857 protein-coding genes, 21 tRNA genes, 23 pseudogenes and 2 riboswitches (2 of these 903 only partly in view) are annotated in these 904,163 nt (G+C 62.1%); of the genes and pseudogenes, 396 read left to right on the top strand and 505 right to left on the bottom strand.

Going from position 1 to position 904,163, the window contains the following annotated elements:
- The 6 genes and pseudogenes from SS05631_RS09245 to SS05631_RS31365 form a co-directional block, all read left to right on the top strand.
- Positions 1–268 carry the 3' end of a beta-ketoacyl-ACP synthase gene (locus SS05631_RS09245; RefSeq protein ID WP_037423697.1) on the top strand. 932 nt of this gene lie to the left of the window's left edge, so the window shows 268 of its 1,200 coding nt (coding positions 933–1,200); the start codon falls outside the window, past its left edge; it ends in the stop codon at positions 266–268.
- Positions 269–279: 11 nt separating this feature from the next.
- Positions 280–1,563, top strand: coding sequence for a beta-ketoacyl-ACP synthase (locus SS05631_RS09240; protein WP_037423700.1), 1,284 nt, complete (start codon positions 280–282; stop codon positions 1,561–1,563).
- Positions 1,564–1,606: 43 nt separating this feature from the next.
- Positions 1,607–2,635, top strand: a complete 1,029-nt coding sequence (locus tag SS05631_RS09235) for a zinc-binding dehydrogenase (protein WP_037423703.1) — start codon at positions 1,607–1,609, stop codon at positions 2,633–2,635.
- An 11-nt stretch (positions 2,636–2,646) separates the two neighbouring features.
- A complete protein-coding gene (locus tag SS05631_RS09230; RefSeq protein WP_037423706.1) occupies positions 2,647–3,570 on the top strand; it encodes a lipid A biosynthesis lauroyl acyltransferase in 924 nt (307 codons plus the stop codon).
- Between the two features lie 61 nt (positions 3,571–3,631).
- A pseudogene (locus tag SS05631_RS09225) lies at positions 3,632–3,826 on the top strand (cytochrome C oxidase Cbb3); the annotation flags it as partial.
- 108 nt (positions 3,827–3,934) lie between these two features.
- Positions 3,935–4,114 (top strand): hypothetical protein, encoded by a 180-nt coding sequence (locus tag SS05631_RS31365; protein ID WP_162109160.1) that lies wholly within the window; start codon positions 3,935–3,937, stop codon positions 4,112–4,114.
- 43 nt (positions 4,115–4,157) lie between these two features.
- On the opposite strand, the gene SS05631_RS09215 is transcribed toward SS05631_RS31365, so the two are convergent.
- The 3 genes from SS05631_RS09215 to SS05631_RS09205 form a co-directional block, all read right to left on the bottom strand.
- Complete coding sequence (locus SS05631_RS09215; RefSeq protein ID WP_172900185.1) at positions 4,158–4,511, bottom strand: VOC family protein; 354 nt, start codon at positions 4,509–4,511, stop codon at positions 4,158–4,160.
- Complete coding sequence (locus tag SS05631_RS09210; protein ID WP_037423732.1) at positions 4,495–4,926, bottom strand: polyketide cyclase; 432 nt, start codon at positions 4,924–4,926, stop codon at positions 4,495–4,497. Before SS05631_RS09210 ends, SS05631_RS09215 begins: the two co-directional genes overlap by 17 nt.
- 78 nt (positions 4,927–5,004) lie before the next feature.
- Entirely contained in the window at positions 5,005–5,811 is an 807-nt protein-coding gene (locus SS05631_RS09205) for a helix-turn-helix domain-containing protein (protein ID WP_037423712.1), read from the bottom strand.
- A gap of 407 nt (positions 5,812–6,218) precedes the next feature.
- On the opposite strand from SS05631_RS09205, the gene gndA reads away from it, so the two are divergent.
- On the top strand, positions 6,219–7,649 hold the full coding sequence (gene gndA, locus SS05631_RS09195) for an NADP-dependent phosphogluconate dehydrogenase (RefSeq protein WP_037423715.1): 1,431 nt from the start codon (positions 6,219–6,221) through the stop codon (positions 7,647–7,649).
- 105 nt (positions 7,650–7,754) lie between these two features.
- The gene (locus SS05631_RS09190; RefSeq protein ID WP_037423718.1) at positions 7,755–8,024 is read left to right on the top strand and encodes a hypothetical protein; all 270 of its coding nucleotides are present in this window, start codon (positions 7,755–7,757) and stop codon (positions 8,022–8,024) included.
- A 24-nt stretch (positions 8,025–8,048) separates the two neighbouring features.
- On the opposite strand, the gene SS05631_RS09185 is transcribed toward SS05631_RS09190, so the two are convergent.
- Complete coding sequence (locus tag SS05631_RS09185) at positions 8,049–8,648, bottom strand: YdeI/OmpD-associated family protein (RefSeq protein ID WP_037423720.1); 600 nt, start codon at positions 8,646–8,648, stop codon at positions 8,049–8,051.
- Positions 8,649–8,876: 228 nt separating this feature from the next.
- Between SS05631_RS09185 and SS05631_RS09180 the strand changes: the two genes are divergently transcribed.
- The 4 genes from SS05631_RS09180 (at position 8,877) to SS05631_RS09165 (ending at position 12,840) form a co-directional block, all read left to right on the top strand.
- On the top strand, positions 8,877–9,551 hold the full coding sequence (locus SS05631_RS09180; protein WP_037423723.1) for a hypothetical protein: 675 nt from the start codon (positions 8,877–8,879) through the stop codon (positions 9,549–9,551).
- Between the two features lie 116 nt (positions 9,552–9,667).
- Positions 9,668–11,056: an adenylate/guanylate cyclase domain-containing protein gene (locus SS05631_RS09175; protein ID WP_050988338.1), complete on the top strand. Its 1,389-nt coding sequence runs from the start codon at positions 9,668–9,670 to the stop codon at positions 11,054–11,056.
- 81 nt (positions 11,057–11,137) lie between these two features.
- The gene (locus SS05631_RS09170; RefSeq protein WP_095677963.1) at positions 11,138–12,172 is read left to right on the top strand and encodes an IS110 family transposase; all 1,035 of its coding nucleotides are present in this window, start codon (positions 11,138–11,140) and stop codon (positions 12,170–12,172) included.
- Positions 12,173–12,381: 209 nt separating this feature from the next.
- A complete protein-coding gene (locus tag SS05631_RS09165) occupies positions 12,382–12,840 on the top strand; it encodes a hypothetical protein (RefSeq protein WP_095677962.1) in 459 nt (152 codons plus the stop codon).
- A gap of 22 nt (positions 12,841–12,862) precedes the next feature.
- Here SS05631_RS09165 and SS05631_RS09160 read toward each other — a convergent pair whose 3' ends face one another.
- The gene (locus SS05631_RS09160) at positions 12,863–13,924 is read right to left on the bottom strand and encodes a LacI family transcriptional regulator (protein ID WP_037426813.1); all 1,062 of its coding nucleotides are present in this window, start codon (positions 13,922–13,924) and stop codon (positions 12,863–12,865) included.
- A 514-nt stretch (positions 13,925–14,438) separates the two neighbouring features.
- On the opposite strand from SS05631_RS09160, the gene SS05631_RS09155 reads away from it, so the two are divergent.
- The 10 genes from SS05631_RS09155 to SS05631_RS09110 all read left to right on the top strand — a co-directional run bounded on the left by SS05631_RS09155 (position 14,439) and on the right by SS05631_RS09110 (position 26,571).
- A complete protein-coding gene (locus tag SS05631_RS09155; protein ID WP_037426803.1) occupies positions 14,439–15,674 on the top strand; it encodes an ABC transporter substrate-binding protein in 1,236 nt (411 codons plus the stop codon).
- 199 nt (positions 15,675–15,873) lie between these two features.
- Positions 15,874–16,782 carry a sugar ABC transporter permease gene (locus SS05631_RS09150; protein ID WP_037426801.1) on the top strand — a complete coding sequence of 303 codons (909 nt, stop codon included), beginning with the start codon at positions 15,874–15,876 and terminating at the stop codon, positions 16,780–16,782.
- Positions 16,775–17,716, top strand: a complete 942-nt coding sequence (locus SS05631_RS09145) for a carbohydrate ABC transporter permease (protein WP_037426799.1) — start codon at positions 16,775–16,777, stop codon at positions 17,714–17,716. The genes SS05631_RS09150 and SS05631_RS09145 overlap by 8 nt, the downstream gene beginning before the upstream one ends.
- A gap of 6 nt (positions 17,717–17,722) precedes the next feature.
- Entirely contained in the window at positions 17,723–18,808 is a 1,086-nt protein-coding gene (locus SS05631_RS09140) for an ABC transporter ATP-binding protein (RefSeq protein ID WP_037426797.1), read from the top strand.
- A 79-nt stretch (positions 18,809–18,887) separates the two neighbouring features.
- Positions 18,888–21,362 (top strand): glycoside hydrolase family 2 protein, encoded by a 2,475-nt coding sequence (locus tag SS05631_RS09135; RefSeq protein WP_037426793.1) that lies wholly within the window; start codon positions 18,888–18,890, stop codon positions 21,360–21,362.
- A gap of 112 nt (positions 21,363–21,474) precedes the next feature.
- Positions 21,475–22,236, top strand: a complete 762-nt coding sequence (locus tag SS05631_RS09130; protein ID WP_095677961.1) for a sugar phosphate isomerase/epimerase — start codon at positions 21,475–21,477, stop codon at positions 22,234–22,236.
- Positions 22,237–22,251: 15 nt separating this feature from the next.
- On the top strand, positions 22,252–23,385 hold the full coding sequence (locus tag SS05631_RS09125; RefSeq protein WP_037426765.1) for a Gfo/Idh/MocA family oxidoreductase: 1,134 nt from the start codon (positions 22,252–22,254) through the stop codon (positions 23,383–23,385).
- A 205-nt stretch (positions 23,386–23,590) separates the two neighbouring features.
- Positions 23,591–24,619: an L-glyceraldehyde 3-phosphate reductase gene (gene mgrA, locus SS05631_RS09120; RefSeq protein WP_037426762.1), complete on the top strand. Its 1,029-nt coding sequence runs from the start codon at positions 23,591–23,593 to the stop codon at positions 24,617–24,619.
- A gap of 292 nt (positions 24,620–24,911) precedes the next feature.
- On the top strand, positions 24,912–26,018 hold the full coding sequence (locus tag SS05631_RS09115) for a TRAP transporter substrate-binding protein (protein WP_037426759.1): 1,107 nt from the start codon (positions 24,912–24,914) through the stop codon (positions 26,016–26,018).
- A 139-nt stretch (positions 26,019–26,157) separates the two neighbouring features.
- Positions 26,158–26,571 (top strand): cupin domain-containing protein, encoded by a 414-nt coding sequence (locus tag SS05631_RS09110; protein WP_037426758.1) that lies wholly within the window; start codon positions 26,158–26,160, stop codon positions 26,569–26,571.
- Positions 26,572–26,662: 91 nt separating this feature from the next.
- Here the strand turns inward: SS05631_RS09110 and SS05631_RS09105 are convergent, their stop codons facing one another.
- On the bottom strand, positions 26,663–28,456 hold the full coding sequence (locus SS05631_RS09105; protein WP_037426756.1) for a TRAP transporter large permease subunit: 1,794 nt from the start codon (positions 28,454–28,456) through the stop codon (positions 26,663–26,665).
- The gene (locus SS05631_RS09100; protein ID WP_037426753.1) at positions 28,453–29,028 is read right to left on the bottom strand and encodes a TRAP transporter small permease subunit; all 576 of its coding nucleotides are present in this window, start codon (positions 29,026–29,028) and stop codon (positions 28,453–28,455) included. The genes SS05631_RS09105 and SS05631_RS09100 overlap by 4 nt, the downstream gene beginning before the upstream one ends.
- Before the next feature lie 315 nt (positions 29,029–29,343).
- Between SS05631_RS09100 and SS05631_RS09095 the strand changes: the two genes are divergently transcribed.
- Positions 29,344–30,975 (top strand): glycoside hydrolase family 43 protein, encoded by a 1,632-nt coding sequence (locus SS05631_RS09095; RefSeq protein ID WP_037426783.1) that lies wholly within the window; start codon positions 29,344–29,346, stop codon positions 30,973–30,975.
- A 122-nt stretch (positions 30,976–31,097) separates the two neighbouring features.
- A complete protein-coding gene (locus SS05631_RS09090; RefSeq protein WP_037426751.1) occupies positions 31,098–31,469 on the top strand; it encodes an RcnB family protein in 372 nt (123 codons plus the stop codon).
- A gap of 98 nt (positions 31,470–31,567) precedes the next feature.
- Here SS05631_RS09090 and SS05631_RS09085 read toward each other — a convergent pair whose 3' ends face one another.
- Positions 31,568–32,590, bottom strand: a complete 1,023-nt coding sequence (locus tag SS05631_RS09085; RefSeq protein ID WP_037426749.1) for a zinc ABC transporter substrate-binding protein — start codon at positions 32,588–32,590, stop codon at positions 31,568–31,570.
- A 157-nt stretch (positions 32,591–32,747) separates the two neighbouring features.
- On the opposite strand from SS05631_RS09085, the gene SS05631_RS09080 reads away from it, so the two are divergent.
- From SS05631_RS09080 to SS05631_RS09070, 3 genes are read left to right on the top strand one after another with little or no spacing between them, the layout of a single operon-like run.
- Positions 32,748–33,656 (top strand): metal ABC transporter ATP-binding protein, encoded by a 909-nt coding sequence (locus tag SS05631_RS09080; RefSeq protein WP_037426745.1) that lies wholly within the window; start codon positions 32,748–32,750, stop codon positions 33,654–33,656.
- Positions 33,649–34,470, top strand: a complete 822-nt coding sequence (gene znuB / locus SS05631_RS09075; protein WP_037426734.1) for a zinc ABC transporter permease subunit ZnuB — start codon at positions 33,649–33,651, stop codon at positions 34,468–34,470. Before SS05631_RS09080 ends, znuB begins: the two co-directional genes overlap by 8 nt.
- Positions 34,470–34,865, top strand: a complete 396-nt coding sequence (locus SS05631_RS09070; protein ID WP_037426730.1) for a Fur family transcriptional regulator — start codon at positions 34,470–34,472, stop codon at positions 34,863–34,865. Before znuB ends, SS05631_RS09070 begins: the two co-directional genes overlap by 1 nt.
- A gap of 10 nt (positions 34,866–34,875) precedes the next feature.
- On the opposite strand, the gene SS05631_RS09065 is transcribed toward SS05631_RS09070, so the two are convergent.
- The 5 genes from SS05631_RS09065 to SS05631_RS09045 all read right to left on the bottom strand — a co-directional run bounded on the left by SS05631_RS09065 (position 34,876) and on the right by SS05631_RS09045 (position 37,952).
- Entirely contained in the window at positions 34,876–35,529 is a 654-nt protein-coding gene (locus SS05631_RS09065; RefSeq protein ID WP_037426728.1) for a phytochelatin synthase family protein, read from the bottom strand.
- Positions 35,530–35,602: 73 nt separating this feature from the next.
- The gene (locus SS05631_RS09060; protein ID WP_037426726.1) at positions 35,603–36,133 is read right to left on the bottom strand and encodes a gamma carbonic anhydrase family protein; all 531 of its coding nucleotides are present in this window, start codon (positions 36,131–36,133) and stop codon (positions 35,603–35,605) included.
- Positions 36,134–36,186: 53 nt separating this feature from the next.
- Positions 36,187–36,873, bottom strand: coding sequence for a fumarylacetoacetate hydrolase family protein (locus SS05631_RS09055; RefSeq protein ID WP_037426723.1), 687 nt, complete (start codon positions 36,871–36,873; stop codon positions 36,187–36,189).
- Positions 36,874–37,084: 211 nt separating this feature from the next.
- Positions 37,085–37,297, bottom strand: coding sequence for a hypothetical protein (locus SS05631_RS09050; RefSeq protein WP_050988417.1), 213 nt, complete (start codon positions 37,295–37,297; stop codon positions 37,085–37,087).
- A gap of 415 nt (positions 37,298–37,712) precedes the next feature.
- On the bottom strand, positions 37,713–37,952 hold the full coding sequence (locus SS05631_RS09045; RefSeq protein WP_037426721.1) for a DUF982 domain-containing protein: 240 nt from the start codon (positions 37,950–37,952) through the stop codon (positions 37,713–37,715).
- A 412-nt stretch (positions 37,953–38,364) separates the two neighbouring features.
- Here SS05631_RS09045 and SS05631_RS09040 point away from each other — a divergent pair, with 412 nt between their 5' ends.
- The gene (locus tag SS05631_RS09040; RefSeq protein ID WP_037426719.1) at positions 38,365–38,613 is read left to right on the top strand and encodes a hypothetical protein; all 249 of its coding nucleotides are present in this window, start codon (positions 38,365–38,367) and stop codon (positions 38,611–38,613) included.
- Positions 38,614–38,937: 324 nt separating this feature from the next.
- Here SS05631_RS09040 and SS05631_RS09035 read toward each other — a convergent pair whose 3' ends face one another.
- Positions 38,938–39,159, bottom strand: coding sequence for a hypothetical protein (locus tag SS05631_RS09035; protein WP_244412415.1), 222 nt, complete (start codon positions 39,157–39,159; stop codon positions 38,938–38,940).
- 543 nt (positions 39,160–39,702) lie between these two features.
- On the opposite strand from SS05631_RS09035, the gene SS05631_RS09025 reads away from it, so the two are divergent.
- Positions 39,703–39,957, top strand: a complete 255-nt coding sequence (locus SS05631_RS09025) for a hypothetical protein (protein WP_050988416.1) — start codon at positions 39,703–39,705, stop codon at positions 39,955–39,957.
- Between the two features lie 94 nt (positions 39,958–40,051).
- On the opposite strand, the gene SS05631_RS31835 is transcribed toward SS05631_RS09025, so the two are convergent.
- Positions 40,052–40,345: a hypothetical protein gene (locus tag SS05631_RS31835; protein WP_050988415.1), complete on the bottom strand. Its 294-nt coding sequence runs from the start codon at positions 40,343–40,345 to the stop codon at positions 40,052–40,054.
- Positions 40,346–40,621: 276 nt separating this feature from the next.
- Between SS05631_RS31835 and dusA the strand changes: the two genes are divergently transcribed.
- Positions 40,622–41,779, top strand: a complete 1,158-nt coding sequence (gene dusA / locus SS05631_RS09015) for a tRNA dihydrouridine(20/20a) synthase DusA (protein WP_095677960.1) — start codon at positions 40,622–40,624, stop codon at positions 41,777–41,779.
- Positions 41,780–42,010: 231 nt separating this feature from the next.
- On the opposite strand, the gene SS05631_RS09010 is transcribed toward dusA, so the two are convergent.
- Positions 42,011–42,223, bottom strand: coding sequence for a cold-shock protein (locus SS05631_RS09010; protein ID WP_012708287.1), 213 nt, complete (start codon positions 42,221–42,223; stop codon positions 42,011–42,013).
- 504 nt (positions 42,224–42,727) lie between these two features.
- Here SS05631_RS09010 and SS05631_RS09005 point away from each other — a divergent pair.
- Positions 42,728–43,345 (top strand): J domain-containing protein, encoded by a 618-nt coding sequence (locus SS05631_RS09005; RefSeq protein ID WP_086022816.1) that lies wholly within the window; start codon positions 42,728–42,730, stop codon positions 43,343–43,345.
- 222 nt (positions 43,346–43,567) lie between these two features.
- Here the strand turns inward: SS05631_RS09005 and SS05631_RS31830 are convergent, their stop codons facing one another.
- Positions 43,568–44,293, bottom strand: a complete 726-nt coding sequence (locus tag SS05631_RS31830) for a hypothetical protein (RefSeq protein WP_245369164.1) — start codon at positions 44,291–44,293, stop codon at positions 43,568–43,570.
- A gap of 244 nt (positions 44,294–44,537) precedes the next feature.
- Positions 44,538–47,585 (bottom strand): excinuclease ABC subunit UvrB, encoded by a 3,048-nt coding sequence (uvrB, locus tag SS05631_RS08990; RefSeq protein WP_095677957.1) that lies wholly within the window; start codon positions 47,583–47,585, stop codon positions 44,538–44,540.
- A 247-nt stretch (positions 47,586–47,832) separates the two neighbouring features.
- Here uvrB and SS05631_RS08985 point away from each other — a divergent pair, with 247 nt between their 5' ends.
- On the top strand, positions 47,833–48,186 hold the full coding sequence (locus SS05631_RS08985) for a DMT family protein (protein WP_037424128.1): 354 nt from the start codon (positions 47,833–47,835) through the stop codon (positions 48,184–48,186).
- Positions 48,187–48,194: 8 nt separating this feature from the next.
- On the opposite strand, the pseudogene SS05631_RS08980 reads toward SS05631_RS08985, so the two are convergent.
- Positions 48,195–48,787, bottom strand: a pseudogene (locus SS05631_RS08980) (hypothetical protein).
- A gap of 10 nt (positions 48,788–48,797) precedes the next feature.
- Positions 48,798–49,184, bottom strand: a complete 387-nt coding sequence (locus SS05631_RS08975; RefSeq protein WP_037424131.1) for an acyl-CoA thioesterase — start codon at positions 49,182–49,184, stop codon at positions 48,798–48,800.
- Positions 49,185–49,384: 200 nt separating this feature from the next.
- On the opposite strand from SS05631_RS08975, the gene SS05631_RS08970 reads away from it, so the two are divergent.
- The 8 genes from SS05631_RS08970 (at position 49,385) to SS05631_RS08935 (ending at position 57,708) form a co-directional block, all read left to right on the top strand.
- Entirely contained in the window at positions 49,385–51,193 is a 1,809-nt protein-coding gene (locus SS05631_RS08970; RefSeq protein WP_037424134.1) for a methyl-accepting chemotaxis protein, read from the top strand.
- A 261-nt stretch (positions 51,194–51,454) separates the two neighbouring features.
- Positions 51,455–51,943: a Kazal-type serine protease inhibitor domain-containing protein gene (locus SS05631_RS08965; RefSeq protein ID WP_050988343.1), complete on the top strand. Its 489-nt coding sequence runs from the start codon at positions 51,455–51,457 to the stop codon at positions 51,941–51,943.
- Between the two features lie 205 nt (positions 51,944–52,148).
- The gene (locus tag SS05631_RS08960; RefSeq protein ID WP_095677956.1) at positions 52,149–53,375 is read left to right on the top strand and encodes an extensin family protein; all 1,227 of its coding nucleotides are present in this window, start codon (positions 52,149–52,151) and stop codon (positions 53,373–53,375) included.
- A 283-nt stretch (positions 53,376–53,658) separates the two neighbouring features.
- A complete protein-coding gene (locus SS05631_RS08955; RefSeq protein ID WP_037424148.1) occupies positions 53,659–54,480 on the top strand; it encodes a sulfite exporter TauE/SafE family protein in 822 nt (273 codons plus the stop codon).
- 184 nt (positions 54,481–54,664) lie between these two features.
- Positions 54,665–55,555 (top strand): MBL fold metallo-hydrolase, encoded by an 891-nt coding sequence (locus SS05631_RS08950; RefSeq protein ID WP_037424151.1) that lies wholly within the window; start codon positions 54,665–54,667, stop codon positions 55,553–55,555.
- Positions 55,556–55,894: a metalloregulator ArsR/SmtB family transcription factor gene (locus SS05631_RS08945; RefSeq protein ID WP_037424155.1), complete on the top strand. Its 339-nt coding sequence runs from the start codon at positions 55,556–55,558 to the stop codon at positions 55,892–55,894.
- A 129-nt stretch (positions 55,895–56,023) separates the two neighbouring features.
- A complete protein-coding gene (locus tag SS05631_RS08940) occupies positions 56,024–56,950 on the top strand; it encodes an ABC transporter ATP-binding protein (RefSeq protein ID WP_037424205.1) in 927 nt (308 codons plus the stop codon).
- The gene (locus SS05631_RS08935) at positions 56,947–57,708 is read left to right on the top strand and encodes an ABC transporter permease (RefSeq protein ID WP_037424158.1); all 762 of its coding nucleotides are present in this window, start codon (positions 56,947–56,949) and stop codon (positions 57,706–57,708) included. Before SS05631_RS08940 ends, SS05631_RS08935 begins: the two co-directional genes overlap by 4 nt.
- 17 nt (positions 57,709–57,725) lie before the next feature.
- On the opposite strand, the gene SS05631_RS08930 is transcribed toward SS05631_RS08935, so the two are convergent.
- Genes SS05631_RS08930 through SS05631_RS08920 form a run of 3 tightly spaced genes read right to left on the bottom strand, consistent with a single transcriptional unit; the run spans position 57,726 to position 59,478 of the window.
- Positions 57,726–58,427, bottom strand: coding sequence for a TIGR02281 family clan AA aspartic protease (locus tag SS05631_RS08930; RefSeq protein ID WP_037424161.1), 702 nt, complete (start codon positions 58,425–58,427; stop codon positions 57,726–57,728).
- Positions 58,424–58,645 (bottom strand): DUF1289 domain-containing protein, encoded by a 222-nt coding sequence (locus SS05631_RS08925; protein ID WP_037424164.1) that lies wholly within the window; start codon positions 58,643–58,645, stop codon positions 58,424–58,426. The genes SS05631_RS08930 and SS05631_RS08925 overlap by 4 nt, the downstream gene beginning before the upstream one ends.
- Before the next feature lie 44 nt (positions 58,646–58,689).
- The gene (locus SS05631_RS08920) at positions 58,690–59,478 is read right to left on the bottom strand and encodes an adenosylcobinamide-GDP ribazoletransferase (RefSeq protein WP_037424168.1); all 789 of its coding nucleotides are present in this window, start codon (positions 59,476–59,478) and stop codon (positions 58,690–58,692) included.
- 148 nt (positions 59,479–59,626) lie between these two features.
- On the opposite strand from SS05631_RS08920, the gene cobT reads away from it, so the two are divergent.
- Together cobT and SS05631_RS08910 are read left to right on the top strand one after the other, a co-directional pair.
- Positions 59,627–60,643, top strand: coding sequence for a nicotinate-nucleotide--dimethylbenzimidazole phosphoribosyltransferase (gene cobT / locus SS05631_RS08915; RefSeq protein ID WP_037424171.1), 1,017 nt, complete (start codon positions 59,627–59,629; stop codon positions 60,641–60,643).
- Between the two features lie 187 nt (positions 60,644–60,830).
- Positions 60,831–61,241 (top strand): diacylglycerol kinase, encoded by a 411-nt coding sequence (locus SS05631_RS08910; protein WP_037424173.1) that lies wholly within the window; start codon positions 60,831–60,833, stop codon positions 61,239–61,241.
- Between the two features lie 23 nt (positions 61,242–61,264).
- On the opposite strand, the gene SS05631_RS08905 is transcribed toward SS05631_RS08910, so the two are convergent.
- On the bottom strand, positions 61,265–62,800 hold the full coding sequence (locus tag SS05631_RS08905; protein WP_037424175.1) for a HAMP domain-containing sensor histidine kinase: 1,536 nt from the start codon (positions 62,798–62,800) through the stop codon (positions 61,265–61,267).
- A 137-nt stretch (positions 62,801–62,937) separates the two neighbouring features.
- Between SS05631_RS08905 and SS05631_RS08900 the strand changes: the two genes are divergently transcribed.
- The 3 genes from SS05631_RS08900 to SS05631_RS08890 all read left to right on the top strand — a co-directional run bounded on the left by SS05631_RS08900 (position 62,938) and on the right by SS05631_RS08890 (position 64,835).
- Entirely contained in the window at positions 62,938–63,654 is a 717-nt protein-coding gene (locus SS05631_RS08900) for a thermonuclease family protein (RefSeq protein WP_037424177.1), read from the top strand.
- Positions 63,647–64,282: a uracil-DNA glycosylase family protein gene (locus tag SS05631_RS08895; RefSeq protein WP_037424179.1), complete on the top strand. Its 636-nt coding sequence runs from the start codon at positions 63,647–63,649 to the stop codon at positions 64,280–64,282. The genes SS05631_RS08900 and SS05631_RS08895 overlap by 8 nt, the downstream gene beginning before the upstream one ends.
- A 64-nt stretch (positions 64,283–64,346) precedes the next feature.
- Positions 64,347–64,835 carry an Lrp/AsnC family transcriptional regulator gene (locus SS05631_RS08890; protein ID WP_037424182.1) on the top strand — a complete coding sequence of 163 codons (489 nt, stop codon included), beginning with the start codon at positions 64,347–64,349 and terminating at the stop codon, positions 64,833–64,835.
- A gap of 38 nt (positions 64,836–64,873) precedes the next feature.
- Here the strand turns inward: SS05631_RS08890 and SS05631_RS08885 are convergent, their stop codons facing one another.
- The 3 genes from SS05631_RS08885 to SS05631_RS08875 form a co-directional block, all read right to left on the bottom strand.
- Positions 64,874–65,605 carry a DNA alkylation repair protein gene (locus tag SS05631_RS08885; protein ID WP_037424185.1) on the bottom strand — a complete coding sequence of 244 codons (732 nt, stop codon included), beginning with the start codon at positions 65,603–65,605 and terminating at the stop codon, positions 64,874–64,876.
- Positions 65,602–66,471, bottom strand: a complete 870-nt coding sequence (locus tag SS05631_RS08880; protein ID WP_037424188.1) for an NAD(P)-dependent oxidoreductase — start codon at positions 66,469–66,471, stop codon at positions 65,602–65,604. Before SS05631_RS08880 ends, SS05631_RS08885 begins: the two co-directional genes overlap by 4 nt.
- Before the next feature lie 91 nt (positions 66,472–66,562).
- A complete protein-coding gene (locus SS05631_RS08875; RefSeq protein WP_037424191.1) occupies positions 66,563–67,387 on the bottom strand; it encodes a class I SAM-dependent methyltransferase in 825 nt (274 codons plus the stop codon).
- A 190-nt stretch (positions 67,388–67,577) separates the two neighbouring features.
- On the opposite strand from SS05631_RS08875, the gene SS05631_RS08870 reads away from it, so the two are divergent.
- Positions 67,578–68,303, top strand: a complete 726-nt coding sequence (locus SS05631_RS08870; protein ID WP_037424208.1) for a DUF2270 domain-containing protein — start codon at positions 67,578–67,580, stop codon at positions 68,301–68,303.
- A gap of 24 nt (positions 68,304–68,327) precedes the next feature.
- Here SS05631_RS08870 and SS05631_RS08865 read toward each other — a convergent pair whose 3' ends face one another.
- The 4 genes from SS05631_RS08865 to SS05631_RS08850 form a co-directional block, all read right to left on the bottom strand.
- Positions 68,328–68,594: an usg protein gene (locus tag SS05631_RS08865; RefSeq protein ID WP_037424194.1), complete on the bottom strand. Its 267-nt coding sequence runs from the start codon at positions 68,592–68,594 to the stop codon at positions 68,328–68,330.
- A gap of 165 nt (positions 68,595–68,759) precedes the next feature.
- Positions 68,760–69,590, bottom strand: a complete 831-nt coding sequence (locus tag SS05631_RS08860; protein WP_037424196.1) for an ABC transporter permease — start codon at positions 69,588–69,590, stop codon at positions 68,760–68,762.
- Positions 69,587–70,390, bottom strand: coding sequence for an ABC transporter permease (locus tag SS05631_RS08855; protein ID WP_037424199.1), 804 nt, complete (start codon positions 70,388–70,390; stop codon positions 69,587–69,589). The genes SS05631_RS08860 and SS05631_RS08855 overlap by 4 nt, the downstream gene beginning before the upstream one ends.
- A 164-nt stretch (positions 70,391–70,554) precedes the next feature.
- Positions 70,555–71,337 (bottom strand): ABC transporter substrate-binding protein, encoded by a 783-nt coding sequence (locus SS05631_RS08850; RefSeq protein ID WP_095677955.1) that lies wholly within the window; start codon positions 71,335–71,337, stop codon positions 70,555–70,557.
- A 393-nt stretch (positions 71,338–71,730) separates the two neighbouring features.
- Here SS05631_RS08850 and SS05631_RS08845 point away from each other — a divergent pair, with 393 nt between their 5' ends.
- On the top strand, positions 71,731–74,028 hold the full coding sequence (locus SS05631_RS08845) for an OmpA family protein (RefSeq protein ID WP_037424216.1): 2,298 nt from the start codon (positions 71,731–71,733) through the stop codon (positions 74,026–74,028).
- Positions 74,029–74,276: 248 nt separating this feature from the next.
- On the opposite strand, the gene SS05631_RS08840 is transcribed toward SS05631_RS08845, so the two are convergent.
- From SS05631_RS08840 to SS05631_RS08830, 3 genes are all read right to left on the bottom strand, one after another.
- Positions 74,277–74,912 carry a TetR family transcriptional regulator gene (locus tag SS05631_RS08840; RefSeq protein WP_348628872.1) on the bottom strand — a complete coding sequence of 212 codons (636 nt, stop codon included), beginning with the start codon at positions 74,910–74,912 and terminating at the stop codon, positions 74,277–74,279.
- A 248-nt stretch (positions 74,913–75,160) separates the two neighbouring features.
- Entirely contained in the window at positions 75,161–78,271 is a 3,111-nt protein-coding gene (locus SS05631_RS08835; RefSeq protein WP_037424219.1) for an efflux RND transporter permease subunit, read from the bottom strand.
- Complete coding sequence (locus SS05631_RS08830) at positions 78,271–79,386, bottom strand: efflux RND transporter periplasmic adaptor subunit (protein ID WP_037424221.1); 1,116 nt, start codon at positions 79,384–79,386, stop codon at positions 78,271–78,273. Before SS05631_RS08830 ends, SS05631_RS08835 begins: the two co-directional genes overlap by 1 nt.
- Positions 79,387–79,485: 99 nt before the next feature.
- Here SS05631_RS08830 and SS05631_RS08825 point away from each other — a divergent pair, with 99 nt between their 5' ends.
- The 3 genes from SS05631_RS08825 to SS05631_RS08815 all read left to right on the top strand — a co-directional run bounded on the left by SS05631_RS08825 (position 79,486) and on the right by SS05631_RS08815 (position 82,425).
- A complete protein-coding gene (locus SS05631_RS08825) occupies positions 79,486–80,073 on the top strand; it encodes a TetR/AcrR family transcriptional regulator (RefSeq protein ID WP_037424223.1) in 588 nt (195 codons plus the stop codon).
- Positions 80,074–80,250: 177 nt separating this feature from the next.
- Positions 80,251–81,549 (top strand): beta-ketoacyl-ACP synthase II, encoded by a 1,299-nt coding sequence (gene fabF, locus SS05631_RS08820; RefSeq protein ID WP_037424225.1) that lies wholly within the window; start codon positions 80,251–80,253, stop codon positions 81,547–81,549.
- A gap of 60 nt (positions 81,550–81,609) precedes the next feature.
- Entirely contained in the window at positions 81,610–82,425 is an 816-nt protein-coding gene (locus tag SS05631_RS08815) for an oxidoreductase (RefSeq protein ID WP_037424227.1), read from the top strand.
- A gap of 481 nt (positions 82,426–82,906) precedes the next feature.
- On the opposite strand, the gene SS05631_RS08810 is transcribed toward SS05631_RS08815, so the two are convergent.
- Entirely contained in the window at positions 82,907–83,611 is a 705-nt protein-coding gene (locus tag SS05631_RS08810) for an aspartate/glutamate racemase family protein (protein ID WP_037424228.1), read from the bottom strand.
- A gap of 334 nt (positions 83,612–83,945) precedes the next feature.
- Between SS05631_RS08810 and SS05631_RS08805 the strand changes: the two genes are divergently transcribed.
- From SS05631_RS08805 to SS05631_RS08785, 5 genes are read left to right on the top strand one after another with little or no spacing between them, the layout of a single operon-like run.
- Positions 83,946–85,268 carry an FAD-binding oxidoreductase gene (locus tag SS05631_RS08805; RefSeq protein WP_037424230.1) on the top strand — a complete coding sequence of 441 codons (1,323 nt, stop codon included), beginning with the start codon at positions 83,946–83,948 and terminating at the stop codon, positions 85,266–85,268.
- Between the two features lie 53 nt (positions 85,269–85,321).
- Positions 85,322–86,449 carry an FAD-dependent oxidoreductase gene (locus tag SS05631_RS08800; protein WP_037424232.1) on the top strand — a complete coding sequence of 376 codons (1,128 nt, stop codon included), beginning with the start codon at positions 85,322–85,324 and terminating at the stop codon, positions 86,447–86,449.
- Entirely contained in the window at positions 86,430–86,732 is a 303-nt protein-coding gene (locus tag SS05631_RS08795; protein ID WP_037424233.1) for a (2Fe-2S)-binding protein, read from the top strand. Before SS05631_RS08800 ends, SS05631_RS08795 begins: the two co-directional genes overlap by 20 nt.
- Entirely contained in the window at positions 86,729–88,249 is a 1,521-nt protein-coding gene (locus tag SS05631_RS08790) for an NAD(P)/FAD-dependent oxidoreductase (RefSeq protein ID WP_037424235.1), read from the top strand. The genes SS05631_RS08795 and SS05631_RS08790 overlap by 4 nt, the downstream gene beginning before the upstream one ends.
- Positions 88,246–89,673, top strand: a complete 1,428-nt coding sequence (locus SS05631_RS08785) for an aldehyde dehydrogenase family protein (RefSeq protein WP_037424237.1) — start codon at positions 88,246–88,248, stop codon at positions 89,671–89,673. The genes SS05631_RS08790 and SS05631_RS08785 overlap by 4 nt, the downstream gene beginning before the upstream one ends.
- Before the next feature lie 223 nt (positions 89,674–89,896).
- Here SS05631_RS08785 and SS05631_RS08780 read toward each other — a convergent pair whose 3' ends face one another.
- The 4 genes from SS05631_RS08780 to SS05631_RS08765 form a co-directional block, all read right to left on the bottom strand.
- Positions 89,897–90,253 (bottom strand): cupin domain-containing protein, encoded by a 357-nt coding sequence (locus SS05631_RS08780; RefSeq protein WP_037424240.1) that lies wholly within the window; start codon positions 90,251–90,253, stop codon positions 89,897–89,899.
- A gap of 461 nt (positions 90,254–90,714) precedes the next feature.
- Complete coding sequence (mobB, locus tag SS05631_RS08775) at positions 90,715–91,242, bottom strand: molybdopterin-guanine dinucleotide biosynthesis protein B (RefSeq protein WP_083854253.1); 528 nt, start codon at positions 91,240–91,242, stop codon at positions 90,715–90,717.
- Positions 91,239–91,898, bottom strand: coding sequence for a molybdenum cofactor guanylyltransferase MobA (mobA, locus tag SS05631_RS08770; RefSeq protein ID WP_037424244.1), 660 nt, complete (start codon positions 91,896–91,898; stop codon positions 91,239–91,241). Before mobA ends, mobB begins: the two co-directional genes overlap by 4 nt.
- 13 nt (positions 91,899–91,911) lie before the next feature.
- Positions 91,912–92,820, bottom strand: coding sequence for a DMT family transporter (locus SS05631_RS08765; RefSeq protein ID WP_037424247.1), 909 nt, complete (start codon positions 92,818–92,820; stop codon positions 91,912–91,914).
- Between the two features lie 420 nt (positions 92,821–93,240).
- Between SS05631_RS08765 and SS05631_RS08755 the strand changes: the two genes are divergently transcribed.
- The gene (locus tag SS05631_RS08755) at positions 93,241–95,784 is read left to right on the top strand and encodes a methyl-accepting chemotaxis protein (protein WP_037424252.1); all 2,544 of its coding nucleotides are present in this window, start codon (positions 93,241–93,243) and stop codon (positions 95,782–95,784) included.
- 146 nt (positions 95,785–95,930) lie between these two features.
- Here SS05631_RS08755 and moaA read toward each other — a convergent pair whose 3' ends face one another.
- The gene (gene moaA / locus SS05631_RS08750) at positions 95,931–96,980 is read right to left on the bottom strand and encodes a GTP 3',8-cyclase MoaA (protein ID WP_037424253.1); all 1,050 of its coding nucleotides are present in this window, start codon (positions 96,978–96,980) and stop codon (positions 95,931–95,933) included.
- A 161-nt stretch (positions 96,981–97,141) separates the two neighbouring features.
- Between moaA and SS05631_RS08745 the strand changes: the two genes are divergently transcribed.
- Positions 97,142–97,516, top strand: coding sequence for a DUF971 domain-containing protein (locus tag SS05631_RS08745; RefSeq protein ID WP_037424307.1), 375 nt, complete (start codon positions 97,142–97,144; stop codon positions 97,514–97,516).
- A 100-nt stretch (positions 97,517–97,616) separates the two neighbouring features.
- On the opposite strand, the gene SS05631_RS08740 is transcribed toward SS05631_RS08745, so the two are convergent.
- Positions 97,617–98,114: a MarR family winged helix-turn-helix transcriptional regulator gene (locus tag SS05631_RS08740; protein ID WP_037424255.1), complete on the bottom strand. Its 498-nt coding sequence runs from the start codon at positions 98,112–98,114 to the stop codon at positions 97,617–97,619.
- A 47-nt stretch (positions 98,115–98,161) separates the two neighbouring features.
- On the opposite strand from SS05631_RS08740, the gene SS05631_RS08735 reads away from it, so the two are divergent.
- Both SS05631_RS08735 and SS05631_RS08730 read left to right on the top strand, forming a co-directional pair.
- Positions 98,162–99,076 carry an alpha/beta hydrolase gene (locus SS05631_RS08735; protein ID WP_037424256.1) on the top strand — a complete coding sequence of 305 codons (915 nt, stop codon included), beginning with the start codon at positions 98,162–98,164 and terminating at the stop codon, positions 99,074–99,076.
- A gap of 82 nt (positions 99,077–99,158) precedes the next feature.
- Positions 99,159–99,767 carry a pyridoxamine 5'-phosphate oxidase family protein gene (locus tag SS05631_RS08730; RefSeq protein ID WP_037424259.1) on the top strand — a complete coding sequence of 203 codons (609 nt, stop codon included), beginning with the start codon at positions 99,159–99,161 and terminating at the stop codon, positions 99,765–99,767.
- A gap of 29 nt (positions 99,768–99,796) precedes the next feature.
- On the opposite strand, the gene SS05631_RS08725 is transcribed toward SS05631_RS08730, so the two are convergent.
- Both SS05631_RS08725 and fumC read right to left on the bottom strand, forming a co-directional pair.
- Positions 99,797–100,867 (bottom strand): GGDEF domain-containing protein, encoded by a 1,071-nt coding sequence (locus tag SS05631_RS08725; protein WP_037424262.1) that lies wholly within the window; start codon positions 100,865–100,867, stop codon positions 99,797–99,799.
- A 154-nt stretch (positions 100,868–101,021) separates the two neighbouring features.
- The gene (gene fumC, locus SS05631_RS08720; RefSeq protein ID WP_037424310.1) at positions 101,022–102,413 is read right to left on the bottom strand and encodes a class II fumarate hydratase; all 1,392 of its coding nucleotides are present in this window, start codon (positions 102,411–102,413) and stop codon (positions 101,022–101,024) included.
- Positions 102,414–102,922: 509 nt separating this feature from the next.
- On the opposite strand from fumC, the gene SS05631_RS08715 reads away from it, so the two are divergent.
- Entirely contained in the window at positions 102,923–104,815 is a 1,893-nt protein-coding gene (locus tag SS05631_RS08715; protein ID WP_037424264.1) for a murein L,D-transpeptidase, read from the top strand.
- 173 nt (positions 104,816–104,988) lie between these two features.
- Here the strand turns inward: SS05631_RS08715 and SS05631_RS08710 are convergent, their stop codons facing one another.
- On the bottom strand, positions 104,989–105,675 hold the full coding sequence (locus tag SS05631_RS08710) for an HAD family hydrolase (RefSeq protein WP_037424267.1): 687 nt from the start codon (positions 105,673–105,675) through the stop codon (positions 104,989–104,991).
- 216 nt (positions 105,676–105,891) lie between these two features.
- Here SS05631_RS08710 and rpiA point away from each other — a divergent pair, with 216 nt between their 5' ends.
- The 5 genes from rpiA (at position 105,892) to SS05631_RS08685 (ending at position 110,945) form a co-directional block, all read left to right on the top strand.
- Positions 105,892–106,587, top strand: coding sequence for a ribose-5-phosphate isomerase RpiA (gene rpiA, locus SS05631_RS08705; protein WP_037424270.1), 696 nt, complete (start codon positions 105,892–105,894; stop codon positions 106,585–106,587).
- Positions 106,588–106,705: 118 nt separating this feature from the next.
- A complete protein-coding gene (locus SS05631_RS08700) occupies positions 106,706–107,251 on the top strand; it encodes a DUF2059 domain-containing protein (RefSeq protein ID WP_037424273.1) in 546 nt (181 codons plus the stop codon).
- 171 nt (positions 107,252–107,422) lie between these two features.
- Positions 107,423–108,814: a glutathione-disulfide reductase gene (gene gor, locus SS05631_RS08695; protein WP_037424276.1), complete on the top strand. Its 1,392-nt coding sequence runs from the start codon at positions 107,423–107,425 to the stop codon at positions 108,812–108,814.
- Positions 108,815–109,053: 239 nt separating this feature from the next.
- On the top strand, positions 109,054–110,427 hold the full coding sequence (locus tag SS05631_RS08690) for a 3-deoxy-7-phosphoheptulonate synthase class II (protein WP_037424313.1): 1,374 nt from the start codon (positions 109,054–109,056) through the stop codon (positions 110,425–110,427).
- A gap of 119 nt (positions 110,428–110,546) precedes the next feature.
- Positions 110,547–110,945, top strand: a complete 399-nt coding sequence (locus tag SS05631_RS08685; RefSeq protein WP_037424278.1) for a GFA family protein — start codon at positions 110,547–110,549, stop codon at positions 110,943–110,945.
- Positions 110,946–110,956: 11 nt separating this feature from the next.
- Here the strand turns inward: SS05631_RS08685 and SS05631_RS08680 are convergent, their stop codons facing one another.
- Positions 110,957–111,856, bottom strand: coding sequence for a hypothetical protein (locus SS05631_RS08680; RefSeq protein ID WP_050988344.1), 900 nt, complete (start codon positions 111,854–111,856; stop codon positions 110,957–110,959).
- A 482-nt stretch (positions 111,857–112,338) separates the two neighbouring features.
- Positions 112,339–114,258: an LTA synthase family protein gene (locus SS05631_RS08675; RefSeq protein ID WP_037424281.1), complete on the bottom strand. Its 1,920-nt coding sequence runs from the start codon at positions 114,256–114,258 to the stop codon at positions 112,339–112,341.
- Positions 114,259–114,522: 264 nt separating this feature from the next.
- Here SS05631_RS08675 and SS05631_RS08670 point away from each other — a divergent pair, with 264 nt between their 5' ends.
- The 3 genes from SS05631_RS08670 to bluB all read left to right on the top strand — a co-directional run bounded on the left by SS05631_RS08670 (position 114,523) and on the right by bluB (position 118,093).
- Positions 114,523–116,205, top strand: a complete 1,683-nt coding sequence (locus tag SS05631_RS08670) for an NAD+ synthase (RefSeq protein WP_037424283.1) — start codon at positions 114,523–114,525, stop codon at positions 116,203–116,205.
- 3 nt (positions 116,206–116,208) lie between these two features.
- A complete protein-coding gene (locus SS05631_RS08665; protein WP_037424285.1) occupies positions 116,209–117,033 on the top strand; it encodes a TolB family protein in 825 nt (274 codons plus the stop codon).
- 42 nt (positions 117,034–117,075) lie between these two features.
- Positions 117,076–117,288, top strand: a riboswitch (cobalamin riboswitch).
- 43 nt (positions 117,289–117,331) lie between these two features.
- On the top strand, positions 117,332–118,093 hold the full coding sequence (gene bluB, locus SS05631_RS08660; protein WP_037424288.1) for a 5,6-dimethylbenzimidazole synthase: 762 nt from the start codon (positions 117,332–117,334) through the stop codon (positions 118,091–118,093).
- On the opposite strand, the gene SS05631_RS08655 is transcribed toward bluB, so the two are convergent.
- The 4 genes from SS05631_RS08655 to SS05631_RS08640 all read right to left on the bottom strand — a co-directional run bounded on the left by SS05631_RS08655 (position 118,047) and on the right by SS05631_RS08640 (position 123,357).
- Positions 118,047–119,195 carry a DUF2865 domain-containing protein gene (locus SS05631_RS08655; RefSeq protein WP_245369163.1) on the bottom strand — a complete coding sequence of 383 codons (1,149 nt, stop codon included), beginning with the start codon at positions 119,193–119,195 and terminating at the stop codon, positions 118,047–118,049. The two genes, bluB and SS05631_RS08655, sit on opposite strands and share 47 nt — an antisense overlap.
- Positions 119,196–119,337: 142 nt before the next feature.
- Entirely contained in the window at positions 119,338–119,982 is a 645-nt protein-coding gene (locus SS05631_RS08650) for an acyl-homoserine-lactone synthase (RefSeq protein WP_037424317.1), read from the bottom strand.
- A 154-nt stretch (positions 119,983–120,136) separates the two neighbouring features.
- Entirely contained in the window at positions 120,137–120,871 is a 735-nt protein-coding gene (locus SS05631_RS08645) for a LuxR family transcriptional regulator (protein WP_037424319.1), read from the bottom strand.
- A 173-nt stretch (positions 120,872–121,044) separates the two neighbouring features.
- Positions 121,045–123,357, bottom strand: coding sequence for an NADP-dependent malic enzyme (locus tag SS05631_RS08640; RefSeq protein WP_037424322.1), 2,313 nt, complete (start codon positions 123,355–123,357; stop codon positions 121,045–121,047).
- A 177-nt stretch (positions 123,358–123,534) separates the two neighbouring features.
- Between SS05631_RS08640 and SS05631_RS08635 the strand changes: the two genes are divergently transcribed.
- On the top strand, positions 123,535–124,371 hold the full coding sequence (locus SS05631_RS08635; RefSeq protein WP_037424295.1) for a UDP-2,3-diacylglucosamine diphosphatase: 837 nt from the start codon (positions 123,535–123,537) through the stop codon (positions 124,369–124,371).
- Between the two features lie 105 nt (positions 124,372–124,476).
- Positions 124,477–125,697: an MFS transporter gene (locus SS05631_RS08630; RefSeq protein WP_037424298.1), complete on the top strand. Its 1,221-nt coding sequence runs from the start codon at positions 124,477–124,479 to the stop codon at positions 125,695–125,697.
- Here the strand turns inward: SS05631_RS08630 and dgcA are convergent.
- Positions 125,649–126,632 carry an N-acetyl-D-Glu racemase DgcA gene (gene dgcA, locus SS05631_RS08625; protein WP_037424301.1) on the bottom strand — a complete coding sequence of 328 codons (984 nt, stop codon included), beginning with the start codon at positions 126,630–126,632 and terminating at the stop codon, positions 125,649–125,651. The two genes, SS05631_RS08630 and dgcA, sit on opposite strands and share 49 nt — an antisense overlap.
- A gap of 187 nt (positions 126,633–126,819) precedes the next feature.
- Between dgcA and SS05631_RS08620 the strand changes: the two genes are divergently transcribed.
- The 4 genes from SS05631_RS08620 to SS05631_RS08605 all read left to right on the top strand — a co-directional run bounded on the left by SS05631_RS08620 (position 126,820) and on the right by SS05631_RS08605 (position 130,949).
- Positions 126,820–127,974: an ABC transporter permease gene (locus tag SS05631_RS08620; RefSeq protein WP_095677953.1), complete on the top strand. Its 1,155-nt coding sequence runs from the start codon at positions 126,820–126,822 to the stop codon at positions 127,972–127,974.
- 12 nt (positions 127,975–127,986) lie between these two features.
- Positions 127,987–128,796 carry an ABC transporter ATP-binding protein gene (locus SS05631_RS08615; RefSeq protein ID WP_037424331.1) on the top strand — a complete coding sequence of 270 codons (810 nt, stop codon included), beginning with the start codon at positions 127,987–127,989 and terminating at the stop codon, positions 128,794–128,796.
- 84 nt (positions 128,797–128,880) lie between these two features.
- Positions 128,881–130,251: an MlaD family protein gene (locus SS05631_RS08610; protein WP_037424333.1), complete on the top strand. Its 1,371-nt coding sequence runs from the start codon at positions 128,881–128,883 to the stop codon at positions 130,249–130,251.
- 80 nt (positions 130,252–130,331) lie between these two features.
- Positions 130,332–130,949: an ABC-type transport auxiliary lipoprotein family protein gene (locus SS05631_RS08605; protein WP_037424335.1), complete on the top strand. Its 618-nt coding sequence runs from the start codon at positions 130,332–130,334 to the stop codon at positions 130,947–130,949.
- Positions 130,950–131,023: 74 nt separating this feature from the next.
- On the opposite strand, the gene SS05631_RS08600 is transcribed toward SS05631_RS08605, so the two are convergent.
- Both SS05631_RS08600 and hemF read right to left on the bottom strand, forming a co-directional pair.
- Positions 131,024–131,302: a BON domain-containing protein gene (locus tag SS05631_RS08600; RefSeq protein WP_037424337.1), complete on the bottom strand. Its 279-nt coding sequence runs from the start codon at positions 131,300–131,302 to the stop codon at positions 131,024–131,026.
- A gap of 69 nt (positions 131,303–131,371) precedes the next feature.
- Positions 131,372–132,283, bottom strand: a complete 912-nt coding sequence (gene hemF, locus SS05631_RS08595; RefSeq protein WP_037424340.1) for an oxygen-dependent coproporphyrinogen oxidase — start codon at positions 132,281–132,283, stop codon at positions 131,372–131,374.
- A 223-nt stretch (positions 132,284–132,506) separates the two neighbouring features.
- Between hemF and SS05631_RS08590 the strand changes: the two genes are divergently transcribed.
- On the top strand, positions 132,507–132,767 hold the full coding sequence (locus SS05631_RS08590; RefSeq protein WP_037424341.1) for a hypothetical protein: 261 nt from the start codon (positions 132,507–132,509) through the stop codon (positions 132,765–132,767).
- A 116-nt stretch (positions 132,768–132,883) separates the two neighbouring features.
- Positions 132,884–134,149, top strand: a complete 1,266-nt coding sequence (locus tag SS05631_RS08585; protein ID WP_037424344.1) for an MFS transporter — start codon at positions 132,884–132,886, stop codon at positions 134,147–134,149.
- Here SS05631_RS08585 and soxR read toward each other — a convergent pair.
- Positions 134,062–134,556, bottom strand: a complete 495-nt coding sequence (soxR, locus tag SS05631_RS08580; protein WP_083854258.1) for a redox-sensitive transcriptional activator SoxR — start codon at positions 134,554–134,556, stop codon at positions 134,062–134,064. The two genes, SS05631_RS08585 and soxR, sit on opposite strands and share 88 nt — an antisense overlap.
- Positions 134,557–134,634: 78 nt before the next feature.
- Between soxR and SS05631_RS08575 the strand changes: the two genes are divergently transcribed.
- Positions 134,635–135,207: an NADPH-dependent FMN reductase gene (locus SS05631_RS08575; protein ID WP_095677952.1), complete on the top strand. Its 573-nt coding sequence runs from the start codon at positions 134,635–134,637 to the stop codon at positions 135,205–135,207.
- 53 nt (positions 135,208–135,260) lie between these two features.
- Here the strand turns inward: SS05631_RS08575 and SS05631_RS08570 are convergent, their stop codons facing one another.
- Entirely contained in the window at positions 135,261–135,722 is a 462-nt protein-coding gene (locus tag SS05631_RS08570; RefSeq protein ID WP_037424361.1) for a tRNA (cytidine(34)-2'-O)-methyltransferase, read from the bottom strand.
- 474 nt (positions 135,723–136,196) lie between these two features.
- Between SS05631_RS08570 and SS05631_RS08565 the strand changes: the two genes are divergently transcribed.
- The 5 genes from SS05631_RS08565 to SS05631_RS08545 all read left to right on the top strand — a co-directional run bounded on the left by SS05631_RS08565 (position 136,197) and on the right by SS05631_RS08545 (position 143,116).
- On the top strand, positions 136,197–138,050 hold the full coding sequence (locus tag SS05631_RS08565; RefSeq protein WP_037424363.1) for an ABC transporter ATP-binding protein: 1,854 nt from the start codon (positions 136,197–136,199) through the stop codon (positions 138,048–138,050).
- A gap of 108 nt (positions 138,051–138,158) precedes the next feature.
- On the top strand, positions 138,159–140,024 hold the full coding sequence (locus SS05631_RS08560) for an ABC transporter ATP-binding protein (RefSeq protein WP_037424365.1): 1,866 nt from the start codon (positions 138,159–138,161) through the stop codon (positions 140,022–140,024).
- 313 nt (positions 140,025–140,337) lie between these two features.
- The gene (gene petA / locus SS05631_RS08555; protein ID WP_037424367.1) at positions 140,338–140,916 is read left to right on the top strand and encodes a ubiquinol-cytochrome c reductase iron-sulfur subunit; all 579 of its coding nucleotides are present in this window, start codon (positions 140,338–140,340) and stop codon (positions 140,914–140,916) included.
- Between the two features lie 14 nt (positions 140,917–140,930).
- A complete protein-coding gene (locus SS05631_RS08550) occupies positions 140,931–142,211 on the top strand; it encodes a cytochrome b N-terminal domain-containing protein (RefSeq protein WP_037386053.1) in 1,281 nt (426 codons plus the stop codon).
- Positions 142,212–142,243: 32 nt separating this feature from the next.
- Entirely contained in the window at positions 142,244–143,116 is an 873-nt protein-coding gene (locus SS05631_RS08545) for a cytochrome c1 (RefSeq protein WP_037424369.1), read from the top strand.
- Positions 143,117–143,279: 163 nt separating this feature from the next.
- Here the strand turns inward: SS05631_RS08545 and SS05631_RS08540 are convergent, their stop codons facing one another.
- The gene (locus SS05631_RS08540; RefSeq protein ID WP_037424372.1) at positions 143,280–143,702 is read right to left on the bottom strand and encodes a VOC family protein; all 423 of its coding nucleotides are present in this window, start codon (positions 143,700–143,702) and stop codon (positions 143,280–143,282) included.
- 236 nt (positions 143,703–143,938) lie between these two features.
- Positions 143,939–150,376 (bottom strand): kinesin, encoded by a 6,438-nt coding sequence (locus tag SS05631_RS08535; RefSeq protein WP_037424375.1) that lies wholly within the window; start codon positions 150,374–150,376, stop codon positions 143,939–143,941.
- Between the two features lie 525 nt (positions 150,377–150,901).
- Between SS05631_RS08535 and SS05631_RS08530 the strand changes: the two genes are divergently transcribed.
- A complete protein-coding gene (locus SS05631_RS08530) occupies positions 150,902–151,270 on the top strand; it encodes an Hpt domain-containing protein (RefSeq protein WP_037424378.1) in 369 nt (122 codons plus the stop codon).
- A 195-nt stretch (positions 151,271–151,465) separates the two neighbouring features.
- The gene (locus SS05631_RS08525; RefSeq protein WP_037424381.1) at positions 151,466–151,786 is read left to right on the top strand and encodes a 2Fe-2S iron-sulfur cluster-binding protein; all 321 of its coding nucleotides are present in this window, start codon (positions 151,466–151,468) and stop codon (positions 151,784–151,786) included.
- Positions 151,787–152,255: 469 nt separating this feature from the next.
- On the opposite strand, the gene SS05631_RS08520 is transcribed toward SS05631_RS08525, so the two are convergent.
- Complete coding sequence (locus tag SS05631_RS08520) at positions 152,256–152,885, bottom strand: DUF922 domain-containing Zn-dependent protease (RefSeq protein WP_037424383.1); 630 nt, start codon at positions 152,883–152,885, stop codon at positions 152,256–152,258.
- Between the two features lie 201 nt (positions 152,886–153,086).
- Between SS05631_RS08520 and folP the strand changes: the two genes are divergently transcribed.
- From folP to folK, 3 genes are read left to right on the top strand one after another with little or no spacing between them, the layout of a single operon-like run.
- Entirely contained in the window at positions 153,087–153,956 is an 870-nt protein-coding gene (gene folP / locus SS05631_RS08515; RefSeq protein ID WP_037424386.1) for a dihydropteroate synthase, read from the top strand.
- Entirely contained in the window at positions 153,953–154,324 is a 372-nt protein-coding gene (folB, locus tag SS05631_RS08510; RefSeq protein ID WP_037424388.1) for a dihydroneopterin aldolase, read from the top strand. Before folP ends, folB begins: the two co-directional genes overlap by 4 nt.
- Positions 154,311–154,835, top strand: coding sequence for a 2-amino-4-hydroxy-6-hydroxymethyldihydropteridine diphosphokinase (gene folK / locus SS05631_RS08505; RefSeq protein ID WP_037424391.1), 525 nt, complete (start codon positions 154,311–154,313; stop codon positions 154,833–154,835). The genes folB and folK overlap by 14 nt, the downstream gene beginning before the upstream one ends.
- Positions 154,836–154,909: 74 nt before the next feature.
- On the opposite strand, the gene SS05631_RS08500 is transcribed toward folK, so the two are convergent.
- The 4 genes from SS05631_RS08500 to SS05631_RS08485 all read right to left on the bottom strand — a co-directional run bounded on the left by SS05631_RS08500 (position 154,910) and on the right by SS05631_RS08485 (position 158,792).
- Positions 154,910–155,461 carry a hypothetical protein gene (locus tag SS05631_RS08500; protein WP_037424393.1) on the bottom strand — a complete coding sequence of 184 codons (552 nt, stop codon included), beginning with the start codon at positions 155,459–155,461 and terminating at the stop codon, positions 154,910–154,912.
- 95 nt (positions 155,462–155,556) lie between these two features.
- Positions 155,557–156,636 carry a TIGR01620 family protein gene (locus SS05631_RS08495; protein WP_037424396.1) on the bottom strand — a complete coding sequence of 360 codons (1,080 nt, stop codon included), beginning with the start codon at positions 156,634–156,636 and terminating at the stop codon, positions 155,557–155,559.
- Positions 156,633–158,120 carry a YcjX family protein gene (locus tag SS05631_RS08490; protein WP_037424401.1) on the bottom strand — a complete coding sequence of 496 codons (1,488 nt, stop codon included), beginning with the start codon at positions 158,118–158,120 and terminating at the stop codon, positions 156,633–156,635. Before SS05631_RS08490 ends, SS05631_RS08495 begins: the two co-directional genes overlap by 4 nt.
- A 138-nt stretch (positions 158,121–158,258) precedes the next feature.
- Positions 158,259–158,792: a histidine phosphatase family protein gene (locus SS05631_RS08485; protein ID WP_037424403.1), complete on the bottom strand. Its 534-nt coding sequence runs from the start codon at positions 158,790–158,792 to the stop codon at positions 158,259–158,261.
- A gap of 414 nt (positions 158,793–159,206) precedes the next feature.
- Between SS05631_RS08485 and dksA the strand changes: the two genes are divergently transcribed.
- Complete coding sequence (gene dksA, locus SS05631_RS08480; RefSeq protein WP_012708186.1) at positions 159,207–159,626, top strand: RNA polymerase-binding protein DksA; 420 nt, start codon at positions 159,207–159,209, stop codon at positions 159,624–159,626.
- 90 nt (positions 159,627–159,716) lie between these two features.
- Here dksA and SS05631_RS08475 read toward each other — a convergent pair whose 3' ends face one another.
- Positions 159,717–160,745 carry a flagellar biosynthetic protein FliO gene (locus SS05631_RS08475; RefSeq protein ID WP_095677951.1) on the bottom strand — a complete coding sequence of 343 codons (1,029 nt, stop codon included), beginning with the start codon at positions 160,743–160,745 and terminating at the stop codon, positions 159,717–159,719.
- Between the two features lie 362 nt (positions 160,746–161,107).
- Here SS05631_RS08475 and SS05631_RS08470 point away from each other — a divergent pair, with 362 nt between their 5' ends.
- Entirely contained in the window at positions 161,108–163,720 is a 2,613-nt protein-coding gene (locus tag SS05631_RS08470) for a PAS domain-containing sensor histidine kinase (protein ID WP_037424411.1), read from the top strand.
- Positions 163,721–163,767: 47 nt separating this feature from the next.
- On the opposite strand, the gene SS05631_RS08465 is transcribed toward SS05631_RS08470, so the two are convergent.
- Entirely contained in the window at positions 163,768–164,706 is a 939-nt protein-coding gene (locus SS05631_RS08465; RefSeq protein WP_037424413.1) for a pseudouridine-5'-phosphate glycosidase, read from the bottom strand.
- A gap of 86 nt (positions 164,707–164,792) precedes the next feature.
- Positions 164,793–165,740: a carbohydrate kinase family protein gene (locus SS05631_RS08460; RefSeq protein WP_037424415.1), complete on the bottom strand. Its 948-nt coding sequence runs from the start codon at positions 165,738–165,740 to the stop codon at positions 164,793–164,795.
- A 231-nt stretch (positions 165,741–165,971) separates the two neighbouring features.
- Between SS05631_RS08460 and recA the strand changes: the two genes are divergently transcribed.
- Together recA and alaS are read left to right on the top strand one after the other, a co-directional pair.
- On the top strand, positions 165,972–167,057 hold the full coding sequence (recA, locus tag SS05631_RS08455; RefSeq protein WP_037424417.1) for a recombinase RecA: 1,086 nt from the start codon (positions 165,972–165,974) through the stop codon (positions 167,055–167,057).
- Positions 167,058–167,282: 225 nt separating this feature from the next.
- On the top strand, positions 167,283–169,946 hold the full coding sequence (gene alaS / locus SS05631_RS08450) for an alanine--tRNA ligase (RefSeq protein WP_037424469.1): 2,664 nt from the start codon (positions 167,283–167,285) through the stop codon (positions 169,944–169,946).
- A 48-nt stretch (positions 169,947–169,994) separates the two neighbouring features.
- Here alaS and SS05631_RS08445 read toward each other — a convergent pair whose 3' ends face one another.
- The gene (locus SS05631_RS08445; RefSeq protein ID WP_037424422.1) at positions 169,995–171,653 is read right to left on the bottom strand and encodes a SulP family inorganic anion transporter; all 1,659 of its coding nucleotides are present in this window, start codon (positions 171,651–171,653) and stop codon (positions 169,995–169,997) included.
- Positions 171,654–171,824: 171 nt separating this feature from the next.
- On the opposite strand from SS05631_RS08445, the gene SS05631_RS08440 reads away from it, so the two are divergent.
- Positions 171,825–172,655, top strand: coding sequence for an AraC family transcriptional regulator (locus SS05631_RS08440; protein ID WP_037424424.1), 831 nt, complete (start codon positions 171,825–171,827; stop codon positions 172,653–172,655).
- Between the two features lie 84 nt (positions 172,656–172,739).
- Here SS05631_RS08440 and SS05631_RS08435 read toward each other — a convergent pair whose 3' ends face one another.
- Complete coding sequence (locus SS05631_RS08435) at positions 172,740–173,954, bottom strand: NADP-dependent isocitrate dehydrogenase (protein ID WP_037424426.1); 1,215 nt, start codon at positions 173,952–173,954, stop codon at positions 172,740–172,742.
- A 205-nt stretch (positions 173,955–174,159) separates the two neighbouring features.
- On the opposite strand from SS05631_RS08435, the gene SS05631_RS08430 reads away from it, so the two are divergent.
- Both SS05631_RS08430 and murI read left to right on the top strand, forming a co-directional pair.
- The gene (locus tag SS05631_RS08430) at positions 174,160–174,987 is read left to right on the top strand and encodes an RNA methyltransferase (RefSeq protein ID WP_037424428.1); all 828 of its coding nucleotides are present in this window, start codon (positions 174,160–174,162) and stop codon (positions 174,985–174,987) included.
- On the top strand, positions 174,974–175,777 hold the full coding sequence (gene murI / locus SS05631_RS08425) for a glutamate racemase (RefSeq protein ID WP_037424430.1): 804 nt from the start codon (positions 174,974–174,976) through the stop codon (positions 175,775–175,777). Before SS05631_RS08430 ends, murI begins: the two co-directional genes overlap by 14 nt.
- A 3-nt stretch (positions 175,778–175,780) precedes the next feature.
- Here the strand turns inward: murI and SS05631_RS30940 are convergent, their stop codons facing one another.
- On the bottom strand, positions 175,781–175,945 hold the full coding sequence (locus tag SS05631_RS30940) for a hypothetical protein (protein WP_157213202.1): 165 nt from the start codon (positions 175,943–175,945) through the stop codon (positions 175,781–175,783).
- A 195-nt stretch (positions 175,946–176,140) separates the two neighbouring features.
- On the opposite strand from SS05631_RS30940, the gene SS05631_RS08420 reads away from it, so the two are divergent.
- From SS05631_RS08420 to SS05631_RS08400, 5 genes are all read left to right on the top strand, one after another.
- The gene (locus SS05631_RS08420; RefSeq protein WP_037424432.1) at positions 176,141–177,655 is read left to right on the top strand and encodes an ATP-binding protein; all 1,515 of its coding nucleotides are present in this window, start codon (positions 176,141–176,143) and stop codon (positions 177,653–177,655) included.
- A 255-nt stretch (positions 177,656–177,910) separates the two neighbouring features.
- On the top strand, positions 177,911–178,528 hold the full coding sequence (gene rpsD / locus SS05631_RS08415) for a 30S ribosomal protein S4 (protein ID WP_037424434.1): 618 nt from the start codon (positions 177,911–177,913) through the stop codon (positions 178,526–178,528).
- A gap of 94 nt (positions 178,529–178,622) precedes the next feature.
- Complete coding sequence (locus SS05631_RS08410) at positions 178,623–179,570, top strand: glutaminase (protein ID WP_037424436.1); 948 nt, start codon at positions 178,623–178,625, stop codon at positions 179,568–179,570.
- Positions 179,571–179,816: 246 nt separating this feature from the next.
- Positions 179,817–180,677, top strand: coding sequence for a tRNA 2-thiocytidine(32) synthetase TtcA (gene ttcA / locus SS05631_RS08405; protein WP_244412295.1), 861 nt, complete (start codon positions 179,817–179,819; stop codon positions 180,675–180,677).
- On the top strand, positions 180,674–181,498 hold the full coding sequence (locus SS05631_RS08400) for an inositol monophosphatase (protein ID WP_037424440.1): 825 nt from the start codon (positions 180,674–180,676) through the stop codon (positions 181,496–181,498). The genes ttcA and SS05631_RS08400 overlap by 4 nt, the downstream gene beginning before the upstream one ends.
- A gap of 64 nt (positions 181,499–181,562) precedes the next feature.
- Here the strand turns inward: SS05631_RS08400 and SS05631_RS08395 are convergent, their stop codons facing one another.
- The 8 genes from SS05631_RS08395 to SS05631_RS08360 all read right to left on the bottom strand — a co-directional run bounded on the left by SS05631_RS08395 (position 181,563) and on the right by SS05631_RS08360 (position 190,144).
- Positions 181,563–182,876, bottom strand: a complete 1,314-nt coding sequence (locus SS05631_RS08395; protein WP_037424442.1) for a multidrug effflux MFS transporter — start codon at positions 182,874–182,876, stop codon at positions 181,563–181,565.
- Positions 182,877–182,939: 63 nt separating this feature from the next.
- Positions 182,940–184,178, bottom strand: coding sequence for a multidrug effflux MFS transporter (locus SS05631_RS08390; protein ID WP_037424472.1), 1,239 nt, complete (start codon positions 184,176–184,178; stop codon positions 182,940–182,942).
- A gap of 369 nt (positions 184,179–184,547) precedes the next feature.
- Positions 184,548–184,883, bottom strand: coding sequence for a Grx4 family monothiol glutaredoxin (gene grxD, locus SS05631_RS08385; RefSeq protein ID WP_037385944.1), 336 nt, complete (start codon positions 184,881–184,883; stop codon positions 184,548–184,550).
- 133 nt (positions 184,884–185,016) lie between these two features.
- Positions 185,017–185,262: a hypothetical protein gene (locus tag SS05631_RS08380; RefSeq protein WP_037424444.1), complete on the bottom strand. Its 246-nt coding sequence runs from the start codon at positions 185,260–185,262 to the stop codon at positions 185,017–185,019.
- Positions 185,263–185,268: 6 nt separating this feature from the next.
- Entirely contained in the window at positions 185,269–185,502 is a 234-nt protein-coding gene (locus SS05631_RS08375; protein WP_014328481.1) for a BolA family transcriptional regulator, read from the bottom strand.
- A gap of 128 nt (positions 185,503–185,630) precedes the next feature.
- A complete protein-coding gene (purL, locus tag SS05631_RS08370) occupies positions 185,631–187,859 on the bottom strand; it encodes a phosphoribosylformylglycinamidine synthase subunit PurL (RefSeq protein ID WP_037424447.1) in 2,229 nt (742 codons plus the stop codon).
- A gap of 191 nt (positions 187,860–188,050) precedes the next feature.
- Positions 188,051–188,602 carry an acyloxyacyl hydrolase gene (locus SS05631_RS08365; protein WP_050988347.1) on the bottom strand — a complete coding sequence of 184 codons (552 nt, stop codon included), beginning with the start codon at positions 188,600–188,602 and terminating at the stop codon, positions 188,051–188,053.
- A gap of 123 nt (positions 188,603–188,725) precedes the next feature.
- The gene (locus SS05631_RS08360; protein ID WP_037424449.1) at positions 188,726–190,144 is read right to left on the bottom strand and encodes a PLP-dependent aminotransferase family protein; all 1,419 of its coding nucleotides are present in this window, start codon (positions 190,142–190,144) and stop codon (positions 188,726–188,728) included.
- A gap of 48 nt (positions 190,145–190,192) precedes the next feature.
- Here SS05631_RS08360 and SS05631_RS32630 point away from each other — a divergent pair, with 48 nt between their 5' ends.
- Complete coding sequence (locus SS05631_RS32630) at positions 190,193–190,459, top strand: DUF1127 domain-containing protein (protein WP_037424450.1); 267 nt, start codon at positions 190,193–190,195, stop codon at positions 190,457–190,459.
- A gap of 135 nt (positions 190,460–190,594) precedes the next feature.
- Here the strand turns inward: SS05631_RS32630 and SS05631_RS08350 are convergent, their stop codons facing one another.
- The 4 genes from SS05631_RS08350 to purC form a co-directional block, all read right to left on the bottom strand.
- Positions 190,595–191,002, bottom strand: a complete 408-nt coding sequence (locus SS05631_RS08350) for a hypothetical protein (protein WP_037424451.1) — start codon at positions 191,000–191,002, stop codon at positions 190,595–190,597.
- Between the two features lie 51 nt (positions 191,003–191,053).
- The gene (gene purQ / locus SS05631_RS08345; protein ID WP_037424453.1) at positions 191,054–191,725 is read right to left on the bottom strand and encodes a phosphoribosylformylglycinamidine synthase subunit PurQ; all 672 of its coding nucleotides are present in this window, start codon (positions 191,723–191,725) and stop codon (positions 191,054–191,056) included.
- Between the two features lie 130 nt (positions 191,726–191,855).
- On the bottom strand, positions 191,856–192,098 hold the full coding sequence (gene purS, locus SS05631_RS08340) for a phosphoribosylformylglycinamidine synthase subunit PurS (protein WP_012708154.1): 243 nt from the start codon (positions 192,096–192,098) through the stop codon (positions 191,856–191,858).
- 34 nt (positions 192,099–192,132) lie between these two features.
- On the bottom strand, positions 192,133–192,897 hold the full coding sequence (gene purC / locus SS05631_RS08335) for a phosphoribosylaminoimidazolesuccinocarboxamide synthase (RefSeq protein ID WP_018239850.1): 765 nt from the start codon (positions 192,895–192,897) through the stop codon (positions 192,133–192,135).
- Between the two features lie 224 nt (positions 192,898–193,121).
- Here purC and SS05631_RS08330 point away from each other — a divergent pair, with 224 nt between their 5' ends.
- Complete coding sequence (locus tag SS05631_RS08330) at positions 193,122–193,436, top strand: DUF1476 domain-containing protein (protein ID WP_037424455.1); 315 nt, start codon at positions 193,122–193,124, stop codon at positions 193,434–193,436.
- Between the two features lie 116 nt (positions 193,437–193,552).
- On the opposite strand, the pseudogene SS05631_RS08325 reads toward SS05631_RS08330, so the two are convergent.
- A pseudogene (locus SS05631_RS08325) lies at positions 193,553–194,221 on the bottom strand (DUF3604 domain-containing protein); the annotation flags it as partial.
- Between SS05631_RS08325 and SS05631_RS08320 the strand changes: the two are divergent.
- A pseudogene (locus tag SS05631_RS08320) lies at positions 194,211–194,426 on the top strand (hypothetical protein); the annotation flags it as partial. The pseudogenes SS05631_RS08325 and SS05631_RS08320 overlap by 11 nt on opposite strands.
- Positions 194,427–194,607: 181 nt before the next feature.
- Here SS05631_RS08320 and SS05631_RS08315 read toward each other — a convergent pair.
- Complete coding sequence (locus tag SS05631_RS08315) at positions 194,608–195,165, bottom strand: DUF1003 domain-containing protein (RefSeq protein ID WP_050988348.1); 558 nt, start codon at positions 195,163–195,165, stop codon at positions 194,608–194,610.
- A 164-nt stretch (positions 195,166–195,329) separates the two neighbouring features.
- A tRNA-Ser gene (locus SS05631_RS08310) sits at positions 195,330–195,419 on the bottom strand.
- 299 nt (positions 195,420–195,718) lie between these two features.
- Here SS05631_RS08310 and SS05631_RS08305 point away from each other — a divergent pair.
- From SS05631_RS08305 to SS05631_RS08290, 4 genes are all read left to right on the top strand, one after another.
- Complete coding sequence (locus SS05631_RS08305) at positions 195,719–196,753, top strand: septal ring lytic transglycosylase RlpA family protein (RefSeq protein WP_037424457.1); 1,035 nt, start codon at positions 195,719–195,721, stop codon at positions 196,751–196,753.
- A 67-nt stretch (positions 196,754–196,820) separates the two neighbouring features.
- Complete coding sequence (locus SS05631_RS08300) at positions 196,821–197,975, top strand: D-alanyl-D-alanine carboxypeptidase family protein (protein ID WP_037424459.1); 1,155 nt, start codon at positions 196,821–196,823, stop codon at positions 197,973–197,975.
- Between the two features lie 56 nt (positions 197,976–198,031).
- Positions 198,032–198,733 (top strand): dTMP kinase, encoded by a 702-nt coding sequence (tmk, locus tag SS05631_RS08295; RefSeq protein ID WP_037424478.1) that lies wholly within the window; start codon positions 198,032–198,034, stop codon positions 198,731–198,733.
- On the top strand, positions 198,730–199,761 hold the full coding sequence (locus SS05631_RS08290) for a DNA polymerase III subunit delta' (RefSeq protein ID WP_037424461.1): 1,032 nt from the start codon (positions 198,730–198,732) through the stop codon (positions 199,759–199,761). Before tmk ends, SS05631_RS08290 begins: the two co-directional genes overlap by 4 nt.
- Before the next feature lie 108 nt (positions 199,762–199,869).
- On the opposite strand, the pseudogene SS05631_RS08285 reads toward SS05631_RS08290, so the two are convergent.
- A pseudogene (locus SS05631_RS08285) lies at positions 199,870–200,154 on the bottom strand (pyrophosphatase).
- Positions 200,155–200,328: 174 nt separating this feature from the next.
- Here SS05631_RS08285 and metG point away from each other — a divergent pair.
- The 5 genes and pseudogenes from metG to SS05631_RS08260 form a co-directional block, all read left to right on the top strand.
- A complete protein-coding gene (gene metG, locus SS05631_RS08280; protein ID WP_037424463.1) occupies positions 200,329–201,879 on the top strand; it encodes a methionine--tRNA ligase in 1,551 nt (516 codons plus the stop codon).
- 14 nt (positions 201,880–201,893) lie between these two features.
- Positions 201,894–202,673: a TatD family hydrolase gene (locus SS05631_RS08275; protein WP_037424465.1), complete on the top strand. Its 780-nt coding sequence runs from the start codon at positions 201,894–201,896 to the stop codon at positions 202,671–202,673.
- A gap of 2 nt (positions 202,674–202,675) precedes the next feature.
- Positions 202,676–203,512 carry an MBL fold metallo-hydrolase gene (locus SS05631_RS08270; protein WP_037424467.1) on the top strand — a complete coding sequence of 279 codons (837 nt, stop codon included), beginning with the start codon at positions 202,676–202,678 and terminating at the stop codon, positions 203,510–203,512.
- A 186-nt stretch (positions 203,513–203,698) separates the two neighbouring features.
- Complete coding sequence (locus SS05631_RS08265) at positions 203,699–205,072, top strand: ISNCY family transposase (protein ID WP_095677950.1); 1,374 nt, start codon at positions 203,699–203,701, stop codon at positions 205,070–205,072.
- Between the two features lie 255 nt (positions 205,073–205,327).
- A pseudogene (locus SS05631_RS08260) lies at positions 205,328–205,831 on the top strand (helix-turn-helix domain-containing protein); the annotation flags it as partial.
- Between the two features lie 13 nt (positions 205,832–205,844).
- Here the strand turns inward: SS05631_RS08260 and SS05631_RS08255 are convergent.
- Both SS05631_RS08255 and SS05631_RS08250 read right to left on the bottom strand, forming a co-directional pair.
- Positions 205,845–206,492: a TetR/AcrR family transcriptional regulator gene (locus SS05631_RS08255; RefSeq protein ID WP_037425199.1), complete on the bottom strand. Its 648-nt coding sequence runs from the start codon at positions 206,490–206,492 to the stop codon at positions 205,845–205,847.
- 86 nt (positions 206,493–206,578) lie between these two features.
- Entirely contained in the window at positions 206,579–206,764 is a 186-nt protein-coding gene (locus tag SS05631_RS08250; protein ID WP_037425197.1) for a hypothetical protein, read from the bottom strand.
- Between SS05631_RS08250 and SS05631_RS08245 the strand changes: the two genes are divergently transcribed.
- Complete coding sequence (locus SS05631_RS08245; RefSeq protein WP_037425195.1) at positions 206,763–207,656, top strand: NAD(P)/FAD-dependent oxidoreductase; 894 nt, start codon at positions 206,763–206,765, stop codon at positions 207,654–207,656. The genes SS05631_RS08250 and SS05631_RS08245 overlap by 2 nt on opposite strands.
- 21 nt (positions 207,657–207,677) lie before the next feature.
- Positions 207,678–208,151 (top strand): isoprenylcysteine carboxylmethyltransferase family protein, encoded by a 474-nt coding sequence (locus tag SS05631_RS08240; RefSeq protein ID WP_037425193.1) that lies wholly within the window; start codon positions 207,678–207,680, stop codon positions 208,149–208,151.
- Here the strand turns inward: SS05631_RS08240 and SS05631_RS32625 are convergent.
- The 3 genes and pseudogenes from SS05631_RS32625 to SS05631_RS08225 all read right to left on the bottom strand — a co-directional run.
- Positions 208,152–208,499: pseudogene (locus SS05631_RS32625) on the bottom strand (hypothetical protein); the annotation flags it as partial.
- A gap of 291 nt (positions 208,500–208,790) precedes the next feature.
- Positions 208,791–208,982 (bottom strand): DUF6494 family protein, encoded by a 192-nt coding sequence (locus SS05631_RS08230; RefSeq protein WP_037425191.1) that lies wholly within the window; start codon positions 208,980–208,982, stop codon positions 208,791–208,793.
- Between the two features lie 81 nt (positions 208,983–209,063).
- Positions 209,064–209,819, bottom strand: a complete 756-nt coding sequence (locus SS05631_RS08225; RefSeq protein WP_037425189.1) for an SDR family NAD(P)-dependent oxidoreductase — start codon at positions 209,817–209,819, stop codon at positions 209,064–209,066.
- 349 nt (positions 209,820–210,168) lie between these two features.
- Here SS05631_RS08225 and SS05631_RS08220 point away from each other — a divergent pair, with 349 nt between their 5' ends.
- The 7 genes and pseudogenes from SS05631_RS08220 (at position 210,169) to SS05631_RS08190 (ending at position 214,793) form a co-directional block, all read left to right on the top strand.
- Positions 210,169–210,753: a L,D-transpeptidase gene (locus SS05631_RS08220; protein ID WP_037425187.1), complete on the top strand. Its 585-nt coding sequence runs from the start codon at positions 210,169–210,171 to the stop codon at positions 210,751–210,753.
- A 190-nt stretch (positions 210,754–210,943) separates the two neighbouring features.
- Positions 210,944–211,087 (top strand): hypothetical protein, encoded by a 144-nt coding sequence (locus tag SS05631_RS31625; RefSeq protein ID WP_037383394.1) that lies wholly within the window; start codon positions 210,944–210,946, stop codon positions 211,085–211,087.
- Positions 211,088–211,242: 155 nt separating this feature from the next.
- A complete protein-coding gene (locus tag SS05631_RS08210; RefSeq protein WP_037425183.1) occupies positions 211,243–211,830 on the top strand; it encodes a hypothetical protein in 588 nt (195 codons plus the stop codon).
- A gap of 76 nt (positions 211,831–211,906) precedes the next feature.
- Complete coding sequence (locus tag SS05631_RS08205; RefSeq protein WP_037425181.1) at positions 211,907–212,494, top strand: protein-S-isoprenylcysteine O-methyltransferase; 588 nt, start codon at positions 211,907–211,909, stop codon at positions 212,492–212,494.
- A 10-nt stretch (positions 212,495–212,504) separates the two neighbouring features.
- Positions 212,505–213,287 carry a 2-oxo acid dehydrogenase subunit E2 gene (locus SS05631_RS08200; RefSeq protein WP_037425178.1) on the top strand — a complete coding sequence of 261 codons (783 nt, stop codon included), beginning with the start codon at positions 212,505–212,507 and terminating at the stop codon, positions 213,285–213,287.
- Positions 213,284–214,129, top strand: a pseudogene (locus SS05631_RS08195) (SDR family NAD(P)-dependent oxidoreductase); the annotation flags it as partial. The gene SS05631_RS08200 and the pseudogene SS05631_RS08195, both read left to right, overlap by 4 nt.
- Before the next feature lie 247 nt (positions 214,130–214,376).
- On the top strand, positions 214,377–214,793 hold the full coding sequence (locus tag SS05631_RS08190) for a DUF4864 domain-containing protein (protein ID WP_162109172.1): 417 nt from the start codon (positions 214,377–214,379) through the stop codon (positions 214,791–214,793).
- 18 nt (positions 214,794–214,811) lie between these two features.
- On the opposite strand, the gene tgt is transcribed toward SS05631_RS08190, so the two are convergent.
- From tgt to coaD, 5 genes are all read right to left on the bottom strand, one after another.
- The gene (gene tgt, locus SS05631_RS08185) at positions 214,812–215,942 is read right to left on the bottom strand and encodes a tRNA guanosine(34) transglycosylase Tgt (protein ID WP_037425147.1); all 1,131 of its coding nucleotides are present in this window, start codon (positions 215,940–215,942) and stop codon (positions 214,812–214,814) included.
- A complete protein-coding gene (queA, locus tag SS05631_RS08180; RefSeq protein ID WP_037425163.1) occupies positions 215,939–217,024 on the bottom strand; it encodes a tRNA preQ1(34) S-adenosylmethionine ribosyltransferase-isomerase QueA in 1,086 nt (361 codons plus the stop codon). The genes tgt and queA overlap by 4 nt, the downstream gene beginning before the upstream one ends.
- A gap of 76 nt (positions 217,025–217,100) precedes the next feature.
- The gene (locus SS05631_RS08175; RefSeq protein WP_037425144.1) at positions 217,101–217,610 is read right to left on the bottom strand and encodes a peptidylprolyl isomerase; all 510 of its coding nucleotides are present in this window, start codon (positions 217,608–217,610) and stop codon (positions 217,101–217,103) included.
- A gap of 23 nt (positions 217,611–217,633) precedes the next feature.
- The gene (locus SS05631_RS08170) at positions 217,634–218,206 is read right to left on the bottom strand and encodes a peptidylprolyl isomerase (RefSeq protein WP_037425141.1); all 573 of its coding nucleotides are present in this window, start codon (positions 218,204–218,206) and stop codon (positions 217,634–217,636) included.
- 24 nt (positions 218,207–218,230) lie between these two features.
- Entirely contained in the window at positions 218,231–218,725 is a 495-nt protein-coding gene (gene coaD, locus SS05631_RS08165) for a pantetheine-phosphate adenylyltransferase (RefSeq protein ID WP_037425138.1), read from the bottom strand.
- 226 nt (positions 218,726–218,951) lie between these two features.
- Here coaD and SS05631_RS32505 point away from each other — a divergent pair, with 226 nt between their 5' ends.
- Positions 218,952–219,083, top strand: a complete 132-nt coding sequence (locus SS05631_RS32505) for a hypothetical protein (protein ID WP_037425134.1) — start codon at positions 218,952–218,954, stop codon at positions 219,081–219,083.
- 186 nt (positions 219,084–219,269) lie between these two features.
- On the opposite strand, the gene SS05631_RS08160 is transcribed toward SS05631_RS32505, so the two are convergent.
- From SS05631_RS08160 to SS05631_RS08150, 3 genes are all read right to left on the bottom strand, one after another.
- The gene (locus SS05631_RS08160) at positions 219,270–220,670 is read right to left on the bottom strand and encodes an MATE family efflux transporter (protein ID WP_037425131.1); all 1,401 of its coding nucleotides are present in this window, start codon (positions 220,668–220,670) and stop codon (positions 219,270–219,272) included.
- Between the two features lie 135 nt (positions 220,671–220,805).
- A complete protein-coding gene (locus tag SS05631_RS08155) occupies positions 220,806–222,107 on the bottom strand; it encodes a tetracycline resistance MFS efflux pump (protein ID WP_037425128.1) in 1,302 nt (433 codons plus the stop codon).
- Between the two features lie 160 nt (positions 222,108–222,267).
- Complete coding sequence (locus SS05631_RS08150) at positions 222,268–223,176, bottom strand: LysR family transcriptional regulator (RefSeq protein ID WP_037425125.1); 909 nt, start codon at positions 223,174–223,176, stop codon at positions 222,268–222,270.
- 115 nt (positions 223,177–223,291) lie between these two features.
- Here SS05631_RS08150 and SS05631_RS08145 point away from each other — a divergent pair, with 115 nt between their 5' ends.
- A complete protein-coding gene (locus SS05631_RS08145; protein ID WP_037425123.1) occupies positions 223,292–224,284 on the top strand; it encodes an aldo/keto reductase in 993 nt (330 codons plus the stop codon).
- Positions 224,285–224,323: 39 nt separating this feature from the next.
- On the opposite strand, the gene SS05631_RS08140 is transcribed toward SS05631_RS08145, so the two are convergent.
- Positions 224,324–225,259, bottom strand: coding sequence for a neutral zinc metallopeptidase (locus SS05631_RS08140; RefSeq protein WP_037425120.1), 936 nt, complete (start codon positions 225,257–225,259; stop codon positions 224,324–224,326).
- A 197-nt stretch (positions 225,260–225,456) separates the two neighbouring features.
- Between SS05631_RS08140 and SS05631_RS08135 the strand changes: the two genes are divergently transcribed.
- A complete protein-coding gene (locus SS05631_RS08135) occupies positions 225,457–226,485 on the top strand; it encodes a zinc-dependent alcohol dehydrogenase family protein (RefSeq protein WP_037425117.1) in 1,029 nt (342 codons plus the stop codon).
- Between the two features lie 218 nt (positions 226,486–226,703).
- The gene (gene carB / locus SS05631_RS08130) at positions 226,704–230,195 is read left to right on the top strand and encodes a carbamoyl-phosphate synthase large subunit (RefSeq protein ID WP_037425114.1); all 3,492 of its coding nucleotides are present in this window, start codon (positions 226,704–226,706) and stop codon (positions 230,193–230,195) included.
- Between the two features lie 73 nt (positions 230,196–230,268).
- Here the strand turns inward: carB and SS05631_RS08125 are convergent, their stop codons facing one another.
- On the bottom strand, positions 230,269–231,720 hold the full coding sequence (locus tag SS05631_RS08125; RefSeq protein WP_050988365.1) for an MFS transporter: 1,452 nt from the start codon (positions 231,718–231,720) through the stop codon (positions 230,269–230,271).
- A 289-nt stretch (positions 231,721–232,009) separates the two neighbouring features.
- Between SS05631_RS08125 and greA the strand changes: the two genes are divergently transcribed.
- Complete coding sequence (gene greA, locus SS05631_RS08120) at positions 232,010–232,486, top strand: transcription elongation factor GreA (RefSeq protein WP_014764680.1); 477 nt, start codon at positions 232,010–232,012, stop codon at positions 232,484–232,486.
- 138 nt (positions 232,487–232,624) lie between these two features.
- Positions 232,625–233,680 carry a glycosyltransferase family 4 protein gene (locus tag SS05631_RS08115; protein WP_037425111.1) on the top strand — a complete coding sequence of 352 codons (1,056 nt, stop codon included), beginning with the start codon at positions 232,625–232,627 and terminating at the stop codon, positions 233,678–233,680.
- A 3-nt stretch (positions 233,681–233,683) separates the two neighbouring features.
- On the opposite strand, the gene SS05631_RS08110 is transcribed toward SS05631_RS08115, so the two are convergent.
- The 4 genes from SS05631_RS08110 to SS05631_RS08095 form a co-directional block, all read right to left on the bottom strand.
- Positions 233,684–234,706, bottom strand: a complete 1,023-nt coding sequence (locus tag SS05631_RS08110; protein WP_037425108.1) for a glycosyltransferase — start codon at positions 234,704–234,706, stop codon at positions 233,684–233,686.
- Positions 234,703–235,734 carry a glycosyltransferase gene (locus SS05631_RS08105; RefSeq protein WP_037425105.1) on the bottom strand — a complete coding sequence of 344 codons (1,032 nt, stop codon included), beginning with the start codon at positions 235,732–235,734 and terminating at the stop codon, positions 234,703–234,705. The genes SS05631_RS08110 and SS05631_RS08105 overlap by 4 nt, the downstream gene beginning before the upstream one ends.
- Positions 235,735–235,754: 20 nt before the next feature.
- On the bottom strand, positions 235,755–236,567 hold the full coding sequence (locus tag SS05631_RS08100) for a glycosyltransferase family 2 protein (RefSeq protein ID WP_037425102.1): 813 nt from the start codon (positions 236,565–236,567) through the stop codon (positions 235,755–235,757).
- A gap of 99 nt (positions 236,568–236,666) precedes the next feature.
- Positions 236,667–237,137, bottom strand: a complete 471-nt coding sequence (locus SS05631_RS08095) for an Lrp/AsnC family transcriptional regulator (protein WP_012708105.1) — start codon at positions 237,135–237,137, stop codon at positions 236,667–236,669.
- A gap of 406 nt (positions 237,138–237,543) precedes the next feature.
- Between SS05631_RS08095 and trxB the strand changes: the two genes are divergently transcribed.
- From trxB to SS05631_RS08080, 3 genes are all read left to right on the top strand, one after another.
- On the top strand, positions 237,544–238,518 hold the full coding sequence (gene trxB / locus SS05631_RS08090) for a thioredoxin-disulfide reductase (RefSeq protein WP_037425099.1): 975 nt from the start codon (positions 237,544–237,546) through the stop codon (positions 238,516–238,518).
- 113 nt (positions 238,519–238,631) lie between these two features.
- Complete coding sequence (locus SS05631_RS08085) at positions 238,632–239,528, top strand: LysR family transcriptional regulator VtlR (RefSeq protein WP_037425154.1); 897 nt, start codon at positions 238,632–238,634, stop codon at positions 239,526–239,528.
- A gap of 685 nt (positions 239,529–240,213) precedes the next feature.
- On the top strand, positions 240,214–241,149 hold the full coding sequence (locus SS05631_RS08080; RefSeq protein WP_095677948.1) for a lytic transglycosylase domain-containing protein: 936 nt from the start codon (positions 240,214–240,216) through the stop codon (positions 241,147–241,149).
- Positions 241,150–241,231: 82 nt separating this feature from the next.
- On the opposite strand, the gene gyrA is transcribed toward SS05631_RS08080, so the two are convergent.
- Positions 241,232–244,015 (bottom strand): DNA gyrase subunit A, encoded by a 2,784-nt coding sequence (gene gyrA / locus SS05631_RS08075; protein WP_037425081.1) that lies wholly within the window; start codon positions 244,013–244,015, stop codon positions 241,232–241,234.
- A 303-nt stretch (positions 244,016–244,318) separates the two neighbouring features.
- Between gyrA and SS05631_RS08065 the strand changes: the two genes are divergently transcribed.
- Positions 244,319–244,966 (top strand): MarC family protein, encoded by a 648-nt coding sequence (locus tag SS05631_RS08065; protein WP_037425076.1) that lies wholly within the window; start codon positions 244,319–244,321, stop codon positions 244,964–244,966.
- A gap of 162 nt (positions 244,967–245,128) precedes the next feature.
- Here the strand turns inward: SS05631_RS08065 and SS05631_RS08060 are convergent, their stop codons facing one another.
- Complete coding sequence (locus tag SS05631_RS08060) at positions 245,129–245,644, bottom strand: single-stranded DNA-binding protein (RefSeq protein WP_037425073.1); 516 nt, start codon at positions 245,642–245,644, stop codon at positions 245,129–245,131.
- A gap of 283 nt (positions 245,645–245,927) precedes the next feature.
- Between SS05631_RS08060 and uvrA the strand changes: the two genes are divergently transcribed.
- From uvrA to SS05631_RS08025, 6 genes are all read left to right on the top strand, one after another.
- Positions 245,928–248,849 carry an excinuclease ABC subunit UvrA gene (gene uvrA, locus SS05631_RS08055; protein ID WP_037425091.1) on the top strand — a complete coding sequence of 974 codons (2,922 nt, stop codon included), beginning with the start codon at positions 245,928–245,930 and terminating at the stop codon, positions 248,847–248,849.
- A gap of 137 nt (positions 248,850–248,986) precedes the next feature.
- The gene (locus SS05631_RS08050) at positions 248,987–249,790 is read left to right on the top strand and encodes a DUF72 domain-containing protein (RefSeq protein ID WP_037425089.1); all 804 of its coding nucleotides are present in this window, start codon (positions 248,987–248,989) and stop codon (positions 249,788–249,790) included.
- A gap of 697 nt (positions 249,791–250,487) precedes the next feature.
- Complete coding sequence (locus tag SS05631_RS08045) at positions 250,488–254,279, top strand: vitamin B12-dependent ribonucleotide reductase (protein ID WP_095677947.1); 3,792 nt, start codon at positions 250,488–250,490, stop codon at positions 254,277–254,279.
- A 456-nt stretch (positions 254,280–254,735) separates the two neighbouring features.
- Positions 254,736–256,310 carry an adenylate/guanylate cyclase domain-containing protein gene (locus tag SS05631_RS08040; protein WP_244412348.1) on the top strand — a complete coding sequence of 525 codons (1,575 nt, stop codon included), beginning with the start codon at positions 254,736–254,738 and terminating at the stop codon, positions 256,308–256,310.
- Between the two features lie 2 nt (positions 256,311–256,312).
- On the top strand, positions 256,313–257,110 hold the full coding sequence (locus SS05631_RS08035) for an E2 domain-containing protein (RefSeq protein ID WP_050984091.1): 798 nt from the start codon (positions 256,313–256,315) through the stop codon (positions 257,108–257,110).
- Positions 257,111–257,307: 197 nt separating this feature from the next.
- Positions 257,308–258,348, top strand: coding sequence for a TIR domain-containing protein (locus SS05631_RS08025; protein ID WP_244412346.1), 1,041 nt, complete (start codon positions 257,308–257,310; stop codon positions 258,346–258,348).
- A 145-nt stretch (positions 258,349–258,493) separates the two neighbouring features.
- Here SS05631_RS08025 and SS05631_RS31355 read toward each other — a convergent pair whose 3' ends face one another.
- Positions 258,494–258,997: a hypothetical protein gene (locus tag SS05631_RS31355; RefSeq protein WP_037397618.1), complete on the bottom strand. Its 504-nt coding sequence runs from the start codon at positions 258,995–258,997 to the stop codon at positions 258,494–258,496.
- A gap of 172 nt (positions 258,998–259,169) precedes the next feature.
- Here SS05631_RS31355 and SS05631_RS08015 point away from each other — a divergent pair, with 172 nt between their 5' ends.
- Positions 259,170–260,501: an FAD-dependent monooxygenase gene (locus SS05631_RS08015; protein WP_244412344.1), complete on the top strand. Its 1,332-nt coding sequence runs from the start codon at positions 259,170–259,172 to the stop codon at positions 260,499–260,501.
- Positions 260,502–260,785: 284 nt separating this feature from the next.
- Here SS05631_RS08015 and SS05631_RS08010 read toward each other — a convergent pair whose 3' ends face one another.
- The 3 genes from SS05631_RS08010 to SS05631_RS08000 all read right to left on the bottom strand — a co-directional run bounded on the left by SS05631_RS08010 (position 260,786) and on the right by SS05631_RS08000 (position 265,091).
- Positions 260,786–261,418 (bottom strand): Spy/CpxP family protein refolding chaperone, encoded by a 633-nt coding sequence (locus SS05631_RS08010; protein WP_037397610.1) that lies wholly within the window; start codon positions 261,416–261,418, stop codon positions 260,786–260,788.
- 107 nt (positions 261,419–261,525) lie between these two features.
- On the bottom strand, positions 261,526–263,898 hold the full coding sequence (locus tag SS05631_RS08005; RefSeq protein ID WP_095677946.1) for a phosphoketolase family protein: 2,373 nt from the start codon (positions 263,896–263,898) through the stop codon (positions 261,526–261,528).
- Complete coding sequence (locus tag SS05631_RS08000; protein ID WP_037397580.1) at positions 263,895–265,091, bottom strand: acetate/propionate family kinase; 1,197 nt, start codon at positions 265,089–265,091, stop codon at positions 263,895–263,897. The genes SS05631_RS08005 and SS05631_RS08000 overlap by 4 nt, the downstream gene beginning before the upstream one ends.
- Here SS05631_RS08000 and SS05631_RS30935 point away from each other — a divergent pair.
- Positions 265,074–265,211 (top strand): hypothetical protein, encoded by a 138-nt coding sequence (locus SS05631_RS30935; protein WP_157213214.1) that lies wholly within the window; start codon positions 265,074–265,076, stop codon positions 265,209–265,211. The genes SS05631_RS08000 and SS05631_RS30935 overlap by 18 nt on opposite strands.
- Positions 265,212–265,289: 78 nt before the next feature.
- Here the strand turns inward: SS05631_RS30935 and SS05631_RS07995 are convergent, their stop codons facing one another.
- The gene (locus SS05631_RS07995; RefSeq protein WP_037397575.1) at positions 265,290–265,946 is read right to left on the bottom strand and encodes a CBS domain-containing protein; all 657 of its coding nucleotides are present in this window, start codon (positions 265,944–265,946) and stop codon (positions 265,290–265,292) included.
- Positions 265,947–266,047: 101 nt separating this feature from the next.
- Between SS05631_RS07995 and SS05631_RS07990 the strand changes: the two genes are divergently transcribed.
- The 7 genes and pseudogenes from SS05631_RS07990 to SS05631_RS07960 all read left to right on the top strand — a co-directional run bounded on the left by SS05631_RS07990 (position 266,048) and on the right by SS05631_RS07960 (position 274,483).
- A complete protein-coding gene (locus SS05631_RS07990; protein ID WP_037397572.1) occupies positions 266,048–268,249 on the top strand; it encodes a copper-translocating P-type ATPase in 2,202 nt (733 codons plus the stop codon).
- Positions 268,246–268,502, top strand: a pseudogene (locus SS05631_RS32620) (DUF2933 domain-containing protein). The gene SS05631_RS07990 and the pseudogene SS05631_RS32620 overlap by 4 nt, the downstream one beginning before the upstream one ends.
- Positions 268,503–268,604: 102 nt before the next feature.
- Complete coding sequence (locus tag SS05631_RS07980) at positions 268,605–268,991, top strand: polyketide cyclase (RefSeq protein WP_244412340.1); 387 nt, start codon at positions 268,605–268,607, stop codon at positions 268,989–268,991.
- A 422-nt stretch (positions 268,992–269,413) separates the two neighbouring features.
- Entirely contained in the window at positions 269,414–269,941 is a 528-nt protein-coding gene (locus SS05631_RS07975) for an Hsp20/alpha crystallin family protein (RefSeq protein ID WP_037397594.1), read from the top strand.
- A 249-nt stretch (positions 269,942–270,190) separates the two neighbouring features.
- Positions 270,191–270,910, top strand: coding sequence for an ABC transporter ATP-binding protein (locus SS05631_RS07970; RefSeq protein WP_037397569.1), 720 nt, complete (start codon positions 270,191–270,193; stop codon positions 270,908–270,910).
- A gap of 6 nt (positions 270,911–270,916) precedes the next feature.
- Positions 270,917–273,280: an FtsX-like permease family protein gene (locus tag SS05631_RS07965; RefSeq protein WP_037397567.1), complete on the top strand. Its 2,364-nt coding sequence runs from the start codon at positions 270,917–270,919 to the stop codon at positions 273,278–273,280.
- Between the two features lie 3 nt (positions 273,281–273,283).
- The gene (locus SS05631_RS07960; RefSeq protein WP_037397564.1) at positions 273,284–274,483 is read left to right on the top strand and encodes an HlyD family efflux transporter periplasmic adaptor subunit; all 1,200 of its coding nucleotides are present in this window, start codon (positions 273,284–273,286) and stop codon (positions 274,481–274,483) included.
- Positions 274,484–274,741: 258 nt separating this feature from the next.
- Here the strand turns inward: SS05631_RS07960 and SS05631_RS07955 are convergent, their stop codons facing one another.
- Both SS05631_RS07955 and SS05631_RS07950 read right to left on the bottom strand, forming a co-directional pair.
- On the bottom strand, positions 274,742–276,070 hold the full coding sequence (locus SS05631_RS07955; protein WP_037397561.1) for a trypsin-like peptidase domain-containing protein: 1,329 nt from the start codon (positions 276,068–276,070) through the stop codon (positions 274,742–274,744).
- A gap of 191 nt (positions 276,071–276,261) precedes the next feature.
- The gene (locus SS05631_RS07950) at positions 276,262–277,857 is read right to left on the bottom strand and encodes an MBL fold metallo-hydrolase (protein WP_037397558.1); all 1,596 of its coding nucleotides are present in this window, start codon (positions 277,855–277,857) and stop codon (positions 276,262–276,264) included.
- Positions 277,858–278,408: 551 nt separating this feature from the next.
- Between SS05631_RS07950 and SS05631_RS07940 the strand changes: the two genes are divergently transcribed.
- Positions 278,409–278,918: a DUF6064 family protein gene (locus SS05631_RS07940; RefSeq protein ID WP_050988364.1), complete on the top strand. Its 510-nt coding sequence runs from the start codon at positions 278,409–278,411 to the stop codon at positions 278,916–278,918.
- Positions 278,919–278,949: 31 nt separating this feature from the next.
- Here the strand turns inward: SS05631_RS07940 and SS05631_RS07935 are convergent, their stop codons facing one another.
- A complete protein-coding gene (locus SS05631_RS07935) occupies positions 278,950–279,972 on the bottom strand; it encodes an ornithine carbamoyltransferase (RefSeq protein WP_095677945.1) in 1,023 nt (340 codons plus the stop codon).
- 236 nt (positions 279,973–280,208) lie between these two features.
- Between SS05631_RS07935 and SS05631_RS07930 the strand changes: the two genes are divergently transcribed.
- Positions 280,209–280,655 carry a hypothetical protein gene (locus SS05631_RS07930; protein WP_037397552.1) on the top strand — a complete coding sequence of 149 codons (447 nt, stop codon included), beginning with the start codon at positions 280,209–280,211 and terminating at the stop codon, positions 280,653–280,655.
- Between the two features lie 56 nt (positions 280,656–280,711).
- Here the strand turns inward: SS05631_RS07930 and SS05631_RS07925 are convergent, their stop codons facing one another.
- Complete coding sequence (locus tag SS05631_RS07925; protein ID WP_037397550.1) at positions 280,712–281,458, bottom strand: response regulator; 747 nt, start codon at positions 281,456–281,458, stop codon at positions 280,712–280,714.
- A 144-nt stretch (positions 281,459–281,602) separates the two neighbouring features.
- Between SS05631_RS07925 and SS05631_RS07920 the strand changes: the two genes are divergently transcribed.
- From SS05631_RS07920 to SS05631_RS07900, 5 genes are all read left to right on the top strand, one after another.
- Positions 281,603–282,352 carry a helix-turn-helix domain-containing protein gene (locus SS05631_RS07920; RefSeq protein WP_037397547.1) on the top strand — a complete coding sequence of 250 codons (750 nt, stop codon included), beginning with the start codon at positions 281,603–281,605 and terminating at the stop codon, positions 282,350–282,352.
- A 35-nt stretch (positions 282,353–282,387) separates the two neighbouring features.
- On the top strand, positions 282,388–283,956 hold the full coding sequence (locus SS05631_RS07915) for a PAS domain S-box protein (RefSeq protein ID WP_037397544.1): 1,569 nt from the start codon (positions 282,388–282,390) through the stop codon (positions 283,954–283,956).
- A 132-nt stretch (positions 283,957–284,088) separates the two neighbouring features.
- Positions 284,089–286,788 carry a bifunctional acetate--CoA ligase family protein/GNAT family N-acetyltransferase gene (locus SS05631_RS07910; RefSeq protein WP_037425041.1) on the top strand — a complete coding sequence of 900 codons (2,700 nt, stop codon included), beginning with the start codon at positions 284,089–284,091 and terminating at the stop codon, positions 286,786–286,788.
- A 75-nt stretch (positions 286,789–286,863) separates the two neighbouring features.
- Positions 286,864–287,685, top strand: a complete 822-nt coding sequence (locus SS05631_RS07905; RefSeq protein WP_037397542.1) for a universal stress protein — start codon at positions 286,864–286,866, stop codon at positions 287,683–287,685.
- A 206-nt stretch (positions 287,686–287,891) separates the two neighbouring features.
- The gene (locus SS05631_RS07900; protein WP_037397539.1) at positions 287,892–288,725 is read left to right on the top strand and encodes a universal stress protein; all 834 of its coding nucleotides are present in this window, start codon (positions 287,892–287,894) and stop codon (positions 288,723–288,725) included.
- 60 nt (positions 288,726–288,785) lie between these two features.
- Here SS05631_RS07900 and SS05631_RS07895 read toward each other — a convergent pair whose 3' ends face one another.
- Complete coding sequence (locus SS05631_RS07895; RefSeq protein WP_037397536.1) at positions 288,786–289,241, bottom strand: pyridoxamine 5'-phosphate oxidase family protein; 456 nt, start codon at positions 289,239–289,241, stop codon at positions 288,786–288,788.
- A 145-nt stretch (positions 289,242–289,386) separates the two neighbouring features.
- On the opposite strand from SS05631_RS07895, the gene SS05631_RS07890 reads away from it, so the two are divergent.
- Positions 289,387–290,061 (top strand): BON domain-containing protein, encoded by a 675-nt coding sequence (locus SS05631_RS07890; protein WP_037397534.1) that lies wholly within the window; start codon positions 289,387–289,389, stop codon positions 290,059–290,061.
- Positions 290,062–290,075: 14 nt separating this feature from the next.
- Entirely contained in the window at positions 290,076–292,763 is a 2,688-nt protein-coding gene (locus tag SS05631_RS07885) for an HAD-IC family P-type ATPase (RefSeq protein ID WP_037397532.1), read from the top strand.
- Between the two features lie 2 nt (positions 292,764–292,765).
- Here the strand turns inward: SS05631_RS07885 and SS05631_RS07880 are convergent, their stop codons facing one another.
- The 3 genes from SS05631_RS07880 to SS05631_RS07870 form a co-directional block, all read right to left on the bottom strand.
- Entirely contained in the window at positions 292,766–294,298 is a 1,533-nt protein-coding gene (locus tag SS05631_RS07880) for a bifunctional aminoglycoside phosphotransferase/ATP-binding protein (protein ID WP_037397529.1), read from the bottom strand.
- A gap of 295 nt (positions 294,299–294,593) precedes the next feature.
- Positions 294,594–295,844, bottom strand: a complete 1,251-nt coding sequence (locus SS05631_RS07875; protein ID WP_037397527.1) for an MgtC/SapB family protein — start codon at positions 295,842–295,844, stop codon at positions 294,594–294,596.
- 156 nt (positions 295,845–296,000) lie between these two features.
- Complete coding sequence (locus SS05631_RS07870; protein WP_037397524.1) at positions 296,001–296,678, bottom strand: YoaK family protein; 678 nt, start codon at positions 296,676–296,678, stop codon at positions 296,001–296,003.
- Between the two features lie 189 nt (positions 296,679–296,867).
- On the opposite strand from SS05631_RS07870, the gene SS05631_RS07865 reads away from it, so the two are divergent.
- The 7 genes and pseudogenes from SS05631_RS07865 (at position 296,868) to SS05631_RS07835 (ending at position 302,712) form a co-directional block, all read left to right on the top strand.
- Complete coding sequence (locus tag SS05631_RS07865) at positions 296,868–299,192, top strand: heavy metal translocating P-type ATPase (RefSeq protein ID WP_172900174.1); 2,325 nt, start codon at positions 296,868–296,870, stop codon at positions 299,190–299,192.
- 117 nt (positions 299,193–299,309) lie between these two features.
- Positions 299,310–300,353, top strand: coding sequence for an alpha/beta hydrolase (locus SS05631_RS07860; RefSeq protein ID WP_037393054.1), 1,044 nt, complete (start codon positions 299,310–299,312; stop codon positions 300,351–300,353).
- A 58-nt stretch (positions 300,354–300,411) separates the two neighbouring features.
- Positions 300,412–300,993: an NAD(P)H-dependent oxidoreductase gene (locus tag SS05631_RS07855; RefSeq protein ID WP_037393052.1), complete on the top strand. Its 582-nt coding sequence runs from the start codon at positions 300,412–300,414 to the stop codon at positions 300,991–300,993.
- A 123-nt stretch (positions 300,994–301,116) separates the two neighbouring features.
- Entirely contained in the window at positions 301,117–301,407 is a 291-nt protein-coding gene (locus SS05631_RS07850) for a hypothetical protein (protein ID WP_037393050.1), read from the top strand.
- 72 nt (positions 301,408–301,479) lie between these two features.
- Complete coding sequence (locus SS05631_RS07845; RefSeq protein WP_037393048.1) at positions 301,480–301,803, top strand: cytochrome c; 324 nt, start codon at positions 301,480–301,482, stop codon at positions 301,801–301,803.
- Between the two features lie 44 nt (positions 301,804–301,847).
- The gene (locus SS05631_RS07840) at positions 301,848–302,279 is read left to right on the top strand and encodes a YeeE/YedE thiosulfate transporter family protein (protein WP_037393046.1); all 432 of its coding nucleotides are present in this window, start codon (positions 301,848–301,850) and stop codon (positions 302,277–302,279) included.
- Positions 302,276–302,712: pseudogene (locus SS05631_RS07835) on the top strand (YeeE/YedE family protein). The gene SS05631_RS07840 and the pseudogene SS05631_RS07835 overlap by 4 nt, the downstream one beginning before the upstream one ends.
- A 507-nt stretch (positions 302,713–303,219) precedes the next feature.
- Here SS05631_RS07835 and SS05631_RS07830 read toward each other — a convergent pair.
- The 4 genes and pseudogenes from SS05631_RS07830 to SS05631_RS07815 all read right to left on the bottom strand — a co-directional run bounded on the left by SS05631_RS07830 (position 303,220) and on the right by SS05631_RS07815 (position 307,468).
- Positions 303,220–304,252 (bottom strand): annotated as a pseudogene (locus SS05631_RS07830) (IS110 family transposase).
- A 238-nt stretch (positions 304,253–304,490) separates the two neighbouring features.
- Positions 304,491–306,008 (bottom strand): AAA family ATPase, encoded by a 1,518-nt coding sequence (locus tag SS05631_RS07825; protein ID WP_245369162.1) that lies wholly within the window; start codon positions 306,006–306,008, stop codon positions 304,491–304,493.
- Between the two features lie 354 nt (positions 306,009–306,362).
- Entirely contained in the window at positions 306,363–306,980 is a 618-nt protein-coding gene (locus SS05631_RS07820) for a hypothetical protein (RefSeq protein ID WP_037393043.1), read from the bottom strand.
- A 290-nt stretch (positions 306,981–307,270) separates the two neighbouring features.
- Complete coding sequence (locus tag SS05631_RS07815) at positions 307,271–307,468, bottom strand: hypothetical protein (protein ID WP_037393041.1); 198 nt, start codon at positions 307,466–307,468, stop codon at positions 307,271–307,273.
- 106 nt (positions 307,469–307,574) lie between these two features.
- On the opposite strand from SS05631_RS07815, the gene SS05631_RS07810 reads away from it, so the two are divergent.
- The 8 genes from SS05631_RS07810 to SS05631_RS07775 all read left to right on the top strand — a co-directional run bounded on the left by SS05631_RS07810 (position 307,575) and on the right by SS05631_RS07775 (position 317,798).
- Positions 307,575–308,135 (top strand): type II toxin-antitoxin system VapC family toxin, encoded by a 561-nt coding sequence (locus SS05631_RS07810; protein WP_037393039.1) that lies wholly within the window; start codon positions 307,575–307,577, stop codon positions 308,133–308,135.
- Between the two features lie 2,417 nt (positions 308,136–310,552).
- A complete protein-coding gene (locus tag SS05631_RS07800; protein ID WP_244412241.1) occupies positions 310,553–310,903 on the top strand; it encodes a hypothetical protein in 351 nt (116 codons plus the stop codon).
- Positions 310,904–310,954: 51 nt separating this feature from the next.
- On the top strand, positions 310,955–311,518 hold the full coding sequence (locus tag SS05631_RS07795) for a type II toxin-antitoxin system VapC family toxin (protein WP_037393067.1): 564 nt from the start codon (positions 310,955–310,957) through the stop codon (positions 311,516–311,518).
- A gap of 249 nt (positions 311,519–311,767) precedes the next feature.
- The gene (locus SS05631_RS30930; RefSeq protein ID WP_157213187.1) at positions 311,768–311,932 is read left to right on the top strand and encodes a hypothetical protein; all 165 of its coding nucleotides are present in this window, start codon (positions 311,768–311,770) and stop codon (positions 311,930–311,932) included.
- Positions 311,910–312,614 carry a hypothetical protein gene (locus SS05631_RS07790; RefSeq protein ID WP_157213186.1) on the top strand — a complete coding sequence of 235 codons (705 nt, stop codon included), beginning with the start codon at positions 311,910–311,912 and terminating at the stop codon, positions 312,612–312,614. Before SS05631_RS30930 ends, SS05631_RS07790 begins: the two co-directional genes overlap by 23 nt.
- The gene (locus SS05631_RS07785) at positions 312,611–314,872 is read left to right on the top strand and encodes a Mu transposase C-terminal domain-containing protein (RefSeq protein ID WP_050988307.1); all 2,262 of its coding nucleotides are present in this window, start codon (positions 312,611–312,613) and stop codon (positions 314,870–314,872) included. Before SS05631_RS07790 ends, SS05631_RS07785 begins: the two co-directional genes overlap by 4 nt.
- Before the next feature lie 452 nt (positions 314,873–315,324).
- Positions 315,325–315,933, top strand: a complete 609-nt coding sequence (locus SS05631_RS07780) for a hypothetical protein (RefSeq protein ID WP_037422172.1) — start codon at positions 315,325–315,327, stop codon at positions 315,931–315,933.
- Positions 315,933–317,798 carry a TniQ family protein gene (locus tag SS05631_RS07775; protein ID WP_037393032.1) on the top strand — a complete coding sequence of 622 codons (1,866 nt, stop codon included), beginning with the start codon at positions 315,933–315,935 and terminating at the stop codon, positions 317,796–317,798. The genes SS05631_RS07780 and SS05631_RS07775 overlap by 1 nt, the downstream gene beginning before the upstream one ends.
- Positions 317,799–317,872: 74 nt before the next feature.
- Here the strand turns inward: SS05631_RS07775 and SS05631_RS07770 are convergent, their stop codons facing one another.
- From SS05631_RS07770 to SS05631_RS07740, 6 genes are all read right to left on the bottom strand, one after another.
- Positions 317,873–318,058 carry a hypothetical protein gene (locus SS05631_RS07770; protein WP_037393030.1) on the bottom strand — a complete coding sequence of 62 codons (186 nt, stop codon included), beginning with the start codon at positions 318,056–318,058 and terminating at the stop codon, positions 317,873–317,875.
- Positions 318,059–318,586: 528 nt separating this feature from the next.
- Positions 318,587–319,660: a glycine betaine/L-proline ABC transporter ATP-binding protein gene (locus tag SS05631_RS07760; RefSeq protein ID WP_037393026.1), complete on the bottom strand. Its 1,074-nt coding sequence runs from the start codon at positions 319,658–319,660 to the stop codon at positions 318,587–318,589.
- Positions 319,653–320,540: a proline/glycine betaine ABC transporter permease gene (locus SS05631_RS07755; protein ID WP_037422169.1), complete on the bottom strand. Its 888-nt coding sequence runs from the start codon at positions 320,538–320,540 to the stop codon at positions 319,653–319,655. The genes SS05631_RS07760 and SS05631_RS07755 overlap by 8 nt, the downstream gene beginning before the upstream one ends.
- A 101-nt stretch (positions 320,541–320,641) precedes the next feature.
- Complete coding sequence (locus SS05631_RS07750; RefSeq protein ID WP_037422165.1) at positions 320,642–321,640, bottom strand: ABC transporter substrate-binding protein; 999 nt, start codon at positions 321,638–321,640, stop codon at positions 320,642–320,644.
- Between the two features lie 111 nt (positions 321,641–321,751).
- On the bottom strand, positions 321,752–324,265 hold the full coding sequence (locus tag SS05631_RS07745; protein ID WP_037393063.1) for a CoA transferase: 2,514 nt from the start codon (positions 324,263–324,265) through the stop codon (positions 321,752–321,754).
- Between the two features lie 22 nt (positions 324,266–324,287).
- Entirely contained in the window at positions 324,288–325,985 is a 1,698-nt protein-coding gene (locus SS05631_RS07740) for a GMC family oxidoreductase N-terminal domain-containing protein (protein ID WP_037393021.1), read from the bottom strand.
- A gap of 154 nt (positions 325,986–326,139) precedes the next feature.
- Between SS05631_RS07740 and SS05631_RS07735 the strand changes: the two genes are divergently transcribed.
- On the top strand, positions 326,140–327,066 hold the full coding sequence (locus tag SS05631_RS07735) for a LysR family transcriptional regulator (protein ID WP_037393019.1): 927 nt from the start codon (positions 326,140–326,142) through the stop codon (positions 327,064–327,066).
- Positions 327,067–327,917: 851 nt separating this feature from the next.
- On the opposite strand, the gene SS05631_RS07725 is transcribed toward SS05631_RS07735, so the two are convergent.
- On the bottom strand, positions 327,918–329,420 hold the full coding sequence (locus SS05631_RS07725; RefSeq protein WP_244412239.1) for an amidase: 1,503 nt from the start codon (positions 329,418–329,420) through the stop codon (positions 327,918–327,920).
- Positions 329,421–329,549: 129 nt separating this feature from the next.
- On the opposite strand from SS05631_RS07725, the gene SS05631_RS07720 reads away from it, so the two are divergent.
- From SS05631_RS07720 to SS05631_RS07710, 3 genes are all read left to right on the top strand, one after another.
- The gene (locus tag SS05631_RS07720) at positions 329,550–329,714 is read left to right on the top strand and encodes a hypothetical protein (RefSeq protein WP_086022771.1); all 165 of its coding nucleotides are present in this window, start codon (positions 329,550–329,552) and stop codon (positions 329,712–329,714) included.
- A gap of 37 nt (positions 329,715–329,751) precedes the next feature.
- The gene (locus SS05631_RS07715; RefSeq protein WP_244412237.1) at positions 329,752–330,228 is read left to right on the top strand and encodes a GNAT family N-acetyltransferase; all 477 of its coding nucleotides are present in this window, start codon (positions 329,752–329,754) and stop codon (positions 330,226–330,228) included.
- Positions 330,229–331,128: 900 nt separating this feature from the next.
- Positions 331,129–331,506 carry a hypothetical protein gene (locus SS05631_RS07710; RefSeq protein WP_037422158.1) on the top strand — a complete coding sequence of 126 codons (378 nt, stop codon included), beginning with the start codon at positions 331,129–331,131 and terminating at the stop codon, positions 331,504–331,506.
- A 48-nt stretch (positions 331,507–331,554) separates the two neighbouring features.
- Here the strand turns inward: SS05631_RS07710 and SS05631_RS07705 are convergent, their stop codons facing one another.
- Positions 331,555–332,532, bottom strand: coding sequence for a DUF1775 domain-containing protein (locus tag SS05631_RS07705; RefSeq protein ID WP_037422155.1), 978 nt, complete (start codon positions 332,530–332,532; stop codon positions 331,555–331,557).
- Positions 332,533–332,623: 91 nt separating this feature from the next.
- Positions 332,624–333,013 (bottom strand): hypothetical protein, encoded by a 390-nt coding sequence (locus SS05631_RS07700; protein ID WP_037422152.1) that lies wholly within the window; start codon positions 333,011–333,013, stop codon positions 332,624–332,626.
- A gap of 163 nt (positions 333,014–333,176) precedes the next feature.
- A riboswitch (glycine riboswitch) is annotated at positions 333,177–333,264 on the top strand.
- A gap of 141 nt (positions 333,265–333,405) precedes the next feature.
- On the opposite strand from SS05631_RS07700, the gene gcvT reads away from it, so the two are divergent.
- From gcvT to gcvP, 3 genes are read left to right on the top strand one after another with little or no spacing between them, the layout of a single operon-like run.
- Complete coding sequence (gene gcvT, locus SS05631_RS07695) at positions 333,406–334,545, top strand: glycine cleavage system aminomethyltransferase GcvT (RefSeq protein ID WP_037422149.1); 1,140 nt, start codon at positions 333,406–333,408, stop codon at positions 334,543–334,545.
- Between the two features lie 16 nt (positions 334,546–334,561).
- Positions 334,562–334,924: a glycine cleavage system protein GcvH gene (gcvH, locus tag SS05631_RS07690; protein ID WP_037383475.1), complete on the top strand. Its 363-nt coding sequence runs from the start codon at positions 334,562–334,564 to the stop codon at positions 334,922–334,924.
- Positions 334,924–337,788 carry an aminomethyl-transferring glycine dehydrogenase gene (gcvP, locus tag SS05631_RS07685; protein WP_037422144.1) on the top strand — a complete coding sequence of 955 codons (2,865 nt, stop codon included), beginning with the start codon at positions 334,924–334,926 and terminating at the stop codon, positions 337,786–337,788. The genes gcvH and gcvP overlap by 1 nt, the downstream gene beginning before the upstream one ends.
- Positions 337,789–337,904: 116 nt before the next feature.
- Here the strand turns inward: gcvP and SS05631_RS31825 are convergent.
- Positions 337,905–338,108: pseudogene (locus tag SS05631_RS31825) on the bottom strand (hypothetical protein); the annotation flags it as partial.
- Between the two features lie 496 nt (positions 338,109–338,604).
- On the bottom strand, positions 338,605–339,669 hold the full coding sequence (locus SS05631_RS07675) for a PAS domain-containing sensor histidine kinase (protein WP_037422142.1): 1,065 nt from the start codon (positions 339,667–339,669) through the stop codon (positions 338,605–338,607).
- A 496-nt stretch (positions 339,670–340,165) separates the two neighbouring features.
- Here SS05631_RS07675 and SS05631_RS31820 point away from each other — a divergent pair, with 496 nt between their 5' ends.
- Positions 340,166–340,396, top strand: coding sequence for a hypothetical protein (locus SS05631_RS31820; RefSeq protein WP_244412235.1), 231 nt, complete (start codon positions 340,166–340,168; stop codon positions 340,394–340,396).
- 451 nt (positions 340,397–340,847) lie between these two features.
- Positions 340,848–341,607, top strand: a pseudogene (locus SS05631_RS07665) (AI-2E family transporter); the annotation flags it as partial.
- 1,151 nt (positions 341,608–342,758) lie between these two features.
- Here the strand turns inward: SS05631_RS07665 and SS05631_RS31350 are convergent.
- The 11 genes from SS05631_RS31350 to SS05631_RS07595 all read right to left on the bottom strand — a co-directional run bounded on the left by SS05631_RS31350 (position 342,759) and on the right by SS05631_RS07595 (position 351,967).
- Positions 342,759–342,908 (bottom strand): hypothetical protein, encoded by a 150-nt coding sequence (locus SS05631_RS31350; RefSeq protein ID WP_037422139.1) that lies wholly within the window; start codon positions 342,906–342,908, stop codon positions 342,759–342,761.
- Between the two features lie 73 nt (positions 342,909–342,981).
- On the bottom strand, positions 342,982–343,338 hold the full coding sequence (locus tag SS05631_RS07645) for a hypothetical protein (RefSeq protein ID WP_050988306.1): 357 nt from the start codon (positions 343,336–343,338) through the stop codon (positions 342,982–342,984).
- A gap of 57 nt (positions 343,339–343,395) precedes the next feature.
- Positions 343,396–343,791, bottom strand: coding sequence for a PRC-barrel domain-containing protein (locus SS05631_RS07640; protein WP_037422136.1), 396 nt, complete (start codon positions 343,789–343,791; stop codon positions 343,396–343,398).
- Between the two features lie 176 nt (positions 343,792–343,967).
- The gene (locus tag SS05631_RS07635) at positions 343,968–344,174 is read right to left on the bottom strand and encodes a CsbD family protein (protein ID WP_037422133.1); all 207 of its coding nucleotides are present in this window, start codon (positions 344,172–344,174) and stop codon (positions 343,968–343,970) included.
- A gap of 676 nt (positions 344,175–344,850) precedes the next feature.
- Complete coding sequence (gene sufA / locus SS05631_RS07625) at positions 344,851–345,243, bottom strand: Fe-S cluster assembly scaffold SufA (RefSeq protein ID WP_037422130.1); 393 nt, start codon at positions 345,241–345,243, stop codon at positions 344,851–344,853.
- A 155-nt stretch (positions 345,244–345,398) separates the two neighbouring features.
- Positions 345,399–345,779 carry an SUF system Fe-S cluster assembly protein gene (locus SS05631_RS07620; RefSeq protein ID WP_018239791.1) on the bottom strand — a complete coding sequence of 127 codons (381 nt, stop codon included), beginning with the start codon at positions 345,777–345,779 and terminating at the stop codon, positions 345,399–345,401.
- Between the two features lie 10 nt (positions 345,780–345,789).
- Positions 345,790–347,031 carry a cysteine desulfurase gene (locus SS05631_RS07615; RefSeq protein WP_037422126.1) on the bottom strand — a complete coding sequence of 414 codons (1,242 nt, stop codon included), beginning with the start codon at positions 347,029–347,031 and terminating at the stop codon, positions 345,790–345,792.
- Positions 347,032–347,043: 12 nt separating this feature from the next.
- On the bottom strand, positions 347,044–348,321 hold the full coding sequence (sufD, locus tag SS05631_RS07610; protein WP_037422123.1) for a Fe-S cluster assembly protein SufD: 1,278 nt from the start codon (positions 348,319–348,321) through the stop codon (positions 347,044–347,046).
- Positions 348,322–348,343: 22 nt separating this feature from the next.
- On the bottom strand, positions 348,344–349,099 hold the full coding sequence (gene sufC, locus SS05631_RS07605; protein WP_037383491.1) for a Fe-S cluster assembly ATPase SufC: 756 nt from the start codon (positions 349,097–349,099) through the stop codon (positions 348,344–348,346).
- A 77-nt stretch (positions 349,100–349,176) separates the two neighbouring features.
- Positions 349,177–350,646: a Fe-S cluster assembly protein SufB gene (sufB, locus tag SS05631_RS07600; RefSeq protein ID WP_037422120.1), complete on the bottom strand. Its 1,470-nt coding sequence runs from the start codon at positions 350,644–350,646 to the stop codon at positions 349,177–349,179.
- A gap of 154 nt (positions 350,647–350,800) precedes the next feature.
- Positions 350,801–351,967 (bottom strand): cysteine desulfurase family protein, encoded by a 1,167-nt coding sequence (locus tag SS05631_RS07595; RefSeq protein WP_037422117.1) that lies wholly within the window; start codon positions 351,965–351,967, stop codon positions 350,801–350,803.
- A 225-nt stretch (positions 351,968–352,192) separates the two neighbouring features.
- Here SS05631_RS07595 and SS05631_RS07590 point away from each other — a divergent pair, with 225 nt between their 5' ends.
- Positions 352,193–352,870 carry an alpha/beta hydrolase gene (locus SS05631_RS07590; protein ID WP_037422116.1) on the top strand — a complete coding sequence of 226 codons (678 nt, stop codon included), beginning with the start codon at positions 352,193–352,195 and terminating at the stop codon, positions 352,868–352,870.
- A gap of 69 nt (positions 352,871–352,939) precedes the next feature.
- On the opposite strand, the pseudogene SS05631_RS32615 reads toward SS05631_RS07590, so the two are convergent.
- A pseudogene (locus SS05631_RS32615) lies at positions 352,940–354,128 on the bottom strand (GGDEF domain-containing protein).
- A gap of 96 nt (positions 354,129–354,224) precedes the next feature.
- Positions 354,225–355,388, bottom strand: a complete 1,164-nt coding sequence (locus tag SS05631_RS07580; protein ID WP_037422114.1) for an anhydro-N-acetylmuramic acid kinase — start codon at positions 355,386–355,388, stop codon at positions 354,225–354,227.
- 128 nt (positions 355,389–355,516) lie between these two features.
- Between SS05631_RS07580 and tyrS the strand changes: the two genes are divergently transcribed.
- Positions 355,517–356,770, top strand: coding sequence for a tyrosine--tRNA ligase (tyrS, locus tag SS05631_RS07575; protein ID WP_037422111.1), 1,254 nt, complete (start codon positions 355,517–355,519; stop codon positions 356,768–356,770).
- A 51-nt stretch (positions 356,771–356,821) separates the two neighbouring features.
- Here tyrS and SS05631_RS07570 read toward each other — a convergent pair whose 3' ends face one another.
- Complete coding sequence (locus SS05631_RS07570; RefSeq protein WP_037422107.1) at positions 356,822–360,208, bottom strand: AsmA-like C-terminal region-containing protein; 3,387 nt, start codon at positions 360,206–360,208, stop codon at positions 356,822–356,824.
- A gap of 350 nt (positions 360,209–360,558) precedes the next feature.
- Between SS05631_RS07570 and SS05631_RS07565 the strand changes: the two genes are divergently transcribed.
- The 5 genes from SS05631_RS07565 (at position 360,559) to SS05631_RS07545 (ending at position 365,413) form a co-directional block, all read left to right on the top strand.
- Positions 360,559–361,035, top strand: a complete 477-nt coding sequence (locus tag SS05631_RS07565) for a peroxiredoxin (RefSeq protein WP_037422104.1) — start codon at positions 360,559–360,561, stop codon at positions 361,033–361,035.
- Between the two features lie 4 nt (positions 361,036–361,039).
- Positions 361,040–361,867 (top strand): ferritin-like domain-containing protein, encoded by an 828-nt coding sequence (locus tag SS05631_RS07560; RefSeq protein ID WP_037422101.1) that lies wholly within the window; start codon positions 361,040–361,042, stop codon positions 361,865–361,867.
- 179 nt (positions 361,868–362,046) lie between these two features.
- Positions 362,047–363,294, top strand: a complete 1,248-nt coding sequence (locus SS05631_RS07555) for a M23 family metallopeptidase (protein WP_244412231.1) — start codon at positions 362,047–362,049, stop codon at positions 363,292–363,294.
- A 195-nt stretch (positions 363,295–363,489) separates the two neighbouring features.
- Positions 363,490–364,995 (top strand): DEAD/DEAH box helicase, encoded by a 1,506-nt coding sequence (locus SS05631_RS07550; protein ID WP_037422097.1) that lies wholly within the window; start codon positions 363,490–363,492, stop codon positions 364,993–364,995.
- A 10-nt stretch (positions 364,996–365,005) separates the two neighbouring features.
- Positions 365,006–365,413, top strand: coding sequence for an NUDIX domain-containing protein (locus SS05631_RS07545; RefSeq protein WP_037422094.1), 408 nt, complete (start codon positions 365,006–365,008; stop codon positions 365,411–365,413).
- 16 nt (positions 365,414–365,429) lie between these two features.
- Here SS05631_RS07545 and SS05631_RS07540 read toward each other — a convergent pair whose 3' ends face one another.
- The 7 genes from SS05631_RS07540 to SS05631_RS07510 form a co-directional block, all read right to left on the bottom strand.
- The gene (locus SS05631_RS07540) at positions 365,430–365,747 is read right to left on the bottom strand and encodes a TfoX/Sxy family protein (protein WP_037422091.1); all 318 of its coding nucleotides are present in this window, start codon (positions 365,745–365,747) and stop codon (positions 365,430–365,432) included.
- Between the two features lie 3 nt (positions 365,748–365,750).
- The gene (locus tag SS05631_RS07535; protein ID WP_037422088.1) at positions 365,751–367,367 is read right to left on the bottom strand and encodes a molybdopterin-binding/glycosyltransferase family 2 protein; all 1,617 of its coding nucleotides are present in this window, start codon (positions 367,365–367,367) and stop codon (positions 365,751–365,753) included.
- On the bottom strand, positions 367,364–368,068 hold the full coding sequence (locus SS05631_RS07530) for an XdhC family protein (protein ID WP_037422083.1): 705 nt from the start codon (positions 368,066–368,068) through the stop codon (positions 367,364–367,366). Before SS05631_RS07530 ends, SS05631_RS07535 begins: the two co-directional genes overlap by 4 nt.
- Positions 368,069–368,072: 4 nt before the next feature.
- Positions 368,073–368,405: an XdhC family protein gene (locus tag SS05631_RS07525; protein ID WP_037422080.1), complete on the bottom strand. Its 333-nt coding sequence runs from the start codon at positions 368,403–368,405 to the stop codon at positions 368,073–368,075.
- Positions 368,406–368,476: 71 nt separating this feature from the next.
- Complete coding sequence (locus tag SS05631_RS07520; RefSeq protein WP_037422077.1) at positions 368,477–369,745, bottom strand: VWA domain-containing protein; 1,269 nt, start codon at positions 369,743–369,745, stop codon at positions 368,477–368,479.
- A gap of 4 nt (positions 369,746–369,749) precedes the next feature.
- Positions 369,750–370,679, bottom strand: coding sequence for a MoxR family ATPase (locus tag SS05631_RS07515; protein WP_037422075.1), 930 nt, complete (start codon positions 370,677–370,679; stop codon positions 369,750–369,752).
- A 23-nt stretch (positions 370,680–370,702) separates the two neighbouring features.
- Positions 370,703–371,230: a flavin reductase family protein gene (locus tag SS05631_RS07510; RefSeq protein WP_037422072.1), complete on the bottom strand. Its 528-nt coding sequence runs from the start codon at positions 371,228–371,230 to the stop codon at positions 370,703–370,705.
- Between the two features lie 160 nt (positions 371,231–371,390).
- Between SS05631_RS07510 and SS05631_RS07505 the strand changes: the two genes are divergently transcribed.
- From SS05631_RS07505 to SS05631_RS07475, 7 genes are all read left to right on the top strand, one after another.
- Positions 371,391–372,479, top strand: coding sequence for a branched-chain amino acid ABC transporter substrate-binding protein (locus SS05631_RS07505; protein WP_037422069.1), 1,089 nt, complete (start codon positions 371,391–371,393; stop codon positions 372,477–372,479).
- Entirely contained in the window at positions 372,476–373,486 is a 1,011-nt protein-coding gene (locus SS05631_RS07500; RefSeq protein ID WP_037422065.1) for a P1 family peptidase, read from the top strand. Before SS05631_RS07505 ends, SS05631_RS07500 begins: the two co-directional genes overlap by 4 nt.
- Positions 373,487–373,559: 73 nt before the next feature.
- Positions 373,560–374,237: a ribulose-phosphate 3-epimerase gene (rpe, locus tag SS05631_RS07495; protein WP_037422062.1), complete on the top strand. Its 678-nt coding sequence runs from the start codon at positions 373,560–373,562 to the stop codon at positions 374,235–374,237.
- Positions 374,234–374,977: a DUF2259 domain-containing protein gene (locus SS05631_RS07490; RefSeq protein ID WP_037422059.1), complete on the top strand. Its 744-nt coding sequence runs from the start codon at positions 374,234–374,236 to the stop codon at positions 374,975–374,977. Before rpe ends, SS05631_RS07490 begins: the two co-directional genes overlap by 4 nt.
- Positions 374,974–375,513 carry a hypothetical protein gene (locus SS05631_RS07485; protein WP_050988305.1) on the top strand — a complete coding sequence of 180 codons (540 nt, stop codon included), beginning with the start codon at positions 374,974–374,976 and terminating at the stop codon, positions 375,511–375,513. Before SS05631_RS07490 ends, SS05631_RS07485 begins: the two co-directional genes overlap by 4 nt.
- A 69-nt stretch (positions 375,514–375,582) precedes the next feature.
- On the top strand, positions 375,583–376,890 hold the full coding sequence (gene purB / locus SS05631_RS07480; RefSeq protein WP_037422058.1) for an adenylosuccinate lyase: 1,308 nt from the start codon (positions 375,583–375,585) through the stop codon (positions 376,888–376,890).
- A gap of 133 nt (positions 376,891–377,023) precedes the next feature.
- Positions 377,024–377,329, top strand: a complete 306-nt coding sequence (locus tag SS05631_RS07475; RefSeq protein ID WP_037422275.1) for a PilZ domain-containing protein — start codon at positions 377,024–377,026, stop codon at positions 377,327–377,329.
- 39 nt (positions 377,330–377,368) lie between these two features.
- Here SS05631_RS07475 and SS05631_RS07470 read toward each other — a convergent pair whose 3' ends face one another.
- Complete coding sequence (locus SS05631_RS07470) at positions 377,369–378,178, bottom strand: DUF2189 domain-containing protein (RefSeq protein ID WP_037422056.1); 810 nt, start codon at positions 378,176–378,178, stop codon at positions 377,369–377,371.
- 160 nt (positions 378,179–378,338) lie between these two features.
- Between SS05631_RS07470 and SS05631_RS07465 the strand changes: the two genes are divergently transcribed.
- The gene (locus SS05631_RS07465; RefSeq protein WP_037422273.1) at positions 378,339–378,893 is read left to right on the top strand and encodes an alpha/beta hydrolase; all 555 of its coding nucleotides are present in this window, start codon (positions 378,339–378,341) and stop codon (positions 378,891–378,893) included.
- A 22-nt stretch (positions 378,894–378,915) separates the two neighbouring features.
- Here the strand turns inward: SS05631_RS07465 and SS05631_RS07460 are convergent, their stop codons facing one another.
- The 5 genes from SS05631_RS07460 to SS05631_RS07440 are packed head-to-tail and all read right to left on the bottom strand — an operon-like array spanning position 378,916 to position 384,170.
- Positions 378,916–379,722 carry an ABC transporter ATP-binding protein gene (locus tag SS05631_RS07460; RefSeq protein WP_037422054.1) on the bottom strand — a complete coding sequence of 269 codons (807 nt, stop codon included), beginning with the start codon at positions 379,720–379,722 and terminating at the stop codon, positions 378,916–378,918.
- A gap of 8 nt (positions 379,723–379,730) precedes the next feature.
- The gene (locus SS05631_RS07455) at positions 379,731–380,768 is read right to left on the bottom strand and encodes an iron ABC transporter permease (protein ID WP_037422052.1); all 1,038 of its coding nucleotides are present in this window, start codon (positions 380,766–380,768) and stop codon (positions 379,731–379,733) included.
- Positions 380,765–381,775, bottom strand: a complete 1,011-nt coding sequence (locus SS05631_RS07450) for an iron ABC transporter permease (protein ID WP_037422048.1) — start codon at positions 381,773–381,775, stop codon at positions 380,765–380,767. Before SS05631_RS07450 ends, SS05631_RS07455 begins: the two co-directional genes overlap by 4 nt.
- Entirely contained in the window at positions 381,772–383,133 is a 1,362-nt protein-coding gene (locus SS05631_RS07445; protein WP_037422045.1) for an MATE family efflux transporter, read from the bottom strand. Before SS05631_RS07445 ends, SS05631_RS07450 begins: the two co-directional genes overlap by 4 nt.
- 38 nt (positions 383,134–383,171) lie before the next feature.
- Positions 383,172–384,170 (bottom strand): ABC transporter substrate-binding protein, encoded by a 999-nt coding sequence (locus SS05631_RS07440; RefSeq protein ID WP_050988304.1) that lies wholly within the window; start codon positions 384,168–384,170, stop codon positions 383,172–383,174.
- Positions 384,171–384,399: 229 nt separating this feature from the next.
- Here SS05631_RS07440 and SS05631_RS07435 point away from each other — a divergent pair, with 229 nt between their 5' ends.
- Positions 384,400–385,293, top strand: coding sequence for a LysR substrate-binding domain-containing protein (locus SS05631_RS07435; RefSeq protein WP_037422042.1), 894 nt, complete (start codon positions 384,400–384,402; stop codon positions 385,291–385,293).
- A 68-nt stretch (positions 385,294–385,361) separates the two neighbouring features.
- On the opposite strand, the pseudogene SS05631_RS07430 reads toward SS05631_RS07435, so the two are convergent.
- Positions 385,362–386,649 (bottom strand): annotated as a pseudogene (locus SS05631_RS07430) (ABC transporter substrate-binding protein).
- A gap of 143 nt (positions 386,650–386,792) precedes the next feature.
- Here SS05631_RS07430 and SS05631_RS07425 point away from each other — a divergent pair.
- From SS05631_RS07425 to SS05631_RS07390, 8 genes are all read left to right on the top strand, one after another.
- Positions 386,793–387,821 carry a LacI family DNA-binding transcriptional regulator gene (locus SS05631_RS07425; protein ID WP_037422036.1) on the top strand — a complete coding sequence of 343 codons (1,029 nt, stop codon included), beginning with the start codon at positions 386,793–386,795 and terminating at the stop codon, positions 387,819–387,821.
- Positions 387,818–389,671, top strand: coding sequence for a DUF2264 domain-containing protein (locus tag SS05631_RS07420; RefSeq protein ID WP_037422032.1), 1,854 nt, complete (start codon positions 387,818–387,820; stop codon positions 389,669–389,671). The genes SS05631_RS07425 and SS05631_RS07420 overlap by 4 nt, the downstream gene beginning before the upstream one ends.
- The gene (locus tag SS05631_RS07415; RefSeq protein WP_037422029.1) at positions 389,668–390,678 is read left to right on the top strand and encodes a hydroxyacid dehydrogenase; all 1,011 of its coding nucleotides are present in this window, start codon (positions 389,668–389,670) and stop codon (positions 390,676–390,678) included. The genes SS05631_RS07420 and SS05631_RS07415 overlap by 4 nt, the downstream gene beginning before the upstream one ends.
- Positions 390,675–391,445 (top strand): sugar phosphate isomerase/epimerase, encoded by a 771-nt coding sequence (locus SS05631_RS07410; protein WP_037422027.1) that lies wholly within the window; start codon positions 390,675–390,677, stop codon positions 391,443–391,445. The genes SS05631_RS07415 and SS05631_RS07410 overlap by 4 nt, the downstream gene beginning before the upstream one ends.
- Positions 391,446–391,532: 87 nt before the next feature.
- Positions 391,533–391,608 (top strand) — tRNA-Ala (locus tag SS05631_RS07405).
- A gap of 312 nt (positions 391,609–391,920) precedes the next feature.
- Positions 391,921–392,088, top strand: a complete 168-nt coding sequence (locus tag SS05631_RS31345; RefSeq protein WP_086022770.1) for a hypothetical protein — start codon at positions 391,921–391,923, stop codon at positions 392,086–392,088.
- Positions 392,089–392,322: 234 nt separating this feature from the next.
- A complete protein-coding gene (lexA, locus tag SS05631_RS07395) occupies positions 392,323–393,033 on the top strand; it encodes a transcriptional repressor LexA (RefSeq protein WP_037422267.1) in 711 nt (236 codons plus the stop codon).
- A gap of 265 nt (positions 393,034–393,298) precedes the next feature.
- Positions 393,299–393,372: transfer RNA gene (locus tag SS05631_RS07390), tRNA-Cys, on the top strand.
- A 218-nt stretch (positions 393,373–393,590) separates the two neighbouring features.
- Here SS05631_RS07390 and SS05631_RS07385 read toward each other — a convergent pair.
- A complete protein-coding gene (locus SS05631_RS07385) occupies positions 393,591–394,379 on the bottom strand; it encodes a YrbL family protein (protein WP_037422025.1) in 789 nt (262 codons plus the stop codon).
- 200 nt (positions 394,380–394,579) lie between these two features.
- Entirely contained in the window at positions 394,580–394,867 is a 288-nt protein-coding gene (locus SS05631_RS07380) for a hypothetical protein (RefSeq protein ID WP_037422022.1), read from the bottom strand.
- Positions 394,868–395,008: 141 nt separating this feature from the next.
- On the opposite strand from SS05631_RS07380, the gene SS05631_RS07375 reads away from it, so the two are divergent.
- Together SS05631_RS07375 and SS05631_RS07370 are read left to right on the top strand one after the other, a co-directional pair.
- Positions 395,009–395,083, top strand: a tRNA-Asn gene (locus SS05631_RS07375).
- Positions 395,084–395,252: 169 nt separating this feature from the next.
- On the top strand, positions 395,253–396,587 hold the full coding sequence (locus SS05631_RS07370) for a DUF6538 domain-containing protein (protein WP_037422020.1): 1,335 nt from the start codon (positions 395,253–395,255) through the stop codon (positions 396,585–396,587).
- Positions 396,588–396,688: 101 nt separating this feature from the next.
- Here the strand turns inward: SS05631_RS07370 and SS05631_RS07365 are convergent, their stop codons facing one another.
- From SS05631_RS07365 to SS05631_RS07340, 6 genes are all read right to left on the bottom strand, one after another.
- Positions 396,689–397,021: a DUF1515 family protein gene (locus SS05631_RS07365; RefSeq protein ID WP_037422017.1), complete on the bottom strand. Its 333-nt coding sequence runs from the start codon at positions 397,019–397,021 to the stop codon at positions 396,689–396,691.
- Positions 397,018–397,227 carry a hypothetical protein gene (locus SS05631_RS31800; protein WP_086022769.1) on the bottom strand — a complete coding sequence of 70 codons (210 nt, stop codon included), beginning with the start codon at positions 397,225–397,227 and terminating at the stop codon, positions 397,018–397,020. Before SS05631_RS31800 ends, SS05631_RS07365 begins: the two co-directional genes overlap by 4 nt.
- Positions 397,145–397,390, bottom strand: coding sequence for a hypothetical protein (locus SS05631_RS07355; protein WP_086022768.1), 246 nt, complete (start codon positions 397,388–397,390; stop codon positions 397,145–397,147). The genes SS05631_RS31800 and SS05631_RS07355 overlap by 83 nt, the downstream gene beginning before the upstream one ends.
- Positions 397,384–397,716 (bottom strand): DUF6527 family protein, encoded by a 333-nt coding sequence (locus tag SS05631_RS07350; RefSeq protein ID WP_037422010.1) that lies wholly within the window; start codon positions 397,714–397,716, stop codon positions 397,384–397,386. Before SS05631_RS07350 ends, SS05631_RS07355 begins: the two co-directional genes overlap by 7 nt.
- Positions 397,716–398,534: a membrane protein gene (locus SS05631_RS07345; RefSeq protein ID WP_037422008.1), complete on the bottom strand. Its 819-nt coding sequence runs from the start codon at positions 398,532–398,534 to the stop codon at positions 397,716–397,718. Before SS05631_RS07345 ends, SS05631_RS07350 begins: the two co-directional genes overlap by 1 nt.
- 96 nt (positions 398,535–398,630) lie before the next feature.
- The gene (locus SS05631_RS07340) at positions 398,631–402,161 is read right to left on the bottom strand and encodes a beta-3-deoxy-D-manno-oct-2-ulosonic acid transferase (RefSeq protein WP_050988303.1); all 3,531 of its coding nucleotides are present in this window, start codon (positions 402,159–402,161) and stop codon (positions 398,631–398,633) included.
- Positions 402,162–402,219: 58 nt separating this feature from the next.
- Here SS05631_RS07340 and SS05631_RS07335 point away from each other — a divergent pair, with 58 nt between their 5' ends.
- Positions 402,220–402,588, top strand: a complete 369-nt coding sequence (locus SS05631_RS07335; RefSeq protein ID WP_157213185.1) for a hypothetical protein — start codon at positions 402,220–402,222, stop codon at positions 402,586–402,588.
- Between the two features lie 6 nt (positions 402,589–402,594).
- On the opposite strand, the gene SS05631_RS31340 is transcribed toward SS05631_RS07335, so the two are convergent.
- The 36 genes from SS05631_RS31340 to SS05631_RS07160 form a co-directional block, all read right to left on the bottom strand.
- Positions 402,595–405,522: a hypothetical protein gene (locus tag SS05631_RS31340; protein ID WP_162109139.1), complete on the bottom strand. Its 2,928-nt coding sequence runs from the start codon at positions 405,520–405,522 to the stop codon at positions 402,595–402,597.
- Positions 405,523–405,593: 71 nt separating this feature from the next.
- Positions 405,594–407,630: a hypothetical protein gene (locus tag SS05631_RS07325; protein ID WP_037422002.1), complete on the bottom strand. Its 2,037-nt coding sequence runs from the start codon at positions 407,628–407,630 to the stop codon at positions 405,594–405,596.
- Positions 407,631–407,637: 7 nt separating this feature from the next.
- Positions 407,638–408,033, bottom strand: coding sequence for a hypothetical protein (locus SS05631_RS07320; RefSeq protein WP_162109137.1), 396 nt, complete (start codon positions 408,031–408,033; stop codon positions 407,638–407,640).
- A 5-nt stretch (positions 408,034–408,038) separates the two neighbouring features.
- Positions 408,039–408,611, bottom strand: a complete 573-nt coding sequence (locus tag SS05631_RS07315) for a hypothetical protein (protein WP_037421999.1) — start codon at positions 408,609–408,611, stop codon at positions 408,039–408,041.
- Positions 408,611–409,324 (bottom strand): hypothetical protein, encoded by a 714-nt coding sequence (locus SS05631_RS07310; RefSeq protein WP_037421996.1) that lies wholly within the window; start codon positions 409,322–409,324, stop codon positions 408,611–408,613. Before SS05631_RS07310 ends, SS05631_RS07315 begins: the two co-directional genes overlap by 1 nt.
- Complete coding sequence (locus tag SS05631_RS07305; protein ID WP_037421994.1) at positions 409,317–411,566, bottom strand: tape measure protein; 2,250 nt, start codon at positions 411,564–411,566, stop codon at positions 409,317–409,319. Before SS05631_RS07305 ends, SS05631_RS07310 begins: the two co-directional genes overlap by 8 nt.
- Entirely contained in the window at positions 411,566–411,688 is a 123-nt protein-coding gene (locus tag SS05631_RS32500) for a hypothetical protein (RefSeq protein ID WP_086022766.1), read from the bottom strand. Before SS05631_RS32500 ends, SS05631_RS07305 begins: the two co-directional genes overlap by 1 nt.
- A complete protein-coding gene (locus SS05631_RS07295; protein WP_037421991.1) occupies positions 411,685–412,113 on the bottom strand; it encodes a gene transfer agent family protein in 429 nt (142 codons plus the stop codon). Before SS05631_RS07295 ends, SS05631_RS32500 begins: the two co-directional genes overlap by 4 nt.
- On the bottom strand, positions 412,113–412,568 hold the full coding sequence (locus SS05631_RS07290; RefSeq protein ID WP_037421990.1) for a phage tail tube protein: 456 nt from the start codon (positions 412,566–412,568) through the stop codon (positions 412,113–412,115). Before SS05631_RS07290 ends, SS05631_RS07295 begins: the two co-directional genes overlap by 1 nt.
- Before the next feature lie 68 nt (positions 412,569–412,636).
- Complete coding sequence (locus SS05631_RS07285; protein ID WP_037421987.1) at positions 412,637–412,837, bottom strand: hypothetical protein; 201 nt, start codon at positions 412,835–412,837, stop codon at positions 412,637–412,639.
- A complete protein-coding gene (locus SS05631_RS07280; RefSeq protein WP_037421984.1) occupies positions 412,837–413,247 on the bottom strand; it encodes a DUF3168 domain-containing protein in 411 nt (136 codons plus the stop codon). The genes SS05631_RS07285 and SS05631_RS07280 overlap by 1 nt, the downstream gene beginning before the upstream one ends.
- The gene (locus SS05631_RS07275; protein ID WP_037421981.1) at positions 413,244–413,675 is read right to left on the bottom strand and encodes an HK97-gp10 family putative phage morphogenesis protein; all 432 of its coding nucleotides are present in this window, start codon (positions 413,673–413,675) and stop codon (positions 413,244–413,246) included. Before SS05631_RS07275 ends, SS05631_RS07280 begins: the two co-directional genes overlap by 4 nt.
- A complete protein-coding gene (locus SS05631_RS07270) occupies positions 413,675–414,019 on the bottom strand; it encodes a head-tail adaptor protein (protein ID WP_037421978.1) in 345 nt (114 codons plus the stop codon). Before SS05631_RS07270 ends, SS05631_RS07275 begins: the two co-directional genes overlap by 1 nt.
- Positions 414,020–414,022: 3 nt before the next feature.
- Positions 414,023–414,520: a hypothetical protein gene (locus SS05631_RS07265; RefSeq protein WP_037421975.1), complete on the bottom strand. Its 498-nt coding sequence runs from the start codon at positions 414,518–414,520 to the stop codon at positions 414,023–414,025.
- A 24-nt stretch (positions 414,521–414,544) separates the two neighbouring features.
- Positions 414,545–415,132, bottom strand: a complete 588-nt coding sequence (locus tag SS05631_RS07260) for a head-tail connector protein (protein WP_050988301.1) — start codon at positions 415,130–415,132, stop codon at positions 414,545–414,547.
- A gap of 15 nt (positions 415,133–415,147) precedes the next feature.
- Entirely contained in the window at positions 415,148–415,573 is a 426-nt protein-coding gene (locus tag SS05631_RS07255) for a hypothetical protein (RefSeq protein ID WP_050988300.1), read from the bottom strand.
- A gap of 60 nt (positions 415,574–415,633) precedes the next feature.
- Positions 415,634–416,125, bottom strand: coding sequence for a hypothetical protein (locus SS05631_RS07250; protein ID WP_037421972.1), 492 nt, complete (start codon positions 416,123–416,125; stop codon positions 415,634–415,636).
- A gap of 67 nt (positions 416,126–416,192) precedes the next feature.
- Positions 416,193–416,633 (bottom strand): hypothetical protein, encoded by a 441-nt coding sequence (locus SS05631_RS07245; RefSeq protein WP_037421969.1) that lies wholly within the window; start codon positions 416,631–416,633, stop codon positions 416,193–416,195.
- Between the two features lie 79 nt (positions 416,634–416,712).
- Positions 416,713–418,128: a phage major capsid protein gene (locus SS05631_RS07240; RefSeq protein ID WP_202947950.1), complete on the bottom strand. Its 1,416-nt coding sequence runs from the start codon at positions 418,126–418,128 to the stop codon at positions 416,713–416,715.
- 10 nt (positions 418,129–418,138) lie between these two features.
- A complete protein-coding gene (locus SS05631_RS07235; protein ID WP_037421966.1) occupies positions 418,139–418,996 on the bottom strand; it encodes a head maturation protease, ClpP-related in 858 nt (285 codons plus the stop codon).
- A gap of 72 nt (positions 418,997–419,068) precedes the next feature.
- Complete coding sequence (locus SS05631_RS07230) at positions 419,069–420,346, bottom strand: phage portal protein (RefSeq protein WP_037421963.1); 1,278 nt, start codon at positions 420,344–420,346, stop codon at positions 419,069–419,071.
- Positions 420,347–420,359: 13 nt separating this feature from the next.
- Positions 420,360–422,066: a terminase large subunit gene (locus SS05631_RS07225; protein ID WP_037421960.1), complete on the bottom strand. Its 1,707-nt coding sequence runs from the start codon at positions 422,064–422,066 to the stop codon at positions 420,360–420,362.
- Positions 422,050–422,541 (bottom strand): hypothetical protein, encoded by a 492-nt coding sequence (locus tag SS05631_RS07220; protein WP_037421958.1) that lies wholly within the window; start codon positions 422,539–422,541, stop codon positions 422,050–422,052. Before SS05631_RS07220 ends, SS05631_RS07225 begins: the two co-directional genes overlap by 17 nt.
- A gap of 83 nt (positions 422,542–422,624) precedes the next feature.
- A complete protein-coding gene (locus SS05631_RS07215) occupies positions 422,625–422,822 on the bottom strand; it encodes a hypothetical protein (protein WP_037421955.1) in 198 nt (65 codons plus the stop codon).
- Between the two features lies 1 nt (position 422,823).
- Positions 422,824–423,033, bottom strand: a complete 210-nt coding sequence (locus SS05631_RS31795; RefSeq protein ID WP_244412227.1) for an HNH endonuclease — start codon at positions 423,031–423,033, stop codon at positions 422,824–422,826.
- 509 nt (positions 423,034–423,542) lie between these two features.
- Positions 423,543–424,187: a transcription termination/antitermination NusG family protein gene (locus SS05631_RS07205; RefSeq protein ID WP_244412225.1), complete on the bottom strand. Its 645-nt coding sequence runs from the start codon at positions 424,185–424,187 to the stop codon at positions 423,543–423,545.
- Positions 424,174–425,532, bottom strand: a complete 1,359-nt coding sequence (locus SS05631_RS07200) for a hypothetical protein (RefSeq protein WP_244412223.1) — start codon at positions 425,530–425,532, stop codon at positions 424,174–424,176. The genes SS05631_RS07205 and SS05631_RS07200 overlap by 14 nt, the downstream gene beginning before the upstream one ends.
- Entirely contained in the window at positions 425,529–425,801 is a 273-nt protein-coding gene (locus SS05631_RS07195; RefSeq protein ID WP_037421949.1) for a hypothetical protein, read from the bottom strand. Before SS05631_RS07195 ends, SS05631_RS07200 begins: the two co-directional genes overlap by 4 nt.
- Entirely contained in the window at positions 425,801–426,103 is a 303-nt protein-coding gene (locus SS05631_RS07190; protein ID WP_037421946.1) for a hypothetical protein, read from the bottom strand. Before SS05631_RS07190 ends, SS05631_RS07195 begins: the two co-directional genes overlap by 1 nt.
- The gene (locus SS05631_RS07185) at positions 426,100–427,227 is read right to left on the bottom strand and encodes a DNA polymerase III subunit beta (RefSeq protein WP_037421944.1); all 1,128 of its coding nucleotides are present in this window, start codon (positions 427,225–427,227) and stop codon (positions 426,100–426,102) included. The genes SS05631_RS07190 and SS05631_RS07185 overlap by 4 nt, the downstream gene beginning before the upstream one ends.
- Positions 427,224–429,869: an MT-A70 family methyltransferase gene (locus tag SS05631_RS07180; RefSeq protein WP_083854154.1), complete on the bottom strand. Its 2,646-nt coding sequence runs from the start codon at positions 429,867–429,869 to the stop codon at positions 427,224–427,226. The genes SS05631_RS07185 and SS05631_RS07180 overlap by 4 nt, the downstream gene beginning before the upstream one ends.
- Positions 429,862–430,092 (bottom strand): DUF2312 domain-containing protein, encoded by a 231-nt coding sequence (locus SS05631_RS07175; RefSeq protein ID WP_037422237.1) that lies wholly within the window; start codon positions 430,090–430,092, stop codon positions 429,862–429,864. Before SS05631_RS07175 ends, SS05631_RS07180 begins: the two co-directional genes overlap by 8 nt.
- Before the next feature lie 128 nt (positions 430,093–430,220).
- Positions 430,221–431,072: a winged helix-turn-helix domain-containing protein gene (locus SS05631_RS07170; protein WP_157213184.1), complete on the bottom strand. Its 852-nt coding sequence runs from the start codon at positions 431,070–431,072 to the stop codon at positions 430,221–430,223.
- 42 nt (positions 431,073–431,114) lie between these two features.
- Positions 431,115–431,267, bottom strand: a complete 153-nt coding sequence (locus SS05631_RS31335; protein WP_172900172.1) for a hypothetical protein — start codon at positions 431,265–431,267, stop codon at positions 431,115–431,117.
- Positions 431,267–431,509, bottom strand: a complete 243-nt coding sequence (locus tag SS05631_RS07165) for a hypothetical protein (RefSeq protein ID WP_050988298.1) — start codon at positions 431,507–431,509, stop codon at positions 431,267–431,269. Before SS05631_RS07165 ends, SS05631_RS31335 begins: the two co-directional genes overlap by 1 nt.
- Positions 431,509–432,006: a phage regulatory CII family protein gene (locus SS05631_RS07160; protein ID WP_037421941.1), complete on the bottom strand. Its 498-nt coding sequence runs from the start codon at positions 432,004–432,006 to the stop codon at positions 431,509–431,511. The genes SS05631_RS07165 and SS05631_RS07160 overlap by 1 nt, the downstream gene beginning before the upstream one ends.
- 117 nt (positions 432,007–432,123) lie before the next feature.
- Between SS05631_RS07160 and SS05631_RS30925 the strand changes: the two genes are divergently transcribed.
- The gene (locus SS05631_RS30925; RefSeq protein WP_162109134.1) at positions 432,124–432,579 is read left to right on the top strand and encodes a hypothetical protein; all 456 of its coding nucleotides are present in this window, start codon (positions 432,124–432,126) and stop codon (positions 432,577–432,579) included.
- Positions 432,573–432,959 carry a hypothetical protein gene (locus SS05631_RS07150; protein WP_050988296.1) on the top strand — a complete coding sequence of 129 codons (387 nt, stop codon included), beginning with the start codon at positions 432,573–432,575 and terminating at the stop codon, positions 432,957–432,959. Before SS05631_RS30925 ends, SS05631_RS07150 begins: the two co-directional genes overlap by 7 nt.
- Here the strand turns inward: SS05631_RS07150 and SS05631_RS30920 are convergent.
- Positions 432,917–433,165 (bottom strand): hypothetical protein, encoded by a 249-nt coding sequence (locus tag SS05631_RS30920; protein ID WP_157213183.1) that lies wholly within the window; start codon positions 433,163–433,165, stop codon positions 432,917–432,919. The two genes, SS05631_RS07150 and SS05631_RS30920, sit on opposite strands and share 43 nt — an antisense overlap.
- Before the next feature lie 102 nt (positions 433,166–433,267).
- On the opposite strand from SS05631_RS30920, the gene SS05631_RS07145 reads away from it, so the two are divergent.
- From SS05631_RS07145 to SS05631_RS07050, 20 genes are all read left to right on the top strand, one after another.
- Positions 433,268–433,585, top strand: coding sequence for an Arc family DNA-binding protein (locus SS05631_RS07145; protein WP_202947949.1), 318 nt, complete (start codon positions 433,268–433,270; stop codon positions 433,583–433,585).
- Between the two features lie 333 nt (positions 433,586–433,918).
- A complete protein-coding gene (locus tag SS05631_RS31330; protein ID WP_086022765.1) occupies positions 433,919–434,092 on the top strand; it encodes a hypothetical protein in 174 nt (57 codons plus the stop codon).
- Positions 434,089–434,340, top strand: coding sequence for a hypothetical protein (locus tag SS05631_RS07135; protein WP_037422219.1), 252 nt, complete (start codon positions 434,089–434,091; stop codon positions 434,338–434,340). The genes SS05631_RS31330 and SS05631_RS07135 overlap by 4 nt, the downstream gene beginning before the upstream one ends.
- Positions 434,341–434,351: 11 nt before the next feature.
- Positions 434,352–434,561 carry a hypothetical protein gene (locus SS05631_RS07130; RefSeq protein WP_037421939.1) on the top strand — a complete coding sequence of 70 codons (210 nt, stop codon included), beginning with the start codon at positions 434,352–434,354 and terminating at the stop codon, positions 434,559–434,561.
- Positions 434,561–434,866, top strand: a complete 306-nt coding sequence (locus SS05631_RS07125) for a hypothetical protein (RefSeq protein WP_037421936.1) — start codon at positions 434,561–434,563, stop codon at positions 434,864–434,866. Before SS05631_RS07130 ends, SS05631_RS07125 begins: the two co-directional genes overlap by 1 nt.
- Positions 434,863–435,642, top strand: a complete 780-nt coding sequence (locus SS05631_RS07120) for a hypothetical protein (protein ID WP_157213182.1) — start codon at positions 434,863–434,865, stop codon at positions 435,640–435,642. Before SS05631_RS07125 ends, SS05631_RS07120 begins: the two co-directional genes overlap by 4 nt.
- Positions 435,632–435,994: a hypothetical protein gene (locus tag SS05631_RS07115; protein ID WP_037421930.1), complete on the top strand. Its 363-nt coding sequence runs from the start codon at positions 435,632–435,634 to the stop codon at positions 435,992–435,994. Before SS05631_RS07120 ends, SS05631_RS07115 begins: the two co-directional genes overlap by 11 nt.
- Positions 435,988–436,179, top strand: a complete 192-nt coding sequence (locus SS05631_RS07110; RefSeq protein WP_037421927.1) for a hypothetical protein — start codon at positions 435,988–435,990, stop codon at positions 436,177–436,179. The genes SS05631_RS07115 and SS05631_RS07110 overlap by 7 nt, the downstream gene beginning before the upstream one ends.
- Positions 436,172–436,786 carry a hypothetical protein gene (locus SS05631_RS07105; protein WP_037421924.1) on the top strand — a complete coding sequence of 205 codons (615 nt, stop codon included), beginning with the start codon at positions 436,172–436,174 and terminating at the stop codon, positions 436,784–436,786. The genes SS05631_RS07110 and SS05631_RS07105 overlap by 8 nt, the downstream gene beginning before the upstream one ends.
- Complete coding sequence (locus SS05631_RS07100) at positions 436,783–437,049, top strand: hypothetical protein (RefSeq protein WP_037421921.1); 267 nt, start codon at positions 436,783–436,785, stop codon at positions 437,047–437,049. The genes SS05631_RS07105 and SS05631_RS07100 overlap by 4 nt, the downstream gene beginning before the upstream one ends.
- Entirely contained in the window at positions 437,042–437,332 is a 291-nt protein-coding gene (locus SS05631_RS07095) for a hypothetical protein (protein WP_037421918.1), read from the top strand. Before SS05631_RS07100 ends, SS05631_RS07095 begins: the two co-directional genes overlap by 8 nt.
- Before the next feature lie 26 nt (positions 437,333–437,358).
- Complete coding sequence (locus tag SS05631_RS07090; RefSeq protein ID WP_050988310.1) at positions 437,359–437,556, top strand: hypothetical protein; 198 nt, start codon at positions 437,359–437,361, stop codon at positions 437,554–437,556.
- The gene (locus SS05631_RS07085; protein WP_050988293.1) at positions 437,549–438,154 is read left to right on the top strand and encodes a hypothetical protein; all 606 of its coding nucleotides are present in this window, start codon (positions 437,549–437,551) and stop codon (positions 438,152–438,154) included. Before SS05631_RS07090 ends, SS05631_RS07085 begins: the two co-directional genes overlap by 8 nt.
- On the top strand, positions 438,147–438,392 hold the full coding sequence (locus tag SS05631_RS07080) for a hypothetical protein (protein ID WP_037421913.1): 246 nt from the start codon (positions 438,147–438,149) through the stop codon (positions 438,390–438,392). The genes SS05631_RS07085 and SS05631_RS07080 overlap by 8 nt, the downstream gene beginning before the upstream one ends.
- The gene (locus tag SS05631_RS07075) at positions 438,385–439,383 is read left to right on the top strand and encodes a phage Gp37/Gp68 family protein (protein WP_037421911.1); all 999 of its coding nucleotides are present in this window, start codon (positions 438,385–438,387) and stop codon (positions 439,381–439,383) included. Before SS05631_RS07080 ends, SS05631_RS07075 begins: the two co-directional genes overlap by 8 nt.
- Entirely contained in the window at positions 439,380–439,688 is a 309-nt protein-coding gene (locus tag SS05631_RS07070; protein WP_037421908.1) for a hypothetical protein, read from the top strand. The genes SS05631_RS07075 and SS05631_RS07070 overlap by 4 nt, the downstream gene beginning before the upstream one ends.
- Complete coding sequence (locus SS05631_RS07065; protein ID WP_037421905.1) at positions 439,685–440,116, top strand: DUF4326 domain-containing protein; 432 nt, start codon at positions 439,685–439,687, stop codon at positions 440,114–440,116. Before SS05631_RS07070 ends, SS05631_RS07065 begins: the two co-directional genes overlap by 4 nt.
- A complete protein-coding gene (locus SS05631_RS07060) occupies positions 440,113–440,631 on the top strand; it encodes a hypothetical protein (RefSeq protein WP_037421902.1) in 519 nt (172 codons plus the stop codon). Before SS05631_RS07065 ends, SS05631_RS07060 begins: the two co-directional genes overlap by 4 nt.
- A complete protein-coding gene (locus tag SS05631_RS07055; protein WP_037421899.1) occupies positions 440,628–440,999 on the top strand; it encodes an HNH endonuclease signature motif containing protein in 372 nt (123 codons plus the stop codon). Before SS05631_RS07060 ends, SS05631_RS07055 begins: the two co-directional genes overlap by 4 nt.
- Positions 441,000–441,002: 3 nt before the next feature.
- Positions 441,003–441,200: a hypothetical protein gene (locus tag SS05631_RS07050; RefSeq protein WP_037421896.1), complete on the top strand. Its 198-nt coding sequence runs from the start codon at positions 441,003–441,005 to the stop codon at positions 441,198–441,200.
- Here SS05631_RS07050 and SS05631_RS07045 read toward each other — a convergent pair.
- On the bottom strand, positions 441,197–441,442 hold the full coding sequence (locus SS05631_RS07045; protein ID WP_157213181.1) for a DUF982 domain-containing protein: 246 nt from the start codon (positions 441,440–441,442) through the stop codon (positions 441,197–441,199). The genes SS05631_RS07050 and SS05631_RS07045 overlap by 4 nt on opposite strands.
- Positions 441,443–441,727: 285 nt before the next feature.
- Here SS05631_RS07045 and SS05631_RS07040 point away from each other — a divergent pair, with 285 nt between their 5' ends.
- Positions 441,728–442,084 (top strand): SMR family transporter, encoded by a 357-nt coding sequence (locus SS05631_RS07040; protein ID WP_037421890.1) that lies wholly within the window; start codon positions 441,728–441,730, stop codon positions 442,082–442,084.
- The gene (locus SS05631_RS07035) at positions 442,081–442,407 is read left to right on the top strand and encodes an SMR family transporter (RefSeq protein ID WP_037421887.1); all 327 of its coding nucleotides are present in this window, start codon (positions 442,081–442,083) and stop codon (positions 442,405–442,407) included. The genes SS05631_RS07040 and SS05631_RS07035 overlap by 4 nt, the downstream gene beginning before the upstream one ends.
- On the opposite strand, the gene SS05631_RS07030 is transcribed toward SS05631_RS07035, so the two are convergent.
- The gene (locus SS05631_RS07030) at positions 442,395–443,240 is read right to left on the bottom strand and encodes an SDR family NAD(P)-dependent oxidoreductase (protein ID WP_234820140.1); all 846 of its coding nucleotides are present in this window, start codon (positions 443,238–443,240) and stop codon (positions 442,395–442,397) included. The two genes, SS05631_RS07035 and SS05631_RS07030, sit on opposite strands and share 13 nt — an antisense overlap.
- A gap of 311 nt (positions 443,241–443,551) precedes the next feature.
- On the opposite strand from SS05631_RS07030, the gene SS05631_RS07020 reads away from it, so the two are divergent.
- From SS05631_RS07020 to SS05631_RS07000, 5 genes are all read left to right on the top strand, one after another.
- A complete protein-coding gene (locus SS05631_RS07020; RefSeq protein ID WP_037421881.1) occupies positions 443,552–444,592 on the top strand; it encodes a cysteine synthase A in 1,041 nt (346 codons plus the stop codon).
- Between the two features lie 7 nt (positions 444,593–444,599).
- A complete protein-coding gene (locus tag SS05631_RS07015; protein WP_037421879.1) occupies positions 444,600–445,349 on the top strand; it encodes an alanyl-tRNA editing protein in 750 nt (249 codons plus the stop codon).
- A gap of 20 nt (positions 445,350–445,369) precedes the next feature.
- Positions 445,370–446,233: a 3-mercaptopyruvate sulfurtransferase gene (sseA, locus tag SS05631_RS07010; RefSeq protein ID WP_037421877.1), complete on the top strand. Its 864-nt coding sequence runs from the start codon at positions 445,370–445,372 to the stop codon at positions 446,231–446,233.
- Between the two features lie 5 nt (positions 446,234–446,238).
- Entirely contained in the window at positions 446,239–446,802 is a 564-nt protein-coding gene (locus SS05631_RS07005) for a GNAT family N-acetyltransferase (RefSeq protein WP_037421875.1), read from the top strand.
- Positions 446,803–446,883: 81 nt separating this feature from the next.
- Positions 446,884–447,351, top strand: coding sequence for a DUF1203 domain-containing protein (locus SS05631_RS07000; RefSeq protein ID WP_037421872.1), 468 nt, complete (start codon positions 446,884–446,886; stop codon positions 447,349–447,351).
- A 46-nt stretch (positions 447,352–447,397) separates the two neighbouring features.
- Here SS05631_RS07000 and ald read toward each other — a convergent pair whose 3' ends face one another.
- Entirely contained in the window at positions 447,398–448,516 is a 1,119-nt protein-coding gene (gene ald, locus SS05631_RS06995) for an alanine dehydrogenase (RefSeq protein WP_037421870.1), read from the bottom strand.
- A 156-nt stretch (positions 448,517–448,672) separates the two neighbouring features.
- On the opposite strand from ald, the gene SS05631_RS06990 reads away from it, so the two are divergent.
- The gene (locus SS05631_RS06990) at positions 448,673–449,134 is read left to right on the top strand and encodes an Lrp/AsnC family transcriptional regulator (RefSeq protein WP_037421867.1); all 462 of its coding nucleotides are present in this window, start codon (positions 448,673–448,675) and stop codon (positions 449,132–449,134) included.
- Between the two features lie 12 nt (positions 449,135–449,146).
- Here the strand turns inward: SS05631_RS06990 and SS05631_RS06985 are convergent, their stop codons facing one another.
- Positions 449,147–450,394, bottom strand: coding sequence for a GGDEF domain-containing protein (locus SS05631_RS06985; protein WP_037421865.1), 1,248 nt, complete (start codon positions 450,392–450,394; stop codon positions 449,147–449,149).
- A gap of 264 nt (positions 450,395–450,658) precedes the next feature.
- On the opposite strand from SS05631_RS06985, the gene SS05631_RS06975 reads away from it, so the two are divergent.
- Complete coding sequence (locus SS05631_RS06975; protein ID WP_037421861.1) at positions 450,659–452,599, top strand: bifunctional 2',3'-cyclic-nucleotide 2'-phosphodiesterase/3'-nucleotidase; 1,941 nt, start codon at positions 450,659–450,661, stop codon at positions 452,597–452,599.
- A 125-nt stretch (positions 452,600–452,724) separates the two neighbouring features.
- Here the strand turns inward: SS05631_RS06975 and SS05631_RS06970 are convergent, their stop codons facing one another.
- Both SS05631_RS06970 and ilvA read right to left on the bottom strand, forming a co-directional pair.
- Positions 452,725–453,045, bottom strand: coding sequence for an HlyU family transcriptional regulator (locus tag SS05631_RS06970; protein WP_037421859.1), 321 nt, complete (start codon positions 453,043–453,045; stop codon positions 452,725–452,727).
- Between the two features lie 77 nt (positions 453,046–453,122).
- The gene (ilvA, locus tag SS05631_RS06965; RefSeq protein WP_037421858.1) at positions 453,123–454,370 is read right to left on the bottom strand and encodes a threonine ammonia-lyase; all 1,248 of its coding nucleotides are present in this window, start codon (positions 454,368–454,370) and stop codon (positions 453,123–453,125) included.
- A gap of 214 nt (positions 454,371–454,584) precedes the next feature.
- On the opposite strand from ilvA, the gene SS05631_RS06960 reads away from it, so the two are divergent.
- Complete coding sequence (locus SS05631_RS06960; protein ID WP_037421856.1) at positions 454,585–455,175, top strand: hypothetical protein; 591 nt, start codon at positions 454,585–454,587, stop codon at positions 455,173–455,175.
- Between the two features lie 25 nt (positions 455,176–455,200).
- On the opposite strand, the gene SS05631_RS06955 is transcribed toward SS05631_RS06960, so the two are convergent.
- A tRNA-Leu gene (locus SS05631_RS06955) sits at positions 455,201–455,286 on the bottom strand.
- A 200-nt stretch (positions 455,287–455,486) separates the two neighbouring features.
- Here SS05631_RS06955 and SS05631_RS06950 point away from each other — a divergent pair.
- Both SS05631_RS06950 and SS05631_RS31325 read left to right on the top strand, forming a co-directional pair.
- Positions 455,487–455,744, top strand: coding sequence for a hypothetical protein (locus tag SS05631_RS06950; protein WP_162109143.1), 258 nt, complete (start codon positions 455,487–455,489; stop codon positions 455,742–455,744).
- Entirely contained in the window at positions 455,741–455,917 is a 177-nt protein-coding gene (locus SS05631_RS31325; protein ID WP_172900171.1) for a hypothetical protein, read from the top strand. The genes SS05631_RS06950 and SS05631_RS31325 overlap by 4 nt, the downstream gene beginning before the upstream one ends.
- 175 nt (positions 455,918–456,092) lie before the next feature.
- On the opposite strand, the gene SS05631_RS06945 is transcribed toward SS05631_RS31325, so the two are convergent.
- The 3 genes from SS05631_RS06945 to SS05631_RS30915 form a co-directional block, all read right to left on the bottom strand.
- Entirely contained in the window at positions 456,093–456,311 is a 219-nt protein-coding gene (locus tag SS05631_RS06945; protein ID WP_037383614.1) for a hypothetical protein, read from the bottom strand.
- A gap of 75 nt (positions 456,312–456,386) precedes the next feature.
- Positions 456,387–456,629 carry a DUF2188 domain-containing protein gene (locus SS05631_RS06940; RefSeq protein WP_037421853.1) on the bottom strand — a complete coding sequence of 81 codons (243 nt, stop codon included), beginning with the start codon at positions 456,627–456,629 and terminating at the stop codon, positions 456,387–456,389.
- A gap of 254 nt (positions 456,630–456,883) precedes the next feature.
- The gene (locus SS05631_RS30915; protein WP_157213180.1) at positions 456,884–457,027 is read right to left on the bottom strand and encodes a hypothetical protein; all 144 of its coding nucleotides are present in this window, start codon (positions 457,025–457,027) and stop codon (positions 456,884–456,886) included.
- A 71-nt stretch (positions 457,028–457,098) separates the two neighbouring features.
- Between SS05631_RS30915 and SS05631_RS06935 the strand changes: the two genes are divergently transcribed.
- Complete coding sequence (locus tag SS05631_RS06935) at positions 457,099–457,854, top strand: competence/damage-inducible protein A (RefSeq protein ID WP_037421850.1); 756 nt, start codon at positions 457,099–457,101, stop codon at positions 457,852–457,854.
- A gap of 138 nt (positions 457,855–457,992) precedes the next feature.
- Positions 457,993–458,490 carry a xanthine phosphoribosyltransferase gene (gene gpt, locus SS05631_RS06930; RefSeq protein ID WP_037421847.1) on the top strand — a complete coding sequence of 166 codons (498 nt, stop codon included), beginning with the start codon at positions 457,993–457,995 and terminating at the stop codon, positions 458,488–458,490.
- Positions 458,491–458,503: 13 nt separating this feature from the next.
- Here gpt and SS05631_RS06925 read toward each other — a convergent pair whose 3' ends face one another.
- Positions 458,504–459,979: a bifunctional ADP-dependent NAD(P)H-hydrate dehydratase/NAD(P)H-hydrate epimerase gene (locus SS05631_RS06925; RefSeq protein ID WP_037421844.1), complete on the bottom strand. Its 1,476-nt coding sequence runs from the start codon at positions 459,977–459,979 to the stop codon at positions 458,504–458,506.
- Positions 459,980–460,322: 343 nt separating this feature from the next.
- Between SS05631_RS06925 and SS05631_RS06920 the strand changes: the two genes are divergently transcribed.
- The 3 genes from SS05631_RS06920 (at position 460,323) to hspQ (ending at position 462,677) form a co-directional block, all read left to right on the top strand.
- Positions 460,323–460,661, top strand: coding sequence for a P-II family nitrogen regulator (locus tag SS05631_RS06920; protein WP_003528058.1), 339 nt, complete (start codon positions 460,323–460,325; stop codon positions 460,659–460,661).
- Positions 460,662–460,753: 92 nt separating this feature from the next.
- The gene (gene glnA, locus SS05631_RS06915) at positions 460,754–462,163 is read left to right on the top strand and encodes a type I glutamate--ammonia ligase (protein WP_037421841.1); all 1,410 of its coding nucleotides are present in this window, start codon (positions 460,754–460,756) and stop codon (positions 462,161–462,163) included.
- A gap of 184 nt (positions 462,164–462,347) precedes the next feature.
- Complete coding sequence (hspQ, locus tag SS05631_RS06910; protein ID WP_037421838.1) at positions 462,348–462,677, top strand: heat shock protein HspQ; 330 nt, start codon at positions 462,348–462,350, stop codon at positions 462,675–462,677.
- Between the two features lie 154 nt (positions 462,678–462,831).
- Here the strand turns inward: hspQ and SS05631_RS06905 are convergent, their stop codons facing one another.
- Positions 462,832–463,455: an invasion associated locus B family protein gene (locus SS05631_RS06905; protein ID WP_037421835.1), complete on the bottom strand. Its 624-nt coding sequence runs from the start codon at positions 463,453–463,455 to the stop codon at positions 462,832–462,834.
- Positions 463,456–463,777: 322 nt separating this feature from the next.
- On the opposite strand from SS05631_RS06905, the gene SS05631_RS06900 reads away from it, so the two are divergent.
- A complete protein-coding gene (locus SS05631_RS06900) occupies positions 463,778–465,592 on the top strand; it encodes an extracellular solute-binding protein (protein ID WP_083854152.1) in 1,815 nt (604 codons plus the stop codon).
- Between the two features lie 179 nt (positions 465,593–465,771).
- Positions 465,772–466,437, top strand: coding sequence for a DsbA family protein (locus SS05631_RS06895; RefSeq protein ID WP_037421829.1), 666 nt, complete (start codon positions 465,772–465,774; stop codon positions 466,435–466,437).
- A 39-nt stretch (positions 466,438–466,476) separates the two neighbouring features.
- On the opposite strand, the gene mfd is transcribed toward SS05631_RS06895, so the two are convergent.
- Entirely contained in the window at positions 466,477–470,001 is a 3,525-nt protein-coding gene (mfd, locus tag SS05631_RS06890) for a transcription-repair coupling factor (protein ID WP_245369161.1), read from the bottom strand.
- Positions 469,998–470,303 carry a succinate dehydrogenase assembly factor 2 gene (locus SS05631_RS06885; RefSeq protein WP_037421826.1) on the bottom strand — a complete coding sequence of 102 codons (306 nt, stop codon included), beginning with the start codon at positions 470,301–470,303 and terminating at the stop codon, positions 469,998–470,000. Before SS05631_RS06885 ends, mfd begins: the two co-directional genes overlap by 4 nt.
- 117 nt (positions 470,304–470,420) lie before the next feature.
- Here SS05631_RS06885 and recG point away from each other — a divergent pair, with 117 nt between their 5' ends.
- Positions 470,421–472,526: an ATP-dependent DNA helicase RecG gene (recG, locus tag SS05631_RS06880; protein WP_037422204.1), complete on the top strand. Its 2,106-nt coding sequence runs from the start codon at positions 470,421–470,423 to the stop codon at positions 472,524–472,526.
- Positions 472,527–472,561: 35 nt separating this feature from the next.
- On the opposite strand, the gene SS05631_RS06875 is transcribed toward recG, so the two are convergent.
- The 5 genes from SS05631_RS06875 to SS05631_RS06855 form a co-directional block, all read right to left on the bottom strand.
- Complete coding sequence (locus tag SS05631_RS06875; protein WP_037421823.1) at positions 472,562–473,254, bottom strand: DUF502 domain-containing protein; 693 nt, start codon at positions 473,252–473,254, stop codon at positions 472,562–472,564.
- Positions 473,255–473,273: 19 nt separating this feature from the next.
- On the bottom strand, positions 473,274–473,771 hold the full coding sequence (locus SS05631_RS06870; RefSeq protein ID WP_037421820.1) for an N-acetyltransferase: 498 nt from the start codon (positions 473,769–473,771) through the stop codon (positions 473,274–473,276).
- Entirely contained in the window at positions 473,768–475,594 is a 1,827-nt protein-coding gene (glmS, locus tag SS05631_RS06865; RefSeq protein ID WP_037421817.1) for a glutamine--fructose-6-phosphate transaminase (isomerizing), read from the bottom strand. Before glmS ends, SS05631_RS06870 begins: the two co-directional genes overlap by 4 nt.
- Positions 475,595–475,740: 146 nt before the next feature.
- On the bottom strand, positions 475,741–477,111 hold the full coding sequence (glmU, locus tag SS05631_RS06860) for a bifunctional UDP-N-acetylglucosamine diphosphorylase/glucosamine-1-phosphate N-acetyltransferase GlmU (RefSeq protein ID WP_037421815.1): 1,371 nt from the start codon (positions 477,109–477,111) through the stop codon (positions 475,741–475,743).
- A 183-nt stretch (positions 477,112–477,294) separates the two neighbouring features.
- Positions 477,295–478,941 (bottom strand): Na/Pi cotransporter family protein, encoded by a 1,647-nt coding sequence (locus SS05631_RS06855; RefSeq protein ID WP_037422201.1) that lies wholly within the window; start codon positions 478,939–478,941, stop codon positions 477,295–477,297.
- A 366-nt stretch (positions 478,942–479,307) separates the two neighbouring features.
- Between SS05631_RS06855 and SS05631_RS06845 the strand changes: the two genes are divergently transcribed.
- The 5 genes from SS05631_RS06845 to glp are packed head-to-tail and all read left to right on the top strand — an operon-like array spanning position 479,308 to position 484,771.
- Complete coding sequence (locus SS05631_RS06845; RefSeq protein ID WP_037421812.1) at positions 479,308–481,200, top strand: peptidylprolyl isomerase; 1,893 nt, start codon at positions 479,308–479,310, stop codon at positions 481,198–481,200.
- A gap of 18 nt (positions 481,201–481,218) precedes the next feature.
- Entirely contained in the window at positions 481,219–482,232 is a 1,014-nt protein-coding gene (gene trpD / locus SS05631_RS06840) for an anthranilate phosphoribosyltransferase (protein ID WP_037421810.1), read from the top strand.
- Positions 482,233–482,241: 9 nt separating this feature from the next.
- Positions 482,242–483,057: an indole-3-glycerol phosphate synthase TrpC gene (gene trpC, locus SS05631_RS06835; protein WP_037421808.1), complete on the top strand. Its 816-nt coding sequence runs from the start codon at positions 482,242–482,244 to the stop codon at positions 483,055–483,057.
- Positions 483,057–483,551: a cyclic pyranopterin monophosphate synthase MoaC gene (gene moaC, locus SS05631_RS06830; protein WP_037421805.1), complete on the top strand. Its 495-nt coding sequence runs from the start codon at positions 483,057–483,059 to the stop codon at positions 483,549–483,551. Before trpC ends, moaC begins: the two co-directional genes overlap by 1 nt.
- On the top strand, positions 483,551–484,771 hold the full coding sequence (glp, locus tag SS05631_RS06825) for a gephyrin-like molybdotransferase Glp (RefSeq protein ID WP_037421802.1): 1,221 nt from the start codon (positions 483,551–483,553) through the stop codon (positions 484,769–484,771). The genes moaC and glp overlap by 1 nt, the downstream gene beginning before the upstream one ends.
- Positions 484,772–484,800: 29 nt before the next feature.
- On the opposite strand, the gene SS05631_RS06820 is transcribed toward glp, so the two are convergent.
- The 8 genes from SS05631_RS06820 to pcsA all read right to left on the bottom strand — a co-directional run bounded on the left by SS05631_RS06820 (position 484,801) and on the right by pcsA (position 493,799).
- On the bottom strand, positions 484,801–486,096 hold the full coding sequence (locus SS05631_RS06820; protein WP_037421799.1) for a hemolysin family protein: 1,296 nt from the start codon (positions 486,094–486,096) through the stop codon (positions 484,801–484,803).
- Positions 486,097–486,338: 242 nt separating this feature from the next.
- On the bottom strand, positions 486,339–487,091 hold the full coding sequence (locus tag SS05631_RS06815) for a FadR/GntR family transcriptional regulator (RefSeq protein ID WP_037421797.1): 753 nt from the start codon (positions 487,089–487,091) through the stop codon (positions 486,339–486,341).
- 255 nt (positions 487,092–487,346) lie between these two features.
- Positions 487,347–488,417 (bottom strand): BMP family ABC transporter substrate-binding protein, encoded by a 1,071-nt coding sequence (locus SS05631_RS06810; RefSeq protein ID WP_037422198.1) that lies wholly within the window; start codon positions 488,415–488,417, stop codon positions 487,347–487,349.
- 44 nt (positions 488,418–488,461) lie between these two features.
- Positions 488,462–489,382: an ABC transporter permease gene (locus tag SS05631_RS06805; protein ID WP_037421794.1), complete on the bottom strand. Its 921-nt coding sequence runs from the start codon at positions 489,380–489,382 to the stop codon at positions 488,462–488,464.
- On the bottom strand, positions 489,382–490,476 hold the full coding sequence (locus SS05631_RS06800) for an ABC transporter permease (protein WP_037421791.1): 1,095 nt from the start codon (positions 490,474–490,476) through the stop codon (positions 489,382–489,384). The genes SS05631_RS06805 and SS05631_RS06800 overlap by 1 nt, the downstream gene beginning before the upstream one ends.
- Entirely contained in the window at positions 490,466–492,040 is a 1,575-nt protein-coding gene (locus SS05631_RS06795; protein WP_037421789.1) for an ABC transporter ATP-binding protein, read from the bottom strand. The genes SS05631_RS06800 and SS05631_RS06795 overlap by 11 nt, the downstream gene beginning before the upstream one ends.
- 46 nt (positions 492,041–492,086) lie before the next feature.
- On the bottom strand, positions 492,087–493,064 hold the full coding sequence (locus SS05631_RS06790; RefSeq protein WP_037422196.1) for a quinone oxidoreductase: 978 nt from the start codon (positions 493,062–493,064) through the stop codon (positions 492,087–492,089).
- Positions 493,065–493,073: 9 nt separating this feature from the next.
- On the bottom strand, positions 493,074–493,799 hold the full coding sequence (pcsA, locus tag SS05631_RS06785) for a phosphatidylcholine synthase (protein ID WP_037421787.1): 726 nt from the start codon (positions 493,797–493,799) through the stop codon (positions 493,074–493,076).
- Positions 493,800–494,073: 274 nt separating this feature from the next.
- Between pcsA and SS05631_RS06780 the strand changes: the two genes are divergently transcribed.
- Positions 494,074–495,285 (top strand): UbiH/UbiF family hydroxylase, encoded by a 1,212-nt coding sequence (locus tag SS05631_RS06780; RefSeq protein WP_037421784.1) that lies wholly within the window; start codon positions 494,074–494,076, stop codon positions 495,283–495,285.
- Here the strand turns inward: SS05631_RS06780 and SS05631_RS06775 are convergent.
- Positions 495,253–496,215, bottom strand: a complete 963-nt coding sequence (locus tag SS05631_RS06775) for an AEC family transporter (protein WP_037421781.1) — start codon at positions 496,213–496,215, stop codon at positions 495,253–495,255. The two genes, SS05631_RS06780 and SS05631_RS06775, sit on opposite strands and share 33 nt — an antisense overlap.
- A gap of 29 nt (positions 496,216–496,244) precedes the next feature.
- Complete coding sequence (locus SS05631_RS06770; RefSeq protein ID WP_037421778.1) at positions 496,245–496,991, bottom strand: cytochrome c biogenesis CcdA family protein; 747 nt, start codon at positions 496,989–496,991, stop codon at positions 496,245–496,247.
- Positions 496,992–497,209: 218 nt separating this feature from the next.
- On the opposite strand from SS05631_RS06770, the gene SS05631_RS06765 reads away from it, so the two are divergent.
- Positions 497,210–497,285, top strand: a tRNA-Lys gene (locus tag SS05631_RS06765).
- 300 nt (positions 497,286–497,585) lie between these two features.
- Positions 497,586–497,939 (top strand): hypothetical protein, encoded by a 354-nt coding sequence (locus SS05631_RS06760; RefSeq protein WP_037421775.1) that lies wholly within the window; start codon positions 497,586–497,588, stop codon positions 497,937–497,939.
- A gap of 21 nt (positions 497,940–497,960) precedes the next feature.
- Here the strand turns inward: SS05631_RS06760 and SS05631_RS06755 are convergent, their stop codons facing one another.
- From SS05631_RS06755 to SS05631_RS06745, 3 genes are all read right to left on the bottom strand, one after another.
- A complete protein-coding gene (locus SS05631_RS06755) occupies positions 497,961–498,275 on the bottom strand; it encodes a hypothetical protein (protein ID WP_037421773.1) in 315 nt (104 codons plus the stop codon).
- 143 nt (positions 498,276–498,418) lie between these two features.
- Positions 498,419–498,709, bottom strand: coding sequence for a hypothetical protein (locus SS05631_RS06750; RefSeq protein WP_083854149.1), 291 nt, complete (start codon positions 498,707–498,709; stop codon positions 498,419–498,421).
- A gap of 198 nt (positions 498,710–498,907) precedes the next feature.
- Positions 498,908–499,177 (bottom strand): HNH endonuclease signature motif containing protein, encoded by a 270-nt coding sequence (locus tag SS05631_RS06745; protein WP_037421770.1) that lies wholly within the window; start codon positions 499,175–499,177, stop codon positions 498,908–498,910.
- Positions 499,178–499,189: 12 nt separating this feature from the next.
- Here SS05631_RS06745 and SS05631_RS30910 point away from each other — a divergent pair, with 12 nt between their 5' ends.
- The 10 genes from SS05631_RS30910 (at position 499,190) to SS05631_RS06690 (ending at position 503,542) form a co-directional block, all read left to right on the top strand.
- Positions 499,190–499,567: a hypothetical protein gene (locus tag SS05631_RS30910; RefSeq protein WP_157213179.1), complete on the top strand. Its 378-nt coding sequence runs from the start codon at positions 499,190–499,192 to the stop codon at positions 499,565–499,567.
- A gap of 65 nt (positions 499,568–499,632) precedes the next feature.
- Positions 499,633–499,857, top strand: a complete 225-nt coding sequence (locus SS05631_RS06735) for a helix-turn-helix transcriptional regulator (protein WP_172900170.1) — start codon at positions 499,633–499,635, stop codon at positions 499,855–499,857.
- Positions 499,854–500,339: a hypothetical protein gene (locus SS05631_RS30905; protein ID WP_050988292.1), complete on the top strand. Its 486-nt coding sequence runs from the start codon at positions 499,854–499,856 to the stop codon at positions 500,337–500,339. The genes SS05631_RS06735 and SS05631_RS30905 overlap by 4 nt, the downstream gene beginning before the upstream one ends.
- 57 nt (positions 500,340–500,396) lie before the next feature.
- Positions 500,397–500,708, top strand: a complete 312-nt coding sequence (locus tag SS05631_RS06720) for a hypothetical protein (RefSeq protein WP_037421763.1) — start codon at positions 500,397–500,399, stop codon at positions 500,706–500,708.
- 53 nt (positions 500,709–500,761) lie between these two features.
- Positions 500,762–501,151, top strand: a complete 390-nt coding sequence (locus SS05631_RS06715) for a hypothetical protein (protein WP_157213178.1) — start codon at positions 500,762–500,764, stop codon at positions 501,149–501,151.
- A gap of 28 nt (positions 501,152–501,179) precedes the next feature.
- On the top strand, positions 501,180–501,440 hold the full coding sequence (locus tag SS05631_RS06710; RefSeq protein WP_037421758.1) for a hypothetical protein: 261 nt from the start codon (positions 501,180–501,182) through the stop codon (positions 501,438–501,440).
- A gap of 107 nt (positions 501,441–501,547) precedes the next feature.
- Complete coding sequence (locus tag SS05631_RS06705; protein ID WP_037421756.1) at positions 501,548–501,730, top strand: hypothetical protein; 183 nt, start codon at positions 501,548–501,550, stop codon at positions 501,728–501,730.
- A 49-nt stretch (positions 501,731–501,779) separates the two neighbouring features.
- Positions 501,780–502,082, top strand: a complete 303-nt coding sequence (locus tag SS05631_RS06700; protein WP_037421753.1) for a hypothetical protein — start codon at positions 501,780–501,782, stop codon at positions 502,080–502,082.
- Between the two features lie 89 nt (positions 502,083–502,171).
- Positions 502,172–503,164 carry a sensor histidine kinase gene (locus tag SS05631_RS06695; protein ID WP_037422183.1) on the top strand — a complete coding sequence of 331 codons (993 nt, stop codon included), beginning with the start codon at positions 502,172–502,174 and terminating at the stop codon, positions 503,162–503,164.
- Positions 503,165–503,179: 15 nt separating this feature from the next.
- The gene (locus SS05631_RS06690; protein ID WP_037421750.1) at positions 503,180–503,542 is read left to right on the top strand and encodes a response regulator; all 363 of its coding nucleotides are present in this window, start codon (positions 503,180–503,182) and stop codon (positions 503,540–503,542) included.
- Positions 503,543–503,765: 223 nt separating this feature from the next.
- On the opposite strand, the gene ligD is transcribed toward SS05631_RS06690, so the two are convergent.
- On the bottom strand, positions 503,766–504,737 hold the full coding sequence (gene ligD / locus SS05631_RS06685) for a non-homologous end-joining DNA ligase (protein WP_037421747.1): 972 nt from the start codon (positions 504,735–504,737) through the stop codon (positions 503,766–503,768).
- A 141-nt stretch (positions 504,738–504,878) separates the two neighbouring features.
- Between ligD and SS05631_RS06680 the strand changes: the two genes are divergently transcribed.
- Complete coding sequence (locus tag SS05631_RS06680; protein ID WP_037421745.1) at positions 504,879–505,295, top strand: hypothetical protein; 417 nt, start codon at positions 504,879–504,881, stop codon at positions 505,293–505,295.
- A 236-nt stretch (positions 505,296–505,531) separates the two neighbouring features.
- A complete protein-coding gene (locus SS05631_RS06675; protein WP_244412221.1) occupies positions 505,532–505,738 on the top strand; it encodes a DUF3606 domain-containing protein in 207 nt (68 codons plus the stop codon).
- 748 nt (positions 505,739–506,486) lie between these two features.
- Here SS05631_RS06675 and SS05631_RS31790 read toward each other — a convergent pair.
- Positions 506,487–506,624 carry a DUF3606 domain-containing protein gene (locus tag SS05631_RS31790; protein WP_244412243.1) on the bottom strand — a complete coding sequence of 46 codons (138 nt, stop codon included), beginning with the start codon at positions 506,622–506,624 and terminating at the stop codon, positions 506,487–506,489.
- A gap of 397 nt (positions 506,625–507,021) precedes the next feature.
- On the opposite strand from SS05631_RS31790, the gene SS05631_RS06660 reads away from it, so the two are divergent.
- A complete protein-coding gene (locus SS05631_RS06660) occupies positions 507,022–507,201 on the top strand; it encodes a hypothetical protein (RefSeq protein WP_037421742.1) in 180 nt (59 codons plus the stop codon).
- A 197-nt stretch (positions 507,202–507,398) separates the two neighbouring features.
- On the opposite strand, the gene SS05631_RS06655 is transcribed toward SS05631_RS06660, so the two are convergent.
- On the bottom strand, positions 507,399–508,475 hold the full coding sequence (locus tag SS05631_RS06655) for a hypothetical protein (RefSeq protein WP_037421739.1): 1,077 nt from the start codon (positions 508,473–508,475) through the stop codon (positions 507,399–507,401).
- A gap of 1,087 nt (positions 508,476–509,562) precedes the next feature.
- Between SS05631_RS06655 and SS05631_RS31785 the strand changes: the two genes are divergently transcribed.
- Positions 509,563–509,754 (top strand): hypothetical protein, encoded by a 192-nt coding sequence (locus tag SS05631_RS31785; protein WP_037421732.1) that lies wholly within the window; start codon positions 509,563–509,565, stop codon positions 509,752–509,754.
- A gap of 494 nt (positions 509,755–510,248) precedes the next feature.
- On the opposite strand, the gene SS05631_RS06635 is transcribed toward SS05631_RS31785, so the two are convergent.
- Entirely contained in the window at positions 510,249–511,190 is a 942-nt protein-coding gene (locus tag SS05631_RS06635; protein WP_095677944.1) for a hypothetical protein, read from the bottom strand.
- Between the two features lie 405 nt (positions 511,191–511,595).
- On the opposite strand from SS05631_RS06635, the gene SS05631_RS06625 reads away from it, so the two are divergent.
- The gene (locus SS05631_RS06625; protein WP_037421726.1) at positions 511,596–511,997 is read left to right on the top strand and encodes a DUF1236 domain-containing protein; all 402 of its coding nucleotides are present in this window, start codon (positions 511,596–511,598) and stop codon (positions 511,995–511,997) included.
- Between the two features lie 248 nt (positions 511,998–512,245).
- Here SS05631_RS06625 and SS05631_RS06620 read toward each other — a convergent pair whose 3' ends face one another.
- Positions 512,246–513,763: an AAA family ATPase gene (locus SS05631_RS06620; RefSeq protein ID WP_083854146.1), complete on the bottom strand. Its 1,518-nt coding sequence runs from the start codon at positions 513,761–513,763 to the stop codon at positions 512,246–512,248.
- Between the two features lie 647 nt (positions 513,764–514,410).
- Complete coding sequence (locus tag SS05631_RS06610; protein ID WP_037421720.1) at positions 514,411–514,833, bottom strand: hypothetical protein; 423 nt, start codon at positions 514,831–514,833, stop codon at positions 514,411–514,413.
- Positions 514,834–515,040: 207 nt separating this feature from the next.
- Here SS05631_RS06610 and SS05631_RS32610 point away from each other — a divergent pair, with 207 nt between their 5' ends.
- Positions 515,041–516,141, top strand: a complete 1,101-nt coding sequence (locus SS05631_RS32610; protein ID WP_348225560.1) for a site-specific integrase — start codon at positions 515,041–515,043, stop codon at positions 516,139–516,141.
- Positions 516,142–516,804: 663 nt separating this feature from the next.
- Here the strand turns inward: SS05631_RS32610 and SS05631_RS06600 are convergent.
- Positions 516,805–517,023 carry a hypothetical protein gene (locus SS05631_RS06600; RefSeq protein ID WP_037421717.1) on the bottom strand — a complete coding sequence of 73 codons (219 nt, stop codon included), beginning with the start codon at positions 517,021–517,023 and terminating at the stop codon, positions 516,805–516,807.
- 268 nt (positions 517,024–517,291) lie between these two features.
- On the opposite strand from SS05631_RS06600, the gene SS05631_RS06595 reads away from it, so the two are divergent.
- The 3 genes from SS05631_RS06595 to SS05631_RS06580 all read left to right on the top strand — a co-directional run bounded on the left by SS05631_RS06595 (position 517,292) and on the right by SS05631_RS06580 (position 520,644).
- Positions 517,292–519,175 (top strand): adenylate/guanylate cyclase domain-containing protein, encoded by a 1,884-nt coding sequence (locus SS05631_RS06595; RefSeq protein WP_244412219.1) that lies wholly within the window; start codon positions 517,292–517,294, stop codon positions 519,173–519,175.
- 529 nt (positions 519,176–519,704) lie between these two features.
- A complete protein-coding gene (locus tag SS05631_RS06585; RefSeq protein ID WP_037421708.1) occupies positions 519,705–520,112 on the top strand; it encodes a DUF1236 domain-containing protein in 408 nt (135 codons plus the stop codon).
- Between the two features lie 226 nt (positions 520,113–520,338).
- The gene (locus tag SS05631_RS06580) at positions 520,339–520,644 is read left to right on the top strand and encodes a hypothetical protein (protein ID WP_037421705.1); all 306 of its coding nucleotides are present in this window, start codon (positions 520,339–520,341) and stop codon (positions 520,642–520,644) included.
- A gap of 117 nt (positions 520,645–520,761) precedes the next feature.
- Here the strand turns inward: SS05631_RS06580 and SS05631_RS06575 are convergent, their stop codons facing one another.
- Positions 520,762–521,778 carry a GlxA family transcriptional regulator gene (locus tag SS05631_RS06575; protein WP_050988290.1) on the bottom strand — a complete coding sequence of 339 codons (1,017 nt, stop codon included), beginning with the start codon at positions 521,776–521,778 and terminating at the stop codon, positions 520,762–520,764.
- Positions 521,779–522,031: 253 nt separating this feature from the next.
- On the opposite strand from SS05631_RS06575, the gene SS05631_RS06570 reads away from it, so the two are divergent.
- The 4 genes from SS05631_RS06570 (at position 522,032) to SS05631_RS31775 (ending at position 524,337) form a co-directional block, all read left to right on the top strand.
- Positions 522,032–522,682 carry an outer membrane protein gene (locus tag SS05631_RS06570; RefSeq protein WP_037421699.1) on the top strand — a complete coding sequence of 217 codons (651 nt, stop codon included), beginning with the start codon at positions 522,032–522,034 and terminating at the stop codon, positions 522,680–522,682.
- A gap of 325 nt (positions 522,683–523,007) precedes the next feature.
- Positions 523,008–523,280, top strand: coding sequence for a hypothetical protein (locus SS05631_RS06565; protein ID WP_037421696.1), 273 nt, complete (start codon positions 523,008–523,010; stop codon positions 523,278–523,280).
- A 472-nt stretch (positions 523,281–523,752) separates the two neighbouring features.
- The gene (locus SS05631_RS32485; RefSeq protein ID WP_280106876.1) at positions 523,753–523,878 is read left to right on the top strand and encodes a hypothetical protein; all 126 of its coding nucleotides are present in this window, start codon (positions 523,753–523,755) and stop codon (positions 523,876–523,878) included.
- A gap of 204 nt (positions 523,879–524,082) precedes the next feature.
- Positions 524,083–524,337, top strand: a complete 255-nt coding sequence (locus SS05631_RS31775) for an FCD domain-containing protein (protein ID WP_244412217.1) — start codon at positions 524,083–524,085, stop codon at positions 524,335–524,337.
- Between the two features lie 235 nt (positions 524,338–524,572).
- Here the strand turns inward: SS05631_RS31775 and SS05631_RS06550 are convergent.
- Both SS05631_RS06550 and SS05631_RS06545 read right to left on the bottom strand, forming a co-directional pair.
- Positions 524,573–525,183: pseudogene (locus SS05631_RS06550) on the bottom strand (ATP-dependent DNA ligase); the annotation flags it as partial.
- Between the two features lie 173 nt (positions 525,184–525,356).
- Positions 525,357–525,593 carry a hypothetical protein gene (locus SS05631_RS06545; RefSeq protein WP_095677943.1) on the bottom strand — a complete coding sequence of 79 codons (237 nt, stop codon included), beginning with the start codon at positions 525,591–525,593 and terminating at the stop codon, positions 525,357–525,359.
- Between the two features lie 989 nt (positions 525,594–526,582).
- Here SS05631_RS06545 and SS05631_RS06530 point away from each other — a divergent pair.
- Positions 526,583–526,886: pseudogene (locus tag SS05631_RS06530) on the top strand (low affinity iron permease family protein); the annotation flags it as partial.
- 309 nt (positions 526,887–527,195) lie between these two features.
- Here SS05631_RS06530 and SS05631_RS31615 read toward each other — a convergent pair.
- The 3 pseudogenes from SS05631_RS31615 to SS05631_RS06520 all read right to left on the bottom strand — a co-directional run.
- Positions 527,196–527,942 (bottom strand): annotated as a pseudogene (locus SS05631_RS31615) (IS66 family transposase); the annotation flags it as partial.
- Positions 527,943–528,002: 60 nt separating this feature from the next.
- A pseudogene (locus SS05631_RS06525) lies at positions 528,003–529,790 on the bottom strand (AGE family epimerase/isomerase); the annotation flags it as partial.
- A gap of 80 nt (positions 529,791–529,870) precedes the next feature.
- Positions 529,871–531,334 (bottom strand): annotated as a pseudogene (locus SS05631_RS06520) (phosphomannomutase/phosphoglucomutase).
- 1,092 nt (positions 531,335–532,426) lie between these two features.
- Between SS05631_RS06520 and galE the strand changes: the two are divergent.
- Positions 532,427–533,440: a UDP-glucose 4-epimerase GalE gene (gene galE, locus SS05631_RS06515; RefSeq protein WP_050988420.1), complete on the top strand. Its 1,014-nt coding sequence runs from the start codon at positions 532,427–532,429 to the stop codon at positions 533,438–533,440.
- Positions 533,441–533,491: 51 nt separating this feature from the next.
- On the opposite strand, the gene SS05631_RS06510 is transcribed toward galE, so the two are convergent.
- The 8 genes from SS05631_RS06510 to SS05631_RS06475 form a co-directional block, all read right to left on the bottom strand.
- The gene (locus tag SS05631_RS06510) at positions 533,492–535,303 is read right to left on the bottom strand and encodes a tetratricopeptide repeat protein (protein WP_037426849.1); all 1,812 of its coding nucleotides are present in this window, start codon (positions 535,301–535,303) and stop codon (positions 533,492–533,494) included.
- The gene (locus tag SS05631_RS06505; protein WP_037426846.1) at positions 535,303–536,133 is read right to left on the bottom strand and encodes a polysaccharide deacetylase family protein; all 831 of its coding nucleotides are present in this window, start codon (positions 536,131–536,133) and stop codon (positions 535,303–535,305) included. Before SS05631_RS06505 ends, SS05631_RS06510 begins: the two co-directional genes overlap by 1 nt.
- Positions 536,134–536,135: 2 nt before the next feature.
- Positions 536,136–538,316 carry a glycosyltransferase gene (locus SS05631_RS06500; protein WP_050988419.1) on the bottom strand — a complete coding sequence of 727 codons (2,181 nt, stop codon included), beginning with the start codon at positions 538,314–538,316 and terminating at the stop codon, positions 536,136–536,138.
- Between the two features lie 19 nt (positions 538,317–538,335).
- On the bottom strand, positions 538,336–539,142 hold the full coding sequence (locus SS05631_RS06495; protein WP_244412417.1) for a glycosyltransferase family 2 protein: 807 nt from the start codon (positions 539,140–539,142) through the stop codon (positions 538,336–538,338).
- A gap of 226 nt (positions 539,143–539,368) precedes the next feature.
- Positions 539,369–541,342: a hypothetical protein gene (locus SS05631_RS06490; RefSeq protein WP_157213222.1), complete on the bottom strand. Its 1,974-nt coding sequence runs from the start codon at positions 541,340–541,342 to the stop codon at positions 539,369–539,371.
- A 525-nt stretch (positions 541,343–541,867) separates the two neighbouring features.
- Complete coding sequence (locus tag SS05631_RS06485; RefSeq protein WP_144353224.1) at positions 541,868–544,369, bottom strand: phosphotransferase; 2,502 nt, start codon at positions 544,367–544,369, stop codon at positions 541,868–541,870.
- Positions 544,369–545,208, bottom strand: coding sequence for a glycoside hydrolase family 16 protein (locus SS05631_RS06480; RefSeq protein ID WP_037426837.1), 840 nt, complete (start codon positions 545,206–545,208; stop codon positions 544,369–544,371). Before SS05631_RS06480 ends, SS05631_RS06485 begins: the two co-directional genes overlap by 1 nt.
- A complete protein-coding gene (locus tag SS05631_RS06475) occupies positions 545,198–546,286 on the bottom strand; it encodes a GNAT family N-acetyltransferase (protein WP_157747990.1) in 1,089 nt (362 codons plus the stop codon). Before SS05631_RS06475 ends, SS05631_RS06480 begins: the two co-directional genes overlap by 11 nt.
- Before the next feature lie 68 nt (positions 546,287–546,354).
- Between SS05631_RS06475 and SS05631_RS06470 the strand changes: the two genes are divergently transcribed.
- Positions 546,355–547,455, top strand: a complete 1,101-nt coding sequence (locus SS05631_RS06470; RefSeq protein WP_157213220.1) for a POTRA domain-containing protein — start codon at positions 546,355–546,357, stop codon at positions 547,453–547,455.
- Between the two features lie 458 nt (positions 547,456–547,913).
- Here SS05631_RS06470 and SS05631_RS31770 read toward each other — a convergent pair whose 3' ends face one another.
- A complete protein-coding gene (locus SS05631_RS31770) occupies positions 547,914–548,207 on the bottom strand; it encodes a hypothetical protein (RefSeq protein WP_083854333.1) in 294 nt (97 codons plus the stop codon).
- A gap of 217 nt (positions 548,208–548,424) precedes the next feature.
- Here SS05631_RS31770 and SS05631_RS06460 point away from each other — a divergent pair, with 217 nt between their 5' ends.
- The 3 genes from SS05631_RS06460 to SS05631_RS31320 all read left to right on the top strand — a co-directional run bounded on the left by SS05631_RS06460 (position 548,425) and on the right by SS05631_RS31320 (position 549,475).
- The gene (locus SS05631_RS06460) at positions 548,425–548,670 is read left to right on the top strand and encodes a hypothetical protein (RefSeq protein ID WP_037426829.1); all 246 of its coding nucleotides are present in this window, start codon (positions 548,425–548,427) and stop codon (positions 548,668–548,670) included.
- A gap of 207 nt (positions 548,671–548,877) precedes the next feature.
- Positions 548,878–549,141, top strand: coding sequence for a hypothetical protein (locus SS05631_RS06450; RefSeq protein ID WP_083854336.1), 264 nt, complete (start codon positions 548,878–548,880; stop codon positions 549,139–549,141).
- Positions 549,095–549,475, top strand: coding sequence for a hypothetical protein (locus SS05631_RS31320; protein ID WP_162109188.1), 381 nt, complete (start codon positions 549,095–549,097; stop codon positions 549,473–549,475). Before SS05631_RS06450 ends, SS05631_RS31320 begins: the two co-directional genes overlap by 47 nt.
- A 339-nt stretch (positions 549,476–549,814) precedes the next feature.
- On the opposite strand, the gene SS05631_RS06440 is transcribed toward SS05631_RS31320, so the two are convergent.
- From SS05631_RS06440 to SS05631_RS06430, 3 genes are all read right to left on the bottom strand, one after another.
- Positions 549,815–550,180, bottom strand: coding sequence for a DUF2188 domain-containing protein (locus tag SS05631_RS06440; protein WP_037426821.1), 366 nt, complete (start codon positions 550,178–550,180; stop codon positions 549,815–549,817).
- A gap of 533 nt (positions 550,181–550,713) precedes the next feature.
- A complete protein-coding gene (locus SS05631_RS06435) occupies positions 550,714–552,243 on the bottom strand; it encodes a SulP family inorganic anion transporter (RefSeq protein WP_037426818.1) in 1,530 nt (509 codons plus the stop codon).
- 4 nt (positions 552,244–552,247) lie between these two features.
- Entirely contained in the window at positions 552,248–552,952 is a 705-nt protein-coding gene (locus tag SS05631_RS06430; protein WP_037426817.1) for a carbonic anhydrase, read from the bottom strand.
- A gap of 572 nt (positions 552,953–553,524) precedes the next feature.
- On the opposite strand from SS05631_RS06430, the gene SS05631_RS06420 reads away from it, so the two are divergent.
- Together SS05631_RS06420 and SS05631_RS06410 are read left to right on the top strand one after the other, a co-directional pair.
- Positions 553,525–554,331 carry an SH3 domain-containing protein gene (locus tag SS05631_RS06420; RefSeq protein WP_095677940.1) on the top strand — a complete coding sequence of 269 codons (807 nt, stop codon included), beginning with the start codon at positions 553,525–553,527 and terminating at the stop codon, positions 554,329–554,331.
- A gap of 752 nt (positions 554,332–555,083) precedes the next feature.
- Positions 555,084–556,273 (top strand): IS3 family transposase gene (locus SS05631_RS06410; protein ID WP_086022828.1). Its coding sequence is split into 2 segments (ribosomal slippage): positions 555,084–555,336 and positions 555,336–556,273, totalling 1,191 coding nucleotides; the frame shifts between segments, so codons are not numbered across the junction.
- 764 nt (positions 556,274–557,037) lie between these two features.
- Here the strand turns inward: SS05631_RS06410 and SS05631_RS06400 are convergent.
- From SS05631_RS06400 to SS05631_RS32475, 4 genes and pseudogenes are all read right to left on the bottom strand, one after another.
- Positions 557,038–557,394: an RloB family protein gene (locus SS05631_RS06400; RefSeq protein ID WP_050988320.1), complete on the bottom strand. Its 357-nt coding sequence runs from the start codon at positions 557,392–557,394 to the stop codon at positions 557,038–557,040.
- A 280-nt stretch (positions 557,395–557,674) separates the two neighbouring features.
- Positions 557,675–558,907, bottom strand: a complete 1,233-nt coding sequence (locus SS05631_RS06390) for an ATP-binding protein (RefSeq protein ID WP_037422802.1) — start codon at positions 558,905–558,907, stop codon at positions 557,675–557,677.
- Positions 558,908–559,144: 237 nt separating this feature from the next.
- A complete protein-coding gene (locus SS05631_RS32480; RefSeq protein ID WP_348628875.1) occupies positions 559,145–559,756 on the bottom strand; it encodes a hypothetical protein in 612 nt (203 codons plus the stop codon).
- Between the two features lie 92 nt (positions 559,757–559,848).
- Positions 559,849–560,043: pseudogene (locus tag SS05631_RS32475) on the bottom strand (ATP-dependent DNA ligase); the annotation flags it as partial.
- Between the two features lie 221 nt (positions 560,044–560,264).
- Here SS05631_RS32475 and SS05631_RS06370 point away from each other — a divergent pair.
- From SS05631_RS06370 to SS05631_RS06360, 3 genes are all read left to right on the top strand, one after another.
- Entirely contained in the window at positions 560,265–560,681 is a 417-nt protein-coding gene (locus SS05631_RS06370) for a hypothetical protein (protein WP_037422804.1), read from the top strand.
- A 244-nt stretch (positions 560,682–560,925) separates the two neighbouring features.
- Positions 560,926–561,156 (top strand): hypothetical protein, encoded by a 231-nt coding sequence (locus tag SS05631_RS06365; protein ID WP_037422902.1) that lies wholly within the window; start codon positions 560,926–560,928, stop codon positions 561,154–561,156.
- 505 nt (positions 561,157–561,661) lie between these two features.
- Positions 561,662–561,976: a hypothetical protein gene (locus tag SS05631_RS06360; RefSeq protein ID WP_037422807.1), complete on the top strand. Its 315-nt coding sequence runs from the start codon at positions 561,662–561,664 to the stop codon at positions 561,974–561,976.
- Between the two features lie 176 nt (positions 561,977–562,152).
- Here the strand turns inward: SS05631_RS06360 and SS05631_RS06355 are convergent.
- From SS05631_RS06355 to SS05631_RS06335, 5 genes are all read right to left on the bottom strand, one after another.
- Positions 562,153–562,229, bottom strand: a tRNA-Arg gene (locus SS05631_RS06355).
- 23 nt (positions 562,230–562,252) lie between these two features.
- Positions 562,253–562,558 (bottom strand): ETC complex I subunit, encoded by a 306-nt coding sequence (locus tag SS05631_RS06350; RefSeq protein ID WP_037422809.1) that lies wholly within the window; start codon positions 562,556–562,558, stop codon positions 562,253–562,255.
- A 328-nt stretch (positions 562,559–562,886) separates the two neighbouring features.
- Positions 562,887–562,963: transfer RNA gene (locus SS05631_RS06345), tRNA-Pro, on the bottom strand.
- A 144-nt stretch (positions 562,964–563,107) separates the two neighbouring features.
- The gene (locus SS05631_RS06340) at positions 563,108–563,593 is read right to left on the bottom strand and encodes a DUF192 domain-containing protein (RefSeq protein ID WP_037422812.1); all 486 of its coding nucleotides are present in this window, start codon (positions 563,591–563,593) and stop codon (positions 563,108–563,110) included.
- Entirely contained in the window at positions 563,593–564,171 is a 579-nt protein-coding gene (locus SS05631_RS06335; protein WP_037422815.1) for a cold-shock protein, read from the bottom strand. Before SS05631_RS06335 ends, SS05631_RS06340 begins: the two co-directional genes overlap by 1 nt.
- 193 nt (positions 564,172–564,364) lie before the next feature.
- Here SS05631_RS06335 and SS05631_RS06330 point away from each other — a divergent pair, with 193 nt between their 5' ends.
- The 4 genes from SS05631_RS06330 (at position 564,365) to SS05631_RS06315 (ending at position 566,901) form a co-directional block, all read left to right on the top strand.
- Entirely contained in the window at positions 564,365–564,805 is a 441-nt protein-coding gene (locus tag SS05631_RS06330) for a VOC family protein (protein WP_037422817.1), read from the top strand.
- 350 nt (positions 564,806–565,155) lie between these two features.
- Positions 565,156–566,481 carry a YcbK family protein gene (locus SS05631_RS06325; protein ID WP_037422820.1) on the top strand — a complete coding sequence of 442 codons (1,326 nt, stop codon included), beginning with the start codon at positions 565,156–565,158 and terminating at the stop codon, positions 566,479–566,481.
- A 96-nt stretch (positions 566,482–566,577) separates the two neighbouring features.
- Positions 566,578–566,653 (top strand) — tRNA-Glu (locus tag SS05631_RS06320).
- Between the two features lie 172 nt (positions 566,654–566,825).
- Positions 566,826–566,901: transfer RNA gene (locus SS05631_RS06315), tRNA-Glu, on the top strand.
- 143 nt (positions 566,902–567,044) lie between these two features.
- Here SS05631_RS06315 and SS05631_RS06310 read toward each other — a convergent pair.
- Positions 567,045–567,404 carry a hypothetical protein gene (locus tag SS05631_RS06310; RefSeq protein ID WP_037422823.1) on the bottom strand — a complete coding sequence of 120 codons (360 nt, stop codon included), beginning with the start codon at positions 567,402–567,404 and terminating at the stop codon, positions 567,045–567,047.
- A 1,115-nt stretch (positions 567,405–568,519) separates the two neighbouring features.
- Positions 568,520–570,586: a hypothetical protein gene (locus SS05631_RS06300; protein ID WP_245369160.1), complete on the bottom strand. Its 2,067-nt coding sequence runs from the start codon at positions 570,584–570,586 to the stop codon at positions 568,520–568,522.
- 322 nt (positions 570,587–570,908) lie between these two features.
- Here SS05631_RS06300 and SS05631_RS06295 point away from each other — a divergent pair.
- Together SS05631_RS06295 and SS05631_RS06290 are read left to right on the top strand one after the other, a co-directional pair.
- Positions 570,909–570,983, top strand: a tRNA-Glu gene (locus tag SS05631_RS06295).
- Between the two features lie 216 nt (positions 570,984–571,199).
- Positions 571,200–571,275: transfer RNA gene (locus SS05631_RS06290), tRNA-Glu, on the top strand.
- 80 nt (positions 571,276–571,355) lie between these two features.
- Here SS05631_RS06290 and recJ read toward each other — a convergent pair.
- The 4 genes from recJ to SS05631_RS06270 all read right to left on the bottom strand — a co-directional run bounded on the left by recJ (position 571,356) and on the right by SS05631_RS06270 (position 576,330).
- The gene (gene recJ, locus SS05631_RS06285) at positions 571,356–573,158 is read right to left on the bottom strand and encodes a single-stranded-DNA-specific exonuclease RecJ (protein WP_037422907.1); all 1,803 of its coding nucleotides are present in this window, start codon (positions 573,156–573,158) and stop codon (positions 571,356–571,358) included.
- 130 nt (positions 573,159–573,288) lie between these two features.
- The gene (locus tag SS05631_RS06280; protein WP_037422828.1) at positions 573,289–574,611 is read right to left on the bottom strand and encodes a homoserine dehydrogenase; all 1,323 of its coding nucleotides are present in this window, start codon (positions 574,609–574,611) and stop codon (positions 573,289–573,291) included.
- Between the two features lie 73 nt (positions 574,612–574,684).
- Positions 574,685–575,902, bottom strand: a complete 1,218-nt coding sequence (locus tag SS05631_RS06275; RefSeq protein WP_012707954.1) for an LL-diaminopimelate aminotransferase — start codon at positions 575,900–575,902, stop codon at positions 574,685–574,687.
- Positions 575,903–576,024: 122 nt separating this feature from the next.
- Complete coding sequence (locus tag SS05631_RS06270; RefSeq protein ID WP_037422834.1) at positions 576,025–576,330, bottom strand: SHOCT domain-containing protein; 306 nt, start codon at positions 576,328–576,330, stop codon at positions 576,025–576,027.
- A 110-nt stretch (positions 576,331–576,440) separates the two neighbouring features.
- Between SS05631_RS06270 and phaC the strand changes: the two genes are divergently transcribed.
- From phaC to radC, 4 genes are read left to right on the top strand one after another with little or no spacing between them, the layout of a single operon-like run.
- On the top strand, positions 576,441–578,285 hold the full coding sequence (phaC, locus tag SS05631_RS06265) for a poly(3-hydroxyalkanoate) polymerase subunit PhaC (protein ID WP_037422837.1): 1,845 nt from the start codon (positions 576,441–576,443) through the stop codon (positions 578,283–578,285).
- Between the two features lie 15 nt (positions 578,286–578,300).
- Positions 578,301–579,056, top strand: a complete 756-nt coding sequence (sfsA, locus tag SS05631_RS06260) for a DNA/RNA nuclease SfsA (protein ID WP_037422841.1) — start codon at positions 578,301–578,303, stop codon at positions 579,054–579,056.
- Complete coding sequence (gene map / locus SS05631_RS06255) at positions 579,050–579,889, top strand: type I methionyl aminopeptidase (protein WP_037422843.1); 840 nt, start codon at positions 579,050–579,052, stop codon at positions 579,887–579,889. The genes sfsA and map overlap by 7 nt, the downstream gene beginning before the upstream one ends.
- On the top strand, positions 579,886–580,677 hold the full coding sequence (gene radC / locus SS05631_RS06250) for a DNA repair protein RadC (RefSeq protein WP_037422846.1): 792 nt from the start codon (positions 579,886–579,888) through the stop codon (positions 580,675–580,677). Before map ends, radC begins: the two co-directional genes overlap by 4 nt.
- A gap of 13 nt (positions 580,678–580,690) precedes the next feature.
- Here radC and SS05631_RS06245 read toward each other — a convergent pair whose 3' ends face one another.
- Complete coding sequence (locus SS05631_RS06245; protein WP_050988323.1) at positions 580,691–581,734, bottom strand: magnesium and cobalt transport protein CorA; 1,044 nt, start codon at positions 581,732–581,734, stop codon at positions 580,691–580,693.
- Positions 581,735–581,932: 198 nt separating this feature from the next.
- Between SS05631_RS06245 and sthA the strand changes: the two genes are divergently transcribed.
- Positions 581,933–583,336: a Si-specific NAD(P)(+) transhydrogenase gene (gene sthA, locus SS05631_RS06240; protein ID WP_037422849.1), complete on the top strand. Its 1,404-nt coding sequence runs from the start codon at positions 581,933–581,935 to the stop codon at positions 583,334–583,336.
- A 103-nt stretch (positions 583,337–583,439) separates the two neighbouring features.
- Here the strand turns inward: sthA and tig are convergent, their stop codons facing one another.
- A complete protein-coding gene (gene tig, locus SS05631_RS06235) occupies positions 583,440–584,915 on the bottom strand; it encodes a trigger factor (protein WP_037422852.1) in 1,476 nt (491 codons plus the stop codon).
- A 507-nt stretch (positions 584,916–585,422) separates the two neighbouring features.
- Here tig and SS05631_RS06230 point away from each other — a divergent pair.
- From SS05631_RS06230 to trmFO, 4 genes are all read left to right on the top strand, one after another.
- Positions 585,423–585,505, top strand: a tRNA-Leu gene (locus tag SS05631_RS06230).
- Positions 585,506–586,399: 894 nt separating this feature from the next.
- Positions 586,400–586,543 carry a DUF1127 domain-containing protein gene (locus SS05631_RS06220; protein ID WP_064506658.1) on the top strand — a complete coding sequence of 48 codons (144 nt, stop codon included), beginning with the start codon at positions 586,400–586,402 and terminating at the stop codon, positions 586,541–586,543.
- Positions 586,544–586,957: 414 nt separating this feature from the next.
- Positions 586,958–587,101: a DUF1127 domain-containing protein gene (locus tag SS05631_RS32605; protein ID WP_014328242.1), complete on the top strand. Its 144-nt coding sequence runs from the start codon at positions 586,958–586,960 to the stop codon at positions 587,099–587,101.
- Between the two features lie 87 nt (positions 587,102–587,188).
- Positions 587,189–588,610 carry a methylenetetrahydrofolate--tRNA-(uracil(54)-C(5))-methyltransferase (FADH(2)-oxidizing) TrmFO gene (gene trmFO, locus SS05631_RS06210; protein WP_037422858.1) on the top strand — a complete coding sequence of 474 codons (1,422 nt, stop codon included), beginning with the start codon at positions 587,189–587,191 and terminating at the stop codon, positions 588,608–588,610.
- Positions 588,611–588,614: 4 nt separating this feature from the next.
- Here trmFO and SS05631_RS06205 read toward each other — a convergent pair whose 3' ends face one another.
- From SS05631_RS06205 to yajC, 5 genes are all read right to left on the bottom strand, one after another.
- On the bottom strand, positions 588,615–589,082 hold the full coding sequence (locus SS05631_RS06205; RefSeq protein ID WP_037422913.1) for a hypothetical protein: 468 nt from the start codon (positions 589,080–589,082) through the stop codon (positions 588,615–588,617).
- Between the two features lie 83 nt (positions 589,083–589,165).
- Positions 589,166–590,005 carry a phytoene/squalene synthase family protein gene (locus SS05631_RS06200; protein WP_037422860.1) on the bottom strand — a complete coding sequence of 280 codons (840 nt, stop codon included), beginning with the start codon at positions 590,003–590,005 and terminating at the stop codon, positions 589,166–589,168.
- Between the two features lie 21 nt (positions 590,006–590,026).
- Positions 590,027–590,413: an Mth938-like domain-containing protein gene (locus SS05631_RS06195; RefSeq protein WP_037422862.1), complete on the bottom strand. Its 387-nt coding sequence runs from the start codon at positions 590,411–590,413 to the stop codon at positions 590,027–590,029.
- Entirely contained in the window at positions 590,413–592,980 is a 2,568-nt protein-coding gene (gene secDF, locus SS05631_RS06190) for a protein translocase subunit SecDF (RefSeq protein WP_037422864.1), read from the bottom strand. Before secDF ends, SS05631_RS06195 begins: the two co-directional genes overlap by 1 nt.
- A 48-nt stretch (positions 592,981–593,028) precedes the next feature.
- Positions 593,029–593,361: a preprotein translocase subunit YajC gene (gene yajC, locus SS05631_RS06185; protein ID WP_037422867.1), complete on the bottom strand. Its 333-nt coding sequence runs from the start codon at positions 593,359–593,361 to the stop codon at positions 593,029–593,031.
- Between the two features lie 313 nt (positions 593,362–593,674).
- On the opposite strand from yajC, the gene SS05631_RS06180 reads away from it, so the two are divergent.
- Positions 593,675–594,550 (top strand): ATP-binding protein, encoded by an 876-nt coding sequence (locus tag SS05631_RS06180; RefSeq protein WP_037422916.1) that lies wholly within the window; start codon positions 593,675–593,677, stop codon positions 594,548–594,550.
- A 27-nt stretch (positions 594,551–594,577) separates the two neighbouring features.
- Here SS05631_RS06180 and SS05631_RS06175 read toward each other — a convergent pair whose 3' ends face one another.
- Entirely contained in the window at positions 594,578–595,840 is a 1,263-nt protein-coding gene (locus SS05631_RS06175; RefSeq protein WP_244412259.1) for a LysM peptidoglycan-binding domain-containing protein, read from the bottom strand.
- 118 nt (positions 595,841–595,958) lie between these two features.
- Between SS05631_RS06175 and SS05631_RS31750 the strand changes: the two genes are divergently transcribed.
- Positions 595,959–596,105 (top strand): hypothetical protein, encoded by a 147-nt coding sequence (locus tag SS05631_RS31750; protein ID WP_234819527.1) that lies wholly within the window; start codon positions 595,959–595,961, stop codon positions 596,103–596,105.
- Positions 596,106–596,274: 169 nt separating this feature from the next.
- Here SS05631_RS31750 and SS05631_RS06170 read toward each other — a convergent pair whose 3' ends face one another.
- From SS05631_RS06170 to SS05631_RS06100, 14 genes are all read right to left on the bottom strand, one after another.
- Positions 596,275–596,925: a hypothetical protein gene (locus SS05631_RS06170; RefSeq protein WP_037422873.1), complete on the bottom strand. Its 651-nt coding sequence runs from the start codon at positions 596,923–596,925 to the stop codon at positions 596,275–596,277.
- 219 nt (positions 596,926–597,144) lie between these two features.
- Positions 597,145–597,798 carry a protein-L-isoaspartate(D-aspartate) O-methyltransferase gene (locus SS05631_RS06165; protein WP_037422875.1) on the bottom strand — a complete coding sequence of 218 codons (654 nt, stop codon included), beginning with the start codon at positions 597,796–597,798 and terminating at the stop codon, positions 597,145–597,147.
- Positions 597,795–598,565, bottom strand: a complete 771-nt coding sequence (gene surE, locus SS05631_RS06160) for a 5'/3'-nucleotidase SurE (RefSeq protein ID WP_037422878.1) — start codon at positions 598,563–598,565, stop codon at positions 597,795–597,797. Before surE ends, SS05631_RS06165 begins: the two co-directional genes overlap by 4 nt.
- A 26-nt stretch (positions 598,566–598,591) precedes the next feature.
- Positions 598,592–599,875: a serine--tRNA ligase gene (serS, locus tag SS05631_RS06155; RefSeq protein ID WP_037422881.1), complete on the bottom strand. Its 1,284-nt coding sequence runs from the start codon at positions 599,873–599,875 to the stop codon at positions 598,592–598,594.
- A gap of 139 nt (positions 599,876–600,014) precedes the next feature.
- On the bottom strand, positions 600,015–600,857 hold the full coding sequence (gene tatC, locus SS05631_RS06145; protein ID WP_037422884.1) for a twin-arginine translocase subunit TatC: 843 nt from the start codon (positions 600,855–600,857) through the stop codon (positions 600,015–600,017).
- Positions 600,854–601,567, bottom strand: coding sequence for a Sec-independent protein translocase protein TatB (tatB, locus tag SS05631_RS06140; RefSeq protein ID WP_037422887.1), 714 nt, complete (start codon positions 601,565–601,567; stop codon positions 600,854–600,856). Before tatB ends, tatC begins: the two co-directional genes overlap by 4 nt.
- A gap of 70 nt (positions 601,568–601,637) precedes the next feature.
- Positions 601,638–601,844 carry a twin-arginine translocase TatA/TatE family subunit gene (locus SS05631_RS06135; RefSeq protein ID WP_018239649.1) on the bottom strand — a complete coding sequence of 69 codons (207 nt, stop codon included), beginning with the start codon at positions 601,842–601,844 and terminating at the stop codon, positions 601,638–601,640.
- Positions 601,845–601,935: 91 nt separating this feature from the next.
- Positions 601,936–603,045 carry an ABC transporter ATP-binding protein gene (locus SS05631_RS06130; RefSeq protein ID WP_037422892.1) on the bottom strand — a complete coding sequence of 370 codons (1,110 nt, stop codon included), beginning with the start codon at positions 603,043–603,045 and terminating at the stop codon, positions 601,936–601,938.
- Positions 603,046–603,116: 71 nt separating this feature from the next.
- Entirely contained in the window at positions 603,117–603,842 is a 726-nt protein-coding gene (gene scpB, locus SS05631_RS06125) for an SMC-Scp complex subunit ScpB (RefSeq protein WP_037422895.1), read from the bottom strand.
- The gene (locus tag SS05631_RS06120) at positions 603,835–604,698 is read right to left on the bottom strand and encodes a ScpA family protein (protein WP_037422898.1); all 864 of its coding nucleotides are present in this window, start codon (positions 604,696–604,698) and stop codon (positions 603,835–603,837) included. The genes scpB and SS05631_RS06120 overlap by 8 nt, the downstream gene beginning before the upstream one ends.
- A gap of 147 nt (positions 604,699–604,845) precedes the next feature.
- Complete coding sequence (gene nagZ / locus SS05631_RS06115; protein ID WP_037422918.1) at positions 604,846–605,862, bottom strand: beta-N-acetylhexosaminidase; 1,017 nt, start codon at positions 605,860–605,862, stop codon at positions 604,846–604,848.
- Between the two features lie 144 nt (positions 605,863–606,006).
- Positions 606,007–609,015 (bottom strand): SPOR domain-containing protein, encoded by a 3,009-nt coding sequence (locus SS05631_RS06110; RefSeq protein WP_095677938.1) that lies wholly within the window; start codon positions 609,013–609,015, stop codon positions 606,007–606,009.
- A 63-nt stretch (positions 609,016–609,078) separates the two neighbouring features.
- Entirely contained in the window at positions 609,079–610,839 is a 1,761-nt protein-coding gene (gene argS, locus SS05631_RS06105) for an arginine--tRNA ligase (RefSeq protein WP_037423034.1), read from the bottom strand.
- A gap of 99 nt (positions 610,840–610,938) precedes the next feature.
- Positions 610,939–612,156 carry a deoxyguanosinetriphosphate triphosphohydrolase gene (locus tag SS05631_RS06100; protein WP_037422943.1) on the bottom strand — a complete coding sequence of 406 codons (1,218 nt, stop codon included), beginning with the start codon at positions 612,154–612,156 and terminating at the stop codon, positions 610,939–610,941.
- 193 nt (positions 612,157–612,349) lie between these two features.
- Here SS05631_RS06100 and erpA point away from each other — a divergent pair, with 193 nt between their 5' ends.
- Positions 612,350–612,682, top strand: coding sequence for an iron-sulfur cluster insertion protein ErpA (erpA, locus tag SS05631_RS06095; RefSeq protein WP_037422946.1), 333 nt, complete (start codon positions 612,350–612,352; stop codon positions 612,680–612,682).
- A gap of 16 nt (positions 612,683–612,698) precedes the next feature.
- Here erpA and SS05631_RS06090 read toward each other — a convergent pair whose 3' ends face one another.
- Entirely contained in the window at positions 612,699–614,162 is a 1,464-nt protein-coding gene (locus tag SS05631_RS06090; RefSeq protein WP_037422949.1) for a phosphatidylserine/phosphatidylglycerophosphate/cardiolipin synthase family protein, read from the bottom strand.
- A 178-nt stretch (positions 614,163–614,340) separates the two neighbouring features.
- On the opposite strand from SS05631_RS06090, the gene xth reads away from it, so the two are divergent.
- On the top strand, positions 614,341–615,123 hold the full coding sequence (xth, locus tag SS05631_RS06085; RefSeq protein WP_037422952.1) for an exodeoxyribonuclease III: 783 nt from the start codon (positions 614,341–614,343) through the stop codon (positions 615,121–615,123).
- Positions 615,124–615,299: 176 nt separating this feature from the next.
- Here the strand turns inward: xth and exoR are convergent, their stop codons facing one another.
- From exoR to SS05631_RS06040, 9 genes are all read right to left on the bottom strand, one after another.
- Positions 615,300–616,103, bottom strand: coding sequence for an exopolysaccharide production regulator ExoR (gene exoR, locus SS05631_RS06080; RefSeq protein WP_037422955.1), 804 nt, complete (start codon positions 616,101–616,103; stop codon positions 615,300–615,302).
- 447 nt (positions 616,104–616,550) lie between these two features.
- Positions 616,551–617,810: an OmpP1/FadL family transporter gene (locus SS05631_RS06075; RefSeq protein ID WP_037422958.1), complete on the bottom strand. Its 1,260-nt coding sequence runs from the start codon at positions 617,808–617,810 to the stop codon at positions 616,551–616,553.
- A 439-nt stretch (positions 617,811–618,249) separates the two neighbouring features.
- Positions 618,250–621,090 (bottom strand): valine--tRNA ligase, encoded by a 2,841-nt coding sequence (locus SS05631_RS06070; RefSeq protein WP_037422961.1) that lies wholly within the window; start codon positions 621,088–621,090, stop codon positions 618,250–618,252.
- A 204-nt stretch (positions 621,091–621,294) separates the two neighbouring features.
- On the bottom strand, positions 621,295–622,119 hold the full coding sequence (locus SS05631_RS06065; protein WP_037422964.1) for a PopZ family protein: 825 nt from the start codon (positions 622,117–622,119) through the stop codon (positions 621,295–621,297).
- Positions 622,120–622,385: 266 nt separating this feature from the next.
- Entirely contained in the window at positions 622,386–623,759 is a 1,374-nt protein-coding gene (gene tolC, locus SS05631_RS06060; protein WP_037422967.1) for an outer membrane channel protein TolC, read from the bottom strand.
- 281 nt (positions 623,760–624,040) lie between these two features.
- The gene (locus SS05631_RS06055; RefSeq protein ID WP_037422970.1) at positions 624,041–624,700 is read right to left on the bottom strand and encodes a protein-L-isoaspartate O-methyltransferase; all 660 of its coding nucleotides are present in this window, start codon (positions 624,698–624,700) and stop codon (positions 624,041–624,043) included.
- 215 nt (positions 624,701–624,915) lie between these two features.
- A complete protein-coding gene (gene exbD, locus SS05631_RS06050) occupies positions 624,916–625,341 on the bottom strand; it encodes a TonB system transport protein ExbD (protein WP_037422973.1) in 426 nt (141 codons plus the stop codon).
- 6 nt (positions 625,342–625,347) lie between these two features.
- Positions 625,348–626,316, bottom strand: coding sequence for a tonB-system energizer ExbB (gene exbB / locus SS05631_RS06045; protein WP_037422976.1), 969 nt, complete (start codon positions 626,314–626,316; stop codon positions 625,348–625,350).
- A 208-nt stretch (positions 626,317–626,524) separates the two neighbouring features.
- Entirely contained in the window at positions 626,525–628,975 is a 2,451-nt protein-coding gene (locus SS05631_RS06040; protein WP_037422978.1) for a ComEC/Rec2 family competence protein, read from the bottom strand.
- A gap of 316 nt (positions 628,976–629,291) precedes the next feature.
- On the opposite strand from SS05631_RS06040, the gene gltA reads away from it, so the two are divergent.
- Positions 629,292–630,581 carry a citrate synthase gene (gene gltA / locus SS05631_RS06035; RefSeq protein ID WP_037422981.1) on the top strand — a complete coding sequence of 430 codons (1,290 nt, stop codon included), beginning with the start codon at positions 629,292–629,294 and terminating at the stop codon, positions 630,579–630,581.
- Between the two features lie 28 nt (positions 630,582–630,609).
- Here the strand turns inward: gltA and lpxB are convergent, their stop codons facing one another.
- The 14 genes from lpxB to SS05631_RS05965 form a co-directional block, all read right to left on the bottom strand.
- Entirely contained in the window at positions 630,610–631,794 is a 1,185-nt protein-coding gene (gene lpxB, locus SS05631_RS06030; protein WP_037422984.1) for a lipid-A-disaccharide synthase, read from the bottom strand.
- Complete coding sequence (locus tag SS05631_RS06025; protein WP_037422989.1) at positions 631,791–632,672, bottom strand: LpxI family protein; 882 nt, start codon at positions 632,670–632,672, stop codon at positions 631,791–631,793. The genes lpxB and SS05631_RS06025 overlap by 4 nt, the downstream gene beginning before the upstream one ends.
- 5 nt (positions 632,673–632,677) lie before the next feature.
- Complete coding sequence (lpxA, locus tag SS05631_RS06020; RefSeq protein WP_037422992.1) at positions 632,678–633,496, bottom strand: acyl-ACP--UDP-N-acetylglucosamine O-acyltransferase; 819 nt, start codon at positions 633,494–633,496, stop codon at positions 632,678–632,680.
- On the bottom strand, positions 633,493–633,957 hold the full coding sequence (gene fabZ / locus SS05631_RS06015; RefSeq protein WP_012707899.1) for a 3-hydroxyacyl-ACP dehydratase FabZ: 465 nt from the start codon (positions 633,955–633,957) through the stop codon (positions 633,493–633,495). The genes lpxA and fabZ overlap by 4 nt, the downstream gene beginning before the upstream one ends.
- Positions 633,950–635,014, bottom strand: a complete 1,065-nt coding sequence (lpxD, locus tag SS05631_RS06010) for a UDP-3-O-(3-hydroxymyristoyl)glucosamine N-acyltransferase (RefSeq protein ID WP_037422995.1) — start codon at positions 635,012–635,014, stop codon at positions 633,950–633,952. Before lpxD ends, fabZ begins: the two co-directional genes overlap by 8 nt.
- Before the next feature lie 43 nt (positions 635,015–635,057).
- Positions 635,058–637,391 carry an outer membrane protein assembly factor BamA gene (gene bamA / locus SS05631_RS06005; RefSeq protein WP_037422998.1) on the bottom strand — a complete coding sequence of 778 codons (2,334 nt, stop codon included), beginning with the start codon at positions 637,389–637,391 and terminating at the stop codon, positions 635,058–635,060.
- Positions 637,392–637,641: 250 nt separating this feature from the next.
- Positions 637,642–638,766 carry an RIP metalloprotease RseP gene (gene rseP / locus SS05631_RS06000; protein WP_037423001.1) on the bottom strand — a complete coding sequence of 375 codons (1,125 nt, stop codon included), beginning with the start codon at positions 638,764–638,766 and terminating at the stop codon, positions 637,642–637,644.
- 138 nt (positions 638,767–638,904) lie between these two features.
- Positions 638,905–639,738, bottom strand: a complete 834-nt coding sequence (locus tag SS05631_RS05995) for a phosphatidate cytidylyltransferase (protein WP_037423003.1) — start codon at positions 639,736–639,738, stop codon at positions 638,905–638,907.
- Positions 639,738–640,481, bottom strand: a complete 744-nt coding sequence (locus SS05631_RS05990) for an isoprenyl transferase (protein WP_037423005.1) — start codon at positions 640,479–640,481, stop codon at positions 639,738–639,740. The genes SS05631_RS05995 and SS05631_RS05990 overlap by 1 nt, the downstream gene beginning before the upstream one ends.
- Before the next feature lie 36 nt (positions 640,482–640,517).
- Entirely contained in the window at positions 640,518–641,078 is a 561-nt protein-coding gene (gene frr, locus SS05631_RS05985; protein WP_037423008.1) for a ribosome recycling factor, read from the bottom strand.
- A gap of 53 nt (positions 641,079–641,131) precedes the next feature.
- Entirely contained in the window at positions 641,132–641,854 is a 723-nt protein-coding gene (pyrH, locus tag SS05631_RS05980; RefSeq protein WP_037423036.1) for a UMP kinase, read from the bottom strand.
- 192 nt (positions 641,855–642,046) lie between these two features.
- The gene (gene tsf / locus SS05631_RS05975; RefSeq protein ID WP_037423011.1) at positions 642,047–642,970 is read right to left on the bottom strand and encodes a translation elongation factor Ts; all 924 of its coding nucleotides are present in this window, start codon (positions 642,968–642,970) and stop codon (positions 642,047–642,049) included.
- 255 nt (positions 642,971–643,225) lie between these two features.
- Positions 643,226–643,993, bottom strand: coding sequence for a 30S ribosomal protein S2 (gene rpsB / locus SS05631_RS05970; RefSeq protein ID WP_014328193.1), 768 nt, complete (start codon positions 643,991–643,993; stop codon positions 643,226–643,228).
- Between the two features lie 205 nt (positions 643,994–644,198).
- The gene (locus SS05631_RS05965; RefSeq protein WP_037423014.1) at positions 644,199–645,020 is read right to left on the bottom strand and encodes a cell envelope integrity EipB family protein; all 822 of its coding nucleotides are present in this window, start codon (positions 645,018–645,020) and stop codon (positions 644,199–644,201) included.
- 137 nt (positions 645,021–645,157) lie between these two features.
- Between SS05631_RS05965 and SS05631_RS05960 the strand changes: the two genes are divergently transcribed.
- Genes SS05631_RS05960 through SS05631_RS05945 form a run of 4 tightly spaced genes read left to right on the top strand, consistent with a single transcriptional unit; the run spans position 645,158 to position 648,015 of the window.
- Entirely contained in the window at positions 645,158–645,625 is a 468-nt protein-coding gene (locus tag SS05631_RS05960) for a RidA family protein (RefSeq protein WP_037423017.1), read from the top strand.
- Positions 645,626–645,637: 12 nt separating this feature from the next.
- Positions 645,638–646,363, top strand: coding sequence for a glycerophosphodiester phosphodiesterase (locus SS05631_RS05955; protein WP_037423022.1), 726 nt, complete (start codon positions 645,638–645,640; stop codon positions 646,361–646,363).
- A gap of 4 nt (positions 646,364–646,367) precedes the next feature.
- A complete protein-coding gene (locus SS05631_RS05950; protein ID WP_037423024.1) occupies positions 646,368–647,555 on the top strand; it encodes a GNAT family N-acetyltransferase in 1,188 nt (395 codons plus the stop codon).
- A gap of 40 nt (positions 647,556–647,595) precedes the next feature.
- Positions 647,596–648,015 (top strand): HIT family protein, encoded by a 420-nt coding sequence (locus tag SS05631_RS05945; protein WP_037423026.1) that lies wholly within the window; start codon positions 647,596–647,598, stop codon positions 648,013–648,015.
- Positions 648,016–648,024: 9 nt separating this feature from the next.
- Here SS05631_RS05945 and SS05631_RS05940 read toward each other — a convergent pair whose 3' ends face one another.
- From SS05631_RS05940 to SS05631_RS05905, 8 genes are all read right to left on the bottom strand, one after another.
- Positions 648,025–648,369, bottom strand: a complete 345-nt coding sequence (locus tag SS05631_RS05940) for an AzlD domain-containing protein (RefSeq protein ID WP_037423028.1) — start codon at positions 648,367–648,369, stop codon at positions 648,025–648,027.
- Entirely contained in the window at positions 648,366–649,103 is a 738-nt protein-coding gene (locus SS05631_RS05935; RefSeq protein ID WP_037423030.1) for an AzlC family ABC transporter permease, read from the bottom strand. The genes SS05631_RS05940 and SS05631_RS05935 overlap by 4 nt, the downstream gene beginning before the upstream one ends.
- Positions 649,104–649,187: 84 nt before the next feature.
- Positions 649,188–651,677 carry an ATP-dependent Clp protease ATP-binding subunit ClpA gene (clpA, locus tag SS05631_RS05930; protein WP_095677937.1) on the bottom strand — a complete coding sequence of 830 codons (2,490 nt, stop codon included), beginning with the start codon at positions 651,675–651,677 and terminating at the stop codon, positions 649,188–649,190.
- Positions 651,678–651,686: 9 nt separating this feature from the next.
- Positions 651,687–652,040 (bottom strand): ATP-dependent Clp protease adapter ClpS, encoded by a 354-nt coding sequence (gene clpS, locus SS05631_RS05925; protein ID WP_037423043.1) that lies wholly within the window; start codon positions 652,038–652,040, stop codon positions 651,687–651,689.
- Between the two features lie 279 nt (positions 652,041–652,319).
- Positions 652,320–652,676: a phasin family protein gene (locus tag SS05631_RS05920; RefSeq protein ID WP_037423046.1), complete on the bottom strand. Its 357-nt coding sequence runs from the start codon at positions 652,674–652,676 to the stop codon at positions 652,320–652,322.
- A gap of 230 nt (positions 652,677–652,906) precedes the next feature.
- Complete coding sequence (locus tag SS05631_RS05915) at positions 652,907–653,110, bottom strand: DUF3126 family protein (protein WP_014764223.1); 204 nt, start codon at positions 653,108–653,110, stop codon at positions 652,907–652,909.
- Between the two features lie 178 nt (positions 653,111–653,288).
- Positions 653,289–654,116, bottom strand: coding sequence for a serine O-acetyltransferase (gene cysE, locus SS05631_RS05910; protein ID WP_037423049.1), 828 nt, complete (start codon positions 654,114–654,116; stop codon positions 653,289–653,291).
- A gap of 110 nt (positions 654,117–654,226) precedes the next feature.
- Positions 654,227–655,012, bottom strand: coding sequence for an alpha/beta hydrolase (locus SS05631_RS05905; protein WP_037423052.1), 786 nt, complete (start codon positions 655,010–655,012; stop codon positions 654,227–654,229).
- Between the two features lie 170 nt (positions 655,013–655,182).
- Here SS05631_RS05905 and SS05631_RS05900 point away from each other — a divergent pair, with 170 nt between their 5' ends.
- Both SS05631_RS05900 and SS05631_RS05895 read left to right on the top strand, forming a co-directional pair.
- Complete coding sequence (locus SS05631_RS05900) at positions 655,183–655,428, top strand: zinc-finger domain-containing protein (protein WP_037423054.1); 246 nt, start codon at positions 655,183–655,185, stop codon at positions 655,426–655,428.
- A 28-nt stretch (positions 655,429–655,456) separates the two neighbouring features.
- On the top strand, positions 655,457–656,638 hold the full coding sequence (locus tag SS05631_RS05895) for an FAD-dependent monooxygenase (protein WP_037423057.1): 1,182 nt from the start codon (positions 655,457–655,459) through the stop codon (positions 656,636–656,638).
- Between the two features lie 51 nt (positions 656,639–656,689).
- Here SS05631_RS05895 and SS05631_RS05890 read toward each other — a convergent pair whose 3' ends face one another.
- Complete coding sequence (locus tag SS05631_RS05890; protein ID WP_037423060.1) at positions 656,690–657,877, bottom strand: cystathionine beta-lyase; 1,188 nt, start codon at positions 657,875–657,877, stop codon at positions 656,690–656,692.
- 340 nt (positions 657,878–658,217) lie between these two features.
- Between SS05631_RS05890 and SS05631_RS05885 the strand changes: the two genes are divergently transcribed.
- The 4 genes from SS05631_RS05885 (at position 658,218) to SS05631_RS05870 (ending at position 662,487) form a co-directional block, all read left to right on the top strand.
- Positions 658,218–659,243, top strand: coding sequence for an amino acid ABC transporter substrate-binding protein (locus SS05631_RS05885; protein WP_037423063.1), 1,026 nt, complete (start codon positions 658,218–658,220; stop codon positions 659,241–659,243).
- Positions 659,244–659,343: 100 nt separating this feature from the next.
- Positions 659,344–660,537 (top strand): amino acid ABC transporter permease, encoded by a 1,194-nt coding sequence (locus SS05631_RS05880; protein WP_037423066.1) that lies wholly within the window; start codon positions 659,344–659,346, stop codon positions 660,535–660,537.
- Between the two features lie 4 nt (positions 660,538–660,541).
- Complete coding sequence (locus tag SS05631_RS05875; protein WP_037423069.1) at positions 660,542–661,696, top strand: amino acid ABC transporter permease; 1,155 nt, start codon at positions 660,542–660,544, stop codon at positions 661,694–661,696.
- Between the two features lie 14 nt (positions 661,697–661,710).
- A complete protein-coding gene (locus SS05631_RS05870; RefSeq protein ID WP_014764213.1) occupies positions 661,711–662,487 on the top strand; it encodes an amino acid ABC transporter ATP-binding protein in 777 nt (258 codons plus the stop codon).
- 117 nt (positions 662,488–662,604) lie between these two features.
- Here SS05631_RS05870 and SS05631_RS05865 read toward each other — a convergent pair whose 3' ends face one another.
- Positions 662,605–663,498 (bottom strand): dihydrodipicolinate synthase family protein, encoded by an 894-nt coding sequence (locus SS05631_RS05865; RefSeq protein ID WP_037423074.1) that lies wholly within the window; start codon positions 663,496–663,498, stop codon positions 662,605–662,607.
- Positions 663,499–663,589: 91 nt separating this feature from the next.
- On the opposite strand from SS05631_RS05865, the gene SS05631_RS05860 reads away from it, so the two are divergent.
- Positions 663,590–664,207 (top strand): GntR family transcriptional regulator, encoded by a 618-nt coding sequence (locus SS05631_RS05860; RefSeq protein ID WP_037423077.1) that lies wholly within the window; start codon positions 663,590–663,592, stop codon positions 664,205–664,207.
- 88 nt (positions 664,208–664,295) lie between these two features.
- Here the strand turns inward: SS05631_RS05860 and SS05631_RS05855 are convergent, their stop codons facing one another.
- The 5 genes from SS05631_RS05855 to cysG form a co-directional block, all read right to left on the bottom strand.
- On the bottom strand, positions 664,296–665,108 hold the full coding sequence (locus SS05631_RS05855; RefSeq protein WP_037423080.1) for a ferredoxin--NADP reductase: 813 nt from the start codon (positions 665,106–665,108) through the stop codon (positions 664,296–664,298).
- A 144-nt stretch (positions 665,109–665,252) separates the two neighbouring features.
- Positions 665,253–665,750, bottom strand: coding sequence for a DUF934 domain-containing protein (locus tag SS05631_RS05850; protein WP_037423258.1), 498 nt, complete (start codon positions 665,748–665,750; stop codon positions 665,253–665,255).
- 26 nt (positions 665,751–665,776) lie between these two features.
- Entirely contained in the window at positions 665,777–667,450 is a 1,674-nt protein-coding gene (locus SS05631_RS05845; RefSeq protein ID WP_037423083.1) for a nitrite/sulfite reductase, read from the bottom strand.
- A gap of 14 nt (positions 667,451–667,464) precedes the next feature.
- The gene (locus tag SS05631_RS05840) at positions 667,465–667,782 is read right to left on the bottom strand and encodes a DUF2849 domain-containing protein (RefSeq protein ID WP_037423085.1); all 318 of its coding nucleotides are present in this window, start codon (positions 667,780–667,782) and stop codon (positions 667,465–667,467) included.
- Between the two features lie 10 nt (positions 667,783–667,792).
- Positions 667,793–669,250 carry a siroheme synthase CysG gene (cysG, locus tag SS05631_RS05835; RefSeq protein ID WP_037423087.1) on the bottom strand — a complete coding sequence of 486 codons (1,458 nt, stop codon included), beginning with the start codon at positions 669,248–669,250 and terminating at the stop codon, positions 667,793–667,795.
- A 230-nt stretch (positions 669,251–669,480) separates the two neighbouring features.
- Between cysG and SS05631_RS05830 the strand changes: the two genes are divergently transcribed.
- Positions 669,481–670,068, top strand: coding sequence for a nucleoside deaminase (locus tag SS05631_RS05830; RefSeq protein ID WP_037423089.1), 588 nt, complete (start codon positions 669,481–669,483; stop codon positions 670,066–670,068).
- Between the two features lie 5 nt (positions 670,069–670,073).
- Entirely contained in the window at positions 670,074–670,907 is an 834-nt protein-coding gene (gene mazG, locus SS05631_RS05825; RefSeq protein WP_037423091.1) for a nucleoside triphosphate pyrophosphohydrolase, read from the top strand.
- Positions 670,908–670,922: 15 nt separating this feature from the next.
- Here the strand turns inward: mazG and hflX are convergent, their stop codons facing one another.
- From hflX to dusB, 8 genes are all read right to left on the bottom strand, one after another.
- Positions 670,923–672,251, bottom strand: coding sequence for a GTPase HflX (gene hflX, locus SS05631_RS05820; RefSeq protein ID WP_037423093.1), 1,329 nt, complete (start codon positions 672,249–672,251; stop codon positions 670,923–670,925).
- 81 nt (positions 672,252–672,332) lie between these two features.
- Positions 672,333–672,575, bottom strand: a complete 243-nt coding sequence (hfq, locus tag SS05631_RS05815) for an RNA chaperone Hfq (protein ID WP_037423095.1) — start codon at positions 672,573–672,575, stop codon at positions 672,333–672,335.
- 107 nt (positions 672,576–672,682) lie between these two features.
- On the bottom strand, positions 672,683–673,546 hold the full coding sequence (locus tag SS05631_RS05810) for a D-amino-acid transaminase (RefSeq protein ID WP_037423097.1): 864 nt from the start codon (positions 673,544–673,546) through the stop codon (positions 672,683–672,685).
- A gap of 14 nt (positions 673,547–673,560) precedes the next feature.
- Positions 673,561–674,925 (bottom strand): two-component system response regulator NtrX, encoded by a 1,365-nt coding sequence (ntrX, locus tag SS05631_RS05805; protein WP_037383220.1) that lies wholly within the window; start codon positions 674,923–674,925, stop codon positions 673,561–673,563.
- The gene (locus SS05631_RS05800) at positions 674,915–677,188 is read right to left on the bottom strand and encodes a PAS domain-containing sensor histidine kinase (RefSeq protein ID WP_037423099.1); all 2,274 of its coding nucleotides are present in this window, start codon (positions 677,186–677,188) and stop codon (positions 674,915–674,917) included. The genes ntrX and SS05631_RS05800 overlap by 11 nt, the downstream gene beginning before the upstream one ends.
- 204 nt (positions 677,189–677,392) lie before the next feature.
- On the bottom strand, positions 677,393–678,847 hold the full coding sequence (ntrC, locus tag SS05631_RS05795) for a nitrogen regulation protein NR(I) (RefSeq protein WP_012707855.1): 1,455 nt from the start codon (positions 678,845–678,847) through the stop codon (positions 677,393–677,395).
- Complete coding sequence (locus SS05631_RS05790) at positions 678,844–679,998, bottom strand: nitrogen regulation protein NR(II) (protein ID WP_037423104.1); 1,155 nt, start codon at positions 679,996–679,998, stop codon at positions 678,844–678,846. Before SS05631_RS05790 ends, ntrC begins: the two co-directional genes overlap by 4 nt.
- Positions 679,995–681,023, bottom strand: coding sequence for a tRNA dihydrouridine synthase DusB (gene dusB, locus SS05631_RS05785; protein ID WP_037423107.1), 1,029 nt, complete (start codon positions 681,021–681,023; stop codon positions 679,995–679,997). Before dusB ends, SS05631_RS05790 begins: the two co-directional genes overlap by 4 nt.
- Positions 681,024–681,254: 231 nt before the next feature.
- Between dusB and SS05631_RS05780 the strand changes: the two genes are divergently transcribed.
- Positions 681,255–682,466: a bifunctional 2-C-methyl-D-erythritol 4-phosphate cytidylyltransferase/2-C-methyl-D-erythritol 2,4-cyclodiphosphate synthase gene (locus tag SS05631_RS05780; protein ID WP_037423110.1), complete on the top strand. Its 1,212-nt coding sequence runs from the start codon at positions 681,255–681,257 to the stop codon at positions 682,464–682,466.
- Positions 682,466–682,963 (top strand): CinA family protein, encoded by a 498-nt coding sequence (locus SS05631_RS05775; RefSeq protein WP_037423113.1) that lies wholly within the window; start codon positions 682,466–682,468, stop codon positions 682,961–682,963. The genes SS05631_RS05780 and SS05631_RS05775 overlap by 1 nt, the downstream gene beginning before the upstream one ends.
- Here SS05631_RS05775 and SS05631_RS05770 read toward each other — a convergent pair.
- From SS05631_RS05770 to SS05631_RS05700, 15 genes are all read right to left on the bottom strand, one after another.
- Positions 682,951–683,400, bottom strand: a complete 450-nt coding sequence (locus SS05631_RS05770; RefSeq protein ID WP_037423117.1) for a type II toxin-antitoxin system RatA family toxin — start codon at positions 683,398–683,400, stop codon at positions 682,951–682,953. The two genes, SS05631_RS05775 and SS05631_RS05770, sit on opposite strands and share 13 nt — an antisense overlap.
- 9 nt (positions 683,401–683,409) lie before the next feature.
- Entirely contained in the window at positions 683,410–683,973 is a 564-nt protein-coding gene (locus tag SS05631_RS05765; RefSeq protein ID WP_037423120.1) for an ATPase AAA, read from the bottom strand.
- Between the two features lie 74 nt (positions 683,974–684,047).
- Positions 684,048–685,016 carry a lipoyl synthase gene (gene lipA / locus SS05631_RS05760; RefSeq protein ID WP_037423123.1) on the bottom strand — a complete coding sequence of 323 codons (969 nt, stop codon included), beginning with the start codon at positions 685,014–685,016 and terminating at the stop codon, positions 684,048–684,050.
- Between the two features lie 133 nt (positions 685,017–685,149).
- A complete protein-coding gene (locus SS05631_RS05755) occupies positions 685,150–685,401 on the bottom strand; it encodes a GlsB/YeaQ/YmgE family stress response membrane protein (protein WP_037423126.1) in 252 nt (83 codons plus the stop codon).
- A 75-nt stretch (positions 685,402–685,476) separates the two neighbouring features.
- Complete coding sequence (gene lpdA / locus SS05631_RS05750; protein WP_037423130.1) at positions 685,477–686,922, bottom strand: dihydrolipoyl dehydrogenase; 1,446 nt, start codon at positions 686,920–686,922, stop codon at positions 685,477–685,479.
- An 18-nt stretch (positions 686,923–686,940) separates the two neighbouring features.
- Positions 686,941–687,522, bottom strand: coding sequence for a GNAT family N-acetyltransferase (locus tag SS05631_RS05745; protein ID WP_037423132.1), 582 nt, complete (start codon positions 687,520–687,522; stop codon positions 686,941–686,943).
- A 2-nt stretch (positions 687,523–687,524) separates the two neighbouring features.
- Complete coding sequence (locus SS05631_RS05740) at positions 687,525–688,166, bottom strand: SGNH/GDSL hydrolase family protein (RefSeq protein ID WP_037423135.1); 642 nt, start codon at positions 688,164–688,166, stop codon at positions 687,525–687,527.
- Between the two features lie 112 nt (positions 688,167–688,278).
- Complete coding sequence (locus tag SS05631_RS05735) at positions 688,279–689,625, bottom strand: pyruvate dehydrogenase complex dihydrolipoamide acetyltransferase (protein WP_037423137.1); 1,347 nt, start codon at positions 689,623–689,625, stop codon at positions 688,279–688,281.
- A 14-nt stretch (positions 689,626–689,639) separates the two neighbouring features.
- Positions 689,640–691,007 carry a pyruvate dehydrogenase complex E1 component subunit beta gene (locus SS05631_RS05730; RefSeq protein WP_037423141.1) on the bottom strand — a complete coding sequence of 456 codons (1,368 nt, stop codon included), beginning with the start codon at positions 691,005–691,007 and terminating at the stop codon, positions 689,640–689,642.
- Between the two features lie 17 nt (positions 691,008–691,024).
- Complete coding sequence (gene pdhA / locus SS05631_RS05725; RefSeq protein ID WP_037423144.1) at positions 691,025–692,071, bottom strand: pyruvate dehydrogenase (acetyl-transferring) E1 component subunit alpha; 1,047 nt, start codon at positions 692,069–692,071, stop codon at positions 691,025–691,027.
- A gap of 137 nt (positions 692,072–692,208) precedes the next feature.
- Positions 692,209–692,529, bottom strand: coding sequence for a septum formation initiator family protein (locus SS05631_RS05720; protein WP_026187443.1), 321 nt, complete (start codon positions 692,527–692,529; stop codon positions 692,209–692,211).
- A gap of 289 nt (positions 692,530–692,818) precedes the next feature.
- Positions 692,819–694,093 carry a phosphopyruvate hydratase gene (gene eno / locus SS05631_RS05715; RefSeq protein WP_037423149.1) on the bottom strand — a complete coding sequence of 425 codons (1,275 nt, stop codon included), beginning with the start codon at positions 694,091–694,093 and terminating at the stop codon, positions 692,819–692,821.
- A 143-nt stretch (positions 694,094–694,236) separates the two neighbouring features.
- The gene (kdsA, locus tag SS05631_RS05710; RefSeq protein ID WP_037423260.1) at positions 694,237–695,079 is read right to left on the bottom strand and encodes a 3-deoxy-8-phosphooctulonate synthase; all 843 of its coding nucleotides are present in this window, start codon (positions 695,077–695,079) and stop codon (positions 694,237–694,239) included.
- On the bottom strand, positions 695,079–695,966 hold the full coding sequence (locus tag SS05631_RS05705) for a VOC family protein (protein ID WP_037423152.1): 888 nt from the start codon (positions 695,964–695,966) through the stop codon (positions 695,079–695,081). Before SS05631_RS05705 ends, kdsA begins: the two co-directional genes overlap by 1 nt.
- A gap of 172 nt (positions 695,967–696,138) precedes the next feature.
- On the bottom strand, positions 696,139–697,776 hold the full coding sequence (locus SS05631_RS05700; protein ID WP_162109154.1) for a CTP synthase: 1,638 nt from the start codon (positions 697,774–697,776) through the stop codon (positions 696,139–696,141).
- Between SS05631_RS05700 and SS05631_RS31310 the strand changes: the two genes are divergently transcribed.
- Positions 697,748–697,906 (top strand): hypothetical protein, encoded by a 159-nt coding sequence (locus SS05631_RS31310; RefSeq protein ID WP_162109152.1) that lies wholly within the window; start codon positions 697,748–697,750, stop codon positions 697,904–697,906. The genes SS05631_RS05700 and SS05631_RS31310 overlap by 29 nt on opposite strands.
- 9 nt (positions 697,907–697,915) lie before the next feature.
- Here the strand turns inward: SS05631_RS31310 and secG are convergent, their stop codons facing one another.
- Both secG and tpiA read right to left on the bottom strand, forming a co-directional pair.
- A complete protein-coding gene (gene secG / locus SS05631_RS05695; RefSeq protein WP_037423158.1) occupies positions 697,916–698,389 on the bottom strand; it encodes a preprotein translocase subunit SecG in 474 nt (157 codons plus the stop codon).
- Positions 698,390–698,522: 133 nt separating this feature from the next.
- Positions 698,523–699,293 (bottom strand): triose-phosphate isomerase, encoded by a 771-nt coding sequence (gene tpiA, locus SS05631_RS05690; protein WP_037423160.1) that lies wholly within the window; start codon positions 699,291–699,293, stop codon positions 698,523–698,525.
- A gap of 214 nt (positions 699,294–699,507) precedes the next feature.
- Here tpiA and SS05631_RS05685 point away from each other — a divergent pair, with 214 nt between their 5' ends.
- A complete protein-coding gene (locus SS05631_RS05685) occupies positions 699,508–700,134 on the top strand; it encodes a cytochrome b (RefSeq protein ID WP_037423162.1) in 627 nt (208 codons plus the stop codon).
- A complete protein-coding gene (locus SS05631_RS05680) occupies positions 700,131–700,715 on the top strand; it encodes a YceI family protein (RefSeq protein WP_037423164.1) in 585 nt (194 codons plus the stop codon). Before SS05631_RS05685 ends, SS05631_RS05680 begins: the two co-directional genes overlap by 4 nt.
- 6 nt (positions 700,716–700,721) lie before the next feature.
- Here the strand turns inward: SS05631_RS05680 and SS05631_RS05675 are convergent, their stop codons facing one another.
- A complete protein-coding gene (locus SS05631_RS05675; RefSeq protein WP_050988326.1) occupies positions 700,722–702,038 on the bottom strand; it encodes an FAD-binding oxidoreductase in 1,317 nt (438 codons plus the stop codon).
- Between the two features lie 33 nt (positions 702,039–702,071).
- A complete protein-coding gene (locus tag SS05631_RS05670; protein ID WP_083854203.1) occupies positions 702,072–702,992 on the bottom strand; it encodes an alpha/beta fold hydrolase in 921 nt (306 codons plus the stop codon).
- A 198-nt stretch (positions 702,993–703,190) separates the two neighbouring features.
- Between SS05631_RS05670 and parE the strand changes: the two genes are divergently transcribed.
- A complete protein-coding gene (gene parE / locus SS05631_RS05665) occupies positions 703,191–705,254 on the top strand; it encodes a DNA topoisomerase IV subunit B (RefSeq protein WP_037423167.1) in 2,064 nt (687 codons plus the stop codon).
- Positions 705,255–705,399: 145 nt separating this feature from the next.
- Here the strand turns inward: parE and SS05631_RS05660 are convergent, their stop codons facing one another.
- A complete protein-coding gene (locus SS05631_RS05660; protein ID WP_037423170.1) occupies positions 705,400–705,873 on the bottom strand; it encodes a GNAT family N-acetyltransferase in 474 nt (157 codons plus the stop codon).
- A 223-nt stretch (positions 705,874–706,096) separates the two neighbouring features.
- Between SS05631_RS05660 and SS05631_RS05655 the strand changes: the two genes are divergently transcribed.
- Positions 706,097–706,525, top strand: a complete 429-nt coding sequence (locus tag SS05631_RS05655; RefSeq protein ID WP_037423173.1) for a hypothetical protein — start codon at positions 706,097–706,099, stop codon at positions 706,523–706,525.
- Positions 706,526–706,533: 8 nt separating this feature from the next.
- On the opposite strand, the gene SS05631_RS05650 is transcribed toward SS05631_RS05655, so the two are convergent.
- Positions 706,534–707,655 (bottom strand): DUF2336 domain-containing protein, encoded by a 1,122-nt coding sequence (locus tag SS05631_RS05650; RefSeq protein ID WP_037423176.1) that lies wholly within the window; start codon positions 707,653–707,655, stop codon positions 706,534–706,536.
- 72 nt (positions 707,656–707,727) lie between these two features.
- On the opposite strand from SS05631_RS05650, the gene SS05631_RS05645 reads away from it, so the two are divergent.
- Positions 707,728–708,441 (top strand): aldolase, encoded by a 714-nt coding sequence (locus tag SS05631_RS05645; protein WP_037423177.1) that lies wholly within the window; start codon positions 707,728–707,730, stop codon positions 708,439–708,441.
- Here SS05631_RS05645 and SS05631_RS05640 read toward each other — a convergent pair.
- Positions 708,438–709,040, bottom strand: coding sequence for a flavin reductase family protein (locus tag SS05631_RS05640; RefSeq protein WP_037423180.1), 603 nt, complete (start codon positions 709,038–709,040; stop codon positions 708,438–708,440). The two genes, SS05631_RS05645 and SS05631_RS05640, sit on opposite strands and share 4 nt — an antisense overlap.
- Positions 709,040–709,624, bottom strand: a complete 585-nt coding sequence (locus SS05631_RS05635; RefSeq protein ID WP_037423183.1) for a nitroreductase — start codon at positions 709,622–709,624, stop codon at positions 709,040–709,042. Before SS05631_RS05635 ends, SS05631_RS05640 begins: the two co-directional genes overlap by 1 nt.
- A gap of 100 nt (positions 709,625–709,724) precedes the next feature.
- On the opposite strand from SS05631_RS05635, the gene SS05631_RS05630 reads away from it, so the two are divergent.
- The gene (locus SS05631_RS05630; RefSeq protein WP_037423185.1) at positions 709,725–710,726 is read left to right on the top strand and encodes a hypothetical protein; all 1,002 of its coding nucleotides are present in this window, start codon (positions 709,725–709,727) and stop codon (positions 710,724–710,726) included.
- Between the two features lie 50 nt (positions 710,727–710,776).
- On the opposite strand, the pseudogene SS05631_RS05625 reads toward SS05631_RS05630, so the two are convergent.
- The 6 genes and pseudogenes from SS05631_RS05625 to SS05631_RS05600 form a co-directional block, all read right to left on the bottom strand.
- Positions 710,777–712,904, bottom strand: a pseudogene (locus SS05631_RS05625) (bifunctional diguanylate cyclase/phosphodiesterase).
- A gap of 211 nt (positions 712,905–713,115) precedes the next feature.
- Positions 713,116–715,101: a threonine--tRNA ligase gene (gene thrS, locus SS05631_RS05620; protein ID WP_037423188.1), complete on the bottom strand. Its 1,986-nt coding sequence runs from the start codon at positions 715,099–715,101 to the stop codon at positions 713,116–713,118.
- A 118-nt stretch (positions 715,102–715,219) separates the two neighbouring features.
- Positions 715,220–715,759 (bottom strand): DUF1697 domain-containing protein, encoded by a 540-nt coding sequence (locus SS05631_RS05615; protein WP_037423191.1) that lies wholly within the window; start codon positions 715,757–715,759, stop codon positions 715,220–715,222.
- Positions 715,756–716,184, bottom strand: a complete 429-nt coding sequence (locus tag SS05631_RS05610; RefSeq protein ID WP_037423266.1) for a DUF2267 domain-containing protein — start codon at positions 716,182–716,184, stop codon at positions 715,756–715,758. Before SS05631_RS05610 ends, SS05631_RS05615 begins: the two co-directional genes overlap by 4 nt.
- Before the next feature lie 5 nt (positions 716,185–716,189).
- Positions 716,190–716,561, bottom strand: a complete 372-nt coding sequence (yidD, locus tag SS05631_RS05605; protein WP_037423193.1) for a membrane protein insertion efficiency factor YidD — start codon at positions 716,559–716,561, stop codon at positions 716,190–716,192.
- A gap of 3 nt (positions 716,562–716,564) precedes the next feature.
- Positions 716,565–717,011: an iron-sulfur cluster assembly scaffold protein gene (locus SS05631_RS05600; RefSeq protein WP_083854205.1), complete on the bottom strand. Its 447-nt coding sequence runs from the start codon at positions 717,009–717,011 to the stop codon at positions 716,565–716,567.
- Positions 717,012–717,350: 339 nt separating this feature from the next.
- Between SS05631_RS05600 and folE the strand changes: the two genes are divergently transcribed.
- The 3 genes from folE (at position 717,351) to SS05631_RS05585 (ending at position 719,721) form a co-directional block, all read left to right on the top strand.
- Positions 717,351–717,968 carry a GTP cyclohydrolase I FolE gene (gene folE / locus SS05631_RS05595; RefSeq protein ID WP_037423197.1) on the top strand — a complete coding sequence of 206 codons (618 nt, stop codon included), beginning with the start codon at positions 717,351–717,353 and terminating at the stop codon, positions 717,966–717,968.
- A 22-nt stretch (positions 717,969–717,990) separates the two neighbouring features.
- On the top strand, positions 717,991–718,443 hold the full coding sequence (hisI, locus tag SS05631_RS05590) for a phosphoribosyl-AMP cyclohydrolase (RefSeq protein WP_037383125.1): 453 nt from the start codon (positions 717,991–717,993) through the stop codon (positions 718,441–718,443).
- A gap of 315 nt (positions 718,444–718,758) precedes the next feature.
- Positions 718,759–719,721, top strand: a complete 963-nt coding sequence (locus SS05631_RS05585; protein WP_037423199.1) for a patatin-like phospholipase family protein — start codon at positions 718,759–718,761, stop codon at positions 719,719–719,721.
- A 103-nt stretch (positions 719,722–719,824) separates the two neighbouring features.
- Here SS05631_RS05585 and SS05631_RS05580 read toward each other — a convergent pair whose 3' ends face one another.
- Positions 719,825–720,253 carry a CBS domain-containing protein gene (locus SS05631_RS05580; RefSeq protein ID WP_037423202.1) on the bottom strand — a complete coding sequence of 143 codons (429 nt, stop codon included), beginning with the start codon at positions 720,251–720,253 and terminating at the stop codon, positions 719,825–719,827.
- A 348-nt stretch (positions 720,254–720,601) separates the two neighbouring features.
- The gene (locus SS05631_RS05575; RefSeq protein ID WP_037423205.1) at positions 720,602–721,327 is read right to left on the bottom strand and encodes a rhomboid family intramembrane serine protease; all 726 of its coding nucleotides are present in this window, start codon (positions 721,325–721,327) and stop codon (positions 720,602–720,604) included.
- A gap of 375 nt (positions 721,328–721,702) precedes the next feature.
- On the opposite strand from SS05631_RS05575, the gene SS05631_RS05565 reads away from it, so the two are divergent.
- The 6 genes from SS05631_RS05565 to SS05631_RS05540 all read left to right on the top strand — a co-directional run bounded on the left by SS05631_RS05565 (position 721,703) and on the right by SS05631_RS05540 (position 727,262).
- Positions 721,703–722,305 (top strand): PAS domain-containing protein, encoded by a 603-nt coding sequence (locus SS05631_RS05565; RefSeq protein WP_050988327.1) that lies wholly within the window; start codon positions 721,703–721,705, stop codon positions 722,303–722,305.
- 91 nt (positions 722,306–722,396) lie between these two features.
- Positions 722,397–723,008: a PilZ domain-containing protein gene (locus SS05631_RS05560; protein ID WP_037423208.1), complete on the top strand. Its 612-nt coding sequence runs from the start codon at positions 722,397–722,399 to the stop codon at positions 723,006–723,008.
- Between the two features lie 627 nt (positions 723,009–723,635).
- A complete protein-coding gene (locus SS05631_RS05555; RefSeq protein ID WP_037423211.1) occupies positions 723,636–724,244 on the top strand; it encodes a transglutaminase-like cysteine peptidase in 609 nt (202 codons plus the stop codon).
- A 259-nt stretch (positions 724,245–724,503) separates the two neighbouring features.
- The gene (locus SS05631_RS05550) at positions 724,504–725,232 is read left to right on the top strand and encodes a hypothetical protein (protein WP_037423274.1); all 729 of its coding nucleotides are present in this window, start codon (positions 724,504–724,506) and stop codon (positions 725,230–725,232) included.
- A gap of 180 nt (positions 725,233–725,412) precedes the next feature.
- Entirely contained in the window at positions 725,413–726,927 is a 1,515-nt protein-coding gene (locus SS05631_RS05545) for a D-alanyl-D-alanine carboxypeptidase (protein WP_037423277.1), read from the top strand.
- 65 nt (positions 726,928–726,992) lie between these two features.
- Positions 726,993–727,262 carry a hypothetical protein gene (locus tag SS05631_RS05540; protein ID WP_037423214.1) on the top strand — a complete coding sequence of 90 codons (270 nt, stop codon included), beginning with the start codon at positions 726,993–726,995 and terminating at the stop codon, positions 727,260–727,262.
- A gap of 35 nt (positions 727,263–727,297) precedes the next feature.
- On the opposite strand, the gene SS05631_RS05535 is transcribed toward SS05631_RS05540, so the two are convergent.
- The gene (locus tag SS05631_RS05535) at positions 727,298–727,735 is read right to left on the bottom strand and encodes a DUF1489 family protein (RefSeq protein ID WP_037423217.1); all 438 of its coding nucleotides are present in this window, start codon (positions 727,733–727,735) and stop codon (positions 727,298–727,300) included.
- 76 nt (positions 727,736–727,811) lie between these two features.
- Positions 727,812–729,212, bottom strand: coding sequence for an L-serine ammonia-lyase (locus tag SS05631_RS05530; RefSeq protein ID WP_037423220.1), 1,401 nt, complete (start codon positions 729,210–729,212; stop codon positions 727,812–727,814).
- Between the two features lie 257 nt (positions 729,213–729,469).
- Here SS05631_RS05530 and SS05631_RS05525 point away from each other — a divergent pair, with 257 nt between their 5' ends.
- From SS05631_RS05525 to SS05631_RS05515, 3 genes are all read left to right on the top strand, one after another.
- Entirely contained in the window at positions 729,470–730,159 is a 690-nt protein-coding gene (locus tag SS05631_RS05525; protein ID WP_037423223.1) for a DUF599 domain-containing protein, read from the top strand.
- A gap of 188 nt (positions 730,160–730,347) precedes the next feature.
- A complete protein-coding gene (locus tag SS05631_RS05520) occupies positions 730,348–731,307 on the top strand; it encodes a DUF1624 domain-containing protein (protein WP_244412264.1) in 960 nt (319 codons plus the stop codon).
- Between the two features lie 3 nt (positions 731,308–731,310).
- Positions 731,311–731,784, top strand: a complete 474-nt coding sequence (locus SS05631_RS05515) for an isoprenylcysteine carboxylmethyltransferase family protein (protein ID WP_037423229.1) — start codon at positions 731,311–731,313, stop codon at positions 731,782–731,784.
- A gap of 67 nt (positions 731,785–731,851) precedes the next feature.
- On the opposite strand, the gene SS05631_RS05510 is transcribed toward SS05631_RS05515, so the two are convergent.
- Together SS05631_RS05510 and mgtE are read right to left on the bottom strand one after the other, a co-directional pair.
- Positions 731,852–732,247 (bottom strand): MerR family DNA-binding transcriptional regulator, encoded by a 396-nt coding sequence (locus tag SS05631_RS05510; protein WP_037423231.1) that lies wholly within the window; start codon positions 732,245–732,247, stop codon positions 731,852–731,854.
- 54 nt (positions 732,248–732,301) lie between these two features.
- On the bottom strand, positions 732,302–733,723 hold the full coding sequence (gene mgtE / locus SS05631_RS05505; RefSeq protein ID WP_037423233.1) for a magnesium transporter: 1,422 nt from the start codon (positions 733,721–733,723) through the stop codon (positions 732,302–732,304).
- A 212-nt stretch (positions 733,724–733,935) separates the two neighbouring features.
- On the opposite strand from mgtE, the gene SS05631_RS05500 reads away from it, so the two are divergent.
- From SS05631_RS05500 to SS05631_RS05490, 3 genes are all read left to right on the top strand, one after another.
- Positions 733,936–734,427: a peptide deformylase gene (locus tag SS05631_RS05500; protein ID WP_037423236.1), complete on the top strand. Its 492-nt coding sequence runs from the start codon at positions 733,936–733,938 to the stop codon at positions 734,425–734,427.
- Between the two features lie 132 nt (positions 734,428–734,559).
- Complete coding sequence (locus SS05631_RS05495; protein ID WP_037423239.1) at positions 734,560–734,817, top strand: hypothetical protein; 258 nt, start codon at positions 734,560–734,562, stop codon at positions 734,815–734,817.
- Positions 734,818–734,878: 61 nt separating this feature from the next.
- On the top strand, positions 734,879–735,247 hold the full coding sequence (locus tag SS05631_RS05490) for a hypothetical protein (RefSeq protein ID WP_037423242.1): 369 nt from the start codon (positions 734,879–734,881) through the stop codon (positions 735,245–735,247).
- Between the two features lie 73 nt (positions 735,248–735,320).
- Here SS05631_RS05490 and SS05631_RS05485 read toward each other — a convergent pair whose 3' ends face one another.
- From SS05631_RS05485 to SS05631_RS05470, 4 genes are all read right to left on the bottom strand, one after another.
- On the bottom strand, positions 735,321–736,874 hold the full coding sequence (locus SS05631_RS05485; protein WP_037423245.1) for a SpoVR family protein: 1,554 nt from the start codon (positions 736,872–736,874) through the stop codon (positions 735,321–735,323).
- A 15-nt stretch (positions 736,875–736,889) separates the two neighbouring features.
- Positions 736,890–738,203, bottom strand: a complete 1,314-nt coding sequence (locus SS05631_RS05480; RefSeq protein ID WP_037423248.1) for a YeaH/YhbH family protein — start codon at positions 738,201–738,203, stop codon at positions 736,890–736,892.
- A 24-nt stretch (positions 738,204–738,227) separates the two neighbouring features.
- Positions 738,228–740,177 (bottom strand): PrkA family serine protein kinase, encoded by a 1,950-nt coding sequence (locus tag SS05631_RS05475; protein ID WP_037383083.1) that lies wholly within the window; start codon positions 740,175–740,177, stop codon positions 738,228–738,230.
- Between the two features lie 535 nt (positions 740,178–740,712).
- Positions 740,713–740,797 (bottom strand) — tRNA-Leu (locus SS05631_RS05470).
- A gap of 196 nt (positions 740,798–740,993) precedes the next feature.
- Here SS05631_RS05470 and lipB point away from each other — a divergent pair.
- Positions 740,994–741,713: a lipoyl(octanoyl) transferase LipB gene (gene lipB / locus SS05631_RS05465; RefSeq protein ID WP_037423252.1), complete on the top strand. Its 720-nt coding sequence runs from the start codon at positions 740,994–740,996 to the stop codon at positions 741,711–741,713.
- Between the two features lie 11 nt (positions 741,714–741,724).
- On the opposite strand, the gene SS05631_RS05460 is transcribed toward lipB, so the two are convergent.
- Entirely contained in the window at positions 741,725–742,594 is an 870-nt protein-coding gene (locus SS05631_RS05460) for a DMT family transporter (RefSeq protein ID WP_037423280.1), read from the bottom strand.
- A gap of 300 nt (positions 742,595–742,894) precedes the next feature.
- On the opposite strand from SS05631_RS05460, the gene SS05631_RS05450 reads away from it, so the two are divergent.
- The 5 genes from SS05631_RS05450 (at position 742,895) to fghA (ending at position 746,564) form a co-directional block, all read left to right on the top strand.
- Positions 742,895–743,290, top strand: coding sequence for a helix-turn-helix domain-containing protein (locus SS05631_RS05450; RefSeq protein ID WP_037423255.1), 396 nt, complete (start codon positions 742,895–742,897; stop codon positions 743,288–743,290).
- 95 nt (positions 743,291–743,385) lie between these two features.
- Positions 743,386–744,513 (top strand): S-(hydroxymethyl)glutathione dehydrogenase/class III alcohol dehydrogenase, encoded by a 1,128-nt coding sequence (locus SS05631_RS05445; RefSeq protein ID WP_095677936.1) that lies wholly within the window; start codon positions 743,386–743,388, stop codon positions 744,511–744,513.
- A 76-nt stretch (positions 744,514–744,589) separates the two neighbouring features.
- Positions 744,590–745,030 (top strand): YaiI/YqxD family protein, encoded by a 441-nt coding sequence (locus SS05631_RS05440; RefSeq protein ID WP_037426946.1) that lies wholly within the window; start codon positions 744,590–744,592, stop codon positions 745,028–745,030.
- A 27-nt stretch (positions 745,031–745,057) separates the two neighbouring features.
- Positions 745,058–745,714: a DUF1345 domain-containing protein gene (locus tag SS05631_RS05435; RefSeq protein WP_037426945.1), complete on the top strand. Its 657-nt coding sequence runs from the start codon at positions 745,058–745,060 to the stop codon at positions 745,712–745,714.
- A 16-nt stretch (positions 745,715–745,730) separates the two neighbouring features.
- The gene (gene fghA, locus SS05631_RS05430) at positions 745,731–746,564 is read left to right on the top strand and encodes an S-formylglutathione hydrolase (RefSeq protein WP_037426943.1); all 834 of its coding nucleotides are present in this window, start codon (positions 745,731–745,733) and stop codon (positions 746,562–746,564) included.
- Positions 746,565–746,570: 6 nt separating this feature from the next.
- Here fghA and SS05631_RS05425 read toward each other — a convergent pair whose 3' ends face one another.
- Positions 746,571–746,882 carry a DUF1883 domain-containing protein gene (locus SS05631_RS05425; RefSeq protein ID WP_037426940.1) on the bottom strand — a complete coding sequence of 104 codons (312 nt, stop codon included), beginning with the start codon at positions 746,880–746,882 and terminating at the stop codon, positions 746,571–746,573.
- 147 nt (positions 746,883–747,029) lie between these two features.
- On the opposite strand from SS05631_RS05425, the gene SS05631_RS05420 reads away from it, so the two are divergent.
- From SS05631_RS05420 to SS05631_RS05410, 3 genes are read left to right on the top strand one after another with little or no spacing between them, the layout of a single operon-like run.
- Complete coding sequence (locus SS05631_RS05420) at positions 747,030–748,022, top strand: RluA family pseudouridine synthase (RefSeq protein ID WP_037426937.1); 993 nt, start codon at positions 747,030–747,032, stop codon at positions 748,020–748,022.
- Entirely contained in the window at positions 748,022–748,687 is a 666-nt protein-coding gene (locus SS05631_RS05415; RefSeq protein ID WP_037426935.1) for an HAD-IA family hydrolase, read from the top strand. Before SS05631_RS05420 ends, SS05631_RS05415 begins: the two co-directional genes overlap by 1 nt.
- A complete protein-coding gene (locus SS05631_RS05410) occupies positions 748,680–749,465 on the top strand; it encodes an ATP12 family chaperone protein (RefSeq protein ID WP_037426932.1) in 786 nt (261 codons plus the stop codon). The genes SS05631_RS05415 and SS05631_RS05410 overlap by 8 nt, the downstream gene beginning before the upstream one ends.
- 42 nt (positions 749,466–749,507) lie before the next feature.
- On the opposite strand, the gene sugE is transcribed toward SS05631_RS05410, so the two are convergent.
- The 3 genes from sugE to SS05631_RS05395 all read right to left on the bottom strand — a co-directional run bounded on the left by sugE (position 749,508) and on the right by SS05631_RS05395 (position 752,679).
- Complete coding sequence (gene sugE, locus SS05631_RS05405) at positions 749,508–749,822, bottom strand: quaternary ammonium compound efflux SMR transporter SugE (RefSeq protein ID WP_037426929.1); 315 nt, start codon at positions 749,820–749,822, stop codon at positions 749,508–749,510.
- Positions 749,823–749,983: 161 nt separating this feature from the next.
- The gene (locus tag SS05631_RS05400; RefSeq protein WP_037426926.1) at positions 749,984–751,294 is read right to left on the bottom strand and encodes a replication-associated recombination protein A; all 1,311 of its coding nucleotides are present in this window, start codon (positions 751,292–751,294) and stop codon (positions 749,984–749,986) included.
- Positions 751,291–752,679: a DegQ family serine endoprotease gene (locus SS05631_RS05395; protein WP_037426924.1), complete on the bottom strand. Its 1,389-nt coding sequence runs from the start codon at positions 752,677–752,679 to the stop codon at positions 751,291–751,293. Before SS05631_RS05395 ends, SS05631_RS05400 begins: the two co-directional genes overlap by 4 nt.
- Positions 752,680–752,945: 266 nt before the next feature.
- Here SS05631_RS05395 and msrP point away from each other — a divergent pair, with 266 nt between their 5' ends.
- Complete coding sequence (gene msrP, locus SS05631_RS05390; RefSeq protein ID WP_037426920.1) at positions 752,946–753,884, top strand: protein-methionine-sulfoxide reductase catalytic subunit MsrP; 939 nt, start codon at positions 752,946–752,948, stop codon at positions 753,882–753,884.
- A 2-nt stretch (positions 753,885–753,886) separates the two neighbouring features.
- Complete coding sequence (gene msrQ, locus SS05631_RS05385) at positions 753,887–754,549, top strand: protein-methionine-sulfoxide reductase heme-binding subunit MsrQ (RefSeq protein WP_037426918.1); 663 nt, start codon at positions 753,887–753,889, stop codon at positions 754,547–754,549.
- Between the two features lie 43 nt (positions 754,550–754,592).
- Here the strand turns inward: msrQ and rplQ are convergent, their stop codons facing one another.
- The 31 genes from rplQ to rpsL form a co-directional block, all read right to left on the bottom strand.
- Positions 754,593–755,018 carry a 50S ribosomal protein L17 gene (gene rplQ, locus SS05631_RS05380; protein ID WP_037426916.1) on the bottom strand — a complete coding sequence of 142 codons (426 nt, stop codon included), beginning with the start codon at positions 755,016–755,018 and terminating at the stop codon, positions 754,593–754,595.
- Between the two features lie 44 nt (positions 755,019–755,062).
- Positions 755,063–756,073, bottom strand: a complete 1,011-nt coding sequence (locus SS05631_RS05375) for a DNA-directed RNA polymerase subunit alpha (protein ID WP_012707773.1) — start codon at positions 756,071–756,073, stop codon at positions 755,063–755,065.
- A 103-nt stretch (positions 756,074–756,176) separates the two neighbouring features.
- Positions 756,177–756,566: a 30S ribosomal protein S11 gene (rpsK, locus tag SS05631_RS05370; protein ID WP_003536496.1), complete on the bottom strand. Its 390-nt coding sequence runs from the start codon at positions 756,564–756,566 to the stop codon at positions 756,177–756,179.
- A 228-nt stretch (positions 756,567–756,794) separates the two neighbouring features.
- Positions 756,795–757,163 (bottom strand): 30S ribosomal protein S13, encoded by a 369-nt coding sequence (gene rpsM / locus SS05631_RS05365; RefSeq protein WP_026617375.1) that lies wholly within the window; start codon positions 757,161–757,163, stop codon positions 756,795–756,797.
- A gap of 231 nt (positions 757,164–757,394) precedes the next feature.
- Entirely contained in the window at positions 757,395–757,973 is a 579-nt protein-coding gene (locus SS05631_RS05360) for an adenylate kinase (RefSeq protein ID WP_037426911.1), read from the bottom strand.
- Positions 757,970–759,310 carry a preprotein translocase subunit SecY gene (gene secY, locus SS05631_RS05355; RefSeq protein ID WP_037426908.1) on the bottom strand — a complete coding sequence of 447 codons (1,341 nt, stop codon included), beginning with the start codon at positions 759,308–759,310 and terminating at the stop codon, positions 757,970–757,972. Before secY ends, SS05631_RS05360 begins: the two co-directional genes overlap by 4 nt.
- A 238-nt stretch (positions 759,311–759,548) precedes the next feature.
- The gene (rplO, locus tag SS05631_RS05350; protein ID WP_037426907.1) at positions 759,549–760,022 is read right to left on the bottom strand and encodes a 50S ribosomal protein L15; all 474 of its coding nucleotides are present in this window, start codon (positions 760,020–760,022) and stop codon (positions 759,549–759,551) included.
- A 13-nt stretch (positions 760,023–760,035) separates the two neighbouring features.
- Positions 760,036–760,239 (bottom strand): 50S ribosomal protein L30, encoded by a 204-nt coding sequence (rpmD, locus tag SS05631_RS05345; protein ID WP_026617379.1) that lies wholly within the window; start codon positions 760,237–760,239, stop codon positions 760,036–760,038.
- Positions 760,240–760,251: 12 nt separating this feature from the next.
- A complete protein-coding gene (gene rpsE, locus SS05631_RS05340; protein WP_037426905.1) occupies positions 760,252–760,821 on the bottom strand; it encodes a 30S ribosomal protein S5 in 570 nt (189 codons plus the stop codon).
- Positions 760,822–760,946: 125 nt separating this feature from the next.
- Positions 760,947–761,309: a 50S ribosomal protein L18 gene (rplR, locus tag SS05631_RS05335; protein WP_018239495.1), complete on the bottom strand. Its 363-nt coding sequence runs from the start codon at positions 761,307–761,309 to the stop codon at positions 760,947–760,949.
- Between the two features lie 12 nt (positions 761,310–761,321).
- Entirely contained in the window at positions 761,322–761,855 is a 534-nt protein-coding gene (gene rplF, locus SS05631_RS05330; protein WP_037426902.1) for a 50S ribosomal protein L6, read from the bottom strand.
- A 40-nt stretch (positions 761,856–761,895) separates the two neighbouring features.
- Positions 761,896–762,294 (bottom strand): 30S ribosomal protein S8, encoded by a 399-nt coding sequence (gene rpsH, locus SS05631_RS05325; RefSeq protein ID WP_037426899.1) that lies wholly within the window; start codon positions 762,292–762,294, stop codon positions 761,896–761,898.
- A gap of 12 nt (positions 762,295–762,306) precedes the next feature.
- Positions 762,307–762,612: a 30S ribosomal protein S14 gene (gene rpsN / locus SS05631_RS05320; RefSeq protein ID WP_012707764.1), complete on the bottom strand. Its 306-nt coding sequence runs from the start codon at positions 762,610–762,612 to the stop codon at positions 762,307–762,309.
- A 34-nt stretch (positions 762,613–762,646) separates the two neighbouring features.
- A complete protein-coding gene (gene rplE, locus SS05631_RS05315) occupies positions 762,647–763,204 on the bottom strand; it encodes a 50S ribosomal protein L5 (protein ID WP_018239492.1) in 558 nt (185 codons plus the stop codon).
- On the bottom strand, positions 763,197–763,508 hold the full coding sequence (gene rplX, locus SS05631_RS05310) for a 50S ribosomal protein L24 (RefSeq protein ID WP_018239491.1): 312 nt from the start codon (positions 763,506–763,508) through the stop codon (positions 763,197–763,199). Before rplX ends, rplE begins: the two co-directional genes overlap by 8 nt.
- A 14-nt stretch (positions 763,509–763,522) precedes the next feature.
- The gene (gene rplN, locus SS05631_RS05305; protein ID WP_037426895.1) at positions 763,523–763,891 is read right to left on the bottom strand and encodes a 50S ribosomal protein L14; all 369 of its coding nucleotides are present in this window, start codon (positions 763,889–763,891) and stop codon (positions 763,523–763,525) included.
- 178 nt (positions 763,892–764,069) lie between these two features.
- Positions 764,070–764,306 carry a 30S ribosomal protein S17 gene (gene rpsQ / locus SS05631_RS05300; RefSeq protein ID WP_018239490.1) on the bottom strand — a complete coding sequence of 79 codons (237 nt, stop codon included), beginning with the start codon at positions 764,304–764,306 and terminating at the stop codon, positions 764,070–764,072.
- A 12-nt stretch (positions 764,307–764,318) separates the two neighbouring features.
- Positions 764,319–764,519, bottom strand: a complete 201-nt coding sequence (gene rpmC, locus SS05631_RS05295; protein WP_011975176.1) for a 50S ribosomal protein L29 — start codon at positions 764,517–764,519, stop codon at positions 764,319–764,321.
- A 12-nt stretch (positions 764,520–764,531) separates the two neighbouring features.
- Positions 764,532–764,945 carry a 50S ribosomal protein L16 gene (gene rplP / locus SS05631_RS05290; RefSeq protein ID WP_003536531.1) on the bottom strand — a complete coding sequence of 138 codons (414 nt, stop codon included), beginning with the start codon at positions 764,943–764,945 and terminating at the stop codon, positions 764,532–764,534.
- A gap of 38 nt (positions 764,946–764,983) precedes the next feature.
- Positions 764,984–765,697 (bottom strand): 30S ribosomal protein S3, encoded by a 714-nt coding sequence (gene rpsC, locus SS05631_RS05285; protein ID WP_037426884.1) that lies wholly within the window; start codon positions 765,695–765,697, stop codon positions 764,984–764,986.
- Positions 765,697–766,086: a 50S ribosomal protein L22 gene (rplV, locus tag SS05631_RS05280; protein ID WP_012707758.1), complete on the bottom strand. Its 390-nt coding sequence runs from the start codon at positions 766,084–766,086 to the stop codon at positions 765,697–765,699. Before rplV ends, rpsC begins: the two co-directional genes overlap by 1 nt.
- 2 nt (positions 766,087–766,088) lie before the next feature.
- A complete protein-coding gene (gene rpsS / locus SS05631_RS05275; RefSeq protein ID WP_018239488.1) occupies positions 766,089–766,367 on the bottom strand; it encodes a 30S ribosomal protein S19 in 279 nt (92 codons plus the stop codon).
- Between the two features lie 15 nt (positions 766,368–766,382).
- Entirely contained in the window at positions 766,383–767,219 is an 837-nt protein-coding gene (gene rplB / locus SS05631_RS05270; protein WP_018239487.1) for a 50S ribosomal protein L2, read from the bottom strand.
- A 43-nt stretch (positions 767,220–767,262) separates the two neighbouring features.
- Positions 767,263–767,556: a 50S ribosomal protein L23 gene (locus SS05631_RS05265; RefSeq protein WP_012707756.1), complete on the bottom strand. Its 294-nt coding sequence runs from the start codon at positions 767,554–767,556 to the stop codon at positions 767,263–767,265.
- Positions 767,553–768,173: a 50S ribosomal protein L4 gene (gene rplD / locus SS05631_RS05260; RefSeq protein WP_037383029.1), complete on the bottom strand. Its 621-nt coding sequence runs from the start codon at positions 768,171–768,173 to the stop codon at positions 767,553–767,555. The genes SS05631_RS05265 and rplD overlap by 4 nt, the downstream gene beginning before the upstream one ends.
- Positions 768,174–768,185: 12 nt before the next feature.
- Positions 768,186–768,872, bottom strand: a complete 687-nt coding sequence (gene rplC / locus SS05631_RS05255; RefSeq protein WP_037383028.1) for a 50S ribosomal protein L3 — start codon at positions 768,870–768,872, stop codon at positions 768,186–768,188.
- A 123-nt stretch (positions 768,873–768,995) separates the two neighbouring features.
- Positions 768,996–769,304: a 30S ribosomal protein S10 gene (gene rpsJ, locus SS05631_RS05250; protein ID WP_003507767.1), complete on the bottom strand. Its 309-nt coding sequence runs from the start codon at positions 769,302–769,304 to the stop codon at positions 768,996–768,998.
- Positions 769,305–769,450: 146 nt separating this feature from the next.
- Positions 769,451–770,626: an elongation factor Tu gene (gene tuf / locus SS05631_RS05245; protein WP_095677935.1), complete on the bottom strand. Its 1,176-nt coding sequence runs from the start codon at positions 770,624–770,626 to the stop codon at positions 769,451–769,453.
- A gap of 71 nt (positions 770,627–770,697) precedes the next feature.
- Complete coding sequence (fusA, locus tag SS05631_RS05240; RefSeq protein ID WP_037427200.1) at positions 770,698–772,797, bottom strand: elongation factor G; 2,100 nt, start codon at positions 772,795–772,797, stop codon at positions 770,698–770,700.
- 29 nt (positions 772,798–772,826) lie between these two features.
- The gene (gene rpsG / locus SS05631_RS05235) at positions 772,827–773,297 is read right to left on the bottom strand and encodes a 30S ribosomal protein S7 (RefSeq protein WP_026612436.1); all 471 of its coding nucleotides are present in this window, start codon (positions 773,295–773,297) and stop codon (positions 772,827–772,829) included.
- Between the two features lie 57 nt (positions 773,298–773,354).
- Positions 773,355–773,726, bottom strand: a complete 372-nt coding sequence (rpsL, locus tag SS05631_RS05230) for a 30S ribosomal protein S12 (protein ID WP_003507760.1) — start codon at positions 773,724–773,726, stop codon at positions 773,355–773,357.
- Between the two features lie 577 nt (positions 773,727–774,303).
- On the opposite strand from rpsL, the gene SS05631_RS05225 reads away from it, so the two are divergent.
- Entirely contained in the window at positions 774,304–774,600 is a 297-nt protein-coding gene (locus SS05631_RS05225) for a hypothetical protein (RefSeq protein ID WP_037427197.1), read from the top strand.
- A 102-nt stretch (positions 774,601–774,702) separates the two neighbouring features.
- Here the strand turns inward: SS05631_RS05225 and rpoC are convergent, their stop codons facing one another.
- The 18 genes from rpoC to SS05631_RS05135 form a co-directional block, all read right to left on the bottom strand.
- Positions 774,703–778,908 carry a DNA-directed RNA polymerase subunit beta' gene (gene rpoC / locus SS05631_RS05220; RefSeq protein ID WP_037427195.1) on the bottom strand — a complete coding sequence of 1,402 codons (4,206 nt, stop codon included), beginning with the start codon at positions 778,906–778,908 and terminating at the stop codon, positions 774,703–774,705.
- Positions 778,909–779,093: 185 nt separating this feature from the next.
- A complete protein-coding gene (gene rpoB, locus SS05631_RS05215) occupies positions 779,094–783,236 on the bottom strand; it encodes a DNA-directed RNA polymerase subunit beta (RefSeq protein WP_037427193.1) in 4,143 nt (1,380 codons plus the stop codon).
- Between the two features lie 265 nt (positions 783,237–783,501).
- Positions 783,502–783,885 carry a 50S ribosomal protein L7/L12 gene (rplL, locus tag SS05631_RS05210; protein ID WP_037382910.1) on the bottom strand — a complete coding sequence of 128 codons (384 nt, stop codon included), beginning with the start codon at positions 783,883–783,885 and terminating at the stop codon, positions 783,502–783,504.
- 58 nt (positions 783,886–783,943) lie between these two features.
- Positions 783,944–784,462, bottom strand: a complete 519-nt coding sequence (rplJ, locus tag SS05631_RS05205) for a 50S ribosomal protein L10 (protein WP_037427189.1) — start codon at positions 784,460–784,462, stop codon at positions 783,944–783,946.
- 329 nt (positions 784,463–784,791) lie between these two features.
- Positions 784,792–785,490, bottom strand: a complete 699-nt coding sequence (gene rplA, locus SS05631_RS05200; protein WP_037427187.1) for a 50S ribosomal protein L1 — start codon at positions 785,488–785,490, stop codon at positions 784,792–784,794.
- Between the two features lie 4 nt (positions 785,491–785,494).
- Entirely contained in the window at positions 785,495–785,923 is a 429-nt protein-coding gene (rplK, locus tag SS05631_RS05195) for a 50S ribosomal protein L11 (RefSeq protein WP_034858872.1), read from the bottom strand.
- Positions 785,924–786,139: 216 nt separating this feature from the next.
- Positions 786,140–786,670 (bottom strand): transcription termination/antitermination protein NusG, encoded by a 531-nt coding sequence (nusG, locus tag SS05631_RS05190; protein ID WP_018239477.1) that lies wholly within the window; start codon positions 786,668–786,670, stop codon positions 786,140–786,142.
- 17 nt (positions 786,671–786,687) lie between these two features.
- Complete coding sequence (gene secE / locus SS05631_RS05185) at positions 786,688–786,888, bottom strand: preprotein translocase subunit SecE (protein WP_012707741.1); 201 nt, start codon at positions 786,886–786,888, stop codon at positions 786,688–786,690.
- 198 nt (positions 786,889–787,086) lie between these two features.
- Positions 787,087–787,162, bottom strand: a tRNA-Trp gene (locus SS05631_RS05180).
- A gap of 150 nt (positions 787,163–787,312) precedes the next feature.
- Complete coding sequence (locus SS05631_RS05175; protein ID WP_037427184.1) at positions 787,313–788,242, bottom strand: NAD(P)-dependent oxidoreductase; 930 nt, start codon at positions 788,240–788,242, stop codon at positions 787,313–787,315.
- Between the two features lie 345 nt (positions 788,243–788,587).
- Positions 788,588–789,763, bottom strand: coding sequence for an elongation factor Tu (gene tuf, locus SS05631_RS05170; protein ID WP_095677935.1), 1,176 nt, complete (start codon positions 789,761–789,763; stop codon positions 788,588–788,590).
- A gap of 424 nt (positions 789,764–790,187) precedes the next feature.
- Positions 790,188–790,976, bottom strand: coding sequence for an SDR family oxidoreductase (locus SS05631_RS05165; protein ID WP_037414244.1), 789 nt, complete (start codon positions 790,974–790,976; stop codon positions 790,188–790,190).
- Positions 790,976–792,250, bottom strand: a complete 1,275-nt coding sequence (locus SS05631_RS05160) for an L-fuconate dehydratase (protein ID WP_037414242.1) — start codon at positions 792,248–792,250, stop codon at positions 790,976–790,978. Before SS05631_RS05160 ends, SS05631_RS05165 begins: the two co-directional genes overlap by 1 nt.
- On the bottom strand, positions 792,247–793,089 hold the full coding sequence (locus tag SS05631_RS05155) for an ureidoglycolate lyase (protein ID WP_037414240.1): 843 nt from the start codon (positions 793,087–793,089) through the stop codon (positions 792,247–792,249). Before SS05631_RS05155 ends, SS05631_RS05160 begins: the two co-directional genes overlap by 4 nt.
- Positions 793,090–793,144: 55 nt before the next feature.
- Positions 793,145–794,089 (bottom strand): ABC transporter substrate-binding protein, encoded by a 945-nt coding sequence (locus SS05631_RS05150; RefSeq protein ID WP_037414239.1) that lies wholly within the window; start codon positions 794,087–794,089, stop codon positions 793,145–793,147.
- 67 nt (positions 794,090–794,156) lie between these two features.
- Entirely contained in the window at positions 794,157–795,134 is a 978-nt protein-coding gene (locus tag SS05631_RS05145) for an ABC transporter permease (protein WP_095677934.1), read from the bottom strand.
- Positions 795,127–796,650 (bottom strand): sugar ABC transporter ATP-binding protein, encoded by a 1,524-nt coding sequence (locus tag SS05631_RS05140; protein WP_037414235.1) that lies wholly within the window; start codon positions 796,648–796,650, stop codon positions 795,127–795,129. The genes SS05631_RS05145 and SS05631_RS05140 overlap by 8 nt, the downstream gene beginning before the upstream one ends.
- 21 nt (positions 796,651–796,671) lie before the next feature.
- Positions 796,672–797,409 (bottom strand): SDR family oxidoreductase, encoded by a 738-nt coding sequence (locus tag SS05631_RS05135; protein WP_037414233.1) that lies wholly within the window; start codon positions 797,407–797,409, stop codon positions 796,672–796,674.
- 124 nt (positions 797,410–797,533) lie between these two features.
- On the opposite strand from SS05631_RS05135, the gene SS05631_RS05130 reads away from it, so the two are divergent.
- Positions 797,534–798,325: an IclR family transcriptional regulator gene (locus tag SS05631_RS05130; protein ID WP_050988170.1), complete on the top strand. Its 792-nt coding sequence runs from the start codon at positions 797,534–797,536 to the stop codon at positions 798,323–798,325.
- Positions 798,326–798,439: 114 nt separating this feature from the next.
- Here SS05631_RS05130 and SS05631_RS05125 read toward each other — a convergent pair.
- Together SS05631_RS05125 and SS05631_RS05120 are read right to left on the bottom strand one after the other, a co-directional pair.
- Positions 798,440–798,513: transfer RNA gene (locus tag SS05631_RS05125), tRNA-Gly, on the bottom strand.
- Between the two features lie 23 nt (positions 798,514–798,536).
- A tRNA-Tyr gene (locus SS05631_RS05120) sits at positions 798,537–798,621 on the bottom strand.
- A gap of 215 nt (positions 798,622–798,836) precedes the next feature.
- Between SS05631_RS05120 and SS05631_RS05115 the strand changes: the two genes are divergently transcribed.
- Positions 798,837–799,712: an RNA methyltransferase gene (locus tag SS05631_RS05115; protein WP_037414231.1), complete on the top strand. Its 876-nt coding sequence runs from the start codon at positions 798,837–798,839 to the stop codon at positions 799,710–799,712.
- Positions 799,713–799,727: 15 nt separating this feature from the next.
- Here SS05631_RS05115 and SS05631_RS05110 read toward each other — a convergent pair whose 3' ends face one another.
- Positions 799,728–800,003 carry a hypothetical protein gene (locus SS05631_RS05110; RefSeq protein ID WP_037414259.1) on the bottom strand — a complete coding sequence of 92 codons (276 nt, stop codon included), beginning with the start codon at positions 800,001–800,003 and terminating at the stop codon, positions 799,728–799,730.
- A 165-nt stretch (positions 800,004–800,168) separates the two neighbouring features.
- Positions 800,169–800,789 carry an FMN-dependent NADH-azoreductase gene (locus tag SS05631_RS05105; protein WP_037414229.1) on the bottom strand — a complete coding sequence of 207 codons (621 nt, stop codon included), beginning with the start codon at positions 800,787–800,789 and terminating at the stop codon, positions 800,169–800,171.
- 203 nt (positions 800,790–800,992) lie between these two features.
- On the opposite strand from SS05631_RS05105, the gene SS05631_RS05100 reads away from it, so the two are divergent.
- Positions 800,993–801,934 (top strand): LysR family transcriptional regulator, encoded by a 942-nt coding sequence (locus SS05631_RS05100; RefSeq protein WP_037414227.1) that lies wholly within the window; start codon positions 800,993–800,995, stop codon positions 801,932–801,934.
- Between the two features lie 60 nt (positions 801,935–801,994).
- On the opposite strand, the gene SS05631_RS05095 is transcribed toward SS05631_RS05100, so the two are convergent.
- Positions 801,995–802,070: transfer RNA gene (locus tag SS05631_RS05095), tRNA-Thr, on the bottom strand.
- A 156-nt stretch (positions 802,071–802,226) separates the two neighbouring features.
- Here SS05631_RS05095 and SS05631_RS05090 point away from each other — a divergent pair.
- Positions 802,227–802,997: an NAD kinase gene (locus SS05631_RS05090; RefSeq protein WP_037414225.1), complete on the top strand. Its 771-nt coding sequence runs from the start codon at positions 802,227–802,229 to the stop codon at positions 802,995–802,997.
- Positions 802,998–803,071: 74 nt separating this feature from the next.
- Entirely contained in the window at positions 803,072–803,554 is a 483-nt protein-coding gene (locus SS05631_RS05085) for a hypothetical protein (RefSeq protein ID WP_037414223.1), read from the top strand.
- A 63-nt stretch (positions 803,555–803,617) separates the two neighbouring features.
- On the opposite strand, the gene prfB is transcribed toward SS05631_RS05085, so the two are convergent.
- From prfB to SS05631_RS05070, 3 genes are all read right to left on the bottom strand, one after another.
- Positions 803,618–804,749 (bottom strand): peptide chain release factor 2 gene (prfB, locus tag SS05631_RS05080; protein ID WP_157213148.1). Its coding sequence is split into 2 segments (ribosomal slippage): positions 803,618–804,679 and positions 804,681–804,749, totalling 1,131 coding nucleotides; the frame shifts between segments, so codons are not numbered across the junction.
- Between the two features lie 98 nt (positions 804,750–804,847).
- A complete protein-coding gene (locus tag SS05631_RS05075; RefSeq protein WP_037414219.1) occupies positions 804,848–807,301 on the bottom strand; it encodes a penicillin-binding protein 1A in 2,454 nt (817 codons plus the stop codon).
- Positions 807,302–807,627: 326 nt separating this feature from the next.
- Positions 807,628–808,800 carry an N-acetylmuramoyl-L-alanine amidase gene (locus SS05631_RS05070; protein WP_050988172.1) on the bottom strand — a complete coding sequence of 391 codons (1,173 nt, stop codon included), beginning with the start codon at positions 808,798–808,800 and terminating at the stop codon, positions 807,628–807,630.
- Between the two features lie 823 nt (positions 808,801–809,623).
- On the opposite strand from SS05631_RS05070, the gene SS05631_RS05060 reads away from it, so the two are divergent.
- Positions 809,624–812,413 (top strand): ribonuclease E/G, encoded by a 2,790-nt coding sequence (locus SS05631_RS05060; protein ID WP_172900169.1) that lies wholly within the window; start codon positions 809,624–809,626, stop codon positions 812,411–812,413.
- 185 nt (positions 812,414–812,598) lie between these two features.
- Here the strand turns inward: SS05631_RS05060 and SS05631_RS05055 are convergent, their stop codons facing one another.
- Entirely contained in the window at positions 812,599–813,756 is a 1,158-nt protein-coding gene (locus SS05631_RS05055) for an aminotransferase class I/II-fold pyridoxal phosphate-dependent enzyme (RefSeq protein WP_083853864.1), read from the bottom strand.
- 228 nt (positions 813,757–813,984) lie between these two features.
- Between SS05631_RS05055 and SS05631_RS05050 the strand changes: the two genes are divergently transcribed.
- The 5 genes from SS05631_RS05050 to aat all read left to right on the top strand — a co-directional run bounded on the left by SS05631_RS05050 (position 813,985) and on the right by aat (position 817,823).
- A complete protein-coding gene (locus tag SS05631_RS05050) occupies positions 813,985–814,752 on the top strand; it encodes a DsbA family protein (protein ID WP_050988171.1) in 768 nt (255 codons plus the stop codon).
- 144 nt (positions 814,753–814,896) lie between these two features.
- Positions 814,897–815,343, top strand: coding sequence for a type II 3-dehydroquinate dehydratase (aroQ, locus tag SS05631_RS05045; RefSeq protein ID WP_037414211.1), 447 nt, complete (start codon positions 814,897–814,899; stop codon positions 815,341–815,343).
- A gap of 22 nt (positions 815,344–815,365) precedes the next feature.
- Complete coding sequence (gene accB, locus SS05631_RS05040; protein WP_037414209.1) at positions 815,366–815,842, top strand: acetyl-CoA carboxylase biotin carboxyl carrier protein; 477 nt, start codon at positions 815,366–815,368, stop codon at positions 815,840–815,842.
- A 13-nt stretch (positions 815,843–815,855) separates the two neighbouring features.
- Entirely contained in the window at positions 815,856–817,199 is a 1,344-nt protein-coding gene (gene accC / locus SS05631_RS05035; RefSeq protein WP_037414208.1) for an acetyl-CoA carboxylase biotin carboxylase subunit, read from the top strand.
- 9 nt (positions 817,200–817,208) lie between these two features.
- Positions 817,209–817,823 carry a leucyl/phenylalanyl-tRNA--protein transferase gene (gene aat / locus SS05631_RS05030; RefSeq protein ID WP_037414207.1) on the top strand — a complete coding sequence of 205 codons (615 nt, stop codon included), beginning with the start codon at positions 817,209–817,211 and terminating at the stop codon, positions 817,821–817,823.
- 70 nt (positions 817,824–817,893) lie between these two features.
- Here aat and SS05631_RS05025 read toward each other — a convergent pair whose 3' ends face one another.
- The 5 genes from SS05631_RS05025 to gatB form a co-directional block, all read right to left on the bottom strand.
- Positions 817,894–818,346: a DUF2155 domain-containing protein gene (locus tag SS05631_RS05025; RefSeq protein WP_037414205.1), complete on the bottom strand. Its 453-nt coding sequence runs from the start codon at positions 818,344–818,346 to the stop codon at positions 817,894–817,896.
- Positions 818,347–818,465: 119 nt separating this feature from the next.
- Positions 818,466–818,861: an NADH:ubiquinone oxidoreductase subunit NDUFA12 gene (locus SS05631_RS05020; RefSeq protein ID WP_037414202.1), complete on the bottom strand. Its 396-nt coding sequence runs from the start codon at positions 818,859–818,861 to the stop codon at positions 818,466–818,468.
- Between the two features lie 122 nt (positions 818,862–818,983).
- Complete coding sequence (locus tag SS05631_RS05015; protein WP_050988169.1) at positions 818,984–819,481, bottom strand: GNAT family N-acetyltransferase; 498 nt, start codon at positions 819,479–819,481, stop codon at positions 818,984–818,986.
- Positions 819,482–819,541: 60 nt separating this feature from the next.
- Positions 819,542–820,039, bottom strand: a complete 498-nt coding sequence (locus tag SS05631_RS05010) for a GNAT family N-acetyltransferase (RefSeq protein ID WP_037414197.1) — start codon at positions 820,037–820,039, stop codon at positions 819,542–819,544.
- Between the two features lie 2 nt (positions 820,040–820,041).
- The gene (gene gatB, locus SS05631_RS05005) at positions 820,042–821,544 is read right to left on the bottom strand and encodes an Asp-tRNA(Asn)/Glu-tRNA(Gln) amidotransferase subunit GatB (RefSeq protein ID WP_037414195.1); all 1,503 of its coding nucleotides are present in this window, start codon (positions 821,542–821,544) and stop codon (positions 820,042–820,044) included.
- Between the two features lie 329 nt (positions 821,545–821,873).
- Between gatB and SS05631_RS05000 the strand changes: the two genes are divergently transcribed.
- The gene (locus SS05631_RS05000) at positions 821,874–822,128 is read left to right on the top strand and encodes a YjhX family toxin (protein ID WP_037414193.1); all 255 of its coding nucleotides are present in this window, start codon (positions 821,874–821,876) and stop codon (positions 822,126–822,128) included.
- A gap of 173 nt (positions 822,129–822,301) precedes the next feature.
- Here the strand turns inward: SS05631_RS05000 and SS05631_RS04990 are convergent, their stop codons facing one another.
- From SS05631_RS04990 to SS05631_RS04975, 4 genes are all read right to left on the bottom strand, one after another.
- A complete protein-coding gene (locus SS05631_RS04990; protein ID WP_037414191.1) occupies positions 822,302–822,775 on the bottom strand; it encodes a GNAT family N-acetyltransferase in 474 nt (157 codons plus the stop codon).
- A 72-nt stretch (positions 822,776–822,847) separates the two neighbouring features.
- Positions 822,848–824,329 carry an Asp-tRNA(Asn)/Glu-tRNA(Gln) amidotransferase subunit GatA gene (gene gatA, locus SS05631_RS04985; protein ID WP_037414189.1) on the bottom strand — a complete coding sequence of 494 codons (1,482 nt, stop codon included), beginning with the start codon at positions 824,327–824,329 and terminating at the stop codon, positions 822,848–822,850.
- Positions 824,330–824,377: 48 nt separating this feature from the next.
- Positions 824,378–824,665: an Asp-tRNA(Asn)/Glu-tRNA(Gln) amidotransferase subunit GatC gene (gene gatC, locus SS05631_RS04980; RefSeq protein WP_037414187.1), complete on the bottom strand. Its 288-nt coding sequence runs from the start codon at positions 824,663–824,665 to the stop codon at positions 824,378–824,380.
- Between the two features lie 108 nt (positions 824,666–824,773).
- Positions 824,774–825,478: a metal-dependent hydrolase gene (locus SS05631_RS04975; RefSeq protein WP_037414185.1), complete on the bottom strand. Its 705-nt coding sequence runs from the start codon at positions 825,476–825,478 to the stop codon at positions 824,774–824,776.
- A gap of 117 nt (positions 825,479–825,595) precedes the next feature.
- On the opposite strand from SS05631_RS04975, the gene ruvX reads away from it, so the two are divergent.
- Positions 825,596–826,084, top strand: a complete 489-nt coding sequence (gene ruvX / locus SS05631_RS04970; RefSeq protein WP_037414255.1) for a Holliday junction resolvase RuvX — start codon at positions 825,596–825,598, stop codon at positions 826,082–826,084.
- Here ruvX and SS05631_RS31305 read toward each other — a convergent pair.
- Together SS05631_RS31305 and SS05631_RS31300 are read right to left on the bottom strand one after the other, a co-directional pair.
- Positions 826,027–826,371, bottom strand: a complete 345-nt coding sequence (locus tag SS05631_RS31305) for a DUF6105 family protein (RefSeq protein ID WP_037414183.1) — start codon at positions 826,369–826,371, stop codon at positions 826,027–826,029. The genes ruvX and SS05631_RS31305 overlap by 58 nt on opposite strands.
- Positions 826,368–826,505 (bottom strand): hypothetical protein, encoded by a 138-nt coding sequence (locus tag SS05631_RS31300; RefSeq protein WP_172900168.1) that lies wholly within the window; start codon positions 826,503–826,505, stop codon positions 826,368–826,370. Before SS05631_RS31300 ends, SS05631_RS31305 begins: the two co-directional genes overlap by 4 nt.
- A gap of 221 nt (positions 826,506–826,726) precedes the next feature.
- Here SS05631_RS31300 and SS05631_RS04960 point away from each other — a divergent pair, with 221 nt between their 5' ends.
- Positions 826,727–827,662, top strand: a complete 936-nt coding sequence (locus tag SS05631_RS04960) for an AEC family transporter (RefSeq protein WP_037414181.1) — start codon at positions 826,727–826,729, stop codon at positions 827,660–827,662.
- On the opposite strand, the gene SS05631_RS04955 is transcribed toward SS05631_RS04960, so the two are convergent.
- The gene (locus SS05631_RS04955; RefSeq protein WP_037414179.1) at positions 827,644–829,296 is read right to left on the bottom strand and encodes an acyl-CoA dehydrogenase family protein; all 1,653 of its coding nucleotides are present in this window, start codon (positions 829,294–829,296) and stop codon (positions 827,644–827,646) included. The two genes, SS05631_RS04960 and SS05631_RS04955, sit on opposite strands and share 19 nt — an antisense overlap.
- A gap of 170 nt (positions 829,297–829,466) precedes the next feature.
- On the opposite strand from SS05631_RS04955, the gene SS05631_RS04950 reads away from it, so the two are divergent.
- From SS05631_RS04950 to rpmG, 10 genes are all read left to right on the top strand, one after another.
- On the top strand, positions 829,467–830,408 hold the full coding sequence (locus SS05631_RS04950) for an aspartate carbamoyltransferase catalytic subunit (protein ID WP_037414178.1): 942 nt from the start codon (positions 829,467–829,469) through the stop codon (positions 830,406–830,408).
- Positions 830,405–831,697, top strand: coding sequence for a dihydroorotase (locus tag SS05631_RS04945; RefSeq protein WP_037414176.1), 1,293 nt, complete (start codon positions 830,405–830,407; stop codon positions 831,695–831,697). Before SS05631_RS04950 ends, SS05631_RS04945 begins: the two co-directional genes overlap by 4 nt.
- Positions 831,698–831,724: 27 nt before the next feature.
- Complete coding sequence (gene plsY / locus SS05631_RS04940; protein WP_050988168.1) at positions 831,725–832,336, top strand: glycerol-3-phosphate 1-O-acyltransferase PlsY; 612 nt, start codon at positions 831,725–831,727, stop codon at positions 832,334–832,336.
- Complete coding sequence (dprA, locus tag SS05631_RS04935) at positions 832,336–833,496, top strand: DNA-processing protein DprA (RefSeq protein WP_037414174.1); 1,161 nt, start codon at positions 832,336–832,338, stop codon at positions 833,494–833,496. Before plsY ends, dprA begins: the two co-directional genes overlap by 1 nt.
- Positions 833,497–833,696: 200 nt before the next feature.
- Positions 833,697–836,357, top strand: a complete 2,661-nt coding sequence (gene topA, locus SS05631_RS04930) for a type I DNA topoisomerase (RefSeq protein ID WP_037414251.1) — start codon at positions 833,697–833,699, stop codon at positions 836,355–836,357.
- Between the two features lie 2 nt (positions 836,358–836,359).
- A complete protein-coding gene (rnr, locus tag SS05631_RS04925) occupies positions 836,360–838,726 on the top strand; it encodes a ribonuclease R (protein ID WP_037414172.1) in 2,367 nt (788 codons plus the stop codon).
- A gap of 42 nt (positions 838,727–838,768) precedes the next feature.
- Positions 838,769–839,224, top strand: a complete 456-nt coding sequence (locus tag SS05631_RS04920; RefSeq protein ID WP_037414170.1) for a DUF983 domain-containing protein — start codon at positions 838,769–838,771, stop codon at positions 839,222–839,224.
- A gap of 86 nt (positions 839,225–839,310) precedes the next feature.
- Positions 839,311–839,934, top strand: a complete 624-nt coding sequence (locus SS05631_RS04915) for an NUDIX domain-containing protein (protein WP_234819785.1) — start codon at positions 839,311–839,313, stop codon at positions 839,932–839,934.
- A gap of 12 nt (positions 839,935–839,946) precedes the next feature.
- Complete coding sequence (locus tag SS05631_RS04910) at positions 839,947–841,131, top strand: MFS transporter (RefSeq protein WP_037414168.1); 1,185 nt, start codon at positions 839,947–839,949, stop codon at positions 841,129–841,131.
- A gap of 95 nt (positions 841,132–841,226) precedes the next feature.
- Positions 841,227–841,394 (top strand): 50S ribosomal protein L33, encoded by a 168-nt coding sequence (rpmG, locus tag SS05631_RS04905; protein WP_034795357.1) that lies wholly within the window; start codon positions 841,227–841,229, stop codon positions 841,392–841,394.
- A gap of 570 nt (positions 841,395–841,964) precedes the next feature.
- Here the strand turns inward: rpmG and SS05631_RS04900 are convergent.
- Positions 841,965–843,332 (bottom strand): PleD family two-component system response regulator, encoded by a 1,368-nt coding sequence (locus SS05631_RS04900; RefSeq protein ID WP_037414165.1) that lies wholly within the window; start codon positions 843,330–843,332, stop codon positions 841,965–841,967.
- A gap of 17 nt (positions 843,333–843,349) precedes the next feature.
- On the bottom strand, positions 843,350–843,721 hold the full coding sequence (locus tag SS05631_RS04895; RefSeq protein WP_037414162.1) for a response regulator: 372 nt from the start codon (positions 843,719–843,721) through the stop codon (positions 843,350–843,352).
- 156 nt (positions 843,722–843,877) lie between these two features.
- Here SS05631_RS04895 and SS05631_RS04890 point away from each other — a divergent pair, with 156 nt between their 5' ends.
- Together SS05631_RS04890 and SS05631_RS04885 are read left to right on the top strand one after the other, a co-directional pair.
- Complete coding sequence (locus tag SS05631_RS04890) at positions 843,878–844,147, top strand: DUF3572 domain-containing protein (RefSeq protein WP_037414160.1); 270 nt, start codon at positions 843,878–843,880, stop codon at positions 844,145–844,147.
- 2 nt (positions 844,148–844,149) lie between these two features.
- Positions 844,150–844,803: a hypothetical protein gene (locus SS05631_RS04885; protein ID WP_037414158.1), complete on the top strand. Its 654-nt coding sequence runs from the start codon at positions 844,150–844,152 to the stop codon at positions 844,801–844,803.
- A gap of 50 nt (positions 844,804–844,853) precedes the next feature.
- Here the strand turns inward: SS05631_RS04885 and SS05631_RS04880 are convergent, their stop codons facing one another.
- Positions 844,854–845,441, bottom strand: coding sequence for a GNAT family N-acetyltransferase (locus SS05631_RS04880; RefSeq protein ID WP_037414247.1), 588 nt, complete (start codon positions 845,439–845,441; stop codon positions 844,854–844,856).
- A 74-nt stretch (positions 845,442–845,515) separates the two neighbouring features.
- On the opposite strand from SS05631_RS04880, the gene SS05631_RS04875 reads away from it, so the two are divergent.
- On the top strand, positions 845,516–846,805 hold the full coding sequence (locus SS05631_RS04875) for a DNA polymerase IV (RefSeq protein WP_037414156.1): 1,290 nt from the start codon (positions 845,516–845,518) through the stop codon (positions 846,803–846,805).
- Positions 846,806–846,982: 177 nt separating this feature from the next.
- Positions 846,983–848,201, top strand: a pseudogene (locus SS05631_RS04870) (L,D-transpeptidase family protein).
- Between the two features lie 27 nt (positions 848,202–848,228).
- On the opposite strand, the gene dnaE reads toward SS05631_RS04870, so the two are convergent.
- Together dnaE and SS05631_RS30885 are read right to left on the bottom strand one after the other, a co-directional pair.
- Positions 848,229–851,723 carry a DNA polymerase III subunit alpha gene (gene dnaE / locus SS05631_RS04865; protein WP_037414155.1) on the bottom strand — a complete coding sequence of 1,165 codons (3,495 nt, stop codon included), beginning with the start codon at positions 851,721–851,723 and terminating at the stop codon, positions 848,229–848,231.
- Positions 851,724–852,019: 296 nt separating this feature from the next.
- On the bottom strand, positions 852,020–852,178 hold the full coding sequence (locus SS05631_RS30885; protein ID WP_157213147.1) for a hypothetical protein: 159 nt from the start codon (positions 852,176–852,178) through the stop codon (positions 852,020–852,022).
- Positions 852,179–852,240: 62 nt separating this feature from the next.
- Here SS05631_RS30885 and SS05631_RS04860 point away from each other — a divergent pair, with 62 nt between their 5' ends.
- A complete protein-coding gene (locus SS05631_RS04860) occupies positions 852,241–852,708 on the top strand; it encodes a DUF5680 domain-containing protein (RefSeq protein ID WP_037414245.1) in 468 nt (155 codons plus the stop codon).
- 13 nt (positions 852,709–852,721) lie between these two features.
- Here SS05631_RS04860 and SS05631_RS04855 read toward each other — a convergent pair whose 3' ends face one another.
- From SS05631_RS04855 to proS, 3 genes are read right to left on the bottom strand one after another with little or no spacing between them, the layout of a single operon-like run.
- Positions 852,722–853,408 (bottom strand): ABC transporter ATP-binding protein, encoded by a 687-nt coding sequence (locus tag SS05631_RS04855; protein WP_037414153.1) that lies wholly within the window; start codon positions 853,406–853,408, stop codon positions 852,722–852,724.
- A gap of 14 nt (positions 853,409–853,422) precedes the next feature.
- On the bottom strand, positions 853,423–854,733 hold the full coding sequence (locus SS05631_RS04850) for a lipoprotein-releasing ABC transporter permease subunit (RefSeq protein WP_037414151.1): 1,311 nt from the start codon (positions 854,731–854,733) through the stop codon (positions 853,423–853,425).
- A 14-nt stretch (positions 854,734–854,747) separates the two neighbouring features.
- On the bottom strand, positions 854,748–856,076 hold the full coding sequence (gene proS, locus SS05631_RS04845) for a proline--tRNA ligase (RefSeq protein ID WP_037414149.1): 1,329 nt from the start codon (positions 856,074–856,076) through the stop codon (positions 854,748–854,750).
- Positions 856,077–856,443: 367 nt separating this feature from the next.
- On the opposite strand from proS, the gene SS05631_RS04840 reads away from it, so the two are divergent.
- A complete protein-coding gene (locus SS05631_RS04840; RefSeq protein WP_037414148.1) occupies positions 856,444–856,665 on the top strand; it encodes a hypothetical protein in 222 nt (73 codons plus the stop codon).
- A 104-nt stretch (positions 856,666–856,769) separates the two neighbouring features.
- Here SS05631_RS04840 and SS05631_RS04835 read toward each other — a convergent pair whose 3' ends face one another.
- The 22 genes from SS05631_RS04835 to SS05631_RS04730 form a co-directional block, all read right to left on the bottom strand.
- A complete protein-coding gene (locus SS05631_RS04835; protein ID WP_037414146.1) occupies positions 856,770–857,039 on the bottom strand; it encodes a DUF1467 family protein in 270 nt (89 codons plus the stop codon).
- 270 nt (positions 857,040–857,309) lie between these two features.
- On the bottom strand, positions 857,310–857,714 hold the full coding sequence (mce, locus tag SS05631_RS04830) for a methylmalonyl-CoA epimerase (protein WP_037414144.1): 405 nt from the start codon (positions 857,712–857,714) through the stop codon (positions 857,310–857,312).
- A gap of 67 nt (positions 857,715–857,781) precedes the next feature.
- Positions 857,782–859,449 (bottom strand): ribonuclease J, encoded by a 1,668-nt coding sequence (locus SS05631_RS04825; protein ID WP_037414142.1) that lies wholly within the window; start codon positions 859,447–859,449, stop codon positions 857,782–857,784.
- A gap of 24 nt (positions 859,450–859,473) precedes the next feature.
- Positions 859,474–860,244 carry a biotin--[acetyl-CoA-carboxylase] ligase gene (locus SS05631_RS04820; protein WP_037414140.1) on the bottom strand — a complete coding sequence of 257 codons (771 nt, stop codon included), beginning with the start codon at positions 860,242–860,244 and terminating at the stop codon, positions 859,474–859,476.
- Positions 860,241–861,683, bottom strand: a complete 1,443-nt coding sequence (nuoN, locus tag SS05631_RS04815; RefSeq protein ID WP_037414137.1) for an NADH-quinone oxidoreductase subunit NuoN — start codon at positions 861,681–861,683, stop codon at positions 860,241–860,243. The genes SS05631_RS04820 and nuoN overlap by 4 nt, the downstream gene beginning before the upstream one ends.
- A gap of 19 nt (positions 861,684–861,702) precedes the next feature.
- On the bottom strand, positions 861,703–863,214 hold the full coding sequence (locus tag SS05631_RS04810) for an NADH-quinone oxidoreductase subunit M (RefSeq protein ID WP_037414135.1): 1,512 nt from the start codon (positions 863,212–863,214) through the stop codon (positions 861,703–861,705).
- Positions 863,214–865,208, bottom strand: coding sequence for an NADH-quinone oxidoreductase subunit L (gene nuoL / locus SS05631_RS04805; protein ID WP_037414134.1), 1,995 nt, complete (start codon positions 865,206–865,208; stop codon positions 863,214–863,216). The genes SS05631_RS04810 and nuoL overlap by 1 nt, the downstream gene beginning before the upstream one ends.
- A gap of 7 nt (positions 865,209–865,215) precedes the next feature.
- Complete coding sequence (gene nuoK, locus SS05631_RS04800; protein WP_037414132.1) at positions 865,216–865,524, bottom strand: NADH-quinone oxidoreductase subunit NuoK; 309 nt, start codon at positions 865,522–865,524, stop codon at positions 865,216–865,218.
- Positions 865,525–865,552: 28 nt separating this feature from the next.
- Positions 865,553–866,167: an NADH-quinone oxidoreductase subunit J gene (locus SS05631_RS04795; RefSeq protein ID WP_037414129.1), complete on the bottom strand. Its 615-nt coding sequence runs from the start codon at positions 866,165–866,167 to the stop codon at positions 865,553–865,555.
- Between the two features lie 146 nt (positions 866,168–866,313).
- Complete coding sequence (gene nuoI, locus SS05631_RS04790) at positions 866,314–866,805, bottom strand: NADH-quinone oxidoreductase subunit NuoI (RefSeq protein ID WP_037414127.1); 492 nt, start codon at positions 866,803–866,805, stop codon at positions 866,314–866,316.
- A gap of 64 nt (positions 866,806–866,869) precedes the next feature.
- On the bottom strand, positions 866,870–867,913 hold the full coding sequence (gene nuoH / locus SS05631_RS04785) for an NADH-quinone oxidoreductase subunit NuoH (protein ID WP_037414126.1): 1,044 nt from the start codon (positions 867,911–867,913) through the stop codon (positions 866,870–866,872).
- 20 nt (positions 867,914–867,933) lie between these two features.
- Entirely contained in the window at positions 867,934–870,012 is a 2,079-nt protein-coding gene (nuoG, locus tag SS05631_RS04780; RefSeq protein ID WP_037414125.1) for an NADH-quinone oxidoreductase subunit NuoG, read from the bottom strand.
- 99 nt (positions 870,013–870,111) lie between these two features.
- Entirely contained in the window at positions 870,112–870,804 is a 693-nt protein-coding gene (locus tag SS05631_RS04775) for an NADH:ubiquinone oxidoreductase (protein ID WP_172900167.1), read from the bottom strand.
- Positions 870,805–870,810: 6 nt separating this feature from the next.
- Entirely contained in the window at positions 870,811–872,115 is a 1,305-nt protein-coding gene (gene nuoF, locus SS05631_RS04770) for an NADH-quinone oxidoreductase subunit NuoF (RefSeq protein ID WP_037414114.1), read from the bottom strand.
- An 11-nt stretch (positions 872,116–872,126) separates the two neighbouring features.
- Positions 872,127–872,957 carry an NADH-quinone oxidoreductase subunit NuoE gene (nuoE, locus tag SS05631_RS04765; RefSeq protein WP_037414111.1) on the bottom strand — a complete coding sequence of 277 codons (831 nt, stop codon included), beginning with the start codon at positions 872,955–872,957 and terminating at the stop codon, positions 872,127–872,129.
- A 16-nt stretch (positions 872,958–872,973) separates the two neighbouring features.
- Positions 872,974–873,228 carry a hypothetical protein gene (locus SS05631_RS04760; RefSeq protein WP_037389051.1) on the bottom strand — a complete coding sequence of 85 codons (255 nt, stop codon included), beginning with the start codon at positions 873,226–873,228 and terminating at the stop codon, positions 872,974–872,976.
- A complete protein-coding gene (locus SS05631_RS04755; RefSeq protein WP_037414108.1) occupies positions 873,228–874,418 on the bottom strand; it encodes an NADH-quinone oxidoreductase subunit D in 1,191 nt (396 codons plus the stop codon). The genes SS05631_RS04760 and SS05631_RS04755 overlap by 1 nt, the downstream gene beginning before the upstream one ends.
- 56 nt (positions 874,419–874,474) lie before the next feature.
- The gene (locus SS05631_RS04750) at positions 874,475–875,080 is read right to left on the bottom strand and encodes an NADH-quinone oxidoreductase subunit C (protein ID WP_037414107.1); all 606 of its coding nucleotides are present in this window, start codon (positions 875,078–875,080) and stop codon (positions 874,475–874,477) included.
- An 18-nt stretch (positions 875,081–875,098) separates the two neighbouring features.
- A complete protein-coding gene (locus tag SS05631_RS04745) occupies positions 875,099–875,677 on the bottom strand; it encodes an NADH-quinone oxidoreductase subunit B (protein WP_037414105.1) in 579 nt (192 codons plus the stop codon).
- Complete coding sequence (locus SS05631_RS04740; RefSeq protein WP_037389059.1) at positions 875,668–876,033, bottom strand: NADH-quinone oxidoreductase subunit A; 366 nt, start codon at positions 876,031–876,033, stop codon at positions 875,668–875,670. The genes SS05631_RS04745 and SS05631_RS04740 overlap by 10 nt, the downstream gene beginning before the upstream one ends.
- Positions 876,034–876,331: 298 nt before the next feature.
- Positions 876,332–876,408, bottom strand: a tRNA-Asp gene (locus SS05631_RS04735).
- A gap of 72 nt (positions 876,409–876,480) precedes the next feature.
- A tRNA-Asp gene (locus SS05631_RS04730) sits at positions 876,481–876,557 on the bottom strand.
- A 394-nt stretch (positions 876,558–876,951) separates the two neighbouring features.
- On the opposite strand from SS05631_RS04730, the gene SS05631_RS04725 reads away from it, so the two are divergent.
- Positions 876,952–877,027: transfer RNA gene (locus SS05631_RS04725), tRNA-Val, on the top strand.
- A 57-nt stretch (positions 877,028–877,084) separates the two neighbouring features.
- Here the strand turns inward: SS05631_RS04725 and SS05631_RS04720 are convergent.
- The 3 genes from SS05631_RS04720 to SS05631_RS04710 form a co-directional block, all read right to left on the bottom strand.
- On the bottom strand, positions 877,085–877,483 hold the full coding sequence (locus SS05631_RS04720; protein ID WP_037414104.1) for a cupin domain-containing protein: 399 nt from the start codon (positions 877,481–877,483) through the stop codon (positions 877,085–877,087).
- An 88-nt stretch (positions 877,484–877,571) separates the two neighbouring features.
- A complete protein-coding gene (locus SS05631_RS04715; RefSeq protein ID WP_095677931.1) occupies positions 877,572–881,027 on the bottom strand; it encodes an AAA family ATPase in 3,456 nt (1,151 codons plus the stop codon).
- Complete coding sequence (locus SS05631_RS04710) at positions 881,027–882,307, bottom strand: exonuclease SbcCD subunit D (RefSeq protein ID WP_037414100.1); 1,281 nt, start codon at positions 882,305–882,307, stop codon at positions 881,027–881,029. The genes SS05631_RS04715 and SS05631_RS04710 overlap by 1 nt, the downstream gene beginning before the upstream one ends.
- 284 nt (positions 882,308–882,591) lie before the next feature.
- Here SS05631_RS04710 and SS05631_RS04705 point away from each other — a divergent pair, with 284 nt between their 5' ends.
- Entirely contained in the window at positions 882,592–884,424 is a 1,833-nt protein-coding gene (locus SS05631_RS04705; RefSeq protein WP_037414096.1) for a methyl-accepting chemotaxis protein, read from the top strand.
- 182 nt (positions 884,425–884,606) lie between these two features.
- Positions 884,607–885,080: a MarR family transcriptional regulator gene (locus tag SS05631_RS04700; RefSeq protein ID WP_037414095.1), complete on the top strand. Its 474-nt coding sequence runs from the start codon at positions 884,607–884,609 to the stop codon at positions 885,078–885,080.
- 85 nt (positions 885,081–885,165) lie between these two features.
- Here the strand turns inward: SS05631_RS04700 and SS05631_RS04695 are convergent, their stop codons facing one another.
- The 7 genes from SS05631_RS04695 to SS05631_RS04665 all read right to left on the bottom strand — a co-directional run bounded on the left by SS05631_RS04695 (position 885,166) and on the right by SS05631_RS04665 (position 896,127).
- Positions 885,166–887,361, bottom strand: coding sequence for an esterase-like activity of phytase family protein (locus tag SS05631_RS04695; RefSeq protein WP_037414093.1), 2,196 nt, complete (start codon positions 887,359–887,361; stop codon positions 885,166–885,168).
- A gap of 299 nt (positions 887,362–887,660) precedes the next feature.
- Positions 887,661–887,933 (bottom strand): DNA-binding protein HupB, encoded by a 273-nt coding sequence (gene hupB, locus SS05631_RS04690; protein WP_037389073.1) that lies wholly within the window; start codon positions 887,931–887,933, stop codon positions 887,661–887,663.
- A 220-nt stretch (positions 887,934–888,153) separates the two neighbouring features.
- Positions 888,154–890,571, bottom strand: coding sequence for an endopeptidase La (lon, locus tag SS05631_RS04685; RefSeq protein WP_037414091.1), 2,418 nt, complete (start codon positions 890,569–890,571; stop codon positions 888,154–888,156).
- A gap of 542 nt (positions 890,572–891,113) precedes the next feature.
- Positions 891,114–892,391, bottom strand: a complete 1,278-nt coding sequence (clpX, locus tag SS05631_RS04680; protein ID WP_037414089.1) for an ATP-dependent Clp protease ATP-binding subunit ClpX — start codon at positions 892,389–892,391, stop codon at positions 891,114–891,116.
- A gap of 286 nt (positions 892,392–892,677) precedes the next feature.
- Entirely contained in the window at positions 892,678–893,310 is a 633-nt protein-coding gene (clpP, locus tag SS05631_RS04675) for an ATP-dependent Clp endopeptidase proteolytic subunit ClpP (protein ID WP_037389081.1), read from the bottom strand.
- Between the two features lie 281 nt (positions 893,311–893,591).
- Complete coding sequence (locus SS05631_RS04670; RefSeq protein ID WP_037414121.1) at positions 893,592–895,151, bottom strand: phospholipase D family protein; 1,560 nt, start codon at positions 895,149–895,151, stop codon at positions 893,592–893,594.
- Between the two features lie 118 nt (positions 895,152–895,269).
- Positions 895,270–896,127, bottom strand: coding sequence for an endonuclease/exonuclease/phosphatase family protein (locus SS05631_RS04665; protein WP_037414118.1), 858 nt, complete (start codon positions 896,125–896,127; stop codon positions 895,270–895,272).
- 183 nt (positions 896,128–896,310) lie between these two features.
- Here SS05631_RS04665 and SS05631_RS04660 point away from each other — a divergent pair, with 183 nt between their 5' ends.
- Both SS05631_RS04660 and SS05631_RS04655 read left to right on the top strand, forming a co-directional pair.
- Entirely contained in the window at positions 896,311–897,558 is a 1,248-nt protein-coding gene (locus SS05631_RS04660) for a cytochrome P450 (protein WP_095677930.1), read from the top strand.
- An 83-nt stretch (positions 897,559–897,641) separates the two neighbouring features.
- A complete protein-coding gene (locus SS05631_RS04655) occupies positions 897,642–898,832 on the top strand; it encodes a NosD domain-containing protein (protein ID WP_037414085.1) in 1,191 nt (396 codons plus the stop codon).
- Positions 898,833–898,853: 21 nt separating this feature from the next.
- On the opposite strand, the gene SS05631_RS04650 is transcribed toward SS05631_RS04655, so the two are convergent.
- The 3 genes from SS05631_RS04650 to SS05631_RS04635 form a co-directional block, all read right to left on the bottom strand.
- Positions 898,854–899,198 (bottom strand): cupin domain-containing protein, encoded by a 345-nt coding sequence (locus SS05631_RS04650; RefSeq protein ID WP_037414083.1) that lies wholly within the window; start codon positions 899,196–899,198, stop codon positions 898,854–898,856.
- Between the two features lie 315 nt (positions 899,199–899,513).
- The gene (locus SS05631_RS04640; RefSeq protein ID WP_086022724.1) at positions 899,514–900,794 is read right to left on the bottom strand and encodes an O-acetylhomoserine aminocarboxypropyltransferase; all 1,281 of its coding nucleotides are present in this window, start codon (positions 900,792–900,794) and stop codon (positions 899,514–899,516) included.
- Between the two features lie 25 nt (positions 900,795–900,819).
- Positions 900,820–901,248: a CoA-binding protein gene (locus tag SS05631_RS04635; protein WP_037414077.1), complete on the bottom strand. Its 429-nt coding sequence runs from the start codon at positions 901,246–901,248 to the stop codon at positions 900,820–900,822.
- 211 nt (positions 901,249–901,459) lie between these two features.
- On the opposite strand from SS05631_RS04635, the gene SS05631_RS04630 reads away from it, so the two are divergent.
- Positions 901,460–902,296, top strand: a complete 837-nt coding sequence (locus SS05631_RS04630) for a DMT family transporter (RefSeq protein WP_037414075.1) — start codon at positions 901,460–901,462, stop codon at positions 902,294–902,296.
- On the opposite strand, the gene SS05631_RS04625 is transcribed toward SS05631_RS04630, so the two are convergent.
- The gene (locus SS05631_RS04625) at positions 902,293–903,114 is read right to left on the bottom strand and encodes an enoyl-CoA hydratase (RefSeq protein ID WP_037414072.1); all 822 of its coding nucleotides are present in this window, start codon (positions 903,112–903,114) and stop codon (positions 902,293–902,295) included. The genes SS05631_RS04630 and SS05631_RS04625 overlap by 4 nt on opposite strands.
- Before the next feature lie 151 nt (positions 903,115–903,265).
- Here SS05631_RS04625 and SS05631_RS04620 point away from each other — a divergent pair, with 151 nt between their 5' ends.
- Together SS05631_RS04620 and rplM are read left to right on the top strand one after the other, a co-directional pair.
- Entirely contained in the window at positions 903,266–903,697 is a 432-nt protein-coding gene (locus SS05631_RS04620; RefSeq protein WP_037414071.1) for a PaaI family thioesterase, read from the top strand.
- Between the two features lie 220 nt (positions 903,698–903,917).
- Positions 903,918–904,163 carry the 5' portion of a 50S ribosomal protein L13 gene (rplM, locus tag SS05631_RS04615; RefSeq protein WP_014327963.1) on the top strand. It continues 219 nt past the right edge of the window, so only the first 246 of its 465 coding nucleotides appear in the window; it begins with the start codon at positions 903,918–903,920; its stop codon lies off the right edge, out of view.

Raw genomic sequence — 904,163 nt, 5'->3', positions numbered from 1 at the left:
CCACGACCTGGCGCGCCGCGAGAAGGCATTCCTCGACACGGAGTTCGCCGGACGGCCGGTCCGCGCCTATGGCGGTCTCGTCGGTCACGGTATCGAGGCGCAGTTCCCGGTCGGCATGGCTTTTGCCGCGCTCTCGCTCGGGCATGCGGCGAAGGTGCCGCCCTTCGATCCTGCCGAGGCGCCGATGACGGCGTCCGCCAAGGCGGCGATCGTCACGACCATCGGCCATTCCCGCGGCGAAGGCGTCGCCGTGCTTTCCGCGGAATAAGGAGCTCAAGCATGAGCAAGGCTTACACCGATCACCTCGGCCGCCCGATCGTCGCCATTACCGGCATGGGCGTCATCACCTCGCTCGGCCAGGGGCTGGAGGACAACTGGGCGGCGCTCAGCGGCGGCGTTTCCGGCATTCACAAGATTACCCGATTCCCGACGGAGGGCCTTTCGACCCGCATCAGCGGCACGGTCGATTTCATCGAAATTCCGGCCGACAACGCCGTCGAACGCTCCTATGCGATGGCGCGCGAGACGACCTTGGAAGCGCTCGCGCAGGCCGGTCTTTCCGGCGATTTCAACGGCCCGCTCTTCCTCGCAGCGCCGCCGATCGAACCGGAGTGGAACGCGCGCTTCGAGCTCGCGGACCGGGCGCCGGCCTCGGAACGGCCGGGCGACGCCTATAACCGCTTCCTCGCCGCGATGCGCCAGAAGGCCGATCCGGTCTTCCACGAGGCCGTGCTCTTCGGGTCGATTTCCGAGCGGCTTGCCGATCGTTTCGGCACGCGCGGCCTGCCGGTCACGCTGTCGACGGCTTGTGCCTCGGGCGCCACGGCGATCCAGCTTGGCGTCGAGGCGATCCGCCAGGGCCGTACCGATCGGGCGCTGACGGTCGCGACCGACGGTTCGGTCAGCGCCGAGGCTCTGATCCGCTTCTCGCTGCTTTCGGCGCTCTCGACCCAGAACGATCCGCCGGAAAAGGCGTCGAAACCCTTCACCAAGGATCGCGACGGCTTCGTCATTGCCGAAGGCGCGGCCACCCTGGTGCTGGAATCGCTCGAAGCGGCACTCGCCCGCGGCGCCCGCATCTACGGCATTCTCAAGGGCTGCGGCGAAAAGGCGGATCTCTTCCACCGCACGCGCTCCTCGCCCGATGGTGGGCCGGCGATTGCGACGATCCGCGCGGCGCTTGCGGATGCCGGCATCGATGAAACCGGCATCGGCTACATCAATGCCCACGGCACCTCGACGCCGGAGAACGACAAGATGGAATATCTGTCGATGTCGGCCGTCTTCGGTGAGCGCCTGCCGTCGATACCGGTTTCGTCCAACAAGTCGATGATCGGCCACACGCTGACCGCCGCCGGTGCGGTCGAGGCGGTTTTCTCGATCCAGACGATGCTCACCGGCACGCTGCCGCCGACCATCAACTACCAGAACCCGGACCCGGCGATCGTTCTCGACGTCGTGCCGAACGCGAAGCGCAGCCAGCAGGTCACCGCGGTCCTGTCGAATTCCTTCGGTTTCGGCGGCCAGAATGCCAGTCTTGTCATGACCGCCGAGCCGGCCTAAGCCGCTCGACGATCGAATACCTGCCTTCCGCAAAGGAAAGACCATGCGCGCCCTGCAACTGCTCGATGACCGCAAGCTCGAAATTACCGACCTGCCGGAACCGGAGACGCCCGGTCCGGGCGAGGTGACGCTGCGGGTCAAGGCCGTCGCGCTCAACCATATCGACGTCTGGGGCTGGCGCGGCATGGCCTTTGCCAAGCGCAAGATGCCGCTGGTCATCGGCGCGGAAGCGTCCGGCGCTGTCGAGAGCATCGGACCGGGTGTGGCAAATGTCCTGCCGGGCCAGCTCGTTTCGATCTACGGTGCGCGCACCTGCGGCCTCTGCCGTCCCTGCAAGGAAGGGCGCGACAATCTGTGCGAGCATGTCGGCGGCGTGCACGGTTTCCATCTCGACGGCTTCGCCCAGGAGAAGATCAATCTGCCGGCTCGCCTGCTGGTCCCGGCGCCGCCCGGTGTCGACGCGGTCGGTGCGGCACTGGCGCCGGTCACCTTCGGTACGGTCGAGCACATGCTGTTCGATAATGCCAAGCTCGAGCCGGGCGAAACGATCCTTGTCCATGCCGGCGGCTCCGGCATCGGCTCGGCGGCGATCCAGCTCGCCAAGAAGATCGGTTGCACGGTCATTACCACGGTCGGTTCCGACGACAAGATCGAGAAGGCGAGGGCGCTCGGCGCCGACCACGTCATCAACTATCGCACCGACCGTTTCGAGGGCGTGGTACGCAAGCTCACCAAGAAGAAGGGCGTCGATGTCGTCTTTGAGCATGTCGGCAAGGACACCTGGGCGGGCTCGATGCTGTCGATGAAGCGCGGCGGCCGGCTCGTCACCTGCGGCTCGACCTCGGGCGTCTCGACCGACATGAATCTGATGATGCTCTTCCAGCAGCAGTTGAAGCTGCTCGGCTCCTTTGGCTGCCGCATGGAAAACATGGCGAACGCCATGCAGAAGATGGCGCGCGGCCTCGTTCATCCGGTGATCGATACCGAAGTCGGCCTCGCCGACATCGATCGTGCGCTCGAGCGGATGGAGTCTCGGCAGATCTTCGGCAAGATTATTCTGCGGATGGATTGATCCCGGTGCGGATGCTGATCACACGGCTGGTGCTCGCTGCCGATCGCTTCCGGCAATGGCTGATCGCACAGCTCGTCTTCCTGCTTCTCAATGTTTTGAAGCTCTTTCCGGCGGATGCGGCGATCAATTTCATGGATCGCGTCGCGCGCTGGATCGGTCCGAAGACCCGCCGCCATAAGCTGACGCTTACCAATCTGCGCAATGCCTATCCTGAGAAGAGCGACGCCTGGATAAAGGAGACCGCGCTCGAAAGCTGGGGCAATATGGGCCGGCTCGCGGCCGAATATGTCTTCCTCGACCGGCTCTTCGACTTCGATCCGCACCGCGCCGAGCCGGGCAGGGTGGAGGTCTCGGGCATTCCGCTCTTCCTGGAGCTGCGAGACAATCCGCGGCCCTTCATCGTCTTCACGGCGCATAGCGGCAATTTCGAGATGCTGCCTGTGGCGGGCTCCGCCTTCGGGCTGGACGTCACCGTTCTCTTCCGGCCGCCGAACAATCCTTACATGGCCGACAAGGTCTTCCAGTTCCGCCAGGAGCGGATGGGCAATCTCGTGCCCTCCCATGCGGGCTCCTCCTTTGCGCTCGCCCGCCAGCTCGAACGCGGCGGCGGCGTCGGCGTGCTGGTCGACCAGAAATTCCGCAAGGGCCTGAAGACGAAGTTCTTCGGCCAGGACGTCCAGACCAATCCGCTGCTCGCGAAACTTGTTCGCCAGTTCAATTGCGAGGTCTATCCGGCCCGTTGCATCCGCCTCCCCGGCGGCCGATTCCGGCTGGAACTCGAGCCGGCCGTCGAAATTCCGCGCAGGGCCGATGGCAGCGTCGATGTCACGGCGACGGCGCAGATGCTGAACGACAAGGTCGAGAGCTGGGTTCGCGAATATCCGGGCCAGTGGCTCTGGTATCACGACCGGTGGCGTATCAAGCGCAGTCTCTGAAGCAATCTCATTCGATTTGCGGGGCGTTCTCCGCGGTTCCGAGCCGCCAGGCTGCGCGCCGGCGAAGGGCAATCGCGAGATGGGGGCACCCAATCTGGCGGACGCGATCTGGTTGAACGGGGAGGGCGAGCGGGCGATCGTCAACCGGATGAAGGCACCGAAGCATGGCGTCATGCCGGCCTGGCTGCCTCGCATGGGCGATACGACAGTCAAGCAACTCGCGGTCTTCGTCCACTCCCTCGGCGGCGGCGAGTAGCAAAGCAACCCGAGAAAGCGCGCTGCGAGCCGCGCATCCTTCTGGGCGCGCGGCTTTTCGTGCGCAGTTCAACAGGAGATGCTAAACTTTGCCGGCGGCGGGATGCCAATGGAAATTGGCAGTTGCCGCGAGGGGCCTGTGCCGCGGCGCCGCTCCTTACAGCTATCCATTGTGGCGGTGGTCACGCGGGAGGAGAAGCGGATGTCACAGGAATGGCCCATGTTCATCCTCCAGTGCATCGTCGTCTTCGGCCTCGTCAGCGCGCTTTTCATCCGCTTCGGCGAATAGCCCTTCGCCGTCCACTCCGCCCGTCGAACATTTCGAACTGCCGCTATTGCTTGGACCAGACCGCCAGCTCGTAACCGTCCGGATCGGCAAAGTGAAAGCGCCTGCCGCCGGGGAAGATGAAGATCGGTTTGACGATCCTGCCGCCGGCGCCCTCGACGCGGGCGAGCGCGCCTTCCAGTTCATCGGCATAGATGATGACGAGCGGCCCTCCGCTGCGGACCGGACCGAGCGTCGTGAAGCCGCCGGTCAGCCGGCCGTCGGCGAACTCGCAATATTCCGGACCGTAATCGGTAAAGGTCCAGCCGAACGCGCTGCCGTAGAAGGCCTTGCTCGCCGCGATGTCCGCCACGTTGAATTCGATATAGTCGATCCGTCGGTCGCTACCGGTCATGGCGATGTCCTTTGCCATTTTTTGATTCTTCCAGAATGGTCTTCAAGGTGTCGAGATCCTTTTGAACGCAGGCGGCATCCGCCGCTAATTGTTCGTCACTCATGTCGAACTGTCTCAGCAGGGTGAACATCACTTCCGCGCCGTCCCCATTCGGCACCACCCGGAGCGCGTTGTGGATCTTCGCGCCGTTCTCGAGCTTCACCAAATGGTCCACGACGCCGAACTCATTGGCGGGAGCGAAACGAACACGGGCATTGCCGAGCGGGCCCGGCGCGATCCATTCGTCGCCGTCACGCGCAAGCCCCGTCGAGAGCCCGGAGGCCCAAAGCGGCATCTTTTGGTGATCGGCCATGAAGGCGTAGACATCGCGCCAGTCTCGCTCGATCGAAACGTGGATAATTCTGGCGGCCATCGTGGTCATGCGCGTCTCCGTTTTGAGTTCGGATAGCACCTCGTTGTGCAATGGTCTTGAACGAAACGGCCAATCGTGCTGCTGAAATCACCCCTTCGATTTCTCTGATGGGTCTGGAGCGAACTGCCGCAGGATTTCGCCGGGCGTCAGCGAGGTGAGCTCCCTCGTTTCCCGGGTAAGGTGTGCCTGGTCGGCATAGCCGGCATCGGCGGCCAGGGCCGCCAATTTGTCCTGCGGCCGGCCGCGGCCGGCAGCCAGGAAGCGCTGCAGCCGCAGCACGCGATCTAGGGTCTTGGCGCCATAGCCGAAATGCTCGAGGCAGAGACGGCGGAGACTTCGCTCGCTAGAGCCGGTTGTTCGCGCCAGGTTTCGGATGGGATCGGCCGCGGCTGGGCGGGCCTCGTGGAGATGCTTCACCAACGAAGCGATGTTCGGTGGCGGGGGGTGCGCGGTCGAGAGGCGGCCTTTAAATGCGCCTGCCAATATCGCGAGCCGCTCGGTGGCGTCCCGTGCCAGCGCCATCCGCTCGTCCATTTCGTTGGCCGCTCGCCCCCAAAGGAGATCGAGTGGGACCGTCCGGCCGGTCAACCCGCTCAACGGCGTGCGCAGCCAGGCGGCCGCTGCACCAATTCTGAACCGGGCACCGAAGATGGTATCGCCTGCGGCGAGCTTGGGGAAGGCGGCGACACGGTCGGGTCCAACGATTGCCGGGCCGCCGGACGTCCAGATGACGTCGGCGCAGCCGTCCGGTACGACGGCCATGCTTGGCGCTTCGCCGTCGGGGAGTCGATGCAGCCACAGGCATTTGAAATAGGCAGCAAGCGCGCCGGCGGCGGGCCGCTCCCGGTAAATGCCCGTGCTTTGCGCAAGTCGGGGCGGTGTGATGTTCGGCATGCCCGGCTCTCCTCGATGTCGGCGCTACTACGGCGACACGGCAGCCATCTTACAGCCGGAAGTGGGCCGAAAGGAGCTGATTGTTGCCGGGGGCGACGCACCGCGCGCATTCGACTCCAGAACTTGACGCAGATCAAGGATCTGGGTCGGTCTCAGCCTCGCTGCATTCCGCTGCGGCGCGTCATGGCGCGTGCTCGACGACGGCGACGGCAAGCCGGAGAAGCAGTGATTTTCTCAGGAATGGCTTGTCGTAAATCGATTTGAGTGCCAAAACAGCCTCCTCTGCCGCATGTTGCCGGCACCCCCTTCGCGGGCCACCGGGACGTGCGCAGTTCAATTCGAAGGAGCCGGCACCGACGCGACTTCGCGGCCCGTGCATGGCTCTCCTGCCCAATGGAGGGAAGCACGTGTCACAGGCGGAAATCGGCCTCATCGGTCTCGGCGTCATGGGATCGAACCTGGCACTCAATATCGCGGAGAAAGGCAACAAGATCGCCGTTTTCAACCGTTCGGTTGACGCGACGCGGAAATTCTACGCGGAGGCGGGCGCGCTCAAGGAACAGATCGTTCCCTGCGAAACGATCCAGGAATTCGTCGCCGCTATCCGTCCGCCGCGCCCGATCATTATCATGATCAAGGCCGGCGACCCCGTCGACCAGCAGATGCAGGCGCTGAAGCCCCATCTCGACAACGGCGACATCATGATCGACGCGGGTAACGCCAATTTCCGCGACACGATGCGCCGCTTCGATGCGTTGAAGGATAGCGGCCTCACCTTCATCGGCATGGGAGTTTCCGGCGGCGAGGAGGGGGCGCGCCATGGACCGTCGATCATGGTCGGCGGTACGGAGGAATCCTATCGCCGCGTCGAAAAGGTGCTGACCTCGGTCGCCGCGAAATACGACAATGATCCCTGCGTCGCTTGGCTCGGCGAAAACGGCGCCGGCCACTTCGTCAAGACGATCCATAACGGCATCGAATATGCCGACATGCAGATGATCGCCGAGATCTACGGCATCCTGCGCGACGGACTGAAGATGACGGCGCAGGAGATCGGCGAGGTCTTCGGTGCCTGGAACAAGGGCCGGCTCAATTCCTACCTGATCGAAATCACCGAAAAGGTTTTGAAGGCCGCCGATCCTTTAACCGGCAAGCCCATGGTCGACCTGATCCTCGACAAGGCCGGACAGAAGGGCACCGGCAAATGGTCGGTGATCGAGGCGCAGAACATGGGCGTGCCGGCGACCGCCATCGAGGCGGCCGTCGCCGCCCGCAGCATCTCCTCCGCGAAGGAGGAGCGTGAGGCAGCCGAAAAGATCCTCGGGCTGCCGCCGGTCGGCGAGTTCAAGTTGACGGACAAGCAAGCCTTCATCAAGGACCTCGAAAGCGCGCTGCTCGCCGGCAAGATCGGCGCCTATGCGCAGGGCTTCGCGGTGATGTCGGCCGCCTCGAAGGAGTTCGACTGGAACCTCCCGATGCCGACGATCGCCCGGATCTGGCGGGCCGGCTGCATCATCCGCTCGCAATTCCTCGACGAGATCACCACCGCCTTCACCAAGGCGCCGGATGCGGCCAACCTGATCGTCACGCCCGCCTTCGCGGCGATGGTCGAGGAAACCGACGGGGCGCTCCGCCGGGTCGTTTCCGCGGCGGTGCTCGGCGGCCTGCCGGTGCCGGCGCTCGCCTCGGCGCTCGGCTATTTCGACAGCTACCGCCGCGGCCGCGGCACGGCGAACGTCATCCAGGCGCAGCGCGACTTCTTCGGCGCTCACGGTTTCGACCGCGTCGACGGCGCCGACAGCCACCACGGACCGTGGGGCAGCGGATTGACCGCTTAGTTTAGAATCAGTTCAGATCGCTTCTACCAAAGGAAGGGTGGCGCCGGTCGCCCTTCCGCGGCAAGCTCACGACATCTCAAGCAAGGGAGCAATCGGGAAGGCAGCATGAAATTCAGGGTGATCGAAGGGGGCAAGGCGATCGACACTGGGTCCGGAACCGGGCCGGGAGGCATCCGCGGCGAGGCGGAGCGGCGCATAAGGGCGTCGGGCTACGAGCAATGGCGGGTACGCAGCCTAGCCACGGGTGCGCCGATGCCGCATTCCATCCGCTATCTGAAGATGCAGATCGATTTCGTCGCCGAGAAACTCGAACAGCTCAATCCGATCCCGGCGGATTTTACCGACGACAAGTACTGGCCAGCCGTGAGCATATGAAGCATAAGCACGGGCTCGATCGGTTCAATTCTTCCCCTGCGGATAGATCGTCTCGCCGCGCTTCAGCATCTCGACAAAGGTCTCGATCTTCTTCTTTCGACCGGCTTCGGTTTTCATGTTGTGGGTGCGGAAGGCCAGCGCGAAGCGGTTCTGTTCGCTAAGCTTGCTAAGCATCTCCCTGGCCTTGGGTTCGGCTTCGATTGCGGCCTGGAGGTCGTCGGGGATCTTCATGTCCTTGCCGCTCTTATAGGCGCGGTCCCAGCGGCCGTCGGCCTTGGCCATCTCCACCTGCCGAAGCCCGTGCTCCGTCATCCGGCCGTCCTCGATCAGTCGCGCGACATTATCGACATTGATCTTGCTCCAGGTGCTCTTCCTGCCACGTGGCGTGTAGCGTTGGAGAAAGCTTTTCTCGTCGAGCCCCTTGCGCACCCCGTCGATCCAGCCCCAGCAGAGCACCACGTCTATGGCCTGCTTGGGCGTGATCGACTTGAGCCCCGACCCAACTTTGTGGACCTTGATCCAGACTTCGTCCTGCCTGTCGTGGTGCTTGCCGAGCCAGGCATAAAAGGCTGCGGGGTCCTCGAACTCATGCACTTTGTCGGGATCGACCTTGACGGGCGGCATCAGTCAGTTTCCTCCTGGCGGTGACATCATCGCTCCTGAATCGGCGAGCCTACAAGGCGCCGCTGTCGCCTTCCAGCCCTCACCCTACGACGCGAACCGACAAGTGGGGCGCGGTAAACGCAACTGGCGTGCGCAACGGGCTCGTGAGATGGTTAAGTTACGTGGATGATTGGCCCCGGCATGCCTGCGCGTTCCGGATAACGTGACCTCCAACGGAAAGAGGCTCGCATGCCCGCGGTTTCGAACCTGAGCTACGATGCCTGGCTCGAGCACGCCTTTGGCCACTCGATCAGGCCGCACGGCTATCCCTGGTTCTTCGACGAAGATCCGCCTTGGTGGAATCCAGAGCCGCCCGTCGCCATCGAGTACTTCACGAGGCTCTTTTCGACAACAGAGCACTCGCTCGCCAGCTTCTCCGATGCGCAGATTGCCCAGGGACTCACCTATCTCCTGAGCACCAGCGCCTCGGGTGACAACGGGTGGTTCTACAGCACCTCAACGCCGACGGGGGCGCGGCTCTCCTGCATTGAGGCCATAGAGAACGTCTTCACCGATCTATTCGCACCTCGCTGTGCTGCTGTGTTGGGCCACATAGACGAGCCCGGCGCGGCTCCCCTGAACACTGTCTGTTACATGTGGTGGGACGAGTTCCCGTCTTTGGCGCTCCCGGACGATCCTTCTTGCGACCGCATGCAGAAGGCAGCGATCGATGTCATGCGCCGCACGCTAGGCCTCAGCTCGATCGCGTGCCAGGAAGCAGCCCTCCATGGCCTCGGCCATTGGGCACGGTACCGGCCGAGCGACGTCGCCGCGGCCGTCGACGAATTCCTCGGCGACGGGCGCAGCAAACGGGTCGAGATCATCTCCTATGCCCGATCCGCGAGGTGCGGCTGCGTCCTTTGAAACATTGTGAAATCTGAAATGTTCGTCCGCGGCGGTGCATCTCATCGGTGTCGCCTCTGGATGAAGGCGTCCGGCAAGGTGTAGACTTGCTCCATTGAGGGGCGAGGGAGGGGCTAGTGCCGACGAATGAAGCAAAGGGACGCCATCTGGCCGTTGTCCTGGCTGCCGACGTCGCTGGGTACAGCCGTCTCATGTCGGAAGACGAAGAGGCGACGCTCAGCCTACTTACTAAGTATCAGGAGATCATTGCGGGTCTTGTCGCCGAACACCGCGGTCGGGTGTTCAACATGGCTGGCGATGGCGTCATGGTCGAGTTCGCAAGTGCCGTGCAGGCGGTGCGTTGCGCCGTCGCTATTCAGCGCGCCCTCGGCCGCCGCAATATCGATCTCCCCGAACGCCGCCGCATGATGTTCCGCATCGGCATCAATCTTGGCGACGTAATCGCCCGCGGCGGTGATCTCTTCGGAGACGGGGTCAATATAGCGGCGCGGCTGCAGACGCTCGACGAACCGGGCGACATCTGTATCTCTGCTTCCGTGCATGATCAAATCGTCGGAAAGCTAAGCTTTGCGTGTGAGTGCCTCGGCGAAAAAACCTTAAAAAATATCGCGCGACCGGTGCGCGCCTATCGCGTCCGCTCCAGCATGGAGCCGCCTGTGCCGATAACCGAGCTCCAGAGCGGCTCTTTGGCCTTGCCGGACAAACCGTCGATCGCGGTGATGCCATTCGTCAATATGAGCGGAGATGCCGAGCAGGATTACTTTGCTGACGGCCTGACGGAGGATCTTATTACGGCCCTCGCAAAGTTCCGGTGGTTTTTCGTCATCGCCCGCAATTCGAGCTTCACCTACAAGAACCGCGCCGCCACGGTGCAGCAGATCGGCAGTGAACTCGGCGTGCGTTATGTGTTGGAGGGGAGCACGCGCAAATCGAGCGACAGGGTTCGCGTCACGGCGCAGTTGGTGGAAGCGGAAACCGGCCATCATGTCTGGGCCGAACGGTACGACCGTGACCTGGCGGAGCTCTTCGCGCTGCAGGACGAGATCGTCGACCGCGTTGCCGGCGCGATCGAGCCGGAAATGCTGAGAATGGAGACCCTACGGGTGCGGCGCAAAGCGCCGGACAACCTGACCGCCTGGGAACTGATCTTTCGCGGCATGTGGCACTTCTATCAGTTCACGCCGGCCGAGCATCGCTGTGCGCGTGAGCTGTTTCGCAAGGCGATCGTGGCGGCGCCCGATATCGCCGAAGGATACACGTGGCTTGGCAGGTGCAACGCGGGGACGCTGTTCTTCCGGTGGAGCGAGAACCCCGCGGGGGACATGGCGGAGGGATGGCAGGCGGCGCTGCGTGCCGCGCAACTTGCCGAAACCGACCCCTATGCGCATTATGCGGTGGGAATTATGAGCGTCGTCATGGGCAGGCTCCATCGGGCAATGGAGGCCGCCCAAAGATCGATTGACCTCAGTCCCAGCTTTGCGCTCGGCTATATGCTCCTCGGTTGATGAGGTGGAACGACCCGCTACCACAGCATCAACGTGCTAACGTGGTCGTTGTTTTGAACGCCACAAAGTAGGAGCCGTTCCGTGAAGCAAGTTATCACTATCGGGTTGGATTTGGCCAAGCAGATTTTTCAGGCTCATGGCGCCGACGCTGAGGGCTCTCCACTCTTCACCCGAAGGCTGCGCCGCGCCGAGGTGCTGCGTTTCTTTGAGAAGCAGCCCCCATGTTTGGTTGGTATCGAAGCCTGCAGCGGTTCGCACTACTGGGCGCGGGAGATCGGCGCACTCGGCCACGAGGTACGTTTGATTCCGCCGGCCTATGTCAAACCGTTCGTCAAACGGGGGAAGACGGATGCAGCCGACGCTGAGGCGATTAGTGAGGCAGTGACGCGCAAGACGATGCGCTTCGTTCCGGTGAAATCCCCCGAACAGCAGGCGGCGGCGATGGTCTTGAAGACACGCGCCCTTCTGGTTCGTCAGCAAACTCAGACGATCAACGCGCTACGTGCTCACCTGTCCGAACTGGGAATCATTGCCGGCATCGGCACGGCGAAAATTGCAAGCCTGATCGCGATCGTGCGTGATGAAACCGATGCGCGTCTCCCGAACGCGGCCCGCTTCGCTTTGACGGCAATTGCGGATCAAATCGACGCGCTGGCGCTGCAGATCAACAAACTCGAGCGAGAGCTTGTCGCCGAAGTGAAGCATGACGAAGACATGCGGCGGCTGGCCACAATCCCTGGCGTCGGAGCCATTACGTCGGCCTCCATCAAGGCGCTTGTCCCAGACCCGGGTGGGTTCAAATCCGGGCGCCATTTCGCCGCATGGCTGGGATTAACGCCGAGATCCCATTCGAGCGGAGGCAAGGAGCGATTGGGCAAAATATCGAAGATGGGCAATCCCGAGCTTCGCACTCTGCTCGTCGCCGGTGCAACCTCGGTCCTGCGACATGCAAGAGGCAACCACAAAGCCCCACGGTGGCTAGTCGCACTGTTAGCGCGACGGCCTTTCAAGGTCGTTGCGATCGCGCTCGCCAACAAAATGGCGCGGATCATCTGGGCGCTCCTGACCAAGGGCGGAACATATCGCGGTCTCGAGAGCAGTGCGGCCAGCTCATAAGCTGACAACGAACATCACGAACTGCGCGGCACGGTAGCCGCCAGTGGCAAGGTGCACAAACAAGCGATGATTCCACAACGGGACGAAATCCCGAGGCGAGAGAGGCCAGCGCGACATTGCGCTTCGAGCGCGTTTGGTTGATCAGTCACTCGTTTCGCGGACTTCATCGAGGCCAGCGGTCCACAGAACCGCGCTGATAGGCCGGACATATGACCGCACCGTTCCCGCGGGATGAATCGCTGAAAAATGCCCTTGCCAAGCGGGTCGTTCCACATATGTCGCGCCTCTTCCTCGGCCGGGCCGGCCAGGCGATTGAGCCATTTCAGAGAGGCCTGCGCCTCAGTCCGCACGATCCGCTTGCATTCCTATGGCTGCATTTCCTGGCCTTCGCGCATTTCCTCACAGGGGAGTACGAAGAATCGCTTCAACCGGCGCTCAATGCCGCGGCCAAGCGGCCGGATCTACCCTCCACGCACTGCGCACTCGTCTGTTGTCTCGTGGAACTGGGGCGCCAGCGTGAGGCCGAACAGGCAGCCGCCGAAATGCAACGGAACTCGTCTGAAGGACAGGAGGAACTCGGCGAGTTCGTATCGCGCTTCGTCAATCCCGAGCAACGCGAACAAATACGCACTAGTCTCCGCAAAGCGGGCTGGCAGGGCAACTGGTAGCCCGCGGATCGACCGACCTAGTCTAAACTTCCGGCGATCTCTGCATCGGCGGCTGGAATTCGGGCTGGCTGAGGCTTTGAAGCGTTTCGGGAGGGCTTCCCTCGATGCGGCCGATGACCGCCTTGGCGAGTTCGCGTCCGGCGACCCGGATATCCTCGTACATGGTCATCACTTCCGGGCGCAGCCAGCGCAGGAAGTCGCTCGGGACCTTGGAGACCATGTCTGCGTCCTCGCCGAGCTTCTTGCGCGCCGCCTCGATGCCGGCAATCAGCGCAATGGCACCCGAGCCGCTGCCGGAGACGATCCCGTCGGGGGCGTCCGAAGAGCCCATCAGCTTCTCGAAAGCGTCGCGGATGGCGACGAGGCTGTAGTCGATGTTGACCTGATGGAAGCTCACCGACTCCGCGCCGAAATCCTTGAGACCGTGCTCGAAGCCGGTGCGCATGTGGGAATGGAAGGTGAGGTGGGGCGGCGGTTCCAGGAGCACCAGCCGGCGCCTGCCGCGCTCGACAAGCCTGCGCACCGCCTCATACGCGAAGCGTCCGTTGTCGAAGTCGTGATAGGGATGGGCGATCCCCATTTCGGTCCGGCCATGTGTCGCGAAGGGAAATTGACGCTCGGTGAGCAGCGTCACGCGTGGATCGTTCGGCTCCATTCGAGAGATGATCACGCCGTCGGCAGCGCCGGTATCGAGAATGTAGCGGATCGGCCCGAGCGGATCCTTGGAGGAACTATAGGGCGTGACGACGAGATGATACGGCGTGCCGGCGAGGATCTCGGTGATGCCGATGACCATCGGGCTGGTGATGCCCATGATCTCTTCCTCGAGCGTCAGCACAAGGCTGATGACATTCGTCTTGCCGGTCCTGAGGCGGACGCCTGCGCGGTTCGGCTGATAGCCGATCTGCTTGGCGACCAGGCGCACCCGCTCCTTGGTCTCGGCGCCGATGTCGGGCGCGTCCTTCAGCGCGCGGGAAACGGTTGTGATGCCGAGCCCGGTCATGAAGGCGATCGTCTTCAATGTCGGCCTGCCGCCCTCCGTTGGCGGCGCTGCCGCTGGCCTGTTTCTCGTCCTGTCTTCCATGCCCATCACGCAAAGCCCGCTCGTTCGGACCTTCAAGGTCGCCGTTCCCAGCCGCACCCCGTGGTGGCCGCTCGCGATAGCCCGTCTCCTTAGCCCGTAGGGGCGTTATATACGATTTGCCCGAACGCACCATATCGGGGCGAGGCGAAATCGTATCTTGAAATCTGTAACGATACAGTAGCGATGTCGAGCCTTTTTGTTGTTGCGCTGCGAAGGGCGTAAACGGTGAGTTGAATTAGGAGTGCGTGCAGCGTCATGCTGCGTTCGCGGACACTCCATTGGTGATGCGCATCGCAACACGTCGAATTAATTTATGCATCGCAGGCACTTAAAGGATGATTTCTGAAGCGCTGCGGCAGCTTGGTATGGCCGAATGAAGCCATTTGCCGGGCCGCGGAATACAACCAAAGGAAGTATTAAAATAATAAATTTGAATTATCCGTTGTGGGTGTTGCGTCGGCAATTGGATTGAACTAAGTTTTTTACGGTAACGTTACAGTGAGGGAGGAGACTCATGAAATTACGTTCTTTGGCCGGCGCTTTGGCCGCAACCGTGGTCCTACCGTTCGGCCTGGCTCAGGCCACCGATCTGGAGGTCACGCATTGGTGGACGTCCGGCGGCGAAGCTGCCGCGGTCGCCGAACTGGCGAAGGCATTCGACGCGACCGGCAACAAATGGGTTGACGGTGCGATCGCCGGCTCCGGCGGCACGGCGCGGCCGATCATGATCAGCCGCATCACCGGCGGCGACCCGATGGGCGCGACTCAGTTCAACCATGGCCGTCAGGCCGAGGAACTGGTCGAGGCCGGGTTGATGCGCGACCTGACCGATGTCGCTACGCGCGAAAACTGGAAGGAAATCGTCAAGCCGGCCAGCCTGCTCGACTCCTGCACGATCGAAGGCAAGATCTATTGCGCGCCCGTCAACATCCATTCCTGGCAATGGCTGTGGCTTTCGAATGCTGCCTTCAAGCAGGCCGGTGTGCCGGTGCCGAAGAACTGGGACGAATTCGTTGCGGCCGGGCCGGCGCTTGAAAAGGCCGGCATCATACCGCTTGCCGTCGGCGGTCAGCCGTGGCAGGCGGCCGGTGCGTTCGACGTGCTGATGGTGGCGATTGCCGGCAAGGACGTGTTCGAGCAAGTCTTTGCCAAGAAGGATGAGGAAGTCGCAGCCGGACCGGAGATCGCCAAGGTCTTCAAGGCGGCCGACGATGCACGCCGCCTGTCGAAGGGCACCAATGTTCAGGACTGGAACCAGGCGACGAACCTGGTGATCACCGGCAAGGCCGGCGGCCAGATCATGGGCGACTGGGCCCAGGGCGAGTTCCAGGTGGCGGGCCAGAAGGCCGGTGTCGACTATACCTGCCTTCCTGGTCTCGGCGTGAACGAAGTGATCTCGACCGGCGGCGATGCCTTCTACTTCCCGCTGCTCGAGGACGAGGAAAAGTCGAAAGCGCAGGAAGTGCTGGCATCGACGCTCCTCAATCCGAAAACACAGGTCGCCTTCAATCTGAAGAAGGGCTCGCTGCCCGTGCGCGGCGACGTGGACCTCGCAACCGCCAACGACTGCATGAAGAAGGGACTGGAAATCCTCGCCAAGGGCAATGTTATCCAGGGCACCGACCAGCTGCTGTCGGCCGACAGTCAGAAGCAGAAGGAAGATCTCTTCTCCGAGTTCTTCGCAAACCCGTCGATGACGCCGGAAGACGCGCAGAAGCGCTTCGCGGAAATCATCGCCGCAGCGGACTGATCGCGGCTTCCAGACGGCCTCGCTGCTGCGCGAGGCCGTCGCTCGGCCCGCCGCCGTGCCCGAATGCCGCTGAGGCGGAGCGCGCATGGCAGACAAGGACAGTGGGGGCACGTCCCGTGGCCGGCGTTGAAGTTCGGCGGCTTGCTGGTCGCCGGTGCCGCCCGCCGCCAGACATTGTCGCAGTTCCGGAGGAGGAAACATGACGGCTCTAACACGTGGTTCGGGCAGACCGAACCAGTGGCTGCGCAACCTGAATGCGAAGATCGCCTCGATTCCGATGATCCTGACAGCCGTGGTCATCTTCCTCGGCGGCACGATCTGGACTGTCGTCTACTCGTTCACCAACTCGAAATTGCTGCCGCGTCTCTCCTTCGTCGGCCTCGACCAATACGAGCGGCTGTGGGCGGCGCCGCGCTGGATCATCTCCATCCAGAACCTTGCGGTCTACGGCTTCTTCTCGCTGGTCTTCAGCCTGGTGATCGGCTTCGTGCTCGCGGCGCTGATGGACCAGAAAATCCGCTTCGAGAATACCTTCCGAACTATCATGCTCTATCCCTTCGCCCTGTCCTTCATCGTGACCGGGCTGGTCTGGCAGTGGCTTCTCAATCCACAATTCGGCATCCAGTCGATCGTTCGGTCGCTCGGCTGGACAAGCTTCTCCTTCGACCCGCTCTACGATGCCGATATCGTCATCTACGGCATCCTGATCGCCGCGCTCTGGCAGGGCACGGGTCTCGTCATGTGTCTGATGCTCGCGGGCTTACGCGGCATCGACGAGGACATCTGGAAGGCCGCGCGGGTCGACGGCATCCCGATGTGGAAGACCTATGTGCTGATCATCATCCCGATGATGCGCGGCGTTTTCATCACCACCCTGGTGATCATCGCGAGCGGCATCGTCAAGGTCTACGACCTCGTCGTGGCGCAAACGAGCGGCGGCCCCGGCATCGCGTCGGAGGTGCCGGCCAAATACGTCTACGACTACATGTTCCAGGCCCAGAACCTCGGCCAGGGCTTCGCCGCCTCCACCATGATGCTGATCACCGTCGCCATCATCATCGTGCCGTGGGCGTATCTGGAATTCGGAGGAGGCCGCAAGCGTGGATAACATTGCCAGCAACAGCACGCTCACTGCCCATGAAACGGCAACCGGGCGGATCGAAAAGGGCCCGAGCGGCCGCAAGCCGCGCCGCCGGCTTTCGCGGCGCAACATCATCGTCTACGGCACCTTGATCGTCGTGGCCCTCTACTACTTGCTGCCGCTCTACGTGATGATCGTGACGTCGCTCAAAGGCATGCCGGAAATCCGCGTCGGCAACATCTTCGCGCCGCCGCTCGAAATCACCTTCGAACCCTGGGTAAAGGCTTGGGCGGAGGCCTGCACGGGGCTCAATTGCGACGGGCTCTCCCGCGGCTTCTGGAATTCGGTCCGCATCACCCTGCCTTCGGTGATCATCTCGATCGCGGTTGCCTCGGTGAACGGCTATGCGCTGGCGAACTGGCGCTTCAAGGGGGCGGAGCTCTTCTTCACCATCCTGGTCATCGGCGCCTTCATCCCATACCAGGTGATGATCTATCCGATCGTGATCGTGCTTCGTGAAATGGGCGTCTATGGCACGCTGACCGGACTTGTCATAGTGCATACGATCTTCGGCATGCCGATCCTGACCCTCCTGTTCCGCAACTACTTCGCGGGACTGCCGGAAGAGCTCTTCAAGGCGGCGCGGGTCGATGGTGCCGGGTTCTGGACGATCTACTTCAAGATCATGCTGCCGATGTCGCTCCCGATCTTCGTGGTGGCGATGATCCTGCAGGTCACCGGCATCTGGAACGACTTCCTGTTCGGCGTCGTGTTCACGCGGCCTGAGTACTACCCGATGACCGTCCAGCTCAACAACATCGTCAATTCGGTCCAGGGCGTGAAGGAATACAACGTCAACATGGCAGCGACGATTTTGACGGGAGCCGTTCCGCTCGTCGTCTATTTCGTCTCCGGTCGGCTCTTTGTCCGCGGCATCGCGGCCGGTGCAGTGAAAGGATAAGCAAGGATGACAAGTGTTTCCGTCAGGGATCTGTCACTGAATTTCGGCGCCGTCACGGTTCTCGACAGGCTCAATCTCGACATCGACCATGGCGAGTTCCTCGTCCTGCTCGGTTCGTCAGGCTGCGGAAAGTCGACGCTGCTGAACTGCATCGCCGGCCTGCTCGACGTGTCCGATGGACAGATCTTCATCAAGGACCGCAATGTGACCTGGGAGGAGCCCAAGGATCGGGGCATCGGCATGGTGTTCCAGTCCTATGCGCTCTATCCGCAGATGTCCGTCGAGAAGAACCTTTCCTTCGGCTTGCAGGTCGCCAAAATTCCGCAGGCGGAAATCGACAAGCGCGTGAAGCGCGCCGCGGAAATCCTGCAGATCCAGCCGCTGCTGAAGCGGAAACCCTCGGAGCTCTCCGGCGGCCAGCGCCAGCGCGTGGCGATCGGCCGGGCGCTGGTGCGCGACGTCGACGTCTTCCTCTTCGACGAGCCGCTGTCGAACCTGGACGCCAAGCTGCGCTCCGAATTGCGGGTCGAGATCAAGCGGCTGCACCAGTCGCTGAAGAACACGATGATCTACGTCACGCACGATCAGATCGAAGCGCTGACGCTCGCCGACCGCATCGCCGTGATGAAGAGCGGGGTCATCCAGCAGCTCGCCGATCCGATGACCATCTACAACGCCCCAGAGAACCTCTTCGTTGCCGGCTTCATCGGCTCGCCGTCGATGAACTTCTTCCGCGGCGAGCTGGAGGCGAAGGACGGCCGCAGTTTCGTTCGGGTCGACGGCGTTGCCTTCGACGTCACCGCCTATCCGGCACGCACGAGGCTTCACCCTGGCCAGAAGGTGGTCCTCGGCCTGAGGCCCGAACACGTCAAGGTCGACGAGGCGACGGAAGGGCACGAGGTGCACCCCGCGACGGTCGACATCGAGGAGCCGATGGGCGCCGACAACCTCCTGTGGCTGAGGCTTGCCGGCCAACCCATGTCGGTGCGGATCGCCGGCCAGCGGCGCTACCCACCGGGCAGCACGGTGCGCCTCTCCTTCGACATGGCCGTCGCCTCGATTTTCGACGCAGCCAGCGAAAACCGACTTTGACCGAACATCCGATAGGCCGGTGACGTTTCATCGGATGAAAGCCGGCGCGAAATCACCGGCCAATGAATGGACTGTGGGAATGCCTTCCGAGATCAACAACTGTGACCCGATCCGCATCGATCTTTCCGGCGACTGGCTGCTCGCTTCGGCCGACAACAGCCATGCCCTGACGATCGCCCTGCCGGGCGACGTGCACAGCGCGCTGCAGCGCGCCGGCATCATTGCCGACCCCTATCACGGCCGGAACGAGGCGGACGTCCAATGGGTGGCGTACAAGGACTGGGTGCTCGAGCGCACGGTCGCCATCGACGCGAGCGATCTCGAGGGACACTGGTATCTCGATTTCGAGAGCATCGACACGGTCGCCTCGGTCTTCGTCAACGATCGCCTCGTCTTGCAGGCGGACAATTGCTTCCGCCGCCATCGCCCCGATGTGTCGCAGGCACTTGTCGCCGGAGAGAACCGGATCCGCCTCGTGCTGCATTCCTCGATCGCCGAAGGTGCCCGGCGCCAGGCGGAGCAGCCGTTTTACGTGCCCTATCACGACGGCAACTCGCCGATCGCCAACGGCAACATGCTGCGCAAGCCGCAATGCCATTTCGGCTGGGATTGGAACATCGCCATCGCGCCGCTCGGCGTCTACGGCTCGGCGGCGCTCTGCCGGCTTGAGACGGCGCGCATCGAACATGTGACGACACGCCAGGTCTGGCTCGATGATGGGTCTGTCGACCTGCAGGTGACCGTGGAGCTCTATGCCGGCGATCCGGGCATCCTGCCGATCCATTTCGAACTCGACGGCCTGCGCGAGCGCCTGGACTGCAGCGTTGCCGCAGGCGAAACCCGCATCACCCATGTGTTCAACGTGGCGGAACCCAGGCGCTGGTGGCCGGCCGGCAGCGGCGAGCAGGTGCTCTCCATCCTCAAGGTGGAAACGCCCGAGGAGAGCGTCACGCGGCAGATCGGCTTTCGGACGCTCGAACTTGTCACCGACCAGGACGAAGCCGGCAGCCGCTTTGCGTTCCGCGTCAACGGCCGCGAGATTTTCTGCCGCGGCGCCAACTGGATACCGGCGGATGCGCTGACGTCCCGCGTGACGCCGCAGGGTGTCGAGGACCTGTTGCGCTCTGCAGTCGAAGCCAACATGAACATGATCCGCGTCTGGGGCGGCGGCTTCTACGAGCCGGATTGGTTCTACGATCGCTGCGACCGCCTCGGCCTGCTCGTCTGGCAGGACTTCATGTTCGCCTGCAATCTCTATCCCTCGACGGCTGACTATCTCGAAAACGTTGCCGCGGAAGTCGAGTATCAGGTCAAAAGGCTTCAGTCCCATCCGTCGATCGCGCTCTGGTGCGGAGACAACGAACTGGTCGGAGCGCTGACCTGGTTCGAGGAAAGCCGCAGGGATCGCGACCGCTACCTGGTTTCCTATGACCGGCTGAACCGCACGGTGGAGACTGCGCTCAAGGCCGCCTCGCCGGAGGCGATCTGGTGGCCGTCGAGTCCGTCGGTCGGATATCTCAATTTCGGCGATGCCTGGCATGCGGATGGCGCCGGCGACATGCACTACTGGTCCGTCTGGCACGAGAACAAGTCCTTCGCCAATTATCGCACCGTGCGGCCGCGCTTCTGCTCGGAATTTGGCTTCCAGTCCTATACGTCGATGCCGGTGATCCGGCAGTTCGCCGAGGCGGGCGACCTCAACATCGCCTCGCCGGTCATGGAGGCACATCAGAAGAATGCCGGCGGCAACGAGCGGATCGCCGGGACCATGTTCCGCTATTTCCGCTTTCCCAAGGATTTTCCAAGCTTCGTCTATCTGAGCCAGATCCAGCAGGGCCTGGCGATCCGCACGGCCGTCGACTACTGGCGCTCGCTGAAGCCCCATTGCATGGGAACGCTTTACTGGCAGCTCAACGACACCTGGCCGGTCGCCTCCTGGTCGAGCCTCGACTATGGCGGCCATTGGAAGGCCATGCATTACATGGCGCGCCGCTTCTTCCAGCCGGTCGCCGTCGCAGCCATTCCTTCGGTGGATGGCCGGGAGATCGCCTTCTCAGTGGTGAACGATACATTCGAGCCGGTAACGATCGAGCTCGAGGCTTTCCTCGTTGCGCTCGACGGCAGCCGCCGTCCATTGATGGCCGCCATGGGATCCTGCTCGTCGGACCGCGCGGCGACGCTCGTGAGCATCGCCGCAACCGACATTCCCCGGGATACGCTGCTCTTCTGGTCCTTCGAGGCCTCCAACGGCATGCGCGGGGAGGGGCACTACGTCCACGGCACCTACAAGGCGCTCGAACTCGCGCCGTCCGGGCTGTCGCTCGAAGCGGCATCGCGGCCGGACAGCAGTTTCGACGTCACTGCGACCGCGACCGGTCTCGCGCTGCATGTCATGCTCGAGGCCGATGTCGAGGGCCGCTATTCCGATAATGCCTTCGACCTAACGGCGGGCCAATCCAAGACCATTCGCTTTACACCAAGAACCCGGCTCGCCGAGGGCGCTCTGCCGCGCTTCGCCGCCTGCGATCTCGAATCCTGCCAGGGAAAAGGGTGAGTGAGTGAGGCGTATTCCGGCAAATGGCCCGCGGCTCCGCGTCCGACGTATGGGCGGTCGTTATCTCTTTTTTCCAGCAATCCTTCCCGCAAGTCCCACGAGGAGATTCTCAATGAAAGACGTCAGCTTCCAGCTCTATAGCGCCCGCAACTTCCCGCCGCTTGCCGAGGTGCTCTCCGCTCTCGGTGATGCCGGCTACACGCAGGTCGAGGGCTACGGTGCGCTCTACGCGTCGCTTAGCGACGGCGAGATTGCCGGCTTCAAGAGCGGTCTCGATCGCCACGGCCTCTCCATGCCGACCGCCCATTTCGGGCTCGACATGCTCGAGTCGGATCCGGAGCGGGTCCTGAAGATCGCCAAGGCGCTCGGCATCCGCGCCGTCTATTGCCCCTATCTGATGCCCGACCAGCGCCCGACCGATGCGGCCGGCTGGCGCGCCTTCGGAGCGCGGCTGCAAACTGCGGGCAAGCCGTTCCGCGAGGCGGGGCTCGACTTCGGCTGGCACAATCACGACTTCGAGTTCCATCCGCTTGCGGACGGTTCGGTGCCGCTCGACCTGATTTTTGCCGGCGGACCGGAACTCTCCTGGGAGGCCGACATCGCCTGGATCGTGCGCGGCGATGCCGATCCCTTTGCCTGGATCTCGAAATACGGCAGCCGCATCACCGCCGCCCACGTCAAGGACATCGCGCCGAAGGGCGAGAATACAAGCGAAGACGGCTGGGCGGATGTCGGGCAGGGCACGCTCGACTGGAAGGCGCTCATCCAGGCGCTCTCCAGGACCTCGGCCAAATACTTCATCGCCGAACACGACAATCCCAGCGACTTCCGGCGCTTCGCCAAGCGCTCGCTGGCTTCCATTCAATCCTACTGACAAGCGGATATTTCCATGGCAAAAGAACTGGGCGTCGGCATCATCGGATGCGGCAATATTTCAACCACCTATTTCAAGCTCGCGCCGCTCTTCAAGGGCATCAGGGTCATCTCCTGCGCCGATATCAATCCGGCCGCCGCCGAGGCGCGTGCCGCTGAATTCGACGTGACGGCGCAAAGCATCGAGGCGATGCTTGTCAATCCGGAGATAGACATCGTCGTCAACCTGACGATCCCGGACGCGCATTTCCCGGTTTCGAAGGCAATCCTCGAATCCGGCAAGCACGTCTATTCGGAGAAGCCGCTGGTGCTCACGCTCGAGCAGGGCGAGGAACTGCGGGCAATCGCAAAAGCGAAGGGGCTGATGGTCGGCTCGGCGCCGGACACCTTCCTCGGCGGCGCGCACCAGCTCGCCCGTGCCCATATCGACGCGGGCAAGATCGGTCGGGTCACATCGGGGACCTGCCATGTGATGAGCCCGGGCATGGAGATGTGGCATCCGAATCCGGACTTCTTCTTCCTGCCGGGCGGCGGGCCGGTGCTCGACCTCGGGCCCTATTACATCGCCAATCTCGTCAATCTCATCGGACCGGTGAAGCGCGTCGCAGCACTTTCCTCGATGGCGAGCCAGACCCGCACGATCACCAGCGAGCCTCGGAAGGGCGAGGTGATCCCGGTCAAGACGCCGACCAACATCCACGCGCTGCTCGAATTCCACCACGGCGCGACAATCACTCTTTCAGCAAGCTGGGACGTCTGGTCGCACCGCCACGCCAATATGGAGCTCTACGGCACCGAAGGCTCGTTGTTCGTACCGGATCCGAATTTCTTCGGCGGCACTGTCGAGGCCAGCGGCCAGGACAAGGAGATCCAGCCGCTCACGATGTGGGAGCACCCGTTCGCCGTCGACAACTGGGAGCATCCGCTCGGCCCGATCGCCAACTATCGCACGGCCGGCCTCGCCGACCTGGCAGACGCCATTCTGACCGGCCGTGATGCCCGTTGCTCGCTCGATCGTGCCCTTCACGCCGTCGACGTCATGGTGTCAATTTTGAAATCGGGCGAGGAGGGCCGCTTCGTGACTCTGTCCACGACCTGCACCCAGCCCGCAGCGCTCGGCATCGGGGAGGCGCAGGCGTTGCTGCGGTGAGGCCGAACAAACCCCTCCCCAACCCCTCCCCACAAGGGGGAGGGGCTTCTCGGCCGGACCGTTTCCACCGCCCTCTCGACCTCTACGCAAGTCACGCAATTGGAAATCGCACGTGATCGCAGCGGGCACGACTTGCCCCTCCCCCTTGTGGGGAGGGGTTGGGGAGGGGTATTCAAAGCACCCGACGCAATTGAGGAGCATAGCCATGGCCTGGCAACCGGCGGAAAACCGATACGAGAAGATGAAGTACAGCCGCTGCGGCCGGAGCGGGCTGAAGCTGCCGGCGATTTCACTGGGGCTGTGGCACAATTTCGGCGGCGACACGCCGCATGAGCGCAAGATCGACATGTGCCGGACGGCTTTCGACCTTGGCATCACCCATTTCGATCTCGCCAATAATTACGGTCCGCCGGCCGGTTCGGCCGAGACGGCCTTCGGCGAAATCCTCAGGACCGATTTCGCCGGTCTGCGCGACGAGCTGATCATCTCCTCCAAGGCAGGATACGACATGTGGCCGGGTCCCTATGGCGAATGGGGCAGCCGCAAATATCTGATCGCCTCCTGCGACCAGAGCCTGAAGCGCTTGGGGCTCGACTATGTCGACATCTTCTATTCCCACCGCTTCGATCCGGACACGCCGCTCGAGGAGACCTGCGGCGCGCTCGACCACATCGTCCGCTCGGGCAGGGCGCTTTATGTCGGCATATCCTCCTACAATTCGCAGCGCACCCGCGAGGCGGCAGCGATCCTCAAGGAACTCGGCACGCCCTGCCTCATCCACCAGCCGAGCTATTCGATGCTCAACCGCTGGATCGAGGATGACGGCCTCGTCGGCACCCTTGAAGAACTCGGCATCGGCTCGATCGTCTTCTCACCGCTCGCCCAAGGGATGCTTACGACGAAATATCTGAGCGGCATCCCGCAGGACAGCCGCGCCGCCCAGAACCACTTCCTCAAGAAGGACTTCATTCGTCCGGCGATCACCGACAACATTCGCAAGTTGAACGCGATCGCCGAAGGGCGCGGCCAGACGCTGGCGCAGATGGCGCTTGCCTGGGTGCTGCGCGGCGGCCGCATCACCTCAGCACTGATCGGCGCGAGCCGTTCCGAGCAGATCGTCGATTGCGTCAGGGCGCTCGATAACGACGCCTTCACGGCCGAGGAACTGGCGGAGATCGATCTCTACGCCCGTGAAGCCGACATCAATCTCTGGGCTTCGTCAGCCGAACGCTGATTGCACCGGAATGCCTTGATTTGCCTTGAATTTACGGCCATCGGACATAGTTTCCCAAGCCTGTACAAAAGTAGGGGGCGGCGGCTCGATGCCGCCGCTGGACATGGGATTGCGTTTATGTAAGGTGCGTTGCTGTTGTCCGGTTTGCGCAGTGTTTTTGCAACGCGTGCCGGGCGGCAAACGAGGAGAAACAAGGCGCTTCGATCACCCGGAATGGATCGAGGAAGCCTCGGTAGGCGGGGGCGTTGACAGTCAACAGCGTCGATCGCCAGGCGGGAACCAGGGAGGAACTATGGATCGCCGTTCATTCATTAAAAACGCGAGTTTGGGCGGCCTCGGTGCGGCTGCCGCGACCGCGCTCGCATCGCCGGCCATCGCGCAAAGCAATCCGAAAGTGACCTGGCGTTTGACGTCGTCGTTCCCGAAATCGCTGGATACGATCTACGGCGGCGGGGAAGTCCTGTCGAAATACGTGTCTGAGGCGACCGACGGCAACTTCCAGATCCAGGTCTTCGCAGCGGGCGAAATCGTCCCGGGGCTGCAGGCCGCCGATGCGGCCGCGGCCGGTACCGTCGAAGCGTGCCACACCGTCGCATACTATTACTGGGGCAAGGACCCGACCTGGGCGCTCGGCGCTGCCGTGCCCTTCGCGCTCAACGCGCGCGGCATGAACGCCTGGCACTATCATGGCGGCGGCATCGACCTGTTCAACGAATTCCTCGGGGCGCAAGGCCTGGTCGGCTTCCCGAACGGCAATACCGGCGTCCAGATGGGCGGCTGGTTCCGCAAGGAAATCAAGACCGTCGCCGACATGAAGGGGCTAAAGATGCGCGTCGGCGGCTTCGCCGGCAAGGTCATGGAGCGCCTTGGCGTGGTGCCGCAGCAGCTCGCCGGCGGCGACATCTACCCGGCCCTCGAGAAGGGCACGATCGATGCCGCCGAGTGGGTCGGCCCCTATGACGACGAGAAGCTCGGTTTCTACAAGGTGGCGCCGTATTACTACTATCCCGGCTGGTGGGAAGGTGGTCCGACGGTCCATGCCATGTTCAACAAGGCGGCCTACGACGGTCTGCCGAAGGCCTATCAGTCGCTTCTGCGCACCGCCTGCCAGGCGACAGACGCGAACATGCTGCAGAAGTACGATTTCCTGAACCCGTCGGCGATCAAGCGTCTGGTTGCGGCCGGCGCCAAGCTGAGCCCGTTCAGCCCGGAAATCCTGTCGGCCTGCTTCGACGAGGCGAACAAGGTCTATGCGGAGATGGAAGCGTCGAACCCGACCTTCAAGAAGATCTGGAATTCGATCAAGGCGTTCCGCGCCGAATACTACCTGAACGCCCAGATCGCCGAATACAACTACGACACCTTTATGATGATCCAGCAGCGCAACGGCAAGGTCTGAGCTTAACCTCTGTTCCTGACTGCAACCAGCCGCTCGCAACCTTGGTCGCGGGCGGCTTTCTTATTGCCGGACGTCGACCGGCGATTGTCCAGTGGTTTCGTGGTAGGGTTGCCGCCTCAACGCGCAAGGAGGATGCGTAATGCCGAGCGAAAGCCAATCGATCGCGCTCGGCCCCGGAGAGGGGCGGCGCTACGACATGGGTGCGATACAGGCCGTCTTCAAAGCCGATGGACCGGAGACCCAGGACCGCTTTTCGGTCTCGGAGTGGTGGCTGGACGCACGGCATGAAGGGCCGGGTGCCCACAAGCACGATGACAACGACGAGATCTTCTATGTGATCGAGGGCACGGCCAGCATCCTAGTGGGCGACACCTGGCACCAGATGGCGAAGGGGTCGCTTTGCGTCATCCCGCGTGGAACGATGCATGATTTCAAGAACGAGAGCGCGGCCCGCATGGGCCTGCTCAACGTTTTCGTGGGTGGCCCCTTCGAAGAGATGATGCCCATGATCGTCGACTGGTATCGCGACAATCCGGCAAAGCGGCTGGATTAGAAACCAGGTTTTCTTGTCGGGAGCGTAAGCCACAAAGAAAACGGGCGGCCGTGGTCGGGGCCGCCCGATGCATTTCGAGCCGATTCTTGCTCTATTTGAACGACGGCGGCTGACTGAGATCGTTCGAAGGCGCGGTCTGCGGCTGCGGCTGTGCGCCGCCGTTCTGATCAGCGGGCTTCTGGTCGAGCGGGCTGCCACCGGGGAGTTGCAGGCCGCCCGGAAGGCCGAGGCCGCCGCCGTTGTCGGGCAGGGTCAGTCCGCCGCCTCCCGTCCCGAAACCGGGCACCTCGATCTTGATGGTCGACGGATCGACCGTGGTGCCGCTTCCCTTGTAATGCATGACCATCTGCGGGAAGAGGATCGTCAACGCCACCATCACGATCTGGATGCCGACGAAGGGCACCGCACCCCAATAGATTTGGCCGGTTGTCACCGGCTGCGTCATCTTGCCGGTCACCTTGTCGAGATAGGGCACCCTCGCGGCGACCGAACGCAGGTAAAAGAGCGCGAAGCCGAAGGGCGGATGCATGAAGCTCGTCTGCATGTTGATGCCGAGCAGCACACCAAACCAGATCAGATCGATGCCGAGCTTGTCCGCCGCGGGTGCGAGCAGCGGCACGATGATGAAGGCGAGCTCGAAGAAGTCGAGGAAGAAGGCCAGGAAGAAGACGAGCAGGTTGACGGCGATCAGGAAGCCGATCTCGCCGCCCGGCAGCCCGACCAACAGGTGCTCGACCCAAAGGTGCCCGTTGACGCCGTAGAAGGTTAGCGAGAAGACGCGAGCGCCGATCAGGATGAACAGCACGAAAGCCGAAAGGCGGGTGGTCGACGCGAGCGCAGCCCGGATAACCTCCATGTTGAGGCGGCCTTTCGCCGCAGCCATGATCAGCGCGCCGACTGCACCCATCGCCCCGCCTTCCGTCGGCGTCGCGATTCCGAGGAAGATCGTGCCGAGCACGAGAAAGATCAGCGCCAGCGGCGGGATCAGCACGATGATGACCTGTTGGGCGAGGCGCGACAGGGCATTGAGCTTCATGGCCCGATCGACGAGCGCAACGACATAGATGATCGCGACGCCGACGGTCGCGCCGAGAATGTCGGCGTTTTCGCCCTGGGTTGGCGACAGGTAGACATGCGCCGCATAGGCGATGCCGGCTGCTACGAGCAGCGCGACGATGAGCGACGCCACGCCCGATCCGAGCGTACGCGCTTCCAGCGGCAGCGCCGGCATGGAATCGCGCTTCAGGAAGGTCATAAGCAGGATGTAGCCCATGTAGAGGCCTGTCAGCACGAGACCCGGGATCAGGGCGCCGGCATACATGTCGCCGACGGAGCGGCCGAGCTGGTCGGCAAGAACGATCAGCACAAGCGACGGCGGGATGATCTGGGCAAGCGTGCCGGAGGCGGCGATGACGCCCGACGCGATGCGCCGGTCATAGCCGTAGCGCAGCATGATCGGCAGCGAGATCAGGCCCATGGCGATGACCGAGGCCGCCACCACACCGGTGGTTGCCGCAAGCAGCGCGCCGACGAAGATCACCGCATAGGCGAGGCCGCCGCGGACGGGGCCGAAGAGCTGGCCGATCGTGTCGAGAAGGTCCTCGGCCATGCCGGAGCGTTCGAGCACGATCCCCATGAAGGTGAAGAAGGGGATGGCAAGCAATGTGTCGTTCGACATCACCCCCCAGAAGCGCTCCGGCAGGGCGTTGAGCAGCGGCCAGGAGAGATTGATCGAATCCGAAAGCGGCGCCAGTTCCACGCCGATGATGAAGAACAGCAGGCCGTTGGCGGCAAGCGAGAAGGCGACCGGGTACCCCAGCAGCAGGAACACGATCAATGAGGCGAACATGATCGGCGCCAGGTTTTCAGCGATGAGCTCGATCACGGGCGTACCTCCGGAGCGACGGGGTCTTCAAGCGGCGCGTGGGTCGGTACGTAGGGGGTCGGATCGTCCATGTTGCCGGTCATGATGGCAATCTTCTTGATGATTTCCGAGACGCCCTGCAAGGCGAGGAGAATGAAGCCGAACAACAGGATGGCCTTGGCCGGCCAGATGATCAGCCCGCCGGCGCTCGACGATACCTCGCCCGAGACATAGGACATTTGGACGTAAGGCACGAGGTAGTAGAGCATCAGGACCACGAAGGGCATCAGGAAGAAGACGTGCCCGAAGAGATCGATCCAATGCTGGACGCGCCGCGAGAACATTCCGTAGACGACATCGATCCGGATGTGCTCGTTCTGGCTGAGCGTATAGGCGGCGGCGAACATGAAGGCGGCGCCGAAGAGGTACCATTGCGCCTCGAGCCAGGCGTTGGACGACACGTTGAAAGCTTTTCTGATGACCGCGTTGCCGGCGCTGACGAGAACGGCGACGAGTATGAGCCAGGAAACTGCCTTGCCGATTCTCTCGGTAATGGCATCGATCAATCGGCTGAAGCCGAGTAACGGATTCATTGAATACCTCCCCGCATTGGCTGGTTTTTGGTGTTCTGCCAAGCACAGTCACAGTGCCGATTTCAAGCTTCCTTTCAAGTCTGGGCGGCCATTTTTCCGTTTCGCGGCCGGCGTATGTACGAAAGTATCATGGGGAGGCCCTCGGAGTGCCTCAAGCTCCGGCGCTAGGCTCGATATACCGCCTTGTATTGGCGTGCGGTTCCCCTCGTGGAGGCGATTCGGTCGCCCTCCGCGCCTGCGCTGGATGGACAGGAAAGGCCTTGAAACGGCGCCGAGTTTGGGGCTGGATGCTGCGCAAAGATGGAGGAGCAAGACATGACCGCGATGATCCGCAATCCGATCCTGCCGGGCTTCAATCCCGACCCGTCGATCTGCCGGGTCGGTGACGACTATTACATCGCGACGTCCACCTTCGAGTGGTTTCCGGGCGTGCAGATCCACCACTCGCGCGACCTCGTGAACTGGCGCCTCGTTCGCCGGCCGCTGGAGCGTGCGAGCCAGCTCGACATGCGCGGCAATCCCGACAGTTGCGGCATATGGGCCCCGTGCCTTTCCTATTGCGACGGGCTGTTCTGGCTGGTCTATACGGACGTGAAGCGCTTCGACGGCAACTTCAAGGATGCGCACAACTACATCGTCACCGCGGAAGCGGTGGAGGCGACCTGGTCGGATCCCGTCTATGTCAATTCCTCGGGATTCGATCCGTCGCTCTTCCATGATGACGACGGCCGCAAGTGGTTCCTGAACATGCAGTGGAACCATCGCACGGAGAGTTTTGGCGGTGCGCCGAAGCATCCGGCTTTCGACGGAATCTTGCTGCAGGAATGGGACGAGCGGACGCGCAAGCTCGTCGGTCCCGTCAAAAACATCTTCGCCGGCAGTCCGCTCGGTCTCGTCGAGGGGCCGCATCTCTTCAAGCGCGACGGATGGTATTACCTGACCACGGCGGAAGGGGGGACGGGCTACGACCATGCGGTGACCATGGCGCGCTCGCGGACGATCGACGGGCCGTACGAGGTGCACCCGCAGGTCCATCTCATCACCTCGAAGGATCATCCGGAAGCGCCGCTGCAGCGGGCCGGCCACGGTCAGTATGTCGAGACGCCGGATGGGCAGGCCTATCACACCCACCTTTGCGGCCGGCCGCTGCCGCCGCAGCGCCGCTGCACGCTCGGTCGCGAGACGGCCCTGCAGAAGTGCGTCTGGCGGGAAGACGGTTGGCTCTATCTGGAAAGCGGCGGCATCGTGCCGGAGCTGAGCGTCCTGGCTCCGGCCGAGACGAGCGTTCTTTCGCAGCCCGCCGTCATCGAGACGGATTTCGACGAGACGATCCTTGCGCCGGAGTTTCAATGGCTGCGCACGCCGCTGCCGGAGCGAATCTTCTCGCTGGAGAGGCGCGAGGGACATTTGCGCCTGTTCGGCCGCGAAAGCATTGGCAGTTGGTTCGAGCAGGCGCTCGTGGCGAGGCGCCAGGAGCATCATTCGTTCCGAGCCGAGACTGTCGTCGACTTTGCACCCCATACCTACCAGCAGGTCGCCGGCCTGACGCACTATTATAACCGCCACAAGTTCCACGCGCTCGGCGTCACCTGGCACGAGACGCTCGGCCGTGTGGTCAGCATCCTCTCATGCCCCGGCGATTTTCCGCATGGGCGTCTGCAGTATCCGGCCGGTAGCGGCGTGGCGGTGCCGGACGGCGCGGTTCACCTGGCAATGGAGGTGAGGGAAAACGAACTCCAATTCTTCTGGCGGACCACCGCTGAGGAGGATTGGGCTTCCATCGGCCCTGTGCTGGATGCGAGCGTCGTCTCGGACGAGGGCGGCCGCGGCGAGCACGGCTCTTTCACCGGCGCCTTTGCCGGCATGTTCGCCTTCGACACGTCCGGCAGCGGCATGCCGGCGGATTTCGACCGGTTCCGCTATCAGGCGCTTGGTTCTATGATCTGATATTTGTTTGTAAGAAAGTACTTATAAGTATCGATTATCATTACATAAATGTAATCTCGACTTCATATTCGGTTCAGGAGGCGGGGACTAGTTTCCAGGGGCAGACAAAGAAAGGAAACCCTATGAAACGCCTCTTGATCGCGCTTGTCGCCAGTTCATTCCTCGCCACGCCGATGGCGTTCGCTCAGTCGGCCGGCGCCTCGTTCGAGCTTGCACAGGCGCATGATCGCTATCGCTACCGGCCGGTCGATCGCCATGTCGATAAGCGCGTCGAAAAGACCATCGAAAAACGCGTTATCATCAAGAAATACCGTTGGGCGCGCGGCCATAGGCTGAGCCCGTCCGAGCGGCGGCATATGGACTATGTCCGGGATTACCGGCGCTATCGGCTGCGGACTCCACCGCGCGGCCAGCAATGGGTGCGCGTCGACAACGACTTCCTGCTGATCAGCCTTGCTACCGGTGTCATCGTCGGCTTGGCCTCGGCCCATTAGTATGTGAATGCGAGGGGCGAGAGGAATTCGGCGCTCGACGGCGCCATGAAGAAGGCGGGCTCCTGCGAACCCGCCCTCGCTACCGCGGGAGGGCGACGTCAGCTGGCCGAAGAAAGGCAGGCTTTGAGCGACGTTCCGACATTCTCCATCAGCTGGAAGTAAAGATCCGGGCCTGCCTCCAGAGTGGCCGCCTCCGGGTCGAGCGTGCCGGACTTGGCCGGCGTGCCCTCTAGGACGACATTGACCAGCTTCGGCTCGAATTGCGGTTCGGCAAAGACACAGGTGGCTCCGAGATCCTCGATCTTGGCGTGGATCTCGGAAAGCCGCTCCGCGCCCGGTAATACCTCCGGGCTGACGGTGATCGAGCCTGCGACGCGCACTTTGTAGCGGTGCTCAAAATATTGATAGGCATCATGGAAAACGATGAAGGGCTTGTCCTTGATCGGCGCAACCGTCTCGGCGAGGCTCTTATCCAGGCCATCGAGCCTCTGGTTCAGTTTTTCCAGATTGGCCTTATAGGCCGCGGCATTGGCGGGATCGGTGTCGGCGATCGTCTTCTCGATCTCGGCGGCCATGGCCTTGGCATTCATCGGGTCGAGCCACAGATGCATGTCGAATTCGCCTTCGCCGTGACCGTGATGGTGCTCGGCTTCCTGCGCTGCGGCGCCATGAGCGTCGGCATCGTGCCCCTCATGGCTGGCTTCCTCGGCGCCGTGCCCGTGCCCTTCCTCGCCATGCTCGTCGCCATCGTCGTGCGGTTCGAAGGCGCCGCCCTCGCGAAACTTGAGCTTCTCGATGCCGGGCGCCTCGCTGAGTTCGACCACTTTTGCGCCGCCACCGAAGGTTTCGAGCGGCTTTTCAAGGAAGATTTCGAGCCCGGGGCCGACCCAGAACACCAGATTTGCCGCCTGCAGTGCTGCGGCGTTCGAAGGCTTCATATTGTAGGTATGGGGCGAGGCTGCGCCTTCGACGATCAACGACGGCTCGCCTACGCCCTGCATGATCGAGGCGACGAGAGAGTGGATCGGCTTGATCGAGACCACCACGTTGGGAGCTTCCGCCCAGGCGGGCGACGACAGAAGGAGGGTGGAGAGCAGGAGGAGGGCAGGCGTCGATTTCATCGGATTCTCCGAGCTTGCAGTTCAAAGTTAAAATCGCACCGGCGAATCCGCGCTTCCAAAACTGCGCGGCATCGCCATGTAATGTTATTACATCCATTGCGTTATGCTATAACGTGTGCGATAGCCAGAGGCAACCGTGAAAAGACGGAATTTTTCGATGCTGAATTTCCGATCGCCAGACATTGCGCCGCTTGTCAGCCTTACCAATGCGGGCGTACGCCGCAATGGGCGCTGGCTGGTGCGCGGCGTCGAATTCTCGATCAGCCGCGGCGAGATCGTCACGCTCATCGGTCCGAACGGATCGGGGAAATCGACGACCGCGAAGACCGCCATCGGCGTGCTGAGGCCCGACGAAGGGAATGTCGCGCGGCTTGCCGGTCTCAAGGTCGGCTACGTACCGCAAAAGCTAGCCGTCGATTGGACTCTGCCGCTGACGGTCGAGCGGTTGATGACACTGACCGGTCCATTGAAGGGCAGGGAGATCGAGGAGGCGCTGGCCGCAACGGGCATGCTGCATATGGCCAAGGCCGAGGTGCAGCATCTTTCGGGGGGCGAATTCCAGCGGGCGCTGCTGGCGCGCGCCATCGCCCGCAAGCCGGATCTTCTCGTTCTCGACGAGCCGGTGCAGGGCGTCGACTTTTCCGGCGAGATCGCGCTTTACGAATTGATCAAGCAGATCCGCAACCGCACCGGCTGCGGCATCCTGCTGATCTCGCATGATCTGCACATCGTCATGGCGGAGACCGATACTGTCGTTTGCCTGAACGGCCATGTCTGCTGCCGCGGAACGCCGCAGGCCGTCAGCCAAAGCCCGGAATATCTGAAGCTCTTCGGGCGCAGGGCCGCCGGGGCACTGGCCGTCTACAGCCATCATCACGACCACACGCATCTGCCGGACGGGCGGGTGCTGCACGCCGACGGCAGCATCACCGAGAGCTGCTTCCCCGGCGATGGCCATCATCACCATGACGAGGCCGAAAACGTCCACGACCACGAGCCGGACTGCGGCTGCGGCCATCACACACGGCTGCACGGCTTTGACGCCGCGGAGAAGCGCGATGCTTGACGATTTCTTCATCCGGGCGCTGCTCGCCGGCATCGGCATCGCCATGGTCGCGGGACCGCTCGGCTGCTTTGTCATCTGGCGGCGCATGGCCTATTTCGGCGACACGATGGCCCATTCGGCGCTGCTTGGCGTGGCGCTATCGCTGCTTCTCGACCTCAATCTGATGATCAGCGTCTTCATCGTCGCCTCGGCCGTTTCCCTGCTGCTTCTCTTTCTGCAGAGGCGCGGCGCCCTGTCGACGGATGCGCTGCTCGGCATCCTGTCGCATTCGGCGCTGTCGATCGGCTTGGTCATCGTCGCCTTCATGACCTGGGTCCGCATAGACCTCGTCGGCTTCCTCTTCGGCGATATCCTCGCCGTTTCGGAGGCCGATATCGACATTATCTGGGGCGGCGGCATCCTGGTGATCCTGGCGCTCGTCTATCTCTGGCGGCCCTTGCTCGCCTCGACGGTCAATCCGGAGCTTGCAGAGGCCGAGGGACTGAAGCCGGGACGGGCGCGGCTCGTCTTCATGCTGCTGATGGCGCTGGTGATCGCCATTGCCATGAAGATCGTCGGCATTCTCCTCATCACCTCGCTGCTGATCATCCCGGCGGCGACCGCGCGCCGCTTCGCCACCTCGCCGGAGGTGATGGCGGTCCTCGCCTCGCTGATCGGCGCTCTTGCCGTCGCCGGCGGGCTTTTTGGCTCGCTGCACTGGGATACACCCTCCGGACCATCGATCGTGGTTGCCGCGCTGGCGCTTTTCGTGCTCAGTCTGCTGCCGGTCGGCCGACCAGGGCGCGCGTCGCATTCTTCGCAGGGAGGACATTGATGGGTACGCCCCAATTGACCAAAAACCAGTCGCTGGTGATGGGCGCGCTCTCTCATTCGGACGGACCGATGAGCGCCTACACGATCCTCGACAAGCTCAGGGACCACGGCTTCCGGGCGCCGCTCCAGGTCTATCGCGCCCTCGACAAGCTGCTGGAATACGGCCTCGTCCACCGGCTGGAAAGCCTCAACGCCTTCGTGGCCTGCACGTGCCCGCATGAGCACGAGCATGACCACGGCGTGACTGCCTTCACGATCTGCGAGGGCTGCGGGCAGGTGACCGAGTTCCACGACGAGGCGATCGAACAGCGGCTGTCGACGCTCGTTCGCGCCCAGAGCTTCAAGACCGAGAAGACCACGATCGAAATCCGCGGGCACTGCAAGAGCTGCGCCTGAAGCCGTCCATCTATTCGAGCAGCAACAAGCCGCGCTTGCGGTCGCCGTCCAAGGTGTTCACCGCCGAATAGAGCTTTTCGCGCGAAACGAGCCAGGGCTTGAAGCGCTCGTTTACGTCCAGGACGAAAACCAAATCTTCCGCCTCGAGATAGCCGCCGATCGGCGAGTGATGGCCGACGCCGGCGCCGAAGATCGCCTCTCGTGAAAAGTTGACGATATAGCGCTTGGCCGGATCGTTGCTCGCCCGCAAATGCCGCCGAAACTCCTCCGGCGTCAGGTCCCGCAACACGCTGACATTGCGATCCGTCTGGGCGCCCGCCACCTCGGCAAGCTCGTCGAGCGTCAGCCCCATCCAGCAGAAGCCGAGCCGGCACCAGCCGGTGCCCTCGAGCACCCCGGTTTCGGTGGTCTCCTCTTCGCCTATGGAGCGGAAGAGGTTGGCGACGCTGGCCGGGCCGCAGAAGGAGCCGTTCGCCTGCCACGTCAGTGTCCGCCCATAGCTCAGGGCGACCGGGAGACTCCAGGCGCGGTCCAGCAGGTCAGGCGATTGCTCGACCGAGGCGCGGATCGCAGCCGGCGAAACCTCGGCTGGGCGCAAGACATAGGCGCCGCCGAGGAGGACGGAGAGACCAATTGCGGCACCGACGAGAATTCCACGCCTCATCGCCCTGACTTCTGAAAATGCTGGCAGAGCATAGCGCAAGGCGATAGCCGCGCCTACCGATGCTGTCGAAGGCTCAGTCCAGCCGGCTAAGCTGCGCGGCGTAACGCTGCCAATTCTTTACATAATGCTCGGCCGAGCGCTTCAGACCTTCGACGGCCGCGTCGTCGAGCGTCCGGATCACCTTGGCCGGGGCGCCGACGATCAATGAGTTGTCTGGAAATTCTTTGCCTTCGGTGACCAGCGCATTGGCGCCGACCAGGCAGTTGCGGCCGATCCTGGCGCCGTTCAGGACGGTGGCGCCCATGCCGATCAGCGAGTTGTCACCGATGCTGCAGCCGTGAACGATGGCTCTGTGGCCGATGGTGCAGCCTTCGCCGATCGTCACCGGGAAGCCCGGATCGACATGGACGATCACCGCCTCCTGGATGTTGGTGCGTGCACCGATGCGGATCGGCTCGTTGTCGCCGCGCAAGGTCGCGCCGAACCAGATGCCGACGTCTTCGCCGATCTCCACCTGGCCGATGACATGGGCGTCCGGCGCCATCCAGTAGCTGCCTTGCGGCGGCGTGTTCGGCTGCAGCGGTCCCAATGCATAAAGTGGCATGGTGCGTTCCTTCTGCTGAGCGGCAAGGCGCGTGCAGCCTTCCACGCGGCGCGTCAGACGACCTTGACGGAGAGCGCCGCGATACCGTCGATGCCGCAGGTGATGACGTCGCCGCGCTCGACGGCACCCACGCCGGCGGGCGTTCCGGTCATGATGATGTCGCCGGGTGCCAATGTGAAGAGGCGTGAGAGTTCGGCGATGATCTCCGGCACCGTCCAGATCATCTGGGCGAGGTCGCCCTGCTGGCGCGTCTCGCCATTGACCTTCAGCCAGATATTGCCGTTTGCCGGATGGCCGACGGCCGTCGCCGGCGCGATTGCCGAAATCGGCGCGGAATGCTCGAAGGCCTTGGCCGCGGTCCAGGGCCGGCCGGACTCTTTCGCCTGGGCCTGCAGGTCGCGGCGGGTGAAATCGATGCCGACGCCATAGCCGTAGACATGCGCGGTCGCTTCTTCGACCGGGATATCCGCACCGCCGTGGCGAAGGGCAACGACCAGTTCCACCTCGTGGTGCACGTCCGAGGAGAGCGGCGGATAGGGGAAATCCTGGCCGGTCGGCAGCAGGTTGTCGGCATTCTTCTGGAAAAAGAACGGCGGCTCGCGCTCGGGGTCATGTCCCATCTCGCGCGCATGGGCCGCATAGTTGCGGCCGACGCAATAGACGCGGCGCACCGGAAAGCCGACGGCACTCCCGGAAATCGGCAAAAGCACAGGAGGTGAGGGCGGTATGACGGTTTCCAAAATGGCGGTTTCCTGTCGTCCGGTTCTCGCATCAGCCAGGCTTGGCGCCGAGCAAATGAATATGCGGGAGGCGAAACGCTACAGCGACCTACCGTGCCGGCTGGACGGTGGTGCTGTAGCGATTCTTTGGTGGGACGTTAGCAGCCGGAAGGGCTGCGGCAATAGGCAAACTTATGCCGAGAGTGATTTATAGGGCTCGCAGGGCCTGCGGTCAGGCGCAGCAGCGGGCATAGGCTTCAAGCTGGTCGCGGGTCAGAAAGCGACCGTCCGAGCGCGAGTTGAGTTCCGGGTGGCTGTATTCGAGGCTCGGCACTTCGGGAAGCTCAAGGGCCTGGCGAACGGTCATGATGCCGATGTCCTTGCGGCCGGTTTCACGCTTCATGCTGACTTCGACGATACGTCGGAGATTGCTCTCTCTCATCATGATGTCTCTCCCGTAGTATTTTCTTTTCCCTTTTTGTCCGGAGTTAAACACTCCGAACTTGTTCTTTATGAGGCACCTCAGAATATAAGGGCTTTAGATGAACGCTTCACGACAGAAATCCGGCGGTTTCGCGGAAATTTCCGTGTCATTTCAAGATTGGCCGCAAATTCGGCCTCGCCCGAAGGCATGCTGATGACTTAAAGTTTGCGCCCTTGCTTATATTGGAAACGACCTTGATCTTCAAGCAAAGCCGTTGGCTGACGATATTAATACTATTTATGCGCCCCGCGATCTACCTATAAATATTATGATTTCGGCCTCCCGACGTGGTTTTGGCGCGCAAATAGCAGACAATACAGGTACGGGCGTACACAGACGCTGAACACTGGATCGGTCGAAATAGCGTCTCTCCGGCTCAATGAGCTCTCAGATGCGCTTCCTCGACGGCAAAAATGAACAGCCTGCGCGCCTCGTCGGGAGTCCGACGGCCGGCAATCGCCGCACGGCAGGCGCTGCGCGCTGCGACGTAATAGGGACCGCGGTGCGGCCATTGACCTGCCAGGCATGCGAGCGCATCGGACGGCCCCTTGACCATGCGGATATCGCCGGCGGTCAGTCCAAGCTCGATAGGACGGTTCCACAACACCTGATGCATGCTTCTCCTCCTGAGGTGCGACGTCCCGGACAAGTCCGGGACCGGCGAATTTCGGTTCCGACAGTCGGGTGGAGGGCCCTCGAGCGCGGCTCCTCCCGCCTATTCGAGTTTCGAATGCAAACGTCGTCGGCCATGGCCCGGTTCCGCGCAGGCTCTGGGCGCGTCCGCAGTCAGCCTCTTCAATCTAGCGCAGGTTTTTTCGTTTGTCCGCATTTTCGAGAGGCTGGCCTTTTTGCGTCCGTGCAAGCGGCCGACAGTGCCCGGCCGCGCATTTCGGCCGGCCCGCCGCTTCCCTCCAAGGTTGTTCCGTCCGCGATAACCGTTCTTCCCCGCCTCTGGCCGCAAGCCCCTCAATTGCTGGGGTTTCAAGCACTTGATTGCCAGCCTACTATATTTTCGGCTGGAGGCTGAAATGATAGAGGTTGCAGAGATCCGCTTGACATGGTTGCCGCTGCGCAACGGAACCTATTGTGCCATGCTGGGCCGGCACGAAGTCGCCTTCGTCATGAAGCGCGAGACGATGAGCGACTGGGCCTGGCGCATTTCGCATTGCAACGGCACCAACAATACCGGCTTTCATTATGAGCCGACGCTTGAGGGCGCCAAGTCGGCGGTGCTGGCCGGCGTCCAGGAGTGGTTCCGGCAGGCTGGATTTCGGTAGCCGACCAGCCATGGCCGCCGCGTCGCCGCTGCACATCAAGTCGGCCGGCGGGGCGCGCGGCGCAACGATGTCGTGGCTCTGCGATGCACACCGAGCGGTCGTGCCATCTCGCCTTCTTTGCGTCGGCGCAGTACAAGGCCCCGATCCGCATCGCTCACGCCGCAGATGATCACGAATCCGCATGTTCATCTGTGCAGTTGGCGGAACTCTTTCAACGCGGCGTCGCGCCGCTGGTCCAGATAGTCGGCCAAATCCTGCAGAGGGTTTTTAATTGCGAGTTAGCGCTTCGAAAGCTTCGGCCCAAAAGCAAAGAATCCGAAATCTTCAGGCATTTCCGGCGGCGCCGCTTCCCGCCAGCAACCGCAAGACTTCAGTTTGAATGCTTGCGCAAATGTCCCTGTATTCTGCCACGAGCTCCGGCTGTATCGGCGTTTGTGTACTCAGTCTTTCCAGTGCTGCCGCCGAGAGGGCGTAGGCTTCGAAAAGGTCGTCGAGTTCAGCGCTCTTTATGGAGAGCAGTTGCTTTCGATATTGCGGCAGAGCCATCGCCAAGCGCGCTCTGCCGACTCGAACCACGGACATGTTTTTGCCTGCTTGCTGCTGATTGCGTTGTCGGCGAACAACTAGCGCGCAAAGAAATTCAGCGCGTCGTTGGGACGTCTGTGATTTGCGGCGCGTACACGACTGTCTCAGTGCTGTTCTCCGACCACGCTCCACCGATTGTAAGATAGGCTAGGAGAGCGCCAACAGAGAGCAAGAGAAGGCCGATGGGAAGGCCCGGCGAGGCGCTCCGTTCCGGCTTGTTGTTATCCTGGACAAACATAATCGCACTCCCACGGAAGACTGAGGGAAGAACGGAAAAGGCTTTCACCAGTTCCCGCCGGACGGCCGTAAGGGACTTTAGTCCGAGCAGATCTGGACAAAGGTCTTACCCCCATTGCCGAGGGTTTTTTCTGATCCATATGCGACCATGCGCACCCGCTAAACAAATGCTGAAGTCTGATGGTGCGAGTCCCAGAGCGGCGCTTCCGCCCCCTTCCGCAATGCTGCTCTGGGATTTTCCCCTTCGGCAACCTGGGAGGAGGCTCGATGGCTCATTCAACAAAGAAGATCCAGATCGCACCGACGCTGGAGAGCGAAGCCGAGCTTGTGGAGCAGGTCGTCACCGATTGGTGCGACGTGCACCGGGTCGATCCGAAGAGCCACACGGCGGTAATGGAAGGTCTGAGAGTTCTGTATTTTATGCGAGAGTTCGATATAAAGAATAGAAGGCAGCTTCTGAAAGCACTACTCGACAGCGACGAAGGGATTATTCCCGAAGCGCCACATGGATCCAAGGCTTAATCGACAAGCCGGCCCCGCCTGTTAAAATGAGCCCATAGGAAAAAATACCCGTCTCGACTGAATGAGCTCGTTGGTCCGCCGCAAACAATCGGGCTCATCTTTCCTCCACGAAATTCGAGGCTCGATCGCTGTAGTGCTCCATGAGCTTGTGGGAGCTCCTCGAGCGTCGGCCGGCGATCGCGTGCGACGACTTCGCAACCAGGCCGAGGCGCTTCAATACGACCTGGGCGTCCTCCATGGCCGGGTAGTCGAGATCGATCTTCCAGGCGGGGCGGGCGATCGCGAAAATACTCGACAGGTGTGAGATGTATTTGCCGCCGGCCGACGACCCTGCGAAAGCTTTTCGCGAATTCGGCAATCTCGGCGCTGCAATGTCGTTGCAGGACATCTTGGCGATCTCGCTCTTTCAGCTTCTCGAGCGCCTGGTTCCGCCAATGCGGTTTCCCGCTTCTTCAGCCAAGCCGCGGCGGCCAGCCGACGTTCGAACGTCTGCGCCTGGACTGTGGCGCCATCTCGCATTATTCGGATCTGCGCAGTATGATTTCTGCCCATTGCGAGGCTTTTGCTCGCCAATGGTGCCCATGATTTTTCTACACGCCCCTCAGTTGTAGCAATAGCACAGCGAAACGGGTCTAAAAAGGGATCAAACAAGAGCGAACCGGATATGAAAGAAACGGCGCAACCGACTGAAAAACCGGGAAAGGGCCGGTACTTCAATGCCCCGGTTTTTGCCGTGGCGCCTATGATCGACTGGACGGACCGTCACTACCGTTTCTTCGCGCGGCAGCTCTCGCGTCATGCGCTGCTTTATACGGAGATGATCGTCGCCGACGCGATCCTGCGCGGCGACAGGGATAGGCTGCTTGGCCATCACGCCACGGAGCACCCGGTCGCGCTGCAGCTCGGCGGCAACGATCCGGTCAAGATGGCGGAGGCGGCGCGGATCGCCGAAGCCTCCGGCTATGACGAGATCAACATGAATGTCGGCTGCCCCTCCGACCGGGTGCAGTCCGGCACCTTCGGCGCCTGCCTGATGCAGGAGCCGGAGCTGGTCGCCAAATGCGTGGCGGCGATGAAGGCGGCCGTGAAGGTTCCGGTCACGGTCAAGTGCCGCATCGGCGTCGACGACCAGGATCCGGAGGTGGCGCTTCGCACGCTCGTCGAGCGCGTCAAGGATGCCGGCACGGATGCCGTCTGGGTGCATGCCCGCAAGGCCTGGCTTAAGGGCCTGTCGCCGCGGGAGAACCGCGAAATCCCGCCGCTCGACTATGGTCTTGTGCATCGGCTGAAGGCCGAGAACCAAAATCTTTTCATCGGCCTCAATGGCGGTCTTCAGACTCTGGATCAGGCGCTGGCGCATCTCGACGCGCGGCCGTTTCCGGCTCCATCGCCGAGGCTTGCCGGGGGCGAGGCGGGAAATGGAGCGCCGCTGGACGGCGTCATGCTCGGCCGCGCCGCCTACCACGACAGCGGCCTGCTGACAGCCGCGGACGGCTATTTCAACCACCCGCTGACCGGCGTCCCACCGGCGCCGATCGAGCCGGAGGCCTTCTCCGGCCGCCATCATCGCCTGTCGCTCGCTTTCTGGGTAAATGTGCGCGATGCCATGGCAGCCTATGCGGCCGCCCATATCGAAAATGGCGGCCGGCTGATCCATATCACGCGCCACATGGTGGGATTGTTCCAGGGTTGGCCCGGGGCGCGGCGCTTCCGCCAGATGCTTTCCGCCGACGCCACCCGCAAGGGCGCCGGTCCGGACGTCATCCATGCCGCCTTCGAGGCTGTGTTCGAGGCGGTCACCGCGCGTGAGGCGGCGGAGTAGGGGGCCGCGCTCATTCCTGTCCTTGTCACAGGAATTCAGCCACAGCGCGTCTGCGGTGCGAATGACTAAAGCTGTACCGAGAGCTTCAAAGCACCCTACGGCGCCAGGGACTTGGCGCACTGGATTCCTGTGACAAGCACAGGATTGAGGGAGTTCCAGTGGGGCAACCCCAACGAAAAACGGCGCCTCTTGCGAGGCGCCGCCCTTCACGATCTGATCGCAACGTCCGGCTTAGAGCGCCTGGAGGTTGACGGCCTTCGGGCCCTTGCCCATGCGGTCCGGCTCGGTGTCGAAGCTGACCTGCTGGCCATCCTTGAGCGTCGCGAGACCGGCGGCCTGAACGGCGGAGATGTGGACGAAAACGTCCTTCGCGCCGCCGTCCGGCGTGATGAAACCAAAACCCTTGTCCTGGTTGAAGAATTTTACGATGCCCTTGGTGGCCATGGAAGAAGTCCTTTTCCTTCAGTCTGTCATTTGCCGCAACCCAGCGCTTCAATAGCACGGCTTGGCTGCTTGAGGTAGTGTGTTCGTGCCCCCTCAGGAGGAAACGAACCGGTCGTCTTCAGCGATATGCTGAAAGCGTCGAGTGGTCACGATATCGGGGAAAAGACGTCTACGATGCCGCTTGCGGCAGTCCCGGCAGTGGCCGGGCTCAAACGAAAGTCCAGTCTCCGGGATTGAAATCGCCCGAACGGCGCTAGGAGTGGCAGTATTCGGGGGAAAAGGCAAGTAGAGAGTTCTAGCCGTGGCGGTATCCGGTCAATGCCTTGTGAGGTCGACCTTTCCCTGAGTTTAATGCAGCCCGAGGCGAGGATAAATGTCGTGGATTGCCTCGTTTCGACCACAATTTCGTCCCGACGCTGCGTTGAGCGTGGCGCGCCTCGGGCATTCGTCACTGGCCTTGCTGCTGGCGCGGCGAACCGGTAGGTCTGGACCGGACAGGAAACATTGCAAGTCGACGAAAAGCAGGTGGCCCGCGTGATCGATCCCTATGCCCTCCTTGGACTTGAGCGCGACGCCGACGAGCGGGCGATCCGCGCGGCTTACCGGCGGGCGGTGAAAACCGCGCATCCGGACCGCGGCGGCGATGCCGAAGAGTTCGGCAAGCTGCAGGCGGCCTATGATCTTTTGAAAGATCCGGTGCGCCGCAAGGTCTATGACGACACCGGCTACGATCCGCAGCTCGTCGATCCCAAGCAGCTCAAGGGCCTGATGATGCTGGAGACGCTCGTCAACGACTTCATTCTCGACCTTCGCGAGCCCGGCAGTTTCGATCCGGTCGCGGCCATGCGGCGCAAACTCTCCGACGACATCGTCAAGACCCGCTTCCATATCCTCGAACTGGAGCGCCACCGCTCACGGGTCCGCAAGCACATGGACCGCCTCGGCCGGCGGCCGGACACGGACGTGCTCGGCTCGATGCTGCGCGCCCGCAGCCAGTCGATCGGCGAGGCCATTAAGAACGCCGAAGCGCAGATCGAGGTGATCGAGGAGGCGTACCAGATGCTGGAAGGCTATTCCTATGAGATGGAGCCGCTGGAGATCGAGGCGCGGGCGGCGGAGTAAGCTTCAGTGTGGAGCGTGCCGTCGCAACGCGATTCATTTCAGGAAATGCGTGCAACGAATCGTGAAATGATCCAGATCACGGTCTGCCGTGGACTGCACCACAAGCAGCCCGTATTTCTGCGGAAGTACAAAAATCTATAGGCGGCGCCAAACGCTGGCGCCGCCTATAGAGCATTGATTGTCCATCGATGGGCGGATTGGGACGATCATCGACGCTGCGTGTTATCTGGCCCCGCCCGTCTTCGAGCCGCTTTGCGAATGTCCGGCGCCCGGGCCACCTTTCGAAACGCCCTTACCATGAGCGCTGCCGGGATTTGTTGAATCCCGTCCGTTGCCCCAACCGTTGTTGCCGCGATCCTTATCACCATTGTCATGACCGCCGCCATTGCCGTTGTCGTGGCCGCCGCCGTTGCCGTCGTCATGACCGCCGCCATTGCCATTGTCATGACCGCCACCATTGCCGTCGTCGTGGCCACCGCCGCCACCGTCGTGGCCACCGCCGCCACCGTCGTGGCCACCGCCGCCACCGTCGTTGCCACCGCCACCGCCGTCATTGCCGCCGCCACCGCCGTCGTTGCCGCCGCCGCCGCCACCGCCGCCGTTGCCGCCTCCGCCACCGGGACCACCGCCGCCCCCGGAACCACCGCCGTTACCCCCGCCTCCGCCGAGGCCGCCGCCGCCGGCATTAGTCGTTGAGAAGGGATTGGTGGGCGCAATCACTGCCGTAGACAAAGGCGGGCATTGCGCGATTTGCGCGGACGTGAGGATGTCGGCTCGGTTTTCCGCCGCACAGCAAGCCGCGAAGTTCGTGTCTGTCAGCGGGCTGCACTGCTGAGCCATAAGGATGGGCCGATCCTGGCTTTGTGCCGGAACCGGGGCCGATGCAATAAATCCGGCCGAAATCAGCGCCAGACCGGTGCTCGTCAAAAATGTTTCCAGGATGCGCATCTTCGTTCTCCCTAAATTAGTTTGAACTGAAATTCGCAATCTGCGGGAATGTTCCCTATAAAGTTAGGGTTTTTGGTTGCGTGAGGATGGGGAAAACGGGGATGGGCGCGTGAACTGGCCCGTAAAAAAGATAGGGTGCGGCGCGTGAATACACGTCTTCTCACGTCACCCTTACGGGCCGATCGAGCGGTCGGCCGGCGGAGTAGCGAAAAATGGGTTCTCTAAAATCGAGTCCCTCGATCCATTACCGCCCCGGCCGCCCCGTTTTTCCTTTCGTTCGGCCCTTCTGCCGCTTCTCGTCCGCTTGGTCCTCATAGGAGCCAATGCCCGGTTTGGCGCGGGTGAGGGTAGGCTTTTCCGGAACGTGGCCAGCAACCGGCTTTTCGGTGCGGCCGACGGTCATCTCGTCGAGGGTATTCTTGCGGAACAGCGACTGACCCTTGCCCGCGGGGATAGCCACATCACGGCCCATTTCGTCGAGGTCCGGTTTGCGGAAGAGGGGGCGCTCGGTATCGGTACCCGGGCCCATGTCGTCGAGCGAGGGTTTGGCGAAATAGCTCGTGGAAGCCCCCCCCTCTGTCCTGCCGGACATTTCCCCCGCAGGGGGGGAGATCGGGCTGGGCGCGGCCTTGCTGCCCCGCTTGCCGCCGCCCTCGGCGCTCCTCGCCTCTTCCCTTGCCATCGGGTCGTCCAGCACGGCCAACTCGGCCGCCTTGAGGCGCTTGATCTCGTCGCGCAGCCGCGCGGCGGTTTCGAAGTCGAGGTCGGCGGCGGCGTCGCGCATCTGTTTTTCCAGCGCATTGAGATGCGCCTGCAGATTGTTGCCGACGAGGTGGCCGGCCTCGGCAAAGCCCTTGCCGGCTACGCCGGAGATGTCGGCGCGGACGTGGTCGCGCTCGTAGACCGAGTCGAGAATGTCGGAGATCTTCGCCTTCACCGATTCCGGCGTGATGCCGTTTTCGAGGTTATAGGCCATCTGCTTCTCGCGGCGGCGGGCTGTCTCCTCCATCGCCCGACTCATCGAGCCGGTGATGGTGTCGGCGTAGAGGATGACCTTGCCGTCGACGTTGCGGGCGGCGCGGCCGATCGTCTGGATCAGCGAGGTTTCCGAACGCAGGAAACCTTCCTTGTCGGCGTCGAGAATGGCGACGAAGCCGCACTCGGGAATATCCAGGCCCTCGCGCAGCAGGTTGATGCCGACCAGCACGTCGAAAGCACCTAAACGAAGATCGCGGATAATCTCGATGCGCTCCAGCGTGTCGATGTCGGAATGCATGTAGCGCACCCGCACGCCCTGCTCGTGCAGGTACTCGGTGAGGTCCTCGGCCATGCGTTTGGTCAGCACCGTGACGAGCGTGCGGTAGCCGGCGGCAGCGGTCTCGCGGATTTCTCCGAGCACGTCGTCGACCTGGGTCTTGGCGGAGCGTACTTCGACCGGCGGGTCGATCAGGCCGGTCGGGCGGATCACCTGCTCCGCGAAGACGCCGCCGGACTGCTCCAGTTCCCAGCTGCCGGGCGTCGCCGAGACGGCGATCGTGTCCGGGCGCATCGCGTCCCATTCCTCGAAGCGCAGCGGTCGGTTGTCCATGCAGGAGGGCAGGCGGAAGCCGTATTCGGCGAGCGTCGCCTTGCGGCGGAAGTCGCCGCGATACATGCCGCCGATCTGCGGAATGGTGACATGACTCTCGTCGATGAAGATTAGCGCGTTGTCGGGAATATATTCGAACAGCGTCGGCGGCGGCTCGCCCGGCCTGCGGCCGGTCAGGTAGCGCGAATAGTTCTCGATACCCTGGCAGGAGCCGGTGGCTTCCAGCATTTCGAGGTCGTAGCGGGTGCGCTGCTCCAGCCGCTGCGCCTCGAGCAGGCGGCCGGCCCGTTCAAGCTCGGCAAGGCGATGCGTCAGCTCCTCTTTGATCGCCTTGATGGCGGCGTTCAGGGTCGGGCGCGGCGTCACATAGTGTGAGTTGGCGTAGATCTTCACCGATTTCAGGTCGCCGGTCTTCTGGCCGGTAAGCGGATCGAACTCGGTGATGGAGTCGATCTCGTCGCCGAACATGGAGATGCGCCAGGCGGCATCCTCCAGGTGGGCCGGGAAGATCTCGATCGTGTCGCCGCGCACCCGGAAGGAGCCGCGCTGGAAATCCATGTCGCGGCGCTTGTACTGCTGCGCCACCAGGTCGGCGAGGAGCTGCCGCTGGTCGAGTCGGTCGCCGACATTCATCTGGAAGGTCATCGCCGTATAGGTTTCGACCGAGCCGATACCGTAGATACAGGAGACCGAGGCGACGATGACGACGTCGTCGCGCTCGAGCAGCGAGCGCGTCGCCGAGTGGCGCATGCGGTCGATCTGCTCGTTGATCGAGGATTCCTTCTCGATATAGGTGTCGGAACGCGGAACGTAGGCCTCCGGCTGGTAGTAGTCGTAGTAGGAGACGAAATACTCGACCGCGTTTTCCGGAAAGAAGTTCTTGAATTCGGAATAGAGCTGGGCGGCGAGCGTCTTGTTCGGCGCCAGGATGACGGCCGGGCGCTGCGTCGCCTCAATCACCTTGGCCATAGTGAAGGTCTTACCGGAGCCGGTGACGCCGAGCAGCACCTGGTTGCGCTCGCCCGAAGAGAGGCCGTCGACCAGATCGGCAATCGCCGTCGGCTGGTCGCCGGAGGGCTGGTAGTCGGTCACCATCTTCAGCGATATGCCGCCTTCCGACTTGTCCGGCCGGGCAGGGCGGTGCGGGGTCCAGAGCTTGCCGTCCTTGAACAGCGGGTTGCCGCTCTCGATCAGCTTGGCGAGCGCCTCGACCGTGGCGGTGACGCCGGAGCCCGTCGTCAGCTTGTCGGCATCCTCGAGTGCAACGTCGAGACCGGCGACCGGGTTGAGCCCGGCGGCGGCGCGCGTCTTCGGGTCGTGGCTGCCGCCCATGGAAGTGCCGCGTGCGGTCTTGCCGCTGAAAGTTTTTCCGCTCGTACTGTCGGCGCGCAGCGCCTTCGCTCCGCGGGGGCCTTGCGTCAGCTCGGACGCCCGTTCGGGCTTGCGGCCTTCGGCCGATTTCTCTTCCGCATCCGCGGCCGCTTTCGAGGCGGCAATCTCGACCTTCTTGCGGTGCTTGCCGGCCTTGGAGGCGATCTCCCGCTGGCTTTCGAAAGCGGAGGTTTCCGCTTCCGCCTCGAGCTGCTTCACCCAGTCGGAGACGTTGCCGGAGAGCGGCGCACCGGAAAGCGGCGCCTGCGGGGCTTCTTCGAAACCGCCGGGCGCTGCCGATTTCTTCGGGGGATTCTTCGGATTTTGAGCCATGGCCGGGAATATGGAGAGAGTCAGCGCGAAAGAAAAGGGGGAATGAGTACAAAAGGGAAACGGCCGGCGCGGAATTTCCTGCCTTGGCGAACCGGTCGAGGGCTCCGGTAAGACCGGACGTTGCTTTCCGATGACAGGGACAGGTTCACGTTGGACGGTACTGGTTCAGCGCGGATCAGAAGAACTTGAACCGACGGCTGCGTCCAGATCATCCTCGTGCACCGATTCGCGTCCTCCCGAGGTCTTCATGTCCTTTGCCATCAATCCCGCCTATGTCTGGCCGGTGCTGCTGCTCATCGCCTCGAATGTTTTCATGACCTTCGCCTGGTACGGCCACCTGAAGTTTACGTCCTCGCCGCTCTATATCGTCATCGTCGCCAGCTGGGGCATCGCCTTCTTCGAATACTGGCTGGCAGTACCGGCCAACCGCATCGGCCATTCCGTCTATTCGGCGGCGCAGCTGAAGACGATGCAGGAGGTGATCACACTCAGCATCTTCGTCCTCTTCTCGGTCTTCTGGCTAAAGGAGTCGATCGGTTGGCATCAACTCGTCGGCTTCGCGTTCATCGCGCTGGGAGCGTCGTTTATCTTCAAGGGGTGAGCCCTGAATCATTCGAAGAGATCGAAGGCTCCATACATCCAGGTCAGTTGATAGAGCACGCCAGCCACCAAAAAAGACGGCGTGGAACCGGCGGTTCGGTGTCATCGCAGCGATGATGCAGAGCGCAATGTAAGCCGCGTTGCGCAGCGGATATTCCATGCCGAAGGATTCGAAGTAGGCTTTTCCCTTCACCGCGGTGCCGACCAAATCGACGAGGAAGGCGAGGGCCAGAAAGCCGAAGAACCAGGCGCGGCGCGACATGAAATAATGTTCGTATCCGCTGTAGTCCTCCAGCGACGCGGGAAACAGCAGCACGCTCAGGAAGAAAGAAGACGCAGGCATAGAGGATGACGAACAGATAGACGGTGACGTCGATCGCCGGTAGCGCATGCAGGTGATATTCCCACCACCAGAAATGCACGAGGAAGATGAACAGGAACAACACCCAGCCGAGGTGGATCCAGAACACCCTGGTCTTGCCGGGGTGCTGTATGAAGAGCGCCACGCCGCTCAGCGGCCGCGCCAGGCTGAGGCTGATGATCATGCCCATCACCACCCGGATATGGGAGAAAATCGCCGAATCCGGCGCGGGTGCGTCCATGGCGCTACCGCTATTCCGCCGGTACGGGCGTCGGCTTCCCGCTGCTGTCGAGCGCCACCATCACGAAAATCGCGTCGGTAACCTTTTCCATAACATGCGACAGGTAGCGCTGCGCCCAGGCCTCGACCTTGAGCGTCATCGAAGTACGGCCAACGCTGACGATGTCCGTATAGATGCAAAGCGTGTCACCGATCTTAACCGGCAGGGCGAAGGCCATTTCCTTGACGGCGGCGGTGACGACGCGGCCCCGGGCGCGTTCGGCGGCGCGGATGCCGCAGGAAAGGTCCATCTGCGCCATCACCCAGCCGCCGAAGATGTCGCCGGCCGCGTTGGCGTCGCCGGGCATCGCCAGCGTGCGCAAGGTTAGCTCGCCGTTCGGCTTGATCACGACATTCATGCGGCCCGTCTCCCTCATTCAGGCAAGCTTTAGCGCATGGCGCCAATCCGAAAAAGGGGCTCTGCGACGATCGGGGAGGGGGCCGGTGCTCGTGTTGGTTGTCGAAAGGTTAATTGTCCATCCTAAAATCTAGCAAAACCTTTGTTAGGAGCTTCGCAAATTCCTGCCTGTATCCTGCACCCACTTTGAGGGAGGCTGGGATGAGACGATTTCGGATTTCGGCGCGGCTTTACGCGCTCGTGGCATTTGCGTTGCTCGCCATGGCAGCGGCGCTGACCTTTGGCCTGATCCAGGCGCAGGACAAACTCGTCGCCGAACGCAAGGCGATGCTTTCGGCAATGAACGAGAACGCCGTGACGGTGTTCGAGGCCTATCACAAGCAGGAAGAGGCCGGGACGCTTTCGCGCGAGGAGGCGCAGAAGCGCGCCCTGGAAGCCATCAAGGCGATGCGCTACCAGGACAGCGGCTATTTCTGGGTCAATGACATGCATCCGACCATGGTGATGCACCCGATCAAGCCGGAACTGGACGGCAAGGATCTCTCCCAGAACAAGGATCCGAACGGCAAGTTCCTGTTCGTCGAATTCGTCAAGACGGTGCAGGCGGAGGGCCGGGGCTTCGTCGACTATTACTGGCCGAAGCCCGGCGCCGAGGAGCCGGTGCTGAAATATTCGCATGTGGCCGGCTTCAAGCCCTGGGGCTGGGTTGTCGGCACCGGCGTCTATGCCGACGACCTGGCGGCGATGTTCCGCGAGCGTGCCTGGCAGGTTGGCGGCATTCTGGCGGCGGCGGCGCTGGCGATCCTGCTGGCGGCGCTGGCGATCGTCCGCAGCGTCGTGAGGCCGGTCGAAAAGCTGAAAGTCGCCATGCAGGCGATCGCCGACGAAGATATTTCATCGGACGTGCCCGAAACGGACCGTGGCGACGAGATCGGCCAGATGGCCAAGGTGCTGCTGGTGCTGCGGGATTCCGTCAAGGAGCGCCTGGAGCTGCGCTCGCGCGAAGTCGAGCAGCAGGACCGTCTGAACGCCGAACGGCGCGGCAACGAGGAACTGCAGCGCTCGACCGCCGCGGCCCAGGCCGAGGCGATGGAAGCGCTCGGCGCAGCTCTTGAGCGGCTGGCAAGTGGCGATCTGACGGCCGAGGTCGGGCGGATCGCGCCGGAATACGGCAAGCTCAAGCACGACTTCAACACCGCCGTTGCCGCGCTTCGCGATGTCATCGGGGCAATCTCGCATTCGACCGAGATCGTGCACGGCAGCGCCGGCGACATTTCCGAAGCGGCGAACAACCTGGCGCGGCGGACTGAACAGCAGGCGGCCGCCTTGGAGGAAACGGCAGCCGCGCTCGACGAGATCACCTCGACCGTACGCCATGCCTCGGACCGCGCCGTCGAGGCCCGTGACATGGTCAACGAGACCAAGGCAAGCGCGGCGAAATCTGGCGGCATCGTCCGCAACGCGATCGATGCCATGGGCCGGATCGAGGATTCCTCGAGCCGCATCAGCCAGATCATCGGCGTCATCGACGAGATCGCCTTCCAGACCAACCTGTTGGCGTTGAATGCCGGCGTCGAAGCGGCGCGGGCGGGCGAGGCGGGACGCGGCTTCGCGGTCGTCGCCCAGGAAGTTCGCGAGCTCGCCCAACGTTCGGCCGGCGCCGCAAAGGAGATCAAGGATCTGATCGGCACGTCGGTCAAGGAAGTCGGTGCGGGTGTCGAGCTCGTCCGCTCCACGGGCGACGCGCTGATGGAGATCGAGGCTCTCGTCAATCAGGTGAACGAGCAGGTCGCCTCGATCGCCACCGCGGCGCGGGAACAGGCGACCGGCCTGCAGGAGGTCAATACCGCCGTCAACAGCATGGATCAGATGACCCAGCAGAATGCGGCGATGGTCGAGGAAACGACCGCCGCCAGCCAGGTCCTGGCGCAGGAAAGCCGCGAATTGAAAACCTTGCTAGACAGGTTCCGCCTGCGGGACGGGCAAGCGGCCTACGGCCGGGCCGCCTGACACATAAGGAAAGACGGATTTTGCTGGCCCGCGTTCGAAAGAGCGCGGGTTCTTCTTTTCGGCGCTTTTGCCATTCCTATCCTCAGTTGCATGCAGCCGGAGCGGTTCGCGGATATTGACGGCGTTCTCCGTTCGGGGTGAGATCGGGCCGGGAACGAGCGGCTGTTGCAATTCGCTCGAGGCACAGCACCCTCGCGGAGGACTTCATGGCGCTTCTCAGGCTTCTCATTTTCGCGGCCAACCGCGGCAATCTTGACGGTCATGGGCCTGCTCTCCGCCTGCACGGTTGTCGTCGACGAACCGCGTCACGGGCCGCCGATCCGGCCGCCGCAGATGTGCACCATGGAATTCGCGCCGGTCTGCGGCGAACGCGGCAACCGCCTCAGAACCTTCCCCAATGCCTGCAACGCGCGTGCCGACGGATTTCGCGTCCTGCACCGCGGCGAATGCCGCCCCGATTTCCGTCCACCGGTTGAGCAGGCCTGCACCCGGGAATACGCACCGGTCTGCGGCGAGCGCGGTAGGCTGAGGCGGACATTTGCAAATGCCTGCGTGGCACGGGCCGACGGATTCCGGGTGATCGGGGCGGGCGAATGCCGTCGCAGCGATGAGCCGGCGCCACAGCAGTTCTGCACGCGGGAATATGCCCCGGTTTGCGGCCAGCGCGGCGGGCGGCTCAGAACCTTCCCGAATGCCTGCGAGGCCGGCGCCGCCGGTTTCCGCATCGTCCATGGCGGCGAGTGCGGCTGAGGAACTAGCCGCGCTAAGCGAGCCCTCGTCCCATTTGCGGTGCCGGGCAAACGCTTCGTTTACCACGTTTGCATAGACTGCGGCCTCAGCCCGTTTTTTTGGCCGCTTGCCCGCGTGGCGACATAGCGGACCTTCAGTTTCGATCGCGGGCGGGGCGGTGGACCGGCAAAGTCAAGGCTTTGCCACGGACGAAGGCGGCGAGTGTATGGCGTATGTTTCTCTTCTCCATCGGCCGTTGACGGCGCTGCTGCTGTCTCTTCCGCTTGTGGCCTGCAGCACGGACGTGCTGTCGCCGCCCGCCCGGATCGACGAGGCGTCGCGCGTCGGCGCCATCCGGCCGAGCCGCGTCATTGCCCATCCGGAACGGCAGGCGGCTGCCTATCCCTCTCCGGAGCCGGTATCGACCTTCAGCGACAGGAGCGCCGGCGTGGCCAAGCCGCAGGGCCGCCTGCCGATGATCGACAGCGAGCCGGAAATGGCTGACACGCGAGTCGCGAGCGCCGGCCCGATGACGGTTCCTCCCGAAGGCGTCAACATGGATGCGATGCTCGGCGTCGAGCCGGTTGTCGGCCTGGCGCAGGAGCAAGCCGGTGATATTGCCGAAGGCAACACCGCTCAGCCGGTCGTCGGCGGCATCGGCGAGGAGAACGTGCGTCAGCTCGGCGGCCTCGCCGAGCCGCCGCCAGCCATCGACCCTGCGCCGGGTTACGACCCCGATCTGCCGCCGCTTACGCCGGAGCAGATCTCCGCAGAAGAGGCGAAGAGGGCGCGCTCCGTCATGCCGCAACGAACCGCGCGGCGCACCGAGGAGCCGCAGCAGGTCGCTTTCCTGCCGCGCGTCCGCAGTCCTCTGTCGGCGCCCGAATATACCGGTGAGATGCCGCGGTCGGAGATCGCCTGCCGCCAGCGCCTGAAGAAGCTCGGCGTCGTTTTCCGCGACGTGCCGCGCATCCATGACGGTCCGTCCTGCGGCATCGACTATCCGGTCGAGATCAGCGGCCTTTCCGGCAATATTGCCGTCAGGCCGGCGGTCAAGCTCAATTGCCAGGTGACCGAAGCCTTCGCCAAATGGGTGAAATACGAGCTCGCGCCGTCCTCGCGCTACCGCTACTGGTCGGGTGTCAAGACGATCAAGCCGCTCGGCGGCTATTCCTGCCGGACGATGAACTCGCGGCGCGGCAATCCGATGTCGGAACATGCGCGCGGCAATGCGATCGACGTCGGCAAGTTCGTGCTGAAGAACGGCAAGGAGATCGATGTGCGCCGGAAGGGCTTCTTCGCCTTCCGCGAACGTGGGCTGCTGAAGGCGGTGCGCGCCGACAGCTGCAAGTATTTCAACACCGTGCTCGGTCCCGGCAGCGACCCCTTCCACAAGGATCATTTCCACTTCGACCTCAGAACCCGGAAGTCCGGCTACCGGCATTGCGATTAGCGCATGTCGTCCAAAAGTGTGCAGCGGTTTTGGGACAAAGACAGGCGCAAAACAAAGACCCTAAAGCGCGTCGCATGATGCGCTCTGGCACAAGAGAAAAAGAGGCCGGCGGGGGCCGGCCAAAAACGCCCGGAGGATAGGGGAGGCTCCGGCGTGCAAGTCACGAGAGCGGAGTTGCTCGTCGCGCACTGAAGGTGATTGAAAAGCATCACCGATTCATGACAGGGAAGGCCCTTTCCCATCGGCGGCATCGGCCGCCGCCCTTCGAAAAGATCGGGTTCTCATGCCGCCGCTGTCGGAACTGATGATGTTTGCCCTGGCGCTGGCCGCGGCCGGTGTCGTGTCGGGCGTGCTTGCCGGCCTTTTCGGCGTGGGCGGCGGTGCGATCCTGGTGCCGGTCTTCTTCCAGGTCTTCGGGCTTCTCGGTGTCGACGACGCCGTGCGGATGCACTTGTCTGTCGGCACCTCTACCGCGATCATCGTACCGACATCGGTGCGCTCCTTCCTGGCGCACTATAGGCGGGGCATGGTCGACGTGGCCGTGTTGCGCAATTGGATCCTCGCCATTCCGCTCGGCGCCCTCCTTGCCACGGTGATCGCTGCCTATGTCAGCAGCGAGACCTTGCGGCTGATCTTCGCCGTCGTCGCGCTCCTGGTGGCGTCGAGGATGATCCTCAACCGTGCCTCCTGGCGTCTTGGCACGGAGCTTCCGAAAAATCCGGCCAAGTGGCTCGTCGGAGTGGTGATCGGCGTTCTATCCGCCCTTATGGGTGTCGGCGGCGGCGTTCTCAACAACACATTCATGACGCTGTACAACCGGCCGATTCACCAGGCGATCGCGACGTCCTCCGGCGTTGGCGTGTTGATCTCCATCCCCGGATCGTTCGGCTATATCTGGGCGGGCTGGGGCGACCCCGGCCTGCCGCCGCTTTCGACCGGCTTCATCAACTGGATCGCCGTCGCCTTGATCATCCCGGTCTCGCTGCTGGTGGCGCCGCTTGGCGTGCGGCTTGCCCATGCGATGGACAGGCGGCAGCTGGAGGTCGGTTTCGGCATCTTCATGACCTTGATTGCCTTGCGCTTTCTCTACAGCCTTTACGGCTAGGCGAAGCCCGAGCCGGACAGTCGTCTCGCCAGCCACCCAAAATGGCTGAGTCTTGCCCCTGCGGCTGTGCGATAATCGCTATCCAAGTTCTTGAACACGCACCGCAGGACTCGCACGGGTCACTTGGCGTGATCTTTCGATATATATTATATTTAAATATATAGTGATGATATGGAGGGGACCCATGCCGGCAGCTGCAACTGCAAAACCGGAAGTCAAAGGCTTTTACGAGTGTCGCACATGCAGCATCCAATACGTCGTCTCCGATCCGGCCACGAAGCGTTGCGCCATCATCGACCCGGTTCTCGATTTCGATGAAAAGTCGGGTGCGACGGCGACCGTGCAGGCGGATCTGATCCTCGACTATGTCGCGGAGAACGGCCTGACGGTCGAATGGATCCTCGACACCCATCCGCATGCGGACCATTTTTCGGCCGCGGCCTATCTGAAGGAACGGACCTGTGCGCCGACCGGCATCGGATCCGGGATCGTGCGGGTGCAGAAGCTCTGGAAGGATATTTACAATTGGCCGGAGCTCGAGGCGGACGGGTCGCAGTGGGACCATCTCTTCGACGAGGGCGAGCGCTTCTCCCTTGGATCGATCGAAGCCCGGGTGCTCTATTCGCCGGGCCACACCCTTGCCTCCATCACCTATGTCGTCGGCGACGCAGCCTTCGTCCACGACACGATGTTCATGCCCGACAGCGGTACGGCAAGGGCGGATTTCCCCGGGGGTGACGCGCGTCAGCTGTGGCATTCGATCGGCGAGATCCTGGCGCTGCCGGACGAAACCCGGGTTTTCACCGGGCACGATTACCGCCCGGAAGGTCGCGAGCCGCGCTGGGAAAGCACGGTCGGCGAGGAGAAGCGCTGCAATCACCATATCGCCGGCGTGAGCGAGGATCAGTTCGTTCAATTGCGCGAGGCACGCGACAAGACGCTGCCGATGCCGAAGCTGATCCTGCACGCATTGCAGGTCAATATTCGTGGCGGCCGCTTGCCGGACCCGGAGGCCAACGGCGCGCGCTATTTGAAGTTTCCGCTCAATGCGCTGAAGGGAGCGGCATGGGGCTGAATGGAGATGCGAACGGTCACCAAATGTCAAAACCTCGGTCGGGACATGGGCGGGCAGGCGGGCGAAGCGGCGGCGCTTCTCAAGACGCTTGCAAACCAGAACCGGCTGATGATCGTCGCTACGCTCGCCGACGGCGAGCGTTCGGTGGGCCAGTTGGAAGAGATGCTCGGCATTCACCAGCCGACCTTGTCGCAACAGCTGACCGTGCTGCGGGAGACGGGCATCGTTGCGACGCGGCGCGACGCCAAGCAGATCTTCTATCGCCTTGCCGAAGAAAGGGCTGTGCGATTGATCACCGCCCTCCAAGACATCTTCTGCCGGGAGGGGACGAAGCGATGACCATCTATCGGCGTCCGTGAACGGTGCGTCACCGGAAATTTGTCTGGGACGGGCTGCAAAACAGCGCGAATTGGCCCATATAGAGCGGCAACCCGCCGATATTTGCCCCGCTTTCCGGATTCGTTTTTCATGGCTCCTATTGTTTCCGTTTCGAACCTGTCGAAAACTTATGCCTCAGGCTTCGAGGCGCTGAAGGGCGTCAGCCTCGAGATCGAGGAGGGGGAGATTCTCGCCCTGCTCGGGCCGAATGGCGCCGGCAAGACCACGCTGATCTCGATCATCTGCGGCATCGTCAATCCGAGCGACGGCGAGGTCACGGTCAATGGCCATGACGTCGTGCGCGACTTTCGGCAGACGCGGGCGATGATCGGGCTGGTGCCGCAGGAACTGACGACCGATGCCTTCGAGACGGTGTGGAACACCGTTTCCTTCTCACGCGGCCTGCACGGCAAGAAGCCGGACCCCGCCCACATCGAGAAGGTGCTGAAGGACCTGTCGCTCTGGAACAAGAAGGACAACATGCTCCGCGAGCTTTCCGGCGGCATGAAGCGGCGCGTGTTGATCGCCAAGGCGCTGTCGCACGAGCCGCGCGTACTCTTTCTTGACGAGCCGACCGCCGGCGTCGACGTCAGCCTGCGCAAGAGCATGTGGGAGGTCGTCGAGCGGCTGCGCGCCTCGGGCGTGACGATCATCCTGACGACGCATTACATCGAGGAAGCGGAAGAGATCGCCGACCGGATCGCCGTCATCAACGGCGGTGAAATTCTTCTGGTCGAGGACAAGAATGCGCTGATGACCAAGCTCGGCCGTAAGCAGTTGCGCGTCGATCTCGCCCAGCCGTTGGAGCGTATCCCGGATTCCTTGTCGTCCTACAATCTGACACTCGAGGACAATGGCCAGAGCTTGATCTACGACTACGACACGAGCGCCGAACGCACCGGCATCACCGCGCTGCTCGCAGCGCTCGCCGAGACCGGCGTCAGGCTTCGGGACCTCTCGACCCAGCAGAGTTCGCTCGAGGACATTTTCGTGGAGATTGTGGAGGCGGGGCGATGAACATCGAGGCAATCAAGTCCATCTATTTCTTCGAGATGGCGCGTACGCGACGCACCCTGTTGCAAAGCGTAGTGTCGCCGGTCATTTCGACATCGCTCTATTTCATCGTCTTCGGTGCGGCGATCGGCGAGCGCATCCAGCAGATCGACGGCGTCTCCTATGGCGCCTTCATCACGCCCGGGCTGATGATGCTGACGCTGCTGACGCAATGCATCGGCAACGGCTCCTTCGGCATCTATTTCCCGAAGTTCACGGGGACGATCTACGAAGTGCTGTCGTCGCCGATCTCGATACTGGAAATCGTTCTCGGCTATGTCGGCGCGGCGGCGACTAAGGGGCTGATGATCGGCACGATCATCCTGATCACCGCCTCGCTCTTCGTCGATCTCAGCATCGCCCATCCCTTCGCGATGATCTTCTTCTTCGTGCTGACGGCGGTGACCTTCAGCCTGTTCGGCTTCATCATCGGCATCTGGGCGAAAGACTTCGAGCAACTGAACCTGATCCCGATGCTGGTCGTTCCGCCGCTCGTCTTCCTGGGCGGAAGCTTCTACTCGGTCGACATGCTGCCGCCCTTCTGGCGGGCCGTCAGCCACTTCAATCCGGTGCTCTATCTGATCAGCGGTTTCCGCTGGAGTTTCTTCGAGATCTCCGACGTCAACCCGCTCGCGAGCGCCGTGATCATTGTCGCTTTCCTGGCGATCTGCATGGCCGTCCTGACCTGGATTTTCCGCACCGGGTACAGGCTGCGGAACTGACGACCCGACGATAAGCGTCAGTCCCTCAGACGCAGCTCATCGGTGCGCATCTGCAGGGTGTCGAGGGTCGAGAGGAAGCTCATGCCGAGCAGGCTGCGGTCGAGCTTGCCTTCGGCGGCGACGGTCGCGCGGATATTGCGGCGCTCGATCGGGCCGATCGCAAACTCCTCCAGCGTCACCGGCGCAGCGAGCGCCGGGCCGTTCGCCGTCATCACTGTCAGGGTATAGCCGAGGCCGGACGGATCGAGGCCGACCCGCTCGGCGTCCTCGTAGGTCAGGGCGATGCTGCTCGCTCCGGTGTCGACGAGCATGCTGACCTCCTGGCCATTGATCGTCGCGTCGGCCTGGAAGTGGCCGTCGAGGCGCTTGCGCAGCACGACTTCCGGCTGCCCCTCGCTGTCGGTGACGACCATCGTCCGGCCGGGCACGAGTTCCGAGAGCACCCGGTCGCCGAAGGCCCGAAGCTCGACGCGATAGGCATAGCCGGAGACAAGCCCGACGGCGATCAGCAGCCATACGGCGATCTGGCGCAGACTCTCGCCGAAATGGCGTCGGCTGCGCAGAATGCCGGCCGCAAGCAGCGTCGCAATGGCCGCGAGCGAGACAAGCTGGCCGAAGTCGTCATTGTTCATGCCGAGAGTCTGACCGCTGTCGTGATTGAAAAGGAGGAGCGCGAGGCCGATGGCGAGGATTGCCAGCAGAAGGATCAGACGGTTCATGCGCCGCTTCGTTCCCGCGCCAAGCGTGCCCGGCGGGTTTCCCGCCGCGGCTTGCGCTCGACGGTCTCGAGCCGGGCCGGCAGTGCCTGCATGATGCTATGCCGCTCTTGGTCGGTGTAGAGCGTCCAGGAGCCGATTTCATTCCGCGTACGCCCGCAGCCGAAACAGTAGCCTGTCCGGTCGTCGATCGCGCAGACAAGAATGCAGGGAGATTCCATCGGCTTGGCGTGCTCTGTTGGCTTCGTCGATCTATATCGGCCTTTCAGATGGCCAGCGCAAGAGCGCCGAGGACGGCGATCTCCGTCAGCTGCTGCGCGGCGCCGATCGTGTCGCCCGTATGGCCACCGAGCTTGCGGGAGACGGTCCGCCCAAAACCCAACACGGTGAAGGCCAGGGCAACGAAAGCGAGCAGGGCTGCAATCAGAGAAACGCCGGCAGCGTAAAACAGCAGAAGCGAGAGGATCGCCCCTGAACCAAGCGCTTGCGATGTGGCGCGTGGCTCTGGAACGCCGGCCGCGGCTGCAACTCCGTCGCGGCGGGCCGGCGGCAGGCGCGACCAGTGCCAGACCATGGCCGTGCGGCTGAGGGCGGCGGTCCCGAGAAGCGCAAAGGCGGCCCCGATGGGGGAGAGTAGCGGCAGGAAGGCCGCGAGTGCCGAAACGCGAAGTCCGAAGGAGAGGATGAGGGCCACCGCTGCATAGGTGCCGATGCGGCTATCCTTCATGATCGCCAGCGCTCTCTCGCGATCACGGCCGCCGCCGAGGCCATCGGCAGTGTCGCCGAGGCCGTCCTCGTGCAACGCGCCGGTGACGAGCGCCTGCACGCCGACGATCAGGAAGGCGGTGAACAGCGAACTCGCCTGAAGCACGTCCAAGAGCGCGGCGAGCAGCGCGGCAGGGAAGGCAATCAGGATGCCTGCGAGAGGGAAAGCGCGCACGGCGCGGCTCAATCGGCCGTCATGACCCGTGAAGTGCCGCTCAGGCATGGGGATGCGGCTCAGGAACGCAATCGACCGCATCAGATCATCACAGAAATCGCCGACAAAGCGCATTGTTTCTCCCGGGCCGGATCCACTCGAATCGCCGGCCCTTTGCCGGATCATGCTCCGTGGACAGCATTTGACGCAAATGCCGTTGCCGGAAGCGGTGGCAGCCTCTATGAGGGCATCGAACGCCCCTTCGGACATGCAAGGATTCCCAATGAGTGCCAGCGGCCTGCCGTTTGATGATTTCCGCGAGTTGTTGCGTAACCTGCCGGGTCCCGATGCGGCGGCGCTCGTTGCGGCGCGCGAGCGCGATGGGCAACTGACGAAGCCGCCGGGCGCGCTCGGCCGTCTTGAGGAAATCGCCTTCTGGCTCGCCGCCTGGACGGGCCGTCCGCCTGCCGTCAACCGGCCGCTGGTCGCGATTTTTGCCGGCAATCACGGCGTGACCCGGCAGGGCGTTACGCCCTTCCCATCGTCGGTCACGGCGCAGATGGTGGAGAATTTCGCCGCCGGCGGGGCGGCCATCAATCAGATCTGCCTCACCCACGACCTCGGGCTCAAGGTCTTCGACCTCGCCCTCGATTATCCGACCGGCGACATCACTGAGGAAGCGGCGCTTTCCGAACGCGACTGCGCGGCGACGATGGCCTTCGGCATGGAGGCGATCGCCGGCGGCACGGACCTGCTCTGCATCGGCGAGATGGGCATCGGCAACACCACGATTGCCGCCGCAATCAACCTCGGCCTCTATGGCGGGACGGCCGAGGAATGGGTAGGGCCGGGGACCGGCTCCGAGGGCGAGGTGCTGAAGCGCAAGATCGCCGCCGTCGAGAAGGCGGTCGCCTTGCATCGCGATCACCTGTCCGATCCGCTTGAACTGATGCGCCGGCTCGGCGGCCGCGAGATCGCGGCCATGGCGGGCGCCATTCTCGCGGCACGCATGCAGAAGGTGCCGGTGATCATCGACGGCTACGTGGCAACGGCGGCCGCGTCGATCCTCAAGGCCGCCAATCCGGCGGCACTCGACCATTGCCTGATCGGTCATGTCTCGGGAGAGCCAGGGCATATCCGCGCCATCGAAAAGCTCGGCAAGACGCCGCTCCTGGCGCTCGGCATGCGGCTCGGCGAGGGCACCGGCGCCGCACTTGCCGCCGGCATCGTCAAGGCGGCCGCCGCCTGCCATGGCGGAATGGCGACCTTCGCCCAGGCCGGCGTCAGCAACAAGGACTGAAGCCGCGGCTTCGCCGCTTCCTGTCGGCCGACTGTCTGCCATGGTATGCTTGGCGGCTGCGGTCTTGATGCCGGGCGTCTTCTCGCTTATCCGCAGACACGGGGCGCGCGCTCTTCAATTGAAGTCGGCCTCGCATTCGCCGCAATCGCAATGTCGAAGCTCGCAGTTTGAAGCATGTCGAGACGAAATGGACGCCAAGAACACCACCCCAAACGGTCGAACCGCCCCGTTCACCAAGCATAAGGGCATCCGCCATCTCTTTGCGGCCGCGAGCTATTCGCTTGGCGGCGCGAAGCGGCTTGTCGGCGAGGCGGCCTTTCGCCACGAACTGATCGCCTTCGCGGTGGCAATGGTCGCCTTCGTGATCGCCGGCGCCAGCTTCTTTCAATATGTGGCGATGGCCATCCTGTTCCTGCTGATGATGGCGTTCGAAGCGATCAACACGGCGATCGAAGAGATCGTCGACCGTGTCTCGCCGGAAATCTCGGAAATGGGCAAGCACGCCAAGGATCTTGGATCCTTCGCGTGCTTGTGCCTCATCCTGGCGAACGCCACCTACGCCTTTTACGTGGTATTTCTAGCCCGCTATCTTGGCTGAGCGCAGCCGCCGGCGGCGCTCGATTAGGCGAAGCTCTTGCGGCGGCGCGCCGGCGAGGGGGCGTCCTCGACCGGAGGAAGGCTCTGAAGGACGCGGCGGGGCGGCAGGATGGCGATCGCCTCGGTGCCTTCGCGAAGCTTCGAGCGCAGGATGAATTGGCCATTGTGCTTGGCGAGGATCGCCTGGACGATCGGCAGGCCAAGGCCGGTGCCCTGTTCGGCGCTCTTGATGGCGATCGAGCCCTGGCCGAAGGCGGACAGCACGATCGGAATTTCCTCCTCGGGAATGCCTGGGCCATTGTCCTTGATGGAGATGTATTGCCCGCCGCCGGCGGTCCAGCCGACCTTGACAGTGATTTCTCCGCCGGACGGCGTGAACTTCACTGCATTCGACAGGAGATTGAGAGCGACCTGGCGCAACGCCTTCTCGTCGACCCAGACGGAGGGCATCGCCTGTTCGAACTGCGGCTCGATGGTTATGTTCTTGCTGCGGGCGCGCAGCTGCACCATGCCGATGCAATCCTCGGCGATCTCAACGAGATTGACGGCCTCTTCGTTGAGTTCGTAGCGACCGGCTTCAATGCGGGAAAGGTCGAGGATCTCGTTGATGAGGTTCAGGAGATGCTCGCCGGAGCGGTGAATGTCGACCGTGTATTCCTTGTAGGTCGGGTTGTTCAGCGGACCCAGCACTTCCGTCGACATCACTTCCGAGAAGCCGAGAATGGCATTGAGTGGCGTGCGCAGCTCGTGCGACATCGATGCAAGGAAGCGGGACTTGGCAAGGTTCGCCTCTTCGGCGCGCCGGCGCGCCTCGTCCGACATGGACTTCGCCACTTCGAGTTCGGCGATCAGGTCGTCCTTTTCCGATTGCATGGAGAGGATATGCACATTGGCCTTGTTCATCCTCTCGGTCATGAAGGCGAGGAAAACGAGCGAAAGCGACAGGATGCCGGTCATGCCGACATGTATAGGGTCACCGCCCGCCAATGACGTGAAGCCGAGCGCGGCGACCACGGGGAGAAAAGTGTAGACCAGGGCGTTGCGCAGCAGAAACGTGCCCATGGCGGTGGCGGCAAGCGCAATGAACAGCCCGGTTCCTTCGAAGAGCGCGAACTGGATGTCGCCACAGGCACTGCAGTCCTGCAGGGCAAAGATGGCCCAGCAAAGCCCCATCAGCAATTGACCGGCGAGAAAGCGGCGGCGCCAGATGGCCACTTTCTCCGTGCCGATGTTCTGGCGCTTCGCCTTGCGGGCAAGGTAAACGGTGGCCGCGTGGGCCGAGAGCGTCATCAGGCCCCAAAAGAGGATGCTCGGCTGCTCGGAAAGGTAGAGCCCGATAGCCGAAATCAGGCCGACGAGCAGGGGGACGGCGATAGCGCCGTGCAATACGGCATCGACGTGGAGGAGGAGCATTTCGCGGTCGAAGCCGGAAGGGGCGGAGGAGCCGGTCTGCAGGCGCTGGCGAGTCGCGCGCACCGCCCTCGAAACGGCTTTGTTTCGATGGTTTCGCGACTTGTCGACGATGATCTTATCAGTCGATGTGCTGACGGCGATGCTCATGCTTCGTGGGTCGGGGATTGCGTTTGGCTTTGAAGTCTAGGATGCAATCCTTAAGAAGTTGCTGCCCGCTGGAAGGATTCGACAACCATTGTGGCGCGATTGCGTTTTTGCCTGATGCCAGACAGAGAGGTCGCCGTTTGAAACCAGGGCACCGCAAATTCCGTATCGTCGGTGGCGGAAAGCCGGCGGCTCCCGGACGGCGCTTCGTTTTTGGGCGTCCGGGAAGCGTTGCGCAGAGGAGCAATCGCTCGGAGGGACGCGGCAGCCTGATCGGCGGCTGGGTGTTCCTGCTTCTGTTGAGTTTTGGCGCCTATGTTGCCTCTAGTCTGCCGCCGCCGGAAAAGGCCCTTACCGGGGAACTGCTCGGCGCCGCCGTCGCGAGCGATGGAGACAGCCTGCGGCTCGCCGGCCGTCGCGTCAGGATCGAGGGCATCGATGCTGCCGAGATCGACCAGACGTGCCGGCGTGGCACGACGAGCTGGGACTGCGGTGCGGAAGCAAGGCGGCGCCTGGCCGAACTCGTCGAAGGGAGGACGACGCGCTGTCGCCTGCATGGCCGCGACCGGTACGGCCGCGAGCTCGGCCTCTGCGAAGCCGGCGGGCGCGACATCGGCCGCGAGATGGTTCTCTCCGGTCTTGCGGTCAGCTATGGGCTCTATCGTGACGAGGAGGAACAGGCGCGAAATCGCCGTGCCGGCCTGTGGGCGGGGGCGTTCGCCCGGCCGCAGGAATGGCGCCGATCCCAAGGCGAGGCCGAGGAGGCGCCGCACCAGGCCGGCGACTGGCTCGAACTTATCCTGCAGTGGCTCGAAGACCAGGTTTGGAGGTTCGCGAGGGAGATCGTCGGTGCCTAATGCCGAGGAACGGCTGGTGGATCTGCGTGCCGCGATCGCGGCCTGCCGCCTCTGTCGCGACGATCCGGCGCGCGGCGAGGGCCATCGGCTGCCGCATGAGCCGCGGCCCGTGGCAGTCCTCTCCGCCAATGCCCGGATCCTGATCGCCGGCCAGGCACCGGGCTTGCGGGTGCATGAGAGCGGGCTTCCCTTCAACGATGCTTCGGGTGACCGGCTGCGGCAGTGGCTGGCGGTCGATCGGGAAACCTTTTACGACCCGTCCAACTTTGCAATTGTGCCGATGGGATTCTGCTTCCCCGGCTACGACAGACATGGCAGCGACCTGCCGCCGAGGGCCGAATGCGCGCCGCGTTGGCGGCACAGGGTGATGAATGCCATGCCGCAGATCGAGCTGGTTTTGGCGGTCGGCCACTATGCGCAGCGCTGGCATCTCGGCGCGGATTGTCCGGAATCCATGACCGAGACCGTGCGCGACTGGCGCCGCTATGCGGCGCGCAATTCCGGCACCGCCGTATTGCCCATGCCCCATCCCAGCTGGCGCAACACCGGCTGGTTGCGGAAGAACCCGTGGTTCGAGGCGGAACTGCTTCCGTTCCTGCGCGGCCGCGTCGAGGCTTTGATCTGCTGAAACAATTTTCTTTATCTTCATGGATTCCGCGCTATAGAGGGAAAAATATTCGAGAGGATTTGCCATGGACCGTCTGGACCGCAAGATCCTGCGCCTCTTGCAGGAAGACTCGACTTTGGCCGTTGCCGACCTCGCCAAGAAGGTCGGGCTTTCGACGACCCCTTGCTGGCGGCGCATCCAGAAGATGGAAGAGGACGGCGTCATCCGTCGCCGCGTCGCGCTTCTCGATCCCGTCAAGGTCAATACCAAGGTGACGGTGTTCGTCTCGGTTCGCACCAACGCCCACTCGATGGAATGGCTGCGCCGCTTCTCCGAAGTGGTCGCCGATTTTCCGGAGGTGGTCGAGTTCTACCGCATGAGCGGCGACGTGGATTATCTGCTGCGCGTCGTCGTGCCGGATATTGCCGCCTATGACGCCTTCTACAAACGGCTGATCGCCAAGATCGAAATCCGCGACGTTTCCTCGGCCTTCGCCATGGAGCAGATCAAATATACGACGCAATTGCCGCTCGATTACATGGTCATCGATCAGGCGAAATCGAACGACGACTAGGTCCGTTCGCAGTTGAGGCAAAAGTGAAACTTTTGCTTCTATCCGTCTGACTTTCCTGCCGACAACCGTTCTCCGCTCGTGAGGCCGAGCCTGCCTCGCACGTTTGCGCCGGTCAATTCTCGAACGGCGTCCTTGCCCGTCCATCGCGCCGCGCGATTGCCGCTGGCGGCAAGCTTTTCCGCAAGCGCCAGGGAAGGTCCGTGGCAGGCGGCGTTGCGCTTGCCTATCTGTCTCAGGGCCCAGTTTACCGCCTTCTTCACAAAGTTGCGTTCGTCTTCGGCGTGGACCTCGATCAGAGGCAGCCAGGCGAGCAGCGCCGCATCAGGCTCCCGCTTCAGATGCACGGCGCAGGTGGCGATCATTGCGAAGGCGAGGCGGCGGACGAATTCGCGGTTGTCGCGGGCGAATTCCGGGATCAGCACCTGCTCGAAGCGCGCGGCGACGAACAGGTCGGCTACCGTGTCGACAATTTCCCAGGAGTTGCAGTCGGCCGCCCAAAGCCGTGCCTCGTCAAGCGTCAATACCTTGGGATCGGCGGTATAGGCCGCCAGGATGCGCGCCTCACGGATGCCGGAGCGCCACAGCGCCAGCGCGCGGAATTGATTGGTCTTCGCCAGCCGGGCGACACGGCGAAGCTCGACATTGGAAATGCCGAGCGCCGTTTCGGTTGCAATGCCGAAGCGCGCCATGCCTGCACGGTTCTCCGCCGAAGCATGGCCACGCAGATGATCGATGAGCTCTTCCGCCGATGAGGCCGGCGCAGGCGTCATTTCTCCAGCCGGGCGAGCAGGGAGGACGTGTCCCAGCGGCTACCGCCAAGGGCCTGGACCTCGGCATAGAACTGGTCGACCAACGCGGTGACGGGCAGCTTGGCGCCGTTCCGCCGTGCTTCGGCGAGGACGATGTCGAGGTCCTTGCGCATCCAGTCGACGGCAAAGCCGAAGTCGTATTTTCCGGCATTCATCGTCTTGTGGCGGTGTTCCATCTGCCAGGAGCCAGCCGCGCCCTTGGAGATGACCTCGATCACCTTCTCGATGTCGAGTCCCGCCTTCTTGCCGAAATGGATGCCTTCGGCGAGGCCCTGAACGAGGCCGGCAATGCAGATCTGGTTGATCATCTTGGTAAGCTGGCCGGCTCCCGCCGGCCCCATTAGCCCGACCATGCGCGCATAGGCGTCGATGACCGGCTTGGCCCGATCGAAGACCTCGGCATCGCCGCCGCACATCACCGTCAGGACACCGTTTTCGGCACCCGCCTGGCCGCCGGAGACCGGAGCGTCGATGAAATGCGCGCCCTTTTCGCGGGCGGCGGCATATAGCTCCCGGGCCACCGCGGCGGAGGCGGTCGTGTTGTCGATGAAGACTGCGCCGGAGCCGATGGCCTCGAAAGCTCCGTCCTCTCCGGTGGTGACGGAACGCAGGTCGTCGTCATTGCCGACGCAGGCAAAAACGAAATCCTGGCCCCTTGCCGCCTCTGCCGGCGTTGCCGCCGCGCGCCCGCCAAACTCGGCTGCCCAACGCTCCGCCTTGGCGGCGGTGCGGTTGTAGACGGTCACCTCATGCCCACCGCGAACCTTGAGGTGGCCGGCCATAGGATAACCCATGACGCCGAGACCGATGAATGCGACTTTGGCCATTGCGAATGCTCCCGTTTCGATTTGGCCGAAGATTTAGCGGAATTGAGCGGAAGGCGGAAGGCCGAGTGTCGTCTCTTGCCGACCGACCGGGTCAGAGAAAGCGGGCGATCACCAATTGCCCGGCAATGGGCTGACCTTCTTCCATGCGTACGGTGATGTCGGTCACCTCGACGATCTCGAATCCGGTCGCGGTGAGCCGGTCGCGCAGATAGGCTTCGGAATGGGCGAAGCGCTGATGCGGGCCGACCATGAAGGGACTGCCGGCGAATGTCTGATCGGGAAGGGTTTCGCTGGAGAAGATCAGCAGGCCGCCCGGTACGAGATTGTCGACGGCGCCGAAGAAGAGGGCCTCCAGTGCGCCCATATAGGGCAGCACATCCGTGGCGACGATCAGGTCGAACGGCGCCTCTTCGTTGTCGTCGAGGAAATCGACCGCTTCGGCGACATAGAGCGTCTCGTAGAGGTCCTTCTCATGGGCGATCTCGACCATGTTCTCGGCGAGATCGATGCCGGTGATGTCCTCCGCCAGGTCGCGCAACGCGCCGCCGGTCAGCCCCGTGCCGCAGCCGAGATCGAGCACCCGCTTGAACGGCCCGAGTTCCAGGGCCTGGACGCGCTGGCGGACGAGGAGCGGCACGCAATAGCCGAGTTGCTCGACAAGCACGTTGTCAAAGACGTCCGCATGCTGGTCGAATAGGGTCGCGACATAGGCATCCGGAGCCTTGAGCGGCGTCTCGCCCCGTCCCATAGACGCAAGCCTGACCGAAGCTCCGCCGTGATCTTCGGGATCGAGCTCCAGCACTTCGCGGTAGGCGGCCGCGGCGGCGTCGAAATTGCTGGACTTTTCAAGGGCAAGCGCGCGGTTATAGGCCTCCGCCAGCGCTTCCTCGTCGATCTTTTTGCTCTTCTGGGTCATGGCCGCTTCTTACGACTGCCGGAGAGCTTTGGCAATCGCCCGCCATCGCCCCTTGCTCGACATCCCGTTCATCCATGCCGGCCCCGTTTAGCATCTGCTCAAGAATTCGCCGGCGCGCCGCCTGGCGGGTTTATCCCGAAAGCGATTGGAGTCATGATCATGAAAAGCATGAGAAATCGGGAGGATGCTGATGTCCGCCGAACTGAGCCCGCTGACATTGGAAACGGAGATGCCGGAGAGGCAGGGTCCACCTCTGCCGCAGTCATCGCAGGAGACGATCAACACGATCGTGCATTATTATCGCGGGGAAATGGGGCGCATGGCCGGCTGGCGGGATCGCATCGACCGGACATCGAACTGGGCAATCACCGTCGTGGCGGCGATGCTTTCCGTGTCGCTGTCGACGCCGTCGTCGCATCATGGCGTGCTGCTCTTTGCGATGCTGCTGATTACCTTGCTGTTGCTGATCGAAGCGAGGCGCTACCGATTCTTCGATGTGTATCGCGCGCGTGTGCGGCAGCTCGAACGCGGCTATTTCGCGCAGATCCTTGCCCCGGAAGGCACGCAGAGTTTCAAATGGTCGGCGGCAATTGCCAAGAGCCTGCGCAGGCCGGCCTTCCTAATGACCTACAAGGAAGCGGTTTGCCGCCGGTTGCAACGCAATTACTGCTGGATGTACCTGATCCTGCTGCTTGCCTGGGCGCTGAAGATATCCTCGCCGAAGATCTCCTCGACCGGCGAACCCTTCGGCCATGTGCGGTCATGGACCGACTTTACGGACAATGCTGCGCTCGGTCTCTTGCCGGGCTGGAGCGTCATGGTCGGCGTTTCGCTCTTCTACGCCGTGGTGGCCTACGGCTCGCTCCGCAAGGAGGAACACGAGGGCGAACTTGCCCATGGCGAGGTGCACGTCTGACCGCCGCGACGGCGGGCAAGATTATCAGTGCAGGATGAGCTCGCCCTTGAGTGCCCGCCATTCCGTCGCCGATATCAGCTTGCGATGAACATAGCGGACCGAATGCAGCGGCCCATCCAGCTTCTCCTGCCAGAACTTGAGAAAGCCGCGCATTTCCGGAAAGTCCGGGGCGATATCGTAATGCTGCCAGATATAGGCCTGCAACAGGGCGGGGTGGTCGGGCATCCGGTAGAGGATCTGGGCCGTCGTCAGGCCATAACCCTTCAGCTGCAGTTCCATGTCGTTTGTCATCAAGGACCTCGCTTCTGACAAAGGTTGGTCACTATGATGAAGCGCTTAGTTTGTTAATCAATACCTAATATCGGCGTAGTGGCGCAATTAACATCGAAAAAACAAAGGCTTGGCAGCAAAGATAAACGAGTGCTGCCAAGCCGGTTTGCTACGCACCGCTGGGACTCAGCGCTTCAGATGGCGCGTCAAGCGAGCTTCGAGCCAGCCCCAGATATTGCGCAGAACCTCCACGATCACGAGATACAGCGCTGCCGCCCACACATACATCTGGTAGTCGAATGTACGGGAAAAGGCGCGCCGGGTCTCTCCCATCAGGTCGAAGACCGTGACGATCGCGACGATCGCCGAACCCTTGATCATCAGGATGATCTCATTGCCGTAGGGGCGCAGCGCCACGATCATCGCCTGCGGCAGGATGACCTTGAAGAAGGCGACGCGCTGCGGCAGGCCAAGGGCGGCGGCACCTTCATGCTGGCCGCGCGGGACGCTTTCGATGGCACCGCGAAGGATCTCGGCCTGGTAGGCGGCGGTATTCAGGGTGAAGGTGAAGAGTGCGCAATTCCAGGCGTCGCGGAAGAACCACCACAGGCCGATCGCGTCGAGTTGCGGGCGGAAGCTGCCGAGCCCGTAATAGACGAGGAAGAGCTGCGTGATCAGCGGCGTGCCGCGGAAGAAATAGACATAGGCATAGGCGAGCCAGGACCAGAGCCTGTGCTTCGACATCCGCCCGAGCGCCACCGGCAGCGACAGGAGGGCGCCCATCAGGATCGACGAGGTGACGAGCATCAGCGTCACCCCGAGGCCGGACAGGAAGCTAGATCCGTAGCGCGAGAATTTGTCCGGGTCCCAACCCTCGACGACGGAGAAGAAGATGCCGACAGCGAGGGCCAGCCAGATACCAAGCGTCACGCTGCCGACGAAGCGCGACAGGGTGTAGGCTTTCGGCGGAGCCGGGGGCGGGGCCTGAGGTGGAATCAGGGGTTCGGCAATGCTCATCGTTGCATCTCCGCGCGTTTGGTCCGCCGCTCGAGCGCCGCGAAGGCGATGGAAGAGACCATTGCCAAAATGAGGAACAGGATGCAGGCGATGCCGTAGAACTGGAATGCTTCCTTGGTGACGCGCGCGGCAATGCCGGTTTGGCGGAGAATATCGGGGAGGCCGACGACCGAAACGAGCGCAGTGTCCTTGAGCAGTACCATCCAGAGATTGCCGAGACCCGGAAGGGCGATACGCACGAGTTGCGGCAGAATGATCAACAGCATCGTCTTGCCACGGTGAAAACCGAGCGCATCGCCCGCTTCGTACTGACCCTGCGGAATGGCCTTGAAGGCGGAAAGCAACACCTCCGAGCAGTAGGCGGAGAAAACGACGCCAAGCGCGACCATGCCGGCGGCAAAAGCGTTGATTTGAACGGGCTCGTCATAACCCAGCGTCGCCAGGAATTGCTGGACGAGAATCTGGAGGCCGTAATAGATAATGAAGAGCGTCAGGAGTTCCGGAAGGCCCCGGAAGATCGTGGTGTAGATATTGGCCGAAAGCCGCAGGGTCCGTTCATTCGATTGCTTTGCGAGGGCGATGAAGAAGCCCATCACCAGCCCGAGGGGCAGGGTGGCCATTGCGAGGCTCACGGTCACGAGGAATCCATAGGCGATCTCGTCGCCCCAGCCGGTATCGCCGCACGCCAGGAGTGTGCCGGAACCGAACCAACGAAAGACCCCGGCCGGCCCGCAGAATGGGTCGATCATCGACACGACCCAGGCAAGGCCGGAGAACAAGGCGGCAAACAATCCGCTCATGCCTCTATATTCCCCTTATCCGTTCTTATTGGCGCTGAGGCGCATATTTTTCGATTTGTTGTCAAACAAAAACGGTGGAAGGGCAAGCCCATCCACCGGTGCATTTTTTCATCAACCGAGACTTAGCCGACATCACTGCCGGATCTTCTCAGAATGCGCGGCGATTAGCTGCCGTAAACGTCGAACGGGAAGTACTTTTCGTTGATTTCCTTGTACTTGCCGTTGGCCCGGATGGCTTCGATAGCCTTGTTGAACTTCTCGCGGAGCGCGTCGTCGCCCTTGCGGACCGCAATGCCGGCGCCTTCGCCGTTGATGGCCGGGTCGACCGGCAGCGTGCCGAGCAGCTTGCAGCAGGCGCCGTCTTCGGTCTTCAGCCATTCGGAGATCACGACGACATCATCGATGGCGGCATCGATGCGGCCGTTGATCAGGTCAAGCTTGTATTCGTCCGCAGTCGGGTAGAGCTTGATATCCGCACCCTTCATATGCGCTTCGGCATAGTTTGAATGGGTGGTCGAGCCCTGCGCTCCGAGCGCCTTGCCTTCGAGCGCTGCCCCGGTGGCCTCGGTAATCGGCGAATCCTTCGGCACGACGATGGCCGGCGGCGTGTTGTAGTATTTGTGGGTGAAGTCGACCTTTTGCTTGCGTTCCTCGGTAATCGACATGGAGGCGATGATCGCGTCGAACTTCTTGGCGATCAGCGCCGGGATGATCCCCTCCCAATCCTGGGTCACAAAGGTGCATTCGGCCTTCATTTCTTCGCAAAGGGCCTTGGCGATGTCGATATCGAAGCCCGTCAGCGAGCCGTCCGCCTCGAGATTGTTGAAGGGCGGGTAAGCGCCTTCGGTGCCGATCACGACCTTTTCGCCTTCCGCCATGGCGGAGCTCGCCATGAGCACGAAAACGGCAGCCGATGCGGCAGCTACCATCCGTCTGGAAATACGCATGATTATCCTCTCTGTTGGCCGGCATCCGGTCTGTTCTTGTGCGCGGATGCCAAATAGCGCCGGCAGGAGCTGCCCGCCGGTTGCGGCGATATTCGTACGCTTTTCCTGTAAAAATCAACAGGAAAGCGGCGTCGCCCACCGCGAAACGCGAGATGTCCCCTTCTTGCGGTCGCTGAGGTTGAGGAGGCGGAAGATCGAACCGTTCATGAACGGTTAATGTCGGCTTCGATAGGCCTGGGGGCGGAACCGATCCGTGGCTGAGGAGTTCGACTACGGATTTTTCGACCGACACAAAAATGTCGGAACCGCGGGTCATGGCCCTATGCCGATGCGATGCGGCTTGAACTGTGGCGCGGCGGGCGAGGCCGCCGAGCCACAAGAGGAAGGAAGACAATGTCCATTCGATCCAAACTTTTCGCAACGGTCGCCTTGCCCGTATTTGCGGCTTCTCTTGCGGTCCAGCCCGCGCTTGCCGACAGCCTGATGGCACCGTTCGAAGTTGCGCAGGAAGGTGCCGAACAGCCGTCACCGGAGGATTTGCTGCTGCTGAAGAAGCGCAAGCAGCGCGCCGCTGAGGAGGAGTCCCAGGGGCAGGCGGAAGAACAGCAGCCGCAGGCGGAAGAACAGGAAACGCCAAGGCGCAAGAAGCGGCAGCAACAGGCCGAAGAGCAGCAGCCCGCGGCCGAGGAGGCTGCCCCTCAGCAGGCCGAGGAGCAGGAAACGCCAAGGCGCAAGAAGCGCCAGCAGCAGGCCGAAGAGCAGCAGCCCGCCGCTGAGGAGGCCGCTCCGCAGCAGGCCGAGGAGCAGGAAACGCCAAGGCGCAAGAAGCGCCAGCAACAGGCCGAAGAGCAGCAGCCCGCGGCCGGTGAGGCCGCTCCGCAGCAGGCCGAGGAGCAGGAAACGCCAAGGCGCAAGAAGCGCCAGCAGCAGGCCGAAGAGCAGCAGCCCGCGGCCGAGGAGGCCGCTCCGCAGCAGGCCGAGGAGCAGGAAACGCCAAGGCGCAAGAAGCGCCAGCAGCAGGCCGAAGAGCAGCAGCCCGCCGCTGAGGAGGCCGCTCCGCAGCAGGCCGAGGAGCAGGAAACGCCAAGGCGCAAGAAGCGCCAGCAGCAGGCTGAAGAGCAGCAGCCAGCCGCCGAGGAGGGTGCTCCGCAACAGGCCGAAGAACAGGCGCCCACCCGCAAGAAGCGCCAGCAGCAGGCTGAAGAGCAGCGTCAAACGGACGAGCAAAAAGCCGCCGAGCAGCCGATTGTCGTGCCTGACGGTGGAACGACCGCCGAGCAGCCGGTGACCGAGGCTCCGGCCCAACAGACGGGCGAAGGCGAGCAGCAGCCCGTCCCCGGTACGGAACAACCCGCAACGGCAGAGCAGCTTCAGGGCGAGCAGCCCCAGGGTCAGCCTGCTCCCGAGGTGGTCGATGAGCGCACCGTGGAGGAGAAGCAGAAGATCGCCGAGGATCCGGCGGCTTCCGACGATACGGTCGTGCTTCCAGTGGAAAAGGGCGCTGCCGTTCTCGATAGCGATAAGGACGCTGACACTTCCGGCGGCAACCAGTCGCGCGAAGCCCGGCGCAAGCAGCGCGAGGAACTGCGCGCGAAGCAGGAAAGCATAGCTCCTCCAACCGACGATGCTTCCGCGCAGGCGCAGGCGGCGATCCCAGTGGAGTCTAAGGAGGAACTTTCGCAACGGATCGAGGCTGTGCTGAAGGAGGAAGGCGAGCGGGTCGAAGAAGCCCCGGCCTTTGCCGTTCCGGAGACGACAAACATCGTCAACAATACCGTCGTCAATAACACGGTCATCAACAATACCACCGTCAACAACACGACCGAAAACAACGTGACGGAAGTGCAGGTGGTCGAACAGGTGGACGACCGGGTGATCCTCGGCGTCGGAGATCGCATCTTCGTGCGCGGCGACGACCGGCCGCGTCTGCGGCAGAACTCGGAGGAGTCCTACTACGACAATCTGTCGGGTGGCCGTGTCCGCGAAACGATCGTTCGTCCCGGCGGCTACCAGATCGTCACCGTCTATAATCGCTACGGCGATATCCTGACGCGCACACGCGTCGATCGGGACGGCAATGAATATGTGATGATGTATACGCCGGAGTATGAAGAGGATCGGCCGGCGATCGTCGATGTCGGCTACGAACTGCCGCCGATGCGGCTCAGTATTCCGGTCGACGAGTACATCGTCGATGTGGCCGAGGATCCGGACCGGGATTACTACGAGTTCCTGTCCGAGCCGCCGGTCGAGCAGGTCGAGCGCGTCTACACCATCGATGAGGTCCGCAACTCCGCCCGCCTGCGCGACAAGGTGCGTCGTATCGATCTCGACACGATCCATTTCGCAACTGGAAGTGCCGAAGTGTCGATGACGCAGGCAAAGACGCTGCGAGGTGTCGCGGATGCAATGAACAAGGTCCTCGAGAAGGATCCGGGTGAAACCTTCTTCATCGAGGGTCACACGGATGCCGTCGGATCCGACCGGTCGAACCTGGTGCTCTCCGACGAGCGTGCCGAGTCGGTCGCGGTGCTGTTGACCGAGGTCTACGGCGTCCCGGCGGAAAACCTGGTGACACAGGGCTATGGCGAGCGGTTCCTCAAGATCCGTACCCCGGAGGCCGAGCAGGAGAACCGCCGCGTCACGATCCGCCGCGTCACTCCGCTGGTGCGGCCGGTCGCGCAGCGTTAACAGCGCGGACGAATGCCATGTTTTTGATCGGGGCCGGTTTGCCGGCCCCGTTTTGTTGGTGGCGCATCAGAGAATCAATTTTCATCTCCCCGGGGATTGCCGCAAGACATCTGAGCCGCAGCAATTTGAGGTGCGCCGTGAAGTTTCAACGAGCCTCGGGGTGGCAGAACTCGGCTGTCGACCCGTTGCTGTCGTCGAGGGTGCGTACGTTTGAAGCCGCTGCGTACACGCCCCAGAGCGAACCTTGGTCAGCCGCTCGATGCGGCGGTGAAAACCGCCAACTGGGCGTCGAAAGCACGCTTGTATGCGGGCCACGCTTCGCCGCGGGCGACATAAACGGAGAGGTTCGTGCATTCCTCAAATAGTCCCGATCCCTTCAACCTCTGGCCGAGAGCTTTCTGGATAAAGCGGAACTGCTCGCGCAGGGCCGCTTCGGTGTCTTCGCCGCGTCGAACAGAGTGCTCGATCAGAATCGGGTGGAAGAACGGCGTGAACGCGGTGTTGACCGCACACGCCGTTTCAGCGGGATCTTCGACCTCGAACTCGTCCGCCTCTTTGCCTTCGCGGACGATCGCCTCCAGGATCGTCATCATCCGCTCCTCATGCGCCTTGATGACCGGCCAGTCTTCCCGCGCGGCCGTCGCAACAAGGGCATGCATGCGCTTTTCCCCGGTCAACTGCATCTTATTGTGGTGGTGAACCGCGCTCAGGATCTGCTCGAGCTTCTCCAAGGCCGGCACGTTCCTGCTCGCGATCGCAACGGCCACGTCGGAGGCCCGGCTCAAAATCCGGCCGCAGACGGACTCGCTGATCGCATCTTTGGAAGGGAAGAAGCGGTAGATATTGGCTCGACTCATGCCGAGTTCGGTGGCGATGTCGGCCATCGATGTCTTCTGATGACCGATGCGGTGGAAGTGCTCTTCCGCCACGTCCAGGATGCGCGCCCGCAAACTGTCGGTATAAGTTCCCGGTCGGTCCGGATAATTCATGAATGTCTCCAGAGCGGATGAACGGATCTGCCGGACCCAGCCGGACGATCATCCTGTAAGCGCTATGATCGCGGGCCGGCCGTGTGTCGTGTTCAGTCAAGGCCGGCGCGCGGCGGCTGACCGGTCTCAGCGGCGGCCGGGCACTACTCGGCCGCCAGCGCTAGGCGTACTTTCGGCTCCTCCGTCGACACCTCATGGATCTCATCTGCAGTCGGCTTGATCCGGAACCACGTCGCGTAGAGCGCCGGCAGGAACAGCAGGATCAGCACCGTGCCGACCGCCGTGCCGCCGATCAGGGTATAGGCCATGGATCCCCAGAACACCGAGTGGGTCAGCGGGATGAAGGCGAGGACTGCAGCGAGGGCTGTCAGGATGACGGGCCTCGTCCTCTGCACAGTCGCTTCGATAACCGCATGATAGTTATCGAGACCGGCCGCCTGGTTCTCCTTGATCTGCTCCGTCAATATCAGGGTGTTCCGCATCAGGATGCCGGCCAGTCCTATCAACCCGAGAATGGCATTGAAGCCAAACGGCTGATTGAAGAGGAGCAGCACCGGAACCACCCCGGCAAGACCGAGCGGCCCCGTCAGCATCACCATCGTCATCGTCGACAGGCTCCGAACCTGGAGGATGATGACGATCAGCATGGCGGCAATCATGGCAGGGAAAATCTGGACGAGTGCGACATTTGCCTTGAGGGACTCTTCGATATTTCCGCCCATTTCGATCCGATACCCGACAGGAAGCGTGGCGATCAATGGCTGAAGAGCTTTGAGAATTTCCTGCGATACTTCCGGTGGCTGGGTCGCTTCGTTGATGTCAGAGCGGATGGTGACGACCGGAGTGCGGTCACGGCGCTTCATGATCGGCTCCTCGAAGCGGACCTCGGAGTGGCCAATCTGGTCGAGCGGAATTGGTCGGCCATCCCTGCTCATCAGCGAGAAATCTGCCAATCTCGACGGATCAAGGCGGTTTTCGCCAGCACTGCGTGCGATGACAGGCACGTTGCGGATATTCTCGCGGACCTGCGTGATGGCTACCCCGCTCAGCAGCAATTGCATCTGCTGAGCAGCCTCTGCAGGAGAAAGGCCGATCAGGTTTAATCGCTCTTGATCAGGAATGAAGCGCAGAACGGGCGTGCGATTGCCCCAGTCGCGGTTCGCCTGGCGAACATCCGGCACACTCTTCATGATGGCGAGGGCCTGCTCGGAAATCCTGTGCAACTGATCTGGATCCGGGCCCATGATTCGGAACTCAACCGGGAACGGTGTGTAGGGACCGAACACCAACTGTGTGACACGCACGGAGGCTTCGGGAGCGAGGCCACTGGAGACGGCTGCCCGCAGGCGATGCTTCAAAGCCTCGCGTGCATGGGCATCGGGCGTCAGCACCACGATCTTGGCGAATGCGGGATCCGGCAATTCCGGTGCCATGGCGAAGAAGAAACGCGGCGCACCCTGACCGATGTAGCTGGTCGCGATCTTCGCCTCGGGCTGGTCCTGCAGCCAGCGTTCGAGTTTCTTGACGGTGGCCGTGGTCGTCTCGATGCTTGTGCCTTCAGGCAGCCGAACTTCCACAAGAACCTCGGGACGGTCCGAGGTCGGGAAGAACTGCTGCTTTACGGACCCCATGCCGAGGACGGAGACGGCCATGACAACGCCGACGAGACCGCAGGTCAAGAATTTGTGACGGACTGCGAACTCGATGAGACTGCGAAGGCGCCGGTAATTAGGAGTGTTGTAGATGGCGTGATGGCCGCCTTCCACTGGCTTGATTGCGGGCAGCATCTTGACGCCGAGGTAGGGCGTGAAAATGACCGCGACGAACCATGAGACGATCAAAGCGAATCCGACGATCCAGAAGATGTTGCCTGCATATTCGCCGGCGGTGGATCGGGCGAATCCCACCGGCATCAGCCCAATGATCGTCACGAGTGTGCCGGATAGCATGGGCGCTGCCGTATGGCTCCAGGCATAGGCGGCCGCCTTGATGCGGTCCATGCCTTCTTCCATCTTTACCACCATGACCTCAATGGCGATGATGGCATCGTCAACGAGCAGACCGAGCGCCAGGATCAACGCGCCGAGTGTAATGCGGTCGAAAAAGCGCCCGGTTTCCAGCATGATGAGGAAGACGACACCGAGCGTCAGCGGAACTGCGAGAGCGACGACGATGCCGACGCGCCAACCGAGGCTGACGAGGCTGACAAACAGCACGACGCCGAGTGCCATTGCGAATTTCAGCATGAACTCGCCGACGGCTTCCTGGATGTTGACTGCCTGATCACTGACCTTCGCAAGCGTCATGCCGAGCGGCAGGGTTTGAGCGATCGCGGAAGATCGTTCTTCCAACGCTTTTCCGAGTTCGAGGCCGTTCCAGCCTTGCTGCATCACAACCCCAAGCATGATGGCGGGCTCGCCGTCATGCCGAATGAGATAGGTGGCCGGATCCTCATAGCCGCGGCGCACTTCTGCAAAATCTGAGAGCTTCAGCGTGCGTCCGGCTGCAACGATCGGCGTGTCGGCTATCGACTGGATGCTGTCATAGGCACCGTCGAACCGAATGAAAACCTGCGGCCCGCGCGTGTCGATCGATCCTGCCGGGGTCACGGTATTGCGTCGCTGCAATGCGGCTGCGATGTCCTGTGCCGAGATCCCGAGAGTCGCGAGCTTGGCATAGGAGAACTCGACAAAAATCTGCTCCGGCCGTTCGCCCAGTATGTTGATCTTTTTGACGCCGGGTACATGAAGGAGATCCTGGCGAATGGTTTCGGCCTGCCGCACAAGGTCACGCATCGGCATACCCTTGGCCTTGAGCGCGTAAAGCGCGAAGCTGACGTCCGAATATTCGTCATTCACAAACGGGCCGAACACGCCTTGGGGAAGGTTGCGGGCTTCGTCTCCGAGCTTCTTTCGTGCCTGGTAGAACTCTTCCTCAACTGCACTGGGCGGCGTGCTGTCCTTCAACGTGACGGTCAAGAACGCGTATCCCGGCCGGGTTGTTGTCTCGACCCGGTCGTACCAGGTGAGTTCCTGAATGCGTTTCTCGAGCTTCTCAGCGACAAGATCCTGCATCTCACGCGCGGTCGCGCCCGGCCAGACGGACGTGACGGTAAGTGTCTTGATGGTGAACGAAGGATCTTCAGCTCGTCCCAGCTTGACGAAGGCATAGGCGCCGGCGGCAGCCAAAAGGACGATGAAGAACAGGGTGACGGCTCGCTCGCGGACGGCGAGTGCGGAAAGATTGAAGGTCATCAGTTTGCCGCCTCTGCCTTTTGCACGCCTGTACGCACACCCGCGCCGTCCTGCAGCAGATGCGCTCCCAGGGCGACGACGGGCTCGCCTGCCTTCAGACTGGAAACCACTGCGATCTCTTCGCCGATGTGTTCGATTTCCACCTGTCGGAAGTGGACGGTCGAAGATTTTTCATCGAAGATCCAGACGCCGGTTCGGCTGCCGTCATCCAAAACGGCGCCTACGGGCACCGCTGCATGCGTTTGCCCACTGCCATTGGAGATTTTGATCGTAACTGTCGCGCCAAGCGGGGCTGACGCTGCGGCGCCGTCCAACACCCAGCGCGCCTCATAGGTCCGGGTTCGAGGGTCAGCCGCATCAGAGATCTGACGAAGCCGTGCCTTGTCTTGCCGGCTTTCATTTCCGTAGATACTGGCCCCGGCTATCTCGCCGATCTGCGGGCGGAGAGATTCCGGGAGCCAAACAAGCGCCTCACGAGGTCCAGCTTGGGCAAGCCTGATCACGGTCTGTCCGGCTGCGACGACCTGCCCCGGCTCCCCAAGCGTCTCCACAACGGTTCCATCGCTGTCGGCAACCAGCAGGGAGTAGGTTGCCTCGTTTTCTGCGACTTTCGCTTCCGCTTCCGCCGCAGCAAGTTGGGCGGTAGCAGTGTCGAGTGCAGACTTTGCTTGCTCATAGCGCTGGGGCGTCGCCGCCAATCCGCCTTTCACCAGCGCGGCGTAACGCCTTTCGTCCGCTTCCGCCTGGACCACGACAGCCCGGGCTGCGACGACTGCATTGCGTTTTGCCGTAAGCGCAAGACGGAGATCGGTCTCATCGATGCGCATCAGGGGTTGACCGGCCCTGATCTGCTCGCCGACGTCCACATAGCGTTGGATGATCTTGCCGGGTACACGAAAGCCGAGGTTGCTCTCGACCCGGGCCGCGATCGTGCCTGTAAAACTGCGCTGGGCCGTCTCCGGCCTTTTCGCTTCCACCAGGCTCACGAGCGGCGGCGCGACGCGAGGATCTGCGGCTGCCGCCTCGACTCCCGATGGTTCGACGATGAAAGCATATGCCGCGCCCCCGACTGCAGCCACAAGGCCGATCGATGTGAGAAGAAATTTGCGCTTCATGTCAGATGACCCTTGTTGACGGGCGCCGCTTTAAATTAGATTGCGATCTAAATCTAAAAGTGATATAGATGTCAAGTGAAATCTAATTGGAGGCCGATCATGAGAGTTAGTCGAGCCCAGGCGGAGGCAAATCGCGAAGCGGTCATCAACGTGGCGAGCCGGCTTTTTCGAGAGCACGGCTTTGATGGCATCGGACTTAAGGATCTGATGAAGGGGGCCGGCCTCACGCAGGGCGGATTCTACAAGCAGTTCGAATCCAAGGACGATCTTGCGGCACAGGCCTCAAGGCGGGCGATGGAGCATGCGACCCGCAGATGGTCGGCTATTGCTGCGGCAAGCCCTGATCCCCTTGAGGCCGTTATCGAACTCTACCTGTCAACTGGCCACCGCGAAGAGAAGAGCGACGGTTGTCCCTTGGTGGCACTTGGCGCCGATGCTGCGCGTCAAACCGAGGAAGTGAGAGCCCCGTTCCAGGATGGCATTCAAGCGCATCTGCAGATCCTCAACGAACTGATGCCGAAGGCGGAAAGTCCAAAAGGCTATGGCAGGGCCATGGCGATGCTGTCGCTGATGGTGGGTGCCGTGACGATCTCTCGTATCTTGAATGACGAAGAGATGTCGCAGCGCTTTCTCGAGGCAGCCGCGGACGAAGTTCGGCGGATCGCCGCCTCCGCAAGAGACATGTGAGATGTCCACTTCCCGCCAATGGCGTCATGCGTTCGCACGTTGGGTTCGCGGATTCTTGCCCGCTCTCCCTGAAGCACGGCCCGAGAACACCCGGACGAGACGATTGCCAAAATGAATGCCGATCGAGCGTCTGCTCGGCATGCAGACGGATGAAACACAATGACAGTTGGAGATCACATGCGTCGTATCGTTATCACAGGGATGGGAGCCGTCAGCCCCCTCGGAGCCAACGTGACGACTTCCTGGTCTCGGCTCTTGTCTGGCCGTTCGGGCATCCGGCGGCTTGCGGATGATATCGTGAGAGACCTGCCGGCGAAGGTCGGTGGAACGGTGCCCTCCCTGGAAGAAGACCCCGATGCAGGCTTCGATCCGAATACCGTCTTTGCTCCAAAGGATCAGCGCAAGGTAGACCGGTTCATTCTCTTCGCATTGGCGGCGGCAGAAGAGGCGCTTGCGCAGGCGGGATGGAAGCCGGGCTCGGAAGATGACCGGACCCGGACCGCGACGATCATCGCGTCGGGCATCGGCGGGTTTCCGGCCATAACTGAGGCGGTGCGAACGGTCGATCAGCGCGGTGTCCGGCGTCTTTCACCGTTCACCGTGCCGTCATTCCTGGTGAACCTGGCAGCTGGACAGATTTCCATCCGTTACGGTTTCAAAGGGCCGATCGGCGCGCCGGTGACCGCGTGCGCGGCCGGCATTCAGGCGATCGGCGATGCGGCTCGTCTTATCCGCGCCAATGAGGCCGACATCGCCGTGTGCGGCGGAACGGAAGCGTGCATGAATATCGTCAGCCTCGGTGGTTTTGCCGCGGCACGCTCTCTTTCGACCGGCTTCAATGAAACGCCTGATCGGGCCTCACGCCCCTTCGACATGTTGCGTGACGGCTTCGTCATGGGCGAAGGCGCCGGCATCCTGATCATCGAGGCACTGAGTCACGCGCTTGCGCGCGGCGCGAAACCGCTCGCCGAGCTCGTCGGCTACGGCACGACAGCGGATGCCCACCACGTCACGTCCGGTCCCGAGGACGGCGACGGCGCGCGCCGCGCCATGGAGATCGCGATTGCCCAGGCCGGAATTTCACCGCGCGAGATTCGCCACCTCAATGCGCACGCGACCTCGACGCCAATTGGCGACCTGGGAGAAATCGCCGCGATCAAGAAGGTCTTCGGCACCGATTTCAGCGTCGCTGTCAGCGGAACGAAGTCGGCGACCGGGCACCTGCTCGGAGCTGCCGGCGGGCTTGAGGCCATCTTCACAATCCTGGCGCTTAAGGACCAGGTGGCCCCGCCGACTCTCAACCTGAACGCTCCCGATCCGGCCGGCGACGGGATCGACATCGTTGCGAACCAGGCTCGGCCAATAGAGATGGACTACGCGATCTCCAACGGCTTCGGCTTCGGCGGAGTTAACGCCAGCGCCTTGTTCCGACGCTGGACGGACACGCTGGCGGGCGTCGGATCCCGCCGCAATTGAAGTCTCGTCTCCTCAACGACAACGAAACGAAATTCAGCACAAAGAAGGAAATAGATCTCCATGAACAAAGCCAATCTTGGTGTCGCCCTGGTCACTGGGGCATCGACCGGCATCGGGCACGCTACCGCCAAAGCCCTTCAGCGGGCGGGTTTTCGAGTCTTCGGGACCAGCCGTCGTGCGGCCGCCGGAGGGACTGACGGCATCACCATGCTCACCTGTGACGTAACGGACGATGAGGCTGTGGCGAAGCTGATCGATGAGGTGCTCGCCGAGGCCGGACGCATAGACCTGCTTGTCAACAATGCCGGCATCGGCTTGCTCGGCGGCGCAGAGGAGTCCTCAATCGCGCAGGCACAAGCGCTGTTCGACGTGAACGTCTTCGGAGTTCTCCGGGTGACCAACGCGGTGTTGCCAATCATGCGGAGCCAAGGAAAGGGCAGGATCATCAACATAAGCTCCATTCTGGGGCTGATCCCGTCGCCCTACAATGCTCTCTATGCATCGACCAAGCATGCCGTCGAGGGCTATTCCGAATCGCTCGATCACGAACTGCGCACGTTCGGAATTCGAGTGGCGCTGGTCGAGCCAGGCTTTACCCGCACGGCGTTCGAGGAAAACCTGACCAAGCCTGATCGCTCGCTTGCTGTCTACGACGCGGTGCGCGCTGACATGGAAGTGCAGATGCGGAAGAGCGTGGAAAGGGGCGACGACCCTGAGGTCGTGGCAGAGACCGTTGTCAAAGCGGCAACGGCCAAGGCGCCTAGAAGACGTTACACCGCGGGAAAGCTGGCCGGCCAAGTTGGCTTGCTGCGCCGTTTGGTCCCCGAATCGGCGTTCGACAAGAGCTTGCGCAAACAGGCCGGGCTGCCGGTCTGATGTCGACAATAGGCGCTACGCGCGAGGTAACTTGATTGGATTGCTAGAAACTACCGCGTGATAGCGAGTTTTGAAGGCCGCTGAAAGTTAAGCGAGCACCCAGGCATTGAGGTTCGAGGGAGCGGAAGTCGAATGCGCAAGATGCCGGATGGCGGCTTCGCGCCCCTGTATCGCCTTGCTGAGGGCCAAAGTCGACCCTAAGCTGGCATTCACCAATACCGATGGGAATGTGCAGTGCGGTTGCGGACAATGAGGCGGCTGCTGGATGGACGCTTCCCGGAGAGTTCCCACGTCGGTGAAGCTGCGCTGCTCGCGTTGTTGATCAGGAGGTCAATTGGCCGAGATCACCTTCCATCTCGTTAAACGCGGTTCTGACTCGAAAGATGACACGACACCACTATAACCGTCGCCTGCTTTGCGATCAGATCGCGCAGTTTCAAGGCGGGCTGTTCGGGACTGCTGAAATCCGGCCAACGCCTGCCTAACTTTGCGCACTTTCCTGGACGCGGGAGCGCGCATTTAGTGCGGAGGACATGTGCAGCACACCGAGTTCAGGGCTCGTAAGTACTGGCACCGATGTCTCGCTCATCTCAGTTAGGGCATTTGCCATTGATGCTTGAGCAAGAACAACCACGTCGACACTACCCACGAGCGAACCGAGGCCTTCACGTATCATCGCATCATGCGCCGCCCTGTCACCGCTACGCAATTTGTCAAAGGCTCCTTCACAAAGACGACTGGTGACGGAAACGTTACGATCCATCCTATGAGCATGGCGTTCAATCAACTGGGTTGTGGGGATCATTGTTGTAGCCAGAGTTGCAAGGACGCCAATTCGATTGCCGCGCTGGATCGCCTCAATCGCCATCCCATCGTCTATACGGAAGAGGGGTACGGGGCAGAGCGGCATTGCCGCATCCACTGCAGGGCCGAGCGAGGAACAGGTGACGAGGACAGCCGAAGCCCCCGCATCCACCGCCGACCAAATGTGAGTCGCAAGCCTTCGCATGGTCTGAAGTGAAAGCGTGCCTTCGCGGATCGTGTTCCCCAGCAGGCTCTCATCCAACATGTTGAACGGCCGCCAACCGGGCAGATGGAGGCCAACGAGTTCATTAAACGCGGGGATGATCCCGGGGACAGTATGGATCATCGCGAGCGCAGGGGACTCATGAGTGTCTGCAGTCATGGCTTCATCTCTGTTTTTGATTGCGCACGCTCTTCAATTTGGGCCTGTAACAGCAGGGGCGACATGAAGCCGATCGCGGCAGCTGTCGTACTCGACCGGAAGTCGATTCAAAACCACTGTCGTCAGACGATGCTCTGTAACTTAGCCATTCGGCCGTCGAATACGTGACTGTCGCTTGCCCGAAAACGAAATTTTCTGCCGTGCCTGCATTTCTATTCGATGCATGCTGATCGCCTTCCTTCGGTAGCTTCGTCGTTGCCTCAGATGCTCCTGCCGGAGGGGCAGGAAACAGTGCCGTATAGATCGGCCGTCAAAATCAGTTCAGGTCAGCCCCATGTCTCCAATTGTCAAACGCATACAGAACGATCAAGAGCTTCCGGCCAAGGCCGACGTTGTCGTCATCGGCGGCGGCATCATTGGTGCAACGGCAGCTTTCTTTCTGGCGGAGCGGGGGCTCTCCGTCGCTCTGGTCGAAAAGGGCCATGTCGGCTGCGAGCAGTCGAGCCGCAACTGGGGTTGGTGCCGCCAACAGAACCGGGATGAGCGCGAGCTGCCGCTTTCGGGTGTCGCGCTGCGGCTATGGGGTGAGTTTGAATCCAAAATCGGAGAGGACGTCGGCTTCCGTCGCTGCGGTCTGCTTTACGCTACCGATAATCCCCGACAGCTTGCGGAGTGGGAAGCATGGCGCGAGACGGCCCGGCAATTCAACGTCAATACGAAGATGCTGAGCGCCGGAGAAGCGGCTGCCGCAATTCCGGCGAACGGCCGCCGATGGCTGGGCGGAGTGCATTCGATCGATGACGGCAAGGGCGAGCCTGCTATCGCCGCGCCGACGATCGCGAACGGCGCGCGCAGGTTCGGCGCGACGATCCACCAGGAATGCGCTGCCCGCGGCCTCGATCTGGTAAATGGAGCGGTCACGGGGGTGATCACCGAAAAGGGGCTCATCCGGACACAAGCCGTTCTCTGCGCCGGCGGCGCCTGGACGTCGATGTTTTGTCGCCAGCACGGAGTTCTGTTTCCGCAGGCGAGCGTGCGCCAGACGGCGCTTCGTACGCGGCCCACAGCGAATCTGGGCGAGGCGATCTATACGCCGGAGTGTGCGTTGACACGCCGGTTGGATGGCAGCTACACGCTTGCGATCAGCGGCAGGGCGATGCTCGATATCACCCCGCAAGGCATTCGCTACGCCCGCTGGTTCATGCCGATGTTCATGAAGCGACTGAAAGCGGTGCAGTTCGGCATCGGCAAATCCTTCCTCCAGGGTCCGGAGGCATTGGGAAGCTTGAACAAGAGCAAACCGACGGCCTTCGAGCGGATGCGCGTTCTCGACCCGCCGCCGAGCCGCCGCACCATCGCGGCTATCTTGAAACATGTCACGGAGCAGTTTCCTGCGTTGGCGGGGGTCGAAGTCGCCGACAGTTGGGGGGCCTACGTGGATTTCACGCCGGACGCGGTGCCGGTCATCTCGCCGGCCGACGGTGTGAGAGGTCTCTACCTGGCAGCGGGCGCCTCCGGCCATGGCTTCGGCCTGGGCCCCGGTATCGGCCGCCTGGCGGCCGACCTGGTTGCCAATGATACACCCTGTGTCGACCCCACCCCTTTCCGCCTGTCGCGCCTCCTTGATGGTTCGAAAGTCAAAGTCGGCGCGATCTGAGGGGCAGAACAGGAGAAAGCCGTTGGGGTGACGCGCCGAGGGAAGCAAGCGGAATGGATTACGACGTAATCGTCATCGGCGGCGGGCTGGTAGGGGTATCGATAGCCTGGGGTCTGTCGAGATGCGGACAAAGGGTTGCAATCCTCGACGAGGGCGATGTGGCAAACAGGGCCGCCCGGGCGAATTTCGGTCTCGTATGGAGCTCAAGCAAGGGCCTCGGCAACGCCGCCTATTCGCGGTGGTCGCGAACCTCGACGGCGAACTGGCACCGGCTGGCAGCCGAACTCAAAGCCGAAACCGGTATCGATACCAGCTTTGTCCAGTCGGGCGGCTTCTCAATTCGGCTCACGCCAACGGAACTGGAACGCGGGATCGCATCGATGGCGAGGCTCGCCGACCAACAAGGAATGGACGCGGAAGGAACGCCGCCGCTCGAATATGAGATACTCGACCAAGCGGAGACGCGCCGCCGCTTGCCCCTCGTCGGCGAGACAGTGGCAGGCGCGATTTTCAGCCCGCTCGATGGACACGCAAACCCGCTGCGGCTGTTCGCTGGCTTTCACAAGGCGCTGCAGCAGCGTGGCGTTCACTATTTTCCGCATCGCAAGACGACTGCGATCCGACATCGCGCCGGCGGCTTCGAAGTGGCTGGGGAAGGCTGGAGGCTCGGTGCCGGCAAGATCGTGCTTGCGGCCGGCATCGGCAATACCGCGCTGGCCCCGATGGTTGGGCTAAGCGTTCCGCTCTCGCCCAGCCGCGGCCAGATCATCGTCACGGAGCGGCTGAAGCCCTTCCTCAGCCATGCCACCGGCTATCTGCGGCAGACAGACGAGGGCTCTGTGCTGATCGGTGAGAGCAAGGAGGCGACGATCGATCACCAGCGACCGCGAGGACCAATCACCGCAGTTCTGGGCGAACGCGCGCTACGCACCTTCCCACTGCTCAGGGACGCCAGGGCGGTGCGGATCTGGGCCGCATTCCGTGTGGTGACGCCCGACGGCTACCCCATTTACGAGCAATCGGAGCGGTTCCCAGGTGCGTTTGCAGTCGCCTGCCATTCCGGCGTGACGCTGGCGGCGAACCATGCGCTGGTCCTGCCGCGGCAAATTTCGGCCGGGGCGCTTTCTGAGGATCTTTCCGTATTTCATTCCCGGAGGTTCCATGTTCCGGCGGCTGTCTGACAGAAAAGAGAGCTCGGTCTCATTCACATTCAACGGCGTGTCGACCATGGCCAGCCAGGGCGATAGCGTCGCCGCTGCCCTCTTGGCCGCAGGACATTGCAGCACTCGGCGGACCCCGGTGTCCGGCGCCGCCCGTGGTCCTTACTGCATGATGGGTGTGTGCTTCGAATGCCTGGTCAAGATCGATGGCCGGCCGAACCGGCAGGCCTGCCTGACCACCGTGGTGGAGGGCATGAGGGTTGAAACACAGAATGGCGCGGCCATGCCGGGGCAGGAAGAATGATTCAGAACATTCAGTCTGCCGCCGATCTCGCGCCTGCCTATGACCTCGTCGTCGTTGGCGCAGGGCCCGCCGGCCTCTCGGCAGCGATCGAAGCGTCGACCCATGGCCTCGCCGTATTGCTGGTCGACGAAAATGAATCGCCTGGCGGCCAGATCTATCGGTCGGTCGACCGGGCTTCGGACGGCGATCTCGCGCGCATGGGGCCGGACTACGCTGCCGGTCGGATGCTCATCGAGCGGTTCCGGGGCGCAGACTTGAACTATGCCCGCCGGGCGACGGTGTGGAGCGTCGGGCCGGCTGACGAGGAAACTGGCGACGGCGCGCATGCGCTCGAGGTCGGGATCTCGCTCGGCGGCATCGCTCGGCCGATCGCCGCCCATCGGGCGATTCTCGCAACCGGCGCGCTCGAGCGTCCGTTCCCTTTCCCGGGGTGGACCATGCCCGGCGTCATGGCGGCGGGAGCGGCGCAAATCTTGATGAAATCGTCAGGCCTGGTGCCCTCCGGGCGGACCATCCTCGCCGGGACCGGGCCGTTGCTGTACTTACTGGCAAGCCAACTTCTGCGGGCAGGCGTGTCCGTGATAGCGGTCGTCGATACCACGCCGGCCGGGAACTGGCGCTCGGCCCTGCCTCATCTGCTTGGTTTTGCCGCATCGCCCTATGCCCTCAAGGGCCTGAAGCTCCTCTTGGACGTTCACCGACGAACCCGCGTCATTCGCGGGGTGACCGCGCTCGAGGCGGTCGGTTCCGGACAATTCAGCGCCCTGCGGGTCCATCGCGGCGATAAGTCCCTGCACATTGAAGGCGACCTGCTCCTTCTGCACCAGGGGATCGCGCCGAACCTCAATCTCGCGCTCGCAGCCGGGTGCGACTACGTCTGGGACGAGCGCCTGGCAGCCTTCCGCCCAGCCGTCGACATTCGCGGCGCGAGTTCGGTTCCGGGGGTTTCGATCGCCGGTGATGCGGCGGGAATTGTCGGAGCGGTTGCCTCGGCTCACCAAGGAGAGCTCGCGGGCTTGACCGCAGCGCTCGACCTGGATCGCATTGGCCAGGGTGCCTACGAACAGCGCCGGAACGAACTCACGCGGAGGCTCGCGCGAGCCTTCAGGGGCAGGACTTTCATCGAGCATCGGTTCCGGCCCGGCAAAACGTTTCGCGTGCCCGAGGACGACGGCACCATCGTCTGCCGCTGCGAAGAAATCACAGCCGGCAAGCTGCGTAAAGTTGCGGCGCTCGGCGTGCCGGGCCCTAACCAAATGAAGGCGTTCACACGATGCGGAATGGGACCATGCCAGGGTCGGCTATGCGGACTGACCGCGGTTGAGCTGCTGGCGCAATGCCGTGGCGTTGCGCCCGGAGAGGTCGGTTACTATCGGCTACGCCCACCCATTAAGCCGGTAACATTGGGCGAGCTGGCCGCTTTGCCGCACACCGAGGCAGCCATCGTCGCTGCCGCCGGATTCGTGGAACGCACCGCCGATGACACGCAGCACGCCATACATGGGAGCCGCCAATGAAACATTCCCACAAGTTCTATATCGACGGTGAATGGGTCGAACCCACGGTGTCGAGGTCCCGCGAGGTCATCGACCCGTCCACCGAGCAGCCAATCGGAACGATCGCGATCGGCAGTGCCGCCGACGCCCAGAAAGCGGTCGCGGCCGCGCGGCGGGCCTTTGCCTCGTTCTCGCAGACGTCCAAGGAAGAGCGCGCCGAACTGCTGAAGCGCATTGTAACGATCCTGAAGCGCCGCAATGACGAGCTCGGCGACATCATCTCGCGGGAAATGGGCGCGCCGCTCGCCATGGCCCGGGCCGAGCAGGCCGGCATCGGCGCTGCCCATTTCGAGCAAACGATCAAGGCCTTCGAGACCTTCGCCTTCGAATACATGCAGGGCTCGACCCGCATCGTGCACGAGCCCGTCGGGGTCGTAGGCATGATCACGCCGTGGAACTGGCCGATCAATCAGATCGCCTGCAAGGTCGCTCCGGCACTCGCGACCGGCTGCACTATGGTGCTCAAACCCTCGGAGATCGCTCCGTTCAACGCCGTGATCTTTGCCGAGATCATGGATGAGGCCGGCGTGCCCAAGGGGGTCTTCAACCTCGTCCAGGGCGACGGTCCGACGGTTGGCGCGATGCTCGCCAGCCATCCGGACGTCGACATGGTGTCCTTCACCGGCTCGACCCGCGCCGGCATTGCCGTGGCGCAGGCCGCGGCACCGACGGTCAAGCGCGTGCATCAGGAGCTCGGCGGCAAGTCGCCGAACATCATCCTGCGCAGTGCCGACTTCGCAGCCGCGGTCGCCGCCGGCATTCGCCGGTGCTTCGGCAATTCCGGCCAGACCTGTACTGCGCCAACACGGATGCTGGTGCCGGCGGAGCGGATGGATGAAGCAAGCTCGATCGCCGCGAGGGAAGCGGCTGCGCTCGTTGTCGGTCCGCCTTCGGATCCGCGCACCGACCTTGGACCGGTGGCAAGCGCCGCCCAGTTCGACAAGATCCAGGCGTTGATCGAACGCGGCATCGCGGAAGGAGCGGAGCTCGTCGCGGGTGGCCCTGGCCGCCCTGCGCATCTCAATGCGGGTTATTACGTGCGCCCGACGGTGTTTGCCCGCGTCACCAATCAGATGACGATTGCACGGGAGGAAATCTTCGGCCCTGTGCTGTCGATCATCGGTTATGACACCGAAGAGGAAGCGATCGCGATCGCCAACGATACGCCCTACGGCCTCGCAGCCTATATTCAGGGCGATCCGAAGGAAGCGCGGACGCTCGCAGGCAGGCTGCGGAGCGGCACCGTTCGCCTCAACAGCTCCGCCTGGGACAGCGCCGCGCCGTTTGGTGGCTACAAGCAATCCGGCAACGGTCGGGAATACGGCAAGTTCGGACTGCACGAGTTTACCGAAATCAAGGGCATCGTCGGCTTCCTGAACGAGTGAATGGTGTGCCCGGTCCGGATGCCTGGCGCACATCGCGCCTGATATTGGCCCCGCATAAGCAGGAGATGCTCGCGAGCCACGGCGGCTACACGGCCGGCATGACAGCACCGCGAATGCCGTCTTTCGAGCACTCACTGCGCGCCGAACCGCGTCGAGGTTTCTGAAGTCGCCTCATCTGGAAGTCTCAGGTGCGCCCACAGTCGGGCGCACCTGAGCTTTGCTGTCACTCGTAAACACAAACGTAGATCTTCCGTACAGTCTCGATCGTACGCCAAACACCGACGAAACCCGGCTTCATGACGAAGCTGTCACCAGCGCGATAGGTCTTCGTCTCGCCGCCCTTCTCCTCGATTTCCACGAGACCCGATATGATATGGCAGAATTCATAGGTGGTCCCCTTGATCGAATGATGCTCGCCAGGCGTCGCCTCCCAGACGCCAGTCAGCACCTTCTCGCCTTTCGAGGCATCCTGTGCCCAGGTCTTGAAGAATGGATTCCCCGAAATGAGCCGTTCCGGTGCGGGGACCGCGTCCTTTGGTGTGAAGTCCGGATCGGTATCGATAGTAATCAACAGTGACATGTCATGTTCCTTATTTGGTTCGCGGGTGGCCGGATCGACGAGGGCGATTGCATTCTTTCCCGGCGCGGGGCGCCAGATGTTTTGAATGACGATGCTGCCCTGGCGGTTGAGCCAGCGATGTGCCTCTGAGCTGGCTCGGGCGTCACCCAGAATAGGTCGATGCAGGAGTTTGCTTTGCCAAATAGAGCGGCGGTCTAGCAGATAATCTCAAAAATTCGCCGCGAACCAGCGGACCTGCCCGCCCCTGCGCCACCTGTCGCCGCGCCTGCGACACAGCGGCAGTTTCTTTTATTGTGAAACACTGAGCGTCTAATACCGCTCTCCACCCATTTAGGGCCGTTGGTAAGCTCACGCCAAATCCGTCCGGGCAAAATAGTGGCGGCAAAGCAAGTTAGCTGAACGCCCGGAAATCTGCAGCCAGACTTTTCAAGGCTCAGGAACGAGGGGCAAAATGGCGGTGGCTATCTAGACCAAGACGAGCGCCGCAGCCCGATCGTCCTCTCGACGAAGTCGGCAATCGCTGCCGTGTCGTCAAGGTCGAAGACGGGAAGCTCGGTCTCGGCGACCGGGTGGTCGGCGGCGATCGCGACGATATGCGGGTCGGTTGGCGCGAGCGGCTCGCGGTTCGCCGATTCCAGCCGGCGCGCCTCGATCTTCGGGATCGGTTCGCGCTTGTAACCCTCGATCAGCACCAGATCGCAGGGCGCCAGCCGCGCCAGGATTTCCTCGAAGCTGGGCTCCGGCGCGCCGCGCAATTCATGCATGATCGCAAAGCGGGTCGATGAGACGATCGTCACTTCGTGAGCGCCGGCCTCGCGATGGCGATAGCTGTCGGCTCCGACCTTGTCGATGTCGAAGTCGTGGTGGGCATGCTTGACGGTCGACACCACATGGCCGCGCCGGGTCATTTCGCTGACAAGCCGGACCATGAGGCCGGTCTTGCCGGAGTTCTTCCAGCCGGCGATGCCGAAAATCTTGGATGCGGTCATGGTTCTGAATCCTCGAGGCGGTTCAGCCATTGTTCAGCTTCTTCAAGCTGCTGCGGGGTGTTGACGTTGAAGAACGGGTCGAGCGGCCCCGCTTTCGTCGCGGCGAGCGGGAAGTCTACCGCGACCGATGGATGACGGGCGATGAACGCTCGGACCCGGCGTTTCTCATCGGTGCGGATCCAGGCATCGAGATCGTCGGCGATCGCGATGGGCCAAAGGGCGAAGAGCGGATGCATCTCTCCGAGAGACCAGGCGACGGCAATTTCGTTTCCGGTGACCAGCGACCCCTGAAGCCGAGCAGCAAGCGTGGCCGGGAAGAAGGGTGCATCGATCGGCACCGTCAGAACATGGCTTGCCGCGGGCGCGATCTCGCCGGCGTGTCGTAGGGCGGTTAGCACGCCGGCGAGCGCGCCGGGCAAACCGGGCATCGTGTCCGCAAGGACGGGATAATCGCCGGGCAAGGCGATGCCCGGATCGGCATTGAGGTTGATTGCAATGCTGGCCGCTTGCGGCGACAGTCGCTCGACGACGCGGGCGAGCATGGATTGCCCGCCGAGCATGACCGCCGCCTTCTGTTTGCCCATGCGCGACGACCGTCCGCCGGCGAGAATGACTGCGGGCGGGCGGGGGCTCGTCATCGCGGTGTTTCCGGCCATCCTTCAGCGTCCTCTATTCGAGCGGCCCGCCGGGAGAGCGCTGCGCCACCGGTCGGCGTCCGCGCAGGCTCTCGCGATAGAAAGTGTAGAGGCCCGAGCCGACGATAACGGCAACGCCGGCCAGCATCCAGCGGTCCGGCGTCTCCGAGAAGAAGACGATGCCGATGGTGATCGCCCAGAGAAGGCTCGTATAGCGGAAAGGGGCAACCACCGAGATATCGCCGTCGCGCATGGCGAGCACGATGGTCTGATAGCCGAGCATGAGGAGCACGCTGGCGCCGGCGAGATGGGTCAGAGAACTTGCGGATACCGGCTGCCAGCCGCCGAAAGGGACGATCAGCGCGGCACCCATCAGCGTCGTCACGAGTGAAGTCGTGACGGAGATGAAGAGCGACGGCACGTCGGCGCCGATGCGGCGGGTGCAGAGATCGCGTGTCGCGGTGAAGAAGACGCAGGCGACGACCGTCAGTGCGGCCGGCGTAAAACCTTCAGGCCCGGGCCGGAGCACGATCAGCACGCCGACGAAGCCGATCACGATTGCGCTCCAGCGCCGCCATCCTACCGGCTCGCTGAGAAACAGCGCGGCGCCGAGCGTGACCGCCAGCGGCAGGGCCTGCATGATCGCCGAGGCATTGGCGAGCGGGATGTGACCGAGAGCGGAGATGTAGGTCAGCGAGGCCAATGCCTCCATGGCGATGCGGAGCATGATCACCGGCCTGAAGACTGTGCGAACCGGGCGTAGCGCGCCGAAGCGGTGGGCGATTAGCAGTATCATCAGCGTCGTCATCAAGCCGCGCACGAATATGATCTGACCCGTGTTCATGACGCCCGTGACGGATTTGACGAGGGCGTCGTTGCAGGAGAAACCGGCCATGGCAAGCGTCATGAAGGCGATGCCGCGGATATTGGCTGAGGAATGCATTCCCGATGACCTTGGCTGAGGGCGTTCTGGGCGGGACCGGGCGAATCCGTCGAGGCGCCCTGTGGTAGAGCTTTGACGTCCAAAGCGCGCAAACTCAAGGACGTGTTTGCGTCGGAAGCGTTTTGACGCGCGGCAAACTCGCTGCGCGGCTCTCAAGGACGCACGCGGTGCGGGCGCAGGTGCTGTCCATTCGCGGAATCTTAAGTTTCGCTGCCTATCGTCCCGATGATTCCGCAGTCCAATCGCATGATGCGATCGGTGGCGACGGCCCGGAAACGCAGCAGCCGTCGATCCCAGGACTGCCAGCCGAAGCCAGGGAGGTGCTTCCGCCGGCAGTCGTCGATGCCTGTGCTGCCGCCAGCGGCCGCCAAGCACTCCAACCGCGCGGACATGTTCCTCATAACAAAATCGGGGTTCGCAATGTCTGTCATCGATCGTCTTCTGCAGCGCCTGCGCATCGTCACGAAAGTCCTCCTTTTCGTCGTTCCGCTGGTGGCCTTGATCGCCGGTATCGGGCTTGTCGGCTTCTTTACGGCCCGTACGCTCAACGGCCACATGACAGTGACCCGTGAAACCATCAACAATCTGTCGGATTTCCAGGCCCTGCGCACTGCGCTGCAGGACTTCCTGGACGATCCGGGCGAGGAAAGCCGCGGTCGGCTCGCGATGATGATCGACGAGCAGGAGGAGGGGGTCAGGTCGCTCGAATCCTTGCTGACACGGGAAGAGGACCGGGCGCAGATCGCCTCTGTCGTCGCTCTCGGCGAAGCGATGCGCAGCCAGACCGACAAGCTCTGGGCCGTTCAGGTCGAACGCGAGACGGTGACGAAATCGCTGGAAGCGGCGCTCGCCGAAATGACCAAGAACGGCAACGGCGCCTATAAGCAGATCGACATCCTTCAGGAGGAATCAGGCGAGAAGGAAGCCTTCGCCAAGGCGCTGCTCTTCGATGCGGCCGCCTATCAGGGGCTCGCTGAGCGAATCAAGAAGTTCCGCCTGCCGGTGACGATGGCCGTCAATCCCGACGCGAAGATCGAACAGGCCACCAAGCTGCTGCCGCACCTGATGAAGCAGATTGGCGAATCCGAGCGGATCGCCTCCGACCAGGTCAAGAAGCCGATCGCCGAGATCAAGGAGCAGGCGCAGAAGATCCAGGCGATTCTGGCCGGAGCACAGGATAACGAAGCGAAGAAAAACGCCTTCGTGCCGATCCTCAGCAAGTTCTCCAAATATGAAGCCGATTTCGCCAAGGAGGCTGCGAAGAATTCCGATACGGCCGCCAAGCGCTTCGTCAGCATGGACGGTGAAATTTCCACGTTGAAGACGCTGATCGCGCAGATGGACGACACGTTCAAGGGCCTCGCCAGCACCCGGCTGCACATCAGCGAACTGCACCGCAAGCTCGACGCGGCGAGTCGCACGCCGATCGTCGCCGACATCAACGCCGTTCGCGAGACGGCCGGCAAGCTGTCAGACCTCGGTGGCAAGAACGCCGCATTGCGCGACCTGCCGGCCAAGCTCGGGCCGTCGCTGGACGATATCGACAAGGGCAGCGCCGCCTTGATCGATGTGGGCGCCCGGTGGCAGGCCGCCAAGGCGGAAGCTTCGAGCCTTGTTGCGAAGGCGAGCGGCACGCTCGAGAGTTTCGTCAGCAGCGCTCAGGAAGCGGGCAAACAGGATAGCCAGCGTTCGGCGACAGTCTCGATCGTCGCCATGGTTGCCGGCACGCTGCTTGCGATCATAGGTGGGCTGATGCTCGTCGAGACGCTGCGTGGTCCGCTGAAACGGGTCACCGAAACCATGACCCGGCTTGCCAAGGGCGACCTTGAAGTGGCGATCGAAGGCCGCAATCGCGGCGACGAGATTGGCGACATGGTGCGTTCCGTCGCCGTCTTCCGCGACAATGCCTTGGAAAATATCCGGCTTGAGCGCGAAGCCCAGGCGGCCCGTACCCTGTCGGCCGAGGAGGAGGCGCGGCGATCCGCCGAACGCGCCCGCATCGAGGCCGAGCAGATGCAAGCGCTCAATGCGCTGTCGGACGTCCTTGCGCAGCTCGCCGCCGGCAACCTGGAAGAGGGTATGGCGGAGGATCTGCCGGCCGACTACGTGATGATGGCGCGGACCTACAACAATGCCGTCGACGCGCTCCGCGCGACGCTGACCGATGTCCGCCTCGTCACCGAGGAGATCACCGGCGGCACCGGCAATCTCTCGGCCTCGGCCGACGATCTGGCGCGCCGCACCGAGCAGCAGGCGGCAGCACTCGAGGAAAGCTCACGCGCCCTGCGGCAGCTCACCGAAATCGTCCGCACCACCGCCGAGAGCGCTCGCAAGACCACCGTTTCGGTCGACGAGACGAACTCCTACGCCCAGCATTCCGGTCAGGTCGTCGCCAAGGCGATCGACGCCATGGCGGAAATCAACCGCTCGTCGGAAAAGATCGGCACGATCATCGGCGTCATCGACGAGATCGCCTTCCAGACCAACCTCCTGGCGCTCAATGCCGGCGTCGAGGCTGCGCGCGCCGGCGAGGCGGGCCGCGGCTTTGCCGTGGTGGCGCAGGAAGTCCGCGAACTGGCCCAGCGCTGCGCCGGCGCAGCACGGGAGATCAAGGGACTGATCTCGGCAAGCTCCGCCCAGGTGCGCAGCGGCGTGGCACTGGTCCAGGAGACTGGCGATGCCCTGTCGGTGATCAACGACCATATCGGAACCATCCACCAACTGGTCGCCAATATCGAAGCCGCCGCCGCCGAACAGTATACCGGCCTCAACGAGGTCAACGCGGCCGTTCACGAGGTCGAACTGATCACCCAGCAGAACGCCGCCATGGTCGAGGAGAACACCGCGGAGATTCACGGCCTGCGCCGGCAGGTGGAGGTGCTGAACGAAAAGATCGAGCGGTTCAAGACCGGAACGGGCGGCCAGGATGTGCAGGGCCAATATCGGTCGACCTACGCCGCGTAGTTGGGAATTTGCCCCTCACCCTAGCCCTCTCCCCGCAGGCGGGGAGAGGGGACAAGGCGGCGGCATACCCCTTCGCCCCGCTCGCGGGGAGAAGGTGCCGGCAGGCGGATGAGGGGCAATATTCTCGCGCCGACGTCGCTTTAATGTCAGCCGCCGGTTACGCTCATGTGGCGGGCGACCGCCGGGCGGTTGTGCTCGCGGTCGATGATGAAATCATGGCCCTTCGGCTTGCGGCCGATCGCTTCGTCGATCACCTGGGAGAGATAGGCGTCGTCATCGGTGGCGCGCAGGGCGGCGCGCAGATCTGCGGCGTCGTTCTGGCCGAGGCACATATAGAGCGTACCGGTACAGGTGAGACGGACGCGGTTGCAGCTTTCGCAGAAATTATGGGTCATCGGCGTGATGAGGCCGAGGCGGCCGCCGGTTTCCGCCACCTCCACGTAACGGGCGGGGCCGCCGGTACGGTAGGGGATGTCCTTGAGCGTGAACTCCCTCTCGAGCCGCTCGCGCATCTCCGAGAGCGGCAGGTAGTGATCGGTGCGATCCTCGTCGATCTCGCCCATCGGCATGGTCTCGATCAGCGTCAGGTCCATGCCGCGGCCATGCGTCCAGCGGATCAGCTCGGGGATCTCGGCATCGTTGAAGCCCTTGAGCGCCACCGCGTTGATCTTGACCTTCAGCCCGGCCGCCTGTGCTGCATCGACGCCTTCGAGGACCTTCGCAAGCTCGCCCCAGCGGGTGATCTCGCGGAACTTGTCCGGATCGCGCGTGTCGAGCGAGACGTTGATCCGCCGCACGCCGCAATCAGCCAGTTCGGCGGCGAATTTCGAGAGCTGTGAGCCATTGGTGGTCAGCGTCAGTTCGTCGAGCCGACCTGCTTCGATTTCCTTGCCGAGTTCGCGCACGAGGAACATGATGTTCTTGCGCACCAGCGGCTCGCCGCCGGTGAGCCTCAGCTTGCGTACGCCCTTGGCGATGAAGGCGGAACAGAGCCGGTGCAGCTCTTCCAGCGTCAGAAGATCCTTCTTCGGCAGGAAGGTCATGTGCTCCGCCATGCAATAGGTGCAGCGGAAATCGCAGCGGTCGGTGACCGAGACGCGCAAATAGGTGACCATGCGGCCGAAGGGGTCGATCATCGGCGCGGTCATTCTGTCGAGCGGTCGTGCGTTGGTCTGGTCTATGGGGGCCGTGTTCAAGTCTGTTCTCCCTGCGCCCCCAATGTCGTGACCGAAAGAGGTCGCGTCAAGGCGCATAACGTCGCAAAGTGTTTTTCAAATATCGGGAAAGTCGCCTTCGGGAGATTTTCGCCGGTTCAATTCTGCTTTACTCAACGAGGGCCGAGAAACGGAGCATGACGATGAGTGAATTCTGGCCGACCGAACTGCGTGTATCGAAGGATCGCCACCGGCTGACGGTGAGCTTCGACGACGGCGCCACCTTCGATCTTGCGGCGGAACTGTTGCGCGTGCTTTCCCCATCGGCGGAAGTGCAGGGCCACGGACCGGGCCAGCGCGTGACAGTTCCGGGCAAGCGCAACGTCCAGATCATCTCGGTCCAGCCGACCGGCAACTATGCGGTAAGGATCGGTTTCGACGATTTCCACGACACGGGTATCTACACCTGGACCTATCTGCGCGAACTCGGCGAGACGGGCGAGGAGCTCTTCAGGGCCTATGAGCAGGAGCTTGCCAACAAAGGCATGTCGCGCGACAAATCCGAGAAGCCGCGCTGATCAGCCTTGTGCATGTCGCTCAAAAGTGTGCAGCGGTTTTGGGATGACGACATGCACAAATCAAAAGCTTAAAGCGCGCCTCGTGAATACGTTTGAACGCTTAGCTTTCGCGATCTGGAAGTTCGCTATCTTCCTTGAGCAGGGTCGAGATGATCCGCTCCATTGATTCCGCGACCTTCATGCAATCCTCGATCGGAGAGCCGGCGTGAGAGCTTTCGATCAGCGCCGTCTGGATTTCCATCGCCTCTTCGGTGAGTGCCCGGCCAGCTGCGGTCAGTGACAGCCGCAGCACCCGTTTGTCCTTGGCATCGCCACGGCGCTCGATCAGGCCGCGCCTTTCGAGCTGCGGCAGCAGCATGCTCATGTTGGAACGGCCGACGAGCAGCTTGCGCGCGAGTTCCTGCTGCGAAATGCCATCGAAGCGGTAAAGATTGATCAGGATGTCGAGATGCGGCGGCTTGATTTCCAGATGGACCAGCCGGCGGGTCAATGTCTGCTGCATCAGCTGGCAGGCACGTCCGACTGCGATCCAGCTGCGAAAGCGGGGATGCTCCCAGGGAAAATGGTGATCTTCGGTCGTCACTTGATTTTTGTTCATCCTTGGACAATTATGTTCATGCTTGAACATTAAGGGCTCGATTCACTATGGCATCCTTTGCAACCAAGGTCATCCGCCTCTCGCTCAAGGCCGTGTCGGCGGTCTCTCCCGCGGCCGCCGGCGAAATGGCATTTCGGATATTCTGCCTTACCCCAAACCGCAAGCCGAAGAATGGCAAGGAACGGGCGTTGCTGAGCGCTGCGGCGCCGTTGATGGAGCAATCGCGAAAAATCACGCTGTCTTTTGCCGGCGGCTGGGTGTTCGTCCGACACTTCCCGCGCCACGGAAGCGGCAGGGGACCACGCGTGCTGCTCACACATGGCTGGGGATCGCGCAGCGACTACCTGGCCGCGCTGATCGATGGCCTGCTGGCGGCGGGCGCCGAAGTTGTCGCGCTCGACTGGCCGGGGCACGGCGGTTCGCCGGGCCGCTCCCTGACAATGCCGCAGGCGGTGCGGGCGATCGATGCCGCATGGCGGCACTTCGAGGGTTTCGATGTCTGCATCGGCCATTCCTTCGGCGGCGCCAGCCTGGCCTGTGCGGCGGGGGGCGTGGTTTGCGATCTTCCTGCGCGTGTGCCGGGGAAGCTGGTGCTCATCGGCGCGCCCAGCGAGATGGCTTGGCTCTTCCAGGGCTTCGGCAAGATGATGGCGCTTGTACCGGCGGCGCAGGCGGCGTTCGAAGGCATGGTCGAGCGCCTGTCCGGCCGCGTCGAGAATTTTGACGCCGCAGGCGTCACGGCTGCGCTCAACAAGCCGGTTCTTGTCGTCCACGCCGAAGACGACAAGGAGGTCTCCGCCGACCATGCCCGCCGATACGGCGCGAGCGGCCCGCATGTCGAACTGCATTGGGCGAACGGCCTTGGCCACCGCCGCATCGTTTCCGCATCGCCCGTCATCGAGAAGATCATCGCTTTCCTTGGCGAAGGTCAGCAAACGGGGCATCTCAGGAAGATCGCATGATGCCGTCATCGGGACGTCATGCTATTCCGGCAAGGGACGGCGCTTCTGCGCAGGAGTGCATCGCCGGATCGGAGGACGAAGAATGACGATCATCAGGACGGTTGAGGAACTGAAGGCGCTTTACGGCGAAGCGGGCGAGGCATCGATCGTCAAGGTTACGCAGACGCTCACTGCAGAATACCGTCAGATGATCGAGGTCTCGCCGTTTGCGGCAATGGCGACCGTTGGACCTGAGGGTCTCGATTGCTCGCCCCGAGGCGACGATCTGTCGGTCGTCCGGATTGCCGACGACCATACCCTGTTGATGCCGGATTGGCGGGGCAATAATCGCATCGACTCGCTTGTGAATATCGTCCGCGACCCGCGCGTCGCGCTCCTCTTCCTCGTTCCCGGCTCGAACACCACTATGCGGATCAACGGGACGGCGGTCGTCAGTATCGATCCGGCCTTGATCGGTTCCTTCGAAGTCAACGGCAAACATCCGCGCACCGTCGTCGTCATCACGATCGCTGAAGTTTACTTCCAGTGCGCGAGGGCATTGCTGCGTTCGCAGCTGTGGAACCCGGAACGCTTCGTCGATCCGGCCTCGCTGCCGACGCCCGGCGCTTTGTTGAAGGCGGCAAAAGCCGATTTCGACAAGGATAGCTATGACCGGGAATGGCCCGGCCGCGCCGCAATGACGATGTGGTAGCCCCGGGTTAGCCCCGAAGCTTCGGGCTGTCAGCGACGATAGATCAGCCAGTTGCGACCGGAATCCTTGCGCATGCCTTCCTCGAAGAGAACCGTCCTGTTGCGCCCTGAACTCTTGGCTGCGTAGAGCGCGATATCGGCCTTGTGGTAGAGGTCGAGCGGATCGTCCGCCGCCGTTGCCATGCACACGCCGACGGAGAGCGTGATCGGGCCGTAGTTGACGCCGGTCTTGGAGTTCTTGAACGGCGTGCTTGCCAGAATGGCGCGGATGCGGTCGGCGGCCTGCAGGCATTCCTCCTGCGTGCTGTCGTTCAGGATGGCGGCGAATTCCTCGCCCCCGGTCCTGGCAACGAAGGCGTCCCGGCGGAGATTGGCGCGAATGACGGTGCCGACGGTGGAGAGGATCTTGTCGCCGACCGGGTGGCCGAAACTGTCATTGACCTTCTTGAAATGGTCGATGTCGACGACGAGCAAGCCCGTATAGTTGCGCATTTGCTCGTTGTTGTAGACCGCCGCGAGAGTCTCGTCGAAGGCACGCCGGTTGCCGAGCCGCGTCAGCGAATCGGTGTTGGCGATGCGCTTGTACTCATCGAGATCCTGGCGGATCGCTTCCATCTCGAAGGATTTCTGAACGACGGTCTGAACGCGCTCCTTGCCCTGATTCATCGTATCCGCGGTCGCTTCGCTCAGAATGTCGATCGCGTGGCGGAGGAGGTCGGCGCTCGCCGCACTCTTGCAGGTGATGTTCAGATAGGCCTCGTCGAGGACCTTGTTGTAGCTCTCGAGCGCGTATTGTTCGTCGCGCAGGAGCGTGACCAGTTCGCCAAGCTTTGCCGCCAGCGTGCTATGGGCGCGCTCGATCCCGCGCGAATGGTGGATGTTGCTGAAATAGCGCGCACCGATCGCATCGAGCTCTTCCTGCGTGGCGCGGCTGCCGAGCGCTGCAAGATCCTTCGACAATTGCGGGTTCGAGCCGAGATAGGCCTCGTAGTAGAGCTCATAATTGCGCGGAATCGGCGCAACGCCCATCATGCGCATTGCGTGGGTAATTTGCGCAGCGATATCCGGCGTCGGCGTCCTGTTCGAAGTTGCCGTCTGCATCTGCCAACCTTTAAAATAAAATTCAAATAGTCAGCTATTTTCTAGGGGTAAAAGCTTTGTGAAATCTTAATGTTTGCTTGGGTGCGTCGATGCAGTTCGAATGATTTGCATGAGGAGGCCGCGGCGCCGGCGGGCGACCGCGGCCTTTGATCTGTCAAGCGGGGCTGATCATCGTCTCGGGGCGAACGATCGCGTCGAATTCCTCGTTCGTCACATAGCCGCCTCCGACAGCCTCTTCGCGCAGGGTCGTGCCGTTCTTGTGGGCCGTCTTGGCGATCTTGGCGGCATTGTCGTAGCCGATCTTCGGCGCCAGCGCCGTGACGAGCATCAGCGACCGGTCGAGCGCAGCCTTGATGTTGTCTTCGCGGGCCTGGATGCCGACGACGCAATTGTCGGTGAAGGAAACCGCCGCGTCGGCGAGAAGCTGGACCGACTGCAGGAAGTTGTAGGCCATCAGCGGGTTGAAGACGTTGAGCTCGAAGTGGCCCTGGCTGCCGGCGAAGGTGAGGGAGGCGTGGTTGCCGAACACCTGGGCGCAGACCTGCGTCAGCGCTTCGCACTGGGTCGGGTTGACCTTGCCGGGCATGATCGAGGAGCCCGGTTCGTTTTCCGGCAATGACAGTTCGCCGAGGCCGGAACGGGGGCCCGAGCCGAGGAAACGGATGTCGTTGGCGATCTTGAAGAGGGCGGCGGCCGTCGCGTTGATCGCGCCGTGGCTGAACACCATCGAATCATGCGCGGCGAGCGCCTCGAACTTGTTCGGCGCCGAGGTGAAGGCGATGCCGGTGATTGCGGCGATTTCCTCCGCCACCTTCTCGGCGAAGCCGATCGGGGCGTTGAGGCCGGTGCCGACGGCGGTGCCGCCCTGGGCGAGCTCGCAGAGTCCGGGGAGCGTCATCTCGATGCGCCTGATCGAAGAGGCGACCTGTGCCGCATAGCCGGAGAATTCCTGGCCGAGGGTCAGCGGCGTCGCATCCTGCGTATGGGTGCGGCCGATCTTGATGATGTGGTCGAAAGCCTTGACCTTTTCTTCTAGCGCCTTGTGCAGGTGCTTGAGCGCGGGCAGCAGATCATGGATCACCCGCTCGGCGCAGGCGATGTGCATCGCCGTCGGGTAGGTGTCGTTCGACGACTGGCTCATATTGACGTGGTCGTTCGGGTGCACGGGCTTCTTCGATCCCATGATGCCGCCGAGCAGCTCGATCGCACGGTTGGAAATGACCTCGTTAGCATTCATGTTCGACTGCGTGCCGGAGCCGGTCTGCCAGACGACGAGCGGGAAATGATCGTTGAGCTTGCCGTCGATCACCTCCTGGGCGGCCTTTACGATGGCGTCGCCGATATTCGGATCGAGGCGGTCAAGCGCCATGTTGGCGCGTGCTGCCGCCTGCTTGACGATGCCGAGCCCCCGGACGATCGCCAGCGGCTGCTTTTCCCAGCCGATCTTGAAGTTGCCGAGCGAGCGTTGGGCCTGGGCACCCCAGTAGCGGTCGTTCGCCACTTCGATGGGGCCGAACGTATCTGTTTCCGTGCGCGTCGATGTCATCGTGATACCTGCCTTCGTGATGCGCTTCATCAAGCCGAGGCGAATATGCCGGTGTCGGCCGGTATCCTCCCCGGAGCCGGGCATCTCTCTGCCCCGGCGATGCCGGCTTGTAAAGGGCCGCAGGGACCGGCGGCGAGCTACAATCGGTTGAAAATTGTTGCAATGCGGTCGTTTTCTCAGGCGCGTGGGAGGCGTTGCACAATACGTGCGCGTCGCCTGCATTCCTTGTGGCCTTTCCGTCACAGAAGGGCGTCTTCATTTTCGACGCTGCCGGTGCCGCCGGGAACACCCAAGCGCAATCGCTTGGTGCAAAATAGATGCAAATCAGAGGCTTGCCGGCCTTCGCGCGCGAGACGGGGCCAACAGTTCAGGGCAGCTGATCGAAATCGAAGGCGGTCGTTTCCTTTTCATTCACCATCCTTTTCTATAAGTCTTCAGGCACGAGGGCGTGGCGAGAATCTGGCAGCGGCCGAATTCGGCGGCAACGCGATACGGGGACGTTTATTCTTATGAAAATGATCAAGTCGGTAGCGATTGTGGCGCTTATGGGCGGCTGTGCGATTGCAACCATGGATGTGCGGCCAGCCTCAGCTCTCACGCTGATGGATTTTATCCGCGGCGGCAGGAAGCGCACGCCGGAGCAGGCCTACCCGGTTCAGCCCGGGTACGACATGATGGCGCCGCAGCGCCTTGAAGATAGAACCGCGGTAAAGCCGCCCCGTGTTTCCAGCCCGCGCTATTACACCTACAAGCCTGAGCAGATGCGCAGGATTGCGACTGATCGCCTGGTCGATCCGGTTGTGACCGGTTCGGTGCAGAGCTATGGCTTTCCGCCCATGCTGCGGATTCCGCTTGCCGATGCCCGCAAGTTTCTGCCGCAGGTCGAGGTGCGCGCCCCGGCCGAGGTGGCAAAGGCGGTCGAAGCCTTTTATGCGGGCCGTACCGATTTCGTCTGGATCGGAGGCGACGGCATCAACGGGCGGGCCCGTGCTGCCCTCGCTGTTCTTGGCGATGCCTCCAAGGTTGGACTCGACCCCAAGGACTACGCCGTCACGGTTCCGGCCGATGACTTCGACCGCGCCGATATGGTCGTGCGGGAAAAGGACCTGGTGCAATTCGAGATTGCCATGTCGGCGGCGGTGCTCACCTATGTCCAGGATACGGTTCGGGGCCGCATCGACCCGAACAAGATTTCCGGCTACCACGACTTCAAGCGTAAGAGCGTCGATCTCGTCGCCTTCCTCGACGAGGCCGCCACGAGCGCCGACGTTGCAGCCCTGATGGAAGAACGCAACCCGAAGAACCCGCAGTTCCTGGCGTTGAAACAGGAGCTCGAAAGGTTGCGAGCCGAAACGGATGCTGCTCCGCGCGTCGAGATCGCGCCGGGGACGCTGCTGAAGCCGGGCGACAACAATCCGGAGCTGGCCAATATCGTCGCCGGGATCAAGCTGAAAGCTTCCGAGGGGCTGAAGGCCGAGCATGCCGTCGTGCTCGCCGGCTATCAGGGTACGCCCGAATACACCCCCGAACTGGTTTCGCTGGTCCAAGCCTTTCAGAAGGAGCAGGGGCTGAAGGCGGACGGCGTCGTCGGCCAGGCCTCGATCCGGGTATTGACTGGTGGCGATACGACCGCCAGCAAGATCAACAAGCTCGAGATCGCGATGGAGCAGGCACGCTGGCTGCCGAACGATCTCGGTAATCGTTACGTCTTCATCAACCAGCCGGCTTTCATGGCTTACTATACCGACCACCGCGCGGAACAATTTTCGATGCGCGTCGTGGTCGGCTCGAAGGCGAACCAGACCTATTTCTTCCATGACGAGATCCAGACCGTCGAGGTCAATCCCTATTGGGGCGTGCCCCAGTCGATCATCGTCAACGAGATGCTGCCGAAGCTGCGCAGCGATCCGAGCTATCTCGACCGCATGGGCTATCAGGTCGAGGTCGGCGGCCGGGTCGTTCCGTCCTATGCGGTCGACTGGTACGGATCGACGAACTCGATTGCCGTGCGCCAACCGCCGAGCAGCGACAACGCGCTTGGCGAATTGAAGATCCTCTTCCCGAACTCCCATGCGATCTACATGCACGACACGCCGTCGAAGAGCTTCTTCAAGCGCGACCAGCGGGCGTTGAGCCACGGTTGCGTCCGCCTCGCCGAGCCGCGCCGCATGGCAGCGGCCGTCCTCGGAATCAGCATGGAAGACGTCGGCAAGGAAATCGCCGCGGGGCACAACCGGGCACTGCCGGTGCCGCAGAAGGTGCCGGTCTATGTTTCCTACTTCACTGCCTGGCCGAACAGGGACGGCAAGGTGGAGTATTTCAACGACGTCTATGAGCGCGACATGTACATGAACCGTGCCTTCGACGCGACCCGGAAGGCGCGGCAGCAAGGCGAGGGCTGACTAAGCGGTCGAGGGGTAGTCTTATTGACATGGAAGGCCCCGCTACTGGCGGGGCTTTTGCGTTTTGCGTCGCACGGAGAGCACGCGCGGGCCGAGAACCTCCCCGGAGAGCCAGCCACTATGACGCCGTCCGCCTCAAAGCCGGTCGGCACCTCGAGCGCAGAGGTGGTGCTTTACTTCTTCTTTTCCCGCCTGAGAACCGTCCTGACGAGCTCCGGCGTCAGTTCGTCGAAATGCTCGATGATCCGGTCGGGCGCGAGGCTCGCGATCGGCACATCGGAGTAACCAAACGGTACGGCGATCGATGGAACGGAGGCATTGCGGGCGACGAGAATGTCGTTGAGGCTGTCGCCGACCATGACCGTGTGTTCCGCGGCAGAGCCGGCATGGGCGACCGTCGAGAGGAGGTGCTCGGCATGCGGCTTGCGGACGGAGAACGTGTCGCCGCCGGAAATGGCGGCAAAGCGGTCAAGGAGGCCGAGACCTTCGAGCAGGCGCCTCGCCAGCATTTCCGGCTTGTTGGTGCAGACGGCCAGTCGCAGGCCGGCGTCCTGCAGGCGATCGAGCGCCGAGACCAGCCCGGGATAGGGCAGCGATCCGCCCGGCATCGAGCCATGATAGAAGTCCACGAACTCCTTCATCTGCCAGGTCAGTTCCTCCTCGCTCAGCGCTTTGCCGCGCAGCGCGAAGGTCCGCTCGATCATCGCACGGGCGCCGTGGCCGACAAGATGCGTTAGATCTGCGTAAGTAACCGGTTCGATACCTGCTTTGGTCACCGCGTGGTTGAGGCTGGCGACGAGGTCGGGGGCGGTGTCGACGAGAGTACCGTCGAGATCGAAGACGACAAGGGGCTGAGACAAGGGGAACCTCGCAAGGAAAACGTCCTGTTCGCCTAGGCGAAGTGCGCGCAGAATGCAACGGCAGCCGGGGCCGTGGGCGTTGCCGGAATCCGCCGCGTCGCTCGCATTTTGGCTTTTGTTTGCTGCGACCGCCGTGTAAGTGTCTCAGCGGAAATTGGGCGGGAGCCGGTGATTGGCCGCTCGCCGGCCGGATAGTGACAAGGGAGCGAGTGGCGCATGGACGCCCGCCAGATGAAGATCAAGGCCGCCCAGGCGGCGCTTGACTATGTCGAAAGTGGAATGCGGCTTGGCATCGGCACCGGGTCGACGGCCGAGGAATTCGTCCGGCTGCTGGCCGAGAAGGTGGCGTCCGGCTTTCAAATCCTAGGGGTGCCGACCTCCGAGCGGACGGCGCGGCTTTGCCTCGAACTCGGCGTTCCGCTGAAGTCGCTCGATGAGTTGCCTGAGCTTGACCTGACCATCGACGGTGCCGACGAGGTCGACGGGAACCTTCGGCTGATCAAAGGTGGAGGCGGAGCGCTGCTGCGTGAAAAGATCGTTGCGAGCGCCTCGGAACGGATGATCGTCATTGCCGACGAATCGAAAGTCGTCGAGGTGCTCGGTGCCTTCAAACTGCCGATCGAAGTGAACCCGTTCGGCCAGGTGACGACCCGGCTGGCGATCGACAAGGTTGCCGCACGGCTCGGTTTGACCGGCGAGATCGCCCGGCGGGCCTCCGGCGACGGACCCTTCATGACCGATGGCGGCCACCTCATACTGGATGCATCTTTTGGCCGTATTCCTGATGCAGAGGCGCTTGCGGCCGAATTGAACGCGATTCCGGGAGTCGTCGAACACGGGCTCTTTATCGGGATGGCGTCGCTGGCGATTATCGCCGGTCCGGAGGGGGCGCGCACGCTCACGGCAGGCTGAGGGCCCAGCCGGGTCCGATTTCGCGCCGCGGCCGTGGCGCAAACAGAATTCCGCACATGAATGCCTGGCGGCGGCAATTGGCCGGGCGATATGTGCCAACACAGGAGCATTGATAAAAATGAACAAAATCACGAGTTTCGCCCGGGCATTCGCAACCGCGGCCGTTCTCCTTTCGGTGTCGGTTCCCGCCGTCAAGGCGCAGGAAGTGACGGAGGACCAGATCAAGGCGGCCCGCGCGACCATCGCAGCGCTCGGCGTCACCAACAGCTTCGACAACATTCTGCCGAACCTTGCCGAACGGCTGAAGAACTCGCTGATCCAGGCGTCGCCGAACCATCAGGAACTGATTTCGGCAACCGTCGACGAGAAGGCGCTTGGTCTCGCCGCGCGCCGCTCGGACCTGGAACGCGAGGCGGCGACGATCTATGCCAAGACCTTCTCGGTCGAGGAACTCAATGCGATCACCGCATTCTACAGCTCGGCGGCCGGCAAGAAGCTCCTGAACGACGGCCCGATCGCCTCCCGCGAACTCTTGAAGGCGGCCGATATCTGGGCAGCCGGCGTTTCGCGCGACCTCGCCCAGGACGCAACCAAGTCGCTCGATGAAAAGATCGGCAGCGCTCCGGCAGCGGATGCCGGCACGCAGGCACCGGCGCAGCAGTAATCCTATGGAGCCTTTGGGCTCATCTGCGGAGCCCGGAGCGATCCGGGCTTTTCTTTTTTGGGGTCGCAACTCTATATCAGGCGCAAGCGATTAGGGTCCGTCGTTTAAACGCGGAGCTGAAGCTGCGACCGACCGCGTCAATTCCATCATGTTTCTTTTCAGGAGTTCTCCATGAGCGCTTTCGACTATGACCTTTTCGTGATCGGCGGCGGCTCGGGAGGCGTGAGAAGCGGAAGGCTGGCGGCGGCGCTCGGCAAGAAGGTGGCGATCGCCGAGGAGTTTCGCTACGGCGGCACCTGCGTGATCCGCGGCTGCGTGCCGAAGAAGCTTTATGTCTATGCCTCGCAATATTCGGAGCATTTCGAGGATGCAGCGGGCTTCGGCTGGAATGTCGGCGAAAGCCGCTTCGACTGGAAGAGGCTCGTGGCGGCCAAGGAACAGGAGATCACCCGGCTCGAGGGGCTTTATCAAAAGGGGCTCGCAAATGCCGGTGCGGAGATCTTGAACACGCGGGCCGAACTTGCCGGACCCAATGAGGTGCGGCTGCTCGCGAGCGGCAAGACGGTGACCGCGGAACGCATCCTGATCGCGGTCGGCGGCCATCCGAGCCCGCATGACGCGCTGCCGGGACATGAGCTCTGCATCACGTCAAACGAGGCCTTCGACCTTACTGAGCTTCCGAAATCGATCCTGATCGCCGGTGGCGGGTATATCGCCGTCGAGTTCGCCAATATCTTCCACGGCCTCGGCGTCGAAACGACGCTGATCTATCGCGGCAAGGAGATTCTCTCGCGCTTCGACCAGGACCTGAGGCGCGGCCTGCATGCGGCGATGGAGGAGAAAGGCATTCGTATCCTCTGCGAGGATATCATCCAGTCGGTCTCGGCCGGCGCCGATTGCCAGCGGGTCGCCAAGACCATGAAGCATGGCGAAATCGCCGTCGATCAGGTGATGCTCGCCCTCGGCCGCGTGCCGAACACCAAGGGGCTCGGCCTCGAGAATGCCGGCGTCAAGGTCAATGAGCGCGGCGCCATCATTGTCGACGCCTTTTCGCGCACGAGCGCGCCCGGGGTCTACGCCCTCGGCGACGTCACGGACCGCGTGCAGCTGACGCCGGTGGCGATCCACGAGGCGATGTGCTTCATCGAGACGGAGTACAAGAACAATCCCACCTCGCCGGATCACGACCTGATCGCGACGGCCGTCTTCTCGCAGCCGGAAATCGGCACGGTAGGCTTGAGCGAGGAGGAGGCGGCGCGGAAATATGACGAGCTCGAAATCTACCGTGCGGAATTCCGGCCGATGAAGGCGACGCTGTCGGGACGCAAGGACAAGATGATCATGAAGCTCATCGTCAATGCCGCGGATCGCAGGGTCCTGGGCGCCCATATCCTCGGGCACGACGCCGGTGAAATGGCGCAACTGCTCGGTATTTCGCTGAAGGCTGGATGCACCAAGGACGATTTCGACCGTACCATGGCGGTGCACCCGACGGCGGCCGAGGAACTGGTGACGATGTATTCGCCAAGCTATCGGGTGTGGGAAGGCGAAAGGGTCGCTTGAGCCGCGGTTCCGCCGGGCGCGAAAGCCAAGCGCGGTAGCCGATGTTTTCTGGTAGAGTGGCTTTCCAAGCCTCCTGTTAACGTTTATAAGCCCGCATCCGCGGCGTGACCGGCCCGTGCGGATGTGGCGGCTCGGGCCGGCCAGCTTGCCGGTTCGAACGAACTCTCCGAATGCCGGGCGGCCTGGTGGCCGCAGGGGGCGCGACGCGGTCCGGCCGCGTCAGACAACAGGTGATGGAAATGGCACAGACTTGGACTCCGAACAGCTGGCGGCAGAAACCCATTCAGCAGGTGCCGGATTATCCGGACCTTGCAGCGCTTGACGCGGTCGAAGGGCGTCTCGCGAAGTTTCCGCCACTCGTCTTTGCCGGCGAGGCTCGGCGTCTGAAGAGTGCACTCGCAAACGTGGCCGAGGGCCGCGGCTTCCTGCTGCAGGGCGGCGACTGCGCCGAGAGCTTTGCCGAGCATGGCGCCGACACGATCCGCGACTTCTTCCGCGCTTTCCTGCAGATGGCGGTTGTGCTGACCTTCGGCGCCCAGCAGCCGGTCGTCAAGGTCGGCCGCATCGCCGGTCAGTTCGCCAAGCCGCGCTCCTCGGGCGTCGAAAAGCAGGGTGATGTCACGCTGCCGAGCTACCGCGGCGATATCATCAACGGCATCGAATTCACGGACCAGGCGCGCATCCCCAATCCGGAGCGGCAGATCATGGCCTATCGCCAGTCGGCCGCAACGCTCAACCTGTTGCGCGCCTTCGCCATGGGCGGCTACGCCAATCTCGAGAACGTGCATCAGTGGATGCTCGGCTTCGTCAAGGACAGCCCGCAGGCCGAGCGCTACCGCAAGCTCGCCGACCGGATTTCCGAGACCATGGATTTCATGAAGGCGATTGGCATCACCTCGGAAAACCATCCGAGCCTGCGCGAGACCGACTTCTTCACTAGCCACGAGGCGCTGCTGCTCGGCTACGAGCAGGCGCTGACGCGCGTCGATTCGACCTCCGGCGACTGGTACGCCACCTCCGGCCACATGATCTGGATCGGCGACCGCACCCGCCAGCCGGACCATGCGCATGTCGAATATTGCCGCGGCATCAAGAACCCGCTCGGCCTCAAATGCGGTCCGTCGCTGACCGCGGATGGTCTCCTGGAGCTGATCGACCTGTTGAACCCGGCCAACGAGGCCGGCCGCCTGACGCTGATCTGCCGCTTCGGCCATGACAAGGTCGCCGAGCACCTGCCGCGTCTGATCCGCGCCGTCGAGCGTGAAGGCAAGAAGGTCGTCTGGTCCTGCGATCCGATGCATGGGAACACGATCACGCTCAACAATTACAAGACCCGGCCCTTCGAGCGGATCCTCTCGGAAGTCGAGAGCTTCTTCCAGATCCACCGCGCCGAGGGCAGCCATCCGGGCGGCATCCACATCGAGATGACCGGGAACGACGTGACCGAATGCACCGGCGGCGCACGCGCCCTTTCCGGTGACGATCTCGCGGACCGCTACCATACCCATTGCGATCCGCGTCTCAACGCCGATCAGGCGCTGGAGCTTGCCTTCCTTCTTGCCGAACGCATGAAGGGCGGCCGTGACGAAAAGAAGATGGTGGTCAACGGCTGAGTGATCGCAGACGCGCCGAAGGTTCAATTCTACTGAACAATCGCCGCATCTTCTGAATTTGACAGCGCCGGGCCAGCTTGTGAAGCTGGCCCGGCTTTTTTGTTGCAGTGGAGAGGGGAATGACGGAAATCCATGAAGGCGGATGCCTCTGCGGCGCCGTGCGGTTCAAGACGAAGGGGAAACTGAGGGAGCTGATTTTCTGCCATTGTTCGCAATGCCGGAAGCAGACGGGGCTCTACTACGCCGCTACGAATGTCCTCGACAGCCACATGGAGGTCCAAGGCGCGGACCAGATCACCTGGTACCGCTCCAGCACGAGCGCGAAGCGCGGCTTTTGCCATCACTGCGGCTCGGCGCTGTTCTGGAAGGCGGACGGGCTCGACTATACCTCTATTCTCGCAGGGACGTTCGACGGGCCGACCGGTCTCGAGCCCGGCTATCATATTTTTTGCGCCGACAAGGGTGATTTCTACGACATCCACGACGACCTGCCGCGCTTTGCGGAAGCGTCACAGTAACGCGCTCGCCCTCAGGGATATGCGACCACGGACTGATCGAAGGCATCCGCCAGCGCTTCGAACTTGACTGCTTCCCAGGAGGCGTATTCCTCGATGAGCCGGCTGCTCAACCAGAACCGGCCGCGTGCGCCATCGTCTCCCTTGCCGATGAAATCGGCCGCTTCTGCGCGCGCGAACAGCCGGCGAATATGGGTGTTCGAGATCAGATAACGTTCGGCAAGTCTCGCAAGGCTGACGTCTACCCAGACCTTGCCGTGGACGGCGAGAGTGGGCGGGCGCGCCATCAGGTCGTCGAGGATCACCCCGCCGGATTCCGACCATACAAAGATCGCCACGCTTTCCGGGGGCTGCGTCCATCTCGGGTCCGAGAGCAGCCGCCTGGCGACACGGGGCTGCGCGCGCTCGAAGATGCCGGGATCCGTCTCGAGGCGTCTGACGCGCGATCCGCCGTCCAATAAATCGAGTGTGCTCATCTGCGTCTTGAACCAGAGCCGCATGGCGTTTTCGCTGATTTCCGTCGGCTCGAGGGGACGCGTTCTTTTCGTGCGACCGCCATTTGCCGGGCGGAGCAGTTTGTAGGCTACGAGTTCGGCGAGGAAGGCCGTCGCCGTGTTCCGGCTGGCAGCGCCCGTTTCGCGCATGACTTTCAGCAATCGCGCTGCGGTGATGCCGGAATCGGCGTCGTTCGGGTCGCGCTCCAGGTGTAAGGCATAGGCGGCTTGCGTCAGCATCCATCTCTGGTGGGCTGCCACGAGGCGCGCGATGCGCGGAAACAGGTCGTTCATGGAAATCAGGGTACGCGCGCCCGCTTGCAAGACCTCAAGAAATTGAGGGTTTTGCACGAGAGCGTCCACCGTTAAGGTGGGCGGAGTCTTCCGTCCGGCTTCTTCCGTCCCAGCAAGCCGCTGCATCTGTTGCGTATGCTCCAGATCTCTCCACGCACCGAATGCTCGCTTACCCCGTGCCCCGGCGCAATCAACATAAAATCTCACCTTGGCCTAAACGCGCAAGTACGCCGTTTGGGTTCACGTAAATTTTAGGGGAATTTGCGGCGCCGATGCCACCGGCGGGTGAAGAGCCGTGGCTGCTATAGTTTGGTATGACTAACGGCTTGGCCGGTAAGCTCAGGATTCGTGCGGACATAGCAGCGTCTCCGCAGAATTTTGAAGTTGATTTCTGGCATCCGTACAGCTGTACGACGCGCGAAAATCGTTAAAGCATCGTATCTGTTGTCATTTTAGCGGAGTCTGACTTGCGCAAAAGTTGATTCTGTCTTGTTTCGGATCGGCCTGCATCCAATCGGAACCCGGCGAGAATTGGGGCGCGGATAGTCAAATACGCAATTGGCCCGGCGGGGACACCGGGCCAATGAGTGCGTTCGCAGACGATCCGCTTATAAGCCGGCGCTGAAAAGTTCGGCGTGCGACTTGAAGAAGCGCTCGGTGCTATAGCGCTTGCCGAACATCATGTCGTGCTGGAGGAAGCGGTAGTCGCGCAGCGTCACCGGAATCTTCGGCTGGCGCAGCCAGTTCTCCAAGCCCTTGCCGTTCTTGCGGATCAGCAAATAGCGATCGAGAACGCGGAAGTGGTCGTGAACCTTACCGAGGAAGCCCGTGTAGTAGGGGTGCTCATAGCCCGCCTGCTTCAGGATCTGGTAGGAAAGAAAAGCCGGGCTGATGCTGCCGATATCCTTTTGCGCACCGGTCTTGTTCGACCAGACGACAAGCGGCGTTTCGTGCTGCGCCTTCATCTGGTCCTTCGAGCCCTTGCGTTCCGCCGTCACGTCTTTCATGTAGCCGGTGCTGGTGTAGACGGTGTTGAGCGGCGGCAGGTGGTCGCCGAAGAGAACGATGATCGTCTCGCGATCCCGCTGCTTCGCCCACTCCATGAGCATTTTCAGGCTGTCGTCGGCCTCCTTGATCCCTTGAGCGTAGGTGGCAAGCACCTGCCGGTCGCTTTCCGGGAGGTCGCCCTCGACCTTGATGGTGTTCTTCGCGTAGCGGTTCGGCTCGTAGGGCCCATGGCCCTGCAGCGTCACGGCAAAGAAGAAGAAGGGTTCGTCCATCGCGTCGGCCTGGCGGATGATCTCCTTTGTCAGCGATTCATCCGAAGCGAAAATTCCGCGCTTCTGCATCGCCGGCAGGTTCTCTTCGGAGCGGAAGGTATCGAAGCCGAAGGCCTTGTAGACGGCGGTGCGGTTCCAGAACCAGCCCTGGAACGGGTGGATGGCGCGCGACACATAGCCTTCGCCGCGGAAGAAGGTTGCGAGCGACGGGATCGGATTGCGGATATATTGCTGGTATGGAATGCTGCCATAGGGCAAGAAGGCATTCGAAAAGCCGGTCAGCGCTTCGAACTCGACATTGGCCGTCATGCCGCCGAATTCGGGCGAGAAGACGTTGCCGCCCTGGAGTTCGCGGATCGTCGGCATCGGATCGGGCGTCAGCTTGACCTTGGGCAGACGCGTCGGATCCCAGAAGGATTCGCTCATCAGCACGATGACGTCCGGCTTGCCCCGATGCGTCGTTCCGGCGGGCAGCGGCTTTACGGGAATTCGACCGATCGCATCGGCCATGTAGCCGGGCGGAGCGCTCACATTGGCCATCGGCAGGTTGATCGCGAAGGCGAGCACGAAGCCGTTGTGGCGGTAGTTCTCGGTCTGGTCCCACATGATCGGAATGACGCGCAACCGGTCACGGACCCACGAGAACTGGTTGTAGTCCATGATGTTCCAGAAGGCGACGAGCAGCGGCAGGGCGAAGACGACCCGTGCGAGACGCTCCCGGCTGGTCAGCTTCGGAAAATTCCGCCAGGCGTAGCGCAGCAGCAGGGCGATGGCGATGACGGTTGCCAGAATTCCGAGAACGACGCCGACTGCGGTCCATGGCCGATCCTTCACCAGCACCGGCATCAGCTCCATGATCTGACGGCCGAACAGAAAATCGGTGGGATAGAGCGGGTCGGACAGGAAGACTTGCTTCTGCTGGCAGATAAATGCCGGGATGATGGCGAGCGGCGCCACCACGAGCGCGCCCTTGTGCTCACGGCCAAACAGCGCGTCGAGGGCCAGCATGACGAGGAAGAAGACTGCGACCGTCGTCCAGGCCGGCCGCATCGGATCGATGAAATAGGCGATCGTTTCGGAGCCTGACTGGCGCACGATGAACTCGACCGCAAAGACGATCGTCGCGGCAAGCGAAAGCGAAAACAGCGCGCTGCGGGTGCCCGCCAGGGTCTTTGCGTGTCTGACGGAAAAGCCCGGCCTTTCGACATAGACCTGAGGACCTCTCGCGGCGGAATCGATACTGGCCACAACTTCTCCAATTTCACAAAACTTTCGTTCAACTGTCATACGACCGTCATCTTGAACGGGGGATGAATGGCGAAGCGGCTTTGATGATCCTCAGGTTCCCGCTGTGGCGACGGGTCCCTGTCGCGTCACTAACGGCCGGGAACAACAGGATTTTTCAGATTTTTTCTACGCATTGCGATTGGGAGGGGGTTTTTTGCCACCTGATGCGTTAAGTACAAGCCTTAAGCTGGATGCATTCGCCGAGGAAACACCGACAGGCCTGCCATGACCCCACAGAAAGCCGCACCTTCGACGCTACGGATCGCCGTAGCCCAGCTCAATCCGACCGTCGGCGATATCGCCGGCAACCTGGCCAAGGCGCGCGAAGCGCGGGCCGACGCCGCGCGCCAGGGCGCCGACCTGGTGCTGTTCACCGAGCTTTTCATTTCCGGCTATCCGCCTGAAGACCTGGTGCTGAAACCGGCCTTCCTGAAGGCGTGCCTGCGCGCCGTCGAGAACCTCGCCGCAGAGACGGCGGATGGAGGGCCGGGAGTGATCATCGGCTTCCCCCGTCAAGCCTCCGCGCAGCGGCACAATTCGGTGGCCGTCCTGGACGGGGGCAAGATCATCGCCGTCCGTGACAAGGTGGATCTGCCGAATTACGGCGAGTTCGACGAAAAGCGGGTGTTCGATCAAGGCGAGATGCCCGGTCCGGTGAATTTCCGCGGCATTCGCATCGGGGTTCCGATCTGCGAAGACATTTGGGGAGAGCTCGGCGTCTGCGAGACGCTCGAGGAAAGCGGCGCCGAAATCCTGCTTTCTCCGAACGGATCGCCCTACTACCGCGGTAAAGTTGATGTCCGTCACCAGATCGTGCTGAAGCAGGTGATAGAGACCGGCTTGCCGATGATCTATGCCAATCAGCTCGGCGGGCAGGACGAACTGGTCTTCGACGGCGCGAGCTTCGGCTTCAATGCCGATCGCTCGCTCGCCTTCCAGATGAGCCAGTTCGAGGAGGCGCTCGCGATCTCCGAATGGACGAGGGGTGACGACGGCTGGGTCTCACACAACGGACTCCGGTCTCGCCTGCCGGAATGCGAGGAGGCAGACTATCGCGCCTGCATGTTGGGGCTGCGCGACTACGTCAACAAGAACGGCTTCAAGAACGTCGTCCTCGGCCTGTCGGGCGGCATCGACTCGGCGATCTGCGCGGCGCTCGCCGTGGACGCGCTCGGCGAGGAGCGGGTTCGCACGATCATGCTGCCCTATCGCTATACGTCGCGGGAATCGCTGAAGGACGCCGAGGCCTGTGCCAAGGCGCTCGGCTGCCATTATGACGTCGTTGCGATCGAGGAGCCCGTCGAAGGCTTTCTCAATGCTCTCGCCGACACGTTCGAGGGGACCGAATCCGGGATCACCGAGGAGAACCTGCAGAGCCGCACGCGCGGCACGATCCTGATGGCGATCTCCAACAAGTTCGGCTCGATGGTGGTGACCACCGGCAACAAATCGGAAATGTCGGTCGGCTACGCGACGCTCTACGGCGACATGAACGGCGGCTTTAACCCGATCAAGGACCTTTACAAGATGCAGGTCTATGCACTGTCGCGCTGGCGCAATGGCGCTGTGCCGCCCGGAGCACTCGGCCCCTCCGGCGAGGTCATCCCGCTGAACATCATCGACAAGGCGCCCTCGGCCGAACTGCGGCCCAACCAGACCGACCAGGACTCGCTGCCGCCCTATCCGGTCCTCGACGACATTCTCGAGTGCCTGGTGGAGAAGGAACTGAGTACCGAGGAAATCGTCGCCCGCGGGCATGACGAGGCCACGGTGCATCGGATCGAACACCTGCTCTACATCGCCGAATACAAGCGGCGGCAGTCGGCTCCCGGGGTCAAGATCACCAAGAAGAATTTCGGCCGGGACCGGCGCTATCCGATCACCAACCGTTTCCGCGACCGAGGGTAGATCATGCGCAGTTCGGTGGAGATTTTCGATATTGCCACCGGCGAGACGCAAGTCGTCTGGCAGACGGAGCGGCTGGTCGAGGCGCCGAACTGGTCGCCGGACGGCAAATCCCTGATCATCAACGGCGACGGCAGGCTCTATCGGCTTGCCTTTGACGGTTCCGAGCCCGTGGAAATCGACACGGGCGTTGCCGGGCAATGCAACAACGATCACGGCATTTCGCCGGACGGGAAAACGCTGGCGATCAGCGACAAGACCGAATTCGGCAAGTCGGCGATCTATCTGCTGCCGGCCGAGGGCGGCACGCCGCTTCTGGTGACGCGCAACCTGCCGTCCTATTGGCACGGCTGGTCCCCGGATGGGAAAACCTTGACCTATTGCGGGATCCGCGACCAGATCTTCGACATCTACACGATTTCGGTCGATGGCGGAGAGGAGCGGCGCCTGACGCATGGCGAGGGCCGCAACGACGGCCCGGACTGGTCGCCGGACGGTGCGTGGATCTATTTCAATTCGAGCCGCACCGGCCGCATGCAGATCTGGCGGGTGAGGCCGGACGGCAGCGATGTCCAGCGCATCACCGACAGCCCTTATGGTGACTGGTTCCCGCACCCGTCGCCGGACGGCAGGCATCTGCTGGTGCTGTCCTATGACGGCGAGGTCTTCGACCATCCGCGCGATCTCGATGTGCGGCTTCGGCTGATGGATCCGGAAGGCAGCAATGCGCGTGTCCTCTTCGAACTCTTCGGCGGGCAGGGGACGATGAACGTTCCGAACTGGTCGCCCAACGGCGATGCCTTCGCCTTCGTGCGTTATCGGCCGGCTTGAGCAGGGCGCGGCGCCCCCGCCTTGCGTTTCGCCGGCGGCTGTGCCCATATGCGGCCGTCAGGTGCCCGCTTGCTGCGGGAGAATCGGGAAGCCGGTAGAATTCCGGCACGTGCCCAACGCTGTAACGGTGACGTCTGCGCCAAAAGAGTTCTGAGCATTTTCAGAGCTTTGCCACTGGTTCCTGATGCGATCTGGGAAGGTGGCGCAGCCGAGTGACCCGAAGTCAGAAGACCGGCCTGGCGAGATAGACCGGCCCCGCGCGGACGGCGGGAGGTTGCGCATTGTTGGGGATCGAACGATGCTGCCTGACCCGAACGGCTGCCTTGCGGCGGCCGGTGCCTTTTCGCCGGACGAGCGCGCCGCCGTCTATCGTGCCATCGAGACGCGCCGCGACGTGCGCGACGAGTTCCTGCCCGAACCGCTGCCCGAACCGCTGATCGCCCGCCTGCTCGAAGCGGCGCATCGTGCCCCGTCCGTCGGCTTCATGCAGCCGTGGAACTTCGTGCTCGTACGGCGAATCGAGACGCGGGAGAGGGTCTGGCAGGCATTCCAGCGCGCCAATGAGGAGGCAGCCGGAATGTTTTCGGGCGAGGCGCAGGCGAAATACCGGTCACTCAAGCTCGAGGGCATACGCAAGGCGCCGCTCGGCATTTGCGTGACCTGCGACCGGACCCGCGGCGGCGCCGTCGTGCTCGGCCGCACGCACAATTCGCAAATGGACGTGTATTCGACGGTTTGCGCGGTGCAGAATCTTTGGCTCGCGGCGCGGTCCGAAGGCGTCGGCGTCGGTTGGGTCAGCATTTTCCACGAGAACGAGGTCAAAGATATCCTCGGAATTCCGGAGCACATCGAAATCGTCGCCTGGCTGTGCCTTGGCTATGTCGATCGCCTCTACCAGCAGCCGGAATTGGCGGTGAAGGGCTGGCGGCAACGCTTGCCGCTCGAGGACCTCGTTTTCGACGAAGGATGGGGCGTCCGCGACAGCCTCGTAACGACCGCCCAAAGGGAAGGTGTCACTCGTTCTGCAGCGGCTGGTAACGCGATCCCCGAGGGTTCTTGAGATCGATCGCGCTCTCTTCCTGTGGCAGGAAGGCAGGACCGACAACGCGGACCTTGCTGCTCTTCGGATCATAGGGGCGCTCTTCCACGGGCTTTGCCCCCGCTGGTCCGAAGGCTGGTGCAGACGGCCCCTCGATCGTCACGACGGAAGGGCTGACCACCGAAAGCTTGGTTCCCGAGGGGGTGCTTTTGTTCTGATCCGTCGTGATCTTCGGAATCTGGCAGCCGCAGATGCCGGGAGAACCGACGTCGCGCACACGATAGGCGAAGGCGTTGGGGAGTTCCCTGTACGGCCTTCCCGTGGACGCCGAAACCATCTGCTCGCTCTCCTCGGTGGCGAGGACGTGATAATAGAGTTCCGTATCGGCGCCGGGGCATCGTGCCCGGCAAAGCTCGGCGTCGCGTCCGAAGTCGGCCGGCGTGGCGTTCGACGAAATCGGGAAAAATGCTCCGTCGCAGGTCCGCACGCACATGGTCCTGAAGCCGCCTGCCGCGCCGTTCTCCATGAATGTGAAATCGTCGGTCGGACCATCGAACAGCAACGGATAGTCCTCGCCGTCCGGCGGGAAGCTTTCGAGGATGTTGCGATGAGCGCGCGCCTCTTCGGTGCCGTATTCATCCGGAACCGTCTCGTCCCAGTTCGGAGCGGCGTCCCCCGAGCAGTCGTTCAATTCCATGGCGGCGAGGATCCGCCGGCGCATGTCCTCATTGCCCTTCGAAATCAGGTGCCGGCGTTGGGCCTTGAGCGTGTGGAGATTGTCCTCCATGCGCGCAATCGCATCGTCAAGCTCGGCACAGGCAGCCGCATTTTCGCTTTCGATGTAGACGACGGACTCGTCGCTGCATTCCATGCGCCGCCTTTCGTTCCTGGCGCGGCGAAGTTCGATGTTCTGTCGCGAAACCGCGCCGGTGAAATCGCGCAGATTGGCGTTTGTCGTGAACGCCGCCGGCAGCTCTGCGAGGCGGGCGCTGAGGCGCGCGCAGACGTCGGTGGCCGATGCCTGCCCAGGCATAGCCAAGGCGAGGGGCAGCAGAGCGGCCGCAAGGCGCATCATCCTCAAGGACGCAGTGGATCGGGACACTGACACTCGTCTTTCCTGCATTTCGCTCCGCTGATCGCGGGACAGGGGCGCCTGTAGTCACATCATACGACGTTAGGGTGAGGGCGCAACGACAAGACGGCGTTTGTGTTAATACGTGTTCCGAGACAGGAAGGGCCGGGCCGCCTGAACGGCCCGGCCATGATCAGGCCGCCCTTGCAGTTTCGAGCGACATGGGCCGTTCGAGCACCGTGCCTTCGATGAGGGCAACGGCCTTCATCTGTCGAAGCAGGCTTCTCGACACTTCCCAGGCGACCGCGACCGCGTAGACATTGCCGATCCTGTGCGGCTCGGCAATCCGTTCTCCGGGGCACCCCATGCGGCGGAACATCCGCTCAAGGAAGACGTCTGTGACGGTGACGATGTGGCTGATGCCGGAGGCAAGGCCAAGTTCGCCGACGCCGCACATCAGTTCGGCGGCGGCGACCGTCACCTGGTTCGAAGACCGGTCCTGGGAAATATCCGGGTCGATGCAGAAGCGGCTCGATTCCCAGACCGAAGCGCTCCGGATTTCCGGGTTGCCGCCGAGCAGCACCGGGAATGTATCATCCAGCATGTTCGGCCCCAGCGTCGGCAGGAGCCTGAGCGAGCCACGCAGCTTCCCGGTTTCCGGCGAATAGGACATCACATAGAGCGGATTGGCCTTGTCGTAGTGGTCGATTTCCCAATCGCCCTCGGTCCTGACGTCCCATTTCAAGAAGTCGTGGAAGACGCGCTTGCGCAGCCGGAACATCTCGTCGATGGCCTGCGGATGTTTTCCGCGAGCGTTTCCGTTCACTATCCTGATCATCTTTCGCTCCATCGTGTTTGCGCGATGGAGCGATGCTGTCAGGCTCGGGCGACACATGTAACTGTCGGTAGTGACAGTTTAATCCAACGATTTTTCCCACAAAATTTGTGGGGCATCCGGCGCCCGGAGCGAGCTCCGATGGTAAATTCCCCCGTCAGATGGTGGGGATCAACGCATGGCGGACTGCCTGCGCAACCGCTTGCGTGTTCGACACGACATTGAGCTTGCGGCGTGCATTGCTCATGAAGAAGCGGACCGTGCGTTCGGAAATGCCGAGGATCGTCGCGATTTCCCAATAGCTCTTGCCGGCTGCCGACCAGGTCAGGACCTCGGTTTCGCGGCTGGTCAAGCGCGGATCGCGCTCGTCGATCGTATCTGCCATCGTCCGCTCGAGCATCGAGGCATGAAAGAGATTGGCTGCCAGCTGGAAGTCACGCAGATGGCAGCGGCGATATTCGGACCATTCCGTCGGCGACATGTTGGCGCTGATCGCCAGCAGCGCCATGCGGCCGGCCGGCGAAGGCAGCGGCAGGGCGACCCCTTCCGTGGACAGGCCGAGGTCCTCTGCAGCCTCGAAGAGCGGCTCGCATTCGGGAAAGCGGCGGCGTGCGGGTGCCCATTCCACAGGCCTTACGCCTCCGAGAGCAAGCCGAAGGATAGGGTCGATCCGGTGAAGACCGCGCGACAGATAGAGCTCCTCGGCATAGGCGCCGAAGGTGTGATGCAGGCGGCAGACCTTGAGACCCTCGGCCGTCGGTTCCGCTTCCAGATAGAGAAGATGCGCAATATCGAAGGTACGACGCATCAAGGCGAAGAATTGCTGCGGTTCCGCACACCCGCCATATTCCACGATATCCAGCAGATCGAGGACAGCCTGTTGATTAGTCATGCCGTAACACCGATTCATGCCCCTAGAATAAACATGGTTTAGCCTGCCGGTTTTTGTCTAGTGCTATATTTCGTAATCGGTGCAAGTCTTTTCACTAGATCAATGCATGGTTGTATTTCCGCGGCAAGCTGCCGCGGAAATACCTAAAGCGCGATAGACCGGAGAGCCATTCCTCAGGCGGGATGGCTTGCCTCGACCACTGCAAGAGCCGCCATGTTGACGACGCCGCGGGAGGTGACGGAGGGGGAAAGGATGTGGGCCGGCAGCGCCGAGCCGAGCAGGATCGGCCCGACATGAAGGCTGTCCGTCATCGTCTTGACGACGCCGAGCGTGATGTTGGCGGCGTCGAGATTGGGGAAGACGAGCAGATTGGCTTCGCCCTTCAGCGTGCTGTTCGGCATCACCCGCTCGCGCAGCGTTTCGGAGATGGCTGCGTCCCCGTGCATCTCGCCGTCGACCTCGAGATCGGGCGCCAGCTCGCGGACGAGCTTGAGCGCGGCGCGCATCTTGGCGGCGCTCTCGGATTCGCGCGATCCGAAATTCGAATGGGAAACAAGGGCAGCGCGCGGCGTGATGCCAAAGCGGCGTATTTCGCCGGCGGCCATCACGGTCGTCTGGGCGATTTCCTCGGCGCTGGGGCTGAAGCTCACATAGGTGTCGGTGAAGAAGGTCGCACCGCGCTGGGAAATCAACAGGCTTAGCGCCGAGAAGTCGAGTACGCCCGGCTTCTTGCCGATGATCTGTGAAACGTCGCGCAGGTGTCGGCTGTAGCGCCCTTCGACCCCGCAGATCAATGCGTCCGCTTCACCGCGCTTGACCGCCAGCGCACCGATCACCGTCGTATTCGTGCGGACGATCGTGCGGGCGGCTTCCGGGATGACGCCGAGACGGCCGACAAGGGTGAAGTATTCTTCGACGTAGTCGCGATAGCGCGGATCTCCTTCCGGATTGACGACCTCGAAGTCGACATCGGGACGGATTCTGAGGCCATAGCGGCGGAGGCGGGTGTCGATGATCTGCGGACGGCCGATCAGGATCGGCTTGGCCGTGCCTTCTTCCAAGAGCACCTGGGCGGCGCGCAACACCCGTTCGTCTTCTCCTTCGGCGAAGATGACGCGGTTCTTGGGGGCGTTCTTGGCGGCTGCGAAGACCGGCTTCATGATGAAGCCGGAGCGGAAGACGAAGCGGTTGAGCTTGTCGAGATAGGCGTCGAAATCCTGGATCGGCCGGGTAGCGACGCCGCTCTCGGCTGCAGCCTTGGCCACCGCCGGAGCGATGCGCAGGATCAACCGCTGGTCGAAGGGCGAGGGGATGAGATAGTCGGGTCCGAAGACCGGCGTTTCCCCTGAATAGGCACGGGCCGCAACATCCGACGGCTCCTCGCGCGCCAGGCCGGCGATTGCCCGCACCGCCGCCATCTTCATCTCTTCATTGATGGTGCGCGCGCCGCAATCGAGCGCGCCGCGGAAGATATGCGGGAAGCAAAGGACGTTGTTGACCTGGTTCGGGAAGTCGGAGCGTCCGGTGCAGATCATCGCGTCCGGCCGCGCGGCGCGCGCCACTTCCGGCATGATTTCCGGTGTCGGGTTGGCGAGCGCCATGATCAGCGGCTTCTCGGCCATCTGGGCGAGCAGTTCGGGCTTGAGGACGCCTGCTGCAGAAAGTCCCAGGAAAACGTCGGCGCCGCCGATGCTGTCGGCAAGCACGCGATTGGCGCTGTCCTGCGCGTAGATGGCCTTCCATTCGTCCATCAGAACCTCGCGGCCCTTATAGACGAGACCCTCCAGGTCATGGACCCAGATGTTTTCGGGCTTGGCGCCAAGGGTGACGAGAAGGTTCAGGCAGGCAAGGGCGGCAGCGCCGGCGCCCGAGGCGACGATCTTCGCCTTGGCGATGTCCTTGCCGGCGAGTTCCAGGCCGTTCAGGACGGCGGCGGCGACAATGATCGCCGTTCCGTGCTGGTCATCATGGAAGACGGGAATGTCCATCTTCTCCCGCAAGCGGCGCTCGACCTCGAAACATTCCGGAGCCTTGATGTCTTCGAGATTGATGCCGCCGAAGGTCGGCTCGAGCGCGGAAACCACGTCGACCATGCGTTCGACGGTCGGCGCGTCGATCTCGATATCGAAGACATCGATGCCGGCGAATTTCTTGAAGAGGACGGCCTTGCCTTCCATCACCGGTTTTGAGGCCAGGGGACCGATATTGCCGAGGCCGAGCACGGCGGTGCCGTTGGAGACCACGGCGACGAGGTTAGAGCGGGCGGTGAAATCGGCGGCGCTCGCCGGGTCATCCCTGATGGCAAGGCAGGGGGCTGCGACGCCGGGCGAATAGGCGAGCGCCAGATCGCGCTGATTGCCGAGCGGTTTGGTGGGCTGGATCTCTAGCTTGCCCGGACGGGGGTAGCGGTGGAAGAAGAGTGCCTGCTGGTCGATGTCTCCGCTCGCCGGAGCCGATTGAGGTTTCGCTATTTCGCCCGTGGTCATGCCGTCACATCCCCGTTTCTGGATCGGGGCCTTTTGGCACGAATTCCCGCCCGCGTACAGTTTCACGGCAGCGCTTTTCATCAGCCCGATCCGGCCCGCCGAATTCCGGTGTCATCTTCCTGAAACACGAGTCTGGTTTTGACGAGGCGAGACAAAGCTCGAGAAGGCGAGGATCTCATGGTTGCGATATCGGGATCTCAACAGAATCCGGTGCGGAAATTGCGGACGCTGTTCATCTCCGACGTCCATCTGGGCTCGAAGGCGGCGAAGACGGACTACCTGATCGATTTCCTGCGCCACCATGAGGCCGAGACTATCATTCTCGTCGGCGACATCGTCGACGGCTGGCGGTTGAAGCGGAGCTGGTACTGGCCGCAGTCCTGCAACGACGTCGTTCAGAAGCTCCTGCGCAAGGCGCGCAAGGGTTCGCGCATTATTTACATTCCCGGCAACCACGATGAGTTCATGAGGGATTTTCCGGGCGTCCACTTCGGCGGTATCGAGGTCGCGGCGCGCCACATGCACCAGGGCGCGGACGGGCGCAACTACCTCGTGCTGCATGGCGACGAATTCGACGTCGTCGTGCGCAACGCGCGTGTGCTCGCCTATCTCGGCGACTGGGCCTACGACACGGCAATCGCTATTAATATCGGCCTTGCCGCCATTCGCCGCCGCCTCGGCATGCCGTATTGGTCGTTTTCGTCCTGGGCGAAGCTGCAGGTCAAGCACGCGGTGAATTTCATCGGCGAGTTTCAGAGGGTCGTTGCGGAGGAAGCCCGCCGGCATAACGCCCAGGGCGTGATCTGCGGGCATATCCATCACGCGGTGATCGAGGACATCGACGAGATCCGCTACATCAACACCGGTGACTGGGTCGAAAGCTGCACGGCGATCGCCGAGCATTTCGACGGCACGATGGAACTGCTCACCTGGCATAGCCTGCGCGGCGGAGTGGCGGTGGAAACCTCGGCCGATGGCTTGCCCGTGACTTTGGCCGCGCCGCGGGCAGCCTGAGGTCCTCGGTACCAGGCCTGAGCCCCACCAAAGTGGCTAAAACTAGCGGCTGGCGAGCTGGCGGATATTCGTGCTAGGGGTTGCGCACAGCCATCAGGTCCTCCCATGATTCCCGCATCCGCGCCCCCCGTCCTGGGGCCTCCGCCGCGTTATTTCGCGCTCCGCATCGCGTTGCTCTTCTGCGCGCCGCTGATCGTCAACGGCTTCGCCATGCCGTATTTCCCGGTCTGGCTCAACGGCTTGTCGATGAGCGATTTCGAGATCGGCGTGGTCCTCGCCGTGCCGATGTTCATCCGGGTCATCACGGCGCCATTGGCGGGTGTGCTGGCGGACAGGCTCGGTGAGCGCACGATCGTGCTGATCTGGTCGGCCTGCCTCTCGCTTGCACTCGCCTTCGTCCTCTTCTTCGCCAAGGACTTCTGGCCGGTGCTGGTGATCTATGCGCTGCAGTCGGCCGCCTATTCGCCTTACCTCCCGATCGTCGAGGCGATCGCGCTTTCGGGCGTGCGCCGCTGGGGTTTTGACTATGCGCAGATGCGCGTCTGGGGATCGATCGCCTTTATTGGTGCGACGATGCTCGGCGGCTGGATGACCGGCCTCATCGGCGGTGCAATGGTGCTGCCGGCGATGGCCGCCGGTTTCGGCCTGACCGTTGCGATGGCCTGCGCAGCTCCGCGCATCGGCCGCCCACGCAGGCCTTCGCCGATCACGGCAATCACCGAAGCGCCGCCGCAATCGCTGCGGCAGCCCGATTTGCAGCTGCTTTTGATCGGCGTCACGCTGGTCAACAGCAGCCATGCGATGCTGTTCGCGTTTTCTGCCATTTATTGGCAGCAGATCGGCTATAGCGGCACGCAGATCGGGGCGCTGTGGAGTGCCGGGGTGGCGGCGGAAGTGCTGATGTTCTTCTTTGCCAAGGCCATTACCAGGCGCTTCAGCGTCTGGACGATGATCTTCTCCGGCTGCCTGCTGGCGGTCGCGCGCTGGCTGATCTTTCCGATGGACCTCGGTTTTACCGGTTACTTCGTCCTCCAGTGCCTGCACGCCTTTACCTATGCGATCATGCACACCGGCATGCAGCACAAGCTGGTCGAGCGCGTCGCCGAGGAGCAGGAGGCCTCCGCCCAGGGCCTCTATTTTTTCTACACCGGCATCTTCACGGCGATCTTCACCTTCCTGTCGGGCTACTTTTACGCCTGGTTCGGTGTCGCCGGCTTCTATTCGATGTCGGTCGTGGCGCTATGCGGATGCTGCTTCGCCTATGCCGGCTGGTATCTTCAGCCCCACAGGCTCGGCTCGGGCGGGAAGACGAGCGAGGCCTCGTAGCGAAGCCCCGGGCTGCGGTCCTGTGCAAGCAGCAGCGGGCCGTCGAGGTCGACGAAGTCGGCTCCCTGCGCGACGAGGACGGCCGGAGCCATGGCGAGCGAACTGCCGACCATGCAGCCGACCATGACCTTCAGGCCGAGCGCCCGGGCCTCTTCGCGCATGCGCAGCGCCTCGGTAAGTCCACCGGTCTTGTCGAGCTTGATGTTCACCGCGTCGTAGCGTCCGACGAGCGCCTTCAGGTCTGCGGTCGCATGCACGCTTTCATCGGCACAGACGGGGACGGAGCGAGCTACGGAGCCCAGCGCCTCGTCACGTCCCGCCGGCAGGGGTTGCTCGATGAGGGCGATGCCGGCCTCGGCGCAGACAGCAAAATGCAAGGCGAGGTTTTCCGGCGTCCAGCCCTCGTTGGCGTCGAGGATGATGCTGCTTTTCGGTGCGCCTTTCCGCACCGCGCGGATTCGCCAGGTGTCGTCAGCGGTTCCGACCTTGACCTTCAGCAGCGCGCGATGGGCATATCTTGCGGCCTGCGCCATCATCTCTTCGGGCTCGGCGAGCGAGATCGTGTAGGCGGTCGTCAGGGCGACCGGAGCGGCGAGCCCGGCGAGCGCAGCGGCCGATCTGTTCGCCCGCTTGGCCTCGAGATCCCAGAACGCGCAATCGACGGCATTGCGGGCGGCACCGGGTTTCATCGATTGCTGCAAGTCGAGCCGCGTGATGCCAGATTCGATCGGCGCTCGAACGGTTTCGATTTGGCTCAGGACCGATTCGATCGATTCGCCATAGCGGCCGTAGGGGACGCATTCGCCCCGCCCGGTGACGGCGCCGTCGCTGAGCGTGCAGGTCACGACGCTCGCCGTCGTCTTCGAGCTTCGGGAGATGGTGAAGGTGCCGGCGATCGGAAAATGGTCGACGGTAGCTGAAAGCGAGATCGGCATCGTTATTCTCTCATGGGGTGGGGATTCGCCGTGTCCGCCATGTCCCGGGCGCTCTGTCGGGCCGGCGCGCTGTGTCTTTTCGGCCGCACAAGGCCTGCCGTACGGCTTTGAAACGACGGGTGATTTTGTCCTGGGATCGAATCTGGTTTAAGAGATTACTGAATAGCAAGTGAAAGACCAAGATCACGTGACGCGAAAGCCATCCCAGAAGGCTGCCGATGTCGTCCTCACCGAGGCCGACGGGGAGACGGGCCGACGCTATGTGTTCAGCGGCGACTGGCGGCATCAGACGGCGGAAGCCATGGCCGACAAGCTGAAGCGGCTCGGAAAGCCGGCCGGCGGCCGGAACGAGTTCGATTTTTCCGGGATCACCGGCATGGACACGGCCGGCGCCTGGATAATCCGGCGCTTCATGAACGGGCTCGGCAGCGAGGACGGGGGCGAGGTTCGCTTCGCCGGCGGCGGGGAGCGCTATGTCGAATTGGTGCGCGCTCTGCCCAAGGAATTGCGGCAGCCGGAGCGTTCGAAACGAAGGGACCCGCTTTTCCAGCGGTTGTTTGCACCGATCGGTGAGGTGACCGTATCGATTTGGACCGACACGGTCGCCGCCATGTATATCCTGGGATCCGCGGTGCGCGGGGCACAGATGAAGCTCGGGCGTCACGCCGGCGTATCGCCTGCCGCGATCGTCCACCAGATCGACCGCATGGGCGTGATGGCGACACCCATCATCACCCTGATGTCGTTCCTGATCGGCGCCATCATCGCCCAGCAGGGCGCCTTTCAGCTCCGATCTTTCGGGGCGGAAATCTTCGTCGTCGACCTCGTCGGCATTCTGCAGCTGCGCGAAATCGGCGTGCTGCTGACGGCGATCATGATCGCCGGCCGCTCGGGCAGCGCGATCACGGCCGAAATCGGCTCGATGAAAATGCGCGAGGAGGTCGACGCGCTGAAGGTCATGGGGTTGAGCCCGGTCGGCGTGCTCGTCTTTCCGCGCCTCGTGGCGCTGACGATCGTGCTGCCGCTCTTGACCATCATCGCGAATTTCGCCGCTCTGGCCGGGGCGGCGCTGGTTGCCTGGAGCTATTCGGGCATCACCATACCGACGTTCCTCGCGAGACTGCAGGAGGCCGTCGACTTCTCGTCGGTGGCGGCCGGCATGATCAAGGCGCCGTTCATGGCGCTGATCATCGGCGTCGTTGCCGCTGTCGAGGGGCTGAAGGTCGGCGGCAGCGCGGAATCGCTCGGGCGGCGTGTGACGTCGTCGGTCGTCAAGTCGATCTTCGTCGTCATCCTCATCGACGGCCTGTTCGCCATGTTCTACGCGGCGATCGATTTCTGAGGCGGGCGGAAAATGGTTCAGGCGGTCATGGAGAAGCAGTTGGAGCAGGCGGCGGAGCGCGAAAGCATCCTCTCCGTTCGCGACCTGACCGTGGGCTTCGGCGACAATATCGTCCTCGACAAGCTCAATCTCGACGTGCTGCGCGGGGAGATCCTCGGCTTCGTCGGAGCTTCCGGCACCGGCAAGTCGGTCCTGATGCGCACGGTCCTGAGGCTGCTGCCGAAGCGCTCAGGCATGATCAAGATCCTTGGCGCGGAATACGACAAGGTGAGTGAGGAGGAACGCATCGCGCTCGACATGCGGCTCGGCGTTCTCTTCCAGCATGGGGCGCTCTTTTCCGCACTCACCGTGCGGGAGAACATCCAGGTGCCGATGCGGGAATATCTCGATCTGCCGCAGGGGCTGATGGATGAACTGGCGCGCCTGAAGATCGAACTGGTCGGCCTGGCGCCGGAAGCGGCGGAAAAATATCCTTCGGAGCTTTCCGGCGGTATGATCAAGCGCGCCGCCCTCGCGCGGGCGCTGGCCCTCGATCCGGATCTCGTCTTTCTCGACGAGCCGACGTCGGGCCTCGATCCGATCGGCGCGGCGGAGTTCGACGAGTTGATCGCCAAGCTGCGGGACACGCTTGGATTGACCGTGTATATGGTGACTCACGATCTGGACAGCCTGTTCTCGGTTTGCGACCGGATCGCCGTCCTCGGCCAGAAGCGCGTCCTGGTCGAGGGAACCATCGAGGACATGCTTGCCTGCGACGAGCCGTGGGTGAAATCCTATTTCCGCGGCAAGCGGGCGAGGGCGATCGTGCTCGAGCACGACTGAGCGGTAAAAGTGATAAAATAGGCGACGCGAGGTGTGTCGCAGCAGGGTGAAGTGGCGGCGGGGCCGCAGAGGTAGTCTGAGCCGATGGAAACTAAAGCGAATTATGCCATTGTCGGCTTTTTCACGGTGTTCGTGATCGCCGCTGCCTTCGGCTTCGTCTACTGGATGTCGCAATACGGCCGAAGCGGCGAAATGGTCGAACTCGTCGTCAACATTCCGGGTTCTGCCAACGGTCTCTCGGTCGGCTCGCCGGTGCGTTTCAACGGGATCAATGTCGGCAGCGTGCGCAGTCTTGCGATCGACGCCAACGATCCGCGCTACTCGATCGCTATTACCGAGGTTTCGGCTGATGCGCCGGTGTTGAAGTCGACAAGGGCGACGCTGGAAATCCAGGGCCTGACTGGGGCGGCCTATATCGAGCTCAGCGGCGGCCGAAAGGGCGACGAAAACATCCTGAAGACGGCACTCGAGAACGGGACGCAGGCGCGTATTCTTGCCGACCAGTCGAGCGTCACCAGCCTGCTCGCGACCGCCGACCAGATCCTCGATCGGGCGAACAGCGCCATCGGCGACATTCAGGGCTTCGTCACGGAAGTTCGTGGCCCGTTGACCTCGACAATCGGCAATGCGCAGCGGTTCTCCAAGGCGCTGGCGGACAATTCCGACGCGATCGATCAGTTCCTGAAGAGCGTGGAGGAGTTATCGGGGTCGGTCAGTGCGGCCTCGAAGAAGCTCGATACCACGCTTGCGAGCGCCGACAGGCTGATCAAGTCGGTCGATCCGAAGAAGATCGACACGATCGTCAGCAATGTCGAAGAGGTGAGCAACGACCTCAAGGCCGCTTCCGGCGGCGTTTCGGAGGCGATCGCCGGTTTCAAGCGGACCGTCGACACCTATGACCAGTTCGGCAAGAACGCGCAGCAGACCTTGAAGCGTGTCGACGCGTTGGTGGCTGCGGTCGACAGCCAGAAGGTGGGGCTCGTCGTCAACGACATCTCCGCGGCGAGCGCCGATGCCCGCAAGGTTGCCGCTCAGGTATCCGAGTTTGCCAACAAGATTTCCGCCCGTCAGGAAGACATCGACCAGACGATCACCGATTTTACGGAGATGTCGAACAAGCTGAATGCGGCATCAAACCGTGTCGACGGCATTCTCGCGAAGGTCGACGGCTTCCTGGGAGACGCGAATGCGCCGTCGCTTTCGGCCGAGGCGCGCGCGACGCTTGAATCGTTCCGCCGCATGGCCGACAACCTCAACGCCCAGATCGGTCCGATCACCGACAACCTGAAGCGCTTCTCGAATTCCGGCTTGCGGGACGTGGAGACGCTCGTCACGGAAACGCGGCGGACGGTGCAGAGCCTGCAGAGTACAATTTCCAATTTCGATCGAAATCCACAGCGCCTGCTATTCGGCGGCGAGACTGTTAAGCAATATGATGGCCGCACGCGGCGGTGATTCGCTGATCATCGGTCGCGGGCAGGTTGCGTGGGGGCGGGGAGCCGGACGGCGCCGCGTTGTTTGGGGATGATGTGCGTATGGGTTTTCCGGGTCTGGTAGCGTGGTGTGGTGCGGGAGCGGCCCGGTTTGCTGCGGTTCTTTCATTGGCGACGATCATGGCCGGCTGCGGTACGCGCCAGGCGGTCAACGATACGTTCAGCCTGGCATCGGTGCCTGTCGTCGAACGCCCGGCCGGAACGAACCGTCAGATCCTCGTGCCGGAACCGACGGCCCTGAAGACACTCGGCAGCGACCAGATCGTCGTCCGGCTGTCGAGATCGGAACTGCAATATCTCGCCGGGGCCCAATGGGGTGACAGCCTGCCGCGCCTGGTGCAGGATCGGCTTGTCCAGACTTTCGACGATACCGGCAGGGTTCGTGGCGTCGGCAAGCCGGGCCAGGGCCTTGCCATCGACTATCAGCTGGTCACCGAACTCCGCGCCTTCGAGATTTCCACCGACGGCCCGGATACGGCGGTCGTCGAGATCTTCGCCAAGATTTTGGACGATCGCACCGGCACCGTGCGCAGGCAGCAGGAATTCCGTGCCGTCGCACCGGTGCAGGGTGCCCGCAATCCGGCCTTTGTCGCAGCCCTCGACGCGGCCTTCGCCAAGGTGGCAGCCGATATCGTCGGCTGGACGCTTCGGTCTATCTAAGCTCGGCGCTAAACCGGACGTTCGCCCCTCATCTGCCTGCCGGCAGATGAGGGGCATTGTCGCAGAGGTTGAGTTTACCCGCTGCTGCTTTTCGAGAGCGCTATACGGTTGAGCACTTCGCCGACCCCTGCGACCGACATTGCCGCTTCCTCTGCGCGGAGGATTTCGTCCTTTGTGGCAACGGTGCCGCCGAGCAGGACGGTGGTGCCACTGCAGGTCACCGTGACGTCGGCCGCGTCAAGGCCCGGCGCGACGGCAAGGCAGTGGGCAACCCTTCGCTCCAGCTCCGCCGGGTGGTCGGGGGTTATTCTTTCGGGCTCCTGGCCGAAGAATGTGCGCTTCTTGAATATCATGCGGCGATCACTCCGTCGTTGCGGAGAAAACGCCGGAGGCTGTGATTTGTTCGCGTCTTCGTTGAGCAATCAGGGCCAGCGAACGACCGGGGGCAGGGACGAGAGGATCGACTCGACGTTCCCACCCGTCTTGAGGCCGAAGATGGTGCCGCGGTCGTAGAGCAGGTTGAACTCCACGTAGCGGCCGCGACGCACGAGCTGCTCGTCGCGATCGGCCTCCGTCCAAGGCGTGTTGAAATTCGCCCTGACGATCTTCGGAAAGACGATGGCGAAGGCCTTGCCGACATCGCGGGTGAAGGCGAAATCGGCCTGCCAGCCGCCAAGATCCTCGGGCGAGTGCAGCCAATCGTAGAAGATGCCTCCGGTGCCGCGCGGCTCGTTTCTGTGCTTGAGGAAGAAGTATTCGTCGCACCATTCTTTGAATTTCGCATGATCGGCGACCGGATGCCGGTTGCAGGTGATCTCCATCGCCCGGTGAAAGACGACGGTGTCCGGATCGGTCATGAGGCGCCGGCGGTCGAGGACGGGGGTCAGGTCCGCGCCGCCGCCGAACCAGTTGCTGGTGGTCACGACCATGCGCGTATTCATGTGCACGGCGGGCACGTTCGGATTGACCGGATGGGCGATCAGCGAAATGCCGGAGGCCCAGAAACGTGGATCTTCGCTGGCGCCGGGCATCTGGCTGCGGAATTCGGGGGAAAATTCGCCGAAAACGGTCGATGTGTGGACGCCGACCTTCTCGAAGACGCGGCCCTCCATCATCGACATGCGGCCGCCGCCGCCGGCGCCTTCCTCGCGCAGCCAGTCCTTGCCGACGAAACGGCCGGGCGGACGATCCGACAAGGGTCCTGTCAGATCATCCTCGATCGCCTCGAATGCCGCGCAGATCGAGTCGCGCAGGCTTTCGAACCAGGCCTTCGCCTCGGCTTTCTTGTCTTCGATGTCTGCAGGCAGACCCTGCGGCAATTGCGGTCTTTCCATGGGAATTCCGGTTCCAATAGGCGGGCTTTCGCAGAGAGGGAGCCCCGATTCTGTCGCCGTTCACAGTCCATATTTTGGGCCGGATGGCAACGGCGCCGCGAGCCCGCGTGACAGTCTATCGCATCGACGCGCCTCCGGCGATTTTGCTCGGGGCGATGGGTCGGAGCCGACGGGCTGGCCAAGCGGCGGTGCCGTTCCTATCTTTATCGTCAGAGGTACAGCCATGGCGAAGATACCCCCAGGACCGCCGCTCGATGGCTTGCGGCGCCAGATCGCCCGGCATCGCCGGGAGCACCCCGCGCGAGCAGACAGGCTGTTCGTGCGCGAGACCTTCCGCCTCGAACGCAGTGCCGCCCGCGCCAAGGCGCGCGAATGGTTCGAGACCTGGCCGAAGGCCGCCTACTGGACGGAAGTCGAGAGCTGGCGCCAACTCGAGGGCGACGAGATCGAGTTCACGATGCGCCGGCTGCCGAGCGCCGATTGAACGACCGCATTTTCGAAGCGCGCACTCAATTCATCTCGCCAAGGCGGCGGGAGCGCGCTAAGCGTTGCTCCACTCTTCCCGACACCCTCCCGATTGCTCATACCGGCCATCACCCCATGCCCATCGTCCGCTCGGTAATCGTCCTGTCCGTCACGCAGATCGTCGCCTGGGGCGCGATGTTCATGTTCGTATCGGTCACGGCGGCGGGAATGGCCGGCGACCTCGGTCTCGAGCCGTCGATGATCTATCTCGGTCCCACCATGATGCTGGTGGCAATGGCCCTGTGCTCACCGCCGCTGGGCGCGCTTTATGAGCGCTTCGGAGCGCGGCCGGTGCTCGCGTCCGGTTCGGCGCTAGCTGCGCCCGGCTTGTGGGTGCTCGCGAGCGCGCATGGGCCGGTCACCTATTTGGCCGCCTGGGCTCTTCTCGGTATCGCCGGTGCCGCGACGCTGACGACGTCCGCCCATGTCTTTCTGAGTGAAATTGCCGGCGAGGGCGCGCGCCGAGCGATCGGGGCGCAGATGCTCGCCACGGCTCTCGCCCCGAGTGTTTCCTGGCCTGTCACTGTGTTCGTCGAGGCAGCGCTCGGCTGGCGTGGTGCGCTCATCGTCTACGGCGCGGTGATGCTGCTCGTCTGCGCGCCGCTGCATTGCTTCGGTCTCCCGCAGACCAAAAGGGCAGGCCGGGCGTCCCGTGCCGCCTCAGATGGCAAGCGGGAGCAGCCCGACACGCGTCACTATTGGGCGCTTGTCGCCCTTATCGTTGCGGCAGTTGCGCTCAACGGCTTCGTTACCTGGGGTTTCCAGCTCGTTGTCATCGATATTCTCCGGAGCTACAGCGTGCCCGACTATCTGGCGGTGGGTTTCGGATCCGTGATCGGTTTCGTCCAGCTCTCGGCGCGGCTTTTCGATTTTCTCGGCGGCAACCGCTGGGACGGGCTGGCGACCGGCTTCGTCGCGGCGGCGATCATGCCGCTGGCATTGCTGACCTTGATTTTCGGCGCGGGGAGCGAGTGGTCGATCGTCCTTTTCCTCGTGCTCTACGGCCTTTCGAGCGGCGCCATGTCGGTCAGCCGGGCGACGATGCCGCTCGTGTTCTTCTCGCCGGCGCAATATGCGCTGGTCACGGCGCGCCTCGGATTGCCGCTCAACCTCGCCTTCGCCGCCGCCCCTCCGTTCTTCTCCTTCGTCCTCGGAGCAGCCGGGAACGGCTGGGCGCTTTCGATTGCACTGCTCTGCTCGGTCGGCACTTTGACGAGCATGATCATGCTCGACCGGATGCGGCCGGCTGCGGCTCACGCCCCGGCGGTTTCCGCGTCGCCCGAGCCGTCGGACGGATCCATCAGGCGCGGCCCAGCACCCTCGGAGCCAAGCACGTCATGAGGGTTGCGCAACGGGCAATCGCGCATCGACAGGCAGCCGCAGCCGATGCAGCCGGTCAACTGGTCGCGCAGCGAGGTCAACTTGGCGATCCGATCGTCGAGTTGCTGCCGCCAGCTGTTCGATAGCCGGGCCCAATCTTCGACGGTCAGCGGCCGGTCGTCTGGAAGCACCGACAGGGCGGATTGAATCTCCGCAAGCGGAATCCCAGTGCGCTGGGCGACCTTGATGACGGCGACGCGTCGCAACACCGAGCGCGGATAGCGCCGCTGGTTGCCGCGGCTGCGGTTGCTGCGGATCAGCCCCTTCGTCTCATAGAAATGCAGCGTCGAGACGGCGATGCCGCTCCGTTCGGCGACCTCGCCGACGGTCAGCTCCCGCCTGAAATCGCTGCCCTCTTCTTTTTGCATCGGTGCTATTGACCTCAACTAAGCTTGAGGTTCTATAGCATGAGCTCCCTGTAAACGACAACTAGGAGCTGATTCCGCATGACAGAGAAAATGACCCTTGCGCTGATCTATGGCAGCGCACGGCAGGGCCGGTTCTGCGATACCGTCGCCAGCTGGCTTATCCGCGAGCTTTCGACGTCCGACGTCTTCAGCCTGACGATCATCGATCCATTGCGGTTGAAGAACTCTCGCAGCGAGAAATCGGCCGATCCGGCCGAGTGGATGGAACGAAAGGTTGCCGAGGCGGACGCCTTCATCGTCATCACGCCGGAATATAATCACGGCTATCCCGCGGCGCTGAAGGAAATGATCGACGCCGTTTATGAGCCCTGGCATGCCAAGCCGGTGGCCTTTGTCTCCTATGGCGGCGCCTCCGGCGGTATCCGCGCCGTCGAGCAATTGCGCCAGGTCTTCGGAGAACTGCATGCGGTGACGCTCCGCGACGGGGTGGCGCTTCCGAAGGCGTGGTCGAAATTCGATGCAGCCGGCAATCTCTACAAGCCGGAAGAGCTTCGGGCGCCACTGTTCCTGATGATGGACCGGCTCACGTGGTGGGCGCGCACATTGAAATATGCGCGCAAGGCCACGCCCTATAGCGAGATTGCCGCGTGAGGGGCGGGGTATCTCCCGACGAGATAGGACGCCTCAAGGCACTCATTGACGTCTCAGAACGCGCCGGTCTGCCGCATCGCCTCGCCGACTACCATCGCGGTGGCGATGGCGATGTTGAGCGAACGCTGGCCCGGCGCCATCGGAATGAGGATGCGGGCGTCGGCACGGTCATGCACATGATCGGGCACGCCGGCGCTTTCCCGGCCGAAGAGCAGAATGTCGTCGGGCTGGAAGTCGAAACGCGTATAGGGCTCGGCGGCCTTTGTGGAAGCGAGCACCAGCCGCCGGCCGCTTTCCGCCCGCCATGTTTCAAAGCGCTCCCAGTTGACATGGCGGGTGAGCGTGACCGCCGCGATATAGTCCATGCCGGCGCGCTTGAGATTGCGGTCGGAGAGATCGAAGCCCGCCGGCTCGATGATGTCGACGGCCAGTCCGAGGCAGGCAGCGAGACGCAGGATTGTGCCGGTGTTGCCCGGAATATCCGGCTGATAGAGGGCGATGCGGAGTTCGTTCATGGGCTTTCGTCGACGGCGTATGATCAAAGGGGCAGGCGCGAGACGTCGTATGGCATCGATTTGGTCCTTGATCCACAGCCCGGTCGCCTGCGGTGGCGTACATTCGGCGCGGATGAATTTCACCTCTCTAATTTGTGCCAAAATGGCAACAGGCCGAGCGTCGACGGAGAGACAGGCAAGAAAGTGACTGCGACAATCTGGCGCGGCAGCGCGATTGAGGGTAAAGGTCAAGTCTCTTCAACGCGAACCGACGGAGGCATGCATGACGGTATTGATGTTGACACGCCTCCATCCTGTAGCCTGGCCTTCGCAGGCCTAGCCGGTTCCGCGCCTTTTCCTTCTATCGATCGAATGACGCGCTCCGGTCCCGGAGTGGAGCTCGGCTCGAGGCGTCATCTCTGGACCGTGATTTCTCAAAAATAAAGAATGCGGGGCGACCCGCCTTCCTTCAAACTATCTGAAGGAGCTTGGATAATGTTCGGCTGGTTTGAATCCCGCCTCAATCCTTACCCGACGGAAGAGCCCAGGCTTCCGCCGAAGGGTCTCTTTGCCTTCTGCTGGCACTACACCAAGCCGGCGGCGCCGTGGCTGCTGATCATGGCGGTCTGCACCATGCTGATCGCGATCGGCGAGGTGGCGCTGTTTCAATTCCTCGGCAATGTGGTGGATTGGCTGTCCAATGCCGAGCGCGAAACCTTTCTCGCCACCGAGGGAGGCAAGCTCGCCTGGATGGGAGCCCTGATCCTCATCGGCCTCCCGGGCCTTGTGGCGCTCGATTCATTCATCATGCACCAGGTGCTGCTCGGCAATTATCCGATGATCGCCCGCTGGCAGATGCACCGCTACCTGCTTCGGCAGAGCATGACCTTCTTCGCCAACGAGTTCGCCGGGCGCGTGGCAACGAAGGTGATGCAGACGTCGCTTGCGGTTCGCGAGACGGTGATGAAGATCCTCGACGTCTTCGTCTATGTCGTGAGCTACTTCACGACGATGCTGGTCGTCGTCGCCGCAGCCGACTTACGCCTCGTCGCGCCGCTCGCCATCTGGCTCGCCGTCTATGTCGTGATCGTCAGCACCTTCGTGCCGCGCCTGCAGAAGATTTCCAAGGAGCAGGCGGATGCCCGGTCCATGATGACGGGTCGGATCGTCGACAGCTACACGAATATCAGCACGGTAAAACTCTTCTCGCATGCGGGGCGGGAGGAGACCTATGCGCGCGCCGGCATGGAGGAGTTCCTCGACACCGTCTACCGCCAGATGCGCAAGGTGACGCTGTTCCACATCTGCGTCTACGCGAACAACTGCGTGGCGCTCTTCGCCGTCGGTGCGCTGGGCATCTATCTGTGGCTGACCAGCGCGATCTCGGTCGGCGCGATCGCCGTCGCGATTGGGCTCGCGATGCGCATCAACGGCATGTCGCAATGGATCATGTGGGAAGTCTCGGCATTGTTCGAGAATATCGGCACTGTCTATGACGGCATGGGCATGATGACCAAGGCACACGACATCGTCGATGAGCCGAATGCGGCGCCGTTGAAGGCTGAGAAGGGCGCGATCCGTTTCGAGGACGTGCGCTTCCACTACGGCAAGGCAAAGGGCGTCATCGATCGGCTGTCGCTCGAGATTCGCCCCGGCGAGAAGATCGGCCTCGTCGGCCGCTCGGGCGCCGGCAAGACGACGCTGATGAACCTGCTGCTGCGCTTCTACGACCTGGAGGACGGCGTGATCCGGATCGACGGCAAGAATATTTCCGCCGTCACCCAGGACAGCCTGCGTTCTCAGATCGGCGTCGTCACGCAGGATACGTCGCTGCTGCACCGCTCCATTCGCGACAACATCGCCTATGGACACCCGGAGGCGACGGATGCGCAGGTCATCGCCGCCGCCAAGAAGGCGAATGCCTGGGAGTTCATCCAGATGCTCGAGGACAACCTCGGCAGGCGAGGGCTGGACGCGCAGGTCGGCGAACGGGGAGTGAAGCTCTCGGGAGGCCAACGGCAGAGGATTGCCATTGCCCGGGTCTTCCTCAAGGATGCGCCGATCCTCATTCTCGATGAGGCGACATCGGCGCTCGATTCCGAGGTGGAGGCGGCGATCCAGGAGAACCTCTTCGCCCTGATGGCCGGCAAGACGGTGATCGCCATCGCCCACCGCCTGTCGACACTGACGGAAATGGACCGTCTGGTGGTTCTCGAAGCGGGACGGATCGTGGAGACCGGCTCGCATGCCGAGCTTGTCGCCAAAGGCGGCCTCTACGCCGACCTCTGGTCGCGTCAGTCCGGCGGCTTCATCGCCGACGACGCCGAAAAGGAGGAGGCGGCGGAGTAATCTGCCGCCACGTTGCGCTTTTCGCTCGGATCAAAGCTTACGCATTTGTAATCGATGGGCCGGCGGAAACCGATTGCCGTCCGTCCTCAGCCCCCTATTATCTGAACAATGCTGCGCGCCATCGTCACTATCTTCGAGAATTGGATCAAGCCCTTCGCGCCGCGCGACCGGCTGCAGCCGCCAAGGTCGCTCTGGGGCTTCGCATGGTTCTATGCAAGCCAGGCAAAGGGTCCGTTCCTTGCCATGGCAGCGCTCGGTGGGCTGGTTGCCATGCTCGAGGCGGGGCTCTTCTATTTCGTCGGCCGGCTTGTGGACGTGCTCGATACCATCCGGCCACAGGACGGATGGAGCGGACTGATCGCCTCCAACGGTCCGGAACTGCTCTTCATGCTGTTGACGGTGCTGGTGTTCCGCTTCCTGGCCGTAGCGCTCGCGGCTCTGGTCGAGGAGCAGGCGATCATCACCGGCTTCCTCAACCTTGTCCGCTGGCAGTCCTATGTCCACGTCGCCCGGCAATCGCTCACCTTCTTTCAGAACGATTTTTCCGGCCGCATCGTCACCAAGGTCTGGTCGGGCGCGCAGGCGACGAGCGACCTGATCGTCTCGCTGCTGCAGGTCATCTGGTTCATCGTCATCTACACGGCGTCGACCATGGCACTGGTCGCCCAGCTCGATTGGCGGCTGGCGGCGATGGTGGCCTTCTGGATCGCCATCTTCCTTTCGCTCGCCCGCTATTTCGTTCCGCGCGTCCGCAAGCACGCCCGCGACACCGCGGAAATGGCGTCGATGCTCAACGGCCGCATGGTCGATGCCTATTCGAATATCCAGACGCTGAAGCTCTTCGGCAGCGACGAGGAGAATGACCGCTATATCCGCGCCGGCTTTGACCGCTTTCAGGGTGCGGTAATCCCCTTTACCCGCCTGCTGACGGGTGTGCGGGCCTCCCAGGCGCTGCTTTCCGGGCTGATGATCGCGGCGATCGCCGTCTACTCGGTTCATCTATGGCTTGCGGGAATGGTGAGTTCGGGGGCGGTTGCCTTCACGCTGGCGCTCGTGCTGCGCCTCAACATGCTGCTCGGGCGGATGATGTCGCAGTTCAACGCCATCATGCGCAATATCGGCACGATCCAGAATTCGGCCGAGCTCGTCTCGCAGCCGATCGGCCTCGTCGACAGGCCCGGGGCGCTCGATCTCGAAGTCAAACGGCCGGAGATCCGGTTCGAGCGGGTGTCGTTTCACTACGGCAAGGGCGGCGGGGTGATCGATGAGTTCTCCCTGTCCGTCCGCCCCGGCGAGAAAGTCGGCATCGTCGGCCGCTCGGGCGCCGGCAAGTCGACCCTCGTCAACCTGCTGCTGCGCTTCTACGACCTCGAGGGAGGTCGGATCCTGATCGACGGGCAGGATATCGCCACGGTCCGCCAGGAATCGCTGCGCGCCCAGATCGGCATGGTCAGCCAGGACACCTCGCTTCTGCATCGGTCGATCCGCGACAATATTCTTTTCGGAAGGCCGGGCGCGACGGACGAGCAGCTGATCGAAGCGGCGCGCAAGGCGGAAGCCTATGACTTCATCGTCAATCTGCAGGACCAGCGCGGCCGCAAGGGATTCGATGCCCATGTCGGCGAGCGTGGCGTCAAGCTTTCCGGCGGCCAGCGGCAGCGGATTGCGATCGCCCGCGTGATGCTCAAGGACGCGCCGATCCTTGTTCTCGACGAAGCGACCTCGGCGCTCGATTCGGAAGTGGAGGCAGCCATCCAGTCCAATCTGGAGCGTCTGATGCAGGGCAAGACGGTGCTCGCCATCGCTCACAGATTGTCGACGATCGCAGCGCTTGACCGTCTGGTGGTGGTGGACCGCGGACGTATCGTCGAGGACGGCAGCCACGCCGAGCTGATCGCCCGCGGCGGCCTCTATGCGGAACTTTGGGCGCGCCAATCCGGCGGCTTCATCGCCCAGGAGGAAGCGGCCGAATAGGGGGCTCCGACGTGCCCTTCGACCGTGCCAAGCCCTTGTGCTCATTGGCTGCCTCTTTCCCCCGCGACAATCTGCCCACCTCCTCCTGTGAAGGCTGGACATAATTCGCGATCGAGCATAGAACGCGCCGGATTGGTGGGGATTCTGCGTGCAGGATTCTCCGGATTCTGGCATCCGTACCGAGACTTGCCGTGGCAAGCCGTGCAGGGGGCCAGCAAGAGGATAGGGTGCGCTCCGAGACCTGGGAAAAGGGACCGAAACGCGCCGGGGGCGGATGCGGTTTCCGCACATTGCGTGAGAGGATGGTTTAGCCGTGAGCGAACACGACACTTCAAGCGAGACCTTGGGCGAGCCCACTCGCCGCGATTTCCTGTATCTGGCAACGGGCATGGCCGGCGTTGTCGGCGCCGGCGCGGCGGCCTGGCCGTTCATCGATCAGATGCGCCCGGATGCATCGACGCTTGCGCTGGCTTCGATCGAGGTCGACGTTTCGAGCCTTCAGCCGGGGATGTCACTGACGGCGAAGTGGCGCGGCAAGCCGGTCTTCATCCGCAACCGCACTGACAAGGAAGTCGAGGATGCGAAGGCCGTGCCGCTCGAAGAGCTCAAGGACCCGGTCGCCCGCAACGCCAACCTCGCCACCGATGCGCAGGCGACCGATCTCGATCGCTCCGCCGGCGAGGGCAAGGAAAACTGGATCGTGATGATCGGCTCCTGCACCCATCTCGGCTGCGTGCCGCTCGGCCAGGCCGGTGATTTCGGCGGCTGGTTCTGTCCCTGCCACGGGTCGCACTACGATACGGCCGGCCGCATCCGCAAGGGCCCGGCACCGGAGAACCTCGCCGTGCCGACCTTCTCGTTCGTTTCCGACACAGTTATCAAGATCGGTTGAGGGGACTACTGATAATGAGTGCTGAACATTCAACCTACACGCCAACGACAGGCATAGAGAAGTGGGTTGATTCCCGTCTTCCGCTGCCGCGCCTCGTTCACGACTCGTTCGTCTCCTATCCGGTGCCGCGCAACCTGAACTACGCCTATACCTTCGGCGCGATGCTGTCGGTGATGCTGATCGTACAGATCCTGACGGGTATCGTGCTGGCGATGCACTATGCAGCCGAAACGAGCGTCGCGTTCAACTCGGTCGAAAAGATCATGCGCGACGTCAACCATGGCTGGCTGCTGCGCTATCTGCACGCCAACGGCGCATCCTTCTTCTTCATCGCGGTCTACCTGCACATCGCCCGTGGCCTTTATTACGGCTCTTACAAGGCGCCGCGCGAGATCCTTTGGATCCTCGGCGTCGTCATCTATCTCCTGATGATGGCGACCGGCTTCATGGGCTATGTTCTGCCCTGGGGTCAGATGTCCTTCTGGGGTGCAACGGTTATCACCGGCTTCTTCTCGGCCTTCCCGCTGGTGGGTGAGTGGATTCAGCAGTTCCTGCTTGGCGGCTTTGCCGTCGACCAGCCGACGCTGAACCGCTTCTTCTCGCTGCACTACCTGCTGCCCTTCATGATCGCCGGCGTCGTCGTCCTGCACATCTGGGCCCTGCACGTCACCGGCCAGACGAACCCGACCGGCGTCGAAGTGAAGTCGAAGACCGATACCGTGGCCTTCACGCCCTATGCGACGCTCAAGGATGCACTCGGCGTTTCGATCTTCCTCATCGTCTATGCCTGGTTCGTCTTCTACATGCCGAACTATCTCGGCCATCCGGACAACTACATCCCGGCCGACGCGCTGAAGACCCCGGCTCACATCGTTCCGGAATGGTACTACCTGCCGTTCTACGCGATGCTGCGCGCCATCACCTTCAATATCGGCCCGATCGACTCCAAGCTCGGCGGCGTTCTGGTGATGTTCGGTTCGATCATCGTTCTGTTCTTCCTGCCCTGGCTCGACACGTCCAAGGTCCGTTCCGCCGTCTACCGTCCCTGGTACAAGCTGTTCTTCTGGATCTTCGTCGCCAACGCCATCATGCTCGGCTGGCTCGGTTCCCGCCCGGCAGAAGGCCTCTACGTCGTCCTGTCGCAGCTCGGCACGCTGTACTACTTCGGTTTCTTCCTCGTCATCATGCCGCTCCTCGGCCTGATCGAAACGCCGAAGCGCATTCCGAACTCCATCACCGAGGCGGTGCTGGAGAAGCAGAATGCCAAGGCGCAGCCGAAAACCGCGCACGCCTGACCGGAACAGCGATTGATAAGGAACTCACAACAATGAAAAAGCTTGTTACAGGCATTCTGTCACTCGCTGTCGTCGCCGGTCTCGGTCTGGGTGCGGCTCTGGCCCAGGGCGAGGAAGCTGGCGGCGAGCATGCGGCAGGCGCGACGCCGCACTATCCGATCCACAAGCCGGTCCAGCAGGACTGGACCTTCGGCGGCCTCTTCGGCCATTACGACAAAGGGCAGCTGCAGCGCGGTCTCAAGGTCTATGCCGAAGTCTGTTCTGCCTGCCACTCGATGAGCCTCGTGCCCTTCCGCACCCTTGAAGACCTCGGCTATTCAGAAGCTCAGGTGAAGGCCTTCGCGGCGAACTACGAGGTGCAGGACGGCCCGAACGCCGACGGCGAGATGTTCACGCGCAAGGCCGTTCCCTCCGACTACTTCCCGTCGCCGTTCCCGAACAAGGAAGCCGCAGCGGCCGCCAATAACGGTGCCGCCCCGCCGGACTTCTCGCTGATCGCCAAGGCGCGCGGCGTCGAGCGCGGGTTCCCGCAATTCGTCTTCGACATCTTCTGGCCCTACCAGGAAGGCGGTCCGGACTATATCCACGCGCTGCTGACGGGTTACCAGGATCCGCCGGAAGGCGTCCAGGTGGCCGAAGGGACGCACTACAATCCGTACTTCGTGAGCGCCTCGGCGCTGGCGATGGCGAAGCCGCTCTCCGACGATCAGGTCACCTATGACGACGGTGCGCCGCAGACGGTGGACCAATATGCCAGGGACGTCTCGGCTTTCCTAATGTGGGCCGCAGAGCCGCATCTCGAAGACCGCAAGCGTACCGGCTTCATGGTCATGGTGTTCCTGCTGATCTTCACCGGCCTGATCTATCTGACGAAGAAGTCGGTCTACGCCAACAAGGAACATTGATCGGAGCTGGCATTGCCAGAGCGCGTCATTGAAAGGTCCCGGTGCAAACCGGGACCTTTTTGTATGGAGCCTTTCCCGCGGGGTGTCAGAGCCAGCAGCGCTGTCGGATTCGGCGGCTGCTCGTCGCCCTCATCCATGTGCTTACCATACTGATCGGGACGCTTCAGTCCTTGACCGTCCATTGCGGATTCCAGGCGATCTCCCACAAATGTCCGTCCGGATCATGGAAATAACCCGAGTAGCCGCCCCAGAAACGATCGGACGCTGGATCGGTGATGATGGCGCCGGCCTCCGCAGCCTGCTTCATGATGCTGTCGACCTCTTCTTTGGAATTGACGATATGGCCGATCGACACGGCGCCGAGACGCGCCTGCGTCACGCTGATCTTCGCATCCTTTGAAAGCGAAGACGCCGGATAGAGCGCCAGGATCAGGTCGTCACCCATATGGAAGAAGACGACAGCTCCGTCTTCGAACTCCTCACCGATGATCCCCTCGGTGGGCAGGCCCAGGCCGTCACGATAGAAGGCGAGGGACCGTTCGAGATCGTTCACGGCAAGTGTCAGGACTTTGATTCGCGGCTTCATATCCGCCTCCTGTCTGCAGGCGCCGGAATTCCAACTGTCTCTTTACACGCTACGAGCTGGCGCCAGGATGCGATGCTGACAGATTACAGAAAATGGCCGGACTGTTCACGCTCACTGTAGAGAGCATCAGACCGGTCTGCCATGCTGCTCAGCGACCGGTCTGTGGTTTTCGCAAGAAAAAGGCCCCGCCTTGCGGCGGGGCCGTGATGATCTTCGGCATTAATTTCAGTTGAGCTTCAGCTGAAGCGGCCGGCGGCATGGGCGAGCATCGTATAGACCTTGCCGGTATCGGACGTCAGGTAGGTCTGGGTGATGCGCTTGTCCGGATCGTTGCGCGCCACATCGGCAAGCAGCTTTTCGAAGTCGGCGATGTAGCGGTCCACGGCGGTGCGGAACTCCGGCTCGCGATCATACTTGCGCTTGATCTCGTCGAAGGTCTGCTGCCCCTTCAGCGTATAGAGCCTGCGGGTGAAGACATCCCGCTCGCCGCGCTGGTAGCGGCGCCACAGCTCGACCGAGGCGTCGTGGTCGATCGCCCGGGCAATATCGACCGAGAGCGAGTTCAGCGATTCCACCACGTGACGCGGATTGCGGCTGTCTCCGGTGCGGGCCACGGGCTGGCTTTCGGCCGGCCGAGGACGCGCGGGCTGCGGCTCTTCATCGCGGGAGGCGGCGCGCAGCAGATCCCGCATCCAGCCGCCACCTTCCTCGACGCGCTCTTCGGCGGCCGACGGACGGGCGGGCTGCAAGGGACGCGTGGCCTGCTCGAGACCCAGGCTGCCACGCAGCGCAGGGCTCGGCGCGGCAGGTTGCTGGACCGCCGGCTGTTGCTGGATTGCCGGTTGTTGCTGCAACACGGGCTGCGGCGGTGCGACGGGCGCCTGAGCAACGGGGGCGGGCGCAGCCAGCGCCGGCTGCTGGCGCACCGGCTGGGCGACCTCGAGATGCGTCGAAGACTTGCCGATGATTTCGGAGAGCTCCTGCAGCGCCTTGATCTGCTCGGCGACGGCACGCCGCATCACCGCGGCATTCTCCTTGGCCTCTTCCGGCAGGTCGAAAGCGCCGCGCTTCAACTCCTCGCGGGTCATGTCGAGTTCCTTGCGGATCTCGCCGGCGGAGCGGCGGATGTCGTCGGTCGCGCCGCTGAAGCGGCTGATCGCTTCGTCGATCGCCTGGCGGACGGCCTCGCGCAACTGCGTGGCAACGCCATCCGACTTCTTGCCGCTTTCCGCCAGCATCCGCTCAACATCGGAGACCGAAGCCCCGATGCTGCCGCGCAGGCGGGCAGCCGCCTCCTTGGCGCGCTGCTCGGCACTGGAAAAGGCACCTTCGAGCGCCTGGCTCGCTTCGTCGCCGGCCTTGGCGACGGCCTGGCGCAACGCCTCGGAGGCGCTGTGAGCACGGCCTTCGACCCCGGACAGCGCCTCGTTCGCGCCGGCGATTGAGGTTTCGACGCCGGTGCGCAGCGTCTGGGCGATCTGGCGCGACCGCTCTTCGGCGCGGGCGAACACGCCCTCCACGGAGGCGGCAGCCTCGCCGCCCGCCTCGGCGAGAGTGTTGCGCATGGCCTCGGCCGCTTCCGCGGCCCGTTGCTCGGTGCTCGACAGAAGCCGGCCGACATCGGCAAAGGACGACTGGACGCCGTTGCGAAGGTTGCCGGCGACCTGACCGGAGCGCTCCTCGGCGCGCTGGAAGGCACCGTCGACGAAGCCCTCGAGCGCGCGCATGGTGCGCTCGATCTCCTCCGAACGCTGGACAAGACCGACGGAGAGCGTGCGCAGGGCGTCCTGGCGCTCCTCGAGCGTGCTGACCAGGTTCGACTGGGCTGCGGCCAGCAGATTGGACGCCTGGCCGAGCACCTTGGAGTGATCCTCGAAGCGGCCGACGATGCCGCCGATCTGCGAGAGCGTCGATGAGGCGATATCCGAGAGCTTGTCGACGCGACCTTCGATGAGGCGGGTGGAACTGGACAACATGTCGGATGCATGCCGTGTGGATTCCGAAACCTTCGCTGCGGCTGCCTCCAGGCGCTGGTCCATGTCCCCGAGGCTGCCGTTAGCCTGCTCGATGACCGATGCGATGGCGGAATTGTTGGTCGCGAGCTGGTCGATCAGCCCCATGGCCGTCGATTGGAGGCGGTTCTCGACCATCTTCATCGCCTTGGCGGTTTCTTCCGCCCGCAGCGAGATCGCCTCGAGCGTTTCGCTTGTCCGCTCCGTAATGGCGTCGACGAGGGCGGCGTTCTCCGCTCGCAGCCGGTCGGCGCTCTCCTGGGTGAGGGCGGCGATGCGCGCGGCGGCTTCCTTGCCCGTTGCCGCGTATTGCTCGATGACCGGACGCGCTTGCTCGTCGAGGAGACGGGTGAGTTCGAGCGAGCGGCCGGCGAGCATGGAATTCAGTTCGCGGGTGCTGTCGTCGAGTGTGCTGCGGATCGACTGGCCGCGTGCATCAAGCGCCTTTTCCGCGTCCGTCAGGCTCTGCTGGATGTTCGCCGTATGGCTGGCGATCTGATCCCTGGTCGAGGCGAGCCGTGCCGAGGCGGATTCGGCGGCCTCCGTGACCGACCGGGCAAGTTCGGCATGGCGTGTCGCCGTCGCCGAGGCGGTCGTTTCGATCGAGTTGGCGAATTCGGCGTTGCGGGCAGCCAAGGCGCTGGCGAAATCAGCACCGGCCTTGGAGAGCAGCTCTGCCGAGCGTGCAGCTTCCGCGTCGATCTCCTGGGCGGCATCGCTGACGGCGCCACGCAGGCTCGTGACGAGCGCTGCCGCCTTGCCTTCGATCGTGCGGTTGACGTTTTCGAGACCTATGGTGAGGGCACGGTCCATCGTCCCGAGGCGCTCCTCGATGCGGCCCGCACCAGCCTCCATCGCGGAGGCGATCCGGCCGGTCCCATCGTCCATGGCGGAGGTGATCCGGGCTGCCGCGGTCTCGCTGATCCGGTCGATTTCGCCGGCGCGCTCCGCAAGGCTTTCCGTGATCCGCTGTCCGGCAGCGTCGACGATGGCGTTCACGCTGCCGACGCTGTCGCGGATGCGATTTTCGAGGGAACCAAGCGTCGTTTCGATGCGGCCGCCCGTATCGCCGACAATGCTGCTGACGGTGTCGACGCTGTCGCGAATGCGATTTTCGAGGGAGCCGAGCGTCGATTCAATGCGGCCGCCCGTGTCGTCGACGACGGCGCTGACGGTGCTGACGCTGTCGCGGACACGATCTTCGAGAGAGCCGAGCGTCATATCGATGCGGCCGCCGGTGTCGTCGACAATCGCGCTGACATTGCTGACGCCGCCGCGAATGCGGTCTTCGAGCGACGCGAAGCGCGATTCGATCCTTGTGCCGGTTTCGTCGAGACGGCTGTTGATGCCGTTGAGCGAAATGTCGACGCGGTTTGTCAGAGTGTCGGCCGCGAGGCTGATCTGGTCTGCTGTCTCGGCGAGGCGCTCGGCAATGTTGCCGGTCGTCGAGCGCATGCGCGCATCGAGCGCTTCGGTGCCGCGATCGATCGCGCCGGCGATCGAGTTCTGCCGCTCTTCCAGCGACATTTCGAGCATGCTGGCGCTCGTCGCCAGCGTCGTCGCGATGCCCATCGACTGGTCGGTCAGCAGCTCTTCCAACCGTTCGCGGCCCTGGCCGACGGCGAGGTTGATCCTGTCGACCTGCTCGTCGAGGGTGGAGCGCAGCTGTGCGGTCTTGCCGGAGAGCGCCTGGTCGATCTCGGCCGCCTTGCCGGCAAGCGACGCGGTCACTTCCGACGTCCGGGCGGAGAGCGCTTCGGCGCCGCGCTCAAGCGCGGCGGCGATCGCGGCTTGCCGCTCCTCGAGCGACATTTCGAGCATGCTGGCGCTCGTCGCCAGCGTCGTCGCCATCGCCATTGACTGGTCGGACAGCAACTCTTCCAACTGTTCGCGGCCCTGGCCGACGGCGAGGTCGATCGCCTTGATGCGATCGTCGAGCGTCGAGCGGATCTGCTCGTGCGTCGTCGTCAGCGTCTCGCGCAGATGGTCGGCCCTGCCGGAGAGCGTCTGCTCTATCTCCGCCGCCCTGCCGGCAAGCGAGGCCGTTGCTTCCGTGGTGCGGGCAGTAAGCGCCTCGGCGATCTCGGCGCTGGTTCCCGCCAGCGAGTCGGAAATCTTGCCGACGCGGCTGCTGAGATCCTCGGCGATCCGTGCACTCGTATCGGTGAGCGTATCGGCGATCTGGCTTACGCGGCCGCCAAGATTTTCCGCGACTTCGGAGACGCTCTGCGAAAGCTTGGTCTCGATCTCGCCGACCCGGTCGGTCATCGTTTCGGCGACAGCCATCGCGCGGAAGGTCAGGTTGTCGGCGACGTCTTCGGCATGGCGGCTGAGCGTGTCGGCCATCTCGGTCGCGCGTGTCGACATGGTCGTGTTGATTTGCGCGGCGCGCTCGGAGAGTACCCCGTCGAGGGCGGCCGTTTGGCTGGCGAGCGTGTCGGCGATCGCCTGGCTGCGCTCCGACAGCACCCCTTCCAGCGTTGTCGTCTGACTGGTGAGGGCTGCGGAGATCGTCTGGCCACGTTCAGAGAGAACGCGCTCCAGCCGGTCAGCGGTGCCGCCGACCGCGTCCTCGAGCGCGCTAGCGCCGGAGGTGAGCGCGGCTGAAAGCGCGGCAGTGCGCTCCGAAAGCGTGTTGTCCAGGCGATGCTGGCTCGCGGCAATCGCGCTGGTGATCTCGTCGGTGGAGCCCATGAGAGTCTTCTCGATGCGCGTATGGGCAGATTGCAGGCCGTCGATGAAGGCCGACGTCCGGGAATCAAGACCTTCCGTCAGGCGCTGCTCGCTTGTCGTCAGCGCGTTGGCGAGGGCATCGGCACGCTGGCCGAAGCCGCCTTCGATCCGCTCCTGTGCCTGCGTCAGAGCGCCCATCAGCGAACTGGTCTTATCGGAGAGCACGCCCTCGATGCGGCTGTGCGCATCGCCGATGAGGTTGCTGAGCTCCGATGTGCGGCTGCCGATCGTCTCTTCGATGAAGTCCTGCGTTGCGCCAAGTGCGGTGGCGAGCGTCAGCGACTGATCGGAAAGCGCCGAACTGATCTTCTCGACGCTGCTGTCCAGGGCAATGCCGATCGCATCCGAGCCGCCGGAAACGGTTTCGTTGATTCTGTGCAGGCTCTCCATCAACTTGCTATCGAGCAGGCCCGCCCGCTTGTCGAAGGCGCTGGCGAATTCGTGGAAGCGTTCGTCGAAGGCGGTGGCGAGGTGCCCGACGGTCGTCTGCAGCTTCTCTTCGAAGAAGCCGCCGCGGAGGTCCAGATCCATGATCGCGTCGTCGGCGCTCGTCTTGAGGCTCTGGCGGAAACTCGCGCCCTTCTCGTCGAGGGCCGCATTGAGCGACGAAAGCATGTCCTCTAGGCCGCCGGCAATCGCCTGCTGGCCGACATTCAAGCTTTCGTTGAGGTCGCGGGTCCGCGCGATCAGAGTCTCGTTGAGCTGGCGGGCGCGCTCGTTGAGGGCGTTGTTCAGCTTTTCGGTATTCGCATCCAGCGTCGACGCACGGGTTTCGAACTGGCTCAGCAATTGTTCGCCGCGCTCTGTCAGATTCTCGCTAAGCGCATCGAGGCGAACATCGAACTCCTTGCTGAGCGTCACTCCGGCATTCGTCAGGCCGGAAAGCAGCGCCTCCGTGCGGGTATCCAGCATGCTGCCGAGGCTTTGCAGTGCATGGTCAGATTTTTCGCTGAGGGCTGCGGCCCGCGTATCGATCAGCGATGCAAAGGCTTCGCCGGACAGGGCGATACGAGAGGCAATATCTTCGCTCGCGAGTTCCAGGTCGTCTTTCAGCTTGCCGTGCGCGCCGGCTATCGCGGAGCGGATCCGCTCGGAATGGCCGACAATGGCTTCGCGCTCCAGCCCCAGTTCCTGGACGAGGGTGCGAACGCGCAGTTCGTTTTCGCTGTAGCTGCGCTCGAGCGCGCTCACTTCCGAATGGACGAGCGCCTCCAGTTCGGTGGCCCGCGCAATGGTGCGCTCGATGCCCTCGTTCATCGCCGACACTTCGCGGCGGACCGCCTGGCCGACGGCCATGACGCGGTCGGCCGCCGCGGTTTCCGGTTCGGCCAGCCGCAGGGCGACCTCGGCCATCGAGCGGGCCGCATTGCGCAGCTCCTGAGCACGCGCAATCATGATCGCGAAGGAGAAGAAGAGCATGACCGGCAAGGCAATGCCGATCAGGATGCCGATCGCACCGGGCGTGGCTGCGAGATCGCCGAGAGAGCGTATCTGCCAGATCTGCGGCGCATAGAGGAGGTGGCCGATCGCTACCCCGGCAAGCGCCCACACCAGCGAGATCAGCGCCGCGACACGGATCGCCGCACGGCTGGATCGGACTTCGAGGGAGCGGAGCATTGCCGCGGGCGATCTGCGGGTATCGTCATTGGCCGGGGAAAGCGCCGGCTGTTTCGGAGCGGGCTCCGGCGCAAGATTGCGAGGCGCCTCGCTCGTCCGGGCCCTCTGTGCTTCCGGTTGGTCCTTCCCGGTGCGCTTATGTTCGGACGCGGCAGCCTTCCTGCTGGGCTCGGACACCTTTTCCTCCGGATCATCCAAGGAATTCTTGTCGTTCAAGGCCGACTTCAGGTCGTCAAAATCGATCTTCAGGGCAGCTTCCAGAGCCTGGAAGGCCTTTTCGTCGATCGACTCGTTGCTCTTCTTCGTCGCCATAGGGATACGCCTCACTACTATTGCCCGCTCATGGCCGCCTAATTTGGACCGGTTCGGTCCAATAGACTCCCTCAACCAGGGCGGTGACCCGCAAGCTACGCGCAAGACATCTGCGCCATACGCCCACTGGTCACCATTGCATCGCCTCGATGGAATAACCGCAGCTCGCGTCTCAGGACACGGGGCGCGCAGCTTATCCACCAGAACAGTTGCCACTTTCGTATGCAGACCTGTTCCTAATCGTATCGTAGTGACACATTAGCCCGGTTCTTACAATTAAGCGCAATCCGCATTCGCTAGAATCCTAATGAATTGTTAACGGGCCGCCGGTGCCGCGGTGCGAAAAGTCAAGAGAATCAGCCCGTTTAGCAATCGTTAACCATGCCGACGGATTTCCGCGCCCAGCGCCATGACATTAAGCCGATGGCAGCGCGGCTGCCGGATGATCAATGTCTGAAAACGGTGCGGTCGCCCCATGCATTGTCAAATAGGACGTGATGCATCGTCAATTAAGGAAATCGGCTCATGTCGGCGCTCAAGATCGCTTTCGAAACCCCCGAGAATCCGGCAAACGCGTCGCCTTGCGGAAAGCCGCCGATCGATTTTGTCCACCTGTCCGGCCAGACGATGGGGGACAAGAGCCTCGAAATCGAGGTGCTTCAGCTTTTTGCCCGCCAGGCCCGGCAGGCGATGGCCGAGATCAACGACGCGGATGCCGATGCATGCGGCCAGTCGGCGCATCGACTGAAGGGGGCGGCACTCGCGGTCGGAGCAACGCGCGTGGCTCGTGCCGCCGCCGCCATAGAGCAGCGGCCCGCCGACTGGACCCTACGCGCCCCACTCGGGGCAGCCGTGCTCGAAGCCGAGCTTTTCATCCTCAAGCTGTGCCGCTGATCCGCGCCGGCCCGACAACCTTTTTCAAGGCGCGATCATTGCCGGATTTGCGGGGACGTCCGCGACCAGGCATCGGCTCATGTTGACTGGCCGGTCGATTTGTTGGAAGAAACTGCCCTGAATTCAGGCCGGCCGCGCCTGCCGCGGCGGCTGGCGCTCGCGGGCGGATCCCATCTATTCATTCCGGAAAGAGAAATGACAAAACTTACGATCGTAGCCTTTGACGGCACGCGCCACGACCTCGATGTCGAAAACGGCTCCACGGTCATGGAGAATGCGGTGCGCAATTCCGTGCCCGGCATCGAGGCCGAGTGCGGGGGCGCCTGTGCCTGCGCAACCTGTCATGTCTATGTTGACGACGCCTGGGCGGCGGCCGTCGGCGCTCCGGAAGCGATGGAAGAAGACATGCTGGATTTCGCCTATGACGTGAGGCCGACCTCTCGGCTCTCCTGTCAGATCAAGATGAGCGAGGCGCTTGACGGACTGGTCGTGCACGTGCCCGAGCGCCAGGCCTAATCCCTTCCTTCCTTCAAGAAGGCACTAAAAAAATGCCTCGCTGGTCATGGCGACGAGCGAGGCAAGGGGGGCGTATCGCATACAGATGAGGGAGGGAGCACCTGCTGCACCGAGACACGCCAGGAGAACCTGTTTTGCCTCATCGCGCAGGTCTGTCTCAGTCACCCGGCAGCAATGAAGCGAACCCTATTCAGCACTTAATCAACGATCCAAATGCGACTTTTTACTGTCGATTGGAAAATAACCCGCCATACCGACGAACGGTTGAACTTCGGTTCCGCCACTCGTTTCATGGTATTAATATAGCTGAGTCGGTTATCGTCGGCTATCGTTAGAATCCACCAATAAAATACTGTGGGTTTTCGCCCTCGCCTGCATGAGGGAGTGCGGGCAAAATCACGCTGTTCTTTGGGGGTGACTTCGTCTGGTGAACGGCGCGAAGGTGGCGGTTTGACAGAGCCGAGATCGGCTAGCGCTCTGTCTTCTTCAGCGAATCCAGCCGGTATTGCAGCAGTCGGATCATCCGGCGATCGAAGTTCGCGGCTTCCGTGCGGTCAAAGCGCGCTTGGTCCTTGTCATGGCTTGCGATTTCTTCGGCACTCACCTCGGCCACCCGAGCCTGCATACGATCGCAGTCTGCCTCCGGCTTCAGTCCGAGAAAAGTCCGTTCCATGCGACGGGCATGATTGCGGGCGATCTCGGCATGGCGCTCTTCATGGCGCTTGATGTCGGCCGCGAGCGTATCCCAGACAAGGGCGAGATCGCGGCTCGCTTGGGGGCGGTACTTCCAGCGCGGCAAGATGATGCTCGTGTTGAGCGTCACGCGCGCCGTGCCGACTGCACAGCGCCCGCCGCGGCTGACATAGGTTATCGTGCCGCCGAATTTGATTCGCGTGGCGCCGGGGTGGCGCGTGCCGGTGTTCTTCATCAGCGGGCCGCTGGCGGCGAGGGCCTTGTCGAGTTCTGCCGCCGTACGCCCGCCGATCGAGAAATAGGTGACGGTTTTGCTGATCAAGGTCTCACCCGAGGCGTGGCCAATCGGAAGGCCAACGAGAAATGCGATCAGGGCGGCTCTCAGCGGATTGCGAACTCGGAACATTGGTCGGCACTCGTGGATTGAAGTTGGCGCAAGCTTGGGGCATAGCCGGGGCCAGCGCAACATAAAATCGGCGCATTCCGAAGTCGACAAAGAGCCAACCACGTGAAAGAATCGTGCTAACCCTTTGCTTTCAAAGGCGCGCGCTCTTCCGCATTGCCGACCCGGGATGGCGCTCCTCAAGCCGCGGACCGGGCAAAGACAATGACCTACGATCCATTCCAAAAATCTCGCTGGCCGTTGGCGCACGGGCGCAGCCTCGAACTGGGGCCGCGCGGTGTTCTGATGGCGATCATCAATGTGACGCCGGATTCCTTCTCCGATGGCGGCCGCTTTGCAGACGCCACCGTTGCTGTCGCCGCGGCGATGCGCGCCCTCGAGGACGGCGCGGCGATCCTCGACATCGGTGGCGAGTCGACCCGCCCCGATGCGGATCCGGTCGATGCGGGCGAGGAGCAGGCACGTATTTTGCCGGTCATCGAGGCACTGGCGGGCCGGACCGATGCAATCATCTCGGTCGACACCTATCGCGCCGAAACGGCGCGCCTGGCCATCGAAGCCGGCGCTCATATTGTCAACGACGTGCACGGTCTGCAGCGGGAACCGGCGATCGCGCAAGTGGCTGCCGAGACGGGCGCAGGGCTTTGCGTCATGCATACAGGGCGCGATCGGCAGAAGCTCGGCGACGTCATCGAGGATCAATTCCAATTTCTAAACCGTTCGCTGGAGATTGCCGCCGAGGCGGGCGTCGCACGCGACCGGATCGTCCTCGACCCCGGTTATGGCTTCGCGAAGGGAGCGGATGAAAATTTGGAGCTGATGGCGCGATTTGCGGAATTGCATCGGTTCGGCCTGCCATTCCTGGTCGGCACATCGCGCAAGCGCTTCATCGGCGCCGTTACCGGTCGCGATGCGAAAGACCGCGACGTCGGTACAGCGGCGACGACCGCGCTCCTCAGAATTGCCGGGGCGGCGATCTTTCGGGTGCATGATGTCGCAATCAACAGGGATGCACTGGCGATGGCGGATGCTATGCTCGACGCAAAGAACAGCCGACGGGACATGAAGCCATGACTGCGACCTACATCATTACCCTGAAAAACTGCGCCTTCTTTGCGCGCCATGGCGTGCTTGACGAGGAGGAGTTTCTCGGCCAGCGCTTCTTCGTGGATGCTGAACTCGAGGTTGAGCAGGGCACGGCGCTGGCCGAAGACTGCATCGACGACACCGTGCATTACGGAATCGCCTTTGCCGAGATCGAAAGGATTGTGACGGGGCGCAGGCGCTACCTGATCGAGGCTCTCGCTCTCGAAGTCGCCAAGACATTGTGTGCGCGGTTCCAGCAGATACGGCGGGCCAAAGTTTCCATTCGCAAGCCCAATGCGCCGGTCCCGGGCGTCCTGGACTACGTCGAGGTCACGGTCGAGCATGTCGCCGAATAGCAGGTGGCGGTACGCTACGCTGGGGCTGGGTGGCAATATCGGCGATCCGTGCCGCGCGATGGCCGATGCGTTGCGGGCGCTCGATGAGCGACCGGACTGCCAGGTCACGGCAGTGTCGCGGCTCTACCGGACCCCGCCCTGGGGCAAGACGGACCAGGACTGGTTCTTCAATGCTTGCGCGGCGGTAGAAACGACTCTCGATCCGGAGGCCCTGCTTGAAATTTGTCTCGAGATCGAGCGTGTGATGAAGCGGGTCCGCAAGGAGCGCTGGGGCCCGCGGACCATCGATATCGATCTCCTGACCTTCGAAGGAGCGAATTTGGCCGGTGACCGGCTGCAATTGCCGCATCCGCGCATGACGGAGCGTGGTTTCGTGTTGATGCCTCTCGCCGACTTCGCGGCCGATCTGAACGTCGCCGGCAGAACGGTCGGCGAGTGGCTGACGGATGCAGATGTGACTGGAATAGAGGTGGCCGACGAAATGGCCGACTGGTGGCGGGTCCGCGATTGACGGCGAACCGATCCGCATCCCGGGGGGGGGGGCGGGCGCTCTCGGCCCGCCAGTGCTCGATCCGAACGATACAGCTATTTGATCGAGCCGACGGCGATATTGTCCATCTGCCTGTTGAGGCTGACGCCGATGACCGGCACCATCGTCTCCTCGACCTTGACGGAGATGGTGATGTTCATCGTTTCTGCGTCCTGCAGGCGGGCGATCATCGCACCATTCAATTTCTTGCGGTTGATTCCAACGACGACCTTGTCGCTGGCGACGTTGCCGGAAACGACGTCCAGGCCCTTACCGTCCGCGCCGTCGAGGAACTTTCCGGTGTAGCTGCCGCCCTTTTGGGTAATCATCGCCGACATTGGCTGCTTGAAAACGCCGACGCGGCAGAAGCCGTCGAGCTTGATGCCGGCCTCTCTGCCTGCGGTCGGCTCGCCTGTCAGATCGCAGGTGAACTTGGTGCCTTTGTATTTGCCGGCGACGATCTCGCCGGGGCCTTTCCATTGGCCGGCGACCTTTTCAAAGAAGGCCTTGTCCCGGGCGCCGGAAGACGCAGGCGTCGCAATGCCGGCAGTGGCTGCAAGCGCGATGGCGGCAACGCCGCGAACAATCAAAGAAGGGCGCGAGAACATGATCGATCCTTGATGGGTCAACGTCGAAATCTGGCAACCACATTTGCGCTAAAATGGTTAATGGAGGGTTTCTGCGCTGCCTCCGCAAGCATGCATCAGGCGCCGTTCGCGCCTTCGGACTTCGAAGCGCCGGGCGTCAAATCCGCCAGAAAATCGCCAATGCCGGGGCGTTTCAAAGCGCGGAACGGCATCGGCCGACACAGGTCCATGGCAGCAATGCCGATACGCGCCGTCATCAGGCCGTTGATCACGCCTTCGCCGAGCCGCGCGGAGAGTTTGGAGGCCAGACCGTGGCCCAGGATCTGCTGGATCAAACTGTCGCCGGCGGCGATGGAGCCGGTGACCGCCAGATGGGCGATCACGTCGCGCATCAGCCGGATGAGCCCGAGCGTGCCGGGCCTGCCGCCGTAGAGCTCGGCCATCGCCCGAATCATCCGCGCCGACTCGTAGAGGACGTAACCGAGATCGACGAGGGCGCGGGGGCTGACGGCGGTGACGATCGAGACGCGTTTCGAGGCGGCCAGAATGATTCGGCGGGCGTCGCGGTCGAGCGGGGCGAGGAGTTCGCGCTCGGTCAGTTCGACAAGCTGCGGCGCGTCGATGATCTCGTCCTCGGATTCCGCAAGCCGCGCTCGGCCCTTGGCGGTTCGGGGATTGGCGGCAAGCAGATGGACCAGTCGCCCGAGCGTGGCTCGTGCGGCCTTGCTGTTGCCGAGCGCCGTTGCTTCGGCGACCTCGGATTTGAGTTTCTGGATCGCCGTCAGTTGCATCAAGCCGCCAAGTTCGCGGCCGACCACGACGAGGAAGGCGAGGGTACCGACGGCCACGGCAGCGATCGCCGTATAGCCGAGCCAATCGGCGCGCGAGAACAGATCGCGCACCAGGTGGTCGATCCACAGTCCCGCGGCGAGCGACAGGACAAGGGCAAATGCCGAGGCGGCGACCTTGCCGAAGGAGAACCGATGCCGGCGCGGCCGCGCCTCGGGCGGATCGAGCGCCTCGACTGCAGCGGTCGTCGCAATGAACGGGTCCTCTGCGTCGGGCGTCAACATGACCTTGTCGCTGAAACTTGCGGGTGTGCGCGCTGGCGTCTGCGTGCGCTGCGCCGTAGGCGTTTCGGATTCGATCGGGAAAACCGCAGGTTTACGGGGGCGATGCTTGGATTCGTCGCTCATGCCAGTCGATCTCCAAGCAGGAACTGCATGGCCCGGTCGAGCCGGATATGCGGCACGGAGAGTTTCAAGCCGCCGCGCGTCTCTTCGAGGTGGGGGGGACGGAAACGCACGAAATTCAGCTCCGGCATCGCATGGTCGGATCGGGGAGAGACGGGACTGCCGCCAATTTCCTGAAAAAGAACTTCAGGATTTTCCGGTAAATCACCAGGAAATATGGCTGTTTTTCTCTCTCCATCAAAGACGTCTCCATTGACCCGCTCACCAGCAATCGGCGTGCCGACAATGACGGGCAGGGCGTGTCCGTCATGATTGACCGTCGCCTCGCGCGTCGCCCGGACGGAGGCGAGCGCCATGACCTCCAGGCCGGCGCCGCTCATGCCGATGCGGTCCGCGGCACGGCCGACGAGCCGCGCGGCGATTCGCTCGAGCCGATCATGGCTCTCATGGTGAAGGTGATCGGCCTTCGTCGCGGCGATCAGCACCCGATCTATCCGGCGCGTGAGGAAGGCGGAGAGCCAGGAATTGGTGCCCGGCCGGAAGCAGGCAAGCACGTCGGCGAGCGCCTGTTCCAAGTCCCTCAAAGCCTCCGGGCCGCGATTGATCGCCTGCAGCGCGTCGACGAGCACGATCTGGCGGTCGAGCCGGGCAAAATGCTCGCGGAAGAACGGGCTCACCACATGCGTCTTATAGGCCTCGTACCGCCGCTCCATCATCGCCCAGAGCGAACCCTTGGGCGCCCGGCCTTCAGGCAGGTTCGGGAGCGGAGAGAAGGTGAGCGCGGGAGACCCTTCGAGGTCGCCGGGCATCAGGAAACGGCCGGGCGGCAGGGTGGAGAGCGAGTGGTCGTCCTCCTTGCACGCCTTCAGATACGCAGTGAAGCTTTCGGCGAGGCGGCGGGCGCTGCCTTCGTCGGCCGCGGTTTCAGCGCCGCTCGCTGAGGCGAGTGCCAGCCATTCGCGAGACAGTGCGGCGCGCGCGCCGATTCGCGCCCGCTTGACGGTCGTCGCGCTGAACTGCCGGAAATCGAGCGCGAGCAGGGGCAGATCCAGGAGCCACTCGCCCGGATAGTCGACAATATCAATCGACAAGCGCCCGGCGGAAAACATCCGGTTCCAGCCGCTGGCGCTTTCGTAATCGAGGGTGATGCGCAATTGCGAGATGGCCCTCGTTGAGTCCGGCCAGACCCGGTCACGCACGAGAGCGGCGATATGGTCCTCGTACTGAAAGCGCGGCACCGCATCGTCCGGCTGCGGCTCGAGCCTTACCTTGGACACCCGCCCCGAACGGACCGGTTCGAATACCGGGAGGCGCCCGCCGTTCAGCAGGTTATGCACCAGCGAGGAGATGAAGACGGTCTTGCCTGCCCGTGACAGACCGGTCACGCCGAGCCGGAGGGACGGGCTGACGAGCCCGGCCGCGCGATCGGCGAGGTTGTCCAAGGCGATCAGGGCGCCGTCTTTGAAGCTGGTCACTAAGGACGCCAAATGTTTCCGCCCCTTGGGTTCGATCTTTCCATTGCTGCTGCCGATATCCCATCGGGTTACGGGCATCCACGTGTTTGGCGATATAGGAAGTGTTTCGGTCGGCGCAATGACGCACAGCTGTTTGGAAAGCGGCGAGGTCTATCGCCTGACGACTTCCTCGGGCTTCGGAAGCAGCAATGTCGAAAGCGCCGCAGCCGAGATGCGCCCGGCACTTGAGCGTGCCGAGAAATCGATGACCGCCAGCCCTGCAGGCGGATAGCCGTTCTCCAAGGCGGTTGCGGATTGCTGCTCGCCAAGGTAGCTGCGAAAAACGTCCTCGATCATGGGATTGTGCCCGACCACCATGAGACACGTCCTGTCCGCGTGAATCTTGATAAGGTCGGTATAGACGGCTGCAGGTCCGGCATAGAGTTGGTCGACGTAGCGGATGTCAATGTCTTCGCCAAGCGCCCGGCGGAACGGTTCGGCGGTCTGGCGGCAGCGAACCGCGGTCGAGCACAGAACAAGATCCGGGCAAAGCCCATGATCGGCCGCACCTTGCGCAATCAACTCCGCCTCGGCATAGCCAGTCTCGTCCAGCGTGCGGTCGAAATCCCGTTGCCCGGGCAGCGCCCAGCCGGAGCGGGCGTGACGCAGGAGGATGAGGCGGAATGCCGGAGCACTGTCTTGCATATATCCATCCGAATCTGATGCCGCCGAAGTGCCGCGCATTGCATCTTTCGCGGATTATCGTCGCATCGCTAACTTGTCTCGCTGTCGGCGCAAAGATCAAGCCGTTCTCCACGGATTTCGCGCGGCAAGCACGGCAGCATTGACATGCCGCACTCCGCACACCAGATGTCGCAATTGGCAACGTAGTTGAGGCGCGACGCAGACACCACTCTAGGTGACGGCGCAGGCTTGCTGCCGAGCGCCGACGGGAATATTATGGAGAGTGTTTCATGTGTAATTTTGATGAAATATTCGCCAGTTAGCCTGGAATGCAAGCATTGTTAAAATAAGCGTAGGTGTCCTCCGCGAGGCTTGAATCAAGCCCTTCATAGGTCTATACACCGCCGCAATGAGATGTTCTTCAGGAGAATCGCGTTGAGTGAGAAGATCGATCTTAGTACCTATGTCCTCTCCGAGGACGAGGATTTCATGAATGCCAACCATCGGGCATATTTTCGTGCAAAGCTGAATGCCTGGAAAAACGATATCCTTCGCGAAGCTCGTGAGACTCTGGACCATCTGGCTGAGGAGAGCGCCAATCATCCGGATCTCGCAGATCGAGCCTCCTCAGAAACAGACCGTGCGATCGAATTGCGCGCCCGGGATCGTCAGAGGAAGCTCATCGCCAAGATCGACGCCGCCTTGCAGCGCCTCGATGAAGGCACCTACGGCTATTGCGAGGAAACGGGTGAGCCGATCGGCTTGAAGCGCCTGGATGCCAGGCCGATTGCGACGCTTTCGATCGAAGCGCAGGAGCGTCACGAACGTCGCGAGAAGGTCTACCGCGACGAGTAAGCCCGAGCTTGGAGACTTACAAAAAAACGGCGCGACATGGTCGCGCCGTTTTTTTGTCCGATGGGAAAACAGGTATGTCTGCGCCGCAGTTCAGGGTTTGCGGCCAGCAGAGATATCAGCCAGCATGCGGCTCATCTCCTCCTCGATCGACGCTTCCTTGCGGCCTTCTTCCAGTGGCGGGCCGAGGATCGGTTCCTGGCGGGCGGCGGCCATTGGGCGGGCCTCCGGCTTGGGCGCCACCGTGGATGAGAGCCGCTGGAGATCACCGCTAATCTCCGCGTCGAGGAACCGTTCGAAGTCCGCCGCCTTGTCGACGGCGGCCGGCCTCTCCACCGCCGTCGGACTTTCGACCGCAACGGGTTCGGCCAGCCGGGGAATGGGCGGGATCTGGACGGGCCGCGGAGGCTCCCGCGTCGCCGCTATCGGCTGCGGAAATCGCTCTTCGCGCGAGGGTTGGGCCATAGGAACGATCCGCTCGCGCGCCGCGCTCAGCATGTCTTGGGGCGTTTGCGGGGCGGATACCGGGAGGATGGCAGGGGCGGGCGGCGAGGTCCTGACGACGGGTTCCGGCCGAGGCGGCGGTTCGACTGGCAGGGGACGTTGCTGCACGGTTTCCGAGGGCTTTGGCGCGGGCTCCGGCTCCCGCACGGGCACGGCCCGCGGCGGCTCATCCGACCCCGCCGGCCGCACCGGCTCTTGCTTTGCGGCTTCCGCAGGTGTCGACGCCGAAACGGGTTGAGGGGCTGGCGCCGCCTGCTGGGGCGCGACCGGGGACTTGGGGGCCGGCTGTTCCACCGTCGCGGCGACGGGAGCAGCTGCGGCCGCCCCGTCATCGGCCACGATGCGGCTCTCGATGACGATATCAGTTGGTCCGCCGATCATGATCAGATGCTCGACGTCGTCGCGGCGGACGAGCACGAGCCGGCGGCGCGTGTCGACGGCGGCGGCATCGAGCACGGCGAGCCGCGGCTGGCGGTTCTTGCCGCCCCGCACGAAGGGGGACGAGGGCCTGTTTCGCATGATCCAGAGCACCGCCACGAGGCACAGAAGGCCGACGGCGACGGCTCCGGCGGCGATGACGAATCGGCTACCGTTGTCCCCGACCAATGTTTCCATCATGGGCTGAACTCCTTTTCCGGTCGAATTGCAACATTTGACGGCTTTTTTCAGGCCGGGACAAGGTTGCGCCCGACATTCCCTGTGAATTGACCGCCGCGCTTCCGCCGAGACGCTTTCTGCTGTTATCTCTGATTGTTAAAGATGATTCCAGTTCGACGAAGCGGCTGCGGCACCCGGAGGTCGCGAGGCCTCGGCGAACGCCGGCGACTGCATAGGACCTTAAACCGGGCCGGTTTTGGGGATAAATTATGCGGCAATTCAAAGGATTACGGTAGCCCTTGAGCGTCCGCCGGATGCGCGGCACGTCAAGTCAGCGGGATACCGGTGTAGCGGCGGACGCTCCGCCAGCAGGTGAGGACCCGATGACGAAATTGCGGCAGTCAGGTGATTACCAGATGCCGGTCGTTGACCGGGGCGTCCGGCCGGGTACCGTGTTCAGGATCATCGTGCTGGCGATCGTGCTGACCGCGTCCGCTGCCGCCTTCGTCGTCTTCAAGAACCAGCTCGAGAACGAAATCGTCCTCGGCATACTCGGCGTGCTGGCGATGGTCGGGATATTCTTCCTAGTTTCGTCGGTGATCGGCTTCATCGAGGTCATGCCTCAGTCGCGGCCGGATGAGCTGGCACGCGCCTTTCTCGATGCGCATGAGGACGGCACGGTGGTCACCGACCGCAAGGGACGCATCGTCTACGCGAACGCCGCTTACGGCGCCTTGACCGGTGCCAAAGGTGCTGCCGGCATTCAATCGCTGGAAACCATCCTGTCGCGCAACAGGGAGGCGACGGAGGCGGTCTATCGGCTGACCAACGGCCTGCGCGAAGGCAAGCAGGGGAACGAGGAATTCCGCCTCCTCAAACCTCTGGCGAATGGCGCAATGACCGGCTCAGGAGCGCATTGGTTTCGCCTGAAGGCGCGCGTGCTGCCGTTGGAGGATGCCAACAGCAACCCGCTCTATCTGTGGCAGATAGCCGACATCACGGCCGAGCGCGACGACCAGGAGCGCTTTTTCAAGGAATTGCAGAACGCCATCGACTATCTCGATCACGCTCCGGCCGGCTTTTTCTCGGCCGGGCGAAAGGGCGAAATCTTCTATATCAACGCCACGCTTGCCGATTGGCTCGGGATCGATCTCACCAAGTTCCAGCCGGGGGCGATCAGCATCGCCGATCTTGTCGCGGGCGAGGGGCTTACGCTCATCCAGTCGGTACAGGCCGAGCCCGGTCTCAAGAAGACCAAGGTTCTGGATCTCGACCTGCGCAAGGGGAATGGCCAAAGCCTGCCGGTAAGGCTGATCCACCGTGTTTCCTCGACGCGCGACGGTGCGCCGGGCGAGAGCCGGACGATCGTCATGTCCCGCGAGGGCGACGACAGCGATCAATCGGCATCGAACGCGGCGATGCGGTTCACGCGCTTCTTCAACAACACGCCGATGGCTATCGCTTCGGTGGACGGCGCCGGGCGGATCCTCAGAACCAACGCACCGTTCCTGAAGCTCTTCGCCGGCCTTGTCTCGCAGGACGACGTCGAGCGCGGCATAACGATCGACGCCGTCCTGAACGAAACCGAGCGAGGCCAACTCGAAGAAGCGCTCGCCGCGGCAAAGGACCGCCAGGGCGACATCGCGCCGATCGATTCGCTCCATCCGGCTGATGAAGGACGCCACTTCCGCTTCTACGTGAATGCCGTCATCGACCAGAGCGACCAGGCGCCCGAGGAGGCGGCGATCGTCTATGCGCTGGAGATCACCGAACAGAAGGCGCTCGAGAACCAGATGGCACAGACGCAGAAGATGAATGCGGTCGGAACGCTCGCCGGCGGCATCGCGCATGATTTCAACAACGTGCTGACGGCCATATTGCTTTCTGCCGACCACCTGCTGCTCTCGGCGCGGCCGGCCGACGCGACTTTCGCCGACCTGATGGAAATCAAGCGGAACGCCAACCGCGCCGCCGTCCTGGTGCGGCAATTGCTCGCCTTCTCGCGCAAGCAGACGATGCGGCCGACCGTCCTCAACCTCACCGACGTCATTGGCGACCTGCGCATGCTGGTCGACCGCATGACGGGCACGAATGTCAAGGTCGAGGTCGATTATGGCCGCGATCTTTGGCCGGTGAGGACCGATCTCGGCCAGTTCGAGCAGGTGCTGTTAAACCTCGCCGTCAATGCGCGCGACGCCATGCCTGAAGGCGGGACCATCACGTTGCGGACTCGAAACCTGCCGGCGAGCGAAGTCGCCGCACTCGGACGCCGCGAACTGCCGGAAGATGATTTCGTCACGGTGGAAGTCTCCGACCAGGGCACCGGGATTCCGGCGGAGATCATGGACAAGATCTTCGAGCCCTTCTTCACGACGAAGGAAGTCGGCAAGGGCACGGGCCTTGGTCTGTCGATGGTCTATGGGATCGTCAAGCAGTCGGGCGGCTACATCTATCCCGAGTCGGAAGTCGGCAAGGGCACGACATTCCGCATCCTGTTGCCGCGCCATGTGGAAATCGCCGAGGCGCGCGAGGAAGCCGCTCCGGGTGAGGCGAGTGCCGCCGGCCCATCGGCAAGGGAGGCAGCCACGACGCCGGCTGCACAAGCGGAGCCTACCGACCTCACCGGCGATTCTGCCGTCGTGCTCCTCGTCGAGGACGAGGAGGCGGTCCGTCGCGGCGGCAAGCGGATGCTCGAAACCCGCGGCTATACGGTTCATGAGGCGGGATCGGGCGTCGAGGCGCTGGAGATCATGGACGAACTCGACGGCGCCGTCGATATCGTCGTTTCGGATGTGGTAATGCCCGAGATGGACGGCCCGACGCTGTTGCGCGAGTTGCGAAAAAAATACCCGAACCTCAAGTTCATTTTCGTGTCGGGCTATGCGGAAGATGCCTTTGCCCGCAACTTGCCGGCCGATGCCAAGTTCGGCTTCCTGCCGAAGCCGTTCTCGCTGAAGCAACTGGCAGTGGCGGTCCGGGAAATGCTGGATTCCTGAGAGGATGGCCGACGCCTATGGGCGGCGGGCGCAAAGTCCTTCTACTTCTACTTCGCCCCGCCTGCCGCCAATGCGACGGCGATCTCGGCGGCGAGGCGCGCGTTGTTCTCGACGAGCGCAATATTGGTCTCGAGGCTCCGGCCCTCGGTCATATGAAAGAGATTGTCGAGCAGATAGGGTGTCACCGCCTTGCCGATAATCTCGTCGCTCGCCGCATTGTCCAGAGCACGCGCGATGTAGATTTCCATCTCCTCCCGCGGAATCTGGCTTTCCTCCGGGACAGGATTGGCGACCAGCATGCCGCCATCGACGCCGAGCAGTTCGCGCATCCGCTGGAAATTCGCGATAGCCGCTGGGCTGTTCAGCATCAGCGGGCTCCGGATGCCGGAATCGCGCGACCAGAAGGCGGGGAAGGTTTCGCTGTCATAGGTGACGACCGGGACGCCCCTGGTTTCCAGCACTTCCAGCGTCTTCGGAATGTCGAGGATGGCCTTCGCGCCGGCGCAAACGACGATGACGCCGGTTCGGGCGAGTTCGTCCAGATCGGCGGAAATGTCGAAACTCTGTTCCGCGCCGCGATGGACGCCGCCGATGCCGCCGGTCGCAAAGACGCTGATGCCGGCCCGCGCCGCCGCGATCATCGTTGCGGCGACTGTCGTGGCGCCGGTACGGCGCTCGGCGAGGGCGAAGGCGAGGTCGGCGCGCGACAGCTTCATTGCGCCCTCGGTTTTCGCAAGAGCCTCAAGCTTCGCGTCATCGAGGCCGATATGAAGGACGCCGTGGATCACCGCGATCGTGGCAGGGATGGCTCCTTGGTCGCGGATGATCGCTTCGACGCTGCGCGCCATTTCGAGATTGCCCGGATAGGGCATGCCATGCGTGATGATCGTCGATTCCAGCGCCACGATGGGCGCGCCGCGCGCCTTGGCGGCGGCGACTTCATCGGAATACTCGATGGGCAGGAAAGGCGAGGAGGATTTTGTCATGGTCTTTCGCTTCTGATGAGGGGAGCGTCAGGCGGGCGGGAGTCGTCATGCATTTCCGCCTTCCGCCCGGAATTCGGCTGCGGACTTCATGACAGCATTTGGGGCTCCGGCACAAGGGCCAGCACCCGCGCGAGATTGTCCGCCGACATCTCCTCGGCGGCGGCTAGCAGCGAGTGGAGCGTCAGGACGGCGGCGGCGATGCCGCGCCGGAGGCAGCCGGCGAGATCGAAGCCGGCGAGCCGGGCAGCGAGAAAGCCCGATGCCAGCGCGTCGCCGGCGCCTGTCACGTCTGCAAGTGCGGGCAGGGCAGGCGGGATGGCCAGGCAGGCGCCTTCCCGGTCGAAGGCAACCGCTGCTTTGCCGCCGCGGGTGACGACGCCGCCGGCAAGGCCTGCAGACCGCAGCAGTGACGGCCACTCCTCTACGTCGGCGGCCTCGGCGCCGGTCAGCGCCCGCGCCTCCGCCTCGTTCATGAAGAGGAAGTCGAGGCCGGTCAGGCTTTGGCGGTACCGGACCACCTTGGCCGGGGAAACGGCGATGCCGGCAAGAATGCGGTGCGGTCCCGCCGTCGCATCGACCAGCGCCGTCAGCGTCTCTTGAGGCAGGTTGGCGTCCATGAGCACGAGATCGCTCGACGCGAGGATTTCGCGCGTCGCACGCTGCTGCAGCCGGCGTGGCGAGAACGAGCCGTAGAGATCCATGTCGGCAAGGGCGATCACCAGATTGCCGTCCTTTTCGAGGATTGCCGTATAGCTCGGCGTCTTGCGATCAAGAAAGATGAATGGGCAATCGATGACGCCGGCAGCGGCGGCCGCGGCGGCCACCAGATCACCGGCCGGATCGCCGCCGCGCGGGCTGATCATCCGCACCCGGTGGCCGAGACGCGCGAGATTCCTGGCGGCGTTGAAGCCGCCGCCTCCCGCCTCCTCGAACCAGGTTCCGGGATTACTCGCTCCAGGCACCGTCGTGCCGCTGATACGGCCGCGCCGGTCGACATGGGCGCCGCCCAGAACGGTGATTTCCCGCTTCGTCATTCGAACACCTCTATCGGCGAATCGGCGCTATGGCGAGAAGCCCGTGCGAACTGCCGCGCAGCCTGTGGAAATGCGCTACAATAGCCCGTGAACAGGAATCGAACACTCACAAGATACCTATTTTGATTCAGGGACTTGAAGTGCCATTGCCAAAATAGAACAAAGCATGTACAAAATCTCCTGCGGCGGCTTCATTGCCTCGATAGCTCCAATAACCTAAAGGTGGACCCAATGGCACAAAACTCTTTGCGGCTCGTAGAGGACAAATCGGTGGACAAAAGCAAGGCACTTGAAGCGGCTCTTTCCCAGATCGAACGTTCGTTCGGCAAGGGATCGATCATGAAGCTCGGATCGAAGGACAGCGTCGTCGAGATCGAAACCGTCTCGACCGGGTCGCTCGGCCTCGATATCGCGCTCGGCATCGGCGGCCTGCCGAAAGGCCGCATCATCGAGATTTACGGACCGGAAAGCTCGGGCAAGACGACCTTGGCGCTGCAGACCGTTGCCGAGGCACAGAAGAAGGGCGGCATCTGCGCCTTCGTCGACGCCGAACACGCGCTCGATCCGGTCTATGCGCGCAAGCTCGGCGTCGACCTCGAGAACCTCTTGATCTCGCAGCCCGACACGGGCGAGCAGGCGCTCGAAATCACCGACACGCTGGTTCGCTCCGGCGCGATCGACGTGCTTGTGGTCGACTCGGTGGCCGCGCTTGTGCCGCGTGCCGAAATCGAAGGCGAGATGGGCGACAGTCTGCCGGGCATGCAGGCCCGCCTGATGAGCCAGGCGCTGCGCAAGCTGACCGCGTCGATCTCCAAGTCCAACTGCATGGTGATCTTCATCAACCAGATCCGCATGAAGATCGGCGTGATGTTCGGCTCGCCGGAAACGACGACGGGCGGCAACGCACTGAAGTTCTACGCGTCGGTCCGCCTCGACATCCGCCGCATCGGCTCGGTCAAGGAGCGCGAGGAAGTCGTCGGCAACCAGACCCGCGTCAAGGTCGTCAAGAACAAGATGGCGCCGCCCTTCAAGCAGGTGGAGTTCGACATCATGTATGGCGAAGGCGTTTCCAAGACCGGCGAACTGATCGACCTCGGCGTCAAGGCCGGCATTGTCGAGAAGTCCGGCGCCTGGTTCTCCTACAACAGCCAGCGCCTGGGGCAGGGGCGTGAAAATGCCAAGCTGTTCCTGCGCGACAATCCCGATCTCGCTCGAGAAATCGAGATGGCCTTGCGGCAGAACGCCGGGCTGATTGCCGACCGGTTCCTGGAAAATGGCGGGCCGGAGAGCGAAGGCGACGAAGCGGCCGACATGTAAGAGCCAAACTTCAGTTTGCATGCCATCAACCGGCCGTCGATCAGATCGGCCGGTTTTTGCTGCCGTCTGGACAGCATGATATGCGGAAGATAAAAGCCTGTGGTTCCGGTGACGGCGTCATCGGCGAGGCGGCTATGCGTGGTAGACGCGGGGTTGAAGGAAAACGGCGCAATGCGCGGAAAACGCGCTGGGTTGCAGCCGGCATGTGCACAGATAGGACGCAAGATGAGCGGCGTGAATGAAATCCGGTCGATGTTTCTCGACTATTTCCGCAAGAACGGTCACGAAATCGTGCCGTCGAGCCCTCTGGTGCCGCGCAACGACCCGACCCTGATGTTCACCAATGCCGGCATGGTGCAGTTCAAGAACGTCTTCACCGGTCTCGAGCAGCGGCCCTATTCGACCGCGGCGACGGCGCAGAAATGCGTGCGCGCCGGCGGCAAGCACAACGACCTCGACAATGTCGGCTACACGGCCCGGCACCACACTTTCTTCGAGATGCTCGGCAACTTCTCCTTCGGCGATTATTTCAAGGAACGGGCGATCGAGCTCGCTTGGAGCCTGATCACCAAGGAATACGGGCTCGACGCCAAGCGCCTGCTCGTCACTGTCTACCATACCGACGACGAGGCATTTGACCTCTGGAAGAAGATCGCCGGCCTCAGCGACGAGCGCATCATTCGCATTCCGACCAGCGACAATTTCTGGGCGATGGGCGATACCGGTCCCTGCGGTCCCTGCTCGGAAATCTTTTATGACCACGGCGAGCAGATCTGGGGCGGCCCGCCCGGCTCGGCCGAGGAAGACGGCGACCGCTTCATCGAGATCTGGAACCTCGTCTTCATGCAATACGAGCAGGTCACCAAGGAAGAGCGGGTCAACCTGCCGCGGCCGTCGATCGACACTGGCATGGGTCTCGAGCGCGTCGCCGCCGTGCTGCAGGGCCAGCACGACAATTACGACATCGATCTGTTCCGCGCCCTGATCGCAGCCTCCGAGGAGGCGACCGGCGTCAAGGCGGAGGGTGACCGCCGCGCGAGCCACCGCGTCATCGCCGACCACCTGCGTTCCTCCGCTTTCCTGATCGCCGACGGCGTGCTGCCTTCCAACGAAGGCCGTGGCTATGTGCTGCGCCGCATCATGCGCCGCGCCATGCGCCATGCGCAGCTGCTTGGCGCGCAGGAGCCGCTGATGTGGAAGCTGCTGCCGGCGCTTGTCGGCCAGATGGGCCGCGCCTATCCGGAACTGGTCCGGGCCGAGGCGCTGATTTCCGAAACGCTGAAGCTCGAAGAGACGCGCTTCCGCAAGACGCTCGAGCGAGGCCTGAACCTTTTGGCGGATGCTTCGGCGGGCCTTTCGGAAGGCGACCGGTTCGACGGCGAAACGGCCTTCAAGCTCTACGACACCTACGGCTTCCCGCTCGACCTGACCCAGGACGCGCTGCGGGCCAAGGGCATCACCGTTGACACGGATGCGTTTTCCACCGCCATGCAGCGGCAGAAGGCCGAAGCCCGCGCCAACTGGGCCGGTTCCGGCGAAGCGGCCACCGAGACGATCTGGTTCGAGCTCAAGGAAAAGCACGGCGCCACCGACTTCCTCGGCTACGACACGGAATCGGCTGAGGGTGTGATCCAGGCGATCGTCCGCGACGGTGCGGTCGTCGAGTCCGCCACCAAGGGCGAGACCGTCCAGCTGATCCTGAACCAGACGCCCTTCTACGGGGAATCCGGCGGCCAGATGGGTGACACGGGCGTCATTGCCACCGAAACGGGCAAGCTTGCGGTTACCGACACGCAGAAGCGCGGCGAAGGGCTATTCGTCCATTACGGAACCGTCTCGGAAGGCATCATCAAAAGGGGCGAGGCAGCCGCGCTTACCGTCGACCATGCCCGCCGTTCGCGCCTGCGCGCCAACCATTCGGCAACCCACCTGCTGCATGAGGCGCTGCGCGAGGTGCTTGGCACGCACGTGGCGCAAAAGGGCTCGCTCGTCGCCCCCGAGCGGCTGCGCTTCGACGTTTCGCATCCGAAACCGATGTCGGCCGAGGAGCTGAAGGTCGTCGAGGAAATGGCCAACGAGATCATCGTTCAGAACACGCCGGTGACCACGAGGCTAATGAGCGTCGACGATGCCATCGCCGAGGGTGCCATGGCGCTCTTCGGCGAAAAATACGGGGACGAGGTCCGAGTCGTGTCGATGGGCCAGGGCATTCGCGGCTCGAAGGCCGGAAAACCCTATTCGGTCGAGCTCTGCGGCGGCACGCACGTCTCCGCAACCGGCGACATCGGCCTTGTGCGCGTTGTCTCGGAAAGTGCCGTCGGCGCCGGCGTGCGGCGTATCGAGGCGCTGACCGGCGAAGCCGCGCGAGCCTACCTCAACGAACAGGATGAGCGCGTCAAGACGCTGGCATCGGCCCTGAAGGTCCAGCCCGCGGACGTCCTCGGGCGGGTCGAGGCGCTGCTCGACGAGCGGCGCAAGCTTGAACGCGAACTCACCGAGGCGAAGAAGAAGCTCGCCCTCGTCGGTGACGGCCAGAACGGCTCGGGCGACGCGGCCCGCGAGATCGGCGGCGTCCGCTTCCTCGGCAAGGTCATTTCCGGCGTCGAGCCGAAGGATCTGAAAAGCCTTGCCGACGATGGCAAGAAGACGCTCGGTTCCGGCGTCGTCGCCTTCGTCGGCGTCTCGGGTGACGGCAAGGCGAGTGCGGTCGTGGCCGTCACCGACGACCTGACGTCCAAAGTTAGCGCCATCGATCTGGTGCGCGTCGCCTCGGCTGCGCTCGGCGGCAAGGGTGGCGGTGGGCGGCCGGACATGGCCCAGGCGGGCGGCCCGGACGGCGGACGCGCCGCCGAGGCGATCGAGGCGGTCGCCGTCGCGCTCGCCGGTTGAACGGCGCTGGTGCGGAAAGACGGAGAAAAGGGCGCTGCACGCCCTTTTTCATGCGCTCTTTTCGCCGCGGATGGTCTCGAGCGCCGCCGGGATCGAGCCGCGCATCAAGACACGCGGTGGACGCACGTGGTGTTGATAGAGGGCGCGGCGAACCTGCGTATTGGCGCCAACGATGATGAAGCGCACGCCGAGCCTCTCCGCCTTGCGCAACGTCCCTTCGATGATGTTGGCGGCGGTCGAATCCATGAAGGGGACTTCGGAGCAGTCGAGAATGAAGTTTCGGCGCTGATCGGCGATCCGATCGAGCACCGCTGCAACGGTGGCTGCCGAGCCGAAGAAGAAGATGCCTGCAATCCGATAGATCACCGTTTCCGGATCATCGCCAATGACCGGGTGCTCTTCGTCGCGATTTCCCGATTGCAGCAGCTCAAGCGGCTTCATTTCACCGACTGAGATGCCTTTCGCCATTCGATTGATGAACAGGAGGGCGCCGAGCGCCACACCGATCACTATCCCCTCTGTCAGTTCGCGAAAGACAACGATGAAAAAGGTGGCCAGCAGCACGACAGCATCACCGTAGGACGACCGCAAGAGCGCCATGAAGGCCGGCTTTTCGATCATGTTCCAGGCGACGACGGCAAGCACGCCAGCGAGGGAAGCGAGCGGGATATAGCTTGCTAGCGGTGCGGCAAGCAGCATGAAGAGAAGGAGAAAGACTGAATGCAGCATGCCGGAAACGGGGCTAGTGCCTCCGGCGCGAACATTGGTTGCGGTGCGGGCAATGGTGCCGGTGACGCAGATGCCGCCGAAGAGCGCCGAACACAGATTGGCTATCCCCTGGGCAATCAACTCCATGCTGGATCGATGTCTGCGTCCCGTCATGCCATCAGCGACAACGGCCGAAAGCAGTGACTCGATCGCGCCGAGAAGAGCCAACGAGACCGCATCCGGGAACACCGCAACGGCTTTCTCAAGGGAGAAAGGCGGCAAGGTCGGAAGCGGCAGTCCGCGCGGAATACCGCCGAAGCGAGTGCCGATCGTGTCCGTCGGCAGGTGCAGGACGGCGACGAGGACCGATGCGGCGCCGACGGCGATGAGCATTCCGGGCCAATGCGGCCGCAACCGGCGCAGCGCGAGAATGATGCCGACGGTCAGGGTGGCGGTCAGGACCGCGGCCTGATTGACCGTATCGGCGGACCGGCCGAGTGCCGCGATCTTTTCAACAATCGGCCCCGGTTCGCTGCCTGGTAACGTCAGCCCGAAAAGGTCGCGCAACTGGCTGGCAAAGATGATCACAGCAATCCCGGCCGTGAAGCCGACCGTGACAGGGTAGGGGATGAACTTGATGTACTGTCCGAGGCGCAAGTAGCCGGCCGCAACGAGCATGAGGCCGGCCATCGCAGTCGCAAGCAACAGGCCGTCGATACCATGCCGGGCGCCGGTCGCAGCGACGAGAACGATGAAGGCACCGGCCGGACCGCCAATCTGGACCCGGCTGCCGCCGAGGAGCGAAACGAGAAATCCGCCGACGATTGCGGTATAGAGCCCGCGATCGGGTGTTACGCCGGAGGCGATCGCAATGGCCATTGAAAGCGGTAGGGCGACGATGGCGACGGTCAGGCCGGCCAAAGCGTCCGCTTTCAGCCTGGCGCGGCCGTATCCCTCGGCGATCACGCTGACAGTTTTTGGGATAAGAGAATCGGGCATCGGCGAAACTTTCGAGATCCGCCACGTTTGCTGGATGGTACGTGCCGGGCATTCTCAGCCTATCTGAGTCGCCATGCCGCACAAGCTGAGCGGGCAGCATTCAGGTCAGCAGGATTCGTCAATTCGATCTGTGGTTTGAACGTGGTCGAGCGAAAGCGCGAAAGGTTCGATATGGCGGGCGGTGCATGGGCGACATATGAGAGGCGGCTTCACCACGTCTCGGCCTATATCTACGGGCATCTCGATGAAGAGCTGAATCTCGACCGGCTTTCGCCGCACCATTGCCACCGCATCTACAGGGCGGTGCATGGCGAAACCTTGGCGGCGACCGTCAAGCGATTGCGGCTGCAACGGGCAGCGGCAGAACTTGTCCAGACCGGTCTTTCAGTCGAAGCGATCGCGCGACGCTCTGGCTACCCGAATGTTCAATCCTTCAACCGCACCTTCAGGGCCGTCTATGGTCTTCCGCCGGCGCGCTACAGGAAGGAGGGGAGTCACAAGGCCTTTGAAACCGCTTCCATGGAAGGAAATGCTGTCATGTACGATGTTGACTTGAGGACCATAGAGCCTCTGACCCTGGCGGGTGTTGCTCATTCTGGTTCCTATATGGGCATCGGAGAAGCGTTCGAAACGCTTTACGCCACCCTCTTCGCGCGGAACCTGTTTCGGCCGGACATGGAGATGATCGGAATCTACCTGGATGACCCGGAACTGGTGGAGACGGACAAGCTCCGATCGTTCGCCTGCGTGACGGCCAACGGCGAGCAGGCGGCCGAGGCGCCGCTTACGCCGCAAGGGATTGACGGCGGGCACTATGCCGTGCTGCGGCACAAGGGCCCCTATGCCGACATGCCAAAGGCCTATCAATGGCTCTATGGGACTTGGCTGCCGAATTCCGGCCGCGAGATCCGCGACAGCGTCATGTTCGAGAAGTATCTGAACAACCCGCGCGAAGTGGCCCCGACCGAGCTGCTTACGGAAATCTATCTGCCGCTCAAGTGACTTGGCCCCATTTCACTTCGACGCTTCAAACAAGAAACCCGGCACAAGGCCGGGTTTCGTAGTTGTGGCTGTCGGGCTGGCCGCCTAGGCGGCCATTGCTTTCTTGAGGTTCTCGTCGATCTTGTCGAGGAAGCCGGTGGTCGAGAGCCACGGCTGGTCGGGACCGATCAGCAGCGCCAGGTCCTTGGTCATGAAGCCGGCCTCGACCGTCTCGACGCAGACGCGCTCCAGCGTCTCGGAGAACTTCGCCAGTTCGGCATTGCCGTCGAGCTTGGCGCGGTGCGCCAGACCGCGGGTCCAGGCGAAGATCGAGGCGATCGAGTTGGTCGAGGTTTCCTCGCCCTTCTGGTGCTGGCGGTAGTGGCGGGTCACCGTGCCGTGCGCGGCTTCCGCTTCGACCGTCTTGCCGTCCGGGGTCATCAGCACCGAGGTCATCAGGCCGAGCGAGCCGAAGCCCTGGGCGACGATGTCCGACTGCACGTCGCCGTCATAGTTCTTGCAGGCCCAGACGTAGCCGCCGGACCACTTGAGCGCCGAGGCGACCATGTCGTCGATCAGGCGGTGTTCGTACCAGAGCTTGGCGGCCTTGAACTCTTCGGCGAATTCCTCGTCGAACACCTTTTGGAAGATGTCCTTGAAGCGGCCGTCATAGGCTTTCAGGATAGTGTTCTTGGTCGAGAGATAGACCGGCACCTTGCGCTGCAGGCCGTAGTTGAACGAGGCGCGGGCGAATTCGGTGATCGATTCGTCGAGGTTGTACATCGCCATCGCAACGCCGGCGCCGGGGGCCTCATAGACGTCGTGTTCGATCGTCTGGCCGTCGTCGCCGACGAACTTGATCGACAGCTTGCCCTTGCCCGGGAACTTGAAGTCGGTGGCGCGATACTGGTCGCCGAAGGCGTGGCGGCCGACGATGATCGGTTTGGTCCAGCCGGGGACGAGGCGCGGGACGTTCTTGCAGATGATCGGTTCGCGGAAGATGACGCCGCCGAGGATATTGCGGATCGTGCCGTTCGGCGACTTCCACATTTTCTTCAGGTTGAATTCCTCGACGCGTGCTTCATCCGGCGTGATCGTTGCGCACTTGACGCCGACGCCGTGCTTCTTGATGGCGTTCGCGGCATCGATCGTCACCTGGTCTTCGGTCGCATCGCGGTTTTCGACGCTGAGGTCGTAATATTCCAGATCGAGGTCGAGATAGGGATGGATCAGCTTGTCCTTGATGAACTGCCAGATGATGCGGGTCATCTCATCGCCGTCGAGCTCGACGACCGGATTGGCGACCTTGATCTTTGCCATGAATATGCCTCGTGCTTTCTGAGACGCCGTGGCCGACGCCCCTCCGGTGGAAAAATCCACAGCCCTATAGCACTGTGGACCGGCAAGGCAAAGCATAGTTGGCCGAAACTTTGGGTCAGCAAAGGCGTCGCCGACTTTGGTGTCCCGGCTTTAATTTCCAAGGTTTTTGTGCGAGGGAAGCGGCGAATAGAGGCAAGGTATCATAATGGCAGGCACGAACAGCGAGCGCGAACTCTTGACGGAGGGGCCGGCGATCATTCTCGCTTACCCTCAGCTGGGCGAGAACATCGGCATGGTTGCTCGCGCCATGGCGAATTTCGGGCTTTCGGAACTGCGTCTCGTCAATCCGCGCGACGGTTGGCCGAGTGAGAAGGCGCGCTCGGCGGCGAGCCGAGCCGATCATGTGATCGACGGGGCCAAACTCTATAACACGCTAGAGGAGGCAATCGCCGACCTCAACTTCGTCTACGCCACCACAGCCCGCGATCGGGATGGCTACAAGCCGGTGCGTTCGCCGATCGTTGCCGCCCGCTCGCTCCGCCAGCGCTTCAAGGTCGGGGAGGCGGTCGGCATCATCTTCGGCCGCGAGCGTACCGGACTGACCAATGAGGAGGTGGCGCTCGCAGACGAGATTGTAACCTTCCCCGTCAATCCCGCCTTCGCCTCGCTCAATCTTGCCCAGGCCGTGCTGCTGATGTCCTATGAGTGGATGAAGACCGGCATGGAGTCCGAGGAGGAGACCTCGTTCCAGGCGATCGAGCAGCGGCCGGCCACGAAGGAACATCTTCAGGGGCTGTTCGAACATCTCGAGGGGGCGCTCGAGGCGCGCAATTACTTTCGCTCCGCCGATAAAAAGCCGAAATTGGTGGAAAATCTCCGCGCTGTTCTGACGAGGCCTTCCTTCAGCGAATCCGAAATCCAGGTGCTGCGCGGCGTCATCTCATCGCTCGACCGCTTCACGCGCGAAAACCCGCGCGGCTCGGGCGCACCGGCCGGAGGCAGGAAGGGGCAAGGCGGCGGTGACGACGACTGAGCTCAAACCCATTCTCGTCTTCGACAGCGGCATCGGCGGTCTGACGGTGCTGCGCGAGGCGCGCGTGCTGATGCCGGAGCGGCACTTCATCTATGTCGCCGACGATGCCGGCTTTCCCTATGGCGGATGGGAGGAGGGGGCGCTAAAGGTGCGGGTGATCGCGCTCTTTGGCGACTTGCTCAGAGCGCACGATCCGGAAATCTGCGTCATCGCCTGCAATACCGCCTTCACACTGGTCGGATCGGATTTGCGCGCCGCCTATCCGCAAATGACCTTCGTCGGCACGGTACCGGCGATCAAGCCGGCGGCCGAGCGGACGCGTTCGGGACTGGTCTCGGTTCTGGCAACCCCCGGAACGGTGAAGCGCGCCTATACGCGCGATCTCATCCAATCCTTCGCCTCGCAGTGCCATGTGCGCTTGGTCGGTTCGGAGAACCTGGCACGCATGTCGGAAGCCTATATCCGCGGCGACAAGCTGGAGGACGAGGCGGTGCTGGCGGAGATCGCCCCCTGCTTTGTCGAAATGGACGATCGGAAGACCGACATCGTCGTGCTCGCCTGCACGCATTATCCGTTCATGGCGAATGTCTTCCGGCGGCTGGCGCCCTGGCCGGTCGACTGGCTGGATCCGGCCGAGGCAATCGCGCGGCGGGCGCGTTCGCTCGTGCCGTTGCCGAACGGTTTCGAACCGTTGAACGGCGAGGATCCGGCGATCTTCACCTCCGGCAGGCCCGATTTCGCCACGCGGCGGCTGATGCAGGGCTTTGGGCTCACCGTGCGTTCCGCATGAGCGTCAGAACGCCGTCGGCAGGATGAAGGCGGCGGCCGCCAGCACGATCGCAATCGCAAGGGCAAGGCTGATCCACGAGCGCCGCGCTTCCGCCGGCGAAATGATGCGATAGGGGGTCTTGCCCGCCTCGCGCAATTGCAAGTGGTTCTCGGTGTCGTATTGGGACATCAGCTTCCTTGCATCCTGTCTGGGACTATCATCAGGCGACTCCAGCGAATAGGAGGGGATCTGCCCGCTGGGTCGCACGCGTATTCCTGTGAGTTGTCTGAAGAGCGGCCCTGACCGGAGCCAAAACCGTGCTAGGTGTCGCTGGTTTTGGCGCTCCCGGCGGATCGCGAATCAATTCGTGACGAAGAGGTGGGAATGAAAGTCGGCATCGACATGGGAACGACGTCCGAAGGGACTTCGGCCTCGCTCGATATCGAAGAGCTTCTGGCGACGCGACTCCTGGTGCAGGGCAATTCAGGCTCGGGCAAGTCGCATCTGTTGCGCCGGCTGCTTGAGCAGTCCGCCCCTTGGGTGCAGCAGTGCATCATCGACCCAGAAGGCGATTTCGTGACCCTTGCCGACAAGTTCGGTCATGTGGTGATCGAGGGCGAGCGGACGGATGCGGAATTGATCGGCATCGCCACGCGCATCCGCCAGCACCGCGTCTCGTGCGTCCTTTCGCTCGAGGGACTCGACATTGAGCAGCAGATGCGCAGCGCCGGCGTGTTCCTGAACGCGATGTTCGATGCGGATCGCGACTATTGGTATCCCGTCCTGGTCGTCGTCGACGAGGCGCAGATGTTCGCGCCCTCGGTCGGTGGCGACGTTTCGGAAGAGGCGCGCAAGGTGTCGCTCGGGGCGATGACCAACCTGATGTGCCGCGGCCGTAAGCGCGGACTGGCCGGCGTGATTGCCACCCAGCGCCTGGCGAAGCTTGCCAAAAACGTCGCGGCGGAAGCGTCGAACTTCCTGATGGGGCGCACCTTCCTCGATATCGACATGCAGCGCGCCGCCGACCTGCTCGGCATGGACCGTCGCACGGCCGAAATGTTCCGCGACCTGAAGCGTGGCTCCTTCGTAGCGCTCGGCCCGGCGCTTTCCCGCCGGCCGCTGAAGGTGACGATCGGATCGGTCGAGACGTCGGCGCGCTCGACGAGCCCGAAGCTGATGCCGCTGCCGGAGGCGCCGCAGGATGTCGAGGACCTGATCTTCACGCCCGATCCGGAAGAATTGAGCCGACCCATTGTCCGACGTGCGGCGCCCCAGCCGCGGCCCGCCAGCGATATTCTCGCGGAACTGTCGCGGCCGCGGCCGGAATCTCAGACACCGGTCGAGGCGAAACCCGCCCAGCCGGAACTCTCCGCCGAGGAGCGGGAGGCGTTGATCGATGGCGTGTTCGCCGAGATTCTTGCAAACCCGGAAGCGGCGTTCCGGCCCGACGCCGAGCTGTACCAGGATTTCCTGGTTCGCTGCCGCATCCGCCGTGTGCCAGGCTCCGCGCCGTCAATCGGTGTTTTTCGGCGCAAGATGGCCGTGGCGCGCTCGGGGGTGGATCCCGAAACGGCTGCGACTGAAGCCTGGGCATCGGCTCTTGGGCTCGCCGATCGGGTGACGGAGGACCTGCAGGGCGTCTTCCTGATGATGGCGCAGGCGGCCGTGCGTGGCGCTCCCTGTCCTTCTGACGCGATGATCGCGCGTGCTTACGGCACGCATTCCGCCCGGCGGGCGCGACGGTTGCTCGGCTATTTCGAAGAGCAGGGGCTGATCGTCGTGCATGCGGATTTCGCTGGAAAACGAATCGTCGCTTTCCCTGACCTCGGCAAAGAGACCCGTCCGGGTGATGCGAATGCGCCGGATGCCGGCATGTCGGAGCGCGCGGCCGCGGAGTGATTTTTTCGGAACGGGGATTGGCGGAAATCCCTGCGTTTCTTGCATAAATCCGTTTGACAATTCCCCGCCCAATGCGTAAAGACCCGCCCAACGCCGGGCAGCGATGCCCGGTGTTTCATTTGACATGTCCCGTGGTTTCTCCGGCAGCGTGATCGTGAGAAGCCTGTCAGAACTCCCAAAATGAGTTCAGAGGAGGGCGTGTTTCCTTGATCCGGCTTGGCAACAGACCGGTGTAACCGATTGAAAGGAAATGCGATGAGCAAGCGCGAATCGTCCAAGTATAAAATTGACCGCCGCATGGGCGAGAACATCTGGGGTCGCCCGAAGTCCCCGGTCAACCGCCGCGAATACGGCCCGGGCCAGCACGGTCAGCGCCGCAAGTCGAAGCTTTCCGACTTCGGCGTGCAGCTGCGCGCCAAGCAGAAGCTGAAGGGCTACTACGGCGACATCCGTGAAAAACAGTTCCGTGCGATCTTCGCCGAAGCTTCCCGCCGCAAGGGCGACACCCCGGAAAACCTGATCGGCCTGCTTGAATCGCGCCTCGACGCGATCGTCTACCGCGCCAAGTTCGTTCCGACCGTCTTTGCCGCCCGCCAGTTCGTCAACCATGGCCACGTCAAGGTCAACGGCGTTCGCGTCAACATCGGTTCCTACCGTTGCAAGCCGGGCGACGTCATCGAAGTCAAGGACAAGTCCAAGCAGCTCGTTACGGTTCTCGAATCCGTTCAGCTCGCTGAGCGCGACGTTCCGGACTATATCGAAGCCGATCACAGCAAGATGGTCGCGACCTTCGTCCGCGTTCCGGCTCTGACCGACGTTCCCTATCCGGTCGTCATGGAGCCGCACCTGGTCGTCGAATTCTATTCGCGTTAATCCGGGCTCGGCCTCGTGAATTCGAAAACCGCCCGGAGACGGGCGGTTTTTTTGTAGAAAACTGCCGGAGCGACCCAAGATCGAGGAGTGCCGCATGCCGGAGCAGAAAGCGCCTCAGGATCTGCAACAGATCCTCGACGACATCTATCGCGAGCTGACGCCGCGGCTGGGCGAGGGCAAGGTTGCCGACTATATTCCCCAGCTTGCCCGCATAGATCCCCAGCATTTCGGCATGGCGATCGTCACGACGGGCGGTGATGTGCATCGGGTCGGCGATGCGGAAGTGCCGTTCTCGATCCAGAGCATTTCGAAGGTCTTCACGCTGACGCTGGCGCTCGGCAAGCATGGCGAGAATATCTGGCATCGGGTCGGCCGTGAACCCTCGGGGTCGGCCTTCAATTCGATCGTGCAACTCGAACACGAGGGTGGAAAGCCGCGCAACCCCTTCATCAATGCGGGGGCGATCACGATCAGCGACCTGATCCTCGCCGGCCACACGCCGAGGGAACTGATAGGCGAGATCGTGCGCTTCGTCCGTTACTTGGCCGACGACGAGAACATCGTCATCGACCACGAGGTTGCCCGCTCCGAGACGGCCACCGGCTTCCGCAATTTCGCGCTCGCCAGTTTCATGCGCTCCTTCGGACGGCTCGACCATCCGGTCGAGCATGTGCTCGGCGTCTATTTCCACCACTGCGCGCTCGCCATGACCTGCAGCCAGCTGGCGAAGGCGGGCCTTTTTCTGGCGGCGGGCGGCACCAATCCGTTGACCGGCCATTCCGTCGTATCGCGCCTGCGGGCCCGGCGCATCAATGCGCTGATGCTCACCTGCGGCCATTATGACGGATCCGGTGATTTTGCCTATCGCGTCGGTCTGCCCGGCAAGAGCGGCGTCGGCGGCGGCATCATGGCGGTCGCGCCCGGCAAAGCCTCGATTGCCGTGTGGTCGCCGGGCCTCAACGAGAACGGCAATTCGCTCCTGGGCTCGCTGGCGCTCGAGATGCTCGCGGCGCGTACCGGCTGGTCGGTATTTGGGCCGTGAGCGTCTGAGGGTGCCCCTCATGCCGCTGCCGTGACCTCCGCCCCGCGTGCGGGGAGAGGGCTACGGTGAGGGGCAATTTCGCTGAGGTTGAGGGCTCGATTCCTGCAATTCATTGCGCCGCCGCCCCCTTTTTCCTTGATCTTCGGTACCAGACCGGGCAAGTGGTTCGGGCCTTTGGGCGGACCTATTTCGCCCTCAGAATCCGAGACTACCGCCATGGAACTCTCACTATCGCCTGAGCGCGAGATGATGGACGCTGCTCCCAATGCGGAAGACGCCGTTCTCGACACCGGTGCTCATCCGCTGTTCGCGCGGATGCCGACCTCCGTCTCCTTCAACAAGCTGAGAAAGCGCCTGCTGCGCCAAGTGCGTCAGGCTTTCGACGACTTCGGCATGCTGAAAGGGTCGAAGCGCTGGCTCGTCGGCGTTTCCGGAGGCAAGGACAGCTACAGCCTCTTGGCGCTGCTGATGGATCTGCAGTGGCGCGGGCTTCTGCCGGTCGAGCTCATTGCCTGCAATCTCGACCAGGGCCAGCCGAACTTTCCGAAACACATCCTGCCGGACTATCTCGCCTCGATCGGCGTCAGGCACCGGATCGAATATCGCGATACCTATTCGATCGTGAAGGAGAAGGTGCCGACGGGCGCCACCTATTGCTCGCTCTGTTCCAGGCTGAGGCGCGGCAACCTCTACCGTGTCGCGCGGGAGGAGGGCTGCGATGCCCTGGTGCTCGGGCACCATCGCGAGGACATTCTCGAAACCTTCTTCATGAACCTCTTACATGGCGGCCGCCTGGCGTCGATGCCGGCGAAGCTTCTCAATGACGAGGGCGACCTGACGGTCCTGCGGCCGCTTGCCTATGCGGCCGAGGACGATCTCGCGAAATTCGCCGCAGCGATGGAGTTCCCGATCATCCCGTGCGATCTCTGCGGCTCGCAGGACGGTCTCGAGCGCAATGCCATGAAGGCGATGCTTGCCGACATCGAGCGGCGCATGCCCGGCCGCAAGGACACGATGCTGCGCGCGCTCGGCCATGTGAACCCGTCGCACCTGCTCGATCCAAAACTGTTCGATTTCCAGTCCCTTTCTTCGGAGCCCACAGAATGAGCCAGTCCGTCGATATCGCCGCCCTTGCCAACCTTTTGCAGGAGGCGGCGGTGAAGGAAATCCTGCCTCGCTTCCGGAATCTGGAATCGGGCGATGTGCGGACGAAGTCCGAGGCGATCGATCTGGTGACGGAAGGCGACGAGGCTGCCGAGAGGCTGATCAAGGCGAAGATCGACGCGATCGCGCCTGGCGCAGTCTTCATCGGGGAAGAGTCGGTCGCGGCCGATCCCGCTCTCCTCGACAAGCTGGCGGATGCCGAGCTTGCCATTGTCGTCGATCCGATCGACGGGACCTTCAACTTTGCCGCCGGCCTGCCGCTCTTCGGGGTGATGGCGAGCGTCGTCGCCAAAGGCGAGACCGTTGCGGGCATCATCTACGATCCGCTCGGCAATGATTGGGTGATTGCCGAGAAAGGTTCCGGCGCTTGGATGTGCCGACCGAACGGGTCGCAGGAGAGGCTGTCGGTCACGGCCGGCGTGCCGCTTGGCAGCATGGTCGGCGGCGCCTCGACGGCATTCTACCAGGAAGACAACCGCCGGATCGTCATGGGCAATTTGGCCAAGGTGAGGATCGCCACAAGCTACCGCTGCGCCGCGCATGAATACCGCATATTCGCAGCCGGCCATCTGCACTTCCTGATGTACCAGAAGCTCATGCCGTGGGATCACCTTGCCGGCACGCTGGTCGCCGAAGAGGCCGGCGCCTATGCGGCCCGCTTCGACGGATCGCGCTATCTGCCGGCCCACACCAATGGCGGGCTGCTTCTCGCCACCGACAAGGAAAGCTGGGAGGCGCTGCGGCGCGAGGTTTTCACCGTCTGATCAAGGACGTTACAGGCGTCACAATAGAGAAAGCCCGCCCCGGATCGCCGAGCGGGCTTTGTTGTTACATATGTCCGCCACCGTGATCGGGACCGGCGATCTGGTCGCCGGGATGGGTGAAGAGCTTTCCCTTTTCCGCCCAGAGCGTAGCGGCAATGGTCAGAAGTCCGAAGAGCGCGAATCCGCCGAACAGGGGCTGCAGCGTTCCGTTGAAAAGTTGGCCGACGGCGCTGCCGATGAGGGCGCCGGCCGTTGTCGAGATGAAACCGGTAATCGCCGTGGCCGTGCCGGCGAGATGGCCCATCGGCTCGAGGCTGATCGCCGTGAAATTGGTGGCGATCACGGCAAAGAACATCAGCAGCACCGAGAACATCACGTAGCTGACGACGAAGGCCGGCGTGCCGGCCAGCGACAGCGCGTAACCCGCGGCCGCAAGCAACGTGAACAGGATCAGTGCGGCGTGCGAGATGCGGCGCATGCCGAAGCTGCGGACAAAAAAGCCGTTGGCAAAGTTTGCCACAGCGATGCCGCCGGCCGTTCCGGCAAAGGCGATCGGCAGCCAGTCGGCGAGACCGTAAATTTCGCCGAAGACCTGCTGCACGCTGACGATGTAGGCGCAGATGACCGCCGTGAACAGCGTCAGGCCGATCATATAACCGCAGGTGATGCGGTTCGTCAGGACCGTACGGAAGCCTGAAAGAATAGCGCCGAACGAGAGCGGCAGGCGCTCCTTGGCAGGGAGCGACTCCGACATGCGAGTCAGCGCCAAAAAGAAAAGAACGAGGCCGATCACGCCGATCAGAATGAAGATCCAGTGCCAATCGGCATAGACGATGACCACCTGTCCAAGCGAGGGAGCGACGATGGGCACGATCATGAAGACGATCATCACATAGGACATGACGCGTGCCATCTCGCGGCCGCCGAAACAGTCGCGGACGATCGCCATGGTGGTGATGCGCACCGCCGCGGCACCGATGCCCTGGATGAAGCGCAGCACCAGCAGCGCCTCGAAGCTCGTCGCCTGCGAGGCGGCGAAGCTCGAGATGGTGAAGAAGGCCAAGCCGCCGAGCAGCACCACGCGGCGGCCGAAGGCATCGGAAAGGCTGCCGAAGAAAATCTGCGAAAAGCCGAAACCGAGGAAGAATATGCCGATGACGAGCTGCGCGTCGTTGGCATTGGTAACGTCGAACGACTGGCCGATGCTCGAAAGCGCCGGCAGCATGCTGTCGATCGCGAGCGCCACGCTTGCCGTCATCACGGCAATCGTCACGATGAATTCGACGAGACCCATTCCGATACGAGCCGCACCCGAAACCGAGTTGGTATCATCCGGTTGTTGTCGGGCGTTGAGGGTGTCTTCTGAGATGGAAGTCATTGAAATATCCACAATAGCAGATTGGGAGGAACAATCCGGCCGTCGCGCCACACCGGCATCCGGCTAGCCGGCAGGATTGTGCGGTTTGAAAAGCCGGCCGCCTTCTGCAAACAGCACAAAGACGAGGGCAAGGACGCCGACGGCAAAGAAGCCGACGGCGAGCGGTGTCACAGTGCCGTCGAAGGCCTGGCCGATGACGGCGCCGATGACCCCGCCGGTGATCGTCTGGACGAAGCCGAGAACCGACGAGGCGGTACCGGCCACATGCCCGAGTGGCTCCATGGCCATGGCGTTGAAGTTGGCAAAGATCACCCCGAACTGGAACATTGCCGCGGCGTAGAGGACCACGAAAATCGGTAGCGGCAGCGGTCCCGCGAGCGATGCACACATCCAGACGAAGCTCGCCAGGGTGAAGCCGAGAAGGGCGGCATGCGAGAGTGCCCGCATGCCGAACCGCCACACGAGACGCGAATTGGTGAAGGAGGCGACCGCCATGAGTCCGGCAAAGCCCGCGAAGACGACCGGGAACCACACGCCGAGACCATAGATGCCGACGAGGACCTGCTGTGCCGAATTGATGAAGCCGAAGAGCGCGCCGAAGATCACGGACGTCGCCAGCGTATAGAACAGCGCCATCCGGTTCGTCACGACGATACGAAAGCCCTCCAGAATCGCAGACGCTGTGAACGGGCGTCGGTTTTCAGAAGCCAAGGTCTCCCGCAGGCGAACTGCGACGGGCGCCGCGACGGCAAGCGCGTAGAACGCGATCACGACGAAGATCATGTGCCATTCCGCAAAGATCATGATCAATTGGCCGATGCTCGGGGCGATCACCGGGACGATCATGAACACCATCATGACCAGCGACATGATCTCCGCCATTTGACGGCCGCCATAGATGTCACGCACGACGGATACGGTCACGACGCGAATGGCGGCCGCGCCGACGCCCTGCACGAAGCGGAAGAACAGCAGCGCGGCGAATGTCGGCACGAAGACGATCGCGATCGCGCTCAGGGCATAGAGCGCCAGCCCGCCGAGGAGCGGCGCCTTCCGCCCGAAGCGATCGGAAAGCGGTCCGAAGAAAAGCTGTGCGAAACCCATGCCGAACAGATAGGCGGACAGGATATATTGGCGGTCGTTTTCGTCGCTGACGCCGAGGCTTGCACCAATTTCCTGCAGCCCCGGCAGCATGATGTCGATCGAAATCGCATTGATGGACATCAGCATCGCCATCAGGGCGATGAACTGGGTCTTGGTGAGGCCGGAAAGCGTCGCCGCTTGATCTATCGGTTTTGTCATTTCGGGAATCCCGCTGACCGTCCGCTCGGCGTCCGGCACAGAATGCGCCGCTGATATCGAGGGCGCAGAGTTCATCAATACTTTGATCGGTCTGTGAAATTTCAGGTCGAAGTCGAGCCTGCGCCGACGTCGATGCTATGAGTATACGGGTGCGAGAGAGTGCGCGCCCCAAGGCAATGTCTGCGTCGATCGCCCCCGTGGGGCAGTCGAAAATCTGCCGATGCGCGGTCGTGGAAGACCCCTCCGGAGCCGGTGAATTTCGTCGCCTGCTCAAGGAGTGCACCGAAATTTAGCCGAACGGCATATAGTTCCGGAATCAAAAAAGGCGGTCAGGCCGCCTTCTCCGTGCGCTGTTCCCTATTGCGGATGCTACGCAGCGCCCTTTACGGAAATGCCCTGTCCCTGAAGATGCTCCTGCAACTCGCCTGCCTGGAACATCTCGCGCACGATGTCGCAACCGCCGACGAATTCGCCCTTCACATAGAGCTGCGGAATGGTCGGCCAGTTGGAGTAATCCTTGATGCCTTGGCGCAGATCCGCATCGGCGAGCACGTTGATGCCCTTGTAGTCGACGCCGATGTAATCGAGGATTTGCACCACCTGTCCGGAGAAACCACACTGCGGAAACTGCGGCGTGCCCTTCATGAAGAGAACGACGTCGTTGGTCTTGATCTCGTTGTCGATGAAATCGTGAATTCCGCTCATGTTGTCTTCCTTCCTGGCCGGCTTCAAGGACCGGATGTCGCTTTGCTGCTTAAATAGCATGCATGGGCGCGGTTTTCACCCACCCAATTCGCAAAAATGTTGATGGTCCTCAAAATGTGGCTTTCAAACCACCTCAGGCGGGGCGGCGGCGCAGCTTGCTGCGGGATGCAGCGGTGCGGCGACGGCTCACCTGCTTCTTTGCCGGCTTGCGGATAGCGGCCTGGATGATCTCGGCAAGGATGCCGCCGGCGCCTGAGGCTTGCCTGGTACGGCGCTTCGTCCGCCGCGTCGCGGTTTTCCTGGCGCCGGTCTTCTTTAGGATCTCCTTCAGCGCACTGTCGACGACACCGCTGACGAGTTCCTTGATCAAGTCCGCCATAGGGACTCACTCCGGCGCGCTGGTCTGCAGGGCGAGCGCATGAAGTATGCCGCCCATATTTCCCTTCAAGGCGTTGTAGACCATCTGGTGCTGCTGCACGCGGGTCTTGCCGCGAAACGCTTCGGCCACGACTTCGGCGGCATAGTGGTCGCCGTCACCGGCCAAATCGCGGATCGTGACCTTGGCGCCCGGGATTCCGGCCTTGATCATGTCTTCGATATCGCCTGGTGTCATGGGCATGATATGCCAACTCCCTTGTTATTTTTCTGCGGGCGCAGGGGACGCACCCCCACTCGTAGCCTCAAGGGAACCACGATTCAGGGGCGGAAAGCAAATGATGATTTGACGGTTTTCCGCCCCGTCTGCCGTCAATTGTCCGGAGCCAGATCGCTGCCCATGTAGGTGGGGAACCAGGCTTCGTGGGCGGAACGCAATTCGTCTACCGAGACCGCCTTTGCATCGCCGAGTTTAACGGCTTCGCCTTCGGTCTTGCCGATAACCGGCAGGTCAATGCCAGCGACTGCCGCCCGAGCGGCGACCGCATCGAGCTTGTCGGCAGTGACCGTCACGACATAGCGACCCTGATCCTCACCGTAGAAGGCCGCAATCGGATCGTTCTCCGGAGCAGCAATCGTCGCGCCGATGCCCGAGGCGATCGCCATCTCCGCAACGGCAAGCGCAAGGCCGCCCGAAGAGCAGTCGTGCACGGCGGTAACCAGTCCGTCCGCGATCAGGCCGCGAACGAAGTCGCCGACCTTGCGTTCATGCGCCAGATCCACGTGCGGTGCCGGACCGTCGGTGCGGCCGTGAATGTCGCGCATATAGATTGACTGAGCGATGTGGCTGCCCAAGTGTTCCGGCGCGCCGGCGAGCAGGATGGTCTCATCCGCCGCGGCAAAGCGGATGCGCGCCATCTTCGACCAGTCCTTGACCAGCCCTACACCGCCAATGGTCGGGGTGGGCAGGATCGCCTGGCCGTTCGTCTCGTTGTAGAGCGATACGTTGCCCGAAACGATCGGGAAATCGAGAGCGCGGCAGGCTTCGCCGATGCCTTTGATGGCGTGCACGAACTGGCTCATGATTTCGGGGCGTTCGGGGTTGCCGAAGTTCAGATTGTCGGTGGCAGCGAGCGGCAGCGCCCCGGTTGCCGTCAGGTTGCGCCAGCATTCGGCGACAGCCTGCTTGCCGCCCTCGAACGGATCTGCCTCGACATAACGGGGCGTCACATCCGAAGAGAAGGCGAGCGCCTTCGTCTCATGGCCTTCGACGCGCACCACGCCGGCGTCGCCGCCCGGCAGCTGCAGCGAATTGCCCTGGATCAGCGTGTCGTATTGCTCGTAAACCCAGCGGCGCGAGGAATTGTTGGCGGAGCCGACCAGCTTCAGAAGCGCCTCGGCGACATCGGCCTGGGGAATGTCGTTGGTCGCGAGCGGCGAGGGGGTCTTGGCCGGTGTCCAGGGGCGGTCATATTCCGGTGCCTCGTCGCCGAGTTCCTTGATCGGCAGGTTCGCCACTTCCTCGCCCTGGTGCAGGATGCGGAAGCGCAGGTCGTCGGTCGTCTTGCCGACGATTGCGAAGTCGAGGCCCCACTTGACGAAGATCGCCTTGGCTTCCTCCTCCTTTTCCGGGCGCAGCACCATCAGCATGCGCTCCTGGCTTTCGGAAAGCATCATCTCGTAGGCGGTCATGCGCTCCTCGCGCACCGGCACCTTGTCGAGATTGAGCTCGATGCCCAGATCGCCCTTGGCGCCCATCTCGACGGCGGAACAAGTGAGGCCGGCGGCGCCCATGTCCTGGATGGCGATCACGGCGCCCGTCTGCATCAGTTCGAGGCAGGCTTCAAGCAAGCATTTTTCCGTGAAGGGATCGCCGACCTGGACGGTCGGGCGCTTCTCCTCGATCGACTCGTCGAACTCGGCCGAAGCCATGGTGGCGCCGCCGACGCCATCGCGGCCGGTCTTGGCGCCGAGATAGACGACCGGGAGCCCGACGCCCTCCGCCTTCGAATAGAAGATCGCATCGCTCTTCGCGAGGCCCGCCGCGAAGGCGTTGACGAGGATGTTGCCGTTATAGCGCGAGTCGAACTCGACCTCGCCGCCGACCGTGGGCACGCCGAAGGAGTTGCCGTAGCCACCGACGCCGGCAACGACGCCGGACACGAGGTGGCGGGTCTTCGGATGATCGGGCGAGCCGAAGCGGAGCGCGTTCATCGCGGCGATCGGGCGCGCACCCATGGTGAAGACGTCACGCAGGATGCCGCCGACGCCGGTGGCCGCGCCTTGATAGGGCTCGATATAGGAAGGATGGTTGTGGCTCTCCATCTTGAAGACGACGCAATCGCCGTCATCGATGTCGACGACGCCGGCATTCTCGCCCGGCCCCTGGATGACGCGCGGTCCCTTGGTCGGGAGCGTGCGAAGCCATTTCTTTGAGGATTTGTAGGAGCAGTGCTCGTTCCACATAGCCGAGAAGATACCGAGTTCGGTGAAGGTCGGCTCGCGCCCGATCAAGTTCAGGATGCGCTCATATTCGTCGGGCTTCAGCCCGTGCGAGGCGATGAGGTCCGGGGTGATGGGGCGGGTGTTGGAAATCGTCATCGTCGACCGTCAATCCTTCGGGCGGCGCGCACCCCTTCCGACAGGGACACGGCGCGTGCGAACCGCAACACAAACAGGGGGCGCTTTGCGGCTTCTTTAGCCTATGACGCGCCGCGGCGCGACAGAAAAATACCGCAGATCAACAGGAGCCAGCCGACGTGCTCCCGACCGGAAATTCCGTTTCTCAGCCGCTAGAATTTGTAGCCGAGCATCAGTCCCGCACGCGTCAAACCGTCGTTGGGTCCATTGCAAAGATTGGCATTGGAGGAGTGTTCCACCGTTGCCGACAGGTTCCAGTGATCGTCGAAGCGAAACCCGGCGGCGGCATATTCGCGGAACATCAGCCGACAGCCAAGCTTCGGCCCGCTCGTTCCGTCATCGTTCAGGTCGCCGTCGTGAACCGTGCCGCCGGCACCGAGCTCGACAAAGAAACGCTCGGTGATGTCGACGTCCCAACTGAACCCGCCATACACCTGGTTGACGCCGTTCGACGCGGTTGCGATCGAGGCTCCGGCATGCACCCGTGGCCGCAGGACCTTTTCAATTAAGCCGGTAGCACTGTCTGCACCGAACGGGTCGAAAAAGACGGTCACGGATGGGAAGACGCCGTCCTCCTGATTGTCGCCGTCGCCGATGGAGGTCGTCGCACCGAAACGGAGTCCGTCGAAGATCGGCTCTGCCGCGTGAACGGGTGTGGCCCCAAGAGATGCCAGGAACGCGAAGGCTCCGACGGAACCGAGCATCAGGCTCCGGGCACCGAGCCAAGTTGAAGAAAGCATGCCAGATCCTTTGGAAAGGCGAATCGACTCAGGCGTTACGCGAACTATAAATCGTCGTCGCTTGTGCGAAAGTCGTCTGGCAGGGAATTAGTCGAAGCTGTCGTAGCCGGTACGGCCGCTATCGAGCAGGCGTCGCAAGATCTGGAACCCGGCCTCCACGTCGCTCCGCTTGGCCGGCGAGGAGAATCCGACGCGGATGCGATGGAAGACGCGGTCGGACCGGGCCGCCTTGAATTCGTCCTCGTCGTCGATCAGCACGCCTTCCTGGAGGGCTGCCTGCTTGAAGGTTCCCGACAGCCAGGGCTCCGGGAGCTTCAGCCAGAGGAAGGGTACCTTCGGGTGGTCGTTGAACTCGAAGCCGGAGAAGATTTCGCGCGCCATGGCGACGCGCTTGCCGATTTCCTCGACGCCGCGGCCGCGCAGGGAGGAGGCGGCCCCTGAAAGAACAAGGCGGGCGCAAAGTTCGGCAAGGAGGAACGGAAGGCCGCCGCTGATCATCTTGTGGGCGATGCGGATGCGCTGGCTGAAATGTGGCGGGCAGGCGACCCAGCCCCCGCGCACGCCGGCGGCAACGGACTTCGACAGGCCGCCGACGAGGAAAATCCGCTCCGGCGCTAGTTCGGCGAGAAGCGGAATGGGATCACCGGTCATCGAGCCATAGAGATTGTCCTCGACCAGCCATACACCGTATTTGCGGGCGATTTCGGCGACCGCCTGACGCCGCTCGAGCGGCATGATCGCCACCGTAGGGTTCTGCGCGCTTGGCATCAGGAAGGCGAGCTTCGGATGCTGCTGGGCGCAAACGCGCTCGAAATCCTCCGGGATCAGGCCGAACTCATCGCTTGCGAGCAGCGCGATCCGCCGCCCGATCAGCCCGGCGCTGCGGCTTACCTGCGAATAGGTCAGGGTTTCAAAGGCGATGCGGTCGCCCGGCGAGGTGACCGCCGAAATCACGGCAATGACGGCGGCGTGCGCACCGAGCGTCGGCACGATGCATTCCGGTGTCGGTCGAAAGCTGCCGCTCGCCAGCCACTGCGCACCCGCTTCGAACCAATGATCAGGAAAATTGCGGGCATAGCTCGCAATGTCCGCATGATGCTCCCGGCTGATGTCACCGAGCAATCTTGCCAGAATGTCGCCCTGGCCGATGTCCGGCGCCGCCGTGCTGTCGAAGCGCAGCTTGCCGGGCGGCGCGACGATCGGACGGGTACCGGCTAGCGACGTGGTGAGTGGATCGGCCTGTTCGGGCGGTCTGCTCTCCGGATGGTCCAGCACATAGGTGCCGCGGCCGACCTCGCCGCTCACAAGTCCGCGCTCCCGCACGATGTTGTAGGCCCGGCCGATCGTGCCGATCGTCACCCCGATGTCGAAGGCCAGATTGCGTTGCGGCGGCAGCTTGGTGCCGACGGGCAGGGCGCCGCTGCCGATCGCCTGTTCAATCTGGTCGGCGATCCGCGCGTAAAGCGGCCCGTGCCCCTGCTGTATATCCGGTAGCCAAGTTGTCATAGTGACAATTGTCTATATTGCCTCAATTGCAGAGTCAATTATCACAGGATGGTGCGACAGTACGGCGTTGAGGTTCAGAGCATGAATACAATTAATACAATTCAGTTGTCGCCGCGGCACACCGAGAGGCCCAGCCATCGCGGGCAAAGCGCCAACTTGAGTATTCCAGCTAGGCTGTGGCGCTTCTACTGTGCATTGGCCGCGAAGAGGCGCAGCCGTCTGGTGCTGGGCGACTTGAGCGACCACCAGTTGAAGGACATCGGCGTCAGCGAGGCTGAAGCACGGCGAGAGGCTGCCGTTCCGTTCTGGCGTTAGAGCGGGATGCGTTCAAAGATGTGGCGCCGCCGCCCGTCTGTTTGCTTGCCGCCACGACGCAGAGGGTAGGCGCGGACGATTTATCCGCGGCGCGCGAGACCGCCGAGCTCGGATCGGGAACTCGGTTGTTTAAGCTCAACTGCAGCCCTGGCCGCCGGCGGCCCAGCGCCGCACGTCCGACGCGATCCGCGTGCCCACCGGCTCGCTGAGAAGCGGACCGAAGGCCTGCAGCCGGGCAGGGTGCCCTTCGGCTTGGATGACCGCGAGGGGGCGTGACTCGGGCGATTTGCGCGGCACGAGCAAAATGCGCGGGCGCCCGGAGAAGGAATTGAGTTCCGGTGCGAGCCGATAGGCCTTGAAGGCCGGGTCGCCCGACTTGAACCAGCAGCCATTGGCGCCAAGCGCAACGCGCTCCATCGTCGGGAGCGCGGCGGAGCTCGCAGGCGCGGAGGTTGGGCGGTTGGATTGGCACCCGCCAACGAGCACAAGGCTTGCGGCGACGCAGCCGAGCGCTGCGAATTGTCTGCATTTCATGGATGGCATAGGCGGCCTCGCGCGCGTGACGATGGATACCGCCTTCTAGCAGCGATACGGTTAAGCGGCGATTACGTCGAGCGCCGAGGCGAAGATGCCGCGGCCATCCGAGCCGCCATGGGCCGCTTCGATCAGGTTTTCCGGGTGCGGCATCATGCCAAGAACATTGCCGCGGTCATTCACCACGCCGGCAATATCGTTGAGAGAGCCGTTCGGGTTGGTGCCTTCGGCATAGCGGAAGACGACCTGACCATTGCTTTCCACCGCCTTCAAGGTTTCGGCGTCGGCGAAATAGTTTCCGTCATGGTGGGCGACGGGGCTGCGGATCACCTGGCCCTTGGCGTAGGCACGGGTGAAGTCCGTCTCCGCATTGACGACTTCGAGCTTCACTTCGCGGCAGACGAATTTCAGCGAGGCATTGCGCATCAGCGCGCCCGGCAGCAGGCCCGCTTCGACGAGGATCTGGAAGCCGTTGCAGACGCCAAGGACGCGCACGCCTTGCTCGGCCTTGGCCTTGATCGCCTGCATCACCGGCATGCGCGCGGCGATCGCGCCGCAGCGCAGGTAGTCGCCATAGGAAAAGCCGCCGGGAATGACAATCAGGTCGACATCCGGGATCTCCGTCTCGGTCTGCCAGACGGTCACCGGCGTCTTGCCGGAGATCTTCGTAAGTGCCGCGATCATGTCGCGATCGCGGTTAAGGCCTGGAAGCTGAACGACGGCTGACTTCATGGGCGTAGATACCTTGCCTTGGCCCCGCGGCCCTGAAGCGCGCGAGGTGAACATCAATGCTGGAAACGCCGGTGAACCGATCCGAGGGTCGCGTCCGATCGTGACGGCCGGCGCAGAAATTCCCCCGCCGTCAGGCGAGGGAAATACTGTAATTTTCGATCACCGTGTTGGCGAGCAGCTTCTCGCACATAGCCTTGAGCTCGGCTTCGGCCTTGGCCTTGTCTGCGGTCTCGAGCTGCAGGTCGAAGACCTTGCCCTGGCGGACCTGGCCGATGCCGTCGAAGCCAAGCGCCCCGAGCGCGCCTTCGATTGCCTTGCCTTGAGGGTCCAGAACGCCATTCTTCAACGTCACGGTTACGCGTGCCTTGATCACTTGCTTATCCCCGAAATTCACTTGGCCAGCATCGTTACTTGACGAGCACGGGTCCGGAACCGCGCGGCGGCTCGTTCTCGTTGATGATGCCGAGACGGCGGGCCACTTCCTGATAGGCCTCGACCAGGCCGCCCATGTCGCGGCGGAACCGATCCTTGTCCATCTTTTCCTTGGTCTCGACGTCCCACAGCCGGCAGCTGTCCGGCGAAATCTCGTCGGCCAGAACGATGCGCATCATGTCGCCTTCGTAGAGGCGGCCGCATTCGATCTTGAAGTCGACGAGCTGGATGCCGACGCCAAGGAAGAGGCCCGACAGGAAGTCGTTGATGCGGATGGCAAGCGCCATGATATCGTCGAGTTCCTGCGGGCTCGCCCAGCCGAACGCGGTGATGTGCTCTTCCGAGACCATCGGGTCGTCGAGCGCATCGGCCTTGTAGTAGAACTCGATGATCGAGCGCGGCAGCACGGTGCCTTCCTCGATGCCGAGGCGCTTTGCGAGCGAACCGGCGGCGACATTGCGCACGACGATCTCGAGCGGAATGATCTCCACTTCCTTGATCAGTTGCTCGCGCATGTTGAGGCGGCGAATGAAGTGCGTCGGAATGCCGATCTTGTTGAGATGAGTGAAGATGTACTCGGAAATGCGGTTGTTGAGTACGCCCTTGCCGTCGATGACGTCATGCTTCTTCTTGTTGAACGCGGTCGCATCATCCTTGAAGAACTGGATGAGCGTGCCCGGTTCCGGACCCTCGTAAAGGATCTTTGCCTTGCCCTCGTAGATACGGCGGCGACGATTCATGGACTTGTCTCTGTGGTTGTTGGCGCTCTTGGGTCGCGCATTTGGAATTTTCTCAGCGGGTCCATATCTGAAAAGAACGCATTTCACAATCGGCGTATCTTTCCTTCCCCCGATTTAGATCAGGGTATCATGAAAGGCGCCAAAGACGAAAACGCAGGTTGCTCTTCCGCCGGCACACTGCATTATGCGAGAATGCTGGCCGGCAACTTGAGGGAGGTCGATTGATGACGACGATGCAGGATCGCGAGAAGGCTTTCGAGGCAAAGTTCGCGATGGACGAAGAGTTGAGGTTCAAGGCCTTGGCGCGGCGCAACAGGATGCTCGGCCTCTGGGCCGCCGGCCTCCTCAACAAGGCGGACCCCGAAGCCTACGCGCGTGACGTCATCACCGCAGATATCGAGGAAGCCGGCCACGAGGACGTCGTGCGCAAGATCAAGGCCGACTTCGACGCGGCCGGGGTGGCGCAGTCGGAAGCCGACATCCGCGTGCGCATGCTGGAGTTCCTGGCACAAGCGGTCGAGCAGGTCCAGAACAGCTAGTCCCAGGAATTGAATTCGTCGATTTTGCGTGGCGGCTTCGATGCCTGGCCACGCGAAAAGATCTGCGGCACTGCCGAACGTTCTCAAATCTTTCCGACGCGGTCAGCGGCATGCCGTCAGGACTTCGGCGTGTACCAGATCGGCGACGTGTAGGCGCGCTCCGTGATGGTCGTCGCGGTGCCCGGCAAAGGCTTCACGCCAAATCGCTTGCCGTCATAGGCGGTCCAGCGCGGTGTCGGAATTTCGATCACCCGGCCGTAATAGAAGGCGGGCTGGTTGGAGTCGAATTCCGGATCCTTCCACACGGCGATGAGTTCAGGTGCGCCGACCGTGTTGGTCCAGGTGGCGTTCGCCTCGTCTACGGTATTGCCGACCGGTGGAAGCTTGCCGTCGCCCGACCAGGCGACGTCATAGACCTTCTCGTGCGGGTTTCCGTCCTTGTCCAACCAGCCCTTGACGATCTGGTAGCGGTCGAGATTGGCGCCGATCGGGTCCTTCAACGCCGCGACAAGGAAGGTCGGCGCTTTGCCGCCGGGTGCCGCGCTGAGGTCGCCACCCATCGGCACGCCCTTGCTGTAGCCGATCCGCGCCGGCAGGCGATCCTCGGCATCACGGGCCTCGAAGTCCCATCCGCCGAAGAAGCGCACGATCATGCGCGGCCCGGTCGTGGCATAGGTTTCCTTGCGTTCCATCGCGTCCCACAGGGATTCGCGCCTGTTTTCCCTGGTCCAGACCGCCGCATAGCCGGAGGCCGAGACCTCCCAGTCCATGATCTTCACGCCGGAGATCTTTCTGACCGGATGGGGCCTCGTGGGCGCCGGCCAGGCCGACCTCGACTGGGACGTCGCCGCCGCCATCGGCTATCGCTTCAGCGACACGGTGTCGGCTGTCGCCGGCTACCGCGCCCTGGGCGTCGACTACAGCAACGACGGTTTTCTGTTCGACGTCGTGCAGCAGGGTCCGATTCTCGGGCTCGTGGTGAAGTTCTAGCCTGGTGGCCGAAAGATCAAGGCTGATCCCTGGAGCAAGCGACTGATCCCGTCGCAAACCCAACGAAATGCAAAGAATGCATCTAACGAGAAAGCGGCTTCGGAGCGCAGCAATGCCGACCGCGGTTTCGAACTCCGGAAGGTAGGAGGTTTTGCCTCGAGTAGATTCGCAAGAGCGGTATCTAATCGTCGCTGCCGGCTTGCCGTTTTTCCAGTCGGTCGAGCACGTCTTCGGGGGTCACTTCGGTCGCGAGTTCGCCGACCTCGGCGTCTACCGCTGTCCTCACGTCAAGCCGAGCGGCAATTGCCGAGACCAAGGTCAGCAGTTGGGTCGCCTCCTGTTCGGCCAGCAGTGATATTTGCAGGTTGAGATCTGCCCGCTTGTCGTCGTCCGCCGCCATTCGGTTCTGACTGATGAGAACGAAAGTGGAGATGAAGATCGCCTCCACGGAGGCGACCATGGCGAGGATTACAAAGCTCGGGTCGAAGACGGGCACACCAGGCAACCATCTCATGTTCGCCGCGATCCAGAAGACGCATGCCGCGAGATGAAGATAGATGAAGGTCATCGAGCCGGCAAAGCGCGTAATTGTATCTGCAATCTTGTCTTGAAGCGTCTTTCCAAGTTCCGCCTCCCGGCGCCGTTTCAGAATCGCATTGATGTTACGATCCAGCCTGCGCGAGCCTGCAAGCGGCCGATCCGTCGCTTCTTCATCGGGTGGCTTTCTCGAAATGGGCATGCGCTCGGCAACGTCACTGATTGATCTTGCTCGCACATCGCCTGCAACCCCGCTGCAGATACAAAGTTCCGGTCAGGAGATAATGATATGCGGCCAAGCGGGCGCGGACCCTGGACGATCCCGGTTGTCAACTCGGTGCTGATAGGAAGATTTGGGAAGCTCAGTGGCGGAGGAGGTGGGATTCGAACCCACGGTACGCTTTCACGCACGCCGGTTTTCAAGACCGGTGCCTTAAACCGCTCGGCCACTCCTCCGGGCAGCCGCGTTATTGCCCGAAGCAAACGGGCTTTGCAAGATTTGCTGTGCTCAGCACCATGATTTTGTTGCTCCGCGTAGGGACTGGCACTGTCCATCTGGCGGCTTTCGGCCCTTCGATCTTTACGTTCTGTAAACCATAAGACGAGATTTCAATCGCGCTTTCGCCATCCAGTTCGCAATTCCGCCTTGTTGTTGTCATGATTACTTTGATTGTTCCGTTTCGGAACGCCGAATTCTGCGCGTGGGCTAGTGCGGATCATTTCGGTGCGGCATTGCGAATGATCTTGTGGGACAGATGACATCCGATAGAAAAGCGGCATACCTTGTGAGGGGAATTCGGCTCGCTGCAGTTCCGTTGCTGTGCGCAATGCTTGCCGCCTGCGGATCGACGACATCGAGTGTCAAGAAGAGCAAGTCGCGAAGCAAGGAATACTTCGCCGAATCCGTCTATGGCGTCAAAGCCAGCCCGCGGGTCGCCACCGGACGCAATATTCCGAAGGGCGGCGGCCGCTATCAGGTGGGCAAGGCCTATCAGGTCAAGGGCAGGTGGTATCAGCCGAAAGAGGATTTCGGCTACAACAAGACCGGCATGGCCTCGTGGTACGGATCGGCCTTTCACGGTCGCCTGACGGCAAACGGCGAAGTCTACGACAAGTATCACCTGTCGGCGGCGCACCCGACCTTCCCTCTGCCGAGCTATGCCCGGGTCACGAACCTCGAGAACGGCACGTCGGTGATCGTCCGCGTCAACGACCGCGGTCCCTATGAATACGGCCGGCTCATCGACGTCTCCTCAAAGACGGCTGACATGCTGGACATCAAGCGCAAGGGGAGCGCCAAGGTTCGCGTTCAATATGTCGGCCGGGCTCCGCTCGAGGGCAACGACATGCCCTATCTCATGGCGTCCTACGTCAGGAAAGGCGATCGTTCTCCGGGTGTGATGCCCGAAGGCCAGATCGCGACGGGGGTCATGGTCGCCTCGAACGAACCGCTGCGCAACCAGGTGCAGGATCTCGGCACCGTCACGGTCCCGGCCAAGTCGATGCTCGGCTCAGGCGCCCCGGTGAACGCACTCGCCGCGCCCGCGCAAGCCTTCCCGACGCCGCCGGCTATGACCGAATTCGTGCTGCTGCCGGACATCGGCCCGATCCCGACCGAGCGGCCCGAATTGATCCCGCTGCCGGACGGCACCATGGCCTATGCGGCTGCCTATGTCGAAGTGCGCGTCAGCGACAAGGCCTCTCCCTTCGAAGCGATCATGGTCGATTCCAATCCGCTCACTCCCGAGTCGATCCTGGCCTATGCGAAGCGGCATCAAGGCGCCATCTGATCCGATCGATGCCGATTGAACGGGGGGCTCTGCACTGCTATGCCCGCATGAGAAACCGGAGTTTCTCATGCGCATGAAGTGGTTCGCGATCGTGGGCATCCTGGCGGCGATCGCTCAGGGGGAGGCGACAGCGCAAACGCCGGCCTTCGATACGAAGGCGAAGCAAATCTACCTCGTCGATGCGGAAACAGGCACCGTGCTCTTCGCGCGCGGCGAAGACGATCCTGTACCGCCCGCCTCGCTTGCCAAGCTGATGGCAATGGACGTGGTCTTCGAGGCGCTGGAGAAGGGCGAACTGACGCCGGAGACGACCTTTCCGGTTTCCGAACATGCTTGGCGAACAGGCGGTGCACCGTCCGGCACGGCCACGATGTTCGCCGCGATCAAATCCCAGATCCGCGTTGCAGACCTCATTCAAGGCGCGACTGTGCAACTGGCGAATGACGCCTGCATCATCCTGGCCGAGGGCATGGCCGGCAGTGAGGCGGCCTTCGCCGAACGGATGAACAAACGCGCCCGCGCGCTTGGCATGCCGGTTGCGACCTTCAAGAATGCGACGGGCCTGCCGGATCCGGGAAACAGGATCACGATGCGTGAACTCGTCACCCTGTCACGCCATCTGCGCGACGCGCATCCGGAATTCTACCGCCTCTATGCTCAGCCTGAATTCGAGTGGAACAAGATCCTTCAGCGCAACAAGAACCCGCTGATTGCCGCCAATGTCGGAGTCGACGGGCTGGCGACCGGTTTTGCGGAAGGGTCCGGCTTCTCGCTTGCCGCCTCCATGCAGCGCGGCGACCGCCGGGTCTATCTGGCGATGGCCGGCCTTGAAACCGACAAGGAGAGGATCGAGGAAAGCCGCCGCGTGCTCGACTGGGCAATGACGAATTTCGAGAAGCGGCGCATCTTCGCTGAAGGCGAGACGATCGGCGAGGCGAGCGTTTACGGCGGGGCGGCGTCTCGCGTCTCGCTGGTCGCGGGTGACCCGGTCGACCTGCTGCTTCCGGTCAACAATCCGGAACGGTTGACGGCGAGGATCGTCTACAAATGGCCGCTGACGGCGCCGGTGGCAGCCGGCCAGCAGGTAGGCGTCGTCAAGCTCTGGAACGGCGAGAAGCTGCTGAGGGAAGTGCCGGTCAGAACGGCCGAGGCGGTTGGGCCCGGCACGCTCAGCAGCCGGGCGCTCGACGCCCTGCAGGAACTTCTGTTCTTCTGGCTGTGACAAATGCGGTGCTTGACGGTTCCTTCCGCCAGATCAATCGGCTAAACAGAACCGGTATGCACGCCGATCTGGAAGAACTTGTGTCGCTGACAAAGGGATTGTTCGTAACATTCGAGGGTGGAGAAGGGGCGGGAAAATCGACCCAGATGCGCCTTCTCGCCGATTCGCTCAGCGCCCGAGGCTTTGACGTGCTGACCACCCGTGAGCCCGGCGGCTCCATAGGGGCGGAGGCGGTCCGCCACGTCTTACTGTCGGGTGCAGCGGAACCCTTCGGTGTCCGCATGGAGGCGATTCTGTTCGCGGCGGCGCGCAGCGACCATGTCGAGGAAGTCATCCGCCCCGCCTTGCAGCACGGGAGGATCGTGCTCTGTGACCGCTTCATGGATTCCTCCCGCGTCTATCAGGGCGTCACCGGCAATCTCGAGCCCGGCTTCATCGAAACGCTCGAGCGCGTCGCCGTGAACGGCGTCATTCCCGATCGGACGATCATCTTCGATCTGCCTGCTGAGGTCGGGTTGGAACGCGCCCGGCGCCGTTCCAGCGAGGACCCGGACCGCTTCGAAAAGGAGCAGCTCGAGACGCACGAGAAGCGCCGCGAGGCTTTCCTCGACATTGCCGAGGCCGATCCCCAGCGGTGCCGGGTCGTCGATGCCACCCGTCCTCCGGAGGCGATCGCAGCGGAAGTCCTGAGGCTGGTGGAGGCGCTGCTGCCGGGCAATGGCGAACCGCAGTCGTCCGCGGTCGAAGCGGCATCATGACCATGGAACGTCCCGGCGTGCTCGAGGGGGCAGTCGCTCCCGTGGAAAACAACAAGCTCTTCGGCCATCGTGAAGCCGAAGCCTTTCTTGCCCAGAGCTACAGGTCCGGCAAGGGCCACCATGCAATCCTCATCGAAGGCCCCGAGGGGATCGGCAAGGCGACGCTCGCGTTCCGGTTCGCCAATCATGTGCTCAGCCATCCCGAGCCCGCGGAGGCGCCCGAACTCCTCGACGACCCCTATCCGGCGTCGCTCGTCACGCGGCAGCTTGCCTCCGGCGCGTCGCACAATCTGTTGCATCTCACGCGCCCCGTCGACGAGAAGACGGGCAGGGCGAAGGGAGCGATCACCGTGGACGAGGTCCGCCGCGCCGGAAAATTCTTTGGGCAGACATCGGGCACGGGGAACTGGCGCATCGTCATCGTCGATCCCGCCGACGATCTCAACCGCAATGCCGCCAACGCGATTCTGAAGATCCTCGAGGAGCCGCCGCGCCGCTCACTGTTTCTCGTGCTGACGCACGCGCCCGGAAAGCTGTTGCCGACGATCCGTTCGCGCTGCCTGCCGCTGCGGCTGAAGCCGCTCGAAGCGGAGCCAATGCGCCTGGCGCTCGCCCATCTGGGCTTCGATCTGGCCGGTCCGAGCGCCGATGGAATCATTGCCGCGGCGAGCGGCAGCGTTTCCGAGGCGCTGAAGCTGATCAATTATGGCGGGCTCGACATCGCAGCCGCCTTCGAGGACGTTCTCGCAGGGAAGGGCCCGGCCGTCCGCAAGCAGATGCACAAGCTCGCCGACATTCTCTCGGCGAGGGACAGCGAAACGATTTACGACTTCTTCTCGTCGCTCGTCACGGGGAGGGTGATGCGGCTGGCGCGCGAGGCGGCCATTGCCGGCGACATTCACCGAGCCGAGCGCTTCGCCAGGCTCTCCGGCAGCTTCGGCGAGCGGCTGACCGTAAGCGACGCCTATAATCTCGATCGCAAGCAGACGATCCTGTCCCTGCTCGACGATTTGAAGGACGCCCTATAGGTCCGGCCTGAAATTCCACTTCCGCTCGATCGCCGCGGCAAAGGTCGATATCGTTACTGCATGATTCCTTAAATCGGAATCGATTTGAGGAAAAAATCATTCAGCAATTCAAAGTGCTACAGCGGCCTTTGCTCGTCTATAGACGCGCGGCGCTGTAGTGTAGGCGAAGAGCAGGACATGGCCGAGAAGATCGGCCGTCTCGTCTGCAAGCGACCGTCGCCATGCGTCGATCGGCGTGCCAGCCGTTCGCCCGCGACCGCTCGCCTTGTTCTATGCCTGTGTCAGTTCGCCGAGCTCCTCCTGCAGCCTCAGAATGTACCAGTCCGGATCTCGGACGATGGCGTGTTGGTTGGCATAGGCAGCCGAAGCTTTTTCGAACGGATCACGCAGCATCGCTTTCCCCTTTCCGTGTTTATGGTTTGTTCCCACCGGCCGCAGATGTCAACGGCCAAGCTGCCTCAAGACGCTACTGTCCCTCAGGGTTTTTCTGGGCGTAACGGTTCCCTACCTAAAGGCGATGCGCTAATAGCAGCCATAGTTTCCGATCCGAGATAAATCGAAGCCGCTATGAGAGATACGTCCCCGTTCTACATCACCACCGCGATTTCTTACCCGAACGGCAAGCCGCATATCGGCCACGCCTATGAGCTGATCGCGACGGACGCCATGGCGCGCTATCAGAGGCTGGACGGGCGCGAGGTCTTCTTCCTGACGGGGACCGATGAACACGGCCAGAAGATGCAGCAGACGGCACGCAAAGAGGGCATCTCGCCGCAGGAGCTTGCCGACCGCAACTCGGCCGAGTTCGAAAAGATGGCCGAACTGCTCAACGCGTCGAACGACGACTTCATCCGCACGACGGAGAAGCGTCATCACGAGGCGTCGCAGGCAATCTGGATCCGCATGGGCGAGGCAGGTGACCTTTACAAGGACGCCTATGCCGGCTGGTACTCTGTTCGCGACGAGGCCTATTACCAGGAAAACGAGACGGAACTGCGCGACGACGGTGTGCGCTACGGGCCGCAGGGAACGCCGGTCGAGTGGGTGGAGGAGGAGAGCTACTTCTTCCGTCTGTCGGCCTATCAGGACAAGCTCCTCAAACTCTACGAGGACAACCCCGATTTCATCGGCCCCGCCGAGCGGCGCAACGAGGTGATCTCCTTCGTCAAGTCGGGCCTGAAGGATCTGTCGGTCTCGCGCACGACCTTCGACTGGGGCATCCGGGTGCCGAACGATCCTGCCCATGTCATGTATGTCTGGGTGGACGCCTTGACGAACTATCTCACCGCGACGGGCTATTTGGCCGATCCGTCGGGACCGCGGGCAAAGTTCTGGCCGGCGAATATCCACGTCATCGGCAAGGACATCATCCGCTTCCATGCCGTCTACTGGCCGGCTTTCCTGATGTCGGCGGGCCTGCCGCTGCCGAAACGCGTCTTCGCGCATGGTTTCCTGCTCAACAAGGGCGAGAAGATGTCGAAGTCGCTCGGCAACGTGGTCGACCCGTTCAACCTCGTCGAACATTTCGGCTTGGACCAGATCCGCTATTTCTTCCTGCGGGAAGTCTCCTTCGGCCAGGACGGCAGCTACAGCGAGGAGGGAATCGCGACCCGCATCAATTCCGACCTAGCCAACGGTATCGGCAATCTCGCCAGCCGCTCTCTGTCCATGATCGTCAAGAACTGCGACGCCCAGGTTCCGGTCTGCGGTCCGCTGACGGACGAGGATAAGGCGATGCTCGTTGCCGCCGATTCGCTCCTCGATACGACGCGTGTGGAAATGGGCAAGCAGCTCATCCACCGCGCGCTCGCCGCGATCATTGCCGTGGTTTCCGAGACGGACCGCTATTTCGCCGGGCAGGAACCCTGGGCGCTCAAGAAGACTGATCCGGAGCGCATGGGGACCGTGCTCTACGTGACGGCGGAGGTGGTGCGCCAGATCGCGATCCTGCTGCAGCCCTTCATGCCCGAATCGGCGGGCAAGCTCTTGGATCTGGTGGCGGTCCCCGAAGAAAGGCGGAGTTTCGCCGACCTTGGCGAGCCGGGCCGCCTGGTTCCCGGCACGCCGCTCGAGGCGCCGAAGCCGGTCTTTCCGCGCTACGTTGCACCGGAAGCGTAAGCGAGAGCGAACGGATGCTGATCGACACGCACTGCCATCTGGATTTTTCGGATTTCGACGCCGAGCGCGACGAGATCATCCAACGCGCCCGGCAGGCAGGCGTGACCCAGATGGTGACAATCTCGACCCGCGTGAAGCGCTTCGAGTCGATATTGGTGATCGCCGAGAAATACGAGAACGTCTTCTGCTCGGTCGGTACCCATCCGCACAACGCCGACGAAGAGCTGGACATCACGGCGAAGGACCTCGTGCGCCTGTCGGCCCATCCGAAGGTGGTGGCGATCGGCGAGGCGGGTCTTGACTATTTCTACGACAATGCACCGCGAGATGCGCAGGCGGAGGGTCTGCGTCGCCATATAGCGGCGGCGCGCGAAACCGGGCTGCCGCTCGTCATTCACAGCCGGTCGGCGGACGAGGATATGGCTGCGATCCTGACGGAGGAAGCGGGGAAGGGTGCCTTCCCCTTCCTTCTCCACTGCTTCTCTTCCGGAGCCGACCTGGCGCGCACCGGCGTCGATCTCGGCGGCTATGTCTCCTTTTCGGGAATCCTGACCTTCCCGAAGTCTCAGGAACTGAGGGATATAGCCAAGACGATCCCGCGCGATCGCCTGATCGTCGAAACGGATGCGCCCTATCTGGCGCCGAAGCCTTTCCGCGGCAAGCGCAACGAGCCGGCCTATGTTGCGCACACGGCCGACGTCCTCGCCGAAACAATCGGCGTCACGAAAGAGGAAATTGCGGAGATCACGACGGAAAACGCCTTGCGAATCTTTTCCAAGATGCCGAGGCTCTAGACGTGGCGTTTCGGCGGGTCTTCACCATCCTGGGCTGCGGCTCGTCGCCCGGGGTGCCGCGCATCACCGGCGACTGGGGTGCCTGCGATCCGTCAAATCCACGCAATCGCCGCTTGCGCGCCGCGCTGCTCGTGGAGCAGTTCGCACCGGACGGCGGCAAGACGACCGTCGTCATCGACACAGGCCCCGATTTCCGCACCCAGATGGTGGCGGCCGATGTGCGCCACATCGACGCCGTGCTTTACACGCATGCGCATGCGGATCATCTGCACGGCATCGACGATCTGCGCGGCTTCGTCATCGAAAACCGCAGGCGTGTGCCGATCTGGGCGGACGCCTTTACCATGGCTCGGATTCGCGACGGATTCCGCTACTGCCTGGAAGCGCCGCCCGGCAGCGGATATCCGCCGATCGTCGAACCGCATGTCATCCCAGAGGATCTTCCGCCGGTTATCGTCCACGGCGCCGGCGGACCGATAGCCTTCCAGCCTCTGATGCAGTTTCATGGAAACATCCATTCGCTCGGCTTCCGCATCGGCAATTTTGCCTACTGCAGCGACGTCAGCGACTTTCCGGCCGAGACGATCGGCAAGCTGAGCGAACTCGATCTGCTGGTCATCGACACCTTGCAATACAAGTTTCATCCAAGCCATCTGTCGCTGGTGCAGTCGCTCGGCTGGATCGAGCGACTGCAGCCGAAGCGCGCCGTACTGACGCACATGCATGTGCCGCTCGACTACGACGTCGTGCGCGACGAGACGCCGGACCATGTCGAGCCGGCCTATGACATGATGCGGCTGGAGCTCGAAGTCGACGTGCCGACCGCCGAAGAGGCGTAAAGGCTGTCTGACAGGATTTGCCTGCAAGCTTTTGATTCGGATTGAAATAGTGGAATTATCTCCGATGGGTTAGTTCCATAATCTATCTTATGCGATACTTCTATGTAGCCGCAAAGTTAAAGTGTCCTGATCCTGCAAAGTAAGAATGTCACTCTCCCCGCGTTTTGATGACGTGGGAGATTGCGGATGGGATTGATTGCGATGAGCGAGCGCGACCTGCAGCGGATCGAGGTTTTGTCGAAGGTGGTCGACGGCCGGATGACGATGGTGTCGGCTGGACATGTGCTTGATCTGAGCACCCGCCAGGTTCGCCGGCTCCTGGAGCGGATCCGGACGGATGGTGCGGCATCGATCCGCCACAAGGCGATCGGTCGCCCATCGAACAACCGGATTTGCGACGGCGTGCGCGACTATGCGGTGGCGATCGTGCGCGAGCGTTATGCGGACTTCGGTCCGACGCTGGCGGCCGAGAAGCTTGCCGAGCTTGATGGTCTAACCGTGTCGCGCGAGACCTTGCGCAAATGGATGTCGGAGGCCGGCCTGTGGCTGTCACGCAAACAGCGCCGGACGTTCCATCAGCCGCGGCTGCGCCGTGAGGCCTTGGGCGAGCTGGTGCAGATCGACGGCTCCGAGCATCGCTGGTTCGAGGATCGCGGGCCGCCGTGCTCGCTTTTGGTGTTCGTCGATGATGCGACCGGCAAGTTGATGCAGTTGCGGTTCGTGCGCTCGGAAAGTGCGTTCAGCTATTTCGAGGCGCTGGAGCTCTATCTGCAGGCGCATGGTGCTCCAGTCGCCTTCTATTCCGACAAGCATTCGGTGTTCCGGGTGGCGAAGAAGGATGCCAAGGGCGGTCAGGGCATGACGCAGTTCGGCCGCGCGCTTTCAGAGCTAAACATCGAGATTCTTTGCGCAAATTCGAGCCAGGCGAAGGGCCGGGTCGAGCGGATGAACCGAACGCTGCAGGACCGGCTGGTCAAGGAACTGCGGCTCGCCGGGATCTCCGGCATGGACGCAGGCAACGACTTCCTGCCCGGCTTTATCGCGCGTCACAATGCACGCTTTGCCCGCACCCCTGCCCGGTCGGAGGATCTGCATCGGCCGCTGAACCTCATGCCGGACCGGCTAAAGGATATTCTCTGCAAGCGCGAGCAGCGTTATGTCGGCGCCCAGTTGACGTTCTCCTACGAGCGCAAGCGGATCATGCTCGAGGAGAACGAGGTGGCACGCGGACTGGTCGGGCGCTATGTCGAGACCTACGCTTTCGCCGACGGCCGGCTCGACGTGCGCTGGAAGGGACATTCCCTGCCTTATAAGACGTTCGACAAGGACCAGCGGGTGACGCATGCGGCGATCACCGAGAACAAGCGGCTTTCCGATGTGCTGGCCTACATCAAGGGGCGGCAGGAGCAGTTGCCGGCGCCGAAGGTCCGGACCAACAGCGACAAGAAAGGCTACACGCCACGCGGCCGTAAGCCGGGCAAACGGACGGATTTTATGAACGATCCCGCGGTCATGGGCCGGCGGCAGCAAGCGCTCTCTCGCCTTGATGCCGCAGAATAATCAGCGGTCTGGCTGTCAAAGCTAAAGCCGATCAGTGGATAATCCACCCGCCCCGATCTCACCTTGCAACCCGGACCAGCCGGTCAGATCGGGGCTGGTCCTCGTGCCGTGTGGCAGCGCTGCAAGTGACATTTCTACTTTGCGCCGGAGCGGACATTTCACCCTGGCCGCCACATTTCTATTGGCCGGGGTACATTCTATTTCCAAGTGCGACATGGCAATAAAGACAATGAGTTGGCCCTTGGAACTTTTTGCATGTCGCTTTGCTATTCGCAGCTCACCCTTCCCGATCGTCGTCGTTTGCAACAGCTGATGGAACGCAAGGTTTCGGTTGCCGAAATTGCTCGGCAGCTCGGCCGTCATCGCTCGACGATCTACCGCGAGCTGAAGCGCAACACCTTTCACGATGCCGAGTTTCCGGAATACAGCGGCTACTACAGCGGCATTGCCAACGACATCTCCAAGGAGCGTCGCGACGGCTTCGCAAGCTCAGGCGTCACCCGCAATTACGTGGATCGAGCAGCGGAAGGCGCTTTGGTCGCCGGAGCAGATCGCCGGTCGCCTGCTTGCCGATGGCGTGAGCGCAGTCCGCGTCTGCAGCGAGACGATCTATCGCTTTATCTACGGCAAGGAAGACTATGCGCTGGAGCTCTATCGGCATCTGCTGCAAGGCCGCCGCAAGCGCCGCCGCGCCGCTCCCGCGAGCCCGGCGATGGCTTAATCCCGTTTGATTGCAGGATCGACCAACATCCTGATTTTGATCCTAACTAGGCTATCCGCCCGCGTGGTCGTTGCCACCGTGCGCGGCGATGAACATGGCGACGGCCGACCGGCAATAGGATTCGATTTCCTTGTCGTCCCCTGCTCTCGCCTCATCGAAGCGTGCGATAATCAGGAGATCGGATCCTTTGAAAAGCGCGGCAAACAAGCGGGCGGACCGGAGAGGATCGGGCACGTTCAGAACCGCCTTCGCGTGCAACTGACGCAGCAGGGCCTCGATTTGGGCGATGACATGGGCGGGTCCGGATTCGTAATGGAGCTTACTTAATGACTTTTGATTCGTCTTGTCGGCCATGATCATGGCTTCGACACTGCGGACGTCCGGGCTCAACAGCGTGCGAAGCAGGGATGATCCCACCGCCATGAGCCGATCTTCGGCCGAACCATCGACGCCTTCAAAAAGGGCCTGTGGTGCAAACTGATGGCAGCGGGCCGCGATGGCCGCGCTGAACAGCGCCTCCTTGTTCTCGAAGTGCCGATAGATGCTGAGCTTGGATATCTTCGCTCGCTGGGCGACCTTGTCCAATGTCGTCGCTTGGAAACCCAGTTCCACAAAGAGTTCGCACGCGGCGTCGATTATCGTTTGGCCAAGCGCTTCGTTGGCGGGCCGGCCGCGCCGGCCCTGGCTATTTTCGGTCACGGCAATTCCAGTACTTGACAGTATCGTAATTCTTGAATTACGATACCATATAGTATCTTAAATGTGCAAGCCAATGGTTAGATGTCCTAAAATTCCCCGGGCCGCGCGGCGATATCGAATGCGGCACCGTCCGGTCTGTCAACATAGTCATGGGCAAATTCCTCGCCGATCCCGAAGCCCTGCTCGCTGCCCGCCTCGAGTGCGTATCGCTGGATATTGCGGGCCAGGCCCCACCCCACCCCTTCCATCCACAACACGGAGCCCATCACCATGGATGACGTCATCATCATCGGCGGCAGCTTTGCCGGTCTAGCCGGCGCCCTGCAGCTCGGCCGTGCCCGCCGCAAGGTCACCGTTCTCGATACCGGCCTGCTGCGCAATCGCTTCGCTGGCCACTCGCATGGCTTGCTCGGCCACGATCACAAGCCTCCGCTGGACATCCTGGCCGAGGCGCGGCAGCAGCTGGCGCGTTATCCCACGATCAGGCTGGTCAATGCCCGGGCCGACAGCGTCTCCGGCGCCATCGATGATTTCTCCGTCCTTACTGGCGATGGCGAAAGCCTTGGGGCGCGGCGCCTGATCCTGAGCTATGGCGTCGCCGACCAGATGCCTGATGTTCCTGGCTTTGCCGAAGGCTGGGGCACGTCCATCGTGCCCTGCCCCTATTGCGACGGCTTTGAAGTCGCCGGCCAGCATTGGGGCCTCGTCTGGTCCGGCCCGCAGTCGCACAATCAGGTCAGGCTGTTCCACGATTGGACCCACAGATTGACGCTCTTCGCCGATGGTCACGACATTCCGCCGGATATCCGAGCCGATCTGGCGCGTCGCAACATACCTGTCGTCGAGGGCCGGATTACCGAGATCGCCCGTCACGGGGGCCATAGCGCCACCGTCAAGCTCGATACCGGCCCCGATGTCGCGGTCGACATCCTGTTCGCGCATCCGCACAACAAGCCGTCCGCAAGCCTGCATGAATCACTGGGCCTCGCCACGCTCGATACGCCCCTCGGCATCGCCCTCAAGGTCGACGAGCGCCGCGAAACCAGCAAGCCCGGCATCTACGCCGCCGGCGACCTCGCCAACCCCCTCATGCCCTCGGTCACCACGGGATCATGGCAAGGCGCGATGGCGGGTATCTTCGCCCAGCAGTCGATGCTGGTTTGAGAGCACGGATTGGAGATGAGCATGGCCGTCGAACCGGACAGCGCGGGTGTGCGCTTCCCTCCGCCCTTGGTCTATCTTGCAGCGCTGCTGTTGGGGCTGGCGGCGGAGCGGTTCGTCTCCCTGCGCTCTTTCGGCATCGACTGGCGGTTGCTGGTCGCGACGGGCGCGCTGCTATTCGTTGCCGGCGCGGCGATGATGCTTGCGGCGGCGGGGCTGCTCCGGCGGCTGGGCACCAACGTTCCGCCGTCGCAGCCAACGACCCTCATCGCAACGACCGGTCCTTATCGATGGACCCGCAATCCCATATATCTCGGCATGGCGCTTATCTATGCCGGCCTTGCGATCGGCTTCGACGGGCCGATCGCCTTCGCCTTGCTCCCGTTGGTGCTGATCGCGATCCAGACGCAGGTGATCGCCCGCGAGGAACGCTATCTCGAAGCGAAGTTCGGCGACGACTACCGCCGCTACAAGGCCGAGGTTCGCCGCTGGCTCTGACTATTCCGCCGCTGCCGCCTGCGGGGCCCTCTGCCGCGAGCTATCATATCTTGAAGGTTGCGGGCCGGTGTCACGGAAAACCGACTGGCCGGCTGACCCCGCAGTACACCCGGCGCCTGAGGAGACGCACATGTCTAAACCAGAGACACCGAAGCCAGCATCAGCATCTCTCGTCCGACTGCCCACGGAGAAGCCTGACACCACATGGTGTTCGAACACGTCACCTTCGACCTGCCATCGCGAGAACTCGCTAGTCAGATGCCCGCCGCACGATCTTTGCGACGAAGTCCGATTGCCGCCGGTGTAGAATTTCCAGTCGCCGTTTGTCTCCGCTGCCAGCTTGCGCTTGAGAGCCGCGTATTCGGCAGCGTCGTCCGGATGCGTGCGGAGCCAATCTCAAAGCATGCGCTTGACATGCGTGGCGTTCTCCGGGCCGCAGAGGTACAGCCGCGTTCCATGGGAGCCGCGTCCTGAGGTGAAGGTCCACATGCCATCACTGTAGGGATCGCCATGGAAGATAAATTTTTCCAGAAATCTTTGATTCTCAGTTGCAGAATTTGCCTGTCGGGGAATGGCGGAGCACCTAGCTATTCCGCCGGCGGTGTCTCGATAAGCTCGCCCTCCCTTCAAAGTCACCGGCTATGGAAGTTCGATTTCGCCGTCCACGACGTGGTTGAGACTGGTGCCTTCCGCCGTCAGCGTCATGCGGACCTTCAGCTTCTTGCCGCCGGTCTGCCCGTCACGCACGATCTCCTCGATCTTTCGCTGCGAGGTAATGCCGACCTCTTTCAGGAATTTGCGGATCGACATGTTGAAGGCGTCTTCACTCATCACGGAACTCCTCTTTGTCCAGCTAGGATTGTAAGAGAAGGCGGGCGGTCAAGGAAGCCGGGCGGTGCCTGGCGAGGCCCCTCAGTGAGCGGTGTAGGCGCCGTCCACGAGATGGTAGCTGCCGGTGATGAAACTTGCCTGGTCGGACAGGAGAAAGCAGACAAGAGCTGCCACCTCTTCGGGCGTGCCGCGCCGGCCCATCGGCTGCAGCGCTTCCAGCCTCCGGGTCTTCGCGAGCTCCGCATATTCCGACAGAAGCGGCGTTTCGATCCAGCCGGGACCGACCGCGTTGATGCGGATCCCCATGCGCGCATACTCGATCGCTGCCGTCTTTGTCAGCCCGACGACCCCATGCTTGGCCGCGGTATAGGCCGCTGCGGTGGGCAAGGCGACGGAAGCGAGAATCGACGTCACATTGACGATTGCGCCGCCTCCCCGTCCCAGCATGGCCGCGATCTCGTATTTCATGCAATGGAAGGTGCCGTTCAGATTGACGTCGATGACGCGCTGCCAGTTGTCGAGCGGGTAATCCCCCGTCGGTTTTCGGACTCCTTCAACGCCGGCATTGTTGACGGCGAGGTTCAGGCCTCCGCATTCCCTGAGAGTGAAGTCCACCAGTTGCTCGACGGCGCCGGCGTCGGCGACATCGACTGTGAAAGGGCGGGCTCGACCCCCGTTCGCACGGATCCCGTCGACAATCTGCTGCGCAGCCTCAGGATTGAGATCGGCAACGACGACTTCTGCCCCATCGCCGCATAATTGCCGCGAGATGGCCGCGCCGATTCCCGAACCGCCGCCGGTTACGATGGCAATCTTGCCCTCGAAGCCCAGTTTCATGCTCTTAATCCTTCTTACCTCTTCCCACTCGCAGTCGAGCAGACACGGCTGGTTGCCGCAAGGGTTTAATCTATCCGCCAAGCTGGCCGCCCGATCGCTCGAACACGTCAGCCGGTCGTCGTTCGCGAGTCGGATCTGCGGCCGCAGGATTGGCGCAATCGAGAGGGGATAACGACAGCGAATCGGGCCGTCTGCCCCTTCCTACTGTCCCAAATCGAACATGCAATCCCCTGATTTAAAAGGCTTAATTCACCTCCTTGTGCCCGCCTGAGATGCGAGGCTTGGCCAGCACGCGCAGCAGTGTTAAACACGCAGTCTGGGGACTCACGTATTTTCTTAGCAGGTGAAGATGGACAAGAACCATGTTACGCGTCGCATGCTCGTATTGGGTAGTCTGGCTTTGCTGGCCACGGGATGCAGTTCGATCGTCCGACCAATCGAGAGCCCAATCGCTTCCAGGACGCGTATCGAGCCGCGCTACCGCAGGCAGGAAGTAGCCTATGACGGAGGCGAGGAACCGGGAACGATCGTCGTCAACACCGAGGAACGTTATCTCTACTACGTCGTGGGCGGCGGCACGGCGATTCGCTACGGCATCGGCGTCGGAGAGGAAGGCCGCACCCTCAAGGGCAGGGCCAGAATCGGCCGAAAGGCGGAGTGGCCCTCCTGGACCCCCACCGAAAACATGATGCGCCGGAAACCCCACCTGCGTCAGTATGCGGGGGGCGTCTCCGGCGGCTTACACAATCCGCTCGGCGCATCCGCCCTCTACCTCTATCGTGGCGGGCAGGACACGATGTTCCGCTTGCACGGCACGAACGAACCGTGGACGATCGGACAGGCAGTGTCGAGCGGTTGCATCCGCTTGACGAACGAAGACATCGTCGATCTTTACAGCCGGACCCCCGTCGGGACCACCGTATTGATCATCTGATGGTGTTTGCGCGCGTATTTGGTATAAATAATTAAGCCAGGTGTTTTGAAGTGACCGTTAAACAGTTCCGCACCGACAAAGCTGATGCCAACTGTGTCCTTCTTGCACTAGGCCTAGGCGCCGATCGCCACTATTACTTGGAGTGTTGCCTTCGATAAACCATTCCGACTATTGAGGAAAGGACTACTTGATGAGCAGAATTCTAATCGTGATGATTGCGTTGCTTTCTGTCGCCGGCCTGACCGCTTGCGACACGATCGGCAAGGGCAAAGGGAAGGCTCCGCCGCCTGTGGCAGCAGAGCCGGCAGTAGAGCCTGCTCCCGTTTACAAGTAACGCCTGAATTTGCTCCGTGGGAGACTCCAAGAGCCTCCCACGGAGCGCCTTTAGACCGAATCAGCCCAAGGCAGACGGTCGAAAACGCCACTGGTTGATACAAGCCGGCCCAAATTTTGCTAAAATAAAGTTCGGCGACAGAGCGAAGTGACGTGATGACATTTGCATCAAGCCGTTTTCTCCCTGTGATTCTGGTCGCATTCGCTGCAACGGCGTGCCAGACACAAGACAAGAAGCCACAACCCGCTTACGTGTCGAGCAGCCAGGCCGGCGGGTCAGCCAAGCTCCTCTCTCAAACGCGAGAACAAGGGTATTTCATCGAATTCCGCTCACGCTATGCGCTGAGCTACGGCCATACCTACGCGGTCTTCGGCCGAACGAATGCCTCGGGAGCAATGATCAACCCCGAGGTGGCAGGTCTTGCTCCGGCGACGAACGACGCGGCGCCCTATGTTCTGGGACATTTTTTCCCCGTGCCGGCGGAGACCGGAGCGAGCGACGGCGACCTCGAAGAGGAATACAGGTCGGCAAGCTGGCGTATCATGCTGAGCGAGGCGGAATACAACAAGGTGGTCGCCTTCATACGAAAGCTGAAGGAAAAGTCGCGTGTCTGGCACGCGTCGGTTTATAACTGCAATGCCTTCGTGGCGGAGATTGCGCGGTCCATGGGGTATCAGAGCCCGGGCATCTGGCTAAGGCCGCAAGAATTCATTACAAGGCTCCGTGAAATGAATGGCGGCTGACGCGGTCGGCTTGAGCCCTCCCCGCTCGCCATTGGCACAATTGAAAATCGCAAGAGCCTTGTAAGCTAGGGTGAGCATGTCGATCGCTACCATCGGCCAGACTATTTGGGTGCTTGGCATTGTCGCTTGGTACTTTATTCGCCGTCCCTACGAGCGCCGCGCGAAGCGCGTGGAGGTCGTCAGCAATCGTCGCTCCGGCTCGGAGACGATCGGGCTGTCTGCGGCGCTGCTCGGCCTCGGAATCCTTCCAGGGATCTATGTGGTGACGGGCATCCCCGAGGCGGCCGACTATCCGGCGAGCGCTTGGGCCGTGGCCGTTGGGACCATCGTCTTCGCCCTCGCCATGTGGGTATTTCGCAGGACGCACAAGGAACTCGGCCGCAACTGGTCCATCACACTGGAGATTCGCGACCGGCATGAGCTGATCAGCGGGGGGCCCTACGCGCTCGTGCGCCATCCGATGTACACTTCCTTCATGCTCATGGGCGTTGGACAGGCCTTTCTGCTGGCGAACTGGGTCATGGGCGTTGCCGGGTTAGTCGGCTTCGCGATCCTATTTATTCTGAGGGTGGACGAGGAGGAGCGCATGATGCTGGAGACATTCGGCCCGCAATACCGCGCCTATATGGAAAAGACCAAGCGAATCATCCCCTATCTCTACTAGAGGTGCCCTGATGCGAGGCCGAGCTCTCAAGCTTTCGGCGCCGCGGCGCCTCGTCGGCGATTTGATGCGCTTTTCGATTCGTGTGCCGAGGGTCACCGTGCAGCGGCAGATGAATCTCGGTCCGCTGTTGAAAGCCCGGACGGCACAGCAAAGCAGGCCTTCCTGGACGGTGCTGTTCCTAAAAGGATACGCGCTTCTCTCGCTTGAAACCCCCGAGCTGCGACGGGCTTATGTTAAGCTGCCGAGACCACAGCTCTACGAATATCCTGGTAGCATCGCGTCGGTCGCCCATGAGCGCGAGCTCGATGGCGAGCGGGCCGTGCTTCTCAGCCTGATCAAGAACCCGGAGCGTCGGCCGATCAGCGAAATCGCCGCCCTGATCGAGGCGGCACGGACACGTCCGGTCAGGGACGTCAAGGAGTTCCGGCGAGCCCTGAAGATCGCCAAGCTGCCGGCGCCGATTCGCTGGCTTCTCATGTGGTTGGGGCTCAATCTCGGCCGCCCCCGAGGCCGTCATTTCGGAACCTTCCAGTTGTCCGTCTATTCGGGGCTCGGGGCCGAGTCGCTCAATCCGCTGACGCCGCTCACGACGATCTTCAACTACGGCCAGATCGACGATCAGGGCATGGTGACCGTCCGCATCCACTACGATCACCGAGTCATGGATGGCGCCAATGTGGCGCGGGCGTTGGAGCGATTCGAAAAAATCCTGAATGGCGAAATCGCCGCCGAGCTGTCCGGTCAATCGGAATCCGCCGCCGTCGCGCGCGCTGCCGCCTCGGGTGCGGCATGACAGAGCAGATGGAGCTGCGACCGGCCGTCGTCGTGGTGGGCGGCTCGCGCGGAATTGGCAAGGCAATGGCAGGCGCTGCCGCGAGCGACGGCGCAACCGTCGTGCTGGTGGCGCGGTCGCCGGACGATCTCACGGCGGCGGCTGCCGACATCAAGAGCGGCGGCGAGGTGTTCACCGTCTCGTTGGATCTTTCGGGAAAGGACGCGGCGCACGAGCTTGAATCATTTCTCTCGGCCAATGGCCTCTACTGCGACGTCCTGGTCAACAGCGCCGGCTATGGCCTCCGCGGCAGCGCGACGGTGTTGCCCGCCGGTGATCAGCTCGGCATCGTCGATCTCAACATACGCGCGCTGACCGATCTTACCCTTCGCTTCCTGCCTGGCATGATGTCGCGCGGCCGCGGCGGCGTCATCAATCTCGGCTCGGTCGCGAGCTTCACGCCTGGCCCCTACATGGCTCTTTACTATGCCAGCAAGGGCTTCGTGCGGTCGTTCTCGGAGGCTCTTCACCAGGAACTGCGTCGCACAGGGGTCACGGTAACCTGCGTCGCGCCCGGACCGGTGTCGACCGAGTTCCTCGAGCGATCGGGCGCCAACCGTGCGGCACTATTCAAGGTCTTGCCCAAGGTCGATTCGCAATATGTCGCCGCCTGCGCCTGGCGCGGTTTCAGGTCCGGCCGTCGCCTCGTGATACCGGGTATCTCGGCGAAGCTCGCCATTCTGACCGCCGCGCTTCTTCCCTCCGGGCTATTGCTGCCCCTGATCAGCCGCCTGCAGCGCCGGAGCAATGATCCCTGCCCTTGCGGGTCCGGCAAGAAATACACCGCATGTCACGGCGCCCGTCACCGCAGCGCAGACCGGATAGCCGTCAAGCGGGATAAGGCCAGCGCGTCGCGCGCCGAGGCAGTACCCGGATCACGAAATAGTGACTTTCTCCCAAGCGAGTCGAAGTCTTCTAAATAACTGTTTGTAGAATCAGTATTTTCTGCCGATCTCTACTGGCCGAAACCACGCCCTCCGCCGAAGGTGGTTGCTTACAACAGAACCGCCGAGCATATGCTGTCAATGACGAAAGCCTAATGGAGGCTCCATGATGCGAGCAATCTCCGTCGCTCTCTGTCTGGTGCTCGCGCTCGGTATGGGACGCACGTTGGCAGACCCTGTAGATAGAGCAAAATCGGTCATCCGCGCGCAGATCCAAGCTTTCATCGAGGACGACGCGGAAGCTGCCTATTCCTTTGCTTCCCCCGGAATCCGCGCGAAATTTCCGGATCAGGCGGTCTTTTTCGAGATGGTCAAGAAAAGCTATCAGCACCTCTATCGCCCGGGCAATTTCGCCTTCGGACGGTCGAAGCGTGTCGGCGACGAAGTGATCCAGGAAGTGCTTATCTCCGGAGCCGACGGCAAGGACTGGACGGCAATTTACGAGCTCGTGCCGCAACCGGACGGTAGTTACAAGATCAACGGTGTGATGATGGTGCAGACAGCGCCGGGTCCTGCGCTCTGAGCCTTCGGCGTCCCGAGGTCATACCGGCGGAAGGTCGCCGCGCTGCCAGCCTTCCTGGGTCTCTGCCATGAAATCAGCGTAACGCCCCTCCTCGATCGCCTTGCGGATCCCGGCCATCAGCTCCTGGTAATAGGCGAGATTGTTCCAGCTCAGAAGCATGCCGCCGAGCGATTCGTTCGAACGGATCAGATGGTGCAGGTAGGCGCGCGAATAGTCCCGCGTCGCCGGGCACGAGGATTGTTCATCGAGCGGCCGCAGGTCTTCGGCATGGCGCGCATTTCGCAGATTGATACGGCCGTAGCGCGTGAAGGCCAGTCCATGGCGTCCGGAGCGCGTCGGCATGACGCAGTCGAACATGTCGATCCCGTGCGCCACCGACTTCAGAATATCGTCCGGCGTTCCGACGCCCATCAGGTAGCGCGGTTTCTCCGCCGGCAGGATGGGACAAGTGACATCGAGCATCTCGAGCATCACCTCCTGCGGCTCGCCGACGGCAAGACCGCCGACCGCATAGCCCTTGAGATCAAGTCCCTTGAGCGCAAGGGCGGAACGTTCACGGAGTTTCGGAATGTCGCCGCCCTGCACGATTGCGAACATCGCCTTGCCCGGCTGGTCGCCAAAGGCGACCTTGCAGCGCTCCGCCCAGCGAATCGACATTTCCATGGCGCGCTCGATTTCGCCGGGCTCGGCCGGCAGCGCTACGCATTCGTCGAGCTGCATCTGTATGTCGCTGTCGAGCAGGCCCTGGATCTCGATCGAGCGTTCCGGCGACATGTGGTAAAGCGCGCCGTCGACATGGCTCTTGAAGGTGACGCCCTGCTCGTTGAGCTTGCGCAGGCTCGAGAGTGACATGACCTGGAAGCCGCCGCTATCCGTCAGGATCGGCCGTTCCCAGCGGATGAAATTGTGCAGGCCGCCGAGCCGCGCGACGCGTTCGGCGCCAGGACGCAGCATCAGATGATAGGTGTTGCCGAGGATGATGTCGGCGCCAAGTTCGCGCACCTGATCGAGATACATGGCCTTGACCGTGCCGACGGTTCCGACCGGCATGAAGGCCGGCGTGCGGATCGTGCCGCGCGGCATCGAAACCTCGCCTCGGCGCGCCTTGCCGTCAGTCGCAAGCAGTTTGAATTGAAACGTCTCGGTCATTGATCTTTCCGGAAGAGCAGGCTGGCATCGCCGTAGGAGTAGAAGCGGTAGCCGGCTGCGATCGCATGGACATAGGCGGCCCGCATCGTGTCCAAGCCGGCAAAGGCGGACACGAGCATGAACAAGGTCGATTTCGGCAGGTGGAAATTGGTCATCAGCATGTCGGCGGCGCGGAAGCGATAGCCCGGGGTGATGAAGATGCCCGTCGGCCCCGACCAGGGACAAATCTGTCCTTCCTCCGTGGCGGCGCTTTCGATCAGCCGGAGCGACGTCGTTCCGACGCAGACGATGCGTCCGCCGCGGGCCCGAACCGCATTAAGCCTTTCTGCGGTCGCAGCGTCCACATGGCCGATCTCCTCGTGCATCACATGATCGTCGGTGTCGTCGGCCTTGACCGGAAGGAAGGTTCCCGCCCCCACATGAAGGGTGACGAAGTGGCGCTCGATTCCTGCCTCGTCGAGCCTGGCAAACAGCCGATCGGTGAAGTGCAGGCCCGCCGTCGGCGCCGCGACGGCTCCTTCCTCACGGGCATAGACCGTCTGATAATCGGCACGGTCGCGTGCATCCTCGGGCCGCTTGGAAGCGATATAGGGCGGCAGCGGAATGTGCCCTACCGACATGAGCGCCTCATCGAGCACCGGTCCGGAAAGGTCGAAACGAAGCGTGACCTCGCCCGCCTCGCCCTTTTCTTCAACCGTTGCATCGAGCGAGCCGAGCAGGCAGGCAGTGCCGCCGTGGCCGAAACCGATCCGGTCACCCGGCTTCAGCCGTCGCGCCGGCCGGGCAAAGGCCTTCCAGCGGTCGGGCCCGACGCGCATGTGCAACGTCAACGAGACCTGCGTGGCGACGTCCTCGCCGCGTTGGCGAATGCCCTCGAGCTGTGCCGGGATAACCTTCGTATCGTTGAAGACGAGCGCATCGCCGGGCCGCAGGAACGCGGGGAGATCGAGCACGCCGTGGTCGGAGAGAACCGGCTCCGCTTCGGGCCGCACGACAAGCATGCGCGCGCTGTCGCGCGGGCTTGCTGGCCTCAGCGCAATGGAAGTCTCCGGCAGGTCGAAATCGAACAGGTCTACGCGCATCTGAGTGTCGAACAAAAGCAAACCCGCCCCGGCGGGCTCGCGGCCAGACCGGGGCGGGTTCGTGCATTAGCGCAAATCAGGCGTCGGCGGCAACCCGCATCGAGACGATCGAGTCGGGATCGCGCACCGGCTCGCCCCGCTTGATCTGGTCGATGTTTTCCATGCCTTCGATCACCTGGCCCCAGACGGAATACTGCTTGTTGAGCCAGGGAGCATCGGTAAAGCAGATGAAGAACTGGGAGTTTGCCGAATTCGGCATCTGGCTGCGGGCCATCGAGCAAGTGCCGCGCACATGCGAGATATCGGAGAACTCGGCCTTGAGGTCCGGCTTGGAGGAGCCGCCCATGCCGGCGCGGGCCGGATTGAAGTGCTCGCCGCCGGTCTTGCCGTACTGGACGTCGCCGGTCTGCGCCATGAAGTCCTCGATCACGCGATGGAAGACGACGCCGTCAAAGGCGCCCTCGCGCGATAATTCCTTAATGCGGGCGACATGGCCCGGAGCGACGTCCGGCAGAAGCTCGATCACCACCCTGCCCTTGGTGGTTTCCATGATGATCGTGTTTTCCGGATCCTTGATCTCGGCCATGGTCTTTCTCCTTCTGTCTGATCTTATTTGCCGACCTTGACGCTGATCATGCGGTCAGGGTCCGTGACGGCGCCGTTGTTGGCGTCGTCGCCAAGCTTGATCTTGTCGACATTCTCCATGCCTTCGACGACCTTGCCGACGACCGTGTACTGTCCGTTGAGGAAGTCGCCAGGAGCGAACATGATGAAGAACTGCGAGTTGGCGCTGTTCGGGTCCTGCGAGCGTGCCATGCCGACGGTACCACGCTCGAAGGGAATATCCGAGAACTCTGCCGGCAGGTCAGGCTTCGAAGAGCCGCCGGTGCCGGCAAGCTGCGGCTGAAACCCGTCTTTCATATCGCCATACTGCACGTCGCCGGTCTGGGCCATGAAACCCTTGATCACCCGGTGGAAGGCAACATTGTCATACTCGCCGGCGGCGGCCAGGTCCTTGATCTGCTGCACGTGCTTCGGCGCGATGTCCGGGCGCAGCTCGATGACGACCGGGCCGTCTTTGAGCTCGATCGTCACGATATTGTCGCTCGACTGCGCCTGGGCGCCTCCCGTGAAGGTGGCGAGCGCCAGAGCGCCTGCAAAAGCGAGTTGAAGGATTTTCATGCGTTCTCCTTGCGTGGTGAAAGCTCAGGCCTTGTGCTTCGCCTGCAGCGCCTGAAAGACCGCCCTGGGCACAAAGGCGCTGACGTCGCCACCCATGGCTGCGATCTGGCGGACCAATGTGGCCGTAATGGGCCGGGATGCGGTCCCTGCAGGCAGAAACAGGGTCTGAATATCCGGCGCCATTTGCCGATTCATCCCGGCCATCTGCATCTCATAGTCGAGATCGGTGCCGTCCCGCAATCCGCGCACAAGAAGGCTTGCGCCATGCTGGCGGGCCGCATCCACGACCAGATTGTCGAAGGAAACGACGGCGATGTCCCTTGCCCTTTCGGGGAGGAATTCGCTTAGCGACCGGCGGATCAAATCCGCACGCTCCTCGAACGAAAAGAGCGGCGCCTTCCCGGGATGAATGCCGATCGCGACGATCACTTTCGACGATACGTTGAGCGCTTGAACGAGCACGTCAAGATGACCGTTCGTCATCGGATCGAAGGAGCCGGGATAGAAAGCCGTGGTCATCGCGCCTGTTTCCGTTGGTGAAGCCTTTTGTCACGGACGGCGCCTGATCGCAAGGGCGGCGCGATCCGTCTCTCCCTGTTCCGCCGGAAACAGCGGCTATCGGAGAATGAATGCTAGATGAATGCGACGTTCAAGCAGGTTTCACACCGGAAGTTGTAGCGTGAAACAACAAGTGAACGGAACTTTTCAATAGGGCGCGCCGTTTAGCAGACGAAAGGAGACGGCCATGGGACTTGCACTGTTTTCGATGGCGATGTTTTTCGCGATGATTTTTGCGACGATCAATGCGCTTCGCAGCGAGGCCCGTGACCGCGTGACGGTATTGTCGGTAGCAACGGATGGGCTGAGGAGAAAATGACGGCGGCTGCATCGCAGATTGCGTCGCCGTCGCATTGAAATGAAATGCCTCCAGGAAACTTCTGCCAGGAAGTTTCACACCAAGCGGTCTTGTTTCTTCCCCTGATGAGGCCGCTCATTCCCAGCCGGACGGCATCCCCTGCCCGTCCGGCTATTCTTTTGCCGATCTCCATAGCGCCCAAGCAACTCAAGCTGCAGTTTGGGCGCGCAGCGACTGGATAAGGCGGAAGAAGCGCCAGTTGAGCAGCAAGGCGGCAGCCGCCAGCCCCAGCACGAAGCCGAACCACACCCCGACGCCGCCGAAGTTCAGCGGAAAGGCGAAAGCCCAGGCGCAGACGAAGCCGATCGGCCAATAGGAAATCATCGCCATGATCATCGGCACCGTCGTGTCCTTGAGGCCGCGCAGCATCCCGGCGGCGATCGCCTGGAGCCCGTCCACCAACTGGAAAGCCCCGGCGATGACAATCAGCGGACCGGCGAAGGCCAGCACCTCGGCGGCATCCGGCCGGCCGGTGTCGAGATAGAGCGTCGCAAGCTGATAGGGAAGCAGCGCGAAGATTGTGCTGCCGATGGCCGCGAACCCGGAGCCGAGGGCGAGCACGGCGACGGCGGCGCGCCGGACGCCGACAAGATCGCCGCTGCCATAGGCGAGGCCGACGCGCACGGTGCCCGCCTGGGCGAGGCCAAGCGGAATCATGAAGGCGATCGAGGCGAACTGAAGGGCGATGCCGTGCGCGGCAAGCTCGATGGTGCCGATCGTTCCCATGAGCAGAGAAGCGACGGTGAAGAGGCTCACTTCCGCAAGGATGGTCACTGAAATCGGGACCCCGAGATAGATGACTTCGCGGAAAGCCGGCCAGTCCGGTCTCCAGAAGCGCACGAACAGCTCGTAGCGATTGAGTTCAGGCTGGCCGCCTATGTAGCCGATCGTCAGCGCTGCACCGAGCAGCGCCACGCCCAGCGCCGCGACCGCAGCACCAAAAATGCCGAGCGCCGGAAAGCCGAAATGGCCATAGATCAGCACATAACAGAGCACGGCGTTGAGAACCAAGGTCGCAAGCGTCACGTAAAGAATGATGCCGGCCCGCTCCAGCCCGGCGAGGAACGCCCGCAGCACCATGAAGATCAGGCTTGGGAAGATTGCCCATTGCGCGATGTGGAGATACTCCGCAGCGAGAGCCGAAACCTCCGGCTTCTGGCCGGCAAGAAGCAGGATCGGCTCGGCCATCCAGAGGATCGGCGCGGTGATGAGACCGTAGAGCAGGACCACCCATATGCCCATGCGCACGGAGCGGCGAACCGAGGTACGATCTCCCCGGCCCTGGGCCTGTGCGACCATCGGCACCACGGCATTTGCGAAGCCGCTGCCGAAGATGAAGACGGTGAAGAAGAACTGCGTGGCAAGGATGATCGCGGCCAGCTGAACCGCCCCGAGCCTGCCGACCATCAGCACGTCCGTGGTATTGATGGCAAGCTGCGCAAGCTGGGCACCGATGAAGGGAACGCCGAGATAGATGCTGGCGCGAAAGTGGGTGCCCCATGAATTGTCGGTTTGCGCAGGCACAAATTCTCGGGTCGCGGTCAGCATGGACTAATCCTCGCTCTGCGGCGCAATGGATAGGATCAAACTCTAGGAATAAGCCGAATTACAGCACCACCGGGACGCGCGCCAGCGACAAGGGCGTCGCTGCTTAATTTTTCATCGTTCTATCAAGAAAATTGATCAATCCGCAGGCGCTTCGGATCTCCTGGCGAACTGCCCCTGCGGAGTGTCTGTCGGACCCCGCGCTGCATTCTCGAACGCATCGCTCGGGACGGGCCGCACCCTCAACAGGAAGACGGACAGGCTTGCGACGATGAGGCATGCCGCCACCGCATAGGGCGCGCCGGAGAACGAATAGACCGTTTCCGGCCTGGTGAAGAGCGAGAATATCTGCGTGAAGAGAAGCGGACCGAGGATCGTAGTCATGCTCGATATGCTGGTGAGAGCGCCTTGCAGCTCGCCCTGCGCCGACGGCGGCACATGGACGGAAGCGATGCTACGCAACGGCGGGTCGGCCAAACTCTCGAGCGCTGTCGCGACGATCACGGCATAGACCATCCAGCCCTGCCAGGCGGCCGCGTAGCCCGCCATGCCAAGCGCCGTAAAGGTGAGGCCGAGCGTTGCCGTCCTCCGCTCGCCCAGTTTCGCCACGACCGGCGGCAGGACGAGGGCCATGACGAGCGCTCCGCCGACGCCGAAAATGCCGAGCGACAGCCCGATCTGACCCTCGCTCCAGCCGTAGCGGTAGGACGAAACGAAGGACCAGACGGCCGGATAGACGGCATGGGCGAGCCAGTAGAGAAAGAAGACGAGACCTACCCAGCCAATTCCCGGATAGTTGCGCATCTGCTTCAGCGCGCCGAGCGGGTTGGCCCGGTGCCACTCGAAGCGGCGCCGATTTGCCGGGTCGAGTGTTTCGGGGAGCAGGAACACGCCCACGGCGAAATTGACGAAGGACAACGCTGCCGCGCCATAAAAGGGAACGCGCGGGCCAAGTTCCCCGAGAAAGCCGCCGATGACCGGCCCGAGGGCGAAGCCGGTGCCGAAGGCGATACCGATCAGCCCGAAGTTCCTGGCGCGATTGGAATCGTCGCTGACGTCGGCGATGAAGGCGGAAGCGGTTCCGAAGCTCGCGCCGCTTATCCCGGCGAGGATTCGCCCGACGAAGAGCATCCAGTAGCTCGTTGCCACGGCGCAGATCAGGTTGTCGATCGCAAAGGTCAACACTGAGGCAAGCAGGACCGGCCGGCGTCCAAATCGATCGCTCAAATTGCCGATCAAGGGCGCGAAGAGGAACTGCATGCCGGAATAGACGAGCAGCAGCCAGCCGCCATCGATGGCCGCCTCGCCGACGCTCGCCCCGGTCAGTTCCTGGAGATAGCTGGGCAGCACCGGCACGATGATGGCGATGCCCATGATGTCCAAAAGCAGGATCAGAAAGACGAGGAACAAGCCGCGTCGAACAAATATCTTGTCGAGCATCAAGCTCCTCCCCGCTGTCCGCCGAAACGGAGACAGAACATGAACGATCTCACCAAATAAGGTTTATCGCATCGCTTGCAGCGAAACAATCCAAGAACATTTCAAAGCTTCTTATCGGAATGATCACAGGAATGAATGGTAGTTCGTGTGTCGCGTGTATTCATTGCGACGGCTGCCGCTGCCGTGCTTTCAGAAAAACGACAAAGGCGCGTAGCGGCGCCGGCAAGTGCCGCCGGCCCGCGTAATAGAGGTATGGTCCGGGGAAGCTGGTCACCCAGTCTTCGAGGATCGGCACCAGCCGGCCAGTTCTCATTTCGGGCATCACCAATTCTTCGAAGGTCCGGATAATGCCGTGCCCGGCAACAGCGGCACTGATCTCGAGATCGATCGAATTGGCGAGGACGGTTGCCGGCGGTGACACGGTGATTGCCGCCTCACCCTCCCCGAACTCCCACGCCAGTGCAATGCCGTTTTGGAAACGGTGACGGATCGTGGCGTGGTCGAGAAGATCGCGCGGATGCTGCGGCACGCCATGCCGGGCCAGATAGGCCGGAGCGGCGGCCGTGACGTAGCGCTGCACACGCGGTCCGATCGGGATCGCGATCATGTCCTTCTCGAGACGTTCCTCGTAACGCACGCCCGCATCGAAACGAGCGGCCAGAACGTCGATGAAACCATCCTCGGCGGTCACCTCCAAGGCGATCGCCGGATGCGCCGCGAGAAAAGGACCGACAATCGGCGGCAGAATTTCGCGTGCGACGATCGTCGGCACATTGAGGCGTAGGGTCCCGGCCGGGTTGTCGCGTTCGCTCGCCACCTGTTCGAGCGCCCCGGCGATCTCGCCGAGCGCCGGCGCCAGCCGCTCCAAGAGGCGCCTACCCGCTTCGGTCACGGTGACACTGCGCGTGGTGCGGTTGAGCAGCCTGACGCCCAGCCTCGATTCGAGCCGCCGCAGGGCTTCGCTCAGAGCCGACGCCGATACGCCGCGCTTCTTCGCCGCAGTCCGAAAACTGCGTGCGTGCGCGACGGCCGCGAAGGCGTCGAGATCTGCTAAAGGAAGCTCATTCATTGTGCGAAAATCCGTACAAGCTGTGTTGTGAATGCCGGATTATCGCACAGAGCGATCCCGAGTAAACCTTGCAGCCGAAGGAAACAACCGCAAGGTTTCACCAAGGAGAAGTCAGATGCATATGGTTTCGCTAGGCAGGTCCGGACCCGACGTTTCGGCGATTGGTCTCGGATGCATGGGAATGTCTGGAATGTACGGTCCGACGGATCGCGCGGAAAGCATCGCGACAATTCATGCCGCTCTCGATGCCGGGGTCACCCTGCTCGACACCGGCGATTTCTACGGCATGGGCCATAACGAGATGCTGATCCGCGAGGCGCTCGCCGGCCGGGATCGCGATCAGGTGCAGCTGAGCGTCAAATTCGGCGCGCTGCGCGATGCCGCGGGCGGCTGGTCCGGCTATGACGGACGGCCGAAGGCGGTGCGGAATTTCCTGGCTTACAGCCTTCAGCGGCTGGGGGTCGATTATATCGATATCTACCGCCCCTCCCGCCTCGACCCGGAGGTTCCGATCGAAGAGACGATCGGTGCGATCGCGGATATGGTGAAGGCGGGCTATGTTCGACACATCGGCCTATCCGAAGTCGGAGCGGAGACGATCCGCCGCGCCGCCGCCGTCCACCCGATCAGCGATCTGCAGATCGAATATTCACTGATCTCCAGAGGGATCGAGGACCAGATTCTCCCAACCTGCCGCGACCTCGGCATCGGCATCACCGCCTATGGGGTGCTTTCGCGCGGCCTCATCAGCGGTCACTGGCGGAAGGATGCGGCCAGAACCGGCGACTTTCGGGCGATGAGCCCGCGGTTTCAGGACGGCAATGTCGATCAGAACCTAGCCTTGGTCGAAGCGCTGAGGCGCGTGGCGGCGGCCAAGGGAGCGTCTGTGGCGCAGATCGCCATCGCTTGGGTTGCCGCTCAGGGCGGCGATATCGTGCCGCTGGTCGGCGCCCGGCGGCGCGATCGCCTTTCCGAAGCGCTTGGCGCGCAGTCGGTTCCATTGAACGCCGACGATCTCGCCGCGATCGAGCGTGCAGTTCCGACGGGCGCCGCCGCCGGCGCACGCTATCCCGAGGCGCAGCTCGTCCATATGGACAGCGAACGATGAGGGATCGCGGGAACCGGGTTTTGTCCGGATCCGAAGCGATCAAACCGAACCGGAGAAGGTATCGCAGTCGGACATCCTGCCGCTATCGAAGCCGCGTCTGAACCACTTCATCCGCTGCTCCGAGGTTCCGTGGTTGAAACTCTCCGGCACGACATAGCCTTGCGTGCGTTTCTGCAGCGTGTCGTCACCGATCTGGGTCGCGGCGTTGAGAGCCTCTTCGAGGTCGCCGCGCTCCAGCATGCCTTTCTGTTCGGTGTACTTGCCCCAGATTCCGGCAAAGCAATCCGCCTGCAGTTCGACGCGGATCGACATCTGGTTCGCCTCGGCCTCGCTCATGCGCTGACGCATCTGATTGAATTTCGGAAGGACGCCGAGCAGGTTCTGGACGTGATGGCCGACCTCGTGCGCCAGCACGTAGGCTTGCGCGAAGTCGCCGGCTGCATCGAACTTCTGCGCCAGTTCCTCGAAGAAGGTCATGTCCAGATAGACCTTGCGGTCCCCGGGGCAATAGAATGGCCCCGAGGCAGCGGAGGCAAAACCGCAGGCCGACTGGACGGCGCCGCTGAAAAGCACCAGCTTCGGCTCCTCGTATTGTTCGCCGCCAGCCTGGAAGATGCCGTTCCAGGTGTCCTCCGTCTCCGCCAGCACCGTCGCCATGAAGGCCTTCATCTCCTCTTCTTCCGCCGAGCCGCGCGGCGCCTGAGAACCATCACTCTGCTCGAAGCCCGGCATGTTCACCGGGCCGCCTTCGATGACCTGGAGCATGTCGATGCCCATGGCTTTGAGGAGGAAATAGAGAATGACCAGGAAGATGATCGTTCCGAAGCTCAGGCCGCCGCCGGCGCGGCGCATGCCGCCGCCCGTCGGAATGCGAAACCCGCCGCCGCGGCCGAAGGGGCCGCCTCCAAGGCCGCCGGGGCCCGCGCCCCGCTGATCCTCGACGTTGCTGGACTGGCGGCGGCCCTTCCATTCCATGATCTTTCCTCCGGAGACGTCGCCACTTGGCGCGTTGAACATTTATATGCCTGCGCTGCAATCCCTGTAAAACGCAATCGCTGCAGGGCGGTTTCATCCGCCGGTCTTTTTCTCTGCAACTTGCGGGTTCGATTTTCCGGCAGATTGACGACCTGGCGCTTTCGCGTTCCTATGGTGCGGTGGTCGGAGGAGCATGCATGAAAGCGGTGCGTCTGGAAGCGATCGGCAAAATCTCCGTTCGGCACGTCGAGGTGCCCGAACCCGGGCCTGACGATCTGCTCGTCAAAGTGGAAGCCTGCGGCATTTGCGGGACCGACCGGCATCTCCTTCATGGGGAGTTTCCGTCCACGCCTCCGGTCACCCTCGGTCACGAATTCTGCGGCATCGTCGTGAGGGCCGGGAACTCCGTTTACGGGATCAAACCGGGAGCGAGAATCACCGGCGACCCCAATATTTCCTGCGGCCGCTGCCCACAGTGCCAAGCTGGCAGAGTAAATCTCTGCCTCAATCTGCGCGCCATCGGCATTCACCGCGATGGCGGTTTCGCCGAGTACGTGCTGGTCCCGCAGAAACAGGCCTTCGAAATTCCGCTTAGCCTCGATGCGGTGCACGGAGCGTTCTGTGAACCCCTCGCCTGCTGTCTGCACGGCATAGACAACGCCGGTATCCGTGCCGGGTCCTCGGTGGCGGTTCTCGGGGGCGGCGTTATTGGTCTATTGACCGTTCAACTTGCAAGGCTGGCGGGTGCGACGACGGTCATTCTCTCGACGCGGCAGGCATCGAAGCGCGGCTTGGCGGAGGAGGTCGGGGCGACGGCAACGGTCGATCCCACCGCCGGCGACGTGATCGAGGCGATCTCTGGGCCGCACGGGCTCGTTCCTGGAGGAGTCGATGTCGTGATCGAATGCGCCGGCGTGGCAGAAACAGTGATGCAGTCGACACGCCTGGCGAAGGCGGGCGGGACGGTCGTCATACTCGGCGTGCTGCCGCGGGGCGAGAAGGTGGAGATCGAGCCTTTCGGCATTCTCTTCCGCGAGCTGCGCCTGCAAGGGTCCTTCATCAATCCCTTTGTGCACCGCCGGGCAGCCGACCTCGTGGCCACGGGCGCAATTGACGTCGACCGGCTGATTTCCCGGCGCGTGACCCTCGACGAGGCCCCCGTCATCATTGCTAACAAAGCGCTCCCAGGAGAAGTAAAAGTGCTGGTGATCCCGTCTTCTGAATAGGCTGCGGATGTCGGCGAAACTGGGATGGTAAATGGGGGCATTGGTTGAGCGCGCAAATATCTGCGCCTAATTGTCGATTCCGGAATTTTCGGGGTTCCGCTGGCAGGGACATTTGCCTATAAGCCGCTTCTAGCCTGAAAAGACCATTCATTGCGCACCCGGCCGGTGATCTCCCACCTCGGCCGGTTTTTCGCGCAACCAGAAAGCGGATGAGAACCATGCCGAAGCGCCAAGATATCAAATCGATCCTCATCATCGGCGCGGGGCCGATCGTGATCGGCCAGGCATGCGAATTCGATTATTCCGGCACCCAGGCTTGCAAGGCCCTCAAGGAGGAAGGCTACCGCGTCATTCTCGTCAATTCCAACCCGGCGACGATCATGACCGATCCGGGCCTGGCCGATGCGACCTATGTCGAGCCGATCACCCCTGAGGTGGTCGCGAAGATCATCGCCAAGGAGCGCCCGGACGCGCTGTTGCCGACCATGGGCGGCCAGACGGCCTTGAACACGGCGCTTTCCCTCCGCCGGATGGGCGTCCTCGACCGCTACAATGTCGAGATGATCGGCGCCAAGCCCGAGGCGATCGACAAAGCCGAGGATCGCGCCCTGTTCCGCGAGGCGATGGCCAAGATCGGGCTCGAGACGCCGAAGTCGCGGCTGGCGAATGCCACCGACATCAAGGACCAGGATCGTAAGGCGCATGAGGCGGAACGTGCCGCGCTCAAGGCGAAGTTTTCCGGTGGCGAACTCGACACCGCCCTCGATGAACTCGAGAACCAGTGGAACCTCGGCGAAGGCGATCGCAAGGCGCGCTACGTCAACCACGCCATGGCGATCGCCGCTCAAGCGCTTGACGACGTCGGACTTCCGGCGATCATCCGGCCTTCCTTCACTCTTGGCGGCACGGGTGGCGGCATTGCCTACAACCGCTCGGAATTCTTCGAGATCGTCGGCAGCGGCCTCGATGCGTCGCCGACGACGGAAGTCCTGATCGAGGAGTCGGTCCTCGGCTGGAAGGAATATGAAATGGAAGTCGTCCGCGACAAGGCGGACAATTGCATCATCATCTGCTCGATCGAGAACATCGACCCGATGGGCGTCCACACGGGCGATTCGATCACCGTCGCGCCGGCGCTGACGCTGACCGACAAGGAGTACCAGATCATGCGCAACGCCTCGATCGCGGTGCTGCGCGAGATCGGCGTCGAGACCGGCGGGTCGAACGTCCAGTTCGCGGTAAACCCGCAAAACGGCCGTCTGGTCGTCATCGAGATGAACCCGCGCGTTTCGCGTTCCTCGGCCCTCGCCTCCAAGGCGACAGGCTTCCCGATCGCAAAGATCGCCGCGAAGCTTGCCATCGGCTATACGCTCGACGAGCTGGAGAACGACATCACCGGCGGAGCCACGCCGGCATCCTTCGAACCGTCGATCGACTACGTCGTCACCAAGATCCCGCGCTTCGCCTTCGAAAAGTTCCCCGGTGCCGAACCGACGCTGACCACCGCGATGAAATCGGTCGGCGAAGTCATGGCGATCGGCCGCACCTTCGCCGAATCGCTGCAGAAGGCGCTTCGCGGGCTTGAAACCGGGCTCACCGGTCTCGACGAAATCGAAGTTCCCGATTTCGACGCCGACGGCGATGGCCGCAACGCCATCCGTGCGGCGCTCGGCACGCCGACCCCCGACCGCCTGCGCATGGTGGCCCAGGCGCTGCGCCTCGGCATGACCGAGGCGGAAGTGCACGAGGCCTGCAAGATCGATCCGTGGTTTATCGCTCAGTTCAAGGCGATCGTCGACATGGAGGCCCGTATCCGCGAGCACGGGCTGCCGCAGGATGCCGAAAACCTCAGAATGCTGAAGGCCATGGGTTTTTCCGATGCGCGTCTCGCGACGCTGACCGGCAAGCGCCCGAAGGAAGTCGCGGAACTGCGCAACGCGTTGAATGTCCGCCCGGTCTACAAGCGCATCGACACCTGCGCGGCGGAATTCGCTTCGCCGACCGCTTACATGTATTCCACCTATGAAACGCCGTTCGTCGGCGCCGCGCGCTCGGAGGCACAGGTTTCCGATCGCAAGAAGGTGGTCATCCTGGGTGGGGGCCCGAACCGGATCGGCCAGGGGATCGAGTTCGACTATTGCTGCTGCCACGCGGCCTTCGCGTTGAAGGACGCCGACTATGAGGCGATCATGGTCAACTGCAACCCGGAAACGGTTTCGACCGACTACGACACCTCCGACAGGCTCTATTTCGAGCCGCTGACCGCGGAAGACGTCATCGAGATCATGCGCGCCGAGCAGGAAAACGGCACGCTGCACGGCGTCATCGTTCAGTTCGGCGGCCAGACGCCATTGAAGCTTGCGGAGGCGCTGGAGAAGAACGGCATTCCGATCCTCGGGACGGCACCCGATGCGATCGATCTGGCCGAAGACCGCGACCGGTTCCAGAAGCTTCTGATGAAGCTCGACCTCAACCAGCCGCGCAACGGCATCGCCTACTCCGTCGAGCAGGCACGCCTCGTCGCCGCCGAAATCGGCTTTCCGCTGGTCGTGCGTCCGTCCTATGTTCTCGGCGGCCGCGCGATGCAGATCATCCATTCGGAAAGTATGCTGCAGACCTACCTGCTCGACACGGTTCCCGGCCTCGTGCCGGAAGACATCAAGCAGCGCTATCCGAACGACAAGACGGGCCAGATCAACACGCTGCTCGGCAAGAACCCGCTGCTCTTCGACAGCTACCTGACCAATGCGATCGAAGTCGACGTCGATTGCCTGTGCGACGGCAAGGATGTGTTCGTATCCGGTATCATGGAGCATATCGAGGAAGCGGGCATTCACTCCGGCGACTCGGCCTGCTCGCTGCCGGTGCACTCGCTCGACAAGAACCTCGTCGACGAGCTCGAGCGGCAGACGGCGGCGCTTGCAAAGGCACTCAATGTCGGCGGGCTGATGAATGTGCAGTTCGCCATCAAGGACGGCACGATCTACGTGCTCGAAGTCAATCCGCGCGCCTCCCGCACGGTCCCCTTCGTCGCGAAGACGATCGGCGCGCCGATCGCGAAGATCGCCGCGCGAGTGATGGCTGGAGAAAACTTGGATGATGCAATCGCTGCCTATGGCAAGAAGCCGGATCCTCGCAATCTGAAGCACATTGCCGTCAAGGAAGCCGTGTTCCCCTTCGCCCGCTTCCCGGGCGTGGACACCCTGCTCGGCCCGGAAATGCGCTCGACCGGCGAAGTGATTGGCCTCGACACCGACTATGCGCTTGCCTTCGCCAAGTCCCAGCTCGGCGCCGGCGTCGATCTGCCGCGTGACGGAACGGTGTTCGTCTCGGTTCGCGATGAGGACAAGGCACGGGTTCTGCCGGCCATCCGCGTTCTCGCGGACATCGGTTTCAAGGTGATGGCGACCGGCGGTACGGCCCGGTTCCTGGGCGAAAACGGCATTACCGCCACCAAGGTCAACAAGGTGCTCGAGGGACGGCCGCATGTCGAGGACGCCATCCGCAACCGCCAGATCCAGCTTGTCATCAACACCACTGACGGCAACAAGGCGATCTCCGACTCGAAGTCGCTGCGCCGCGCGACGCTGATGCAGAAGGTCCCCTACTACACGACCATGGCCGGAGCCGAAGCCGCGGCGCACGCCATCAAGGCGCTGAAGGCAGGCAACCTGGAAGTGCGTCCGCTACAGAGCTACTTCGATGCTTGACGGATGCCCCCGGCGCGTCCCTATCGGGTGCGCCAAGGCTCGGTAATGGATAGACGCTTCCAGGAGAGTTGCGCTACCACGCGGCGCCCTGCCGCGTCAGGCGCAGCGTCCTGAAGGCGAAGAAAACCGATGCGACCGCGATGACGCAAGCCAGCGCAAATACGGCAAGCAGCGACATCGCCAGCACATGGTCGCTGGCACCTTCATCGAAGCCGAAAGCGTTGGCGGTTACGCCGAAAAGGGCGGCGCCGATCGCATAGCCGGCCGATTGCAGCGTCGGCAGCAGCGCCGAGGTCTTGTCGCGCTCCTCCTTGCTCGAGATGTCCATCAGGAATTGGCTGAGCGTTCCCCAACTGATGCCGAAACCGGCGCCGATAGCCGCCTGTCCGATGAACACAAGCCGGTGCTCGTCGCTCCAGACGGCGAGTGTCAGCCCGACGAGGCCAAGGCCGAGGATCAGTGGCCCCGTCCACATCAGCCGAACGCGAATCGCGTGCGATGGCAGGCTGGCGACCAGAATTGCCGTTACGCTCCAGGACATCGCCATCAAAGCGCTCGAAAAGCCGGCGGCCGTCGGTCGGAAATCCCAAAGCTGCTGCAGCGAATAGACGAGATAGACCGAGCCGGACGCCTGGGCGAGCGGCATCAACAGGATAATCCAGAGACCGCTGCCAAGCGCGCTTCGGTTCGCGAAAGCGCAGGACGGCAGAATGGAATTCGGCGATCTGCGGTCGAATCGGATCGCGGTGATGAAGACGGCGAGTGCGATCACCAGCAAAGCCGCCGTTACATAGGCACTGCTTGCCGTACTCGAGAGCGAGATCAACAAAATGCCGAGCCCGAATGCGAAGAGTCGCAGCAAAGGCACGGCGCCGACATCGCCGCCACCTCGCTTCGGCTGGCCGACGATCGCAATGACGAGCGCTATGAAGACGGCGACGGCCGGTATGTTGACGAAGAAGGCGGCCCGCCACGACCAATATTCCGTGAGCAGTCCGGAGATCAGCGGACCGGCAAAGGCGGCCGACGCCCAGACGATCGCTTCTGCCCCGAAAACCTTGGGAACGAGGCGCGGCGGGAATAGCTCGGGGATGAGTGCATAGCAAACCCCGGCAATGATTCCTTCGCCGAGCCCCTGCAGCAACCTGCCGGCGAGCACTTGAGGCATGCCGGTCGCGACGGTCGCGATCACCGTGCCGGCGGCGAAGACCAGCGCGGCAGCGATCAGCGTGCTGCGCGCGCCGAACCTGGCTTTCAGATTGGCCGCCAGGGCGCCGCCGATGATGGCGAAAACCAGATAGAGCGTGAAGGCCCAGGACAGCAAGGCCGCCCCGCCAAATTCCTCGACCGCCGTAGGCAAGGCCGTCGAAATAAAGAACTCGTTGAAGGCAAAGAGCGCGACGCCAAGGCACAGGGGCACGGTTGCAGCAAGATGATCTCTCTTCAGCAACTCGCTCCAGCGTCCCTCGCCTGGCCCGTGCTTCGTCACGCTGGAGGTCCTTGGCTTCTCTTCGAGTAGACTCATGGTTGGTTCCGATCGCTTGTTCATGGAACCTGGACTGATACAACCTGAAGTGCTGTTGAGGTAAAGCGGCTTTTTGCACTGAAGGCTATTTTTTGAAGATCTCGAGGTTGGACACAGCCTTCGCCCCGGCGCGGAGCGTCTCGAAAAATCTGGCTTTCGCGCTTCCGTTTCTGTTATAAGAACGGTTCGGATGTTTCGGACGGTTCCGGTGCTTCGGCTCCGGGGACCGTTTTCTTTTGCGTCGGCGCCGCCGGGAGGCGGCGCCGCGCGCTTGATAAAGGACGATGAAATGGTCGACAAAGTTCCTATGACCCAGGGTGGATTCGCGAATCTGCAGGAGGAGCTGCGCTGGCGCCAGCAGGAAGAACGCCCGCGAATCATCGAGGCGATCGCCGAAGCGCGCGCCCATGGGGACTTGTCGGAAAATGCCGAATACCATGCCGCCAAGGAGGCCCAGAGCCACAATGAGGGCCGTGTCTCCGAGCTCGAGGACCTGATCGCCAGGGCGGAGGTCATCGACCTTTCGAAAATGTCCGGCTCGAAAATCAAGTTCGGCGCGCGGGTGAAGCTCGTCGACGAGGACACCGAGGAAGAAAAGACCTATCAGATCGTTGGCGACCAGGAAGCCGACGTCAAGGCCGGCCGCATTTCTATCTCTTCTCCGATCGCCCGCGCATTGATTGGCAAGGAGGTTGGCGATTCGATCGAAGTGAACGCCCCCGGTGGTTCCAAGGCCTACGAAATCCTCGCCGTTCAGTGGGGCTGATCGCCCGAATCCAGCAGCCGAACACGGAAAGGCGGCGGGGCATGACCAGGGCCTGACCCACTCCGCACGGCGCGCGGCATTCGTTCGGCCCCTCTTCCCCCGACACCTGATTGCAAGCGGCGCAAGGAGAGCGCTTACGTGGCCGATATCCGGGACATCGAGGTTATTGCGCCCAACTTCAAGCGCCGTCTCTCCGGCGTCACTTCGACGATCATCCAGCTCGTTCCCGTCCAGCGCAAGCTTGGGCAAAAGATCGCGGTCCTTGGTCCCGGGCTCCCCAAGAGTTTGCCGTCGGTCCGGTATCGCGACCTGATCCATCTCTGGCAGAAGCCGCCGGGCCGCCGCTGCCGCGTCTGGCATGCGCGCCGCAACGTCGAGATGCTGCCGGCAATCCTCCTGCGCGACCTGCTGCGGATGAAGCTCCGCATCGTCTTCACCTCTGCCTCGCAGCGGCGGCATACCGGATGGAGCAAGTTCCTGATCCGCCGGATGGACGCGGTAATCTCCACAAGCTCGAAAACCGCCGCTTATCTGGAGGTTCCGAGCACGGTCATCCTGCACGGGATCGACACGAACCGCTTCCACCCGCCGGTCGACAAGGCGGCTACGAAAAAAACGCTCAATCTCGACCCCTCCCGGAAATATGCCGGCTGCTTCGGCCGTGTCCGCCACCAGAAGGGAACCGACCTTTTCGTTGACAGCATGATCGCGCTTCTGCCCGGCCGACCGGAATGGGGCGCGATCGTTGCCGGGCGCGCCACAGGCCCTCACCTCGCCTTCGAGGTCGAATTGAAGGAGCGCGTTGCCAAGGCGGGGCTCGCCGACCGCATTCTATTCGTCGGCGAGCACACCAATATTCCCGATTGGTACCGTGCGCTTGACCTCTTCGTCGCACCGCAGCGCTGGGAAGGCTTCGGCCTGACGCCGCTGGAGGCGATGGCGAGCGGCGTGCCGGTCGTGGCTAGCGACGTCGGCGCCTTTTCCGAATTGATCGCGGAAGGACCGGACGAGACCGGGCTGATCATCCCAGCCGGAAATCTCGAAGCGATGGTCGATGGAGCCGCCGCCTTCATGGACGACCCGGCGCGGCTTGCGGCTGCCGGTGCAAACGGCCTGGCGCGGAGTTCCCGGGATTTCGCCATCGAGGGCGAAGCTCGGGCGATCGGTGCAGTCTACGACGGGCTGATGCGCTGAAGCTTACTGCTTCGAAGCGAACAGCCTCAGATAGGCGTCGGTGATCGCTTCCCTGGAGAACTGGCCGACCAGCGTCTCGTGTCCTCGTTCGGCGAGCGCAGTACCCAGGCTGCGGTCGTTGGCAATCCGCTCGATCGCGCGCGCGAAGCCGTCGGCATCGCCGATATCGACCATAAGACCGTTTCCGCCGTCGCGCATGAACCATTGCGGCCCCTCCGATCGGCTGGAGACGACCGGCGTTCCCTGGGCCCAGGCCTCCAGGATGACGTTGCCGAGCGGCTCGTGGCTGGAAGCCATGACGAAGATGTCGGCGGCTGCGAGGAACGGTCTCGTGTCCTTCTGCCAGCCGGCGAAGCGGACCCTCTGGACGACGTCGAGATCGGTGGCAAGTCTCCGAAGGTTGTCCCCTTCCTCGCCGTCGCCGAGCAGCCAGAGGTAAACGCCGGGCACTTTGGCGACCGCTTCGATCAGCGTATGAAAGCCCTTGCGTTCCACAAAGCGGCCCATCGACATGATGACGGGCGCGTCCTCCGGCGTGTCGAGCACCGCCCGGCTGACAGGCTGCACCCGTTCGGTGCTGGTGAAGTTCGAGATGATCTCGACATCGCGCTTCCAGCCGAGCGAGCGGACATGCTCGGCAATTCCCGGCGTATTGCAGACGAGGCAGTCCGTGTTGCGGAAGTAATCGAGGCGTGGCGGATAGTCGCCCAGCCGGGAAATCTTGATGCAGCCCCTGTAGGCCGGCATCAGCTGGCTGGCGCGCGGAGCCCAGGCCATCAGAGCGTCCGGCCTGTCGCGCGTCGCCATCCGCATCACCTTGCGCGGCAGCGCCAGCCGATCGAGCGACAGGTTGCGGAAATGGCTTTCCGTTATCCTCGCCGCGCCCTCGATTTCAGGACGCCACAGGCGCTGGGGCCGGATGACCGCTGTCTGCTCGACGCCGCGTTCGGCCAGGGCGTTAACGAGGTGGACAAAAAAACGCTCGGCTCCGCCATCCTTGCCGAAGTGAAAGTGCATGACCTTCATCGCTGCGCTGCACCTCTTGCGAAGAGCTCGAGATAGGCGTCGGTGATCGCCCTCTCGGAAAAGCGCGTCTGCAGCGTGTCGCGGCCGCCGGCACTCAGCCTTTCGCGCAGCACCGTATCGTCGCGTAGCCTGCGGATCGCGTTGGCAAGACCCTCGTCATCGCCGCAATCGACCATCAAGGCATCGCGCTCATGCGTCATCACCCAGGAAGGCCCTTCGGCCCGTGCGGCAATGGTCGGCTTGCCGGCGCCCCAACCCTCGAAGCACACATTGCCGAGAGGCTCATGCGAGGAATTGATCGCGAAGACGTCACCCGCGGCAAGGTAACCATAGGCATTGGTCTGCCAGCCGGGAAAGCGCACACGATCGCCTATGCCGAGCGTGTCGGTCAACCGCTCCAGCTCGTTCCGTTCGGGCCCGTCTCCGAGCAGCCAAAGATGGACGCCCTCGACCTTCTGGACGGCGCGTAGCAGCCCGTCGAAGCCCTTGCGCTTGACGAAACGTCCCATGCCGACGACGACAAAGGCGTCGGCGGGCGTCCCCATCTCAGACCGGGATATCGGTGCAACGGGCGTTGCCCGCGTGAAATTAGCGATCACTTCGATATCGCGGCGCCATCCGAATTCGCGAACCTTGGTGGCAATGTCCGGGGTGATGCAAACCAATGTCTCGACATTGGTGTAGTAGCCGAGATGCTCCGGATAGTCACCCAGACGAGAAATGCGGAAGGCTTTCTTGTAAGAAGGCATGAAGCGGCTGGCGCGCAGCTGCCAGGCCATGATGACATCCGGCCGGAACTCCCGGAGGATGCGCGACATCCGCCACTGCAGGAAAAACCGCGACAACGAAATCCGGCGGAAGACGCCTTCGTAGATCTTGGCGCTGCCTTCGATTTCGCCGCGCCAGCTACGTCCGGGGCGGATCAGCACGCGTTGCTCGACGCCACGGTCATGCAGGGCGTTGACCAGATTGACGAAGAACCGTTCCGCGCCGCCTTCCTTGCCGAAATGAATATGCATGACTTTCATGGGTCACCTGTCCGGGGGCCTTAGCGGGAAAGCGCGTCGTCGACATTGGGCCGGACTTTCAGCGCATGCCGCTGATAAATCTTGGCCGCGGTCAGGAACGCGTAGACCGCCCCGGTCATCGCTTCGATGAAGCCTGGAAAGCCGCAGCGCCATAGGCCGTTGCGAAAATAGAGCCGGTAGAAGTAGAGCGGCGGGCCGAACAGCATCTTGTAGGGCCGCATCACCCTGCCCTCGGCGAACTGCTGATCCGCCTTGAGCGTCGAATACTTGTTCTCCTTGAGGATCTGTTCGTCGAGGATCAGCGGCCGATAATGCAGCAGGCTGCCGGAGCGGGCGGCGCCCACCTGGCCGTCCGGGACGATCCCTTCATGCACCTTCTGGTCCAGGTCGTAGCGGCCGCGGCCGCGGCGGACCAGACGAAGATTGCGCCGTTCGTGCACCTTTTCCGGGGGGTAGCCGTAGCCGATCAGATAGGGGCGCCGCGCCACGCGCCAGCCGACGATGTCGTCAGGGGCGTTCAGGAGCGACGGCAACAGAGCCTTCAACGCTTCGTCGAACCGCTCGTCCGCATCGATGTTGAAGCACCAGGGCTGATGGCACTGCTCCAGGGCGAATTGCTTCTGCCCGGCATAGCCCCGCCATTCTTCGCACATGAAGCGGATGGGCCAGCCCCTGTCGATATAGGATTGCACCAGCGCCGCCGTTTCGTCGGTCGAGCCTGAATCGACGATGACGATCTCGGCGCATTGCTCGAGGCTCTCGATGCAATTGCCGAGATAGGCCTCCTCGTTCAAGCAGATGATGAAAGCGGAGAGCGGAAGCTTTGACGTCATGGAAATCTTCTGACCGGCCGCCTGCGTGGCGCGAAAGGCTCATGTATCAGGGTTCTGCTGCCCAGCTCGCCCTGACGAATTGGCTGCGGCGACGCTTCGCTAGATCTCCACCTGGCAGGCGTCCTTCACCTGGCGGATCGTCAGCATCGTACGCACCGTATCGACATTGTCGGTTGCGGTGAGTTCCTCAATAACGAAATCCTGAAAGGCCGCAAGGTTCTCGGCCACGCATTGAAGCAGAAAGTCCGATTCACCCGAGACCATCCAGGCCTCGCGGACGAGCGGCCACGAGGCGGTGCGGGCGGCAAAGGCCTTGAGATTGGCGTCCGACTGGTGCTTCAGCCCGACCATGCAAAAGGCGACGAGATCGTAACCGAGGGCGGAGGCATTCAGCAGCGCCCGGTAGCCGCGGATGACGCCTGCCTCTTCGAGTTTGCGAACGCGGCGCAGGCATGGCGGCGCCGAGATGCCCACGCGTTCGGCCAATTCCACATTCGTCATGCGGCCATTACCCTGCAGTTCGCGCAGGATTTTCATGTCGATTGCATCGAGGTCGACGCGTAGGACCATTTGCCAACATCCCCGTTTCCATGGACCCCGGTGCACGAGGTCTTTCTCGTCCGCCGTAGCCGGTCTCGCCGAGGCGATTTTATCTTAACCCTGTGGGTAGCACGTAACCGCGTCTCTGAACGAGAGTGCTGCGCCCGGCGTGCACAAAAACCTTTCTGCCGTCGAAGGTGCCCTGCATGATCTCGCCGGGTTGCAGGTACGGGATTACCTGCTTTCCGGCAAAAGCGATGCAAAAATGCCCGATCTGGTGTCAAATTCATGGTGCGGACGCAAGCACTTGTGTGTATCAGCAGCAGTGCCCTTGAAAGAGCGCGCCGTGAATACCTAAACTAAGGCGATATTTTCCAGCATCGAACCCGAGCCTGACTTCGACCAGCCGTCCGTCCGGCAAATTAAGGACCAAAGCATGACCGCCCGCCACACCAAAGTGCTGATCATCGGCTCCGGCCCTGCAGGCTACACCGCAGCGATCTATACGGCCCGCGCCATGCTTTCGCCAGTTCTCATCGCCGGCATGGAGCAAGGTGGTCAGCTGATGATCACGACGGATGTGGAGAACTATCCGGGCTATGCCGATCCGGTCCAGGGCCCGTGGATGATGGAACAGATGCTGAAGCAGGCGATGCATGTCGGCGCGGAGATCGTCAGCGACATCGTCACCGATGTCGATATTTCCGTGCGGCCGTTCCGCATCAAGACGGACAGCGGTACCGAATGGACGACCGATGGCCTGATCATCGCGACCGGCGCCAAGGCCAAGTGGCTCGGCATCGAGAGCGAACCGACTTTCATGGGCTTCGGCGTTTCTGCCTGCGCCACCTGCGACGGCTTTTTCTATCGCAACAAGGACGTGATCGTCGTTGGCGGCGGCAACTCCGCCGTCGAAGAGGCGCTTTACCTCTCGAACCTGGCCAAGACGGTCACCGTCGTGCATCGCCGGGATGCCTTCCGGGCCGAAAAGATTCTGCAGGAACGCCTGTTCGCCAAGCCGAACGTCCAGATCGTCTGGGACCATGAGGTGGTCGAGTATCTCGGCACGCCGGCAAAGCCGCCTATGCCTGCCTCGGTCAACGGCGTGAAGCTCCGCAATACCAAGACAGGGGCAATTTCGGATATGGGAACGGATGGCGTCTTCGTGGCCATTGGTCATGCGCCGGCCGTCGAACTCTTCAAGGGCAAGCTGCGCCAGAAGCCGAACGGCTATCTCTGGACGGCGCCGGACTCGACCGCGACCGATGTCGCCGGGGTCTTTGCTGCCGGGGACGTGACCGACGACATCTATCGTCAGGCCGTCACCGCCGCCGGCATGGGCTGCATGGCGGCACTCGAGGCGGAGAAATATCTGGCGGGTCATATGCCCGTCGCAATTGCAGCCGAATAGAAGCTGCAAAACGGGGCTAGTGTCGGGAGGCCGGCCCCGTGTGGGAACAGACGCATCGGTGACGCGCGGAGGACTCTACCCTGTTCCTCCGAACGGTCCTTATGGGGGATTTCATGTCGCTAGACTGGGACAAACTGCGCATATTTCATGCGGCGGCAGAGGCCGGCTCGTTCACGCATGCGGCAGATAAACTCCACCTCTCGCAATCCGCCATCAGCCGGCAGGTCAGCGCGCTCGAACAGGATGTCGGCATCAAGCTGTTTCACCGCCACGCGCGCGGACTGATTCTGACCGAACAGGGCGATATGCTCTACCGGACGGCGCACGAAGTGCTGATGAAGCTCGAGAGCGTCAAGGCGCAGCTCAGCGAAACGACCGACAAGCCTAGCGGCAAGCTGCGCATCACCACGACCGTCGGCCTCGGCCAGGGCTGGCTGACCGACAAGGTCCAGGAGTTCATGGCCCTCTACCCCGACGTCCAGGTCCAGCTCATCCTCGACAATGAAGAGCTCGACGTGAACATGCGGCATGCCGACTGCGCCATCCGTTTGCGCCAGCCGCAGCAATCGGACCTGATCCAGCGCAAGCTGTTCACGGTGCACATGCACATCTATGCCGCGCCCTCCTATATCAACAAAAACGGCGAGCCGCAGTCGATCCAGGATCTCGACAACCACCGCATCATCACCTTCGGCGAACCGGCACCAAACTATCTGCTGGACGTGAACTGGCTGGAGATTGCCGGGCGGGATCCGGACAATCCGCGCGTCTCGCACCTGCAGATCAACAGTCAAACTTCGATCAAGCGTGCCTGCCTGCTTGGAATCGGCATTGCCATGCTCCCCGACTACATCGTCGGCCGGGATCCCGGTTTGATCCAGCTGCCGATCAGCGCGGCGATCCCCTCATTCGATACCTATTTCTGCTATCCGGACGAAATGAAGAACGCTGCGAAGCTCAAGGTCTTTCGCGACTTTATTGTCGCCAAGGCGCGCAACTGGAACTTTTGAGCTGCAGAGCGATTGCCCGCTTTGTGGGCAGTCGCCCCATACCCGCATCAACCATTTGTTTTCTTTAATAGTTTTCGCCTACCATCTAAAACTATATCGCATCGCAACGAAACTGTGCGACGCAAAAATAGGCAGGGATGCGCAGGCGGCATGGCTGTCATGCATATTAAATGATTGCCCCTCGCTCAAAAAAGCAGCATACCAAATCCAGCTGATGCATCTTTGGTGGCTTCTCCTCCCAGTGCCACCGCAGCAGCTGTTCCCCTCTGGAGGTTCTAATTACCTTCACAACTACAAGGGCCCAAGTTTTCTTGTGGCCCTCTTTTTTTGCCCGCAAATAGGCACAGCCATCAGTTGCGAAAATCTGCGGCGAAGCCATTGAACGCGCGCGACGCGCTCCCCATATAGCTTTCAGTTGGTGCATCTGGCGGCTTCCTCCTCCCCGGCCGCCGCATCAGCTGTTCCCCTCTGGAGGTTATGAAACCTTCACAACTGACAGGGCCCAAGTTCGCTTGCGGCCCTTTTTTTTGCCCGCCGCCATGAGAAGATTATCCTCGGTCGTCTGCCGCGTCTGCGCAGTTTCTTGCCTCCGGCGAAAATGCTATTGATGTTCACTCGTTCATCGCCGAGGAGCCATATGGTCATACCGAGCAGAGCGGGCCGATGCCACATCTGGGGTAACCGAATGGGACGTCTGGCGCGTGCTGCCGGGGCCGGCTTGGCGCTGTACCTGTCCGCAGCCGCCTTGGCCGATGTGACCGAGGCTCGGACCGACGCGCCGGTCACCGCGCGAAAGTGCCTTTACTCCGGTGTCTCTACGGAAAATCCATCAATCCCCCTCTGCATCACCCGTGAGAACTTCGCGCGGGACGTCTGCAGCATCATCGAGCATTATGCGGATGCGAACGACCTGCCGGCGCCGTTTTTTGCTCGGCTGATCTGGCGCGAAAGCTTGTTCCAGCCGGACGCTGTCAGCCCGAAAGGCGCCGAGGGCATTGCGCAGTTCATGCCGGGAACGGCGAAGCTGCGCGGTCTCACAAACAGTTTCGACGCCGTGGCGGCGCTCGCCAAATCCGCCGAGTATTTGAGTGAACTCAAGCTCCGCTACGGCAATCTCGGTTTTGCGGCGGCCGCCTATAATGCCGGAGAGGCTGGCCTCGAACGGTTTCTCGAGGTTGACTGGCTGCCCTATGAGACGCGCGAATACGTTCTGGCGATCACCGCCCACCCGGTGGAGGACTGGCGCGACAACCCGCCGAAATCGCTCGATCTAGCGCTCGACAAGGCCAAGAGCTTCCTGGACGGCTGTGTCGCGCTCGCCAACAGCCGGCGGCTGCGCGAAATCGTCGTTGTGGACGAGGCGCCATGGGCGCCCTGGGGCGTTCAATTGGCGGCCCACCAGAGGAAAACCATCGCGCACCGCCTGTTCCTGAACGCCGTGAAAAGACTGCCGGCGCCGATCAACGGCGAAAAGGCGCTCGTTGTGCGCGAGCGCAACGGCAGCTTCGGCGGCAGAACGCGTTATGCAGCCCGCATCGGCCGCCAGACGCGAAGCGAGGCGGACAAGCTCTGCACGACGATTCGCCGCAGCGGCGGCGCCTGCATCGTCTTCAAGAACTGACCGGCGAGCGCTGTCATTCCGGCCGTGCCTCACCGACAAAAAAGCCCGCCATAGGCGGGCTTTTTCCTGTGTGGCGAGTTGCTCACTCGTCGGCGTCGGCCGGCGGTTCGGCAACGATGGCCTCGCCGGCCGTGACGATCTCCTCGATCTCATCGTCGCCTTCCGGCTCGCTGATCCGCTCGACGGAGACGACCTTCTCGTCCTTGGCGGTCGAAAAGATCGTAACGCCCTTGGTGGCCCGGCTTGCCAGGCGGATGCCGTCGACAGGTACGCGGATGAGCTGGCCACCGTCGGAGACCAGCATGATCTGATCGTTGTGCTGGACCGGGAAGGCCGCGACGAGTTCGCCGATTTCCGCAGTTTTCGATGTATCGGTGGCACGGATGCCCTTGCCGCCACGGCCGGAAGTGCGGAAGTCGTAGGACGAGGAGCGCTTGCCGAAGCCCCTTTCGGAGACCGTCAACACGAATTGCTCGCGCGCCTTCAGTTCCTCGTAGCGCTCGTTGGAGAGTTCGCCGCCATTGGTGACCTCCTCGCCGACAAGCACGATCTCTTCTTCCTCGCCGGTTGCGGCGCGGCGTTCGGCTGCCGACCGCTTCAGATAGGCCGCCCGCTCCCACGGCTCGGCTTCGACGTGAGCGAGGATCGCCATCGAGATGATCCGATCGCCGTCGGCGAGCGAAATGCCGCGAACGCCGATCGAGTTGCGGCCAGCGAAGACACGGACATCAGAGACCGGGAAACGGATGCATTGCCCGCAGGCCGTCGTCAGCACCACGTCGTCGAATTCCGTGCAGGTATCGACGGAGAGGATCTCATCGCCCTCCTCCTCGAGCTTCATCGCGATCTTGCCGTTGCGGTTGACCTGGACGAAGTCGGAAAGCTTGTTGCGGCGGACGGTGCCCCGCGTCGTCGAGAACATCACGTCCAGGTTCTCCCAGGTCGTCTCGTCCTCTGGCAGCGGCATGATCGTCGTGATTCGTTCGCCGGGTTCGAGCGGCAGCATGTTGATCAGCGCCTTGCCGCGGGACTGGGGCGTGCCGATCGGCAAGCGCCAGACCTTCTCCTTGTAGACGATGCCGCGCGACGAGAAGAACAGCACCGGCGTGTGGGTGTTGGCGACGAATAGCCGGGTAACGAAATCCTCGTCACGCGTGGCCATGCCGGAGCGACCCTTGCCGCCGCGGCGCTGCGCCCGGTAGGTCGTCAGCGGCACGCGCTTGATGTAGCCGAGGTGGGAGACGGTGACGACCATGTCCTCCCGGGCGATCAGATCCTCGTCGTCCATATCCGGACCGCCATCGGCGATCTCGGTGCGGCGCGGCGTGCCGAACTCGTCGCGGACGGCCGCGAGCTCGTCCTTGACGATCTGCATGATGCGCAGCCGCGAGGAGAGGATTTCCAGATAGTCGCGGATCTCCTCACCTATCTTGTTGAGTTCGTCGCCGATTTCGTCGCGACCGAGCGCGGTGAGGCGCTGCAGGCGTAGATCGAGGATGGCGCGGGCCTGCTCTTCCGAGAGGTTGTAGGTGCCGTCGTCGTTGATGCGGTGGCGGGGATCGTCGATCAGCCGGATCAGCGCGTCGACGTCATGGGCCGGCCAGCGGCGCTCCATCAATTGTTCGCGGGCGGTCTGCGGATCCGGCGCATGACGGATGAGCTTGATCACCTCGTCAATATTTGCGACGGCAATGGCAAGGCCGACCAAGACATGGGCGCGCTCGCGGGCCTTGCGCAGCAGGAATTTCGTTCTCCGGCTAACGACTTCCTCGCGGAAGGAGACGAACGCGCGCAGCATGTCGAGCAGCGTCAGCTGCTCGGGCTTGCCGCCGTTCAGCGCCACCATGTTGCAGCCGAAGGAGGTCTGCAGCGGCGTATAGCGATAGAGCTGGTTGAGGATGACCTCGGCATTGGCATCGCGCTTCAGCTCGATGACGACGCGGTAACCCTGGCGGTCGGACTCGTCGCGCAGGTCGGAAATGCCTTCGATACGCTTGTCGCGCACCAGTTCGGCCATCTTCTCGATCATCGTCGCCTTATTCACCTGATAGGGAATTTCGGTGATGATGATCTGCTCGCGATCGCCGCGCATCGGCTCGACATGGGCGCGGCCGCGCATGATCACCGAACCGCGGCCCGTCTCATAGGCCTGGCGAATGCCGGCGCGACCGAGAATCAGCGCCCCGGTCGGAAAGTCGGGGCCCGGAATGATCTGCATCAGCTCCGGCAGTTCGAGTGCCGGATCATCGATCAGCGCAATGCAGCCATTGATGACTTCGCTCAGATTGTGCGGCGGGATGTTGGTCGCCATGCCGACGGCGATGCCGCCCGCGCCGTTGACGAGCAAGTTCGGAAATTTCGCCGGAACGACGACCGGCTCCTGCAAGGTGCCGTCGTAATTGTCGCGGAAATCGACCGTTTCCTTGTCGAGGTCATCGAGCAGCGAATGGGCCGCCTTCTGCAGCCGGCACTCGGTATAGCGTTCGGCCGCCGGCGGATCGCCGTCGACCGAACCGAAATTGCCCTGGCCGTCGATCAGCGGCAGCCTGAGCGACCAATCCTGCGCCATGCGCGCCAGTGCGTCGTAGATCGCCATGTTGCCGTGCGGATGGTATTTACCCATCACGTCACCGGTGACGCGGGCGCATTTGACGTATTTCTTGTTCCAATCGATGCCGAGTTCGCTCATCCCGTAAAGGATGCGGCGGTGAACCGGTTTCAGACCGTCGCGCACATCGGGAAGGGCGCGGGAAACGATCACGCTCATGGCGTAATCGAGATAGGACCGCTGCATTTCCTCGATGATGGAAATCGGCTCGATGCCTGGCGGAGTCTTTCCGCCGCCGGGAGTGCTTTGCTCAGTCAATGTCGATCACGATCTTTGTTCAGAATCAGTCAGTTCTTATAGCCGAATGCAGCTTCAAGCGCCAATTTTGGCCAATGGTTTTGAACAGCCTTTTGCCGCCGGAACAGGCTTTTCTAGGGCAGGCATCCACAAATCGGAAGAGCTTCTCCGCAAGCCTCGAATGCATCCGGCTTTCCTTCGCGTAAAGCCGGTTTAGGCTATCGCACAGCGCTTGGCTAGCCGGCCCTTCCCAAGCGCGCGTCGGTTGCCTAAGAATGCAGCGCCGCTACCGGGTACCCGGATGGCGATCCGGAGGGGGAACGGATGTTCGATGCCGATCTGCTGATCAATGCGCTGACGACGCTGCTCGTCACGCTAGACCCGCCGGGCCTTGCGCCCATTTTCCTGAGCCTCACGGTCGGTCTGAGCCGGCAGGAGCGCTTCCAGGTCGCGACCCGCGGCTCGCTGATCGCTTTTTTCATCCTCGCTGCCTTTGCCCTTTTCGGCGACGGCATTCTCGGCCTGCTCGGCATCTCGATCGGCGCTTTCCGCATCGCGGGCGGCCTGCTTCTCTTCTGGATTTCCTTCGAGATGATCTTCGAACGACGCCAGGAGCGAAAGGAAAAGACCGGAGAAACGGCGGTGACCAAGGACCACATCCACAATATCGCCGTCTTCCCCCTCGCCCTGCCGCTGATCGCCGGGCCGGGGGCGATTTCGGCAACGATCCTGCTCGGCAGTTCCTTTCCCTCGGTCCTCGAGCGCGTCCAACTCCTCGTCGTCATCGCCGCCTCGATGGCATCGCTCTTCCTGGCGCTGGTGATCGCCGACCGGATCGACCGTTTCCTCGGGGTTACCGGTCGGGCGATCCTCACCCGCCTCCTCGGCGTGATCCTGGCGGCGCTCGCCGTTCAGTTCGTCGTCGACGGCGTGCGTTCTGCTTTTCAAATCCCAGTTCAGAGCCTCGGCTGAAAACGCAACGGCCCGCAACTGCATGTGTCCTTAAATCGACTTCGATTTCAGGACAAAGACATGCAGCAATTCAAAGTGCTACAGCGACCTTTGCGCGTCTGAAAAGACGCGCGGCACTGTAGAGGCGGGCCGAATATGTTCCGAGCGATTGACGCTGACCGATCAGAACGGAATGTCGTCGTCGAGATCGCGGGAGAAATTGCCGCCGCCCTGGTTTGGTTGGCCGCCGGAGCGGCCGCCGCCCGGAGATTGCCGCGGCTGGTCGTAATCCTCGTAACCGCCGCCGCCGTAGTCGCTGCCGCCACTTCTGGCGCCGCCGCCTTCGCCGCGGCCGTCGAGCATCGTCAGCGTCGAGTTGAAGCCCTGCAGCACGACCTCGGTGGTGTAACGGTCATTGCCGTTCTGGTCCTGCCATTTGCGGGTCTGCAGCTGGCCTTCGATATAGAGCTTGGCGCCCTTCTTCACATATTGCTCGACGACCTTGCACAGGCCTTCGTTGAAGACGACCACATTGTGCCACTCCGTCTTTTCGCGCCGTTCCCCGCTGTTGCGGTCGCGCCAGGTCTCCGACGTGGCGATCCGGAGATTGGCGATCGGCCGGCCGTCCTGCGTGCGCCGGATTTCCGGGTCGGCCCCGACATTTCCGATCAAGATCACCTTGTTGACGCTACCAGCCATATCGCTTTTCCCGTGTTTTCACCGAACCGCCGGCCCGGCTTTCAAATGTCTCAAGAGGGCGCATCTTAGCGGTGAGCCGCCGCCGATACGCCCCGCATCCTACACAATCCACAGCTCATTTGGCAGGCCGCGGCTTATGTTTGTTCTTTTTTTGTTCTAATATTCCCTTATTATCCTGTCAACCGAATCGCAATTGAGCCGCCTCTTTGCCGATTGCGCCTCGACATGGGCGTTGTCGTCATTACATAGGAGGCTTTCAACCGACATGCAAAACTGGCTTCCGATGAGCGAACTCAAGACCCTCTCCATTCGCGGCGCGCGCGAGCATAACCTCAAGGGCATCGACCTTGACCTGCCGCGCAACAAGCTGATCGTGATGACCGGCCTTTCGGGCTCCGGAAAATCCTCGCTCGCCTTCGACACGATCTATGCCGAGGGCCAGCGCCGCTATGTCGAGAGCCTGTCGGCCTATGCACGGCAGTTCCTGGAGATGATGCAGAAGCCGGATGTCGACCAGATCGACGGACTGTCGCCGGCAATCTCGATCGAACAGAAGACGACATCCCGCAATCCGCGTTCGACGGTCGGCACGGTCACCGAGATCTATGACTATCTGCGCCTGCTCTTCGCACGCGTCGGCGTCCCCTATTCGCCAGCGACGGGCCTGCCGATCGAGAGCCAGACGGTCAGCCAGATGGTCGATCGCGTCCTGGAATTCGGCGAAGGCACGCGGCTCTACATCCTCGCGCCGCTCGTGCGCGGCCGCAAGGGCGAGTACAAGAAGGAACTCGCCGAGCTGATGAAGAAGGGCTTCCAGCGCGTCAAGGTCGATGGCCAGTTCTACGAAATCGCCGACGTGCCGGCACTCGACAAGAAATACAAGCATGACATTGACGTCGTCGTCGACCGCGTCGTCGTGCGTCCCGACCTCGGCACCCGACTTGCCGACAGCCTCGAAACCTGCCTGACGCTCGCAGACGGCCTGGCGATCGCCGAATTCGCCGACAGGCCGCTGCCGCCGGAAGAGACGGCCGCCGGCGGTTCGGCCAACAAGTCGCTCAACGAGACGCATGAGCGCGTGCTGTTCTCGGAAAAATTCGCCTGCCCGGTCTCCGGCTTCACCATTCCGGAGATCGAACCGCGGTTGTTCTCCTTCAACAATCCCTTCGGCGCCTGCACGACCTGTGACGGTCTCGGCAGCCAGCAGAAAATCGACGAGGCGCTGATCGTTCCCGAGCCGAATCGGACTTTGCGGGACGGCGCCATCGCCCCCTGGGCGAAATCGACCTCGCCCTATTACAATCAGACGCTCGAGGCGCTCGGCAAGGTCTTCGACTTCAAGCTCGGCAATCGCTGGAGCGAGCTCTCCGAGGAAGCGCAGCGGGCGATCCTGCACGGCACGGACGAAAAGATCACCTTCCACTATCAGGACGGTGCCCGCTCCTACAACACGACGAAGACCTTCGAAGGAATCGTGCCCAATCTCGAGCGGCGCTGGAAGGAGACCGACAGTGCCTGGGCGCGCGAGGAGATCGAGCGCTTCATGTCGGCGGCCCCCTGCCCCGCCTGCGCCGGCTACCGGCTGAAACCGGAGGCGTTGGCGGTCAAGATCGACAGGCTTCATATCGGCGAGCTCACCGAGATGTCGATCCGTGCTGCCCGCGACTGGTTCGAAACGCTTCCCGAGCGCCTCAGCACCAAGCAGAACGAGATCGCCGTGCGCATCCTCAAGGAGATTCGCGAGCGGCTGCGCTTCCTGAACGACGTCGGCCTCGAATATCTGAGCCTGTCGCGCAATTCCGGCACGCTGTCCGGCGGCGAGAGCCAGCGCATCCGGCTCGCCTCGCAGATCGGTTCGGGGCTGACCGGCGTGCTCTATGTCCTCGACGAGCCGTCGATCGGCCTGCACCAGCGCGACAATGCCCGGTTGCTCGAGACGCTCCGGCATCTGCGCGACATCGGCAACACCGTCATCGTCGTCGAGCATGACGAGGATGCCATCCTGACGGCGGATCATGTGGTCGACATCGGCCCCGCCGCCGGCATTCACGGCGGCGAGATCGTCGCCGAAGGTGCGCCCGCCGATATCATGGCCAATCCGAAGTCGCTGACCGGCAAATATCTCTCCGGCGAACTCTGCGTCGCGGTTCCCAGCGAACGCCGGAAGCCAAAAAAGAAGAAGGAAATCACGGTCGTAGGGGCGCGGGCTAACAATCTGAAGAATGTGACCGCGTCGATCCCGCTCGGCGTCTTCACCGCCGTCACGGGCGTTTCGGGGGGCGGCAAGTCCACTTTCCTCATCGAGACGCTCTACAAGGCGGCCGCCCGCCGCGTCATGGGCGCGCGCGAAAACCCCGCCGACCACGACCGGATCGATGGCTTCGAGCATATCGACAAGGTGATCGACATCGACCAATCGCCGATCGGCCGGACACCGCGCTCGAACCCGGCGACCTATACGGGCGCCTTCACGCCGATTCGCGACTGGTTCGCCGGCCTGCCGGAGGCAAAGGCGCGCGGCTATCAGCCCGGCCGCTTCTCCTTCAACGTCAAGGGCGGACGCTGCGAGGCCTGCCAAGGCGACGGCGTCATCAAGATCGAGATGCACTTCCTGCCGGATGTCTACGTCACCTGCGACGTCTGCCACGGCAAGCGCTACAACCGCGAAACGCTCGACGTGCATTTCAAGGGCAAGTCGATCGCCGACGTGCTCGACATGACGGTGGAAGAAGGCGTCGAATTCTTCGCGGCCGTACCGGCCGTGCGTGACAAGCTGGTGACGCTCAACCAGGTAGGGCTCGGCTATATCAAGATCGGCCAGCAGGCGAACACGCTGTCGGGCGGCGAAGCGCAGCGCGTCAAGCTTGCCAAGGAACTGTCGAAGCGCTCGACCGGGCGCACGCTCTACATCCTTGACGAGCCGACGACAGGCTTGCATTTCCATGATGTCGCCAAGCTTCTTGAAGTTCTGCATGAACTCGTCAACCAGGGCAATTCGGTTGTCGTGATCGAGCACAATCTCGAGGTCATCAAGACCGCCGATTGGGTGATCGATTTCGGCCCGGAGGGCGGCGACGGCGGCGGCGAGGTCATCGCCAAGGGAACGCCGGAAGACGTGGTGAAGGAACCACGCTCCTATACCGGCCAGTTCCTGAAGGAGCTTCTGGAACGCCGGCCGGTGAGGAAGGTCGTAGCGGCCGAGTGATCAACGACGCTTGCGCGGAGAAACGGGTGGCGGATGATCTTCGCATCCGCCAGGGCTTATGTGTCGGATGATCGGTCCAGAACGGACCGGCGAATGCGATGAGCAGCACGAGTGTTCTGGGTATCGAGGAGGAGATGATGGCAGAAACCGGGAAGATCCGCGTCGGCATCGGTGGCTGGAATTTCGAACCCTGGGAGACGAGCTTCTATCCGGCCGGTCTTCCGAAGAAGCGGCAGCTCGAATTCGCCGGCAAGGAGCTGCGGACAATCGAGGTCAACGGCACCTATTACAGCTCGCAGAAGCCGGAGACCTTCGCCAAATGGGCATCGGAGGTTCCGGACGGTTTCATCTTCTCGCTAAAGGCCAGCCGCTTCGTGACGAATCGCAAGGTGTTGGCGGAGGCCGGCGAATCGATGGAGCGGTTCCTGACGCAGGGTTTGACGGAGCTCGGCGACCGGCTCGGCCCCATACTGTGGCAGTTCGCGCCGACCAAGAAGTTCGATCCGGATGACTTCGAGGGCTTTCTGAAGCTGCTCCCGGAAAAGCAGGACGGCCTGAAGCTCCGCCACGTTGTGGAAGTCCGCCACCCCACTTTTCAGGTGCCGGAGTTCGTCGAGCTTCTGCACAAATACAAGACGGCGGCGGTTCTCGCCGAACACGAGGACTATCCGATGATCGCGGACGTCACCGCGGATTTCGTCTACGCGCGGCTGCAGAAAGGCAGCGACGACGTGAAAACCTGCTATCCCCCGGCGAGTCTCGATCTCTGGGCCGAAAGGCTCAAGACCTTTGCCGCCGGCGGCGAGCCGGACGGACTGGAGAAGAGCGCGCCGGATCGCAAGGCCGACAAGGCGGGGCGCGACGTCTTTGCCTTCTTCATCAGCTCCGGCAAGGTGAATGCGCCGAATGGAGCGCGGGAACTGCAGAAGCGGGTGGACTGACGCGCCCGCAAAGAGTGCCGGTGTCGCGCCCGCAGTGCCGCATTCAAGGGGTCGTACCGGGACTTCGGACGCCAATTCGCGGCCACAACATGTAGTGAGCCGAATCACCGAGGCGGGCGCATCACATTCCGCCACGATGCGCAATTGCTAGTAGCACGGTGGAGCGCAACCCACCTGTTTTTTTACCCGTGAAAACTTCGATTTTTTTGTCGCGACTGCCGCCTGTTGCAAGCCGGCTACCCGAACTCCCTGATTTTTAACGGATTGGTTGATGTCCCCGTTTTCCACAGTCGATCCACACAAGATATAGCGCTCTAAATTCCGTCACAAACCACCCCTTGACGCCCAAAGGCGATTCACGATTAATGGATTGTACGTTGCGACGGCGGCGAACCGGGAAGTTGAGAGGCCGGTTCATCCCCCAAATCGTCAATTCTGACATGTGGCCGAGGCGGATGGTTCCGCGTGGCCGCAGCGGTGGAATTTTGCGCGAATTGAGGGCTGTCGAAGCAATTTCAGTCTGGCGTAAAGAACCTGTTAATACTATATTTAGTGTTTGCGGCCAGCCTCACCACAAGATACTGGAGACCCGGGTTTGGGTTTCCTCTAGAGATACGGAAGCTGAAGCTGGCTGCGGGACCTCTCGCGGCCGGACGGGACAATTGCGCCGAGGCGCATGGCAACAAAGGACGGGACAATGAAGATCGAACGTCGTTTCACCAAGGCAGGGCAGTCCGCCTATGCCGAGATAGAATTCCGCAAGGCGACGAGCGAGATCAAGAATCCGGACGGCTCGATCGTCTTCCGTCTCGCCGATATCGACGTGCCGGCGCAATTCTCCCAAGTGGCCGCCGATATTCTCGCGCAGAAATATTTCCGCAAGGCGGGCGTGCCGGCCAAGCTGAAGCGCGTCGAAGAAAACGACGTCCCCTCCTTCCTGTGGCGTTCTGTTCCCGACACCGAGGCGCTGAAGGCGCTGCCGAAGGACGAGCAATACGGTTCCGAAACGGATGCCCGGCAGGTTTTCGATCGCCTCGCCGGCACCTGGGCCTATTGGGGCTGGAAGGGCGGCTATTTCGAAACCGAAGAAGACGCCAGCGCCTTCCGCGATGAGCTCGCCTATATGCTCGCCACCCAGCGTGTCGCGCCGAACTCGCCGCAGTGGTTCAATACCGGCCTGCACTGGGCCTATGGCATCGATGGTCCCGGGCAGGGCCATTTCTACGTGGACCCGTTCACCGGCAAGCTGACGAAATCGAAGTCGGCCTATGAGCACCCGCAGCCGCATGCCTGCTTCATCCAGTCGGTCGGCGACGACCTCGTCAACGAGGGCGGCATCATGGACCTCTGGGTCCGCGAGGCGCGTCTCTTCAAATACGGCTCGGGCACCGGCTCCAACTTCTCGCATCTGCGCGCCGAGGGCGAGAAGCTATCGGGCGGTGGCAAGTCGTCGGGCCTGATGAGCTTCCTGAAGATTGGTGACCGCGCCGCCGGCGCCATCAAGTCGGGCGGCACGACGCGCCGCGCCGCCAAGATGGTGGTCGTCGACATCGACCATCCGGATATTGAGGAATATATCAACTGGAAGGTCAAGGAAGAGCAGAAGGTCGCAGCCCTCGTCACCGGCTCCAAGATCGTCGCCAAGCACCTGAAGGCGATCATGAAGGCCTGCGTCAATTGCGACGGCAGCGACGATGCCTGCTTCGATCCGAAGCAGAACCCGGCGCTGAAGCGCGAGATCCGCGCCGCCAAGCAGGCGCTGGTGCCGGAAAACTATGTCAAGCGCGTCATCCAGTTCGCGCGCCAGGGCTACAAGGACATTCAGTTCAAGACCTATGACACCGACTGGGATTCGGAAGCCTATCTGACGGTCTCCGGCCAGAACTCCAACAATTCCGTATCGATCAAGGACGACTTCCTGCGCGCCGTCGAAGCGGACGGCGATTGGCAGCTGACAGCCCGCAAGGACGGCCGGGTGATGAAGACGCTGAAGGCCCGCGACCTCTGGGAGTCGATCTCCTATGCTGCCTGGGCATCGGCCGATCCGGGCCTGCACTTCAACACGACGATGAACGACTGGCACACCTGCCCGGCGGCCGGCCCGATCCGCGCCTCCAACCCGTGCTCGGAATACATGTTCCTCGACGACACGGCATGCAACCTCGCATCGCTCAACCTGATGCAGTTCAAGGATGCCGCCAGCAAGCGGATCAACATCGCCGACTACGAGCATGCCGTCCGCCTGTGGACGGTCGTTCTCGAAGTCTCGGTGATGATGGCGCAGTTCCCGTCGCGCGAAATTGCCGAGCTCTCCTATGAGTACCGGACGCTCGGCCTCGGCTATGCCAATATCGGCGGCCTCCTGATGTCCTCCGGCATCCCCTATGATTCGGCCGAAGGCCGCGCCATCGCCGGCGCGCTGACCGCCATCATGACTGGTGTCGCCTATGCGACCTCAGCGGAAATCTCGGCCAAGCTCGGCCCCTTCCCCGGCTTTGCGCCGAACCGCGACAACATGCTGCGCGTCATGCGCAACCACCGCCGCGCAGCCCATGGCGAGACCACGGGCTATGAAGGCCTGTCGGTCAACCCGGTCGCACTCATCCACACCGATTGCCCGGATCAGGAGCTGATCGCCCACGCCAAGAGCGCCTGGGACAAGGCCGTTGAACTCGGCGAAAAGCATGGCTACCGCAATGCCCAGGCGACCGTGATCGCGCCGACCGGCACGATCGGCCTCGTCATGGATTGCGACACCACCGGCATCGAGCCCGATTTCGCGCTGGTGAAGTTCAAGAAGCTCGCCGGCGGCGGCTATTTCAAGATCATCAACCGTGCCGTTCCGGAGGCGCTCAGGACGCTCGGCTATTCGGAAAGCCAGATCGCCGAGATCGAGGCCTATGCTGTTGGCCACGGCAATCTCAACCAGGCACCCGCCATCAACCCGACGACGCTGAAGGCCAAGGGCTTCACCGACGAAAAGGTCGATGCCGTCAATGGGGCGCTGAAGTCGGCTTTCGACATCAAGTTCGTCTTCAACCAGTGGACGCTCGGCGCCGATTTCCTCAAGGGCACGCTGAAGGTCACCGACGAGCAGCTTGCCTCGATGGACTTCAATCTCCTCGAGCATCTCGGCTTCTCGAGGAAGGATATCGAATCCGCCAACATCCACGTCTGCGGCGCGATGACGCTCGAGGGCGCGCCCTTCCTCAAGGCCGAGCACCTGCCGGTCTTCGATTGCGCCAACCCCTGCGGCAAGATCGGTAAGCGCTATCTTTCGGTTGAAAGCCACATCCGCATGATGGCGGCCGCCCAGCCCTTCATCTCCGGTGCGATCTCCAAGACGATCAACATGCCGAACGAGGCGACCGTCGAGGATTGCAAGAACGCCTATATGCTCTCCTGGAAGCTGGCGCTGAAGGCCAACGCGCTCTACCGCGACGGCTCGAAGCTGTCCCAGCCGCTGAACGCCTCGCTGATCGAAGACGAGGAAGACGAGGAAGCGATCGAGGAGCTGCTGCAGGCGCCGGCTGCCGCGCAGGCGGTCGCCGTGACGGAAAAGATCGTCGAACGCGTCATCGAAAAGGTCATCCGCGCCCGCGAAAAACTGCCGAACCGCCGCCAGGGCTATACCCAGAAGGCGATCGTCGGCGGCCACAAGGTGTATCTGCGCACCGGCGAGTTCGGCGACGGCCGCCTCGGCGAGATCTTCATCGACATGCACAAGGAAGGTGCCGCCTTCCGCGCGATGATGAACAACTTTGCCATCGCCATCTCTCTCGGCCTGCAATACGGCGTGCCGCTCGAGGAATATGTGGAGGCCTTCACCTTCACCAAGTTCGAGCCGGCCGGCATGGTCCAGGGCAACGACGCGATCAAGAACGCCACGTCGATCCTCGACTACGTGTTCCGCGAACTCGCCGTTTCCTATCTCGGCCGCCACGACCTGGCGCACGTCGACACTTCCGACTTCAGCAACACGGCGCTCGGCCGGGGCATTCAGGAAGGCAAGACCAACCTCGTCTCGACCGGCTGGACCCGCGGCTACAAGCCGACGATCGTCGGCGGCTCCGGCGACCGCTCGGAGCCGAAGGGTGCCTCGACCGGCGCCCCGACCCGTGCCTCGGGCGGCGCCACGGTCACCTCGATCACCGGCAATGCCGTCCGCAAGCTCGAGCCGACAACGGCAACAGCCACCTCGGAAGTCGTCGCCTTCAAGCGCGACTATGAGGAGCGCGCCGCAGAGCTTGCCGAGGAGATCGCCGAAGAAGTCGAGCAGGAAGTGACCGCCCTCTTCTCCGACAAGGCCGCGGCAGAAGCTGCTTCCGCCAAGTCGGAAGCCAAGAAGGTCGAAGCCGAACGCCGGGCCCGCTCGATCATGCAGGGCTACACCGGCAACATGTGCTCCGAGTGCCAGAACTTCACGATGGTGCGGAACGGCACGTGCGAGAAGTGCGATACGTGCGGTGCTACGAGCGGGTGCAGCTAATAGCGGTTAGTTGCTGCTACCTGTAGCGCGCCACTAGGTTTGTCATCGCGCCATTCAGATGTCACTAACGTGACCTTTTGGGCGACAGACTAAACAGCATTCCGGCCACCTCGGTGCCCGGAATGGAGAACAGAATGAACGGGAAAAGAAGCATCGGGGATGATTTAAGGCGGGGGGAAACCGCATCCAACGGTAGTGCGCGAGCGCTCGATCGAAGGAGACAATAGCGTTGTACGCACTGAGGTTTTCCCTGTGAGCACAACAAATTGCCGGAAGGCCAATCTCAGGTAGTAAACACGACGGCACCTACGACCCATTATGTCAATGACTTTCCGGACGCTTCGACGTCCGGAAAGTGCCAAAGGGAACAAACAGTGAAACAAACGGAGTGGTGGCAAGAGTCTCAGATGCCCCCATACAACGTCGGCTTTCCCGATGCATCTGAAAGGGCATGCCATGATGAATTGGTCCAAACAGACAAGCTCGCAGCGCATTCGCTCCTTCAAGGCGAGCGCCCCCGCAACTGCAATCAATCTCAGAACCTTCGATCAGCCGTTCCTGGCGGCTCGGCAAGCGAGCATTCAGCAACGGATGAAGGTTGATGGAAAGCGTGAGCCCCTTATCTTCGACGTGCCTCGGAATGCGGCCATCCTCGTTGATGGGGTGCACGTCTACATTCAGATGCTCGACTTCGCCGAGGTCATGATGGAACGGGAACGTGAGACCGAGGCGAGCCATCGGCGAGTCCTCTCGATGCTCCATCTTAACTACGCGGCCTGCGACCAAGTGGCCGAAGAGTACGAGGCCCAGCGCGTCGACTTCCATGGCTCCCGCATGCATGCAGTAATCATCTCGCCGCCGGGCCCGGAGAATGCACAAGAGCGAGCCGAGCGGGCGCTAGCCTTCGCCGATGCCGTAAAGAGAGCCATCGAGGAGGTCGGCCGCACAACCGAGAACGGACGCTATTCAACCCGGGTCCGCGTCGGCGTTGATAGTGGACCGGCCGTCGCCGTGAACAGCGGAACGAGGGATGAGCGGGAACCTTTGTTTTTGGGCGCCCCTGCGAACTATGCCGCGAAACTCGCAGAGGGTGATCAGGAAGGCATTTTCCTGTCTAACAAAGTTCGTCGCGACCTCGACATGCAGCCGCTCTTCGGCCTCGATGAGCTCTACACAGAGCGGAGCAATCCGGCGCAAACCACCGGAATTGGTGGGCTGTCGGGCCGCGCGGCATTCCAGACGATGCGGATGTCCGATGCAGCAGTGCTGAATGCCGCGTCGAGGGCGCGCAGCCGCTTCATTCTCGATGTCGGAACCGACGCGAGCTTCTCCTTCCATCGGCATACGCCTCCCCTGAAGACGATCGACTTCACCCTGCTCATGCCGTCGAACTCGATCAGGATGGGGCTGATGTCCATCTTCGGCGATATCGACGGCTTCACCAAGTACGTCGACGAGTGCATCGCGGGCGGCCGAATCCGGGAGATGGTAGCCAATCTCCATGTCATTAGAAGCGAACTGGCGGCAACGCTCAGCGAGGACTTCCTCGGGAGAAAGGTCCGGTTCATCGGCGACTGCATCCATGGTCTAGTCGCGGCGGGTACGGCACACGAGACCAACGCATCGGACTCTGTAGTCGCCGCGGTCAAGGCTGCCGGAGGCATGCGCTCGAGCTTCGAACTGTGCCAGACGGAACTCGATGGCATCGAGGCGCTCGGGATTGCCATCGGACTCGAATTCGGTGAGACGCCCGTTACCAGGATCGGAATCAGGGGTGACCGTAGTGTTAGGTGCTCGGTGAGCCGCGCGGTCTCCACTTCGGAGGAATTGCAGAAACGATGTGATGGAGACCAGACCGCCCTTGGTCCTCAGGCCCTCCAACACGCGCCGGCTGGCATACGTCGACTGTTCGATAGCGGCGTTGCGTGGGGACTTGACGCTGAATCCGTCGGTGAGCACCTTAGCGCTCCTGCTACCATCAGCAGCGGTGCGATCAGTGCAACCGCCGCGCCCTACTGCAGAGAGAGCTGAAATTGCCGCTCCGACTGATCCATGAGACAGCGCCTGACTGGTTCCAGGACGTTGTCATCTCCCCACAGGACATCCTTGGCCGTGCGGTCATCGAGCTGGAAAGCGGAGTCGGCACGATCGAGGTCAGCCTCTGCATCCGAGGCCAGGACGACGTGATCACAGTGCGGGAGCGGGTCCCCGGCACCCGATATCCAGCGACTTGCCATGAGCGGCATATCCAGTCCGACCACAACTTTTGCATCGGGGTGAAGGCAGGCGAAGGCATTACGACGCGTGATCATGCAGTCGTCTGGTGGGGCCTGCTGGAGAAATACCTCCGGCTGCAACGAGTCGCCGAACGCACGAGACGTTGGCCTGCGCAGCAGGAGATTGCCCATGGCGACGCTGGACTGCACCAACTCGCGGCGCTGCAGGCCGCCCGGCAGTTAGGCCTCGAGGATGACTACATGCGCATGCTGGAGGGGGAGCGTAAGTGGTTCGCCAGCCCATGGCCGAAGGTCGATGAGAGACAGAAGCTCCGCAACGGCCGCGCCCCATGCCCGGCAGGTTGCAGACGGAACGGCAAAGCGATCCTGCGCATTGATTGTTGCAGCAGGGACCCTGTGGTCACCCTCCTCAAGGAGGAGAGACTTCGCCGCAAGGCGATCGAGCGCTTTTGGAGAGTTTCGCTTGCCCTCGGGGAGGAATGCTGTGGGACGATGCTGAAGTGCCCACTCCAAGACAGGAACATCCCCAGGAATCCTGTCCCGGCCACTGGAGCTTCTAAGCCGCGATCGCGAATTCGTATGCTGCGACGGTGAGTCATGACAAAGAATGACCAGCAAGGAGCCCACGAAAAGCTTCTGTCGGCGAACCAAAGCAGGATGATAGACTCCGTCAAGTTCGCAGAGAGGAAGAACGCCGCGCTGCTGACGTTCTGTTCTGTGTGGATAGGCGCGATCATCAACGCACTGAAATTGCGGTCCTTTCACAGTGCCGCGGTCTTGGTGCTTGGCGTTTGCATCTGCATGGCTGTTTCGACGGCCCTCTGGATCGGGCAGCAGACCCGGTTCGTCTTCCTCTCGACTTCTCCCTCAGCCCAAGCCCCGACACCATGACAACGATTGCACAAGCCCCCGATAGCCACGCTTCAATCTTTCAGCGCTTCGACGGCGACCGCGGGCGGATGCTCGCGATCGCGGCCCTGAGAGAGCAGCGGATAATCCTGGGCAACGCGGAGGCGGCCCAGGAGTTGTGCGCGCGGGGGCGCCTCGAATACTACATGCCGGGCGGCGACCTCATGGTTGAGGACGAGTGGTCGAACTCTGTTTTCTTCATCATTGCAGGGAGCGTAAAGGTCTCGATTTCAGGAAATGCCGTAGCGCATCGCACCGCAGGCCAGCACGTTGGCGAAATGGCGCTGATCGACCCCGGTCAACCCCGCTCCGCCACGGTGACGGCGGTCGCGCCGACGGTGGCGCTAATTGTTTCGGAAGAGGACTTTGCAGCCGTCGCGGCCCATCACCCTGACCTTTGGCGTCAGATCGCGAAGGAGATGGCCACGAGGCTGCGGCAGAGAAACAACTTCATCCGGCCGTCCAATCACTCGCCGCTGGTTTTCATTGCTTGCGCGGCCGAGTCGCTGAAGATCGCCGGGGCAATGAAGGCTGCGCTCGCCGATGCCGGTGTAACGGGCGTAAAGATCTGGACCGATGGAGTTTTCAAGCCATCTCAACACACGATGGAGAGTCTGTCGGATAGGTTGGCTGCGATGGACTTCGCCATTGCGATCTTCAGTCCGGACGACGAGGTCGTCAGCCGAGGCGAGCAGAAACTTGCGCCAAGGGACAACACGGTGTTCGAGCTCGGACTTTTCGCCGGGGCGATCGGCCGAGATCGCTCCTTCTACGCCGTTCCCAGGGAAATCAAGGTGAAGATACCTTCCGACCTCGCTGGAATAACCTCCGTGCGTTACGGCCAGGCTGATGGTCAAGAGCCGGACGTGGAAGATGCCTGCGAAAGCATAATCGCAAGGATAAGAGAACTGGGGCCGAGGTAGTTGCGGTGGGGCTGAAGAGCGAGTTGGAGGCAGATGTCGCGACGATATACAGGTCGCAGTGGACACGAAGAAACGGTAGAAAGGTACCGGAGGATTCAGATGTTAAGGCGGGAAACGATGCGGTCGATGTCTCGGTCGCAGTCCTCTACTCCGATCGGCCCCTTAACGCACAGATCCATGAAAGCGCTGCATTGACTCTTAAGGATGATGTGAACATATCGGGAACGAGGCGCGGGCGGCCGCTTCTCGACATGCGGGAAGAGACAACCTCAACCGAGGAGGATTCCGCATGCCAGTCCCAGAATACGATATTGAACGCGCAATCTTCATCCGCTTCGCGATGATCGGTCGCCCGGTCCTGAATGGCCTCGCGGGCAAAGGCCAGCGGCGGCGGCGTGATCCGCAGTGCTCCACCCTTTTTGCCCGCGACATCGTAAATGCTTTGAGGGCGCAGATCGGCTTTCGGCGCCATGGCGAAGCTGTTGACGATGCTACCGTTCAGGAATTTCTGCGCGCCGTCATTTGGGAAATACCGATCGAGGACTGCGCGGTGCTCGTCGGCATTGACGCCACGCCGAGGGACGCGGCGAAGCGGGAAATTTCCAATCGGTTGGCCGAGCGGCTCAAGGCCGAATTCGAGATTGTTCATGAGCCCGCTTTCCATCACGGCGACAGCGGAACCGGGCCATTGGGGCCGAGGAGATAACGACACATGTTCATGCCGGCGCCGTCGACGCACGCTGAAGGACACCTATAGCGGGCTGCTAGCGGCAGTGACGACGCACGAACAGAAGCCACCTTCGTCACTTACGGCAACACCTATGTTCGAAGGATTTGCTGTGATTGACGAACCGAGGGGTGGAAGGCGGACGTCCACCGCAACTCGTCTTGAGCCGATTTTTGAACCGCCAGAGCGTCACATCCGTGGAGCTCGTCACTCTTCCCGATCACCACCGCGTGAAGCCGACGCGAAATTGTGTCATACCCTTGCCCGCGAGTTGAAAAATAGCGGCGTCCGCGGGTCGCTCACGTGGGAATTATCGATGAGAGTATTGATTGCCGGGGCCGGAATAGCTGGACTTTCTGCCGCACGAGCACTGGAAACGAAGGGAATCGAGTGCGAGGTCGTCGAACGGCGAGAACAGCCATCCACCGAGGGTGCAGGAATCTTTCTCTTGGGGAACGCCGCAAGAGCGCTCGGTGACCTGGGACTGCTCGCCGATGTAAGGTCCGTCGCCTATCCGATAGCTACCCAGCGAATCCTTTCCTCTTCGGGTTCCGTTTTGAACGATGTCAGGACGGCAGAGGTCTGGAAAGATTGTGGGCCCTGTCTTGCCTTATCGCGCCAATCCTTGGCTGCAATCCTCCAGTCGTCGCTGAAGCCCGGAACCGTGAGCTACGGCTTGGAAGCAGTCTCGACGGCGTCGCGTGGTGAGAAGCGCATGGTTCGCTTCTCCGACGGACGAGAAAGAGAATACGATCTCGTGGTCGGAGCTGCAGGCGTCAATTCGCCGCTGCGAAACGCGGTGTTCGGTCCGAGTGCCGCTCGCCAGATCGACATCTCCTGCTGGCGGCTTGTAGTCCCGAACAACGGCGAGATCGATGGCTGGACGGCAATGCTCGGGAATGGCCGCACACTGCTCGGCATCCCGATCAGCGAAGCGGAAACATACATATACGCCGACTGCCGCACGAGCGAGTTCGGAGACGGGCCCGTCGACGTTATGAAGCGGCTTTTCAGCGGCTTCGCCGGGCCGCTTGGGCCGATGATGGCAGCGTTAGATCCAGCGACCGCAGTCCATCGTGCCATCTTGCAGGAGGTTCCCGCAAAACGATGGATTGCGGATCGCCATGTCCTGATCGGTGACGCCGCGCACGCCTGCTCGCCCAGCATGGCTGAGGGCGCCGGCATGGCAATCGAGGACGCGGTCGTCCTTGCGGAGCTTGTCGCCAAGGGCGGGCCGATCGATCGTATCCTTGAAGGATTCCACCAGGCGCGCATCGGCCGAGTCGCGTGGGTACAGAAAAAGTCCCGCGCACGCGACAAACTGAGGAGCGGCTCAAGCACTATCCGGAACGCTGTCCTGCGGCTGTTCGGCGACGGCCTCTACCGGCGAACTTACGAGCCTCTCACACGCCCGCTGCTCCCCTGACGAGGCGAGCGCCGGCCCTATCGTGGGCTCACCGAAGATCGGTCGCGGTGATCCGCCAAGAGCTTCCGGCTCTCGACAGGTCGGTCCTGTTGGCTGTCACCGGTGACGTTCGAAATGAGGCGCACGCCGACCCGGTCCGGCCGGCGATCAGTCCGACAGGAATCACCTCGGTGGCCTGATGAAATATCCAAGAACTTATTTGAACAACGGGGGGTACTAACGGCAGAAATCGACCCGAAGCTGCCGCTCGCCGATAGCCCGAGAGCAGCCGCTTGCGCAAAATCTTACATAACTCCCATCATTGGAGGCACAAGCAGCCTGTCGGCCATCTGTTTCTGCGCTTCGTTGAGCGACTGATAGAGAGGAGCGAGGGCGGCTTTCAGCTTGCGTATGCTTTCGAGCCGGCCGGCTAAGGCGCCTTCCGTCTGTTCAATACGCTGCAATGGGCTTTCAACGGCTCGGCTCGCCCCTTCCATCCCGCCAGGCATCTGCATCATCGCCTGTGTGCCGCGAGCGTTCGATCGCAGCACCTCAGCGAAGGCGCTCCACAAGGACTCCTGCTCAGAGGTTATCTTGAGCTCCGTTTTCAGGAAGGCAATACGCCCCTCGATGTGTTCAGGGGCCGTCATCTGCGCCATCGCGCTCATGCCGGTCTGCCCCATAGGTGCCTGACCGGCCATCATGCCCATGGGATTTTGTCCGCCGGTCATCATGCGCATCATGCCGCCCATCATGTCACCGCACATCATGCCGCTCGGCATCGTGGCGCTCGGGTTGGCAGCGGGAAGCTGCTGTTGCGCGGCTTTTTCACTCGCTTGTCCCGCGGCGGCCTCGGGATGATGCGCGTCTTCGGCAAAGCCTGGCGTCCCTAGCATAAGCAGTGAAGTAGCCAGCAGGAAAGTTCGCAGCGTGCCCATTTGACTTCTCCTCACCTTGCATAATGGTTTGACTCAAAGGATACGATTGCCGAGAAAACCTCACCTTGACGCAGATCAAGTCCGGATTGGCTAGGCAGACGTCGCCTTCACACATCAACGTCCCGAGCCAGCCATCGCCAGTTCCGTATCTCCGGCAAGTCCTCTCCATTCTCGCGGATGTAGGCGTCGTGTTCGGCGAGCTTTTCGTCGATGAAGCGGGCGAAGCCCTCCCGTGACGCGGCCAGAGACGGGACTCGGTCGACGACTGCCTTCGCGAGGTGGAATCGATCGAGCCTATTGAGCACGGTCATGTCGAAGGGGGTCGTGGTCGTCCCTTCCTCCTGATAGCCGTGCACATGAAAATTGGCGTGGTTGGCGCGGCGGTAGGTCAGTCGGTGAATGAGAGCGGGATAGCCGTGATAGGCGAAGATCACCGGCTTGTTGGTCGTGAACATCCGGTCGAAAAGATCATCGGCTACGCCGTGCGGATGCTGGCTGGGGGCCTGCAACGCCATGAGATCGACGACGTTGATGACCCGCTGCCGGAGCGACGGAAACGCCTCGCGCAGGATCAGGACGGCAGCAAGTGCTTCCATAGTCGGTATGTCGCCAGCGCAGGCGACCACCACATCCGGATCCCCTTCGTCATTGGAGGCCCAATCCCAGACGCCGAGCCCGGTTTTGCAATGCGCTATGGCCGAGTCCATGTCCATCCATTGCAACTGTGGTTGTTTGCCGGCGACGATCACGTTGATGTAGTCGCGGCTCCGGAGACAGTGGTCGACGACCGACAGAAGCGTATTGGCATCCGGCGGAAGGTAGACGCGGATGACGTCCGCCTTCTTGTTCGCGACGTGATCGATGAAGCCGGGGTCCTGATGCGAAAAGCCGTTGTGGTCCTGCCGCCAGACGTGCGATGTTAGAAGGTAGGTAAGCGACGCAATCGGCCTGCGCCAAGAGATGCCCTGGCAGACCTTTAGCCACTTGGCATGCTGGTTGAACATGGAATCGACGATGTGGATGAAGGCCTCGTAGCACGAGAAGAAGCCGTGCCGCCCTGTCAGCAGATACCCCTCGATCCAGCCTTGGCAGAGATGCTCGCTCAGCACTTCCATTACTCTGCCGTCAGGCGCTAGCTGGTTATCGCTGTCCAATATCTCGCCGGTGAAAGCGCGACTTGTGACTTCAAAGACCGGCGACAGGCGGTTCGACTCGGTCTCGTCGGGCCCGAAAATCCGGAAATTTCGCTCTTCCGTGTTGAGTTTCAACACGTCGCGAAGATAAAGGCCGGCGATGCGGGTCGACTCTGCTGCCTGCTTTCCCGGAGTAGTGATCTCCATCGCGTATTGTCGGAAATCCGGCAGCTTGAGGTCTTGCAGGAGAAGACCGCCATTGGCATGAGGATTTGCCCCCATTCGACGTTGGCCCTTTGGTACGAGGTCTCGCAAGTCTGCGCGAAGTCGGCCGTTTTCGTCGAACAGCTCCCAAGGGCGGTAGCTCCTGAGCCAGTCTTCGAGAAGCCCGAGGTGCTCCGGCACTTCTGCCAGTTTCGAAAGCGGCACCTGATGCGAACGCCAGGAGCCCTCGGTCTGTTTGCCATCGACTTCTCGTGGGCCCGTCCAACCCTTCGGAGAGCGGAGTACGATCATGGGCCAGATGGGGCGACCGGAAAATCCCGCGCTGCGCGCCTGCCGCTGGATTTCGACGATCCGCCCATGGGCCTCGTCGAGCGCCGCCGCCATAAGCAGGTGCATTTGCCGCGGATCGGATCCCTCGACGAACAGCGGCTCGTAGCCATAGCCGCGGAACAGCGCCTCCAACTCTTCATGGCTGATGCGGGCAAGAACCGCGGGATTGGCGATCTTGTAGCCGTTGAGATGCAGGATCGGCAAAACCGCGCCGTCTCGAGCCGGGTTGAGGAACTTGTTGGAGTGCCAGCTCGTCGCGAGCGCTCCCGTCTCTGCCTCTCCATCACCGACGACGCAGGCGGCGATCAGGTCAGGATTGTCGAAGACGGCGCCGTAGGCATGCATGAGGCAGTAGCCAAGCTCGCCGCCTTCATTGATCGATCCCGGCACTTCTGCCGCCACGTGGCTCGGGACGCCCCCCGGATAGGAGAACTGCGTAAAGAGTTTCTTGAGGCCCGCTTCATCCTGGCCGACCTCGGGATAAATCTCGGAATAGGTTCCTTCAAGATAGGTATTCGCAACAAGACTGGGGCCGCCGTGACCCGGCCCTGTGACATAGATCATGTTCAGGTCATGTGCCTGGATCAGCCGGTTCAGGTGGACATAGAGAAAATTCAATCCGGGTGTGGTGCCCCAGTGGCCGAGCAGGCGCGGCTTTACGTGGGCCAGCGTGAGCTTTTGTTTCAGGAACGGATTGTCGCGAAGGTAGATTTGCCCCACGGAAAGGTAGTTGGCGGCTCGCCAATAGGCGTCCATCCGCTCCAGAAGTTCGGGCGACAGCGTATCAGTCATCGGGAGGAATCCTTCCTGGTGAGGACATCGTCGACTGCTGCTGCAATGACTGCTTCCTCGTCGGCTGCAATCACGCGAACCTCGACATCTGCACCGGCGGCAGAAATGACAGGCGAAGCCGATGCATTGAGCGCAGGATCGAGTTCCACGCCAAGAAAGCCGAGGCCATCGCAGATGCGGTCGCGGATCACCGGCGAGTGCTCTCCAATGCCTCCGGTGAAAACCAGAACATCGAGTCCACCCAGCGCCGCCGCATAGGCGCCGATCTGTTTTTTGACACTATAGCAAAAGAGGGCCACCGCCTCGGCTGCTCTGTCATCGCTTTCCTCGCGGTCGAGCAGATCGCGCAGATCGCCACTGGTTTCGGATATGCCGAGGAGGCCCGAATGATGATTGACCATTTTGTCGAAACCGGGCGCGTCCACGCCCGCATGTTGGGTGAGATAGAGGAAGATGCCAGGGTCGAGGTCGCCGGATCGCGTGCTCATCGGAATACCGGCCGCCGGCGTAAACCCCATCGTCGTATCAACGCTTCTGCCGTCCTTGACGGCGGCGACGCTTGCGCCGTTTCCGAGATGGGCGAATATCAAGCGGCCTGTTGCCGCCCATTCGGGGGCATCACGACGCAAGCTTTCCAGAAGGTGGGTGTAGGAGATGCCGTGGAAGCCGTATCGAACCACCCCTTCGGCGCGGAACCGCCTCGGAATAGGGATGATGCGCGCGAGGGCCGGCATGTCCCGGTGAAAGGCGGTGTCAAAACAGGCGACCTGGAGCACCCTGCTAAGGCGCTCTGAACAAGCGGAGATGATGTCCAGTTCCGTCGGTAGATGTTCGGGTGCAAAAGGCCGCAGCCGGCGAAGTTCGGTGATCATGACATCATTGATCTCTTCAGGTGCCTGATATCTGAGCCCGCCATGCACAACGCGGTGGCCGATCGCCGCGATCGTTGCGAGCCCGAGACGCTTTTCCAGCCAATCAAGCAGGAAACTTGTCGCGGTGCCGTGCTTCATCGAGCCGACGTCACGGCGGCTCTCCGTTCGGCCTTCCGTCACGAAAAAGCGCGTCTGCGAGGTGCCGATGCGCTCGAACTGCCCGCGCAGCGTCCAAGCCCCGCAACGCGAACCTTCGCAGACGGCGAACTTCAGACTGGAGGAGCCGCCATTCAGGATGAGGATGTGTCGACCGTTTCCCATTATGTCGACCTCGTCTGGCCGATGGAGATATCGCAAGCACAACTGGCAGCGATCGAATATGATCCCCGGCAACATGCGGCGGATGAGGCCGGTCCGGTCCTCTTCAGTGAAATCGTGTAGTCTCGCCAGAAGAGGTTTCGGCTCGTAGCGGGCCATTCTTGGTGAAGGCCACGCCCTAGCATCTCCGTTGGAAGGCGCTCAGTTCGCGACAATGCGCAGCCTGTTCCTGACGCCGCCGGCACCGCTGATCGTCTCTGCGGCGACTCGGGCCGCGTCCCGCAATACCTCGCTTTCGACCGCTCCCCACAAACTGACGCTTCCGTTCTCGATCGTGACGTCTATCGCCCCTCTGTCGAGGCCGAGATCGGAACAAAGCCGCGCCAGGACGGCCCGCCGCACTGCCTCATCACCGACGGCGACAACATCAGGCACAGAGGCGGCAATCGTGCGAAGGATGTCGCTGCGCGTGATGATGCCCACCATCTCGTCCCCTCGCATGACCGGAATTCGCTTGATCCTTTTGGCAGCCATGAGTTCAGCGACGCGGCCAAGGGGCACGTCTTCAACAACCGTGACAACGGGCTGCGTCATCACGTCGCCGACGCGCCAGCTATGCCCCTTGATGAACGCCTCCGGCTGCGCTCCGGCGCGCGCAGTGCCGTGCCACGCAGCCAACCCCAGCTCCGCACGCCGCAACAAGTCGCCCTCCGATAACATGCCAACGAGCCTACCGCGGTCGTCGCATACAGGCAGGCCGCTTATTCCGGCCTCAAGCATTGTGCGCGCTGCGTGACTCACGCTGTGATCGGGGCTGATCGACAGCACCTTTTTGTTCATAACATCTCTGGCCAGCATCCTACCGCCCTCCGATTAGAGCCCGCAGCATACGCGGAACCGTGGAGCAGGAGATTGATGTTGGTCAAACAATTGACTGCTGAAATGCATAAGATGCCGGGATGGGAATTGATCCGAACCATCGTCATAATCGGACAAGTGAGCACCACCCTACCGCTCAAGCGGAGGGTTCGCGTGTCGCGCTGACGGAAGGCGTGATCTACACCTGTCCGATGCACCCGCAGGTGCGGCAGATCGGCCCCGGCAACTGCCCGATCTGCGGTATGGCCCTCGAACCCGAAGTCGTCACCGCCGAAACGGGTCCTAGCCTGGAACTCATCGACATGCGGCGGCGGTTCTGGATCGGACTGGCGCTCACCATCCCCGTCCTGATCCTGGAAATGGGAGGCCACCTTTTCGATCTGCATATGATGGTCAGCCCTCAGACCTCGAATTGGCTGCAACTCGTCTTCGCAACGCCTGTCGTGCTTTGGGGAGGTGCTCCCTTCTTCGAGCGGGCCTGGCGGTCCGTCGTCACCCGACACCTGAACATGTTCACGCTGATCGCCATGGGCACGGGCGTCGCTTGGGTCTACAGCGTGATCGCCACCGTCTTCCCCGGTCTGTTTCCGGCGACGTTCCGTTCCGAGGGAGGTTCGGTCGCGATCTACTTCGAGGCGGCCGCCGTCATCACCGTCCTGGTGCTGCTCGGACAGGTCCTGGAACTGCAGGCACGTGAGCAGACGGGCGGCGCGATCCGCGCTCTGCTCGACCTCGCGCCGAAGACGGCCCGCCGCATCCGCAGCGACGGCAGCGACGAGGACGTGCAGCTCGAGGCAGTCGTTGTCGGTGACAGGCTGCGCGTCCGTCCGGGTGAGAAAGTTCCTGTCGACGGCGCACTCCTAGAGGGCCGCAGCTCGGTCGATGAGTCGATGATCACCGGGGAGTCGATGCCGGTGACCAAGGAGGTCGGCGCAAAGCTGATCGGTGGCACGATGAACAAGACGGGCGGCTTCGTCATGGAAGCGGGCAAGGTCGGCCGCGACACCATGCTGTCGCAGATCGTCCGCATGGTCGCCGAGGCCCAACGGTCTCGCGCTCCCATCCAACGCCTGGCCGACGAAGTCTCTGGCTGGTTCGTTCCCGCTGTTATTCTGATCGCCATCGTCGCGTTCGCCACGTGGATGGCTGTCGGGCCGGAACCTCGCTTCACCCATGGACTCGTCGCCGCAGTGGCGGTGCTGATCATCGCCTGTCCCTGTGCGCTCGGCCTAGCCACTCCGATGTCGATCATGGTCGGCGTCGGCAAGGGTGCAAGCGTCGGTGTGCTGATCAAGAACGCCGAGGCGCTCGAACGCTTCGAAAAGGTCGATACGCTGGTCGTCGACAAGACGGGGACCCTGACCGAAGGCCGACCGAAAGTTACATCAGTCGTTGCCGTAAGCGACATATCCGAGGATGAGCTGCTGCGACTGACAGCAACGCTGGAGCGGTCGAGCGAGCATCCACTTGCGGCGGCAATCGTCGAGGCCGCCAACGAGCGCGGAATTGCACTCGCAAAGGCGGAAGACTTCGATAGCCCGGTTGGCAAGGGAGTGACGGGGCTGGTCGATGGCCGCAGGCTGGTTATCGGCAGCCACCGGATCATGTCCGAGGAAGGGGTGGACGTCTCCGCCCTCTCGCAAAAGGCGGAAGAGCTGCGCGGTGAAGGAGCGACCGTCATCTTCGCGGCCATCGACGGTCGTCTCGCCGGATTGTTCGGAATATCCGACCCGATCAAGGGTACGACACCCGCCGCCGTCGAGGCGCTGATCAAGGACGGCGTGCGTGTGGTCATGCTCACCGGGGACAACAAGACCACGGCCAATGCCGTTGCTCGCAAGCTTGGCATCAAGGAGGTCGAGGCGGAAATCGTGCCCGAGCATAAGAGCGAGATCGTTGCTCGTCTGCGCAACGAGGGCAGGATCGTCGCCATGGCGGGCGACGGCGTGAACGACGCTCCGGCGCTTGCCGCCGCCGACGTCGGCGTCGCGATGGGCACCGGAACCGATGTGGCAATCGAGAGTGCGGGCGTGACGCTGCTGAAGGGCGATCTTCAGGGCATTGTCCGGGCGCGGCAGCTCAGTCACGCGACGATGCGGAACATCCGGCAGAACCTGTTCTTCGCCTTCATCTACAACGCCGCTGGCGTCCCGGTTGCGGCTGGCGTGCTCTACCCCGCCCTCGGCCTTCTGCTGTCCCCGATCATCGCCGCCGCTGCCATGGCGCTGTCGTCGGTCAGCGTCATCGGCAATTCGCTCAGGTTGAGGAGTGCACGGATATGATCTGGAATCGCAAATGGACGCTTTCGCCGCCTCGCTCGCGGTGATCGTCGCTTTCTTCGTTCTCCGCGAGCACTGGCAACATGCACTTGGGCTCGCACCCTACCTGCTGCTGCTGGCCTGTCCCTTGATGCACCTCCTCCATGGTCATGGCGGTGATCGCCATCAGGGCCACCGCGGGAAAAATGGGCGATCTCACATGACTCACGGATACGCGGCACTGTGTTTCGGCATGCAAATTTTGCACGCCGATTGACACGCGGCACAGGCCATTGTCGATGTCGGGACGCCCGAGGAAGTCCTTTTTGACTATCTCGATGACCAGGCGAGTCTCGGCTCGCACATGCAGAAGCCTTCGATGATGATGCTCGGCGGGAGCATGTCGTACGAGTTCGACGAAGCCAAAGGCCGCGCTGTCGGCTCGCTTATCAAGATGCGGGGCTCCATACTTGGCCTCGTCCTTTCGGTCGAAGAAGTGATCATCGAGCGGCAGCCACCCCGTCGCAAGGTGTGGGAGACGCGAGGCCGTCCGAACCTCCTCGTCATCGGTGGCTACCGGATGGGATTCGAGATCAGCGCCTCGGGTGCGGCATCGCGACTGCGCGTGTTCATTGACTACGGCTATCCAGCGACGATCGCGGGCAAGCTTCTCGGCCCCCTGTTTGGCTCGATGTACGCACGCTGGTGCGTGAACCGGATGGCCAAGGACGCAGCGGACGCGTTTGCAGGCAGCGTGCGGTCATAGATCGACGGCGCGCATGAGCCACAGCATGCCCTGACATAACCGCTGGCCTACTCTTGTTGGACTGCCGGGCAGTCAACAGATCGTCGACACAGATTTGGCGATGCCCCACGATCAGGTTTTAAGGATTCGACCAAAAGCCCCGGCAACGATGCATACAGGGCCCAGGCCGCTTTCGAGTGCTGTGCTGACTGGGAAAGAGTGAGGAAGGCCGGAAATCTCGGTGCTTTCGGCTTCTACAGATCACCCGGTCTTTGACGCCGATCAATGAGGCTGCCACAGCACAGCGGTTTAATGATCTCATCTGGGGTGGCGACCGGCGGAAAAGCGCCGGGAGAAGTCGGCCAGACTGGCTTGCGGCCGCGCGCATGAGCAACCAGCGGCGAGACGAGCCTGGAACCACCGCTTTGAAGGAGGAACCAGCCATGGCTGAACCTGCAACCAAACTGCCCATCAAGTCGGAAGAAAAAGGCGTCGAGCGTCGTGCGGAGTCGTGGCCCCCCTTTGAGAGCCTCAGATCCGAAATCGACCGGCTGTTCGACGACTTCGCTCCAAACCTGTGGCCTCGCCCCTTGGCTTCCGCCCTCATGCGTCGGGTGCCGCGGCTGTCAGAGCTGGACGTGGCGCCGGCCGTTGATCTGGCGGAGACAGAAAAGAGCTACGAGATCACCTGTGAACTGCCGGGGATGGAAGAAAAGGACATAGAGGTAGCCATCTCCAACGGGATCCTGACCATCCGAGGCGAGAAGCAGGAGGAGAAAGAGGAGAAGAAGAAGGAATATGTCCACTCTGAGCGCCGCTATGGCTCTTTCCAGCGTACGTTCCGGATGCCAGATGGAGTCGATGCAGAAAAGATTGTTGCAAATTTCTCGAAGGGCGTTCTGTCGGTAACCCTGCCAAAGACCCAGGAAGCGCAGCAGAACGAGCGCAAGATCCAGATCAAGTCCGCTTGACCATCCCCGCCTTCCCCGTCCGCAATAGTTCAACACCTTTGCGGACGGGAGGCATGTGATGGCTATTCGATGCTCCTGAGGTACACACCGAACTGGTGCTTCTGCCCTACGTTCTCGGCCGCAGCGTGCGAGTCACCGCCGAATGTCAAAGGAATCTGCTAAAGTCACATCCCCGAGATCGGGGGTGCATTTCGGCCTCCACCTGAACTGCGCGAGTCAACGGCACGTCGGCATTCCGAGGAGCTCGTAGTGGAAAACAAGGCATCGGCCATTGCCCTTGAGGCACACGAGCTCACCAAGATTTATAGGATGGGTGCGGTAGAAGTTCACGCCCTGCGCGGTGTGGACGTGGAGTTTCGTGAGGGCGAACTCGTGGTTCTGCTGGGGCCATCCGGCAGCGGCAAATCGACATTGCTCAATATACTGGGCGGGCTCGATACACCCACGCGGGGCACGGTCATGTTTCGCGGCCAGCCCCTCAGGATGGATAGTGAACGCGCCCTCAACCTCTACCGCCGAGATCATGTCGGCTTCGTTTTCCAATTCTACAATCTGATCCCCAGCTTGACTGCGCCCGAAAACGTCTCCCTCGTGACGGAGATCGCGAGAAATCCGATGTCACCCGTTGAAGCGCTTTCGATCGTCGGCCTCGGCGACAGGCTCGATCACTTCCCGGCGCAACTTTCCGGGGGCGAACAGCAGCGCGTCGCCATCGCCCGCGCCATCGCCAAGCGCCCCGATCTGCTTCTCTGCGACGAGCCAACGGGCGCACTGGACAGCAAGACGGGAATCCTCGTGCTCGAGGCAATCCTCAAGATCAATCGCGAGCTTGGCACCACCACGGCGCTCATCACCCACAATGCCGTCATTGCCGAGATCGCCAATCGCGTGCTCTACTTTGCCGATGGGCGCATCGTGGAAACGCGGCAGAACGCCGTTCAACGCGCCCCCGGCGAACTCGCCTGGTGAGCAAGAATGAGCAGTCTCGATCGAAAGCTGCTTCGTGAACTCTGGAGGCTGAAGGCCCAGGTTCTTGCCATCGCGCTGGTGATCGCGTCCGGCACCGCCCTACTCATCATGGCGCTGACGACGATCGAGGCGCTCGAGGAGACGACCGCCGCCTATTACGAGAGGACGCGCTTTGCTGATGTGTTTGCCCAGGCAAAGCGTGTGCCCGAACATCTTGGCCGCGACATCGCGGAAATTCCAGGTGTGCGCCTCGCCGAAACGCGCATCGTCGAAGGCGCTATTCTCGACATGCCGGGCTTTGCCGAGCCGGTCGTTGCCCAATTGCTGTCGCTGCCCGAACGGGGCCCTGAGCTACTGAACGCATTGGTAATCCGGAGCGGTCGCCTGGTTGATCCGACGCGCCCGGACGAGGTAGTCGTAAGCGAGCCTTTCGCGGAAGCCCATCGCTTGAAGCCCGGCGACACGTTCGAAGCAGTCTTGAGGGGCCGCAAACGCGCGTTGCACGTCGTCGGTACAGCCCTTAGCCCTGAATTCGTCTATGCGATCGCTCCCGGCGGATTGATGCCGGACGACGAGCGCTTCGGCATCCTGTGGATGGGCCATGATGCGCTGGCGGCCGCCTTCGACCTCAAAGCCTCCTTCAACAGCGTTAGCCTCAGCCTCCTGCCCGGCACAGACGAAAAGGACGTCATTCAGCGGCTCGACGGCCTCCTGGCTCCCTTCGGCGGCATCGGTGCCTATGGTCGCGCCGACCAGACCTCGAACTGGTTTCTGGAAAGCGAAATCGCCCAGCAGAAGAACATGTCCCGGATCATGCCGACGATCTTCCTGGCAGTCGCGGCGTTCCTGACCAACATGGTGATGGCACGGCTGATCGAGACGGAGCGCCGCGAGATCGGGCTTCTGAAGGCCTTTGGCTACGGCAATCTGGCGATCGGCTGGCATTACGCCAAGATGGTGCTCGTCATCGGCACGATTGGCGTCCTGATCGGATCGTTGCTCGGCGCCTGGCTCGGCCACTGGAACACGGAACTCTACACCAAGTTCTATCGCTTTCCGTTTCTCCTCTATCGTCCAGGGCCTGCCGGCTTCGTCATCGCCGGTGCGATCAGCCTCGGTGCGGCGCTTGCCGGCAGCCTCGCCACCGTGCGCCGCGCTGTCAGGCTTGCGCCTGCGGAAGCAATGCTCCCACCTTCCCCGCCGATCTATCGGCGTAGCTGGGCTTCTCGAACGGCTCTTGCCGGCGCGCTCGACGAACCGTCGCGCATGATCTTACGGCGCATCATCAGGTGGCCGGTCAGGGCTTTCCTCGCCAGCCTCGGTCTCGCAATGTCGATCGCCGTGCTGATCATGGCGCTGCAATGGGTGGACGCTATAGACTCCCTCGCCGAAACGGCTTTCGAGCGTGGGCAGCACCAGGATGCGACCGTTGCCTTCAACGACCTGCAGCCCGTAGACACAGTGACAGACTTCGAGAATCTTCCTGGCGTCCTGTCGGCGGAACCATATCGCCATGCATCGGCGCGCATCAGCCACGGGCATATCGTCGAGCGTCAGGGAATCATCGGCGTTCCGGCCGGCGCCGTCCTCAGTCCCGTCTTCGACGTCGAGCGCGGAAACGTTGAGGTTCCTCCGGGCGGGGTCATGATCTCGCGCAAGCTCGCCGAACTTCTGAATGCCAGGGCCGGTGACACCGTCACCGTCGAACTCTTGGAAGGCCGTCAGGCTCGATTGACCCTGCCGGTGGCGCAGATTTTCGAAACCTACCTCGGCACGCCTGCCTACATGGACATGGCCGCGCTCAATCGCATCGCCGGGGATGGCCGCGTCGTGAGTGGCCTGCATATTCGTGTGGATGCCCGCAGCCGCAGGAACCTGCTGGAGAAACTGAAGGATGTCCCGAACATCGCATCCGTTCTTTTCCGCCAGGCTGCAATGGACACCTTCTACAAGACCATGGGCGAAACGATCTTCATTTTCATCGGTTTCTTCGTCGCCTTCTCGGTGACCCTCTCTGTGGGCGTCACTTATAACTCGATCCGCATTGCGCTCTCCGAACGTGACCGCGAACTCGCGACACTGCGTGTCCTCGGCTTCAGCCGTTGGGAGATCTCTTACATTCTGCTCGGAGAAGCCGGCATTCTCACCTGGATTGCGATCCCGCTTGGTGCGGCGATCGGCTACGGCCTTGCGTGGTACATGACGAGTGCCTTCGAGACGGAACTCTACCGCGTGCCGCTCGTGCTGCGGGATGCGACCTACGGCAAGGCAGCCCTGATCGCGCTGACGGCCACACTGATCTGCGCCGCAATCGTGCGTCGGCGGCTCGATCGTCTTGATCTGATCGCCGTGCTGAAGACAAGGGAGTAGCCTGTGAGCGTCGCGAAGCGCAGATTGGCCATCTGGGGCAGCTTACTGATCCTGCTCGTGGTCGGCGTTGCCTATGCGCTGCGGCCGCAGCCTGTTCAGGTCGACCTTGCCGTTGCGGAGACCGGAATGTTGCGCGTGACGATCGATGAGGAGGGCGAGACGCGCGTGCGCGACGTCTACACGCTTCACGCGCCGTTGCGTGGTCAGTTGCAACGCATCACCGCCGAGCCAGGCGACGTCGTCAAGGCGGGGGAAACCTTGCTCGCGCAGATCGAGCCCGCTGCGCCCGCGTTTCTCGATGCGCGCACGGAGGCGGAGCTGCAGGCCGCGGTCGAGGCAGCTCGGGCCGCGCATAATCTCGCCGCCGCCGAACTCAACAAGGCCAAGGCCGACCTGAACTTTGCCGAGGGAGAACGCGCCCGCGCCCGCATGCTGATCGAGCGTAGGACAATCTCGCAACGCTCCCTGGAAGATGCGGAACGTGCCTATAGCGTCGCACAAGCCAACCTCGCTACGGCCGAAGCTGGTCTGAAAGTGCGCGAGCACGAGCTTCATCAAGCCCGGTCGCGGCTCTTGTCGCGCCAGGAGATCAGGAGTCGCAGCGGTGCGTGCGAATGCGTTGCCGTTACGGCACCGGTCAGCGGCGTCGTCCTGCAGGTCATGCGGCGCAGCGAAGGCGTCGTTGAGGCAGGAACGCCATTGCTCGACATCGGTGATCCTGCGGATCTGGAGATCGTCGCCAATCTCCTCTCGGAGGATGCTGTCCGGATCAAGCCAGGCCAGCAAGCGCTTGTCACCGGCTGGGGCGGAGAAGATCTCAAGGCAGTCGTGCAGCGCATCGAGCCCTTCGGTCAAACCAAGGTATCGGCACTCGGTATCGAGGAGCAGCGGGTCGATGTCGTACTGGATTTTGCCGGTCGACCGGAACGGTGGCGTTCGCTCGGGCACGGTTATCGCGTCGACGTGCGGGTCATCCTGTTCGAAGGCGAAGTCCTCAGGCTGCCGCTTGGCGCCCTGTTCCGGCAACGCGAAAATTGGGCCGTGTTCCTCGCCGCAGAGGGACGCGCACAACTGCGCCCCGTCGGCCTCGGTGAGAGGAACAGCCTCGCAGTCGAAATCCGAGAAGGGCTTTTGCCTGGAGATCGAGTCATTCTCTACCCGAGCGATCGGATCAAGGATGGGGTTGCTATCGTGGAGCGGTAGCCGCTGATGCTGCAGCGTCGGTTTCAATGGCTGTCTCAGCCGCGTGGTCCCGATCGCCGCGCAGCGTAAAGGCCATCACCTTCCGAGTTGCGGACTCTCTATTGATCGTGGTCGGTGAACCAGATCCAGACGAGCAGCAGACAAACGTCATGTGTATGCCGGATTTCACCGGCAATTGTTCCAAGTTTCAGCGACCATTCTGCCATTCCCTAGCTTCTGGCAAAGGCAACTTGCCGGATGTAAACGGCCCGATTGCCGCTATTGAACATCGATGCGGTATGCGGTTCCTGCGCGCAGGATGTCGATGGAAGCACCGCCTTCCGTGCCCTCCAGGACGCTTCCGATTTGATCGGCTGACACGGGCGGTTTGCCGTTGATGGCCGTCAGGTAGTCGCCGGTCCTCAGCCCGACCGAATAGGCGGCGCTACCCAGCGCAACATCGACGAGGACCGCTCCCGACGGCGCGCATGCGAGTGAGGCGCTCGCGGATGGAAACTCAACAACGACTGAGCCTTGGTCAGAGGCGCCGCGACCAGCGGCCGAATCCGAGAGCGTCACGTTCAGCTTCTGCGACGCTTCTCCCCGACGGATATCGAGTGTTATGCGGGCGTTCGCCGGAAGCAGACTGATGGCATTCCTGAAGGCTGACTCCGTCGGGTAGGCGCGGTCGTCCAGGGCCATGATCACATCTCCAAGTCGTACGCCGTGCCTCTCCGCCGGCGAGTTGCAGGAGAGTTCGTTCACAATAAGCCCTGGCGCCTCAGTGGCACTCCCGTCTTGCGCATCCGTTGCGGCCGTCACTGAAAGGCCGAGCCAGCCTCGCTTGAATTCTCCGTGGGCGATCAGTTCGCGGACGATCTGCGCCACGATATTAGACGGAATTGCAAAGCCGATGCCCGTACTCGTCTGATCCGGCGCGGCGATCCCCCGCGCAATGCCGATCAATTCGCCAGAGACATTGACGAGCGCTCCGCCGGAATTCCCCGGATTGATGGCCGCGTCGGTTTGGATGTAATCCTGGTATTCATCGGCACCCAGGCCCGAGCGGCCCAAGCCGCTGACGATGCCGAAGGTCGCCGTCTGCGTCAGCCCGAAAGGACTGCCTACCGCGGCCACAAAATCACCGACCTTTAGATCGGACGAATTTCCCCACTTGAGCGCAGCGAGTTTCGAGGCATTGATCTTGACTACCGCGAGGTCGGTCGGCGCATCCTCCCCTACCCTGTCCGCCTGGAAAACCCGTCCGTCCGCGAGCGTCACAGAAACATCATCGGCATCGGCAACCAGGTGCCGGCTGGTGACGATGTAGCCTCCCTCGCGATCGATGACCACGCCGGACCCTGTCGCGGTCGCACCTGTCTGAACGATGAATACCTCATCCGGAAGACCGAGGACTTTGCGTACATTCGGATCCTCGAGCAACTCGCTTCTGAAAATCCCGCTGCTGACGGTGCGGATGCTGACCACCGCAGGCTGCACCTGCTCCAGCATCGCGGACACGCCCGCGTCGATGTCTGTCGCTTCGGCGGCTTCTCTGAAGGGGTCGAATAGGACGGCTAAGACCAGCAGTCTCGAGATCTTGAGCATCGTCGCGCTCCATGGATTGACGCTGAGATCTCAGCCGGATTCGCCGCCCGTTGCATTGACGCGCATCAATTCGCGACATTCGTGCCGGCATGCGCGTGGTCGACGCGGATCAGGAGCATGAACTCATCAGCGCCAGCCCGACGCCAACACGTGCTCAGATGCTCTCGCCGTGATAGGCCCGCATTGGCATTTCATGGTTTTTCCTGTAGGGCACGGCGCAGCCGGCGGATCACGACTCCACGCGCCTTATCGTCCGCGGCCTTGGCCAATTCGTCCTGAAGGTCGAGGACGAGCTTCTGGAAATCATTGTGCCAATCCGTCCTTCCGGCCCGCAGCGGATCGATGCGTGGCGGAGCGACTGCTTCGGATATTTCGACTGCACCTTGCGAACGGAGACGGAATGCGCTGTCCAGTCGCGGACGGATCAGGCGATCTTCCGGTAGGAAGGTGGAGAGACGTTCCCGGAGCCCTTCAAGCGCCTCGTCCTCTCCGTGGACCAGAAAGACACCGGCGTTGATCGGCTGCCGCGCACGCAACCAGTCGGCAAGCTCCTCGCCATCGGCATGGCCGCTATAGATGTCCAGCTTCCTGATGTGAGCTCTGACGCTGATGTCGTCCCCCTGGATGCGCACGACCGAAGCACCCTCTTCGAGAAGGCGCCCGAGCGTGCCATTCGCCTGATACCCGACCAGCAGCACTGTCGCCTCGTCGCGCCAGAGCCAATTCTTCAAGCGATGCCGGATCCGCCCCGCTTCGCACATTCCACTCGCAGCGATGACGATATGGAAGCCCTTAACGAGGTCGACGGCCTTTGACTGCTCTGCCGTCTCCGTGAACCGAACGTTTCTCGACTCGATGGCCCTGACAAGAGCGTCGCCGTTTTCAAGCTCGCGCGCATGTCGGCGGAAAATCTCGCTGGCACGGGTCGCGAGGGGAGAGTCGATAATGATTGGACATCTGGCAACGGTGCCGACTTCCATCAGATGGACAAGATCGGTCAGCAGTTCCTGCGTGCGTTCCACCGCGAAAGAGGGGATGAGAAGTGCGCCCTTCGGATGCGTCGCGTTCAAGACCTCCGATCGCAGAATATTACGCCGGACGGAATCGTCGGCTTCCTCGCGCTCGACATTGCCATAGGTGCTCTCGCAGATGACATAGTCCCAGCCGCTAGGTGCTTTCGCATCAAACTGCAGGAGCTTGTGCCGCGGCCCGATATCGCCGGAAAACAGCAGGCGCAACGGCGACGGCCCGGTACCAATCTCCATCTCGACCGAGGCGGATCCGAGCAGGTGGCCGGCATTCCAGAATCGAAAACGGACTCCCTCCCCCGCGCCTTCCCAGGCTCCAAGACGCACCTGCCGAAACAGTTCGACCGCGACGGCGGCATCGCGGGCGGTATAGATGGGTGTCACGGTCTGACGGCCCCGGCGCAGATTGCGTCGATTGAGCTGATCGACTTCGCTCTCCTGAATATGAGCGGAGTCCGCCAGCATGACGGAGCAAAGGTCTGTCGTGGCGGGAGTCGCAAAGATCGGACCGTCGTAGCCAAGCCGGGAAAGCTTCGGCAGCAGGCCGGAATGATCGATATGCGCATGTGTGAGGATGACGGCATCGAGCTTCTTGGGATCAAAGGGAAAGGGACGGTAATTCAGTTCTTTCTCGGTCTTCGACCCCTGGAACATACCGCAGTCGACCAGGATCTTCGTGGCACCGAATTCGACGAGTTGGCAGGAACCCGTAACGGTCCCGGCTGCCCCATGAAAGCGGATGGTCGGTTCAATCGCCATGGTTCAAGGCCCTGATCTTAAGAACGGCAGATCTAAGCATGCACACTTGGGCAGACGGGCGACTTGATGCGGATCAAAGATGCTTTGATCCGGCCAGAACCTTCCAACTTCTAATGTTGGTCAACCGCCTTTCGGCTCGGTCGGACAATCCCTTGGTCGCTTTGTCGGGCCTTTGACGTTCGATTTCGCCATGCACCGAGTAGGCAGCCAAGTCATGCAGGGCTTTAGCTTCTTGCCGCCGATCTGCGTTTTGCGGACAGTCGCCCCGATCTGCGCTGAGGAGTGGACGCGACTTGCTTCAGGAAAACTTCTCCATTCACATGACCTGGCTCAATGTTGGTGACCGCAATGTGGGCGATGCTGAGGTGTTGCCGCATCGGAGGGCATACCATGCCGTTCACTGAGGAGGAGTTTTTTCAAGTATTCGCCGCCTATAATGCGGCGATCTCACCGCTGCCCGCGGTCGCTTACGTCCTCGGACTTACAGCGTTCGCTCTCCTATTCTGGCGGTCTCGGACCTCCACCGTACTGGTTATGGCGATCCTGGGCTGATGTTTCTTGTTAACGGCGTGGGCTACCATTGGTCATTCTTCACCAGCATCAATCCCGCTGCTCAAATCTTCGGCGCGGTGTTCGTCCTCCAAGCGCTGCTCCTGGCTGCCGCTCCATTTGTCTCACCGGGCTTTAGATTGGCGCCCTCGATTGATGTGCGCACGGTCGCCGGTCTCGCACTCGCCGCTTACGCGATCTTGATCTATCAGGTTCTCGGTTGGCTATTCGGCCACGTCTACCCGGCGGTGCCCCTGTTCGGGATCGCACCCTGCCCAACCACGATCTTCACGATCGGAATCCTGCTGCTAGGGCCTTGGCACGTCGCGCGATGGCTCCTCCTGATCCCTGTGATTTGGACAATTATCGGCGGCAGCGCGGCCCTTCTGCTCAACGTGCCGCAGGACTACGGCCTGCTGGCCGCATTTCTCGCGGTCCTCGCCTTCGGGGCGGCAAACTGGTTCCACGCGCGTATCGGGCGCCGCATGGTCAAAGCGAACTCGCGCTCGTAGCGCAAATCCAAGTGGTCGCCCCGGCTAGTCATTAAGGGTCTCTGTCTCGCGCATCGGTCTTCCGGTCCCCAATGGTCGCGACGAAAATGGCTTTGATCGTGTGCACCCGGTTTTCCGCCTGGTCGAACACAACGGAAGCTTTCGATTCAAAGATCGCGTCCGAGACTTCCATGCAGTCGGGCCCGAACTGCTTCGCGATGCAGGCGCCGGCCTTCGAGCTGTTATCGTGGAAGGCAGGCAAGCAATGCATGAACTTGCAATCTGGATTGTCAGTGGCTTCCATAACATTGGCCCTGACGCCGAAAGGCGCCAGCAGCCTGATGCGCTCGGCCCAACCCACCTCCTGCTCTCCCAGCCACGAAGCCGTGTAGACGAAATCGGCGCCCAACACTCCGGCGCCGACGTGTTCCAGGACCGTGAACTTGCCGCCGTTCTTGTGCGCTTCCGACGCCACTTCGTCGATGAAGGACGAAGCGGGCCAGAAGATCGGCGGCGAGACAATGCGGAAGTCCATGCCGAGCTTGGCCGCTCCGATGGCGAGTGACCCGGCAATAGCACAGCGGCCGTCGCCCAGAAATGCGGTCGTGACTTCCGGCAGCGCCTTGTCGGCCACTTCCTGCATCGTCAGCAAATCTGCCAATGCCTGTATTGGTAGGGATTCATCGGTAAAGCCATTGTAGACCGGCACGTGGGCATGTGCCGCCAGCTCCTTCAGGGTCCGAGCGTGGCCGCAATATTCGATAGCGTCGTAGATCCTGCCGATCACGCGGGCCGTGTCCTTGATCGATCCGCAACGCCCCGGATGGTTCGCGGGGAGCGTGAGACTGACGACGCGCGCGCCTTGATCATAGGCTGCAATTTCTGATCCGAGGAGAGTTCCGATCGAATCGTCCTCGCTGACAAGCGCGATGTTCTTGCCATTGAGCCGTGGGATTTCATTGCCACTTCGCTTGTCGGCCTTCAACTCGGCGGCGAGTTGCAACAGGAACCCGATCTCCCTTGAAGTGAATTCGTCGAGCGTCAGGACGCTGCGGCCCCGGAGACTGGTGGACATGGCATGCCCCGTCACTTTGAGTTGCGCAGAAACTGCGACCTTTGCGCAGCAGTGCGTTAGGAATTGAACGACAAATACGACGCGCCGGCTTTGATGAGCATCAATGACGGCCCAGCTCGTTTCCCGGAAAATGCCTCTCAATGCGACGATCGCAGGTTTGCGATAGTTGACGCGTGGCCGGCGGCGGGGCCTGTCCTTTAGTGGAGGCGACGGTTTTTCGCTGAGATGCGTTTCTGATGGAGAGCAACATGGCTGTTGCCTACGCCGTGGGTCCGATCAAACGGCATCAATTCGACAAAGCGTACCGGCTGGTCGACGCAGCCGGCTGTCACTTCGACTTGCAGGGATGGCGCGAATTCTGCGCAGCCACCGTCACCCGAGTGTGCTCACCAGAAGGAATAGTGACCGCAGAGAACCCGCTCGGTTATATCGCCGGGATCTGCATCATGCGCCCAGTGCAGAACGAAACATACGGCAGAATGCTCGACGTACCGGTCTTTATCATTACAAGCGCGGCGGACACGCGTGGCGTGGCCAACGCGCTTCTCGCATATTTCACAGTGGTCGCCCGCAAATACAATTGCGGGTTCATTCGCGTCGCTGCACTCGACCCAACAGACTGGCCAAGTTCCATCGCCACCTCGCCCCGAGAGGGCCGCGGCATCCTCATACCTGTTCAATAGTCCTGACTTAAGCTGAGACCCGATTTCGTCCGTGTGCCACTGCGAAACCGGGGGAGCTAGGAGCGATGGCGAGTCGCCCTCGCGCTAAAGACGTATCCAACACCTCTAACCGACTTGATGAGAGCGGGGCGGGTAGGATCACGTTCAATTTTGCGCCTTAGGCGACCAATCTGCGCGTCGATCGTGCGATCGAAAGCCTCAAGGTTTCGACCTCTCGTCAAATCCATCAACAATTCGCGTTGCAGCACGCGGCCCGCATGCTTCACAAGTACGCATAGCATGTCGAACTCACCGGTCGTCAGAGGGACTTCCCTTCCGTCGTCGTCCGCGACCAATTGGCGGCGATCAATGTCAAGGCGCAGTCCTTCGAAACAGTACACTTCCGCTGACGGCGTTTCGCGATCGCTCTGCGATTGCTGCGGCTGGCGGCGACGAAGGACGCCCCGGACGCGCGCCAATACCTCCCGCAGGTGGAAGGGCTTCGCAATGTAGTCGTCGGCACCCACCTCCAGCCCGACCACCCGGTCGACAACGTCATTGCGACCAGTCAACATTATCAAAGGAACATCCGAGCGCGCGCGTATGCCGCGTGCAAGTGCCAATCCATCCTCGCCAGGCAGTACAAGGTCGAGCAGAATGATGTCGATTGACTCTTTGTCGAGGCACTCGCGCATCTCGAGTCCGTCGCCGGCCAGGCTGACGCGGTATCCTTCCTCTTCGAAGTACCGCGCGAGCATCTGCCGGATTCTCGCGTCGTCATCGACCACGAGAATGTGCTCGGGCAAGGTCCGTGCGTTCGCCATTCATCAACTCCGAACCGCGCCGTTCCCTCCATGCGCCGTTACACTTTGTTACATTATCGCACCGATTTTTGCACGCGTGTCGTCATGAGATTACGGCCTGACCTCCAGACTCTTCCCATCACGAAAGGATGGAGGAGAGAGGTCATGAGCGTTCAAGTCGTAGCAATGCAGGATCGTCGCACTGCAGCGATATGCGGGCTGACAGTGCCAGTAACGGACCTATCTACCCTATTTCATCGGCAGCCAATGGAAAGGTTTGAGCCCGGTCGTGCGATCTTCTGGGAGGGCGATGAGGCCGCTGATGTCTTCGAGGTCGTGGATGGAATGCTGCGCGCATTGCGGCTGCTCGGCGACGGCCGGCGAATTATCGTAGGCTTCTTGCGTCCCGGAGATCTGCTCGGCGTGTCGCTTAAGGAGCGTTATCTCTACACGGTCGAGGCGATCTCCCCAGTGCAGCTTCACCGCTTCCCTCGCCGCCGTTTCGAAGACGAAGTGGCGCGGCATTCACACTTACAGCAGCAACTTTTCTCGAGGCTGCGTGACGAAATGACTGCCGCGCAAGATCAGGCCGTCCTTCTTTCCCGCCGGAGCGCTGAGGAAAAGCTTGCAAATTTCTTCCTGATGATGAGGCGGAGCGAGAACTCCAAGCATACTTCGGTGGTCGACCTGCCCATGACGCGACTCGACATCGCCGATTATCTCGGCATGACAATCGAGACGGTATCCCGCACTATAACAAAGTTTGCGACAAGCGGCGTCATCGCGGCACCGGAACGGCGCTCGATCACGGTGTTGAAGATGGAGACCCTTCGATCGCTCGCGGACGGTGACGAAAGGGAGCACTGGGTGCCCTCGCGTATAGCGCCCGCGCGCTATGCAGCCGCCAGTGCTTGAAGCCCGCCGAGCCGAATGGAGAGAGGAACCGCTATATGGTCACTCAGACCGACAGCGACATCACCAATCTTAGACGCGCTAAGGCCGATTTGGCGGCGCGCGAGGCACATCTTCGCTCGATCCTCGATACGGTTCCCGAAGCAATGGTGGTGATCGATGAAAGAGGCGTGATCTCCTCTTTCAGCGCAGCCGCAGAACGCCTGTTCGGATATGCTGAAAGCGAGATCGTTGGATCCAACGTCAAGATCTTGATGCCCTCTCCTCACCGAGAGGCGCATGACCGGTACTTGGATAACTATCTGCGCACCGGCGAACGGCGCATTATCGGAATTGGACGGGTCGTTGCGGGCCAACGAAAGGACGGCACAATATTTCCCATGGAGCTTTCGGTCGGAGAAGCGACGTCTGATGGTCGGCGCATATTCACCGGCTTTATTCGGGATCTGACCAGCCGCCAGCGCATTGAAGAGGAGCTCAGGCAAGCGCAGAAGATGGAAGCGGTCGGGCAACTCACCGGCGGCCTAGCGCATGATTTTAACAATCTGCTGACTGTGATTACCGGCAATCTGGAAATGATCGAAGCCCGGCTGCAAGACGAGAAGTTGAGGCCTCTCTTACAAGAAGCTCAGGCCGCAGCCGACGATGGGGCAAAGCTAACGGCCCAATTGCTGGCATTCGGGCGGCGGCAGCCGCTCAACCCGAAGCTCGTCGACGTTGGTGAACTCGTCACGAACTTTTCGAAGCTGCTCACCAGAACCCTGGGCGAGACCATAGAACTGTCCACCGTCGTAAACGGCAGCGCGAACCTCGCCTTGATCGACATCTCTCAGCTTCAGAACACTCTCCTGAACTTGGGGCTGAACGCACGCGACGCAATGCCGAACGGTGGCCACCTGACAATCGAGATTTCCACGACGGTTCTCGACCGCGATTACGCCCTGATGTACCCCGAAGTCCGAATGGGACACTACGTTCTGGTCGCCGTCACGGACACGGGCGTCGGGATGACCGAAGAGGTCAAGCGTCATGCCTTTGAGCCGTTTTACACAACGAAGGGCACTGGTGCGGGGACAGGCCTCGGTCTCAGCATGGTCTACGGCTTTGTAAAGCAATCCGGCGGACATATTCAGCTCTATAGTGAACCCGATCGAGGAACGAGCGTGCGGCTGTTCCTGCCAGCGGCACATGGAGAAAACCGCCTTGCCCAAGCTGGCGCAGGAGATGAAGCAGCCCTTGAGCCTATGCCGAGAGGTCATGAAACGATTCTCGTCGTGGAGGACGACGCACGGGTGCGCCGCGTCGTGGTCTCGCGACTGCGCGACGCTGGATATTCCGTCATCGAAGCAGAGGCCGGCACGCAGGCCCTTCAACTGCTTTCAGAACATCCAGAAATCTCCCTCGTCTTCACGGACATGATAATGCCGGGCGGAATGGATGGCGGCGAATTGGCCGAGCATGTTCGCGCACTCAGACCCGACGTAAAGATGCTGTTCACGTCGGGCTACGCCGAGCCGGGTGCGGCCGGCCGCGCTGCAGGAAGCTGGCTGCAAAAACCCTACACCGCCAGAGACTTGGCATTGCGGCTCCGAGACCTGCTGGATTGATGTGCCAGATGTCATGGCGACATAGCTGCACGGAATAGCTCCTTGCCCGAACGGGTTTTTGTTTGAGCGCAATCAACGCGCGGCCCGGAATGCGGCGAAATCTTCGATCAACGAAGATTGGAGATCGAGGTCATGAGCATTCGCAACCTTCATCACGCCATCGATCCGAAGTCGGCTGTTATTATCGGTGCCTCAAATCGCGCCGGATCGCTTGGCCGGGTGATCATCGAAAACGTGCTCGCGGCCGGATTTGAGGGAGAAATCTGGCCGGTAAATCCGAAATATGACCAGGTGGCGGGCCTTTACTGCTATCGCCGAGTAGCGGATGTTCCAAGTGTTCCCGATCTCGCGGTTATCGTCACGCCGCCGAAAACCGTTCCGGCCCTGATCCATGAGCTGGGCGTGAAGGGAACGCGCGCTGCCGTGGTTATCACGGCGGGTCTCAACGCTGATCAAGGCTTGAGACAAGCGATGCTCGATGCCGCGAAACCATTTCTCCTTCGCATCATCGGCCCCAACACGGTGGGTCTCATCGTCCCGTCCGCGAAGCTGAATGCGAGCTTCGCGCATTTGCAGGCACAGCCAGGCGGAATCGCATTGCTTTCCCAATCCGGGGCGATCGCGACTTCGCTGATCGACTGGGCAGCCGACAACGATGTCGGGTTCTCCAAGATCGTTTCCCTCGGCGACATGGCCGATGCAGACGCCGGCGATTTCCTCGATTTGCTAGCTGGTGATCCCGAGACGCATGCGATCGTCATGTATCTCGAGGCTATCTCCAATCCCCGGAAATTCCTGTCGGCAGCACGGGCCGCGGCTCGGGTAAAGCCGGTCGTCGCCATTAAGGCGGGCCGTCACGCCGAGGCGGCCAAAGCGGCCGCCTCACATACAGGTGCGCTTTCAGGAGCCGATCGCGTCGTCGACGCGGCTTTGCGTCGTGCCGGCATCTTGAGAATTGAAGGCCTCGGCGAACTGTTCAATGCGACGGAAACCATCGCGCGCTTTCCCCCTCTTGAGCGCAGCCGTGTCGCAATCGTCACCAATGGCGGCGGTGCCGGCGTTCTCGCCGTGGATCGGCTGATCGACTTCGGGTGCGCGCTCGCGGATCTTTCTCCGGAGACTGTCGGCACCCTCGATCGAATTCTTCCCGCCAATTGGTCGCGCGCCAATCCCGTCGATATTATCGGTGATGCACCGCCCTACCGTTACGAGACGGCCGTTGAGACCATCGCTCGGGATGTGGGAGTGGATATCCTGATCGTCATGAATTGCCCAACGGGTCTTGCGTCCCCCGTTGATGCGGCTCATGCGATCGCTTCCCTTGCGCAGTCCGGGACAATTTCCGGCAAACCCGTTCTCACATGCTGGCTGGGCGGTCGCACCGCTCGTGAGGGTCGCACTGTGCTGCAGCAGGCGGGATTGGCGAGCTACGATACGCCGTCTGACGTCGCATTAGCGGCTTCTTACCTCGCCAAATGGTCGAAAGCGCAGCAGGCGTTGGTCAGGGTGCCAGAGGGCCGAGACGACGAAGTGCATTGCAACCGCGATCTGGCGCGATCAGTTCTCCAGAGGGTGGCGTCCGAAGGTCGCCGAATGCTGAACGAACCCGAAGCCAAGGCCGTGATCGCAGCCTATGGTATCCCCGTCCCTCAAACGATGATTGCAACGTCGCCGAAGGAGGCGGAAGCAATCGCCGGCTTGCTTCTTGCGGGCGCGCCGAAGCTAGTGGTCAAATTGATCTCGAAGTCGATCACGCACAAATCCGATGTAGGCGGTGTCGTCCTTGACATCCTGTCCCCCGTCGCCGCCCGCGAAGCTGCCGAGGCGATCGCTGCGCGGCTCAAGGCGCATGACCCGACTGCCGTTGTAGACGGTTTTGCCGTGCAGCCGATGATCGAACGCAAACATGCGTGGGAACTGCTCCTGGGCCTCACCCGAGATCCGATCTTCGGTCCGGTCGTTGTATTCGGCTCGGGAGGTGTTTCCGTGGAAGTGGTCGCAGACACTGCGGTCGCGCTTCCGCCGCTCGACGCTGCGCTTACCGGCGACCTCATCGACCAGACCCGGATAGGAAAGCTCCTCGCCGGTTTCCGTAACGAGCCGCCAGCAGACAGAGCAGCGATCTGCAAAGCGCTCGCGGCTCTCTCCCAGATGATTGTCGATTTTCCATGCGTGCTTTCGATGGATATTAACCCGCTGGTCGTCAGCGCAGAGGGCATGATTGCGCTCGACGTGCGCATCGAAATCGACCCGCAGGCTGTCGCATGTCCGGGCCCCAATCGCGACCTCGCGATCCGCCCATATCCGAGCGATTGGCAAAAGCAGGTCACGCTTGCTGAGCGGATTTATCATCTGCGCCCGATCAGACCCGCAGACGCGGCACTGTATCCGGATTTTTTGGCAAAGACGTCTTCGGATGACATCCGATTTCGTTTCTTGTCGTCGCGCAAGCACTTTCAGGATCAGATGTTGGTGAGGCTCACGCAGATCGATTACGAGCGCGAGATGGCCTTCGTCGCTCTCGATAATAAAAGCGGCGAGCTTGCCGGAATTGCCAGGCTTTACGCTGACCCTGATCACGAGGCCGCCGAATATGGCTTGCTGGTGAGAACCGACCTGCAGGGGCATGGTCTCGGCTGGGCTCTCCTTTCTCATCTGAGGGACTATGCTGCGGCCGATGGTCTCCAACGCATAGAAGGCCTCGTTCTGAGTGAAAATTCGAAAATGCTGAAAATGTGCAGAGAGTTTGGATTTACGATTTCGCCGAATTCGACCGATTCAACGCTCAGGATCGCGACGCTGACACTGCAGCCTCAGGCGGGAAATTCTTGACCGGCATCAATGCAGCCACCCCCACCCGGCGTAGATTGGCTTTCAGAAAGCAAACCGCTTGGGGAGACCGGAGCAATGACCTACAAGACAGTTCTTCTCGTACTCGATGCAAGCTATGAAGCGGACCTCACAGCGGCGGCAGATCTCTGCGACGCTGCCAATGCTCATCTCTCGGTCTTGCTGGTGAAGGTCGCGGCTCCACCCCGGTTCGGGGACCATGCGGGCCTCTCGGTCGCATGGCTCGACATACAGGCGGCCGAGTTCGAACAGCTCGAAAACGCCGTCGAGGCGGTACGAACGACGCTCAAGGAAGTGGGGTTATCGTTCGACGTCGCCGGCGAATACACCGAGCCTGCACGGGCCGACGACCTGGTCGGAGAGCGGGCACGCTACGCTGATGTTGCATTGATCGGAACCAGCATGGACCCGTCATTGCGGGCGCGCGCCATCGAAGGCGCCCTTTTCTATTCGCCCTGCCCGGTCCTGCTTGCGCCCCGTCGCCAATCGGTAACCTTGCTTCCGAGGAGGATTCTGCTGGCGTGGAACGCCAGTCTCGAATCCAAGAGGGCCGCTCGCGAAGCGCTCGACATGATGAAAAGTGCCGAAGGCGTAAACGTGGTATTGGTCGACCCTGCGGCCTCTCGCTGGAACGGCCATGAACCTGGCGCAGATGTTGCGACTTATCTTGCCCGCCACGGCATTAAGGTGACTGTCGATCGGCTTCCCAGCGCCGAACGTCCGGTCGACGAGGTCCTCAACGAGCATGCAATTGATACCACCGCCGACCTGATCGTAATCGGCGCATATGGACATACACGTCTTCGCCAGATGATTTTCGGCGGTGTCACGAAAGCCATGATCGAGGCCCCGATCGTGCCAGTGTTGCTGGTCCGCTGACATCACTCAGGCCACATTCAAAAACAATGGCGCCGCTTTCTGCGGCGCTCAGTTCGGGTCTGCGATCGCGCCGCACCCGGCCAAATCAAGCACAAGGAAACCCAACACTCGCGCCCCAAGAGCTTCTTGACAACGATCAATGTAGCAGGCGCTGGCGGGAGTAGATTGATTCGTGAAACTGCCACTCAGCTTCGGAGGAGGAAGCGATGACCTACAAAACAATTCTTTTGGTGATCGGCGCCAATGAGCACGAAAATGATCTAACAGCGGCAGCGGATCTCTGCGCGGCCGCCGATGCCCATTTATCAGTTCTTCTGGTCAAGCTCGCCGCACCACCACCGATCGGAGATTATGCGGCCATGTCGGTCGCCTGGCTCGACGAACGGGCCGAGGACATGAGGCAACTGGATGAGGCAGTGGAGAGAGCTCGAGCCACGCTGAAGGGCCTCGGGATCTCATTCGAGGCAAATGGCATCTATTGCGAGACCGCATGGGCCGACAACGATGTGGGCAATCGCGCACGCTATGCCGACATTACATTGATCGGGGCGAGCCTGAAGCCGGATTCTCCGTTGCGAGCGCGAGCCATTGACGGAGCGCTCTTCTATTCGGCGCGACCGGTTCTGCTCGCAACCAATCGCCAATCCGTTACACTGCGTCCAAGAAAGATTCTCCTCGCATGGAACTCGACCATGGAATCCGCGAGAGCGGCCCGCGAAGCATTGGAACTGATGGAGAGCGCCGAGGAGGTGAATGTCGTGGTGGTCGATCCAAGCGCAGCTTCGGCCAAAAACGGCGAAGAACCGGGTGCTGATGTTGCCACCTACCTCGCTCGCCATGGCATCGAAGTCACCGTCGATCGCCTCCCAAGCGCCGGACGCCGTGTCGAGGAGGTTCTCAACCAGCATGCCATTGATACCTCTGCCGATCTGATCGTGATGGGCGCATACGGGCATACACGTCTTCGCGAAAGGATATTCGGCGGCGTTACCAAGGCGATGATTGAAGCACCTATGGTACCGGTGCTGATGGTGCGCTGAACATTCCCTGTTGCATCGAAACAAGGGCGCCGCATAAAGCGACGCCTTTGTTGTTTGCCGTCATGCTTCACCTTCGTGTGCAGCTCGGCCGGTCATGTCTTCGATATCGACACAGAAAAAGACATGCGGCGAAGAGCCTGCGACCGCTTGTGGTGCGGGCTTCAGCCCGCCCGGCTCCCACCAATTTGGTCGCGCCTCGAGAAGCGACCAGGCATGCACGCACTCTCTCTGCCATCGCCCTTCCGACGGCAGCTCCTGATAGCGGCCGAATACAAGGACGCTTTTCCACTGCCGTTCGCCTGAAAACTCATCGACTTGAAGGCATACATGCGGGTTGGCGCGCATCCAGTCGATCTTCTGGCCGGGCATAGAAAAGCAGTAAATGCAGTTGCCCGTAAAAGCATAAGTGATTGGCACGACATACGGCCTGCCTTCGTTACAGCAAGCAAGACGAGCCAGATGACCGGCCTGAATGACGCTGCTGCATTCGTGACGGGACATTTCCTTGATGAACATGATCTCCCCTCCCTTAAGGCGTCGATCTATCGACTGAGGTTAAATCTGCAGGGAACGCCTGTGCCTTGATGTCCCTCAAAGACCGATAGCCGGGAATGGCCAATACTTGAGCCAGTGTTTGCCGGTTTTGAGGAAGGAGACGATCATGAGCGACATTCGCCTGCGCCAGGACATCCTGGATGAGCTCGAATATGAACCCAGCATAGACGCCGCGAACATCGGAGTAACGGTCGAGGACGGCGTTGTCACTTTAACGGGCCATGTTCACAGCTTTGCGGAAAAACACACTGCGGAACGGGTTGCGCAACGGGTGAAGGGCGTGCGCGCAATCGCCGAGGAAATCGAAGTGCGGCTACCGGAGAACAAGAAGACCGCCGATGACGAAATCGCCAGCCGCGTGGTAAAAATTCTCACCTGGGGAGCCGCAATTGCCGAGCTCAAGGACATCCAGGTCAAGGTTGAAAACGGTTACGTGACCCTGGAGGGAACGGTCGATTTCTATTTCCAGCGTAATGCGGCCGAGAGCTTGGTGCGTCGCTTGACGGGCATCACGGGTGTCGACAACCGACTGAAGATTCGTCCCATGATGGATGTGCTCGACATCAGGCATGGCATCAGAGAGGCGCTGAAACGCAACGCTGAGATAGAGGCCGAAAACATCGACGTAGAAGTATCCGGCAGTCATGTCACCTTGCGTGGGAAGGTTCAAAGCCGGCGCGAGAGAGCCGTGGCCGAGCGAGCGGCCTGGTCGGCTCGAGGCGTCACGGCTGTCGAGGATCACTTGAAAATCGAAGAACCCCGAGGCCGGCTCAATACCTGAATGGAGCGCTTCAAATGACCTTCGTGGCACTCCCAGACCTTGCCTCGCGCGGGGGCTCACTGGTCGACGGTACGGGACTTAGCCATGAGGAGGCTCGTCTCCGGCTTACGCGCTTTGGTTCGAACAGCCTTCCGGAACCGCAAGCCTCCTCGCTGGCGATTACTTTCCTGCGCCAGTTCCGCAGCCCGCTGATCTACATTCTGCTGGCCGCGGCACTGGTATCTCTCCTATTGAGCGATCTGAAAGATGCGCTATTCATCAGCATCGTTCTTATCGCGAACGGCATCATCGGGGCTTTGCAGGAGCACACGGCCGGCAAAGCCGCATTGGCGTTGCGCAGATTGGAACAACCGAAGGCGAGCGTCATCCGCGACGGACGCTTGCAGGAAATCGACGCTCGACTGTTGGTGCCGGGCGACGTGGTCGCGCTCGAAGCGGGCGGACGCGTGCCGGCCGATATCCGGCTCCTCACAGCGACCGATCTCGTTTGCGACGAATCCCTCCTGACGGGAGAATCAGCACCGGTTCACAAGCCCAGCTCGATTGTGGAGGCTGCCCCCGGAAAGGACGGGCGCTCCATGGCCTTTGCGGGCACGCTCGTCACGCGCGGCCGCGGACAGGGTGTGGTCGCGGCGACTGGAGCAGCAACCGAGATCGGCAAGATTGCCACCGAGATCGGCAAGGCGTCCGTCACCAAGCCCCCCTTGATGATCAGGCTGGAACGCTTCTCCAAATTCATCGCCTGGATCGTCGCGGTTGCGATCGCTCTTCTCGTCGTTGTGGGGATTGCCCGCGCGATGACGCCGAGCGAGCTCTTCATGATGTCCGTTGGCCTCGCGGTGAGCGCGATCCCTGAAGGCCTGCCGATTGCGATCTCGGTCGCGCTGGCAATCAGCATGCGGCGTATGGCGAAAGCACACGTCATCGTGCGCCGAATGCCGGCGGTGGAAGCTCTCGGCTCCTGCACGATGATTGCCACCGACAAGACCGGCACATTGACGCTCAACGAACTGACCGTGACGGATATCCGCTTGCCGGACGGCACCGAGATTGTCTGCGATACGGGCGCTGACCTGGACGCCTGCACGATTCGGGGCGATGGAACCCCTCCGGCGGAGGCACGGGAACGTGCCCTTGCCTTGTTCAAGGCCGCGTCGCTGCCCAACGAAGGATCGCTGGTCAAGGAAGCGCATGGCTGGACCGCCGTCGGCGATACGGTCGACATTGCATTGCTCGCAGCCGCCCACAAGGCGGGCTTGCCGCGGGAGGCTATCGAGAACGACTATCCGCTTGTCGCCCGAATCCCCTACGAGCCGGACCTCAAATACGCGGCCTCGTTTCACCGCCACGGCGACAGCGTTCGCATCTTCGTCAAGGGCGCCGCGGAAACCCTGATCGACATGGCCGACCGCATGGACGTGGCCGGTCGCGCCGAGCCGATCGATCGGGATATCCTCCTCCATCAGAAGGAAGAGATGGCCGCGCGTGGGCTACGAGTCCTTGCCTTTGCGGAGGGCGAGACGGCAATCGAAACAGATGGCGGCTTTGGGCGGCATCTCCTGGTCGACCTCGTCTTTCTGGGGCTTGCAGGAATGCAGGATCCGGTACGCCCTGAGGTGCCGCAAGCCATCCGCGATTGCCACTCCGCAGGCGTGGACGTGGCAATGGTCACCGGCGACGATCCCAGGACCGCGGCGGCAATTGCCTCCCATGCCGGGCTGATCTTCGCCGAAGATCAGGTGGTCATCGGCGAAGACGTGCGCAGGGCCGAGGTAAATGGGCAGGAAAGTCTCGACGCGTTGACCCGCCATGGCCGCATCTATGCGCGCGTTGCCCCGTCACAAAAGCTGGCGATCGTCCTGTCGCTCGCCCGCAACGGCCACTTCGTCGCCGTCACAGGTGACGGCGTCAATGACGCGCCGGCGCTGAAGCACGCGCATATCGGCGTGGCGATGGGGCGCAAGGGCACGGAGGTGGCGAAGGAGAGCGCCGACATCGTCATCACCGATGACAACTTCGCGTCGATCGTCAGCGGCATCCGCGAGGGCCGGGTCGCCTACGCGAATATCCGCAAGGTCATCTTCATGCTGATGTCGACGGGGGCCGCAGAATTGCTGCTGTTCCTGCTGGCAATCCCACTCGGCTTGCCGATGCCCCTTCTTCCCGTGCAGTTGCTTTGGCTCAACCTCGTGACCAATGGCGTTCAGGACATTGCCCTTGCCGGCGAGAGTCCGGAAGGCGACGAACTTAGCCGCGCGCCACGCAGACCGTCCGAACCGATCTTCGACCGGCTCATGATCCGGCGCATATGGCAGTCCACGCTCGTCATGGGAGCCGGAGGCTTCGCGATGTTCTACGCCCTCCTCGAGCAGGGCTATGGCGAGAGCGAAGCCCGCAATCTGCTGCTGGTGTTGTTCGTGCTGTTCGAGAACTTCCAGACGCTGGCGAGCCGCTCCGAGCGCAAATCCGTCATCCAGCTCGGCTTTCTTGCCAACCCGCTTCTGCTACTCTCCATTGCAGCGGCTCAGGGCCTCCACATCGCTTCCATGTACATTCCGATCCTGAGGGAGACGCTACAAGTTTCCCCGATCTCGTTTTCCGACTGGGCGCTTCTGCTCGTTGCAGCGTCTTCCGCCCTCCTGGTCGTGGAAATCGACAAATGGCGGGTCCGCAGCAAGCCGGTCGACCTTCGCGCACTGTGACTTCAGCACCGTCGTGGATCACGGCTATGCTTCAGGATATCCGCGACGACATCGTTCGCGGAGCGATCGACATCCATTCGGTGCCAATCGATGCCCCCGAGATCATAAGTTAGTTGCCGCGAGAGGACATTCAGATCCGCATCGGAAGGTCCTACCGTCCTTTCGGCAACACGGCCGCGAAGAATCGACGGGCTCGCGTCCAGCCAGAAGGCCGCATATGGCACATGCGCCTCGCGCGCAGCCGCCTCGATGCGCTGACGGTTGATACACTTGTCGAAGACGGCTGCCGCGACTACGGATCCTCCCGCACGCAATATCGAAAATGTGCGGCGGGCCATCTCGTCGTAGACCTTCTGCGAAATCTCCGAACGATAGGCTTCCGCCGGCAGCCGCGTTTCGGCTGCCACGCCGTACAACTCCTTGCGGACGCGATCGCTTTCAATGATCCTGGCGCCCGGAGGCGAACCGAACTGTGCAGCCAGGATTTCCGACACCGTCGTTTTGCCGGAACCACTCAATCCGCCAATCACGATCAAGCGGGGTGGCCTCGTTTCAAGCAGGGATAGCGCCAGGTCGAAATAGGATCGAGCCTCGGCGGCGAGCGCCTCCGACCGCTGGCCACTCTCTTCGATCTGGGTGGCTGTGACGTGCGCCCTCACGGCAGCGCGGATCGCCATGAAATAAGGCAGTAGAACAAAGCCATCCTCGTCGCCCGCTTCGTCCAGATACCGGTTCATGACCAGGTTGGCAAACTGCGGAAAGCCGCGATGCCAAAGATCCATGAGCAGGAACGCGAGATCATAGAGCGTATCGATGGTTGCAATCTGGTCGTTGAACTCGATGCAGTCGAACAGCCGAGGTTCACCTTGCAACAGGCAGATGTTGCGCAGATGCAGGTCACCGTGGCATCGCCTGACCTTGCCCGCGACTTCACGCGCATCGAGCAGCCGTGCATAGGCCGCCAGGTTACGCTCGAAAGCGCGTTCGAACTCGGCAAGCTCGACGGGGTCGAAGAGCCTGCTCGTGGCAAAACCGGCCGCATTGACACGCAGCACGGCGGCGATGTTCTCGGAGCCGGATCCCTGATGAACGACTTGGGCGTCCCCGTGAAAGCGGGCGATCATATGTGCTGTCCGCTCCATCAGTTCGGCATCGAGCTTGCCTCCAACGGCCATGCGATCGAACAACGCATCCTGGTCGAACCGGATCATTTCGATGACCGCATCGACAAGCTCTTCGCCCCGATCATAAGCAAGGCGGCCGTCGCGGCCGCGCATGATCCGTCGTACGCCGACGTAGAGGCCCGGTGCAGTGGCGCTGTTCAGCGCCACCTCCTTCTCACAAGCGGCGAGCCTCAGTTCCGCCGTCGAGAAATCTACATAGGGCAGCTTCACCGCTCGCTTGATCTTGTAAGCGCGATCGCCGGAAAGGAAGATCCAAGAGATGTGTGTCTCGATGATCTCGACCTTATCCGCGCCACGCGCGTGAGGCGCGCTTAGAAAGGCGACGACCTCCGCCTGATCCTGGGCAATCATAAAATGCCTTTCCGTCCGGCTGGGACTATCTCGTCGATCCAAATCACGAAGGGCAAACTCTCGTGCGCAACAGAACGAAATGATGATCAACGCTACAAGCATGCGCCTCATTGATCAGTGTCAAGGAACCATGAAGCGATGGCGGTAAGCAAAAGCCACCAGACCGATTGACGCTCGCCAATGAGCTGCGGCGGTGTTGTGCGACGTCGCGAATAGCGCCGCGGCGCGTACCGTCCGCATCGAAGCTGGAAACACCCACTCACGGCAACGGCAGCGATGAAAACTAGGCACTCATTTAGCGGACAATGAGGAAATAAACCGCGATTCCGGTCCCTGCGGCGAGAAGCGACACAACGGCGAGCGACGCCCAATAGCGTATTGTTCCGGACGCCATCGCCACCAACACCCGTCCGCCTGCGTTTGCGAGTACCGCGCTGAGCACTGCGGCTCCGACGATCTGCAGCGATGCGGCTCCGCCTCCAGCGCGAAGCGCCGTCAGTATCGCCACATCGACGTCGAATGCCCCCGACGCCGCCGAGATGCCGACCAAGCCGTCGTCGCCCATACCGGTCATCAAGGCTGCGCCGGTCGTCGCGGTCAGGGCAAACAGGCCGGCAAAAAGAAGAAGCGAAAGGAGCTCAAACGGATTCCGCGGCTTTATCGGTTCTTCCCCGTGAGGTGCGGTTCTTGCCATTAAAGCGGCACCACCCGCGGCGAAGATCGACGCAGCGGCAATGATCGGCAGGGCGACCACGGGGAAGACCTGCGGGGAAACGAGAAGGACGACTGCCAGCACTCGTAACAGCGAGACGACGGCGGCGATGCTTGCCGCTCCCGCCAACGGCCCCGGCTCCTCGCCCGAGCGTGCCTTCTGCCCAAAACTGGCCGTCACGGCAGTCGATGAAACGACTGCGCCCACCAGTCCGCCCACCACCAATCCTCTTGACGAGCCAAGCAGCCGAACCGCGACGTAGCCGACAAATGAAATGGTGGCGCTCAGAACCGTGAAGAACCAGATTTCACGTGGATTGAACCCGCCCCATGGGTCAAGGGCATGGTTTGGAAGAAGAGGCAGGCCGATGGCGGTCATCGCCGCCAGCACGAGAGCCGAACGCAGTTCGATCCATGACAGCTTCTTGAGGAGATTGTGCGTTAGCTCGCGGCTGGCGAGCATGCCAGCGAGTGCAGCCGCGCCCGCCGCCGCCACCCTGTAGTCGCCACCCACCGCCAATCCGCCGAGCGCAAAAACCGCCAATCCGGCAATGACGCCGGTAACGCTGAAATCCTCATCGTGCCGCGCTTCGCGCAGCTTGAACCAGGTGAAACTCAGCGCGAAGCTCATGAACCCTGCGGCAAAGATAAGGTCGCTCCGCTGTGCATCGGACAGTGCCGCCAAGATCCCTCCAAGCAGACCCGAAATACCGTAGGTGCGGATGCCTGCCGTTCGGCTGCCTTCCGGCGCTTCCCTTTCCCGCCATCCACGCTCAAGTCCCACGAGCAGGCCTATGGCAAGGGCGAGCCCTAGACGGAGAATAAGAGGTTCCATTCGCTTCCGGCTTCTCCCCGTGCAACGTGTTGACATCGGCGTTCCGTGGAGCCCAAGTCGTGAGCCACCAACTCCGGTGAGCCAGGCCGGAAAGCATATCCGATTTGGAGCGCCGCGCAGCAAACGGCTCTCAACCGCGTCACTTGCGCAAAGCCATTAACGAAGTTGAACGAACCTGCTTTGCCAATGCCGGGGAATTCGGATCGCGACTGCAGTCAAAGCCAGGGCAGTAGCAACCGGTAGCCATAATGCCAGGTCCCCTATTCCTTGCACGAGGACCGCCCCTAAAAGTGCTCCTGCCATCATGCCGAGCCACGGCACGATTTGTATGATCCAATGCGCGTCGCGGATTCCCATCGCCCAGCGCCCCAAACCTCGTCCGAAGCGTGACAGTGCCCCGGTAACATATGTCAAGCCAACCGGCAGCCCTTCGATCTGCTCGACAGAGGCGTTGATCGCGCCCATCGCAAGGATAAGCAACAGGAACCGGAGTTCTCGTTGTTCATCTAACAGGGCTGCGCATACCAGCAAAACGGATACAAATAGCAAAACAGCTTGTGGCCTGAACCTCATCGCAACCATTACACCCGCGGCGTTCCCAATCACGAAGGTGATCAGGCCGCCGATCAGAAGCGCTCCCCGAGCGACGTCGCCCTGCGCAAGAGCGACGGATGCTCGAGTCGTGTTGCCGCTCATGAAGGACACAAAATCTCCGAGGGACATGAGTCCTATCGCATCGGTCATACCCGCAAGGAACGATATTCCGGCGACAAGCGCCAAACCAACAGAACTCCTCTGACGCCTAATGATGCGCCGCCGCCGCTGTACCGTCATTTGTGATGATCCAAGTGAAACCCCGCCAAGGAAAGCAAACGCGACCCCGTGTTGCAAGCTCGCGATCGTCGCAGAACGGCGCCGCCATTCACATGGCACTGTATCGTTTGCATGGGCAGGGCCTTTGCGCGGGATCAAGGCAACGATCCTGTTATCCAGTATTCTTCACGAGATCTGTCGGAGAGCACCTTGACCAAGAGCCGAGTCGTCGAGCCGTTTTGGCAAGGAGGAGAGCTGGGCAAGCGCCTTCTCCTGGCCCTCATCGCTGTAGCCTTGCTCGCCGGCACAGCCGCCTGGCTGGCGGACCGGCTCGACCTCAGCGCCGCGTCCTGGGCTGCCGGAACCGCGATCATCCTGGCGAGCCTTCTTATCGAGGTCGCGATCAGTCTCGGAAGGAAGGAATTCGGGCTGGACCTCATCGCGGCGCTTGCGATGGGCGGCGCCCTTCTTCTCGGCGAATACCTGACCGGCAGCATCGTCGCACTGATGTATACGGGCGGACAGGCGCTCGAGGATTTCGCTCAAAGGCGCGCACGCCGGGAACTGACGGCGCTGCTCAGTCGGGTACCACGCACCGCCGCTCGTTACGCAGATGGGCAGTTGCAGGAGGTTTCCATCGAAGAACTGAATCCTGGCAACCGAATCCTGATACGCCGTGGCGAGGTGGTGCCCGTCGACGGAAATGTGCTGGATGGAATCGCAGTGCTGGACGAGTCGGCCCTAACGGGCGAAGCCCTGCCGGTCCGCCGCCGCTCCGGCGAGCCCGTGACGAGCGGCACGACGAACGCCGGCGATGCGTTCGAAATGCTCGCCGCAAGTTCGGCGAGCGACAGCACCTATGCTGCGATCGCCAGGCTGGTGGAGGCGGCGAAGGCCGCGAAGGCGCCGATGGTCCGTCTTGCCGACCGCTACGCGGTGGCGTTCCTCGCGGTCACGCTGCTCCTCGCCAGCGCCGCCTGGGCCATGAGCGGGGAATCGGTCCGCGCGCTCGCCGTGCTGGTCATTGCGACACCGTGCCCGCTCATTCTCGCGGTCCCGGTAGCGATCATCTCCGGCGTCTCCCGCTGCGCCGGCAAAGGCGTGCTCGTGAAGGGCGGAGGTGCGCTAGAGATGCTTGCGCGCATGAAGACTGTAATCCTCGACAAGACCGGAACCATCACCGATGGCCGAGCCCGCCTTATTGAGGTCAAGTCCCGCGTGGATCTCGACCCTCTGGAAGTGCTGCGTCTCGCGGCATCGCTAGATCAGGGCTCACACCATGTGATCGCCCGTGCGCTGGTCGCAGCCGCCCGCGAGCGGGAACTGAAACTTGTCGCACCGTTGGGATCCCTTGAAGTGGCAGGTTCCGGCATGACCGGCAACATAGATGGTCACGAAATCGCAGTGGGCGGCTGGGATTTCGTCAGCGCCAGGATTGAGGAGACCGCCTTCTCGCGAGAGATCCGGGAGTGGATCCGGAGGGATGGCACCGTCTCGGTTCTCGCCGCGAAGGACGGAATTCTGGCGGGGGCGTTTCTGCTGGCAGACGAGGTCAGGCCGGAGGCCGGCAGCGTGCTGAGGCGATTGCGCGACGCCGGCGTCGACCGGATCGTGCTTGCGACCGGGGATCGCACCGAGCTGGCGGAAAGCCTTCAGCCCTTCCTGGGACTGGACAGCGTTGTCGCCGAACTGAAGCCGGAGGACAAGACTCAGATTGTGGAAGCGGAAAGATCGGCAGGACCGGTCATGATGGTCGGCGATGGCGTCAACGACGCGCCGGCTCTCGCAGCCGCCGACGTCGGGGTAGCCATGGGCGCGCGCGGGGCGGCTGCCTCCTCGGAAGCGGCGGACGTCGTGATCCTGGTGGACAGGCTCGATCGGCTCGTCAGCGCCATCCGCATCGCGCACCGGTCACGCAGCATAGCCCTCCAGAGCGTCTCTATGGGGATGGGCCTGTCCGTTGCCGGCATGTTTGCGGCTGCCTTCGGCTACCTGACACCGATTCAGGGCGCACTGCTGCAGGAAGCAATCGACGTCGTCGCCATCTTGAATGCGCTGCGCGCCCTAGGCGACCCCCTGTCCCGCTGGAGGAAAACAACACGTTTGGCGCACGCGGAGCTCCTGAAGCTCGAAGCCGAGCATAGTGCCCTGATGGACGTCGTGGACGAGATACGCCATACGAGCGCGCGCGTCCAGCAGCTCCCGGAAGAGGAAGTGCGGAATCAGCTTGCACATTTGGACACCCTGCTGCGACAGCGCCTTCTTCCGCACGAGCGCCAGGATGACGAGGAACTCTATCCCAGGCTGCGCAGGCAGGCGGGCGCTCCGGATGCTCTTGCCGGCATGAGCAGAACGCACATGGAGATCCAGCGTCAGGTCCACAGCCTCACTTCGCTTCGACAAGCCCTTAGCGAACATGGGCCGAGCCCGACACAGCGCTACGAGATCCAACGCCTGCTGCACGGTCTGGAAGCTATCACTCGCCTCCACTTTGCGCAGGAAGTGGAAATCTATCGATCGCTCGAGGACGAGTAATCCAAAACGAATAGACGGATCGACCCGATGCCGAGCATCTCATCGACCCATTTGAGGCAGATCAAAGTCCTCGCGGCTCAACCCGACTAGGATGCCCTGCAAGATTGAAGTTCCGGGATGGCGGCCATGGGTCGGATCGGATGGACATTATCAGCGGTCTTTATCGCTATCGCGGTCGCGGGTGGGATGGTTTTCCTGTCCTACAGCAATGACATCGATCGCGCGCGCTCCGCGGTCGACACTGGCGCGCGAATTGCCAATACGGCTGCGGGTCCCATCGAATATGCCGAGAGAGGCGTCGGCATCCCGCTCCTGTCCATTCACGGCGCAGGTGGTGGATGGGATCAGGGCCTGATCAACGTTGCCGATCTCGTCGGAAGTGGCTTTCGGGTGATCGCCCCATCTCGCTTCGGGTATCTGGGAACGCCGATTCCTGCCGATGCTTCGCCGGCCACCCAGGCTGATGCGCATGTGGCGCTGCTCTCCGAGCTTGAGATCGACGAGGCGGTAGTCGTAGGTGTTTCGGCTGGGGCACGCTCGGCGATCGAGCTGGCGCTTCGCCATCCGGATAGGGTGTCAGCTCTTATTCTGATCGTCCCTGGAACTTACGCGCCCGAGAGCCCAGTGATGGTCGAGGGGAGTCGTGGCAGCGCGTTTGTCTTCTGGCTGGTCAATACCGGCGTCGATTTCGCCTGGTGGGCGACCGAAAAGATCGCTCCGTCGGTTCTCATCCGATTCCTCGGCGTGCCGCCCGAGGTCGTTGAAGCGGCCGCGGCGCAGGACCGAAATCGGGTGATGGCCATTATCCGCAGCGTCGAACCGCTTTCGCGACGCTTCCCCGGCATAAACATTGACAGTGCGCCCGATCTCCACCGCCTGCCCCTCGAGAAGATCGCCGCTCCCACCCTGGTCGTTTCGGCCGAGGACGATCTGTTTAATACGCTCCCCGCAGCCAAATTCGCGGCCACCAGCATTCCGGGCGCGAAGTTGGTCGTCTACGACACCGGCGGCCATCTGCTCGTTGGGCGTGGGGAGAAGGTCAAGAAGGCCGTGAGCGATTTCCTTGCTCGGACTGGCACAATGCAGCCCGCCGGATCCGGTGCCGGCACCTCTGTTCGGCCAAAGGCGCCCGCACCCGCGGTCTCGTCAACCCGGTCATGAGAGAGACAGCTAACCGGCATTCAAATAGCATGCGTCGTGATTTTGCGGAGCGCAGCAGATGACCAGGCACATTGCGATTGTCCAGGGCCATCCGGACCCAGCCGGGCAGCACCTCCTCCACGCCATGGCTGAGGCTTACGCCGAGGCCGCTGCGGCAGCGGGTCACGAAGTGCGCCGCATAGACGTGGCCAAGCTCGAGTTCCCACTGTTGCGTACGCAGGAGGATTTCGAGACCGGTGCGTTGCCACCGGACCTTGAGCAGGCTCGGGAGGACATGCGCTGGGCAGAGCACTGGGTCTTTCTGCTCCCCCTTTGGCATGGAACGATGCCGGCCCTGCTCAAGGGCTTTATCGAGCACATCTTCCGGCCGGGCTTTGCGATGGAATACAGGAAGCGCGGCTTTCCGAAACGCCTGCTGGCCGGGCGCTCCGCCCGCATAATCGTCACCATGGGAATGCCGGTGCTTCTTTACCGGTGGTATTTCGGCGCGTACGGCGTGCGCAGCTTCGAGCGCAGCATGTTGGGCTTCGCGGGGATCAAACCCATTCGCGAGAGCTTCTATGGCCTCTCGTTTGCCGACGAGAAGAAGCGCGCGCACTGGATCAACGACATGCGCGAATACGGCAGACGGGGCGGTTGACTTAGCCTCGAACGGATCGCGATTGGAGATCCGACTTTGAGCTTGATCAAGGAGTTTCTCTTCGTGCGAAGCATAATGATTGGGTGAGCATGGCTTGATCGCATGCATGCCGGGAGGACGAAAATGCCCTTGAAGTTGGTCAGTGGAATGATGAAGGCATCGGGTGACGAGGCGCTTCTGATCATGGAAAGAGACGTCGGAGGCGACGAAATCGTTCTTGTTACGAAGGAGGCGCTTCTCGATATCGCCGATCCGCCACGTTGCAACGAGTGCCGCCTGCAGGAATACGTCTCGGTCTTCAGCGAGATCGCCTCCCACAAATTCGATGGCAAGGAGCTTACGACCGACGGGCGCGTGGCGGTTACCGCGACGGATGTGTCCGCTTGGAAGACGCATCACCCGGACGCGGCTTGAGACCCATCGAATGTAACCCTAGCCGGTGACACGAATGCGAGTTGCTGGTGAACCAAATAGGACACGGCTGCAATGAAGCGAACAGGCAGTCTCCAATGCGCTGTCACCGTTGCTCTCCTTTTGATGGTCATCGGCGAGAGCCCCGCGGCCGATCGACTCCGCGGTCGCGGCATCGCCCAACGCTGGTGCAGCGAGTGCCACGTCGTTGCACCTGGACAAGTTCGCGGCTCTGATACTGTCCCGACCTTCGCTGAGATCGGTGAATCAGAGCAATTCGATGAGGCGAGTCTTTCCGCCTTCCTGGCTGCACCTCACCATTCCCGGATGCCCAATCTGTCCCTGACACGCTTTGAGATTGCCGATCTCGTCGCCTACATCAAGTCGAAGAAACCTTAGCCGCCGGAGAGCGACGTCCGACCCGAGAACACAATGTGAGTGCAATGACTGAAATAAGTTACCTCTGGCCCTTGACCGGTGGCCTCCTGATCGGCCTGTCGGCAGCCCTCTACCTTCTGCTGAACGGAAGGATAGCCGGGATTTCCGGTCTCGCGGCCGCCGCAGCGGGCCTGACCGAGGACGGCGACAGCAAGTTGGGACTGGGTTTCCTCCTCGGCATCATCGCAGGCGCTTGGCTGGCGGCGGCCCTCGCCCGCAAACCCGAGATCGTCATCACGTCTTCGCCTGCACTGCTGATTGCTGCCGGACTCATCGTCGGCTATGGCACCCGACTCGGATCGGGTTGCACGAGCGGCCACGGCGTTTGCGGAGTCGCGCGGCTTTCGCCGCGTTCGCTTGCCGCCACAGCAATCTTCATGGCTGTTGCGGGCGCGACGGTCTTCATCACCCGACATCTTCTTGGAGTCCAGTCATGAGGACCCGCATGTTAGCAGCGATCGTCTGCGGGCTCATCTTCGGGGCGGGTCTGGCAATCTCCGACATGATCAACCCCGGACGTGTGCTGGCGTTCCTCGATGTCGCGGGTAGCTGGGATCCGTCGCTGGCCTTTGTCATGGGGGGCGCCCTGATCCCTTCTGCCGGGGCTTACATCATCCGCGGTCGCCGTCCGGCGCCTTTGCTCGATGACCGCTTCTGTGTGCCGGCGAATAGATCGATCGATTGGAAACTGGTGACTGGCTCGGGCTTGTTCGGACTCGGGTGGGGCCTGGTGGGGTTCTGTCCCGGCCCCGCCGTCGCTGCACTGTCGACGGGGCGGTGGGAGGCCGTCCTGTTCGTCGCGGCCATGCTGGTCGGCATGTATTTATACCGCTTCACCGCCAACGCCTTCCGAACTACTCAGCAAATTGAAGTGTCACCTCCTCCTCCGTGATAAAGCGCAATGTCGAGACGCTTAGGGATGGCAAGGGCCAGGACGAAGTGGTGTTCCTGGAGCCGCGGCCGCTCCGAATTGAAGCAGAGCAGCGACAGGAACTCTAGCATTCCGTCGAGAGGAGTCCGCTCTTTATCCGTTCTGACTGCAAGCATGCGCCATGAGCCGATCGGCCGATAATGCTGCCAAAAGCGGCCATTTGAGGCCTCTCCGTCGAACTCCCGCTCACCATCTGTGGACGCCCCGTAAGACGCAAGCGGTTTTCGGCGGTTGGCACGTTGTCGGATGCTGCCATCTGTCCGGCCTCTTGATGCAGCGCAAAGGCTGCGGGCCCGTATGGGAGTGCGCGGACCGGAACCATATCACCCTAAGCGTGCTCGCTGACACGGTGGTGAGCCCTGGTTCTTCCGGCCCCGTCTCGCCGACTGCTGTGCCATACCCTCCTTCGACCGACCACGTCTCCGACGACCTCAGGCCCGTCCGGCTTACGCCGTGACCGCGGCCGGAGCCTTGTAACTCTCCTGCTTCATGAGCAGCGCCCAAACGATCCGTGCCATCTTGTTGGCGAGCGCGACCGCCACCAGCATGCGCGGTTTGCGCGCCAGCATCTGTTCCAGCCAAGAGCCCTTCGGTGCGCCGCGCCTTGCTGCCTGTTTTATGACCGCCATGCTGCCGATGATGAGCAGACGCCTGAGCGTGCGCTCGCCCATTTTTGAGATGGCGCCGAGCTTCTGCTTGCCGCCCGTCGACTTCTGCAGCGGGGCAAGCCCGAGCCAAGCGGCGAAGTCGCGCCCCTTCGCGAAGGTCTCGGCCGGCGGTGCGAGCGCGGCGATTGCGGTCGCGGTGATCGGGCCGACGCCCGGAATCGTCATCAACCGCCGCGATACCGCGTCCTCGCGGGCGCGCCGCGCGATTTCCCGGTCGAGTTCGGCGATCCTCCCGTCCAGTTCGGGCAGAAGGTCCAGCATCAGCCTGATCATCGCTAGGGCGGCTGGCGGCAACGAGGAGGCCATCTCCTCTTCCTCGAGCAGGTCGGCCAGCATCGCCACATAGGACGGTCCCTTCGGCGCGACCCAGCCATATTCCGTCAGGTGACCGCGGATCGCGTTGATCAGTTGGGTCCGCTGGCGAACCAAGAGATCGCGGGTCCGGAACACGAGCGCCGCTGCTTGCTGCTCCTCGCTCTTCACGGCGACAAACCGCATGTTCGGGCGTTGCGCCGCCTCGCAGATCGCCTCAGCATCGACGGCATCGTTCTTGTTCCGCTTAACGAAGGGCTTGACGTAGGCCGGCGGGATCAGCCGGACTGTATGGCCCATGTCCATCAGCTCGCGACCCAGTGATGGGCACCGCCGCAAGCTTCCAGAGCGACGGTGCAGGCAGGCTGGGCGGCGAAAAAGTCCAACACCTTCCCCTGCTCAGCTTCTTGCTGAAAAGCGCGTGGCCGCGCTCGTCGGCACCGTGTGCATGGAAAACATACTTCGCGATATCCAGACCGATCGTGGTAACCTCAGGCACGGACGCCTCCCTCCAATGGTTGCAACACCGCCATTCTGGCACAGCGATGCCGTCGGGGGCGTCCACCCCATCACCCGTGGGAGACGGTGGCTGGTGTGGCACGAGCGGCCGCTTCGCCGGATCGTTTCGTCTGCGCCGGGCACATGCTGGCGCAGACGTTGGATGGCACGGCTCGCAGTTGGGAAACTTCTCACTGCTCTCGGCTCCCTCCAGCGCCGGCGGGTTGATGCTACCCCGCCTATTTCTGCCCGGAGACGATCTCCGCCACGTCGCATCTCCAAAGCACTCCGTGTTTTACAATGGCACGTGCAAGCTTTTCGACCTCCGGCCTCCGCCGTTCGATAGTCTTCGCCGCGCGCAGTAGCTCGGCCTCGAGCAGCCGCTCAACCCGCCGCCGCAGGATCGGATCAGAACGCCGCAGCTCGTCCAACTCCTTCGGCGTCGAGACATCGCAGTATTGGAGTGATCCTAGCCCCAGGCTTGCAAGCATGGCCGTGGCAAGATCCGAAGCTCGCTGAAGATCGGATCCCGCGACGCCGCCGGAGCCGTCGAAGACGTCTCCGAGAATGACCTCCTCGGCGGCCATCCCGCCCAGCAGCATCGCGATCTCGTCCAGGTAGGACTGGCGGCTTCGATTTGGCATGGTCTGCCGCCGCCATTGAACGTGCCCAATGCTTGCATCTCGGTGGCCCGCCTCCCTCGCCACGACGATCATCTCGATTTCGGCTACAGACAACTCGATACCGACGACGGCATGCCCGGCCTCGTGTACGGATGCCGACCAACGCTCGTCTTTACCGATTGGCGCGACGGGGGGAACAATGGCAAGCACGTCCGAGACTCGGGCCTCCCTGCCCTGGCGACGGGCCACGCGACGCGCATCCTTGGCGACCTGCGCGAGGTCCGCACCCGAATAGCCGCTGGTGGCCAGCGCAGCCTTAAGGAGGTCCTCTGGTGCGTCAGCGGTGCCCAGATGCATCGACAGCATCTGCTGGCGAGCCTCCCGATCGGGGAGATCGATGGCGACGTGGCGGTCAAGGCGCCCGGGTCTGCGAAGCGCCGGATCGATGTGGTCCGGGAAATTCGATGCGGCGATGACGATCACCCCTTCCCTGCCCGTGGATCCGTCGAGCAACTCCAACAAGGCGTTTACGACTTGCAGGCTGTAACTCGCATTGTCGCCTCTGAATGTCCGCCTGTCGCCAATGCTGTCGAACTCGTCAATGAAGAGCACCGATGGAGCGGCATCTGCCGCCTCGCGGAAACTCTTCCGCATCGCACCGAGCATGTCGCCCAGATGTCCCTTCGACTGCCACTGCGCGCTTGACGTGCCGATGAACTTCGCGCCGCAAGAACGCGCAAGCGCCGATCCGAAGAGCGTCTTGCCGGTGCCGGGAGGGCCGCTTAGGAGAAGCCCCGCATCCACATCGCGCCATGCGAGCCTGCCAGCCCCCCAGTCAGCGAGATCAACTACCAGTTCAGCCGCCCAATCGCGCGCTTCCCCATAGCCTTCCAGCTCCTCTACGCGGGGCTCCCACGCCGTCGTCGCGGGAGCCTTCGATGCGGCCGCAAGCTTCTCCAGGGCGATGTCGATCGGACGCCCGTCCCGCAGGGCCCCAAACAGGAGCTCGGGAGGATAGCCACATAGCTCCCGGGCGGCTTCCTTGAGGATCTCGGTCTGCCAGGCGCTCTTCGCGGCCGACATCAGATGGATTGCCTTCACCGGTCCGACTTCGACGATACGGTCGAGCGCCACTGCGACTGCAGCCGGAAGAGCGGCCCCATGCTCGATGAGCACGACGACTGCAGATCTTTCCTCCAGCACGCTATGAGCCTTCTCCACATGGGAGTCCCCCCGCCGCCCCAGGAAAACAGATGTCACCGCATAGTGCTTCAGCGTTTCGGTCTGCCGCAGGATCGCTTTCGCGGCCTCGGAATAGGCATCCAAGTCCGCGTCCGGTGGCAGCGCAAGTCCGATCGCCTTGTTGCTGGTCGTTGCTTTGAGAAAGAGGCCGCACCGACGCAGCGCCGCCCGGATCGCGTAGGCATAGGTAGTCGCCTCGAGCGACGCTACCCGCTCGGCATGTTTTCCCGACACCATCTCACCCCCTCAGTTCTGGCCGCGGCGGACAACGGTGTCCGGACCGAGGAGCGCGTTGTCGAGATCCACTTCCAGAACCCCACTGAGGATCATGGAGGCGACGGTCTGCATCGGTCTGCCTTCGCGAACAGCCGACAAGCATTCCGCCAGCGTCAGGGTGCCCATCTCATCGAGCGTAGCAAGGATCCGGATGCGGTCGCCGAGCGGTGTGTCCCAGCCAGCGTATCTGAGGAGGTCGCGGGCATTCTGCAGCCTGGGCCACTTGCGGAGCTCGGGCATCAGCACTGCCTGATAGCGGTACCCGAAACACTCAGCGGTGGCAGTGATCCACTGAGTGTCCCCGGCGCTGCTGGTCCAGACTTCGACAAGGAGGTGCCCATCGTATGTCTCAACGGCGAAGTCTACGAAGTACCTTCGGACGCCGATGTCGTCTGTGACAGCGTGGGTCAGGCACCGCCAGGTGAGGACACTTGGATCGAGATCCAGCAGGCAGGCATACTCGCGTGCATCGCGGGACCGGTACAGAGGTCGGCCGACGCATTTGAGCGTCGCGAAAGGGAAATACGGGCGGTAAGTCGGGAAATCGCAAGCTTCATCGCCTGCGGCATGAGCGGATTCGGTCTTCATGACCTGCACTCCAACGAACAGCGATCTGGGTGGCACCGGGATCGGTCCCGGGGTCCGTCAGCGTATTCGGAAGGTGGTCGCAAGATTGCTCATTTAGGAACAATTAGGGAACAAAACTGCGGACGTCAAGTGTCCCGTGATCGACTGTGGCAAGGTGGTTTAGAAACAACTGAAGCATGACAGCCCCTTGCTGGGGTCCGCCGAACAATGGACTGGTTTTCAGCACATGGGACTTGTCTGACGCCCCTGCTGCCGGTTACGGTCCATGTACGTGCAATCGTGAATTGCGGCTACTGGTCCACGTCGTCGGAGATGGGGCCCGGTTCTGAAAACAGCTCCGACAACGGCTTCCTCTTCGGTGTGAACGTAACATCGAAGGTCCCATCGTCGTCCGCGACCTTCTGAGGCCCTCCGGTCTTGGCAGCGTCGAATAGTTCCGAAATGCGGATCTCGGCCACATTCCGCGGCCATGCCATGTCGTGCTTCATCTACGGTCCTCCAATGGATCCGTCGCATGCCTAGTGTAGCAGTAATAAGCGGCCGATCGCCGATGATCGTGCCTAGCCAGAGAGTCGCCCACAGGAATTTTGCTCCGTGCCGCAGCTTCCGCCGCTTCTACTCGATACGAACATAGTCAGCGATGCGGGCAAGAAGAAGCCGCCTCCCGGCCTGCGCGCCTGGCTGATGGACATCGGAATTGAACGTCTCGTGATCACCTTTCCGGTCATCGCAGAACTTCGCAGGGGAGCCCATCTTGTGGCCGCGTCTCCAACTCGCTTTGCCGAGATCATGCTCTGGGTGGACAGGGTCATCTCCATGAACTTCCCCACGCTTCCGATGACGCTGGAGGTGGCCGACACCTACGCCCGGATGACTTCAACGCCTGCTCTCAGGCATATGTGGACGGTCCAGCAGGACTCCAGGACGAACCGCTTGGGACACGATCTCATGATAGCCGCGCTCTCCATAACGCATCAGGCGCCAATCATCACCGGGAACGCCGCCGACTTCGAGGAGATTGACAAGCGGTTCCCGCTCCCCGGAGTGTTTCTCGCGCTTAAACAGATCTGGCTCATCGCTCCGCCGTTCGAGGTGCCACTGCCTGAGTTCAAGGCTGAACCTGCTGCCGACCGCACGATACTGCCCACCCTGTGAGAGCGGTTCCGTTCAAGTTGCGAACCCAAAATCTGCCACGCCTTGTGGAGCCGCACCCCAAACTTCCTGGTCTGGCCATTAAGCCGCTATCGTCGGCATGGTCGGGGCAGAGAAGTACATCACGCGAACGAGATGGTCTGATGGTCTTGCGTCTGGCTGAGGAGAGATCCGCCTCTATCTGCCGAAGCCCTCCGGGCGTCTGGCTCCACCAGCGGCGCTGGACGTTCAAAACGAGATTGCACATCCATTGGAGCCGAGCGACCAGCCGAATCCGCTTGTCTTTCTCGATGAGACCGGAACTACACGAACGAACCAGGCGCGTCTCAGGATCGTGGCTAATCTCCGTGCATTTGTGTCCTCGACGTGATCTTCTCGTCGAACAGCGTGCGGATCATGCTGGCGCCAAAGATCCTCGATAGCAGGTTCAATCGATTTTATTGACGCATCACATTGTAACGACAGATCGCGAAATTGGGAAAAATGTAAAAAAATGGGACTGGTGTGCGGTCTCCAACGATGGCCGACAACAACTATATGGCAATCAATCCTGCAAGCTCACCACAACAGGATGCACTCTCACAAGCTGCAATCAACGAGATTGTGCCGATCGGCACTCCCATGGCCGCAGCGAATTCGAGGATCAAGTATGGCAGGACCGACCGCAGGTCGTGATACGGTTCTTCGATTCCTTTATCAGCCGTCCGTTGGAAACTTGGCCCCTTTGGCAATTATGTGAATAAAAAGGATTCAGTAACGCCTCTGCGCGCTGAAAGCAAAAAGGTTCGGTCGGCGGATCGCTAGTGTGCTGCGTCCACACAACTTGAGGCTCGATCGAGTGACCTAACGCCGATGCCACGTCGTCAACCGACGCACATGGATTCAGCCTGCTCCGGACTTGGGCATGGCCAGAACTTCCCATGTTACAGAACCTATTTTAGACGAATGTCGCGATAGCGGCGCGTCACCCCTAAGCGTGCCTCCAGCACGTCTGTCGATTCTTGCAGATATGCCGCCGACCAATCCTTCGCACGGCCTGCAAATCTCAAGTGATGCCGATGGCCAGCGACGGTCGTCACTACCTACTCGAATCCATCTGGCAGCGAGATACTCACGTCGGAGTACCGTCGATCAATTATGATGGCGTGTTGCCGCCAATCCACAATTTGAATGACCTCGCGATGCACGCCTCTCATACAGTCGCGCTCTGACGTCCTGGTTAGATGTGTGTCAACTCTACTGCTGAGACGCTTTCATTTATGGATTCGACCAAGCCACAGACGCTGTTGAGACGGGCCTGCTTCGACCTCTACGGTCCGGACGTTATCTAATGAATACCTTTAACTTATCACTCACGAATCCTAGATGAATCCTGGAAACAGATTCTCTTCCAAAAGACCTTTCTGTGTTGTCAACAATATCTCCCCATTCTCTATGTATGCAACTTCACGTAATCCTTTTAGATAAAGCCTTACGAGCGCGATTGTCGCTAGTGCACGTGCACACGCGCGCGTACGCGTAACTTTAATCAACAATCACTTACCATGTCATCACTCAGAAATACTTAAACTTTCTATGGACAAATCCACCATTAACGGTTAAGAGAATCGCGTTGATGGGTCGGAGGAACGCCAAATGACCGCTTTCCGAATAGGCCGCCACGACAACTCTAGGCGGAAATAGCGCGAACCGCGCACGGGGTCTTTGCTGCTCATGAAGCCGCTTGGGTCATGATCTGGCTAGCCCAGCTCCATGTGCTTGTTTGATCCGTCCCGCGATCTTGGACCCATTGTCTGGTCCACCCAAAGACATCTGGCTGGCATTGGATTCGCTGACCTTCGGCGGGGCGATGCCGGCGTAGCTGTTGTCAACAGCCAGGCTTTGGCCGTCACGGCTACAATGCCGACCTAGGCGGTGCTCCTCACCCCGCGTAGCAGAAGGAGATTCGCAATGAAAAGCAGCAACACGGTCATCGGACTTGAGGCGCTTGGCAGGCCGACTACTCTCTGCCGTCTAAAGTCAACAACAGCACTGCTTCCCGGCGAGTACCTGAAGGACTCTCAGCAAGAGGCTTCCGAGGACTCCCCTTCGTTTGAGCAATTGCTAACAGGGAGTCACGGCGGCTCAAGGCGCACAATCGGGATCCGTTCGCAAGAACAATGGTGTTGCCTCGGAATTCCAAGGGTTGTCGACACGGGCAACGCAGCGACATTCACACAGCATCAACTCAAAATCATCCTCTTGCTCGAAGTCGTACGCTCCCACCATGCCTGGTGTAGTCGCGCGACCAAACCTTTTCGTTCGCTAATGGCGAAGGAAAGAGTCCCCCCGAAGCTTCAAATGGCGACCAACTGTGCCCTGACGTTCGGTCGCCTCAAAGGCTCTGATCGACAAGCTGATCCTAATCAAGGACCAGGGGATTGGCGGCTACGCCAGATGTCAGCTTCATCACGGAGTACTTCGCCAGTGAATACGTGGCCGCCAACGCTGAGAATATCCTATTCGCACGCCGGGCGCGGAACGAAGATGACGTTCGAGAGGCCCGCGAACTTCTGCTGGATATCCACGGGCGGATCCGGTTTGGCGAACTCATGAAGGGCCTTGAGATCCAGGCATACCGACGCAACGCCCTGTGGTGTCTGATCGACGAAGGTTGGCTGCGCCCCGTCATTCCCTCGCTGATCGAAGATCACACCCTGATGGAAGTCACCCATGCGACCTCTCGCGGGAGGACTGAAGTGCATCGGATACCACTGCCGCTGCCTCAATGACGCAGCCTTGAAACCGACAGGTTAAGGATGCTCGACCTACAGGACTTTGCGATGCCCGAACCTCCGCTCCTGCTCGATACCGACATCGTCAGCCTGATGGGCCGAAGACGTTCTCCCCCCGGCCTCCGGACGTGGCTCTTGCGGGTCGGAATCCACCGCCTGAACATCAGCTACCCTGTTATAACAGAACTGATGCGCGGCGCCCATCTAAGACAGCGTGACGACCCCGAAAAAGCTGCGCGCATCATGGCTTGGGTGAATGACATCCTGAGCACCGACTTTCCGATCCCGCCAATGTCCCCCGAGGTTGCCTACATCTACGCGCAGATGACATCGGTGCCATGCCTCAGACCGCTGTGGACGGTTCAGCGTGGCGAGAAAGCGACGCGGATGGGGCACGACCTTATGATCGCTGCCGTCGCGATCGCTCACGGCCTGCCGATTCTGACCGGGAATATCCGGGACTATGTAAAGATACATCAGTTCTTTCCGCTGCCAGGAGTGTACCAGCCCATGGAATCGCGGTGGCATGTGCCGCCCGAAACAGAATTCTTTCTCCCGCGACTCGATGAGATGGAGGGATGCCGTGACAATGAGTTGCTGCCGATGCTGTGAGAACGCCTCACCTCATGGACGGTCTGGGGCGGCCGGACTCCAAGGCCTCGAAGAAGCGGGCATTGAACCATGTCGGGGGCTCTCCGCCGATCTCCATCTCCTACACGAAAGACGCATTAGCCCCCCGCCACCTTCGATGCCGGCGACGACGAGGAAGATCGCGTTGCCGACGACACCCTCGCACCTTGGGAAACCGAATTCGGCTCGTTCCTCTTCGGCAACTCCACCAAGCACTAAGGAGGAAGGACTATGAACGCTCGCATCGGCATCGAGACGTATCACGCGCTGCGCCACGGCTTCGACCCCTTCAAGACGTCGGAGGTCATGACGACGTTCGCCGAGATCGACGACGACTACATGGGGGGCCCGATCACGACCACGGAACGGGGAGGTGAAATACAGACTCTCGCCTGAAGAGCTAGCCGGGTTCGATGTGACCTACGAGATGGTGCCGTGCGATATGCATCGCACCTTCTCGATGAAGTCCACCAGCTCCTGCCGTCTGGCATCAGCATATCCCGGGCGCAACACATTCCTGTATTTCGAGAGCCTCTTCGAGTTCGAGTGCGGGCAGTATTTCTGGGCGCGCAACGATGTCGTCGACCTGAAGACCCAGCAGTTGGTGTACTACACGGACGAACTCGGGACCCACGAGCACTACTTCGACTTGATGGTGACATTCAACACAGGAGAGGTGGTCCTCTTCTCCTGCCGCCCCAAGAGCAGCGACAAGTCCGGCAAACTCGCTCGAACCTTGCAATCCATTCGTAACCAGACCCTGCGTTTCCACGCGGATCGCTGCGAAATGTTGACCGAGGAGGACATCACGGAAGCGGATGTATGCCGGGCGCGCGAAATTCTCCGCTCCCGAAAGTTCAGGAACAGTGCCAACTGTGCCCGCCTGCTCGAACTCTTCAAGGCGATCGGAAAGCCCGTCAGGGTATTCCAACTCCAAGAAGAATTCGGTCGCGAGGGGGCAGCCTGGAACGCGATGTGGAACCTCATCGGCGACGGCATGATCGAGCACCTCGCCCCCGATGAAAACAGCATCCTGACGCACACCTCGTGGATCAAGCTTATGGAGTATGACGCATGAGCGAGACGCCCATTCCCTTCACCACCTTCGGCTTCGATGAAACGGATCGGGTCCGGATTCGTGGAACTTACTACCGCGTCCGGAAGCGGGACGACGGTCTGGGTTACATCTTCACCGAGATCGGCGGGCGCGGCGAGGTGCTCGCGCCTGTCCATTTCGAAATCTCGCGGATGGTCCAGAGCCGAGCACTCAAGGTGGAACGAAAGTGGTTCGCCAGAGAGGATGCGCTCGCCAAGGCTGGTCCCCCGATGGATCCCGGAGACCTTCCCGATTATGCAGCCAGCCGCTTTCTGATGGTGACCAAGTTTCTCGAGGGACGGCGCGAAGGCATCTGGCCGAAATCCGAGGAAGGTGTGCAGAAATTCTACGCGAATTACGACAAGATCAGGGCCGCCTTCGCTCCCAAACCGCGTGGAGGCAAGAAGATCGACACGTCCGACGGATTGACCAGGGTCTGCCCGCGGCAGTTCCTGAGAAATGTGGCCAAATTCGAGGCAAGCGGTCGCAATCCCTTCTCCCTCGTGCGCAACTACCGAGGCCGATCTCTGCATCCTTCACAGTTCGATGAAAGCGTAGTGGAGGCGGCAGAAGAATACATCGGGAAGATCCCAAACGCGAAGCGTCCGAAGGTGCGGAAGTACTATGACGACTTCATCGAGGGCAGCCGCATTGCGGGACTGAGCAAGGAGGAAGTGCCGTCGTACAGGACCTTCCTGCGCTGGCGGCATGATATTCTCGAGGATCTTCATATTGCCGCCGCCTATAGTGGTGAGGACGCTGCGAAGGACGATTTCCAAATGACAGGCGCGGGCCAGAGGCGGTACAAGCCCCTAGAGCGCGTCGAATTCGACGAGCACAAGCTCGACCTGATGAGCCTCCTCAAGGGAACCCGCCTCTGGGGAGTCCTGCACGACGAGGCGCAGAAGAAGATCGATGCAATGCGCTTCTGGTGCTCGGTTGCGATCGACGTCGGAACAAGATCCATCCTGGCCATGCGCCTCCTGGACAGCGATCCGGGTGGACGATCCGGCATTGAAACGCTTCGAATGGCATGCAGCCCCAAGGAAGGCACAGCCCTATTCGCCGGAAGCGAGGCCCCGTGGCCCATGTCCGGAAAGCCCGGCACTGTCGCCACGGACTCAGGCGCCGCCTACAACCAGCGCGATTTCCAGTTGACCGTCGTGAGCCTGTGCGGGACGCATCTGATCCCGCCGGTCCGCAACGCAAGGCTTCGAGGGGTCATCGAACGCTACTTCCGTACCTTCAACGACCGCTACATGCACCTGTTCAGCGGCCGGACATTCAGCAATCCGATCACTCGCGGCGCGTACGATTCGAAGGCAAACGCGTCCATGAACTTCGAGGAGTTCGCTCGCCACCTCGTTCGACTGATCGTGGATGCGTATCACCACACGCCTCATGCTGGCCTTGACGGGCAGACTCCGATCGATGCCTGGACGACCATGACGGCGAAATACGAGGTTCTCTCGATGACCGAGAAAGACGAGCGGGCCTTTGACATCACGATCTACGACCATCCGGTCGGAAGGAACGGACTGATCTTCTTGGGAATTCCGTACGTCGATGAACGACTCCAGAAATTCCGCAGCAAGAACAAGAAGGGGCGGGTCGACCTCCGCGTAAACCTCTGGGACTTGTCTAGGATCAGGGTCCGGACCCTCGATGGGAAAGGCTTCTACCCGCTCAGGACTCCGATCCCCGGCTTCGAAGGCGTGTCGGTCACCCATTGGCGTATTGCGCTACGGTGGCTTGAGGAGCGCTTTTCCATCGATGAGCAGAAAAACTACGAGAACGTAAGACGCGCTATTAAAGCGACCGAATACGCAGTCGAGGTTGCAGAAGAGAAGAACGACATCTCATCGCATCTCATCACCAAGGACGACCTTTTGGAGGTTCATCGGAGCATCAAGGGCCATATTTTCCAGCCCAAAGCATCCCAAGACTACGGAGATATCCTGCCGGAGGAAGTTGCCGGCGGGGATCCAAGCGCCACGCCGCCAGAACCGCGACGCTCCCGCCGCGACATCGTCGGCCCGAGTTCCACTGCCCCACTTGATCCCGACCGTTTCGAGAAAGCGCGGCGCGCAGCAGGACAGGACGCCGTGTCGCCTCCTGTCACCCGCAAGAATCCGAGAAAACCCAAGCCCGGCCAGACGCCCGATGCGCAGGAGCCACGTGCCAGTAGCGCGAGGCGGAAGCGACTTTTCAACCCGGACTGGAAGGCAGAAGAGAAGTAAGGATCACCCATGGAAAACTTGGACAGGAACGCCCCGACGTCTTCTCTCGCGGAGTCGAAACGCGAGTTGGATTCCAAGAACCAGCGGATCGCTGATATCATGAACAGGGTGAGGTCCGCCTACTACAAGACCAAAAATGATGAACAGCTCGAAGTTCATCTGCGACGAATCGAGCGAGGTATCAAGGACGGCTCAGAACCTGGGCACATCCTGATAATCAGCGGGGAGCCGGGCGCCGGAAAATCAGAGATCGTGAAGCACGGTCTAAAGCTTCTGACCACGCTTCAGGATTATGACGACGAGTATGGCGAACGGATGCGACCGACGCTATACGCTCGTGCTCCAGAAGCATGCAGCATGGTGGACGTCAACCGTGAGTTTCTGGAACTTTACGGATACGAAGGCAACGTGACCGATCCCCTACCACGATCGGCCACAAGACACGGCGGACGATGCGCAACTTCGCCACCAAGCTCGTCGTCATCGATGATTTCCAGCACGTGTTCGACGCCCCCAAGAAGATGGATCCCCGGATCATTTTGCATACGCTGAAGAACAGCCTGCAGGATGTTATGTGGCCGCTATATTTCGTTGTAGTCGGACTTCCTGACATTGAGAATCTGGTCGACTACGATCCCCACAAGGAGATGGAGCGTCGCACCGATCGTTTCGTGGTGGAAAATCCGAATTTCGCCGACGACGGCGAATACATTGCCTGGATCGTGAAAGACGTGATCGAGAACCGGGCTGGATTAACCTTGTCGAAGGACCAGCCTTTTGAACTCATCGCACGGCTGATGCATGCTGCACGTGATCGCATCGGGTTGATCCTGACGCTCATCTATTACGCAATCGAGGATGCTCTGGAGACGGGTTCAAACGAGGTGTCGACCCAGAACTGGGTCGAAGCCTACGCGCGCCTGGCGAAGTGCGGCGACAATGACGACGAGAACGTTTTCTGCGTCGATAACTGGCGTTCGATTATCCAGATGGTCGATCGCGACAGCAATCTCGGACCAGTTGTGGGCGGTAAGTCATCGACAAAGAAGGGACGCAAATAATGGGCCTCATCCATGTCGAACTGCACGAAGACGAAAGCCTCACCAGCTTCTGCTCGCGGCTGGCCATTGCGAACGCCCGGAGCGCGTTCGAGCTTTGCCAGGACTTTGACTTCACGTTTCGAAAGGTCATTGACGGTGATGACGAAGCCATCACGGCGCTATCGCACTTGTCAGGCGTCGATCGAGATCTTCTTGATGCTGCGGCCGTCAAACGGGCTGGAGAACACACGGTACTTGTCGGAGGTCATCCGACACCCTGGGCATTCCACCCTAGAAGCGTTCTCAAGTTTTGCCCCTCCTGCTTCGCAGAGGACGACAAGCGTATCGACCAGCGCCCCAAAACGCGACGGTACGCAAGAAAGTCGTGGTATTCGCGCTTCATCCGGACGTGCCCCATCCACTCCCAGTCTCTGGTGTCCGCGGGCACTGGCATGAACCCGAACCACAATCACGACCTATGCACCACGATGGGGGAACTCCGGAGGGAGATCGCCATCGCGACCGCAGGATCTGTGCCGCGCGAATTCAGCGCTTTCGAACACTACATTCAGAAACGTCTCAACGGTGAGAAACCCGGTAACGACCTGCTTGATCCCCTGCCTATCTTCGTTGCCGGCGACATCTGTGAACTGGCAGGCATGGTGTCGTTGCATGGCAAGAAGGTCGAAACATCCAAGAAGACCGATCAGGACTGGTGGCTGGCAGGCGCCGCAGGTTTCGATCGGCTGAAAGCCGGCCTGCCCGGCCTGCACCGATTTCTGGACGGGCTGCATGTGCAAGCCGATCACGAGCGCGCCTATTACGGCGGAACCCAACTGTACGGGAAATTCTATCAGACGCTCGCCAACTCGCGAGACAATCCGGCATACAATTCTGTTAAGAACGAGATCAGAAGCTACGCTTACAGCTCGCTGCCCCTCACCGATACCACCAGCATCTTCGGCAAGTTCGAGAAGCCACGATACCTGAGCTTCGCCTCCTTCGAGCGGAAATTTGGCATCACAGCGTTCCTTCTCAAGAAAGTGCTGGTCGCCACAGGCGCGTTATGCACCCTGCCCGGCTCCAATGTCGACGCGATCGATGCGGAGAGTGCCGAACTTGTCGCCAGCACGATCCGCGACCTCGTGCGGGCAAAGCAGGGGGCGACCCTGATCGGCATCAGCTACCAGGTTTTCAACACGCTCATCGAAGACGGGATTGTTGTCCCTGCTATCCCCCAAGATGACGATGCTAGAATTTCAGCCTGGTACTCGAAGAGTGAGCTCATCAGGTTCCGGGAACGGCTTCTTCCAAAGGGCAATCCCAAGAACACGGACGGGCTGATCGCCATCCAGGATGTGATCCGATCGACTGCATGCAGCTATGGGGAGATCCTAACGCTCCTCTCCCGCAACGAACTAAAGCGGATTGGGATCGATCGAAGCAAGTTCGGCATCATGTCTCTGATGCTCGACCGCGACGAGATCAAAGGCAAAGTCCTGCTGCCGCATCATGGATGTCTGACCGCCGCCGACCTCTCTAATCGATGGAAAACCTCGACTAAAGCGATCTACGCGCTCTTCAACAACGATCACATCGAGACTCGCATCGAACGGAATCCGGAAACGAGGTCTCCGCAGAAGGTCGTGGCAGTCGAGGCGGTCGAAGCCTTCGAGAACCGCTACATCAGTCTGGCGGAGTGCTGCGAGAGATCTGGCCTGACATCACCGAAGGCGTCGAACCGACTGAAGGCGTCCGGTCTTACACGGGTGTTCCCTAAGGAGCAGATGAAGGATGCCTTCTATCTGAGGGACGGCGCGGAAGCCGCTCTCAGCATCGGCACCGCGCAGAACCCCGTTGCACTCGCGCTTGCTGTGGAAGAATGACTGCACGCGCTCGGCGGCGCTACTGATCGAGGCGGCAGCGCTCGTGAGGGCGTAGAATATGACCGGATCTTCAATCAGATCGAGGTCGCCGAGGATTCTGGAGCCAGATCGCGATCCGGCCACGCGGCCACTTGCTCAATGGCCGTGAGGTCCGCGCCCCAGAGGTCGGTGAAGCGCTCCGCGATGCGGCATTGGCAGCTTTGCGCCCGCAAGTCGGACACTGAGCAGAGCACGGTGGTATCCCAGAAGCGGACATGCATACATGCCGCCGAGCTGCAGGTTTGCACCACTTCCAGACCTTACCCTGTGAAGCTACGATCGACGCGTTTCGAACCCGTTGCGGTCATCCGCGGTGAAGGCGATGAACGTCTCAATTGGGCTAAAGCGGACAAAATGCTGCGTCCCGATGCGACATATGATTTTGCCTGCGCGGCCCTGCTTGCGACCACGTGCGACACTGCGGAGCTGGCGATCGAAAGATAAGGAGCGCATCGCGGAGATGGAGAGCAGACCCGGACATACCTTCGCAATCTGGCGAACGTATTCCGCAGCCTTGCCGCACTGCACCGCGCCGAATGGCAGTCTGCTCACGACCCGGTGTAATTACCGATCGGTCGACGCAAAGGGCATCGAAGTTCGCCGCCCTTCGCGAAACCCGGCAGCTACCCTTCTTCGCGAAGACGATGGATGGAACTTAGCCGCGGCAATACTGACTTCCAGCCACCAGGCGGCTGATCCGGCGCGAGGTGCGGTCGCGTCGGCGTTCTACCTCGACAGAGAAATCCGCCTCACCCAGCGCTGCGAAGGGCCGTCTTCATCTCTACGCCGTCGACCATAGACGCGAGAACGCGCTCCAGCGTCACCGTTCCGATCGTCTGCCTGTCAGGGTCGACAACCGCAATCTCTGTTTCCCCGGCACGTGTCATTACCCTTGCTGCTTCTTCTAATGTGGCGCCAACCGGCACCGAAACTCTCGGTACTGAAGCGGCGGTGCGCGGTCCGAGCGCGAACGTCTCGATTTTAAGCACGCGCGCGCGGTTCACTTCCTTGACGAAGCTTGCGATGTATTCATTGGCAGGGTTCATCACAATTTCTTGGCCGGTTCCCTGCTGCACCACCTCACCGTCTCGCAAGATCGCAATCCGATCGCCCAGTCTCAGCGCTTCGTCGAGATCGTGGGTGATGAACACGATCGTTTTCTTGATCTCCTTCTGAAGGTCGAGCAGCACTGTTTGCATGTCCATGCGAATGAGGGGGTCGAGCGCAGAGAAGGCCTCGTCCATGAGGAGAATCGGCGCATCGTTCGCGAGCGCTCGGGCAAGTCCGACCCGCTGCTGCATTCCGCCCGAAAGCTGGTTCGGATATTTCCGTTCAAAGCCCTTGAGCCCCACACGTTCGATCCACCGCATCGCGCAATCTACCTGGCGCGTGCGCGGCGCCCCTTGAATCTCCAGGCCGTAAAGCGCGTTTTCCACAACCGTACGGTGCGGAAGAAGGGCGAACTTCTGGAACACCATCGCCGTTCTGTGCCGACGGAATTCGCGCAGTTGCTTCGAGTCCATCTTCACCACGTCTTCGCCGCCAATGAGAACCTCGCCGGACGTCGGATCGATCAGGCGATTGATGTGGCGGATCAGCGTGGATTTCCCTGAGCCGGAAAGTCCCATGATCACCTGAATCCCGCCAGCCGGCATGGAGATGTTGATGTCCCTCAACCCGAGAACATGACCGAAGCGACTGTTTAGTTCGGCTTTGGTGAGACCGTCTTCCACCAGCTTGATGTAGTCTGCGCCGTTGGGCCCGAATATCTTGTAGAGGTGTTTGATCTCGATACCCAGACCACCGATTTTTCGATTACCCATGAACAATCTCCCGATGCTTCTGTAGTCGCAGACCATAGGCCTGGCTGACCCGGTCGAAGATGATGGCGATACCGACGATGGCGAGGCCGTTGAAGATGCCGAGCGTGAAATATTGGTTGGAGATCGCCTTCAGCACCGGCTGGCCGAGACCCTGCACGCCGATCATCGAGGCGATGACGACCATGGCGAGCGCCATCATGATCGTCTGGTTGATCCCGGCCATGATGGTGGGCAGCGCGAGCGGCATCTGCACGTTCTTCAGCTTCTGCCAGTTCGACGAGCCGAAGGCGTCGGCCGCTTCCAAGACGTCCTTATCGACGAGGCGGATGCCGAGATTGGTAAGCCGGATCATCGGCGGAATGGCGTAGATGATGACGGCGATCAGGCCGGGAACCTTGCCGATACCAAGCAGCATGACGACCGGAATCAAGTACACGAAACTCGGCATCGTCTGCATGACGTCGAGGATCGGGTTGAGAGCATTCTGCACCCGGTCGGAGCGCGACATGACGATGCCGATCGGTATGCCGATGACAATGGAGAGGACCGTACAGACGAAGATCATCGAGACCGTCTTCATGGTGTCGTCCCACATGTCGAAGTAGCCGATGAGGAGCAGCGTGCCGACGGCGCCGGCGACGATCTTCCAGTTTCGGCTGGCGAGCCAGGCGATGAGGCCGATCAGTAGCAGAATGATCGGCCACGGCGTGCGCGTCATTAAGCGCTCGGACCAGATCAGAAAGTGCTGCAACGGCTCGAAGATGGATTCGATGCTGTCCCCATAGGTGCGGGTGAAGGCGCGAAAGCCCTCGTCGATCGCCTTTTTGAGGTTGCGAAGCCCGTCAGCATCCATCGTCGGAAATTTCATGAACCAATCCATGCCGATCCCTTTCTCGCCTTGTTGGCCGTTGCTGGGCCGCAAAGCATCCCCGCTTCGGCGCGCCAGAAGGCGCGCCGGCCGATTGTTAGATGAGGTGTTGCTTAGAGCGCCGCTTTGATATTTTCCGCCACTTCCGGCGAGACCCACTGGCTCCAGAGCGGTTCGTTCTCTTCCAGAAAGTGCTTGGCGCCATCCTCGCCGGTCGCCTGGTTATCGGTCATCCAGGCCATCAGTTTATTGACCGTGTCGTTCGTCCAGGAGCGCTTGCCGAGATAGCCCATGACCTCGGCGCCCGCGCGATCCGAGAAACCTTTGGTGACAAGTGTCTGGACCTTGTCCTTCGGCCAATCGTTCTTCTTCGGGTCGGCGCAGTCGGCAACCGTGTTGCAGCGCTTCCACTCGGCCTCGTTGAAAGCGACGCCGTGGTCGAGCTTAACCATGTCGTACTTGCCGAGCAGCGCAGTCGGTGCCCAGTAATAGCCGACCCAGCCTTCCTTGCGCTCGTAAGCCTTGGCGATCGAGCCGTCGAGGCCGGCGGCCGAGCCGGTGTCGATCAGCGTGAAGTTGGCTGCCGCGCCACCATATGCCTTGTAGAACTGGCCAGTCACAACCGTGCCGCCCCAACCGGCCGGGCCGTTGTGAACGCCCCCCTTGCTCTTGTCCTCCGGGTCAGGGAAAAGTTCCGGATGCTTGAGGGCGTCGTCGATCGTCTTGATGTCGGGGTGGGCGTCTGCGACGTATATCGGGATCCACCAACCCTGCACGCCACCGTCGGAGAGCGAGTCGGCGGCGGCGACGAGTTTACCGTCCCCGATACCGCCGTTGACGACCTCCGGCAGCAGACCGACCCAGCCTTCAGGCGCGACATCCGGCTCACCCTTCTCGATCATCGAGGTGATCGTCGGGACCGTGTCGCCCACGATAATTTCGGCGTTGCAGCCAAACCCTTCGGTCAGGATGAATTTGTCGAGCGCGGCAAGGACCTCGGCGCTCTGCCAGTTCATGCTGGCGATGGTCACGTCGCCGCAGGCGGCGTTGGCTGTGCCCGCCACGGCCAGGAAGCCGGCAACGAGGCAGGTAGAAGCAAGCAGTTTCTTCATCGTGTTTCCTCCCAATACGATGTCCGTTCTTCGCCCCTGACGCCATCGCCAAACATCGAGGGACTGTCGGGCGGCTCCGGCTCCTCCACGAACCGGTACCACCGTTATCCGTCAGCTCGGCAGATACTCCGCGCTCCATGTTTCGCTTGCCGTTCCCGAAGCGATCATCCGATCGATCTCGGCATCGGTGTAATTCAGGGCCTTGAGGACCGAGCGCGTCGAGGCGCCGTATTTTTCCGCCGGAGTCACTGCGATGACCTTGCCGACCGCCGGCCGGATCGCGAAGGGATCAAGCTGCGTAACCGTGTGACCGCTCGGATGGTCGGGGAAGATCGAAAAGGAATAGCTGCCACGGTCGGTCCCCGGAGTTCCGTCCGAAACCCTCGCACTTCTGGCCCTAATCGTCTCGATGTTCTCGCAGAGCGACACGCCGACATCGGCCTGTAACAATCGGTGCTGCCAGGTTTCAGCCGGTGTGGACATGAAGGCGCGAGCAAGCCAGCCTTCGCGGTCGGGCACCGCGACCGAAGCGAGCCTCTCCAGCCCTTCAACCGTTACAAGCCGCGGCAGATCCGCCTCGGTTGCGCATAGGAGAAGATAGTCACCGGATCCTGTTTCGTAGAGCCGTGACAGGGCGTCATACCCTTTGATGTCGCGGCCGGACGGCTCGTCGAAGGGCCCGCGCCCCTCGTATTCATAGCAGAACGGAATCTGCGCAAGTCCGGTCAGCGCCGAAAGGGAAGTCCGTGGCCGGCCGACGATACCCGTCTTCGATTTCTGATAGAGGGCAGCCGCCACACCCAGAGCGGCTCCAAAGCCGCACATGACATCGATCGTGCCAACATGCGCATGCTCTTCCGGCGTCTGCATCGATCCGCCAAAACGCAGCATGATGCCCGTTGCCGACTGGACCAGATCGTCATAGCCGAGATAGTCGGTGCGCGGCCCCTTCCTCACGCCGCCGAAGCAGTCGAGCTGGCAGAAGATCGCATTCGGATTGAGCGCCTCCAGGCTCTCGGCATCGAGGCCCATCCACTTCACCTGCCGATCGGTGGCGTTCCAGACCACGACATCAACGGATTTTACCAATTGTTCGAAGACCACTCGCCCGTCGGGCGAGCCGATATTCAAGAGAACTGACTGCTTGCCGCACATATGCGACATGCCGAAAATCACGGTATTCCAGCAGTCGTAAAGCGGCTTGGCGGGGTCAATCTTGATGACTTCCGCCCCGAAGCGGGCGAGATAGGCGACCGAATGGGGACCGGCTATGACGTTGCACAGGTCGAGCACCTTTACGCCATCCAGCCAGCCTCCGGAGTTGCTCCCCATCGCGGCCGGTACCTGCAACGAGCCCGTGCGGGACAGCAGTTCCACCGCTTCATCGACAGATCCCCACCGTCGCGGTTGCGGCGTAAGCATGGCTTCGGCGCTTTCCTGGAGCCAAGCCATAGGCCCCGGCTGCGTCATGCGTCCGTAAACCGGATCGTCGACCTTGATCATCAGCCCCGCGGCGTTGGCGTGATCATCGCTGATCCACTCCTTCAGCCAGCGCTGCGGCGCGCCCGGAAACAGACCTTCCCCAAAAATGCGTTCCCACTCTGCCGCCGTCTTCGTCAGGAAAACCTCTTTCATCCGAGCCGCGATTTTGTCGGCCCAGTGTTTCGGCAGGGGGTAAACGCCCAGCGAGACATCCGAAGACCACTGCGAAACCGGCAGGTAAGTGTCTTCCTCTTCGCGAAGACCCTCGGCGGCGAGCTCATCGTAGAGGCCCAGGGCCTGCAGGCAGCGCTTTGCATGATTCCTGTGGCTGGGGCAGACGACGTAGAACATGCGCCCATCGCTGCACATGTAGCTGCGGTAGAAGGGATCCAGAAACTCCTGGAGGTCCTCGTAGGACATGTCCATCGGCAGGCCTTCGCGCTGCCGCCGCTCGATCTCTCGCTCGCGTTGGGTCTGGTAGCGCAGCGGATAGTCGTCGATCTTGATCGAGTTATAGGAGAGCCCCTCCATCACCGCGCTTGCCAGTGGCACTTCGATATGGTCGCCATGGCCGGTGCGTTCCCGTGCCTGGAGCGCGAGCACCGTCGCGGAGGCCGCCAGCATAGTGCCATAGGCGGAGGCCAACGGCAGCGGCGAGAAGGACGGGTTGATGCCCATCAACACCCGGTTCAGCCCCATATCGGTGAAGACACCGGAGGACGCCGCGATCACCGTTTCGAAAGCCCGCCAATCGCGGCGCAACTGATCGTTGGAGGCAAAACCGGGGATCGACAGGGTAATCAGCTCCGGGCGCACCGTGCGCAACGCTTCAAAATCGAGGCCGAGCCGGGCCATGACGCCGGGGCGGAAATTCTCGATGATAATATCGGCTCCGGCAATGAGCGCCCTCGCCTCTTCAAGCCCATCCGCGGTCTTCAGATTGATGGTGACGATCAGCTTGTTGCGATTGAGGATTGCGTTGGCGGGATTGTCCCACATGGGACCTCCGGGTGGGTCGACATGCACGACGGTTGCGCCGAGATCGCCGAGGATCATGGCCACCGCTGGCCCGGCGATATATTGGCCGAAGTCGACCACCCGAACGCCGGAAAGCGGAAGCGCCGAACGCGAGATCGATGTCATTGAGGTGTCCTCCCAAAGTATTTCATGCGTGCTGCCGGCCTTCTTCAACGATCCAGCGCGCCGTCTTTTCCGCAATCATCAGTGTCGGCGCATTCGTGTTGCCGCTGGTGATTTTTGGCATGATGCCCGCGTCGACGACGCGAAGGCCGGCGATTCCTCTCACCCGCAGCCGACTGTCGACCACCGCCGTCGGATCGTCATCGCGTCCCATCTTTGTCGTCCCGACAGGATGGAAAATGGTATTGGCGATGTCCCCGGCGAGCTTGGCGAGTTCTTCGTCGCTCTGGAACTGGGGGCCAGGCTTCCACTCCTCCGGCCGATATTTCGCAAGAGCCGGCTGCGTCACGATCCTGCGGATCTGGCGGATGCTGTCGGCAGCAATCCGCCGGTCGTCTTCCGTGCTGAGATAGTTTGGCGCGATCGCCGGCGCATCGCTGGACTTGTCGGAGCGCAGGCGGACGGTTCCGACACTCGTCGGATTGAGGTTGCAGACGCTCGCGGTAAAGGCGGGAATGCGGTGCAGCGGCTCGCCGAAAGCATCGAGGCTGAGCGGCTGGACATGAAATTCCAGATTGGCGTGGGCCTGCGCTGCATCCGACCGGGTGAAGGCGCCAAGCTGTGAGGGCGCCATGCTCATCGGGCCGCTGCGCCGTAATGCATATTCAAGCCCGATCATCGCCTTACCCATCAGGCTGTTGGCAAGCGTGTTCAGTGTTTTCGCGTTGCCGACCTTGTAAACGGCGCGAATCTGCAAGTGATCCTGCAGGTTTTCTCCCACGCCAGGTAGATTATGCACCACCTCTATGCCGTGGCGCTTCAGCAGGTGTGCCGGCCCAATGCCCGACAATTGCAGGATATGCGGAGAGCCGATCGCGCCGGCGGAAAGGATGACCTCCTTCTTGGCGCGTACCCCTACCCTGTGCCCCCGACGGCTCAGAACGGCGCCGGTGCAGCGCGTGCGCCCTGAAGCGTCCGTCTCCAACATCAGCCTCTCGACATGCGACTGCGTCCAGATGCTGAGGTTCGGCCGTGTTTTGGCAGGGCGGAGAAAGGCTTTCGACGTATTCCAGCGCCAGCCGGATCTCTGATTCACTTCGAAATAGCCGACGCCTTCATTGTCACCGCTGTTGAAATCGTCCGAACGCGGGATGCCGGCCTGAACGGCCGCCTCGGCAAAGGATTCCAGGATGTCCCATTTCAGCCGCTGCTTCTCGACACGCCATTCACCGCCATGACCGTGCATGTCGGAGAACCGACTGTTGCCGCCCGTCTGCGGATCCGCGCCGCCGTCCAGCCGGTAATGATCCTCATGGGCCTTGAAGTCCGGCAGAGAATTCTCCCACGACCAGGCATCGTCTCCCGTTGCCGCGGCCCAGCCGTCAAAGTCGCGGGCCTGCCCGCGCATATAGATCATGCCATTGATGGAGGAGCAGCCGCCGAGCGTCTTGCCGCGGGGATATCGTAGCGACCGGCCATTCAGCCCGGCGTCCGGCTCGGTCTTGAATAGCCAATCGGTGCGCGGATTGCCGATGCAATAGAGGTAGCCGACAGGGATATGGATCCAGGGATAATCATCCTTCCTGCCCGCTTCCAGCAAAAGCACGCGCGTCGCGGGATCGCGGCTGAGGCGGTTTGCCAGCAGGCAGCCGGCGGAGCCTCCACCGACGATGATGTAGTCGAACTCGAGGTTGTTGTCGCGCACGGCGGAGGTCTGTTTCATCGCGCCAACGCTCCTGCGCATCGAGACACAGGCTTATAAAGCTCAATCGGTAATAGGCTCATTTCACACGCCTCCCTCGTACTTTCTCAGATAAACCTTGAATCCGACAGAAATCCAATTAGAAGTGCGACAGAACATTATAAGCAGGACTAATATGCCTCACCCGATCGACTTGAAGACCCTGAGAGCGTTTGTTGCGGTGGCGCGCGAAGGAAATGTCACGCGGGCTTCCGAGCATCTGCACCTCACCCAGCCCGCCCTCAGCCAGCACCTGAAACGCCTTGCCTCCGATACAGGCGTCACCCTGTTCCGGCGCACGTCCAAGGGACTGGAACTGACCCATGAGGGCGCGTTGCTCGCCGCGAAGGCCGAACAGGTGTTCGCCGCTCTCCAAGATTTCGGGCAGACGGCCCGACATCTAGGCGCGCAGGTGCGCGGCAAGCTCAGGATCGGCACAATCATCGATCCCGAGTTCACCAGGCTTGGCGGATTTCTGAAGGCCCTCGTCGACAGCGGACCTGGGATCGAAACGGAGCTTCGCCATGGCATGAGCGGCGATGTGCCGGAAGGGCTCCGGCGAAACGAACTGGATGTCGGTTTTTTTCTTGGCGATATCAGAGACTTCGATCCAGTGGCAAGCGCTACTGCGGACGGAAGCGACAGCCTCTTTAAAGTTCGGGAATTGGCCCGACTGACCTACCGTGTCGTCGCGCCGCCATCGCTCGCGGCTTTTGTACGTGGACAGGACTGGGTTGCCCTTGCGGCCCTGCCGTGGATCGGCACGCCGCATGCGTCCGTCCACAATCGCCTTTTGAACGAGGTGTTTGGAAAGCTAGGGGTCCGCCAAAACATCGTCGCATCCGTCGATCAGGAGCCATCCATGCTTGCAATGGTCCGGACGGGTCTTGGGCTAAGCCTCTGCCGGGAATCCATTGCACTACATGAGCAGCAAGCACATGGTCTTGTAATTGCCGACCGCGTTGCAATCGAAACGGCTTTGAGTTTCGTCTGCTTGGGTGCGCGCATCGACGATCCGGCAATCAAGATTGCATTTGATGCTGTCAACCGCGTTTGGAACTGAGGCTGAGCTCGACGCAATCACCGGGCCGGCCGAGCGCATGGTCCTCGGCCACGAACGTCTTTGAATATCCCACTCCCGAACCGGCGGAAAACATCCCCGATTCGAGCAAGTTGTTCGAGGCGACGCACAAGCTTTCGACAAGCCTGGTCAGCCCGAACGGCGGTGCTGACGAACGCTGTTGCCGCCCTATCCCCGTCGCTGCCGCTGGTGCTACGAAGCCTCCGTACATGGAAGTTCTATCGGTGATGAAGAAGCTTCGCCTCCTACAAGTACGATTCTGCTTTGATCGCGATCAGCGGTAGCTGCTTTTTTGCGGCGTAAACTTCCGCTCTTCACCCGCTACCGCCGTCCAGAGCCGCGGAGCTAAAGGGCGGGCGGCCATGTGTCCGGTTTTCGTGTTGCACCTCCTAGCAGCGGACGGTCGGCAGTCGGCCGCGAGGCGGACGTTGCTGGCATTTCCTAAATAATTGCGAAAATTGCAAAGCTGTTAGAAGGTAGCCCGTCACTTCCTGTGTCCGCGAATTCTCTGTCGTAGAAATCATCTGTCCGCATCTCGCAAGAATGAAGAAATCGGTGCCGGTAGCGGTGTTCTGCAGGGTGTTCGCTGCTCTCATAGTGAGTGACAAATCTCTATGGCTCTGTGACGTAATCAGCGGCGCGAACGGAAATGATACCCATTGATTTCATTTGGTCATTCAGTTTGCCTAATGACAAACACAGTGGCGCGCTACACTACCACTACCACCACCACTAAAGGTGCACAAAATGGGTCCCGAACAAAGTCGCGGGACCCCTTTTTACGAGATGGGGGCGACAGCGGCCGCCGACATCACCGAAATGGACCTCCCGGGCTATGGAGAGACAGGTTTGCGGAGCGGCGGCTTACGATGGGCCCATGGCCTCGCTCTTTCAAGCTGGCCGGCCAGGCGGAACAACGTCTCCTCGTCGGCAAAGCGTCCCGCGAAATGCATGCCGATCGGCAGGTCGTTGTCCGACCAGCAGAGTGGCACCGACATTGCCGGCTGGCCCGTGACATTGAAAACGGGAGTCCAAGGGATGAAGCTGAATGTCTCGGCGGCGAGGCGCTTCGCGATGCCTATCCTTTTTAGGAGCCAGCCCGCCTTCACCCGACCCACAGCGCGAATAATTTTCTTCTCGGCAGCAGACGGCTGAAGCGATCCTATCGGCGGCGGAACCCGCGCCAGCACCGGCGTCATCAGGATGTCGTACGTTTCGAAGAATTGCGAAACGCCTCTCGCCGCGAGCTTTAGATAGCGTAGCGCAGCCGCAAGTTCGCCTGCCGAAAGTGTCTCTCCAAGCAGACCCATCCCGAGTGTCGAGGGATCGAAGTCCTGAACACGTACCGGAACACCGGCCGCCCTCGTCGCCTCTTCGATGTCGACTTGCAGTTCCGCGGCGATGACGCTCAGAAACGAAAGGGAGAACGCCTCGGCATCGATAGACGGTGCTGCCTCAACAATGTCGTGACCAAGTTCTTCCAGCAGTTTTGCAGTGGCGGAAAAAGCTTGCAGGATCTCCGGTTCTACTTTCCCGCCAAGCATCGGAGCCGCCGATACGGCAATTTTCAGTTTCCCCGGCGGACGTCCCGCCGCTTCGAGAAAGGACCCTGGCGGTGAGGGCAGGTAATGGGGCGCACCGACATCCGGTCCTTGGACAAGGTCGAGAAGGGTGGCCGAATCCCGCACCGAGCGCGTCAGAACATGTTCCACGGCGAAGCCCGCCCAAGGTTCCCCCGTGAACGGTCCGGCAGGCGTCCGGCCGCGGGTCGGCTTCAGGCCGAACAGCCCGCAGGCAGAAGCCGGGATGCGGATAGAGCCACCACCGTCGCCGCCCGAGGCAAGCGGCACCATGCGTGCCGCGACCGCTGCCGCCGAACCACCGCTCGAACCCCCAGGGGTCCGATCCGGATCCCAAGGATTCCGAGCCGGCCCGAAGGCGTCTGGTTCTGTATAGGGTGTGAGGCCGAACTCCGGAGTGTTGGTTTTCCCCAGGACGATCAGTCCCGCCTTCTTCCATCGAGTGACCAGTTCGGAGTCGCCGGTCGCCGGCAACTTCGCGAGCAGGCGGTTGCCTTGCGAGGTCGGGATTCCTTCCACTGTTGCGAGCAGATCCTTGAGAAGGAATGGGACGCCTACAAAGACGGCGCCCGCGTCAACTTCGTCTGCCGCTTTCCGCGCTTCCTCGAACATGGTCAGGATGACAGCGTTGAGGGGCGGATTTCGCGAGACGATCCTGTCTATGGCCGTTTCGACGAGTTCCAATGCCGATACCGCGCCTCGCTTCACCAGGTCGGCGAGGCCAAGGCCATCGAGTTCGTCGTATTCAGCGATCAATGCACCATCTCCAACTTGAAATCCGACCATTGCAGGGCGGAACACCTGTCAGCCGATGTGAATCCGATGGACTGGCACGTGAGGATACCTCAAGTTGTCCCCGCTCAACGAATCAGAATCGGAGATTCCATGCCCCTCAAACGTCTGATTGCCGCGGCATTGGCAGCCTTGGCCCTGTCGGGTTGCGCAAGCACCGGCGGTACCGGCAACACGACCTACGCCCAATGGTACGGACCGAACCCCGTTCCCGACTTTAGCGCTGCGACACCCGGCGGCGTGCGCATGGCCTACTGACCAGCCGCGCTTGTCATCGGACACCCGAGGGGTGTCCGTGATCGCCGGACCAGCCGCCCTCCAGCGAGTCGAGATTGAATCGCCTTGTCCGCTCCCATTCCTCGACATCGTTCCCGACAATCCCGACCCGGCCGACATTCGCGCCATCGTTGCGACGCTCGACGCCTGTAACATTGCCAATAGCGGCATGGCCGAGCTACCGGGCTTTGCCGTTATCCTTCGCGATCCGCAAACGCGCGCCGCCACCGGCGGGCTCTATGCGACCGACGGATACGGATGGGCGTTCGTCAGATATCTTGCAATCCCGGACGAGTATCGCGGCCAGGGCCTCGGGCGGCGGCTGATGGAGGAGGCGAAAAGAATTGCCCGGGCGCGCGGCTATATCGGCCTGCGGCTGGATACGTTCGAATTTCAGGCCCCTCCCTTCTATGAGAAGCTCGGCTTCGAGCTCTTCGGCGAGCTGGAAGGCGCACCGGGCGCAATTCCCCGCTATTTCCTGAAGAAACGCTTTTGAGGGCCCGCTGCCTCGCCGAGATGATCCCTTGAATTCCAACGGATCGGCCCCATCTATCGGTCACCACCCGTATAGAGAGGACCGTGCGCCGACTTTCTGGTTGGGCGCCTTCGCGTCTTCCGGGTTTGAAGGGCGCTCCCCGGAAGGGTCGAGCGCCTTCTAGTTTCCCGCGCGGTCGTTCATTCACACCTGCAGTTGCTCCCGCGATCAGCGCGGCGGAACGATGCCCTGGTAATACTCGCCTTCACCGCCGACATGGACGGTTTGCGAGCAGGCCGTGAGCGTTGCAAGCGCGAGCAACAATAGGATTTTGCGCATCAATCTCGGTCCCTTTCTAAAGGATTGATGGCCATTGATATTCCGGCCTTCGCCAAGGATCAATTGCCTTCTCGGCGCTCCCAACCCGCTAGTATCGGCGACAGGAGTTTTGCCTCAGAAGAGCCGCCGGCTGTCCGTGGCGTCTAAAACTGCGTCGGCGGCACGATGCCCGTGTAATAGTCCCCCGATCCGGGCGTGTATGAGTTGTAAACGGTGGTTCTTCCCGTTTGAGAGCACGCCGCCAGAGTGAAAAGTGCCATGAGCAACAGCAAAGCACGCATGTCTCGTCCTTCCTGACCAGAGGTCCCCGATGCTCTTTCACAGCGCCGGTTTGCGCCATTCTCTTGATCAAGCTGTGATTGTACATCCCGGTCAACCGTCGAGATAGACCGACGAAAGGGGACGGTCTTCTCGCCGGGGCCGCCTGCCCCTTCCACCTCTTCGGCCGGTTCTTCGTGCCACTTGGCCGGATTCCGGCGCCTCAAACGCTCGCATTCAAATAAAATCCGACCCCGCGGCTTCACCTGCCCGCAAACGGAGTCTGGCAAAAGGAAAGGAGGAGCGTATTTCAAGGCGAGCAAAGTGACACAGGTCGTTACCATTTCCGCAACGACGGCGGCTTACGCGCCCGAGGCCGTCAAGCCTTCCGCGCGCGTGCGTGGCGACGCTCCGGCCGATGAAGCCATCACCTTGCTCGCGGCACGGCCGCCGGATCGAGCCGCTCTTGCGCCGGCATCCCTCAAGACGAAAGGTGCCCTGCCCCTGGCGCTGATGCTGATCAGCGCCGGAATGCGTCCGCCCCAGGAGAGCGAGGCGGAGACATTGCGTCGCTACCTCGAATTCATGGAGGAGGAAAACGCCGATCGCGGGGAAGACCCGGAAGATGAACCGGCCACCGATGATGAGGAAAAGGGCGACGAAATCGCCTTCATGCTCGACCAGTTCATACAAGGGGCCTGACGGTGGAGCGGGTTTTCCAACCCGCTCCGAAGTCTCAAACCGAAAGGCTTACTTATGCTTGTGGCCGGCCGCTCCACCGCCGGCAGCCCCAACCGGGAGGATATAGTCGACCGTTCCGGCCTTCTCGAAGGTCAGCGTGACAGGCACGGTCTCGCCCTCAGCGAAGGGTTTTGGCACTTCCATGAACATCAGGTGCAGACCTCCGCTCTTCAATTCCACGGTCTTGCCTGCCGGAATGACGATGCCGTCTTCGAGCTTGCGCATCTTCATGACCTCGTTTTCCATCGCCATCTCGTGCAGTTCGACGCGTCCGGCCGCCGGGCTTTCGACAGCGACCAGCCGGTCGTCGGCATTCCCCGTATTCTTAACAACAAAGCCGCCGCCGCCGACCTTGGCGCCCGGCAGCATCGCCTTGACCGCACCGCCCGAGATTTCGAGAGCGCCGACTTCGACGGGAGCGGCTTCGGCCTGCTGAGCGCCGTGCCCGGCATGGGCCTGCTCTTCGCCTGCTGCCGTCACGGCTATGGTTGGTGCCGGATGTTCGAGCGCGTGAGCGTCCTCGCCCGCCGCCGGCACCTCATCCCAGACGACCTTTGCTTCAGAGCCGCAAAGCTGCGTCGTCGGGAAGGCAAGCACCGTTTCCTCGTCGAAGCCCGAGACCTTTCCGCGGATGACGAAGGTGTCATAGTGCTCGTCAGGCAGATTGCCGCCCTTCCAGCGGATTTCGACCGGACCGGAGGAGACCTTGGTTCCGTGATTGTCGTAGGTCTTCTGATAGTCGCCTTGGATGATTTCGAGCTCCCAGCCGGGTTTCGGCTGCGGCTTGGCGAAGACGAAGCCTTCCGGCAGCTTCACCTGCACCTCGGTCGTCGGCTTGCCGTCGCAGCCGTGCGGCACCTGCAGGATCGCCTTGAACGTCTTTTCGCTGGGCGTGCTGTCCACCTCGAAGGTCGCATGCGCGTGAGCCATGCCGGCGGCTGCGAGCGTGAGGCCTGCCGTGAGGAGGGTTATTCTGATCTTGGTCATGTCGTAGTCTCCGAACCACGTGCCCTGAAACACGGGCTTCGTGGTGAATGCCGCCAAGCGGCGTGATGAAAGTTCAATTCTCGGAAGAGCGTTACGACAGGATTGGCGGCCCGCGCGGGGGCGGCAAAAGCCGCAAGGGCGTCAGCGCGACCTGAATTTCGGTGACAGGCGAATCGGCGAGCCAATTGCCTTTGTCGGCTGACACGCTTGCCTGCGGCGGCTCGGGCAGAAGCACCGAGGCGGCGAGCCTGCATGCCTCGCAAATCGGAGCGATCGGCGGCGCTTTGCCGTCTTCGTGCTCGACACCCTCGGTGCCGAAGCAGATCTCCGCAAAGGAGCCGTCGGGCAGACGATATTCGGCCGCGAGCGCCGCGTTCGTTCCGATGACGAGAGAGGGTTTGTGGGCGAATGACAGGAAAACGAGCGCGAAGGCGGCAAGCAGCCGCACCGCAATTCGCCATCTGTCCCCTTGCCCGATCATGATCGCCTCTGTCTCGTCTCTTCGTTATTCACAATCCGCTTCAAATGCAAAGGCCGATTTGCCGCAGGCGCGCCCAAGAGCGACGATGAAGCCATGGCGACAAAAATATGTTTCATCGCGACATTCGCCCTTGCCAAAATCCGGCCTTCGCCGTTATCTGGAGATGATCTTGTTGGGAGAAACCGGTTCAATCCGGTGCCGAAGGAGCAACCGCCCCGGAAACTCTCAGGCCAAAGGACCAGCAAGGTACCGGTAGGACTCTGGAGAGAAGCGGTTACGCTCGCCGAAGGGATAACAATCTCAGGCAAACGGACAGAGGGGGCTCGAATTTGTCGGCGTTTGACGCCGGTAGTGTGAGCCGGCGCGCCCAGCGCCAGACCTGGAGGCCGGATTTGGAACCTATCTCCCGCTTGAATCATACGCCTTTGCACGCCCTGCATCTGTCGCTCGGCGCGCGCATGGTGCCATTCGCCGGCTATGAGATGCCGGTGCAATATCCCGAAGGCGTGCTCAAGGAACACCTGCACACGCGTTCTGCCGCCGGCCTCTTCGATGTGTCGCATATGGGCCAGGTCATCATCCGCCCGAAGTCCGGCCGGGTGGCCGATGCGGCCTTGGCGCTCGAAAAGCTGGTGCCGGTCGATGTGCTTGGGCTTGCCGAAGGTCGCCAGCGCTACGGGCTCTTCACCAATCCGGAAGGCGGGATTCTCGACGACCTGATGATTGCCAACCGCGGCGACCATCTCTTCCTTGTCGTCAACGCCGCCTGCAAGGAGGCCGACTTCGCGCATTTGAAAGATGGGCTTGGCGATAGTTGCGACGTCACTCTGCTCGACGACCGCGCCCTCGTCGCGCTTCAGGGCCCTCGTGCGGAGGCGGTGCTTTGCGAGCTATGGGCGGATGTCGCCTCCATGCGCTTCATGGACGTGGCGGAGGCGGATCTCCACGACGTCACGTGCATCATTTCCCGCTCCGGCTATACGGGCGAGGACGGTTTCGAGATCTCCATTCCCGCCACCTCGGCGGTGGACGTGACGCAGCGCCTGCTCGAGCATCCGGACGTGCTGGCCATCGGCCTCGGCGCGCGTGATTCGCTCCGCCTCGAAGCCGGCCTTTGTCTCTATGGCAACGATATCGACACCGGCACGACACCGGTCGAGGCGGCCCTTGAATGGGCGATCCAGAAGAGCCGCCGCGCCGGCGGTGAGAGGGCCGGCGGCTTTCCCGGCGCCGACCGGATCCTTGCGGAACTTGCCGGCGGAACCCGCCGGCGCCGCGTCGGCCTGAAGCCCGAGGGGCGCGCGCCGGTCCGCGGCGGCGCGAAGCTCTTCGCTGATGCGAACGGCGCGGTGCCTGTCGGCTCGGTGACCTCCGGCGGCTTCGGACCGAGCGTCGATTGCCCGATCGCCATGGGCTACGTCGATGCCGCCCATGCCGAGAACGGCACACAGATTTTTGCAGAGGTGCGGGGCAAGTACCTGCCGGTCACGGTTTCCGCCCTGCCCTTCGTCAAACAGACCTACAAACGCTGATCAGGAGAGAGCGCGTATGCTGAAATTTACCGAAGAACACGAGTGGCTGAAGGTCGAGGACGGCGTTGCGACCGTCGGCATTACCGAACACGCCGCCGGCCAGCTTGGCGATCTCGTCTTCGTGGAACTGCCGGAAGCCGGCGCGACCTTCGCCAAGGGCGATTCGGCTGCGACCGTCGAATCGGTGAAGGCCGCCTCCGACGTCTATTGTCCACTCGACGGCGAAATCATCGAGGTCAATCAGGCGATCGTCGACGATCCGTCGCTCGTCAACAGCGATCCCCAGGGGGCAGCCTGGTTCTTCAAGCTGAAGCTTGCCGATCCGCGCTCTGCCGATGGTCTGCTCGACGAAGCAGCCTACAAGGAGCTTGTCGGCTGATGAGCATGCCCAAGGATTTTACCTTTACCGACTACAAGCCTTACGATTTCGCCAATCGACGCCATATCGGCCCTTCGCCCTCCGAGATGGAGGAGATGCTGAAGGTGGTCGGCTATCCGAGCCTCGATGCGCTGATCGACGACACCGTTCCGGCCTCCATCCGCCAGAGGACGCCGCTGTCTTGGGGTGCGCCGATGACCGAGCGGGAAGCGCTCGACAAGCTGCGCGAGACAGCCAATCGCAACGACAAGCTCGTTTCGCTGATCGGCCAAGGCTACTATGGCACGATCACGCCGCCGGTGATCCAGCGCAACATCCTGGAAAACCCGGCCTGGTACACGGCCTATACGCCCTATCAGCCGGAGATCAGCCAGGGCCGGCTCGAGGCGCTGCTCAATTATCAGACGATGGTCTGCGACCTGACCGGCCTCGATGTCGCCAACGCCTCGCTGCTTGACGAAGCGACGGCCGCGGCCGAAGCCATGGCCATGGCCGAGCGCCTCGCCAAGTCCAAGGCGAAGGCCTTCTTCGTCGACGAGAACTGCCATCCGCAGACGATCGCGCTCCTGCAGACCCGTGCCGAGCCGCTCGGCTGGCAGCTTGTCATCGGCGACCCTTTCTCGGATCTCGATGCCGCCGGCGTCTTCGGGGCGATCTTCCAGTATCCCGGCACCTACGGTCATGTCCGCGATTTCTCCGAGCTGATCGCCAGGCTGCACGAACAGGGCGCCATCGCCGCCGTCGCCGCCGATCCGCTGGCGCTTGCCCTGTTGAAATCGCCGGGAGAAATGGGTGCCGACATTGCCATCGGTTCGACGCAGCGATTCGGCGTTCCCGTCGGCTACGGCGGACCGCACGCGGCCTATATTGCCGTCAAGGATGCACATAAGCGGTCGATGCCCGGCCGTCTCGTCGGCGTTTCGGTGGACGCGCGCGGCAACCGGGCCTACCGGCTTTCGCTGCAGACGCGCGAGCAGCATATCCGCCGCGAAAAGGCCACCTCAAATATCTGCACCGCCCAGGTGCTGCTCGCCGTGATGGCGTCGATGTACGCGGTTTTCCACGGCCCGAAGGGCATCAAGGCGATTGCCCAGAGTGTCCATCAGAAGACGGTGCGCCTGGCGATGGGCCTCGAAAAGCTTGGCTACACGGTCGAGCCGGACGTCTTCTTCGACACGATCACGGTCGAGGTCGGCAAGCTGCAGGGCATCATCCTGAAGACCGCGGTCGCGGAACAGGTGAACCTTCGTAAGATCGGTGCGACCAAGATCGGCATCAGCCTCGACGAGCGTTCGCGGCCGGTGACACTCGAGGCGGTCTGGCGGGCCTTCGGCGGCGACTTCAAGGTCGAGGAGTTCGAGCCGGACTACCGGCTGCCGAAAGAGCTCTTGCGCACCAGCGATTACCTCACCCATCCGATCTTCCACATGAACCGCGCCGAAAGCGAGATGACGCGCTACATCCGTCGCCTGGCCGACCGGGACTTGGCGCTCGACCGGGCGATGATCCCGCTCGGTTCCTGCACGATGAAGCTCAACGCGACGGCGGAAATGCTGCCGATCACCTGGCCGGAATTCTCCGAGATCCATCCTTTCGTCCCGGCCGACCAGGCGCGCGGCTATCAGCACCTGATCGAAGATCTGTCGGACAAGCTCTGCGCCATCACCGGCTATGACGCGATTTCCATGCAGCCGAATTCGGGCGCGCAGGGCGAGTATGCCGGGCTCCTGGTGATCCGCGCCTATCATATCGCCAATGGCAACGGCCATCGCGACGTCTGCCTGATCCCGACGTCGGCGCACGGCACCAATCCGGCCTCGGCGCACATGGCAGGCATGAAGGTCGTGGTCGTCAAGGTGAGCGACATTGGCGAAATCGACATGGACGATTTCCGCGCCAAGGCCGAGCAATATGCCGACACGCTCTCGTGCTGCATGATCACCTACCCCTCGACGCATGGCGTGTTCGAGGAGAACGTGCGCGAGGTCTGCGAGCTCGTCCACAAGAATGGCGGCCAGGTCTATCTGGATGGCGCCAACATGAACGCCATGGTCGGCCTCTCGCGCCCGGGCGACATCGGCTCGGACGTCAGCCACCTGAACCTGCACAAGACCTTCTGCATCCCGCATGGCGGCGGCGGCCCGGGCATGGGGCCGATTGGCGTCAAGGCGCATCTCGCCCCGTTCCTTCCCGGCCACCCGGAAACGGACAGGAATGACGGCGCCGTCTCCGCTGCTCCCTTCGGCTCGGCTTCGATCCTGCCGATCTCCTGGAGCTATTGCCTGATGATGGGCGGCGAAGGTTTAACCCAGGCGACCAAGGTGGCGATCCTCAACGCCAACTATATCGCCGCGCGGCTGAAGGGTGCCTATGACGTGCTCTACAAATCGGCCAAGGGACGGGTCGCTCATGAGTGCATCGTCGATACGCGGCCGCTCGCCGAAAGCGCCGGCGTCACGGTCGACGACATCGCCAAGCGGTTGATCGACTGCGGCTTCCACGCGCCGACGATGAGCTGGCCGGTGGCCGGTACGTTGATGATCGAGCCGACGGAATCGGAGACCAAGGCGGAGCTCGACCGCTTCTGCGATGCGATGCTGGCGATCCGCGAGGAAGCCCGCGCCATTGAGGAAGGCCGGATGGACATGGTGAATAATCCGCTGAAGAACGCGCCGCACACGGTTGAAGACCTCGTCGGCGACTGGGACCGGCCCTATACGCGTGAACAGGCCTGCTTCCCGCCCGGCGCCTTCCGCGTGGATAAATACTGGTCGCCGGTCAACCGGGTCGACAATGTCTATGGCGACCGCAACCTCATCTGCACCTGCCCGCCGATCGAGGCCTACGCGGAAGCGGCGGAGTGAAGTAGCGGGGCGTGCCTTGGGCACGCCCCACACAACCTGGTCAACAACGAAGGCCCGGCGAAAACCGGGCCTTCGTTGTTGTTGAGGGCGTAGCGTTGGTTTCCCGCTAAATGGGTGCGGCTGAAGGCATTGCCGATCAGCTTGTCGGCCAAGCCAATGGCGGCGTCCGTCAGACGTTCTTCCAGATCGATCAGGCAAGCGACCAGTGTCGCACGCCGGCGTGATGCCGTGTAGCGTTCGAGCAGATAGGCGGAAGACGCGCGACCCTCGCGCACGAACTGTCGATATCGGTCGGGATGCACGGCGGCGGTCAGTTTCGCTGGTCTCAAGGTCACGTATCTGGCCCGTGGAACGGCCCACTCATCGTTCTGCTTCCGCGACATCCTCGAGCGCCTGCGAATGGTGAGGGAAATCGGGATTCCGGCGCCGCGATGAGCGATGATTCGCAAATCAGCCTGCCTCCCGTGGCACGCTGACCCAATTCCGCCTCTACCCGGAAAGCACGGCCTCAGCCGAATTTACAAAACCCAATAGGCAGCTAGGGCAACGGCTGCGACAATGCCGATAAGCACAGCCTCGGCGGAAGCCATTATTCGCATCGCGCCGATCGCGGATGAGCAGCCGTTTCCGGCGCGACTGCCTCACGTTGCGCGTTTCCGAGCTTTCGCTACTCGGTTGACCCGACACTTTTCTCAGTCCACAACCTCGGAGCGCAATGCTGTGAGCTGCCGGTGGATGGCGTTCATCTCGGGCATCGGTTTCGGGCGGTAATCGGAGCCCGTCAACATGCAGAACGTTGCCATGGCTCAAAGAAGTTCACACCCCGCGCGGCAATAGCGACGTGAAGGTCGCTCGCGTGACCGACACGCTCGTGCCGGTGGAATTGCTGACCACGTCCACCCGCGCGTCGAGCTGTTTCGCAAGAGCCTGAACAATCGCCGTCCCGAGCCCGCCACTTGTTTCGACTGCACCATCAGCTTGCTTTCCTACACCATTGTCGGAAACGATCAGCTGCCAATCCAGGCCCCTGATCTCATAGGTAACAAGGATCACGGCGTCCGGCTTCGCGACAGGGAACGCGTATTTTATAGCATTGATCACGAGCTCGGTGACGATCAGGCCCAGGCCGACAGCCTTGTCGGACCCGATCCTTCCTTCGTCCGCTATCACCTTGATCGCAAGGGGCTGACTTTCGCCGATCATCGAAGAAGCCAGGCTGTCGCAAAGCTTCGTCAGGTAGGAAGCGACCTCGATCTGGTCGATACCGGATACGTTCAGGTGCCTTTGCACCTCTGCGACCGACATTACGCGCTGGTGGGCATCCCGCAAGTCGCGGCGCGCTTCCTCGGAGGTGACCGCCCGCGCTTTCAACAGCAATATGCTGGCGATGATCTGGAGACTATTAGCAACGCGGTGCCGCATTTCCTGCAGCAGGATTTCCTTCTGATGGAGCAACTGTTCTGTCTGCTTAAGGAGATCCTCCCTTTCCCACTCAATCTTGCGGCGTTCCGTGACATCAGTGAATGCCAGGAGGATCGTCGAGCGGCTCCCGTAAGTGACCTGTCGGGCGTTGAGCAGCATGATCCGGGGGCCGAGATCGGGAAAATCATGCGCAACCTCAAAGCCATCCATCGAGGCTTGTTTGGGAATGATCGTCTCCAGAAGTACGCGCAGGGCGGGAATGTCCCATTGGCCGTCACCGAGCGCGTAAAGCAGACGGCCCCTTGTATATTCGGGATCGGACTTGAACGTCTCATAAAAGGAACGGCTAGCAGCCAGCACACGAAGCTGGTCGTCGAGCACAATAAAGGGCTCTGGAATGGTATTCACAATTGCTTGCGCCAATGTCTGCGCGTCTTCAATATTTTGAAAATCGATCATGACTTAATAGATCCAATCATGGCCGCGGATTACTTGTTCGCAATGAAGGATTTATTTTCAGAGTATATTATAATTCGTTCGCCAAATGTCTTTGACCTAGCTTGACCAGTGTTGCCAAATTCGGATTGATGCGAGCTTGATGAAAGCCAAATCGTCGGTTGCGAGTTTGTCATGTCGAGTCGCAACCCGCAGACATCGCCTAATCTTGTTGACATTCGATCAAGTTAGACGCGCGATCGATGCTGTTCGTATTTTACCCCAGCGACCCAATCTAAATCCAGTGGAGTTTAAATTTGCCCGTTGCCGGACAAAGTGGTCAAGTTTGAATTGACGGTATGTTCTGAACGGCCCAGCATTCTCCCACTACCAAGAAGATGACCATGTGACAGGCGTTTCGACTTCTATAACAAGACGAAGCGTGGTCGCAGGGCTGACGCTGGCTGCCGCCTCCGCGGCTGTTTTGGCGGCGACGGATAACGCAGAGGCCAACCAAACCATGCCTGAGAAAAGTCTGTACGAGCGGCTGGGCGGCGTCTTCGCCATCGCGGCGATGGTGGATCACTTCAGCCACGCCGTCGTGAGGAACACCATCGTCGGCCAGGAGTCCAAGAACCCGCATCTGCGGGAATGGCACACCAAGAACCTCGGAAGGCTACCCGGCCTCAAGTTCATGCGGACGCTGTGGGGCTGCGATGCTCAAGTGGGCCTTGCAGTTCACGGCCACTAAGCCCGGACGCCGCTCGGCCTGAGGAGGCCCACCGCGACCTCCGGATCTCCCGCGAAGAATTCGATGAGGTTGCAGCGGAACTGCGATGCAGCGCCGCATCAGTCCGCTGAATGCACATCGCCTCGTTCGCTGCAATCATTCGTCGGCGTCAGGGACAGGGCCCCCGCAAGCATCCGCGGGGCAGGTTTATGAGCTCACGCCTAGATCGCAACCGATTTGATCGCAACCGATTTGACGGAACCTAGGTCAACCGATTAGGATCAGGCGGATGGTGTCGGGATGTCGACAGCGCGATACTGGCATCGGGCTCGGCGGCCAGGGGCCGCCCATCGAAGGATGCGCGACTCGTCGTAAGATGGGCCCAGAGGTACCGGCTTTCGTCAGTGAGACGACCGGCTGCGGTGATGAGACGGAATAAGGTGTCCAATGAAAAGGACTGGCCACCCGTCTCCCGGCGCCACCGCTCTGGGTCGCAGGACTGCCGGTCATTGGCGAGAACCTGGCTGCCTATTGGGAGAGCTTGGCCCACAATGCGCCCGCGTTCATAATTGAGCTCAAGAAGCTGATCGGCCCCGCCACAAACTTGGCAGTAGCCAGCGGCGGTGCTCGGCGCCGGGCTGTTAGAACTTGGGCTGAGCGTATTCATCGCCTTTTTCTTCTTTCTTCACGGCCGGCGGATGGCAGCCTACGTGCGCGCAGTCGGCGAAAGATTCGCTGGCCCCCGGGCCCGAGAGCTGCTCACGGTCGTGGGCGCGACCGTCAAGGGCGTCATTTACGGCTTAATCGGCTCGGCCCTCGCCCAGGCCCTGTTGGCCGGCATTGGGTTCTGGATCGCCGGTGTACCTCAGGCGCTATTGTTTGGATTCCTTACGTTCGCTCTGTCGTTTGTGCCGATAGGCCCCCCGCTTGTGTGGGGCTCGGTGGCGCTATGGCTTTTTATCCAAGGAGCCGTTTGGTGGGACCTGTTCGTCGCAGCATGGGGGTTGCTCCTCGTCAGCAGCATCGACAACGTCATCAGACCCTATGCCCTTGGCAAGACCAACAACCTACCCGTATTGCTCGGCCTCTTCGGTTTCCTTGGCGGCGTCGTCGCCTTTGGATTCATCGGAATTTTTCTGGGGCCAACGCTGTTGGCGGTCGCCTACAGCCTGTTCCTGGAGTGGACCACCGCCGAAGTCGAGGAACGCAGGCATCCCACTGAGCGAATCTGATATCTCTTGAACTCTTGAAATTTCGAGAGTTTTGTCTCGCGTCGAAGACGCAGGATAAAGTGGACCTCAATTAATGCGTTGGCCCCGGAATGGGGCGGCTAATTGCAGTGCTGTTTTGGACAAGGGCGCGAGTGTGGCCCTTGTCCCGCAGCTTGACAGTAACATTACTCCCCAAATTTCTCCATGGGACAAGTAACGTATCCTTGGGCGTCGTTTAATACCAGCGTCCTCGTCCGTAAAAGCCGCCGCCTAGCAGAATAACTATCAGAAGTATGATGAGAAGTGTGGTGATATCCATGTACGTCTCCTCGGAGTACCTAGCACGGTGCTTTTCTTGTGATTGTACTCCAACGTTCCATAACGTTTAGCACCCCGTTTTGTTCCATTTTGAGCTACGCATGATACCGCTGACGTGAGTTCGTTATCCTCGACACAACCAAGCTCACGAACGCACGTGATCGATCGACTCCTTGGCCCGGTGACGACGCCGAGATAAGAGACGCCAAGGGGTCGGATAGACGCATGGACACGAAACGAGGTGGCGACTCCACCGGTCGCCGCTTACAGCGACACGGTCGTGGTGACGGTCACCCATTGAACGTCCAAAGGAGACTCAGTTGCGTTGGAACAGTTGCCCGTCGCCTGCGTTTCCCGGCATTGCGATGGGCTTGCAACGGTCGAAGGCCAGGGAACCGGTCACGATTATGCTTGTGGAAGAAGAAGAGCCGTTACTCTTCGAGTTTGAAGAAGCGCTGACCGAGGCAGGCGTCAATGTCGTCGCGTGCTCCAGCGGAACGAAGGACGTGGAGTACCTCAGGAGCGCAGAAGGCGCAGCCGAGGGTGTGGTCACTGACATCAGGCTCCGGACAGGGCCTTCGACGGTTGGGAGGTGGCGCGCATTGCCCGGGAGATCGACCCGGAGGTAGCTGTCGTCTACATCAGTGGACACGGGGCGGTAGAATGGCCGTCGAGGGGGGTTCCAAACAGCATCATGCTTGAGAAGCCGTTCGCCATAGCGCAGTTGAGCACCGCGATTTCGCAACTTCTCAACGGTCCTTTAGCCGATGCCTCTTCGTAAAGCGGCGGAGATGAAGGAGCCAGCGTCAGGGACATTTGTTGAGCGCGGTCGCTCTCGGAGATCGACTCAGCACTCAGTTTTCCTGGACCGAGACGCCATTCCGGTCGAGCCGGAGTTCAACGCCGGCCGGCTTCGTTTCCTCGCGATAGAGGTAGACACCCAGGACTATGACGGCGACAACTAGGCCGCCAATGATCAGGTACAAGGTATTGTTTTGCTGCATGAGGGGAGCAATCCTGCCTTCTTGTAAGTGGAAGAAAGTGGGACTATCCGGCCCCAATTTTGAACAGTGTGAATCAATACCAGCGGCGGCGCGTATCCGCTAAAGTCAGGCCGACAGCCACGCCCAGCAGAAAACTGATAATGCCGACCCCGCCAAGCACAGTCGCTGTGGTGCCCGGATTTTCTCGCGCCACTTCTGATACCGCTTGGAGCTGCGCGCCTACTTGCTTCGCTGCGCCCGCCGCCGCTTTCGACGCATCGTCGTAAAGATCGGATGCTCGCTCGCGCGCTTCATGCAAAACGCCGACAGTTCGTTTCGCAAGCATCTTGTTGATCTCTGTCACTTCATTGCGAAGCGTCGCGATCTGCTTTTCTAGTGCTTCCTGCGTGTCGCCGCCGCCCGGAGCGGCAGGCATCAGAGTCTCGACCATTCAACGTGTCCTTATAATGGAGAATGAAGGAACGACAAGCGCGGCCGTCGTTCGGGATTAGCGTTCCCAGCGGCCTTCGTATTTGAACTCGGGGGCCGCCTTGAGCTGATCCTTGGTCGCGTTCATCACAGCCGTCCATTTCTTGTCGTTTTCGACGTAGGTGATTTTGACGGCCTTCGGGCTGACAATGACGTAGCGCTCGCCCATCCCGAGGACCCCTCCGACCGACACGATATATCCGGCCAGCTGGCCTTCCGAGAGGATCAGATCCTTGATCTCGCCGATCGTTTCGTCGGCATTGTTTGTGACGTTGAGATTGACGAGATTGTAGCTCAGCACGTCGGTCGGCTTGGCGGTGACGAAGGTTTCGGTGGTCGTGGTTTCCGCCGTCTGTGCGGCAGCCGCTCCAACAATCGTCATAGTCGCAGCAAGAGCAATCAGAATACGTCGCATGGTCCCACCCCTTTGCGATGTTAAGGAACCCGGAAACGACACGAAGCAATCGAAAGTTCCAACGACCTCAGTGAATCGGGCAGCTTTCTGTGCCGCGGTGAGAGCCACTCAGCGCCAAGCCGAGCCGACTAAGAACCCCGCCGACGGCGGGGTTTTGATTATGCCAGGCGGGACCCCTACCAGTCGTCCTGTTTGCTGTACCAGTCGTCAATGTCCCTCTTCGCGCGGTCCTTCTCAAGACCATAGCGTTCTTGGATTTTGCCTTCGAGCTGGTCGCGTTTACCGGCGATTTGGTCGAGATCGTCGTCCGTGAGCTTACCCCACTGCTCCTTGATCTTACCTTTGAATTGCTTCCAATTGCCTTCGACCCGATTCCAATCCATGTGCGTTTTCTCCGGGGTTTGCGCCTAATACAATAAACTCACAACGGTCGAATTAGTTCGAGCCGTCGCAGTTATATGTCAGAACGGCGGCTTGGCTGGCTCCAGCTCACATTTCTGGCGACGAAGCCGTTCAGCCGTTCAATGGTTCAATGCGGATGAAGGCACATTCTTCGATGACCACGCGGGCGCGTAAGATTCCAGCTATCGGCGCCCATCTGCCCGATTTGCGGCGGCATGCCCGCGCTCTGTTAAGCGGTCGCGCGCACCCAGGATGAGGCCGTCGACCACGAATTTATCGTACCGTGTTTTGGGCGACAGCATTGTGATCGAAGGCAAAGTGGTTAAGCGTGGCGACGCCGAGCTGATCCACCGAATTGCCGAGGACATTGCCGGTCATGGGCGCGTAATTATGAGGGTCGGCGGCATAAACGAATAGACCGCGGTTCAGGTCGGCTTCGGGCGCCCATACTTCCCATCAAGTTGATACGTGAAGGATCTGTTGGGTAGGCCCAGGCAACCCGAAATGCGCGAGCGCGCCTGATCAATCCGCATCCGCTTCAACGAGCGCCTTCAGCCGAGCGGCTGGAGCATACGCATAATCCTGCTTTGTTCGTCCTTAGCGTTGCTTGGGCGTACTTTCCACGCGATGTCCTCTTGTTTGGGGCCGCGTACGCAGTCAGTTGGCGCGCACCACCGGGTTGCCTTCGGCTGCAAGCGCGGCCAGATCCGCCGGCTTCAGTTCGACCGATTCGCCGCAACCGCAGGCGGACGTCTGGTTTGGGTTCCTGAAAGTGAAGCCGGAGCGCAGGGCGGTCACCTCGAAGTCCATTTGCGTGCCGAGCAGGTAGAGCACCGCCTCGGGCGCGACCCAGACCTTGGCACCTTGATGTTCGATGAGATCATCCCTGGCATTCGCCTCGGTGACGAGGTCCACGGCATATTCCATGCCGGCGCAGCCGCCTTTCTTGATGCTCACGCGGATGCCCTTGGCGTCGCCGCCGGCATTCTCGACGATCGACCGGACGCGGCCGGCGGCGGCATCGGTCAGGCTCATTACGGCAAAGCCCATAGGCTCCATCTCCTTCACATCACCGGGTTAAAGGCCCGGTGCTTTCCAGAATCAAATGTAGTGCCCGTATGTTAACGGATCAATATGGGAGTTCGGGCGTGAATCATGCAGCGGGATGCGAGTGGAAAACCGCGAACACTTCTCCTCATCCCGCTCTAATACCAGCCGAGCGCCACCTGCGCCTCTTCCGACATGCGGTCCGGCGTCCATGGCGGATCGAAGGTCATGGTCACCTCAACGCCGGAAACACCCTCTACGGCGCCGACCGCGTTCTCGACCCAGCCCGGCATCTCGCCGGCGACGGGGCAGCCCGGAGCCGTGAGCGTCATGTCGATCTTCACCATCCGGTCGTCCTCGATGTCGATCTTGTAGATAAGACCGAGTTCGAAGATATCGGCCGGGATTTCCGGGTCATAGACCGTCTTCAGCGCGGCGATGATGTCGTCGCTGAGGCGCGCCAATTCCTCGGCTGGAATGGCCGAATGTACGATGCCTTCGCGGACATCGACCTTTTCCTGCGCTTCCCCGAGACTCATGTCTGCCTCCTTAGGCAAAGAACTTGCGCGCATGTTCCAGCGCTTCCGCCAGAGCGTCGACCTCGGCCCGCGTATTGTAGAGGCCGAAGGACGCACGGCATGTGGAGGTGACGCCGAAACGTTTCAAGAGCGGCTGCGCACAATGGGTGCCCGCCCTAACGGCGATGCCGGCCCGGTCGATCACCATCGAGACGTCATGGGCATGAATGCCGGCGATCTCGAAGGCGAAGATGCTGCCCTTGCCCGGCGCATCGCCGAAGACGCGCAGCGAATTCACCGAGGACAGGCGCTCGCGGGCATAGGCGGTAAGGTCCGCCTCATGCGCCCTGATTGCCTCGCGGCCGACCTTTTCCATGTAGTCCAGCGCGTAGCCGAGCCCGATCGCCTGGACGATCGGCGGCGTGCCGGCTTCGAACCGGTGCGGCGGATCGTTATAGGTGACGCGGTCCTCCGTCACTTCCTCGATCATCTCGCCGCCGCCCATGAAGGGCCGCATCTCCTTGAGCCGTTCGGCCTTGCCGTAAAGCACGCCGACACCGGACGGGCCGTAGAGCTTGTGGCCGGTCATCACATACCAGTCGCAGTCGATGTCCTGCACGTCAACCGGCATGTGCACCGCGCCCTGGCTGCCATCGACAAGAACCGGAATGCCGCGCTCGCGAGCGATACGGCAGATTTCCTTGACAGGAACGACCGTGCCCAGCGCATTCGACATATGCGTGATGGCAATGAGCTTCGTCCGCTCGGTCAGGCAGTTGACGAAATCCTCTATATGGAATGCGCCATCATCATCGACCGGCGCCCAGACGAGCTTGGCCCCCTGCCGCTCACGGATGAAGTGCCATGGTACGATGTTGGAGTGGTGCTCCATGATCGAGACGACGATCTCGTCGCCCTCGCCGAGATGCGGCATCCCGTAGCCATAGGCGACCGTATTGATCGCCTCCGTCGACGACTTGGTGAAGACGATATTGTCGACGGACGGTGCGTTCAGGAAGCGGCGCACCTTTTCACGCGCGCCCTCATAGGCGTCCGTGGCGGCATTCGAGAGGAAATGCAGACCGCGGTGTACGTTGGCGTATTCATTGGCGTAGGCATGGGCAACCGCGTCGATGACGAGTTGCGGCTTCTGCGCCGATGCACCGTTGTCGAGATAAACAAGCGGCTTGCCATAGACCGTCCGCGAAAGGATCGGGAAATCCTTTCTTACGGCCTCTACGTCATAGGCCGGCACCGGCACAGTATGTTCCATGGTCCTGTCCAATCAGGCGTGTTTTTCGAGCCAGGCCGAGATCACGCCTTCTAGTGCCTCGACCAGTGCCTCGTCATCTTCCAGTTCCTCGACGATCTCGGCAACGAAGGCGTTGACGAGCATGGCGCGGGCCTTGTTCTCCGGAATACCGCGAGAGAGCAGGTAGAAGAGCTGCGTATGATCGATATCGATGACCGTCGCACCGTGACCGCACTGAACGTCGTCGGCGAAGATTTCGAGCTCGGGCTTCGCCGAGAAGTCCGCGTCGTCCGACAAGAGCAAGGTATTGCACGACATCTTCGCGTCGGTCTTCTGGGCGTCCTGGGCGACCAGGATCTTGCCCTGGAACACGCCCTTGGCACGATCGAAGACAACGTTGCGGATGATCTCGCTCGAGGTCGTGTGCGGTACGTCGTGGCTCAGCGTGAAGGTCACGTCCGTGTGGCTCTCGCCGCCCAGCAGGTTGATGCCGCGCAGGGTCAAGTCGGATCCCTCGCCGCTCGCCCTACCGTGCAGTTCCTGGCGCACCAGCTTGCCGCCGGCATTGATGACGAACACGTGCAGCTTCGCGTCCTTCGCGAGGTCGAAACGGATCTGTCCGAGATGGGTGTCGGCCGGGCCCTGCTGCTGCAGGATGATCCAGATGACGTCGGCGCCTTCGCCAAGCGTCACGTCGCTCACCGAGGAGACGAAGCTCGCATCCCCGTTGGTCGACAGATGCCGCTCGAGCACGGTTGCCTTGGATCCGGCGCCGAAAGACACCGGGAAACGGGTGTGGGCCTGGCCATGGCTTTGCGCGACCTGGATCTCCAGCGGCGTTTCCAGCTCGGCACCTGCCGCAACGGCGATCTCCAGACCGCCGCGGACCAGGCCGCCATTGATGCGGCCGATGGCGTCGTCGGAGCCGAGGACCGCAAGCCCGGCGGCAGCCGAGCCGTCGATCAGGCTCTCCGTATAGGAGCGTGCCGTTACGCCTTCGGGAAGGCTCTTGAGATCGGCCTCGCCATTGCGCACCGAAAGCACGGTCGCGCCAGCGACAATCGGCTCGACCCGATCGGCAAAGGCGGACGGATCGGCGGAGGGCACTGCGCGCAGCAGGGTCCTCAGGTCCGTATAATGCCAGGACTCGACGCGCCGCGTCGGGAGACCGGCCGTCTTCAGCTCGTGAACCAGCGTGTCGCGCAGCGACAGCACCGCTCCGTCACCTGGCAGATCGCCGATCTGGGCGGTATAGGCGTCAACGAGCGCCGTTTCGGCTGCCGTCATTTTGATGGCCTGTTGCATATTCATTCGAACACTCCTTCAACAGGCGTCAGGCTGCCGCCTCGATGATGTCGGCATAGCCCTTGGCTTCGAGCTCATGCGCCAGCGTCTTGTCGCCCGACTTGACGACCTGCCCCTTGTAGAGAACGTGGACCGTATCCGGGACGATGTAGTCGAGCAGGCGCTGGTAGTGGGTGATGACGACAACGGCGCGATCCGGCGAACGCAGTGCGTTGACGCCGTCGGCGACGATCTTCAGCGCGTCGATGTCGAGGCCCGAGTCGGTCTCGTCGAGCACGCAGAGCTTCGGCTGAAGCAGCGCCATCTGCAGGATTTCCGCACGCTTCTTTTCACCGCCCGAGAAGCCGACATTCAGCGGCCGACGCAGCATCTCCGGAGCGATCTTCAGCTCGGCGGCGGCTTCCTTGACGCGGCGCATGAATTCCGGCGTGGTCAGCTCGTCTTCGCCGCGATACTTGCGCTGCTCGTTCATCGCCACCTTGAGGAACTGCATGGTGGCAACGCCCGGGATCTCGACCGGATACTGGAAGGCAAGAAAGATGCCCTTGGCCGCGCGCTCCGAAGCATCGAGTTCGAGGATGCTTTCGCCGTTGTAGAGAATGTCGCCCTCGGTGACTTCGTAATCTTCGCGCCCCGAAAGGATGTAGGAGAGCGTCGACTTGCCGGAGCCATTCGGTCCCATGATGGCAGCGACCTCGCCGGCCTTCACGGTCAGGTCCAGGCCGCGGATGATCTCGGTGCCGTCTTCGGCGATGCGGGCGTGCAGGTTCTTGATTTCAAGCATTTCAAATCGTCCTCTTGGGAAACGAATAGTTTTCGCGCGCAGGTCCAGCGCGCCGGTTCAATTGTCAGTCCTAGGCCTCAGCCCACCGAGCCTTCCAGCGAGATGCCGATCAGCTTCTGCGCCTCGACGGCGAATTCCATCGGCAGTTCCTGGATCACTTCCTTGACGAAGCCGTTGACGATCAGTGCGATCGCCGCTTCTTCCGGAATGCCGCGCTGCAGGCAGTAGAACAGCTGATCCTCGGAAATCTTCGAGGTCGTCGCCTCGTGCTCGAACTGTGCGGTCGAGTTCTTCGCCTCGATATAGGGCACCGTATGGGCGCCGCACTTGTCGCCGATCAAGAGCGAGTCGCACTGCGTGAAGTTACGGGCGTTCTCCGCCTTGCGATGCGCCGAGACCTGACCGCGATAGGTGTTGTCCGAAACACCGGCAGCGATGCCCTTGGAGATGATGCGGCTCGACGTGTTCTTGCCGAGATGGATCATCTTGGTGCCGGAATCCACCTGCTGGTGACCGTTCGACACGGCGATCGAGTAGAACTCGCCGCGCGAACCGTCGCCGCGCAGAATGCAGGACGGATATTTCCAGGTGATCGCCGAACCGGTCTCGACCTGCGTCCAGGAGATCTTCGAGTTCTTGCCGCGGCAATCGCCGCGCTTGGTCACGAAATTGTAGATTCCGCCCTTGCCGTGCTTGTCGCCCGGATACCAGTTCTGCACCGTCGAATACTTGATCTCGGCGTCATCGAGCGCGATCAGTTCGACGACTGCGGCGTGAAGCTGGTTCTCGTCGCGCTGCGGCGCCGTGCAGCCTTCGAGGTAGGAGACATAGGCGCCCTCGTCGGCAATGATCAGCGTCCGCTCGAACTGGCCGGTGTTTCGCTCGTTGATGCGGAAATAGGTCGAAAGCTCCATCGGGCAACGAACGCCCTTCGGCACATAGACGAAGGAACCATCGGTGAAGACCGCGGAGTTCAGGGTCGCGTAGAAGTTGTCCGACTGCGGCACCACGGTACCCAGATACTTCCGCACGAGATCGGGGTGCTCCCGCATCGCCTCCGAGATCGACATGAAAATCACGCCGGCCTTCTTCAACTCTTCCTTGAAGGTGGTGACGACGGAGACGGAATCGAACACCGCATCGACGGCGATCTTCGTCTTCTGGACGCCGGCGAGGATCTCTTGCTCTTTCAGCGGAATGCCGAGCTTCTCATAGACCTTCAGCAGCTCCGGATCGACCTCGTCGAGCGACTTCGGCCCGGTCGTGCCCTTCGGCGCGGCATAATAGTGGATCTCGTTGAAGTCGATCTTCGGATACTTGACACGCGCCCAGCTCGGCTCGTCCATAGTGAGCCAACGCTGATAGGCCTCAAGGCGCCATTCGAGCATCCATTCCGGTTCGTTCTTTTTCTCGGAGATCAGGCGGATGATATCCTCGGACAGGCCCTTCGGCGCCTTGTCCATCTCTATCTTCGTCTCGAAGCCGTATTTGTATTGGTCCACGTCGATCTGGCGGACCTGATCAATGGTCTCCTGCACGGCAGGCATGTCGCTCTCCAATCTCGCCGGATCCAAGGTCCGGCGGCTTGTCAACGCGGTGCAATATGTGCGCACCGCTTATGTAATGGCTAAAAGGCGGTTTTCACCCCGTTTGCCAAGCGGAAAATTGCTTTTCCGCAATTTCGTTCAAGGCATTCCGCATTCACGCGGCCTGCCCGGTCGAGCGGCGCCGCGACGCCACTTTCGCGAAAACTGCCGCACAGCGTTCGATCTCCGCTTGCGTCGTGGACGCACCGATCGAAAGACGCAGGGCGCCCTGTCGCGGATCATAGCCCATCGCCGTCAGCACATGACTCTGTCCAACCTTGCCGGAAGAGCATGCAGAACCTGCCGAGAGGGCCACGCCTTCCAAATCGAAGGCAATCTGGCCAGTCTCCGCCTTCAGCCCGGGAAGCGTGAAGAAGGACGTGTTGGCGATCCGCGGCGCGTTGCGGCCGTGGATCACCACATCCGGCGCGCTTTCCAGCATCTCTGCCTCGAGCCGATCGCGCAGAACGGCGATTGCGGTCGTGCCCGCCTCGAGGTTATCGGTAGCCACCCGCGCAGCCGCCCCGAAACCGACGAGCGCCGGAGCGTTCTCGGTGCCGGAGCGATGGCCCTTTTCCTGGCCGCCGCCGCGGATCAAGGGTGCCGGCATCATCACCTCGCCGCGGGCGACGAGGGCACCGGCCCCCTTCGGCCCACCGATCTTGTGCGACGAGACGATGAGGAAATCGGCGCCCAGGTTCTCGATCGACAGCGGCAGGCGGCCGGCGGCCTGCACGGCATCGACCACCAACAGCCCGCCATGGGCACGCACGATCGCGGAAACTTCGGCGAGCGGCTGGACAATACCCGTCTCGTTGTTGGCGAGCATGACGGCGACCATGGGCAGGCCGCGCTGGCGGTCATGCGCCGAGAGTAACGTCTCGAGCGCGACGCAGTCGACGACGCCGCCGCTCGTGACGGGTACTTCGCAGACATCTTCGCGGGCAAAACGTCCCCCCTCGCGAACCGCCGGATGCTCGATCGCAGAAACATAGAGCTTGCCGAGTTTCAGCGGCGTGCGTCCCATCCGGAATTCCGGCGTCAGGACCATATTGGCCGCTTCCGTGGCGCCGCTGGTGAATATCACCGAGGCGGGCTGCGCACCGCAAAGCACGGCAACGTCCCGCCGCGCGCTCTCGATCATGCCGCGAACCGCCCGACCCTCGCCGTGAACGGATGAGGGGTTGCCAACCGCATCGAGCGCAGACAGGAATGCTTCTCGCGCTTCGGGCAGAAGCGGCGCTGTCGCATTCCAGTCCATATATATGCGCGGTCCGGTCATTGCTTCCTTCGCTAGAGCAGACGGTTCAGTCCGTGCAATCGATGCCGTTGCATTTTTCTTGAATTTTCCGCGCCGCTTGTCCTATGAGACGGACGAACGCGGCGGAGTGCCCGCATCGAAGTTTTGAACGGTTCTAAAGTGCGTTCTAGAAAAGCTGACTGCTTTCGTCAAGACAGATTGGCATCGAGAACGACGATTTGAACCAGAAACGTTCCCGGAGAACCAATGCCCGAAATCATCTTCAACGGACCGGCCGGCCGCCTCGAAGGTCGCTATCAGCCTTCGAAGCAGAAGAGCGCACCGATCGCGATCATCCTGCATCCGCATCCGCAGTTCGGCGGGACGATGAACAACCAGATCGTCTACCAGCTCTTCTACATGTTCCAGAAGCGCGGCTTCACGACCTTACGGTTCAATTTCCGCGGCATCGGCCGCAGCCAGGGCGAGTTCGATCACGGTGCGGGCGAGCTCTCCGATGCGGCCTCGGCGCTCGACTGGGTGCAGAGCCTGCATCCCGACTCGAAGAGCTGCTGGGTGGCCGGCTATTCGTTCGGCGCCTGGATCGGCATGCAGCTTCTGATGCGCCGCCCGGAAATCGAAGGTTTCATGGCGGTTGCGCCCCAGCCGAACATCTATGATTTCTCCTTCCTGGCGCCCTGCCCGTCGTCGGGTCTCATCATCAATGGCGACTCCGACAAGGTCGCGCCGGAAAAGGACGTGAACAGCCTCGTCGAAAAGCTGAAGGCGCAGAAGGGTATCCTAATCACCCACAGGACCGTTACCGGAGCAAACCATTTCTTCAATGGCCAGATCGAGACGCTGATGACGGAATGCGAGGACTATCTCGACCGTCGCCTCAACGGAGAGCTGGTGCCGGAGCCCGCTGCCAAGCGCATCCGCTGAGCCGCGCCACATCATCCTTCACTCGGCCCGGAGATCGCAATCGGTTTCCGGGCCGCTTTATATCTACCGTTATTGTCGCCCCACGCGAAGGGAACCGACCGGCTCGCCGGTTGCCGGCTGTTCGGCGCATTCCACCCGGTTCCGGCCGCCGGCCTTGGCGGCGTAGAGCGCCTTGTCGGCGCGCTGCATGGCCGCTTCCAGTGACTCCCCAAGATCAAGGGCGGCAACGCCGAAGCTCGCTGTTATCGTGACGCTTTCAGGCAATCCGTCGATCCGGGTCGATGCGAGCGCCGCGCGCATCCCATGCGCGAGCACGCGGGCTTCCGCCAGGCCGAGGCGCGGAAGAAACACGGCAAATTCCTCGCCACCCAACCGCGCCGCTACCGCCCGGCTCGGCATGAGCTCCACGAGCACTCGTGAAAACTGTCGGATAACCCCGTCGCCGGCATGGTGTCCATAGGTATCGTTGACCAGCTTGAAACGGTCGAGGTCGGCAAGGATGAGGGTACCCGGACCGTCGGCGCCAGCGGTTTCGAGAACGGGCGTCAGGCGATCGACAAAGCCGCGGCGGTTGTAGAGGCCCGAAAGAGCTCCGAACTGGCGCGGGCCTCGTCGATGATTTCCTTGACCATCACCCCGAGCATGGCGATGCCGGTCGCAAGGATCAGCATCGCCCCGAGTGCCTGCGAAATCAGCGCGAAAGGGGTGCCGAGATAGTCGGACGCCGTGGTGCCCGCCCCGGCGGCAACAGCGGCGTAGATTTTCACCAAATAGTAGACCGAGGTCAGAACCAGAAGGCCGCATAGGATCCAGTCGGCCGGGAACCTGCGCTTCGACCTGACGATCGTGGAAGCGGACCAGATCTGGGTGAGAAAGAACGGCAGCTGATAGAAGAAGGCGTGCTTAAGCGTTCCGCGCGGCAGGTCGTAGATCAGCAGATCGAGTATCACCGAAGCGAGAAAGAAGCCGGCCAACAGCGGCAGGCGCGTCGGCACGGGGTAGAAGAGCCCGAGTGCGATGCGGATCAGAATGAAGCCGGCGAGCACGCTCGCAAAGGCGCCGACAGCAAAAAGCTTCGGTACGACCGAGAAGGGCAAGACGGTCTCGAACACGGCCGAGAGCGAGGCGACAGTGAAGCCGGCGGCGCACCAGATCGCCGGCTTTTTTCACGGCTCTTCGCCGCGATGATGAGAAAGGCCACGACGAAGATCTGGGCGATGATGAAATTCACCGCCAGCAGGGAAATCGCTCCACCCATCAATAAAATCCGAACAACATCAGGAGCCGACCATGTGCTCCGCAACTAAACCAATCAGAATTGCGCGCAAATTAGCGGCCCCGCACGAAAAAGGCATTAAATGGACCTGGCGCTTGTGCCCGTCGACGTGGGCGCCGGCCTCGCCAACAGCCCGCCGCTTACCGGCCGGATGACGCCCGTAGTCGCGGGATAGCTCAACGGCAGCCCACGCAACGATCTTACGGCCAGGTAGGCCCAGGCTTCGGCTTCCATCGAATCGCCGTTCAGACCCAGCGCCTCGGCCGCAAGTACGCGTCCGCCTGCTGCTTCTGCAAGCAAGGCCAGGTCCTGCATGATCACAGGATTGAGGCGGCCGCCGCCGCAGACGATGTAAGTCGCCGGCATTTGCGGAAGATGAGCTGCCGACCGGACAATGGCGGCCGCTGTCACATGCGCCAAGGTGCGGGCCCCGTCTTCAAGGCTCGCCTCTGCAGCGAGCGGCGGCGAAAAGTCGTTGCGGTCGAGCGAGCGGCGCTTTTCCGACGAGAAGAAGGGATGAGCGAGGTAGCGCTCGGCAAGCTCCGGCAGCACCGACCCTTCGGCTGCAACCATGCCGCCCTGGTCATAGGGAATTCCGGCATGCGCCTCCACCCACTGGTCGATCAAAGTGTTTCCCGGTCCGCTGTCATAGGCAATGATAGCCTCGCCTGCACCGATGTAGGTGATGTTGGAAATGCCGCCAATATTGACGAAGGCGACGGGCGCGTCGATGTCCGAGCTCTGCGACATGCTTTCCGCCACCGCGGCATGATAGGCCGGTATCAGCGGCGCCCCCTGGCCGCCATGCGCCATGTCGTTCGCCCGCATGTCGTAGACTACGTCGGTCAGCGTTTCCCGCGCCAGCAGCTCTCCATCGCCGACCTGCACGGTCAGGGCTTCGTCGGGACGGTGGAGCACCGTCTGTCCATGGAAACCTATTACATCAACATTGCCGGACAATAGATTGTTTTCCTGGAGGAATGCCTTGACCGCCTGCGCGTGCAGCAACGTCATGTCCCGCTCGAGGTCCGCCAGCGCCCCCGGTCGCTCATCCCTTTTGCGGATCGACTTGGCATCCTCGAGCCCCTGCTTCAGCCGGTCGCGGAAGCGCGGCTCATAGGCATATCCCGCTGACGGTCCCCTTCGAACGATCGTTTCGCCGTCGGTCTCGACGAGAGCGACGTCGATACCATCCATGCTCGTACCGCTCATGAGGCCGATCGCCGTCAACACCTTGCCCATGGACGTCCTCCACGCTTTCCGTTGCCACCGGTCATAGCAAAACGCTGCCCCAGCAAAAACGTGCACTTTCGACAAAACAGTGATAAACGCCCGCCGCAGACGTCCAAACAAGCCGAAAGAGACAGCTTATGTCCGAGTTCAAGTCCGATTTCCTACACACGCTTCACGAACGCGGTTTCATCCACACCACATCGGATGATGCCGGCCTCGATGAGCTGTTCCGAAAGGAAACCGTGACCGCGTATATCGGCTTCGACCCGACGGCCCCGAGCCTGCATGCGGGCGGACTTATCCAGATCATGATGCTGCACTGGCTTCAGGCGACGGATCATCGGCCGATCTCGCTCATGGGCGGCGGCACCGGCATGGTCGGCGACCCATCCTTCAAGGACGAAGCCCGGCAGTTGATGACCCCGGAAACCATCGCTGCCAATATCGCGAGTATCAAGACCGTCTTCTCCAACTATCTTCGCTATGGCGACGGCCCGACTGACGCATTGATGATCAACAACGCCGATTGGCTGCTGGGTATCAACTACCTCGAGTTCTTGCGAGACGTTGGCCGCCACTTCTCGGTTAACCGCATGCTTTCCTTCGACAGTGTCAAAACGCGCCTCGAGCGCGAGCAGTCGCTGTCGTTCCTCGAGTTCAACTACATGATCCTGCAGGCCTACGATTTCGTGGAGCTATACAAGCGGACCGGCTGCCGCCTCCAGATGGGCGGCTCGGACCAATGGGGCAATATTATCAACGGCATCGATCTCGGCCATCGCATGGGTACGCCGCAGCTCTATGCGCTGACTTCACCGCTGCTGACGACTGCCTCGGGCGCCAAGATGGGCAAGTCGGTCAATGGCGCCATCTGGCTCAATCCCGACATGCTCGGCTCCTATGATTTCTGGCAATACTGGCGCAATACAGAGGACGCCGACGTCACGCGCTTCCTGAAGCTCTACACGACGTTGCCGATGTCGGAAATCGAGCGACTGTCCAAGCTCGGCGGCTCCGAAATCAATGAGGTGAAAAAGATCCTGGCGACCGAAATCACCGCCATGCTGCATGGTCGGGCAGCCGCGGAGCAGGCAGCCGAAACGGCCCGCAAGACCTTCGAGGAAGGCGCGCTTGCGGAAAACCTGCCGTCGATCGAGGTCCCCGCTCCTGAGCTCGAATCGGGTCTCGGCCTGCTGACGCTGGTGGTGCGCGCCGGCCTTGCGGCATCGAACGGCGAGGCTCGCCGTCACGTTCAGGGTGGAGCCGTCCGCATCAACGACGAGCAGATCAATGACGAGCGCCGCGTCGTCGGAAGCGGCGACGTCACCGGCGACGGTGTCGTCAAGCTGTCGCTCGGCAAGAAGAAACACATTCTGGTGCGGCCCGTCTGAACGGCCCACCCAGCGTCAATCGATGAAGGCCGGCCGCTGCGCCGGCCTTTTTCATTGAAACTCGAAAATGCTGCGGAACACGCCCGGGGCGATGAGCGACAGCGGATTGATCGTCAGATTCGGCTGGTTGAAGGGTCCGGTCAGTTTGAAGGTGATGCCGAGAAGGCCGCGGTCGCGACCGTTACCGAGCAGGACGCCGATCAGCGGCAACTCGCCGAACAACCGGTTGATGCCATAGGCCGGCATGAAGGTGCCGGTCATGTCCATGCGGCCGTTTCTGTCGCGGACCGTGCCCTGGAAGGTGGCACCGACATCGAGCCCGCGCAGCACGCCGCTGTCGACCCGGATGACGCCGCGATCGAGGAGGAGCTGGGCGAAGCCTCGCTCGAAACGGGCCGTGCTCACGTCGATATCCCTGCGCACCGCCTGATTTAGGCTGCGGCCATCCTGGCCGGCCGGCGTCGAGACCATCGACTGCAGCTTCTGTTCGCCAACGAGCGAAAATTTCCGCAGATCGACAGTGCCGCGCCAAGATCTGGCGCCGCGGTCCCGGAGCCGCAGGTTCAACAGGCCGCCGCGCATGTTCCGATAGATATCGGTGAAGCGCCCGAGAGCGCCGGCGTCGCTCGTCGTCAGCTCCAACGTGTTGTCCGGCCCCTCTTTCACCAGCCTGGCGACCACGGCCTGCCCGCTTGCGGTTAGCGCCGACAGATCAATATCGTCGATTTCTTGACCGCGGGCAGAATGGGAGAATCTCACATTGGAAAAGACCTCACCATTGAAGCCGACGACGCGGTCGAGCCGGGCGCTGATCCTTACATTGCCATCGTCTCCGGAGCCGGATTCGCTCTTCGCCCGCGCCAGGGGCAATCTGATATCCGCGGAAGAACCGGTGAGGGCGACCACATAACCGCCCTTGGCCCGTTCGACCGTCACGGCGAAATCGTCTCCCGCCGCCAGGCGCACGTCATGCAATCGGGCCGATGCGATTCCGCCGTCGTCGACGCGGAGATTGCCACCCGCACCAAATCCGTCACCCTTTATGCTGAAATCACTTATCTCCGTGAGCGCTTCGCTTTTCCTCACCGTGAATTCCGCATTGGCCGCAATGCCGGCGCCTTTGCTCCAGCCGATCCACGGCAGCGACAGAGCCGCCTTTCCGAGATCGGCTTTCACAGACTGGCTGCCGTCATCCGAAAGCGACACCTCAACGCCGACCGGTCCGCTGACGATGCCCGACAAGGCAGGGGCGATCTTGCGACGCGCCGCGTCGTCGAGCGTTCCGGAGATCTCGCGTGTGCGCGTCACATTCGCCTTGGCATCCACCGGTTCGGTCAGCGCGATGCGCATTTCCGCGCCGTCGATCAGGGCATCGGCATTGAGAACCGCTCGGTTGTTGTCGATCCGCATGGTTCCGGACAGATCGGCGATTTCGCGGCCGGAAACCGGACGGTTTATCGTCACCTTCTGCAACTGCATTTCCGCCTGCCACAAGGGCGGCGGCGGGTTCTGATTTGAAATCAGTCCGAAGCGGGCTCCGACCAATGCCGTCATCGGTCCGGTGAAATCCTCGGGCACGAAGGGCGTCTTCTGTAACGCCCGGATCGGCTTGTAGCTGACAAGCTCGGCAATGGAGTCGGCCTCGCCGCCCACCTCGATCTTCATTTCCGCCATCAGCGGCTTGCTGTAGACATCCGGAATTACGAAGTCGCCGCCGTTCAGCGCGACGGACCGGCCGGAGGGAAAGAAGGCCGCCCCGCGGGCAACCTGGACCGTCATGCGCTCGCCGCGCAATTCGAAGTGACCGGTGGTGTCGCGCAGCGGCGGAATTTCGCCGGCGATGTTGATTCGCGTGTCGTCGATCGAGAAGTTGATATTCAGCTCGTTCTCATTGAGCTTCAGTTCGCCATCGCTGCCGGCAATTCTGCCCTCCGGGATGGAGACCTCTATCCGCGCATCCGACACCGTCCCGCCGAAGAGATTGCCGATCGCCCATCGCCGCGCACCCTTGGCAACCCACCAGGGCCATAATTGCTTGACCGCCGTCGGCTGCATCCGGTCGCTCACCGCGGCGAAGTTGATCTGGGGCGAGGTGTCGCCGAAGGCGACCGCGAGCGAACCCGCCATGGACCCCAGTGGGCTGGAGATTGCCAGCTCATCGAAGATCAGCCGGTGGCTACCGGTCTCGAATCGGCCATTCGCCTTGGCGTCGAAGGAGAGCGGCCGTTCCTGCATGTCTTCCGGGGCGGAGCTCGCGTCTTTCAACAGCAGGTCGACGGCAAAGCCTGGCTGGCTTCCTTCGGAAACCTTGTCGAGGTCGATCAAGGCGCCGGTAAAGGGAAAAACCGAGCGTCCGATCTTGACCGCTGACGGCAGGATCTCGACCGAAGAGCGGTCGAAGTCGTAAGAGGCGTTCAGTTCCGACGGCCTGAGCGCCGAGACTAGTCCTCCGGCATGAAACGCCCCTTCAGACGTTCTGATGCCGACCGTCAAAGCCGGAGTGGCGCCCACCGCTGCACGGGTTGCCTTCAAGCTGACCTCGGCCGAAGCATCAATTCCGAAGGCTTCTTCGCTGCCGGACTTGCCGTGATAGAGAAAGGGCGAGAGCGGCAGGGAGGTGAAAACCGCCTCGATGCCGGCGATGCTGTCGCCCTGGCCGTAGGCCCTCGCCTCGAGCTGCGCCTCCTTGCCGTCTATGGCAACGGAGCCGTCGACGCGGATGGAGCCGTCGTCATCGCGCGCGAAGGCCAGCGTCCTGACATCGATCGGAACGATCCGGCCGCGGGTCCCCGCCATCGACAGGCTCAGATTCGAAAGCTGAACGGTCCTCGTCGAACTTCGCGCGGTCAGCCGCGACATGGCGTCGATATGGGTGAACAGCTTTTCGAGAGCCGTGCCGGTGTCGGCAATGCGAATCGCCGTGAGGTCTATGGGCTCGCCGCGCGGCAAGAGGCCGGTATCGAGCTCGCCGCCCTCCGCCTCCAGCCGCGACACGGCGATGCGGCCGGTCATCAGCGCAAGGGGATCGAGCGCGATCGAGACTGCCGCCAGCTTGGCGACCGGGCGCCCGGAGGCATTGTCGTTCAACGTGACGCCGCGCGCCTTCAGCGCCAGCGCCCCGCGACCGGTGAGACGGACAACCGTGCTTTCGACATCCGCCTTGTAGTTGGCGCCAAGGGCGGTGTTGAGCGCCGTGCGCGCGCGGGCATTCAGAGGACCGTCGACCAGGCCGCTCTCGATCACCGCGACGAGCGAGGCAACTGCGACGAAGACGACAAGCAAACAGCAGAGCAGAAGCTTGGCGAAGAGACGCAGCATGCCACCCGAGACGTGGGTGTGCACGAGGACCGGGTCGTGGGCCTGGGCCGAGGGAAGCGCGTCCAGTGCGACGATGTCTTCCTTGCGAAAGCAAACCCTTTCGCCGCGGATGTCACTCATCGGCGCGGATTTCCTCCACCTGCTTGCTGCATTGCATTCTTCCTATCCGGACAGACATCGTGTACGCCCGGGGTCGTTCCTATCCTGTAGATCACAAATCGCCGGACCAAGTCACCACGCTTCGCTGTGGTTGCTTGTGGAAAGCGCGCGACGGCCATCCCTGGCATCCGAAGATGCTCGATCCAGGCGCGGCCTTTGTCTTGCGACATGGCATTCATTATGGCTCGTAGCCACAAGAGCCGTCGGACAGCTGTCAAAGCAGCCGCAAACGCACTGGACGGACCCCCACGAACTTGGGTATCCCCTATGTGCGAAATGTCGATAAAACTTGGCGTAAGAAAGGCTTAAACATGGCACCTTTGCGGCCCGGCGATCCTGCTCCGGATTTCGAGCTCGCCCGCGACGGCGGCGGCTCGATTTCATTGTCCGCGCTTCGCGGCAGGCCGGTGGTGTTGTTCTTCTATCCCAAGGACGACACCAAGACCTGCACCGTCGAAGCGATATCGTTTTCCGGTCTCTCAAAGGAATTCACCGCGGCCCGTGTCGCGCTGATCGGCATCTCGCCCGACTCGGTCAAGAGCCATGACCGCTTTGCCAAGAAGCACGACCTCGCTGTCGCGCTCGCGGCGGACGAAGACAAGGCCGTCGTCAACGCCTACGGCGTGTGGGCGGAAAAAAGCATGTATGGCCGGAAGTATATGGGTGTCGAACGGACAACCTATCTGATCGATGCAGCCGGCATCATCAGCCGCGTCTGGGAAAAGGTTAAAGTTGCGGGACACGCCGAGGAAGTTCTCGCCGCGGCGAAAACTCTCCGCACTGCCTGAACTGATGGCTGTGCTGCCGCAATTTACCAGCCTGCGCGGTGCCGCTGTGGAAGCGATCCGTGCAAGCGACCTGACCGTCAAAACGGAACTCGCGCAGGAGGCCGCACGCCGCTGGCAGGCGCGAACGCTCTCCCTGCGCTCGCCGCTCGATCGGCCGGTGCCCGCAAGGCCTGGGCGGCCGGAAAGGCCCATCCTCACGCCGCCGACGCAGGTCAAGCGGCGTTCCCTCGGCTCATTGAAGGGCCGAATCGCCCTCCTTCACGCCATTGCCCATATCGAACTGAATGCCGTCGATCTCGCGCTCGATATCGTCGCGCGCTTCGCCACTGAGCCCGTGCCGCAATCCTTTTTCGATGGATGGATGCAGGTCGCGTTCGAGGAGGCCAAGCATTTTCGCCTGGTGCGGCAGAGGCTCAACGATCTGGACGCGGACTATGGCGACCTGCCCGCCCACGACGGACTGTGGCAGGCGGCCCACGACACGCGCAACGATCTGACCGCCCGGCTGGCCGTCGTGCCGCTCATCCTCGAGGCGCGCGGCTTGGACGTCACTCCGGCGCTGCAGGCGAAGATGCGCGAGACCGGCGATCATCAAAGCGCTGCCGTTCTCGACGTCATCTATGAGGACGAGAAGGGCCACGTCGCGGTCGGCGCGAAATGGTTCCGCTTCCTCTGCGCGAGGCAGAAGAAGGACCCGGCCGCCACGTTCCAGGCACTGGTGCGTGCGAATTTCCGCGGGCCGCTGAAGGCGCCCTTCAACGACGTGGCGCGCGCCGAGGCCGGCCTGACGCCGTCGTTCTACCGATCGATGACGGCCTCCACCAACATCTGACGAAAAACACCAACACTTTATTAACCCTAATAAAGTGTAATCACCCTTGGGGCAAAACGCGAGTTTGGGTCGCATCTGGCGGGGGTGACGGGGTGTCTATTCGTCCGGAAAACCGGGGGTTCGGCAAACGCAGGGAAAGTCACGTTCTGATCCTCGCGAGCGGAGACAGGGTTCGTCACATGACGATCCGGCCCTGGATGGCCGCCGGCGTCACGTCGCTCATCGGCATCTTCGGCATCGGCTATCTCGCCGCGACCACCTATCTCGTGCTGCGCGACGATCTGATCGGTGGCACGATCGCGCGCCAGGCGCGCATGCAGCATGAATACGAGGACCGAATCACGGCGCTTCGCGCGCAGGTCGATCGTGTGACGAGCCGGCAGTTGCTGGACCAGCAGATCGTCGAAGAAAAGGTCGACAAGCTCCTGCAGCAGCAATTGGAGCTCGCCTCTCGCAGCGGCAGGCTCGGCACATTGGCAGAGAACGCCGAACCGCCGACGGGCGGAGACGCGGCAGCACTGCCGGAGGCCGAGCCCCTCGCCTACGGGGATCGCGCCGAGGCGCCAGGCGGGATCAAGGCGATCGAAGAGATCATGGGCATCGCGGCAAAGAAGGCCGTGGTACCAGCACGGGCCTTGGCACTGGGCTATGCGCCGCAAGCGCAGTCGAACGGCCAAGGGGAAACGATCTCGGATCGAACGGATCGCATCTTTTCAAAGGTGACCCTCTCGCTGAAAGACGTCGAACGCGACCAGATGGCCCATGTGCTGCAATTGACGAGCAAGGCACAGACAACCTCCGAAGCGATCCGGACGATCGTCGAGCGTACAGGCGTCGTTCTTCCGGCTCCGAAGGCCGTCGCCAGTTCCACCGCTGCGGCTTCGCCCGATGGAACGGCGGTCGGCGGCCCCTATATCGAGCCGCAGAGCCACGACGACTTCGAGCGGTCGCTCGCCACGCTCGACAGCGCCCTTGTCGGTCTGGGGGAGACCCGCAACGCTGCGCGAAAGCTCCCTCTCGAAAGCCCCGCGCCGGCCAGCGACGTCACCAGCAGTTTCGGAAATCGTCTGGATCCGTTTCTCGGACGATTGGCGCTCCACGCCGGAATCGACTTCCGCGCCGCGACCGGCACACGCATTCGCTCGACCGCAGCGGGAACCGTGACGACCGCCGGGCACGCGGGCGGCTACGGCAACATGATCGAGATCGACCATGGAAACGGCGTCTCGACGCGTTATGCGCACCTCGCCAGTATCCTCGTGCATGTCGGAGATCGGGTCGAAACCGATCAGGTTATCGCCCAATCAGGCAGCACGGGACGGTCGACGGGTCCGCACCTGCACTACGAGGTCCGGCTGAACGGCCTGGCCGTCGATCCGATGCGCTTCCTACGCGCCGGTACAAGGCTCGCCGGCTATCTGAACTAACGCATAAATCGCCGTCGACGCGGTCGGCCGTTGACAAGAAAAGCAAAAGATTCGCATCCATTTACGGTGCGAAGGGTCAACGTGCTGGATTTCTTGACTTTCGGCGCCTTTCGTCTTAAGAGCGCCGCCACAGGATGGTGATTTTCCATCGATCGATCAGTGTTCTATTGAACCGGAACGGAAACAGATTCCCCTTTGACCAATTTTGCTGACCTTGGCCTGAGCCAAAAAGTTCTCTCCGCTGTTACTGACGCGGGCTACACAACGCCGACACCGATCCAAGTAGGCGCCATTCCGCCGGCCCTTCAGCGTCGCGACATCCTCGGCATCGCGCAGACCGGCACGGGCAAGACGGCGTCCTTCGTGCTGCCGATGTTGACGCTCCTGGAAAAGGGCCGCGCGCGTGCACGCATGCCGCGCACCTTGATCCTGGAGCCTACCCGTGAGCTTGCGGCGCAGGTTGCAGAGAACTTCGACAAGTACGGCAAGAATCACAAGCTCAATATTGCGCTCTTGATCGGCGGCGTCTCCTTCGACGAGCAGGACCGCAAGCTCGAGCGCGGCGCCGACGTTCTGATCTGCACGCCCGGCCGCCTGCTCGATCATGTCGAGCGCGGCAAGCTGCTGATGACCGGCGTGGAAATCCTCGTTATCGACGAGGCCGATCGCATGCTCGACATGGGATTCATCCCGGATATCGAGCGGATCGCGAAGCTTATTCCCTTCACCCGGCAGACGCTGTTCTTCTCAGCAACCATGCCGCCGGAAATCCAGAAGCTTGCTGACCGGTTCCTGCAGAACCCTGAGCGGGTGGAAGTCGCCCGCCCTGCCTCGGCGGCAATCACCGTGACGCAGCGCTTCGTCGCCGCGCACGGAAAGGATTACGAAAAGCGCGCCGTGCTGCGGGATCTCATACGCGCTCAGGGCGAACTCAAGAACGCGATCATCTTCTGCAACCGCAAGAAGGACGTCGCCGAGCTCTTCCGCTCGCTCGACCGCCATGGCTTCTCGGTTGGTGCACTGCACGGCGACATGGACCAGCGCTCTCGCATGGCGATGCTGGCCAGCTTCAAGGACGGCAATATCCAGTTGCTCGTTGCTTCGGACGTCGCGGCGCGCGGGCTCGACATTCCGGACGTCAGCCACGTGTTCAATTTCGATGTGCCGATCCACGCGGAAGACTATGTGCACCGCATCGGCCGTACCGGCCGGGCGGGACGCTCCGGCGCCTCCTTCACGATCGTGACGAAACGCGACACGAAGTTCTCCGACGCCATCGAGAAACTGATCGGCCAGAAGGTCGAGTGGATGAACGGAGACCTTTCCGAACTGCCCGAGCCGATGGAAAGCCATGACAGCCGGCGCGAGCGCGGCCGCGACGGCCGCAGGGATCGCAAAAAAGATGTGGAACGCGCTGGCCGGGCGCGCGGCGATCATAAATCCGATACGGCCCGTGTCGATAATGTGACCGAATTCGAACCAGTCGCGGAAAGGGCGGAAGCGGTGAAACCGGAACGTAGTGCCGACAACAGGCAGAGCCATGCGAGCCGCAACGATCGTCCGGGCCGTGCGCAGAACGCCGCCAATGACGACAATCGCGATCGTCGTAACCGCAACCGCCGCGATCATGACGATGGCCCGACGCCTGTCGGCTTCGGCGACGAGATTCCAGCCTTCATGCTGATCGCCGGCAAGGCGTGACAGTCGCTCCATGGCATTCCCCGGCATCGATTTTCCGGGCCTCGGCTGCGGGCTCGCGATTTTGCGGGACGGCAAGATCCTTCTCTGCCGGCGCCTGAAGGCACCGGAGGCCGGCCACTGGAGCATCGTCGGCGGCAAGGTCGACCACATGGAGCGCGCGGAGGATGCCGCACGCCGGGAAGCGGAAGAGGAAAGCGGCCTCTCGATCCGTTCGACGCGGTTTCTCTGCATCAGCGAGCAGATGATCGAGGCCGACCGGCAGCACTGGATCTCGCTGATCTATGCGACGGATGATTTTTCCGGCGAGCCGCGCCTCACCGAACCGGACAAGCTTTCCCACATAGGCTGGTTCGATCTTACCGCCCTGCCCCAGCCACTATCCCGCTTCGCGGCGGATGCCGTGCGCGCGCTTGGGTAAGGCTTGTTCCGCGCACTCACTTCTTCGCCCTGAGCGCGGCTGAATAGGCCAGCTTCACCCAGCGGGCCATCTCGTCCGGATCGTCATAGGCCGAATCAGGAATGCTCCAATAGGGCATTTTCACCGGCTTGCCCTTACCGTCATAGGCCCATTGCCGGGCGCCGGCCTCCTCCAGCTGCAGAGCCGTTTCGGCGTCACCCTTCAGAAGGATCTCCCCGTCGACCTCGACGGCGAGAATGACGCCATCGCAATAGATGCCCTTGCCGCCGAACATGCGGCGAATGCTGATCGGCCCCAATGTCTGAAACATCTCCTCGATCGCGGGATTGTCCATCGCTCACTCCTTCAATGTGCCGCCGGCGGCCAGGACTGCTTCGGGCGTATCGACATCGAGGCGCGCGGCGGCGCCCAGTTCAACATCGATCACCGGAAGACCACAGCTTTCGATTATATCCCTCGCCCCCACATCGCCTACGAGGTGCCGTACCGCCGCGAAGGTGGATCGCGGCAGGATGACCGGATTTCCGCGCTGTCCCTCGGAAACCGCTCGCACGACGGCACTGCCCGATTCACCGTCGAAAGCCGCAATCATCGTTGCGAGATGCTCCGACGTGACACCCGGCATGTCTGCTAGCATCACCAGCATGCCGCCCGCTTCCGCTCCCGCGGCCGACAGACCTGCAATGAGCGACGACGCCATGCCGCTCTCGTAGTCGGGGTTCGAGGCAAACGTCACCGGCAGGCCGGATAGTGCAGCCCGGATCTCGCCCTCGCGGTAGCCGGTGACCACCACGACCTTGCCTTTGCCGCCAGCCAGTGCCGTCACGACGGAGCGGCGAACGAGCGGCACGCCATCAAACTCGGCAAGAAGCTTGTGCCGCCCCGCTGGTCCCATTCGGCTTGCCCGGCCGGCGGCCAGCACGACGATCGCGACCGGACCTGACTGCGGCCGGATTGCTGTTTCCCGCGGCTGCTGCCGCGCCGGGATCTCCTTCAGCAAACCACCGACGCCGAGTCCGGTAATGTCGGCCGGGCTCGGCCACTCGCCGGCGAGCAGCCGGTCGAGGATCCAGTCGAAGCCATTTTCCTTCGGGCTGCGGGCGCAGCCGGGCGCACCGATGACGGGGATTTCGCCCAGGCGGCCAAGAACTAGCAGATTGCCCGGGTCGACGGGCATGCCGACGTGCTCGACGGTCCCGCCGGCGCGCCGGATCGCGGCCGGCACCACATCTTCAGGGTCGGCGACGGCGGAAGCGCCGAAGACGATCAGCAGGTCGTGTGAAGCCTTAAGTTCGGCGATCGCCCCCGCGACGGCCGTCTCGGTGTGAGGGAGACGACGCTCCGTGTCCAAGCTGCTGCCGGATTGAGCGAGCCGCGCCGCCAGCACAGCACGCGTCTTGTCCATTACCTGGCGCTTCAGCGACGGCAATTCGGTTGCGATCAAGGCGGCGCGTCGCGGCACAAAGGGTTTTACTTCAAAGGCGGGGCCGGCGCGAAGCACGGCAACTGCTTGCTCGACGAAATGTCCCGCCACCGCCAGTGGAATGATCTTGATCGTCGCCACCATGTCACCCGCACTGACGGGGACATGGTCGGCAAGACAGGCAAGCGTGATCGCCGGATCAATGCGGTTCACTTGATCGACAATGGTATCATTTGCGACGAAAAGGCCCGGCGCTGTCGCATACACATTGACGCGGCCGGTCGCGGCTGGCGAGAAACGCAGATGGTCCGGGGCGATGGCGGCGGCGATCCGAGTCGCGGCCTCATCTTCCGTGAGATCGTCGAAATCCAGTCGGGCAACGATGACTTCCCGGATATTGGCGTCGTCAAGCATGGCGAGATCATCCGGGCTCAGGCGATGGCCTTTCGCCAGCTTGCCTGCCTCTGTTTTGACGGAGTGCGCCAGAATTGCGCCTTCCGCTTGCGCAAGCGGCACAGGACCAAACCTCATGTTGCGTGCCCCTGTTCTTCGGGATCGCGATGGCGGAGGGCGCCGATGATTTGCGCAAGGACGGCGACGGCGATTTCGGCGGGGCTCGCCGCGCCGATATCAAGGCCGATCGGCGCCCTGATGCGGCCGATTTCCTCTTGCGAGACGCCCGCCGACCGCAATCTCTCGACGCGCGCCGCATGGGTATTGCGGCTGCCGAGCGCGCCGACATAGAAGCAGCCCGCCTCGAGGGCGGCCCGGATCGGATAGTCGTCGATCTTCGGGTCGTGGGTGACGGCGGCCAGGGCCGTATAGCGGTCGAGCGGTCGCGTCGGCAGAACATCTTCCGGCCAATCCGCCAGAAGCTCGATATCCTGGAAGCGCTCCGCCGTCGCGAAGGCGGTGCGCGGGTCTATGATGGTCATATCGAAGCCGGCGACCGGCGCCAGCCGCGCAAGCGCCTGGGAGATATGGACGGCGCCGATGACAACCAAGCGCGGCGGCGGCAGGTAGACGTTGATGAAGGCGGGTTGGTCGTCGAGCGTCGCAAGTTTGGGACGACCCGACCGAAGCGTTTCAGAGATGGCGGCCTCCCATTCGGCCGGGAATGCTTCGCCCTCGATGAAGGCCTGCGCGCGGCCGCTCGAAATATCATTGACGACCACGGCGGGCCGCCGTGCCGACCGCGCCTCGTTCAGCTTCTCAAGAGTGGACAGTTGCATGGTCTCAGCCGTCTATTCGCTCAACATAGACCCGGATCCGGCCGCCGCAGGATAGGCCGACCCGCCATGCCGTTTCGTCGGCGACGCCGAATTCGAGAACCTTCGAGACGCCTGACGCGATCACGTCGGCCGCTTCGCTGACGACGGCGCCTTCGACGCAACCGCCGGACACAGAGCCTTCGAAATTGCCCTCGCCGTCAATGACCAGATGGCTGCCGACTGCGCGGGGCGCGGAGCCCCAGGTCTCGATGACCGTCGCCAATGCCACGGCCCGGCCTTGCCTGTGCCATGCCTCGGCAATCTCCAACGGGTCGAGCATCTTCGCTTCGTTCGTCATATTGTTGGTACTCCCGCTGGTCCCCTCTTAGATCATGATGATCTAGGCGCAGTTCAACCCATCTCATCGCTTCAAGTCGCAGGCCGGAGCGCGGCTCGCCATGGATCAAGGAAGCGCCGTGGGTCGGCGTCGCGCCTCCGCTCGCCGGACAGGGACTTTACCAGTTCTTCGACGGATTCCAGATTGTGCACGGTCCGAAATTCATCGACATGCGGCAGCATTGCCCTGACACCGCGGGCCCGCGCCTCGAAGCCTTCGAAGCGGAGCAGCGGATTGAGCCAGATCAGTCGGCGGCAGGAGCGATGCAGGCGATCCAGCTCGATCTCAAGTTGCACCGTGTCGTCACGCTCGAGGCCGTCGGTCATCAAGAGGACGATAGCGCCCTGCCCCAGGACACGCCGAGACCAACGACGGTTGAACTCGTGCAGCGTTTCGCCGATGCGGGTACCGCCCGACCAGTCCTTGACCGCAGCGACGCATTCGTCGAGCGCCTCGTCGGGATCACGATTGCGCATTTGGCGGGTGACGTTCGTCAGCCGCGTGCCGAAGAGAAAAGTCTCAACGCGGTGGCGCTCTTCTGTCAGTGCATGCAGGAAATGCAGGAACACCCGCGTATACTGCGTCATCGAGCCCGAAATATCCGCAAGCACGACGAGCGGCGGATGCCTGAGACGCGGCTCCCGGAAGCGAGGCTGGATGAACTCGCCGCCGAGCCGCATGGCATCGCGCATGGTCGCGCGCGGATCGATCCGGGCCGGCCGATGGGACGGGCGGAAGCGCCGTGTCTTGACCCGATCGAAGGGCAGGAGCAGCGACGACATCGCCCTACGCGCCTCGGCGATTTCTGCGGCCGTCATCTGCGCAAAATCCGCCTTGCGAAAGAGCTCCCGGCCTGAGGCGGTGAAGCGCGCGTCGATTTCGATCTGCTCCTCCTCACGAGCCTGTCGAGTGTCGTCCCGGCCGCTCAGGAGCGCTTCGCTAAGGCGTGCCTCGCCGGCTCGCCGCCGCCGATCATCTCTTACGCGTGCAGGGGCGACGGGCGACAATAGCGCGATCATCTTGCGGACGAGATCGCGCTTGCGCCAGAACAGGCGGAACGCTTCATCAAAGAGCGGCTGGTCCTCGTGCCTCTTCACCAGCGTGCATTGCAGCGCGGCGTAGAACTCCGGGCGCGATCCGATGCCGATTGCGCCGGCCGCTTCGATGGCGTCCGCAATCGCGCCCGGACCGATCCGCATGCCTGCCCGTCGCAGCGCCCGGGCGAAGAAGACAATGTTGTCGGCAAACTGCCCGCGGTCCGGGCGATGGCTTACTCCCGCGGCATCCGGCGCGCCCGTCATGGTGTCAGCCCTCAGCCGAAAGTTCGCGCTTGACCTCTTCGAGCAACCTGCGCCCTTCAGCGCCCTCTATCCGGGAGATGTCATCCTGATACTTGAGCAGCGTTCCAAGCGTATCGGCGAGGGTCTCCGGATCGAGCGCCAGCGCATCGAGCTCGGTCAGCGCCGTCGCCCAGTCGATCGTCTCCGCGACGCCGGGATTCTTGAAGAGATCGACCGTCCGGAGCTTCTGGACATAAGCGACGATCTCCCGGGAGAGCGTCGCATTGCAGCCCGGCACCTTGCGCCGGATGATCTCCAGCTCCTGTGACGCGCGGGGATAGTCGACCCAATGATAGAGGCAGCGGCGCTTCAAGGCGTCGTGGATTTCGCGCGTCCGGTTGGTGGTGATGATGACGATCGGCGGCTCCTCGGCGCGGATCGTTCCAAGCTCGGGAATGGTCACCTGGAAATCCGAAAGAACCTCGAGGAGGAAAGCCTCGAAGGCCTCGTCGGTGCGGTCGAGCTCGTCGATCAGAAACACCGGTGCGCGGCCGGCATTCGCCGAGATCGCCTGAAGCACCGGACGCCGGATGAGGAAGCGTTCCGAGAAAATGTCGCTTTCCACCCTTTGCCGGTCGACCATGCCTGCGGCCTCCGAAAGGCGGATTTCCAGCATTTGCGCCGGGTAGTTCCATTCATAGACGGCGGAGGCGACGTCGAGTCCTTCATAGCATTGCAGCCGGATCAGCGGTCGATCGAGCGAGCGGGAGAGCACCTTGGCGATTTCGGTCTTGCCGACCCCGGCTTCTCCTTCGAGAAAGAGCGGGCGCTTCATCCTGAGTGCCAGGAAAAGAACGGTGGCGAGAGCGGTTCCGGCGAGATAGTTCTCCGATTCCAGCAGCGCCATCGTCTCGTCGATGGACTGGGGCGTTCTGCCTGTCTCGTGTTTCGCCATGTTCGCTCCTCTGCCGAGGAAAATTATAGCGTGCGGTATCCCCGGTCCACATAAATGAGCGGTGGTGTCTTTTCGCCGATCCGTACGTCGACCACCTCGCCGAAGAGTATCGCGTGGGTAGCCATGATCTTCACTTCGATCAGACGGCAATCGAAGGCGGCGATGGCGTCGGCGAGAATTGGCGCCCCGGTCGCAAGCTGCGTCCAGCGGCCGAGGGCAAATCGGCGCTCCATTTCGAGTTGATCGCGTCCAGAAAAAGCATGGGCCAAGGCGAGATGCTGCCTGCCCAGGACGTTCAGTGCAAAACTGTCGTTGCGGAAGAAGATATCGTTGCGGGGATTTGCCGCATTGAGGCAGGCAAGGATCGTCGGAGGTTCGTCCGATACCGAACAGGAGGCAGTGATGGTAACGCCGCGCCGCTCGTCACTATCCGCTGCGGTGATCAACTGCACGTGATGAGACAGGCGGCTCATCGTATCGCGGTAGCTTATCGGGTCCAGCCGGGTCTTCTCCAACACATCACGCTCCGGATCGGTATCTCGCACATACATAGACTGTCGCAAGGAATATGAAACTAGGCCGACCGAGAATCTTGCCGATCAGCGCATACGCATGACGCAGATCGGGCGATCCCCCGTTCCTACCAGCATCTTTTCCTTTGACGAGTTGAGCCACTTCCTTAAAACAAGACGTGCGATAGCGGGAAAAAACATGCTGAAATCAATTGGTACGACCCTTTTCGTCGCCGCGCTGACGCTGACCTCTCCCGCGCTTGCCGCCGGCCTGAAGATTGCCGTCGTCGCTCCCGCCGACGGACCGTTTGCGGCGCTCGGCAAGCAGATCACTGATGGCGCCGCCTTCCAGGCAGGCGACCGGGGAAGCGAGATCGTTCCCATCGCAGAAAGCTGCGATCCGGCAGGCGGCGAGGCGTTGACGAAGGCGCTGCTGGCCAGCGGTGCCGAGGCGGCGATCGGCTTTCTCTGCACCGAGAGCCTGGAAGCAGCTCTGCCGGCGCTGGCCGTGGCCGGGATACCCGCCATCACGCTTAGCGTGCGCTCGGACATTCTCATCGAGGACGCCCTCAAGAAGAAATGGCCGCTCTTCCGCCTGGCACCGAGCGGCAAGGCCGAGGCCGCGGCGATCACCGATGCGATCGTGACGAACTGGAGGGACAAGCCGCTGGCCCTCATCGACGACGGAACGATTCACAGCCGCGAACTTGTCGAAAGCGTCCGTAACGCCCTTTCGGAGATCGGTATCACCCCTGTCTTCACCGACACCTACCGGCCGGCGCAGGAACAGCAGGTGAGTCTCGTTCGGCGCCTGGCGAAAAGCGGCGCGACGCATGTGTTCACCGGCGGCGACCGCAACGACACGGCCGTCATCGCCCGCGACGCGAAGGCGGAGAATGTTTCGATAACCTTGCTTGGCGGCGATACGCTGAACGCCGCGGATCTGGACGTGCCGCTGGAAAATGGCGTGCTGGCCGTTACCATTCCGGATCCCGCCCGGTCAAGCGAAGCAGCACCGGTCGTCACGGCAATGCGCGCCGCCAGGATTGAACCAGATGGTTACGTTCTCCCCGCCTTTGCAGCCGTGTCGCTTCTCGAGCAGGCGAAGGATCAAGCGGAGAAGGATGACAAGGCTGTTCTGGACGCTCTTTCGAAGGGCCCCTACGCGACCGTCCTCGGGCCGATCGGCTTCAACGGCAGCCATGAACGGGCCGAAAGCCCCTACCGGCTGATGCAATGGCGGGACGGCCGCTTCGTGGACGCGCCCGATGCAGGCAAGGCCGAGTGATGCGGAAGGGACCGACCAATCTGATCACCGACGTCGCGGGGATCCTGGTCGGCAACGCCGAGGATCACCGGCTGAAATCCGGCGTCACGGCCGTACTTTGCGACCCGCCGGCCACCGCCGCGGTTCAGGTCCTGGGCGGCGCACCGGGAACGCGTGAGACCGATCTCCTCGCCCCGCACAATACGGTCCAGACGGTCGACGCAATCGTACTTTCCGGCGGCTCAGCCTTCGGGCTGGACGCGGCCTCGGGCGCTCAGGCTGCATTGCGGCAAATGGGACGCGGCTTTCCCGTCGGCCCGCACCGGATCCCGATCGTTCCGGCGGCAATCCTCTTCGACCTGATGAATGGCGGAGATAAGGATTGGGGGCAATTCTCACCCTATCGCGACCTCGGCTATGACGCGGCACGCGCCGCGGCCGAGACCTTCGCGACCGGCAGTGCCGGCGCCGGAACGGGAGCACTCACGGCCACTTTCAAGGGCGGCCTCGGCTCCGCCTCGACCGTCCTCGCAAATGGCATCACCGTCGGTGCCCTTGTCGCCGTCAACGCGCTCGGCTCGGCAACCATCGGCGACACCCGCCATTTCTGGGCTGCCCCATTTGAACTGGATGGCGAATTCGGTGGGCTCGGTATGCCGTCTCCCTGGCCGCAGGATGCGGCGCAGCCGCGGCTCAAGTTCCGGGAGCGCGAGGCAGTAGCCGCCAACACGACGATTGCCGTCATCGCCACGGATGCGGTCCTCTCGAAGGCCGAGGCGAAACGCGTGGCGATTGCCGCCCATGACGGCTTCTCCCGAGCGCTGTGGCCGTCCCATACACCGCTTGACGGCGACCTCGTTTTCGCGCTCTCGACGGGCGCCACCGGCAAGACGCTGCTTCTGGAGGATTTCATCGACCTCGGCGCCGCCGCGGCGGCGACAATGGCCCGGGCGATCGCGCGGGGCGTCCACGATGCCATACCGGCCGCGAGCGATATCAAACCGGCCTGGTCGGCATTGGCCCTATGACGAAGGCCTGCCTTCGCATGTTGTTCGGCCGGTCGCGGAATGCTATGGGCGCGGGAAAGACCGGAGGCTGTTCATGACCCACCCCATTCGCATTGCCCCATCGATCCTGGCGGCCAACTTCTCCAAACTGGGCCAGGAGGTCCGCGACGTCGTCGATGCCGGCGCCGATTGGATCCACCTCGACGTCATGGACGGGCATTTCGTGCCGAACATCACCTTCGGACCCGACGTCATCAAGTCGCTGCGCCCCTACACGGACGCGACCTTCGATTGCCATCTGATGATCGCGCCGGCCGATCCATTTCTCGAAGCGTTTGCCAAGGCCGGATGCGATACCCTGACTGTCCATGCCGAGGCAGGCCCGCATCTGCATCGTTCCCTGCAGATGGTGAAGGCACTCGGCAAGAAGGCCGGGGTCTCGCTCAACCCCGCGACTCCCGAAAGCGCCCTCGAATACGTCCTCGATACTGTCGATCTCATCCTGGTGATGACGGTCAATCCGGGCTTCGGCGGTCAGAAGTTCATCGCCGCGATGGAAGAGAAGATCCGCCGCATCAAGAAAATGGTCGGCAATCGGCCGATCGAAATCGAGGTGGATGGCGGCATCACGCCCGAGACCGCCGGCATCGTCACAGGGGCCGGCGCCAACGTGCTGGTCGCCGGCTCGGCGATCTTCAAGGGCGACTCCGTCGACGCCTACCGCGCCGCCATCGAGGCGATCCGCACGCCGGCCGAGAAGGGTCGGCGATGAGCTTGCGGGCAGCGATCGCGGCTGCAGTTCTGATTGCTGAGGTGATTGCCGCTCCGCCCGCGATCGCCGGCGACTATGCCAGCCTTCAGCCAATCGGCTTCTCTTCGGACGGCAAGGTCTTCGGCTTCGAGGAATATGGCATACAGGACGGCTCCGGCTTTCCCTATTCGTCTATCTATGTCCTCGACACTCAGACCGACACGTTCCTGCCCGGCGCGCCCGTACGCGCCCGTGTGGAGGAGGATAACGGAGCCCTTCCCCGCGCTCGCCGAGACGCGCACCGGCGCGCGGCGCCGCTGATCGACGCCTACCGCCTTCTCGACACGCCCGGACTACTCGCCGCCTACAATCCAGTGACGGAGCCGGACACGGCGGACCACAGGCTACGCTACGATGCATTCCCAGCCGATCCGCCGTTCCGCAAGACCTACGAGTTGCAGCTTGAAGAAAAGAGCTTGGCAGCCGAGGGCATCTGCAAGGACCTCCTGAAAGACGTCAAAGGCTTCCGCCTCGTCATGACGGAGAAAGCCGGAAAGCCCGTATCCGAGGTGCTGCAGGATGATAGCCGCATTCCGGAAAGCCGCCGCTGCCCGACCGGCTACCGGATCGGCGGGGTGGTGACTCACGTCGATGACGACGGCGTGCAGGTGCATGTCGTCATGGTCCTCGTCAAATCCCTTGGCTTCGAAGGTACGACCGATGGGCGCTGGATCGCGGTGCCGTTCTGGCCCGGGCGATGAACGAGCAGCCGGCCGCCGGGGGGAATGTCGCCGGTCCTGGCAGCCGCTCGAAACGTGGGCGCATCCGTCGTGCCATCCCGCCCTGGCGAGAAACCTTCCTCGGTGCTCCCGCCTGGGCTCTGGCGATGGCATTTTCCGCCTGGTACGCGCTTTGGCTGCGCGAGCATGACGCGACGTTCCACCTCGAAAGCATCCTGCTGCTCTACGCTTTCGGCGGCCTCATCGCCTGGCCGCTTTCGCTTTTCGGTGGCCGCTGCATGGCAGAGGGTCGCGGCATCGAAACGCGCTTTGCTGCCTATCTCCTGAGCCTGATCGCCGGAACCGTCGGACTGACGGGGCTGCTCTTCGCCCTGGATTACCGGCTTTTCTATGCGCAGTGGCATGCGACGACTGGATCCCGCATCTGGTTCTATCAGGCGCTGTTCACGTCGGCCTCAGCGTTCTACCAATTTCTGGTGCTGGGGATCAGGCTATACCTGCCCCTCGGGGCGCTCGCCCTCCTGCTGGCGAGCCTCGGACTTGCTCGGCGGCAATAGCGTTGAGCTTCTGTCCCATCTTTGATAGAGGCACAGCCATCCTCCACTGACGATGAAAGCATAGAGCCCATGATCCCCCGTTACTCCCGGCCGGAAATGGTGGCCATCTGGTCGCCGGAAACGAAGTTCCGCATCTGGTTCGAGATCGAGGCGCATGCCTGCGACGCTCTCGCCGAAATCGGCGTGATCCCGAAGGAAGCGGCCAAGACCATCTGGGAAAAGGGCGGCGCGGCCGAGTTCGATGTGGCGCGCATCGATGAAATTGAAGCCGTCACCAAGCACGACGTAATCGCCTTCCTTACGCATCTTGCCGAATTCGTCGGTCCGGACAGCCGCTTCGTCCACCAGGGAATGACTTCGTCGGACGTGCTCGACACCTGCTTCAACGTGCAGCTCGTCCGTGCCACGGACCTCCTGCTCGCCGACCTCGACAGGCTGCTCGAGGCGCTGAAGCGCCGCGCCTTCGAACACAAGGATACGGTGACGATCGGCCGCTCGCATGGCATTCATGCGGAGCCGACGACCTTCGGCGTCAAGCTGGCGCTTGCCTATGCGGAATTCGACCGCTGCAAGGAGCGCCTGCTCGCCGCCCGTGAAGAGATTGCCACCTGCGCCATCTCCGGTGCCGTCGGCACCTTCGCGAATATCGATCCGCGCGTCGAGGAACATGTCGCAGAGGCGCTCGGCCTGAAGCCCGAGCCGGTCTCCACCCAGGTGATCCCGCGCGACCGCCACGCCATGTACTTCGCTACGCTTGGCGTCATCGCCTCGTCGATCGAGCGGCTTGCAACGGAAATCCGCCACTTGCAGCGCACCGAGGTGCTGGAGGCGGAGGAATATTTCTCGCCCGGCCAGAAGGGCTCCTCGGCCATGCCGCACAAGCGCAATCCGGTGCTGACGGAGAATCTGACCGGCCTTGCCCGCATGGTCCGCGCCTTTGTCGTTCCGGCCATGGAAAACGTGGCGCTCTGGCATGAGCGCGATATCTCGCATTCCTCGGTCGAACGGATGATCGGGCCGGACGCGACGGTGACGCTCGATTTCGCGCTGGCGCGGTTGACCGGGGTTATCGACAAGCTGCTCGTCTACCCGGACAACATGTTGAAGAACATGAACAAGTTCCGCGGACTTGTTCATTCGCAGCGGGTACTTCTCGCCCTTACCCAGGCCGGCGTCTCTCGCGAGGACGCCTATCGGCTCGTCCAGCGGAACGCCATGAAGGTCTGGGAGGAAGGCAAAGACTTCCTGGAGGAACTCTTGGCGGACCAGGAAGTCCGTGCGGCGCTCTCAGAAGAGGACATTCGCGAGAAGTTCGATCTCGGCTATCACACCAAGCATGTCGACACGATTTTCCGCCGGGTTTTCGGGACGGTCTGAACCGCGTCCCACTCAAGAATGCCTCGGATCGGCCCGCATTTGAGCGCTTGCTTCAAATGCGGCCGATTTTATTAGCCCGTCCTTTGGCGCTCTCGTGGAATCTGAACCTCAAACAATGAGGTTCGAGGAAGCCATGGCGTTTAGGGAGAGCGTTCAGCGCGCATCCGCGCGCAACGAGACGAAGATTACCGGCACGGTCACCTGCAAGACCGGCTCGAGCAACGGTGTCGTGAAGGATCTTTCCGACGAAGGTATCTGTTTTCAGCTGCTGTTCGATATAGGAGCCCGAATGGGCCAGGAAGTGACAATCCGCAGCGAGGAGCTCGGCTTCCTCACCGGGATCGTGCGCTGGTCGCGCGGCGACAGGATCGGCATCAAGCTCAAACTGTCATCGAATACGGCTGCGCAGATTTCGTCTTATTACAAATTTTTCCGGTAGCAGACGGCCGGCCAAACGGCCGACCGCCCGCTTTGCGGTCTAACGGATCGGCTGGGCCGGCTCCACCAGTTTTCGATAGAGATGCCAAGTGGCGTGCCCAAAGATCGGCATGATCACCGCCAGGCCGACGAAAACCGGGATCGACCCGATCACCAGGCCCGCGGCAATGATCAACCCCCACAGGGCGACCGGCACCGGATTGGCAAGTGTAGCTCGGACTGAGGTCTCGATTGCCGTAAAGGCGCCGACATCCCTGTCGAGCAGCAGCGGGAAGGTGATGACGCTGATCGACAGCACAATCACCGCGAAGACGAAGCCGACCGCGTTGCCGACGAGGATCAGGTTCCAGCCCTGCTCCGTACCGATAACGCCGTTCCAGAATTCGGCGATGGAGTTCGGCGGGGCTGCGCCGAACATTGTTACGTAGAGCCCCTGGGCGACCAGGAGCCAGACGACGAAAATGACGAACAGCAGGGCCGCCACCGCCAGGATCGACGGAATTGCCGGATTGCGGTGCAGCCGCAGCGCATGCGGCCATGACGCGTCCATGCCGAGTTCGCGGCGCCGGCTGATCTCGTAGAGACCGATGGCCGCGACAGGCCCGATGAGGGCAAAGCCGGATGCGAGCGGATAGAGCAACGGCAGCATGTTCGCCCCCGCGCTCCAAGTCATCAGCACGACGCCGGCAACAGGATAAATGAGACACAGAAAAACATAATGCGACGGCTTCTCGCGGAAATCGTCAAACCCGCGACGCAGCGCATCGAACACATCTGCAATGCCAATCTTTCGTATCTCGGGATGAACGGCGCTTTCGTTCGCCCCCGAGAGGACATGGAAGGTTGTCATGGCTCACACTCCTCAACGAACCAGAGCAGCCATGGATTCGCAGCGGCGGCGAAAAATGGCCGTTGCGAACCGCGACCGCCATCTCGGATTATACAGAAAATGCAACCCTTGTCGCCTCCGCCTTGACTTCGGCTCGTTTCGTCGCCAAATCGCGGCGATCATGAAGGTTTCAGAAGCACATATCCTGATCGTTCCGGGCTATACCAACTCCGGTCCGGACCATTGGCAAAGCCGCTGGGAGCGCAAGCTGTCAACGGCGCGCCGCGTCGTGCAGGCGGAGTGGTCGAAACCTGTGCGCGAGGATTGGGTGGCGCGGATGATCGAAGAGGTCAATGCCGCGACCAAGCCGGTGGTGATCGTCGCCCATTCGCTCGGCATCGCCACCGCCGTTCATGCAATTCCGCATTGCAAGAAGAAGATCGCGGGCGGCTTTCTAGTCGCCCCGCCCGACGTCGCAAACCCGAATGTCCGTCCGAAGCATCTGATGACCTTCGGGCCCTATCCGCGCGACCCGCTGCCGTTTCCATCGCTGGTGATCGCCAGCCGCAACGATCCGTTCGGCTCCTACGAGCAGGCGGGCGACATTGCCAATGCCTGGGGATCGCTGCTCATCGATGCCGGCGAGGCCGGCCACATCAACGCCGAGTCCGGCCACGGGCCCTGGCCGGAAGGTACGATGGTCTTCGCCCAATTTTTGACGCGCCTTCAGGCTTGACCAAGCCGGACGACCGAACCTTTCATGCAGCCGCGGCTGACGCATTCCTGACCGCGATCCGCACCTGGAAATGAGGCGGACTGCCGTCAGCGGGCGCAAGCAGGAATTCACCTTCGACCTCAAAGGCCTTTTCGACCAAACCGCTTCGCGCAAGTGCGACGGCATCGCCGCTGTAGCGAATTTCGCCGCCGGTCATGAGCACGATCCGGTCGGCGATCGCCATCGCGTGGTTGAGATCGTGAATGGAGAGGACGACCGCCACCTTGCGTTCCCGCGCGAGCCGGCAAAGCAGTTCGAGAATCTCGACCTGGTGACCGATGTCGAGGAAGGAAGTCGGCTCATCGAGAAGGAGTATCCGCGCTTCCTGGGCCAGCGCCGCCGCGATCCAGGCACGCTGCCGTTCGCCGCCGGATAGCGCGTCAAGGCGCCGTTCGGCAAGCTCGCCCAACCCCGTCTGCTTCAGTGCCCACGAAACCGCCTGCTGATCTCGCGAGGAGAAGCCGGCGAAGAGGCCGAGATGGGCAAAGCGTCCCTGGCGCGCGAGCTGTTCCACGGTCATGCTCTCGGGTGCCAGCGGCGCCTGCGGCAGGAAGGACAATCTTTTCGCCAGTTCCCGTCTCGTCCACCGGTCTACGGTACGCCCCTCGATCATCGTGCTTCCCGATGAGGGCCGGTTTAGGCCGGCAAGGGCATGGAGCGCCGTGCTCTTGCCGGAACCGTTCGGGCCGATGAGCGCGATGATCTCGCCGGGAGCGACATCGATGGAAAAGTCGCTGAGCACGGTCAGTTCGCCATATCGAACCGAGATCTTTCTTGCGGACAGGAGCATCGGAGTCCTCACTGGTGGCGTCGCAACAGGATAAGGAGAATGGGGGCACCGGCGAAGGCGGTGACGACGCCGATCGGAATTTCCTCCGGGCCACCGATCAGGCGCCCGGCAAGGTCGGCGGCCGTTACCAGCGACGCACCGATAAGGGCGGCGAGCGGCAGGACGAGATGGAAATGCCGGCCCGCAACGAAGCGCGCCAGGTGCGGCACCACGAGCCCGACGAAGATCAGCGGGCCGACCGCGCCGACGGCACTTGCCGCCAGCATGCTGGAGATCGCCAATACGAGGCTGAACCACAGGCGGTAAGAGAGGCCGAAGGAGCGGGCGGCATCCTCCTCGAACCGTAACATTGCCAGGGGTCGGACTACGAATGGGAGCGCCAGGAATCCGGCGATCGTGAATGGCAGGAGAAACAATACATGCTCCCAGCCCCGGGCATAGAGACTGCCCGCAAGCCATTGCATGACGATCTCGATCCGGGCGCTGCCCCATCCAACGACGATCCCCATGGCGATCGCATGCAGGAAGGCTCCGATCGCAATGCCGCATAGCGTCAGCCGCAAAGCGCTCAAGCCCTTGCCGAGCGCCAGGACATAGATCAGCGCGCCGCCGAAGAGCCCGCCTCCGCATCCCACAAGTGGCAACCAGCCGACAGGCAAAGCATAAAGCGTGTTGGAATCCGAGTTCAGACGGTAAACGGCGAAGAACAGGAAGACCGTCACGGCGAGGGTCGCACCCTGTGAGATTCCCATGATCGTCGGGTCTGCAAGCGGGTTGCGGGTGATCGATTGCAGCAACACGCCGGCAACGGCGAAATGCATGCCCGCGAGTATCCCGGTTGCGATCCTCGGTATGCGGATCGTTGCGATGATGAGGTTGCCCTGGTCAGATCCATGGCCGGTCAGTACCGCCATGATCTCCGCCGCGGGCAGGTCCACGACACCAAAGAAGACCGAAAGAAGGATGAGGCCGATTGCTCCGAGGGTCAGGCCGGCGACCTGCTGGCGGGTGAAAGGCCTTGCAGCGGAGGCGGTAGCAAGGGTCATGCGAGCGCTCCCCTGCCCATGAAGATCTCACGGCGCTGCGCCAAATAGATGAAAATCGGACCGCCGATCATCGCAGTGAATATGCTGACCGGGATCTCACGCGGGGCCGCGACCGAGCGTGCCAGCACATCGGCCGTCAGGAGCAAGCCGCCGCCAATCGCAAGGTTGAGCATGAGCGACCAGAAGCTATCCCTTGGACGCAGGAGCCTCACGAGGTGCGGCGCCGCCAGCCCGACAAAGGCGACAGGTCCCGCAACCGGGGTGACCCCGGCCACAAGGCCGATCGCTGCGAGCAACAGGAGTGGCTTCCAGACGGAGAGATTGACGCCCATGCCTGCGGCGACCTCGTCTCCGAGCGCCAACACGCCAATCACCCGGTGACTGGCGACCACCACCGCCAGGCCGGAAACTATCCAGGGCAGCATGTACATGATCTGCGGCCAGGACCTGCCCTGGAAACCTCCCGACAACCAGAACAGCACGGAGGGCGATTGCGGACCGCCCCTGAGGAGCACGTAGGTCGTGATCGCGTTGAGGAACAAGGCGACCGTAATGCCGCCGAGCGCGGTGTGGAGGGCCGAGGCCCGACCGCCGCGCGCAACCCAGATCGTCATGGAGGCTGCCGCTAGCCCGCCGGCCATGCCGATCCCGGGGTAATAGAACGACGATATGGCCGGGAAGAAGACGAAGGTGCTGACGATCGCCGCTACGGCGCCGGACGAAACACCGGTCAGGTCGGGTGCAGCCAACGGGTTCCTGGTGAGCGACTGCAGAAGAAACCCGGAAACCGCCAGCGCGCCGCCGGCGAGAAAGGCGGCAATGCTGCGCGGCATGCGGAGGGTCCAGACGATGATGCCATCAGTTCCCTGGTTGGGAGAGGCGAGTGCCGTCAAAGCCTCTGCCAGCGTCATCGGCTTTGCGCCGATCACCAGGCCAGCCACCGCGACAGCAAAGGCAGTTGCCGAGATGATCATAGTCAAGAAGGCTGAGCGGGAAGAGAGGCTCATCGCGCCGGCTCCGCAACAGCAGCAGGAGCGGCGCCCCGTTCGAACAGCAGCACCATGCCCGTGGCTGCCGCGGCCAGTCCCGCACCCATGCCGATCCAGACGCCGAGCACGCCCGGGTAGAGGTGGAAGCCCACCAGCCATGCAGTCGGGGCTCCAACGATCCAGTAGCTACCGATCGTGATCCAGAACCCCTGCCCGGCGCGGCCGATGCCCCGCACTGCGCCGATGCCGATGTTCTGCAGGAAATCGAAGATCTGAAAAAGCGCCGCTGCGAAAAGAAGCCCGGTTGCGATTTCATGCAGACCAGCGTCCCCGTCCGGCTTTATGGAAAAAAGAGCCAATACCTCGGATGGGAAAAGCATCAACAGGGCCGAAAAGGCCGAAACTACCGCAAGTCCAAGACAGAGGCCGCTGCGGCCAGCTCCGAGCGCGCCCGCGCCGTCGCGCGCACCGATCGCCTCACTGACGCCGACGGATGTGGCGTGCGAAAGGCCGATCGACAGCATGAATACGACATAGATGATCTGGTTGACGGCCGCATGCGCCGCGAGCGCGGCCGCCCCGTAGGTTCCTGCCATGAGGGCGATCAGCGTGGTGAATCCCGCCTCGGAGGCATAGGAGCCCGCGGTTGGCACGCCGATCTTCAAAGTGCGCCTCAAGGCCGATCCGATCTCCACTGCGGATTTTTCCCGGATGAAACGCGTCGTACCGTGGGTGACCGACGCGATCGCGACGAACTGCAACAGATAGGAAATCGAGCTCGACGCGGCGACACCAGGAACACCGAGCGCGGGCAAGCCGAATGCTCCGAACAGGAAGCCGTAGTCAAACACGGCGTTCACTACAACCGTGCCGAGGGTGATCAGAAGCAGCAGATTGGCGCGCCGTCCGCCGACGACGACGCCACGGTAAGCGTAGAACCAGAACAAGGGGAACAGCCCCGGCGCAGCGAAGAGAAGATAGCGCGCCGCAAATTCCGAAACGTGCTCGTCCTGCCCGAACCAGGGAAGAAGAAGAAAGCCGCCGAAAGCCAGAACCAACGCACCTATGGCGGCGGCACCCGTCGCGATGGCAAGCCCCGCGAGAAGATGTGCTCGGAAGATGCCAGCGCGGCTGTTCTCCGCGACAAGGTTGGACGTGCCGACGACGAGGCCGAAGCCCATCGTTCGCAGCAGATTGAACAGAGTGAAGCCGAGCGCGCCGGCCGCCAGCGCCGTGCCGCCCACGCAGCCCAGCATGATCATGTCCGTGGTGGAAATGGCGACCTGCGCCAGCTGCACGGCGGACAATGGCATGGCGAGCGCGCCGATGCGGCGCGCCTGGGCGAATGTGGGATAAGAAAGCGACACGGCAGGCATATCCGGTTTGGCGGCCGCTTTTCGCGGCCGCCGACTGATCAGTTGACGGTCGCCGGGATCATCTTGCGAGCCTCGGCCTTGACGTCGATGGCCGGGAAGACATCCGGGTAAAGAAGATTCGCTGCCTCGCGCAGGACCATCTCGCGGGCAATCGGCCCATGCGCCTCGACCCAGTGATCGCCGACATAGTGGACCCGCCCGTTCTTGACGGCCGAGAGCTGCTGCCAGATCGGATTGTTTTCATGCGGACGATCCGGACCGTAGTCATAGACGAAAATGACTTCCGGATCCTTTTCCAGCATGGTTTCGAGGCTCATCTCCATGCCCCAATTGTCCGGGACCGACGGGGTCGGGTTCTGCCCGGCAATGTTCTCTGCGCCGAGGGCGACGAGTATCGCGGCCGTCATGTTTTCTGAACGGAAGACCCATGGCGTGTCGCCGCCCCACATCACGACGAAGCGCGGGTGCTTGTCCTTCGGCGCCTTTTCAGCGAAGGCCGCCAGATCTGCCTTGAATTGAGCGTTCAATTCCTGCCCGCGCTTGGTTTCGCCAAGAACGGTCGCGAGCTGGCCGATGGTCCGGTCGCTATCGGCAAAAAGCTCGAGGCTGTAGGCAAGGTAGGGGGCGATCTTCTGATACTGGTCGGCATTGCCTTCCGTATAGCGCCGGATCGCGACGGTTACGTCCGGCTTTGCCTCGGCAAGCAGTTCGAGATTGGGCGTCGCGCGTTGACCGATCTGTTTCACCCCATCGAGAAGGCCGCCGAGGAAATCGGGGCTTCGGCCTTCGACCATGTAGGTGGCGGCGACCGGCTTGAGGCCCAGTGCAAGCGCCACGTCCGCGGCAAAATAAGAGACGGACGCGATCCGCTTCGGCTTCGCCGGAACCGAGACGGCAACGCCGCGGTCGTCAATGACGTTGAAGGTCGCATCTTCGGCACGCGATTGACTTGCGATACATGCCGACAGCGCAAGGCTTGCGGCAAGAAACCGACCGAGAACGGCGCGATTCTCGATTTTGGCGGGGCTCGGGAACATGAACGGTCACTCCGGATGGGAATTCTTGAAATCAGTAGATTGCTCGGTCTGACGGGCCGCGCTTGCGTGACGTGCAATCGCCCCCGCGGCTCGCACGCGGCGGTCGCGGGAACAGGCGATGTCCTGTACGGGCTTCAAAGCAGGCGAGTTCCAGTTATCAGTTGCTGTCTGGCTGGAATCTGGATAGTCATGGTCAACTTATTTGCAAGCGAAAGATTTTCAGGCCGGCATGAGAATTACTCAAACGCAGCGTTTCAAATTGCCTCCGCTTTCGACCCTGCCGGCTTTCGCGAGCGCCGCGCGCACCGGCAGCCTGACGCTCACAGCCCGCGAGATGAACCTCACGCCCGGCGCAATCAGCAGACAGATCAAGTCGCTGGAGGATGCACTTGGCGTCTCGCTCTTTCATCGAAGCCACAATGCGATCTCGCTGACGGACGCGGGGCGGCAATATCTGGCGCATGTCAGCGCCGCTCTCGCGACGATCGAAAACGGTACACGTGCGCTGCAGCCTGACCGGGCAACCCTGGTCATACAGGCGCCGATAACGTTGGCGCGGCGCTGGCTCATTCCGCGTCTCGGTTCGTACCGTCAAGACAACCCGAATGTCGATCTCAGCATCCAGTCGCTGGCGCTCGGGGCGACCGGCGTGCCCGATGTCGTCATCACTTATAGGCGCGGCACGACGGAAGCCGACTTCCCGGTCGCCTTCCTGCTCGACAGGTCGATCGCCGTCTGCTCTCCCTTGCTCTCCGGTGGCTCGGGGCCGCATGTCCAGCCGCAGGATCTCCTCGATCTGCCGCTCCTGCTCGACACAGCGGATGCCTGGTCGTGGCAGCGCTGGTGCGGCGCGGCGCAGATGGCATTCAAACCGCGCGGCGGCAGCATCGCCTTCGACACCGACGAGGCGTCGATCGACGCCTGCATCTCGGGGCTCGGCATCGGCCAGGCGAGTCCCTCGCTGATCGAGCGGGAATTGCGGGAAGGTCAGTTGATCGCCTTGTGCCCGGCGATCAATCCTATCGTCGGGGCCTATGAAATTTCCATTTCGACGGGAACGCCGTCTGCACTTGCCTTCAACGACTGGCTGTCCGCCTGGAGGGAGACCGGCGGCGAACAGTGAACGGACGGCGGCCGGAGCGACCTGCCCGTCCGCCGTCAAATCTCGATGAGACGATGTGCTGGCAGGCGTCAGCCGGCGCGAACCGTCGCCTTGCCCTCCTCGACCAGACGCGTCGCCGCATCGGCGACCGAAATGCGTTCGAAGGCCAGTTCGTCGGCGATCGGGCGCAGCACCCGCTGATCGAACTCCGTCGATCCGAGCGGCGCGGGAGCCGGGTAGCTGCCCACCTGGTCCTTGAGCGCATTGATGTATTTCACCGTTTCCGCCTCAGTCGGATTGAGCGACGGCAGGATCGCCTCGCGCACTTTGGGCGACATCGGCACGCCTCGCTCGACACCGAGGATCTTGCCGGCTTCCGCGTCGTTGACGAAGAAATTGATGAACTTCGCGGCCTGTTCGCCATGCTTGGTGGTCGCGCCGATGCTCCAGATCAATGCCGGCCGGTAATAGTGCCCGGAGGGGCCGCCCTTCTCCGCGCGCGGCAGCATGCCGATGCCGAGCTTGCTCTTCATGATCAGCTGATAGCCGACCATCTGGTTCGAATAGGCCATGCCCATGGCCGAATAGCCGAGCGAAAGGCAGTTCGTATCGATCGTGTTCTGATCGAGCGTCTGGATATCGGCGCCGACGGTGCCGCCGCGCTTGCGCAGTTCCTCCCAATAGGCATACCACTCCTTCGCTTCCTCGACGCCGAAACCGAGGCCGCTCTCGGTATAGAGGCTGCTGCCGCGCTGCCTCAGCCACGCATCGAAGACATATGCGTAGCGGGCCCCGTATGGCCCGCCCCAGACGTTCTTCTTGCCGGCGGCCTTGGTCATCTCGGTCGCGATGTCGGCATATTCCTTCCAGGTGGTGTCGACTCCCGGAGGTGTAATGCCCGCTTTCGCAAAGGCGTCGGCGTCATAGAACAGTGCGAAGGAATTCAGGCCGAGCCCGACGCCCCAGAGTTTCCCATCCACAGTCGTCAGCTTCAGCACATCCTTGCCGAACGAATCCACGTCCAACGTCGATGGAATGAACGGATCAAGAGCAAGGCAGGCGCCGCGCTTGGAGTAATCGGAAATCGTGCTCGGCTCGAGCTGGAAGACGTCCGCGATAGCACGGCCGGCCATCTGGGTCGCAAGCTTCGTCCAGTATCCGTCGCCGCTCAGGCTTCTCGCCAACGATCGCTATGTCCGGATTTTTCTCCTGGAAGAGCTTGGCGACGCTCAAGGTCCGCTTCGAGCGATCGTTGGATCCCCACCACATGGCGCGGAGCTGCACGTTTTCGGCAGCGAAAGCCGAGGTCGCGCCGAGTGCAAGACCAGCGGCCGTGCCGGCCGAGCCGAGCAGGAATGTACGTCGATTGAGTAGCATGCCGTTCCTCCTGTCGTTGTCTGCCTCGCGCTCTCCTCCAGCGCCAGGCGAAGCCATTCTGCGAAAGCTTATGCAAGAAAATTGATTTTGCAAGATTTTGTTCGCGACTTGCAAATTTGCACAAATTGCGCGATCTTTGCGCCATGACAGACATTTCTTCCAAACGACTGCGGCAGGCCGACATCGCTACTCGGGCCGGCGTCTCCGTTTCCACCGTCTCGCGTGTCCTTGCGAACGAGCCGGGCATCAGCGACGACGTCCGCCGGCAGATCCTCCAGGTCGCCTCCGAGATCGGCTATCCTATCAAAGCCCCGCCAGCGACAAGCCCCGGCGCCTTGGCCCTGATCGCAAGCCATGGCGTGACGGGCGGCCTCAGTGTCTTTTACGAGGGGATTGTCGAGGGTCTGCGGTCCGAGGCAGCCAAGTTGGGCATGCCTTTCGATATCCGCCTTGCCAGAGAGGCGAAGGCGACACCTGAAGCGGTCCGGGAACACCTGGGATCCGTCGAAGCGGAAGGGCTCTTCCTGGTCGGGATCGACCCCGCTGACGCACTTTGCAAATGGCTCGAGGAAAGTCGCACGCCGGTCATCCTGGTCAATGGCACCGACCCGCAAATGCGTTTCGACGGCATCTCGCCCGCAAACTTCCACGGCGCCTATGCGGCGACCCGGCGATTGCTTGAGGCAGGCCATCGCCGCATCCTTCACCTGACCGGATCGCATCGGCATACGATCCGTGAACGTGTTCGCGGCTTCGAGGCGGCAATCGCTTCGGCGGACGGCGGCGAAGGGCGCGTCATCCGCCTGCCCTTCGAGGGCAATTCCAGCGTCGAGGCGCATGCGGCGACGCTCGCCGCCCTTGCCGAGGACGGCGGCTTCACGGCTGCGTTCTGCATGAACGACTTTCTCGCCGTCGGCGTGCTCGAAGCGGTCACCGAGCTCGGCCGGCGCGTTCCCGAGGATTTCGCCATCGTCGGCTTCGACGATCTGCCCTGCGCCGAAATGGCAAATCCACGGCTCGCGACGATGCGTGTCAACCGCGTGGCCCTCGGCCGCGACGCGATCAGTATGATGCACTTCCGTCTCCATCATCGCGATAGGCCCGCCCGGCACGTGTCGCACGCGGTGTTCCCCGTCGCCGGCGGAAGCTTGGAGGCGAGACGGCACCCATGACCTATGATCCCGCCAGTTCCAACCCGCTCGTCGGCAATCCGCTGGAAACACGCAGCGACATGCAGCACGCCCTGCTGGGCCTCTTCGATCCGCTGTTGCCGTATTTTTCAAAAGGGAACGCGCGCGTCCGCCTCGATGCCGCCGCCGCCCACTTCGACCGGGCCGCAGCCGATCTCGAGGGCTTCGCGCGGCCGCTTTGGGGGCTTGCACCGTTTGCCGCCGCCGGCGGCGATTTCCCCCATTGGCGCCGCTATGTCGAGGGCATCGCAAACGGCACCGACCCGAACCATCCGGAGTTCTGGGGCAATGTCGGCAACCGCGATCAGCGCATGGTCGAACTCGCCGCCCTCGGCTTCACCCTTGCCCTGATCCCGGAGAAACTGTGGGACCCGCTAAGCGGCCGGGCAAGAGACAACCTCGTCACCTATCTGCTCCGGGCGCGAGAGTTCGATTATGCCGAAAACAATTGGAAGTTCTTCCGTATCCTCGTCGACATCGCACTCGATCGGCTCGGTATCGACTACGACCGCAGCCTGACCGATGCCTATCTCTCGGAACTCGACGGATTTTACATAGCGGACGGATGGTATCGGGACGGCAATGTGCGGCGTGTCGACCATTACATCCCGTTTGCGATGCACTTCTACGGCCTCATCTATTCGCGCCTCGTCGAGGATGACTATGCCAGGCGCTATCGCGAGCGTGCGCTGGCCTTTGCCCAGGATTTTCGCCACTGGTTCGCCGAGGACGGAGCGACCGTCCCCTTCGGCCGCAGCCTCACCTATCGCTTCGCCTGCGCCAGCTTCTGGTCGGCGCTCGCCTTTGCCGATCTCGAGGCGCTGCCCTGGGGCGAGATCAAGGGCCTTTGCCTTCGCCACCTCAGATGGTGGGCGGACAAACCGATCACCCATCGGGACGGCGTGCTGTCGGTCGGTTACGGCTATCCGAACCTGTTGATGTCGGAAAACTACAATTCAGCGGGCTCTCCCTACTGGGCGTTCAAGGCCTTCCTGCCGCTCGCTGTTTCCAAGAACCATCCGTTCTGGACTTCCCAGGAAACGGCCCCGAGCCCGTCGCCCGACCCGGTGGCGCTCCCCCATCCTGGCATGGTGATGATGCCCGCCAAGGGCGACGTCGTGGCGCTTTCCTCCGGGCAGGAGAACCGGCAAATGCGGTTCGGCTCGGAAAAATACGCGAAATTCGCCTACTCGACGCGTTACGGCTTCAGCGTCGAGAGCGACGAGCGGGCCTTCAGCGGAGGCTCCTTCGATTCGATGCTGGCCTTCAGCGACGACGGCATTCACTACCGTGTGCGCGAGGCGAACGAGGAAGCACGGCTTGCCGGTAACGTGCTCTTTGCGAGGTGGTCGCCCTGGCCGGACGTCTCCGTCGAGACCTGGCTGCTGCCGGCCACGCCCTGGCATGTCCGGGTGCACAGGATCACGACGCCGCGGCCGCTTGAAACTGCCGAGGGCGGCTTTGCCATTGCCAGACGGGACTTCGAAGCCGATACACTTTCCGCACAGGCGGGTTGGGCCTATGCCATCGGCAAAGAGGACTTCAGCGGAATCCACGACCTCGGCTCGACAGTCACGCGCCAAGGTCTGGCACAGAAGGCGGCGCCCAATACCAATCTCATCGCCGCAAAGACCCTGGTGCCGCAATTGCGCGGCACGATCCCCGCCGGTGAGACTATTCTCCGCTGCGCCGTGCTGGCCGTTCGCGACATCTCGGCCGTGTCGGGCGATTGGGAAGGTCCGCCCGCTGTCCCCGAGATCGCCGAACTGCGCACCGTCGCCGAAGAGGGCGTAAGGGTCAGCGCCATGCAAGCTCCGGGACGCATGTCATGACCCTCCCGGCGATTGCCTTCGCGATGCAGCCCGAAAGGACGGAACACGTACTCACACCGGAACTTTTCGCACGCATAGACCGTCTCGCTCGCATACTCGATCGGCAACCCATGACCGTTTTCGGCGACGGCCGGGGAAGCCGCTTGCTCGCCGAAGCGGAGATCCTGGTGACCGGCTGGGGCGCCCCGAGCTTCGATGCGAACGCCCTTCGATCGGCCCCTCGCCTTCGGCTCATCGTCCATGCGGCAGGAACGGTCAAGGACCTGATCGATTTGTCCGTGTTCGATGCAGGAATCACCGTCAGCCATGCGGCCGAAGCCAACGCCGTGCCGGTCGCGGAGTTCACGCTGGCGGCAATCATTTTTTCGGGCAAGCACGTTTTTCGCTTCCGCGACCTTTATGCCGCCGACAGAGGGCGTCAGCGCATCCAGCTGCTGCAGGGGCAGGCTATTGGAAACTACCGCCGCACCATCGGCATCGTTGGCGCCTCGCGGATCGGAAGGCGGGTGATCGACCTGCTTCGCCCCTTCGATTATCGGGTGCTGCTCTACGATCCCGTGGTCGGGGAAGAAAGCGCTTCGGCTATCGGTGTCGAAAAAGCCGATCTCGAGACGCTGATGGCGCATTCGGATATAGTCTCGCTGCATGCGCCTTCTCTGCCCGAGACCCAGCACATGATCGACGGGCGGCGGCTGTCCCTGATGAAGAACGGTGCGACACTGATCAATACGGCGCGGGGTGCGCTCGTGGACGAGGCCGCACTGATAGACCGGCTGAAGACGGGCGCAATCAATGCCGTCATCGACGTGACGGATCCCGAGGTGCCGGAAGGAACGTCGCCTTTCTATGATTTGCCGAACGTCTTCCTAACGCCGCACATTGCCGGCGCCATCGGACTTGAGAGGACGCGACTCGGCGAAATGGCCGTCGACGAAATCGAGCGCTTTCTGGAAGGCCGGCAGCTGCTGTTCGAAGTCCGCAAGCACGACCTGGAGCGCATGGCATGAGCGATTTCGAACCGGGGCTCTGCACCGTCACCTTCAGGAGCTTGCCTCCGGAAAAAATCGTCGGCTTAGCCCGGAGCGCCGGTCTTGCGGCGATCGAATGGGCAGGCGACGCTCATATTGCTCCGGGCGACACGTCCAACGCCCGGATCGTCGGGCTCCTCAGCGCAAGGGCCGAACTGACGACATCCTACGGATCCTATGTCGCGCCACCGACTGACGACCTCATCGAATTCAGGCGTGCGCTCGAGAGCGCGATTGCACTCGGTGCCTCGAATATCCGCATCTGGCCAGGCACCCGCCGGCGCGATTCAAAGGACTACAGCGCAGGCGAAAGACGTGATGCCGCAAAGGCGATCCGCGACATGGGCGCCGAAGCCGCGCGCCACCGCGTGACCGTCTCGCTGGAATATCACCCGCAATCGCTGACGGACACGACCGACTCGGCAAGCCGCCTGATCGACGCGATCGCCCACGACAATGTTTATCTCTATTGGCAGCCGCGGCCCGGGCTGGAGCTCGGCGAGGCGCTCGCAGAGGTCGCCCGCATCGGTCAGCATGTATCTCATGTCCACGTCTTCGCCTGGGATCGAAATCGCAACCGTTTTCCCCTGGCATCGGCATCCGACTATTGGCGAAGCGTCCTCACGGCCCTCCCCGCATCGCGCTGGACCGGGCGACGCTTTGCAATGCTGGAATTCGTCGCCAATGACGATCCCGCCGCCTTCATCGAGGACGCCGCGACGCTCAAGCAAATTCTCCTCGAGTGACATCCACGACGGCCCCGATCCTCCCCACGCGAGACGCCGGGAGGGACTGGCGCGGGCGCTCAAATCCGCCTATATAGATGAACGGCTGGGGTCGTAGCTCAGTTGGGAGAGCGCCGCAATCGCACTGCGGAGGTCGAGGGTTCGACTCCCTTCGACTCCACCAAACGACCTTTGTCCGACCCGGAGACATAGGTAACAGAACATCGCTAAGACATCAGCGACATCTCTGTAGCGGGCCGATCCGACGTGGCTCGTCACCCTCGGACGACCACCACTTCAGACTGTATTCGCAGCAGACCCATTGCGAACGCGAATTCCGTTAAGAAGCGAGCGACCCGAAGTCAGAGGGAGCGGTGTTTTCCACCCGATGTGCCGTCTTCCCGCCTTGCCCCTCGCTTGCCAAAGAGCCTGATTTGAGAGAGACTTAGCACCTGGCATCATTGCATATCGGCAACTCCCGCAAGTGGGGACTACCATGCCTCTCAAATCTCTGATCGCCGCCGCCTTAATCGCTCTTCTCACACTTTCAGGATGCGCCACGACAGGCGCTACGGGCAACACGACCTACACCCAGTGGTACGGCCCCTACCCTGAACCCGACTTCGACGTTCTTAGCCCCGGCGGGCTGCGCCTCGCCTACTAGGACGGCTTGTCAAGACGATGCACAGCGTCGTCAAAGGTGAGCAAACGCTCGCCTTTGTGTGACGCTTGCCGCACGCAAGTCTTCACCACCATCGATACCCACAAACCGTCCGTGCCGCCCTGATAGCGGACGCGCCTCGACGCATGAGTTCACGGAATATTAAGTGCTTGCGGAACACATATGGAACGGATAGTTTCTGTTCTTGATTTGTTTCGCGAATCTGGAGTGACGCGCATGCTGACCCGCAAGCAACAGGAATTGCTTCTGTTCATTCATGAACGGATGAAGGAATCCGGGGTCCCGCCCTCCTTCGACGAGATGAAAGATGCGCTCGATCTTGCGTCGAAATCGGGCATCCACCGGCTGATCACTGCGCTGGAAGAACGCGGTTTCATTCGCCGGCTACCCAATCGGGCCCGAGCGCTCGAGGTCATCAAGCTGCCGGAAGCCTATTCGAGCCCAGCCCAGCCGCGGCGCGGCTTCTCGCCGAGCGTCATCGAGGGCAGCCTCGGCAAGCCCCCGGCACCGAAGCCGGCGCCAACGCCGCCGGTCGAGAGCGCGTCCATGACAGTGCCGGTCATGGGCCGGATCGCCGCCGGCGTGCCGATTTCGGCCATTCAGAACAATACGCACGAGATTTCCGTGCCGGTCGAGATGATCGGCAGCGGCGAGCACTACGCCCTCGAAATCAAGGGCGATTCGATGATCGAGGCGGGCATTCTCGATGGCGACACGGTGATCATCCGCAACGCCAGCACCGCCAGCCCGGGCGACATCGTCGTCGCCCTGATCGACGACGAGGAGGCAACCTTGAAGCGATTCCGCCGCAAGGGCGCATCGATCGCACTGGAAGCGGCGAATCCGGCTTACGAAACGCGCATCTTCGGACCCGACCGCGTGAAAATTCAGGGCAAACTCGTCGGTCTGATCCGGCGCTATCACTAGGCCGATTTGGGTTCCTGTGCCGATCCTGTGTGCGGTCGTTTCGCGCGGTCGCGACGACAGAACTGTTCTCTTTGCCTTCCGTGATCTCGCTTACTGCGGCCGGCGTTTATTGGTCTCGGCGTCCGCCATGCCACCGGCAAGAAGCGCTCTCGTATTCCGGCCTGTTCAAAGCTGTTTGTGGGCGTCTTTTTTGAACGTCTCCCTCTTGCGCTCCACATGGATTCGTTTTAAACGCCCGCCATCGCTCGATTTTACGAGCACGAGAGGCCTCGTGGCGGAGTGGTGACGCAGAGGACTGCAAATCCTTGTACCCCGGTTCAATTCCGGGCGAGGCCTCCATTACACATCTAATTGCCGATTCTACGTCACGAGATCAGGTGCTCGATCCGGTGCCACGCCCTTGGCTGGTAGCAATCTGCTCCAGGGTTTTCCCACAGCTCAGGTCGATGTTTATAGCCCGTCGATCGGCGACCCAAAGTTGAATCGAGGCATTTTTCGCCTGCCGAGCCATATAAGCTTGGCGCGAACCTGCCCCGGAGCTTTAGCTGTTGAGGCGATTAGACCGGTACGCTCGACAAGACCGCCGCCAAGAGCGCCGGATGCGGCGAGGCAGTTGACAAGCGCAGATAGCGGCCGGTCGGCTTTGAATGCCGCATCAGTGCGGCGTGGACAGATTGTTCTCCGTCTATCGCGGCTGGATGCTCCAATATTCTCGCCAGCTTCGTCAGCAGCTTCGAACGCATCCGTCTGAGCTTGATGTCGTTCGCACGGCGACAGAGAGCGAAAATGCGTAAGAAACTCTTCTCTCCCGTCCCATCGACGCAGATGAGTTCATCGTAACCGCGGCGATCGGTAACGACGAAATTGCCGGGATTTACATCCATCATGACGATGTGCAGGCGGCGAAACCGTTCGAAGATTTCGTCGATCATCGTGAGATGCCTGGCGGTGAGCTGCCCCGAAAACGCCAACTGAGCGAGGGTGGGCGCGAGCTTCCCATCGCGTCTGGTTATTTTTTCCACCACGAGCCCCAGGCCGTACTCGGTCTGGGCGAAGCCGAATATCTTCGGTATCGGCAGTTCGATGGCGTCCGCGAGGGAGAACTTTCTCGCCTGCTCAAGGAATTCGTCGACTTCACGCCGAAACGTTCGATAGGCCCCGAAACGTTTGAATTGGTTGAGGAATGCAAACGCCCTCTTTGACTGGCGTGTGCCGCTTGCTTCTCTGGATCCCAGCTTCAGAACCTTGATGAGAACACTCGGATGGAGACGATTCTCGAAAATGCTGCGCTGATGTCCGGCAGCGCATTCACGCCAGTCGGAAAGTTCGATCCTGTCGTCGAACATTTTCTGAACCCCGGATTGTGACAGTTTTGTAACAAAACTGTGTCTGGGGGAAAAGTTCAAGAGCGGCGTGCTTGGCGGCGCTATCTCTACCGTACATAGTATGCGGTAGTTGCAGTCTTGCCACTGTGACAGGGAGCGACGGGTGAAAGCAACCTTCCGGCCGTCCTCCCAGTGGGAGGAACTGCAGGCCTGTGCCCGGCCTACTTCCCGGAGTTCTCAGTGCCGCGCCGACGCGCCCACCAGACGGCGAGCTTCCGGCGGGCGCGGCGCACTGCAGGGATGTCATGCGACAATACGAGCAGGCCGAGCGGGACCATCCAGAAACCGAGAACCGGCAGAAAACCGAGCAGGCCACAGACGACGAGCAGCGACCCGATCAAGATGCGCAGGGCCGGCGAGTCGGGCAGCCGAATTCGCCAGTTGCCGAGCACGATTTGACGTGTTTGCGGATCGATGCCGAAATATCTCTTCTTGCCGCCGTTCGCCATTATGCCTCTTTAATCCAACTCCCCAACAGTTGGTGCCTTCTCCACAGGGTGACAACCGCGGCCCAAGATTTTTTTTGAAAAATCGCTTGGCAAATCGGAAAAGCATTTGTATTAGCAGCCTCACTTCTGCGGCGCAGATGATCCCTGGTAGCTCAGCGGTAGAGCACTCGACTGTTAATCGATAGGTCGCCGGTTCGAATCCGGCCCGGGGAGCCAGTTTCAAAGCCCTGCACCTCACGGTGCGGGGCTTTTTTCTTGCAGTGTTTTCAATGGCTTACACGATCATGTAAACGCATAAAGGCCCGAATGGCTCGCTGCCTGCTTGCAATTTTGGGTACATTTTGGCTACATTTTGGACTACAGGGCAGCGGAGACACCGGCAGCAATGAGGTCCGTCGACTTATCGCGATATGTGGTGAAGCACCCCGCAAGCGGTATCTATCGCTATTATCGCCGCGTCCCGACCGAGGTTGCCCACCTCGACAAGCGCGTCCACATCAAGCAGTCACTGAAGACGAAGAGCCTGAAAGAGGCGCTAGAGAAGGCGCAGGCAGTTCACGATGCCGCCGAGACATTCTGGCGAGCACTGCTCGTCGGCAATGACAACGAAGCCGCTTTCGCCCGATACGAATCCGCCGTGAAGGTCGCGCAGTCAATGGGATTTACCTACAGACCGGTCGAGGAGGTCGCCGCCCTGCCCCTCGACGAGCTCGAGCGGCGCCTGGCCGTCATCTCAGAGAACATGGACAAATCGCAGATAGTCGTCGACTCGATCGCCGGCACGATCGAGGAGCCGTCACCCCGCCTGAGCAACATCTGGTCTCTCTATGAGCGGCACAATGCCGCAGGCCTGACCGGCATGTCGAAGAACCAGATGCGCAAGCACAAGGTCTCGCGCGAGCGCGCCATCCGCTACGCGATCGACGTGATGGGCGACCTCGAACTCTCCGCTATCACCCGGGCAGACGTGTTGAAGTTTCGGGAGTGGTGGACGAGCAAGGTCATCAGCGAGGGCCTGACCGCCGATACCGCCAACCGCTCCTTCAGCGACATCATGGGAATGCTCACGCCGATCGATAACGCTCTCCACACCCACTATCACACCGCCTGGGAGAAGGCGCGGATCAAGGAAACGAACGCGACGAAGGGCGGCAGCCGACCGCCGTTCCCGCTCCAGTGGATCAGCGACAAGATCCTGACACCAGGCGCGATGGACATGCTCGACGAGGATGCGCGCCTGATCGTCTATGCGATGGTCGAAACCGGCGCGCGGCTCGGCGAGATCTGCAATCTCCGGCCGCAGGACATTCGCCTCGGCGACCAGGTGCCGCACATCGAAATTGCCGAACGCACCGATCGGCGGCAGAAAACCGAGCATTCGATCCGCCGCGTGCCGCTGGTGGGCGTGTCGCTATGGGCGATGCGCCAGCGGCCGCAGGGTTTCGAGAAGTACCAGGACAAGTCCGATTCGGCCTCGGCGCTGATCAACAAGGTGATGCGCAACAACGGCCTCATGCCCTCCGACGATCACACCGTCTATTCGCTGCGGCACAGCTTCCAGGACCGCATCGAGAACGCCGGCTGCTCCGATCGCATGCAGGCCGACCTGATGGGGCACGAGTTCGGCCGGCCGCGCTATGGCGACGGCGCCGAGATGAAGCGCCGGCAGAAGTTCCTCGAGGGGATCATGTTCGCCTGGCCGCAGCTGGCCGCGGCGTGAAGCAGCAAAACAAGAAAGCCGCCCGGATGCGACTCCGAGCGGCTTTTCATTCTCCGCCAAGTCGCCAACTTGGCGACTTGTTCGCGCTGTCGATCGCGCCCTCACCTCACCAGCAACAGAAGCCGCTTGATCGCATCAGCGAAGGTCACCCCGACCGCCGCCCCGCCGATACCGATCACAGTCAGAGCGCCGATGCCCATCATCTTCCAACGCTGCACATCGTCGGTGACCGGCTTCATTTCGGCAATGTCGCCCTGCATCGCCGACGTCGAGCCTTCGAGCGTTCCGACCCGCTCGACCATCTCGTCGAGGCGACGATGGATCGACGCGCGGCTGGCATCCGATTTGTCTTCAGACCTCCGGAAATCTTCCCGAAGGTTCTTCACTTCCGCTATCAGCGTGCCGAGCTGCTGATGAACGCTCGCATCGATCATTCCCGCCCTTCCCCGTGTCTAGAGCATTCCCCCTTCGTCCAGACCGCCGCGGCGCAGATGCCGACGACGGTCCGGTCTATTTTCCGCTGATCCGCCGGCGTCGCCCCGCGTGCGCCGATGAGGTCAGTTCCGACGACGCGGCGCAGCCCTGAGACACTTGCCGGCGCCGAAGTCCCACACGCCGCCCCCATCGAGGCAACGGTCATAATCGCTGCGGCGAGCGTCCGATTGAGAAGCCGCTTCATTGTTCTGCCTTTCGATCGCTTGCTTGACGGATTCGGCGCCATCCTCCCGGATCTGGAGAACGGCCCAGGCGACGGCGGCAAGCACGAGCAAGCCACCGATGATCTTCGGCCAGAGGGTCAACATGGATCGCCGCCTCCGTCGAAGTCGGGAAGGTCAACGGTCTGGCCAGCGAGGGCGTGCGTGCAATCGCCGAGGAACTGGATACGCCCGTCGGTGACGAAGGAATGGCAGACGGCCGGCGGCGCCCCATCCTTGCCCGCGTCAGCGCCGTTGTAGGTGACGAGGACGGAGGGAGTGAACGTGGGTGCATCCGGATTGCCGTTGTAGCCCCAGCGCGGCCCGGGCCCTTCGCCAACACCCACCTGGTGAGCCCCATCGCATCCGGGGCACCAGAACATGATGCGCCCACCTTCGACGCTTCGCAGTTTCCCTGAGAGCGCAGCCGCCATCACTTCAGCCCCAGCGCATTGCGCACGGCCGGCATGGAGCTGATCGCATAGATCGCGAAGCCGACGATGGTGACGAGAATGGCGATCTGCACCCGCCAGTCGAGCGCCACCAGGTTCAGTTCCTTCAGCGCTGTGATGATCGTCCCGCCGGCCGTCAGCAACCACGTCCAGAACCGGCCGGATTTGCGCACCGGCTTCGGTTTGGGCTTTGGCACGGGCAAAGGCACCGGCGCGGCTTCAGGCTCTTCCTCGACCTCGTGCGGCCGCCGCGCCGCCTCCAGCACCTGCCGCAGCACCGCCTCGACCTTCTGCGGCTTCACGAGTGCCTTGTTCACCCCGTCGCCGACGTAATAGGACTGGCCGCGCTTGATCTGCCGGGTCGCCCCTTGCGTATCCGCCAGCACCGGAAACGAGGCCCATTCCTTCGCCAGGTTCTCGGCGAATTCGACGAGGCTGATCTGGCCGGTGATGAATTTCGGATAACCACGCCGCACGAGGAGCTTGTAAGCAAGCCGGTCCTGCAGATCGGCCGTGAACAGCACTGCCCCGTTGATCTCGCTCAGGTTCGCCCTCGCGAGATCCTGCAGTGTCGCCTTCATGAACTGGTAGGCACCGGCCGCACTGGAGCCGAACCGCTTCGACCAGCTCTTCTGCGCGTCGACGATCTCGCCATAGGTCATCGTTGTGAGCGGCTGCGGCAGCTTGTCCTGATTGTGACCGTAGATCACGTCGTAGGATGCGCGATCTTTCCGCCCGACTTCCGTTTCACGGATGAAGTCAAGCAGGATCGCCGCGCCGGGGGGCACGGTTTTGTCCATGATTGTTTCCTTTGTTGATTGGGAGGAGGTCTCTGCCCTATAGGCAATAAAAAACCCGCCGAAGCGGGTCTTTAATCGTCTTGCGATTGGCGCAATTTACCCGGCCTCAGCCAGATCTTCAAAGCCAACGGCTTCCCGATTGCCCACAAACTCCAGCAGTGCTCGGTTGAGAGAGGCAACGAGGGACTTCTTATCCCCACGAATATCGCCTTCGATGTGGATCATGCTGTTATGCCAGATGTCGACCAGGCTGCCTTCACTGATCTTTCGGCCATCCAATTCGACCGTATTCGACAGCAGCCAGGTCGGCACACCGCACGCGCCGGAAAGTTCGGCCACGGTCGTCGCTGGCGCGACAACGAGATCGAGTTCGGACATCAGCGCAGCCACACCATCGATATCGTCGAATTGATCAAGGTCGGAGAAGTTGACCAGCTTTCCTGGGAACCTCTTTTCGACCCATGCGAGCTCTTCGCTGCACTCGTCGTACTGCAGATTGACGAACTGCACGCCCTCGATTTCGAAGATCGGGGCAAGCTCCTCGATCGTTAGATAGTGCAGGTTTCGCGAGAAAGTCGAAACGCTGCTGCGCCAGTTGATGCCGACGAGCACACAGTCCTGAGGCAACCGACGCCTGAAGCCGTCGGCCCTGACCGCGTTCACGGTCAGATACTTCTCGCCGTGGAAATCCGGATAGTCGCGACGGTATTTCGCCAAAAGGTCGACCGTCATGATTGCGCGGTCGCTTTTCAGCAGATGCTCGTGTCCGACATTATCGAGGATGTAGCGTAGATCGTATGCAGGAAGCTGCGAGTACCGGCTGATGTCTCGCAAAACCCCATGCCTGAGCACGCGCGCAACCGGCACGAAATCCAGATCGGGGAATGATCTTTCCATGATCGATTGCAGTCGTGGATCGCAGGCGATCGAGAAGCGGCCAAAGTGTGGGTCTTTGGCGATATCCGAATAGATTTGCGCTGCCCGGATTTCATCGCCTGGTCCGAATACGCTCAGGAAGAACACATCATCGGCACTGAAATCGTCCTCTACAATTTCGGGGTCGGTGTAATGTTCGGGGTAGTTCTTGCGGACATCCCTGTGGGGCGAAACATCGCGCTGCGACAGAAGAGCCTCGTGAATCCTTCTCGCCCCGTTGAAGATCTTCCTAAGAGACATTTCGCCAACGTCGAGTTTCCGCTCCTTGGCGGCCTCGATCAGCTCTTCGCCCCAGGCGAGATCGCCGGATATAACCGCGACCCTCATCGCTTCGCGGTAGGCATTCACGTGCTCGTATCTCGCTATTGCGCGGATGCAGATCTCCCGTGCCTCTTCGAATTCGTCCTGATACGAGTAGGCCTGGCTCAACGCCACGAGCAGAGACAGACTCTCACCCTTCGTTTCGATTAGCTCGAGGAGAATAGGAAGCGCCTTTTCTGGACGCTCAAGAGTGATCCAGGCCTTCGCCTTTTCCAGCGTTACATCGTTATCCAGAGACATGATCGAGAAGAATATCTTCTCGAAATTGTGGACGCCGCACTGCTCCTCCAGCCGCTCCGCCAGCATCATCGTGTTCCCAAGGCTTTCGGGTGAAGCGACAGCCGACCCCATTGCAGCCCACAGAAACTTCTCACGATCAAACGGCTCCACGAACCGGATGTCTTCTGCGATTCGTGCCAGGTTCCTTCCCTTATTCCTGGGAGCGCCGGCCTTGAAGTCGAACTCGGCGAGTAGCACGGAAGACGAGAACTCGAACTTCAAGTTCGTTGCTCCGACCAACAGCTGAATGGCCTCTTCATGATACTTGTTGCTGCTGATCAAGAGCTGATAGCACCCGTCAATGACTTCATTCAGCCTGCGAGTGCGGAAAGCGAACTGCAGGAGGGTCAGCAGGGCGGACGCTTCGCCATCGCTCATCCGGTGCGATTTCGGCTGTCCATCGTCCCCAGTCTCCGCCGCCCGGCTTAGGGATAAGCTGTGCTTTAGAAGGTCGTACGCTTCCTCATCCACCTCATTTTCTTCGAGATGCCATGAGAAGTGCTGCAGCAACTTGTCGCTAGATTTTCTCGCCCACTCCATATTGAGAATGAACGAGAACACTTCGCTCGGCACCACCACGCGGACCTTGCGCAGGAATTCGGATATCTCGTCCCAGTTGGACAACAGGCCGAGCACGCGGCAGATGAACGCCACCTGGTATACTCTCGCCGAGTTGTCGGCGAGGATGACGTGAAGATTCAGATTCCGCACCACCACAAGGATGTCGCGCGCGGTCAATTTCGGCAACACTTCGTGGCTTAGAGCCATCGGCCAGTCGTCCGACTTGGCTACTTTCCGCAGAAGATCTTCCCTGTCCTTCTGTCCCTTCGGAATCGTCAGTGGCGGCCGGCGCAACTGACGTTCCCCGATGATTTTCATGCACGCCGCTGTCAGCCCCTCGTCACCATCTGGGCTGGCGAGATATTTCGCGTAGAGAAGATATGTGCCGGCAAAGAGTTGCAGGGAGCTCAGCTTGGCGCGTCGACGCCGATAAGCCGCCCCTCCTCTCCGCTCCGAGCACTGGTCGTCGGTGACGCCCCATCCGGCATAGAAAGGAAGCCCGACTGTGGTCACCGGGATGTCGCGCATAACGGCTTCCATCCCGACCAGCGAGGAAATCGTGTACACGCGCTTCACAGACTTCAGCAGATCGAGGAGACCTACCGTCGGCGGCACGATAGTCGCCATTTTGGCGATGACGCCACGACGCTCTTTGTATAGATGCGGCTTATTATAAACATCAGGATGAGGGCGATAAATGATATCGCATCCCGGGTTTTCGCTTCTCGCCAGCGCCACCAGGGATTCCGAGGTCCAACGATCAGGGTTGCCATACACGATTGAAGCGTCGCCCGGCACTTGGCCGATAACAAGCACAACCTCTCTGCGCCGGATCGAGAGAAACTCCTCGGCAGCCCCGCGCAAGCCGTTGTACTTGGTCAGGTTGGTTTCAAGGATGAAATCGAGATGCTTCCTTGCCCGCCCCAGGAACTCCGGATCATGAAGTCGCGGATCAGAATTAAGGATATCTTCCAGCTCGGATGGCTCGCGCGGGTTGAAATAAAGACCCTTGTTGTCCACCACCAGCGAATAGGGAGTCGAATGGTTCGCGCCGAGCTCGACCGATCGCACAAAGCCGTCTTCCATCCGGTAGACGTTGTATCCGAGCCTTTTGGCTAGGCGCGTCAACCATAGGCTTGCATCGTTATAGCCCCAGATCATCAGATCTCGCGACAATTCTCGGCTACTCCAGAGCAACCTGGCCGCGCTGATGGGGTCCATCTTTCTCGGTAGGAAAGCAGTGCGGTAGCCAGACACGTAGTCGCTAACGAAACCGAACTTCCAGTGATTGAAGCCCATCATCAGCATGATTGGAAGACCATCAGCGCCCTGGCTGACGTGCCAGTTTTTTCCGACAAACTTGGTTTGCCTCAGGATGTTCTCTTCAGCGAACACCTCGTCATGAGGAACGACACGGTATGGGTAGGCCAATCCCCGCTTTTTCGGCGCTGCCTTCTTCTTGGAGTGGCTTCCCGCCAGTTTGGAAAGGCCCTTGGCAAGGGCAACGACTTGTGAAAAAGCCTTCGGCACTTCGACCCCGATCGCTTCCAGTTTCCGGAGTGGCGGGTTAAACCAAGGATACCCATTAATGTCAAATGCAAGATACAGGCGTGCACCGCTGACAACCACCGCGAGAACTGCGCCGGTCAGATATATGCGCGAACACGCCCCTATAGAGACGGCTGACGGAGATGAAGAGAGCGCGATCGATACTCTCGACAGCTACCTTAACCACATCCGATGGGAAGAGGCCGCCGACGGCCGCGAGCCCCCACTGCTGCCGCCTATAGAAGAGGCAGAGAAAGAGCTTCTGCCTCCCAGTTTTTCTATGGGCGAGTATCAGAACACGCCGTTCGACCCAGATGAAGGCGACGACAGCCTTGAAGAAGAGCACCTCGATGCTCTGAGGGAATCCGACGCGATGGATAGTTTTATATGCTCGCGCCTGGGGGATTAACTTGCCTTAGGCGGCAATCGTGCCGATCGACTTCCACGTTCCCGGTGCGCCAGACGTGACGCAAATCCAGCCGAGCCCAGCGCTTGCCGCCGCGCTTTCGTTGAAAATGATATCGCCCCTTGTCCAAGTGCCGGATGTCGGGATAGCCGTGCCGTAGCCGATGACGCGCTGGCCGATCGCCGCCGTCTTGGCGATCGACGTGCCGCTGATGCGGGCGGCGAGCGTAGATGCAAAATAGTTGCTCGCAAGGTCCGCCCACATCTGCGTGCCTGTCGGGAGGAAATAGTTGATCGCCGAAGTTACTGCCCGGTAGAACTTGTTGCCTTTGAGCACTGCACCTTCAGAGTTTCCGAACAGGTAGACGTTGTGATAGCACAGCGTCGTGCCGGCAAGATTGTCCTCGAAAGAACAATCGCTAATGACTGTCCCGACGCAGGTGTCAATCTGGCGAATGTTGTTCCCGGAAGTGTCGTTTACCTGATTGCATTCTTCAAAGATGCATTCATGGGCGCGCAGGTTGCGGGTTCCGCGTGCATAGATGTCATGCAGCCCGTTGCGGTAGAAATGCCCGCTGACATCGATATCCTCAGAGAAACCGCTATTCGTGTTGACGATGTGCAAGCCGTAATAAAAGCCCTCGGTATAGCCGCGCAGCCTGAACCGCTTCATCGCCTTGCGCACCGTCGCCGCCGCGCCGCTGGCCGCTGAGACAGTGCTTGTGTAGATCGGCACAACGATCGCCGAGGCCGACGTTATCGCCGCCTCTTTGGCGATGACGTATCCCCCGCCTACAGCGATCGGCGACCCGGCAACAATGTCGAACGGAAGCGATCCCAGCGTGACCGTGCTCGCGCCGACAGAGAGCGCCGCGCCGAGCGTTGTAGCGCCCGCCTCTGCCGTGAGCCTACCGCCAACGGCCGAAGTGTTATAGTCGGTGCGCAAGCATACGTCGTAGCTGTCCACTTCGACATCGACCGATCCTACGACTTCCCAGGCCATCGGCACCTTGGACTTGCCGCGCAGTTTGACGCGCATGCACGCCTGAATGAACACGCCGGGCGTATAGATCGTGTCTGCCGCGCCGGAACCGTGGCCGATGTCGTACCCGTCGATAGTCAGGTTCGCGAGCAATCGCGCGTCAATGGCGCGAGCGCTTGCACTGAGTGCGCCGCGCTTGATCGTGACGTTCTCCAGGCGGATCGACATCGGATAGTTGATGCCGAGCCAATACGAGCCGGATCGAGTGCCTGAAGCCCCCGACATGAGAACGCCGACTGTTTCGTAGTTCTGAATGTCCACGTTTCGAATGTCGATGTTCTGCATCACGCGGCCGACGCTTTCGCCCTGGGCGACGCTGCCGCCCACATCGCCGGGGGCGATCGTCAGCGGCGTGCGGATGCCATCGGCCGAGAGGCCGTCAACGATGATGTCGTGCGTCGCCGACAGGTAGAGCGTACCCAGCGCCGCGTCAGGTTGCGGGCTGTGCATGCGGATATTGCGGAACGTCAGCCGGCGCGGGTGCCAGGACGCTGTGACCGTGGAAGTGTCTGGCGTACCCTCATCGAACGCGCCGCCCCAATGCACCATGATGCCGTAGGAAACCCACCCGGTGATCGTGATGTTCTCGAACGTGCTATCGCAGACGTTGCCGTAAATGCCGGAAATGCTGCGCCGACCCACGCCTCCATCGATGCCGATCAGGTTAACATTGCGCACCGTGACATTGCGCGTCAGTTCTCCGGTCGGATTGTAATATCTTCCGACTACAAACGCATTGTTGAATTCGCCCGATGCAGCGCTAGCCGTTACGCCGCGGCTGATCGTCAGATTTTCGAGAGACGCATTCGACTTGAGGTCAAACCCGCGCTCTGTGCCGCCGTCGTTTGTGAGGTGAATGACGGGATCGCCAATGCCGACGAAACGGCAATTCGTCGGTATCGTGCCGTTGACCCTGTAGCCGCCGACTGTCTTCGGAATAACAACAAGGTGGTTTGTTGCGCCGGCCGCAATGAATGCGGCGGTGTCGTCGGTTGTCCCGTCGCCGACCGCGCCGTACCACTGGACGTTCACAGGGCCATCGTACTGGCGCACCCACGCTCCAGCAGTCGACGCGACGGCGTCAGCCTTGGCGTAGATTCCCTCTTGCGTGTCCGCAGTGATCTGCGCAGAGAAATCTCCGGGGGTCCACTTGAACAAGCCCCCGCGACCCGCCTCACCCAGGAAGGCGAGCGTCGTGACGGCGGTGTTGAGTGCCTTCAGCGCCGTCCGCGTCGCAACGTTCTTGATGTTGACGCTCGCAGCCGCAGCTTCTGCAGCAGTCTTTGCGGCCTCGCAAGCAGCAAGAACAGCGGAGCTCGCCTGATCGCTCACTAGGCGGAACGTCGACCCCGAAACAATGCCCATAACGATCATGCCGGCGGTTAGGCCGCCAACGACAACGTCATTGCCGCTGTTCGTCTTGATCGTGAGCGCGGAGCCGCCGTTGAAGCTGACCGTTACCGGGCTTGCGGTGTTGGCTTCGAAAATGTTCATCCAAACAAGTGCGGACGAACTAACCGGAATGCTTGTGGTGGCGACAATCGCGTTGGCTGTACCGGCACCTGCGTCCGATGCGATGATGAACGAGAACGGCAGATCAGCGACGCGATTCCACGAGCCGGTGCCCTCGACGCCAATTTTCTGATAGATGCCGTTGTTCGCTACCACCGGGTCGCCAATGACCCACGCCATAGTCGCAACCGGGCGGTTAAGCTGGGCATCAAGGCTGGCGCGAAGCGTGTAAACCAGTCCGCCATTCGAGGTGAAGGCGTTGATGATCGTCTCGTATCCGGTCAGTAGCTTGCGAATTTCCGCCTTCTTCGGCTTGCTCGCTCCGGAGGAAGGAACGCCATCAGTCACAAAATCGCGGTAAACCAGTTCTGCCGTGTCGGCCATGAAACTCCCCATGCGAAGGCGCTCCGGCAATCGCCAGAGGCAGGATTCAAAAGTGATTGAGGATCAGTCGGTCAGGTGACCACGGCGGAGCCGGTGGCGACTTCTGTCGCCGGCACGCCGGATGCGTTGATGGCTACGATGAAGCCGTAATAGCTGCCGGCCGAGAGACCGGTCACCGTGCGGGCGTCGTTGGCGGCCGCCGCGCCGTATTCGGTGGCGACGAGCGTTGCACCGACAAAGCTGTTCGATGTGTTGAGGTAGAGCCTCGAGGCGAAGTAGTTGGCGCTGTTCGGCGCTGTCCAGTCAAACTCCACCTGCCCCACGCCACCGGTCAGGGATGCACCGGTCACCGAGCCTGGCGCGACCGGATCGGCCGTCGCGGTGCGGATCTCGTAAGCCGTCCAGTCGGAGCTTGCCCCGTTCGACCAGGCGCGCAGGCGGAACTTGTATTCCACGCCATCAGAGAGATAGCCGGAGCGCACCTCCGTTTCGCCGGTCTTCGACATCGCCGATCGCGCCGGTTCGATCTCCGATGTCGGCTGCCACTCAAGTTCGTATAGCAGCGCATCCGACATGAAATCCCACGACGCTTGACCGAAGGCTGCCGTCTGCCCGCCGGTGATCACTTCCGTGTCAATCGCCACGTCGAAGTTGACCGGCGATGGAACGCCGCCTGGAGGCAATGGAGTGACGCTCGCGCCTGGCTCGCCCTCTTCCGTCGCCGCGTTGAAGGCGTAGAGATCGCTCGGAACGACGATGCCGGAGAACTCGACCGTGAGATTGCGCAGCGAGAGCTTCGGCGTCGAGGTGATTTCGACGATCACTTCCGTCAGCCGCGGCGGCAGGTGCACGCGCACGAAGCGTCGATAGGGCACGTTCTTCGCCGCCTGGTAATCCGCGACGATGGTCACGCGCGGCGCGTTCTTGCGGATGTATTTCAGCTTCTGCAGCCGGGCTACGTGGTTGTGGCTCTGGATTGCCTGGTTATCCACCGTTGCCGTCCGCTCGGTATCCTCACCTACATAGGGATCGCCATAGATCGCCGCGTCGACCGTGTTGTAGCGGTTCGCAGGGTCCGTCCAGCGTCCGCGCACGGCCAGTACGGTCGAGGAGCGCCGCTGGTTCGTATCGTGCGCCACTCGCTTGATGTCGGCAGCGGTGAGCCGGATATCAGGCTCGACGAACTCGCCGCCATGCACGCCGATTAGCCCATCCGGCCGCTCGAAGATGACGAGCTCGGCCGCCTCATCCATCAATCGCCCCACCTGCACGGGATCATTCTCGGCCCGAAACCAGAATCCGCCGTAATAACGCTTCTCTGTCCCGCCATCGCGGTTCGTGACGTTCTCGCCGCAGACATTCGCGGCGTTGCTCCAGTCGGGCAAGTACATGTCGGAGAGGCCGAGCTTGCCGCCTACCGGATGGCACAGGTGCCAGAGCCGCATCAACGCGAGGTTCCTCGAAAACGAGGTGTTGCCGTTTCTCGGATCGTAAAGAAGCATCCCGTCGCCTACTGCCGAGTGCTGCGGCATCTGGTTCGGAAAAACCTTCAGGTAGTTTTCCGAGCTGACCGTCGCGGCCGACATGCGCACCGAGGCGAGCCCGTCGCCGCGATGATTGTTCGTCCAGATGCCGGCGAAAGCCGTCACCACGTCGGCATAGGCCGTCTCGGCATTGAGACCGAGCCGCGAGAGGATCTGTACCTTGTTGCCGAAATGCGCCGGCGCGGTCGTAAAGCCGCTGCCATCGAGCGTCACCGCTTCGTCGTGCAAGTAGTGCTGCACATAGCCTTCGATGCGATGGCAGGCCCAGACGAGAATGTGATAGGCCGTGCCATTCTTCTCTCCGAGAAACACATAGTCGCTCGCCTTCTTCGCCCGACCGAGCACGAATGAAAGCGAAGGCACCGGCTGTTTCAGGTTATAGCTGCCGTCTTCCGGCTTCGGCACGGCCGGCTTTGAGACGAACAGCCCCTGCAGCGCCTGCGCACCGAAAGCGAGGCCTGCATAGGCAAGCGCATAGGTGCCAAGGTAAAGCAGGTTCGCGGCAAGAGTCGTCGTCGCGATCGACGAGACGATGATCGCCGTCAGCTCGATAACGCCAGGCATGAATTCCTCAGATGACCCAGATTGCGAGAGGCGCCGCAGCCATGAAGCCGACGCCGTTCTTGAACCGCACGTTCCAACGCTTGCCGTCGTGGATGGCGCCGAACTGCCTATAAATGTTGCCGGCGCTTCCGATCACGCCGAACGCGCCACATGCCGGCCGCTGCACGTTCTTTCCGCCGATCACGGCGACACAGGAGCCCACCAGCGCCGATACGCTCCCTGCCCGCTCTATGATGGCGCGGAAGCCATCTTCGCTGTCGTAGGTGCCGCGCAGATGCTGTGCCGGGTCGCTATGTCCAAGCCAGATTGCCCAGGCGGCGAGGAAAAGGCAGCAATCCACTTCCCCCGGCCGCCATGATTTTTCGCGGTAGGCGCCGATGAACTCGGCAAGCGTGCGTTCCATGACGCTCACCAGTTCGGCCAGCGGATCGTCTTGTCGATCAGCTCCGGCAGCCGCTCGCAGAACCGGTCCGCCGGAGCGCTCGGATTGAGCAGCGCCGATCGCGCCTTCTGGTCGACATCGGAAAGCACGGCCCCGTTCGTGAGCGTTCTCAGTGTGAAGCGGTTCGTCACCTCGACCGTGATCGTCGAGAGTATCTGGTCGCCCGAGCCGGCATCGTCGAACAGGACGTTGTCGATCGTGCCCGTGAACTTCACATCGGCCGTCCCGACCGGCTGATCGTATTCGTCGCAGTCCTGAATGAGGATGCGCACGCGCGATCCGACGATCTCGCCGGCCTGGTAGTCTTCCCAGATCGTCGCCGCCACCACCTGGTCGATCCCCGAAAGCGTCAACGGCAGGGTGAAGGCCTCGGCATTGATCGCCAACTCGATCTGGTCGAGCGCCGAATCCGTCAGCACGCAGGACCGCCAGATGTTCCCGTCGCCGTCGACGAACGGGCCGCCCGAACCATCCCAAAGGCGAACCGTCTTGGACGGGAAATCGAGCTGAGCCAGGATGCGCAGAGATTTGATCGCCATCACGCCACCAGCGAATTCCAGTAATCGACCGCCTCGACAAAGGAGACGGGCGGAAATGCCGTCTTACCGACAGCATCTTGATTGACGTCCATGCCACGATCATCGGCCAGCCGGCAAAGGCAAGTCGGCCTATCAAACTCCAAATCCGCGCCGGCGGGGATCAGCGCCCGAACCGAAGGCGAGATCGGAAGCGTCCAGATGTCGCCGTCGATCGAGATCACCGGTCCGGTCTCGTAGAACGCATGCTCATACGAGAAGCGCACGCCGACGAGGTTTGCCGCGGCATTGATGATCCGGAGCCGGATCGTCGTCGCCCCGAGCGGCGTGACGCCGTCCGTGACGATCGAGATCGCACCCTGCTCATATTCGCTGTCGTCGTCGAAGGGCGCGTCGTCGTCGTGCGGCACGGTGATGAACGGCTCGAACTCGCCGGAGGCATAGGGCGCCGAGAGCGATACGCGCACCGGAACGGCGATCAGTCCCGTCCTGCCGCCGAGCTTCTGCCGGATCGCCTGCCACGTCTGCCACTGCTCGCGCCGGCGGTTCTGCATGACAACATTCCCGTAGTCGATCGCCCAGAAGCCGAGATCCGTGCGAGTGGTTGGTTCGAGGCCGCCAAGCGATCGGCCACCCGAGCGGTTAAAAGGCACGAGATTGGCAGCAGACTGCTGCGGCCGCAGAACACAGATTGGCCAGGTGATGATGTCAGCCATTGCGATAGTCCCCGCCTGCCGTATTCTGTTGATACTTGGCGACTGTCGGCATCACCTGCCGGTTCGATTCCGCGACAGCGATCTGCACGATCGTGCCGCTCGCCGTCTCGATGCGCTGGTCCGCAACTTCGGCGATGACCGATGGGTCGGCCGAGAGATTGATCGTGATCGTTTCGTTTGTCGCCCCGGCTTTGGACACCGACGGCACGCGAAGATCGACCGGGATACGCCGGCCATCAGGCAGAGGAACCGCCGCCTCCGGCCCAGCTTCCCCAAAGATTGCCGCCGATCGGGAAATGCCGCCGTTGGCGAAGCGCGGAAGCGATCGCGGCAGTCCGTTGGCAGCTATCCCGCCCTTTGCGAAACCGAAGAGCGAAAATAGCCCGCCGAACAGTCCGCCACCTCCGCCACCGCCGCCGAGACCGGCCAAGGGCCCTTTGCCGAGAAGAAGGGACTGCGCGACCGCCTCGATCAGCGTGTTCAGGAACTTGTCGAGCGCTTTGTTGCCGGTCTCAATCTGGGGAATGAGATCGGAGAAGGCATCGAAGGCAGCATCACCCAGGAAGTCCGCCGCCTGTCGGGCCTGATCCTGACTTTGCGCCAGCCGATCGGCCGACGCTGACGCATTCGCATAACCGGTCGCCAGTTGCGTGATCTGCGCCTCGAGCTCCGGCGTTACCTTCAGGCCGGCCTCTTGCGCAGCGGTCAACAGATCCTGCTTCGATCGAGCGAACTCGATCGCATACCCGTAATCGTCAAGAAGCGGATTAACCTGCGACATAGCGGCCGTTTCCGCCTGAACGGCGGCCGTACGTTCTTTGATCTGCTCGATCTCGCGCTGAAACTCATTCTCGCCCGATCCGCCACCGCCGCCACCACCTCTTCGACGGCCGCCGCCACCGCCGCTGGATGGCGGTGGCTTGAAATCGGCGACGGACACAGTTTCGACCGCCTTGGCTTTGCGCTTGCCACCTCGCGTCCTGGGGCCGCCGAGAGACGTTGCGCCAGCTTCGGGCACCGCCTCGATTCCACTCTCGCCGACGCGATAGCCCTCGACGGTATCAGGCATGGCAGCAGCCGCGGCCCTGACTTCGGCAAGCTTCGCCTGCACCTCGTTGAGGCGCGCGATCGCCTCGCTGTTATCGAACCCAAGCGTCGTGTTGAGCTTGATCCGTTCCTGAAGCAGCTGGACCTCGCGCTCCAGCGAGGCAACGTCATCTTCTGCCTTTTCCTTGTCGACGTTGATGACATTCCCGGCGGCATTCGTCGTTCCGGAGAGCCTGTTCAGAGTATCCAGAACCGCATTCAAGGTTTCGTCGTTGGCGAGGAAATCCCTGAACGCCGTGTCGGCATCCCTGATCTTCTGGATAAGACCGGAAACGTCGAAATTATCGACGGCACTGGCGACGTTGTTGATGCCCTGCGCAAACCTCTCGCCGGCGCCGGTGGAATTGTTGAACTCGCGCACGACGTCGGTGAGCGAGTTCCAAAGATTGGTCGTGGCCTGCGCGACCGTGAAGGTCGCGTTTGCCGCCTTCTCCTCGAGGATGACGGAGCCCGCCTCGAAGGCGCGAAAGAACGCCTCCGACGAAATCTGCCCATCAACGATCAGTTGCTTCAGCTGGGAAACCGAACCGCCGGCTTCCTGCAGCCCGACTGCCACCGCCTGGGCGATCGTCGGCGCGCCTTCGAGGATGGAGTTGAACTCCTCCGCCTGCACTTTGCCACTGCCGAGGGCCTGCCCGAGCTGCAGCAACGCGCCACTAGCCGTTTGCGCATCGGTCCCGGCAACGCGCAGCGCCAGCGCCACATTGTTCGTAAAGCCAAGCAGCTCTTCGGTGGAAACGCCAAGCTCTTTCTGCGCCTGGGCAGCCTTGCCGTAGAGCGCGGCCAGCGTCTCGATCGGCGCGCCGTTTTCCTTCGCCGCCTTCGCCAGCCCCTGATAGACGCGCTCTAGCTCCGCACCGGAGAGCCCGGCGACCTTCAGCGAATTGTCGATCCGGGTCGCGGACTCCGACAGGCGCACGAGCTCGCGCGCAACCGCGCCGCCGGCAAATCCGGCAACGAGGCCGCGCCCAAGGCCTGCGAAGTCAGCCGAAACGCTCTTGTTGAGCGATGCGAACCGCTTCTCGATCGCACGCGCCTGCCGGTTGGCAACGCCGTTGGCGCGATTGAGCGCATTCTCGAAAGCCTTGGTGCGCGCCTCCAGCGCGACCACCAGCCGCTCGACATCGGTTGCCATCAGAAGCCCTCAATACCCAGTTCTGCCAGGCGATCGTCGGAGATCTCGCCACCGCCCTTTGGCTTTGCACCATTCGCTTCTGCAAAGCCCTCCGCCCCGCAGGAGAACTCCCAAAGCGTCATTCGCCCGATGTCTCGGTGAAGGATGCCAGCCCATTTGTAGAAGCCGGAGAAGCGCCATTTTCCACGCGGGAGAGGGTTTCGCTCGGGCTTCCCTCTCCCGCTACAGCTTCCCCCGGTACGTCATCCTCGTTGCCATACAGAGCAGCTATGAGTACCGCCCGGGCCGTCATCACGGAGAAGGTAAGCGGCCGGTCCTCGACGTGCTTTTTGACCAGCTTGCGCGCTTCCTCTTTTTCGAGGCCGCCGCCTTCGAGACCAAGCCGGATCGGCTGGATCACGTCATCCACAAGCCAGCGATGCGACGATAGCCGCTGGAGCACGAAAGGCGGCCCGGCATCGCATTTGTCCTGCAAGGCCCTCAGGAGATCGATGGTGAGCACGAATTCATGCTCACCGCCGGCCCATGTCAGTTCGACACCACGCATCAGGCGGCTGCCGTCCGGGTCGGCGTGCCGTCGAACTGGATCTCAATCTCCGCCGAAACCTTCTGCCCCTTCGTGCGCCCCGTTGTCAGGCCTGTGAGCAAAGCAGGACCGCTCTCAACCTCGGTGTCGCCAGAGGCCGCATTCGTGTCCCTGACCCGGGTGTTGAGCGTCGCGGCCGAGTAGAACCAATTTTTGAGCTTGCCCTGGCTTTGTTGAGCCCACACACCCGTCCCAGAAACCGTCACCTCGATGGAGCGGACCTGTCTTTCCACGCTGACGGGAACGGATTCATCGTCGCAATCTCCCGGAACCTCCGATGTGTCGACGTTGGCAGTCCGCGTCACCGTGGCGTCAAGAATGCCGCAAATGCGGGTATAGACACCCGGACTTCCGACCGGATCAAATTCGACGTCGAGGACAAGTTCCTCAAATTTCTCAGTAACAGGCTTAACCATCTGCTCTCTCCATGGGCAAAGAGGCCGCCCAAGGGCAGCCGAAAGCGGTTGCGGTTTTCAGGATTGGGCTATTTCGCCCGACGCGCCTTCAGGGTGCGTTTCTGTGTTGCGGTCGGGCTACGGTGCTCCGCCGCCTTACCGACGGCGATTGCCGCATCGATCACATCGCGCGGATAGCACTGCTGCTCCGCTTTTGGCTTGATCCAGAAGGAAACCGCCGATTTCGGCCGGTCCCAACGGAATTCGTCATGAAAGACCGCCCACGCCATCAGGTCGGCTCCTCAACCATCGCCGTCACCTGCACGACGCCATGCGTGGTCAGCCCATCCGGGTCCGGCAGCACGCGCACCAGCGTGACCCAAATATCCACTAGCGCATTCTCCGTGAGCGTCAACGGCTGCCGATGCAGGGCCCTGCGCACCAGGTCGACGATCGTCTTGCACTCTGTCTTGCCTGGCGCGGTCGACCAGACATCGATCTGCGTGGTGACCTCGCGACCGGTGATGCACTCGGCATCATCTTCGGTGCTGTCGTCAGAACCGAATGAGATATAGGCGGTCTTGTTGCCGTAAGGGCTCTTAGGCACCCGATCGTAAATCCCCGCCACCAGCGCCGTGATCGAGGAGTTTTCGCGCAAGGTGTTGAGGTAGAGGTCCTGCAGCTCAACCGACGAACTCATTTCGCGCCCTCACGGATCGCCTTCTTCATTTCCCGCGTGATGCGCCCCTTCACTCGCTTCCGAAGGGTGCGGTAGCTCGGAAAGAAGAAAGGGATGGCCGGCATCTTCTGCGTTCCGAACTCAACCCACCGCGCGTAGAAAGCCTCGCTGTCGCCGGCATAGATGGTGATCCGCTCGCCGTCGACGGATGCCGATTGCGCAAGCACGATCGATCCTTTCGGCGCATCGCCCCATGTCCAGCCGATACTGTCGCGCAGGGCCCCCGCCTTTCGCCTCGGATCATGCTCGCTCAGCACGGGTGCCAGCGACTTCGCCATGGCGACGATCTCGCCGGCGCCCTTCTCCATCGCCGCGCGCGTCCGCTGGCGCACGCGATAGGGTATCGCGAGGGTCAGCTTCCGCTTGAGAGAGTCGAGACCTTCAACCATCAAGTTGCCACCCCAGCCTCGACCAGCATCTCCAGAAATCCGCGATTGTCGCTCAGCTTCGGGTTTTCACGGATGTTGTAGATGCGCTTGTCGCCGGTATCGACGACGCGCCAATCTGCCGTGATTTCCCGCGCCTGGCGGCTGTCGCGGATCGTCAATATCGCCGGCTGCCGGCTTTCCAGCCGCGCCGCGAGCACCGTCTCTCCGCCGCGCAGGAACTGACGCTTCCCCCAAACCGTGAAGCGCGGCAGCCAATCGCCGGCCACGGGGCTGCCGTGACCGTCGTCGATCTCCTGCCGCGCCTCAAAGCGGAGGCGCCGGTCCAGCTTGCCAGCACCGGTCATGAATTATGCCGACCGCGCGAGGATCAGGATCTGATAGGTCGCAGCAGCGCCCGAAGCATTGACGACGTTGAGCGTGTCGCCGGTACCGGCAGTGACCGCACCGAGCCCGGACGCGTGACCAGCGGCAAGAAGCACGACGCCACCAGGCTGCAACGCGGGGAGCGCATTGGCAATGACAGGATTAGTGCCGCCGCCGATCGTCAGCGCCGTCGTGTTGGCCGTGCCGTCCTTCGCCTGGTTGACGATCAACACCGCCACCAGCTCGGCCGCCGTGATCGTCGCACCGAAAGCACTCGTCAGCACGCCGGCGAGGTCGATCGCATCGGTAGCACCGGAAGCGACTGTCCGCTGATCAGCCCAAAGGATGTCAGCCTGGTTGAGCGCCGTGCCATTCGTCAGCGCAATCAGCTTCTCGATCTTCGGCTCGAACTCCGGTCCGCCAAAGTCATTGCTGCCTGTCTGGGTCGCGGTGATGCGCGCGAGGATATCCGCGGTAAGCATGGGATTTTTCTCCAGTTGGGAAGGTTAGACGCCTACGCGCCGGAACGGCGCGATCAATGCAGATGCGCCGAAGGGAATTTCAGATTGCTGGCCGGCGATCGAGGCCTCGCGGTTGTTGTACCAATGGGCGACCATGAGAAGGATCGCCGTGCGGATCGCCTGCGGCACGTCAGTGGAATTGGCACCATAGCCCGCCGTGAATTCCACTTGCACGCTGTCGCCGCGATCATCGAAGACACTCGGGAAGGCGAACTCGTCGCTAAACCTGATGAGTGTCCCACGCTCATCTTCAAGCCGCGTGACGAACGACATGGAAACGGCCTGCTCTGCATTGTCGGGGTCGTAATACTTGACGGTGGCGGCGGACACGTCTGGAAAAGGCAGCCGGATAAATCGGCATGCCGGCCAGTCCGAGAGACTCATCCGCCAGCCCTGATTGATCAGGCACCGCCCCAACACGCCCGACCATCCGTCGAGATGGGAGATAGCCGCGTCGATCAATGCCGTGACAACGGCATCGTCGTCGCCGGCATCGAGCCTGCAGTGCAAGCGCGCCTCTTCAAGGGAAACAGGCTTCGCGGCAGGCGGCGAGATTCGGATGGGGCGGAGCATGGACTGATTTCGCTCTTACTTGTTCGAGTTCTTCTCAGTCTGAGCCTTCGCCTTGGCGGCAGATTCCTCGGCGGCCTTCTGCTCGGCTTCAGCCTTCGCTTTGGCGGCAGCTTCTTCCGCAGCCTGCCTCTCGGCTTCAGCCCTCGCCTTGGCAGCAGCCTCTTCGGCAGCTTGCTTTTCAGCCTCGGCCTCAGCCTTTGCCCTGGCGGCGGCTTCCTCGGCCGCTTGTTTCTCGGCCTCAGCCTTTGCCTTGGCGGCAGCTTCTTCCGCAGCCTGCCTCTCGGCCTCGATTTCAGCCGGATCTCGATATGGCTGCGCCCACTTTTCCCGAAGCGCGACCGCAGCAAGGTCGCCGTCGAGAACTTCGCCGACTTCGATTGTGCGGGTCAGGACCTCGTTATCGGGCCGGCCCGGAAATGCCTTCACGACTTTCGCTTTCATTATAATTCTCCTTTGACGATCAAAGCGCACACGAACCGTCTTGTTGTTCGCGGGGTGGTTTTAGGCTCTCGCCTTCACAGGTCGCTCGGCTATGGGACGCGCAATGCCGTTCGGCGGGCGCCCATCCACGTCGGGCGTAAACTGCCCTTCTCTCAGGAAGCCGTGATAGCCTTCGACAACAATCGAGGGAGAACAGGTGATGTTCGGAAGATCACCAGTGACCACCCACCCCGAGCCATTCGAGGACTTCCGATCGATTTCCCAGACCTCACCATTCGGGCAGACGACGCAGATCGGTGCGCGTTTGTGCGACCAGTCATTCCAATAATGCTCGGAAAGAAAGCCGAGTTTGCCGCGCTGATCCAGCGTGTACATGACGTGCTCCCCCGTCCGCTCACGCTCTCCTGTCGGATCGAAATACCACGGCATAAACCACGCCATGCCGGGCGTGAACATGCGGCGATCGTTTCGATACCAGCCCTTAGCCAAAGCCTCATCTTTCATCGCGAGGCGCTCGGCTTCGGTCAATATCCGCTCGATGCGAACTGTCATGTCATCACTCCTCGCGTCCTATGGCGGGGCGGATCATCGCCCCGCCAAATGTTTGCACTCGGGGGCTTTAAGCCTGGTTCGCCTCGGGCTGGTTGTAGCCGTACCCCTTGAGCACAAGGGCAGCGATCGGCGTGCCGGTACCGTGGGTACCGGAGAAGTCGGCAAGGATCTTCAGATACCGCTTGCCGCCGACGTATCCGAAGCGATAGGCCGCCGCGGCGGCGTGCGCCGCAATCAGCGCCTTGATAATGCCGCCAGAGCCGACGGAAGTGACGCCGAGCACGTCCTTCGCTTCAACCGCGGTATAGGTCGAATCATCGTCGGAATGCGTGAGCTTGAACTCGATCTTGTTCGTCGCATCGAACGTGATGCCGCCGATGCCGATGACCAGCACGATTTCGGCTGCGTTGTAGCCGCGCAGGTCGATTGCCGCCGGGGTATTGTCCGCCGTAAGAACGGCGGCGCCGATGGCCGAGACCACCGTGATGTCCGAGTGAATGTCCTTCATCTCGATCGATCCTTCTTCGAAGAATTGGAGGTGAGATGACGGCGGCAACGATGGCCGCCGTCACGGCAACGTCAGTCCGTCAGACCGAGCACTTGAGGAGCTTGATCGCCTCGAAGTTCTGCACACCGCCGCCGACGCGCTTTGTGGTGTAAAAGTGCACGTACGGCTTGTTGGTGTACGGATCGCGCAGAACGCGGATGCCGAAACGATCGATGATCAGGTAACCGCGCGAGAAGTCACCGAAGGCGACCGGGAAGGCATTGGCGCCAAGCGCCGGCATGTTGTCGTCGGTCGCGACCGGCTTGCCAAGGATGGTAGAGACGTTGGCCGGGCCGGAGGGCGGCGCCCAAAGGTAATTGCCCTGGCCATCCTTGAACTTGCGGATCGTCTCCATAACTGCGTCGGAGGTGAGCCAAGACGCACCATTCCGATAGCTCTGCTTCAGGCTGTAGAACAGCGAGATCAGAGCGTCGGCCGGGTTCGTACTGGCGAACGCTGCGGCCGCACCGGTGACGGTGAAGCCGAGCTTGCCCCAGGTGTAGGAAGCATTCGCGACCGTGTCGTAGGCTAGGATGCCGCGCGGCTTGTTCTTCCCGTCGCCACTGATGTAGGACACGCCTTCCTGCTCGGCGAACGCGATCGACGACTCGTTTCCAAGCCATGCACCAATGTCAACGCGAGCATCGTCCAGCAAGGTCTGGGTGGCAGCCGGGTTTGCATAAATCTCACCCGTATTGAAGATAAGTTCGCGCAGCGTCGGCGTATCGGTCTCAGGGCGGGAGTCTTTCTCTCCGACCCAGCCGGAGCCAGCCCCGCCCATGCTGACGAGCTTCTTGTAGGTGTCGGTGGAGATAGTCATGACGGTGGCGAGACTGCGCATCGCCGAAACCGTGCCGACAACACGATCGATCGTGTTCGACATCTCCTCGGGCACCACGTAGCCGCCGTCCGGATCGGAAAGCGTCGAGAGCGAGGCCTTGACTTCGAGGTCACGCAGATCCGCGTCGATGGCACGATCGCCTTTCCGGAACCACTTGTTGAAGGCCGTTGCATGCTCAGCCTTCGCCGGATCGGGAGCATCGCCAGCGCCGCCGCCGATCCTGATCGCGGCCATCGTCGCGTTCACATCGTCGAGCGCCTTCTGGAGCTTGGTGACTTCCGAGTTGATGCGGTCGACCTTCTCGGTCTGAACCACGTCAGCGAACTTCGCATTGATGCCCTTCAGCTCCGCTTCGCGCTCCGTCTTGAAGGCCTCGAAGGTTTGCTTCAATTCGGCGAGGATTGCTGTGGCGTTGCCTTCGGCGCTCACGCCCACCAGGCCGCGAGCTCGGAGATTGAAGGCAGGCACCATCATCGTCATGGCGAGAGACGTTCCGTGCGCGTCGGCGGCCGGAAGCCATGCATGGAGATCAACAGGACCGACAGCAGCGAATGCGATGACGGCACAGGCGAACGCTGCGACACTGAGTGCCGCCACGAGAGTTCGAGTTTTCATGTGAGTGTCCTCAGGTTCGGATCGTTTCGATCAGCTGCCGGACGGCAGCCAGGTCTATGCCTGCATCACGCGCGGCGGGTTTGCGGCTTGCATCACGCGGGGCCGCTGCAGCGCCGAGTTCGGAAAGAAGCTCGGAACGCTTGTCTCTGGAGAAGCCCGCGCGTGCGAGCGCGGCCTCGGTCTGGCGGCGGGCCATGAGCCCGCGATCCATGTTCTTGGCATCGGCGGAAGAAGGCACTTCGATGCCATTGTCGACCGCGTCGGCGAAGCCCTTCTCGACGGCCTCGGAGGGACCCATGAAGGTCTCCGCATCCATCAGCTTCTCGATGTCCTTCCGCTTCATGTCGGTGCGCGCCTCGTAGATGTCAGCGATCGCGCTGTCGAAGCCATCGAACAGCGAAGCAGCTTCGCGCATGTCATGGCGGTTGCCGACGACAACGCCCCAGGCATTGTGCACCATCATGAAGGTGCCAAGGCCCATGCGAATTTCGTCGCCGGCCATGGCGATGATCGAGGCAGCGGAAGCAGCCCAGCCGAGCACCTCGACGGTAACCTTGGCAGGATGGCTGCGGAGCAGATTGTAGATCGCAATCCCCTCAAACATGTCGCCTCCCGGTGAATTGATCTTGACCTTCACGTCCTTGTTGCCGATCGAGCGCAACGCGGCCGAGACGCGCTTGGCGGTGACGCCGCCGCCGGTCCACCAATCCTCGCCGATCACCTCAAACATCGTGATCGTATTCTCGGAGTCGTCAGCCGCCGCCATCGGCACTTCAGCCCATTTGGCGAGCACGTCCGACGGCGCATCCCACTGGAAATTCTGCGGGCGCTGGAACGTCTTTGCTTCAGGCAGCTGTCGCAAGCTCATTTGCCCGCACCTCCGATTGGCCGAGTGATTAATGCCCCACCTTTGAGAGCGCCGGTGGGCCGCGAAACGGTGCTAACGATCTTCGGTGGTTTTGCCTGGCTCATCGCCACCTCCATCTTCCTTGCCGCCGGCAGTGTTTGGCGGCGGGTAATAGACATCTCCGCCTTCGCGCGGGTTCATGTCTTCAAGCGCCCGGATTTCATTCGGGCTGGCAACGCCCCACTGCAGCGCTTTCACATGAGCATCCCAGCGGGCTTTGATGTCGCCCCGCACCAGCGCGGCGCGATTGAACTTCGCATAGAGGTCGCTCTCTTCTGGGATCAGATCGCGATTGATCGTCTCCTCCCAGATCGTCAGATCATCTTCGGCGCTGAAGGTGACGAAGCCCTGCGTCTGTACTTCGATGCCGGTCCCCCAGGAGGAAGATTTCTCCGTGTCGCCGATCATGTGCGGCGGCACGCCGAAGAACATGGCAATGTCGGTGCGCGAGAATTTCCGGCTCTCGATCCACTGCGCATCCTCGGCAGTCATGGAGAGCGCCTCCGTCTCCATTCCCTCCTCGAGGATAAGCGCCTTGCCCTCGCTCTCACCTCCGGCGCGATAGTCGTCGAGGCTGGCTCTGAGGAATTCGAGGCCTTCTTTGCCGAGCTTGCCCGGGTGCCTCAGTACGACGCTGGCGCGGGCTCCGTTCTTGAAGACCGAGGCCCCGTGGTTCTCCATCGAGACGGAAAGGCCTATGGTCTCGCGGGCATAGGCGATGACCGAAACGCCGTGCACGCCGTCGAGCGTGAGCCCCACTAGGTGGAAAACCTCGCTCTGCCTGAGCGGAACCGGCCGGCCATCCTTTCGCGTGTAGACGTAGATTAGCGAAAGGTCATCGTTCTGCGTGCACTTGACCCGGTCCGGATGCATCGGGATCAGCTCAAGGACATTGCCGCGCGAAGCGACGATCATCGCATAGGCGTTGCCTCGCAACAGCAGATGCGCCTGCATCATCCGCTTGAACTGCGCCGGCGTCTGCCAGCGGTTCGGGCGACGGCGGAAGATCTTCCACAACGGATCGTCGGACGCATCCTCGCGCGTCCGCTCGTTGATCCGTCGCTTGATGTGCAACGGCATGTTCGCCACGACGCCGGAACGGAGGCGCACACAGGCATAAACCGCCGCGACCCGCATTGCCCGATCGGGCGTCACCGATACGCCAGAGGCGGTGACGCTCCCGCCCCTGATTGCCTCTTCGAGCTGCTGCGTCGTCGAGATGACGACGCCACCGCCCTTGTCCTGATAGGCAGCCTGCGGCTGCGCGGCCGGAGCGGATGCCCTGCCGAACAATTTGGACCAAAGACCCACGGTCGCTCCTAATTCACATCACGAGAAGGCCGCGATCGCGGTAGACCGAAAGCCCTTTCGCTTCCGGGTTCAAGAACATCAGCATCGCCGCATTGAAGAGGGCCATGAGAAGATCGATTTTTGCCGCGCCCGAGACTTCCTTGGTTACGACGTAGTTGCTCCCCTTGAGCGTCTGCTTCGCGTTCCCAACACACCACGCCATGATGGCCTGGTCACCATGCAGGAAGCGACGATCCTCCAACTTGAGGGGCACAGACGAGATTGCGGTCTGCAGCTTCCAACCCTGCGTCACAGCCTGGACGAGAGGTTGCTCGAGCTCCAATGCCTCCAGAGCATCGAGTAGAAGCGCAACGCCGGCGCTGTCGAGGCCGATCCCTGCCGTTTCCGGCAAAAGCCCGCTGTCGGCGACACGACGGCAGATTGCTGCAGCTGAGGCCGCCTGCTCCTCACCGGAAGTGCAGATGATCAGATCGCCGTCCTCGGCGAACTTATTCAGACGCTGGGCGATACCCTTGCGCTGCTCGAACACTGTCGGCCGCGCCCATGCCCTGCCCCAGCCGAGCCAACGTTTCGTCGTCGCCTCGCGGCCGATCACATAGAGGGCGGCCAAGTCATCCGCACCGCCCCAGTCAATGCCGACGGTGCAGACCTCCGAGCGCTTTAGCAGGGCGTCGAGGTCCGCCAGGCTGGAGTCGACACAGGACATCCAGTGCATCGCGCCCGACCATCCGTCCCCGCCGAGGCCCACGCCGATCTCGATATTGAGATGCTGGCTCGCCCAGATCTGCTCGGCTTCCTTGTTGACCTTGCCGTTGTTTTCGTAATCGTCAACGATCGCCTGTCGGTCGATCGAAAGGCCCATGTTCGGCAGGATCAGGTCCCAGTGCTCAGGGTCGCGCCAATATTCCTGGTCGAGCTGCTTTTCGACTGGATACTCGTAAAGCACCGGCAGCATGATCGGGGAGGCACCGCCCTTGCCGTCGCGAATCTTCCTCGCCTTGTCGAGCTCGGTGCGCCAGATCCCCGCCGGCGGCTCGTCCGACTGCGTGGTGATCATCAGCACCCGGCCGCGCTGCTTGGTGATGCCGCCGCCGCGGATCTGCTGCATCACCGCCGCCGCCTTCGCCTTCTTTCCAAGCTCGTGCAGCTCGTCGATGATCGTCAGGATCGGGATTTCACCGGTGACGATCGACGTGTCAAAGGTCTTTACGTTCAGTTGCGTGCCCGTCTTGCTGCGGGTGATGCACTTGACGTGATCCTGCACCTTGAAGATTTCCCGAAGCTTCGGATCAAGCCGGATCATACCCTGCGCCTGGTCGAAGCAGCGCTCCGAAATGTTCTGGCTTGGCGCCACCAGGAGCATCTGGCGGTTCGGAGCCTCCTCCATGAACAGTGCCGTCAGGCCGAGCGCCGCGACATAGGTCGTCTTCGAGTTCTTCTTGGGAACCATGCAGAGCAGTTCCCATACCAGCCGAAGGCCCGTGTCCTGATCCTCGCTCGCCAGGAATGCGCAGAGGATGTCGCGGAACCATTCGCCGCAGGCGTCCGCCAGCGGCGGGTTGCCCGGCACGTCGGGAAGGCGGAGCCGGTTGAAGAAGGCTGTCGCCTTTGCCGCCTTTTCCCGGTTGAGGGGAACCTCCGCCATTGGCGTCTGGCCCGCCTGGATGCGCTCCCACCAGTCTGGGCATGCGAAGCGCGGAAGATCAGCAGTGTCCAACATTGTGCGTGGCTTCGCGCTCCAGTTCGGCCATCAGATCGGCATCCGCATCGATCGCCCGCTGCTTGTCGATGATCTTCTTGCCGACACGTTCCGCCGCGGCCGACTTGCCTTCCTCTGTCTGCTTCGAGCCCATCTCGCGCTCGATCTCCATCCGATCGTTGCGCTCGAGCAGCTTGCCGAATTCCTTGAAGGCGCCGACGTTGCCGGCCTCTGCCATCTCCCAGGCAAGTTCTAGCCGGCGAAGCTCCAGCCGATCGCGAGCGACATCACGCTGGCGGAGCTCGTAAAAATAATGCTTGTGCAACGTCGGCAGCGTGACCCCGAGCGCCGAAGCAATCCGCGGATTTGCCCAGCCAAGAGCCACTAACATGCTGACTCTGTTGCGCGTTTTCTTCGTCACCTCATGAGGAGGCCGGCCGCGCTTCGTCGGCCGCTCGACATAGGGATTGCCGAAGAGGTCAAAATTCTCAGTCACGATAAAAAAATCTCTGAATGAGAGGGGCGCGGGTCTAGGCGTGGGGACCCGTCAGACTTTCGACCCACCCCCCCCTCTGAGGGTCAGGCCTGGTCAGAGAGGCCTTCGTCGTCGCCGACTTCGACCACGACATTGGTGCCGCTGACCCAGCCGGCCAGTGTGAACAACCACGTGGCTACCGTCATGCGCGGTCCGAACATGCGAGGCATCCTGATGCCAATGCGCAGGCTGCGCAGCAGGTCATCACCATCAACAACGATCTCACCACAATCACGTGCCATGTCACCAACGAGCCTGAGCCCGTTCCTCTTTCTGCTTCAGCTTGTCGTGGCAGCCCTTGCATAGGCACTGGAGATTGTTCTCATCCCAGAACAGCGCCTCATCACCGTGATGCTGGATCTTGTGGTCAGCAACAAGCTGCGACGTGTCGGGCTCGATGCGTCCGCACCCAACCATCTGGCAAGTGAAGCGATCGCGAATGAGGACGGACATGCGAAGCTTCTGCCATCGCGCTGTCTTGTACCAGCTGCGCCAACCCACCTGCTGATCACGATCGCGAAGCCGAGCCTTCTCGTCTCCAGCTGCTCTACCGATCTTCGGCGCGAGTGTCGCCAACCTCGGCTTGATGGTTGTGAGCCTGCCCATACCCATAAACGAAAAAGGCGACCCCGAAGGATCGCCTTTCTACAGACCGCATTGTGGACGGGATTCGAACCCACGGCAGCCATGCTATTGGATATCCGTCTCCAGCATAGTCAACTAGACGGTCGAGCCCTTACTTGTTCGGGTTCAGCCTTAAGCCATTCTCAGCAACACACATGCAATCTGATTGGAAGTCATAGCTGTAGCACTCGCCCTGAGTCGATGCCTCGCTTCGAGGCTGTCGGGGCATGGGACCGGAGCGTGGTTCCCTGGGGCCTTTGGCCCGCTCTGCCCTCGCCAATGGTAGCGAGGGGATCGGAGGGTTACGTCATCCGGTTCGTCCGTTGATCAAATGACTCTCACAGCTTTTTTAGGAACGCAAGAGGCATGCTGTCGATGTCGAAGGGCTTGCCGTGCACGTCGATGCGGACGCTCGCCCTCGCCTGCCGGCACCACTTCACCGCGGTTACGATGCACATGAAGCCTGCGAAGGGGCCATGCTCGATATCGGCCCTGTCGCCCTGCTGGAATGTCTTGTCAGTCGCGACGCGCGGTGCATCCTCATTCGAGGATATTCTTTTGAAAACATCGACATCCGCGTCCTTGATAATGTGATACCCAGCAGCGCCGCCGACGATATCGATCACGTCTTTCTGGCCACGAAGGCCGAGAAAGGCCTCAGCCGAAGGCACCAGGCGCACGAGCAGATAGCTCGGAAAGAACGGGACTTCGCTTTCGATCTTCCGTCCCTTACGCACGAAAACGACCCGCTCCCGCGGCATGAACGCCTCGACGTTCACCTGGTGCAGCGAGTTTTCCACATCGAATTCTTTTCCTCGCTTCACGTGCAGGCAATACCAACGCGCCATTTCCGGGTTCATTTCTGTCACTTTCATGGATGCGGCCCTCAAACTTGCTTCAGTGATTCGCCGCATCCGGTCCCTGAAACCGTCTCTGGCGCCAGTTGCGATCGGAGCACCTGTCATCCCCTTATGCTGCATCATCATTGCTCCGCTCCTGTCTCAGTGCCGCCCGTGCGGCCATTTCGAATCGATGAAGTCCTTCCGGGCCACCCTTCGGGAAGTAGACGACGGGCATCTGACCGGGATCGGGAACGAACGGCCAGCCGGCCGCCTCGTGATGCGCCCGCCACTCTTCGAAGAGATCGGAGCCGATAGGCACAGGCTCGCAGAGATCCACCAGCGCCTCGAAGCGCGCTTCGGCAATGCCACGCTCGCGCTCCTTCGCCTGTTTGTGCAGGTCGTTTGCCCGAGGATAACCGCTCTCGCACACGCGCCGCCGCTGCTCGGCCCGATCGAAGTCATGCGGGAAGAGCAGTTCGCCAGCAGCCAGCGCAATTCCCTTGCCGTGCAGGTAGGCAAGCGCCCTCGCCTCGCTTGTCCGGCGCAGCGTTTCGAACATCCGCTTGATGCGATCGCGCACATCGAGCGGCACCTCGACAGGCTCGGGCCCGTCGAGCAGCGCCAGCGCCCGCATACCAGCCCATACAGGCCCGAACGGTGCTACCGGGATCTTCGTTCTGGCGGCCTGCACCTTCGCAGCCACAGGCGAGACATGCAGGAACTTCCGGTCCTTCAGGTAGATGCCGAGCGCAACCGGCTTCACCTTTTGCGCCTTGCACTCGGCGAGATAAGCGTCGCGCCGCTCCTCAGCCAGCCGTCGCTCCTCCGCCGTGAGCTTCTCGAACTGCGTCACGGCCCATGTCGTCGACGAGCCGATCGCACCCGGCCACGGATTGCTGACCGTCCCCAGCTCGAGCGCCTTTACCCGCCTGACGAACTTTGCGGGGTCATCACTTTCCCCATCATCGCGCCCGCGCCCTCTCTCTGTTCGTTCAACAGGAGGAGTTAAACAAGAGTCGTTAATAGGTGCCGATCCAGGACCGGCAGGGGGTGCCGACTCTGGACCGGCAGGGGGTGCCGATATACCGGCAGGGGGTGCCGGCTGGTCGGCAGGGGTATCGCCGTCGTATTCGACCGCAAAATCCTCGTCCGACAGCTCGTCATCGCGGTCCCATTCGCGGAAAGCCTCTTCCGGCGTCACGCGGTCGTAGATGACGCGATACCAGTGCGCGCTGTCGCGGCCGCTGTCGCTCACCACCTCGCGACGCTCGACGGCGCCGATCTTCACCAGCCGGTCTAACGAGGCCTGCACGGTGGAGCGCGCACAGCCCATCTCGGCCGCCATCTTCACCTGACTGCGCCGGCACCAGCCATGCTTGCGGTTGGTGTGCTGACCTAGCACGCAAAGCACCTGCAGATCTCGCCCCTTCAGCCGAGAATCAGCGACGACCCATCCGGGAATGATTGAGAAGCGCGCAGCGCTCATCCGCGCCTCCAGACGCCGCCGAAATCGACGACAATGGCGCGGACTGATGCCTCATCGCCGACGTAAACCGGCGGCTGCGTACGGCCCGAGAAGACGGAAAGGAAGATCCGGCCGGAACGATTGATCTCCGCCAGCTCCTCCGCCGAAAGCTCCCAGCACGAAACGGAGCACATGCCGTTGGTGAAGGTGTGCATGTCGTTGACGTTCTCGGAACCTTCCGGCGCCCGCAGCAGCATGTTCGCGCCTTCGAATTTGACAGCAGTACCCATCAGTCTTTCCCCTCTTCCGCGCCACCGCGCGCAATAACCTGAATTCCGATGCGGGCGTGTTCCCGCATCATTCGAACCGAGAAGGCCGCCAGCCCGTCAGGCCCGCGCACCGCCGAGAGCGCCGCGATCTCGGCCGCGAGATAGGCAAGGCCTTCGTGGAAGCCGGCTGCTGAGAGCAGTCGGGCGACCGTCACCTGGTCGCGCATCAGCACCGCCAGCGGCGTTTCCAGCAGCCATCGCGCTCGCGTCGCATGGTCCGTCGCGTCGGCAAGCTCTTCGATGATTGGGAGGAGCTGCGTCATGCCGCCTCGTCGAGCCGCTTGCCGGCGTTGAGCTGAGAAAGCAGCGTCGCGGCGAGATCGGCGGCAACCTCCCTCATCGGCATCAGCAGCGCATAGCCTTCGCCATCCCCACGCCAGGCCGAAGGGGATTTATCGTCCTCGCATCTGAAGGTGACGACCTCCGATCGCAGGACCTGCAGCACAGCCTTGAGAAAGCGAGCATTGTAGGTGGCGCTGCCACTTGATGACGGCGACAGCACGGGCATCGTTTCCCGCGCCGTGACTTCGCTTCCCCAGACCTTCGCCGCGACCGCAAGCCGCTCCGCGTCCCAGGCGAGCGACAGACCGTCAGAGGGGCCAAGCGCCGCCATGCGCTTGGCGATCCTCAGCAGCGCCGCCCTGTCGAGTTTGGCGTGCGCGGCGTTAGGCGACATGGAGGGCACCACGCGCCGCCAGTCGGGAAACTTTCCGTCGATCAGCTTTGCTCGTATCCGTGCGCCGTCCATCCGGATCTCGACGCGCGGCTTTTCCTTGCTGACCGAGAGCCCCTTCGGCGCCGGCATCGAAAGCAGAGCGAAAACGACGTCTTTCGGGATAATTCCCCTGTCGAATGCCCCCCCGTCGAAGCCATGCGGATGCACACCCATTCGATGCCCGTCGGTCGCCACGAGTACATCGCCGTCGAGACACACGCCATTTAGGTAGTAGCGCGTTTCCTCGGTCGAAATGAACGGCGACACGAACCGGAGAGCCTTCTTCAGCCTGTCGCCGTCGATCTCGATCGGCACCATGTCTTCAGGCAATCCTATTATCGGGAAATCAGAGATAGGCAGCGTCGGCAGGTCATAGCGGCCCGTGGAAAAGACAACGGTCGCGCCCCGCTCCCCTGTCTCGATCCGCACCGTCTCGTCGCCGGGCAGATGCGAGACCAGGCCGAGCAGGGAATCGTAAGGGATGCACGCCGATCCTTCCGCCATGCGGGTGGGCAACGTCACGGAGATCTCCATGTCGAGATCGCAGGCCGTGACGGTGCTGCCGTCGAAGAGCACCATCCCGAGAACGGGAATCGAAGAAATACCCCGAGTCGCCCACCCGACGCTCTTGAGGGCCGATTTCAGCATGCGCGCAGTCGTTTCGAGTTTCATGCCGCAACTCCATCGCTATGCGCGTCCTCGGCCTCGCCGCCGCGCCGGTTGATGTCTGTGGTTTTGAGATTGCGGGCCCCAAGGCCCCATTCATCGAAGCGTGCTTCGATCCACTTGATGCCCGCCCGAGCGCATGCCCGGTGCGTCGACGTGCAGACCGCCGACTCATCCTTCAGGATCGGCCGCAGCCGCCCGGCAAGCTCAGCCAAGCCGGCGCGCAGCGCACCAGCGAAGGTCGAGAGGTTTCCGGTGCGGTCGCTTGTGCCGCCGGCATAATCCTTGATGTCGTAGGCCGCCGAGATCGAATAAGTGCCGTCATCGTTCAGGTGCACGCTGAAGCGGGCAAAGCTGCCCTTGCGCATGCCGCCGACATGGAACTCCACCGGCGCCGTACTGCCGGGCTCGGGCGGCAGCTTCGGCCCCGACTCGGCCGGCGCTGCAGGCCCCGCGCTGGTCTGATCACCAATCAGCGCATGCAGGTATCCGCTCGGCTGCCACGCGGGATCATTCTTGTGGTCGTGCCGGAGTGAATCGTCATTCCGCCCGACCTGCTTGCCACCCTCCCATACGGAAATACCGAAAGGCGGCTCGTGCAGCTTGACCTTCTTCTTTCCGCCTTCGCACGACTGCTCGGTGCAGACGCGCTCCATATAAGGCTTGCAATCGAGACCGCCCGCATAGATGACGTGATCGTGCGGGCAGACCTGAAACGAGCGATAGCCGGTCTCAGAGAAGAATGGCTTGTCCAGGTCGACGACATGCGCATTGCCGCCGCAAATGCCGAAGAGCCCGTCGTAGTGAAAATCGACACGGCAGCCGAACAGCTCGATCAGGAAGCGCCCGGGCTGGCCGAACATCGGCGCTTCGCCATCCGGCGCGGCGAGCTTTTCCATCAGCCAATCGCGCGCATCCGCAAGGCACGAGAATCGGCCATTCCCATTCGGCGGCCCGCCGGCACTTCGCCAATCGACATCAGGGGCGACGCCGAAGAGATGCTCCGCGATCGCGTCCAGGCGGTCGTAAGCAAGGCGCTGCCCGTCGACATCGGCCTCCATCACCGCTTTGTGGTAAGACTTCAGCCAACTTTCCGCGACAAGCACGAGTTCATCATCCGGAGCATTAGCCGGGATCGTCGCGCGATAGGCCTTTTTCCGCGCAGCGCTCGCTTCGCGCTCCGCCTCCCAGGCACTGGGCTTGGCCTTTTTCGAGCCCTTCGGCTTTTCCTCGCGGATCGAGTCCTCGGCCTCCGCCTCTTCCTCCGGCGAAGTCTCATCGGCTGGAGGCTCATCCACGCCCGCCTCAAACCCCCAGAAATCCCAAAGCCCGTTCAGGCGGATATCGCCTTCGGCAAGGCTTTCCTTGCGCTGGAAAAGCTCCAGCTTCCGCATCTCCGGAAACAGCCGGTCGATCTGCTCGGCAAACCACACCGGCTTGCGGCTATGCCCGCCCTTCGCCTCGGCATAGAGGCTTTCCGGCTGCGTGCCCATGATCAGCCCAGGGAAGTCGCCGCGCTTACCGATCAGCAGATGCTCGGTGCGATCGCGCACCCAGCGCCCCATGCCGATATTCACCTTGTCCCAGGTGATCGCCGTGACGAACTCGAAGCCCCAGGCCTTGAGAACCGAGATCCCGTCGTCAAGCCGGTTCGTCGTCACCCACAGGAAGAGAATGGCATCGCGCGTGAAGGGACTCTTGTCGCCGGCACACAGCGCCTTGATCTCGTCGAGCGGCATGGGCGGATACATCAGGCCTTTGTCTTGCCCCGTCTCGTCGCTCCAGGCCTCTTGCTCCCACGGCGGATCGGCATAGCCGATTGCGTAAGCGGCGCGCGGCATTTCGCCGGCCACCCGTTGGCCGTGCTCGGCGATCGCGTTGATGATGCCGATCCGGACGGCCCGCTTCGTGGCCATCTTGTTCGAGCGGATCTCGTGCGCCTCAGCTTCTTTAGCCTTGTCGGCCTCGAACAGCGCGCGGACATAGACTTCCTGCTCTTCGTCCCGCAGCGACTTCAGCCGATCGAGCACGGTGCCCTTGTCATGGCGCGTGCCGCGCAGCATGCGCAGCGCCTTCTCCGAGATCTTCTCGCCGCGCTCCGCGTCGCGCTGGATCGCGCGCTCGGATTGCCCGGTCGCCTCGGCCGTCGCCGTGGTGAATCGCTTCGGTTCGTCGGCCTTCAAGTCGCCAACTTGGCGACTTGCCCTGTCGCCGCCATGCCCCGTTTCCGGGTGCTTCATCAGGTATATTTCCTTACGCCGAAACACGAACAGCGCCCGATCGGCAGGCGTCAGCTCGGCGCGGCAAAGGTTCTCGTCGATCTCCCAAAGCTCGGCGTCGAGATCATCCTCGTTTCGGATGATCGCGGCGACGTATTCGCGGCCGAGCTGCTTCATCGCCTCGAGCCGGTGCGCACCCGCCACCAGCGTCACCATCTGCAATGGCGTGTCCGCAGCAATGGCCGGCCCCACCACCGAAACCGGTGTGCGCAGTCCAATCTCTTCGATCGAGGCCTTGATCGCCGCTACCTTCTCCGGATCGACTTCGCGGAGGCGGTAACCAACATGGATCTGATCTATACGCAGCGCGACCGGCAGATCTTTGCTCCCGGTCTTGACCTCGAATTCCGACTTCCAGCCGTCACTCATCGAAGCCTCCCGGGATCATGCCAAGGGCGGCGAGATAGGTGTCGAGCACAGCTTGCGAATTCTCGTATTCGCTGAAATCTTTCTTGCGGATGCGGACGATCGCGCGCAGCGCCTTGCTATCGAAGCCCATGGACTTCGCCTCGCCGTAGACATCCTTGATGTCGTCGGCGATGGATTTCTTCTCCTCCTCCAGTCGCTCGACGCGCTCAATGAAGGCGCGCAACTGATCACGAGCAACCTGGTTCGACGAGACCTGATGTCCGGTCTTGCCGGTCGGCGATGGCGGAGGCGGCGCATCATCGCCAGCTGCAGCCGCCTTTCCTCGCACGGCCATGGGATCGAAGTCGGCCATCATGCCACCACCGCCGCATAAAGCTGCTTGACATCGCCCTTCAGGCGCCAGCCCTGGCCGCGGATCGTCTCGATCGAGACGGAGAGCGGGAGCTTCGGCCGGATCTTCGAAATCCAGACGTCGATTATCTTGTCTTCAGGCAGTTCATCCGCATCGACGCCATAGACCAGCGTCATCAGGGAATCCCTTGTCACCAGCTTCCCGTGCCTGCTGGCCAGAACACCGAGGATATCGGCCTCCGCCACGGTGAGTTTCAGCTCCGTTTTGAACTCCGGAACGTCCTTGAGCGCGTCGGCCACCACCTTGCGCATCTCGCTCTCAATTCCGCGCTGCTCGCGTTCCTCGCGTCGCCGCTGCGCCTCTTCGGCCTCTTGACGCATCCGCTCGGCATCTCGCCGACCGGCAGCAACCTGCGGCGGTTCAGCGGCGATACGCTTTCGCTTCGTCGGATTTGTTTCGTCCGTCCATTCCGGCAGCACGATCTCGATCGTGGTGAGATCAATCTTCTCCCACTGGCAAGTGACCGCCTTTTCCGCGCGATCGATGAACTCCGGCCGATGGCGCAGGTTGATGCAGAAATATTTGGCGCCGTGCGCCGCCTCGCGAAGCTTCGCGCGAAGCTTGCCGCTTTTGTTCTTCTGCAGGCGGATCATCCCGAAGTCTTCACCGGTCCCGAGCATCGGCACGAAGTGGTCAGCCTCAGAAAACCCCATCTCCTTAAAGACGTGCGGGCGCAGGTTGATCTTCAACAGCGCCTTGCCTTTGCGGACCTTAACGAGGCCGGCACTGACGCCGGTGTGGTGAGATGAGGCCGAACTCGTCTCAATGATCTCGATTTCTTCAAATGCCATGATGATCTTCCCCACCTTCGCGATAGCGGCGGTCACCGCCGCTCACGGCCGTCTTCCTTCCGATTGTTCGATGATTTCGCAGACCTCGCGCTCGTCGATGCCGAGTTCGGCAGCGATCGAATGCGTGTCGCGCTGGCCTTCGCGCCAGAGCTGCAGCACCTGCTCGATGAGGATTTGGCGAGGCAGCGTGCTCACTATTCGACCCTCGCGAGCCGATCGAGATACGTTGCACCTGCCGCCGTCAGCCGCACGTCGTCGCGGCTCTTGCCGACTGCCGCGATGAAACCGGCGGAGAGCGCCTTTTCTCGCGCTTCGCGGTCGGCATTGTTGACGATGGTGTAATGGGAGCCGCCGGCGCGCACGCGGCGCAAGAACGCGATGCAGCGCGGGCCGACCGGCCCGGTGGGAGAAATTTCGCGGTGAGGCTTCATCCGCATCACCCCTCCTCCCCGCCCACCAGCCGCAGGTTCGCGCTCATTCCGCCACGCGCCTTCACCACGGCCGCCATGGCGCGCAGGTCCGACATCGCCTTTTCGAGATTGGCTGCGACGCGATCGACGGCCGTTGCCTCGGTCGGGGTGAAATGCCCGTCGGCGATCGCTACTGCCACGGAGTTCGCAAGCTCGCCGGAAAGGCGCATTACTTCCGCATGCGCCGAGAGCACGTTGACCTCGGACTGACGCTCCGCTTCCGGGTCCGACAGCCGCCGCCCGCTCGCTTCCGCCATGACGGCGGTGATCAGAGGCTGGCGGCAATCGTGCTCCAGCGCCCGAACGGCGCCGATCGGCATCAGGTCAGGGTCATTCGGATTGTTCCACCGCCCCACCTGGCTCTTCGAAAACTCGGTGATCGCGACTGCGCGTTCGATGCCGCCGCAGCGCTCGATCAGGTCGCGCTGCGCAGCTTTGACGCGGTAGATGAAGGCATCGGACATGGCTGTCTCCAGGCAAAGAAAAAGGCTTTCCCGCGCCGGGAAATCCGGCCGGGTTTTCCCGTGGTGGGAATGGTTCGGAAAATGTGAATGTCAGCCCATCAGATCACGGAGGGCCGCATGGGTACGCAGATAGAAAAACAGAGACAGGGACGCGCCGAGGCCTGGCGCGTCCCTGCCAGGTGGCAAGGCCGCCTTTTGGGAGGAGAGGAGCAGAGCCTTGCGGGAACATCGTCATTCCGCCGCCTCCGCCTGAAGAACAGGACGCGGGACGCCGGCTGGCCATTCAGCCTCTTCGGGCCAGTTTACGGAGAACCAGCGCATAGCGGCGTTGAAGCGACCAACGGTGATGTCGCCTCCCGCCCTCATTGCGCCAAGTTTTTTGCTGTCGGAAAAGACGCGGTTGCTCACCGTCTTTTCTTCGACACCCAACAACCGAGCATATTGCTCGCCCAAATGGATAAGGTGATGAATCGTCAACATGGTGCTATAAGCGGTATTTTAACCGCTCATGTCAACGGTATTCTTACCGCTGTCAACATTTCGCTCCGTCGGTCAAAATACCGCTTATGTTAAACGAGATTCTGGAACGAATTGAACGGCGCCTTGAAGTCGTGGGGCTGGAGCCCGCCGTTGCCTCCGTGCGCGCCGGCTTAAGCAAGGACGCCATCCGCAATATTCAGCGCGCCGTGCGCAGTGGAAAGAAGGGCGCGGGCACGTCGACCGAAACGCTCACCCAGCTGGCACCCGTCCTCGAGACGACGGCGGCCTGGCTGATCGAGGGCGTTGATTGCGGCGCCGAAAACTTACCTCCCTCTATGAGGCGCCTTTGGCAGGCGTTCGCTTCTGCTGCAGCCGCACCGGAAATGGTGCGCGACAGAATCGCTCACTTTGCAGAGTATCAACTGGACAACTACGCGAAGTCTCTCGAAACGGCGACAAATCCGGTTTCGTGACTGATCTGCACGCTCCACGTGCCGCCGTGGGCGACCTTCAGGGATTCGGCCAGGGCAGCGGCGCATCTCTCGACCTCAGCCAATGGATCCGGCTCCGGCTCGCATGCGGCAGCCTTCGGCATCGCCGTCGAAGCGAACACACCAACCAATAGCGATCGCCGATCAACATTGAATTGCCGTTCATCTTTTGCATTGGCCTGCTGCACTTGCTCTGCTCCCAGCCTTCACGTCGCATACGGACATGAAGAACATCTTCATTTTTGCCCCGTCAACCGCTTTTCTGTCGGGCAATTCCACATGGCACATTGGTGGCACATTTCGACCATACTTGCACCATTTTCACCGTCGAGGATTTCAGCCATAAGGCGGGAATGCCACAGTCAGAAGACCCAAGACACAATTTGCGGTTACCGACCGAACTGAAAAAGAAGCTGGCGCATTCCGCTGTGGACAACGGTCGGAGCATGAACGCCGAGATATTGGCGAGACTCGATCAGTCTTTCGCGCCAGCGCCCATGCACGAAATCGAAAATCTACTACGATTTGTGGTGGCCTTGCGCGACGAAGAACGCGCAGAAGTTATGGCACTACTGTCGAAGGCCACCACCATTCTCGGTAAACGCTAGACCCTTGACGCAGGCGCGACCGCCGCGTTCTGCTTTCGAGACAGTCCAGGCACTCGCACCCCCTCAGCCGTTAACATTCCGATAACCGCGTTCGGTATTTACCACCGTAGGGCGACGGCTGCCGCGCGCCACATCCAGCGGTAAATTCACGCATACAAACGGCCCGCGGCTCGCCGCGTGGGCGGTTTTTTTACCGTTGCTTCTTGTAAGGCGGTAATTATACCGCTATGGTCTGCCTCGTTCCTCCCGAGGAGAGGGCGCGGAAACAGTTTCAGCATTATCCGCCCCACCCAAGAGAGGCCCAACTCCTTGCCCCTTTTGGAGCCTCTGGCCATGAACGAGCATTTCACCGGTTACCATAAGGCACGGGCCGAAGCCTGCCCGAATCGCTTCTTCGTCGCCTGCGCCATCCTCGCGCTGTCGATCGGATTCCTCATGTCCGCAGCCCTCGCGACCGAAACCGTGCTGCGCAAGGAATGGCAATACGCATCGAAGGCGCGCGTCTGATGCCGCAGCCCGTCATCATCCCTATCGGCAATGACGCCGCCACCCGCCGAGATCGCGCCTTGGCCAGGCCGGAGCCGCTGACCATCTTGCGCGGCCACGATCTGACGATCGCCGAGCGCTCTGCGCTGCTCGATTGCTACGCGACACCGGACCGCACCTTCCTTGAGATCGCCACGACGCACCGCCTCGATCGCGAGCGCCTGCAGGATCTCTGGTTCGATCTCTTTATCCACCCTTCCCGCAACTAAAGGACCGCTTGATGTCTCACATCACCATCCTGCTCGATCAGGCCACCGAGGCGCGCCTGCGCCAGGTCGCCGAAGATTATGGACGCCCCGTCGAGGAGATCGCCTGCCTCACGCTGGCGGAAACCGCCCACGCCGTCTTTGCCTGCACGCCGGAACGCGACCCCGCCGCCGGCATGGCTGTGCTGCACCCGCAGGTGCTTACGTTGGGGGCCGCGCTCTGATGTCCGCATATCTCAAGACCAGGCGCGGCATCATGCCCGCCGAAAGCATCGTCTATCGGGACTGGAAGAAGGGCGTCAGCCGAGCCGAAATGGCCGAGCGCTACGGCGTCACCGAAGGCGGCATAGGCGAATACCTGCGCCGCCGCGTGGAGCGCTGGGCCGCCAAGGCCCCGCCGCAGCTCGCCGACAACACCGGCAAGATCGTCCGCACCGTCATCGCCGTTAGCGACAACGGCTATCGCGAAGTCCAGATCTCGCTCCCGCGCATCTCGATGCACGTCAAGGCGATGGAGGCGCGGGCATGAGCAGCGCGCCCCATACGCATATGGTGGGCCGAGCGCCCGTAACAGACGAGGAACTTGATCGGTGGGCAAAGGTACGGGCGGATGATGCGGGGCATTTGGCCCGTGAACTCATCACGTATCGCCGCGCTACCCCCACACCGCAAACGGTGGGGTCCGAGCCACCGCTTGACTGGTCGAATTTCGAAGGCCCGAAGCGCAACCTCAATTGGAAGCCCGACGATCAGGATCTGATCTACACGGCCATCAACTATCGCGACGACGAATACGGCGATGCCGACGAGGACGTTGGGCAGCAGCTCGTTGAGCGCTTACTTGAAGCGTGGCGGTCAACTGTCGTCGGCGAGAAGCTGACTTTCGATATCTCCGCTCGCCTCCTGAAAGAGCGTGAGGCCGCGAGGCAGGCGCACCGGGAGACGCTTGCGATGACCGGTCTCACGACCGTCGCGATCGAAGATGTCATAGCCGAGCGCCGGCGCCAGGTCGAGGCCGAGGGATGGACGCCGGAGCATGACGACCAGCACGACGATTTCAGCTTGGCGAAGGCCGCGAGCGTCTACGCCGCTGCAGCTGCCGTGGGCCGGGCCGACCGCGCCGTAATGGATCATCGTGGCCTGCAGGGAACCCCGGGCAAGTTGCAGGAGCTCTGGCCGCTCAGCTGGGACATATCTTGGCTGAAGCCGACATCCCGCCGCCGAGACCTGATCAAGGCCGCCGCCCTCATCATCGCCGAGATCGAGCGTCTCGATCGTGCGGAGGGTCCGGCAGATGGACGCTAAGCAGCTCCACATCCTCCAGCACTCGCTAGGGCTTGACCAATATGGACGCGGCGAACCCTACCGGAACCACTTTGTGACCGGCGAAGGCAGCAAGGACCACGCGGATTGCATGGCGCTCGTCGAGCTCGGCTTCATGACGGTGCGGTCCGGCTCCGCCTTGAGCGGAGGCGACGATATTTTCCGCGTCACGGATGCCGGCCGAGCCGCCGTCATCGCGAACAGCCCCGAGCCGCCGAAGATCTCGCGGAGCAAGCAAAGGTACCTCGACTACCTCGAAGCCGATTGCAGCATGTCGTTCATCGACTGGCTGAAATGGAAAACGAGGCATCGCGCGGAGACTAGGCAATGCTGATCTGCCCCCGCTGCAAGCAACGAGTCCTGAACCCCAACTCCTACGGCGAAAGCTCGATCTACCGATCTCGGCATCGGCTGTGCATGCCGTGCTGGGATGCCGAACACGAAGAAATCGAGCGGGAAGGCACAAACAACCTGCCTGAAACCCTCAAGAGCTACGGCCCGGAGAATGACTATGACTGAGCTTTTTCAAATCGCGCAGCGCCTTATCAAGTGGGATACAGATTTCCCAGTCAATTGTCACAACGGATATGTCGGCCTCAAGGAACTAGATCGCATCATTGCCGACGCTAAAGTCGCGCTGACGAAGGCTGGCTTGCCCTGCGTCGACGAGCTCGGAACCCCCGCGCCCGAAGCGAACGCGCAGGGGGGAGTGAGGGAGGCGGGCTTATTTCCAAGTTCACCCGACCTCGTCGCCGATCAGACCTCCAGGCAGGTTGCTGACCCCTCGACAGTATCTTATGCGGGAAGCCATGCGCCCGCAACCGAGGTGCATGTTCCGGAAGCGGAGGCCTTCGACAAAGCTGATTTCTTCTGGCGCACCATGGACCCAGACGATTGCGGCTACAGCCCGGAAGAAGCTCTGAATCGAGGGATGATCGGCCGCTTTTGCGTTTGCGAAGTCGGCAGCAGCTATACCGGCCCGACCCGTTACGGCTTCATCGCGCCCGTCCTCGATCCTGAAAGCGACGATGAGGAGTTCCTTCACTTCGCCACACAGGAAGAAGCCATAGCCGCCGCGAAAGAGCGTCAGGCCGCCACAGAAGCGATGGAGGCCTCGGCTGAATGAGCTACAGCCTGATCAGCAGAACTTTGACCAAGGCCCGAAAAGACCATCAATGCATTTGGTGCTGCTACCCGGTCCTGCTCGGTTCTCATTATGTGCGGGAAATCTCAACCTACGACGGCCATTTTCAGAACTTCGCTTGGCATGAGGCATGCCGGAAGGACGCCGACGATTACTTCGCCAAAACCGGCGACGGGGAGTTCGGTTCGAACAACGAAATGCCGTTCCATGCCCTCTATGAGTTGGAGGTCCGCGCCAATGTCTAGGCTTTTCGGACCCGACTTCATAACGCAGCGCTATTTGCGCCGCTACCCAAACAGCCAGCGCGCCCGGTCTTGGGCCGGCGTCATGGTGCATATCCAGACCGAGAACGGCGTCTGGCGTGACGGCGGCTGCGGCTACACGTGGGCTGGAAAGCCTGACGCGTGGGTTCTTCCTTTTGATGAGGCAGCAAAGCAGATCGATCACTGCGGCCCTGAAAAGATGGGCTGCTTCATTCGTGCCGAACGCACCACCGCGCCCGTATCAAAGGAGGCGGGACAGCCATGAGCAACTCCACGAACCACCGCGCCGCGATCGACGCATTCAACACGGTCTCGGTCAGGACCAAGCTCCTGCCCTTCCGCATCCATTTCGAAGATCCGGAGATCGCCCCGCTCGATCTCGACGCGCGCGACGCCAATGACGCGCGCGAGCTCGCCGCCAAGCGCCGCGGCGTCCCCGCCGGCGCAATCCGCAAGGTCAAGATCATCAGGGAGCAGGCCAATGGCTGAACTCAACAACATCGAGCGGATGCGCGAAAGCACCATCCGCCGCGCAATCGGCCCGACGATCCTTCTCGGTTCCGGCACCTACTTCGATTTTGATGATCCGGAGAATAGCGAGATCACGATCGAGGACGTTGCCTATGGCCTCGGATATGAAGGCCGGTTCGCAGGCCAGTGCGTCAGCCGCATCTTGGGAAAGCGCGCGCTTTACCCAGTCGCACAGCATTGCGTGCTCATGAGCCACGCGGTGGAGCCGAGACTTGCACGCCAGGCGCTGTGGCATGAAGCGGGAGAAGCCGTCTGTGGCGATATGACTGGCCCGCTCAAATCCAAGAACCCATCGTTCAAGGCAGACGAGAAGCGTTGCGAGGCTGCCATCCTTGCGCGCTTCGGGATCAAGATCACTGACCCCGAGGCGATCAAGAGAGCTGACATCCGCATGCTCGCCACCGAGCGGCGCGACCTTCTGCCGTGGAATGGAGAGCGGTGGACCGTCGAAGACTGCGCCCTGCCCTACGATTTCGAAATCATCCCTTGGGACCCGGACACCGCAGCCGAGACATGGCTGCGCCGCGCCAGAGAGCTGGAGGCGTCCCATGGCTGAATTCGCAACGGGTCAAGGCCCGAACTTCACGCGCCTCGCCCAAGCCGTTTCCGAGGCAGTCGCCGAGGCCCAGCGGCGCGGCATGGAGATTGACGAGTGCGCCTCCATCCTTGTCGCCGTCGCCGCCGACTATGGCCGCGCCTCCTATGGCGACCAGTACCTGACGGGATTGGCAGAGATCGTACTCCAGCGCTCCGAAATGCCCTTGCCGTCGATGCGGGAGGTCACCCATGGCTGACGGCACCAAGATCGAATGGACGGACGCCACCTGGAACCCGATCACCGGCTGCGCCGTCGTCTCGCCGGGCTGCACCAATTGCTACGCGATGAAGCTCGCCGGCACGCGGCTGAAGCACCATCCGAGCCGTGAAGGCCTGACGAAGGACAGCAAGGCCGGCCCGGTCTGGACCGGCGAAGTGCGCTTCAACCGCGAATGGCTCGACCAGCCGCTGCGCTGGACGAAGCCGCGCATGATCTTCGTCTGCGCCCATGGCGACCTTTTCGCCGAGGGCGTGCCCGACGAGTGGATCGATCAGATCTTCGCCGTCATGGCGCTTGCACCCCAGCACACATTCCAGGTGCTGACGAAGCGGCCGGAGCGGATGCGCGACTATCTGACCACCAGCCGGCTCGAGTATCGTCTTTCCGCCGCACAGATTAGGCTCGAAATCCCCCCGTCGACGCCCGGCCGCTGGCCGCATATGCCCCTGCCGAACGTTTGGCTTGGCACATCATCGGAAGATCAGATCCGGTACGCATCGCGCTGGCCGTTCATGGAGGAACTGCAAGAGCTGGGATGGCTGACATGGCTGTCGGCCGAGCCGTTGATCGGGCCGCTCAACTTGCGAGTTACACGCCTGCGCCAGGTCGGGCCTGACGGGCGGGTGCATCGATCTCGCCTGCCACAATGGGTGGTCGCCGGCGGCGAAAGCGGCCCCGGCGCCCGGCCGATGCATCCTGATTGGGCGCGCCAGCTGCGCGACCAGTGCTCCGCGGCGGGCGTACCGTTCCTGTTCAAGCAGTGGGGCGCATGGGCGCCTTCTACTCAGGACGAGGCCGCAGGGAACCCTCGCAGCGGCTGGTGCGCAGTTTCCGGAAGACGACCGGCTAAGCGCGCGGAACTATACCCCGAGGCTGGCGCAGCGTTCGTCGCAAACGTCGGCAAGAAAGCCGCCGGGCGCCTCCTCGATGGCATCGAGCACAACGGCTTTCCGGAGGTGCGGCGATGACCCCAACTCCGGAAGTTGTCAAAGCATGGAAGGCCGAAGAGGCGCGCCAGGTGCAGATCCTTGCTGACGCGATCGAGGCGGCAATCCAAGAAACGGCAAAGCAATTCGACGCACCAATGATCAATGCCCTCTGCGGCGCGCTCGTCACGGTGCAGGCAGGGATACTCTCTTCCGTCGCCGATCCGCACAATCGAAAGGAGCTGCGCAAGGCGATGGAGCGTGCGCTTCCTCGAGCACTTGCCGATGCGATCGCCAGAGGTAACGGCCACTGCCAGACAGTCGTGATCGGAGGCGTCCGCCAATGACGAAGCCAGTCCGCCTCCAGCTATCTCGCCGCAAGGGCTTTGATCTTCAGGGCACCAGCCTCGCCGTCAACGGTCTGGCGGCCGTCAAGGTCGATCGCACCACGCACTTCGGAAACCACTATCGCGTCGACCGGGATGAATACGCCACGCCGAGCGCGCGCTGGATGGTTGCGCACCGATGCGTCGAGGCCACGTTTCCGAGCAAGCGCGAGGCTATTGCCGATGCAGTCGAGCGCTTTCGTAAAGACGTTTCGCACACCGGCCCGCACAACAGCCGCCTGATTGATCCGGTCCCGACCAGGACCGATATCATCAAGGCGCTCCGCGGGCGAAACCTCGCATGCTGGTGCAAACCCGGCGCTCCCTGCCATGCCGACGTGCTGCTTGAAATTGCCAATGGCCCGCTTTGCGATGAGGTCGGCCGGTGAAGCAGCCCGAGGCCTCGCCGCAACAGAAGCGCTTCGATGCGATCCGCAACCGGGTCGATCTCGCCTCGCGCGAATGGGGCGTGAGGTCCGATGGCCGCGCGCTTTGCCTGACCGCCGTCGGCGACGAAGTCATCGCGACGATCGTCGTCGGCGCACCCTTTGCCGACAGCGAAATGGTGCTGAACGCACCGGCCGACCTGATCTGGCTGCTCGATGCCTACAGCACCCTTGCGCGCCGCTACCGCGAGCTGCGCGCCCGCCTGGATCAACAGCAGCCGGAACAGAAGGCGAAAGACTACGCCGCCGAGTGCGCGATGAAGTGCAGCGAGCCGGCTTTCAAGAAGTTCCTTGAGGAGCGCCACGGCCTTGCGCGGCCGCTGACCGACGAGCGCGTCGTGACGAAGCTCCGGTCGATCCTCAACATCCGCTCGCGCGCCGAGCTGAACAACGACCCGGCCGCCGCTGCCCGCTGGCAGAACCTGCGCGGCGACTTTGATGCCTGGAGAAGACGATGAGCAGCCGTCGCGATCGCATTCGCGCGAAAATCATGTCGCGCGTTGAAATCAACCCGGTGACCGGCTGCCATGAGTGGACCGGCCCCGACTCCGGTAAGAACGGCCGCGGCAAAGGTTATCCGCGCATGTCTCTCGATGGCCAGACCGTTGCCGTCCATATCGCCATGTGGACGAACGAGCACGGCTACATCCCCGGTAAAAAGGAACTCGACCACTACTGCCGCAACCGCCGCTGTATCCGGCCGGAAAAGGGGCACGTCGAGATGGTCACCCGCAAGGAAAACGCCAAGCGCCGCGAGAAGGCGAAGCGCGGCATGCTCGGTCACAATGGCGGTCCAGCATTCACCTGCGAAGAGATGGAGGCATAAGGCATGAAGGCGTCCGTCTCTTCGCATGGGGAAATCTCGATCGAGCGCATCGAAAAGATGCTGCTGATCTGTGCCGAGCTCGTCGATCGCCGCGGCCCGATCGCACAGCCTCTGCTTGACCGCCTCGAGCGGGAATATCTCGCCGCAAAGGAGCGGGGCAAGGCGGTCGATCGAATCCGTAAGCTGATAGGCGCGAACTAGGGAGATTTGCGCTCTATCAGCGCCTTGTTCTCCCTCGCAATCTCTTCGAACGGTTTGCGGGCATCCTCATGCGGTATGTTGCCGAGCTGTGCCTGGATCATGATGTCGACCGCTTTCCGCCACCGCAGCGTCACAGGCCACCAGTCGACCACGCGCAGCGCCTCGTCGACGTTCTTGACATAGAGCGTCAGCCCCGCGCGCTCTTTCACCGCCACCGGCTCTTTCCAGTTTCGCCTGCTCATAATAGAAATCTGGAGCAGCACGATCCGGAGGACAAGATGCGCGGGAAAGAGGTCAAACCAAGCGGAGCCAATCGGACTACATTTTGGATACATTTTGGCTACATCGCCAGTTTAGGAACTTTCGAAACCTCGGCTAACATGTTGTAAATACATCATCAGTGGCGGGAACGCCAATCGGAGCCAGCTCCGGCCCGGGGAGCCAGTTTCGAAAGAGCCATTCGCGGCGTGCGCCCGAATGGCTCTTTTCATTTGTCGTCCTTACTCGACCTTACATGAAGGTGCTTCATGCGCTTGGCGTGGCTTTTCCTGGCGCTCGCGATTGCGACCGAAGTGGTCGGTCTCACCGTCATGAAGGCCTCCTCGGCCTCGTGCGCCTATATCGGCCACGCGGTCATGTATGCCTCGATCGCCCTCTCCTACGTGTTTCTCGCAAGGGCCGTGAAGACAGTACCGGTCGGCGTGGCCTATGCCATCTGGGAAGGCTCGGGCGTGGCGCTCATCACCCTCGTCTCCGTCTTCATCTTCGGCCATGTACTGAGCGGCCGCGAAGTGGTCGGGCTTTCCATGGCAGTGCTCGGCATCCTGCTTGTCAATGCGGGCAAGGCTCACGACGACGACATCGGCGAGGAAGCCGCGCCGTGACGGCCTCCGGTCTCTCCTTCGCCTTCGCGTTCATGGCCGGCCTGCTCGATGTCGCGGCAAATCTCGCTTCGTCGAAGTCGGATGGCTTCGTCAAACGCGGATGGGGCGTGCTTTCGATCCTGCTGGCGCTCGCCGCGTTCGCCTTGCTCGCCGAGGCGGTGAAAGGCATGGAGCTTGCGATCGCCTATGCCGTGCTGGGCGGCACCGGAATTTTCGGCACGGCGATCTCCGGCCGCCTCTTCTTCGGAGAGAAGCTCAAGCCGATCGGCTGGGTTGGCCTGATCCTCGTCTTCGGCGCAGTGCTCGTGCTTCACACCGCCTGACGCGGCCGCTTGTCGGATGCCGACTGCTTGTGCTTCGGAGCTGTACCATGCGGGCCGGGCCCGGACACGAGCCAGTCGACAAGCGCGAAATAGGCGCCGTAGGGCAGGAGCCGCAGCAACTTGACGGCATAGGTGAAGCGTTTCGGGAAGGTGATCTCGAAATGTCTCGACTTCAGACCCGTGCAAATCCATTCCGCCGCCTCGTCGGCGCTGACAAGGGCCGGGCGCGACAGGTTGTTCTTCACCGAGCCACGCGTCGCGATGAAGCCTGGACAGATCAGTTGCAGCCTGATGCCGATCCGGTCGAGGTCGAATTTCAGGCTCTCGGTCATGTTGATGAGGGCCGCCTTGGTGGCGCCATAGGCGGCGCTCATCGGCAGTCCGCCATAGCCGGCCACCGACGACATGATGGCGATCTGGCCATGGCCGTTCGCCTTCATGTGCTCGACCAGGGGCACGAGACAGTTGACGACGCCGTGCAGATTGACCGCGAAGCTCTTGTCGAATGCCTCGAGATGGAGGTCGTCTCCGCGCACGGGTATGGCTACGCCGGCATTGAGGATCGCCAACGCCACCCGGCCATGCTCATATTCGATCGCCGTCAGCAACCGCTCCATGTCGCGCGGGTCGGTGACGTCGCCGTCGAGAACGACGATCTTGCCCGGTCCGTCGACCTCATGCTGAAGAGCGACGAGCTTCTCGTGACTGCGCGCCGTGACGACGACCGAATAGCCTTCCTCCACCAGTCGAAGCGCAACGGCGCGCCCTATTCCGGAACTTGCCCCGGTTACCCATGCCCATCCATGCTCGGGGCGGGCGGTAAATGCAGTCATCATTTCGTCCTCGCACGTCGTTCGGGAAGCTTTCCTTCCCGGAAGGCTCGGCAGGTCCGAACCCGTTGCCTCTCCGACGGCAGATCCTGTCCCCGTTCTCCGCTTCCCGCCCGTCAAATTGACTGCGGAGACGATTTTTGCCCGCGACAGGAAAGCGGCGAAACGCTTTTTCTTGCCTGTTGAACAGCCTGAGCCGAAAACACGCCAATATTTCGGCGATTCTGCTCCAAATGTTTGCTGCTTGCCGTTCGTCGAGGTTAATGCTTGGCTGAGGCCCGGCCATCGTTCCGTCCAGCGTGAGGTTTTCCAAGATGAGTGTCCATCCATCCGTGCTCGAAGCCATCGGCAATACGCCGTTGATCCGGCTCAATGCCGTTTCCGAAGCTACCGGCTGCTCCATCCTCGGCAAGGCGGAGTTCCTCAATCCCGGTCAATCGGTGAAGGACCGGGCAGCGCTGTGGATCATCCGCGAGGCCGAGAAGGCGGGCCAGTTGCGCCCCGGCGGCGTGATCGTCGAGGGCACGGCAGGCAATACCGGCATAGGACTGGCGGTCGTCGGCAGCGCGCTCGGATATCGCACCGTCATCGTCATCCCGGAAACCCAGAGCCAGGAGAAGAAGGACGCGTTGCGGCTTCTCGGCGCCGAACTGGTCGAGGTTCCGGCGGTACCCTACAAGAACCCCAACAACTACGTGAAGGTCTCCGGGCGGCTGGCGGCCGAACTCGCCAAGACCGAACCGAACGGTGCCATCTGGGCGAACCAGTTCGACAACGTCGCGAACCGGGAGGCGCATGTCCAGACGACCGCACCGGAGATCTGGCGCGACACCGACGGCAAGGTCGGCGGCTTCATCTGCGCCGTCGGCTCCGGCGGGACGCTCGCCGGCGTCGCACAGGGCTTGCGCGCCAAGAGCCCCGCCGTCAAGATCGGCATTGCCGACCCGGAAGGCGCGGCACTTTTCAACTACTATGCCCATGGCGAGCTGAAGGCGAGCGGGAGCTCGATCACCGAGGGCATCGGCCAGGGCCGTGTCACCGCCAATCTCGACGGCTTTACGCCGGATTTCGCCTATCAGATTCCCGATTCCGAAGCGGTGCCCTACGTCTTCGACCTCATCGAGAGGGAAGGCCTCTGCGTCGGCGGCTCCAGCGGCATCAATATTGCCGGTGCGGTTCGACTGGCCCGCGAGCTCGGCCCCGGACATACGATCGTGACGATCCTCTGCGACTATGGTAACCGCTATCAGTCGAAGCTCTTCAATCCGGACTTCCTTGCCTCAAAGGGCCTGCCGGTCCCGGCTTGGCTGAATAGAAGTTCGAACATTACCGTTCCATACGAACCCGTCGGATAGTCTCTCGATGCCCAGGACCGTGACCGCCCTCTTCCGCGAGGATTTCTACCTCTCGACCTGCGAAGCAAGCGTCACGGCGGTCCTGGAAGACGGCGGGATCGAACTCGACCAGACCTGTTTCTATGCCACGTCCGGCGGCCAGCCTGGCGACACGGGCTTTTTCGAGCGCGAGGACGGCAGCCGGATCCCGATCGTCGAGACCCGGCATGGCGCAACCAAGGATGTCATTGTGCATGTTCCCGCCGAGGGACACCCCCGGCCGACAGTCGGCGAAAAGCTCGTACTCCATATCGACTGGCCGCGCCGCTACCGGCTGATGCGCATGCACACGGCATGCCACTTGCTTTCGGTCATCTGTCCCTTCCCTGTCACCGGCGCCGCCGTCGGCGAGGAGGAGAGCCGTGTCGATTTCGACATGAGCGAATCGATCGACAAGGACGAAGTGACGGCGGCGCTGATGAAGCTCGTCGATGCGAACCATCCGGTCTATGTGCAATGGATCACCGACGACGAACTCGCCGCCAATCCGGACCTCGTCAAATCCAAGAATGTCCGCCCGCCCGTCGGCATGGGACGCGTCAGCCTCGTCTGCATCGGCGAAGAGTCCTGCGTCGACAGCCAGCCCTGCGGCGGCACGCATGTTTCTGAGACGCAGGAAGTCGGCGCCATTTACATCGCCAAGATCGAGAAGAAGGGTAAGGAAAACCGGCGGTTCCGGATCCGCTTCGGAACGCCCGAAGACCGTGCCGCCTCTTAAAGTCCACGGAGGAAACGACAATGAGCAACGAGAACAACAAAAGAAGCGCCTTCATCGTTTCCCCGGACTGGCTGGAGCAGCGGCTTGACGATCCCAGCGTCAAGATCGTCGATGCCGCCTGGTACCTGCCGGCCCAGAAGCGCGACCCCAAGGCTGAATACCAGGCAGCACATATCCCGGGGGCTGTCTTCTTCGACCAGGATGCGATCGCCGACCAGGCGAGCGGCCTGCCGCATACGCTGCCCTCGCCGGAAGCCTTTGCCGAAGCCGTCGGAGCCATGGGCATCGGCGAGACCGACACGATCGTCGTCTATGACGGTCCGGGCATCTTCACGGCGCCGCGGGTCTGGTGGATGTTCCGCATTATGGGCGCGAGGAACGTCTTTGTCCTTGATGGCGGCATGGACGGCTGGAAGGCCGAGGGACGCCCCACGACCGCCGAGATTTCGAGCCCCGCACCGCGTTCATTCCATGCAAGCTTCGACGCCAAGGCCATCACCTCCTTCGAGCGCATGAAGGACATCGTCGAAAACCGTCTCGCCCAGGTCGCCGATGCCCGTAGCGCCGGGCGCTTTAGCGGAGAGGAAGCGGAGCCTCGCGCCGGCATGCGGTCGGGCCACATGCCCGGCGCTCGAAGCCTTCCCTCCGGGACCTTCTCAGAAGCGGGCAAACTAAAGGATCTTGACGAATTGCGCCAGAGCTTCGCGGAGGCCGGCATCGACCTGACGAAACCGGTCGTCACGACCTGCGGATCGGGTGTGACGGCGGCAATCATCACGCTTGCGCTTCAATCATTGGGACATACAGACAATACGCTCTATGATGGTTCCTGGTCGGAATGGGGTAGCCGCCCCGACACCCCGGTTGCCATCGGTAGAGAGTGAAAACCATGCAAGGATCGAAGCCTGCTGCGATCACGGCCCACGTGACTGAGCTCGAGATGACGGCGCCGCCGAAGCAAAGCCTGCCGGTGCCCGTCAACATCCACACCGCGATCCTGCGGGTGTCCGACATTCCGCTTCCCTATTACCGCTTCCTCTATCTGCGTGTCGGCAAGCGCTGGCACTGGGCGGAGCGGCTGCGGATGAGCGATGAAGACCTGGCGGCGGTACTCCACGACAAGAGGACGAACCTGACGGTCCTCTATGTCAACGGTGCGCCCGCCGGCTTCTTCGAACTGCAGCAGCGCGATGGCGACCTCATGGAGCTTACCCATTTCGGGCTCATGGAACACGCGCTTGGCCTCGGCCTCGGGAAATGGTTCCTGCTGCAGACCCTGTTCGCCGCCTGGGCGATGGACCCGCGCAAAGTCAAGGTAACGACAAACAGCTTAGACCACCCTCGGGCATTGCAGCTCTACCAGCAGTTCGGCTTTTCCCCGGTCGCGACGCGGGATGCGATCGTTCGGCCCTTAAGCGACGACGAGCTGCTCAGCTTCGCGAAGAAGCTCTGACCGGACCTCTCCGGCAAGTTTCGGGTGTCGCAACCGGGCGCAATGGACCAATCTCCTCGTCGACAAGAACAGGAGAGATCCATGACACTGCGATATGTCGCGATGCCCGACAAAGATGCGCAACGGCTATGGCAGGGCGGCCGGGATGCCTATGGCAACCTGCCCGAACGGCACATCTCGGACGGCGACGGCGTTCCGTGCCGGCATTGCCTGCGAAACGTCGAAGAGGGTGAGCCTTACCTGATCCTTGCCTATCGGCCGTTTTCGTCAGCCCAGCCTTACGCTGAAACGGGACCGATCTTCATGCATGCCGATGCGTGTCCTGCGCCGGACGGAGCGTTGCGGCCGCCGATCCTGACCTCCAGCAAGGACTACCTGCTTCGCGGATACGGTAGCGACGAGCGCATCGTCTATGGGAGTGGCGGCGTGGTACCCGTGGAGATGCTCGAGCGGCGTGCAGAAGAACTGCTGGCACGGACGGACATCGCCTATGTGCATGTGCGCTCCGCCAAGTACAATTGCTATCAGTGCCGCATAGAGGCGGTCTGAGGACCGGTCCGGCAGTACAGCGCCGGACCGGTTTGAGCTTCACCGCTCAGGCGACGTTGAGGACGCTTTCCGGCGCGTAGGAATCATAGCCGAGTGCCTCGGCGACGGGCGCATTGGTCACCCGGCCCCGATGGACGTTGAGGCCCGCCCGCAAATGCCGGTCCTCGGCAATCGCCTTGAGCCCGCGATCGGCAAGCTGAAGGCCGTAATAGAGCGTCGCGTTGTTGAGCGCGTGAGCCGACGTGATCGGCACGGCGCCCGGCATGTTCGCGACGCAGTAATGCACGATGCCGTCCACCTCATAGGTCGGCTCGGAATGGGTCGTCGCATGCGAGGTCTCGAAGCAGCCGCCCTGGTCGATTGCGACGTCGACGATCACCGCGCCCTTCTTCATGCCTGACAGCATTTCGCGCGTGACGAGCCTGGGTGCGGCAGCGCCGGGGATCAGCACGGCGCCGATTACCAGGTCGGCGGAAAACACTTCTTCCTCCAGGGCGTCGATCGTCGAATAGCGCGTATGGACGCGGCCGTTGAAGATGTCGTCGAGCTGGCGCAGGCGCGGAATCGAGCGGTCAAGGATCGAAACGTCGGCGCCGAGGCCGACCGCCATTTTCGCGGCGTGCAGGCCGACGACGCCGCCGCCGATGATCGCCACCTTGGCGGGAAGCACGCCGGGAACGCCGCCGAGCAGGATGCCACGGCCGCCATTGGCCTTTTGAAGCGAGGTGGCGCCAGCCTGGATGGCGAGCCGCCCGGCCACTTCGGACATGGGAGCAAGCAGCGGCAGGCCGCCGCGCTCATCCGTCACCGTCTCATAGGCAACGGCGGTGACGCCCGAATTCAAGAGGCCCCTCGTCTGCTCCGGATCCGGCGCCAGATGAAGATAGGTATAGAGAATCTGGCCCTCGCGCAGTTGCGTCCATTCGGACGGCTGCGGCTCCTTGACCTTGACCACCATGTCCGCCTTTTCGAACACGTCCTTGGCCGTCGGAACGATCCGCGCGCCGGCGGCGCGATAGGCGTCGTCATCCGCCCCGATCCCTGCCCCGGCCTTGGTCTCGACGATCACCTCGTGGCCGTGGGCGACATATTCCCGCACCGATCCCGGCGTCAGGCCGACCCTGTATTCATGATTTTTGATTTCCTTCGGGCAACCGACACGCATCTTCGCGTTCCTCTCCTGTCTGTGCGCTTTCGCGGCATTGGCGATCAGACAAGGAAAACAGATGCTGGCGAGAATGTCCTTGCAAAGGCGCGCCCCTCAGCGCATTGCTCTCGACTTTTGTTGCGTACGAAACGTTTTTATTGAAGGAAAACTCGAATGAGTGAACTGGACGCCATCGATCGTTCGATTCTGAGGATCCTGCAGCAAGAGGGCAGAATCTCCAATGCCGATCTCGCCGCCAAGGTCGGCCTGTCGCCTTCCGCCTGTTCGCGGCGCGTCGATATCCTCGAGAAAACCGGCACGATCGCCGGCTACCACGCCCGTATCGCGCATAAGGCGCTCGACTACAAGATCATGGTGATCGTGCATATTTCGCTCTCCGGCCAGTTCGCCAAGACGCTCGCCGAATTCGAAGCAGCGGTCAAACTCTGCCCGAATGTTCTCGTCTGCTATCTGATGTCCGGGGAATACGACTACATCCTGCGTGTCGCGGCACGGGATCTCGAAGACTACGAGCGCATTCACCGCGACTGGCTGTCGGCGCTTCCGCATGTGGTGAAGATCAATTCGAGCTTCTCGCTTCGCGAAATCATTGACCGCCCGAATGTCGGGATCTGACACTCGCGCGGCTTAACGGCCGACCACCCGGTTGCGGCCTGTATTCTTGGCGGCATAGAGGCGAATATCGGCCTGCGCCAGCAATTCGTTGATCCCGGCGCCATCGGCAAGCGTCGACGACACGCCGATGCTGGTGGTCACCGGGTCCCCATTCGGCGTCTTTACTCCCGAGGAGACCGCCAGCCGTATATCCTCGGCCCGCGAATGGACACCCGCATAGGGGAGCCCCGGGCAAAGCACGACGAATTCCTCGCCGCCATAGCGGAACAGGCGATCCTCGGGCTGAAGCTTTGCGTTGACCGCTTCTGCCAGTTTCTTCAGCACGCGATCGCCTTCCATGTGGCCGAACTGATCGTTGACGCTCTTGAAGCGGTCGACATCGATGAGCATCAGGCTGAGCGGAGCGCCGTCGGCTGCCGCCTCGCGTATCATCTGCTTCCCTTCCGCTTCGAAACGGCCACGGTCCAGGGCACCGGTCAGGGTATCGTGACCGGAACGCGACAAGAGATCCTCGTAGCGCTCGCGAAAGGTGAGGTCGTTGAACACGTCGCCGAGCGGCCGGTCCGAAATCGCGAGGAAGGCATGACGCGAGGATCTCAGATAGAATCCGATGGCGACGGCATAGAAGGGGGCGGCCAGCATCTTCGCCATCCACCCGCCCCAGAACACGTCCCAGGGCGCACCGTTCACGAAGCGGAGCGCCGCATAGAAGCCGAGCTGGTCGAATGTCAGCACGACGACGCCGCAGATCAGGAAGCGCATCGTGACGAAGCGGCGAAACCACCGGCCAAGTTTCTCGTAAAGCAGGATGATGATCAGCGAATCGAAATATAGCAGCGTCGTGCCCCAGACCATCAGCCAGCCCATTTCGTCGATGAAGGCGATGTCGGCGACACGGCCGGCGACGACCGAGACGGTATCATGCCGCCGCAACAGCAGGCTGAGCGCCACAGTCAAAAAATTGCCGGCAAGCAAGCCGTAGATCGGCTGCCGGACTGTCGCGGCGTCCTCCTTCACGTAAAGGAGAAGGATCATCATGAGCTTGCCGGAAAAGAACACGGCAGAGCCCGGAGAGATCACCCCGAACGGCAGCTGAACGTAAAAGACGGCGGCAAGATAGGTCTCGATGAAATGCATGACGCCGAGGGCTGCCACGAAGACGCCGAGCCCCAGGCGGGCACGCAGGTGAAGAAGCCCGATCATCGACGCGACGTAAACCAAGGCCTCGGCAAGCAGGAGCATGAGATTGGCGTTTGGCATGCGCGCAGGAGACTTCCGTTTTCACTCGCCCGTTCCTTAAAGCTAGAAATTGAACAAAGCTTTACCGGCCTACGAGGCGGCGAAAAACAGGCGAGATTCTGCCGCTTGCCGTTCCGCTCCAGTCGGTCATAGTCGCGCGGAAAGGTTGCGCTGCCGACGCGACATTGCCGGCGCCTTGCACGTTCTTGACGTGCCCGAACGGAGCTTGAATACGGAGACCGCCATGACTTCGAAGATCGCACTGCATCCCATTCCCGCCGCGCCCTGCTTAGCGCGCTGGCCGCCTCCTCCGCCCTCGCCGTGCTGCATCCCTTCTCCGTCAGAGCTGCCGCCAACCAGGCCCACCTCCGAATCATGGAAACGACCGACCTGCACGTGCATGTGTTCCCCTACGACTATTACGCCGACAAGCCGAACGACACGCTCGGCCTGGCGCGCACCGCCTCGATCATCGACGCGATCCGCGCCGAGGCAACCAATGCCATCCTCGTCGACAACGGCGACTTCCTGCAGGGCAACCCGATGGGCGACTACATCGCCTACAAGCGCGGCATGAAGGCGGGCGACATTCACCCGATCATCGCCGCCATGAACGTCCTCGGCTATGACTGCGGCACGCTTGGCAACCACGAGTTCAACTACGGCCTGGACTTCATGTTCAATGTGTTGAACGGCGCGAATTTTCCGATCGTCTGCGCCAACCTGACCAAGGGCGCGCTCGCCGCCGGCCCCCGCCAGGACGAACTTTTCCTCAAGCCCTACGTCATCCTCGATCGGAAGGTGAAGGACGGCGCCGGGGAGGAACACCCGATTCGTATCGGCCTGATCGGATTCGTGCCGCCGCAGATCATGACCTGGGACGCCAAGAACCTCGAAGGCAAGGCGAATGCCCGCGACATCGTCAAGGCCGCGGAAGCCTGGGTGCCGCAGATCCGGGAGGAAGGCGCCGACATTGTCATCGCCCTCTCCCACTCCGGCATCGGACAGCAGGCGTATGCCGAAAATCTCGAAAACGCCTCCCTGCCCCTGGCGGCGATCGACGGCATCGACGCCATCGTCACCGGCCATAGCCATCTCGATTTCCCGGGGCCGAAGTTCGATGCCGTCGAAGGCGTCGACAACAAGACCGGACTCATCTCCGGCAAACCCGGCGTGATGGGTGGCTTCTGGGGCTCCCATCTCGGCCTGATCGATCTCCTCCTCGAGCGCGACGGCGGAGCCTGGCGGGTGATCGGTTCGACGAGCGAAGCGCGGCCGATCTACCGGCGGGAGGAGAAGAAGGTCATCGCCGAGGTCGGCGACAAGCCGGAAGTTCTGGCGGCGGCACAGAAGGACCACGAGGCGACGCTCGCCTATGTCCGCACCCCGGTCGGCAAGACCTCCGCGCCGCTCTATTCCTACTTCGCCCTCGTTGCCGACGATCCTTCGGTTCAGATCGTCAGCCAGGCGCAGACCTGGTACATCCGCGACATGCTGAAGGATACCGAGCACAAGAACCTGCCGGTGCTCTCGGCAGCGGCCCCCTTCAAGGCCGGCGGACGCGGCGGTGCCGACTATTATACCGACGTTCCGGCCGGCGACATCGCCATCAAGAACGTCGCCGACCTCTACCTCTATCCAAATACGGTCCAGGCTGTCGTCATCACCGGCGAACAGGTCCGAAACTGGCTCGAAATGTCTTCCGGGATCTTCAACCAGATCGCGCCGGGCTCGACCGACGCGAACCTCATCAACGGCGACTTCCCGTCCTATAATTTCGACGTGATCGACGGCGTCACCTACCAGATCGATCTTTCGCAACCGGCCAAATACGACAAGGACGGCAATCTCGTAAACGCCTCGGCAAGCCGCATCCGCGACCTGCAGTTTGACGGCAAGCCGATCGACCCGGACCAAAGATTCGTCGTGGCGATCAACAACTACCGCGCCGGCGGCGGCGGGCACTTCCCGGAAATCGCGGCCGACAAAGTCGTCTTCGTCGCCCCCGATACCAACCGCGACGTGATCGTGCGCTACATCGTGGAGCAAGGGACGATCAATCCGTCGGCCGACGCCAATTGGAAATTTGCACCGCTCAAGGACACCAGCGTCGTCTTCGACAGCGGCCCGAAGGCAAGACAATTTATTGCTCAGGTCAAGGCCGTCGACGTCGAAGACGCCGGCGACGGCGCCGACGGCTTTGCGCGCTTCCGCATCAGGTTATAGCGGGAGCAAGTGGCCTCTGGCGTGCCGGCCCGTCGGTAGGCCAGAGGGGGCGAGCGCCCCCAAGAACTTGACTTACATGTTAAGAAAACACTGCAACCGATTGCTGCAGAACAAGATTGTCCTGCTTACACCGAGCGCGACTGTGCCTCGTCGGCAAAGAGCGCCGCGCGCTGCTCGTCGACGATCTGCCGCCCCTTGCGGAGCGCCGAATCGATGGCGTCCTGCTCGGAGGTGAAGAGATCGGCGCGGATGAAATTACGCACTTTCGTGCCGCCTTCGGGCATCGTCTTTTCGATGCTGCCGGCAAGCCGGAACTGCGCGCCCTCGCGCATCGGCGTCGCGCGGATCAGGCAATCCGCATAGGTCTCGGTCTTGCCCGAAGCGGGCTGAGCCGGCTTTTCGGAGCCACCGGAGAGGCCGAACAATTTCGAGAAAAACGATGCCATGGCTCATGGTTAGCCGTGGCTGCGGCCCCTGTCAAAGCCAAAATTGGTTCGCTTGCGCTGCCCGGCGGCAAAGCGCGTCAGATGACCAGATTGGCGAGAATCTCGTTCTCGGTGATGTCCTGGTATCGCAGCCCGGCCGCGTCGAAACGCTGCTTCAGCAGCGGGAAGTTCTCCGCATGCTTGGTCTCGATGCCAATCAGCACGGAGCCGAAATTGCGCGCCGACTTCTTCAGATATTCGAACCGGGCGATGTCATCCTCTTCGCCCAGCAGATTGAGGAAATCGCGCAAGGCGCCCGGTCGCTGCGCCATGCGCAGAATGAAGTATTTCTTCAAGCCCGCATGGCGCATGGCGCGCTCCTTGACGTCCGGCAGGCGCTCGAAGTCGAAATTGCCGCCGGAAACGACCGCGACCACCGTCTTGCCTACCAGCCGCTCGCGACCGAGTACTTCCAGCGCAGTAATCGACAGCGCGCCGGCCGGCTCGAGCACCACGCCTTCGACATTCAGCATCTCGGTGATCGTCAGACAGATGGCGTTTTCGGCGAGAAGCATCACCTGCTCGGGCGCGAAATCGCGGAGCGCCGAGAAATTGAGATCGCCGATGCGCCCCACCGCCGCGCCGTCGACGAAATTGTCCACCTGATCGAGCGTCACGACGCTGCCCGCCTCCAGGCTGCGCCGCAAGCTCGGCGCGCCCTCCGGCTCGCAGAACATGAACCGGTCGGGCATCAAGGCATCACGGAAATAGCCGGTCACGCCGGCCGCCAGTCCGCCGCCGCCGACGGGCAGCACGACGAGATCGGGAAGCAGCCCCTCCGGAAATTGCTCGACGATCTCCGCCGCGACCGTCGCCTGCCCTTCGATGATATCTGCATGATCGAAGGGCGGCACCATGACGCCCGCAATCGCCTCGACATGGTCGCGGGCGGCCTGGTAGCACTGGTCGAAGATATCGCCGACGAGGCGGATGGTGATGTATTCGCCGCCGAAGATGCGGGTCTTGTCAATCTTCTGCTGCGGCGTCGTCACCGGCATGAAGACGACACCCGGAACGCCGAAGTGCCGGCAGACGAAGGCGAAGCCCTGCGCATGGTTTCCGGCCGAGGCGCAGACGAAGGTCTTGCCGGAAGCACCGGCCGCAAGTGCCTTGCGGAAGAAGTTGAAGGCACCGCGGATTTTGTAGGAGCGTACCGGCGAAAGATCCTCGCGCTTCAGATAGACGGTGGCGCCGTAGCGCGCGCTCAGGTGATCGTTGAGCTGCAGCGGCGTCGCCGGAAAGATCTCGCGCATCGCCGCGGCCGCCTGTTCAACATCCTGCTTCATCTCGTGCCATCACCCGTTCCATCTTGATCGCTGTCGCTATCGCACATTGCTGCGACTGAAACCACCGATTTGACTTGCTGCGCGCTTGGCCTGGCAAAGACTCGCGAACCATCACTCTACGCCGATCGGCTGCGGTCACGGCAGTCTCCTTCGGCTTGACTTGCGCATGCCAAATGCCGACAGTTTTCAGCAATCGGGATGCTGGGAAACTGCGATGGCGAACTATCTCTCCATGCTAGCGATGCTGGCTCTGGCCGCCCCTGTCCTGGCCGTTTCCGGAGCCGAAGCGGGGCCGCTTTCCGATGCCGCGGTGAAAGCGGAGAAGCAGGCAAGCGACGGCGACGCGGCAGGAGCACGAGAAACGCTGCGCCAGGCCGTCAGCGCGTTCTCGCAGACCCTTCCCTTCGCGATCGGCAAGGCGCTTTTCGTCACGGCCGAACCGGCAGGCTACGCCATGTACGAGCCGAAGCAGGATTCGGTCTTCAAGCCCGGCGAGACGCTGCTCTCCTATGTCGAGCCGGTCGGCCTCACCTGGAAGGACGCAAGCGCCAAGGGCAAGCTCGAAACGCGCTTCACCGTCGATCTCGACATCGTCAGCCCCAAGGGCGAGGTGCTTGCGACCCGCAAGGCATTCGGCGACTTCACCTTCACCGGCTATCTTCGCAACCAGGAGATCTATGCGACGCTGACCGTCGACGTCAGCGGCGCGCCTGCCGGCGACTACGTCCTGCGCTTCCGCTTCAACGACATCAACAGCGGCAAGAGCGCAACCGTCGACCAGCCTTTCAAGATTGCGGCGGAGTGATTGAGAGGCAGCAGCATTTCGGTGGTGGTGCGGACGACGGGGATCGAACCCGTACAGCCTAAGGCCGAGGGATTTTAAGTCCCTTGCGTCTACCAGTTTCGCCACGTCCGCATACCGCGTTTGGAATACTTTGCGATTCAAGCGATGGGAAGGGCCGCCAGCGCATTTTTTGATGTGCGTCTCCGCGAACATGCTCGAGCCGCATCTTGCACCGAGAGTCGCGCAAAAATTCGCATCAACCCCTGATTCGCCAGGGGTTCAATCCTTGCGTGTTGCTGGCAATATTCGATCCAAAGACTGTCCTGGCATCGATGGCAGAGGGGATCGGCGTGCGTCCGTTGCGAGCGTCTAGCAGCACACCTTTGTGGCCGGAAGACCTTGACGCGCTTCAGCGCGTGTTCGACCGGCTGTGTAACGAGTATCGGTGGCCGCGCAAGAGTGCCCAGGCGCAGCGATATGGGCGGATGCTGATCGAAGAGTATCAGGCCGGCACCAGGGACGAGCGCCTGCTGCTGGCGGCAGGCCGCTCGTTTATCGACCGCTCTCTCGCCCAAAAGAGGCCGGCATGACGCAGCAGGTTTCGATCGACAGCGAGGATCTCGCCGAAAAACGACGCGTCATCGACGCGATGAAGGACGACTTCGCCAGCGCCATCGAGGCGCGGCAGGCGGAACTGCGCGCCCGCGACCTGCCCGGACAGCGGACGGGCTGGATTGGCATGCTTGTGCGAAAACCGCGCTGAGAGGCGTCCTGTGGCGTGAAACCGCGGCGCGTGGCTCGCGCCTGAAATTCCGTGCACGAAAACAACGCCTGCAGCGCCGTGCACCTTTCAGGACGCACGCTGCAAGTCTTTGAAACTAAGCATCGTTTCTTCCGACAATCGCGTCCGATTTTCGGGCCGATGCGCCAGACGCAGCTCAGTGATAAAAGAAACAGTCGCAATCGGCCTTCTGGGCGTCTTCGCCGCGCCAGACCCGGACTGCCAGTTTCGACGACTCGCCATTATCCTCGAGCCGTAACCCGAGCAGCGATACTGCGGCTGCCTTCGGGTTGGGTGCATCGACTTCGATGACCGATCCGACCTGGTGAACGCCCTCCCGAGCGGTCCAGGTGAAGATCTGAACGCTGTAGTGCATAGATATCCTCCGTCGCGCTGTCGCTCGCGCCAGGGGCGGGCAGGATTTTAGGGGTCCCCAGGCAAAGCCCCTATCTCAGCCGTCCTCGACGGTTGCTTCAGGTCGATCTCCTCCATCAGCGTGTTCGAAATGCCAGTTTCCCTGCTCATCCTGGAAGCTGATTTCCTCGTCGTCGCCGCCAACTTGCTGTTCCGCGGCGGCAGCCTTTGCGGCCGCCAGCGCCATCTCGCGACTGGGAAAGGGCTCTGAATACGCTTCGGCGGCCTTGTAGGCCCAGCCTCCGTCGTGTTGAACGATCGAATAGGTGATCCGCGCCATTCTTCACTCCCATGGATGTCCAGGGACATTCCTGCCCACGGTTGGACCGTTGCCGCACGGCCGCACTGCTCCTCCTTGCCTGTGGCAGTCCACCTCGGACGGGGCGATGTTAACACAAATTGGCTAGCGTTGTGCCTTTTTTGAAGGAGGGTGCGCCCACCTCCTACCATTTTAGAATTAAACAGCGATATCAACGACAAGCGCGGCCACTTGATGCGGCAGCGCTCGCTCAGACGTGGCTAATTCTACTTTGATCAGTCCGCGCGAATGGCGAGCATGCTCGCCACATGAGCGCCCTGCTTGCCGACCAATTTACCCTCGTTGCGGGATAACCGAAGAAAAACGCCTTCGATGTCCGGCAATTCCGCTTGATCGCCGCCGCCGGCAAGTTTTATCAACGCGCATGCTGCCATCAGAACGGGCTAGCAGTAAGATCGTGTCGAATGATCCGAACCATTCCGGAGCGCAAATGACCAGTGCCAGTATTGTCACCGCTGCCATGCTCGCCATTGGCGACGAGCTTCTCTCCGGCCGGACCAAGGACAAGAACATCGGCCACCTGGCCGACATGCTGACGATGGTCGGGATCGATCTGCGCGAAGTTCGTATCGTCGCCGACGACGAGGAGGCGATCGTCGAGGCCGTCAATGCGCTGCGCGGACGCTACGACCATGTCTTTACCTCTGGCGGCATCGGCCCCACGCATGACGACATCACCGCCGACGCGATCTCGAAGGCGTTCGGGGTCGAATGCGTCCACGATCCGAAGGCGATGGAACTGCTCGGCGCGTTGTATGAGCGGCGCGGCATGGAATTCACGGAGGCGCGCAAGCGGATGGCGCGCATGCCGCTCGGCGCAGCCCACATCGCCAATCCGGTTTCGACCGCTCCCGGCTTCAAGATAGGCAATGTCTACGTCATGGCCGGGGTGCCGCAAGTGTTTCAGGCGATGCTCGATAGCCTGCTTCCCAGCCTTCCGACCGGTACGCCGGTTCTGTCGCGTACGGTCCGGTCGCCCTTCGGTGAAGGAGATATCGGGACTCTTTTGACCGAGGTGCAGAAGCACCATCCCGAAACGAGCATCGGTTCCTATCCGAAATTCGACGGCAAGAGCTTCTCGACCGATATCGTCATCCGCGGCCGTGACGAGTCGGCCATTGCAGCAGCCGAAGCCGGTGTGGCGGCGATGATCGAGGCGATCTCGCGCTCGCGCCAGGGCGCCTAGGCTCGCCCCGCACCGCGGCCAAATCCTGCCCATACAAGCCCTTGCGCTGCGGGCTTCCTTGCCGGTATTGCATTCGCCAACGGGAAGCGCCGCAGGAGCGACTCCCAACCTATTCGATCAGATATCGGAGCGCCTCATATGTCTCTTCCCGAAAAAGCCTTTCCCGTATCCTGGGATCAGTTTCACCGCGACGCGCGCGCGCTCGCCTGGCGGCTGGCCGATAACGGGCAGGAATGGCGGGCCATGGTCTGCATCACCCGCGGCGGTCTCGTGCCGGCGGCGATCATCTCCCGGGAACTCAACATCCGCATGATCGAAACCGTCTGCATCGCCTCCTATCACGATTACGACATGCAGGGGCAGATGAAGGTGCTCAAGGGCATCTCGCCGGAAATCGCCAAGGGCGGCGGCGAAGGCGTTCTCATCGTCGACGACCTGACCGATACCGGCAAGACCGCCGCCGAAGTGCGCGCCATGCTGCCCAAGGCGCATTTTGCCGCGGTGTATGCCAAACCGAAGGGCCGGCCGCTGGTCGACACCTTCGTCACCGAGGTCAGCCAGGACACCTGGATCTACTTCCCCTGGGACATGGGCTTCACCTATCAGGAGCCGATCGCCAAGGGCAGCCGCGGCTGACCCCCTCGCTCCTTCAGGGGCGCGGCGGAATGTTTTCAACCAGCGTCTCGGCCGTCAAGGCGCGGCCGGCACGGATGCCCGCCTCGCCGTGGCGCCAGACCGCGGCGGCGGCCGCTTCGAAAGCCGGAAAGCCCTGCGCCAGATGTGCGCCGATGATGCCGGCCAGTACATCGCCCGATCCGGCGGTGGCAAGCCAGGGCGGCGCATTCACGTTCACCACCGCTCGGCCGGACGGCGCCGCTACGACGGTGTCCGACCCCTTGTAGACGATCACCGCATGGCTGAGCCTTGCCGCGGCTTGCGCCTTTTCGATCTTGGAGAGCGTGGTATCGGCCGCGACGTCCGGGAACAGGCGCGCAAACTCACCCTCGTGCGGCGTCATGACCACTTGGCCGCCGCATTCGGCGATCTTATCGAACAGCTTTTCCCTTTCCTGCTGAAAGGAACTCATGCCGTCGGCATCGAGGACCAGACCGCGGTCGCAGAGCATCAGGGCGAAGTCCCTCGCCTTCTTGCCGACGCCAAAACCCGGGCCGAGCACGAAGGTGTTGAGCCGCTTGTCGCGCAGCCATTCGGCCAGATCGGCGGCGCTGCCTATTTCCTTGAGCATGACGGCAGTCAGGTGGGAAGCGTTGGTGGCAAGTGCCTCCGGCGGCGAGCCGAGCGTCACCAGCCCCGCCCCCGCGACGAGGCCCGCTGCGGCGGAGAGCCGCGCCGCACCGGTGGAGATCGGCCCGCCGGAAAGGACGGCAAGGTGGCCGCGCTTGAATTTATGCGTGCCGGCATCGAGACCGCCGGCATAGTGTCTCCAGACGCCCGGGCCATTGATCCGCAGGCTGCTCGCCCTTGCGGCGACGAGCCGAGTGGGAATGCCGATATCGAAAACCTCGAGCGTGCCGCATAATTGACGCCCCGGCATCAGCACATGTCCCGGTTTCGGCGCCATGAAGGTGACCGTGTGGGTGGCGGTGAAGCTTGCGCCGCGCACTTCGCCGCTGCGTCCATCAATTCCGGAAGGCAGATCGACCGCCAGGACCGGTATCCGGCTCGCACTGACCCGATCAATGATCGTCTGCGCCACATCCGGCAGGTCGCGGGCGAGCCCCGCCCCGAACAGTGCGTCGACGACGATATCGCCCGCCTGCGGCTCGTACGCCCCGAGGGGCAGTCCTGCGAGCCGGCACCCCTTGCGCGCCCTGGCTGCATCGCCCCGCAAGTTGTCGGCGTCGCCAAGGATGAATATGGCGACTTCTGCGCCACTCTCCGTCAAAGCTTCCGCGGCGACGTAGCCATCGCCGCCATTGTTGCCCGGGCCGCAGAGTACGACAAAGCGCAAGGCGGCCGGGAACAGCTGGAGCGCGGCAGCAGACACCGCCAGCCCCGCCGAGCGCATCAACGAGAAACTGTCGATGCCGGAATCGGCTGCGTCCTTGTCGATCGCCGCCATTTCAGCCGGCGACACCAGCATATCTTCGAGCGCGTCATCCATGTCCCGATCTAAGCGCGCTGGCGCCCGCTAGACAAGAGCGCGCCGGAACAATGCAGGTGATTGTTTATTGTGCATTTGCCCATTATTGATGCTCAAATAACAGGCTTTTCGCATGAAACTGCGGCGATCGCTTCGGGATCATGCGCTTCCGTGGAGGGATCTTCATAAAATTTAGGCAGAGTGGGGTTGCGGACGACAAGCGGCGCCGAGCCGACTCGACCTGAGCGGGTGAAAAGTCCCTCATCTCGCATCATGCCTCTATAAAATTGGCACGCTACATGCATACTGGAAGGCGAGCGGGTGAGACCCAGCTTTACAGGTAGAAGCGGAGAGACATTTTCTCATGAAAAAGATCGAAGCGATCATTAAGCCCTTCAAGCTCGACGAAGTGAAGGAAGCCCTTCAAGAAGTCGGCCTGCAAGGCATAACCGTCACGGAAGCCAAAGGCTTCGGGCGGCAGAAGGGACACACGGAGCTCTACCGGGGGGCCGAATACGTCGTCGATTTCCTGCCGAAGGTAAAGGTGGAAGTCGTGCTGGCGGACGAGAATGCGGAAGCCGTCATTGAGGCCATCCGCAACGCCGCCCAGACAGGCCGCATCGGCGACGGCAAGATTTTCGTGTCCAATGTGGAGGAAGTGATCCGAATCCGCACCGGTGAGACCGGCCTCGACGCCATCTGACTGACTGACCGTCCAAAAACCCCCATCCGATCCGGGGGGCCGCCCGGCCCCGATTTTCCAACTGCGTCATCTCACACAGGGAATTGCAAACCATGACGACTGCCAGTGAAATTCTGAAGCAGATCAAGGACAACGACATCAAGTTCGTCGACCTGCGCTTTACCGACCCGAAGGGCAAGCTGCAGCATGTGACGATGGACGTTGCCGTGGTCGATGAGGATATGTTCGCCGACGGCGTGATGTTCGACGGCTCCTCGATTGCCGGCTGGAAGGCGATCAACGAGTCCGACATGGTGCTGATGCCCGATACGGAAACTGCCCATATGGACCCGTTCTTCGCCCAGTCCACCATGGTCATCGTCTGCGACATTCTCGACCCGGTTTCCGGTGAAGCCTATAACCGCGATCCGCGCGGCACGGCGAAGAAGGCCGAGGCCTATCTCAAGGCATCCGGCATCGGTGACACGGTGTTCGTCGGTCCCGAAGCCGAGTTCTTCGTCTTCGACGACGTCAAGTACAAGGCCGACCCGTACAATACCGGCTTCAAGCTCGACAGTTCCGAATTGCCCTCCAACGACGACACGGATTATGAGACCGGCAACCTCGGTCACCGTCCGCGCATCAAGGGCGGCTATTTCCCGGTGCCGCCGGTCGACAGCTGCCAGGACATGCGCTCCGAAATGCTGACGGTGCTTGCCGAAATGGGCGTCACTGTCGAAAAGCATCACCACGAAGTGGCCGCCGCCCAGCACGAACTCGGCGTCAAGTTCGACGCGCTCGTGCGCAACGCCGACAAGATGCAGATCTACAAATATGTGGTGCACCAGGTTGCCAACGCCTATGGCAAGACCGCGACCTTCATGCCGAAGCCTGTTTTCGGCGACAACGGCTCGGGCATGCACGTTCATCTTTCCATCTGGAAGGACGGCAAGCCGACCTTCGCCGGCGACGAATATGCCGGACTGTCCGAAACTTGCCTCTACTTCATCGGCGGCATCATCAAGCACGCCAAGGCACTGAACGCGTTCACCAACCCGTCAACGAACTCCTACAAGCGTCTCGTTCCGGGCTATGAGGCACCGGTTCTGCTTGCCTATTCGGCCCGCAACCGCTCGGCCTCCTGCCGCATTCCGTTCGGCAGCAACCCGAAGGCAAAGCGCGTCGAGGTCCGCTTCCCGGATCCGAGCGCCAACCCCTATCTCGCCTTCGCCGCCATGCTGATGGCCGGCCTCGACGGCATCAAGAACAAGCTGCATCCGGGCAAGGCGATGGACAAGGACCTCTACGACCTGCCGCCGAAGGAACTGAAGAAGATCCCGACGGTTTGCGGCAGTCTGCGCGAAGCGCTGGAAAGCCTCGACAAGGACCGCAAGTTCCTCACCGCCGGTGGCGTCTTCGACGACGACCAGATCGACTCGTTCATCGAGCTCAAGATGCAGGAAGTCATGCGCTTCGAAATGACCCCGCATCCGGTCGAATACGACATGTACTATTCCGTCTGATGACGGGATTGTCGGCGCATCAGATGCGGCTGGTCCAATCGACATGAAAGCGAAAGGCGGGTTTCGATCGAAGCCCGCCTTTTCTCAAATGCGACAGAAGCGATGCATTTCCGCGAGGTTCATGGGGCTATTGATGTTCCACATGCGACACCCCAAATAATCGTCTGAAAGGATGTGTTGCGTCATGAAACAAAGAAACGCGAAATTCGAAATCGGCCAGATCGTTCGCCACCGGTTCTTTCCGTTTCGGGGCGTCATCTTCGACGTCGATCCGGAATATGCAAACACCGAGGAATGGTGGAACTCCATTCCCCAGGAAATCCGCCCGAGCAAGGACCAGCCCTTCTATCATCTGTTCGCCGAAAACGACGAAAGCGAATATGTCGCCTATGTCTCCGAACAGAACCTCGTCTCCGACGAGAGTGACCAGCCGATCCGCCATGCTCAGGTAGACGCCTTGTTCGAGAAGGCGGATGTGGGGCATTATAGGCCGAAGTCCAACTATCGCCATTGAGCTTATGGTACGGCTCGTCCACGGCTAAGGTCAGACCGGCTCATGGATACGCAAGGTGCGACGGGAAACCGTTCGCACCTTTTTACTGCGGCCTCCAAATAGAAAAGCGCCCGGCGGATAGCCGGGCGCTTTTTCAATTTTAGAAGTGAAGCGATTACTGCTTCTTGGCAGCCTTCTGCGCCTCTTCCAGCTTCTTGCGCGCGTCTTCCGCCTTCTTCTGCATTTCTTCCTGCAGCAGGCGCTGACGCTCTTCGAGCTGCGACTGTTCGATCGGCTCGCCGTCGAAGACGCCGGTGAACCCTTCCAGCGTCATCTTGATCGGGTTGGGCGCGCGCTGGAAATTGACCGACGTGAAGACGACTTCATTGCCCTTCTTCAGGTTGGCGATCAGCGCGTCGGAGAGCGGCGCCTCGGCAACGCACTTGTCGGGCATGCAGATGGCGTAGTCGAGCTTGACGCCCTTGCCACCGTCGATCTGCATCTGAACGCCCGGCGGGATCATGCGCGCGGAGGGGACGGAAACCTGCACGACCTTGCGGTTCACCTTGCCGGAGACCGTGATAAGTCCGACCGCGGTGATAAGCTGACCATTGTTGGCGGTGAGCAGGTTCTGAACGATGCAAACGTCGTTGTCCTCCTGCTTCGTGCAAACCTTGAACCAACCCTGCGGCGGCTTGCCCTGCTGTGCAGAGGCGATGCCCGGCGCGCCGGCTGCTGCTACGGAGAGCGCCAGCGCTGCCATACCCGCGCGTTTGGTGAAGTTCGACTTGAAGATCATTGTGATTCCGTCTCCTGAAAACCGGCCACGGAACAATTGTTCCGCTGGTGAGTATCGTCAGCCCGCCGTCCTGTTGGCCAAATGAGGCTTTTGAATGGCCCCGATTCCGGAAACACCTGTTACATTGGCTCGTGCCGTTTATCCAGTGTTTCGTTGCATTTTTTGCAACTCGGCGACAGCGGACACCGTCTGCCAGGCGCACTATGACATCGTCGGTCCATGCGGAAGGCGCGCGGATGTCTTGCCGCTGCCGTGTTGGAAATATCCCTGCGCATTGGTAACGTGCCGGGAATCGGACCGTCTGTTCCTACGGGAGGTGAAGTTGCGCGCAGTTCTATCCGGCCTGGTCATGCTTCTGGCGACCAGCCTATCGGCCAATGAAGCCGCCGCCGCACCGGTGCACGCCATCTCCATGCACGGCGAGCCGGCCCTCCCGGCTGATTTCAAGCATTTCCCCTACGTCAAGCCGGACGTCAAGAAGGGCGGAAAGGTCTCCTACGGCGTGGTCGGCACCTTCGACAGCCTCAACCCCTTCATCCTGAAGAGCATGCGCACCACCGCGCGGGGAATGTGGGATCCGGGCTTCGGAAACCTGGTCTACGAATCGCTGATGCAGCGCTCCCAGGACGAGCCTTTCACCATGTATGGGCTGCTTGCGGAATCGGTCGAGTGGGACGACGACCGAACCTTCATCCAGTTCAATCTCAATCCCAAGGCGCGCTGGGCCGACGGCGAGCCGGTGACCGTCGAGGACGTGATCTTCACCTTCGAACTGCTGCGCGACAAAGGACGCGCGCCCTTCAGCAACCGGCTGGCGAAAGTCGAGAAGATGGAGAAGGTCGGCGAGCGCAGCGTGCGCTTCGCCCTGAAGGAAGATGCCGACCGCGAGTTCCCGCTGTTGCTGGCGCTTTCGCCGGTGCTGCCGAAACATGCCATCAATGTCGAAGCCTTCGACAGGACGACGCTCGAGCCGCCGCTCGGTTCCGGCCCCTATCGCGTCGCCGAGGTGAGACCGGGCGAACGGATCGTCTATCGCCGCAATCCCGACTATTGGGGCAAGGATCTGCCCTCGAAGACCGGCGTCGACAATTATGATGAGATCTCGGTCGAATATTTCCTCCAGGACAACACGTTGTTCGAAGCCTTCAAGAAGGGCGAGATCGACCTCTATCCGGAAGGCAGCGCCACCAAATGGGCGCGCGCCTATGATTTCCCCGCCGTTCGCTCGGGCGACGTGATCAAGGAGAGCTTCAAGCCGAAAACGCCATCCGGCATGCTCGGCTTCGTCTTCAACACCCGCAGGCCGATGTTCAACAACGTCAAGCTGCGGCAGGGCCTTGCCCTGGTGTTCGACTTCGAATGGGTCAACAAGAACCTGTTCGACGGCGCCTATACGCGGACACAGAGCTACTGGCAGAATTCGTCGCTCTCCTTCCTTGGTGTCGCGGCCGACGATCGTGAGCTCGGCCTGATGGGCGACGTCCGGGAGAAAATCAACCCGGCCATCCTCGACGGGACCTATCGGCTGCCGGTCACCGACGGCTCCGGTCGCGACCGCAACGTCTTGCGCGAAGCGGTGACGTTGCTTCGCGAGGCAGGCTACTCGATCAAGGACGGCAAGATGGTCGATGCCAAGGGCGCGCCCCTTGCCTTCGAGATCATGAGCCAGAATGCCGGCCAGGAGAAGATCGCGCTCGCCTACCAGCGCTTCCTTGCGCCGCTCGGGATTGCGGCAACGGTCCGAACGGTCGACGATTCCCAATACCAGCTGCGCAGCCAATCCTTCGACTATGACGTGATCATCAAGTCCTATCCTTCCTCCCTGTCGCCCGGCGTGGAACAGGTCGGCCGCTGGGGCTCGCAGGCGCGGGACAGGCAGGGCAGCGAAAACTTCGCAGGCGTTGCCGACAAGGATGTCGACAAGCTGATCAACAACATCCTTCAAGCGCGCACACCGGAGGATTTCACCGCCGCCGTCCGGGCGCATGACCGGCTGCTGGTCAACAACGCCTATGTCGTGCCGCTATACCATCTGGATGAACAATGGATTGCCCGCTGGAAACACATCGGCCGCCCCTCGGCGGTACCGCTCTACGGCTATCAACTGCCGACCTGGTGGGACGAGCGGGTGCAGTAGGTAGCCTGGTTCCCTTTTGGTAACGCATTGAAAGACGTGCCCGGCCGGCCTATGTCGCTGCTTCGGAGCATTTTGCGGTCAGGTGGCATCACCCGACGCCGCACGAATGCGGCAGAAAACAAGCAGAGGGCAGCGCGAACGGAGCGCATCCTGATCTGTCGAACAGAAAGGCCGCCACCATGGAAACCGTCAATATCGATATCGTCTCGGACGTCGTCTGCCCGTGGTGCTATCTCGGCAAGAACCGCCTCGACCAGGCGATCGCCAATGTCGCAGGCGAAATCGATGTCGTGATCCAGTGGCGCCCTTATCAGCTCAACCCCGACCTGCCGCCGGAAGGCGTCGATCACAAGCGCCATCTTGCGGCAAAGCTCGGCGGTCAGGACGCGGTCGACCGGGCGCATCAGACGCTCGACGGCTTAGGGCGGGAAGCCGGAATCGCCTTTGACTTCGATGCCGTGAAGATCAGCCCCAACACGCTCGATGCCCATCGCCTCATTCGCTGGGCGTCCACCAGCGGCACCGCTGCCCAGGCCGAGACCGTGCGACTGCTTTTCAAGGCGAATTTCGAGGAAGGCAAGAATGTCGGCGATCACGCCGTTCTGCTCGACATCGCCGAACAGGCGGGCCTGGACAGGCCCGTCATCGCCGCGCTTTTCTCCTCCGATGCCGACAAGGATGCCGTCAAGCAGGAGATCGACATGGCCCGGGAGATCGGCGTGACGGGCGTTCCCTGCTTCATCATCGAACAGCAATATGCGGTGATGGGGGCGCAATCCGTCGAAGTGCTGACAAATGCGCTTCGCGAAATCGCCCAGATGAAGGCGGCCCGCCCGGCCAACTGATCGTCAATAGCGGCGCCGGCCTGCGGCGCCAATTTCCTTTCACGCTGGCTTGGCGAGCGTCGCGAGCTGGGTCATCACCATGGCCGCGCCCGAGAGGCGCTTGTCCGGCGTGACGAGTTCGCGCTGGAAAAAGATGCTCTGGTCGGGCCTGATCTTTGCGTGCGTTCCCTGCTTGGCGATATGCCCGACAAGGGCGGCCGGATTGGGAAATTCCTTGTTGCGGAACTGCACCACGACGCCCTTTGGCCCGGCGTCGAGCTTTTCGACATTCGCCGTGCGGCAGAGCGCCTTGATGTAGACGATCTTCAGCAGGTGCTGGACCTCGATTGGCAGCGGGCCAAAGCGGTCGATCAGTTCGGCGCCGAAACCGTCGATCTCCTTGAGGTCGGTCAGTTCACCGAGGCGGCGATAGAGGCCGAGCCGCAGATTGAGATCGGGAACATAGTCCTCTGGGATCATCACCGGCGTGCCGACGGAAATCTGCGGCGACCAGCCGGTGTCGTGGATTTCCTCTTCACCCTTGAGCTCGGCGACCGCCTCCTCCAGCATCTGCTGGTAGAGCTCGAAACCGACCTCCTTTATGTGTCCGGATTGCTCCTCGCCGAGCAGGTTGCCGGCGCCGCGAATGTCGAGGTCGTGGCTGGCAAGCTGGAAACCGGCGCCGAGCGTGTCGAGCGACTGCAGCACCTTGAGACGGCGTTCCGCCGGGCCGGTCAGCGTCTTGTTGACCGGAAGCGTGAAGAGCGCGAAGGCGCGCACCTTGGAGCGTCCGACCCGCCCGCGAAGCTGATAGAGCTGCGCCAGGCCGAACATGTCGGCGCGGTGCACGATCAGCGTGTTGGCCGTCGGCACGTCGAGCCCCGACTCGACGATCGTCGTCGACAGAAGCACGTCAAAGCGGCCTTCGTAGAAGGCATTCATGATGTCTTCGAGCTCGGTTGCCGGCATCTGGCCGTGCGCCACCGCGACCTTCAGTTCCGGCACGTCGGATCTCAGGAAGTCGTGGATCTCGGAAAGGTCGCTCAGCCGCGGGCAGACATAGAAGCTCTGGCCGCCCCGATAGTGCTCGCGCATCAGCGTCTCGCGGATCACCAGCGCGTCGAAAGGCGAGATGAAGGTTCTGACTGCCATGCGGTCGACCGGCGGCGTGGTGATCAGCGACAATTCGCGGACGCCGGTCAGCGCAAGCTGCAGCGTGCGCGGAATGGGCGTCGCCGAGAGCGTCAGCACATGGACGTCGGTCTTCAGCTCCTTCAAGCGTTCCTTGTGCTTGACGCCGAAGTGCTGCTCCTCGTCGATGATCAGCAGGCCGAGATTGGCGAACTTGATCGAGGAGCCGAGCAGCGCGTGGGTGCCGACGACGATATCCGTCTTGCCGTCGGCGACTTCCTTCTTCGTCAGCGCCAGATCCTTCGAGCCGACGAGGCGCGAGGCCTGCTGAATGCGGATCGGCAGCCCGCGGAAGCGATCGGAAAAGGTCTTGAAATGCTGCCGCGCCAGCAAGGTCGTCGGCACGACGACGGCAACCTGCACGCCGTTCATCGCCGCTATGAAGGCGGCACGCAGCGCCACCTCGGTCTTGCCGAAGCCGACGTCGCCGCAGACGAGGCGATCCATCGGCCGGCCGCCGCCGAGATCGTCGCGGACCGCCTCGATCGAGTTCAGCTGATCCTCGGTCTCGTCATAGGGGAAGCGGGCTGCGAACTCGTCATAGACGCCGTCCTGCGCAACGAGGACCGGGGCGTGCCGCGTGTGCCGCTCGGCAGCGATGCGAATGAGCCCGCCGGCCATGTCAAGCAGCCGCTTCTTGAGCTTCGCCTTGCGCGCCTGCCAGGCGACACCGCCAAGCTTGTCGAGGATCGCATCGGTCCCCTCGGAGCCGTAGCGCGACAGAAGCTCGATGTTCTCCACCGGCAGAAACAGCTTCGCATCGTCGGCATAGACGAGCTCCAGGCAATCATGCGGTGCGCCGGCGGCCTCGATCGTGCGCAAGCCGACGAAGCGGCCGATGCCGTGTTCGGCATGCACGACGTAGCTGCCCTCGTCGAGCCCCGTCACTTCGGCGATGAAGTCGGCGCCGCGCTTGCGGCGCTTCGAGCGCCGCACCATCCGGTCGCCGAGAATGTCCTGCTCGCCAATGACGACGAGATCGCCGGTCTCGAATCCGGATTCGAGGCTCAAAACCGCTGATGCGGCCTCGCCCGCCTTCAGCGAGCGCAGATCGGCGAGCGCCTTCACCGGACGGATATTGGTGAGACCGTGCTCGGCGAGCACCTGAAGCAGGCGGTCGAGCGAACCTTCCGACCAGCCGGAAATGACGACCTTCGAGCCCTTCGCCCGCTTCTCGGCTATGTGTTTGACGGCCTGATCGAAGACATTGGCGCGAGCGCGGTCACTCTCCTCGGCTTCCCCTGCGGCCTTGGCCCAGCGCACCCCCTGCCGCGCCTCGATGGTGACGACCTGACGGGCTTCGCCCTCATGTTCGGAAAACGGCGACAGGCGCACGGCATTGCGCTCGGCTAGGCCGGCCCCGAAACCTTTCGCGCTGAGATAGAGCAGGTCCGGCGGCACCGGCTTGTAGGGGGTGCCCTGCGATATCTGCGACTTGCCGGGAGATGCGGAGGCCTGGCGCGCCTCGTAATAGTCGAGAATGAGCTTCGACCGCTCCGCCGCCGCTTCGCGCGCCAGGTGGTCCGTGACAATGCGGAAGCCATCGAGATAGTCGAAGATCGTTTCCAGGCGATCGTAGAAGAGCGGCAGCCAATGCTCCATGCCGGCATAGCGGCGTCCTTCGGAGACCGCCTGATAAAGCGCATCCTCGCGCGTCGCGGCGCCGAAAAGCGACAGATACCGCGTGCGGAAATGGCTGATCGTCTCCGGCGTCAGCGACACTTCGCTCATCGGATTGAGAGTGAGCGACCGCACCTGCCCGGTGGTTCGCTGGCTCGCCGGATCGAAGGAGCGGATCGTTTCCAGAGTGTCGCCGAAGAAATCAAGCCTGAGCGGCTCGCCGCTCCCCGGCACATAGACATCGAGGATGCCACCGCGCACGGCAAACTCCCCGACCTCACGCACGGTCGGCACGCGCTCGAAGCCGTTTCGCTCCAGCCGCGCGGCAAGATCGTCCATCTGCACCTGATTGCCGGGCCGCGCCGAAAAGGCGAGACTCTCGATCACATCCTGAGGCGAGATCTTTTGCAGCGCCGCATTGACCGTCACCAGCAGGATTTCCGGGTGCGGCTTGTGCCGATGCGCAATCAGGGCGCTGAGTGCCGCGAGCCTTCGCGCCGAAGTGTCGGCGCTCGGGGAAACGCGGTCATAGGGCAGACAGTCCCAACCCGGCAAAGTGAGGACCGGGATGTCGGGCGCCACGAAACCGAGCACCTGCTCGATATCCCCGATCCGCTGGCCGTCGGATAGAAAATAGGCGACCGGCGCGCCGGAGCGTGCCAGATCGGCAAGGATCAGCGCTTCGGCGCCGGAGGGTACCGGCCCGATCGTCACTTCCCGCGCGGCAGAAAGAATTCTCTTCGCGTCAAGACCAGGGATCATCGTCGAATTCATTCCGCCTCTTGCTGAACGGGGTCGAAGTCCGGACGGTAGGCGGCTATGCGCGCAAACAGCGCCGTTGCGAAGCGCTCGGGCAGCGGCATTTCTCCGGTGATCCAGCGAACGAGATCATTGTCTTCCTCGCGCATGATCGTTTCGAGCTCATCCAGTTCCTGTTCGGAAAGGGTGGCAAGCTCCACTTCCGCGAATTGCCCGAGTATCAGGTCCATCTCGCGAATGCCGCGATGCCAGGCGCGGAAGAGGATCCTGCGCCGACGCGGATCAAGATCGGCGCTCGTGCGCGAAATGCCGGTCATGGAACGTCCTTCCTGTCACCCGCCGCAGCGGCGGATCCTGTTCACGGGCTCTATAAACGCTGGAAAGCGGCTTGTCAGCCTTGCCAAGGCCGGATTTCTTGTCGCAATTTCATGGTCATGCGCCCTGCCCTGCTTGATCCGCTGTTTTCTCCGCTCGATAGCCTGCCCGGCATCGGCCCCAGGACCGGCGAGCTCTACGCGCGCCTGCTCGGACGCGAGTCGATCGACGACTGCCGCGTCATCGATCTCCTCTTCCACGCGCCCCACTCGCTGATCGACCGGCGCCGGCAGCCCGGCATCGCCTATGCGCCACAGGGATCGATCGTCACCATAACCGGCCGCGTGGACCGGCACCAGCCATCCCCGCGCGGCCGGCCGAACGTCCCCTATCGCGTCTTCCTTCACGACGATACGGGCGAACTGGCTCTCACCTTCTTCCGGGTCAAGGGAAACTGGCTGGAAAAAGCCCTGCCGGTCGACGAGACTGTGATCGTCAGCGGCAAGGTGGACTGGTTCAATGGACGCGCTTCGATGGTGCACCCGGACTACATGGTCCGCGCGGCCGAAGCCGAAAGCCTGCCGCTCGTCGAACCAGTTTACGGATTGACCGCCGGCCTCACGCCGCGGCCGTTGCGAAAATCGATCGAAGCGGCGCTGGCGCGCGTTCCCGATCTTCCGGAATGGCTGGACGACACCTTGCTGCGCCAGCAAGGCTTTGCGAGCGCAAGGGATTGCTTCCATCGCCTGCACGAGCCGCGCGACGAAACCGACATCGCCCCGCAGGCACCGGCCCGCCGCCGGCTTGCCTATGACGAATTTCTCGCCGGACAGCTGTCGCTCTCCTTGGTGCGCCAACGCTTACGCAAGGTTGCTGGAACGCCGGTGCGTGCCACGGGCAAGCTGAGCGGACCGGTCATCGCCGCCCTGCCCTTCTCCTTGACGGCCAGCCAGTCGGCCGCCGTCGGCGACATCCTTGCCGACATGTCCGGAGCCGAGCGCATGCTGCGTCTGCTGCAGGGCGATGTCGGCTCCGGCAAGACCGCCGTCGCGCTGATGGCGATGCTTGCCGCTGTCGAATCCGGCGGCCAGGCGGTGCTGATGGCCCCGACGGAGATCCTCGCCCGCCAGCACCATGCAACGCTCCAGAAGATGGCGGCGCCGGCGGGCATCACGATCGACGTCCTGACCGGCAGGACGAAGGGCAAGGAGCGCGACGCGATCCTCGAGCGCATCGCTTCCGGCAAGACGCAGATGGTCATCGGCACGCATGCGCTGTTCCAGGATGCAGTGAACTATCGGCAGCTGGTGCTCGCCGTCGTAGACGAGCAGCATCGTTTCGGCGTCCACCAGCGGCTGCGGCTCACCGCCAAGGGCATCTCCCCGCATATGCTGGTGATGACGGCGACACCGATCCCGCGCACGCTGGTACTGGCGGCCTTCGGCGACATGGACGTCTCGAAGCTGACGGAGAAGCCGGCGGGGCGAAAGCCGATCCAGACCGTCACCATTCCGACCGAACGCACCGACGAAATCGTCGAGCGGCTCGATTCGGCGCTTCGCCAGGGCAAGAAGGCCTACTGGATCTGCCCGCTGGTGGAGGAATCCGAAGAGACCGACACAATGTCCGCCGACGAGCGCTACCAAAGTCTTGTGCAGCGTTTCGGCAAGGACGTCGGGCTCGTCCATGGCCGTATGGCCGGGCCGGACAAGGACGCCGTGATGCTCGCCTTCAAGAACGGCGAGATTCGCGTGCTGGTAGCGACGACGGTGGTGGAGGTCGGCGTAGATGTTCCCGATGCGACGATCATGGTGATCGAGCATGCGGAGCGCTTCGGGCTTGCGCAGTTGCATCAGTTGCGCGGCCGGGTCGGGCGCGGCGACGAGGCCTCGACTTGCATCCTGCTCTACAAGGGACCGCTGAGCGAAGCCGGCCACGCCCGCCTGTCGATCCTGCGCGAGACCGAAGACGGTTTCGTCATTGCCGAAGAGGACCTGAAGCTGCGCGGCGAAGGCGAACTGCTCGGCACGCGGCAATCCGGCACGCCGGGATTTCGCATCGCCAGCCTCGAGGCGCATGCGGATCTTCTGGAAATTGCCCGGAAGGACGCCGGCTATATGATCGAGCGCGACCCGGAGCTGACGACGGAGCGCGGCGAGGCGTTGCGAACACTGCTCTACCTCCACCGGCGAGACGAAGCGATCCGCTTCCTGCGGGCCGGTTGAGGGCGCCGCTAAAAGCGCTTGACCCGAGGCTGACGTTACGCCCTTTTCTGCTGGGTGATCGTCCGCGGCGGGGCGTTGGCGAGCGGCTTGTGATCCGGCGTGACCAGGCCGCCGGAAATCAACAGCTTGGCCGCATCCTCGGCGCTCATCTGCAGCGGCACGATCTTGTCGCGAGGCACGAACAACAGGAAGCCGGCGGTCGGCAGCGGCGTCGGCGGCAGGAAAACGGCCACCATATCCATGCCGCGCTCGTCAAACTTGGAAGCGATCTCGCCCTTCACGTCGGTCGCGATGAACACCAGCGACCAAAGCCCGGGGCTTGGATATTCGATCAGCCCGGCCTTCTTGAAGGAGGAGGATTGGTCCTGCAGCACCGTCTGGAAAATCTGCTTCAGCGACTTGTAGATCGTCCGGACGAGCGGCGTGCGATTGAGCAGCGACTCGCCGAAATGGATGATCGAACGCCCTATGATGTTCGCCGTCAGGAAACCGACGAGGGTGATGACGACCATCGCGACGAGCAAGCCGAAACCCGGGATTGCCACCGGAGAATAGGTGTCCGGATTGTAGAAGCTCGGCAAATAGGGTTTCACCCAACTGTCCGCCCATTCGATGAACGAGCGCACCAGCCAAACGGTGATGGCCACGGGCGCGCAGATGATAAGGCCCGTGAGAAAATAGTTGCGCAGTCGGGCTGCGATGATGCCGCTTTTGGAACCGTCCGTCATGCCGTTGCCATCGATCTCGTCAAACCGCCCCGAAGGCCGGATGATAACTGACCGTGCCGGAAACCCGTGTTTCCGCCAAGGGTAGAACCATGAAATATTGCGGCGCACAACCGGGAAAGACAAGAGCCGGATCGCTGCGGAACCCGAACCTGCCGTAAAAAGCCGGATTGCCCGCCAAGACACAGCCGGATGCGCTCAAATTCCGCATTCTATCAAGCCCTTGCCGGACGAGCGCACTGCCCGTGCCGCGACCCTGCCGGTCCGGCCGCACGGACAGGGGACCGAGTCCATACCAACCCGCCGCAAAGGGCATGATCGTCACCGGCGAGAAAGCGATGTGGCCAATCACCTCACCATCGTCCTCGGCGACGAGCGACAGCGTCAGGGCACCCTCGGCGCGGAGACGTTCAATGATCCGCGCCTCGGTCTGATCGCTATAGGGCTGACCGGCAAAGGCAGCGTCCGTCACCTGCCGGATCGTCTCGATGTCTCCTTGCGTCTCCGGCCGGATGATCATTCGACGGTGACCGATTTGGCGAGGTTGCGAGGCTGATCGACGTCGGTGCCCATGAAGACCGCCGTGTGATAAGCGAGCAGTTGGACCGGCAGCGAGAAGATCATCGGCGCGATGATTTCGTCGACGTTCGGAAGCACGATCGTATGCATCGTGTCGAGCTTCGAAGCGGCCGCCCCCTTCCCGTCGGTAATCAGAATGATCCGCCCGCCACGCGCCGCCACTTCCTGCATGTTGGAAACGGTCTTGTCGAAAAAGCGGTCATGCGGCGCGATCACGATAACCGGCATGTTTTCGTCGATCAGAGCGATCGGACCATGTTTCAGCTCGCCGGCGGCATAGCCTTCCGCGTGGATATAGGAGATTTCCTTGAGCTTCAGGGCACCTTCCATGGCGAGCGGGAAGCTTGTGCCGCGACCGAGATAAAGCACATCTCGGCACTTCGACAATTCGCGCGACAGGAACTCGATCTTCGGCTGAATACTGTTGAGCACCTGTCCCATGAGGCGCGGCATCTCGGCAAGGCTCCTCACCAGCGCCTGCTCCTCCTGCTCGCTGACAGTGCCGCGCGCCCTGCCGGCAGCGACGGCGAGCGCAGCCAGGACCGCAAGCTGGCAGGTGAAGGCCTTGGTCGACGCCACGCCGATCTCCGGCCCCGCGAGGATCGGGAAGACGGCGTCGGACTCGCGCGCGATCGTCGATTCGCGCGTATTGACGACCGCGCCGATCTTCAGGCCGTGTTCCTTGCAGTAGCGCAGGGAAGCAAGCGTATCGGCGGTCTCGCCCGATTGCGAGATGAAGAGAGCGGCCGACTGCGGCGAAAGCGGAATTTCGCGGTAGCGGAACTCCGAAGCGACATCGATTTCGACCGGCAGGCGTGCATAGCGCTCGAACCAATATTTGCCAATCAGCCCGGCCAGATAGGCGGTGCCGCAGGCGGAGATCGCCAGGCTCGGCACCTTGGCGAAGTCGATATTGTCCGAAACCGGCAGCACCCGATGGTCGATGAAGTTGATATAGTGGCTGAGCGCGTGGGAGATGACCTCCGGCTGCTCGTAGATTTCCTTCTCCATGAAATGGCGATGGTTGCCCTTGTCGACCATATAGGCCGCAGCCGAGGATACCTGGCGCGGGCGGGTGACGACGTTGCCATCCATGTCGAAGATATGGACGGCGGTCTTGCCGATCACCGCCCAGTCGCCGTCGATCAGATAGGTGATTTCATTGGTGAAGGGCGCGAGCGCGATGGCATCGGAGCCAAGGAACATCTCGCCCTCGCCATGGCCGATCGCCAGCGGCGGGCCGTTGCGGGCCGCCATGATCGTCGACGGGTCGTCCTGGAAGAGGACGGCAAGGGCATAGGCGCCCCTCACCCGTTTCAGCATCGCATGCATCGCCTCGCGCCGTCCCAGGCCGTCGCGGCGAAATTTTGCCAGCAACTGCGCGACGACTTCCGTGTCGGTCTCGGTCTGGAATTCGGCACCCGCCTCGGACAGCTCATCCTTCAGCTCGGAAAAATTCTCGATGATGCCGTTGTGCACGACAGCGACGCCATCGGTGAAATGCGGATGGGCATTGCGTTCGGTCGGCGCCCCGTGGGTTGCCCAGCGCGTATGGGCGATGCCGATGCTACCGGCGAGCGGCTCCTCTTTCAGCCTCGCCTCGAGGTTGACGAGCTTCCCCTCGGCGCGCCGGCGATCCAGCGCTCCACCCTCGATTGTCGCAACCCCGGCCGAATCGTATCCCCGGTATTCAAGGCGTTTCAACGCATCGACCAGTCGCTCCGAGACCGGTTGCTGCCCGACGATACCCACAATCCCGCACATATTGCTCTCCGCGTTCCCTCGCACGCCAGTCGGGCGTGTCAGCTCAAATGCGGCGACCCCGTCGCCAATGTCGCAGCCTTGGTAGCGAAATTATCGCGGGAAACAATCCGCTGCGATTTCACTTTCAGTTTCAATGATTAACGAGACTATTCGGCAGCCTTGACCTTCTTCCTGGCCGCTTTTTCCGCCTCGTAGCGCTCCCGCAATATGGGAGCCCGACCCGGCTTGATTTCCTGCCGCGCCCGGCCAAAAGCAACGGCATCGGCCGGAACGTTCTCGGTTATCACGCTGCCGGAGGCGACAAGCGCGCCATCGCCGATCGCCACGGGAGCTACGAGCGACGAATTGGAACCGATGAAGGTATTTTCGCCGATCCGCGTGAGGTGTTTGTTCACGCCATCATAGTTGCATGTGATGGTGCCCGCACCGATGTTTGATCCGGCGCCGACGAAGGCATCGCCGATATAAGTGAGGTGGTTCACCTTGGCGCCGGCGCCGATTTCCGCCTTCTTCACCTCGCAGAAATTGCCGACCTTCGATTTGGGACCGAGATCGGCGCCCGGACGAAGACGGGCGAAGGGCCCGACCGTCGCGCCCGCGCGGACATGGGCACCTTCAACGTGCGAAAAAGCATGGATCACGGCGCCGCTTTCGACCCGCACCCCGGGGCCGAAGACCACATTCGGCTCTACCAGGACGTCCTGCGCCAGTTCTGTGTCCCAAGCGAGGAAGACGGTCTCCGGCGCGATCATCGAAACCCCGGCAAGCATCAGCTCCTGGCGCCGGCGTTGCTGCCAAAGGCGTTCGATATAGGCGAGTTCGGCCCGCGTATTGCACCCGGTGAGCTCCTCCTCCGGCGCCTCGACGGCAATCGCCCGGCCGCCGATGGAACGGACGATCTCGACAAGGTCGGTCAGGTAGTATTCGCCCTTGACATTGGCATTGCCGATGCGTGCAAGCAGGTCGAGCGCCTTACCGCCGCTGATCGCCATCAGGCCGCCATTGCAATAGGTGATGCGCCGTTCCTCTTCCGTGGCGTCCTTGTGCTCCCGGATCGCCAGCAGTTCCCCATTCTCGACGATCAGGCGGCCATAGCCGGTCGGATCCGCGGTTTCGAAGCCGATGACCACCACGTCATTGCCTTCCGCCAACCGTTCCCGCGCTGCCTTGAGTGGTGCGCCGGTGATGAGCGGCGTATCGCCGAAGATGACCAGGACATCGTCATAGCCCTTCTCGATCGCCTCACGCGCCGCAAGAACGGCATGCGCCGTACCGAGCCGTTCCTTCTGCAGGAAGGAGGAGACCTTGGCCGTGCCGGTGCTCGCGGCAGCCGAAACCGCATCCGCGTCGCGGCCGACGACCAGGGCGACGTCGGAAATGGATGCACTTGCCAGAGCGTCGACGACATGGGCAATCATCGGCCGGCCGGCGACCGGATGCAGCACCTTCGACAGGGCCGATTTCATCCGCGTGCTTTCGCCCGCCGCCAGGATGATCGCCAGGCAAGTCCGTTCCATTCTCTGATCTCCTTGGTATCCTTCGGGTATTCCTGGGCTTGCCCGTCGCCCGATTCTACGCGTGCTGTCAGCAAAATATTGCGAAATGCATATATCGCACAATCACGTCGCGTTAACCCCGGTTAAGGGAGATGCTTCTCCGTCTCGGGAAAATTCCTTCCGTCGTCCGGTGGGACAGCGACATCATGCCTGCGGCCGCAGCCTGCTCTCCGTCAATAGCCCGCTCTCCTCGACGATCGGGTAGGCGACAGAGGCGATGTGCGCATTGACCCGTTTCAGGTCTCGCAGCATGTCGAGATGCAGCGAACTTGTCTGCAGGCTTTCAAGCAGACCGTCCCGCAGCCGCTCCAGATGCCGTTCGGCGGAGCGCTTTTCCATATGGCGCACGTCGACCTTGACCTCGATAAGGTGGCGGGCGAGGTCCGCATTGCGCGAGACGAAGATCGTCTGGGCGATGCGCAAGTTGTCGAGCGTCAGGTCGAACAGGTTCTTCAGTTCCTGATAGCCGTCGTCGGAAAATTTCAGACCGTTGGTGACTTTCTTGCGGATCTGCTCGCAAAGGCCCTTCTCGATGATGTCGCCCATGTGCTCGAGATTGATCGCATAGTCGATGATCACGATCGAGCGACGCCCGTCTTCTTCATTCAGCCCGTGCCGACCCAGCCGCGACAGAAAGATCTTCACCTCCTGCTGCAGCAGATCGACCTGCTTCTCCATCTTTCCGATATCGCCGAGTTCGCCGAGATCGTTCTTGTTGAACGCAGCCGACGCGCGCAGCAGCATGCCCTCGATCACGTCTCCGACCCTGAGCACCTCCCGGGTCGCGCCGGAGAGGGCCATCACAGGCGTATCGAGCGCCGCGTCGTCAAGATAGCGTGGGCCCGTCTCGCTCACCTCTTCATCCGGGACCAGACGGCTCATCATCCGCGACAGCAAGCCTGCGAAGGGCCAGGCGATCAGCGCGACGACCAGGTTGAAAAGCAGGTGGACATCGACCGGCAGGTTCTGTCGCGGCAAAGGCAGGCCCTGCAGAATGTCGGCGTTGAGACCAGCCAGCGGGAGTGCGATCAGACAGCCGATTCCGCGGACGATCAGGTTGCCGATCGTGACCCGGCGGGCACCGGGCGCGGAGCCAAGCGTCGCGATCACCGGTGGGATTGCGCCACCCAGATTGGCGCCGAGCACCAGCGCCACGGTCAGCCCCGGTGAAAGCACCCCTGCGGAGGACAGCGACAGGACCAGCATGACCATGGCGAGGCTCGAAGACGAGGCGAGGGCGAGCCCCGCCGAAATGAGCAGGGCGACCGGCCAGGCATTGTCCAGCATGCCCAGAAAGGCCGCCAAGGCGTGTGACTCCCGCATCGGCTCAGTAGCCGTGCCGAGCAGTTCGAGCGACAGAAGCATCAGGCCGATACCGACCAGCGCAAAGCCTGCACCCTGGCGTGCGCTCGATCGGCTCATCCGGTACATCATGACACCGGCGAGGATGAACAAGGGGGCCAGCCAGCCGATGCCGATCGCAACGATCCAGGCCGTCATGGCCGTGCCGATATTGGCGCCGAGCAGCACGATCTGCGCCATCCGCGACCGCACGAGGCCCTTCTCCACGAAGGATGCCGTCATCAGGGCCGTGGCCGTGGAGCTTTGCAAGGCAAGCGTGGCGATCAGCCCGGTCACGAATGCGCGCAGGGAACCATTCGTTCCTCGAGCCAGGCCGGCGCGCAGACGTGATCCGAAGGCGCGTGTCACACCCTCCTTCACCAGTGAAAGACCGAACAGGAGCAGTGCGACGGCACCGAAGAGATTGACCATTACGATGGTGGATTGCATGGCATGGAAATTCCGCAACGGCCGTCGGGCTTCAAGTTTCCAACAATATCGAAGACACGATTCCCTCTCGTTGACCATAGAGAGACCAGCCTGAAACCGACAATTTTGCATACTGATTTCAATTGCCGGCTAACGAATCCGACATCGGCTTTTCCGTTCGCGGCGATCCCCAATTTGTGTAGACAGCGATGCCCCTGCCAAGGTGCCGATTAGTGCCGCGGAATCTCCGGAGCAACGGGTCTGTCGGTCCACTCGCCAAAGCAACGCGATTTACGACGGATCGGCCTTCAATTCCCATTTGGATTGTTCTAAGGAACGAAATCATTCGGCGTAAGGCCGCTGCACTGAACGAGGTTTCTGCCCCCCATGCTCGACTCCCTGAGAAACGCCGCCCAGACGCGGATCGTCAAAGGCCTCCTGGCCATTCTCATCCTCTCATTCATGGTGTGGGGCGGACAGACCTTGATGGTTACCGGCACGTCCGATGCGGTGGTAACGGTCGGAGACGTGAAGGTCACCGCCAGCGACTATCGGCTTGCCTATGAGCGTCAATTGAGCCTGCTTTCGCGGCAGCTTGGAACGCCTCTCACACGCCAGCAGGCCCGCGCATTCGGCGTTGAGGCGCAGGTCTACTCGCAGCTCGTCGCGGGCGCCGCTCTCGACCAGCTCGCCGAAGACATGAATCTCGGCCTCTCCGAAGACCGGCTCGCGAGACTCATCGGCGAGGACCCCGCCTTTCATGGGGCGAACGGCCAATTCGACCGACTGACCTTCTCGAGCGTGCTGCGCAACGCCGGCCTGACGGAGCAGGACTACATCAAGAATCGCAGCCAGGTGGCGGTCCGCTCGCAGATCGTCGATGCGCTCTCGGACGGGTTCGCGGCCCCCGCGGTCTTGGTCGACGCCGTCGGCAAATACAGGCATGAAACCCGCACGATCGACTATCTGCTGCTCTCGAACGCGAATATCGATCCGGTCAAGGCGCCGGGCGACGATGTGCTCGCTCCCTGGTTCGAGAGCCACAAGGCGAACTATCGCGCTCCTGAATATCGGAAGTTCAGCTACATCAAGCTCGAGCCGGAGGACCTGGTTGCCACCGATGCGGTCACGGAGGAAGAGTTGCGCGCCGACTACGAAAAGCGCAAGGAAAGCTTCCGCACGCCGGCGACGAGAACAATCGAGCAGATCGCCTTCCCGTCCCGCGAAGCCGCCGACGCCGCTGCTGCCAAGCTCACGGCCGGCACTTCCTTCGACGATCTCGTCAAGGGCGAAGGCAAGAGTGCGGCAGACGTCCTCCTCGGTGACTTCACCAAGGAGCAGATGCCCGACCAGAAAGTCGCCGAAGCAGCCTTCGCTGTCGCAATGGACGGCGGCGTGACACCCGTGGTCGAAGGCGCTTTCGGCCCCGTCATCCTGCGCGTCACCAATATTCGCCAGGAAGCCGTTCGCAGCTTCGATGAAGTCAAGGAGGAGTTGCGCAAGGAGATCGCCCTCTCGGTCGCACGCGACCAGCTCGTCGGCCTGCATGATAAGGTCGAGGACGAAAGGGCCGCCGGCGCGACCGTCAAGGAGGTCGCCGACCAGCTGAAACTCAAGCTCGCAACCGTCGAGGCGATCGACGCCACCGGCAAGGACCAGAATGGCGACGACGTGACCGGCCTGCCGGAGCAACGCACACTTCTCCAGGAAGTGTTCAAGGCTGAAGTCGGCCTCGAGACGCTGGCCGTCCATATCGGCCGCGACGGCTATGCCTGGTTCGACCTCGAAGAGGTGATCCCTGCCCGCGACCGCACCCTCGACGAGGTTCGCGACGAGGTGGCTGCCGATTGGACGGCCGAACAGCAGCGAGTGGCGCTGGCCGCCAAAGCGACCGAATTGAAGGATCGGGTCAAGAAGGGCGCGAAGTTCGCGGACATTGCGAGCGAACTCGGCCTCGTCGTCGAAACGAAGACCGGGTTGAGCCGGTCCACCCAGGACGCCGCTCTGAGCCAGGCCGCCATTGCGGCGGCCTTTGCGGGGCCTAATGGACATGTCGCCAATGCAGCCGGCATGGGCGGCGAAGGCCAGATCCTCATGCAAGTGATGGTCGTCGACGACAGTGCTCCCGCCAACGCCCTCGACAACGATAGCCGCCAGATCGAAGCGATCGCCCGCGCGAGCGGCGACGACATCCTCGATCAGATGGTCTCGACACTGCAGTCGGTCTATGGCGTATCGATCAATCAGACGCTTGCCGAGCAGGCATTGTCGCAACGCTGACGGACGAGGAACAAACGCATGAGTGATTTGAAGCCGTTCGTCGCAAAAGTTGCCGCGCGCGAGGCCCTCAGCCGCGAAGACGCCCGCGCGGCCTTCGAGATCATCATGTCCGGAGCCGCCACACCGTCGCAGATCGGCGGTTTCCTCATGGCGCTGCGCGTGCGCGGCGAGACCGTCGACGAGATCGTCGGCGCCGTCGGCGCGATGCGGGCGCGCATGCTCCCGGTCGAGGCGCCCGAGGACGCGATCGACATCGTCGGAACGGGAGGCGACGGTGCCGGGACCTACAACATATCGACACTGGCGTCGCTGATCGTCGCCGGCGCCGGCGTGCCGGTCGCCAAGCACGGCAATCGGGCCTTGAGTTCGAAATCCGGAACAGCCGACGCGCTCTCCTGCCTCGGCGTCAAGCTCGACATCGGCCCGGAAGCGATTGCCCGCTGCATTCGCGAAGCGGGCGTCGGCTTCATGTTCGCCCAGCAGCATCATTCGGCGATGCGCCATGTGGGACCGACCCGCGTCGAGCTCGGCACGAGAACGATCTTCAATCTTTTAGGCCCGCTCTCCAACCCGGCCGGCGTCAAACGGCAGCTCGTCGGCGTCTATGCGCCGCAGTGGGTCGATCCGCTCGCGGAAGTCCTGCGCGATCTCGGCTCCGAGAGCATCTGGGTCGTACACGGCGAGGGACTGGACGAGATCACCACGACGGGCGTGACCAAGGTTGCCGAGCTGAAGGACGGAAAGATCCGCAGTTTCGAGTTGACGCCGGCAGACTTCGGTCTGGCGGGCACCACGCTCGATGCCTTGAAGGGAGGCGACGGAGCGCATAACGCGGCCGCATTGCAGGCGGTGCTCGATGGCGAGGAGAATGCCTACCGGGACATTTCCCTTGCGAACGCCGCCGCTTCGTTGATGATAGCCGGACGCGCCAAGGATCTCGCCGAAGGCATGGAGGTCGCGCGCCAAGCGCTTTCGAGCGGCGCTGCCAAGACCGCCCTGCAGCGGCTGATCACCGTCTCCAACGCCGTCTAAGGAGAAGACATGACGGACATTCTGCGCAAGATCGAGGCTTACAAGCGCGAGGAGATCGCTGCCGCGAAATCGCGAGTTCCACTCGACGAGCTGAGGGCGCGGATCGCCGACCAGTCGCCGCCGCGCGGCTTTCACGCCGCGCTTGCGGCGCGCCGGCAGAAGGGCGAGTTCGGATTGATCGCCGAGATCAAGAAGGCCAGTCCATCGAAGGGACTGATTCGCCCGGACTTCGATCCGCCGGCGCTGGCGAAAGCCTATGCGGCGGGCGGTGCTGCCTGCCTCTCGGTCCTGACGGATACGCCGAGCTTTCAGGGCGCCCCGGAATTTCTGGAGGCGGCGCGGGCCGCCTGTTCGCTGCCGGCGCTGCGCAAGGACTTCATGTTCGATACCTACCAGGTCTTCGAGGCGCGCGCCTGGGGGGCGGACTGTATCCTATTGATCATGGCATCGCTCACCGACGAGGATGCGCATCGTCTCGAGGACGCCGCAGCGGCGCTCGGGATGGACGTGCTCGTCGAAGTGCATGATGCGGAGGAAATGGAACGAGCGCTGCGTCTCTCGTCTCCCCTTATCGGGATCAACAATCGCAACTTGAGGACCTTCGAGGTCGATCTCGCCGTTTCGGAACAGCTCGCACCGATGGTGCCGGCCGATAGGCTGCTGGTCGGCGAAAGCGGCATCTTCACCCACGAGGACTGCAGGCGCCTCGAAAAGTGCGGTATCACCACCTTCCTCGTCGGGGAAAGCCTGATGCGGAAGGACGACGTGGGGGCGGCAACGCGCGCGCTGTTGACCGGTTCCCGAAGCGCTCTGGCAGCCGAGTGATGAGCGGCCCGCGCCTCACCCATATCGACAGCGCCGGCGAAGCCCATATGGTCGATGTCGGCGACAAGGCGGAGACCGTGCGTGTTGCCGTCGCCGAAGGCTTCGTCCGGATGCACCCGGAGACGCTGGCGTTGATCCTCGAAGGCAATGCCAAGAAGGGCGACGTCATCGGCACGGCCCGGCTCGCCGGCATCATGGCCGCCAAGCAGACGTCAAACCTCATTCCGCTCTGCCACCCGCTGATGCTGACGAAGGTTTCGGTCGATATCCTCCCCGACGACGCCCTCCCCGGCTTGCGCGTCGAGGCGATGGCGAAGCTCAAGGGGCGGACGGGCGTCGAGATGGAGGCGCTGACCGCGGTGGGCATTGCCTGCCTGACGATCTACGACATGGCAAAGGCTGCGGACCGCGAGATGGAGATCGGCGGCATTCGCCTCGTCAGCAAATCGGGCGGGCGATCCGGCGACTATCGCCGGGATGGAGACCCGGGCTGATGTCGCTGCTCCCGGTCGAAGAGGCGCTCAGAAGGGTCCTCGCCCAGACCCAACCCCGGCCGGAGACCGAGCGGCTTGCACTGCATGATTGCCTCGGCCGCGTGCTTGCCGAGGACACGAACGCGCTGCTCACCCACCCTCCCTTCGACAATTCCGCCATGGATGGCTACGCCGTCCGCCATGAGGATATCGCCGCTGTCGGCGCCGAACTATCGGTCATAGGGCAATCGGCGGCAGGACGTGGATTTCAGGGCCGGGTTGGACCGGGCGAGGCAGTGCGCATTTTTACCGGCGCGCCGCTCGCGGCCGGTGCCGATACAGTCATCCTGCAGGAAGACACCGAGCGCCTCGAGGGCAATCGCATCCGCACCCTGTTCGCGCCGGCGAAGGGCCGGCATATCCGTCTGGCAGGCCAGGACTTCGAGCGGGGCGAAATCACACTTTCTGCCGGAAGCGTGCTCGACGCCGGCCGGTTGACGCTTGCGGCGAGCATGAATCACCCGAGCCTGCCGGTCTTCCTGCGCCCGAAGGTCGCAATTCTTGCCACTGGCGACGAATTGCTGCCGCCCGGCAGTTCGCCAGGCGCAGACCAGATCATCGCCTCGAACAGCTTTGGCGTCGCGGCGATCGCTCGCGAAAATGGCGCGGATATACTGGATCTCGGCATCGCCCGCGACGACCGGCAGGCGATTGCCGCTGCCGTCGCGCAAGCGCAGGCGGCGCGAGCCGACGTACTCGTCACGCTCGGCGGAGCCTCGGTTGGAGACCATGATCTCGTCCAATCGACGCTCCTAGCCTGTGGCATGACGCTCGATTTCTGGCGCATCGCCATGCGGCCGGGAAAGCCGCTGATGGTCGGAGACCTCGCCGGCATGCCGGTGCTCGGCCTGCCCGGCAATCCGGTCTCGAGCCTCGTCTGCGCCTTGCTCTTCCTGGAACCGTTGACGCGCAAGCTCGCACATCTTCCCGACCGCTCTCGACTGGCATCGGCGAAGCTCGGCGCACCGCTGCCCGCCAACGACCGCCGCCAGGACTATGTTCGCGCGCGCCTCTCCAGCAAGCCGGACGGCTCGCTCATGGCGCACCCCTTCCAACGCCAGGACTCGTCGATGACCAAGGTCTTCGCACAGTCGGACGGCCTCATCGTTCGCCCGCCGCAAACACCGGCCGCGGGAGCGGGTGACCCCTGCACCGTTCTCAAGCTCCGGGATCCCGCCTAAGCCCTTGCCGGACGTTTGGGCGTATAATCTCAGGCCGGGTGCTCCTCGGCACGGCGGCTGACGAGGATCTTGTCGATGCGGCGGCCATCCATGTCGAGCACTTCGAAGCGGTAGCCGTGCGCCTCGGCGCAGTCGCCCTCCTCCGGCGTCTTGCGCAACTGCTGCACCAGAAAACCGGCAATGGTTTCGAAATCGCCGTCGCTGTCTATCCCCTCAATGCCGATCTGCAGGTGGATCTCGTCGATCGGCGTTCGGCCGTCGACAAGGTAGCTGCCGTCCTCGCGGGCTCGGATATGGGCGTGCTCGATATCGTCGTAGTTGGACGGGATGACGCCGACGATCGCCTCCAGGATATCGGCAGTCGTGATGATGCCTTCGGTGCTGCCGTACTCGTCGACGATCATCGCCATGTTGACGCTGGAGGCCTTGAAAGCTTCGAGGGCCTTCAGGCAGGAAGCCGTCTCCGGAAGGGTCAGAATGTCGCGGACATAATTGCGGATATCGAAGGGTGCCGCGACCGTGGCGTTCAGTATCTCCTTGGCCAGCACCGCTCCGATCACGTCGCCCGCCGGACCATCGATGACTGGATAACGGGAATGGCCGAACTGCCGAATCTTGCGGCCGATCGTCTCCATGCTGTCATTGACGTCGATGAAGCTGACCTCGGTGCGGTGCGTCATGATCGATTTGACGTTCCTATCGCCGAGACGGATAATGCGCCGTAGCATTTCGTGTTCGCTTTTCTCGATCGCGCCGCTCTCCACGCCTTCCGCCATGATCGCATGCACTTCCTCTTCGGTGACGTGATCTGGGTCCTCCGCCTTCATGCCCATCAGCCGCATCGCCAGGCGAGCGGCGGTCTCAAAAAGATACACGACCGGCGCGGCTATCCGCGACAGCAGGGTCATCGGCCGCGCGACGAAAATCGCCAGGCCTTCAGAATTCCTGAGCGCGAGCTGCTTCGGAATCAGTTCTCCGATCACCACCGACAGAAAGGTGATGAGCGTGACGACGAGGGCGACGGCAACGGTGTTGCCATAGGGGTGGATCCAGGCGATCTGGTCCAGGGTCGGTGCGAGCTTCGCTGCGATAGTCGCGCCGCCATAGGCGCCGGCCAGGATGCCGACGAGGGTTATGCCGACCTGAACGGTGGACAGGAATTTTCCAGGCTCCTCGGCAAGCCTCAGGGCGGCTTCCGCGCCATGGTTTCCCTGCTTCACCATCTGACGCAGCAAGGGTTTGCTTGCCGAAACGATTGCCATTTCCGAGAGCGCGAAGAAGGCGTTGATCAAAAGCAGAAGAAAAATGACAAAAAGCTCGGACATAGGCTCCGTTCACCGCTCTACTGCATGTCTCCTTAAATCGACCTCGATTTAAGGAGACATGCAGCAATTCAAAGTGCTACAGCGACCTTTACGCGTCTGATAAGACGTGTGGCGCTGTAGGTAGGTCGCCAGATGAGACGACTGCCGTCTCAGATAGGCCAGGCCGACTGTGCGGGCAAGGCCAGTCCGGCGATCTGTATCGTCTGAGCACACAGCGACGGTTGCAGAGGCGCCGGGCTATCTCAGATTTTGGCGCTCTGGTCCGGATTGAAGGCCTTCTGGATTCGATTGCGACCATATGTGATGACGTATTCCATCGCCTGCCGCGCCTTGAGCTCGTCCCTTCTGCCGATCTCCTCGACGATGCGGATGTGGTTGCGGGCCACCTCGTCTATGCCGCCCTTCTCGTCCGTCGGGGAACTCAACTTGAAGACGCCGACGAGAGCCGCCTCGATCAGGCCGCCGACCGTTCTGAGGAACGGATTGCCGGACGCTTCTAGGACTGCGAGGTGGAATTTCAGGTCGGCGACAGCGAGGGTTTCTGCCGTGTGACTGGCATCCCCCATGGCGACTGCCAGCCGCATCATCGTGGCGATTTCGGCGTCGCTCGCGTTGCGCGCAGCCAGGGCGGCGGCGTGCGTCTCGAAGGCGAGGCGAACCTCGCTCAGGTGATAGAGGAAATCCTCGTCCACCCCACAGGCAAAATGCCAGGTGAGGATATCCGCATCGAACAGATTCCAGTCTTTCCTGGGTGTCACGCGCGTCCCAATGCGGGCACGCGGAACGACCATCCCCTTCGCCGCAAGCGTCTTCATCGCCTCGCGCAAGACAGTGCGCGACACACGGAAGCGGAGGGCCAGTTCAGGATCGCCGGGCAGAATGCTGCCGACCGGAAACTCCCCCGAAACGATCGCCTTGCCGAGTTGATCCACGACCTGTGCATGGCTCGTTCGTTTCGGCGTCTTGGATATCACCGTATCAAGCAGGCTCTTCAACCCCGTCCCCCTCCAGAGTGCCCTCCTGCTGCGGGCAGGCGCCATTCTTTTCATGTCGTCGCCGCTTCTCCTTCCGAGAGGAGAAGCTTTGTATAACAGTAGATCGAATATACGATTCCCGAAAGTGCGACGAAGAAACTGCGGCCGGCCGCCGGCGCGATCCGACGCCCCAATATTGGATATCCCCGCAAGAACAAACCCCGCGGCCTTGGCGCGGGGTTTGCAGATGGTTCGAATGCGGATGTCCTTCCCGCCCTATTGCGGCAGCTTGTCGTCGACGCCTTCGACGTAGAAGTTCATGCCGAGGAGCGTGGCGTCGTCGGAAGATTCGCCTTCCTTGAGCCACGGCGTGCCGTCCTGCTTGTTCAGCGGACCGGTAAACGGCTTCAGCTCGCCGGACTTGATCTTGGCTTCCGTCGCTTCCGCCATCGCCTTCACGTCATCGGGCATGTTCGTGTAGGGCGCCATCGTCAGGATTCCGTCCTTCAGACCGTCCCAGCTGGAAGTCGTTTCCCACTTGCCGTCGAGGAAGGCTTGGGTGCGCTTGACGTAATAGGCGCCCCAGGTGTCGACGATCGCCGTCAGCTGCGTCTGCGGCCCGGCGGCGATCATATCGGAGGCCTGGCCGAAGGCCTTGATGCCGCGTTCGGCCGCAACCTGCATCGGAGCGGTGGTATCGGTGTGCTGGGTCAGGATGTCGACGCCCTGGTCGATGAGCGCCTTGGCGGCGTCAGCCTCCTTACCCGGGTCGAACCAGGTGTTCGCCCAGACGACCTTGATCTTGAACTCCGGATTGACCGAGCGGGCGCCGATGACGAAGGAGTTGATGCCCATCACCACTTCCGGAATCGGGAAGGAGGCGATGTAGCCGGCAACGCCCTTCTGAGACATCTTGGCGGCGATCTGGCCCTGGATGTAGCGGCCTTCGTAGAAGCGGCTGTTATAGGTCGCGACGTTCGGCGCGGTCTTGTAGCCGGTTGCGTGCTCGAACTTCACATCCGGGAACTTCTGGGCGATCTTGATCGTCGCGTCCATGAAGCCGAAGGACGTGGTGAAGATCAGACCGCAGCCGGACCGTGCCAGGCGCTCGATGGCGCGTTCCGCATCCGGCCCTTCCGGAACGTTTTCCAGAAACTGTGTTTCGACCTTGTCTCCCAGTTCCTTTTCGACCTGCTGGCGGCCGATGTCATGCGCCTGCGTCCAGCCGCCATCGGTCTTCGAGCCCACGTAGACGAAGCAGATCTTGGCCTTTTCCTGGGCGCCCGCGGCTGAAGCGAAGCCGAGCACCGCAGTCGTGGTTGCGAGGGCGAGGAGTAGTTTTTTCATTTTTGACCTCTGTCGGTTTGAGAATTCCGTCTGGTTGTTGTTGTTCACCGGTCCGGCACAAACGGTTTGCCGAGCGATGCCGGCGTATTGATCAGGGTCATGCGCCGGTTGTGGGATATGAGAATGAGTACGACAATTGTCGCCACATAGGGAAGCGAGGAAAGGAACTGCGACGGGATACCGATCCCGAAGGCCTGGGCATGTAGCTGGCTGATCGACACGGCCCCGAACAGATAGCCGCCGGCAACCACCCGCCAAGGGCGCCATGACGCGAAGACCACCAGCGCAAGCGCGATCCAGCCACGGCCGGCCGACATGTTCTCGACCCATTGCGGCGTATAGACGAGCGACAGCTGCGCGCCGGCAAGCCCGGCGCAGGCACCGCCGAAAAGCACCGCCAGGTAACGGGTGCGGATGACGTCGACGCCAAGAGCGTGCGCCGAGCCGTGGCTGTCGCCCACCGCGCGCAGCTTCAGTCCCGAACGGGTCCTGAAGAGGAACCAGTGGATGCCCGCGACGATCGCGATCGAGAGATAGAAGATTGCGTCCTGGCGGAAGAGAAGCGGTCCGATAAACGGCACATCGGAAAGCAGCGGAACGGCGATCGGCTGCAGCTTGATGCCCTGCATGCCGAGGAAACTCTCGCCCAGCATGCCGGAGACGCCGAGACCCAGCAGCGTCAGCGCAAGACCGGTCGCCACCTGATTGGCGACGAGCGTCAGCGTCAGGACGCCGAAGAGCAGCGAGAACAACGCGCCGGCCGCTACACCGGCAAGCACCCCGACATAGGGCGAGCCGCTGAGCTGCGTGGCGGCGAAGGCGCAGACCGCGCCCATGACCATCATCCCCTCGACGCCGAGATTGAGCACGCCCGACCGTTCGGCGACCAGTTCGCCGGCAGCGGCAAGGACGAGCGGCGTCGCCGCGGTAATGACGCTCAGGAGGATTGCTTCGACGATACCCATCAGTGCGCCTCATCCGTCTTGAGCGCCGCAAATCTCTCGCGGACGAGCCGGATGCGGTAGTGAATGAGCGTGTCGCAGGACAGCACGAAGAACAAGAGCAACCCCTGGAAGACGCGGGTCACCTTGTCGGAGACGCCGATCGAAAGCTGCGCCGCCTCGCCGCCGAGATAGGTAAGAGCGAGCACAAGACCGGCAGCGATGATGCCGAGCGGGTTGAGCCTTCCGAGGAATGCGACGATGATCGCCGTGAAGCCGTAACCGGGAGAGATGACCGGCCTCAGCTGCTGGATCGCGCCGCTGACCTCCGATATGCCGGCGAGGCCGGCAAGCGCGCCCGAAAAGAGCATCGAGAACCAGATCATCTTGCGTGACGAGAAGCCGGCGAAGCGCCCTGCCCGCTCCGACTGGCCGAGGACGGTGATCTCGAAGCCGCGCAGCGTGTAGCGCATCATGAACCAGACCGCGAGCGCCGCAAGGATCGCAAGGGCAAATCCCCAATGCGTACGGCCGGAAGCGATCATTTCGGGAAGGATGGCCTCTACCCCGAAGCTGCGGGTTTCCGGAAAGTTCATGCCCTGCGGGTTGCGCCAGGGGCCGCGCACGAGCCAGTCGAGGAAGAGCTGGGCGACATAGACCAGCATCAGGCTCGTCAGGATCTCGTTGGTGTTCATATGGGCCTTGAGGAAGGCCGGGATCCCCGCGAAGAGCGCGCCACCGATCATGCCGAGCAGCAGCATCAGCGGAAGGACGAGTGGCGACTGCCAATCATAGAAGACCACCGGAAGAATGGAGCCGGCGATCGCCCCCATCATGAACTGACCTTCGGCACCGATATTCCAGTTGTTGGAGCGGAAGCAGACGGAGAGGCCGACGCCGATCAGGATCAGCGGCGCGGCCTTGATCGCCAATTCGTGCAGCGACCAGACCTCGCTCAGCGGCTCGACAAAGAAGCTGTAGAGGGCCGCGACCGGGTTCTTGCCGAGCAGCGCGAACATGATGCCGCCGAAGACGATGGTCAGCGCAAAGGCGATGAAGGGAGACAGGATGGAAAACAGCGCCGAGACCTTGGGACGCCTTTCGAGCTCAATGCGCATGTGCCGCTCCCGCACCTAACGTCTTGCCATGCATGCCGCCCATCAGGAGGCCGATCTTCTCGCGCGAGAGTTCCCGGGCCGGATAGGGCTCGGAGAGCCTTCCCTCGCTGATGACGGCGATTTCGGTAGCCACCTCGAAGATCTCGTCGAGATCCTGGCTGATCACCAGCACGGCGGAGCCCGCCTTGGCGAGGTCGACGAGCGCCTGGCGGATGCGGCTCGCCGCCCCAGCGTCGACGCCCCAGGTGGGCTGGTTGACGATGAGCACCGCCGGCTGCCGGTCGAGTTCGCGGCCGACGATGAACTTTTGCAGGTTGCCGCCCGAAAGCGAGCCCGCCGGCGGATCCTCGCCGCTCTTGCGCACGTCCATCGCCTCGGAAATGCGTTTGGCTGCGGCTTTCACCGCGCCCTGTCGGATGATCTTCAGGAAACCGCCGCCGAGAAAGGCGCGCTTGTCGGACTGGTTGCGCGCCAGCACGAGATTGTCGGAAAGCGAGAGCGAGGAGACCGCCGCATGCCCATGCCGCTCCTCCGGCACGAAGCCGGCGCCCATCAACCGTCGGGCATTGATATTCTTGGTCCCAACCGGCCTCTGGCGAATTTGCACGGCACTGTCGTCGGCCACCGGATACTCACCCGAAAGCGCGTCGAAAAGCTCGCTCTGGCCGTTGCCGGCAACGCCCGCGATCGCCAGCACCTCGCCGGCCCTCACCTTGAGCGAGACGTTCTTGAGCGAGACCGCGAAGGGCGTGCGCGCCGCGACGGAAAGGTCGCGGGCTTCGAGTTGGACGTCGCCCCTGGTGCTCGTGCCCTCCGGCGTCACCACGGCCACATCGTTGCCGACCATCATGCGCGCCAGCGAGGCCGGCGTCTCGGCGCGCGGGTCGCAGGCGCCGGTGACCTTGCCGTGCCGCAAGACGGTGGCGCGGTCGCAGATGCGCTGCACCTCCTCGAGACGGTGGGAGATATAGAGCACCGAGCGGCCTTCCGCCTTCAGCTTCAACAGTGTCTCGAACAGCCGGTCCGCCTCCTGCGGGGTCAGCACCGAGGTCGGCTCGTCGAGGATGATCAGCTGCGGGTTCTGAAGCAGCGCGCGCACGATCTCAATGCGCTGCCGTTCGCCGACCGAAAGATCGGCGACATGCGCGCTCGGATCGAGCGGCAGCCCGTAGAGGCGCGACAGCCGCGCCGCCTCTTCGGCAACCCGTGCAAGCGAGATGCTGCGATCCATCGAAAGCGCGATGTTTTCGGCGACCGTCAGCGCCTCGAAGAGTGAGAAATGCTGAAAGACCATGCCGATGCCGAGCTTGCGCGCGTCACCGGGGCTGGAGATCCGGACAGTGTCGCCCATCCACGAGATCTCGCCGGCGGTCGGCGCAAGGACGCCGAACAGCATCTTCACCAGGGTCGATTTCCCCGCCCCGTTCTCGCCGAGAAGCGCGTGAATTTCTCCGGGTTCTATGTGCAGATTGATCGCATTGCAGGCCGCGAAGGAGCCGAACAACTTCGTCAGGTTGCTCACGGCCAGCAGCGGGCCGCTCGCAATTTGTCCCGTAACAGGCACGCTGCCCTCTTTTCCCCTCTTTCGAATCCCCTGCTGCTTAAACAGGTCAGGGAATCAGCAATGTCGTTCCACTCGTTTTTCTTGTTTCAAGATCCGTATGCGCTCGGCCGGCCTCGGCGAGCGGATAGGTCTGATTGATATTGATACGCACTTTGTTGCTTTGCACAACATCAAACAAGGAGTTTGCACATGCCTCCAGCGCCGGCCGGGCCGCGACATAGGTGAAAAGCGTCGGACGGGTCGCGTAGAGCGCCCCTTTCTGCGCCAGAATGCCGATATTGAACGCATCCACCGGTCCGGAGGAATTGCCGAAACTGACCCACAGGCCGCGCGGCTTCAGGCAGTCGAGCGAGGCCGGATAGGTGTCGCGGCCGACCGAGTCGTAGACGACATCGACGCCCTTGCCGCCGGTCAGTTCCCTCACGCGTGAGACGAAATTCTCCGTTCGATAGTTGATGACATGATCGTAGCCATGTGCAAGCGCCAGATCGATCTTGTCCTGCGATCCGGCCGTGCCGATGACGGTCGCGCCAAGCGCCTTCGCCCACTGTCCGGCAATCAGCCCGACGCCGCCGGCAGCCGCGTGAAACAGCAAGGTCGTCTCGGGCCCAACCTTGAAGGTCTGGTTAAGCAGATATTGCGCTGTCATGCCCTTCAGCATCATCGCCGCTGCGGTCTCGAGGCTGATTCCGTCCGGGACCTTGACAAGCTGCGAAGCGTCGACATTGCGTTCGCTTGCATAGGCGCCATCGGCCGAAGCATAGGCGACGCGGTCACCGACGGAAAACATGCCGACACCGTCGCCGACGGCGGTCACGATGCCGGCGCCCTCCTTGCCCGGAATGAAGGGCAGGCCGGTTGCCGACTTGTAGAGACCGGTCCGGAAATAGACGTCGATGAAGTTGAGGCCGATGGCGACCTGCCGGATCTGCACTTCGCCTGGTCCGGGCGCGGCAAGCGTCACGCCCTCCATCTTCAGCACTTCCGGTCCGCCGAGTTCGCGAACGACGATCGCCTGTGGCATGAACAACTCCTATACGCGGCCGAGATTGGGAAAAATCTGCAGAACGAATCCGATGACGTAGAGATAGATCCCCGTCGCCACCACGCCAAGGGCCACCCAGGGCGGCGTCTCGAAATGCAGCAGCAAGGCGTACATGCCGAGCACCGACCAGACGAGGAAGACGCCGAGATTGAGCGGTCGCAACCTTTTCACCCGCACCGGATGCAGGAAGTTGATGGGCAAAAAGGTCAGCACGACGGAAAGGAAAACAACAATCGATGCAGTGACTTCGCTCGCCTGGATGACAAACAGCGTGAAGACGACCATGTTCCAGACCACCGGGAACCCGGAGAAGAAATACTCATCCGTCTTCATGCCCATATCGGCATAGTAGATGGCGCTCGACACGACGATGGCGCCGGCTGCCACGAAGGACCAGGGTTCGCCGATCATGCCGCTCTGGTAAAGCGCGAAGGCGGGAAGCAGCACATAGGTAACGTAGTCGATGACGTTGTCGAGGGTATCGCCCGACCAGTTCGGCAGAACTTCCTTGACCTGCACCTTGCGCGCGATCGGGCCGTCGATGCCGTCGACGAGCAGCGCCAGCCCCAGCCACCAGAACATGTCGATGAAACGATGCTCCGCAGCCGCCACGACGCCGAGAAAGGCCAGGAAGGAGCCGGACGCCGTGAGGATATGCACGGAAAAGGCGCGGATTTCAGCGTAGGGAACGCGTCTGTAGTTGAAGAATTTCATCTGCGACTGCCGCCCATTCCCTTCGGTTCGTCTTTTCGCGCCGTCGCCAGACCGCCGCTGACCCGCGATCGACGGCACTCGGCGGCTAATATGCACCCTTTGCGAGGCATCGCCAGCAAAATTCACCTTCGTCAACCCTCAAGCGGCATTGTCCTGTGGACACGCGGCAAACGCGTCTGCGCCGTTTCATCCCATTTATTTCAATGAGCTAAGGGGCTACAAGAGATTGCGGTATCGACATCAAGGCGGACAACCGCCCGGGAAAGCGACGGCCATGCAACATTATGACATCGCCATCATCGGCGCAGGACTTGCCGGCTCGCTCGCGGCGATCGCACTCGCCCGCGACGGCCACCGGGTGGCGCTTGTTGGGCCGAGACCGGTGATCGCCGACGGACGTACCACGGCCCTAATGGACCAATCGATCGAGTACCTCAAGGGACTTCGCCTGTGGGACGAGGTCGAACCGCTGACGGCGCCGCTCGTCGCCATTCACATCATCGACGGAACCAGGCGGCTCCTGCGCGCACCGCCGGTCAATTTCCGTGCTGCCGAGGTCGGGCTCGACGCCTTCGGCTACAACACTCCAAATGCCCCTTTCCTCGAAATCCTGGAGAGGCACGAAGCGAGCCTGGCGACGCTCGAGCGGATAACCGCCTCAGCCATGACCTTCGACATCGGCGAAGTCGAAGCGCGGATCGGCCTCGAGGACGGGCGAACGATTGCCGCGGATCTTGTCGTCGGCGCCGATGGCCGGCGCTCTGCGGTTCGCGAGGCGGCGGGCATAGAGACCTTCACCTGGTCCTATCCGCAAACTGCGGTGGTGCTGAACTTCGGCCATGAGCTTTCGCACCAGGAGATATCGACGGAGTTCCACACCGAAAGCGGACCGTTCACACAGGTGCCGCTGCCGGGCAACCGCTCGAGCCTCGTCTGGGTCCAAAGGCCGCGCGACGCGGAGGAGACCCTGAAACTTCCGAGGGATGCCCTGTCGCGCACCATCGAGGACCGTATGCAGTCAATTCTCGGGAAAGTGACGGCCGAAGGGGCGCCGCAATCCTTTCCGCTCTCCGGCATGACCGCCCGCCGCTTCGGCAAGGGACGCACCGCACTTGTCGGCGAAGCCGCACATGCCTTCCCGCCGATCGGCGCCCAGGGGCTCAATCTCAGTCTCCGGGACGTGATGACGCTGGTCGAACTCGTCGGCCGCCCAGCCGGCGGGCAACTGACGGCAGATATCGGAGACCGATTCGACGGCCGCCGGCGCATGGACATCGTCAGCCGAACCGCAAGCGTCGACCTGCTCAACCGATCGCTGCTCTCGGATTTCCTGCCCATCCAGGCGCTCAGGGCGGTGGGCCTGCAATTCATCGCCTCGGCCGGTCCGCTCCGCGGCCTCTTGATGCGCGAAGGCATCCATCCGGGCAGCGCGCTGCGCTCGCTCAAGGAAAGCTTATGGGAAAAGGTCGGCCGGCAGCGCGCCTGATCGGATGAGGTAGAGCAATCCGGTCACGGTCGCGACGGAAAACAGTGTGGTGATCAGGATGGTCGCGGAGGCCCGCTCCTGCCAGATCCCGTATTGATGGCCGATCACGAAGACGTTGGTGGCGGTCGGCAGGGCGGCGAGCAGCACCGCCGTCTGCATCCACACGGGGTCGTAGCTGCCGGCAAGACTCAACGCCAGATACATGAGCACTGGGTGAAGCACGAGCTTCGCCGGAACGATGTAGCCGATCTCGACGGGAATGCGCTTCAGCGGCCGAAGCGCCAGCGTCACGCCCATCGCGAACAGCGCGCATGGAGCGGCCGCCTGAGCAAGGTAATCGATCAATCGCTGCAGCGGTGCCGGCGGCTCGATCGCCAGGAAGGCGGCCGCCACCCCGGCGAAGGTCGACAGGATGAACGGGTGAAGAACGATCCGGCGCGCGATGCCGAGGACGAGCGATACCGGCTTCTGCCTGCGTCCGCCGGCAAACGCCATCATCGCCGGAGCGACGGTGAAATGCGCCGCATTTTCGAAGCAGAAGATGAGCGCCACCGGCACAGCGGCCGCTTCCCCGAAGGCGAGCAGCGCCAGACCGGGCCCCATGTAGCCGATATTGCCATAGGCCCCGGCAAAGCCCTGGATGGTCGCCCCCGCGATCGTGCTTCGGCGCAGGAACACTCCGATGATAAAGATCAGCACGAAGACGACATAGGTCGTCCCGACGCTGGTGAGGACGAAGTCGGCGCGCGTCAGCTCTTCCACGGGCGTGCGCGACACAAGTTTGAAGAAGAGGGCCGGCAGCGCCAGATAGACGATAAAGGTGTTCAGCCAGCCCATCGCCTCGCCGGGGTGCTCGACGAAACGCGCCGTCAGATAGCCGAGGAAGATGAGCCCGAAGAACGGCAGCACCAGGCCCGCAATGTCCGCCATTCTTCCCTCCGATCCGGCACCGGCTTTGCTTAGCCGATTTGCGACAGGATCGGGAAGGTCTGCTGGAACCAGATCGCAACCGAGCTGATGAAGCCGAAGAGGAAGGCAAGGCCGGCGAGGACGAGAAGCGCGCCCATCAGCTTCTCGACGAGGCCGAGGTGCCGGCGGAAACGCATGAGGAAGCGCATGAATGCGCCGGAAAAGCCGGCGGCGATCCAGAACGGTACGGCAAGGCCGAGCGAATAGATGGCGAGCAGCATCGCCCCGTCGCCGACCGTTTCGCGCGCCGCCGCGACGCCGAGGATGGTGCCGAGCACTGGGCCGATGCAGGGCGTCCAGCCGAAGGCGAAGGCGAGCCCCATGATATAGGCTCCCGACAGCGTCGCCGGCTTGCCGCCGCCGTGAAAGCGCGCCTCGCGGGCAAGCAGCCCGATGCGGAAAACACCCAGGAAGTGCAGCCCCATGACGATGATGATGATGCCGCCGATGCGTGAGAGGAGATCGATATATTGCCTGAGTAGGAGGCCGATCGAGGAGGCCCCTGCCCCGAGCGCCACGAAGACCGTCGCGAAGCCGAGCGTGAAGAACAGAGCCGCCGACAGCACGGCGCGCCGCGTGCTGCCGACCGTCGCGGCATCGCCGCCGCGGAACTGATCGACCGATACGCCGGCCATGTAGCAGAGATAGGGCGGGACGAGCGGCAGGACGCAGGGTGAAAGAAAGGACAGAGCGCCGGCAAGAACGGCGGTCCAGATGGAGACATCGGCAATCGACAAATTCGGAACTCCGGCACACGGTTGGTGGCCTTCTTACCCGCATGTATACTGCGACACCAATCACCTTTCGGCGATCATTTTGCCGCACCGCGTCTTCGGCAGCGCCGTCACCGGGAATGGGCCAGACTCCTGGTCCGGCGCAATTTTTCGGTTGACCGGCGCGAAGCTCGCGTGCATATGTCCGCCCACTTCCGCCGGGCTTGACAAGCCGGGCCTGGGAGCGCGTAGCTCAGCCGGTAGAGCAACTGACTTTTAATCAGTAGGTCCAGGGTTCGAATCCCTGCGCGCTCACCATGGAAGTACCAGCAGAATCAATGCTTTGCGTGATTTTTCTAGTTTTACCCTGTAATCGAGAATTACAATATTTACGGCACATTTCCGGCTTTTGCGGCACATGATTGGCACATGGCACACGGTGGCCAGGTTTTGATTGGTGCCTCGGCTGCCCTGGTAAGCTTCATTCCCCGGCAAACCACATGCTGATTGTGCGCGGTGTTGCGCCAAAGGGAAATTCAGGAATGCAATGTCCGCCCTTAGCCTGTCGGCACCCTTGAGATAGGAACGGCGCTACCAAAATGCGGGAGGGTTTGCGTGATGCCGAAGAAAGCTAAGGGCAGTCGAGGCTCATGGTTCGCGACTGTGGACGGGAAAGAGCTGCCGTGCGTGCACAGTCACTGGGCGAAGGAGAACTGGCCGCACTATCACGATCCTTTCAAGCCAGTAGTGAATGGACCGAGCCTCACCAAAATTCAGGAATACGTCCAAGCAATTCAAGACGAGAAGCTGGTTATTCTTACCAACGACACCGTCCATCGCGATCAGTTGGGCACGGTCTCAGGATTCACGAGACAGAGCTACGTGGCAATCTTCGCGGTTGAGGACGTCAGTTTTGATCCGAACACTGGGCTTAAGTTCACGATCACCAGCAGGTTGTCCGATCTGCAATAGTCATCAATGGACGGCATCGCCTCACACCTTCGACTTCCGCCACCCGGCCGCCCAAGCCTCGAATTCGGAGCAGAACCAGCGCTCCCCGTATTGCTGGCTGATCTTCGTTTGCGAGTAATATCTCTGCCCAGGTACATGGAAGATCCGCTCGCCGGTGTCGACGCTGACGTTTCCTTTAATGTCGCAGGATCCAGCAGAACCGCCATTCAGTGAGGCAAGAAGGTCGCCCGCAGTCATGCCCCCGGCTGCACCGACGGCCAGCGCGCCGATCAGCAGGCCAGGATAGGACAATACAGACCGTTTCTGCGGACGGCCCCGGTGTGGGCGGTAACGCATGCCCGCTCTCCGCCAAGTTTCGCGTCATGAGGGTAAATGGCAGATCGCGCCAGCAAAAGCTGCCCAAATGGGTTAGTTCGTAGCGAGGCGGAAAAACAAAGCACCCATTGGAGTTCAAGGAAGGGGCAACCGCCCAGCAGTCGCTAGAAATTCAAGTAAATATTGACGCCCGGTCGATGGTTATAGCGGTAATCGTCGCGATAGCTCTGGCTGTAGTCATAGCGGGGGAAGCACCTGCCGTAATGACGGCATGAGCGCCAAGCGTCCCGCCTGTTCCAATAGTTCTCTCGCCAATTGCGCCGCTGTCTGACCTGCTCAACCGCGCCCATCTGCACGTGCTCAAGTTTCGAGGCGAAGATCGGCGCGGCGCTTGATGGCACGGCGAAAGACGCAGTCAAGACTGCGGCTGTGAGGGCCGATAAGAACTTACTCATGAAGGTATCCTCCTCGGTGCTGATGAGATTGCGCCGTGGAGGCTGAACTGCCGATGAATGGGTGTCTGCATCACGGAAAAGGCCACTCGCCACGAAGAGCAAGGGGCTGGCGCCAGTGTGAACCGTCGCCGGGAGCGCGTTGATCCGGTGGTGAGCCGGCAGCTTGGCGGCTGGTGGTGGCAAGGGCGCTCTGTGTTCTTAAAACTCGTCGCGTCGCCAGGACGCGTAGCTCAGCCAGTCAATGGGGCCGCGCGTATTGTTGCAGCGCTTGCATGCCATGGCCAGATTAGATGGATGGCCCGTGCCGCCATCGGCGCGGCGATGCAGGTGTTCCAGTGTAGCCGCATATGGCCGCGCAGCGTCGTATGGTCGATATGTCAGCACCACGTACTCGCCGCAGTAACAGCATCGGCCTTGCTGCTGCCAGAACAGAAGCCACCTGAAATACCTTCCAGCGCGCGTGTCCATCGCTGCCTCCAAATGGTCGCTGCCGTTATCGGCGAGTGCCGCATCGCGGCGAGTCGCTCGGGCATCTCATGTCAGCAGCGTTGCATCGGTAATCTGGTGCGCCTGGACGCGGTCGAGTGGAGCGCAGTCCGCGTCGACAATCTCGATCGTATATTCGTCCAAGCACCCGATTATCTGTGTGCGGCCGACAATTACGGCCAGCTCATTCGTGCAGAGCAGAATTACTGGCTGGCCGATTTCAAACTCGAAAGCGTACTCATGATTAGCGAAGCTGTTCGGTCTTCTGCCGACCAACCGGCGCGGCAAGGAAGTTCTGTTGGGTTTGAACAATTCCGTACGCATGTGAACGGTCATTTGCAGGCTCCTCGTTGCCAATTTGCTCTAAATTGAGTACACAGTACTAATACCGCTGCGTTTTTATAACGTCAACACAAAATAAGAGCATAGTTCTAAAAATGTTACCCGTTCAGTGCAAGATGGCGCGAGTAGCTTTGGGCTTGGGCGTGCGGGAGCTCGCCGCGTTGGCGAAGGTCGCACCCGCAACTGTGTCTCGCTTCGAGGCTGGAGAAGAGCTCAAAGAGCGAACGGTGGATGACATTCGAATTGCGCTAGAGCAAGCTGGCGTGATCTTCGTACCCGAGAACGGCGAAGGTGCGGGTGTGAGGATGAAAAAGAAATGACCACCCTCGTGAAGCCTTTCGCGTTCGTGCTGATGCCGTTCGCGCCCGAATTCGACGACATATATAAGCTGGGAATCCAAAAGCTAGCTGAAGAGAAAGGCGTCGTTGCCGAGCGCGTTGACGAGCAAATCTACAGCGAGACGATGCTCGAGCGCATCTACCGCCAGATCGACGCTGCTGATTTCATCATAGCTGATCTGACCGGTCGGAACCCAAACGTATTCTACGAAATCGGGTTTGCTCACGCGCGCCAGAAAATGTGCACGTTGCTTACGCAAAACGCCGAGGACATTCCATTCGATCTCAAGCAGCGTGTCTCGTCGCACGATGATCAAGCTCGGCCGAGATCTCGGCTCGTGCTCTATGGTCGGTCGGCAGTATTTTTTCAGCGAGAGCGACCTGCTCGACATTTGGCAGGCTCAGCGGGCCATGCCCACGAGCTCTCAGGGGCGCGCTGTGAATGTGAAGGGATTTCTGTCTGATGTGCGGCTCCAACATTCGCTACATCAGCTCGCGCAGAAAAAGCGCAGGCGCCGCCAATGACAATCGATCTTCTTTCCCAACTTCCGCTCTTCGCCACAGACCAGCAACTGGCTGTGGCGATCGTCGGTAAGGAACGCGCCTCGATGTGGGTGAAGACGGTCATTCCGCAACTGGAGCGCAAGGGATTCCCTCGCGTCGACCCTCTGCACGACGGTCGGCCCGTGCCGCTCGTTCGAAAGTTCTACAACGGATACTTCGGCATCACCGCCGGCTTCGCTGCGACGGCGCCTGATGGCGACGAAAGACTGGGGGAATGGAAGAAATCACGGCGCCGCGCCAGGAACTCCGCGGACGTCACCCCGTCTTGACCACCACCTAAAGTCGAGCAACATTCTCACCGGCAACAATTTAGGGGCGACTCGTGACTCTTAAGATCATCGCCGGGGCAAGCATCGCCGCGACCCTCTCCGCATGCGCAACGACGGAAAGCATGTCGCGCATGAACACCTACAAATTTCCGGTGCATCACGTGAAGATGGCGGACGATACCTACCGCGTTTACGACCATAAGACCGACAACTCACTCATGGTCGCGCCGAGCCTCGGCACCACCGTGGCGATTGGCGCGGCTCAAGGCGCAACGCTCGGTCTGGCCGATACGATGACGCCGGAGCAAAAGCTCGAGGCCGCCGCGCAGCAGCACCTCGTGAATAGCGGCCGTGCAGGCTGCAAGATCACGCGAGGCTATCTTCTCCAAAAACCTTTGTATGAATTCTGGTTTGAATGCCCTTCAGTGGCGCCGAAGGTGTAGGGTGTAGCCGACGGAACTGGAGATACCTATGCCCAAGAAGCCCAAGCATGAACACTCCGAGCTCTCCGGCGAGTTCACGGAGGACGGTGTCACCGTTCTGGTCGACATCTTCAGGCCGGCCGGCACGAATAACGACTGGAAAATGGAGATTGTCACACAAGCCGAGGACCTGATCGAATGGGAGGAGCCATTCGCGACGGATCGGGACGCTTTCGACGAGTTCCTGGCGACCGTAGCCCGCGATGGGATCCGGTCGTTTCTAGACGACGAAGAGCCGTCGGTGCATTGACCGCCCAAGAAAGCGATAGATGCGAACCTCGACGACGCAATGTATCTAGGCACGCTGTTGCGGAACCGCGTCCGCTCGCCGCCGTTCTCTTCGAGAGGAGATCCATTATGGCCACCAAAGACACCAACGCGAAGTCGGAGCAGCGAAAGCCTAAAGACGTTCACCAGCCGGCCAATCGAAAGAAGCACCCCGACGAGCAGTCGATCGCGCCGCCGACTTTTCAACCGCCAGGGGCCAAAGACACGAGTGAGAAGCCAGAGGTGAATCCGGTTACTGGTGGGGCAATGTAGCCACCGCGGCACAACAGATTGCCATCCTCACTCAGTAGGCGTGTGACCAATGAGCCTCACCACCGATTTCATCACGGAGCTGATCAGAGCTGCGAATGAAGCAGATAGGTTCATCGTAAAGCGGCTTCTCGATCGTTCCGTCGCCACGATCCGCGACTTGCGCGAGCAGACCGGCATACCAGGCAGCAATCGCGCGAAGGATGTAGTGATTGACCTCCATGTGGCTGCGGGTCGCGCCGGCGACCTATCACTGGAGGAGATCAGGGACGTCCTGATCGACGCGGCCGACGTCATAAAAACGTTGAAAATCGCGCTTGATGGGAAGGAGTGGCCGAACGACTTGCCGCTCTAGTGGTGGAAACTCTGTCGTCTTTCATCAGGAACAAGGCCCGTAGCGTGCGCATTATTATGTCCTGAGAAAATTGAGCGGGGGGAATGGTGATGAATCTGGAAGATCTCTATCGCCTGTTGCGTAATGGCCATGTCGAAGCGCAAGGCATAATCGACACAGTCCCCGACCCCTTGCTTGTGCTTGACCAGAACCTGTGCGTCCTGTCCGCCAGCCGGGCCTTCTTTACGACCTTCAAAGTCGACCGCGACGAGACAATCGGGCAGCACATCTACGATCTCGGCGACGGGCAATGGGACATCCCCGAGCTGCGCCGCCTGCTCGAAGAGGTAATTCCGAAGACCACGGCGGTGGTGGACTATGAGGTGGAGCACGACTTTCCGAGCATCGGTCGGCGGACGATGCTCGTCAGTGCGCACCGGCTATTCCATCCCGACAACAACAGCCGCACCTTGCTGCTCTCAATTGTGGACGCTACGGAGCGACGCCAGCATGAGGCCGAGAAGGATGTGCTCCTGGGCGAACTGCGGCATCGCATGAAGAACCTGCTCGGTTTGGTCCAGGCAATCGCCCGCCAGACCACGGCCGCGGGCCGCTCTGGCGTGGAATACCGCGATGCTTTCCTCGGCCGGTTCAATGCGCTCGTGCAGGCCCACGATGCGGCTTACTCGCAAGAGGGGGCGGCTGATCTTCAGGAGGTGCTTCAGCGAACGCTTGAGCCCTATTCGCCGACCGGGGTTCTCGTCGAATTGGGGCCTGCGGTGTCTCTCGCGTCAGGGCAAATCATGTCGCTGAGCCTGATCCTGCACGAACTCGCGACCAATGCGATTAAATATGGCGCGCTGTCGATACCCGAGGGACAGGTTCGCGTCCGCTGGGAGGTCGCGGAAGCGAGCGCCCCAAGTCTACGGCTGGTCTGGCAAGAGGCCGGCGGCCCCTCGGTTGCGCCGCCGGCCTCTTCCGGGTTCGGCACGCAGCTCATCGAGTTCGCTGTCAACCGCGAATTGGGCGGACGGGTGGAACTGAACTATGCACCGGCGGGTTTGAGAGTCGAGATCGTCGCCCCGTTAGAATCGGTCTCATGACATCGAGGCCGTCTCTTGCGCAAGACCGTGCTTATCGTGGAGGACGAGTTCCTGATCGCCATCGATCTCAAGCTGCTGCTCGAGCGGTGCGGCTGGAGCGTGCTCGGACCGGCGGCGACGGTCAAGGAGGCGCTCGGGCTATTGGGCGACGGATTGCCCACCGTGGCAATTCTCGATGTAACCCTCAGGGACGGCTCGGTGGCGGAGGTCGCGGAGGCGCTGCGCGCCCAAAACGTTCCGTTCGTCGTGGCAAGCGCCTATAGCAGACCGGAGCTTATCGGCGGCGAGGTCCTGGCCGGAGCACCCAACGTGGGCAAGCCGACCGAAGGGCGCCGCCTACTTACAGTCCTTGAGCAAGTGGTCCGATCCGGCCGCTGATGGGGAACTGTGGCCGCTTGTGAGGAGCAGCCCAACTAAGCATGTGGAAGGTTTTTCCGCTTATCGAAGGGACGGCACGCCCGCAGTAGGCACCTGGCAGCTCGTTGCACATGAATGACTGGTCCGCGACACAGAAGGGAGCGCGTAAGCCCGCGCGGCTGGCAAACCCCTGACCACGGAGCTAATGCCCGCGCTTCTCCAATCGGTAATTGCAGGCGTCCAGTTAAGTTAGCTCAAAGACCCCAGCATCATCCGCCCGCTCCCTGATGCCCTTGAACGAAGGATGCCGCAGCTTCCCCTCTTCCGTCCAGGCGGTGTATTCGACCTCGGCGACTAGCCGCGGTTCGACGAAAACGGCATTCTTCCGCTTCAGGTTCACGGCCGTGGCATTCGTGGCGATGCTCTCGAGCAGCTTGCGAAGCTCGGTCGACATGTCATGCGTCCAGCCCGTCCCGCAACCACCAACATAGTGAAGCCCCTCGCCTCTCTTCGCCGCCAGCAGGAGCCTTCCTATGGCACCAGGGACGGTTGATGGCTCGAAGCCGACGATAACGAAGCTGTCGCGGCGCTTGCAGGTGATCTTCTGCCACCAATCGCCGCGGCCGCTGCGGTAAGGCTTTTCCCGATGCTTGGCGACGATCCCCTCGAGGCCGTGTTCGCAGGCGATCCGGAAGAACTCTTCCCCACTCGCCTCGACTTCCTCCGACAGCCGAATGACACCGGCGCAGCCGGCGACGATCGGCTCCAGCAGCCGCCGGCGTTCGCTGAGAGGCAGCCGGCGCAGGTCGCGACCGTCGAGATAGAGAAGATCGAAAGCGAAGAAAAGGATTTCGCGGGGATCGTGCAGGCTGGGCTTCCTGCCGAGGGCACGCTGCAGCATGCCGAAGTCAGAGCGGCCGTGCTCATCGAGCACGACCGCCTCGCCGTCGAGGATTGCGGTCTTCAGCCCAAGAAGCCTCGCCTCGGCAGCGATTGAAGGGAAGCGGCTTGTCCAGTCGTAGCCGCCGCGGGTGATGATGCGGATCCTGTCCGGCTCGATATGGACCGCCAGCCGGTATCCATCCCACTTGACCTCGAAGGCCCATTCCGGCCCTGCTGGCGGTCGATCGACGAGCGTCGCGACGCAAGGCTCTACCCGCGCCGGCATAGGTTCCGGCGGCGGCTCTTGCGATTTCTTCGAGGAACGTCTGCCCATCAGGCCATTAACGCACAGCATCGGCAAACCGTCGCATTGACTGTTCGGATGATGAGAACATATTAAGAACGCGACCGGGCGAAGCGGCGCGCTCTTCACGACATGCGGGATACCGACAACCTCGATCGAGGAGGATCACGCATGCCAGTGCCAGAATACGATATCGAACGCGCAATCTTCATTCGCTTCGCTATGATCGGACGCCCTGTCCTGAATGGGCTAGCGGCCAAGGGTCAGAGGCGGCGGCGTGATCCACAGTGCTCCACCCTCTTTGCCCGCGACATCGTAACGGCTTTGAGGGCACAGATCGGCTTTCGGCGCCATGGGGAGGCTGTTGAGGATGCAATCGTGCAGGAATTCCTGCGCGCCGCCATATGGGAGATACCGGTCGCGGATTGCGCCGCGCTAGTCGGTATCGACGCCACACCAAGGGACGCGGCGAAGCGGGAAATCTCGAAGCGGTTGGCCGACCGGCTCAAAGCCGAATTCGAGATTTTCCATGCCCCCGCTTTCCGCCACGGCGACAGCGGAACGGGACCGTTGGGCCCGAGGCGGTAATTTCAAGGCCAGCTGCAGGGAATCGGAACAATGACGGCCACGCTGGATTATCTTGGTGCCGCATAATTGTCTCAGCGGCACAGGTCCCCCAACCTGTTAATGAGTGCCCGTCCTGCCCCCCCGGTGCGAGCACTCGCAATCGAGGCAATACGAAACAGTAACCTAACAGTGGGCAGCAAGGCTGGGCCAGCCTTGCCGACATCACAAATGGTCCTAGTCCATCAATGAAGATGGAAATGAAGATCGAGATGGAGAAGCAAGTGGTCGACGATCCGAAACGCGATGTCGTTCCCAGCCAGGAGCACGAGGTCGCTTACATCATGAGGACGGAGAACGTCACTCGGCAGAGGGCAGTTGAGGCAGTACGGGAAGCCGGACCGAGCCGAAAGAACATGAGGGATCATCTCAAACGCAAGTGGAAGTGGTCCAAGCGCGTGGACTGATCTATCTGGCTCGAAGGGACCAAGGCGGAGCGCCCACTTCGTGCGGCGGGTATGTTCGCAATGGTCGACATAAAGCGCTAAGTCCTCGCGCGGCTGCCGCTGCTTCCAGCGGCGCTCAAAGGCGACGGGAAGGCGGGAGCAGTTACTAAAACTTCACGCCCGTTCACCGGGGGGAGCAATCGCACTGCGGCAATTGATCAGCGGCAACAGCGTCGACGAGGTCCGCCCAAGCTTCCTCCGCTAGTAACTCAAGTAGCTCATGGTCCTCGCGCGGCCAGTGCCGTATTGCGGTGTGCGCCTCGTTGTCATCCTCTGGCTCGTGAATGAGCGAAGCTTCGGCGGCACGGGTCTACTCGCGGCTGCCGCACGAATGTCGGCCACCGACCCAAACACGAAACGAAGCTGTATGTCAGTTACCGTACCAAGCGACCTCTTGCGCGTCATAATGACTCGTCATCGCGTCGCAAAGGCGTACACTTGGTCATCATCGGCTCATGATACGGGCGCCGGTGGCCGAAAGATCAGACGCTTTCGCCCTGAATCGGAGGCCGCGCCATGTTGCACGAGCATTCGGATGCGATTTTACCTGCTGGCATCAGCTTGCTGGACGAGGTTTTCACCGAAATTCTGGCTGAGAAAGGACTCCCCCGCGATTGCGAAGCCGCTGAAGTAATCGCCCGGAGACTGTTTTTGATATTTCAGTCCGGCATGCGCGATAGGGATATGCTCCGAACGATCGCGGTCGGTGCTATTTCTTCCCCAGATACTCCCTCACCTTCTCGCGGCTCGGTCCCGGCGGGTCGCCGATTGCCTCGAGCGCCTTCTGCCGCGTGACCTTCGCCTTCCTCATCGAATATGCGACCTCGTGCTCCTGAGCGGATACCAGCTCGCGGTCACGGCCCTTCTTCTTCGGATCCGTCTGCCATGCTCTCCTCCATTGATCGACAGAAGGATAGGAACCTACCAGCAGCAGGCAAGACCCAAGCCTGATTGGCGACGGAGGAGCAAAGGATCTCGCGGGCGCGACCTGCGAGCTCCGCTCAAAATTGCTTGTTGAAATACTTCCTTGCAGCTACCCGATCGATATGGCGCGACGTTCAGAAAATTCCACGTAAGCGCGCTTTGTCCGATAACGTACGAAAACAGCGGTCAGCGACGGACGCCTAGGATGCTGGGCGCTGGCGCGGGCTGGTACAGCAAGTTTCAGATGCCTTGCCAGGCGCGCGCTGAACGCAAAGCGTGAAGGCTCTTGTGGAGCACCGATTCTAACGAGGAGAGAAAATATGGCGGTAGAGGATCATCCGCGGTTCGAGGAATGGGATCGCGCGTTTCAAAAACTTCAAGACGCTCATGATCACGTCAGTCGTGAGGTTCAAAAAGGAAATAGGGGACTGGTAGAAGCCGCTAAACTGGATTTCAAAAAGGCGCAGCAAGAGTACCACGCAATTAGCGATCAGCTTTAGCAAGTTAATCGGCGCGGCACAGAATCCCTACGCGCCACCAAGAACGCAGGCACAAAAAAAGGCCCGACACCGTTAAGATAGCGGGCCTAGAAGTGGCGCGACACCGCAGCAAATGGCCGCGCTGGTGGTTTGTTTTAATAAAGGAAACCGCCCGCCGCTTTATTTACGGCAGGCGTTAATCGCGGGCAGTGCTCATATTACGATTGCGTGCCGACGACGGTCCCGCTCGTATCAGTAGCAGGGGCGCCATTGTTGATGCGGAGATCCCCCGTCGCATCCACCCAAACGGCATAAGGACCGAACAGCATGAAGTTGTTTCCGGTGTTCGTGTCGCCCCGGTTGTTGCAGATCACGCCGGTCGAAGCGGACGCGAAAAACTTGTCGATCGTGGCCGCCGCGCCGGTCAGGTGGTTGTTCGAAACGACCGGCCTAAGAGCCGCAGACTCGACGCGCAGAGCGCCAGCCCCGTCGCCCGTTACGGTCATTCCTATGCAAGTGCTATCGGTCCCGTTGAACCTAAGCCCCTGAATGTTGTTCGGCCTTTCGGTGCGCCCGCCGATGAACTTGTTGCGAGCGCCGTCGATGTTGCCTACGCGCGTCGTTGCCGAGAGGCCGACCGTTTCCTGGCCGTAGAACTCATTATCCATGCCAGAAACGCGAAGGACCGCGGCCGTCGTATCGCCCTTGAAATAGCAGTCGAAGAGCTTGTTGCGAGCGCCGCTTATCGTTGCCAAATCGGCGGCGTCAGCGTCCGAAGAGTATCCTCGCACCCGGCGAAGCGTGTTGTCATTGCCGGCGATCGTGACCATCTTACCGAAGGACGAACCGGAAGCGCCAGTTACCAGATCGGCAACAATATCCTCGTAGACGTTGCCGTTCGCCTCCGCATCTGCGGCGATGACAAAGCCCGTGATGGCTGGCGAGCGGATGTTCTTGAAAACGCACTGCTCGACTTCCTCGCGGACCCGGAGAAGAGCGCCGACACCGGCCGAAGCGTCGCCCGTGATGCTGTCGACAAGGATGTTCTCAATTGTGTTCTTGGCCTTCACATGAATGATCGTGACGCCATTTGCGCCGCTCGATGCAGCATGGACATTCCTGATGACATTGCCGGATACGTCCGTGAACGTCCCGTCTGTTCCCTCGAGCGAAATGACCGCACGCGTCGAGCTAGCCGCGCTGGCGGCATCCGCTATGTAGATATCCTCGACAACGTTGTTGTAGCATTCAAACTGCAAGGTGACGGCGTAATGCCCGCAGTTCTTGAGTCGCACGCCAGAAACCCGAGCCGCCGGTTCGCGGCGACTGCGACTGGAGCTCGCGCCCCTTACCCGTCGACCGGCCAGCCGTCGGCGCCGAATGTCTGGGTCACCTGGCCAAGGTCCTCTCGTTGACCGCGAGACGCGTGACATGCGGCACAGGTACTGAGAAAGGGACCAGACCAGAACAGATCGAGGTCTCCTCGGTGGGCAATCTGATGGTGAACCTCAGTGGCCGGTTCGACGAGCTCGAGCTCTAAGCACCATTGGCAGAGTGGGTTCTGAGCGAGTTGGCAATCACGGATCCGGCGCCAGCGGGCGGTACGGTAGAGCTTTCGGTACGCGGAAGCGCCTTCACTGCGAGAGGTCTCATTCAGCATCAGACCTTGCGCTCGACGAAAAAGAGTGAAGCAAAATGCATCAAAACGATTCGCGGGAATACCGTCGAATGTTGATGCAAAAAGGATTCCGCGGCTTATATATTGGAAATGCGGCGACCGACTTATCGGGGCAACTTTAGGAAAGCAAGCACGGGTTAGCTTTCCGTGAGCCGACTAGAAGGGGGATGCTCGGCTGGTAACCGGGCAAATCTAGCCCACGCTCGCAGGAAGGAGGTCTAATGACCGGTGTTGATATACTGATCGTTGCCCTGACGATTCCGCCAACCCTAATGGCGGTTTTGCAGATCAAGGATCGCTTTAAGAAGCGGTAATTGACAACGAGGCAAGGCGTCGCCCGCACCGACGCCGAGCCAAAAATGAAACAACCCGCGAGGTGGTAAGGCTCCGGGTTGCTCACATGAAGTCGATGAGGTCTTCATCGCGGTGTTGATGCCTCTTATATGTTGCGATTTCCGCAACAAGTCAACACTTAGACACATCCCATATGCCAAGTGTGTGTCAAATAAGTGCCTCTGCGATGTCACCTAGGCGCCTAAGCTAACAAGAAGCGGCCGGCTCAACTCCGCCATGCAGAGGAGCCGGCCGCATGATCGCCCGTCGCCGGAGGAGGCAGCGCCAGGCAATAAGTAATACTTACTTTTATTCTTGCTTCATTATACCTTAGTATAATATTGTGCCGCCACGCTTTGGGAGGAGCAAGCATGGTTGTACGCGTTGAAGCCGATAAGCTTAACGAGCATACTGCTACTAAGGTGTGGAATATTCATGATTTTTGCCGCCGGCAACGCTTGTGCCATGAGGAAGAGCGGCGGCTAACCCTTATCTTCGGCGATTTCGCCACGGCCTCTGAATTGCTTCACAACGCCAAGCGCGCTCCGAGGTGGAGGTACTAGCGGACCGCCGACGACGGTGTGGATAGCAACGCGGGAATCTCGACTCTCGTCATCGGGCGAGGCACAAAGGCACGACCCCGAACCAGAGAATCATTCGTGCGCTCCGTAATTCTTCTTGCAGTTGCCGCCCTCGTTTCACCGCTTGATGCGTTAGCGTATTGCTCGGAGCCGAGCGCTCCGAATTGTGCATCTCGATACGGCTCGTTTGATGACGAGTGGGATTTTGACCGTTGTAAACGAGACATGGAGACCTATAAGTCTGAAGTCGAAGATTTCATCCAATGCAACAACGACGAAATCAGGCGCGCGCAGCAAGCTTCTGAGGAAGCCGCATCCGAGTACAGTGCGGCTGTTGACGACTTCAACAACCGGGCGGGGCAATAGGTACCCGAGTTCATCGCTGACTCGGGCTCGGTCGCAAAAGAAGCTGCGCACCGAAAAAGAAAACCCGGCACTGTGGCCGGGTCGGTATCAATACCTTTCAACTGTATACGTCACTTCGCGCCGCGAATGGGCACAGCCTGCTCAACTTTTCTATTGTCGTTCGCGGCAGCCAGCGTTTTAGCGGCATCGACGAGCGCAGCTTTGCCGGCTCGATCCGCGTAGGCCTCGCCGTAGCCAAGCATCAGGCCAATCGACTTCAGCGTACCTCGAGCGGCCACTTCTTCGACGATCGTGGCAACCTCGCTTTTCCTAACCTCCGGAGCTTCCCAGGCTTGTGCGCCGCTCGATGCATTGCCGCTTGGTCGCGATACACCTCCCAGAAATCCCGCGCCCTTGGCGACGACGGTCTCGCCCTTTGTGGCTTTCACTGGCAGCTCGTTGATGGGAACGGAGCCGTCGGCGCCCAGGCGGCGCAGAAGCGCACGGTTGACTTCGACGCCGCTCTGCGGATCGTACATCGGCGGCAGAACTGGCCTGTCGGACACGTTCCTCGGCAACGAGGTCGCATGCATCGGCGACGGCGTGGTAGCTTTTGTTTTGAGATAGCGGTCGGGATTTCGTCGCGATGTCTTGGCGGCGCCTCCACCGGCTTTAACTCGATCAACCGGCTTGAGTTTGCGCCCCTTCTTCGTTGATCCCCATTCAACCAGTCGGCCGTCACGAAATTTCAGCGAGCCGAGGGTGATACGTTCGCCATCTTCGTCGCCTTCTATAACCGCGCTCGCGCCCTCTGCCGCCTTCATCAGTTCGCCGACAGTAGGACGGGTCTCTTGCTTGTTGTCATCAGCATCAGCGTGCCAGTTAGTGGCTGGTTTGGGCATCGCGGCCGCTAACGCTTGCGCGAGATCCGGGTGGCTATCGAACAGCCAGCGCAATGCAGGGAGCGTGCCGCGGTACCGAGGCTGGCGCGGCTTTGGCGCTGGTCGGTTGTCGTTGGCCGCTTCAAGCGGGCGTTCCGCGGTAAACGCGTCGGCGAAGGTCTTGAATTTCAATTGTCGCCCTCCTCGGATCCCACGGCGGTGTCTTTGACTAGCCGGACCCGCTTGTTGTCGTTGGCCGGCATAAGCGAACCTGCGTCCATGACCGTCGGCCGCATTGCCGCGGCGTCGTTGAGTTTTTCAAACCCCGCTCGCCGACCACGAGGCAGATGGAAATCGCGCGTCATTGCCGGCGCAGCCCCGCGGCCTGGGAATGGGCCGCCTGGGTACGATGTGAATTTCGAATCACGTATATCTCCTTCCCTGTTGGCGCTGAAGAGCAATCAGTTGGAAGTACATTAACGCACAACGTCTCGCCCTCCTGGTAATTGGTCCTATTAGATCTCAGGCTAAGGTCCTAAATTGGAACCGTTCCGATCCCCTTTCGTTAGTTCACGACTTCAACGAGAGGACAGAACTATGAAAAAGCTTGTGTTAATCACTGCAGCAGCCGCACTAATGGCGGGCTCTGCTATCGCCCAACAAAGCAACGGTGAGAACGCAGCCACCGGCATGGTCGGTGGTGCCGCAACGGGCGCCATTCTCGGCGGACCGATCGGCGCTGGCGTTGGCGCGGTGGTCGGCGCCACACTCGGCGGTGCCCTCACGCCGCCACCCCCGGAGGTGGTAACGTATGTTGAGCAGCAGCCGGCACCCGCGTCGGTCGTCGTTCAGCAGCCGGTAGTCGTCGGAAGACCGATCCCGGAAGCTGTTATGTTGACTCCGATTCCTGAGAATCCCAGGTACGCATATGCGGTGGTGAACGAACAGCGGGTGATTGTTGAGCCGCAGTCTCGGACAGTCGTTCAGGTTATCAACTAGCTTGCTAAAACCGATCACGTTTCCTCCTCTCTTCTCGGGGGACGGCGTTCCCAGACGCCTCCCCCTACGTAGTAGGGGCAAATGCTAGGAACGTGGGAATGCGTTTATTTTCAACGACTTAAGCCGTTCCCAAAAGTCTTGGGAACGCTGGGAATGGGAATGGAAAATCTAATAAAACAGCATCTTAGCGTTCCCATTCCCATGGAAATGGCCCGTTCCCAAGCGTTCCTGGGAACGGGATTTGCGGTCTAGGAACGGGGCGTCCCTGTTGTGAAACTGCCCAGGCCGATGGCGAACATGCCGCCAGGGGCATCGAGCCATTTCGCGATCTTCTCGCCCTTCGCGGCTGCACGCACGATCTCGCCGCGCTCGAGAGCCTGATTTGCCAACAAGTCGAGTTTGCCCTTGGCGAGCCCACGCAGCTCCTCTGGAAGCCGCTCACGCATTTCGAACAGCCCACTTGCACCAGTCTTCGTGAAAGGTGAACCGGCAGCAGCAGCAGCTTCAACCGCGATGACCAGCGCTGCCCGCAAATCGTCTTGCGGCGGAGCAGATGCGCCGAGGCCAGCCGCCCTATCGACCAACAAGCCGTGCGCGTTGCGAACGTGGGTCGACACGATGCGCCGAGCCGCACCGTTCGCCTTAACGACGCCGCCGAGCACGACCTTAGCCGGCTGGAAGTCCGTTCCGAGGTCTTTGCAAACACGCTTCGCACGCGCCTCTTCGGCTGGCCACATGGCGTATGCCAGGCGCAGACCGTCCACGAGGGCGGTGCTGCCGCGGATAGCGTCACGTGCATCACCTAGCGTCTCAATTGGCTTGGCAACCTTGCGCATGTGGTGCGCAACCAGCGTCGTGGCGCCTGTCTCGGTCGCCAGTTTCGATAGCGACGTGCACACGAACTGACCCGCGGCCGGATCCTCGTTCAGCGGCAGATGGGCAAAACTCGCCAATGGGTCGAAGGTGACGAGACGCAGATCTCGAATCGACGCGAGCTCATCCTGTATCCGCAGGAAGTCATCTGTTTCGATGAGGCCCTTCTTTTTGTCTTCGCGCCAAAAGGCGCAGGCGCCGCCTGCGGAAGGAAGCGGAACCACGATCATTCGCTGACCAGCCTCAGTGAAGCGCATCCCCTTCTCGTCAAGGGCGGCTATTCGGCGGTGGACTTCGTTGGCGTCGTCCTCGCTGGTAATCATCACCGAAGTGCCTTCGGCAATTACCTTCCCACCAAAGATTGGAGCCGCGAATGTGCTCTGACCGAACGCAACTCGCCGGTGAAGCTCTAGCAAAGCGAAAGACTTTCCAGTGTCGCCCATCGCCGAGACCATGCCAGGGATGCCCAGCGGAATGACGTCGTCGACTAAATACTTAACGGCAGGTGCCTCGCCGACGAACCGGCTCACAGGCCATTCGAATATCGAGAATGCCCGCGGTTCGGCAGGCACGTCGATGTTGTCGCTTGCTTGCTCCGGCAACGTCACTAATTTCGCAGCAGCGGTTGCCGCCAGTCTCATGGCCCTTTCGTGTGCCTCTTGAGGCGAGATCCAGTCTCCACGTTCGCCGCCACGGTGCTTCGTTGCGATCGCCGACAAATCTGCGCCGCCGTCACGGGCCAACTGCGCGACCGTGCTCAGGGTGACACCTTTACCCGCCGTGAAGCCTTTCCACCGCGCGGCCACATCGCCTTTCCTGTATTTGGCGCCGCGAGCGCTCCATGCGTCGGCGATGGCGAGCCCATCGCTCCCCAGTGCGCCATGAACTGCCATTAGGACGTTGACCCAGTCTTGGTAGCCGATATCCGGATCGATGAAGGAAAGAAGTTCCTCGACTTCGGCGACGCCTGCGCGCGCGTTGTCATTTGGACGTCAACGTCAAGTGCGAAAAAGCCTGTTCTCTCGCCAGTCGGAATGCCGATGAGGGCGTCTGGCCAGTCCGACCACCACCGCCGGACAATTTGTTCCCTCGTGCTTGCTCCGTACAAGCCGTCGCTGGTGAGTGGACTCTTGGGGCCGTAGACCCGACCCGTATGAGAGTCGGTTTCCTCGCTGACGCGGCAAGGGAAAATCGGGATGCCGGCCGTGATGTACTCGAGCGCAACGGAAAGGTTGTTCGCGATGATTGGAGTGTCTGAGTTAGGCTGGACGGCGGATGCGGTTGTCGGCAAGCTGGCGTCCCAAAAGTGCGTTCGATGCTGCTTTGGTGATTTTCTCGGCAATAGCCGGTTGGAACGACGCGCAGTGCTGACCGCCTATATTCGGCGCAATGGTTCGTCTGGTGCCGTCAGGGAACTCGCGAAGTAGAAGTCCGTAGAGCCTGATGTCGCCGAGTTGGACTGTGAACCGGGCGAGGGTTCTGGCGCCGCTGGAAGACGGCGGCCTATCGACCGCCGATATTGATTGGATGATGGGCTCCACTACACGAGCGCCTTGGTGAGCGGCCCGAAATCAACAGCGGTGCGGCCGCCATTGCGAGTGGCGAAGTAGCGTCCCTCTACTTTACGAGTGTCGTGGCAACGCTCGCGGATGCCGCTGGCTCTCAGAAATGCGTCCAATCTCGATGACCGCCGCTGGCCAGCCATGTCTGTCAGGAACTCGAACTGTGCCTTCTCGCGATATCCTGCGCCGACAGGCTCCGCGTGTACCGTGATACGGACGAGATTGTCCGCATCCTCGACGATCTCCATCGAGGCGACTTTCCAACCGAACCAGCCGCGAACCTTAGCCATACGGTTGCCTGCGGCGCGCTCCACGCGCGCAACATCATCGGCGTTCTCCAACATGGTGAATGCCAAAACTTCGGCCAGAGACGGCCCATTGGTGGGTGTAGAAATGCGCATGGCTCCTCCTCGCCGGCGCGAAGGCGGGTCGTGCGTGTTGGTCGGTGTGGTGGTGGTTTAAATAACCGGCGAAGGCCGGTCAGCGACAATGGCTAGGCGGCACTTTTCTCAACTTCAGCAAGCCGCCCTTTGTCAAGGCTTTCTCGCCTTGATTGTATCTGCGCGTGTGCCGTGGTATCCGTGTGCCTTCACCATCAGGAGGTCGGCATGGCGGTTATCAAGCGGCGGAAATGGACAAACGCCAGCGGCGAGCATGTTGCCTGGCAGCTTGATTTCACCGACCGGTTTGGAAAGCGGCACCGAGAACAGTTCGCCCTGAAGCGCGACGCCGAGAACCGGCTCGCCGAACTTCAAGGAACCACGCGCGCCGGCACCTATCGCCCCCTCGCCGATCGCGCTGACGTCGCGGATGCCTGCAAAGAATTCTGCAAATACATGACCGATCGCCGGGACCGCGGCGAGAAGGTTACAGAAACCTATCTGCGCACCACGCGCCAGCATTGCGAAAACTACATCGACCCTGCGGGCGACTATGTCGTGCGTCGCACAAATCTGAAAAAGAAGGACGCGATCGACTTCAAAGGTGGCATTGGCGCGATCAAGCTGGCCGATCTTACTGCCGCTCGTGTCGTGAAGTTCCGGGACGAGATGCGCAGTCATGGCGCCGGCATCGTCACGACTAGGCGGGTGCTCGGCACCCTCTCGCGGATCCTCAAACACGCCGTCGAGAAAGACATGGCCACCATGAACGTGGCCAAAGGCATCCGCGTCATCGGCACGCGCGACGAAGACTCGGAAAAGGTGACGCCACCATCAAAGGCAGACCTGGCCGCCCTCCTCAAGGCGGCCGAAGCTGATTTCAAGATTCGCGTTCAATTTGCTGCAGCGAGTGGCCTACGAGCGTCTGAACAATGGGCTCTTAAGTGGAAAAACGTCGACCTCGCCGCCGGCAAGGTGACCGTCGACAGTCGCGTCGATGCATTCGGCGGCATCGACACCACCAAGAGCGCGGCCGGAAAACGAACCGTGCCAATCGGCAAGTCGATGGTTGAGGCGCTCGCCGACTGGCGAAATCGCTCTAAGCACAGCAAGGACGAAGACTTTGTCTTTCCCGACGGCAGGGGAAACTTCACCCGCCACACGAACATGACAAAGCGCTTTTGGAACCCGCTCATCAAGGCCGCGGAAATTGATCCGATCGCTGGCACACCCTGCGCCACTTCGCGGTGTCGACCTGGATTGAGGCCGGACTCCAGCCAAAGGCAGTCCAAACCCTCGCTGGGCACGCCTCATACGCGATCACCATGAACCGATACGGCCACCTTTTTCCATCCGAGGACCACAAGGCTGCATTTGACAAGATTGCGGAGACCTTGGCCTAGTTGGCACATACTCGGCACATGTGAAGCTGCACGCCCTGAAAAATAAGGCTTTACCGTGTGACTTTTAATCAGTAGGTCCAAGGTTCGAATCACTGCGCGCTCACCACCTACCCAATAAATTCAATGCTTTACTCTGTCGGGGTCACTGGGGCTCAATCCTACTCCGCTATGGCGTGCTCGAACCACCTGCACCAGGCGTTCCGAAGAGATCCGGAATGCTTTGGCCAATGCCGCCGATGTGATCGTGACGTCGAAGTTTGTGCCTGATGGCAAGGCGACATCTGGGCTGAATCCCCCGGGTCGGCCGGTCCGCGCATGGCTGCTTTGCGGGAAATCTCAGCGCCAACAATCTCCGCTCGACGTTTAGGGAAAGCTAAATTTCGAAGCATCCGCGTGAACAAGCGTCAACCTCGCCCACAGCTTTTTTGAAGAGGCGTACCGGAATCACGGAATCAGATCTTCCTCTCTGATCAAACCGTAGATAGCGTCTCTGCGTAGCTCGCATCTGTGGGCTACGTCTCCGCATCCGCTGAAGGCAACGGGGTGCGGACTTGCCCCGCCCTCGTGCGGGGCTTTTTCGTAGTGCTCGTCACTGCGTTCCTGTCAAACGCTGCCGCAGAAACGGCACGGCAAACATCTTCAGCAGCACGGGATCGCGAACGCCAAGGTCGTAGGTGAAGATCAGGCGTGCGAGGATGCCCTCTGCTGCAGCGCTGTCGCGAGACGTTTGATGGTCCTGCAACAACTCTTCGAACACCACGCTGAGCATGTCGACATCGTGAAGGGCGATGGGAGTTTCAATTTGCATGGCGCATCTCCCTGTGTAGGCGCGACAGCGCTATGACATCGTCGGCGCTCCAAATATTCCCGCCAATGACCACGGAATGCGTCCTCGACGAAGCGCTGGCTCGAGAATGTGCGTCGGAGTGTGAGCACGCGGACGTTTTTCTTCTCTGGATGCTGGCTCGCGGCTCCACGTTCTCTGACGGAAAAAACACGCAGAGCTTGTAAAGTGGGCGTTCGGGACTATTATATTAGCCTTTCCGCAGATAGATGCCCGACCTAGCAAGATAAGCGTGGGTAATGATGTGCCCAGTTCAGGAGCTACAAAGGCGCGTCCCCTCAAGCGTAAGCTCGTAGCGATCGTAGCGGCGGACGTTGTGGGATACAGCAAACTCGTCGGAAATGACGAGGAAGGCACACTTCATCTCTTTCACCAATACGCCGAGCTTGTCGCCGGATTCGTTTCGGCGCATGGCGGCCGGATTTTCAATACGGCGGGTGACGCCCTGCTTGCCGAATTTCCGAGTCCGGTCGAGGCGGTTCGAGCTTCGCTGGAGATGCAGCGGGAAATCGAGCAGCAAAATCAGAGCATCGCCAAACACCGGCAAATACACTTTCGAATAGGAATCCACCTCGGCGATGTCGTGGTAGAAGACAACAACCTGGAGGGCGACGGCATAAACGTCGCCGCGCGACTTCAAAGCCAGGCAGACGCAGGCGGTATCTTGATCTCCGACGACATCTATCGGCAGATCCGAGGAAAACTGGATGCCGCCTTCGAAAGCCTGGGCAGAAGGAGGCTGAAAAACATCTCCACGCCGATACCGATCTATCGCGTTCTGCCGAAATCACGGTCTTGGCTGCAGCGATTGCTTCGCCGAGCGGGCGATCACCGGCCGTTGACCGTCGCCGCCGGGACAGCCGTAGCGATCGTCGCCATCCTGACTTTTGTCTTCTCCCCGGCTGCGATCTGGAACTTCGTAACCAGTCGCATCGAGGGGCTGCCGGAGGAACCGTCGATCGCTGTTCTGCCCCTGAAGGCGCTAGGCGATAATTCACAGGAAGACTACTTGTGCGACGGCCTCACCACGGACATCACTGCCGAACTGTCACGTTTCAAGAACCTGTTTGTGATCGCGAGCAATTCGAGCTTTGCCTACAAGAACAAGCCGGTCGACGTGCAAACCGTCGGACGTGCGCTCGGAGTCCGGTATCTTCTGCAGGGGACCTTGCAAAGGGACGGCAGCCGCGTGCGGATCAGTGCACAATTGGTCGATGCGCCGAGTCGACGGCAGATTTGGTCCGACCGATACGACAGCCAGGGCGACGATATCTTCGCGATCCAGGACGACATCATCGAGACCGTCGTGGCCAGGCTCGCCGTCCAGGTCAACGCCGCAGAAAGGGAACGTATCATGCAGGACCCGACCGACAGTGCCGAGGCTTATGATCACTATCTCAAGGGACGCCAGCTGTTCGACTTGTACACTCGGGAAGGCAACGCCGGTGCAAAGCAGGAATTTTCGAGAGCTATCGCGTTGGACCCGAAATTTGCCCGCGCCTATTCCTGGGCGGGATACGCGCATCTTGAAGACTACAAGCAGGGATGGGCCGACAGCCCCGAACTGGCGAGCAGACTGGCAACGCAAGCGGTCAGCCTCGCCCCAGACGACTACTACACCCATTGGACGCTCGCGTCCGTCTACATGGAATTGAAGGACACGGCCGCAGCGCGGCGGGAATACGACCGCGCTTACGAGCTGAATGCGAACGATCCCGATCTTTTGGCCGAGCGGGCCGATATGCTCAGCTTCCAGGGCAACACCGCAAACGCCATCGCAGATATCGAGAGGGCAAAGCGTCTCAATCCGGGCTTTCCGGAATGGTACCAGTGGTCGCTTGCCTTGGCCCATTTTCAGGACAGAAACTATGATGAGACAGTCAAATTGCTAACCGCAATGTCCGACCTGCCAAACGAAGCCTACTTGATGTTGGCGATGAGCCGGGCACGGATGGGAAATCCGATCGCACCGGACGATATCATGACGGAATTGCGCTCCAAGGACCCCGAATGGACGCCCGCGCATCTTGACCGAATGCCGTTCGTGAAAGCGGAGGATCAGGAGCACTGGATGAAGGGTCTGGAGATGATAGGAATCCCGAAAACCACCAAGTAAACCGGGCCTTCCCGTCAATCGGAGCCAACAGCAAAACGCCGCGCGCCGAGGCTTTCTGCTTCGAGCATCGGCGGCCGTGAGGCTCACCGGTCACCGAGAAGCGAGTCGAGCACGTCAAGCGTGTTCCCAAGGGGACTGACCGATCGGGGCCTATCTGCTTCCATCTTCACCTGTTCTTCGAATGCGGTTCAGCGAAATAAGATGGTGAACGATCGCGAAGGAAGGCGCACGCGGCGCCTGCAAGTGCTCAGGTTCTTCGGTGTGTTGGCTCTGCCGGTCCTCATGCTCGGCTCGGCGATTGCGGTCGCGGAATGGGCGGCAAATGGAGCTCCGACGGTCGAATTCGCGCGAACGCCGGCAACTCCCCGTTAGAGTCCTTTGAGGATCGCCAACCTCCGTTAGTATTCACAAGATTTCATATATGTAACACTGCGTTACTACCAGGACATGCATCGTTTTCAAAGTCACGTTCAGGAACAAATCAAATTACGCGGCGTTGTACCCCACGTATAGCAAGGGAGTACGACAGATGAATGCCAAGATCATCATTGCTACCGCGATCGCGACGGGCATCTTTGCCGCGCCCGCTATTGCAAATGACAGCAACCAAGGGGCAGTAACCGGTGCCGCGGGTGGTGCTGTTACTGGCGCGATTGTTGGCGGCCCGGTGGGTGCAGCCGTGGGTGGCGCCGTCGGCTTGGTTGCCGGTGCGGTCATCGCCCCACCGCCGCGGCAGGTTACGACCTACGTGCAGCAGCAGCCCGTCCCCGCCGACACGGTCATGATCAAGGAACAGATCGCCGTCGGTAGACCGTTGCCGCGCACTGTTGTCCTGACGCCCGTTCCGGAGAACCCGGCTTATGCTTATGCTGTCGTCAACCAGCAGCGCGTCATTGTCGATCCGAAGACCTATACGGTCGTTCAGGTCGTACAATAACGACCCAGAGCCCTTCGCTTCAGCCAGCGAGGGGCTCTTCTTTCAGCGCGCCCGTGCCAGGATTGCTGCCCTCGAGCGCGACTGTGGCTTATACACATCGACCGCTCGACAAAAATCATCGACGCCAAAAATCCCCTTTCGTTCGGAGCAGATTCGCCCTCTACCAAGTGAGACCGAGGAAACGACCCGGCAGTTTCCTCGTCGACCCATCGGGAGGCCTGCCGCCATGTTCACAGCCCTGCTGATCGCCTCGCTCGTGGCACCTTCCGGTGGCGCCTCCGCCCCGGCCAGCGTCGATGACCTGCAGGCGGATTTCGAAACTGCGGTCGCCTGCCAGCAGATCGACGGTCGCAAGGTGTGGAAGGGAGAAATCGCCTACTACATCCAGTCCTTCGTCTACGAGGGCGAGGCGGCGGCGGCCGAGGAAGTTGCCGACGCGGTGCTGCCCGAGGACAATACGCCTGAAACGGTCAAGGAATTCGAGAAGGCGTGCGCGCTCACCGGATCCGGCGGCCCGCACGCCCGAAACTAAAGCGCGTCGCGTTCAAACACATTCCCGCGGCGCGCTTTAGGTCTTTGTTTTTGTGCATGTCGTCATCCCAAAACCGCTGCATTTTTGGGCCCGCTGCACATTTTTGGGCGACATGCATTAGCCACCTTCTGATCGACCGCTCGCCGGACGATTGGCGCTGCGCATCTTCAATGGGCTCGCCCCATATTCCCGCCGGTAGGCGCGCGAGAAGGCCGATAGGCTGTCGAAGCCGCAGCGCAGCGCGATATCGCGCATCGGAATGCCGGAGTCGCGGACGAGCCGATGCGCGACCTGCAATCTCAGGCGCAGATAATAGGCGCCCGGGCTGATCGACAGCCCCCTTGCAAAAAGCAATTCGAGCTTGCGCTGCGAAATGGCGAGCCGCCGCGCCAGGGCCGCGACCGTCATCGGCCGTTCCAGCGTGCGCTCCATCAGCCTTATCGCGCCGGCAAGCTCGGGATCGCGCGCCTCGATGCGGCCGAGCGAGACGAAGGGCTGAATATCGGTCGGGCTGTGCATCTGGTCGTAGACAAAGATGCTCGCGACATCGAGGGCCAGGGCCGAGCCAAGCCGCTCGGTAATCAGGTGCAGCATCATGTCGAAGGTCGGCGATGCGCCGCCCGAGGTCCAGTATTTGCCATCCATCACGAAACGGTCGCCGATCACCGTCAAGGCGGGAAACGCTTGGCTGAAGTCCTCGAGTTCTTCCCAATGGGCCGTCGCCTTGCGGTCGTTGAGCAGTCCCGATCGGCCAAGCAGCCAGCAGCCTGATTCGATACCGGCGACGATGTCGAAATGACGGGCGCATTCCTGCAGGGCGGCGAGAAATCGCTTGCCAACGTGCCGGTCGAGATTGAAGCCGCCGATGACCAGGAGAAGGTCGCCGGCAAGCGGCAGCGAAAACCGGCCGTCGACGGGGATCGGGATGTCGCAGGTCAGCTTCACAGCCTGTCCGTCGGCCGAGAGAAGGCGCCAGCGAAAGACGGGCCGGCCGGCGACGCGATTTGCTGCCCGCATCGGGTCGAGCACCGAGGCGAGCGACATGATCGAGGATTCGGGGAGAACCACCACGATCACCTCGATCGGATTGCTCTTTTCGGCTGCCGCAGTCATGCGTGTAATGTCAAATTTCATGCGCACGGTGTCAACTCGTAAAAGCCCGTTCAGGCATTATCAGGTGGCAATCGGTCTCTTCCGCGCGGCCTTGTCGCCAAACAAAGAGACGTTCCCCTTTTTCCGCGATCATTTCCGGGCGGGCCGGCTGGAGTTTAGTCCACCGGCCTGTTTTTTCCCCGCCGGCGCACGTGATTCCGAAAAGCGCCATTTTTCGCAGACTTGTTCCCGATTAGTTGCTACTCTCGTTCTCGGACAACAGGAGGCATCTGTGATGATCAGAAACGTGCTTGTTGCAATGTTCGGCGCCGCCCTGGCCGCCGCGCCAGCCTATGCAGCAGACATCACCGAAGCCCCGGAACCGGCCCCGGCCGCCATTGAAACGACCCCCACCTTCGTCTGGACCGGCGGCTATGTCGGTCTGCAGGGCGGAGGCGGCTGGCTGAACAGCGATCTCAGCGTTCCGGGCGCCAGCGCCTCGGAGGATTTCAACGGCGGCCTTTTCGGCGCCTTCGCCGGATACAATTACCAGATGGGCGACTGGGTCGTCGGCGTCGAGGGGGACGTCAGCTACAACTGGAACGACAAGAGCTTCACGGTCTTCGGCGCCAGCACGGAGGTCGGAACGGATGTCTCCGGATCCGTGCGCGGCCGGGTCGGCTATACACTTGGCGAGAAGGCACTTCTTTACGGCACCGGCGGCTGGGCGGTTACCCGCGGCTTCGTCGACGTAGCCGGGGCGCCGAAGGAGAAGGAGACGTTCAACGGCTGGACGATCGGCGGCGGTATCGACTACGCCTTCACCAACAGCATGTTCGGCCGCGCCGAGTATCGCTACAATGATTTCAGCGACAAGGATGTCGGTGGCGTCAATGTCGATCTCGACCAACACCAGTTTACCGTGGGCGTCGGCGTAAAATTCTGAGTTTTCTTATTGCCACCCGTCTCACCCTCCCCGGCCCCCGGCCGGGTTTTTTCTGAGAAGCGTGCGACGGGAGGCGCGGCCAAGCCCCCCTTAAATGAGTGCAGCGCGTCCAATCGGCGCGGAAACCCGGTGCCCTACAGCGCCGCGCGTCTTATCAGACGCGCAAAGGTCGCTACTTTGAATTGCTGCATGTCTCCGAAATCGGGATCGCTTTAAGGAGACATGCAGTATCACTTTGAATTGTCGTCCGATTGAGGAATCATGCAGCGGATGCGGCAGAAGGGTGCAGCGAGTCGGACTGGGCAACGAGACAGGGGAGCCACGGATGGGAAAGTTTCTCGAATTCCTCGGCGGCGCGATCGTTATCGGTACGCTTGTCGTGCTCGCCACGATGCTGCTGCCCTCGCCCGATGTCAGAACCCTGCTCGCCGTTCTTCCCTGGGCCTTTGCGACGATTGCCGGCGGGCTGGTGCTGGTGGCCTTTGGCGGGATGCTCGATCACCTGGTTGCGATCCGCGCTGCGACCGAGCGGCAGGCGGAGATCTTTCAGCAACTCATCGAGCGGCGAGCCCCGGCGAAGAAGGAGCAAAACACTTGATGATCCGGAATGGGTACGATCGAGACCGGCCCTTCCCCTAGTCTCATACGGCATGTGTCCTTAAATCGACCTCGATTTAAGGACACAGACATGCAGCAAATCAAAGTTCTACAGCGACCTTTGCGCGTCTGATAAGACGCGCGGCGCTGTAGGCAATTTTTAATTTCGTCCCATACTCCGATAGCTTGTCCTCCGCGCGAAAAGACATTTGCTCTGCGAACCGCCTTGGCGGAGCCAGGGCTATCCAGTGCAAAAATGCAGTTGGTGCGTCCAAACTCGTTCGAAATCAGGGGGAACAATGGGCTCGTGGTAGGGATTGGGCAGGAGCTCGGCCATACGATAGCAGGGTGAATGCGGCGGCTATCTGATCGCCGACGTCGAAGCCGCCGAGAAGCTGTCGCTGGAGTCCGCCTCGGCGGAGGATGACGAGCAGATCTATCTGACGATCGCCGACGACCGGCTACATGACCGGTTGCCGGAAAGGGTCACCGAGAGCGAATTCCTGCGGCGCTACGACCTCACCAAGGGTCGCCTGTCGAAGATCCTGTTGCGCATGGCTAATGGGGGCTGGATCGAGCGCCTGCCCGGCCACGGCTGAGCTTTCCTGCCGGTCCTGACTTCGCTGCAGGCTTACGAGGACAGTTATCGGTTTCGCCTGTTGATCGAACCGGCCGCTCTGCTGGAACCTAGTTTCAAGCTCAACCGCCCGGCACTCTTGCGCTGCCGGGAGGAGCAGGAATGGCTCGTAAACGGCGGCATCTGGACGGTATAGGACGCGAAGCTTTTCGAACTCAACAGCGGCATGCACGAGGCGATCATTGAATGCTGCCAGAACAGCTTCTTCATCGACGCCTTGAAGCGACTCGATCGCCTTCGCCGCCTCATCGACTATCGCCAGATGCTTGACCGCAACAGCGCCCGCGAACGCTGTCGCGAGCATATCGAGTTGCTTGACCTCATCCTCGCGGGAAAGAACGAAGAAGCATCACGCTACATGGCACGGCACGTTCAAGATCTAAGTCGATTGAAGATCGTTGCACGGGAGCAGCGCGGCTAATACCTTGTCGGTCTGAGCGCTCAGGCTCTGAACGCATTCGAACTGACGCCCATTGCAGAAGAATGGCAACACAGGTCAGCGGAGCTGGCATTGCCGCTGCTCCTGCATCGCACGCTACTTGATTCTACCTCTGCTTCAGATGGATTGCCGGATTTGACCAGCCGACAGCATTCTTTGCCGGCATGCCCGGTGGCCTCGTGGAGATGGTCACGCTAGGAGCCGAGCGCGGACGCGAATCCGTCCGGATTGCCTCGAGCAGCTCGCGCAGCTTGGCCGACTCCGCGCATGTCCAGCCGGTTGCGCAGCCGCGACATAGACAAGCCCACCCCTCCTCCTTGCCGCCAGCAGCGGCCGCCCGATCGCGCCAGGTACGGTAGGCGACTCGAACCCAACGATCACGAAGCTGTCGCTGCGCACGCCCGTGATCTTCTGCCAGTCGGGCCGACGGCCGGAGTGATAGGGCTTGTCACGGCGGTTGGGGACTATCCCCTCGAGGCCGCGCTCGCGTGCGAGCCGAGGACACGCTGCAGCATGCCGAATTCGGAGCGGCCGTGCTCGTCGAGCACGACCGCCTCGCCGTCGAGGATTGCGGTCTTCAGCCCAAGAAGCCGCGCCTCGGCTGCGATAGCCGGGAAGCGATCGGTCCAGTCATAGCCGCCCCGCGTCATGATCCGTACCTGGCCGGACTGAACGGCTAGCCTGTACCCGTCCCACTTCACCTCAAAGGTCCAGTCCGGCCCCGGAAGGTGGTCTGTCGACAAGCGTCGCCAGGTATGGATCGACGCGTCCCGGCACGGAGCCGGGCGTAGGTGGGTCAGGCGGTTTCCTCGAGAACGCTCTTACCATTCGTGCATTCACACGCAAACGCCCGATCGCCCCCTCGAAATTTCGTGGAGAAACGATGAGCCCGATCGCTTACGGGGAACCAGCGAGCTCATCAGTCGAGACGGGAAGTGATTTTTGCTGTGGGTTCATCTTAACAGGCGCGGCAGGCTTGTCGATTAAGCCTTAGATACATACTAGGCTTCGGGACTAAGCCCTTCGTCGCTGTCGAGTAGCGCTTTCAAAAGCTGCCTTCTGTTCTTCATATCGAACTCTCGCATCAGGTACAGGACCCTCAAGCCCTCCATCACCGCCGTGTGGCTTTTCGGGTCGACCTGGTGCACTTCGCACCAATCGGAGACGACCTGCTCAACAAGCTCGACCTCGGTCTCCATCGTCGGTGCAATCTGAATCGTTCTTGTTGAATGCGCCATCACGGCTCCTCCCAAATGCACGCAAACTTACATCGAACATGGAAAGCCGGCGCGTACGACAAGTCCTAGCGGGGGTTGCGGTCTGCGGTGTGTAGACGACCGTTTCCGTTTTATTTTCCGACCAAGCCCCGCCGATCGCGAGGTAAGCCAGAACAACGCCAACCGAGAGCAACAGCAGGCTGATCGGGAACGCGGTTGAGGCCTTCTTTTCGGGCATATCTCGACGATGCAGGCGATACGTTGAGCCCTCCCTTGTAGTTCAGGAGAACGAAGATGGCGTTCGCGGGTTCCCTGCCGCCGGGACATTAGAAACTATCTGTCTCCCGAAAGCGGTATCAGTGACGGGGAAATAGTCATCGCCCTGCTCAATCGGCTAAATGAAGGCCGGCTTAAGATAATTCCGCAGGCGAAAACATGTCTAGAGTTCGAGTCGGCAGAGCCCGCTTGGCGATGGCTCTGCCGCAACATCGAAAACAACTGCTCTCGATAAAGAGCGCTGAACTGGACGACCTTTTCGAAAGGCGCTGCCGGAAGTCCGTAAGGGACAACGCCGCTCGAACCATGCCCCCGCCGATCGGCAGTTTACCAATTACTATTTGTGAGCACGTCTCGCAGGGCTTCCTCCCTCCTTATGCCCGACTGGAACAGGTCGATCAGCCTTTGCGCGAGTATTTCCGCTTCTTCGCTGTCGGCCCGGAGCTTTCGAAGCTCCAATTCGCAGTCGAAAACTCTCTGCAGCAGACAGAGGTCGTCCGGTCCGAGAGGAGATTCATAAGTGACTTGGCTGGCAGGATACATGACGCGACTCCCTCAACTGAGGCGAAAGCGCAACGTCCCTTCTTCAAGCTTTTAAGCGGCGCTCTTGATCGCTTGCCGCTGATGTCTGGAAGTATACGCCACGATTGTGGCGGTGCTGCCACAAAAGGAAGGACTCCGAACCAGATGGGCATTGGCGCGTTAACGAGGCACCAACATACGGACAACTGTTAGTGAATCAGGTACTTTTTCGCATCGCTGATTTTCTTTCTCGCCCTCCCGGCTTCTATTTCGTGATCGCGGCGATGATTTGCGAGCACCGCGCTGGTGCCATTCGGCCTCACCAGCGTCATCACCTATGCGCTGTCGGTCGTGGCAATCGTGATCACGAGCGTCGTCTTGATTCAAGGCTATCGCGACACTTCGGCCATCCACGCCAAGCTCGACGAAATCATCGTATCCATGCGTGAGACCCGAAACCACGTGGTCGGCCTCGAGCATGAACAGCCGGAGCACATCGCGGCGGCAGTCGAGCGGGAAGCAAGAACTGGTTCGCACTGCTCTTTTGCTATCATCGACCACGGAGCAACTGGAATGAGTTCTGACCAGCGGACCATGTTGTCAATCGCGCTTACTGCGGTCATCGCTATTTTTGCGGCGACTATGATCGGATTATTCTTGGCTTAATTAATCTGCAGGTGACCTGAAGCGCGCTTTGCTTGTGTGAATACTCGAGGACCGAGCAGAAACGAAACCTGACGATCGCCATTCGGCGCCCACGGCGGAGGCTGCGGTTCCTCGCAGCTCTCGCTTTTCCGTAATTCTTTGGTGGTAGACAGTAAGCGGTCAGCCGATAACGTCAGGCTTGAACTTCCAGGGCATGAGCCCTTCGATTTCGGATGCTGGCCAGCCCTGAGCAATGCGGGTCAAGGTTTGGGAGAGCCAGTCGAGCGGATCGACGCCATTCATTTTGCAGGTTTGCAGCAAGGTGGCCACCGTCGCCCAGGTTCGTCCACCACCCTCGCTGCCGGCGAATAGACTGTTCTTTCTCGTAATTGTTTGGGGCCTGATCGCGCGCTCGACGATGTTGGAGTCGATCTCGATGCGACCGTCCGTCAGAAAGCGTTCCAACGCCTCTCGTCGGGTGAGGGCGTAGCGGATCGCCTCGGCGGTTTTGGATTTTCCCGAGACCTTGCCCAGTTCCTTTTCCCACAACTCGAAGAGGCTGGCGACGATGGCCGCGGATTTTTCCTGACGCCGCGCCGCCCGGCTCTCGGCATCCTTGCCGCGAACCTCATCCTCAAGCTTCCACAACTCGGTCATGGCGATGATTGTATCCGTCGCGGCCTGCGAGACCCCGCTGATATGCAGGTCGTAAAACTTGCGACGCAGGTGCGCCCAGCACCCTGCGAGCTGGATCGTTTCATTGCTGCCGGTTTTGGCCCGCGCCTTGCTCAGGTTGGGATAGGCCGAGTAGCCATCCACCTGCAGGATGCCGCTGAATCCGGCGAGATGACGCGCCACGCAATCGGCGCCCCTGCCGTCCTCAAAGCGGTAGGCCACCATCGGCGGGCTGGTTCCGCCATAGGGTCGAGCAAAGGTAGTCAGATCGGCCTGCCCACTCTCCGCTGCGAAATCAACCAACAGCGAAGCCCACTCGAAGTGATGGCCGGGCTCGGTCCACTCGCCCTTCTCGCCGCGGGCAGGCTTCCAAGCTTCGTCGAAATATTCGCCGACCGTCCAGTTTTCCGCATCGAAAAAATGGCTGCGGAAAAGATCGATGATACCGGCAGCACGCCGCAAATAGCTCCGCTCTCCGGTTGCCGCGTACCAAGCCAGGAAGGCTTCAAGCAAATGCATGTGCGAGTTACTGCGCCGTCGCTGCCCGCTCCCCTGCGAGGTTTCCAAGAAGCCGGTCAGTCGTTCATCCTCCAGATGCGAGTCCAAGAATGCAAATGTCTCCTGGCCGAGCCGTAGCGCATCGGAATTGCCGGCCTGATGAGCGTAGGCGAGCATAAGCATCACGCACGCGTGATCAAAAGCGTCCTCACAAGCGTCGGCGACTGTGCCGTCTACGTGGAGCATCCGCGCCCAACCGCCGCGTTTCGTACGCCCCTTCTCCATGAAAGTGATACCGTGTGCGATCAACCGGTCGGCATCACCTTCCCACCCGCGCAGCTTCGCCATTGAAAAGGCACAGACCTGGCGGGCCATCGTACGCATGCGCTTCGGCTTCATAAGCGGCATAGCCTCGAAGCTCAGCGCTTCGTGGAAACCGCCGTGACGCTCGTCGACGCCTGCGGTCGACCACAGCGGCAGCGTTTCGTCGAACAACCAGTGGGCGACGCGCTTCCGACAGGCGCCGGGCAGCAGCACGCGGCCGGCCGCGGGTGTGAACTTCCCCTCCAGGCGCCCGCTCCTCTCCAGTTGTTCGACGATTCGTCTGACGTCCTGGCTCTTGGCAACAGGGGCAACAAAGGTCGCGTCGGCCGTTGCCACGATCGCGATGTCCCTTAGCCCGACCACCGAGAGCAGCCGGCCCTGACTGCGCAGGTAGGAGTGCTTGCAGTCGATCGCGATAACGTCGCCTGCCACGACGTTGCCCTTCGCATCCGTACGACTGATGTCGAGCAGAGACTGCCAGGAACCGAGATCGCTCCACTGGAAGCTCGCCGGTACCATCGCGATGTCGCTAGCATGCTCCATGATGGCATAGTCGATCGAGATAGACGGTATCGTCGAATAGAGCCCAAGCGGCAAATAGGTGCCCGACAGATCCCTGAACGCTGCTGCGAGCGCGCGCTCCGTCTTTACCCACATCTCGACCTGGTGTTTGCGGAAAGCGGAGCGCATGGTGGTGGCGCGGAACAGGAAAATGCCGGCATTCCAGAGAAACTTTCCAGACGCGATATAGGCTTTGGCAGCCTTGAGACCGGGCTTCTCGACGAAGCGGGCGACATCTCGGACATCGCCATCGCCGACTACCTCGATATAGCCGTAGCCGGTCTCCGGGCGGTCCGGCCAGATGCCGAAGACAACGAGCTTTCCCGCTTGAGCGGAAGTCACGCCCCTTTCCACGGTTTCCCAGAACTGCTCGTCGGTGGAAATCTCGTGGTCGGAGGGAACGGTCAGAACCAGCCCGTCACCGTGGACGGCAATCGTCTCGAGTGCGGCCACAGCTACGGCGGCGGCCGTGTTTCGCCCGATAGGCTCAAAGATCAGGTGCCCGCCCGCCAATTCGATGCCAGCAATGTCAGATCTCACCCGGTCGGCATGGCGCTCCGAGGCGATCACGTAGACAGGCGTATCGCCGGCCCCCCTGGCCCCCAACCGCAGGACGGTGCTGGCGAGCATCGAGCCGTGGCCGACAAGGTCGTGGAACTGCTTGGGATAGTCCTCGCGCGACAGCGGCCAAAGCCGCGAGCCGACGCCTCCACACATCACGAAGCAGGAGATCCGCTCTGCCATGCACTCGCCCTTCCTTCCGGGGGATGGGATGCCGCGCGATCGTCTTCACCGCGCTAAAGGCTCTGGTTATAGGCGCCGACCTCCGCATGTTCCCGGAGTATCCGGTCGATAGCCTCGAACATCGCATGCCGGCGCGCTCCCGAAACGGGGCTTTCCACTACCACGACCAGTTCCGGCTTGTTGGAAGAGGCCCGAACCAGTCCCCAAGTGCCGTCCTCGACTGTGACCCGCACGCCGTTGACGGTGGTGAGATCGATGATCTTCTGGCCGGCGATCGGCAGTCCCTCCTGCCGCATCGTCCAGAACCGCTCTATAGTGTGCTCGACGACGGCGTACTTGACCTCATCGTCGCAGTATGGAGACATCGTCGGCGAGGCCCAAGTCACCGGCAGTGCCCGGTAGAGATCGGCCAAGTTGCTGCCCGGATTGCGGTCAAGCATCTCGCAAACGGCGATCGCGGCGGCAAGCCCATCGTCGTAGCCGCGCCCTAGCGGGGGGGGGGGCGAAGAAGAAATGGCCCGACTTCTCGAATCCCGCAATGGCCCCCAATTCGGCGACCCTGCGCTTGATGTAGGAGTGGCCGGTCTTCCAATAATCGGTGTGAGCGCCGTTTGCCTGCAGCACCGGATCGGTCGCAAACAGGCCGGTCGATTTGACGTCGACCACGAAGGTCGAAGCCGGATGCAAGGCGGAAAGATCCCGCGCCAGCATCACTCCAACCTTGTCGGCGAAGATCTTCCTGCCTTCGTTGTCGACGACCCCGAGGCGGTCACCGTCGCCATCGAAGCCCAGTCCGACATCCGCGCCGCTTTCCAGCACCTTGTCGCGCATGGCGCGCAGCATCTTCAGGTCCTCGGGATTGGGATTATAGCGAGGAAAGGAATGGTCGAGCTCGCAGTCGAGCACGATCACCTCGCAGCCGATCCGCTCCAAAACCTCAGGCGCGAAAGCGCCGGCCGTGCCGTTGCCGCAGGCCGCGACGACCTTTAGTCTCCGACCGATGCGCCTGCAGCGGACCAGATCGTCGATATAGCGCCGGCGGAAGTCTGGAACGAACTCGTAGGCTCCGCCGCCGGTCAGGTCGAAGTCGGCTTCCAGCACGATTCTTCTCAACTGCGCCATCTCGTCCGGCCCAAAGGTCAACGGACGGGCCACGCCCATTTTGAAGCCGGTCCAGCCGTTTTCGTTGTGCGAAGCGGTCACCATCGCCACAGAGCGCGTGTCGAGCGCGAACTGCGCGAAGTACGCCATCGGAGACAGCGCCAGCCCGATGTCCTTGACGCGCGCGCCCGCGGCCATCAGCCCGCAAACCAACGCGAGCTTGATTGCCAGCGAATAGGAGCGAAAGTCGTGTCCCGTCACGATTTCCGGGCCGGCGCCCGAGCGTCGAATGAAGGTGCCGAGCCCCATTCCCGCGCCTGCGCGCCCATCAAGTTCAGCTCCGGGGTCTTGCCAGCACCGGGTCGGCCGAACCACCAACGGCCATCATATTCCCGAAACCCGGTCGGCCTTATCAACGTCCTTGTCTCGTCGGTAAGCTTGTCGGGTCCGGCATGTTGGAGGGGCTCAGGCGCTTGTGACGAGCCGGCACGGACGATTTTCACCTGCACCGTCCCGCGCACCGCCAAAGTTCGGAGCGACTGCAGGATCGTGGTTGCGCCATTCCCGGCTCGGCCTCGAGGGAAAGCATATCTCTCAACTTGTAAGCAACACTGTTCCCCTTCGTAACCTTCGGCTCTTTCACGACAGTCCGGGTATGCACCTTGGTAGTGCTCTCACGCGGATTGAAATCTGTCTTTGCGCTCGGTGCATGCAGTTCGAGCGCGGTGCTGTCTCTGAGTCGAGCCACTGACATGTTGGAAACTCCGCTCTCGCGGCAGTATGAGACGGAAAGGACCGGCTGAACCGCACCCAACACCGTTCAAAAATGCCTATCAAAAGCACCTGCGAAGCCAAAGCAAATAGATATGAAAAATTGGCCTGGTTGGCGTTATCACTGCTCTCCAAAAGAGCTAGCACGAGGACTAGAATTTAGCATAAATCCAAACCAGTTGGAAGTATGTATAGGTGAGCTGCATTTTGAACTTTTAGTCTAGAGATTTCAGTACATAGCCCGTTTGGGCTACCTTTATCGTCTTTTTAACATCAGCAGCCGCGCCTCCTTGCCCGGTTTGGGGAACCCGAGCGCGTACTGTCGGTTTCAATCAACGCATTAGGCGAGCCATCGAATAAAGTTACAGCGTGCTCGATGTCAACTCAGCAATAGTTCCGGAGTTTTACCCCTAATGGGTTAATTAGATCTACGCATACTGAACCAACCAAATGTACTATATGGAAAACTTGAACTTACGTCTCCTTTGGCTTTATTATGCCTTAGAGCGACAGGCATCCGCCGAACCGGGGGCGGAGTACCTCGCGAGCGAGAGCCGGCTCGAACTTCTGAGTATTTGCAGGCGTTCGAGTCGCAACGCACTGGTTTTCACGAGTGCTTCCTGCTGGCGTCGCGGCAGTGCGGTTTCCGCGATGCCAGGACCGGTGAGCCCCAGTAGGCCGAGACGAATTCCGGCGATCACCGGCGAAGCAACGGATGGCACATAGGAGTGGCAGTGATGTCGGTCCTGGTTACGGGCGGAGCGGGCTACATTGGTAGCCACATGGTCTGCCTGCTCATCGATGCCGGTGAAGAGGTTGTCGTGCTCGATCGGTTGTCGACCGGGTTCCGCTGGGCAGTCGGCCCGGCAGCCCGTTTTTACGAAGGTGACATTGCGGACCGTGGTCTTCTCCGGATGATCTTCTCCGAAAATGCAATCGATACAATCGTCCATTTCGCCGGCTCGATCACCGTTCCGGAATCGATCGCCGATCCGCTGTCCTATTACGAAAACAACACCGTCAGTTCGTGCGCTCTGATCGCCGCCGCTCTTGAAGGCAAGGTGCCGTATTTCGTATTTTCCTCCACGGCCGCGGTGTATGGCACGCCGGAGAATGCCGGACCAGTGGCCGAGACCGCAGCGCTGCACCCCGAGTCACCCTACGGCACATCGAAACTAATGACCGAAATGATGCTGCGCGACATCGCGGCCGCATACGACTTCACCTATACGGCGCTGCGCTATTTCAATGTTGCAGGCGCAGACCCACATGGCCGCACCGGTCAGTCGACAGCTGGTGCCACCCATCTCATCAAGGTCGCGATCGAAGCCGCGCTCGGCAAGCGCAACGGCATCGAAGTGTACGGCACCGACTATCCGACGCCAGACGGCACCTGCGTTCGCGATTACATTCACGTCACGGACCTCGCAAATGCCCACTTGAAAGCCGTGCAGCGCATGCGTGCCGGCGGCAGGTCGATCATTGCGAACTGCGGCTATGGCCGTGGCTTCTCGGTGCTGGAGGTACTGGATCAGGTCAAAGCGGTTTCCGGCGTCGATTTCCCGGTGCGCAAAGGGGCCCGCCGACCAGGGGATCCGGTATCGATCGTCGCCAACCCCACCGTCGCGATGCAGGAGCTCGACTGGAAGCCGCAATATGATGATCTTTCTTTCATCATACGAACGGCGCTCATATGGGAAGATCGCCTTCCCAGAGCGCCGTGCGTTTCAGACGCACGAAGAGTGCTGTAGCACTTCAAACGGACGGCTTCTGGAGTGGATAGTAAAGCCGGTTGGCACCTTTCAAAAAGCGTAGGACACGATTTCGACAACCTCGGGATTTCTGGGGCCGCGGTTGCACCGACGGTTGGAAGCGGTGGCGCGACAGTATTTTACAACGGCTCTGATGAACGACCGGTTGAATCGCCCATCAATCCTTCCGATGCGAGCCCCCAGCTCTTTCAAGCGGGCCTTCACGACGTAAGCGAACAGACCTGAATTGACTTTGGGCAAATCACGTACGATCTGCCTGCGTTCCGGCTGAGAAAGAGCCGACAGACGCTGGTTGAGATCGGCGAACGCCCTGGTTTTCGCTGTTGCCGCGGCAAAGAGAAATTGCTGAACGTTCCTTGCCGGCACAGGCAGCATCTCGATCGATGCCGTGAGCAGTGCCTTTGCCTTTCTCGGGGCCTTTCGCACAAGCCGCTCCTTGCCGTCCTGCTTGCCGTCCCGGTAAGCTGCTACTAAAGCGAGCAAAGCCTGGCGATCACCCTTGCTTCGCGCCTCTTCGAGAAGACTAAGAGCCCCGGACGGATCCCTTGCGGTGCCATAGCCGTAGAACATCGCGTCGGCGAGGGCGACGGCGGCTCCATCGACACCTTCATTTGCTGCCCGACGCAGGCGAGCGGTTCCGTTTGCGGCGATTCTTTTCCGGCCGGCGGAGGCCTCGAGGACACCCAGAGCGATGGCCGCACCGCGATTCCCCGCCTCCCAGGCCTTGCGGTAGGAGTCTGCGGCCTTCGCGAGGTTACGCGAGCCGAAAAGTCCTTTGCGGTAGCCGTCACCGAGGCGAAGAAGTGCAGTCGTGCTGCCTTTCCCGGCAGCCGATTCATAGTAGTTCCTCGCCAAACTCGCTTCGATCGGCACGACCTCGCCCGTTCCATAGTGATCGCCGAGAGCAAGCAAAGCCCGCGCTTCACCACTTCTGCCAAGGTCGTGAAGTTCTGCCAGCGCGCCGATAACGTCTTTCCGCGTGCCCTGGCCTCGCGCTTGCATCTCCGCAATTTTCACGGTCGCGTCGATGGAGCCTTTCGCCGCTGCCCGCCGGTAGTGTTCGATGGCGAGGAAGTAATCTGCTGGCACATCCTCCCCACGTGAATAGAGATCGCCCAGTCGCAAATAAGCCTCGGCGGAGCCGAATATGGCGGCGGCTCTCTCCAAGGCTGTCAATGCCAGATCCGACCGCACGGCTATACGTCCAGACAGGCATAGGCCAGCGAGCGCCTGTAGCACACGCGCATCATCGGCCCGCGTCAGCTCCTGCAGCGCTGTGAAGCCAGCCACGATGTCGCGTTCGGTTCCTTCGCCGCGAATTTGTAACTCGGCGACCCGGAGCTTGCCTTCCAGATTGCCTTGCGCTGCGGCTCTGGCGTACGCCTCGAATGCTCTTTCCGGTTCAGGAGCTCCCTCGAGGAATTGTCCCCGTAAATACAGATTACCCACTCCGATCAAAGCGCCCGAATCCCCGAGGGTAATAGCGCGCTCGTAGAGATTGAGCGCGAGGCGGCCGTCAGGTAGGTCCGCAACGGTGCCCGCAAGCGGAGAGGGTGCTGAAACCGCTAAGAGCGCATCAGCGCCCGCCTGGCGCAGCATCTGCTGGTACTCGCCAAGTTGGCGCTCTACGGTCGTCCGGTCGATGCGCCGTGCAATGTAGAGGTCGGCTAGTTCCGACAGCGTGCGTCCGAGTGCAGGCTGCGCCTCGTCCGCCGGAAAGTTTGCTGTCAACGCACCGGTTGGCAACTCGTCGCCCGATACATCTCCCGACACCCCGGGAAGAATTGGCATGCTCAGTAGGAGGATCGCTCGAGCCAGGCCAATCCGCAGGGAGCGGCGCATCACGGGTCCCTTTCCTGTCCGCCGCTTCGAAAGGTCCGGGCCAGAGAACGGTGCAAAGCCCGGACCCGCCGTGCTGCTCGCCACCCTCGAGCGATCAAACGGTCTGCCGGCGGCGCGACTGGAAGCCTCGATGTGTCCATGAGGTCAATAAGGTCTGCGGGCGCGATGTCGCTTGTAACGGTAACACGCGACAGTTCGAATAGGCCTTCAGTATCAGCGCTTAGGGCATTGCCCACGCGGCACGCCGCAATATAGCCCGCCTCCTCCGCGAGCCTGCGGATCGTTCTGGTGGCATAGCCATGAGGATAGGCGAACGTCGCAACCGTGTCGCCGAGCCCGTCTTCCAGCGCGTATTTGCTGTCTTGGATCTCGCGTGTCGCCTGCTGGTGCGTAAGTATATCGAGCTCTGGATGGCTCACCGTGTGCGCGCCGATCTCTATGCCAAGCCCATGCAACTCGCGCAATTTCCGCCAATCCAGCATCGGACGGTTGCCTTCTCCAAGGCAAGTGAGCCAGCGGCTGGTCCTGCCGACGAATCCGGAGACTACGAAAAGTGTTGCCCGGAAGCCATGCGAAGTCAGTACCGGCATTGCCCCTTCGAAAAAATCCAGCAGCCCATCGTCGAACGTTATGAAGCAAGTCCTCCGGGACAATGGCTGGCCACTTCGCCGCAACAAAGCGAGCTCCTGAACTGTCATCGGTCGGTAGCCGCATTCTGCCAGCGCGGCCATCTGAGCTTTGAATTTGGCGGGCGGTATCGACCAGTGGCGATACGCCGGCGCGAAGTCTTCGCTGACGCTGTGGTAGAGCAGGATTGGAATCGCTTGCATCTTCAGGTTTCCTTGCTTGCGATCGCATTGCTGGAACTCGCAATGCTGCGTGCCCGGTCGTCGCGTCGCATCTTCGAAAGACTGCGTAGATAGCCGGGCACGCCTGCAACGATGCCGAGACGCTCGATCCAGACCAGCCGCTTGGGATAATCGGATGGCAGCCGATGCCTTTTGATTGAAAAGGGGCCGGCCATATGAAGGATGCCGGCTGGCAGGGCAGCTGCGAGCCGAAGTAATCGACGCGGATCATCCAGGAGGATCTTCGTCAGATACGCCCCGAGACCCACGCCATAGCAATAGGCCTGCCGACGCATTCCGTCCTCTCCCCGCCGATGATGATGCCAAACAATCCCCTGTGGCTGATAGACAAGTTGGAATCCGCCGCTGATGATCGAGAAAAAAGCTGCGAGATCGTCGCCGCCACACGCCAACGTTCCCGCTCCCAATGCGGAGTCGAAACCGCCAACTTGCTTCAAGGCACTGGCACGGAAGGCCATATTGGCCCCCGAGCCGAATTGCCCCGCAGTGAAGGGAAACAGAGCTCCCTTCGGCCGGTTCGCCCCAAGGTCGTAGGTCCGGGGTCGGAGACCCTTGCCGAAGCCGCCATGCCGCTCCGCCCAGACCTGTGCCCGCGTTTCGAGTTCGGCCGGCAGGATCAGACCGGTCACGCAGCCTACCGCCGCGTGCTCCTCCATCGGAGCAGACATCGCCGCGACCCAGTAGCGGTCGAGCACCACGTCATCGTCGGTGAAGAGCACGAGGTCGCTGGAAACATGTTGAAGACCCGTATTGTGGGCGCGACCGAGCCCCGGTATCGGTTCTAATACATGGCGAACACGTCCGGAATACTGCCTCGCGAGGAGATCCGCAGTCGCCGTCGACGCTGGCGCGTTGTCTACTACGATCACCTCATCCGGCAGGCGGGTTTGGTCGAAGAGCGAAAGGAGGCAGCGATTGAGGCTGTTGGCCCGGTCTCGCGTTGCGATGACCACGGCGACCCCATGACACGGCCGGTCTAAAGAGATGGAAGATAACGGACGAAGAGATCCGAGGGCGGACAGCACCTCTGCTGTCTCGACGACCGGGCCCGGATGCTCCAATTCAACGATCGACAGTGGTTGCACTCCAGAGCGGACCAGGCAAAAAATCCCCCCATAAGAGCCCTTCCCTTCGCTGACCAGCGAGATCGACGAAGGCGGATTGGCTATGTCAATCGTTACAACCTTTATGGGCTGGAAGGTTCTCACGCTCATGTGGTCCCACGGGCGCCGGGACAGTTTCGCGATTGCATACCCCGCCACGGTGAGCGTAAGACCAGCCAGGATCCCAGCGGCACGTGTCAGGCCCCAGGGGTCTAGCCGCAGCACCGCATCGAGCAACGCCCGCGCCACACCTTTCGGTAGGGTGCGTGTCACGTAAATGTGTTCGGCGGACAGCCCGGCACCCGCGCCAAGCGACTCGACCAGCGCATTTTTCGACCGTCCCTCCGCAAGACAGCGCTTACGGAAATAACCCCAAGTCGATCGTCCTGTCGGCACGCGATGATGAACCACGGCTTCGGGATCATAGAGGATGATGGCCTCGGGCATCCTTTGCCGAGTGCGAATGCACAAGTCAGTCTCCTCGCCACCGGCCGCGTCTTGGTCGGTGCGTCCGAATCCCTCGCGGAAAAACCCGATCGTCTCGAAAACCGTTCGGCGAAACGACATGTTGCAGCCTATTGGGTTGCGTACAGGGTGCAGGCTTTGCGGTAGGCCGCGATAGCTGCACCCCACTACCCACTGGAACTCCTCCGGAAACCACGGAGGCCGGCCACCTTGCCAGAGCGGCAAGACCTTACCACCGGCAGCGACCACTGCGGGATTGTTGTAATGCCTCGTGAGGCGCCCGAGCCAAGCAGGCTCGGCGATCGCGTCGTCGTCGAGAAAGGCGATCACAGTTGTCCAGGTTCGGCGGATGCCGGCATTGCGTGCGCCGGAAAGCCCCCGCATGCCATCGTTCGGGACGACCTCGAAGTGCGGGAAAAACTCGCGCGTATCGTGCAGCAGGCTTTCGTTGTTATCGATGACGACGACCACCTGGTCGGGACGATGTTCTTGTTCTTGGACGGAGCGTATCGCCTCGTGCAACTGCTCGCGTCGCTGGTTGGAATAGGCGCAGATGATAACAGCAATCGATAACACGACCGGAATCTCAACGTGGCTAAATCGGACGTTTCCTTATTACGGCTACAGCTTTGCCGCCGGAGGTGAACCCCAACCGGACGATGGTCTTCAGGACGCGCCAGCCGTCGGGGAAGGTTCGCAAGTTGCTTACGCCATGGATGCGCGCGTGCTCCCGACTTGGCAGCTCGACGATAGCCAGCTTTGTTTGGAGTGCACGAATGCTCATCTGCGTTTCGATCTCAAATCCCGGAGCGATTTCGACGCCGAGATAGGGCAGCACGTCGCGCCAGAAGGCATTGTAGCCGTAACAAAGGTCGCTGTAGCGGCCGCCGAAGCGCAAGCGAACAAGATGGACCAATCCCCAGTTCCCTAGCCGCCGGTACCATTCCATGTCGCTCGTCTCACCACCTTGGAGAAAGCGCGACCCTTTGACGAAATCGGCCCCGGCAAGGAGAGCGCCGACAAAGCTTGCCATCTCTCGGGGATCCGCTGAGCCATCGGCGTCCAGCGTGATCAAGATGTCGCCTCGCGCGGCGGCGAAGCCGGCTGCAAGTGCCGCGCCCTTGCCAAGCCGCGGTTGCTCGACGACGACGATGTCGGGCCTGAGCTGCCGCGCCACGGCAACCGTGTCGTCGTTGGAACTTCCGTCTACCAGAATCACCTCTTCCACCCACGCCGGGATGCGGGGTAAGACATGCGGCAAGTTATCGGCTTCGTTGACAGTCGGGATGATCACGCTCACGCTCGGCACAATCATCGTGTGCGCGGTGTCGTGCGATCTTCGTCTGTGTGACGCAGAATTGCCCATCTTTGCACACGCTTGAGTAATAGCAAGGTGCTTCAACTGGCAAACATCTTCTTAGCTGCCTGGAGGGCAAAGCCAACCCCACCAGCGGCAGATCATTTCCCACACTTCTTTTAAAACATCCAGAATACCGTGGCGGCTCACGAGAGTCGAATAGTCACATTGGATTACTACGTCTTAGCATCCTGGCTATTTACTTTCGCTGCATTCGTTACGAACGTGCGCGCCAGGCGCTCGCGGACGGCCACTGAGCTGCCTGCCCGCCTTAATCGCGGCGGGCGCTCGGAGTTTCGGCTAAACCTTGCTTCGGCTTCAGCAGCGTAAACACCTTCACATTCGGAGTAGCGTGGACGACGATGAAGCGCGGTGAGACCAGCAGTGCATTCTCGATGCGTTCGAAGTCCCCCCGGCGCATGTACCCGCCCGCTTCGAGATAGGCCTTCTGGCTGCGGGTCAGGATTACGTAAGCGTCCTTCCAGCGCGGGTCACGCATCCAGCGACCCAGCACCCCCTCAGGGTCACTTGCGATCCTTTCTTTCGTTCCCTCACTCTCTTCTGAGATGGGCAGATAGGAAAAGTTCTCGTAATTCATGAATTGAGAAGGATAGCTGCGGGCGCCTTCGATCAGCAGGGAGCCTGGCGGCGCAGTTGAGTAAAGCCACTCGGAAGCAGCCACTTCATCGGGTGTGAACCGATATTCTCGATCCTTCCCATCATTGGCGAACAGCAACCCGACTGCCGAAAGGATGCAGGCGGCGCCTAGAATCGGAAACACAAAAGCGGACCGGCCGCATTGAGGCGCCGGGAAGAAAGCAGCCGCCGTGAAAAAAGCCAGAAACGGGAGGGAGAACAGATAGACGCGGAATACAGACTCGCCACCATAGGCGGCAGCCAGCAATGGTGCCGGCGAAAGCACGAGGGCGGCAGCGGTGAGGTCCCAGTACCCCCGCTTCAGTCGGCGCAGCCCGCCGTATAGAGCAACAAGCACGATCATCGTCGAAAACACCCGTCCGACCCAGACGACCCAAGCGCGGTCGGGACTGACGAGAGCAAGATTGGCGAACTTCGACGTTGCCTCCGAAAGCTCCCAAAAAGAAGCAATCTGGCTCTGCAATTGCGAGTAAACGAACGGCGCCGCTCCCCACAGCAGCCAAAGCGTTTCAGCGACTAGCGCGAACACAAGGTAGGACGGTGCAATCCATCCGAGCATAACGAGCATGATGGCCGACAGAATGACAACCAATGGCGTCAGTTGATGAGTAACAACAATCGCGAGAATGGTCACCATTGCGAGCGCGGCAAACAGCGCGCAGGGAAGCTGCCCGACCTCTTTCGATTTCAGTCCTACTGAGAAAGCAGCCGGCCCGAGACTCTTCAACAGGCGCGGATGCCGCCTCGCGACGTTTGACCTGTTCTGACGCAGCGGCCCGAGAAAGAGACCGAGCAGAACCAGATAGAGCAAGAATGTTATGCCCTGGGGCGAGAAATAGTCCTGGCCGATCCAATTGGCGGCGACGAAGAACCAGCCCGCTGTCAGCAGCAGACGCTTGTCCTCGGTGAAGCTTTCCAGCAGCCACAGGAAAACTGCCAAAAGGGCGATATTCAGTGCAACCGGCGTAAACTGGAGGACGGAAGCAAGGTCGATGGGACGTGCATCGAACAGATCGGCGATCCAGGCAGTGACGACGAACAACCCCGGCCAGTTGTGATAGGCCGAAAGGAAAGAGGCTGCCGGATCGACGGTCCCATGCCGTTGTATGTAGTCAACAATGCCGAGATGTTTCCAGGCCCAGGAATAGCGCAGCGTCTGATATAGAATCGGGGGTGTCGCGTGCAGGATGAAGATCAGCGCGACGAGATAGAGATAGGGAAGAACGCTGTTCACGCGGCGGTAGGCCACCTGCCACGCAAACCCCGTGCAAAGCAGCACCAGCGACAGATAAAAGGCCGGCGGCAGTATCGACACGAGGCCGAGATCCGTCATGCGGTTCGGGTCTATTGTCGGCAGTGAGAGCTTCCAGAGCAGGATCGCCGCGGCAAGCAAGGCCAATGCTACCGCGACGTATGCTTTTTCGACCACAGCGGCAGTGCGCGAGACTGCCTCGAGCGCTCTACGCTCCGTGGCGCCGCCGGCGACGGCTAACTCTACGGCGGGCGGGGTGCGCGCGAGCTCGGTGACTAGCTCATAGACTGAGGCGCGAATCTCATCCGTCCGGTCGGCAACGGCCGCGGCTGCCACGGCTCCTTCCGCCTTCCTCTCGCCGGGCCTGTCGGCGCTTGTCTTCTCTGCCACCGCAGCTGGCGTTTCGGTGATGACCGCGCGGGCTTGCCGGTGCGACGCCTCGAGACCTTCGACCGTCGCTCCTCGCCGGCGGCGGCCCCGAGGCGGCGGAGGCGCCTTGTCAGGGCCCTCATCTTGGACACCGGGGACGGTTAAGGCTAGGCCATTATCGATTTCCCGTAGCCGCTGCGCCGCATTGTCGAGCTGCTTCTGGGCTTTCTCTATACGTCTGGCAAGCGGACCCATCCCCTTGCGGGGCCGCTTTGCAGGCTTGGCCGCGGATCGGCCCGCACTCGGTTTCGTTGCCGCCGGCGCTACCCTGCGGTGCTGTCTTGCCTTGCCCGTGGTGGGTTCCGGGGTTAACGCGGGGGCTGGCGGCTCTTCAGGGATTGCTGGTGCTGGCTCGCGGGCAATGCGGTTGCGCTTGTCTGATGTGCCCTTCCGGCGCTCAGTTTTCGCTTTCCTGGGCATCGCTGCGACTCACTATGGCAGTGCCGACTTGGTCCTGGACCCGTGGATCTTCAGGCTTTTGAGACCGGTGGTAACGGCCGACAACAGCCCGCCAGCGGTCTCGGAGTCCTGAATATAGCAGGCAAGGACCAAATCGACGTTGATGGATACCCAGAGAGGCTTGTTGGCGAAGCTTGATGATTTAGACAGGTTCGCCGCAATGTGCCGCCACCATGCCAGCCCGCAGAGCGCTCGAATGACTGCGTGGTGGCGCAGAGAGCCATAGGATACTTCGATAGCTGTCCGCAGCGAAGCCATGCTTAGTTCTTCCTGGCGTGTCAGCTCTGGATTCTGCAGCATTTGCCTCACAACGAAACCCAGTTCTTCGCCGCTACCCAGCGCACGGGCCGTTAGAAGCATGAACATCGCGTCGATCCCGGGGGGAGCGTCGCAAGAGGCAGCTTCCCAATCGACGATCGCAACCAGCCGAGCGTCCGTGTCACCCGGCCCTACCGCAAAAAGGAGATTGCCCGGACAAAAGTCGCCATGGCCGAGCCCAAGCGGCAGCCGCCGTCCCGCCCAGAACTGACGCTGCTCCTTGAGGAAATGAGCGAGCCCCTTGGCGCGCGTCGCATCGTCCAACAAACAGCACTGCACCTTCCTTGCGGCTTCGACGCCGCCGTCGACCCAACGCTGCAACCATTGTCTGTCGATCGTTCGTGTCATTGCCGTGCGCGCGTGAATCTCGGCAATGCCAGCGATGGCGCATGTAACGGCAGGGAAATGCAGGCGGCCTGATGAAAGTACGGCGCGCCCGTCCTCTCCCGGCCATGCATGCTCCGCCAAGCTAACCTCCGACGTCGACACGTGGCAGGCAACGATCCTTGAAACCTCGAAGCCGAGATCGTCGAGCAAGGGCTCGGTCCTCAGGGCCTGCGCCCGCAATATGTGCCGCACAAGAGCCCCCCGCCCTCCGGCGGATGTAGAGGATTTGAAGATCAAACCCTCCCCATCGGTCTTCAATGCCTTAAACAGCCCCGTGCGCACGTCGCTCTCACGGCGGAATTCGCGAACGGTGCGGGGATCGGCGGCGCCAAGCCGTGTCACCGCGCAAAACTGCGCGATAGAGACTTCGAGCGACACCGAGGATCGCTCACGAGGAGCGATGCTACGCCAATGCCGCGCTAGCGACGACAGGATTCGAAGGCCTAGTTCGAATCGGCCCGTTGGGCCGAGACGAAGCGAGACATAGGCCAGCAGGGCGAGCGCAACACAGCAATGCGCGACCAGCCATGCGGCCGCCATGCCGACGGCACCGGCGGCGATCACGAGCGGCGTACCGAGGCCGAGCACGATTGCGAGCGTCACGACCTGCGCGGTTGCCACGACTTCTGTCCGGCCAGTTGCCCGCGCTACGGCAAGCATGAGGGTAACGAGGCTCCATGGCAGGCAAGACAGGGCGAGAAGCTGCAGCAACAGGGAGCTCGCTCCCGCATATTGCGCGCCTAGCAGCGACAAAAGCAGCGGCGCACCGAGAAGGAGAAGGGCGACGCCCGCCAGAAGGGGCACGGTCGCGTAGATCAGCGCGTCGACGGCCAGCTGGTGCAGCCTGCTGCGTTCGAAAGCGGCCTCGGCAAGCAGGGATACTCCCATGGACCGGCTGACGAGATAGAGACCGTAGGCGACTTCCCAGGAGATGTAGTAGACGGCCAGCTCACCCGGGCCGCCGTAATGAAGTATGATCAGCGGCGCGACGCCAATGGCCGTCATGGAAGTGAGAGTTCCCGCATAGTCCCAGCCGAAGTAGCGGATCAGCGCGCGCCTGTCGGGCGCGCAGGTTTCCGCATTGTGTTGCGGCAGAAAGCGAAAAAAGATCAGCCAGTTGGTTAGCGCAAGCAACAGGGGAAGTGGCAACACCCACGCGGCATAAAGGCCAGAGCCGAGCAGGGAGGAACCGGACAAGAGCGCGAGCAGCAGCAGCTTGGCGGCAGAAAAGACCGCGTTCTCGACTGGCACTACGGTTGAGCGTCGCAGTCCGGCGAGCACGCTGTCCTGCAGGGCGAAGAGCGTCCAGGCGACCGTTGCTACGACGAAAGCGGCCATTAAAAGCGGTTCGTCGCGGAGAAAACCCAGTTCCGAGACGAGATGCGAGATAAATAAGATGATCAATGTAGAGAAGATTGCCGCGCCGCCGCCGGCGAGGGCATAGGCCGCCAGTATCAGCCGCAGGGCGTTCCGTCCGGCGGGGGGCAGGTAACGATTCAGGAAGTTACCGAGGTTGAGCTGGGAAATGTTACCAAGCGTCAGCATGGTGGAAATGAGCGCCGCCCCAATACCCACCTGCTCAGGCGAGTAGAGGCGGGCCGCCAGCCCCCAGAACGCAAGCCCGAGGGCCGATGTGAGTCCGGCGCTCGCGATCAGTGCATAGCCGTTCCAGATCAGTGGGGAGCGTACGGCCGCTGGTAGGGCATGCCGCACCTGCAACAGAAGTGACGGAAGCCTGGCGCGACTGTGGGGCTGGCTCAGTGACATCATCATCCATCCCGTTGCCAGATGCGCACGTAATCGATGAGATACTCGGCAGGGAAATTCGTATTCTCCGAGGGCGACCCAGCCCATTCTCCGCCGACGGCAAGGTTGAGCAGCAGGTACATGTCCTCGTTGGAGATTGAGCCAGCGTCCGAATATCGCCACACCTCCTTGCCATCGAGATACCAGATGATCCTGTCGGGATCCCAGGTCAGGCTATAGACGTGCCAGTCCTGCGTCAGATTTGGTGTCTTAACCTTCTCGCCGACGCTCTGTTTTTCGCCGGCCTCGTCGCGGTAATGATAATGCACCCGCAGGGTCGTCGGGGAGTCGCCGAGCGCCTCCATGACATCGATCTCCGGTCGCGACTCACGCGTCTCCGGCAACAACCAGATTGCCGCCCATAAGCCTTTGCCATCCGGGATCTTCGCCCGTACCTCGACATGCCCGTAGCGGAAGCGGACTCGTGAGGGCCGGGGCAGTTCCTCGTAGTCGCGGCCGGTGGTGACCATTCCCGACGTATATTCGAAAGTGCGCCCCTCGAAGCCAATGATGTTTTGCGGTCTCGCCTGCAGCCGCAGAAGCCCCTCGTTGAGGGAGACGTTCTCGGGCCGATACCACTGGAGTTCCCCATTCCCGAGATTGGTGCAGCCGTCCTTATTCCACCAGTAGCAGGTGGTCCATTTCTCCCGGTCGAGGCTCACCACGTCGAACTCGTCTGCGAAGATCAGCCGCCACGTACCGTCCTTGACGAGCGGAGTTGGCTCAGTAGCGAGCCTCGGCAGCAGGACGAAGACCACTAAACACGCAAGCCCCACGAGGACGGGCAACCACTTAGGGTGCATCGCGAAACCCCAGAATGCGTTTGACGGCCCCTCGAGCAAACCCGTCGAGCCGGGCCAGTGGAAACCGCTCGTAACGGTATTCCGCATAGGGAACGGCAACGGCTCCGAATCTGCATTTGAACTGTGCGATCGACCTGGAAATTCCGGTCTCGCCCATATGGTAATGCGTGCTGCCGAGACGGCACGCGTCCTGAATCGCGGTCGCCTGCAGCAGGTCTGTGGCCTTCGTTTCCCCGGCAAGGGGTTCGTCTATAGCACCTCGGGTGTAGTGCGCCTGCCGGTCCGCCAGAACGAGGATCGCTGCTGCCGGTCGTCCGCCGGCGCGGGCAACATACAGACGAAATCGGTTGCCCATTCGCGCGGCCATGGTCGTGAATTTCGAGCGTGAATCCCGGCGCATGCCGCGGAAGTGCGCGAGCGCCGCGGGTTCGTGCTGCTTGCGCGCCCAGCGAACGAAGGAGAGTTGGAGCAGCTCATGAAATTCGTCGATCAACCCCTCACTGTTACCCACATCCACTTCAACGCCTAGCCTGCGTGCGCGGCGGATGTTTGTGTGGGCATTGCGGTGGAAGCGTCCGCGCACAGCGTCGAAACCTCCCGAAAGGTCGACCACATGCGCGCAGCGAGGGATTGAAGTCCACGCCGGTCTGGCCCCGGCTGCCCAGAGGTCGGCGGTAAGCGGGTTCGGCCGGATCTTGACGCCGAGACAGGGGAAGGTTTCGAGATGCGCGAAAATAGTCTCGAGATGCGCGGGCGTGACTGCGCCATCAGACAGGATGCCGCCGAACCCCCAGGCCGGCGGCGGCGACCAGGCGTAGCGTAACGAACCGACGCCCTTGGTAAACAGGGGAAGCACAGCGCGGGCCCCGTCGTCGAACTCATAGAACTGCGGGCTGCTGCGGAAGTTGCCAGCAGCTACGACCGCCTCGGCCCATTCAGGCGACAGGCTGGCGATCGCCTCGTCATTCCGCTGATAGAGTTCGCGCCAGATGGTCTCAGCGGCCGGATTATCGAAACGAGACAGACCGACGTTAGCCACGGACTCACCATCCATTTCGTGCGATAATACGGTCGCCAAGGAGGTGCTAACCCAGTTATGCGGCAGACTGAAACCCGATGCAGTATTATAGACGCGTGACGCACAAAATGAAAAGTTGGGGCAACCTCGAAACTACCAAACCGCTTGAATATACACCGACACAGAACGCGCGTGAAGGTCGAGTTCTCATAAGAAGCTGTGGCCAATCTTTAAGCGTGATCCTCTGTTTCGGGTTAGTCTTGGCGTCGGTGGTGCCGGCCAAAGCCGCGTCGCCGGTAGAGCTTGACACGCGGAACGTAGCGCAGCCGGCCATCGCATCGGCACTTCGGGAAGCCTATCAGTTGCCACTCTTGATCGAGGGCATGCGAGCTGGAAATACGATCTCGGCCAATGATCCGGAAAGCCCTGTCGAGCATGAACGCACAAGGCTGAAACGGATCATGGTCGAGCTCGGATATCTGGATGCGCAGGTCGCTCTGGATCGTTCCAGCACCGGATTGGTGCTCCGGCCGTCGCTGGGTAAGCTTTATACTGTGGCGGCTGTACTCCTGAAAGGAGTTAAGCAGCAGGAACTCGATCGACAGGTGATTGACGAACTTGCATCCATTATCGATGACTACATAGGTCAACCCGCCAGCGCACAGGCTGCGGACAACCTAGGCAGCCGCATCCTCTATCGGGTCGGTGAGATCGATTTTGCTCTGGCACAGCTCAGCAAGGTGGAGTGGATCCGCTCGGGGAACGGCGTTGTAACCGCCCTCGTGCACCTCGAAGCTGGTCCTAGATTGCGTTTTGGCACAGTGACGTTCGACGGCTTGCGCCGCCTGCGCGAGAGTGAGATCAAGCGCCTCATCCCCTTCCGGCCCGGAGAGCGCTACGAGCGCGGCAAGGTAGAGGAGATGCGGGAAAGGCTTAAAGCCCTTTCCAACGTCGATGCTGTCAACATCGGCACAGCAAGGGGGAACGATGCGACGCTCGACCTCGCGGTGCGTCTACAGGAAAGGCCGGCCAATCCGTCATTGCCACAGCCACAGGGAACATTCGGTTTGGTAAGCGGGGTGGCCACCCTGACAGGGCTGGCGATCATTCAGATCGCAACGAGTGCGGGTATCTCCCCAAACCGCTTGCGGCCAGTAATGTGGATGACGACCGCATGCGCCCTGACATTTGCGGGCCTCGCAATTCATAGACTGGCCCACTTCCTGTAGAAGGCGTTGGCCTCAGTTTTCTCCAGATGACGCTCCGGGACGAAGCGGATCTGCGACGAGAGAATAGCGGCATCCGAAGCGCATGTCCCGCTTTGGGGTCGAATCCCGACCCCGTATCTTTTCCCTTGAATGGATTCGTCGCCCGTGTTTGGTCTTTTTCGCGACATCCGCATTGTGGCGTTCAGCGGTCATTCAGTGCCATCCCAATAAATTTCGGCTATCCACCCGACTGCGGCAATCGAAAGCCGGCAACATGCCCCCAAGCCGGGATGCCGACTCCTATCCCTCGCCTTGAAAGGAATTGAATCGTAGACTCCGCTATTCCAGCCACGCCGCATGATCTGCGCCGCGGCCAAAGCGCAGAGACTGTACCCCCTAGAGCGTTGCCTTTTCCGCCGGGACCGTCACATCGGACCCGCCTTATTCGTCGCGGGTTGCGGCGTCAGCTTCGGCCGTCGCTAGAAATTGAAATAGATGGTGACTCCTGGCCGCCGGTGGTAGCGGTGGTAGTCACGATAGCCGTAGTATCCGTAATGGCGAGGATAGCATCGGCCGTAGTAACGGCAGGAAAGCCGAGCGTGCCGCCTATTCCAGTGGCGCTCCGCGCGCCAATGACGCCGGTGTCTAACCTGTTCGACGGCGCCGGTCTGCACTTGCTCGTGTTTCGGCACGAAAGTCGGCGCGGCGTTTAGCGGTAAAGCGAAGGACGCAGCCAGCAGTACGGCTGTGAGGGCGGCCAAGAGCTTTGTCATCGTGGACTCCTCTCGCTGCCTATCAGATTGAGCCATCGAGCCTGAACCGCTGATGAATGGCGACGCTCGGGCTGAGCAAGATCGGTTTCGAGATGCAGCAGGTCAACGATATAATCGACCTACTGAACCCGCTGTACGCGCGTTCGGGGTCGGTGCACTGATATCCGGAACCTCCTCGCCCGTCGTCGGTTCCTCCTTCCCCAGAAGGAGAAACAACATGGCCAAAGACGAACTGAGCGCCGGCTTCACCGGGACGCCGACCGAACCGCCTACCGGCGTCCGAAAGGTAGCGAAGACAGCCACCGACGCAGTGAGCCGCGAAGCAAACGCTGTGGTGGTCGGCGCCGCGGATCACCCATACACAGCAACCGGCCTGGCGCTCACGGTCGGCGCCCTCGCCTTCGCAATCGGGTTTGTTGTGGGTCGATCGTCAGTCGACAGCGGGCGGAGGTACTGGCGTTAGATTGGGAGTGAGGGACTTGCTGCTCTCGCAAAAGTCGCACCTGCCACTGTCGCGCTACGAGGCTGGCGAGGAACTCAAAGAGCGAACAGTGGATGATACTCGCATGAAGCAGGCGTGGCGAAGGCGTCGGCGGTCCGACTCCGCAAAAAGGGATAATCAGCACATGAAATCCGCCCTTCTGTGCATCAGCATGCTATAAAGAGGCTGATGACCCAAAACGATCAGCAGTACGAGTTTTCTGAATTCTCCGGCAAGTTCCTCGATGATGATGTGACCGTTATTCTGCGCATTTACCGGCCCGCCGGCACAAATCTCGACTGGATGCTCGAGGTGCTCGACGAGGAAGGAAACACGACCGTCTGGAATGACCCCTTCGATACTGATCGAGAGGCGTTCGAAGAGTTCCTGGCCACCGTTCAGCGAGATGGCATCCGCAGCTTCCTGGACGAGCCAGTTCAGAATCTCCATTAGCGGCCTGACCGGCGCATTTCGCGCCAATAGCTTCTATTTGGCGGGCTACCAATTCGCACCCACAGAGCAGACAGCGAAGACCGCTAAAGACATTGACCGCGACCAGCACAGGCCGGCTCAGCGCCAACCAACCAAGGTCCTGTGCTATATGACAGATCATTCGGACTGCACCACGCCCGACGTGATTCAAAATGCTGGCGAGCACACGATGAGACGCGCCGAGCCAGGAGCGCTGATTGGCTTGGATTTCCGTGGTGTGCGCGAATGGGTGGTCACCGATGAAGGGCGCGCTGAGATCATGCGAAAAGACAAATGGCGGAACTGGAGATCCTAATGGCCAAAATGGCCCAAACATGACTGCTCCTATGCTCGGCTCGATCGAGTTCCGGTTGATCCATTATGCGACCTTTCTAGTCAGAACGTGACCTTCCTCGCGCTCGAGCCGCACAGGGCTCGTGAAGTGCGGCTTCCTTCGACCCGTAGGTGCCCCTCGCCGATACGGTGCGAAGTTCGACTTCCGCCATTTCCGCCCACCGCAGCGAGCCGGGTAAGCGGCTTATCCCAAGTATCTATTTGGTGAGCAGCGGGACGCCTGCTCCGCCTCCGTTTCAGCGAGCGTCGGCCGTCGTGCTGGGTGCTCTCCCATGGGCAAGATGAGCAAGCGGCTCTCGAGTTAGCGACGTTGGGTAAGACGAAGAAGGTAGCCTATCGCGAAGGCAGTAGCAGCGAGCAGCAGAACAGTGCCAAATGCGCTGCGCTGCTCTGGAACCCGGCGCTCTGCCGCGTTCCGGACCTCCGGTGTATCGACGACTTCGGTAAGAGGGCGATCGAAACCGAACGCGACTTGTTCATGCCAGCGACCGGCGGAGTCCTGGAATTCGATATTCTCCGTCGAACCGGGAAGCTCATGTTGACGCGCTGCAATTTCGGCGGCGGCAAGTGCATCGGCGTGGGTAGGAAAGGTTTCAGAGAAGACGTCGTCAACTTTGTACGCCCAAGCCCCGTCGTGCTCCACTATCTCATACTGCACCTTTGGCATAGCGCTGCTCCGTTAGTTGAAGCAAAACATCCGACATTGATCTTAGTTCCGAGCAAGTCGATGCGGCGGAGTGCCACCTCTGCGGTGATTTGAATACGGGCGTTAAGCCTCCATTAGAATCACGGCATGTAAGCTGCATATATCGCAGCGCGCCGCGGGCATGATGCCTCCTGCGTCTTCGGCAAACGCCGAGGAATTCATAGCGTAATCCCCCGCAGGTACCATCCATGCACAGGAAAACAGTCTCCGAGAGTCGACGCACCAGCTATTGGTGCTCTTCGTCGCCGCCGTTTTCATCCTAGTCGCAGCCGCATTCGTCGGATTGGTTGCGGGCTCGGCGCCCGGGGGCACGATTACCGCCTTGTGTCAAAAACTATAAGAAGCTCTGGGCTCGGAGAACAACGCTCGCGAAAAGGGCCGCCGTCGGGCCCCACCCCCAGACGCCGTCGTCAGTGGCGGCCTGTCATTCGGTGAGATGCGGGTCACCCAACTCCTGACCGAGAAAAAGGGAGGGCGACTGCCCTCCCAATATCCTATGCGACCTCAGTGGAAAATCGCTGAAACAGTGGTTTCAGCCGGGGATGCCGCACTGCCCGCGGCGGATGGACCTCGATGGCCCGGCCGGACCTCGCCTCGCGCCGTAACCATTCGCTGATGGTCTCTGCGCTGGTGTGATCCATGTAATGAAGGTCCTCACCGACGATCCTCACCTTACGGCCTTCGGGCAACTGCTCGAGCGTGTTGAGCAGTTTAGGCACGTCCCTGCAGGTGGCGGCGCCGCCGAGTTGGACATGGATTTCCTCGTCTATCTCGGCATGCCTGATCGCAAGCTTTCGGCGAAGGTACGGTACGATCTCGACGATCGACAGCGCCAGGCCAAGCGCGACACCGACCAGCAGGTCCTGCAGGACGACCATTGCGACGGTCACCGCCCAGATGCCGACCGGGACCAATCCATGGTGCTCGAAAAGGTGGCGGACATGGCGCAGGCTGATCAACCGCCATCCGGTGACGAGCAAAACCGCGGCAAGCGCCGACAAGGGGACCAAGGTCAACAAAGCCGGCGCCAGCGCCACCAGACCCAATATCCAGATCCCGTGGAAGATGGTGGAGGCCCGCGTGCGTGCGCCGGCCTGTATGTTCGCGGAGGAACGGACGATAACGCCGGTGATTGGCAATCCGCCGAGGAGGCCGCAGAGCCCGTTGCCGACGCCCTGGGCGAACAGCTCCTTGTTGAATTTGGTACGCACCCCGTCATGCATCCGGTCGACGGCCGCAGCCGAGAGAAGGGTTTCGGCACTGGCGATAACGGCGATCATCACCGCCATGAGCATGATCCCGGGCTCAAGCATTCGGGCAAAGCTATCCACACTCGGCAGTGTTATGCTTTCGACGAGTGAGGCGGGCACCTCCACTCGTGCGATCGGCAATTCCAATGCGGCGGCGAGAACCGTCGCCGACGCGACCCCGACCAGCGCTCCCGGAACCAGCGCAAGGGATTTCGGCCGGCACTTCTCCCAGCACACCATTGCAAGGAGAGATATGAGGCCAACCTTCAACGCGGTTGCCTCGCTTGTCAGGCCAGTCCCCCAAAGACGGGCGAGACTGTCCTCGATCGCCGCGACGTTCTCCATCCCGCCGGCAGCGGGCTTGGCATCCATCAGCACATGAATTTGCCCCAAGATGATCAGAATACCGATACCGGCGAGCATGCCATGAACCACGGCCGGCGAGATCGCCCGGAACCAGGAGCCGACCCGCAGGAATCCCGCGGCGATCTGCAGGAATCCGACGACGAGCAGGACGGGAGCGAGCATGGCGACGCCGTAGTCCTCTACGAAGCCGAAGACGATGACGGCAAGTCCGGCGGCAGGTCCGGAGACCTGCAGCGGCGAGCCCGACAGGAAGCCGACGACGATGCCGCCGATGATCCCGGAGATCAGGCCCATGGAAGCCGGCACGCCGGAGGCGATTGCGATCCCGAGGCACAGCGGAATGGCCACGAGAAAAACGACCAGCGACGAGGCGAGGTCGCGCGAAAAGGACGAGCTATTGGCTGTCATGGCGCTACTCCGCGGCAAGTGTTGCTGCGATTTGCGGCATGACATGCGGGCGATCGCGGCCGGTGAACGCGACCGGCAGCGGCTCCCCGTCCTGCGGCACCGTGAAGGTCGCTGTCGCCCCGTCATAGACCTGGACTTCGCCGGTCTCGATGTCGAAGAACCAGCCATGAAGGGTGATCTCGCTGGTGGCGAGTTTTGCGGCCACGGAAGGATGCGTCTTCAGGTGATCGAGCTGAACGACGACGTTTTCCATCGCCACGGCGCGCACGCGGTCAGTTTCGGAAAGGTCGTCAGGATAGGCCCGGCAGACGATCGAATAGGCGGCGTGACTGTGGCGCAGCCAGGCCGCGACATTGGGCATCGGCTGGAGCAACTCCGGATGGCACAGGCCCTTCATCGCCCCGCAGTCCGAATGGCCGCACACGACGACATCACTTACGCCAAGCGCCAGAATGGCATATTCGATTGCCGAGGAGACCCCGCCGTTGAGGGTCGAGAACGGCGGAACAATATTGCCGGCATTGCGGCAGACGAAGAGATCTCCGGGACCTGCTTGCGTGATGGTCTCGGGCATCACCCGGCTATCGGCACAGGATATCATCAAAGCTTGTGGTTGCTGGCCTTCCCTCGCCAGCTTGCGGTAAAGCGCCGATTGGTTGGGAAACACCGCGCCGCGAAAATTGGAGATACCTTTGAGGAGATCACCCATGTTCGGATCCTCTTTCTGGCCGGACGTCGGACTGGGAGGAATGTCTCTCGTCCGGCGGGTTGCAGAAGCGATCTGTTCGCAGGTGCGAAAAGAACAGCAAAAAGGGTGCAGTGCAACCAGCCGCTGCTAGATCACGATCAACAACACGTGAGGCGTGCGCATGCGTCCCCGCCGACTGGGGAGTTCCAAGTGCTTGCTTCTGTCCGCAGTCGGAGCTGGGCCGCTGCTCTATGGGGTCTGCTGAGGACCGGTTGGACAATCTTTAGAGGCACAGTTACCTCGTGCTGCTGATCGCATAGCGGCCCAACCCATCCATCGTCCCGGCGAAGGGACCTTGCTCCGGAGGGCGGATGGCTGTGCCCGTCCGAGAGCCTGTCTTGTCGTCTCCGCTCAAGGTCTATAGCGGAGACTCTTCCGTTCAAGCTGCGTTCATGCAGCGCTATAAACCATTGAGAGACAAGACGTGGAGGTCGTCTAACAAAGCTGGCAGGCCCTCCAACTATGCCCGGGAGCCGGAGTAAAATCAAATACCGGTTGCGAGGATGATACCTGCCTCCCTCGGAGTTGAAAAAGTGAAACGCGTCCTTTTGAAGATTGCTGCGGCCGGTATGCTCTTGCTGGCTCCGGCGATCGCTCAGGCGGCAGAAGGCTTCGCGACGGCCAACGTCAACATGCGCGCCGGGCCAAGCACAGCATACCCGGCGATCACTGTCATTCCGGCCGGCGAATCCATCGAAATCTACGGTTGTCTTGCCGACGTGCCATGGTGCGACGTGGAGTTCTACGACGGCCGTGGCTGGGTGCACGGCCGATATATCCAGGCGCTTTATGAACAGCGCCGCGTTTATGTCGGGCCTCAATATTATGGGCGGCTCGGTATTCCCGTCGTGGTCTTCAGCTTCGGCAGCTATTGGGATCGTCATTACCGCGACCGTGACTTTTACCGCGACCGCGATCGCTGGCGCCGCGGACCGGACTTCTATCGCGGCCCGGATCGCCGTGCGCAACCATCGCCCAGCCGCAGACCTGAATTCGAGCCAAGGCCAGCTCCGCCCGCGGAATTCGACGAGAGATTGCAGCGGAGGCCCGATTTGAGCCCTCCCCCCGAAAGACGGCGGGACCTCGACGATCGCCCGGAGCGCCTTCCGGATTTCGATCGCGCCCCCAACCGCAGGCCTGATGTCGACAGGCGGCCGGACTTCGACCGTGATCTGCGCGGCGGCGATCGCAACCGTCGGAACTTCGAGCGTGGGGGCAATGATGGCGATCGCGTCATCCGCCGCGGCGACGACGATCGTGACCGCGGGGGTGGTGACAATGACCGCCGCAGACAGCAGCGACGTTTCTGCGAACCCGGCGAACCGGATTGCCCGGACTAACGTGGCCCCGTGCGGCAGAGATGCTGTCGCACCGACGGCCGGGCTTCGCGAACCCGGAATCGCTTCCGTCGCCTCAAAGCCCAAGCGAGTAAAACCCGGCGATCCGGTCAGCCTGAAAGACGCTGGACTCTGGTTGATCGGGCGCGCGTGATGCCGCATTCCACAGCGGCTTCGACGGGGTGATCAGGTCGGAATGATCGGCCGTTCCAGAAGTTCTACAACAGCGGCTTGGATACTTAGGCACAAACCTTCGTATTCGGCAATTAGTTCCTCGCGACGAGGAGTCTCCTTCTGGAGACGTTTGAGCATCTCAGCCGCTACAGCGTATTCCTCGTAGAGGTCGTCCAACTCGCGGGCTCTTAGTGTGACGCAAGCGATCTCGATGATGAGGAGGGCCAGCGCTAGGCGAGCCCTTGCCGTTTCGAACCAGTGACACTCTTTCAATCCGTGACACGGCCCTCGGCGAGGCGCTGCCCTCTGCTTTGCGGGGCCATACTCAAGCCTTTTGTTTTGCTTCGATCGCCAGTTGGATCGACTGGCTGGGGGTACACCGCGGCATCGCGGCCGTCCAAGTAGCGAGCCTGCGATGAGCGGATAGGCGGCAAATCGCCGCCACTGAGAGGAGTAAAATGCGTATCGGAGAGCTGGTGGAGGCACTTGGCTCCGGGAGCACTGAAGTCCAGCCGGTGTGACCTGCCACGGGTAATTTCCTCCAGTTTGGATTAGAGTCCGGCCTATTGAAGGACGGACGCATGAAGAAGCAGAGATTTACGGAAGAGCAGATTATTGCGGTACTGAAGGAGCAGGAGGCTGGCGCGAAGGTGGCGGACCTCTGCCGCAAGCATGGGATTTCGGATGCGACATTTTACAATTGGAAAGCCAAATACGGGGGCATGGAGGTTTCCGAGGCGAAGCGCCTGAAGGCGCTCGAAGAGGAGAACGCCAAGCTGAAGAAGCTGCTCGCCGAGCAGATGCTGGATGCCGCCGCACTCCGCGAGCTTCTTGCAAAAAAATGGTAAGGCCCGCCGCCAAGCGTGAAGCCGTCGCGCATCTGAAGGCCGTCATGGGCCTCTCGGAGCGGCGGGCCTGCCAGATCATCTCCGCTGACCGGAAGATGGTGCGCTATCGGTCACGCCGACCGTCAGAGGCCGAACTGCGGAAGAAGCTTCGCGACCTCGCCAACGAGCGACGGCGTTTCGGCTACCGGCGACTGTTCGTCCTGCTCAGGCGGGAGGGAGAGCCGTCCGGCGTCAACCGCATCTATCGGCTGTATCGCGAGGAAGGGCTTACGGTTCGCAAGCGGAAAGCCAGGCGGCGTGCCGTCGGCACGCGTGCGCCGATACTGGTCGAAGCGAAGGCCAATGCCCGCTGGTCGCTGGATTTCGTCCATGATCAGTTCGCCTGCGGAAGAAGATTTCGCGTGCTCAACATCGTCGATGACGTGACGCGCGAATGCCTGGCAGCGATCCCCGACACCTCGATCTCCGGCCGTCGTGTTGCTCGCGAATTGACGGCGCTCCTCGAGCGGCGCGGCAAGCCCGGCATGATTGTCTCCGACCATGGCACGGAATTCACGTCGAACGCGATCCTCGCCTGGTCAAAGGAGCACAAGGTCGAGTGGCATTACATCGCACCGGGAAAGCCGATGCAGAACGGCTATATCGAGTCCTTCAACGGGCGGATGCGCGACGAGCTGCTGAACGAAAGCCTGTTTTTCGGTCTCGATCATGCCCGCAGCGCCATCGCCGAATGGGCAGACGATTATAACCATTCCCGGCCGCACTCATCGCTCGGATATCAGACCCCGGCAAGCTATGCCGGAACCATCGCCGCAACCGGCTCCAACGCTGCGCAAGATGAAGGCTACGCGCTTCCGCCGGTTGCTCCCACCGCGCCAAGTGGCGTAATGAAAACCGCCGAGGCTCTAATCGCCGCTGGATGAAAGTTCAGTGGCAGGTCAGGTGCTGTCCCCCGCGAAGTTATACCAGATCGGCGCTTGGCTGCCGAAGCCGGCGGGCTCGATCGGCGCCGCCGTTCTCTGAACCCGGCCGGCCGCTAGGGCGGGTCGACGAACATCACCAGCGGAATCTCTTGGGTAGTGTGTGCCGGAGTACCGACTGCCGCGATGCCGCAGAAGTGCCCGAAGACCAAACGTGACATTCGCGGAAACAAACGGGTTCTACACGGTGAAGGACGTGTGCCGATTATTGGCCGTATCTCGGACTACGCTGTGGAGAATGCGAAAGGATGGCTCGTTTCCGGAGCCAATTCCGATGTACGGCCGAATGATCCGCTGGCCCAAGCCTCAGGTAGACGAGTGGATCCGGCGGCATTCGGTCTAGAGGGAGGCTTGATCTGCCAAACCGATGCTTGCCGACTACGCTTGGACTTCGCTCCATCTTTGACAAAAGCCTGGATTCAATCAAGCCCAGGCGGCTGCGATTGCGACCTCTATACGACCTCGCCCCCGCGTTCTTCCCGGCGTACATCAGCTAAGTAATTGAATTTTTTGGCGACCCCTGCAGTTGTGCGAGGATCGGGCAAAATCAATCACTTAGAAGAAGGTGGGACTAAAAACCGTCCCTTTGATTCCATTGCCGAATTGAGAATCTTAGGTCTTACCCTAGTAGAAGCAGCGCTGCGACAAATACGCGAGGTGGAAGTGGATGGATATCATCGCGCCTGAGTAGGCGAACTAGTCGAAGGTTAGCCATTGACGGCAACGTTTCCTGACTTGGCCGCCTCTCGAATAGCTTTCGTCAGCTCATATACGGTGGTCCAAGGAGCTTGACGCTCGGCGCCCTCTTGCACTCGCCGTTCGTTCATCTTCACGGCTCGACCTTCAGCGGTTTCGATGGCAGCCATAAACCTTTGACAATCAGGCTTCTTACCTTGGCGAACGGAATAGTCAGCACATATCGTTTCCAAATGCTTCTGCACCGCATGTCGATCAATTGGCCTGTCAAAATCCTCTATATGCAGAATTAGCCACAACTCAAAACATGGATTACTAAAGGCGACGCCGATCGAATTCTTTGACAGGTTGTCAATCGTTTCCTTCACCGCATCATGTTCATCGCGATCAAAAACAACCCATGTCTGGTCCCTCTCTTCGAATGAACTGAGGGCACGCCGACGTCCTTCTTTCGGAACTCTAACGCCTTCGTAGCGATGGTTTTGGGAACGCCTGCAGCCTTCACCACCGTTAGGCTAACAAGTGCCCCCTTAATCGACTTGTCGAATGCATCAAAATACTCGGGTTCAGTGTTCTTTCCTTCGGAAAATATCGTGAACTTGACGGGCGGAGAAATAGACGCCGGTCGGCGTCGCAAAGATTTGGAACTCATTTGGAGGTAATTTTTCCATAACGAATCTGGCTCTGTACACTTCCGCTGAAGGGAAGTGCTTTAAATCGCCCTTCAAGGTATCCCTTCTCGAAATCATCAGTATGTCGCAAACGAACGTCCGTTAATGGGGATATGTTTGAATCGCCATAAAGACCTTTCTCACATAGCCAAATCTGATCGCGTCTAATAGATTCCGACGCCAATATATTTGTGTCATGAATTGTGGCAAGCATCTGAGCACCAGCGGTGTTATATTCTTTGCTTGAGAACAGAGCAAATATCAATTCGCAGGCCTGCGTGTGCAAACTTGCATCAAGCTCGTCAACAATTATTAACCCCCCACTATCGAGTGCCTCAAATACCTTCGATAGAATGACGAGCATGCGTCGAGTCCCCGCGCTCTCTCGATCGAGACTTAAATAAACGACAGATCCGTCTACAGCTCTATGTCCAAGCTCGATAGAAACATCTTTGTCCCGATCTAAACCTGAAAAATCCGGGCCAGTGTCACTCGAAGGGAAGTGCTTCTGGAAAAAACCAATCAAATTTCTACCTAGTTCCCGCGAGAACTCTGACGATTCTTGTTCAGTCCGACGATAACTCACCACACCTGTGCCAATATTATTAAGAAAATTGATGACACGTTCATCGATTTGTTCCAACTCAATTGAAACGAAGGCGCCCTCGACTGCAATTGACTGAATGATCACTATGTCGGCAAAAAATTTGTAGATTGGGGTGAGATCGTTGTGATCATTTTGCGCAGCCGCTGAGAGGAAGAGGCTATTCTTCCGTGTAAGGTCAGCTATTACCGCGTTCCGGCCACGCAGCTTCCTTCCGAAGGCGAACTGCTGTCGCTCTCGCGTGAAAAGTGTTTGCGCCCTGCCGTTTGGATAACTAACTAGCCATTCCCGCTCAATACTTTCGTCGGTGTAGGCAAAACCATAGTTGTATCTGACACCCCCGACTAAGAAATCAGCATCGAATGTAGTCGGCGCCTCTAAATGAGAAGCCTCAAATGCGAACGGCATTTGAAGCAAGGGGCTACCTGGCCTGCCTCCGAACTGCGAGGTGACCACCAAGTTTTTCATAACACTCAACGCGCCTATTACGTTCGATTTGCCAGATGCATTCGGCCCGTAGATAAGCGCCGCAGGGACAACCAAGATTCCGCTTATCGGCGTTTCAATCAGGCCCTCTGAAAAATCCTTCAGCTTGGCCGCGACCATTGAGATTTCCATCTTGTCACGGAATGACAGATGGTTTTCTGCCGAAAATCTGAGGAGCATATTACCGTCCAATCGGGTTACGTTAATGCAGTTTATAAGGCCCTTTTGTAAAAAATCGACAAAAATCGCGCTGAAGTGACATTTTTCTTGACAGCGGACTTCAGGGTTGACTTTCCCAAGGTCGTGTTCTCCAGCGAGCGAAACATTTGTCGCGGAAGTCGACGGCACTTTGAAAGCTCATTTGTTGGTGAGAATGAATATCTCGCCGGCATCCGCCCGCTCCCGGATTCCTTTGAACGACGGATGCCGCAGCTTCCCATCCTGCGTCCAGGCGCGATACTCGGCATCGGCGACGAGCACCGGCTCGACGAAGACGGCGTTCTTTCGTTTCAGGTTTACCGCTGGCGAATCCGTCCGGATTGCCTCGAGCAGCTCGCGGAGCTTGACAGACTCCGCGTACGTCCAGCCGGTTCCGCAGCCGCCGACATAGACGAGCTCACCTCTCCTCCTTGCCGCAAGCAACAGCCGCCCGATTGCGCCAGGCACAGTCGACGGCTCGAAGCCAACGATAACGAAGCTGTCGCGGCGCTTGCATGTGATCTTCTGCCACCAATCGCCGCGGCCGCTGCGGTAAGGCTTTTCCCGATGCTTGGCGATGATGCCTTCGAGGCCGTGCGCGCAGGCAACGCGATAGAATTCCTCCCCATCCGCTTCGACCTCTTCCGATAATCGGATAGCACCTGTGCGGCCGGCGACGATTGGATCGAGCAGCCATCGGCGTTCGCGAAACGGCAGCCGGCGTAGATCCCAACCGTCGACATAGAGAAGGTCGAAGGCAAAGAAGAGGATTTCGCTGGGATCATGCAGGCTCGTCTCTTGCCGAGGGCACGCTGAAGCAGGCCGAAATCCGACCGGCCCTGATCGTTAAGAACCACCGCCTCACCGTCGAGGATCAAGGTTTCGTAACCAAGCTGGCGTGCCTCGGCCGCGATCGAAGCAAAGCGGAGCGTCCAGTCGTAGCCGCCGCGTGTTATTATACGTACCCTCTCCGGCTGGACGTGGACGGCCAACCGATAGCCGTCCCATTTCACCTCAAAGGCCCAGTCCGGCCCTTTTGGTGGCTTGTCGACTAGCATCGCCAGACACGGATCAACCCGATCCGGCATCGGGTCCGGAGATGAGGTGCCGCGCGGTGTTTTCGATGATGCTCTGGCCATGCGCCCATTAACGCACAGCCTGGTCAAACCGTCGCATTGACTGTTCGGATGAGGAGAACATATTCAGAACACGAACCGGCGGAGCGGCGCGCCATCCATGACATGCGGGAAAAGACAACCTCAACCGAGGAAGATTCCGCATGCCAGCACCCGATTACGATATTGAACGTGCGATCTTCATTCGCTTCGCTATGGTCGGCCGTCCGGTCCTGAATGGGCTAGCGGCCAAGGGTCAGCGGCGGCGGCGTGATCCACAGAGCTCCACCCTCTTTGCCTGCGACATCGTAACGGCCTTGAGGGCACAGATCGGCTTTCGGCGCCATGGGGAGGCTGTTGACGATGCGATCGTGCAGGAATTCCTGCGCGCCGCCATATGGGAGATACCGGTCGGGGATTGCGCCGTGCTAGTCGGTATCGACGCCACGCCAAGGGACGCGGCGAAGCGGGAGATCTCGAAGCGGTTGGCCGAGCGGCTCAAAGCCGAATTCGAGATTGTTTACGACCCGGCTTTCTATCACGGCCGCAGCGGAACAGGGCCGCTCGGGCCGAGGAGATAATTTCAAGGTCGGCTGCGGGGAATCGGAACAATGACGCCCCCGCTGGATTATCTTGGTGCCGCATAATTGTCTCAGCGGCACAGGTCCCCCCACCTGTTAATGAGTGCCCGTCCTGTCCCCCGGTGCGGGCACTCGCACTATATGGCTTGCCATCGCCGTCACAGCGAGTACTTCGGAAAGCCAAATTGACAGGATGAGGCCTCTCAGGTCGATGATCGCGTGTGATACTCTGGCGGAGGCACCCATGGAAGACGATCGGAACACGACCACCACCGAGTATCAGGGCAACGACATCAGCGTGCACTCGACTGACCCGCTCATTGGAACGCTTGAGCTTATGTCAGACGGGGATGAAATCATCCTGCTCGAGCTCGATCGAGAGAGCGCAGAGAGTCTCGTGTCGGCACTAGTCCAGTTTCTTGATAGGGGCGAAGGCGACGATGCGCCGACTATCATAACGTCGACGCTTCAGTGATCCCCCGCGTACATCACCACCCGCTGATCGCATCCATGGAACAAATTCAGAGATTTAGAATTAGATGACTGTCGCCTCCTCCGGCGATACCTGATGAATGGCCAAGAGACAGAAGCAGCGTTCGCGATCCGGGCGGACGCTGCTTTCTTAGTGGTCCCAGGCAATATGGTTACTCGCGCCCCGTCACCGTAAGCGTTGTTCTGACTCCACCTTGATCGGCGCGGATGGGAAAGACGATCCAATCTGACCGTCCGGCTTAGGAATGGTTTCGTATTTTGACCCTAGAGCTTGTAGACTGGAACCGAAAGGCGAGGTTCGGCGCTTGCGAAGGCATCGGTTGCGAACTGCTTTGGTCGACCGGTCACAAGATCGAGCGGCTGTATCGGCCGTTGGCAAGGCCGCAATCGGCAACGCTTGGAACACTCGCAAACGTGCCCTACTATCATGCCGTGGGGCTTTTCGAAGTTGAGCGTTAGGCCCTCGGCGCCGAGAAGGTCAAGCGGACATGAAGCTCGTCCTCATCGCTCTCGCTGTCGCCCATAACTGGTATTCCGGCCACCATGATCCGGTCACCGGCTACGAATGCTGCGACAACAAGGACTGCCGGGTCATCAGCCCGCGCTATGTCGAGCCGCTGCCGGGCGGCAACTTCAACATCCGCACCGGGTCCAAGACAAGATACTTCATTCCCAAGAACCGGGTTTTAGAGAGCGAAGACAGCCAGTATCACATCTGCACGTCCGCCCCGCATATGACGATCCGCTGCTTCTTCGCGCCACACACTGAGGCAAAAGCGATGGGCAGCGTTGCGGGCTCATGAGTTGATGGCAATGTACGGCTGGACCCGACTCGCGATGGCCGAAGTCTATACGAAGGAAGCCGATAAGAAGCGCCTCGCGAAGGCCGCTTCGGAACGCCTTGCGAACAGAATGTAGGTCGCACCTATAACCCTGCCCGGTCGCACCTTAAATAGAATCAATTGGTTAGATAGTAGTTTGGCGACCCCTGCAGGACTCGAACCTGCGACAACCTGCTTAGAAGGCAGGTGCTCTATCCAGCTGAGCTAAGGGGCCGTCAGGCCGGTTCGCCCGGGCCTTCAATGGGTCCAGGGCTGCATCCGGTTGAAACGGAAATTGTCCGAATAGGACACATTCTTGCGCGTCGCGTCCTTCGGCGCGATGACGCGGTATTCGATGCCGTTGCGTTCGGCATAGGCGATCGCTTGCTCGGCGGTCTCGAAGGTCAGCCGCAACTGCTGCCGCATGTCACCGGAGCTCGTGTAGCCCATGATCGGGTCGATGGTGCGCGGTTTTTCCTGATCGAACTCCAAGACCCACAGATGCGTCTTGGCCTTGCCGGACTGCATGGCTGTCTTCGCGGGACGATAGATCTTCGCGGACATTGCTTTCAAACGGCTCCCGTCTTTCATCTCGACGCCGGCCCATCATCCGGATGCGCGACGTCGCTGTCGTCTTTCGGCTTTGAGCGCGGTTTCTTCCGGATCGCTGGCAAGCCGAAATCCTGCCTGCGAGCAGTTTTGCCCCATGCTCCGTCTTCCCTTAGCGCAGAATGATTTAAAACGGAATGACTTGCGTCAGGAAATTACAGCTTTTTCAAGCGCCTGCCGCCCTTGCCGCGATGGCCGGGCGCCACGATTTCCTGCCCTCACCGGCGGCGGCGTCGTCGACTGCCCGCTGGCCTCTAGCGGATTGAAAAATCAAGGGCTTAAATGGTCGGAGTGGAGAGATTCGAACTCCCGACCCTCTGGTCCCAAACCAGATGCGCTACCAGACTGCGCTACACTCCGAGCCGACGAAGGCGGAGATACACGCTTCGCCTCCCACCTGCAACAGCAAATTTGGAAGCGGCGGCAGTGCGGATCTCCTGCATGGCGCGCCCCAAAATGCGCAGCGGTTTTGGAATAACGACAGTACCCGCGAAGGCGACGCGCTTAGCGCGCGGCGGCCGGGATGCGTGCGCCCGTGATCCGGTCGCCGGGCCTTATTCCGAGGCGTTTCACCGTTCCGGCGTTGAGCTCCAGCACGAAGGCGACCGGTTCTTGCGAATCGATGATCGCTTCGGACAGCGGGACGGCGTTCTCATGAATGGTTGCTACGGTGCCGTCCGCGCCGATGAAGAGCATGTCGAGCGGCAGATAGGTATTCCGCATCCACATCATCACCCGCCGCGTCTCGCCGAAATCGAACAGCATGCCGTGGTCCGGCGCCAGCTGGCGGCGGTGCATTAGGCCCTGTTCGCGCTGCTCCGGGTCGATCGCCAGTTCGACGGTCAGGTCATGGGCCCTCCCGCCAGTGGTGAGAAGCCGGATTCTGTCCTTCTCGAAGGTGAGATCCGCGGCGTGCGACGCGACGAACAGCGACAACAAAAAAAGCGCCGCAATGGCGCTTCTCGCAAGAAAGTCGCGAAGCATGCGCATCAATGCGACCGATTGCTCGGCGTGGGACCGTCCGGATGGATCTCCGCAGCCATCAGGCCCTTCTCGCCGTCACCGAAGCGGCACAGCACCACCTGGCCGGGGCGCAGTTCCGTCAATCCGAACCGGCGCAGCGTTTCCATATGCACGAAGATATCCTCGGTGCCCTCGCCGCGCGTCAGGAAGCCGAAACCCTTGGTGCGGTTGAACCACTTCACCAGAACCCGTTCGAGCCCGCTCGTCGGCGTGACCTGGACATGGGTGCGCACCGGCGGAAGCTGCGAAGGGTGAACCGCGGTCGACTGATCCATGGAGAGAATACGGAAGGCCTGGTAACCGCGCTCGCGCTTTTGCACGAGCGCCACGACCCGAGCGCCCTCGAGCACCGTCTGGTAGCCGTCGCGCCTTAGGCAGGTAACGTGCAGCAAAACATCCTGCATGCCGTTGTCGGGAACGATGAAGCCGAAACCCTTGGCGACGTCGAACCACTTGATGACGCCGGTGATCTCGATGAGATCAAGAGCGTCATTGCCAAGGTCGTCATTCTCGATGACGCCTTTTGAAGATGTTCTGTCCGCCATTCTCCCAGCCCCTCGTTACGCGCAACTCTCGATACGGTTAACTGATTCTTATGGACCAGAATAACATCGTCCCGCTGCGCATGCGCAAGTCCCTCGACATAAATTGGCCGAGGTCATTTATGGGGCCGCAGGCTTGCCTCTGGCTTGCTGTCCCTTAAGTATACGCCATCTTCTGCAAAACAGGGACAATCCAATGCGCTATCTGCACACGATGGTTCGTGTAAGGGACCTCGACAAGGCTCTCCATTTCTACTGCACATTATTCGGACTCCAGGAAATTCGCCGATATGAGAACGAGAAAGGCCGCTTCACCCTCGTCTTCCTCGCCGCACCCGGCGACCTCGACCGCGCCAAGGCAGAGGCGTCGCCCTGCCTGGAGCTAACCTACAACTGGGACACCGAAGACTATACCGGCGGACGCAACTTTGGTCACCTCGCCTATGAGGTCGATGACATCTACGCCTTTTGCAAGCACCTGATGGACAATGGCGTGACGATCAACCGACCGCCCCGCGACGGTCACATGGCCTTCGTCCGCTCGCCCGACGGTATTTCGATCGAGATTCTGCAGAAGGGAGAACACCTCTCCGCTGAGGAGCCCTGGGCCTCCATGGCCAACACCGGCACCTGGTAAGCCTCGCACAATCCCGAGCGCCCAAGGTCGGCACAGGACCGAATGCGAAGATCAAAAGAGTCGACTGACGATCAAAGCCCGGCCAACGCGCCGGGCTTTCGCATGTGATCGTGGGCGGAAGGTTAGCGCCAGTTTACAAATTGCGCGGTATCCACTAATTTCCGCGTCATAGTTGAAACGAGGTTATGCCCGCAATCATTTGCGGCACCCTTACTTGGCCTGACCTTCCCGTGGCGGGATCGCTTCTCGCCGCGAGAGAAAAGTTATCTGTTCCGGGCAAGTTCTCGGAACCGAGACTTGCGCATGATCGCGGGCAACCGGAGACGTGCACGGAGAGCGGGGATAAGACGTTGCAACAGCTGAATTCGAAACGCACGCTCCTGTCGATCGGGCGCGCCGCGGCGTTTTCCGTGTCAATCCTGACGCTCGCCGGCTGCGTCTCGGCGGTTGCCGAGAGCGAGGGCGCAAATCCGGTCGAATCGCTGCAGGCTGCAACTCCAGCGGGCGCGGCGACGCCGAACGTGGAAGACGGGGTTTCAGATGGCCAGGCCGCCACATCCGGTGCCGGCGCTCAAGAGCAATCAGACGATCCGGCCGCCCAGGCGGATGCAGCCCTGCAGCCAGGCCTGACGATGCAAAGCACCGGCCTCAATGCCACCGCGTCGAGCATTTACGGGCAACCGCCCGTCACCGCGACCGTGCCTGCAAGCGCCACCGAACCGTCCGGATCGTCAGCCGGCGCCGCAGCCCAACCAGGCGTGAACGCCACGAGCAACAGCCTTTTCAGCGGCGCTCAGCCGGCGACGCCGCCTGTCTTGCCGGACCAGGAAGGCGCGAGCAACGCAGTTCCGGCCAAGGCGCAGACATTCGCAGAAAGCACTGCCGGCGCGGCAGATCTTCGTGCCGCGATCCCCTTGCCCACGAGTGCGCAGGCGGCGCGTGGCGGGCAAGCATCCGCCCCCCTGCAGACGGTTGAAGTCGCATCCGCCGGACAGGTGACGCCGCCCGTGGCGGCCGCCACTCAGCCCACCTCCCCCGAGGAAGACGGGAAGGACCAGCAGCGCACGGGCAAGAGCTGGACGCTCGCAAGTCTCTTTGCCGCCAAACGCAAGCCGAAGCTGCGGATGGCCGCTGAGGGCAACGCCGGCGGCGCCGAGAAGCGGACGATCACTGCCGCGAACGCGGCTGAACCTCAGGTCGCATCGCTCGCCTATACCGCGCTTCCCGGCGTCAAGCTCAATCCGCTGTTCAACAGGGACCATGCCGACCATGCGGGTGAAGAGGACGACGCGCCGATCGAGGTTGCCAATCTCTCCGGTCTCGCCCGTCTGGCGCCAAGCGGCCTCATCCTGCAGACGGAGAGCGTCGAAACCGGCTGCTTCAAGCCGGCGCTTCTCCAGATGCTGAAGAGCGTCGAGCGGCATTACGGTCAAAAGGTGATGGTCACGTCGGGGCTTCGGCCAATCAAGGTCAACCGGAAACGCCAATCGCTTCACACGCGTTGCGAAGCGGCTGACATACAGGTCAAAGGCGTCAGCAAGTGGGATCTCGCCGAATATCTCAGAAGCCTGCCCGGCCGCGGCGGCGTCGGCACCTATTGCCACACCGAATCCGTGCATATCGACATCGGCCGGCAGCGCGATTGGAATTGGCGCTGCCGCCGTCGTAACGGCTGAGGAATGGCTGCGACCGCGATGTAAATTTTCTGAGAAAAAGTGAGATTTGCCGCTTGCGGGAATCCGAAGTGCTCTCTATAAGCCACTTCGTCTTGGGCGCCCATCGTCTAGCGGTCTAGGACGCCGCCCTTTCACGGCGGAAACACGGGTTCGATTCCCGTTGGGCGTGCCATTCTTCTTCTCCAATACTTGCGGATACTTTGACATTTTCATTTATCACGCATCTGTGTTTGTGTGTGACAATCCTCTGCACCGATGCTTTTCAATCTCGGCAGAAAATAAAAATATTGTTTCAGACGACTTGCAGGAATCCCAAGCGCCTTTTATAAGCCGCCCTGTCTTGGGCGCCCATCGTCTAGCGGTCTAGGACGCCGCCCTTTCACGGCGGAAACACGGGTTCGAGTCCCGTTGGGCGTGCCATTTTCTAAATATTTCAGTTTAGATGCAGAAACTCCCGCAGCCTCTCCTCAAAGAGCGGGGAAGCTATCGGCCACTGCGCCGCCTCTGAACCTACGCCGACGGCAGGCGAGCCGCAGACGCACGTCGCCTCGGCTTTCTTTCGCCTATCCCTGTTTGACGACAGCGACGCTGACCTCTCCGTCCGACGCCACCGTGCAGGCGATGGTCGCCGAGCGCGGCTCGATGGCGCCCTCGCGCTCGTAGTCGATCTTGACGTCGAGCGTGGCTATCCGCTCGCCGGCAGCGCCTGCGCGCACAGGCTCGGTCAGACTTGTGTCGATGGCAGCCGGATTGTACGGCGCGGCCCACTGGGCGATTGCCTCGTTGCAGCGGTCGACGGTCGGCTGATCGGCCGGCGAAACGCCGTGGCTGACCGGCGACACCGGTTCTGGCAGCAAGTCGGCCGCGAAGGCTGGACCGGCGAGAAAAAGCACGGCGGCGCCGAGCATTCTGATCATGTGCATGGCTGTGGTCCTTTTCCTGGTACGTCGACCAGGCATTCTAGCCTGTCTGGCTGTCAAAACCGCAGTACGCCTTTTGATGGTGGAGGGAGGCCCAACGCCATTCACGGCCTCGACTCGCAATGCGCAGCTAAGCACGACGGCGCCCACCTGGCTCCGCTACGCTTAGGTCACGGCAACGACCAAGCCGTTCGAGTCGAGATGGCATCTGACGCGCGCCTGACGGACCTCGACGAGGCCCCCTGCTGCATATTCAATCCGCACAGTAATTGGAGCCATGAGCGCGCCGTCGCGTTGGCGGACGAGAGGGCCGGCGCTGGCCGCGCGTATACGCACGGCGCCAAGCGGCAGCGCAGCCGAGGTGATCGCCTGGAGGCAGGCACGAACCACGCCGCCCGCCCCATCCGAAATCGCTCCCGTTATCATTGGGTCCGTCACGGGATTGTCAAAAATACCTTGCTCGTATTCGCCGCGCTCGTCGAGCCGAATCTTTACGGGCCAAAGGGCAGAAGGCAGTCCGACGGATGGCGACGCGCCCGTCGCGGGAGCAATGCCAGCAATCGCTCGTGCACGGACACTGTTTGGCGTGCTGCTCTTCTTTGGAGTTCCAGCGCCTACGACCGGACCAGCCAAAGCACCGCTCGAAGCAGGAGGCGCTCCCTTGCCTTTCGGCACCGCGGCTCGTCTGCCGGCACCCGTCAGTTTGCCGCCACTCTTATGGCCGACATTGCCGCTGGTCCCACTGTTTTTCCCAGCCTTTACGCCGGCCGAGGCTCCGGCCTTCGTTCCGCCTCCGGCACTCGTCCCTGGCGAGCCGCCACTCCCGCCACTCGCCACACCACTTCCCACCGATGTCCCTTGATTGCTTGCAGCGCGACTGCTTTTTCCCGCTTTTGCGCCGGCCGACGCTCCGGCGTTTGTCCCGCCAGCAGTGCTGGTTTTTGACGAACCGCCACCCGTGCCACCCGGGGCGGCGATGACCCCGACACTGCGGAATTTTCCAACCTCGCCAAACTCAAGAGCCGGCGCCAGCGCCAGCGCAAAGGCAACAAGGAATGTGGCAGACGTATGAGTGCGCATCGCCAACGTCCTCATCTTCGCATATCAATCCTCGCTCCTTACCAAAGGCCGGGCACCAGACGTCTGGGGAGGAGCGCATCGGGCAGCGCCTCCGGCATAGGCTGGATCACCACCTCGCGGCGCGAACTACGGTTCTTGCGGGCGCCATTTTCCATCGGCTCCGCCGCACGCTCGCGGCCGGTGCCCCGATCGCGCGCTTCCTCCGACCCACGCCGTTGTGCCGCCAAGATCCGGTTCAATTGCTTCTTTGTCGCGTCGCGTTCCTCGCGGACGGAGTCGAGCTCGCGAGCGAGCGACCGTGCCTTCTTGCGCTCCAATGCGAGCTGGTTGGCAGCCCGACTTGCCGCGGTCTCCGCCACTTGGCGCGCCAGCACGATGGCCGCCTTCTCCGCCGCTGCCGAGTTGGCGTCCAATTCCGGGGCAGCGGACGATTGGCTGGCTTTGGTGAGTTCGCGCTCATCCTCCTCCGCCCGCTGTTTCGCTGCGAGTATTGCGGCGTCGCGATCCTGGCGAACAGCCTCGAGCTCCCGAGCGAGCGCACGTGCCTTCTCACGTTCCGATGCGAGCTCTTCGCTAATCCGCCTCGTCGCAGCCTCGGCAACCTGGCGGGCCTGCACGGCGGCCGCCCTTTCTGCCGCTGCAAGACTGGCGCCAGCCTCCTCGCTCGCGGCCGACTGACTGGCCTGCGCAAGATCGCGCTCATTCTCCGTCGCCCGCTGTTTCGCTGCGAGTATCGCGACGTCGCGTTCCTGGCGAAGGCTGTCGAGCTGCCGAGCGAGCGCACGTGCCCTCTCATGTTCCGATGCGAGCTCTTCGCTAATCCGCCTCGTCGCAGCCTCGGCAATCTGGCGGGCCTGCACGGCGGCAGCCCTTTCTGCCGCTGCAAGACTGGCGCCAGCCTCCTCGCTCGCGGCTGACTGACGGGCCTGCGCTAGATCGCGCTCATTCTCCGTCGCCCGCTGTTTCGCTGCAAGTATCGCGGCGTCGCGTTCCCGGCGAAGGCTGTCGAGCTGCCGAGCGAGTGACCGTGCCTTCTCACGTTCCAATGCAAGCTCTTCGCCAGTCTGCCTTGCCGCATTTTCGGCAATCTGGCGGGCCCGCACGGCGGCAGCCTTCTCCGCCGCTACCAACCTGACGCCAGCCTCCTGGGTCGCAGCCGACTGGCGGGCCTGCGCAAGATCGCGCTCACCCTCCTCCGCCCGCTGTTTCGCTGCGAGTGTTGCGGCGTCGAGTTCCTGGCGAAGGCCGTCGAGCTCCCGAGCGAGCGACCGTGCCTTCTCGCGTTGCAACGTCAGCTCTTCAACCGCCCGCCTTGCCGCGTCTTCAGCGACCTGGCGGGCCTGCACGGCGGCAGCCTTCTCCGCCGCTGCCAAACTGACGCCAGCTTCCTGGGCCGCGGCGGACTGACGGGCCTGCGCAAGATCGCGCTCATTCTCCTTCGCCCGCTGTTTCGCTGCGAGTATCGCGGCGTCGCGTTCCTGGCGAACAGCGTCGAGCTCCCGAGCGAGCGACCGTGCCTTCTCACGTTCCGATGCGAGCTCTTCACCCGCCCGCCTCGCCGCAGCCTCGGCATTCTGGCGGGCCTGCACGGCGGCAGCCTTCTCTGCGGCTGCCAAACTGCCGCCAGCCTCCGGGACGGCGGCCGACGGACGGGCCTGCGTAAGATCGCGCTCGTAGGCTTCCTGTTTTCGCTGCGCCTCAGCGAGTGCCCGTCTCGCATCAACCAGCAACGCTTCCGCTGCGTCCCGCGCCCTGAGTGCGGCCGCCTTTGACCGCATTGCTCCAGCGGCCTTGGCCTCCAACTCTTCGGCGACTTCAAGCATCATCGTCAGATCACGCTCGAGTGTGTCGGCTCTCTGGCGCTGCTTCTCGGCGACACGGCGCATCGCCTCGAGGTCCCTTTTCGCCGCCGCCAAAGCGCGGCGGAGAATTTCCTCCAGCTTGCCACCAGCCAGTTGCGTGCCGTTTTTGGGCGTATCGACTGCCTCCTCCTCCGCGAGGAGTATTTTCTCCGGTGCGGCGTTCCTTGCGCGTTCACCCGCGGTCAACGGGGGTATCTGGTTGATCGGCGCATCCGCAGGGCCAGACGCACGCAGTTCGACCATGTCCTGGGCAGGTCCATCGGCCGTTGCTGATTGCGCTCCTGTGGGAAATCCAAGGAGTAGAACGAGACAGAAAGGTTTGAAGCTGAGCGTTGCCATAGCTGTGTCCCCGCCGGGCGACTTGCCATGATACTGCCTTGCTTCGCTCCTCGCCAGTGAAGAGTGTCCCATGCCCCCGGGCGAGCCTTCACGAGATGGCGAACAGGGGCAGCCGCTCACCAAGAAAGCTCCTCAAAGCAAGGCGAGCGGCAATATCGTTCGCGCGCTCTTCCTCCTCTTCCCCATTTCGTCCTTTTCATAGTATGTTGCTGACGCTTCGTCTCAGGCGCCCATCGTCTAGCGGTCAGGACGCCGCCCTCTCACGGCGGTAACACGGGTTCGAGTCCCGTTGGGCGTACCAACTATTCTTTTCATTGAAGAGTTTTCGCGACATCCGTGGGGCTTGCGCTATAGGTCGAAAGCTTGAGACGGCCCAGCCCAATTGAATGTTCAATTTTCAGAAGAAAAATCGAACTTTGCGGCTCCTGCTCACTTGCGAGAATCCGGCGCGCTCTCTATAAGCCGCCTTGTCTTACGGCACCGCGCGTCTTTCGCAGGCACAAGGTCGCTGCAGCAGGCGCCCATCGTCTAGCGGTCTAGGACGCCGCCCTTTCACGGCGGAAACACGGGTTCGAGTCCCGTTGGGCGTGCCATTACGATCCTCAGAAATCTCCTTAAACAAATTGCACAACCGGTTGGTCGGGCTTGGCAATCCTATCGAGGATGAACGTTATCAGCTTGCCTTAGCCGCGTCCGTCACACGCAGTTGCACGCGCCGCGTTCCCTGCCAGAGATCCGACGAAACGCAACCAGCGACGTGCACTGTCGAGCCCCGATTGCCGAGCAGGAAATCGCCGAGCGGCGTTTCCGTTGCCCGGAAGGCGATCCCGTCGATGCGGCTGCCGTCGTGGCCCTCGAGCGTGACCTTGACGTGGTTGGCGCCGACTTGGCGGCTGTCGCGCAGACGGTGCTGGGGAAAGGCGAAGACCGGTTGCGGATGGGCCGAGCCGTAAGGGCCCGCCTGGTCGAGAAGTTCGACGAGGTCGAGCGTCGCTCCGGCCGCTGCCAGTGCGCCGTCGACCTTGAGGGTCTCAACCGCGACCAGTTCCCGCACCGGGTTCTCGGCGCGTTCCTCGAAAAACTGGCGCAATCGCCCGAGATTGGCGCGCTCGACCGTCAGGCCGGCGGCCATGGCATGTCCACCCCCTTTGACGAGGAGGCCATTGTCGACGGCCGCACGAACGAGCCTGCCCATGTCGAATCCGGTGATCGATCGGCCGGAACCCGTTCCGCGGCCGCTCGGGTCGAAGGCGATGGCAAAGGCCGGGCGGCGGAACTTCTCCTTGATGCGCGCCGCTATCAGGCCGACGATGCCAGGGTGCCAGTTTTCCCGGGCGGTGACGATCACCGAGGCCCCCTCGCCCGTTCCGTATTCCGCCAGCACTTCGGCCTCGGCCTCTGCAAGCATTGCCGCCTCCATCGCCTGCCGCTCGCGGTTGAGCTCGTCGAGCCGGCTGGCGATCACTTCGGCCGCCGCCGCGTCGTCCAGCGTCAAGAGCCGGCTGCCGAGGGCCGCATCGCCGATCCGCCCGCCCGCATTGATGCGGGGCCCGATGAGGAAGCCCAGATGATAAGGCGTCACTGGGCCACCGATCGCAGCCTTGCGCAGAAGGGCTGCCAGGCCGCTATTGACCATATGCCGCGCCGCGATCAATCCCTTGACGACATAGGCGCGGTTCAGCCCCTTGAGCGGAACCACGTCGCAGACCGTGGCGAGCGCAACGAGGTCGAGGAGTGACAGCAGATCAAAGCTGCCGGCACGCGCATTCCCCTCAAGCCGCAGCACCCGCAACGTATTGACGAGCACCAGATAGACCACGCCGGCGGCACAGAGATGCCCCTGCCCGGACAAATCGTCCTCGCGATTCGGATTGACGAGCGCGTGGCACGGCGGCAGCACCGCGCCTACCTGGTGATGATCGATAACGACCACGTCGATGCCGCGTTCGGCAGCGACGGCGAGCGAATCATGGCTTGTAGAACCGCAGTCGACAGCAACGATCAGACCGGCCCCGTTACCGATCAGTTGCTCGATCGCCTGCGGGTTCGGCCCGTATCCCTCGAAGATGCGATCGGGAATATAGATTTCGGCCGGAACGTCGAAATGGCGCAGGAACCGCAGCATCAGTGCGGAGGATGCCGCACCGTCGACATCGTAATCGCCGAAGATCGCGACCTTCTCGCCCCGGCGGATGGCGCCGGCGAGCCGCTCCGCGGCCTTGCGGCAATCGGTCAGTGCGTCCGGATCGGGCATCAGCGCGCGCAGCGTCGGATCGAGAAATTGTGCCGCATCATCCAAGCCGACGCCACGGCCGGCCAGCACCCGTGCGATGAGCTCCGAATAGCCGTGCACCTGGCTGATTGCCAGCGCCCGGTTCTGCCCGGCCTGATCGAGGCGCGAGACCCAGCGCTGACCGCTGATCGAGCGTTCGACGCCGAGAAATGCCCGCTCTATCGGATCCGCCAATTCGTCCATGCTGCCTGTCCGTCCGAAGTTCATTCGTTCTAACGAAGATTTCGAGGCGGAAAAACCGGCAGGCTGGGCGCTCCGGCCCGCAACAGGCATGCCGGAGCGGTTTCTCAACAGATTTAATGCAAGAGCGGGATCACCAGTCCTGGGGACGCTCGATGCGGATCACCTGGGGCTCCCCGACGAGATAGCCCTCGCCCTTGATCGAGACGATAGCTTTGCGCACGGAAGCTTCGTGCGTCGCATGCGTCACCAGGATGATCGTCTTCGGTTCCGCAGGATCCGCGTAGTGCTTTGAATGCTGCATGATCGATTCGAGCGAGATGTCGTTCTCCGCCATATGGCCGGCAATGTTGGCGAAGACGCCGGTGCGATCGACCACTTTCAGGCGGATGAAGTAGCCGCCCTCGTGGCTCTGCATCCGGGCGCGCTTGTAGGGCAGCAGCGCCGTGGTAGGTCTCCCGAAGGCCGGCACGTGTTGGGCGCCCGGGCGGCTCTTGGCGATGTCGGCAATGTCGCCAAGCACGGCCGAGGCCGTCGCGTTGCCGCCGGCGCCTGGGCCGACCATCAGCAGTTCGCCGAGAATGTCGGACTCGACTGCGACCGCGTTCGTCACCCCGTCGACCTGGGCGATGACGGAATCGTAGGGCACCATCGTCGGATGGACGCGCTGCTCGATACCGCTCTCGGTGCGCTGCGCCACGCCCAGCAGCTTGATGCGGTAGCCAAGGTCGGCGGCTGCCTGGATATCCTCGATCGAAATATTGGTGATGCCTTCCAGGTAGATGTCGTCGGCGGCGATTGCTGTGCCGAAGGCGAGGCTGGTCAGGATAGAGAGCTTATGGGCGGTGTCGTTGCCCTCGATGTCGAAGGATGGATCCGTCTCGGCGTAGCCAAGACGCTGCGCTTCCTTCAGGCAGGCGTCGAAAGTCAGCCCCTCCTTCTCCATCTTGGTCAGGATGTAGTTGCAGGTCCCGTTCATGATCCCGTAGACGCGCGAGACGGTATTACCGGTGAGCGATTCACGAAGCGCCTTGATGACCGGAATGCCGCCGGCGACCGCTGCCTCGTAGTTGAGCAGCGCGCCCTTTTCCTCGGCGATGCCGGCGAGTTCGATCCCATGTTTGGCAAGCAGCGCCTTGTTGGCGGTAACCACATGGATACCGCGCTCGAGCGCCGCCTTGACCGAGGAATAGGCCGGATCCCCGGCCCCGCCCATCAACTCGACGAAGACATCGATGTCCGCCTCGGAAGCGAGCGCCACGGCATTCTCGAACCAGGCGGTCTTCGAAAGATCAACGCCGCGGTCCTTCGTGCGATCCCTTGCCGCCACGGCGACAAGCTCGATCGGCCTTCCGCACGTCGTTGCCAGCATCTCGTGACGTTCCTGGAGAATCCGCACGAGCGAGGCACCGACCGTCCCCAAGCCCGCAATGCCGATTTTAAGGGCATCTGCCATAGCATGTTCCTAACATGTAGAAGGCGCCCCGCCGGGCTGGCGGGGCCGTTTTGCGCGAAAGCCGGCTTCTCCGTTACCGGTGTGCATTCAGCGAGACGACATTGTGCATCGTCTCATCCGCCGTCGACAGGAAGCGCTTGATGTTGCGCGCCGCCTGGCGGATGCGGTGCTCGTTTTCGACGAGCGCCAGCCGCACATAGTCGTCGCCCTGCTCGCCGAAGCCGATGCCCGGAGCGACCGCGACATCCGCCTTTTCGACAAGCAGTTTGGAAAACTCAAGCGAGCCGAGATGACGAAATTTTTCGGGGATCTTCGCCCAGGCAAACATCGTCGCCGGCGGCGGCGGCACTTCGAAGCCGGCCTTGCCGAAGCTGTCGACCATCACGTCACGGCGGCGCTTGTAGATGTTGCGGACCTCGGCGATGTCGCTGCCGTCGCCGTTCAGCGCCTGCGTCGCGGCCACCTGGATCGGCGTGAAGGCGCCGTAATCGAGATAGGACTTGACCCGCGTCAGCGCCGCGATCAGCCGCTCGTTGCCGACGGCGAAGCCCATGCGCCAGCCGGGCATCGAAAAGGTCTTCGACATCGAGGTGAATTCGACCGTCACGTCGATCGCGCCCGGCACTTCCAGAACTGAGGGCGGCGGCACGTCGTCGAAATAGATTTCCGAATAGGCGAGGTCCGACAGCACGATGATGTCGTGCTTCTTCGCAAATGCGATGACGTCCTTGTAGAAATCGAGCGTCGCGACCTGGGCCGTCGGGTTGGACGGATAATTGAGGATCAGCGCCAGAGGCTTCGGGATCGAGTGCTTCACGGCCCGCTCGAGCGGCGGGAAGAAGCTCTCGTCCGGCTCCACCGAGATCGAGCGGATGACGCCGCCGGCCATCAGGAAGCCGAAAGCGTGGATCGGATAGGTGGGGTTAGGACACAGGACCACGTCGCCCGGCGCGGTGATCGCCTGCGCCATGTTGGCAAAGCCTTCCTTCGAGCCGAGTGTCGCGACGACCTGGGTCTCGGGATTGAGCTTGACACCGAAACGGCGGGCATAATAGGCCGCCTGGGCGCGACGCAGCCCCGGAATACCCTTGGACGAGGAATAGCGATGGGTGCGCGGGTCCTGCACCACCTCGCAAAGCTTGTCGACGATCGACTGCGGGGTTGGAAGGTCGGGATTGCCCATGCCGAGGTCGATGATGTCAGCACCGGCGGCTCGCGCGCTTGCTTTCAAACGGTTGACCTGTTCGAAAACATAGGGCGGCAAACGCCGGACTTTATGAAACTCTTCCATCTCCAGACCTCATTTGGCGCGCGTTTTTGGGCCTCGTCGGCAATCGCTCAACATGCGCGGGGTGAATGGCCGTCATTGCGGCCATTCAACGCTTTGCGGCCAAATCACCAGAAAGGCAAGTGCTAATTCTCGATCTGTTTCAGCGCTTGGGGCCCGTGCTGTTCGGCCAGCAACTGCAATTCCTTCAGACGGCGCTGATACTCCGCTTCGGAGATGGCGCCGGATCTGCGCTGGGCGGCAAGCGCCGTCAGCCGCCCCTGCATGTTGACCGCCTCGTCGTCGGTCATCTGCTGCATGGCGGCAGGCTTCTGCCCATAAACCGAAGGATAGGTGGCGAGATCCGCCGTCGAATTGCATCCGGCAAGTATGCCTGCAAGAATCAACCCGGAAATCCGGGAAAGCGAACGCTGGTTTGCGACGACGAGCATGCTGGCGATGACCTCTGCTTTTTAGGGTGCGACGATGCGCTAGCCCTTGTAATCATTTTCGGGCAGAATGTAAAAATACAAAACAAACAACGTGCTGTGGAGGACGCCGGGTGACATCAGACAAGGCCGAGGACACCACGGGCAAGGGCGGCTATGTGGGCTTCGACCCAAAATCGGTCGAGCCCTATATCGTCAAGGACCCCCAGAACCTGGCCATCAACCTGGCCCGCGCCGTCGAACAGATGGGAAAGGCGGCGTCCGCATGGCTGGCGCCGCGGGAGACCGGCGAGAAAAAAGACACCTATGCCGAGCCCGTCTCCGACATGGTCAAGACGCTCTCCAAAGTCTCCGAATACTGGCTCTCCGATCCGCGGCGGACGCTGGAGGCGCAGACGCATCTGATGGGGAGCTTCTTCGACATCTGGTCGCGGACATTGCACCGGATGGCCGGTGAAGATGTCGCCGAATCGGAGAAGCTGCAACGCAACGACAAGCGTTTTGCCGACGAGGACTGGGTGAAGAACCCGTTTTTCGACTTCATTCGCCAGGCCTATTTCGTGACATCCGACTGGGCGGAGAACATGGTCAAGGAGGCCGAGGGGCTCGACGACCACACCCGGCACAAGGCCGCCTTCTATGTCCGCCAGATCTCCAGCGCGCTTTCTCCAAGCAATTTCATCACCACCAATCCGCAACTCTATAGAGAGACGGTGGCGTCCAGCGGGGCGAATCTCGTCAAGGGCATGCAGATGCTCGCCGAGGACATTGCCGCCGGGCGCGGCGAGCTCCGGCTCAGGCAAACGGATACCAGCAAATTCGCCATCGGCGAGAACATTGCGATCACCCCCGGCAAGGTGATTGCGCAATCCGATATCTGCCAGGTCATCCAGTACGAAGCGAGTACCGAAACGGTGCTGAAGCGGCCGCTGCTGATCTGCCCGCCCTGGATCAACAAATACTACGTGCTCGATCTCAACCCTCAGAAGTCCTTCATCAAATGGGCGGTGGACCAGGGTCATACGGTCTTCGTCATCTCCTGGGTCAATCCGGACGAGCGCCACGCTCGCAAGGACTGGGGAGCCTATGCGCGCGAAGGCGTCGGCTTTGCGCTCGATACGATCGAACAGGCAACCGGCGAGCGCGAGGTGAATGCGATCGGCTATTGCGTCGGCGGCACGCTGCTCGCCGCCACGCTGGCGCTCCATGCCGCCGAAGGCGACGACCGGATCCGCTCGGCGACGCTTTTCACCACTCAGGTGGATTTCACCTATGCGGGCGACCTCAAGGTCTTCGTCGACGACGAACAGATAGAGCAGCTCGAAGCCAATATGAGCAAGACCGGCTATCTGGAAGGCTCTAAAATGGCGACCGCATTCAACATGCTTCGCGCTTCCGAGCTGATCTGGCCCTATTTCGTAAACAATTATCTCAAGGGCCAGGATCCCCTGCCCTTCGACCTGCTCTACTGGAACTCCGATTCGACGCGGATGCCCGCCGCCAACCACTCCTTCTATCTGCGCAATTGCTATCTCGAGAATAGGCTCGCCAAGGGCGAGATGGAGCTTGCCGGACGCAAGGTATCGCTCGGCGACGTGAAGATCCCGATCTACAACCTGGCGACCAAGGAGGATCACATCGCGCCGGCGAAGTCGGTCTTCCTCGGCAGCGCGTCCTTCGGCGGCAAGGTCACCTTCGTTCTGTCCGGCTCGGGCCACATCGCCGGCGTCGTCAACCCGCCGGACAAGAGCAAATACCAGTTCTGGACCGGCGGCCCCCCAAAAGGCGATCTCGAAGAGTGGATGGACAAGGCCAAGGAAACGCCAGGCTCCTGGTGGCCGCACTGGCAGGACTGGGTCGAACGGCTCGACAAGCGGCGCGTTCCGGCCCGCAAGCCCGGAGGGCCCCTCAACTCCATCGAAGAGGCGCCGGGATCCTTCGTGCGCGTACGTGCCTGAGACGCGGAAAGCATCGTGAAGTTTTCCCGTCCGCTCGTTCAGGCAACGCTCTTGCAGCGCTACAAGCGCTTTCTCTTCGATGCAGATCTTGCCGACGGCACGCGGATCACAGGCTCTTGCCCGAATACAGGCTCGATGCGCGGGCTGACGGCGCCGGGATCGGCGATCTGGCTGTCTGAGCACGACTCTCCGACGCGCAAATATCGCCACATGCTGGAGATCGTCGAGGCGGACGGCACGCTGGTGGGCATCAATACCGGCCTGCCAAACCGGCTCGCCGAGGAGGCGATCGCCGCCGGATTGGTCAGCGACCTTCACACCTATGAAACGCTCCGCCGCGAGCAGAGATATGGGCGCAATTCAAGAATCGACATTCTGCTCAGCGATCCGGTGAAAGGTCTTGCCTATGTCGAGGTGAAGAATGTCCACTTCAGCCGCGCCGCGGCCCTGGCGGAGTTTCCGGACAGCCCGACCGAGCGCGGCGCCAAGCACCTCGAAGAGCTGGGCGACATGGTCGAGGCGGGACACCGGGCGATCATGCTCTATCTTGTTCAAAGAAACGACTGCGGCGTCTTGCGGATATGCCGCGACCTCGATCCGGTTTATGCTCGCGCATTCGAACGGGCGGCTCAACGCGGCGTCGAAGCCTATGCGATCCGATGCTCCGTGTCGCCCTTCGAGATCGTGCCGGCCGGAGCGATGATAGTGGACGAACCGGTCCATGCTGATTTAAGAAAACCGCCTGAAACATCGAAAGTCTTGGAATGGTAACTTACATCGAGGCCGGCGCTGCCCCCTACAAGAATACGGGCGTCATTCGTCTCTACGGCCCGGACGGATTCGAAGGCATGCGCAAGGCCTGTCAGGTGACGGCACGCTGTCTGGATGAATTAGCGTCAAGGGTGCGGCCGGGCGTGACGACGGAAGAGATCGACCGTTTCGTCTACGAGTTCGGCTTGGACCACGGCGCCCTGCCCGCGACCTTGAACTATCGCGGCTATACCAAGTCGTCCTGTACGTCGATCAACCACGTCGTCTGCCATGGGATACCGAACGACAAGCCGCTGCGCGAAGGCGATATCGTCAACATCGATGTCACCTATGTCGTCGATGGCTGGCACGGCGACTCCAGTCGAATGTACCCGGTCGGAGAGATCAAGCGCGCCGCCGAACGGCTGCTCGAAGTCACGCATGAATGCCTGATGCGCGGCATAGCGGCGGTGCGGCCCGGCGCCCGCACCGGAGCGATCGGCGAGGCCATCCAGACCTATGCGGAATCGGAGCGCTGCTCTGTCGTCAGGGACTTCTGCGGCCACGGCGTCGGCCGGCTGTTCCACGATGCTCCGAACATCCTCCACTACGGCAATGCCAGCGAAGGGCCGGAACTTAGGGAGGGCATGATTTTCACCATCGAGCCGATGATCAATCTCGGCCGGCCGCATGTGAAGGTGCTCTCCGACGGCTGGACCGCCGTGACGCGCGATCGGTCGCTTTCGGCGCAGTACGAGCACACCGTCGGTGTTACGGCGAATGGCTGCGAAGTGTTCACGCTTTCGCCGGCCGGCCTTTTCATGCCAGGCGTCCGCGCACTGGGGACCGCGTGACGAAGCCGCCTCCTTTTCCCGAACCGGACGAAGAAGAGACCGCCGACGAGCGGCAGTTTTTCGCGCCGCAGAAGGCGCGGAAATTGGACAAGATTCCGACGCTTGGCGGCACTGCCGAGGCGCATTATCACGGCCACCGCGATCGTCTGAGGGCACGCTACCGCGAACAGGGCAATTCGGCACTCGCCGACTACGAGATCCTCGAACTCATTCTGTTCCGCCTTATTCCCCGCCGCGACACGAAACCGATCGCCAAGGACCTCCTCGCCCGCTTCGGCACGCTCGCCGGCGTGTTCGGCGCACCTCAGCAACTGTTGCAGGAGGTCAAGGGCGTCGGCGAATCCGTTGCTCTCGACCTCAAGCTCATCGCCACCGCGGCGCAACGGACGCTGAAGAGCGAGTTGCGCAACAAGCAGGTCCTGTCTTCCTGGAGCGGGGTGATCGACTATTGTCATGCCGCGATGGCGCACGAGACGAAAGAACAGTTCCGCATCCTCTTTCTCGACAAGCGCAACACGCTGATTGCCGACGAGGTGCAGCAGCAGGGGACGATCGACCATACCCCCGTCTATCCGCGCGAGGTCGTCAAGCGCGCGCTGGAGCTTTCCGCGACCGCCTTGATCCTGGTGCACAACCACCCGTCCGGCGATCCGACGCCGTCGCGCGCCGATATCGAGATGACGAAGCTGATCGCCGAGGCGGCAAAGCCGCTCGGCATCACCGTCCACGACCACGTGATCATCGGCAAGGACGGACATGTCAGCATGAAAGGGCTGCGGCTGTTTTAGGCCAAGGGACTGCTTAAAGCCAGCGCGCCCGCCGGAAGAACCGATAGAGCGTCGCGCAGAGTCCGAAGATCACCGCCAGTACGATGAAGTAGCCATAGCGGAACCGGAGTTCAGGCATGTCCTCGAAGTTCATGCCGTAGATCCCAGCGATTGCGGTCGGAACCGCCAGGATCGCCGCCCAGGAGGCAAGCTTGCGGGAGATTTCCGTCTGCTCGGACTGGCCGATCATCAGGCTTGCCTCGAAGGTGAAGGCCAGCACCTCGCGAAGCGCGTCTATGTCCTCCTGGACGCGGCGAACATGATCGGTGACGTCTCGGAAGAGCGGCTGCATCGCCGCGTCCATGCCCGGCAGTTCGAGATGCTCGTGCCGGCGGCAGACGTCGACCAGCGGAACGACGGCATTGCGCAGCTTGAGCAGATTGCGCCGCATCAGATAGAGCCGTTCGATATGTGTCTTGTCCAACCGCGAGCGCAGCAGGCGGTCCTCCAGTTCCTCCACCTCGCCGTGAATCGTCTCCACGACCGGCATGTAGTTGTCGACGATGAAGTCGAGGATCGAATAGAGGATGTAGTTCTCGCCATGGGCCAGCGCTGCCGGGGAAGACTCGCAGCGCTGCCGCACCGCCATATAAGACGTCGAGGCGCCGTGACGAACGGAAACAACGTAGCCCCGCCCGACGAACAGATGCGTCTCCCCGAAGGCGATCTCGTCCTCGACCATATGGGCCGTGCGCGCCACGACGAAGATCGCATCGCCGTAGATTTCCAGCTTCGGCCGCTGGTGCGCCTTGCCGGCGTCCTCGATCGCCAGATCATGCAGATCAAATTGTTTCTGCACCTGCCGCAGCAATTGCTTGTCCGGTTCGTGCAGGCCGATCCAAACGACGACGTTCTCGCGATTTCGCCACTCTCCGGCCTCTTCGATTTCGATGTCTCGAACGCGTCGGCCGTTCTGATAGACGGCGGCGGCCACGACCCCCGGCCGATTGCACGGCGGTGCTTCGAGCGCCGGCGCATCGCCATTGCCTTGCGCTTTCTGTGAAGCTGGACCATTCATCCACTCGAGCGCCATGCCTGTCCGTCCTCCCTCTCCGCCGAATGTGCGAAGCATAGCGATATTTGCGATCGGACGCATCCAGGACAGATCGTTGCGGCATTGCCACTTCATCAAAGCGTGCCATTGACGATATAGATGTTCACGCGCGAGTTTGCCGCGTTGCAAAAACGATTCTCGCTTGGCTCAGGGGAAGCGCTCATGAACCAGTTCGATCTTATCGTCGTCGGCAGCGGTCCGGCCGGACGCAGAGGCGCAATTCAGGCGGCCAAGCTCGGCAGGAAAGTGCTCGTCATCGAGCAGGGCAAGCGGGTCGGGGGCGTCTCGGTGCACACCGGAACAATTCCGTCCAAGACGCTGCGCGAGACGGCGCTCAACCTCTCCGGCTGGCGCGAGCGCGGCTTCTACGGCCGCTCCTATCGGGTGAAGCAGGAGATCAGCGCCGAGGATCTGCGCCAGCGCCTGATCATCACGCTCAACCACGAAGTCGAGGTGCTGGAGCATCAATTCGCGCGCAACCGCGTCCATCACATCCGCGGAAAGGCGAGCTTCGTCGATCCGACGACGCTCGAAATCGTCAAGGACGACGGCGAGAGCATGCATGTTGCCGGTACCAGCATCCTGCTTGCCGTCGGCACGAAGCCCTTTCGGCCGGACTATATTCCCTTTGACGGCAAGACCGTCGTCGACAGCGACGAGTTGCTCGAGATCCAGGACCTGCCGCGTTCTCTCGTCGTCATCGGCGCCGGCGTCGTCGGCATCGAATATGCCACGATCTTCAGTGCGCTCGACACGCAGGTGACGGTGATCGACCCCAAGTCGACCATGCTCGACTTCATCGACAAGGAGATCGTCGAAGATTTCACCTACCAGCTTCGGGACCGCAACATGAAACTCAATCTCGGCCAGAAAGCCGAGAAGGTGGAGCGTCTCGACGATGGTAAGGTCATGCTTACCCTCGACAATGGCCGCAAGATCACAACGGAAATGGTACTGTTTGCCGCCGGCCGCATGGGAGCGACCGATGCGCTCAATCTCCCGGCCGCCGGTCTCGAGGCGGACAGCCGCGGGCGCCTGAAGGTCAATCCGGAAACATTCCAGACCGCGGTTCCGAACATCTATGCGGCAGGCGACGTGGTCGGCTTTCCAAGTCTCGCCTCGACCTCCATGGAACAGGGCCGTGTCGCAGCGCGCGTTGCCGTCGGCGCGATCGCCAAAGAGCCGCAGAAATACTTCCCCTACGGCATCTATGCAGTGCCGGAAATCTCCACCTGCGGCCTTTCCGAAGAGGAAGTGAAGGAACGCGGCATCCCCTACGAATGCGGCATTGCACGGTTCCGTGAGACCTCGCGCGGCCACATCATGGGGCTCGATGCGGGCCTCTTGAAAATGATCTTCTCGCTGAAGACCCGGCGCCTGCTCGGCGTGCATATCATCGGCGAAGGCGCCACCGAACTCGTGCATATCGGCCAGGCGGTTCTGAACCTGAAGGGCACGGTCGAATATTTCGTCGAAAACACCTTCAACTATCCGACCCTTGCGGAGGCCTACAAGATTGCCGGGCTCGACGCCTGGAACCGCATGGGCGAGATCAAAGCAGTGTAGGTCCCCCCGCCTCTGCAATTCATGTCGCCGGTTTCGGCGGCTTTCTCGGCGCAAACGAAAAGGCCGCCCGAAGGCGGCCTTTAACTATTCTGGACGATGCTAATTACTCGGCGCCTTCGTCGGCGGCCTTCTTCTTGGCCGGAGCCTTTTTCTTCGGAGCCGCGGCCTCTTCGCCTTCGGCAGCTTCGGCCTTGGCAGCGGCCTTCTTCTTGGCGGGCGCCTTCTTTGCCGGCTTGTCTTCGGATTCGTCCTCGGCCATCAGGGCTTCCTTGGAAACCGTCTTGTCGGTTACCGAGACTTCCGAAAGCAGGTGATCGACGACCTTCTCTTCGAAGAGCGGCGCGCGCAGCGAAGCGGCGGCACCGGGGGTGTTCTTGAAGTAGTCGAGGATCTGCTTCTCCTGGCCGGGGAACTGACGGAGCTGCTCAAACAGCGAGCGCTGCATTTCGTCGTCGCTCACCTGGACGCCGGCCTTCTCGCCGATTTCGGAAAGAACGAGGCCGAGACGAACGCGGCGCTCGGCGAGCTTACGGTATTCGGCGCGCGCCTCCTCTTCCGTCGTGTCCTCATCGGCGAAGGTCTTGCCGGCCTGCTCGAGGTCGGTGTTGATCTGGCGCCAGATGTTGTCGAATTCGGCGTTGACGAGGCGTTCGGGGGTCTCGAACTGGTAGAGCTCGTCCAGCTGGTCGAGCAGCTGACGCTTGACCTTCTGGCGGGTAACCGAGCCGTATTGGCCTTCGATCTGGCCGCGCACGATTTCCTTCAGCTTGTCGACCGATTCGAGGCCGAGCTTCGTTGCCAGTTCGTCATTGATCTCGATCGGCGCGGCACCGGCGACATCCTTGACGGTGATGTCGAAGGTTGCTTCCTTGCCCGCAAGATTGGCAGCCGGATAGTCTGCCGGGAAGGTGACGGTGATCGTCTTCTCGTCGCCCGCCTTGACGCCGACGAGCTGTTCTTCGAAGCCGGGGATGAAGCGGTTGGAGCCGAGAACCAGTTCGGCGTCCTCGTCCTTGCCGCCATCAAAGGCGACGCCGTCGACCTTGCCGAGATAATCGATGGTGACGCGGTCGCCGTTGGCGGCCTTGCCCTTCTTCGATTCATAGCTGCGGGCGCTTTCGGCAATGCGCAGGATCTGCTCGTTGACCTCGTCGTCGCCGATCTCGACGACTTCGCGGGTCACCTTGATGCCGCTCGAATCCTTGAGTTCGATCGCCGGGATGATCTCGTAAGCGAGCGTGAATTCAAAATCGGCTTCGGCCTTGAGGATCTTGTCGGCTTCGGCCTCGTCCTCGGTCATGGCGACTTCCGGCTGCGTGGCCGACTTTTCACCGCGGCTCGTCAGGATTTCGGTCGGCTTCTCGCGGACGATCTCGTTGACGAGATCGGCCATGATCGACTTGCCGTAGACCTTCTTCAGATGCGCAACCGGCACCTTGCCGGGGCGGAAGCCGTTGATGCGGACCCGGTCCTTCACCTCGGCCAGACGCTCGTTCATCCGAGTTTCCATTTCATCGGCCGGAATAACGACCTTGAGTTCGCGCTTCAGCCCTTGAGCGAGCGTTTCGATAACCTGCATGTTCAAACCTTCACTTCACGTTGACCGTGCTGTTGCCTAGATAAGTTCCGGCGAGCACGTGAGCCGATCCATTTGCCGGGAGTGGCTTTACGCAATTCCGCAACCGTTTTGCAAGCAAAATGGCACTTTGCCACCTTCGCTACCGTCGAATACCGACATGTGGCCGCGACATTGTCCCTGTGCAGTTGGTAAGACTAGACTCAGTCTCGACCTGCTGCGCCGGATCAAACCTCGCCACGGAGATGTCGGTCGACCAGACGCCAGTGAACCATTCAGTTAGCCGCAACGACCCGTCGCTTTCGACAGGCGCGTCACCAAGTCATGGCACATTGCGCTGTGTGTCACGGGCGCCAAATACACCCGATGGCAGACGAATGGCAAGCATTTCCGGTGCCGTGCCGACCGCGCGACATGAGGGGCCAAGTCAGCACCGGCGCCTGCTCGCCTCCACGCAAGGCTTGCCAAAATGCCCGTCATTGTTCTACAGGCTTCGCAAGCACCTCCGTTGCCCGGTTGGTGGAATTGGTAGACACACTTGGTTTAGGTCCAAGCGCGAGAGCATGGGGGTTCGAGTCCCTCACCGGGCACCAACGTGACATCCCCACCAGCACAACGACCGTAGCACCCCCGCCACCGGCCCGATCAATTCGACCGCAATGGACGATTTGCGCAGGATGCACATCTTCCATACCGATATTGCACTGCACAAAATGCTCCCAGCTGCGCTATATTGAAGACATGAAAAGGCCGGTGGTGACGAACCAAAGCCGCCCGCGGTTGGTCTCCCGCCCGGACTTCCGGAACGACCCGAGCCGAAGCTCGACGGAATTCGAAGCAGCGTACTCCTCCTCCCAACGCTGTTTCGATAGGATTGGCAACACTCCTCCTCCTCCCGGTTGCCAATCGACTTTAGAACGCCTGCCGGACCTCCTCCCCCGGCGGGCGTTTTTTGTTCTTCGCACCTGCGAGAAGATCCATCACGCTTGTGAAGTTAGTCTGAGCGTGTTTGCACGAAATTGAAGCATTTCCGCCAAGCGGCTGTCGCAGCCATGCATCGCGCGCATATGTGCCATTCCGCAGTGTCCCTATACAAATTAGGGGTTCACGCCTATCTTCAGATCATCGATCGGGCAGCGCACTCCTCCTCCCAGCGCTCCCGATACGGATTGGCAACCTCCTCCTCCCAGTTGCCAATCAGAACAGGCAACGCCCGCTGGATCTCCTCCCCCAGCGGGCGTTGTTTTTTGCATGGTTCGAGCAGCCTTTCGAGCTTCGCCTCCCCACCTGAGGCGATTCCAGGCACACTCGACAGCACCATAAATTAAGACCGGATTAACGGCCGACAGAGGATTGCAAAAGCTGCATGGGTGCGATGCAGCATCGTCTCTGTTTTCTGAGCACAAATCGATTATATTCCTGCCCATAAGATGATGGCCAGCAAGAGAGATAGAGCGCTGGCGAACGACCCTGAAAGGAATAGGATCATGAACCTCGCACGTTCTTTCAACAATTGGCGCAAGTATCGTCAGACCTGCAATGAGCTCGGCCGCATGAGCGACCGTGAGCTGAACGACCTCGGCATCGGCCGCGCCGACATCCCCTACGTTGCTCGCAAGGCTGTCAAGTAAGTCACAGACTGCTGCTGTTTTCGTAACGCCCTCCGGCCCTGCCGGAGGGCGTTTTTCGTTGCCTGATCGGTGCATGACACCGGGCTTTCGGTAGAGGCGGTTTAGTCCGTTCGTTCGGTGCACCATTTCGCGTCGCATAATTGCTGCCATGGGAGCCTTGGTGAGCCAGCCCGCGCGTGACACTGTCCGCGAAAACCGCGGCAAAACAACGCGCTACCGCTGCCGCGATGGGAGTAGCCGCGTGCTGCATTTTCGGGCTCCGCCCTTTCCATGCACAGCAAATCATCGACGCAGTGCACAAATGCATAGCAGATGCATTTTCTTTGCACTCCACCTGCCAATTAGACAAGCGTATAAGAACCTCAACGACGCAGACAAATCACTGTCGCGCCCAATCGACCTGAGGAAACGACCATGAACCCCATTCGTCTTGCAAAGAGCTGGATCAACTACCGCCGCACTGTCGCCGAACTCGGCGGCCTGTCGAACCACGCCCTGAGCGATATCGGCATCACCCGCTACGACATCCGCAACATTGCGGCCCGCTCCTTCCGTTAATCGGAACGAAGCCTGAAACTTCAAAGACGGCGCCCGCGGGCGCCGTTTTTGTTGGAAGCGCGGAAGGGCTATGCTAGGAAGCCGCGCATGAACAGGACCACCTCTCCTTATTCGCCCATTCATGTCATCGGCGGCGGGCTCGCGGGCTCGGAAGCCGCCTGGCAGATCGCCGAGGCCGGCGTGCCGGTCATTCTGCACGAGATGCGCGGCGTGCGCGGCACGGAGGCTCACAAGACCGACGGCCTTGCCGAACTCGTCTGCTCCAATTCCTTCCGTTCCGACGATGCGACGAGCAATGCAGTCGGCGTGCTGCATGCGGAGATGCGCCTCGCCGGCTCGCTGATCATGCAGGCTGCCGATCGCAACCAGGTGCCGGCCGGCGGCGCCCTTGCCGTCGACCGGGACGGCTTCTCGCAGGCGGTCGGCGCTCAGATCGAAGGCCACCCGCTGATCTCGGTGGTTCGCGAGGAAATCAGCGACCTGCCGCCGAGGGAATGGGACCTTGCGATCGTCGCCACCGGTCCGCTCACCGCTCCCGGCCTCGCCGAGGCGATCCGCCGCGAAACCGGCGCCGATGCGCTTGCCTTCTTCGATGCCATAGCGCCGATCGTCTACACCGAGACCATCGACATGGATATTTGCTGGCACCAGTCGCGCTACGACAAGGTCGGCCCCGGCGGCACGGGCAAGGACTATATCAATTGCCCGATGACCGAGGCTGAGTACAACGCCTTCGTCGATGCGCTGATCGCCAGCGACAAGACCGGCTTCAAGGAATGGGAAGGCACGCCCTATTTCGACGGCTGCCTGCCGATCGAGGTGATGGCGGAACGCGGCCGTGAGACCCTTCGCCACGGCCCGATGAAGCCTATGGGGCTCACCAATACCCACAATCCCTCGGTCAAGCCCTACGCCGTCGTGCAGCTGCGCCAGGACAATGCGCTGGGCACGCTCTACAACATGGTGGGCTTCCAGACCAAACTGAAATACGGCGCCCAGACGGAGGTGTTCCGGATGATTCCGGGCCTGGAGAACGCCGAATTCGCAAGGCTCGGCGGCTTGCACCGCAACACCTACATCAACTCGCCGGTCCTGCTCGACCGTTCGCTGACGCTGAAATCCCGTCCCGGCCTGCGCTTTGCCGGCCAGATCACCGGCTGTGAGGGCTATGTAGAAAGCGCCAGCATCGGGCTTCTCGCCGGACGGTTCGCCGCTGCCGAGCGCAAGGACGAAGCGCTGTCGCTGCCGCCGGACACGACGGCCTTCGGCGCGCTCCTCAATCACATTACCGGCGGGCACATCGTTTCCGAAGACGAGCCGGGCAAGCGCTCGTTCCAGCCGATGAACATCAATTTCGGCCTGTTTCCGCCGCTGGAGCCGGGTGCGCTTTTGCGGCCCGAAGGTGCCAAACGCTTCCGCGGCAAGGAAAAGGCACTGGCCAAGAAGCACGCGACTGCGGCACGAGCGCTGAAGGACTGCGCCGAGTGGCTTCATCACGAAGCCGCATAAGCGTTCAGTCGATCGTCTGCGCCGCCGCCTTGCTTTCGGCCGGTGGCTCCGCGAATTCGGATTTCGGATTGAAGCTACCGAGCAGCCAGAGGGAGACCTCGGCCGCCTCTGCAGCCGTCCGAAACTCGAAGCTGTTATCCAGATAAGCGAAATCCGGGAAATGGACGATGAGCCCCTGCCCGCTTTCCGAGCTGTTCACCCGCAGCTTACCGGGATGAATCACATGGCATACATAGTGCGTGCCGTGCGACTGGATGAATCCCGCCTTGCCGTCGTGCAGACGAAGAAAAATAGCCTTGCCGTCGATGGTCGCATGCAGCGCGCGGATTGCCTCGTCCGGAAAGGCACGACCAAACTCGACCATGGCCGAGCCGGTATCGGGATTGCTGGCGTCGCGCTCGGCGCGCGCGTTCATCCAGGCATAAAAAGCGGCAACGAACGCAACCACAGCGATGAGTATGAACCAGAGCATCATCCGTCCCCTTCGGACGACAGGAATAGGTAAGGCCCGTTGTTATCGCTCGAGGCTTGCGCCAGCTTGAACGGGGACATTCGTCAAAAACGCCGGCGTCGGCTCGCGCGCCACATCCGCCATTGCCGTTGCCACTGGGGCGGCTGGATCGAATACCGCAGGATCCGGGCTCCGGCGGCCTCGGCGCGCTCGAACACCGGCTCGGCAAGAGCAACGGGAACGAAGGCCGAGAAATTCTGCGGAGAGATCGAAGCCAAACTCTTGCGCGCTTTGGCGAGATGATCGCGGCCGAGCCCGCAGAATGCGCGAACGGCCCTGCCGATCGCGACCTCGTCGCGCCCGTCCAGCAGCATCTCCCGGTCGAGACCGGTCGCCCGCAGGAGGTCGGCGGGAAAATAGACCTGGCCGCGCCGGCAATGGACCGGCAGGAGCAACAAAAGGCCGGCGATCGTCTGCGCAACGCCGGCGTGCCCGGCAGCCTCTGCGGACATTCCGGCGTTCGCCGGGTCGAGAGTGAGCGAAGCCAGTTGAATGAGTGCGGACGCCGTTTCGCCCGCATAGCCCTCCAGCGCCGTCGTGTCCTCCATCGGGTCGTCGTAGAGGTCGAAAATGCGCGCATCGATCATGTTCTGCAGAACGGCAACGGGCAGACGATGCTCGGCAATTGAGGCAAGCAGCGCCTCGGCTAGCGGGTGGCCCTCGCCCCCCGAATGGTTCTCCAGCAGGTCACGCCACCATTGCAGCCGAATTTCGCCGGGAAGCGGCTCGTGTACCAGGTCGCGGATGCGGGCGATCTCGGCGTTGAAGGCGTAGAGGCAGGCAAGCGAGTGCCGCTTTTCCGGCGAGGCGAGCAGGCATGCGAGATAGCGGTCGCGATCGGTGTCCCGCAGTGTCGCGAGTATCTGGGGATCTGGCATTTGCACGCTGCGATTCCTTCGGCTCGATCACACCGCAATCAGGGCTGCAGCGACGGCGCGCGATTCTGCCAGCATGACATTGTAGGTGCGAACCGCCGCGCCGGTATTCATCGGATCGGACGAAATATCGGCGGCCTTCAATGTTGCCTTCAGATCCGCCGGCAAGGGTCTGATGTCGCGGCCGGTCCCGACGAGCAGGACTTCGATCGCGTGAGCCTCGCCAAGAACGCGCCGGAATTTCTCGATCGCCAGCGGATCCCCCTCGGCGACGTCCCAGGCATAGACGCCGGAGGGCAGCAGCAGCACCGAGCCGCGGTGCGACATGTCGGCGAAGCGGAAGCCGCCATTGCCGTAGGCGTCGATAGGCGCGCGTCCCGGAAAGTGCGCTTCGCGCATTTCGATACCTTTTGCCATCAGGCCGCCCCCGTTGCCGTACCCGGCGTCGTCCCGCGTCCTCCCAACTCGCCGCCGAGACGATTGTTTCGACGGTTGAAGAGAATGAGCACCGGCCCGGCGATATAGATCGACGAAACCGTCCCGATAACCACCCCGAAGAGGAGCGTCGCGCTGAAGGATTGCACGAGGCGGCTCCCGCCGAACAGGTAAAGCGCAACGAGGGCAAGCGCCGTCGTCGTCGCCGTGAGGATGGTACGCGACAGGGTCTGGTTGATCGATGCGTCGATCAAGACCGAAAGCGGCATCCGCCGATAGCGCGCCAGGTTCTCCCGGACGCGGTCGTAGATCACCATCGTGTCGTTCAGCGAGTAGCAGACGATGGTCAGAAGCGCTGCGAGGCTCGCGAGATTGAATTCGATGCCGGTCAAGACCAGGAAGCCCACGGTCAACAGCACGTCGTGAAGCGTGGTGATGACGGCACCGGCAGCAAACTTCCAATCGAAGCGCAACCAGACATAGAGGATGATGGCGAGTATCGCCGCCGCGACTGCGAGCGTACCGGCGCGCGTCAGTTCTCCGGACACCGCCGGGCCGACGACCTCGACACGGCGGAAGCTGTAGTCACCTTCGAGCTCGGCGCGGACCAATCCCATTGCGGTCTGATCGGCGTTGTCGCCTGCCTCCTGCGATGGGATGCGCAGCAGGATATCCCGCGCCGAGCCAAGCCCCTGAATCTGGACCTCGCCGAGGTTCAATTCGTCGAGGCGGGCGCGGACGTCGGCGACGTCGGCTGTGCCTTGCTTTGACCGGAGCTCCAGAAGAGAACCACCCTTGAAGTCGGCCCCCATGTTGAGCCCGAGGCTCACCAGCAGGACGAGCGAAGCAAGCGAGAGCGACGCCATCAGGATGAACACCGGATTGCGGAGGGCCATGAAGCGGATATCGGCCTCGGCAAAGAAGCCTGTGCGGATACCCCTTGGCAGATGTTTCGGCCGGCGGCGGCGATACCATCCGCGGATGAGCCGGCGGGTCAGGCTATGCGCCGTCAGGATGGTCGTGACGCTGCCTATGGCGAGCGTCGTCGCAAACCCGCTGATCGCCCCGGTGCCAAGCAGGAAAAGGATGACGCCCGCAATCAGCATCGTCAGGTTCGCATCGATTATGCTCCTCAACACGCGTGAAAAGCCGTTGTCGAGGGCCTTGCGCAACGGCTCACTGCTGTTGCGGACCTCCTCTCGCAGCCGCTCGTAGATGAGAACATTCGAATCGACCGCCACCCCGATCGTGAGAACGATCCCGGCGATCCCCGGCAGGGTCAGCGTAATTCCGAGAAGGGAGATTACCGCGATGATGAGCACGACGTTGACGATCACAGCGACCACGGCGACAAGGCCGAAGAAACCGTAGAACCCGATCATGCAGGCGGCGACCGCGGCTGCCGCGACCAACCCCGCCGTTAAGCCGTTGGCGATCGCGTCCGTGCCGACTTCCGGACCGACCGTGCGCTCTTCGATGACCGTCAGTGAGGCGGGAAGCGGCCCGGCTCGCAGCAGAGCGGCGAAATTCTCCGCGCCCTCCTCCGACAAGTCGCCGGAGAGCCGGACCATATCGCCTTCGATGACGTCCCCAAGCGCCGGTGTCGAGACCACCTGTCCGTCGAGCACGATGGCGAATTGCCGGTTCGACGCAGCTTGCGACAGCGTTGCGAGCCGCGTGGACGCTTCAGCCGTCAGCTTGATATCAACCACGGGTTCGCCGGTCTGAGGATCAGTCCCGGGCTGCGCATCGTCAAAGTCCTCAGCGGAGGCGAAGGCCTGCCTTTCGACCAGATAGGGCACCGGCGGGTCGTCCAGCGAATAGAGCACCTCCGACGCGGCAGGCGGCCGTGTGTCGAGGGCCTGCTGCGCCGGTATCGATGGGTCGAGCCACCGGAAAGCAACGCTGCCCCGCTGGCTGAGGAGATCCTTGAGCCGTTGCGGATCCTCCAAGCCGGGTATCTGGATGCTCAAGCGATCGCTGCCGCGGCGCTGGATCACCGGTTCCGCAGCCACCACTTCTCCGACGCGGCGACGCACCGCCTCGATCGACTGGGCGAGCGCCGCGGAGAGCCGGAAATCGATGCCCTCGTTGGTCAGGCGAAGCCGAACCGGCTCCTGCGCCGTCGTCTCGTCGACGACCAATTCCCGGATCGGATTGCCAGCCCGGTCCGGTGCCTCAACCGGCGCGGTGAGTGTATTGAGGGCCTCTCGGGCTGCCGCTAACTGCGACGTATCGCGCAGCCGAAACTGAATTTCCTGACCGCTGCCGGAAAGGCCGGTATAGCCGATTTCGGAGCCTCTCAGCGCTTGGGCGATGGCCTGGATCGTGGCTTGCAGGCGGTCCGCGACGATGCTGTCGCGATCAACCTTCAGAACGATATCGGAGCCGCCCTTGAGGTCGAGGCCGAGCGGCACCTGCCGATGCGGCAGCCATGCCGGCCATCCGGCAAGCTGCTCCCTCGGAACGATGTTCGGCAGAGCAAAGGCAAAACCGGCCAGGACGACCAGCCAGATCAAGGTGTTCTTCAGCGGCGAGAAGTTGGGCATGCCTTGAAATGCTCCATCGCCAGACCCGGCCGGCCGTGGCAGGTGAGGTTATTCCTTGACGGGCTCACCCTTCACGCGGACTTCGGACACGCCGCTGCGGGCGACGCGGACCTTGATTCCCTCGGCGATTTCGACCTCGAGTTCCGCATCGTCGATAACCTTCGTCACCTTGCCGATGATACCGCCGCCGGTAACGATCTGATCGCCGCGGCGGATGTTCTTCAACAGCTCTTCGCGACGCTTCATCTGCGCACGTTGCGGGCGAATGATCAGGAAGTACATGACGACGAAGATCAGGATGAACGGCAGGATGGACATCAAAATGTCGGCCCCGCCGGCGGCGGGCGCGGCAGTCTGCGCAAAAGCTTCGGTAATGAACATCGATCACTCCTTGAGTTCAACCCACGCGGTTACTTTGCCCGCGCGAAATCCGACGGGAATATAGGGAAGCAATCCCACGACACAAATGTCGGCACCCTTCTCCGTTGCTCCTGCCTCTGACATAATTTCCGCAACAGGAGAACCCCTTGAGGGCGGAGAGCCGGGCTTTTCCAGCGCAAACCGCCGTGCTACCGACAAAATCATACCGCCGGCGGAGAAACGGCCGGATAGATCAAGCAACTGCACCGGACTCCGCATCTTTCGCCAGGAGCGTGAGCCAAGCCCGCAGACCAGTATGCCCGGAGATATAATGATGCGCGAAAGCAAGCTCGACATTCTGATCAATGAAGTGCAGAGGCTTTCGGCAGCGCTCGACCGGATCGCCGGGCCGGCGCCGGCGGAGAACGACTGGAACGAAGCAGAATGCTTCGTCTGGGTCCCCGTTACCCGCCATTTGCAACCGGTCACCAAACCGAATCGCATCGATCTCTCGTTGATCACCGGTGTCGATCATGTCCGCGACATCCTCTTCGACAACACGCTTCGCTTCGCAGAGGGTTTTCCCGCGAACAACGTGCTCCTCTGGGGCGCACGCGGCATGGGCAAGTCATCGCTGGTCAAGGCGGTACATGCGAAGGTGGCGCGCGACAGCGGCGGCGGCCTCAAGCTCGTTGAGGTGCATCGCGAGGACATCGCGTCCCTCCCCGCGCTGATGGACATCCTGCGGCAAGCCCCGATGCCGGTGATCGTTTTCTGCGACGACCTTTCCTTCGATCACGACGATACGTCCTACAAGTCGCTGAAGGCCGTTCTTGACGGCGGAGTGGAGGGCCGCCCGGCAAACGTCGTACTCTATGCGACCTCGAACCGCCGACACCTTCTGCCGCGCGACATGATGGAAAACGAACAGTCGACTGCCATCAATCCTTCGGAGGCGGTCGAGGAAAAGGTCTCGCTCTCGGATCGCTTCGGGCTATGGCTCGGCTTCTACAAGTGCAGCCAGGACGACTATTTGGCCATGGTCGACGGCTATGCGCGCTATTTCCATCTGCCCGTCGAACCGGCATCGCTGCATGCCGGCGCCCTCGAATGGGCGACGACGCGGGGATCGAGATCCGGCCGCGTCGCCTGGCAATTCATTCAGGATCTGGCTGGCCGTCTGCGCCGTCAACTGGACGAGACGGCATGATCGGGCGCGCAGGGCGCCCGATGAAGACTATTCGAGGAAAGTCGCCGGGTTAACCGGGGTCGCATTCTTGCGAACCTCGAAGTGCACCTGCGGCTGGCTCGCCTTGCCGGTCATGCCGGAGGCGGCAAGCGTCTGGCCGCGCTGGACCTTCTCGCCGCGCTGAACCTTGAGCTGCGAGGCGTTGCCATAGACCGTGACGGTGCCGTCATCGTGGCGGACCAGGACGGCATTGCCCAGTTCCTTGAGGCTGCTGCCGGAATAGATGACCACGCCGTTCTCTGCCGCCTTGATCGGCGTGCCTTCGGGCACCGAAATATTGATACCGTCATTGCGGTTGCCGTCGACATTGGCGCCATAGGCGGCAACCACCGCGCCGCGGACCGGCCAGCGATATTTGCTGATGCCCGTCGACTTCGGAGACTCCTGGTCGATATCGGTCTTGATAGCGACGTCCGAAACGCTCTCCTTGGCGACCGGAGCCTTGTATTCCGCCGGCTTGCCCTGATCGAGCGAAGCCACTTTCGTTTCCGTTTTGGCCGTTACGGAGGCCGTGACGACGGCATCGGTCGCCGCTGCTCCGGCTGCAGGCATCTTCAACTTCTGGCCGACGCGAATAGCTTCCGCCGTCAGACCGTTTGCCTGCTTCAGCGCCGCGACGGACACGCCGTTGGCCTTGGCGATCTTGTTCAGCGAATCCCCCGGCTTGACGGTGTAACCGCCATCCGAGCCGTCGCCTGCACCGGCATTGTTAAGCTTGCCGGCGGCCACATCGTTGCGGCCTTCGCTCTTTTCGCGGGACTGAGACTGGCCGGGAAGGATCGCCATCTCGCGCTGGCCGGTGGGAAGCGGCGAAGGCCGCCTCTTTCCGCCTTCGAAGTCGGCAATGGAACCAGAGGCTGCGGCCTTTGCTGCACTGCTCGAAGCGCCAAAGGTCGGGACGATAAGGCGTTGACCTGGCTCGACCTGGCTTGCCGACTTCAAGCCGTTCGCCTTGAGGATTTCCTTCTCGGGAACTCCGAAGCGGCGGGCCAACACGGCAACCGTATCGCCTGGGCGCACCATGATCGTGGGCGCATTCGCCGTCGTCCAGCCACCTTTGTTCGGAGTCGTCTTGAGATCCGACGGCAGCGGCTCAGCCTTTGCGAGTACGGGCTGCGGTTGGCGGGCGGCGGGAAGCGCCTGCGGCTGACGCGTTGCGACCGGCGCCGGCTCCGCTAAGGCGGTACGCTGAACGCTGACCGGCGTCGAAGCGGCCCGGGCGCTGGAGACCGGCGTACTCGCCGTGCTCATCGGATCGTAGGACGCGGCCTGCGCGGAACTCGGAAAAGCCTGGCCGTAAGAGCCGCCGGAACCTGCGGATGAGGCCAATTGGCCGCCGGAGATATCGCCACGTGGAACATTCCCCGGGATGGAACTGGTGGTGATGTCATCCGAACTCGAAAAGAGCCCGTTGAAACGGCTGACGTCGGAGCTGCAACCGGTCGCGACGCTTGCCAGCAAAACCGCCCCGCACAGGCGGATCAAAGACTTCCCTGCACCGGGAGATGAAAATTGACGCATGACGCTTACCCACTCCGAACGCAACTCGCTGTGGAATGATTAAAGCGCATTAGAGTTACCGGCCGGTTAAGGGCGGGACTCATTTGACAAAATGCTAACCATAGGATGTCCGCGCATCCGTGACGCAGAAGCCTTTCCGCCCGAAATGCCGCAGAGGCAACAGCTCAAAGGAGCTCGGAGTAGAGGCGCTCGATTTCCGATAGCGACCGCGATTCAGGCAGCTGCTCCTCATAGCTGATGCTGCCGACGTCCCAACCGACGAAGGGTGTTTCGCGGACCGGCGTATCGGTGGAACCGACTGAAGAGACAGCCTTGTCCTCGTCCAGGAAGACGCTGACGAGTCTTTCGAAATTTCCGCCCGTGTCCAATCCGCTTCCGGCATCGTATTCGAGCGACCGCAAGCCGGCCAGAGCCGCCTCCCTCGTGCCGAAATAACGCAGGCTGTTCTGGTCCTCCGCGCGGAGGCTGTCATAGTAGTCGATGAAGGAACTATAATAAGCCTTGTAGTCGCCGGTCTCGGCATGCTTCCCAAAGGCCTGATATTCGCGCGCAGCCAGCTGTGGGGAAAGCGTGTTGTTCCACTCGTCCCGGGTCAAGGGCGGCAGTTTCTCCGGCGCCTTTCTTGTCCGGCTGAGATAGAGCAACGCATCGACCGACAGCGAAATGCGTGGCGTCGGATCGAAAAAGCTTGTCGGAGTTGCCTGGACGCCGCCATCGTCCTTGCTTCCGGAGACGACCTGCCCGGCGGGACGGCCGGCGAGATTGCCCAAACCGTCGCCCGTCGTCGCTGCCGTCAGCCTGTTCGCAATCTCCATCCACCGTCTCCGTCACTGGCACGAGGGAGCGGGTCGCCGTCGAGGCAAACGCGCCTTCAGCCATCGTGCCCGTCCGGGCTAAGGGCTGAAGCTTGCGCGAAGCTGGATTTGGTTAAGAATGGGTTAACAGGCTGATCCGCAAGGGGTTTGCTGCGTCGAGGGAACGGCGCAGCGGTGCCTCAGCCACCTCCGGCAGCCGAGAATCAGATCACCCGTCCATCAAAGAAACGATGCGAGCTGCGGTACGATCGGAAGATAGGGCGCATCGAACAGGTCTTCACGATCGAAACGGCTGCCCGTCCGGCTGACCCGCACGATGCGGCACTGTGTTTCGCTCATCATGATCGGCACGAGCAGAGTACCGCCCGAGACGAGATGGTCGGAAAACATTCGAGGCAGGCTGCCGAAGGCGGCGGTGATAAGAATTCGGTCGAAGGTCCCCTCGCCCGGCACTCCGGAACTGCCATCCGCCTGCCTGACCACGACATTGCGGATGCCAGCTTTTTCGAGGTTCTTCTGCGCCGAACTCACCAATGTCTGGTAGCGGTCGATCGTCAGGATGCGTTCGGCGATGCGCCCCATCACTGCGGCGGTGAAGCCGCTGCCTGTCCCGACCTCGAGAATCCGCTGGCCCGGTTTGATGTTCAGGCAATGCAGCAGGCGGACTGCCAAGTCGCAACCTTCCATGAACGAACCGCAGTCGAGCGGTATCAATCGTTTGGAATAGACCTCGTCCTGGTACTGCGGCGGACAGAAAATGCTGCGCGGCGTCTGCTCGACGGCCTTGAGCAAATCGTGATTGACCACGCCGGCGGAACGAAGGCGCAGCGCCATCGCTGCAAAGCCTTCCTGCTGCGAAACGCGTCCGTTCAAGCGCCTGTCCCTTCCCGCAGTGCGCGCGCAATGCGCTCCTGGACGGTATAGTCGGTCATATCCAGTTTAAGCGGGGTTACCGAAATCCGGTTTTCGCGCACAGCGTGAATGTCGGTGCCGGAGCGGAAGTCGCCGGAGCGCTCGCCGAAGCGGAGCCAGAAATAGGGAAATCCGCGGCCATCGATGCGTTCGTCGATGCTGAGGCCGAATTCGAGCTTGCCTTGTGAGGTCACTTCGACGCCCGCCACCGCATCGGCCGCGCAATCGGGGAAGTTCACATTGAGGAGCGTGCCATCCGGAAGCGCGACATCCATCAAGGTACGGATCAGGGCGGGCGCATGGGTCTCGGCCACGTCCCATGAGACTGCGCCGCCGACGGCATGCCGGTAAGCCTGGCTGACGGCGATCGACCGGATTCCCTGCAGTGTGCCCTCGATTGCGCCGGCGACCGTGCCTGAATAGGTGACGTCGTCGGCGAGATTGGCGCCGATATTGACGCCCGAAAGGACGAGATCCGGCCTACGGTCGAGGATCTTGCGCGCTGCCATGATGACGCAGTCGGTCGGCGTTCCCCTAAGGGCGAAACGCCTCTCCGCCACCTGCCGCAATCGCAGCGGCTCCGACAGCGTCAGCGAATGGGCAAGGCCGCTCTGGTCCACTTCCGGAGCGACGACCCAGACATCGTCCGAGATCGCCAGGGCGATTCGCTCGAGGACAGAAAGCCCTTCGGCATGAATGCCATCGTCATTGGTCAGCAGGATGCGCATGCCGGTCTCTTTCGCTTGCCCGCGCTTCAGGCCGCCTTCTCGATGCGTCTAAGACCGCCCATATAGGGGACGAGAACCTCCGGAACGGAGACCGAGCCGTCGTCATTCAGATAGTTCTCGATGACGGCGATCAGCGCGCGGCCGACAGCGACGCCGGAACCGTTCAGCGTATGGACGAATTTCGTGCCCTTTTCCTCCTTGGTGCGGTAGCGTGCATTCATGCGCCGCGCCTGGAAGTCGCCGCAGACCGAGCAGGACGAGATTTCGCGGTAAGTATCCTGCCCCGGCAGCCAGACCTCGAGATCGTAGGTCTTGCGTGCGCCGAAGCCCATGTCGCCGGCGCAGAGCGTCATGACCCGGTAGTGGAGCCCGAGCCCTTTCAGCACCTCCTCGGCGCAGGCCGTCATCCGCTCATGCTCGTCGATCGAGGTCTCGGCGTCGGTGATCGACACCAGTTCGACCTTGTTGAACTGATGCTGGCGAAGCATGCCGCGTGTGTCGCGGCCGGCAGACCCCGCCTCCGAGCGGAAGCATGGCGTCAGGGCCGTGAAGCGCAGCGGCAGCTTTTCGCCCTCGATGATCTGCTCGCGCACCATGTTCGTCAGTGGAACCTCCGCCGTCGGGATCAGCCAGCGATCGTCCGTCGTGCGGAAGAGATCTTCCGCGAATTTCGGCAGCTGGCCGGTTCCATACATCGCATCGTCGCGGACGAGCAGTGGCGGCTGCACCTCGATATAGCCGTGCTCCTGCGTATGCAGGTCCAGCATGAATTGGCCGAGGGCGCGCTCCAGGCGGGCAAGCTGACCCTTCAGAATGGTGAAGCGCGAGCCGGCAATGCGTGCGGCCCCTTCGAAGTCCATGAACCCCAAGGCTTCGCCGATTTCGAAATGCTCGAGCGGCTTGTGATTCCACGTGGGCTTGGCGCCGACGGTGCGCTTCACGACATTGCCGCTCTCGTCCGGACCGACCGGGACGTCCTCAAGCGGAACGTTCGGGATGCGCGAGAGCGTATCGTTGAGCTCGGCTTCGATCCGGCGGCTTTCCTCTTCGGCAGCCGGCAGGGCGTCCTTGAGTTCGGCGACCTCGGCCTTGAGCTTTTCCGCGAGTTCGCCGTTCTTCTGCGCCATGGCGGCGCCGATTTCCTTCGAGGCGGCGTTGCGGCGCGACTGCATCTCCTGCAGCGATTGCAAGACCGTGCGGCGGCGCTCGTCAAGCGCGATCAGCGATGCCGACAACGGCTCCGCGCCCCGCTTCGCCAGCGCATTGTCGAGCAGGCCAGCATTCTCACGAATCCATTTGATGTCGAGCATAGTCGTCCCACGCGTTGGTCTGCTGCATGTCTCCTCAGATCGACCTCGATTTGAGGAGACATGCAGCAATTCGAAGTGCTACAGCGACCTTTGCGCGTCTGATAAAACGCGCGGCGCTGCAGGTCACGGCGCGATTAGATCAGCCCTGGGCGGGCCCGACCGTACCCGAAGAACCTTCCTGCGAAGACGCAGACTCGCCTGCAAGTGATTCAGCTTCCCGCTGCCTTTCAACGAGTCGCGCCGTATAGATTGAAATCTCGTAGAGAAGGATGGCTGGCAGCGCAAGACCGATCTGGGAAACCGGATCCGGCGGCGTCAGCACGGCCGCGACGATGAAAGCGATGACGATCGCATATTTGCGCTTCTCGGCGAGCCCCTGCGAGGTGACGAAACCGACGCGCGCCAGTAGCGTGGTGACGACCGGCAACTGGAAGACCAGGCCGAAGGCGAACACCAGCGACATGATCAGGCTCAGATATTCCGAGACCTTCGGCAGCAGCTGGATCGCAACCTGCCCCTCTCCACCGCCCTGCTCCATGGCCAGGAAGAACCACATGACCATCGGGGTGAAGAAGAAGTAAACCAGCGCCCCGCCGAGCAGGAAAAGGAGTGGAGACGCAACCAGGAACGGCAGGAAGGCGGCGCGCTCGTTCTTGTAGAGCCCGGGCGCGACGAACTTATAGACCTGCGAGGCGATTACCGGAAAGGCGATCACCAGCGCGCCGAACATCGCCACCTTGATCTGGGTGAAGAAAAACTCCTGCGGCGCGGTGTAGATGAGTTCCACGTTACGATGGCTGAGACCGGCCCAGCTCACCGCCCACTTGAACGGCAGGACGAGGAGATTGAACAGCTGCTTGGCGAAATAGAAGCAGACCAGGAAAGCGACGAAGAACGCGCCGACCGCCCACATCAACCGCGCCCTAAGCTCGATCAGGTGCTCGATCAACGGCTGCGGCTTGTCCTCGATATCGCCGCTCATGCGTCACCTTTTTTCTTGCGCGCAGATGCGCTTGTCTTCTCGGTTCGGACGGGGGCCACGCGGTCGCCGGCTGTGGTCTTCCTAGTCGCCGCTTTCTTCGGCGCGGCCGTAGCGGCGGCTTTCTTGGTGGCTGCCTTGATTGCCGGTCCCTTGGCGCTCGCCGCCTTCTGCGAAGCTGCTCTCGGCTTAGCGGCACGCTTCGGCGTCGCCTCGGTCGCCTTCGATTCCGCCACCTTTGCCTCGTCCGCCGCTGCGCGTTGCATCTGCCGGGAGGCAGACCCGACGGCCGCGGCTGCCACCGTCTCGACCGGCTTCGCCGGCATTCCAGCGGGCGCAGTCGCCGGCTCGATTTGTGGTGCAGGCGTGACAGGAGCCTCGGGCGCGACCGGTTGGGCCGGAGCGTCGGGCGTCGTCGCCCTTTGCAGATCGGATTTGATCTCGTTTCCGAGCTGCCGCAGCGGGTTCATGGCATCGCGCAATGCGGTGGTCGGATTGAGGCTTTGCGCATCGCTGATCGTCTTGCGAACCTCGTCGAGATCGGCCTCCCGCAGCGCTTCATCGAACTGGCGGCGGAAGTCGGAGGCCATGCCCCGCATCCGCCCCGTCATTCGTCCGAAGGCCCGCAGCATGGGCGGCAGGTCCTTCGGTCCGACGACGACGATCAAGACGATTGCAATAACAACAAGCTCGGTCCAGCCGATATCAAGCATCCGACGCGCCCTACAAACCCGTAATGCGGCTCACCGGACGCTAGGCGCGCCGGTTGGCCATTTCCGATCGTCAGCGGACTTCGTCGGACTTGTGCTCGACGGTCTTGCCGTCGATCGTCTTGTCGGCCGAGGCAGCGTCCTCGTCGGTCATGCCCTTCTTGAAGTTCTTGATGCCCTTGGCAACGTCGCCCATCAATTCCGGGATCTTGCCACGACCAAACAACAGCAGCACGACCACCAGGACGATCAGCCAATGCCAGATGCTAAACGAACCCATCCACTTACTCCCTCAGGCTTTATCGATTCAAAGCCATCACGTTGTCATTTTTCAGGCGCCGCTTGAAGGCGCGCCGTCATTGTGACCGAACCTAAGATGTCGAGGCGTCTTTTTCAAACACCAATATGTCGCGCTCGTTAACGGAAAGCGTGACGTCACGCAATCCTGTCGGCAACAGATCGGCCCGAATGCGGGCCCGTACCGTCCGCTCCGACTGCGGCACGGCGAGTTCCAGCAACTCGACGACGCCCAGGAAGCGTCGAGACAGGATGCGCGCCGGGATGTCGCCGCCCTCCGGCTTCAACTGAACACCGGAGAGCCGCACCGCCACGCTCAAGGGCTGCCCCTCCTTGTATTCCCCGGCAGGCACGTCACCGAGCGGCGTTTCGACGCGGCCGCCGCGCACACGCGCATCGAACACGTTGATCTCGGAGAAGAACCCGGCGGCAAACAGATTGCAGGGCTTGCGATAGAGCTCGTCGGCGGTGCCGACCTGAACGAGGCAGCCATCCTTCAGGAGCGCTATACGGTCGGCCATGCGCATGGCCTCTTCCGCGTCATGGGTGACGACGATCGCCGTCGCCCGCGTTTCGCGGAGGATCGCCAGCGTATCGGCACGAATGGAATCCTTCAGGCGGGAATCGAGACCGGAGAAAGGCTCGTCCATCAACAGCACCGCCGGCCGCGGGGCGAGCGCCCGCGCGAGCGCCACCCGTTGCTGCTCGCCGCCTGAAAGCACATGCGGGTAACGATCTGCGTAATGAAACAGCCCCACGCGATCGAGCGCCGCATCGGCCTGGATCAAAGCCTCCTTCTTCGGCAGGTCGTTCAAGCCGAAGCAGACATTGTCGCGAATGGTCATGTGCGGGAAGAGCGCGAAATCCTGGAACATCAGCCCGACGCCACGCCTTTCCGGCGGCAGGAAGACGGAGGGACCGGATATTTCCTGCCCGTTCAGCAGAAGCCGGCCGCCGGTCTGCATCTCGATGCCGGCCGCGATCCGCAGCAAGGTTGTCTTGCCGGACCCGGAGGGGCCGAGCAGGCACAGCACTTCGCCGGCCTCGGCAGTCAGCGAGACGTTCTTGATCGTGTCCTTCGAGTGATAGCGGTGGCTGATGTTTTCGAATGCGAGGCTCGCCGCAAAGGACACACCCTGGCGTCTCGTCGTCGCAACGGCGCCGTTGAGCGTGTCTGAACCCATGCCCGCATTCCTTGACCGAAGGCCTTCCGGAGGGATAGCGGCCCTAAAGCCGATAGCCCCACTCAGGATTCCTAATCGTCCCCTTCAGCCTTCGGAGTCAAGAGGCCCAGTTCCTCGAGGTCCATCTGGGTGATGGGATCCTCATTGTCTGAAAGTTCGTCCTCACCGACAGGGACCGGGATATGCAGGTTGGAGGGAACCCGACCGGACAGGAGACCGGCGCCCTTCAATTCCTCGATGCCCGGGAGATCGCGGATTTCTTCCAGCCCGAAGTGATCGAGGAAATCCCGCGTCGTTCCGAATGTGACCGGCCGCCCCGGCGTGCGTCTTCGGCCGCGAAACCGCACCCAGCCCGCCTCCATCAGTACATCGAGCGTGCCTTTGGAGGTCTGAACGCCGCGGATGTCCTCGATCTCCGCACGCGTCACCGGCTGGTGATAGGCGATAATGGCCAGGACTTCGAGCGCGGCGCGCGAGAGCTTCTTGATCTCCTGCTCGTCAGTTTGCACGACGAAGGAGAGATCGGCCGCGGTGCGGAACGCCCAGTGATCGGCGACCTGAACGAGATTGACGCCGCGGCTCGCATAGGACGCTTTCAGCCGTGCCATGACACGGCCGACATCGACGCCCCGGGGTATCCGGCTGGCGATATAGCTCTCGGAGATTGGCTGCGCCGATGCGAAGACGAGCGCTTCGGCGATCCGCTCCGCCTCCTCCGCCAGCCCTGGATCGATGAACATCTCGAGTTCATCCTCGTCGTCGGGTAGTCCGGGCAGGTATTTTTGCGCCTCAGCCACGCGCTGCCTCCATTTCCGCCAGGGTCGCGGCATCGATCGGCTTCGGCCCTCGCCTTAGATAGATCGGTGCGAAAGCGGCTTCCTGCCGGATTTCCAACCGTCCCTCCCGCACCAGCTCGAGCGACGCGGCAAAAGAACTCGCGATTGCGGTTGCGCGCTCCTTCGGGCCCGTCATGTAGCGGATGAGGAAATGATCGAGCGCGGTCCAGTCTTCGAGGCTGCCGACCATCCTGGCGAGGATGAGGCGCGCATCGGAAAGCGACCAGACATGGCGCTTCTCAATCGTTACCTGGGTTATCGCCTGCCGTTGCCGGAGCGTAGCGTAGGCCGTCAGCAAATCGTAGAGCGAAGCGTCGTAGCCGGACTTTCGTTCCGATACGAGGTGCTCAGGCGCACCGCGTCCGAAGACGTCTCGGCCCAGCCTGTTGCGGTTGACCAGCCGCGTCGCGGCATCGCGCATCGCCTCGAGACGCTTCAGCCGGAAAGCCAGGGCGGACGCCATCTCCTCGCCCGAGGGGCCCTCGTCCTTCGACTGCTGGGGAATCAGCAGGCGCGACTTCAGATAGGCAAGCCATGCCGCCATGACGAGGTAATCGGCGGCAAGCTCGATGCGGATCGAGCGCGCCCGCTCGATGAAGGCGATATACTGCTCGGCAAGCGCAAGAACGGAGATTCGTGAAAGATCGACGCGCTGGCTGCGCGCAAGATGCAGAAGCAGGTCAAGCGGGCCCTCGAAGCCGCCAATGTCGACGACGAGTTCTTCCTCGTGCAAGCCGCGATCGGCAGACTCGTCCTGCCACAAAGGCTCCATCGGCGCCTTTGCCACCAGTTGCCCCTGCCTTTCGTCAGACCCCATCGACCCTATGCCCTTTCAACGCGGCGTAGCCGCGTTTACCAACTAGAGCGCCCCCACCTTCATGCGAAGGCACAAAAGAACTCTCTACCGCTTTGAATCCAACGCATCTTTTCTGCCTTCGACATATCCGCTCGCAAGCAGAATGCCCTAGGCGAGCGAGAACATCGCATTGAACTCCGCTCGCAATATGTCTTCGTCCGAACCGTCAGGCTGTCGGAAGGCGGCCTCGGCAGCCTTCGCGCGGCGCAGCCGGTCTCCCGACAGAACCGGGACGACATAGGCGACCGCCTTCATTTCTTCCATAATGCCGTGGCAATGCAAGACGAGATCGAGCCCTGCGTCGACAATTCCCCGGGCGCGGGTGGTCATATCGCCAGCAAGTGCGTTCATGGAAACGTCGTCGGACATCAACAGGCCGTCGAAGCCGATATAGCCGCGGATGATCTCCCGCACGACCTTGGAAGAGGTGGTTGCCGGATTGTCGGGGTCGATCGCCGTGAACACCATATGCGCCGACATCGCCATCACCTCGTCCCTCATGGCGGCGAATGGCTGGAAATCGACACGCTTCAGTTCGTCCAACGAGGCGTCGACCACCGGCAGGTTGTGGTGCGAATCCACGAAGGTGCGGCCATGGCCCGGCATGTGCTTCATCACCGGCAGCATGCCGCCCGCTTTCAGGCCTTCGCCGACGGCACGGCCGATCGCCGTCACAATCGCCGCATCGTGGCCATAGGCGCGGTTGCCGATGACGTCATGGCTGCCGGGCACCGGCACGTCGAGAACCGGCAGGCAGTCGACCGTGATGCCGAGCCGCATGAGATCGAAGGCATGCAGACGGCCGAGCAGCCACGCGGCACGCAGCCCCATTTCAACGTCGCGCCGGTAGATCTCGCCGATGGCTGCACCGCTCGGATATTGCTGCGCGAGCGGCGGGCGAATGCGCTGGACGCGGCCGCCCTCCTGGTCGATGAGGACCGGTGCTTTCGGATTGCCGACGCTGTCGCGCAGGGCCGCGACGAGATCGCAGATCTGATCTTTCTCGCCGATGTTGCGACCGAAGAGAATGAAGCCCCAAGGGCGCTCGCCGGCGAAGAAGCTGCGCTCTTCTGCCGTGAGGGAAAGGCCTTTGCAGCCCGAGATGAATGCCTTTGATTCGCTCATATGCCGATCATAATGGCCCGCGACCGAACCGCGAAGTCGCAAAGCGTCTGCCGGCGCCTCCATGCACAGGCAAGCGCATCGCGCGTAACGAAACGGGCGCGGCATTGCTGCCGCGCCCGCCTAATTTCTTTCAAGCCTTCGCGGCTACTTCGTCACGAGGCAGCTTCCGCCGGCGCTCTTGTAGCGCGAGCAAAGGGCATTGGCCTCTTCCCGCGAACCAGCCGGTATCCTGACGCGGTAATAGGTACCCTTGCCGGCAATCTCCGCCTTGCGAATATCCACTCCGCGGCCGCCGATGACGCTCGCGAACTTGGCCGAGAGATTGTTGTAGCTCTTCTGCGCCTCGGCCTCGGAGGGCAGCGAGGCAATCTGGACGACGTAGCTGCCGGCCGGAACGGACGCGGTCGCGAGCGGCGCGGCGGGCTGTGCAGCCGCCGTTTCCGTGGCCGGCTTAGCTTCCGGCGCTGCAGCCGCAGGGGCTTCTGCGGCGGGTTTCGCCGATGGGGTCGGCTCGCTGCCGACGGCCGTCGTCTTGACGCTGCGGACGGGCGCGACCTCGTTCCCGGCCGGCTCACTCGGTGCCGCAAGCGCGACCTTCCCGGCCGGCGCGGCAGGTTCTTCGGCGGTGCGCAGCTCGGCTGCCGCCACCGCGACCGCTGCCTTGCCCTCAGACCCGGAGGCGCCCGCCTCCGCCGAAGCATCGGCGGGAATGGACTGAGCAGCAGCCGTAGCCGCGCTGGCGCTTTCGGTCGGCTCGTCACGGGGAACGAGCGTGCCGTCCGGCTTGACGATCATGGTCCGCACCTTGCGCGGCGCCACAGCCGGGGCAGCTTCCTCTTCGGCAGCGGCATTGTCCGCAGATGCATCAGGCGTCAGACGCGCGACTTCTTCCTCTTCCGGCGGAGATACGCCAGGCAAGGCGTCCCCGTTTTCACTGCCTTCAAGCGGCAGGGATTCCGGCGTCAGCGTTCTCTGCACCACGTCCATCGGTTCTTCCGTCGAGGAGACCAGAGCCTCCTGGCGCGGAGCGGTGCCCTGGTCGCCGGCCACCCGGTCGTAGACCGCTTTGTCCTGGTTCGGCACGGTCTTGCCGCCCTTCTGTTCCGGGACGATCTTGACCGGGTCCTTGTCGGCTAGGATGATCCTGGGGCCGTCGCCCGACAGGACAGCACTGCTTCCGCCCATCCAGGCGTAGACGGCGGCGCCGCCGAGGATGATGACACCGGCCACGCTTGCAGCCAGCAGCATCGTGCGCTGCGAGCGGCGGCCATAGCCCTGTTCGGCGAAATCTTCGCTCTCGGCCCGCGGCATCGCCGCCAGCCGCTCGGCGTCCTGCGCGGCGCTGCGGCGCTCCGACATGGAACGCTGGAAGTCCTCTTCCATCGCCTTCTCGAATTCCTCGAAGTCGTCGAGCGACGCGAGCGGCGCGCCGCCATTGCCCGCCGATCCGGCGCGCGCTGCGGGCGCGGCGTCGGCCTGGCTCGAGCGTCCGCTCTTTGCGGCCGGCGCCGGCGTATTGAAGAGCTGTGCCATTTCCGCGTCGATATCGAGGTCGAAATCGCCAGGATAGGAAACCGGTTTCTCTTCGGCTTCCAGCGACGGAAGCTGCGGGACATCGAGATCGGCGATCGGCGCAACGCCGCTTTCCATCTCACCGATCATGGCGGGATCGAAAGGCAGCGGACTTTCCGATGACGTTTCTACGGCCTCGGCAACCCCGGGGGCTTGATCCACTGCTGACACCGGCGCCTGTTCGCGACGCAGTTCCGGCGCGCTCACCGGAGCAAGTGCCTGCAGGAACGGCTGAGCCGCCGGCTCCACCAGCGCAGGATGCCCTGCGACCGGAGGCGCTTCGGCAACTGCCTTCGGCGCGTTCACCGGAGCAAGCGCCTGCAGGAACGGCTGAGCCTCCGGCTCCACCAGCGCAGGATGTCCCACGGCCGGAGGCGCTTCCGCAGCCGCCTTCGGCGCATCGTCTTTCAACAGATCCATGTCCAGCGCAATGTCGGCGAGTTCCAGCTCGAAATCATCGAGATCGAAGCTCGGCTCGGACTCGGCCTGCGGCGCTACGTTTTGCGCGAACTCCGCTTCCCGCACGGCGGGCGCCTCAGGGGCGACGGCCGGAGCCGGCGCCTGCACGGCGGCAGGCGCCGGGATCGGAGTGGCGTAGGCGCGCTGCTGAGATGCACCGGCTGCCGACGCGACGGGCGTCGCGCGGCTGAACATCGGCGTAAAGGGGTAAGTGTTCTTCTTTGCGACAGGCGCGGAAACAGCGGGCGCCGGCTGCGCGGCAACCGATGCGGCCGCAACGGCTGCAGCCGGGACGATCGGTATTATCGGAAAGCGCTCCACATCGGCGAGCAGCCGATCCACGGGCTCGGGAGCCGCCGGTTCGGGCGGCAGGGCCGGCGACACATGCGCAGCAACCGCCTCGGTGACCGCTGCCTCCTGCGGCTGTTCGGGCTCCGCCATATCCAGGTAAACCGGTTCCGCGATATGGGCGCGTTCGGCAGCCTTGCCGGCCGCAGCGAGCCTGGAGGCAAGCGGCTCCTGCCAGTCTTCGAATACCGGGAGGTCCGGGGTCTCGGGCTGCTGGACCGGCTGCATGCCGTCGCCAACGGGCGCGGCCTCGGCCGACAGATCTTCATAGCCGAGCGATAGTTCGAGTTCGCGTTCCAGATCGACGGCGGAATCGACGTCCTGCGTCACAAAGACATCCGCCTCGCGATCGCTCGGCACCTGATCTTCTTCTGGAGAAAACGCTACCGGCTCACCGGAGAGTTCTGCAGCGCGTTCTACGGCCGGCGCCGACGGCTCCATGAGCGGCGCTTGGCTTTCCGGCTCTCGGCTTTCCAGCACAGGCTCAGGCGAGCCCGCCGCAGTCGCGGCCGGATGCTCGACAAGCCCGCTATCGGGGTGGACCGGTGCCGCGCGCGGGGCGTCATAGCTGTCGAATGCGCGCAGCAGCTCGTCTTCGAGATCGAAGGCCGGATCGCGCCGGATCGTCTCCTGGTGTCGCTGCAACTCCTGCAGTTGCTGAACTGCTGGCCGAGCATCGTAACCGACAATGCGGGCAAGTTCGCTCAACGGATCATCATCGGCCAATTTGTCGAATTCTGCCGGCCCGCTTCGTGCGAATTGTTTGTCTGCCATAGTTTCCACTCACAACTGCCTGCGTTGAATTGCCAGCGCATTGTGGGGAAATGGTGACACTACTTACCGCATCTCTTCCGGCGCCGAGGTGCCCGTAACGGACAGACCCGACCTCAATACCGAGGCGACAGCATGCACCAGCCCGAGTCTGGCAATGCTTAATTCTCTGTTCTTATCGTTAACAAAACGTAATTCCGGATTTTCTTTACCTTTGTTCCAGAGAGCGTGGAAGGCTGCAGCAAGATCATACAGGTAAAAAGCGATTCGATGAGGCTCCTGCGAGAGTGCTGCGGCCTCGACGACGCGAGGATATTCTGCGAGCTTGGCGACGAGCTGCAATTCGGCAGGATCGACGATCGCTCCGATAACTGCACCGGCAAGATCGATCGAAGGCAAGTCGAGATCCGGGAAAGCTTCTTTCGCCTGGCGGAACACCGAGCAGCAGCGTGCATGCGCATACTGAACGTAAAAGACCGGGTTGTCCTTCGACTGTTCCGTCACCTTAGCAAAGTCGAAGTCTAGCGGCTCCGAATTCTTCCGGTAGAGCATCATGAACCGGACCGGGTCCCGACCGACTTCATCGACCACGTCCCTTAGCGTCACGAAGTCGCCCAAGCGCTTCGACATCTTCACCGGCTCGCCGTTCCGGTAAAGCTTGACCAGCTGGCACAGCAATACAGTCAGCTTCGCCGTGCCATCGGATATCGCCCGCGCCAAGGCTTCCAGGCGCTTGACGTAGCCGCCGTGGTCGGCCCCGAGGACGTAGATCATCTCGTGGAAGCCTCGGTCGAACTTGTCCTTGAAATAAGCAACGTCGGCGGCGAAGTAAGTATAGCTGCCGTCCGACTTGATGAGCGGCCTGTCGATGTCGTCCCCCACTTCGGTGGAACGGAACAGCGTCTGCTCGCGGTCCTCCCAATCCTCGGGCAATTGGCCCTTCGGCGGCGGCAGCGTGCCCTTGTAGACATGTCCCTTGAAGGTCAGGTCGTTGATCGCGGTGCGAATCCGCGCTGCGCCATTGTCGTGCAGCATCCGTTCGGAGAAGAAGACGTCGTGGTTGACGTTGAGCGCGGCCAGGTCCTCACGGATCATCGCCATCATCGCGTCGATGACGCGCTCCTTGACGAGCGGCATCCACTTGTCTTCCGGCATGATCCTGAGGCTCGTGCCGAATTCGTCGGCAAGCGCCTCGCCGACCTGTACGAGGTAATCGCCGGGGTAAAGCCCCGGCGGTATCTCGCCGATCTCTTCGCCGAGCGCCTGCCGGTAGCGCAGAAAGGCCGAGCGGGCGAGCACGTCGATCTGCGAGCCGGCGTCGTTGATGTAGTATTCCTTGGTGACGTCGTAGCCGGCGAAGGCGAGAAGGTTGGCCAGGGCATCGCCGACGACGGCGCCGCGGCAATGGCCGACATGCATCGGCCCGGTCGGGTTCGCCGAAACATATTCGACGTTCACCTTCCGCCCGGCACCGATAGTGCTGCGTCCGAAATCCGTGCCCGCCCGCACCATCGCCGAAAGAAGCTTCTGCCAATAGGAGACCGACAACCGGACATTGATGAACCCGGGCCCGGCAACGGACACGTCGGCGACCTCCGGATCCTGGCGCAACTTGTCGACGATGAGATCGGCAAGGGCGCGCGGGTTCGTGCCCAGCGACTTTGCGAGGACCATTGCCGCGTTCGTCGCCACGTCACCGTGGCTGAGGTCACGCGGCGGCTCCACATTGACCCGTCCAAAATCGATCTCTGATCGCTTTTCACGAACGATATCAAGCGATTCCAGAATGTTTTTAACTCTTGATTCGAAGTCTGTGAAAAGGTTCATCTGATCCATCCGCTCTTTCCCAGTCCAACTGGAGAATGGCGCAAAACTCAAAAAGGAGGCCGGGTCCGTAGGAACCTGCAGCCTCCGCGCGGCGCGTCACTACCGCAAATCCGGCGTGTGGTCAAACAAGCGCCGATGCACGCTGATCGCGAAGGTATCGGTCATGCCGGCGAGATAGTCTCCCACATGGCGCGCGCAGGCCGGCTCGGTCATCCCGGCGATCTGGTCGATCCAGTAGTGTTCCTTCATCAACAGCGGGTCGGCCATGAACGCCCGATAGAGATCGGTGACGATCGATGCCGCCGCCTGCCGCACGCGCATCACCTCCGGGTGGCGATAGATGCGTGTCATCAGCAGGTTCTTGATCTGCCGGTCGGTCTCGCTCATCTCCTCGGAGAACATGGCGATAACCCTGCCGGCCTTGCGCACGTCGCTCGCGCTCTCGGGTCGAACTTCGCGCAGACGCGCCTGGGCGACGCCGATGACGTCCTCGACCATTGCGGTGATCTGCCGGCGCATGATCTCGTGGGTGAAGCGGCCATCGTCCAGGCCGGGATAGCGGTCGTGCACGTCGCGCATCAGGCGGGCAAGGAACGGCACCTCCTCCAGCATGTCGAGCGTCAAGTACCCTGCTCGCAATCCATCGTCGATGTCATGGGTATTATAGGCGATATCGTCGGCGATTGCTGCGACCTGGGCTTCGAGGCTTGCGAAACTTGCCAATTCGAGATCATGGACGGCGCAATAATCCAGGATCGGCTGCGGCACCGGTCCGCGGATGCCCTCGCCTTCCGGCGTCATCAGCGGGCCATTGTGCTTGACTAGTCCTTCGAGGCTCTCCCAGGTGAGATTCAGGCCGTCGAATTCCGCGTAGCGGCGCTCGAGCTTGGTGACGATGCGTAGCGACTGCGCATTGTGGTCGAAGCCGCCATAGCGTTTCAGCACCTCGTGCAGCGCATCCTCGCCGGTATGGCCGAAGGGCGTATGGCCGAAATCATGGACCAGCGCCACCCCCTCGGCCAGGTCCTCGTCGAGCTTCAAGGCCCGAGCCAGGGCGCGGGCGATCTGCGCGACTTCGATCGTGTGCGTCAGCCGGGTGCGGTAGTGATCGCCGTCGGCGGCAATGAACACTTGGGTCTTGTGCTTCAGGCGACGGAAGGCGGTCGTGTGGACGATGCGGTCGCGGTCGCGTTGAAAATCGGAACGCGTCGGACTAGAAGCTTCGGGATAGAGCCGGCCGCGTGATGCCCAGGGATTGGAAGCAAAGATCGCGTGCTCACCATAACCGAAGCCGAGCGCCTGTCTGTCGAATGCCATTTCACACCTGTGATGCCGTCCCATTGACGGGACATTCAAGCCTTCATACCTATAGTATGCGTTGCAGGAAAGCGACGAGGGAATAGCTGGTCAATCACCGCTGATCCCGGTGGCTTGCCTCTCGAGCCCAGCAATTGTAGCGCCAGGTTGCAAACGAATCTCTCCGGTTCTTGACCCCGGCAGGAGGCCAGACATGATACAGGATACAGTGACGCTTTCGGATGCGGCCGCCCGGCGCATCGCCGCCATACTCCAGACCGAGCACGACAAGACGGCGATGCGAGTCTCCGTGGAAGGCGGCGGCTGTTCAGGCTTTTCTTACAAGTTCGACCTGGTGGACAAGGAAAACGACGACGATCTGGTTCTCGAGAAGGGCAATGCGAAAGTGCTGATCGACAGCCTCTCGCTCGTCTATATGGGCGGTTCGGAAATCGACTTCGTCGACAACCTGCTCGGCCAGTCGTTCCAGATCAAGAATCCGAATGCCGTTGCAAGTTGCGGCTGCGGAACAAGCTTCTCCGTCTAGCCTCTTCCCACTGCCTCTACAGATAGGGTGAGCCCAGCCAGAGCAGGCGGTTCGCAAGCCGGTTGAGTATGGGTTCGGCTTCAAGGCTCGCGAGCGTCACCTCGGCGGCCATCTCGCGCACAGCGCAGAATTTCTCGCTGATCGCCTGCGCAAAGGCGTCATCGAGAATCTCGAGGTCGAATTCGAAATTCAGCCGCAGCGAGCGCGGATCGAGATTGCTCGATCCGACATAGGCCCAATGGCCGTCGACGACGATCAATTTCGAATGGTTGAAGCTTCCCTTCGCCCGCCACACGCGACAATGGCCTTCGAGCACCTGGTCGAATTGCGCCGTCATGGCGCGGTCCACGAGCGTCAGATTGTTGACCGCGGGCACGATGATGTCGACTTCGACGCCTCGTCGCGCAGCCGTCACCAGCGCGCTGATGAGCTCCCTATCCGGCAGGAAATAGGGCGACATCACCCGGATGTGCCGACGCGCAATCGAGAAGGCGCCCATCAGCATCTTGTGGTTGGTCTCGTTGGTGCTGTCGGGTCCCGAGGGCACGGCGCGCATCAGCACCGACGGCACATCGCCCCGCTCCTCAAGATCCGCCAGCCGCCAGGCTTCGCCCGACAGCAACTCTCCGCTCGAGAATTGCCAGTCTTCGGCCGCCACCTGGAAGATGTCGGCGACGATCGGCCCGGCGACGCGGAAATGCGTGTCGTAGGAAGCGGCGATCCCGGCGACCTCGGTAGTGAAGCCGGCGCGAATGTTCATGCCGCCGGTGAAGGCGACCCCGCCGTCGACGACGACGATCTTCCGGTGGGTCCTGAGATTGGCATAGGGCAGCCGCAGGCCGATGATGATGTTGCCGTTGAAGACGGCCGTCGTGACGCCTCCCTCCTGGAGATAGCCGACGATGCTCGGCACGGAATAGCGGGCGCCGACCGCGTCGATCAGGACCCGCACGCTGACGCCGCGCTTGACTGCGGCGATCAGCGCATCGGCAAAGCGAAGCCCGATCTGGTCGCGATCGAAGATATAGCTTTCGAAGAGGATGCTGCGGCGAGCGCCGGCGAGCGCCTCGAGCATTGCCCCATAGACCTCGTCGCCGCCCTCCAGCGTGGTGATGTGGTTCCCGGTCGACATGGAGAAACGTGATACGCGATCGCCGAGAATTTTCATCGCCGCGAATCGCTGCCCGAATCGGACTGCCACGTTTTCATCCGTGACGTCGGAACCGAGAAACGGGTCCGGGCCGCTCGCGCGCAGGAGCGAGCGCTGCAGGCCGATCGAGGATCGGCGAATGCGGTTGATGCCGGCTACCGCATAGATGGCCGCGCCGATGACCGGAGAGAGGAGAACGACGCCGACCCAGCCGGCCGCGGCGCGGACATCGTCCTTCGTCATCGCCGCATGAATGATCGCCGGCACCCCCAGCGCGAAGGACAGGAGCGCCAGGAAATGCGGCCAATAGTTCTCGATGAACGCGATCATGCGCGGGACTATAGACGGACCGAATGAGGAATCAATTCCGCCACCGACGGCTGGATTTCCTTCAGCGAACGCGCAAGGAAATGGGCCTCTTAGCGGCAATTCCGCCTCTCGCTGGGGATTTGTCAAAAGAAATCGCAGCCGCTAAAACGACTCGACAAAAGAAAGGCAGATGCGGCCCATGAAGATCGCCACCTGGAACATCAACGGCGTCAAGGCGCGGTTCGACGGTCTCGTTTCCTGGCTCAAGGCATCGAACCCGGACATCGCCTGCCTGCAGGAGATCAAGTCGGTCGACGATGCCTTCCCGCGGGAGGAGATCGAGGCGCTCGGCTACCACATCGAAACCCACGGGCAGAAAGGGTTCAACGGCGTGGCGCTGCTTTCCAAGCTGCGGCCGGACGAAGTCAACCGCGGTCTGCCCGGCGACGATTCCGACGAGCAGTCACGCTTCATCGAGGGCGCCTTTTCCGTTGCAGGCGGATCGATTCGCGTCTGCTGCCTCTATCTGCCGAATGGCAATCCGGTCGGCACGGAGAAATATCCCTACAAGCTCGGATGGATGCAGCGGCTCACGTCCTTTACCAAGGAGAGGCTGCTGCTCGAAGAGCCGCTGATCCTCGCCGGCGACTACAACGTCATTCCCGAGGCCCACGATTGCTGGGACGTGAATGTGTGGCGCAACGACGCGCTGTTCCTGCCCGAGACACGTTCGGCCTTCCGGCGGCTGCGCAATCTCGGCCTCACCGACGCCGTACGCGCGACGACGGATGAAGTGCCGCTCTATTCCTTCTGGGACTATCAGGCCGGCTGCTGGCAGAAGAATTTCGGCATCCGCATCGACCACCTGATGCTGTCGCCCGAGGCCGCCGACAAGCTGGTTTCGACATCGATCGAAAAGCATGTCCGCGCCTGGGAAAAGCCGTCCGACCACGTGCCTGTGGCTGCCGAATTTGCTTTTTGACACTGCAGCGCCGGGCTTCCCGTCCGAAGCCTCATTCCTGTGCTTGTCACAGGAATCCAGCCAGCCCAAGTCTTTGGGCTGAAAAAGTCTCTTCCGCGCCGCGGACGCGCCGCTGCTGGATCCTGCGATCTAAGAAGGCATGCGACAGCTGGAACTACAGGTCCGGTCCGGCCCGCCTATTCGTCGGCCTGCGGATGCATGTTCTGGGCCATGGCGATCGCGACGCGGCGGTCGTCCTCGGTCGCAAGCGAGAACGCCTGCTCCTGCATGGACTGGAGCCACGGCCTGTCCTTCGGCGAACACTGGTCGAGCGCCGCCGTCATATAGGCGAGGCCGCGCACCGTCTGGCCTTCCTGGAAGATGACGTTTCCAAAGACCCCCATGGCGCCGGCATGGCCGTTCTTGCGCGCCCGGTTCAGCCATTTCTTGGCCTGCTGAACATTGACGGTGCCGCCCTCGCCCGAAAGCAGCATCCTCGCCAGCTGGAACTGCGCCTCGGCGATGCCGAAGGTCGATGCCGCCTGGAAATAGAGCTGCCGCGCCTGCGGCAGGTCCGCCTGGACCGGGCTGTCCGGAATACCGCGCCGGTAATAGCCGGCAAGCGCGATCAGGGCGTTGACGAAATAGCCGGTATCCTCGGAACCGGGCTCGACGCCCTGTTGGGCGATCTCGCTGTAGATCTTGAACGCTTCGAGATCGTTTTCCGCGACCCCGTCGCCATAGGCATACATGTTGGCAAGCGCCCAGCGCGACCCCGTATGGCCCTTCTCGGCGGCATAGCGGTAGGCTTCCACCGCCTCGTCCTTGCGACCGCTCTTATAGGCGGAGAAGCCGAACTTGAAGAGCGCGAACGGACCCGATTCCTTTGTCACGCCCGCGGACGGATCGAAGGCTCGCGCCGGCCCTGCAGCGGTAGCGCCAACCGCCAGGGACATGCCCAGCACCGCCATTTTCAGCGACTTTAGTTCACCCGCGCGCATCACAATCAGCTTCTTCCGTCCCAGCCGGCTACGCCGACCCAATCACCAGGCACATCGACCATTTCCCGGCCCCGTGCCGCTTGAGCGTTCTGCCGTATCAACGCCCGACGGCTCGTTCGGTTGCCACGCGCGTCAGCGCCGTCGCGATCGATATCGGCTCGACCACGCGCCAAGCGCCAATTGCTAAGGGATGTCATGGCGGCACACAAACTCAGTTCACCTCAAACGCAAACACAGCACTCGCACGTTTGTCGCTATTATCGCTGCTCCCATTTTGTGGCGGGAAATGGACATATTCGACACGGGGCGGATACTAGCAAAGCATAGTAATAAATGTGTTGCTGAATCGTCACATTCGCGATTGCTTATAAGCAGTGGCCGAAGTGATCGCTTCTCACAAAAGAAAGGCCCGGCAGAACCGGGCCTTGAGACGCTGATCGATGGAGATCAGAACCTGACTTTTAGCGATGTGGAGATCGCGCCGACGAAGTCGTTGTCGAAATCGTAGGAGACGTCGTCGCCAATCGTTTCACCTTGATAGGTTACCTCCCCCGAGCTACCGCTCGTCATGATCCCGACGACACCAGCGAGGCGAAGTTCAACATTTTCCGTCGGAGCGTACGTTACCCCCGTGCCAACCGTCCAGGTGTCAGTCTGCGCACCATAGCCGTGGCTCGTGCCGCGATCCCAGGTGAGGCTGACCGCGCCGCTCCACTGATCGTTGAACTTATGACCAATGCCGCCGGTAACTGTCCAACCATCGCGATACAGGAGGTCCAGTGTGGTGCACGGTTGCGCAAGCGTGCCGCCTCCGGCAGGGCAGAATTCCAGCACCTGCAACTGGCTCCAATCCGTCCATTTGACCGAGCCGAATGCCAGCCAGCCAGGAGCGATACCCGACTGGACCTTCAGTTCCAACGAGTCCGGCATGGACGCGAAGCCGGATACTTCATAGAAGTTTACAGCGGCAGGACCGCGGACATTGCGGAGGTCGATGGTGCCAGCAAGATTGTCGAGATCGACGGCGCTGTTGTACACGAGGCTTGCTCGCATCGCGTATTCCGGGATTTCATAGGCGACGCCCGTTCGCCAGCCCCAACCGTCGCCCTCGAGGTCCAGCCTGCCGACGCCCGAGAAAGGCACCCCAGTGCCAGTGAAGTCCTGCACGAGCCGTTCTTTGAAGCCGCCGACCTCTTGGTAGAAGGTACCCCCGATAACACGGACAAACCCGGGGCCCATATCCCATTTGTAGGAGCAGGTCGCGGCGTAGTTATCACTTTCGACTTTTGTTTCGATGTTGCTGTTAGCGCCGGCCCAGTTCTGGCCCGGATTGGTGTGAGCGCCCCAAGGCTGCGAGTAGTCCGCCATACAGTCAATACTGTCACCCAAGGCAGCCTTTACACCAATGCGGGGCGCCCAATACCCCTCTGTGTCGTCAGCGGTATTCGGACGAGAGTTAAGGTCACCGCCGCCGAAGCCGGTCCCGGGCGGAGGAAAACCAGTTGTTGTGTCCGTATCAACAACGTTCTTCAACTCTCGCTGCGGACTGACGTAAGTCGCCGTCGCTTCCGCCGCGTAATCCGATGGATCGAACAAGAGATCGATATTGTAACCGCTGCGCTCGAGCCCCCCAGCCTGCGCAGCCGACGCGACGAGCACTCCGGCGACCGCTGCGAGAATGCTCTTCTTCAGTTTATTTCGAGCCATTCAGCTCCTCCCCTGCATTTCAATCAATGCGGCGTTTGACCTCGCGCCGCCGCACTTGGGCTGACTATTCGTCACGATGCCGTGATTGGCAATTCGCGGTCGGAGGGCTAAAGCCGACGAATTCAGTCATCAAATTTACGTAAGAATTTCATGATTCGGCCATATTCCGAGGAACAAAAAAATTATTACTCTCCACCAGTATGGTCTTCGCTCATATTAGAAGTTTTTTCCAACAATCCAGCAATGTGTGACGTCACGACAACAACATTGCTTTTTGCAAAACAACCCGCCGGCTGTCCGCGGGAAAACGCCGCGACAAAACCCACGCGTGTAATTCGGAGCTTGATCGACCAACGGGGAAACTGATTCGAAGTTGCCTCGATACGAAAAAGTCCGCTGCATTTCTGCCGCGGACTCTCATATCCAAGCTTGAACTGGATTAACCCGCTTCCGACACGCGGCTTAGTGCAACGCCGAGCGAGTCCTTCTGCAGGTTGAGTTCGGCCAAGCGTTCCCGCTCCGCTTCGACCAATTCCGGCTTCGCGTTGGCGACGAATTTTTCGTTGGCCAACTTGCCGAGGATCCTCTCGCGCTCGGACTCGACCTTGGCAACTGCCTTCTCGAGGCGCAATTTTTCTGCCGCCAGATCGACGAGGCTGCCGAGCGGCAGGCAGGCCGTCGCCTCGCCGATCACGATCTGTGCGCTGCCACGCGGCGCCACCGCCGCGTGCTCGATGCTCTCCACCCGCGCCAACCGCTTGATCGCCGGGCCGTGCCGGTCGAGCCGCTCGCTCGTCAAACCCTTGGCGCCGACGACGACCAGCGGTGCCATCGCGGCCGGCGGGACGTTCATTTCCGCCCGGACCGAACGAATGCCGGAGACGAGATCGATCAGCCAATTGATTTCGTCCGCGGCGAGATCGTCCGCGTAGAAGGCCGCCGGCCATTCGGCGTGGCAGAGCAGCGTCGCGCGATCGCGCCCCGGACCGCCGGTCTTTTGCCAGAGCTCCTCCGTCATGAAGGGCATGAACGGATGCAAGAGCTTGTAGGTCTCGTCCAGAACGTAGGCGACGCAGGCCTGCGATTCGCGCTTGGCTGTCTCGTCCTCGCCGCCGAAGACCGGCTTCAAAAGTTCGAGGTACCAGTCGCAGAACTGGTTCCATATGAAGCGGTAGAGACTTCCCGCCGCGTCATTGAAGCGATATCCCTCGATCGCCTCGGTGACATCGCGAATCGTGCGCGAAAGTTCGGTCAGAATCCAGCGGTTAACCGTCAGCGAGGCGGCTTCCGGGATGAAGCCCTCGCTGCTCGTCGCGCCATTCATCTCGGCAAACCGCGTGGCGTTCCAGAGCTTGGTGCCGAAGTTGCGATAGCCGGCGATGCGGGCCGGATCGAGCTTCACGTCGCGCCCCTGGGCCGCCATGATCGCCAGCGTGAAGCGCAGCGCATCGGCGCCGTACTCGTCGATCAGTTCGAGCGGGTCGATGACGTTGCCCTTCGACTTCGACATCTTCTGCCCGTTCTTGTCGCGAACCAGCGCGTGGACATAGACGGTGTGGAACGGCTCGACCGGCGTGCCGTCGGCGTCCTTCATGAAATGCAGGCCCATCATCATCATCCGAGCGACCCAGAAGAAGATGATGTCGAAGCCGGTGACCAGGACGTCGGTCTGATAGTATTTTTCGAGCTCCGGCGTCTCACTCGGCCAGCCGAGCGTCGAGAAGGGCCAGAGGGCGGACGAGAACCAGGTGTCGAGCACATCCTCGTCGCGCGTCAGGATTTCGCCCGGTTTGAAGTTTTCGAGCAGGTCCTCGACATAGGCCTTCATAGGTCCTTCATGCGCGATGTAATGCTGAATCGCCGCGTGCAGCGCCTCTTCCTCGGTCTTCTCGACGAAAACCTGGCCGTCCGGACCGTACCAGGCGGGGATCTGGTGGCCCCACCAGAGCTGACGCGAGATGCACCAGGGCTGGATGTTCTCCATCCACTCGAAATAGGTCTTCTCCCAGTTCTTCGGGACGAAGCTCGTGCGGCCTTCCCTGACCGAGGCTATGGCCGGCTTGGCCAGCGTCTTTGCGTCGACATACCATTGTTCGGTAAGGCGCGGCTCGATCGGCACGCCGCCGCGGTCGCCGTGGGGAACCATGTGCTTGTGCGGCTCGATCTTGTCGAGCAGCCCAGCCTCCTCGAAGATCCGAACTATGATGCCTCGAGCCTCGAACCGGTCCTTACCCTCGAGTTGATCCCAGGCGCCATGCAGGGCCGCCGGTTCATCGAGGCCCTCGAGAAAGTCCTCGTTGTTCTTGATGGTGATCCGACCTTCTACGGTCATGATGTTGATCGCTCGAAGTCCCGCGCGCCTGCCGACATCGAAATCGTTGAAATCATGCGCAGGCGTGATCTTCACGGCACCCGTGCCGGCCGTCGGATCGGCATAGCTGTCGGCGACGATCGGGATGCGGCGTCCGACGATGGGCAGGATCACGTGCTTGCCGATCAGCGATTTGTAGCGGGCGTCGTCGGGATTGACCGCGACACCGCTATCGCCGAGCATCGTCTCCGGCCGCGTGGTCGCCACGACCAGGTAGTCCCTCGTTTCCCACTCGGTGGCCCTTCCGTCATCGTCAAACGCGACCGGGTACTCATAGGTCACGCCAGGTTCCAGCGGGTAACGCAGATACCAGAGATGGCCGTTGACCTCATGCTGCTCGACTTCGAGATCCGAAATCGCCGTCAACAACTTCGGGTCCCAATTCACCAACCGCTTATCTCGGTATATGAGGCCCTCCTTATAGAGCGTCACGAAGACTTCGAGGACAGCTTCGGAGAGTCCCTCGTCCATGGTGAAACGCTCGCGCGACCAGTCGCAGGAGGCGCCGAGCCGCTTCAGCTGATTGAAAATCAATCCGCCAGATTCGGCTTTCCATTCCCAGACCTTGTCGATGAAGGCCTCACGTCCCATCTGCCGACGATGCTGTTGGCTCTCCATCAGCTTCCGCTCGACGACCATCTGCGTGGCAATGCCGGCATGGTCCATGCCCGGCTGCCAGAGGACATCCTTGCCGCGCATGCGCTCGAAGCGGACCATGATGTCCTGGAGCGTATTGTTGAGCGCATGGCCCATGTGCAGGGAGCCGGTGACGTTCGGCGGCGGAATCACGATGCAGAAGGTTTCGGAGTCCGGCTTTGCGCCGGCGCCGGCACGAAACGCGTTTTCATCGTCCCACGTCTTGGCGATACGCGGATCGACGGATGCAGAATCGTAGGTCTTGTCGAGCATTCTTTGACCGATTTTCGAGAGTGATGTCAGGGTTTGTAAACCGGAACGGCCCGTCCAAGTCAACACAAACGGGGAAAAAGCCGCGACGATCACGGCTTTGACCTGTCAACTCAAGGATGTCCGCCAGCAGCTTTTCTGAAACGGCTCGATGCACCGGAAGGCGCAGAAGCGGTTCCGTCGCCTCCTAGGCGCTCCGCAACGGTTTTAGCGCCGGGGACCGCGCGCGACCCGTTCGATCTCCTCGCGCACCAATCGCTCGACCAGCGTCGGCAAATTGTCGTCGAGCCATTCCTGCAGCATTGGCCGGAGCATCGCCTCGGCGATCTCGTCGAAAGACCGCCGCGGTCCGTGGTCCACCGCGTGGGCCAGATCTTCAAAAGCACGCGCCACCTGTCGGCCGACGGAGGGCGATACGATCGCCCCGGCCTCCTTGTCGCCTCTCTGGGCCACCTCCGGAGCGGAGGAGTGGGCCGGCGCCGGCGGGACGGCCGCCATCGCCACGGGCTCTTCGGCAAGGCTGTGCGGCGACGCGCTTTCGGGCAGCTGCTCGGTAGCGGCCGAGGGCGCTTTCGAAAACGACACACCCGCCATCCGTGATGTGATCAGCGGGCTGTCCACTGCCGATTTTTCCGGCGGACTTCTTTCTGCCAGACTGGGCTGCTCGGGGATCGGGGACTCCTTGGCAGCGTAATGCGACGCATGCCGTTCGGAGGCCGCACGCACGCGCGCGGCGACGTCGGCAAGCGAAAGGGGCGACGAAGCGGATGCCGTTGCCGTCCCCGCGCCGCCATTGGCCGGCTCGGCGTCCGACAGGGAGATGCGCGACGGGAGGTGGTGTTCGGACGAAGCGAATGCCGCAGCATCGATTTCGGAGTCGATCGTCAGCTCGATCTCGTCGTCCGGGCCGTCCTCGAAGGTTTGCGGTACAGAGGCGCCGGCCAGACCAGGCTCGTTGTTCTCGATGATCTTGCGAATGGATGCCAGGATCTCATCCATCGAAGGTTCTCGTGCGACATTGAGCTGTGCCATTTCAATCCTCGTTTGCTGCGGACAGGCGCGTCTCAGAAGCGGTCCGCGTGCCGATTTCGAACGAACCTTATGTGAGTTCGCGAACGAAACAAATGTCGCGAATCAGCTGAGGAAATTCTTGCACAGATTTGTTTTTTGAAGGAGGTGCCAAGGCTACGAAAGCAAATAACGCGCCGATGGTAGCCCACGGCGCGCCATACTACTTTGCAACATCAGCCCTCTCCTTGAACCGAGGGCGGCTCAAGGAGAACGATGCGGCGGAGACTTTAGCGTCCGTCTACGGTACGCAGGCCGAACCACTTGTCCTTGACGGCTTCATAGTGCTGTTCGGGGCGATATTCGGCGACTTGCAGGCCTTGAACGGCGACGGTCAACTTGCCCATGGCAGCAAGCAGGGCGTAGCTTGCCACGACGGCATCGCGCTGGGCGGCGGCAAGCGATTCCTGCGCATCCAGAACGTCCTGCTGCGCATCGAGCACGTCGAGCGTGGTGCGCTGGCCGACCTTGCGTTCTTCGATGACACCTTCCAAAGCGAGATTCGCGGCCGAGATCTGCGACCTGCTGGCGGTGATCCGGGCAAGCGCGGATTCGAGCTGCGCATGGGCGGAGACAACCGTCTGCTGCACCGAGGCGCGCGCGGAATCGACGAGGATGCGCTGCTGGCCGAGAATTTCCTTCGCCTGGCGAATCTGGCCGTATTCAGCGCCACCCTGGTAGATCGGCACCTCAAGGCGGGCGGTGACACTCGCGGTGGTGTCGTCGAGTCCGCTCGCGCCGGAATTGCCGGTGTTGCGCGTGACTGATCCCTGGAGGACGACGCCTGGCAGCATCGTGCCCTCGGCCGATTTCACCTGGAAACCAGCCGAATCGACATTATACTGCGCTGCAAGGATCTGCGGGTTCTCCCGCAGGCCGGTGGCAACCGCCTGATCCAGAGACCGCGGCATGCCCTTCGTTGCAGGACCGGGCTGGCGGATACCCGTCGGGGCGGCGCCGACGATCTGCACATAGACCGCTTCGCTCTGCTTCAATTGGGCAATCGCGGCGACGAGCAGCGACTGCGCGTTGGCAAGTTCGGCCTCCGCCTGGCTGACGTCGGTCCGCGTGCCCTCGCCCACGTCAAGGCGGGCCTGGGCGGCATTCAACTGTTCGCGGAGGAAGGCGAGGTTCTGACGGCGGATGGAGACGATCTGCTGGTCGCGGGCGATATTCGCGTAGGACTGGGCAGCCGACAGGAGAATCTGGATCTCGTTGGCCTTCAGCGTCTCCCGCCCGGAGAAGACGTCCGACTGCGCCGCCCTGACGTTGTTCAAGGTCTGAAATCCGTCGAAGATCGTCTGAGTGATCGAGATGCCGACCTGCCCGTCATGGAAATCACGGGTCCCGGTTCGCTCCTGATCGACGCGCGTCAGCGTCCCGGTTGCAGAGGCAGAAACCTGCGGGCGATAACCGGACTTGGCGATCGGAACGCCCTCATCCGTGGCCCTGAGGCCGGCGCGAGCGGCATTGAGATCCGGATTGTTCGCATAGGCCTTGGCCATTGCCCCGAAGATCGTCTCAGCGAGAACGGCGTGCGGCGCAAGCAATACACTGGTCGAGACAGCCGCCCACAAGGCTGCTTTGCGGACAATCGACACCATCTTCCCTCCGTTCAGCCGGGCGGCACGCACCCGGCAATTTCCAGCAGACCAAATCCCCACGGGCGGCCTGTTCAATCCCCATGCGGCAATCCGCCCTGCCGCCCCTCGGCGGGCAAATCACCACGTCGTTCCACTTTGAACCCCGGATTCGACCTTACGACAACCGTACACTGCATGCGAGGGGGGCATTTCAAAAAGAAACACATGATACGTTGCCGATTGGCAACATTGCAGATTTCAGCCAAAAAGACGCGTGCTGAGATGCCTCAATAAGTGGCACCTCAGAAAATAAAGGACCGCTCGCGATTGAACCCGGGCAGCGGCTTTACGGACGTATTGAAATCGGATCGCTCGGAAGTCCTGCCCGATTCTCGCACATAGAGTTTCGCACGCGATGCGTTACCAAACCCTTCCACGGCGACCAGTCGGCCGCCGTCGCGAAGCTGCTCAAAAAGGGAAGCGGGAATCGTTTCGACCGCACCATTGATGAAGATCACGTCATAGGGCGCTTCGGCAGCATACCCCTTGTTAAGATCGCCGCCCACGACCTTGACACTGCCATAGCCGAGCCGCGCCAGCGTCTCAGTCGCTGCGGCCGCCAACGCCTCGTCGCTCTCCAGCGCCACGACCGAGCCGGCGATCAGCGACAGCAGCGAGGAAGCATAGCCCGTCCCGGAACCGATCTCGAGCACCTTGTCGGCTTTGGTGATCTGGGCGAGCTGCAGCAGCTTTGCCAGCGGAGACGGCTCCATGAGGTAGCGCGGGGTGGCGCCGCCGACGAGCTCGATATCCGTGTCGATATAGGCGAGTTCCTTCATCTTCGCCGGCACGAATTCCTCGCGCGGCACGGAGAGGAAGGCAGTCAGAACCGAATGGGAGGTCACATCCGTCGTCCGGATCTGATTGTCCACCATCTTAATGCGCGCTGCTTCGAAGTTCATGATACTGCCTCGTGTGCGAATGGGCGCGGCGCCGCCATCCCGGAACCCCGCGCGATCTAGCCAGGCTGCGTGAGAGCCTCTTGCCTAAGCTCATAATTCGCCGCACCGCCGGTTTCAAGCGACCGCGGCATTCGGCCCGCAAAAAGGAAAGCCGCCGGCGCGACGGCCGACGGCTCGAATGCGATTGGTTGGCGTGTTCAGTGCGACGGGGATCGTCAACGGCCGGGAGCGGCCTCGAGCCCGACAAGGGCGATCTTCCCGTAGCCTGCTCCCTGTATAAGGGTCATGACGCTCATGAGCTCGCCATAGTCGACGAGCCGGTCGGCGCGAAGCAGAACGCGGGTTTCCCTGTTTCCATTGGCGATTCGATCGAGCTCCGCGACGAAGGCGTCACGTGCCGTCTCCTCATTGCCGATCGCCAGCGAGAGATCCGCCTTCAAGGTCACGAACACCGGCTTGTCGTCACGCGGCGTCGGCGTGGCGACCGATTGCGGCAAGTCTACCTTCATGTCGACCGTCGCCAGCGGCGCAGCCACCATGAAAATGATCAGGAGAACCAGCATCACGTCGATGAACGGTGTGACGTTGATCTCGCTGTTCTCGTCGAGGTCGCCGCTGCCTTCGGATATCCGTCCCGCCATGTCCGCTCACCCGATCCTGGCAATCGACGCATCGGCACCATGGCCGTAGCCGTCCTGCCGGCGCGGCTGCGGCTGCGGCCTGCGGATGTGGCGGTGATCGAGATCGCGGCTCACCAGCCGTTCCACCGCGGCGGCGGCATCCGCCATGATGAGCTTGTATCCGCCGACCGAGCGGGCGAAGTAGTTGTAGATCACCACTGCCGGAATGGCAGCGACAAGCCCGATGGCGGTCGCCAGCAGAGCTTCGGCGATGCCTGGCGCGACAATTGCCAGATTGGTCGTCTGCGCCTTGCTGATGCCGATGAAGGAATTCATGATCCCCCAGACCGTGCCGAACAGACCCACGAAAGGACCGACAGAGCCGATCGAAGCCAGAACGCCGGTGCCTGCGCTCATCCTCTTGCCGGCGCGGATTTCGATGCGGGAGAGCAGCGAGGCGACGCGCTCCTTGACGCCTGCCGCCGGCGCTTGATCCAGGACCGCTTCGGAACGGGACATCTCATCGACGGCGGCGGCGATCATTTCGCCCGCCGCACCTGCCTTGCGGTCAAGCTTCAGCTCTGCCAGACCGTTTGCGGCCGTCAACGCCCGAACCGCGCGGTTCATCCGCGCCTTCGCAAAGGCCAGTTCCAGGGTCTTCACGAAGAAAATCGCCCAAGTCGCCACCGAGGCCAGGGCAAGCGCGATCATCACGCTTTTGACGACCACGTCAGCGGCGAGGAACATACCGACCGGCGACAGGTCGTGCGGAAGATTTGGCGCGCCTCCGGCGGCGACCGCGTCACCTTCGGCCGGCGCTGGCGTGGTTACGGGGACCGGGCTGCTTCCAGCCTCTTCCGGCAGCGGGGCAACGGTCTGCTCCCCGACCGGCGCCGATGGTGCTGTCTGGGCTACGCCCATGCATGGGCCGGACAGGAAAATGGCAAGTGTCGCCGCCAGTAACATGGTCTGGGTCGGCCGGCTCCGATTCGACATCTCGTTCCTCACTATTTCGTGCGCTTCCGATCGACGTCGGCGCTTCGGGCAATCGAGGTCGCTGGCCGAAGGCGCCAGGATTCCTCGCCGGCACGGTCTTTTACGCAATGCCGGTCCGGATGACAAGAATACTGGAGTAAGATAATCATGAATAATCGAGAGGCAACGCCAAACGGCGCTGCAGACCCTCGTCTCTTGGGCTCAGGATCTAGAATGCAGGCGCTTCGGAGGAAAAACTGTCGCGGCGCCAATCATAGCGGCGGTGCTGCTCCCACGGTCTCTGCGTCGATGGAAACGACCTCACGACGCGCATGCGCTGAGGCTGCGCCGCGTCGGCATAAACCTCGATCGCGCCGGTCTGCCGCAAGGTTCTGCCTGTCACGAGCAGCGTCTTGCCCGACGAACAGGCCGGCAACGCCCGCCTCGTTGCGGCCACCACTAGGTCGACGCGGCCGCACAGGTCTGCAAAGGCGTCCGGCGCTTCAACCACGGCAATTGTCCAGCCTTCCCTGCTTACACCGACGCACCACTCGCCCTTGCGACAAGTAAATGCGCCCCGCTTGGCCGCAACCAGATAAGACACCGCGTCCCCACTCGCCATTCTGCCGGCAGGCTGAGGGCCTAGCACGGTCCGCGCTCGGCGGTCGACGCCCTCCTTGGAGAGGCGGCCTGCGGCGGACGCGTTGACCGGGGCAATATGGCTTTCGAGGGCAAGTGCCCGTTGCCATTGCGAGAAGATGAACTCGGGTGGCCGCGCCTTGTTGGTGGCGATCGCCTCGCCGGTGATCAGGCCGACGAGTTGTCCGTCTTCGGAGATCGCAATCGAGGGCAGTTCTGCCTGGCGTTCCAGTGCCACGGACAACCCGCCCATGACGATCAGCGCCGCGCCGGCGAAAGCGAGCCGGGTTCTGAGCACGCAGAGCAATACGCCGCCGAATGCGAGCAGGAAGAACCCTGTGAGGCCGATGCGGCCAGTGACCCACTCACCGTCGAGTGTCGCCACATAGTGCGCGACCGCAAGCATCCAATCCAGCCCCTGCCCCATGACCACCAAGGGGTAATATTCGAGCCCGAAGGGCATGAGAAGCATAGCGAAGAGTCCGAAGGGCATGATGAGAATGCCGATCAGCGGTGTCGTCAGGACATTGGCGAGCAGTCCGTAGGCGGGCAACCGCTGGAAATGCGCTGCTGCATAGACGGCAGTGGCCAACCCGCCGATGAGCGACGTCGCGACCGTGGCCACGACGGGACCGGAAACCTGGCCGAGGCTCCGCCGAGAGCTCCTTTCCTCTGCATTCCGCAGCCGATGGTCGCGCCAGCGAGCGTAGCCGGCCACGAGCGCCAGCGTCGCGGCAAAGGACATCTGAAAACCGGGACCGGCAACGGCCGAGGGCGACCACGCAATGATGATCAGAGCGGCAAGCGCGACATTGCGCAGGCTGATCGAGACTCGGTCGAAAAGAACGGCGACAAGCATGATCGAGATCATGATCCAGGATCTGAGCGCCGACACTGCACCGCCGGAAATCAGAATATAAAGGAAGACCATGGTGAGCGCGCCTGTGGCCGCGTATTTCTTGATCGGGCGCTTCGCCGCCAGGCCGGGAACCAGGCTCAGCAGGGTTCGTGCACCGATGAGAAAGGTGCCCGCCGCCAGCACCATATTGAGCCCGGAAATCGCCAGGACGTGGGAAAGGCCGGCGGCCCGCAGCGTCTCGACCGTTTCCCGGCTGATGGCACGCTCCTCGCCGGTCACCAATGCGGCAGCGATGGCGCCGGTGTCGCCGCCGATTGCCGCCCGAATCCGATTGCCCACCCCTTCGCGCAAAGCCGCAAGGCGGGCGTCCATCTGCAACGAGAGCGACAGATCGCCGTTGCCGTCCGCCGGCCTGCGCGGCGCACCGTAGAAAAAGCCGACGGCGCCCACGCCCTTGAAATAGGCACCGAAGGCGAAATCGTTGAGGCCCGGCAGCGCCGGTCCGGACGGCGGCGAGAGACGAACCTTGCCTTCGATGGCCGCGCCGATGGCGAAGGGCTCGTGGCGACTGCGGGCCACCAGCGTCGCCTGCCCGGGCGGCCTGCGGAGCTTCGGCTCGGAGGTGCCGACGATCTCGACCAGGTAGCGCCACCGCCCCTTGTCGTCCGGCTCGCGCGAGAGCACGGTGCCGCGCAGGTTCGTCGTCACCGGGCCATCAAGGACGATCGTGTCGACACGGCGCGTTTCGATCACCGCAAGCAGCATGCCAGCGACAAGGATTGCTGGCGCGAGCAGGAGCGGCCGCCACGCACGCAGTTTCCCCCGGCATAGCAATGTAGATATGCCGAAAACGCAAAGCAGCGGTGCGAGTTTGGCAAGTCCGACGTTCTCCGGCAGCGAAAACCAGATAAGCGCCCCGAGCGCCAGAAGCACCGGAACCAACGCAAAGCCATGGCCGAAATCGTCTTCCTCGCGCAGCATCGCGCGCAGAGAACCAGCAACGGCGGCTGCTGGAAAACGAAAGGGGCTGACAGAAGAGCGGCGATCGAGCCTTGCGAGGGGAGCTGTGTGCGCCTTGATCTGCGGGTTTTCGCGAGTATCGACGACCAAGTCGGCGGCTGACAGGCTCCATGCGCCGCGCTCCGCGTCGCGCATCACTGCCGGTCCCTCCCCCTCCCGCATTTCGCCCTGCTCTGCCCCCTCTGGCCGCCCGCACCGATCCTGCAACCAAAGGAACCTTATTGCAATCGCAAGACTATCTGCCGAAAAAATAGGCAGATCTGAACTGACCTGCCTGAACCGTGAGATTAGCGATCATTGATCTTTGCGGATATATTGCCATACCATGCGATTGTTGCGCCGCCATATGCACATTTTCGCATCGCACAATTTGCCTTTCGTACAGCTTGGCAGTCGAAAGTAAATCATATAGCAAATTCGCAACGCTTAATTTGGTGGCCAGGACGACGTGCCACAGCGCCAAAAGACGGAGGGTCCCATGTCAGGAACAAGCGCGACAATCTCAATCGATGGAAAAGCAGCGGACCTGCCAGTGAGATCGGGATCGATCGGCCCGGACGTGGTGGATATCGGCTCGCTTTACAAGCAGACCAAGATGTTTACCTACGACCCTGGCTTCACGTCAACGGCATCGTGTGAATCCAAGATCACCTATATCGACGGCGACGAGGGCGTGCTGCTGCATCGCGGCTACCCGATCGAACAGTTGGCCGATCACGGCGACTTCCTGGAAGTCTGCTATCTTCTTCTGTACGGCGAACTGCCGACGAAGGCGCAGAAGGACGACTTCGACTATCGCGTGACGCATCACACGATGATTCACGAACAGATGTCGCGGTTCTTCACCGGCTTCCGCCGCGACGCTCACCCGATGGCCGTCATGTGCGGCTGCGTCGGCGCTTTGTCGGCCTTCTATCACGACTCCACCGACATCACCGACCCGCATCAGCGCATGGTCGCGTCGCTGCGCATGATCGCCAAGATGCCGACGATTGCGGCAATGGCCTACAAGTACCACATCGGCCAGCCCTTCGTTTACCCGAAGAACGACCTCGACTACGCCTCGAACTTCCTGCGCATGTGCTTTGCCGTGCCCTGCGAGGAATATGTGGTGAACCCTGTCCTGTCGCGGGCGATGGATCGCATCTTCATCCTGCACGCCGACCACGAGCAGAACGCCTCGACCTCGACCGTGCGTCTCGCCGGCTCGTCGGGCGCAAACCCGTTCGCCTGCATCGCCGCCGGCATTGCCTGCCTCTGGGGTCCCGCGCACGGCGGCGCCAACGAAGCGGCCCTCAACATGCTCGCCGAGATCGGCTCGGTCGACCGTATCCCGGAATATATCGCCAAGGCGAAGGACAAGAACGATCCGTTCCGCCTGATGGGCTTCGGCCACCGCGTCTACAAGAACTATGATCCGCGCGCCAAGATCATGCAGAAGACGACCCATGAGGTGCTCGCCGAGCTCGGCCACAAGGACGATCCGCTCCTGGAAGTCGCGATGGAACTCGAGCGCATCGCGCTGACGGACGAGTACTTCATTGAAAAGAAGCTCTATCCGAACATCGACTTCTATTCCGGCATCACGCTGAAGGCGCTGGGTTTCCCCACCACGATGTTCACGGTGCTCTTCGCGCTTGCCCGCACCGTTGGGTGGATCGCCCAGTGGAACGAGATGATCGAGGATCCGGAACAGCGCATCGGGCGTCCGCGTCAGCTCTATATCGGCGCGCCGCTGCGCGACTACGTGCCGATCTCCAAGCGTTGAAGCGCCCACCTCGAAGCGAAAAGCCCGGTCAGGACTGGCCGGGCTTTTTCTTTTGGAGAAAGTTCATGACGATTTCCGCCGCTTTCTCGCCCGGAGGGCTGTCGGTCGCCATGCGCTGCTGCACGAGAGCGAAGCCATCGAGCATCGCAGCGCGCTGCGGCGTGTCGCTCGATAGCCTCTCGAACCAGCGCGTCAGTGTCCCTGGCCGAATGGCATTGTTGAAATATTCGGGAACAATCGGAAAGTCTGCGATGAGGTTCGGCAGTGCCGCCGTCCATATCCGGATCTTTTCATGGAGGAGCGTGACGAGCCAGTCCGCACGATAGGTCGAAACGACCGGGACACCCGCGAGCGCCAATTCGAGGATGACCGTGCCTGACGCCGCGATTGCCGCGTCCGCCTCGCCGAATGCCCGCCACTTCATTTCCGGATCAACGGTTATTTCCGGCTGGATTTTCCAGGATGCGGTCAATTCCCGCACGCGATGTTCCTGGCGCGGGACGGTCGGCAGCAGGAAACGCGTGCCCGGGTTGCGTGCAGCAATCTCCGCAACGGCCTCCGCGAAAACCGGCAGCAGGCGGCTGATTTCGCTCGCGCGCGATCCCGGAAGCAGCAGGCAGGTCTTGCCCCCTTGCACCCGCCCCGTTTGCAGCCTCTGACGCCGGTGTTCCCGAACCGCGAGCAGGTTGGCGTCCGACGCCAGCCGGTGGCCGACATAGCTGGTCGGCGGGCCGCCGAGCGTCGCCATCACCGCCGGCTCGAAGGGAAGCACGGCAAGCACATGGTCGACATAGCCGAGCATCCGGGGCGCCCGCTCGGGCTTCCAGGCCCAGACGCTCGGACAGACATAGTCGATGATCGGCATGTCCGGCTTTGCGTCGCGCACCTGCCGCGCGACGCGATGGGTAAAATCGGGGCTGTCGATGATGACGAGCGCATCCGGGCGCGCCGCCACGATGGCGCGGGCCGTTTGCCTGATGCGCAAAAGAAGCTTCGGCAGACGCGCCAGGACCTGCGAGAAGCCCATGATCGACAGTTCGCTGTAGTCGAACAGCGAGACAAGTCCCTCGGCCTCCAGCGCATCGCCGCCGACGCCGACGAGTTCGATCGGCGCGCCCATCCGCCCCTTGAGCGTCCGCACCAGATCGGCGCCGAGCAGATCTCCGGAAACCTCCCCGGCTATCACCGCCAGCCGATATTTCCGGCCGTTCATCGCGCCCGCTCCCGGGCGTCGCGCTCGATTCCAAGAACGAAGAGGCCGCGGCGGTTCGCCGTCTCGATAACGGTCGACCGTTCGAGGACCAGTGCACGCCCGGCCTCGACCGCTATGCCGGCGAGCCCCGCGGCGGCGGCGCCTGCCACGGTCGAGGGCCCGATCGACGGGAGATCGGCCCGTTCGTCCTGCTGCGGTTTGCAGAGCTTGACGAGAACGCCGCGACGGCGGCTCGATAGGCGGCCATCGGCCTTGAGTTCGGCGACCCGCGCCAGCATTGCGTCCGTTCCTTCGGCGCCCTCCAGGGCCACCACCCTGCCCCCGACGGCGACGGCGCCCTGCCCGACGTCAAGCGCTCCGAGCGCGTTGGCGGCGGCAATCCCCGCCTCGATGTCGCGCCGATCCTCGTCCGCCGGCGCGTGTTCTCCGATGGGGCCGGCATTGGCAAGCAGATCGGGAACCACCTCGTGCGCGCCGATCACTCGGGCGCCGCTTGCCTCGATAAGATCCATCGCCATGCGCAGCACGGCATCATCGCCGCCGGATACCAGCGTCCTCAGGACACTCGGTACTTTTGCGAGCGTTTTCAGCGTCGGCCGGATGTCGCGCCAATCTGGCCGCCTTTGGACCGATCCGGACAGCACGACCCGATCGATCCCCTCCGCCGCAAAGGCTTTGCTGATCGCGGCGAAGTCGCCGATGGCCAGCGTCGCGTGGTCGAAGCCGCTCCAGTCGCCATCCGCCTCTCGCGAAAGCGCTATGACGAACGGATCTTCGCCCTGCCTGCGGGCCGCCTCTGCAACATGGTGGGGAAGCGCACCGGCGCCGGCAATGATGGCAAGCCTGCCGCTGCTGCGCGGCAGGTGCGACGCGGCCATGGCCCTCAACCCTTACCGCCGCGATTGGGCGATGAAAGTGCGCGGTCGCTTTCCGCAACGATGAAATCGAGAATCTCCAAAGCCGGCGGGCAGTCGAGATATTCGCCGCGAATCGCAGCCGCGTTGGCGCGGATCGATTCCGGTCCCTCGAAGATCTGCTTGTAGCAGCGGCGCACCGCATGGATGACCGGGCGATCGATGCCGGCGCGCGTCATGCCGACGACGTTGAGGCCGCTCAGCACGCCCGGGTTGCCGTTGAGCATGCCATAGGGAATGACGTCGTAGCTGACGGCCGACAGCCCGCCGATAAAGGCCTGCTTGCCGACCCGGGTGAACTGATGAACGGCCGAGCCGCCGCCGAGAATGGCGCGATCCTCGACGGTCACATGACCGGCAAGCATCACGTTGTTCGACAGGATGATGTTGTTCCCGAGCCGGCAGTCATGCGCCACATGCGAATAGGCGAGGAACAGGTTGTTGTTGCCGACGATGGTCGTCCCGCCGTGTTCGACGGTGCCGGTATTCATCGTTACGCCTTCGCGGATCGTGCAGTTCTCGCCGATTACGAGAGTCGTATCCACGGCGCTGTGATGCACGCTCTGGGAATCACCGCCGATGACCGCCCCGGGGAAGATCTTCGTGCCCTTGCCGATCGTCGTGCGCCCGATCACGACCACATGGCTCAGGAGTTCGATATCGTCGCCTAGAACGGCGTTCGGCCCGATATGGCAAAACGGGCCGACCTTGACGTTCTCGCCGATCACCGCGCCGTCTTCGACAACGGACGCCGGGTGGATCTTGGCACTTGATGCAATCATGTTCAGGCGTCTTCCTTGCTGACAATCATCGCGCCGATATCAGCTTCCGCTACAAGTTGCCCGTCAACTTTTGCGTCACAGTGAAACTTCCAGATATTGCCCCGCTGCTTCTGCTTGGTGACATGGAACTCGACACGGTCGCCCGGCACCACGGGCTTGCGGAAGCGCGCGTTGTCGATCGTCATGAAGTAGACGAGATTGCTGCCGATGCCCGTTTTGCGGGCGCAGATGGCACCCGCCGTCTGGGCCATGCCCTCGATCAGCAGCACGCCCGGCATGATCGGCTTTTCCGGGAAATGGCCGGTGAAATGCGGCTCGTTCGCCGTCACGTTCTTGATGCCTATCGCCGAATTGTCGTCATCGATCTCGATGATGCGGTCGACGAGCAGGAACGGATAGCGGTGGGGAAGAAGTCTGAGGATCTCCTGAAGGTCTGCCGTGCCGAGAACTGTCGCAGCGTCATTCATCCTTGCCACCCTTTTTCTTATGCCTTTCGCTTGAGCGCATGGCGATTTCCGCGATCTCCCGCAGGAAGTCGCGCATCGGCCGCGCCGGAATTCCGCCGTATCGCTCACCCGCCGGAACGTCGCTCGCCACACCGCTCATCGCGGCGATCTGTGCTCCATCTCCAATAGTGATATGTCCGTTGACGCCGGCATTGCCGCCGATCATTACGCCGTCGCCGATTCGTGTGCTGCCGGCGATGCCGACCTGGCTGACGATGCCGCAGTAGCGGCCGATGCGGACGTTGTGACCGATCTGCACGAGATTATCGATCTTCGTGCCCTCGCCGATCACCGTGTCGTCCATCGTGCCCCGATCGACCGTCGTATTGGCTCCGATCTCCACATGGTCCTGGATGATCACGCGGCCGACCTGAACGATCTTGATCATCCCGCCCTTCGGACCAGGTGCATAGCCGAAGCCGTCCTGACCGATGCGCGCGCCGGGATGAATGATGACATTGTTGCCGATCAGCGCACAGAGGATGCTGGCGCCGGCCGAGATCGTGCAATCCCTGCCGATCCGGACATGAGGGCCGATGACCGCACCGGCGGCGATCCGGGTGCCGCTGCCGATCTCCGCGCCGGCACCAACGACCGCCATCGGTTCTATCTCGACTCCGGGCTCGAGGCGCGCCGTCGGATCGACGAAGGCGCCGGGCGCAATGCCCTGCCCGCTGGTGTTGTACGACGGACGCAGCGCCTCGCCATGCAGCAACGCGCCGGCGAGCGCGAAGGCCGTATGCGGCTTCTGGGTCAGGAGAATGGGAATATGGTTCGGAACGATCGCGGCGACGGCCTTGTCGCAGATGATCGCGGAAGCCTGGCAGCTCTCCAATTCATCCCGGCTCTTGCGCGACAGCATGTAGCAAATGTCGCCGGACTTGGCGCGATAGACCGGTGCCACCGTATGGATGGTGCGATCGGCCGCGCCGGCATCAGAGAGTTCCGCCCCAAGCCGATCCGCGAGGTCACCCAGACGAATCCCTTGATGGGGCGGAAAAAACCAGTTCTGTTCCATGGACACTCCAGAACGTTTTCGTGGCAGTTCTGGACTGCACTTATCAGAACGACGAGTTGATACCAAACTTGAAGTTCTGGATCTCGTCGAAGTCTTCCTTTGCAACCGGCACTGCGTAGTCGACACGCAGCGGTCCGAACGGCGAAGCCCAGATCAGGCTGACGCCGACGGAAGCGCGCAGCGAGGCGTCCGTACCGCGGGCGAACTCGCCCGCACCCGTCAGTTCCACATCGTTGCCATAGAGCGTACCGGCATCGACGAAGAAGGCGCCACGGAAGCCGCTGTCACGCGGAATGCCCGGCAGCGGGAACGAGGCTTCGGCCGAGGCGGTGAAATAGGTGGTGCCGCCGAGCGCGTCGCCATTGTTGACGCGCGGACCGATGCCATTGCGTTCGAAGCCGCGGATGTCGTTGCTGCCCAGCTGGAACTGGTCGAAGACTTCCATCGAGCCGGAGGTCTTGAAGAGGTGCCCGGCGCTGCCGGCGAGTGAAGCGATGATGTCCGCCTCGTCGTTCACCGTGTAGTACCACTTGGCCTTACCCGTGAGCTTGTAGAAGTCGGACGTGCCGCCGAGGCCGGCGAACTCCTGCGTCACCGAGGCGAGGATACCCTCGTGCGGCAACTGCGCATCGTCCAGCGTGTTGTAGGTGACCGACTGCGATACCGACGAACGTGTCCACGGGCTGTCCTCGACCACGCGGTCATAGGGCGACGACAGCTCGTCCTGATCGCCGAAATATTCGAGCTCCGTGTAGTTGTAACGCAGCGTCGTCGACAGGTTCTCGGTGATCGGCGCGGTGACGCGCAGGCTGAAGCCCTGATCGTTGTAGCTGTAGTTGTCGTCGTCGTAGTCGTGCTCGTTCTTGAAGAGGTCAAAACCTGCGGCCAGGCGATAGCCGAGGAAGTAAGGCTCGGTGAACGAGACATTGTAGGTCTGGCTGTCTTCGCCCTTGCCGGCGGCCAGACGGATATATTGACCGCGTCCGAGGAAGTTCTTCTCTTCGATCGAGGCTTCGACGAGGAAGCCGCCGCCGCTGCCGGCGGCATAGCCGGCGCCGATGCCGAACGAACCGGTCGACTGGTCCTGCACGTCGACGACGACGATGACGCGGTCAGCCGCACTGCCCGGCTGGGTGGTGATGTTGACCGACGAGAAGTAGCCGAGGGCCTCGAGCCGGCGCTTGGCGCGGGCGATCATTTCCTGGTTGAAGGCGTCGCCTTCGCCGACATCGAATTCGCGGCGGATGACGTAGTCGCGCGTACGCGTATTGCCGCGGATCTCGATGCGCTCGACATAGGCGCGCTCACCCTGGTCGACGAGATAGTCGACGGCAATCGTGTGATTGGCGAGATCGCGATTGCCGCGCGGCGTCACGCGGGCGAACGGATAGCCCGCCGAGGCGACACGCTTGGAGATCGCGCTCATCGTGTCCTGGATGTCCTTGGCCTTGTAGACGGAGCCTTCATGGCTCTGCACGAGGCCTTTCAGCTCCTCGGCATTGATGCCCTCAACCGTCGACTCGACGTTGATGGCACCGAAGTCGTAGCGCGGACCTTCTTCGACAGTGATCGTCACCGTATATTCGTTGGTCGCCTCGTTGAGCGTTGCTTCGGACGAGATGATGTTGAAGTCGGCATAACCGCGATTGTAGTAGAATTGCCGCAGCAGCTCTTCGTCGGCACGCAGCTTGTCGGGGTTGTAGACGTCCTTGCGCGTCAGGAACGAGAAGATCCCGGATTCCTTGGTGGCAATCACCGACTGCAGGCGGCCGTCGCTGTAGGCCTCGTTGCCGACGAAATTGATCTGCGTGATCTTGGTGCGCTCGCCCTCGTTGATGACGAAGGCAAGGTTGACGCGGCCTTCGGCGATCGGCACGACCTGCGTCGTCACCGTCACGTCGCTGCGGCCGATGGCGGCATAGGCATCCTTGATGGCCTGGATATCAGTTTCGACGGTCGCCTCGCTGTAGGGACCGAGCGGCTGCGTGCGAACCACGCCCTGCAGCTTGTCGTCCTTGATCTTGCGGTTGCCGTTGAAGACGACCTGGTTGACGAGCTGATTCTCGCTGACATTCACGACGAGCGTGCCGCCGGAGATGCTGATGCTAACGTCGGAGAAATAGCCGGTTGCGTAGAGCCGCTTCACCGAAGCGTCGATATCCGCATTGCTGAAGCTCTTGCCGGGGACGATCGTAATGTTCGCGCGAACGGTTTCCGGGCTGACGCGCGTGGCGCCACGGACTTCAACACGATTGATGACCGCGGCCTGGGCGACCGACGCGCTCGCAACCAGTGCCGCACCGGTTCCTGTCGCAACCATGCTTGCCGACAGCGCAAACGCCGACACCGCGTTCAAAAACCTTGAACCAGCTTTCATTGCAATTCTTACCTTTTTCCAACGTCCCGCGGCAATTTCGTACCGACTCCGGTCACGGTTGCCGTTTTACCCGCTTTTCCCATACAAGCAAGCCAGCTCGTTAATTTCTGTTTACTTCAATTCGAACCGTGGCTTAACAGCCACTACGGCGTTGCGTTATCGTAAACAAATCGTTGCAAAGCAAGCGTGTGAAACTCGCTCGTCACAGCTTTCCCAAAAGTTCAGATCCCCTCGTCGGCGCCCATCAGTGCTAACCGAACAGCCAGTTGATGTCGTTCCAGGCGGCAAAGACCGTGAGCATCAGCACCATGGCGAAACCGATCCGGAATGCGAGTTCCTGGGCCGCCGGGCCGACCGGCTTGCCGCGCAACGCCTCGACCGCATAGAACATGAGATGGCCGCCATCAAGCACCGGAACCGGCATGAGGTTAAGCAATCCTATCGAGACCGAGAGGACGGCGGCAAAATTGAGCACTTCGGCGATGCCGAGCTTTGCCATCTGGCCGGACATCTGCGCGATGCGGATCGGCCCACCCACCTGATCGGCATTCATGCGGCCGACGAAGAGATTCGACAGATAGTCAAACGTACCGGTGACGATCCGCCAGCTCTGCAAGGCGCCCTGCCCGACCGCTTCGAGCGGGCCGTAGGTCTCGACACGGAAGTTGCCGGCCTCCTGATTCGTGCCGATGCCGATCTTTCCCTCCTCGACCTTGTTGCCGAGCGGATCGACGGATTCGGTGCGTTGCGGCACCATGTCGAGGTCGACGGTGGCGCCTGCGCGCTCTATGCGGACCTTGATCGGGAGTTCCGGACGAACACTGACGTAACGGCGCACGTCGTCGAAGGTGGCGATAGGCTTGCCGTCGATCGAAATCAACTTGTCGCCCGGCAGGACCCCGGCCTTTTCGGCCGCACTGCCGGGTGCGACGAAGGCCACCACCGGATCGGCCACGGCGCGGCCATAGATCGAGAAGAGAACGGCAAAGATGGCGATCGCCAAGAGGAAGTTGGCGATCGGGCCGGCCGCGACGGTTGCAGCCCGTTTCCACAGCTTGGCGCCGAGAAAGGTGCGGGCGCGCTCTTCCGGCCTGATCGTTTCCAGCCGCCGGTAGTCGGGCGTGCTTGCCGCATCCTCGTCGCCGAAGAATTTCACATAGCCGCCAAGCGGGATCGCGCAGAATTTCCACCTCGTTCCGTGCCGATCCGTCCAGCCGAAGAGCTCCGGGCCGAAGCCGACGGAGAAGGCAACGATGCGAATTCCGGACCAGCGGCCCACGAGGTAGTGCCCCATCTCATGGACGAAGACCAGCAAGGTCAGGAGGAACAGGAAGGTGGGAATGGTGTATTGAAGATTGTCTAGCAGAAGGCTCATATCGATTCCTATCGCATCCGCGTTGTCGCCGCCGTCAGACTTTGGATGCCGCGCGATCTTACCCTTATTTCTACCGGGATTTAAGGAAGTATGCAGCAGCGCCGGATGCGATGACGGAAGTGTGAGGTGATTTCCGGGCTAGAGGCCCAACAGGACGGAGGCGAAGTTCTCGTTCCTTCCGCCGCCGAGCAGGAGTTGAACAAGGACCAGAAGCAGCGCCGCGACACTGGCGAAGATCAACCCGTCGACGCGGTCCATAACGCCGCCGTGACCAGGGATCAGATGGCTCGAATCTTTCACGCCGAAGCGCCGCTTCACGAAGGATTCGAACAGGTCCCCGATCTGGCTTGCAATGGAGAGCAACAGCGCCGCGACCGGCATGCGCGCGTCGTCGAGCGAGAAATGGGCCATGAAGACGGCGACCCCGGCAAGAACGCCGCAGATCGCGCCGCCGACCGCGCCCGACCAGGTCTTGCCGGGCGAGATCGCTGGAGCCAGCTTCGGACCTCCGACCGCCCGCCCGACGAAATAGGCGAAGATGTCCGTTCCCCAGACCACGGCAAACACGAAGAGCATCGCAATGAGGCCCAGATAGTCCGCGCCACGGATCGCCGCCAGCGATATGCTTGTCAATCCGGCATAGGCGACGCCGGCCGGCAGCCACCAGCTCGTCCTCTTGATCAGCACCCAGAGAGTGGAAAGGACGATGCTGCCGGCAAGCACCGGCAGGCTGTAGGGCATATAGTCCATCAGCACCAAGGCGGCGATGACGGCCTGCGACAGCCAGCCGAGGGCATTGCCCTGGAAATCCCGCTCGGCAAGCTTGGTGATCGTCGACCATTCGTAATAGACGAGCAGGCCGATTGCGATAGACAGAAGCTGGAAGGCAAAGCCTCCGGCCCAGGTGGCACCGAGGGTTATCGCAGCAAGCACAATGCCCGATGCGATGCGGAGTTTGAGCTCTCTCTGCATCAGGACCCGACCGCCAAAGTCGGTTGCGGCAGCCCGCCGAACCGGCGTTCGCGGGAGGCATATTTCTCGATGGCGGCGACGAATGTCTCGCGCGTGAAGTCCGGCCAGAGTTCGGGAACGAACAGCAATTCGGAATAGGCCCCCTGCCAGAGCAGAAAGTTTGAAAGACGCTCCTCGCCGCTCGTCCGCAGGATGAGATCAGGGTCCGGAATGCCGGCGGTGTCGAGCGCCGCCGCTATGCGGTCGACGGTAATCTCGTCCGGGTGAAGGCGGCCGGCCGCCACCTCTTCTCCAAGACGCCGCATCGCTCTCGCCAATTCGTCGCGGGCGCCGTAGTTGAACGCGATCACAAGCGTGATCCCGGTGTTGGCGAACGTCGTCTCCTCGGCCTCGAGCAGGAGCGGCAGGATGTCGCCGCCCAAGTTGCCCCGGTCGCCGATGACGCGGATACGGACGTTTTCGCGGTGAAGGTCCGCGAGATCCCGGCGGATGAAGGCCTTGAGCAGGCCCATGAGATCGCTAACCTCGTCTTCCGGCCTGCTCCAGTTCTCGGAAGAGAATGCGAACAGCGTCAGATAGCGGATGCCGAGCTCGGCGGCAGTCTTGACGGCACCGCGCACCGCCTCGACGCCCTTGCGGTGTCCCATGGTGCGGGGCAGTCCACGCGCGTTCGCCCAACGACCGTTGCCGTCCATTATGATGGCGACGTGAGCCGGCACGTTTGTGGGAACGAAATCTTGCATGGGCCGTCCGAAACTAGAGACTCGATTTTTCCGCGGTCAGACCTGCATGATTTCCTTTTCCTTCTCCGCGAGCAAGCGGTCGATTTCGGAAATCACTTCGTCGGTCATCTTTTGCACCCGCTCGGACTGAGCACGGCTCTCGTCCTGGCCGATGTCACCATCCTTTTCGGCTTTTTTCAGGCCGTCCATGCCGTCTCGGCGGACGTGGCGCACGGCCACTTTGCTCTTCTCGGCATAGTCGTGGGCGACCTTGACGAGGGACTTGCGGCGTTCCTCGTTCAGCTCCGGCAACGGAATGCGCAGATTCTGCCCATCGATGATCGGGTTGAGACCAAGATTGGACTCCCGGATCGCCCGATCCACGGCGCCGACCATCGACTTGTCCCAAACGGAAACCGAGAGCATCCGCGCCTCCGGGACGGTGATGTTGGCGACTTGGTTCAGGGGCATGCGCGAACCGTAGGCTTCGACGGTCACCGGATCGAGAACGTTCGCGGATGCACGACCGGTCCGCAGCGATGCGATGTCGTGCTTGAAAGCGGCGATCGCTCCGTCCATGCGGCGCTTCAATTCCTTCAGATCCACACCTTCACTCATGGTTCAGACTCCCATTTCTTCATCTCGGCGGCCGTCCCGGCCTCTGCAGATTATCAATTATCAGACACGATGGTGGCACGACCGCCACCGGTCAATATGTCCGCGAAGCCGCCCTTCTCATGGATCGAGAACACGACGATTGGAATGGCATTTTCCCGCGCCAGTGCCACGGCAGCAACGTCCATGACGGCGAGCCCCTTCTCGAGAACTTCGCTGTGGGTCAGGCGGTCGAAGCGCGTCGCGGACGGGTCCTTCTTCGGATCGGCGGAATAGATGCCGTCGACCTGAGTGCCCTTGAAGATCGCCTCGGCGCCCATCTCGGCGGCGCGGAGCGCCGCTGCGGAATCCGTCGTGAAGAAGGGATTGCCCGTGCCACCGGCGAAGATCACGACGCGGCCGAGCGAAAGGTGATAGAGCGTGGCGCGCTGCGAGAAGCTCTCGCAGATCTCCGGCATGGCGATCGCCGACAGCACCACCGTATCGATATCGAGCTTGCGCAGCGACGTCGCCAGCGCAAGCGCATTGATGACGGTCGCCAACATGCCCATGTGGTCGCCTGTCACCCGGTCGCCGCCCTTCGAGGCGACGGCGACGCCGCGGAAGATGTTGCCGCCACCGACGACGACACCGACTTCGACACCCATGGCCCGCGCCTCGGCAATGTCCGAGGCGATACGGTCGGCGACGGCGACGTCGATGCCGAAACCCTGGCTTCCCATCAAGGCTTCACCGGAGGCTTTGAGAAGAACGCGCTTGTAGATTGGCTTGGCCGACATCATCACTCCTGAGCAGATCGGCACGCATGGGCGACAGGCGCACACAGCGGCATGAGGACAATTCGTCTTGCGTGGTATCGACCGCCCCTGGCACAGCCCCGGCGGGTCCGCCGCAATAACGCATGCCGGATACACGAAGGGCACCGCGTTGTCACGCGATGCCCCCAGCTTTTCCCAATTGGAAAGAAGAAATCAACCCTTTGCGGCTGCTGCGACTTCCGCCGCGAAATCGGACTCTTCCTTCTGAACGCCTTCGCCGAGCAGCAGACGTGCGATACCGGCAACTTCGATCGGCGCACCGACGGTCTTCTCGGCTTCCTTGATCGCCGCCTCGACCGTCTGGTCGGGGTTCATGACAAAAGCCTGCGACAGGAGCGCAACTTCCTCGAAGAACTTGCGCATGCGGCCGTCGACCATCTTTTCGATGATGTTGTCCGGCTTGCCGGAAGCGCGCGACTGTTCGATGAAGACGTTGCGCTCACGCTCGGCGACGGCCGGGTCGATCTCGCTCGGGCGAACGGCAAGCGGGTTGGTCGCGGCGACGTGCATCGCAACCTGACGGCCGATCGCATTCAGCGCTTCCTTGTCGCCGGTCGACTTCAGAGCAACCAGCACGCCGAGCTTGCCGATGCCGTCGCCGGCGGCGTTGTGGATGTAGGTCGCAACTACGCCGTCCTCAACCTTGAGGAGGGCGGCACGGCGCAGCGTCATGTTTTCGCCGATCGTCGCGATGGCGTCCTTGATCGTATCCTCGACGGACTTGCCGGTTGCCGGATAGGCCGCCCTGGCGACAGCCTCAACAGTGCCTTCGGTACCCAGCGCGACATTGGCGACGCCGCGGACGAGGTCCTGGAAAGCGTCGTTGCGGGCCACGAAGTCGGTCTCGGAGTTGATTTCGACGACAACGGCCGTGTTGCCGGCACTGGCGATGCCGATGAGGCCTTCGGCAGCCGTGCGGCCGGACTTCTTGTCGGCCTTGGCAATGCCCTTGGCGCGCAGCCAGTCGATGGCGGCTTCCATGTCGCCGTTGGTCTCGGCCAGCGCCTTCTTGCAATCCATCATGCCTGCGCCGGTCTTTTCGCGCAGATCCTTCACCATTGCGGCAGTAACAGTCATCTTCTTGCCTCTTTGTCTGTTTCGCTGGCGCGCCAATCGCGGGTGGCGCCGTGCCAGTGGGTTTGGCAGGGAATGGCCCTTCAGTGTGACATCGTTATGACGCTGCCGTCGCGATGCTTGCGCGGGCAAAAACGTCTGCCCGACCGCACCATTCCTCGCTGAAAAAGAACAAGGCCGTTCAGATTTTCATCACAAACGGCCTCGTCCCGATATTTCATGGGTACGGCAGCCACGTATCGGCTGCCGTGGGCCAGATCAGGCTTCGGACGATTCGTCGAGAGCCGGCTCGACCGGTGCCTCTTCGGCTGCGCCGAGGTCACGGCCGGCAGCGCCCTGCTGACGGGCAATGCCGTCGATGGCAGCACGGGCGATGAGATCGCAATAGAGAGCGACCGCGCGCGATGCGTCATCGTTGCCCGGGATCGGGTAGTCGATCTGGTCCGGATCGCAGTTGGAGTCGATGACGGCGACGACCGGAATACCAAGGCGCTTGGCTTCTTCGATCGCAATCGATTCCTTGTTGGTGTCGATGATGAACATCAGGTCCGGCGTGCCGCCCATGTCGCGGATACCGCCAAGCGCCCGGTTCAGCTTCTCGCGCTCACGCTCGAGGTTCAGACGCTCCTTCTTGGTGAAGCCGGAAGCTTCGGAAGCGAGGATTTCGTCGAGCTTGCGCAGGCGCTGGATCGAGTTCGAGATCGTCTTCCAGTTGGTCATCATGCCGCCGAGCCAGCGAGCATTGACGTAATACTGGGCGGAGCGCTTGGCAGCGTCGGCGATGATCTCGGAGGCCTGGCGCTTGGTGCCGACGAAGAGCACGCGTCCGCCATTGGCAACGGTGTCGCTGACGACCTGCAGGGCGCGCGACAGCATCGGAACGGTCTGGGCGAGGTCGATGATGTGAACGTTGTTACGATCGCCGAAGATGTACGGCTTCATCTTCGGGTTCCAGCGGTGCGTCTGGTGGCCGAAGTGCACGCCTGCTTCGAGAAGCTGGCGCATGGTAAAGTCAGGCAATGCCATGCCTTTTTCTCCTTTTCCGGTTGAACCTCCGCAAGGCGTCGAACGCATCTAGATGCGCCCACCGGCGGAACAATCCGGATTTCTCCCGGAAAATCCCATGCCTCACGTGTGGAATGGGCAGCCCCTTAGCTGCAACTGCCCGATAAATCAAGTCAGCAAGTCAGTTTTTTGCCGCGACTGCTCTGCACAGCTCCGGCGATGGCCGCTACTTGCACTCTTCCGCGTTGAAGACTTCGAGATCGGCAAGCTTGCCGCTGAGCACGAAGTCACCATAGTCCATCGTCAGGTCGCGAGTGACGCCATTCTCGTAGAGCTTGAAGGACATGCGGTAGATTGGCAAAGCGTCGCCGCTCGCCTCGTCGTTGAAATAGGAGATCGTCACCGGCCAATAGCTTTCACCGGCGAGCTTGCCCGCCTTGCCGGCGTCCGCATCGTCGGGGGCGGGCTTGCGCGGCTTGCCGACGAAGGTCGAGGTGATCAGCGTCTTGTCACCCGAATCGGACCCGTCGAAGATGCGGGATTCGAAAAGGCCCTCGCCGCGCTTGGCCCGCTCGATCACCTCCAGCATATGCTCGGTCGGGAAGCGGCTTTGGGCGAGCGCTACCTCGCGTTTGTCAGGCGCCGTCAGTTCCACCTTGACGCCGGACTTGTCGTCGTGAGCGTTGCCGCGCACTTCCTTGTCCAGCTTCTCGTCGGTGAAGGAGCGGGTGAGAAAGCGAAAGCTCCTGTTCTTCAAGTCCTCGTAGGTGGTGGTCTGCTGGTCGGTCAGGCGAACTTCCTCGCCGGTATCGACCTGGGTGACGAAGCGGAAGCTCACTGTATATCCCTCGCAAGCCGACCCATTGAACTCATAGACCATGCGTCCATACATGCCGGTGATGCCGGAGCGATCGGAGGCATTCTTCAGTTCGAGATCGTAGACGGCGCGGTGCGGCGTCAATGCGGCCGCATAGGCACCGCCAGCGACGGTCACGGCGGCGAGGCAGACGCTCCCCAGAGCGAGAAGACCAAAGCCTTTACGAAACATCCGTTTCCTCCTGTTGGACTCGCCGGCAATGGGATAAACAAACATTCGGCAGAAGCGAGGCAGATCCGGTCCGTGCCTGTCGCGATCCCCGCTTCGCATGCAGGATTTTAGCACAAAAGACAACAAGGGAGCCCTCCATGTCCGCAGAGATTGAAACGCGTCTCAACGAACTTGGTATCGTCATTCCGGAGGCGGTTGCGCCGGTCGCCAACTACGTGCCTTACGTCATCACCGGCTCGACGCTCTACATCTCCGGCCAACTGCCGATGGAAAGCGGAAAGGTCGCGATCACCGGCCATGTCGGCAAGGATGTCGACGTCGCCGCGGCGCAGCGTGCCGCCGAACTCTGCGCGATCAACATTCTGGCCCAGGCCAAAGCGGCGCTCGGCGGCGACCTCGGACGCATCCGCCGCCTCGTGAAGATCAATGGCTTCGTCGCCTCGGTTCCCGAATTCACCGAACAACATCTCGTCATTAATGGCGCGTCGAACCTCCTTGCCAACGTGCTCGGCGAAGCCGGCAAGCATGCGCGCGCCGCCGTCGGCATGGCGTCCCTGCCCTTCAACGCGGCCGTCGAAATCGACGCCATCCTCGAAATCGCCTGACCGGGTCGCTTCATGAAGGATATTTCCTGGCTTAAAGCCCAGCCGATCGCCCACCGCGGCTATCACGACATGAATCGAGAGGTCTGGGAAAACACGCTTTCGGCCTTTTCCCGCGCTGCGGAGGCGGGCTTTGCGATCGAATGCGATCTGCAGTTTACCGCCGATAGCCTTCCGGTCGTCTTCCACGACCACGATCTGCAGCGCCTCTGCGGCATCAGGGGAGACGTTCGGGCGAAGACCGCCGGCGAACTCGGCCTATTGTCGATCGGCGGCACGAAGGACAGGATTCCGACGCTCAAGCAGATGCTTCGTCTCGTCGACGGGCGGGTTCCTCTCGTGCTTGAACTCAAGGGCCGCAAAAACGACGACGAGGGGTTCGCGGCGGCCGTGCTCGACACGCTCGAGGACTACGCAGGGCCAGTCGCTCTGATGAGCTTCGACCATTGGCTGCTCAAGGACCTGAAGGCGCTAGACGCCCCCTATCCGCTCGGTCTCACCGCCGATGGCGCCAATCCCGAGAAATTCTTCGTGCACGAGGAAGCCATGCAGCTCGGGCTGGACTTCATTTCCTATTTCTACGGGGACCTGCCGAATCCCTTCATAACCAAGGAGCGCGCCATGGGCCGCACCGTCATCACCTGGACGGTGCGTGATGGCCGGGCGCAGGAGCACAGCTTCGCCCATGCCGATCAGATGACGTTCGAGGGTTTCGATCCAAGGGAGACCATGATTTCCTAGGCGCATGTCAGACGCGATCAACATCCGCATAGAGCATTCGTTCACTTCGATACCACCGGCGAGCTGGGACAGGCTTACCGGCGCTTCGAAGACCTCTCCCGGCATGCCCTACAACCCCTTCCTATCGCATGCCTATCTCTCGGCGCTCGAGGAGTCCGGTTCGGCGACGACGGAGACGGGCTGGCTCGGTCAGCACCTGCTGCTCGAGGATGCGGACGGCTCGTTGCGCGGCGCGCTCGTCTGCTACCTGAAGAACCACAGCCAGGGAGAATATGTCTTCGATCATGGATGGGCGAACGCCTTCGAGCGCGCCGGCGGCCGCTATTATCCGAAGCTGCAATGTTCCATACCGTTCACGCCGGTGACCGGGCCGCGCCTGCTCAGTGCCGCGGGCGGCGATCTAAAACCGGTGCGGGAAGGGCTTGCCGCCGGCCTCAAGGAGCTTTCGCGCCGGCACGGCGTCTCCTCCGCCCACGTCACCTTCGTGCTGCCCGAGGAGATGCCGATCTTCGAGCGCTCCGGATTTCTGCACCGAACCGACCAGCAGTTCCACTTCATCAATGAAGGCTACGGCTCGCACGACGATTTCCTTGCAACGCTCGCGTCGCGAAAACGCAAGGCGCTGAAACGGGAGCGTCGCGCCGCAGTCGAGAACGGGATCACCATCGAGTGGCTGACCGGCAGCGACCTCACCGAAGCGATATGGGACCAGTTCTTCGCCTTTTATATGGATACCGGCGGGCGCAAGTGGGGCCGGCCATACCTCACTCGCGCCTTCTATTCGCTGATCGGCGAGCGGATGGCCGACGACATTCTGCTGGTCATGGCCAAGCGCGGCGGCCGGTATATCGCCGGGGCGATCAATTTCATCGGCGGAGATGCGCTCTACGGCCGGCATTGGGGCTGCATCGAGGACCATCCCTTCCTGCATTTCGAGGTCTGCTACCACCAGGCGATCGACTTCGCGATTGAAAAGGGATTGCAGCGTGTCGAAGCGGGCGCGCAAGGCGAGCACAAGCTGGCGCGCGGCTACATGCCGGTGACGACCCATTCAGCCCATTTCATCACCCATCCGGGCCTGGCAAGAGCCGTCGCCGACTACCTGGAGCAGGAGCGCCGCGATGTGGAGGAGACTGGCGAATTCCTTGCGGAGCACGGCCCCTTCCGCAAGGGTGAGCGCCAACAGGATTGATAGGCAGCGGGACTTGCCGCTGCCAGCAAGAGGAAACGACATGAGCGGCTATGACACCAACAACATCTTCGCCAAGATATTGCGCGGCGAAATTCCCTCACACCGGGTCTATGAGGACGAGGCGACGGTGGCGTTCATGGATGTCATGCCGCAGGCGGAGGGGCACGTGCTCGTTCTGCCTAAGGCGCCGTCGCGCAACATCCTCGACGCCGACGTTGCCACCCTGCCGGCGCTGATCGCCACGGTCCAGAAGGTCGCGATCGCCGTCAAGGAAGCTTTCGGCGCCGACGGCGTGACGATCATGCAGTTCAACGAGGCGCCGGCCGGCCAGTCCGTCTTCCACCTGCATTTCCACGTTATCCCGCGCCGCGAGGGCACTCCGCTGAAGCCGCATTCCGGTAAGATGGAGGATGGCGACGTGCTGGCGGCGAATGCGGAGAAGATTCGCCGGGCGCTGTAGGCCCCCCTGTCAGAAACCCAGCCACCATAAGCCGCCGGCGAGCGTCAGAATCGCGGTCGCGATGCCAACTGCCGGCTTTTGCCTGGCAACAAAGAAGGCGACGGTGCCGACCAAGACGGCGCCGACCCGCAGCCAAAGCGGCGACTGCGCCAGCACTCCAGTCGGGTAAAGGATAAGCTTGGCGATCACTGCGGCAACCAGGGCGGTCGCGACCGCCCTCACCCAGTTCAAAGCCTCCGAATCATCGCGAAGTCGCTTGCCTGCAAGCACGCCCAGCCAGCGCCACAGGTCGGTCGCCAGCCACCCGGCTATCGCTATGAAGGCATAAGCCCACCATCCGTCCGTCCAGGTCACGGGCGCGCCTCCCGCCTGGAACGCCAGAGACGCTCCGCGCCCCAGGCGAGCGTGCCGCCGCCGACGCCCGCCAACAGAACGTCGAACTCCGGTGCGATCCAGTAGAACAGCGGACCTGCAACGAGACCCACCGCAAGCGCCACGTAGATAACCGGGTGGCGGGCCGAATGCCAGATCGAGGCAAGGAAATAGACCGGCGTCAGAAAGAAAAGGCAGCCTGCCACCACCGGCGGAAACTCGGCGACAAGGTGATAGACGACGCCAACCAGCACCATGTTTGCCGCGACGAGCGTCATCCCGAAGCCGGCGAAGAAGGCGACGCGATGCTCGCGCGGAACCTTTGGCACACGCTCCATCGCAAAGACCCACGCGGTAATGGCGATAAAGTGCGACAGAATGAGAAGCAGCCAAGTCGGCGTTCTGGAGCCACGTAGTTCGGGGACTAGCGCCGCAACCATCGGCATCAGGCGGACCGACGAGAGTGTGACCGCCAGGAACGCCGTCGCGAGGCTCGCGCCGCTCATGATCGAGCTGACGAGAATGACCTTCGCCGGCAGAGCCCAGACGATGCCGGTCATGAAGACGACCTGCTCCGGCGGGATGCCTGCCTGAGCGGTCAGGGAGCAGAAGCCGACGAAGGAGAGCATAAGTATGATCGCCGGTAGACTGAAAATCCCCCGAGCCCCGGTCAGAAACCAGGCCAGCGCCGACCGTTCGTCTTCGATATCATCCATTGAATCACGCGGAATGAGATCGCCCCTCAACAAGACGGTGCCGGGTGAACCACCCGGCACCGTCAGGCGAAAATGGCGATGGCGCTATTTCTTACGCGGAACCTTGGGAACCGTTCTCCCCTTCAGCGGAGCCGCATCCGAAGCGGCTTTGGCGGCCTTCTTCGGCTTCGACTTCGGAGCTGCCTCGGCGGCGACGGTTTCCTTCTCTTCCGACTTCTTCGGCTTGGCGTTCTTACCGGGCCGCGACACTTCCGCCTTCGGCTTGATCGGTGCCGTCTCCGGCACGGCATCGAGGATCAGCCCCTTGGTGCCGTCTTCCTTCATGCCGATCGTCACCTTGACGACGCCGCCCTTCTTGAGCTTGCCGAAGAGGATTTCGTCGGCGAGCGGCTTCTTGATGTTTTCCTGAATGACGCGTGCCAGCGGCCGCGCGCCCATCTTTTCGTCGTAGCCCTTGTCCGCGAGCCAGGCTATCGCCTCCGGCGCGAGGTCGAAGGTGACGTTGCGCTCGGCCAACTGCGTCTCGAGTTGCATGACGAATTTCTGCACGACCTGGTGAATGACAGGCGTCGGCAGAGAGTTGAACGGAATGACCGCATCCAGGCGGTTGCGGAACTCCGGTGTGAACAGGCGGTTCAGCGCCTCGATGTCCTCGCCCTCGCGCTTCGATGAGCCGAAGCCGATCGCCGGGCGCGCCATGTCGGAGGCGCCCGCGTTGGTCGTCATGATCAGGATGACGTTGCGGAAGTCGATCTTCTTGCCGTTATGGTCCGTCAGCGAGCCGTGATCCATCACCTGCAGCAGGATGTTGAAGAGGTCCGGATGCGCCTTTTCGATCTCGTCGAGCAGCAGCACGCAGTGCGGATGCTGGTCGACGCCGTCGGTCAGCAGGCCGCCCTGGTCGAAACCGACATAGCCGGGAGGTGCGCCGAGCAGGCGCGAAACCGTGTGCCGCTCCATGTATTCCGACATATCGAAGCGCAGCAGCTCGACGCCGAGCGACGTCGCCAACTGTTTCGCCACTTCCGTCTTGCCGACGCCGGTCGGACCGGAGAACACATAGCAGCCGATCGGCTTGTTCGGTTCGCGCAGGCCGGCACGTGCGAGCTTGATCGACGAGGCGAGCGCCTCGATCGCCAGATCCTGGCCGTAGACGACGGAACGAAGTTCCTTCTCAAGATTGGCGAGAACGGCTTCGTCGTCCTTCGAAACCGACTTCGGCGGGATGCGCGCCATAGTGGCCACTGTCGCCTCGATTTCCCTTTCGGTGATCAGCTTGCGGCGTTTGCTGACTGGCAGCAGCATTTGGGCCGCACCCGATTCGTCGATCACGTCGATCGCCTTGTCGGGCAGCTTGCGGTCATTGATGTAGCGGGCCGAAAGCTCGACCGCCGCCCTGATCGCCTCGTTCGAATATTTGAGGTGGTGATACTCCTCGAAATAGGGCTTCAGCCCGCGCATGATCTCGATCGCGTCGGCAACCGTCGGCTCGTTGACATCGATCTTCTGGAAACGGCGGACGAGCGCCCGATCCTTTTCGAAGAACTGGCGGTACTCCTTGTAGGTGGTCGAGCCGATGCAGCGGATCGAGCCGGAAGAGAGCGCCGGCTTCAAAAGGTTCGATGCGTCCATCGCACCGCCCGATGTCGCGCCCGCGCCGATCACCGTATGGATCTCGTCGATGAACAGGACCGCGCCGTGATATTCCTCGAGCTCCTTGACGACCTGCTTCAGGCGCTCTTCGAAATCGCCGCGATAGCGCGTGCCGGCGAGCAGCGTTCCCATGTCGAGCGCAAAGATCGTCGCGTCCTGAAGCGCCTCCGGCACCTGCTTCTCGACGATGCGCTTGGCAAGCCCCTCGGCGATCGCCGTCTTGCCGACGCCGGGATCGCCGACATAGAGCGGGTTGTTCTTGGACCTGCGGCAGAGCACTTGGATGGTTCGGTTCACCTCGGCGTGCCGGCCGATCAGCGGATCGATCTTTCCGGACTTGGCCTTTTCGTTCAGGTTGACGCAGTAGGCCGTCAGCGCATCCTGCTGCTTCTTCGGACCGGTCTCCTCGCTTTCGCGCGATGATTTCTGTTCCGAATCCTGATCCTCGGCGCCGCGCACCGGGCGCGATTCCGAGCTCCCGGGGCGCTTGCCGATGCCATGAGAGATGAAGTTCACCGCATCGTAGCGGGTCATCTCCTGCTCCTGCAGGAAATAGGCCGCATGGCTCTCGCGCTCGGCAAAGATCGCGACGAGCACATTGGCTCCCGTCACCTCTTCGCGGCCGGAGGATTGAACATGAATGACGGCCCGCTGGATGACGCGCTGGAAGCCGGCGGTGGGCTTGGAATCTTCATCGTAGCCGGTGATCAGATTGGACAATTCGTTGTCGACATAGTCCGTCACGGTCTTGCGAAGTGTTTCTAGATTTACATTGCACGCGCCCATCACGGCCGCCGCATCGGCATCATCGATCAATGCCAGCAGCAGGTGCTCGAGCGTCGCATATTCATGATGGCGCTCGTTGGCAAAAGTCAGTGCCTGATGCAGCGCCTTTTCGAGGCTGGGCGAAAAAGTTGGCACGTTAGGTCCTCATTTCTTTTCCATGACGCATTGCAAGGGATGCTGATGCTGCCTGGCGAAATCCATCACCTGCGTCACTTTGGTTTCGGCGACTTCGTAGGTAAAGACGCCGCATTCTCCAACGCCGTGGTTGTGGACATGAAGCATGATGATCGTCGCTTGTTCCCTGTCCTTCTGAAAAAAACGCTCCAGAATGTGGACGACGAACTCCATCGGCGTGTAATCGTCATTCAAAAGCAGAACGCGGTACAAACTCGGCTTCTTGGTCTTCGGCTTGGTGCGTGTGATAACGGACGTGCCACGACTGGGGCCGCCTCCGTCTCCATCGCTTCCCTGCTGCATCCGGACCGGCATGGCGATCATTCTGTTTCATTCCCTTGACGGCCGCAATCCACCAACGTGGCTGCGGCCTGCTTGCCTTTATCTAATGGTTCGTTCTTGGATTTTAAGACCGAACCAACGCACTGCAATCATATTCGCACGGCCAAGCACAAGATTGATCAATTTTCTTCGGCCGCTACAGTCGACGTTGAATCTCTGGCCAAGCTACCGAAGCAAGCCCGGAAACCCGATACCCCAAGAACGACAAGGCCGGCCGCGGCAACCGCGACCGGCCTTTTGGCAATGGCGATATTCTAATCGTCAGGCGGCGGCAGCTGCGGACTTCACGGATGCCGTTGCCTTGGCGACCGGTGCCTCATAGGGCTTGTAGGCGTCCTTGGCGAGATCGGCATACATCTCGCCGATCTTCGATGCTTCGGCGACGAAAGATTCATAGCTCGACTTCAGATAGTTCGTCTGCAGTTCGAAGGCAGCCTCGAGGCTCTTGGCGCCCGACAGCTTTTCAAGATGGGCAATGCCATCTTCGAAGGACTTCTTCGAGTAGTCTGCTGCTTCGGTTGCAATGGCCTGGAAGCCCTTGGTCATCGCAGAGTAGCTCTTTACAGCCACGTCGAGTGCTTCCTTGCTCTTCTTGTTTGCATCGTCGAAGTTGAACATCAAGTTTCTCCTTGTGGGCGGTGGGCAAGCCTCAGTCTAGGTGCACTGCACAAAAAGTCAAGTTCAGTGTGCGATGCAGTAAAACACAATTCTTGCAACGACTTGATGAAGATCCGGCGACATGCGGATAAATTATCTAAAAGTAAGACTTATAAGAAAAAACCGGCCCGATTGCTCAGGCCGGCACACTTTGAGACACGCGGCCGTCGACCGGCCATGCGACGTCCAGCTCAGAGATCGACGTCGAGGATCGCCATCGAGAAATTATAGGAGAGTTCGCCGTCTTCGTCGTCGCGGAATATGACTCCGAGAAATTCGTCGCCAAGATAAACCTCGGCGGATTCGTCCTTCCTGGGACGGGCCTTGACGACCATAGCCGGATTCAAGGTGCGCTTGAAATAGGCCTCAAGCTTGCGGATTTCTTCGGGCTTCAAATCTATTCTCCGTAGCCGATTGATTTGCCGCGCTTCTCGCATGCGGCGTTGCCAGGTGTAAACCCATCACGGCGCCGAGCCCCCATGAAGATGATCAACGACAGCCGTAACGCGTTGAATTGCCGCTCAGATTTTTCAGTTCCGCGAACAAGGCGACGAACGCGGCCCTTCCTCCGCGTCAGATATCGAAGCTCGCCAGGATCTGGTCCATCTGCCGCGAGGGTTCGGAGCATCCGGCCTCGCCGACGACCCTGGCCGGAACGCCCGCTACCGTCGTCTTCGGCGGAACCGCCTTCAGCACGACCGATCCGGCCGCCACCCGCGAGCAATGGCCGATATGGATATTGCCGAGGATCTTCGCGCCGGCGCCGATCAGCACGCCGTCGCCGATCTTCGGGTGACGGTCGCTGCCCTCCTTGCCGGTGCCGCCAAGGGTGACGCCATGCAGGATCGACACATTGTCGCCGATCACCGCCGTTTCGCCGACGACAAGCCCCGTCGCGTGGTCGAGGAAGATGCCGCGCCCGACGCGTGCGGCCGGATTGATATCGGTCTGGAACACACTCGAGGAGCGGCTCTGGAGATAGAGCGCAAAATCCTTCCGCCCGCGGTCCCACAACCAGTGGGCCAGTCGGTGCGTCTGGATGGCATGGAAGCCCTTGAAATAGAGCACGGGCTCGAGGAACCGCGTGCAGGCCGGATCGCGGTCGTAGACCGCCTGGATGTCGACCCGCAGGATCGCGCTCCATTCAGGCCAGTCCTCGAGCATCTCCAGAAAGGTCTGGTGAAGAAGGTTTGCCTGCAGGTCGGGGTGATCAAGCCGTTCGCAGATCCGGTAGATCACGCTCTCTTCCAGCGAATGCTGGTTGACCACAGTCGAATAGAGAAAGGCCGCAAGCATCGGATCCCGCTCGGCGGCGAGGCGCGCTTCTTCGCGCAGACTATCCCAGATGGGGTCGACTGCCTTCAGCGGTTCCGTATGGCGCAGTTCGCTCTTGGCGACCATGGTCGCGCTCCTTCCTGGGTCAATCTGCCGGCTTGCACTGCGACATATATAGGGCAATTCCCGACCAACATAAATGGCCCCGCACCGTTTCGATCGGCGGTCATCTTTGACTAGGCGCGGCCGACCTCGGCTAGAAACTCCAGGACCGCCTTCTTGAAGGCGCGGTCGCCAACGGCCAGCATATGGTCGCGGCCCGGAATGTCCAAGGCCATGGCATGCGGCATCAGGGCGGCAAGCTCCTGGGCGGAGCCCGCCACGTCGTCCTTCGTGCCGACCCCGATCAGAACGGGCACGTCGATGCGCCCGACATCCTCGGCGGAAAGCAGATCGCGCGAGGTCGATATGCAGGCGGCAAGCGCCTGGCGGTCGCTCTTCGTCTGGTCGGCAAAGGCGCGGAACATTCGGCCGCGTGTATGCGTCACATCTTCGAGCGATGGCGCAAGCAGCGCGTCGGCGATCGGGTCCCAGTCTCCCACTCCGGTCACCATGCCTATTCCCAAGCCGCCGAACACCAGCGAGCGGACGCGATGCGGGTGATGCAACGCCAGGAATGCGGAGATGCGCGCGCCCATCGAATAGCCCATGATATGCGCCTCTGGGATGCCGAGATGGGCCAAAAGCGCGGCCGCGTCGCCGGCCATCTGGTGCGGGTGGTACACGGAAGCGTCATAAGGCTTGCTGCTCGCCCCGTGACCGCGGTTGTCGAGTGCGACAACCCGGTAGCCAGCGTCGCCGAGCGTCTTCAGCCAGCCTGGGTATACCCAGTTGACATTGGCGCTCGAGGCGAACCCGTGAATGAGCAGCACAGGATCCCCCGACGGGTCGCCCTCGTCGAAATAGGCAATTTCCAAGCCGTCGTGGGTGAAGCGCGAGAAAGGCGGTGGGTTCAAATCCATGGTTTTCCCAGACATCATCTGTTTTCGCCGAAACTAGGCGGTAACCGAAGAGGCGAAAACCCCCGCCCGTCAAAAACCACAGGCGCGTCGTGATTGCTGCTACACATTTGCGCCAAAGCTCACTATGGTGCCGGCAAAAATATACAGACTTGCATTCAGCGGAGTACGACATGGCCGGCCACAGCATCCCCCATTTCCAGAATGACGGCGGGCACCGGGTTATCGAGATCGGCGTCAAGGAATTCATGTGCACCGGCGCATCCGTTCCCTTCGATCACCCCCATATCTTCATCGACATGGGCGACGACAACGAGAAGGTCTGCTCCTACTGCTCGACGCTCTATCGCTACAACGCGAGCCTGAAGGCGACCGAGACGATTCCGCCGGGCTGTCTCTTCGAGACCAAGGCGGCCTGACCTGCCCGCAGCCACCGGCGCGACATCGATGCAAAAGGCTGGTCCCGTCGCAATCGTCGGCGCTGGCATCGCCGGCCTGACAATGGCGCTGTGCCTTGCGCGGCAGGGCGTTGCTTCAGATATCTTCGAGCAGGCAGACGCACTGAACGAGGTGGGCGCCGGGCTGCAATTGTCACCGAACGCCTCGCGCATCTTAGTGAAACTCGGCTTGCTCCCTGCGCTCGAGGCGGTGTGGGGCGAACCGAAATCGATAGGGCTCGTCGACGGACACTCGCTGCGTCCGCTAGCAGACGTCCCAGCCGGTGCGGCAGCGCGCATCCGCTGGGCAGCACCCTACGGGGTCCTGCACCGCGCCAGCCTGCAGAAAATCCTCCTGGACGCAGTACAGTCGGAGCCGGCCTGCCGCCTGCATTTTGGCAAGCGCATCAAGGGCGATCCGGTGGCGGCGGCTGCCGCGGCAACGGGACGCCACCCATCAATCGTCATCGGCGCCGACGGCATCTGGTCGGAGGCGAGAGCCGCTATTCCGGCCGCCGGCGCCGCCCGGTTCTCCGGCAATGTCGCTTGGCGGCTGTTGCTGCCGAACACAGAAGAGACGGGCTGCCTTTCGGCGGATCGCGTCACGGCCTTCCTTGGGCCGGAGGCTCATCTGGTCGCCTACCCGCTTCGCGAAATCGACGGCTTCAATCTGGTTGCGGTCGTCGGCGGCACGCCGGCCGAGGGGGCCTGGACGGGTCAGGAATCACCGGAGCGACGACGCGAATTCAGGGCCGCTTTCGAAGCATGGCACCCCGATCTGCGATCGTTGATCGAAGGTTCCGGCTCGGCCACCTATTGGCCCTTGTGCACCGTCGAGGAAGGCGCCTGGCACAACAGGCGGGACATCGTGCTGATCGGCGACGCCGCCCATGCGATGACGCCCTTTGCGGCCCAGGGTGCTGCGATGGCGATAGAGGACGCCAGTGAACTGGCGCTTTGTCTTGCCGAGTGCCCCGACGCTCCGGCCGCCTTCGCGCGTTACGAGCAGGCGCGCCGGGCACGGATCGCCCGGGTCCGCAAGCGTGCCGCCTTCAACCGCTTTGCCTATCACGCCCGCGGGCCGGTCAGGGTCGCGCGAAACCTGGTCCTCGCGCTGAAGGGCCCGGAAGCGCTCGCAGCCGATCTCGACTGGCTCTATGGATATGGCGCCTCGGAACGCGAGAAGGCCTGACCGGCAGGCAGCAAATCCCTGCCGCCTGCCCCGGTCACTCGGATGGCCCGATCAGGCGGCATTGGCCGCCGCGAGACCTGCCTCGATGTCGCGGCGCAGGTCGGCAACATCTTCCAGACCGATCTGCAGCCGGATGACGGGCCCTCCTGATGGGCCCTTCGCGATCTTGCGATCGGAAAGGTTCGCATGCAATGCGAGGCTCTCGAAGCCGCCCCAGGAATAGCCGAGGCCGAAGAACGACAGCGCATCGAGGAAGGCATGCGCCTTCGCCTTGCTTGTTTCGGGTTCGGCCTTCAGGACAAATGAGAAGATGCCGCTCGCCCCGCCAAAGTCGCGCTTCCAGAGCTCGTGCCCGGGAAAGCTCGGCAGCGCCGGATGCAGCACCCTCTCCACCTCGTCCCGACCCTCGAGCCAGGTGGCAATCGTCAGAGCGCTTTCCTGGTGGCGCTCCAGGCGAATGCCCATGGTGCGAAGGCCGCGCAGAATCTGATAGCTGTCGTCCGGTGAGACGCAGACGCCGAGCGTCACCATCGCCTCGGTAAGGGCCGGCCAATGGGCAGCATTGGCCGAAACGGTTCCGAGCAGCACGTCGGAGTGCCCGGAGGGATATTTCGTCGCCGCGTGGATGGAAACGTCGACGCCATGGTCGAGGGGGCGGAAGTAGATCGGCGTTGCCCAGGTGTTGTCCATGGTGACGACGCAGCCGTGGCGGTGGGCGGCATCGGCAATCGCCCGGATATCCTGCATCTCGAACGTGTTCGAGCCCGGCGCCTCCGTGTGCACCAGCCGCGTGTTCGGCCGGATCAGGCCCTCGATGGCAGTACCGATCATCGGATCGTAATATTCGACCGTGATCCCGAGCCGGGTCAGCATCGTGTCGCAGAAGTGCCGGGTCGGGAAATAGACCGAATCGACGATCAGAGCGTGGTCGCCCGACGAAAGATAGGCGAGGAAGGGCACCGTGACAGCGGCCAGCCCCGAGGGTACGAGAATCGTTCCGGCGGCGCCTTCGAGTTCATTGATCGCCTCGCAGAGCGCGTCGGTCGTCGGCGTGCCGCGCGTGCCGTAGGTGTATTTCTGCGCCCGCGTTTCCATGGTCTTCGCATTGGGGAAAAGTACGGTGGACGCGTGGACCACCGGCGGATTCACGAATCCGTGGAAGTCGGAGGGGTTGTTGCCTGCATGCGCGAGGCGGGTGTTGATGCCGACCTCTCCACGCGCGCTCATCTTGTCTGCCATTTTAACGAATCCGCCGTTGAAAACTGGATGGAGACTCATCGAACGCGGCACGGGTGAGGGTCAAGGGAAAATTCGATACGGCGGCGTCGACCCGGTCCCCGCGTATCTGACGGTTTTTTATCCAGAAGCGGACGATTTCCCGCAAAATCTGCTTAAAATTCTGACGAATTTTCAGTTTTTCACATCGAAAATCAGAAAATCGGCAACATCTCTTGACCCCCATGGATTTTGAGCATGAGATAGATTGCACTCATGCCAGGAGGGTGGCTGAGGCTGCACGCGCCGACAGAGCGCACCAGTGCAGACGGGAACTTACGAACAACCGAAAAGGTTCAAAAAAATGGCAAGAAGAATTCTGACAGCTCTTGTTGGCGCTGCTGTCTTGGGGATTGGCGCAAATGCGGCATCGGCCGCGACCCTTGACGACGTGAAGGCCAAGGGCTTCGTCCAGTGCGGCGTGAACACCGGGCTCGCCGGTTTCGCGGCCCCTGACGCGTCCGGCAACTGGAGCGGTTTCGACGTCGACTACTGCAAGGCGATCGCTGCTGCAGTGTTCGGCGATGCCACCAAGGTCAAGTACACGCCGACCTCCGCCAAGGAGCGTTTCCCGGCGCTGCAGTCCGGCGAAGTCGACGTTCTGGCCCGCAACACGACCTGGACCATCAACCGCGACACGGCGCTCGGCTTCAACTTCCGCCCGGTCAACTATTATGACGGCCAGGGCTTCATGGTTCGCAAGAGCCTCAACGTGAAGTCCGCACTCGAACTTTCCGGCGCTGCCGTCTGCGTCCAGACCGGCACGACCACCGAGTTGAACCTCGCCGACTACTTCAAGACCAACAACCTGCAGTACAACCCGGTGGTCTTCGAAAAGCTCGAGGAAGTGAACGCCGCCTATGATGCCGGCCGTTGCGACGTCTACACCACCGACCAGTCCGGCCTCTATTCGCTGCGCCTCACCCTTTCGAAGCCGGATGATCACATGATCCTGCCGGAGATCATCTCGAAGGAGCCGCTCGGTCCGGCCGTCCGCCAGGGCGACGACCAGTGGTACGACATCGTCAGCTGGGTTCATTATGCCCTGGTCCAGGCCGAGGAATTCGGCGTCACCCAGGCAAATGTCGAAGAGATGAAGAAATCGGCCAACCCGGACGTTCAGCGCTTCCTCGGCGTCGAAGCCGACAGCAAGATCGGTACAGACTTGGGCCTCACCAATGAATGGGCCGTCAACATCATCAAAGCCGTCGGCAACTACGGCGAAGTCTTCGATCGCAACATCGGCGCTGGCAGCCCGCTGAAGATCGAGCGCGGCCTGAACGCGCTTTGGAACAAGGGCGGCATCCAGTACGCACCGCCGGTCCGCTAAAAGCTGGTCGGCTTGAGAGTCTCGGAGGAGCGGCACGCCGCTCCTCCGTTCTACAATAAGAACGCCCGAAAACAGGGCGGATCGGGGAAAGAGGCATTGTATGGCCATTGGCGTTACAAACGCGCCTGAGAAGAGCAAGTCCTCGGGATCTATCATCAACGATCCTCAGGTACGCGGCATATTCTACCAGGCAATCACCATCATCATCCTCGCAGTTCTCGTCTACTGGACCATCCAAAACACGGTCGAGAACTTGCAGCGCGCGAACATCGCATCCGGCTATGGCTTTTTAAACGGCCGGGCGGGGTTCGATCTCGGACAATCACTGATCGCCTTCACGAGCGATTCCACCTACGGCCGCGCTCTGGTCGTCGGTTTCGTCAACACCCTGCTGGTGGCGATCACCGGTATCATCACGGCAACGATCATCGGCTTCATCGTCGGCGTTGGACGTCTGTCGCACAACTGGATCATCGCCAAGCTCTCGCTCGCCTATGTCGAGGTGTTCCGCAACATTCCACCGCTGCTGGTCATCTTCTTCTGGTATAGCGGCGTTCTGGCGATCTTACCCCAGGCGCGTGAGGCGCTCGCCCTACCTTTCGATATCTATGTGAGCAATCGCGGCGTTGCGTTCCCGAGAGCCATCTTCGGAGAGGGTTCGCAATATACACTGTTCGCCTTGATCATCGCCGTCGTCGCGAGCTTCGTTTTCGCCCGCTATGCCCGGCAACGGCAGGAGGCAACCGGTCAGCGACTGCCCGTTTTGTCGATCGTGCTCGGCTTGCTCATCGGTCTGCCGCTGATAACGTTCCTGGCGACCGGCGCTCCGCTGACTTTCGACATTCCGATCGCCGGCAAATTCAATCTTACGGGCGGTTCGGTCGTCGGACCGGAATTCATGTCGCTCTTCCTCGCGCTGTCCTTCTACACTGCCGCCTTCATCGCGGAAATCGTCCGGGCGGGCATCCGGGGAGTTTCAAAGGGGCAGACGGAAGCCGCTCACGCACTTGGCATACGCCCAAGGCTGACGACTCGTCTGGTCGTCGTTCCGCAGGCAATGCGCATCATCATTCCGCCACTGACCAGCCAATATCTCAACCTCACCAAGAACTCGTCGCTTGCGGTCGCCGTCGGCTATGCGGATCTCGTCGCCGTCGGCGGCACGATCCTCAACCAGACCGGACAGGCGATCGAGGTGGTCAGCATCTGGCTCATCGTCTATCTGAGCCTGAGCCTCGCAACCTCGCTGTTCATGAACTGGTACAACGCCCGCATGGCGCTGGTGGAGAGGTGAGAACATGAGCACGCAACAAGCATCCTTCGTTCGTGCTTCGATGATCGAAGCCTCACCCGCCCCCGCCCTGGAAGCTGGCATCGTCCGGTGGCTGCGCAAGAACCTCTTCGCCACGCCGAAGGACAGCGTCCTGACGATCATCAGCCTGCTCATCCTGGCATGGCTGGTGCCGCCGGCGATCCAGTGGCTTTTCGTAGACGCGGCATGGACGGGCGGCGGTCGCGGCGTCTGCGCCACGGTCGCCCAAGGCGGCTCGCAACCGGAAGGCTGGAGCGGCGCCTGCTGGGCTTTCGTCAATGCAAAGCTCGGGCAGTTCGTCTTCGGCCGCTATCCGCTCGAGGAGCAGTGGCGCCCCGCTCTCGTCGGCATCCTCTTCGTGCTGTTCCTCGTTCCGATGCTCATCCCAAAGATTCCTTACAAGGGGTTGAACGCGGTTCTGTTGCTGGCGGTCCTGCCGATCCTCGCCACGATCCTGCTTCCCGGCGGCTGGCTCGGCCTCACCTATGTCGAGACGGCGCTTTGGGGCGGTCTCATGGTCACTCTGGTCCTCTCGTTCGTCGGGATCGCGGTTTCGCTGCCGCTCGGCATTCTGCTGGCGCTCGGACGGCGATCGAACATGCCGGTGATCAAGATGCTCTGCACGGTCTTCATCGAGATGGTGCGCGGCGTTCCGCTGATTACGGTGCTGTTCATGGCTAGCGTCATGCTGCCGCTGTTCCTGCCGCAGGGCGTCACCTTCGACAAGTTCCTTCGTGCCTTGATCGGCGTGTCGCTCTTCGCCTCCGCCTATATGGCGGAGGTTGTCCGCGGCGGCCTGCAGGCCATTCCGAAGGGCCAATATGAAGGCGCCGATTCGCTCGGTCTCAGCTATTGGCAGAAGATGAACCTCATCATCCTGCCGCAGGCGCTGAAGCTGGTGATCCCCGGTATCGTCAACACCTTCATCGGCCTGTTCAAGGACACGTCGCTCGTTTCGATCATCGGCATGTTCGACCTGCTCGGCATTGTCCGGCTGAACTTTAGCGACGCGAACTGGGCGTCCGCGGTAACGCCGCTGACGGGCCTGATCTTCGCAGGCTTTGTATTCTGGCTTTTCTGCTTCGGCATGTCGCGCTATTCAGGCTTCATGGAACGCCTGCTCGACAAGAGCCACCGATAAAAAGGGGAAATATAATGGCAAATACGGCCACCGCTTCAAAAATGACCGTCTCGAAGACGGATGTCGCAATCGAAATCACCAACATGAACAAGTGGTATGGTGACTTCCACGTACTGCGCGACATCAATCTTAAAGTGATGCGCGGCGAGCGCATCGTCATCGCCGGCCCGTCGGGCTCCGGCAAATCGACGATGATCCGCTGCATCAACCGCCTCGAGGAGCACCAAAAGGGCAAGATCGTCGTCGACGGCATCGAACTCACCAACGACCTGAAGAAGATCGACGAAGTGCGCCGCGAAGTCGGCATGGTGTTCCAGCACTTCAATCTCTTCCCGCACCTGACCATTCTGGAAAACTGCACGCTGGCGCCGATCTGGGTACGCAAAATGCCGAAGAAGCAGGCCGAGGAAATCGCAATGCATTTCCTAAAGCGCGTCAAGATTCCCGAGCAGGCACTCAAATATCCGGGCCAGCTCTCCGGCGGCCAGCAGCAGCGCGTCGCGATTGCCCGTTCGCTTTGCATGAACCCGAAGATCATGCTTTTCGACGAGCCAACGTCGGCGCTCGATCCGGAAATGATTAAGGAAGTGCTCGATACGATGGTGGGCCTTGCAGAAGAAGGCATGACGATGCTGTGCGTCACTCACGAAATGGGCTTCGCCCGCCAGGTCGCCAACCGCGTCATCTTCATGGACCAGGGCCAGATCGTCGAACAGAATTCGCCGGCCGAATTCTTCGACAACCCGCAGCATGAGCGCACCAAGCTGTTCCTGAGCCAGATCCTGCACTGAAATCGCGGTACGAGTTCGCACGAAAAGCGGCCCGTCATTACTGACGGGCCGTTTTCATTTATGCCCCGGGCCAGGAAGCTCAGTGAAGAGAATGGGCGGTCGTCGACCGGCCGGTCCTCAAAGAACCGGCAGCGTCGGACGCTTTGCCAGCGCGGCCTCGATAATTCCTTCAACCCGCCGACGCTCTGCACCGGCGAGCGGCAGCCGCGGGGCGCGGACGCGATCGTTGGAATCGATCGCAAAAACTTCCGCGAGCTTGATATTCTGGACGAGATTGGTGGAGACGTCGAGGTCGAGCAGCGGGCGGAACCAGCGATAGATCGCCCTCGCCTCTTCGAGACGCCCGGCCTGGACCAGCTTCCAGATCGCCACCGTCTCCTTCGGGAAGGCGACGACAAGGCCGGCGACCCAGCCATGGGCACCCATCAGCAGGCTTTCGAGTGCCAGGTTATCTACGCCGGTGAAGCAGTCGAAGCGTTCGCCGAAGCGGGTCAGAACGTCGGTCACGCGGCGGATGTCGTCGGTCGATTCCTTCATCGCGACGACGAGTTCGTTTCTGGCCAGTTCATCGAACATCGAAAGCGTCACGTCGACGCCGTAGGCGACCGGGTTGTTGTAGACCATGATCGGCAGGCCTCCAGCGGCAGCGACCGCCTGGATATGGGCGAGCGTCTCCGCCGGCGCGGATTTATAAGGCACGCCCGGCAGAACCATGAAGCCGTCGGCCCCGGCCTTGGCTGCTGCCCTCGCCGCCGCTTCGCCGCGGCGCGTGGCGCTTTCGCAGATCGTCATCAGCACCGGCTTGCCGCCGGCGACCGACTTGGCGATCTTCAATATCTCGATTTTTTCCTCCGGTTCCAACGTCATGTTCTCGCCGAGCGAGCCGCAGACGATCATGCCGTCGACGCCTGCCTCGAACTGCAGCGCGAAGCAGCGCTCCATCTCGGCCTTGTCGAGACCACCTTCAGTCGTGAATTTCGTCGTTACTGCCGGAAATACGCCGCGCCACATGAGAAGCCTCCTTCGATCTGATATATCAGTCAACTTGCCATGACTTCGGAACTGTGTCAATCTCTGATATATCACAAGCGCAAGGACATTCATGCCGTCGCAGTCGCAGGCCCATCTCGCCTATCTGGCGCTCGAGCGCCTCATCGTCACCTTGAAGCTGAAGCCGGGAACGCTCGTCACCGAACGGCAGTTGCTCGAACTCGCCAATCACGGCCGCACACCGGTCCGGGAGGCGATCCAGAAACTCGCTTGGCAGGGCCTGATCGAGGTCCGCCCGAGGGTCGGTCTTGAGATCAGCCGCATCCGACCGGACGATCGGATTCATGTGATGCAGACGCGTCAACAGCTCGAACCGGTGGCGGCCGCGCTTGTTGCCGAACATGCAAGCTCCGATGCCCGCCGAGAGATGAGCGACTGCAGGCGGCAGATGCTGGACTGCGCCGCTCACGGCGATCTCGAGGGCTTTCTGGTGGCAGACAAGATGTTCGACGAGGTGATGGAAGAGGCCTGCCCGAACCGCTTCCTGACGGCGGCCCTGTCGCCGCTCCAGACCCATGCGCGCCGCATCTGGTTCGCATCGGCATCGCCGGAAAAGATGAAAGGCTCGGTGGAGCGCCACGTGAAGGTCATGCACGCGATCGAAGCGGCGGATGCTGCCGGTGCTTCCGCGTCCATGTCGCAGCTGATGGATTATTTGGCTGAGGGTTAGGCAGCATCAACTTTGCCGAGCCGTCAAAGAAAAGGAGGTGCACCGCTGGATGCACCTCCTTTTCAGATCAGATCGATTGCTCGGCGTGTCAGCCGACGAAGGCGCGCTCGATGACGAATTCGGCCGGCTTGTTGTTGGCGCCTTCCGTCAGACCGGCCGCTTCGAGGATTTCCTTGGTATCCTTCAGCATGGCGGTCGAGCCGCAGATCATGCCGCGGTCGATCGCCGGGTCGAGCGGCGGCAGGCCGAGATCGGCGAAGAACTTGCCGTTCGTCATCAGGTCGGTGATCCGGCCCCTGAAGGGATAATCCTCGCGCGTCACGGTCGCATAGTGGCGCAGCTTGTCACCGACGATCTCGTTCAAGAACTCGTGGTTGCGGATTTCCTCGACGAGATCGAAGCCGTATTTCAGCTCGGCCACGTCGCGGCAGGTATGGGTGAGGATGACTTCCTCGAATTTCTCGTAGGTTTCCGGGTCGCGGATCAGGCTCGCGAAGGGCGCAATGCCCGTACCGGTCGAGAACATGTAGAGCCTCCGGCCGGGCACGAGCGCGTCGAGCACCAGCGTGCCCGTAGGCTTCTTGCGCATCAGCACCTGGTCACCCGGCTTGATCGTCTGCAGATGCGAGGTCAGCGGACCCTCCGGCACCTTGATCGAGAAGAACTCCAGTTCCTCGTCCCAGGCGGGGCTCGCGATCGAATAGGCACGATAGACGGGCTTGTCGCCGACCATCAGGCCGATCATCGCGAACTCGCCGGAGCGGAAGCGAAACTCCTGCGGACGCGTCATGCGGAAGCGGAAGAGCCGGTCCGTGTAATGCTCGACGCTGGTCACCGTCTCGGCGAATACACCCGCCGGTACCTGTACAGCGAAATCTTCCTTTTTTGCCGGCGCATTCATTGTTGCTTCAGTCCTGTAATGGTGAGGCTTTTTATCAACTACGAGCGGATATTCCAAGCCTTGGCAAATTGAAAGGAATTCCCTTCCAAATATAGGCTCTTTCTGGGATTTCGGCTTGCTTCACACTGTCGCGGGCCGCGTTTTTTAAGAGACGCGACGCCAGCTGTAGGATTTGGCGTCTGCCGACGGTTTTGCCGTCGGCTGGTAGTGATTGGCGATACCCGGCAGGCGCCCTTCCGAGAGCCTCTTGATCGCCGTTGCATTGGTGACCGCGAAACTGTCGATGCCACAACGCAGCATTAGCGGGATCTGGTCGATCAGCACGTCGCCGACGGCGCGGACTTCGCCTTCGAAGCCCAGCCGGCTGCGCAGCAGCGAAGCGTGGCTGAAAGCGCGGCCGTCATTGAAGGCCGGGAAGGCCAGCGCCACCAGGGCGATCTGGCTGAGGTGGGGCGCCAGACGCGTCACGTCGTCCGCAGGAGCGACCAGGACACCCAGGCCCGACGCGCCGGCCGCCGCCTGTTCCAGGAAGGCGTCGAGGCCGAGGACTGCCTTCTCGTTCGAGCCGGCCTTCGTCTCTTCGGTTTCGACGACCCAGGGATCATCGTTCAAGAAGCCGCTCTCATTCCAGATTTTCGTCATCTTCTCAAATCCTTGTGCGGCTTCGTTCACGCGGCTTCCTGGGCGCCGCCGCCGTAAAGGGCATCCTTGAAAGGCTGCGGCCCGACGCGGCGATAGGCTTCAAGGAAGGTTTCCGACTTGTCGCGGCGGAGGCCGAGATAGGTGTCGACGATCGTCTCCACCGCATCCGTCACCTTCTCCGGCTCGAAGCCGCGGCCGATGATCTCGCCGATCGAGGTGTTCTCGTCGCCGGAGCCGCCAAGCGTGATCTGATAGAGTTCCGCGCCCTTCTTCTCTACGCCGAGCAGGCCGATATGGCCGACATGATGGTGGCCGCAGGCATTGATGCAGCCGGAAATCTTGATCTTCAGCTCGCCGATTTCGGCCTGCCGCTCGGTCGAACCGAAGCGGCTGGAAATCTCCTGCGCGACCGGGATCGAGCGCGCATTGGCGAGCGCGCAGTAGTCGAGGCCGGGACAGGCAATGATATCGGTGATCAGCCCCGCATTGGCGGTGGCGAGACCGGCGGCGACCAGCGCCCGATAGACCGGCTCCAGATCGGCGAGCGCCACATGCGGTAGGATCAGGTTCTGCTCATGGCTGACACGGATTTCATCGAAGGCGTATTCCTCGGCGATGTCGGCCACCACTTCCATCTGGCTGTCGGTCGCATCGCCCGGAATGCCACCGATCGGCTTCAGCGAAATCGTCACCATGCCGTAGTCCGGATGCTTGTGCGGCTGGACGTTCTGATGGACCCACTGAGCGAAAGCCCCATCGGCCTTCTTCCAGCGAGCGAGGTTTTCCCAGCCTTCGGCCCGGTTCGGCAGTGCAGGCGGCGCAAAATAGGAGGCGATCGCCTGGATGTCGGCGTCGGGCAGCTTCAGTTCGGTGTCCTTGAGGCTGGCGAACTCGACCTCGACCTGACGCGCCAGTTCCTCCGCGCCGGTCTCGTGCACGAGGATCTTGATGCGCGCCTTGTACTTGTTGTCGCGGCGGCCATAGAGGTTGTAAACGCGCATGATCGCCGTCGTATAGGAAAGCAGATCCTCTTCCGGCAGGAAGTCGCGGATCTTCTTGGCGATCATCGGGGTGCGGCCCTGGCCGCCGCCGACATAGACGGCAAAGCCGAGCTTGCCGTTCTCATCCTTCTTCAGGTGCAGGCCGATGTCATGAACCTGGATCGCGGCGCGATCGCGCTCGGCGCCGGTAACGGCGATCTTGAACTTGCGCGGCAGGAACGAGAATTCCGGATGGACGCTCGACCATTGGCGAAGAATCTCCGCATAGGGGCGCGGGTCGGCAACTTCGTCGGCCGCGGCACCGGCGAAATGATCCGCCGTGACGTTGCGAATGCAGTTGCCGGAAGTCTGCAGCGCGTGCATTTCGACGCTCGCCAAGTCCTTGAGGATGTCCGGCGTGTCGGAAAGGCGCGGCCAGTTGTACTGGATGTTCTGGCGCGTGGTGAAATGCCCGTAGCCGCGGTCGTATTTGCGCGCGATATGGGCGAGCATGCGCATCTGACGGCTCGACAGCGTCCCATAGGGGATGGCGACGCGAAGCATATAGGCGTGAAGCTGCAGATAGACGCCGTTCATCAGGCGCAGCGGCTTGAAGGCATCCTCGGCCAATTCACCGGACAGCCGCCGCTGGACCTGATCGCGGAACTGCTCGACGCGTGCGGAAACGAAGGCGTGGTCGAATTCGTCGTAACGGTACATGAAAGCTCAGGTCCTCAGGCAGCAAAATTCTTGGGGCCGGAAAGCCCGTGATAACCGGCGGCATAGGAAATTGACGGGCCCTCGGCCCGGATCCGCTCGCGCATGCGCAGCGGCCGGAGTATGCCGTCGACCTCTTCCACGTCAACGACATTGACGTCGACGACCTTGTTGTCGGCGAAGGCGGTCTTGCCGGTCGCCTCGAGGGCGGCGACAGCCTCGGCGTGGCGGGCGACAAAAGCATCCTGCAGCGACTCCCCCCAGTTGCCGGAGGCGTCGAGCCAGACGGAGATCCCGTCCGCCAAGCGATTTGCCGTCAAAACCTTGCTCACCATCACGTCGTCCTCAATTCAAAATGTGTTCGGCGCGATGCGCGCCAGAAGCGCTCGGCCCGGCGCCCTTGCGCCGGCCGGCAGCGAGCGGCTCCGACCGGTCGAAATTCGCGCCGGCGACCGCGTCGCCGATGATCACCATGACCGGGCCGTCGAGTTCCGTGCGGTTCTCGAGATCCGGCAGCTCCCGGAGGATGCCGTGCAGCAGGCGCCGCTCGGGGCGGCTAGCATTCTCGATGACGGCGACGGTCGTTTCCGCCGGCAGCCCCGCCTGCATCAGCCGGCCCGCCACCGAAGCGGCGACCGAGCGGCCCATATAGACCGCAATCGTCGCGCCGGAAACGGCAAGCCGCGCCCAGTCGGGAAGCACGTCACCAGCTAGATCATGGCCGGTGGTGAAGACCAGCGACGATGCAACGCCGCGAAGCGTCAGCGGCAGCTCGAAATCCGCTGCGGCGGCAAAGGCCGACGTGATGCCGGGGACGATCTCATAGCTGACGCCAGCCTCGCGCATTGCGGCCATCTCTTCGCCGGCCCGGCCGAAGATTAGCGGATCGCCGGATTTCAGCCGCACGACGCGCTTGCCCTCCTGGGCGAGCTTCACGAGCAGATGATTGATCTCGTCCTGCGACTTGGTGTGGCAGCCCTTGCGCTTGCCGACCGAAAGCCGCTCGGCATCGCGGCGGCCCATGTCGACGATCGCCTGCGGCACCAGGGCATCATAGACGATGGCGTCCGCTTCCATCATCACCCGCTGCGCCCTCAGCGTCAGCAGATCCTCGGCACCCGGACCGGCGCCAACCAGCCAGACATGGCCGGAAACACGCTCGGCCGCGTCGAGCAGCCGGGAGGCCTCGCGGCGGGCGGAAGCGAGATCGCCGAGCGCGACATGATCCGCCACCGGACCTGAGAAGAATCGCCGCCAGAAGACGCGCCGCGCCACGCCGCGCGGGATGAGGCGATCGACCGCCTCGCGGTAGCTCGCGGCTAGCGTCGCCACGATCCCAAGCGAGGGCGACAGCAACTGGTCGATCTGGGCGCGAATCATCTGCGCCAGAACGGGCCCCGCCCCTTCCGTGCCGATGGCGATGGCGACGGGGGCACGGTTGACCAGCGCCGGCGTCAGGAAATCGCAATAGTCGGGCTGGTCGACGGCATTGGCCGGGACCTTGCGCTCGCGTGCCGCGGTCACGATCACCCGGTCGGCAGCCGCATCGCCGGTCGCCGCAAAGACCAGTGCGGCGCCTTCGACCTGATGATCGGCAAAGGCTTCGCGAACCGTCTCGATCCCCTTGTCCTCCAGGAAAGCCGCAAAAGCCGGCTCCGGATGATCCGCATAGGCGAGGATACGCGCCTCGGTGTTCAAAAGCAGCCGAACCTTGGCGAAGGCCTCGTCCCCATTGCCGAATACCGCCACGCTCTTCTGAGCGACGCGGAAAAATGCCGGGAAAACGGATAATTGCTGCGACATATCGAGGGGACGGCTCCTTCTACAGGCTGCGGCGAATATCCCTCATAGCCGCAGACAATTGAAGAAACAGAAATTTCTATGGCTTTCCGGCCACGTATTGTTTTGCTCGGTAGCCAATCTTTTTGAGCAAATATCTCCGGAGGATGATTGCGAACCACAGCGGCGCCGCCATTGCGCCGACCGCCGAACCTCCGTTAAATGCAAGCAGACATTTTCCGGGGAGTGCCAGGATGAAGACATCCGAACTGGCCGAGCGGCTGCTGGCGGTCATCGAAAACGACATACTCCCGCTGACGGAGAAGGGGGTGGCGGCCGGCAACAAGGTGTTCGGTGCGGCGATCCTGCGCAAGGCCGATTTCTCGCTCGTGCTGGCCGAGACCAACAACGAGACCGAAAATCCGCTGTGGCATGGCGAGGTCCATACGCTGAAGCGCTTCTACGAGATGGCGGAGAAGCCCGACACGCGCGAGCTCATCTTCCTGTCAACGCACGAGCCCTGCTCCATGTGCCTCTCCGCAATCACCTGGGCCGGCTTCGACAATTTCTACTACTTCTTCAGCCACGAGGATTCGCGCGACAGCTTCTCGATTCCGCACGACCTGAAGATCCTCAAGGAAGTCTTCCGGCTTGAACCGGGCGGCTACGCCCGGGAAAATGCCTTCTGGAAGTCGGCCTCGATCGCGGCCCTCATGCGGGATGTCGATCCAGAGACGACAAAGAGGCTCGCGGCACAGGATGCTCGGATCCGCGAGCGCTACAATCGCCTGTCGGCCGCCTATCAGGCGGACAAAGACAACAACGCCATACCGCTGAACTGAGTCCAATGGAACCTTCTCGCGATATTCAACGCCTCATCGACATCATGGCAGCACTTCGCGACCCGAAGACCGGCTGCCCGTGGGACATCGTCCAGACCTTCGAGACGATCAAGCCCTACACGATCGAGGAAGCCTACGAGGTCGCCGACGCGATCGAGCGCCGCGACATGGACGATCTTTGCGACGAGCTCGGAGACCTGCTGCTGCAGGTGGTCTATCACGCGCAAATGGCGGAAGAGGTCGGCGACTTCTCCTTCGGCGACGTGGTGGAAGCCGTCACCCGCAAGATGATCCGCCGCCATCCGCATGTCTTTGCACGGTCGGATGCCGATACGCCAGAGGCGGTCAAGCTGCAATGGGACGAGATCAAACAGGCCGAGAAGGCGGATCGGCGCGCGCGCCGGATGCGGCGCGGCCTGCCGCCGGAAGAGAAGTCCGGCCATCTCGGTTCAGTGCAGCGCAGCTTTCCGGCACTCGTTGAGGCGCTCAAGCTTCAGGAGCGCGCAGCCAAGGTGGGTTTCGACTGGTCGGAGCCGGCACCGATTCTCGACAAGGCCGAGGAGGAAATCGGCGAGCTGCGCCAGGCGCTGAAGGATGGCGACCGACGAAAGATTGCGGACGAACTCGGCGACCTGATCTTCGCACTGGTCAACATCGGCCGCCATATTGGTACCGATCCGGAAATGGCGCTGCGCGGCACGAACACGAAATTCCGGCGCCGGTTCAGCCATATCGAGCAGGAACTGCATGCCGGCGGCGAGACGCTGGATGCCGCATCGCTGGAGCGGATGGAAGAACTCTGGCAGGCGGCAAAGGCGATTGAGAGGCAATTGACGTAGCGGCGTGCCGTCACGTCAAGCTTCCCAATCTTCCGCAACTGGCTTGGGCCCGTTTCCCAGCCGTCTTTCAAGCTCGGCCGCCTCGGACTCTGTCAAGCGCAGGTCAAGGCTGATCCTTCCGTCTTCGAGATCGTCGCGGCCATCGACGATCGCGTGCTCATAGATCCAGGGCAAGAGCTGCAACTGGTCCAATCCCAAGGCGACAGTGCACTCGGTCAGCACGCCTGAAAGACGACGGCCGATTTCAGCGAGCAGATCGTCGACACCTTCGCCGGTGATCGCCGAAACGGCGACGGTGTTGTCGGTGCCCGCCGCTTTGTTCACCAGTGCCTCGCGCACCTCCGGCTCGAGCCTGTCGATCTTGTTCCAGACCTCGACGATGCGCTCGGAGCCTTCCTTCTCGTCGATGCCGAGATCGGCCAGGATACGCAGCACATCGCCTGCCTGCGCTTGATTGTCCGGGTCCGAGAGATCGCGGACATGCAGAATGAGGTCTGCCTCGAGTACTTCTTCCAACGTCGCGCGGAAGGCGGCGACGAGGTGCGTCGGCAGGTCCGAGATGAAACCGACGGTATCGGACAGAATGACCATTCGGCCATGCGGCAGCTTCAGCCGCCGCAGCGTCGGATCTAGCGTCGCAAAGAGCATGTCTTCGGCCAGCACGCCCGCGCCGGTCATCCGGTTGAAGAGCGTCGACTTGCCTGCATTGGTGTAGCCGACCAGCGCCACGATCGGGTGCGGTACCTTCTTGCGCTTCGAACGATGCAACTGACGCGTCCGGCGCACCTGCTCCAGCTCGCGCTCCAGCCGCACGATCCTTTCCTGCAGCAGCCGACGGTCGGCTTCGATCTGCGTTTCGCCCGGACCGCCCATGAAGCCCGCGCCCCCGCGCTGGCGCTCAAGGTGGGTCCAGCTTCGAACCAGCCTGCCCTTCTGGTAGTTCAGATGGGCGAGATCGACCTGAAGCGTGCCCTCCTTGGTGGAGGCGCGCCGGCCAAAAATTTCGAGAATGAGCCCGGTCCGGTCGATGACCTTGGCGTTCCATTCCTTCTCGAGATTGCGCTGCTGTACCGGCGTCAGCGGGTGATCGACGATAACGAGGCCCGCATCCTTCTCGTTGAGGATATGGCCGATCTCCTCGATCTTGCCGCTGCCGAGCAGGGTGCCGGGCTTCGGTTGCGCCACGGGAACGATCGTGCCGTGCACGACATCGAGATCGATGGCGAGCGCAAGCCCCGTGGCCTCTTCAAGCCGGCTCTCGTCCGAGCGCGTGCTGACCGCTGCCACATCAGCGGCCGGCTTGCCCGTCTTCTTCAAGACCGGCACGACGACGACGGCGCGCATGTCGTCGCGGCGCTTCTCAAGCTCCGGTATGATCGACGACGGCGATTTCGAATTGCGTTTGGTAATGGTCCTCAGGTCCCGTCAGGATGCCACTTCCTCATTCTCGAACATCTGCAGAGGCTGGCCCGGCATGATGGTCGAGATGGCGTGCTTGTAGACGAGTTGAGAATGGCCGTCACGGCGCAACAGGACGCAGAAATTGTCAAAAGATGTCACAACACCCGTCAGTTTCACGCCATTGATTAGGAAAATAGTCAAGGAAATTTTTTGCTTGCGAACCGTATTAAGAAAAAGATCCTGCAAGTTTTGAGAACGTTCCGCCATCGCGCCGCTTCTTTCTTATTTGCCGGCTTTGGCGCCGGTGCATTTTGTCAAATTTGCGATCAGACGTGTCACAGAAGCCTTCCCCCGACACCTCTTGAAGTTTGGTATCAAATCGCCGTCTTTTCCGCAACGTCGAAAAAGGCTTCACGAATATTCTGTGCTATGCTTCCCGGATGGCCGTTGCCGATCGGCTTTCCATCGATCGATACGACCGGAAAGCAGATGCTCGTGGCAGCGGTGACGAACACTTCCCGTGCGGCAAGCATTTCCTCGACAGAGAAGGCCTTCTCCTCGATCTTCAGGCCGAGCGGCTTTGCCACGTCCATCAGTGTCGTACGCGTGATGCCGCGCAGGATGCCGTGCTCGGCCGGGCGCGTGCGCAGCGTCCCCTCGCCGTCGACGATCCAGACATTCGTCGCCGCCCCTTCCTTGACCGTGCCGTCCGCGTCGACGAAAATCGCCTCTTGCGCGCCGACTTCCTTCGCCCTTTGGCGAGCGAGGACGTTCGGAAGCAGGCCGACCGTCTTGATGTCCACCCGGTCCCAGCGGTTTTCCGGCACCGTAATCGCGGCAATGCCTTCGGCATTCTTCCTGGCGATCGCGGCGGCATCGGTGCGCTTAGCCGTGACGACGACAGAGGGTGGCGTGCCCTTGGCCGGGAACACATGATCGCGCCGGGCGACGCCCCGCGTCACCTGAAGATAGAAGAGCCCGTTGAGGACGCGGTTGCGCCGCAGCACCTCGCGAATGACCTGGATCAGCGCAGCCCGGCTCATCGGCCAGTCCATCCTGAGTTCACTCAGCGACCGGTCGAGGCGGTCGAGGTGACGGCTGAGATCGACAATGAAGCCGTGCCGCACCTCGCAGACCTCGTAGACGCCATCGGCAAACTGGAAGCCGCGGTCCTCCACATGGATCGCGGCTTCGGAATGCGGGACATAGGCGCCGTTCACATAGGCGGTTCTTGGCATGGAGCTTCGCGGCCTCAGACGCCCAGCGACTTCAGCTTGCGATGCAGCGCCGAGCGCTCCATGCCGACGAATTCCGCCGTGCGGGAGATGTTTCCGCCGAAGCGGTTGATCTGGGCGATCAGATAATCCCGTTCGAACATTTCGCGCGCCTCGCGCAGCGGCAGGGTCATGATGTGCTGGTCGCCCTTGGCGGAAATCTTCGGCAGCGTGTCGCCCACCTCGTTCGGCAGCATGTCGGCACTGATCGGCGTATCCGGGCCGTCGCTCCGGGCGAGGATCATCAGGCGTTCGATGTTGTTGCGCAACTGGCGGATATTGCCCGGCCAGTCATGCGCCTGGAGCACGGCAAGCGCATCCTCGCCGATCTTGCGCGGCCGGATGCCGGCATGTTCGCTCACCTGGCGCATGAACATGTCGACAAGGAAAGGAATATCCTCGCGCCGCTCGGCGAGCGCCGGAACGCGGACGGGAATAACGGCAAGCCGGTGATAAAGGTCCTCCCGGAAGAGGCCCTCGGCGATCATGTTCTCAAGATTGTAGGCGGTCGAGGAAATGATACGCACGTCCACCTTGACGCGTTTCGAGCCGCCGACGCGCTCGAACTGCTGATCGACGAGCACGCGCAGGATCTTGTTCTGCGTCTCGCGCGGCATTTCGCCGACCTCGTCGAGATAGAGGATGCCGCCATGGGCCTCCTCGAGCGCGCCGGTGCGACGCGGCTGACCCGCGGTGCCCTCGGTGCCGAAAAGCGCGATTTCCATGCGGTCCGGCGTGATCGCGGCCGCATTCAAGGCGACGAAAGGACCGGTGGAACGCGTCGACTTGCGATGGATCATGCGCGCCACCAGTTCCTTGCCGGAACCGGAGGGTCCTTGGATCATGATGCGGCTGTTGGTCGGGGCGACCTTCTCGATCGTCTGGCGCAGCTGCGACACCGCGACCGAAGTGCCGATGAGCTCCACCGGATCGCCCGACCGCTTCTTGAGTTCCGACACTTCGCGCTTGAGCTTGGAATTCTCGAGCGCCCGCTCGGCAATCAGGATCAGCCGATCGGCCTTGAACGGCTTCTCGATGAAGTCGTAAGCGCCGCGCTTGATCGCGGAAACAGCCGTTTCGATGTTGCCGTGGCCGGAAATCATCACCACCGGCAGGTCCGGATGACGGCTCTTGATCTCGTCCAGCAGCGCCAGCCCGTCCAGCCGGCTGCCTTGCATCCAGATGTCCAGGAAGATGAGCCGCGGCACGCGGTCGTTGATCGCCGCAAGCGCGCTGTCGCTGTCGAAGGCCGTCCGCGTCTCGTGGCCTTCGTCCGACAGGATGCCCGAGACGATCTCGCGGATATCTTCCTCATCATCCACAACCAGAATATCAGCCGCCATTGGTATTACCCTTATCCTTCACAGTCTCATCGCCCCCGGTTTCCCCGGCGGGCGGCAGGATCACGCGGATCATCGCCCCGACACCGCCGTCGAAATCCGCCGGTGCATCGTGCAATTCCAATTGTCCGCCGTGGTCCTCGATGATTTTCTTGACGATAGCGAGACCCAGCCCCGTGCCTTTCTCTCGCATCGTCATGTATGGCTCCAAAATCCGGTGCCGGTTTTCGGTGGGGAGCCCCTTGCCGTTGTCGACAACGTCGACGACGAAGCGCCCGGTCGCGTCGTCGCGACGGGAGCGAACCAAGATCGTCGGCGCACCGCGCGCCGCCTCGGCCGGGACCGCCTCGATCGCCTCAACCGCATTCTTGACGACATTGCCAAAGGCCTGGCCGAGCATGCGCCCGTCGAACTGGCCCTCGAGCGCCTCGTCGCCGAAGTCGCGGATGAAGGTGATGTGGTTGTTGCCCATTTCGCGCAGGAAGACGGCGTCCTTGAGGATCGAGCGCAGGTCCGACTTTTCCTTCGTCGGTTTCGGCATGCGCGCGAAGGCTGAGAACTCGTCGACCATCCGGCCGATGTCTTCCACCTGGCGCACGATCGTATCGGTGCACTGGTCGAATACGGCCTTGTCCTGCTGGTCGATCTGCCTGCCGTAGCGCCGTTTGAGGCGTTCGGCGGAAAGCTGGATGGGCGTCAGCGGATTCTTGATCTCATGGGCGATACGCCGTGCCACGTCCGCCCAGGCGGTCGAGCGCTGGGCAATGACCAGATCGGTGATGTCGTCGATCGTGATGACGTAGGAGCCTTGCGAGCCCTCGCCCTCTTCCCGGGTTACCTGAACGTTCAGCGTGCGCTCGGTTCCGCCGCGCATGATGTTGATCTGTTTACGGTAGTCGTTGCGATAGCGGCTTTCCGCCTCGACCAGCACCTCCTCGATCTCCGGCGCCACCTCGCGAAGGCTGGCGCCGAGCAGTCCCGGAGCCGATTTCCGCAGGAATTCCTCCGACGAGGGATTGGCGATCGTGATGCGCCGGTCCCGGCCGACGCCGATCACGGCCGCGGTGACGCCGGAAAGCACGGCCTCGATGAAGCGGCGGCGCTGATCGACCTCGTCCTTGGCGACCAGGATCTGGTCCTGCTGCGTCCGGATCTCGCTGACCATCTTGTTGAAGGTGCGCGACAGATTGCCGACGTCGCCGTCGACGGCACGCACCGGCACAACCACGTCGAGATTGCCGGAGGCGACGCTGTCGGCCGCGCCGATCAGTTGCCGAATCGGCCGGACGATGCGGTCGGCAACGGCTATTGCCGTCCAGATCGCCGCCAGAAGCACGATCAGCGCGAAGCCGATGTAAAGGACGCCGAAGGCAATCTGCAACGAGGTGCGTCCCGCCTCAAGCGCCTTGTACTCGGCGGTGTTCTCCTCCATCAGCCGCATGGAGCGCATGACTTCGGGATCGACGTTGCGAAGCGTATAGAGGTAGATGCCGGGGAAATTCTCCAGCGGAACGACCGCTCCGACGAGATTGGTGACGCCGGGCGGGATAAGCGTCGGCTGGCCCGCGACGGTGCTCTTCAACGCGTCCTGCGGGATGGCAGGCAAGGGCCGTTCGGTCGAGATATTGGCCTGGAGGATGGCGCTGCCGTCGGCGCGAACGAGGAAGGCGCCGAGCATGCCGCGCCCCCTCGCCTGACGCGTCATCAGTTCGGTGAAGCCGGTGCGGTCGAGGGCGTAAAGCTGCCGGTTGCGCTCGAGGTCGTTGGCCATCGAGACCGTCTGGCCTTGAAGGTAGCTGGCATTCTCCAGGACATAGGCCTGGGCGACGTTCAGCGAGGAGCGCACGATCGCCTGGGTGCGCAGCGAGAACCAGCGGTCGAGGCCGACATCGAGGGTGATGCTGGCGAAAATCGCGACGAGGATGGCCGGCGTGATCGCGACGATCGAAAACAGAGCAACGATGCGCACATGCAGCCGCGCCGCCGCCCTCCCCTTGCTGCGGGCGCGAAGCAGCCTGATGATCTCGCGGGCGATCAGATAGATCAGGCCGACGACGAAGACGCCGTTGACGCCGGCGCAGGCAATGACGATGTTCCGTTCCGGCCTGACGGGGGTGAGGCCGAGAAGGACGAGCAGGGACAGGGTGGCGCAGACCAGAGCCCCGGTGGCCAGCATCAGGCCCGGGAACGCGAAGGAGGCCCGCCGATCCTGGGCAGCCGCAACACCCTCCTCCGTGCCCAATGGCAAGGCCATGCCATCCACCATAAAAAACTTCCCCCAAAACCGGCGCCCCGAAGACACCGGCACCCGCCTGCAATCCGGACCAGGATATTGAATGCCCTAGCCCGGACGGACGACGGCACATGCCGCGTCACGCGAGCCGCCATTGCCCGAGTCAGATCGAATCGGCCGCCCCGTGAGCCTTCAAGCAACGCATTGTGGCGAAAATGCAACGGTGTTGCAAAGCAGTCAAGCGGTGCGTGAGCTCCGATAGACGGAGACGCCCAGTTCGCGGATCTTCTTGCGCAGCGTGTTTCGGTTGAGCCCGAGGAGATCGGCTGCCTTGATCTGGTTGCCGCGTGTCGCCGTCAGGGCCGCGAGGATCAAGGGATACTCCATTTCCGCAAGCACCCGGTCGTAAAGGCCCGTCGGCGGCAACGCCTCGCCGAAGCTTGCGAAATACTGCCGCATGTTCTCCTCGACCGCCTGCGAGATCGACATCGAGCCGGGACGCGCGGCGGCCTTGTCGATCGGGCTGTCCGGCACCTCCGATCGCAGCTCGTTTTCGATGATCTCGCGGGTGATCACATCCTGTGGATAAAGTGCGGTGAGGCGCCGCACGAGGTTCTCGAGCTCGCGAACGTTGCCGGGCCAGGGATGCGCCTTCATCAGTTCCAGCGCTTCCTGGTCGAAGCGCTTGACGTCGAGCCCCTCCTTTTCGGCCTGCTGGACGAAATGCCGAACGAGATCGGGAATATCCTCGGCACGATCGCGAAGCGGCGGCAGACGCAGCGGCACGACGTTCAGGCGATAGTAGAGGTCCTCGCGGAAAAGACCCTGGTTGATCGACTGCTTCAGGTCCTTGTTCGTCGCCGCGACGATGCGCACGTCGGAGCGGATCGGCGTGCGCCCGCCGACGGTCGTGTATTCGCCCTGCTGCAGCACGCGCAGCAGCCGCGTCTGCGCATCCATCGGCATGTCGCCGATTTCGTCGAGGAAAAGCGTACCGCCCTCGGCCTGTTCGAAGCGGCCGGTGGAGCGCGTCTGGGCGCCGGTGAACGCCCCTTTTTCATGACCGAACAGTTCCGATTCGATGAGGTCGCGGGGGATCGCGGCCATATTGATGGCGACGAAGGGCCCGTTCCTGCGCTTGCCGTAATCGTGCAGGGCGCGCGCGACCAGCTCCTTTCCGGTTCCCGATTCGCCAGTAATCATCAGCGTCAGATCGGTCTGCATCAGCCGGGCAAGGACGCGGTAGATTTCCTGCATGGCGGCGGAGCGGCCGACGAGCGGCATGCCGTCCTGCGAATCGTCGTCCAGCTTGGAGGGGCGGCGTTTCGGCTCGGCCAGCGCCCGGCCGATGATGCCGATCAGCTCGGTCAGGTCGAAGGGTTTCGGCAGATAATCATAGGCGCCCTTCTCCGACGCCTTGATGGCGGTCATGAACGTGTTCTGCGCACTCATCACCAGAACCGGCAGGTCGGGTCGCGCCTTCTTGATCCGCGGCAGGAGATCGAAGGCATTCTCGTCCGGCATCACCACGTCGGTAACCACCAGGTCGCCGTCGCCGGCGGCGATCCAGCGCCAGAGCGTCGCGGCGTTGGAGGTGATGCGCACGTCGTATCCGGCACGGCTGAGCGCCTGGTTGAGCACGGTGCGAATGGCTGCGTCGTCATCCGCGACGAGGATCGTGGCGCCGGTCATGCAATGCTTCCTTTTGTCATCGGAGTTACGTCATCCGCCGCCCGTCCCTTGGAGGCCGGCATCAGGACGCGAAAGGTCGTGCGGCTGTGCTGGCTGTCGCATTCGACGATGCCGCCATGGCCGCCGATGATCTTGGCCACCAGCGCCAGCCCGAGACCGGAGCCGTTCGTCTTCGTCGTGATGAACGGATCGAAGAGATGCGGCAGCAGGTCCGAGGGCACGCCCGGTCCGTTGTCGTGGACACAGAACTCCAGCGGCAGCGAGATCTTTTCCCGCGTTCCCGCCACCGAGAGCCGGATGCCGGGCCGATAGGCCGTCGTGAGCATGATTTCGCCTTCCGGCCGGTCGCCGATCGCCTCCGCGGCGTTCTTGACCAGGTTGAGGAACACCTGGACGAGCTGGTCGCGGTTGGCATAGACGGGCGGGAGCGATGGGTCGTAGTTTTCGGAGATCTTGATGGCGCGGGCAAAGCCCGCCTTGGCGATCGCCTTCACGTGGTCGAGCACCGAGTGGATGTTGAGCGGCACGCGATCGACCGGGCGCTCGTCAGAAAACACCTCCATGCGGTCGACAAGCGAGACGATGCGGTCGGTCTCGTCGCAGATCAGCCGCGTCAGCGCCCGGTCTTCGTCGTTCACAGAGGTTTCAAGGAGCTGCGCCGCGCCCCTGATGCCGGACAGCGGGTTCTTGATCTCATGGGCGAGCATCGAAGCAAGCCCCGTGACGGAGCGCGCGGCTGCCCGATGGGTCAGCTGCCGATCGATCTTGTCGGCCATCGAGCGCTCCTGGAAGACGATGACCACGGATCCCGGCTGCGACAGCACCGGCGCCACGTAAAGATCGACGAGCTTGTCGGCGCCAAGCCGCGGCGAGCTCAGGTCCACCCGGTACTCGTTGACCGGAGCGCGCCTTTCGCGCACCTGGTCGATCAGCGTCAGAAGCGGGCTGCCGAAGGGAATGAAGGCGCTGATATCGTGGCGGGCGAGATGGTTGGCGCTCGCCCCGAAGAAGGACTCCGCCTCCCAATTGGCGAAGGCGACATGGCCGTTTTCGTCGACGAGAATGACCGGGTTCTGTATGGCGTTCAGCACCGCCATCGAGAGGTCGTTCGCGGCCTCTGCCGGTTCCGGGACCATTGCCTTTTCGGTCATGCCGCAATCTCTCCCCTCGCCGGCTCCAAGCCGGAGCAAGCAATCGCGGCCGCGACCCGATCGCTCACAAGTTTCACATCCTTCGCCGTCAGGATTTCGGCCTTTTGCGCTGCCGGAAGCTCCGGCGCGAAACGCTCGAGATACCAGCCGACATGCTTGCGAGCATGACGAAGACCGATCTCCGCCCCGTAGAAGTCGAGCATCATCGCGTAGTGCTCGACAAACGTTTCCGCTATTCGCGTGGCATGCGGTTCATCTGCGGCACCGGCCAGCACGCCCGCATGCCACGGCCGGCCTTGGCAGGAGCGGCCGACCATGACGGCGTCGGCACCGGAGCGGCGTAGGATTTCCGTGGCATCGGCGATCGTATCGACATCGCCATTGGCGATCAGCGGCACGGAAATCACCTCGCGAACCGCCCGGATCGCGTCCCAATCCGCCCTGCCGGTATAGAATTGCATGCGGGTGCGGCCATGAATGGTGATCGCCTGGACGCCCGCCGCCTCGGCCCCGCGGGCAATCAGCGGCGCGTTGATCGAATTCTCGTCCCAGCCGAGCCGCATCTTCAGCGTTACCGGGACGCGGACGGCCTTCACCGTCGCCTCGATCAGCGACAGGGCATAGTCGGGGTCGCGCATCAGTGCCGAACCGGAATAGCCGCCGGTGACCTTCTTGGCCGGGCAGCCCATATTGATGTCGACGATGTCGGCACCGTTGGCCTCGACAATCTTGGCGGCCTCCGCCATCCAGTGGGCCTCGCGCCCGGCAAGCTGGACAATGTGGGGATCAATCCCGGAATTCTTCAGTCGCGCCCAGGATTCGGCCGCGTTGCAAACCAGCTCGCGGCTTGCCACCATTTCCGTCACGACGAAACCGGCGCCGAAGCGCCAGGCGAGCATGCGAAAGGGCAAATCCGTCACACCTGACATCGGAGCGAGCGCCACCCGATTGCGGATTTCAATTTTCCCGATCCGGAGTGACGATGACAGGGCCGCCAGTGGCAAATGCATATCTTTCGGGCACATGAATATCTTGCACTATTTTTAGACACTGTTGTTCGACTTGCCAAGCGATTTCCACGCACCCGACAAAATTCCTCGAAAAGCGTCAACGCACTTCAATTCCGCATTTTCGGGATGCCGATCACCTGAAATCGCTGCACGCTTTCGGACGATACGGATAGACGGCTGGCATTCACAGGACCTTCGCGGTACATGACGGCTTAGATTGGCGAATTGCGGGACCCCATACAGAAGATGCAGCCGGAAGAACAGTTCTCCTGTGGTGTTGTCATCGTCTCGGCCGGCCGCGGCGAGCGCGCCGGTCAATCGGCGGAGGGACCGAAGCAGTATCGCAGGATCGGCGACCGCCCCGTTATCGCCCATACACTTGACGTTTTCGCGACATGGCCGAGCACCGGGCCGGTGGTCGTCGTTATCCACCCCGACGATGAGGCGCTTCTCGCCGCGGCGCTCGGGCGCATAGGCGACTCGCTGGCCGTGTCGGTGGTTCACGGCGGCGCGACGCGTCAGCTCTCGGTTCTCGCCGGCCTCGAGGCGCTCGCCAAGGCCGGAGTCAAGCACGCAATGATCCAGGACGCCGTGCGCCCATTCATCGACCATGCCCTGCTCGACCGCTGCCGGGCGGCGCTCGAAGGCGGCGCCGAGGCGGTCGTTCCGGCAGTTGCCGTCGCCGATACGCTGAAACGGGCGACCGGCGGCCGCGTCGAGGAGACGGTGCCGCGGACCGGCCTCTACGCGGCGCAGACGCCGCAATGTTTCCGTCTCGAGGCGATCCTCGCCGCCCATAGCGCCGCAAGCGCCAGCGGCCGCAGCGATTTTACCGACGACGCATCTATTGCGGAATGGGCCGGCATCCCGGTGGTCCTCGTCGAAGGCGCGCCGGACAATGTCAAGCTCACGCTTCAAAGGGATATATCGATGGCCGATGAACGGCTGAACCGGCCTGCAATTCCCGACGTCCGCACCGGCAACGGCTACGACGTGCACCAGCTCGTCGAGGGCGACGGCGTCACGCTTTGCGGCGTGTTCATTCCGCATGACCGCAAGCTCTCCGGTCATTCCGACGCGGATGTCGCCTTGCACGCCTTGACCGACGCGCTGCTCGCCACCTGCGGCGCCGGCGACATCGGCGACCACTTCCCGCCTTCGGATCCGCAGTGGAAGGGTGCCCCCTCGCGTATCTTCCTGGAGCACGCCGCCCGGATCGTGCGCGAGCACGGCGGAGTGATCACAAACGCGGACGTTTCGCTGATCGCGGAAGCCCCGAAGGTCGGCCCCCACCGCCAGCAGATGCGCGAAAACCTTGCCGCCATGCTCGGCATCGCGCTCGACCGCTGCTCGGTGAAGGCGACGACCAACGAGAAGCTCGGCTTCGTCGGACGCCGGGAGGGTATCGCCGCAATCGCCACCGTAACGGTCGTCTACGTGTCGGAGAACAAAGCCTGATGTGGCCGGCCGACATCGAACAGGCGGCGCGCGCCATTATTGCCGATTTCACCGCGCGCGTGCTGAAGATCGCCACCGCCGAATCCTGCACAGGCGGATTAATCGCCGCGGCGCTGACCGAGATTGCCGGCTCGTCCGCCGTCGTCGACCGCGGCTTCGTCACCTATTCCAACGAGGCGAAAATCGACATGCTCGGCGTCGACGCTGCGACGCTCGCGGCCAACGGGGCGGTCTCTCACGAAACGGCTGCGGAAATGGTCCGCGGCGCCATCGCCCACTCCCGCGCCGATCTCGCGGTGGCGGTGACGGGCATTGCAGGCCCAAGCGGCGGCTCGGCGGAGAAGCCTGTCGGGCTCGTTCACCTCGCGGCTGCAACGCGGTCGGGCAATATCCTCCACCGAGAGATGCGCTACGGCGCGATCGGCCGCAATGCGGTGCGGCTCGCAACGGTGAAGACGGCGCTCGATCTTCTCAGGGAGATCGCTCAGGTGCCGTAGACCGCGTCGGCGCGTTTCTCGAAGGCTTCCGAGAACATGCGGAAGGCGCGATCGAACATCGAGCCCATCAGGGCGCCGAGGATGCGGCTCTTGAACTCGTAGTCGATATAGAAGTGGACGATCGACTCTCTCTCGTTCACCGGTTCGAAGCGCCAGACATTGTCGAGATACTTGAACGGCCCCTCGATGTAGTTGACGTCGATCAGCCGCTCGGCCGGCTTCAGCAGAACCTGCGTCGTAAAGGTCTCGCGGATGGCCTTGTAGCCAACCGTCATGTCGGCCAGCAGCAACGCCTTGCCGTCGCGCTCCTTACGCGATCGCACGCTCAGCGCCTCGCAGAGCGGCAGGAATTCCGGATAGCGCTCGACATCGGCGACGAGGTTGAACATCTGTTCCGCCGAGTGCTTTACGACATGGTTGGTTTCGAAATGCGGCATAGTTTGGAGTTAAGGCCGAGCCGAGAGAAGATCAAGGAGTTGGCGCATTTGTGCCCGGCTTCTTATCTGGAGAACGGGCACTGCGTGCTCATGGAGCCCGGCTTCGACGATGGGGGCGAATTTGCGTTCGAAGGTCCAGATGTAGCGAACGAATTCCAAACTCAATCGCTCGGGGCAGCCGTCGGCCATTTCCGGCCGCGCCTGGCCTCGCCATTTCAACCAGCGGCGCACCGCCCCCCACAGACAAAGCAGGCGCGGCATACGCACCCAAAGAACGACCTCCGTGCGCGGCATCCTTAGATCGAAGCTCGAAGGGTTTGTTCCGTCCATAATCCATCGCGGCTGATCGACCTTGGCGGCGATCATTGCCCGCTGTTCCGCGCGTGGGCGCGAGTTCCAGCCGGGCAGCCAGAAGAATTCGCGGTCCATGGAGATGAAGGGTAGATCGAAGCGGGTGGAAAGCCACCGCGCGAGAGTGGTTTTGCCGCCACCGGAGCAGCCGATCACGAGAATCCGCCTCGCCTGCGCTAGATGGGCGGCTGCCTCGGCAATATCCGTCAGATCCTGTACCATGCCGTCTCCACACAAGGAAAGCCGCGACGTCGGAACGCCGCGGCTATTGACCCTGTATCGGCGGCCGGCGAGGACTACTCTGCCACGGCCAGCTTCTTCTCCCGCGCCGCCTTCAGCCGTGCGAAATCGTCGCCGGCATGGTGCGAGGAGCGGGTCAGCGGGCTCGACGCGACCATCAGGAAGCCCTTGGTGTAGGCGACCGTCTCGTAGGACTTGAATTCCTCGGGGGTGACGAATTTCTCGACCTTGTGATGCTTGCGGGTCGGCTGCAGATACTGGCCGATCGTCAGGAAATCGACGTCAGCGGTGCGCAGGTCGTCCATCAGTTGCAGCACCTCGTTCCGCTCCTCGCCGAGGCCGACCATGATGCCGGACTTGGTGAACATCGTCGGATCGAGTTCCTTCACCCGCTGCAGGAGACGGATCGAATGGAAGTAGCGCGCCCCCGGACGCACCGTCAGATAGTTGGAAGGGACGGTCTCGAGGTTGTGGTTGAAGACGTCCGGCTTGGCGGCGACGACCCGCTCCAGCGCGCCGGGCTTCCTCAGGAAGTCGGGCGTCAGGATTTCGATCGTCGTCGTGGGCGAGGCCTCGCGGATGGCGAAGATCACCTTCTCGAAATGCTCGGCGCCGCCGTCCTCGAGGTCGTCACGATCGACCGAGGTGATGACGACGTGACTGAGGCCCATCTGCTTGACGGCCTTGGCGACGTTGGCCGGCTCTTCGAGATCGAGGGCGTTCGGCTTGCCGGTCGCCACGTTGCAGAAGGCGCAGGCACGCGTGCAGATCTCGCCCATGATCATGAAGGTGGCGTGCTTCTTGTCCCAACATTCGCCGATGTTGGGGCAGCCGGCCTCCTCGCAGACGGTGACGAGCTTGTTGCTCTTCACGATCGAGCGGGTCTCCTGGTAACCCTTCGAGGTCGGCGCCTTCACGCGGATCCAGTCCGGCTTGCGCAGCACTTCCGTGTCGGGCCGGTGCGCCTTTTCCGGATGGCGAATGCGCTGAGCCCGATCCGAGACCGCGTCGAAAACCGTTACCATGTTTCTTCCTTCGTCCTATCGAGCATGCGGCCAGAAGCCGTCGGCGATTTCGATCTATATAAACAGCCGGACATGAAAAGTCAGGCCACCATTTGCATGGCAGCCCGACCGCGATTGAATGGCGAATGGACTTCTATCCTCGAACGGCGCGGCCCGCGGCGATCAGCAGGCAGGCGCCGATGAAGCCGACGACCAGATAGGCGATCCAGCCGGTATAGGCCATGCCGAATGCCGCCAGGATGAAGTTCAAGACGACCGCGCCGATGATGCCGAGGATGATGTTCATGAACAGGCCCAGCTGGCTGTTCATGAATTTCTCCGCCAGCCAGCCGGCCAGCCCACCGATGATGATCGCTGCCAAAATGCCCACGCCATTGACGCTCATGACGACCTCCGCGCACTGAAGATGCTACGCAATCAATGCGTGAGCATACCGCAAGTTCCGAACGGTCGCACGTCATCAGGCGTTCAGGACTTTTCCGTAGGCGTCGAGCACGCTTTCCTTCATCATTTCGGAGAGCGTCGGATGCGGGAAGATCGTGTGCATCAGCTCTTCCTCGGTCGTCTCCAGATTCATGGCAACGACGAAGCCCTGGATGAGCTCGGTGACTTCCGCGCCCACCATGTGCGCGCCGAGGAGCTCGCCGGTCTTCTTGTCGAAGATCGTCTTGATCAGGCCCTGGTCTTCGCCAAGCGCTATCGCCTTGCCGTTGGCGCCGAAGCTGTAGCGGCCGACGCGAATGTCGCGGCCGAGCTCCTTCGCCCTCGCCTCGGTGAGGCCGACGGAAGCGACCTGCGGGTCGCAATAGGTGCAGCCCGGGACCTTGCCCTTGTCGAGCGCATGGACGCCCGGGACGCCGGCGATCTTCTCGACGCAGATGACGCCCTCATGCTCGGCCTTGTGCGCCAGCATCGGCGGACCGGCAACATCGCCGATCGCATAAATGCCGGGGACATTCGTCTTGCCATAACCGTCGGTGACGATGCAGCCGCGGCTGGTCTCGATGCGCAGCGCCTCGAGGCCGAGGTTCTCGATGTTGCCCTGAACGCCGACGGCCGAGATCAGACGGTCCGCCTTGATCGGCGTGACCTTGCCGTCCTTCGTCTCGACATGGGCCGTGACATCGTTGGCGCCCTTTTCGACCTTCGTCACCTTGGCGTCGGTGAAGATCTTCATGCCGCGCTTTTCGAGCTGCTTGCGGGCAAAGGCGGAAATCTCGGCATCCTCGACCGGCATGACCTGCGGCAGGAGTTCGACGACCGTGACGTCGACGCCCATGGAAAGGTAGAAGCTGGCAAATTCGATGCCAATCGCGCCGGAGCCCATGACCACCATGGTTTTCGGCAGCTCCTCGGGCTTCATCGCCTCGAAATAGGTCCAGATCAGCTTGCCGTCCGGCTCGATGCCGGGCAGCGCCCGCGGCCGGGCGCCGGTCGCGATGATGATGTGCTTCGCCGTATAGGTGCCCTCGCCCTTGACACCCTTCGGCACCGGGTTCTGCGGCTGGACGGCCGGCTTCGACGGCGCGCCGACGACGATCTCGCCGGGCTTCGTCAGCTTCGCCTCGCCCCAGATCACGTCGATCTTGTTCTTCTTCATGAGGAAGGCGACGCCGCCGTTCAGCCGCGCCGAGACGCCGCGCGATCGGGCCACGACATCCTTGACGTTGGCGGTGATCTTGCCTTCGAGCGTCAGGCCGTAGTTCTTGGCGTGGTTGGCATGGTCGAGGATCTCGGCGGAGCGCAGCAGCGCCTTGGTGGGGATGCAGCCCCAGTTGAGGCAGATGCCGCCCAGGTGCTCGCGTTCGACGATCGCCGTCTTCAAGCCCAGCTGCGCCGAGCGGATGGCGGTGACATAGCCGCCCGGGCCCGAACCGATAACGATGACGTCGTAATTCTCAGCCATGTGTTTCCTACCTTTGTTTCAAGCGACCTTGCGGGTGAAGAGCACCCAATCATGTTTCCTGCTGTCTTCGAAAAGCGGTACGGCTTCGGCGCGCGCCACCTCTTCGAAGCCGTTCATGCTGTAGAGCGACTGCGCCTTGTCGTTGTGGCTCTCGGTGATCAGGCTTACCGGCGCCTTGCCGGCGCGGACAAATTCGTTTTCGAGCAGCGCCCGGCCAATCCCCTTGCCGCGATGCGGCCTGTAGACGCCGAGGCTATCGACGAACCAGTGACCGACCACCTGCTTCTGCAGCGCAAGCAAGGGCGCGAGCACCGGATGCTTCGGCTCGATCTCACGGATCGATGCGTCGATTGCGTAAGAGATCGAGACGCCGACGATCTCTTCTTCGACGAGGGCGACCACCGCGTGGCGCCACGTCCCTAAACCCTCGTCCTGGCGCAGCCGGTTGCGGCCGTGCTCAAAAGCTGTTTCCGCCGATTTGGCCAAAACGCCGCCGTACCACAGCCACGAAGCAAAGCCATGCGAGGCGATATCGACGAGGATCGCCAGTTCCGCCGCCTCGCTTCGCATAGCGGGCCTGAGGGTTGCGCCAGCCGCCATCGTCAAAGCCCGAGCAACATCCGGACGACCGGCTCCACGCCGCGGCCGATCGCACGGGTATTCTCGGCGTCGAGATGAACCCCATCGAGCGGCGTCGTCCGAGCGACCGAGCCGGCGTCGAAGAAGCCGCAATCGAGTTCGTCGGCGAGATCGCGATAGAGCGAGGCCAGCATCGCCGACTGCTCGACGCCGCCGGCAAACATCGCCGCGAAGTCGCTGTCGGCGGTTTCGCAAAGCGGTGGCGGCGAGACGATCAGGATATCCGGGCCCTCCTCCGTCTCCGTCGGCCAGTCATGCTTGCGAACCAGATTGACCAGGCGCTCGACACCCTTGACGGCGCCGAAGGCGGTGCCGTGAATGATTGGCTTCATGTCGTTCGAACCGAGCATGAAGACGACAAGATCGAGCGGTGCGTGGCTGTGCAGCACGGTCGGAAGGACACGCGCGCCGTTACGGTCGCAATCGGCGAGATGATCGTCATAGGCTGTGGTGCGGCCGTTCAGCCCCTCGGCGATGACGTTGACGCCGGAACCCAGCGCCTTCTGCAGCACGCTCGGCCAACGATCCTCCAGCGCATGCCGACCCGGACCCTCCGCATCATAGCCCCAGGTCAGACTGTCACCATAGCAAAGGACTGTCTTCATCTGCCTACTCGCATGTGATGCATGTCGCCCAAAAGTGTGCAGCGGTTGAGGCAATGACACGCACAAGACGTCAGGAAAGGAAGGACCGGCGGAAGCGCCGGTCCGGATCGCATCAGACGAGCATGCCCATCGGGTTTTCGATGTAGCGCTTGAAGGCGCCGAGCAGTTCGGCACCAAGAGCGCCATCGACGCAGCGATGGTCGGTCGAGAGCGTGACGGTCATCATGTTGGCGACGACCATCTCCTTGTTCTTGACGATCACCCGCTCCTCGCCGGCGCCGACCGCGAGGATCGTCGCGTGCGGCGGGTTGACGACGGCTGCGAAGTCCTTGACGCCCATCATGCCCATGTTGGAGACGGCGGTCGTACCGCCCTGATATTCTTCCGGCTTCAGCTTGCGCTCTTTCGCGCGCTTGCCGAGATCCTTCATCTCGTTGGAGATGGCCGAAAGGCTCTTCAACTCTGCCTGGCGGACGATCGGCGTAATCAGGCCGCCCGGAATGGACACGGCAACGCCCACATCGGCGTGCTTGTGCTTGACCATGTTCGTATCGGTCCAGGAAACGTTCGCATCCGGAACGTCGCGCAGCGCCAGCGCCAGTGCCTTGATCACCATGTCGTTGACCGAGAGCTTGTAGACTGGCTTGCCATCCTTCTCCGGTGCTGCCGCGTTAAGCTGGGCACGCAGTGCCAAGAGAGCATCGAGCTGGCAATCGAGGGAAACGTAGAAGTGCGGGATCGTCTGCTTCGATTCCTGCAGGCGCTTGGCAATCGTCTTGCGCATGCCGTCATGCGGGACGAGCTCGTAGGAGCCCGGCTCGAAGAGCTTGAGGACGGCGTCTTCCGAGATGCCCTTGGCAAGCGGTGCCGCGGCCGGCGCTTGCCCGGCTGCCGGCGCCGCGGCCGGCTTGGCGGTGCCGCCGGAAACTGCGGTTTCGACATCCTTCTTGACGACGCGGCCATAGGGACCGGAACCGGCAATGGCCGAGAGATCGATGCCCGCTTCCTTGGCGAGGCGGCGGGCGAGCGGCGACGAGAAGACGCGCTTTGCATCACCGGCCGCCGGTGCCGGCGCAGTCGATGCGGCCGGAGCCGCAGGCGCTGCGGCCGGCGCCGGTGCAGCGGCAGGTGCTGCCGGAGCCGGTGCTTCCGCCTTGGCGGCGGAGGCCGGCGCGGCCGCGCCATTACCGCCCTTGGCCGCCGTTGCGACATCCTCGCCGTCCGCGGCCAGAACCGCGATCAACGCATTGACCTTGACGCCTTCGGTGCCGGCCGGAACGACGATCTTGGCGACGGTGCCTTCATCGACGGCTTCGACTTCCATGGTCGCCTTGTCGGTCTCGATCTCGGCGATGACGTCGCCGGACTTGACCTTGTCGCCTTCCTTGACGAGCCACTTGGCGAGATTGCCTTCTTCCATTGTCGGAGAGAGGGCAGGCATTGTGATGTTGATTGGCATCGAACGTCCCTCTCTTATTTGTAGCAGACGGCTTTCACCGCATCGACGACCTCGGCGACGTTTGGCAGAGCAAGCTTCTCCAGGTTGGCCGCGTAAGGCATCGGCACGTCCTTGCCGGCGATCGTCAGGATTGGCGCATCGAGATAGTCGAACGCCTGCTGCATGACGCGGGTGGCGATCTCGGTGCCGACGGAGGACTGCGGGTAGCCTTCCTCGACGGTGACGAGGCGACCGGTCTTCTTGACCGATTCGATGACCGTCGGCAGGTCCATCGGGCGGATGGTCCGAAGGTCGATGACTTCGACATCGATGCCCTGCGCCTCGAGCTCGGCGGCGGCCTTGACCGCATAGGTCATGCCGATGCCGAAGGAGACGATCGTCGCGTCCTTGCCGACGCGGTGAATGCGAGCCTTGCCGATCGGCAGAACGAAATCTTCGAGCTTCGGTACTTCGAAGGACTGGCCGTAGAGGATTTCGTTTTCGAGGAAGATCACCGGGTTCGGGTCGCGGATCGCGGCCTTGAGCAGGCCCTTCGCATCCGCCGCCGTATAGGGCATGACGACCTTCAGGCCCGGAATATGGCTGTACCAGGCGGCATAGCACTGCGAGTGCTGCGCGGCCACGCGGGCTGCCGCACCGCTCGGGCCGCGGAAGACGATCGGCGCGCCCATCTGGCCGCCGGACATGTAGAGCGTCTTGGCGGCCGAGTTGATGATGTGGTCGATCGCCTGCATGGCGAAGTTGAAGGTCATAAACTCGACGATCGGACGCAGGCCGGTCATCGCCGCACCGACGCCGATGCCGGCAAAACCATGTTCGGTGATCGGCGTATCGACGACCCGGCGGGGGCCGAATTCCTGCAGCAACCCTTGCGTGATCTTGTAGGCGCCCTGGTATTCGGCAACCTCCTCGCCCATGACGAAGACGTCGTCATTGGCGCGCATTTCCTCCGCCATTGCATCGCGCAGCGCTTCGCGGACGGTGATCGTCACCATCTCGGTGCCGGCCGGAATGGCGGGATCGGACGGGACTTCCGCCTTCGGCTGGGCCGCTACGGGCGCCGCGGCCGGCGCCGGAGCTTCTGCCGCTGCCGGCTTCGGCGCTTCCGTCTTGCCGCTGGCAATATCGCCGGCGCCCTCGCCGTCCTGAAGCAGCACGGCGATCGGCGTATTGACCTTCACGCCTTCGGTGCCGGCGGCGATCAAGAGCTTGCCGATCGTGCCTTCGTCGACGGCTTCGACTTCCATCGTCGCCTTGTCGGTTTCGATCTCGGCGATGACGTCACCGGAGGCAACCTTGTCGCCCTCGTTCTTCAGCCACTTGGAGAGCGTGCCTTCCTCCATCGTCGGGGAAAGGGCAGGCATAAGAATTTCTACTGGCATATTCGTCCCTCCCCGGATCAAAGCAGGATGTCGGTATAGAGCTCGGACACATCCGGCTCCGGATCAGACTGGGCAAAATCCGCGCTGTCCGCAACGATGTCGCGAACCTCCTTGTCGATCTGCTTCAGTTCGTCCTCGCTCGCCCAGCCCTTTTCGACAAGGCGGGCCTTCACCTGCTCGATCGGATCATGCTCCGAGCGCATCTTCTGCACTTCGTCCTTCGAGCGGTATTTCGCCGGGTCGGACATGGAGTGGCCGCGGTAGCGGTAGGTCAGCATTTCGAGGATGATCGGCCCCTTGCCGGAGCGGCAATGTTCGACAGCGTCGTCGGCTGCCGCCTTGACCGCGCGCACGTCCATGCCGTCGACCTGATAGCCCGGGATGCCGAATGAAGCGCCGCGCTGCGAGAAATCGGTCTGTGCCGAGGCGCGCGACACGGAGGTGCCCATCGCATAGCGATTGTTCTCGACGATGTAGATCACCGGCAGCTTCCAGAGCGCTGCCATATTGAAGCTTTCGTAGACCTGGCCCTGGTTGGCGGCGCCGTCACCGAAATAGGCGAGGCTGACATTGTCGTTGCCGCGATACCGATTGGCGAAGGCAAGGCCGGTGCCGAGCGATACCTGCGCGCCGACGATGCCGTGGCCGCCGTAGAAGTGCTTCTCCTTGGAGAACATGTGCATCGAGCCGCCCTTCCCCTTGGAAAGACCGCCGCGGCGACCGGTAAGCTCGGCCATCACGCCGCGGGCGCTCATGCCGCAGGCGAGCATATGGCCGTGATCGCGGTAACCGGTGATGACCTGGTCGCCCTCTTTCAGCGCCAGCTGCATGCCGACGACGACGGCTTCCTGGCCGATATAAAGGTGACAGAAGCCGCCGATGAAGCCCATGCCGTAAAGCTGGCCGGCCTTCTCCTCGAAACGCCGGATCAGCAGCATTTCGCGATAGGCCTTCAGTTCATCTTCCTTGGAGAATTCGGCGATCGTGCCGCTGGTGAAGTCCTTCTTGGCCGGCTTGGCGGCGGCCTTGCGGCTGGAGACGGACGCGGTTTTTCGCGGAGCCATTCATTCCTCCCAATGGTTAGCCTTTGGTGGGCTACCATAGGCAAAGAAGCGCGCCGCAGCAATGCCATATTTGCATGGCTATCATTCAAGGCAAATCGCTGAATTTAAACGTTTATTTGTGATTAACCGAATTTCAGTTAATTCGCTGAGCGATGAAAAATGACAATCTCGTCGCTACGCGACATATTGAGCGCGAGGCGAGCCTTCTCATCCAGCATGTCTCTTTCCAACGAACCGTCACTCATCAGCTCGACCTCCTTTTCCAGGATTTGCCGCCTTTGAGTGAGCTCGTCGAGCCGTGCCTGCCGCTCGGCGATCTGGCGGTCGAACTCCTCCGTCGCCCTTAAGCCGTAACCGCCATGGATCGAATGATAGCCGAAGTAGGAAAGAAAGGCGACTGCGATCACCGGCACTACCAGCCGCCCCAGTCTCCGCTTCTTGTGATGCCGTGTCCACATCGTCGATGCCCTGCTACGCAATACCAAGGCAGACTAGCGCCGATTGATTAACCGACCGTTGACCATGAATGGCAGGGAAAAGGAAACCCGCCGGCCGTGGGCAGGCGGGTTTGGAATATTGCGGGTTGTCGGCAGGCATTTTGGCTTAATTTGCCCCTCACCTCAGTCCCCTCTCCCGCACGCGGGGAGAGGGGACTGAGGTGGCACCCGCGAGTCCCTTCTCCCCGCGAGCGGGGAGAAGGTGCCGCTAGGCGGATGAGGGGCAGCCGCTGCGCCGCTTAGCCAATAATCACCCCCGCAGGATCGACCGACCCGCATAGGCCGCCTGCAGGCCGAGCTGTTCCTCGATGCGGATCAGCTGATTGTACTTGGCAAGCCGGTCGGAACGGGCGAGCGAACCGGTCTTGATCTGACCGCAATTGGTGGCAACCGCCAGATCGGCGATCGTCGAATCCTCGGTTTCGCCGGAACGGTGCGACATGACGGCGGTGTAGCGGGCCTTGTGGGCCGTCTCGACGGCATCGAGCGTCTCGGAAAGCGAGCCTATCTGGTTGACCTTGACGAGGATCGAGTTGGCGACGCCCATCTTGATGCCGTCGCGCAGCCGCGCGGAGTTGGTGACGAAGAGGTCGTCGCCGACGAGCTGGCACTTGTTGCCGATGAGGTCGGTCAGCGCCTTCCAGCCGTCCCAGTCGTCTTCGGCCATGCCGTCCTCGATCGAGATGATCGGATACTTGGCGGCAAGCTCTGCGAGGTATTCGGCCATGGCACCCGGCTCCAGCGTCCGGCCCTCGCCTTCGAGCACGTATTTGCCGTCCTTGAAGAACTCCGTCGAGGCGCAGTCGAGCGCGACATACATGTCCTCACCCGGCTTGTAGCCGGCCTTCTCGATCGACTTCATGATGAAGTCGAGGGCCGCAGGCGCGGAAGCCAAGCCCGGCGCGAAGCCGCCTTCGTCACCGACATTGGTGTTATGGCCTTCGGCAGCGAGCTGCTTCTTCAGCGTGTGGAAGACTTCCGAACCCATGCGGACGGCATCCTTCAGCGTTTCGGCGCCCACCGGCATGATCATGAATTCCTGGAAGTCGATCGGGTTGTCGGCATGCGCGCCGCCGTTGATGATGTTCATCATCGGCACCGGCAGGAGATGTGCGTTCGGGCCGCCGACGTAACGGTAGAGCGGCAGGCCGGCCGCTTCCGCCGCAGCCTTGGCGACGGCGAGCGACACGCCGAGAATGGCGTTGGCGCCGAGGCGCGACTTGTTCGACGTGCCGTCGAGCTCGATCATCGTCTTGTCGATCTGGATCTGGTTCTCGGCATCGAGACCGCCGATCGCCTCGAAGATCTCGCCGTTGACGGCGTCGACGGCTCGCTCTACGCCCTTGCCGAGATAGCGGGTGCCGCCGTCGCGCAGCTCAACCGCTTCATGCGCGCCGGTCGAAGCGCCCGAGGGAACGGCGGCGCGGCCGAAGCTGCCGTCCTCGAGATGAACATCGACCTCGACGGTCGGGTTGCCGCGGCTGTCGAGGATCTCTCGGCCGATGATGTCGATGATCGCAGTCATGATCTCTTCCCTGCTTGTGGACGTTGGTGATGGTCGGCCTGTCTTAATGGATGGCCCTGAAATTACAATGGCGCTGGGCGCCGGGAGCACGGGGTGCCGTCGTGCGTCATGAAAATTTCACGCGCGGCGCGGCACCTGCTCATTCAAGTCTTGGCGATGGAATCGAAGGCGAGCAGTTTCTCGAGGAGCCGCGGCATGTCCTTGAGCGGCACCATGTTCGGGCCGTCGGAGGGAGCGTTATCCGGATCCTCATGCGTCTCGATGAAGACGCCGGCAACGCCGACGGCAACGGCGGCGCGTGCCAGGGTCTCGACGAACTCCCGCTGGCCGCCTGAGGAGCCGCCCTGCCCACCGGGCTGCTGCACCGAATGGGTGGCGTCGAACACGACCGGGGCCCCGAGCGCCGCCATGATCGGCAGCGAGCGCATGTCGGAAACGAGCGTGTTGTAGCCGAAGGATGCGCCGCGCTCGCAGAGAAGGACGTTCGGGTTGCCGCTCATCGTGAATTTGGCGAGCACGTTCTTCATGTCCCAGGGCGCCAGGAACTGGCCCTTCTTGACGTTGATGGCGCGCCCGGTCTTGGCGGCCGCTACGAGAAGATCGGTCTGGCGCGACAAGAAGGCCGGGATCTGCAGAATGTCGACGGTCTCGGCGACCGCGGCGCACTGCTCTTCCGTGTGGATGTCGGTCAGCACCGGGAAGCCGAATTCACGCTTGAGGTCGGCAAAGATTTCCATCGCCTTTTCAATGCCGATGCCGCGCTTGCCGGAGAGCGAGGTGCGGTTCGCCTTGTCGAAGGACGACTTGTAGACGAGGCCGAGACCGAGCGACTTGCAGAGTTCGACCAGCCTGCCGGCGATCATGAAGGCATGCTCGCGGCTTTCCATCTGACAGGGGCCGGCGATCAGCGTCAGCCGCTCCTGTTGGGAGAACACCACCTGGCCGGCACCCTCGCCGACGACGACCCTTGCATTCGTTTCCATCATCATACTCCAAATGCGAAAATCACCCCCTGCCCCGGCGCTTCCGGGACAACGAGGCGTCCGCCCATTTCTGAAAATTCAATGTCGTTCTGCGCAAACAGCGCGCGCGTCGCTTCGAGATCGGCGACGCGGAACACCACGGCACGGCCGCGCAAGCCGCGGTCGGTCGCACTGACGGAGCGGCCATAGAAGGCCTCCATCCCTGCAGGGTTCAAGACCGACAGTTTGACGCTGCCGGCCTGGATGTCCATGCCGAAGGAATGGGCCGAGACCTCGCGCTCGTCGACCGCTTCCTGCAGCAGATATTGGAAATCCGTCGGATTGGGTTCGGAAAGAACAACCTCGCCGATGCCGGTCACGCCGTTCTCGTGATTGGTGAGCGCGCCGTCGACAGGCAGGGCGCGGATCCGCTGGCAACTGAACAGGAAGAAGTCGGGCGCGCGCAGGTCGGCGGCAAATGCCAGGCGGAAGGAGCCGAGCGCCTCGCGTCCGTCCGGCAGGCGCATGGGCCGCGAGAATTCCAGCATCTCGCCGCCGGAGATGCCGCAGGACCGATAGCGGATGTGGTCGGTGGCGGCATCGGGCGTCCCGAGCACGACCGCCGAGAGACCCTCGGGCCCTTGCCGGAAACGGAACGCCTGATCGCGCGCCACAAAGGCGTTGCCTCCAAGCGCGGCGGCCTCGCACTCTTCACGCGAGGCGATGGCGAGCGGCTCGATGTATGTATCGCCGGGGAAGAAGACACAGGCGTTCTCGGTGCCGAAGGGATGGCGCGCATCTCCTGCCACGGTGAAGCCGAGATCGCCGAGGCGCCGCCTCGCCTGCCCGAGTTCCGCCACCGGCAGCACGAGATGATCGAGCGGGCGGGCGGTGCGGGTAGGCAGGTTCATGGCGATTTCCCTGGTGACCGGTTTGCCGCTGTTTGCAACTTTTGACCGATGATTGCAAGCGGCAGCGGGACAGGCGTCGGATGCAGCCACCTCACGCAAGCATGCGAGGCGCCAATAGGCGCACGGCCGGCCTTGGGGACCGGCCGCGAAATCGGGACATGCGGGGTGAAGGCTACACTAGCCGCGACTGTTCGAGCGCTGCCTCGATGAAGCTCGCAAACAGAGGATGCGGATCAAGTGGCCGGGACTTCAGCTCCGGATGGTACTGAACGCCGATGAACCAGGGATGATCCGGATATTCTACCGTCTCCGGCAGCACGCCGTCCGGTGACATGCCGGAGAACACGAGGCCGCAGGATTCCAGTCGCTCCTTGTAGTCGACATTGACCTCGTAGCGATGGCGATGGCGCTCGGAGATATCCGGAGATCCATAGATCCCGGCGATCTTCGTATCGGGCTTGAGGGCTGCACGGTAGGCACCGAGGCGCATGGTGCCGCCGAGATCGCCGGAGGCCGAGCGCTTCTCGAGCGCGTTGCCCTTCACCCATTCGGTCATCAGACCGACGACTGGCTCCTTGGTGGGGCCGAATTCGGTCGAGGATGCCTTGTCGATGCCGGCGAGATTGCGGGCGGCCTCGACCACGGCCATCTGCATGCCGAAGCAGATGCCGAAATAGGGCACCTTACGTTCGCGGGCAAAGCGCGCCGCGTTGATCTTGCCCTCCGAACCGCGTTCGCCGAAGCCGCCGGGAACCAGAATGCCGTGGACCTTCTCGAGATAGGGCGCCGGATCCTCCTTCTCGAAGACCTCGGACTCGATCCATTCGAGCTTGACCTTGACGCGATTGGCGATGCCGCCGTGATAGAGCGCCTCGATCAGCGACTTATAGGCATCCTTAAGGCCGGTATATTTGCCGACGATCGCGATCGTCACTTCGCCTTCCGGCGTGCGGATCCGGTGCGCCACATTCTCCCAGGCTTCCATGCGCGGCTTCGGCGCCGGCTCGATGCCGAAGGCGGCGAGCACTTCGTTGTCGAGGCCTTCCTTATGATAGGCGATCGGCACGTCGTAGATCGACGCCACGTCGAGCGCCTGGATGACTGCCGATTGCCGCACATTGCAGAAGAGCGACAGCTTGCGGCGCTCCGCTTCCGGGATCTCCCGATCGGCGCGAACGAGCAGAATGTCGGGGTGGATACCGAGCGCCTGCAACTCCTTGACCGAGTGCTGGGTCGGCTTGGTCTTGAGCTCGCCCGCCGCCGGAATATAGGGCATCAGCGTCAGGTGGACATAGACGGCGGTGCCGCGCGGCAGGTCGTTGCCGAGCTGGCGGATCGCCTCCATGAAGGGCATTGCCTCGATGTCGCCGACGGTGCCGCCGATTTCGCAGATGACAAAGTCGTAGTCTTCGTTGCCTTCGGTGACGAAGTTCTTGATCTCGTTGGTGACGTGCGGGATCACCTGAACCGTCGCCCCGAGATAGTCGCCGCGCCGTTCCTTGTCGATGATGTTCTTATAGATCCGGCCCGTGGTGATGTTGTCGGTCTTCGTCGCCGAGCGGCCGGTGAAACGCTCGTAGTGGCCGAGATCGAGGTCGGTTTCAGCCCCATCGTCGGTGACGAACACCTCGCCATGCTGCGTCGGGCTCATCGTGCCGGGATCGACATTGAGATACGGGTCGAGCTTGCGCAGCCTCACGCGGTAGCCACGCGCCTGCAGCAGCGCTCCGAGAGCGGCCGCAGCGATGCCTTTTCCGAGGGAGGAGACCACGCCGCCAGTGATGAATACATATCGCGCCATGGGAGTCACCGGATACCTTTTCACAAACGATTCCGCCACCGAAAAAATTCGTCTTCCCGAATTTTTCCGTTTCTCGGTGCGGCAGATTTCACACAAAACAAAACCGGCGGATGAAACATCCGCCGGCGGGTTCTTCTGAACTTCGGCCTTACTGGCCGCTCGGAACTTGCGATCCGGTATTGCCGTTGGCGCCGGGGGCCGGAGCCGGGGCGGCCGGCTGAGCAGCCGGAGTGGCGGGCTGGGCCGCGCCTTCTGCCGGAACCGCGTTGTTGGCGCCATTGCCGTTCGCCGGAGCCCCAGTGTTGCCGCCGGCTGGCGCCGTCTGGCCGCCGCCGAGCGAATCCAGCACGCCGCCGCTCGAGCTCGTGCCCGGAATACGCTCGAGAATATCGGTCGCCTGCGGCTCGTAGCGCGCGAGGATGCCCATCGCCAGCGCCAGAGCGAAGAACAGGAAGGCGAGGACCGCAGTCGTGCGGGTCAGCGCATTGGCCGTGCCGCGGGCGGACATGAAGCCCGAACCGCCGCCTATGCCGAGACCGCCACCTTCGGAGCGCTGAATGAGGACGACGCCGATCAGGGCGACGACGACCATGAGATAAACGACGAGGAGTACGGTCTGCATCAGCTTCCAGTCCTGCCCTCTTCGGGGCATTCGAATCGAACGATCGCGGCCACATCAGGGGCCGCGCCAAATTTCGCGCCTCTTTATACCAAGCCGCCGGCTATTCCAAGCCCCTGCCCGCCGTACGCGGCGGTCAGGCAGTCAATTCTTCATAGGCCCCGTAGATGGCGAGGAAGTCTTCCGCTTTCAAGCTGGCGCCGCCGATCAGCGCACCGTCGACATTGGCGACGCCCATCAATTCCTTGGCATTGGAAGGCTTGACGGAGCCGCCATAGAGGATGCGCATTTTGCCGCCCTCTGAACCGAAGCGGGAGACAAGCTCGGCACGCATGAAGGCATGCGCCTCTTCCACGTCTCCGACGGTCGGCGTCAAACCGGTGCCGATCGCCCAGACCGGCTCATAGGCGATCACCGTGCTCTCCGCCGTCGCGCCATCCGGCAGGCTGCCGGCGAGCTGGCGCTTCAGGACGTCGAGCGTCTTGCCGCCTTTGCGTTCCTCTCCCGTCTCGCCAATGCAGACGATGGCGACGAGGCCCGCCGCATGCGCGGCTTCGGTCTTCGCCCTTACCAGTGCGTCGGTTTCGGCGTGATCGGTGCGGCGTTCGGAATGACCGACGATCACATGGGTGCCGAAGCAGTCGGCGATCATCTCGGCAGAAACATCGCCGGTGTGGGCGCCCGATTGCTTCTGGTGGCAGTTCTGCGCGCCGATCATCAGCGGGCTGTCGTCGCAAAGCGCAGTCGCAACGTAAAGCAGCGTCGCCGGCGGGCAGATCAACGTCTCGACCCTGGCGGAAAGCTCGCCCTTGACGCCCTCGGCCATAGCCTTGATCTGGTCCAGCGATGCACGCGTACCATTCATCTTCCAGTTGCCGGCAACGAGCGGGCGAATGTCAGGCGTCATCAGTTCTTCCTCCGGGATCAAAGCCTCTCGGGCAAGCGGCCTAGCAAATCGGTTAGGCAAATGAAAGCACCTCGCCGCAGATTCCGGCGCCATCCGGCCAATAGGTGCTGCGCGTATGAACGATCCCGGAGCGAACTTTGGACTGGAGCATTTCGAATAAAACGAAGCCTTGGGGCGTCTCACGTCAACGGCAGACAGCTGGTCAAGTCACCCAATGCTGCGCAACCGCGAGAACGGCTTCGGAACGGTAACGATCGTGCTGCACTGGACGATCGCGCTGCTCATCCTCGGCCTGATGCTCGTCGGCTTCGCCATGCGGCGAATCGAGCTCGATCCGGCGCTGCAGTTCTCGCTTTACCAATGGCACAAGTCGCTCGGCTTGACTGCCTTGGGGCTCGCGCTCTTGAGAGCCCTCTGGTGGCTGGCAGAGCGGACCCCGCAGCCCGTTCCGGGCCTCCATCCGTTTGAATATACCGCGGCGCGCCAAACGCACAGGATACTGATCCTCCTTGGGGTCATCGTGCCGCTGGCCGGCTGGGCCGTCGCCTCCGCCTCGACACTGAACATGCCGAGCTTCTACTTCAACATCATCGTCATACCGCATCTACCGCTGCCGCAATCGGAAAGCGCCGAGGCGTTCTGGGCCCGCACTCACGCATTGCTCGCCTATGTCATGCTCGTTTTGGTGGCCATCCACGCTGTGGCGGCGCTCTATCATCAGTTCGTCCGAGGCGACGAGGTGTTGATCCGCATGCTGCGCTCCGCCTCCAGCAGGAGCGATGCGGGGCCAGTCCCGGGTGGAGAAACCAACAGGCCCCTTGCCGGGAGGAATGATCCATGAGCGCTCATCGCCATCTCGCCCTGACTGCAGCCTTCGCGTTGATCGCTGCTGCTCTACCGGCCAACGCACAGGCGCCGTCGCTCGCGGATGCGGCCGGAAGCTACAGCATCTCCAACTCCTCGCGCATCCATTTCAGCATCGGGCAGACGGGCGGCGGCGGAATCGCCGGCAACTTCGCAAAGTTCTCCGGCAAGTTTCGGATAGATGGCGGCAACGTCTCGCGTTCGTCGGTCGAGTTCACGCTCTTTCCGGAGAGCGTCAGGGCCAGGGAGCGCCGCATCGAGAATTTCCTGCGGTCGAGCGCGGTCTTCGACACGGCCAATTTTCAGACCGTGACCTTCCGCTCCACAAACGTCACCCAGACCGGCCCCGGTAGCGCGACGGTAGAGGGTGCACTGACGGCGCGTGGCAAGACGCGCAAGGAACGCTTCGCCGTCACCCTGATCGACTGGGACAAGCGCTCGATTTCCTTCACCATCCGCGGCAGCATCCGCCGCTCACCCTACGGCATGGACGTCGGCACCCCCATTTATTCCAACGTGGTCGAGTTCGACATGAACATTAAGGGAGTGAGGCGTTGACCGTCGTCAGCCCTTGAAAGCAAGCGCCGTGCGCCTCCAGAAATCCGAAACGATAGCCGGATCTCGCAGCGCTTCGAGTTTTTGCCAGGACGGGAAGGAGGCCTCGAAAACCGCGGGGCTCATGCGGAAATCCGCGCTCGGATTCACCGCCCCGCCGACTTCGACGGCAATGCGGTCCAAAGCGTCGAACAGTTTTACGGTCGCTTCGCCTTGATAGGCGAAGTCCAAGGTCAGTGCGAAACCCGGCCGAGGAAAGGAAAGCAAGCCTCGCCCTTCGGCGTCCCCGAAACGGTGCACCGCAGTCAGGAAGGAGGCGTGGCCGTGTTCGCGCGCGGTCTTCAAGAGGCGAAGCGTCGTCTCCTCGGCATTCTCGGCCGGATAGACGCTTTGGTGCCGACAAGGACCCAGCGGCCCGTAGAGCCGGTGCCAGGCACCGAGCCGGTCAAGCGGATGGAAATAGGACGTCCATTTTACCGTCGAGACCATTTCACCGGGCGCTTCGCTGCGAAAGCGATATTCGTTAAGGGCCTTCACCGTCAGGGAATTCAGCGGATTGAACGGCGGGGACAGGGGCAGCGAAGGCTTTGGTCCCTTGGGGATGTCCGGATATTCGCAGGATGCGTCGGCGTGATCGGCAGCCCAGAGCACGCCCCTGCCCGTCCGCCGGCCGCCGGCCATTTGATCGATCCAGGCGACGGAATATTCATGCTCTTCGCCGACACGGTCCACCAGTGCGAAATAGTCCTCGAGACATTCGAAGCGAATGGTGTGCTGTTGGACATGCGGCGAAGGCACTTTCATCAGCCGCAGTTCGGCATCGAGGATCAGTCCAGTCAGGCCCATGCCGCCGATCGTGGCGGCAAAGAGCTCGGCGTTCTCCTCGGCGGAACAGACCAGACGTTCGCCGTCCGAGCGCAGCAGCGTCAGGCGCCGGACATGATTGCCGAAGGCGCCGCGGGCATGATGGTTTTTGCCATGAACGTCATTGGCGATGGCGCCGCCGACCGTGACGAGACCCGACCCCGGTGTCACCGGCAGGAAGAAGCGATACGGTATGACCTTGACGAGAATGTCGCGCAGCGTGGCGCCGGCCTCGCAGGTCATCACCCCGGTCCCCGGATCGAAGGCGAGGATGCGGCCGTGCCTGGCGCCGTCGATCAACGTTCCTCGATCATTACGGCAGACATCGCCATAGCTCAGGCCGTTGCCGAAGGGCAGATAGGCCAGGGGCGCGCCCGTACCGAGCCGATCCTCGTAGTCGTCCGGCGAGATGGCGCCTCGGGGATGCTCCTGCAGCCAACGCCAGCTTTCAACCTTGTTCATGCGGAATTTCCATTAACGACCGCGAGCATTCGGCTAACGCTCAAGAATCCAGTTCAGCGCATCCCGCCAGTCGGTCATGCGCACCGGTGTCCCATGCGAACCGGTCTCAAACAGCACGAAGCGAGCGGGATAGTCCTTGCTCTTCAGCGAGCGATAGAGCGCAACCTGCGCCTCGGCGGCATAGACGCTGTCATTGCTGCCATGGCTGAAGAACATCGGCAGCCTTGCCTTGTAGGCGGCACTCTCCTGAAACGCTGGGTCCGCGACCCCGCCCATCACCATCATGCCGCTCAATACCGCGGTCGCCTGCTGATCGCGCGATATGCCCCAGCAGATGAAACTGCCCATGGAAGCGCAGGCCAAGACGACCGGCCGGTTGCCGGATCGCTCGGCGGCAAAGTGGATCAGCGCCGCAATATCAGCCACGCCTGCCGCATCGAAGGAGCGCACGCTTGGCGCATAATAAGTACCGCCATTGTTGACCGCCAGATTTTTCAGCCGGTTGAAATTACCGCCGAAGGAGAAGTCGTTGGCGCCGAGGCGGCGGTCGCCGCCGCGCCCGTGAATGAAGATTACCGTGAAGGCTGCCCCACGATTCCCGCCGACGCGCGTGACGTCGAGAGAACGGCTGTCGAGGTCGAGCGTCTCGTTGGCCTGGGAACTCTTGACGCCGAGCGATAAATAGGCCCGCTTGACGCGCCGCTCCGGAATCTGATCGCGACCGTTGATGTCCCTGATCTCCTGGTAGTCGATAACGCGGAAATCGCCGCCATCCTCCTCCCGCAGGATTCCGGGATAGCCGAACAATGAATCCTTGTAGGGCTGCAACGGTTTCGCCTCGGCGGCGAGGACAACGCTTGAAAGGAGCAGCGCGGCAATCAGGCACCGGACGGAGAAAACAATTGTGGACATAGACACCCGACGGGCTCCCTGGTTCGGCTCATGCCTTGCCATCGGCACCTTCGCGACGCAACACTCAAGCCGCAATTCACCGCATTGTCGGGCCTTCACATCCGCAAATTCGCCTTTTGTTCGCGCTTTCAGCAAGACTCTGGCAGAATTCCGGTGATTCGGACGCCAGGGGATGGCGACGGCGACGCGGTCTTGCTATTGCCTTGCCGATAGAGACGACAGGAACGATCTAACCACTCCATGGACGACAGCAGCGACCTCTTTTCCGCCATGCCCTTGCAGCCGAAGCCGGCCGATGCCGGCGCGCCGCGCAAGCCGACGGCGCCTGCCGCCGGCAACGATGTAGCGCGGCCCGCACCGAAGAGCAGCGATGGCAGCGATTACGACGCTTCGGCAATCGAGGTCCTCGAGGGGCTGGAACCGGTACGCCGGCGGCCGGGCATGTATATCGGCGGAACGGACGAAAAGGCACTGCACCACCTCTTCGCCGAGGTGATCGACAACTCGATGGACGAGGCGGTCGCCGGCCACGCCAACTTCATCGAAGTCAACCTCGATGCAGAAGGCTTCCTGACGGTGACCGACAACGGCCGCGGCATTCCGGTCGAAAACCACCCGAAATTCCCCAACAAGTCGACCCTCGAAGTGGTCATGACGGTGCTGCATGCCGGCGGCAAGTTCGACGGCAAGGCTTACGAGACTTCGGGCGGCCTGCATGGCGTCGGTGTTTCGGTGGTCAATGCGCTGTCGGACTCGCTCGAGGTCGAGGTGGCGCGCAACCGCAAACTCTACCGGCAGCGCTTCTCCCGCGGCATTCCGCAGGGCGGACTCGAAGAGCTCGGCGAAGTGCACAATCGCCGGGGCACCAAGGTCCGCTTCCATCCGGACCCGCAGATTTTCGGCCCGCATGCCCGCTTCGAGCCGGCGCGGCTCTTCCGCATGGCCCGCTCCAAGGCCTATCTCTTCGGCGGCGTCGAGATCCGCTGGTCCTGCGACCCATCGCTGTTGCCGGAAGGCTCGGAGACCCCGGACAGGGCAGTGTTCCACTTCCCCGGCGGTCTCAAGGACTATCTCGCGGCGACGCTCGGCAAGGAATTCACCGTCACCCGCGAGATCTTTGCCGGCAAGTCTGAAAAGGCGGGCGGCCACGGCTCGCTCGAATGGGCGGTTACCTGGTATGGCGGCGACCAGCAAATCCACTCCTACTGCAACACGATCCCGACGCCCGAAGGCGGCACGCACGAGGCGGGGCTGCGCATCGCGCTGACCAAGGGCCTGAAGAACTACGCCGAACTCACCCAGAACAAGCGGGCCGCGATCGTCACGACCGACGACGTGATGATCTCGGCAGCAGGGATGCTCTCGGTCTTCATCCGGGAGCCGGAATTCGTTGGGCAGACGAAGGACAAGCTGGCGACCGTCGAAGCCCAGCGCATCGTCGAAAATGCGCTCCGCGACCCCTTCGACCACTACCTCGCCGACAATCCGGCGGAAGCCGCAAAGCTTCTCGACTGGGTCATCGAGCGGGCCGAAGAACGCGTCCGCCGGCGCAAGGAAAAGGAAGTCAACCGCAAGACCGCGGTGCGCAAGCTGCGCCTTCCCGGCAAGCTCGCCGACTGCGCGCAGAACACGGCGGAAGGCGCAGAGCTCTTCATCGTCGAGGGTGACTCGGCCGGCGGCTCGGCCAAGCAGGCGCGCAATCGCGCCAACCAGGCGATCCTGCCCTTGCGCGGCAAGATCCTCAACGTCGCCAGCGCCGGCCGCGAGAAGCTCGGCGCCAACCAGCAGATCACCGATCTCGTCCAGGCGCTCGGGTGCGGCACGCGGTCGAAGTACCGCGAAGAGGACCTCCGCTACGAGCGCGTCATCATCATGACCGACGCGGACGTCGACGGCGCCCACATCGCCTCGCTGCTGATCACCTTCTTCTATCAGGAGATGCCGGAGCTTATCCGCAGCGGCCACCTCTATCTCGCGGTGCCGCCGCTCTACCGCTTGAGCCAGGGTTCGAAGACGCTCTATGCCCGCGACGACGCGCATCGCGAAGAACTGATGCGCACCGAATTCAACGGCCGCGGCAAGGTCGAGATCGGCCGGTTCAAGGGTTTGGGCGAGATGCTGCCGGCGCAGCTCAAGGAAACGACCATGGATCCGGCCAACCGGACCCTGCTCAAGGTCGAGATCGACGACGTCGATTTCGAGGGCACGCGCGAGGCCGTCGACAACCTGATGGGCACAAAGGCCGACGCCCGCTTCCGCTTCATCCAGGAGCGCGCCGTGTTCGCGGAGAATCTGGATATTTGAGGCGCTTGCCGGTCATTGGCGCAATGCATAGATGCCCCTCACCCTAGCCCTCTCCCCGCGCGAGGAGACTGCGCGGCATCGCCCCTTCTCCCCGTCAGCGGGGAGAGGTCGCGGCAGCGGGATGAGGCGCAACAGCCGCTCCCGCTCAAGTCGTCGTCTGCCCCACGCTTTTCTCCATGAACAGGCTAAGCGGATCGGGCAGATAGCTGCCGAAGGGCGGCCGCTCGACGTAACCGAACGATCTGTAGAGGCCGATCGCCTCCGGCTGGTAGATGCCAGTCTCCAGTCGAATCGTGGAGAGGCCCAGTTTTTCCGCCTTCGCTTCCAGCGCAGCGAGAAGCCGTTTGCCGACTTTCAGCCCCCTCGCCTCCGGATCGACGAACATCCGCTTGATCTCGGCCGTCCCGTCGCCGGCGTCCACGAGCGCGCAGCAGCCGACGATCGTGCCGTTGGATCGTGCGACAAGGAAGGACACCGTCGGCTTTTCCAGGATCGAGACGTCGACCAGATGGTTGCTTTCAGCCGGATAAAGCGATGCCGCGTAGGCATCGGAGAGTTCGAGCAGGCGGACGATGGCCGGCTGGCGCGGTGGTTCCTCGGCGATGGTGATGGGGGTCATTTCAAGCCTCAACTCGGATCCTATCGATCCGTATGATCGATGCGACGAAACTAACGGCAATGACGAACGGCGCCAATACGTCAAACGGCGCAGGAAGAGCTGCAATCAATCCGGGTGACGGGACGAAACAATTTGTTTTGTGGGGCGGCGATTTTGCCCTACTTCGGAAACAATCGAAGCTCCATAAGATAGGGGGCAACAGGCATCTGAACGGACCCAAGACATGAAAGCCGCCCTGATCGTCATGACCATTCTCGGTTGCGATGACAATGTCACGCAGTGCCACTACATCTCGACGGTGAACGGCAGCTGGCCGTCGATCGCTCAATGCGACACGGAATCGCAAAAGGAACTGCCGAAGTTTTCCAACAGGAGCTATCCGGTCGTCGTTGCCGTTTGCGAAACCTCGGGATCGGACATGACGGCGTCCACCGAACCTGCTCCCAAGATCGCCCCGCAGACCGATGCAGCGACACAGCAGGCGGCAATGCCCCCGGCGACGCCAGAGGAAAAGCCGGGCCTGCCGAAGCGCGCCCTGACATGGCTGAGCGGCGCAGTGCCGGATCGCCAAAAGCTGCAGGCGATCGTCAGCGCCCCGGTGCATTACATGGAAGACGGCTATTCCTGGGTGGCGCGCCGGTTCGGCAACTGAGACGCCGATCAGGCCGCCTGCCGCGCGGCAAGCAAGGCATAGTCCCGGGCGACTTGCCGTTGCTCGGCAAAGCCCAGTCGCTCCACGAGTTCGGCGACGGAGGCCGATGTGGAGCACGGGTTCCGGCGAAGACGTTCAAGGAGAGCGGCAAGCGGTGCCGGCGCGCCCTCGCTTGTCTGGGCCTGCCAGTGGAGGACGGCTTGCGCGAAGGCTTCGCTGACGTCGCGCCCCAGCCCCGCGCTCTCGAAGAGAGCGCGGATCGAATGGACGCGCCCCCCAGAAAGGATCGAGCGCACGCGCTTTTCGGCAAGGCCGGAAAGATCCGCCATGGCCAGGACGAAAAAGTCCGTGGCGCCGCTGCAGAGGGCGCTCATCAGAAAGGCTGGGGTCAAGCGCCCAGTCTCGCGCAAATGGGCAACCATTTGCGACAGGTCGTCCGGCGACGCGATTGCCGTCATCGCGAGCGCCGTAGCGTCGCATGCCTCTCTCGTGGCCCGCGCCACGCGCGCCGGGCCGATGACCGCCTGGACGAACCCGGACGCCGCGAGTGCCGCACCGATCTTCTCGGCGAGCGCATGCCGCGCGTCGCTCGGCAGGTCGGCACGGGCCAGCAACCGGTCGCGTACCGCTGCAACATGCCCGAGCCGGCAGGCGATCCTTCTGAGAGAACCCTGCAGGAGCATGGCGCCGCTATTCTCGAGGAGAATGGTAACCTCCTCCTCGTCGCCGATCTCCGCAATCGCCGCAGCAACGGAACAAGACACCGCCCCACGCGCCGCGATCAGCGCCCGCGTCTCCGCCGTGCCGCGCGCGGCAAGATCGACGAGATCCGCATCGGTAAGCACCGGCGAACGCGCGATTGCCGCGAAGGCGATTTCGGGCTGATCCTCCGCGAGCGCCCTGACGATGGCTCGCGGCGCGGATGGGCAATCGGCGAGCGCCTCGACCAGCGCCAATCGCACCTTCGGCGAAGGATCGTCCAACAGGAAGGTCATCGCCATTTCCGCGGCATGCCGATCGAGGCCGTTCATCTCGGCTTGAGCATAGGATCGCCCGAGCGCATTGGCAGCGCGTGCGCGGTCGCTGGTTCTCGCCGTTTCCACCCAGCGAAGAAATGCTTGTATGATCACCTATGCCCCACTAGACACCCGACAGCCCCAATGTCCGAATATTAGCGGTCAAAGGTTTAAGATTGGTTCACCATGTCCGTTAACCGCGCGCAAACCATGAAACCTCTTCTGTACCTCGCAGCCGGCGAACAGTTCCCCGCGGAAAAGCTGCTGCAGGCCGTTGAAGCGATCGTCGTCGATGCGTGGGCACTGCAAGGCGCGGCAAGCCTGCGGCGACCAGACAGGGGGCAAGCGCCCTGCCTCCTTCTGGCGCGGACCGGGCCGGCGGAAACGATCGACGAGGAGGGTCTTGCGAGCCTCCTTCCCGATGTCGACGGCATCGTGGTGATGGCATGCCGAGGACCGGCCGATATCCAGAAGCTCGACGTGATGCTGAAGGTCGCCGAGGCGATCGCAGGCGTACCCCAGGGTCGAACGGCGCTGCTTGCGGAATATGCCACGGTTGCCGAAAGCGTGCTCTCGCCCCACTCGATGGCGGGCGTTTCTCCGCGCCTCTCCGCATTGGTCTTCGACGCCTCGGCGCTCGCGGCAGCATGCCGCTGCCAGCGCGTCACCGGGACAGGCGATGCGCCGGCCGTTATCCGGGCCGGGCGCGCCGCAGCTGTGCTGCGGGCCAGCGAGGCCGGCATCGCTGCCTATGAGATGCTGCCCGCCGATGCCCTGGACAAGGCGGCGGTGCGGCGGCTTTGGACAAACAGTCTCGATAACGGCTTCTCGGCCGTCGCCGCCGGCTCGCTGGAGCAACTCGAGCTTCTCGCCGACGCAGGCGCTTCGGACGAAATCTAGCGAAATGGCCGCGTCATCTCGAAGACGTCGCCGCCATCGCAATAATCCATGTAGCCGAGGCGTGCGAGCGGCTTGACCGTGGTCACATCGAAGCGTCCGTCGCGAATGGCCTCGTCGCGGATATGAATGCCGACGACCGCGCCGATGACGACATAGCTGTCGGATTCCACGCCATCGAGACCCTTCGGCTGGAACATCTCCGTCATCCGGCACTCGAGCGCCGCAAAGGCCTCACCGACGAAGGGCGCCCTGACGAGCGTTCCCTCGACCGGCGTCAATCCGGCGATCTCGAACTCGCTCTCGCCGTGCGGCGCTGCCAACGAGGTCCTGTTGACGGCCTCGCTCAGGTTGCGGCTGGCAAAGCTTGCCGTGAACTCGCCGGTCGCTTCGATATTGCGCACGGAATCCTTATAGCCGCTCGAGGAAAACATCACGAGCTTCGGCCGGTCGCTGATCGCATTGAAGAAGGAATAGGGCGCGAGGTTCAGCGAACCGTCCATGGCGCACGTACCGATCCAGCCGATCGGCCTCGGCGACACGATCGCCTTGAAGGGGTCGTGCGGCAAGCCATGCCGGTTCGTGGCCGTTTCGTAAAACATCAGGCCTCTTCCCCGACCCAGGTGACGATCTCGGCGAGCTCCGGCCGCGGCCGCTCGGTCGGCGGTACCAAGGCCGTGCCGATGTGAATGAACCCGGCGATCCTTTCGCCGGGTGCGACACCGAGCAGAGGATAGGCTTTCTCGTCGAAGGCGTACCATTCGGTCAGCCAGTTGGATGCATAGCCGAGCGCGTTCGCCGCCATCAAGAGATTGAGGCACACGGCGCCGGCCGACATCATCTGCTCCCATTCGGGGATCTTGAAATGCGGCGCGGCCTTGCTGACCACAGCAATCACCACCGGGGCGCGGGTCAGCCGCGTCTCCTCCACCTTGATCAGCTCTTCAGAGAGATCCGGCTTGGCGGCTAGCGCCATCCTCTTCAACTCGCCGCTGATCCGCGCCCTCTCCTCGCCGCGATAGACGATGAAGCGCCAAGGCGCCAGCTTGCCGTGGTCCGGTACGCGGGTGGCAAGCCTCAGCATTTCCTCCACCTCGGCCTTGCCGGGCCCCGGCCGCCCCATCTGAAAGGCCGGAATGGACCTGCGCGAGGCGAGATAGTCGACGAGCTTAATTTCGGTTTTCATATCGAGCGAATTCCACTAACTTGCCGCCGGATCGACAGCCACGAAAATGCCATACCGGCGTCTCAAGTGGAGTCACCCAGTCAGGAAGTCAACTGCCCTCATGCGCATCCGCACTCGTATTTTGCTGAGAACCGCCTTGGCGACCATGCTCGCCGGTTCTGCTGCGGAGCGGACGGTTGCGCAGGACGCCACCGATGCCTTCAAGAGCTTTCCGTCGATCTCCGGCAGCCGGAAGATGCCGAAGCTCACGAGTTTCAATCCGCTCGTCAGCGACCCCACCCAGAACGGCGAACTGAAGGACGTGAAACTCGAGGCCCTGCTGACGAGCGACGGCCAGCCGGTGGAGTCAGGCCTGAGTTGGCGGGTCTTCAGCCCGATCCCCGGAGGCGACGGCAAGCTCCCGCTGCTGGCCACTTCCGAAGGCGGCTCCACGGCCTTCAATCTCGTGCCCGGCGAATATTTCGTCAATGTCGCCTTCGGTCGCGCGGCAGCCACCCGCAAGATTCGCGTGCCCGAGCAAGGCGAATTGGACAAGCAGGTGCTGGTGCTGGATGCCGGCGGCGTCATGCTGAACGCCGTCTCCGGCAGCGATGTGCGTATTCCACCGAACGAGCTCAGCTTTTCGATCTTCTCATCCGACGTGAAGGAGGATGGCGAACGCGCCCTTATCGTCGCCGACGTGAAGCCGAACACGGTGGTCCGGCTTGGCGCCGGCACGTATCACGTGGTCTCCGACTATGGCGCGGTCAATGCGGTGATCCGCGCCGACATCCAGGTGGAAGCCGGCAAACTGACCGAAGCAACGATCCAGCACCGCGCCGCGAAGCTGACATTGAAGCTCGTCTCGGAACCCGGCGGCGAGGCGATCGCCGACACCGCCTGGTCGATCCTGACGTCCTCGGGCGACGTCGTCAGCGAAAGCGTCGGCGCGTTTCCGACGCTCGTGCTTGCCGAGGGCAGCTATACGGCCGTGGCGCGCAACAAGGACAAGATCTACCAACGCGACTTTGCCGTGAAGGCCGGCGTGAATACCGATGTGGAAGTGCTGCTGGACGGCAGCAGCGCTCCCGGCGAGACCGCCAATGCCGACGCGCTCGACTGATGTCATCGCGTTGGCCTGACGCAGCGTCAGGCAATCACGATAGGGAAGGCTCAGGCCGCCGAGGTCTCACCCAGCAGTTTGTCGGAAATGTCGCGGGCCGACATGGGCTTGCCGACGAGATATCCCTGCAGCTGATCACAGCCAGTTTCTCGAAGTATCGCCGCTTGGCGGGCGTTCTCAATCCCTTCTGCCGTGACGGGGATGTCCAGCGCCGTCGCCAGAGAGATCGTTGCGCGAAGGACTTCGACGCCGTTGGCCGCATTCTCCACGCCAGACACGAGCGAGCGGTCGATCTTCATGCGATCGAAGCCAAACTGCCGCAAGGCACCGATGCTCGCGTAACCGCAGCCGAAATCGTCGAGGGCGAATTTTATGCCGAAGCCCTTCAGCTGATCGATCGAGCGGCGCGCCTGGTCGGGGTTCATCATCAACACACCTTCGGTTATTTCCAGGGTAAGGCGGCCCGGATCGAAATCGAACTCCTTGAGCACGGCAATCACCTGTGCGGCGAAGTCGGGGTTGCATAGCTGGATTGGCGAGACATTGACCGGCAGCGCCAGGTCGGGCCAGCTTTTCGCATGCCGAAGCGATGTCCGCAGCATGTGAACGCCGAGAGCGTCGATGAGACCGGACCGCTCGGCGAGAGGAATGAATATTTCGGGACTGATGTTTCCCGCCGCGCTCGGCCAGCGGGCCAGTGCTTCCACGCCGATGATCTCTCCCGTCGCCGCGGACACAAGCGGCTGAAAGGCCGGCTCGATGGCGCCATTGCTTATGGCGCTCCTCAATTTCCCTTCGAGTTCCGCAACCCGCTGGCGTTCTCGGTCCAGTTCCTCGACGTATTGGACGGCCTGGCCTTTGCCGTTTTCCTTGGCGCGGTAGAGCGCCACATCGGCGCGGCGCAGCAGTTCCAGCGGTGCCAGTCCTTCGGTTCGGGCCGCTGCCCCGATACTCGCGCCCACTTCGATGGTGCGGTCGTCTATCTTGAAAGGCTCGACGAGAAGCGAAAGGATCGCACGCTCGATTTCGGCATGCGGCGCCGTTCCGACCTGCACCAGGGCGAATTCGTCGCCGCCCAGTCTCGCCGCGGCGGCGATTTCCGGATGACAGGCCGGCAGCGACTTCGCGACCAGGCGGATCAGCGCATCGCCGGTCGCATGGCCCCAGGCGTCGTTGACGGCCTTGAAACCATCGAGATCGACCAGGTAAAGCGAAGTCGTCGAAGCCGGGCTCTCCGATCGTTCCAGCACATCCAGCAGTCCGTGCCTGTTGAGCAGACCGCTCAGGCTGTCGTGGTTCGCGTCGAAGCGCGCGGCTTCCGCCAAGCGGTGCAGGCGCCGGGCCTCGGATGCACCGGCGAGAAGAACGCCTCCCAGAAATATGATCAGGATGGCGGCTGCCGAGGCCACGTAAGGGTAAACTTCGTTGAAGGCAACGCTTCCCGGATTCGTGCTCGGCCAGGCGAGATCGGCTATTGCGATACCGCCCATATCTTTGACCGGAATGTTGAGGCGGCCCGGCTGGAGCGCATCTTCGAGGCTCAGCCCGTCGAGCCCGTGTTCGCTCGCCATCGCGGCGATAACATCGGGCGTCAACAGCTTATAAAAGGTCAGGATACTCAGCCTCGGGAGCTTGGCGGCCGCCTGATACGGTTGAATCGCCCTGCGACACGACCAGCGCGATGCCATCCTCGGTCTCGAAGAAGTTGGGCAAAGGGGGCTGACCGGGATGTCCGGCGGCTTGGACCTGGCGGTCGAATGCTTCGCCGAAATAGGCGCGCGGCTCGAACGGCTCGCCCTTTTTGTAGGCAGAAACCGCGCTTCCGTCGGGCCCGACGACAATGGCGCCATCGTAAAGCGGGTAGTCCGCCGACGTGGATCCCCAATTGTCATAGGCCCAGTCTTTGGCGTCCGCGGAAACAAGTGCCTCGTAGGCTTGATCCCAGACTGCATTGTCCGTGACAGTCGCGCTCAGGCGGGCAGAAAAAGCCGCAAGTGCAGTCTGTGCGGCGCGATTGGCCCTGGCATCATCGATCTCGTTTGCCGAGCGCGTCATCTCCGCCACGACATAGGTCATGAGGCCTGTCAGCAACAGGGCGATCACAAGAAAGCAGATTGTTGCTGCGACGATGGCGGATGTCTGGGCGCGCATGCGCCGGTCGGCGGAATTGAGCGACATGAATCAGTCTGCGGATGAGAATTGAAGGGCGATCCCTTTCGGACTGCAGGAGACTTCATGTCCGCGCAATGCGCTGCACTTCCTTCTTTAGCGTCCGATCATGTAAGCGAGATTAAGAGCCATGGTTAACAGCTGCTCGCGCGAAACCTGCATTCGGATGGTGGCACGCGCCCTTCAGGCGCGCGCCGCCACTCTCTACAGCTAACCGCGCTCAGGCAGCCCTGGCGCTCCGTTCGGCCTTGCGCTTGAGGTCGGGCGCCATGGCTTCGCTCGAGAGCGCAGCGACCGCCTCGTCCAGAGACATTGCCGTCTGCGCCTGGGAGCCGAGCCGACGGATGTTGACCGAACGTTCCTCCGCCTCGCGCTTGCCGCAGACGACGATCACCGGAACCTTCGTCACCGAGTGCTCGCGTACCTTGTAATTGATCTTCTCGTTGCGGAAGTCGGTTTCGACGGTAAGCCCGGCCTCGCGCAGCCGCGCCGCGACTTCCCGGCCGTAATCGTCGGCGTCCGAGGTGATGGTGGCGACCACCACCTGCAGCGGCGAGATCCACAGCGGCATATGGCCGGCATAGTTTTCGAGCAGGATGCCGAGGAACCGCTCCATCGAACCGCAGATGGCGCGATGGATCATCACCGGCTGGCGCTTCTCCGAATCCTTATCGATGTAGAAGGCACCGAAACGCTCCGGCAGGTTGAAGTCGACCTGAGTCGTTCCGCACTGCCATTCGCGGCCGATCGCGTCCCGCAGCGTGTATTCGAATTTCGGCCCATAAAAGGCGCCCTCGCCCGGCAGGATGCCGGTCTTGATGCGGCCCCCGGATTGCGCCTCGATCGTCTTCAGCACCTCAGTCATCACCGCCTCGGCACGGTCCCAGAGCGCGTCGGAGCCGACGCGCTTGTCCGGCCGCGTCGAAAGCTTGACGACGATCTCCTCGAAGCCGAAGTCTTCATAGACCGAGAGGATCAGATCGTTGATCTTCAGGCATTCGGCCGCCATCTGCTCGTCGGTGCAGAAGATGTGCGCGTCGTCCTGCGTGAAGCCGCGCACACGCATCAGTCCGTGCAGCGCGCCGGACGGCTCGTAGCGATGCACGGCGCCGAATTCGGCCATGCGGACAGGCAGTTCGCGGTAAGACTTCAGACCATGCTTGAAGATCTGGATATGGCCGGGGCAGTTCATCGGCTTCAACGCGAAGACCCGATCGTCGTCCGTCTCGTCGCCGGCGACCGTCACCTTGAACATGTTGTCGCGGTACCAGCCCCAGTGGCCGGAGGTCTCCCAGAGTGACTTGTCGAGAACCTGGGGCGCGTTGACTTCCTGGTAGTCGATCTCGAGCCTGCGGCGCATATAGGCGACGAGGCTCTGGAATATGCGCCAGCCCTTGCCATGCCAGAAGACGACGCCCGGTCCTTCTTCCTGGAAATGGAACAGGTCCATCTCGCGGCCGAGGCGGCGATGGTCGCGCTTCTCGGCTTCGGCCAGCACGTGCAGGTACTGATCCAGTTCCTCCTGCGTGTGCCAGGCCGTGCCGTAAATGCGGGTCAGCATCGGATTGTTGCTGTCGCCACGCCAATAGGCGCCGGCCACCTTCATCAGCTTGAAGGCCGTGCCGATCTGGCCCGTCGAGGCCATGTGCGGGCCACGGCAGAGGTCGAACCAGTCGCCCTGGTAGTAGATCTTCAGATCCTGGCCTTCCGGGATCGCGTCGACGAGCTCGACCTTGTAGCTCTCGCCCTTGGCGGCGAAGACCTCCTTTGCCTTCTCACGCGACCAGACCTCCTTGGTGAAGGGATTGTTGCGTGCGATGATCTCCTTCATCTTCTTCTCGATGACCGGCAGGTCATCGGGCGTGAAGGGCTCGTTCTTGGCGAAGTCGTAGTAGAAGCCGTTGTCGATGACGGGACCGATCGTCACCTGCGTTCCCGGCCACAATTCCTGCACGGCCTCGGCCATCACATGGGCCGCGTCGTGGCGGATCAGTTCGAGCGCGCGCCTGTCTTCCCGCGTGACGATCTCGATCTTGCCGTCGGCGACTGGATCGGAAAGGTCGCGCAGGTCGCCGTCGAGAGCGATGGCGACAGCCTTCTTGGCCAGCGACTTCGAGATCGACTCGGCGACATCGCGGCCGGTCGTGCCCGCGGCAAACTCACGGACGGAACCATCAGGAAATGTAAGGGAAACGGAATGCGACATCGTGATCTCCTATCCAGTCCCGCCAACGAATGCGGGTGGTATGGTTGCCGGCGGGGCCGGTGAATTGACGCGGGCCTGATAAAGGTTTTTGGCCGTTGAGTAAAGGCGCGGCGGCCCGTCAACCGGCAAGTATCCTGCGCAAACCCTTGACAGTGTTCCAGTTTCGCCACGTGCCGATGCCAAGCCGTTTCGTCGTCGAGGCGCCGAGCAGTCTCGACTCGCTCGCCTTGCCGCTGAAATCCGCCCAGAGATCGCCACCGACGACGGCGACACGTTCGCCTCTCGTACAATAGCTCCGAAGTCCGTCGAATGCGTCCGGCCGAAGCGGAGAGCGCATGACGCGAATATGGACTCGAGCCGGATCCTCCTCGCCCGCCGCAAGGAACGGATTGCCGGCGGCAAGCCTCAGCCAGTCATCGGCCGAACGCGCGATGATGTCCACGTGTCGGTCGAACGTCTGGAGGAATGCCTTTTCAAGCGCCGAATCGATCTCTGCTAGCGGCTGTTCCGGAGCCTCGAAGATGAGATTGCCGGTGGCGACGAGGGTGCGCGGCAAGCGATAGCCGAGCCGCTCCGCCATCTGGCGAAGATCCGCCATCACGACACGCCGGCCCTCGCCCAGTATGATGCTGTGGAGCAGCGCGACATAGCTTGTCATTTCCCCTCTGCCCGCCAGAAATCGACGGCCCCCTGCGGCAGCCGCGCGAGCACCCGATCGAGCTTTGCTTCGTCAACGTCTCGCCGAAGGGCCGCGGCGACGTCCGCGATGGCCGAATCCGGCGAGACATTGTGATCGCCGCGGAAAGCCTGCACCTCACGGGTCATGGCGAGCCGACCGGAGAAAGGCACGGTCGGCTCCTCGAGATCCCAATCCGTGACGAAGATCGCCCGCAGCACCGGCGGCAGGACGCTGGCGAAGAGCAGCGCCTCGGAAATGTCGAGGCGGCGTCGAAAGGCCTGAAGCACCGCCTGCACCATCGTATAGGCCTGATTGGTCGTCTGCAGGCCGGCCGTGTCGCGCGCGTCGAGGATGAAGCGATCAAAATCGGCGGACGCCTGCCGGTACTCCATCGGGATCGTCATGGCGATCACGCATCCTTTCGCCAGCGCTGCCAGAAGCGCCACGGCGCATACCAGCGCTGGCGCGGCGCAAGCCTCTCCGGCACCGGATCGAAGCCGTGCGTTCCGCCGGGCCCGCAGCGCAGGACGCGAAACAGCGTCAGCCAGCCGCCGGCCCAGAGACCGTGCCGGGCTATCGCCTCATAGCCATATTCCGAACAGGTGGGCAGATGCCGGCAGGAATTGCCGATGAAGCTCGATAGCGTCAGCTGATAGGTGCGGATGGCCGCCATGCCGAAGAGACGGCCAGGAGTCTTGCGAATCGGCCCCGACCAGTTGCGGCCGGCGATGACTCTTCGGCTACTTCGAAGAAGGCGGTAGGACTGCGGCTTTCCGCACATCGTTCATACTGCGGTTGCGAGGCGCTTGGCCTCGATCTGGCCGATCGCATCGACAACCGCGTCAAAGGTCAGCATCGTCGAGGCATGGCGCGCCTTGTAGTCGCGAACGGGCAGCAGAAAGCGCATGTCCTCGAAGCGGCCGCAAGGCCCCTCTCCGTCCGCCTTCAGCATGGCCAGCATGTCCTCACGCGCCCGGCGGATTTCCGCGGTATGCGCGCCAACGACATGGCGGGCCATGATCGAGGACGATGCCTGTCCCAGGGCGCAGGCCTTCACATCATGGGCGAAGTCCGTGACGACATCCCCATCCATCTTCAGCCAGATTCTGACTTTCGACCCGCAAAGCTTCGAATGTGCCGCAGCTTCCGCATCGGCATCGGCGAGCATTCCGACCCTCGGAATGTTGCCGGCAAATTCGAGAATCCTGCTGTTGTAAATGTCATCCATCATTTGACGCGATCCGGCTGATTTTTCGCGGTTTTGAGTGATCGGCGCATGATTTTCTCCGGTACAGGGGAAAAAAGCACGGCGCGCTCGCCTGGGCCTCTTTCATCCATGTGGCGCCATACTATATGCTATGTCGTGTTGGGGCGACAGTTCCGCAAGAGGATAAGTGTCGCCTGTTGTTTGGGAAACCGTGCCGGACGGTCCAGTGCACTGCTAAGCCAGGACCCGAAAGCCCCGGAGCCCGCCAACGGAACCCAAGCCTGCAGGGTTAGGCGAATGGCCAATGGCGAGTTGTCCGAAAGATAAAACGTCAGCGATTCCGCTCGCGCATCAAGAGGCCATATGGACGCCATAGTAAAGAATTTCCCCGTGCTCGATGACACCAGTGGTCGTCCGACGCAGAAAGAAGCCGAGGAAGCCGTTCGCGTACTGCTGCGCTGGGCCGGCGAAGACCCGACCCGGGAGGGCCTGAAGGACACGCCCGCGCGTGTCGTCAAATCCTATCGGGAAATCTTTGGCGGCTACGACCTGGTTGCCGAAGACGTGCTTGGACGCACCTTCGAGGAGGTTTCGGGCTACGACGATATCGTGCTTGAGAAGGACATTCCGTTCTATTCGCATTGCGAACACCACATGGTGCCGATCATCGGCAAGGCACATGTCGCCTATCTGCCAAGCGGCCGCGTCCTCGGCTTGTCGAAGATCGCCCGTGTCGTCGACATCTATGCGCGCCGCCTGCAGACGCAGGAGTCGATGACGGCGCAAATCGCCAAAGCGATCGACGAGACGCTCGCTCCGCGCGGCGTCGCCGTGCTGATCGAGGCGGAGCATCTGTGCATGGCGATGCGCGGCATCAAGAAGCAGGGCGCGACGACGCTGACGACCACCTTTACCGGTGCCTTCAAGACGGAGCCGGCCGAGCAGGCCCGCTTCATGACCATGTTGAGGGGCTTCAAGTAAGCTCCAGCAAGGCGCTTTCGCGATGACGCTGACTTTTGCTGCTCCCTCGAACGACAAGGCCGAGCTTGAGATTGGCTCGGCCTTCACGCCCCGCTTCGACGAGAAGGGCCTGGTCACCGCTGTAGTGACCGACGCCCGCGACGGCGAATTGCTGATGGTCGCGCATATGAATGCCGAGGCACTGGCACTGACGATCGAAACCGGTATTGCCCACTATTTCAGCCGCTCGCGCAACAGCCTGTGGAAGAAGGGCGAGAGTTCCGGCAACGTGCAGGCCGTCCAGGAAATCAGGACCGATTGCGATCAGGACGCCGTCTGGCTGAAGGTTACCGTTGCAGGCCATGACGCCACCTGTCACACGGGACGCCGCTCCTGCTTCTACCGCACGGTTGGGGTCGAGGGCGGTGAGCCGAAAGTAACCATTTCGGATGAACGCAGATACTTTGATCCGAAGCTTGTCTACGCCGAAAAATAGCGCCTGGCTGAAATCATCTGGATTTTCCTGGGGCACCCCCATGTTATATTCATACTTTAGAAACTAAACGGGCGCTTAATCATTTATCATACAATCGGTTCCTGCGGTAACTGCGGCGTTCCGAGCTGTGTTGCAGATTGTATCCAATGTTTACTGGGCCAGCCGCATTGGCGATAGGTTCGGTGCTAAATTTCAATTCTGGTGCCAGTCTTTCAGCCATGAATGTGACAAGGCCGACACCACGCCGGCTTGGCAGGGGTCTCCTACAAGACGCGCGCTTCAGATTAATCGGTTCGGCGGTGTTGGAGGTGCCGGATGTTGAACTGGACGTTCACGCGCAATACTCAAATAGCCGACCTGTCCGGCCCCAATGGCACATCGCTGACGACCACACCTTCTGAACCCGTCCCACTCCCGGCGAAGCCGAAGATCGCCATAGCACTTGGCGGCGGCGCGGCGCGCGGCTGGGCCCATATCGGCGTCTTGAGAGCGCTCGACGAAGAGGGTGTCGAGGTCGGCATGATCGCGGGCACGTCGATCGGCGCGCTTGTCGGTGGCTGCTATCTCTCCGGCAAGCTTGACGAGCTCGAAGACTTCGCCCGTTCCCTCACCGTCCGCCGCATCGCCAGCCTGCTCGATTTCGCCATCGGCGGCGGTGGCCTGTTCGGTGGCCTGCGGCTCACCAAGCGCATGCAGGAGCACCTCGAGAACATCAGCATCGAGGATCTCGACCGTCCCTTCATCGCTGTCGCCACGGAAGTCCACAGCGGTCACGAGGTGTGGCTGGAAAAGGGATCGCTGATCACCTCGATACGCGCTTCATATGCGCTGCCGGGGATTTTTGAACCGATCCATGCGAATGGGCGCACCCTCATCGACGGCGCCCTCGTCAATCCCGTTCCCGTCTCCGTTTGCCGCGCCTACGAGCAGCAACTCGTCGTCGCCGTCAACCTCAACTACGATCTCTACGGCCGTTCCGCCGTCGTCAAGCACAACGCCGGCATGGAAGCCCCCGACGCTCCCGCCAAACCGGGCAGTGCCTATTCGGCGCGTCTCGGCATGACGAGCGTCATGGTTCAGGCCTTCAACATCATCCAGGACCGCATATCGCGCGCACGCCTGGCCGGTGACCCGCCGGATCTGGCGCTCCATCCCAAGCTCAACGATATCGGACTGTCGGAGTTTCACCGCGCCGGCGAAGCGATCGAACGCGGCTACCTGGAGGCGAAAGCCAAGCTTGCCGAGATCAAGCGAATGCAGGAAGCGCTTACCCGATAGCTGATAACCAGGCGCATCCCAAAACCCGTCAGTGCTTTGAGACGCTCCCGCAGCCTGTTTCGCGCGCCCTTAAGGACGCGCGAAGGAGGTGACCCTCTCGCCTCTAGCCGGCGATGTATGCCTTGATTTCTTCGGTCTCCCGCTCGATGGCGCGAATATGGTATTTCACCACGTCGCCGATCGATATGATACCCGCCAGGCGGCCCTCGCTTTCGACCGGGAGATGGCGCGCGCGGAATTTGCTCATCATCTCCATCAGGCTCTGCACCGTCATTTCCTCGCCGCAGCAATAGACGTTCTGCCACATGACCGAGGAGACCGGTTTGTCGAGACAGCCGGCACCATATTTGGCAATGGAGGCGACGACGTCGCGTTCGGTGAGAATGCCGACGATATGATCATCGACATCGACGATGACCACGGCACCGATATGATTGTCATGGAGCAATGTCGCCGCCTGCTGCACCGTCACCTGAGGCGTCACGGTTACGACGCTGCGGCCCTTTTCATTGAGAATTGCTTTGACTGACATGCACACATCTCCCGTTGCGACAAATACCGGGCTCGCGGGAAGAGGTTCTCGCCGTATCAGCTGCTACGCACGCATCCCGAGTGGGGATGCTTTACGGACAGTCGGCCGCAGGAACCCGACCCGGTAAGGCGCTCGTGCCACCACACGAACCGCACCCACCCGGTCATTTCAGCGGCCGCCTAACGTTAGGTGATCGGCGACCGTGGTGAATGGTGCGTCAGGGCTCCAATGAAATCAAGCCTTCGCGCGACGTCCTTCACTCTCTTCCGGGCGAAGAGCATCACGATGGTCCTGAATATGAAACAATCCTTCATCGTGCTGCGATGGAGGATGCGGCACTCCATCGACTCACTTGCGCGGATCGAACAGGCCGAACAGAAGGAAGCCGAAGAGAAAGCCGCCGATATGCGCCTCCCAGGCGACGCTTCCCGCGCCTCCCATGGAGAAGAGGCCGAGCCCGATCAGGAAGTTGGTCAGGAACCATATCCCGGTGAACACCAATACTGACCGGTTTCCCAGCGTTTCCGTGAGCGAAAGCCGGCGGTTGAGATGGGCGAATTGGCGGCTGATGCGGCCGCTCGGCGAAAAGACGAAGCGCGCCGCCGCTCCCATGAAACCGGAGACAACGCCTGAGGCACCGACAACCACCGCCATCTCGCCCCAATGGAAGACGACGTGCAGGGCGACGGCCGCTGCAGCCGAGAGACACCAGAAGAGGGCGAGCCGCGCGACGCCGATGCGCCGCACCACCGGCGCGCCGAACGCAACCATCCAGAAGACATTGAAAATCAGATGCTCCCAACTGCCGTGGAGAAAGGAATAGGTAACGGGAGACCACAGCCAGACGAGACCCTGCTCGCCGAGCGGGATCGTGTAGCGCGCCGGCAGAAAAGCAAAGTTGAGAATGACTTCCTGGTCCAGCGTCTCCGGCAGAACATAGGTTCTGATCGCGTGGATCGCCACGAGGAACAGGAGAACGAAGTTCAGGCCCTGCGGAAGATTGAAGGCGGGTTCCCGGCTGCGGCTTACCGTGCTTTCGCCATCGACCGGTGTCGCCGGCTGATCCTGTTCCATCACTCTCTTCCTGCTCACGCGCCTATGACGGCCGTGTCTCCGTCGTCCGGCAGTACCGACGACACGCGAAGGGATAAGCAAACAAAAAAAGGCCGTCCAGTAAAAACTGAACGGCCGTCGAGCCCAAATTCCGGTGCTCCAGTCGATGTGCCGAAGGCAACCCTTCGTGAAGTGATGGGTAGGAAATGCCAGCCGGCAGCCTCGCCAGCAAGGGAAACCGACCGTTAACCTTAATTTCGGCGTGGCACGGAAATCGCTCCGTCCATTTCAGAACCGAGCGAGAGGCGGCCACCTGTATCACTCCGGTACAGCCGCCCACCCATTCAGGGCCATCTAGTCAGGGAGTGTATCGCCCCTATGCACAGCAGAACGACAATGGAGCTGTTCCAGTATTGGAATGCAGTCCGCGGCAATCGCGACCTTCCGCGCCGGGACGAAATCGATCCGGCGCATATCCGTTCGCTGCTGCCCGATCTTTTCATTCTTCAAAGGCAGGCAAGCCGTGACGTTCGCTTTCGTCTTGCGGGGACTGGAGTCTGCGCGCTGTTCGGCCGAGAATTGCGCGACGGGCAATTCGGCGAACTCTGGCTCGACTCGGAAGCGGACGGAACCGCCCGTATTGCCGAAGAGGTGATGACGCAAATGACGCCCATGCTGCTCTATGCCCGCGGCGCCACGGGGGCCGGTGACGAACTCGACGTTGAACTGCTGCTTGCGCCCCTCGCATCGTCCGACGGTACGAACGACCGTCTGCTCGGCGCGCTCTCTCCCCTCGCCCGCCCGGTCTGGCTGCATATGACGCCGCTCACGCATCTTGTCTCAACCGGCCTCAGCCTTCCCGATGCTTCCCCAAACCTGCCGCTCGATCACGCCTATCGGCAACCGGCGACGACAAAATCAAACGTTGCAGGATGGATCGGACGCAACAATCGCAAGGTGTCGCATTTGCGCATCCTTGACGGCGGCAGGCGTGACTGACGAGGCATGAAACCAACCCTGCGGCGAACCTTCTATTAACCGGCCACGCCTATACTTCCGCGTGCAAGCATATGTCGATCGCAGAGTGACCATGTTCTCGTTTCAGCACGCCCAAAATAGCGGCCCGAGGCCACACCAGGAGAACGCCTTTCAGCGTGTTTCGGTAAATCTTGCGGGGCGGCTGATGCTTGCCAATCGTGACGAATATGAATGCACCGCGGTCGACATGTCGCCGGGGGACGTGCTTTTCGCGACCGCGGCGAGGCCGCGCACCGGCGAACGCATCATCGCCTATATCGATCACGTCGGCCGCCTCGAAGGCACCGTATCGAGACTCGGCGAGGATGCCTTCGTCATCCAGTTGAACGCCACCGAGCGCAAGCGCGAGAAGCTCGCCGCGCAGCTCACCTGGATTGCCAACAAGCACGAACTGGGACTGCCGGAGGATCGGCGCCACGACCGGCTTGCGCCGCGCAAGACGGTCACCGAGCTCACCGTCGACACCGGTGAGAAATATGCCTGCCGCATCATCGACCTTTCGCTCTCGGGTGCGGCGGTCGACATCGACGTCCGCCCCGCCATAGGAACGGCCGTCAAGCTCGGCCACGGCATGAAGGGCAGGATCGTGCGCCATTTCCAGGAGGGCGTGGCGATCGAGTTTTCCGGGATCCAGGCGCGCGAGGCGCTGACCGAATTCCTCTAGCGTATCGGCCCGAAAATCGGACCCGATTTTCGGAAAGCACGATGCGTAGCTTCAAAGATTTCCAGCGTCCTTTGCGCGTCCTGAAGGGACGCACGGCGCCGTAAGGCCGAGACACAGCGCGCCAAAGCGCTAGCCGACATCCCGAAGCTGCTCAGCGCCGAGCCAAGGTCTCGCCTTGCCTGCGTACTCCGCCACCGGTTGCTGCCATGGGCGCTCGCCCGTGGACCTCCGCTTCGATCCTTTAGAAATTGCCACTGACGCACCTAAGCTGAGGCGGAAATATTCTTTGGATAATTGTCAGTTACGACAAGTCTGCCGCTGATTAACTCTATAGCTATCATCTCGCCTATCCCCTCGCGCGGATGGCTGAATGGTGCGCACCGGCCGCACCTCTCCGCCAGCCGCCTCAAGGATCAAAAGCCCCGGTTTTTCAACCACATGCCAAGTGCCCAGGGTTTACTCGGGGAAAAACTCGATAAAAATTTAGCAGTATTTTATTCTTATTCAACTCGAATTCTATTCTAATTTTATTCTTATACTATTCTTATTTGTACTTGTTTTTACCTCGGATATTCGCCGGCGATAAAAAGCCTTGTGCCATTGTCGAACCACAACGGGGAGACAAACATGCACAAGATAATCGCCAAGACGTTCGCCGCTGCGGCGCTGATAACAGGCTTTCTGGCAGGCCCTGCCCTTGCCCTTCCGGCAAACATGAGCGTGGGCGGCTCGACCAACCCGCCCGTGGGCCACTACGAGTTCTGCAAGAGCCATTCCTCCGAATGTTCGCCGACAGGTCCCGACCGCGGCCCGGCCGTGCTGACGCGCGAAGGGTGGAAGAAAATCCTCGAGGTCAATTACGAGGTGAATCAGGCGATTACGCCGCTGACCGACATGGAGATCAATGGCGTGGAGGAGAAGTGGTCCTATCCGGATGTCGTCGGCGATTGCGAGGACTACGTGCTCCTGAAGCGCCGCAAGCTGATCGAAAGCGGCTTTTCTCCCGCCGATCTCTTGATCACGGTCGTGCTGCAGCCGAACGGCGACGGCCATGCTGTGCTCACGGTGCGTACCGATCGAGGCGATTTCATCCTCGACAACATGCGCAGCAAGGTCCTGCTGTGGTCCGAGACCGAATACACCTTCTTGAAGCGCCAATCCTCGGAGAATGCCGGACGGTGGGTGAAACTGCAGGATGGCCGCGCGGTTGCCGTGGGCACGATCCGTACCGAGTAGTCCGGCCGCAATCGGCGGCCATCATGAATGCGACACGGGCTTGGGTCAGCGTCCCCGTCTAGACCAAGCCCCGCGGGGCCGGTTCCGTTTGTCCCCGGAACCGGCCCTCTTTCATTGCGCGAGACGCAGCACGCGCTTCATCGAAAATTAACCATGCTGCGCGAGCGTCAGGAAGCGACCACCGCCGGAGTCGGCAAGACGAAGGATGGAGGGCGTGCATCTCCAAACGGCCACGCCATCGCCACGGACGGCGCCTCTCGTGAACAAGCCCTTGAGTCCCCAACCGGAACTTGCCCCGCTTCTTTCGCCACGCCTCGCCTACAAGGTCACCGCGGCCGTCGGGCTTCTGGCGGCGCTCGTGCTGGCCATTTCCGTGTCGACGCCGTGGCTCGGCGAGAAGCTGGCGCGCGCCGGACATACCTCCAGCCGCGAAAGCTTCGATATCTTCATCGGACAGGATCATCTGCGTGTGCCGGCAAATGTCATCCGCTTCGACAGCCAACGGGCAACAGGAATCGTCGAGCGGGTCGACCTCTATCTCACATGGCCGGCGCTCGAGGGCTACAGCGACGAGACCCGTCAGGTGTTCAACGATGTCGACCGGCCGGAAAGGCTGATCTTCCTGCAGATCGCACAAAGCACCATGTCACGCGATATGTCGGGGCGGTTCGAGCCGATCTATAGGCACGTCCTGGAGGAGACCGCTCAGCCCGCCCCGGCGGGCCTCACCAGATACGACGCCAAGCCGAGTTCCAGCTATGCCGGCGAGGCCTTTTTCACCGCCACTCGAACTGGACGCCCGCCCTTTGTCCTGCGCTGCCTCCTGCCGCAAAACCCCGCGACCTCGACGAGCGCCGATTGCCAGCGCGACTTTCATGCGGGCAAGGATCTCAGCATTCTCTACCGTTTCTCGGCAAAGTTGCTGCCGGAATGGCAGGCAATCGATGCTTCGATGGAAAGTTTCATCCGAGACCGACTCGTGCCGTGAATTTGTCAAAGAGTCGTGGTCGAGGCAGCCTGCTCGCCAATGCGGCCAGCGGTGCCATAGCCGAACAAGACAACCTGCCCCGGAAACCAATCATTCATCATAAACCGATTGGTAACGCTATCCCGATACTGTCTCGGGAACGGTCGTATCCGGAGACGTCGTCCGGACGACACCCATGACATAAGAATGAAGAGCAACGCAGTGTCTCGATCCGTTTTTTTTGATCTCGCCAAACGTCCGCTCGGCGGCTTCGCAAAAGTGGTAGGACGGCTCGTCCTCGCTGGCGTCGTCGCCAGTTTGGCCCTCTCGGCGCCGGCATTCGCCAATCCGAAATATGCCGGCATCGTCGTCGACGCGAAGACCGGCAAGGTGCTCTATGGCGAGGATGCGGATCAGCTGCGCTATCCGGCCTCGCTCACCAAGATGATGACGCTGTACCTGACCTTCGAGGCGCTCGAGGCCGGCCGGATCAGCAAATCCACTCCGGTGCCCTTCTCCAAGAAGGCCTCGGCGGAGCCGCCCTCGAAGCTCGGCGTCCGCGCCGGCAAATCGATCACTGTCGAACAGGCGATCCTTTCGCTGGTCACGCGATCGGCCAACGACGCGGCGACGGCTCTTGGCGAGCTCCTCGGCGGATCGGAACAGCGCTTCGCCCGCATGATGACGAACAAGGCGCGCGCCCTCGGCATGACGCGTACGACCTATCGCAACGCCAACGGTCTGCCGAACGCGGAACAGAAGACCACGGCGCGCGATCAGGCCCGGCTCGGTCTCGCCCTGCGCCAGCATTTCCCGCAATATTACGATTACTTTTCGACCCGCAGCTTCCGCTTTGGCAAGCAGACCATCGGCAACCACAACCGCCTCCTCGGCAATGTGCGGGGCGTCGACGGCATCAAGACCGGCTATACGCGCGCTTCCGGTTTCAACCTGGTAACTTCCGCCCAAGTCGATGGCCGCAGTATCGTCGCCGTGGTCATGGGCGGAACCTCCGGCGGCTCTCGCGACGCGCAGATGCGCAAGCTGGTCGCCAAGTACATGCCGGCCGCCTCCCGCCGCGGCAACGGCAACCTGATCGCCGAAGCGCCGGCCGCGCCGGTCGAGAGCGTTACGGAAACGGCCGTCGCCGAGGCCGAAGTGCAAGCCGTCGCGGCAGCTGCATCGGTCGCCGCCGCTTCGGACCTGCCGAACACCGGTCCGGTACCGGATTTCCGTTACGGCGGCGAAAGCGCCGGCAGCGTCGAAATGGCCTATGCAGCCGAGAAGCCCGCTTCCGACAATCCGGTCCTCGCGGCCAAGGTTGCGCCGAACACGCTCGACGCCCAAAGCGCGAAGCTCACCCACCAGGCAGCCGTCTCCGCCGACGTCGATACGCAGATCACCAATTCGGTCGCCAAGGCAGAGGCTTCGGCCGGCGCAGAGGCAAGGATGCAAGCCGACATCCAGCCGCAGGGCTGGGTCATTCAGATCGGTGCCACGGCCGACAAGGCACAAGCCATGACCCTCCTTGACAATGCCAAGGAAAAAGGCGGCAAGGTGCTGCGGGATGCAACACCGTTCACCGTCGCATTCGGCGACGGTTCGGCACAGGTCTACCGGGCACGCTTCGGTGGTTTCGATGACCAGAACAAGGCAATCAACGCCTGCAAGATCTTGAAGAAGAAGGGCTTCGCCTGCTGGGCCAGCCAGCAGTGACAGACACGGCCGGATGTTTTTCCGGCCGATCTCCTCGGAAATTGTTTAGCGTAACGAGGTTTGTCATGGCAGTGAACGAGAATGTCCCCGGCATCCCTGCGATACCGGGAAGTAAGGGAAAGCCCTTGCGCACCGGTCTGCATCCGCTGCACGAGGCGGCCATGCGCATAGCCGATGCCGGTCTCAACCGCTCCAAAGGGAAAACGCGTGATCTGGTGGCCATGCTGCTGACGCATGGCGCCCGCGGCTGGCGCTCGACCCAGCCGCGTGCGGGAATACACCTGCACGTCACCGCAGCCGGTCACCGGCATCCCTTGCGAATCCGGATCGGCTGACACTTAGACAGCGCTTTGATTGCGGGCGCCGCCTGTTACAAGAGGCCGAGTTCCGCCAGTTCACGGCGCAATTCGAGCGGCATTTCGCCGCCGTCCGAGGAAAGCGACGCCAGATCGCGCGGGGCCTCCTTCTGCTCCAGATAACGCCAGCCTTGGAAAGCGCGGCGCGGCTGAAGCTCGGTTTCGATCACTTGCGCCCCGAGGAGAAGATTGCAGCGGCCAACGCCCTCGCCGTCGGTGAAGGTCTCGATGCCGATCAGCGGCTGGCGTGCCTGTACATATCCCTTGATCACCCAGTAGAGCGAACCTCCGGCGAGAAGGTCCTCTGTGCGCTTCGGCACCATCCGGGTCGTATGGAAGGAGTGCGGCTCCTGCCCCGCGGCGACGGCCGCGAGAGCCTTGCGGGCGACCCACTCGCGCAAGTCTTCGACGGATTCTGCGCCGACGCAGAGCTTTATGAGATGCAAAGCCATGGCAATGCTTGAACACCCGTCCGCGGCTCGTGGTCAAGCGGATTGAGCCGTTTCGTCCACAAAAGACGCTTCGGCCTCAGCACTCGACGACGTTGACCGCAAGACCGCCGGTTGAGGTTTCCTTGTACTTGTCGTTCATATCGACGCCGGTCTGCCGCATCGTCTCTATGCAGGCGTCGAGCGGCACGAAATGCTTGCCGTCGCCCTTGAGCGCCAGCGACGCGGCGGTCACCGCCTTCACCGCGCCGAGCGCATTGCGCTCGATACACGGCACTTGAACGAGGCCGGCAACCGGGTCGCAGGTCATGCCGAGATGGTGCTCCAGGGCAATCTCGGCCGCATTCTCGACCTGCTCCGGCGTGCCGCCCATCACGGCCGCCAGTCCCGCCGCCGCCATGGCAGAAGCCGACCCGACCTCGCCCTGACAGCCGACCTCGGCACCGGAGATCGAGGCGTTGTGCTTGATGATGCCGCCGACCGCGGCCGCCGTGAGCAGGTAGTCGCGAATGCCCGCCTGGTCCGCATCCTCATGGAAATGCAGGTAATAGCGGATGGTCGCCGGCACGACGCCGGCCGCACCATTCGTCGGCGAGGTGACCACCCGACCGCCGGCGGCATTCTCCTCGTTGACGGCCATCGCATAGACGCTCAGCCAATCATTGGCGAGCAGCGGGTTGGTCTTGTTGGAGCGCCATTCCTCCTGCAACTTGTCGTGAATTGCCCGGGCCCGCCGGCGGACCTTCAGGCCACCCGGCATGATCCCTTCCTGGCTGAGGCCGCGATCGATGCAGGCGCTCATCGCCGACCAGACGCGGTCGAGGCCGGCATCGAGTTCGTCCCGCGACATCGAACATTCCTCGTTCGCTCGTTTCATCTGGGCAATCGTCAGTCCGGAGCGCGCCGCCATATCGAGCATCTGCTGGGCAGTCGCGAAGGGATAGGGGATTTTGGTGCCGGTTGGCTTGTTCTTGGTCGCCCGCATCGCTTCGAGCTCCGTGTCGGTGACCACGAAACCGCCGCCGATCGAATAATAGATCCGCTTCAGCAGCAGCCGGCCGTCACGGTCGAAGGCGGTGAATGCCATGCCGTTGGCGTGGCCCGGCAGCGGCACTTTCTTATCGAAAACCAAGTCGGTCTTCGGCTGAAACAGATAGGCAGGATGGCCGGGCGGAGTGATGCGGCCCGTCCGATCCACCTCGTCGATAATGGCATCCATCCGGTCGGGGTCGACCAGATCGGGCCGCTCGCCCATCAGCCCCAAGATCACCGCCCTCCCCGTCCCGTGCCCGATGCCCGTATGGGCTAGCGAACCATGCAGGCTGACCTTGATGGCGGCGACGGCAGCATGCGACGGCCGCGGCCATTCGTCCGACAGGATAAGATCGAGGAAGCGGTTCGCGGCCGACATGGGTCCCATCGTATGCGAACTCGAGGGACCGATACCGATCTTGAAAACGTCGAAGACGGAAAGAAACATGAAATTGCCTGCCCCAGCGCCTGACAGAGCACCCCGCCTGTGCGGGCCAAAACCCTGTAATGATTGGATCGATACCGTCCCGAATCTTTCCGAAAGCGGCCCGATCGTCCTTATATATAGGGCGAAAGCCTAAGCGATCCTATGCCAATCGGTCAGGCGACCGACCGACATCGGATTTTGCCCGTGCGACATCGCCGAGCCCGCTGAGTGCGCCGCAGCGATCTTGCATTTTCGAACGGTCGTGCCAAAAGACCTGCATGACAATCGAAGATTACATCGCGCTTTCAATCTTCATCCTGCTATGGGGCAGTTTCAATTGGGCGACCGATGGAAGACGCAATTTCAAGCGCGTCAGCCTGACCCGCCTGATGAACGAAAACAGGGCGCGGTGGATCCGCAATTCTCTCAATCGCGACCTGAAGATGATCGACACGCAGATCATCGCAGGCCTGCAGGCCGGTACCGCCTTCTTTGCCTCGACGACCATTTTCGCGCTCGGCGGCTGCTTTGCGCTGCTCGGGGCGACCGAGCAGGTGCAGATGATCTTCAACGACCTGCCGCAGATTTTTCGCGGCGGCCGGGCCGGGTTCGAACTGAAGGTCGGCGGCCTGACGTGCCTCTTCGGTTACTCCTTCTTCAAGTTCGGCTGGTCCTACCGGCTGTTCAACTACTGCTCCATCCTGATGGGCGGTATCCCGATGACGGCCGATATGTCGCGCGACCGTCGAATAGCAGAACAGGCGGCCGAGCGCGCCATAAGAATGAACATCCTCGCCGGCAAGCATTTCAATGCCGGGTTGAGGGCGATCTTCCTATCGATCGGCTATCTCGGCTGGTTCATCAGTCCCTATGTCTTCATCGTACTGACGTGCCTCGTGATTTTCGTGCTGACGCGCAGGCAGTTCTTCTCCGAAGCACGCGATGCCTTGCTCGCCGACACGCAATAGATCGCCCTCACTCGCGCCTGCGAAGCGACGATCGACGCTGGACAAAGACGAGAATCGGTCTTCTTCTCAGCATAATCGCGACGCGTCTGCGATCTGCCGAACGCCTCCTTTCTCAACGGAACGGCAACGCCATGCCTGAGACTTCTGCGACGACCATCGACGAAACACCCGCCGAACAGCCGGAGGTGATGCGGAGGGGCCGAATTGATCTCCTCGATGCGCTGCGCGGGCTGGCGCTCGTCGCCATGGCGATCTACCACTTCACTTGGGATCTGGAATTCTTCGGCTATGTGGCCGCGGGCACGGCGGGCACGGGCGGCTGGAGGCTGTTTGCCAGGCTGATCGCCAGCAGCTTCCTGTTTCTCGCCGGCTACAGCCTGGTGCTCGGCCACAGTCCGAAATTCCGCGCGCGCCCGTTTCTTAAGCGTTTCGCCAAAATCGCCGGGGCGGCGGCGCTGATCAGCATTGCCACCTTTTTCGCCATTCCCCAGTCCTTCATCTTTTTCGGCATTCTCCATGCGATCGCGGCGGCAAGCCTCGTAGGCATTCTCTTCCTGCGGCTCCCGGCGCCGGCCTCGTTCCTCGCCGCCGCTGCCGCCTTCGCCGCGCCGCTCTATCTGCGCTCGGCCTTCTTCGACGCGCCGGCGCTCTGGTGGGTCGGGCTGTCCGAAACGATCCCGCGCTCCAATGATTACGTTCCGCTTCTGCCGTGGCTGGCCCCCTTTCTCATCGGGCTCGGCACGGCGAAGCTGTTCCACGCAATGCTCATCGCCCGATGGCGGACCGCGAAAAGCGACGAGGGCAACGGCAAGCTGTGGATCAAGCCGCTCGCCATTGCCGGGCGCCACAGTCTGGCCATATACCTCATCCACCAGCCGCTGCTCATCGGGCTCGTCTACGCCTATTCTCTCGTCGCCCCTGCCCCCGTCCCGGATCCGGCACAGGCCTATCGGCTGAGCTGCGAGCAGGCCTGCAGCCGTGACGGATCGGGCATCTCGTGCAGCGTCTTTTGCGGCTGCACGCTCGACAAATTGAAAGAGCAGAACCTGTTCGAGGATCTAAACCAGGGGAAGATCGACTTGCGAACGGATGAACGCATTGCGCGAATCGCATCTCAATGCACAATGGAAGCGCAGTCGGGGGACTAGGACATGAACGCCTATCGTGCCAAGCCGCTGAGTTTTCCATGGCCACCGCTAATTTACGGCGCGGCAGCCCTGGCCGCGGTGGCGGTCGGCCGCGTTTTCCCCATTCCGGTCGCCCACGGGCATGGCTGGCTTCCTTGGCTGGCGGGCTGCGCCCTGATCCTGCTTGCGGCCTTGCTCGATCTCTGGGCCGTCAAGGCCCTCCTCGAACGCCGCACTGCCGTGCTTCCCCACCGCTGTGCAACCTGCCTCGTCACCGGCGGACCTTTCCGCTTCACCCGCAATCCGATCTATCTCGGCTATACCTTTGCGATGGTCGGCCTCGGCCTGATCACCCTCAATCCCTGGTTCTTCGTGCTGGGAATCGTGGCCGTCGCCCTGACGACGCTGGTCGCCGTACGCAACGAGGAGCGGCACCTGCTCTCGCGTTTCGGCTTCGAATTCGAACGCTATTGCCGCCACACGACACGGTGGATCTGAACGGCGGAACGAAAAAAGGCGGCTCGCGGCCACCTTTCGAAAGATTGCAAAACCGTCTGCGCGTTTCCTACGTCCCGACCCCGATTTCGGCGAGACGCGTCAGGCAGGATTCCTCCACATTGTCGAGTTCGGCAAGCGTATCGTCGATATCCTTGCGCTTCTGCCGTAGCTCCTCGCGCTTCTCCTCGACGCGCTTCATCAGGAGCTGCAATTGGCCCATCTCGCCGGGCGGATCCTTGTAGATCTGAATGATCTCGCGGATCTCGGCGATCGTGAAGCCGATGCGCCGGCCGCGCAGAATTTCCTTGATCAGATGCCGATCGGCTGGGCGAAACAGGCGCGTGCGTCCGCGGCGTTCCGGATGGATGAGGCCCTCATCCTCGTAGAAACGCAGCGTCCGGGTGGAGATACCGAATTCCCGCGTCAATTCCGTAATGCTATAGTACTTGTTCACGCCCGCCATTCCATCAAACTACAGACCCACTATCATTGACTTTGACGTAAAAGTCAAACGGGCTCACGTGACGTGGAACCACCAGGTGGCGATCCCGAGGAAGCTGAAGAAGCCGGTGATGTCCGTGACGGCCGTGACGAAGACGGCGGAGGAGACCGCCGGGTCGGCACCGGATTTGTCGAGGAGCAGCGGGATCAGGATTCCGGCCAGCGCCGCGGCCATCATGTTGATCAACATGGCCGTTGCAATGATGCCGCCGATATGGACGTCCTGAAACCAGAATCCCGCGACAAGGCCGATGAAGCTGCCGAAGATCATGCCGTTCAACAGGCCGACGCCCGCCTCGCGGCGGATGATCCTGGGCGCGTTGTGGATGTCGAGGCCGCGCGTGGCGAGCGCGCGCACTGTGACCGTCATCGTCTGCGAGCCGGCATTGCCACCCATGCCGGCGACGATCGGCATGAGGATCGCAAGTGCGACGATCTGCTGGATCGTGGCATCGAAGAGGCCGATCACCGAGGCGGAGATGCAGGCGGTCATGGAATTGACGAACAGCCAGGGGACGCGCGAACGCGACGCCTCCGCGACGGAGTCCGACAGTTCCTCGTCGCCGACGCCGGAAAGGCGCAGCAGGTCCTCCTCGGCTTCCTCCTGGATGACGTCGACGACGTCGTCGATCGTCAGCACCCCGACCAGCCGTCCGTTGTCGTCGACGACGGCCGCCGACAGGAGGTCGTACTGCTCGAAAAGCTGGGCCGCCTCCTCCTGGTCCATTTCCGCCGGGACCGAGTGACTGGTGTCGCGCATGATGGCATCGATCTTCACCGATCGCTTGGTGCGCAACACCCGGTCCAGATCGACGGTGCCGAGCAGCTTGAAGGTCGGGTCGATCACGAAAATCTGCGTGAAACTCTCGGGCAGATCGTCGTCTTCGCGCATGTAGTCGATCGTCTGGCCAACCGTCCAAAAGGGCGGCACGGCCACGAATTCGGTCTGCATGCGGCGGCCGGCGGTGCTTTCCGGATAGTCGAGCGAACGCCGCAAACGGACGCGCTCGGTGAAGGGCAGCTTGGCAAGGATCTCCTCCTGATCCTCCTGATCGAGATCCTCGAGGATGTAGACCGCGTCGTCGGAATCCATCTCGCCGATCGCTTCGGCGATCTGCTCGTTCGGCAGGTGCTCGACGATATCGAGGCGGATCGCCTCGTCGACCTCGGTCAGCGCGGCAAGGTCGAACTCCTTTCCGAGCAAGGAAACAAGCGCCAGGCGCTGTTCCGCCTGGATCGCCTCGAGCAGATCGCCCAATTCCGACGCGTGGAGGCCGGCGACGTGCTTGCGGAGATAGATCGTGTCGCGATCAGCGATCGCGGCACCGACATGCATCAGGAAATCCGAACGGACCGAACCGTCGTCGGCATAGATGTCCGAACCCTCAAAGGCAGCGAGTTCTTCGGAACCGCGGTCGTCGTCGCCTGTATCGCTCATGGACCCGCCTCCAGAAGTACACGCCGCCTGAACCTGCGCTATGGACAGCCCATTGCCCTGCTAGCGCAAAGCTCCGCCAAGGTCCACACGTTGACGCGGGGCCGCGGACCTTTTCTCCAAGCTGTTGCAAATGCACATGAAAAAAGTGAAACGAGTAAGGCTGCCGGCTCCGACGCAGAACGAGGCAGTCATTCACGCAAGAGAGCATCCGCATGGCACTTCGACCTATCATCCGGTTTCCACATCCGACGCTCGGGATCAGCGCCGAAATCGTCACCCGTTTCGACGATGACCTTCACGCCCTCGTCGACGATCTCACCGAGACGATGCGCGCGGCTCCCGGAATCGGCATCACCGCCCCGCATATCGGCGTCCTCACACGGGTGACGGTGATTGAGCTGGACCGCCAGACGGGTCCGCGTTGCTTCGTCAATCCTGAGATCGTCTGGCACTCGGAAGCCACGGCGCGCCACAGCGAGGGCAGCGTCTCGATGCCCGGCATTTCCGAGGACGTGGAGCGGCCGATGAGCGTTCGCGTCCGTTACCAGACGATGGCGGGCGAGACGCGCGAGGAGGAGGCCAGCGGCCTGATGGCCGTCTGCCTGCAGCACGAGATCGACCAGCTCGACGGCATCTTCTGGCTCCGTCGGCTGTCGAGGCTGAAGCGGGATCGCGCGGTGAAGCGGTTCGAGAAACTGCGCTGAGATCTGGCCGCGCCCTGCGGTTGCGCGAAAGCCTACGCTTCAATAGGGTCGCTCACGCCGGAAACCTGCCCTATCCCGCAAATCGGAAACAAGAGCCGAAACGACAGCGAAATTGAAACCGAAGGACATGCGATGAAATATCTGCGTCTCACCCTCCTCTGCGCCGCGGCGCTTGCAGGCTGCACCGCCACGCCCGATCTCGAGCCGCTCCCCGGAAGCCTCACCTATGGGGAGTCGGCCTCGTCGCGGAAGACCCAGGCGGCACCGGGCACGAAGATCCAGAACCGGTTCCTGCACGAGGGCAGAACGGTTTACGAGACCTACGAGGTCCAGCCCGACCACACCTACAAGCTCATCCGCCGCAGCGTGGTCGATTCCCTCGGCGACTGATCCTCTCGGAACATTGCGATGCCAAGCCCGTTCTCCAGGGACAAAACCAAGGAGAGATGCCATGGCTAAATATCTCGATGAACGCGGCGATCCGACAAGTGCTACGCACGACCCCGAGAGAAAGAGATTTTCGGCTGCGGAGGCAAAGCAGGGCCGCAGCGGCACGGCGATATTGGCAGTACTCCTCGGCGGGCTCCTGCTAGCCTTCGTCGCTTGGGGTGCGGTCGCAATCTGGGGCGAAGCCATCGACAGCGATCAGACGGCGGAAACGGAACAGATGCAGCCCGGACCTTCCACCGAGCAAACGGGCAGCGTCAATCAGGATCAGTCCACGCCGGCGATACCGGCGCCGACCGACCGGGACCCGACAGCGCAAACCGGGACCGGCGGAGAAGTGCAGCAAGTCGCGCCCGACGGCACCGAGAAGTGACCGCAGATCGGCCGGCATTCGCGACGATCTCATCCAAGATCGTCGCGAATGCGCTTTGCGGGCAACGCGTCGGCTAATCTTCCTCTATATCCGCTGTCGAGCACTCGTAGAGCGTCTCGCCGGTTTCGGCCTCGACGCCGGCGAGGCTGACCTCATAACCCCACAGATGGCGAACATGCCGCAGGGTCGCATCGCGGCTGGACTCCTCGAGAAGGATGCCGTTCTTGACATTGTGCTGCAGCCGGAGGTGGCGATCACCCAGAAGGTCGACGTCCATGACCTGAATGTCCGGCTGGTTGGCGCCAATGTCGTAGCTTCGCGCAAGCGCCGCCCGGATTGCCTCGTAACCGCGCTCGTTGTGGATCGAGGCGACCTCGCAATACTTCTCGTCCGCCTCGTCCGACAGCAGGAACAGCCTGAATTTGCGGATCAGCGCCGGGCTCAGATATTGCAGGATGAAGGACTCGTCGCGGTGGTTTGCCCAGGCATCCAGCAGCGTCTCGCGCCAGTTGCCGCTGCCTGCGATGTCGGGAAACCAGTCGCGGTCTTCGGACGTCGGATCGACGCAGATCCGCTCGATGTCCTGCATCATGGCGAAGCCGAGCGCATAGGGGTTGATCCCGGGAAAGCGCGGATCGTCGAAGGAGGGCTGGAAGACGACATTGGTGTGGCTCTGGAGGATCTCCAGCATCGCGCCTTCGGTTATTCTCCCCTGGTCGAAGAGAGTGTTCATGATCGTGTAGTGAACAAAGGTCGCGCATCCCTCGTTCATCACCTTGGTCTGCCGCTGCGGATAGAAATACTGGGCGATGACGCGGACGATCCGCAGGATTTCGCGCTGCCACGGTTCGAGAATCAGGCTGGTCTTCTCGAGAAAGTAGAGCAGATTCTCATCCGGCAGGTTGAGCGCCTTCTTGCGCTCCGAAACGTCCCGCTCGACGGCGTCCGGATCACTGCTCTCGCTTGTCGTCGGCAGCGTCCGCCACAGGTCGCTATAGGTCTGCTCCTCGTATTCCAGCCTTTCGCGCATCCGCTCCCGCTCCTTTTCGGAAGACAGCCTCGGCGGCCGGCGGTAGCGGAAGACGCCCTGATCCATGAGCGCATGGGCGGAGTCGAGGATGGCCTCCACGGCGGTGGTTCCGTAGCGCTCCTCGCATTTGGTGATGTATTTCTTGGCGAACTCCATGTAGCTCAGTATGGCGCTGGCATCGGTCCATTGCCGGAACAGGTAATTGTTCTTGAAGAAATGGTTGTGGCCGAAGGCCGCGTGCGCCGTCACCAGGGCCTGCATGGCCATGGTGTTTTCTTCCATCAGGTAGGTGATGCAGGGATTGGAGTTGATGACCAGCTCATAGGCAAGGCCGCGCCTGCCCCTGCGATAAAGGTGGTCCTCGAAGACGAAGCGCTTTCCGAAGGACCAGTGCTGGTACATCAGCGGCATGCCGACGGAAGAATAGGCGTCGAGCATCTGTTCGGAAGAGATGATCTCGAGCTGGTTGGGATAAACGTCGAGCCCGAGATCATCGAGCGCGACGGTCTCGATCGCATCGTAGGTGCGCGAAAGCGTCTCGAAATTCCAGTCGGAGCCCTGAAACAGCAGGTTTGAAGCCGCACCCTTTTTTGGCATCCCGGTCGCCCCTCCCTAACGCGCTTGCACAGCCGGCTGTTTGCCGAAGAGTTTCCGGAAGACGGGATAAATGTCCGCTGGCTTGGCGATGCGGGTCATCTGGAAATTCGGCCATTCGCCATCGACCGTGCGATAGGCGCGCCAGAGCGAGGTGCCGTTGTCGGTGGTGCCGAAAATCTCCGTCTCGCGCTCGTCGATGATCTCGACATAGGCGTAATACTGGCAGAGCCGCATTAAATCATCGTGCAGCAGCGACGCGCACCGCTCCGAGTCGCCTGAGATGTTCTCGCCGTCCGAAGCCTGGGCGGCATAGATGTTCCATTCGCGGGCCGGATAGCGCTCTCGAATGACCCGGAGCATCTCCTCGAGCGCCGTCGAGACAATCGTGCCGCCGCTCTGCTTGCTGTAGAAGAAGGTGTTCTCATCCACCTCGCCCGCCTCGTCCGTGTGGCGAATGAAGACGATGTCGATCCTGTCGTAGCGCCGCTTCAGGAAAAGGTGCAGCAGCACGAAGAAGCGCTTCGCAAGGTCCTTCTCGCGTTCGCCCATGGAAGCGGAAACATCCATAAGGCAGAACATCACGGCGCTGGCATTCGGCAGCGGCTGCGGCTCGAAGCGGTTGAAGCGGATGTCGACCGGATCGACATAGGGAATGCGCCGGCGCCGGCGCTCCAGCTTTTCCAGCGCCTCACGCAGTTCCCCGAGGCGCTGCTGGTCTTTCGTACTTGCCTTCGGCTCCGCCTCCAACCTGGCGATCTCCGCCGCGATCGCCTCCATTTCCTTTCGCCCCGGCCGGTGCAGGGCGATGCGGCGGCCGAAGCTGTTGCGCATCGTACGGCCGACGTTGATATTCGTGGGGGAACCGGTCGCGGCAAAACCGGCGCGGCGCCGTTTGAAGGCGACGGACTCCTTGAGGTTGAGCTTCACCATGTCGGGAAGTTCCAGGTCCTCGAAGAAGAGATCGAGCACCTCCTCGCGCGACAGGACGAATTGAAATTCGTCCTCGCTCCGCCCGGTTCCGGCGCCGGCGCCGGTGGCACCGCCGCCGGAAGCCCGCTTCGGCAGACGATCGCCCGCCGCGAACTCTCGATTGCCGGGCAGGACATATTTCCTTTCGCCGGTATCGCCGGCCGGCTGGAAGGTCGGCTCGCTGACGCCGCGGGCGGGCATCGAAACGTTGTGATCAGCATCGACGTCGGCGATCTTGCCCGACTTGACCTGTTCCTTGATGGCCCGCTTCAGTTCCTCGCGCGCGCGCTTCAGGAAGCGCTGCCTGTTACCGAGACTCTTGTCCTTCGGGTTAAGGCGGCGGTCGATAAAGTTCGGCATATGCTGCCCCCTGCTAACCGCACCTCAGCCCGCCTTGTTGACGCGCATGTACCAGTCGACCAATCGACGCACCTGCCGTTCGGTGTAGCCGCGCTCCTTCATGCGCTGGACGAATTCGGCATGCTGCTTCTCGGTCGCACTGTCCTTCTTGGAACCGAAGCTGATCACTGGCAGCAGGTCCTCGACCTGACCGAACATGCGCTTCTCGATGACTTCCCTGAGCTTCTCGTAGCTCGTCCAGGAGGGGTTGCGCCCATGATTCTTGGCGCGAGCCCGTAGGGTGAACTTGACGACCTCGTTGCGGAAGTCCTTCGGGTTGGCAATGCCCGCCGGCTTTTCGATCTGCGACAGCTCGCTGTCGAGGATTTTGCGGTTAAGGATCTGCCCCGTGTCGGGGTCCTTGAAGTCCTGGTCCTCGAGCCACGCGTCGGCATAGGCGATGTAGCGGTCGAAGAGGTTCTGGCCATACTCGCTGTAGGATTCCAGATAGGCTTTCTGGATTTCATGGCCGATGAACTCGGCATAGCGGCTGGCGAGTTCCGATTTGATGAAGTCGAGATAGGCCGCTTCCGTCTCCTTCGCGAACTGCTCGCGCTTGATGGCCTGTTCCATGATGTACATCAGGTGGACGGGATCGGCCGAGACTTCCTTCGTATCGTAGTTGAAGGTTTCCGACAGGACCTTGAAGGCGAAGCGCGTGCTGACACCGGTCATGGCTTCGTCGACGCCGGCGGCATCGCGATATTCCTGGACCGAGCGCGCCTTCGGATCGACATCCTTGAGGTTCTCGCCGTCATAGACACGCATCTTCGTGTAGAGCGACGAGTTCTCATGGGGGACGAGCCGGGTGGAAACCGTGAAGCGGCTCAGGATCTCCAGCACCTCCGGCGCGCACGGATTGTTGAAGAGCTCGCTCTCGCGGAGAAGCTTCTCATAGATCATCTTCTCTTCGGTAACGCGCAGGCAATAGGGAACCTTGACCACCAGAATGCGGTCGAGGAACGCCTCGTTGTTGCGATTGTTCTTGAACTGCAGCCACTCCGATTCGTTCGAGTGCGCCAGGATCGTGCCCTGATAGGGGAAGGCACCGAAGTTTTCCGTGCCGTTGTAGCTGCCCTCCTGGGTCGCCGTCAGCAGCGGGTGCAGGACCTTGATCGGGGCCTTGAACATCTCCACGAATTCCAGCAGGCCCTGCGTGGTGCGGTTGAGGCCGCCGCTATAGGAATAGGCATCCGGGTCCGCCTGGCTGTAATTTTCCAGCTGCCGGATGTCGACCTTGCCGACCAGCGAGGAGACGTCCTGGTTGTTCTCGTCGCCGGGCTCTGTCTTGGCGATGCCGATCTGACGCAGGCGCGAGGGGGTCAGCTTGACGACGCTGAATTTCGATATGTCGCCGCCGACCTCGTCGAGCCGCTTTGAGGCCCAGGGCGAAATCAGGCCGGTCAGCCGTCGCCTTGCGATACCGTATTTGTCCTCGAGCAGGTCGGCCATGCGCTCGGGGTGAAACAGGCCCAGGGGCGACTCGAAGACCGGGCTGATCTTGCCGTCGACCATGAGCGTATAGATCGGCCGCTGCTCCATGAGCTTCTTCAGCCGCTCCGCAAGCGACGACTTACCGCCGCCGACCGGACCGAGCAGGTAGAGAATCTGCTTGCGCTCCTCGAGACCCTGGGCAGCGTAGCGGAAGTAACCGACGATCCGCTCGATCGTGTCTTCCATGCCGAAGAAATCGGAGAAGGCCGGATAAATTTTGATGGTTCGGTTTGCGAAGATTCGGCCGAGACGCTCGTCAGCACTGGTATCGACGAGAACCGGCTCTCCAATGGCATCCACCATCCGCTCCTGCGCGGTGGCGTACATGCTCTTGTCGTCGCGACATGCGAGGAGATATTCCTGTAGACTTATCTCTTCTTGCGCTGCACTCGAATAGATCTCCGAAAAGAGGTCGAAGACGTCAGATTCACTCCTTTGCATCGTGCTCTCCCGCGGCAAGCCGCTTGGTTGAACCGGGATCGCTGCCAATCGGCTATTGCTTCAAGTGAACGGTTTCCTGACTTCAAAGTTCCTTCTTAACCGGCACTACAAGCGGATGCCGAAGCAGCAGCTCACGACGACATCCGCACATCAGTTCGGGACCGATCGATCGGCGCCTTAATCCAAGGATCGAGGACGCCATTCCGCAAGACTCGTCGCTCTGTCACCCCATCATGCCGGCGCTTCTCGCGAATCCGTCATGACAATAAGAGCATAACCAAAACCCGGCCTTTCGCCGACTTTTTTTTTAGGATTTCACGAATTTAGCGGTAAACAATGTTGTGTAGGGACGGTGACATCGTGAGTAGCCTAGCCGGGCGCTGTCTAACGATTCCGGGAGGGAAACGACGCCCGGAGGGAGCAGTGCGCGCCGCGGCGATTTGGCAACCGAGCCTGTCGATCGCCTCCGGCGGCGAATGCCTGAAAAATAAAAACCCCGTTCAACCATCAGGTTACGGGGTCTTCTTAATCTTGATGGTGCGGTCGAGAAGACTCGAACTTCCACGGGTTGCCCCACAGCGACCTCAACGCTGCGCGTCTACCAATTCCGCCACGACCGCATCGTGGTAGGTGCCGATTGCGTCGGCGGGGCTGCATGTAGCAAAAGGATTCAGGGTGCACAAGGGTAAGACGACAGAAATTTGACGGGAAACGGAACTATTTCCGCGCCCCCTCCGCGAAGCACTGGAAACGCTGGACTCTTGCCGCGCGCGGCCCCATGTACAGGCCGGAAAAAATTACCAAACGGGCTTTCCCATGCAGCGTGAAAATCTCAGCCAGACCATGTTTGCGGTGCCGGAATCGCCGCCGGTGCGCTGGCGCATCGCTCCCTCCCTCGTCGACTATCCACAGGCAGTCGAGACGATGGAGCGGGAGGCGGCCGCGATAGCGGACGGCACGGCCGACGAACTGGTCTGGTTGGTCGAGCACCCGCCCCTCTACACCGCCGGAACAAGTGCGAATGACACCGACCTGGTAACGCCCGGACGCTTCCCCGTATTTGCAACCGGTCGCGGCGGCGAATACACCTATCACGGCCCGGGTCAGCGGGTCGTCTATGTGATGCTCGACCTGAAGCGCCGACGCCAGGACGTTCGTGGTTTCGTCGCCGCCCTCGAAAGCGTCGTCATCGCAACGCTCGATTCGATGAACATCAAGGGTGAGCGCCGCGAGGATCGAGTCGGCGTCTGGGTGCGCCGCCCGGAAAAGCCGCCGCTTCCCGACGGGTCGATGGCCGAGGACAAGATCGCCGCCATCGGCATCCGGCTGCGCAGGTGGGTAAGCTTCCACGGCTTCTCGCTGAACGTCGATCCCGATCTCGACCATTTCGACGGCATCGTACCCTGCGGCATTCGCGACTATGGCGTGACCAGCCTCGTCGATCTGGGTCTTCCGGTTATGATGCCCGACGTGGACATACGGATCAGGAAGGCCTTCGAGGCGGTTTTCGGACCGACCCGCAGCGATAACCAATAACCGAACTCCTGTTAATCGGGCTTCCGTCCTTCTCTCTCGCGCCAGATGATGAAAAGCCCGGAGCCGACGATGACGGCAATGCCGAGCCATCTCGACGGCGTCGGAAAATCACCGAACACAAGATATCCGAGCGCCGTCGCCGAAACGATCTCGAAATAGTGGAACGGCGCCAGCAGCGACAGCGGCGCCAGGCGGAAGGCCTTCACGACGAGCAGATGGCCGTATCCCGAAATCGTGCCGAGAGCGATCACGAGTATCCAGCCGAGACCCGATCGCGGCAGCGCCGGCTCGAAATCGACTGCACCCATGCCATTGCCGACCGCGATGACCGCCACCATGAAGAGCGTCCCGCCGATTCCGGCGGTCGTCTGCATGGCGAGCGGCGAATCGGCGCTGCCGACCGCCCGGTTGAGGAAGAGGTAACAGGCGAACAGGAAGGCGCAGACCATCGGCAGCAGCGCGGTCGGGCCGAAGACGGCGAAACTCGGCTGGATGACGATCATCGCACCGCCGAAGCCGACGGCGATCGCGGTCCATCGCCGCCAGCCGACCCTCTCGCGCAGGATCAGTGCTGACAGACAGGTGAGGATGAAGGGCTCGACGAAATAGATCGCGAAGGCATCGGCAAGCGGCATGTATTTCACGGATACGAAGAACAGCAGGGCGGCCGAAGCAAGCAGCACGCCGCGCAAAAGGTTCGGCCAAAGCCGCTTCGGATAGATCGCCCGCAGCCCGCCCGCCGTCAGCAGCAGCGGCACGACCGAGACGAGCTGAAAGAAGAAGCGGTAGAAGGTCACCTGCCCCGGCGACATGCCCTCGTAAACCGCCATGTACTTCGCGATGGCATCCATGCAGGGCAGGACGAGCATGGCGAACAACATGATCGTCACGCCTTGCGTCACCGCGCTGCGCGGAGCGGCGGCCGTTTGTGCGAATCCGTTCAAGGGCGATTCCAGTTCGATGCTGAAGGTCGGACCTGAGCCTAACCTGTTTCATCGCGGTTTCAACGCCCGGCAGCGGAGAATCGCCAGGCCCGGAACGAGCCGCATTTGGCTGTGTTTATGCCGCTCCGAGGTGCTCCGCCCGGGAAGGAATACCGATAAGCTCGGCCCAGCTTCGCCCCGCAGGCATTCCGTCACCGTGCGGGCGGTAGAGATGTCAGGTGAAGAGGAGAGCGAACCATGCGCTTATCCACCGAAACCGTGATCGCGCGCCTGCGCCAAACAGGAGACGGCGACACGCTGGGCGGCCGTATCTGGAGAGCGCGCGACGCGGCAAGGCTTTCGATCAAGGAACTGGCAAGCAGGCTCGGCGTGCGCAGCGAAACGATATCCGCCTGGGAGCGCGATCGTGCCGAGCCCCGCACAAACCGGCTCTTCATGCTCGCCTCCATCCTCGGCGTCACGCCAGCCTGGCTGATTGCCGGGATCGGCCGTGCCCCTGACGACGGGCCGTCTCATTCGCATGCCGCGCTTCGCGAGCAACTCGAGCTCGTCAAGAGGCTCCACGAGCAAACGGGCGAAGCGATCGCGGCGCTCGAGAGCGAACTGGAACGGATCGAGGAAAATTTCCGATAGGTCATGTATTTTCAGCTTACGCGCATCGCCTGCCGTTGTATTGACGATTGCAGGACGATCGCCGAACAGTTGCGGAAATTCGAGGGAGAAGAAAAATGGACGTACGCGCCGCTGTAGCCGTTCAGGCCGGCAAGCCGCTGGAAATCATGACGGTTCAGCTCGAGGGCCCGAAGGCCGGCGAGGTGCTCGTCGAGGTCAAGGCCACCGGCATCTGCCACACCGACGATTTCACCCTCTCGGGTGCCGACCCGGAAGGGCTGTTCCCGGCGATCCTCGGCCATGAGGGTGCCGGCATCGTCGTCGATGTCGGCCCCGGCGTCACGAGCGTGAAGAAGGGCGACCATGTCATTCCGCTCTATACGCCGGAATGCCGCGCCTGCCCGTCCTGCCTCAGCCGCAAGACCAATCTCTGCACCGCCATCCGCGCCACCCAGGGGCAAGGCGTCATGCCGGACGGCACCTCGCGCTTCTCGATCGGCAAGGACAAGATCCACCACTATATGGGCTGCTCGACCTTCGCCAACTTCACCGTGCTGCCGGAGATCGCGCTCGCCAAGGTCAATCCGGACGCTCCGTTCGACAAGATCTGCTATATCGGCTGCGGCGTCACCACCGGCATCGGCGCGGTGGTCAACACGGCACGAGTGGAGATGGGCTCGACCGCGATCGTCTTCGGTCTCGGCGGCATCGGTTTGAACGTCATCCAGGGACTGCGGCTTGCCGGCGCCGACATGATCATCGGCGTCGATCTGAACAACGACAAGAAGGCCTGGGGCGAGAAGTTCGGCATGACCCACTTCGTCAACCCGACGGAGATCGACGGCGACATCGTCGCCCATCTGGTCAACATGACGAAGCGCGGCGCCGACCAGATCGGCGGCGCCGACTACACCTTCGACTGCACCGGCAATGTGAAGGTGATGCGCCAGGCGCTCGAAGCCTCGCATCGCGGCTGGGGCAAGTCGGTGGTGATCGGCGTCGCCGGCGCCGGCCAGGAGATTTCCACCCGGCCGTTCCAGCTGGTCACCGGCCGCCAATGGATGGGCACCGCCTTCGGCGGTGCCCGCGGCCGCACCGACGTGCCGAAGATCGTCGACTGGTACATGGAGGGCAAGATCGAGATCGACCCGATGATCACCCACACCATGCCGCTCGACGAGATCAACAGGGGCTTCGAGCTGATGCATTCGGGCAAGAGCATCCGTTCGGTCGTGCTCTACTGAGTTTACATCAAGAATCAGGCAAGCGCCGGAATCACTTGAAATCCGGCGCTTTCCGCGGCTGCAGCGAATCGCAATGATGATCTATGTCGATGCCGATGCCTGCCCAGTGAAGGCGGAAATCCTCAAGGTGGCCGAACGCCACGGCTTCGAAGTCACCCTCGTCGCCAATTCGGGCCTGCGGCCCTCGCGTGACCCGATGGTGCACAACGTCATCGTGTCGGCCGGCTTCGACGCCGCCGACAATTGGATCGCCGAGCATGCGGGCGAAGGCGACATCGTCGTCACCGCCGACGTTCCGCTTGCCGGGCGCTGCGTCACCGCGGGCGCATTCGTCACTGGGCCTACCGGCCGCGTCTTCGACAAGACGAACATCGGCATGGCTTCCGCGATGCGCGATCTTGGTGCGCACCTGCGGGAGACGGGCGAAAGCAAGGGCTATAACGCCTCTTTCAGCGCGCGAGACCGCTCGGCCTTTCTCGAAACTCTTGACCGGCTCTGCCGTCGCGTCAAAAGGTGAGGCGCGGAACGGCAGCGTGAGTGGCGAATGACATCAAATCGGCTGAGACATTGGCCATTTTACCTGGCGCTTGCCGGTGCCCTTGTCAGTGCGCCGCTTGGGCATGCGCTGTTTCGCGAAGAGGCGATCGAGATCACTGCCATCGCCTTCTTCTGCATCTATCTGACGATAGCGGCGTTCCGGCTGCCGAAACTCACTGGAAGTTATCTCGAGGCAAATGCGCGCGACACGGGTGAGCCGGAGCCGATCATATTTCTTGTGACGCTCCTGGCCGCCGCAGTCTCGCTGGTCGCGCTGTTCGTCGCGCTCAATCGCGCCGATGACGGCGGCGCAGCCGAACTGATCCTTGCCTTCGCCTCGGTCACGCTTGGATGGGCTACCATTCACACGATGGCGGCGCTGCATTACGCGCATCTTTACTGGCTCGCGAACCGCCGCGCCGATGGCGGCGATCCGGCGTCGCGCGGGCTTGCCTTTCCGGAGACGAACGCCCCCGGCGGCTATGACTTCCTCTATTTCGCCTTCGTCATCGGAATGACCGCGCAGACCTCCGACGTCGCCATCACCACGACGGCGATGCGGCGCGTCAACCTGATGCATGCGATTGTTTCGTTCTTCTTCAACACGGTGCTCGTCGCAGCCGCGGTCAATGCCGCGGTGCAGCTTGCCGGCGGCACGCCATGACTACACGGAGAATTCGATGAAAATCATCTCGCAGAACACCGCCTTCGGCGGCATGCAGGGCGTCTTCGCCCATGACTCCAAGGCCTGCAAGGGCGAAATGACCTTTGCCGTCTATGTGCCGCCGCAGGCGACGAGCGAACCGCGTCCGGTTCTTTGGTATCTCTCCGGCCTCACCTGCACCCATGCCAATGTCATGGAAAAGGGGGAATATCGCCGCCTGGCCTCGGAGCTCGGTCTGATCGTTGTTTGTCCGGATACCAGCCCGCGCGGTGCCGACGTCGCCGACGAGTTGACGAACTGGCAGATGGGCAAGGGCGCCGGCTTCTATCTCGATGCGACGCAAGCGCCCTGGGCCGAGCACTATCAGATGTACAGCTACATCACCGAGGAACTGCCGGCCCTGATCCGCGAGCAGTTTCGCGCCGACATGGACCGGCAAGGCATCTTCGGCCATTCGATGGGCGGCCATGGCGCGATGACCATCGCGCTCAAGAACCCCGAGCGCTTCAGGAGCTGCTCGGCCTTCGCCCCGATCGTCGCCCCCTCTTCCGCCGACTGGTCCGTCGGCGCCTTCGAGAAATATCTCGGCTCGGACAAAGCCGCCTGGCGAAAATACGACGCCTGCGCTCTCGTCGAGGACGGGGCGCGCTTCCCGGAATTCCTCATCGACCAGGGCAAGGCCGACGGCTTCCTCGAAAACGGTCTGAGGCCTTGGCTCTTCGAGGAGGCGGTCAACGGCACCGGCATCGGCCTCACGCTTCGCATGCACGAGCGCTACGACCACTCCTATTATTTCATCTCGACCTTCATGGACGATCATCTGAGGTGGCACGCCGAAAGGCTCGGCTGAGCGCCGTCATGACGCCGGCTGGAGTCGCGGCTGGCCGGCAGACTCGATCACCCGTACGCTCGAATCCGCAAGGCCGTGATGGCCTTCGGTGTCGATAACGAGGTGCCAGTGCGCGGTCTCGGGAATCGTCATCCGCAGAGGCGATTTCCGCGCTACGCCGCCGAAGAACTGATGCTTCAGCGTTTCCTTGTAGCGCGTGAAATTGACGTCGGTCATCAGGCGAACATTGGCAACGGCCGACAGGGTGATCTCGACCCGCGTCCCGGCGCGCTGGGCCTTGAGATCATAGTGCGTGAAGTTCAGGGCTTGCTTCGCCATCACAATCGACCGGACCTATATGAGACATCGCTACGACAGTAGCGGCGGGCGCTTAATGAATGGTGTCGTGTTCTCTCGCCGGACTGGCCCTGACGACCGCAATGGTCTAGAGCCTTTGCTTGAAACACTGGAAGCGGATCGCGGCAGATGGCAGGCATAGAACACAGACAGGTGGACGGTGACGAGGCGGGCATGCGCCTCGACCGCTGGTTCAAGGTGCATTATCCGGGCTTGGGCTTCGGTCCGTTGCAGAAGCTGCTTCGTTCCGGCCAGATCCGCGTTGACGGCGCGCGGGCAAAATCCGACACGCGCGTACAGCCTGGCCAGACGATCCGCGTTCCGCCGCTTGGCGTCGATGCGAAGGTTACCAAATCGGGCCCGATCGGCGGGCGGGACCTGCGCCATTCCTCGGACGGAGAGCTGCTGTCGCGCATGGTGCTGCACGAGGACGCCAAGGTCATCGTGCTCAACAAGCCGGCGGGCTTGGCAGTCCAGGGCGGTTCCGGCGTCAGCCGGCATATCGACAAGATGCTCGAGGCCTGGACGAACCAGAAGGGCGAAAAGCCGCGCCTCGTCCATCGGCTGGACCGGGACACGTCCGGCGTGCTCGTCATTGCCCGGACGCGCGGTGCGGCACAGCAGCTGACGGCCGCTTTTCGTGAGCGCGACACCAGGAAGATCTACTGGTCCCTGGTCAAGGGCGTTCCGCGCAAGCGCGAGGACCGCGTCTCCACCTGGCTCGTCAAGGAACAGACGCCGGACGGCGATCGTATGCGGATCGCCAAGCATGGCGACGAAGGCGCCGACCACGCTATTTCCTACTATCGGATTATCGAGCAGGCCGGCCAGAACCTCGCCTGGCTGGAAATGGAACCCTATACCGGCCGCACGCATCAGCTGCGCGTCCACGCCGCCCATATCGGCCATCCCATCATCGGCGACCCGAAATATTTCGAAGCTGACATCAACTGGACCTTCCCCGGCGGCATCCAGAACCGGCTACACCTGCATGCCCGCTTTATCGACATCCCGCATCCGAATGGCGGACGCCTGAAGATCACGGCGCCCTTGCCGCCGCATATGGTGCAGAGCTGGAACTTGCTCGGCCTCGACGAGAACGCCGCCGGCGAGGACGATTGATGAAGCTGGTGCTCTTCGATTGCGACGGAACGCTGGTCGACAGCGCCGGCCTCATCCATGAGGTCATGAGCCGCACCTTCGAGGCCTTCGATCTTCCCCGGCCGGAGGCCTTGGCGACGCGCGCAATCATCGGGCTGACGCTCGACATCGCCATCGCCCGGTTGCTGGGCCAGGATCACATCGACCCGCGCGCCGCCGCGATGACGACCCATTACAAGGGCATCTTCAGCTCGGTGCGCGGCGAACGGATCCATCAGGAAGCGTTGTTTCCCGGGATTGCCGAGATGGTGCAAGCCTTGGCCGCCCGCGAGCAGCTGTTGATCGGCGCAGTCACCGGAAAGTCGCGGCGAGGGCTCCAGCACATTGCCGCCACCCACGGCTTCGACAAGCTTTTCTTCGTCTCGCGAACGGCGGACGATTGCCCGTCGAAGCCACATCCGGCAATGGTGATGGAATGCTGTGCCGAGGCGGGCGTCGATCCGAAGGATACGATTGTCATCGGCGATGCGATCTACGATATGCAGATGGCGAAGGCGGCCGGGGCCGCCGCCCTCGGTGTTTCCTGGGGCTATGCCAGCGTTCCGGCGCTGATCGAGGCGAGCGCCGACCACATCGCCCGGGTACCGGCAGACATCATCGAATGGATGGAATTGAACCATGCCTGATATTCGCGACGAATTGAGCGGAGCGCTCAGCCACGAGGATCCGGTGCGCCGCGCCCAGATCCAGATGCAGAAGCCGCTTGCCAAACGTTTCTACAAGTCGGTCGGCGTCGCCGCGGCCGAGGGCGGCGGGCACGCGGTATTGCTCGACGGGCGATCCGTCCGCACGCCGGCAAAGCGGCCGCTCGCCGTCCCGACGGCGAAGCTCGCCGAACTGCTCGCCGCCGAATGGGATGCACAGGCGGAGATCATCGACCCTTCGGCCATGCCGCTGACCCGCATCGTCAACACCGCCATCGACGGCGTGGCGGTCGACCAGCGCGCAGTCTTCGACGATATCGTACGGTTCGCCGGCACCGACCTTCTCTGCTATCGCGCCGACAGCCCGACAGGACTTGTGGAACGGCAGAACGCCGTCTGGAACCCCGTTCTCGATTGGGCCGCCCATTCGCTCGGCGCACGCTTCATCCTTGCCGAGGGCGTCATCCATCAGGATCAGCCGCACGAGGCGATTTCCGCCTATGCGGAAGGCTTGCGCTCCTTCGCAACGCCGCTCGGCCTCGCCTGCCTGCACACGATCACCACGTTGACCGGATCGGCACTGCTTGCGCTTGCCTTCGGCATGGGCCGGCTCTCGGCAGAAGAGGCCTGGAGCGCCGCCCATGTCGACGAGGATTGGCAGATCGAGCACTGGGGCACCGACGAAGAGGCCTTCCAACGGCGCGAGAACCGCTGGCAGGAAATGCAGGCGGCGACTGCGGTGCTCGACGCGTTGAAATAGGGGGCAAGGCGCCTGGCATTACGGCAGGCGTCTTACGGTGGATCAGGCCGCCAGCTTCAGGCCGGCGATGCCGGCGACGATCAGGCCGATGCAGCCGAGGCGTACGACGGTCATCGGCTCGGCGAAGAGGACGATGCCGAGCACCACCGTGCCGATCGTGCCGATGCCGGTCCAGACCGCGTAAGCCGTGCCGAGCGGCAGTGTGCGAACGGCAATTCCAAGCAGGACGACGCTCAGGATCATCGAACCGACCGTCAGCACGGTCGGCGTCAGACGGGTAAATCCGTGGGTGTATTTGAGGCCGATTGCCCAGCCGATTTCGAGAAGTCCGGCGAGAAGCAGAGTGAACCAGGCCATGTCAGGCTCCTTCATCTGGAGCGAGGCCGTCCCCGCGGGTGTTCGGGTCGATCAGGATCGCGCCCGTGCAGCCGTCTGCAACTTGGATCTCTGTGCCACAAAGCGGTGAGGGCAGCAAGCGGCTGGCCGGCAAAACTGCTCTGCGCCGACGGCACGGCTCGTCATGAGTTCCGGTCGCGGCGCAGTTTCGCCCACCATTCGAGCCGCTTGCGGATGTCCCGTTCGAAGCCCCTCTCCGGAGGATCATAGAAGATCCTGCGCCCCATTTTCTCGGGGAAATAGTCCTGGCCGGAAAAGGCATCCGGTTCGTCATGATCGTAACGGTAGCCCTCGCCGTAGCCCTCCCCCTTCATGAGCTTGGTCGGGGCGTTGAGAATATGCTTCGGCGGCAGCAGCGAGCCGTTTTCCTTGGCGGCGCGCATCGCCCCTTTGTAGGCCGTGTAGAGGGCGTTCGATTTCGGCGCGGTGGCGACATAGACGCAGGCTTGCGCCAGCGCCAGTTCCCCTTCGGGCGAACCGAGATAGTCATAGGCATCCTTGGCGGCGTTGCAGATCACCAGCGCCTGCGGATCGGCAAGGCCGATATCCTCGACAGCCATGCGCACCAGCCGCCTGCCGATATACAAAGGATCCTCGCCCGCATCGAACATCCGGCAGAGATAATAGAGCGCCGCATCCGGATCGGATCCGCGAACCGACTTGTGGAGCGCCGAAATCAGATTGTAGTGGCCGTCCTGGCCCTTGTCGTAAACCGGCGCGCGGCGCTGGACGATTTCCCGCAACGCTTCGGCGTCGAATATCTCGTCCTTGCGCGCCGCCCGCCACACCTCCTCGGCCAGCGTCAGCACGGCCCGGCCGTCACCATCCGCCATGCGGATCAGGCTCGCCCGGGCGTCCTCGTCGAGCGGCAACGGCCTACCTTCCGTTTGCTCCGCCCGCTTCAGGAGTTCCTCGAGGCTCGCCTCGTCATGCGGCTTGAACGTCAGCACCCGCGCCCGCGACAGGAGCGCGGCGTTGAGTTCGAATGACGGATTCTCCGTGGTGGCGCCGACCAGAATGACGGTCCCGTCTTCCATCACCGGTAGGAAACTGTCCTGCTGGGCGCGGTTGAAGCGATGGATCTCATCGACGAAGAGCAAGGTCTGGCGTCCCGACATGCGTCGGGCGCGCGCCGACTCGAAAACCTTCTTCAGGTCGGCGACGCCGGAAAAGATCGCCGAGATCTGCTCGAAGGCGAGACCGGCCTCTCCCGAAAGCAGCCGGGCGACGGTGGTCTTCCCGGTGCCCGGCGGTCCCCAGAAGATCATCGAACCGAGCGAGCCAGAGGCGATCATCCGCGTCAGGGCGCCGTCCGCCCCCGTCAAGTGCTCCTGCCCGGTCACTTCGGCGAGCGTGCGCGGCCGCAGCCGATCGGCCAGCGGTCTTGCCGAGGCCATCTCCGGCGGTTCAACGGGGGAAAAGAGGTCGCTCATCGGAAGAACTGTCTGATAAGCTGGCCGTCGCGCTCGATCTCAACGCGCCAGAACGAGGCGTCTTCGGCAACGACGCTTTCCAGCGTTTTCGAGTTGTCGATCGGCGTTCCATTGACGGAGCGTACGATATCTTTCGGCTCGAGGCCAATGCGCGCCGCCGGCGAGCCGCGGTTGACCTCGGTCACGACGACCCCCTTGAGCGACGTCGGCATGCGCAGCTCATCCGCAAGGCGCGGCGAAAGATTGGCGACGACGGCGCCGGCAAAGGGGTTCCGCCCCTCGATCAGCCGTTCGTCGCGCGGCGCGGTTTCCGGCGCCTGCTCCAGCTTCAGGGTGATGTCGTGCGCCTCGCCGTGTTCGCTCACCGTCACGCGCGCTTCATGGCCGATGCCGACGGTCGTCAAACGGTAGCCGAGGGCATCCGGATGCTCCACCGAAATACCGTTTACAGCCGTCACCACCTGCCCCGGCTTCATGCCGGCATTTGCCGCCGGTCCGTCCGGCTGGACGGCAGCCACCAGGGCGCCGCGGGCACGATCGAGTCCGAGCGCCTCGGCGACATCGGAGGTAACCGGCTCGAAAGTCGCGCCGACGAAGGGACGGACGAAGGAACCGCCGCCGCCCTCCGCGGAGGCGACGAAGACCTTGACCAGATTTGCGGGGATGGCGAACCCCACGCCGTTCGATCCCCCGCCCCGCGAAAAGATCGCGGTGTTGATGCCGATCAGCTCACCCTTCATGTTGATCAGTCCACCGCCAGAGTTGCCCGGATTGATCGCCGCGTCGGTCTGGATGAAGAAACCGAAATCTCCGTTGGAGATCTGGTTGCGGGCAAGCGCCGAAACGATGCCGCTCGTCACCGTCTGCCCGACCCCGAACGGATTGCCCATCGCCAGCACGAGGTCGCCGACCTCCACTGCGTCCGAATCACCGATCGGGATGACGTCGAAAGGACCATCTGCTTCGATCTTGAGGACCGCTAGGTCGAGTCGGTCGTCCTTGAGGACGATCTTGCACGGATACTCACGCCCGTCGGCGAGCGCCACCTTGATGTCGTCGGCCCCCTCGATGACGTGATTGTTGGTAACGACGATGCCGTCGCGGCGGACGATTACGCCGGAGCCGAGCGACGACTGCTTCTCCGTGCGGTTTGGCATGCGCTGGCCGAAGAATTCCTCGAAGAATGGGTCGACCGATCGTCGCTCGACGACCCGCTCGGCATAGACATTCACCACGGCATTCGCCGTCTGCTTGACCAGCGGCGCGAAGGAGAGCTGCATTTCCGTGTGGGATTGGGGGACGGTCCTGGCGTCCTGCGCTACGGCCGGTGTCGACATGGCAATCGCAAGAACAAGAGCCGGCAGGGCTCGACGGCCAAAAATCATGAAGCATTCTCCCTTTCATTGCCGCTAGTTCAGATAGGATTTCGCAACAAAAAAGGCAAACGCGAGGCTGCCGCTCGATGATGACGCACGCTCGCGATTTCAACCGCTTTTTCAGACTTTTGCCCGCGGCCTTGCCATGAAATCATCGGGGCGCTTTTCCCGCTCACGCGCCGTGCACGAAAACGTGGTCTCCCCCATCTTTTCCGGTGATCGAATCTCTGGTCATCTGGCCGAGATCAGCTTTCAATCCCTGTCGAGGAAGCACCATGCCCGCCTACCGCCCGCCGCGGATCGCCGCGTCCGAAATCACCCCGGAGCCCTTCTTCCTCGATCGCCGCCGCTTTCTCGCCGCTGCAGGTGGCCTCGTTCTCGGCGGGGCCGGCCTGGCCGAGGCGGCAGAGCTCAAGGCTTCGAGCAGTCGCTACAAGGTCGAGGAGGCCCTGACGCCCGAAAAGGACGTGACCACCTACAACAATTTCTACGAGTTCGGCACGGGAAAGGGCGACCCCGCCGCCAATTCGGGCGGCTTCAAGCCGGCACCCTGGCGGGTGAAGGTCGACGGTCTCGTCGGCAAGCCACGGGAGTTCGGCCTCGAAGAACTGCTGGCCCTTCCGCTTGAAGAGCGTACCTACCGAATGCGCTGCGTCGAAGCCTGGTCGATGGTGATCCCCTGGGTCGGCTTTCCGCTGGCAAGTCTCCTCGACAAGGTCGAACCGCTCGGGAGCGCGAAGTACGTTGCATTCGAAACGGTGGTGCGGCCTGAGGAGATGCCCGGCCAATCCGGTTACTTCCAGCCGCTGCCCTGGCCCTATCGCGAGGGCTTGCGGCTCGATGAAGCACGCCACCCTCTGACGATTCTCTCCGTCGGCCTTTATGGCAAGACGCTGCCGAACCAGAACGGCGCGCCAATACGGCTGGTGGTCCCGTGGAAATACGGTTTCAAGGGAATCAAGTCGATCGTCCGCATTTCGCTTTCCGAAACGCCGCCGCCTTGCACCTGGAACCTTGCCGCACCGGATGAGTACGGCTTCTATGCCAATGTGAACCCGGCGGTCGATCACCCGCGCTGGAGCCAGGCAACGGAAAACCGGATCGGCGAAGGCGGCTTCTTCGGCTCCAATCGCCGCGACACCCTCCCCTTCAACGGCTATGCCGACGACGTCGCGGGCCTGTATTCCGGCATGGATCTCAGGGGAAACTTCTGACCATGGCCTTCGTACCCGCCTTGCCCAAGCGCTTTCACGGCCCCTCGGTCTGGGCGCTCTACGCGCTGGGCCTCATTCCCGCGGCATGGGCATTCTATCTCGGCGCAACCGGCCGGTTACCTGGCAATGCCGTCAAGGAATTCGAGCACCTGCTTGGCCTGTGGGCGCTGCGTTTCCTTGTGGCGACGCTGACGATTACACCGCTTCGCGATCTCTTCGGCCTCAACTGGCTAAGATACCGCCGCGCCCTCGGCCTGCTCGCCTTCTATTACGTGCTGATGCACTTCACCGCCTACATGCTGCTCGACCAGATGCTGCGCATCCCGGCCATCGTCGCCGACATCGCCCGCCGCCCCTTCATAACCATCGGTATGGCGGCCCTGGTCATGCTGATCCCCTTGGCGCTCACCTCGAACAATTGGTCGATCCGCAAGCTCGGCCAGCGGTGGAACAAGCTTCACCGGCTCGCCTATGTGATCGCCGCGGCCGGCGCGCTGCATTTCGCCATGGCCGTCAAGGTCGTAGGGCCGGAGCAAGTGCTCTACATCGTCCTCGTCACGCTCTTGCTCGCCTGGCGGGCGGTGCGAACGCCGTTCCTGCGGTGGAAACGGCAACGGACGGCAGGGACACGACCTCAGCCTGCAGCGCAAAAAGCGGCCGGGTGAAACCTCACCCGGCCGCTTCAGATCGATTGCGAAGCTATCTTTATCAAGCTGCTTCGGCTGTTTCCGCTTCCGCGGCGACGCGAGCGCGATCCTTGGCGCCCTTGGCATCGACATCGCGGTCAACGAATTCGATGACGGCGAGCGGAGCATTGTCGCCCTGGCGGAAACCCGCCTTCATGATGCGCAGGTAGCCGCCGTTGCGGGTGGCGTAGCGCGATGCGATCGCGTCGAACAGCTTCGCGACGACAGCAACGTCGCGGATCTGCGAGATCGCCTGACGGCGGGCGTGCAGGTCGCCGCGCTTGCCGAGCGTGACGAGCTTTTCGACGATCGGACGGATTTCCTTGGCCTTCGGCAGGGTCGTGACGATCTGCTCGTGCTCGATCAGCGACGCTGCCATATTGGCGAACATCGCCTTGCGGTGGCTGGCGGTTCTATTCAGCTTGCGGCCGGCTTTACCGTGGCGCATGGCTATTCTCCTTTACTTGCAGGCATCCGCCCGCAGTCTAATGGTTAATACTGGTCTTCGTAGCGCTTGGCGAGATCTTCGATGTTCTCCGGCGGCCACGACGGCACTTCCATGCCGAGATGCAGGCCCATGGAAGCGAGAACTTCCTTGATCTCGTTGAGCGACTTGCGACCAAAGTTCGGCGTCCGGAGCATTTCCGCTTCGGTCTTCTGAATGAGGTCGCCGATATAGACGATGTTGTCGTTCTTCAGGCAGTTGGCCGAACGAACGGAGAGTTCCAGTTCGTCGACCTTCTTGAGAAGCGCCGGGTTGAAGGCGAGCTCGGTGACTGCCTCTTCCTCGGCTTCCTTCTGCGGCTCGTCGAAGTTGACGAAGACCGACAGCTGGTCCTGAAGAATGCGGGCGGCAAACGCGATCGCGTCCTCGCCGGTGACGGAGCCGTCGGTCTCGATCGACATCGTCAGCTTGTCATAGTCGAGAACCTGACCTTCGCGGGTGTTCTCAACCTTGTAGGACACTTTCTTGACCGGCGAATAGAGGCTGTCGACCGGGATGAGACCGATCGGCGCATCTTCGGAACGGTTACGCTCAGCCGGCACGTAGCCCTTGCCGTTGTTGACGGTGAATTCCATGCGGATTTCGGCACCCTCGTCGAGCGTGCAGATCACATGGTTCGGGTTGAGGATCTCGATGTCGCCAACCGTCTGGATGTCACCGGCCGTTACGACGCCCGGGCCCTGCTTGCGTACGACCATGCGCTTGGAATCGTCGCCATCCATCTTGATGGCGATTTCCTTGATGTTGAGCACGATGTCCGTCACATCCTCCCGGACGCCCGGGATGGAGGAGAACTCGTGCAGCACGCCGTCGATCTGCACCGCGGTGACTGCCGCACCGCGCAGCGACGACAAAAGCACGCGACGAAGCGCGTTGCCGAGGGTCAGACCGAAGCCGCGCTCAAGCGGTTCCGCCACCAGCGTTGCCTTGGTGCGGCCGGAGGAGGTGAAATCCACCTTGTTCGGCTTGATCAGTTCCTGCCAATTTTTCTGGATCATGTTTTCTGCCTTCCGTTCGTTGCCACCATCCAATCGTGGCAACCGAGCCCCGAAGACCGGGAGAACGCATCCGCGTCCTCACCGGAATCTTGAATACAAATGATCAGACGCGGCGCTTCTTGCGCGGACGGCAGCCATTGTGCGGGATCGGCGTCACGTCGCGGATCGACGTGATCATGAACCCCGCGGCCTGCAGCGCGCGAAGGGCAGATTCACGGCCGGAACCCGGTCCGCAAACTTCCACTTCCAGCGACTTCATGCCGTGTTCCTGAGCCTTCTTGGCGCAGTCTTCGGCGGCGATCTGAGCGGCAAACGGGGTCGACTTGCGCGAACCCTTGAAGCCCTTCGCACCGGCGGACGACCAGGCGATTGCATTGCCCTGCGCGTCGGTGATGGTGATCATCGTGTTGTTGAACGACGAATTGACGTGCGCGACGCCAGACGTGATGTTCTTGCGCTCGCGGCGGCGAACGCGGGTGGCTTCCTTGGCCATAGGATCCCTTTCTTAGATCTCTGCACCGCCGTAATTCCAGCGGCTCCACCGGGAAAAGGATTGGTCGTCCCCTGCCCTGCAACTTCGATTTTCACAGAACCGGCACGCCGGCTCCGCACACGTTTTCGCCGAACCGAGCGGTCCGGCACAGGTCGGGCGATCGCCCTCCCCAAACTGCAAAAGGAGGCCGGCGCGGACGCCAGCCTCCCGCTTTCCCTTTTCGGGAAATTACTTCTTCTTGCCGGCGATCGCCTTTGCCGGACCCTTGCGGGTGCGGGCATTGGTGTGCGTACGCTGGCCGCGCACCGGCAGGCCACGACGATGACGCAGGCCGCGGTAGCAGCCAAGGTCCATCAGGCGCTTGATGTTCATCGCCGTTTCGCGACGCAGGTCACCCTCGACCTGGTAATCGCGGTCGATGGTCTCGCGGATCTGAAGGACTTCGGCGTCCGTCAGCTGGTGCACGCGGCGGTCAGCCGGGATGCCGACCTTCTCGGTGATTTCCTTCGCGAATTTCGGGCCGATCCCGTGAATATAGGTCAGCGCGATGACGACGCGCTTTGCCGTCGGGATGTTGACGCCAGCGATACGTGCCACGTCTATTCTCCTTGCGTTCCAGTTGCCATCCGGCAATAGGTGCTTCGTTACGCGACCTCGAAGAGCCGCACGTTGATTGAGGTTCGAGGCACGTCAAAAACGACCGTACCCGGACTTCCTTGTTTTGAAGACCGCGCCGATCGCTTCGCATGTCGCGAGTTGACGCTGTCTTTGGAGGAATCACCTGGAAAAGTCAACTCCCCGGCGCTTCCATTTTGGCAAAGGCGCAGCCTATGCCAGAATCTTGTCGATCTCTGCGGTGACCGCTCCCACGTCCGCCATCCCGTCCACGGTCTTCAACTGACCGGTGCGGGCATAATGGTCCGAAAGCGGAGCCGTCTTTTCCCGGTATTCCGTCAGCCGCTTTTTGAAGGCCTCGGGATTGTCGTCGGAGCGCACCGTGCCACCGGCGGCAACGGTTTCCGCCACGCGATTCTCCATGCGCCGGACAAGGGCTGCCTCGTCGACCTTCAACTCGATTACCGCATCCAGTTTCAGGCCTTTGCTCTCAAGCATCCGGTCGAGCGCAATCGCCTGCGGAACCGTGCGCGGATAGCCGTCGAGGATGAAGCCCTTGGCGCAGTCCGCAGCGTCGATGCGGTCGGAGACGATTTCATTGACGATCTCATCGGAGACCAGCTGGCCGGCATCCATGACCGCTTTCGCGCGCTTGCCGACCTCGGTCGCCTGGGCAACGGCGGCCCGGAGCATGTCCCCTGTGGAAAGCTGCGGGATGCCGTATTTCTCCGTCAGAAGCTTGGCCTGCGTACCCTTGCCAGCGCCCGGCGGTCCCAAAAAAATAAGTCTCATCGTCCCCTCTTTCCTCCGCGCAGCTTCGACTTCTTGATCAGCCCCTCATACTGCTGGGCAATGAGGTGACCCTGGATCTGTGCTACCGTATCAAGGGTGACGCTGACAACAATCAAAAGCGACGTACCACCAAGGTAGAACGGCACACCAGTCTGCGAAATGAGGATTTCGGGCAGAATGCAGACGAAAATCAGGTAAATCGCACCGACTACAGTGATACGTGTCAGCACGTAGTCGATGTATTCGGCCGTGCGCTCACCGGGGCGAATCCCCGGAATGAAGCCACCGTGCTTCTTCAGGTTATCGGCTGTGTCCTTCGGATTGAAGACGATCGCGGTGTAGAAGAAAGCGAAGAAGGCAATCATCGCGCCGTAGAAGAACATGTAGAGCGGCTGGCCGTGCGCCAGCGCCCCGACGATGGCGGTCGCCCAGCCGGGCAGCGTCGCGGCATTGGCGAAGCCGGCAAGCGTTGCGGGCAGCAGCAGCAGCGACGAGGCGAAGATCGCCGGGATGACGCCCGAGGTGTTGAGCTTCAGCGGCAGGTGGGACGTGTCGCCCTGGAACATGCGGTTGCCGACCTGGCGCTTCGGATACTGGATCAGCAAGCGGCGCTGGGCGCGCTCGACGAAGACGATTAGGGCAATGACCGCAACCACCATGACGATGATCGCCAGGATCAGCGGCGTCGAGAGAGCGCCGGTGCGGCCGAGCTCGAGGGTTCCGGCAAGCGCCGTCGGCAGATGGGCGACGATGCCGGCGAAGATGATCAGCGAAATGCCGTTGCCGATGCCGCGCGAGGTGATCTGCTCGCCGAGCCACATCAGGAACATCGTGCCACCGAGCAGCGAAATCACCGTCGAAATCCGGAAGAACCAGCCCGGATCGTTGACCAGGCCGCTACCGCTCTCGAGACCCACGGCAATGCCGTAGGCCTGCAAGGCGCCGAGCAGCACGGTGCCGTAGCGGGTATACTGGTTGATGACCTTGCGGCCCTGCTCGCCTTCCTTCTTCAACTGTTCGAGCGCCGGCACGACCGAGGTCATCAGCTGCACGATGATCGAAGCGGAGATATAGGGCATGATGCCGAGCGCGAAGATCGCCATGCGCTCCACTGCACCGCCCGAGAACATGTTGAAGAGGCCGAGGATGCCGCCGGCCTGGCCCTGGAAGGCCTGGGCGAACGCGGCCGGGTTGAGGCCGGGCAGCGGGATATAGGTGCCAAGACGGTAAACCAGAAGCGCACCGAGGGTGAACCAGAGCCGTTTCTTCAGATCTTCCGCCTTCGCGAAAGTCGAGAAATTCAGGTTCGAGGCGAGCTGTTCCGCTGCAGAAGCCATGCAATTCTCCGCGTACCAAGTCTCGGAAACAGCGGGAGAAACCCGGTCAGTTCCGGCAAGAGTAAGTCTTCGTCGATGAAAACCGGGCGCGAGGCGATTGTCGCTGCAATCGGATGCCTCACCGTGGTTTCCGTTGTGTCCCTTTCGCGGCAAGTGATTCGCCGCCCTCGGACGTGAGGCTCACATATGGGAGCAAAACCGCCCGGCGTGAAGCACCCCGGGCGGTTCATCAGTCATATTATTCCGCAGCGGCGGCTGCCAGCAGCTTCACCGAGCCGCCGGCCTTTTCGATCTTCTCGACGGCCGGCTTGGAAGCGCCTGCGACTTCGAGCGAAATCTTCGCCTTCAGCTCGCCGTCGGCGAGGACACGAACGCCATCCTTCTCGCGACGGATGACGCCGGCCGCCTTCAGGGCAGCCGCATCGACGATCTTCGAGGCGTCGAGCTTTTTGGCATCGATTGCCGTCTGGATACGGCCGAGCGACACGACAACAAACTCCGAAGCGAAGATGTTGTTGAAGCCGCGCTTCGGCAGACGGCGGTAGATGGGCATCTGACCGCCTTCGAAGCCGTTGATCGCCACGCCGGAACGGGCCTTCTGGCCCTTCACGCCGCGGCCGGCGGTCTTGCCGGAACCGGAGCCGATACCGCGGCCAAGACGCTTGCGGCTCTTGGTTGCGCCTTCGTTGTCTTTGATTTCATTCAGTTTCATATCTCGATCCCCCTCACTTCTCATCGACGACGCGAACGAGGTGCTGGACGGCCCGGATCATGCCGCGAACGGCCGGAGTGTCCTCCAGCGTGCGAACCCGGTGCATCTTGTTGAGGCCCAGACCGATGAGCGTCTGACGCTGTACGGCCGGACGGCGGATGGGGCTACCAATCTGCTCGACGGTAACCGTCTTCTTGGCAACTTCTTTCTTAGCCATCTGTCAGCTCCCTTATTCTTCGGAAGCAGCGCCGGCGGCAACGCGACGGGCCTGGAGCGTGGCGTACTTCATGCCGCGCTGTGCCGCGATGTCCTTCGGGTGCATCTGGTTCTTGAGCGCGTCGAAGGTGGCGCGAACCATGTTGTAGGGGTTCGACGAACCGGTCGACTTGGCAACGACGTCGTGAACGCCGAGCGTTTCGAAGACGGCGCGCATCGGGCCACCGGCGATGATACCGGTACCGGGCTTGGCCGAGCGCAGCAGCACCTTGCCGGCGCCGTGGCGGCCGTTAACGTCGTGATGCAGCGTGCGGCCGCCGCGCAGCGGTACGAAGATCAGGTCGCGCTTGGCGGCTTCCGTCGCCTTGCGGATGGCCTCCGGCACTTCGCGTGCCTTGCCATGGCCGAAGCCGACGCGGCCCTTCTGGTCGCCAACGACGACGAGAGCGGCGAAACCGAAACGACGACCGCCCTTCACCACCTTGGCGACGCGGTTGATTGCGACGAGCTTATCGACAAATTCGCTGTCGCGCTCTTCGCGGTTCTGGCGATCTTCGCGAGAACCTCTTCTTTCTTGTGCCATTGTCCTCTTCCTTTTTCTTTTCCGGGTGCAATCGGCAGATTGACGAAAGTCGCCTCGGACGAGCCGAAGCGACCGGGTAATTGCGAGGCGGATCCGCCCGGACATCTCTGCCCGGGCGGCGAACCTTAGAAGTTCAGGCCGCCTTCGCGAGCTGCCTCGGCCAGCGCCTTGACGCGGCCGTGGTAGATGAAGGCGCCGCGATCAAAGACAACGTCCTTGACGCCTGCCTTGGAAGCGCGTTCGGCAAGGAGCTTGCCGACGGCTGCAGCTGCCGCCGTGTCGGCGCCGGTCTTCAATGACGACTTGAGATCTGCCTCGAGGGTCGAGGCAGCGGCAAGCGTCTTGCCGGCAACGTCATCGATGATCTGCGCATAGATGTTCTTCGACGAGCGATGAACCGACAGGCGCGGGCGGCCATTGGCGACCGCCTTGATTTGACGGCGCACGCGGCTGGCGCGACGCACAAGAGTATCTTTCCTGCTAGCCATTTCGCGTGATCCTTACTTCTTCTTGCCTTCTTTGCGGACGATCCGCTCTTCGGCATACTTGACACCCTTGCCCTTGTAGGGCTCGGGGCCGCGGTATTCGCGGATTTCCGCGGCTACCTGGCCGACCTGCTGCTTGTTGATGCCCGAAACGACGATTTCCGTCGGCTTCGGCACAGCGATCGTGATGCCTTCCGGCGTCTGGTAGACGACGTCATGGCTGAAGCCGAGCGCCAGCTGCAGGTTCCTGCCCTGCATCGACGCGCGGTAGCCGACGCCGTTGATTTCGAGCTTGCGCTCGTAACCGTCCTTGACGCCCTTGAAGATGTTCTCGATCATCGTGCGGGACATGCCCCACTTTGCACGAGCATCCTTGGTTTCATTGAGCGGCTGAACGACAACCGCATTGTTTTCGAGCTTCACCGAAACTTCGTCGTTTGCGACGAAGAACAGTTCGCCCTTCGGGCCCTTTGCCGTTACCTTCTGGCCATCGACGTTAGCCGTGACGCCTGCCGGAACCTGAACGGGCTTCTTACCGATACGAGACATTGTTATACCTGTCTGTTCGCTATGGAGATCCTGCCCGGTCTTAGAAGACCGAGCAAAGAATCTCGCCACCAACATTCTGTTCGCGTGCCTGGTGATCGGCCATCACGCCCTTCGGTGTCGAAAGGATGGTGATGCCGAGGCCGTTCGCGACCTGCGGAATGGACTTGACCGAGACATAAACCCGGCGGCCCGGCTTGGAGACGCGCGAGATCTCACGGATCACGGAGGCGCCTTCGTAGTATTTCAGTTCGATGTTCAGCTCGGCCTTGCCATTGCCAAACTCGACTTCAGAATATCCGCGGATATAGCCTTCGGCCTGAAGGACATCCAGAACGCGCGCGCGGAGCTTGGAAGCCGGCGTGGACACGCTCGACTTGCGGCGAGCGGCGCCGTTGCGGATACGGGTGAGCATATCGCCCAAAGGATCAGTCATTGCCATGTACCCGTCTCCTTACCAGCTCGACTTGACGATGCCCGGCACCTTGCCGAGATTGCCCAGTTCGCGAAGCGCGATACGCGACATGCGAAGCTTGCGATAGTAGGCGCGCGGACGGCCGGTCACTTCGCAACGGTTGCGGATGCGGGTCTTCGACCCATCCCGGGGCAGTTCTGCCAGCTTGAGGGTGGCCTTGAACCGCTCTTCGATCGACAAAGACTGGTTCATGATGATTGCCTTGAGGGCCGCACGCTTCGCGGCTTGTCCGGCAACCAGTTTGCGGCGGCGCTTGTTCTTTTCAACTGCGCTCGTTTTCGCCATAACAGTTATCCTTCTTTACGCTTGTCGTTACGGATTACTGACGGAACGGGAAGTTGAACTCTGCAAGCAGAGCGCGCGCTTCGTCGTCGTTAGTTGCCGTCGTGCAAACGATGATGTCCATGCCCCACATCTGATCAACCTTGTCGTAGTTGATCTCAGGGAACACAATGTGCTCCTTGACGCCCATGGCGAAGTTGCCACGACCATCGAAGGACTTCGGATTGAGACCGCGGAAGTCGCGAACACGCGGAAGAGCGATGTTCACGAGACGATCCAGGAACTCATACATCCGAACGCCGCGCAGGGTAACCTTGGCACCAATCGGCATGCCTTCGCGCAGCTTGAAGCCAGCGATGGAGTTGCGAGCGCGGGTGATCACCGGCTTCTGGCCGGCAATCGCGGCGAGGTCGGCAGCAGCAACGGACGGCTTCTTGGAATCGCCGGTCGCTTCGCCAACACCCATGTTGATGACGATCTTGTCGAGACGCGGGATCTGCATTTCGTTGGCGTAGGAGAACTTCTCCTGCATCGCCTTGCGGATGCGCTCCACATATTCCTTCTTGAGCCGCGGCTCATAAGCGGTCTTAGCCATCGATCACTTCTCCCGAACGCTTGGCCACGCGGACCTTCTTGTCACCATCGATCTTGAAACCGACGCGGGTCGGCTTGCCGTCCTTCGGATCGGCGACCGCGATGTTCGAAAGGTGGATCGGGGCTTCCTTGTTGATGATGCCGGCTTCCTGGCTCTGGGTCTGGCGCTGGTGACGCTTCACCATATTGACGCCACGCACGACAGCCTTGTCTTCCTTCGGCATGACCTGGATGACTTCGCCGGAACGGCCCTTGTCCTTACCGGTGAGTACGACGACCTTGTCGCCTTTGCGAATCTTTTGCATCTCTCAACGCTCCCTTAGAGTACTTCCGGAGCCAGCGAGATGATCTTCATGTGGTTCTTGGCGCGAAGTTCGCGCGGAACCGGTCCGAAGATACGGGTGCCGATCGGCTCTTTCTTGTTATCGATAAGAACGGCTGCGTTGGTGTCGAAGCGGATGACGCTGCCATCCGGACGGCGGATGTCCTTCGCGGTGCGAACGACAACTGCCTTCATGACATCACCCTTCTTCACGCGGCCGCGCGGAATGGCTTCCTTGATCGAAACGACGATGATGTCGCCGATCGACGCGTATTTGCGCTTGGAGCCGCCCAGCACCTTGATGCACATGACACGACGTGCGCCGGAATTATCCGCCACCTCGAGGTTTGTTTGCATCTGAATCATGTCAGGTCGCCTTCTTGTTGTTACCAGGCCGGTTGGGTCGAAACCCCCTCGCCCGGCTTATTGTGCTTATCTCAAAGCAAAAGAACGCCCGAACTCGAGCGTTCCTCTGCTTCAATTGCGTGCTTCATACAGATATTTGCCTGGGACGCAAGGGTCTGACGGGCAAAACCTGCAGAAATCAAGCCTGGGCGGAGACGACCGTCCAGCGCTTGTCCTTCGAAATCGGCGCGCATTCCTCGATGGAAACGACGTCACCGACCTTGTACTGGTTGTTCTCGTCGTGAGCCTTGTACTTCTTGGAACGACGAACGGTCTTCTGGAGGATCGGGTGCGCAAAGCGGCGCTCGACCCTGACGACGACGGTCTTGTCGTTCTTGTCGCTGACGACGGTGCCCTGCAGAATGCGTTTCGGCATTTTTTGTGGTCCTTAGGCCTTGGCTTCTGCCGCCTTCTGGCGGGCAATGGTTTTGATGCGTGCGATGTCCTTGCGGACTTCGTCAATACGCGAAGACTTCTCGAGCTGGCCGGTAGCCTTCTGGAAGCGCAGGTTGAACTGCTCCTTCTTCAGCTTGGCGAGCTCTTCCTTGAGCTGATCGGCGCTCAGAGCGCGAACATCTGCGGCTTTCATGAGCTTCACTCCTTACTCTGCGATACGCTGCACGAAGCGCGTCTTGACAGAGAGCTTGGCAGCGCCAAGACGAAGTGCCTCACGGGCGAGTTCTTCGTTGACACCATCGATCTCGAACATCATACGGCCGGGCTTGACCTTGCATGCCCAGTATTCAACCGAACCCTTACCCTTACCCATGCGGACTTCGGTCGGCTTGGCGGTGACCGGCACGTCCGGGAACACGCGGATCCAGACCCGGCCGGCGCGCTTCATGTGGCGGGTGATCGCGCGGCGGGCCGCTTCGATCTCGCGCGCATTGACGCGGTTCGGCTCCTGAGCCTTGAGGCCGAATTCGCCGAAGGCAAGATCAGAACCGCCCTTGGCTACGCCCTTGATGCGGCCCTTGAACTGCTTGCGATACTTCGTACGCTTTGGCTGCAACATTTTTTTACTTCTCCGATATTGGCTGCCACGCGCGAATGTTACGCGTTTTCACGACGACGGTCGCGACCGCCACCGCCCTGGTTGTCACTCTCGCTTGCACGGCGCTCGGAAGCCATCGGATCGTGCTCGAGGATTTCACCCTTGAAGATCCAGACCTTGACGCCGCAGATACCGAAAGCGGTTTCGGCTTCTGCCGTGCCGTAGTCGATGTCGGCGCGCAGCGTGTGCAGCGGAACGCGGCCTTCGCGATACCATTCGGTACGAGCGATTTCCGCCCCGCCGAGGCGGCCGGCGCAGGTGATCTTGATGCCTTCGGCGCCGAGGCGCATCGCCGACTGAACGGCGCGCTTCATCGCGCGGCGGAAAGCCACGCGGCGCTCGAGCTGCTGGGCGATCGATTGGGCGACCAGCGTTGCGTCGACTTCGGGCTTCCGCACTTCGACGATGTTGAGGTGCGTTTCCGAATTGGTCATCTCGGAAAGCTTCTTGCGCAGCTTTTCGATGTCGGCGCCCTTCTTGCCGATGATCAGACCCGGACGAGCCGAGTGGATCGTCACGCGGCACTTCTTGTGCGGACGCTCGATCACGACCTTGGCGATACCGGCGGCCTTCAGCTCTTCCATGAGATAGGCGCGGATCTTCAGGTCTTCGTGCAGGAGCTGGCCATATTCGGCGTTGTCCGCGAACCAACGGCTGTCCCAGGTCCGGTTGATGCCGAGACGGAAACCGATCGGATTAATCTTCTGGCCCATTATGCGGCCTCCCCTTTGGCTTCCACTTCACGAACAACGATCGTCAAGTGCGAGAACGGCTTTTCGACGCGCGATGCACGACCGCGACCACGGGCGTGGAAGCGCTTCATCACGATCGACTTGCCAACGTAAGCTTCCGCGACGATGAGCGAATCAACGTCGAGGTCGTGGTTGTTCTCGGCATTCGCGATCGCGGATTCAAGCGTCTTCTTGACGGTGCCTGCGATGCGCTTGCGGGAGAATTCGAGTTCGGCCAGAGCGCGGTCGACCTTCTTGCCGCGGATCAGCGCGGCAACGAGGTTGAGCTTCTGGGGGCTGACGCGGATCGTGCGCGCAATGGCCTGCGCCTCATTATCCTTCAGCCGGCGTTCGGCTTTTGCCTTGCCCATTGTTACTTCCTCTTTGCCTTCTTGTCCGCACCATGACCGTAGTAGGTCCGGGTCGGAGAGAATTCACCAAACTTGTGTCCGACCATGTCTTCGTTGACGCTGACCGGGACGTGCTTGCTGCCGTTGTAGACGCCGAAGGTAAGGCCGACAAACTGCGGAAGGATCGTGGAGCGGCGGCTCCAAATCTTGATCACTTCGTTACGACCGCCTTCGCGGACCTTCTCAGCCTTCTTGAGAAGATAGCCGTCAACGAACGGACCTTTCCATACTGAACGAGTCATTCGAGACTTCCTCTCTTACTTCTTCTTCTGGTGCCGCGAGCGCATGATGAACTTGTCGGTCGACTTGTTGGAGCGCGTACGCTTGCCCTTCGTGGGCTTGCCCCACGGGGTAACCGGGTGACGGCCACCCGAGGTACGGCCTTCACCACCGCCGTGCGGGTGGTCAACCGGGTTCATGACGACGCCGCGTACGTGCGGGCGCTTGCCGCGCCAACGCGAACGGCCAGCCTTACCGTCATTGATGTTGCCGTGATCGGGGTTCGATACAGCACCGATCGATGCAAGGCAAGAGCCGTGCACCAGGCGCTGTTCGCCCGAGTTCAGGCGAAGGATCGCCATGCCCTGGTCGCGGCCGACGAGCTGCGCGTAGGTTCCGGCGGAGCGGGCGATCTGACCGCCCTTGCCCGGCTTCATTTCCACATTGTGGATGATGGAGCCGACCGGAATGAACTGCAGCGGCATGGTGTTGCCGGGCTTGACGTCGACAGCCTTGTCCGAAGCGATGACCTTGTCGCCGGCGGCAAGACGCTGCGGCGCCAGGATATAGGCCTGTTCGCCGTCGGCGTAGTTGACGAGCGCGATGAAGGCGGTGCGGTTCGGGTCGTATTCCAGACGCTCGACCGTGCCCTCGACGTCGAACTTGCGACGCTTAAAGTCGACAAGGCGGTAGGACCGCTTGTGACCGCCGCCCTGGAAGCGGACGGTGATGCGGCCCAGGTTGTTGCGACCCCCCTTGGAGGACAGGCCCTCGGTCAGCGCCTTGACCGGCTTGCCCTTGTAGAGGCCGGCGCGGTCCACGATGACCAGCTGGCGCTGGCTCGGCGTCGTCGGATTGAAACTTTTCAATGCCATTTTCTTGTTCCCTTTTGGGTTTTTACCCTAATGGGCCTATCCGTTAGAGACCGGTCGAGACGTCGATGGACTGACCTTCGGCGAGCGTGATGATCGCCTTCTTGACGTCCTTCTGCTTTCCGGCGAAACCGCGGAAGCGCTTCAGCTTACCCTTGCGGACGAGCGTGTTGACGGCCGTGACCTTGACGCCGAACAGGGCTTCGACTGCAGCCTTGATCTCAGGCTTCGAAGCGCCCTTGGCGACGTTGAAGACGACCTGGTTCTGTTCGGAAACCAGCGTCGACTTTTCGGTGATCGAGGGAGACACGATCACGTCGTAGTGGCGAAGATCCGTCATTTGAACCGCTCCTCCAGAGCTTCCACAGCAGCCTTGGAAAGCACCAGCTTGCCACGGCGCAGAATGTCGTAAACGTTGATGCCCTGGACCGGCAGAACGTCCACATTCGGGATGTTCTGGGCTGCGAGCTTGAAGTTGTTCTCGATCTCGGCGCCGCCGATGATCAGAGCGTTGGTCAGGCCAAGCGAGGCGAATGCGCCGGCGAGCGCCTTCGTCTTTGCTTCGTTGGCGACGAGATCGTCGAGGACGATGATCTCTTCTGCCTTGAGCTTGGCCGACAGTGCGTGGCGCAGGCCGAGCGCCCGGACCTTCTTCGGCAGGTCGTGCTCATGGCTGCGCACGACCGGGCCGTGAGCCTTGCCACCGCCGCGGAACTGCGGAGCACGTGCGGAGTGGTGGCGGGCGCGGCCCGTACCCTTCTGCTTGTACATCTTGGCGCCGGTGCGCGCGACTTCGGCGCGGCCCTTGGCCTTGTGCGTGCCCTGCTGGCGCTTGGCGAGCTGCCAGCGGACGACGCGGGCGATGATGTCTTCACGGGGTTCGAGGCCGAAAATGGCGTCAGAAAGGGAAACCTTTCCCGCGTCCTTGCCCTCGAGGGTTTTGACGGTGAGATCCATTATTCGGCTCCCTTACTTCTGTTCTGCGGCGCGCACAGCGGCCGGGCGCGGTGCGCCTTCCGGAGTGCCCGACTTGATTGCGTCGCGAACGACGATCCATGCGCCCTTGGAGCCGGGGACGGCGCCCTTGACCAGGATCAGGCCGCGATCTTCGTCGGTCGATACGACTTCGAGGTTCTGCGTGGTGACGCGCGTCTGGCCCATGTGACCAGCCATGCGCTTGCCCTTCCAGACGCGGCCCGGATCCTGGTTGGAACCGGTCGAACCATGCGAGCGGTGCGATACCGATACACCGTGCGTGGCGCGCAGACCGCCGAAGTTATGACGCTTGATGGCGCCGGCGAAACCCTTACCGATCGTGGTACCGGTGACGTCGACCAGCTGCCCAGCGACGAAATGGCCGGCCGTCAGTTCGGCGCCAATGTCGATCAGGTTGTCAGCGGTGACGCGGAATTCGACGAGCTTCGCCTTCGGCTCGACGCTCGCAGCGGCGAAATGGCCGCGCAGAGCCTTCGTCGTGTTCTTCACCTTGGAACGGCCGGCACCCAGCTGAACTGCGGTATAGCCGTTCTTTTCTTCGGTGCGGTGGGCCACTACCTGGCAGTTCTCCAGCCGCAAAACTGTTACCGGGATATGCTCGCCGGCGTCGTTGTAGACGCGGGTCATTCCCACTTTCTGTGCAATCACACCTGAACGCATCGGTTCACGCCTCTTGTTAAGGGTTCCCGTCCGGTGCATCCGCACCTTCCGGTTTCCTGTTCCTGGAAGCCGTTGGAGAAACTCCACGTACCTTCCTTGTTATTTCGGCTTGCGCCGGGATTCTTAAAGCTTGATCTCGACGTCGACGCCGGCGGCCAGATCGAGCTTCATCAGCGCATCAACCGTCTGCGGGGTCGGATCAACGATATCGAGAAGACGCTTGTGCGTGCGCATCTCGAACTGTTCGCGGCTCTTCTTGTCGACGTGCGGCGACCGGTTGACCGTGAATTTCTCAATCCGGGTCGGAAGCGGCACGGGCCCGCGCACACTCGCACCGGTGCGCTTGGCCGTCGACACGATTTCGCGCGTGGAGGCATCGAGGATCCGGTGATCAAACGCCTTGAGGCGGATGCGGATATTCTGGCCGTTCATTCGACTTGTCCTTGCTCGTGTTTCCCGTGTGCCTTTCGACGGCACACACTCAAACTTCTGAATTCGTTCACTTAGCCGCTTCTTTCAAAAATCGCAGGGACACGGGCGACCATGTCCCTGCCGAAACGGCTCAAGCCGTTTTGTCGTTACTCGACGATGGAGGCGACGATGCCGGCGCCGACGGTGCGGCCGCCTTCACGGATAGCGAAGCGCAGCTTCTCTTCCATGGCGATCGGCACGATCAGCTCGACGTCGACCGTCACGTTGTCGCCCGGCATCACCATTTCCGTGCCTTCCGGCAGCGTCACGATGCCCGTCACGTCCGTGGTGCGGAAGTAGAACTGCGGGCGGTAGTTGGTGAAGAACGGCGTATGACGGCCGCCTTCTTCCTTCGTCAGGATGTAGGCTTCGGCCTTGAACTTGCGGTGCGGCTTGACCGAACCCGGCTTGCACAGAACCTGACCGCGCTCGACGCCGTTGCGGTCGACACCGCGCAGCAGCGCGCCGATGTTGTCGCCGGCCTGGCCCTGGTCGAGCAGCTTGCGGAACATTTCAACGCCCGTGCAGGTCGTCTTCGTCGTCGGACGGATGCCGACGATCTCGATTTCCTCACCGACCTTGACGATGCCGCGCTCGACGCGGCCGGTCACGACCGTGCCGCGGCCGGAGATCGAGAACACGTCTTCGATCGGCATCAGGAACGGCTGGTCGATCGGACGCTCCGGCGTCGGGATGTAGGCGTCGACAGCAGCCATCAGCTCGCGGATCGCGTCTTCGCCGATCTTCTTGTCGGAGTCTTCGAGAGCGGCAAGCGCCGAACCCTTGATGATCGGAATGTCGTCGCCCGGGAATTCGTAGGACGACAAGAGTTCGCGCACTTCCAGCTCGACGAGCTCGAGAAGCTCGGCGTCGTCGACCTGGTCGACCTTGTTCAGGAACACGACGATCGCCGGAACGCCGACCTGGCGGGCGAGCAGGATGTGCTCGCGGGTCTGCGGCATCGGGCCGTCGGCGGCGGACACGACCAGGATCGCGCCGTCCATCTGCGCCGCACCGGTGATCATGTTCTTGACGTAGTCGGCGTGGCCGGGGCAGTCGACGTGCGCATAGTGGCGGGCCGGCGTCTCGTATTCGACGTGCGCCGTCGAAATGGTGATGCCACGCGCCTTCTCTTCCGGCGCAGCGTCGATCTGGTCATACGCCTTGAATTCGCCGAAGTACTTGGTGATCGCTGCAGTCAGCGACGTCTTGCCATGGTCAACGTGGCCAATCGTGCCAATGTTGACGTGCGGCTTGTTGCGCTCGAATTTGCTCTTTGCCATTTTCGGCTCTCCGTTTCTTGTCCCTTAGAGGGGAAATCTTTTCATTCTGTTTCAGCGCGGGGGTATTGCGGTCACTTCTGGCCGGAATACTTCGCCTGGATTTCCTGCGCGACGTTCGACGGAACCGGCGCGTAGTGATCGAACAGCATCGTGTACTGAGCGCGGCCCTGCGACATCGAGCGCAGGTTGTCGACGTACTTGAACATGTTCGCGAGCGGCACATGGGCATTGATCACCACGGCGACGCCGCGCGATTCCTGACCCTGGATCTGGCCACGGCGAGAGTTCAGGTCGCCGATTACGTCGCCGACGTAATCTTCGGGCGTCACGACCTCGACCTTCATGATCGGCTCGAGGAGCTGAGCACCGGCCTTCTTCGCAGCCTCACGGAAGCAGGCACGCGAAGCGATTTCGAACGCCAGGACCGACGAGTCGACATCGTGGAACGCGCCGTCGATGAGGGTCGCCTTGACGCCCAGCATCGGGAAGCCGGCAAGCGGGCCCGACGACAGGACGCTTTCGATGCCCTTCTGAACGCCCGGGATGTATTCCTTCGGAACCGCACCGCCGACGATCTTGGATTCGAAGACGAAGTCCTCGCCTTCCGGGTTCGGTTCGAAGACGAGCTTGACGCGGGCGAACTGGCCGGTACCACCGGACTGCTTCTTGTGCGTGTAGTCTTCTTCGTGCTGACGCGTGATGGTTTCGCGGTAGGCAACCTGCGGAGCACCGACCGATGCTTCGACCTTGAACTCGCGACGCATGCGGTCGACGATGATGTCGAGGTGAAGCTCGCCCATGCCGGCAATGATCGTCTGGCCGGATTCCTCGTCGGTCTTGACGCGGAAGGACGGGTCTTCGGCAGCCAGGCGGTTGAGAGCGAGGCCCATCTTTTCCTGGTCGCCCTTGGTCTTCGGCTCGATGGCGATCTGGATGACCGGCTCCGGGAATTCCATGCGCTCGAGGATAACCGGCTTCAGCGGATCGCAGAGCGTATCGCCGGTGGTGGTTTCCTTGAGGCCAGCCAGAGCAACGATGTCGCCGGCAAAGGCTTCTTCGATGTCTTCACGCGAGTTGGAGTGCATCTGCAGCATGCGGCCGACGCGCTCGCGCTTTTCCTTGACCGTGTTCATCACCGACGTGCCCTTTTCGAGCTTGCCGGAATAGATGCGGGCAAAGGTAAGCGAACCGACGAAGGGGTCGTTCATGATCTTGAAGGCCAGCATCGACAGCGGCTCGTTGTCGTCGGCCTTACGTGTGATTTCGCCCTCGGTCTTGACGTCGATGCCCTTGATCGCGGGAATGTCGATGGGCGACGGCAAGTAGTCGACGACGGCGTCGAGCAGCGGCTGAACGCCCTTGTTCTTGAAGGCCGTGCCGCAGAACATCGGATGGAACTTCACGTCGATGGTGCCGCGGCGAACCAGTTCACGGATCTTGTCGTTGTCCGGATAGGTGCCCTCCAGATAGGCTTCCATAGCCGCTTCGTCGATCTCGACAACCGTCTCGATCAGCTTCTCGCGGTATTCTTCAGCCTTTTCCTTCATGTCGGCCGGGATTTCGACGACGTCCCACTGGGCGCCGAGCGATTCGTCGCGCCAGACGAGGGCGTTCATTTCGATCAGGTCGACAACACCCTTGAATTCGCTTTCGGCGCCGATCGGCAGCTGCATGACAACAGCGGTCGCGCCGAGACGGGTCTTGATCATCTCGACGGAGCGGTAGAAGTCAGCGCCGGTCTTGTCCATCTTGTTGCAGAAGATCATGCGCGGAACATGGTACTTCTCGGCCTGACGCCAGACGGTCTCCGTCTGCGGCTCGACGCCGGCGTTGGCATCGAGAAGCGCAATGGCGCCGTCGAGAACGCGCAGCGAGCGCTCGACTTCGATGGTGAAGTCGACGTGGCCGGGAGTGTCGATGATGTTGAAGCGGCGCATCTTGCCGTCACGGCCCTTCCAGAAGGTCGTGGTGGCTGCAGACGTGATCGTAATGCCGCGCTCCTGCTCCTGCTCCATCCAGTCCATCGTTGCGGCGCCGTCATGGACTTCGCCGATCTTGTGGGACTTGCCGGTGTAGTAAAGGATACGCTCGGTCGTCGTCGTCTTGCCGGCGTCGATATGCGCCATGATACCGAAATTTCGGTAGTCTTCGATTTTATATTCGCGAGCCATGGGTGACTGCCTTTCGAGACGTGTTGCCGTTACCAGCGGTAGTGCGAGAACGCACGGTTGGCATCGGCCATCTTGTGCGTGTCTTCGCGCTTCTTGACGGCGCTGCCACGGTTGTTTGCTGCGTCCATGAGTTCGCCGCAGAGGCGATCGACCATGGTCGTTTCGTTGCGCTTGCGTGCGGCCGCGATCAGCCAGCGGATGGCGAGGGCCTGGCGACGCTCCGGACGTACATCGACCGGCACCTGATAGGTAGCACCACCGACGCGGCGCGAACGCACTTCAACATGCGGAGCAATGTTGTCGAGAGCCGAATGGAACACGGCGATCGGCTCCTGCTTCAGCTTCGACTGCACCGCTTCGAAGGCACCATAGACGATGCTTTCTGCAACGGACTTCTTGCCGTCCAACATGATTGCGTTCATAAATTTCGTGACGACCAGATCACCGAACTTCGGATCCGGGTTGATCTCACGCTTTTCTGCTCTATGGCGTCGGGACATACTTTTCGTCTCTCAACTTTTTATCTGGTGACCAGCGAAATGGCGCCGGTTGCGATGTTATTTCGGACGCTTGGCGCCGTACTTCGAACGACGCTGCTTGCGGTTCTTCACACCCTGCGTATCGAGAACGCCGCGGATGATGTGGTAACGAACACCCGGAAGGTCCTTCACGCGGCCGCCGCGGATCATAACCACGGAGTGCTCCTGAAGATTGTGGCCTTCCCCGGGAATGTAGCCGATCACCTCGAAGCCGTTCGTCAGGCGGATCTTTGCAACCTTACGCAGAGCCGAGTTCGGCTTCTTCGGGGTCGTCGTGTAGACGCGGGTGCAAACGCCGCGCTTCTGCGGGTTTTCCTGCAGAGCAGGAACCTTGTTGCGCTTTACCTGTGCCTGACGCGGCTTGCGGATCAGCTGGTTTACGGTAGGCATGTAACCATCCCTTGCAAAAACTTGTCTCGTTACCCTCTCGGGCGGATCGGTACCGAACGCCTATGAAATGCGCAAAACGAGGGCCGATCCGCCTTTTCGCAGATGGCCCCGACAAAAGCAGAGGACGCGCTATCTCGCGCGTCTTGCGTGCAGCATTGTGTCTTCAGCGTGCGTTTGAACCTTGTTTGAGGCGAACTCCAGAACGCGACGTTCCGAACCAGCCAGCCTCACATGGGCTCTGATGCGGCGGGGTGTACTGATTTCAGGTCGATCCGTCAAGGGCAATTAACAAATATTCTCGCTCTTGCAGCCCTGATATGCCTGAAAAACAAGGCTTTGCGGCGCGCATCCCGCTTCCCGGGCAGGTCCGTGGCGCATTGAACATCGCCTTGGTCTCTGTCGTTAAAGAATCGGTAACACCAATCGGCGTTTCCACGAACCGTGAGTCAGCCCGATTCTCCAGACGTCTTGCAGCCCGGCGAAATTCGGCTTCTCAAGAAGAAGGCTCTCTCCTATTTCTTTCGCGAGGCGGGGAAACCGGGTTAAGGTTACCCGCAATCCGAACGAGGACCTTCCGATGCCCATCATGCCCGACAACGACAATTCACCCGAAGAGCCGCTGGTCTTCGTCATCATCGGCCGCGCCTACGAGAACGATCGCGACGAAGCGGGCGTGGAAATTCACGTGATGCTCCGGGCGCCGGATGACGACACCGCCGTGCGGGAAGCGCTGAATGCGCTTGCGGAGGAAGGATTCTTCCAGGCGGATCTCGATCAGATCGGCACGCTTACCGACATTCCCGACGAGGAGCCGCATGCGTCCGCCTACCAGGGCGCGCTCGAGGGCGAGGTGTCGATCATCCGCTTCGGCTGACCGAATTCCGACGAGGTGAGACGAGAAAGCCGCCCGGGACCTGGTCCGGGCGGCTTTGAATTTGGGGAAGAGAGAGGGTGGCACGCACCCTCTCCTTTCCGATCATTCGGCCGCAGCGTTTTCGTTCGCCATGTCGGCGAGCATCGGCGTCGCCGCATCGGCGCCCGTACCCTTGCGGCGCTCTTCGAGGATCAACTCGTCGCGCGCCGTGGCGATGCGGCGGATCTGCGTCATCGTGCCACCGGTGCCGGCCGGGATGAGGCGACCGACAATGACGTTTTCCTTGAGGCCCTGCAGGCTGTCCGTCTTGCCGGCAACCGCCGCTTCCGTGAGCACCTTAGTGGTCTCCTGGAACGACGCGGCCGAGATGAAGGACGGCGTCTGCAGCGATGCCTTGGTGATGCCGAGCAGCACCGGCTCGCCGAAGGCCGGCTTCTTGCCTTCGGCAAGCAGCGCGTCGTTGACGTCCTCGAGCTCGATGCGGTCGACATTGTCGCCGACGATGTAGCTCGAGTCACCGGCGTCGGTGATTTCGACCTTCTGCAGCATCTGCCGGACGATCACCTCGATGTGCTTGTCGTTAATGACAACGCCCTGCAGGCGATAGACTTCCTGGATCTCGTTGACGAGGTAGGAGGCCAGCGCTTCCACGCCCTTGATCGCCAGGATGTCGTGCGGCGCCGGGTTGCCGTCGAGGATGTAGTCGCCCTTTTCGATGTAGTCGCCATCCTGAAGATGGAAGGGCTTGCCCTTCGGGATCAGGTACTCGACCGGCTCGACACCGTCTTCGGCCGGCTCGATCAGCACGCGACGCTTGTTCTTGTAGTCGCGGCCGAAGCGAACCGTGCCATCGATCTCGGCGATGATGGCGTGATCCTTCGGACGGCGTGCCTCGAAGAGCTCGGCAACGCGCGGCAGACCACCGGTGATGTCCTTGGTCTTGGCGCTTTCGAGCGGCGAACGGGCGAGAACGTCACCCTGGCTGACCTTCTGGCCCGGCTCGACCGAGAGGATCGCATCGACCGACAGCATGAAGCGGGCTTCGCCGCCGCGGGCGAGCTTGGCAATGCTGCCGTTCTTGTCCTTGATTACGATCGCCGGCTTCAGGTCCGTGCCGCGCGGCGTCGAACGCCAGTCGATAACCTGGCGCTTGGTGATGCCGGTCGATTCGTCCGTCGATTCCAGAACCGAGATGCCGTCGACGACGTCTTCGAAGTGAACGGTACCTTCCACTTCCGTCATCATCGGACGGGTGTAGGGGTCCCACTCGGCGAAACGCTGGCCGCGCTTCACCTTGTCGCCGTCGTCGACGAAGATCTTCGAACCGTAGGCAACGCGCTGCGAGGAGCGCTCGACACCGCGTTCGTCGAGGATCTGGATCGCCATGTTGCGGCCCATGGCGACGAGGACGCCATCGGAATTGCGCAGCATGTTGCGGTTCTTGATCTGGACCGTGCCTTCGTAGGACGCTTCGAGGAACGACTGGTCGACCACGGTCGCCGTACCGCCGAGGTGGAAGGTACGCATGGTCAGCTGCGTGCCCGGCTCACCGATCGACTGCGCCGCAATGACACCGACCGCTTCACCCATGTTGACGGGCGTACCGCGGGCGAGGTCACGGCCGTAGCAGACGCCGCAGACGCCGGTCTGGATCTCGCAGGTCAGCGCCGAGCGAATGCGGACGGACTGAATGCCGGCCTTCTCGATCGTGGCAACATCGGCCTCGAGGATCATCTTGCCGGCATCGACGATGCGTTCGCCGGTGACCGGGTTGTCGATGTTGTCGAGCGCCGTACGGCCGAGGATACGCTGGCCGAGCGAGGCGACGACCTGGCCGGCATCGACGATCGCCGTCATGGTCAGGCCCTTGTCGGTGCCGCAATCGACATGCGTGACGATGCAGTCCTGCGCGACGTCGACGAGACGGCGGGTCAGGTAACCGGAGTTCGCGGTCTTCAAGGCGGTGTCCGCCAGACCCTTACGGGCACCGTGCGTCGAGTTGAAGTACTCGTTCACGGTCAGGCCTTCCTTGAAGTTCGAGATGATCGGCGTTTCGATGATCTCGCCCGACGGCTTGGCCATGAGGCCGCGCATGCCGCCCAGCTGGCGCATCTGGTTCGGAGAACCACGAGCACCCGAGTGCGACATCATGTAGATCGAGTTCATCGGCTTCTGGCGACCATTGTCGTCAAACTCGACCGCCTTGATGCGCGCCATCATCTCTTCGGCGACCTTTTCGGTTGCCTTGCCCCAGGCGTCGACGACCTTGTTGTACTTCTCGCCCTGGGTGATCAGGCCGTCATTGTACTGCTGCTCGTATTCCTTCACGAGCGCTTCGGTGTCGCCGACGATCTTCACCTTGGTGTCCGGGATCACCATGTCGTCCTTGCCGAACGAAATGCCGGCGCGGCAGGCATGGGCGAAGCCGAGCTGCATGATCCGGTCGCAGAAGATCACCGTGTCCTTCTGGCCGCAATGGCGATAGACCGTGTCGATCATCTTCGAAATATTCTTCTTGGTCATCTCCTGGTTGCAGATCTCGAACGGAATGTTCGGGTTCTTCGGCAGGAGCTCGCCGATGATCATGCGACCGGGCGTCGTTTCATAGATCTTCGAGACCGGGTTGCCCTCGGCATCGACGGTCTTGTAGCGGCCGCGGATCTTGGCGTGCAGCGTGACGGCCTTGGTTTCCAGCGCATGGTGCAGTTCGCCCATGTCGGAGAAGGCCATGCCTTCACCCGGCTCGTTCTGGTTCAGGATCGACAGATAGTAGAGGCCGAGAACCATGTCCTGCGACGGAACAATGATCGGTGCGCCGTTTGCCGGATGCAGGATGTTGTTCGTCGACATCATCAGCACGCGGGCTTCAAGCTGGGCTTCGAGCGACAGCGGCACGTGAACGGCCATCTGGTCGCCGTCGAAGTCGGCGTTGAAGGCGGTGCAGACGAGCGGGTGCAGCTGGATCGCCTTGCCTTCGACCAGGATCGGCTCGAAGGCCTGGATGCCCAGGCGGTGCAGCGTCGGCGCACGGTTCAGCAGAACCGGATGCTCGCGGATGACCTCGTCGAGAATATCCCAGACTTCCGGCTTTTCCTTTTCCACCAGCTTCTTCGCCTGCTTGACGGTCGAGGAGAAGCCCTTGGCGTCGAGGCGGGCGTAGATGAACGGCTTGAAGAGTTCGAGCGCCATCTTCTTCGGAAGACCGCACTGGTGCAGCTTGAGCTCCGGACCGGTCACGATGACCGAACGGCCGGAATAGTCGACGCGCTTGCCAAGCAGGTTCTGGCGGAAGCGGCCCTGCTTGCCCTTCAGCATGTCGGAGAGCGACTTCAGCGGACGCTTGTTGGCACCGGTGATGACGCGGCCGCGACGGCCGTTGTCGAACAGCGCATCGACGGATTCCTGCAGCATGCGCTTTTCGTTGCGGATGATGATGCCCGGTGCGCGCAGTTCGATCAGCCGCTTCAGACGGTTGTTGCGGTTGATGACGCGACGGTAGAGATCGTTGAGATCCGACGTCGCGAAACGGCCGCCGTCGAGCGGCACGAGCGGACGCAGGTCCGGCGGGATCACCGGAACGACCTTCATGATCATCCACTCCGGACGGTTGCCGGACTCCATGAAGTTCTCGACGATCTTCAGCCGCTTCATCAGCTTTTTCTGCTTCAGATCCGAGCTCGTCTCGGCCATTTCGGCGCGCAGATCACCGGCGATCTTCTCGAGATTCATCGAAGCGAGCATCTCGTAGATCGCTTCGGCGCCGATCATCGCGGTGAACTGGTCTTCGCCGAACTCGTCGACCGCGATCATGTACTCTTCTTCGCTGAGGAGCTGGTTCTCCTTCAGCGACGTCAGGCCAGGTTCGGTGACGATGTAGTTTTCGAAATAGAGGACGCGCTCGATATCCTTCAGGGTCATGTCGAGCAACGTCGCGATGCGGCTCGGCAGCGACTTCAGGAACCAGATATGGGCAACAGGCGCGGCGAGCTCGATATGGCCCATGCGCTCGCGGCGAACGCGCGACAGCGTCACTTCGACGCCGCACTTTTCGCAGATGATGCCCTTGTACTTCATGCGCTTGTACTTGCCGCACAGGCACTCGTAGTCCTTGATCGGACCGAAGATGCGCGCGCAGAACAGACCGTCGCGCTCGGGCTTGAAGGTGCGGTAGTTGATCGTCTCCGGCTTCTTGATCTCACCGTAAGACCAGGAAAGAATCTTCTCCGGCGACGCGATCGAAATCCGGATGGAATCGAAGGTCTGTGCAGGCACCTGCGGATTGAAAAGATTCATGACCTCTTGGTTCATGCCTGTCTCCTTTGCGGGCTTTACGCCCTGAGCTTGGCGAGGGTGCCGGCAAATCCCGGGCGCCGGCCCCTGCCCCATAAACAGCTAAAACCGCATCGGGTGCGGCCCTGTTCCTGCCGCGGGGCAAGCGAGCGCCCGGCGGCGGAAACGGTGCGCGCCGCTTTGCGGCACGCACCGGATATCACTTACTCCGCCGCGTCCGGCAGCTGCGCCGCGGTGCCGAGATCCTCAACCTTCGAGTTTTCCAACTCAACGGAGAGGCCGAGCGAGCGCATTTCCTTGACGAGAACGTTGAAGCTCTCCGGAATGCCCGCCTCGAACGTATCGTCGCCTCGGACGATCGCCTCGTAGACCTTGGTACGGCCGGCCACGTCGTCCGACTTGACCGTCAGCATTTCCTGCAGCGTGTAGGCGGCGCCGTAGGCTTCGAGCGCCCAAACCTCCATTTCGCCGAAGCGCTGGCCGCCGAACTGCGCCTTGCCGCCCAGCGGCTGCTGGGTAACGAGCGAGTACGGACCGATCGAACGGGCGTGGATCTTGTCGTCCACCAGGTGGTTGAGCTTCAGCATATAGATGTAGCCAACCGTGACCTGGCGGTCGAAGGCCTCGCCGGTACGACCGTCATAGAGCGTCGACTGACCGGTCACCTTCAGGCCGGCCTTGTTCAACATCTCGTTGACGTCGGCCTCGACCGCGCCGTCGAAGACCGGCGTTGCAATCGACACGCCGCGGCGGGTCTGCTCGGCCAGCCGGACGATCGACTCGTCGTCGTACTGCTTGATCGGCTCGCCCTTCGGACCGGCGCCCATGACGTCGTCGATCGTCTGGCGCAACGGCTTGATGTCGCCGCTCTCGTGATAGGCCTCGAGCATTGCGCCGATCTTCTTGCCCATGCCGGCGCAAGCCCAGCCCAGATGCGTCTCGAGGATCTGGCCGACGTTCATGCGCGACGGCACGCCGAGCGGGTTCAGCACCACGTCGACATGCGTGCCATCTTCGAGGAACGGCATGTCCTCGATCGGCACGATCCGCGACACGACACCCTTGTTGCCGTGACGGCCGGCCATCTTGTCGCCCGGTTGGATCTTGCGCTTCACGGCGACGAAGACCTTGACCATCTTCATGACGCCCGGAGGCATTTCGTCGCCGCGCTGGACCTTTTCGACCTTGTCCATGAAGCGCTGTTCGAGACGCGACTTGGATTCGTCGTACTGGGCGCGAAGCGCTTCGATCTCGCCCTGAGCCTTCTCGTCCTCGACGGCGAACATCCACCACTGCGAGCGCGGATATTCGCTGATGACGGCGTTCGAAAGCTCGGTGCCCTTCTTGAAGCCCTTCGGGCCGGCAACGGCAACATGGCCGCGCAGCATGTCGATCAGGCGTGCATAGACGTTGCGGTCGAGGATCGCCTGCTCGTCGTCGCGGTCCTTGGCGAGGCGTTCGATCTCCTCGCGCTCGATCGCCATCGCGCGCTCGTCCTTCTCGACCCCGTGCCGGTTGAAGACGCGAACTTCGACAACCGTGCCGAAGGTGCCGGGCGGCATGCGCATCGACGTATCACGGACGTCCGAGGCCTTTTCGCCGAAGATGGCGCGCAGAAGCTTTTCTTCCGGCGTCATCGGGCTTTCGCCCTTCGGCGTGATCTTGCCGACCAGGATGTCGCCCGGCTGAACTTCGGCGCCGATATAGACGATGCCGGCTTCGTCCAGGTTCTTCAGCGCTTCTTCCGATACGTTCGGAATGTCGCGCGTGATTTCTTCCGGACCGAGCTTGGTGTCGCGGGCCATGACTTCGAATTCCTCGATATGAATCGAGGTGAAGACGTCATCGCGCACGATCCGCTCGGAGAGCAGGATCGAGTCTTCGTAGTTGTAGCCGTTCCAGGGCATGAAGGCGACGAGCGCATTGCGGCCGAGCGCCAGATCTCCGAGATCGGTCGACGGGCCGTCGGCGATGATGTCGCCCTTGTTGACCAGGTCGCCGACGGTGACCAGCGGACGCTGGTTCACGCAGGTGTTCTGGTTGGAACGCTGGAACTTCTGCAGCCGGTAGATATCGACGCCCGACTTCGACGGATCGAGGTCTTCGGTGGCGCGGATAACGATACGCGTCGCATCGACCTGGTCGACGACGCCGCCACGGCGGGCGGCGATCGCCGCGCCCGAGTCGCGGGCAACGACCGGCTCCATGCCGGTGCCGACGAAGGGTGCCTCGGCTCTCAGCAGCGGAACCGCCTGACGCTGCATGTTCGAGCCCATCAGCGCGCGGTTGGCGTCGTCGTTCTCAAGGAACGGGATGAGCGCCGCGGCGACCGAAACGAGCTGTTTCGGCGAAACGTCCATCAGGTTGATGTTGTCGCGCGGCGCCAGCATGACTTCGCCGGCGTGACGGCAGACGACGAACTCTTCCGCGAAGGAATTGTCGTCGTTCAGGACCGAGTTGGCCTGGGCGACGTGATACTTTGCCTCTTCCATCGCCGACAGGTAGACCACGTCCCCGGTCACCTTGCCATCGACGATCTTGCGGTACGGACTCTCGATGAAGCCGTACTTGTTGACGCGGGCAAAAGTCGCGAGCGAGTTGATCAGACCGATGTTCGGGCCTTCCGGCGTCTCGATCGGGCAAATGCGGCCGTAATGGGTCGGATGCACGTCGCGGACTTCGAAGCCGGCGCGCTCGCGGGTCAGACCACCCGGGCCAAGAGCCGAAAGGCGGCGCTTGTGGGTGATTTCCGAGAGCGGGTTCACCTGGTCCATGAACTGCGACAGCTGCGAGGAGCCGAAGAACTCGCGAACGGCGGCAGCGGCCGGCTTCGCGTTGATCAGGTCCTGCGGCATGACGGTGTCGATCTCGATCGAGGACATGCGCTCCTTGATCGCGCGCTCCATGCGCAGGAGACCCAGGCGATACTGGTTCTCCATCAGCTCGCCGACCGAGCGGACGCGGCGGTTGCCGAGGTTGTCGATGTCGTCGATCTCGCCCTTACCGTCACGCAGTTCGACCAGCATCTTGACGACCGCGAGGATGTCTTCCTTGCGCAGCGTGCGGACCGTGTCCGGCACGTCGAGGTCGAGACGCATGTTCATCTTCACGCGGCCCACGGCCGAGAGGTCGTAGCGCTCGGCATCGAAGAACAGCGCGTTGAACATGGCTTCGGCCGAATCCATGGTCGGCGGCTCGCCCGGACGCATGACGCGATAGATGTCAAACAGCGCGTCCTGCCGGTTCTCGTTCTTGTCGGCGGTCAGCGTGTTGCGGATATAGGCACCGACATTGATGTGGTCGATGTCGAGGACCGGAATCTCGTCGAACCCGGCCGCCAGGATGACGGGAAGCGTCTTCTCGTCGATCTCGTCGCCGGCTTCCAGGTAGATTTCGCCGGTTTCGACGTTGACGACGTCTTCGGCGAGGTAGTTGCCGTAAAGGTCGTCATCGGTCGCCTTGAGCGCCTTCAGCCCCTTGTCCTGCAATTGACGCAGCAAGCGCGGCGTCAGCTTCTTGCCGGCCTCGACGACGACTTCGCCGCTGTCGGCGTCGATCATGTCGGCAAGCGCCTTCTGGCCCTTGAGCGCATCCGGCTGGAACGGCACGCGCCAGCCATCGCCGTCGCGCTGGTAGAGCGACTTCGTATAGAAGGTGTCGAGGATTTCCTCGCCGTCCATGCCGAGTGCCATCATCAGCGACGTCACCGGAATCTTGCGGCGGCGGTCGATGCGGGCATGGACGATGTCCTTGGCGTCAAACTCGATGTCGAGCCAGGAACCGCGGTACGGAATGACGCGTGCGGCGAAGAGCAGTTTGCCGGACGAATGGCTCTTGCCCTTGTCATGGTCGAAGAAGACGCCCGGCGACCGGTGCATCTGCGAAACGATGACGCGCTCGGTGCCGTTGACGATGAAGGTACCGTTGTCCGTCATGAGCGGCATGTCGCCCATGTAGACGTTCTGTTCCTTGATGTCCTTGATCGACTTCGCGCCGGTATCCTCGTCGATATCGAACACGATCAGGCGCAGGGTCACCTTGAGCGGTGCCGCATAGGTCAGGTCGCGCTGGCGGCATTCCTCGACGTCGAACTTCGGCGGTTCGAATTCGTAGGACACGAATTCGAGCATCGAAGCGCCCGAAAAATCCTTGATCGGAAATACCGACTTGAAAACAGCTTGAAGTCCCTCGTCGGGACGCCCGCCTGCGGGCTCTTCGACCATGAGGAACTGGTCGTAGGACGCCTTCTGGACCTCGATGAGGTTCGGCATCTCTGCGACTTCGGGGATCTTTCCAAAAAACTTGCGTACGCGCCTACGACCGTTGAACGAAAGGGTCTGAGCCATCGTCGCTCCTTGTCAATCTTGCATCCGGGCCTGCAACGGACGGGAACCGATGGCCAGTCGATCCCGTCGATCAAATGAGTCGTTCAATCTCGTCAAGCTTTCGAAAGACGCCAGCACGGATTGCTGTGCTGTCCTTCAATCGCGACCATCCTCTTGAAGAACCCATTACCCAAAAGCCGTTTTCGACAGGCTTTTGGGTAATATGTTCCAAAAACGGTCAAAGAGAGGCGGCCCAAAGGGCCCCCTCCCTTCGCATGTCGTCGAATTACTTGACGTCAACCTTGGCGCCAGCGTCTTCGAGCTTCTTCTTGAGGTCGGCAGCTTCAGCCTTGGAAACTGCTTCCTTGACAGCCTTCGGAGCGCCTTCGACCAGGTCCTTGGCTTCCTTGAGGCCGAGGCCGGTGATGGCGCGGACTTCCTTGATGACGTTGATCTTGTTCGCGCCGGCATCCGTCAGGATGACGTCGAACTCGGTCTTCTCTTCTTCTGCAGCGGCAGCAGCGCCGCCAGCAGCACCGCCGACGGCAGCAACGGCTACCGGAGCAGCGGCGGAAACGCCCCACTTTTCTTCGAGCAGCTTGGAAAGCTCAGCCGCTTCCAGGACGGTCAGCGAGGAGAGGTCTTCAACGATCTTTGCGAGATCAGCCATTTTACTTTTCCTTTTGTTCGGTTCGAACTGGTTTTGATTACAACAGCGAAATTCCGCCTCAGGCGGCTTCGTCCTTCTTGGCATAGGCCGAGAACACGCGGGCAAGCTGGCTTGCCGGTGCTGCGACAACCGTCGCGACGCGGGTTGCCGGGGCATTGAGAAGGCCCAGCAGCTTCGCGCGCAGCTCGTCCAGCGAAGGCAGGGTCGCGAGCGACTTGACTGCTTCCGGGTTGAGCGTGGTTGTCCCCATGGCGCCGCCCAGGACAACGAGCTTGTCGTTGGTCTTGGCGAAATCCATGACGACCTTCGGAGCCGTTACGGGATCGGCGCTGTAAGCGATCAGCGTCTGTCCCTTGAAGAGATTGGTCATCCCTTCAGACTCCGTGCCCTGAAGAGCGATCTTGGCCAGGCGGTTTTTCGCGACTTTGACGGTGCCGCCAGCAGCGCGCATCTTCGAACGGAAGTCGTTCATCTGCGCAACTGTGACACCAGCATAGTGGGCCACGACAACCGAACCGGAAGCCTTGAAGACTTCGTTCAGCTCCGTGACGAATTCGCGTTTTTCCGCTCTTTCCACTGTCTGTCTCCAGTTGACAGGGTTGCTCATCGCAGCCCTGCCGGGTTTGCCTTTGTCACCCGGGATCATGCTTGATCCCAAGCAACGCTTAAGGATCCTGTCCCTTGGCGTTCCCGGATAGCCGGGTCTGACACAAGGCAAGCGAGGTTCGAACCGAATTTCGACGCCGCGGCGTCACTTGAAATCCAGATCTTACCCGTCTCATGCGGGCAATGGTGATTAAGGTAGAACCACCCGCAATCTCGGACAGGAATTCCGGGCCGGAAGCCCGGATATTTCCGGCCCCGAAAGGCCGGAAATTCGGTTTCGGGCCGAAGCCCGTGATTCCGTTAGGCGACGCTGAGCGTTGCCGGATCGATCTTGAGGCCGGGACCCATCGTCGAGGAGATCGCCACGCGCTTGACGTAGTTACCCTTCGCGCCGGTCGGCTTCGCCTTGATCACCGCGTCTGCGAAGGCGCGGATGTTCTCTTCCAGCGCCTTGGCATCGAAGGATGCCTTGCCGACGCCGGCGTGAACGATACCAGCCTTTTCGACGCGGAACTCGACGGCGCCGCCCTTCGAAGCCTTGACGGCCGCAGCGACGTCCATGGTGACGGTTCCGACCTTCGGGTTCGGCATCATGCCGCGCGGACCGAGAACCTTGCCGAGACGGCCGACGAGCGGCATCATGTCGGGGGTCGCGATGCAGCGATCGAAGTCGATCTTGCCGCCCTGAACGATTTCGACGAGGTCTTCCGCGCCGACGATGTCGGCACCGGCAGCCTTGGCCTCATCGGCCTTCGCACCACGTGCGAACACGGCGACACGAACCGAGCGGCCCGTGCCGTTCGGCAGGTTGACGACGCCGCGGACCATCTGGTCGGCATGGCGAGGGTCGACGCCGAGGTTCATCGCCACTTCGATCGTCTCGTCGAACTTGGCGGTCGCACGCTCCTTGACGAGCGTCACGGCTTCGGTGAGGCCGTAGACCTTCGCCGGATCAATGCCCTCGCGGGACTTCTGTACACGCTTTGCAATCTTCGCCATGGTCTTAGCCCGTCACTTCCAGGCCCATGGAGCGGGCGGAGCCCTCGACCATTGCCATTGCGCCTTCGATATCGGCCGCGTTGAGGTCCTTCATCTTGGCCTCGGCGATCGTGCGGATCTGGGCCTTCGAGATCGAGCCGGCCTTCGCCTTGCCCGGGGTCTTCGAACCGGACTGGATCTTCGCTTCGCGCTTCAGGAAGTAGCTGACCGGCGGCTGCTTCATGACGAAGGTGAAGGACTTGTCCTGGTAATAGGTGATGACGACCGGAATCGGCATACCCTTTTCCATTTCCTGCGTGGCGGCGTTGAACGCCTTGCAGAATTCCATGATGTTAATGCCGCGCTGACCAAGCGCAGGACCGATCGGCGGCGACGGGTTCGCCGAGCCGGCCTTGACCTGCAGCTTGAGCTGGCCTGCAACTTTCTTAGCCATTTCTCTCTGCCTCTCTTTGCCCCACCCGGCAAACCGGAAGCGGGAACTGTTCAGCCGGTTGCCCGGCTCCTTGCCGGTCGGTTGACCGGCGGCTGCGGTTGCGTGGTGCGGATAGACCGGTCTGGCTAAGACCGGCTCCCTCCCACGCGCATGCGGATCACTCCGCCGGAGCAGGCCGACATGTCAGCCTGCCCATTCTCATAAGCTTGCGTTCTTTCAGACCTTCTCGACCTGGCCGTATTCCAGCTCGACCGGCGTGGCGCGGCCGAAGATCGACACCTCGACCTTCAGGCGCGAGCGCTCCTCGTCGACATCCTGCACGATGCCGTTGAAGGAGGCGAATGGCCCATCCGACACGCGGACCTGCTCGCCGATTTCAAACGAGACCGAAGGCTTCGGACGCTCGACGCCATCCTGGACCTGACCGAGAATCCGATCCGCCTCATGGTCCGGGATCGGCACCGGCTTGCTGTCGGTGCCAAGAAAACCGGTGACCTTCGGCGTGTTCTTGATGAGGTGGTAAGCCTCGTCCGTCAAATTCGCCCGCACGAGAACGTAGCCCGGGAAGAACTTCCGCTCGGAATCGACCTTGCGGCCGCGACGGACCTCAACGACTTTCTCGGTCGGAACGAGAATCTTCTCAAACAGATGCGAGAGACCCTTCTGCCTCGCCTTCTCCTCGATCGATTCGGCGACCTTCTTCTCGAAATTTGAATAGGCGTGAACGATATACCAGCGCGCAGCCATCTAACCCTCCACCCAAATCAAGCGCCAACGTTGAGGATCAGGCTCATCAGCCAACCCATCAACTGGTCCGCACCAAAGAAGAAGGCGGCGGCAAAAGAGACCATGACGAAGACCATCAGCGTCGAGATCGTCGTCTCGCGCCGCGAAGGCCAAGTCACTTTTGACGTTTCGGAGCGTACTTGCTGCAGAAACGTGAACGGATTCGTTTTGGATGCCATAAAATGCTCACGCCATTACGGCGCGTAAAGCCGATGTGTCAGCCCCACGCACCGCGTGTCTGTTTGGACCCTACATAAAGACCGATTCCAAAAACCACAAGAGCCGATCGGTCTTTTTTGTGAATATATGAACGGCCGCGCCGCCCGTCCCGCACATTCTGGCCGAAGTCAAACAACAGGGCAAGAAGGAGGGAAAAATGGCAGGGGCAGAGGGGCTCGAACCCCCGACCTGCGGTTTTGGAGACCGCCGCTCTACCAACTGAGCTATACCCCTAGACGAGACACACAACCGTGACCGGCTGCATCCTCGAGACTGCGGCTTCTTATTCAGTTTGCCGGATGCTTTCAAGCGCATTTGCAACAAAAGAGCAAAAAGTGCCAAGAAAAGTTTCTCATGGCCGCAGGCTACCCCAGCGCGCAGCCGCTACGTGCCAGGCTGCACATATTTCCGCCAATCGTGCTCCTCCTTGAAGCCGAGGACCTCGCGGATCTTTCGGTTCGACAGCAGCCCCTCGAACTCGCCGATCTCTCTGGTGAAGGGCACGTTCGGATAGAACTGCCTGGCGAGCTCGCGGGTCGGCGTGTTGGCCGACACGGTGTCGTTGCAGGCGTTGAAGACCGCGAAGCCGAGCCCGTCCTTTTCGATGCAAAGCTTGACGATCTGCCCCAGGTCGCGCGCATCGATATAGCTCCAGGCAATCCGCTTGCGGATCTCCGGATGCGCGAAAAAGTGGGGAAAGCGTTCGTATTCGTGCGGCTCGATCACGTTGCCGATGCGCAGTGCATAGATATCGAAGCCGGACCGCTCCGCAAAGGCGCGGGCGGTCTTTTCGTTCACCACTTTGGAGAGCCCGTAGGAATCCATCGGATCGACGTCGTAGTCCTCCTCCAGCGGAAAGCTGTGGAAGTCGCGATGCCCCTCGGCAAAGCAGACCCCGTAGGTGGTCTCGCTCGACGCGACGATGATCTTGCGGATGCCAAGCTTCACCGCCGCCTCGATGACGTTGTAGGTGCCCATCACATTGACCCGGAAGGTCTCGTTGTCCGGCTTGATGAGGATGCGTGGAATGGCCGCGAAGTGGACCACGGCATCGAAGGGTTGCGGCCCCCTGCCCTGATGCGCGCGGCTCTGTTCCCCCCTGGCCTGTTCCATGTCGGGAAAATCCCGATGCATCGACAGCGCGTTGAACATCTGGCCGCTGTCGGTGATGTCGGCGATCAGGTTGGTGACGCCGGGGCTGTCGAGCGGAACAAGGTCTACATTGTGCACTTCATAGCCGGCTTCGACGAGATAGGGCACGGCATGCCGGCCGGCCTTACCGGCGCCACCGGTAAAGAGAATCCGCTTCTTCACGATCTGCTCCTCCGCCTCTGACGACGCAGGAGCCTGCCACTCCGGCGAGACACATTCAAGTTGCGACGGCGGCGAACAGCAAAAACAAAGGACCCCGCGGTTGCCCGCGGGGTCCTTGAAAACCGGCAAAAGCCCGAATTACTCGACGATGCCGGCGCCGCGTGCAAATCGCGCTTGCGCGCCATTTGCACCTTCCTTGCTGCCTCGGCAGCTTACGGCATCGCCTTTCCGACCGTTACTCGACGATGGAGGCGACGATGCCGGCGCCGCGTGCAAATCGCGCTTGCGCACCATTTGCACCTTCCTTGCCGCCGTCGGCAGCTTACGGCATCGCCTTTCCGATCGTTACTCGACGATGGAGGCGACGATGCCGGCGCCGACGGTGCGGCCGCCTTCACGGATAGCGAAGCGCAGCTTCTCTTCCATGGCGATCGGCACGATCAGCTCGACGTCGACCGTCACGTTGTCGCCCGGCATCACCATTTCCGTGCCTTCCGGCAGCGTCACGATGCCCGTCACGTCCGTCGTGCGGAAGTAGAACTGCGGGCGGTAGTTGGTGAAGAACGGCGTGTGACGGCCGCCTTCTTCCTTCGTCAGGATGTAGGCTTCGGCCTTGAACTTGCGGTGCGGCTTGACCGAACCCGGCTTGCACAGAACCTGACCGCGCTCGACGCCGTTGCGGTCGACACCGCGCAGCAGCGCGCCGATGTTGTCGCCGGCCTGGCCCTGGTCGAGCAGCTTGCGGAACATTTCAACGCCCGTGCAGGTCGTCTTCGTCGTCGGACGGATGCCGACGATCTCGATTTCCTCACCGACCTTGACGATGCCGCGCTCGACGCGGCCGGTCACGACCGTGCCGCGGCCGGAGATCGAGAACACGTCTTCGATCGGCATCAGGAACGGCTGGTCGATCGGACGCTCCGGCGTCGGGATGTAGGCGTCGACAGCAGCCATCAGCTCGCGGATCGCGTCTTCGCCGATCTTCTTGTCGGAGTCTTCGAGAGCGGCAAGCGCCGAACCCTTGATGATCGGAATGTCGTCGCCCGGGAATTCGTAGGACGACAAGAGTTCGCGCACTTCCAGCTCGACGAGCTCGAGAAGCTCGGCGTCGTCGACCTGGTCGACCTTGTTCAGGAACACGACGATCGCCGGAACGCCGACCTGGCGGGCGAGCAGGATGTGCTCGCGGGTCTGCGGCATCGGGCCGTCGGCGGCGGACACAACCAGGATCGCGCCGTCCATCTGCGCCGCACCGGTGATCATGTTCTTGACGTAGTCGGCGTGGCCGGGGCAGTCGACGTGCGCATAGTGGCGGGCCGGCGTCTCGTATTCGACGTGCGCCGTCGAAATGGTGATGCCACGCGCCTTCTCTTCCGGCGCAGCGTCGATCTGGTCATACGCCTTGAATTCGCCGAAGTACTTGGTGATCGCTGCAGTCAGCGACGTCTTGCCATGGTCAACGTGGCCAATCGTGCCGATGTTGACGTGCGGCTTGTTGCGCTCGAATTTGCTCTTTGCCATGGGTACGCTTCCTGTGGTCAAATACGATGGATCAGCCGGCGGGGCCGGTTTGTGCAGCCGTTTAAGGGTTTCGCGGCATTTGCGCAAGACTTAATTGCGTCCGCCGAGACGGCAAGGTCCCGGCCTCTTTTAAAGATCGGAAAGAAGACGCGCCGCGCGAGCCCGGATAAACTTCCCAAATCGAAAAATCCAGAGCAATCAACGCTATGTGTGCTTTTCTCAAGTGGCACACTTACGTCCAATGCGACCAAGTCTCTGGCCCATGACGGTGACCGACATGTCGACCTCAGGCCGCGCAGCGCGCTCGGCAGAAGATCGCAGCTCTCGAAGGAAGTATTGCACTTGTAGGTGACTCGTCGCCCGCCCCGCCGGCGATTTATCGCGGAAATTGTGACACCTCAAACCCGCGTGGCCACAAGCCAGTTCACTGATCGGGAGCTTTTTCGAAAGTCCCGGCAATGGCGCGGTCAAGATGGGTGTAGCCGCCATCGGGAAACAGCCACTGCCCCGTCATATGGCTGGCGCGGCTCGACAACAGGAACGCACAAGTGTCGGCGATTTCGCGTGCCGTCGTCATGCGGTGGCCCAGCGGAATGCGGCGTACGATTTCTTGGAGTGTTGCTTCGCCGTCAGGCAAGGTATCTAGCCAGCGCCTGTAGAGCGGTGTCATTACCTCCGCGACGACGATGGCATTGACGCGGACCTGGTCAGGCAGAAATTCGACAGCCCATTCGCGGGTAAGCCCGAGTTGGGCGGCCTTGGCGGCGACGTAGGCCGAGGTGCCGCCCTGACCGGTCAAGGCTGTCTTGGAACTTATGTTGACAATGGCGCCGCGCGTCGCCCGCAGATCGTCCCCGAGCGCGTGGACCATCGTATAGTAATGAACGAGATTTTGGTTCAGGCTTTCGCGAAAGGCAGCCGGGCCCCGGTCAATGCCGACCCCATCATTCGCGCCGGCATTGTTGACGAGGCCGTAGACAGTACCGTGTCGAGAGCGCACGGTCTCGATCGCAGACCGGCAGGCATCATCATTGGAGAGTTCTGCCTGCACAAAATCTGCACCAGTCCGGCGAAGCCAATCCGGATCAGGCGACTGCCGGGCGACAATGACCGGCCGCGCGCCTTCCTCAGAAAGAACCTCCGTTATACCGGCACCGATACCCGAGCCGCCACCGGTTACCACGACGACCTTGCCTTGCAAATGGAGATCCATCATGCGCCTCTGAAACGGTAGCTTTCGAGACTCTCCGGCTTCATCTCGATCGAGAAACCGGGGGCCTGCGGCGGCATGTAGGCCGCGCCGCGGACGACACATGGATTGATGAAGTGCTCGTGAAGATGATCGACAAACTCGATCACCCGTCCATCCCGTGTTCCGGCGATGCAGAGGTAATCGATCATGGACATGTGCTGCACATACTCGCAAAGGCCGACGCCACCCGCATGGGGGCAAACCTTCAGGCCGTATTTGGCTGCCATCAGCATCACGGCCAGGACTTCGTTCAGCCCGCCCAGACGGCAACTGTCGATCTGCACCACATCGATAGCGCCCCGCATGATGAACTGCTTGAACAGGATGCGATTCTGGCACATCTCGCCGGTCGCAACCTGCACGGGAGCAACGCCCTCCCGTATCATGCGATGGCCCTCCACATCATCAGGACTTGTCGGTTCTTCAATGAACCAAGGCTTGACGAAGGCAAGCTTCTTCACCCAGTCAATCGCCTGGTCGACTTCCCAGACCTGATTGGCGTCAATCATCAGATTGACGTCCGGCCCGACCTCGTCGCGCGCGATGGTAAGGCGGCGAATGTCGTCCTCGAGATCGCGGCCGACCTTCATCTTGATGTGGCGGAAGCCCGCATCAACCGCCTCACGGCACAGGCGGCGCAGCTTGGCGTCGTCATAACCGAGCCAACCGGCTGAAGTCGTATAACAGGGATAGCCCTCCGCCTTCAGGATGGCGATGCGCTCTTGCTTTTCCCGAGCCTGCTCCGTCAGGAAGCTGAGCGCCCATTCCGGCGTAATGCAATCGGTGAGGTAACGGAAATCGATGCAGCGAACGAGCTCCTGAGGCGACATATCCGCAACCAGCCGCCAGACCGGCTTGCCCTCGATTTTCGCCCAAAGGTCCCAGGCCGCATTCACGACCGCGCCCGTTGCGAGATGGATGGCTCCCTTGTCGGGGCCGATCCAGCGAAGCTGGCTGTCGGACGTTACATGCCGCCAAAAGCGCCCCATGTCCTGCGCGATCCAGCTCATGTCGAGGCCAACGACCAGCGGACGCAGTGCTTCGATGGCCGCCACGCAAATCTCGTTGCCGCGGCCGATGGTAAAGGTGAGACCGTGGCCTTCGTGCGGACCGTCTGTCTCCAGGACCACATACGCGGCAGAATAGTCTGGATCGGGGTTCATCGCGTCAGACCCATCCAGGTGCTGGCTTGTCGGGAAGCGCACGTCGACGGTGCGAAGACCAGTAATCTTCATGTCTTGATAACCTTCTGCGTTTGCTCGCCTAGTCCTTCGATGCCGAGCCGAATCGTCTCGCCGCCCTTCAGGAAGACAGGGGGAATCTGACCGAGCCCGACGCCGGGCGGCGTCCCGCTGGAAATCACGTCGCCGGGCTGCAGGGATAGGAAGCGTGTGAGATAGCTGATGATATGGGCGACGCCGAATATCATCGTCGCGGTCGAGCCGTTCTGGTAGCGATGGCCGTCGACCTCCAGCCACATTTTCAGATTGCCGACATCGGGGACTTCGTCCGGCGTCACCAGCCAGGGGCCGATCGGGCCGAACGTGTCGCAGCCCTTGCCCTTGTCCCAGGTGCCGCCGCGCTCGATCTGCCATTCGCGCTCGGATACGTCGTTGACGACGCAATAGCCGGCAACATGCGACAGCGCATCCGCCTCCTCGATATAGCGGCCACCCTTGCCGATAACGATGCCGAGTTCCACTTCCCAGTCGGTCTTGACCGAGCCGCGCGGGATTTCGACGTCGTCGTTCGGGCCGCAGATAGCGCTGGTCCATTTGTTGAAGACCACCGGCTCCTTGGGGATCTCGGCGCCGGTTTCGGCGGCGTGGTCGGCATAGTTGAGGCCGATGCAGATGAACTTGCCGACGCGGCCGACGCAGGGCCCGATTCGGGGATTCCCTTCGACCAGGGGCAAGCTGGAGACATCGAGTGCCGCTAGTTGGCTGAGGTTCTCCGGCAACAACACGTCGCCAGCAATGTCGGCTGCATACCCGGAGATATCACGGATACGACCATCGTGGTCGAGGAGACCGGGCTTTTCCCGCCCGACGGGGCCATAGCGAAGAAGTTTCATTTTGCCGTCTCGATAGAGGACCCGGAGAATTTGGTCTCCGGGTCGGATGGTGTGATCAATCGTAGAGGACTGCGGAGATTTCCGGGTCGTCGATATTGGTCTTGTCATACCAGTAGAAGCCGGTATCGATGTTCTTCTCGACCTTCTCACCCTTGGAAGCAGCGACGGCGGCCTTGACCGTCTCGTAGCCGATACCCACCGGGTTCTGAGTGATCGCGCCTGCCATCAAGCCCTCGCGGATTGCATCCTTCTGCGCCTTGCCGGAATCGTAGCCGATGATCACGATCTTGGCGCCGGATTCCTTCACGCCGTTGACCACGCCGACCGCCGAGCCCTCGTTCGTGCCGAAGATGCCCTTGATATCGGGATTGGCTGTCAGGATCGCCTTGGTGATCTCCGTCGATTTCAAATGGTCGCCGCCGCCGTACTCGATCGCAACGATCTCGATGTTAGGATGCGCTTCCTTCATCCGGTTGACAAAGCCGTCGCGACGATCAACACCGGTGCGCGAGGTCTGGTCGTGGGCGACAACGGCGACTTTGCCGGCATCGCCGATCAGTTCGGCGAGCGTGTCGGCTGCGAGCGCCGCTGCGGCGACGTTGTTAGTCGATGCCGTCGCAACGGGGATATCGCTGTCAACGCCGGAATCGAAGGCGATGACCGGAATGTTGGCCTCCTTCGCCTGCTTCAGCAGCGGAATTGCCGCCTGGCTGTCGAGGGCGGCGAAGCCGATGGCCGCCGGCTTCTTGGCGAGGGCGGCTGCCAGCATGTCGATCTGCTTGTCAACCTGGCTTTCGTTGTCCGGCCCCTCGAACGTTACCTCGACGCCGAATTCAGCTCCCGCCTGGTCGGCGCCAGCCTTAACGGCCTGCCAGAACTGGTGTTGGAAGCCCTTGGAAATAAGCGGCACGTAGAGCTTGTCCTGTGCGCTTGCCCCTGTCGCTGCACCGAGCAGCGAAATTGCTGCAACTGCACTCAGTAGAGTCCGTCTCGTGAACATGTTTCCTCCCTGTGTTCACTACTGCATGAAATTTTCGACCGTGGGAAATCAGCGGCCTCGTTGCCGGCTATTTCCGCTCGCGCCGGCGCATCTGGTCTGCATAAACGGCGACGATGATGATCACGCCGGTCACGACCGTCTGCCATTCCGGCGCGACCGACAGGACGCGCAAGCCGTTGGTGAGCACCGACATGATCAGTGCGCCGATCAGCGTGCCCACGATCGTGCCGCGCCCGCCCGACAGGCTGGTGCCGCCGATCACCACCGCCGCAATGGCTTCCAGCTCGTAGCCGAGGCCGAGCGCCGGCTGGGCGGAATTCAGGCGGCTGGCAATGAGAAGGCCGGCAATGCCGCAGACGGCGCCCGAGAGCGTGTAGATCGCGATCTTCCAGAAATCGGTGTTGACGCCGGACAGCCGCACCGCCTCTTCGTTCGAACCGAGCGCGAAAGTGTAGCGGCCGAGCACGGTGCGCCCCAGCATCCAGGCGGCGGCACCGGCCACGATGAAAAGCATTAAGACACCGTTCGGCACCGGGAAGGCCGGGATCACCTCGCCGATCAGCGAGCCCTGCGCGATGGTGGTGAAGCCGGGCGTATCGTTGAAATAGATCGGCTTGGTGCCGGTAACGATCAGCGACAGGCCCTTCAACACCAGCATCATGCCGAGCGTGGCGATGAAGGGCGGAATGCGCATACGCGCCACCAGGCTGCCGGACACCAGCCCGCAGGCCGCCCCCGTGCCGACCGCCGCCAGCACGCCGAGCGGCAGCGGCAGGCCGCCCCAGGTCAGCACTACGCCGGTCATGACGGCGCAGAAGGTCATTAGCGTACCGATCGACAGGTCGATGCCGCCGGTAATGATGATCAGCGTCACACCGACCGCCAGCACGCCATTGACGGAGGTCGCCTGCAGGATGGCCATGATGTTGGACACCTGGAAGAAATTCGGGCTCGCCAAGGAGAAGCCGATGACCAGAACGATCAGGCTGGCAAAGGCCAGGAGTTTCTGTTGGGCGCTGCCGCGCCCGCTTGCCTTTTCACCCATGATTAGAGCGTCCCCTCATGCTGCGGTCTTGCCGTTGTGTTGCCAATTCCATGATCTTCTCCTGCTCCGCACCGCCCGGCAGGATGCCTGTCAAGCGTCCCTCACACATGACCGCGATACGATGGGAAAGGCGCAGCACTTCCGGCAGCTCGCTGGAAATAACGATGATCGCCTTGCCGGCGCTGGCCAGCTCGTTGAGAAGACGATAGATTTCGGCCTTGGCGCCGACGTCGATGCCGCGGGTCGGCTCGTCGAAGATCAGCACATCGCAATCCCGCAACAGCCATTTGGCGATGACTACCTTCTGCTGGTTGCCACCCGACAAGAGCCGCACCTCCTGCCGGTCGCCCGGCGTACGGATGTTCAGCTTGGCGATGTACTCCGCGGCGATGGACCCAAGCGCCGGCTCGTCGATCCGGCCGATGGCGTCGGCATAACGCGGCAGGCTCGCCATGGCGATGTTGGCGCGTACATCCATGCCGAGCGCGAGACCGAAATGCTTGCGATCTTCCGAGAGATAGCCGATGCCGACGCGCACCGCGTCGGCGGGACTGGTGATCCGGACCGGCTTACCCTGCACGAAAATCTCGCCCGCTTCGATCGGCTCGGCGCCAAAAATGGCTCGGGCAAGCTCGGTTCGCCCGGCGCCCATCAGCCCGGCAAAGCCGAGGATCTCGCCCTTCTTCAGGTCAAAGCTGATATCCTTCAGCTCCTTGCCGCGCCGGATGCCGCGCACCTCCAGCGCCGTTTCTGCGGCGGAGAGATCGGGGATGACGACCGTCTCGTCCTTCAGTTCGCGCCCGACCATCATCGAGATGATCTTGGAGATCGGCGTTTCCTCAGCCTGGACCGTGCCGACACGGGCACCGTCGCGCATCACGGTCACACGGTCGGAGATGCGTTTGATCTCGTCCATCTTGTGACTGATGTAGATGATGCCGACGCCCTCGTCCTTGAGGCGGCGGATGATGGTGAAGAGTTCGCTGATCTCCGCATCGTTGAGCGCGGCCGTCGGCTCGTCCATAATCAAAACGCGCGACCGATAGCTCAGCGCCTTTGCGATCTCTACCATCTGCTGGCGGGCGATGGTGAGGCCCGCGACCGGCGTGCGCGGATCCATGCGGATGTTCATGCCGGCGAAGATGGCGGCGGTATCCGCATTCAGCTTCGCCTCGTCAAGCCGTCCCAAGGAAAGGCGCGGCTCCCGGCCGATCCAGACGTTCTGGGCGACGGTGAGGTCGTGCATCAACGCCAGTTCCTGATGAATGATGCCGATGCCGAGATCCTGTGCCGTCTTGGGAGTTCGAATGGACACTTCCTGGGCGTCCACGAGCACGCGACCGCTGTCTGGTTGATAGATACCGGACAGCACCTTCATCAATGTCGACTTACCCGCGCCGTTCTCGCCCATCAGCGCGTGGACCTCGGCGGGCCGAAGTTCGAAATCGACGGATTTTAACGCGTGTACGCCCGGGAAACTCTTGTCGATCCCCTCCATCCGCACCAGCTCGCTCATGACGCCGCTCCTCCCGCGCGCTTAGATGGTCACGCCGCCGTCCACCAGCATGGCCTGTCCTGAAACGAACCGGCTTTCATCGGACAGCAGGAAAACAACCAAGGGGACGACGTCATCGACCGTCGCCAGGCGGCCCATGGGCTGGCGCGCGATAAAGTCTTTCTCGGCCTGCTCCGGATCGGCAGCTGAAGCGATACGTCCGCGCAGCGAGGGCGTGTCGACCGTGCCCGGGCAGATGGCATTGCAACGAATGCCTTGCTTGACGAAATCCGCGGCAATCGCCTTGGTCAGACCGATGACCGCCGCCTTGCTGGCACCATAGGCTGTCCGATTGGCAAAACCCTTTATCGAGGAAGCCATCGAGGCCATATTCAGGATCGAAGCGGTTCCGGTGTTGGCCGCCCGATCGAGCATCCCGGGCAGGCAAGCACGCGTAAGACGCATCATCGCCGTGACGTTCAGATCGAAGGCAAAGGCCCAGTCATCGTCGGCGATATCGAGAAGCGTTCCGTTGTGCACGACCCCGGCGCAATTGAAGAGGCCATCGACAGGACCTACTTGCGCCGCAACGGCTTCGACAGCCTGCCGGTCAGTGACGTCCAGCAGCAATGTCTCGACCCCGTCCAGCCCTTCGAGTGCCGCCCCGTTGATATCGGTTGCAATCACCCGCGCGCCTTCGTCACGGCATGCGAGAACACTTGCCCTGCCTATGCCCTGACCGCCTGCCGTGACGAGAATGGTCTTGTCCTTCAGACGCATAATTCCCCCCGTGCGCCAAAGTTCGTATATAAAATAATATTTCACATACGAACGGCTTTGACAAGTCGATGCCGATATTCTTTTTTTGTAGACATCGCTATGAGTCCGGGTCTGGAGGGCGTGAATGGCAACGAAACCGCAAAAACCCGTATTGGCGGAAGGATTGGATCAGGACGAGAAATACCGCGCACCCGCGCTCGACAAGGGCTTGGATATCCTCGAGATATTGGCCAATCAAAGCGGTGGCATGACCCGGACCGAGATCGTGCGGGAAATGGGACTGAGCCCATCGCAGATCTTTCGCATGCTTGAGCGTCTGGTCGCGAGGGGGTACGTAGCCCGGTCGGAGGGTGGCGACCGCTACTCCCTGTCCATGAAGATGTTCCTTCTAGCCAATCGATACCCTCCATATCGACGACTGGTCGCCAGTGCGCAGCCTTTGATGGACGACTTTGCGCGCCAAACGGACCAATCCTGCCATCTCGTGATCCCGGAGTTCGGAACCGGTCTCATCGTCGCTCAGGCAAGCCCCACGTCTCATTGGGAGTTTCGCGCCAGGGTTGGCAGTCAGCTCGAACTTTTTACGACGGGTTCGGGCATAACGTTGATTGCATTTCAAGCCCCCGAACGCTTGGACGAAACACTCAAACAGTGGGGGGTGGCTTCGCCTAAGCCGTTGCAGGGGGCAACGGGCGATGAAATCGACGCGGTCCGTCGACAGGGTTACCGCATTGGCGCTTCCGGCCAACTTGTTGGCGTAACTGATATAAGCGCTCCGATCCTCGGCCCACATGGGGATGCAACATCGGTCGTCACATGTGCATTCATCGAGCACGTTGACGACAAACGAGCACAGAAGCTTGATGAAGCATTGTCACGGTTGCTTACCCTGACAGAAGCCCTAAGCCTGCACTGAGAGCCAACCAACTTGTAGCTCACTTCATTGGCTCGCCGAAGATGAATTTATCGTCGGCTCAGCGGCAGTTCGTTACGCGGAGGCTAGTCACTGCTTCTGAGGCGGCAAAGAGGCTGGAGCGGGTAGCGGGAATCGAACCCGCGTATTCAGCTTGGAAGGCTGCTGCTCTACCATTGAGCTATACCCGCGGGCCTTCGATCCTGAAGCAGAATGGTGGAGGGAGTTGGATTTGAACCAACGTAGGCTGAGCCAACGGATTTACAGTCCGTCCCCTTTAACCACTCGGGCATCCCTCCATTATTCTGTCGGGATCAATCGACCAAGCTTTTGAGATCGTGGAAGAAGCGGCGCCGTTTCGTGCCGCCTTTCGATCTGCGCCGGGTATATGGCCGCCCGCATTCCTCCTGTCAACAGAGCGAAACGGAAAATTTCAGAAATTCTCCACAGACACCGGCGGCCGCACTATCCGAAACCATTTCCAAGACCGAACGAACCTCACTATAAGACGCGCATGAGCAAGGACAAGAGCGGCGACAAGAGCGCCAAGGACAGCCACTACGCCACTCTGCGGCGCGCGCATCGCGACGCCCGCCGCGAGCGCGGCGAGATTCCGACACCCCGCCCGGACAAGCGCCGGAAGATGCCGGCCGACTGGAAGCCGCCGGCGCTGGCGCCAGAGCAGGTGCTTCTCTATGGGCTGCACACGGTCCGCGCCGCCCTCGATAATCCGGAGCGCACGGTCATCCGCCTCAGCGTGACGCAGAATGCGGCGGCGAGGCTGGAACTCGGCGAGCCTTCGTCACTCCCCTTCCCAGTCGAAATCGTAACGCCGCAGGATCTCGATCGGGTCCTCGGGCCGGATGCCATCCACCAGGGCGTCATGCTGGAGACGCGGCCGCTGCCGCACCGCAAGCTCGAGGCGCTCAGCGATTGTCCGTTGATCCTCCTGCTCGACCAGGTGACCGATCCGCACAATGTCGGCGCCATCATGCGCTCGGCGGTGGCGTTCGAAGCCGGCGCGCTGATCACCACCATGCGCCATAGCCCGACCGAATCAGGCGTGCTCGCAAAATCGGCCTCCGGGGCGCTGGAACTCATTCCCTATATCCAGATAACCAATCTCGCCGATACGATTGAAGAACTGCACAATCTGGGCTTCCAGACGATCGGTCTTGATTCGGAGGGTCCGCAACCGCTGGAGGATACCTTCTCTGGCGAGAAGATCGCCCTGGTGGTTGGATCAGAAGGCAAGGGGCTGCGGCAGAAGACGCGGCAGACCGTTGCGGCGCTGGCCCGACTCGATATGCCCGGCGCCATCAAGTCGCTCAATGTCTCAAACGCCGCGGCGATCGCGATGTATGCAGCAAGGCAGCACCTCAAGGCTTGAGACGGCCGATGCCGGTCAAAGCACCGGCACGGCGCTTAAGGTCATGTGCGCCGTCGGACAGCCGTCACGCACCTTCTTCCAGGTCGTGACGTTGAGGTTCATTTCGCAGCGCGCCATGTAGGAGATGCCGCCGACCCGGATGCATGTCATCTGGCCGAGTTCGTATTTCGTCCCGTCGCGATTGCGACAGGTACAGCGCCGGTCCGGCGGCGACGCAGCCGCACTCTCGGCGACCATGGCGGCAGCCGCCAGCGACAGGGCCAGAACCTGCAGAACGACCAGGCTTCTCATCTCGCTAGAATACCGCAAATCCGGCCCGATCAGAAACGAAGAATGCCGGCCGCTTGCGCGACCGGCATTCTTCCGCAACAGACCGGCACTTTTGGTGAGCGGGATGCGGGCGGGAAAACCACGAACAGTTTCCTCATCCCACTCCGGCGCCGGCCGAATTCAATCTTAGCTCGCCAGGCGCAGAACGTTGCCTTCCGCGATGGTCTTTTCAGCTTCGGCAATGGCGAACTGCTTCTGGTCGGCACCGAGGTTCAGGCCCTCGGCGCGGACGAACTCAACGTCGGTGAGTCCGAAGAAGCCGAAAACGGTCCGCAGATAGCTTTCCTGGTGATCCATCGCCGAAGCCGGGCCGGCAGAATAGTGTCCGCCGCGCGTGGAGGCGACAATTACCTTCTTGCCCTTGGCGAGACCCTCCGGGCCCGCCTCGGTGTAACGGAAGGTCTTGCCAGCGACGGCCAGGCGGTCGATCCAGGCCTTCAGCTGGCTCGGGATCGAGAAGTTGTACATCGGCGCACCGACGACGATCGTGTCAGCGGCAAGGAATTCGTCGAGCATCTGGCGGCCAGTCCGAATATCGGAGGCGAGCGCCGGATCGACTTCACCGAGGTCGGCAGGCGCCATGATCTGTGCGCCGGTCAGATGCTGGAGGCGCTCGGAGACGAGATCGCGATAGGTGACTTTCGCGTCGGGCCGGTCTGCCTTGATCTGCGAGACGATCGCCGCCGTCAGACGACGGGAAACCGAATGTTCTCCGAGAATGCCGGAGTCGATATGAAGGACGTTCATGGGAGGCACCTTTGTTTCTAGTTGCGGTGCACAACATATGATTTGAAAACAATCGCTGGATAAGACGGCGAATAATTGACATTCCGTTTCCTGAGGGAAACAATCGGAGCGTTCCGGCGCGGGAAAATCAGACTCCGTCGGAACGATTACATTGGATTCCCAGAGCGGATGCGCGCGCGACGCCCGCTCTGGTGGAGGCTAGCATGCAGGACCTGAACGATATCGCCCTCTTCGCCGCCGTCGTGAAGAACAACGGCTTCAGCGCCGCCGCGCGTTATCTGAACATTCCCAAATCCAAGCTCAGCAAGCATGTGGCGCGGCTGGAAGATCAACTGGGCGTGCGGCTTCTCGAGCGCTCGACGCGCAAGCTGCGCGTGACGGAAATCGGCCGCGTTTTCTATGAACACGCCCAGGGGCTGCTCGACGGCGTAGCGGCCGCGGAAGCCGAGGTCGCCGCCGTGCGCGGCGAGCCGACGGGCGTTGTGCGGCTTGGCTGCCCCCTCGGCTTCGCACCGATGCTGGCCGACATTCTGCCGGGCTTCCATCGGCGCTACCCGGGCGTCCGACTGCTCATCACCGCCACGAATCGACGTCTCGATCTCATCGAGGAGCGTTTCGACGTGGCGCTTCGCGCGCGCGACCAGCTCGATACGGACAGCCACCTGATCGTGCGCAAGTTCGGCGAGGTCCGCTCGCGGCTGGCCGCCAGCCCGACGCTTCTTGCGCGAATCGGAGAAGTCACCACCACCAATCTTGCCGAAATGCCGACGCTTTCCATGAACGAGCAACACGCAAGCGACGTGTGGCGCCTCTATCACGCGAACGGCGGATCGATCGAGATCGCCCACCGACCGGTGATCGGCTGCAGCGATTTCGTCATCCTCGAACGCGCCGCGATCGAAGGAATGGGGATCGCGCTTTTGCCGGACCACATCTGCGAGCGCGCCTTCCGAACCGGCGTTCTCGTCCCCGTCCTGCCTGAGTGGGGCTCCGGCAACGTCGTGGTCCATCTCGTCTTTCCGTCCCGACAGGGCGTGCTGCCGGCGACGCGCGCGCTGATCGACTATCTGGCAGAGAACCTGATCAAGGCGATGCAGCGTTGCCGCGAGATCGACCCGAGACCGGCGCAGTCCTTCGATATTTGAGGAAATTGTGAGTCGCCGATCAGTGTGGGGAGGTGTGGTAGCTTCGAAAAGCTTCAAAAATGGTGCCCCCAGAGAGACTCGAACTCCCGACCTACTGATTACAAATCAGCCGCTCTACCAACTGAGCTATAAGGGCACTTTTCGATCACGGGAGTTACCATATTCCTTTCTTGTGTAAAGCAAAAATGCGGCTCCCCTCAAAATTTCGGGTGCACTCGCCGCATGGTCGTGCCAGAAAAACAGGCATGGCGTCGATCGCCGCGCCGGGCGCAACGACAAACGGACTGAATGCATGACCCAGTTCAGCACACTCGCCTTCATCGCCTCGACGGCCGAAGAAGCGCAGAAGGCGGCAAAGGAACTCAAGGAGATTTACGGCGACCACGACCCGGAGGAGGCGGACGTGATCGTCGCGCTCGGCGGCGATGGTTTCATGCTGCACACGCTGCACAAGACGATGAATACCGGCAAGCGCGTCTACGGCATGAATCGCGGCTCGGTCGGCTTCCTGATGAACCGCTACAGCACCGATGATCTGCGCGAACGCATCGCCAGCGCCGTCGACAACGCCTTCCACCCCTTGGAAATGCGGACCCTCGACGCCAACGGCAACGAATTCACCGCGCTGGCGATCAACGAGGTCTATCTCTTCCGCCAGTCCTATCAGGCGGCAAAGCTCAAGGTCCTCGTCGACGGCAAGGTGCGGCTCGATGAACTGACCTGCGACGGGCTGCTGCTCGCAACACCGGCGGGATCGACTGCGTATAACCTGTCCGCCCACGGGCCGATCCTGCCGCTCGAGGCCCCGCTTCTCGCCTTGACCCCGGTCAGTCCCTTCCGGCCGCGGCGCTGGCGCGGCGCGCTGCTTCCCAACCGCGTTACCGTCCAGATCGAGATTCTCGAGGCCGAGAAGCGGCCGGTCAACGCCGTCGCGGATCACCAGGAGGTCAAGTCGGTCGTTCGGGTCACGATCGCCGAATCGGAGAAGCTGACGGCCCGCATCCTGTCCGATCCGGATCATTCCTGGTCCGACCGCATCCTGGCCGAGCAGTTCTCCAATTGAATCACAAGCGGAACGTCATGGTATTCTGCGGTCAGCGGTTATTGTTCCGCGCCGCGCACGAAGGAATCTTGAGGATGCGCAACCCCCTTGTGATCGCGCTTTGCTTCCTGTTGTCCGCGGGCGCTCTGCGGGCGCAGGACGGCGGCATCCTCCCCTCGAACGTCACTTTCGTCACAAGCACCGGCTATTGGGAGGATGGTGCCGGCGTAGCGCCGGCCGGCGATCCAGAAGGCGTTGCGCAACGGGCCGCGCAGCGTGGCTACTACAAGCTGATTGCCGTGCGGCAGAGTGACGGCACCGCGCGCATCCATCTCCAGCAGATCGCCTCGACGCCGGCCGGCCCGGAAGTCGTCTCGTCCGCCGAGCTCGAGGAGTTCACGGCGATGAAGTCCTTTGTCACCGACATTCGACCCGAGACCTCGACGGGCATCACGCGGCAGCCGGGAATGTTCGCGACCGTCTATCTGAAGACCGACCCTTCCGCCACCGAACCGGAATCGTGGACGGTGCTGATAGACGAAGTCGGGGACATCAAGATCGAGCGCGCGACCAACTGACGCCGACAAAAGAATACGGCCGGGGAGCACCCGGCCGTTTGTCGCAGTTCCTGTTCGGCGCGTTCAGCCCAAATCCTCGACGACCGCATCCGCACCGCCGCTGACGCGGTGGGCAAGTGCGGCCTCCATAAACTCGTTGAGCTCGCCGTCGAGCACGTCGCCGGGGCTCGTGCTTTCGACGCCCGTCCGCAGGTCCTTCACCAGCTGATAGGGCTGCAGGACATAGGAGCGGATCTGGTGACCCCAGCCGATATCGGTCTTTGAAGCGGCTTCGGCATTGGCCGCTTCCTCGCGCTTCTTGAGCTCGGCTTCATAGAGCCGGGCGCGCAGCATGTCCCAGGCCTTGGCGCGGTTCTTGTGCTGCGAACGCTCCTGTTGGCACTGCACGACGATGCCGCTCGGCATATGCGTGATGCGCACGGCCGAGTCGGTCGTGTTGACGTGCTGGCCGCCGGCGCCCGAAGAACGGTAGGTGTCGATGCGGCAATCGCTTTCGTTGATGTCGATCTGGATCGAATCGTCGACGACCGGATAGACCCAGATGGACGAAAACGAGGTGTGACGGCGCGCATTGCTGTCATAGGGCGAGATGCGGACGAGCCGATGGACACCCGACTCGGTCTTCAGCCAGCCATAGGCGTTGTGGCCCTTGACGAGGAGCGTCGCCGACTTGATGCCGGCCTCTTCGCCGTCCTGGATTTCCAAGAGTTCCACCTTGTAACCTTGCCGCTCGGCCCAGCGCGAATACATGCGCAGCAGCATGTTGGCCCAGTCCTGACTTTCGGTGCCGCCGGCGCCCGAATGGACTTCGAGATAGGTGTCGTTCTGGTCCGCCTCGCCCGAAAGCATGGCCTCGACCTGCTTCTTCGCAGTCTCGTTGCGCAGCTGACGGAGTGCGTCCTCGGCCTCGCCGACGATGGCCGAATCTCCCTCCTCTTCGCCGAGTTCGATCAGCTCGATATTGTCGCTCAGCTGCTGCTCGAAACGGCGCAGGCCGGTAATGCTGTCGTCGAGCTGCTGGCGCTCGCGCATCAGCTTCTGCGCCTCGGCGGCATCGTTCCAGAGCGACGGATCTTCCGCCTTGTTGTTCAACCAGTCCAGTCGTCTTATCGCCTGCTCCCAGTCAAAGATGCCTCCTCAGCAGGCTTATGGCCTGCTTGATTTCGTCGACGATGTTCTCGATTTCGCTGCGCATGGTCCCGCTTCTTGGTGTGGCTTCGAAAAATGTGAGGGTCAAATAGCGACGCCCGCCGCCGATGTAAAGGCGACGGGCATCCGGATCGAGGGCAAGGCTCAGAAGAGGCCGTTGGAGCCGGAGGTCACGGCCTGGTTGGCCTGTGGGGAGTTCTTCAGGATCTCCTCCGGCGGCGCATATTCGTCGAGGTCGCCGATGACCGAGAAGGTTTCGGCCGGACCGGTGCCCGGCTTGAAGGCTTCGATGATCGTGTCCGGCTCGCCTTCGACCGCCGCCATGCCGGTCTTGCGGTTGACCGGGATGAGGTTCATGCCCTCCGGAACCACGAACTTGCCCGGCTGCGTCCCCTTGACCGCCTCCTGCATGAAGGCGTTGAAGATCGGTGCCGACAGACTGCCGCCCGTCGCGCCGCGACCGAGCGGCGCCGGATCGTCGAAGCCCAGATAGAGGCCGGCGACGAGGTCGGGCGTGTAGCCGACGAACCAGGCGTCCTTCTCGTCGTTGGTCGTGCCGGTCTTGCCGGCGACCGGACGGTCCAGCTTGATCTTGCCCGCCGCCGTACCCCGGGTGATGACGCCCTCCATCATCGAAGTGATCTGGTAGGACGTCATCGGATCGAGCACCTGCAGGCGGTTGTCGGTCAACACGGGCTCTTCCTGCTCGGCCCAATTGTCGGCGTTGCAGTTGTCGCAGGTGCGGTCCTCGTGACGGAAGATCGTCTTGCCGTAGCGGTCCTGGATGCGGTCGATCAGCGACGGCTTGATCTGCTTGCCGCCATTGGCGATGACCGCATAGGCCGACACCATGCGCAGCACGGTCGTCTCGCCGGAGCCGAGCGACATGGAAAGCAGCGGCGGCATCTTGTCGTAGATGCCGAAGCGCTCGGCATATTCGGCGACGAGGTTCATGCCCATGTCGTTGGCAAGCCGCACCGTCATGAGGTTGCGCGACTTTTCGATGCCGAGGCGCAGCGTCGATGGACCGGCAGAGCCGCCGCCGTAGTTTTCCGGGCGCCAGACCTGGCCGCCGGCGACGATTTCGATCGGCGCATCGAGAATGACCGAGGCGGGCGTGTAGCCGCTGTCGAGAGCTGCCGCATAGACGAAGGGCTTGAAGGAGGAACCGGGCTGGCGCATCGCCTGGGTGGCGCGGTTGAACTCCGACTGGCCATAGGAGAAGCCGCCGACCATCGCCAGAACGCGGCCGGTATGCGGATCCATCGCGACCAGCCCGCCCTGCACCTTGGGCGGCTGGCGAAGGCGATACTCGCCTTTTTGCTCGAGCGGCTCGACATAGACGACATCGCCTGGACCGACGACGCCCTCCGGGGACTTTGCCGCCTTGCGCTGGCCGCCTGCGGCGCGGTAGGCCCATTGCATTTTCTCTGCGGAAATGTGCCCGGTGACCCGTTCGGCGACGATCTTCCCCGAGGCTTCCTTGTCCGGCTGGATGCCGATCTCGGCCCCTTCGCTGTCGACGGCGAGCACGACGGCGAGTTTCCATTCCGGCATGTCGTTCAATGTCGGGATCTTGCTCAGAGGCTCCCCCCAGTCGCCGCCGATCTCGATCGTCTTGACCGGCCCGTGAAAGCCGCGGCGCTCGTCATAGCCCAAGAGCCCGTCCTGCAGCGCCTTGCGCGCGATGATCTGCAGATGCGGATCGAGCGACGTGCGAACCGACAGCCCGCCCTCGTAAAGAGCATTGTCGCCATATTTCTGAATGATCTGCCGGCGCACCTCTTCGGCGAAGTAGTCCGAAGCGAAAAGATGGGCACCGCCACGGCGCGGCGTCACGCCGAGCTCCTGCTTCTTGGCCTCCTCGCCGTCTGCCTTGGTCACATAGCCGTTCTCGACCATGCGATCGATCACCCAGTTGCGGCGCTCGATCGCCGCCTCGGTCTTGCGGAACGGGTGATAGTTGGCCGGTCCCTTCGGCAGCGCAGCAAGATAGGCGGCCTCGGCGACGGTCAGTTCCGTGACCGACTTGTCGAAATAGGTGAGCGACGCGCCGGCGACGCCGTAGGAATTCAGGCCGAAGAAGATCTCGTTCAGATAAAGTTCGAGAATGCGATCCTTGGTGTAGGCCTGCTCGATGCGGAAGGAGAGGATCGCCTCCTTGATCTTGCGGTCGATCGTCTGGTCGGCGGTCAGCAGGAAGTTCTTCGCCACCTGCTGAGTGATCGTCGAGGCTCCGACCGGGCGGCGGCCCGAGCCGAAGTTCTGGATGTTGACGGCAATGGCGCGCGCCAAGCCGGTGATGTCCACGCCCGGATGCTTGTAGAAGTTCTTGTCCTCGGCGGAGATGAAGGCTGCCTTGACGCGATCCGGTATCGCCTGGATCGGCAGATAGAGGCGGCGCTCGCGCGCATATTCGGCAATCAGCGCACCGTTTCCGGCGTGAAAGCGCGTCGTGACCGGCGGCGCGTACTTGGCGAGCACCTCATAGTCGGGCAGATCCTTGGTGATCGCGCCGAGATAGATCGCGACGGCTGCGGCGACCCCGAGCAGCAAAAACGCACCAATGCCGAAAAAATATCCTATCAGTCTGATCATCAGCCAGATACCGGTACCTTATTGTCCCATCGCCGGGTCGCCATTCGAAGGACCCACTGTCGCAAGCCAAGCGGCCGCGCCAACCGCTTTCGTCGGAAATCGGCCGGCACGACAGCTACACGCTTCGCGGGTTCCCTCATATGGCGAGGAAACTCAAGCTTCAACATCGTTTCCCAACAAATTGGGATGCCCTTCCCCCAAAGGCCGGGATTGTGAGTAAAATAGGGCTGGTGGTCGGTTATACCGTGCGCATCTCGCTGAAAAGCATATCGCTGTTACGCCGGCGACACAAATCACATCCCTCCCGTGGCTGCCTTCGGAAGGCTTCACCCGCCGTTCGCAACCGCCGTCTGGCGATAGCGCCCGACGGCGACGGCCAGCAGCTCCGACACTTTCTTGCGCCATGCCGGATCGAGCAATTGCTTCTCGTCCTCCTTGTTCGACAGGAAGCCGAGTTCGAGCAGGATCGACGGGACGTCCGGCGCCTGCAGGACGCGGAAGCCGGCATGGCGGTGGGGATTGTTGATCAGCTTGATCTGCCCTTCGAAGGATGAGACGACGCTGCGCGCCAAGTTGACTGAAAATGCCTGGGTTTCGCGGCGGGTGAGATCGATCAGGATGTCCGCGACCTCCGCCGGCTCGCTTTCGAGCGGAATGCCGGCGATCTCGTCGGAAAGGTTTTCGCGGGCCGCCAGGTCGGCCGCGAGGTGGTCGGAGGCCTTGTCTGAGATCGTATAGACCGTGGCGCCGCGGATATCCTTCTGCCTCAGCGTGTCGGCGTGGACGGATATGAACAGGTTGGCACTTCTCTGCCGGGCCATCTGGACACGCTGCGGCAAGGACAGAAACTCGTCGCCGGCCCGCGTCAGAAAGGCCTCTATGCCGGGCTCGCGGTTGAGCGTCGCCACAAGATCGCGCGCAAAGGCGAGCGTAACGTGCTTCTCCTCCGTCTTGGTGACGCTGCCGATGGCGCCGGTATCGATGCCGCCGTGCCCGGCATCGACGGCAACCACGAAGGCGCCCGGAGCTTTCGCCGGCGCGGGGGCGGGACGGTCGGTCTTGGCGGTGCGCGCCGTTCCCGTCCATTGCTGGTCGCCGAGGAGCTTGTCGAAGCGGGCCTTGTCGATCTTCTCGGCATCGATGATCAGGCGGAAGCCCTTGCCGTCTTCCTCCGGCTTCACTTCCGCGTGGGTGACCTCGGTCGGCCCTTTGGCGGAGAGCACCAGCCGCGAAGCCCCTGCCCCCATTCCGCCATAGCGGATGGCATCGAAGAGACCGCGTGGCTCGAGGCTCTCCGGCTTCAGGCCGAAGGATGTCTCCGGCAGGTCGACGATGACGCGAACCGGATTTGCGACGTAGTGAATGGAGAATTCGGGATTGCGATCGAATTCGATCACGATCCGCGTCCGCGCGTCGTCGCCGGCTACCCGCGCCCCGTAAGCCAGCAAGGGGGCGGCATCATCAGCCGCACCGGCAACAGCGGGCAACAGGATGGACATCGCCGCAAAGAGGACGGCAAACACGGGTGCGACGCGACGCGACAGCCTCTTTGAATGCGGCAAATGCCGCTCTGTTGCGGAACGCTTCACCCGGCTCCCCCATCGTCATTCGAAATCCGGCGCAGGGCCTCAGGAACCGCCACCGTCACTGTCCACCAATGAACCCTCATGGTTAACCAAACCTTGCCGCGGCGCCACCCAAGGTGAACGAATGCGGACCGGTTCGAAACCGATGCAATGGTTCCTGAACACAAGATTTCACCCGGGCAAGCGAATCGATCAATATTGTGGCGGCAAAGGCTTTTCCCTTGCCAATGTGACATAGAAACCATAAAAGCGTCACAAGGAGAAAGTGTTGACGGGATAGAATCGTCGGCCGGGCAGCCGGAGCTTCGAGAAGCTTGGCGCCAGGGAAGTGATCGAGCCGGAACAGCCGGCTGCAACCGTATCATGCTTCCGCGGCCGCAGGTGTTCATCCGCCGTCGCTGCATTTCCTCCCGTACACTGGATCGCAATTTCCGGCGGTGGCCGGAGTTCTTGATGGTGATTTTCACCGACTGCCCGCAAGCGGGCGTATTCATCGGACCTCCCCTCGAGGTCCAGGACATTGGCATTCTTGTTTGGTCTTTGATGTGACTCAGCAGCATCGGTCAGGAGTAAAGAGGCCCCGGGACGAGATCGTTCCGGCTGCCGTCTGGCTGCTGCACCATCACCTGCGCCAAACAGGACCTTTCACATCCGGCGCAGCTTCCGACGAGTTCGACAGCCTTCCAAGCGAAGTGCCTCTGTCTGCCGTTGCCCTGCGCCGAGGAGCAGAGCTTAGATGGCAGAGAAAATGCTTATCGATGCGTCTCACTCAGAGGAGACGCGCGTCGTTGTCGTTCGCGGGAACCGCATAGAAGAATTCGATTTCGAATCGGAACATAAGAAGCAAATCCGCGGCAATATCTATCTGGCCAAGGTGACCAGAGTGGAGCCGTCGCTGCAGGCGGCCTTCGTCGATTATGGCGGCAATCGCCACGGCTTCCTGGCCTTCGCCGAAATTCACCCCGACTACTATCAGATCCCCCTCGCCGACCGTCAGGCGCTGTTGAAGGCGGAAGCCGAAGAGGCCCGCCGCGAGGACGACGTCGAGCCGGTCGAGACCGCAGACGAGCAAACCGTCGCGCCGACAAGGGACGAGGCTCCGGCTGAAGAAGCCGCCGAGACAGTCGAGCCAACTGAGACGACCGAACCGGAAACGGAAGTCAAGGCAGAGGCGGAGAAGCCGAAGGCCAAGCCGAAGCGCACGCGCCGGGCGAAAGCCAAGGCCAGCGAACAAAAGGAAGAGGCGCAGGGCGACGCCGAGGCGAGTGATGAGGGCAGCAGCGGCGAAATGGCCGCGATGGTCGACGTCGACTCGATCTCCGAGGACGTCGATGCGCGCCGCCGCCGCGACGATGATGACGACGATGACGACGGCCATGACGGCGAGAAGGAAATCATCGAGTCTGTCGGCGCAGAAGATGCGATGGAAGAGGTTCCGGACCGGCAGGTCCGCAAGCCGCGAAAGCAGTACCGCATCCAGGAAGTGATCAAGCGCCGGCAGATCCTGCTCGTCCAGGTCGCGAAGGAAGAACGCGGCAACAAGGGCGCGGCGCTCACCACCTATCTTTCGCTCGCGGGCCGCTATTCGGTGCTGATGCCGAACACGGCGCGCGGCGGCGGCATCTCCCGCAAGATCACCAACTTGCAGGACCGCAAGCGCCTCAAGGAAATCGCCCGCGGTCTCGACGTGCCGCAGGGCATGGGCGTGATCCTGCGCACCGCTGGCGCCAACCGCACCAAGGTCGAGGTCAAACGCGACTTCGAATATCTGATGCGGCTGTGGGAGAACGTCCGCACGCTGACCTTGAACTCCACCGCCCCCTGCCTCGTCTATGAGGAAGGCAGCCTGATCAAGCGTTCGATCCGCGACCTCTACAACAAGGATATCAGCGAGATCATCGTCTCCGGCGAAGAGGGCTACAAGGAAGCCAAGAGCTTCATGAAGATGCTGATGCCGAGCCACGCGAAGGTCGTGCAGCCCTATCGCGACGTGCATCCGATCTTCTCGCGTTCCGGCATCGAAGCCCAGCTCGACCGCATGCTGCAGCCGCAGGTGACGCTGAAGTCGGGCGGCTATATCATCATCAACCAGACCGAGGCGCTTGTCTCGATCGACGTGAACTCCGGTCGCTCGACCCGCGAGCATTCGATCGAGGATACCGCGCTGCAGACCAACCTGGAGGCGGCCGAGGAAGTCGCGCGCCAGCTGCGTCTTCGCGACCTTGCCGGCCTGGTGGTCATCGACTTCATCGACATGGAAGAAAAGCGCAACAACCGCGCCGTCGAGAAGAAGCTTAAGGACTGCCTGAAGAACGACCGGGCGCGCATCCAGGTCGGCCGCATCTCGCATTTCGGCCTGCTTGAAATGTCGCGCCAGCGCATCCGCGCCTCGGTGCTCGAAAGCACGATGCAGTCCTGCCCGCATTGCAACGGCACGGGCCACGTTCGCTCGCAGTCTTCCGTCGCGCTGCATGTGCTGCGCGGTATCGAGGAACATCTGCTAAAGAACACCACGCACGACATCGCGGTCCGCACGATCCCGGAAATCGCGCTCTACCTTCTCAATCAGAAGCGCGGCACGATCACCGACTATGAGCGGCGCTTCGGCGTCTCGATCATCATCGAGGCGGACGCGCATGTCGGCGCCCAGCACTTCGCGATCGACCGAGGCGATCCGGTCGAGAATCCGGTGAAGATCGAGCAGCTTCTGCATTTCGAGCCGGAGCCGGAAGAAGAAGAAGAAGAAGACATCGTCATCGAGGAGGATCTGGACGAGGAGGAAGCGGAAGAGACCGCGGCCGAGCGTCCGGGACAGCCGAAGGCGCAGGCCTCCGACGACCAGGGCGGCCGCAAGCGCAAGCGCCGTCGCCGGCGGCGCGGCAAGGGTGCCGGCCACGGACCGGAATCGGTCGCGGCGGAAGCCGGAGACGCGCTTGATGGCGCGGCTGACGAAGGCGACGAGTCCGAGGACGAAGGCGAGGCCCAGGATGCCTTGACGGCAGACGGGGATCAGAAGCGCAAGCGTCGCCGTCGCGGCAAGCGGGGCGGCCGCCGCAACCGGCCAGAAGCCGAAGGTGAGGCCGCTCTTGCTGCAGAGTCCGATGACGAGCCGGCCGATGCCGAAGAGGCAGCGGACGCCAACGACGCCGATGCAGCTGCCGCCGCGGCCGTCGAACAGGTCGTAAATGCGGCGTCTGTCAAGGCCGAGACTCCCGCTGCCGAAGCCAAGCCGGCGAAACCGAAGCGCAGCCGCAAGAAAGCCGTGGCCGCCGAGGCACCGGCGGAAAATGCCGACACGGCGGCCGAACAGGCTGTCGAAGCGCAGCCGGATGAAACCGGTCCTGCTCAAGTCGAGGAAGCGGTTGCAGACCTGGAGGCCGGCAAGCCCGCACGCTCCAATCGGGATCTGACGACGATTGCTTCCGAGCCCGTGGTCACATCGAATGTGGCCAAGGCCGACAGCAGCGAAGAAGAGGCAGCCAAGCCGAAAAAAGGCGGCTGGTGGCAGCGCCGCGGCTTCTTCTGAGAAAGCATAGGCTTACCAAGCAAAAGGCCCGGAACATTCCGGGTCTTTTTTGTTACTGCATGCCTCCTTAAATCGACCTCGATTTAGGGAGGCATGCAGTAATTCAAAGTGCTACAGGGACCTTTGCGCGTCTGATAAGACGCGCGGCGCTGTAGTAGCGGTCGACGCGCCCGACCCGAAGGCGGTTATTTCAACCAATGCGCAATGCGGTCCATCGCTTCGGCCATTTCGGCGGGCGCGCCGGCATAGGAAAAACGCATGCTGCGATGCCCTTCGAGCGGATCGAAATCGAAGCCGGGCGTGGCGGCGACATTGATCTCGGCGAGCATGCGACGGGCGAAGGCCATGCTGTCGTTGGTGAAGCGGCTGACGTCGACATAGGCATAGAAGGCGCCGTCCATCGGTGAAGCGATCGAAAAGCCCATCTCCGGCAAACGCGTCAGCAGGAGGTCGCGATTGGCGGCATAGGCGCGCTTGTAACCATCCAATTCCTCATGCGCGCCGAGGGCGGCCTCCGCGGCAACCTGGGAGAGCTCCGGCGGCGAAATATAGAGGCTCTGGGCAATGCGCTCGAAGACACGCACCTGAGCCTCCGGCAGCACCATCCAGCCGATGCGCCAGCCGGTCATACAATAATATTTCGAAAACGAATTGATGACGACCGCATCGTCGGCGATCTCGAGGACCGAGGTCTCCTCGCCGGCAAAGGTCAGCCCGTGATAGATCTCGTCGGAGATGAAGGCGATCGATCGGGCGCGGCAATAGTCGGCGAGCGCCTTGAGACGCTCCCTTCCCGTGACTGTGCCGGTCGGGTTTGCAGGGCTGGCAAGAAGCACCCCCTTCAGAGGCTTGCCGGCCTGCGCCGCCGCCCGCTCCAGGCTTTCGGGCGTGAGCGTAAAACCTGTATCGGCGTTGGCTTCGATCTCGACCACGCTCAGGCCGAGCGCGGCCATGATATTGCGGTAGGCAGGATACCCGGGCCGGGCGATGGCGACGCAATCGCCCGGATCGAAGAGAGCCAGGAAGGCCAGATTGAAGCCCGCGGAGGAGCCGGTGGTGATCGCAACCCGCTGCGGATCAAGCGCGATGCCGTGGCGGCTCTGATAGTGGGCGGCGATTGCCCGCTTCAGCGAGAGGGTCCCGAGGGCGTCGGTATAGCCGAGGCGGCCGTGCTCCAGCGCCCGCCGCGCCGCCTCCAGCGCGGCCTTTGGGGCGGGATGGGCCGGCTGGCCGACCGCCATCGAGATGACGGGATGGCCGGCATCGCGGCGACGCGTCGCTTCCGCCAATACATCCATGGCATGGAACGGTTCGACGGCGCTGCGTTTCGACATCTGTGCCAATGGCTGACCCTCGCAAGTTGACTGGACGCCCGCCCTTTGCCCGATCGCTGCACGCTTCACAAGTATGGGAGCGCCGCAATTCGGCCGATTTTGCCGTTTCGTTTCGCGCCCGCGCACCCTATGCTCGCTTTCGACGGCAGGCTCGCTATCGTCGTTGTCTATGAAGATGCGTTGACGCGGCAGTGCGAAATGGGCGACAGACAGGTACGAGAAGACAACGAGGGAATGATGACGCTCAGGAAGAAGATGATTGCCGCCGGAGCGCTGATCGCGCTTGCAGCCGGCATTGCCCTGCCCCAATCCGCGGCGGCGCTCGATGCAAAGCAGAAGGAAGAGATCGGCGCCTTCATCAAGGAATATCTCATCGCCAATCCGGAAATCATGCTGGAAGTGCAGGAAGCCCTGTCCGCCAAGCAGCGCGCCAAGCAGCAGGAAGCTTCGCAAGTGGCGATCGCCAAGAACGAAAAGGCGATCTTTAATTCCGCCTACGACGTTACACTCGGTAACCCCAAGGGCGACATCACCATCGTCGAATTCTTCGACTATAATTGCGGCTACTGCAAACGGGCGCTCTCGGACATGGACGAGATCATCGCCAACGACAAGAATGTCCGTTTTGTCTTGAAGGAACTCCCGATTCTCGGCCCCGACTCGCTTGCCGCGCACAAGGTCAGCGCCGCCTTCCGCTCGATCGCGCCGGAGAAATACGGCGACTTCCACCGCGCCCTGCTCGGCGCCGAGGAGCGGGCGACGGAGGAAACGGCGATCGCCGTTGCCGCCAAGCTCGGCGTTACCGAAGAGCAATTGCGCGACAAAATGGAAGACGATCCGAATGACGCCGCGGTGCGCGAAGCCTACATGCTCGCCAACGATCTCGGCATCACCGGCACCCCCTCCTACGTCATCGGCAACGAGGCGGTTTACGGCGCCGTCGGCGCCGCCGAAATCACCGGGAAGGTCGCCAACATGCGCGAGTGCGGCAAGACCACCTGCTGACAGCCGAAGCGGAACGCGTCACGTCGTTCAGCCTTTCCCATCCGCCTATGACTTGTGGACAAATCCCCCGGGAGACCGGGGGGCTTTCCCTCGCCGAACCATCGGTCTATAGGTAACCCTCCCATCATCGGACCGGAATCCCTTATGCCCTCGACGATTTTTGTGCTGAACGGCCCAAACCTGAATGCCCTCGGCAAGCGCGAACCAGGCATCTACGGCGGCCAGACCCTGGCCGATATCGAGGCGATGTGCAAAGCGGAGGGGAAGCTCCTGGGCTTCGACGTCGATTTCCGCCAATCCAACATCGAAGGCGTGCTGGTCGACTGGCTGCACGAGGCCGGCGAAAAGGCCGCCGGCGTCGCCATCAATCCGGCCGCCTACGGGCACACGTCGATTGCCATGCACGATGCCATTCGTGCCATCACCGTCCCCGTCGTCGAATTGCATCTTTCCAACATCCATGCGCGCGAGGAATTCCGCCACAAGTCGATGATTGCGCCGGCCGTCAAGGGCGTGATCTGCGGCTTCGGCGCGCAGAGTTACATTCTGGCGCTGCATGCGCTAAAGAACCTGACAAACACGTCGAAATAAGAAGTACACGAGGCTCATATCCATGGCTGACAAGAAACCCGGTATCGATCAGGCGCTGATCCGCGATCTCGCCAATATCCTCAAGGATACCGACCTGACCGAGATCGAAGTGGAACAGGACGATCTGCGCATCCGCGTTTCGCGGAACGGCACGCCTGTCGCCATGCCCATGGCGGCAATGCCCAGCTATCAGCTGCCGGCGGCCGTTGCCGCTGCACCCGCGCCGATGGCTGCGCCCGTCGCAGCAGAAGGCGGCCACAATGCCAAGAATGCGGTAACCGCGCCAATGGTCGGCACGGCCTATCTCGCTCCCGCTCCCGGCGCCCGCCCGTTCATCGAAGTCGGCGCGACCGTCAAGGAAGGCCAGACGATCCTGATCATCGAGGCGATGAAGACGATGAACCAGATTCCGGCGCCGCGCTCGGGCAAGGTGACGGAAATTCTCGTGCAGGATGCCGCCCCCGTCGAATTTGGCGAACCCCTGATCGTGATCGAATAAAGGCGCGTTGGCGATGATCTCGAAAATCCTCATTGCCAATCGCGGCGAAATCGCGCTCCGCGTGCTGCGCGCCTGCAAGGAGCTCGGCATCGCGACCGTCGCCGTGCATTCGACTGCAGACAGCGACGCCATGCACGTGCGGCTCGCAGACGAGAGCGTCTGCATCGGACCGCCGCCGTCGCGCGAGAGCTATCTGAACATCCATCAGATCGTCGCCGCCTGCGAGATCACCGGCGCGGATGCGGTGCATCCCGGTTACGGCTTTCTTTCTGAGAATGCCAAGTTCGCGGATATCCTCGAAGCGCACGGCATCACCTTCATCGGCCCGACGGCGGAGCACATCCGGCTGATGGGCGACAAGATCACCGCCAAGAAGACGGCGGAAGAGCTCGGAATCCCGGTCGTTCCCGGCTCCGACGGCGAGGTGAAGCCGGAGAACGCGCTGAAAGTCGCCCGCGAGATCGGCTTTCCGGTCCTGATCAAGGCGACCGCCGGCGGCGGCGGGCGCGGCATGAAGGTCGCCAGAACCGAGGAAGACCTCGAGCACGCCGTCGCAACGGCACGTTCCGAGGCCGCAGCCGCCTTCGGCAATGACGCGGTCTATATGGAGAAGTTTCTCGGAAAGCCGCGCCATATCGAGATCCAGATCGTCGGCGACGGCGAAGGCAATGCGATCCATCTCGGCGAACGCGACTGCTCGCTGCAGCGCCGCCACCAGAAGGTCTGGGAAGAAGCCAACTCCCCGGCGCTCAACGTCGAGCAGCGCATGAGGATCGGCCAGGTCTGCGCCGACGCAATGAAGAAGATGAAGTATCGCGGCGCCGGCACGATCGAGTTTCTCTACGAGGACGGCGAGTTCTATTTCATCGAAATGAACACGCGCTTGCAGGTCGAGCATCCGATCACCGAAGCGATCACCGGCATCGACCTGGTGCATGAGCAGATCCGCGTGGCATCGGGCGCCGGCCTTTCGGTCAAGCAGGAAGACGTCGTCTTCTCCGGCCACGCCATCGAATGCCGCATCAATGCCGAGGATCCGCGCACCTTCGTTCCCTCCCCGGGTACGATCACGCATTTCCACGCGCCCGGCGGTCTCGGGGTGCGGGTCGACAGCGGCGCCTACCAGGGCTACCGCATCCCACCCTATTATGACAGCCTGATCGGCAAGCTGATCGTCCACGGCCGGACCCGCGTCGAATGCATGATGCGTCTGCGCCGCGTGCTCGACGAGTTTGTCATCGACGGAATAAAGACGACGTTGCCGCTTTTCCAAGACCTGATAAACAATCAGGATATCGCCAACGGTGATTACGATATTCACTGGCTGGAGCATCATCTGGCCGCAACGTCCGCATAGGGTACGAGATTGAAAGGACCGCGCAGCAAACAACCGGAAATCACCCCGGACATGTTGTTGCGCGCCTATTCCATCGGCCTGTTTCCAATGGCCGATTCGGCAGACGATCCGGAGCTCTTCTGGGTCGAGCCGGAGATTCGCGGCGTCATCCCGCTGGATCGGTTTCACATCTCTCACAGTCTCGCCAAGCGAATCCGCAAGCGGCCCTTCGATATCCGCTTCGATACGGCTTTCGAATCGGTCGTCGAGGGATGCGCGCAGCCCGCGCCGGGTCGGCCGACCACGTGGATCAACGACAAGATCCGTTCCCTCTACGCGGCATTGCACCGCATGGGCTACGCCCATAGCGTCGAAGCCTGGGAGGGCGACAGGCTCGTTGGCGGCCTCTACGGTGTCTCGCTCGGGGCGGCCTTCTTCGGCGAGAGCATGTTCTCGCTACGCACCGACGCTTCGAAAATCTGCCTTGTCCATCTTGTCGAGAGGCTTCGCGCCAAGCACTTCCAGCTGCTCGACACCCAGTTTACCACCGACCATTTGAAATCCTTCGGCGCTGTGGACGTGCCGAAGGCCGAATATGACCTGCTGCTCGCCCGGGCTATCGCCTCGCCGAATCTCGAATTTTAGTCAACACGGCGGAGCAGGCGTCTTTCAGGCGAACCGACGCCCTCAGCATGCATTTGGGTAGAAGGGCGCCCTACTGCTTCGCCGCTGTATCCGGCGGAGGAACGTCGGAGTTTGGCTTGCAGGACTGGAGCCACACGTCATAGACGGGGTGCTCGACGGCGTTGAGGCCCGGGCTGTCGGCAAACATCCAGCCGGTGAAGATGCGGCGGATCTTTCGGTCGAGCGTGATCTCGTCGACATCCACGAAAGTGGTGGTCTTCGGTGCCTCCGTCTCGTCGCGGCTGTAGCAGACATGCGGGGTCACCTGCAGAGCGCCGAACTGCACCGTCTCGCCGATATAGACGTCGAAGGTGGTGATGCGGCCGGTGATCTTGTCGATGCCGGAAAAGACCGCGACGGCGTTCGAGAGGCGCGCGGCGCGCGCCGGCTCGACGGAGGAAATCAACGGCAGGGCCAGAAGAAATGCAAGGCCGATGCTTCGGGCCGTCCGGCCGATCAAATTCCGCAGACAGAAACCTGCCATTCCCGCCAATCCCCTGCGATGCTGTTTTTCCTGGATAGCCCTCAGGCGCTAAACCGAAAATGTGGCTGCGCCGTGATCAATGCTCGAGAGTCGAGATCGGGGCGGCGGCCCGATTGCGACTAGGAGCGCGGCGTCCAGGCGTCGTAGTCGCCGGTCACGCGCGGGCGCAGGCCTGCATTGGCGAGCGAACCCTTCGGCCGATAGGCGTTGGGCGTGCCGGTCGGGTTCGGGCGGTGCGGCTGCTGCCATTCGCGTGCGGCGTATTTTTCGTCGGCGGGCGAAATGTCGGTGCGATGATGCATCCAGCCGTGCCAGCCTGGAGGAATGGCAGAGGCCTCGGCCGGGCCGTTATAGATCACCCAGCGCCGCGTGCGGCCCTCGGAATCCGTGCCGCCCTGATAGTAGACATTGCCGAACTCGTCTTCACCGACACGCTGGCCATGCCGCCAGGTATGGAAGCGCGTACCGATCGTCTGTCCGTTCCACCAGGTGAAAATCTGCAGCAGGAGCTTCATAGGCATTCGTCCCTTGCCGGCCGATCGAAGGGGCGGCCGGATATCAAATCGCGTCCCCGCTTATGCCGTGCCACTCATGCCTTGTCCAGTGGCCTTGTCCAGTGATTCCACCGGCCCGGCGGTCATTTCACCGGCATATTGAAGCCGAAATGGCTGCGCTCGAAACCAAGGCGTTCATAGAAGCGATGGGCGTCGACTCGCGACGCGTTGGACGTCAGCCGCACTTTCGCGGCACCCTTTTCCCGCGCCTCGGCAATGGCGTGGCGGACCATCCGTTCACCGATACCACGGCCGCGCATATCTTCCCTGGTCTGCACGGCCTCGATCACCAGGCTGGAACTGCCGCGCCCGGGAAGCGATATCGAGAGTGCCGTCTGGAAAGTCCCGACGACCTCGCCACCGACGCAGGCGACGTAGAGCGCCTGGTGCGTCGAGGCCTTGATCCGCTCGAAAGCGGCCAGATAATCGGCAAAGGCTTCGGCGTCGATCGTGTCGCCGTGACCGCCAAGGGTGTCATTTGCAAACAGGGCAATGATCGCCGGCAGGTCTTCGCGTTCAGCTTTGCGAATCTCTAATTCCATGACCGTGCTACCCCGACATATAGAATTCAGGTGGCGCATCAAACATGGTGAGGCGACAGCGTTGTGACAGCGCATGTGGAGCGCCGGGCACCCGGCAGATCAGGAAAGGCGCTTCTCAAGAACCAGCGCTGGCACACCGGAGTCGTCCTCTCCGCAGTTGGCCGTCTTTCCGACGTCCGAGAAGCCATGCGCCCGATAAAAGGCGAGCGCCTTCAGGTTCTCCGGCTCGACCTCCAGCCGCATGCGCTCGGCATCCGGAAAACAGGTTTCGAGTTCGGCGAACATGTCGCCGCCGATGCCCTGCCGCTGGTATTTCGGCAGGACGTAGAGCTGATGAAGAATGGCGGTCTTTGCAAGCGTCTCCGACATCGACGCAAAGCCCATGCCGGCGATCTCCTTGCCATTGTCCGCAACGACGAATTCCCCATTCTTGCGTCGCAGCCGAGCCCTCAGGGCATCAAGCGAGTGCCCCTTGACCGTCAGTTCGTTAACCTTGTCGACGCCATAGAGGCTGTCATAGGTCGCATGCCAAGTCTCGACAAGCAGAGCGCGCACCTTCTCGAGGTCGCGCTCGCTCGCCGTGCGGACGAAGAACATCGTCACTCTTCGATGCCGAGCTTGGACTTGACGAGAGCCTGCACGGCCTGCGGGTTGGCCTTGCCGCCGGTCGCCTTCATTACCTGGCCGACGAACCAGCCGGCCAGCGACGGCTTCGCCTTGGCCTTCTCCACCTGGTCCGGGTTGGCGGCGATGATTTCATCAACCGCCTTCTCGATGGCGCCGGTGTCGGTAACCTGCTTCATGCCGCGGCTCTCGACGATTTCGGCCGGGTCGCCACCCTCGTTCCAGAGAATCTCGAAGAGATCCTTGGCGAGCTTGCCGGAGATCGTCCGCGCCTTGATGAGATCGATGATGCCGCCGAGCTGGGTCGGCGAAACCGGAGTCTCTTCAATGGCTTTGCCGGCTTTGTTCAAGGCGCCCAACAGGTCGTTGATCACCCAGTTGGCGGCAATCTTGCCGTCGCGCCCTTCGGCCACTGCCTCGAAGTAGTCGGCGATCGCCTTTTCCGAGACGAGAACCGAGGCATCATAGACCGACAGCCCGAGGTCGCGTACGAAACGTTCCTTCTTGTCGTCCGGCAGCTCCGGCAGATCGGCCTCGAGCGCCTCCACAAAGGCGTCGTCGAACTCGAGCGGCAACAGATCCGGATCGGGGAAATAGCGGTAATCGTGCGCATCCTCCTTGGAGCGCATTGAGCGGGTCTCGCCCTTGTTCGGGTCGAAGAGCCGCGTCTCCTGGTCGATCGTGCCGCCATCCTCGAGAATCGCGATCTGGCGACGGGCCTCGTACTCGATCGCCTGGCCGACGAAGCGGATGGAGTTGACGTTCTTGATCTCGCAGCGCGTGCCGAACGCCTCGCCCGGGCGGCGCACCGAGACGTTGACATCGGCGCGCATGGAGCCCTCGTCCATGTTGCCGTCACAGGTGCCGAGATAGCGCACGATCGAGCGCAGCTTGGTGAGATAGGCCTTGGCCTCGTCCGACGAGCGCAGGTCCGGCTTCGAGACGATCTCCATCAGCGCCACGCCGGAGCGGTTGAGATCGACATAGGACATGGAGGGATGCTGGTCGTGCATCGACTTTCCGGCATCCTGTTCCAGGTGCAGGCGCTCGATGCCGATCTCGACATCCTCGAACTGGCCTTGGCGGTCCGGACCGATCGAAATCGTGATCTTGCCTTCGCCGACGATCGGATCCTTGTACTGCGAGATCTGGTAGCCCTGCGGCAGGTCCGGATAGAAATAGTTCTTCCGGTCGAAGATCGAGCGGTGGTTGATCTTGGCTTTCAGCCCGAGGCCGGTGCGTACGGCCTGCTTGACGCATTCCTCGTTGATCACCGGCAGCATGCCGGGCATGGCCGCATCGACGAGCGAGACATTGGCATTGGGCGCGCTTCCGAACTCGGTCGACGCTCCGGAGAACAGCTTCGAATTGCTCAGCACCTGAGCATGAACCTCCATGCCGATGATGACCTCCCAGTCGCCGGTGGCGCCGGGGATGAAGCGTTTCGGATCGGGAGTGCGGACGTCGACGATGCTCATCTCATGCTCTTCTTTGAAGCCTGAATTTTGACGTTTCTCGGTAGAGCAATTGGTTCAGCGGTGCAAGGCTTGTGAGGCGCGCTACGGCCAAGCGCACCCGCCCTCTCAACGCCGCCGGTCCTTGCAACCTTGACGTTATTGCGGTCGTCTTTTAGAAGAACCTGTGCGAACGGAGTCTTTATGTTCCTTCAGTCTGAGTCCCGGTAAGGGCCCTGCCCGCATTCATCACGAACTGCGCGCACGGGCCGGAAACGCGAACCCCGCCCATCTCACGATCGGCGGACCGTCTTCCTGCGTTCTGAAGAACGCCATTCCGGAACACTCAAGACATGGACATTTCGCGCGCCGAACAGCGCATTCTTCACCATTTGGCCCAGGGCGGCCGCATTGAAATCAGGCGGGAAGGCAAGACGATCGCCGAGATCCGCTGCTTCACACGCGACGGCTGGGTCTATCCCGGCGTCAGCCTCGAGCTCTTTCGCAAGCTGAAACGCAAGAGGGCGATCAAGTCGTCCTGCGGAAGGCCCTATCGCATTACCGAACGCGGGCTCTATTTGGTCCGCTCCGAACTCGACAACCGGTGACCCCTACTGCTGTGTCCTTAAAATCGACCTCGGTTTAAGGACAAAGACGTGCAGCAATTCAAAGTGCTACAGCGCCTTTGCGCGCCTGATAAGACGCGAGGCGCTGTAGGCATGTAACCATCCGGTTGCAAACCGGAGATGACAGTCATGTCCGGTTTGGCTCCTGCCGTCGCCTATAATTGCTTGGAGAGACCGATGAATTCCATGTCGCGGTCGAGCTTCTGCGAATAGGCGGTCGACAGCCACTTTACCCGGTAGCCGGCGCTTTGGAAGAAGGCGACCGCGCACGCGTTCTGCGCATGCGTCCTGGCGTTTGCGACATCAAATCCTTCAGCCACCATGCGCTGCTCCATGTCGGCCAGCAGCGCTTTGCCGAGACTCCTTCCCTGCGCGCCGGGGTCGATCCAAAGATCGGAGATCGTGCTGTCGAGATCCTCGCGGGCGGCCCAGCCGCAGATACGGTTCTCTTCCTCGATCAGGAGAACGGAAAGCCAGTGCTTCGCGAGGAAATCGACAAAGGCGCGCTCAGCTGCCACGCGCATTGCTGCGGCATCGGCCAGTCCCGCAATCGCCTTTGCCCAAGCCCTGATCCCGATCGCCGCAAGGAGACCGGTCTCGTTCTGGCGAGCGTGACGGATGACGATCATGCGGCAGAGCCCCTTCCCGCCTGCATTCATTTCCGGCGCCGCTTGACTATTGCCGGCGGAAGCTGGCGCCAGTTACCACCACTTTGCCGGCGTGAAGCGGCCGGCGGCCTGTTCGATGACATGGGCCGTCTTGAACAGCGTTTCTTCGTCGAAAGGCTTGCCGATCAATTGCAGGCCGAGCGGCAGTCCCTTGTGATCGAGCCCGCCGGGGACGGCAATGCCCGGCAATCCGGCCATGTTGACCGTTACCGTGAAGATGTCGTTCAGGTACATCTTGACCGGATCGGACGCGAGATCCTCATCGGCGATGCCGAAGGCTGAAGACGGCGTGGCCGGGGTGAGGATCGCATCGACGCCTGCCTGGAAAGCAAGCTCGAAGTCGCGCTTAATCAGGGTGCGGACCTTCTGAGCGCGCAGATAATAGGCGTCGTAGTAGCCCGCCGACAGCACATAGGTGCCGACCATGATGCGGCGTTTGACCTCGCGACCGAAGCCGGCGGCGCGCGTCTTCTCATACATGTCGACGATGTCCTTGCCGTCGACACGCAAGCCATAGCGCACACCGTCGTAGCGCGCCAAGTTGGACGACGCTTCGGCCGGTGCAACGATGTAATAGGCGGGCAGCGCGTACTTCGTATGCGGCAGCGTGATATCGACGATCTCGGCACCGGCTTCCTTCAGCCAGGCGATGCCCTGCTGCCAGAGCGACTCGATCTCCCCGGGCATACCGTCGACGCGGTATTCCTTCGGAATGCCGATCTTCATGCCCTTAATCGACTGGCCGATCGACGCCTCGTAGTCCGGAACCGGAAGGTCGACGGAGGTCGTGTCCTTGGAATCGACGCTCGCCATCGACTTCAGAAGGATCGCCGCATCGCGCACGTCGCGGGCGATCGGACCGGCCTGGTCGAGCGAGGAGGCGAAGGCGACGATGCCCCAGCGCGAGCAGCGGCCATAGGTCGGCTTGATGCCGACGGTGCCGGTGAAGGCCGCCGGCTGGCGAATGGAACCGCCGGTGTCGGTTGCCGTCGCGCCTGCGCAGAGTTGGGCCGCAACTGCAGCCGCGGAACCGCCGGAGGAGCCGCCAGGCACGAGATCCATGTTCGATCCCTTGGCGCGCCACGGGTTCTTGACCGCACCGTAATAGGAGGTCTCGTTGGACGAGCCCATGGCGAACTCGTCCATGTTCAGCTTGCCGAGCATGACCGCGCCATCGTTCCAGAGATTCTGGGTAACGGTCGACTCATAGCGCGGCTTGAAGCCGTCGAGGATGTGGCTGCAGGCCTGGGTGTGCACGCCTTCGGTACCGAAGAGGTCCTTGATGCCGAGCGGGATGCCTTCGAGAGCACCGGCATTGCCGGCGGCGATACGGGCATCGGAAGCCTTGGCCATCTCGCGCGCCTTTTCCGGCGTCACGGTGACATAGGCGTTGATCGTCTCATTGGCTGCCTCGATCGCTGCGATATAGGCATCGGTCAATTCGACCGCGGTGATTTCCTTTGCGGAAAGCTTGGTGCGGGCTTCGGCGATCGTGAGGCGGGTCAGGTCGGTCATGGTGCAATCGAACTTTCGAATCTGGACGCGGGCGGCGGGAAGCGGCTCTTACTCGACCACTTTGGGAACGAGGAAGAAGTTGCGATCCGAATTCGGCGCATTGGCCACGATGTCGGCGGCCTTGCCGCCGTCGGCGACAATGTCGTCCCGCTTCTTCATCTCCATAGGCGTCACCGATGTCATCGGCTCGACGCCATCGACGTCCACTTCGGAAAGCTGCTCGACGAAGCCGAGGATGCCGTTGAGCTCGCCGGTCATCCGTTCGGCTTCCTCGTCACTGACGGCGATGCGGGCGAGGCGCGCGACACGCTTCACGGTGGCAAGGTCAACGGACATGGTCGTCTCCGGTATCTCAAAGTTTCCCCCGCTATAAAGGCGAGTTGCACAACGTGCAACTGGGGCAAACGTCGGCGAGCCGGCCCCTGCGCTTCGCGCTCTCCTTCGTCAGGCCGTGACCACGCCTCCGACCTCGGGCGTCGCGACCAGGGTCGAGGTGCCGTCCATGCCGGTGACGAAGGTCTCCGGCGTCTGATCGATGATCGGAAACGAGCCATAGTGGCAGGGAATGGCGGTGTTGAATTCGAAATAGCGTTGGCAGGCGAGCGCCGCCACCGCACCGCCCATGGTGAAGCGGTCGCCGATCGGCACGATGCCGATATCCGGCTCGTGCAACTCTTGGATCAGAGCCATGTCGGAGAAAATGTCCGTGTCTCCCATGTGATAGAGCGTCGGCTCGTCATCAAAATGGAGGACAAGGCCATTCGCATTGCCGAGGCAATGCGAAACGCCATCCTCGGTAATCTGCGCCGAGGAATGCAAGGCATTGACAAAGGTGGCCGAGAAGGCGCCGAGCCGGATCGTGCCGCCAGTATTGCCGGGCTCCATCTTCGAAATGCCATGCCGTCCGAGCCACATGCACAGGTCGAAGTTGGCGACGACGGTGGCGCCGGTCTCCTTGGCGATCGCCACCGTGTCGCCGACGTGGTCGCCATGGCCGTGCGTCAGCAGGATATGGGTCAGCCCGGCGGTCGCCGTCCGGCGTTCGCTGTCGCGGAACGCCGGATTGCCGGTGAAGAACGGATCGATCAGGATCTTCGCCCTCGCGGTTTCGATGTGAAAGGCGGAATGGCCCAGCCATTTGATCTTCATGACGTTCTCCCTGAAAGCATGGCGGCTTCGAAGCAAGCCATAAAGGTCATCGATTTATCTGCCGGACAAGCATATGGATCAGACCAGCGAAGCGGAAAGATCGAATCGGCCAAACCCATGACAATTCTCACCATCGAAGAACTCGCCGGCCGGCTGCCGCCACACCAGGCGATCGCCGGTCTCGATCTCGGCACCAAGACGATCGGCCTCTCCGTATCCGATCTCGGACGGCGCTTTGCAACGCCGCGCGAGGTGATTCGGCGCATCAAGTTCGGCGTCGATGCGCAAGCGCTGCTGGCGATCGCGGAAAAAGAAAAGGTCGGCGCCTTTGTCATCGGCCTGCCGGTCAACATGGACGGAACGGAAGGGCCGCGCTGCCAGGCGACGCGCGCCTTCGTGCGCAATATGGGCGAGAAGACCGATATTCCCTTCGTGCTCTGGGACGAACGGCTTTCGACGGTCGCGGCCGAGCGGGTGCTGATCGAAATGGACGTGTCGCGCAGGAAACGCGCCGAGCGCATCGACTCGGCCGCCGCCTCCTTCATCCTTCAGGGGGCGCTCGACAGATTGGCATCCCTCGGCAGGGCGGATAGCTCGGCCGGCTGAGATGTCGCGCCGCCGAAGCGGGCGAGTAGCCAGGTTGCAATTTGCCGGTGCTTGCGCAGCGCGACGAGGCCGAAAAGGACGATTGTATCGACAACCATTGCCCGCGCAACGAGCGGCGGAATGCTCTCCGGCGGGATACCGAGGATGTGGCCGTAGAGGCGGAAGACGAGGTCATGCGCCTCGCGCGTCAGCATGAAGATGCCGAAGCTCATGTCGTAATAGGAGAGCGAGTACCAGCCGGTCAGCAGGATCACCGGGCCGCCCCAGAAGACCATGAGCCACTTCATGCGCCCCTCCCCTCTGCCCAGCCGATGAGCAGCGGGAAGATGGCGCGATCCGCGAGCATAAACGCGACCAGCCCGACGGCAAGCGTCGCTATGTCGAGCGCCAGCGCAGCGAAAAACATCATCATGATGATCATCAAGCCAGTTCTCACCGAACCGCTCCATTCCGAACGTCATTGAACTGAGGCCAGTATCTCCGCCATCGCCGGTCCTCTGCAACGTAAACCATCTGTTAAGGTTAATATTCACAAGCCGAGCCGGCTTGCGGCACTCACCCGGCCGGCTTTAATAGATAGAGAGAAGGCGCGCCGATTTCCTGGCCCCCGCCCACCTGACCCCTCCACCTGCATGAGCCGCGATGACCGCCATTTTCGAAAGCATCCTGCCCGTCTTTCTGCTCGTATTGCTGGGCGTCTGGCTCCGCCGTTCCAGGCTCATCGATCAGGGGCTCTGGGTGGGGCTCGAGCAGTTCGGCTACTACTTTCTCTTTCCCGCGCTGCTCTTTTCGACCCTGGCGAAGGCGGATTTCACGGGAATGAGGGCCGACGCGACGGCCGTCGCGGCAATTGGCAGCGTCACGCTGATGTCGATCGCTGTCCTGCTTGCCTGGCCCCTCCTGCGCAATAACGGCATTTCCGGCGCCACCTTCACCTCGATCTTCCAGACTGCGACGCGTTGGAATGCCTTCATAGCGCTCGCCATCGCTGAAAAGCTCTATGGCGCACTTGGACTGAGTCTGACCGCTCTGGTGATGGCGCTGATCATCATCCCGATCAACTTCTACAATGTCGCCGTGCTCGTCTGGTTCGGCGGCGGCAGCCGCGGTATCGGCCTGTTTTTCCTGCGGATCGTCACCAACCCACTCATCATCGCATCGGCACTCGGCATCCTATGCAATCTTGCGGGGATCGAGGTCTATTCGCCGGTCATGCGGACGATCGACATGCTGGCGAGCGCCTCGCTCAGCCTGGGCCTGATTCTGGTGGGCGCCGGATTGAAGATCGCCGACGCCCTGAAGCCAAGCGCACCCGCCGTCCTGGCGGTCGCACTGAAACTGATCGTCATGCCGATCTTCATGGTTGCCGGAAGCGCACTCCTCGGCATCGACGGCGATGCCCTGGTGATCATCGGCCTCGGCGCTGCCGTACCGACGGCCATGAACGGCTATATTCTCGCCAAACAGATGGGGGGAGACGCGGAGCTCTACGCCGCCGTCGCCACGATACAGACGGCCCTGTCGTTCTTCACGATACCGCTTGTCCTTTTCGTCACCGGCTACGCCGCGGCGGGATAGAGAAGATCGAGCACATAGGCGGAGTCGAAGCGGGAATCGAGCATGCCGTAGGTCGCGCGCCAACCGGCGGCCAATCGCGACTCCAGGAAGGCATCGGCGATGCGGCCGGCACCCAACCGATAGAGCTCGGCGGCGGCGGCCGCCAGCGCCAGCTGTTCGACCAGCATGCGCGCCGCGCCTTCGTCGCGCTCGCAAAGCGACATGGCGGCGCGCAGCACGTCGATCGTCTTGGGGCCGGAGGGTCCGAGATCGCGGCTGAAGACGGCGAACAACTGCTCGAAGAGCTCCTTGCGGCGACCGAGCACGCGCAAAACGTCGAGCGCCATGACGTTTCCGGAACCCTCCCAGATCGCATTGACCGGCGCTTCGCGATAGTGCCGGGCAAGCGCCCGCTCTTCCACGTAGCCATTGCCGCCGAGGCACTCCATCGCCTCGTAGATCAAGGCGGGGGCGATCTTGCAGCACCAGTATTTCGCGACGGGCGTCATGATCCGGGCGTAGGCCGCATCCTCGGCGCTGCTGTGCGCATTGTCGAAGGCTTCGGCGAGGCGGAACGACAGCGCGCTTGCGGCGGCGACGTCGAGCGCCATGTCGGCGAGAACCCGCGTCATCATCGGCTGGCTGACGAGCGTCTTGCCGAAGACCTTGCGGCCGCGGGTATGGTGCACGGCCTCGGCGAGCGAGGCTCGCATCATCCCGGCCGAAGCGAGCGCGCAATCGAGCCTGGTCAGCGTCACCATGTCGAGGATCGTGCGAATGCCGGCATCCGGCGTGCCGAGCAGGAAGCCGAAAGTGTCCGAGAATTCGACCTCCGACGAGGCATTGGAACGGTTGCCGAGCTTGTCCTTGAGGCGCTGGAAGCGCAACCCGTTGGCGGCGCCGTCCTCGAGCAGCCGCGGCACCAGGAAACAGCCGAGCCCCTCGCGGGTCTGCGCCAGCATGACGAAGGCGTCGCTCATCGGCGCCGACATAAACCATTTGTGGCCGTTCAGACGGTAGATCCCCTCGCCGACCCGTTCGGCGGTCGAGGTATTGGCGCGCACATCCGTGCCGCCCTGCTTCTCTGTCATGCCCATGCCGATCGTCACCGCGGACTTCTGCATCCAGGGCCGGTTGGTCGAGTCGTATTTGCGCGACAGGATCTTCGGCGCCCACTCCTTCTGGACAGCCGGCGAGGCGGTGATCGCGGCGACGGAAGCGCTGGTCATCGTCAGCGGGCAGAGATGGCCGCATTCGAGCTGCGCCGTCAAATAGAAGCGCAGCGCCCTCACCTTGTGCGACCGACCGCGCTCGTCCGGCAGATTCTCCCAGGCGGAAGAGTGCAATCCGGTTGTCATCGACCGGCGCATCAGCGCATGCCAGGCCGGGTGGAACTCGACGACATCGAGACGTTCGCCGCGCGGCCCGTGGGTCTTGAGCTTCGGCACGCCGTCATTCGCCATGCGCGCCAGTTCCTGCGCCTCGGGCGTGGTCACATAGCGGCCGAGCGCGTCGAACTCGTCACGAAGCGTCTTCGACATGCTTGACGTGATGTCGACCACTAGGGGGTCGGAACGGTAGGCATTGATACCGGACCAGGGCTTCGGCTGGTTCAGTTCGGCGAGTTTCTGTTCGGTCCGGTTCATCTGATTCATGAGGCCGGTTCTAGCGCAAGTTTCGCGGGTACGAAACAGGCCCGCGGACAAGAACCATGGCCGCCGCTCGTTTTCTTCGGAAGCCCCTGTGCGTCGCTTGCCGCGCCACTTGCCGTGCCAAGGGCCACGTTCTATAGAGCGAGCCAAATTCCAGCATGCAAGGGCGGCTCATGATCACTTTCCCGCATCGCCACCTGCTTGGCATCAAGGGGCTGACGGAACAGGACATCACGCTCCTCCTCGATCGCGCCGACGAAGCCGTGAAGATCTCCCGGCAGCGGGAGAAGAAAACGTCTTCGCTCCGCGGGCTGACGCAGATCAATCTCTTCTTCGAAGCATCGACCCGCACGCAATCGTCCTTCGAACTGGCCGGCAAGCGGCTTGGCGCAGACGTCATGAACATGTCGGTCGGCAACTCCTCGGTGAAGAAGGGCGAGACGCTGATCGACACGGCGATGACGCTGAACGCGATGCATCCGGACGTGCTGGTCGTTCGCCACTCGTCGGCCGGCGCCGCGGCACTGCTTGCGCAGAAGGTCTCCTGCTCCGTCGTCAACGCCGGCGACGGCCAGCACGAGCATCCGACCCAGGCGCTGCTCGACGCGCTGACGATCCGCCGCGCCAAGGGGAAGCTGTCGCGGATCATCGTGGCGATCTGCGGCGACGTCCTGCATTCGCGCGTCGCCCGCTCGAACATCCTGCTGCTCAATCAGATGGGGGCGCGCGTTCGCGTCGTCGCCCCGGCGACTCTGCTCCCCGCCGGCATCGAGCAGATGGGTGTCGAGGTCTATCGATCCATGGCGGAAGGCCTCAAGGATGCGGACGTCGTCATGATGCTGCGGCTCCAGCGCGAGCGCATGGCCGGTTCCTTCGTGCCGTCGGTGCGGGAGTATTTCCACTATTACGGGCTGGACGCGGAAAAGCTGAAGGCGGCGAAGGACGATGCGCTCGTCATGCACCCTGGCCCGATGAACCGGGGCGTCGAGATTGCGTCGGAGATCGCCGACGGACCGCAAAGCGTCATCGAACAGCAGGTCGAGATGGGCGTTGCCGTGCGCATGGCCGTCATGGAAACGCTTCTTCTCTCTCAGAACCAGGGCCCTCGCCTATGACCAGACCGCTTGTTCTCGAGAACCTGCGCATCATCGATCCCTCGCGAAACCTCGACGAGGTCGGCACGATCGTCGTCGGCAACGACGGACGGATCCTTGCGGCCGGCAAGGACGCCCTGAACCAGGGCGTCCCGACGGGCGCCTTCGTCAAGGATTGTGCCGGCCTCGTCGCCGTGCCCGGCCTCGTCGATGCCCGCGTCTTCGTCGGAGAACCGGGCAGCGAATATCGCGAAACGATCGAGTCGGCCGCGCGTGCGGCAGCGACCGGCGGCGTCACGTCCTTTATCTCCATGCCCGACACCAATCCGGTGATCGACGAGATCGCCCTCGTCGAGTTCGTGCAGAAGACCGCCCGCGACAAGGCGCTCGTCAACGTCTATCCGGCCGCCGCCCTGACGAAGGAGCTGCTCGGCGTGGAAATGAGCGAGCTCGGGCTGCTCCGCGATGCGGGTGCGGTCTGCTTCACCAACGGCCGGCAGCCTGTCCACGACACGCTCGTGCTTCGCCGCGCCATGACCTATGCGCGTGAATTCGGCGCCGTCGTCGCGCTCGAGACCCGCGACAAATACCTCGGCGCCAACGGCGTGATGAACGAAGGCCTGCTCGCGAGCTGGCTCGGGCTGCCGGGCATTCCGCGCGAGGCCGAGATCATCCCGCTCGAGCGCGATTTGCGCGTCGCGGCACTGACGAAGGCCGCCTATCACGCCGCCGAGATCTCCGTCCCCGAATCGACGGATGCCGTGCATGCGGCACGAGAACGCGGGGCGAATGTCACCTGCGGCATCTCGATCAATCACCTGACGCTGAACGAGAATGATATCGGCGAATACCGGACCTTCTTCAAGCTGACCCCGCCACTGCGCGGCGAAGACGACAGGGTTGCCATGGTCGAGGCGCTTGCCGCAGGCAAGATCGACATCATCGTGTCGTCGCACGACCCGCAGGGCGCCGATACCAAGCGGCTGCCCTTCGCGGATGCGGCCGACGGCGCGATCGGATTGGAAACCCTGGCGGCGGCGGCACTTCGGCTCCACCACAGCGGCCAGGTTCCGCTGATACGGCTTATCGATGCGCTCTCGACGCGTCCTGCCGCGATCTTCGGCCTGGACGCCGGCACGCTGAAACCCGGCGCGAAGGCGGATATAGCCATCCTCGATCTCGACGAACCCTGGATCCTCTACGAAAAGGAGCTGGTTTCCCGCTCCAAGAACACGCCATTCGAAAATGCACGCTTTACCGGCCGGGTCGTGCAGACCTATGTTGCCGGCAAGCTCGTCCATTCATTGTGAGCCGAAGCATTTAGGGGGGAGGAACCGGTGGATCTGTTTTCCTGGCAGCTGGGGCTGCCCGCAACACTTCTCTGCCTCGCCTTCGGATATCTGCTCGGCTCCATCCCCTTCGGCCTGATCCTCACCCGCATGGCGGGGCTCGGCGACGTGCGCAAGATCGGCTCCGGCAATATCGGCGCGACGAATGTCCTGAGAACCGGCAACAAGAAACTGGCCGGGGCCACGCTCTTGCTCGATGCGCTGAAGGGAACGGCAGCGGCCGCGGTCGCGTCTCTGTGGGGTGTCGAAGCCGGCATCGCCGCTGGCCTCGCCGCCTTTCTCGGCCATCTCTTTCCGGTCTGGCTCTCCTTCAAGGGCGGCAAGGGCGTCGCCACCTATATCGGGATCCTGCTCGGCCTTGCGCCTCTGATGGTTCCCGCGTTTGCCGCGATCTGGCTCGTCTCGGCCAAGATCACCCGATACTCCTCACTGTCGGCACTGGTTGCCACCGCGATCATGCCGATTGCACTCTACGCCACCGGATACGGGAAGATCGCCCTGCTCTTCGCCTTGATGACGGTCATCACCTGGATCAAGCACCGCGCCAACATACAGCGGCTCTTGAGCGGTACGGAAAGCCGGATCGGAGGAAAGGGATAATGCCGGCCGGCATCGCTCGACGTAACGGAACCGCGCTGACGGAGCGGCAGAGAATCGCATGGCTGCGGCTGATCCGCAGCGATAATGTCGGTCCGGCGACCTTTCGGGACCTCGTCAACCACTTCGGCTCCGCGGAGGCGGCGCTCGAGGCGCTGCCGGAACTGTCGCGGCGCGGCGGCTCGGATCGACAGTTCCGCATCGCCTCGGTGGCAGACGCGGAGCGCGAGCTCGAGGCGGCGCATCGGTTCGGCGCGGTATTTGTCGGTATCGGCGAGCCGGACTATCCGCCGGCGCTCAAGGAAATCGACGCCGCTCCGCCGCTTCTTGCGATGAAGGGCAACCTCCAGGCGGCAAGCCGCCCCTCGCTCGGCATCGTCGGCTCGCGCAATGCCTCGGTCAGCGGCGCGAAATTCGCAGCGATGATCGCGCGCGACGCCGGTGCCGCGGGCTATGTCATTACTTCCGGCCTCGCCCGCGGCATCGACACAGCCGTCCATCGCGCCAGCCTCGAGACCGGCACGATTGCTGCGCTCGCCGGCGGCCTCGACCAACCCTATCCGCCCGAAAACGTCGGCCTCCTGCAGCAGATCACCGCGGAAGCGGGCTTGGCGATCAGCGAAATGCCCTTCGGCTGGGAGCCGCGCGCCCGCGATTTTCCAAGACGAAATCGCCTGGTGGCCGGCATCAGCCTCGGCGTCGCAATTGTTGAAGCCGCCAGCCGTTCGGGCTCGCTCATCACCGCCCGCTATGCGGCCGATTTCGGCCGGCTCGTCTTTGCCGTACCGGGCTCACCGCTCGATCCGCGTTGTCACGGCACGAACGATCTCCTGAAACAGGGCGCGATCGTCACCACCTCCGCCGCCGACGTTCTGGAGGGATTGGCGCCGCTCAGCCGCGACGATCTATTCTCGCGGCTGAGCGCCCGGGAGCCGGTGCCTGAACATGCGCCCGCCGTGCCGCCCACGATGCCTTCGCCCGGAGGAGGCGGCCGCGCCCTTGTCGTCGAAGCGCTCGGTCCGACGCCGGTCGAGATCGACGACATCATCCGCCACACCGGCCTTTCCGCCTCCGAGGTGCACCTCGTGCTTCTCGAGCTCGATCTTGCCGGCCAGCTCAGCCGCCACGGCGGCAATCTCGTATCCCTCGCGCCACCGCAATAGGCGGCAAACGCAGCTCTACACGGGGAAATCGCAAAACGAACCACCGGAAGTTGCGGAAAATCGAATGTTGCGGTTTGGTTGCGGTTCGCTATTTTCGATAAACCCCTTGACCGCGCCCGAATCCCTGTCCATTTCGTGGCCACCATAAAGGCCGCGCAACACCTGCGCCTTGCCAGAAGAGATTGTCTCAGAGAATGACGATGAATGTTGTAGTGGTGGAGTCGCCTTCCAAGGCCAAGACGATCAACAAGTATCTCGGCCCCGGCTACAAGGTACTTGCTTCGTTCGGCCATGTGCGGGATCTGCCGGCCAAGGATGGATCGGTTCGGCCGGACGAAGATTTCGAAATGTCGTGGGAAGTCGACGGCGCCTCCGCCAAGCGGATGAAGGACATTGCCGACGCCGTGAAGTCGTCGGACGGGCTGTTTCTCGCAACCGACCCGGATCGCGAGGGTGAGGCGATCTCCTGGCACGTGCTCGATCTCCTCAAGAAAAAGAAGGTGATCGGCGACAAGCCGGTCAAGCGCGTCGTCTTCAATGCCATCACCAAAAAGGCGGTGCTCGATGCGATGGCGGACCCGCGCGACATCGATATCTCGCTGGTCGACGCCTATCTCGCCCGCCGCGCCCTCGACTACCTCGTCGGCTTCAATCTTTCCCCGGTTCTCTGGCGCAAGCTGCCCGGCGCGCGCTCGGCCGGCCGCGTGCAATCGGTGGCGCTGCGGCTCGTCTGCGACCGCGAGGCGGAGATCGAACGCTTCGTCACGGAGGAATACTGGAATATCGCGGCGCTCTTGAAGACGCCGCGCGGCGACGAGTTCGAAGCGCGGCTCGTCTCGGCGGAGGGCAAGCGGCTGCAGGCGAAGTCGATCGGCAACGGCGAGGAGGCCAATCGGCTGAAGGCGCTGCTCGACGGCGCGAGCTATGTGGTCGAGAGCGTCGAGGCGAAGCCGGTCAAGCGCAATCCCGGTCCGCCCTTCACCACCTCGACATTGCAGCAGGCCGCTTCCTCCAAGCTCGGCTTCTCGGCGTCGCGCACCATGCAGGTGGCGCAGAAGCTCTACGAAGGCGTCGATGTCGGCGGCGAGACGGTCGGTCTCATCACCTATATGCGTACCGACGGCGTACAGATGGCGCCGGAGGCGATCGATGCAGCGCGTCGGGCGATCGGCGGCCAGTTCGGGCCCCGTTACCTGCCGGAAAAGCCGCGCTTCTATTCCACCAAGGCGAAGAACGCTCAGGAAGCCCACGAAGCGATCCGGCCGACCGACTTCAACCGCACGCCCGATCAGGTCCGCCGCTTCCTCGACGGCGACATGCTGAAGCTCTACGACCTGATCTGGAAGCGCGGCATCGCCAGCCAGATGGCCTCCGCTGAGATCGAACGGACGACGGCCGAGATCGCGGCCGACAATGGCGGCAGGAAAGCCGGCCTCCGGGCCACCGGCTCGGTCATCCGCTTCGACGGCTTCATCGCTGCCTATACCGACATGAAGGAAGACGGCGAGCAGGCGGACGACGGCGATGAGGATGGCCGGCTGCCCGAGATCAATGCGCGCGAAAACCTCGCCAAGCAGAAAATCAACGCCACCCAGCACTTCACCGAACCGCCGCCGCGCTATTCGGAAGCGACGCTGATCAAGAAGATGGAAGAACTCGGCATCGGGCGGCCCTCTACCTATGCCGCGACGATCAGCACGCTTGTCGACCGCGACTATGTGACGATCGACAAGCGCAAGCTGTTGCCGCAGGCCAAGGGCCGGCTGGTCACCGCCTTCCTCGAGAGCTTCTTTACCCGCTATGTCGAGTACGACTTCACCGCGTCGCTTGAGGAAAAGCTCGATCAGATTTCCGCCGGCGAGCTCAACTGGAAAGACGTGCTGCGCGAGTTCTGGAAGGATTTCTTCTCGCAGATCGAGGATACCAAGGAACTGCGTGTCACCAATGTGCTCGATGCGCTCAATGAGGAGTTGGCGCCGCTCGTTTTCCCGAATCGCGAAGACGGCGGCGACCCGCGGACCTGCCAGGTCTGCGGCACCGGCAAGCTCTCGCTGAAGCTCGGCAAATACGGCGCCTTCGTCGGCTGCTCCAACTATCCGGAGTGCAATTATACGCGCCAGCTTTCGTCGGAAAGCAACGGCGAGGCGGAAGCCTCCGTGTCGAACGAGCCGCAGAGCCTCGGCAAGGACCCGCACACCGGCGAGGAAATCACGCTGCGCAGCGGCCGCTTCGGACCCTATGTCCAGCGGGGCGACGGCAAGGAGGCCAAGCGCGCAAGCCTTCCCAAGGGCTGGACGCCGGCGACGATCGACCACGAGAAGGCGCTTGCCCTTCTCTCGCTGCCGCGCGACATCGGCAAGCATCCGGAGACCGGCAAGATGATCTCGACCGGGATCGGCCGCTACGGCCCGTTCGTGCTGCATGACGGCACCTATGCCAATCTGGAGTCTGTCGAGGACGTCTTCTCGATCGGCCTCAATCGGGCCGTTTCTGCACTCGCCGACAAGCAGTCGAAGGCTGCAGAAGGCGGCCGCGGGCGCACCGCCGCCGCTCTCAAGGAACTCGGGGAACATCCCGACGGCGGGGCGATTACGGTACGCGACGGTCGCTTCGGCCCCTATGTCAACTGGGGCAAGGTGAACGCAACCCTGCCGAAGGGCAAGGATCCGCAATCGGTGAGCGTCGAAGAGGCGCTCGCACTGATCGCCGAACGCGCGGCGAAAAGCGGCGTGTCGAAGGGCAAGTCGGCCAGGGGCCGATCCGCGGCCGCGGCAACGAAGAGCAAGGCGACGAAAACCGGAAAGCCCAAGACCGCTGCAAAGGCGAAGAGCAAGACGGCCGCGAAGGCCAAGAAGGACTGACCTTGAGCAGAATTCCGCGCGATCCGACCGAACGGCCCGCAAGAGGCGCCGGCAAGAAGCAGTTGCGCGCGGCCCAGGCGGCGCCCGCCCAAAAGGAAACGATCATCCACGGCGCCGTTCCGTCACGCGACATGCTGATGCGCTTCATCGCCGAAAACCCGCAGCAGGCCTCGAAGCGGGAGATCGCCAAGGCCTTCGGCCTCAAGGGGGAAGCTCGCGTCGAACTCAAGGCGCTGCTGCGCTCGCTGGAAGAGGACGGGCTGGTCGAGAAGAAGCGCAAGTCGCTCGTTCGCCCCGGCGCCCTGCCGCCGGTGACCGTGCTCGACATCACGATCCGCGATATCGACGGCGAATTGATCGGCCGGCCGGCCGAATGGCTCGACGACGACGGCGTCGCGCCGGCCGTCCTCATCCGGCAGTCTGCCGTCGGCAAGGCGAAGGGCAAGATACCCGTCGCCGGTCTCGGCGACCGGGTGCTTGCCAAGATCTTCCCGGCCAAGGAGCGCGGCGGGCCGGCCTACACGGCGCGCATCATCAAGGTCCTCGACAAGCGCAAGGATGCCGTGCTCGGCGTTTTCCGCGCTACACCGGGCGGCGGCGGACGGCTGCTGCCGATCGACAAGCGGGGCGAGGAAGTCCTCGTCGATCCGGAATTCACCGGCGAGGCCAAGGACGGCGACCTCGTCGAAGTGCATCTCGCCCGCCTCGGCCGCTACGGCCTGCCGCGTGCACAGGTGCAGAACATCATCGGCTCCGTCGCTTCCGAAAAGGCGATCTCGATGATTGCCATCCATGCGCATGGCATTCCTCACATTTTTCCGGAGCGTGTGCTGCAGGAGGCCGATGCGGCAGAGGCCGCGACAATGGCGCATCGCGAGGATTGGCGCTCGCTGCCGCTCGTCACCATCGACCCGGCCGATGCCAAGGACCACGACGACGCCGTCCATGTCGAACCGGACCCCTCGCCCGACAATCCCGGCGGCGTCATCGTCACGGTCGCGATCGCCGATGTCTCCTGGTACGTCCGGCCGAAATCGGTTCTCGATCTCGAAGCGTTGAAACGCGGCAATTCCGTCTATTTCCCCGATCGCGTCGTGCCGATGCTGCCCGAGCGAATCTCCAACGATCTCTGCTCCTTGAAGGAAGGCGTCGATCGCCCGGCGCTCGCCGTCAGGATGCGCTTCTCCAAGGAGGGCCGTAAGGCGGGGCATACGTTCCACCGCATCATGATGCGCAGCGCCGCCAAGCTTTCCTATCAACAGGCCCAGGCCGCCATCGACGGCGCGCCGGACGAGAAGACCGGGCCGATCCTGGAACCGATCCTGAAGCCGCTATGGGAAGGCTACCGCATTCTCAGCCGCGGGCGGGAACGGCGCCAACCGCTCGAGCTCGACATGCCCGAACGCAAGATCATCCTGAAGCCGGATGGGACCGTCGACCGGGTCTTCGTGCCGGAGCGGCTCGACGCCCACAGGCTGATCGAGGAAATGATGATCCAGGCCAACGTCGCCGCCGCGGAGACGCTGGAACAGAAACGCCAGGCACTGATCTACCGCGTCCATGACCAGCCGTCGCTCGCCAAGCAGGAAAGCCTGCGCGAGTTCCTGGCGACGCTCGACATCTCGCTCTCCAAAGGCGGCAATATGCGCGCCAACCATTTCAACGGCGTACTCGCCCGGGCCGACGGCAAACCCTACGAGACGATGGTCAACGAGATGGTGCTGAGGTCGCAAAGCCAGGCGATCTACAGTCCGGAGAACATCGGCCATTTCGGCCTTAATCTGATGCGCTATGCTCATTTCACCTCGCCGATTCGGCGCTATGCCGACCTAGTGGTGCATCGGGCGCTGGTGAGCGCGCTCGGGCTTGGCGAGGGCGGCTTGACACCCCAGGAAGAGGGCGTGCTCGACGATATCGCAGCGGAAATCTCCACCTTTGAGCGGCGCGCGATGGCGGCCGAACGCGATACGGTCGACCGGCTGATCGCCCATCACTTGAGCGGACGCGTCGGCGAGGAGTTCGACGGGCGCGTTTCGGGCGTCACCAAGGCGGGACTATTTGTCACCCTTCCCGCCTATGGTGCCGATGGGTTCATCCCTATATCTACGCTCGGACGCGACTACTTCATCTATGACGAAGCGCATCAGGCCCTTTCCGGCGAAAAAACCGGACTTGGCTATCGGCTCGGCGATCCGGTCCGCGTCAAGCTCGCAGAAGCCGTGCCGCTCGCCGGCGCGCTCCGCTTCGAGATGCTGAGCGAAGGGCGAAAGATGCCGACGGCAATGCGCTCCTTTCACAAGTCCGGCCGCCGCGATCGCATGAACGCAGGCAAGCGGCCGGGAACGCGACCGCCGCGCGGCAGGCGCTGATCTTCAGCGGCCGGAGCGGTCCTCGTTCGATTAGGATTGGGCATGAAGGCAATGGCAACGGACAAGCTCCAACTGGGCGGGGAGCAGCGGGAGGAGCGGCCCGTCGGCCGCTCGATGAAACGCGGCTTTCTCGGGAAGTGCCCCGCCTGCGGCCAGGGCCGACTGTTTCGAAGCTTCGTCAAATCGGTGGATGCCTGCGCCGTCTGCCGCGAGCGAATGGACCATCACCGTGCCGACGACTTTCCGCCCTATATCGTCGTGACGATCGTCGGCCATGTGGTGCTCGGCGGCTATATGATGACCGATCTCGTCCTTCCGCTCACCACCTGGCAGCACCTGGCGCTCTGGGCGCCGGTGACGCTCGTCAGCGCACTCGCTTTGATGCAGCCGGTCAAGGGCGCGGTCATCGGCCTGCAATGGGCTCTCAAGATGCACGGCTTCGGCGGTCACGAAGACCGGCCGGAAGACATCCTGCCGCCGCGGGATCCCTCGGCATGAAGCCTAATCGGAGCAGCGGCCCGCCGCAGCCACAGCCGGGCGCGGCCAAGCATCCGCCGCTCCGACCGCGGGACGCGGCGTCGATCATGCTCCTCGACCGCTCCAACAAGGGCGTGCGTGTCCTGATGGGCAAGCGCCACAGCGCCCATGCCTTCATGCCCGACCTCTATGTCTTTCCCGGTGGCCGCCGCGATCCGACGGACCATCGGCTGGGATTTTCCGGCGATCTGAAGCCGACAGTGCTCAGCGCGCTGAAGGCAAGCGAAGGGCGCCCGATCCCCGAGGGACGCGCCCGGGCGCTGGCGCTCGCGGCCGCGCGAGAACTCTTCGAAGAGGCGGGAGTATGTCTCGGCCGGCAACACAGCCCATCGGGTGCTCCCCTTCCCTTTCTTCCCGATCTCACAAACTTGCGCTATATGGCGCGGGCCATCACGCCGCCGGGACAAGCGCGGCGGTTCGACACGCGCTTCTTTGCAGTCTTCGCGGATGAGGCCGAAATCGATCCGTCTGCTATCCTGGACAGCCGGGAGCTTCAGGATTTGCAGTGGATCGACGTCAACGACTTCTCGTCTCTCCAAGTGCCGGAGATCACCGCAATCATCCTCGCGGATCTGAGAGCCGGGCTTGAGGCGGATTCCTCGCTTCCTCATGACCGAGCAATCCCGTTCTACTTCACGCGCCGCGGGCGCTTTCTTCGCACGCTTCTCTAGGGATCCTGCCGAATGTCGAAGCCGCAGTCCGGCACATCCGCGCCGGTTGACGAAATTCACTGGCCTTCGCTGATCGCTGCGCTTGCGTCGATCACCGCCGTCGGCATTGCGATGGGTCTTGGCCTTCCGCTGCTCAGCATCATCATGGAAAAGCGCGGCATCGCACCGACGCTGAACGGGTTCAATGCTGCAATGGCCGGCATCGCATCGATGGCCGCCGCTCCGTTCACAATGAAATTCGCCCATCGTCACGGCGTTGCGCCGACCATGCTGCTGGCGATCGTTTTCGCGGCGGCAAGCGCGCTCGGCTTCTACTACGTCAGCAATTTCTGGCTCTGGTTTCCGCTTCGAATCGTGTTTCACGGTGCAATTACCGTTCTCTTCATTCTCTCGGAATTCTGGATCAATGCCACTGCGCCGCCCAACAGGCGCGGCTTCGTGCTCGGCATCTACGGCACGGTGCTCTCGCTTGGCTTCGCCAGCGGCCCCCTGCTCTTTTCTATGCTGGGGAGCGAGGGCGTGCTGCCCTTCGCCGTCGGCGCGGTGGTCATCCTGCTCTCGGCAATTCCGATCTTTCTCGCGCGCAACGAAAGCCCGGCCCTCGACGAGAAGCCGAAACGCCATTTCATGCGTTACGTCTTCCTCGTGCCGACGGCCACCGCCGCCGTCTTCATCTTCGGCGCGGTGGAATATGGTGGCCTTTCGCTCTTCCCTATCTTCGGGACACGCGCCGGCTTTACCGAATCGCAGGCGGCTCTGCTCCTGACCGTCATGGGCATCGGCAATTTCATCTTTCAGATTCCGCTCGGCATGCTGTCCGACCGCGTGAAGGATCGCCGTACGATCCTGTCGGCACTGACCTTGATCGGCTTCGTGGGCGCATTGTTTCTGCCGATGCTGGTCGAAAACTGGTTTCTCATGGCACTTGTGCTTCTGTTCTGGGGAGGGTGCGTCTCGGGCCTCTACACGGTCGGACTCAGCCATCTAGGCGCCCGACTCCAGGGGGCCGACCTCGCGGCCGCCAACGCAGCCTTCGTGTTCTCTTACGCCGTCGGCACGGTAGCGGGCCCGCAAGTGATCGGCGCGGCAATGGATGTCACCGGCAACGACGGGTTTGCCTGGGCCATTGCCGGCTTCTTCGGGCTTTATGTCGTGCTTTCGCTCGCCCGCATGGTTTTGAATCCAAAACGGCCTTGACTTTTCGGCCGCTATTTGTAGTTTCGCGCCAACCTTGACCGTGGCCCGCAACCGGTTGTCCACGGCTTTCATCTTTCTATAAAGGCAGGACGACCATGGCGAAAGCTACCACCATCAAGATCAAGCTGCTGTCGACGGCCGACACGGGTTTCTTCTACGTCACGACCAAGAACAGCCGCACGATGACGGAAAAGATGACGAAGACGAAGTACGATCCGGTCGTCAAGAAGCACGTCGAATTCAAGGAAACGAAGATCAAGTAAGATCGCGTTTCGGTTCGACCGATGAGCGCCGGCCGCAAGGTTCGGCGCTTTTTCTTTGGCTGCAGCCGATGGCGAAGTTCTTCGCTTGAACAGCGTCCGACAGCACGCGCGACGCCTTGCGATCGGCAACGAAAAACGCCGCCTCAGTCCGAAGCGGCGTTTTGAAAGGGGGTCGGCTGGCTCCGACTGCGGCACGAGGAATCCGCGGATGTCGGAAACCAGCCGACCGACCCCACGACCCAGGAGATGCGGCGGACCTGAGCATCATGGGGTAACCGATCGATCGTGGAAGTCACACTTCCTTAATATCAGCATTGCTTGAAAATAAAAAAAAATCAACGAATTCTTAATCGCCGGAGCGCGTTGCTCGGCGTTTGGTTAATTCTGTCTCGTCTTCGGACAAATCCGAACCGACCGCTCTTTGGAAATGCTTGCCCCAGCATCAGCGATGCGGCAAAAGATACAACTTATAAGTAAGATGGCAAGCTGAGTTTGGGCGTATGCTTCGCTCTCCCATACGCCCAATGGCGAAGTCCGTGACGGCCGGCGAGCGCCGCTTGCCAATTCGGCTTACGCGGCCGCCGCCACGACCCGGTTGCGCCCGTTGTTCTTGGCCTGGTACAGCGCCGTATCGGCGCGCTTCAGCAGGGCTTCGGGCGTATCGTCCCGGGGCCGCAGCGTGGCGATGCCTAGGGACGCCGTGACGCTGAGGATCGTTTCGCCCTGTGAAATCCCGAAGGCGCGTCCCTCAACCATCAAGCGAAGCCGCTCCGCGACGATCGCGGCCATCTCGGGCGTCGTGTCCGGCATCACGATGACGAACTCCTCGCCGCCGAACCGGCAGGCGAGATCGGCGCCGCGAACCGTCGCACGGACGCGGTTGGCAAATTCGCGCAGAACTTCGTCGCCCGCATCGTGCCCATAGGTGTCGTTCACCAGCTTGAAGCGGTCGATATCGGTGATGCAGATCGAAAGCGGCCGGCCGCGCGCGCTCGCCCGATCGATCAGGAGCTTCAGATGGCTGTCGAGGTAACGGCGATTGTGAAGGCCGGTGAGATCATCGGTGATCGCCAATTCGATGGTTTGCTGGACGCTGGCGCGCAGCCGGTCATTGCAGTGCTTGCGGCGGATCTGCGTCAGGGAGCGCGCCACCAGCTCGTTGGGATCGACCGGCCGCATGATGTAGTCCGTTACCCCGAGTTCCAGGGCGCGGACGACCATCTCTTCGCTCCCCTGCTCGGTGACGAGCAGGATCGGTATGAAGCGCGTCCTCTCGAGAGAGCGCAATTGCGAGCAGAGACGCAGCGGATCGTAGTCGTCGAAGTTGGCATTGACGATCGCCAGATCGAAGCTGTTCTCCGCAGCCTCGAAAAGGGCGGCCTGAGGGTCGGAGATCACCGAAACGTCGGCGATCGGCTTCAAGGCGCGCAGCAGCCGCTCCTGCGAGGAGGCCCGACCGTCGACAAGGAGCACGTTGCCGGGCTCGTCGGGCCGGTCGGCGCGGGCAAGTTCCTGCAGGCCGATCGTCTGCGCCGTCTGCGCCCTGAGGCGCAATTCGTCGCTGACATTCTTGAGCCGCACCAGGCTTTTCACCCGGGACATCAGCTGCAGATCGTTGACCGGCTTGGTGAGGAAATCGTCTGCACCGGCCTTGAGGCCCCGGACCCGATCGGAGGGTTGGTCAAGCGCCGTCACCATGACCACGGGAATATGGGCGGTGCGGCCGTTTTCCTTCAGTCTCGCGCAAACCTCGAAGCCGTCCATGTCCGGCATCATGATGTCGAGGAGGATAAGGTCGACCGGCGTATTCTCGCAAATTGCCAATGCGGAGCGTCCGTCGCCGGCGGTCAAGACATCGAAATACTCGGCGACGAGGCGCGCCTCCAGAAGCTTTACGTTGGCTGGTACGTCATCGACGACGAGGATGCGAGCAGTCATATCGTTTTTCCCGGCAATCAGGCATCGCCCAGATATGTCTTGATTGTTTCAATGAATTTCGGAACGGAAATCGGTTTGGACACATAGGCTTCACATCCGCCTTGTCGAATACGCTCCTCGTCGCCCTTCATGGCGAAGGCGGTTACGGCGATGACCGGAATGACGTGGAGCTCGTCGTCCTCCTTCAGCCATTTCGTCACTTCGAGGCCGGAAATCTCCGGCAGTTGAATGTCCATGAGGATGAGGTCGGGCCGGTGCTTGCGCGCTAGTTCGAGCGCTTCCATGCCGTTGCGCGTCTGGATCGTCTGATAGCCAGAAGCCTCAATCAGGTCGCGGAAGAGCTTCATGTTCAGCTCGTTATCCTCAACAATCATCACCTGTTTGGGCATGTCGATCCCTTGCTGTCTGTCGCCGCCTTGCAAGTCCCCTGGAGAGATATAAGCTTCACGAACGGTGACTCGACCCACTTTCTCGGTCGCAAGACTAACGATATTTGGTTGAAAAAGAGGTAACTCCGAGCGCCATATGAGAAGAGATTCAAGAACATGAAGAGCGCTGACGAAACGGCGATCGCGATCCTCGGCTGGCTCGCCAACGAACCGGAACTGCTGTCGCGTTTCCTGGCGCTGACCGGCACCGACCCTGTGTCGCTGCGCAAAGCCGTGGGGGACCCGGCCTTCATGGGCGGGGTCGTCGCCTTTCTGATGGACCACGAGCCGACGCTCATCGCCTTCTGTGCGGCGACTGGGACCGCTCCCGAAGACGTCGTCTGGGCGCACCAGGCATTTTCCGGCCCGGCGCACTTCGAGGATTGAGCATGCCTACCTTCGCCGCTCCTGGCGACGTGCCTCTTAAGCCACGGCCGCTGATCGTCACCGACGTCGACGAGGTCGTGCTCGAATTCCTGACTCCGTTCATCGCATTCCTGGAGGCCCGCGAGCACGTTTTGCTCCCGCGCTCCTTTCGCCTTGCCGGCAACATCATCGACCGGCGGAGCGGCGAACCAGTCAGCGAAGCGACGGCGGAAGCGCTGCTCGAAGCCTTCTACACCGCCCAGGATCAATGGCAGACGCCGGCCGCGTTGGCCGTCGAGACGCTCACGGCACTTTCGGAAGAGGCCGACATCGTCTTCCTGACGGCGATGCCGCCGCGCCATGCGCCGCTGCGCACTGCCCTGCTCGACGCCCTCGGCCTTCCCTATCCGCTGATTGCCTCCGAGGAGCCGAAGGGACCGCTCGTCAAGCACCTGCACGGGGAGCGCCGCCTTCCGCTCGTCTTCATCGACGACATCCTGCGCAACCTCCATTCCGTGCAGGAGCACGCGCCCTCCTCCTTCCTCATCAATCTGATGGCGAACGCGGAGTTTCGCGCACTCGCCCCGACGCCGGCCGCCGGCATCCAGGTTGCCGCCGATTGGGGCGTAGCGGCAGGGCTGATCCGCGCCCACTGGGGCGCGACGACGGGCGGCTGAAGCAAGCCGGGGCGGCGCTCCACAGGCCGGCAGAATTTCCGGACGCATCGTCATTGCCTCAAGTCCAGTCGCATCAGCGGCCTGCCGTCCTTGCGGCAGGCGACCGTCTCGAAGCCGGCCGCATCGAAAATCGCCGTCGAGCCGATATAGAGACCCACCGATTTCGGCCGCTTCGTGTGATCGATCGGACAGGCATCGAGGTAGTGCGCGCCGCTCGCCCGCGCATGGTCAATCGCCGCAGAGAGCATATGGTGGCTAAGTCCCTTGCCGCGCAGCGGCGAGGCAAGGAAGAAGCAGCTCACCGCCCAGACGCTTGCGTCCTCGGCCTCGCGTTCTTCCAACGGCCGCGAACACGTTCGCGGCGAATTGAATTGCGGCACATCCTGACGAGGGCCGACCTGGATCCAGGCGACCGGCCTTCCCTCGCAATAGCCGAGGATGCCCGGCGGCGGGCCGGCTTCGATGCGCTCGCGGATATACGCCTTGCGGTCATTGGCCGACATGGTGCCGCGGATCTTGTAGGGCAGGCGCAGGGCAACGCACCAGCAGCCGCAATAGGCCCCCTTCGGCCCGAAGAGCGTCTCGAAATCCGGCCAGAGATCCCGTGTCACCGGCGCAAATTGCAGGGCGATATCCACCATGGCCTCCGATCGCCGCCTTGAGACTCACTAGCGTAGAGCGTAAAGTCACCGCGTTCAACATTTGTTCCTCCATGACCAGCGCTGCACCGTTTTCCGGCTTCTGCCGAGACTGCCTCAAGGAACTGGCTGCGCCGGTGCGACGGTGTCTGGCCTGCGGCAGCCCGCGGCTTCTCAGCCATGCCGAACTCTATCGGTTGACCTTGGCGCATATCGACTGCGACGCCTTCTATGCCTCGATCGAGAAGCGCGACAATCCGGAGCTTGCCGACAAGCCGGTGATCATCGGCGGCGGCAAGCGCGGAGTCGTCTCGACAGCCTGCTACATCGCCCGCATTCACGGCGTCCGCTCGGCTATGCCGATGTTCAAGGCGCTCGAAGCCTGTCCGCAAGCCGTGGTCATCAAGCCCAACATGGAAAAGTACTCGCAGGTCGGGCGCGAAGTCAGGGCAATGATGCTCGAGCTGACACCGCTCGTGCAGCCGCTCTCGATCGACGAGGCGTTCCTGGACCTGAACGGCACCGAGCGGCTGCATCACCATCCCCCTGCCCGCACGCTGGCGCGCTTCGCGAAACGCGTCGAAGAGGAAGTCGGCATCACCGTCTCGGTCGGGCTTTCCTACTGCAAGTTCCTCGCAAAGGTCGCCTCCGATCTGCAGAAGCCGCGCGGATTCTCCGTCATCGGCCAGGCCGAGGCGGTCGATTTCCTCAAGGAGCGCCCGGTCACGCTGATCTGGGGCGTCGGCAAAGCCTTTGCCGCGACGCTGGAGCGTGACGGAATCCGCACCATCGGCCAGTTGCAGACGATGGACGAAGCGGACCTGATGCGCCGCTATGGCTCGATGGGCCAAAGGCTATACCGCCTGTCGCGCGGTCAGGACGAGCGCACCGTCGAGATCGACGGCGAGGCGAAGAGCGTCTCCTCGGAGACGACATTCAACGACGACCTGTCGCGCCCGGACGAGCTCGTTTCGCATCTCAGGCGGCTGAGCGAGCAGGTGGCGATGCGGCTGCGCAAGTCGGAGCTTGCCGGCCAAACGGTTGTCCTGAAACTCAAGACCGCGGATTTCAAGCTCCGCACCCGCAACCGGCGGCTCGAAAGTCCGACCCGGCTGGCCGACCGCATCTTTCGGGTCGGCCTCCAGCTGCTCGAAAGAGAGGTCGACGGTACGAAATACCGACTGATCGGCATCGGCGTCAGCGACCTCACCCATCCCGATCTCGCCGATCCGCCGGATCTCGTCGATCCTCTGGCGACCAGACGCGCTGCGGCCGAGGAGGCGATCAACAAGCTGCGCGACAAGTTCGGCAAGGCCAGCGTCGAAACGGGCTATACGTTCGGCCAACGCCGACGCGACCAATAGCCGTAAACCCTTTGCCCCTCGGCGACGGCGCGGCTTCCTGTGTTTCAATTCGTTAAATCTTGATCCGTATCCTTGCTCGATAGATTTCGGCGCGCCCGCTCGACCGAGGCCTGCGTGAAAAGGGCCGCATGGAAGCGCTGCATCGGTATTGCGCTTCAGGTCGGATGAGGGTTTGTATTGCGTATCACTCTCGGAATGGGACTGGCCGTTCTCATCGTGTCGGCGCCGTCGGCGCTTGTGGCCGGCACCAAGGCGCCGCTGCAGATCGTCGTCTCGAGGCAGCAGCAGTCGCTCGTCGTCTATGACGGCGACACCGTCGTCGCGACGTCCAATGTTTCGACGGGCAAGCGCGGCCACACGACGCCGACGGGCATCTTTTCGATTCTCGAAAAGCGCCGCCATCACAGGTCCAACATCTATTCGAATGCACCGATGCCGTTCATGCAGCGGCTCACCTGGTCCGGCATCGCCTTGCATGGGTCGAACCATGTGCCGGACTATCCCGCCTCGCATGGCTGCGTGCGCCTGCCGAGCAAATTCGCCGTCGGCTTGTTCAAGATGACAGAACGCGGCATGCACGTGGTGATCTCCGATCGCCAGGTGACGCCCGCCGAAATTTCGAGCGTGATGCTGTTCCAGCCGAGAGAGGCGCGCCCGCCGCAGCCGCCGATGTCGGACGTGCCGCTGCGGCCCGCCATCAGCCATTTCGACGGGAGTTCCGTCGAAGTCGCCATGACGGAAAGCAACCCCTTGCCGGTGCTGGAGCACGATCAGCCGCCAATTCGCATTCTGATCACCCGGCGTGGCGACCGGGAGACGATGCGCGATCTGCAGGTGCTGCTGACGATGCTCGGCTACGACGCGGGTGAGCCGGATGGCCGCAGCGGCCCCATGACGCTTGCGGCGATCCGCTCGTTCCAGACGGCAGAGGGGCTGCCGGTGGACGAAAAAGCGACCCCGGAACTGATCGGGGCGGTCTATCGCAAGGCCGGCAGGGACATGCCGGCCTTGCGGTATTCTGCGCGTACGCCGCGCGTTTGAACCGCTCTTCGAGGCGGACGTAAGGATAGAGAGACCCGAACTGGCGCTCGGCACGCATTTTCTGCAGTTCCAGGATACAGACGCAGCAACCGGCGAGGGCAAGTGGTTCGGCATGTCGCTCGACAACGCGCTCTCAAAGGCCGCGAAACAACGGCTGGGCATCACGGTGGACGCCGACCGCATGGAATACAACGGCCTTCAGCGGAGCCTGAGCCGCCTCACAATGTCCGTGGACGTGCGCCGGCGCATAGCAAGCCTCCTTGCCGACGGATCGTCGCTGTCGGTTTCCGACACGGACACCGGGCTGGAGACCGGCGAAGGGACCGATTTCATCACCATTACTCGCGCTCCGTAAGCGTTCGCTGACGCTTGCGGCCGGTGCCTATACCAGCTCGACGTCCACGACACCCGGCGCGGAGCGAAGGGCCGCAGCGATTTCCGGCGAGATCCGGTATCTCTCGCTGAGCTCGACCTCGATCTCCCGCTGACCGTTGTCCTTGATGACGATGAAGGAGACGAGGCCGTCGCCCTTGGCGTTGAGGTGCGAGGCGATGGAGCGTAAGGGGCCGGAGTCCCGCACATAGACGCGCAGCGCCTTCTGCATTTGCAGCGATTCCTCTTCGAGCGACCGCAGCGTCCGGATGCGAAGGCCGACGCCTTCCGGCCGCTCCTCCGCGTCTACCGTCATCACCAGCGACTTGCCGGGTTCCAGCAGGTCCCGATACTGGTGCAGCATTTCGGAAAACAGCACCGCCTCGAACTGGCCCGACGCATCGGAGAAGGCGACGATGCCCATCTTGTTGCCGGTACGCGTCTTGCGCTCCTGCTTCGACGTCACGGTGCCGGCAAGGCGGCCCGCGGTCGCCCCTTTCTTCACGGCGGCGGAAAAATCCGCGAATGTCTGCACCCGCATCTTCGCCAGGAGATTGTTGTAGGTATCGAGCGGATGGGCGGAAAGGTAGAAGCCGAGCACCTGGAACTCGCGGTGCAGCTTCTCCGAGGCAAGCCAGGGCGTGTAGGCCGGCAGAGCGATCTTTTCGGGACCCGTCGCAGCGCCCGCGCCGAACATGTCGCTCTGGCCGCTGAGCTTGTTTTCCTGGGCGCGCTGCGCAAAGCCGAGAATCCGGTCGAGGCCGCCGATGAGCTCGGCCCGGTCGTAACCGAAGCAGTCGAAAGCACCGGCGGCGATCAGGCTTTCAAAGACGCGCCGGTTCAGAAGTTTCGGGTCGATCCGGAGGCAGAAATCCTCGAGGCTCGCGAAGGGACGGTCGCCGCGAACGGCAACGATGTGGTCGACGGCGGATTCACCGACGCCCTTGATGGCGGCCAGCGAGTAATAGATCCGGTTGTCGCCGGTCTCGAAAGGACGGAACGAGCTCTGCACCGAGGGGGCGATAACCTGAATTCCGAGGCGCATCGCGTCCTGGCGGAAGTCGTTGATCTTCTCAGTGTTCGACATGTCGAGCGTCATCGACGCCGCGAGGAACTCGACCGGATAATGCGCCTTCATATAGGCGGTCTGGTAGGAGACGATGGCGTAGGCGGCCGCATGCGACTTGTTGAAGCCGTAATTGGCGAATTTGGCGAGCAGATCGAAGATCAGGTCCGCCTGCGGCTTCGACACGCCATTGCCGACCGCGCCCTCGACGAAGCGGGCGCGCTGCTTGTCCATCTCCTCCTTGATTTTCTTGCCCATGGCGCGGCGCAAGAGATCGGCCTCGCCGAGTGAATAGCCCGACAGCACCTGGGCGATCTGCATCACCTGCTCCTGGTAGACGATAACGCCTTGCGTTTCCTTGAGCAGGTAATCGATTTTCGGATGAATCGATTCGATCTCTTCCTCGCCATGCTTGCGGGCGTTGTAGACCGGGATGTTTTCCATCGGACCCGGACGGTAGAGCGCCACCAGCGCGATGATGTCCTCGATGCAGTCCGGCCGCATGCCGATCAGCGCTTTGCGCATGCCGGCACTTTCCACCTGGAACACCCCGACCGTCTCGCCGCGGGACAGAATCTCGTAGGTCTTGGGATCGTCGAGCGGAATGCTCGCCAGATCGACCTGAATGCCGCGCTTGGCGACGAAGTCGACCGCCGTCTTCAGCACGGTTAGGGTCTTCAGTCCGAGGAAGTCGAATTTGACGAGGCCTGCCTGCTCGACCCATTTCATGTTGAACTGGGTGACCGGCATGTCGGAGCGCGGATCGCGGTACATCGGCACCAGTTGCGACAGCGGACGGTCGCCGATGACGATGCCCGCCGCATGGGTCGAGGCGTGGCGGTAGAGACCCTCGATCTTCTGCGCGATATCGAGCAGCCGGCCGACGACCGGTTCCTTTTCCGCCTCCTCCTTAAGGCGCGGCTCCTCCTCGATCGCCTTCGACAGCGGCGTCGGGTTTGCCGGATTGTTCGGCACCAGCTTGCAGATCTTGTCGACCTGGCCGTAGGGCATTTCGAGCACGCGGCCGACGTCGCGCAGCGCCGCACGCGCCTGCAGCGATCCGAAGGTGATGATCTGCGCCACCTGCTCGCGGCCGTATTTCTGCTGCACGTAGCGGATCACCTCTTCGCGGCGGTCCTGGCAGAAGTCGATGTCGAAGTCCGGCATCGAGACGCGCTCGGGATTGAGGAAGCGCTCGAAGAGGAGCGAGAAGCGCATCGGATCGACGTCGGTGATCGTCAGCGCATAGGCGACCAGCGAGCCGGCGCCCGAGCCGCGGCCCGGACCGACGGGGATGTCGTGCTGCTTCGCCCATTTGATGAAGTCGGCAACGATCAGGAAATAACCCGGAAACTTCATGCGCTCGATGACGCCGAGTTCGAAGGCCAAGCGCTCGCGATAGTCTTCTTCCTTGTAGCCCGGCGCCATGCCGAGCTTGGCGAGCCGCTTCTCCAGCCCCTCCTCCGCCTGGCGGCGAAGCTCGGCGGACTCGGCTCGCTCGGCCTCGACGGGATCGTCCGAGGCACCGGTGAAGCGCGGCAGGATCGGCCCGCGGGTCTTCAGCATGAAGGAGCAGCGCCGCGCGATCTCGACGGTGTTTTCCAGCGCTTCCGGAAGATCGGCGAAAAGCGCTGCCATCTCCTTGCGGCTCTTGAGATAGTGATCCGACGTCAGCCGGAAGCGGCGGTCGTCAGAGACGACGGCATTGTGGGCAACGGCCATCAACGCGTCATGCGCATCATAGTCGGCCGGCGACGGGAAAAAGGCCTCGTTCGTCGCCACGAGCGGAATGTCGTAGCGATAGGCGAGCTCGACCAGCCGGCTCTCATGACGTCGATCATAGCTGCCGTGCCGTTGCAGTTCGATATAGAGGCGATTGCCGAACAGCTCGACCAGCGCCTTGAGGCGCCCCTCGGCAAGAGCGGACGAACCGGCCTTCAGCGCCAGATCGACCGGGCCGCTGCCGGCGCCCGTCAGCGCGATCAGACCATCGGTGCCGCCCGCCGCGAGCCAGGAGCGCGTCACCCGCGCCGCCTGATGACCTTCGCCTTCGAGATAGGCGCGGCTGACCAGGTCGACGAGACGGACATAGCCTGCGTCGGTCGCGGCAATCAGGACGATCGAAGGCAGCTTGGCGAGCTGCTGCGCGTGACCGCGCCGCTCCCCCTCCGCCTCGTCCTCCATGTCGATGGAGAGCTGGCAGCCGATGATCGGTTGCAATCCCTCGTCCGCCGCCTTCTGGGAAAATTCCAGCGCCGCGAAAAGGTTGTTCGTGTCGGCGATGCCGATGGCCGGCTGATCGTCGGCCACCGCCTTGGCGATGATCTTCTTCAGCGGCAGCGCGCCTTCGAGCAGCGAATATGCCGAGTGCACGCGCAGGTGAACGAATTGCGGATTCGCGTCCGCCATGCTCTGCCCAATGCTATCCTCGCCTGCCATTGCCGCACTCCGATTCCTGTTCGGTGCGAGGATATCCTGTTTCCCGCCGCGACTGTCCAGTCTTCCGGCCCTGTCGGGGATGTTTTTGCCAGGGCCGCAGAGCGGAGGACCGTGGGAAACGGTGGAGCGGTCACATGCCGAGTGCGATCACCGAGATGCTGGCGATGAAAAGGGTCATCGAGGCGAAGGCAGCGAGATCACGGACGAAATCAGTCATAACATGGCTCCTTTCGGCTATTGTTCTTTTTTTGTTCTATTTTTGTTCAATAGTCAAGCAAGCGCGCATGAAACGCCCGTTATTCACCGGCTATGGTTAATGCAACCAAGGCGATCAGCTTTCCACGCGACTGGCAAAACGCCAGGCCGACCGAATCGACGAATAGGGTGGCGTCGAAACGCAAGGCCTTGGGGCGATCTGCCGCCAAAAAGACTGCCGTGCGGAGATGTTTGTTCACCATTTGTTCTTTACACGCGCATCCTCTTGAGGCATCCTCAATCCAATACCAGGGGAACGCCCCTGATCAACATCGACGAACTCACAGACTTCATCGTCGAAGCTAAGGCTAAAACCTATGTCAGTGATGGCGCCAGGCTGCCGGCGTGCCGGACAGGCTCCCACGATATTGGCCATCAGCGCGGGGCCTGGCGTTATCTCGACAGCTACTTCGGCGGCAGCGACTTCGCCGGTCAGGAAGCGGTCTGGCACGACGGCAAGCCGTGCTGGGCGATGAATTATTTCGGCCGGATCGTCCGACCGGAACTGATCGATGCGCGACGGGCCGGCGCCGTCATCAAGGCGGCGCTGCAGACGATGTATCACGAAAAGCGCCACTTCCTCGGCGGCATGGAATATCAGCACGCCTATGGTTGCTATATCGACAGCAGCCGCGGCGGGACCGACCACTTTTCCGGACGCGAGACCATATTCGTCGATGGCGAAGAGGCCTATGAGCTGGATTATCGCGGCGGACTGATCGTGCCGTGAGCTTCCTTCCGGCCTATCGAAGTTCGACGACCTTGCCGTCCTCGATCGTCACGCAACGATCCATAAGAGCAGCAAGTTCGTGATTGTGGGTGGCGATCAGCGCCGCTAGGCCTGACTGACGCGCAAGGGCTTCCATCGCCTCGAAGACATAGCCAGCCGTCTCGGGGTCGAGGTTGCCGGTCGGTTCGTCGGCCAGCAGGATGAGCGGCGCGTTGGCGACCGCCCGGGCGATCGCCACACGTTGCTGCTCGCCGCCGGAAAGTTCGGCCGGCCGGTGTGCAGCCCGGTGTCCGATCCGCATGTAGTCCAGCAGTGCCCTCGCCCTCTCGGCCGCCTCCGCCTTGGACAAGCCGGCGATCAGTTGCGGCATCATGATGTTCTCGAGCGCTGAGAATTCCGGCAGCAAGTGGTGAAACTGATAGACAAAGCCGATCTCGTTGCGGCGGATCGCCGTGCGCCGGTCGTCGCTGAGGCCGTTGCATGGGATGCCGTTGACGATCACGTCTCCTTCGTCCGGATGTTCGAGCAGCCCGGCGAGGTGAAGCAGGGTCGACTTCCCGGTGCCCGAGGGCGCGACGAGCGCAATCGTCTCGCCGCTCCGCAGCGTCAGGTCGGCACCCTTGAGGATCGGCAGGTAGGTATCCCCCTCGCCATAGTGCCGCTCGACGCCGGAGAGCTGCAGTGCCACGCGCGCATTCATCTACGTTCTTGTCCTTATTCGTACCGCAGGGCCTGCACCGGATCGAGGCGCGAGGCGCGCCAGGCCGGGAAGATCGTCGCCAGGAAGGAGAGCGCCAGCGCCATGATGACGACGGAGATGGTCTCGTCGGCATTCATGTCGGCCGGCAGCTGGCTAAGGAAGTAGAGCTCCGGATCGAAGAGCGTCGTGCCGGAGACCCAGGAGAAGAACTGGCGGATCGACTCGATGTTGAGGCAGACGACCACGCCGAGAATGACGCCGGCGATCGTTCCTGTAACGCCGATCGCCGCCCCCGTCATGAAGAAGATGCGCATCACCGAGCCGGAGGTCGCACCCATCGTGCGCAGAATGGCGATGTCGCTGCCCTTGTCCTTCACCAGCATGATCAGGCCGGAAACGATATTGAGCGCGGCGACGAGCACGATCAGCGTCAGGATCATGAACATCACGTTGCGCTCGACCTCGAGCGCCGAGAAGAAGGTTCTGTTGCGGTCCCGCCAGTCCGTCAGGTAGACCTGCCGTCCGGCGGCGTCCTCGATCGGCTTGCGCAAGGCGTCGACGGCGTCCGGCTGCTCGACGAAAAGCTCAATCGACTGGACGAGGCCCTCGGCATTGAAATAGAGCTGCGCTTCCTCTAGCGGCATGAAGACGATCGTCGCGTCATATTCCGACATGCCCATCTCGAAGATCGCCGAAACGGTATAGGCCTTGACGCGGGGATTCATGCCGAGGGGTGTGACGTCGCCGTTCGGCGAGGTGAGCGTAATCGTTCCGCCGACGCGAATTCCCAACTGTTCGGCCATGCGCGAGCCGATGGCAACGCCGGCACCCGAGGCAAAGCCGACGAGGTCGCCGGATTGGATGTGCTCCGAGATCGATTTGAGCTTCGCGAGGTCTTCCGCCCGGATGCCGCGAACCAGGGCGCCAGTCGAGGCGTCGCCAACGCCCTGCGCGAGCACCTGCCCCTCGACCAGGGGGATCGCCATCGTCACCCCTGGGACGGCCGAGAATTTGGTGGCGAGCTCGGCATAGTTGGTGAGCGGCCCGTCGAGCGGCTGGACGATCACATGGCCGTTCATTCCGAGAATGCGCGATATCAGCTCGGTGCGGAAACCGTTCATCACTGCCATGACGATGATCAGCGTCGCCACGCCGAGCATGATGCCGATGAAGGAAAAGCCGGCTATGACGGAAATGAAGGCTTCCTTGCGGCGCGAGCGCAGATAGCGCCAGGCGACCATGCGCTCGAAGGCGGAGAAGGGACGACTGGACCTTATGCCGGATGGCGCGGCAACCTGCACTTGCTCTTCCGTCGCCGCGGTCATCGTCGTCCTTGCCTCTATCTGTTCGCAACCAGCTTGTTGATTGCGGCTTCCACCGTCATCGTCTCGCGCGCGCCGGTCTTGCGGTCCTTCACCTCGACCTCGCCATTGGCGACCGAGCGCGGCCCGACGATGATCTGCACGGGAACGCCGATAAGATCGGCGGTCGCGAACTTAGCGCCGGCGCGGTCGTCCGTGTCGTCCAGAAGGACGTCGAATCCCGCCTTGCCGAGGTCGGAGTAGAGCGTGCCGCAGGCCGCATCGCAAGCGGCGTCGCCCGCTTTCATGTTGATGACGACCGCGTCGAACGGAGCCACCGATTTCGGCCAGATGATGCCGTTCTCGTCATGCGAGGCTTCGATGATCGCCGGCACCAGGCGTGTCGGGCCGATGCCATAGGACCCCATGTGCACGGTGTGCTCCTTGCCGTCGGGTCCAAGCACCTTGGCACCCATCGCCTCCGAATATTTCGTGCCGAAATAGAAGATGTGACCGACCTCGATGCCGCGCGCCGACAGCCGGTCGCCCTCGGAAATAGCGTTGAAGGCGGCCTCGTCGTGCATTTCCGAGGTGGCGGCATAACGCGAAGTCCACTTGTCGAAGATCGCCTTCAGCCCGCCGACGTCATCGAAATTCGTCTCCTTGCCCGGAATGTCGAAGCCGAGGAAATCCTTGTGGCAGAACACCTCGGACTCGCCTGTATCGGCAAGAATGATGAATTCATGGCTAAGGTTGCCGCCGATCGGGCCGGTGTCCGCGCGCATCGGAATGGCGCGCAGGCCCATGCGGTCGAAGGTCCGCAGATAGGCGGCGAACATCTTGTTATAGGCATGCTCCGCGCCCTCTCGATCGAGGTCGAAGGAGTAGGCATCCTTCATCAGGAACTCGCGCGAGCGCATGGTGCCGAAGCGCGGACGGATCTCGTCGCGGAACTTCAACTGGATGTGGTAGAGATTGAGAGGCAGGTTCCGATAGGACTTCACATAGGAGCGGAAGATGTCGGTAATCATCTCCTCGTTCGTCGGCCCGTAGAGCATCGGCCGATCCTGCCGGTCCTTGATGCGCAGCATCTCCTTGCCGTAGGCATCGTAGCGGCCGCTCTCCTGCCAGAGCTCCGCCGATTGCAAAGTCGGCATCAGGAGCTCGACCGCGCCGGACCGGTTCTGTTCCTCGCGAATAATCGCATTGACCTTGTCGAGCACGCGCTTGCCGAGCGGCAGCCAGCTATAGATGCCGGCCGACTGCTGGCGGATCATGCCGGTCCTCAGCATCAGGCGATGGGAAACGATCTCCGCTTCCTTCGGGTTTTCCTTCAGAATGGGCATGAAATAGCGGGACAGGCGCATGACGGGTTCCGGAACTGGTGGCTCTCGCACTATCGGTGGATTCGGGCGAAATGACGTTGTGCTGCGGCAGCCGCCATCGCCCTCCAACAGGCGGAGGTGGCGATTGCCGTTTGAAATCGGGCTCTTGATTTCCCATCGGCGCGGCCACGGGAACTTCCGAGTTCAGCGTTCATAGCCGCTTCGCGCGCGGAAGAAAACCCTGCTAGATCGGGAAGAAAGCCACACCGAAAATGACGCTGCGGCGGAAACGCTCTCTCCGACCTGCGTCAAAAGAGCACGGTAGTAACAGGACAAGGCCCATTTCTGTCAATCGGATTTTTTTGCCAAACTGTAGCAAAAATGCAAAAAAAGCTGGTGACATAGCCCAATGTTTGAGCTAGTTTCGGCTCACAAAACAGGCAAGAAGACCAAATTCTTGCCGAATTTCGCGGTCAAGTCTTGGGAGGATAAGATCTTAGGCGCGCTCGTTCGCTGCCGCCGGCAACGGTTCAAAGATCACGCGAAACTTGAAAACAAGGCTTTGGCCTTGTTTTTTTTTGCTATTTACCCGCCAATGAAAACGAAGCAGCGGGCAAATATGTCGATTTGACGACTGTCAAGGGCTGCGCCTGAGTTCGAAGTGCGTAACGGCTGCTGCAACGTCTCCATGAAAGTGCGGCACGTTTCTTGTGCGGCCGATCGAGCGCCCTCGCCTCAGCCTCTCGGACCTATGAAGCCGAATATCGCATCGAGGTCGTATCCGAGCTTCACGGAAAGCACATACCAGCCCAGATGGATCAAGCCGGCGATTACCGTCGTGATCAGCACCACCCGCAGGCCACGAAAGCGGGCCGGAGCGCTCTCGACGCTGCCGGGCACGACCTCATTCTCCTCGGCCTGGGTCCTCACCCCGAACGGCAGCACGGTAAAAAGCGTCAGCCACCAGATGATGAAATAGACGGCAAAGATCGAAAAGGCGGACATCCAGGTTCCCTGATGGAAGGCTTACAGCGCCGGGGCGTCTCATCGGACGCGCAAAGGTCGCTGTAGCACTTGAATCGCTGCATGTCTTTTCCTTAAATCGAGGTCGATGTAAGGAGACATGCAGATGGGCAACGCCCATTGGCAGCAGCCTTGCTGCCATACCGTCTTGATTGCGCCGATCGCAAGCGGCTGTCGAAGCGATTTCTGCGAGGCAACGCCTTATAGGGCCTTTGCTGTGGATCGCGCAAACCGCTCCGCCGCGCCCGACTGTCACACCTCTTCGAGTTCGATCAACGTGCCGTGGAAATCCTTCGGATGCAGGAAAAGGACCGGCTTGCCGTGGGCGCCGATCTTCGGATTGCCGTCGCCCAGCACACGTGCCCCCGCCTGCCGCAGCCGGTCGCGCGCCGCAAGAATGTCCTCCACCTCGTAGCAGATGTGGTGCATGCCACCGGCCGGATTTTTTTCGAGAAAGGCGGCAATCGGCGACTGATCGCCGAGCGGCTCCAGCAGTTCGACCTTGGTGTTGGGAAGCGTGACGAAAACGACCGTCACGCCATGTTCCGGCAAAGCCTGCGGCTCGGTGACCGTTGCTCCGAGGGTGGCACGATAGTTTTCGGCCGCGGACGCGAGGTCCGGTACGGCGATCGCCACGTGATTCACTCTGCCGAGCATCGAACCTCCTCCCCTTCAGCGCCGTGCGGGCTCCGACCGGTTTACACCGGCCCGCCGGTCGGGCCAATCAGACTTTGGTGACAAAGACCGTGACGATCGGCTTCTTGCCCCAGATCTGGTTGGCCGTGCTGCGCACCGCCCGCCGGACCGCTTCCTGCAGCATCGCCAGATCCTTGCGCTTGGCGCGCGGGATGCTTTCCACCGCCCCGAGCACGGCGTCATAGAGCACGTCGTCCATGTCGTCGCCCTCGTCGTCGAACTGCGGAAGCCCGATCGGCACGACGTCCGGGTCGCCGAGGAAGTCGTAACGGTTGTCGAGCACGACGTTGACCGAGACGTGGCCGGCAAAGGAGAGCTTGCGCCGTTCCCCAATGCCCATTTCGTCGAAATCGCCGATCAGCGTGCCGTCCTTGTAGATGCGGCCGTGCGGTGCCTCATCGATGACCTCGGCGGGACCGGGCGCCAGGCGCAGCATTTCGCCGTTGCGCAGCCGCGGGACGCTGGCGATGCCCGAGTTGAGCGCAAGCTCGGCATGCGCCGTCAGATGCGCCGCCTCGCCATGCACCGGCACGACGATCTGGGGCTTCACCCATTGATACATCTGCTGCAGTTCGTTACGGCGCGGATGGCCGGACACATGCACCAGCGCCTCGCTGTCGGTGATGATGTGGATGCCCTGCTCGATCAGGCCGTTCTTGATGTCGTTGATCGCCTTTTCGTTGCCGGGGATGGTGCGCGACGAAAAGACGATCGTGTCGCCGGCCGAAAACGCCACATTGCGCATTTCGTCCCGAGAGATCTTGGCAAGTGCAGCGCGCGGCTCGCCCTGGCTCCCGGTGAGAATGACGACCACCTTGTCGCGCGGGATATAGCCGAACTCGTCCTCGGCCAGGAACGGCTTCAGCCCCTCCATGATGCCGAGGTCCTTTGCGACGTCGACAACGCGCTTCATCGAACTGCCGAGCAGGAGCACTTCGCGGCCTGCGGCCTCCGCGGCTTCGGCGACCGAGCGGATGCGGCCGACATTCGATGAAAAGGTGGTGATGCCGACGCGACCCTCGGCATTGGCGATGATCTTCGCCAGGCTCTCCGATACCTCGCGCTCGGACGGCGAAACGCCGTCGCGCAGCGCATTGGTCGAGTCGCAGACGAGCGCCAACACGCCCTCTTCGCCGATCTGACGAAAACGCGCTTCGTTGGTGATCGGGCCGAGCGATGGCTCCAGGTCGATCTTCCAGTCGCCCGTATGCACGACGGCGCCGAGCGGCGTGCGGATGACCAGCGACATCGGCTCGGGAATGGAATGGTTGACGCCGACGGCCTCGATGCTGAAGGGGCCAACATTGATGCGGTCGCCCGCCTTAAAGACGGTCACCGGTATTTCGCCGCGGCTCTTTTCGAAGTCGCGCTTCGCCTCGAGCATGCCGGCCGTGAACGGCGAGGCATAGACCGGGACGTTCAGCCCCGGCCAGAGATCGTTCAGGGCGCCGTAGTGGTCCTCGTGGGCGTGGGTAATGATGATCGCCTTGAGATTGCGGCGCTCCTCGGCGAGGAAGGAAATGTCGGGCAGGACGAGTTCCACGCCGGGCAGTTCCGGACCGGGAAAGGTCACGCCACAATCGACCATGATCCATTGGCGGCTGCCGGGGCTGCCATAGCCGTAAAGGCCGAGATTCATACCGATCTCGCCAACGCCGCCGAGCGGCAAGAACACCAATTCTTCTTCCTGCGCCATTTTGCGCTGCGCCTCTATTCTTGTTTATCCGAGAAACACGTCGCCGGCGGCGATTGCCAGCGGCGCACCACCGGAGCCCGTGTCGAGCAGCAGCCGGCCGTCTTCGTCGATACCGACGAAGCGGCCGCCGAGCGAACGGTCCGGCAGGTTAACGGTGATGGCCTCGCCAATGCCCTTCGCGGCGGCCTTCCACTGATCGATGATCGCGGCAATGCCGGCGCCTCTATCCCAAATGGAAAGCGCCTCAGCCATTGTCACGAACAGGTGAGCGAATAGTTCCTCGGCCGAGATCGTGGCGCCCTCGCGCCGAAGCGAGGTGACCGGGTAGAGCCCCGTCTCCGGCATGACCGCTACGTTGACGCCGCAGCCGATCACCAGAGCGTGGCGGCCATCCGGAAGCGCTTCGCCCTCGAGCAAGGTCCCGCAGGTCTTCCGGCCATCGATCAAGATGTCGTTCGGCCACTTGATCGCCACTTCCGGCGAACCCGAAGGCATGACCCTGCGAATGGCCCGATGCACCGCAACGGCTGCAGCGAGCGGCAGGGAATGCAGGTGCTTAACCGGCGCCGGATCGATGAGCAGCAAGGATGCGTAAAGATTGCCGGGCTCGGAAAACCACTCGCGGCCGCGTCGACCGCGGCCGCCGGTCTGGCGCGCCGCGGTGATCCAGAGATTGCCCGGATCACCCTCTCGCGCCCGCGCCAGGCATTCGCTGTTCGTCGAGACAGTTTCGGCAAGCGCTATGTGCCGGAATTCATCGGGCGAAATCCGGCCGCTGCCCTGCCCGCCGGTCAAAAGAATGTCCGCGCCGCCGCCTCGGCGGCATTACCGAGCGGGCCGCCGATCAGCACATAGCCGAGCACGAAAAGGCCGGAAAGGCCATAGACCAAACGCAGTTCGCCCGACGTGCGGGCAAATTCGCCCTTGGCCTCGTCGAACCACATGACCTTGATGACGCGCAGGTAATAGTAAGCGCCGACGACGGATGCGAGGACGCCAATGATCGCCAGACCATAGAGCCGGGCTTCGATCGCGGCAACGAACACGAAATATTTCGCGAAGAAGCCGGCAAGCGGCGGGATCCCGGCAAGCGAGAACATCAGGATCGTCAGCACCGTCGCCATGAACGGATTGGTCTGCGACAGGCCGGCGAGGTCATCGATGCCTTCGACATGCTCGCCATCCCGGTGGCGCATGGCGAGAATGCAGGCGAAGGTGCCGAGCGTCATCACCATGTAGATCAGCATGTAGAGGATGACGCCGCGCACGCCGGCCATGGACCCGGCGGCAAGACCGACGAGCGCATAGCCCATGTGGCCGATCGAGGAATAGGCCATCAGCCGCTTGATGTTGCGCTGGCCGATCGCCGCAAAGGAGCCGAGCAGCATCGAAGCGATCGAGATGAAGACGACGATCTGCCGCCAGTCGGCGACGACCGGCTCGAAGGCCTCGATGACAATGCGGACGAGCATCGCCATGGCCGCAACCTTCGGCGCGGCGGCAAAGAAGGCCGTCACCGGCGTCGGTGCGCCTTCATAGACGTCCGGCGTCCACATATGGAACGGAACCGCGGAGATCTTGAAGGCAAGGCCGGCAAGGATGAAGACCAGGCCGAAGACCAGGCCGAGCGAGCGGCCTTCCGCGGTAAGCGCCGCGGCAATCTCGTCGAAACCGGTATGGCCGGTGAAGCCATAGACGAGCGACATGCCGTAGAGCAGCATGCCCGAGGACAAGGCGCCGAGAACGAAATATTTGAGGCCCGCTTCGGTGGACCGCACGCTGTCGCGATTGATCGCGGCCACGACGTAGAGCGCCAGCGACTGCAGCTCCAGCGACAGATAGAGCGAGATCAGGTCATTGGCCGAGATCATCAGCAACATGCCGAGGGTTGCGAGCAGCAGCAGCACCGGAAACTCGAAGCGGTCGATCTGCGCGGCGCGCGCCTGACCGATGGTCATCACCATGACGGTGACCGAGCCGATCAGCGCCAGAACCTTCATGAATTTCGCGAAGGGATCCGAAAGGAAGGCGCCGCCATAGGCCTCGCCGTCGCCGGTGTTCAGAACGAGCCACAGCCCGGCAATGGCGAGCACCGCGATGGAGAGACTGGTCACGACGGGGGTCGCGCGCTCGCTCGAATAGACGCCGACCATCAGCAGCACCAGCGCGCCGACCGCCAGGATCAGCTCGGGAACTGAGAGTTGCAGGCTTGCAAAAAGGGTTTCAGCAGTCATGTCCAATCACGTCCTGTGGTCAGTGCACCGAAAGCGCAACGTCTTGCGCTGCCTGCAGGGCTGCGGCGTAGTTGTTGACGAGCAGATCCACGGAGGCCGCCGTCGCATCGAAGACCGGCGCCGGATAGACACCGAAGAAGATCGTAAGGATCACCAGCGGATAGAGGATGACCTTCTCGCGCGTCGACAGGTCGAGCATCGCCTTGAGGCTATCCTTCTCCAGCGCGCCGAAGATCACCCGGCGATAGAGCCAGAGGGCATAGGCGGCCGACAGGATAACGCCGCTGGTCGCAAAGAGGGCAACCCAGGTATTGGCGCGGAAGGCGCCGACCAGCGTCAGGACTTCGCCGACGAAGCCCGAGGTGCCCGGAAGACCGACATTGGCCATGGTGAACACCATGAAGGCCACGGCATATTTCGGCATGTTGTTGACGAGACCGCCATAGGCCGAGATTTCGCGCGTGTGCAGCCGGTCGTAGACGACGCCGACGCAAAGGAAGAGCGCGCCCGAGACGATGCCATGCGAGAGCATCTGGAAGATCGCGCCCTGAACACCCTGGACATTCGCAGCAAAGGTCCCCATCGTCACGTAACCCATGTGGGCAACGGAAGAATAGGCGATCAGCTTCTTGATGTCGCTCTGCATCATAGCCACCAGCGAGGTGTAGATGATCGCAATGATCGACAGCGTATAGACGAGCGGCGCGAAATAATCGGACGCCAGCGGGAACATCGGCAGCGAGAAGCGCAGGAAGCCGTAGCCGCCGAGCTTCAGGAGAATGCCGGCCAGGATGACGGAGCCCGCCGTCGGCGCCTGGACGTGCGCGTCGGGAAGCCAGGTATGGACCGGCCACATCGGCATCTTCACCGCGAAGGACGCAAAGAAGGCAAGCCACAGCCAGGTCTGCATCTGGCGCGGGAAATTGTACTTGAGCAGTTCGGTGATGTCGGTCGTGCCGGCCTGCCAATACATCGCCATGATGGCGAGTAGCATCAGAACCGAGCCGAGCAGCGTGTAAAGGAAGAACTTGTAGCTCGCATAGACGCGGTCCCTGCCGCCCCAGACGCCGATGATGATGAACATCGGGATGAGGCCCGCCTCGAAGAAGACGTAGAAGAGCACGATGTCGAGCGAGACGAAGACGCCGAGCATCAGCGTTTCCAGGATCAGAAACGCGATCATGTATTCCTTCAGGCGCTTCTCGATCGTGACCCAGCTCGCCAGCACGCAGAACGGCATCAGAAATGCCGTCAGCGGCAGGAACAGCACCGAAATACCATCTATGCCGAGATGGTAGGATATGCCGGTGCCGAGCCACTCATGCTTCTCGACCATTTGGAAGCCGGGATTCGACGGATCGAACTGATACCAGACATAGAGCGACAGGCCGAAAACCACGATCGTGGTCATGAGCGAGATGTTCAGGATGTTGCGGCGTCCGGCGGCGCTGTCTTCCCGCATCAGCAGGAGAAGCAGGGCGCCGACCAGCGGCAGGAAGGTGACCGCGGAAAGTACGGGCCAATCGGTCATCAGAAGGAACTCCCGAGCATCATCCAGGTAACGAGCGCCGCAGTGCCGATCAGCATGACGAACGCGTAGTGATAGAGGTATCCGGTCTGCAGCCGGACGACGCGATCGGTCACGTCGAGAACGCGCGCCGCCACCCCGTTCGGCCCGAAGCCGTCGATGACGCGGCCGTCACCCTCCTTCCAGAGGAAGGTACCGAGACGCTTGGCGGTGCGGACGAAGAGGAAATCGTAGAGCTCGTCGAAATACCACTTGTTGAGCAGGAACTGGTAGAGACCGCGATGCTGCCGGGCGAGGTACTTCGGCGTTTCCGGCGAACGGATATACATGTACCAGGCGGTAAACAGGCCGAGCGCCATGGCAACGAACGGGCTCCATTTCACCCACAGCGGAACGTGGTGATACTCCTCGAGGATTTCGTTCTCGGCCGACGTGAAGAGCGCGCCCTGCCAGAATTCGGCGTAGTGATGGCCGAAGAAATAATCGTGGAACAGGAAGCCGGCGACGAGCGCACCGAGCGCGAGGATATAGAGCGGCACCAGCATGACCTGGGGCGACTCGTGGACGTGATGCATGACCTCGTGCGACGCGCGCGGCGTGCCGTGGAAGGTCATGAAGGTGAGGCGCCAGGAATAGAAGCTGGTGAACAGAGCGGCGATCACCAAAAGCGCAAAGGCGATTCCGGAAACGACGCTGTGCGACGCGAAGGTGGATTCGATGATCGCATCCTTCGAGAAGAAGCCTGCCGTGCCGATGACCGTGCCGGGAATACCGACGCCGGTCAGCGCGATCGTGCCGATGAACATCATCCAGTAGGTGACGGGGATATGGGTGCGCAGGCCGCCCATGTAGCGCATGTCCTGCTCACCATCGACGGCGTGGATCACCGAACCGGCGCCAAGGAACAGCAGCGCCTTGAAGAAGGCGTGCGTGAACAGGTGGAAGATCGCCGCGCCGTAAGCGCCGACGCCGAGCGCCACGAACATGTAGCCGAGCTGCGAACAGGTCGAATAGGCGATGACTCGCTTGATGTCGTTCTGAACCAGACCGACGGTCGCGGCGAAGAAGGCAGTGATCGCACCGATCAGCGTGACGACAGTCAACGCATCCGGCGACAGTTCAAAGAGCGGCGACATGCGGGCGACGAGGAAAACGCCGGCGGTCACCATTGTCGCGGCATGGATGAGGGCCGAAACCGGCGTCGGGCCTTCCATGGCATCCGGCAGCCAGGTGTGCAGCAGGAACTGCGCCGACTTACCCATCGCGCCCATGAAGAGCAGCAGGCAGGTTGCGGTCAGCGCATCGCCCTTGTCGAGGTGCATGCCGAAGAGCGTGATAACCGCCTCCCCTGCCTCTGCGCCTTCAGCCGGAATGTAGCTCTGGGCGGCGGCGAAGACCGTTTCGAGATTGATCGAGCCAAAGAGCACGAAGACGCAGAAGATGCCGAGCGAGAAGCCGAAGTCGCCGACACGGTTAACGATGAAGGCCTTGATCGCCGCGGCATTGGCCGAGGGTTTCTTGTACCAGAAGCCGATCAGCAAGTACGACGCGAGGCCCACGCCTTCCCAGCCGAAGAACATCTGCAGCAGGTTGTCCGACGTGATCAGCATCAGCATCGCGAAGGTGAAGAGCGACAGGTAGCCGAAGAAGCGCGGACGATGCGGATCGTGGTGCATGTAGCCGATCGAATAGATGTGCACCAGGGTCGAGACCGTGTTGACGACCACGAACATGACGGCGGTCAACGAGTCGACGCGGAAGGCCCATTCGACGTCGAAGCTGCCCGACTGGATCCAATGGAGCACCGAGACCTTGATCATCTCCTCGTGGCCGAGTGCGACGTCGAAGAAAACAAACCAGGAGAGCGCCAGCGCAATCAGCATCAGGCCGCTGGTCACATATTCGGATGCCTTGGCACCGATCTGCGTACCGAGCAGGCCGGCGATCAGAAAGCCGATCAGAGGCAGAAAGACGATAGCCTTGATAATGGTGTCCATGGCCCTGTCAGCCCTTCATCATGTTGACGTCTTCGACGGCGATCGAGCCGCGATTGCGATAGAAGACGACGAGAATTGCAAGCCCGATGGCCGCTTCGGCGGCCGCGACGGTCAGAATGAACAGCGCGAAGACCTGGCCCGTAATGTCCTTGAGAACCCACGAGAAGGCGACCATGTTGATGTTGACCGCGAGCAGGATTAGCTCGACCGACATCAGGATGATGATGACGTTCTTCCGGTTGAGGAAGATGCCGAAGACGCCGAGCGTGAACAGAATGGCGCTGACGGTGAGATAGTGGGAGATTCCGATTTCCATATTCCGATCCCTCGACCTCGCGTCCCGATTAAAGGCCCTGCCCCGGCTTGACCGTGACCACCTCGACGGCGGTCTCGGGCGAGCGGGCAACCTGGCGCGGAATGCTCTGGCGCTTGATGTTTTCACGATGACGCAGGGTGAGCACGATGGCGCCGATCATGGCGACGAGCAGCACGAGCCCGGCGATCTGGAAGAAATAGATGTAATGGGTGTAGAGCACGTCCCCGAGTGCCGCCGTGTTGGTCCGCTCGGTAGCCGCCGGGATCGGCATGGAAATGCCCTTGGCGATCTCCGGCGAGAAGGTCGAACCGCCAACGACGATGATCAATTCGGCGGCGAGGATCAGACCGATCAGCGCACCGACCGGCGCGTATTCCAGCACGCCCGCCCGCAGTTCGGCGAAGTCGATGTCGAGCATCATGACCACGAAAAGGAAGAGAACCGCGACAGCGCCGACATAGACCACCAGCAGGATCATCGCCAGGAACTCGGCGCCCGTCAGCAGGAAGAGGCCGGCCGCATTGAAGAAGGTCAGGATCAGGAACAGAACCGAATAGACCGGGTTCTTGGCCGCGATGACCATGAATGCCGACGCCACCGCGATGAAGGCGAAAAGATAGAAAAAAAGAGCCTGCAGACCCATGATCGGTGCCTTTTTCGTCTTGCTCGGCGTGAAGGCCGACCGCCCTCACTCCATGAGGCAAAGCCGGACGTCTGTCCGGCCAGTGCCAAAACCGTTCCGCATGTGCCCCTTGCGAGCGGCGCGATGCGGCGTTTACGCAAATGGCCTCAGCGGTAGGGCGAGTCCATTGCAATGTTGCGCGCGATTTCCCGCTCCCACCGGTCGCCGTTGGCGAGCAGCTTTTCCTTGTCGTAATAGAGCTCTTCGCGCGTCTCAGTGGCGAATTCGAAGTTAGGCCCTTCAACGATGGCATCGACCGGACAGGCTTCCTGGCAGAAGCCGCAATAGATGCACTTCACCATGTCGATGTCGTAGCGCACCGTGCGGCGGGTGCCGTCGTTGCGGCGCGGGCCGGCCTCGATGGTGATGGCCTGGGCAGGACAGATCGCCTCGCAGAGCTTGCAGGCGATGCAGCGTTCTTCGCCGTTCGGATAGCGGCGCAGCGCATGCTCGCCGCGGAAGCGCGGGCTGACCGGGCCCTTTTCAAAGGGATAGTTCACGGTCGCCTTCGGCCGGAAGAAATACCGCATCGACAGCAGGAATGCGCCGACGAATTCCTTGAGGAACAGCGAGCTGACGGCTTGCGAAAGACCGGCCATCATTTACCTCCAAATTTGCCGGCCTGGGAGGGGCCGGCGGTATGCAGCGAAGCGCGGGCGGGCATCATGCCCATCCCATGAGCTTCAGAACGAATGCGACGATGACGACCATCGCCAGCGACAGCGGCAGGAAGACCTTCCAGCCGAGACGCATCAGCTGGTCGTAGCGGTAGCGCGGGACGAAAGCCTTGACCATCGCGAACATGAAGAACACGAGCGAGGCCTTCAGCACGAACCAGATGATGCCCGGCACCCAGTTCAGGATCCAGATATCGACCGGCGGCAGCCAACCGCCGAGGAACAGGATCGTCGTCAGCGCGCACATCAGGCAGATCGCAGCGTATTCGCCGAGCATGAACATCATGTACGGGGTGGAGCCGTATTCGACCATGAAGCCGGCGACGAGTTCGGACTCGGCTTCGGGCAGGTCGAAGGGCGGACGGTTCGTCTCGGCGAGCGCCGAGATGAAGAACACGATGAACATCGGGAACAGCGACAGCCAGTGCCAGTCGAGGAAGGAGGCCGGCAGGCCGATCATCGTTCCAAGGCCGTCCGACTGCGCATTGACGATGTCCGTCAGGTTGAGCGAACCGACGCAGAGCAGCACCGTGACAATGACAAAGCCGATCGAGACTTCATAGGACACCATCTGAGCGGCGGAGCGCAGCGCGCCGAGGAAGGGATATTTCGAGTTCGACGCCCAGCCGCCCATGATGATGCCATAAACCTCGAGAGAAGATATGGCAAAGACGAAGAGGATGCCGACATTGATGTTCGCGATCACCCAGCCCGCATTGAGCGGAATGACGGCCCAGGCGGCAAGCGCCAGCGTCACCGAGACGAGCGGCGCGAGCAGGAAGATCGTCTTGTTGGCGCCGGCCGGAATGACCGGTTCCTTGAAGACGAATTTCAAAAGGTCGGCAAAGGACTGGAAAAGTCCCCAAGGGCCCACCACGTTAGGACCGCGGCGAAGCTGCACGGCGGCCCAGATCTTGCGGTCGGCGAGCAGGATATAGGCGATGAAGACCAGCAGCGCGACCAGAAGCAGCAGCGACTGGCCGATCATGATGGCCGTGGGCCAGACGTAGCTCGAAATGAAAGCGTCCATGATGCTCTATTCCCTCGCGCTCATTCCGCGGCAGCTTTGAAATTGTTGCGCGCCAAGGCCGAGCATTCGGCCATGACGGCGGATGCGCGCGCTATCGGGTTCGTCAAATAGAAGTCTTTGACCGGAGACGCAAACATGGATTTGCCCATCTCACCGGCTTTTTGCGCAAGTGCGGCAATTTCGTCGCTGCTTCCTGCGGCGATGCTGTCGACCTCTGCGAAATGCGGATGAGCCGCGTAGAGCTTGGCACGCAATTCCCCAAGCGAATCAAACGGCAGCCTGCGGCCGAGCACGTCGGAAAGGGCGCGGATGATCGCCCAGTCCTCGCGCGCGTCTCCCGGTGCAAAGCCGGCGCGGTTGCCGACCTGGACGCGGCCTTCGGTGTTGACCCAGGTGCCGGACTTCTCCGTATAGGCGGCGCCGGGAAGGATGACATCCGCCGCATGCGCGCCATTGTCGCCGTGCGAGCCGATATAGACCGTGAAGCCCTTACGCGCCGAAAGATCGATCTCGTCGGCGCCGAGCAGGAACAGCACCTCTGCGCTGCCGGCCATCTGCGCTGCCGAAATGCCGCCCTTGCCGGGAACGAAACCGAGGTCCAGACCGCCGACGCGTGATGCCGCCGTGTGCAGGACGGCAAGGCCGTTCCATTCTCCGCCGGCCGCACCGACCGCGACGGCAAGCTTTGCGGCATTGGCGAGAACGGCAGAACCGCCCTCCCCTGCAAGCGCACCCTGGCCGACGATGATCAGCGGCCGCTCGGCATTCTTGAGCGTCTCGAAGAACTTGCCCTTGCCGGAAACGAGCTCAGCGAGCGTCTCCGTGCCGGCGCCGAGATACTCATAGTCGTAACGCAGTTCACCCCGCTCGCCGATGACCGCGATCGGGAACTTGCCCATGCGATAGCGCTTGCGGATGCGCGCATTTAGAACCGAAGCCTCGAAGCGCGGGTTGGAGCCGATGACGAGCAGCGCGTCGGCGCTCTCGATTCCCTGGATCGTCGGATTGAACAGGTAACTTGCGCGGCCGAGCGACGGATCGAGGGCTGCGCCGTCTTGGCGGCAGTCGACGCTCTCAGAGCCCAGCGAAGTGATGAGCTCCTTCAGGGCGTACATCTCCTCGACGGAGGCGAGGTCGCCGGCAATCGCACCGATCTTGTCGCCCGAGGTCTTGGCGACGGCAGCCTTGATCGCCTGGAAGGCCTCGCGCCAGGTAACGGCCTGCAGACGGCCGTCCCTTCTCACATAGGGGCGGTCGAGACGCTGCGTCTTCAGCCCGTCCCAGATGAAGCGGCTCTTGTCGGAAATCCACTCTTCGTTGATCTCCTCGTTGACGCGCGGCATGATGCGCATCACCTCGCGGCCGCGGGTGTCGACGCGGATCGCCGAGCCGACCGCATCCATGACGTCGATCGATTCGGTCTTGTTGAGCTCCCACGGACGCGCCGTGAAGGCGAAGGGCTTCGAGGTCAGCGCGCCGACCGGGCACAGATCGACGACGTTGCCCTGCAGTTCGGAAGTCATCGCCTGTTCGAGATAGGTGGTAATTTCGGCATCTTCGCCGCGGCCGATCAGCCCGAGTTCGGCGATGCCCGCCACTTCCGTCGTGAAGCGGACGCAGCGCGTGCAGTGAATGCAGCGGTTCATCACCGTCTTGACGAGCGGACCGATATACTTGTCTTCGACGGCGCGCTTGTTTTCCTGATAGCGCGAACTGTCGATGCCGAAGGCCATCGCCTGGTCCTGCAGGTCGCATTCGCCGCCCTGGTCGCAGATCGGGCAGTCGAGCGGATGGTTGATCAGCAGGAATTCCATGACGCCTTCGCGGGCCTTCTTGACCATCGGCGTCGTCGTGAAGACTTCGGGCGCCTCGCCATTCGGGCCGGGGCGCAGATCGCGCACGCCCATGGCGCAGGAGGCGGCCGGCTTCGGCGGCCCGCCCTTCACCTCGATCAGACACATGCGGCAATTGCCGGCAACCGAAAGCCGCTCATGGAAACAGAAGCGCGGAACCTCGGCGCCGGCCTCTTCGCACGCCTGAAGCAGCGTGAAATGATCCGGGACCTCGATCTCTTTTCCGTCGACTTTCAGCTTTGCCATCTTCGTACTCAATCCTGTCTTCCGTCCGGCTGCCTTCTGCGGCGCCGGACAATTCCTTCACGGCTCTTCCGGTATGGTAACGACCGGGCGGCCGTCACGTTATCTCTTGCCGATCAGCGTCTTTGCCTGCCCGATCCAATCGTCCCGCAGGATGCGGCCATCGAGCGCGAACTCGGCATCGAGCCGCGCGACATCCGCCTCGCTCAGAGCCGCGATGTCGGCGAACCGACGAAGGCCGTGGCCATTCAGCACCTGTTCGAGCTTCGGGCCGATCCCGGAAATTTGCTTGAGATCGTCGGCGACGCCGCCCTTCGGCTTCGCTGCGACGGGCTTCCTGGCGGCGCGCGCCTTGGGCTTGGCGACGGCAGCCGGTGCGGGCCGAGCCTCGCGGGCAGCCGGAGCTGGCTTGGACTCGCGGGCGACCGGAGCCGGACGGTCCTCGCTGGCCGCCGGCGCCGGCGAAGCCCGCTGCGTTACAGGCGCGGGCTTTTCGACGGTCGGTGCCGGTTCGGCAATCTCCGCCGGTTCGGCCACGCCGGCGCTTTTCTGCAGAGCGCTTGCAGCCCCCTGCATGGCGCCGAACATGATGCCTGCGAAGTGGCTCGACAGGCCGAAGCCGAGCGCCGTCGCCGCCGCTACGGCAGCCACGGGATTGGCCATCAGCGGAACGGCCGGCATTGTCTTCATCCATTCGGCCATGCCGAACGGATCGGCCGAGCCGGCGCCCAAGGGCGGCACAAAAGGAATGACTGCCGCCTTCATGCCCTGTCCTTCATTGCGCGTCCCGGCCATCGCTCGTTACTCCGCTGCTTCCAATACCGCGCCGTGCGACGTTGCATTGCGCGTATATTCGTCGATCCGCTTTTCCATTTCCGGACGGAAATGCTTGATCAGGCCCTGGATCGGCCAGGCGGCCGCGTCGCCAAGCGCACAGATCGTGTGGCCTTCGACCTGCTTCGTCACGTCGAAGAGCATGTCGATCTCGCGCTTCTGGGCGCGGCCCTGCACCATGCGCTCCATGACGCGCATCATCCAGCCGGTGCCTTCGCGGCAGGGCGTGCACTGGCCGCAGCTCTCGTGCTTGTAGAAGGCGGAAAGCCGCCAGATCGCCTTGATGATGTCGGTCGACTTGTCCATGACGATGACGGCCGCCGTTCCGAGGCCTGAGCCAAGCTCGCGCAGGCCGTCATAGTCCATGATGGCGTCCTTCATCTGCGCGCCGGGCACGCAGGGAACCGACGAGCCGCCGGGGATGACGGCGAGCAGATTGTCCCAGCCGCCGCGGATGCCGCCGCAGTGCTTGTCGACCAGCTCGTGGAACGGGATCGACATGGCGTCCTCGACCGTGCAGGGACGGTTGACGTGGCCGGAGACCGAATAGAGCTTGGTGCCATGGTTGTTCGGGCGGCCGAAACTCGTGTACCAGCCGGCGCCGCGCCGGAGGATGGTCGGCGTGACTGCGATCGATTCGACGTTGTTAACGGTCGTCGGGCAGCCATAGAGGCCCATATTCGCCGGGAACGGCGGCTTCAGGCGCGGCTGGCCCTTCTTGCCCTCGAGGCTCTCGAGCAGCGCCGTTTCCTCGCCGCAGATATAGGCGCCGGCGCCGTGATGGACGAAGACGTCGATATCGTAGCCGAGCTTGTTGTTCTTGCCGAGCAGGCCGTATTCGTAGCATTCGTCGATCGCGGCCTGCAGCGCCTCGCGTTCGCGGATGAACTCGCCGCGCACGTAGATGTAGGCGGTGTGCGCGCCCATAGCGAAGCTTGCCACGACGCAGCCCTCGATCAGCGTATGCGGATCGTGGCGCATGATGTCGCGGTCCTTGCAGGTACCGGGCTCCGACTCGTCGGCATTGACGACGAGGTAATGCGGCCGGCCGTCGTTTTCCTTCGGCATGAAGGACCATTTGAGGCCGGTCGGGAAGCCTGCGCCGCCGCGGCCGCGCAGGCCCGAGGCCTTCACCTCGTTGATAATCCAGTCGCGACCTTTCTCGAGCAGCTCCTTGGTGCCGTCCCAGTGGCCGCGCGCCATCGCGCCCTTGAGCGACCTATCCTTGAGGCCGTAGATATTGGTAAAGATGCGATCTTCATCTCTCAGCATGGGTCACCTCTTTACCGCGGCTTCTTTGCCGGCTTGGACTTGTCGACCGTCTCGCCTTCGGCCTTGGCGTTCTTCGCCGCCGCTTTCTTCGCGGTCGCCGGGGTTTTCAGCGCCGGATTGGTGACGTCTGCGGCGGTCTCCGGTTTGGCGGCGTTCGACGGCGGCACGCTTGCCGCCTCTTCAGCCTTGGCCTTGCTGGCGCGGGCCGGCGCCTTGGTCTTTTGAGGCGCATCCACGAGCTGCAATGTCGTCAGCCCGCCAGCCGGTGCGGAAAAGATGCGGTCGATCTGGGGGCCGGGCTCGATTTCGGCACCCTTGCCTGCGTCGAAGCCGTCGATGATTTCCTCGAGCCGCTCAGGCGTCAGGTCCTCGTAAGAGTCCTTGAAGATCATCACCATCGGCGCGTTGACGCAGGCGCCCTGACATTCGACCTCTTCCCAGGAGAGCGTGCCGCTCCCGTTCAGCGTGAAGGGCTCGGCGGCGATCTTCTTCTTGCACACCTTGATCAGGTCTTCCGCACCGCGCAGCATGCAGGGCGTCGTGCCGCAGACCTGCACATGGGCGCGCGATCCGACCGGCTTCAACTGGAACTGCGTGTAGAAGGTCGCCACTTCGAGGGCGCGGATATAGGCCATGCCGAGCATGTCGGCGATCGACTCGATGGCCGCCCTCGTCACCCAGCCGTCCTGTTCCTGGGCGCGCATCAGCAGCGGAATGATCGCCGATTGCTCGCGGCCCTTAGGATATTTGTTGATCGTTGCCTCGGCCCAGGCCGCGTTCTCCTTGCTGAATGCAAAGCTCGCTGGCTGGACAGTGTCTTCGGCTAGTCGACGAACGGACATTCTAGTGGACACCTTATCAATTAATCGAACCGCACCGCGATTTCGTCAGCGTGACGAATTCGCAGGCATAGGCGGACTGGTCTTTCTGCATGAACACGATGTAGCGCGTGCCGTTGGCGACGGCTGCCTTGATCTCGTATCCCTTCGACAGGAGCGCGGCCATGGAGCCGCCATGCAGCCCGGAGGAGGACGTGCTGGCGACATCCTCCTGAGCGACGGCGGCAGGGCTCAGCGCGAGAAACCCGAGAACGGCAAGCGGCGCCAGACGCATCAGCGATCCACCTCGCCGAACACGATATCGAGGGAGCCCAGCACGGCCGAAACATCGGCGAGCTGGTGTCCGCGACAGAGGAAATCCATCGCCTGCAGATGCGCATAGCCCGGCGCACGGATCTTGCAGCGATAGGGCTTGTTGGTGCCGTCGGAGACCAGATAGACACCGAACTCGCCCTTCGGTGCCTCGACCGCGGCATAAACGTCGCCGGCCGGCACGTGATAGCCCTCGGTATAGAGCTTGAAGTGGTGGATCAGCGCCTCCATCGAGCGCTTCATCTCGCCGCGCTTTGGCGGCACGATCTTGCCGTCGAGCGAAGAAACCGGTCCGACCTTGGCGTCGCCGAGCAGGCGATCGACGCATTGCCGCATAATCCGCGCCGACTGGCGCATTTCGATCATCCGGATCAGGTAGCGGTCGTAGCAGTCGCCGTTCTTGCCGATCGGGATGTCGAACTCCATGTCGGAGTAGCACTCATAGGGCTGCGCGCGGCGCAGATCCCAGGCGGCACCCGAACCGCGCACCATGACGCCCGAGAAGCCCCAGGCCCAGGCGTCCTCGAGCTTGACGACGCCGATATCGACGTTGCGCTGCTTGAAGATGCGGTTGCCGGTCAGAAGCTCGTCGATGTCGTCGACCGTCTTCAAGAACGGATCGATCCACTTGCCGATATCGTCGACCAGTTCATGCGGCAGATCCTGGTGGACACCGCCTGGACGGAAATAGGCCGAGTGCATGCGCGCGCCGCAGGCCCGCTCATAGAACACCATCAGCTTCTCGCGCTCCTCGAAGCCCCAGAGCGGCGGCGTCAACGCACCGACGTCCATGGCCTGGGTGGTGACGTTGAGGAGATGCGAGAGGATGCGGCCGATTTCCGAGTAGAGGACACGGATAAGCTGGCCGCGGATCGGCACTTCGGTGCCCGTCAGCCTTTCAACGGCAAGCGCGAAGGCGTGCTCCTGGTTCATCGGCGCGACATAGTCGAGCCGGTCGAAATAGGGCACCGCCTGCAGATAGGTCTTCGCCTCGATCAGCTTCTCGGTGCCGCGGTGCAAGAGGCCGATATGCGGATCGACGCGCTCGACGATTTCGCCGTCAAGCTCCAGCACGAGGCGCAGAACGCCGTGCGCGGCCGGATGCTGCGGACCGAAGTTGATGTTGAAGTTCCGGACGTTGTGTTCGGTCATACCGATTGCTCCAGGCCGGACGGGATCCCCTCGGGATCGCCGCGGGCCGACTTATCTCACCGTGCCTTCGCCTTTTCATCGCCGGGCAGCACGTATTCCGTGCCTTCCCAGGGCGAAAGGAAATCGAAGTTGCGGAATTCCTGTCTCAGTTCGACGGGTTCATAGACCACCCGCTTGACTTCATCGTCGTAGCGAACCTCGACGAAGCCGGTCAGCGGGAAGTCCTTGCGCAGCGGATAACCTTCGAAGCCATAGTCGGTGAGGATACGGCGCAGATCCGGGTGGCCGGTGAAGAGAATGCCGTACATGTCGTAGGCTTCACGCTCGAACCAGTCGGCGCCCGGGTAGACGGAGGTTGCCGACGGCACGGGCTCGCCGTCGCCGGTCGCGACCTTGACGCGGACGCGCAGGTTCTGGCGCGGCGACAGCAGGTGGTAGACGACATCGAAACGATCCGGCCGCTGCGGATAGTCGACGCCGCAGACATCGATAAAGCTCACAAAGCCGCATCGCGGATCGTCGCGCAGCAAGGTCAGGAGTTCGATGACGTTGTCGGCCGTCGCCGTCAGCGTCAACTCGCCATATTTCATCGCCGCGTCGGCAATCAGCGATCCGCGTGCTTCCCGAAGATAGGTCGCAAGCTCGTTCAGGGCTTCACTCATTGAAAAGAACCCCCTGCCTTAGCGCTCGATGGTGCCGGTCCGGCGGATCTTCTTCTGCAGCAGAAGCACGCCATAGAGCAGCGCTTCTGCCGTGGGAGGACAGCCTGGCACGTAGATATCGACGGGCACGACGCGGTCGCAGCCGCGCACCACCGAATAGGAATAGTGATAATAGCCGCCGCCATTGGCGCAGGAGCCCATCGAGATGACGTAGCGCGGCTCGGGCATCTGGTCGTAGACCTTGCGCAGCGCCGGCGCCATCTTGTTGGTCAGCGTGCCGGCGACGATCATGACGTCGGACTGGCGCGGCGAGGCGCGCGGCGCGAAGCCGAAGCGTTCGGCATCGTAGCGCGGCATCGACATCTGCATCATTTCGACGGCGCAGCAGGCGAGACCGAAGGTCATCCACATCAGCGAACCGGTGCGCGCCCAGTTGATCAGCTCGTCGGTCGAGGTGACGAGGAAGCCCTTGTCGGCGAGCTCGTTGTTGATCTCGCCGAAGAATGCGTCATTGCTGCCGATCGGCTTGCCGGTCGCGGGATCGATGATGCCCTTCGGCTGCGGCGCAATGAGCGTGGTGCCGGATGCTAGTTCCATTCCAGCGCTCCCTTTTTCCATTCATAGATAAAGCCGACCGTCAGGACCAGGAGGAAGACCATCATCGACCAGAAGCCGAACCAGCCCATCGCCTTGAACGAAACCGCCCAGGGGAAGAGGAAGGCGACTTCCAGGTCGAAGATGATGAAGAGGATCGACACAAGATAGAAGCGGATGTCGAACTTCATGCGGGCGTCGTCGAACGCATTGAAGCCGCACTCATAGGCCGAGAGCTTTTCCGAATCGGGCGCCTTGAAGGCAACTGCGAAGGGAGCGATCAGGAGTGCGAGACCGATCACAAGAGCGATTCCAATGAAAATCGCGATCGGAACATAGGAACCGAGAAGTTCTGTCATTGTTATCCGTCCCTGCCTGCGAAGCGCCTTGGGAGAAGCGCTCGAACAACGAATGCCGCAGGCCGAAAATCATGTTGCAACGCCAGAGTGGTTAGCGCAGCCCGCGCCCATGCGCAAGCCTCGACGAGGCATTTAAACCGGTTCGCGGCACAGGTTTGAACGGCACTTTCTCACAGTTGACACAGTGGAACACGGAATCCTGGGAACCGGTCGCCCCTCCCCGCAAGAGCCATGCCGAGACCGCATTGCGGCAATGCAAAAACGGCCGACTGACACTGAAGCATGGTGTGAGGAGAAATGGCGCGAGTGACGGGGCTCGAACCCGCGACCTCCGGCGTGACAGGCCGGCACTCTAACCGACTGAGCTACACCCGCGCATCATGGCCATGGCAGGCCATTATCTCACCATCGGCACTCCTTGAGGATGCCGATGCACCAGAAGAAGAGTGGCGCGAGTGACGGGGCTCGAACCCGCGACCTCCGGCGTGACAGGCCGGCACTCTAACCGACTGAGCTACACCCGCTTCTCTTAACTGGCCGGGGCGCTCGCGCACCCCTTTATCAAAGCGGCCCTGCCGTTTCGATGAGCGGCTAACTAAGCGGTTCGCCCTGGGGTGTCAAGCGTGTTTGAAGACAAATCCGTGACGGAGAGAATTTTGACCCACAGGCTGCCCAAATGAGAAAATCCGCATAGGGCGGGACGGTCGAAGCCCCCTCTCTCGCTACCCGGACGCCGCGACGCCGCTACCGCCGGCGCCGCCCCCCTCTGCTGTCCACAGCGCCGGCAGCGCCCGATCCCGCGCTCGCCGACCCGCTCGCAAAAAAATCAAAAAAATCGATCGAATGCTCTTGCGGTTTTTGCCGGTTGCGCATAGATCACGCCCACCGACGCGGCGGACAGCGGTCCGGCACGCGAAAGGGCGATTAGCTCAGTTGGTAGAGCGCCTCGTTTACACCGAGGATGTCGGGAGTTCGAGTCTCTCATCGCCCACCATTATCCAAAGCATTAGCAATTCACCGTAAGTGGCTACGATCGTTGCCATTCGGCTCATCACCCCCCGCGAGACTGCTCGTCCGTCACATGCTCCAGCCAATCGACGACCTTGCCGTCGAGCGCCTCCTGAATGGCGATATGGGTCATTCCCGTGTCGGCGGCGGCGCCGTGCCAGTGTTTTTCGCCCGGCGGGAACCAGACGACGTCGCCGGCGCGGATTTCGCGGAGTTCGCCGCCCCAGCTTTGCGCAAGGCCGCGGCCGGCGGTGACGATGAGCGTCTGGCCGAGCGGGTGGGTGTGCCAGGCGGTGCGGGCGCCGGGCTCGAAGGTGACCGTCGCTCCTCTTACCCGCGCCGGCGCGGGTGCCTCGAAGGCCGGGTCGATGCGTACGGATCCCTGAAAATAGTCGGACGGTCCGCGCGACGAGGGTCTCGAGCCACACTCAAAGATTTCCATTCGAACCTCCTCTTGGCATACGCGTGAAATCACGTCGCGCACCATGCGGGCGCAATCGGAAGCACCTTAGCGTTTTTCCGCCCAGTCGCTACAGCCTGTGAAGTCTTACCCCGGGGCAGGCGCTGCGGGCGATGTCGCAAAGGTGCTCGTGGTGCGTCAGATAAATCACCTGGCCGACGCGGGCCATCTCCGCCATCAGATCGAAGGCGCGGCCAGCGCGGTTGTCGTCGAACGTTTCCATGATGTCGTCTGCGATGAAGGGCAGCGTCTCGCGGGCCGCGGCGACCTCGTGGTAGCCGGCCATTCTCAAGGCAAGGTAGAGCTGGAAGCGGGTGCCTTTCGAGAGGTCGCCGGCGAGCTTCGAGCCGCCCGCCGCCGTGTTGGCGATCAGGAATTCCTGCCCCTTTTCCGCCTGGGTCGAAAGCCCGGCATATTCGCCGCCGCTGATATGCGAAAAGGTCCGCGAGGCGCGTTGCATCATGGCACTGCGATGGCGCTCGCGAAACAGCCTCAGCGCGTGTTCGGCGGCAACGACGCCGGCCTTGAGCCGCAGATAGCCGACCGCCTTGTGCTCGATCTCGAGCAGGATGGTTCGCTGCTTCTGCTCGAGTTCGGCCACCCGGTCGCCACCCTCGATCTCGGCAAGCGCCCTTTCCTTGTTTCTGACTTCCGCGTGCAACTCGCTGACGTCGCGATCGATGACGTCGATCGCTTCCTCCAGCCGGGTGAGTTCAAGCCTGAGCTCGGGCTCGTCCACGCCAGCGAGGATGGATTCGGCTTCTCCGGTCGTGGCAGTGCCGAGCCGGGTCAACAGATCCTGTTCAAGCTCGGCGCATCTCAGCCGTTGCCGCTCCTGCTCGCGAACGGCCTCCAGGCGAAGTCCGGCCTCCTCCAACGTTTCGCATCCGAAGAAGTCGAACATCACCTGCTTCATCGCCAGGTGCTGCCGCTCCTCGCTGCGCAGCAGCCGAAGCACCTCCTCTAGACGTTCGATGCTGCCCAAGGCTTCGAGGCGGCGCTCTTCCTGGCGCTGTGCGGCGGCGATGCGGTCGCGCAGTGACGCATAAAGCGCGAGCGGATCACCCTGCTCTCCGGCGTCGTGGGCGAGATCCACGATCGCCTCGGCAAAGCTCGCCTGGTCTTTCCGCATGCCGGCAATGCGATGGTCGAGCTCGCCCTTTTTCTGCATGAGCTTGTCGAAGTCCTGCAGGACCGCGAGCACCGGGCCGATTTCGTGCGGAGCCGGCCGGTCGGCGCGGCCGGCAAGCCAGGTCGCGGCGAGCGCCTCCGCCCACGCCTCTTCCCAGCGGATCATGGCGGCCTCGGCGGCGGCGAGAACCGTCTCCCGGTTTTCCATAGCTTCCGTGGCGCGGTGAAGCTGTGCCACTGCCGTGCTGTGGGCCGCCGATGCCGCTTGCGCGCGGGAGACGACCCGTTCCGCAACAACGAGGAGCTCGTCAAAGCTGTCCGGCAGGTGGTCCGCCGCGCCGAGGCGCTCCAATTCTCCCCGCAATGCGCGTGCCGCCGCCTGTTCTTCCGACGCGGCCCGGTCTTTCGCCTGGTGCGCGGCGCGCAGCTCGGCGCGAAGCGCCAGCGCTGCGGCTCGCGCGGCAAGCCAAGCCTCCAGCTGCGATATTTGCCTGACGTTGGGTAAGCCGCTTGCACTTGCGGCAGCGGCCACCGTTTTGTGCAGCCGCTGGCCCTCTTCGGAGAGCGCCGCCCGCTGTGCTTCGAGCGCCTGCAGGCGCGCGCGCCTTTCGGAAATCGCCAAAGTGAGGCCGCGCATCTCAGCCAGCCGCTCGGCATGGGCGAGGCGCAGCGCCGCGGCGGCATCGTCCTCCCGCAATGCCGCCTCGAAGGCGCTTGCCGTCCGCTCGTCGAGGCTGGTGCGATGCACTTGCCAGGCGAGGTCCCGGCGCCGGCGCAGCTCGCCTGCGGTCGCATCGTCCACTGCAGCGCCGTCTGCAGCGAGTGCGGCAAGCCGCGCCTCGTCTGCCGCCTGGCGCGCGCGCTCGTCGCCGATCCGGTCGTCGAGCCGCAGCCGCCGCTCCGAAAGGGCGGATTCCTCCGCTTTCCACATGGCGACCACGCCGGGCGCGGGAACGGGCAGCGTCGCCAGTTCATCCGCATCCCCGGCGAACGGCCGCAAGCCGTCCATGGCATCGGCAAGCGCCGCCGCCAGCCGGTCGACCTCCCTGGTCGCGGCCTGCTGGCGCAAAAGGCAATCGCTCTGCCGCAGCACATGCAGCCGTTCGGCCAGAATGCCCGTATCGGCGACACCGCTGCCGAGCCGCTCCGCATCGCGTTCGGTCTGAGCACGATCGCGTCTGGCGCTGTCGAGCTCCCCGCGCGCCGACGCCAGCTTCTCCGCGAGGCCCGCGTGCTGGCGAACCAGTTCCTGCAGCCGGGCAGCGCGGGCAGTCGGCAGCACCAGCGAAACGGGATCGGCATTGTCCGCCTCGCCGAGACGGATGAGGCAGGCACGAATCTCGGCGGAGACCCTTGCCAATTCGTCAAGGCGCGACGGCATATCGCGGGCGGCCGTCTGGTAGCGGGCGTCGAGTGCCGATTCGCGCAACGCCTCGAAGCGTGCCGCGAGCGCAAGCGCCTCTTCGTCCCGCGGCAGATCCTCGAGCTCCGCCCGGCGCTGCGCCAGTTCCTCGTCCAGTTGCCGGAGCCGGGTAGCGATTTCGACCTCCCGGCGGCGGAGGGCCGGCAGATCGTTCCACCATTCCTGCGGCGGCACCGGCAAGGCCTGCGTGCCGGCAAGCTCTTCCCGTGCAAGGTTGAGCCTTGCCAGGAGCGGCAGGGATTCGAGCTCGGCGCGCAGCCGATCCCGGCGCACGCGCAGTTCGGCGCGCTGTCGCGATGCTGCATCGTGGCGGTCGCGGGCTTTCGTCAGCGTCTTGCGAAGTTCGGCATATTCGCGCGCGTTGACGTCCACTGCTTTGCGCTGGGATTTCAGGGCATCGAGCTCCGCCTTCAGCTCCGCAAGCTGATGCTTGCGCGCCTGGGGGCGAAAGAAGGCGTCCGCTTCGGTGCGCAGATTGGCAAGCACCGCACTGCTGTCCGGCAGACCCGAACTTGCCGAGAAGAGCAGCGACCCGAGTTCGCCTTCGCTCTTCAGGATGGCTTCCCCGCCTTCCTCGATGCTGTCGTCGTCGAGCGAGAACATCATGCGGTAGGTATCCCGGTCGATCGATCCGAGCGCCGAGGAGAAGAGGTTGTCCGGCAGCGGCTGCTCGTCGGGACCGACAAGGCTGTTGGCGTTGCGCTTGATCCTATAGGCGTGATGTCTCTTGCCGCCAGCCTCGACAACGCCGCCGATCCGCATTGTCTGGTAGGGATGCAGGAAGCCGTAGGGGCTCATGCGTTCGATGCCGAAGAGCAGGTCGAGGAAGCCCGAGAACAGGGTCGATTTGCCCGCCTCGTTCGGGCCGTAGATCAAGTGGAAATCTGGCTCTCCCCGCTGGGCAGTGCCGAAATCGAGGCTTCGTTCAGTGAACTTGCCGTAGCGGACGAGATCCAGCTGTTGCAGCCGCATCAGTCGATGCCCTCGACGAGGCTGCGGCCATGGAGATGCGACAGGACATCGGCGCTACCTGAAAGCGCGGCATTCTCCACCAGCTCGTCGAGCATGCCCTCGTCCCCGGCAAGCAGATGCCGCAGTTCGACAGGCAGATGCGGCAGCAGCTCCTCGGCGACGGCGCGCATGTCGGCGCGGTAGGCGAAGGCCGACAACACTTCGGTCTCGACGAGTGCCGTCAGTTCGCCGATCGGATCGGCAGCGATAGGCCCGGCATGCTTGCTGCAATTTGCAAACTGGGTCTCGATCTTCTCGACCCAGCATCGGCCGAGCCCGGCGGCGATATTCGCCAGCTCTCCCTGCAGCAGGTCGAAATCCCGCCGCAGCCGCCAGGAAAGCGGCGTCGTACCGTTCAGCGTGATCCGCAGGATGAGATCGGCTTCCGGCAGACCCTTTCGAATCAGACCGAGCTGCCGGCCGGCGACCTCCAGCATGTCGCGCCAGTCCGCCGTCCCGGTCAGGTCGATCGACACGCGCTCGAACACAGCCGCACCCACCGCCCGCTCTTCCAGCGTCACCTCACCGTCGTGGTCGATCGTGACAAGGGTGACGCCCTTCACGCCCGATTCGTTGATATCCCGGCCCTGCGGCATGCCCGACATGACAATGCATGGTTTGACGCCGTGGACCTGCCGCTGGTGCACGTGGCCGAGAGCCCAATAGTCATAGCCATGCCGCTCCAGATCGGCGACGCTGCAGGGCGCATAGGGGTCGTGCCCCGCCGAGCCGGCGAGGCTCGTGTGCAGCATGCCGATGTTGATGGCATCCGCGATGGGAGGCTGGAAATGCGGCAGCAGGCTTTCCGGCGCGTGCGGGTCGGCAAAGCTCATGCCGTGAATGTGAACGGCTCTGCCGTTTTCCAGCGTCTTGGCGAGCACCGGCTTGCCGCGGCCGCTGAAGACATGCACGGACGCCGGCAGCGTCAGCTCGCGCGTCACCTGCGACTGGGCATCATGGTTGCCGCGGATGATGAAGGTGCGGATGCCCGCCTCGTCGAGACGGCGCAGCTCACCGGCGAGGAAGAGCGCCGTGTTCATCGACGTCTGATTGCCGTCATAGAGATCGCCGGCGATCAGCAGCGCGTCGACGCTTTCGGCGATGCAGAGATCGACGATACGCACGAGGGCATTGCGGGTGGCACCCCGCACGATCCCGGCGAGCTCCTCGTTGCGGAGCGCCAGGCTGCGCAAGGGCGAATCGAGATGGAGATCTGCGGTATGGATAAATCGGAAAGGCATGACCGACCATGGCCGGCCCTGCCCCTGCCGTCAACGACGCGGGCTGACGGCGCCCAACTGAGTTGTGGGCAACGTCGCGCAGCCGTCCGAGAGCGCCGCTTCAGCATCCGCCGGGCTCGCCGATTAGCGGATTTGTAACGCCTTGCTCGGTAGTTTTCGCGATGGAAACGCATTGAGCATTTTCAGCACCGGAATGATTCCTGCTTCTGCATCCGCTCCGTCATGACGATCAAGAGCCGGAACAGTTCACCCCAAGTTTCGCGGACGCTATTCCGGAGTTGTCCATGTCCCGCCTGAAGATTTCGCATACGCTGATCGGTCTTTTCGTAGTGGTCGTCGCCATCGTCGCAGCGCTTGCCCTCTCCTCGATGAACAGCATCCGCATGCTGAACGAGCGGAACAACGAACTCGCCGCCAGCTGGCTGCCGCGCGTCTCGCTGGCCCGGGCGCTGGAGACTCAGCTTTCGGACACCCGGATGGCTTTCGCCCGGCACCTGATCTCGCTCACTCCGTTCGAGAAGAAACGGGCGGAAAAGGTGATCGGCGAAACTGTCGCAGGCTTCGGCAAGCTTTCGGAAGACTATGCGGTCCTTGCGACATCGGATGCCGACAAGGAGGCGCTCGCAAAGGTGCATGCGACCTACCAGGCCTATCTGTCGGACGCCGATGCCATGCTGAAATATTCCAACAACCTCGAGAACATGAAGGCCCAGAGCGTCTTCAAAGTCGAGATGGCGGCAGCCGAAAAGAAGGTCGATGCGGCGATCGACGACGTGCTTGCCGCAAATCTTGCCGGCACCGGCGCCGCCGTCGCCGCCAGTGCCGCAACGCACAAGGAAGCCATGACCACCGAAACCGCGGTCATCGCTTTCGCTGCCCTCGTCATTCTGGGCGCGGTCGCCTACGCCATACGCGGCGTCGCACGTCCGATCCGGATCATCACGGCGTCGATGGCGAAGCTTGCCGGGGGCGATACGGCAAGCGGCATCCCCTATGGCGGCCGGAAGGACGAGATCGGTGAAATGGCCCGCGCCGTCGAAATTTTTCGGCAGGCTGCAATCACCAACCAGAAGCTCGAGGAGGAAGCCCGTATCCAGCGCGCCGCATCCGAGAGCGAACGCCAGAGAGTGACCGAGGAGGCCGAAGCGGCGGCGCAGCGGCGTCTCGAAGAAGCGACGGCCGGGCTTGCAAGCGGACTGCGGCGGCTGGCCGGCGGCGACCTCGCCTTCCAGCTCGACGAGGCTTTTGCGCCCGATTTCGAGCCCCTTCGGCACGACCTGAACCAGGCGGTCGCCCAGCTTGCCGACACGCTCTCCGCCATCGCGACGAGTTCGAGCAGCATCGACGGCGGCGCCCGTGAGGTGAGCCACAGTGCCGACGACCTGTCGCGACGGACCGAACAACAGGCGGCATCGCTCGAGGAGACCGCCGCCGCGCTCGACCAGATCACCGTCAATGTCTCCAACTCCTCGAAGCGCACCAACGAGGCCCGCGCCGTGGCGAGCCAGGCGAACGAGAGTGCACGCAAGTCCGGCGCGATCGTCTCCGGCGCCGTCGAGGCGATGGGGCGAATCGAGCATTCCTCCAGCCAGATCTCGAGCATCATCGGTGTCATCGACGAGATCGCCTTCCAGACCAACCTTTTGGCTCTCAATGCCGGGGTGGAAGCGGCACGCGCCGGCGAAGCCGGCAAGGGCTTTGCCGTCGTTGCACAGGAGGTGCGAGAGCTCGCCCAGCGCTCGGCCAAGGCGGCCAAGGAGATCAAGGAACTGATCCGCAATTCGGCGAACGAGGTCGAAAGCGGCGTCCGGCTCGTGCGCGAAACGGGCGAAGCCCTGCGCACCATCGAGAGCCTTATCGTTACGATCAACGAACATATGGACGCGATCGCCGTTTCGGCCCAGGAGCAGTCCGCAGGGCTTTCCGAAGTCAACATGGCGGTCAATCAGATGGATCAGGTGACGCAGCAGAACGCCGCGATGGTCGAGGAAGCCAATGCGGCCAGCGCGACCCTGGCACAGGAGGCGGGTCGTCTGCGCGAATTGATCGATCGGTTCACTCTCGCCGATGCGGACCGCGCCAGCGCTTGGGCGTCGCGGCCACGCCACGCCGCTTAACAGCAGGGACAGCAGTTCTTCGCCTCGGAAAGATCAACGGCTCTCGGATTCGGGGGCCGTTTCTTTTCAAAGGACGTCGACCGTAAGAATCAGGAGGTTTTTGTCGACAAATACCGCGGTCGTCACTAAATATAGTCTAACTGCCATTTGACATGGCACCTCACCATATCGCAACGGCTTTCATGAAGAACACATTCGAAGTCTCCGACAAACTGTTCGAACTCTACCATCGCGTCCATCGCCTGGTGAACGAGTCGATGACCGAGGAAGGTGTGTCACTTGCCCGAAGCAAGTTCCTGTTCTTTCTGAGCAAGCTCGGCCCGTGCCGCTCGACCGACATCGCCTGCGCGTTGAACTTCGCCCCCAGGACCGTGACGGAGGCGATCGACGGGCTGGAGCGCGATCGCCTGGTGATGCGCAAGCCCGATCCGGACGATCGCCGCGCCAAGATCGTCTCGATTACCGAGACGGGCCGTGCCGTCCTCCAGGCGGCGGAACATCCGCGCAAGCAGCTTATCGAGGAAATCTTCTCGGCGCTCGACGACGAGCAGCTCGATCAGCTCTACGACATCGTCAGCAGGCTCGTCGACAAGACCGACGAGATCCGCAAGCGCAAGGAAGCGAAGGAAGAGGCAGACATCGCTGCCGCGCGGTAACCCCGCAGGCACAACCGAACTTGGTACAGAGGAAGAGGCCGGGACGTCATGCCCCGGCCTCTTCCGTTTTCTCCTGGCCCGACGCTTACATCGCGTTGATTGCGCCGATGGAGAAGAACAGGGTCTCGCCGGACGCGTCGTCGACGCCGTCATTGTCGGTAACGACATAGCCGTTTCCAGCGGCGTCGACCGTGAAGCCCTCCACCTTGTCGACTACATAGCCGTTCAGCGACTTCAGGTCAGGAATGAGGTCGCGCACCTCTTCCTTTTTGACGGCCGGCAGTTCGCCGCCGAGCGCAGCGGGCTTCAGCTCGGTGAGCGCCACACGATAGAGCTTCTTGAGCTTCGCGGCTTCGCCGATCAGATTGTCGCGCTCGATCAGATAGGCATAGTCGCCATGGACGGAGATCTCCGAAAGACCGACCCAGCCGGCTTCGGACTTGTCGAGCGGATAGCGCACTGCGCCCCACTCTTTCGTCGCCGGCTTGTAGGAGACGAGCTTGACGAAGCCCTTCTCGTCGTCCTTCCACTCGCGCTGGACCGCCATCCAGAGCGTGAGGCCGTCGCCTTCGCCGACCGCGGTGATTCCTTCGAAGCCGGAGCGGATTTCGTTGGCGCGCAGCTCCGCCGGAAGAGCGATCTCCTGTTTGATTTCGCCCTTCTTGTTCACGTGAAGGAGTGCGTGGCTGTAAAGCTTGTCCGAGTCGCCTTCCGACGCCAGCCAGAAGCCGCCTTCGCCATCATTGGCAATGCCTTCGATATCGAGCTTTTGCGCGGCTGCGCCATCGCGGGTGATCGGCAGCGCCTCGGTGATCACCGCCGGCTTCTGCGTCGCGTCGATCGCAAAAATCGTCGGCTGCGACGAAAGAACGGAGTCGTTCACCGCCCGTAGGAAGCCCGGCTTGTCGCCGACGGCCGCCAGGCCGGAAAGGGCGCCGAACCCGATCGGCAGACCGTCCTTCTCGGCGGAGCGAATCTGCGGGTAGATGGCCTCCCCCTCGCCGCGCGCGTAAATCATCACATGCGCCCGCGCGCCGCCGTCCTCGACGAGATCGACCTCGTTGGCGGTGGCGAACAGATTGCGGCCGGGAATGGCGACCGCGCCCTCGGGCGAAATCCCGGACGGCAGCAGCTGCAGCAGTTGCGGCTCGGCACCGGTGTCCTTGTAGACGCCGACGATCGAGGCGCGCTCGGAAAGCACGAAGAACAGCTTGTCGTCGCCGTACTGCGCCGTTTCCATGCCTTCCGGCTCGATGCCCTTCGCCGAAGAGCGCTTTTCCGGGTAGTGGCCGACGGCAGCGATGGCGTGCTCCAGGCTTGCACCGGACTCGAACAGCACCTTGCCGGTGACGTCGAAGATCGTGAAGCCGCGCGAGCCGCCTTCGTAGTCGCCCTCATTGGCGACGACCAGACGGTTGTCGTCGAGCCACTTCACGGCATCCGGCTCGCGCTTGACGCCGGTCAGATCGCTCGCAAACGAAATGGCGCCGTCACGCTTCGCGTCAACATTCTTGAGGTCCGCCGTACCGGCGGAAAAATGCGCCCTCACGGCCGCTGATTTGCCGTCGATGATGACGATGTGATTGTTTTCCTGCAGCGTCAGCGCAATCTCGGCCTGGCCGTTGAACGCGACGAATTCCGGCTCCGGATCGTCGCCGGCGACTTCGGCAAGGCCGGTGAGCGTCACATGCTTGATCGTCGCGCAATCGGCAACGCCGTCCTTCAGCGACAGGATCACGAGATCGCCGGCCGGCAGCTGCGGGATCTCACCGTCGTTGACGTCCTCGTCGCGCTCGTTCTCGATGGCGATCGCCGCCAGCGTCCGGTCCTTGTTGACGGTGACGGAATCCGGCTGGCCACCGAGATCGCAGGTGGCGTCGATCTTTTTCGTCGCGACATCGACGACGGCAAGCAGGCCGGAGGTCTTGGTGAAACTTTCACGGGTGTTGACGGCGACCAGCGCCTTCGGGCCGGCGACAGCGACCGACGTCGGCTCGCCCTCGAAGGAAACGATGCCGCCGGCCTTCGGCGCGCGGGCGTCGGTGATATCGATGAAGCCGATACGCTTGCCGGGGCTGTCCGTATAGATGAGCGTGTTGCCGTCCTCGCTGGCGGCAATGATTTCCGCCGAGGTCGGTGCCTTTTGGTCGGCGCCTTCGGGCAAGTTGCCGGCGACCGCAAAGGATGCAATGCGGTTAAAGACCTGTTCGGCCTGAGCGGCCGGCGCCGTCGATGCGGCGAGTGCCGCCGCCAAGGCGGCTGTGATGGAAAAAGCCCTCATTTATCCCTCCTGTCGCGGCGCGCGCCCGGAGATCAGGCCTTCCGACACCGCGTTCGCGTCCGGAGTCGCAATTCGTCCACCTCCGGATGGGAGGCTTGTGCAACCGTCCTGTAACAGCCCGATGACAGCGGAGGTTAAATGAAAAGAGGCCCGGATCGACCGGGCCCCAATCAACCTGCCGGCGATCCTGCAAGGAAGGCGGCAGATGGAACATGAACTTGCTTGCGGCCTCTTTGGCGTCGCCGCCGACCCGGACCGCGCGGCCATCTCGAGGCCCTTTCGGACCTCGACACGTCCGATTAGTTGACGGCGTCCTTCAGGCCCTTACCGGCCGTGAACTTCGGCACGTTGCGTGCCGGGATGTCAACTTCCGCACCCGTCGACGGGTTGCGGCCCTTGCTCGCTTCGCGGCGGGTCACGGAGAAGTTGCCGAAGCCGACGAGACGAATGTCGCCGCCGTTCTTCAGTTCACCCTGAATGGTCTCAAACACTGCATCAACAGCGGAAGACGCATCGGCCTTGGAAAGACCGGCCTTCTCGGCAACGGCAGACACGAGCTCATTTTTGTTCATGTTTCCACCCCTTTCATATTGGTTCGAAACGACTGTCTTCTTAAGCCGCGGCCGCTTGCGCACAGCCACGTCTTGCCATTCCCAATTGCGCCGAATCCCTTGAAATGCAAGGCTTAGAGGGTGCTTTTACAACAGAAAAGACCGGCAAATGGCCGGTCTTTTCCGTTTTTCTGGGCAAAGGGCGCAACGGGGACACAGTCCCTGCCCTATTTGCGCGTCCTCAGTGGGCGATCGAGGTGCCCGCCTCGTCCTGCGAATCGACCGGCGAAATGGTGCCGGCATGGCTTGCCGGGTCCCATTCAATCGGCTCGGGACGCCGCGTCAATGCGTGCTCGAGCACCTCGCCCATCCGCGAAACCGGGATGATTTCGAGGCTGTTCTTCACATTGTCCGGGATCTCCGCAAGATCCTTGGCGTTCTCTTCAGGGATCAGCACCTTCTTGATGCCGCCACGCAGAGCCGCCAACAGCTTCTCCTTCAAGCCGCCGATCGGTAGGACACGGCCGCGCAGGGTGATCTCGCCGGTCATCGCCACATCCTTGGAGATCGGAATGCCGGTCATCACCGAAACGATTGCCGTCGCCATGGCGACGCCCGCCGACGGGCCATCCTTCGGCGTTGCACCTTCCGGCACGTGCACGTGGATGTCGCGCTTGTCGAAGAGCGGCGGCTCAATGCCGAAATCGATCGCACGCGATCGGACATAGGAGGCCGCCGCGGAAATCGATTCCTTCATGACGTCGCGCAGGTTGCCGGTGACCGTCATGCGGCCCTTGCCCGGCATCATCACGCCTTCGATCGTCAGCAATTCACCGCCCACCTCGGTCCAGGCAAGACCCGTGACAACGCCTACCTGGTCGTCGCGTTCGGCTTCGCCATGGCGGAAGCGCGGCACGCCGAGATAGTCGGGGACGTTCTCGGCCGTCACTTCGACCTTCTTGGTCTTGCCCTTTAGGATCTCGGTCACGGCCTTGCGCGCAAGCTTCATCAGCTCACGCTCGAAGTTGCGAACGCCCGCCTCGCGCGTGTAGGTCTGGATCACCGCCATAAGCGCGCCGTCGGTCACGGAGAACTCGTTCGGCTGCAGCGCATGATCGCGAATCGCCTTCGGCAGCAGGTGCCGCTTGGCGATTTCCAGCTTTTCCTCTTCCGTGTAGCCGGCGATGCGGATCACTTCCATGCGGTCCATCAGCGGCGCCGGAATGTTCAGCGTGTTCGCCGTGGTGATGAACATCACGTTCGAGAGGTCGTACTCGACCTCGAGATAGTGATCCATGAAGGTCGAGTTCTGTTCCGGATCGAGCACTTCGAGAAGCGCCGAGGACGGATCGCCGCGGAAGTCCTGGCCCATCTTGTCGATCTCGTCGAGCAGGAACAGCGGATTGGACCGCTTGGCCTTCTTCATCGACTGCACGACCTTGCCGGGCATGGAGCCGATATAGGTGCGGCGGTGGCCACGGATCTCGGCCTCGTCACGCACGCCGCCGAGCGCCATGCGGATATATTCGCGGCCGGTCGCCTTGGCGATAGACTTGGCGAGCGAGGTCTTGCCGACGCCCGGAGGGCCGACGAGGCACAGGATCGGGCCCTTGATCTTCGCGGAACGGGTCTGCACGGCGAGATATTCGACGATACGCTCCTTGACCTTGTCGAGACCGAAGTGATCGGCGTCCAGCACCTTTTCGGCGTGGTTGAGGTCCGTCTTGATCTTCGACTTCTTGCCCCAGGGCAGGCCCAGGAGCCAATCCAGATAATTGCGCACGACGGTCGCTTCGGCCGACATCGGGCTCATCTGGCGCAGCTTCTTCAGCTCCGCATCGGCCTTTTCGCGCGCTTCCTTGGAGAGCTTCGTCTTAGCGATACGCTCCTCGATTTCGGCCATCTCGTCGCGGCCGTCTTCGCTGTCGCCGAGCTCCTTCTGGATCGCCTTCATCTGTTCGTTGAGGTAGTACTCGCGCTGTGTCTTCTCCATCTGGCGCTTGACGCGCGAACGGATGCGCTTTTCCACCTGCAGAACCGAGATCTCGCCTTCCATGAAGCCGAGCGCCTTTTCAAGGCGCATCTTCACGCTGGTCGTCTCGAGCATTTCCTGCTTCTCGACGATCTTGATCGACAGGTGCGAGGCAACCGTGTCGGCGAGCTTGGAATAGTCGTCGATCTGGCTGGCGACGCCGACGACTTCCGGCGAAATCTTCTTGTTCAGCTTCACGTAGCTCTCGAATTCGGACACGACCGAGCGGCTCAGCGCCTCGATCTCGACCGGGTCCTCTTCCGGCTCGCGCAACACATGGGCGACCGCTTCGTAGAAGTCGTCGCGGGAGGTGTAGCGGTCGATCTCCGCCCGTGCACGCCCCTCGACGAGAACCTTGACGGTGCCATCGGGGAGCTTCAGGAGCTGCAGCACGTTGGCGATCGTTCCGACGCGGTAGATCGCGGAGGGTTCCGGATCGTCATCCGTCGCATTGATCTGGGTCGCCAGCATGATCTGCTTGTCGGTGCCCATGACCTCTTCAAGCGCCCGGATGGACTTCTCGCGGCCGACGAATAGCGGCACGATCATATGCGGGAAGACCACAATGTCGCGCAACGGCAGAACCGGATAGGTCGCGCTTTCGGCCGGAGACGTTTTGTTCGTCATGTCTTTTCCTTTCCGTCCCGATTTCGGGCCCGTTCCCGGGAGCCTCAGCGGCACTCCCGGCTGTCAAATTTCCTTCACGAAAGTGGAGTGCAACAGGGGCCATTTCAAGGCCGGGCGCAATCTCCGCCTCCGTGGACAATTCTTGTTTTCTACGCTGAGAGGCTGATGCCGGCCTTACGTGGCCCCCCGACTCCGGCACCCAAACGCGTTCATTGAATCGTCGTATCATCGCGTTGTTGCGGAGGTTTCGCAATATTCTATTCGATTGACCCCAATCATTTTGGGGCGAAATTGCGAAGGGCTCGATCCGTCCTCATGAACGCCGCGGATGAGAAATGGCCGGGCCGGCGGCTTCACATCTTCGCGAGCAGCAAAAACCTGCCGGCGCGCACAAAAAAGCCCGCACTAGGCGGGCTCTCCCTGCACCGTGGAGTGCTACTGCATGTGTCCTTAAATCGTCCTCGATTTAAGGACACAGACATGCAGCGCTTCAACGTGCTACAGCGGCCTTTGCGCGTAAAGACGCGCGGCGCTGTAGGTAATCAAGCCGAGACGTTGGTCTTCTCCTCGGTGCGATCCGAGTAGATATAGAGCGGTCGTGCCGTTCCCTTGACCACTTCGTCCGAGATCACCACTTCGCGAACGCCCTCAAGCGTCGGCAGTTCGAACATGGTGTCGAGCAGGATCTTTTCCATGATCGAGCGCAGCCCGCGCGCGCCCGTCTTGCGGACGATGGCCCTTCGGGCGATTTCGCGCAGCGCGTCCTCGTGGAAGGTCAATTCGACGTCTTCCATCTCGAACAGCCGCTGGTACTGCTTGACGAGCGCGTTCTTCGGCTCCGAGAGGATCTGGATCAGGGCATCCTCGTCCAAATCCTCGAGCGTGGCGAGAACCGGAAGACGGCCGATGAATTCCGGAATGAGGCCGAACTTGACTAGGTCTTCCGGCTCGAGATCGCGCAGCACTTCGCCGACCCGGCGATCTTCCGGTGCACGAACCGTGGCGCCGAAGCCGATCGAGGTCTTCTCGCCGCGGGCGGAGATGATCTTGTCGAGGCCGGCGAAAGCGCCGCCGCAGATGAACAGGATGTTCGTCGTATCCACCTGCAGGAATTCCTGCTGCGGATGCTTGCGGCCGCCCTGCGGCGGAACGGAGGCGACGGTACCTTCCATGATCTTCAGAAGCGCTTGCTGGACGCCCTCGCCCGAAACATCGCGGGTGATCGACGGGTTGTCTGACTTGCGCGAAATCTTGTCGACCTCGTCGATGTAGACGATGCCGCGCTGGGCGCGCTCGACATTGTAGTCGGCGGCCTGGAGCAGCTTCAGGATGATGTTTTCGACGTCTTCGCCGACATAACCCGCTTCCGTCAACGTCGTGGCGTCGGCCATGGTGAAGGGGACGTCGATGATACGGGCGAGCGTCTGGGCCAGATAGGTCTTGCCGCAGCCGGTCGGGCCGACGAGCATGATATTCGACTTGGCCAGTTCCACGTCGCTGCTCTTTGCCGCATGGGCAAGGCGCTTGTAGTGGTTGTGCACGGCGACCGACAGAATGCGCTTCGCCTGCTGTTGCCCGATGACATATTCGTCGAGAACCTTGATGATTTCCTGCGGCGTGGGAACGCCGTCGCGGGACTTAACCATCGAGGTCTTGTTCTCTTCTCGGATGATGTCCATGCAGAGTTCCACGCACTCATCGCAGATGAATACCGTGGGCCCGGCAATCAGCTTGCGCACTTCGTGCTGGCTCTTGCCGCAAAACGAACAATAGAGGGTATTCTTCGAGTCACCGCCGTTGCTACCGCTGACCTTGCTCATTTTCACTTCCTTCCAGCACGCCGGACACCTTCGGAAAGATATCACGGACCAGTCAATTCGCCTTGCGCACAGCAAGCAGCGCCGCGCAGGGTTCCTGGGAGTACTCACCGCCTCAGGGCAATGCCTGATTTCGGTTGCAACGACTCTCCCGTCGAAATCCGAATGCTATACCCTAAACACCGGCACAGCATTAACGGTTCATATTAACGGCTTTGCCCTTCCGATAAAGCCCTCAGCCGTTACAATTGTGTCACATTCGCGTCTGCGGCGGCAGACGCGCCTGGCTTCAACCCTGTTCGCCGCCCTCCGCGGCTTCGCGCGAGGTGATCACCTTATCGATCAGGCCCCAATCGAGCGCCTCGTCGGCACTCATGAAATGATCGCGATCGAGCGTCTGCTCGACTTCCTCATAGGTGCGGCCGCAATGCTTGACATAGACCTCGTTCAAGCGGCGCTTCATCTTGAGGATGTCTCTGGCATGCCGTTCGATGTCGGAAGCTTGGCCCTGGAACCCGCCGGAGGGCTGATGCACCATGATGCGCGCATTGGGCGTCGCAAAGCGCATGTCCTTGTGGCCGGCCGCCAGCAGCAGCGAGCCCATCGACGCTGCCTGGCCTATGCAAAGCGTCGAGACCGCCGGCTTGATGAACTGCATGGTGTCGTAGATCGCCATGCCGGCCGTGACGACGCCGCCCGGCGAGTTGATGTAGAGGGCGATTTCCTTCTTCGGATTTTCCGCTTCCAGGAAGAGCAATTGCGCGCAGACGAGCGTCGCCATGTGGTCTTCGACCGGGCCCGTAAGGAAGATAATGCGCTCCTTGAGCAGCCGCGAATAGATGTCGTAGGACCGTTCGCCGCGGTTGGTCTGCTCAACAACCATCGGCACAAGAGCCATGGCCGTATCAACTGGATTTCTCATATCGAACCTTCATAGTCGGGCCCGCAATCCCTTCGCGGACCGGGAATCATCGGATAAGCCTCAGTCCTTACATAGAGTGTCAATGCCCTTCACTTCAAGTCGCGAACATTCGATAAGCTTAATGGTCGCAGCGCTTGGAACCAACGTTTTTCATTGACCCCGTCGTCCTGCCGATAGAACACTTTTCCAGGTCCGCCACCCGATGGCACCGCCATTTCAGCCTTGCTCACAGGCATTCGCGGCGTCGGGGTAAACGATCCGTAAAGCTGATGCCCCGGCTGTCAGAGTTGGGATTCGAGCGGCAGGAAACGGATCGCTCCGGCAATCAGGCGACGGTGGGCGCCGGCGTCGGGCTCGCGCGCGAGCAGCCGGATCGCTCCGTTCGCCCGGTCGCGCCAGACGAGCCTTCCGCCTTCGAGTGCCAGCCGATAACTCCTCTCCGGCAGCGTCTCCTCGTCGAAGATGGACTGGAGCTCGTCGGCGAGCGCCGCGTCGGAGAAGATCACTCCCATCTCGGTGTTGAGGGAAGCGGAACGCGGATCGAAATTCATCGATCCCACATAGCCGAACCTGCCATCGACGACGAAGGCCTTCGTGTGCAGGCTAGCATTGCGGGCGCCGAACAGCGACATGCGATGGCGGTCGATCACCTCGCCGTATTCCTTGAGTTCATAGAGCTCGATGCCCCCCTCAAGCAGGCCCTTGCGATACTTCATATAGCCGCCGTGGACGGCTGCGACGTCCGTTGCGGCAAGCGAGTTCGTCAGCACGGCCACGCGCACGCCTTTCTTCGCGAGCGCCGTCAGCTGGCGCGTTCCCTCAGCCCCTGGAATGAAATATGGCGACATGATGCGCAGGTCGCGCTCGGCGTCGTTGATCAGCGGAAAAAGCTCGCGCAGCAGCCAGTTCTGCCGCTTCTGCAGCAGGGCCTTTTCGGGCGGGTCGAAGGCGAGGCGGACGCCGTCGCTCCGGTGAAGCCTGCGGCCGCCCCAGTAGAGATCCGCTCCGGCGTCGGCGTCACTCACTCTTTCCAGATAGAAGCGTGCCGCCGCGGTGCGCGCCAGCGTATCGAGTGTTTCGCAGAGCGCCGGCAGGTAGTGCTTGCGCGGCGTCCGGAGTGCTGCGATCGGCAACACGGATGCGCTGTTCCAGTATTGGTCGAACATCGCCGTGGCCTGATCGGCGACCGGTCCCGTGAGCCAGACATCCAGGTCGCGGAAGTTCGACAGTTCGGCCGCATCGAAATAGGCGTCGCCGATATTGCGTCCCCCGGCAATCGCTACCCGGCCATCGGCAATCCACAATTTATTGTGCATGCGCCGCGTCGCGCTCAAGGCGCGCACCGCCATTTCAAAGCCGCGGCGGAACCGATCGGTGCGCGCCCGGCTGGGATTGAACAGGCGCACGTCGATATTCGGATGCGCGTCGAGCGCTATGCAGAGCCGGTCGTGGATGCCGGCATTGATGTCGTCGAGCAGCAGCCGCACCCTCACGCCCCGGTCGGCCGCCTTGATGATCTCGCGGGTGAGGAGAAAACCTGTCAGCTCGTCCTTCCAGTAGTAATATTGCAGGTCGAGACTGCGGCCAGCGGCGCGGGCGGAATGGGCACGCGCGACGAAGGCCTCGATGTTGTCCGAGATCAGCGCAACGGCGCACTCGCCGGGACTGGCGGAAAGAAGCGAAGCAACGCTTGCATCGATCCGGGTCGGCTTGCCGCCGACAGGCAGGGCGAAGGACCTGGGGGCCTGCGGACGGCGCCCGAACACGCCGTAGACATATAATGTCGCGGCGGCGACAAGAACCAGGAGAACGGCAAGAAAGAACGCAATCCAGAAAAACATCCACGCCGTCCACAGCATCGGCTGCGTCCTCAGACTCGCCGCGGCTCCTTTAACATCTTGGGTTCTCGACCAATTCTACTTGAAATCGAACCCGATTTAAGAGGCTGTTCGGACGGCTTCACGCCGACTCCAGGTCGATCAACCCTGCCCGGTTGTCGGTGCCGCCGTCCTTGAGAGCAGCCTTGAGATCGATCGACGCCTTCACCGGAAGGTGATCGGACGCCACCCGCGCCAGCGGCGTGTCGTGCACCGACACCGACGTCACGAGATGATGCGGATTACCAAGCACGCGATCGAGCGGCAACAGCGGGAAACGCGATGGAAAGCTCGCAACTGTCGCATGGGTCGGGTCGAAAATGGGACTGAGGAAGCTCAGCGAAGAACGTCTACCCATGCGCCACTCGTTGAGGTCGCCGATGAGCAGCGTCGGCCGGCCGACGCCGTCGGCCGCAACCCGCAGGATACTCTCCGCCTGCCGCGCCCGGGAGTGGCGCAACAGGCCGAGATGGGCGGCGATCACCCGCAGCGGTCCGGCCTTGAGATCAAGATCGACGACCAGCGCGCCACGCGGCTCGACGCCCGGAAGATTGAGCTGCCGAACGTCGGATACGGCGCCTTCCCTGAGCAGGAGGACATTGCCATGCCAGCCGTGCCCCTTTTCCGAGAAAGGGGAGATCGGCACCGAAACAAGATGGGCCTCGCGTCGCAGATGCTCGAGATCCAGGAGCCCGGCGCGTTCGCCAAACCGCTGGTCGGCCTCCTGGAGCGCGACGATATCCGCGCCGATCTCGGTGATGACCTGAGCGATGCGGCCCGGATCGAAGCGCCCGTCCGTGCCTACGCATTTGTGGATATTGTAGGAGGCGATCACGATATCGCCACGGCTCACGGCCGCGTCGCGATTGACCACGGTCGGCCGCCGTTTCCGGATCGCGGCCATGATGCCCGCGGAAAAACTGCCTTGCGTTCTTGCCATGCCGCTCCCTGCTGCTGCCGCATCATGCTCAATGAGATCGATCATTGCCACTGAAAAAGTCGATATTGCGGATGTTGTTCCTTGAGGCCGATGCCGATCGATTACTCTTGCCGCAGTCCCGCCCGGCGCAATAGAGATGGGGGTTGAAGCATCAGCCTGCCTATTTATCGAGAGCCCGATATCATGTCTCCAGGCCCCGGCATTACCATCGACGGCCCCGCGCGGCGCGTTTCTCTCGACGTTCGTAACCCCGACTTTTTCCGCAATCCGCTGCCGGCCTATAGCGCACTCCATGCGCAATGTCCGGCCTTCTTCTGGGAAGAACCGCAACAGTGGTATTTCGCAGGCTACGACCAGGTGAACGCCCTTCTGCGCGACCGGCGCTTCGGCCGGCAGATCCTGCATGTGGCGACGCGGGAGGAACTCGGCCTGCCCGCACCGAAATCGCATCTCAAGGATTTCGACGCGCTCGAAGAATATTCGCTGCTGGAGCTCGAGCCGCCGGCCCATACGCGGTTGCGCACGCTCGTCAACCGAGCCTTCGTTTCGCGGCAGATCGAGCAGCTTCGGCCGGATATCGAAACGCTCTCGCATGCGATAATCGACGGCTTCGAAAAGGACGGCGAGGTCGAACTCTTGAAGACCTACGCCGAGACGATCCCGGTCACCATCATCGCCCGCATGCTCGGCATTCCGGTCGAGAGCGCTCCTCGCCTCCTCGACTGGTCGCACCGGATGGTGAAGATGTATGTCTTCAATCCAAGTTTCGAGACCGAACTCGACGCCAACCGGGCTTCCACCGAATTTGCCGCATATCTGAAGGATATCATCGCGGAGAAGCGCGTCAGTCCGGCAGACGACCTGCTGACCCATATGATCAGCTCGGAGAAGGACGGCGAGCGCCTCTCGGAGGCCGAATTGATCTCGACGACGGTGCTGCTTCTGAACGCCGGTCACGAGGCGACCGTGCACCAGATCGGCAATGCGGTCAGCACCATCCTGAAATCCGGCCTTTCTCCCGACACGCTGTTTGCGAGCGAGGAAGCGACGGCTCGAACGGTGGAAGAATGCCTGCGCTTCGCCGCGCCGCTCCATATCTTCCAGCGCTACGCCCTCTCGGATATCGGACTGGAAGACGGCATCTCTCTCAGGAAAGGCGACAAAATCGGCCTGATGCTCGGGGCGGCCAATGTCGAGCCGCGCAAGTTCACTGCCCCGGACACGTTCAGGCCGGACCGCAACGAGGGCGCCAATGTCTCCTTCGGCGCCGGCCTGCACTTCTGCATCGGCGCGCCGCTCGCACGGCTTGAACTCAATCTTTCCCTGCCGATCCTGTTCCGCCGCCTGCCCGGGCTGCGGCTCAAGCGCGAGCCGCCGGTCAAGGACAGCTTCCACTTTCACGGGCTGGAGCGGCTGGATCTCGTCTGGTAGCCGGAAAGGCACACCTTCGTTCAGAGTCGATTAAGCATAAGGCCCTATTCGGCTCTGAACGGAACCGTCACAGGAGCCTGCCGATGTCGCCGATCAAGTTCACAAGCCTGGTTCTCCTCAGCCTTGCCTTGAGCGGCTGCCAGAGTGAGCTCGCAACAGTTGCCGACGCAGCTTTCAGGAATCCGCCTCTGGTCGCGCAACCTGACACGGGCCGGCCAACCACGCCCACAACGCCAGCCGACCCGCCGACACTTCCCTCCCCTCCGCCAGTCGAGACTGTCGATGCCAAGCCGGGCTGCGACGCGGAGGTTCAATCCAAGCTGAAGGCGCCCGGAACCAATCCGGTGACACTTGCCTGCAGCCTTCGGCTGACCTCTGCCGATGTCATCACCCATCCACTGGTCTTCGAGGGAAGTGCCGCGTCCGGATCGGTGCTCGACTGCGGCGGCGGAACGCTCGATGTCAGTGCAGGTCAATCGCGCAAGGAGAAGACCGCTGTCGCCGTTCGCTCCACGAAAGCGGGCTCCGGCCCCTGGGATGCGCCGTCGAACGTGACGATCCGCAATTGCAGGATCAAAGGCTTCGTCCGCGTCTACGGCCTCGGCGAGAACGCCAACGGCGGGACCATGAAGGCATCTTCGCGCAACCCCGACCACACGGCTTTCGCCCAGGCATCGGCTCCGAGGAACGTGCGGCTCGAAAATATCGCCTTCGACGCTCCGGATGGCATACCGTTCTATGTGGGGCCTGGCGTCACCAACGCGGCTCTCGTCAACTCGCAGATCGACGGCCGGTCGACGGCCGTCGCCGTCTATCTCGATGCGGAGTCCGCCAACAACACGATCAGCAACAACGTCTTCGGGATCTCCACGGAGAAGCGCGAATTGATCGCCATCGACGGCTCGGCGAACAACCGGATCACCAACAACATCTTCGAACGCTCCGACAATGGCGGCATATTCGTTTACCGCAATTGCGGCGAAGGCGGCGTCATCCGTCACCAGAAACCGCAGCACAATCAGATCGTCGGCAACACCTTCCGCTACCGGTCCTCATTCCTCGCGCGGCCGGCGGTCTGGCTGAATTCCCGCAACGGCAGCAGCAGCTATTGCTTCACGGATCCGGCTTACCCCTTCGGCAGCAGCGCCAGCAATCGCGATTTCGCGCAGAACAATGTGGTGCGCAACAACAAACTCGAAGGCGGATCGGACAATCTTATCCGCAATGACGATCCCACCAACGACATCGGCGGGAACACCGCGACCGGCGGATAGGCGGTCGAAAACCGCCGCGCGTCAAAGCCGGATCACGTAATCCTTGCGGGTCGTCTCGACGACCTCCCAGGTTCCGGCAAAACCCGGCCGCAGCACTAGGCTGTCGCCGGGCTTGAGGTGCATCGGCTCGCCGCCGTCCTCCGTCACGATCGAATGGCCGGAGAGGACGTGGAAATACTCCCATTCGTCATAGACGATACGCCACTTTCCGGGTGTCGCCTCCCAGATGCCGGCATAGAGCCCGTCCGGCGCTTCCTCGAAATTCCAGGTGCGGAACTCCGGGTTTCCCGAAATCAGACGGTCGGGCGCCGGGGCACCGATTTCCGGCTCAACCGAAGCAAGGTCGAATTTCAGCACGTAACTCATGAGCCCCCTCCGTCGCAGCGGCGCGTCCGTCGCCGGTTCAAATTGCAGTTCCTCGCATACGACGCGGCCCGATCCTACGACTCTGAATTCAAATGCAGGAATATGCTTCGTTCACCTGCGCTCATGGCAGGCTCGGCGGCGAGATGAACTGATAATAGGCCCACACCAGGACCAACGCGGCTATAACCGCGATCCAGATAAGCGCTTTCCGCTGCAGTGGGCTGGCAGTCCTCTGCTCCTGCTTTGGTTTCCGTCGTTCGAACTTAACGATATTGTCGTGGCTCATGTCATACCCTCAGTCGGCGGTGAATCTCGTCAAATTGCTGCAAGCGCCTGCTCCAGGTCGGCGATGATGTCGTCGACATCCTCGATGCCGATCGACAGCCGCACGACGTCGGGTCCCGCCCCGGCCGCGACCTGCTGTTCGGGCGTAAGCTGCCGATGGGTCGTCGAGGCGGGGTGAATGACCAGCGAACGGGTGTCGCCGATATTGGCAAGATGCGAAAACATCTCGAGGCTCTCGACGAAGCGCTTTCCCGCCTCGTACCCGCCCCCGAGACCGAAGGTGAAGACCGCGCCCGCCCCTTTCGGCGAATAGCGCTTCTGAAGCGGATGGTTCGGGTCGTCCTCGAGCCCAGCATAGCGCACCCACGAGACTTTTTCCTGCCGCTGCAGCCACGCCGCGACGGCGAGCGCATTGTCGCAATGGCGCTGCATCCTCAGCGGCAATGTCTCGACGCCGGTCTGGATCAGGAAGGCGTTGAAAGGCGAGATCGCCGGACCGAAATCCCGAAGTCCCAGAACGCGCGCGGCGATCGCAAGGGCAATATTACCGAAGGCCTGGTGCAGCACGATCCCGCCATATTCGGGACGCGCCTCGGAGAGAAGCGGATATTTCCCGGATTTCGACCAATCGAACGTGCCGCCATCGACGATGATCCCGCCCATCGAGTTGCCGTGGCCGCCGATGAACTTGGTCAGCGAGTGGACGACGATATCGGCCCCATGCTCTAGCGGCCGCACCAGATAGGGCGTCGCCGTCGTGTTGTCGACGATGAGCGGCAACCCGTGCCGGCGCGCGACTTCGGCAATCGCGGCAATATCGACGAAGATGCCGCCGGGGTTGGCAAGGCTTTCGATGAAAATCGCCTTGGTTTTCTCGTCGATCTGCGCCTCGAAGCTTTCGGGGTCGTCGCAATCGGCCCAGCGCACCTGCCAGTCGAAGGACTTGAAGGCCTGGCCGAACTGGTTGACAGAGCCGCCGTAAAGCTGCCTTGCGGCGACGAAATTGTCGCCCGGACTCATGATCGCATGGAAGACGAGAAGCTGGGCCGCGTGCCCGGAGGCGGTGGCCAGCGCCGCCGTGCCGCCCTCGAGCGCTGCGATGCGCTCCTCCAGCACCGCCTGCGTCGGGTTCATGATGCGGGTGTAGATGTTGCCGAATTGCTGCAGGCCGAAGAGCGCCGCCGCGTGATCCGCGTCATTGAAGACGAAGCTCGTCGTCTGATAGATCGGCGTCGCCCGCGCGCCGGTCGTGGGGTCGGGCTGCGCTCCCGCATGGACGGCGAGCGTGCTGAAGCCGGGGCCGGTCTTCATCATTCCTAACTCCATGGTTGGCGGGTCAGCCGATCAGGCGCGGATATTCGATCGCCGGACACCGGTCCATGACCACGTTGATGCCGGCCGCCTCTGCCTTGGCGGCCGCCTTGTCGTCGCGGACCGACAACTGGCCCCAAATGACCTTGGGCAGATTCGGCAGCGAAAGAATTTCGTCTACCAGTGCAGGCAAGGCGTGGGCGGCGCGGAAGACGTCGACCATGTCTACAGGCTCGTCGATATCCGCGAGCCGTGCCACCACGGTCTGGTCGAGGATCGTCCGGCCCGCATGGCCCGGATTGACCGGGATGACGCGGTATCCCTTGCGCAAGAGGAAGGCCATGACGCGGTGGCTCGGTCGCTCCGGCTTCGGCGACGCGCCAACGAGAGCAATGGTCCTGGTCTCGCGCAGGATGTCGGCGAGGTAGTGATCCGGGTAGACATCGTGGTTCATGCTTGCGTCCAAGTATTGTTGTCGTTGCCGCGCGATAGTTGGGGCGGCGCGGCAACGAGTCAACCAAGGCTGCGTTCGCATCCGGCCCTATGCACCGTTTCGTAGCCGTGAGCGCTCTCTCAACGCCAGTTCTCCAAATCCGGTTGCATTTCGGGGGAAGCAAGGCGACAAACGCGGAGAATTCCCTCCAAGTCGCCCGTAGAGGTTCACCTTGCCGCTTGATGTCATCGCGCTCGTGCTCTTCGGGGCGCTGCTGCACGCGATCTGGAACGCGCTGGTGAAGGCGGGCGCGGAAAAATCGCTGGATGCCGCCATGATCGCGCTTGGCGCCGCTGTCGTGGCGCTGCCTTTCCTGCCGTTGCTGCCGCTGCCCGACGCCGAAGCGTGGCCCTATATCCTTGCTTCGGCAGTGCTGCAGTTCGCCTATTTCCAGCTCGTGGCGGCCGCCTACCGCGCCGGGGACATCGGCCTCGTCTACCCGCTGATGCGCGGCGTGGCGCCGCTCATCGTCGCCGCCACCAGCAGCATCGTCGTCGGCGAGCATCTGACCGGCGGCGCGCTCGCCGGCATCCTGACGATCTCGGCCGGCGTGCTGACGCTCGCCTTCGAATCGCGCAAGGGCGGCAAACAGGCGATCGGGCTGGCGCTCGCAAATGCCTGCGTGATCGCCAGCTACACTTTCGTCGACGGTATCGGCGCGCGGGTCTCCGGCAATGCCATTTCCTACACGCTGTGGATGGCGCTGCTGCCGCCCGTCCTGCTCTTTGCTTGGGCCTTCGCCAGCCGCGGCGTCAAGCCCGTGCTCCGCCACGTCCGGCACCACTGGTGGCGCGGCCTCATCGGCGGAGCGGGCTCGATCGGCGCCTACGGACTGGCGCTCTGGGCCATGACCAGGGCGCCCGTCGCGACCGTCGCGGCGCTTCGCGAAACGGCGATCCTTTTTGCGGTGGTGATTTCCGTCGTCTTCCTCAAGGAGCGCGTCAGCGTCTGGCGCATAGCCGCCGCCGGCGTCATTGCCCTTGGTGCCTTGCTCTTAAGACTTGCCTAGTCTTCCTTCCACTCCGGCATGCGTTTGCCGATAAACGCGCCGATCCCTTCCTGCGCATCGCGTGCCAGCATGTTCTCGACCATCACGCCGACCGCATAGTCATAGGCGTCGGCGAGCGGCATCTCTGCCTGGCGGTAGAAGGCCTCCTTGCCGATCCTCAGTGCCTGCGGCGACTTCGAGGCGATGACGGAGGCATATTTGTCGACCACCTGACGCAGATATTGCTGCGGCACGATCCGGTTGACGAGGCCGAAGTCCTTCGCGGTCGAGGCATCGATCGTTTCGCCCGTCAGCAGCATTTCCATCGCCTGCTTGCGATGGGCCGCGCGCGACAGGGCGACCATCGGAGTCGAACAGAAGAGACCGATATTCACGCCCGGCGTGCAGAAGGTCGAGCTGTCGGTGCAGATGGCGAGATCGCAACTCGCGACCAACTGGCAGCCGGCCGCGGTGGCGAGACCGTCAATCTCGGCGATGACCGCCTGCGGCAGCTTCGTGATCTTCAGCATGATGTCGGCCGCCAACCGAACGGCACTCTCGAAGAAGGCCCTGCCGCCATCCTCATCGGCGCGATGCAGCGTCATTTCCTTCAGGTCGTGGCCGGCGGAAAAGACCTTACCCGTGGCCGCGATGACGACGACCTTGATCTCCTTGGCGCCGGCAGCGGCGTCGAGTTCGGCCGCAAGCGCCTGCATCAGCGCAATCGACAGTGCGTTGGCCGGAGGGTTGTTGAGCGTCAAGCGCAAGACCGGACCGTTCGTCTCTCGCAGCAAAGGCCCGTTCGGCTCTTCCTTCTTGAATGCAACGACATCCGCCATGGTCTTCTCCGGTTCGCCGTAGGTCGGCCCGTGGTACGCCGCCGCTACCGCTCTTTCAACCCCGGGGCAGCATCTCCGGCTAAGACCATTTTCCGGCTTGCGCGGCGGGCTCGGACGTCCTGTAACGGGTGTAAGCAATGGAGGGATGCGCATGAGCTTGCAGCCGATCATGACCGTCGAGGAGCTTAATCGCTTCCTCGACACGGATTTTCCGCAGGTCCATACGGACGGCAAGGTCTTCGCCGTGACGGCGACCGGCCCCGGTTTTGCGACGATGCGGCTTGACCCGAACGAGCGCCACATCCGCCCGGGCGGCACCGTTTCCGGGCCGACGCTGTTCGCGCTTGCCGACGTCTCGGCCTATATAGCACTGATCGCGCATATCGGTCCGGTCGCGCTCGCGGTCACCACGAACCTCAACATCAACTTCCTGCGCAAGCCTGAGCCCGAGCCGCTCGAATGCACCTGCCGGATCCTGAAGCTAGGCAAGCGGCTTGCGGTCCTCGATGCCTCAATTGCGCCCGTTGGCGGCGACGATCTGGTGGCGCATGCCACCGCGACGTATTCGATTCCGCCTCGCTGAGATGTGGTATTATAAAACCATAGTTCTAAGGATTTGATTTTACATAGAAATCTTTTAGAATCTCAGGAACATGGCACTTGACCTAACTTTTGCGCTTGCGTATAAGCTGCCCCCAGATCGCGGTCCATTTTGGGCCGCCTTCTTTTTTGGCCTCCTCAGAGCCAAAACAAGCAACAAGAAACGCCCGGCTCGCTTCCGGGTCCAACGAAAGAGTTTAGATATGGCAACCTTCGTTCAGAAGCCTGCAGAGGTGGAGAAGAAGTGGATCCTCATCGACGCCGAAGGCCTCGTTGTCGGTCGCCTCGCTTCCATCATCGCAAACCGCCTGCGCGGCAAGCATAAGGCCACCTTCACGCCGCACGTCGACGACGGCGACAACGTCATCGTCATCAACGCCGAGAAGGCCGTTCTCACCGGCAAGAAGTACACCGACAAGAAGTACTACTGGCACACCGGCTATCCCGGC

Source organism: Sinorhizobium sp. CCBAU 05631 (assembly GCF_002288505.1).
GTDB classification, from domain to species: domain Bacteria; phylum Pseudomonadota; class Alphaproteobacteria; order Rhizobiales; family Rhizobiaceae; genus Sinorhizobium; species Sinorhizobium fredii_C.
This window is presented reverse-complemented; position numbering and strand designations above follow the sequence as displayed.

What these genes read in the sequence shown, in the direction of transcription:
- SS05631_RS09240 (WP_037423700.1), top strand. Translation starts at nt 280, where the DNA reads ATGAGCAAGGCTTACACCGATCACCTCGGCCGCCCGATCGTCGCCATT.
- SS05631_RS09235 (WP_037423703.1), top strand. Translation starts at nt 1,607, where the DNA reads ATGCGCGCCCTGCAACTGCTCGATGACCGCAAGCTCGAAATTACCGAC.
- SS05631_RS09230 (WP_037423706.1), top strand. Translation starts at nt 2,647, where the DNA reads ATGCTGATCACACGGCTGGTGCTCGCTGCCGATCGCTTCCGGCAATGG.
- SS05631_RS31365 (WP_162109160.1), top strand. Translation starts at nt 3,935, where the DNA reads ATGGAAATTGGCAGTTGCCGCGAGGGGCCTGTGCCGCGGCGCCGCTCC.
- SS05631_RS09210 (WP_037423732.1), bottom strand. Translation starts at nt 4,926, where the DNA reads ATGACCACGATGGCCGCCAGAATTATCCACGTTTCGATCGAGCGAGAC.
- SS05631_RS09205 (WP_037423712.1), bottom strand. Translation starts at nt 5,811, where the DNA reads ATGCCGAACATCACACCGCCCCGACTTGCGCAAAGCACGGGCATTTAC.
- SS05631_RS09190 (WP_037423718.1), top strand. Translation starts at nt 7,755, where the DNA reads ATGAAATTCAGGGTGATCGAAGGGGGCAAGGCGATCGACACTGGGTCC.
- SS05631_RS09185 (WP_037423720.1), bottom strand. Translation starts at nt 8,648, where the DNA reads ATGCCGCCCGTCAAGGTCGATCCCGACAAAGTGCATGAGTTCGAGGAC.
- SS05631_RS09180 (WP_037423723.1), top strand. Translation starts at nt 8,877, where the DNA reads ATGCCCGCGGTTTCGAACCTGAGCTACGATGCCTGGCTCGAGCACGCC.
- SS05631_RS09165 (WP_095677962.1), top strand. Translation starts at nt 12,382, where the DNA reads ATGACCGCACCGTTCCCGCGGGATGAATCGCTGAAAAATGCCCTTGCC.
- SS05631_RS09160 (WP_037426813.1), bottom strand. Translation starts at nt 13,924, where the DNA reads ATGGAAGACAGGACGAGAAACAGGCCAGCGGCAGCGCCGCCAACGGAG.
- SS05631_RS09155 (WP_037426803.1), top strand. Translation starts at nt 14,439, where the DNA reads ATGAAATTACGTTCTTTGGCCGGCGCTTTGGCCGCAACCGTGGTCCTA.
- SS05631_RS09150 (WP_037426801.1), top strand. Translation starts at nt 15,874, where the DNA reads ATGACGGCTCTAACACGTGGTTCGGGCAGACCGAACCAGTGGCTGCGC.
- SS05631_RS09140 (WP_037426797.1), top strand. Translation starts at nt 17,723, where the DNA reads ATGACAAGTGTTTCCGTCAGGGATCTGTCACTGAATTTCGGCGCCGTC.
- SS05631_RS09135 (WP_037426793.1), top strand. Translation starts at nt 18,888, where the DNA reads ATGCCTTCCGAGATCAACAACTGTGACCCGATCCGCATCGATCTTTCC.
- SS05631_RS09130 (WP_095677961.1), top strand. Translation starts at nt 21,475, where the DNA reads ATGAAAGACGTCAGCTTCCAGCTCTATAGCGCCCGCAACTTCCCGCCG.
- SS05631_RS09125 (WP_037426765.1), top strand. Translation starts at nt 22,252, where the DNA reads ATGGCAAAAGAACTGGGCGTCGGCATCATCGGATGCGGCAATATTTCA.
- mgrA (WP_037426762.1), top strand. Translation starts at nt 23,591, where the DNA reads ATGGCCTGGCAACCGGCGGAAAACCGATACGAGAAGATGAAGTACAGC.
- SS05631_RS09115 (WP_037426759.1), top strand. Translation starts at nt 24,912, where the DNA reads ATGGATCGCCGTTCATTCATTAAAAACGCGAGTTTGGGCGGCCTCGGT.
- SS05631_RS09110 (WP_037426758.1), top strand. Translation starts at nt 26,158, where the DNA reads ATGCCGAGCGAAAGCCAATCGATCGCGCTCGGCCCCGGAGAGGGGCGG.
- SS05631_RS09100 (WP_037426753.1), bottom strand. Translation starts at nt 29,028, where the DNA reads ATGAATCCGTTACTCGGCTTCAGCCGATTGATCGATGCCATTACCGAG.
- SS05631_RS09095 (WP_037426783.1), top strand. Translation starts at nt 29,344, where the DNA reads ATGACCGCGATGATCCGCAATCCGATCCTGCCGGGCTTCAATCCCGAC.
- SS05631_RS09090 (WP_037426751.1), top strand. Translation starts at nt 31,098, where the DNA reads ATGAAACGCCTCTTGATCGCGCTTGTCGCCAGTTCATTCCTCGCCACG.
- SS05631_RS09085 (WP_037426749.1), bottom strand. Translation starts at nt 32,590, where the DNA reads ATGAAATCGACGCCTGCCCTCCTCCTGCTCTCCACCCTCCTTCTGTCG.
- SS05631_RS09080 (WP_037426745.1), top strand. Translation starts at nt 32,748, where the DNA reads ATGCTGAATTTCCGATCGCCAGACATTGCGCCGCTTGTCAGCCTTACC.
- znuB (WP_037426734.1), top strand. Translation starts at nt 33,649, where the DNA reads ATGCTTGACGATTTCTTCATCCGGGCGCTGCTCGCCGGCATCGGCATC.
- SS05631_RS09070 (WP_037426730.1), top strand. Translation starts at nt 34,470, where the DNA reads ATGGGTACGCCCCAATTGACCAAAAACCAGTCGCTGGTGATGGGCGCG.
- SS05631_RS09065 (WP_037426728.1), bottom strand. Translation starts at nt 35,529, where the DNA reads ATGAGGCGTGGAATTCTCGTCGGTGCCGCAATTGGTCTCTCCGTCCTC.
- SS05631_RS09060 (WP_037426726.1), bottom strand. Translation starts at nt 36,133, where the DNA reads ATGCCACTTTATGCATTGGGACCGCTGCAGCCGAACACGCCGCCGCAA.
- SS05631_RS09050 (WP_050988417.1), bottom strand. Translation starts at nt 37,297, where the DNA reads ATGATGAGAGAGAGCAATCTCCGACGTATCGTCGAAGTCAGCATGAAG.
- SS05631_RS09045 (WP_037426721.1), bottom strand. Translation starts at nt 37,952, where the DNA reads ATGCATCAGGTGTTGTGGAACCGTCCTATCGAGCTTGGACTGACCGCC.
- SS05631_RS09040 (WP_037426719.1), top strand. Translation starts at nt 38,365, where the DNA reads ATGATAGAGGTTGCAGAGATCCGCTTGACATGGTTGCCGCTGCGCAAC.
- SS05631_RS09035 (WP_244412415.1), bottom strand. Translation starts at nt 39,159, where the DNA reads ATGGCTCTGCCGCAATATCGAAAGCAACTGCTCTCCATAAAGAGCGCT.
- SS05631_RS09025 (WP_050988416.1), top strand. Translation starts at nt 39,703, where the DNA reads ATGGCTCATTCAACAAAGAAGATCCAGATCGCACCGACGCTGGAGAGC.
- SS05631_RS31835 (WP_050988415.1), bottom strand. Translation starts at nt 40,345, where the DNA reads ATGTCCTGCAACGACATTGCAGCGCCGAGATTGCCGAATTCGCGAAAA.
- dusA (WP_095677960.1), top strand. Translation starts at nt 40,622, where the DNA reads ATGAAAGAAACGGCGCAACCGACTGAAAAACCGGGAAAGGGCCGGTAC.
- SS05631_RS09010 (WP_012708287.1), bottom strand. Translation starts at nt 42,223, where the DNA reads ATGGCCACCAAGGGCATCGTAAAATTCTTCAACCAGGACAAGGGTTTT.
- SS05631_RS31830 (WP_245369164.1), bottom strand. Translation starts at nt 44,293, where the DNA reads ATGCGCATCCTGGAAACATTTTTGACGAGCACCGGTCTGGCGCTGATT.
- uvrB (WP_095677957.1), bottom strand. Translation starts at nt 47,585, where the DNA reads ATGGCTCAAAATCCGAAGAATCCCCCGAAGAAATCGGCAGCGCCCGGC.
- SS05631_RS08985 (WP_037424128.1), top strand. Translation starts at nt 47,833, where the DNA reads ATGTCCTTTGCCATCAATCCCGCCTATGTCTGGCCGGTGCTGCTGCTC.
- SS05631_RS08975 (WP_037424131.1), bottom strand. Translation starts at nt 49,184, where the DNA reads ATGAATGTCGTGATCAAGCCGAACGGCGAGCTAACCTTGCGCACGCTG.
- SS05631_RS08970 (WP_037424134.1), top strand. Translation starts at nt 49,385, where the DNA reads ATGAGACGATTTCGGATTTCGGCGCGGCTTTACGCGCTCGTGGCATTT.
- SS05631_RS08965 (WP_050988343.1), top strand. Translation starts at nt 51,455, where the DNA reads ATGGGCCTGCTCTCCGCCTGCACGGTTGTCGTCGACGAACCGCGTCAC.
- SS05631_RS08960 (WP_095677956.1), top strand. Translation starts at nt 52,149, where the DNA reads ATGGCGTATGTTTCTCTTCTCCATCGGCCGTTGACGGCGCTGCTGCTG.
- SS05631_RS08955 (WP_037424148.1), top strand. Translation starts at nt 53,659, where the DNA reads ATGCCGCCGCTGTCGGAACTGATGATGTTTGCCCTGGCGCTGGCCGCG.
- SS05631_RS08950 (WP_037424151.1), top strand. Translation starts at nt 54,665, where the DNA reads ATGCCGGCAGCTGCAACTGCAAAACCGGAAGTCAAAGGCTTTTACGAG.
- SS05631_RS08945 (WP_037424155.1), top strand. Translation starts at nt 55,556, where the DNA reads ATGGAGATGCGAACGGTCACCAAATGTCAAAACCTCGGTCGGGACATG.
- SS05631_RS08940 (WP_037424205.1), top strand. Translation starts at nt 56,024, where the DNA reads ATGGCTCCTATTGTTTCCGTTTCGAACCTGTCGAAAACTTATGCCTCA.
- SS05631_RS08935 (WP_037424158.1), top strand. Translation starts at nt 56,947, where the DNA reads ATGAACATCGAGGCAATCAAGTCCATCTATTTCTTCGAGATGGCGCGT.
- SS05631_RS08930 (WP_037424161.1), bottom strand. Translation starts at nt 58,427, where the DNA reads ATGAACCGTCTGATCCTTCTGCTGGCAATCCTCGCCATCGGCCTCGCG.
- SS05631_RS08925 (WP_037424164.1), bottom strand. Translation starts at nt 58,645, where the DNA reads ATGGAATCTCCCTGCATTCTTGTCTGCGCGATCGACGACCGGACAGGC.
- SS05631_RS08920 (WP_037424168.1), bottom strand. Translation starts at nt 59,478, where the DNA reads ATGCGCTTTGTCGGCGATTTCTGTGATGATCTGATGCGGTCGATTGCG.
- cobT (WP_037424171.1), top strand. Translation starts at nt 59,627, where the DNA reads ATGAGTGCCAGCGGCCTGCCGTTTGATGATTTCCGCGAGTTGTTGCGT.
- SS05631_RS08910 (WP_037424173.1), top strand. Translation starts at nt 60,831, where the DNA reads ATGGACGCCAAGAACACCACCCCAAACGGTCGAACCGCCCCGTTCACC.
- SS05631_RS08905 (WP_037424175.1), bottom strand. Translation starts at nt 62,800, where the DNA reads ATGAGCATCGCCGTCAGCACATCGACTGATAAGATCATCGTCGACAAG.
- SS05631_RS08890 (WP_037424182.1), top strand. Translation starts at nt 64,347, where the DNA reads ATGGACCGTCTGGACCGCAAGATCCTGCGCCTCTTGCAGGAAGACTCG.
- SS05631_RS08885 (WP_037424185.1), bottom strand. Translation starts at nt 65,605, where the DNA reads ATGACGCCTGCGCCGGCCTCATCGGCGGAAGAGCTCATCGATCATCTG.
- SS05631_RS08880 (WP_037424188.1), bottom strand. Translation starts at nt 66,471, where the DNA reads ATGGCCAAAGTCGCATTCATCGGTCTCGGCGTCATGGGTTATCCTATG.
- SS05631_RS08875 (WP_037424191.1), bottom strand. Translation starts at nt 67,387, where the DNA reads ATGACCCAGAAGAGCAAAAAGATCGACGAGGAAGCGCTGGCGGAGGCC.
- SS05631_RS08870 (WP_037424208.1), top strand. Translation starts at nt 67,578, where the DNA reads ATGTCCGCCGAACTGAGCCCGCTGACATTGGAAACGGAGATGCCGGAG.
- SS05631_RS08865 (WP_037424194.1), bottom strand. Translation starts at nt 68,594, where the DNA reads ATGACAAACGACATGGAACTGCAGCTGAAGGGTTATGGCCTGACGACG.
- SS05631_RS08860 (WP_037424196.1), bottom strand. Translation starts at nt 69,590, where the DNA reads ATGAGCATTGCCGAACCCCTGATTCCACCTCAGGCCCCGCCCCCGGCT.
- SS05631_RS08855 (WP_037424199.1), bottom strand. Translation starts at nt 70,390, where the DNA reads ATGAGCGGATTGTTTGCCGCCTTGTTCTCCGGCCTTGCCTGGGTCGTG.
- SS05631_RS08850 (WP_095677955.1), bottom strand. Translation starts at nt 71,337, where the DNA reads ATGCGTATTTCCAGACGGATGGTAGCTGCCGCATCGGCTGCCGTTTTC.
- SS05631_RS08845 (WP_037424216.1), top strand. Translation starts at nt 71,731, where the DNA reads ATGTCCATTCGATCCAAACTTTTCGCAACGGTCGCCTTGCCCGTATTT.
- SS05631_RS08840 (WP_348628872.1), bottom strand. Translation starts at nt 74,912, where the DNA reads ATGGCCGACATCGCCACCGAACTCGGCATGAGTCGAGCCAATATCTAC.
- SS05631_RS08835 (WP_037424219.1), bottom strand. Translation starts at nt 78,271, where the DNA reads ATGACCTTCAATCTTTCCGCACTCGCCGTCCGCGAGCGAGCCGTCACC.
- SS05631_RS08830 (WP_037424221.1), bottom strand. Translation starts at nt 79,386, where the DNA reads ATGAAGCGCAAATTTCTTCTCACATCGATCGGCCTTGTGGCTGCAGTC.
- SS05631_RS08825 (WP_037424223.1), top strand. Translation starts at nt 79,486, where the DNA reads ATGAGAGTTAGTCGAGCCCAGGCGGAGGCAAATCGCGAAGCGGTCATC.
- fabF (WP_037424225.1), top strand. Translation starts at nt 80,251, where the DNA reads ATGCGTCGTATCGTTATCACAGGGATGGGAGCCGTCAGCCCCCTCGGA.
- SS05631_RS08815 (WP_037424227.1), top strand. Translation starts at nt 81,610, where the DNA reads ATGAACAAAGCCAATCTTGGTGTCGCCCTGGTCACTGGGGCATCGACC.
- SS05631_RS08810 (WP_037424228.1), bottom strand. Translation starts at nt 83,611, where the DNA reads ATGACTGCAGACACTCATGAGTCCCCTGCGCTCGCGATGATCCATACT.
- SS05631_RS08805 (WP_037424230.1), top strand. Translation starts at nt 83,946, where the DNA reads ATGTCTCCAATTGTCAAACGCATACAGAACGATCAAGAGCTTCCGGCC.
- SS05631_RS08800 (WP_037424232.1), top strand. Translation starts at nt 85,322, where the DNA reads ATGGATTACGACGTAATCGTCATCGGCGGCGGGCTGGTAGGGGTATCG.
- SS05631_RS08795 (WP_037424233.1), top strand. Translation starts at nt 86,430, where the DNA reads ATGTTCCGGCGGCTGTCTGACAGAAAAGAGAGCTCGGTCTCATTCACA.
- SS05631_RS08790 (WP_037424235.1), top strand. Translation starts at nt 86,729, where the DNA reads ATGATTCAGAACATTCAGTCTGCCGCCGATCTCGCGCCTGCCTATGAC.
- SS05631_RS08785 (WP_037424237.1), top strand. Translation starts at nt 88,246, where the DNA reads ATGAAACATTCCCACAAGTTCTATATCGACGGTGAATGGGTCGAACCC.
- SS05631_RS08780 (WP_037424240.1), bottom strand. Translation starts at nt 90,253, where the DNA reads ATGTCACTGTTGATTACTATCGATACCGATCCGGACTTCACACCAAAG.
- mobB (WP_083854253.1), bottom strand. Translation starts at nt 91,242, where the DNA reads ATGACCGCATCCAAGATTTTCGGCATCGCCGGCTGGAAGAACTCCGGC.
- mobA (WP_037424244.1), bottom strand. Translation starts at nt 91,898, where the DNA reads ATGGCCGGAAACACCGCGATGACGAGCCCCCGCCCGCCCGCAGTCATT.
- SS05631_RS08765 (WP_037424247.1), bottom strand. Translation starts at nt 92,820, where the DNA reads ATGCATTCCTCAGCCAATATCCGCGGCATCGCCTTCATGACGCTTGCC.
- SS05631_RS08755 (WP_037424252.1), top strand. Translation starts at nt 93,241, where the DNA reads ATGTCTGTCATCGATCGTCTTCTGCAGCGCCTGCGCATCGTCACGAAA.
- SS05631_RS08745 (WP_037424307.1), top strand. Translation starts at nt 97,142, where the DNA reads ATGAGTGAATTCTGGCCGACCGAACTGCGTGTATCGAAGGATCGCCAC.
- SS05631_RS08740 (WP_037424255.1), bottom strand. Translation starts at nt 98,114, where the DNA reads ATGAACAAAAATCAAGTGACGACCGAAGATCACCATTTTCCCTGGGAG.
- SS05631_RS08735 (WP_037424256.1), top strand. Translation starts at nt 98,162, where the DNA reads ATGGCATCCTTTGCAACCAAGGTCATCCGCCTCTCGCTCAAGGCCGTG.
- SS05631_RS08730 (WP_037424259.1), top strand. Translation starts at nt 99,159, where the DNA reads ATGACGATCATCAGGACGGTTGAGGAACTGAAGGCGCTTTACGGCGAA.
- SS05631_RS08725 (WP_037424262.1), bottom strand. Translation starts at nt 100,867, where the DNA reads ATGCAGACGGCAACTTCGAACAGGACGCCGACGCCGGATATCGCTGCG.
- fumC (WP_037424310.1), bottom strand. Translation starts at nt 102,413, where the DNA reads ATGACATCGACGCGCACGGAAACAGATACGTTCGGCCCCATCGAAGTG.
- SS05631_RS08715 (WP_037424264.1), top strand. Translation starts at nt 102,923, where the DNA reads ATGAAAATGATCAAGTCGGTAGCGATTGTGGCGCTTATGGGCGGCTGT.
- rpiA (WP_037424270.1), top strand. Translation starts at nt 105,892, where the DNA reads ATGGACGCCCGCCAGATGAAGATCAAGGCCGCCCAGGCGGCGCTTGAC.
- SS05631_RS08700 (WP_037424273.1), top strand. Translation starts at nt 106,706, where the DNA reads ATGAACAAAATCACGAGTTTCGCCCGGGCATTCGCAACCGCGGCCGTT.
- gor (WP_037424276.1), top strand. Translation starts at nt 107,423, where the DNA reads ATGAGCGCTTTCGACTATGACCTTTTCGTGATCGGCGGCGGCTCGGGA.
- SS05631_RS08690 (WP_037424313.1), top strand. Translation starts at nt 109,054, where the DNA reads ATGGCACAGACTTGGACTCCGAACAGCTGGCGGCAGAAACCCATTCAG.
- SS05631_RS08685 (WP_037424278.1), top strand. Translation starts at nt 110,547, where the DNA reads ATGACGGAAATCCATGAAGGCGGATGCCTCTGCGGCGCCGTGCGGTTC.
- SS05631_RS08680 (WP_050988344.1), bottom strand. Translation starts at nt 111,856, where the DNA reads ATGCAGCGGCTTGCTGGGACGGAAGAAGCCGGACGGAAGACTCCGCCC.
- SS05631_RS08670 (WP_037424283.1), top strand. Translation starts at nt 114,523, where the DNA reads ATGACCCCACAGAAAGCCGCACCTTCGACGCTACGGATCGCCGTAGCC.
- SS05631_RS08665 (WP_037424285.1), top strand. Translation starts at nt 116,209, where the DNA reads ATGCGCAGTTCGGTGGAGATTTTCGATATTGCCACCGGCGAGACGCAA.
- bluB (WP_037424288.1), top strand. Translation starts at nt 117,332, where the DNA reads ATGCTGCCTGACCCGAACGGCTGCCTTGCGGCGGCCGGTGCCTTTTCG.
- SS05631_RS08655 (WP_245369163.1), bottom strand. Translation starts at nt 119,195, where the DNA reads ATGCAGGAAAGACGAGTGTCAGTGTCCCGATCCACTGCGTCCTTGAGG.
- SS05631_RS08650 (WP_037424317.1), bottom strand. Translation starts at nt 119,982, where the DNA reads ATGATCAGGATAGTGAACGGAAACGCTCGCGGAAAACATCCGCAGGCC.
- SS05631_RS08645 (WP_037424319.1), bottom strand. Translation starts at nt 120,871, where the DNA reads ATGACTAATCAACAGGCTGTCCTCGATCTGCTGGATATCGTGGAATAT.
- SS05631_RS08640 (WP_037424322.1), bottom strand. Translation starts at nt 123,357, where the DNA reads ATGACCACGGGCGAAATAGCGAAACCTCAATCGGCTCCGGCGAGCGGA.
- SS05631_RS08635 (WP_037424295.1), top strand. Translation starts at nt 123,535, where the DNA reads ATGGTTGCGATATCGGGATCTCAACAGAATCCGGTGCGGAAATTGCGG.
- SS05631_RS08630 (WP_037424298.1), top strand. Translation starts at nt 124,477, where the DNA reads ATGATTCCCGCATCCGCGCCCCCCGTCCTGGGGCCTCCGCCGCGTTAT.
- dgcA (WP_037424301.1), bottom strand. Translation starts at nt 126,632, where the DNA reads ATGCCGATCTCGCTTTCAGCTACCGTCGACCATTTTCCGATCGCCGGC.
- SS05631_RS08615 (WP_037424331.1), top strand. Translation starts at nt 127,987, where the DNA reads ATGGTTCAGGCGGTCATGGAGAAGCAGTTGGAGCAGGCGGCGGAGCGC.
- SS05631_RS08610 (WP_037424333.1), top strand. Translation starts at nt 128,881, where the DNA reads ATGGAAACTAAAGCGAATTATGCCATTGTCGGCTTTTTCACGGTGTTC.
- SS05631_RS08605 (WP_037424335.1), top strand. Translation starts at nt 130,332, where the DNA reads ATGGGTTTTCCGGGTCTGGTAGCGTGGTGTGGTGCGGGAGCGGCCCGG.
- SS05631_RS08600 (WP_037424337.1), bottom strand. Translation starts at nt 131,302, where the DNA reads ATGATATTCAAGAAGCGCACATTCTTCGGCCAGGAGCCCGAAAGAATA.
- hemF (WP_037424340.1), bottom strand. Translation starts at nt 132,283, where the DNA reads ATGGAAAGACCGCAATTGCCGCAGGGTCTGCCTGCAGACATCGAAGAC.
- SS05631_RS08590 (WP_037424341.1), top strand. Translation starts at nt 132,507, where the DNA reads ATGGCGAAGATACCCCCAGGACCGCCGCTCGATGGCTTGCGGCGCCAG.
- SS05631_RS08585 (WP_037424344.1), top strand. Translation starts at nt 132,884, where the DNA reads ATGCCCATCGTCCGCTCGGTAATCGTCCTGTCCGTCACGCAGATCGTC.
- soxR (WP_083854258.1), bottom strand. Translation starts at nt 134,556, where the DNA reads ATGCAAAAAGAAGAGGGCAGCGATTTCAGGCGGGAGCTGACCGTCGGC.
- SS05631_RS08575 (WP_095677952.1), top strand. Translation starts at nt 134,635, where the DNA reads ATGACAGAGAAAATGACCCTTGCGCTGATCTATGGCAGCGCACGGCAG.
- SS05631_RS08570 (WP_037424361.1), bottom strand. Translation starts at nt 135,722, where the DNA reads ATGAACGAACTCCGCATCGCCCTCTATCAGCCGGATATTCCGGGCAAC.
- SS05631_RS08565 (WP_037424363.1), top strand. Translation starts at nt 136,197, where the DNA reads ATGTTCGGCTGGTTTGAATCCCGCCTCAATCCTTACCCGACGGAAGAG.
- SS05631_RS08560 (WP_037424365.1), top strand. Translation starts at nt 138,159, where the DNA reads ATGCTGCGCGCCATCGTCACTATCTTCGAGAATTGGATCAAGCCCTTC.
- SS05631_RS08550 (WP_037386053.1), top strand. Translation starts at nt 140,931, where the DNA reads ATGAGTGCTGAACATTCAACCTACACGCCAACGACAGGCATAGAGAAG.
- SS05631_RS08545 (WP_037424369.1), top strand. Translation starts at nt 142,244, where the DNA reads ATGAAAAAGCTTGTTACAGGCATTCTGTCACTCGCTGTCGTCGCCGGT.
- SS05631_RS08540 (WP_037424372.1), bottom strand. Translation starts at nt 143,702, where the DNA reads ATGAAGCCGCGAATCAAAGTCCTGACACTTGCCGTGAACGATCTCGAA.
- SS05631_RS08535 (WP_037424375.1), bottom strand. Translation starts at nt 150,376, where the DNA reads ATGGCGACGAAGAAGAGCAACGAGTCGATCGACGAAAAGGCCTTCCAG.
- SS05631_RS08530 (WP_037424378.1), top strand. Translation starts at nt 150,902, where the DNA reads ATGTCGGCGCTCAAGATCGCTTTCGAAACCCCCGAGAATCCGGCAAAC.
- SS05631_RS08525 (WP_037424381.1), top strand. Translation starts at nt 151,466, where the DNA reads ATGACAAAACTTACGATCGTAGCCTTTGACGGCACGCGCCACGACCTC.
- SS05631_RS08520 (WP_037424383.1), bottom strand. Translation starts at nt 152,885, where the DNA reads ATGTTCCGAGTTCGCAATCCGCTGAGAGCCGCCCTGATCGCATTTCTC.
- folP (WP_037424386.1), top strand. Translation starts at nt 153,087, where the DNA reads ATGACCTACGATCCATTCCAAAAATCTCGCTGGCCGTTGGCGCACGGG.
- folB (WP_037424388.1), top strand. Translation starts at nt 153,953, where the DNA reads ATGACTGCGACCTACATCATTACCCTGAAAAACTGCGCCTTCTTTGCG.
- folK (WP_037424391.1), top strand. Translation starts at nt 154,311, where the DNA reads ATGTCGCCGAATAGCAGGTGGCGGTACGCTACGCTGGGGCTGGGTGGC.
- SS05631_RS08500 (WP_037424393.1), bottom strand. Translation starts at nt 155,461, where the DNA reads ATGTTCTCGCGCCCTTCTTTGATTGTTCGCGGCGTTGCCGCCATCGCG.
- SS05631_RS08495 (WP_037424396.1), bottom strand. Translation starts at nt 156,636, where the DNA reads ATGAGCGACGAATCCAAGCATCGCCCCCGTAAACCTGCGGTTTTCCCG.
- SS05631_RS08485 (WP_037424403.1), bottom strand. Translation starts at nt 158,792, where the DNA reads ATGCAAGACAGTGCTCCGGCATTCCGCCTCATCCTCCTGCGTCACGCC.
- SS05631_RS08475 (WP_095677951.1), bottom strand. Translation starts at nt 160,745, where the DNA reads ATGATGGAAACATTGGTCGGGGACAACGGTAGCCGATTCGTCATCGCC.
- SS05631_RS08470 (WP_037424411.1), top strand. Translation starts at nt 161,108, where the DNA reads ATGACGAAATTGCGGCAGTCAGGTGATTACCAGATGCCGGTCGTTGAC.
- SS05631_RS08465 (WP_037424413.1), bottom strand. Translation starts at nt 164,706, where the DNA reads ATGACAAAATCCTCCTCGCCTTTCCTGCCCATCGAGTATTCCGATGAA.
- SS05631_RS08460 (WP_037424415.1), bottom strand. Translation starts at nt 165,740, where the DNA reads ATGACGAAGCGGGAAATCACCGTTCTGGGCGGCGCCCATGTCGACCGG.
- recA (WP_037424417.1), top strand. Translation starts at nt 165,972, where the DNA reads ATGGCACAAAACTCTTTGCGGCTCGTAGAGGACAAATCGGTGGACAAA.
- alaS (WP_037424469.1), top strand. Translation starts at nt 167,283, where the DNA reads ATGAGCGGCGTGAATGAAATCCGGTCGATGTTTCTCGACTATTTCCGC.
- SS05631_RS08445 (WP_037424422.1), bottom strand. Translation starts at nt 171,653, where the DNA reads ATGCCCGATTCTCTTATCCCAAAAACTGTCAGCGTGATCGCCGAGGGA.
- SS05631_RS08440 (WP_037424424.1), top strand. Translation starts at nt 171,825, where the DNA reads ATGGCGGGCGGTGCATGGGCGACATATGAGAGGCGGCTTCACCACGTC.
- SS05631_RS08435 (WP_037424426.1), bottom strand. Translation starts at nt 173,954, where the DNA reads ATGGCAAAGATCAAGGTCGCCAATCCGGTCGTCGAGCTCGACGGCGAT.
- SS05631_RS08430 (WP_037424428.1), top strand. Translation starts at nt 174,160, where the DNA reads ATGGCAGGCACGAACAGCGAGCGCGAACTCTTGACGGAGGGGCCGGCG.
- SS05631_RS30940 (WP_157213202.1), bottom strand. Translation starts at nt 175,945, where the DNA reads ATGTCCCAATACGACACCGAGAACCACTTGCAATTGCGCGAGGCGGGC.
- SS05631_RS08420 (WP_037424432.1), top strand. Translation starts at nt 176,141, where the DNA reads ATGAAAGTCGGCATCGACATGGGAACGACGTCCGAAGGGACTTCGGCC.
- rpsD (WP_037424434.1), top strand. Translation starts at nt 177,911, where the DNA reads ATGAGCAAGCGCGAATCGTCCAAGTATAAAATTGACCGCCGCATGGGC.
- SS05631_RS08410 (WP_037424436.1), top strand. Translation starts at nt 178,623, where the DNA reads ATGCCGGAGCAGAAAGCGCCTCAGGATCTGCAACAGATCCTCGACGAC.
- ttcA (WP_244412295.1), top strand. Translation starts at nt 179,817, where the DNA reads ATGATGGACGCTGCTCCCAATGCGGAAGACGCCGTTCTCGACACCGGT.
- SS05631_RS08400 (WP_037424440.1), top strand. Translation starts at nt 180,674, where the DNA reads ATGAGCCAGTCCGTCGATATCGCCGCCCTTGCCAACCTTTTGCAGGAG.
- SS05631_RS08395 (WP_037424442.1), bottom strand. Translation starts at nt 182,876, where the DNA reads ATGACTTCCATCTCAGAAGACACCCTCAACGCCCGACAACAACCGGAT.
- SS05631_RS08390 (WP_037424472.1), bottom strand. Translation starts at nt 184,178, where the DNA reads ATGACAAAACCGATAGATCAAGCGGCGACGCTTTCCGGCCTCACCAAG.
- grxD (WP_037385944.1), bottom strand. Translation starts at nt 184,883, where the DNA reads ATGAGCGGAATTCACGATTTCATCGACAACGAGATCAAGACCAACGAC.
- SS05631_RS08380 (WP_037424444.1), bottom strand. Translation starts at nt 185,262, where the DNA reads ATGGCGGACTTGATCAAGGAACTCGTCAGCGGTGTCGTCGACAGTGCG.
- SS05631_RS08375 (WP_014328481.1), bottom strand. Translation starts at nt 185,502, where the DNA reads ATGCCCATGACACCAGGCGATATCGAAGACATGATCAAGGCCGGAATC.
- purL (WP_037424447.1), bottom strand. Translation starts at nt 187,859, where the DNA reads ATGACGATTTCCAACACCCGCCCCATCACCCCGGACCTCATCGCCTCG.
- SS05631_RS08365 (WP_050988347.1), bottom strand. Translation starts at nt 188,602, where the DNA reads ATGCTCGGTTCCGTCGGAGCCTTCGCGTTCCTGGCATCTCTTGGGGCC.
- SS05631_RS08360 (WP_037424449.1), bottom strand. Translation starts at nt 190,144, where the DNA reads ATGACAACTTGGCTACCGGATATACAGCAGGGGCACGGGCCGCTTTAC.
- SS05631_RS32630 (WP_037424450.1), top strand. Translation starts at nt 190,193, where the DNA reads ATGGTGCGACAGTACGGCGTTGAGGTTCAGAGCATGAATACAATTAAT.
- SS05631_RS08350 (WP_037424451.1), bottom strand. Translation starts at nt 191,002, where the DNA reads ATGCCATCCATGAAATGCAGACAATTCGCAGCGCTCGGCTGCGTCGCC.
- purQ (WP_037424453.1), bottom strand. Translation starts at nt 191,725, where the DNA reads ATGAAGTCAGCCGTCGTTCAGCTTCCAGGCCTTAACCGCGATCGCGAC.
- purC (WP_018239850.1), bottom strand. Translation starts at nt 192,897, where the DNA reads ATGAATCGTCGCCGCCGTATCTACGAGGGCAAGGCAAAGATCCTTTAC.
- SS05631_RS08330 (WP_037424455.1), top strand. Translation starts at nt 193,122, where the DNA reads ATGACGACGATGCAGGATCGCGAGAAGGCTTTCGAGGCAAAGTTCGCG.
- SS05631_RS08315 (WP_050988348.1), bottom strand. Translation starts at nt 195,165, where the DNA reads ATGCCCATTTCGAGAAAGCCACCCGATGAAGAAGCGACGGATCGGCCG.
- SS05631_RS08305 (WP_037424457.1), top strand. Translation starts at nt 195,719, where the DNA reads ATGACATCCGATAGAAAAGCGGCATACCTTGTGAGGGGAATTCGGCTC.
- SS05631_RS08300 (WP_037424459.1), top strand. Translation starts at nt 196,821, where the DNA reads ATGCGCATGAAGTGGTTCGCGATCGTGGGCATCCTGGCGGCGATCGCT.
- tmk (WP_037424478.1), top strand. Translation starts at nt 198,032, where the DNA reads ATGCACGCCGATCTGGAAGAACTTGTGTCGCTGACAAAGGGATTGTTC.
- SS05631_RS08290 (WP_037424461.1), top strand. Translation starts at nt 198,730, where the DNA reads ATGACCATGGAACGTCCCGGCGTGCTCGAGGGGGCAGTCGCTCCCGTG.
- metG (WP_037424463.1), top strand. Translation starts at nt 200,329, where the DNA reads ATGAGAGATACGTCCCCGTTCTACATCACCACCGCGATTTCTTACCCG.
- SS05631_RS08275 (WP_037424465.1), top strand. Translation starts at nt 201,894, where the DNA reads ATGCTGATCGACACGCACTGCCATCTGGATTTTTCGGATTTCGACGCC.
- SS05631_RS08265 (WP_095677950.1), top strand. Translation starts at nt 203,699, where the DNA reads ATGGGATTGATTGCGATGAGCGAGCGCGACCTGCAGCGGATCGAGGTT.
- SS05631_RS08245 (WP_037425195.1), top strand. Translation starts at nt 206,763, where the DNA reads ATGGATGACGTCATCATCATCGGCGGCAGCTTTGCCGGTCTAGCCGGC.
- SS05631_RS08250 (WP_037425197.1), bottom strand. Translation starts at nt 206,764, where the DNA reads ATGGTGATGGGCTCCGTGTTGTGGATGGAAGGGGTGGGGTGGGGCCTG.
- SS05631_RS08240 (WP_037425193.1), top strand. Translation starts at nt 207,678, where the DNA reads ATGGCCGTCGAACCGGACAGCGCGGGTGTGCGCTTCCCTCCGCCCTTG.
- SS05631_RS08230 (WP_037425191.1), bottom strand. Translation starts at nt 208,982, where the DNA reads ATGAGTGAAGACGCCTTCAACATGTCGATCCGCAAATTCCTGAAAGAG.
- SS05631_RS08225 (WP_037425189.1), bottom strand. Translation starts at nt 209,819, where the DNA reads ATGAAACTGGGCTTCGAGGGCAAGATTGCCATCGTAACCGGCGGCGGT.
- SS05631_RS08220 (WP_037425187.1), top strand. Translation starts at nt 210,169, where the DNA reads ATGGACAAGAACCATGTTACGCGTCGCATGCTCGTATTGGGTAGTCTG.
- SS05631_RS31625 (WP_037383394.1), top strand. Translation starts at nt 210,944, where the DNA reads ATGAGCAGAATTCTAATCGTGATGATTGCGTTGCTTTCTGTCGCCGGC.
- SS05631_RS08210 (WP_037425183.1), top strand. Translation starts at nt 211,243, where the DNA reads ATGACATTTGCATCAAGCCGTTTTCTCCCTGTGATTCTGGTCGCATTC.
- SS05631_RS08205 (WP_037425181.1), top strand. Translation starts at nt 211,907, where the DNA reads ATGTCGATCGCTACCATCGGCCAGACTATTTGGGTGCTTGGCATTGTC.
- SS05631_RS08200 (WP_037425178.1), top strand. Translation starts at nt 212,505, where the DNA reads ATGCGAGGCCGAGCTCTCAAGCTTTCGGCGCCGCGGCGCCTCGTCGGC.
- SS05631_RS08190 (WP_162109172.1), top strand. Translation starts at nt 214,377, where the DNA reads ATGATGCGAGCAATCTCCGTCGCTCTCTGTCTGGTGCTCGCGCTCGGT.
- tgt (WP_037425147.1), bottom strand. Translation starts at nt 215,942, where the DNA reads ATGACCGAGACGTTTCAATTCAAACTGCTTGCGACTGACGGCAAGGCG.
- queA (WP_037425163.1), bottom strand. Translation starts at nt 217,024, where the DNA reads ATGCGCGTAGACCTGTTCGATTTCGACCTGCCGGAGACTTCCATTGCG.
- SS05631_RS08175 (WP_037425144.1), bottom strand. Translation starts at nt 217,610, where the DNA reads ATGGCCGAGATCAAGGATCCGGAAAACACGATCATCATGGAAACCACC.
- SS05631_RS08170 (WP_037425141.1), bottom strand. Translation starts at nt 218,206, where the DNA reads ATGAAAATCCTTCAACTCGCTTTTGCAGGCGCTCTGGCGCTCGCCACC.
- coaD (WP_037425138.1), bottom strand. Translation starts at nt 218,725, where the DNA reads ATGACCACGGCTTTCTATCCCGGCTCCTTCGATCCGATGACGAACGGT.
- SS05631_RS32505 (WP_037425134.1), top strand. Translation starts at nt 218,952, where the DNA reads ATGGGACTTGCACTGTTTTCGATGGCGATGTTTTTCGCGATGATTTTT.
- SS05631_RS08160 (WP_037425131.1), bottom strand. Translation starts at nt 220,670, where the DNA reads ATGCTGACCGCGACCCGAGAATTTGTGCCTGCGCAAACCGACAATTCA.
- SS05631_RS08155 (WP_037425128.1), bottom strand. Translation starts at nt 222,107, where the DNA reads ATGCTCGACAAGATATTTGTTCGACGCGGCTTGTTCCTCGTCTTTCTG.
- SS05631_RS08150 (WP_037425125.1), bottom strand. Translation starts at nt 223,176, where the DNA reads ATGAATGAGCTTCCTTTAGCAGATCTCGACGCCTTCGCGGCCGTCGCG.
- SS05631_RS08145 (WP_037425123.1), top strand. Translation starts at nt 223,292, where the DNA reads ATGCATATGGTTTCGCTAGGCAGGTCCGGACCCGACGTTTCGGCGATT.
- SS05631_RS08140 (WP_037425120.1), bottom strand. Translation starts at nt 225,259, where the DNA reads ATGGAATGGAAGGGCCGCCGCCAGTCCAGCAACGTCGAGGATCAGCGG.
- SS05631_RS08135 (WP_037425117.1), top strand. Translation starts at nt 225,457, where the DNA reads ATGAAAGCGGTGCGTCTGGAAGCGATCGGCAAAATCTCCGTTCGGCAC.
- carB (WP_037425114.1), top strand. Translation starts at nt 226,704, where the DNA reads ATGCCGAAGCGCCAAGATATCAAATCGATCCTCATCATCGGCGCGGGG.
- SS05631_RS08125 (WP_050988365.1), bottom strand. Translation starts at nt 231,720, where the DNA reads ATGAGTCTACTCGAAGAGAAGCCAAGGACCTCCAGCGTGACGAAGCAC.
- greA (WP_014764680.1), top strand. Translation starts at nt 232,010, where the DNA reads ATGGTCGACAAAGTTCCTATGACCCAGGGTGGATTCGCGAATCTGCAG.
- SS05631_RS08110 (WP_037425108.1), bottom strand. Translation starts at nt 234,706, where the DNA reads ATGAAGGTCATGCACTTTCACTTCGGCAAGGATGGCGGAGCCGAGCGT.
- SS05631_RS08105 (WP_037425105.1), bottom strand. Translation starts at nt 235,734, where the DNA reads ATGAAAGTCATGCATATTCATTTCGGCAAGGAAGGCGGCGCGGAACGG.
- SS05631_RS08100 (WP_037425102.1), bottom strand. Translation starts at nt 236,567, where the DNA reads ATGACGTCAAAGCTTCCGCTCTCCGCTTTCATCATCTGCTTGAACGAG.
- SS05631_RS08095 (WP_012708105.1), bottom strand. Translation starts at nt 237,137, where the DNA reads ATGGTCCTACGCGTCGACCTCGATGCAATCGACATGAAAATCCTGCGC.
- trxB (WP_037425099.1), top strand. Translation starts at nt 237,544, where the DNA reads ATGACCGCCCGCCACACCAAAGTGCTGATCATCGGCTCCGGCCCTGCA.
- SS05631_RS08085 (WP_037425154.1), top strand. Translation starts at nt 238,632, where the DNA reads ATGTCGCTAGACTGGGACAAACTGCGCATATTTCATGCGGCGGCAGAG.
- SS05631_RS08080 (WP_095677948.1), top strand. Translation starts at nt 240,214, where the DNA reads ATGGGACGTCTGGCGCGTGCTGCCGGGGCCGGCTTGGCGCTGTACCTG.
- SS05631_RS08065 (WP_037425076.1), top strand. Translation starts at nt 244,319, where the DNA reads ATGTTCGATGCCGATCTGCTGATCAATGCGCTGACGACGCTGCTCGTC.
- SS05631_RS08060 (WP_037425073.1), bottom strand. Translation starts at nt 245,644, where the DNA reads ATGGCTGGTAGCGTCAACAAGGTGATCTTGATCGGAAATGTCGGGGCC.
- uvrA (WP_037425091.1), top strand. Translation starts at nt 245,928, where the DNA reads ATGAGCGAACTCAAGACCCTCTCCATTCGCGGCGCGCGCGAGCATAAC.
- SS05631_RS08050 (WP_037425089.1), top strand. Translation starts at nt 248,987, where the DNA reads ATGGCAGAAACCGGGAAGATCCGCGTCGGCATCGGTGGCTGGAATTTC.
- SS05631_RS08045 (WP_095677947.1), top strand. Translation starts at nt 250,488, where the DNA reads ATGAAGATCGAACGTCGTTTCACCAAGGCAGGGCAGTCCGCCTATGCC.
- SS05631_RS08040 (WP_244412348.1), top strand. Translation starts at nt 254,736, where the DNA reads ATGATGAATTGGTCCAAACAGACAAGCTCGCAGCGCATTCGCTCCTTC.
- SS05631_RS31355 (WP_037397618.1), bottom strand. Translation starts at nt 258,997, where the DNA reads ATGAACAATCTCGAATTCGGCCTTGAGCCGCTCGGCCAACCGATTGGA.
- SS05631_RS08015 (WP_244412344.1), top strand. Translation starts at nt 259,170, where the DNA reads ATGTTCGAAGGATTTGCTGTGATTGACGAACCGAGGGGTGGAAGGCGG.
- SS05631_RS08010 (WP_037397610.1), bottom strand. Translation starts at nt 261,418, where the DNA reads ATGGGCACGCTGCGAACTTTCCTGCTGGCTACTTCACTGCTTATGCTA.
- SS05631_RS08005 (WP_095677946.1), bottom strand. Translation starts at nt 263,898, where the DNA reads ATGACTGATACGCTGTCGCCCGAACTTCTGGAGCGGATGGACGCCTAT.
- SS05631_RS08000 (WP_037397580.1), bottom strand. Translation starts at nt 265,091, where the DNA reads ATGGGAAACGGTCGACACATCCTCATCCTGAATGGCGGCTCCTCCAGT.
- SS05631_RS07995 (WP_037397575.1), bottom strand. Translation starts at nt 265,946, where the DNA reads ATGCTGGCCAGAGATGTTATGAACAAAAAGGTGCTGTCGATCAGCCCC.
- SS05631_RS07990 (WP_037397572.1), top strand. Translation starts at nt 266,048, where the DNA reads ATGGGAATTGATCCGAACCATCGTCATAATCGGACAAGTGAGCACCAC.
- SS05631_RS07980 (WP_244412340.1), top strand. Translation starts at nt 268,605, where the DNA reads ATGATGATGCTCGGCGGGAGCATGTCGTACGAGTTCGACGAAGCCAAA.
- SS05631_RS07975 (WP_037397594.1), top strand. Translation starts at nt 269,414, where the DNA reads ATGGCTGAACCTGCAACCAAACTGCCCATCAAGTCGGAAGAAAAAGGC.
- SS05631_RS07965 (WP_037397567.1), top strand. Translation starts at nt 270,917, where the DNA reads ATGAGCAGTCTCGATCGAAAGCTGCTTCGTGAACTCTGGAGGCTGAAG.
- SS05631_RS07955 (WP_037397561.1), bottom strand. Translation starts at nt 276,070, where the DNA reads ATGCTCAAGATCTCGAGACTGCTGGTCTTAGCCGTCCTATTCGACCCC.
- SS05631_RS07950 (WP_037397558.1), bottom strand. Translation starts at nt 277,857, where the DNA reads ATGGCGATTGAACCGACCATCCGCTTTCATGGGGCAGCCGGGACCGTT.
- SS05631_RS07940 (WP_050988364.1), top strand. Translation starts at nt 278,409, where the DNA reads ATGTTTCTTGTTAACGGCGTGGGCTACCATTGGTCATTCTTCACCAGC.
- SS05631_RS07935 (WP_095677945.1), bottom strand. Translation starts at nt 279,972, where the DNA reads ATGTCCACCAGTCTCCGGGGCCGCAGCGTCCTGACGCTCGACGAATTC.
- SS05631_RS07930 (WP_037397552.1), top strand. Translation starts at nt 280,209, where the DNA reads ATGGAGAGCAACATGGCTGTTGCCTACGCCGTGGGTCCGATCAAACGG.
- SS05631_RS07925 (WP_037397550.1), bottom strand. Translation starts at nt 281,458, where the DNA reads ATGGCGAACGCACGGACCTTGCCCGAGCACATTCTCGTGGTCGATGAC.
- SS05631_RS07920 (WP_037397547.1), top strand. Translation starts at nt 281,603, where the DNA reads ATGAGCGTTCAAGTCGTAGCAATGCAGGATCGTCGCACTGCAGCGATA.
- SS05631_RS07915 (WP_037397544.1), top strand. Translation starts at nt 282,388, where the DNA reads ATGGTCACTCAGACCGACAGCGACATCACCAATCTTAGACGCGCTAAG.
- SS05631_RS07910 (WP_037425041.1), top strand. Translation starts at nt 284,089, where the DNA reads ATGAGCATTCGCAACCTTCATCACGCCATCGATCCGAAGTCGGCTGTT.
- SS05631_RS07905 (WP_037397542.1), top strand. Translation starts at nt 286,864, where the DNA reads ATGACCTACAAGACAGTTCTTCTCGTACTCGATGCAAGCTATGAAGCG.
- SS05631_RS07900 (WP_037397539.1), top strand. Translation starts at nt 287,892, where the DNA reads ATGACCTACAAAACAATTCTTTTGGTGATCGGCGCCAATGAGCACGAA.
- SS05631_RS07895 (WP_037397536.1), bottom strand. Translation starts at nt 289,241, where the DNA reads ATGTTCATCAAGGAAATGTCCCGTCACGAATGCAGCAGCGTCATTCAG.
- SS05631_RS07890 (WP_037397534.1), top strand. Translation starts at nt 289,387, where the DNA reads ATGAGCGACATTCGCCTGCGCCAGGACATCCTGGATGAGCTCGAATAT.
- SS05631_RS07885 (WP_037397532.1), top strand. Translation starts at nt 290,076, where the DNA reads ATGACCTTCGTGGCACTCCCAGACCTTGCCTCGCGCGGGGGCTCACTG.
- SS05631_RS07880 (WP_037397529.1), bottom strand. Translation starts at nt 294,298, where the DNA reads ATGATTGCCCAGGATCAGGCGGAGGTCGTCGCCTTTCTAAGCGCGCCT.
- SS05631_RS07875 (WP_037397527.1), bottom strand. Translation starts at nt 295,844, where the DNA reads ATGGAACCTCTTATTCTCCGTCTAGGGCTCGCCCTTGCCATAGGCCTG.
- SS05631_RS07870 (WP_037397524.1), bottom strand. Translation starts at nt 296,678, where the DNA reads ATGACGGTACAGCGGCGGCGGCGCATCATTAGGCGTCAGAGGAGTTCT.
- SS05631_RS07860 (WP_037393054.1), top strand. Translation starts at nt 299,310, where the DNA reads ATGGCGGCCATGGGTCGGATCGGATGGACATTATCAGCGGTCTTTATC.
- SS05631_RS07855 (WP_037393052.1), top strand. Translation starts at nt 300,412, where the DNA reads ATGACCAGGCACATTGCGATTGTCCAGGGCCATCCGGACCCAGCCGGG.
- SS05631_RS07850 (WP_037393050.1), top strand. Translation starts at nt 301,117, where the DNA reads ATGCCCTTGAAGTTGGTCAGTGGAATGATGAAGGCATCGGGTGACGAG.
- SS05631_RS07845 (WP_037393048.1), top strand. Translation starts at nt 301,480, where the DNA reads ATGAAGCGAACAGGCAGTCTCCAATGCGCTGTCACCGTTGCTCTCCTT.
- SS05631_RS07840 (WP_037393046.1), top strand. Translation starts at nt 301,848, where the DNA reads ATGACTGAAATAAGTTACCTCTGGCCCTTGACCGGTGGCCTCCTGATC.
- SS05631_RS07820 (WP_037393043.1), bottom strand. Translation starts at nt 306,980, where the DNA reads ATGAAGACCGAATCCGCTCATGCCGCAGGCGATGAAGCTTGCGATTTC.
- SS05631_RS07815 (WP_037393041.1), bottom strand. Translation starts at nt 307,468, where the DNA reads ATGAAGCACGACATGGCATGGCCGCGGAATGTGGCCGAGATCCGCATT.
- SS05631_RS07795 (WP_037393067.1), top strand. Translation starts at nt 310,955, where the DNA reads ATGCCCGAACCTCCGCTCCTGCTCGATACCGACATCGTCAGCCTGATG.
- SS05631_RS30930 (WP_157213187.1), top strand. Translation starts at nt 311,768, where the DNA reads ATGAACGCTCGCATCGGCATCGAGACGTATCACGCGCTGCGCCACGGC.
- SS05631_RS07785 (WP_050988307.1), top strand. Translation starts at nt 312,611, where the DNA reads ATGAGCGAGACGCCCATTCCCTTCACCACCTTCGGCTTCGATGAAACG.
- SS05631_RS07780 (WP_037422172.1), top strand. Translation starts at nt 315,325, where the DNA reads ATGCGCAACTTCGCCACCAAGCTCGTCGTCATCGATGATTTCCAGCAC.
- SS05631_RS07775 (WP_037393032.1), top strand. Translation starts at nt 315,933, where the DNA reads ATGGGCCTCATCCATGTCGAACTGCACGAAGACGAAAGCCTCACCAGC.
- SS05631_RS07770 (WP_037393030.1), bottom strand. Translation starts at nt 318,058, where the DNA reads ATGCATGTCCGCTTCTGGGATACCACCGTGCTCTGCTCAGTGTCCGAC.
- SS05631_RS07760 (WP_037393026.1), bottom strand. Translation starts at nt 319,660, where the DNA reads ATGGGTAATCGAAAAATCGGTGGTCTGGGTATCGAGATCAAACACCTC.
- SS05631_RS07755 (WP_037422169.1), bottom strand. Translation starts at nt 320,540, where the DNA reads ATGGATTGGTTCATGAAATTTCCGACGATGGATGCTGACGGGCTTCGC.
- SS05631_RS07750 (WP_037422165.1), bottom strand. Translation starts at nt 321,640, where the DNA reads ATGAAGAAACTGCTTGCTTCTACCTGCCTCGTTGCCGGCTTCCTGGCC.
- SS05631_RS07745 (WP_037393063.1), bottom strand. Translation starts at nt 324,265, where the DNA reads ATGACATCGATCTCGCGTTCGGCGCTTCCGCTTTCCGGCGTTCGGGTG.
- SS05631_RS07740 (WP_037393021.1), bottom strand. Translation starts at nt 325,985, where the DNA reads ATGAAACAGACCTCCGCCGTGCGCGACAACAACCTCGAGTTCGACTAC.
- SS05631_RS07735 (WP_037393019.1), top strand. Translation starts at nt 326,140, where the DNA reads ATGCCTCACCCGATCGACTTGAAGACCCTGAGAGCGTTTGTTGCGGTG.
- SS05631_RS07720 (WP_086022771.1), top strand. Translation starts at nt 329,550, where the DNA reads ATGCCCCTCAAACGTCTGATTGCCGCGGCATTGGCAGCCTTGGCCCTG.
- SS05631_RS07705 (WP_037422155.1), bottom strand. Translation starts at nt 332,532, where the DNA reads ATGACCAAGATCAGAATAACCCTCCTCACGGCAGGCCTCACGCTCGCA.
- SS05631_RS07700 (WP_037422152.1), bottom strand. Translation starts at nt 333,013, where the DNA reads ATGATCGGGCAAGGGGACAGATGGCGAATTGCGGTGCGGCTGCTTGCC.
- gcvH (WP_037383475.1), top strand. Translation starts at nt 334,562, where the DNA reads ATGCTGAAATTTACCGAAGAACACGAGTGGCTGAAGGTCGAGGACGGC.
- gcvP (WP_037422144.1), top strand. Translation starts at nt 334,924, where the DNA reads ATGAGCATGCCCAAGGATTTTACCTTTACCGACTACAAGCCTTACGAT.
- SS05631_RS07675 (WP_037422142.1), bottom strand. Translation starts at nt 339,669, where the DNA reads ATGATCGATTTTCAAAATATTGAAGACGCGCAGACATTGGCGCAAGCA.
- SS05631_RS31820 (WP_244412235.1), top strand. Translation starts at nt 340,166, where the DNA reads ATGCCTGAGAAAAGTCTGTACGAGCGGCTGGGCGGCGTCTTCGCCATC.
- SS05631_RS31350 (WP_037422139.1), bottom strand. Translation starts at nt 342,908, where the DNA reads ATGCAGCAAAACAATACCTTGTACCTGATCATTGGCGGCCTAGTTGTC.
- SS05631_RS07645 (WP_050988306.1), bottom strand. Translation starts at nt 343,338, where the DNA reads ATGGTCGAGACTCTGATGCCTGCCGCTCCGGGCGGCGGCGACACGCAG.
- SS05631_RS07640 (WP_037422136.1), bottom strand. Translation starts at nt 343,791, where the DNA reads ATGCGACGTATTCTGATTGCTCTTGCTGCGACTATGACGATTGTTGGA.
- SS05631_RS07635 (WP_037422133.1), bottom strand. Translation starts at nt 344,174, where the DNA reads ATGGATTGGAATCGGGTCGAAGGCAATTGGAAGCAATTCAAAGGTAAG.
- sufA (WP_037422130.1), bottom strand. Translation starts at nt 345,243, where the DNA reads ATGGGCTTTGCCGTAATGAGCCTGACCGATGCCGCCGCCGGCCGCGTC.
- SS05631_RS07620 (WP_018239791.1), bottom strand. Translation starts at nt 345,779, where the DNA reads ATGAGTCTCGGGGAAGCGCAGGAAAAGGTCGATGTCCGCGAAGGCATC.
- SS05631_RS07615 (WP_037422126.1), bottom strand. Translation starts at nt 347,031, where the DNA reads ATGGAACATACTGTGCCGGTGCCGGCCTATGACGTAGAGGCCGTAAGA.
- sufD (WP_037422123.1), bottom strand. Translation starts at nt 348,321, where the DNA reads ATGAATATGCAACAGGCCATCAAAATGACGGCAGCCGAAACGGCGCTC.
- sufC (WP_037383491.1), bottom strand. Translation starts at nt 349,099, where the DNA reads ATGCTTGAAATCAAGAACCTGCACGCCCGCATCGCCGAAGACGGCACC.
- sufB (WP_037422120.1), bottom strand. Translation starts at nt 350,646, where the DNA reads ATGCCTGCCGTGCAGGAGACCATTGATCAGGTCCGCCAGATCGACGTG.
- SS05631_RS07595 (WP_037422117.1), bottom strand. Translation starts at nt 351,967, where the DNA reads ATGACCGGACCGCGCATATATATGGACTGGAATGCGACAGCGCCGCTT.
- SS05631_RS07590 (WP_037422116.1), top strand. Translation starts at nt 352,193, where the DNA reads ATGCCCGAAATCATCTTCAACGGACCGGCCGGCCGCCTCGAAGGTCGC.
- SS05631_RS07580 (WP_037422114.1), bottom strand. Translation starts at nt 355,388, where the DNA reads ATGGGCAAGGTGTTGACGGCGATCGGCCTCATGAGCGGTACGAGCATG.
- tyrS (WP_037422111.1), top strand. Translation starts at nt 355,517, where the DNA reads ATGTCCGAGTTCAAGTCCGATTTCCTACACACGCTTCACGAACGCGGT.
- SS05631_RS07570 (WP_037422107.1), bottom strand. Translation starts at nt 360,208, where the DNA reads ATGAGTGACATCCGCGGCGAAAGGGTTTGCTTTCGCAAGGAAGACATC.
- SS05631_RS07565 (WP_037422104.1), top strand. Translation starts at nt 360,559, where the DNA reads ATGGCACCTTTGCGGCCCGGCGATCCTGCTCCGGATTTCGAGCTCGCC.
- SS05631_RS07560 (WP_037422101.1), top strand. Translation starts at nt 361,040, where the DNA reads ATGGCTGTGCTGCCGCAATTTACCAGCCTGCGCGGTGCCGCTGTGGAA.
- SS05631_RS07555 (WP_244412231.1), top strand. Translation starts at nt 362,047, where the DNA reads ATGACGATCCGGCCCTGGATGGCCGCCGGCGTCACGTCGCTCATCGGC.
- SS05631_RS07545 (WP_037422094.1), top strand. Translation starts at nt 365,006, where the DNA reads ATGGCATTCCCCGGCATCGATTTTCCGGGCCTCGGCTGCGGGCTCGCG.
- SS05631_RS07540 (WP_037422091.1), bottom strand. Translation starts at nt 365,747, where the DNA reads ATGGACAATCCCGCGATCGAGGAGATGTTTCAGACATTGGGGCCGATC.
- SS05631_RS07535 (WP_037422088.1), bottom strand. Translation starts at nt 367,367, where the DNA reads ATGAGGTTTGGTCCTGTGCCGCTTGCGCAAGCGGAAGGCGCAATTCTG.
- SS05631_RS07530 (WP_037422083.1), bottom strand. Translation starts at nt 368,068, where the DNA reads ATGCAACTGTCCACTCTTGAGAAGCTGAACGAGGCGCGGTCGGCACGG.
- SS05631_RS07525 (WP_037422080.1), bottom strand. Translation starts at nt 368,405, where the DNA reads ATGACGAACGAAGCGAAGATGCTCGACCCGTTGGAGATTGCCGAGGCA.
- SS05631_RS07520 (WP_037422077.1), bottom strand. Translation starts at nt 369,745, where the DNA reads ATGACGGGCGCGCCGGATGCCGCGGGAGTAAGCCATCGCCCGGACCGC.
- SS05631_RS07515 (WP_037422075.1), bottom strand. Translation starts at nt 370,679, where the DNA reads ATGGCGAAACACGAGACAGGCAGAACGCCCCAGTCCATCGACGAGACG.
- SS05631_RS07510 (WP_037422072.1), bottom strand. Translation starts at nt 371,230, where the DNA reads ATGTATGTGCGAGATACCGATCCGGAGCGTGATGTGTTGGAGAAGACC.
- SS05631_RS07505 (WP_037422069.1), top strand. Translation starts at nt 371,391, where the DNA reads ATGCTGAAATCAATTGGTACGACCCTTTTCGTCGCCGCGCTGACGCTG.
- rpe (WP_037422062.1), top strand. Translation starts at nt 373,560, where the DNA reads ATGACCCACCCCATTCGCATTGCCCCATCGATCCTGGCGGCCAACTTC.
- SS05631_RS07490 (WP_037422059.1), top strand. Translation starts at nt 374,234, where the DNA reads ATGAGCTTGCGGGCAGCGATCGCGGCTGCAGTTCTGATTGCTGAGGTG.
- SS05631_RS07485 (WP_050988305.1), top strand. Translation starts at nt 374,974, where the DNA reads ATGAACGAGCAGCCGGCCGCCGGGGGGAATGTCGCCGGTCCTGGCAGC.
- purB (WP_037422058.1), top strand. Translation starts at nt 375,583, where the DNA reads ATGATCCCCCGTTACTCCCGGCCGGAAATGGTGGCCATCTGGTCGCCG.
- SS05631_RS07475 (WP_037422275.1), top strand. Translation starts at nt 377,024, where the DNA reads ATGGCGTTTAGGGAGAGCGTTCAGCGCGCATCCGCGCGCAACGAGACG.
- SS05631_RS07470 (WP_037422056.1), bottom strand. Translation starts at nt 378,178, where the DNA reads ATGACAACCTTCCATGTCCTCTCGGGGGCGAACGAAAGCGCCGTTCAT.
- SS05631_RS07465 (WP_037422273.1), top strand. Translation starts at nt 378,339, where the DNA reads ATGAAGGTTTCAGAAGCACATATCCTGATCGTTCCGGGCTATACCAAC.
- SS05631_RS07460 (WP_037422054.1), bottom strand. Translation starts at nt 379,722, where the DNA reads ATGCTCCTGTCCGCAAGAAAGATCTCGGTTCGATATGGCGAACTGACC.
- SS05631_RS07455 (WP_037422052.1), bottom strand. Translation starts at nt 380,768, where the DNA reads ATGACCCTTGCTACCGCCTCCGCTGCAAGGCCTTTCACCCGCCAGCAG.
- SS05631_RS07450 (WP_037422048.1), bottom strand. Translation starts at nt 381,775, where the DNA reads ATGAGCCTCTCTTCCCGCTCAGCCTTCTTGACTATGATCATCTCGGCA.
- SS05631_RS07445 (WP_037422045.1), bottom strand. Translation starts at nt 383,133, where the DNA reads ATGCCTGCCGTGTCGCTTTCTTATCCCACATTCGCCCAGGCGCGCCGC.
- SS05631_RS07440 (WP_050988304.1), bottom strand. Translation starts at nt 384,170, where the DNA reads ATGTTCCCGAGCCCCGCCAAAATCGAGAATCGCGCCGTTCTCGGTCGG.
- SS05631_RS07435 (WP_037422042.1), top strand. Translation starts at nt 384,400, where the DNA reads ATGAGAATTACTCAAACGCAGCGTTTCAAATTGCCTCCGCTTTCGACC.
- SS05631_RS07425 (WP_037422036.1), top strand. Translation starts at nt 386,793, where the DNA reads ATGACAGACATTTCTTCCAAACGACTGCGGCAGGCCGACATCGCTACT.
- SS05631_RS07420 (WP_037422032.1), top strand. Translation starts at nt 387,818, where the DNA reads ATGACCTATGATCCCGCCAGTTCCAACCCGCTCGTCGGCAATCCGCTG.
- SS05631_RS07415 (WP_037422029.1), top strand. Translation starts at nt 389,668, where the DNA reads ATGACCCTCCCGGCGATTGCCTTCGCGATGCAGCCCGAAAGGACGGAA.
- SS05631_RS07410 (WP_037422027.1), top strand. Translation starts at nt 390,675, where the DNA reads ATGAGCGATTTCGAACCGGGGCTCTGCACCGTCACCTTCAGGAGCTTG.
- SS05631_RS31345 (WP_086022770.1), top strand. Translation starts at nt 391,921, where the DNA reads ATGCCTCTCAAATCTCTGATCGCCGCCGCCTTAATCGCTCTTCTCACA.
- lexA (WP_037422267.1), top strand. Translation starts at nt 392,323, where the DNA reads ATGCTGACCCGCAAGCAACAGGAATTGCTTCTGTTCATTCATGAACGG.
- SS05631_RS07385 (WP_037422025.1), bottom strand. Translation starts at nt 394,379, where the DNA reads ATGTTCGACGACAGGATCGAACTTTCCGACTGGCGTGAATGCGCTGCC.
- SS05631_RS07380 (WP_037422022.1), bottom strand. Translation starts at nt 394,867, where the DNA reads ATGGCGAACGGCGGCAAGAAGAGATATTTCGGCATCGATCCGCAAACA.
- SS05631_RS07370 (WP_037422020.1), top strand. Translation starts at nt 395,253, where the DNA reads ATGAGGTCCGTCGACTTATCGCGATATGTGGTGAAGCACCCCGCAAGC.
- SS05631_RS07365 (WP_037422017.1), bottom strand. Translation starts at nt 397,021, where the DNA reads ATGATCGATGCGAGCGTTCATCAGCAGCTCGGCACGCTGATAGCGGAA.
- SS05631_RS31800 (WP_086022769.1), bottom strand. Translation starts at nt 397,227, where the DNA reads ATGACCGTTGCCTCGATGGGGGCGGCGTGTGGGACTTCGGCGCCGGCA.
- SS05631_RS07355 (WP_086022768.1), bottom strand. Translation starts at nt 397,390, where the DNA reads ATGTTGACCCTCTGGCCGAAGATCATCGGTGGCTTGCTCGTGCTTGCC.
- SS05631_RS07350 (WP_037422010.1), bottom strand. Translation starts at nt 397,716, where the DNA reads ATGGCGGCTGCGCTCTCAGGGAAACTGCGAAGCGTCGAAGGTGGGCGC.
- SS05631_RS07345 (WP_037422008.1), bottom strand. Translation starts at nt 398,534, where the DNA reads ATGGACAAAACCGTGCCCCCCGGCGCGGCGATCCTGCTTGACTTCATC.
- SS05631_RS07335 (WP_157213185.1), top strand. Translation starts at nt 402,220, where the DNA reads ATGTCAAATGCAAGATACAGGCGTGCACCGCTGACAACCACCGCGAGA.
- SS05631_RS31340 (WP_162109139.1), bottom strand. Translation starts at nt 405,522, where the DNA reads ATGGCCGACACGGCAGAACTGGTTTACCGCGATTTTGTGACTGATGGC.
- SS05631_RS07325 (WP_037422002.1), bottom strand. Translation starts at nt 407,630, where the DNA reads ATGCCTGGCGTTATCGAGCTGACGGCGATCATCGTCTCGTCGATCGCG.
- SS05631_RS07320 (WP_162109137.1), bottom strand. Translation starts at nt 408,033, where the DNA reads ATGGAACGCACGCTTGCCGAGTTCATCGGCGCCTACCGCGAAAAATCA.
- SS05631_RS07315 (WP_037421999.1), bottom strand. Translation starts at nt 408,611, where the DNA reads ATGGCGATCAAATCTCTGCGCATCCTGGCTCAGCTCGATTTCCCGTCC.
- SS05631_RS07310 (WP_037421996.1), bottom strand. Translation starts at nt 409,324, where the DNA reads ATGGCTGACATCATCACCTGGCCAATCTGTGTTCTGCGGCCGCAGCAG.
- SS05631_RS07305 (WP_037421994.1), bottom strand. Translation starts at nt 411,566, where the DNA reads ATGGCAACCGATGTCGAGCGGCTGGTGGTCGCGCTGGAGGCGCGCACC.
- SS05631_RS32500 (WP_086022766.1), bottom strand. Translation starts at nt 411,688, where the DNA reads ATGACGCTTTGGGAGTTCTCCTGCGGGGCGGAGGGCTTTGCAGAAGCG.
- SS05631_RS07295 (WP_037421991.1), bottom strand. Translation starts at nt 412,113, where the DNA reads ATGCGTGGTGTCGAACTGACATGGGCCGGCGGTGAGCATGAATTCGTG.
- SS05631_RS07290 (WP_037421990.1), bottom strand. Translation starts at nt 412,568, where the DNA reads ATGGTTAAGCCTGTTACTGAGAAATTTGAGGAACTTGTCCTCGACGTC.
- SS05631_RS07285 (WP_037421987.1), bottom strand. Translation starts at nt 412,837, where the DNA reads ATGGCGTGGGCGGTCTTTCATGACGAATTCCGTTGGGACCGGCCGAAA.
- SS05631_RS07280 (WP_037421984.1), bottom strand. Translation starts at nt 413,247, where the DNA reads ATGAGTTCGTCGGTTGAGCTGCAGGACCTCTACCTCAACACCTTGCGC.
- SS05631_RS07275 (WP_037421981.1), bottom strand. Translation starts at nt 413,675, where the DNA reads ATGGTTGAAGGTCTCGACTCTCTCAAGCGGAAGCTGACCCTCGCGATA.
- SS05631_RS07270 (WP_037421978.1), bottom strand. Translation starts at nt 414,019, where the DNA reads ATGACCGGTGCTGGCAAGCTGGACCGGCGCCTCCGCTTTGAGGCGCGG.
- SS05631_RS07265 (WP_037421975.1), bottom strand. Translation starts at nt 414,520, where the DNA reads ATGCTTACCGCGGATATCCTCGCGCGCATCACCGCGACCCAGACAGGC.
- SS05631_RS07260 (WP_050988301.1), bottom strand. Translation starts at nt 415,132, where the DNA reads ATGCTCCGCCCCATCCGAATCTCGCCGCCTGCCGCGAAGCCTGTTTCC.
- SS05631_RS07255 (WP_050988300.1), bottom strand. Translation starts at nt 415,573, where the DNA reads ATGAAAGCGAAAGTCGTGAAGGCATTTCCGGGCCGGCCCGATAACGAG.
- SS05631_RS07250 (WP_037421972.1), bottom strand. Translation starts at nt 416,125, where the DNA reads ATGACAGTTCGCATCGAGCGGATATTGACCGAAGCCGAGCGCCTCGCG.
- SS05631_RS07245 (WP_037421969.1), bottom strand. Translation starts at nt 416,633, where the DNA reads ATGAAGGACATTCACTCGGACATCACGGTGGTCTCGGCCATCGGCGCC.
- SS05631_RS07240 (WP_202947950.1), bottom strand. Translation starts at nt 418,128, where the DNA reads ATGAAAACTCGAACTCTCGTGGCGGCACTCAGTGTCGCAGCGTTCGCC.
- SS05631_RS07235 (WP_037421966.1), bottom strand. Translation starts at nt 418,996, where the DNA reads ATGAGCTTGCGACAGCTGCCTGAAGCAAAGACGTTCCAGCGCCCGCAG.
- SS05631_RS07225 (WP_037421960.1), bottom strand. Translation starts at nt 422,066, where the DNA reads ATGTTGGACACTGCTGATCTTCCGCGCTTCGCATGCCCAGACTGGTGG.
- SS05631_RS07215 (WP_037421955.1), bottom strand. Translation starts at nt 422,822, where the DNA reads ATGGCACGTGATTGTGGTGAGATCGTTGTTGATGGTGATGACCTGCTG.
- SS05631_RS31795 (WP_244412227.1), bottom strand. Translation starts at nt 423,033, where the DNA reads ATGTCCGTCCTCATTCGCGATCGCTTCACTTGCCAGATGGTTGGGTGC.
- SS05631_RS07205 (WP_244412225.1), bottom strand. Translation starts at nt 424,187, where the DNA reads ATGATGCAGCATAAGGGGATGACAGGTGCTCCGATCGCAACTGGCGCC.
- SS05631_RS07200 (WP_244412223.1), bottom strand. Translation starts at nt 425,532, where the DNA reads ATGAGCGCTGCGCGCTTCTCAATCATTCCCGGATGGGTCGTCGCTGAT.
- SS05631_RS07195 (WP_037421949.1), bottom strand. Translation starts at nt 425,801, where the DNA reads ATGGGTACTGCTGTCAAATTCGAAGGCGCGAACATGCTGCTGCGGGCG.
- SS05631_RS07190 (WP_037421946.1), bottom strand. Translation starts at nt 426,103, where the DNA reads ATGACGCAGCTCCTCCCAATCATCGAAGAGCTTGCCGACGCGACGGAC.
- SS05631_RS07185 (WP_037421944.1), bottom strand. Translation starts at nt 427,227, where the DNA reads ATGAAACTCGAAACGACTGCGCGCATGCTGAAATCGGCCCTCAAGAGC.
- SS05631_RS07180 (WP_083854154.1), bottom strand. Translation starts at nt 429,869, where the DNA reads ATGAGTGACGGCTGGAAGTCGGAATTCGAGGTCAAGACCGGGAGCAAA.
- SS05631_RS07170 (WP_157213184.1), bottom strand. Translation starts at nt 431,072, where the DNA reads ATGGCATTTGAAGAAATCGAGATCATTGAGACGAGTTCGGCCTCATCT.
- SS05631_RS07165 (WP_050988298.1), bottom strand. Translation starts at nt 431,509, where the DNA reads ATGCGGATGAAGCCTCACCGCGAAATTTCTCCCACCGGGCCGGTCGGC.
- SS05631_RS07160 (WP_037421941.1), bottom strand. Translation starts at nt 432,006, where the DNA reads ATGTCCGATGCCTTCATCTACCGCGTCAAAGCTGCGCAGCGCGACCTG.
- SS05631_RS30925 (WP_162109134.1), top strand. Translation starts at nt 432,124, where the DNA reads ATGGGTACGCAGATAGAAAAACAGAGACAGGGACGCGCCGAGGCCTGG.
- SS05631_RS07150 (WP_050988296.1), top strand. Translation starts at nt 432,573, where the DNA reads ATGTTAAACGAGATTCTGGAACGAATTGAACGGCGCCTTGAAGTCGTG.
- SS05631_RS31330 (WP_086022765.1), top strand. Translation starts at nt 433,919, where the DNA reads ATGAACGAGCATTTCACCGGTTACCATAAGGCACGGGCCGAAGCCTGC.
- SS05631_RS07130 (WP_037421939.1), top strand. Translation starts at nt 434,352, where the DNA reads ATGTCTCACATCACCATCCTGCTCGATCAGGCCACCGAGGCGCGCCTG.
- SS05631_RS07125 (WP_037421936.1), top strand. Translation starts at nt 434,561, where the DNA reads ATGTCCGCATATCTCAAGACCAGGCGCGGCATCATGCCCGCCGAAAGC.
- SS05631_RS07120 (WP_157213182.1), top strand. Translation starts at nt 434,863, where the DNA reads ATGAGCAGCGCGCCCCATACGCATATGGTGGGCCGAGCGCCCGTAACA.
- SS05631_RS07115 (WP_037421930.1), top strand. Translation starts at nt 435,632, where the DNA reads ATGGACGCTAAGCAGCTCCACATCCTCCAGCACTCGCTAGGGCTTGAC.
- SS05631_RS07110 (WP_037421927.1), top strand. Translation starts at nt 435,988, where the DNA reads ATGCTGATCTGCCCCCGCTGCAAGCAACGAGTCCTGAACCCCAACTCC.
- SS05631_RS07105 (WP_037421924.1), top strand. Translation starts at nt 436,172, where the DNA reads ATGACTGAGCTTTTTCAAATCGCGCAGCGCCTTATCAAGTGGGATACA.
- SS05631_RS07100 (WP_037421921.1), top strand. Translation starts at nt 436,783, where the DNA reads ATGAGCTACAGCCTGATCAGCAGAACTTTGACCAAGGCCCGAAAAGAC.
- SS05631_RS07095 (WP_037421918.1), top strand. Translation starts at nt 437,042, where the DNA reads ATGTCTAGGCTTTTCGGACCCGACTTCATAACGCAGCGCTATTTGCGC.
- SS05631_RS07085 (WP_050988293.1), top strand. Translation starts at nt 437,549, where the DNA reads ATGGCTGAACTCAACAACATCGAGCGGATGCGCGAAAGCACCATCCGC.
- SS05631_RS07080 (WP_037421913.1), top strand. Translation starts at nt 438,147, where the DNA reads ATGGCTGAATTCGCAACGGGTCAAGGCCCGAACTTCACGCGCCTCGCC.
- SS05631_RS07075 (WP_037421911.1), top strand. Translation starts at nt 438,385, where the DNA reads ATGGCTGACGGCACCAAGATCGAATGGACGGACGCCACCTGGAACCCG.
- SS05631_RS07070 (WP_037421908.1), top strand. Translation starts at nt 439,380, where the DNA reads ATGACCCCAACTCCGGAAGTTGTCAAAGCATGGAAGGCCGAAGAGGCG.
- SS05631_RS07065 (WP_037421905.1), top strand. Translation starts at nt 439,685, where the DNA reads ATGACGAAGCCAGTCCGCCTCCAGCTATCTCGCCGCAAGGGCTTTGAT.
- SS05631_RS07055 (WP_037421899.1), top strand. Translation starts at nt 440,628, where the DNA reads ATGAGCAGCCGTCGCGATCGCATTCGCGCGAAAATCATGTCGCGCGTT.
- SS05631_RS07050 (WP_037421896.1), top strand. Translation starts at nt 441,003, where the DNA reads ATGAAGGCGTCCGTCTCTTCGCATGGGGAAATCTCGATCGAGCGCATC.
- SS05631_RS07045 (WP_157213181.1), bottom strand. Translation starts at nt 441,442, where the DNA reads ATGAGCAGGCGAAACTGGAAAGAGCCGGTGGCGGTGAAAGAGCGCGCG.
- SS05631_RS07040 (WP_037421890.1), top strand. Translation starts at nt 441,728, where the DNA reads ATGCGCTTGGCGTGGCTTTTCCTGGCGCTCGCGATTGCGACCGAAGTG.
- SS05631_RS07030 (WP_234820140.1), bottom strand. Translation starts at nt 443,240, where the DNA reads ATGACTGCATTTACCGCCCGCCCCGAGCATGGATGGGCATGGGTAACC.
- SS05631_RS07020 (WP_037421881.1), top strand. Translation starts at nt 443,552, where the DNA reads ATGAGTGTCCATCCATCCGTGCTCGAAGCCATCGGCAATACGCCGTTG.
- SS05631_RS07015 (WP_037421879.1), top strand. Translation starts at nt 444,600, where the DNA reads ATGCCCAGGACCGTGACCGCCCTCTTCCGCGAGGATTTCTACCTCTCG.
- sseA (WP_037421877.1), top strand. Translation starts at nt 445,370, where the DNA reads ATGAGCAACGAGAACAACAAAAGAAGCGCCTTCATCGTTTCCCCGGAC.
- SS05631_RS07005 (WP_037421875.1), top strand. Translation starts at nt 446,239, where the DNA reads ATGCAAGGATCGAAGCCTGCTGCGATCACGGCCCACGTGACTGAGCTC.
- SS05631_RS07000 (WP_037421872.1), top strand. Translation starts at nt 446,884, where the DNA reads ATGACACTGCGATATGTCGCGATGCCCGACAAAGATGCGCAACGGCTA.
- ald (WP_037421870.1), bottom strand. Translation starts at nt 448,516, where the DNA reads ATGCGTGTCGGTTGCCCGAAGGAAATCAAAAATCATGAATACAGGGTC.
- SS05631_RS06990 (WP_037421867.1), top strand. Translation starts at nt 448,673, where the DNA reads ATGAGTGAACTGGACGCCATCGATCGTTCGATTCTGAGGATCCTGCAG.
- SS05631_RS06985 (WP_037421865.1), bottom strand. Translation starts at nt 450,394, where the DNA reads ATGCCAAACGCCAATCTCATGCTCCTGCTTGCCGAGGCCTTGGTTTAC.
- SS05631_RS06970 (WP_037421859.1), bottom strand. Translation starts at nt 453,045, where the DNA reads ATGGCATCGTTTTTCTCGAAATTGTTCGGCCTCTCCGGTGGCTCCGAA.
- ilvA (WP_037421858.1), bottom strand. Translation starts at nt 454,370, where the DNA reads ATGAAGCAGGATGTTGAACAGGCGGCCGCGGCGATGCGCGAGATCTTT.
- SS05631_RS06960 (WP_037421856.1), top strand. Translation starts at nt 454,585, where the DNA reads ATGGCGAACTATCTCTCCATGCTAGCGATGCTGGCTCTGGCCGCCCCT.
- SS05631_RS06950 (WP_162109143.1), top strand. Translation starts at nt 455,487, where the DNA reads ATGGCAGAGGGGATCGGCGTGCGTCCGTTGCGAGCGTCTAGCAGCACA.
- SS05631_RS31325 (WP_172900171.1), top strand. Translation starts at nt 455,741, where the DNA reads ATGACGCAGCAGGTTTCGATCGACAGCGAGGATCTCGCCGAAAAACGA.
- SS05631_RS06945 (WP_037383614.1), bottom strand. Translation starts at nt 456,311, where the DNA reads ATGCACTACAGCGTTCAGATCTTCACCTGGACCGCTCGGGAGGGCGTT.
- SS05631_RS06940 (WP_037421853.1), bottom strand. Translation starts at nt 456,629, where the DNA reads ATGGCGCGGATCACCTATTCGATCGTTCAACACGACGGAGGCTGGGCC.
- SS05631_RS06935 (WP_037421850.1), top strand. Translation starts at nt 457,099, where the DNA reads ATGACCAGTGCCAGTATTGTCACCGCTGCCATGCTCGCCATTGGCGAC.
- gpt (WP_037421847.1), top strand. Translation starts at nt 457,993, where the DNA reads ATGTCTCTTCCCGAAAAAGCCTTTCCCGTATCCTGGGATCAGTTTCAC.
- SS05631_RS06925 (WP_037421844.1), bottom strand. Translation starts at nt 459,979, where the DNA reads ATGGATGACGCGCTCGAAGATATGCTGGTGTCGCCGGCTGAAATGGCG.
- SS05631_RS06920 (WP_003528058.1), top strand. Translation starts at nt 460,323, where the DNA reads ATGAAAAAGATCGAAGCGATCATTAAGCCCTTCAAGCTCGACGAAGTG.
- glnA (WP_037421841.1), top strand. Translation starts at nt 460,754, where the DNA reads ATGACGACTGCCAGTGAAATTCTGAAGCAGATCAAGGACAACGACATC.
- hspQ (WP_037421838.1), top strand. Translation starts at nt 462,348, where the DNA reads ATGAAACAAAGAAACGCGAAATTCGAAATCGGCCAGATCGTTCGCCAC.
- SS05631_RS06905 (WP_037421835.1), bottom strand. Translation starts at nt 463,455, where the DNA reads ATGATCTTCAAGTCGAACTTCACCAAACGCGCGGGTATGGCAGCGCTG.
- SS05631_RS06895 (WP_037421829.1), top strand. Translation starts at nt 465,772, where the DNA reads ATGGAAACCGTCAATATCGATATCGTCTCGGACGTCGTCTGCCCGTGG.
- mfd (WP_245369161.1), bottom strand. Translation starts at nt 470,001, where the DNA reads ATGAATTCGACGATGATCCCTGGTCTTGACGCGAAGAGAATTCTTTCT.
- SS05631_RS06885 (WP_037421826.1), bottom strand. Translation starts at nt 470,303, where the DNA reads ATGACCGGCATTTCGCGCACGAGCGCCGATCTTGATCCGCGTCGGCGC.
- recG (WP_037422204.1), top strand. Translation starts at nt 470,421, where the DNA reads ATGCGCCCTGCCCTGCTTGATCCGCTGTTTTCTCCGCTCGATAGCCTG.
- SS05631_RS06875 (WP_037421823.1), bottom strand. Translation starts at nt 473,254, where the DNA reads ATGACGGACGGTTCCAAAAGCGGCATCATCGCAGCCCGACTGCGCAAC.
- SS05631_RS06870 (WP_037421820.1), bottom strand. Translation starts at nt 473,771, where the DNA reads ATGATCATCCGGCCGGAGACGCAAGGAGACATCGAGACGATCCGGCAG.
- glmS (WP_037421817.1), bottom strand. Translation starts at nt 475,594, where the DNA reads ATGTGCGGGATTGTGGGTATCGTCGGGCAGCAACCGGTCTCGGAGCGA.
- glmU (WP_037421815.1), bottom strand. Translation starts at nt 477,111, where the DNA reads ATGGAACGGACTTGCCTGGCGATCATCCTGGCGGCGGGCGAAAGCACG.
- SS05631_RS06855 (WP_037422201.1), bottom strand. Translation starts at nt 478,941, where the DNA reads ATGCAATCCACCATCGTAATGGTCAATCTCTTCGGTGCCGTCGCACTG.
- SS05631_RS06845 (WP_037421812.1), top strand. Translation starts at nt 479,308, where the DNA reads ATGCTCGACTCCCTGAGAAACGCCGCCCAGACGCGGATCGTCAAAGGC.
- trpD (WP_037421810.1), top strand. Translation starts at nt 481,219, where the DNA reads ATGAGTGATTTGAAGCCGTTCGTCGCAAAAGTTGCCGCGCGCGAGGCC.
- trpC (WP_037421808.1), top strand. Translation starts at nt 482,242, where the DNA reads ATGACGGACATTCTGCGCAAGATCGAGGCTTACAAGCGCGAGGAGATC.
- moaC (WP_037421805.1), top strand. Translation starts at nt 483,057, where the DNA reads ATGAGCGGCCCGCGCCTCACCCATATCGACAGCGCCGGCGAAGCCCAT.
- glp (WP_037421802.1), top strand. Translation starts at nt 483,551, where the DNA reads ATGTCGCTGCTCCCGGTCGAAGAGGCGCTCAGAAGGGTCCTCGCCCAG.
- SS05631_RS06820 (WP_037421799.1), bottom strand. Translation starts at nt 486,096, where the DNA reads ATGTCCGAGCTTTTTGTCATTTTTCTTCTGCTTTTGATCAACGCCTTC.
- SS05631_RS06810 (WP_037422198.1), bottom strand. Translation starts at nt 488,417, where the DNA reads ATGAAAAAACTACTCCTCGCCCTCGCAACCACGACTGCGGTGCTCGGC.
- SS05631_RS06805 (WP_037421794.1), bottom strand. Translation starts at nt 489,382, where the DNA reads ATGGGTATCGTCGAAGCAATCCTCCTGAGCGTCATTACCGCGGCGACG.
- SS05631_RS06800 (WP_037421791.1), bottom strand. Translation starts at nt 490,476, where the DNA reads ATGCGCATTGAGCTCGAAAGGCGTCCCAAGGTCTCGGCGCTGTTTTCC.
- SS05631_RS06790 (WP_037422196.1), bottom strand. Translation starts at nt 493,064, where the DNA reads ATGCCACAGGCGATCGTCGTTCGCGAACTCGGCGGACCGGAAGTGCTG.
- pcsA (WP_037421787.1), bottom strand. Translation starts at nt 493,799, where the DNA reads ATGAAATTCTTCAACTACAGACGCGTTCCCTACGCTGAAATCCGCGCC.
- SS05631_RS06780 (WP_037421784.1), top strand. Translation starts at nt 494,074, where the DNA reads ATGCAACATTATGACATCGCCATCATCGGCGCAGGACTTGCCGGCTCG.
- SS05631_RS06775 (WP_037421781.1), bottom strand. Translation starts at nt 496,215, where the DNA reads ATGGCGGACATTGCGGGCCTGGTGCTGCCGTTCTTCGGGCTCATCTTC.
- SS05631_RS06760 (WP_037421775.1), top strand. Translation starts at nt 497,586, where the DNA reads ATGCCGAAGAAAGCTAAGGGCAGTCGAGGCTCATGGTTCGCGACTGTG.
- SS05631_RS06755 (WP_037421773.1), bottom strand. Translation starts at nt 498,275, where the DNA reads ATGCGTTACCGCCCACACCGGGGCCGTCCGCAGAAACGGTCTGTATTG.
- SS05631_RS06750 (WP_083854149.1), bottom strand. Translation starts at nt 498,709, where the DNA reads ATGAGTAAGTTCTTATCGGCCCTCACAGCCGCAGTCTTGACTGCGTCT.
- SS05631_RS06745 (WP_037421770.1), bottom strand. Translation starts at nt 499,177, where the DNA reads ATGGACACGCGCGCTGGAAGGTATTTCAGGTGGCTTCTGTTCTGGCAG.
- SS05631_RS30910 (WP_157213179.1), top strand. Translation starts at nt 499,190, where the DNA reads ATGGTCGCTGCCGTTATCGGCGAGTGCCGCATCGCGGCGAGTCGCTCG.
- SS05631_RS06735 (WP_172900170.1), top strand. Translation starts at nt 499,633, where the DNA reads ATGTTACCCGTTCAGTGCAAGATGGCGCGAGTAGCTTTGGGCTTGGGC.
- SS05631_RS30905 (WP_050988292.1), top strand. Translation starts at nt 499,854, where the DNA reads ATGACCACCCTCGTGAAGCCTTTCGCGTTCGTGCTGATGCCGTTCGCG.
- SS05631_RS06720 (WP_037421763.1), top strand. Translation starts at nt 500,397, where the DNA reads ATGACAATCGATCTTCTTTCCCAACTTCCGCTCTTCGCCACAGACCAG.
- SS05631_RS06710 (WP_037421758.1), top strand. Translation starts at nt 501,180, where the DNA reads ATGCCCAAGAAGCCCAAGCATGAACACTCCGAGCTCTCCGGCGAGTTC.
- SS05631_RS06705 (WP_037421756.1), top strand. Translation starts at nt 501,548, where the DNA reads ATGGCCACCAAAGACACCAACGCGAAGTCGGAGCAGCGAAAGCCTAAA.
- SS05631_RS06700 (WP_037421753.1), top strand. Translation starts at nt 501,780, where the DNA reads ATGAGCCTCACCACCGATTTCATCACGGAGCTGATCAGAGCTGCGAAT.
- SS05631_RS06695 (WP_037422183.1), top strand. Translation starts at nt 502,172, where the DNA reads ATGAATCTGGAAGATCTCTATCGCCTGTTGCGTAATGGCCATGTCGAA.
- ligD (WP_037421747.1), bottom strand. Translation starts at nt 504,737, where the DNA reads ATGGGCAGACGTTCCTCGAAGAAATCGCAAGAGCCGCCGCCGGAACCT.
- SS05631_RS06680 (WP_037421745.1), top strand. Translation starts at nt 504,879, where the DNA reads ATGCCAGTGCCAGAATACGATATCGAACGCGCAATCTTCATTCGCTTC.
- SS05631_RS06675 (WP_244412221.1), top strand. Translation starts at nt 505,532, where the DNA reads ATGAAGATCGAGATGGAGAAGCAAGTGGTCGACGATCCGAAACGCGAT.
- SS05631_RS06660 (WP_037421742.1), top strand. Translation starts at nt 507,022, where the DNA reads ATGGCGGTAGAGGATCATCCGCGGTTCGAGGAATGGGATCGCGCGTTT.
- SS05631_RS31785 (WP_037421732.1), top strand. Translation starts at nt 509,563, where the DNA reads ATGGTTGTACGCGTTGAAGCCGATAAGCTTAACGAGCATACTGCTACT.
- SS05631_RS06625 (WP_037421726.1), top strand. Translation starts at nt 511,596, where the DNA reads ATGAAAAAGCTTGTGTTAATCACTGCAGCAGCCGCACTAATGGCGGGC.
- SS05631_RS06620 (WP_083854146.1), bottom strand. Translation starts at nt 513,763, where the DNA reads ATGGCAGTTCATGGCGCACTGGGGAGCGATGGGCTCGCCATCGCCGAC.
- SS05631_RS06610 (WP_037421720.1), bottom strand. Translation starts at nt 514,833, where the DNA reads ATGCGCATTTCTACACCCACCAATGGGCCGTCTCTGGCCGAAGTTTTG.
- SS05631_RS32610 (WP_348225560.1), top strand. Translation starts at nt 515,041, where the DNA reads ATGGCGGTTATCAAGCGGCGGAAATGGACAAACGCCAGCGGCGAGCAT.
- SS05631_RS06600 (WP_037421717.1), bottom strand. Translation starts at nt 517,023, where the DNA reads ATGCAAATTGAAACTCCCATCGCCCTTCACGATGTCGACATGCTCAGC.
- SS05631_RS06585 (WP_037421708.1), top strand. Translation starts at nt 519,705, where the DNA reads ATGAATGCCAAGATCATCATTGCTACCGCGATCGCGACGGGCATCTTT.
- SS05631_RS06580 (WP_037421705.1), top strand. Translation starts at nt 520,339, where the DNA reads ATGTTCACAGCCCTGCTGATCGCCTCGCTCGTGGCACCTTCCGGTGGC.
- SS05631_RS06575 (WP_050988290.1), bottom strand. Translation starts at nt 521,778, where the DNA reads ATGAAATTTGACATTACACGCATGACTGCGGCAGCCGAAAAGAGCAAT.
- SS05631_RS06570 (WP_037421699.1), top strand. Translation starts at nt 522,032, where the DNA reads ATGATCAGAAACGTGCTTGTTGCAATGTTCGGCGCCGCCCTGGCCGCC.
- SS05631_RS06565 (WP_037421696.1), top strand. Translation starts at nt 523,008, where the DNA reads ATGGGAAAGTTTCTCGAATTCCTCGGCGGCGCGATCGTTATCGGTACG.
- SS05631_RS31775 (WP_244412217.1), top strand. Translation starts at nt 524,083, where the DNA reads ATGCACGAGGCGATCATTGAATGCTGCCAGAACAGCTTCTTCATCGAC.
- SS05631_RS06545 (WP_095677943.1), bottom strand. Translation starts at nt 525,593, where the DNA reads ATGGCGCATTCAACAAGAACGATTCAGATTGCACCGACGATGGAGACC.
- galE (WP_050988420.1), top strand. Translation starts at nt 532,427, where the DNA reads ATGTCGGTCCTGGTTACGGGCGGAGCGGGCTACATTGGTAGCCACATG.
- SS05631_RS06510 (WP_037426849.1), bottom strand. Translation starts at nt 535,303, where the DNA reads ATGCGCCGCTCCCTGCGGATTGGCCTGGCTCGAGCGATCCTCCTACTG.
- SS05631_RS06505 (WP_037426846.1), bottom strand. Translation starts at nt 536,133, where the DNA reads ATGCAAGCGATTCCAATCCTGCTCTACCACAGCGTCAGCGAAGACTTC.
- SS05631_RS06485 (WP_144353224.1), bottom strand. Translation starts at nt 544,369, where the DNA reads ATGATGTCACTGAGCCAGCCCCACAGTCGCGCCAGGCTTCCGTCACTT.
- SS05631_RS06480 (WP_037426837.1), bottom strand. Translation starts at nt 545,208, where the DNA reads ATGCACCCTAAGTGGTTGCCCGTCCTCGTGGGGCTTGCGTGTTTAGTG.
- SS05631_RS06470 (WP_157213220.1), top strand. Translation starts at nt 546,355, where the DNA reads ATGAAAAGTTGGGGCAACCTCGAAACTACCAAACCGCTTGAATATACA.
- SS05631_RS31770 (WP_083854333.1), bottom strand. Translation starts at nt 548,207, where the DNA reads ATGACAAAGCTCTTGGCCGCCCTCACAGCCGTACTGCTGGCTGCGTCC.
- SS05631_RS06460 (WP_037426829.1), top strand. Translation starts at nt 548,425, where the DNA reads ATGGCCAAAGACGAACTGAGCGCCGGCTTCACCGGGACGCCGACCGAA.
- SS05631_RS06450 (WP_083854336.1), top strand. Translation starts at nt 548,878, where the DNA reads ATGACCCAAAACGATCAGCAGTACGAGTTTTCTGAATTCTCCGGCAAG.
- SS05631_RS31320 (WP_162109188.1), top strand. Translation starts at nt 549,095, where the DNA reads ATGGCATCCGCAGCTTCCTGGACGAGCCAGTTCAGAATCTCCATTAGC.
- SS05631_RS06440 (WP_037426821.1), bottom strand. Translation starts at nt 550,180, where the DNA reads ATGCCAAAGGTGCAGTATGAGATAGTGGAGCACGACGGGGCTTGGGCG.
- SS05631_RS06435 (WP_037426818.1), bottom strand. Translation starts at nt 552,243, where the DNA reads ATGACAGCCAATAGCTCGTCCTTTTCGCGCGACCTCGCCTCGTCGCTG.
- SS05631_RS06430 (WP_037426817.1), bottom strand. Translation starts at nt 552,952, where the DNA reads ATGGGTGATCTCCTCAAAGGTATCTCCAATTTTCGCGGCGCGGTGTTT.
- SS05631_RS06390 (WP_037422802.1), bottom strand. Translation starts at nt 558,907, where the DNA reads ATGGTCGCGGCCAAGCTGAAGGATTTTTCAGAGGGCCTGATTGAAACG.
- SS05631_RS06370 (WP_037422804.1), top strand. Translation starts at nt 560,265, where the DNA reads ATGCCAGCACCCGATTACGATATTGAACGTGCGATCTTCATTCGCTTC.
- SS05631_RS06365 (WP_037422902.1), top strand. Translation starts at nt 560,926, where the DNA reads ATGGAAGACGATCGGAACACGACCACCACCGAGTATCAGGGCAACGAC.
- SS05631_RS06360 (WP_037422807.1), top strand. Translation starts at nt 561,662, where the DNA reads ATGAAGCTCGTCCTCATCGCTCTCGCTGTCGCCCATAACTGGTATTCC.
- SS05631_RS06350 (WP_037422809.1), bottom strand. Translation starts at nt 562,558, where the DNA reads ATGTCCGCGAAGATCTATCGTCCCGCGAAGACAGCCATGCAGTCCGGC.
- SS05631_RS06340 (WP_037422812.1), bottom strand. Translation starts at nt 563,593, where the DNA reads ATGCGCATGCTTCGCGACTTTCTTGCGAGAAGCGCCATTGCGGCGCTT.
- SS05631_RS06335 (WP_037422815.1), bottom strand. Translation starts at nt 564,171, where the DNA reads ATGGCGGACAGAACATCTTCAAAAGGCGTCATCGAGAATGACGACCTT.
- SS05631_RS06330 (WP_037422817.1), top strand. Translation starts at nt 564,365, where the DNA reads ATGCGCTATCTGCACACGATGGTTCGTGTAAGGGACCTCGACAAGGCT.
- SS05631_RS06310 (WP_037422823.1), bottom strand. Translation starts at nt 567,404, where the DNA reads ATGCACATGATCAGAATGCTCGGCGCCGCCGTGCTTTTTCTCGCCGGT.
- SS05631_RS06300 (WP_245369160.1), bottom strand. Translation starts at nt 570,586, where the DNA reads ATGGTCGAACTGCGTGCGTCTGGCCCTGCGGATGCGCCGATCAACCAG.
- recJ (WP_037422907.1), bottom strand. Translation starts at nt 573,158, where the DNA reads ATGGACGAATTGGCGGATCCGATAGAGCGGGCATTTCTCGGCGTCGAA.
- SS05631_RS06280 (WP_037422828.1), bottom strand. Translation starts at nt 574,611, where the DNA reads ATGGCAGATGCCCTTAAAATCGGCATTGCGGGCTTGGGGACGGTCGGT.
- SS05631_RS06275 (WP_012707954.1), bottom strand. Translation starts at nt 575,902, where the DNA reads ATGGAAGAGTTTCATAAAGTCCGGCGTTTGCCGCCCTATGTTTTCGAA.
- SS05631_RS06270 (WP_037422834.1), bottom strand. Translation starts at nt 576,330, where the DNA reads ATGCTCGTCGTCGCAAACCAGCGTTCGCTTTCCCGGATTTCCGGGTTG.
- map (WP_037422843.1), top strand. Translation starts at nt 579,050, where the DNA reads ATGGTAACTTACATCGAGGCCGGCGCTGCCCCCTACAAGAATACGGGC.
- SS05631_RS06245 (WP_050988323.1), bottom strand. Translation starts at nt 581,734, where the DNA reads ATGAATGGTCCAGCTTCACAGAAAGCGCAAGGCAATGGCGATGCGCCG.
- sthA (WP_037422849.1), top strand. Translation starts at nt 581,933, where the DNA reads ATGAACCAGTTCGATCTTATCGTCGTCGGCAGCGGTCCGGCCGGACGC.
- tig (WP_037422852.1), bottom strand. Translation starts at nt 584,915, where the DNA reads ATGCAGGTTATCGAAACGCTCGCTCAAGGGCTGAAGCGCGAACTCAAG.
- SS05631_RS06220 (WP_064506658.1), top strand. Translation starts at nt 586,400, where the DNA reads ATGAACCTCGCACGTTCTTTCAACAATTGGCGCAAGTATCGTCAGACC.
- SS05631_RS32605 (WP_014328242.1), top strand. Translation starts at nt 586,958, where the DNA reads ATGAACCCCATTCGTCTTGCAAAGAGCTGGATCAACTACCGCCGCACT.
- trmFO (WP_037422858.1), top strand. Translation starts at nt 587,189, where the DNA reads ATGAACAGGACCACCTCTCCTTATTCGCCCATTCATGTCATCGGCGGC.
- SS05631_RS06205 (WP_037422913.1), bottom strand. Translation starts at nt 589,082, where the DNA reads ATGCTCTGGTTCATACTCATCGCTGTGGTTGCGTTCGTTGCCGCTTTT.
- SS05631_RS06195 (WP_037422862.1), bottom strand. Translation starts at nt 590,413, where the DNA reads ATGGCAAAAGGTATCGAAATGCGCGAAGCGCACTTTCCGGGACGCGCG.
- secDF (WP_037422864.1), bottom strand. Translation starts at nt 592,980, where the DNA reads ATGCCCAACTTCTCGCCGCTGAAGAACACCTTGATCTGGCTGGTCGTC.
- yajC (WP_037422867.1), bottom strand. Translation starts at nt 593,361, where the DNA reads ATGTTCATTACCGAAGCTTTTGCGCAGACTGCCGCGCCCGCCGCCGGC.
- SS05631_RS06180 (WP_037422916.1), top strand. Translation starts at nt 593,675, where the DNA reads ATGCGCGAAAGCAAGCTCGACATTCTGATCAATGAAGTGCAGAGGCTT.
- SS05631_RS06175 (WP_244412259.1), bottom strand. Translation starts at nt 595,840, where the DNA reads ATGAGCACGGCGAGTACGCCGGTCTCCAGCGCCCGGGCCGCTTCGACG.
- SS05631_RS31750 (WP_234819527.1), top strand. Translation starts at nt 595,959, where the DNA reads ATGGAACTGGTGGTGATGTCATCCGAACTCGAAAAGAGCCCGTTGAAA.
- SS05631_RS06170 (WP_037422873.1), bottom strand. Translation starts at nt 596,925, where the DNA reads ATGGAGATTGCGAACAGGCTGACGGCAGCGACGACGGGCGACGGTTTG.
- surE (WP_037422878.1), bottom strand. Translation starts at nt 598,565, where the DNA reads ATGCGCATCCTGCTGACCAATGACGATGGCATTCATGCCGAAGGGCTT.
- serS (WP_037422881.1), bottom strand. Translation starts at nt 599,875, where the DNA reads ATGCTCGACATCAAATGGATTCGTGAGAATGCTGGCCTGCTCGACAAT.
- tatC (WP_037422884.1), bottom strand. Translation starts at nt 600,857, where the DNA reads ATGAGCGGCGATATCGAGGACAAGCCGCAGCCGTTGATCGAGCACCTG.
- tatB (WP_037422887.1), bottom strand. Translation starts at nt 601,567, where the DNA reads ATGCTTGATATCGGCTGGACCGAGCTTGTTGTTATTGCAATCGTCTTG.
- SS05631_RS06135 (WP_018239649.1), bottom strand. Translation starts at nt 601,844, where the DNA reads ATGGGTTCGTTTAGCATCTGGCATTGGCTGATCGTCCTGGTGGTCGTG.
- SS05631_RS06130 (WP_037422892.1), bottom strand. Translation starts at nt 603,045, where the DNA reads ATGGGTTCAGACACGCTCAACGGCGCCGTTGCGACGACGAGACGCCAG.
- SS05631_RS06120 (WP_037422898.1), bottom strand. Translation starts at nt 604,698, where the DNA reads ATGGGGTCTGACGAAAGGCAGGGGCAACTGGTGGCAAAGGCGCCGATG.
- nagZ (WP_037422918.1), bottom strand. Translation starts at nt 605,862, where the DNA reads ATGAGCGAATCAAAGGCATTCATCTCGGGCTGCAAAGGCCTTTCCCTC.
- SS05631_RS06110 (WP_095677938.1), bottom strand. Translation starts at nt 609,015, where the DNA reads ATGGCAGACAAACAATTCGCACGAAGCGGGCCGGCAGAATTCGACAAA.
- argS (WP_037423034.1), bottom strand. Translation starts at nt 610,839, where the DNA reads ATGAACCTTTTCACAGACTTCGAATCAAGAGTTAAAAACATTCTGGAA.
- SS05631_RS06100 (WP_037422943.1), bottom strand. Translation starts at nt 612,156, where the DNA reads ATGGCATTCGACAGACAGGCGCTCGGCTTCGGTTATGGTGAGCACGCG.
- erpA (WP_037422946.1), top strand. Translation starts at nt 612,350, where the DNA reads ATGATACAGGATACAGTGACGCTTTCGGATGCGGCCGCCCGGCGCATC.
- SS05631_RS06090 (WP_037422949.1), bottom strand. Translation starts at nt 614,162, where the DNA reads ATGATCGCGTTCATCGAGAACTATTGGCCGCATTTCCTGGCGCTCCTG.
- xth (WP_037422952.1), top strand. Translation starts at nt 614,341, where the DNA reads ATGAAGATCGCCACCTGGAACATCAACGGCGTCAAGGCGCGGTTCGAC.
- exoR (WP_037422955.1), bottom strand. Translation starts at nt 616,103, where the DNA reads ATGCGCGCGGGTGAACTAAAGTCGCTGAAAATGGCGGTGCTGGGCATG.
- SS05631_RS06075 (WP_037422958.1), bottom strand. Translation starts at nt 617,810, where the DNA reads ATGGCTCGAAATAAACTGAAGAAGAGCATTCTCGCAGCGGTCGCCGGA.
- SS05631_RS06070 (WP_037422961.1), bottom strand. Translation starts at nt 621,090, where the DNA reads ATGCTCGACAAGACCTACGATTCTGCATCCGTCGATCCGCGTATCGCC.
- SS05631_RS06065 (WP_037422964.1), bottom strand. Translation starts at nt 622,119, where the DNA reads ATGGCACAGCTCAATGTCGCACGAGAACCTTCGATGGATGAGATCCTG.
- tolC (WP_037422967.1), bottom strand. Translation starts at nt 623,759, where the DNA reads ATGGTGTCGATTGTCCGCAAAGCAGCCTTGTGGGCGGCTGTCTCGACC.
- SS05631_RS06055 (WP_037422970.1), bottom strand. Translation starts at nt 624,700, where the DNA reads ATGAACTTCGAAGCAGCGCGCATTAAGATGGTGGACAATCAGATCCGG.
- exbD (WP_037422973.1), bottom strand. Translation starts at nt 625,341, where the DNA reads ATGGCGGGACGGATATCCGAAGGCAGCGGCGACCTCGACGAGAACAGC.
- exbB (WP_037422976.1), bottom strand. Translation starts at nt 626,316, where the DNA reads ATGTCGAATCGGAGCCGGCCGACCCAGACCATGTTACTGGCGGCGACA.
- SS05631_RS06040 (WP_037422978.1), bottom strand. Translation starts at nt 628,975, where the DNA reads ATGCGGGAGGGGGAGGGACCGGCAGTGATGCGCGACGCGGAGCGCGGC.
- gltA (WP_037422981.1), top strand. Translation starts at nt 629,292, where the DNA reads ATGTCAGGAACAAGCGCGACAATCTCAATCGATGGAAAAGCAGCGGAC.
- lpxB (WP_037422984.1), bottom strand. Translation starts at nt 631,794, where the DNA reads ATGAACGGCCGGAAATATCGGCTGGCGGTGATAGCCGGGGAGGTTTCC.
- SS05631_RS06025 (WP_037422989.1), bottom strand. Translation starts at nt 632,672, where the DNA reads ATGGCCGCGTCGCACCTGCCGCGCAGCAGCGGCAGGCTTGCCATCATT.
- fabZ (WP_012707899.1), bottom strand. Translation starts at nt 633,957, where the DNA reads ATGAATGACGCTGCGACAGTTCTCGGCACGGCAGACCTTCAGGAGATC.
- lpxD (WP_037422995.1), bottom strand. Translation starts at nt 635,014, where the DNA reads ATGGAACAGAACTGGTTTTTTCCGCCCCATCAAGGGATTCGTCTGGGT.
- bamA (WP_037422998.1), bottom strand. Translation starts at nt 637,391, where the DNA reads ATGAAAGCTGGTTCAAGGTTTTTGAACGCGGTGTCGGCGTTTGCGCTG.
- rseP (WP_037423001.1), bottom strand. Translation starts at nt 638,766, where the DNA reads ATGAGCCTTCTGCTAGACAATCTTCAATACACCATTCCCACCTTCCTG.
- SS05631_RS05995 (WP_037423003.1), bottom strand. Translation starts at nt 639,738, where the DNA reads ATGCAGAGAGAGCTCAAACTCCGCATCGCATCGGGCATTGTGCTTGCT.
- SS05631_RS05990 (WP_037423005.1), bottom strand. Translation starts at nt 640,481, where the DNA reads ATGCAAGATTTCGTTCCCACAAACGTGCCGGCTCACGTCGCCATCATA.
- frr (WP_037423008.1), bottom strand. Translation starts at nt 641,078, where the DNA reads ATGAGTGAAGGTGTGGATCTGAAGGAATTGAAGCGCCGCATGGACGGA.
- pyrH (WP_037423036.1), bottom strand. Translation starts at nt 641,854, where the DNA reads ATGTCGGCCAAGCCAATCTACAAGCGCGTTCTTCTCAAAGCCTCCGGT.
- tsf (WP_037423011.1), bottom strand. Translation starts at nt 642,970, where the DNA reads ATGACTGTTACTGCCGCAATGGTGAAGGATCTGCGCGAAAAGACCGGC.
- rpsB (WP_014328193.1), bottom strand. Translation starts at nt 643,993, where the DNA reads ATGGCATTGCCTGACTTTACCATGCGCCAGCTTCTCGAAGCAGGCGTG.
- SS05631_RS05965 (WP_037423014.1), bottom strand. Translation starts at nt 645,020, where the DNA reads ATGTTTCGTAAAGGCTTTGGTCTTCTCGCTCTGGGGAGCGTCTGCCTC.
- SS05631_RS05960 (WP_037423017.1), top strand. Translation starts at nt 645,158, where the DNA reads ATGTCCGCAGAGATTGAAACGCGTCTCAACGAACTTGGTATCGTCATT.
- SS05631_RS05955 (WP_037423022.1), top strand. Translation starts at nt 645,638, where the DNA reads ATGAAGGATATTTCCTGGCTTAAAGCCCAGCCGATCGCCCACCGCGGC.
- SS05631_RS05950 (WP_037423024.1), top strand. Translation starts at nt 646,368, where the DNA reads ATGTCAGACGCGATCAACATCCGCATAGAGCATTCGTTCACTTCGATA.
- SS05631_RS05945 (WP_037423026.1), top strand. Translation starts at nt 647,596, where the DNA reads ATGAGCGGCTATGACACCAACAACATCTTCGCCAAGATATTGCGCGGC.
- SS05631_RS05935 (WP_037423030.1), bottom strand. Translation starts at nt 649,103, where the DNA reads ATGGATGATATCGAAGACGAACGGTCGGCGCTGGCCTGGTTTCTGACC.
- clpS (WP_037423043.1), bottom strand. Translation starts at nt 652,040, where the DNA reads ATGATCGCCATGCCGGTCCGGATGCAGCAGGGAAGCGATGGAGACGGA.
- SS05631_RS05920 (WP_037423046.1), bottom strand. Translation starts at nt 652,676, where the DNA reads ATGTTCAACTTCGACGATGCAAACAAGAAGAGCAAGGAAGCACTCGAC.
- cysE (WP_037423049.1), bottom strand. Translation starts at nt 654,116, where the DNA reads ATGGTCGCCAAGAGCGAACTGCGCCATACGGAACCGCTGAAGGCAGTC.
- SS05631_RS05905 (WP_037423052.1), bottom strand. Translation starts at nt 655,012, where the DNA reads ATGGATTTGAACCCACCGCCTTTCTCGCGCTTCACCCACGACGGCTTG.
- SS05631_RS05900 (WP_037423054.1), top strand. Translation starts at nt 655,183, where the DNA reads ATGGCCGGCCACAGCATCCCCCATTTCCAGAATGACGGCGGGCACCGG.
- SS05631_RS05895 (WP_037423057.1), top strand. Translation starts at nt 655,457, where the DNA reads ATGCAAAAGGCTGGTCCCGTCGCAATCGTCGGCGCTGGCATCGCCGGC.
- SS05631_RS05890 (WP_037423060.1), bottom strand. Translation starts at nt 657,877, where the DNA reads ATGGCAGACAAGATGAGCGCGCGTGGAGAGGTCGGCATCAACACCCGC.
- SS05631_RS05885 (WP_037423063.1), top strand. Translation starts at nt 658,218, where the DNA reads ATGGCAAGAAGAATTCTGACAGCTCTTGTTGGCGCTGCTGTCTTGGGG.
- SS05631_RS05880 (WP_037423066.1), top strand. Translation starts at nt 659,344, where the DNA reads ATGGCCATTGGCGTTACAAACGCGCCTGAGAAGAGCAAGTCCTCGGGA.
- SS05631_RS05875 (WP_037423069.1), top strand. Translation starts at nt 660,542, where the DNA reads ATGAGCACGCAACAAGCATCCTTCGTTCGTGCTTCGATGATCGAAGCC.
- SS05631_RS05870 (WP_014764213.1), top strand. Translation starts at nt 661,711, where the DNA reads ATGGCAAATACGGCCACCGCTTCAAAAATGACCGTCTCGAAGACGGAT.
- SS05631_RS05865 (WP_037423074.1), bottom strand. Translation starts at nt 663,498, where the DNA reads ATGTGGCGCGGCGTATTTCCGGCAGTAACGACGAAATTCACGACTGAA.
- SS05631_RS05860 (WP_037423077.1), top strand. Translation starts at nt 663,590, where the DNA reads ATGCCGTCGCAGTCGCAGGCCCATCTCGCCTATCTGGCGCTCGAGCGC.
- SS05631_RS05855 (WP_037423080.1), bottom strand. Translation starts at nt 665,108, where the DNA reads ATGAATGCGCCGGCAAAAAAGGAAGATTTCGCTGTACAGGTACCGGCG.
- SS05631_RS05850 (WP_037423258.1), bottom strand. Translation starts at nt 665,750, where the DNA reads ATGACGAAAATCTGGAATGAGAGCGGCTTCTTGAACGATGATCCCTGG.
- SS05631_RS05845 (WP_037423083.1), bottom strand. Translation starts at nt 667,450, where the DNA reads ATGTACCGTTACGACGAATTCGACCACGCCTTCGTTTCCGCACGCGTC.
- SS05631_RS05840 (WP_037423085.1), bottom strand. Translation starts at nt 667,782, where the DNA reads ATGGTGAGCAAGGTTTTGACGGCAAATCGCTTGGCGGACGGGATCTCC.
- cysG (WP_037423087.1), bottom strand. Translation starts at nt 669,250, where the DNA reads ATGTCGCAGCAATTATCCGTTTTCCCGGCATTTTTCCGCGTCGCTCAG.
- SS05631_RS05830 (WP_037423089.1), top strand. Translation starts at nt 669,481, where the DNA reads ATGAAGACATCCGAACTGGCCGAGCGGCTGCTGGCGGTCATCGAAAAC.
- mazG (WP_037423091.1), top strand. Translation starts at nt 670,074, where the DNA reads ATGGAACCTTCTCGCGATATTCAACGCCTCATCGACATCATGGCAGCA.
- hflX (WP_037423093.1), bottom strand. Translation starts at nt 672,251, where the DNA reads ATGCGCGCCGTCGTCGTCGTGCCGGTCTTGAAGAAGACGGGCAAGCCG.
- hfq (WP_037423095.1), bottom strand. Translation starts at nt 672,575, where the DNA reads ATGGCGGAACGTTCTCAAAACTTGCAGGATCTTTTTCTTAATACGGTT.
- SS05631_RS05810 (WP_037423097.1), bottom strand. Translation starts at nt 673,546, where the DNA reads ATGCCAAGAACCGCCTATGTGAACGGCGCCTATGTCCCGCATTCCGAA.
- ntrX (WP_037383220.1), bottom strand. Translation starts at nt 674,925, where the DNA reads ATGGCGGCTGATATTCTGGTTGTGGATGATGAGGAAGATATCCGCGAG.
- SS05631_RS05800 (WP_037423099.1), bottom strand. Translation starts at nt 677,188, where the DNA reads ATGGTGGATGGCATGGCCTTGCCATTGGGCACGGAGGAGGGTGTTGCG.
- ntrC (WP_012707855.1), bottom strand. Translation starts at nt 678,847, where the DNA reads ATGACCGGCGCCACGATCCTCGTCGCGGATGACGACGCAGCCATTCGC.
- SS05631_RS05790 (WP_037423104.1), bottom strand. Translation starts at nt 679,998, where the DNA reads ATGACCGAAAAGGCAATGGTCCCGGAACCGGCAGAGGCCGCGAACGAC.
- dusB (WP_037423107.1), bottom strand. Translation starts at nt 681,023, where the DNA reads ATGTGCCCGAAAGATATGCATTTGCCACTGGCGGCCCTGTCATCGTCA.
- SS05631_RS05780 (WP_037423110.1), top strand. Translation starts at nt 681,255, where the DNA reads ATGCAGCCGGAAGAACAGTTCTCCTGTGGTGTTGTCATCGTCTCGGCC.
- SS05631_RS05775 (WP_037423113.1), top strand. Translation starts at nt 682,466, where the DNA reads ATGTGGCCGGCCGACATCGAACAGGCGGCGCGCGCCATTATTGCCGAT.
- SS05631_RS05770 (WP_037423117.1), bottom strand. Translation starts at nt 683,400, where the DNA reads ATGCCGCATTTCGAAACCAACCATGTCGTAAAGCACTCGGCGGAACAG.
- SS05631_RS05765 (WP_037423120.1), bottom strand. Translation starts at nt 683,973, where the DNA reads ATGGTACAGGATCTGACGGATATTGCCGAGGCAGCCGCCCATCTAGCG.
- lipA (WP_037423123.1), bottom strand. Translation starts at nt 685,016, where the DNA reads ATGGTAACGGTTTTCGACGCGGTCTCGGATCGGGCTCAGCGCATTCGC.
- SS05631_RS05755 (WP_037423126.1), bottom strand. Translation starts at nt 685,401, where the DNA reads ATGAGCGTCAATGGCGTGGGCATTTTGGCAGCGATCATCATCGGTGGG.
- lpdA (WP_037423130.1), bottom strand. Translation starts at nt 686,922, where the DNA reads ATGGCTGAGAATTACGACGTCATCGTTATCGGTTCGGGCCCGGGCGGC.
- SS05631_RS05745 (WP_037423132.1), bottom strand. Translation starts at nt 687,522, where the DNA reads ATGGCGGCTGGCGCAACCCTCAGGCCCGCTATGCGAAGCGAGGCGGCG.
- SS05631_RS05740 (WP_037423135.1), bottom strand. Translation starts at nt 688,166, where the DNA reads ATGAAGACAGTCCTTTGCTATGGTGACAGTCTGACCTGGGGCTATGAT.
- SS05631_RS05735 (WP_037423137.1), bottom strand. Translation starts at nt 689,625, where the DNA reads ATGCCAATCAACATCACAATGCCTGCCCTCTCTCCGACAATGGAAGAA.
- SS05631_RS05730 (WP_037423141.1), bottom strand. Translation starts at nt 691,007, where the DNA reads ATGCCAGTAGAAATTCTTATGCCTGCCCTTTCCCCGACGATGGAGGAA.
- pdhA (WP_037423144.1), bottom strand. Translation starts at nt 692,071, where the DNA reads ATGGCTCCGCGAAAAACCGCGTCCGTCTCCAGCCGCAAGGCCGCCGCC.
- SS05631_RS05720 (WP_026187443.1), bottom strand. Translation starts at nt 692,529, where the DNA reads ATGTGGACACGGCATCACAAGAAGCGGAGACTGGGGCGGCTGGTAGTG.
- eno (WP_037423149.1), bottom strand. Translation starts at nt 694,093, where the DNA reads ATGACTGCGATCATCGACATCATCGGCCGAGAGATCCTCGACAGCCGC.
- kdsA (WP_037423260.1), bottom strand. Translation starts at nt 695,079, where the DNA reads ATGATGGAAACGAATGCAAGGGTCGTCGTCGGCGAGGGTGCCGGCCAG.
- SS05631_RS05705 (WP_037423152.1), bottom strand. Translation starts at nt 695,966, where the DNA reads ATGAACCTGCCTACCCGCACCGCCCGCCCGCTCGATCATCTCGTGCTG.
- SS05631_RS31310 (WP_162109152.1), top strand. Translation starts at nt 697,748, where the DNA reads ATGAATACATATCGCGCCATGGGAGTCACCGGATACCTTTTCACAAAC.
- secG (WP_037423158.1), bottom strand. Translation starts at nt 698,389, where the DNA reads ATGCAGACCGTACTCCTCGTCGTTTATCTCATGGTCGTCGTCGCCCTG.
- tpiA (WP_037423160.1), bottom strand. Translation starts at nt 699,293, where the DNA reads ATGACGCCTGACATTCGCCCGCTCGTTGCCGGCAACTGGAAGATGAAT.
- SS05631_RS05685 (WP_037423162.1), top strand. Translation starts at nt 699,508, where the DNA reads ATGCTGCGCAACCGCGAGAACGGCTTCGGAACGGTAACGATCGTGCTG.
- SS05631_RS05680 (WP_037423164.1), top strand. Translation starts at nt 700,131, where the DNA reads ATGAGCGCTCATCGCCATCTCGCCCTGACTGCAGCCTTCGCGTTGATC.
- SS05631_RS05675 (WP_050988326.1), bottom strand. Translation starts at nt 702,038, where the DNA reads ATGAACAAGGTTGAAAGCTGGCGTTGGCTGCAGGAGCATCCCCGAGGC.
- SS05631_RS05670 (WP_083854203.1), bottom strand. Translation starts at nt 702,992, where the DNA reads ATGGCAAGGCATGAGCCGAACCAGGGAGCCCGTCGGGTGTCTATGTCC.
- parE (WP_037423167.1), top strand. Translation starts at nt 703,191, where the DNA reads ATGGACGACAGCAGCGACCTCTTTTCCGCCATGCCCTTGCAGCCGAAG.
- SS05631_RS05660 (WP_037423170.1), bottom strand. Translation starts at nt 705,873, where the DNA reads ATGACCCCCATCACCATCGCCGAGGAACCACCGCGCCAGCCGGCCATC.
- SS05631_RS05655 (WP_037423173.1), top strand. Translation starts at nt 706,097, where the DNA reads ATGAAAGCCGCCCTGATCGTCATGACCATTCTCGGTTGCGATGACAAT.
- SS05631_RS05645 (WP_037423177.1), top strand. Translation starts at nt 707,728, where the DNA reads ATGTCCGTTAACCGCGCGCAAACCATGAAACCTCTTCTGTACCTCGCA.
- SS05631_RS05640 (WP_037423180.1), bottom strand. Translation starts at nt 709,040, where the DNA reads ATGTTTTACGAAACGGCCACGAACCGGCATGGCTTGCCGCACGACCCC.
- SS05631_RS05635 (WP_037423183.1), bottom strand. Translation starts at nt 709,624, where the DNA reads ATGAAAACCGAAATTAAGCTCGTCGACTATCTCGCCTCGCGCAGGTCC.
- SS05631_RS05630 (WP_037423185.1), top strand. Translation starts at nt 709,725, where the DNA reads ATGCGCATCCGCACTCGTATTTTGCTGAGAACCGCCTTGGCGACCATG.
- thrS (WP_037423188.1), bottom strand. Translation starts at nt 715,101, where the DNA reads ATGTCGCATTCCGTTTCCCTTACATTTCCTGATGGTTCCGTCCGTGAG.
- SS05631_RS05615 (WP_037423191.1), bottom strand. Translation starts at nt 715,759, where the DNA reads ATGACAAGCTATGTCGCGCTGCTCCACAGCATCATACTGGGCGAGGGC.
- SS05631_RS05610 (WP_037423266.1), bottom strand. Translation starts at nt 716,184, where the DNA reads ATGACGATCCCGATGGAGTACCGGCAGGCGTCCGCCGATTTTGATCGC.
- yidD (WP_037423193.1), bottom strand. Translation starts at nt 716,561, where the DNA reads ATGTGCGGAAAGCCGCAGTCCTACCGCCTTCTTCGAAGTAGCCGAAGA.
- SS05631_RS05600 (WP_083854205.1), bottom strand. Translation starts at nt 717,011, where the DNA reads ATGATGGATGACATTTACAACAGCAGGATTCTCGAATTTGCCGGCAAC.
- folE (WP_037423197.1), top strand. Translation starts at nt 717,351, where the DNA reads ATGGACGCCATAGTAAAGAATTTCCCCGTGCTCGATGACACCAGTGGT.
- hisI (WP_037383125.1), top strand. Translation starts at nt 717,991, where the DNA reads ATGACGCTGACTTTTGCTGCTCCCTCGAACGACAAGGCCGAGCTTGAG.
- SS05631_RS05585 (WP_037423199.1), top strand. Translation starts at nt 718,759, where the DNA reads ATGTTGAACTGGACGTTCACGCGCAATACTCAAATAGCCGACCTGTCC.
- SS05631_RS05580 (WP_037423202.1), bottom strand. Translation starts at nt 720,253, where the DNA reads ATGTCAGTCAAAGCAATTCTCAATGAAAAGGGCCGCAGCGTCGTAACC.
- SS05631_RS05575 (WP_037423205.1), bottom strand. Translation starts at nt 721,327, where the DNA reads ATGGAACAGGATCAGCCGGCGACACCGGTCGATGGCGAAAGCACGGTA.
- SS05631_RS05565 (WP_050988327.1), top strand. Translation starts at nt 721,703, where the DNA reads ATGGAGCTGTTCCAGTATTGGAATGCAGTCCGCGGCAATCGCGACCTT.
- SS05631_RS05560 (WP_037423208.1), top strand. Translation starts at nt 722,397, where the DNA reads ATGTTCTCGTTTCAGCACGCCCAAAATAGCGGCCCGAGGCCACACCAG.
- SS05631_RS05555 (WP_037423211.1), top strand. Translation starts at nt 723,636, where the DNA reads ATGCACAAGATAATCGCCAAGACGTTCGCCGCTGCGGCGCTGATAACA.
- SS05631_RS05540 (WP_037423214.1), top strand. Translation starts at nt 726,993, where the DNA reads ATGGCAGTGAACGAGAATGTCCCCGGCATCCCTGCGATACCGGGAAGT.
- SS05631_RS05535 (WP_037423217.1), bottom strand. Translation starts at nt 727,735, where the DNA reads ATGGCTTTGCATCTCATAAAGCTCTGCGTCGGCGCAGAATCCGTCGAA.
- SS05631_RS05530 (WP_037423220.1), bottom strand. Translation starts at nt 729,212, where the DNA reads ATGTTTCTTTCCGTCTTCGACGTTTTCAAGATCGGTATCGGTCCCTCG.
- SS05631_RS05525 (WP_037423223.1), top strand. Translation starts at nt 729,470, where the DNA reads ATGACAATCGAAGATTACATCGCGCTTTCAATCTTCATCCTGCTATGG.
- SS05631_RS05520 (WP_244412264.1), top strand. Translation starts at nt 730,348, where the DNA reads ATGCGGAGGGGCCGAATTGATCTCCTCGATGCGCTGCGCGGGCTGGCG.
- SS05631_RS05515 (WP_037423229.1), top strand. Translation starts at nt 731,311, where the DNA reads ATGAACGCCTATCGTGCCAAGCCGCTGAGTTTTCCATGGCCACCGCTA.
- SS05631_RS05510 (WP_037423231.1), bottom strand. Translation starts at nt 732,247, where the DNA reads ATGGCGGGCGTGAACAAGTACTATAGCATTACGGAATTGACGCGGGAA.
- mgtE (WP_037423233.1), bottom strand. Translation starts at nt 733,723, where the DNA reads ATGAGCGATACAGGCGACGACGACCGCGGTTCCGAAGAACTCGCTGCC.
- SS05631_RS05500 (WP_037423236.1), top strand. Translation starts at nt 733,936, where the DNA reads ATGGCACTTCGACCTATCATCCGGTTTCCACATCCGACGCTCGGGATC.
- SS05631_RS05495 (WP_037423239.1), top strand. Translation starts at nt 734,560, where the DNA reads ATGAAATATCTGCGTCTCACCCTCCTCTGCGCCGCGGCGCTTGCAGGC.
- SS05631_RS05490 (WP_037423242.1), top strand. Translation starts at nt 734,879, where the DNA reads ATGGCTAAATATCTCGATGAACGCGGCGATCCGACAAGTGCTACGCAC.
- SS05631_RS05485 (WP_037423245.1), bottom strand. Translation starts at nt 736,874, where the DNA reads ATGCCAAAAAAGGGTGCGGCTTCAAACCTGCTGTTTCAGGGCTCCGAC.
- SS05631_RS05480 (WP_037423248.1), bottom strand. Translation starts at nt 738,203, where the DNA reads ATGCCGAACTTTATCGACCGCCGCCTTAACCCGAAGGACAAGAGTCTC.
- SS05631_RS05475 (WP_037383083.1), bottom strand. Translation starts at nt 740,177, where the DNA reads ATGCAAAGGAGTGAATCTGACGTCTTCGACCTCTTTTCGGAGATCTAT.
- lipB (WP_037423252.1), top strand. Translation starts at nt 740,994, where the DNA reads ATGCAGCGTGAAAATCTCAGCCAGACCATGTTTGCGGTGCCGGAATCG.
- SS05631_RS05460 (WP_037423280.1), bottom strand. Translation starts at nt 742,594, where the DNA reads ATGTTGTTCGCCATGCTCGTCCTGCCCTGCATGGATGCCATCGCGAAG.
- SS05631_RS05450 (WP_037423255.1), top strand. Translation starts at nt 742,895, where the DNA reads ATGCGCTTATCCACCGAAACCGTGATCGCGCGCCTGCGCCAAACAGGA.
- SS05631_RS05445 (WP_095677936.1), top strand. Translation starts at nt 743,386, where the DNA reads ATGGACGTACGCGCCGCTGTAGCCGTTCAGGCCGGCAAGCCGCTGGAA.
- SS05631_RS05440 (WP_037426946.1), top strand. Translation starts at nt 744,590, where the DNA reads ATGATCTATGTCGATGCCGATGCCTGCCCAGTGAAGGCGGAAATCCTC.
- SS05631_RS05435 (WP_037426945.1), top strand. Translation starts at nt 745,058, where the DNA reads ATGACATCAAATCGGCTGAGACATTGGCCATTTTACCTGGCGCTTGCC.
- fghA (WP_037426943.1), top strand. Translation starts at nt 745,731, where the DNA reads ATGAAAATCATCTCGCAGAACACCGCCTTCGGCGGCATGCAGGGCGTC.
- SS05631_RS05425 (WP_037426940.1), bottom strand. Translation starts at nt 746,882, where the DNA reads ATGGCGAAGCAAGCCCTGAACTTCACGCACTATGATCTCAAGGCCCAG.
- SS05631_RS05420 (WP_037426937.1), top strand. Translation starts at nt 747,030, where the DNA reads ATGGCAGGCATAGAACACAGACAGGTGGACGGTGACGAGGCGGGCATG.
- SS05631_RS05415 (WP_037426935.1), top strand. Translation starts at nt 748,022, where the DNA reads ATGAAGCTGGTGCTCTTCGATTGCGACGGAACGCTGGTCGACAGCGCC.
- SS05631_RS05410 (WP_037426932.1), top strand. Translation starts at nt 748,680, where the DNA reads ATGCCTGATATTCGCGACGAATTGAGCGGAGCGCTCAGCCACGAGGAT.
- sugE (WP_037426929.1), bottom strand. Translation starts at nt 749,822, where the DNA reads ATGGCCTGGTTCACTCTGCTTCTCGCCGGACTTCTCGAAATCGGCTGG.
- SS05631_RS05400 (WP_037426926.1), bottom strand. Translation starts at nt 751,294, where the DNA reads ATGAGCGACCTCTTTTCCCCCGTTGAACCGCCGGAGATGGCCTCGGCA.
- SS05631_RS05395 (WP_037426924.1), bottom strand. Translation starts at nt 752,679, where the DNA reads ATGATTTTTGGCCGTCGAGCCCTGCCGGCTCTTGTTCTTGCGATTGCC.
- msrP (WP_037426920.1), top strand. Translation starts at nt 752,946, where the DNA reads ATGCCCGCCTACCGCCCGCCGCGGATCGCCGCGTCCGAAATCACCCCG.
- msrQ (WP_037426918.1), top strand. Translation starts at nt 753,887, where the DNA reads ATGGCCTTCGTACCCGCCTTGCCCAAGCGCTTTCACGGCCCCTCGGTC.
- rplQ (WP_037426916.1), bottom strand. Translation starts at nt 755,018, where the DNA reads ATGCGCCACGGTAAAGCCGGCCGCAAGCTGAATAGAACCGCCAGCCAC.
- SS05631_RS05375 (WP_012707773.1), bottom strand. Translation starts at nt 756,073, where the DNA reads ATGATCCAGAAAAATTGGCAGGAACTGATCAAGCCGAACAAGGTGGAT.
- rpsK (WP_003536496.1), bottom strand. Translation starts at nt 756,566, where the DNA reads ATGGCCAAGGAAGCCACCCGCGTTCGCCGCCGCGAGCGCAAGAACATC.
- SS05631_RS05360 (WP_037426911.1), bottom strand. Translation starts at nt 757,973, where the DNA reads ATGAGACTTATTTTTTTGGGACCGCCGGGCGCTGGCAAGGGTACGCAG.
- secY (WP_037426908.1), bottom strand. Translation starts at nt 759,310, where the DNA reads ATGGCTTCTGCAGCGGAACAGCTCGCCTCGAACCTGAATTTCTCGACT.
- rplO (WP_037426907.1), bottom strand. Translation starts at nt 760,022, where the DNA reads ATGAAACTGAATGAAATCAAAGACAACGAAGGCGCAACCAAGAGCCGC.
- rpmD (WP_026617379.1), bottom strand. Translation starts at nt 760,239, where the DNA reads ATGGCTAAGAAAGAAGTTGCCAAGAAGACGGTTACCGTCGAGCAGATT.
- rpsE (WP_037426905.1), bottom strand. Translation starts at nt 760,821, where the DNA reads ATGGCACAAGAAAGAAGAGGTTCTCGCGAAGATCGCCAGAACCGCGAA.
- rplR (WP_018239495.1), bottom strand. Translation starts at nt 761,309, where the DNA reads ATGGCTAGCAGGAAAGATACTCTTGTGCGTCGCGCCAGCCGCGTGCGC.
- rplF (WP_037426902.1), bottom strand. Translation starts at nt 761,855, where the DNA reads ATGTCTCGTATCGGTAAGAAGCCCGTTCAGGTTCCGGCAGGCGTCACG.
- rpsH (WP_037426899.1), bottom strand. Translation starts at nt 762,294, where the DNA reads ATGGCAATGACTGATCCTTTGGGCGATATGCTCACCCGTATCCGCAAC.
- rpsN (WP_012707764.1), bottom strand. Translation starts at nt 762,612, where the DNA reads ATGGCGAAAACGAGCGCAGTTGAAAAGAACAAGCGCCGCCGCAAACTG.
- rplE (WP_018239492.1), bottom strand. Translation starts at nt 763,204, where the DNA reads ATGGCTAAGACCGCTTATGAGCCGCGGCTCAAGAAGGAATATGTGGAG.
- rplX (WP_018239491.1), bottom strand. Translation starts at nt 763,508, where the DNA reads ATGCAAAAGATTCGCAAAGGCGACAAGGTCGTCGTACTCACCGGTAAG.
- rplN (WP_037426895.1), bottom strand. Translation starts at nt 763,891, where the DNA reads ATGATTCAGATGCAAACAAACCTCGAGGTGGCGGATAATTCCGGCGCA.
- rpsQ (WP_018239490.1), bottom strand. Translation starts at nt 764,306, where the DNA reads ATGCCGAAACGCATTCTGCAGGGCACCGTCGTCAGCGACAAGAACGAC.
- rpmC (WP_011975176.1), bottom strand. Translation starts at nt 764,519, where the DNA reads ATGAAAGCCGCAGATGTTCGCGCTCTGAGCGCCGATCAGCTCAAGGAA.
- rplP (WP_003536531.1), bottom strand. Translation starts at nt 764,945, where the DNA reads ATGTTGCAGCCAAAGCGTACGAAGTATCGCAAGCAGTTCAAGGGCCGC.
- rpsC (WP_037426884.1), bottom strand. Translation starts at nt 765,697, where the DNA reads ATGGGCCAGAAGATTAATCCGATCGGTTTCCGTCTCGGCATCAACCGG.
- rplV (WP_012707758.1), bottom strand. Translation starts at nt 766,086, where the DNA reads ATGGGCAAGGCAAAAGCCGAACGCCGGCTGAAGGATAATGAGGCGCAG.
- rpsS (WP_018239488.1), bottom strand. Translation starts at nt 766,367, where the DNA reads ATGACTCGTTCAGTATGGAAAGGTCCGTTCGTTGACGGCTATCTTCTC.
- rplB (WP_018239487.1), bottom strand. Translation starts at nt 767,219, where the DNA reads ATGGCATTGAAAAGTTTCAATCCGACGACGCCGAGCCAGCGCCAGCTG.
- SS05631_RS05265 (WP_012707756.1), bottom strand. Translation starts at nt 767,556, where the DNA reads ATGACGGATCTTCGCCACTACGACGTGATCGTGTCTCCCTCGATCACC.
- rplD (WP_037383029.1), bottom strand. Translation starts at nt 768,173, where the DNA reads ATGGATCTCACCGTCAAAACCCTCGAGGGCAAGGACGCGGGAAAGGTT.
- rplC (WP_037383028.1), bottom strand. Translation starts at nt 768,872, where the DNA reads ATGCGTTCAGGTGTGATTGCACAGAAAGTGGGAATGACCCGCGTCTAC.
- rpsJ (WP_003507767.1), bottom strand. Translation starts at nt 769,304, where the DNA reads ATGAACGGCCAGAATATCCGCATCCGCCTCAAGGCGTTTGATCACCGG.
- tuf (WP_095677935.1), bottom strand. Translation starts at nt 770,626, where the DNA reads ATGGCAAAGAGCAAATTCGAGCGCAACAAGCCGCACGTCAACATTGGC.
- fusA (WP_037427200.1), bottom strand. Translation starts at nt 772,797, where the DNA reads ATGGCTCGCGAATATAAAATCGAAGACTACCGAAATTTCGGTATCATG.
- rpsG (WP_026612436.1), bottom strand. Translation starts at nt 773,297, where the DNA reads ATGTCCCGACGCCATAGAGCAGAAAAGCGTGAGATCAACCCGGATCCG.
- rpsL (WP_003507760.1), bottom strand. Translation starts at nt 773,726, where the DNA reads ATGCCTACCGTAAACCAGCTGATCCGCAAGCCGCGTCAGGCACAGGTA.
- SS05631_RS05225 (WP_037427197.1), top strand. Translation starts at nt 774,304, where the DNA reads ATGCCCATCATGCCCGACAACGACAATTCACCCGAAGAGCCGCTGGTC.
- rpoC (WP_037427195.1), bottom strand. Translation starts at nt 778,908, where the DNA reads ATGAACCAAGAGGTCATGAATCTTTTCAATCCGCAGGTGCCTGCACAG.
- rpoB (WP_037427193.1), bottom strand. Translation starts at nt 783,236, where the DNA reads ATGGCTCAGACCCTTTCGTTCAACGGTCGTAGGCGCGTACGCAAGTTT.
- rplL (WP_037382910.1), bottom strand. Translation starts at nt 783,885, where the DNA reads ATGGCTGATCTCGCAAAGATCGTTGAAGACCTCTCCTCGCTGACCGTC.
- rplA (WP_037427187.1), bottom strand. Translation starts at nt 785,490, where the DNA reads ATGGCGAAGATTGCAAAGCGTGTACAGAAGTCCCGCGAGGGCATTGAT.
- rplK (WP_034858872.1), bottom strand. Translation starts at nt 785,923, where the DNA reads ATGGCTAAGAAAGTTGCAGGCCAGCTCAAGCTGCAGGTCAAGGCCGGC.
- nusG (WP_018239477.1), bottom strand. Translation starts at nt 786,670, where the DNA reads ATGGCTGCGCGCTGGTATATCGTTCACGCCTATTCAAATTTCGAGAAG.
- secE (WP_012707741.1), bottom strand. Translation starts at nt 786,888, where the DNA reads ATGGCATCCAAAACGAATCCGTTCACGTTTCTGCAGCAAGTACGCTCC.
- tuf (WP_095677935.1), bottom strand. Translation starts at nt 789,763, where the DNA reads ATGGCAAAGAGCAAATTCGAGCGCAACAAGCCGCACGTCAACATCGGC.
- SS05631_RS05165 (WP_037414244.1), bottom strand. Translation starts at nt 790,976, where the DNA reads ATGGATCTCCATTTGCAAGGCAAGGTCGTCGTGGTAACCGGTGGCGGC.
- SS05631_RS05160 (WP_037414242.1), bottom strand. Translation starts at nt 792,250, where the DNA reads ATGAAGATTACTGGTCTTCGCACCGTCGACGTGCGCTTCCCGACAAGC.
- SS05631_RS05155 (WP_037414240.1), bottom strand. Translation starts at nt 793,089, where the DNA reads ATGAAACTTCTTCGCTATGGCCCCGTCGGGCGGGAAAAGCCCGGTCTC.
- SS05631_RS05150 (WP_037414239.1), bottom strand. Translation starts at nt 794,089, where the DNA reads ATGTTCACGAGACGGACTCTACTGAGTGCAGTTGCAGCAATTTCGCTG.
- SS05631_RS05145 (WP_095677934.1), bottom strand. Translation starts at nt 795,134, where the DNA reads ATGGGTGAAAAGGCAAGCGGGCGCGGCAGCGCCCAACAGAAACTCCTG.
- SS05631_RS05140 (WP_037414235.1), bottom strand. Translation starts at nt 796,650, where the DNA reads ATGAGCGAGCTGGTGCGGATGGAGGGGATCGACAAGAGTTTCCCGGGC.
- SS05631_RS05135 (WP_037414233.1), bottom strand. Translation starts at nt 797,409, where the DNA reads ATGCGTCTGAAGGACAAGACCATTCTCGTCACGGCAGGCGGTCAGGGC.
- SS05631_RS05130 (WP_050988170.1), top strand. Translation starts at nt 797,534, where the DNA reads ATGGCAACGAAACCGCAAAAACCCGTATTGGCGGAAGGATTGGATCAG.
- SS05631_RS05115 (WP_037414231.1), top strand. Translation starts at nt 798,837, where the DNA reads ATGAGCAAGGACAAGAGCGGCGACAAGAGCGCCAAGGACAGCCACTAC.
- SS05631_RS05110 (WP_037414259.1), bottom strand. Translation starts at nt 800,003, where the DNA reads ATGAGAAGCCTGGTCGTTCTGCAGGTTCTGGCCCTGTCGCTGGCGGCT.
- SS05631_RS05105 (WP_037414229.1), bottom strand. Translation starts at nt 800,789, where the DNA reads ATGAACGTCCTTCATATCGACTCCGGCATTCTCGGAGAACATTCGGTT.
- SS05631_RS05100 (WP_037414227.1), top strand. Translation starts at nt 800,993, where the DNA reads ATGCAGGACCTGAACGATATCGCCCTCTTCGCCGCCGTCGTGAAGAAC.
- SS05631_RS05090 (WP_037414225.1), top strand. Translation starts at nt 802,227, where the DNA reads ATGACCCAGTTCAGCACACTCGCCTTCATCGCCTCGACGGCCGAAGAA.
- SS05631_RS05085 (WP_037414223.1), top strand. Translation starts at nt 803,072, where the DNA reads ATGCGCAACCCCCTTGTGATCGCGCTTTGCTTCCTGTTGTCCGCGGGC.
- SS05631_RS05075 (WP_037414219.1), bottom strand. Translation starts at nt 807,301, where the DNA reads ATGATCAGACTGATAGGATATTTTTTCGGCATTGGTGCGTTTTTGCTG.
- SS05631_RS05070 (WP_050988172.1), bottom strand. Translation starts at nt 808,800, where the DNA reads ATGTCCATCCTGTTGCCCGCTGTTGCCGGTGCGGCTGATGATGCCGCC.
- SS05631_RS05060 (WP_172900169.1), top strand. Translation starts at nt 809,624, where the DNA reads ATGGCAGAGAAAATGCTTATCGATGCGTCTCACTCAGAGGAGACGCGC.
- SS05631_RS05050 (WP_050988171.1), top strand. Translation starts at nt 813,985, where the DNA reads ATGACGCTCAGGAAGAAGATGATTGCCGCCGGAGCGCTGATCGCGCTT.
- aroQ (WP_037414211.1), top strand. Translation starts at nt 814,897, where the DNA reads ATGCCCTCGACGATTTTTGTGCTGAACGGCCCAAACCTGAATGCCCTC.
- accB (WP_037414209.1), top strand. Translation starts at nt 815,366, where the DNA reads ATGGCTGACAAGAAACCCGGTATCGATCAGGCGCTGATCCGCGATCTC.
- accC (WP_037414208.1), top strand. Translation starts at nt 815,856, where the DNA reads ATGATCTCGAAAATCCTCATTGCCAATCGCGGCGAAATCGCGCTCCGC.
- SS05631_RS05025 (WP_037414205.1), bottom strand. Translation starts at nt 818,346, where the DNA reads ATGGCAGGTTTCTGTCTGCGGAATTTGATCGGCCGGACGGCCCGAAGC.
- SS05631_RS05020 (WP_037414202.1), bottom strand. Translation starts at nt 818,861, where the DNA reads ATGAAGCTCCTGCTGCAGATTTTCACCTGGTGGAACGGACAGACGATC.
- SS05631_RS05015 (WP_050988169.1), bottom strand. Translation starts at nt 819,481, where the DNA reads ATGCGCCACCTGAATTCTATATGTCGGGGTAGCACGGTCATGGAATTA.
- SS05631_RS05010 (WP_037414197.1), bottom strand. Translation starts at nt 820,039, where the DNA reads ATGTTCTTCGTCCGCACGGCGAGCGAGCGCGACCTCGAGAAGGTGCGC.
- gatB (WP_037414195.1), bottom strand. Translation starts at nt 821,544, where the DNA reads ATGAGCATCGTCGACGTCCGCACTCCCGATCCGAAACGCTTCATCCCC.
- SS05631_RS05000 (WP_037414193.1), top strand. Translation starts at nt 821,874, where the DNA reads ATGGACATTTCGCGCGCCGAACAGCGCATTCTTCACCATTTGGCCCAG.
- SS05631_RS04990 (WP_037414191.1), bottom strand. Translation starts at nt 822,775, where the DNA reads ATGATCGTCATCCGTCACGCTCGCCAGAACGAGACCGGTCTCCTTGCG.
- gatA (WP_037414189.1), bottom strand. Translation starts at nt 824,329, where the DNA reads ATGACCGACCTGACCCGCCTCACGATCGCCGAAGCCCGCACCAAGCTT.
- gatC (WP_037414187.1), bottom strand. Translation starts at nt 824,665, where the DNA reads ATGTCCGTTGACCTTGCCACCGTGAAGCGTGTCGCGCGCCTCGCCCGC.
- SS05631_RS04975 (WP_037414185.1), bottom strand. Translation starts at nt 825,478, where the DNA reads ATGAAGATCAAATGGCTGGGCCATTCCGCCTTTCACATCGAAACCGCG.
- ruvX (WP_037414255.1), top strand. Translation starts at nt 825,596, where the DNA reads ATGACAATTCTCACCATCGAAGAACTCGCCGGCCGGCTGCCGCCACAC.
- SS05631_RS31305 (WP_037414183.1), bottom strand. Translation starts at nt 826,371, where the DNA reads ATGAAGTGGCTCATGGTCTTCTGGGGCGGCCCGGTGATCCTGCTGACC.
- SS05631_RS31300 (WP_172900168.1), bottom strand. Translation starts at nt 826,505, where the DNA reads ATGATCATCATGATGATGTTTTTCGCTGCGCTGGCGCTCGACATAGCG.
- SS05631_RS04960 (WP_037414181.1), top strand. Translation starts at nt 826,727, where the DNA reads ATGACCGCCATTTTCGAAAGCATCCTGCCCGTCTTTCTGCTCGTATTG.
- SS05631_RS04955 (WP_037414179.1), bottom strand. Translation starts at nt 829,296, where the DNA reads ATGAATCAGATGAACCGGACCGAACAGAAACTCGCCGAACTGAACCAG.
- SS05631_RS04950 (WP_037414178.1), top strand. Translation starts at nt 829,467, where the DNA reads ATGATCACTTTCCCGCATCGCCACCTGCTTGGCATCAAGGGGCTGACG.
- SS05631_RS04945 (WP_037414176.1), top strand. Translation starts at nt 830,405, where the DNA reads ATGACCAGACCGCTTGTTCTCGAGAACCTGCGCATCATCGATCCCTCG.
- dprA (WP_037414174.1), top strand. Translation starts at nt 832,336, where the DNA reads ATGCCGGCCGGCATCGCTCGACGTAACGGAACCGCGCTGACGGAGCGG.
- topA (WP_037414251.1), top strand. Translation starts at nt 833,697, where the DNA reads ATGAATGTTGTAGTGGTGGAGTCGCCTTCCAAGGCCAAGACGATCAAC.
- SS05631_RS04920 (WP_037414170.1), top strand. Translation starts at nt 838,769, where the DNA reads ATGAAGGCAATGGCAACGGACAAGCTCCAACTGGGCGGGGAGCAGCGG.
- SS05631_RS04915 (WP_234819785.1), top strand. Translation starts at nt 839,311, where the DNA reads ATGCTCCTCGACCGCTCCAACAAGGGCGTGCGTGTCCTGATGGGCAAG.
- SS05631_RS04910 (WP_037414168.1), top strand. Translation starts at nt 839,947, where the DNA reads ATGTCGAAGCCGCAGTCCGGCACATCCGCGCCGGTTGACGAAATTCAC.
- rpmG (WP_034795357.1), top strand. Translation starts at nt 841,227, where the DNA reads ATGGCGAAAGCTACCACCATCAAGATCAAGCTGCTGTCGACGGCCGAC.
- SS05631_RS04900 (WP_037414165.1), bottom strand. Translation starts at nt 843,332, where the DNA reads ATGACTGCTCGCATCCTCGTCGTCGATGACGTACCAGCCAACGTAAAG.
- SS05631_RS04895 (WP_037414162.1), bottom strand. Translation starts at nt 843,721, where the DNA reads ATGCCCAAACAGGTGATGATTGTTGAGGATAACGAGCTGAACATGAAG.
- SS05631_RS04890 (WP_037414160.1), top strand. Translation starts at nt 843,878, where the DNA reads ATGAAGAGCGCTGACGAAACGGCGATCGCGATCCTCGGCTGGCTCGCC.
- SS05631_RS04885 (WP_037414158.1), top strand. Translation starts at nt 844,150, where the DNA reads ATGCCTACCTTCGCCGCTCCTGGCGACGTGCCTCTTAAGCCACGGCCG.
- SS05631_RS04875 (WP_037414156.1), top strand. Translation starts at nt 845,516, where the DNA reads ATGACCAGCGCTGCACCGTTTTCCGGCTTCTGCCGAGACTGCCTCAAG.
- dnaE (WP_037414155.1), bottom strand. Translation starts at nt 851,723, where the DNA reads ATGGCAGGCGAGGATAGCATTGGGCAGAGCATGGCGGACGCGAATCCG.
- SS05631_RS04855 (WP_037414153.1), bottom strand. Translation starts at nt 853,408, where the DNA reads ATGAATGCGCGCGTGGCACTGCAGCTCTCCGGCGTCGAGCGGCACTAT.
- SS05631_RS04850 (WP_037414151.1), bottom strand. Translation starts at nt 854,733, where the DNA reads ATGACCGCGGCGACGGAAGAGCAAGTGCAGGTTGCCGCGCCATCCGGC.
- proS (WP_037414149.1), bottom strand. Translation starts at nt 856,076, where the DNA reads ATGCGCCTGTCCCGCTATTTCATGCCCATTCTGAAGGAAAACCCGAAG.
- SS05631_RS04840 (WP_037414148.1), top strand. Translation starts at nt 856,444, where the DNA reads ATGTTTGAGCTAGTTTCGGCTCACAAAACAGGCAAGAAGACCAAATTC.
- SS05631_RS04835 (WP_037414146.1), bottom strand. Translation starts at nt 857,039, where the DNA reads ATGTCCGCCTTTTCGATCTTTGCCGTCTATTTCATCATCTGGTGGCTG.
- mce (WP_037414144.1), bottom strand. Translation starts at nt 857,714, where the DNA reads ATGCTCGGCAGAGTGAATCACGTGGCGATCGCCGTACCGGACCTCGCG.
- SS05631_RS04825 (WP_037414142.1), bottom strand. Translation starts at nt 859,449, where the DNA reads ATGGCGCAGGAAGAAGAATTGGTGTTCTTGCCGCTCGGCGGCGTTGGC.
- nuoN (WP_037414137.1), bottom strand. Translation starts at nt 861,683, where the DNA reads ATGACTGCTGAAACCCTTTTTGCAAGCCTGCAACTCTCAGTTCCCGAG.
- SS05631_RS04810 (WP_037414135.1), bottom strand. Translation starts at nt 863,214, where the DNA reads ATGACCGATTGGCCCGTACTTTCCGCGGTCACCTTCCTGCCGCTGGTC.
- nuoL (WP_037414134.1), bottom strand. Translation starts at nt 865,208, where the DNA reads ATGGACACCATTATCAAGGCTATCGTCTTTCTGCCTCTGATCGGCTTT.
- nuoK (WP_037414132.1), bottom strand. Translation starts at nt 865,524, where the DNA reads ATGGAAATCGGAATCTCCCACTATCTCACCGTCAGCGCCATTCTGTTC.
- SS05631_RS04795 (WP_037414129.1), bottom strand. Translation starts at nt 866,167, where the DNA reads ATGGGTCTGCAGGCTCTTTTTTTCTATCTTTTCGCCTTCATCGCGGTG.
- nuoI (WP_037414127.1), bottom strand. Translation starts at nt 866,805, where the DNA reads ATGGCCGGTCTTTCGCAAGCCGTCAGCTCGCTGTTCCTCAAGGAATTC.
- nuoH (WP_037414126.1), bottom strand. Translation starts at nt 867,913, where the DNA reads ATGGACGCTTTCATTTCGAGCTACGTCTGGCCCACGGCCATCATGATC.
- nuoG (WP_037414125.1), bottom strand. Translation starts at nt 870,012, where the DNA reads ATGGCAAAGCTGAAAGTCGACGGAAAAGAGATCGAGGTCCCGGATCAT.
- SS05631_RS04775 (WP_172900167.1), bottom strand. Translation starts at nt 870,804, where the DNA reads ATGGCCGGGACGCGCAATGAAGGACAGGGCATGAAGGCGGCAGTCATT.
- nuoF (WP_037414114.1), bottom strand. Translation starts at nt 872,115, where the DNA reads ATGCTGAGAGATGAAGATCGCATCTTTACCAATATCTACGGCCTCAAG.
- nuoE (WP_037414111.1), bottom strand. Translation starts at nt 872,957, where the DNA reads ATGTCCGTTCGTCGACTAGCCGAAGACACTGTCCAGCCAGCGAGCTTT.
- SS05631_RS04760 (WP_037389051.1), bottom strand. Translation starts at nt 873,228, where the DNA reads ATGCGTCTGGCGCCGCTTGCCGTTCTCGGGTTTCTCGCGCTGAGCCCT.
- SS05631_RS04755 (WP_037414108.1), bottom strand. Translation starts at nt 874,418, where the DNA reads ATGACCGAACACAACGTCCGGAACTTCAACATCAACTTCGGTCCGCAG.
- SS05631_RS04750 (WP_037414107.1), bottom strand. Translation starts at nt 875,080, where the DNA reads ATGAGTGAAGCCCTGAACGAGCTTGCGACCTATCTTCGGGAAGCACGC.
- SS05631_RS04745 (WP_037414105.1), bottom strand. Translation starts at nt 875,677, where the DNA reads ATGGAACTAGCATCCGGCACCACGCTCATTGCGCCGCAGCCGAAGGGC.
- SS05631_RS04740 (WP_037389059.1), bottom strand. Translation starts at nt 876,033, where the DNA reads ATGACAGAACTTCTCGGTTCCTATGTTCCGATCGCGATTTTCATTGGA.
- SS05631_RS04720 (WP_037414104.1), bottom strand. Translation starts at nt 877,483, where the DNA reads ATGGAAATCTTTGAGTGTGGCTCGAGACCCTCGTCGCGCGGACCGTCC.
- SS05631_RS04715 (WP_095677931.1), bottom strand. Translation starts at nt 881,027, where the DNA reads ATGCGGCTGCAACAGCTGGATCTCGTCCGCTACGGCAAGTTCACTGAA.
- SS05631_RS04710 (WP_037414100.1), bottom strand. Translation starts at nt 882,307, where the DNA reads ATGCCTTTCCGATTTATCCATACCGCAGATCTCCATCTCGATTCGCCC.
- SS05631_RS04705 (WP_037414096.1), top strand. Translation starts at nt 882,592, where the DNA reads ATGTCCCGCCTGAAGATTTCGCATACGCTGATCGGTCTTTTCGTAGTG.
- SS05631_RS04700 (WP_037414095.1), top strand. Translation starts at nt 884,607, where the DNA reads ATGAAGAACACATTCGAAGTCTCCGACAAACTGTTCGAACTCTACCAT.
- SS05631_RS04695 (WP_037414093.1), bottom strand. Translation starts at nt 887,361, where the DNA reads ATGAGGGCTTTTTCCATCACAGCCGCCTTGGCGGCGGCACTCGCCGCA.
- hupB (WP_037389073.1), bottom strand. Translation starts at nt 887,933, where the DNA reads ATGAACAAAAATGAGCTCGTGTCTGCCGTTGCCGAGAAGGCCGGTCTT.
- lon (WP_037414091.1), bottom strand. Translation starts at nt 890,571, where the DNA reads ATGACGAACAAAACGTCTCCGGCCGAAAGCGCGACCTATCCGGTTCTG.
- clpX (WP_037414089.1), bottom strand. Translation starts at nt 892,391, where the DNA reads ATGAGCAAGGTCAGCGGTAGCAACGGCGGTGACTCGAAGAATACCCTC.
- clpP (WP_037389081.1), bottom strand. Translation starts at nt 893,310, where the DNA reads ATGAGAAATCCAGTTGATACGGCCATGGCTCTTGTGCCGATGGTTGTT.
- SS05631_RS04670 (WP_037414121.1), bottom strand. Translation starts at nt 895,151, where the DNA reads ATGTTTTTCTGGATTGCGTTCTTTCTTGCCGTTCTCCTGGTTCTTGTC.
- SS05631_RS04665 (WP_037414118.1), bottom strand. Translation starts at nt 896,127, where the DNA reads ATGGCAAGAACGCAAGGCAGTTTTTCCGCGGGCATCATGGCCGCGATC.
- SS05631_RS04660 (WP_095677930.1), top strand. Translation starts at nt 896,311, where the DNA reads ATGTCTCCAGGCCCCGGCATTACCATCGACGGCCCCGCGCGGCGCGTT.
- SS05631_RS04655 (WP_037414085.1), top strand. Translation starts at nt 897,642, where the DNA reads ATGTCGCCGATCAAGTTCACAAGCCTGGTTCTCCTCAGCCTTGCCTTG.
- SS05631_RS04650 (WP_037414083.1), bottom strand. Translation starts at nt 899,198, where the DNA reads ATGAGTTACGTGCTGAAATTCGACCTTGCTTCGGTTGAGCCGGAAATC.
- SS05631_RS04640 (WP_086022724.1), bottom strand. Translation starts at nt 900,794, where the DNA reads ATGAAGACCGGCCCCGGCTTCAGCACGCTCGCCGTCCATGCGGGAGCG.
- SS05631_RS04635 (WP_037414077.1), bottom strand. Translation starts at nt 901,248, where the DNA reads ATGAACCACGATGTCTACCCGGATCACTACCTCGCCGACATCCTGCGC.
- SS05631_RS04625 (WP_037414072.1), bottom strand. Translation starts at nt 903,114, where the DNA reads ATGGCGGATGTCGTTGCATTCAAGAAGGAAGAGCCGAACGGGCCTTTG.
- SS05631_RS04620 (WP_037414071.1), top strand. Translation starts at nt 903,266, where the DNA reads ATGAGCTTGCAGCCGATCATGACCGTCGAGGAGCTTAATCGCTTCCTC.